Source organism: Rhizobium sp. N621, from assembly GCF_001664325.1.
Classification (GTDB): Bacteria; Pseudomonadota; Alphaproteobacteria; order Rhizobiales; family Rhizobiaceae; genus Rhizobium; species Rhizobium esperanzae.
The window spans coordinates 2,869,361-3,630,000 of sequence record NZ_CP013495.1 but is presented as its reverse complement, the minus strand read 5'-3'; the positions used below and the strand labels follow the sequence as shown (position 1 = coordinate 3,630,000).

The 760,640-nt window shown below is 60.9% G+C and carries 698 protein-coding genes, 3 tRNA genes, 2 rRNA genes, 2 other RNA genes and 10 pseudogenes (1 of these 715 cut by a window edge); 380 read left to right on the top strand and 335 right to left on the bottom strand.

Features of this window, described 5'->3' with window-relative positions; all coding sequences use genetic code 11:
• The 6 genes from AMK00_RS17550 to AMK00_RS17525 all read left to right on the top strand — a co-directional run.
• A 23S ribosomal RNA gene (locus AMK00_RS17550) occupies positions 1 to 2,347 on the top strand (it extends 532 nt beyond the left edge of the window).
• A 214-nt stretch (positions 2,348 to 2,561) separates the two neighbouring features.
• Positions 2,562 to 2,676, top strand: a 5S ribosomal RNA gene (rrf, locus tag AMK00_RS17545).
• A 105-nt stretch (positions 2,677 to 2,781) separates the two neighbouring features.
• A tRNA-Met gene (locus tag AMK00_RS17540) sits at positions 2,782 to 2,858 on the top strand.
• 213 nt (positions 2,859 to 3,071) lie between these two features.
• The gene (nuoH, locus tag AMK00_RS17535; protein WP_064811226.1) at positions 3,072 to 4,073 is read left to right on the top strand and encodes an NADH-quinone oxidoreductase subunit NuoH; all 1,002 of its coding nucleotides are present in this window, start codon (positions 3,072 to 3,074) and stop codon (positions 4,071 to 4,073) included.
• Between the two features lie 10 nt (positions 4,074 to 4,083).
• The gene (locus AMK00_RS17530) at positions 4,084 to 4,650 is read left to right on the top strand and encodes an NADH-quinone oxidoreductase subunit I (RefSeq protein WP_064811225.1); all 567 of its coding nucleotides are present in this window, start codon (positions 4,084 to 4,086) and stop codon (positions 4,648 to 4,650) included.
• Positions 4,651 to 4,695: 45 nt separating this feature from the next.
• Positions 4,696 to 5,136: a CBS domain-containing protein gene (locus AMK00_RS17525; protein WP_064804674.1), complete on the top strand. Its 441-nt coding sequence runs from the start codon at positions 4,696 to 4,698 to the stop codon at positions 5,134 to 5,136.
• 70 nt (positions 5,137 to 5,206) lie between these two features.
• On the opposite strand, the gene nuoG is transcribed toward AMK00_RS17525, so the two are convergent.
• The 16 genes from nuoG to AMK00_RS17445 form a co-directional block, all read right to left on the bottom strand.
• Entirely contained in the window at positions 5,207 to 7,786 is a 2,580-nt protein-coding gene (gene nuoG, locus AMK00_RS17520) for an NADH-quinone oxidoreductase subunit NuoG (protein WP_064804672.1), read from the bottom strand.
• Between the two features lie 33 nt (positions 7,787 to 7,819).
• Complete coding sequence (gene nuoF, locus AMK00_RS17515) at positions 7,820 to 9,085, bottom strand: NADH-quinone oxidoreductase subunit NuoF (protein ID WP_064811224.1); 1,266 nt, start codon at positions 9,083 to 9,085, stop codon at positions 7,820 to 7,822.
• 4 nt (positions 9,086 to 9,089) lie between these two features.
• Entirely contained in the window at positions 9,090 to 9,599 is a 510-nt protein-coding gene (gene nuoE / locus AMK00_RS17510) for an NADH-quinone oxidoreductase subunit NuoE (RefSeq protein WP_064811223.1), read from the bottom strand.
• A gap of 16 nt (positions 9,600 to 9,615) precedes the next feature.
• Positions 9,616 to 10,830 (bottom strand): NADH dehydrogenase (quinone) subunit D, encoded by a 1,215-nt coding sequence (nuoD, locus tag AMK00_RS17505; RefSeq protein WP_064811222.1) that lies wholly within the window; start codon positions 10,828 to 10,830, stop codon positions 9,616 to 9,618.
• Positions 10,831 to 10,859: 29 nt separating this feature from the next.
• Positions 10,860 to 11,396 carry an NADH-quinone oxidoreductase subunit C gene (locus tag AMK00_RS17500; protein ID WP_064811221.1) on the bottom strand — a complete coding sequence of 179 codons (537 nt, stop codon included), beginning with the start codon at positions 11,394 to 11,396 and terminating at the stop codon, positions 10,860 to 10,862.
• Positions 11,393 to 11,896, bottom strand: coding sequence for a NuoB/complex I 20 kDa subunit family protein (locus AMK00_RS17495; protein WP_003582024.1), 504 nt, complete (start codon positions 11,894 to 11,896; stop codon positions 11,393 to 11,395). The genes AMK00_RS17500 and AMK00_RS17495 overlap by 4 nt, the downstream gene beginning before the upstream one ends.
• Complete coding sequence (locus AMK00_RS17490; protein WP_064811220.1) at positions 11,884 to 12,249, bottom strand: NADH-quinone oxidoreductase subunit A; 366 nt, start codon at positions 12,247 to 12,249, stop codon at positions 11,884 to 11,886. The genes AMK00_RS17495 and AMK00_RS17490 overlap by 13 nt, the downstream gene beginning before the upstream one ends.
• Positions 12,250 to 12,378: 129 nt before the next feature.
• The gene (locus AMK00_RS17485; protein ID WP_064811219.1) at positions 12,379 to 13,818 is read right to left on the bottom strand and encodes an NADH-quinone oxidoreductase subunit N; all 1,440 of its coding nucleotides are present in this window, start codon (positions 13,816 to 13,818) and stop codon (positions 12,379 to 12,381) included.
• Positions 13,815 to 15,290: an NADH-quinone oxidoreductase subunit M gene (locus AMK00_RS17480; RefSeq protein WP_064811218.1), complete on the bottom strand. Its 1,476-nt coding sequence runs from the start codon at positions 15,288 to 15,290 to the stop codon at positions 13,815 to 13,817. Before AMK00_RS17480 ends, AMK00_RS17485 begins: the two co-directional genes overlap by 4 nt.
• Positions 15,291 to 15,298: 8 nt before the next feature.
• Entirely contained in the window at positions 15,299 to 17,074 is a 1,776-nt protein-coding gene (locus tag AMK00_RS17475) for a Na(+)/H(+) antiporter subunit D (RefSeq protein WP_064811217.1), read from the bottom strand.
• On the bottom strand, positions 17,067 to 17,321 hold the full coding sequence (locus AMK00_RS17470; protein ID WP_064811216.1) for a hypothetical protein: 255 nt from the start codon (positions 17,319 to 17,321) through the stop codon (positions 17,067 to 17,069). Before AMK00_RS17470 ends, AMK00_RS17475 begins: the two co-directional genes overlap by 8 nt.
• The gene (locus AMK00_RS17465; protein WP_064811215.1) at positions 17,318 to 18,781 is read right to left on the bottom strand and encodes a monovalent cation/H+ antiporter subunit D family protein; all 1,464 of its coding nucleotides are present in this window, start codon (positions 18,779 to 18,781) and stop codon (positions 17,318 to 17,320) included. The genes AMK00_RS17470 and AMK00_RS17465 overlap by 4 nt, the downstream gene beginning before the upstream one ends.
• Positions 18,782 to 18,786: 5 nt before the next feature.
• Complete coding sequence (gene nuoK / locus AMK00_RS17460) at positions 18,787 to 19,089, bottom strand: NADH-quinone oxidoreductase subunit NuoK (RefSeq protein WP_064811214.1); 303 nt, start codon at positions 19,087 to 19,089, stop codon at positions 18,787 to 18,789.
• Entirely contained in the window at positions 19,089 to 19,589 is a 501-nt protein-coding gene (locus tag AMK00_RS17455; protein ID WP_064804651.1) for an NADH-quinone oxidoreductase subunit J, read from the bottom strand. The genes nuoK and AMK00_RS17455 overlap by 1 nt, the downstream gene beginning before the upstream one ends.
• Positions 19,590 to 19,876: 287 nt before the next feature.
• Positions 19,877 to 20,371: a DUF305 domain-containing protein gene (locus tag AMK00_RS17450; RefSeq protein WP_064804649.1), complete on the bottom strand. Its 495-nt coding sequence runs from the start codon at positions 20,369 to 20,371 to the stop codon at positions 19,877 to 19,879.
• Positions 20,372 to 20,625: 254 nt separating this feature from the next.
• Positions 20,626 to 22,092 carry a multicopper oxidase family protein gene (locus AMK00_RS17445; protein WP_064811213.1) on the bottom strand — a complete coding sequence of 489 codons (1,467 nt, stop codon included), beginning with the start codon at positions 22,090 to 22,092 and terminating at the stop codon, positions 20,626 to 20,628.
• Positions 22,093 to 22,628: 536 nt separating this feature from the next.
• Here AMK00_RS17445 and AMK00_RS17440 point away from each other — a divergent pair.
• Positions 22,629 to 23,204, top strand: a complete 576-nt coding sequence (locus AMK00_RS17440) for a cytochrome c (protein ID WP_082240331.1) — start codon at positions 22,629 to 22,631, stop codon at positions 23,202 to 23,204.
• Between the two features lie 248 nt (positions 23,205 to 23,452).
• On the opposite strand, the gene AMK00_RS17435 is transcribed toward AMK00_RS17440, so the two are convergent.
• Entirely contained in the window at positions 23,453 to 25,771 is a 2,319-nt protein-coding gene (locus AMK00_RS17435) for a membrane-bound PQQ-dependent dehydrogenase, glucose/quinate/shikimate family (RefSeq protein ID WP_064811751.1), read from the bottom strand.
• A gap of 217 nt (positions 25,772 to 25,988) precedes the next feature.
• On the opposite strand from AMK00_RS17435, the gene AMK00_RS17430 reads away from it, so the two are divergent.
• Positions 25,989 to 27,098, top strand: coding sequence for an acyltransferase family protein (locus AMK00_RS17430; RefSeq protein ID WP_064811212.1), 1,110 nt, complete (start codon positions 25,989 to 25,991; stop codon positions 27,096 to 27,098).
• A 116-nt stretch (positions 27,099 to 27,214) separates the two neighbouring features.
• Here the strand turns inward: AMK00_RS17430 and AMK00_RS17425 are convergent, their stop codons facing one another.
• Entirely contained in the window at positions 27,215 to 28,237 is a 1,023-nt protein-coding gene (locus AMK00_RS17425) for a glycosyltransferase family 2 protein (protein WP_064811211.1), read from the bottom strand.
• Between the two features lie 106 nt (positions 28,238 to 28,343).
• Positions 28,344 to 29,255, bottom strand: a complete 912-nt coding sequence (locus AMK00_RS17420; RefSeq protein ID WP_064811210.1) for a glycosyltransferase family 8 protein — start codon at positions 29,253 to 29,255, stop codon at positions 28,344 to 28,346.
• A 308-nt stretch (positions 29,256 to 29,563) separates the two neighbouring features.
• Between AMK00_RS17420 and AMK00_RS17415 the strand changes: the two genes are divergently transcribed.
• Positions 29,564 to 29,863, top strand: coding sequence for a hypothetical protein (locus tag AMK00_RS17415; protein ID WP_064811209.1), 300 nt, complete (start codon positions 29,564 to 29,566; stop codon positions 29,861 to 29,863).
• Positions 29,864 to 30,048: 185 nt separating this feature from the next.
• Here AMK00_RS17415 and AMK00_RS17410 read toward each other — a convergent pair whose 3' ends face one another.
• The 5 genes from AMK00_RS17410 to AMK00_RS17390 form a co-directional block, all read right to left on the bottom strand.
• Positions 30,049 to 31,515, bottom strand: a complete 1,467-nt coding sequence (locus AMK00_RS17410; RefSeq protein ID WP_064811208.1) for a hypothetical protein — start codon at positions 31,513 to 31,515, stop codon at positions 30,049 to 30,051.
• Between the two features lie 121 nt (positions 31,516 to 31,636).
• Complete coding sequence (locus AMK00_RS17405) at positions 31,637 to 33,016, bottom strand: polysaccharide biosynthesis/export family protein (protein WP_064804637.1); 1,380 nt, start codon at positions 33,014 to 33,016, stop codon at positions 31,637 to 31,639.
• 4 nt (positions 33,017 to 33,020) lie between these two features.
• Positions 33,021 to 33,962, bottom strand: a complete 942-nt coding sequence (locus AMK00_RS17400; RefSeq protein ID WP_064811750.1) for a glycosyltransferase family 2 protein — start codon at positions 33,960 to 33,962, stop codon at positions 33,021 to 33,023.
• A gap of 74 nt (positions 33,963 to 34,036) precedes the next feature.
• Positions 34,037 to 35,797: a polysaccharide biosynthesis tyrosine autokinase gene (locus AMK00_RS17395; protein WP_064811207.1), complete on the bottom strand. Its 1,761-nt coding sequence runs from the start codon at positions 35,795 to 35,797 to the stop codon at positions 34,037 to 34,039.
• A 116-nt stretch (positions 35,798 to 35,913) separates the two neighbouring features.
• A complete protein-coding gene (locus tag AMK00_RS17390) occupies positions 35,914 to 36,615 on the bottom strand; it encodes a sugar transferase (protein ID WP_064811206.1) in 702 nt (233 codons plus the stop codon).
• Between the two features lie 471 nt (positions 36,616 to 37,086).
• Between AMK00_RS17390 and AMK00_RS17385 the strand changes: the two genes are divergently transcribed.
• The 5 genes from AMK00_RS17385 to AMK00_RS17365 all read left to right on the top strand — a co-directional run bounded on the left by AMK00_RS17385 (position 37,087) and on the right by AMK00_RS17365 (position 42,843).
• Entirely contained in the window at positions 37,087 to 37,821 is a 735-nt protein-coding gene (locus AMK00_RS17385; RefSeq protein WP_064811205.1) for a Crp/Fnr family transcriptional regulator, read from the top strand.
• Entirely contained in the window at positions 37,821 to 39,167 is a 1,347-nt protein-coding gene (locus AMK00_RS17380; protein ID WP_064811204.1) for a glycosyltransferase family 4 protein, read from the top strand. The genes AMK00_RS17385 and AMK00_RS17380 overlap by 1 nt, the downstream gene beginning before the upstream one ends.
• Positions 39,164 to 40,408: a glycosyltransferase family 4 protein gene (locus AMK00_RS17375; RefSeq protein WP_064804627.1), complete on the top strand. Its 1,245-nt coding sequence runs from the start codon at positions 39,164 to 39,166 to the stop codon at positions 40,406 to 40,408. Before AMK00_RS17380 ends, AMK00_RS17375 begins: the two co-directional genes overlap by 4 nt.
• A 75-nt stretch (positions 40,409 to 40,483) precedes the next feature.
• Positions 40,484 to 41,965: a lipopolysaccharide biosynthesis protein gene (locus tag AMK00_RS17370; RefSeq protein WP_064811203.1), complete on the top strand. Its 1,482-nt coding sequence runs from the start codon at positions 40,484 to 40,486 to the stop codon at positions 41,963 to 41,965.
• 50 nt (positions 41,966 to 42,015) lie between these two features.
• Positions 42,016 to 42,843: a glycoside hydrolase family 16 protein gene (locus AMK00_RS17365; RefSeq protein ID WP_064811202.1), complete on the top strand. Its 828-nt coding sequence runs from the start codon at positions 42,016 to 42,018 to the stop codon at positions 42,841 to 42,843.
• Positions 42,844 to 42,863: 20 nt separating this feature from the next.
• On the opposite strand, the gene AMK00_RS17360 is transcribed toward AMK00_RS17365, so the two are convergent.
• From AMK00_RS17360 to AMK00_RS17335, 6 genes are all read right to left on the bottom strand, one after another.
• Positions 42,864 to 43,943, bottom strand: coding sequence for an ABC transporter ATP-binding protein (locus AMK00_RS17360; protein ID WP_064811201.1), 1,080 nt, complete (start codon positions 43,941 to 43,943; stop codon positions 42,864 to 42,866).
• Positions 43,940 to 44,869, bottom strand: coding sequence for a PfkB family carbohydrate kinase (locus tag AMK00_RS17355; RefSeq protein ID WP_064804619.1), 930 nt, complete (start codon positions 44,867 to 44,869; stop codon positions 43,940 to 43,942). Before AMK00_RS17355 ends, AMK00_RS17360 begins: the two co-directional genes overlap by 4 nt.
• Positions 44,870 to 45,892, bottom strand: a complete 1,023-nt coding sequence (locus AMK00_RS17350; RefSeq protein WP_064811200.1) for an SIS domain-containing protein — start codon at positions 45,890 to 45,892, stop codon at positions 44,870 to 44,872.
• Positions 45,889 to 46,734, bottom strand: a complete 846-nt coding sequence (locus AMK00_RS17345) for a carbohydrate ABC transporter permease (RefSeq protein WP_064811199.1) — start codon at positions 46,732 to 46,734, stop codon at positions 45,889 to 45,891. The genes AMK00_RS17350 and AMK00_RS17345 overlap by 4 nt, the downstream gene beginning before the upstream one ends.
• A complete protein-coding gene (locus tag AMK00_RS17340; RefSeq protein WP_064811198.1) occupies positions 46,734 to 47,618 on the bottom strand; it encodes a carbohydrate ABC transporter permease in 885 nt (294 codons plus the stop codon). Before AMK00_RS17340 ends, AMK00_RS17345 begins: the two co-directional genes overlap by 1 nt.
• Before the next feature lie 75 nt (positions 47,619 to 47,693).
• Complete coding sequence (locus AMK00_RS17335; RefSeq protein WP_064804611.1) at positions 47,694 to 48,932, bottom strand: extracellular solute-binding protein; 1,239 nt, start codon at positions 48,930 to 48,932, stop codon at positions 47,694 to 47,696.
• Between the two features lie 228 nt (positions 48,933 to 49,160).
• Here AMK00_RS17335 and AMK00_RS17330 point away from each other — a divergent pair, with 228 nt between their 5' ends.
• From AMK00_RS17330 to AMK00_RS17310, 5 genes are all read left to right on the top strand, one after another.
• The gene (locus AMK00_RS17330; protein ID WP_064811197.1) at positions 49,161 to 50,366 is read left to right on the top strand and encodes an ROK family transcriptional regulator; all 1,206 of its coding nucleotides are present in this window, start codon (positions 49,161 to 49,163) and stop codon (positions 50,364 to 50,366) included.
• A gap of 363 nt (positions 50,367 to 50,729) precedes the next feature.
• Entirely contained in the window at positions 50,730 to 52,085 is a 1,356-nt protein-coding gene (locus AMK00_RS17325; protein ID WP_064811196.1) for an extracellular solute-binding protein, read from the top strand.
• 127 nt (positions 52,086 to 52,212) lie between these two features.
• Complete coding sequence (locus AMK00_RS17320; protein WP_012485023.1) at positions 52,213 to 53,097, top strand: carbohydrate ABC transporter permease; 885 nt, start codon at positions 52,213 to 52,215, stop codon at positions 53,095 to 53,097.
• Between the two features lie 10 nt (positions 53,098 to 53,107).
• A complete protein-coding gene (locus AMK00_RS17315) occupies positions 53,108 to 54,022 on the top strand; it encodes an ABC transporter permease subunit (protein ID WP_016733961.1) in 915 nt (304 codons plus the stop codon).
• Positions 54,023 to 54,034: 12 nt separating this feature from the next.
• On the top strand, positions 54,035 to 55,144 hold the full coding sequence (locus tag AMK00_RS17310; protein WP_064811195.1) for a sn-glycerol-3-phosphate import ATP-binding protein UgpC: 1,110 nt from the start codon (positions 54,035 to 54,037) through the stop codon (positions 55,142 to 55,144).
• Between the two features lie 21 nt (positions 55,145 to 55,165).
• Here the strand turns inward: AMK00_RS17310 and AMK00_RS17305 are convergent, their stop codons facing one another.
• On the bottom strand, positions 55,166 to 55,639 hold the full coding sequence (locus tag AMK00_RS17305; RefSeq protein WP_003581913.1) for a cupin domain-containing protein: 474 nt from the start codon (positions 55,637 to 55,639) through the stop codon (positions 55,166 to 55,168).
• A gap of 92 nt (positions 55,640 to 55,731) precedes the next feature.
• On the opposite strand from AMK00_RS17305, the gene AMK00_RS17300 reads away from it, so the two are divergent.
• Positions 55,732 to 56,268: a hypothetical protein gene (locus AMK00_RS17300; RefSeq protein WP_064811194.1), complete on the top strand. Its 537-nt coding sequence runs from the start codon at positions 55,732 to 55,734 to the stop codon at positions 56,266 to 56,268.
• Here the strand turns inward: AMK00_RS17300 and AMK00_RS17295 are convergent.
• Positions 56,265 to 57,005 (bottom strand): TIM barrel protein, encoded by a 741-nt coding sequence (locus AMK00_RS17295; RefSeq protein WP_237350482.1) that lies wholly within the window; start codon positions 57,003 to 57,005, stop codon positions 56,265 to 56,267. The two genes, AMK00_RS17300 and AMK00_RS17295, sit on opposite strands and share 4 nt — an antisense overlap.
• Positions 57,006 to 57,163: 158 nt before the next feature.
• Here AMK00_RS17295 and AMK00_RS17290 point away from each other — a divergent pair, with 158 nt between their 5' ends.
• Entirely contained in the window at positions 57,164 to 57,952 is a 789-nt protein-coding gene (locus AMK00_RS17290; protein ID WP_064811193.1) for an SDR family NAD(P)-dependent oxidoreductase, read from the top strand.
• A gap of 174 nt (positions 57,953 to 58,126) precedes the next feature.
• The gene (locus AMK00_RS17285) at positions 58,127 to 58,591 is read left to right on the top strand and encodes an RrF2 family transcriptional regulator (RefSeq protein ID WP_064811749.1); all 465 of its coding nucleotides are present in this window, start codon (positions 58,127 to 58,129) and stop codon (positions 58,589 to 58,591) included.
• Positions 58,592 to 58,641: 50 nt separating this feature from the next.
• On the opposite strand, the gene AMK00_RS17280 is transcribed toward AMK00_RS17285, so the two are convergent.
• Positions 58,642 to 59,754, bottom strand: coding sequence for a monooxygenase (locus tag AMK00_RS17280; protein ID WP_064811192.1), 1,113 nt, complete (start codon positions 59,752 to 59,754; stop codon positions 58,642 to 58,644).
• A gap of 203 nt (positions 59,755 to 59,957) precedes the next feature.
• Here AMK00_RS17280 and AMK00_RS17275 point away from each other — a divergent pair, with 203 nt between their 5' ends.
• Entirely contained in the window at positions 59,958 to 60,695 is a 738-nt protein-coding gene (locus tag AMK00_RS17275) for a metallophosphoesterase family protein (RefSeq protein WP_064806297.1), read from the top strand.
• 134 nt (positions 60,696 to 60,829) lie between these two features.
• Here the strand turns inward: AMK00_RS17275 and AMK00_RS17270 are convergent, their stop codons facing one another.
• The 3 genes from AMK00_RS17270 to AMK00_RS17260 all read right to left on the bottom strand — a co-directional run bounded on the left by AMK00_RS17270 (position 60,830) and on the right by AMK00_RS17260 (position 66,990).
• Positions 60,830 to 64,015: an efflux RND transporter permease subunit gene (locus AMK00_RS17270; RefSeq protein WP_064804593.1), complete on the bottom strand. Its 3,186-nt coding sequence runs from the start codon at positions 64,013 to 64,015 to the stop codon at positions 60,830 to 60,832.
• Complete coding sequence (locus AMK00_RS17265; protein ID WP_064804591.1) at positions 64,012 to 65,190, bottom strand: efflux RND transporter periplasmic adaptor subunit; 1,179 nt, start codon at positions 65,188 to 65,190, stop codon at positions 64,012 to 64,014. Before AMK00_RS17265 ends, AMK00_RS17270 begins: the two co-directional genes overlap by 4 nt.
• A gap of 258 nt (positions 65,191 to 65,448) precedes the next feature.
• Positions 65,449 to 66,990 carry a cation:proton antiporter gene (locus AMK00_RS17260; protein WP_064804589.1) on the bottom strand — a complete coding sequence of 514 codons (1,542 nt, stop codon included), beginning with the start codon at positions 66,988 to 66,990 and terminating at the stop codon, positions 65,449 to 65,451.
• 230 nt (positions 66,991 to 67,220) lie between these two features.
• Here AMK00_RS17260 and AMK00_RS17255 point away from each other — a divergent pair, with 230 nt between their 5' ends.
• Genes AMK00_RS17255 through AMK00_RS17245 form a run of 3 tightly spaced genes read left to right on the top strand, consistent with a single transcriptional unit; the run spans position 67,221 to position 70,435 of the window.
• Positions 67,221 to 67,685: a MarR family winged helix-turn-helix transcriptional regulator gene (locus tag AMK00_RS17255; RefSeq protein ID WP_064811191.1), complete on the top strand. Its 465-nt coding sequence runs from the start codon at positions 67,221 to 67,223 to the stop codon at positions 67,683 to 67,685.
• On the top strand, positions 67,678 to 68,901 hold the full coding sequence (locus AMK00_RS17250; RefSeq protein WP_064811190.1) for an HlyD family secretion protein: 1,224 nt from the start codon (positions 67,678 to 67,680) through the stop codon (positions 68,899 to 68,901). Before AMK00_RS17255 ends, AMK00_RS17250 begins: the two co-directional genes overlap by 8 nt.
• Entirely contained in the window at positions 68,894 to 70,435 is a 1,542-nt protein-coding gene (locus tag AMK00_RS17245; protein ID WP_064811189.1) for a DHA2 family efflux MFS transporter permease subunit, read from the top strand. The genes AMK00_RS17250 and AMK00_RS17245 overlap by 8 nt, the downstream gene beginning before the upstream one ends.
• On the opposite strand, the gene AMK00_RS17240 is transcribed toward AMK00_RS17245, so the two are convergent.
• Genes AMK00_RS17240 through AMK00_RS17230 form a run of 3 tightly spaced genes read right to left on the bottom strand, consistent with a single transcriptional unit; the run spans position 70,436 to position 72,348 of the window.
• Positions 70,436 to 71,053, bottom strand: coding sequence for a DNA-3-methyladenine glycosylase (locus AMK00_RS17240; RefSeq protein ID WP_082240329.1), 618 nt, complete (start codon positions 71,051 to 71,053; stop codon positions 70,436 to 70,438).
• Between the two features lie 48 nt (positions 71,054 to 71,101).
• A complete protein-coding gene (locus AMK00_RS17235; RefSeq protein WP_064811187.1) occupies positions 71,102 to 71,416 on the bottom strand; it encodes a hypothetical protein in 315 nt (104 codons plus the stop codon).
• Between the two features lie 23 nt (positions 71,417 to 71,439).
• Positions 71,440 to 72,348: a LysR family transcriptional regulator gene (locus AMK00_RS17230; protein WP_064811186.1), complete on the bottom strand. Its 909-nt coding sequence runs from the start codon at positions 72,346 to 72,348 to the stop codon at positions 71,440 to 71,442.
• 116 nt (positions 72,349 to 72,464) lie between these two features.
• On the opposite strand from AMK00_RS17230, the gene AMK00_RS17225 reads away from it, so the two are divergent.
• On the top strand, positions 72,465 to 73,208 hold the full coding sequence (locus AMK00_RS17225; RefSeq protein ID WP_064811185.1) for an SDR family oxidoreductase: 744 nt from the start codon (positions 72,465 to 72,467) through the stop codon (positions 73,206 to 73,208).
• Positions 73,209 to 73,453: 245 nt separating this feature from the next.
• Here the strand turns inward: AMK00_RS17225 and AMK00_RS17220 are convergent, their stop codons facing one another.
• Positions 73,454 to 74,365: a LysR family transcriptional regulator gene (locus AMK00_RS17220; protein WP_064804574.1), complete on the bottom strand. Its 912-nt coding sequence runs from the start codon at positions 74,363 to 74,365 to the stop codon at positions 73,454 to 73,456.
• Positions 74,366 to 74,529: 164 nt separating this feature from the next.
• On the opposite strand from AMK00_RS17220, the gene AMK00_RS17215 reads away from it, so the two are divergent.
• The 5 genes from AMK00_RS17215 to AMK00_RS17195 all read left to right on the top strand — a co-directional run bounded on the left by AMK00_RS17215 (position 74,530) and on the right by AMK00_RS17195 (position 83,141).
• Complete coding sequence (locus tag AMK00_RS17215) at positions 74,530 to 75,345, top strand: alpha/beta hydrolase fold domain-containing protein (RefSeq protein WP_064804572.1); 816 nt, start codon at positions 74,530 to 74,532, stop codon at positions 75,343 to 75,345.
• A gap of 46 nt (positions 75,346 to 75,391) precedes the next feature.
• A complete protein-coding gene (locus tag AMK00_RS17210) occupies positions 75,392 to 76,582 on the top strand; it encodes an efflux RND transporter periplasmic adaptor subunit (protein ID WP_064804570.1) in 1,191 nt (396 codons plus the stop codon).
• A gap of 117 nt (positions 76,583 to 76,699) precedes the next feature.
• Positions 76,700 to 79,900, top strand: a complete 3,201-nt coding sequence (locus AMK00_RS17205) for an efflux RND transporter permease subunit (RefSeq protein WP_064804568.1) — start codon at positions 76,700 to 76,702, stop codon at positions 79,898 to 79,900.
• 276 nt (positions 79,901 to 80,176) lie between these two features.
• Positions 80,177 to 81,961: an IlvD/Edd family dehydratase gene (locus AMK00_RS17200; RefSeq protein WP_064804566.1), complete on the top strand. Its 1,785-nt coding sequence runs from the start codon at positions 80,177 to 80,179 to the stop codon at positions 81,959 to 81,961.
• A 331-nt stretch (positions 81,962 to 82,292) separates the two neighbouring features.
• The gene (locus AMK00_RS17195; protein ID WP_064811184.1) at positions 82,293 to 83,141 is read left to right on the top strand and encodes a GNAT family N-acetyltransferase; all 849 of its coding nucleotides are present in this window, start codon (positions 82,293 to 82,295) and stop codon (positions 83,139 to 83,141) included.
• A 2-nt stretch (positions 83,142 to 83,143) separates the two neighbouring features.
• Here the strand turns inward: AMK00_RS17195 and AMK00_RS17190 are convergent, their stop codons facing one another.
• Positions 83,144 to 84,061 carry a DMT family transporter gene (locus AMK00_RS17190; RefSeq protein ID WP_064811183.1) on the bottom strand — a complete coding sequence of 306 codons (918 nt, stop codon included), beginning with the start codon at positions 84,059 to 84,061 and terminating at the stop codon, positions 83,144 to 83,146.
• Positions 84,062 to 84,252: 191 nt separating this feature from the next.
• Here AMK00_RS17190 and AMK00_RS17185 point away from each other — a divergent pair, with 191 nt between their 5' ends.
• Together AMK00_RS17185 and AMK00_RS17180 are read left to right on the top strand one after the other, a co-directional pair.
• Complete coding sequence (locus tag AMK00_RS17185) at positions 84,253 to 85,551, top strand: adenylosuccinate synthase (RefSeq protein ID WP_020922114.1); 1,299 nt, start codon at positions 84,253 to 84,255, stop codon at positions 85,549 to 85,551.
• A 60-nt stretch (positions 85,552 to 85,611) separates the two neighbouring features.
• A complete protein-coding gene (locus AMK00_RS17180; protein ID WP_064811182.1) occupies positions 85,612 to 88,098 on the top strand; it encodes a hypothetical protein in 2,487 nt (828 codons plus the stop codon).
• Positions 88,099 to 88,321: 223 nt separating this feature from the next.
• Here the strand turns inward: AMK00_RS17180 and rpoH are convergent, their stop codons facing one another.
• Positions 88,322 to 89,230, bottom strand: coding sequence for an RNA polymerase sigma factor RpoH (rpoH, locus tag AMK00_RS17175; RefSeq protein WP_020922112.1), 909 nt, complete (start codon positions 89,228 to 89,230; stop codon positions 88,322 to 88,324).
• A 190-nt stretch (positions 89,231 to 89,420) separates the two neighbouring features.
• Positions 89,421 to 90,446, bottom strand: coding sequence for an RluA family pseudouridine synthase (locus tag AMK00_RS17170; protein ID WP_064811181.1), 1,026 nt, complete (start codon positions 90,444 to 90,446; stop codon positions 89,421 to 89,423).
• Positions 90,447 to 90,487: 41 nt separating this feature from the next.
• Here AMK00_RS17170 and AMK00_RS17165 point away from each other — a divergent pair, with 41 nt between their 5' ends.
• Both AMK00_RS17165 and AMK00_RS17160 read left to right on the top strand, forming a co-directional pair.
• A complete protein-coding gene (locus AMK00_RS17165; protein WP_064804557.1) occupies positions 90,488 to 90,871 on the top strand; it encodes a hypothetical protein in 384 nt (127 codons plus the stop codon).
• A gap of 6 nt (positions 90,872 to 90,877) precedes the next feature.
• Positions 90,878 to 91,699: a TrmH family RNA methyltransferase gene (locus AMK00_RS17160; protein WP_064811180.1), complete on the top strand. Its 822-nt coding sequence runs from the start codon at positions 90,878 to 90,880 to the stop codon at positions 91,697 to 91,699.
• Positions 91,700 to 91,702: 3 nt separating this feature from the next.
• Here AMK00_RS17160 and AMK00_RS17155 read toward each other — a convergent pair whose 3' ends face one another.
• Positions 91,703 to 92,863, bottom strand: a complete 1,161-nt coding sequence (locus AMK00_RS17155) for a hypothetical protein (RefSeq protein WP_064811179.1) — start codon at positions 92,861 to 92,863, stop codon at positions 91,703 to 91,705.
• Between the two features lie 116 nt (positions 92,864 to 92,979).
• On the bottom strand, positions 92,980 to 93,567 hold the full coding sequence (locus AMK00_RS17150) for a DUF1134 domain-containing protein (RefSeq protein ID WP_064804552.1): 588 nt from the start codon (positions 93,565 to 93,567) through the stop codon (positions 92,980 to 92,982).
• A 193-nt stretch (positions 93,568 to 93,760) separates the two neighbouring features.
• Between AMK00_RS17150 and chpT the strand changes: the two genes are divergently transcribed.
• Positions 93,761 to 94,408 (top strand): histidine phosphotransferase ChpT, encoded by a 648-nt coding sequence (gene chpT, locus AMK00_RS17145; RefSeq protein ID WP_011426568.1) that lies wholly within the window; start codon positions 93,761 to 93,763, stop codon positions 94,406 to 94,408.
• Positions 94,409 to 94,527: 119 nt separating this feature from the next.
• Entirely contained in the window at positions 94,528 to 94,890 is a 363-nt protein-coding gene (locus tag AMK00_RS17140; RefSeq protein ID WP_064804550.1) for a response regulator, read from the top strand.
• A 215-nt stretch (positions 94,891 to 95,105) separates the two neighbouring features.
• On the opposite strand, the gene ctrA is transcribed toward AMK00_RS17140, so the two are convergent.
• Positions 95,106 to 95,807, bottom strand: coding sequence for a response regulator transcription factor CtrA (gene ctrA, locus AMK00_RS17135; protein WP_064811178.1), 702 nt, complete (start codon positions 95,805 to 95,807; stop codon positions 95,106 to 95,108).
• A 437-nt stretch (positions 95,808 to 96,244) separates the two neighbouring features.
• Here ctrA and AMK00_RS17130 point away from each other — a divergent pair, with 437 nt between their 5' ends.
• Positions 96,245 to 96,598, top strand: a complete 354-nt coding sequence (locus AMK00_RS17130) for a hypothetical protein (protein ID WP_064811177.1) — start codon at positions 96,245 to 96,247, stop codon at positions 96,596 to 96,598.
• Between the two features lie 155 nt (positions 96,599 to 96,753).
• On the opposite strand, the gene AMK00_RS17125 is transcribed toward AMK00_RS17130, so the two are convergent.
• Complete coding sequence (locus AMK00_RS17125; RefSeq protein WP_064804549.1) at positions 96,754 to 97,032, bottom strand: GNAT family N-acetyltransferase; 279 nt, start codon at positions 97,030 to 97,032, stop codon at positions 96,754 to 96,756.
• A 135-nt stretch (positions 97,033 to 97,167) separates the two neighbouring features.
• On the opposite strand from AMK00_RS17125, the gene AMK00_RS17120 reads away from it, so the two are divergent.
• Complete coding sequence (locus AMK00_RS17120) at positions 97,168 to 97,635, top strand: paraquat-inducible protein A (RefSeq protein ID WP_064811176.1); 468 nt, start codon at positions 97,168 to 97,170, stop codon at positions 97,633 to 97,635.
• Positions 97,636 to 97,655: 20 nt separating this feature from the next.
• On the opposite strand, the gene sciP is transcribed toward AMK00_RS17120, so the two are convergent.
• The gene (gene sciP / locus AMK00_RS17115; protein WP_007533628.1) at positions 97,656 to 97,931 is read right to left on the bottom strand and encodes a CtrA inhibitor SciP; all 276 of its coding nucleotides are present in this window, start codon (positions 97,929 to 97,931) and stop codon (positions 97,656 to 97,658) included.
• 113 nt (positions 97,932 to 98,044) lie between these two features.
• Between sciP and AMK00_RS17110 the strand changes: the two genes are divergently transcribed.
• Both AMK00_RS17110 and AMK00_RS32610 read left to right on the top strand, forming a co-directional pair.
• Positions 98,045 to 98,263: a hypothetical protein gene (locus AMK00_RS17110; protein WP_064811175.1), complete on the top strand. Its 219-nt coding sequence runs from the start codon at positions 98,045 to 98,047 to the stop codon at positions 98,261 to 98,263.
• A 37-nt stretch (positions 98,264 to 98,300) separates the two neighbouring features.
• Positions 98,301 to 98,615: a helix-turn-helix transcriptional regulator gene (locus AMK00_RS32610; RefSeq protein WP_064811174.1), complete on the top strand. Its 315-nt coding sequence runs from the start codon at positions 98,301 to 98,303 to the stop codon at positions 98,613 to 98,615.
• Between the two features lie 379 nt (positions 98,616 to 98,994).
• Here AMK00_RS32610 and AMK00_RS17095 read toward each other — a convergent pair whose 3' ends face one another.
• Positions 98,995 to 99,720 (bottom strand): sugar transferase, encoded by a 726-nt coding sequence (locus tag AMK00_RS17095; protein ID WP_064804542.1) that lies wholly within the window; start codon positions 99,718 to 99,720, stop codon positions 98,995 to 98,997.
• A 584-nt stretch (positions 99,721 to 100,304) separates the two neighbouring features.
• The gene (gene cysQ / locus AMK00_RS17090; protein ID WP_064804540.1) at positions 100,305 to 101,102 is read right to left on the bottom strand and encodes a 3'(2'),5'-bisphosphate nucleotidase CysQ; all 798 of its coding nucleotides are present in this window, start codon (positions 101,100 to 101,102) and stop codon (positions 100,305 to 100,307) included.
• Between the two features lie 535 nt (positions 101,103 to 101,637).
• Between cysQ and AMK00_RS17085 the strand changes: the two genes are divergently transcribed.
• The 6 genes from AMK00_RS17085 (at position 101,638) to AMK00_RS17060 (ending at position 107,168) form a co-directional block, all read left to right on the top strand.
• Positions 101,638 to 102,540: a branched-chain amino acid ABC transporter permease gene (locus AMK00_RS17085; protein WP_064811172.1), complete on the top strand. Its 903-nt coding sequence runs from the start codon at positions 101,638 to 101,640 to the stop codon at positions 102,538 to 102,540.
• 4 nt (positions 102,541 to 102,544) lie between these two features.
• Positions 102,545 to 103,936 (top strand): high-affinity branched-chain amino acid ABC transporter permease LivM, encoded by a 1,392-nt coding sequence (gene livM / locus AMK00_RS17080; protein ID WP_064804538.1) that lies wholly within the window; start codon positions 102,545 to 102,547, stop codon positions 103,934 to 103,936.
• Positions 103,936 to 104,811 carry an ABC transporter ATP-binding protein gene (locus tag AMK00_RS17075; RefSeq protein ID WP_064804536.1) on the top strand — a complete coding sequence of 292 codons (876 nt, stop codon included), beginning with the start codon at positions 103,936 to 103,938 and terminating at the stop codon, positions 104,809 to 104,811. Before livM ends, AMK00_RS17075 begins: the two co-directional genes overlap by 1 nt.
• Positions 104,811 to 105,554 carry an ABC transporter ATP-binding protein gene (locus tag AMK00_RS17070; RefSeq protein WP_170965895.1) on the top strand — a complete coding sequence of 248 codons (744 nt, stop codon included), beginning with the start codon at positions 104,811 to 104,813 and terminating at the stop codon, positions 105,552 to 105,554. Before AMK00_RS17075 ends, AMK00_RS17070 begins: the two co-directional genes overlap by 1 nt.
• 18 nt (positions 105,555 to 105,572) lie before the next feature.
• Positions 105,573 to 105,926: a DUF6867 family protein gene (locus AMK00_RS17065; RefSeq protein WP_064804534.1), complete on the top strand. Its 354-nt coding sequence runs from the start codon at positions 105,573 to 105,575 to the stop codon at positions 105,924 to 105,926.
• A 120-nt stretch (positions 105,927 to 106,046) separates the two neighbouring features.
• Entirely contained in the window at positions 106,047 to 107,168 is a 1,122-nt protein-coding gene (locus tag AMK00_RS17060; RefSeq protein ID WP_064811171.1) for a branched-chain amino acid ABC transporter substrate-binding protein, read from the top strand.
• 179 nt (positions 107,169 to 107,347) lie between these two features.
• Here the strand turns inward: AMK00_RS17060 and AMK00_RS17055 are convergent, their stop codons facing one another.
• Both AMK00_RS17055 and AMK00_RS17050 read right to left on the bottom strand, forming a co-directional pair.
• Positions 107,348 to 108,265: a response regulator transcription factor gene (locus AMK00_RS17055; protein ID WP_064811170.1), complete on the bottom strand. Its 918-nt coding sequence runs from the start codon at positions 108,263 to 108,265 to the stop codon at positions 107,348 to 107,350.
• Positions 108,258 to 111,641, bottom strand: a complete 3,384-nt coding sequence (locus AMK00_RS17050; protein ID WP_064811169.1) for a hybrid sensor histidine kinase/response regulator — start codon at positions 111,639 to 111,641, stop codon at positions 108,258 to 108,260. The genes AMK00_RS17055 and AMK00_RS17050 overlap by 8 nt, the downstream gene beginning before the upstream one ends.
• Before the next feature lie 177 nt (positions 111,642 to 111,818).
• Between AMK00_RS17050 and AMK00_RS17045 the strand changes: the two genes are divergently transcribed.
• From AMK00_RS17045 to ureG, 19 genes are all read left to right on the top strand, one after another.
• A complete protein-coding gene (locus tag AMK00_RS17045; protein ID WP_064811168.1) occupies positions 111,819 to 113,720 on the top strand; it encodes an acid phosphatase in 1,902 nt (633 codons plus the stop codon).
• Between the two features lie 188 nt (positions 113,721 to 113,908).
• Positions 113,909 to 115,201 carry an urea ABC transporter substrate-binding protein gene (gene urtA / locus AMK00_RS17040; protein ID WP_064804526.1) on the top strand — a complete coding sequence of 431 codons (1,293 nt, stop codon included), beginning with the start codon at positions 113,909 to 113,911 and terminating at the stop codon, positions 115,199 to 115,201.
• Between the two features lie 111 nt (positions 115,202 to 115,312).
• Entirely contained in the window at positions 115,313 to 116,938 is a 1,626-nt protein-coding gene (gene urtB, locus AMK00_RS17035) for an urea ABC transporter permease subunit UrtB (RefSeq protein ID WP_064811167.1), read from the top strand.
• Positions 116,935 to 118,098 (top strand): urea ABC transporter permease subunit UrtC, encoded by a 1,164-nt coding sequence (urtC, locus tag AMK00_RS17030; protein WP_064811166.1) that lies wholly within the window; start codon positions 116,935 to 116,937, stop codon positions 118,096 to 118,098. The genes urtB and urtC overlap by 4 nt, the downstream gene beginning before the upstream one ends.
• A 5-nt stretch (positions 118,099 to 118,103) precedes the next feature.
• Positions 118,104 to 118,859: an urea ABC transporter ATP-binding protein UrtD gene (gene urtD / locus AMK00_RS17025; RefSeq protein ID WP_064811748.1), complete on the top strand. Its 756-nt coding sequence runs from the start codon at positions 118,104 to 118,106 to the stop codon at positions 118,857 to 118,859.
• 76 nt (positions 118,860 to 118,935) lie between these two features.
• A complete protein-coding gene (locus AMK00_RS17020; protein ID WP_064804521.1) occupies positions 118,936 to 119,454 on the top strand; it encodes a hypothetical protein in 519 nt (172 codons plus the stop codon).
• Between the two features lie 18 nt (positions 119,455 to 119,472).
• Positions 119,473 to 120,168 carry an urea ABC transporter ATP-binding subunit UrtE gene (gene urtE, locus AMK00_RS17015; RefSeq protein WP_064804519.1) on the top strand — a complete coding sequence of 232 codons (696 nt, stop codon included), beginning with the start codon at positions 119,473 to 119,475 and terminating at the stop codon, positions 120,166 to 120,168.
• 138 nt (positions 120,169 to 120,306) lie between these two features.
• Positions 120,307 to 121,128 carry an urease accessory protein UreD gene (locus tag AMK00_RS17010; protein WP_064811747.1) on the top strand — a complete coding sequence of 274 codons (822 nt, stop codon included), beginning with the start codon at positions 120,307 to 120,309 and terminating at the stop codon, positions 121,126 to 121,128.
• Between the two features lie 28 nt (positions 121,129 to 121,156).
• Entirely contained in the window at positions 121,157 to 121,459 is a 303-nt protein-coding gene (locus tag AMK00_RS17005) for an urease subunit gamma (protein ID WP_064804517.1), read from the top strand.
• A gap of 9 nt (positions 121,460 to 121,468) precedes the next feature.
• Positions 121,469 to 121,720, top strand: a complete 252-nt coding sequence (locus AMK00_RS17000; protein WP_064804515.1) for a DUF1272 domain-containing protein — start codon at positions 121,469 to 121,471, stop codon at positions 121,718 to 121,720.
• A gap of 10 nt (positions 121,721 to 121,730) precedes the next feature.
• The gene (locus tag AMK00_RS16995) at positions 121,731 to 122,036 is read left to right on the top strand and encodes an urease subunit beta (protein ID WP_003542314.1); all 306 of its coding nucleotides are present in this window, start codon (positions 121,731 to 121,733) and stop codon (positions 122,034 to 122,036) included.
• Positions 122,037 to 122,053: 17 nt separating this feature from the next.
• Positions 122,054 to 122,461, top strand: coding sequence for a lysozyme inhibitor LprI family protein (locus tag AMK00_RS16990; protein WP_064811165.1), 408 nt, complete (start codon positions 122,054 to 122,056; stop codon positions 122,459 to 122,461).
• 1 nt (position 122,462) lies between these two features.
• A complete protein-coding gene (locus tag AMK00_RS16985; RefSeq protein WP_064804511.1) occupies positions 122,463 to 123,101 on the top strand; it encodes a hypothetical protein in 639 nt (212 codons plus the stop codon).
• A gap of 3 nt (positions 123,102 to 123,104) precedes the next feature.
• A complete protein-coding gene (ureC, locus tag AMK00_RS16980; protein WP_064811164.1) occupies positions 123,105 to 124,817 on the top strand; it encodes an urease subunit alpha in 1,713 nt (570 codons plus the stop codon).
• Positions 124,818 to 124,845: 28 nt separating this feature from the next.
• Positions 124,846 to 125,517, top strand: coding sequence for a TIGR02117 family protein (locus tag AMK00_RS16975; protein WP_064811163.1), 672 nt, complete (start codon positions 124,846 to 124,848; stop codon positions 125,515 to 125,517).
• A gap of 329 nt (positions 125,518 to 125,846) precedes the next feature.
• Positions 125,847 to 126,710 carry a GGDEF domain-containing protein gene (locus tag AMK00_RS16970; protein WP_064811162.1) on the top strand — a complete coding sequence of 288 codons (864 nt, stop codon included), beginning with the start codon at positions 125,847 to 125,849 and terminating at the stop codon, positions 126,708 to 126,710.
• Positions 126,711 to 126,796: 86 nt separating this feature from the next.
• Positions 126,797 to 127,339 carry an urease accessory protein UreE gene (gene ureE, locus AMK00_RS16965; protein ID WP_064811161.1) on the top strand — a complete coding sequence of 181 codons (543 nt, stop codon included), beginning with the start codon at positions 126,797 to 126,799 and terminating at the stop codon, positions 127,337 to 127,339.
• 6 nt (positions 127,340 to 127,345) lie between these two features.
• Positions 127,346 to 128,017, top strand: a complete 672-nt coding sequence (locus AMK00_RS16960) for an urease accessory protein UreF (protein ID WP_064811160.1) — start codon at positions 127,346 to 127,348, stop codon at positions 128,015 to 128,017.
• An 89-nt stretch (positions 128,018 to 128,106) separates the two neighbouring features.
• Complete coding sequence (gene ureG / locus AMK00_RS16955) at positions 128,107 to 128,718, top strand: urease accessory protein UreG (protein WP_064804500.1); 612 nt, start codon at positions 128,107 to 128,109, stop codon at positions 128,716 to 128,718.
• Between the two features lie 75 nt (positions 128,719 to 128,793).
• On the opposite strand, the gene AMK00_RS16950 is transcribed toward ureG, so the two are convergent.
• The 6 genes from AMK00_RS16950 to AMK00_RS16925 form a co-directional block, all read right to left on the bottom strand.
• Positions 128,794 to 132,123: an efflux RND transporter permease subunit gene (locus AMK00_RS16950; RefSeq protein WP_064811159.1), complete on the bottom strand. Its 3,330-nt coding sequence runs from the start codon at positions 132,121 to 132,123 to the stop codon at positions 128,794 to 128,796.
• A 12-nt stretch (positions 132,124 to 132,135) separates the two neighbouring features.
• Entirely contained in the window at positions 132,136 to 133,326 is a 1,191-nt protein-coding gene (locus AMK00_RS16945) for an efflux RND transporter periplasmic adaptor subunit (protein ID WP_064804496.1), read from the bottom strand.
• A 392-nt stretch (positions 133,327 to 133,718) separates the two neighbouring features.
• Complete coding sequence (locus tag AMK00_RS16940) at positions 133,719 to 134,690, bottom strand: ABC transporter substrate-binding protein (protein WP_064804495.1); 972 nt, start codon at positions 134,688 to 134,690, stop codon at positions 133,719 to 133,721.
• Between the two features lie 59 nt (positions 134,691 to 134,749).
• Positions 134,750 to 135,877, bottom strand: a complete 1,128-nt coding sequence (locus tag AMK00_RS16935) for an ABC transporter permease (protein WP_064804494.1) — start codon at positions 135,875 to 135,877, stop codon at positions 134,750 to 134,752.
• On the bottom strand, positions 135,874 to 136,803 hold the full coding sequence (locus AMK00_RS16930) for an ABC transporter permease (protein ID WP_064804493.1): 930 nt from the start codon (positions 136,801 to 136,803) through the stop codon (positions 135,874 to 135,876). The genes AMK00_RS16935 and AMK00_RS16930 overlap by 4 nt, the downstream gene beginning before the upstream one ends.
• Positions 136,804 to 137,037: 234 nt before the next feature.
• Positions 137,038 to 137,823, bottom strand: a complete 786-nt coding sequence (locus AMK00_RS16925; protein ID WP_064811158.1) for an ABC transporter ATP-binding protein — start codon at positions 137,821 to 137,823, stop codon at positions 137,038 to 137,040.
• A gap of 94 nt (positions 137,824 to 137,917) precedes the next feature.
• On the opposite strand from AMK00_RS16925, the gene AMK00_RS16920 reads away from it, so the two are divergent.
• Positions 137,918 to 138,331, top strand: a complete 414-nt coding sequence (locus tag AMK00_RS16920; RefSeq protein ID WP_064811157.1) for a cupin domain-containing protein — start codon at positions 137,918 to 137,920, stop codon at positions 138,329 to 138,331.
• A 58-nt stretch (positions 138,332 to 138,389) separates the two neighbouring features.
• Here the strand turns inward: AMK00_RS16920 and hydA are convergent, their stop codons facing one another.
• The 3 genes from hydA to AMK00_RS16905 are packed head-to-tail and all read right to left on the bottom strand — an operon-like array spanning position 138,390 to position 141,686.
• Positions 138,390 to 139,844, bottom strand: a complete 1,455-nt coding sequence (hydA, locus tag AMK00_RS16915; RefSeq protein ID WP_064811156.1) for a dihydropyrimidinase — start codon at positions 139,842 to 139,844, stop codon at positions 138,390 to 138,392.
• Positions 139,845 to 139,863: 19 nt separating this feature from the next.
• Positions 139,864 to 140,433, bottom strand: a complete 570-nt coding sequence (locus tag AMK00_RS16910; protein ID WP_064811155.1) for an endonuclease domain-containing protein — start codon at positions 140,431 to 140,433, stop codon at positions 139,864 to 139,866.
• Positions 140,433 to 141,686 carry a Zn-dependent hydrolase gene (locus tag AMK00_RS16905; RefSeq protein ID WP_064804488.1) on the bottom strand — a complete coding sequence of 418 codons (1,254 nt, stop codon included), beginning with the start codon at positions 141,684 to 141,686 and terminating at the stop codon, positions 140,433 to 140,435. Before AMK00_RS16905 ends, AMK00_RS16910 begins: the two co-directional genes overlap by 1 nt.
• Positions 141,687 to 141,984: 298 nt before the next feature.
• Between AMK00_RS16905 and AMK00_RS16900 the strand changes: the two genes are divergently transcribed.
• Positions 141,985 to 142,629, top strand: a complete 645-nt coding sequence (locus AMK00_RS16900) for a TetR family transcriptional regulator C-terminal domain-containing protein (RefSeq protein ID WP_064804486.1) — start codon at positions 141,985 to 141,987, stop codon at positions 142,627 to 142,629.
• Between the two features lie 70 nt (positions 142,630 to 142,699).
• Here the strand turns inward: AMK00_RS16900 and AMK00_RS16895 are convergent, their stop codons facing one another.
• Positions 142,700 to 143,110 (bottom strand): rhodanese-like domain-containing protein, encoded by a 411-nt coding sequence (locus tag AMK00_RS16895; RefSeq protein ID WP_064811154.1) that lies wholly within the window; start codon positions 143,108 to 143,110, stop codon positions 142,700 to 142,702.
• A gap of 69 nt (positions 143,111 to 143,179) precedes the next feature.
• Here AMK00_RS16895 and ftrA point away from each other — a divergent pair, with 69 nt between their 5' ends.
• Positions 143,180 to 144,178, top strand: coding sequence for a transcriptional regulator FtrA (gene ftrA, locus AMK00_RS16890; RefSeq protein WP_064811153.1), 999 nt, complete (start codon positions 143,180 to 143,182; stop codon positions 144,176 to 144,178).
• Positions 144,179 to 144,269: 91 nt separating this feature from the next.
• On the opposite strand, the gene AMK00_RS16885 is transcribed toward ftrA, so the two are convergent.
• A complete protein-coding gene (locus AMK00_RS16885; RefSeq protein ID WP_064804482.1) occupies positions 144,270 to 145,949 on the bottom strand; it encodes a glycoside hydrolase family 13 protein in 1,680 nt (559 codons plus the stop codon).
• A gap of 430 nt (positions 145,950 to 146,379) precedes the next feature.
• Here AMK00_RS16885 and AMK00_RS16880 point away from each other — a divergent pair, with 430 nt between their 5' ends.
• Positions 146,380 to 146,814 (top strand): DUF6766 family protein, encoded by a 435-nt coding sequence (locus AMK00_RS16880; protein ID WP_064804480.1) that lies wholly within the window; start codon positions 146,380 to 146,382, stop codon positions 146,812 to 146,814.
• Between the two features lie 69 nt (positions 146,815 to 146,883).
• Here AMK00_RS16880 and treZ read toward each other — a convergent pair whose 3' ends face one another.
• The 5 genes from treZ to AMK00_RS16855 all read right to left on the bottom strand — a co-directional run bounded on the left by treZ (position 146,884) and on the right by AMK00_RS16855 (position 154,092).
• The gene (treZ, locus tag AMK00_RS16875) at positions 146,884 to 148,872 is read right to left on the bottom strand and encodes a malto-oligosyltrehalose trehalohydrolase (protein ID WP_064811152.1); all 1,989 of its coding nucleotides are present in this window, start codon (positions 148,870 to 148,872) and stop codon (positions 146,884 to 146,886) included.
• A 141-nt stretch (positions 148,873 to 149,013) separates the two neighbouring features.
• Positions 149,014 to 150,327, bottom strand: coding sequence for an NAD-dependent dihydropyrimidine dehydrogenase subunit PreA (gene preA, locus AMK00_RS16870; protein WP_064811151.1), 1,314 nt, complete (start codon positions 150,325 to 150,327; stop codon positions 149,014 to 149,016).
• 15 nt (positions 150,328 to 150,342) lie between these two features.
• Positions 150,343 to 151,704, bottom strand: a complete 1,362-nt coding sequence (locus AMK00_RS16865; RefSeq protein ID WP_064811150.1) for an NAD(P)-dependent oxidoreductase — start codon at positions 151,702 to 151,704, stop codon at positions 150,343 to 150,345.
• A 404-nt stretch (positions 151,705 to 152,108) separates the two neighbouring features.
• Positions 152,109 to 153,104 (bottom strand): sensor histidine kinase, encoded by a 996-nt coding sequence (locus AMK00_RS16860; protein ID WP_170965849.1) that lies wholly within the window; start codon positions 153,102 to 153,104, stop codon positions 152,109 to 152,111.
• Between the two features lie 193 nt (positions 153,105 to 153,297).
• Positions 153,298 to 154,092: a response regulator gene (locus AMK00_RS16855; RefSeq protein ID WP_064804473.1), complete on the bottom strand. Its 795-nt coding sequence runs from the start codon at positions 154,090 to 154,092 to the stop codon at positions 153,298 to 153,300.
• Between the two features lie 249 nt (positions 154,093 to 154,341).
• Between AMK00_RS16855 and AMK00_RS16850 the strand changes: the two genes are divergently transcribed.
• Both AMK00_RS16850 and AMK00_RS16845 read left to right on the top strand, forming a co-directional pair.
• Positions 154,342 to 154,548, top strand: coding sequence for a NepR family anti-sigma factor (locus AMK00_RS16850; RefSeq protein WP_064804471.1), 207 nt, complete (start codon positions 154,342 to 154,344; stop codon positions 154,546 to 154,548).
• Between the two features lie 9 nt (positions 154,549 to 154,557).
• Positions 154,558 to 155,115 carry an RNA polymerase sigma factor gene (locus tag AMK00_RS16845; RefSeq protein ID WP_011426507.1) on the top strand — a complete coding sequence of 186 codons (558 nt, stop codon included), beginning with the start codon at positions 154,558 to 154,560 and terminating at the stop codon, positions 155,113 to 155,115.
• Positions 155,116 to 155,309: 194 nt separating this feature from the next.
• Here AMK00_RS16845 and AMK00_RS16840 read toward each other — a convergent pair whose 3' ends face one another.
• From AMK00_RS16840 to hemP, 4 genes and pseudogenes are all read right to left on the bottom strand, one after another.
• Positions 155,310 to 155,708 (bottom strand): hypothetical protein, encoded by a 399-nt coding sequence (locus tag AMK00_RS16840; protein WP_064811149.1) that lies wholly within the window; start codon positions 155,706 to 155,708, stop codon positions 155,310 to 155,312.
• 9 nt (positions 155,709 to 155,717) lie between these two features.
• On the bottom strand, positions 155,718 to 156,062 hold the full coding sequence (locus AMK00_RS16835) for a glycine zipper domain-containing protein (RefSeq protein WP_064804467.1): 345 nt from the start codon (positions 156,060 to 156,062) through the stop codon (positions 155,718 to 155,720).
• A 166-nt stretch (positions 156,063 to 156,228) separates the two neighbouring features.
• A pseudogene (locus AMK00_RS32045) lies at positions 156,229 to 156,393 on the bottom strand (hemin-degrading factor); the annotation flags it as partial.
• Between the two features lie 32 nt (positions 156,394 to 156,425).
• Positions 156,426 to 156,583, bottom strand: a pseudogene (hemP, locus tag AMK00_RS30935) (hemin uptake protein HemP).
• A 178-nt stretch (positions 156,584 to 156,761) separates the two neighbouring features.
• Between hemP and AMK00_RS16830 the strand changes: the two are divergent.
• The 5 genes from AMK00_RS16830 to AMK00_RS16810 all read left to right on the top strand — a co-directional run bounded on the left by AMK00_RS16830 (position 156,762) and on the right by AMK00_RS16810 (position 159,670).
• The gene (locus tag AMK00_RS16830; protein ID WP_064811148.1) at positions 156,762 to 157,184 is read left to right on the top strand and encodes a hypothetical protein; all 423 of its coding nucleotides are present in this window, start codon (positions 156,762 to 156,764) and stop codon (positions 157,182 to 157,184) included.
• Positions 157,185 to 157,241: 57 nt separating this feature from the next.
• On the top strand, positions 157,242 to 158,561 hold the full coding sequence (locus tag AMK00_RS16825; protein ID WP_064811147.1) for an energy transducer TonB family protein: 1,320 nt from the start codon (positions 157,242 to 157,244) through the stop codon (positions 158,559 to 158,561).
• A 108-nt stretch (positions 158,562 to 158,669) separates the two neighbouring features.
• Positions 158,670 to 159,077, top strand: coding sequence for a DUF2325 domain-containing protein (locus tag AMK00_RS16820; RefSeq protein ID WP_064811146.1), 408 nt, complete (start codon positions 158,670 to 158,672; stop codon positions 159,075 to 159,077).
• On the top strand, positions 159,074 to 159,346 hold the full coding sequence (locus tag AMK00_RS16815) for a hypothetical protein (RefSeq protein WP_064811145.1): 273 nt from the start codon (positions 159,074 to 159,076) through the stop codon (positions 159,344 to 159,346). The genes AMK00_RS16820 and AMK00_RS16815 overlap by 4 nt, the downstream gene beginning before the upstream one ends.
• A 9-nt stretch (positions 159,347 to 159,355) precedes the next feature.
• The gene (locus AMK00_RS16810) at positions 159,356 to 159,670 is read left to right on the top strand and encodes an antibiotic biosynthesis monooxygenase family protein (protein ID WP_064811144.1); all 315 of its coding nucleotides are present in this window, start codon (positions 159,356 to 159,358) and stop codon (positions 159,668 to 159,670) included.
• Positions 159,671 to 159,748: 78 nt separating this feature from the next.
• Here the strand turns inward: AMK00_RS16810 and AMK00_RS16805 are convergent, their stop codons facing one another.
• Both AMK00_RS16805 and AMK00_RS16800 read right to left on the bottom strand, forming a co-directional pair.
• Positions 159,749 to 160,120 carry a DUF423 domain-containing protein gene (locus AMK00_RS16805; protein ID WP_064811143.1) on the bottom strand — a complete coding sequence of 124 codons (372 nt, stop codon included), beginning with the start codon at positions 160,118 to 160,120 and terminating at the stop codon, positions 159,749 to 159,751.
• Positions 160,117 to 160,512 (bottom strand): group II truncated hemoglobin, encoded by a 396-nt coding sequence (locus AMK00_RS16800; RefSeq protein ID WP_064811142.1) that lies wholly within the window; start codon positions 160,510 to 160,512, stop codon positions 160,117 to 160,119. Before AMK00_RS16800 ends, AMK00_RS16805 begins: the two co-directional genes overlap by 4 nt.
• Before the next feature lie 166 nt (positions 160,513 to 160,678).
• Here AMK00_RS16800 and AMK00_RS16795 point away from each other — a divergent pair, with 166 nt between their 5' ends.
• The 4 genes from AMK00_RS16795 (at position 160,679) to AMK00_RS16780 (ending at position 163,633) form a co-directional block, all read left to right on the top strand.
• Positions 160,679 to 161,242, top strand: a complete 564-nt coding sequence (locus AMK00_RS16795) for a TetR/AcrR family transcriptional regulator (RefSeq protein WP_064811141.1) — start codon at positions 160,679 to 160,681, stop codon at positions 161,240 to 161,242.
• An 18-nt stretch (positions 161,243 to 161,260) separates the two neighbouring features.
• On the top strand, positions 161,261 to 161,602 hold the full coding sequence (locus tag AMK00_RS16790) for a DMT family transporter (protein ID WP_064811140.1): 342 nt from the start codon (positions 161,261 to 161,263) through the stop codon (positions 161,600 to 161,602).
• A gap of 192 nt (positions 161,603 to 161,794) precedes the next feature.
• Positions 161,795 to 162,580 (top strand): ThuA domain-containing protein, encoded by a 786-nt coding sequence (locus tag AMK00_RS16785; protein ID WP_064811139.1) that lies wholly within the window; start codon positions 161,795 to 161,797, stop codon positions 162,578 to 162,580.
• Between the two features lie 9 nt (positions 162,581 to 162,589).
• Positions 162,590 to 163,633: a Gfo/Idh/MocA family protein gene (locus AMK00_RS16780; protein WP_064804452.1), complete on the top strand. Its 1,044-nt coding sequence runs from the start codon at positions 162,590 to 162,592 to the stop codon at positions 163,631 to 163,633.
• 141 nt (positions 163,634 to 163,774) lie between these two features.
• Here AMK00_RS16780 and AMK00_RS16775 read toward each other — a convergent pair whose 3' ends face one another.
• From AMK00_RS16775 to AMK00_RS16750, 6 genes are all read right to left on the bottom strand, one after another.
• Entirely contained in the window at positions 163,775 to 164,170 is a 396-nt protein-coding gene (locus AMK00_RS16775; RefSeq protein ID WP_064804450.1) for a DUF1236 domain-containing protein, read from the bottom strand.
• 131 nt (positions 164,171 to 164,301) lie between these two features.
• Positions 164,302 to 165,414, bottom strand: coding sequence for an ABC transporter permease (locus AMK00_RS16770; RefSeq protein ID WP_064804448.1), 1,113 nt, complete (start codon positions 165,412 to 165,414; stop codon positions 164,302 to 164,304).
• A 1-nt stretch (position 165,415) separates the two neighbouring features.
• Complete coding sequence (locus AMK00_RS16765; RefSeq protein ID WP_064804446.1) at positions 165,416 to 166,543, bottom strand: ABC transporter permease; 1,128 nt, start codon at positions 166,541 to 166,543, stop codon at positions 165,416 to 165,418.
• Positions 166,540 to 168,285 (bottom strand): ATP-binding cassette domain-containing protein, encoded by a 1,746-nt coding sequence (locus tag AMK00_RS16760; RefSeq protein ID WP_064811138.1) that lies wholly within the window; start codon positions 168,283 to 168,285, stop codon positions 166,540 to 166,542. The genes AMK00_RS16765 and AMK00_RS16760 overlap by 4 nt, the downstream gene beginning before the upstream one ends.
• Entirely contained in the window at positions 168,282 to 169,295 is a 1,014-nt protein-coding gene (gene hlyD, locus AMK00_RS16755; RefSeq protein ID WP_064811137.1) for a secretion protein HlyD, read from the bottom strand. The genes AMK00_RS16760 and hlyD overlap by 4 nt, the downstream gene beginning before the upstream one ends.
• Complete coding sequence (locus AMK00_RS16750) at positions 169,292 to 169,996, bottom strand: CerR family C-terminal domain-containing protein (RefSeq protein ID WP_064811136.1); 705 nt, start codon at positions 169,994 to 169,996, stop codon at positions 169,292 to 169,294. The genes hlyD and AMK00_RS16750 overlap by 4 nt, the downstream gene beginning before the upstream one ends.
• 234 nt (positions 169,997 to 170,230) lie before the next feature.
• Between AMK00_RS16750 and AMK00_RS32605 the strand changes: the two genes are divergently transcribed.
• Positions 170,231 to 170,383: a hypothetical protein gene (locus tag AMK00_RS32605; protein WP_009988813.1), complete on the top strand. Its 153-nt coding sequence runs from the start codon at positions 170,231 to 170,233 to the stop codon at positions 170,381 to 170,383.
• A gap of 255 nt (positions 170,384 to 170,638) precedes the next feature.
• Entirely contained in the window at positions 170,639 to 170,953 is a 315-nt protein-coding gene (locus AMK00_RS16745) for a hypothetical protein (RefSeq protein ID WP_064804439.1), read from the top strand.
• 11 nt (positions 170,954 to 170,964) lie between these two features.
• Here the strand turns inward: AMK00_RS16745 and AMK00_RS16740 are convergent, their stop codons facing one another.
• Positions 170,965 to 171,981, bottom strand: a complete 1,017-nt coding sequence (locus tag AMK00_RS16740) for an NAD-dependent epimerase/dehydratase family protein (RefSeq protein WP_064811135.1) — start codon at positions 171,979 to 171,981, stop codon at positions 170,965 to 170,967.
• 260 nt (positions 171,982 to 172,241) lie between these two features.
• Between AMK00_RS16740 and AMK00_RS16735 the strand changes: the two genes are divergently transcribed.
• Positions 172,242 to 173,198: an endonuclease/exonuclease/phosphatase family protein gene (locus AMK00_RS16735; protein ID WP_064806286.1), complete on the top strand. Its 957-nt coding sequence runs from the start codon at positions 172,242 to 172,244 to the stop codon at positions 173,196 to 173,198.
• 25 nt (positions 173,199 to 173,223) lie between these two features.
• Here the strand turns inward: AMK00_RS16735 and AMK00_RS16730 are convergent, their stop codons facing one another.
• From AMK00_RS16730 to AMK00_RS16720, 3 genes are all read right to left on the bottom strand, one after another.
• The gene (locus AMK00_RS16730; RefSeq protein WP_064804435.1) at positions 173,224 to 173,529 is read right to left on the bottom strand and encodes a hypothetical protein; all 306 of its coding nucleotides are present in this window, start codon (positions 173,527 to 173,529) and stop codon (positions 173,224 to 173,226) included.
• Positions 173,530 to 173,658: 129 nt separating this feature from the next.
• Positions 173,659 to 175,086, bottom strand: a complete 1,428-nt coding sequence (locus AMK00_RS16725; RefSeq protein WP_064811134.1) for a mannose-1-phosphate guanylyltransferase/mannose-6-phosphate isomerase — start codon at positions 175,084 to 175,086, stop codon at positions 173,659 to 173,661.
• Positions 175,087 to 175,126: 40 nt separating this feature from the next.
• Positions 175,127 to 176,551, bottom strand: coding sequence for a phosphomannomutase (locus AMK00_RS16720; protein WP_064804432.1), 1,425 nt, complete (start codon positions 176,549 to 176,551; stop codon positions 175,127 to 175,129).
• 231 nt (positions 176,552 to 176,782) lie between these two features.
• On the opposite strand from AMK00_RS16720, the gene ung reads away from it, so the two are divergent.
• From ung to AMK00_RS16705, 3 genes are all read left to right on the top strand, one after another.
• Positions 176,783 to 177,484 carry a uracil-DNA glycosylase gene (gene ung / locus AMK00_RS16715; protein WP_064806284.1) on the top strand — a complete coding sequence of 234 codons (702 nt, stop codon included), beginning with the start codon at positions 176,783 to 176,785 and terminating at the stop codon, positions 177,482 to 177,484.
• 135 nt (positions 177,485 to 177,619) lie between these two features.
• Positions 177,620 to 178,552 (top strand): VOC family protein, encoded by a 933-nt coding sequence (locus tag AMK00_RS16710; RefSeq protein WP_064811133.1) that lies wholly within the window; start codon positions 177,620 to 177,622, stop codon positions 178,550 to 178,552.
• A 9-nt stretch (positions 178,553 to 178,561) separates the two neighbouring features.
• A complete protein-coding gene (locus AMK00_RS16705; RefSeq protein WP_064811132.1) occupies positions 178,562 to 179,167 on the top strand; it encodes an alpha/beta hydrolase in 606 nt (201 codons plus the stop codon).
• A gap of 161 nt (positions 179,168 to 179,328) precedes the next feature.
• Here AMK00_RS16705 and AMK00_RS16700 read toward each other — a convergent pair whose 3' ends face one another.
• The gene (locus AMK00_RS16700) at positions 179,329 to 179,571 is read right to left on the bottom strand and encodes a KTSC domain-containing protein (RefSeq protein WP_064804427.1); all 243 of its coding nucleotides are present in this window, start codon (positions 179,569 to 179,571) and stop codon (positions 179,329 to 179,331) included.
• Positions 179,572 to 180,230: 659 nt separating this feature from the next.
• Between AMK00_RS16700 and AMK00_RS16695 the strand changes: the two genes are divergently transcribed.
• On the top strand, positions 180,231 to 181,019 hold the full coding sequence (locus tag AMK00_RS16695) for a metallophosphoesterase family protein (protein WP_064811131.1): 789 nt from the start codon (positions 180,231 to 180,233) through the stop codon (positions 181,017 to 181,019).
• 179 nt (positions 181,020 to 181,198) lie between these two features.
• Here AMK00_RS16695 and AMK00_RS16690 read toward each other — a convergent pair whose 3' ends face one another.
• Positions 181,199 to 182,518, bottom strand: a complete 1,320-nt coding sequence (locus AMK00_RS16690) for a UDP-glucose dehydrogenase family protein (RefSeq protein ID WP_064804423.1) — start codon at positions 182,516 to 182,518, stop codon at positions 181,199 to 181,201.
• Between the two features lie 268 nt (positions 182,519 to 182,786).
• Entirely contained in the window at positions 182,787 to 183,386 is a 600-nt protein-coding gene (locus AMK00_RS16685) for a transglutaminase-like cysteine peptidase (protein ID WP_064804421.1), read from the bottom strand.
• Positions 183,387 to 183,688: 302 nt separating this feature from the next.
• On the opposite strand from AMK00_RS16685, the gene AMK00_RS16680 reads away from it, so the two are divergent.
• The 5 genes from AMK00_RS16680 (at position 183,689) to AMK00_RS16660 (ending at position 190,446) form a co-directional block, all read left to right on the top strand.
• A complete protein-coding gene (locus AMK00_RS16680) occupies positions 183,689 to 185,098 on the top strand; it encodes an O-antigen ligase family protein (protein ID WP_064804419.1) in 1,410 nt (469 codons plus the stop codon).
• A 302-nt stretch (positions 185,099 to 185,400) separates the two neighbouring features.
• Positions 185,401 to 186,612, top strand: coding sequence for a polysaccharide biosynthesis/export family protein (locus AMK00_RS16675; RefSeq protein WP_064804417.1), 1,212 nt, complete (start codon positions 185,401 to 185,403; stop codon positions 186,610 to 186,612).
• A gap of 82 nt (positions 186,613 to 186,694) precedes the next feature.
• On the top strand, positions 186,695 to 187,414 hold the full coding sequence (locus AMK00_RS16670; RefSeq protein ID WP_064806283.1) for a hypothetical protein: 720 nt from the start codon (positions 186,695 to 186,697) through the stop codon (positions 187,412 to 187,414).
• A 51-nt stretch (positions 187,415 to 187,465) separates the two neighbouring features.
• Complete coding sequence (locus AMK00_RS16665; RefSeq protein ID WP_064804415.1) at positions 187,466 to 189,742, top strand: polysaccharide biosynthesis tyrosine autokinase; 2,277 nt, start codon at positions 187,466 to 187,468, stop codon at positions 189,740 to 189,742.
• Positions 189,742 to 190,446, top strand: coding sequence for a hypothetical protein (locus AMK00_RS16660; protein WP_064811130.1), 705 nt, complete (start codon positions 189,742 to 189,744; stop codon positions 190,444 to 190,446). Before AMK00_RS16665 ends, AMK00_RS16660 begins: the two co-directional genes overlap by 1 nt.
• Positions 190,447 to 190,770: 324 nt before the next feature.
• Here AMK00_RS16660 and AMK00_RS16655 read toward each other — a convergent pair whose 3' ends face one another.
• Positions 190,771 to 191,478, bottom strand: coding sequence for an Ig-like domain-containing protein (locus AMK00_RS16655; RefSeq protein ID WP_064804411.1), 708 nt, complete (start codon positions 191,476 to 191,478; stop codon positions 190,771 to 190,773).
• 690 nt (positions 191,479 to 192,168) lie between these two features.
• Here AMK00_RS16655 and AMK00_RS16650 point away from each other — a divergent pair.
• The 4 genes from AMK00_RS16650 (at position 192,169) to AMK00_RS16635 (ending at position 198,214) form a co-directional block, all read left to right on the top strand.
• Complete coding sequence (locus tag AMK00_RS16650) at positions 192,169 to 193,740, top strand: right-handed parallel beta-helix repeat-containing protein (RefSeq protein WP_064811129.1); 1,572 nt, start codon at positions 192,169 to 192,171, stop codon at positions 193,738 to 193,740.
• Between the two features lie 480 nt (positions 193,741 to 194,220).
• Positions 194,221 to 195,984: a type I secretion system permease/ATPase gene (locus tag AMK00_RS16645; RefSeq protein WP_064806281.1), complete on the top strand. Its 1,764-nt coding sequence runs from the start codon at positions 194,221 to 194,223 to the stop codon at positions 195,982 to 195,984.
• A gap of 15 nt (positions 195,985 to 195,999) precedes the next feature.
• Entirely contained in the window at positions 196,000 to 197,307 is a 1,308-nt protein-coding gene (locus AMK00_RS16640) for an HlyD family type I secretion periplasmic adaptor subunit (protein WP_064811128.1), read from the top strand.
• Between the two features lie 211 nt (positions 197,308 to 197,518).
• The gene (locus AMK00_RS16635) at positions 197,519 to 198,214 is read left to right on the top strand and encodes an SGNH/GDSL hydrolase family protein (RefSeq protein WP_064811127.1); all 696 of its coding nucleotides are present in this window, start codon (positions 197,519 to 197,521) and stop codon (positions 198,212 to 198,214) included.
• Between the two features lie 38 nt (positions 198,215 to 198,252).
• Here AMK00_RS16635 and AMK00_RS16630 read toward each other — a convergent pair whose 3' ends face one another.
• The gene (locus AMK00_RS16630) at positions 198,253 to 198,729 is read right to left on the bottom strand and encodes a glycosyltransferase (protein ID WP_064811126.1); all 477 of its coding nucleotides are present in this window, start codon (positions 198,727 to 198,729) and stop codon (positions 198,253 to 198,255) included.
• Complete coding sequence (locus AMK00_RS16625; RefSeq protein WP_064804398.1) at positions 198,726 to 199,187, bottom strand: glucuronosyltransferase; 462 nt, start codon at positions 199,185 to 199,187, stop codon at positions 198,726 to 198,728. The genes AMK00_RS16630 and AMK00_RS16625 overlap by 4 nt, the downstream gene beginning before the upstream one ends.
• 224 nt (positions 199,188 to 199,411) lie before the next feature.
• Between AMK00_RS16625 and AMK00_RS16620 the strand changes: the two genes are divergently transcribed.
• Complete coding sequence (locus AMK00_RS16620; RefSeq protein WP_064811125.1) at positions 199,412 to 201,505, top strand: acyltransferase family protein; 2,094 nt, start codon at positions 199,412 to 199,414, stop codon at positions 201,503 to 201,505.
• Between the two features lie 609 nt (positions 201,506 to 202,114).
• Here the strand turns inward: AMK00_RS16620 and AMK00_RS16615 are convergent.
• The 11 genes from AMK00_RS16615 to AMK00_RS16565 all read right to left on the bottom strand — a co-directional run bounded on the left by AMK00_RS16615 (position 202,115) and on the right by AMK00_RS16565 (position 213,595).
• Positions 202,115 to 203,455 (bottom strand): O-antigen ligase family protein, encoded by a 1,341-nt coding sequence (locus AMK00_RS16615; RefSeq protein ID WP_082240324.1) that lies wholly within the window; start codon positions 203,453 to 203,455, stop codon positions 202,115 to 202,117.
• A gap of 24 nt (positions 203,456 to 203,479) precedes the next feature.
• Positions 203,480 to 204,463, bottom strand: coding sequence for a glycosyltransferase family A protein (locus AMK00_RS16610; RefSeq protein WP_064811124.1), 984 nt, complete (start codon positions 204,461 to 204,463; stop codon positions 203,480 to 203,482).
• Positions 204,460 to 205,344 (bottom strand): glycosyltransferase family 2 protein, encoded by an 885-nt coding sequence (locus tag AMK00_RS16605; protein ID WP_064811123.1) that lies wholly within the window; start codon positions 205,342 to 205,344, stop codon positions 204,460 to 204,462. Before AMK00_RS16605 ends, AMK00_RS16610 begins: the two co-directional genes overlap by 4 nt.
• A 24-nt stretch (positions 205,345 to 205,368) precedes the next feature.
• Positions 205,369 to 206,307: a glycosyltransferase gene (locus AMK00_RS16600; protein WP_064811122.1), complete on the bottom strand. Its 939-nt coding sequence runs from the start codon at positions 206,305 to 206,307 to the stop codon at positions 205,369 to 205,371.
• Between the two features lie 81 nt (positions 206,308 to 206,388).
• Entirely contained in the window at positions 206,389 to 207,210 is an 822-nt protein-coding gene (locus tag AMK00_RS16595; RefSeq protein WP_064804388.1) for a hypothetical protein, read from the bottom strand.
• Between the two features lie 11 nt (positions 207,211 to 207,221).
• Positions 207,222 to 208,253, bottom strand: coding sequence for a polysaccharide pyruvyl transferase family protein (locus AMK00_RS16590; RefSeq protein ID WP_064811121.1), 1,032 nt, complete (start codon positions 208,251 to 208,253; stop codon positions 207,222 to 207,224).
• Positions 208,254 to 208,283: 30 nt separating this feature from the next.
• The gene (locus tag AMK00_RS16585) at positions 208,284 to 209,786 is read right to left on the bottom strand and encodes a lipopolysaccharide biosynthesis protein (protein WP_064806277.1); all 1,503 of its coding nucleotides are present in this window, start codon (positions 209,784 to 209,786) and stop codon (positions 208,284 to 208,286) included.
• A 147-nt stretch (positions 209,787 to 209,933) separates the two neighbouring features.
• Complete coding sequence (pssM, locus tag AMK00_RS16580; RefSeq protein WP_064804384.1) at positions 209,934 to 210,836, bottom strand: exopolysaccharide glucosyl ketal-pyruvate-transferase; 903 nt, start codon at positions 210,834 to 210,836, stop codon at positions 209,934 to 209,936.
• Positions 210,833 to 211,339: an acyltransferase gene (locus AMK00_RS33590; protein ID WP_064804382.1), complete on the bottom strand. Its 507-nt coding sequence runs from the start codon at positions 211,337 to 211,339 to the stop codon at positions 210,833 to 210,835. Before AMK00_RS33590 ends, pssM begins: the two co-directional genes overlap by 4 nt.
• Positions 211,339 to 212,490, bottom strand: coding sequence for a glycosyltransferase (locus AMK00_RS16570; protein WP_064804380.1), 1,152 nt, complete (start codon positions 212,488 to 212,490; stop codon positions 211,339 to 211,341). Before AMK00_RS16570 ends, AMK00_RS33590 begins: the two co-directional genes overlap by 1 nt.
• A 31-nt stretch (positions 212,491 to 212,521) precedes the next feature.
• Entirely contained in the window at positions 212,522 to 213,595 is a 1,074-nt protein-coding gene (locus tag AMK00_RS16565; protein WP_064811120.1) for an endo-1,4-beta-xylanase, read from the bottom strand.
• A 203-nt stretch (positions 213,596 to 213,798) separates the two neighbouring features.
• Between AMK00_RS16565 and AMK00_RS16560 the strand changes: the two genes are divergently transcribed.
• Positions 213,799 to 214,152 (top strand): hypothetical protein, encoded by a 354-nt coding sequence (locus tag AMK00_RS16560; RefSeq protein ID WP_064811119.1) that lies wholly within the window; start codon positions 213,799 to 213,801, stop codon positions 214,150 to 214,152.
• A gap of 29 nt (positions 214,153 to 214,181) precedes the next feature.
• Here AMK00_RS16560 and AMK00_RS16555 read toward each other — a convergent pair whose 3' ends face one another.
• Positions 214,182 to 215,039 carry a DUF6030 family protein gene (locus AMK00_RS16555; RefSeq protein ID WP_064811118.1) on the bottom strand — a complete coding sequence of 286 codons (858 nt, stop codon included), beginning with the start codon at positions 215,037 to 215,039 and terminating at the stop codon, positions 214,182 to 214,184.
• 539 nt (positions 215,040 to 215,578) lie between these two features.
• Between AMK00_RS16555 and AMK00_RS16550 the strand changes: the two genes are divergently transcribed.
• The 7 genes from AMK00_RS16550 (at position 215,579) to AMK00_RS16520 (ending at position 221,173) form a co-directional block, all read left to right on the top strand.
• Positions 215,579 to 216,211, top strand: a complete 633-nt coding sequence (locus AMK00_RS16550; protein WP_064811117.1) for a class I SAM-dependent methyltransferase — start codon at positions 215,579 to 215,581, stop codon at positions 216,209 to 216,211.
• A 164-nt stretch (positions 216,212 to 216,375) separates the two neighbouring features.
• Positions 216,376 to 216,801, top strand: coding sequence for a helix-turn-helix domain-containing protein (locus AMK00_RS16545; RefSeq protein WP_064804372.1), 426 nt, complete (start codon positions 216,376 to 216,378; stop codon positions 216,799 to 216,801).
• Positions 216,802 to 216,810: 9 nt separating this feature from the next.
• Entirely contained in the window at positions 216,811 to 218,655 is a 1,845-nt protein-coding gene (locus tag AMK00_RS16540; protein WP_064811116.1) for a hypothetical protein, read from the top strand.
• A 20-nt stretch (positions 218,656 to 218,675) separates the two neighbouring features.
• A complete protein-coding gene (locus tag AMK00_RS16535) occupies positions 218,676 to 218,888 on the top strand; it encodes a hypothetical protein (RefSeq protein WP_064804367.1) in 213 nt (70 codons plus the stop codon).
• Between the two features lie 42 nt (positions 218,889 to 218,930).
• Positions 218,931 to 220,118, top strand: coding sequence for a YcaO-like family protein (locus AMK00_RS16530; protein WP_064811115.1), 1,188 nt, complete (start codon positions 218,931 to 218,933; stop codon positions 220,116 to 220,118).
• Complete coding sequence (locus tag AMK00_RS16525; protein WP_064811114.1) at positions 220,115 to 220,822, top strand: TfuA-like protein; 708 nt, start codon at positions 220,115 to 220,117, stop codon at positions 220,820 to 220,822. The genes AMK00_RS16530 and AMK00_RS16525 overlap by 4 nt, the downstream gene beginning before the upstream one ends.
• Positions 220,823 to 220,924: 102 nt before the next feature.
• Entirely contained in the window at positions 220,925 to 221,173 is a 249-nt protein-coding gene (locus AMK00_RS16520) for a hypothetical protein (protein WP_064804362.1), read from the top strand.
• Between the two features lie 480 nt (positions 221,174 to 221,653).
• On the opposite strand, the gene AMK00_RS16515 is transcribed toward AMK00_RS16520, so the two are convergent.
• From AMK00_RS16515 to ampC, 8 genes are all read right to left on the bottom strand, one after another.
• A complete protein-coding gene (locus AMK00_RS16515) occupies positions 221,654 to 221,860 on the bottom strand; it encodes a hypothetical protein (protein ID WP_004676311.1) in 207 nt (68 codons plus the stop codon).
• Positions 221,861 to 223,046: 1,186 nt separating this feature from the next.
• A complete protein-coding gene (locus AMK00_RS16510; RefSeq protein ID WP_064811113.1) occupies positions 223,047 to 224,156 on the bottom strand; it encodes a glycosyltransferase family 2 protein in 1,110 nt (369 codons plus the stop codon).
• The gene (locus AMK00_RS16505; protein WP_064804358.1) at positions 224,146 to 225,909 is read right to left on the bottom strand and encodes an ABC transporter ATP-binding protein; all 1,764 of its coding nucleotides are present in this window, start codon (positions 225,907 to 225,909) and stop codon (positions 224,146 to 224,148) included. Before AMK00_RS16505 ends, AMK00_RS16510 begins: the two co-directional genes overlap by 11 nt.
• Complete coding sequence (locus AMK00_RS16500) at positions 225,906 to 226,982, bottom strand: glycosyltransferase family 2 protein (RefSeq protein ID WP_064811112.1); 1,077 nt, start codon at positions 226,980 to 226,982, stop codon at positions 225,906 to 225,908. The genes AMK00_RS16505 and AMK00_RS16500 overlap by 4 nt, the downstream gene beginning before the upstream one ends.
• 4 nt (positions 226,983 to 226,986) lie before the next feature.
• Positions 226,987 to 229,989 carry a glycosyltransferase gene (locus AMK00_RS16495; RefSeq protein ID WP_064811111.1) on the bottom strand — a complete coding sequence of 1,001 codons (3,003 nt, stop codon included), beginning with the start codon at positions 229,987 to 229,989 and terminating at the stop codon, positions 226,987 to 226,989.
• On the bottom strand, positions 229,983 to 231,161 hold the full coding sequence (locus AMK00_RS16490; RefSeq protein WP_064811110.1) for a glycosyltransferase family 2 protein: 1,179 nt from the start codon (positions 231,159 to 231,161) through the stop codon (positions 229,983 to 229,985). The genes AMK00_RS16495 and AMK00_RS16490 overlap by 7 nt, the downstream gene beginning before the upstream one ends.
• A 139-nt stretch (positions 231,162 to 231,300) precedes the next feature.
• A complete protein-coding gene (locus AMK00_RS16485) occupies positions 231,301 to 232,281 on the bottom strand; it encodes an NAD-dependent epimerase/dehydratase family protein (protein WP_064804350.1) in 981 nt (326 codons plus the stop codon).
• 372 nt (positions 232,282 to 232,653) lie between these two features.
• On the bottom strand, positions 232,654 to 233,808 hold the full coding sequence (gene ampC / locus AMK00_RS16480) for a class C beta-lactamase (RefSeq protein ID WP_082240323.1): 1,155 nt from the start codon (positions 233,806 to 233,808) through the stop codon (positions 232,654 to 232,656).
• 124 nt (positions 233,809 to 233,932) lie between these two features.
• Here ampC and AMK00_RS16475 point away from each other — a divergent pair, with 124 nt between their 5' ends.
• On the top strand, positions 233,933 to 234,808 hold the full coding sequence (locus tag AMK00_RS16475; RefSeq protein WP_064804346.1) for a LysR family transcriptional regulator: 876 nt from the start codon (positions 233,933 to 233,935) through the stop codon (positions 234,806 to 234,808).
• Positions 234,809 to 234,850: 42 nt separating this feature from the next.
• On the opposite strand, the gene AMK00_RS16470 is transcribed toward AMK00_RS16475, so the two are convergent.
• Positions 234,851 to 235,843: a sugar-binding protein gene (locus tag AMK00_RS16470; RefSeq protein ID WP_064804344.1), complete on the bottom strand. Its 993-nt coding sequence runs from the start codon at positions 235,841 to 235,843 to the stop codon at positions 234,851 to 234,853.
• A 47-nt stretch (positions 235,844 to 235,890) separates the two neighbouring features.
• On the bottom strand, positions 235,891 to 236,871 hold the full coding sequence (locus tag AMK00_RS16465; protein WP_064804342.1) for an NAD-dependent epimerase/dehydratase family protein: 981 nt from the start codon (positions 236,869 to 236,871) through the stop codon (positions 235,891 to 235,893).
• Between the two features lie 187 nt (positions 236,872 to 237,058).
• On the opposite strand from AMK00_RS16465, the gene AMK00_RS16460 reads away from it, so the two are divergent.
• From AMK00_RS16460 to AMK00_RS33060, 4 genes are read left to right on the top strand one after another with little or no spacing between them, the layout of a single operon-like run.
• A complete protein-coding gene (locus tag AMK00_RS16460) occupies positions 237,059 to 237,853 on the top strand; it encodes an ATP-binding cassette domain-containing protein (RefSeq protein ID WP_237350481.1) in 795 nt (264 codons plus the stop codon).
• Positions 237,854 to 237,885: 32 nt separating this feature from the next.
• A complete protein-coding gene (locus AMK00_RS16455) occupies positions 237,886 to 238,884 on the top strand; it encodes an ABC transporter permease (protein ID WP_064811107.1) in 999 nt (332 codons plus the stop codon).
• 59 nt (positions 238,885 to 238,943) lie between these two features.
• Positions 238,944 to 239,453 carry an adenylate/guanylate cyclase domain-containing protein gene (locus AMK00_RS33065; RefSeq protein WP_064811106.1) on the top strand — a complete coding sequence of 170 codons (510 nt, stop codon included), beginning with the start codon at positions 238,944 to 238,946 and terminating at the stop codon, positions 239,451 to 239,453.
• A 45-nt stretch (positions 239,454 to 239,498) separates the two neighbouring features.
• Entirely contained in the window at positions 239,499 to 240,083 is a 585-nt protein-coding gene (locus tag AMK00_RS33060) for a tetratricopeptide repeat protein (RefSeq protein WP_237350414.1), read from the top strand.
• A gap of 173 nt (positions 240,084 to 240,256) precedes the next feature.
• Here the strand turns inward: AMK00_RS33060 and AMK00_RS16440 are convergent, their stop codons facing one another.
• The gene (locus tag AMK00_RS16440; protein WP_064811104.1) at positions 240,257 to 240,583 is read right to left on the bottom strand and encodes a GYD domain-containing protein; all 327 of its coding nucleotides are present in this window, start codon (positions 240,581 to 240,583) and stop codon (positions 240,257 to 240,259) included.
• A 272-nt stretch (positions 240,584 to 240,855) separates the two neighbouring features.
• Between AMK00_RS16440 and AMK00_RS16435 the strand changes: the two genes are divergently transcribed.
• Entirely contained in the window at positions 240,856 to 241,398 is a 543-nt protein-coding gene (locus tag AMK00_RS16435) for a GNAT family N-acetyltransferase (protein WP_064811745.1), read from the top strand.
• A 60-nt stretch (positions 241,399 to 241,458) separates the two neighbouring features.
• On the opposite strand, the gene AMK00_RS16430 is transcribed toward AMK00_RS16435, so the two are convergent.
• Positions 241,459 to 241,728: a BON domain-containing protein gene (locus tag AMK00_RS16430; protein ID WP_064811103.1), complete on the bottom strand. Its 270-nt coding sequence runs from the start codon at positions 241,726 to 241,728 to the stop codon at positions 241,459 to 241,461.
• Positions 241,729 to 242,005: 277 nt separating this feature from the next.
• Here AMK00_RS16430 and AMK00_RS16425 point away from each other — a divergent pair, with 277 nt between their 5' ends.
• Positions 242,006 to 242,287 (top strand): DUF982 domain-containing protein, encoded by a 282-nt coding sequence (locus AMK00_RS16425; protein ID WP_064811744.1) that lies wholly within the window; start codon positions 242,006 to 242,008, stop codon positions 242,285 to 242,287.
• Between the two features lie 612 nt (positions 242,288 to 242,899).
• On the opposite strand, the gene AMK00_RS16420 is transcribed toward AMK00_RS16425, so the two are convergent.
• From AMK00_RS16420 to AMK00_RS16405, 4 genes are all read right to left on the bottom strand, one after another.
• A complete protein-coding gene (locus tag AMK00_RS16420) occupies positions 242,900 to 244,312 on the bottom strand; it encodes a DUF882 domain-containing protein (protein WP_064811102.1) in 1,413 nt (470 codons plus the stop codon).
• Between the two features lie 287 nt (positions 244,313 to 244,599).
• The gene (locus AMK00_RS16415; protein ID WP_064811101.1) at positions 244,600 to 246,117 is read right to left on the bottom strand and encodes an FAD-dependent oxidoreductase; all 1,518 of its coding nucleotides are present in this window, start codon (positions 246,115 to 246,117) and stop codon (positions 244,600 to 244,602) included.
• 134 nt (positions 246,118 to 246,251) lie between these two features.
• A complete protein-coding gene (locus AMK00_RS16410; RefSeq protein WP_064811100.1) occupies positions 246,252 to 248,105 on the bottom strand; it encodes an adenylate/guanylate cyclase domain-containing protein in 1,854 nt (617 codons plus the stop codon).
• 298 nt (positions 248,106 to 248,403) lie between these two features.
• On the bottom strand, positions 248,404 to 250,386 hold the full coding sequence (locus tag AMK00_RS16405; RefSeq protein WP_064811099.1) for an acyltransferase family protein: 1,983 nt from the start codon (positions 250,384 to 250,386) through the stop codon (positions 248,404 to 248,406).
• 346 nt (positions 250,387 to 250,732) lie between these two features.
• On the opposite strand from AMK00_RS16405, the pseudogene AMK00_RS32600 reads away from it, so the two are divergent.
• Positions 250,733 to 250,879, top strand: a pseudogene (locus AMK00_RS32600) (DUF1515 domain-containing protein); the annotation flags it as partial.
• A gap of 694 nt (positions 250,880 to 251,573) precedes the next feature.
• On the opposite strand, the gene AMK00_RS16400 reads toward AMK00_RS32600, so the two are convergent.
• Positions 251,574 to 252,641, bottom strand: coding sequence for a cyclic nucleotide-gated ion channel (locus AMK00_RS16400; protein ID WP_064811098.1), 1,068 nt, complete (start codon positions 252,639 to 252,641; stop codon positions 251,574 to 251,576).
• Positions 252,642 to 254,497: 1,856 nt separating this feature from the next.
• On the opposite strand from AMK00_RS16400, the gene AMK00_RS16395 reads away from it, so the two are divergent.
• Positions 254,498 to 254,731, top strand: a complete 234-nt coding sequence (locus tag AMK00_RS16395; RefSeq protein WP_442966352.1) for a gamma-glutamylcyclotransferase — start codon at positions 254,498 to 254,500, stop codon at positions 254,729 to 254,731.
• Between the two features lie 21 nt (positions 254,732 to 254,752).
• Here AMK00_RS16395 and AMK00_RS16390 read toward each other — a convergent pair whose 3' ends face one another.
• A complete protein-coding gene (locus AMK00_RS16390) occupies positions 254,753 to 255,652 on the bottom strand; it encodes a LysR family transcriptional regulator (RefSeq protein WP_064811097.1) in 900 nt (299 codons plus the stop codon).
• Between the two features lie 118 nt (positions 255,653 to 255,770).
• Between AMK00_RS16390 and AMK00_RS16385 the strand changes: the two genes are divergently transcribed.
• The 9 genes from AMK00_RS16385 (at position 255,771) to AMK00_RS16345 (ending at position 264,798) form a co-directional block, all read left to right on the top strand.
• Positions 255,771 to 256,703, top strand: coding sequence for a VOC family protein (locus AMK00_RS16385; protein WP_064811743.1), 933 nt, complete (start codon positions 255,771 to 255,773; stop codon positions 256,701 to 256,703).
• Between the two features lie 160 nt (positions 256,704 to 256,863).
• On the top strand, positions 256,864 to 257,781 hold the full coding sequence (locus AMK00_RS16380; protein WP_064811096.1) for a LysR family transcriptional regulator: 918 nt from the start codon (positions 256,864 to 256,866) through the stop codon (positions 257,779 to 257,781).
• Positions 257,782 to 258,240: 459 nt separating this feature from the next.
• Positions 258,241 to 258,930, top strand: coding sequence for a hydrolase (locus tag AMK00_RS16375; protein WP_064811095.1), 690 nt, complete (start codon positions 258,241 to 258,243; stop codon positions 258,928 to 258,930).
• Positions 258,931 to 258,995: 65 nt separating this feature from the next.
• On the top strand, positions 258,996 to 259,283 hold the full coding sequence (locus tag AMK00_RS16370; protein ID WP_064811094.1) for a XapX domain-containing protein: 288 nt from the start codon (positions 258,996 to 258,998) through the stop codon (positions 259,281 to 259,283).
• Positions 259,283 to 261,265 carry an amidohydrolase gene (locus AMK00_RS16365; protein WP_064811093.1) on the top strand — a complete coding sequence of 661 codons (1,983 nt, stop codon included), beginning with the start codon at positions 259,283 to 259,285 and terminating at the stop codon, positions 261,263 to 261,265. Before AMK00_RS16370 ends, AMK00_RS16365 begins: the two co-directional genes overlap by 1 nt.
• A gap of 173 nt (positions 261,266 to 261,438) precedes the next feature.
• On the top strand, positions 261,439 to 261,882 hold the full coding sequence (locus tag AMK00_RS16360) for a DoxX family protein (protein WP_064811092.1): 444 nt from the start codon (positions 261,439 to 261,441) through the stop codon (positions 261,880 to 261,882).
• Positions 261,879 to 263,477 (top strand): MFS transporter, encoded by a 1,599-nt coding sequence (locus tag AMK00_RS16355; protein WP_064811091.1) that lies wholly within the window; start codon positions 261,879 to 261,881, stop codon positions 263,475 to 263,477. Before AMK00_RS16360 ends, AMK00_RS16355 begins: the two co-directional genes overlap by 4 nt.
• 166 nt (positions 263,478 to 263,643) lie before the next feature.
• On the top strand, positions 263,644 to 264,360 hold the full coding sequence (locus tag AMK00_RS16350; RefSeq protein WP_064811742.1) for a YoaK family protein: 717 nt from the start codon (positions 263,644 to 263,646) through the stop codon (positions 264,358 to 264,360).
• A 12-nt stretch (positions 264,361 to 264,372) separates the two neighbouring features.
• Positions 264,373 to 264,798, top strand: a complete 426-nt coding sequence (locus tag AMK00_RS16345; protein WP_064811090.1) for a DUF1622 domain-containing protein — start codon at positions 264,373 to 264,375, stop codon at positions 264,796 to 264,798.
• A 514-nt stretch (positions 264,799 to 265,312) separates the two neighbouring features.
• Here the strand turns inward: AMK00_RS16345 and AMK00_RS16340 are convergent.
• From AMK00_RS16340 to AMK00_RS16325, 4 genes are read right to left on the bottom strand one after another with little or no spacing between them, the layout of a single operon-like run.
• Positions 265,313 to 267,514, bottom strand: coding sequence for a helix-turn-helix domain-containing protein (locus AMK00_RS16340; protein WP_064811089.1), 2,202 nt, complete (start codon positions 267,512 to 267,514; stop codon positions 265,313 to 265,315).
• Positions 267,511 to 268,476, bottom strand: coding sequence for a TniB family NTP-binding protein (locus tag AMK00_RS16335; RefSeq protein WP_064811088.1), 966 nt, complete (start codon positions 268,474 to 268,476; stop codon positions 267,511 to 267,513). The genes AMK00_RS16340 and AMK00_RS16335 overlap by 4 nt, the downstream gene beginning before the upstream one ends.
• A 15-nt stretch (positions 268,477 to 268,491) precedes the next feature.
• Entirely contained in the window at positions 268,492 to 270,705 is a 2,214-nt protein-coding gene (locus AMK00_RS16330; RefSeq protein ID WP_064811087.1) for a Mu transposase C-terminal domain-containing protein, read from the bottom strand.
• A 3-nt stretch (positions 270,706 to 270,708) separates the two neighbouring features.
• Positions 270,709 to 271,512 (bottom strand): hypothetical protein, encoded by an 804-nt coding sequence (locus tag AMK00_RS16325; RefSeq protein WP_123876220.1) that lies wholly within the window; start codon positions 271,510 to 271,512, stop codon positions 270,709 to 270,711.
• Between AMK00_RS16325 and AMK00_RS32035 the strand changes: the two genes are divergently transcribed.
• The 5 genes from AMK00_RS32035 to AMK00_RS16295 all read left to right on the top strand — a co-directional run bounded on the left by AMK00_RS32035 (position 271,511) and on the right by AMK00_RS16295 (position 276,523).
• Positions 271,511 to 272,059, top strand: a complete 549-nt coding sequence (locus AMK00_RS32035) for a hypothetical protein (RefSeq protein ID WP_123876219.1) — start codon at positions 271,511 to 271,513, stop codon at positions 272,057 to 272,059. The genes AMK00_RS16325 and AMK00_RS32035 overlap by 2 nt on opposite strands.
• Positions 272,060 to 272,430: 371 nt before the next feature.
• Positions 272,431 to 273,405, top strand: a complete 975-nt coding sequence (locus tag AMK00_RS16315; protein ID WP_064811084.1) for a hypothetical protein — start codon at positions 272,431 to 272,433, stop codon at positions 273,403 to 273,405.
• Positions 273,406 to 273,466: 61 nt separating this feature from the next.
• A complete protein-coding gene (locus AMK00_RS16310; RefSeq protein WP_064811083.1) occupies positions 273,467 to 273,868 on the top strand; it encodes a hypothetical protein in 402 nt (133 codons plus the stop codon).
• A gap of 526 nt (positions 273,869 to 274,394) precedes the next feature.
• Complete coding sequence (locus tag AMK00_RS16300) at positions 274,395 to 275,645, top strand: competence protein CoiA (protein ID WP_064811081.1); 1,251 nt, start codon at positions 274,395 to 274,397, stop codon at positions 275,643 to 275,645.
• A 122-nt stretch (positions 275,646 to 275,767) separates the two neighbouring features.
• The gene (locus AMK00_RS16295; RefSeq protein WP_064811080.1) at positions 275,768 to 276,523 is read left to right on the top strand and encodes a helix-turn-helix domain-containing protein; all 756 of its coding nucleotides are present in this window, start codon (positions 275,768 to 275,770) and stop codon (positions 276,521 to 276,523) included.
• Positions 276,524 to 276,558: 35 nt separating this feature from the next.
• Here AMK00_RS16295 and AMK00_RS16290 read toward each other — a convergent pair whose 3' ends face one another.
• The 6 genes from AMK00_RS16290 to AMK00_RS16275 form a co-directional block, all read right to left on the bottom strand.
• On the bottom strand, positions 276,559 to 277,149 hold the full coding sequence (locus tag AMK00_RS16290; RefSeq protein ID WP_064811079.1) for a hypothetical protein: 591 nt from the start codon (positions 277,147 to 277,149) through the stop codon (positions 276,559 to 276,561).
• A gap of 144 nt (positions 277,150 to 277,293) precedes the next feature.
• Positions 277,294 to 278,064 carry an NYN domain-containing protein gene (locus AMK00_RS16285; protein ID WP_064811078.1) on the bottom strand — a complete coding sequence of 257 codons (771 nt, stop codon included), beginning with the start codon at positions 278,062 to 278,064 and terminating at the stop codon, positions 277,294 to 277,296.
• 235 nt (positions 278,065 to 278,299) lie between these two features.
• Positions 278,300 to 278,443 (bottom strand): DUF6527 family protein, encoded by a 144-nt coding sequence (locus AMK00_RS33055; RefSeq protein ID WP_237350413.1) that lies wholly within the window; start codon positions 278,441 to 278,443, stop codon positions 278,300 to 278,302.
• Complete coding sequence (locus tag AMK00_RS33050; protein WP_237350412.1) at positions 278,444 to 278,626, bottom strand: hypothetical protein; 183 nt, start codon at positions 278,624 to 278,626, stop codon at positions 278,444 to 278,446.
• The gene (locus AMK00_RS16280) at positions 278,623 to 280,020 is read right to left on the bottom strand and encodes a ThiF family adenylyltransferase (protein WP_064811077.1); all 1,398 of its coding nucleotides are present in this window, start codon (positions 280,018 to 280,020) and stop codon (positions 278,623 to 278,625) included. Before AMK00_RS16280 ends, AMK00_RS33050 begins: the two co-directional genes overlap by 4 nt.
• Positions 280,017 to 281,120: a multiubiquitin domain-containing protein gene (locus AMK00_RS16275; RefSeq protein WP_064811076.1), complete on the bottom strand. Its 1,104-nt coding sequence runs from the start codon at positions 281,118 to 281,120 to the stop codon at positions 280,017 to 280,019. Before AMK00_RS16275 ends, AMK00_RS16280 begins: the two co-directional genes overlap by 4 nt.
• A gap of 176 nt (positions 281,121 to 281,296) precedes the next feature.
• On the opposite strand from AMK00_RS16275, the gene AMK00_RS16270 reads away from it, so the two are divergent.
• From AMK00_RS16270 to AMK00_RS16260, 3 genes are read left to right on the top strand one after another with little or no spacing between them, the layout of a single operon-like run.
• Positions 281,297 to 281,884 (top strand): hypothetical protein, encoded by a 588-nt coding sequence (locus tag AMK00_RS16270; RefSeq protein ID WP_064811075.1) that lies wholly within the window; start codon positions 281,297 to 281,299, stop codon positions 281,882 to 281,884.
• The gene (locus AMK00_RS16265; RefSeq protein ID WP_064811074.1) at positions 281,884 to 282,261 is read left to right on the top strand and encodes a hypothetical protein; all 378 of its coding nucleotides are present in this window, start codon (positions 281,884 to 281,886) and stop codon (positions 282,259 to 282,261) included. Before AMK00_RS16270 ends, AMK00_RS16265 begins: the two co-directional genes overlap by 1 nt.
• Entirely contained in the window at positions 282,248 to 283,033 is a 786-nt protein-coding gene (locus AMK00_RS16260) for an ImmA/IrrE family metallo-endopeptidase (RefSeq protein WP_064811073.1), read from the top strand. The genes AMK00_RS16265 and AMK00_RS16260 overlap by 14 nt, the downstream gene beginning before the upstream one ends.
• Positions 283,034 to 283,055: 22 nt before the next feature.
• Here AMK00_RS16260 and AMK00_RS16255 read toward each other — a convergent pair whose 3' ends face one another.
• Positions 283,056 to 283,631, bottom strand: coding sequence for a hypothetical protein (locus AMK00_RS16255; protein WP_123876218.1), 576 nt, complete (start codon positions 283,629 to 283,631; stop codon positions 283,056 to 283,058).
• 202 nt (positions 283,632 to 283,833) lie between these two features.
• On the opposite strand from AMK00_RS16255, the gene AMK00_RS16250 reads away from it, so the two are divergent.
• Positions 283,834 to 284,451, top strand: coding sequence for a hypothetical protein (locus AMK00_RS16250; protein WP_064811071.1), 618 nt, complete (start codon positions 283,834 to 283,836; stop codon positions 284,449 to 284,451).
• Positions 284,452 to 284,512: 61 nt separating this feature from the next.
• Entirely contained in the window at positions 284,513 to 286,432 is a 1,920-nt protein-coding gene (locus AMK00_RS16245) for an AAA family ATPase (protein WP_064811070.1), read from the top strand.
• A 61-nt stretch (positions 286,433 to 286,493) separates the two neighbouring features.
• Here AMK00_RS16245 and AMK00_RS16240 read toward each other — a convergent pair whose 3' ends face one another.
• Complete coding sequence (locus tag AMK00_RS16240) at positions 286,494 to 287,378, bottom strand: hypothetical protein (RefSeq protein WP_064811069.1); 885 nt, start codon at positions 287,376 to 287,378, stop codon at positions 286,494 to 286,496.
• Between the two features lie 205 nt (positions 287,379 to 287,583).
• Here AMK00_RS16240 and AMK00_RS16235 point away from each other — a divergent pair, with 205 nt between their 5' ends.
• Positions 287,584 to 288,183 carry a pyridoxamine 5'-phosphate oxidase family protein gene (locus tag AMK00_RS16235; RefSeq protein WP_064811068.1) on the top strand — a complete coding sequence of 200 codons (600 nt, stop codon included), beginning with the start codon at positions 287,584 to 287,586 and terminating at the stop codon, positions 288,181 to 288,183.
• A gap of 145 nt (positions 288,184 to 288,328) precedes the next feature.
• Here the strand turns inward: AMK00_RS16235 and AMK00_RS16230 are convergent, their stop codons facing one another.
• The gene (locus tag AMK00_RS16230; RefSeq protein WP_123876217.1) at positions 288,329 to 288,811 is read right to left on the bottom strand and encodes an N-acetyltransferase; all 483 of its coding nucleotides are present in this window, start codon (positions 288,809 to 288,811) and stop codon (positions 288,329 to 288,331) included.
• A gap of 141 nt (positions 288,812 to 288,952) precedes the next feature.
• On the opposite strand from AMK00_RS16230, the gene AMK00_RS16225 reads away from it, so the two are divergent.
• Entirely contained in the window at positions 288,953 to 289,606 is a 654-nt protein-coding gene (locus AMK00_RS16225; protein WP_064811066.1) for a GNAT family N-acetyltransferase, read from the top strand.
• A gap of 9 nt (positions 289,607 to 289,615) precedes the next feature.
• Here the strand turns inward: AMK00_RS16225 and AMK00_RS16220 are convergent, their stop codons facing one another.
• Both AMK00_RS16220 and AMK00_RS16215 read right to left on the bottom strand, forming a co-directional pair.
• Complete coding sequence (locus AMK00_RS16220) at positions 289,616 to 290,308, bottom strand: hypothetical protein (protein WP_064811065.1); 693 nt, start codon at positions 290,306 to 290,308, stop codon at positions 289,616 to 289,618.
• The gene (locus tag AMK00_RS16215; RefSeq protein ID WP_064813942.1) at positions 290,305 to 290,787 is read right to left on the bottom strand and encodes a hypothetical protein; all 483 of its coding nucleotides are present in this window, start codon (positions 290,785 to 290,787) and stop codon (positions 290,305 to 290,307) included. The genes AMK00_RS16220 and AMK00_RS16215 overlap by 4 nt, the downstream gene beginning before the upstream one ends.
• A 525-nt stretch (positions 290,788 to 291,312) precedes the next feature.
• Here AMK00_RS16215 and AMK00_RS16210 point away from each other — a divergent pair.
• Both AMK00_RS16210 and AMK00_RS32595 read left to right on the top strand, forming a co-directional pair.
• Entirely contained in the window at positions 291,313 to 291,990 is a 678-nt protein-coding gene (locus AMK00_RS16210) for a hypothetical protein (protein ID WP_064811063.1), read from the top strand.
• Positions 291,990 to 292,133, top strand: a complete 144-nt coding sequence (locus tag AMK00_RS32595) for a hypothetical protein (RefSeq protein WP_167377202.1) — start codon at positions 291,990 to 291,992, stop codon at positions 292,131 to 292,133. Before AMK00_RS16210 ends, AMK00_RS32595 begins: the two co-directional genes overlap by 1 nt.
• Positions 292,134 to 292,157: 24 nt before the next feature.
• On the opposite strand, the gene AMK00_RS16205 is transcribed toward AMK00_RS32595, so the two are convergent.
• Positions 292,158 to 292,805 (bottom strand): response regulator transcription factor, encoded by a 648-nt coding sequence (locus AMK00_RS16205; protein WP_064813940.1) that lies wholly within the window; start codon positions 292,803 to 292,805, stop codon positions 292,158 to 292,160.
• Positions 292,806 to 293,061: 256 nt separating this feature from the next.
• Here AMK00_RS16205 and AMK00_RS16200 point away from each other — a divergent pair, with 256 nt between their 5' ends.
• A complete protein-coding gene (locus AMK00_RS16200) occupies positions 293,062 to 293,634 on the top strand; it encodes a recombinase family protein (RefSeq protein ID WP_064811061.1) in 573 nt (190 codons plus the stop codon).
• A 7-nt stretch (positions 293,635 to 293,641) separates the two neighbouring features.
• Here the strand turns inward: AMK00_RS16200 and AMK00_RS16195 are convergent, their stop codons facing one another.
• From AMK00_RS16195 to AMK00_RS16185, 3 genes are all read right to left on the bottom strand, one after another.
• Complete coding sequence (locus AMK00_RS16195) at positions 293,642 to 295,300, bottom strand: flagellin N-terminal helical domain-containing protein (RefSeq protein ID WP_167377201.1); 1,659 nt, start codon at positions 295,298 to 295,300, stop codon at positions 293,642 to 293,644.
• 258 nt (positions 295,301 to 295,558) lie between these two features.
• Positions 295,559 to 296,044 (bottom strand): GNAT family N-acetyltransferase, encoded by a 486-nt coding sequence (locus tag AMK00_RS16190; protein ID WP_237352965.1) that lies wholly within the window; start codon positions 296,042 to 296,044, stop codon positions 295,559 to 295,561.
• Positions 296,045 to 296,112: 68 nt separating this feature from the next.
• On the bottom strand, positions 296,113 to 297,174 hold the full coding sequence (locus tag AMK00_RS16185) for a serine hydrolase domain-containing protein (RefSeq protein ID WP_082240322.1): 1,062 nt from the start codon (positions 297,172 to 297,174) through the stop codon (positions 296,113 to 296,115).
• Positions 297,175 to 297,400: 226 nt separating this feature from the next.
• On the opposite strand from AMK00_RS16185, the gene AMK00_RS16180 reads away from it, so the two are divergent.
• Both AMK00_RS16180 and AMK00_RS16175 read left to right on the top strand, forming a co-directional pair.
• Positions 297,401 to 297,649: a hypothetical protein gene (locus tag AMK00_RS16180; protein ID WP_064811058.1), complete on the top strand. Its 249-nt coding sequence runs from the start codon at positions 297,401 to 297,403 to the stop codon at positions 297,647 to 297,649.
• A 71-nt stretch (positions 297,650 to 297,720) separates the two neighbouring features.
• Entirely contained in the window at positions 297,721 to 298,491 is a 771-nt protein-coding gene (locus AMK00_RS16175; RefSeq protein WP_064811057.1) for a hypothetical protein, read from the top strand.
• A gap of 364 nt (positions 298,492 to 298,855) precedes the next feature.
• On the opposite strand, the gene AMK00_RS16170 is transcribed toward AMK00_RS16175, so the two are convergent.
• The 6 genes from AMK00_RS16170 to xylF all read right to left on the bottom strand — a co-directional run bounded on the left by AMK00_RS16170 (position 298,856) and on the right by xylF (position 306,737).
• Positions 298,856 to 300,550 carry an AAA family ATPase gene (locus tag AMK00_RS16170; RefSeq protein ID WP_064811056.1) on the bottom strand — a complete coding sequence of 565 codons (1,695 nt, stop codon included), beginning with the start codon at positions 300,548 to 300,550 and terminating at the stop codon, positions 298,856 to 298,858.
• Between the two features lie 51 nt (positions 300,551 to 300,601).
• The gene (locus AMK00_RS16165) at positions 300,602 to 301,657 is read right to left on the bottom strand and encodes a dsDNA nuclease domain-containing protein (RefSeq protein ID WP_167377200.1); all 1,056 of its coding nucleotides are present in this window, start codon (positions 301,655 to 301,657) and stop codon (positions 300,602 to 300,604) included.
• 1,392 nt (positions 301,658 to 303,049) lie between these two features.
• A tRNA-Arg gene (locus tag AMK00_RS16160) sits at positions 303,050 to 303,126 on the bottom strand.
• A gap of 198 nt (positions 303,127 to 303,324) precedes the next feature.
• A complete protein-coding gene (locus tag AMK00_RS16155) occupies positions 303,325 to 304,107 on the bottom strand; it encodes an ATP-binding cassette domain-containing protein (RefSeq protein WP_064804315.1) in 783 nt (260 codons plus the stop codon).
• 14 nt (positions 304,108 to 304,121) lie between these two features.
• Entirely contained in the window at positions 304,122 to 305,435 is a 1,314-nt protein-coding gene (locus tag AMK00_RS16150; protein WP_064811054.1) for a sugar ABC transporter permease, read from the bottom strand.
• Positions 305,436 to 305,696: 261 nt separating this feature from the next.
• Positions 305,697 to 306,737, bottom strand: a complete 1,041-nt coding sequence (gene xylF, locus AMK00_RS16145) for a D-xylose ABC transporter substrate-binding protein (RefSeq protein WP_064804312.1) — start codon at positions 306,735 to 306,737, stop codon at positions 305,697 to 305,699.
• Between the two features lie 271 nt (positions 306,738 to 307,008).
• On the opposite strand from xylF, the gene AMK00_RS16140 reads away from it, so the two are divergent.
• The gene (locus AMK00_RS16140) at positions 307,009 to 308,232 is read left to right on the top strand and encodes an ROK family transcriptional regulator (RefSeq protein ID WP_064811053.1); all 1,224 of its coding nucleotides are present in this window, start codon (positions 307,009 to 307,011) and stop codon (positions 308,230 to 308,232) included.
• A gap of 326 nt (positions 308,233 to 308,558) precedes the next feature.
• Here AMK00_RS16140 and iolG read toward each other — a convergent pair whose 3' ends face one another.
• Positions 308,559 to 309,551: an inositol 2-dehydrogenase gene (gene iolG / locus AMK00_RS16135; protein WP_064811052.1), complete on the bottom strand. Its 993-nt coding sequence runs from the start codon at positions 309,549 to 309,551 to the stop codon at positions 308,559 to 308,561.
• 157 nt (positions 309,552 to 309,708) lie between these two features.
• Between iolG and AMK00_RS16130 the strand changes: the two genes are divergently transcribed.
• Complete coding sequence (locus tag AMK00_RS16130; protein ID WP_064811051.1) at positions 309,709 to 309,984, top strand: hypothetical protein; 276 nt, start codon at positions 309,709 to 309,711, stop codon at positions 309,982 to 309,984.
• Positions 309,985 to 310,171: 187 nt separating this feature from the next.
• Here the strand turns inward: AMK00_RS16130 and AMK00_RS16125 are convergent, their stop codons facing one another.
• From AMK00_RS16125 to AMK00_RS16115, 3 genes are all read right to left on the bottom strand, one after another.
• Positions 310,172 to 311,041 carry a Hint domain-containing protein gene (locus tag AMK00_RS16125; RefSeq protein ID WP_064811050.1) on the bottom strand — a complete coding sequence of 290 codons (870 nt, stop codon included), beginning with the start codon at positions 311,039 to 311,041 and terminating at the stop codon, positions 310,172 to 310,174.
• Between the two features lie 304 nt (positions 311,042 to 311,345).
• Complete coding sequence (locus AMK00_RS16120) at positions 311,346 to 311,807, bottom strand: hypothetical protein (protein ID WP_064804303.1); 462 nt, start codon at positions 311,805 to 311,807, stop codon at positions 311,346 to 311,348.
• A 97-nt stretch (positions 311,808 to 311,904) separates the two neighbouring features.
• Positions 311,905 to 312,912, bottom strand: coding sequence for a LysR family transcriptional regulator (locus AMK00_RS16115; protein ID WP_064804301.1), 1,008 nt, complete (start codon positions 312,910 to 312,912; stop codon positions 311,905 to 311,907).
• A 271-nt stretch (positions 312,913 to 313,183) separates the two neighbouring features.
• Here AMK00_RS16115 and chvE point away from each other — a divergent pair, with 271 nt between their 5' ends.
• The 8 genes from chvE (at position 313,184) to AMK00_RS16075 (ending at position 322,299) form a co-directional block, all read left to right on the top strand.
• Entirely contained in the window at positions 313,184 to 314,248 is a 1,065-nt protein-coding gene (chvE, locus tag AMK00_RS16110) for a multiple monosaccharide ABC transporter substrate-binding protein (protein WP_004668889.1), read from the top strand.
• 96 nt (positions 314,249 to 314,344) lie between these two features.
• Positions 314,345 to 315,883, top strand: a complete 1,539-nt coding sequence (gene mmsA / locus AMK00_RS16105; RefSeq protein ID WP_064804299.1) for a multiple monosaccharide ABC transporter ATP-binding protein — start codon at positions 314,345 to 314,347, stop codon at positions 315,881 to 315,883.
• Complete coding sequence (gene mmsB, locus AMK00_RS16100) at positions 315,880 to 317,091, top strand: multiple monosaccharide ABC transporter permease (RefSeq protein WP_064811049.1); 1,212 nt, start codon at positions 315,880 to 315,882, stop codon at positions 317,089 to 317,091. The genes mmsA and mmsB overlap by 4 nt, the downstream gene beginning before the upstream one ends.
• 115 nt (positions 317,092 to 317,206) lie before the next feature.
• A complete protein-coding gene (araD1, locus tag AMK00_RS16095) occupies positions 317,207 to 318,202 on the top strand; it encodes an AraD1 family protein (protein ID WP_064811740.1) in 996 nt (331 codons plus the stop codon).
• Between the two features lie 66 nt (positions 318,203 to 318,268).
• The gene (locus tag AMK00_RS16090; RefSeq protein WP_064811048.1) at positions 318,269 to 319,702 is read left to right on the top strand and encodes an aldehyde dehydrogenase family protein; all 1,434 of its coding nucleotides are present in this window, start codon (positions 318,269 to 318,271) and stop codon (positions 319,700 to 319,702) included.
• 61 nt (positions 319,703 to 319,763) lie between these two features.
• Positions 319,764 to 321,503 (top strand): L-arabinonate dehydratase, encoded by a 1,740-nt coding sequence (araD, locus tag AMK00_RS16085; protein WP_064804293.1) that lies wholly within the window; start codon positions 319,764 to 319,766, stop codon positions 321,501 to 321,503.
• Positions 321,504 to 321,649: 146 nt separating this feature from the next.
• Positions 321,650 to 321,892, top strand: a complete 243-nt coding sequence (locus tag AMK00_RS16080; RefSeq protein WP_170965846.1) for a type II toxin-antitoxin system Phd/YefM family antitoxin — start codon at positions 321,650 to 321,652, stop codon at positions 321,890 to 321,892.
• Entirely contained in the window at positions 321,889 to 322,299 is a 411-nt protein-coding gene (locus tag AMK00_RS16075) for a type II toxin-antitoxin system VapC family toxin (protein WP_064804290.1), read from the top strand. Before AMK00_RS16080 ends, AMK00_RS16075 begins: the two co-directional genes overlap by 4 nt.
• A gap of 20 nt (positions 322,300 to 322,319) precedes the next feature.
• Here the strand turns inward: AMK00_RS16075 and AMK00_RS16070 are convergent, their stop codons facing one another.
• From AMK00_RS16070 to AMK00_RS16060, 3 genes are read right to left on the bottom strand one after another with little or no spacing between them, the layout of a single operon-like run.
• Positions 322,320 to 323,144 (bottom strand): transglutaminase family protein, encoded by an 825-nt coding sequence (locus AMK00_RS16070; RefSeq protein WP_064804289.1) that lies wholly within the window; start codon positions 323,142 to 323,144, stop codon positions 322,320 to 322,322.
• Positions 323,145 to 323,156: 12 nt separating this feature from the next.
• Positions 323,157 to 324,098 carry an alpha-E domain-containing protein gene (locus tag AMK00_RS16065; RefSeq protein ID WP_064804287.1) on the bottom strand — a complete coding sequence of 314 codons (942 nt, stop codon included), beginning with the start codon at positions 324,096 to 324,098 and terminating at the stop codon, positions 323,157 to 323,159.
• On the bottom strand, positions 324,098 to 325,507 hold the full coding sequence (locus AMK00_RS16060) for a circularly permuted type 2 ATP-grasp protein (RefSeq protein ID WP_064804285.1): 1,410 nt from the start codon (positions 325,505 to 325,507) through the stop codon (positions 324,098 to 324,100). The genes AMK00_RS16065 and AMK00_RS16060 overlap by 1 nt, the downstream gene beginning before the upstream one ends.
• A 428-nt stretch (positions 325,508 to 325,935) precedes the next feature.
• On the opposite strand from AMK00_RS16060, the gene AMK00_RS16055 reads away from it, so the two are divergent.
• Positions 325,936 to 326,835: a DMT family transporter gene (locus AMK00_RS16055; protein WP_064804283.1), complete on the top strand. Its 900-nt coding sequence runs from the start codon at positions 325,936 to 325,938 to the stop codon at positions 326,833 to 326,835.
• Between the two features lie 133 nt (positions 326,836 to 326,968).
• On the opposite strand, the gene AMK00_RS16050 is transcribed toward AMK00_RS16055, so the two are convergent.
• The 5 genes from AMK00_RS16050 to AMK00_RS16030 all read right to left on the bottom strand — a co-directional run bounded on the left by AMK00_RS16050 (position 326,969) and on the right by AMK00_RS16030 (position 333,945).
• Complete coding sequence (locus AMK00_RS16050) at positions 326,969 to 328,177, bottom strand: MFS transporter (protein ID WP_064804281.1); 1,209 nt, start codon at positions 328,175 to 328,177, stop codon at positions 326,969 to 326,971.
• 58 nt (positions 328,178 to 328,235) lie between these two features.
• Positions 328,236 to 329,225, bottom strand: a complete 990-nt coding sequence (locus tag AMK00_RS16045; RefSeq protein WP_064939111.1) for an AraC family transcriptional regulator — start codon at positions 329,223 to 329,225, stop codon at positions 328,236 to 328,238.
• 578 nt (positions 329,226 to 329,803) lie between these two features.
• Positions 329,804 to 331,534 (bottom strand): DEAD/DEAH box helicase, encoded by a 1,731-nt coding sequence (locus AMK00_RS16040; protein ID WP_064804279.1) that lies wholly within the window; start codon positions 331,532 to 331,534, stop codon positions 329,804 to 329,806.
• A 246-nt stretch (positions 331,535 to 331,780) separates the two neighbouring features.
• Entirely contained in the window at positions 331,781 to 332,896 is a 1,116-nt protein-coding gene (locus AMK00_RS16035; protein WP_064811047.1) for a DNA alkylation repair protein, read from the bottom strand.
• Between the two features lie 20 nt (positions 332,897 to 332,916).
• Positions 332,917 to 333,945, bottom strand: a complete 1,029-nt coding sequence (locus AMK00_RS16030; RefSeq protein ID WP_064804275.1) for a LacI family DNA-binding transcriptional regulator — start codon at positions 333,943 to 333,945, stop codon at positions 332,917 to 332,919.
• Positions 333,946 to 334,107: 162 nt separating this feature from the next.
• Here AMK00_RS16030 and AMK00_RS16025 point away from each other — a divergent pair, with 162 nt between their 5' ends.
• Both AMK00_RS16025 and AMK00_RS16020 read left to right on the top strand, forming a co-directional pair.
• Positions 334,108 to 335,055 carry a dihydrodipicolinate synthase family protein gene (locus tag AMK00_RS16025; RefSeq protein WP_064804273.1) on the top strand — a complete coding sequence of 316 codons (948 nt, stop codon included), beginning with the start codon at positions 334,108 to 334,110 and terminating at the stop codon, positions 335,053 to 335,055.
• 182 nt (positions 335,056 to 335,237) lie between these two features.
• Positions 335,238 to 336,623: an MFS transporter gene (locus AMK00_RS16020; protein WP_064804271.1), complete on the top strand. Its 1,386-nt coding sequence runs from the start codon at positions 335,238 to 335,240 to the stop codon at positions 336,621 to 336,623.
• A gap of 107 nt (positions 336,624 to 336,730) precedes the next feature.
• Here the strand turns inward: AMK00_RS16020 and AMK00_RS16015 are convergent, their stop codons facing one another.
• Entirely contained in the window at positions 336,731 to 337,039 is a 309-nt protein-coding gene (locus tag AMK00_RS16015; protein WP_064804269.1) for a hypothetical protein, read from the bottom strand.
• 337 nt (positions 337,040 to 337,376) lie between these two features.
• Between AMK00_RS16015 and AMK00_RS16010 the strand changes: the two genes are divergently transcribed.
• A complete protein-coding gene (locus AMK00_RS16010) occupies positions 337,377 to 340,796 on the top strand; it encodes a response regulator (RefSeq protein WP_064811046.1) in 3,420 nt (1,139 codons plus the stop codon).
• 26 nt (positions 340,797 to 340,822) lie between these two features.
• Here the strand turns inward: AMK00_RS16010 and mnmD are convergent, their stop codons facing one another.
• Positions 340,823 to 341,551 carry a tRNA (5-methylaminomethyl-2-thiouridine)(34)-methyltransferase MnmD gene (gene mnmD / locus AMK00_RS16005; RefSeq protein WP_064811045.1) on the bottom strand — a complete coding sequence of 243 codons (729 nt, stop codon included), beginning with the start codon at positions 341,549 to 341,551 and terminating at the stop codon, positions 340,823 to 340,825.
• Here mnmD and AMK00_RS16000 point away from each other — a divergent pair.
• The 8 genes from AMK00_RS16000 (at position 341,550) to AMK00_RS15965 (ending at position 347,045) form a co-directional block, all read left to right on the top strand.
• Complete coding sequence (locus AMK00_RS16000; RefSeq protein ID WP_064811044.1) at positions 341,550 to 342,728, top strand: NAD(P)/FAD-dependent oxidoreductase; 1,179 nt, start codon at positions 341,550 to 341,552, stop codon at positions 342,726 to 342,728. The two genes, mnmD and AMK00_RS16000, sit on opposite strands and share 2 nt — an antisense overlap.
• 114 nt (positions 342,729 to 342,842) lie before the next feature.
• The gene (locus tag AMK00_RS15995) at positions 342,843 to 343,550 is read left to right on the top strand and encodes a DUF1045 domain-containing protein (RefSeq protein ID WP_064811043.1); all 708 of its coding nucleotides are present in this window, start codon (positions 342,843 to 342,845) and stop codon (positions 343,548 to 343,550) included.
• Positions 343,551 to 343,663: 113 nt separating this feature from the next.
• Positions 343,664 to 344,587 (top strand): allantoinase PuuE, encoded by a 924-nt coding sequence (gene puuE, locus AMK00_RS15990; RefSeq protein ID WP_064811042.1) that lies wholly within the window; start codon positions 343,664 to 343,666, stop codon positions 344,585 to 344,587.
• Positions 344,587 to 345,087 carry a 2-oxo-4-hydroxy-4-carboxy-5-ureidoimidazoline decarboxylase gene (gene uraD / locus AMK00_RS15985; RefSeq protein ID WP_064804258.1) on the top strand — a complete coding sequence of 167 codons (501 nt, stop codon included), beginning with the start codon at positions 344,587 to 344,589 and terminating at the stop codon, positions 345,085 to 345,087. Before puuE ends, uraD begins: the two co-directional genes overlap by 1 nt.
• Positions 345,084 to 345,446 carry a HepT-like ribonuclease domain-containing protein gene (locus AMK00_RS15980; RefSeq protein ID WP_064811041.1) on the top strand — a complete coding sequence of 121 codons (363 nt, stop codon included), beginning with the start codon at positions 345,084 to 345,086 and terminating at the stop codon, positions 345,444 to 345,446. The genes uraD and AMK00_RS15980 overlap by 4 nt, the downstream gene beginning before the upstream one ends.
• Complete coding sequence (locus tag AMK00_RS15975; RefSeq protein ID WP_189636974.1) at positions 345,430 to 345,951, top strand: ureidoglycolate lyase; 522 nt, start codon at positions 345,430 to 345,432, stop codon at positions 345,949 to 345,951. Before AMK00_RS15980 ends, AMK00_RS15975 begins: the two co-directional genes overlap by 17 nt.
• Positions 345,948 to 346,304, top strand: a complete 357-nt coding sequence (gene uraH, locus AMK00_RS15970; protein WP_064804252.1) for a hydroxyisourate hydrolase — start codon at positions 345,948 to 345,950, stop codon at positions 346,302 to 346,304. The genes AMK00_RS15975 and uraH overlap by 4 nt, the downstream gene beginning before the upstream one ends.
• Positions 346,305 to 347,045 (top strand): metallophosphoesterase family protein, encoded by a 741-nt coding sequence (locus AMK00_RS15965; RefSeq protein WP_064811040.1) that lies wholly within the window; start codon positions 346,305 to 346,307, stop codon positions 347,043 to 347,045. It abuts the gene before it with no gap.
• Between the two features lie 21 nt (positions 347,046 to 347,066).
• Here the strand turns inward: AMK00_RS15965 and AMK00_RS15960 are convergent, their stop codons facing one another.
• The 4 genes from AMK00_RS15960 to AMK00_RS15945 form a co-directional block, all read right to left on the bottom strand.
• Positions 347,067 to 348,833, bottom strand: a complete 1,767-nt coding sequence (locus AMK00_RS15960) for a flotillin family protein (protein ID WP_064811039.1) — start codon at positions 348,831 to 348,833, stop codon at positions 347,067 to 347,069.
• A complete protein-coding gene (locus tag AMK00_RS15955) occupies positions 348,830 to 349,477 on the bottom strand; it encodes an OB-fold-containig protein (protein ID WP_064804246.1) in 648 nt (215 codons plus the stop codon). Before AMK00_RS15955 ends, AMK00_RS15960 begins: the two co-directional genes overlap by 4 nt.
• A 5-nt stretch (positions 349,478 to 349,482) precedes the next feature.
• Entirely contained in the window at positions 349,483 to 350,622 is a 1,140-nt protein-coding gene (locus AMK00_RS15950; RefSeq protein ID WP_123876216.1) for a PspA/IM30 family protein, read from the bottom strand.
• 182 nt (positions 350,623 to 350,804) lie between these two features.
• Positions 350,805 to 351,416 carry a CDP-alcohol phosphatidyltransferase family protein gene (locus AMK00_RS15945; RefSeq protein ID WP_064811037.1) on the bottom strand — a complete coding sequence of 204 codons (612 nt, stop codon included), beginning with the start codon at positions 351,414 to 351,416 and terminating at the stop codon, positions 350,805 to 350,807.
• A gap of 195 nt (positions 351,417 to 351,611) precedes the next feature.
• On the opposite strand from AMK00_RS15945, the gene AMK00_RS15940 reads away from it, so the two are divergent.
• Genes AMK00_RS15940 through AMK00_RS15930 form a run of 3 tightly spaced genes read left to right on the top strand, consistent with a single transcriptional unit; the run spans position 351,612 to position 355,196 of the window.
• Positions 351,612 to 353,396, top strand: coding sequence for a bifunctional alpha/beta hydrolase/class I SAM-dependent methyltransferase (locus tag AMK00_RS15940; protein ID WP_064811036.1), 1,785 nt, complete (start codon positions 351,612 to 351,614; stop codon positions 353,394 to 353,396).
• A 10-nt stretch (positions 353,397 to 353,406) separates the two neighbouring features.
• Positions 353,407 to 354,735: a phosphatase PAP2/dual specificity phosphatase family protein gene (locus tag AMK00_RS15935; protein WP_064811035.1), complete on the top strand. Its 1,329-nt coding sequence runs from the start codon at positions 353,407 to 353,409 to the stop codon at positions 354,733 to 354,735.
• Positions 354,732 to 355,196: a hypothetical protein gene (locus AMK00_RS15930; RefSeq protein ID WP_064811034.1), complete on the top strand. Its 465-nt coding sequence runs from the start codon at positions 354,732 to 354,734 to the stop codon at positions 355,194 to 355,196. The genes AMK00_RS15935 and AMK00_RS15930 overlap by 4 nt, the downstream gene beginning before the upstream one ends.
• Here the strand turns inward: AMK00_RS15930 and AMK00_RS15925 are convergent.
• From AMK00_RS15925 to AMK00_RS15915, 3 genes are all read right to left on the bottom strand, one after another.
• Complete coding sequence (locus tag AMK00_RS15925; protein WP_064804234.1) at positions 355,177 to 356,319, bottom strand: alpha-hydroxy acid oxidase; 1,143 nt, start codon at positions 356,317 to 356,319, stop codon at positions 355,177 to 355,179. The two genes, AMK00_RS15930 and AMK00_RS15925, sit on opposite strands and share 20 nt — an antisense overlap.
• 102 nt (positions 356,320 to 356,421) lie before the next feature.
• Positions 356,422 to 357,732: a guanine deaminase gene (guaD, locus tag AMK00_RS15920; protein ID WP_064811033.1), complete on the bottom strand. Its 1,311-nt coding sequence runs from the start codon at positions 357,730 to 357,732 to the stop codon at positions 356,422 to 356,424.
• Entirely contained in the window at positions 357,729 to 358,967 is a 1,239-nt protein-coding gene (locus AMK00_RS15915; protein ID WP_064811032.1) for a urate hydroxylase PuuD, read from the bottom strand. Before AMK00_RS15915 ends, guaD begins: the two co-directional genes overlap by 4 nt.
• Positions 358,968 to 359,303: 336 nt before the next feature.
• On the opposite strand from AMK00_RS15915, the gene AMK00_RS15910 reads away from it, so the two are divergent.
• Complete coding sequence (locus AMK00_RS15910) at positions 359,304 to 359,636, top strand: hypothetical protein (RefSeq protein WP_011426364.1); 333 nt, start codon at positions 359,304 to 359,306, stop codon at positions 359,634 to 359,636.
• Positions 359,637 to 359,690: 54 nt separating this feature from the next.
• Here AMK00_RS15910 and AMK00_RS15905 read toward each other — a convergent pair whose 3' ends face one another.
• Positions 359,691 to 360,587 (bottom strand): LysR substrate-binding domain-containing protein, encoded by an 897-nt coding sequence (locus AMK00_RS15905; protein ID WP_064811031.1) that lies wholly within the window; start codon positions 360,585 to 360,587, stop codon positions 359,691 to 359,693.
• 101 nt (positions 360,588 to 360,688) lie between these two features.
• Between AMK00_RS15905 and AMK00_RS15900 the strand changes: the two genes are divergently transcribed.
• Entirely contained in the window at positions 360,689 to 360,892 is a 204-nt protein-coding gene (locus AMK00_RS15900) for a hypothetical protein (protein ID WP_064804226.1), read from the top strand.
• Here the strand turns inward: AMK00_RS15900 and xdhC are convergent.
• From xdhC to AMK00_RS15880, 4 genes are all read right to left on the bottom strand, one after another.
• Complete coding sequence (gene xdhC / locus AMK00_RS15895; protein WP_064811030.1) at positions 360,868 to 361,683, bottom strand: xanthine dehydrogenase accessory protein XdhC; 816 nt, start codon at positions 361,681 to 361,683, stop codon at positions 360,868 to 360,870. The genes AMK00_RS15900 and xdhC overlap by 25 nt on opposite strands.
• 81 nt (positions 361,684 to 361,764) lie before the next feature.
• Entirely contained in the window at positions 361,765 to 364,104 is a 2,340-nt protein-coding gene (gene xdhB / locus AMK00_RS15890) for a xanthine dehydrogenase molybdopterin binding subunit (protein WP_064811029.1), read from the bottom strand.
• Between the two features lie 217 nt (positions 364,105 to 364,321).
• Positions 364,322 to 365,785: a xanthine dehydrogenase small subunit gene (gene xdhA / locus AMK00_RS15885; RefSeq protein WP_064811028.1), complete on the bottom strand. Its 1,464-nt coding sequence runs from the start codon at positions 365,783 to 365,785 to the stop codon at positions 364,322 to 364,324.
• Between the two features lie 26 nt (positions 365,786 to 365,811).
• Complete coding sequence (locus tag AMK00_RS15880; RefSeq protein WP_064811027.1) at positions 365,812 to 366,588, bottom strand: 3-hydroxybutyrate dehydrogenase; 777 nt, start codon at positions 366,586 to 366,588, stop codon at positions 365,812 to 365,814.
• 256 nt (positions 366,589 to 366,844) lie between these two features.
• On the opposite strand from AMK00_RS15880, the gene glpK reads away from it, so the two are divergent.
• Positions 366,845 to 368,338 (top strand): glycerol kinase GlpK, encoded by a 1,494-nt coding sequence (gene glpK / locus AMK00_RS15875; RefSeq protein ID WP_064811026.1) that lies wholly within the window; start codon positions 366,845 to 366,847, stop codon positions 368,336 to 368,338.
• Between the two features lie 147 nt (positions 368,339 to 368,485).
• Here the strand turns inward: glpK and AMK00_RS33585 are convergent.
• Together AMK00_RS33585 and AMK00_RS33040 are read right to left on the bottom strand one after the other, a co-directional pair.
• Positions 368,486 to 368,587: pseudogene (locus tag AMK00_RS33585) on the bottom strand (type II toxin-antitoxin system RelE/ParE family toxin); the annotation flags it as partial.
• A gap of 64 nt (positions 368,588 to 368,651) precedes the next feature.
• Positions 368,652 to 369,101: a ribbon-helix-helix domain-containing protein gene (locus tag AMK00_RS33040; protein WP_237350410.1), complete on the bottom strand. Its 450-nt coding sequence runs from the start codon at positions 369,099 to 369,101 to the stop codon at positions 368,652 to 368,654.
• On the opposite strand from AMK00_RS33040, the gene AMK00_RS15865 reads away from it, so the two are divergent.
• The 5 genes from AMK00_RS15865 (at position 369,072) to map (ending at position 373,438) form a co-directional block, all read left to right on the top strand.
• Positions 369,072 to 369,446 carry a YciI family protein gene (locus tag AMK00_RS15865; RefSeq protein ID WP_064804216.1) on the top strand — a complete coding sequence of 125 codons (375 nt, stop codon included), beginning with the start codon at positions 369,072 to 369,074 and terminating at the stop codon, positions 369,444 to 369,446. The genes AMK00_RS33040 and AMK00_RS15865 overlap by 30 nt on opposite strands.
• Positions 369,443 to 370,702 carry an RNA polymerase sigma factor gene (locus AMK00_RS15860; RefSeq protein ID WP_064804214.1) on the top strand — a complete coding sequence of 420 codons (1,260 nt, stop codon included), beginning with the start codon at positions 369,443 to 369,445 and terminating at the stop codon, positions 370,700 to 370,702. The genes AMK00_RS15865 and AMK00_RS15860 overlap by 4 nt, the downstream gene beginning before the upstream one ends.
• A 98-nt stretch (positions 370,703 to 370,800) precedes the next feature.
• Entirely contained in the window at positions 370,801 to 371,268 is a 468-nt protein-coding gene (locus AMK00_RS15855) for an SRPBCC family protein (protein WP_064811025.1), read from the top strand.
• Between the two features lie 267 nt (positions 371,269 to 371,535).
• Entirely contained in the window at positions 371,536 to 372,597 is a 1,062-nt protein-coding gene (locus AMK00_RS15850) for an LLM class flavin-dependent oxidoreductase (RefSeq protein ID WP_064804210.1), read from the top strand.
• Between the two features lie 82 nt (positions 372,598 to 372,679).
• Positions 372,680 to 373,438, top strand: coding sequence for a type I methionyl aminopeptidase (map, locus tag AMK00_RS15845; protein WP_064811024.1), 759 nt, complete (start codon positions 372,680 to 372,682; stop codon positions 373,436 to 373,438).
• 52 nt (positions 373,439 to 373,490) lie between these two features.
• Here map and AMK00_RS15840 read toward each other — a convergent pair whose 3' ends face one another.
• Positions 373,491 to 374,438, bottom strand: coding sequence for an IS110 family transposase (locus tag AMK00_RS15840; RefSeq protein ID WP_064809531.1), 948 nt, complete (start codon positions 374,436 to 374,438; stop codon positions 373,491 to 373,493).
• 396 nt (positions 374,439 to 374,834) lie between these two features.
• Between AMK00_RS15840 and AMK00_RS15830 the strand changes: the two genes are divergently transcribed.
• Together AMK00_RS15830 and sbmA are read left to right on the top strand one after the other, a co-directional pair.
• Positions 374,835 to 376,019: an MFS transporter gene (locus tag AMK00_RS15830; protein WP_064811739.1), complete on the top strand. Its 1,185-nt coding sequence runs from the start codon at positions 374,835 to 374,837 to the stop codon at positions 376,017 to 376,019.
• 119 nt (positions 376,020 to 376,138) lie between these two features.
• Positions 376,139 to 377,404 carry a peptide antibiotic transporter SbmA gene (gene sbmA, locus AMK00_RS15825; RefSeq protein ID WP_064811022.1) on the top strand — a complete coding sequence of 422 codons (1,266 nt, stop codon included), beginning with the start codon at positions 376,139 to 376,141 and terminating at the stop codon, positions 377,402 to 377,404.
• Positions 377,405 to 377,465: 61 nt separating this feature from the next.
• Here sbmA and AMK00_RS15820 read toward each other — a convergent pair whose 3' ends face one another.
• Positions 377,466 to 378,455, bottom strand: a complete 990-nt coding sequence (locus tag AMK00_RS15820) for a hypothetical protein (RefSeq protein WP_064811021.1) — start codon at positions 378,453 to 378,455, stop codon at positions 377,466 to 377,468.
• Positions 378,456 to 378,576: 121 nt separating this feature from the next.
• Here AMK00_RS15820 and AMK00_RS15815 point away from each other — a divergent pair, with 121 nt between their 5' ends.
• The 3 genes from AMK00_RS15815 (at position 378,577) to der (ending at position 381,388) form a co-directional block, all read left to right on the top strand.
• A complete protein-coding gene (locus AMK00_RS15815) occupies positions 378,577 to 379,161 on the top strand; it encodes an NnrU family protein (RefSeq protein ID WP_064811020.1) in 585 nt (194 codons plus the stop codon).
• Between the two features lie 105 nt (positions 379,162 to 379,266).
• Positions 379,267 to 379,950 carry a tetratricopeptide repeat protein gene (locus AMK00_RS15810; protein WP_064811019.1) on the top strand — a complete coding sequence of 228 codons (684 nt, stop codon included), beginning with the start codon at positions 379,267 to 379,269 and terminating at the stop codon, positions 379,948 to 379,950.
• Between the two features lie 16 nt (positions 379,951 to 379,966).
• The gene (der, locus tag AMK00_RS15805; protein ID WP_064804199.1) at positions 379,967 to 381,388 is read left to right on the top strand and encodes a ribosome biogenesis GTPase Der; all 1,422 of its coding nucleotides are present in this window, start codon (positions 379,967 to 379,969) and stop codon (positions 381,386 to 381,388) included.
• A 282-nt stretch (positions 381,389 to 381,670) separates the two neighbouring features.
• On the opposite strand, the gene AMK00_RS15800 is transcribed toward der, so the two are convergent.
• Positions 381,671 to 382,852 (bottom strand): glycosyltransferase family 4 protein, encoded by a 1,182-nt coding sequence (locus tag AMK00_RS15800; RefSeq protein ID WP_064811018.1) that lies wholly within the window; start codon positions 382,850 to 382,852, stop codon positions 381,671 to 381,673.
• Between the two features lie 238 nt (positions 382,853 to 383,090).
• The gene (locus tag AMK00_RS15795) at positions 383,091 to 384,131 is read right to left on the bottom strand and encodes a glutamine synthetase beta-grasp domain-containing protein (protein ID WP_064804195.1); all 1,041 of its coding nucleotides are present in this window, start codon (positions 384,129 to 384,131) and stop codon (positions 383,091 to 383,093) included.
• 431 nt (positions 384,132 to 384,562) lie between these two features.
• Here AMK00_RS15795 and gstI point away from each other — a divergent pair, with 431 nt between their 5' ends.
• Positions 384,563 to 384,754 (top strand): glutamine synthetase translation inhibitor GstI, encoded by a 192-nt coding sequence (gstI, locus tag AMK00_RS15790; RefSeq protein WP_064804193.1) that lies wholly within the window; start codon positions 384,563 to 384,565, stop codon positions 384,752 to 384,754.
• Positions 384,755 to 384,832: 78 nt separating this feature from the next.
• On the opposite strand, the gene AMK00_RS15785 is transcribed toward gstI, so the two are convergent.
• The 7 genes from AMK00_RS15785 to AMK00_RS15755 form a co-directional block, all read right to left on the bottom strand.
• Positions 384,833 to 385,720 (bottom strand): sugar kinase, encoded by an 888-nt coding sequence (locus AMK00_RS15785; RefSeq protein ID WP_064804191.1) that lies wholly within the window; start codon positions 385,718 to 385,720, stop codon positions 384,833 to 384,835.
• Positions 385,721 to 385,941: 221 nt separating this feature from the next.
• A complete protein-coding gene (locus AMK00_RS15780; RefSeq protein WP_064804189.1) occupies positions 385,942 to 386,283 on the bottom strand; it encodes a hypothetical protein in 342 nt (113 codons plus the stop codon).
• Between the two features lie 179 nt (positions 386,284 to 386,462).
• Positions 386,463 to 387,449 carry an ABC transporter ATP-binding protein gene (locus tag AMK00_RS15775; protein WP_064804187.1) on the bottom strand — a complete coding sequence of 329 codons (987 nt, stop codon included), beginning with the start codon at positions 387,447 to 387,449 and terminating at the stop codon, positions 386,463 to 386,465.
• Positions 387,442 to 388,443 (bottom strand): ABC transporter ATP-binding protein, encoded by a 1,002-nt coding sequence (locus AMK00_RS15770; protein WP_064811017.1) that lies wholly within the window; start codon positions 388,441 to 388,443, stop codon positions 387,442 to 387,444. The genes AMK00_RS15775 and AMK00_RS15770 overlap by 8 nt, the downstream gene beginning before the upstream one ends.
• Position 388,444: 1 nt before the next feature.
• On the bottom strand, positions 388,445 to 389,362 hold the full coding sequence (locus AMK00_RS15765; RefSeq protein ID WP_064695801.1) for an ABC transporter permease: 918 nt from the start codon (positions 389,360 to 389,362) through the stop codon (positions 388,445 to 388,447).
• Positions 389,359 to 390,282, bottom strand: coding sequence for an ABC transporter permease subunit (locus tag AMK00_RS15760; protein ID WP_064811016.1), 924 nt, complete (start codon positions 390,280 to 390,282; stop codon positions 389,359 to 389,361). Before AMK00_RS15760 ends, AMK00_RS15765 begins: the two co-directional genes overlap by 4 nt.
• Before the next feature lie 48 nt (positions 390,283 to 390,330).
• The gene (locus tag AMK00_RS15755; protein WP_064811015.1) at positions 390,331 to 391,911 is read right to left on the bottom strand and encodes a peptide ABC transporter substrate-binding protein; all 1,581 of its coding nucleotides are present in this window, start codon (positions 391,909 to 391,911) and stop codon (positions 390,331 to 390,333) included.
• Between the two features lie 285 nt (positions 391,912 to 392,196).
• Here AMK00_RS15755 and bglA point away from each other — a divergent pair, with 285 nt between their 5' ends.
• The gene (gene bglA / locus AMK00_RS15750) at positions 392,197 to 393,918 is read left to right on the top strand and encodes a beta-galactosidase BglA (RefSeq protein WP_064811014.1); all 1,722 of its coding nucleotides are present in this window, start codon (positions 392,197 to 392,199) and stop codon (positions 393,916 to 393,918) included.
• Between the two features lie 22 nt (positions 393,919 to 393,940).
• Here the strand turns inward: bglA and ade are convergent, their stop codons facing one another.
• On the bottom strand, positions 393,941 to 395,638 hold the full coding sequence (gene ade, locus AMK00_RS15745; protein WP_064811013.1) for an adenine deaminase: 1,698 nt from the start codon (positions 395,636 to 395,638) through the stop codon (positions 393,941 to 393,943).
• Positions 395,639 to 395,782: 144 nt separating this feature from the next.
• Between ade and AMK00_RS30885 the strand changes: the two genes are divergently transcribed.
• Positions 395,783 to 396,082, top strand: a complete 300-nt coding sequence (locus AMK00_RS30885) for a TonB C-terminal domain-containing protein (protein WP_064813938.1) — start codon at positions 395,783 to 395,785, stop codon at positions 396,080 to 396,082.
• A gap of 78 nt (positions 396,083 to 396,160) precedes the next feature.
• On the opposite strand, the gene AMK00_RS15740 is transcribed toward AMK00_RS30885, so the two are convergent.
• A complete protein-coding gene (locus tag AMK00_RS15740; RefSeq protein ID WP_064811012.1) occupies positions 396,161 to 397,264 on the bottom strand; it encodes a branched-chain amino acid ABC transporter substrate-binding protein in 1,104 nt (367 codons plus the stop codon).
• Positions 397,265 to 397,728: 464 nt separating this feature from the next.
• On the opposite strand from AMK00_RS15740, the gene AMK00_RS15735 reads away from it, so the two are divergent.
• Complete coding sequence (locus AMK00_RS15735) at positions 397,729 to 398,643, top strand: HD-GYP domain-containing protein (RefSeq protein ID WP_064811011.1); 915 nt, start codon at positions 397,729 to 397,731, stop codon at positions 398,641 to 398,643.
• A gap of 78 nt (positions 398,644 to 398,721) precedes the next feature.
• On the opposite strand, the gene AMK00_RS15730 is transcribed toward AMK00_RS15735, so the two are convergent.
• From AMK00_RS15730 to AMK00_RS15705, 6 genes are all read right to left on the bottom strand, one after another.
• Positions 398,722 to 400,047, bottom strand: coding sequence for an aspartate aminotransferase family protein (locus tag AMK00_RS15730; protein WP_064811010.1), 1,326 nt, complete (start codon positions 400,045 to 400,047; stop codon positions 398,722 to 398,724).
• 241 nt (positions 400,048 to 400,288) lie between these two features.
• Positions 400,289 to 400,606 (bottom strand): ArsR/SmtB family transcription factor, encoded by a 318-nt coding sequence (locus tag AMK00_RS15725; protein WP_064811009.1) that lies wholly within the window; start codon positions 400,604 to 400,606, stop codon positions 400,289 to 400,291.
• Between the two features lie 108 nt (positions 400,607 to 400,714).
• Complete coding sequence (locus tag AMK00_RS15720; RefSeq protein ID WP_064811008.1) at positions 400,715 to 401,464, bottom strand: HugZ family pyridoxamine 5'-phosphate oxidase; 750 nt, start codon at positions 401,462 to 401,464, stop codon at positions 400,715 to 400,717.
• Positions 401,465 to 401,495: 31 nt separating this feature from the next.
• A complete protein-coding gene (gene choV / locus AMK00_RS15715) occupies positions 401,496 to 402,548 on the bottom strand; it encodes a choline ABC transporter ATP-binding protein (protein ID WP_064804161.1) in 1,053 nt (350 codons plus the stop codon).
• Positions 402,545 to 403,390, bottom strand: coding sequence for a choline ABC transporter permease subunit (gene choW / locus AMK00_RS15710; RefSeq protein WP_011426322.1), 846 nt, complete (start codon positions 403,388 to 403,390; stop codon positions 402,545 to 402,547). The genes choV and choW overlap by 4 nt, the downstream gene beginning before the upstream one ends.
• A 74-nt stretch (positions 403,391 to 403,464) precedes the next feature.
• A complete protein-coding gene (locus AMK00_RS15705; protein WP_011426321.1) occupies positions 403,465 to 404,421 on the bottom strand; it encodes a choline ABC transporter substrate-binding protein in 957 nt (318 codons plus the stop codon).
• Between the two features lie 236 nt (positions 404,422 to 404,657).
• On the opposite strand from AMK00_RS15705, the gene AMK00_RS15700 reads away from it, so the two are divergent.
• From AMK00_RS15700 to AMK00_RS15690, 3 genes are all read left to right on the top strand, one after another.
• Complete coding sequence (locus tag AMK00_RS15700) at positions 404,658 to 405,242, top strand: thymidine kinase (RefSeq protein WP_064811007.1); 585 nt, start codon at positions 404,658 to 404,660, stop codon at positions 405,240 to 405,242.
• Positions 405,243 to 405,333: 91 nt separating this feature from the next.
• Entirely contained in the window at positions 405,334 to 406,407 is a 1,074-nt protein-coding gene (locus tag AMK00_RS15695) for a hypothetical protein (RefSeq protein WP_064811006.1), read from the top strand.
• A 138-nt stretch (positions 406,408 to 406,545) separates the two neighbouring features.
• Positions 406,546 to 407,676, top strand: coding sequence for a DUF2333 family protein (locus AMK00_RS15690; protein ID WP_064811005.1), 1,131 nt, complete (start codon positions 406,546 to 406,548; stop codon positions 407,674 to 407,676).
• Positions 407,677 to 407,687: 11 nt separating this feature from the next.
• Here the strand turns inward: AMK00_RS15690 and AMK00_RS15685 are convergent, their stop codons facing one another.
• Together AMK00_RS15685 and AMK00_RS15680 are read right to left on the bottom strand one after the other, a co-directional pair.
• Positions 407,688 to 408,149 (bottom strand): PAS domain-containing protein, encoded by a 462-nt coding sequence (locus AMK00_RS15685; RefSeq protein ID WP_064811004.1) that lies wholly within the window; start codon positions 408,147 to 408,149, stop codon positions 407,688 to 407,690.
• 46 nt (positions 408,150 to 408,195) lie between these two features.
• Positions 408,196 to 408,921 (bottom strand): helix-turn-helix transcriptional regulator, encoded by a 726-nt coding sequence (locus AMK00_RS15680; RefSeq protein WP_064811003.1) that lies wholly within the window; start codon positions 408,919 to 408,921, stop codon positions 408,196 to 408,198.
• Positions 408,922 to 409,252: 331 nt separating this feature from the next.
• Between AMK00_RS15680 and AMK00_RS15675 the strand changes: the two are divergent.
• Positions 409,253 to 410,922: pseudogene (locus tag AMK00_RS15675) on the top strand (hypothetical protein).
• 144 nt (positions 410,923 to 411,066) lie between these two features.
• Positions 411,067 to 412,746, top strand: coding sequence for a formate--tetrahydrofolate ligase (locus AMK00_RS15670; protein WP_064811002.1), 1,680 nt, complete (start codon positions 411,067 to 411,069; stop codon positions 412,744 to 412,746).
• Between the two features lie 130 nt (positions 412,747 to 412,876).
• On the opposite strand, the gene AMK00_RS15665 is transcribed toward AMK00_RS15670, so the two are convergent.
• Positions 412,877 to 413,887 (bottom strand): extensin-like domain-containing protein, encoded by a 1,011-nt coding sequence (locus AMK00_RS15665; RefSeq protein WP_064811001.1) that lies wholly within the window; start codon positions 413,885 to 413,887, stop codon positions 412,877 to 412,879.
• Positions 413,888 to 413,893: 6 nt separating this feature from the next.
• On the opposite strand from AMK00_RS15665, the pseudogene AMK00_RS15660 reads away from it, so the two are divergent.
• The 6 genes and pseudogenes from AMK00_RS15660 to queF form a co-directional block, all read left to right on the top strand.
• Positions 413,894 to 414,304: pseudogene (locus tag AMK00_RS15660) on the top strand (TonB-dependent hemoglobin/transferrin/lactoferrin family receptor); the annotation flags it as partial.
• Between the two features lie 269 nt (positions 414,305 to 414,573).
• Positions 414,574 to 416,763: an anthranilate synthase gene (locus AMK00_RS15655; RefSeq protein ID WP_064804147.1), complete on the top strand. Its 2,190-nt coding sequence runs from the start codon at positions 414,574 to 414,576 to the stop codon at positions 416,761 to 416,763.
• Positions 416,764 to 417,231: 468 nt separating this feature from the next.
• Positions 417,232 to 417,471 (top strand): hypothetical protein, encoded by a 240-nt coding sequence (locus AMK00_RS15650; RefSeq protein WP_064695947.1) that lies wholly within the window; start codon positions 417,232 to 417,234, stop codon positions 417,469 to 417,471.
• Between the two features lie 12 nt (positions 417,472 to 417,483).
• A complete protein-coding gene (locus AMK00_RS15645) occupies positions 417,484 to 418,164 on the top strand; it encodes a DUF2161 domain-containing phosphodiesterase (RefSeq protein ID WP_064804144.1) in 681 nt (226 codons plus the stop codon).
• A 196-nt stretch (positions 418,165 to 418,360) separates the two neighbouring features.
• The gene (gene emfA / locus AMK00_RS15640; protein WP_064810999.1) at positions 418,361 to 419,275 is read left to right on the top strand and encodes a CDF family cation efflux transporter EmfA; all 915 of its coding nucleotides are present in this window, start codon (positions 418,361 to 418,363) and stop codon (positions 419,273 to 419,275) included.
• The gene (queF, locus tag AMK00_RS15635; protein WP_064810998.1) at positions 419,275 to 419,739 is read left to right on the top strand and encodes a preQ(1) synthase; all 465 of its coding nucleotides are present in this window, start codon (positions 419,275 to 419,277) and stop codon (positions 419,737 to 419,739) included. Before emfA ends, queF begins: the two co-directional genes overlap by 1 nt.
• 135 nt (positions 419,740 to 419,874) lie before the next feature.
• Here the strand turns inward: queF and AMK00_RS15630 are convergent, their stop codons facing one another.
• The gene (locus AMK00_RS15630) at positions 419,875 to 420,633 is read right to left on the bottom strand and encodes a DUF2076 domain-containing protein (RefSeq protein WP_064810997.1); all 759 of its coding nucleotides are present in this window, start codon (positions 420,631 to 420,633) and stop codon (positions 419,875 to 419,877) included.
• A gap of 231 nt (positions 420,634 to 420,864) precedes the next feature.
• Between AMK00_RS15630 and AMK00_RS15625 the strand changes: the two genes are divergently transcribed.
• From AMK00_RS15625 to leuA, 4 genes are all read left to right on the top strand, one after another.
• Positions 420,865 to 421,449: an ATP-dependent Clp protease proteolytic subunit gene (locus AMK00_RS15625; protein WP_011426306.1), complete on the top strand. Its 585-nt coding sequence runs from the start codon at positions 420,865 to 420,867 to the stop codon at positions 421,447 to 421,449.
• Between the two features lie 150 nt (positions 421,450 to 421,599).
• Positions 421,600 to 422,829, top strand: a complete 1,230-nt coding sequence (locus AMK00_RS15620) for a benzoate/H(+) symporter BenE family transporter (RefSeq protein ID WP_064804136.1) — start codon at positions 421,600 to 421,602, stop codon at positions 422,827 to 422,829.
• Between the two features lie 60 nt (positions 422,830 to 422,889).
• Positions 422,890 to 423,015 (top strand): hypothetical protein, encoded by a 126-nt coding sequence (locus AMK00_RS33455; protein WP_257784615.1) that lies wholly within the window; start codon positions 422,890 to 422,892, stop codon positions 423,013 to 423,015.
• 156 nt (positions 423,016 to 423,171) lie between these two features.
• Positions 423,172 to 424,890, top strand: a complete 1,719-nt coding sequence (leuA, locus tag AMK00_RS15615; protein WP_064804134.1) for a 2-isopropylmalate synthase — start codon at positions 423,172 to 423,174, stop codon at positions 424,888 to 424,890.
• Between the two features lie 110 nt (positions 424,891 to 425,000).
• On the opposite strand, the gene AMK00_RS15610 is transcribed toward leuA, so the two are convergent.
• The 4 genes from AMK00_RS15610 to AMK00_RS15595 all read right to left on the bottom strand — a co-directional run bounded on the left by AMK00_RS15610 (position 425,001) and on the right by AMK00_RS15595 (position 428,164).
• Positions 425,001 to 425,840 carry an anti-sigma factor family protein gene (locus tag AMK00_RS15610; RefSeq protein ID WP_064810996.1) on the bottom strand — a complete coding sequence of 280 codons (840 nt, stop codon included), beginning with the start codon at positions 425,838 to 425,840 and terminating at the stop codon, positions 425,001 to 425,003.
• Position 425,841: 1 nt separating this feature from the next.
• The gene (locus tag AMK00_RS15605; RefSeq protein ID WP_064810995.1) at positions 425,842 to 426,351 is read right to left on the bottom strand and encodes an RNA polymerase sigma factor; all 510 of its coding nucleotides are present in this window, start codon (positions 426,349 to 426,351) and stop codon (positions 425,842 to 425,844) included.
• 185 nt (positions 426,352 to 426,536) lie between these two features.
• Entirely contained in the window at positions 426,537 to 427,097 is a 561-nt protein-coding gene (locus AMK00_RS15600) for a tetratricopeptide repeat protein (protein WP_064810994.1), read from the bottom strand.
• A gap of 158 nt (positions 427,098 to 427,255) precedes the next feature.
• The gene (locus tag AMK00_RS15595; protein ID WP_064810993.1) at positions 427,256 to 428,164 is read right to left on the bottom strand and encodes a metallophosphoesterase family protein; all 909 of its coding nucleotides are present in this window, start codon (positions 428,162 to 428,164) and stop codon (positions 427,256 to 427,258) included.
• A 70-nt stretch (positions 428,165 to 428,234) separates the two neighbouring features.
• Here AMK00_RS15595 and AMK00_RS15590 point away from each other — a divergent pair, with 70 nt between their 5' ends.
• Positions 428,235 to 428,714: an NUDIX domain-containing protein gene (locus AMK00_RS15590; protein WP_064810992.1), complete on the top strand. Its 480-nt coding sequence runs from the start codon at positions 428,235 to 428,237 to the stop codon at positions 428,712 to 428,714.
• Between the two features lie 84 nt (positions 428,715 to 428,798).
• On the opposite strand, the gene AMK00_RS15585 is transcribed toward AMK00_RS15590, so the two are convergent.
• Positions 428,799 to 429,809: a glutathione S-transferase family protein gene (locus AMK00_RS15585; protein ID WP_064810991.1), complete on the bottom strand. Its 1,011-nt coding sequence runs from the start codon at positions 429,807 to 429,809 to the stop codon at positions 428,799 to 428,801.
• A 279-nt stretch (positions 429,810 to 430,088) separates the two neighbouring features.
• Here AMK00_RS15585 and AMK00_RS15580 point away from each other — a divergent pair, with 279 nt between their 5' ends.
• A complete protein-coding gene (locus AMK00_RS15580) occupies positions 430,089 to 430,589 on the top strand; it encodes a GNAT family N-acetyltransferase (protein WP_064804121.1) in 501 nt (166 codons plus the stop codon).
• On the opposite strand, the gene AMK00_RS15575 is transcribed toward AMK00_RS15580, so the two are convergent.
• From AMK00_RS15575 to AMK00_RS15555, 5 genes are read right to left on the bottom strand one after another with little or no spacing between them, the layout of a single operon-like run.
• Entirely contained in the window at positions 430,590 to 431,006 is a 417-nt protein-coding gene (locus AMK00_RS15575; RefSeq protein ID WP_064810990.1) for a GNAT family N-acetyltransferase, read from the bottom strand.
• Positions 431,007 to 431,010: 4 nt separating this feature from the next.
• Complete coding sequence (locus AMK00_RS15570; RefSeq protein ID WP_064810989.1) at positions 431,011 to 433,083, bottom strand: hypothetical protein; 2,073 nt, start codon at positions 433,081 to 433,083, stop codon at positions 431,011 to 431,013.
• 1 nt (position 433,084) lies between these two features.
• The gene (locus AMK00_RS15565) at positions 433,085 to 435,898 is read right to left on the bottom strand and encodes a DUF4159 domain-containing protein (RefSeq protein WP_064810988.1); all 2,814 of its coding nucleotides are present in this window, start codon (positions 435,896 to 435,898) and stop codon (positions 433,085 to 433,087) included.
• Positions 435,895 to 436,815, bottom strand: coding sequence for a DUF58 domain-containing protein (locus AMK00_RS15560; protein WP_064810987.1), 921 nt, complete (start codon positions 436,813 to 436,815; stop codon positions 435,895 to 435,897). The genes AMK00_RS15565 and AMK00_RS15560 overlap by 4 nt, the downstream gene beginning before the upstream one ends.
• 13 nt (positions 436,816 to 436,828) lie before the next feature.
• Positions 436,829 to 437,839 (bottom strand): AAA family ATPase, encoded by a 1,011-nt coding sequence (locus tag AMK00_RS15555; protein WP_064810986.1) that lies wholly within the window; start codon positions 437,837 to 437,839, stop codon positions 436,829 to 436,831.
• A 158-nt stretch (positions 437,840 to 437,997) separates the two neighbouring features.
• On the opposite strand from AMK00_RS15555, the gene AMK00_RS15550 reads away from it, so the two are divergent.
• From AMK00_RS15550 to AMK00_RS15540, 3 genes are read left to right on the top strand one after another with little or no spacing between them, the layout of a single operon-like run.
• On the top strand, positions 437,998 to 438,621 hold the full coding sequence (locus AMK00_RS15550) for a DUF1285 domain-containing protein (RefSeq protein WP_064810984.1): 624 nt from the start codon (positions 437,998 to 438,000) through the stop codon (positions 438,619 to 438,621).
• Positions 438,618 to 439,268 carry a CoA pyrophosphatase gene (locus tag AMK00_RS15545; protein WP_064810983.1) on the top strand — a complete coding sequence of 217 codons (651 nt, stop codon included), beginning with the start codon at positions 438,618 to 438,620 and terminating at the stop codon, positions 439,266 to 439,268. Before AMK00_RS15550 ends, AMK00_RS15545 begins: the two co-directional genes overlap by 4 nt.
• Complete coding sequence (locus AMK00_RS15540) at positions 439,265 to 440,518, top strand: CCA tRNA nucleotidyltransferase (RefSeq protein WP_064810981.1); 1,254 nt, start codon at positions 439,265 to 439,267, stop codon at positions 440,516 to 440,518. Before AMK00_RS15545 ends, AMK00_RS15540 begins: the two co-directional genes overlap by 4 nt.
• Before the next feature lie 67 nt (positions 440,519 to 440,585).
• Here the strand turns inward: AMK00_RS15540 and AMK00_RS15535 are convergent, their stop codons facing one another.
• From AMK00_RS15535 to hemF, 3 genes are all read right to left on the bottom strand, one after another.
• A complete protein-coding gene (locus tag AMK00_RS15535) occupies positions 440,586 to 440,771 on the bottom strand; it encodes a DUF1059 domain-containing protein (RefSeq protein WP_064806262.1) in 186 nt (61 codons plus the stop codon).
• A 113-nt stretch (positions 440,772 to 440,884) separates the two neighbouring features.
• Positions 440,885 to 441,148, bottom strand: a complete 264-nt coding sequence (locus AMK00_RS15530) for a hypothetical protein (protein ID WP_064804105.1) — start codon at positions 441,146 to 441,148, stop codon at positions 440,885 to 440,887.
• A gap of 102 nt (positions 441,149 to 441,250) precedes the next feature.
• On the bottom strand, positions 441,251 to 442,162 hold the full coding sequence (hemF, locus tag AMK00_RS15525; protein WP_064810979.1) for an oxygen-dependent coproporphyrinogen oxidase: 912 nt from the start codon (positions 442,160 to 442,162) through the stop codon (positions 441,251 to 441,253).
• Positions 442,163 to 442,329: 167 nt separating this feature from the next.
• On the opposite strand from hemF, the gene AMK00_RS15520 reads away from it, so the two are divergent.
• Positions 442,330 to 442,590 (top strand): hypothetical protein, encoded by a 261-nt coding sequence (locus AMK00_RS15520; RefSeq protein ID WP_064804101.1) that lies wholly within the window; start codon positions 442,330 to 442,332, stop codon positions 442,588 to 442,590.
• Positions 442,591 to 442,593: 3 nt separating this feature from the next.
• Here the strand turns inward: AMK00_RS15520 and AMK00_RS15515 are convergent, their stop codons facing one another.
• On the bottom strand, positions 442,594 to 444,240 hold the full coding sequence (locus tag AMK00_RS15515; RefSeq protein WP_064810977.1) for a Na/Pi cotransporter family protein: 1,647 nt from the start codon (positions 444,238 to 444,240) through the stop codon (positions 442,594 to 442,596).
• Between the two features lie 197 nt (positions 444,241 to 444,437).
• Positions 444,438 to 444,899, bottom strand: coding sequence for a tRNA (cytidine(34)-2'-O)-methyltransferase (locus AMK00_RS15510; protein WP_064810975.1), 462 nt, complete (start codon positions 444,897 to 444,899; stop codon positions 444,438 to 444,440).
• 384 nt (positions 444,900 to 445,283) lie between these two features.
• Here AMK00_RS15510 and AMK00_RS15505 point away from each other — a divergent pair, with 384 nt between their 5' ends.
• On the top strand, positions 445,284 to 447,140 hold the full coding sequence (locus tag AMK00_RS15505) for an ABC transporter ATP-binding protein (protein WP_064804096.1): 1,857 nt from the start codon (positions 445,284 to 445,286) through the stop codon (positions 447,138 to 447,140).
• A gap of 88 nt (positions 447,141 to 447,228) precedes the next feature.
• On the opposite strand, the gene AMK00_RS15500 is transcribed toward AMK00_RS15505, so the two are convergent.
• Positions 447,229 to 447,459, bottom strand: coding sequence for a hypothetical protein (locus AMK00_RS15500; protein ID WP_064804094.1), 231 nt, complete (start codon positions 447,457 to 447,459; stop codon positions 447,229 to 447,231).
• A 161-nt stretch (positions 447,460 to 447,620) separates the two neighbouring features.
• On the opposite strand from AMK00_RS15500, the gene AMK00_RS15495 reads away from it, so the two are divergent.
• Positions 447,621 to 449,534 (top strand): ABC transporter ATP-binding protein, encoded by a 1,914-nt coding sequence (locus AMK00_RS15495; protein ID WP_064810974.1) that lies wholly within the window; start codon positions 447,621 to 447,623, stop codon positions 449,532 to 449,534.
• Here AMK00_RS15495 and AMK00_RS15490 read toward each other — a convergent pair.
• Positions 449,490 to 450,422 carry an endonuclease/exonuclease/phosphatase family protein gene (locus AMK00_RS15490; protein ID WP_064810972.1) on the bottom strand — a complete coding sequence of 311 codons (933 nt, stop codon included), beginning with the start codon at positions 450,420 to 450,422 and terminating at the stop codon, positions 449,490 to 449,492. The two genes, AMK00_RS15495 and AMK00_RS15490, sit on opposite strands and share 45 nt — an antisense overlap.
• 286 nt (positions 450,423 to 450,708) lie before the next feature.
• Between AMK00_RS15490 and petA the strand changes: the two genes are divergently transcribed.
• The 4 genes from petA (at position 450,709) to AMK00_RS15470 (ending at position 454,149) form a co-directional block, all read left to right on the top strand.
• The gene (gene petA / locus AMK00_RS15485) at positions 450,709 to 451,287 is read left to right on the top strand and encodes a ubiquinol-cytochrome c reductase iron-sulfur subunit (RefSeq protein ID WP_011426278.1); all 579 of its coding nucleotides are present in this window, start codon (positions 450,709 to 450,711) and stop codon (positions 451,285 to 451,287) included.
• A 14-nt stretch (positions 451,288 to 451,301) separates the two neighbouring features.
• Positions 451,302 to 452,582: a cytochrome b gene (locus AMK00_RS15480; protein ID WP_064804088.1), complete on the top strand. Its 1,281-nt coding sequence runs from the start codon at positions 451,302 to 451,304 to the stop codon at positions 452,580 to 452,582.
• Between the two features lie 25 nt (positions 452,583 to 452,607).
• Positions 452,608 to 453,492: a cytochrome c1 gene (locus AMK00_RS15475; protein ID WP_020921913.1), complete on the top strand. Its 885-nt coding sequence runs from the start codon at positions 452,608 to 452,610 to the stop codon at positions 453,490 to 453,492.
• Positions 453,493 to 453,606: 114 nt separating this feature from the next.
• Positions 453,607 to 454,149 (top strand): adenine phosphoribosyltransferase, encoded by a 543-nt coding sequence (locus tag AMK00_RS15470; RefSeq protein WP_020921912.1) that lies wholly within the window; start codon positions 453,607 to 453,609, stop codon positions 454,147 to 454,149.
• 18 nt (positions 454,150 to 454,167) lie between these two features.
• Here the strand turns inward: AMK00_RS15470 and AMK00_RS15465 are convergent, their stop codons facing one another.
• Complete coding sequence (locus AMK00_RS15465) at positions 454,168 to 454,635, bottom strand: MaoC family dehydratase (RefSeq protein WP_064804085.1); 468 nt, start codon at positions 454,633 to 454,635, stop codon at positions 454,168 to 454,170.
• Positions 454,632 to 455,123, bottom strand: a complete 492-nt coding sequence (locus tag AMK00_RS15460) for a MaoC family dehydratase (protein ID WP_064804083.1) — start codon at positions 455,121 to 455,123, stop codon at positions 454,632 to 454,634. The genes AMK00_RS15465 and AMK00_RS15460 overlap by 4 nt, the downstream gene beginning before the upstream one ends.
• Before the next feature lie 192 nt (positions 455,124 to 455,315).
• Between AMK00_RS15460 and AMK00_RS15455 the strand changes: the two genes are divergently transcribed.
• The gene (locus AMK00_RS15455; RefSeq protein WP_064810970.1) at positions 455,316 to 456,389 is read left to right on the top strand and encodes a hypothetical protein; all 1,074 of its coding nucleotides are present in this window, start codon (positions 455,316 to 455,318) and stop codon (positions 456,387 to 456,389) included.
• A gap of 16 nt (positions 456,390 to 456,405) precedes the next feature.
• Here the strand turns inward: AMK00_RS15455 and ychF are convergent, their stop codons facing one another.
• The gene (ychF, locus tag AMK00_RS15450; RefSeq protein ID WP_064810968.1) at positions 456,406 to 457,509 is read right to left on the bottom strand and encodes a redox-regulated ATPase YchF; all 1,104 of its coding nucleotides are present in this window, start codon (positions 457,507 to 457,509) and stop codon (positions 456,406 to 456,408) included.
• Between the two features lie 325 nt (positions 457,510 to 457,834).
• Here ychF and clpS point away from each other — a divergent pair, with 325 nt between their 5' ends.
• Positions 457,835 to 458,146: an ATP-dependent Clp protease adapter ClpS gene (gene clpS, locus AMK00_RS15445; protein WP_064804078.1), complete on the top strand. Its 312-nt coding sequence runs from the start codon at positions 457,835 to 457,837 to the stop codon at positions 458,144 to 458,146.
• A 9-nt stretch (positions 458,147 to 458,155) separates the two neighbouring features.
• Here clpS and AMK00_RS15440 read toward each other — a convergent pair whose 3' ends face one another.
• The 5 genes from AMK00_RS15440 to AMK00_RS15420 all read right to left on the bottom strand — a co-directional run bounded on the left by AMK00_RS15440 (position 458,156) and on the right by AMK00_RS15420 (position 463,367).
• Entirely contained in the window at positions 458,156 to 458,617 is a 462-nt protein-coding gene (locus AMK00_RS15440; protein ID WP_064810966.1) for a GNAT family N-acetyltransferase, read from the bottom strand.
• A complete protein-coding gene (gene pth, locus AMK00_RS15435; protein WP_064810964.1) occupies positions 458,614 to 459,345 on the bottom strand; it encodes an aminoacyl-tRNA hydrolase in 732 nt (243 codons plus the stop codon). The genes AMK00_RS15440 and pth overlap by 4 nt, the downstream gene beginning before the upstream one ends.
• A gap of 90 nt (positions 459,346 to 459,435) precedes the next feature.
• A complete protein-coding gene (locus tag AMK00_RS15430) occupies positions 459,436 to 460,149 on the bottom strand; it encodes a substrate-binding periplasmic protein (RefSeq protein ID WP_064804071.1) in 714 nt (237 codons plus the stop codon).
• 24 nt (positions 460,150 to 460,173) lie between these two features.
• Positions 460,174 to 462,525, bottom strand: a complete 2,352-nt coding sequence (locus AMK00_RS15425; protein WP_064810963.1) for an EAL domain-containing protein — start codon at positions 462,523 to 462,525, stop codon at positions 460,174 to 460,176.
• Between the two features lie 227 nt (positions 462,526 to 462,752).
• Positions 462,753 to 463,367 carry a 50S ribosomal protein L25/general stress protein Ctc gene (locus AMK00_RS15420; protein WP_064804067.1) on the bottom strand — a complete coding sequence of 205 codons (615 nt, stop codon included), beginning with the start codon at positions 463,365 to 463,367 and terminating at the stop codon, positions 462,753 to 462,755.
• A gap of 402 nt (positions 463,368 to 463,769) precedes the next feature.
• Here AMK00_RS15420 and AMK00_RS15415 point away from each other — a divergent pair, with 402 nt between their 5' ends.
• Positions 463,770 to 465,320, top strand: coding sequence for a hypothetical protein (locus tag AMK00_RS15415; RefSeq protein ID WP_064810961.1), 1,551 nt, complete (start codon positions 463,770 to 463,772; stop codon positions 465,318 to 465,320).
• A 216-nt stretch (positions 465,321 to 465,536) separates the two neighbouring features.
• Here AMK00_RS15415 and AMK00_RS15410 read toward each other — a convergent pair whose 3' ends face one another.
• The 6 genes from AMK00_RS15410 to lgt all read right to left on the bottom strand — a co-directional run bounded on the left by AMK00_RS15410 (position 465,537) and on the right by lgt (position 471,527).
• On the bottom strand, positions 465,537 to 466,469 hold the full coding sequence (locus AMK00_RS15410; protein ID WP_011426263.1) for a ribose-phosphate pyrophosphokinase: 933 nt from the start codon (positions 466,467 to 466,469) through the stop codon (positions 465,537 to 465,539).
• 105 nt (positions 466,470 to 466,574) lie between these two features.
• Positions 466,575 to 467,396 (bottom strand): hypothetical protein, encoded by an 822-nt coding sequence (locus AMK00_RS15405; RefSeq protein ID WP_064810959.1) that lies wholly within the window; start codon positions 467,394 to 467,396, stop codon positions 466,575 to 466,577.
• Positions 467,397 to 467,498: 102 nt separating this feature from the next.
• Positions 467,499 to 468,650: a M24 family metallopeptidase gene (locus AMK00_RS15400; RefSeq protein ID WP_064810957.1), complete on the bottom strand. Its 1,152-nt coding sequence runs from the start codon at positions 468,648 to 468,650 to the stop codon at positions 467,499 to 467,501.
• A gap of 5 nt (positions 468,651 to 468,655) precedes the next feature.
• On the bottom strand, positions 468,656 to 469,450 hold the full coding sequence (gene pgeF / locus AMK00_RS15395) for a peptidoglycan editing factor PgeF (RefSeq protein ID WP_064810956.1): 795 nt from the start codon (positions 469,448 to 469,450) through the stop codon (positions 468,656 to 468,658).
• Positions 469,451 to 469,559: 109 nt separating this feature from the next.
• Positions 469,560 to 470,660, bottom strand: a complete 1,101-nt coding sequence (locus tag AMK00_RS15390) for a class I SAM-dependent methyltransferase (RefSeq protein WP_064810954.1) — start codon at positions 470,658 to 470,660, stop codon at positions 469,560 to 469,562.
• Positions 470,661 to 470,678: 18 nt separating this feature from the next.
• The gene (gene lgt / locus AMK00_RS15385) at positions 470,679 to 471,527 is read right to left on the bottom strand and encodes a prolipoprotein diacylglyceryl transferase (RefSeq protein WP_064804055.1); all 849 of its coding nucleotides are present in this window, start codon (positions 471,525 to 471,527) and stop codon (positions 470,679 to 470,681) included.
• Between the two features lie 204 nt (positions 471,528 to 471,731).
• Between lgt and AMK00_RS15380 the strand changes: the two genes are divergently transcribed.
• From AMK00_RS15380 to AMK00_RS15365, 4 genes are all read left to right on the top strand, one after another.
• Complete coding sequence (locus tag AMK00_RS15380) at positions 471,732 to 471,992, top strand: accessory factor UbiK family protein (RefSeq protein ID WP_064810952.1); 261 nt, start codon at positions 471,732 to 471,734, stop codon at positions 471,990 to 471,992.
• Between the two features lie 388 nt (positions 471,993 to 472,380).
• Positions 472,381 to 472,881: a YbjN domain-containing protein gene (locus tag AMK00_RS15375; protein ID WP_004680153.1), complete on the top strand. Its 501-nt coding sequence runs from the start codon at positions 472,381 to 472,383 to the stop codon at positions 472,879 to 472,881.
• Position 472,882: 1 nt separating this feature from the next.
• Complete coding sequence (proC, locus tag AMK00_RS15370; RefSeq protein ID WP_064810950.1) at positions 472,883 to 473,710, top strand: pyrroline-5-carboxylate reductase; 828 nt, start codon at positions 472,883 to 472,885, stop codon at positions 473,708 to 473,710.
• An 11-nt stretch (positions 473,711 to 473,721) separates the two neighbouring features.
• Positions 473,722 to 474,063: a tRNA-binding protein gene (locus AMK00_RS15365; RefSeq protein ID WP_064810948.1), complete on the top strand. Its 342-nt coding sequence runs from the start codon at positions 473,722 to 473,724 to the stop codon at positions 474,061 to 474,063.
• A gap of 51 nt (positions 474,064 to 474,114) precedes the next feature.
• On the opposite strand, the gene AMK00_RS15360 is transcribed toward AMK00_RS15365, so the two are convergent.
• Positions 474,115 to 474,768, bottom strand: coding sequence for an MBL fold metallo-hydrolase (locus tag AMK00_RS15360; RefSeq protein WP_064810947.1), 654 nt, complete (start codon positions 474,766 to 474,768; stop codon positions 474,115 to 474,117).
• Positions 474,769 to 475,054: 286 nt separating this feature from the next.
• Between AMK00_RS15360 and AMK00_RS15355 the strand changes: the two genes are divergently transcribed.
• A complete protein-coding gene (locus AMK00_RS15355; protein ID WP_064810945.1) occupies positions 475,055 to 475,672 on the top strand; it encodes a DUF1236 domain-containing protein in 618 nt (205 codons plus the stop codon).
• A 183-nt stretch (positions 475,673 to 475,855) separates the two neighbouring features.
• Positions 475,856 to 476,125 (top strand): hypothetical protein, encoded by a 270-nt coding sequence (locus AMK00_RS15350; protein WP_064804042.1) that lies wholly within the window; start codon positions 475,856 to 475,858, stop codon positions 476,123 to 476,125.
• Between the two features lie 44 nt (positions 476,126 to 476,169).
• Here AMK00_RS15350 and AMK00_RS15345 read toward each other — a convergent pair.
• Positions 476,170 to 476,367 (bottom strand): annotated as a pseudogene (locus tag AMK00_RS15345) (branched-chain amino acid aminotransferase); the annotation flags it as partial.
• 261 nt (positions 476,368 to 476,628) lie between these two features.
• Between AMK00_RS15345 and AMK00_RS15340 the strand changes: the two are divergent.
• The 3 genes from AMK00_RS15340 to AMK00_RS15330 all read left to right on the top strand — a co-directional run bounded on the left by AMK00_RS15340 (position 476,629) and on the right by AMK00_RS15330 (position 479,273).
• The gene (locus AMK00_RS15340; RefSeq protein WP_064804038.1) at positions 476,629 to 477,120 is read left to right on the top strand and encodes a MarR family winged helix-turn-helix transcriptional regulator; all 492 of its coding nucleotides are present in this window, start codon (positions 476,629 to 476,631) and stop codon (positions 477,118 to 477,120) included.
• On the top strand, positions 477,121 to 477,822 hold the full coding sequence (locus AMK00_RS15335) for a response regulator (RefSeq protein ID WP_064804036.1): 702 nt from the start codon (positions 477,121 to 477,123) through the stop codon (positions 477,820 to 477,822).
• A gap of 74 nt (positions 477,823 to 477,896) precedes the next feature.
• The gene (locus AMK00_RS15330) at positions 477,897 to 479,273 is read left to right on the top strand and encodes an ATP-binding protein (protein ID WP_064804034.1); all 1,377 of its coding nucleotides are present in this window, start codon (positions 477,897 to 477,899) and stop codon (positions 479,271 to 479,273) included.
• Between the two features lie 57 nt (positions 479,274 to 479,330).
• On the opposite strand, the gene AMK00_RS15325 is transcribed toward AMK00_RS15330, so the two are convergent.
• The 3 genes and pseudogenes from AMK00_RS15325 to AMK00_RS15315 form a co-directional block, all read right to left on the bottom strand.
• Positions 479,331 to 479,783, bottom strand: coding sequence for a BA14K family protein (locus AMK00_RS15325; protein ID WP_011426247.1), 453 nt, complete (start codon positions 479,781 to 479,783; stop codon positions 479,331 to 479,333).
• Positions 479,784 to 479,931: 148 nt separating this feature from the next.
• Positions 479,932 to 480,147 carry a cold-shock protein gene (locus tag AMK00_RS15320; protein ID WP_003561293.1) on the bottom strand — a complete coding sequence of 72 codons (216 nt, stop codon included), beginning with the start codon at positions 480,145 to 480,147 and terminating at the stop codon, positions 479,932 to 479,934.
• Positions 480,148 to 480,633: 486 nt separating this feature from the next.
• Positions 480,634 to 481,524 (bottom strand): annotated as a pseudogene (locus tag AMK00_RS15315) (DMT family transporter).
• 174 nt (positions 481,525 to 481,698) lie between these two features.
• On the opposite strand from AMK00_RS15315, the gene AMK00_RS15310 reads away from it, so the two are divergent.
• A complete protein-coding gene (locus AMK00_RS15310) occupies positions 481,699 to 482,130 on the top strand; it encodes a hypothetical protein (RefSeq protein ID WP_237350409.1) in 432 nt (143 codons plus the stop codon).
• A 21-nt stretch (positions 482,131 to 482,151) separates the two neighbouring features.
• Here the strand turns inward: AMK00_RS15310 and AMK00_RS15305 are convergent, their stop codons facing one another.
• From AMK00_RS15305 to AMK00_RS32015, 5 genes are all read right to left on the bottom strand, one after another.
• Positions 482,152 to 483,294 carry a PQQ-dependent sugar dehydrogenase gene (locus tag AMK00_RS15305; RefSeq protein ID WP_064810939.1) on the bottom strand — a complete coding sequence of 381 codons (1,143 nt, stop codon included), beginning with the start codon at positions 483,292 to 483,294 and terminating at the stop codon, positions 482,152 to 482,154.
• 59 nt (positions 483,295 to 483,353) lie between these two features.
• Entirely contained in the window at positions 483,354 to 484,115 is a 762-nt protein-coding gene (locus tag AMK00_RS15300; protein ID WP_064810937.1) for a class GN sortase, read from the bottom strand.
• On the bottom strand, positions 484,105 to 486,486 hold the full coding sequence (locus tag AMK00_RS15295) for a marine proteobacterial sortase target protein (protein ID WP_064810935.1): 2,382 nt from the start codon (positions 486,484 to 486,486) through the stop codon (positions 484,105 to 484,107). Before AMK00_RS15295 ends, AMK00_RS15300 begins: the two co-directional genes overlap by 11 nt.
• Positions 486,487 to 486,721: 235 nt before the next feature.
• Positions 486,722 to 488,350: an ArnT family glycosyltransferase gene (locus AMK00_RS15290; RefSeq protein ID WP_064810933.1), complete on the bottom strand. Its 1,629-nt coding sequence runs from the start codon at positions 488,348 to 488,350 to the stop codon at positions 486,722 to 486,724.
• A complete protein-coding gene (locus tag AMK00_RS32015) occupies positions 488,347 to 488,520 on the bottom strand; it encodes a hypothetical protein (protein WP_237357864.1) in 174 nt (57 codons plus the stop codon). The genes AMK00_RS15290 and AMK00_RS32015 overlap by 4 nt, the downstream gene beginning before the upstream one ends.
• Before the next feature lie 269 nt (positions 488,521 to 488,789).
• Here AMK00_RS32015 and AMK00_RS15285 point away from each other — a divergent pair, with 269 nt between their 5' ends.
• The 6 genes and pseudogenes from AMK00_RS15285 (at position 488,790) to AMK00_RS15265 (ending at position 493,503) form a co-directional block, all read left to right on the top strand.
• Positions 488,790 to 489,992: a pyridoxal phosphate-dependent aminotransferase gene (locus AMK00_RS15285; protein ID WP_064810932.1), complete on the top strand. Its 1,203-nt coding sequence runs from the start codon at positions 488,790 to 488,792 to the stop codon at positions 489,990 to 489,992.
• 99 nt (positions 489,993 to 490,091) lie between these two features.
• A pseudogene (locus tag AMK00_RS33580) lies at positions 490,092 to 490,358 on the top strand (type II toxin-antitoxin system Phd/YefM family antitoxin).
• Positions 490,355 to 490,738 (top strand): type II toxin-antitoxin system VapC family toxin, encoded by a 384-nt coding sequence (locus tag AMK00_RS15280; RefSeq protein ID WP_064810930.1) that lies wholly within the window; start codon positions 490,355 to 490,357, stop codon positions 490,736 to 490,738. Before AMK00_RS33580 ends, AMK00_RS15280 begins: the two are co-directional and overlap by 4 nt.
• A 180-nt stretch (positions 490,739 to 490,918) precedes the next feature.
• Positions 490,919 to 491,824, top strand: a complete 906-nt coding sequence (locus AMK00_RS15275) for a glycosyltransferase family 8 protein (RefSeq protein WP_082240316.1) — start codon at positions 490,919 to 490,921, stop codon at positions 491,822 to 491,824.
• Between the two features lie 47 nt (positions 491,825 to 491,871).
• Positions 491,872 to 492,741, top strand: a complete 870-nt coding sequence (locus AMK00_RS15270; RefSeq protein WP_064804016.1) for a hypothetical protein — start codon at positions 491,872 to 491,874, stop codon at positions 492,739 to 492,741.
• Between the two features lie 72 nt (positions 492,742 to 492,813).
• On the top strand, positions 492,814 to 493,503 hold the full coding sequence (locus tag AMK00_RS15265) for a hypothetical protein (RefSeq protein ID WP_064810928.1): 690 nt from the start codon (positions 492,814 to 492,816) through the stop codon (positions 493,501 to 493,503).
• A gap of 39 nt (positions 493,504 to 493,542) precedes the next feature.
• Here AMK00_RS15265 and AMK00_RS15260 read toward each other — a convergent pair whose 3' ends face one another.
• Positions 493,543 to 494,640 carry a calcium:proton antiporter gene (locus AMK00_RS15260; RefSeq protein ID WP_064810925.1) on the bottom strand — a complete coding sequence of 366 codons (1,098 nt, stop codon included), beginning with the start codon at positions 494,638 to 494,640 and terminating at the stop codon, positions 493,543 to 493,545.
• A 230-nt stretch (positions 494,641 to 494,870) separates the two neighbouring features.
• Between AMK00_RS15260 and AMK00_RS15255 the strand changes: the two genes are divergently transcribed.
• Complete coding sequence (locus tag AMK00_RS15255) at positions 494,871 to 495,158, top strand: DUF2188 domain-containing protein (protein WP_064804010.1); 288 nt, start codon at positions 494,871 to 494,873, stop codon at positions 495,156 to 495,158.
• 104 nt (positions 495,159 to 495,262) lie between these two features.
• Here AMK00_RS15255 and AMK00_RS15250 read toward each other — a convergent pair whose 3' ends face one another.
• Together AMK00_RS15250 and AMK00_RS15245 are read right to left on the bottom strand one after the other, a co-directional pair.
• Entirely contained in the window at positions 495,263 to 495,772 is a 510-nt protein-coding gene (locus tag AMK00_RS15250) for a GrpB family protein (protein WP_064811738.1), read from the bottom strand.
• Between the two features lie 33 nt (positions 495,773 to 495,805).
• Positions 495,806 to 496,735, bottom strand: coding sequence for a LysR family transcriptional regulator (locus tag AMK00_RS15245; RefSeq protein WP_064810924.1), 930 nt, complete (start codon positions 496,733 to 496,735; stop codon positions 495,806 to 495,808).
• A 95-nt stretch (positions 496,736 to 496,830) separates the two neighbouring features.
• Here AMK00_RS15245 and AMK00_RS15240 point away from each other — a divergent pair, with 95 nt between their 5' ends.
• A complete protein-coding gene (locus tag AMK00_RS15240; RefSeq protein WP_064811737.1) occupies positions 496,831 to 497,853 on the top strand; it encodes an NAD-dependent epimerase/dehydratase family protein in 1,023 nt (340 codons plus the stop codon).
• Here the strand turns inward: AMK00_RS15240 and AMK00_RS15235 are convergent.
• The 6 genes from AMK00_RS15235 to trxB all read right to left on the bottom strand — a co-directional run bounded on the left by AMK00_RS15235 (position 497,850) and on the right by trxB (position 504,185).
• On the bottom strand, positions 497,850 to 498,650 hold the full coding sequence (locus AMK00_RS15235; protein WP_064810922.1) for an aminoglycoside phosphotransferase family protein: 801 nt from the start codon (positions 498,648 to 498,650) through the stop codon (positions 497,850 to 497,852). The two genes, AMK00_RS15240 and AMK00_RS15235, sit on opposite strands and share 4 nt — an antisense overlap.
• A 478-nt stretch (positions 498,651 to 499,128) precedes the next feature.
• A complete protein-coding gene (locus AMK00_RS15230) occupies positions 499,129 to 500,253 on the bottom strand; it encodes an alkene reductase (RefSeq protein WP_064810921.1) in 1,125 nt (374 codons plus the stop codon).
• Between the two features lie 25 nt (positions 500,254 to 500,278).
• Positions 500,279 to 501,445, bottom strand: coding sequence for an MFS transporter (locus tag AMK00_RS15225; RefSeq protein WP_064810919.1), 1,167 nt, complete (start codon positions 501,443 to 501,445; stop codon positions 500,279 to 500,281).
• Positions 501,445 to 501,738, bottom strand: coding sequence for an ArsR/SmtB family transcription factor (locus AMK00_RS15220; protein ID WP_064705707.1), 294 nt, complete (start codon positions 501,736 to 501,738; stop codon positions 501,445 to 501,447). The genes AMK00_RS15225 and AMK00_RS15220 overlap by 1 nt, the downstream gene beginning before the upstream one ends.
• 553 nt (positions 501,739 to 502,291) lie before the next feature.
• On the bottom strand, positions 502,292 to 503,188 hold the full coding sequence (locus AMK00_RS15215) for a LysR family transcriptional regulator VtlR (RefSeq protein ID WP_064803999.1): 897 nt from the start codon (positions 503,186 to 503,188) through the stop codon (positions 502,292 to 502,294).
• A gap of 22 nt (positions 503,189 to 503,210) precedes the next feature.
• Positions 503,211 to 504,185 (bottom strand): thioredoxin-disulfide reductase, encoded by a 975-nt coding sequence (gene trxB / locus AMK00_RS15210; protein ID WP_064810917.1) that lies wholly within the window; start codon positions 504,183 to 504,185, stop codon positions 503,211 to 503,213.
• A gap of 231 nt (positions 504,186 to 504,416) precedes the next feature.
• Here trxB and AMK00_RS15205 point away from each other — a divergent pair, with 231 nt between their 5' ends.
• Positions 504,417 to 504,884 (top strand): Lrp/AsnC family transcriptional regulator, encoded by a 468-nt coding sequence (locus AMK00_RS15205; RefSeq protein WP_009992419.1) that lies wholly within the window; start codon positions 504,417 to 504,419, stop codon positions 504,882 to 504,884.
• Between the two features lie 109 nt (positions 504,885 to 504,993).
• Here the strand turns inward: AMK00_RS15205 and AMK00_RS15200 are convergent, their stop codons facing one another.
• On the bottom strand, positions 504,994 to 506,340 hold the full coding sequence (locus tag AMK00_RS15200; protein ID WP_064810915.1) for a sigma-54-dependent transcriptional regulator: 1,347 nt from the start codon (positions 506,338 to 506,340) through the stop codon (positions 504,994 to 504,996).
• Between the two features lie 4 nt (positions 506,341 to 506,344).
• Complete coding sequence (locus tag AMK00_RS15195) at positions 506,345 to 508,219, bottom strand: ATP-binding protein (RefSeq protein ID WP_064810913.1); 1,875 nt, start codon at positions 508,217 to 508,219, stop codon at positions 506,345 to 506,347.
• A 225-nt stretch (positions 508,220 to 508,444) separates the two neighbouring features.
• Between AMK00_RS15195 and AMK00_RS15190 the strand changes: the two genes are divergently transcribed.
• Positions 508,445 to 509,776 (top strand): dicarboxylate/amino acid:cation symporter, encoded by a 1,332-nt coding sequence (locus AMK00_RS15190; RefSeq protein ID WP_064810911.1) that lies wholly within the window; start codon positions 508,445 to 508,447, stop codon positions 509,774 to 509,776.
• A gap of 230 nt (positions 509,777 to 510,006) precedes the next feature.
• Here the strand turns inward: AMK00_RS15190 and AMK00_RS15185 are convergent, their stop codons facing one another.
• Positions 510,007 to 511,065 (bottom strand): glycosyltransferase family 4 protein, encoded by a 1,059-nt coding sequence (locus AMK00_RS15185; protein ID WP_064810909.1) that lies wholly within the window; start codon positions 511,063 to 511,065, stop codon positions 510,007 to 510,009.
• A 26-nt stretch (positions 511,066 to 511,091) separates the two neighbouring features.
• The gene (gene greA / locus AMK00_RS15180; protein ID WP_004672775.1) at positions 511,092 to 511,568 is read right to left on the bottom strand and encodes a transcription elongation factor GreA; all 477 of its coding nucleotides are present in this window, start codon (positions 511,566 to 511,568) and stop codon (positions 511,092 to 511,094) included.
• A gap of 265 nt (positions 511,569 to 511,833) precedes the next feature.
• Here greA and AMK00_RS15175 point away from each other — a divergent pair, with 265 nt between their 5' ends.
• Together AMK00_RS15175 and AMK00_RS15170 are read left to right on the top strand one after the other, a co-directional pair.
• On the top strand, positions 511,834 to 513,066 hold the full coding sequence (locus tag AMK00_RS15175; protein WP_064810907.1) for a putative DNA modification/repair radical SAM protein: 1,233 nt from the start codon (positions 511,834 to 511,836) through the stop codon (positions 513,064 to 513,066).
• Entirely contained in the window at positions 513,066 to 514,520 is a 1,455-nt protein-coding gene (locus tag AMK00_RS15170; RefSeq protein WP_064810905.1) for a UdgX family uracil-DNA binding protein, read from the top strand. Before AMK00_RS15175 ends, AMK00_RS15170 begins: the two co-directional genes overlap by 1 nt.
• A 55-nt stretch (positions 514,521 to 514,575) precedes the next feature.
• On the opposite strand, the gene carB is transcribed toward AMK00_RS15170, so the two are convergent.
• Positions 514,576 to 518,064 carry a carbamoyl-phosphate synthase large subunit gene (gene carB, locus AMK00_RS15165; protein ID WP_064810903.1) on the bottom strand — a complete coding sequence of 1,163 codons (3,489 nt, stop codon included), beginning with the start codon at positions 518,062 to 518,064 and terminating at the stop codon, positions 514,576 to 514,578.
• Positions 518,065 to 518,234: 170 nt separating this feature from the next.
• Positions 518,235 to 519,263 (bottom strand): zinc-dependent alcohol dehydrogenase family protein, encoded by a 1,029-nt coding sequence (locus AMK00_RS15160; RefSeq protein WP_064811736.1) that lies wholly within the window; start codon positions 519,261 to 519,263, stop codon positions 518,235 to 518,237.
• Positions 519,264 to 519,496: 233 nt separating this feature from the next.
• Between AMK00_RS15160 and ypfJ the strand changes: the two genes are divergently transcribed.
• Positions 519,497 to 520,414: a KPN_02809 family neutral zinc metallopeptidase gene (gene ypfJ / locus AMK00_RS15155; RefSeq protein WP_064810902.1), complete on the top strand. Its 918-nt coding sequence runs from the start codon at positions 519,497 to 519,499 to the stop codon at positions 520,412 to 520,414.
• Positions 520,415 to 520,474: 60 nt separating this feature from the next.
• Here the strand turns inward: ypfJ and AMK00_RS15150 are convergent, their stop codons facing one another.
• A complete protein-coding gene (locus AMK00_RS15150) occupies positions 520,475 to 521,467 on the bottom strand; it encodes an aldo/keto reductase (RefSeq protein WP_064810900.1) in 993 nt (330 codons plus the stop codon).
• Positions 521,468 to 521,836: 369 nt separating this feature from the next.
• Here AMK00_RS15150 and AMK00_RS15145 point away from each other — a divergent pair, with 369 nt between their 5' ends.
• Positions 521,837 to 523,081: a TCR/Tet family MFS transporter gene (locus tag AMK00_RS15145; RefSeq protein WP_064803975.1), complete on the top strand. Its 1,245-nt coding sequence runs from the start codon at positions 521,837 to 521,839 to the stop codon at positions 523,079 to 523,081.
• Positions 523,082 to 523,226: 145 nt separating this feature from the next.
• Complete coding sequence (locus AMK00_RS15140) at positions 523,227 to 524,630, top strand: MATE family efflux transporter (RefSeq protein ID WP_064810898.1); 1,404 nt, start codon at positions 523,227 to 523,229, stop codon at positions 524,628 to 524,630.
• Positions 524,631 to 524,646: 16 nt separating this feature from the next.
• Here AMK00_RS15140 and AMK00_RS15135 read toward each other — a convergent pair whose 3' ends face one another.
• Entirely contained in the window at positions 524,647 to 524,967 is a 321-nt protein-coding gene (locus tag AMK00_RS15135; RefSeq protein ID WP_064803972.1) for an antibiotic biosynthesis monooxygenase family protein, read from the bottom strand.
• Positions 524,968 to 525,273: 306 nt separating this feature from the next.
• Here AMK00_RS15135 and AMK00_RS15130 point away from each other — a divergent pair, with 306 nt between their 5' ends.
• A complete protein-coding gene (locus AMK00_RS15130; RefSeq protein ID WP_064810896.1) occupies positions 525,274 to 527,043 on the top strand; it encodes an adenylate/guanylate cyclase domain-containing protein in 1,770 nt (589 codons plus the stop codon).
• A 302-nt stretch (positions 527,044 to 527,345) separates the two neighbouring features.
• Here the strand turns inward: AMK00_RS15130 and carA are convergent, their stop codons facing one another.
• Complete coding sequence (gene carA, locus AMK00_RS15125; RefSeq protein ID WP_064806255.1) at positions 527,346 to 528,551, bottom strand: glutamine-hydrolyzing carbamoyl-phosphate synthase small subunit; 1,206 nt, start codon at positions 528,549 to 528,551, stop codon at positions 527,346 to 527,348.
• A gap of 269 nt (positions 528,552 to 528,820) precedes the next feature.
• Here carA and AMK00_RS15120 point away from each other — a divergent pair, with 269 nt between their 5' ends.
• A complete protein-coding gene (locus AMK00_RS15120) occupies positions 528,821 to 529,276 on the top strand; it encodes a GatB/YqeY domain-containing protein (protein WP_064810894.1) in 456 nt (151 codons plus the stop codon).
• Positions 529,277 to 529,279: 3 nt separating this feature from the next.
• Here AMK00_RS15120 and AMK00_RS15115 read toward each other — a convergent pair whose 3' ends face one another.
• Entirely contained in the window at positions 529,280 to 530,170 is an 891-nt protein-coding gene (locus AMK00_RS15115) for a hypothetical protein (RefSeq protein ID WP_064810891.1), read from the bottom strand.
• Positions 530,171 to 530,837: 667 nt separating this feature from the next.
• Between AMK00_RS15115 and dnaG the strand changes: the two genes are divergently transcribed.
• The 14 genes from dnaG (at position 530,838) to AMK00_RS15050 (ending at position 545,984) form a co-directional block, all read left to right on the top strand.
• Positions 530,838 to 532,838, top strand: a complete 2,001-nt coding sequence (gene dnaG / locus AMK00_RS15110) for a DNA primase (protein ID WP_064810888.1) — start codon at positions 530,838 to 530,840, stop codon at positions 532,836 to 532,838.
• Positions 532,838 to 534,706, top strand: a complete 1,869-nt coding sequence (recQ, locus tag AMK00_RS15105; protein WP_064803963.1) for a DNA helicase RecQ — start codon at positions 532,838 to 532,840, stop codon at positions 534,704 to 534,706. Before dnaG ends, recQ begins: the two co-directional genes overlap by 1 nt.
• A 90-nt stretch (positions 534,707 to 534,796) precedes the next feature.
• Positions 534,797 to 535,984, top strand: coding sequence for a glycine C-acetyltransferase (locus AMK00_RS15100; protein ID WP_064810887.1), 1,188 nt, complete (start codon positions 534,797 to 534,799; stop codon positions 535,982 to 535,984).
• 218 nt (positions 535,985 to 536,202) lie between these two features.
• The gene (tdh, locus tag AMK00_RS15095; protein WP_064803959.1) at positions 536,203 to 537,240 is read left to right on the top strand and encodes an L-threonine 3-dehydrogenase; all 1,038 of its coding nucleotides are present in this window, start codon (positions 536,203 to 536,205) and stop codon (positions 537,238 to 537,240) included.
• An 11-nt stretch (positions 537,241 to 537,251) separates the two neighbouring features.
• Positions 537,252 to 537,599: a GFA family protein gene (locus tag AMK00_RS15090; protein ID WP_064810885.1), complete on the top strand. Its 348-nt coding sequence runs from the start codon at positions 537,252 to 537,254 to the stop codon at positions 537,597 to 537,599.
• Positions 537,600 to 538,067: 468 nt separating this feature from the next.
• The gene (gene rpoD / locus AMK00_RS15085) at positions 538,068 to 540,125 is read left to right on the top strand and encodes an RNA polymerase sigma factor RpoD (RefSeq protein ID WP_011426193.1); all 2,058 of its coding nucleotides are present in this window, start codon (positions 538,068 to 538,070) and stop codon (positions 540,123 to 540,125) included.
• A gap of 202 nt (positions 540,126 to 540,327) precedes the next feature.
• Entirely contained in the window at positions 540,328 to 540,621 is a 294-nt protein-coding gene (locus AMK00_RS15080; RefSeq protein WP_004677701.1) for a GYD domain-containing protein, read from the top strand.
• 77 nt (positions 540,622 to 540,698) lie between these two features.
• Positions 540,699 to 541,826, top strand: a complete 1,128-nt coding sequence (locus AMK00_RS15075) for a DUF930 domain-containing protein (protein ID WP_167377208.1) — start codon at positions 540,699 to 540,701, stop codon at positions 541,824 to 541,826.
• Between the two features lie 97 nt (positions 541,827 to 541,923).
• Entirely contained in the window at positions 541,924 to 542,085 is a 162-nt protein-coding gene (locus AMK00_RS32590; RefSeq protein ID WP_167377197.1) for a hypothetical protein, read from the top strand.
• A 53-nt stretch (positions 542,086 to 542,138) separates the two neighbouring features.
• Complete coding sequence (locus AMK00_RS15070; RefSeq protein ID WP_237350477.1) at positions 542,139 to 542,867, top strand: APH(3') family aminoglycoside O-phosphotransferase; 729 nt, start codon at positions 542,139 to 542,141, stop codon at positions 542,865 to 542,867.
• A gap of 60 nt (positions 542,868 to 542,927) precedes the next feature.
• Entirely contained in the window at positions 542,928 to 543,725 is a 798-nt protein-coding gene (locus AMK00_RS15065; protein WP_064810883.1) for an AraC family transcriptional regulator, read from the top strand.
• 179 nt (positions 543,726 to 543,904) lie between these two features.
• Positions 543,905 to 544,795, top strand: a complete 891-nt coding sequence (locus AMK00_RS15060) for a DMT family transporter (RefSeq protein ID WP_064803951.1) — start codon at positions 543,905 to 543,907, stop codon at positions 544,793 to 544,795.
• 2 nt (positions 544,796 to 544,797) lie between these two features.
• Positions 544,798 to 545,490 carry a B3/B4 domain-containing protein gene (locus AMK00_RS15055; RefSeq protein WP_064803949.1) on the top strand — a complete coding sequence of 231 codons (693 nt, stop codon included), beginning with the start codon at positions 544,798 to 544,800 and terminating at the stop codon, positions 545,488 to 545,490.
• A gap of 95 nt (positions 545,491 to 545,585) precedes the next feature.
• Positions 545,586 to 545,984 carry a DUF427 domain-containing protein gene (locus tag AMK00_RS15050; RefSeq protein ID WP_064803947.1) on the top strand — a complete coding sequence of 133 codons (399 nt, stop codon included), beginning with the start codon at positions 545,586 to 545,588 and terminating at the stop codon, positions 545,982 to 545,984.
• Positions 545,985 to 546,002: 18 nt separating this feature from the next.
• Here the strand turns inward: AMK00_RS15050 and AMK00_RS15045 are convergent, their stop codons facing one another.
• Positions 546,003 to 546,248, bottom strand: coding sequence for a DUF6894 family protein (locus AMK00_RS15045; protein WP_064803946.1), 246 nt, complete (start codon positions 546,246 to 546,248; stop codon positions 546,003 to 546,005).
• Positions 546,249 to 546,447: 199 nt separating this feature from the next.
• Here AMK00_RS15045 and AMK00_RS15040 point away from each other — a divergent pair, with 199 nt between their 5' ends.
• The 4 genes from AMK00_RS15040 to AMK00_RS15025 all read left to right on the top strand — a co-directional run bounded on the left by AMK00_RS15040 (position 546,448) and on the right by AMK00_RS15025 (position 548,715).
• A complete protein-coding gene (locus tag AMK00_RS15040) occupies positions 546,448 to 547,056 on the top strand; it encodes a DUF922 domain-containing Zn-dependent protease (RefSeq protein WP_189636972.1) in 609 nt (202 codons plus the stop codon).
• 99 nt (positions 547,057 to 547,155) lie between these two features.
• Positions 547,156 to 547,578, top strand: coding sequence for a secondary thiamine-phosphate synthase enzyme YjbQ (locus tag AMK00_RS15035; RefSeq protein ID WP_064803944.1), 423 nt, complete (start codon positions 547,156 to 547,158; stop codon positions 547,576 to 547,578).
• 311 nt (positions 547,579 to 547,889) lie between these two features.
• The gene (locus tag AMK00_RS15030; protein WP_064803942.1) at positions 547,890 to 548,195 is read left to right on the top strand and encodes a hypothetical protein; all 306 of its coding nucleotides are present in this window, start codon (positions 547,890 to 547,892) and stop codon (positions 548,193 to 548,195) included.
• Positions 548,196 to 548,367: 172 nt separating this feature from the next.
• Positions 548,368 to 548,715: a hypothetical protein gene (locus tag AMK00_RS15025; protein ID WP_064803940.1), complete on the top strand. Its 348-nt coding sequence runs from the start codon at positions 548,368 to 548,370 to the stop codon at positions 548,713 to 548,715.
• 594 nt (positions 548,716 to 549,309) lie between these two features.
• On the opposite strand, the gene AMK00_RS15020 is transcribed toward AMK00_RS15025, so the two are convergent.
• Positions 549,310 to 550,050: an SIMPL domain-containing protein gene (locus AMK00_RS15020; protein ID WP_064810881.1), complete on the bottom strand. Its 741-nt coding sequence runs from the start codon at positions 550,048 to 550,050 to the stop codon at positions 549,310 to 549,312.
• Positions 550,051 to 550,369: 319 nt separating this feature from the next.
• A complete protein-coding gene (locus AMK00_RS32585) occupies positions 550,370 to 550,513 on the bottom strand; it encodes a hypothetical protein (protein WP_164517803.1) in 144 nt (47 codons plus the stop codon).
• 252 nt (positions 550,514 to 550,765) lie between these two features.
• On the opposite strand from AMK00_RS32585, the pseudogene AMK00_RS15015 reads away from it, so the two are divergent.
• Positions 550,766 to 550,956: pseudogene (locus AMK00_RS15015) on the top strand (hypothetical protein).
• A 139-nt stretch (positions 550,957 to 551,095) separates the two neighbouring features.
• Positions 551,096 to 551,722, top strand: a complete 627-nt coding sequence (locus tag AMK00_RS15010; RefSeq protein WP_064803934.1) for an outer membrane protein — start codon at positions 551,096 to 551,098, stop codon at positions 551,720 to 551,722.
• On the opposite strand, the gene AMK00_RS15005 is transcribed toward AMK00_RS15010, so the two are convergent.
• On the bottom strand, positions 551,719 to 551,937 hold the full coding sequence (locus AMK00_RS15005) for a hypothetical protein (RefSeq protein WP_064810879.1): 219 nt from the start codon (positions 551,935 to 551,937) through the stop codon (positions 551,719 to 551,721). The genes AMK00_RS15010 and AMK00_RS15005 overlap by 4 nt on opposite strands.
• Positions 551,938 to 552,011: 74 nt before the next feature.
• Here AMK00_RS15005 and AMK00_RS15000 point away from each other — a divergent pair, with 74 nt between their 5' ends.
• On the top strand, positions 552,012 to 552,599 hold the full coding sequence (locus AMK00_RS15000; protein WP_064810876.1) for a hypothetical protein: 588 nt from the start codon (positions 552,012 to 552,014) through the stop codon (positions 552,597 to 552,599).
• Between the two features lie 166 nt (positions 552,600 to 552,765).
• On the opposite strand, the gene AMK00_RS14995 is transcribed toward AMK00_RS15000, so the two are convergent.
• Together AMK00_RS14995 and AMK00_RS14990 are read right to left on the bottom strand one after the other, a co-directional pair.
• Positions 552,766 to 553,707, bottom strand: a complete 942-nt coding sequence (locus AMK00_RS14995; protein WP_064803930.1) for a toll/interleukin-1 receptor domain-containing protein — start codon at positions 553,705 to 553,707, stop codon at positions 552,766 to 552,768.
• Positions 553,708 to 553,874: 167 nt separating this feature from the next.
• Positions 553,875 to 553,950 (bottom strand) — tRNA-Ile (locus AMK00_RS14990).
• Between the two features lie 199 nt (positions 553,951 to 554,149).
• Here AMK00_RS14990 and AMK00_RS14985 point away from each other — a divergent pair.
• Complete coding sequence (locus tag AMK00_RS14985; protein WP_064803928.1) at positions 554,150 to 554,518, top strand: response regulator; 369 nt, start codon at positions 554,150 to 554,152, stop codon at positions 554,516 to 554,518.
• A gap of 130 nt (positions 554,519 to 554,648) precedes the next feature.
• Here AMK00_RS14985 and AMK00_RS14980 read toward each other — a convergent pair whose 3' ends face one another.
• From AMK00_RS14980 to AMK00_RS14970, 3 genes are all read right to left on the bottom strand, one after another.
• A complete protein-coding gene (locus AMK00_RS14980; protein ID WP_020921840.1) occupies positions 554,649 to 554,840 on the bottom strand; it encodes a hypothetical protein in 192 nt (63 codons plus the stop codon).
• Complete coding sequence (locus AMK00_RS14975; RefSeq protein WP_064803923.1) at positions 554,837 to 555,502, bottom strand: acyl-homoserine-lactone synthase; 666 nt, start codon at positions 555,500 to 555,502, stop codon at positions 554,837 to 554,839. The genes AMK00_RS14980 and AMK00_RS14975 overlap by 4 nt, the downstream gene beginning before the upstream one ends.
• A 213-nt stretch (positions 555,503 to 555,715) precedes the next feature.
• Complete coding sequence (locus AMK00_RS14970; protein ID WP_064806251.1) at positions 555,716 to 556,441, bottom strand: LuxR family transcriptional regulator; 726 nt, start codon at positions 556,439 to 556,441, stop codon at positions 555,716 to 555,718.
• Between the two features lie 122 nt (positions 556,442 to 556,563).
• Between AMK00_RS14970 and AMK00_RS14965 the strand changes: the two genes are divergently transcribed.
• Positions 556,564 to 556,758, top strand: a complete 195-nt coding sequence (locus AMK00_RS14965) for a hypothetical protein (RefSeq protein WP_020921837.1) — start codon at positions 556,564 to 556,566, stop codon at positions 556,756 to 556,758.
• A 510-nt stretch (positions 556,759 to 557,268) separates the two neighbouring features.
• Here the strand turns inward: AMK00_RS14965 and AMK00_RS14960 are convergent.
• Together AMK00_RS14960 and AMK00_RS14955 are read right to left on the bottom strand one after the other, a co-directional pair.
• Positions 557,269 to 557,508, bottom strand: a complete 240-nt coding sequence (locus AMK00_RS14960) for a DUF2934 domain-containing protein (RefSeq protein WP_011426157.1) — start codon at positions 557,506 to 557,508, stop codon at positions 557,269 to 557,271.
• Between the two features lie 22 nt (positions 557,509 to 557,530).
• The gene (locus tag AMK00_RS14955; protein WP_064694756.1) at positions 557,531 to 557,737 is read right to left on the bottom strand and encodes a hypothetical protein; all 207 of its coding nucleotides are present in this window, start codon (positions 557,735 to 557,737) and stop codon (positions 557,531 to 557,533) included.
• Positions 557,738 to 558,086: 349 nt separating this feature from the next.
• Here AMK00_RS14955 and AMK00_RS14950 point away from each other — a divergent pair, with 349 nt between their 5' ends.
• Positions 558,087 to 558,470, top strand: a complete 384-nt coding sequence (locus AMK00_RS14950; protein ID WP_038690240.1) for a hypothetical protein — start codon at positions 558,087 to 558,089, stop codon at positions 558,468 to 558,470.
• Between the two features lie 222 nt (positions 558,471 to 558,692).
• Positions 558,693 to 559,103 carry a DUF4174 domain-containing protein gene (locus AMK00_RS14945; protein WP_041678707.1) on the top strand — a complete coding sequence of 137 codons (411 nt, stop codon included), beginning with the start codon at positions 558,693 to 558,695 and terminating at the stop codon, positions 559,101 to 559,103.
• Between the two features lie 28 nt (positions 559,104 to 559,131).
• Here the strand turns inward: AMK00_RS14945 and AMK00_RS14940 are convergent, their stop codons facing one another.
• Positions 559,132 to 559,842: a GntR family transcriptional regulator gene (locus AMK00_RS14940; protein ID WP_064803919.1), complete on the bottom strand. Its 711-nt coding sequence runs from the start codon at positions 559,840 to 559,842 to the stop codon at positions 559,132 to 559,134.
• A 268-nt stretch (positions 559,843 to 560,110) separates the two neighbouring features.
• Here AMK00_RS14940 and AMK00_RS14935 point away from each other — a divergent pair, with 268 nt between their 5' ends.
• From AMK00_RS14935 to AMK00_RS14905, 7 genes are all read left to right on the top strand, one after another.
• Positions 560,111 to 561,199 (top strand): ABC transporter ATP-binding protein, encoded by a 1,089-nt coding sequence (locus AMK00_RS14935; RefSeq protein WP_064803917.1) that lies wholly within the window; start codon positions 560,111 to 560,113, stop codon positions 561,197 to 561,199.
• Between the two features lie 45 nt (positions 561,200 to 561,244).
• Positions 561,245 to 562,543, top strand: a complete 1,299-nt coding sequence (locus tag AMK00_RS14930; RefSeq protein ID WP_064803915.1) for an ABC transporter substrate-binding protein — start codon at positions 561,245 to 561,247, stop codon at positions 562,541 to 562,543.
• A 265-nt stretch (positions 562,544 to 562,808) separates the two neighbouring features.
• Positions 562,809 to 563,720, top strand: coding sequence for an ABC transporter permease (locus AMK00_RS14925; RefSeq protein WP_064810874.1), 912 nt, complete (start codon positions 562,809 to 562,811; stop codon positions 563,718 to 563,720).
• 1 nt (position 563,721) lies between these two features.
• Entirely contained in the window at positions 563,722 to 564,543 is an 822-nt protein-coding gene (locus AMK00_RS14920) for an ABC transporter permease (RefSeq protein ID WP_064803911.1), read from the top strand.
• A 1-nt stretch (position 564,544) separates the two neighbouring features.
• Positions 564,545 to 565,288 (top strand): aspartate/glutamate racemase family protein, encoded by a 744-nt coding sequence (locus tag AMK00_RS14915; protein WP_064810871.1) that lies wholly within the window; start codon positions 564,545 to 564,547, stop codon positions 565,286 to 565,288.
• Positions 565,289 to 565,291: 3 nt separating this feature from the next.
• The gene (locus AMK00_RS14910) at positions 565,292 to 565,903 is read left to right on the top strand and encodes a flavin reductase family protein (RefSeq protein ID WP_064803908.1); all 612 of its coding nucleotides are present in this window, start codon (positions 565,292 to 565,294) and stop codon (positions 565,901 to 565,903) included.
• 88 nt (positions 565,904 to 565,991) lie between these two features.
• Positions 565,992 to 566,486, top strand: coding sequence for a heme-degrading domain-containing protein (locus tag AMK00_RS14905; RefSeq protein WP_064803906.1), 495 nt, complete (start codon positions 565,992 to 565,994; stop codon positions 566,484 to 566,486).
• A gap of 65 nt (positions 566,487 to 566,551) precedes the next feature.
• On the opposite strand, the gene AMK00_RS14900 is transcribed toward AMK00_RS14905, so the two are convergent.
• Positions 566,552 to 567,811 (bottom strand): AGE family epimerase/isomerase, encoded by a 1,260-nt coding sequence (locus AMK00_RS14900; RefSeq protein WP_064810869.1) that lies wholly within the window; start codon positions 567,809 to 567,811, stop codon positions 566,552 to 566,554.
• Between the two features lie 168 nt (positions 567,812 to 567,979).
• On the opposite strand from AMK00_RS14900, the gene metH reads away from it, so the two are divergent.
• The 3 genes from metH (at position 567,980) to AMK00_RS14885 (ending at position 572,565) form a co-directional block, all read left to right on the top strand.
• A complete protein-coding gene (gene metH, locus AMK00_RS14895) occupies positions 567,980 to 571,753 on the top strand; it encodes a methionine synthase (protein ID WP_064810867.1) in 3,774 nt (1,257 codons plus the stop codon).
• 180 nt (positions 571,754 to 571,933) lie between these two features.
• Positions 571,934 to 572,167, top strand: a complete 234-nt coding sequence (locus tag AMK00_RS14890; protein ID WP_064803900.1) for a type II toxin-antitoxin system Phd/YefM family antitoxin — start codon at positions 571,934 to 571,936, stop codon at positions 572,165 to 572,167.
• Entirely contained in the window at positions 572,164 to 572,565 is a 402-nt protein-coding gene (locus AMK00_RS14885; protein WP_064803898.1) for a type II toxin-antitoxin system VapC family toxin, read from the top strand. Before AMK00_RS14890 ends, AMK00_RS14885 begins: the two co-directional genes overlap by 4 nt.
• Positions 572,566 to 572,568: 3 nt before the next feature.
• Here AMK00_RS14885 and AMK00_RS14880 read toward each other — a convergent pair whose 3' ends face one another.
• Both AMK00_RS14880 and AMK00_RS14875 read right to left on the bottom strand, forming a co-directional pair.
• The gene (locus AMK00_RS14880) at positions 572,569 to 573,333 is read right to left on the bottom strand and encodes a GntR family transcriptional regulator (RefSeq protein WP_064803896.1); all 765 of its coding nucleotides are present in this window, start codon (positions 573,331 to 573,333) and stop codon (positions 572,569 to 572,571) included.
• A complete protein-coding gene (locus AMK00_RS14875; RefSeq protein WP_064803895.1) occupies positions 573,330 to 574,214 on the bottom strand; it encodes an N-acetylglucosamine kinase in 885 nt (294 codons plus the stop codon). Before AMK00_RS14875 ends, AMK00_RS14880 begins: the two co-directional genes overlap by 4 nt.
• A 525-nt stretch (positions 574,215 to 574,739) precedes the next feature.
• On the opposite strand from AMK00_RS14875, the gene AMK00_RS14870 reads away from it, so the two are divergent.
• From AMK00_RS14870 to AMK00_RS14850, 5 genes are all read left to right on the top strand, one after another.
• The gene (locus tag AMK00_RS14870; RefSeq protein ID WP_064803893.1) at positions 574,740 to 575,999 is read left to right on the top strand and encodes an ABC transporter substrate-binding protein; all 1,260 of its coding nucleotides are present in this window, start codon (positions 574,740 to 574,742) and stop codon (positions 575,997 to 575,999) included.
• A 206-nt stretch (positions 576,000 to 576,205) separates the two neighbouring features.
• Positions 576,206 to 577,153, top strand: coding sequence for a carbohydrate ABC transporter permease (locus AMK00_RS14865; protein ID WP_064810865.1), 948 nt, complete (start codon positions 576,206 to 576,208; stop codon positions 577,151 to 577,153).
• A gap of 9 nt (positions 577,154 to 577,162) precedes the next feature.
• Positions 577,163 to 578,002, top strand: a complete 840-nt coding sequence (locus tag AMK00_RS14860; protein ID WP_064810863.1) for a carbohydrate ABC transporter permease — start codon at positions 577,163 to 577,165, stop codon at positions 578,000 to 578,002.
• The gene (locus AMK00_RS14855) at positions 577,999 to 579,060 is read left to right on the top strand and encodes a Gfo/Idh/MocA family protein (protein ID WP_064810861.1); all 1,062 of its coding nucleotides are present in this window, start codon (positions 577,999 to 578,001) and stop codon (positions 579,058 to 579,060) included. Before AMK00_RS14860 ends, AMK00_RS14855 begins: the two co-directional genes overlap by 4 nt.
• 10 nt (positions 579,061 to 579,070) lie before the next feature.
• Positions 579,071 to 580,072, top strand: a complete 1,002-nt coding sequence (locus AMK00_RS14850) for an ABC transporter ATP-binding protein (protein ID WP_064803885.1) — start codon at positions 579,071 to 579,073, stop codon at positions 580,070 to 580,072.
• Positions 580,073 to 580,146: 74 nt separating this feature from the next.
• Here the strand turns inward: AMK00_RS14850 and AMK00_RS14845 are convergent, their stop codons facing one another.
• From AMK00_RS14845 to AMK00_RS14825, 5 genes are all read right to left on the bottom strand, one after another.
• Complete coding sequence (locus tag AMK00_RS14845; RefSeq protein ID WP_064810859.1) at positions 580,147 to 581,208, bottom strand: ABC transporter ATP-binding protein; 1,062 nt, start codon at positions 581,206 to 581,208, stop codon at positions 580,147 to 580,149.
• Between the two features lie 11 nt (positions 581,209 to 581,219).
• Complete coding sequence (locus AMK00_RS14840; protein ID WP_064810857.1) at positions 581,220 to 582,008, bottom strand: ABC transporter permease; 789 nt, start codon at positions 582,006 to 582,008, stop codon at positions 581,220 to 581,222.
• Positions 582,005 to 582,898 (bottom strand): ABC transporter permease, encoded by an 894-nt coding sequence (locus tag AMK00_RS14835; RefSeq protein ID WP_004668498.1) that lies wholly within the window; start codon positions 582,896 to 582,898, stop codon positions 582,005 to 582,007. The genes AMK00_RS14840 and AMK00_RS14835 overlap by 4 nt, the downstream gene beginning before the upstream one ends.
• Before the next feature lie 73 nt (positions 582,899 to 582,971).
• Positions 582,972 to 584,075, bottom strand: a complete 1,104-nt coding sequence (locus AMK00_RS14830; protein ID WP_064803879.1) for an ABC transporter substrate-binding protein — start codon at positions 584,073 to 584,075, stop codon at positions 582,972 to 582,974.
• Positions 584,076 to 584,264: 189 nt separating this feature from the next.
• The gene (locus tag AMK00_RS14825) at positions 584,265 to 585,137 is read right to left on the bottom strand and encodes a MurR/RpiR family transcriptional regulator (protein WP_064803878.1); all 873 of its coding nucleotides are present in this window, start codon (positions 585,135 to 585,137) and stop codon (positions 584,265 to 584,267) included.
• A gap of 177 nt (positions 585,138 to 585,314) precedes the next feature.
• On the opposite strand from AMK00_RS14825, the gene AMK00_RS14820 reads away from it, so the two are divergent.
• The 6 genes from AMK00_RS14820 (at position 585,315) to AMK00_RS14795 (ending at position 592,952) form a co-directional block, all read left to right on the top strand.
• Complete coding sequence (locus tag AMK00_RS14820; protein WP_064810855.1) at positions 585,315 to 586,085, top strand: N-formylglutamate amidohydrolase; 771 nt, start codon at positions 585,315 to 585,317, stop codon at positions 586,083 to 586,085.
• 119 nt (positions 586,086 to 586,204) lie between these two features.
• Positions 586,205 to 587,767: an amino acid permease gene (locus tag AMK00_RS14815; RefSeq protein ID WP_064810853.1), complete on the top strand. Its 1,563-nt coding sequence runs from the start codon at positions 586,205 to 586,207 to the stop codon at positions 587,765 to 587,767.
• 147 nt (positions 587,768 to 587,914) lie between these two features.
• Positions 587,915 to 589,282, top strand: a complete 1,368-nt coding sequence (locus AMK00_RS14810; RefSeq protein ID WP_064803872.1) for a glutamine synthetase family protein — start codon at positions 587,915 to 587,917, stop codon at positions 589,280 to 589,282.
• 207 nt (positions 589,283 to 589,489) lie between these two features.
• The gene (locus tag AMK00_RS14805; protein ID WP_064810851.1) at positions 589,490 to 590,875 is read left to right on the top strand and encodes an aldehyde dehydrogenase family protein; all 1,386 of its coding nucleotides are present in this window, start codon (positions 589,490 to 589,492) and stop codon (positions 590,873 to 590,875) included.
• Positions 590,872 to 592,026 carry an iron-containing alcohol dehydrogenase gene (locus AMK00_RS14800; protein ID WP_064810849.1) on the top strand — a complete coding sequence of 385 codons (1,155 nt, stop codon included), beginning with the start codon at positions 590,872 to 590,874 and terminating at the stop codon, positions 592,024 to 592,026. The genes AMK00_RS14805 and AMK00_RS14800 overlap by 4 nt, the downstream gene beginning before the upstream one ends.
• 227 nt (positions 592,027 to 592,253) lie before the next feature.
• Positions 592,254 to 592,952 (top strand): ParA family protein, encoded by a 699-nt coding sequence (locus AMK00_RS14795; protein ID WP_064810847.1) that lies wholly within the window; start codon positions 592,254 to 592,256, stop codon positions 592,950 to 592,952.
• 75 nt (positions 592,953 to 593,027) lie between these two features.
• Here AMK00_RS14795 and AMK00_RS14790 read toward each other — a convergent pair whose 3' ends face one another.
• Positions 593,028 to 594,428 (bottom strand): L,D-transpeptidase, encoded by a 1,401-nt coding sequence (locus AMK00_RS14790; protein ID WP_064803864.1) that lies wholly within the window; start codon positions 594,426 to 594,428, stop codon positions 593,028 to 593,030.
• Positions 594,429 to 594,683: 255 nt separating this feature from the next.
• Between AMK00_RS14790 and AMK00_RS14785 the strand changes: the two genes are divergently transcribed.
• The 3 genes from AMK00_RS14785 (at position 594,684) to AMK00_RS14775 (ending at position 596,351) form a co-directional block, all read left to right on the top strand.
• A complete protein-coding gene (locus AMK00_RS14785) occupies positions 594,684 to 595,523 on the top strand; it encodes a DUF4432 family protein (RefSeq protein ID WP_064810845.1) in 840 nt (279 codons plus the stop codon).
• A gap of 72 nt (positions 595,524 to 595,595) precedes the next feature.
• Entirely contained in the window at positions 595,596 to 595,934 is a 339-nt protein-coding gene (locus AMK00_RS14780) for a TIGR01244 family sulfur transferase (RefSeq protein ID WP_064803860.1), read from the top strand.
• 72 nt (positions 595,935 to 596,006) lie between these two features.
• On the top strand, positions 596,007 to 596,351 hold the full coding sequence (locus tag AMK00_RS14775) for a RidA family protein (protein ID WP_064803859.1): 345 nt from the start codon (positions 596,007 to 596,009) through the stop codon (positions 596,349 to 596,351).
• 39 nt (positions 596,352 to 596,390) lie between these two features.
• Here AMK00_RS14775 and AMK00_RS14770 read toward each other — a convergent pair whose 3' ends face one another.
• From AMK00_RS14770 to AMK00_RS14755, 4 genes are read right to left on the bottom strand one after another with little or no spacing between them, the layout of a single operon-like run.
• Positions 596,391 to 598,049: a thiamine pyrophosphate-binding protein gene (locus AMK00_RS14770; RefSeq protein WP_064810843.1), complete on the bottom strand. Its 1,659-nt coding sequence runs from the start codon at positions 598,047 to 598,049 to the stop codon at positions 596,391 to 596,393.
• Positions 598,046 to 599,248, bottom strand: coding sequence for a CaiB/BaiF CoA transferase family protein (locus tag AMK00_RS14765; RefSeq protein ID WP_064810841.1), 1,203 nt, complete (start codon positions 599,246 to 599,248; stop codon positions 598,046 to 598,048). Before AMK00_RS14765 ends, AMK00_RS14770 begins: the two co-directional genes overlap by 4 nt.
• Positions 599,249 to 599,264: 16 nt before the next feature.
• Positions 599,265 to 600,221, bottom strand: coding sequence for a DMT family transporter (locus tag AMK00_RS14760; protein ID WP_064810839.1), 957 nt, complete (start codon positions 600,219 to 600,221; stop codon positions 599,265 to 599,267).
• Between the two features lie 13 nt (positions 600,222 to 600,234).
• Positions 600,235 to 601,185 carry an alpha/beta fold hydrolase gene (locus tag AMK00_RS14755; RefSeq protein ID WP_064810837.1) on the bottom strand — a complete coding sequence of 317 codons (951 nt, stop codon included), beginning with the start codon at positions 601,183 to 601,185 and terminating at the stop codon, positions 600,235 to 600,237.
• A 226-nt stretch (positions 601,186 to 601,411) separates the two neighbouring features.
• Between AMK00_RS14755 and AMK00_RS14750 the strand changes: the two genes are divergently transcribed.
• The 4 genes from AMK00_RS14750 to metF all read left to right on the top strand — a co-directional run bounded on the left by AMK00_RS14750 (position 601,412) and on the right by metF (position 605,992).
• Positions 601,412 to 602,152 carry a ribonuclease T2 family protein gene (locus tag AMK00_RS14750; protein ID WP_064811734.1) on the top strand — a complete coding sequence of 247 codons (741 nt, stop codon included), beginning with the start codon at positions 601,412 to 601,414 and terminating at the stop codon, positions 602,150 to 602,152.
• Between the two features lie 97 nt (positions 602,153 to 602,249).
• Positions 602,250 to 603,899 carry an energy-dependent translational throttle protein EttA gene (gene ettA, locus AMK00_RS14745; RefSeq protein ID WP_064810835.1) on the top strand — a complete coding sequence of 550 codons (1,650 nt, stop codon included), beginning with the start codon at positions 602,250 to 602,252 and terminating at the stop codon, positions 603,897 to 603,899.
• Positions 603,900 to 604,062: 163 nt separating this feature from the next.
• A complete protein-coding gene (locus tag AMK00_RS14740) occupies positions 604,063 to 605,088 on the top strand; it encodes an ArsR/SmtB family transcription factor (protein WP_064811733.1) in 1,026 nt (341 codons plus the stop codon).
• A 1-nt stretch (position 605,089) separates the two neighbouring features.
• Positions 605,090 to 605,992: a methylenetetrahydrofolate reductase [NAD(P)H] gene (gene metF, locus AMK00_RS14735; protein WP_020921810.1), complete on the top strand. Its 903-nt coding sequence runs from the start codon at positions 605,090 to 605,092 to the stop codon at positions 605,990 to 605,992.
• A gap of 452 nt (positions 605,993 to 606,444) precedes the next feature.
• Here the strand turns inward: metF and AMK00_RS14730 are convergent, their stop codons facing one another.
• The 5 genes from AMK00_RS14730 to AMK00_RS14710 form a co-directional block, all read right to left on the bottom strand.
• A complete protein-coding gene (locus AMK00_RS14730; protein ID WP_064803850.1) occupies positions 606,445 to 607,350 on the bottom strand; it encodes a DMT family transporter in 906 nt (301 codons plus the stop codon).
• 128 nt (positions 607,351 to 607,478) lie between these two features.
• Positions 607,479 to 608,699 carry a lytic murein transglycosylase gene (locus AMK00_RS14725; RefSeq protein ID WP_064803848.1) on the bottom strand — a complete coding sequence of 407 codons (1,221 nt, stop codon included), beginning with the start codon at positions 608,697 to 608,699 and terminating at the stop codon, positions 607,479 to 607,481.
• Between the two features lie 81 nt (positions 608,700 to 608,780).
• Positions 608,781 to 609,578, bottom strand: coding sequence for a glycoside hydrolase family 25 protein (locus AMK00_RS14720; protein ID WP_064810834.1), 798 nt, complete (start codon positions 609,576 to 609,578; stop codon positions 608,781 to 608,783).
• Positions 609,579 to 609,705: 127 nt separating this feature from the next.
• Positions 609,706 to 610,377 (bottom strand): class I SAM-dependent methyltransferase, encoded by a 672-nt coding sequence (locus AMK00_RS14715; RefSeq protein ID WP_064810833.1) that lies wholly within the window; start codon positions 610,375 to 610,377, stop codon positions 609,706 to 609,708.
• Positions 610,374 to 611,618 (bottom strand): DUF3419 family protein, encoded by a 1,245-nt coding sequence (locus AMK00_RS14710; RefSeq protein ID WP_064810832.1) that lies wholly within the window; start codon positions 611,616 to 611,618, stop codon positions 610,374 to 610,376. The genes AMK00_RS14715 and AMK00_RS14710 overlap by 4 nt, the downstream gene beginning before the upstream one ends.
• Positions 611,619 to 611,812: 194 nt before the next feature.
• Here AMK00_RS14710 and AMK00_RS14705 point away from each other — a divergent pair, with 194 nt between their 5' ends.
• Positions 611,813 to 613,234 carry a serine hydrolase domain-containing protein gene (locus AMK00_RS14705; RefSeq protein WP_064810831.1) on the top strand — a complete coding sequence of 474 codons (1,422 nt, stop codon included), beginning with the start codon at positions 611,813 to 611,815 and terminating at the stop codon, positions 613,232 to 613,234.
• A 45-nt stretch (positions 613,235 to 613,279) separates the two neighbouring features.
• Here AMK00_RS14705 and AMK00_RS14700 read toward each other — a convergent pair whose 3' ends face one another.
• The 3 genes from AMK00_RS14700 to AMK00_RS14690 form a co-directional block, all read right to left on the bottom strand.
• Positions 613,280 to 614,221 (bottom strand): lytic transglycosylase domain-containing protein, encoded by a 942-nt coding sequence (locus tag AMK00_RS14700; RefSeq protein WP_064803838.1) that lies wholly within the window; start codon positions 614,219 to 614,221, stop codon positions 613,280 to 613,282.
• Between the two features lie 145 nt (positions 614,222 to 614,366).
• Positions 614,367 to 615,002 carry a LysE family translocator gene (locus AMK00_RS14695; protein WP_064803836.1) on the bottom strand — a complete coding sequence of 212 codons (636 nt, stop codon included), beginning with the start codon at positions 615,000 to 615,002 and terminating at the stop codon, positions 614,367 to 614,369.
• Positions 615,003 to 615,060: 58 nt separating this feature from the next.
• Positions 615,061 to 616,272, bottom strand: coding sequence for a pyrophosphate--fructose-6-phosphate 1-phosphotransferase (locus tag AMK00_RS14690; protein ID WP_064803834.1), 1,212 nt, complete (start codon positions 616,270 to 616,272; stop codon positions 615,061 to 615,063).
• 389 nt (positions 616,273 to 616,661) lie between these two features.
• On the opposite strand from AMK00_RS14690, the gene AMK00_RS14685 reads away from it, so the two are divergent.
• The 18 genes from AMK00_RS14685 (at position 616,662) to murB (ending at position 636,150) form a co-directional block, all read left to right on the top strand.
• Positions 616,662 to 617,369 carry a J domain-containing protein gene (locus AMK00_RS14685; RefSeq protein WP_064803832.1) on the top strand — a complete coding sequence of 236 codons (708 nt, stop codon included), beginning with the start codon at positions 616,662 to 616,664 and terminating at the stop codon, positions 617,367 to 617,369.
• Complete coding sequence (locus AMK00_RS14680; protein WP_064803830.1) at positions 617,366 to 618,127, top strand: N-acetylmuramoyl-L-alanine amidase; 762 nt, start codon at positions 617,366 to 617,368, stop codon at positions 618,125 to 618,127. The genes AMK00_RS14685 and AMK00_RS14680 overlap by 4 nt, the downstream gene beginning before the upstream one ends.
• Before the next feature lie 262 nt (positions 618,128 to 618,389).
• Entirely contained in the window at positions 618,390 to 618,917 is a 528-nt protein-coding gene (locus AMK00_RS14675) for a lytic transglycosylase domain-containing protein (RefSeq protein ID WP_064803828.1), read from the top strand.
• 115 nt (positions 618,918 to 619,032) lie between these two features.
• The gene (locus tag AMK00_RS14670) at positions 619,033 to 620,220 is read left to right on the top strand and encodes an NAD(P)/FAD-dependent oxidoreductase (RefSeq protein WP_064810830.1); all 1,188 of its coding nucleotides are present in this window, start codon (positions 619,033 to 619,035) and stop codon (positions 620,218 to 620,220) included.
• 10 nt (positions 620,221 to 620,230) lie between these two features.
• Complete coding sequence (locus AMK00_RS14665; RefSeq protein ID WP_064810829.1) at positions 620,231 to 621,406, top strand: NAD(P)/FAD-dependent oxidoreductase; 1,176 nt, start codon at positions 620,231 to 620,233, stop codon at positions 621,404 to 621,406.
• A gap of 56 nt (positions 621,407 to 621,462) precedes the next feature.
• An RNA gene (gene rnpB, locus AMK00_RS14660) (RNase P RNA component class A) lies at positions 621,463 to 621,860 on the top strand.
• Between the two features lie 374 nt (positions 621,861 to 622,234).
• Positions 622,235 to 622,672 carry a division/cell wall cluster transcriptional repressor MraZ gene (gene mraZ / locus AMK00_RS14655; RefSeq protein WP_064803823.1) on the top strand — a complete coding sequence of 146 codons (438 nt, stop codon included), beginning with the start codon at positions 622,235 to 622,237 and terminating at the stop codon, positions 622,670 to 622,672.
• Between the two features lie 17 nt (positions 622,673 to 622,689).
• Complete coding sequence (rsmH, locus tag AMK00_RS14650; protein WP_064810828.1) at positions 622,690 to 623,715, top strand: 16S rRNA (cytosine(1402)-N(4))-methyltransferase RsmH; 1,026 nt, start codon at positions 622,690 to 622,692, stop codon at positions 623,713 to 623,715.
• A 1-nt stretch (position 623,716) separates the two neighbouring features.
• Positions 623,717 to 624,217 (top strand): cell division protein FtsL, encoded by a 501-nt coding sequence (gene ftsL, locus AMK00_RS14645; RefSeq protein ID WP_064810827.1) that lies wholly within the window; start codon positions 623,717 to 623,719, stop codon positions 624,215 to 624,217.
• The gene (locus AMK00_RS14640) at positions 624,217 to 625,974 is read left to right on the top strand and encodes a peptidoglycan D,D-transpeptidase FtsI family protein (protein ID WP_064803818.1); all 1,758 of its coding nucleotides are present in this window, start codon (positions 624,217 to 624,219) and stop codon (positions 625,972 to 625,974) included. Before ftsL ends, AMK00_RS14640 begins: the two co-directional genes overlap by 1 nt.
• A 6-nt stretch (positions 625,975 to 625,980) precedes the next feature.
• On the top strand, positions 625,981 to 627,501 hold the full coding sequence (locus AMK00_RS14635; RefSeq protein WP_064810826.1) for a UDP-N-acetylmuramoyl-L-alanyl-D-glutamate--2,6-diaminopimelate ligase: 1,521 nt from the start codon (positions 625,981 to 625,983) through the stop codon (positions 627,499 to 627,501).
• A complete protein-coding gene (locus AMK00_RS14630) occupies positions 627,498 to 628,937 on the top strand; it encodes a UDP-N-acetylmuramoylalanyl-D-glutamyl-2,6-diaminopimelate--D-alanyl-D-alanine ligase (protein WP_064810825.1) in 1,440 nt (479 codons plus the stop codon). The genes AMK00_RS14635 and AMK00_RS14630 overlap by 4 nt, the downstream gene beginning before the upstream one ends.
• Before the next feature lie 22 nt (positions 628,938 to 628,959).
• Positions 628,960 to 630,060 (top strand): phospho-N-acetylmuramoyl-pentapeptide-transferase, encoded by a 1,101-nt coding sequence (mraY, locus tag AMK00_RS14625; RefSeq protein WP_011426095.1) that lies wholly within the window; start codon positions 628,960 to 628,962, stop codon positions 630,058 to 630,060.
• Between the two features lie 7 nt (positions 630,061 to 630,067).
• Positions 630,068 to 631,480 carry a UDP-N-acetylmuramoyl-L-alanine--D-glutamate ligase gene (gene murD, locus AMK00_RS14620; RefSeq protein WP_064803812.1) on the top strand — a complete coding sequence of 471 codons (1,413 nt, stop codon included), beginning with the start codon at positions 630,068 to 630,070 and terminating at the stop codon, positions 631,478 to 631,480.
• A gap of 1 nt (position 631,481) precedes the next feature.
• Entirely contained in the window at positions 631,482 to 632,636 is a 1,155-nt protein-coding gene (gene ftsW, locus AMK00_RS14615) for a putative lipid II flippase FtsW (protein ID WP_064803810.1), read from the top strand.
• 6 nt (positions 632,637 to 632,642) lie between these two features.
• On the top strand, positions 632,643 to 633,767 hold the full coding sequence (gene murG, locus AMK00_RS14610) for an undecaprenyldiphospho-muramoylpentapeptide beta-N-acetylglucosaminyltransferase (RefSeq protein ID WP_064803808.1): 1,125 nt from the start codon (positions 632,643 to 632,645) through the stop codon (positions 633,765 to 633,767).
• Positions 633,764 to 635,179, top strand: a complete 1,416-nt coding sequence (gene murC / locus AMK00_RS14605) for a UDP-N-acetylmuramate--L-alanine ligase (RefSeq protein ID WP_064810824.1) — start codon at positions 633,764 to 633,766, stop codon at positions 635,177 to 635,179. The genes murG and murC overlap by 4 nt, the downstream gene beginning before the upstream one ends.
• Positions 635,176 to 636,150, top strand: a complete 975-nt coding sequence (gene murB / locus AMK00_RS14600; protein WP_064810823.1) for a UDP-N-acetylmuramate dehydrogenase — start codon at positions 635,176 to 635,178, stop codon at positions 636,148 to 636,150. The genes murC and murB overlap by 4 nt, the downstream gene beginning before the upstream one ends.
• 1 nt (position 636,151) lies before the next feature.
• Here the strand turns inward: murB and AMK00_RS14595 are convergent, their stop codons facing one another.
• Positions 636,152 to 637,081 (bottom strand): UDP-glucose 4-epimerase family protein, encoded by a 930-nt coding sequence (locus AMK00_RS14595; protein ID WP_064810822.1) that lies wholly within the window; start codon positions 637,079 to 637,081, stop codon positions 636,152 to 636,154.
• A 447-nt stretch (positions 637,082 to 637,528) separates the two neighbouring features.
• On the opposite strand from AMK00_RS14595, the gene AMK00_RS14590 reads away from it, so the two are divergent.
• From AMK00_RS14590 to ligA, 9 genes are all read left to right on the top strand, one after another.
• Positions 637,529 to 638,455, top strand: a complete 927-nt coding sequence (locus AMK00_RS14590) for a D-alanine--D-alanine ligase (protein ID WP_064810821.1) — start codon at positions 637,529 to 637,531, stop codon at positions 638,453 to 638,455.
• Positions 638,443 to 639,375 (top strand): cell division protein FtsQ/DivIB, encoded by a 933-nt coding sequence (locus AMK00_RS14585; RefSeq protein WP_064803800.1) that lies wholly within the window; start codon positions 638,443 to 638,445, stop codon positions 639,373 to 639,375. Before AMK00_RS14590 ends, AMK00_RS14585 begins: the two co-directional genes overlap by 13 nt.
• Entirely contained in the window at positions 639,372 to 640,703 is a 1,332-nt protein-coding gene (gene ftsA, locus AMK00_RS14580) for a cell division protein FtsA (RefSeq protein WP_064803798.1), read from the top strand. Before AMK00_RS14585 ends, ftsA begins: the two co-directional genes overlap by 4 nt.
• Positions 640,704 to 640,759: 56 nt before the next feature.
• Positions 640,760 to 642,487 (top strand): cell division protein FtsZ, encoded by a 1,728-nt coding sequence (gene ftsZ / locus AMK00_RS14575; protein ID WP_064810820.1) that lies wholly within the window; start codon positions 640,760 to 640,762, stop codon positions 642,485 to 642,487.
• A 265-nt stretch (positions 642,488 to 642,752) separates the two neighbouring features.
• Entirely contained in the window at positions 642,753 to 643,709 is a 957-nt protein-coding gene (gene lpxC, locus AMK00_RS14570) for a UDP-3-O-acyl-N-acetylglucosamine deacetylase (RefSeq protein WP_064810819.1), read from the top strand.
• A gap of 268 nt (positions 643,710 to 643,977) precedes the next feature.
• Complete coding sequence (locus tag AMK00_RS14565; RefSeq protein ID WP_170965882.1) at positions 643,978 to 644,847, top strand: outer membrane protein assembly factor BamD; 870 nt, start codon at positions 643,978 to 643,980, stop codon at positions 644,845 to 644,847.
• Between the two features lie 5 nt (positions 644,848 to 644,852).
• Entirely contained in the window at positions 644,853 to 646,526 is a 1,674-nt protein-coding gene (recN, locus tag AMK00_RS14560; RefSeq protein WP_064810818.1) for a DNA repair protein RecN, read from the top strand.
• Positions 646,527 to 646,789: 263 nt separating this feature from the next.
• Entirely contained in the window at positions 646,790 to 647,317 is a 528-nt protein-coding gene (locus tag AMK00_RS14555) for a DUF6886 family protein (protein ID WP_064810817.1), read from the top strand.
• Positions 647,318 to 647,426: 109 nt separating this feature from the next.
• Positions 647,427 to 649,583 (top strand): NAD-dependent DNA ligase LigA, encoded by a 2,157-nt coding sequence (gene ligA / locus AMK00_RS14550; RefSeq protein WP_064810816.1) that lies wholly within the window; start codon positions 647,427 to 647,429, stop codon positions 649,581 to 649,583.
• A gap of 155 nt (positions 649,584 to 649,738) precedes the next feature.
• Here ligA and AMK00_RS14545 read toward each other — a convergent pair whose 3' ends face one another.
• Positions 649,739 to 650,275 carry a GNAT family N-acetyltransferase gene (locus AMK00_RS14545; RefSeq protein WP_064810815.1) on the bottom strand — a complete coding sequence of 179 codons (537 nt, stop codon included), beginning with the start codon at positions 650,273 to 650,275 and terminating at the stop codon, positions 649,739 to 649,741.
• A 273-nt stretch (positions 650,276 to 650,548) separates the two neighbouring features.
• Between AMK00_RS14545 and AMK00_RS14540 the strand changes: the two genes are divergently transcribed.
• Complete coding sequence (locus AMK00_RS14540) at positions 650,549 to 651,139, top strand: 3'-5' exonuclease (protein WP_064810814.1); 591 nt, start codon at positions 650,549 to 650,551, stop codon at positions 651,137 to 651,139.
• Between the two features lie 78 nt (positions 651,140 to 651,217).
• On the top strand, positions 651,218 to 651,709 hold the full coding sequence (locus tag AMK00_RS14535; protein WP_064811732.1) for a CreA family protein: 492 nt from the start codon (positions 651,218 to 651,220) through the stop codon (positions 651,707 to 651,709).
• 288 nt (positions 651,710 to 651,997) lie between these two features.
• On the opposite strand, the gene AMK00_RS14530 is transcribed toward AMK00_RS14535, so the two are convergent.
• Both AMK00_RS14530 and AMK00_RS14525 read right to left on the bottom strand, forming a co-directional pair.
• Positions 651,998 to 652,465 (bottom strand): chemotaxis protein CheW, encoded by a 468-nt coding sequence (locus tag AMK00_RS14530; RefSeq protein WP_004668786.1) that lies wholly within the window; start codon positions 652,463 to 652,465, stop codon positions 651,998 to 652,000.
• A gap of 2 nt (positions 652,466 to 652,467) precedes the next feature.
• Positions 652,468 to 654,432, bottom strand: coding sequence for a methyl-accepting chemotaxis protein (locus AMK00_RS14525; RefSeq protein ID WP_064810813.1), 1,965 nt, complete (start codon positions 654,430 to 654,432; stop codon positions 652,468 to 652,470).
• Positions 654,433 to 654,813: 381 nt separating this feature from the next.
• Between AMK00_RS14525 and AMK00_RS14520 the strand changes: the two genes are divergently transcribed.
• The gene (locus AMK00_RS14520; protein ID WP_064810812.1) at positions 654,814 to 655,416 is read left to right on the top strand and encodes an SCO family protein; all 603 of its coding nucleotides are present in this window, start codon (positions 654,814 to 654,816) and stop codon (positions 655,414 to 655,416) included.
• Positions 655,417 to 655,484: 68 nt separating this feature from the next.
• Positions 655,485 to 656,363, top strand: a complete 879-nt coding sequence (locus AMK00_RS14515) for a 50S ribosomal protein L11 methyltransferase (protein WP_064810811.1) — start codon at positions 655,485 to 655,487, stop codon at positions 656,361 to 656,363.
• A gap of 398 nt (positions 656,364 to 656,761) precedes the next feature.
• Here AMK00_RS14515 and AMK00_RS14505 read toward each other — a convergent pair whose 3' ends face one another.
• Positions 656,762 to 656,965: a hypothetical protein gene (locus AMK00_RS14505; protein ID WP_064810809.1), complete on the bottom strand. Its 204-nt coding sequence runs from the start codon at positions 656,963 to 656,965 to the stop codon at positions 656,762 to 656,764.
• 248 nt (positions 656,966 to 657,213) lie between these two features.
• Between AMK00_RS14505 and AMK00_RS14500 the strand changes: the two genes are divergently transcribed.
• Positions 657,214 to 659,049 (top strand): aminopeptidase P family protein, encoded by a 1,836-nt coding sequence (locus AMK00_RS14500; protein WP_064803776.1) that lies wholly within the window; start codon positions 657,214 to 657,216, stop codon positions 659,047 to 659,049.
• Positions 659,050 to 659,114: 65 nt separating this feature from the next.
• Here the strand turns inward: AMK00_RS14500 and AMK00_RS14495 are convergent, their stop codons facing one another.
• Together AMK00_RS14495 and AMK00_RS14490 are read right to left on the bottom strand one after the other, a co-directional pair.
• Positions 659,115 to 659,423: an AzlD family protein gene (locus AMK00_RS14495; protein ID WP_064803774.1), complete on the bottom strand. Its 309-nt coding sequence runs from the start codon at positions 659,421 to 659,423 to the stop codon at positions 659,115 to 659,117.
• A gap of 3 nt (positions 659,424 to 659,426) precedes the next feature.
• Positions 659,427 to 660,158 (bottom strand): AzlC family ABC transporter permease, encoded by a 732-nt coding sequence (locus AMK00_RS14490; RefSeq protein WP_064803772.1) that lies wholly within the window; start codon positions 660,156 to 660,158, stop codon positions 659,427 to 659,429.
• Positions 660,159 to 660,286: 128 nt separating this feature from the next.
• Here AMK00_RS14490 and AMK00_RS14485 point away from each other — a divergent pair, with 128 nt between their 5' ends.
• Both AMK00_RS14485 and AMK00_RS14480 read left to right on the top strand, forming a co-directional pair.
• Entirely contained in the window at positions 660,287 to 660,538 is a 252-nt protein-coding gene (locus tag AMK00_RS14485) for a DUF2164 domain-containing protein (RefSeq protein ID WP_064810808.1), read from the top strand.
• An 82-nt stretch (positions 660,539 to 660,620) separates the two neighbouring features.
• Positions 660,621 to 662,213, top strand: a complete 1,593-nt coding sequence (locus AMK00_RS14480; RefSeq protein WP_064810807.1) for a hypothetical protein — start codon at positions 660,621 to 660,623, stop codon at positions 662,211 to 662,213.
• A gap of 15 nt (positions 662,214 to 662,228) precedes the next feature.
• Here the strand turns inward: AMK00_RS14480 and pncA are convergent, their stop codons facing one another.
• A complete protein-coding gene (gene pncA, locus AMK00_RS14475) occupies positions 662,229 to 662,855 on the bottom strand; it encodes a bifunctional nicotinamidase/pyrazinamidase (protein ID WP_064811731.1) in 627 nt (208 codons plus the stop codon).
• Between the two features lie 362 nt (positions 662,856 to 663,217).
• Between pncA and AMK00_RS14470 the strand changes: the two genes are divergently transcribed.
• Complete coding sequence (locus tag AMK00_RS14470) at positions 663,218 to 663,565, top strand: hypothetical protein (protein WP_064810806.1); 348 nt, start codon at positions 663,218 to 663,220, stop codon at positions 663,563 to 663,565.
• A gap of 27 nt (positions 663,566 to 663,592) precedes the next feature.
• Here the strand turns inward: AMK00_RS14470 and AMK00_RS14465 are convergent, their stop codons facing one another.
• Positions 663,593 to 666,070: an ATP-dependent helicase gene (locus AMK00_RS14465; RefSeq protein ID WP_064810805.1), complete on the bottom strand. Its 2,478-nt coding sequence runs from the start codon at positions 666,068 to 666,070 to the stop codon at positions 663,593 to 663,595.
• 213 nt (positions 666,071 to 666,283) lie between these two features.
• Between AMK00_RS14465 and AMK00_RS14460 the strand changes: the two genes are divergently transcribed.
• From AMK00_RS14460 to AMK00_RS14420, 9 genes are all read left to right on the top strand, one after another.
• Positions 666,284 to 666,760: a VOC family protein gene (locus tag AMK00_RS14460; protein ID WP_064810804.1), complete on the top strand. Its 477-nt coding sequence runs from the start codon at positions 666,284 to 666,286 to the stop codon at positions 666,758 to 666,760.
• A 404-nt stretch (positions 666,761 to 667,164) separates the two neighbouring features.
• Complete coding sequence (locus AMK00_RS14455; RefSeq protein ID WP_064803761.1) at positions 667,165 to 669,108, top strand: PrkA family serine protein kinase; 1,944 nt, start codon at positions 667,165 to 667,167, stop codon at positions 669,106 to 669,108.
• Positions 669,109 to 669,120: 12 nt separating this feature from the next.
• A complete protein-coding gene (locus tag AMK00_RS14450; RefSeq protein ID WP_064803758.1) occupies positions 669,121 to 670,395 on the top strand; it encodes a YeaH/YhbH family protein in 1,275 nt (424 codons plus the stop codon).
• Complete coding sequence (locus AMK00_RS14445) at positions 670,392 to 671,942, top strand: SpoVR family protein (RefSeq protein WP_064810803.1); 1,551 nt, start codon at positions 670,392 to 670,394, stop codon at positions 671,940 to 671,942. Before AMK00_RS14450 ends, AMK00_RS14445 begins: the two co-directional genes overlap by 4 nt.
• Before the next feature lie 204 nt (positions 671,943 to 672,146).
• On the top strand, positions 672,147 to 673,061 hold the full coding sequence (locus tag AMK00_RS14440; protein WP_064810802.1) for an adenylate/guanylate cyclase domain-containing protein: 915 nt from the start codon (positions 672,147 to 672,149) through the stop codon (positions 673,059 to 673,061).
• Positions 673,062 to 673,327: 266 nt separating this feature from the next.
• Complete coding sequence (locus AMK00_RS14435) at positions 673,328 to 674,536, top strand: efflux RND transporter periplasmic adaptor subunit (protein WP_064810801.1); 1,209 nt, start codon at positions 673,328 to 673,330, stop codon at positions 674,534 to 674,536.
• Entirely contained in the window at positions 674,533 to 677,688 is a 3,156-nt protein-coding gene (locus AMK00_RS14430; protein WP_064810800.1) for an efflux RND transporter permease subunit, read from the top strand. Before AMK00_RS14435 ends, AMK00_RS14430 begins: the two co-directional genes overlap by 4 nt.
• A gap of 273 nt (positions 677,689 to 677,961) precedes the next feature.
• Positions 677,962 to 678,960, top strand: coding sequence for a flagellin N-terminal helical domain-containing protein (locus tag AMK00_RS14425; RefSeq protein ID WP_064810799.1), 999 nt, complete (start codon positions 677,962 to 677,964; stop codon positions 678,958 to 678,960).
• Positions 678,961 to 679,195: 235 nt separating this feature from the next.
• Entirely contained in the window at positions 679,196 to 679,861 is a 666-nt protein-coding gene (locus tag AMK00_RS14420) for an OmpA family protein (protein WP_011426055.1), read from the top strand.
• 68 nt (positions 679,862 to 679,929) lie between these two features.
• On the opposite strand, the gene AMK00_RS14415 is transcribed toward AMK00_RS14420, so the two are convergent.
• Positions 679,930 to 680,337 carry a DUF2000 family protein gene (locus AMK00_RS14415; RefSeq protein WP_064810798.1) on the bottom strand — a complete coding sequence of 136 codons (408 nt, stop codon included), beginning with the start codon at positions 680,335 to 680,337 and terminating at the stop codon, positions 679,930 to 679,932.
• A 32-nt stretch (positions 680,338 to 680,369) separates the two neighbouring features.
• On the opposite strand from AMK00_RS14415, the gene AMK00_RS14410 reads away from it, so the two are divergent.
• Positions 680,370 to 681,284 carry an AraC family transcriptional regulator gene (locus AMK00_RS14410; RefSeq protein ID WP_064810797.1) on the top strand — a complete coding sequence of 305 codons (915 nt, stop codon included), beginning with the start codon at positions 680,370 to 680,372 and terminating at the stop codon, positions 681,282 to 681,284.
• Here the strand turns inward: AMK00_RS14410 and AMK00_RS14405 are convergent.
• Together AMK00_RS14405 and AMK00_RS14400 are read right to left on the bottom strand one after the other, a co-directional pair.
• On the bottom strand, positions 681,244 to 682,338 hold the full coding sequence (locus AMK00_RS14405) for an AbrB family transcriptional regulator (RefSeq protein ID WP_064810796.1): 1,095 nt from the start codon (positions 682,336 to 682,338) through the stop codon (positions 681,244 to 681,246). The genes AMK00_RS14410 and AMK00_RS14405 overlap by 41 nt on opposite strands.
• Before the next feature lie 205 nt (positions 682,339 to 682,543).
• Positions 682,544 to 683,446, bottom strand: coding sequence for a LysR family transcriptional regulator (locus tag AMK00_RS14400; protein WP_064810795.1), 903 nt, complete (start codon positions 683,444 to 683,446; stop codon positions 682,544 to 682,546).
• A 91-nt stretch (positions 683,447 to 683,537) separates the two neighbouring features.
• Between AMK00_RS14400 and AMK00_RS14395 the strand changes: the two genes are divergently transcribed.
• From AMK00_RS14395 to AMK00_RS14385, 3 genes are all read left to right on the top strand, one after another.
• Positions 683,538 to 684,572 carry an aldo/keto reductase gene (locus AMK00_RS14395; RefSeq protein ID WP_064810794.1) on the top strand — a complete coding sequence of 345 codons (1,035 nt, stop codon included), beginning with the start codon at positions 683,538 to 683,540 and terminating at the stop codon, positions 684,570 to 684,572.
• A gap of 263 nt (positions 684,573 to 684,835) precedes the next feature.
• Positions 684,836 to 686,248 (top strand): FAD-binding oxidoreductase, encoded by a 1,413-nt coding sequence (locus AMK00_RS14390; protein WP_064810793.1) that lies wholly within the window; start codon positions 684,836 to 684,838, stop codon positions 686,246 to 686,248.
• A 113-nt stretch (positions 686,249 to 686,361) separates the two neighbouring features.
• On the top strand, positions 686,362 to 690,072 hold the full coding sequence (locus AMK00_RS14385; protein WP_064803735.1) for an AsmA family protein: 3,711 nt from the start codon (positions 686,362 to 686,364) through the stop codon (positions 690,070 to 690,072).
• Between the two features lie 58 nt (positions 690,073 to 690,130).
• Here AMK00_RS14385 and AMK00_RS14380 read toward each other — a convergent pair whose 3' ends face one another.
• From AMK00_RS14380 to ssrA, 4 genes are all read right to left on the bottom strand, one after another.
• On the bottom strand, positions 690,131 to 690,355 hold the full coding sequence (locus tag AMK00_RS14380; protein ID WP_064811730.1) for a ribbon-helix-helix domain-containing protein: 225 nt from the start codon (positions 690,353 to 690,355) through the stop codon (positions 690,131 to 690,133).
• 103 nt (positions 690,356 to 690,458) lie between these two features.
• A complete protein-coding gene (locus AMK00_RS14375; RefSeq protein ID WP_011426047.1) occupies positions 690,459 to 690,653 on the bottom strand; it encodes a DUF4169 family protein in 195 nt (64 codons plus the stop codon).
• A gap of 50 nt (positions 690,654 to 690,703) precedes the next feature.
• Positions 690,704 to 691,219, bottom strand: coding sequence for an SspB family protein (locus AMK00_RS14370; RefSeq protein WP_064803733.1), 516 nt, complete (start codon positions 691,217 to 691,219; stop codon positions 690,704 to 690,706).
• Between the two features lie 126 nt (positions 691,220 to 691,345).
• Positions 691,346 to 691,708: a transfer-messenger RNA gene (gene ssrA / locus AMK00_RS14365) on the bottom strand.
• A 111-nt stretch (positions 691,709 to 691,819) separates the two neighbouring features.
• Between ssrA and AMK00_RS14360 the strand changes: the two genes are divergently transcribed.
• The 5 genes from AMK00_RS14360 (at position 691,820) to AMK00_RS14340 (ending at position 697,267) form a co-directional block, all read left to right on the top strand.
• Positions 691,820 to 692,614, top strand: coding sequence for a thymidylate synthase (locus AMK00_RS14360; RefSeq protein WP_064810792.1), 795 nt, complete (start codon positions 691,820 to 691,822; stop codon positions 692,612 to 692,614).
• A 12-nt stretch (positions 692,615 to 692,626) separates the two neighbouring features.
• The gene (locus tag AMK00_RS14355) at positions 692,627 to 693,145 is read left to right on the top strand and encodes a dihydrofolate reductase (protein ID WP_064810791.1); all 519 of its coding nucleotides are present in this window, start codon (positions 692,627 to 692,629) and stop codon (positions 693,143 to 693,145) included.
• 149 nt (positions 693,146 to 693,294) lie between these two features.
• Positions 693,295 to 694,389 carry an FtsH protease activity modulator HflK gene (gene hflK, locus AMK00_RS14350; protein ID WP_064803727.1) on the top strand — a complete coding sequence of 365 codons (1,095 nt, stop codon included), beginning with the start codon at positions 693,295 to 693,297 and terminating at the stop codon, positions 694,387 to 694,389.
• Between the two features lie 5 nt (positions 694,390 to 694,394).
• Positions 694,395 to 695,351: a protease modulator HflC gene (gene hflC, locus AMK00_RS14345; RefSeq protein WP_064810790.1), complete on the top strand. Its 957-nt coding sequence runs from the start codon at positions 694,395 to 694,397 to the stop codon at positions 695,349 to 695,351.
• 203 nt (positions 695,352 to 695,554) lie between these two features.
• Positions 695,555 to 697,267, top strand: coding sequence for a DegQ family serine endoprotease (locus tag AMK00_RS14340; protein WP_064810789.1), 1,713 nt, complete (start codon positions 695,555 to 695,557; stop codon positions 697,265 to 697,267).
• 148 nt (positions 697,268 to 697,415) lie between these two features.
• Here AMK00_RS14340 and serB read toward each other — a convergent pair whose 3' ends face one another.
• Positions 697,416 to 698,306 (bottom strand): phosphoserine phosphatase SerB, encoded by an 891-nt coding sequence (serB, locus tag AMK00_RS14335; protein ID WP_064803721.1) that lies wholly within the window; start codon positions 698,304 to 698,306, stop codon positions 697,416 to 697,418.
• Between serB and miaA the strand changes: the two genes are divergently transcribed.
• Positions 698,305 to 699,201, top strand: coding sequence for a tRNA (adenosine(37)-N6)-dimethylallyltransferase MiaA (gene miaA / locus AMK00_RS14330; protein ID WP_189637609.1), 897 nt, complete (start codon positions 698,305 to 698,307; stop codon positions 699,199 to 699,201). The two genes, serB and miaA, sit on opposite strands and share 2 nt — an antisense overlap.
• A gap of 32 nt (positions 699,202 to 699,233) precedes the next feature.
• Here the strand turns inward: miaA and pdxR are convergent, their stop codons facing one another.
• A complete protein-coding gene (gene pdxR, locus AMK00_RS14325; protein ID WP_189637638.1) occupies positions 699,234 to 700,712 on the bottom strand; it encodes a MocR-like pyridoxine biosynthesis transcription factor PdxR in 1,479 nt (492 codons plus the stop codon).
• 95 nt (positions 700,713 to 700,807) lie between these two features.
• Between pdxR and AMK00_RS14320 the strand changes: the two genes are divergently transcribed.
• The gene (locus AMK00_RS14320; protein WP_012484454.1) at positions 700,808 to 701,422 is read left to right on the top strand and encodes a LysE family translocator; all 615 of its coding nucleotides are present in this window, start codon (positions 700,808 to 700,810) and stop codon (positions 701,420 to 701,422) included.
• Positions 701,423 to 701,442: 20 nt separating this feature from the next.
• Positions 701,443 to 702,369 carry a dihydrodipicolinate synthase family protein gene (locus AMK00_RS14315; RefSeq protein ID WP_064810787.1) on the top strand — a complete coding sequence of 309 codons (927 nt, stop codon included), beginning with the start codon at positions 701,443 to 701,445 and terminating at the stop codon, positions 702,367 to 702,369.
• On the opposite strand, the gene AMK00_RS14310 is transcribed toward AMK00_RS14315, so the two are convergent.
• A complete protein-coding gene (locus tag AMK00_RS14310) occupies positions 702,354 to 704,393 on the bottom strand; it encodes an ATP-binding protein (RefSeq protein WP_064810786.1) in 2,040 nt (679 codons plus the stop codon). The two genes, AMK00_RS14315 and AMK00_RS14310, sit on opposite strands and share 16 nt — an antisense overlap.
• Before the next feature lie 322 nt (positions 704,394 to 704,715).
• Between AMK00_RS14310 and AMK00_RS14305 the strand changes: the two genes are divergently transcribed.
• Both AMK00_RS14305 and ilvN read left to right on the top strand, forming a co-directional pair.
• The gene (locus tag AMK00_RS14305) at positions 704,716 to 706,506 is read left to right on the top strand and encodes an acetolactate synthase 3 large subunit (RefSeq protein ID WP_064810785.1); all 1,791 of its coding nucleotides are present in this window, start codon (positions 704,716 to 704,718) and stop codon (positions 706,504 to 706,506) included.
• A gap of 26 nt (positions 706,507 to 706,532) precedes the next feature.
• A complete protein-coding gene (gene ilvN, locus AMK00_RS14300) occupies positions 706,533 to 707,105 on the top strand; it encodes an acetolactate synthase small subunit (protein ID WP_011426035.1) in 573 nt (190 codons plus the stop codon).
• A 196-nt stretch (positions 707,106 to 707,301) separates the two neighbouring features.
• Here the strand turns inward: ilvN and AMK00_RS14295 are convergent, their stop codons facing one another.
• Complete coding sequence (locus AMK00_RS14295; RefSeq protein WP_064810784.1) at positions 707,302 to 708,150, bottom strand: aldo/keto reductase; 849 nt, start codon at positions 708,148 to 708,150, stop codon at positions 707,302 to 707,304.
• Between the two features lie 152 nt (positions 708,151 to 708,302).
• Here AMK00_RS14295 and AMK00_RS14290 point away from each other — a divergent pair, with 152 nt between their 5' ends.
• The gene (locus AMK00_RS14290) at positions 708,303 to 708,896 is read left to right on the top strand and encodes a LysE family translocator (protein ID WP_064810783.1); all 594 of its coding nucleotides are present in this window, start codon (positions 708,303 to 708,305) and stop codon (positions 708,894 to 708,896) included.
• Here the strand turns inward: AMK00_RS14290 and AMK00_RS14285 are convergent.
• Complete coding sequence (locus AMK00_RS14285) at positions 708,888 to 709,364, bottom strand: DUF2269 family protein (RefSeq protein ID WP_064810782.1); 477 nt, start codon at positions 709,362 to 709,364, stop codon at positions 708,888 to 708,890. The genes AMK00_RS14290 and AMK00_RS14285 overlap by 9 nt on opposite strands.
• A complete protein-coding gene (locus AMK00_RS14280) occupies positions 709,364 to 710,185 on the bottom strand; it encodes an SDR family oxidoreductase (protein WP_064810781.1) in 822 nt (273 codons plus the stop codon). The genes AMK00_RS14285 and AMK00_RS14280 overlap by 1 nt, the downstream gene beginning before the upstream one ends.
• Positions 710,186 to 710,536: 351 nt before the next feature.
• On the opposite strand from AMK00_RS14280, the gene nthA reads away from it, so the two are divergent.
• Genes nthA through AMK00_RS14265 form a run of 3 tightly spaced genes read left to right on the top strand, consistent with a single transcriptional unit; the run spans position 710,537 to position 712,219 of the window.
• Positions 710,537 to 711,205, top strand: coding sequence for a nitrile hydratase subunit alpha (nthA, locus tag AMK00_RS14275; protein ID WP_064811728.1), 669 nt, complete (start codon positions 710,537 to 710,539; stop codon positions 711,203 to 711,205).
• Entirely contained in the window at positions 711,202 to 711,861 is a 660-nt protein-coding gene (gene nthB, locus AMK00_RS14270; RefSeq protein WP_064810780.1) for a nitrile hydratase subunit beta, read from the top strand. The genes nthA and nthB overlap by 4 nt, the downstream gene beginning before the upstream one ends.
• Complete coding sequence (locus tag AMK00_RS14265; protein ID WP_064810779.1) at positions 711,848 to 712,219, top strand: nitrile hydratase accessory protein; 372 nt, start codon at positions 711,848 to 711,850, stop codon at positions 712,217 to 712,219. Before nthB ends, AMK00_RS14265 begins: the two co-directional genes overlap by 14 nt.
• Before the next feature lie 3 nt (positions 712,220 to 712,222).
• Here AMK00_RS14265 and AMK00_RS14260 read toward each other — a convergent pair whose 3' ends face one another.
• From AMK00_RS14260 to AMK00_RS14250, 3 genes are read right to left on the bottom strand one after another with little or no spacing between them, the layout of a single operon-like run.
• Positions 712,223 to 713,005 carry an anti-sigma factor family protein gene (locus tag AMK00_RS14260; protein WP_064810778.1) on the bottom strand — a complete coding sequence of 261 codons (783 nt, stop codon included), beginning with the start codon at positions 713,003 to 713,005 and terminating at the stop codon, positions 712,223 to 712,225.
• The gene (locus AMK00_RS14255; RefSeq protein ID WP_064806236.1) at positions 713,002 to 713,517 is read right to left on the bottom strand and encodes an RNA polymerase sigma factor; all 516 of its coding nucleotides are present in this window, start codon (positions 713,515 to 713,517) and stop codon (positions 713,002 to 713,004) included. Before AMK00_RS14255 ends, AMK00_RS14260 begins: the two co-directional genes overlap by 4 nt.
• A 16-nt stretch (positions 713,518 to 713,533) precedes the next feature.
• Complete coding sequence (locus tag AMK00_RS14250) at positions 713,534 to 713,914, bottom strand: COG4315 family predicted lipoprotein (RefSeq protein ID WP_064803700.1); 381 nt, start codon at positions 713,912 to 713,914, stop codon at positions 713,534 to 713,536.
• A 340-nt stretch (positions 713,915 to 714,254) separates the two neighbouring features.
• Between AMK00_RS14250 and AMK00_RS14245 the strand changes: the two genes are divergently transcribed.
• A complete protein-coding gene (locus AMK00_RS14245) occupies positions 714,255 to 714,743 on the top strand; it encodes an RrF2 family transcriptional regulator (protein ID WP_064803698.1) in 489 nt (162 codons plus the stop codon).
• Here the strand turns inward: AMK00_RS14245 and AMK00_RS14240 are convergent, their stop codons facing one another.
• The 4 genes from AMK00_RS14240 to AMK00_RS14225 all read right to left on the bottom strand — a co-directional run bounded on the left by AMK00_RS14240 (position 714,744) and on the right by AMK00_RS14225 (position 718,104).
• On the bottom strand, positions 714,744 to 716,225 hold the full coding sequence (locus AMK00_RS14240) for a mechanosensitive ion channel domain-containing protein (RefSeq protein ID WP_064810777.1): 1,482 nt from the start codon (positions 716,223 to 716,225) through the stop codon (positions 714,744 to 714,746). It lies immediately after the preceding gene.
• A gap of 93 nt (positions 716,226 to 716,318) precedes the next feature.
• A complete protein-coding gene (locus tag AMK00_RS14235; protein ID WP_064803694.1) occupies positions 716,319 to 716,735 on the bottom strand; it encodes a cupin domain-containing protein in 417 nt (138 codons plus the stop codon).
• A gap of 66 nt (positions 716,736 to 716,801) precedes the next feature.
• Positions 716,802 to 717,557 (bottom strand): SDR family oxidoreductase, encoded by a 756-nt coding sequence (locus AMK00_RS14230; RefSeq protein ID WP_064810776.1) that lies wholly within the window; start codon positions 717,555 to 717,557, stop codon positions 716,802 to 716,804.
• A 67-nt stretch (positions 717,558 to 717,624) separates the two neighbouring features.
• Positions 717,625 to 718,104, bottom strand: coding sequence for a carboxymuconolactone decarboxylase family protein (locus AMK00_RS14225; protein ID WP_064803691.1), 480 nt, complete (start codon positions 718,102 to 718,104; stop codon positions 717,625 to 717,627).
• A gap of 131 nt (positions 718,105 to 718,235) precedes the next feature.
• Between AMK00_RS14225 and AMK00_RS14220 the strand changes: the two genes are divergently transcribed.
• Positions 718,236 to 719,162 (top strand): LysR family transcriptional regulator, encoded by a 927-nt coding sequence (locus tag AMK00_RS14220; protein ID WP_064810775.1) that lies wholly within the window; start codon positions 718,236 to 718,238, stop codon positions 719,160 to 719,162.
• An 83-nt stretch (positions 719,163 to 719,245) separates the two neighbouring features.
• Positions 719,246 to 720,373, top strand: coding sequence for an ATP-dependent DNA helicase (locus tag AMK00_RS14215; protein ID WP_064803687.1), 1,128 nt, complete (start codon positions 719,246 to 719,248; stop codon positions 720,371 to 720,373).
• Between the two features lie 67 nt (positions 720,374 to 720,440).
• On the opposite strand, the gene AMK00_RS14210 is transcribed toward AMK00_RS14215, so the two are convergent.
• Positions 720,441 to 721,133 carry a MerR family transcriptional regulator gene (locus tag AMK00_RS14210; protein ID WP_064803686.1) on the bottom strand — a complete coding sequence of 231 codons (693 nt, stop codon included), beginning with the start codon at positions 721,131 to 721,133 and terminating at the stop codon, positions 720,441 to 720,443.
• A gap of 431 nt (positions 721,134 to 721,564) precedes the next feature.
• Here AMK00_RS14210 and AMK00_RS14205 point away from each other — a divergent pair, with 431 nt between their 5' ends.
• The gene (locus AMK00_RS14205; protein WP_064810774.1) at positions 721,565 to 722,317 is read left to right on the top strand and encodes a pyridoxine 5'-phosphate synthase; all 753 of its coding nucleotides are present in this window, start codon (positions 721,565 to 721,567) and stop codon (positions 722,315 to 722,317) included.
• A 235-nt stretch (positions 722,318 to 722,552) separates the two neighbouring features.
• Here the strand turns inward: AMK00_RS14205 and AMK00_RS14200 are convergent, their stop codons facing one another.
• The gene (locus tag AMK00_RS14200; protein WP_064810773.1) at positions 722,553 to 723,461 is read right to left on the bottom strand and encodes an SDR family oxidoreductase; all 909 of its coding nucleotides are present in this window, start codon (positions 723,459 to 723,461) and stop codon (positions 722,553 to 722,555) included.
• A 123-nt stretch (positions 723,462 to 723,584) separates the two neighbouring features.
• Between AMK00_RS14200 and AMK00_RS14195 the strand changes: the two genes are divergently transcribed.
• On the top strand, positions 723,585 to 724,001 hold the full coding sequence (locus AMK00_RS14195) for a winged helix-turn-helix transcriptional regulator (protein ID WP_064803681.1): 417 nt from the start codon (positions 723,585 to 723,587) through the stop codon (positions 723,999 to 724,001).
• Here the strand turns inward: AMK00_RS14195 and AMK00_RS14190 are convergent.
• The 4 genes from AMK00_RS14190 to AMK00_RS14175 form a co-directional block, all read right to left on the bottom strand.
• Positions 723,998 to 725,212: an MFS transporter gene (locus AMK00_RS14190; protein WP_064810772.1), complete on the bottom strand. Its 1,215-nt coding sequence runs from the start codon at positions 725,210 to 725,212 to the stop codon at positions 723,998 to 724,000. The two genes, AMK00_RS14195 and AMK00_RS14190, sit on opposite strands and share 4 nt — an antisense overlap.
• 108 nt (positions 725,213 to 725,320) lie before the next feature.
• Positions 725,321 to 725,944: a TetR/AcrR family transcriptional regulator gene (locus tag AMK00_RS14185; protein WP_064810771.1), complete on the bottom strand. Its 624-nt coding sequence runs from the start codon at positions 725,942 to 725,944 to the stop codon at positions 725,321 to 725,323.
• 60 nt (positions 725,945 to 726,004) lie between these two features.
• The gene (locus AMK00_RS14180) at positions 726,005 to 726,922 is read right to left on the bottom strand and encodes a bifunctional helix-turn-helix transcriptional regulator/GNAT family N-acetyltransferase (RefSeq protein WP_064810770.1); all 918 of its coding nucleotides are present in this window, start codon (positions 726,920 to 726,922) and stop codon (positions 726,005 to 726,007) included.
• 236 nt (positions 726,923 to 727,158) lie between these two features.
• Positions 727,159 to 727,878: an aspartate/glutamate racemase family protein gene (locus AMK00_RS14175; RefSeq protein ID WP_064810769.1), complete on the bottom strand. Its 720-nt coding sequence runs from the start codon at positions 727,876 to 727,878 to the stop codon at positions 727,159 to 727,161.
• Positions 727,879 to 728,033: 155 nt separating this feature from the next.
• Here AMK00_RS14175 and AMK00_RS14170 point away from each other — a divergent pair, with 155 nt between their 5' ends.
• The 4 genes from AMK00_RS14170 to AMK00_RS14160 all read left to right on the top strand — a co-directional run bounded on the left by AMK00_RS14170 (position 728,034) and on the right by AMK00_RS14160 (position 733,077).
• Positions 728,034 to 728,498: an Lrp/AsnC family transcriptional regulator gene (locus tag AMK00_RS14170; protein ID WP_064803672.1), complete on the top strand. Its 465-nt coding sequence runs from the start codon at positions 728,034 to 728,036 to the stop codon at positions 728,496 to 728,498.
• 242 nt (positions 728,499 to 728,740) lie between these two features.
• On the top strand, positions 728,741 to 729,268 hold the full coding sequence (locus AMK00_RS30850) for a BA14K family protein (protein ID WP_082240308.1): 528 nt from the start codon (positions 728,741 to 728,743) through the stop codon (positions 729,266 to 729,268).
• A 255-nt stretch (positions 729,269 to 729,523) separates the two neighbouring features.
• Positions 729,524 to 730,789: an NAD(P)/FAD-dependent oxidoreductase gene (locus tag AMK00_RS14165; RefSeq protein WP_064811727.1), complete on the top strand. Its 1,266-nt coding sequence runs from the start codon at positions 729,524 to 729,526 to the stop codon at positions 730,787 to 730,789.
• A gap of 341 nt (positions 730,790 to 731,130) precedes the next feature.
• Positions 731,131 to 733,077 carry an elongation factor G gene (locus AMK00_RS14160; RefSeq protein WP_064810768.1) on the top strand — a complete coding sequence of 649 codons (1,947 nt, stop codon included), beginning with the start codon at positions 731,131 to 731,133 and terminating at the stop codon, positions 733,075 to 733,077.
• A gap of 204 nt (positions 733,078 to 733,281) precedes the next feature.
• On the opposite strand, the gene AMK00_RS14155 is transcribed toward AMK00_RS14160, so the two are convergent.
• The gene (locus AMK00_RS14155) at positions 733,282 to 734,328 is read right to left on the bottom strand and encodes an NAD(P)-dependent alcohol dehydrogenase (protein ID WP_064810767.1); all 1,047 of its coding nucleotides are present in this window, start codon (positions 734,326 to 734,328) and stop codon (positions 733,282 to 733,284) included.
• Between the two features lie 204 nt (positions 734,329 to 734,532).
• Here AMK00_RS14155 and AMK00_RS14150 point away from each other — a divergent pair, with 204 nt between their 5' ends.
• The 3 genes from AMK00_RS14150 (at position 734,533) to AMK00_RS14140 (ending at position 738,282) form a co-directional block, all read left to right on the top strand.
• Complete coding sequence (locus tag AMK00_RS14150; protein WP_064810766.1) at positions 734,533 to 735,441, top strand: AraC family transcriptional regulator; 909 nt, start codon at positions 734,533 to 734,535, stop codon at positions 735,439 to 735,441.
• Between the two features lie 100 nt (positions 735,442 to 735,541).
• Positions 735,542 to 736,600: a glycosyltransferase family 2 protein gene (locus AMK00_RS14145; protein ID WP_064810765.1), complete on the top strand. Its 1,059-nt coding sequence runs from the start codon at positions 735,542 to 735,544 to the stop codon at positions 736,598 to 736,600.
• Complete coding sequence (locus tag AMK00_RS14140) at positions 736,600 to 738,282, top strand: hypothetical protein (protein WP_064810764.1); 1,683 nt, start codon at positions 736,600 to 736,602, stop codon at positions 738,280 to 738,282. Before AMK00_RS14145 ends, AMK00_RS14140 begins: the two co-directional genes overlap by 1 nt.
• Positions 738,283 to 738,368: 86 nt before the next feature.
• On the opposite strand, the gene AMK00_RS14135 is transcribed toward AMK00_RS14140, so the two are convergent.
• Positions 738,369 to 739,373, bottom strand: a complete 1,005-nt coding sequence (locus AMK00_RS14135) for a sugar-binding transcriptional regulator (protein WP_064810763.1) — start codon at positions 739,371 to 739,373, stop codon at positions 738,369 to 738,371.
• A gap of 91 nt (positions 739,374 to 739,464) precedes the next feature.
• A complete protein-coding gene (locus AMK00_RS14130) occupies positions 739,465 to 740,499 on the bottom strand; it encodes a sn-glycerol-3-phosphate import ATP-binding protein UgpC (protein ID WP_064810762.1) in 1,035 nt (344 codons plus the stop codon).
• A gap of 151 nt (positions 740,500 to 740,650) precedes the next feature.
• Between AMK00_RS14130 and AMK00_RS14125 the strand changes: the two genes are divergently transcribed.
• From AMK00_RS14125 to AMK00_RS14100, 6 genes are all read left to right on the top strand, one after another.
• Positions 740,651 to 742,009 carry an extracellular solute-binding protein gene (locus AMK00_RS14125; protein WP_064810761.1) on the top strand — a complete coding sequence of 453 codons (1,359 nt, stop codon included), beginning with the start codon at positions 740,651 to 740,653 and terminating at the stop codon, positions 742,007 to 742,009.
• A gap of 13 nt (positions 742,010 to 742,022) precedes the next feature.
• Positions 742,023 to 742,988 (top strand): ABC transporter permease subunit, encoded by a 966-nt coding sequence (locus AMK00_RS14120; RefSeq protein WP_064803654.1) that lies wholly within the window; start codon positions 742,023 to 742,025, stop codon positions 742,986 to 742,988.
• Between the two features lie 2 nt (positions 742,989 to 742,990).
• Positions 742,991 to 743,911, top strand: a complete 921-nt coding sequence (locus AMK00_RS14115; protein ID WP_064810760.1) for an ABC transporter permease subunit — start codon at positions 742,991 to 742,993, stop codon at positions 743,909 to 743,911.
• Between the two features lie 27 nt (positions 743,912 to 743,938).
• Positions 743,939 to 744,667, top strand: a complete 729-nt coding sequence (locus AMK00_RS14110) for a glycerophosphodiester phosphodiesterase family protein (RefSeq protein WP_064803650.1) — start codon at positions 743,939 to 743,941, stop codon at positions 744,665 to 744,667.
• 3 nt (positions 744,668 to 744,670) lie between these two features.
• On the top strand, positions 744,671 to 745,387 hold the full coding sequence (locus AMK00_RS14105) for an HAD-IA family hydrolase (protein WP_064810759.1): 717 nt from the start codon (positions 744,671 to 744,673) through the stop codon (positions 745,385 to 745,387).
• A 166-nt stretch (positions 745,388 to 745,553) separates the two neighbouring features.
• Complete coding sequence (locus tag AMK00_RS14100) at positions 745,554 to 747,185, top strand: FGGY-family carbohydrate kinase (protein ID WP_064810758.1); 1,632 nt, start codon at positions 745,554 to 745,556, stop codon at positions 747,183 to 747,185.
• A 21-nt stretch (positions 747,186 to 747,206) separates the two neighbouring features.
• Here AMK00_RS14100 and AMK00_RS14095 read toward each other — a convergent pair whose 3' ends face one another.
• Positions 747,207 to 747,665 (bottom strand): hypothetical protein, encoded by a 459-nt coding sequence (locus AMK00_RS14095; RefSeq protein ID WP_064811726.1) that lies wholly within the window; start codon positions 747,663 to 747,665, stop codon positions 747,207 to 747,209.
• 181 nt (positions 747,666 to 747,846) lie between these two features.
• Between AMK00_RS14095 and AMK00_RS14090 the strand changes: the two genes are divergently transcribed.
• The 4 genes from AMK00_RS14090 to AMK00_RS14075 all read left to right on the top strand — a co-directional run bounded on the left by AMK00_RS14090 (position 747,847) and on the right by AMK00_RS14075 (position 752,274).
• Complete coding sequence (locus AMK00_RS14090) at positions 747,847 to 748,518, top strand: TetR/AcrR family transcriptional regulator C-terminal domain-containing protein (protein WP_189637607.1); 672 nt, start codon at positions 747,847 to 747,849, stop codon at positions 748,516 to 748,518.
• A gap of 50 nt (positions 748,519 to 748,568) precedes the next feature.
• Entirely contained in the window at positions 748,569 to 749,588 is a 1,020-nt protein-coding gene (gene ilvC, locus AMK00_RS14085; protein ID WP_004668557.1) for a ketol-acid reductoisomerase, read from the top strand.
• A 207-nt stretch (positions 749,589 to 749,795) separates the two neighbouring features.
• On the top strand, positions 749,796 to 750,857 hold the full coding sequence (locus AMK00_RS14080; protein WP_064803642.1) for a polysaccharide pyruvyl transferase family protein: 1,062 nt from the start codon (positions 749,796 to 749,798) through the stop codon (positions 750,855 to 750,857).
• Positions 750,858 to 750,972: 115 nt separating this feature from the next.
• A complete protein-coding gene (locus AMK00_RS14075) occupies positions 750,973 to 752,274 on the top strand; it encodes a Coenzyme F420 hydrogenase/dehydrogenase, beta subunit C-terminal domain (RefSeq protein ID WP_064811724.1) in 1,302 nt (433 codons plus the stop codon).
• Here AMK00_RS14075 and AMK00_RS14070 read toward each other — a convergent pair.
• Genes AMK00_RS14070 through AMK00_RS14060 form a run of 3 tightly spaced genes read right to left on the bottom strand, consistent with a single transcriptional unit; the run spans position 752,248 to position 754,954 of the window.
• Complete coding sequence (locus tag AMK00_RS14070) at positions 752,248 to 753,222, bottom strand: hypothetical protein (protein ID WP_064810757.1); 975 nt, start codon at positions 753,220 to 753,222, stop codon at positions 752,248 to 752,250. The two genes, AMK00_RS14075 and AMK00_RS14070, sit on opposite strands and share 27 nt — an antisense overlap.
• A 32-nt stretch (positions 753,223 to 753,254) precedes the next feature.
• Entirely contained in the window at positions 753,255 to 753,854 is a 600-nt protein-coding gene (locus AMK00_RS14065; RefSeq protein WP_064810756.1) for a histidine phosphatase family protein, read from the bottom strand.
• Positions 753,851 to 754,954, bottom strand: coding sequence for an inositol-3-phosphate synthase (locus AMK00_RS14060; RefSeq protein WP_064810755.1), 1,104 nt, complete (start codon positions 754,952 to 754,954; stop codon positions 753,851 to 753,853). The genes AMK00_RS14065 and AMK00_RS14060 overlap by 4 nt, the downstream gene beginning before the upstream one ends.
• A 147-nt stretch (positions 754,955 to 755,101) precedes the next feature.
• On the opposite strand from AMK00_RS14060, the gene AMK00_RS14055 reads away from it, so the two are divergent.
• On the top strand, positions 755,102 to 756,850 hold the full coding sequence (locus tag AMK00_RS14055) for a hypothetical protein (RefSeq protein ID WP_064810754.1): 1,749 nt from the start codon (positions 755,102 to 755,104) through the stop codon (positions 756,848 to 756,850).
• 29 nt (positions 756,851 to 756,879) lie between these two features.
• Here the strand turns inward: AMK00_RS14055 and AMK00_RS14050 are convergent, their stop codons facing one another.
• The 4 genes from AMK00_RS14050 to AMK00_RS14035 form a co-directional block, all read right to left on the bottom strand.
• Entirely contained in the window at positions 756,880 to 757,623 is a 744-nt protein-coding gene (locus tag AMK00_RS14050) for a TIGR04290 family methyltransferase (protein WP_064810753.1), read from the bottom strand.
• A gap of 426 nt (positions 757,624 to 758,049) precedes the next feature.
• Complete coding sequence (locus AMK00_RS14045; RefSeq protein ID WP_064803629.1) at positions 758,050 to 758,373, bottom strand: hypothetical protein; 324 nt, start codon at positions 758,371 to 758,373, stop codon at positions 758,050 to 758,052.
• A gap of 73 nt (positions 758,374 to 758,446) precedes the next feature.
• Positions 758,447 to 760,018: a PQQ-dependent sugar dehydrogenase gene (locus AMK00_RS14040; protein ID WP_064810752.1), complete on the bottom strand. Its 1,572-nt coding sequence runs from the start codon at positions 760,016 to 760,018 to the stop codon at positions 758,447 to 758,449.
• The gene (locus tag AMK00_RS14035; protein WP_064810751.1) at positions 760,018 to 760,455 is read right to left on the bottom strand and encodes a DUF2231 domain-containing protein; all 438 of its coding nucleotides are present in this window, start codon (positions 760,453 to 760,455) and stop codon (positions 760,018 to 760,020) included. The genes AMK00_RS14040 and AMK00_RS14035 overlap by 1 nt, the downstream gene beginning before the upstream one ends.
• Between the last annotated feature and the right edge of the window lie 185 nt (positions 760,456 to 760,640).

The window sequence follows — 760,640 nt, the reverse complement described above, 5'->3', positions numbered from 1 at the left end:
CCACTCTCCAAGCCTAAGTACTCGTGCATGACCGATAGCGAACAAGTACCGTGAGGGAAAGGTGAAAAGCACCCCGACAAGGGGAGTGAAATAGAACCTGAAACCGGATGCCTACAAACAGTCGGAGCCCGCAAGGGTGACGGCGTACCTTTTGTATAATGGGTCAACGACTTAGTGTAACAAGCAAGCTTAAGCCGGTAGGTGTAGGCGCAGCGAAAGCGAGTCTGAATAGGGCGATATAGTTTGTTGCATTAGACCCGAAACCGAGTGATCTAGCCATGAGCAGGTTGAAGGTTGGGTAACACCAACTGGAGGACCGAACCCGCATCTGTTGCAATAGATTGGGATGACTTGTGGCTAGGGGTGAAAGGCCAATCAAACTCGGAAATAGCTGGTTCTCCGCGAAATCTATTTAGGTAGAGCGTCGAGCGAATACCCCCGGGGGTAGAGCACTGGATGGGCTATGGGGACTCACCGTCTTACTGATCCTAACCAAACTCCGAATACCGGGGAGTACTACTCGGCAGACACACGGCGGGTGCTAACGTCCGTCGTGAAAAGGGCAACAACCCTAACCTCCAGCTAAGGTCCCCAAGTCATGGCTAAGTGGGAAAGGATGTGAGGATCCCAAAACAACCAGGATGTTGGCTTAGAAGCAGCCATCATTTAAAGAAAGCGTAACAGCTCACTGGTCTAAATAAGGGTCTTTGCGCCGAAAATGTAACGGGGCTGAAGCCATGCACCGAAGCTGAGGATTTGCAGTGATGCAAGTGGTAGCGGAGCGTTCCGTAAGCTGATGAAGGGAGACCCGTGAGGGCTCCTGGAGGTATCGGAAGTGCGAATGTTGACATGAGTAACGATAAAGAGGGTGAGAGACCCTCTCGCCGAAAGACCAAGGGTTCCTGCTTAAAGTTAATCTGAGCAGGGTTAGCCGGCCCCTAAGACGAGGCGGACACGCGTAGTCGATGGGAACCACGTTAATATTCGTGGGCCTGGTGGTAGTGACGGATTGCACAAGTTGTTCTGGTTTATTGGATTATCAGGGCAGCGGAGCGGTTCCAGGAAATAGCTCCACCGTATAGACCGTACCCGAAACCGACACAGGTGGTCAGGTAGAGTATACCAAGGCGCTTGAGAGAACTATGTTGAAGGAACTCGGCAAATTGCACGCGTAACTTCGGAAGAAGCGTGACCCCATTTTAGGCAACTATTGTGGGGTGGCACAGACCAGGGGGTAGCGACTGTTTATCAAAAACACAGGGCTCTGCGAAGTCGCAAGACGACGTATAGGGTCTGACGCCTGCCCGGTGCTGGAAGGTTAAGAGGAGAGGTGCAAGCTTTGAATCGAAGCCCCAGTAAACGGCGGCCGTAACTATAACGGTCCTAAGGTAGCGAAATTCCTTGTCGGGTAAGTTCCGACCTGCACGAATGGCGTAACGACTTCCCCGCTGTCTCCAACATAGACTCAGTGAAATTGAATTCCCCGTGAAGATGCGGGGTTCCTGCGGTCAGACGGAAAGACCCCGTGCACCTTTACTATAGCTTTACACTGGCATTCGTGTCGGCATGTGTAGGATAGGTGGTAGGCTTTGAAGCGGGGACGCCAGTTTCCGTGGAGCCATCCTTGAAATACCACCCTTATCGTCATGGATGTCTAACCGCGGCCCGTCATCCGGGTCCGGGACAGTGTATGGTGGGTAGTTTGACTGGGGCGGTCGCCTCCGAAAGAGTAACGGAGGCGCGCGATGGTGGGCTCAGACCGGTCGGAAATCGGTCGTCGAGTGCAATGGCATAAGCCCGCCTGACTGCGAGACTGACAAGTCGAGCAGAGACGAAAGTCGGTCATAGTGATCCGGTGGTCCCGCGTGGAAGGGCCATCGCTCAACGGATAAAAGGTACGCCGGGGATAACAGGCTGATGACCCCCAAGAGTCCATATCGACGGGGTTGTTTGGCACCTCGATGTCGGCTCATCGCATCCTGGGGCTGGAGCAGGTCCCAAGGGTTTGGCTGTTCGCCAATTAAAGCGGTACGTGAGCTGGGTTCAGAACGTCGTGAGACAGTTCGGTCCCTATCTGCCGTGGGTGTAGGAATATTGACAGGATCTGTCCCTAGTACGAGAGGACCGGGATGGACATATCTCTGGTGGACCTGTTGTCCTGCCAAGGGCATAGCAGGGTAGCTATATATGGACGGGATAACCGCTGAAGGCATCTAAGCGGGAAACCCACCTGAAAACGAGTGTTCCCTATCAGAGCCGTGGAAGACGACCACGTTGATAGGCCGGGTGTGGAAGTGCGGCAACGCATGAAGCTTACCGGTACTAATAGCTCGATCGGCTTGATCGTTCTCATTGTTCATGCTCATCAGCCAAAGGCTGATGATGCCTGACCTTGTTCTGACGCGCCAAGGGCGCTGCGGACGGCCCGCGCCACAAAGCGCGACGGCCTCTGGCCTGTATGCGTGCCACAAGCACCCGCAGCCGGAAAGATCAAAGACGTGTTCAAAACAAAACAGGCTAACGCCTGCCAGCTTCTCAAACAACAAGTTGCGCTTTGCCGACCTGGTGGTTATGGCGGGGTGGCTGCACCCGTTCCCTTTCCGAACACGGCCGTGAAACGCCCCTGCGCCCATGGTACTTCGTCTTAAGACGCGGGAGAGTAGGTCGCTGCCAGGTCTGCAAAGCGCAACTCAGTTGATAAAAATCTTCTCAATCACAATCCAACGGCCCAAAGCCGAACAAAGGGCCGCTCATAAGCGGCCTTTCGTGTTATAATACTTCCGCGGGGTGGAGCAGCCCGGTAGCTCGTCAGGCTCATAACCTGAAGGCCGCAGGTTCAAATCCTGCCCCCGCAACCAAAAGTCCCAAAAGCCCGCCAAAAGCGGGCTTTTTACGTATTCGGGGGACCTGAGCCCGAGCGCATCACAGCCAGGACGGCATAATGGCGACGGCATTGTATGAGGTGCGTCGCCGTTGTACCATGTAGCCTGACAAGTGTGCGCAGTGCTCATTGTAGAGCCGGAGCCAAAGCCCGGTCGCGCGCTTCAACCGATGAATAAGTAGTCCGGATCATGGAACTTATCGTCGCCCTTGGCCTGGTCGTCTTGAAGGTCGCTTTCCTGATTGCGATCCTGCTGTTGCTACCCTTGCCGCTTACCTGGCTGGAGCGCAAGGTCGCCGGGCACATGCAGCAGCGGATGGGGCCGATGCGCGTGGGATGGCACGGGCTGTTGCAGCCGGTGGCGGACGGAATCAAGCTCCTGACGAAAGAGGATCACATCCCGGCCGAGGCCGACCGGTTCCTGTTCAAACTGGCGCCAATCCTGGCGCTCGCCCCGCCTTTTGTGGTGTTCGTCGCGATACCCTTCGGCGAAACTGTCTCGGTCCTCGGCCATGGGATCACGCTCTACGTCTCCAACATGAATGTGGCGCTCCTTTTCGTTTTTTCGGTGATCGGGATCGAGGTTTATGGCGTCATCTTCGGCGGCTGGGCCTCCAACAGCAAATACGCTGTCCTGGGCAGCCTCAGAACCTGCGCGCAGATGATCAGCTACGAAATCCCGATGGGGTTCGCGGTCATCGGCGTGGTCATGCTGGCGCAATCCATGAGCCTTCTCGAGATCGTGCGGGCGCAGGCCAATGTCTGGAACATCGTCTACCAACCGGTCGGGTTCTTCGTGTTCTTCGTCGCCGGATTGGCCGAAGCGCAGCGCATCCCCTTCGACCTGGCGGAAGCGGAAGGCGATTTAGGGGCCGGGTTCCATACGGAATACAGTGGTATTCGCTTTGCCTTCTTTATGGTCAGCGAATATGCCATCGTATTGCTTGTGTCGACCCTGGTGGTGATCCTGTTCTTCGGCGGTTGGAACGGAGTTCTGATTCCCTTGCCACCGTTCCTGTGGTTTGCTCTCAAGGTCGCGTTCTTCATCTATGTATTTATCTGGCTCCGCTTCACTTTCCCCCGCTATCGCTACGACCAGTTGATGGCGATCGGATGGAAAGTCTTGCTTCCTCTGTCGATGGCGAACATAATTATAACCGGTGTACTTTTAGGGGCCGTAGCGACCCCGTAGCGAGGCGGCGATGTCGCGCGCGCAGGACAGAGTTGGAACATGGATTGGCTGGGCGTTCTTCGCCGATCTGGCGAATGCCTTGGCTCTGACCTTCGGCTACCTGTTCTCCAGAACCGTAACCATGCAATATCCGGACAAGGAAAAATGGCTACCCTACTCACGCTATCGCGGGCATCACTTCCTGAAGCGTGATGAGGAGGGCGAGATCAAGTGCGTGGCCTGCGAACTCTGCGCGCGGATCTGTCCCTGCGACTGCATCGAAGTCGTCCCGTACGAGGACGAGAAGGGCAACCGGCACCCGGCGAAATTTGAAATCGACACAGCACGCTGCCTGTTCTGCGGGTTGTGCGAGGACGCCTGCCCGGCGGATGCAATCGCGCTTGGGCAACAATACGAATTTTCCAGTTTTTCCTCCGCTGACCTGGTGATCGGGCGCGACGATCTGCTCGTCAAGCCGAGTAAGGCGGCAACCGGCGGCGGCGTGGTTGCCGCGCGCCTGAATACCAAGAAGGACGTACTTGTCCAGACGAAAGAGACGCAGGGCTACAACTGGTGGCGGAATATCCGGCGAACATGAACGCGCACCAGCCATCAAACCGAAGCGCTCGAATAGGAGGCTCAGATGTTTGTCGGTGAAATTATGAAGAACAAGGGTGTCGGTGTCATCGCAGTCGCTCCCGATCAGACGATGGTGGAGGTATTGAGGTTGTTTCGAGACAACAATATCGGCTTCGTCGTCGTGAGCCGCTCGAACAGCAAATACCTCGGTACACTGTCGGAGCGGGATTGCTGCAATGCGATGGCGGAATACGGGGCCAAGGCGGCGGCGATGCGGGTCGCGGACATCATGAACCGCAATGTGGCGATGTGTTCGACACAAGATTTGTTGCCCGTTGCGATGGGGATCATGACCCAGCGGCGTACGCGCCATGTGTTGGTCACGGATGGAGGCAACGTTGTCGGCGTGGTCAGCATCGGAGACGTGGTTAAGCACAGGCTCGACGAAGCGCAACGTACAGAGCAGGATCTGCAGGATTACATATGCGGGACCAGGTATCACTGACGCCGCCAGGCCGATGTGATGACGCTGGGGAGCTTGCCGCGGAGCCTTACGGTGCCCCGATCCCAAATCTTCAAACCCCGCGCCAGATCCGGCCTGGGCGGTCGACCTCAGGAGTGGCATGCGCCTTCTGGACTTCCACCGCGCATGGATATTCGCCCCGCCGCAGCAGGCTGTTGAGACGCAAGGCTCTATAGTTTTCCGGAACGAAGACGAGGCCCTTGGGAAACCGCCTGTCGACCTTGAGCTGCGCTGTCAGTTCGCCATGGCCGGAACGCACGATTACCTGATCGCCATCCGAAAGGCCAAGCTCCGCAGTATCCTGCGCGCTCATCGCAACATAGGGATCATTGGCGACCGTGTTCAGCATGTCCGACCGTTCGGAAAGATACCCGTTGTGGAACAGGCAGTCGCCGGTGATCAGCATCAGCCGGTCGGCGGTTATCGGGACGGGCGGCGGCGCAAGGAACACGCCAGTCGGTGGTGTTGGCACCGCCTTGGTGAATGCGCCGCCGGCGCCAAGCCCGTCCTGCCTCAATCCCTGATAGGCCGGAACCAGCCGTGCAATCTCGTCGAAAATTTGCCCTTGCGTCGACGGCCGCAGTGCCTGGTTGCAAAGCGCCGCGACGAAGTCGAAGATCGCCAGATTGCTCCGCGCCTCGAAGGCGGGTTCGCGGAATTGGCGGATCGTCTGGGTCCGGGCCTCGTTGTTGGTGAACGTGCCGGATTCTTCGCCGTAACCCGCCGCGGGCAGGACGACCTCGGCCAGCCCGGCCGTGTCCGTAAGAAAGGCGTCCTGGACGATCAGGAGATCGGCGGCGCCAAGCGCCCGCTGTACGAACGCCCGGTCGGGATAGCTGATCAAGGGGTCGGTTCCGGCAATGTAGAGCGCACCCATCCGCCCGCCGACGCAGAGGTCCAGCATGGCATCGAGACCTGCGCCCGGTTCAGACGGGATTTCGGCGCCCCAGTCCCGTGCAAGAGTTGCGCGCGCCACATCGTCGGCGACCGCCCGCAGGCCCGGCAGAGCCGCCGGCAGAACCCCCATGTCCCAGGCGCCCATCTGGTTGGCACGGTCGAAGAGGAACTGCATCGCCGGGCCTTTGCCGAGCAGGCGCAGAACCTGCAGCAGGTTATTGATCTGCTGCAGCGTCGTGCGCGCGTCGGGTGATCTCAGGAGATCGACGCTGACAAGCACGGTGACGCTACGGCCGTCCTTGAGCGCGGTGGCCAGACGATCCGGCCCGTCGCTGCCGGTGCCCGCTGCCGGCCTGCCGATCGTCGCACCGATGTCCGCAAATGCGTCGCCCGGCAAGGTCTGACCGGCCGCCGCCATGAGCGCGGTTACCACCGCCGCAAGGCTCGCCTCTTCTCCGCCCGGCGGCACGCGAACCACCACCCTGGCATCGGCATCCAGACGCGAGGGCCGCGCCGAAAGCATCAGCAATCCGGCCTGCCGCCGCCGCACGGCGTCTCGCAGCAGGTATTCGGTGACGGGATTCTCCTCGGTCACGTTGCCGCCGACGACGAGCACGCAGTCGTTGCCGATTACGTCGTCCAGCGGTGTGCGGCTGTAGAAAGCTCCCAATAGCGGGCCGAGCGTATCGAAGGGCGCGGCCCAGCGTGACGAACAATCAATGTTGTTGGTCCGGAATACTGTTCGCATCAGCTTCTGGAACTGGTAAAGCACCTCGTTGGGCAGGCGAGGCGAGGCCAGCCCGCCGGCATCCTTGCTCTCGACAGCCAACAGTCGCCGGCGCAGATAGTCCCCCACTTCGTCCCAGGAAACCGGAATCAGGGCGCCATCCTGACGGATCATTGGCTGCTTGATCCGGTCGCGGCTTGCAACGAAATCGAGGCCGAAGCGTCCTCGCACGCAGAGAGTTTCGTGGTTGACACCTTCGTCCCACTTCGAGCGCACCCGCATGAACTCGCCCTTGCGCGTGCCCACTGTCAACTGGCAACCGGTGCCACAATGCGGGCAGATCGTGTCGGTCTCTACGAGATCCCAAGGGCGCGCCTTGTAGCGGTAGGGTAAGCTCATCAGCGCGCCGACCGGGCAGACCTCGACGCAATTGCCGCACTGGTCGCAACTCGCCAGACTGCCCTCGAAGCCGGTGACGGCGGTATCCATGCCTTTTTCAACGGTGCCCAGTGCCACCGCGCCGACGACCTCCTCGCACATCCGGACGCAGCGCTGGCACTGGATGCAGCGGTTGACGTTCATGATGATGACCGGGCTCAGGCGAATGTCCTCGGAGTGGAACACACGTTTGTCATCGCGGAACTGGCTTTCGCGGGGCCCATAGGCCATGACCATGTTCTGAAGCTCGCATTCGCCGCCCTTGTCGCAGATCGGGCAGTCGAGGGGGTGGTTGGCGAGCAGCATGTCGAGCATGGAAGAGCGCGTTTCCTCGATCAGAGGCGTATTCGTCCGCACGACCATGCCATCGGTGACCGCAGTGGCGCAGGACGGCTGCAGCCGCCGCAGGCCCTCGATTTCCACCAGACACATACGGCAGGAGGCCAGCGGCGGCAGACGCTTCAGATAGCAAAAGGTCGGGATATCGATACTCAAACGCCGGGCGGCCTGCAACACTGTCGAGCCAGCTTCAACTTCCAGCGTTTGTCCATCGATCGTGACTTTAAGCATGGTTTCCTCACAAGCCTGATCCAGCACACTCCTTCAGTGAAACGGGCACCTCCGCTCCTCGACATGGGCGACGAATTCATCTCGGAAATGCGCGAGTGCCGCCCGCAATCCCATCGCTGCACCGTCACCCAAGGCACAAAACGTATTGCCGAAAATGCCTTTGCAGAGCATCTCCAGCTGCTCCAGATCGCCGGGTGCGCCATCCCCGCCTTCAACCCGGCGCAGGACCTTCACAACCCAGTTCAATCCTTCCCGACAGGGCGTGCACTTGCCGCAGGACTCATGGTGGAAGAACTCGACGATCCTGGTGGCGACCTTGACCATGCAGGTGCTATCGTCGATCACGATAACGCCAGCCGAACCGAGCATCGAGCCGGCGGCAGCCAGCGAGTCAAAATCCATCCTCACCTCCAGCCCATGCTCCGGGATGACCGGCGCTGAGACCCCGCCCGGGATCACTGCCTTGATCTTGCGTCCCGGCAAGGCCCCGCCGGCATGTTCCTCGACCAGTTCGCGCAATGGTATGCCCATCGGCAACTCGTAAAGGCCGGGTTTGCGCACCTGTCCGCTGAGGCAGTAGAGCTTCGGGCCGGGGCTCTTTTCCGGGCCGATGCCGCGAAACCAGTCCGCCCCCCGCATAATGATGTGCGGTACGCAAGCGAGCGTCTCGACGTTGTTGATCACAGTCGGGCTGGCGTAGAGCCCGGCCACGGCCGGAAACGGCGGCTTCAATCGCGGCTGCGCCCGCTTGCCCTCGAGCGACTCGAGCATCGCAGTCTCCTCGCCGCAGATATAGGCGCCGGCGCCGCAGTGGATGTGTATCGCGAAATTGAAATCCGAGCCCAGAACGCGCTTTCCGAGATAGCCCTTTGCGCGGGCCTCTGCGATCGCTTGCTCCAGACGACGGATCGCCGTCACATATTCTCCGCGAATGTAGACATAGGCGGTTTCGGCCCCAATCGCGTAGGCACTTACCGCCAGCCCCTCGATCAGTTGATGCGGGTCACGCTCCATGATGATCCGGTCCTTGAACGTGCCCGGTTCGCCCTCATCGGCGTTGCAGCACAGATATGTCGGCTTGCCCGTGCGCTTCGGCACGAAACCCCATTTCATGCCCGTTGGGAATCCGGCACCGCCGCGACCGCGCAGGTTGGACCGTTTGACGAGGTCGATAACCTCGTCAGGCGTGTATTCGCGCAGCGCCTTCGCCAACGCCTGATAGCCGCCTCCAGCCTCGTAGGTCGACACCAAATGACCATCCGCCACATCGACATTTTTGAGAAGAACCGGCTCGGACATGGCGCTACTCCCCCGGCAGCCGCGCAGAGATGTGCTCGACGCTCGCGGCTCCCGCTATCGCCCGCAGGCTGTCCAACAGTGCGTTTATCCGCGTCACGTCAAGGTGGGCGTGGTAATCGTCGCCGACTTGCATCACCGGAGCCATCTCGCAGGCGCCGAGGCATTCGACGGTCGAAAGCGTGAACAGCCCGTCCGGGGTGGTGCCGCCTTTCCTGATCCCCAGCGTTGTTTCCAGATGGTCTAGCAGGTCCTCCGATCCGCACAGCATGCAGGAAACATTGTTGCAGAGCTGCAGGTGGAACATCCCCACCGGTTCGGTATGGAAGAGGGTGTAGAAGGTCGCCAACTCGTAGACCCAGATCCGCTCGACTCCGAGAATGTCGGCGACCTCTTCCAACACTGGCCCAGGCAGATGGCCATGTTCTTCCTGCGCGATCAGGAGCGCGGGCATGATCGCAGAGCGCTGGTCGGGATACCGCGCCGCCGCCTCTTCGATCTTTTCGCGCATGGTCATCGCATTCAAATCCTTGCTACTTGTCCACCTCCGCCATCACAGGGTCGAGGCTGCCGAGCACGGCGATCATGTCCGCCAGATAGCAGGCGTTGGTGACCCCGAAGAGGGCCTGAAGATTGACGAACGAGGGTGCCCGCACTTTCATGCGGAACGGTTTTGGCGAGCCGTCACTGATGATGTAAAAGCCAAGCTCGCCCTTTGGCGCCTCGATCGCCGAATAGACCTCGCCCTTCGGCACCTTGAAGCCGTAGGCCGACAGGTCGAAATGCTGGATCAGCGCCTCCATCGAGCAGTGCACCCGATCCTTGTCCAGCGGGAAGGCGATTGTCGGCATATCGATCTGGAACGGCCCCTCAGGCATCTGGTCGATGCATTGTTCGATGATCCCTATGCTTTCGCGCATCTCATCGACGCGGCATCGCCAGCGTGCATAGCAATCGCCCTCGTCACGGGTGATGACGTTGAACGTGAGCCGGTCATAGATCTCGTAGGGTTCATCGCGCCGGATGTCCCAGTCGACACCGGAAGCACGCAGGTTCGGGCCGCTGAGGCCGAGATCGACGCCATCCTCTGCGGAGATCACGCCGATCCCCTTTGTGCGATTGAGAAACACCCGGTTATCTTCGAGCAGTCGCTCATAGTCGCGGATCCGGTTCGGGAAGATGTCGCAAAACTCGCGGAGCTTGGGGAAGAATCCGTCGGGCAGATCCTCGCGCACGCCGCCGACCCGGCAGAACGAGGTGTGCATGCGTGCACCAGTGATCATTTCCAGGAGGTCCATGATCATTTCGCGCTCGCGCATGACGTAAAGCAGCGCGGTCATGGCGCCGAGATCCATCGGCAAAGCGCCGGTGATCAGGAGGTGACCTGATATCCGTGCCAGCTCGGCCATCATCACGCGGATATATTGCGCCCGGATCGGTGCTTCTATACCGAGGAGTTTCTCCACCGCCAGCGCGAAGGCGAGGTTGTTCGAGGGCGGACAGAGATAGTCGAGCCGATCCGTCAGCGGGAAAATCTGGGTATAGGTGAAGCTCTCCGCCAGTTTTTCGGTGCCGCGATGGAGATAGCCGATGTGCGGATCGACGCGCTCGACGAACTCGCCGTCCAGTTCGAGGACGAGCCGAAGAACCCCATGGGTGCTGGGGTGCTGCGGACCGAGGTTGAGAAGCACTTCTCTGGTATTGAGCGCTTCACCCTCAGGCCTGCTGAGCTCGGTGACTTCAGTCATCTCAACGTTCCGGCGTAGGACGGCCTCCCTTACGGAATGTCCCTGGTGGCAAGGTCGGGCTGCGTTGGCGGCGGACCCTCGGCACCGAAAGGGTTCAACTTGTCCTTATAGCCCCTGAGGGGGAAATCCTTGCGCTGTGGGAAGCCCTCGAAGCCTTCCCACATGTAGATCCGGCGCAGATCGGGATGTCCCTCGAACCGGATACCATACATGTCCCAGGCCTCACGCTCATGCCAGTTGGCGGTACGCCAGACTCCCGTGACCGAAGGCACTTCAGGAGGATCGCCAAGGCGGCACTTGATGCGGACCCGCCACCTGTTGGGCAGCGAATAGAGATGGTAGACCGCCTCGAACCGCGGCGTTTCGGGATAATGATCGACGCCGCAAATGTCCGAGAGGAAATTGAACCGCAACGCCGGATGCTCTTTCAGAAGCCGGCAGAACTCGACGATCCTCTCGGGCGGAACGGCAAAGGCGTCGATACCGTGCGCAGTGCCGAGGTCCTCGATTGTTTCTCCGAAGCGCTCCATGATCAGAGCGCGATTGAGGGACGACTCCACACTCATGACGCTATAACCCGATCCAGAGGTGTGCCGGCGAGCGCCCGCGACCTCTTGATCTTTTCTTGAAGTAGAAGAAAGCCGTGCATCAGCGCCTCGGGCCGGGGGGGACAGCCAGGCACATGCACATCGACGGGCACGAAGGTTTCCGATCCCTGCACCACGGCATAGGTATTGTAGACCCCGCCCGAAATAGCGCAGGTGCCCATGGCGATCACCCAGCGCGGTTCCGGCATCTGGTCATAGAGTCGCCGCACGACCGGCGCGAATTTCCGGGTCACGGTGCCGGCGATGATCATGACGTCGGATTGTCTCGGCGAAGGGCGGAACACCACGCCGAACCGGTCGAGATCGTAGCGGGCACAACCGGCCGAGATCATTTCGATGGCGCAGCAGGCAATGCCGAAGGTCTCCGGCCATAGCGCCGATCTCCGGCTCCAACTGATGATGCTGTCGGCCGTGGTGAACAGCACGCTGTCGCGGATCGCATTGTTTACGCCTCCCATTCCAGCGCTCCTTTCAGCCAGGCGTAGGCGAAGCCCACGAGAAGCAGCAATATGAAGACGATCATCTCGATATAGCCGACCAGCCCGATCTCTTTCAGGACGACGGCCCAGGGAAAGAGGAACATCGCTTCGACATCGAAAACGACCAGCAGGATCGCGAGGATAAAGAACGGTACCCTGAAGCGGCCCGCCGCCGCCTCGCCCGCTGCGTCCATGCCGCATTCATAAGGCGTGTTCTTGGCGGGATAGGGATTGGATGGGCGCAGCAGCGAGGAAACGAACAACGTCACCCCCGCCACCAGAACGACTCCGGCGATCATGAAAAGAACCGGCAAGAATTCCATTGCAGTCATATCACTGCACCGGTTGCCCACCGACCTCATCCCGAACGGGTAAATAGGCCACGCCGCGGTGCGACTTGGGCAATCCTTCCTTCTCCTTCAAGTCTATTCCGTCGGTGTGATCATTGCAAATCCAATCGCTCACCCGCCAAAGACCGAATGTTGGGCAAGCTTCAGAAACCACGACGGAAATAGGCCGATGCCGATGGTGCCGGCAGCGGTGACGGTGAGTGTCGCGCCCACCAGAGGCGTCAGCGCCGGGGCGAACGCCCTCTTCGGCTCGTGCATATAGATCACCATGACGATGCGGATATAGAAATAGGCGGCGACGGCGCTGAACAGCACTGCGATGACCGCCAGCATGACGAAACCATGCTCGACGAGGGCGACCAGCACGTAAAATTTGGCGAAGAACCCGGCGGTCGGCGGAATGCCGGCCAATGAGAAGAGATAGAGCAGCATCAGAAGCGCCAGCCCCGGATGTGACTTGGCGAAACCCGCATAGTCTTCGATGACCTCGCCCGAGAAATCGCCGTTCCGCATCATGATGACGGCGCCGAAAATGCCGAGATTCATGAAGGCGTAGATCAGCAGATAGAGCATCACGCTGGCGATCCCATCGGCGCCGCCAGCGGCCACGCCGAAAATGGCGAAGCCGGCATGGGCGATGCTGGAATAGGCCAGGAGACGCTTGAAATTATCCTGCACCAGCGCCACGAAGCTGCCGAGCGCCATCGTCACCACCGCAATGACGGCAACGATGATCCAGACGTCCGAGGCTGCGACCAGAGGGTTGAGGAACACCCGAAGAATAACCGCGAACCCCGCCGCCTTGGGGCCTACGGACATGAAGGCGGTGATCGTCGTCGGCGCGCCTTCATAGACGTCCGGCAGCCACATGTGGAAGGGAACCGCGCCGACTTTGAAGACCAGCCCCGCGACGATGAAGACCACCGCCAGCAACAATCCTGGATCGAGCGGATCGGCGGTCACGGCCGCAGCCATCCCGTCCAATTGCGTTGTGCCGGTGAGCCCGTAGACCAGCGAAACGCCGTAAAGGAAAATCCCGGTCGAGACCGCGCCAAGGATTACGTATTTCAGCGCTGCTTCGTTCGACCGCCGCTCACGCCGCAGGAAGCCGGTCAGCACATAGGTGCAAATCACCATCAGTTCGAGGCCCACATAGATCGACAGGAGATCGGTCGCCGAGGCCATGATCATCATACCCGAAAGCGCAAAGAGCAGCAGGACATAGTATTCGCTGCTCGCGATCCCTTCGATATCGGCATATTTTCGCGAAAGGAGGAATGTCAGTACGGTGGCTAGGTAGAAAACGAACTTGAAGAAGACTGCGAAGCGGTCGGCGACGAACATGCCCGTGTAGGCCGGCCGTACTTCGCTCGCCAGCATGAGTGTCGCCAAGGCGGCAATCAACACGACCGCGACCGACGCCCAGACAAGGAAATGTTCCTGTCCCCTTCGCACAAACTGTCCCAGGATCAGCAGGATGCAGGCGCCGGTGATCACCACGATCTCGGGCAGGCTCGCCAGGGCCGACTGGAAAAGCGCGGCGGTGGTCATTGGCCGCTCCCCCTACTGTGCACGTGTGTCACCAGATGCTTCACCGAGGCATCGACGACGTTGAGGAAGGGTTTCGGATAGAGCCCGACCCAGAGCACGAAGACGGCCAGCGGCAGGATCGCAGCCATTTCACGGCCGTTCACGTCGCGTATCTTCAACCGGGCGCTGACGCTGGCCGGGCCGAGCGCGACTTTCCCATACATGCCGAGCAGATAGGCAGCCGCCAGCAATGCGCCCAAAACGGCGGCCGAACCGGCGACCAGGTTGGCCGCAAACCCGCCTGACAGCACCAGCAACTCGCCCACGAACGAATTCGTTCCCGGCAGCGCCATCGACGACAGGGTAAACAGTGCCAGAAACGTGGTGTAGACCGGCGCCACCTTCATCAACCCGCCATAGTCGGCGATGCTGCGGGAATGGGTGCGCTCGTAAATCAGCCCGACGAACAGGAATAGGGCGCCTGTGGTCACGCCATGATTGAACATCTGCAGGATACCGCCCTCGAGCCCGCGGAGGTTCAGCGCAAAAATCCCCAGCGTCACGAAGCCCATATGGCTGATGCTGGAATAGGCCACCAGCTTCTTCAGATCGTCCTGTGCCAGCGCGAGCAACCCGCCATAGACGATCGCAAGCCCCGAAAGCGCCAGCATCAGCGGCGAATAATACATCGATGCCTCCGGCAGCATCGGCAGCGAGAATCGCAGGAATCCGTAGGCGCCCATCTTCAGGAGCACGCCGGCGAGAATAATGCTGCCCGCCGTCGGCGCCTGCACATGGGCGTCCGGCAGCCAGGTATGGACCGGCACCATTGGCACCTTGACCGCAAAAGCGATCAGGAAGGCGAAGAACAGCCAGGACTGGATCCGGAACGGCAAGTCCTGCTCCGTCAAGGCGAGGATATCGAAGGTCCTGCCACCGTAGAAATAGAGCACGATGACACCGATCAGGAACAGGAGGCTGCCCGCCAGCGTGTAGAGGAAGAACTTGATCGCCGCATAGACCCGACCCTCGCCGCCCCAGACGCCGATGATGAGGTACATCGGGATCAGCATCGCCTCCCAAAAGACGTAGAAGAGGAACAGATCGAGTGCGCAGAAGACCCCGAGCATCAGCGCCTGCATGAAGAGCAGGCAGATCATGAATTCCTTTACCTTGCGGTCAATCGCGACCCAGGAGGCGAGCACGCAGATCGACCCCAACAATGCGGTCAGGAACACGAAGAGCGCGCTGATTCCGTCGATGCCAAGCGCATAATTGATCCCGAGCGCGGGCACCCAGGAGCGCGTTTCGATGAACTGCATGGCATGGGTCGTGGTGTCGAAGCCGACCAGCATGGCGATGCAGAGAGCAAGGTCGAGGACGGTGAAAGAGAGCGCAGTCCACCGCACCGCATCGTCACCGCGCAGGAACATCAGAACCGCGGCCCCGACACCGGGTGTGAATATGATGAGGCTGAGCAGCGGGAAGCCCATGGCACCCCCTACCGCCACGCCACGACGAAGACGGCGGTGGCTGCGATAAGACCGACGATCATCGCCAGCACGTAATGGGTCACGACACCCGTCTGGAGCCGCCTGAGCCGTCCGCCGCCGTGCAGGATCGAGTGGGCAATGCCATTCACGACGGCATCCACGCCGGCAAGATCGAGCCGGAGTCCTGTCCGCGCCGCGCCGCGCAGCAAGGGCAGCGCCGCGGTCTCGGAGACATTGCTCACCGCCTGCTCATAGCGCGCCAGCGGCCTTTCGGCGAGCCACATGAAGGCCCGCGCACCCTTGCGGTAAAACCAGTCGGTGTCGAGGCTGATCGTGTTCTCGGGATCGAGCGCCCAGAGGAACAGAACGAACCCCAGGGCGGTGAACATCAGCAGCCCGAGGCTCTCCATGACATGCATGCCCGTATAAGGTTCGAAATCCACCGGATAGGGCAGAAGCGCATAAAGCGGCTGGGGGAACACCCCGATCGCAATGCAGAGCACCGCCGCCATGCCCATGGCAATCAGCATGTTGCGCGGCGGCTCCCGCGCCTCCAGTTTCCGGTCCGTCCCGAAGAACATGTAATAGGGAAGCTTGAGGCCGGTGTGCAGGAACGTCCCGGACGATGCCATGGTCAGCGCCAGCACCACCAGTGCGCGGTGATCCGCTCCTGCAGCCGCTATCACCATCGATTTGGTGACGAACCCCGAGAAGAACGGGAAGGCCGAGATCGCGAAGGCGCCGACCATGTAAAGCGCCACGGTCAGCGGCATGGTTTTGTAAAGCCCGCCGAGTTCGGTGAGCTTGCGTCGGCCGGTGACGTAGATGACTGCACCGGCACCCATGAACAGCAGCGCCTTGTAGAGGATATGCGCGAAGGCGTGGCTGGCGGCTCCGTTCACCGCCATCTCGGTTCCGATGCCGATACCTGCGATCATATAGCCCACCTGGCTGACGATGTGATAGGCGAGAAGCCGCCGGCAATCGTTCTCCAGCACTGCGTAGATGACGCCGTAGAGCGCCATGATGGTGCCGAGCCAGACAAGAAGCTCGGTCCCCGGAAACGCCCGCGCCAGCACATAGACGGCGGTCTTGGTGGTAAACGCGCTCATGAACACCGCCCCGGTGACGGTCGCCTCCGGATAGGCATCGGTCAGCCAGGCATTGAGCGGCGGCACGGCCGCGTTGAGAATGAAGCCGGCGAGGATCAGGTAGTCGCCGACCCCCATTCCTCCATTGGTGAGGCCCCCCGCGATCGGGCCGAAAAGCAGTGAACCGGTGGCGAGCCCGTGGGAAATGATGCCGCCGAGCAGGACGACGCCGCCGGTGATATGGACCATCAGGTAACGGAAGCCGGCCCGGATCGCCGGCCCACCACGCTGCGCGAAGACCAGATAGGCGGAGGCGAATGCCATGCCCTCCCAGAACAGGTAGAGGGTCAGGTAGTCACCGGCAAACACCACGCCAAGTGCGCTGCCGACATAAACGAATGCCGCCACGTGCTGGCCGGCATCCGTCAGGTGCAGCGCGTAGACCATGCCGATCAACGCCATGATGGTGAAAACGGTGGCGAAGACGATGCTGAGCTTGTCCACTTTCGCGATCAGGATCTCCTGTCCGATGAACCGCGCTTCGCCATAGCTGCCCGGCTCCATCGTAAGCACGGCAAGGACTGCCAGCGCAGGGATCAGAAGCAGATAAGCCTTGCGGACCCACCCGCCGAGGAAAGGGATCGGCAGGGCGCCAAGAATAAAGAGCAGAGCCGGATGGATGAAGTCAGTCATAATAGTCCTCGCGCTGCATCAGCCCGACCCGATGGCCGAGAAACTTGGAAACGAAGATAAGCAGGACGCAGGAGACGAAGCCGTAGACGGCGGACCAGCCCGGCAGGCTGTCCCACAGATATTCGGCATGTTCACGGGAGACCAGAAAGTCGGCGATGACGATCAGGACGAGCACGAGGTAGAACAGTCGGCGGCGCGGGCTCGCATATTGCTCGGCACCAAAGAAGTCGACGACACGCTTGATCATCGGATCACTCCATCTGCCAGGGTGAGAAAATAGCCCGGGAAAATGCCCATCAGCACCGACAGGATTGCCGTCGCGACCAGCGGTATCGTCACCAACGGAATTTCACGGAGCGTCGTGCGGCTCTCCTGCTTCTCCGCCTGGAAGAAGGCGGCGTAGCTGACCGGCAGGAAATAGGCGGCGTTCAGGATCGAGCTCACCAGGAGCACGACCAGGAACGCGGTCTCTCCCGCCGCCAAGGCGCCCTTAGCCAGATACCACTTGCTGACGAAACCCGCGGTTGGCGGCACGCCAATCATGCTGAGCGAGGCGACGAAAAATGCCCCCATCGTCCAGGGCAGCCTGCGGCCGATACCGGCCATGTCGCTGATGTTACGCTTGCCGGACGCGCAATAGATCGACCCGGCGCAGAAAAAGAGCGTGATCTTGGAGAATGCGTGCGCCGCGATGTGGATGATCCCGCCGACCATCGCGACCGGCGACAACAAAACCGCGCCCAGCACGATGTAGGAGAGCTGGCTAACCGTCGAATAAGCAAGCCTGGCCTTCAGGTCGTCCCGCGTCAGGGCGTAAACCGACGCCATCAGGATCGTGAACGAAGCCAGATAGGCCGTGGCGATGCCGAGGCCCAGCCCGCCCACCAGTCCGGTGCCGAAGACATGGAACACCACCCGTAGCACGCAGAACACGCCCATCTTGACCACTGCGACTGCATGCAAAAGCGCGCTGACCGGTGTCGGCGCGACCATCGCGGCGGGCAGCCAGGCGTGCATCGGCATCACAGCGGCCTTGGCGAAGCCGAAAAGATAGCAGAAATAGACGACCGTCAGCAGCGCCGCCGAGACATCACTCCTGGCCAGCAGCCCCCCCGCGACAAAGTCGAGCGACCCCGCAATATGGTAGGTCAGCGCCAGTGCGGCGAGCAGCGCGCTTTTCGAGGCGCCCATCAGATAGACGAGGTACTTGCGGCCGCCCCTCCATCCCTCCTCGTCCTCGTGGTGGTAGACGAGCGGATAGGTAACGAGGCTGAGCACCTCGTAGAAGATCACCAGCGTAAACAGATTGGCGGCGAAGGCGCCCCCGGCGGCGGCCGCAAGACTGCTGGCGAAGCAGGCGAAGAATCGGGTCTGCGCATGTTCGTTCAAATGCCGCATGTAGCCGATGGAATAGATCGCCGCCACGATCCACAGCAGCGAAGAGACGGTGGCAAACACCATGCCGAGTGCATCGACCCGGAAAGCAAAGTCGATCCCCGGCAGAATCTCGAACAGGCGCAATTCGACCGTCCCACCCGCCAGCACCGTGGGCGCCATCGACACGACAATCGCGAACATGGCGACCGCGGCCAACGGCGAGACCAGATCGCGAAGTCTTTCGCGGTTGTTCAAAAGGAGAACTGCAAGGGCCGCCAGACCGGCGACGGTGATGGCAAGCAACGGCCGGATCGATACAACCGGGTCCAAAGCCGCTATCCTTTCATCACCGTCACGTCGTCGATCTTGAGGGTGGATTTGTTCCTCACGAGGGCAACCAGGATGCCCAGGGCGACGGCAACTTCCGCCGCGGTGATTGCGATGACAAAGATCGCGAAGATCTGCCCGCGGAAATCGGCGTGGTAACGCCCGAAAGCGATGAAATTGATGTTCACCGAGTTGAGCAGCAGCTCCAGCGACATCAGTACGACGAGAATATTGCGCCTGAGCAGCACGCCCGCCGCTCCGATCACGAACAGGACCACTCCGAGCACAATATACCACCAGAGCGGAACCATCACCCCTGCTCCTTCCGCGCCAGCATGATGGCGCCGACCAAGGCCGCCAGCAGGATTACGGAGGCGGTTTCAAACGGCAGGAGATAGTCGGCGAAAAGTGCTGTGCCAAGCTGCCTGACGTCGTCGCCGCCGCGCATCGCGACGGGCTCCACGACCGAAAAGCGGTCGCTCCAGAGCACCAGCACGAGCATCTCGACTCCGAGCAGGACGAGCAGTACCAGAGCCGGGAGGTTGCCGCCCGGCAAGAACCGCTGCAACACCGCTTCGCGCACATCGATCATCATGATCACGAACAGGAACAGGACCATGATCGCGCCGATATAGACGAAGATCTGGATGACCGCGAGCAACGGTGCCTCGAGCAAGACGAAGATTGCCGAGACCTGCAGGAAACACGCCATCAGCGCCAATGCGCTGTGAACCGGGTTGCGCGCCAGGACCACCGTCAGGGCCGTGATCACGGATACCGCAGCGAACAGAAGAAAGAACCCCTGATCCATCGACGCCGACCCTCCGACGCGAACTGCCACTCGGCGCGAGACGGCCGGATTCGAGACTGCGCCGCAACTTCAGATGCCTTCGCAAATTGTGCCCTAGTATCGGATTTTTCACAAGATTATTGTCATCGACGGAGCAAGATCGAGCCGGTCCGGATGTGGCGAAGGTCGCTTGCCAAGCGCGCGCTTTCGATAGGGTCGTACCGATTTTATCCATAGGCAAATGGTTTTAGCCTGGTCGACGAGGCTGGAGCGGCTGTCTCGATTGCCTTCTTGACATCCGCAAGCGCTTACCGCGCGCCCTGATCCAGGCGCGTGCGGATCGCGTTCATCTGCTCGATCTCCGCACGCTGGCCGCTCGAGATGTTGGCGCAGAGCGCGACCAGTTCGGGATCGTTGAGGGCTGCTTCCCGGCACATGAGGATTGCACCTGAATGATGAGGCACCATCGAGGCGATGAATTGGCGGTCGCCTATGAGAGCCTGTGTGCGAGTGCCTGCAAAGGCCGCGACGAACAGGATCGCCAGGCCGACATGGATGGCGGCGTTCAGCTTCCTGTTCCCGTACATGCCGCCCATGGTGGCGAGCATGATGATGCCCATCGGGGCCACCATCGTCAGCGCCATGTAGAGCATGTTGAGATTGTTCCGGAAATCGCTCCAGCCATCGATCATCGAGAACATCACGAAGTACATGACGATGAGGCTGAGGATCATGTTGACCGCGAACATGGAATAGGGATGCCTGCTCATCCCCTCATGTCGGGAATTGTGGTGATTGCGCATCGCTAGCTTCCTTCCGGCCTTCGGACCGAGTCGGAAGGCGGTTAGAGCAATTCCAGGAAAAGTGCGAAGCCGTTTTCCCTCCGGAATCGCGTAAATCCAAAAGGTTAGAGCGGTTCTGCGCTTCCGTGAAAAGCTGAACCGCTCCAGGATGTTTCCGAGGCAACAACTCGGAGGCATATCGCCTTAACCTTGCATCGGCGGGTTGGTTCCCGGGTCGCAAGAGCTTGCCGGATGCGGGAGCCCGAGCTTGCTGATCAGATCGCGCCGTCGTAAGCGATGTACGTCATCATCCCCGCCGCCATGTGGTACAGGTGGTGGCAGTGGAGCGGCCAACGGCCGGGATTGACGGTATCGAACTCCACCACGACCTCGGCCATCGGCGTTAGCAGGACAGTATCACGGACGGCTCCGCTGACCCCCTGGCCATTGACGCCGACGACCTGGAAATGGTGCCCATGCAGATGCATCGGGTGCGCCATCATCGACATATTCCGCATGGTGAGACGGACTCGCTTTTCTTTGGAAACATTCAACGGCGCGGACGGGTCGATGCCCCAGGTGTACGCGGTCATGTCTCCCGTCAGTGTGATGGCGTACTGATGATCGGGTGAGCGGGCGGCGAGAGGTGTTGCAGGCCGAAGCTGGCGCTCCAGGCCAAGGTCGAGAACGGGACCCGTCTCCAAGGCGGTGGTGCCGATCTTTTCAACGGCTGCATTCCTGGTCGCGAGGATGATACCGGTCTGCTCCTTCGCGCCTTCGCGAAGGGCGAGGATAGGGTAAGAGCCTGGGGCTGCGGGAAGCTCCAGCCGGATGTCGAGGCGCTGACCCATCGAGATCGGAAAGCGGCTGGCCGGGACCGGCTCGATATCGACGCCGTCCACGGCAATGAGATTACCGACGATGCTGCCGGTATCGATGGTGAAGGCCGTTGCGGTCGCTCCGTTGATGATCCGCAGACGCACGCGGCCGCTTTTTTCGATCCTGACGATCTCGGGATCGTCAAGGGTGCGGTCATTCGCGAGAAAGGCGTCGTATTCGATATCGTTGAGGTCCATCGCCGACGTTCCCGCCATCGGCATGCTCATCGTCGACATGCCGGTCATCGGCATCTGATGTCCCTGCATGTTCATCATCGTCTGCATCATCCCTTGATGGCGCGACTGCATGCCGCCATGTCTGGCGCCGCTACGCTTCAGCCTTTCCAGCAACTCCTCCGGGGACTTGAAAGAGAAGTCGTGCAGCAGGATCACGACGTCCTGTTCGTCACGGGCGCGGTCTTCCGCCGTGCGGACGATCAGCGGCGCGGCGAGCAGGTTCTGCTCCTGCAGGGTGTGGGCGTGCATCCAATGGGTCCCGCCAGGGCCGACAGGAAATCGGTAGTCCCGGTTTTCCCCAGCGGCAAGCAAGGCGGCCGGATTGTCCGGTACGCCGTCCATGTTCCACGGCGGCGTCAGGCCATGCCAGTGGATGAGGGTGTCTTCGGATGTCTCGTTGAGGAGGCGGATGTCGAGGTCCGTGCCTGCGTCCAGCACGAGGCCGGGCTTGCCGCTGCGGTTGGCCAGTCCGAAGATGGTGGCGGCCTTGCCATTGACGTCCAGGGTTCTCTTTCCGATGACCAGATCGGCGGGAACAGGGTTTGCATGGGCGCGGATGGAATTGAGGACAGGCGAGACGACTGCCGCACTCACGGCGAGCGTCTTCAGGAATTGACGGCGATACATGATATGCCTCTCGATTTATGTCGGCATCCCGACAGTGCTGATGATGGAACTGGCCCGCTGACAGGCGGACGCTTCGTCAGGCAGCAGATCGGGGAGGCTTGAAGCCAGGAGAAGGGGCTCTTCCGGTAAGATGCTCCTGCAGATAGGAAATACGGGTCAACAAAATCGCCATATTTGACGACGCGGTCGTCGGTGACGGAAGAATCAATATGCAGACAGCGCAAATGCTGCTGCAGCACGCCTGGTCACCGAGTGCCATTTTTGGCTTTGAGTGATGATCGTCTTGGTGAGGGTGATCAATGGACACTCTGTGTTCCGTCGAGCAGGGTTGAAGAGTGGCATGGGAAGCAGGTGCGCTGAAGAGAATAGCGACGGCAAGCAGCGCTATGCACATCCTCAAAATCAGCGTGTTATGCTTCCGCAAGTCCATATTGCTCAGCCTATTTCTGCCTCATGGATAGCTTAGGGAACCTCCACACGCCCGCTTTGATCCTCATCAAGCAGGGATCAGAAGAAGCGCAACTACGACATCCCGGATGATCAACCATTTTCCACGAAGACTGCCCCTTCCACCAACGGGAAGGTCAAGTGCCATTCTGGTGTTCGCATGCGTGCTGGCGAACTCCCTCGCATTTGCGGAGACCGTGCCGGTCGTGGCTGATCGTCAGAACGATATGAAGGAGATCGCCGCCGCCGCAAAGACGATTTCGGACATGTTCAAAGCTCCCGAAACCTACTCCTCCACCAAGTTCAAGGAGGCGAGCGAAGCCATCAGTGATCGAGCCGATCGGCGTCTTACAGATCACTTTGCAACGGTGACCGCCGCAGAGGGTTCAAAGGCAAACGAGGTGATCGCCACCGAACGGAATCGGTTCTCCGAACTGGCGCGGGACCTCAAGACCTATGCGGATGCCTTGTCTTCGACCGCGGATCGGCATCCGGACAGAATGTCAGATGATATGCGTATGAAGGAGCGCGAGCCGATGGGCGGAGGGCCGCTTGGTACGCGCATCAGGAGCGAGGCTTCGATGTCTGCCATGTCGGCAGAACATGCGTTTCACCTGATGCTGCAGACCTGCGCGTCGTGTCACTCGCGGTTTCGGGCAAAATGACTGGGCTGCCGATCCCCCTGCGAGGGTAGTTTGGGTTACTCGAAGCCTTGCCCAGTAAGAGGATCAGACATGGCCAGTGCACGGCCGTGATGCCATCATCCACCGCCAGTCAATCTTTTGCGCTGGCAATAGCTCTTGCGGACGATCTTAAAGGACGGTGCTCGCAAGCGGATCAGCCGCATGCTTGAGGTAGCCGATCACTCACGACACGATCAAGCGGTGCCATGTGGCTTCGTGTGATCGGCTGGCTAATTCCCGTCTCTTAGGGAGAAGGCGAATACATAGTCGCCGACGTCAGTCGAATTTGCTGCTCCGCCAACCGAGACCAGAACATATTGCTTGCCTGTCTTCGGTGAGACGTAGGTCATCGGCGTCGCACTCGAGCCGACCGGCAAAGGATATTTCCACAGCTCGCTGCCGTTCTCGGCGTCATAGGCGCGGATATAATAGTCCTGGAAGCCGGCAAAGAAGACGAGGCCGCCGGCAGTCGCCGATGTACCCGCATAGGTCGGCAAGCCCATCGACATGGGCAAATTCATCTTGATCTTGAATGGTCCGAGCTGTTCGGCAGTCCCAGCCGGCACCTGCCATGCGATTTTGCGTGTGTTCAGATCCACTGCCGTCACCGTGCCCCATGGCGGTTGCGTGCAGGGAATGCGCAGTCTTGACGTCCACTTCTCGGTTGTCATGCCATAGGGCGTGCCGCGCTGCGGGGCGGATGGGCCGTGTGCGGTCGTGACGAGGGCAAAATCGACGTAATCGGCCCGCGGCACGAGCGCGAAGATGCTGGGGACGCGAATGTCGTTCATGAAGACGCGGTTGTTGGGCAGGTCGACCGAGACGCTTCCCCAGTTGAGGCCGCCCAGATTTCCCGGCTGCTGAATTGCAGGATGCGTGCCGATCGGGGTGAAATCGCCGTCGTAGCGCATCTTGCGAAAGGCGATGCGGCAGGCCAGCTGATCGAACATCGTCAGGCCCCAGGCCCGCTGCTCCGTGACACGTTCCGCACCGATCGTCGGCATGCCGACGGAATAAGGCTGTGTCGGCGACAGCTTCTCTTCCGGCGCGCCTCCTGTCTGCGGCACCGGCTTTTCCTGAACTTCGGCGAGGGGAAGGCCGGTCTGACGGTTGAGCAGGAAAAGCTGCCCACGTTTGGTGGTCTGCAAGATGGCCGGCACGGTGGCACCATTGCCGTCAGGCAGGTCGATCAGCACCGGTTGGGCCGGCAGATCATAGTCCCAGATATCATGATGCACGGTCTGGAATTTCCATCGCTCCCGGCCTGTCGTCACATCGAGCGCCACCAATGTCGCGTTGTACTGATCGGCGAAAGCCGGGCGATTGGCGCCGTAATAATCCGGCGTGGTATTGCCGAGCGGGGCATAGATGAGGCCGAGCTTGTCGTCGAAGGCGGCTGTCGTCCACATATTGGGCGTGGCGCGGGTGTAGGTCTCGCCTGCCGGCGGAAGCTTGGTGATCGCCGGACTGCCGAGATCCCAGGCCCATTCGAGCCCGCCGGTGACAACATTGAATGCGCGAATGACGCCTGAGGGCTCGCCGACCTCCTGATTGTCGGTGACCCAGCCTCCGATGACAATCAGGTTGCGGGCAATCAGCGGAGCCGACGTCTGGAAATAGTAGCCGGTCTTGATTTCACCCATGCCCTGAGAGAGCTGCACGGTGCCGTTGTCGCCGAAGCCAGTGCATGGCGCGCCGGTTTTGCTGTCGATCTCGAGGAGGCGGGCGTCTATCGTCGTCTGTATCAGGCGCTCGTTGCAGAGGCCATCGGGTGATCGGCTTTCCTCCGGCATCTTGTAATAGCCGAGGCCGCGGCAACGCTGCCAATAGGGCGCTGACGCCTTTGGGTCGAAGGTCCAGCGGGGTTTTCCCGTATCGGCATCAAGGGCTGCGATCGCATCCGTCGGCGTGCAAGTGTAGACGGTATCGCCGATCTGCAAAGGCGTGTTCTGGTCGACGCCGTCGCCTCTTCCGCTGCGATATGTCCAGGCAAGATCGAGCCTGGCAACGTTGCCGCGATTGATCTGATCGAATGGGGAATAGCGATCTCCCTCCGTGCCGCGGCCATAGGATGTCCAGTCGGAGGGGGAGTTGTCGCCTCTGACCGTCTTGTAGGTAGGGATATCGCCGGAGGGGCGGATCACCTCATGTGGCGTGAAAGCAAGACCAAAGCCTGCAGCAAACAGAATGGCGGCAAGCAGGGCGCCGCCGTGGAAGAGCTTTCGGTTGGCGGTCGGCAAACGCGCTGGTGCAAAAAGAAACGCAACTCCCGCCAGCGCAATGGGGGACATCAGGCGTGCGAAGAGCCCCCAGAAATTGGTGCCCGACTCCCACAATGCCCAGGGAAGGGTGAAAACGACGACAAGCAGGATGATGAGTGCGCCCAGCGGCGTCCGGCGCCATAGCAGAACGGCTGCAACGAGATAGGCAAGTCCTGTGATTGCGTAATAGGAGGAGCCGCCGAGGCTCAGCAGCAAGGCGCCGCCTCCCATCAAGCCCAATCCGATCAAGGCGAGAACGATACAGAACAAAGCGGCCAGAAATTTCATCGTCTCCTCATCCAATTCGCTGCGCAGTCGCCCGCATTCGTCTCCGACCATCGACGGCGCCTCGGGCAGCACAGGGCCATTGGAGCGATGGTCAGCTATTCGTTCCGAAGACGGGCAGTCCCTCAAATTTTTCCTGATGTAGCTGTGGTCACTGACACGTGTTCCCGAGCCGGCAATGATGCTTGCGATTGCGTCAAAACTTCTGAAAGGGGCACTGATGGTTCTCGGCGAAAAACTTGATCTGGCGAAGGGGCGGCCGACAGGATTTGACTACATGCGATTGCTGTTGGCCTTTTCGGTGCTTTGGATCCATACGGCTCGTGTCACCTACGGCGATGATCTGTTTTTGTGGGAAACGCCCCTGCGTCCCTTTATCAAGTCGGTGCTGCCCATGTTCTTTGCGCTGAGTGGGTTCCTGGTTGCCGGCAGTCTAGGGCGGTCGAAGACGTTGATCTCTTTTCTTGGCAATCGATTTATCCGGATTTATCCCGCCCTCGCAGTGGAAGTGTTGCTGGCTGCTTTTATACTGGGAGCGATCTATACCGAGTATGACCTCAGTAACTACTTCACCGACCCCCAGTTTTTTACATATCTGCTGAATGTCACCGGGCACATTCACTTCAATCTTCCGGGGGTGTTCCTGACCAATCCTGACGCCGCGATGGTGAACGGGCAGCTCTGGACCGTGCCCTTCGAACTTGAATGCTACGTCGCGATCGCCGCGCTTTTCCTGCTCGGCGTGCTCAGGCGGCGCGTAATCGCGCTCGTCGCAACGACGGCGTTGTTCGTGGGTTTTGGGCTTGCGCGATATTGGAAGCATGAGAGCAACTGGGCATTCATGCCGACGACCGCGTCGGGGAACCTGCTGATCGGCGCCTTCCTCGTGGGCGTGACGATCTATCTCTACAAGGACAAGATTCTGTGGGATGTCCGCATGTTCATCGCTTCTGTTGCCGTCGTATTGTGGGCTTACTGGTTCAGCTCTTTTGGGGACTTCGTTGCCATTCCGGCTATTGGATATGTAACGGTCTTCCTCGGCTTGACCTCGCCCCGCAAGCTCGGAGTGCTTCAGGGCGCCGACTATTCCTATGGCGTATTCCTCTATGGCTATCCCATCCAGCAGGCCTTCGTCGCGCTCGGACCCTGGGCGCATAATTGGTGGCTGAATGGGATCGTCTGCAGCATCATTGTCACTTGTTTTGCCGCCTTCTCATGGCGATTCATCGAAAAGCCGGCGTTGGAATTGAGGAGACAGGTGACCTGGCTCGAGAACCTCTACCTGCAACGCGGCACGAGACGGGAATTGGCCGGCGCGGTTTTGAAGTAAGCTTCTCGACCGCCCATCCGGGACTTTGGTCATTGAGCGAGGATGCCCGGCTCAGCAAAGAGATCATCGGGATTTGCGGTCGCTGACCGAACCCGCTGCATTCTTGCTAGGACTGTTTAGATTTCGCTCCCGGAGATGTTTTTCCAGTTTTTCCAGCCTTCACCCTGAATGAGCCCGTGATCGGACAAGTCCTTCCAGCTCGTGTAAGTGCCCGTATCGTCATGGACGAAGTCGCCCATCTCCTTATCGGAGGAGTAAACGGTGTATTCTTCCGTATGCTGAGAACGATGGGCGGCATCGGCAACCTTGTGCACGAAGGTCGATAGGAATTTGAAATGGAGAAGGGCGCCGGATACGCCGAGTGCGCCGCGCATTTCGCCCAGATTCAGGGAGAGCGGCCAGACCTGGTGCGACGATTTGAGAAACAGCCGTTCACCTGTCACATAGATGAGAGGGATCTTGTTGAGCGCCGGCCCGTCCCAGAGCCGATCACGAAAATAGATGCGTCCGCGAACGCCGCCTTTGATCCATATCGTCCCGTTGCGTTCGTCGAAATGAGCGACATAGCCGGATCGGTCGAAAAGATTGCAGACCTCGAGCGGATTGCGGCCGGGTTCGCATATGTTTTCGAGAACGGGACGCGGGCTGTACATGTCGATCATGACCGAGCGGAGGGAATGACCGCCGGTGGATTCGATATAAGCGGTCAGCTGACCGATCGGGCAGGTGTCGCAATGGGGATAGACCAAGAACTCGTCAGCATCGACATAAAGGACCCATTTCTCCCGGCAGTACCGGTTGATGACCTCGTTGATCCAGTCGTTTCCGAACCTTGCCGCCTTGTAGGAGCCATGAGCTGATAGGAGCGAGACATCGTCGAAGCCGGATAGCAATTCGGCCGTTCCGTCCGTCGAGCCGTTGTCGATGCAGATAAAATGTTCGAAGCCGAGATCACGATAATATTGCAGGAAGAATGCCAGCCGGTGGCCTTCGTCACGGATGACTGAGATGACGACGTGGCGGGCCTGCCTGAGCCCGCTGCGCAGCACGTCATAGCGAACCTGCCGAGCCTTGAGCGACCGGCGCAGGCGGGCTTTTGCGTAATGCGAGATACTGGCGACGGAAACCCGATAACTCATATTCCATCCTGAACATTATCCGTTCCCGGAATCATTAGCCTTGCTTCGAGAAGCCCCACGGACGGAGCACAGAGCAATTTCGGCTGGTGGGAACAATATGCGGTCATCATACGGCGTAATCGCCAACCAACAGGCTCTGGACCCGCGGGTGGGGGCCGTTCCTCTCGATCGCGTGTTCGATACGTGCCCGCATCGACCGATATTTATAGAGTATCTTCCGATCGAGGCTTATTCCGCGATAGAGCGCGTTGTAAATGGAATGGGCTTTGCGCAGATCGACATAAACTTGGCTTTCCCGATCGGTCCATGGAAAGAAGGTTCCATGCCATGGCTTCGGATGCGCCATATAGTGGACGATCGCCAGCGACGACATGTTCACCAGATGCAGAAACTGCTTGGGAAAGTTCCAGCGGTTGGATACGAGGATGAGCGACGAACCGCAAACATAGTTCAATGCGCCCTGATCGTGTTTGCCCTCGCAAGCCTCGGGGTTGCTGGCAAAAAGCTCAAGCGCCTCCTGTCCGATCCAGCCGTTGCGATGGAATTTCAGGACCCCCGCATTGAAGTAGTGGTTGTCCTTTCCAGTATTGAGGAAGTCCTGGATTGCCGTGTAATCGCGGGCCGCGAAAAACCGGCCCTCAGGCACGGCGGCGTTTTCGAGTTTGCCGAGATCGCTGACGATCTGGGTATCGCCATCAAGATAGATGATTTGGCTGTAATGGGCGGGCAGGATCTCGCAAAGGACCAATTTGGCCATCGTGCTGACGCTGATGCGCCCCTGAAAATGCGAACTGTCGAGCTTGCCGAGCGAGTCCTGCAGTGCATCGGTCGCATCTGCCAATTCGACCCCGCTCGCGGCGAGCAGGGCTTTCAACTCGCTGAAATTATCCAGACGTTCAGACATAAGCACGCAAACGTCGGTTGCGGAGCTTGCGAATTTGCGAGCTTGGAGCGCGGAAAGAATAGTTGGAAATGAATATTCGACATCCGTGACGTAGACAACGCACTGATTGTTCATGTCATCACCCTTCCGGTTGTCTTCAATGCGAGTGAATGGCTGCTCTCTTCAGGGTAGAGGGAACAGTTGTTGATCGATCCGGCAGGCCTGTCGTATGACAGTCCGGTCCGGTATATATTGCGTGTCGCCGGACCGCTCGTTTGTTGAAACCGCATCCGGCCGCCGGCGGTTTTTGTGTGTTCCATTGTTGAGACGCTCATCATGAAGAATGCCGCGCCTGTCACAGGGCTGTGTTTCGACATCTTGAACCGCGGCAGGACGATTGATGCCGGGACTCTGATCGAAATGCAGAGGGAGGGAAGATCGTCATGCTGATCACCACCTTGGTGGCGGCCGTGATTTCGATAGCTGCCGGCGCTTCGATCCGCGCCTGGGCCTTTGCTATTTTCGCGATCCTTGTGGCAATCGGCTTCGGCAGTGTGGCTTTCGCCGACGGGTCTTCGCTGTTCGGGGCGATCGTTTCCGGTATCGCTTTCCTGGTGCTCATGGAAATCGGCTACCTGACAGGCGTCTTCCTGTCGGGTTTCGCGCGGCGTAGCGCCAGGCTGCCAGAAAACAATTCCGCCTCTGATAGCGTCGCAGCCACCAGCGAACGCCGACAGGGCTGACGCTGAAGCAGGATCGGTCGCCCGTCCTATCCAGCAGGGAGGTGCGACACCGCGCTCCTCCGAGCTCTTGATTTTACCAGCATTTCCTGACGGCGCGGGCGATTGGCTGCGAATCCGCCCGGGCGTGCGCATCGCTGCAAGGGCATACCGTCCTCGGCCTTGAACGAAATTCGCGACTGAGGTCATCACGTTGCAAACACCGGCGCTCTCCTGAGAGATGCCGATGCCTCCGGGGGATGCCGATTTGCGACAGGTCGGGCCACCCGATGCCACGACACATAGGGGGTGGCCAGGCAACCGGACGCCAAACCCGCCGTGGTGCTGAACAGCAGGCCGAGATCGGTGCCGCTTCCTGAAATCGCCGCAGAGGCGATCTGTGAGATCGATGCCATAATGGCGGCGTTTCCGATGGCATGCGTCTCCCGATCGCCGGAGACGTGCCGGCCGGAGGCTCTGATAAGGCTGTACAGGAAGGCGACGAAGAGAAGCGTGCCGGTCAATCCGACGTTGGACAACAATGCGGCGATGAAACTCGATGCTCGAACCGTTCCGAGGCCGGCGCCGAAGGTTGCGGTATCGACGAATGCGATCAATGCCAGCGTGTTCCAGGCGGTGCGCTCCTCGCCGGACTGCGATTGGAGTTTGTCCGACACGGTGGTGTTGACGAGACTGGTGATGGAATTCCATGCATCGGGGATAAGGCTGAGGGCTACGATGGCGCAAGGGATCAGGAAGAGGGTTATCGCCAGGAAAGTCACGTGCGAGGTCTTTGCCGATCCTGCGACCATATGTTTGCAGCAGAACAGCACGAGCATGCAGACAACGAAAAGCCCGGCGATATAGGCGGTTGTCGATGTGCAGAGCAGGATCGTCGGGCCGATTAAAAGCGTTGCTAGGCCGGCCATACGGCTTCGAACGCGCTCCAGCCAGAGCAGAAGCGTGAACGAAAAATAGGCCAGTGCGACCGTCCCGTATATGCTTGCTTCGGGAAAGGCGCCGACGATGCGTTTGAAGCCGCTGATCGTCTCGGCGGTATGCATGGTGTAATTCGCGTTTCTGATGACGTCGAGCAGGTAGGTCTGACCGGTCAGGAACGTTCCGATATCAAGCAACGCCAGAGCAAAACATGCGATTGATGCGACGATCAACTGCTGAGCGATGAACCGCTGATATCCGAGCCTCGCAAGTCCCGAGACCACCGCAAAGCAGGCGAGGTCGCCGAGCAGATAGACAGATTGGCTGAGATTGGAAGAGCCTGGCGACAAGGGCGCGGCCACCGTCGACATCATGCCCGTCGCATCTCTCGCAGAGGAGTAGACGAGCGTCGCGCCCGCAAAAATGCGCGGCAGGAAAAAAGACGACACGACGGAAAACAGCACGTAGGCGGCAAACCAGAAGCCGGGACCCGGATAGGCGATGCTAGCCAGCGCCGCTTGTGTCTGGACCGGACGCAACAAGGTGGCGGCGACGATAAACAGGAGCATTAGATGGCTTGGCTGGACACTGCTGCCACCGAGCGCAGCCAATTGCAGAGCCGCCGCTGCTCCCAGCAGCGTCAACAGGCAGAGGGTCGTCACTGCAAAACGCGCGCCATTGACCATGGTGAGCAGGCCAAGCAGGAGAACGATGAAACCGAGCGGCTCTATCGACATGCGTCTAATCCTGACCCTGGCAAACAGCTGAAATACCGCTTTGGCCGAATGCGGGCACGGCAAGTCGATATGATGGGCGAGGCGAAAGCCGCCAGCTGTCGTTGCTGATCATCATCGTGTCCTAATTCGATCCCATCTGGGACATCCAGCCGCGGCCGGCTCGATTATCCCCGGCCACATCAGATGACGGGAGTGTCGAGCTCTGCGTCTGGGGCGCGGACTGCAGCGGCGAAGTCGGCGCCTGAAGATTGGTGTCCAAGCCGATCTCGACGAGATCATGCGGCAGCAATGCGGTTTGCTCGTCGGCTACGATGTTGCTGGTGGTTCCGTCGTTGTTGCGACGCACAATCCTGTAGTTCTTCTGCGCTCTGCCAAGTCCCGGCGCCTCCATGTTCATCTGCGCAAGTTGAGCGTCATAGCCGGCCTGTTCGCCCAGAAGCTGGGCCACCTGAATATCGATCGCTGCCCTGCCGATCGCGAGGTTGACCTGATTCAGCAGCTCCTGGTTTTCGCTGTTCTGCCTGTTGACGATATTGATCTTGGAACGGTCGGCCTCGCTGAGGCCCTGACGAGCCGTGGTCAGGGCGACTTCGAGATCGATCAGAGTACCTTGTGCATCGGCAACCCAGCGGTCGACGGAGACCTGACGGGAATTGCTGACCAACCCTTTGCTCACCAGACTATTGACGTTGTCCAGTTCCTTTTGGGCAAGGTCAATCTGCCGCTTTTGCGAGCTGATCTTGGCCTCGAGCGACTCGACCTGCTGGCCGTAGAGGCGGGTGAGGTCATTCGCCGCTTCGATCTGGCTGTCGGTATCGACGCGGCGCAGCCGCATCAGGTTCAATTCCTGTGCCTTCAGCTTGTCCACGTCGGGCGTTCCCACGAGTTCGGCGGGAATCTCGAAGCTCTGCTCGCCGGCGATTTCCGCGCGCAGCCGCGCCTGCCGCATCAAGAGATCGCGCCGGTTGAGGACGGCGGTTCGGTAGGCTCCGGCTGCCTGAATCCGGTCGCGCTCGAAATAGGTATTGTCCTCGCGTTCCCGCAGAAAGCCACCAGCGATGCTGACGGCCTTCATGACGGTCATCCGCGGTTCAAAAGGATAGCGTCCCGGGGTCTGAACGGTGCCGGTCACAAAGATCGGCGCATGCTCGGCTATCTCCAGGGCGATGTATGGCTTGCCAGGAAGTTCCGCCTTTTCGGCGAGCGCACTGGCGACGGCATCGGCGAGTTCTTCGGCTGTTTTTCCGGACGCCTGTACATGGCCGGCGATCGGGATCGACAGGTCGCCGGTATCGTCGATGGTGTAGACGCCATCGACAGCTTCCCAGCTGGCATAGCGGGAATCCGCGGAACGCCATTCGACGACGCGCAGTCTGACCTTGTCTTCCGGCACGAGGGTGAATGTTTGTGCGTGGGCGACGCTCCAGCCGGTCAGGCAGCAGAAAACCTGCAAGGCGAGGGCCGCGGAGATAACGCGATCGAGCAAGAATGTGGACTGCATTGATCTATCTCCGTTTCGTTGCGATCGGCGGCCAGGGCGCGCGGGAGGGCGGATTGCCGAATTCGAGAATGCGGGATGGCGAGACGCGGCCGGCAAGAAGATCGGTGAGCGCCAGCAAATTGCCGTTCAAACGTCCCCATCGGTCGACCAAGTGGTCGTTGAGCACTATGCCCGATGCGTTCGCCAGGATGTTGCGGCCGATCTGTGCTATTGCACGGCCTTTCGACATCGTGCCCTTGCGGATCAGGTGGACAGGATTGGCAACCTGCGAATAGCCGAGTCTGCGGCCAGGCTGTCGCCCGGATCTGACGCCGAGATGCACTCCGTAGGCGCCTTCAACGCGCACGGATCTGCCGTAGTGGGCGATGGACCTGCTGAAATCGACATCCTCAAGCCAGCCATAGAGCGGCAGTTGCTCGTCAAACGCCAGCGCGTGTTCGAGAACGGGGGCGAGGCGAACCGCCATATTGCACCCGTAGGCATTATAGACATCCGACACCCGCTCGGACCCTTCGCCGGCGCTGTGAAGAACCTGCAGGGCCTTCGACATGTCGAGCCCCCCATCGAGGATGCCGTCGGCCAGGACCTCACCGGTGGCAATCGCGACGTCAGATTTCGCTGAAAAGACGGCTGCCATTCGCGACAGAAAGGTTGCGGCCGGAATAAAATCGTCGTCCAGGAAGATCAGAACATCTGTGTCGGCGGCGGACGCCCGGATGATGCTGTTGCGCTGAGAGGTCAGGCCGCGGCTGCCGATAATGATTTCCACGTCGAGACGGTCGGCGAGCCCGGCGGCATCGTCGATCCCCGGCACGCAGACGATCAACCGCTGCGGCTGGTCCGGCAGGCCGGCGAGGTAATTGACCGTTTCCAGCAGGATCGAAGGACGTCCCGCCGAAGCAATTCCGACGGCAATCCGCAATGGCCGGCTCGCGCGCCGGACCATCGCTTCGGTGTCGGAAGAAACAGGCGCCGGTCCGACCAAGCCGTCCTGCCTTGTGGTTTTTGCCGAATGCGCGATCATGGCTGTATGCTCTTCGGCGAGTGGTTGATGACCGCGCCGAGGATCTCCGCGCCGACATTGCGCATCGTCTCGATGACACGCATGGCGTCGTCGATCGAGGTGCGTCCGTGCGAGGCGACCACCAGAACACCGTCGAGCTCCGGCGCGATCGCATTGGCATCCGGCGAAGCAGAGAATGCGGAAATGTCGACAAATATGGTGTCGAATTCCTTTTTCAGCTCGGCGAAGCTCAATTGCGTGCGGCGCGAACTCAGACGAATTGCCGGCGTCACGGTGTCGACCTTGCCGAGCGGAAGGAATTTCAGCGTCGGGCTGAGGGGCAAGGCCGCCGTCTGAATCAGTTGGCCGTTGTCGAGCACGTCGACGAGGCCGCTGGAACTATGGGGCGCAATCGCTTTGCTGAGTGATGATTTCTGCGCGGCCGCATCAATCAGAAGTGTCTTCGCTCCAGATGCCGACGATAGCACGGCAAGTTCGCTTGCGATGGTTGATGCTCCGTTGCCGGGATTGACGGCGACCACTCCGATGACGATCCGGCGTTTGCGCCGAAGCCCGACGACCGTTGCGCTCAACTCCGTCATGCCTGGAATAACCGGATAGGCGGCTGTACTGCTGCCCGTGCCGGCGGCGAGGAAAGGCGCCGGCTGGCCGTTGCGTGTTCCTTTTGATGTCGCCAGAACGGTGACGAAGGGCAGACCACAGGTTTCAGCGATCTGATGCGGGCGGACGAGCCGGCGGTCGCTGGCATGTCTTATCATTGCGAGTGCGAGACCCGCGCCAAGGCCGACCGCCGCCGCAAAGGCAACGATGAGCGTGCTGCGCGGTCTCGCCTTCGAAAGAGGCAACATGGCCCGCGAGACGATCGTGGCGTCGGACATCGGATAGGTGATGCGCTGCTTTGCTTCGGTCAGCTGGTTCAAGGTGTTTTCATAAAGCGTACGGCGGGCATCCGTTGCGCTTTGCAGTTCCGCAAGCTTGAACTGGTCGCGGGGATTGCTCGTGAAGCTCGCCAGGGCGCTGGCGGCTTCCGCCAGCCCTCGCTGTTGCTCGGCCATGAATTTCGCCAGCCAGTCGCTGTATTGGCGGGCGGCGTTGGCCTTCATCGAGATATTCTTCTGGATATATTGCCTGGCGAGCGTGTCGGCGATGTCGACGGCCTTCTGAGGGGTCGATGCCGCAGCCGATATCTCGATGATCGTCGAGCTTCCGATCCGGCGGATGTCCATCATGTTCAGCAGTTTGGCGGTTGCCCAGTCGTGGAGCCGCTCCTCCTCCGTCTGCGGTTGCGCTTCGCTCGCTCCGTTGCCCGCCGCGTCTTGCGATGGCGTATCCAGTTGTGAGGAAAGCCCTGTCAGCCAATTCTTCGCTCTACCCTGCAGAGAAGGCGTCTGATCGACAAACTCCGGATCACGGACGAGATCAAGCGCCGCCACCGCTCCGCCGACGACATCGCTCGATCTGGCGATCTCCAGCTGTCCTTCGATGAACGCATCTTCGGCGAAAGCCCTCTGTGCTTCAGAGCCGCTCACCTGGGGGAAGATCAAAAGCTGCGTGCTGGCAACGAAGGTCGGTTCGGCGGTCAGCAGGTAGGTTGCGGCGATTGCCAGAAAAGCGATGGTCGTCACGACGATCCAGTGCCAGCGCATTCTCAAAAAGAAGAGCATATCCCGCAGGGTCAGCGGCGAATTCCCGCCGCCAGTGGCTGCTGCGGGCAGGGATATGGCAGAGACACCGCTGAAGATCGTGCTGGAGGTCATGTCGTCCTAATCCAAAATGGGAAATCAAGGAATAACCAGGTAGTGGCGGCTTGGAGGGGACGCGGGAGCGGCGCATTTTCCGATCCCGGCGCTGTCGGCTGTCTCCCCTTGAACGCTCAGTACGATCCGCGCTGCGAAAACAGCGCAGGAATAGTCTTGGCGATGATGACGAAGTCTCGGGCAAGCGACCAGTTGTTGAGATAGTGGACGTCGAGAGAAACCCGGAACTCGTAACTGACGTCGTTGCGCCCGCTGGTCTGCCATTGACCGGTCAGTCCCGGACGGACCGCCATATAGGCCCACATGTGTTCGCCGTAGCGCGGCAGTTCCTCGGCTGTGACCGGCCGGGGTCCGACGAGGCTCATTTCGCCACGGACAATATTAATCAGCTGCGGAAGCTCGTCGATGCTCGAGCGCCTGAGAATATCGCCGACGGCGGTGATCCTGGGGTCGTTCTTCAGCTTGCGCGTCGTTTCCCATTCGCTGCGGGCGGCCGGGTTGTTTTGCAGCAATTCCGTGAGCTGAGCGCTCGCATCGGGCTTCATCGTCCGAAATTTGAGGCATCCGAACGGCGCTCCGCCGAAGCCGATGCGCGTATGGGAATAGAAGACAGGGCCGCGGTCGGAGAGTTTCACGATCATCGCGACGATCAGCAGAAGCGGAGAGAGCAGGATCAGGGCGGTGATCGCAACAAGAAGATCTATCGCACGCTTCGACGACCTACTCGCTGCACGAGGCCGAGCGTCGGGTAAATCGTCACCCTTAGCGGCCCGTCCGACGCGTGACCAAGCCTCAACACTATGTGCTTCCCATGCCATCGCGGTCTCCAAAACATTGCCCGTCAACAACCGTTGAAAGCTTGCTGCGCCGCACCCAGATTGTCTGTTACCAAGGTCATAATCGTTAATTAATTCTTTATGCTAGGAAGCCGTCACACAGATTTCCGACTACAGATCTGTGTCATCAATTCTTTTAATTGGCTATATAATCTGCTGTTGGTGATAATTTTGCGCATTAATGCAACAATTGTGTTGATGTCGTAATTTCAATAATTGATGATTTTTAAATCACTAAGTCGTCTTTATGGGCAATTTTGGCTCGTATCGTAGAAATTATTAGAGCATTTTAGAATGTTCTATTTTACGTGGGGAGTTCTTCGCATTTCTATGAAGGTAGACTTAAATTTTACGTTAGATAGCGCCGATGTTATTTGACTAACGTAGTAATCCAATATAATTGATGCAATGCAGCATGGGTGAGAGACCATTCTAGTATTAGGAGCGAATTGCATGGACGGGATCACACATGCATCTGATCGCAGGCCCGGCATCAGCAAAGCCGCGATCTCGGCCAGCGGCATTCACCTCAACAGTCGCATTGTCATCGAAGACGACTTCCTTTCCTGCCGCTCGAGCATGCGGCGTTTCCGTCGCGGCGAGATCATTGCCGGGGCGGGCGTTCTTGTCGACATGTTCGCTCGCGTGCATTCGGGGGTGGTCAGTGCAAGTACGATGCTGCCTGACGGCAGGGAATTCATCGTCGAGATCATTGCGAAATCAGGTCTGATCGGCGAGCTCGAGGTCTTGCGCCGACAGACATTGAACCTCGAATACCGGGCCGGTTCTAATTGCGAGCTGCACTTCTTCGAGGGCCGGCTGCTGCGGGACATGTATGCCACCGATCCGTGCTTTCGCGAAAAAGTCTTCTCAAGGGCTTTGGCGCGTGTCTCGGAGCTTGAACAAAGAATAATCGCCAATGCGGCGTCGACCCTGCAGGCAAGACTGGCGAGCACGTTGCTGCGGCTCTCGGCTGTTTACGGAAAAGATTCCGCAAACAGCGGCAACGAACTGACTATCTCGCAAAATGATCTGGCCGCGACGTTGCCGGCGTCCCGCGAGAAGGTCAATCAATGCCTACGGCGCCTGCGGGAATGCAAGATTATCGACGGAGGGCAGGGTAGGATCCGAATTCTTAACCGCAAGGCGCTCGAGGCCTGTGCTAATGGCGCGTTTTCGGTGAAGTGATGCACCCGTCGCTTTCCGAGGCCCTCCGATCCGCCGCAAATGTCAGCCGCTTTCCAGGCCCCGGCACGCCAAGGATCGATCGCGTGGTCGTCATCGACGACTACTCGGTGGCCATGGGCGGGGCGACGGGGCTGGCGGTGCTGTCGGCCAAGCTTTTTCGCGGCCTCGATATTCCCGTGACTTATATTTGCGGGGATGACGCCGCCAATGCGGAGCTCGCTGCCATCGGGGTCTCGATGGTCGGATTGAACAGTCGCGACCTGCTGAGCGCCGAGCGTGCGAAGGCTTTCGTGACCGGCATTCACAATGGTGCGGCTGCCCGCATGGTCGCGAATTGGATTGCCGCAAGAGATACGGCGAATACCGTCTACCACGTCCATGGCTGGCACCAGATCCTGTCTCCGGCGCTTTTCGGGGCACTGGCTCCGGTCGCGGCACGCTGCGTGGTTCACGCCCATGACTTCTTCACCGCCTGTCCCAACGGCGCCTTTTTCGATTATCAGGCGCAAGAGATTTGCCTTCGTCGTCCGCTCGGTGCCGGCTGCATCGCGACGGCTTGCGACAAGAGAAGTTATTCGCACAAATTGTGGCGGGTCGCCCGCGGCTCGAATATCCTCCGGTTGCTGAGGGCTGAAGCCGATTTCGGCCGGATCATCCTGCTGCATGAGAAGATGGCTGGCTTTCTCGTCGGCGCCGGCTATCGGCCCGAGCGGTTGACGACGATCCGCAATCCCGTCGCCCCCTTGTCGATAGAGCGTGTCGAGGCGGAGGCGAACGACGAGTTTGTCTTCATCGGTCGGCTCGACGAGGAAAAGGGCGTGGAAGACGCCGTGGCCGCCACACGCAGAGCCGGCGCCAGGCTCTGCGTGATTGGGGATGGGCCGCTGATGCCGTTGGTCGCAACTTCCGGCGATCACGTCAGGGCCGTCGGCTGGCAGTCGCATGCGCAGATCGGCACCACCATCCGCAAGGCGTGCGCCCTGTTGATGCCATCGCGCTATCCCGAGCCTTTCGGCCTCGTAGCGATCGAAGCGGCCAGAAGCGGCCTGCCGGTCATCATGTCGCGCAGCGCCTTTCTCGCCGAGGAAATGGAACGCGCCGGTATGGCGTTTGCCTGCGACACGGCTGATGAAGCCGCCTTTGCCGACACATTGACGCGATTTGGCCAAATGCCGAGGCACGAAATCCGCGCCATGAGCGAGCGGGCCTTCCTGATGTCGCCTGATCTCGCTTCGACGCATGAGGAATGGCGCGACGCGCTCCTTGCCGAATATTGCAGCCTGCTTTCGACGAATGCGGTTCCCGAGCTGACAGACGGTGTGGCGACACAAGGAGTATTCCGTTGACCTTTAAAGCAACAACCTCTCTTTCCGACGCAAGGGCATATCTCGGCGATGCGCCCGTGATGGCGAAAAGACGCGTGGCCGAGGCGGGAAGCGTCAAGGAAACCAGGCAACTGCGCGTCGCCATCGTGCATTACTGGCTCGTCTCGATGCGCGGCGGCGAGAAAGTCGTCGAAGAATTGTGCCGCATGTTTCCGCAGGCCGACATCTTCACCCTTGTCTGCAACCGGGATCGCATCAGCGATTTTCTCAAGACGCGCAACATCCGCACGTCCTTTCTGCAGAAGATCCCCGGCGCGCAGCGGCATTACACAAAGATGCTGCCGCTGATGCCCTTCGCGCTCGAACAATTCGATCTGCAGGACTACGATCTCGTGCTGTCGAGCGAATCCGGGCCTGCCAAGGGCATCATTACTCGCGCCGACGCTCTTCATGTCTGTTACTGCCATTCGCCGATGCGCTACATCTGGGATCAGTTCCACGTCTATCGGCATGGTCTGCCCTGGGTGGGACGTGCCTTGATGTCGGTCACCGCGCCGATGCTGCGCGCCTGGGACGTGACGACGTCGTCCCGCGTCGACGTGTTCGTTGCCAATTCCGACTACGTCGCAAACCGCATTCGCCGCTTCTACGATCGGGATTCCATCGTCATCCATCCCCCGGTTGCCACCGATGATTTTTCGGTCGGGAAGGGGAAGGGCGAATTCTATCTCTATGCCGGTCAGCTGACGGCCTACAAGCGGCCGGATATCGCTGTTCGCGCCTGCACCGCGGCCGGGCGTAAGCTCATCGTGATCGGAGAGGGAGAACAGTTGCCCTATCTGAAATCAATTGCCGGCCCGACTGTCCAATTCCTCGGCCATCAGCCGTTCGATGTCCTGCGTGATCACCTCTCGCGATGCCGCGCCCTGCTGTTTCCGGGCACGGAGGATTTCGGCATCCTGCCGGTCGAAGCGATGGCATCAGGGCGGCCTGTCCTCGCTTTCGACGCCGGCGGCGCAAGGGAAACGGTATCTTCACCGCAGGTCGGTTTTCGCTTCGCTGAGCAAACCACCGAGGCCTTGCTGGAAACCATGGCGGCGTTCGAAGAGGGGGAGGACGATATCGATCCGCAAGCCATCCGCGCGCATTCGCTGAAATTTTCCTCGGCGGTTTTCCGCAATCGGATGGCCGGGCTCATCGAGCAACAGCTCTCCACCCATGCCGACCGGTCCGTCGATGCCTTCAATAGACGACCGGTCTGAGGGCAAGACTGGAGCTGCCTGTCTTGCTGCCGCGATCGAAACCGTCTCAATCTGCCGACGAGGAATAGACAGATCATGTCAAGCCTATCTCAGAGGACGGCGACGGCGAGCATCTGGACGATCAGCGGAAAATTCCTCGCGCGACTGCTGGATTTCGTCAGTCTGCTTGTCCTGGCAAGATTGTTGAGTCCTGCGGATTTCGGATTGGTCGCCATTGCGACGTCGGTTCTGGTCATTATCGAAGCAATCCTGGATCTGCCGTTGACGCAGGCCCTGATGCGTCAGCCGTCCCCCTCCGAGGAGATGTTTGCGACGGCTTTCACGTTGAGCCTGCTGAGAGGGTTGGCCATCAGCCTGCTGATGATGGTCATTTCCTGGCCGATGGCCGTGATCTACGACGATTCCCGACTTTTTGCGCTTGTCACTGTGCTTTCGATCGCGCCCTCCATGCGGAGCATGATCAGTCCTCGCATGGTCCTTTTCATGCAGCGTTTCGATTTCAAACGCGAGTTTGCGCTCGACCTCATCACCAAAGGATCGACGCTCCTGTTCGGGGCAGGGGTGGCCGCGGCGACGGGCAGCTATTGGGGGCTCGCGGTCGGGGCGGTCGCCGGCCCGACCGCGGCGATGATCACCTCCTATGTCTTTGCGCCGATGCAGCCGAAGTTCAGCCTGTCGGAATGGAAGCGTTTCCAGGATATGATCGGCTGGAATACCGTATCGCAGGTGCTGAGCGCAATTAATTGGCAGCTCGACCGGCTGCTTTTGCCGCGTTTTGCCGGGCTGTCGACGTTTGGCGCCTTCAGCGTCGCCGACAATATCGCCGGCATTCCCTATCAGACCTTTGTCGGCCCGTTGCTGCGCCCGCTGATGGCGGCGTTCTCCTCTGTCGAAGATCGTCGCAACCTGGTTGCCGCCTATTTGAAGGCCACGAGTGCAATCACCTTCGTCGCGGCGCCCATTCTTATTGCGCTCGCCTTTCTGGCCGAGCCGACGGTGCGTGTCCTCGTCGGCGAGAAATGGGCATCCGCCGCACCAATTCTGCAATGGCTCTGCCTGGTGAGCCTGCTCGGTCTTCCGACGAACATAGTGCCGGCATTGGCGATGGTCATGGACAAAACCCGTTCCCTCGCCTTGCGGATGTTCGCCGAATTCCTGGTCAGGGTCCCGGTCACCATCCTCGGTATCGTCTATTTCCAGGTGGCGGGTGCGCTCGGCGCGCGCGTTGTGGCGGTTCTCGTCGCTTATGCCGCGTCGCTCATCATCACTCGGCGGTTGATCGGGGCGAGTTTTGCCGCGCAGCTGACTTCCTTTTGCAGGCCTCTGGCCGCGAGCCTGCCGATGATCGCTTTCCTGCTCTGGATGGGCCCCAAGCTCGCCGCCATGCCTGCCGGCTTCGGCCTGATCGTCGGCCTGGCGCTTTGCAGCGCGGCGGCGGCGACGATCTTTTGGGTCTTCGCGCTGTTGCTATGGCAGATTCTGGGAAGGCCCGACGGCGTCGAGACCATCGTCGTTCACCGGCTCATGCCGCGACGAAAAAGAATTCTCATTTCATGAGAAAGACCGGTGCAGTCCAACGATTATTTTGGCGGTTTCGGAGAAGCGCAATGCGTTACGGCATATCTTCTAAGAGCTTGGGTCTGCTCGTTGTTCTCGGTCTGGGGGCATTGCCCGGCCAGCCTAGCGTCGCCCAGGAACCGATCAACATGAATGCCTATCAGCTGACGTTCGAGGAGAATTTCGACAGCCTCGATGTCTCGGCGTGGGGAGAGAGAAGCTCCCGCTGGATCGCTCATACGCCCTGGAACGGTGATTTCGGCGACGCCCGTTTCACGGATCCGGCGTCCGATTTTCCGTTTACGACCGATCAGGGAATCCTGAAGATCGAAGCGCGTAAGGGAGAGGATGGAACCTGGCGGTCGGGCCTGCTCTCGGCGGTCAACCCGAAAGGCGAAGGCTTCTCGCAGCAGTTCGGCTATTTCGAAGCGAGGATGAAGCTGCCGCCGGGCAAAGGGGTTTGGCCAGCCTTCTGGCTCATCGGGCTCGACCAGTCGAAATACACCGCCGAGATCGACGTGCTGGAATATTATGGACGCGCGCCCTACGAGTTCAGCATGGGCTTTCATATCTGGCGCCAGGCCCACGGCGGTGAGAATTCCAATGGCGGCTATTGGAAAACCGTCCAGGATGGAATTTTGAACAGCGAGTATCATACCTACGGCGTCGATATCCGGGCCGACAAGACGACCTTCTATCTGGATCGCCAGTACCTGTGGAGCTTCGACACGCCGAAGGAGTTCCATATGCCGTTCTATCCGCTGGTGAACTTGGCGCTCGGCTCGGGCTGGCCGATCGATGAAACGCCAAATCCTTCCATCCTGCTCGTCGACTATATCCACGTTTACAAGCGCAAGCCGGCCGACGCGGCGAATTGAGCGAGCGACCGTTGATCGCTCTATTGCTCGCGGAGGCAACTGAGACCGGTTTGCGCATCGAAGAGATGCATCGCCTGCTCGTCAAAGAAGAGCGTGAGTTTTTCGCCGTCGCGGACCGGTGTGCGCGGCGGCAGGCAGGCCATCAGCCGTTGGTTTCCCGCGAGGGCGGTGACGACGAGCTCCGGGCCGGTCAACTCCGCAACCTCCACGGTTGCCTCGAGCGAAGCCCCGGATCCAGCCGTGCGAAGCGCCTCGGGGCGGATGCCAAGAATGAGGTCGCGGCCATCGGCTGCCGCCTTGCCGAAGCGGACGGGCAGAGGCAGGCTGGTATCGGAACCCGAGAGCACCAGTCGATCATCTCGGATCGTTGCCGCCAGCAGGTTCATCGGCGGCGCGCCGACGAAGGTCGCGACATAGAGCGTCGCCGGACTGTTGTAGATTTCTTCCGGCGTGCCCAGCTGTTCGATGCGGCCGTCGCGCATGACGGCGATGCGGCTCGCCAGCGTCATCGCCTCGATCTGGTCATGGGTGACATAGACCACCGTCGTCTTCAGTATCCGGTGCAGCCGCTTGATTTCGGTGCGCATTTCCATGCGCAGCTTGGCGTCGAGGTTGGAGAGCGGCTCGTCGAAGAGGAACACCTCCGGCTTGCGCACCAGCGCGCGGCCGATCGCGACGCGCTGGCGCTGGCCGCCGGAGAGCTGGCTCGGCTTGCGATCGAGAAGATTTTCGATCTGCAGGAGCTTTGCGGCATCGCGCACCGCTTTGTCACGCTCGGGCGTCGGAACTTTACGCATTTCCAGGCCGAAGCCGATATTCCTATGCACCGTCAGATTGGGATAGAGCGCATAGGATTGAAAGACCATGGCGATGTCGCGGTCCTTCGGATGCACGCGGAGCACTGAGCGGCCGCCAATCCTGATGTCACCGCTCGTCGCCTCGGCAAGGCCGGCGATGATGTTCAAGAGCGTTGACTTGCCGCAGCCGGAGGAACCGAGCAGTACGAGGAATTCGCCGCTTTCCAGGGAAATATCGATACCCTTCAGCGTCTCGACGTCGCCATAGGTCTTGCGGATATTTTCGATATCGAGCGCGCTCATGACTGTGGCTCCTGACGAGAGGTCGGGTCGCCATAGCTGCGGGGAAGCGTGGAGATGGCGCGAGAGGCGACCTCGGTTCCGGCCCTCAGGCAAGATATCAAAGGCTCATCCTTTGCCAGCGCTGCGAGAAAGGCGGCATTGAAGACATCGCCGGCGCCGATGGTATCGACTACTGCGACAATAGGCGCAGTCACCGTAGCCAGTTGGCCGTCAGCCCCGATCGCGATTGCGCCATCGGGGCCGCGCTTGACGACGACGATCGCACCTTGCGGCATATGCGAGCTGATGTGCCGGGCGGCTTCGATCGGATCGGCGATGCCGGCAAGCGTCGTCGACTCGACCTCGTTGAGCAGCGCGATGCGGCTGCGAGAAAGCCAGGCCCGTGTCGCAGCGCAATTCTGCTCGGTCCAGCCGTCGAGCGGCCAGCCGGTATCGAGGGCGACGGCGATGTCATGGCTCTCGGCCCAGTCGAAGAAGGCGTCATATTGGCGGGTCAGATCGTCGGTCAGGAAGCCGCCGCAGAGAAGCGCACAGCCGCCGCGCAGCTTTTCGCCGTCGATGACGGCGAAAACATCGGCGAGGCTGAAGCGCGGCAGATGGCCCCGCGTCGTGAAGAAGGTGCGCTCGCCGTCAGGATGGGTGATGCCGACGGAGAGGGTCGTTTGTTCGGGGCGCACCGGCCACTTCGCGGAACGGTGGCCGAAGGCTTCGGCCAGCCAGCGGCCGAACTGGTCGCTGCCGATATTGGCGGCGATCTCGAATTCGACCCCGAGCGCCTGCCAGGCGAGTGCGCTGTTGCCGGCCGATCCCCCGACCCTGAGCTCGTCGTGATCGACGATGATTTCCGTCCCGGCCTTGGGCCAGGGGGCGGCCGGTCCGAGGATCAGGTCGACATTGACGTTGCCGATGACTGCAAGCGGCCGCATTCATTCGCTCCGGGTAATCTTGGTGGATCGAACCGGCGTTCCGGCATTCTCGACGCGGGTGTCGGCAAAGCCGATCATCAGCCGCTGGGCAACCGGCAGCATGGCGAAGATCGCGGCAAGGCCTGTCGCCGGGCGAAAGCGGATTGTGACCGCATCGGCCACCGGAGCTTCTGTCGATGCGTCAAAGAGGATGACGGGAGCGCCGGTCTCGACAGCAGACATCGCCATTGCTGTAACCAGGCCGGCGGTTTCATCCTGGCCGCGGAACAGCACGACGCCGATTTCCGGGCCGAGCATCTCCATCGGACCGTGGCGGAGCTGACCGCCTTCGAGCGAGAAGCAGGGGCGGCGCGACAATTCGGTCAATCCCAGGGCCAAGGCCTCGGCAACGCCCTGCAGACGGCGGCCCGAGGTGACGACGGTCGCAACATTTTCAAGTGCGGCGAGGGCGGCGGTGATGTCGTGGTCTTCAGGCGCTTCAAGGACAGCAAGCGCGGCTGCGGGATCTTCGCCGAGCGCGGCAAGGATTGCCAGATGCAGAGCAAAAGTCACCGTCAGACTGCGGGTGGCTGCGAAGGCAAGCTCGGTGCCGCCGCTGCCAACGAGCGATGGGGCGGTTCTTGCCAGGAAGGCGCCTGCTTCAAGCGTCAGGCCGAAAGTGTCCTCGGTGCCGCCGGTCTCGTTGAACCAACGCACGACCTCGGCACTTTGGCCTGATTGCGAGGTGACGAAGATCGTCCTGCCGGCGATCGGCAGCGGCTGGCCGAGCTGATCGGAGAGCGGCAGGGCGACGGCGTCGATGCCGAGCGCGCGATAGAGCGGCTCGACGGCGCGGTTGACGGCATGTGAGCCGCCCATGCCGACCAGGAGCAGCCGCCCGGTCTTCTCAAGCGAGGCGGCGGCTCTTGCCGCCATCGGCCCGGCCGATTGATAAGAGGTGATTGCATCGGCGTGCTGGCGGGCCATTTCGCGATCGATCGCCGCAAGCCCGGCGGGTCGAATTCTTTCTGTTGTCATGTTCATCCCTTGACGCCGCCGCTGGTGAGCCCCGAGATCAGGGCGCGTTGCATGACGAGACCGATCAGCACCGGGGGCAGGGCGGCGAGCACGCCTGCCGTGGCGATCAGTCCGTAATCGGAAACGCGGCCGCCGGCGAGATCAGCGATGGCGACGGTCAGCGTCTTGGCGCGCTGGTCCGAGGTGAAGAGCAGCGCATAGAAAAATTCATCCCAGGCCAGCAGGAAGGCGAAGAGGCTCGAGGTCGCCACCACCGGGGCGGCAAGCGGCAGCGTGATGATCTTCAGCGTCTGAAACAGGCCGGCACCGTCGATCATCGCCGCCGATTCGATCTCGCGCGGGATGGAATCGAAGCCTGATTTCATCAGCCAGGTGGTGAAGGGCGCCAGGATCGTCAGATAGACGAGGGCGAGGCCGAAGACGTTGTTCAGCATCCCGAGATGGGAGAGGCCCATATAGAGCGGCACGGCGAGCGCCACCGGTGGCAGCATGTAGGTCGCGATCACCATCGATAGCGACCAGCCGAGGGAAGGTGTGCGCGACACTGCCCAACCGGCGGGAATTGCGAGCGCGATGGCGGCGATCGTCGCCATGCCGGCCACCTCGATGCTGTTGCGCAATGACGAGGTGAAAGCGGCGCCGGCGCTGTTTTCGAGCGTCGACAGCAGCACCTGGTATCGCGAGAAATCAATGGCTTGCGGCCACCAGCGCAGCGGCTTTGCGGCGAGATCGGCCGCCGGCGCGATGCTCATGATGAAAAGCCACAGGATCGGCGCCAGGATGACGGCGGCAAGCAGCAGCGCCGAGAGGTGAATGAAAGCGGAAAAGAGCGGGCTCCGGCGTTCCATCAGACGGCACTCCCGGCGGTCTTGCGCACAAGGGCCGCGTAGCCTGCGGCGAGCAGCGTCACCAGCAGCGTGACGATCAAGGCGAGCGATGCGCCCGAGCCCGCGCGCTGGAAAGAGAAGGCCTCCTGATACACCAGAATCGAGAGCGTTCGCGTGCTGTTGGCCGGTCCGCCGCGGGTCATGACCCAGATGATGTCGAACACCTTGAAGGCCTCGATCGTGCGCAGCACCAGCGCCACCATCAGCGGGCCGGCGAGATAGGGCAGGATGACGAAGCGGAAGCGGGCGAGCGGGCCGGCGCCGTCGACGAGCGACGCCGCGGTGATGTCGCGCGGCACGGCCTGGAGTGCTGCGAGCGCGATCAGCGCCACTAAGGGAAAATTTTTCCAGCAGTCGGCGACGATGAGGGCGGCGAGCGCCGTGCCGGGTTCGCCCAGCCAGGAACGATAGGCATCGAGCAGGCCGAGCTGGGTCAGCGCGGCGTTCAGCGCGCCATATTCCGGATTGTAGATCAGCCGCCAGAGCGTGGCGTTGACGACGGTCGGCAGCGCCCAGGGCAGGATCATCAGGGCGCGGAGCGCGGTGCGGCCACGGAATTGCTGGTTCAGCAACAGAGCCGCAAGGACGCCGATCACCATTTCGGCGGCAACCGAGACGATCGCGAACCATGCGGTGGTGATCAGTGTGCGCTGGAAATTCGAGCCGGAGAGCATCTTCACGTAATTGTCGAGGCCGACGAAGCTTCCCTCGGTGCCGACGAGCTTGGCATCGGTGAAGGAGAGGCCGACGGTATCGACGAGAGGCCAGCCGATCACCGAGATCATTACCACGAGAAGCGGCAGCATGAGAAGCCACGCGCGGGTTGTCAGCCAAGTGCCCGACATCGAGGCGGCCCTTTTCATTCATAGGTTCGGGAGGCCGGGCGACGACGGGCGCCGCCCGGGATTTCATGCGGGGGCTCAGAGACCGCTGTTGTCGGCCGCCGACTTCAGCGCGTCCTCGGGCGTGGACTGGCCGAGCAGCGATTCCTGGATCGCCTGCTGCAGCGCGGTCGACAGCTCCTGATATTTCGGCGTCGTCGGGCGCGGATACATGGCGGCGAGGCCGATCTTGGCAGCGGAGATCAGCTCTTCCTGGCCTTTGGTGACATTCGGGTCATCATAAGAGGATGCCCAGATCGGCAGGCTGAGCTTGGCATAGGCGTTCTGCGTGGCCTGCGAGGTCATGAAGGCGATGTACTTCCAGGCCTCGTCGGGATGCTGGCTGGCGGAGGTGATACCGAGGCCCATCGAGCCGTTGACGGCCGAAGCCTCGCTCTTGCCGGCGACACCCGGTGCCGGCACGACGCCGACCTTGCCCGCGACCTTGCTGTCCTTCGGGTCGTTGGCCATGTTGTACATGTAGGTCCAGTTCAGCGCGAAGGCGGCGTCGCCGTTCTGGAAGACCTTGCGAACGTCTTCTTCCAGAAATTCCTTGGAGTTCGGATTGGTCAGGCCCGATGTATAGCTCGCGACCATGTATTTCAGCGCATCGAGACCGCCGCCGCTCTGAAAGGCTGGTTTGCCATCCTTCAGGAAATCGCCGCCATAGGCACTGACGAGCGTGGTGTAGTCGCAGATGGCGGCTTCGGCCTGCGACCAGCTCCAGGAGATCGGCGTGGCGAGCAGACCCTTGTCCTTGATGGTCTTTGCCTGCTCGGCCAGTTCGTCCCAGGTCTTCGGTGGCGCCTTGATGCCGGCCTTCTCCAGGATCTCCTTGTTGTAGAACAGGTATTTGGTGTCGAGGATCCACGGCATGCCGTAATATTTGCCGTCATACTGCACAGTGGTCCAGGCGCCCGGCAATACGCCCTTCTTCATCTCGTCGGTGATGCGCGAGGAGACGTCGACCAGCACCTTGTTGGTGGCGTATTCGGCCGGCCAGATGACGTCGAAGAGGACGACGTCGTAGCCGCCGCCGGAACCCTGCGCCAGCACCGTCTTGTCGTGCAGCCCCTCATAGGGAACGAATTCGAGATTGACCTTGATATCGGGGTTCGCCTTGGCGAAGGCGTCGGTCATGGCGCGCACATCCGCCTCGCTGTAAGCGGCCTGCGCCATGAACAGCGCGTTGAGCGTCGTTTCGGCGAAAGCATGCGGGGCAAGGGATGCGCCGATCAAGGCCGCACCCAAAAGCGTCTTGTTCAAGGATTTCAGCATTGCAGCCTCCAGTTTTTGACATTTACGCATGGCCGAGTGCGGATTTTCCGCCATCGGTTTTCGAGAAGGCACGCGTGAAACAAAACGTGCCGGTTGGTCATCTCGGAGCGTCGTTGGAGGCCCTGTGCGGCTTCCTGCGTTCCCAGGAACTCTTCGGTCCCTTATTAAGTCAATTGTCTTGACTTATTACTTCTTCAACATTCTACTGGAGTCAAGAGGCAATTGCACATGAATGACAGCAGGCCCATCAGGGCCAAGAGCGGCACCAATCACGAAGGCACCAGCGCGCATAACCGGCGCGTGATGATCGATGCCTTGAGGATCAACGGTGCGCTCTCGCGCGCCGATCTGGCGCGGGCGACGCGGCTGACCAAGCAGACTGTGTCGAATATCATCGAGGAACTCGAGCGCGACGGTCTCGTCAGTTCGCAGGAGGCGGTGCGAAAGGGGAGGGGCCAGCCCTCGACGCCGTATCGGCTCGTTCCCGAGGGCGCCTTTGCGATCGGCCTGCAGATCGACCGGCACGTGACGCGGGCGGTCGCCGTCGATCTCGTAGGCAGCGTTCTCGTGCGCGCCGAGGCCGTTCTGCCGCCGGGAGGCCCGTCGACAGGAACGAAGGTCATTCTCGATCTCGTCGCCAGTGTCCGGTTAAAGCTCGCCGGGATCGTCCGGCAATCCGAGAAGCGGCTGGTCGGCCTCGGCGTCGCGATGCCAGGTCCCTTCGGGATCGACGGCAGCGGCGACGATCCGTGGATGATGGAGGCTTGGCAGAAGTTTCCGCTGCTGGACACGCTGACCGCCGGCACCGGGCTCGATGTCGGTCTGCAGAACGATGCGGCAGCGGCCGCGACTGCGGAGCGTATGGTGGGGGCCGCGCATGGCCTCGACCATGCCGTCTGCCTGTTCGTCGGTTACGGCATTGGCGCCGGTCTCATCCTGAACGGCGAACTCTATCGTGGCGCCAACGGCAATGCCGGCGAGATCGGCATGGCACTGCTCTTTGCCGATGGCAAATCGACCCCGCTCGAACACCGCGCCTCGCTCGCCTCGCTCTACCAATATCTCTCGGCCGATCCCGCCGATCCCGATCTGCATGCACACATCAATGACCTCGCCTCGAGGGGCGATCCAGGCATCGGCACCTGGATCGAAACGGCGGCTGCGGACCTGCGCTGGAGCATCCATCTGATCGAAACGATCTTCGATCCGCAGACGGTGATCCTCTGCGGCAGCGCACCCGAGGCATTGGTGAACAGGTTGATTGAGGCCATCGGCCCGTTGTTGCCCTCGATCGCCGAACGGCGCGGCCGGACGCTGCCGCGTCTGCAACCCGGCATGGCCGATCCGTGGTCGGTGGCGCTCGGTGCTGCCGCCGGACCGATCGGCCGGGCATTCGATCCGCATTTTGCTGCAATCTTGAAGGACTCCCGCTGATTTCGACGCTGAAACCGGGCGTTGCACAGCAGTGCAACGGCAGAAATGGTCACTCTTTGTAAGTTTCAAGCGACCCATGGCAGCGAATAGAGAGGCGCTGGTGAAGTATAGTCAAATATTGAAAATCATTGAAATTTATAGGATTTCTGGTATAGATATAATTATTCGGCAGTGCGCTGGGGTGGTTGGCGAGGCTTCCTTTAATATAGCCTTCAGCCGTGGCAAATAACATCCGCATGAAGGTTTCGTGACGGCACGATTTCGGTTGTTTCATGTCATGGAATATTCATTGGCCGCGGCAATTTGGACCAGCTAATAGGGCGTGCGCTGAAAGTGCGCGTCTCTTTTACGTTCGAGGTTCTCATGCAAGCCAAGCTTCTCGGCGCCGTTGGCGCCCTTCTCGCTACAGCGTTTCTTGCTGGTCCCGCTGCCGCCGCCGATAAGACCAAGATCGACTTCTGGTTCGGCAATTCCGGTGACATCGCAAAGCGGGTCCAGGAACAGTGCGATCGCTTCAACCAGTCGCAGGGCGACTATGAAGTCGTCTGCACCAGCCAGGGCAGCTACGATGCTTCCCTGCAGAATACGATTGCCGCTTTCCGCGCCGGCAAGCAGCCTACCATTGCTCAGGTCTCCGACGCCGGAACCCTCGACATCATGCTCTCTGGCGCCTTCTATCCGGCTAACCAGCTGATGACCGACATGGGCTACACGGTCGACTGGAAAGATTACTTCTCCGGCATCGCAAACTATTATGCGACATCCAAGGGCGAGATGTATTCCTTCCCCTTCAACTCGTCGACCGCGCTGCTCTATTGGAACAAGGATGCCTTCGCCAAGATCGGCAAGGACCATGCTCCCGCCACCTGGCAGGAAGCCGGTGAAGATTTCAAGGCTCTGAAGGACGCCGGCTACGCCTGCCCGCTCGCCTTCGATATCTCCAACAATGAAGTCTGGCAGTACGTCGAGCAGTTCGAAGCCGTCAACGGCGAAGCGATCGCGACGAAGAAGAACGGCTTTGAAGGCCTCGATGCCGAGCTGGTGTTCAACAAGAACCCGCTCCTCGTCAGCTACATCAAGGACCTCAAGTCCTGGTACGACAACAAGCTCGCCGTCATCAAGAACAAGGCCGTCGGCCAGACCTTCGTTGAAGCCTTCGCTGCCGGCGATTGCCAGGTCATCCTGACGTCGGTTGGCGACCACGGCAATATCGGCCGCACCGCCAAGCAGGGCATGAACTGGGGCGTTTCGATGCTTCCGACCTACGGCAATGCAACCCGTCACAGCTCCTTTGTCGGCGGCGCTTCGCTCTGGGTTCTGAAGGGCCACACCGACACCGAATACAAGGCTGCTGCCGCCTTCTTCAACTTTATCGCCAAGCCGGAGGAAGCTCTGACCTGGTCGACCGTCACCGGCTACATCCCGGTTCGTAACTCCGGCTTCGAATATCTGAAGAAGCAGGGCTTCTACGACAAGGCTCCCTATGCCGGCCGCGAACTCGCCATCCAGAGCCTGACCGCATCGCCGGCGGGCGACACAGCTCCGCACGGCATCCGCCTCGGCGGCCTGCTGCAGGTTCGCACCGAAATCGCCAACGGCCTGCAGGCGATCTTCGTCAACAATGCCGACGTTCAGGCTTCGCTCGACGGTGCTGCCGATCGCGGCAACCAGCTGCTGCGCCGCTTCCAGCAGACTTACAAGAACGTTCAGCTTCCCTGACCGTCCGATATGAGCCGCACCCGGCCGCCTTGCGCGCGCCGGGTGCGGCTTTGTAAGCTCTCTTAATCGGTCGCGGATGCAAAGCTGCTGCCCGCGCCTAAACAAACTCGGGCGAAAACGACCACTCATGGAAAAGCGCGTCACTTTCTCCTCGACGACGATCGGACTGCTCTTCGCATTTCCGATGCTGCTGCTGATCTTCGTCTTCTTCTACTGGCCGAGCGCGCAGGCGCTCTATTGGGCATTCACGCTCGAGCAGCCGTGGGGTGGCGGCAATGCCTGGGTCGGTTTCGACAATTTCAAACAGCTGCTCAGCGATCCCATCTATTGGGAGTCGATCACCCGCAGCATGATCTTCGGCTTCAGCTCGACGGCGATCGCCATGGGGATGGCGCTCATCCTGGCGCTGTTGACGGACCGTGAACTGCGCGGCCACAAAATCTACCGGTCGGTCTTCATCTGGCCTTACGCGATTGCCGCTCCCGCCCTCGGCCTTGCCTTCCGCTTCATTCTGGCGCCGGAGGCCGGTCTTCTCTCCGTAATCAATCATGTCTGGCCCGGCCTCTGGAACCCGGCACTCGACGGCAAGGACGCGATGATCGCCGTTATCATCGCCTTTTCCTGGAAATATATCGGCTATAATTTCATCTTCTTCCTTTCGGCTCTTCAGGGCATTCCCCGCTCGCTGATCGAGGCCGCGGCCATGGACGGTTCCGGGCCGCTGCGTCGCATGTGGGACCTGCAATTGCCGCTGTTGACGCCGACATTGTTCTTCCTGCTCGTCATCAACATCACCGAAAGCTTCCAGGATTCCTTCGGCATCGTCGACGTCATGACCCAGGGCGGACCGGCGCGGGCGACCGAGCTCATGGTCTACAAGATCTATTTCGACGGTTTCAGGGGGCTCGATTATTCGGGTGCGGCCGCCCAGTCGATCATCCTGATGGCGCTCGTCGTCCTTCTCACCATCTTCCAGTTCCGCTTCATCGAGCGGCGCGTGCACTACAAGTGAGATCGCGGACATGATCGAACGCACGCCGATATTCAACTTCATCTGCTACACGATACTCGCGCTCGGCATGGTGATCGCGCTTCTGCCTTTTGTCATTGTCATCATCGCATCGACGCTCGATCTGGAGACGGTCAACCGGGTGCCGCTGCCGCTGACCCCGGGTTCGCATTTCTGGGAAAATGCACAGGCTGCCTGGATCCGCGCCGACCTCGGCAACAAGCTGATCCACAGTATCATCTTCGCGACAGCGGTCGGCGCCGGCAAGGTCATGCTTTCCGCCATGGCCGCCTTTTCGATCGTCTACTTCCGCTTCCGCGGCCGGCATCTGATCTTCTGGATCATCTTCATCACGCTGATGCTGCCGCTGGAAGTCCGCATCGTGCCGACCTATTCGATCGCGGCGAATGCATTGCAGCCGTTTCAGACGATCCTCGACCTTACTGGAATCACCGCGCTCGTCGCCTGGGTCTCCGGCATCCAGATCAAGCTCGAATGGGGGCTGTTGAATTCCTATACCGGCCTCGTGGCGCCGCTCGTCGCGACCGCGACCGGCACTTTCCTTTACCGCCAGTTCTATCTGACTGTTCCGGACGAGCTTGCCGAGGCGACGAAGATGGATGGCGCCGGCGCCGTCCGCTTCTTCATCGACATACTGCTGCCGCTGTCGCGCTCGAACATGATCGCGCTGTTCACGATCATGTTCGTCTGGGCCTGGAACCAGTATCTCTGGCCGCTGCTGGTCACCACCGATCCGAATTTCGGCATCGCGGTGACGCAGTTGAAGACCCTTATTCCGTCCGAATTCGGCCTGCCCGACTGGAACGTCGCCATGGCCGGGACACTTATCATCATGTCGCCGCCTCTGTTGCTCGTCATCCTGATGCAGCGCTGGTTCGTGCGCGGCCTTATCTCCACCGAGAAGTGAAGGAGCAGTCCTGTGGCACCGATCTCAATCCGTGATGTGAAGAAGAGCTACGGCAAGCATCCCGTCGTTCACGGCGTCGACCTGGAGATCCAATCCGGCGAATTCATCGTCATCCTCGGCCCATCCGGCTGCGGCAAGTCCACGCTCCTGCGCATGATCGCCGGCCTCGAGGAAATCACCGGCGGCGAAATCGCCATCGACGGACGCGTCGTCAACCAGATGGAGCCGCGCGAGCGTGGCTGCGCCATGGTGTTCCAGAACTACGCGCTCTATCCGCATATGACCGTCGCCGAGAATATCGGCTATGCCTTGAAGGTTGCGGGCGTTGCGAAGGCGGAGCGCAATCGGCGCATCGCCGAGGTCGCCAAGGCGCTCAGCCTCGAACCTTTCCTCGACCGCCGCCCGGCCGCGCTTTCCGGCGGCCAGCGCCAGCGCGTCGCCATGGGGCGTGCGATGATCCGCGAGCCGAAGGTGTTCCTCTTCGACGAACCCTTGTCGAACCTGGACGCGAAGCTGCGCATCGCCATGCGCGCGGAAATCCGCCGCCTGCACCGCCGCCTCGGCGCCACCTCGATCTTCGTCACGCATGACCAGACCGAGGCGATGACGCTGGCCGACCGGCTGGTGGTGATGAACGGCGGCAGGGTGGAGCAGGTCGGTACACCGGAAGAGGTCTATCATCATCCGGTCTCGCGTTTCGTCGCGGGCTTCGTCGGCACGCCGGCGATGAACCTGCTCGAAGGCACGATCAACGACGAGGGCGTCTTCGTCTACGATCAGAGCCGCAAGATCGTGCTACCGCGCGAACGCGCCGCAGCGCTGAAAGGCAAACGCGTCGTGCTCGGCATGCGCGCCGAGGCCGCCCGGCTGGTGGCGCCGGATGCGCCCGGCGCTCTGGTGGCAACGGCCGATTTCATCGAAGAACTTGGCGCAAGCCGCGTCGTTCATGCCGATTTCGACGGACTGCCGTTCGCCGTGGCGCTGACCGAGGCCGTCACGGTGAAATCGGGTGATCCGATCGGCATCGCGATCGATCACAATGCGATCCACCTCTATGCCGCTGATACCGGCCGGATCATCGAGAATTCCGCCATGAGCAGCGCCGGTGCCGTCCACGCCTGACGACCTCATGGCCGGCTGTCATCAGCGATGGATCGGGTCGATCCAGGGAACGTCTTCCGGCTTTTCGACCGGCTCGATATCGAGATTGACGACGACGGGCTCCTGGCCTGAGCGGACGAGCACGCATTCCAGCGTCTCGTCGCGGCTGGCATTGATCTCCTGGTGCGGCACGTAGGGCGGAACATAGATGAAATCGCCGGGGCCGGCCTCGGCGGTATATTCCAGATGCTCGCCCCAGCGCATGCGGGCCTTGCCCTTGACGACGTAGATGATGCTTTCGAGATCGCCGTGATGATGGGCGCCGGTCTTGGCGTTGGCATGGATCGTCACCGTGCCCGCCCAGATCTTCTCAGCGCCGGCGCGCGCATTGTTGATCGCCGTCGCGCGGTTCATGCCCGGCGTCTGCGCAGTGTTGGGATCGAGCGAATTGCCGGGGATGACCTTGACGCCATGTTCCCGCCAGTCGATGTGGTGATGCTCGTGATCGTCGCTCATGCCTTGCCTCCACCTTCGATGCAGACAATCTAGGCAGGCGCGGCGCGACGGCCAAGCGGATTTATCTTCGCGCATCAGAAAGAGGGCACCCGATGAGCCACCTGCCACAGATCGATTACGATTCGGCCTCGGAAGAGATCCGGGCAGCGCATGACGAAGAAGTCAGGCTGCGCGGGCGGATGACCAACATGAAGCGGACGCTCCTGCATTCGCCGGTCGCCCATCGCATCTATGCCGAATGGTTTACGCTGCGGGCCGAGCTCGATCCGATCATCAGCGACCGCGAGATCTGGATCTTCTCGCATGCGATCTCGAAGGCGGCGAAATCGAAGATCGCCATCACCTTCTTTCGCCGGGCGCTGATCAACAAGGGATTCGATCCCGACGCGCTGGAGCTTTCCCAGACGGAGGCGCTGCTCGACGCCTTCGGCAGGGCGATTGTCGCCGATTCTAACGCCGTTCCGGGCGAGCTCTGGGCGCAGCTGAAGACGCGCTATAAGACAAAGGTGCTCGTCGATCTCGTCGCCTTCGCCGGCATCATGCTGGCGACCGCTGTCTTCAACAATGTCGTCGAAGTCGATTTCGACCCCGAGCTTGAAGCCTTTGCCGAAGGCGCAAACTTGAGCTAGCCGTCGAGCGAAGCAATCGCCGCCCTGACCGCGTCGGGGCCTGGTCTGATCGGACGGTATTCGAGGCCGACGGCGCCGTCGTAACCGTTGGCGAAGATCCAGTTGAGGCGGTGCGAGAGATCGATGCCGCCGGAGCCCGGCTCGTTGCGGCCGGGATGATCGGCGACATGGACGTGGAAGACACGGTCGAGACGGTCCTTCAGCACGTCTTCGGTGCGTTCGCCCATCACGGCGGAATGATAGATGTCGTAGACGATGCCGATCTCCGGGCGGGCGACGTCATCGACGATATCGAGGCCCTCGCGGGTGGAATCAAGGAAATAGCCGATATGGTCGATGCGGGTGTTGAGCGGCTCGACGCCGAGGCGCACGCCGCTGCCTTTGAGGATATCGGCGCCGACTTTCAGCGTTTCGGTGAGCGCCCGGCGCTGTTCTTCGCGGCTGAAGCCCGCGAGGTCGTCACCCGCCTGAGCGATCAGCACCGGTGCGCCGAGGCGTCTGGCGACAGCGACGGATTGGGCAAGGCCTTTCAGCCAGGCCTGCCGGTTGGCGGCGTCGGTCAGCGCGATCATCGGCTCGGCGACGAGGCTGGTGACCGCAAGACCGGCTTCGTCAAGCGCGGACTCGATCGCGTCTAGATCCTTGTCGGTCCAGCGCCAGAACTCGACCGCCGTCAGGCCGCCGGCATGGGCACGGCGGATGCGATCGGCAAAGCTGTCGCCCTCTTCGGCAAACAGTCATTCTATGCAGGCCGAATAACGTCGCATGAAGATTCCTCCCATGTGCGGCCGCAGGCTGCGACAGATCGGAGCCTGCCGCAAGGCTTGACGCCCGAAAACATTGGCGAAACACTCGGCACATCGGGCCGGACCGCCGGCGGCTTCAGGAGGAAGATATGGATTTGGGGTTGAAGGGTAAGCTCGCCGTCATAACGGGCGCGTCGGTCGGCATCGGGCTGGCGATCGTCGAAGGACTGGCGGCGGAGGGCACCGACCTGGTGCTTGCGGCGCGCGGCGGTGAGCGGTTGGAGACGGAGGCTGCCCGGATTGCCGGGAAATTCGGCGTCAGCGCCACCGCCGTTGCCGCCGACGTGGCGACGGCTGCGGGGACGGAGGCGATCATTGCGGCGGCCGCAAAGAAAGGCGGCGCCGATATCCTCATCAACAATGCCGGCACCGGCTCGAACGAGACGGTGATGGAGGCGCCCGACGAGAAGTGGCAGGCCTATTGGGACCTGCATGTGATGGCCGCCGTGCGGCTGGCGCGCGGGATCGCGCCGCAGATGAAGAAACGCGGCGGCGGGGTGATCCTGCATAATGCCTCGATCTGCGCCGTCCAGCCGCTCTGGTACGAGCCGATCTACAATGTCAGCAAATCGGCGCTGATGATGTTTTCAAAGACGCTCTCGACCGAACTCATCCAGGACAATATCCGCGTCAACTGCATCAATGCCGGCCTGATCCTGACGCCCGACTGGATCAAGACCGCCAAGCAGCTGACGGCCGAAAGCGGCGGAAACTGGGAAGGCTACCTGCAGAGCGTTGCCAATGAACACGCTGCATCCAAACGCTTCGGCACGCCGGAGGAACTGGCGAACGTTTTCGTCTTTCTGAGTTCGGAGCGGGCGAGCTACTGCATCGGATCGACCTATTTCGTCGATGGCGGCATGCTGAAGACGATTTGATCGAAGCTGCCGCAAAGCGCAGCATGGCAAGCCTGTTCTTCGCAAGACTGCCGGCCGGCCGGATGTTGCCGATACAAGCTATAAATATTAGCTATTTTGTTGTATCTTCACGCTTTCGACGTTATTTGCCTGCTATTGGCGGACGAATATTGCGATTTCCAAAAGGCGACGACGATGCTGACGAAGAAGGGAAAATACGGCCTGAAGGCACTGGTCGATCTGGCGCGTCTGGCGCCGGGCGAGACCGCCTTCATCAATGACGTCGCGGCGCGCAACAATATTCCGAAGAAGTTTCTCGACACGATCCTGCTCGAGCTGCGCAATGTCGGTATCCTGCGTTCAAAGAAGGGGCCTGGCGGCGGGTATTCCCTCTCGCGGCCGGCTTCCGAGATCCGCATCGGCCATGTCATCCGCACGCTCGACGGGCCGCTGGCGCCGATCCGCTGCGCCAGCCGCACGGCCTATGAGGCCTGCGACGACTGCGCCGATCCGGAAACCTGTCAGGTGCGACGTTCGATGACCGACGTTCGGGATGCGATCGCCGCCATTCTCGACAATATGACCCTCGAACAATTCGTCGCAGCCGGCGGCCGCATTGAAGAAACCGGGGACGAATTGCCGATCTCCGCCGCCAGCTGAGACGCTTCGATTTCATACGGCCTAGAGCGCCGCGCTGTGTCGTTCAGGGCTCATCTCGACATATGGTCGCCGGCGCGGTGCAGCAATCGATCGCGCGGCAGGGACAGCGCGTGGATGCGTGCATTGCGCCAATGGCGGTCGAGATTGAGGCCGATGCCGGTTGACGCTTCGCCCGCCAGTTCGAACAGCGCATTTGCGGCGCTGAGGGCTGTTTCCCCGGCAGTGATTGCGGCCGCCGAGGCGGAAAAGTAGGCATCCGCCATCGCAGCCTCTACAGGATTGACCTGGGCAATATCGAGTTTGCGGCCCGCCCGCTCCAGAGCTGCCGCCGTGATTTCGATGCCGACGGCGTGTTCGCCGAGCCGGGAGGGGGAGACGGTGCGATCGCCAATGGCTGTCATCAGGTCGGCCCATGCGGCCCGCGCGATGCCGAGGCCTACGCCCGCCTTGAGCAGCAGCCCGAGCGAAATGCCCGTCGAGTATCCGGACGAGGGGGCCGGCGCGATTGCGCCGGCATCGACATGAACTGCGCCGGCGATCGTCGTTGCCGATCCATTGGTGCGCTGGCCGAAACCGTCCCAATCATCGACCACCTGCGCGTCCTCGCTGTTGCGGCTGAGGTAGAGCGTCACCGGGCGGCCGGGCGGAAGTGTGAGGGCAGCGGCAATCCAATCGGCATAGAGAATACCGGGCGCCGGCCGCATCCGTCCGCTCAGACGGTACCCCGGTCCTTCGGCCGACAGCTCGCTGCCGTCGGCGACGGTTGCGCCGGCGAAGCGGTCGCCGAGCAGCACACGGGCAAACAGCGATGTCTTCAGATCCTCGGCCGCCTGGGTGCGGAGGGTTTCCAGGACGGAAAAGTGATTTTCCAGGGTCTCGCCGATCGAGGCGTCAGCCTCGGCAATGATCGCGATGACCTCGGCAAGCAGGGCGTTCGGCACGTCGAGCCCTTCATGTTCGGGCGGAACAGAGATTGCCGTCAGCCCCGATATCGACAGCGCGTCGAGCTCGGCAAAAGGCAGGATGCGGTTGATATCGCGCTCGCTTGCCTGTTGACGGAATGTGTCGGCGAGTTTGCGAGCCGTAGATACCGCCTCCTCTTCGTTTTCGATGCGGCGTGCCGGCGGCCTGATGCGGTCTTGAAACTGCGATACTGTTCCCATCGCTCACTCTTTCCTCGACGGGTGACAGGAGTGAGGGATTTTCCTCCGGATGATAAGAACGGTTTTTCCAGAAAAACCCAAAGCTTCGAATTTTCTCACCAACTTGATCGCCTCGCCTTGCACTCTACTTATGGTTAACCGGGGCTATCCAGTTGAGGAATATGATGGGTGAAGCACTTGCTCGCCATAGCGAGGTTTGGAAAATGGGGCGCCAGCCGAGACCGCGCCTGACGCTGGATATCGCCGAGATTCCAACTTATGCGATCGGCGACATTCACGGCCGCTACGATCTACTTTTGAAAGCCGAGGAGGCGATCCTGCAAGATGGCACGCGATTGCCCGGGCAAAAGCTGATCGTGACGCTGGGGGACTATATCGATCGGGGCCCGGAATCGGCGCAGGTCATCACTCACCTTATGGAGCCGCCGCCTGACGGTTTCGACCGTATCTGCCTTGCCGGCAATCACGAGATCGCTATGCTCGATTATGTCGACGGCTGGCTCCCTTATGACGACTGGATGCGGATGGGATCGGCGGAATCGCTTAAATCCTATGGGCTCGATCCGGAGCATCTGCCGCTCGTCTTTCCCTCCGGCGCGCAGCTCGACGCCTTCCTACGGCAGTCGCTGCCGCATACGCACATCGATTTTATGCGGGCACTGCCCATCATGCTGGATACACCGAGTGTGCTATTCGTGCATGCCGGCATTGATCCGATGCTGCCGCTCTCCGCGCAGACGGAGGAGGACCTGGTCCTTATCCGCCACCGCTTTCTCGAAAGCAGGGTTCCTTTGCCGAAGCTCGTTGTGCACGGCCATACGCCCAGCGACGAGCCTGACATTCGCCCGAGGCGACTCAATCTCGATACACGCGCCTTTCGCAGCGGCAGGCTGACCGTCGCACGGTTCTGGCAGGGCCGGGTGCATCTGTTTTCCACCTGACATCGTTCCCCCCGAGGCTGTGTCACTAAAGCGCGTCGCGATCTTTCAGATTCCTCCTGCGCTTTAGGTCTTAGTTTTCACGCATGTCGTTGCCGCAAAACCGCTGCACACTTTTGCGCGACAGGCTAGAGTGATCAGACCGTCTCCCTTTCAGTCGGAACAGCTTCGACCGGCCTTTCAACCGAGCGCTTGCGGCGCCAGCCGCGCAGCACGACGTAGAAAACCGGTGTGAGGAACAGGCCGAAGAGCGTCACGCCGAGCATGCCCGAGAAGACGGCGGTGCCGAGCGACTGGCGCATTTCGGCGCCGGGGCCGGTGGCGATGGCAAGCGGCAGAACGCCGAAGATGAAGGCGAATGCCGTCATCAGGATCGGGCGCAGGCGAAGATGACTGGCCTCGATGGCGGCCTCCACCGGCGACTTGCCTTCCTCTTCCGCCTGTCTGGCGAATTCGACGATCAGAATGGCGTTCTTGGCCGCCAATCCGATCAGGACGATCAGGCCGATCTGCGTTAGGACGTTGTTGTCCATGCCCCTGAGCGACACCCCGATCAGTGCGGCGAGCACGGCAAGCGGGACGATGAGAATGATCGCCAGAGGCAGAACCCAGCTTTCATATTGGGCCGCCAGCGCCAGGAAGACGAAAATGACGGACAGGGCGAAGATGTAGACAGCGGTGTTGCCGGTATGGGTTTCCTGATAGGCAAGCTCCGTCCATTCGAAGGTCGTTCCGGGCGGCAGGATCTTGGCCGCCAATGCCTCCATTTTCTTCAGAGCATCGCCCGTCGAGGTACCGGGCGTCGGATTGCCCTGAAGCGGCACCGAAACATACATGTTGTAGCGCTGAACGAGCGCCGGGCCGCTGGAGTCCTGAATGTCCATCAGTGTGCCGAGAGGGACGAGCGCGCCGGTCGCGGAGCGCACCTTCAGGGCGAGAATGTCTTCCCGGTCCATGCGATATTGCCGGTCAGCCTGGGCGCGAACCTGGTAAACGCGGCCGAACGCGTTGAAATCGTTGACGTAGGCGACGCCGAGATTGATCGAAAGCGCGTTGAAGATATTGGGGATCGGCACGTTCAGGAAGCGCGCCTTGTCGCGGTCGATGGAGAGGAAATATTGCGGGCTGGCATCGGAGAACGTCGTAAAGACGCCGGTCAGCCCCTCGGTCGTTGCTGCCGCCCCCATCATCTGACGGGCAAGGCCGAGCACGCGCGTCATGTCTGGGTTTTCGAGGTCGGAGATCTGCATCTTGAAGCCGCCGGAGTTGCCGACGCCGCGCACGGACGGCGGCGGGATGGCAATGATGAAGGCTTCCTGGATGCTTTGCAGCTTGCCGAAGAGCTCGCCGATGATCTTGTTGGCGTTCTCTCCGCCTTCCTCACGTTCGGCAAAGGATTTGAAAGGAACGAAGACAACGCCCGAATTCGAAGCATTGGTGAAGGTCGCGCCGCTGAAGCCGGCAAATTGCACGGCGTTGCCGACGCCGGGTACGGTACGGGCGATATCGCCCACCCGTTTGATGACGGCATCGGTGCGCGCAAGCGAGGCGCCATCGGGAAGCTGTACGACGATGATCGCATAACCCTGGTCCATGGTCGGTATGAAACCCGAGGGAACGCGGGTGGTCATGTACCAGGTTGCGCCGAGGAGGGCGACGAAGGCGACCATCGAGCAGGTCAATCCTACCCAGCTGCTGACCAGGTGCCGGACGGTCCACGAATAGCCGGAGCTCATCCGGTCGAAGCCGCGGTTGAAGCCGTTTGCAAGGCCAGCCCCCAGACGCGACGCGATGCTCTTGCGTTTCCCCTCGTGATCGTGGGCCTTGAGCAATATGCCTGCGAGCGCCGGCGAAAGCGTCAGGGAATTCAAGGCCGAGATCGCGGTTGTCACGGCGATCGTCACGGCGAACTGCCTGTAGAACTGGCCTGATATGCCGGGGATGAAGGCCGTCGGCACGAATACCGCAATCAGCACCAGCGAGATCGCGACGACCGCGGTTCCGACTTCGTCCATTGTGACGTGAGAGGCCTGCTTCGGCGTCATGCCGCGGGCGAGATTGCGCTCGACGTTTTCCACCACGACGATCGCGTCGTCGACGACGATGCCGATCGCCAGCACAAGGCCGAAGAGTGTCAGCATGTTGAGAGAAAAGCCGAAGGCTAAAAGCACCGCGAAGGTGCCGATCAGCGAGACGGGGATGGCGACGATCGGGATGATCGCGGTGCGCCAGGATTGCAGGAAGACGAGAACGACGATCGCCACCAGGATGGCCGCTTCGACGATGGTTTTATAGACCTCGTTGATCGAGGCCGAGATGAATTCGGTCGTGTCGTAGACGATGCGATACTCGAGACCCTCCGGGAAATTCTGGGAGATGTCCTTCATGAGTGCCTGGACCTGATGGGCCGTATCCAGGGCGTTGGTTCCCGGCCGGGCGAAAATGCCAAGCGCAACCGCCGGATCGTTGTTGAGGTAACTGTTGGTGACGTAGTCCTGCGCGCCAAGCTCGATGCGGGCGACATCCTGCAACTGCACGAGCCGGCCCGATGTCGTCGATTTCACGATGACATAACGGAATTCGCGCACATCGGAGAAGCGTCCGTCCGTGCGCACCGTATATTCGAAGGCGTTCCTGCCTGTGACCGGCGGCGCGCCGATCTTGCCACCCGAGACCTGGACGTTCTGGTCTCTCAAGGCGGAGACGACGTCGTCGGATGTCATGCCGTAGGCGGAGAGTTTTTCCGGATCCAGCCAGATTCGCATCGAATATTGACGTTCGCCGAAGACCTGCACGTCACCGACGCCATCGAGGCGCACGAGCACGTCACGGATGCGGTTACGGGCGTAGTTCGAGACGTAAAGCTGGTCATAGCGGTGTGATGGCGACAAGAGGTGCACGACCATCATCAGGTCGGGCGAGCTCTTGTCGGTGGTCACGCCGAGCCGCTGGACCTCCTCGGGAAGGCGGGGCAGCGCGATGGAAACGCGGTTCTGGACGAGCACCTGGACCTTGTCGAGATCGGTGCCGAGCTTGAAGGTGATCGTCAGCGAAATGGCGCCGTCGGCGCTGGAATAGGAAGACATGTAAAGCATGTCTTCGACGCCGTTGATCTGCTGTTCGAGCGGGGTCGAAACGGTGTCGGCGATGGTTTGCGGGTCGGCGCCCGGATAGGAGGTGCGCACGACGATGGTGGGCGGCGCGATCTCCGGATATTGGGCGACCGGCAGCTGTGTATAGGCGATGCCGCCGACAACGAGGAAGAGGATCGAGATGACGGCGGCAAAAATCGGCCGGTCGACGAAGAAATGCGCGAACCTCATTGTCCGCTCTCCGCGTTTGCGGCCTCCGGCGCTGTATCCTGCCGCTCCTGCGGCAGTTCGCTCATCTGCGGGGTGATGGTCGAACCGGGCCGGGCGCGTATCACGCCGTTGACGATGATGGTTTCGCTGCCGTCGAGACCCTCGCGTATGACGCGATAGCCATAGAGCCGTGGTCCGGGTCGCACGGGCTTGGTCGAAACCTTGCCCTGCGCATCGACGAGATAGACGACGCGTTCATTCTGGTCCGAGCCGATCGCTTCGTCGGGGACGAGAACGGCCTTGTAAGTGTTGGAGGCTTCGACCTGAACACGGCCGAAGAGGCCGGGCTGGAGGATGAAATCGGGATTTGGGAGACGGGCGCGGATGCGGATGGTGCCGCTCTCGTTGTCCACCCGGTTCTCGGCGAAATCGAGCTTGCCCTTGAAGGGTTTGGCGGTCGGGTCCGAGATCGTGACGGAAACATCCACGCCGCCGCCGCCCATTTGAAGGTCCTTGCCCTGCTTGCGCGCCGTGTCGGCGAAATTCAGCAGGCGGCGCTCATCCACATCGAAATAAAAATCGATCGGATCGAGGGAAACGATGGTGGTGAGCACCGTCTGATCGGCCTGCACCAGGTTGCCGGGCGAGATCAGGCGGCGATCGATGCGGCCGCTGAGCGGCGCTTTGATCTCGGTATATTCAAGATCGAGAGCCGCGCGGTCGGCTGCGGCTTGCGCGCCGCGGACATTGGCCTCGGCCGACTCGAACTCGCGGCGGCGGTCGTCCAGCGTCTGGGCGGACTGGCTGCCGCTCGATGCGAGCGATTGGGCGCGCTTGTACTGCGCATCGGCAAAAACGAGGGCGGATTGCGATGCTTCGAGCGCCGCCTTCGCCTGGTTGAGTGCTGTTATGAACGGCCGCTGGTCGATGACGAAGAGCAGGTCGCCTTGCTTGACCAGGGCGCCATCTTCGAAATGAACTTCCTGCAGGTAGCCGCCGACGCGGGAGCGCACGGAGACTTCGTCAACCGGCTGGAAGCGGCCGATGAACTCGTCATTGTCGACGACATCGCGCACCACGGGTTTTGCGACGGTGACAGGGGGAGGGGCGGACGGTGCGCCCTGCGCCATCGCGGCCAGAGGCATGAATGTGGCGATGCAGCCGAGCATCAATATCCGTCGAAGCGCGAAAGTCATATCGGTCCCTCCAATCGCGGCGGCCGATCGACTGCCACCGTACTTAAGATGAAGTGATGCTATTCATGTCTTGCTGCTTTGAACGAAAGCCTTGGGCTCCCGTGATCTCCCCGGCGTTCAATCGTTGGAAGGAAAGCCGGTATGCGATGCACAATGGAAAATCATAACGCTATGGAACGGGATATAAGCGGCAGCGACGAAAAATAGCAAATGCCAATTATTCGCTTTTCTGGAATCCATGAACTTCATGGAGCGGCATCAGCTTTCGACGATCTCATCTCGGCCGGGCGGCAGAACGGCAAGCTCAGCCCAATCAAGCTCCTGTTCCAGCATGTGAAAGACGTCGTCGTCGATCTCGCCGGCGCGGCGCATCGCGGCCAGTTTGCGCCGTTTCGCACCGATGACATTGCGGCGCTGTTTGTCGAGCCTGCTGACCTCGCGCGGGTGTCTTCCGTCGGCAGCAATCTCGCGCTCGGAGGTGTAGACGTCGCGCAGGATTCGGGTGGATTTGTCCTCGCCTTCAAGCTCGGCAAGAGCCGCGTCGATCAATGCCACGCGAGCTTTGGTGAGATCGCGGTTCAGGGATGTGTCCGGATCGAATTTCAGGAAGCGGATCAGCGGCCCGAGCGTCAGCCCCTGGACGATGAGCGTGCCGAGAACGACGGCCAGCGCGCTGAGCAGGATGATATCGCGATCATGGAAGTCGATCGGCAGGGCGAGCGCAGTTGCCAGCGTGACGAGACCGCGCATGCCGCACCAGCCGGCAAGCAGGCTCGCGGCAAATGTGGGAGCGGCTTGCGTCGTGAGACCGCGCTCGGCAAGGAAGGTGATGACGCGGTTATAGACGAGCACCCAGGCCAGGCGCACGGCGATGACGGTGACGAAGACTGCGGTTGCCAAGGTGAACGCAAAATTCAGCCGAGCGGGATCGAGATCGAGGACGATCTGGCGGACCTGCAAGCCCATCAGCAGGAAGGCGAGCACATTAAGCAGGAACACCGCGGCCTCCCAAACCGAATAGGAATGAATGCGGTGGCGGGCCGTCTGCCGCTCCGGCATGTAGCGGGCGATCACCATGGCATATGCGACGATCGCCAGGATCGCCGAAAGGTGCAGTCGCTCGGCGATGATCCAGGTGCCGAAGGTGGCGACGAACTCGAGCAGTGTGCCGCCGAGCGTGCCGGCGAGCTTCAGACCAACGATCATGTAGAGACGGCCGAGAAGATAGCCGAGGATGAGACCGCCCGGCGCTGCCAGCGTCAATTCCGCCAGAATGCCGGTGAAGAAGGCAGGATTGGTGGCGGCCGCCACTGCGGCGCTGAAGATGAGGAGGGCGACGGCATCGTTGAGCAGGCTCTCGCCCTTGAGGATTACATAGGTCTGGCGCGGCAGATTGAAGCGGTCGAGCATGACGGTCGCCGCGACCGCATCCGGCGGCGCGACGATGGCGCCGAGTGCGACGGCCACGGCAAGCGGCAGGCCGGCCATTGCGACGCCGACGGCGGCGACGGCCGCGGCCGTCAAAATGACGGCGATTGCGGCAAGCGAAAAGAGCGGCAGCCAGTTGCGCCTCAACGTCCTCGGCGGCAAATCGTATGCGGCATCGAAAAGTACGGGTGCGATGAAAAGCGCCAGCGCCAGCCTGGGATCGATCGCCACCTCCGGCGCCCACGGGAAGGCAGCAACAATGATGCCGGCGATCGCCAGCATAGTCGGATAAGGCACACGGAACTTCCTGGAGAATTGCAGGAAGATGATCGCCACCAAGAGCAGCGTCAGCATGCTTTCGAAGAACGCCATAGGCCCTCCAGACCATTTCAGCGAATAGTTCTTGCCGAAAACTAGGGCCAGGCGATGCCGCGGCTACCGTTAAAGCCTAAAGCTGTGAGGGGCGGCAAGCTGCCGGCCGCGGCCTGCGGCATTTTGGCCGCGGTTGCAGAATCTGTGGCTTACGCTCTTGTGCGAGCGTCTGCGCTCAATATATGTGAGCACATCATAAGTATGCTTATAAATATTCGGCATAGGTTTCCATGAACGCCACGCCCACACTCGGTTTCCTTCTCCACGATGTCGCACGACTGCTGCGCAAGCGCTTCGAGCAACGTGCTAAGTGTCTTGGGCTGACACGGTCGCAATGGCAGACGCTCGCCTATCTCTCGAACAACGAGGGCATCCACCAGAGCGGCCTTGCCGAAATTCTCGAAGTCGAGCCGATCACGCTGGTGCGCATTCTCGACAAGCTCGCCGAACGCGGGCTCATCGAGCGCCGCCAGCATCCGACCGACCGGCGGATCTGGCTGCTCTACATGCGCGACGAGGCGCATCCTCTGCTCGCCGAAATGCGCGAACTTGGCGATGTCACCCGCGCAGAGGCGCTGGAAGGTGTCTCCGCCGAGCAGCGCGAGCAGCTTTTTCATGTCCTGTCCATAATGAAGACCAACCTGGTCCAGGCATGCCGCACCCCGGTTGACGAAAATGAGATGAACGATGGCTGATCAATCTCCCCTGCGCGTCGTTGCCGACGCCAATGCCAAGTCTCCTATTGAAGAAAATGAAGCGAAACAGCAGGAAACGGTAGCCGAAGCGCCTTCATCCAATTCAGCGCCGGCTGCTGCCGTGGCTGCGCCTGGCGGCAACAAGGTCCGCCGCCGGCGCAGTTTCACGCGGCCCGTTCTCTTCGCCCTGCTGCCGGTTGCGCTCGTCGTCGGCGGTTACTACTACGTCAATGGCGGTCAGGTGATGTCGACCGACAACGCCTATATCCAGGCCGATATGGTCGGGGTCACCACCGATGTCTCCGGCATCGTCGACCAGATCGACGTGCATGAGAACGAGGCGGTCAAGGCGGGGCAGGTGCTGTTCAGCCTGAGGGTCGACTCCTTCAAGATCGCACTTGCCGGCGCCGAAGCGCAGCTCGGCGTCCAGCGCAACCAGATCATGAACCTCAAGGCGAGCTATCAGCAGTCGCTCGCCGAGATCACTCAGGCGCAAGCGGACCTGCCCTATTACCAGGATCAGTTCGACCGGCAGCAGAACCTCGTCAACAACGGCAGCGCGACGCAATCAGCCTATGACGAGGCCAAGCATAATCTCGAAGCTGCGCAGCAGAAGGTTGCCGTCGCCAAGGCGGAAGCCGCAACGACGCTCGCCCAGCTCGGCGGTTCTGCCGACCAGCCGGTCGACGAAAACCCGCTCTACCTGCAGGCCAAGTCGAATGTCGACAACGCCCGGCGCGAACTCGACAACAGCGTCGTCAAGGCGCCCTTCGACGGCATCGTCACCAACGTCAATGCGCTGCAGGTCGGCTCCTACTTGCAGGCTTCGCAGCAGGCCTTCTCGCTTGTCGCCACCGATCATCTGTGGATCGCCGCCAGCCCGAAGGAAACCGAGCTCACCTATGTCAAGCCCGGCCAGACGACCACGATTTACGTCGACACCTATCCCGGCATGACGTGGAAGGGCAAGGTCGAGAGCATCAGCCCCGCGTCGGGCTCCAGCTTCTCGCTGCTGCCGGCGCAGAACACCACCGGCAACTGGGTGAAGGTCGTGCAGCGCATTCCGATGCGCGTCAGCATCGAGGATGCGCAAGGCAAGCCGCCGCTGCGCGTCGGCATGAGCACGGTCGTCGATGTCGATACCGGCCATGCCCGCGGCCTGCCCGATTTCGTCAACAAGCTTCTGGGCCGGGCTCAGGGCGGGGATGATGAGTAACGCTCCCGCTTCCCCGGCGACCCCGGTTGCCAATCGCGGCGCGATCACGGCCTGCGTTATTCTCGCCGTCATCATGCAGGCGCTGGACACGACGATCGCCAACGTGGCGCTGCCCTATATCCAGGGCAGCGTGTCGGCCTCCGCCGACCAGATCAACTGGGTGCTGACCTCCTATATCGTCGCGGCGGCGATCATGACGCCACCCTCCGGTTTCCTCGCCGCCAAGTTCGGCCGCAAGCGTGTTCTGCTCGTCGCAATCGCCGGCTTCGTGGCCGCCTCCGTTCTCTGCGGCCTGGCGCAATCCTTGAACCAGATCGTCGCCTTCCGCCTGTTGCAGGGCCTGTTCGGCGCATCGCTGGTGCCGCTTTCCCAGGGCATTCTTCTCGACATCTATACGGTGGAGGAGCGCGGCTCGGCTATGGCGCTTTTCGGCGTCTCGGTCATGGTCGGGCCGGTGCTCGGCCCGGTCATCGGCGGCTGGCTGACCGACAACATCAGCTGGCGCTGGGTGTTCTATATCAACGTGCCGATCGGCGCGCTCGCTTTCATGGGCATCGTCGTCTTCGTTAGCGAGACCAAGCGGGATGCGCTCGCCAAACTCGACTGGTTCGGCTTCGGGATGATGAGCCTGTTCATCGCCGCGCTGCAGCTCTTCCTCGACCGCGGCGAGCAGCTCGACTGGTTCTCTTCGGGCGAGATCATGGTCGAAGCGATTGTCTGCGCCGCCGCATTCTATCTGCTTATGGTACACACGCTGACTGCCGAGAAATCCTTCGTCAATCCGAAGCTGTTTCTCGACCAGAACTTCACGGTCAGCATGATCTTCATCTTCGTGGTTGGCGTCACCTACCTCGCCTCGCTGGCGCTGATGACCCCCTATCTGCAGACGCTGATGGGCTATCCCGTCATTACCGCCGGCATCGTCATGGGGCCGCGGGGGCTCGGCACCATGCTCTGCATGTTCATTGTGGGACGGCTGATCGGCAAGGTCGATACGCGCGTGTTGCTGGTGCTCGGTCTCGGCCTGACCGCCTGGGCGATGTACGACATGACGGGCTGGACGCCCGATGTTTCGCAATGGACGATCGTCTCGGTCGGCTTCATCCAGGGCGCCGGCCTCGGCTTTCTCTTCGTGCCGCTGACGACGGTCGCCTTCGCCACGCTGCCCGCCCATATGCGTGGCGACGGTACCGGCCTCTACAATCTGTCGCGAAACATCGGCTCGGCGGTCGGTATCTCGATCGTCTCGGCACTGATCGTCGAGAACACACAGAGCAATCACGAGTCGATCGCGGCCTATGTGACGCCTTTCAACCACGCCTTCAATGCGGTGGCGGCGCAAGGGTTGAGCCCCCTGACGGCCGCCGGCCGCGCTTCGCTCAACGAGATGATCACCCTGCAATCGACGATCATCGCCTATATGGACGATTTCAAGCTCTTGATGCTGATGTCGCTCGCGGTCATCCCGCTGGCGCTGCTGCTGCGCAAGCCGAAAGCGGCGCCCGCCGTCGACCATAGCGCGGTGATGGAATAATCAGCGAAACGGTTTGCTGAGATACCGCGATCCCTGAATGCCGAAGCGCCACGGTGCTTCGGCATTTCTAGTAATGCCGATGCGTTTTCCCGAGACAACAGGCACCGGCGCAGACGGCGTCAGCGCATAGGGCGGGCGGTCGAGCAACCTGTCATTGATTTCGATGTCGATGCCGAGCGCCTGGCAGAGCTTGCCCGGGCCACTGCAGAGCGCCGTCAGCATATCGGTGCCGCGCCGCTCCGTCATGGCGGCAATTCCCCCTTCCGGCTCGAGCGCCCGGATCAGCACGGCCGAGCCCGGATGGCAGACGAAGTTCAGGCACCAGTACATGCCGTAGATGCGGTAGATGTAGACATTGCCGGGCCGGCCGAACATGGCGCCGTTGCGCCTGGTGGGCCCGCGAAAACTGTGCGAGGCTTCGTCATCGGGGAAATAGGCCTCGGTCTCGGTGATGCGGCCGCCGGCGCCATCGACTGTCAGATGGCAGCCGAGCAGGTCGCGGGCCACAGTGATCGCGTCGCGCTCGAAAAACGCCCTGAGGCCTTCGCCGGCAAGCGCGCCGGCGCCGATCGCGCCCTTTGTCATTCCACCATCGGTCATAACCGAGGCAGATAACATTCGCTGCCGCCGCCGTCATCCTAAAACCATTTGATGAGGCCGGCCGCGTCAGCGGCCGGCATTCGGATCACGCATCGGGATCGAGGATGATGTAACCGAGACCGGATCGCTCGCCGGGAAGGAATCTTCCAGGCCTTCCTCCAGTTCCTCTTCGAGCAGGGCCGGATCCTTGCTGCGCGCGCCGTCGCCATGGGCTGGTTCGATTGCTGCCGCAAGCAGGACCTTGGCGCGCGGGACCGCGTTTTCCAACGTCAGTTCGGGTGCGCTCCGCAGCGTTACGGCAATGCTGTCTTCGCCTTCACCGCCGAATTCGACGACGAAGCCGTCTTCCGTCTGGTAGACGGTGATATCGCTGAGTGCCATGGCCCTTCCCCCAACCGCTCATATTAGCAAAGCGTGTTTTTGGAATTTTGTCGAGCGAAGACCTTCACCAGCCAATCGATGAAGACGCGCACGCGCGGCGAAAGCTGGCGGTTGCGGGGATAGAGCAGGGAGACCGGCGTCGGGGTCAGCGGAAAATCCGGAAGCACTTGGACCAGAGTGCCGTCGGACAGGTCTTTTTCGGCGTGGTAGCGCGGGATCTGGATCAGGCCGAGGCCCATCCTCGCTGCAGCAACATAGCTTTCGGCGGCGTTGACGGTGACGGTCGCGGGAATGGTTATGTTGCGTGCCGCACCATCGACGATGAATTCGAGCGGCAGCAGACCGCCGGTGCTGGTAGAGCGGAAGCCGACCATGCAATGGCCGGCAAGCCGGTCCGGATGCTGCGGCACGCCGCGGGCGGCGACATAGGCCGGAGAGGCGAGCGTGACCTCATCAAGCATGGCGACACGCCTGATGATCATTTCGCTATCGGCGGGCGTACCGACGCGCAGCACGCAATCGATGCCTTCGCGCACCAGATCGACCAGCCGATCGCCTTCGCTCATAAAGAACTCGATCTCGGGATAGGTCTCCAGAAAGGACGGCAGGCTCGGAAGCACGAAATGGCGCGCGAGCGTGCCGTGCACATCGACGCGCAGCAGGCCTTTCGGTCTGGCGCCGGCAAAGGCCCCTTCCGCATCCTCGATGTCGGCGAGGATCGACAGGCAGCGCTGGTAATAAGCCTCGCCGTCGAGCGTCGGGCTGACATGGCGCGTCGTGCGCTGGAGTAAGCGCACACCGAGGCGGGCCTCGAGCTGCTTGACCGCGTCGGTAACGGTCGAGCGCGGCAGGCCCGTGTCTTCCGCTGCGAGGGTGAAGCTGCGGCGCTCCACAATGCGGCAGAACACACGCATGGCATCGAATCTGTCCATCTTGTTTGTTCGTATTCTCCGGATAGTGATGCCGGAGAATGCACGATTATCCGCCGCAGGAAAAGGCGCATCTTCTTCTCATCGAAAACGCGCCGTGGCGCAGAAGGAGAAGAACAATGGCTTCCAACAAAAACAAAAAGGTCGCACTGGTCACAGGCGCTTCCCGTGGTATCGGCGCGGCCGTTGCCAGGCGCCTCGCCAGGGACGGTTTCACCGTCGTCGTCAACTATTCCGGCAGTGCGGCCGCGGCCGAGGACCTCGCCCGGGAGATCGAGCAGGCTGGCGGCAGGGCGCTGACGGCGAAGGCGGATGTCAGCGATGCTGGAGCCGTCCGGCGGATGTTCGACGCTGCGGAAGGCGCCTTTGGCGGCGTTGATGTGCTCGTCAACAATGCCGGCATCATGATGCTGTCGCCGCTCGCCGAGGCTGACGACGAAAACTTCGATCGCCAGATCGGCGTCAATCTCAAGGGCACGTTCAATACGCTCAGGGAAGCGGCCCGGCGCCTGCGTGACGGCGGCAGGGTCATCAACTTTTCGACTTCGGTCGTCGGGCTGAAGCTCGAAACCTATGGCGTTTACGCCGCCACCAAGGCCGCCGTCGAAACGCTGACGGCGATCATGGCCAAGGAGATGCGCGGCCGTAACATCACGGTCAACGCCATCGCGCCCGGGCCGGTGGCTACTGATCTTTTCCTCAACGGCAAGACGGAGGAACTCATTGCCCGCATGGCGAAGATGAACCCGCTGGAACGGCTCGGCTCGCCCGAGGATATTGCCTCTGCGGTCGCCTTTCTAGCCGGCCCGGACGGCGGCTGGATCAATGGCCAGACACTGCGCGCCAACGGCGGCGTGATCTGACGAAGGCGCCCTCATCGCAATCATGTGAACGAAGATTGTAGGTCTTCCCCCTTACAATCTTGTGGAGAGTGCCTATAGTTGCTTTATCGCGACAGAGTGGAGTTCCCTGACGCTCTCTCCCGAACCTCCAGAGCCTGCCGCGCCCAGTCTGCGGCGCGACAGGTCCGATGTTCAAAATTTTGCGGCCCGTCGAAGGTTTCCTTTGCCTTCCGGGCCGTCTCTGTTTTGCCGCCGCGCGACGTGCTCTAGAAATCGTTCAGCTTGGCCTCGACCAGGAGCTTGACCAGCCAATCGACGAAGACGCGGACCTTGTTGCTGAGGTGGCGGTTCGGTGGATAGACCACATAGAGCGGTATCGGATCGCGGCGCCAGTCCGGCAGCACGCGGATGAGTTCGCCCCGCCGCATCGGTTCACGCGCCATGAAGGTCGGCACCTGCGCGACGCCGAGCCCCGTCAGGGCCGCGGTCAGATAAGTGCGGCTGTCATTGACCGAGGCGATGCAGCGCGGGGTGGTCTCGACCATTTCGTTGCCCCTGCGAAATTCGAAGGGCAGCGTCCGGTTGTTCTGGGCGCGGAAATAATTGACGGAATAGTGCGTGGCCTCAAGATCCTCCGGCCGTTCGGGCATGCCGAATTTCTGAATGTAGCTCGGCGAAGCGCAGGTGATCAGTTCCATCTCCGAAACCCGCCGGGCGATCAGTGACTGATCGGTGGGCGTGCCGGCCCGCAGCGCGCAATCGACGTTTTCGACCAGGTAGTCTACCGTGCGGTCGCCGACCCCCAGGTCCAGACGGATATCGGGATAGCGCTGGTAGAAGTCGCAAAGTGCTGGAACGACAATGGCGTCGGCAAAAGCGCCGCTCATTTCGATGCGCAACCGCCCGCTCGGCACGCTTTGCGAATTGGAGAGGCTGCCATCGAGTTCCTCCAGCTCAGAGATGATCTGGGCGGCGCGTTCGTAATAAAGTGCTCCGTCCGTGGTCACCATGACCCGGCGCGTGGTGCGGTTCAGGAGCTTGGTGCGCAGATGCGCTTCGAGCCCCTGAATGAGGTTGGTCACCGTCGCCTTGGGCATGGCGAGCATGTCGGCGGCGCGGGTGAAATTGCCCGTCTCCACGACGCGGATGAAGACGCGCATTGCCGAGAGCTGATCCATCGGTTTCAAGTCCGCAGTTTGCGTTGCACCATTATTCGAAAATCGGAACAGTGTAATCGCGATATCGCTTCTTATTCCCTGTGCTGAATAACAATATCTTTTTTATACAAAATGCAAGCGGCGGAATGTGCCTGTTTGCTCCCATGCGGAAAGAGACCGGAAGCATGACGGTGGAGTGGAAAGATATGATGCTGGACAAGGTGGCCATTGGCCCCGTTTCCGCACGTATCTACCAGGGCGCCGATTATGGCAAGGGTCCGCCGATCGTGCTTTATCTGCATGGCGGCGCCTTTCTCGACAGCGAGACCAATGTCGATCGCCCGGTGGCGATGAGCCTCGCCAAGGCTGGCGCCATCGTCGCCGCCGTCGACTATAGCAGCCTGTCCGACAACCTGTTTCCGAAGGCATTGGAAGTTTCTTTCTCGGTTTTCAGCTATCTCGCCAACAAACGTGCTGCCGGTCTTGGCGACCGCAAGTCGTTGCTTTTTGTCGCCGGTGAGGAGGCGGGCGGCAACGTCGCCGCCGGTGTGGCGCTGAAGGCGCGCGACCAGTTGCCTGATGCACTCGATGGCCAGGTGTTGATTTCGCCGCTGCTTGATCCCTTCATGGGCACGTCTTCCATCCGCAAGGCGGAAGCCGTCGGCATGCGCCAGCGCTGGACCGATGGCTGGAGTCATTACCTGAGTGGCGGCGGCTGCCATCCCTATGCGGCGCCTTGCCTCTGTTCGCGTCTTTCTGGCGTCGCTCCGGCGCTGATATTCACCGCTGAGGACGATCCTCTGCACGACGAAACAATCGGTTACGGCGCCCGCCTGAAAAAGGCCGGTGTCGGTGTCCGCCAGCATGTCCTTCCCGCCGGGACGGGCTGGGCTTCGATTTATGGTGGGAAATCCGGGGAAGCGCCCGGTTGGCAGGAACACGTCAGCCGCCATTTCGGGAGTTTCCTTCAGGACGTAAGCGTCCAACCGCAATTGCATTGAAGAAGATCTGATATTTCGGCGGCTCGAGGCCGCAAGGAGAGTACTGATGACGTCCAGAAGCAAGCGCTGGGCCCTGGTGGGCGCCGGCTTAGGTCTCATTGCGTCCGTTTCCGGCGCTGCATTGTTTTTTGAATTGCCGATGAGCACGGCTGCCACGGCCGCATCCGAGTCGGCGCAGCCTCCGGCCGTGCCGGTGACGGTTGCCGTGGTCGCGGCGCACGACGTGACCGCCTGGGAAAGTTTCTCCGGTCGCCTGGAAGCGGTCGACCGCGTACAGGTGCGCTCCCGCGTCGCCGGCGCCATTCTGTCGGTGGCGTTCCGTGAGGGCGCGCTGGTCAAACAGGGCGACCTGCTGTTCACCATCGACCCGGCGCCCTACCAGGCGAGCGTGGCGCAGGCGCAAGGCCAGGTCGCTTCGGCCGAAGCCAAGGTCAGCCTGGCGCAGACCGAGCTCGATCGCGGCCGCAGGCTTTCCGACAACCGCACCATCTCCCAGAGCGATCTCGATCAGCGCCAGAGCGCACTGGCCGAGGCGCAGGCCGGCCTGCGTTCGGCGCAGGCCACCTTGCAGTCGGCCCAGCTCGATCTCGATTACACGCAGGTTCGCGCTCCGGTATCGGGCCGTATCGGCAAGATCGAGGTAACCGCCGGCAACCTCGTTGCAGCCGGATCGACCTCGCCGGCGCTGACGACGCTGGTTTCGGTCGACCCGATCTATGCGAGCTTCAACGCCAGCGAAGAGATGGTGACGCGGGCGCTTGCCCAACTGCCGCAGACCGACAGCGCGCTGCCTCCGGTCGAGCAAATCCCCGTCGAAATCGGCACGTTGGCCGACGACGGTACGCCGATCAAAGGCAAGCTGCAGCTGATCGACAACGAGGTCGATGCATCAAGCGGCACGATCGGCGTGCGGGCCGTCTTCGACAATCCGGGCGGACGCCTCATTCCCGGTCAGTTCGTGCGCGTGCGCATGGGCCAGCCGAAAGCCGAGAACAAGATCGTCATCAGCGACCGGGCCGTCGGCACTGACCAGGACAAGAAGTTCGTCTTCGTCGTCGACGGCGAGAACAAGGTGGCCTACCGGCAGGTCCAGCTCGGCTCGCTGGCTGACGGCCAGCGGGTGGTCGAAAGCGGCCTGAAGGCCGGCGAGAAGATCGTCGTCAACGGCCTGCAGCGCATCCGTCCCGGTGCCGTCGTCGTTCCGCAGATGGAAGAGAAGGTCGCGACCGCCCAGTAAGATCCCGCCTTCCCCTGCGGGGGAAGGCCGATACCCGACATAATATGACCCGCCGGCGGCGCCTCACCCGCCGGAGAGGGACATTGCATCCATGTTCACCCCGGAGAGGGCTTTGATATGAACATCTCCAGATTCTTTGTCGACCGGCCGGTCTTTGCCGGCGTTCTTTCGGTCCTCATCGTAGTTGCCGGCCTGATCGGCCTGCGGGCGCTGCCGATTTCCGAATATCCTGAAGTCGTGCCGCCATCGGTCGTCGTGCGCGCAACCTATCCCGGCGCCAATCCGAGCGTCATTGCCGAAACGGTGGCGACGCCGCTCGAAGAGCAGATCAACGGCGTCGAGGGCATGCTCTATATGTCCAGCCAGGCGACGTCGGACGGCGTGCTTAACGTCACCGTCACCTTCAAGCTCGGCACCGACCCCGACAAGGCGCAGCAGCTCGTCCAGAACCGCGTTTCACAGGCCGAGCCGCGCCTGCCGGCGGAAGTCCGTGCACTCGGCATCACGACGGTCAAGAGCTCGCCCGACTTCATCATGGTCGTCAACCTCGTCTCCGACGGCGACAGCCACGACATCACCTATCTCCGCAACTACGCGACCCTCAACATCAAGGATCGGCTTGCCCGTATCCCCGGTGTCGGTCAGGTGCAGGTCTTCGGCGCCGGCGATTATTCGATGCGCGTCTGGATCGATCCGCAGAAGGCGGCCGAGCATGATCTCGCCGCCAGCGACATCAGCAACGCCATCAGCTCGCAGAACGTCCAGGCGGCCGCCGGCATCATCGGCGCCTCGCCGAGCCAGCCGGGCGTCGACCTGCAGCTCAACGTGAATGCGCAGGGCCGCCTGCGCACGCCGGAAGAATTCGGCAGCATCATCGTCAAGACGGGCGCCAATGGCGAGATCACCCGTCTTCGCGACGTTGCCCGCATCGAGCTTGGCGCCGCCGACTATACGCTGCGGTCGCTGCTCGACGGCAAGCCTGCCGTCGCCGTGGCCGTCCTTCAGGCGCCCGGTTCGAATGCGATCGAAATTGCCGACAATGTGCGCGCGACCATGGATCAGCTGCAATTGGCGATGCCCGAGGGCGTCAAATACGAGATCGTCTACGATACGACGAAATTCGTGCGCTCTTCGATCGAGAAGGTCATCGACACACTGCTCGAAGCCATCGCGCTCGTCGTCCTCGTCGTCATCCTGTTCCTGCAGACATGGCGCGCCTCGATCATCCCGCTGATCGCGGTTCCGGTCTCGATCATCGGCACTTTCGCGGTCATGTATGTCTTCGGCTTCTCGATCAACGCGCTCAGCCTTTTCGGGCTGGTGCTGGCGATCGGTATCGTGGTGGACGACGCGATCGTCGTGGTCGAAAACGTCGAACGCAACATCGAACACGGCCTGTCGCCAAGAGCCGCCACCTACAAGGCGATGAAGGAGGTGTCCGGTCCGATCATTGCGATCGCGTTGGTCCTCGTCGCGGTTTTCGTGCCGCTCGCCTTCATCTCCGGCCTGTCGGGGCAGTTCTACCGCCAGTTCGCTCTGACGATCGCGATCTCGACCGTCATCTCGGCCTTCAACTCGCTGACGCTGTCGCCGGCGCTGGCCGCCCTTCTGCTGAAGGGCCACCATGCGCCGAAGGACTGGTTGACGCGGTTCATGGATGCGATTTTCGGCTGGTTCTTCCGCGGCTTCAACCGCGTCTTCGGCGCCGGTTCGAATGCCTATGGCAAGGGAGTGGGCGGTCTGGTGTCGCGCAAGAGCATCGTCATGGTGGTCTACCTGGCGCTGGTCGGTGCGACCTACAGCATGTTCACCACGGTTCCGGGCGGCTTCGTGCCCTCCCAGGACAAGCAGTATCTGATCGGCTTCGCCCAGCTGCCGGATGCGGCAAGCCTCGACCGCACCGAGGATGTCATCAAGCGGATGACCGACATCGCCTTGAAGCAGCCGGGCGTCGCCAATGCGATCGCCTTCCCCGGCCTGTCGATCAACGGCTTCACCAACTCGTCGAATGCCGGCATCGTCTTCGTGACGCTGAAGGATTTCGAGGAGCGCAAGACGCCGGATCTCTCCGGCGGCGCCATCGCCATGGCGCTGAACCAGAAGTTCGGGGCGATCCAGGACGCCTTCATCGCCATGTTCCCGCCGCCGCCAGTCAACGGCCTCGGCACGACCGGCGGTTTCAAGCTGCAGATCGAGGATCGGGCGGGTCTCGGCAATCAGGCGCTCGACGAGGCGACCAAGGCGGTGCTTGCCAAGGCCTATCAGACGCCTGAGCTTGCCGGGCTGTTCTCGAGCTTCCAGATCAACGTGCCGCAGCTCTATGCCGATCTCGACCGCGCCAAGGCCGAGCAGCTCGGCGTTTCCGTCACCGACGTCTTCCAGACGCTGCAGATCTATCTCGGCTCGCTCTATGTGAACGACTTCAACGCCTTCGGCCGCACCTACAGCGTCCGAGTGCAGGCCGACGCGAAATTCCGCGCCCAGCCGGAAGATATCGGCCAGTTGAAGGTTCGTTCGGCATCGGGCGAGATGATCCCGCTATCGGCCCTCTTGAAGGTGGAGCCGAGCACGGGGCCGGAGCGGGCGAACCGCTACAACGGCTTCCTCGCCGCCGATATCAACGGCGGTCCGGCGCCGGGCTTCTCGTCTGGTCAGGCCCAGGCGGCAATCGAGAAAATCCTTCGCGAGACGCTGCCGTCCGGGATCGATTTCGAATGGACGGATCTGACCTATCAGCAGATCCTTGCCGGCAATTCAAGCGTGGTCGTCTTCCCACTTGCCCTGCTGCTGGTCTTCCTGGTGCTGGCCGCCCAGTACGAGAGCCTGACCCTGCCGCTGGCGATCATCATGATCGTGCCGATGGGCGTGCTGGCGGCTCTGACAGGCGTCTGGCTCACCGGAGGAGATAATAACATCTTCACCCAGATCGGCCTTGTCGTCCTTGTCGGCCTATCGGCGAAGAACGCGATCCTGATCGTGGAATTTGCCCGCGAACTGGAGTTCGAGGGCAGGACGCCGCGGGAGGCGGCGGTCGAGGCCAGCCGCCTTCGCCTTCGCCCGATTCTCATGACCTCCATGGCCTTCATCATGGGCGTCGTGCCGCTGGTCGCCTCCACAGGCGCCGGCGCGGAAATGCGTGCGGCCATGGGTGTGGCGGTGTTCTCCGGCATGATCGGCGTCACCTTCTTCGGCATCTTCATGACGCCGGTGTTCTACGTGCTGCTGCGACGGCTGACGGGCAACCGTCCGCTCATCCAGCACAAGCCGGACGAACACAAGGAGGAAGAGGCGGAGGTCATCCGGCTCGCGGCGGAATAGACGGAATTCAACCTTCCTTTGTCGAGTAAATCGGGCGGGAACTTCGGTTCTCGCCCGTATCGTTTTTCAGACACCCGACGAAAATGCGTTACGTTCATCAAAACGGTTGCAACCGTGAACGAGGGGACTATCAAAGACGGGTGGCAGCTGGGAGGATCGGCGCGGGCCTGCTGTCCGGATAAGCAAAGCCGGCGCGCTTGCGGAAGTTGGTGAGGCGGACTGCAGCGCTCCGCTTCTCGACTTCGACGAGAAGAGTGGCCGATCGGGAGGATAATGATGACGGATCGCCAACCGAAGAAACGCCGCCTGCGTTCGCAGGATTGGTTCGACAATCCCGATCATATCGACATGGCGGCGCTCTATCTCGAGCGTTTCATGAATTACGGCATCACCCCGGAAGAGCTGCGCTCGGGCAAACCGATCATCGGGATTGCTCAGAGCGGCAGCGATCTGACGCCCTGCAACAGGGTGCATGTCGAACTCGCCAAGCGCGTGCGCGACGGCATTCGCGATGCAGGCGGCATCCCGATCGAATTTCCGACACATCCGATCTTCGAGAACTGCAAGCGCCCGACCGCCGCCCTCGACCGCAATCTCGCCTATCTCGGCCTCGTCGAAATCCTTTACGGCTATCCGCTCGACGGTGTCGTGTTGACAACCGGCTGCGACAAGACCACGCCTTCGGCAATCATGGCTGCTTCGACGGTCGATATTCCGGCCATCGTGCTCTCCGGCGGGCCGATGCTCGATGGCTGGCACGAGGGGGAGCTGGCCGGTTCCGGCACTGTCATCTGGCGGATGCGGCGGAAATATGCTGCAGGCGAGATCGATCGGGAGGAGTTTCTACAGGCAGCGCTCGATTCGGCTCCATCCGTCGGCCACTGCAATACGATGGGCACAGCCTCAACGATGAATGCCTTGGCGGAAGCACTCGGCCTATCGCTCACCGGCTGCGGCGCCATTCCGGCCGCCTATCGCGAGCGGGGGCAGATGGCCTACCGTACCGGACGGCGCGCCGTCGAGATCGTGTTCGAGGATCTGAAGCCATCGGATATCCTGACGCGAGCTGCCTTCCTCAATGCGATCCGCACCAATTCGGCAATCGGCGGCTCGACCAATGCGCAGCCGCATCTGGCTGCGATGGCCAAGCACGCCGGCGTCGAACTTTATCCCGATGACTGGCAGGTGCACGGCTTCGATATCCCGCTTTTGGCCAATGTCCAGCCCGCGGGCGCCTATCTCGGCGAGCGCTATCACCGCGCCGGCGGCACGCCGGCGATCATGTGGGAGCTGCTGCAGGCCGGAAAACTCGACGGCGACTGTCGAACGATAACGGGCAGGACGATGGCCGAAAACCTCGACGGGCGGCAGGCCAGCGACCGCGAGGTCATCCGGCCCTTCGACGAACCGCTGAAGGAGCGGGCGGGCTTCCTCGTTCTCAAGGGCAATCTCTTCGATTTTGCGATCATGAAGATGAGCGTCGTCTCGGAGGATTTCCGCCGGCGTTATCTTCTGGAGCCCGGGCGGGAAGGTGTCTTCGAGGGCAGGGCAGTGGTTTTCGACGGTTCCGAGGATTATCACACGCGCATCAACGACCCTGAACTCGGCATCGATGAGGATACCATCCTCGTCATCCGTGGAGCCGGACCGCTCGGCTGGCCGGGTTCGGCCGAGGTCGTCAACATGCAGCCGCCGGATCATCTGTTGAAGCGCGGCATCCGCAGCCTGCCGACGATCGGCGACGGCCGTCAGTCAGGCACCGCCGACAGCCCCTCGATCCTCAACGCATCACCGGAAAGTGCGGCCGGGGGCGGCCTCGCCTGGCTTCGCACCGGCGATATCATCCGCATCGACTTCAACCAGGGGCGCTGCGACATGCTCGTCAGCGGCGCCGAGATCGAGCGGCGCAAGGGTGACGGTATTCCGCCGGTGCCGGCGGATGCGACGCCGTGGCAGCAGATCTACCGCCGTTCGGTCACGCAACTGTCGGACGGCGCGGTTCTGGAAGGGGCTTCGGAGTTCCGCCAGATCGCAAAAAAACCGCCTCGGCACAACCATTGATCTGGCGCAGGGCAGCGATAGTGGTTGATTTCCGCTGAAATGCTTCCTCGTCCTCCGGGTTGAGTAAGCGAGAGATTTCGGCGCGACATTTATTCGCGCCGGCAGGAAGATTATTGGGCGCCAAGTAATTTTCTTGAGCTTGCAACGGCATTGTTTCATGGTAATGCGGAAACGAAGCTTACTGCATTGCATCGAAAACGTTTATACGCGTGGTCAGGACCATTGGCGCTGCTTCTCGATCATTCGCAGGTGCGCTCGGGGAGCGGTGATCTGACAATTGCTTTGCCGTTGGCGGGATGGACTTGCGGAACATTCAATCTGGGAAGGTCGCATGAATTCGGATTTTGCCGTTCGTTCGATGCGGCCCGGCGAATTGGAACTCGTGCTCGAATGGGCGCGTCAGGAGGGGTGGAATCCGGGTCTCGATGATTCGATTGCATTCCTCGAAGCCGATCCGTCGGGATTTTTCGTCGGCTCTATCGGTGAAGTCCCTGTCGGCTCGATCTCGGTCGTCAAATATGGCGACAGCTTCGCCTTTCTCGGCCTCTATATCGTCCACCCGGATTTCCGCGGCAAGGGTTACGGCAAGGCGATCTGGGAAGCGGGGATCGCCACGGCGGAAGGTCGGACGATCGGTCTCGACGGCGTTGCCGCGCAGCAGGGGAATTATCGCAAGGCCGGCTTCGATCCCGCCTATTCCACCATTCGTTACGGCGGTGTTGCCTCCTCTTTGCCGGCCTCGACGCTTGTCGCGCAGCCGGTGCTGGATTCACGCCTGGAAGGGTTGCAACGGTATGATGCGGCGGTCTTTCCGCAGCCGCGGGATGCCTTCCTCGCCGCCTGGTGCACCAGCCGCAAGGGGCGGCGTACGGCCGTGGTCCGCAAAAGCCACAAGATCCGCGGTTACGGCACGATCCGCCGCTGTTACGAAGGCTACAAGATCGGCCCGCTTTTCGCCAACGATGCAGACAGCGCCGCGGCGCTGCTTGCCGAATTGATCCCCGAAGCAAAGGGGGCTCAGATATTCATCGATATTCCCGCCGAAAACCGCGAGGCGATCGCGCTTGCCGAAAGCATAGGCCTTCAGCCGGTGTTCGAGACCATGCGGATGTATCGCGGGCCGGCGCCAGCCATCCCGTTGAAACACGTCTTCGGCGTGACGACGCTGGAGCTTGGTTAAGCCTAATCCACGGGTGAGGCAGGCACGGTGGGAGCGGACGCTTTCGGCCGGCCCCTTTCGGCGATCGCGATGCCGCCCAGCGTCAGCATCAGCGCTACCATATGGAAGGACTGAAGCCTTTCTCCGATCAGTACGACGGAGAGCAGTGTTCCGAATACTGGCACGAGATTGATGAAGAGACCGGCGCGGTTGGCGCCGATAGCCTCGACGCCCTTGATATAAAGGATCTGCGCCAGCAATGAGGGGAAGATCGCCGTATAGAAGGTGATGCTCCAGCCGGCCTGGTCAGGCCACTGCGCCGCGCCGCGGCCAATCTCCCAAAGAAGCAGCGGGAGCGAGGTCAACATGGCGGCGAGGGCGGGGAAGGCCATCAGCGTGCGCCAATCGACCGCCGGTTTCCAGCGCAGGAAGATGGTGTAGAGCGCATAGGCGGCAATGGCGATCAGCATCAGCCCGTCGCCGCGATTGAGCTGCAACTGCAGCAGCGTGGCCAGGTCGCCATGGGCGGCCGTCAGTGCCACGCCCAGCAGCGTCATGCCGAAGCCGAGACATTGCGCCAGCGAGATGCCGGTGCGGAAAAAGAAGAAGTTCAACAGGAAGATCAGCATCGGAATGCCGGCCTGCTCGATGGCGACGTTGATCGCCGTCGTATATTGCACCGCCGAGTAGAGCATGGCGTTGAAGAGTGTATAGCCGATGGCGCCGTAGCAAAGGAGCAGGGGCAGGTTTTTCCTCGCCACGGGCCAATCCTTCTTCAGTTGCGGCACGGATATCAAGGCGATGAGCGCGACGGCGAGGAACCAACGCAAAAAGGTCAGCATCATCGGGCTGATATGGCCGACGGCAAGTTTGCCGGCGACGGAGTTGCCACCCCAGCAGAGGGTGGCAATGACGAGGCAGATATAGGCTGTGGCTTGCAAGAGCGTTCTTCCTCGTCTTTTGCGATCGATAATCGGCTTTTTCCCAGGGGAAATAGACTGCCGGCTGCTGATTTGTCACGTAAAAAGCCCAATCGGCTGTGACAACAGGGTCGCTTTCCCAAAAACAAAGCTTTATAGATGCGCGGGTTTGAGCAGGTGTGCGGTTTTCCGCCGGTAACAGGAAGAGTTGGATGACGAACGTAGTCGTGGTCGGTTCGCAATGGGGTGACGAAGGCAAAGGCAAGATTGTCGATTGGCTTTCGGAACGCGCGGATATTGTCGTGCGCTTTCAGGGCGGACATAATGCCGGCCATACGCTCGTCATCGACGGCACGAGCTACAAGCTCTCGCTGCTGCCCTCCGGCGTCGTGCGCCCCGGCAAGATGGCGGTGATCGGCAACGGCGTCGTCGTCGATCCGCACGCGCTGATCGCCGAGATCGAAAAGCTGTCTGCCCAGGGCGTGACGATCAGCCCCGATAATCTGCGGATCGCCGACAATGCCACGCTCATCCTGTCACTGCACCGTGAGCTCGACGCGATGCGCGAGGATGCAGCCTCCAACAGCGGCACCAAGATCGGCACGACGCGCCGCGGCATCGGCCCGGCCTATGAAGACAAAGTCGGCCGCCGCGCCATCCGGGTCATGGATCTTGCCGATCTCGACAGTCTTTCCGGCAAGGTCGACCGCATTCTGACGCATCATAACGCGCTTCGCCGCGGCCTCGGCGTCGCCGAGGTCAGCCACCAGGCGATCATGGACGAGCTCACCTCGATCGCCGATCGGGTGCTGCCGTACCGTGACACGGTCTGGCTTTTGCTTGACAAGGAGCGCCGCAAGGGCGCCCGCATCCTATTCGAAGGCGCGCAGGGCAGTCTGCTCGACATCGACCACGGCACCTATCCTTTCGTGACCTCCTCCAACACCGTGGCCGGCCAGGCGGCCGCCGGTTCAGGCATGGGACCAGGCTCGCTCGGCTATATCCTCGGCATCACCAAGGCCTATACGACGCGCGTCGGCGAAGGCCCGTTCCCGACGGAGCTGACCGACGAAATCGGCCAGTTCCTGGGTGAGAAGGGCCATGAGTTCGGTACCGTGACGGGGCGCAAGCGCCGCTGCGGCTGGTTCGACGCAGCACTGGTGCGCCAGTCGGTTGCCACCAACGGCATCACCGGCATCGCGCTCACCAAGCTCGATGTGCTCGACGGTCTCGAGGAATTGAAGATCTGCGTCGGTTATATGCTCGACGGCGAACAGATTGATCATCTTCCCGCAAGCCAGGGAGCGCAAGCTAGGGTCGAACCGATTTATGTCACGCTCGAGGGATGGAAGGAATCGACCGTCGGCGCCCGCAGTTGGGCGGATCTTCCGGCGCAGGCGATCAAGTATGTCCGACAGGTCGAAGAATTGATCGGGGCGCCGGTCGCGCTCCTTTCCACCAGTCCGGAGCGGGACGACACGATACTTGTGACCGATCCGTTTGAGGATTAAGGTCACGGCCCACTGTGGAGGACAGTTCGGCAGAAGGCCGGACTTCTTGAGAAAGTAAGAATGGCGGATTTTATTGCAGTTATTCGGCGGGCTGTCGACGGTCTGGCTGAAAATACCCCCGAGATGCGGGTGAAAGTCTACGAACGTGCTCGCGGCGCAGTGCAGCGGCAGCTCGAGAACATGAAGCCGCGTCCGCCGGAAGCCATGCTGCAACGCCAGCTCGAAAAGCTCGAGGCCGCCATTCGCGAAGTGGAGGCTGAACACTCCGAAGCGTTGCCCCTCGAGGCGGCGGCTGGCGCCGGTGCTGAGCCGGAAACCTTGGAAGAACAAGCGGTTCCTGACGAAAGCACGTCGCCGCCTGCGCCCGAGACGGCTGTCGACGCGCCGGCCGGTGATGCCGATGCGGGCTTGCCGACGGCTGACGCCGTCCACGAGCCCGATCACCTAGAAGCCGACGCAGGGCAGGAAACTGAGGAAGAGGTCGCGGCCGAGGAGCCCCTTTCCGCGGAACCGGAGCCCGAACACACGCCTGTTTCCGCTGAGACAGCTGCACCCGCCGAGACCTATTGGCATCCCTCACACGAGGAGGAGGCGCCGGCCGAGGAATGGCATGCCGGCGAGGCGCGTGACGTCGCCGCCGAAGAAATGCAGCCGGAACATCACGGCTTCGAAACGCCGCCTGCCGGTCATTCCTACGAGGAAGCCGACGAGCATCGTGCCGATGAGCAGCATTCCGTGGCGGCCGAGGAGATCCCGGCCGAACCGGCGATGGCGGAAAGCCATGAGCCGAAGGCCGAGGCGGCTTACGAGTCCATCGAGTCGTTTCAGCCGATCACACGCGGCATGGAGCATGCATCCAACCGGCTCGTGGAGCCGGTCGCCGATTTCGATCGTGCGCAGGAATTCGTCGAACATAGCCGCGAGGAGCCGCTGCAGGCCGATGCTGCCGGACATTTGGATCCTGTCTGGGCCGAGCCTGCCGTCGAGACGCCGGCTCCGGCGCCCAAGGATGCCGAGACCGAATGGGCCGAAGAGGAGCTCCGGCAATATTCGGAAACGGCGCCAGTTCCCGCCGACGCTTCGGCGCGTGCCTTCGAAGACGTGATATCGAGTCTCGAGAAAATGACGCCCGCCGCTGTCATGCCGGTCGCCAAGGAAGCTTTTTCCTGGGAGAAAGCTGCCTTCGACGACCTGCCGCCGATCGAGGCGGGCACCGACAAGAAAACGCCGGTTTCCTCGCATTTCGACGACGTTGATATCTTTGCGGAGGTGCACGACGGCAAGCCTACACCCCCCGCCGGCGCGCCGAGCGAGGGGTGGCGCGAAGCGAAGGCCCTGCGTGGCTATGACCGCCGCGGTCCGATCGCCACTGACGATGACGACGGCAATCCGGCGATGGATATCGATCAGATCGTCGCCTCGAAGCTGCAGGGCAAGAATTTCCGCATGGAACCGAAGCGCCGCCGCTTCGGCATCGGCACGATAATCACTCTCCTCTTCGCACTTATCCTGATCGGTGGCGGCGCCTATGCCGGCTGGATGAACAGAGAAGCGCTGGTGGCGATGGTCGATGGGCTTGTCAGCTCGGCGCCATCGCAAGCTACGAGGAACGAGGCGGCAATGACGCCGGCGGGGTCCGAGACGCCGGCCCAGACCACGCCGACGCCAGCCCAGCCAGCTGCGCCGGAAGCGCAGAATACGCCGCCGGCACCGGCACAGCCGAACCAGCAAGTGGCGTCATTGAACAATGACGGCGCGGCGGCCAATTCCAAATTTACGCAACGACTGCTTTCCGACGGAACTGAAGTCGATAGCGGCCCGGCGACGGTGCCGGGAACGCCGACGGCCGAAGGAAAATCGGTGGCCGAGCAGAACGTCGCGGCAGCGGATACGCCGGCGGCCAGTGCGCAAGGCGATGCGGCCCCGCCCGAAACGCTGACGCCGAACGGTCCTGCGGCATCGCCGCAGCAGGCTGCTCCGGTTGGTTCGTCGGAAAAAATGTTCCTCTATGAGGAGCGTATCGGCCAGAGCTCGCCGACGGCGATCGAGGGAACTGTTGTCTGGAGCGTCCAGCACGAGGCCGGCCAGAACGGCCGGCAGGAAGCGACGATACAGGGCAATGTCACCGTTCCCGAGCGCAACCTCTCGGCTCTCGTCACCTTCAAGCGCAATTCCGATCCATCGCTGCCGGCGAGCCATCTCGTCGAGATCGTCTTTTCGGTGCCGCCCAACTTTGAAGGCGGCAGCATCGAAAGTGTCCAACGCATCTCGATGAAGCGCACCGAGCAGGATCGCGGCGACGCGCTGATCGCGGTTCCGGCCAAGATTACCGATGATTTTCACATGATCGCGCTCAACGACTACCCCGATGCGCGCAAGGCCAACCTCGATCTGCTGTCGACCCGCAACTGGATCGATATTCCGATCACCTACCGCAACGGCCGCCGCGCGCTGCTGACGATGGAGAAGGGGGGCACGGGAACGAATGCCTTCAATACAGCCATCAAGGAGTGGACTGCACTCGGGGATGTCTCGACGAGCCAGTGATGGCGGATGCTTCGTTTTTCTTGAGACATTTGTTGTCGGGCGAACTTAACCGTTTGCTCCCTCTTCTCCCCGCTGGGGAGAAGAGATTCGTTGTAACGTCCTGCCTTGCTAAGACATCTGCGGACAGGTTGGATGATGGCGCACCGCACGCTCCAATTGACAAAACAAAAACGCCACCTCCCGCATCCGGAAGGTGGCGTTTCCAACTGTACGTTCAATTCTATCAGGCCGTGGCTTCGACGACGCGGATGGCCTTGGCGCGTTCCAAGGCCTCCTTGCGAACAGCATCCTGCACCTTTTCAAAGGCGCGGACTTCGATCTGGCGGACGCGTTCGCGGCTGATGTCGAACTCGGCTGAGAGATCTTCCAGCGTCACCGGGTCCTCGGCAAGGCGGCGGGCCTCGAAGATGCGGCGCTCGCGTTCATTCAGAACACTCATCGCTTTCGCCAGCATGCGCCGGCGGGTTTCGAGCTCATCCTGTTCGATCAGCACGTCTTCCTGGCTCTCGTGGTCGTCCACAAGCCAATCCTGCCATTGACCGCTGTCGCCTTCGGCCGCCTTGATCGGCGCGTTCAGCGAGGCATCGCCGGAGAGACGGCGGTTCATCGAGATGACCTCCTCCTCCGAGACGTTCAGCTTGGTGGCGATTTCCGAGACGTGCTCCGGCTTCAGGTCGCCGTCGTCGATCGCCTGGATGCGGCCCTTCAGCCGGCGCAGGTTGAAGAACAGGCGCTTCTGGTTGGCGGTCGTGCCCATCTTCACCAGCGACCACGACCGCAGGATATATTCCTGGATCGAGGCCTTGATCCACCACATGGCATAGGTGGCGAGGCGGAAGCCGCGTTCGGGATCGAATTTCTTGACGGCCTGCATCAGACCGACATTGCCTTCAGAGACGACTTCGCCGATGGGCAGGCCGTAGCCGCGATAACCCATCGCGATCTTCGCGACGAGGCGAAGATGGCTGGTGACGAGCTTATGGGCAGCGTCGCGGTCGCCATGCTCGGCATAACGCTTGGCCAGCATATATTCCTGCTGCGGCTCCAGCATCGGGAATTTGCGGATTTCGTCGAGATAACGGTTGAGACCGGCTTCGCCGGCGGTAATGGACGGCAAGGTATTTCGGGCCATAGTGCACCCTCCTAAAGTGAATTCCGGCTCCCGATGGAAACGCGCCCCCGCGTTAAAAGGCGAACCGGGACGTGCGGCTTTTGTTCCAAGCCCGCACTAAGTCTATATACAGATAAGTATGGCGAAACGGCGGTTCAAGGTGCCGCTCACGCAGGTGTGAGGCGGCGAGCGCGGTGTCCCGAAGCCGTCTTTATTGCCGCAATGCCTCGACCAGTTTCACCATGTCGGCCGGCAGCGGTACTTCGAAATGCATGAGTTCGCCGGTGCGGGGATGCTCGAATTGCAGCATGAAGGCATGCAGTGCCTGACGGCCGAACCCATTCACGACCTTGCGGATCTCTTCGGGCAGAAGATTGGCCTTGGTCCTGAAGCCGGCGCCATAAACGGTGTCGCCAACGAGCGGATGACCGATATGGGCCATGTGCACGCGGATCTGATGGGTGCGGCCGGTTTCCAAGTGGCACTCGACCAGCGAGGCGAGCGCGGTCGCGTCAGGGTTCTCCTGGAAGCGCTCGATCACTTCGTAGTGGGTGATTGCCGCATCGGCATCCTGGCTGTCGGGGCGCTTGACGGCCCGGCGGGTGCGGTCACCGGTGGCGCGGCCGAGAGGGGCATCGATTGTTCCCGACAGAGTGCGGGGACGGCCCCAGACGACTGCCCGGTAGGCCCGCTCCAGCGGCATGGTGCGGCCGTGGTCGGCAAATTGAAGCGAGAGGTGGCGATGGGCGACGTCGTTCTTGGCGACGACCATGACTCCTGTTGTATCCTTGTCGAGACGATGGACAATGCCGGGACGGCGCACGCCGCCGATGCCGGAAAGCGTATCGCCGCAATGATGGATCAGCGCGTTGACCAACGTTCCTGTCCAGTTGCCGGAGCCGGGATGGACGACCAGACCTGCCGGTTTCGATATGACGATAAGGTCATCGTCCTCATAAAGGATGTCGAGCGGGATATCTTCGCCCTTTGGGGTCGGGTCTTCAGGCTCGGGCAGGGTGATTTCGAAGCTGTCGCCGACGCGCACCTTGCGCTGCGGATCGGTAACCTGCTCGCCTCGCAAAGAAACCCGCCCCTCCTTGATCAGCGCCTTGATGCGGCTCCGGGAAAAATCCTCACCGACCTGCGCCGTCAGCCAGGCGTCGAGCCGGCCTTCGGCGGTTTCATCGGCGGTGAGGACTTTTCTAATGCCGCCTGCTTGTTTAAAGGGGTCGCTCAAGACGCTTCTTCTCCGACGTATTTTTAGAACGGAACGCACAGATGACAGCAATCGAGCCAGACGACCAGGAAGAGAAGCCCCTTGATCCGGCGATGGAAAGTGTCCGGCGCAAGATGGTCCGCCTGCAGATTGTTTCCGGCGCCATCATGTTCGTCAGCCTTATGGCGGTCTTCGGCGCTGTTGTCTACAAGACGATGCGCGAGCCCAAGGAGACCGCGTCCACTGCCGCAGCCTCCGGTGTGCCCTCGGATGCACCGCTCGCGGCGACCCTTTCCCTGCCGCTCGGGTTCAAGGTGCAGTCCACCTCGTTTTCGGCGGGACAGATCCTGTTCTATGGAGAAACGGTTGAAGGCACGAGGAAGGCGCTGGTATTCGATCTGAGGACCGGCCGCACGGTCGCCGACGTCACCGTCGCGGGGAATTGAGGCGGGATGGCCGCCCCGATCGTCATCGACAGTGCCAACGATCCCCGCATCGCTGAGTTTCGCGCTATAAGAGAGCGTGACCTGACGGGCCGGGAAAATCGCTTTATCGCCGAAGGCACTGTCGTGCTGCGCATGCTCGCCGAGGCGCATGCGGCACGTCGCGGCTTCTCGGCCGAGAAAATCCTGCTGCTGCGCAATCGCGTCGACGGCGTGCAATCCATCCTGGAACGGTTTCCGGCTAGTGTGCCGGTTTATGTCGCCGAGGCTGAAGTGCTCGATGGTGTCGTCGGCTTTCATCTGCATCGCGGCATTCTCGCCCTCGGCAAGCGAGAGGACCGCGGCGAGGCAGCACTTCTCGACGCATTGCCGGAACGGGCGCTGGTGTTGGTCGGCTGCGGCATTTCCAACCACGATAACGTCGGCTCGATGTTTCGCAATGCTGCCGCCTTCCGGGCGGATGCCGTGCTGCTCGACAAAACCTGCTGCGATCCGCTCTATCGCAAGGCATTGCGTGTATCGGTCGGCTCGGTGCTGAGCGTTCCGCACCGGCGCGGCGGCAAGGCGCTGGACCTGCTTCTGGCGCTTGCCCAACGGGGCTTTACCATCTGGACGCTTTCGCCGCACGGGAAGACCGACATCCGCGCCATTCCGGCTGCGGCACGCATGGCGCTCGTCATCGGCACGGAGGGGGAGGGCTTGCCGGAGGCATTGCTGGCGCGCTTTCAGAGCGCCCGCATCCCGCAATCGGACGAGCTCGACAGTCTCAACGCGGCGACTGCGACGGGGATCGCATTGTTTTCCATGGCCTCGACCATGGGGCGGATATGAGCTTTAACGCCCCGGATCGGCGATGATGGCGGCCGCCCTGTCGGCAAGGCTGACGCGATCGCTCGGGTTCTTGTTGCCGGCGTCCGGCAGCAGCGCGTGGATCGGTGAGGAAGGGCCTTCGTTGAGTGCGGTCAGCGCCACCATATTGGCGGCGATCGCGGCAATCTCTTCGCGGATCGCGCCATCGCGTCCAGTGACGGACTTTGCCTTCTGCAGGCGTTCGGCAAGGGCGGCGCTGCGCTTGCGGACATCCTCGCCTATCTCAGCCGTCACAGCGGCGGTGTCGAGCACGGATGCGGCCGTGTCTTCGGCCGTCAGTTCCGCCGGTAGTTCCGCCGCTATCTTGGTCAGGCCAGCGTCGCGCAGCACGCGGTTAATCTTGCGGATCTCGGCATTGGCGGCTTTCAACTGCTCCTTCAACTTGGCGATCTCCTGCTGACGGCGAGCGAGCTGCGTTTCCTTCTCGGCGGCGGAAGCGCTTTCGCGCGCAGCCTTGTCCTCCAGGCGGATCACCATATGCTGCTGCTGCGTCAGTTTCTGTTCGGCATCCCTGGCCCGCTTCTGCAGCAGGTTGACGTCCTGGCGCAATGTGTCGCGTTCGTCGCGCAGTGCGTTGGCGCGGAATTTCAGGCTTTCCGCTTCGGTCTCACGCGCGGCGAGATCGATTCTCAACCCGTCGGCCTGCTCGCTGAGTTTGCTCAGCCGCGTCCGCATTGCCGTCAGTTCGCTCTCCTTGTTGGCGGCGGATTGTTCGGCAATATGCAGATTGGTCTTCAACTGGCTGATATAATTCTCATCTTTGCGCAGGTGCGAGCGCTGCTCGGCCGCCTCGACATGCATCTCGCCGATCTGGGCCTGCAATTCGCCGATCTCGGCGGCGAGCCTCCCGGCATCGACGGCGAGCGCATCGTGGCGCAACTGGAGCGACAGAGATTTCTCGCGCTCGCGCAAAAGGTCCTGGGTGGTGCGGGCATTTTCGGCGGCATGAAGCGCGCGCACCATATCCTTCTGGGCGCGAACCTCCTGCGGGCTCAGCGGCATCGTCGCCTTGAGACGGTTTTCGGTATACCAGACAATGCGGCGATGAACGGCCGGCGAGACCAGAAAGACGAGGAAGGCCGCGGTCAGGAAGCCCAATCCGAACAAGAGAGCGTATTCGATCACGGCGCGGCCATCGATTCGACAGTTGATGCGGGGTCAGCCGCGATGATTAAGCAGGCATGGCGCGCATGGCAAGGCCGCCGATGCCGGCGGCCGCCGATTCCTGCCGCTTTAAGGCCTCAGAAGGGGTTCCAGGTCGGCGCCTGGGTGATCTTGAGATAGCCGACATTGACCCCGAGGCGGGCGCCGACGCCGGTGCGGATCGGCACAACCAGCACGTCGTTGTTTTTCAGCACCGTCATGCCGAAGCCGGCGATCACATAGGCCGAGCCGCTGACGCCGCCGAAGCGGGCATAGATGCCGTCGATGGAGGGCAGGTCGTAGACCAGCATCATGACGCGCGAACCCTGGCCGCCATAATCGATGCCGAGAGACGGGCCCTGCCAGTAGAGCGGATGCTCGCCGGCGTTCTTGGTGTTGAGTTGGCCTTCGCCGTAGGTGAGACCGGCGATGAAGGCGCCGCCGCCTTCCTGCCCGAGAATATAACCGTTCGGCAGACCATATTTCTGGAAGGCGCTCTCGACCACCTTGGCAAGGCCGCCGCTGGCAGAGCCGAAGAAGGAGTGGCCGGCATCGATGATCTCCTGCATCGTATACTGACCGTTGTTCTGGGCGGCGGCCGGCCCGGCAATCATCAGCGAGGAGAAGACGAGGGCCGAAAGCAACCTGCAGAAGCCAATGAATCGGTGCGGAAATCGAAGGCGCATGATGTCATCCGTTCGTCGTTTGGCTGGAGCGGGCACCCGCTCGCGTCGATTGCTGCATTTTGCGCCGATGATCTTAACAATCGGTTTACCAAATATGGTGTCATTATGGCACTGAATACGATCGCAAACTTCGCGCAATTTTGATGAAGCATATTGCGGGCGCGATGAGATTGCCGCCCTTCAGGAGACGATGATGTCCAAGAACCCGAACCTCACCCTGTCCGGCCCGGATCTGGCCGCGCTTCTCTGCAGCCGCGTTTGCCACGATGTCATCTCGCCCGTCGGCGCGATCAACAACGGTCTGGAACTTCTGGATGAAGGCGGTGCTGATTCCGACGCAATGGATCTGATCCGCACCAGTGCGCTCAACGCGTCCGTCCGTCTGAAATTCGCGCGCCTCGCCTTCGGCGCATCGGGTTCAGTCGGCGCCTCCATCGATACCGGCGAGGCCGAGCGGGCCGCCAAGGATTTTGCGATCGCCGAAAAGAAGACCGAGGTGATCTGGAACGGACCGCGCGCCATCGTGGCCAAGAACCGCGTCAAGCTGCTGCTCAACCTCTTCCTCGTCGCCTATTCGGCGATTCCGCGCGGCGGCGTGCTCGAGGTAACGCTTGAAAATCCCGAATTCGACGCCAAGTTCACGCTCACGGCGAAAGGCAAGCTGATGCGTCTGCCGCCGAAATTCGTCGAGATATCGACGGGCACGATCGAGGAAGCGATCGACGCCCATTCGATCCAGCCGTACTACGCCGTGCTTCTGGCCGAGGAGTGCGGAATGACGCTCGACCACAGCGCAAGCCCGGACGAACTGGTGTTCACGGCGACGGTTGCTGCGGTCTGATTTTCGGCGTGCAGCAGCATGCTCTCGCCCGTCTGGTAACGATTCCTTAGCCTGATGGACCTATTCTCTTAGGTTGTGGAAGACCCCTCGTTGCGACGAATGCGGGGAAAGGAGTAGTCATGCAAAGGTTCATGATCACCGATAATTCGGACATTGTCCGTAAGGTCGGCAAGCGCATTCTCTCCGAACTCGACTTTCTCGTCAGCGAGGCCTCCAATGCCGCCGAGGCGCTGCAGCACTGCCAAACAGAGTTGCCGGAATACCTGATCGTCGATTCCGGCATGGAAGGGGCGCTCGACCTCATCGCGGCCATCCGCGCCATGGACGGCGGCAAAGAGGTCAAGATCTATTACTGCGTCATCGAGGCGGATCTGAAGAAGCTGATGGCGGGTAAACGAGCCGGCGCCACCGATTTCCTGCTGAAGCCGTTCGATCGTAAGATCCTAACCGCCGTTTTCGGAAACCGCGCGATTGCTGCCTGACAGCAGCTTTCTTCCGGGCCGCATCGGCCGTCCCTGAGCATAGTGCCGAAAGCGCCGCCGGGCTCAGGCTGACGCTGCGCTTTTCCCTGACCGGGATATCAACCTGTTCGGCCAGATCAGCCGGGATCCCTTTAACGGCGGCAGCGCCGGCAGTACAAACGAAAAATCCCGCCGAAAGGGCGGGATTTCGTCATCCGATAAGGGGGATCGGAAGATCAAGCGGTTTCCGCATATTCGGTGCCATCCGGCTCGCGAAGAACGTAACCACGGCCCCAGACGGTTTCGATGTAGTTGGCGCCGCCGGCGGCGTTGGCCAGCTTCTTGCGCAGCTTGCAGATGAAGACGTCGATGATCTTCAGTTCCGGCTCGTCCATGCCGCCGTAAAGGTGGTTCAGGAACATTTCCTTGGTGAGGGTGGTGCCCTTGCGGAGCGAAAGCAGCTCCAGCATCTGGTATTCCTTGCCCGTCAGGTGGACGCGCTGGCCGCCGACTTCGACGGTCTTGGCGTCGAGATTGACGATCAACTCGCCGGTCATGATGACTGACTGGGCGTGGCCCTTGGAGCGGCGAACGATAGCGTGAATGCGGGCGACCAGTTCATCCTTGTGGAACGGCTTGGTCATGTAGTCGTCGGCGCCGAAGCCGAGGCCGCGAACCTTGTCCTCGATGCCTGCCATGCCCGACAGAATGAGGATCGGTGTCTTGACCTTGGACAGCCGGAGAGTGCGGAGCACTTCATATCCGGACATGTCGGGCAGGTTCAGATCGAGAAGGATGATATCGTAATCATACAGCTTGCCCAGATCGACGCCTTCTTCACCGAGATCGGTGGCGTAAACATTAAAACTCTCTGATTTGAGCATCAATTCGATGCTCTGCGCCGTAGCGCTGTCATCTTCGATGAGAAGTACCCGCATAATTATCCCCTTTACCGCCGCCGAAAGGTGGCCTGGCCCCCTACACGCTACCCGAACAAGCTACGTGATTTGGAAGCTGCCACGAAATGGTTAACAAATTCTAATTCACTCTGGCAAGGAGTATCGAATTTATTAAATAATTTTTCCATTTCTCTGTTTTCCAATAGGAATCTCAAAAAGGCGTTCCTCAACGTTAACATTAGGAAACAGCACTAAGTGATTCATCCGACTCGCCAATGAAAAGGTTCGAACTTCATGCCGTGGCATTTACCGACCCTTAAATCATCGGGTCTATCATTAACGATGCCCGTAAACGAAAGGTTACCAGCGGTAGGTTTTTGTTAATATCGCAGGAAATTTTTTAGCAAACCGTGTCAAAGCGGCGCGCAGGGCGGTTTCAAGTTGAGCCGGGGTCTCGCATCACGGGAGTAATGCGTATGAAGTCGCGAGAAAGTCTCGTTCGCCTGAAACAGTTTCAGGTGAACGAAAAACGACGTCAATTGCAGCAATTGCAGATGATGATGTCCGAATTCGAACGGATGACGAAGGATCTGGAGAGCCAGATCGTCGTCGAGGAAAAGAAGTCCGGTATATCCGACCCGAATCACTTTGCTTATCCGACCTTCGCCAAGGCCGCGCGTCAGCGGGCCGACAACCTGCAGGTTTCGATCAAGGAACTGAAGATGCAGGAAGAGGCGCTGGAACTGGCGCTTGAGGAAATGCAGGCGGAATATGCAAGGGCGACGGCGCTGGAGGAACGTGACAGCGGCGCCCGCGCCGCCAGGGCCTGAGAGAAAATGCGGGCGCCGGCGTCGGCGCCCCGGGAATTGCCACAGAGAAGCCATGTATGATGGGCGTGCGTCCGTCATACATGGCTTTTGGTGTTTCCCGCCGTTTGCGTCCGCACGCCACCGCTCCACGCGGCGACCGCTTCAGGCGCCACGAATCAGTTCACGACATCCTGCCATTCCGGATGACGTTGCGCCTGCGCCTTGAAGAACGGGCAGAGCGGAATGATCTTCCAACCGCCAGCGCGAGCCGCTTCCACCGCGCGCAGCGCCAATGCCTGGCCGACACCCTTGCCGCGCAGGGCATCAGGAACCGCCGTGTGATCGATGATGACGAGCTTCGGCGAGGTGCGCGAATAGGTCATCTCCGCCTCGTGCCCCTCGACGTCCACGGCATAACGGCCGCCGGATGCGCCTTCCTCATTTCGAATATCCATCGTCTTTCCTCGTACACAGATATTTATCGCAGCCGAGGGTGACACGGTGGCGCGGTCGTGCCAAGCCGGCGGAACAGTTCCTCAGGGAGACGCAGTGTTCATGAAAAATGTCGGATCGGCGCGATGTTTGGGGCAATGAGCGCGCTTTCGATCGTCCGCCCCGCTCTTTTCGTGGCAGCGCCGTTCCTCCTGGCGCTCGGCCTGATCTTGCCGCTGGTCCGTTTCGAGACGCTGTATTTCTTCGATCAGACCCCGTCGCTCATCGACATCGTCGTCTCGCTCTGGCAAGGCGGAGACGGGCTGCTGGCGGCGATCGTCGCGCTGGTCTCGATCGTGCTTCCGTTTCTGAAGATGATCGGGATTGCGGCGGAAGCGACGGCTGCCGGCAGCGGGGCCGGGAGCCTGTTCTATCGTCGCGTCGTGCCGCATCTGTCCAAGTGGTCAATGATGGACGTGCTGCTGGTCGCGATCGTCATTGCTGCGGCGAAGACAACGGGATTGGCGGATGCCTTCACGCAGCCCGGCCTCTGGTGCTACGCCGCCTCGTCAATAATTTCGGGCCTTCTTCATTCCCTGATGGGAGATGCGTCCGGCCCGAAATAAATGGCGACGATGGCGTGCGATCAGTGGCGATATTGCTGGATGCGCGTGGTGCGCAGTCCGGCGAGGCCGTGGCTGTTGATCGACGACTGCCAGGAAAGGAATTCTTCGACCGTGAGCGTGTAACGCTCGCAGGCCTCTTCCAAGCTCAACAGGCCACCGCGAACAGCCGCGACAACCTCTGCCTTGCGGCGGATCACCCAGCGCCGCGTATTGGGCGGCGGAAGGTCCGCGATGGTCAGGGGGCTGCCATCGGGGCCGATGACATATTTCACTCGGGGACGTATCATTTCGGTCATTGGACTCTCTACACAACGCAAGACCACGAGCGCCACTCTAGCCTGCCACATTTAAAAATTGCCTAAGCCCAACGTAAGACTTTGATAACAAATTTAGATGCCCGGAGCGGCCGGTGAACGAGCCAGGCAAAATCCCGCCAGGCACTCACGAGCACGTCGATCGCTTCTATGGCACCGGTGACGGCGACGAAGCGGACGGTTCGCCGATCTTCTGCGAGGAGGGACCGATTGCGGAAGGTGCGGCCGATCAGGAAAATTGCCGCCTCGACAGGCTCTTCCAGGTGCCCGGCCTGAAGAACGGCTTCGCCCCGCATTGCACGACGCTGACCTGAAACAATACATTTTCGCTACTCGGGCAGCCATGTCGGCATGGGAGCATTCTATGGCAATGCGCTGTGGCTGCGTGAGCTTCTGGAGCAGCTCTCAAGCAACAGCAATCCCGAAGATGGTTCGCCGGAAACGTCTAGCCGGCGGCAGATCGAAGCTGCGTTGTCGGCGAAACGCAAGAGCAGCGATGAGATCGCGATTATTCTCGATCTCTCGTCGCATGCGGTCGATGGTTATCTGAAGAGCGCGATGTCCAAGCCATATACGGTCAACCGCACGCAGGGTCGCCAGAACGGCACCGGCCGCCCTGAGGCAGCCGGTCCTTCTCATAAAAAGCCTAGAGCTTTTCCGGGTTAGATTGAAGCATTCTGTTGGCTCAAACGGAGTCGGATGGTCGACCGGCCGGCGCGCGTCGTAGCCCAGTTCTACGGCCAAGCCGGCCGGTCGATCAGCCGACTCCGTTTGAGCCAACCCGAAGGGCCGGGCATCTTTCCGCCAGGATCAGAGGCGATCGGCTCGGACATACCTTGGGGTATGCCCGTCGCCAATCGCCTCTGCCCTGACGAAAACCTGCTCCGGCAGAATGCTTCAATCTAACCCGGAAAAGCTCTAGAGCAATTCCTAGAAAAGCACGAAGCGGTTTTCCCAGGCAAAGCGCGAAGCGCTTTTGCCGGGAATTGCATAAATACAAAAGGTTATGGCGGTTCTGCGCTTCCGTGGAAAGCTGAACCGCTCTTTAAAAGCCTTTTCCGCCGGTCACTTCTGATACGACGGTCCCGACGATGATGCGCATGTCCATCAAGATCGAGAAATTCCCGACATAATAAAGATCACAAGCGATGCGGGCGCGCGCCTTGGCGGGACGATCGGTCGGACCGCGCAGGCCACGCATCTGGGCAAGACCGGTCATGCCGGGGCGCATCGCGTGGCGCTGATGATATTCAGGCACGAGCTCTTCATAGAGCATGCCGCCGGCGCGCATGCCGATTGCATGGCAGCGAGGACCAACGACCGACATGTCGCCCAACAGCACGTTCAACAGCTGCGGCAACTCGTCGATATTCGTGCGGCGCAGAATGGCGCCGATACGAGTGATGCGGGGGTCGTTCTTCACCGTCTGGGCAACGCCCGAGACATCGCAAAGATCGGTGCGCATGGAACGGAACTTGTAGACCTTGATGGCCTTGCAGTTCTTACCCCAACGGGTCTGCTTGAACAGCACCGGTCCCGGGCTGTCGAGCTTGATCAGCAGGGCGACGAGGAGAAGGAAAGGGGCGAGGACGAGGAGGGCGCTCAACGACGAAACTATGTCGAACGCCCGCTTCAGGGCTAGATCCACCAACGGCACCTGGGAGGCATCGCTATGGATGACAGGGGTTTGAATCTTCAGGCTCGGCTGCTGGCGGCGGCTCGGCCGGAAGGAATCAGTCGAAATGGTGTTGTTTAATTCCGTGATGCTCAAGGATCGTACTCTGTTGTCTTCGAGGGGCGCGGCGGCAATAGGCGATCAATGGTTTGCCCTGACCAGGGCTGCACTCAGGTGTTGGTAACCCTACTAAAACGGAAAAATGCGACAATTGTGTAATGGTGTCCAGAGAAATATCGCATCGCAACAAATCTTTCGCACTTGCGTTAAGTTGAGGCAAGCTCATGATATTTCGTTAAGAATTGCAATTTCATCAAGGTTTTTAGGCCTTTGGCAAAGGCTTCCATGGGGCTGTCCTCGTGTTGTTTCGACACGCGACCGACGGTTGGCAGACGGCATTTTTAACGAATTCCGACGTGAATTTTTTTGCCGGATATGTTCGGCCGTTCTCAAAATGTGTCAGAATATGACAAAATCAAGGCCGAATCGACAGCGCTCAAAACTGTGAGAGATAGAGAGTTAGGCCAGGCCATCACGCGACCACCTCGGCCAAATCACCTGCCGGTTTCTGCGAGGGTCTGCTGTGCGGCTCGAACGCGGCAGGGAATGCCGCGGCAGGCGCAGAACATCATAATGAGCGGGATCGCGCTATCACGGCATTTGCGAATGCCCGCGGACGGTCACGCCGGTTCGAGGACGCGTTTCCTGCCGCCCCAGGAGATGAACTTCGGGTTGGCAAAGTCGAAATCGGCCGCCGTCCCCGTCTTGCCATAGGTCAGCAGCGCCCCGTCGAGCGTCACCGTCGATCCCCCGGCGGCGCGCAGCACCGCATCGCCGGCCGCGGTGTCCCACTCCATCGTGCGGGTGAAGCGTGGATAGACGTCGGCCTTGCCTTCCGCCAGCAGGCAGAATTTCAGCGAGGAGCCGATATTGGTGCATTTGGAGATCGCGTGATCGGCGAGGAAGGTTCCCGTCTCCGGGCTGTTGTGACGAAGGCTTGCAAGTGCAAGCCGATCGTCGGGCTGCTCGCGCACGGCAATTGCGGTGCGCGCCCCGATGGTGAAGTCCTCGGTGACGTCGAGCCTTTCGGCACGGCCGCGTTCCCCTGAGAAGGCGAGCCCGAGCGCCGGCGCATAGACGATCCCGGCGACCGGGGCGCCGTTCTCGATATAGGCGATGTTGACGGTGAATTCCTGCCGTCCGTCGACGAATTCACGGGTGCCGTCGAGGGGGTCGACCAGGAAGAAGCCCCGGCCGCTGATGTCGGGCACGTTTCCAGCGGCAACCGACTCTTCCGCCACGACGGGTATATCGGGATAATCCCTGGACAGATGGGCGAGGATGATGCGTTCGGCCTCCTCGTCGGCAACCGTAACCGGGCTTGCGTCCGCCTTCATGGCGACGGGAAAGCCTTCGCGCAAAACCGCGATGATGGCCTTGCCGGCTTCGAGCGCCGCCTTTTCAAATGTCGTCAGCATTGTCCTTTTGCCGTTCGCCGCACGCGAGCGCCCGCTGTCGCTCGTCGTCAACCATCCCTGTCGCACCAGATATCGATATGGTGGTTCTCGCCGCGCCCCGCACCCCCGATAACGCAGATTGAAGATGCTACCATAAGTTCCCGCAGCTGTCAGGCGAGGGATGGCGGCATTTACCTGTGAAATACCATTCGCAAAAACTACGACCTCAAGGGTTGAATTTGCGCTTTCTTCCAGCCTTGTGGAATAGCTTACGCGGGAAGCGACACACGAAATCGAAGGCGCGCTTGCCGGATGGTTAAGCCGGCAGCAGGTTTTGGCTAAAAATGGGTCGGTCTTTGCCGATTTTCTGTGGATTTTGGTTCAAAACGCGCCAATTAGGCCTGTTCGAACAAGAATCTGCTGGAGTAAATCCTTTTTGTCTTCACATTTTCAACGAAACCGCTATGCATGCGGCCTATGAGGTTCCTTGAACGGGGAGCCGAATAACCAAAAAGAGATGCAGCATCTTCGGCTCGCATCCAGGGGAAAACGACATATGGAGTATTTCGTCCAGCAGCTCTTCAATGGGCTGACGCTCGGATCCATCTATGGCCTCGTGGCTATCGGCTATACGATGGTTTATGGCATTATCGGCATGATCAATTTCGCCCATGGCGACATCTTCATGCTCGGTGGTTTCGCCGCTCTTATCGTCTTTCTCGTCCTCACATCCATCTTCGCAGGTCTCCCGGTGGCAATTTTGCTGCTGGCGATGCTTGTCGTCGCGATGCTGATGACGAGTTTGTGGAATTGGACGATCGAGCGTGTCGCCTACCGTCCGCTGCGCGGATCCTTCCGCCTTGCACCGTTGATCACCGCGATCGGCATGTCGATCGTGCTGTCGAACTTCATCCAGGTGACGCAGGGGCCGCGCAACAAGCCGATCCCGCCGATGGTGAGCTCGGTTTACCAGTTCGGCAACATATCGGTGTCGCTGAAGCAGATCATCATTATCCTGATTACGGCGGTGCTGCTGACGGTTTTCTGGTATATCGTCAATCATACCGCGCTTGGCCGCGCCCAGCGCGCCACGGAGCAGGATCGCAAGATGGCAGCGCTGCTCGGGGTCAATGTCGACCAGACGATCTCGATCACTTTCGTCATGGGGGCGGCGCTGGCTGCCGTCGCCGGGACGATGTATCTGATGTATTATGGCGTCGCTTCGTTCGCCGATGGTTTCACGCCGGGTGTGAAGGCATTTACCGCAGCCGTTCTCGGCGGCATCGGCTCGTTGCCGGGCGCCGTTCTCGGCGGGCTGATGATCGGTCTGATCGAATCGCTGTGGTCAGCCTATTTCACCATCGCGTACAAGGATGTGGCGACCTTCGCCATCCTCGCTTTCGTGCTGATCTTCAAGCCGACGGGCATCCTCGGACGGCCGGAAGTCGAGAAGGTATAACGTCATGGCAAACATCGAGAATTCTGCAGGCAAGCCCGATGCCGGACTTGTCCGCAAAGGTCTTATCGAAGCCCTTTTCGCCGCCGTTCTCTCCCTCGGCATGTTCGTTCTCTATGTCGGCCTGAAAACCGATCAGAACATCAACAACGAGCTGATCATCGTTCAGCGCTGGGGACTGCTGGCGATCTTTGTCGCTATCGCCGCGATCGGCCGTTTCGCGATGGTCGTTTTCATCAAGCCGAACATCGACCGCCGCAAGCTTAGGAAGGCACGGGAAGGCGATCTCGACATCTCGACCGAGAAGAACTTCTTCCATCGCCATTTCCTGAAGTTCGCGCTGCTCGCGCTGGTGCTCTATCCTGTCGTGATCGTGGCGCTCGTCGGTGCTCAGGGCTCGCTGAAATGGGTCGACAATTTCGGCATCCAGATCCTGATCTACGTGATGCTCGCCTGGGGGCTGAACATCGTCGTCGGTCTCGCCGGCCTGCTCGATCTCGGTTACGTCGCCTTCTATGCGGTCGGCGCCTATTCCTACGCGCTGCTGTCGAGCTATTTCGGCCTGTCCTTCTGGGTGCTGCTGCCGCTTTCCGGCACCTTGGCGGCGCTCTGGGGCGTCATTCTCGGCTTCCCGGTGCTGCGTCTGCGCGGCGACTATCTCGCCATCGTCACGCTCGCCTTCGGTGAGATCATCCGTCTCGTCCTGATCAACTGGACCGACGTGACCAAGGGAACCTTCGGCATCTCGAGCATTCCGAAGGCGACCCTCTTCGGCATTCCCTTCGATGCGACGGCCGGCGGCTTTGCCAAGCTCTTTCACCTGCCGATGTCTTCCGCCTACTACAAGATTTTCCTCTTCTACCTGATCCTGGCGCTGTGCATGCTGACGGCCTACGTCACCATCCGCCTGCGGCGCATGCCGATCGGGCGTGCCTGGGAAGCGCTGCGTGAAGACGAGATCGCTTGCCGTTCGCTCGGCATCAACACGGTGACGACCAAGCTGACGGCGTTCGCGACGGGAGCCATGTTCGGTGGCTTCGCGGGCTCGTTCTTTGCCGCTCGCCAGGGCTTCGTCTCGCCCGAATCCTTCATCTTCCTGGAATCGGCCGTCGTTCTCGCCATCGTCGTTCTCGGCGGCATGGGCTCGCTGACCGGCATTGCGATCGCCGCGATCGTCATGGTAGGCGGTACCGAAGCGTTGCGCGAAATGGATTTCCTGAAAGCAGTCTTCGGGCCCGACTTCACGCCGGAACTCTACCGCATGCTGCTCTTCGGTCTCGCCATGGTCGTCGTCATGCTGTTCAAACCGCGCGGTTTCGTCGGATCGCGTGAACCAACCGCCTTCCTCAAGACACGCAAGGCCGTATCCGGAAGCTTCACCAAGGAGGGCCACGGTTGATGAGCCCCGTCACCAATACGATGTCGAGCGACACGCTTCTTAAGGTCGAGCACCTGTCGATGAAGTTCGGCGGCCTGATGGCCATCAACGACTTCTCCTTCGAGGCCAAGCGCGGCGACATCACCGCGTTGATCGGTCCGAACGGCGCCGGCAAGACCACCGTCTTCAACTGCATCACCGGCTTCTACAAGCCGACGATGGGGATGATCACGCTTAATCAGAGAAGCGGCAAGCAGTACCTGCTGGAGCGTCTCCCGGACTTTCGCATTACCAAGGAAGCCAAGGTGGCGCGCACATTCCAGAACATCCGGCTGTTTTCCGGCCTGACGGTTCTGGAAAATCTGCTCGTTGCCCAGCACAACAAGCTGATGCAGGCGTCGGGTTATACCATTCTCGGCCTCATCGGCATCGGCCCTTATAGGCGAGAAGCCGCAGCCGCCGTCGAGTTGGCGCGTCATTGGCTTGAAAAGGCCGATCTGATCGAGCGTGCCGACGATCCGGCAGGCGATCTGCCTTACGGCGCCCAGCGCCGTCTCGAGATCGCGCGCGCAATGTGCACAGGCCCGGAATTGCTCTGCCTGGACGAACCGGCCGCGGGCCTCAACCCACGCGAATCTGCTAAGCTCAACGAGCTGCTGCAGGGCATTCGCGCCGATACCGGAACCTCCATTCTTCTCATCGAGCATGACATGTCTGTGGTTATGGAAATCTCCGATCACGTCGTCGTCCTGGAATATGGCCAGAAGATTTCCGATGGCACGCCGGACCATGTGAAGCACGATCCGAAGGTCATTGCGGCCTATCTCGGCGTCGAGGATGAGGAAGTGGAAGAGGTGATTGCAACCGTCGAGCAGCTCGAAGGAGGCGCAAACTGATGGGCGATGCAGTCATGACGGGTCAACCGCTCCTTCAGGTGAATGGCGTCGAAACCTACTACGGCAATATCCGCGCGCTGGCCGGCATCGATGTCGCGGTCAACAAGGGCGAGATCGTCAGTCTGATCGGCGCCAATGGCGCCGGCAAGTCGACGCTGATGATGACGATCTGCGGCAGTCCCCAGGCCCGTAAGGGCTCGGTTGTCTTCGAGGGTCGCGAGATCACTCGTATGCCGACCCATGAAATCGCACGCCTGCGCATCGCGCAGTCGCCGGAAGGGCGCCGCATCTTCCCGCGCATGACGGTCATGGAAAACCTCCAGATGGGCGCGGGTCTCGACAATCTCAAATTTTTCGCCGAGGACGTCGAGAAGATCTTCACGCTCTTCCCGCGTCTCAAGGAACGTCACGCCCAGCGCGGCGGCACGCTTTCAGGCGGCGAGCAGCAGATGCTGTCGATCGGCCGCGCGCTGATGGCGCGCCCGAAGCTGCTGCTGCTCGACGAACCTTCGCTCGGCCTGGCGCCGCTGATCGTCAAGGGGATTTTCGAAGCGATCCGGAAGCTTAATGAGCAGGAAGGCCTCACCGTGTTCCTCGTCGAGCAGAATGCATTCGCGGCGCTGAGACTTTCGCACCGCGCTTATGTGATGGTGAACGGCAAGGTGACGATGAGCGGCTCCGGCAAGGAACTGCTTGCAAACCCGGAAGTCCGCGCCGCCTATCTCGAAGGCGGAAGACATTAGTCGAAGGGAGAGTTTGATATGCAGGGACTTTTCTTCGAAAGCGACGACGGCGTCCGGCTTGTCATTCGCGCCCTCGTCGTACTGATCGGCTTTTGGACGGCTTGGCGAGCCGGCAAGGCGGTGGCTGACGGCTGGAACAATTATCCGCTCGCCGTCGTCTACACCTTCCTCCTGGCCTGGGCGATGCAGTTTCTACACCATGCCCTGTTCAATGGACCGATGCTCAGCGGTCTCTTCTATGGCATCGACTTCGTGACCTTGCTAGTCTTCTCGACGGCCGGCTACCGCTTTCGCCGTACCAATCAGATGGTCAACAACTATTACTGGCTGTACGAAAAAACTTCCGCGTTTTCGTGGAAGGACAAACATTGACAGTCCGTTGAAACTAGGCATGAATTGCCTTCAGAGTGGAACAGCTTTCCTGGCGCAGTCAATGGTGGGTAATGCGCCGGGCCTTGGACCGGAACCCGCCCAAAAATTGGGAGTAACAATATGAAGAAGTCTCTTCTGTCGGCAGTGGCTCTGACGGCGATGGTCGCCTTCAGCGGCAACGCTTGGGCCGACGTCCTCATCGCTGTCGCTGGTCCGCTGACCGGCCCGAACGCCGCTTTCGGCGCTCAGCTTCAGAAGGGTGCCGAGCAGGCAGCCGCCGACATCAATGCTGCTGGCGGCATCAACGGCGAGCAGATCAAGGTCGAACTCGGCGACGACGTTTCCGACCCGAAGCAGGGCATCTCGGTCGCCAACAAGTTTGTTGCCGACGGCGTCAAGTTCGTCATCGGCCACTTCAACTCGGGTGTTTCGATCCCGGCTTCGGAAGTCTATGCCGAAAACGGCATTCTCGAAATCACCCCGGCCGCTACCAACCCGAAGTTCACCGAGCGCGGCCTCTGGAACACGTTCCGCACCTGCGGCCGTGACGACCAGCAGGGCGCCATCGCCGGCAAGTATCTTGCCGACCACTTCAAGGATGCCAAGATCGCCGTCGTTCATGACAAGACCCCCTACGGTCAGGGCCTTGCCGACGAAACCAAGAAGGCCATGAATGCCGCTGGTGTCACGGAAGTCATGTACGAAGGCATCAATGTCGGCGACAAGGACTTCTCGGCCCTCATCGCCAAGATGAAGGAAGCCGGCGTCTCGATTATCTATTGGGGCGGTCTGCACACCGAAGCCGGTCTCATCATCCGTCAGGCCGCAGACCAGGGCCTGAAGGCCACGCTGGTTTCTGGTGACGGTATCGTTTCCAACGAACTGGCCTCGATCGCCGGTGACGCTGTCGCCGGTACCCTGAACACCTTCGGCCCCGATCCGACGTTGAACCCGGCGAACAAGGAGCTCGTCGAAAAGTTCAAGGCCGCCGGTTTCAACCCGGAAGCCTATACGCTCTACTCCTACGCTGCGATGCAGGCGATCGCCGGTGCTGCCAAGGCTGCCGGTTCGGTGGATCCTGAAGCCGTTGCCACGGCCATGAAGGAAAAGGGCCCGTTCCCGACGGTTCTCGGCGACATTTCGTTCGACGAAAAGGGTGATCCAAAGATTCCTGGCTACATCATGTACGAATGGAAGAAGGGCGCGGACGGCAAGTACACCTATGTCCCGCAGGGCATGTAAGCTTCGCTTGCCTGTCGATAACATGATCTGATCGAAGCCCGGTTCCGGCCGGGCTTCTTTCATTTTCGGGACATCTCAATCGTGGTGCGCCTTTTCGAGGCGAGGGGCGTGCCGGACCGGGGTTATTCGAAAGCTTGCAGCCGACATCGTGCGGGGGGGGCGGCGCGTTTCAATATCCCTCACATCTCATGCAGAACATGCGTCGCCTTCACGGCCGCTGACGCGCGGTTTTCGACGCCGAGTTTCACATAGATCTGTTCGAGGTGTTTATTCACCGTGCGTGCCGACAAGCCCAGTATTTCGCCGATGTCACGGTTGGCCTTGCCCTTGGCAATCCAGAGCAGCACTTCGGATTCTCGTTGGGTGAGCGAAAAACGCTGGCGCAGCATCTCGTCGTCGCTGCGCTGGCTGGCGGCGGTGAGGCGGAAGAGATATTCATCAGGGCCGATCGCGCCGAGGAAGGCAAGCTGCAGCGCCGCTTGGCCGGCATGGGTGATTGAGATGATGCCGTCGCGCACTGCTGCCACGCGGTCACGCATCCAGCCGGCGATATGGCGGACGACGATCTCCATGCCGTCGTCACTGCCTATGGCGGCATTGACCAACCGGGTCGCCTGCGGCGTCGACCATTGGATCGCGCCATCGCCCTTGACCGCCAGCAGATAACGGCCGGCAGCGTCGAGCGCAACGCGGGCGCTCTGGGCCGAGCGGGCATTGCGCAGATGGACGCGGATGCGGGCGCGCAGTTCGTCGATGTTGATCGGTTTGGTGAGGTAATCGACGCCGCCGGATTCCAGCGCGTGCACGACATGCTCGGTCTCCGTCAGGCCGGTCATGAAGATGACCGGCACCTGGGCTACAGTGGCATTCGCCTTCAGCCTTCGGCAGGTCTCGAAGCCGTCCATGGCGGGCATCACGGCGTCGAGCAGGATCAGATCGGGCGTGATCCGCTCGACAATGCCAAGCGCTGCCGTGCCTGATGTGGCGATCAGCACGGAGAAGCCGGATTGTTCGAGCGCGTCTGTGAGGAAACCGAGCGCCTCGGGCGAGTCGTCGACAAGTAGAACGATGTCGCGAGGGAGGGCCGGCTCAGCCAATGGATTCCACCTTTTCGTCGAAGTCGTGCAGGAAGGTCATGTAGCCAGCCAGATCGAAGGCGGCCACATAGGGTCGAAGAGCCTCGGTGAATGGCCGATTTGCCTCCACCTTGGCAAGGTCCGAAAGCTTGGCTTCGATGCCCCTGATGTAACCGATCTCGCCGAGCCGCAGCAATTCCTGCACATGGGCTGCACCCGGGCCCAGCATCGGCGCTGCGGTCTTTGCAGGAGCGGCGGGGGCGTCATCGGCATAGACCCAGTTCAGGCCAAGATGCAACGCGAGCTTGTCGCGCAGCCGGCGGATGTCGACGGGCTTGCCGATCGCATCATTGTGGCTGTCGTCGCTGTCGCTCAGAACCGTCGCATCGCCGATATTGGCCGAAAGCATCACAACGGGCGCTGTCTGGCCAGCCTCACGCAGACGCGAGACGAGCTGCCAGCCGCTCATGCCGGGCATCAGTATATCGACGAGGAACAGATCGGGCAGGATGCCGTCGATCAGCGTCAGGCATTCGGCCCCGCCTGCCGCCGTCAGCACGATGAAATCGAGCGGCGCCAGGATTTCGCGCATCATCTCCCGGTGATCCTCATTGTCGTCGACGACGACGATGGTGCGGCGCGGACCGTCGTAACCGACGATGCGTTTTTCCTGCGGCGGCGCGGCGGCGCGCATGACGGCGGACAGCATCAGCCGCACACGGAATGCCGAGCCTTCGTCCTTGACGCTCGAGACCGCAATCTCGCCGCCAAGCGTGTTGGTCAGAAGCCGGGTGATGGTGAGGCCGAGGCCGAGGCCCGGCATCGGCCGGACGCTGTCTGCCTCGCCCCGCTGGAAAGGTTCGTAGATGCGCGTCAGGTCCTTCTCGGCGATGCCGCGGCCGGTATCGGTGACGGTGAAGGTCGCAACCTGGCTGCGATAGGCGACATCGAAGGTGACGCTGCCTTCGTCGGTGAATTTGATGGCATTGGAGAGCAGGTTGACGAGAATCTGGCGCAGGCGCTTTTCATCGGTGCGGACGAATTGCGGCAGGGCCGGCGACCGCTCATGGATGAAGGCAAGTCCCTTTGCCTGTGCCTGCGGGCGAAACAGCTCGATAATCTGGTCGAGGAAGTCCTGGATGTTGATCTCGTTCGAATAGACCTGCAGGCGGCCGGCCTCGATCTTGGAAATATCGAGCAAGCCGTCGATCAGCCCCGAGAGATGTTCGGCGCTGCGGCGGATCACCTTGATCGAGGATTGGCGCGGCGCGGGGATCGTTTCGTCGCGTTCGAGGATCTGGGCATAGCCGAGCACGGCATTCAGCGGCGTGCGCAGTTCGTGGCTGAGGCCGACGACATAGCGGCTCTTGGCGCGGTTGGCAGCCTCGGCCGTCTCCTTGGCGTTCTGCAGGGCGGCATCGGTTTTCTTGTGGGCGGCGATTTCCTTGAGCAGCAGGGTGTTCTGGCGCGACGATTCCTCCTCGGCGACGACGCGGCTGTCATGGGCGAGCACGTAGAACCAGCAGACGACTCCCGATATCACCGAAAAGACGAAGAAGACGACCAGGATGGTGCGGTTGACCACCTCGGCCGTCTCGGGAGAGGCGGCGGCGACCTGATGGGCGATCATCGCCAGGATCGCGCCGATGGCGGCCAAGGCCAGAACGACGGCGATGCCGTAGCGGCCGAGGCGCGTCGTCAGTTTGCTCAGAACGGCTTCCGGCAGCAGGACCTTGGCGACGGTGCCGACCTGCGCATTGAAACGGGCGGCCGGCTTGCACATGTCGTGGCAGCGGCTGTCGAGCGAGCAGCAGAGCGAACAGATCGGCGCGGCATAGGCCGGGCACCATGCCATATCCTCCGGCTCGAAAGGGTGCTCGCAGACGGAGCAGGTGATGTTCGTCAGGTTCTTCCAGCTCTGGCGCGGCTTGCGGGCGAGATAGAACTTGCCTTTCGTCACCCAGGCGAGTGCCGGCGAGGCGATGAGCGCGACGACGAGGCTGATATAGGGGGCAAGCGAGGCGGCGAGCGGGCCGAAGGCGCCGAAATGAGCAATCAGCGACACCGTTGCCGACAGCGCCATGGCGCCGAGGCCGACCGGATTGATGTCGTAGAGGTGAGCACGCTTGAACTCGATGCCGGGGGGAGCGAGCCCCAGCGGCTTGTTGATGAAGAGATCGGCGAAGATCGTGCAGAGCCAGGCCATGGCGACGATCGAGAAAATGCCGAGCGTCTCCTCCAGCAGCCGGTAGATGCCGAGTTCCATCAGCAAAAGGGCGATCGCGACGTTGAAGACCAGCCAGATGACGCGGCCCGGATGGCTGTGGGTCAACCGCGAGAAGAAGTTCGACCAGGCGAGCGAGCCGGCATAGGCGTTCATCACGTTGATCTTCAACTGTGAGACGACGACGAAGGCCGCCATCAGCAACAGCGCGGCATTATGCCAGGGGATCATATAGCCGAAGGCGGTCAGATACATCTGCGCCGGATCGGCGGCGCGATCGACCGGCACGCCCGAGGCCAACGTCAGCACGACCAAGAAGGAACCGGCAAGCAGCTTCGGTGCGCCAATGACAACCCAGCCGGGTCCGGCAAGGAAGACGGCGAGGCGATGGCGCCACTTGCGCCGCGGTTCCGGCGGCAGGAAGCGCAGGAAGTCGGCCTGTTCGCCGATCTGCGACATCAGGGCGAGGATGACGGCGGAAGCGGCGCCGAACTCCACCAGATCGAAATCGGCGACGGTGCCGGGCGGGCCTGCGACATGGCGGATGCCGGCAAAGGCGCGCCAGAGATCGAATTTCTCCCAGTCCATGAAGGCGATGAAGAGGAAGGGCAGGATATTCAGCACGATCCAGAAGGGCTGGGTCATCAGCTGGAACTTGCTGATCAGCCGCACGCCGTGCGTCACCAGCGGGATCACCATGACGGCGCTGACGATATAACCGATCCAGAGGGGAATGCCGAGCGCCAGTTCCAACGCGCCGGACATGATCGAGGCCTCGATCGCAAACAGCATGAAGGTGAAGCTCGCATAGATCAGCGAGGTAATGGTCGAGCCGATGTACCCGAAACCGGCGCCGCGCGTCAGCAGATCGATATCGACGCCGTGACGGACGGCGTATCGGCTGATCGGCAGACCGATCGCCAGCATGGCGAGCGAAGCGACGATGATGGCGCAGAAGGCGTTGGTGGTGCCGTAGGAGAGGGTGATGGCGCCGCCGATCGCCTCGAGCGCCAGGAAGGAGATCGCGCCGATCGCCGTCTGTGCGATGCGCTGGGAGGAGAAGTGGCGGGCGCTCTTTGCGGTAAAGCGCAGCGCGTAGTCTTCCAGCGTCTGGTTGGCGACCCAGCGATTATATTCGCGTCTTACCGGAATGATGCGTTGGCGCGCTGCCATGTCTTCCTTCCGGCATTCCGGTTGGCCTATCGTCTCGGAACAGTTTTGGCGGGATGCTTGAGAAAGGCAAGGGCGTAGCACTGGCAGATTCACTGAACTGCCATATTTTTGAAGCCGCTCTGTCACACGAGCTCTCTAACTCTCCCGGCGTTCCTTCAACCATTTCAGGTAACATCCATGTCTGTTTCAAGCCTTTTCCGCCTGAGCACCGCTCTCGTCTGCCTCGTTTCGATCGTGCCGTCGCTTGCTGACGCCGAGCAGGCCACGACGGCAAAAGCGCCTTACGTCGAGACCGGAAACACCAACAAGCGCGGTGACGCCTGCTTCTCGACGGTGGACACCAATGCCGCCGTGCACCTTCTCTCCGGCTTTCTGGAAATCTGGACCCCGCGCACGCCTTTTGTCGACGCGGGCGTCGAAGCGGCGGCCAAGGACAATTGCCCGGCGGTCGCCAAGACGGATTGGGACGGCATTCCTTTCAGCAAAACCGACGGCCAGATCGTCAACAAGCTCGTCCATGACGCCAACATCGCCTATGCCGTCAAGGTGACCAAGGCGCGGACGGCCGAGCAGGCGGTTGCCGCCTATCTCGACGACCGGCGCGGCAAGAATGCCAGCATCGTCGACGGCCTTGGACCGCTGACGGATGCCTGGAAGGCCGGCTCCAAGCAGACCACCACCATCACCGAGGTGGCGGCCGACGCGACGACGGTCAAATATGACGACAAGGGCAACAATCGCGGCGCCGGCAGCAAGCCGGATACCGAAAACAAGACCGACGCCAACCCGGACATGGGGCTTGCGATCGACTTCATCAACGCCGCAAGCGCTGACGGCTCGACGGAACCCGCCAAGCGCTATTTCAAATATGGCCGCCCCTACCGCTGGAGCCAGGACGTGTCGGTTGTCCCGACCCTGGTGCCCGCAAAGAGCGGCAAGCCGGTCGAGGATGGCGGTTTCCCGAGCGGGCATACGGCGGAAGCCTGGCGGGATGCGCTCGCCATGGCCTATCTCGTACCGCAGCGCTTTCAGGAAATGATCACACGCGCCAGCGAACTGGGCGAGGACCGCATCCTTTCCGGCATGCATTCTCCGCTCGACGTGATGGGCGGCCGCATGCTCGGCACCGCGACGGTCGTCTACAATCTGAACAAGGCCGACAACGCTGCGCTGAAGAGCGACGCTTACGCCCAGGCGCAGTCATGGCTCATCGCCAAGTCAGGCGTTGCAGATGCGAGTGCGCTCGAAGTCGCTGCCCATGCCGCACCGCTCGCCGCAGACCGTTTCGCCGATCATGACGCCAATCGCGCTTACGTGCTGCAGCGCCTGAGCTACGGCCTGCCGACCATCCATGCGACCGACCAGCCGGCGCGTGTGCCGCAAGGCGCCGAAGCGCTGCTCGAAACGCGTCTGCCTTATCTTAACGGCGAACAGCGCCGCGAGGTTCTGAAGACGACGGAAATCGCTTCCGGCTATCCGCTCCTCGACGACGCGGAAGGTTACGGCCGTCTCAACCTGTTTGCTGCCGCCGACGGTTATGGTGCATTCGACCAGGACGTGACCGTAACGATGGATGCGGCCAAGGGCGGCTTCAGTGCAATCGACACCTGGCGCAACGACATCGGCGGCAAGGGCAAGCTGGTGAAAAGCGGCAGCGGCATCCTCGGCCTGTCCGGCGCCAACAGCTATGCGGGCGGCACCGTCCTGGAAGAAGGCGTGCTGGTCGCCGGTTCGTCTTCGGCTTTCGGCACCGGCGGGCTGACGGTGAACGGCGGTTCGCTCGTGGTGGCGGCCGACAAGCCGCTGATCGTGGGGGGCGATTATCGGCAGACCAATGCTGTGGCGAAGCTTGCACTCGGCGCGGACGGCGCCGGCACCCTTGTGATCAACGGCAAGGCGGAGCTCGCCGGCGATCTCGACGTGACGCTTGCCGACGGCTTCACCCCGACGCCCGGAACCAAGATCGAGATCCTGAAGGCGGGCAACGTCACCGGCAGCTTCGGCAAGTTCACCATCTCCGGCCATAAGGCGAGCCTCTCCTACGGTCCGACATCGGTTACGCTGACGATCGACGGCTGATTTCCGTTCACAGATGGAGGGCATCCCCGGTTGCGGGGATGCCCTTGTTTCCCGGCCGCCCGTTTGCCCCCCTGCGCCTACGTCATTTTGCGTATGTGTTTTTGCGCTGCAGCACCCGATAGTCCCCTCGGCAACAGTTGATTTCCGTTTCCGGCCTGTTGCGGAACAAAAGAGGGGAGTTCGATCAGATGAATCTCAGAACCACTATTACAGGTGCCGCGCTCGGTGCCGTCATGGCGGCTTCGGCCGCCTTCCATGGTGCGGTCGCTGCCGATGACACCATTAAGGTCGGCGTGCTGCATTCGCTCTCGGGCACGATGGCAATTTCCGAAACCACGCTGAAAGACGCCATGCTGATGCTCATCGACGAGCAGAACAAGAAGGGCGGCCTTCTCGGCAAGAAGCTCGAAGCCGTCGTCGTCGATCCGGCGTCCGATTGGCCGTTGTTTGCCGAAAAGGCGCGTGAGCTGATCGAAAAGGACAAGGTTGCCGCCGTCTTCGGCTGCTGGACCTCGTCCTCGCGCAAATCCGTCCTGCCCGTCTTCGAAGAGCTGAATTCGCTGCTCTTCTACCCCGTGCAGTATGAAGGCGAAGAATCCTCGCGCAACATCTTCTATACGGGTGCAGCCCCGAACCAGCAGGCTATCCCGGCGGTCGACTACCTCATGAAGACCGAGGGCGTGAAGCGCTTCGTGCTCGAAGGCACCGACTACGTCTATCCCCGTACGACCAACAAGATCCTCGCAGCCTATCTCGAATCCAAGGGCATTCCGAAGGAAGATATTCTCGTCAACTACACGCCGTTCGGTTTCTCCGACTGGCAGACCGAAGTCGCCAAGATCAAGGAATTCGGCTCGGCCGGCAAGAAGACCGCCGTCGTCTCCACCATCAACGGTGACGCCAACGTTCCCTTCTACAAGGAACTCGGCAACCAGGGCATCAAGGCGACCGACATTCCGGTTGTCGCCTTCTCGGTCGGCGAAGAAGAGCTTGCCGGTCTCGATACCAAACCGCTCGTCGGCCATCTCGCCGCCTGGAACTACTTCGAGTCCGTGGAAAGCCCGGCCAACAAGAAGTTCATCAAGGAATGGCATGCCTTCACCAAGAACGACAAGCGCGTGACCAACGACCCGATGGAAGCCGCCTATATCGGCTTCAACGCCTGGGTGAAGGCCGTCCAGGCCGCCGGCACCACCAATACCGATGCCGTTCTCGACAACATTATCGGCGTCACCGTTCCGAACCTCTCCGGCGGCTATGCCACCGTCATGCCGAACCACCACATCACCAAGCCGGTGCTGATCGGTGAGATCCAGGCCGACGGCCAGTTCGAGATCGTCCAGCAGACGCCCGCCGTCGTCGGCGACGAATGGTCCGACTACCTGCCTGACTCAAAGGACCTGATCTCCGATTGGCGCAAGCCTCTCTCCTGCGGCAACTTCAACGTTGCCACAGGTAAGTGCGGTGGCAAGGGCTCCTGAGGAACCCCATCCGTTGAAAGCCTGAAGACTTCCGTCCGGAGCCGATCCGGGCGGAAGCGCTGTCCTTACCGCTGCGCCGCAAGGCCGACGACACTCAAGGCGAGAGAGCCGATGTTTCGCGCCATCAAGATTTTCCTTCTGACATTTTGCCTGATGCTTTCCGGCCTGGCGCTTTCGGTGACCGGTCTGCGCGCCGAGGGCGACGTGCACGCTCTCGTCGATGCGCTCGGCGTCGGCGGCTTTCCCGAGCGCGATGCGGCCATCCGGGCGCTTGCCGCTTCCGGGGATTCGCATGTCAGCCAGATCCTGCAGCAACTGAGCGACGGCCAGCTCTACGTCAATTCGGAGGGCGGCCCCGTTCTCGTTCAGGGCGGCACGGAGGACGAGCCAACCTATTCCGATCCGATCACCGGCGAGGCGGTTGCCGATGTCGACCCCGACATGATGTCGAAGGTCAAGATCAACAATTCGCTGCGCACCACGATCACGACTGTGATGAGTCAGCTGACGCTTTTGAGCCCGGATCGCTCCGCGCGGCTCGCAGCGGCTGAGGGCATGCTGAGGGATGCCGATCCCGCCAATCTCGAACTTCTGAATTCGGCTCTTTCAGCCGAGAAGGACGGGGAGATCAAAAACACGATGGAAGCGGCGCGGGCCGTGATGGTGCTGAAGAGCGATGCCGGCAGCGAGGAGAAGCGGGCCGCCATCGACATGATCGCCGCCCGCGGCGGCCGCGATGCGCTGACGATCCTGACGACGGCGATGGCGAATGCCCGTGACGATCTGAAGCCAGCGATCCAGACAGAGATCAATTCGATCAACCGCGACCTGGCGCTCTGGGACGTCGTCCAGAACGTCTGGTACGGCCTGTCGCTCGGTTCGGTACTGCTGCTGGCCGCGATTGGCCTTGCCATCACCTTCGGCGTCATGGGCGTGATCAACATGGCGCATGGCGAGATGGTGATGATCGGCGCCTATACGACCTATGTCGTGCAGGAATATATCACCTCGGCCTTTCCGTCGCTTGCCGATTATTCGCTGGCTTTCGCGGTGCCGGCCGCCTTCGTCTTTACCGGTTTCGTCGGCCTCGTCATCGAGCGCGTCGTCATTCGTTATCTCTACGGCCGCCCGCTGGAAACGCTGCTTGCCACCTGGGGCGTGTCCTTGATCCTGCAGCAGGCGATCCGCAGCTATTTCGGCCCGACCAACCGCGAGGTCCGCAATCCGAGCTGGATGTCCGGCGCATTCGATTTCGGCGGGCTCGCCATCACCTGGAACCGGCTCTGGATTATCGTCTTCTCGATGGTGGTGTTCCTGACGCTCCTGGTGCTGCTGAAGCGCTCCGCCTTCGGACTGCAGATGCGGGCGGTGACGCAGAACCGCCGCATGGCCTCGTCGATGGGCATCCGCACCGGCTGGGTCGATGCCTTCACCTTCGCGCTCGGCTCCGGCATCGCCGGCATGGGCGGTGTGGCGCTCTCGCAGATCGACAACGTCTCGCCGAACCTCGGCCAGAACTACATCATCGACAGCTTCATGGTCGTCGTCTTCGGCGGTGTCGGCAATCTCTGGGGAACGCTGGTCGGCGCGCTGTCGCTCGGCGTCGTCAACAAGTTCATCGAGCCCTTCGCCGGCGCCGTGCTCGGCAAGATCCTGGTGCTCGTCCTCATCATTCTCTTCATCCAGAAGCGTCCGCGTGGGCTCTTCGCACTCAAAGGAAGGGCGGTGGAAGCATGATAACGGCCTTCCTTCTTCGGTCTCTTGATCGCAGGATCTCCATCGCCGTCGCCTTGTTGCTGGTGGTCGCCATTCTCGTGCCGGTGCTGAACCTTGCCACCGGCCCGACGCACCCGCTGCACGTGCCGACCTATATCATGGCGCTGTTCGGCAAGTATCTCACCTATGCGCTGCTGGCGCTGGCGCTCGATCTCGTCTGGGGCTTCTGCGGCATTCTCTCGCTTGGTCACGGCGCTTTCTTCGCGCTCGGCGGCTACGCGATGGGCATGTATCTGATGCGCCAGATCGGCTCGCGCGGCGTCTACGGCAATCCCATCCTGCCCGATTTCATGGTGTTCCTGAACTGGAAGGACCTGCCCTGGTTCTGGTACGGCTTCGACCAGTTCTGGTTCGCGGCGCTGATGGTGCTCGCCGTACCCGGGCTGCTCGCCTTCGTCTTCGGCTGGTTCGCCTTCCGCTCGCGCGTCAACGGCGTCTATCTCTCGATCATCACCCAGGCGATGACATACGCACTGCTGCTTGCCTTCTTCCGCAACGACATGGGGTTCGGCGGCAATAACGGCATGACCGATTTCAAGGATATCCTCGGCTTCAACATCCAGGCGGACGGCACACGCGCAAGCCTCTTTGCCGCGACCGCGATCTTCCTGGCGCTGTCGCTGACGATCGCCTCGGCAATCGTGCGCTCGAAGTTCGGCAAGGTGCTGGTCGGCGTGCGCGACGCGGAAAGCCGCACGCGCTTCCTCGGCTACCGCGTCGAGCATTTCAAGCTGTTCACCTTCGTCGTCTCGGCGATGATGGCGGGGATTGCCGGGGCGCTCTACGTGCCGCAGGTCGGCATCATCAATCCCGGCGAATTCGCGCCTGCCAACTCGATCGAGGTCGTCATCTGGACGGCGGTCGGCGGGCGGGGGACGCTGATCGGGCCGATCATCGGCGCGATCCTCGTCAACGGCGGCAAGACGATCTTCACAGGCCTCTTTCCGGAGTTCTGGCTGTTTGCGCTCGGCGGCCTCTTCGTCGCCGTCACGCTGTTCCTGCCGAAGGGCGTCGTCGGCACGATCTCGCACTATCTCGGCAAACGGAAAGCCGTCTCCGATTCTGTCCCGCCGGCGGCAGAGGAGGACGGCATCGAGCCGAAAATCCAGGCAGCGGAGTGAACACAGTGATTCCCGACGTCAAACCCAACAGCGTGCTCTATCTCAGCGGCGTCTCCGTTTCCTTCGACGGCTTCAAGGCGCTGAATTCGCTCTCGATCGTCATCGAGCCCGGCGAGCTTCGCGCCATCATCGGCCCGAATGGCGCCGGCAAGACGACGATGATGGATATCATCACCGGCAAGACCAGGCCCGACGAGGGCGAGGTGTTCTTCAACGGCACTGTCGATCTCACCAAAAAGGACGAGGCCGACATTGCTCAGCTAGGCATCGGCCGCAAGTTCCAGAAGCCGACTGTCTTTGAAAGCCATACGGTCTGGGATAATCTGGAACTGGCGCTGAACCGCCGCCGCTCGGTTTTCTCGACGCTGTTCTACCGGCTTTTGGGCGAGGACAGGGCGCGTATCGAGGAAATCCTCGAAACGGTGCGGCTGACGCACCGGCGCGACGAACTCGCGGCCAATCTCTCGCACGGGCAGAAGCAGTGGCTGGAGATTGGCATGTTGCTCGCGCAGGAGCCGAAGCTGCTGCTCGTTGACGAGCCGGTGGCCGGCATGACGGATGCGGAAACGGCGGAAACGGCGATCCTCCTCAAAGACATTGCCAGGACCCGTTCGGTCGTTGTCGTCGAACACGATATGGGCTTCATCCGCGACCTTGGCGTCAAGGTGACCTGCCTCGCGGAAGGTTCGGTCCTTGCGGAAGGATCGATCGATTTCGTCAGTTCGGATCCGAAGGTGATCGAGAACTATCTGGGGCGGTGATCAATGCAACTTCCAGGCTTGAACCTGACAAAAGAACAAGCTCTAAAACGAGTGGGTATTCTTGTGGGGTTTCAGCATGGCTTTTCTCGGTATTCTGGTCGCGGCGCTCAGCGGCGCCGTCATCTGGTATTGGCGTTTTAAAATGGTGCGTGAGGCGGGAAATGAGATCATCGATTCCGTCGAGCGTATGCGGGGCGCTTATAGGCGCGGAAAACGCCGCAAGCAGGCGGAGGCGGCGCCACTGGCCTCGATCGCCGATCCGGCGATAGCGGCAGTGGCCTTTTTCTTCTGCCTTGCCAAGGAGAAGCCGATGTATGTCGACGCAGCGAGGGATGTCATCCGCGGCCGCATGAAAGGAATCATTCGGCCGGGCGACATGGAAGAGGTGCTGGTTTTCGGCGAATGGGCGTCCAAGAACGTCAACAGTCCCGAAGACCCGATCCGCCGGTTCCGGGACCTCTGGATCAAGGTGCTCGATATGCAGGAGCGGCGGCAGCTGATCAATATTGCCGAAGAGGTGGCCGCGGTCGGCGGCGAGAGAACTAAGGAACAGGACTACGCTCTGCAGACGCTGAGGCGTAGCCTGATGAACTGATGGGGAATGGGTGAACGGATGCTGACAGTCAAAAACGCGAATCTGCATTATGGCGCGGCGCAGGCGCTGCGCGGTATCTCCATCAAGGCGGAGATGGGCAAGATCACCTGCGTGCTGGGCCGCAATGGGGTCGGCAAGAGCTCGCTGTTGCGCGCCGTCACCGGGCAGCATCCACTGTCGGCCGGCACCGTCACCTTCAACGATACGAAGCTGAACGGCCTGCCTCCCTTTGCCCGCGCCAAGCAGGGCATCGGCTATGTGCCGCAGGGGCGCGAAATCTTTCCGCTGCTCACCGTGAAGGAAAATCTCGAAACCGGCTTTGCTCCACTTGGCCGCCGAGACCGCAACATTCCCGATGATATTTTCAGCCTGTTCCCGGTGCTGAAGTCGATGCTATCGCGGCGCGGCGGCGATCTTTCCGGCGGGCAGCAGCAACAGCTGGCGATCGGGCGTGCCATGGTGACGCGGCCGAAGATCCTCGTGCTCGACGAGCCGACCGAGGGCATTCAGCCGTCGATCATCAAGGATATCGGCCGGGCGATCCGCTACCTCCGCGAATCCACCGGCATGGCGATCCTGCTCGTCGAACAATATCTGGATTTCTGCCGGGAGCTTGCCGATTACGTCTACATCATGGATCGCGGCGAGATCGTGCATGAAGGGCTGGCGGAGACGCTGGATACGCCGGAAGCCCGTCGTCATCTGACCGTCTGACGGGCAGATGCCGTGTTTTGCGGCAGTGGGAGCCGTACTTCGCCGATCTGCCGCATCTTCCGGGCGGCATGGAAATTGCTTGCTTTCCGACATCCGCGCGATGAAATGAAAAGCGGTGGCGCGACCGAAAGGGACGAGATGACGATTGCCGTGGCCAGCACGAGACCGCAAAGAGCGGAGGGACGCGGGCATCTGGCGGCAAGGCTGCTCGATGGCCGTACGCGCCTCCGTGAACTCTATCAGGAGGGCGCGGCGAAGATCCGTCTGCCCGATACGTTCGATGCCTCGATGGAAGCCGTCATCATCAATACCGCGGGCGGGCTGACTGGCGGCGACCGGATGGACTGGAACGTCGTTGCCGGCGCCGGCACGAAGATCGACGTCACCACCCAGGCCTGCGAGAAGATCTACAAGGCATCGGCTGGAGCCGCCGAGGTGACGACCCGCATCGAAGTTGGCGCGGGAGCGCGCGTCGACTGGCTGCCGCAGGAAACGATCCTCTTCGACCGCGCTTCACTTTTCCGCCGGCTCGATGTCGATCTCGACGAGCGCGCCGAATTCCTGGCCGTCGAGGCGGTGCTGCTAGGCCGCAAGGCGATGGGCGAGGCGGTGGAGACGGGGCTCTTTCGCGACCGCTGGCGCATCCGCCGTCCGGGCCGGCTGATCCATGCTGAGGAACTGAAGCTTTCCGAAGGTATTTCGGCGCTGGCTGCGCGCCAGGCCGTGCTTGGCGGGCAGGTCGCGTTTGCGACACTGCTCTATGCTGGGCCGCTGGCGGAAGCCTATCTCGGCAAAGTCCGGCCGCTCGTCGAAGGGTCGATGGGTGGCGCCAGCGCCTGGAACGACAAGCTCGTCGTGCGCCTTGCGGCAGCCGACGGCTTCTCGCTCAGAAAAATCCTGATCCCGGTCATTTCCACCTTGCGCAATGGTGCGCCTGTGCCGAAAGTCTGGAATCTATGAATTTAAGCACGAAGCAGATGGGCACGTAATGAACCTCACTCCGAGAGAAAAAGACAAGCTGCTGATATCGATGGCGGCGATGGTGGCGCGGCGGCGGCTGGAGCGCGGCGTCAAGCTGAACCATCCCGAGGCGATCGCTCTGATCAGCGATTTCGTCGTCGAAGGCGCGCGCGACGGCCGTCCCGTCGCCGAGTTGATGGAGGCCGGCGCCCACGTGATCGGCCGCCACCAGGTGATGGAAGGCGTTGCCGAGATGATCCACGACGTGCAGGTGGAGGCGACCTTCCCCGACGGGACCAAGCTCGTCACCGTGCACGAACCGATCCGGTGAGGACATAGCATGCTGGAGCTCAGGCCCAATTGCGAATGCTGCAACAAGGATCTGCCGCCGGAAAGTGCGGAGGCGCGGATCTGCACCTATGAATGCACCTTCTGCGCCGATTGCGTGGACGGCGTGCTGAAGGGCGCCTGCCCGAATTGCGGTGGCAACCTCGTCGCCAGGCCCATTCGGCCGGCAGCGATGCTCGCCAAAAATCCTGCGTCGACGAAACGTGTGCTGAAAGCCGAGGGCTGCGCGCCCAGGGCGGCTTAGGGAGAACTCTATGATTCCGGGCGAGATCATTGCCGCAAGCGGCGACATCGAACTCAATGCCGGCGCGCCGACGGTGACGCTGGAAGTTTCCAATACCGGCGACCGGCCGGTGCAGGTTGGCAGCCACTATCATTTCGCCGAGACCAATGCCGGGCTTTCCTTCGACCGCGCGGCAGCGCACGGGAAACGTCTCGATATTCCGGCGGGGACGGCCGTGCGCTTCGAGCCGGGACAGACGCGCTCGGTGACGCTGATCCCGCTTTCCGGCAAGCGCGAGGTCTATGGCTTCCGCCAGCTGGTGATGGGCAAGCTTTAGAACAACGGGAGAGGTGAATGCGTCTGAATATTTGCCTCATTGGGGCGGCGATGCTGTTTGTAGCCGGCGGTGCGTCCGCGCAGGATGTCGATTGCAAGAATCCGCAGACGCAATCGGACATGACCTCCTGCGAAGAGGCGCGCCATGAGGCTGCCGACAAGGCGCTGAACGAACAGTACAAGAAGACGCGTGCCGCCATGGCGGCGATTGACAAGGATCTCGACGGCGACATGAGGGGCGCGGAGAAGGCGCTGGTCAAGGCGCAGCGCGCCTGGATCGACTATCGCGACGCAGAATGCGATGCCTTTGGCTTTCAGGCGCGCGGGGGCACGATGGAGCCGATGCTGGTTGCCGGATGCCTGGCCGAAGAGATGGATAAACGCACGAAAGAGCTGAAACAGCTCGCAGACACGATGAGCAACTAAGGTGATCAGGAAGATCGTAATCGTCGGCAATGGCGAGGTAGGGGAAGGACAGGCAGGCATCATCGATGCCGCCGACTTCGTCATCCGCTTCAATGATTGCCGCTCCTACGGCGGCGGCGGCAGCCGCACGGACGCCGTTGCGGTCTGCAATACCGGCCGGCCGGCAAAGGCAATGCTCGGCTCGCCCGAGTGGCGCGCTCATCCCGGCGTTGTCGCGGCGCGCGAAATCTGGAGCGTGCGCGACCCGGAAAAATTCGCCGCGATGCGGGCGCCGCTTGCCGTCTCGCATCCTGAGCTCGACGATTTCTGCGATGATTATACGGATGCGTTCGCTGCCTTCTGCGCGGATGCCGGCAAGACGCATGTCGTCATCGGCAAGGCGCTCCACGAGGCCGCCGACGCCTCGCTTTCGGCCTTTGCGCCGGCGCCCTATGTGGTGCCGAGCAGCGGCATGATCGTCATCGCCGAGGTGCTGGGCAAATATACCGAGGCCGAGGTGATGCTGGCCGGCTTCGGTCACGCTGGCTGGGAATGGCACCCGTTTGCCGCCGAACGACAGCTTGTCGATGGTTATATTGCCGCCGGCCGCCTCAGGCGGCTCGGCGGAAAAACGCTTGTCTCTTCCTCCTACGGAGCCTGATAGATGCCCTATAAGATCTCGCGCGCCGCCTATGCCGGCATGTTCGGACCGACCACCGGCGACAAGGTGCGCCTTGCCGATACGGAGCTCTTCATCGAGATCGAGAAGGATTTCACCACCTATGGCGAGGAGGTGAAGTTCGGCGGCGGCAAGGTGATCCGCGATGGCATGGGCCAGAGCCAGGTGACGCGGGCGGACGGCGCGGTCGATACCGTCATCACCAACGCGGTGATCGTCGATCATTCCGGCATCTACAAGGCCGATATCGGGCTGAAGAGCGGACGCATCGTCGCGATCGGCAAGGCGGGCAATCCTGACATGCAGCCGGGCGTCAATATTATTGTCGGCCCGGGCACGGAGGCGATCGCCGCCGAAGGCAAGATCGTTACTGCGGGCGGCATGGACAGCCATATCCACTTCATCGCGCCGCAGCAGATCGAAGAAGCGCTGATGTCTGGCATGACCTGCATGCTCGGCGGCGGCACGGGGCCGGCGCATGGCACGCTTGCCACCACCTGTACGCCGGGCCCCTGGCATCTCGCCCGCATGATCGAGGCGGCGGACGCCTTCCCGATGAACCTTGCCTTTGCTGGTAAGGGCAATGCCTCGCTGCCGGGAGCCTTGACCGAGATGGTACTGGCCGGCGCCACCTCGCTGAAGCTGCATGAGGACTGGGGCACGACGCCTGGCGCCATCGATTGCTGCCTGTCGGTCGCCGACGACTATGACGTTCAGGTGATGATCCACACCGATACGCTGAACGAAAGCGGCTTCGTCGAGGATACGATCGGCGCCATCAAGGGCCGCACCATCCATGCCTTCCATACGGAAGGAGCGGGGGGTGGGCATGCGCCCGATATCATCAAGATCTGCGGCCAATCGAACGTTATCCCGTCGTCCACCAATCCGACGCGGCCCTATACGGTCAACACCATCGCCGAGCATCTGGACATGCTGATGGTCTGCCATCACCTGTCGCCATCGATCCCCGAGGATATCGCCTTTGCCGAAAGCCGTATCCGCAAGGAGACGATTGCGGCGGAAGACATCCTGCATGATATCGGCGCCTTCTCGATCATCTCGTCCGATAGCCAGGCCATGGGCCGTGTCGGCGAGGTGGCGATCCGCACCTGGCAGACGGCCGACAAGATGAAGCGCCAACGCGGCCGGCTGAAGGAGGAAAAGGGCGATAACGACAATTTCCGCGTCCGCCGCTATATCGCCAAATACACGATCAATCCGGCGATCGCCCACGGTCTCAGCCATGAGATCGGCTCGGTCGAGGTCGGCAAGCGCGCCGACCTCGTGCTCTGGAACCCAGCCCTCTTCGGCGTGAAACCCGACATGGTGCTGCTCGGCGGCTCGATTGCCGCCGCCCCGATGGGCGATCCGAACGCCTCGATCCCGACGCCGCAGCCGGTGCATTATCGGCCGATGTTCGCCTCGTATGGCAAGAGCCTCACCAATTCCTCCGTCACCTTCGTCAGCCAGGCCTCGCTCGACACCGGCCTGAAGAGCCGGCTCGGTGTCGGCAAGGAACTCGTGGCGGTGAAGAATACGCGCGGCGGCATCTCCAAGGCATCGATGATCCACAATGACCTGACGCCGGAGATCGAAGTCGATCCGGAGACCTATGAAGTCAGGGCGAACGGCGAACTGCTGACCTGCGAGCCAGCGACGGTGCTGCCGATGGCGCAGCGCTATTTCCTGTTTTAGGCCAGCATCCGTGCATGCGCGGCGGCTTATGAGGACGGGCATCCGCTGGCTGTTGCGGGCCCTATTCCTGCTTCTGATGCTGGCAGCGGGCGGGACCTTCATTCCCCGGCCGCTGATTGCTCCGGTCAAGGCGTCGTCCGCGGCGCCAATCCACCGGGTGCTTCTGCTGTCGGGACCGATCCATACCGATATTGCCATTCCGCTCGATGCGGAGACGCGGGCTGCCTTTTCCTTTCTCGACGATGCCGATTTTCCGCTCGATCACCCGAATGCGGAATGGTTCGTGGTCGGCTGGGGCGGCCGCGCCTTCTATCTGGAAACACCGACCTGGGCTGAGCTGAAGCCGCTACCGGTGCTACGGGCGCTGACGATGGACCGTTCGGTGCTGCATGTCGATCTCGCCGGCCATATTGCCGAGCCGCAGCCAGATGTTACCGCATTCGCTATTGGTGACGATGAATTGGCGCGGCTGCGCCAATTCATCGCGGACAGCTTCGTCCGCAATGCGGGCGAGATCGCGCCGATCCCGGATGCCGGTTACGGGGAGATCGATCGGTTTTTCGACGCCAAGGGATACTTCAATGCCCTCTTCGGCTGCAACACCTGGACTGCCGCTGCACTCCGTTCGGCGGGGCTTCGAACTGGCTTATGGAACCCGATTCCACAATCATTGCGATTGTCTATTAGTGTCTACAATTGACGCACCGGCCAGCCTGTCCGCGCTTAAACGAAATTGTGAACGGAACTCTCTGTCCGGTTGTAAAAATCACCAGGAAACCCAAATTTTTTTCAGTTACACCATTCTGAAACAGCCCAGCGCAAGAACTCAAGAAAGCTATTATAGATCAGTCGATTAGCTGCTTCCGTGCTCTGTTCGATTCAGGGATTGGAGACTTGCAGCCCCTGCTAGAAAAAATCTCTCCACCGAATCGTCTGAAATCGTTCAAATTTTAGCGAGTCGATTAAGACACCCGCAGCAATTGCGCACTTATCAATGCCTTGAAACGCCGGGCAGGAAGGTCGATTCTCATGAGGAACTGGATGTCGCTGCAGGCCGAGTTTGGCGATTTTCAATATCGCAGGCACGTCTATGTCTTTGCGTTGAAGATGAGCTTTCTTGCCGTCATTTTCTCCGGCCTCATCATTGCGCTGACGATACCGCCACTCGGTTTTCTCGGGCTGCTGCCGGTGACCCTTTCGCACGCGATCGGCTTCGGCGCCATTTTTTCCTGGCTTGTCGGCGGCACGGTTTCCGGAATGCTGTCGCTGGCCACAGGCTTCACCATGCACGAGCTGACGCTATCGCGGGCAAAGTTCGAAAAGCTCAGCCGCACGGATACCCTCTCCGGCCTGTTGAACCGGCGCGCCTTCACCGAGGCGCTGGATCGGATCGAAGGCGACGCCTCGCTCGTCATTTTCGACGTCGACCGTTTCAAGGCGATCAATGATCGCTTCGGCCATGCCTGCGGCGATGCGGTTATCACGGCGGTTTCGGCGGTGCTGATCACCGCCTTCGACGAATCGTCCGTCGTTGCGCGCCTTGGTGGCGAGGAATTCGGCGTCATCGTCTCCGGAGAACCGCTGGAGAAACGGTTGGAGCGGATCCAAGCCGTGCAGGCCGATATCGCCGGCAGGCGGCTTGTGGCAGATGGGAACCATATTGCCATCACCATTTCTGGCGGCGTGGCGGATCTCATTCCTGGGCGCAACAAGCAGCAGGTTTATGCCTCGGCCGACCGGGCGCTTTATCTCGCCAAGGCGCTCGGACGCAATCGCGTCGTGCACGAGAGGGAGGGGCTGCATCATGCCTGGCACGGACTTGCTGAAGCTGGTCCCGACGCGGAGGGCAGGCGACTGGGCAGCGACAGCGTGATGCAGGCCTACGGGATATAAAGCCAAGCTGCCAACGAAAGGCCATTGGTGCTTGCATCGGCAAGAGCTATTTTGCATGGTCGTCCTTTCAGCAAAACGGACATGTCATGCAGCGCGTTACCTCCTATCTTCCTGCCGGAACCCCGTCCTCCCATCCGACCGCCCAGGTCAAGCTGCCGCATGATCTGCGGCATCTGCGCCGCAAGCTGCTACATCTGGAAAATGGCGAGATGGTCATGCTCGACCTCAAGGATCCGGTGCTCTTCGCCAATGGCGACCTGCTTGTGCGCGAAGACGGCGAACTGATCGAGATCCTTGCGGCCGACGAGAAACTCTTCGAGATTCGCGGACGCGACCGCACGCATCTTATTGAGCTCGCCTGGCACCTCGGCAATCGGCATCTAGCCGCCCAGATCGAGGAAGATCGCATCGTTATCCTGCGCGACCATGTCATCCGCACCATGCTGCAGGGACTCGGCGCCGCCGTGCTCGATATCGAAGAGCCCTTCCAGCCGGCACGTGGAGCCTATCATTCCCATGGCGGACATTCGCATGATCACGGTCAGGACACCCATGATCACGGTCATGCGGCTCATGACCACGGGCACCATCATGACCACGGGCATCATCACGGCCACAAGCACGATTGAAGCACAATGACCGGGGATCGCGAGTTGCAGGCCTTGCTGCGCCTGACGGCGTGGCTCTCGCCGGCCTTTCCGATTGGTGGTTTTGCCTATTCGGGCGGGCTGGAACGGGCGACGGCCGATGGGCTCGTCATCGATGCGGCCTCGCTTGCCGCCTGGATCGCCACATTGATCAGCCAAGGTTCGGTTTGGAACGACGCGGTGCTGCTGGCTGAGAGCCACAGGCAACAGGCGAGCCCCGCGTGCCTTGCCGAGATTACCGCTCTCGCCGAGGCCCTTGCCGGGTCGCGTGAGCGCCACCAGGAAACCATGCTGCTCGGTGACGCCTTTCTCGCGGCCGCGCGGGCCTGGCCGGATGAGGTGTTCGAGAGGCTTCCCGGAAAGGCCGCTTATCCCGTCGCCGTCGGAGCGGTTGCGGGCGCGCACGGCATAGGGCTTGAGAAAGTGCTCGCGGCCTTCCTGCACGCCTATGCCTCGCAAGCGGTTTCGTCAGGCATCCGTCTTGGCGTGGCGGGGCAGCGGGATGGCGTTGCCGTGCTGGCCGGCCTTGAAGAGCATATCGTGGAGGTTGCCCGGCGGGCGGCAGCGTCGACACTCGACGAGCTCGGCTCGGCTACCGTGCAGGCCGATATCGCCAGCCTGCGCCACGAGACTCAGACGACGCGGTTGTTTCGCTCGTGAGGACGTCAATTAACCGCAGAAACTGCGTCATTTGACGGTGGCGCGCGCCGCCGCCGTCGCTATCATCCGGCTCGATTGGAGTGAAACACATGAAATCAAGAAACGGACCCCTGCGTGTCGGCATTGGCGGGCCGGTCGGCTCGGGCAAAACGGCGCTGACGGAAAAGCTCTGCAAGGCGATGCGCGACGATTATTCGGTCGCCGTCGTCACCAACGACATCTATACGACCGAGGATGCCGAGGCGCTGGTACGGATGCAGGCTTTGCCGTCCGACCGCATCGTCGGCGTGGAGACCGGCGGCTGCCCGCACACTGCCATTCGTGAGGATGCGACGATCAATCTTCAGGCGATCGCCAGCCTGAACGAACGCTTTCCCGATCTGGACGTCGTCTTCATCGAGTCCGGCGGTGACAATCTGGCGGCGACCTTTTCACCCGATCTCGCCGACATCACCATCTATGTCATCTCCGTCTGCCAAGGCGAGGAAATCCCGCGCAAGGGCGGGCCTGGCATCACCCGCTCGGACCTGCTCGTCATCAACAAGAAGGACCTCGCGCCTCATGTCGGCGCCGATCTCGAGGTGATGGACCGGGATGCGACGCGCATGCGCGCCTCACGCCCCTTCGTCTTTTCCGACATGAAGCGCGGCGACGGCGTTAATTCGATCGTCAGTTTCCTCAGGGAACAGGGCGGGCTCTGACGGTCATCCCGCAGCAAGAGAAAAGAAAAACGGGCCGGGAGTTCGCTCCCGGCCCGGTTTTTTTCTCAGCTTTCTTCACTCCGCCGCAAACGGCGGCAAGCGGAGTACGTTCGTGTCCTTGCCGGTGGAACTCTTGCGCTTGCCTTCCGGCTTTTCGATCGCGGTCAGACGCTCGTCCAGCGCATCGATGTCGCTCCGGTTCTCGCGGGTAACGCGGGTGAGATCCTCGCGCGACAGCGGTAGGTCCTCCTGGTCCTTCCGGCCGACCAGACGGCCGAACATCCAGCCGAGCAGGCGGGACAGGTCGTCCATGATCAGGAAGAAGGACGGCACGACGACGAGCGACAGCACCGTCGAGACGATGATGCCGCCGATCACGGCGATTGCCATCGGCGCGCGGAACGAGCCACCTTCGCCGACACCGAGCGCCGACGGCAGCATGCCCGCCGACATGGCGATCGAAGTCATGATGATCGGCCGGGCACGCTTGCGGCCGGCTTCGACCATGGCCTCGACACGGGCCATGCCCTGATGGCGCATCTCAATCGCAAAATCGACGAGCAGGATGGCGTTCTTGGTGACGATCCCCATCAGCATCAGAATCCCGATCATGACCGGCATCGACAGCGGATTGCTGGTGATGATCAGAGCCGCCGCGACGCCACCGATGGCAAGCGGCAGCGAGAACAGGATGGTGAAGGGCTGGATCACGTCCTTGAAGAGCAGGATCAGCACCGTCAGCACCAGCAGCAGACCCATCAACATGGCGTTGACGAAGCTCTGCTGCATCTCGGTCTGCACCTTGGTATCGCCGCTTTCGGCAAGGTGGACGGAGGCCGGAATGTTGGCGGCCTTGACGATCTCGCGGAAGCGGGCCGAGGCCGTGTCGAGCGCCACGCCCTGCGGCAGGTCGGAGCCGATCGCGACGACGCGGTTGCGGTTGTTGCGCTTGATCGAGCTTACGCCTTCGGAATAGTCGATATTGGCGACGCTTGCGAGCGGAACGGTGCCGCCGCTGGCGGTTTGGATCTTCAACGCCCGGATGGCCGCGAGGTCGCGGCGCATGTCGAGTGCTGCCTGCACCCGGATCGGGATCTGGCGATCGTCGAGCGAGATCTTGGCAAGGGCCGCATCGACATCGCCGATGGTGGCGACGCGGATCGTTTCGGAAATCTGCTGCGGCGTGATGCCGAGGCGGGCGGCCTCGTCCTTGCGCGGGTAGACCTGCAGTTCCGGACGGGGCAGGGCGCCGTCGGCGCTGACGTTTGCCAGCAACGGATCGGCGCGCAGCCTGGATTCCAGAATGCCGACGGCGTCGTTCAGGTCCTTCTCGTTCTTGGAAAGGAAGTTGAAGGAGAGGTCGCGTTCGCCGCGGTCGTTGAGCTTGAGGATATGGACGTCGGGAATATCGCGCAGCTTGGCGAAGACCTCCTTTTCAATGTCCCATTGCGGACGTTCACGGCCGTGAACTTCGACCTTCGGCAGCATCGGGCCGATGACCGGGATGTGGCCGAGCACGTCGTTGACCACCTTCTTGACCAACGACTGGTCGAGCTTGTCGAGCGCGAGCGTGATCGTCGCGCGGCGCAATTCGAGTTCGCCCTTCGGCGATGCGCCGCCGAGGACGAAGACGCTTTCGACGCCGTTGATGTCCTTGACCCTGTCATAGATCGCATCGGTCGTCTTCTCGGTGTCGTCAAGCCGCGCATTCGGCGGCAGTTCGACGGAGAGAACGATACGCGAGGCGTCTTCCGGCGGCAGGAAGCTGCCTGGCACGAACATGAATAGCGATATGACCGAACCAACCGTGAAGAGGAGGGCCACAATCAACGTCGTATAACGCCAATACCACTTGCGAGTCGTGCCGGTGACAAGGCGCGTATAGCCCTTCATCAGCAGGCCGTCATTATCATGATGGTCGTCAACGCCATCCTCGGCGCGCATGAGATAGGCGGCCATCATCGGCGTGATCAGGCGCGCCACCATCAGCGAGAAGAAGACGGAGAAAGCGACCGTCAGGCCAAACTGGATAAAATACTGGCCGGGAATGCCCGGCATGAAGGAAACCGGCACGAAGACGGCGATGATCGTGAAGGTGGTGGCGATGACGGCGAGGCCGATTTCATCAGCCGCCTCGATCGCCGCCCGATAGGGCGTCTTGCCCATCTTGATGTGGCGGGCGATGTTTTCGATTTCGACGATCGCATCGTCGACGAGGATGCCGGTTGCCAGCGTTAAGGCAAGGAAGCTGACGAGGTTCAGCGAGAAGCCCATCATGTCCATGACCCAGAAGGTCGGGATCGCCGACAGCGGCAGGGCGATCGCCGAGATCAGCGTCGCACGCCAGTTCCGGAGGAACAGCAGGACGACGATGACGGCGAGCAGCGCGCCTTCGAGCAGCGTATGGATGGCGGCTTCGTAATTGCCGTAGGTGAAATAAACCGAATCGTCGATCATCTCGATCTTCACATTCGGGTTATCGGCTCTGACCTTGTCGAGGCTCTGCGCCACGGTTTCGGCGACGCTGACCTCGCTGGCGCCCTTTGAACGGAAGACGCCGAAGGTGACAACAGGCGTGTCGTTGAAGCGCGAGAAGGATTTCGGCTCCTCGTAGGTGTCCTTGATGATGCCGAGGTCGGACAGCTTGACGAAGCGGCCGTTTGGCAGCGCGATCGTCGTGTCGGCGAGTTCGGCGACATTGCGGGCGTCGCCGAGAACGCGGATCGCCTGTTCGCTGCCCGCCACCTGGCCGCGGCCGGAGCCGAGGTCGACGTTGGTGCCGCGCAGCTGCTGGTTGACGCTTGCGGCGGTGATGCCATGAGCATCGAGCTTGGCGGGGGTGAGTTCGATGCGCACTTCACGCTCGGCGCCGCCGTAGCGATCGACGCGGCCGATGCCGGCCTGGCCCTGCAGCGCGCGCTTGATCGTATCGTCGACGAACCAGGAGAGTTCTTCCAGCGACATGTCGGGCGACGACACCGCGAAGGTCTGGATTGCCTGACCTTCGACATCGACTTTGGTGACGATCGGCGTTTCGGCTGTCGCCGGCAGATCGCTGCGGATGCGATCGATCGCATCTTTGACGTCCTGCACGGCCTGTTCCGTCGGCACTTCCATGCGGAACATGACGTTGGTCTGCGAGCTGCCGTCGGTCACCGTCGACTGGATTTCGTCGATGCCGGTGATCGAGGCGATCGCGTCTTCGATCTCCTTCGTCACCTGCATTTCCAGTTCGGCCGGCGAAGCGCCGCTCTGCGTCACGCTGATCGAAACCAACGGCACGTCGATGTTCGGGAAGCGGGTGATCGGCAGCGTGTTGAAGGACTGGATGCCGATGAATATCAACAGGCAGAAGGCCAGCAGCGGCGCGATCGGGTTTCGAATGGACCAGGCTGAAAAATTCATCGAATGGTCTCTTTAGTTGGAAGCCGCGGGCTGTTCACGCACCGGCGTGATGTGGTCGCCGTCGCGGACATAAGCACCCGCTTTGGCCACGACCTCATCGCCGCTCTTCAATCCCTGAACGATCTCGACATAGGCGCCGTCCTGGATGCCGGTCTCGATCTTGGCGAATTTTACCACACCATCCTCGACCTTGCGGGCCGATGAGCCTTCATTGCCCGTCAGGACCGCGGTCAGGGGAAGCGATACGCCTTGTGTCTCGCGCACGACGATTTCAGCGCTGCCATACATGCCGGAGCGCGCCTTGCTGTCATCGTCGATGGAGATATGGACGAGGCCAAGGCGGGTGGTGGGATCGACGGTCGGCGACACCAGGCGCACGGCGCCGGAAAGCTTCTCGCGGCTGCCGGACAGCGAAATCGTCGCCTTCTGGCCGGCCATGATCCTGACGATGTCACTTTCGGCGACTTCGGCAACAAGCTCGATATCGCCGTCCCGGATGAGAGTGAACAGCGGATCGCCGTTGCCGGCGGCAATGGCGCCGACCTTGGCGTTCTTGGCCGCGATCGTGCCGGCGACCGGCGTCTTCACGTCAGTGCGGGCAAGCTTCAGATCCGCATCGGCGATCTGGCTGTCGAAGACCTTGAGATCGGCTTCGGCGACTTCGATCGCCTGTTCGGCGGAAACGACGCGGGCATTGGCGGCGGCGGCGGTCGCATCGGCCTGTTCGACCTGGGCGGTGGAAACGGTGCCCTTCTTGCCCATTTCCTGAGCGCGGGCTTGTTGCTGCCTGGCCTGTTCGGCGTTGGCCTGGGCTTCGATGAGTTGGGCGCGCAGCTGAGCAAGGCTTGCCTCGCCTTTGGCCTTCGTCGCCATCATCTGGCTTTTCTCTAATACTAACGCATCATCGTTCAGGGTCGCCAGCGTGCTATCGGCCTGAACCTTGTCGCCAACATCGGCTTTCAGCGTGCGGATCGACAGTCCCTCGACCTGCGGTTGGATATAGACCTCCTCGACAGGCTTGACCGTTCCGGTGCCGATGACACGGTCGACGAGAGTGCGGTTTGTCGCCGTGGTAACGACGATCGCCGGCAGGTTCTGCTGCGGTTTTGCGACCGGCGCTTCCTGCGAAAATGCGGTGGATGCAGCCAATGCCGCTGCAAGAAGGGTGGATGCGCCTAAAAATCCGTTCGGCCTGCGTGCCATGCGTCGTCGTCCAATCTTGTAACAAGGTTGGCCGAACTCGCGCGTCTGTCCTTCAGCTCGCGACCAGGCCACTGCCTTTCCTGCATTCTCAAGGGTATCCGCACATCATTGCCGTCTTCATCCCTCGCCGGCAAATCGGCTTCTAATTGGTATCGATTTGCTCGATATGCAAGCCCGGCAGAAAACAATTCCCCATGAGCCGATAATAATTGCCATCAGAACCTGAATCAATCACCGAAGGGTTATGCGAGCATGACGATGATTGATCCTGGCTCTACCCTAATGACGTTTGACGCCCGACAAATGCGACAGCTGCAAGGCATTTTTTATCAGTGGGGAAAAACGAAACGCGCGGGAAATGTCCCCCGCGCGTTCCTAAAATGCTGCGGTCCTTACTTGGATGCGGCGTCGGTGATCTCGTGCGTCCAGGCGCCCGATGGCTCCTTGCTGATGATCTTCTGATCGAGCAGTGCCTTTGCCGTGCGGGCATAGAGCGCCTCGTCCAGCTTGCCGGAGCCGTCGCCGACCAGCTTGGCGACTTCGCCCATCATGCGCTTCTGGTGGTTCTCGTCCTGGCCGCCGTTGTCCATGACGATCTCGGCGGCTTCATCAGGGTTTTCGGTCGCGTATTTCCAGCCCTTCATCGAGGCGCGGACGAATTTGACCATTTTCTCCTTGAAGGCCGGATCCTTCAGCTTGTCTTCCATCGCGTAGAGGCCGTCTTCCAAGAGGTCGTTGCCCATCGCGGTATAGTTGAAGACCGTCAGTTCCTCCGGCTTGAAGCCGGCATCGATCGCCTGCCAGTATTCATTATAGGTCATGACGGAGATGCAGTCGGCCTGCTTCTGGACGAGCGGCTGCACGTCGAAGCTCTGCTTCAGCACGGTGACGCCGTTCGGGCCGCCTTCGGTGGAGAGGCCGAGCTTGTTCATCCAGGCGAAGAAGGGATATTCGTTGCCGAAGAACCAAACGCCGAGCGTGTGGCCCTTGAAGTCGGCTTCGGTTTTTACAGGGCCGTCCTTGCGGCAGATCATTTCCAGGCCGGACTTCTGGTAGGGCTGGGCGATGTTGACGAGCGGAACACCCTTTTCGCGGGCAACGAGAGCGCCGCCCATCCAGTCGACGATCACATCGGCGCCGCCGCCGGCGATCACCTGCTCAGGGGCGATATCAGGGCCGCCCGGCTTGATCTCGACGTCGAGGCCTTCCTCCTTGTAGAAGCCCTTGTCCTTGGCGACATAATAACCGCCGAACTGGCCTTGCGTGACCCATTTCAGCTGCAGAACCACCTTGTCGGCGGCCATCGCATGGGCCGCTGCCAGCGACATGGCGCTCGCCATCATTGCAACCATCAACTTTTTCATTTTCTTGTCCTTACCCTCTGAAGTTATGCCCGGCCCCCATTTGCGAAGCCCGCGCGCGCCTAGCCACCACGGATAGACGGATGCCAGAACGTCACCGCCCGTTCAGTCAGGGCGATGACACCATAAAAGATCGAGCCGGCCAGCGCCGCGACAGCGATTTCCGCCCACACCATGTCGACATTCATGCGGCCGATCTCGGTGGAGATGCGGAAGCCCATGCCGACGATCGGCGTCCCGAAGAATTCGGCAACGATGGCACCAATCAGCGCCAGCGTCGAGTTGATCTTCAGTGCGTTGAAAATGAATGGCATGGCAGCCGGAAGCTTGAGCTTGAACAGCGTCTGCCAGTCGCTCGAGGCATAGGTGCGCATCAGGTCGCGTTCCATGCTGCCGGAGGCGGCAAGGCCGGCGACGGTGTTCACCAGCATCGGGAAGAAGGTCATGATGATGACGACTGCGGCCTTCGACGGCCAGTCGAAGCCGAACCACATGACCATGACGGGGGCGATGCCGATGATCGGCAGGGCTGAGACCATGTTGCCGATCGGCAGCAGGCCGCGGCGCAGGAAGGCGACGCGATCGGCCAGCACCGCGACGATGAAGCCGCTAAGGCAGCCGATGATATAGCCGATCAATACCGCCTTGAAGATGGTCTGTCTGACGTCGTCGCCGAGGATCGGCAGGGAAGCCATGATACGGGCGCCGATGGCGCTCGGTGGCGGCAGGATGATGAAGGGAATGCCGGCGCCGCGCGTTGCCGCCTCCCAGAGGATGAGGATCCAGGCGCCGAAAATTGCCGGGATCAGCAGTTGCAGCGCCGATTTGCCGAAGGCGGTGACGGGCTGCTGTTTCGATAGCTCGGTGACGCATCGCCAAGCCAGCAGCCAGCAGGCGAAGAGCAGCAGGAAGAAAGCCCGCGTCGCCATGCCATCGTTGCCGGAGAGAGCGGACAGCAGCATCCAGGCGGCGCCATGGGCGCCGATGAACAGCACGGTGGCGCGGTAGGCCAGCGGCTGTGGCGCGAAGGACAGCAGTGCGGCGGCGGCGACGATGATGAAGACGAGGCTCGCCGTGCCGTCGGTGAAGGGCCGTGCCGCCCCCTCGGCCAGCAGCGGCAGGGTGATCAGCGCTGCAAGGCAGAGGAGGAGGGCGGTCACGCCCTGCCAGGAGAAGGTCAGGTGTCTCATGCCGGCCTCCCGCCCATCGCGCGCTCGACGATCTTGGCGGCAAGGCCGACGATTGCAACCAGGATACCCGCCAGCAGCGATCCGGCGACCAAGGCCGCCCAGATATCGATAGTCTGGCTGTAATAGGAGCCGGCAAGCAGCTTCGAACCGATGCCGGCGGTGGCCCCGGTCGGCAGCTCGCCGACGATAGCGCCGACCAGGCTTGCGGCAATCGCGACCTTCATCGAGGTGAAGAGGAAGGGGATCGAGGCAGGGACACGCAATTTCCAGAAAGTCTGCATTGGGCTCGCATAATAGGTGCGCATCAGATCGAGATGCATGATCTCGGGCGACCGCAACCCCTTCACCATGCCGACGGCAACAGGGAAGAAGGAGAGGTAGGTGGAGATCAGCGCCTTGGAGACCAGACGGGACGCGTCGGAATCGAGGTTGAGGAGGTGGGCCAGCGCATTGTCGCCGGTCAGCACATTATAGGAGATGATGACGATCATCGGCGCGATGGCAAGGATCGGAATGGTCTGGCTCGCCACAAGCCAGGGCATCAACGATCGGTCCATAGCGCGATTGTGAACGATCAGCACCGCAAGAAGGATGCCGAGCAGCATACCGAATCCGAAACCGAGCAGGGTGGAGGAGAGCGTCACCCAGCTGTGATAGACGAGGCTGCGATTGCTCGAAAGGCTGCGCAGCACGGTATTCTCGTAGACGTTCTGCGCCACCTGGTGCGGCGCCGGCAGGATCGGCTTCGGCTGCGCCAGCGTCTTGCCGATGAATTCCATCGTGGTCGGCGTGACGCCGGCGCGGCTATCCATGTCACGCTGGAACGGCGCGTTCATGAGGATGGCGGCGACATACCAGATGGCGATGAGCGCGAGCAGGATGGTGGTGACGGGGACGATCTTGTTTTTGAGGGTTTCGGGTTTCATAGGGTCTGCCCCCATTTTGGGGCGTCGAATACGCAGCCACCCCCCTCTGCCCTGCCGGGCATCTCCCCCACAAGGGGGGAGATTGGCAAGCGGATAGCGCATCGGTCCCCCGTGCTCCGACGCTGGATCAGGGGGCTTTGATTGTTTGGGGAAGCCGGTTCGGCATATCGATCTCCCCCCTTGTGGGGGAGATGCCCGGCAGGGCAGAGGGGGGTAACCCTCGGAGTCAACCGCCTAAACCTCATGGCTATGCCCCGTCCTCAGCCCTTCGCGAACGCGATGGGCGATCTCCAGGAATTCCGGGGTGTCGCGGATGTCGAGCGGGCGTTCGGCCGGCAGCGTCGAGTCGATCACGTCGGTGACGCGGCCGGGGCGCGGCGACATCACCACGATCTTGGTCGAGAGGTAGACAGCCTCGGGGATGGAGTGGGTGACGAAGCAGATCGTCTTGTTGGTGCGGGCCCAGAGTTTCAGCAGTTCTTCGTTCAGATGGTCGCGGACGATCTCGTCGAGCGCGCCGAAGGGTTCGTCCATCAATAGCAGGTCGGCGTCGAAGGCGAGCGCGCGGGCGATCGAGGCGCGTTGCTGCATGCCACCGGAGAGCTGCCAGGGGAATTTCTTTTCGAAGCCGGAAAGACCGACGAGATCGAGCGCCTCGGCGATGCGCGTCGTCCGATCAGCGCCGCCATAACCCATGATCTCCAAGGGCAGAGCGATATTGTTTTCGATGGTGCGCCAGGGGTAGAGCGCCGGCGCCTGGAAGACATAGCCGTAAGCGCGGGCCTTGCGGGCCTCTGCCGGCGTCATGCCGTTGATCGAGATCTCGCCTGATGTGCTCTTCTCTAGATCGGCGATGACGCGCAGGAAGGTCGTCTTGCCGCAGCCCGACGGGCCGATGAAAGAGACGAAGTCGCCCTTGCGGACATCGAGATTGACATCGCTGAGGGCCTGCACCGGGCCGTCATTCGCCTGGTAGGTGAGACAGAGATCCTTGGCGGATACGACGGAGGGTGCTTGCATCAATGCGACCGTTCTTGTTTTCGCCGCGGGGAGGCGGTTTGCATGTTACCATCGCCACAGGCCCTGCCGGCGGCACATTTCATGGAGGAAGAGAATGGACGCGACATCACAACCTACCTGCCACATCGTTCGCCCCAAGCATGCCTATGACGGCAAGCAGGGGCTCAGCTACTTCGAAGGGATAGCGGCCGAGACGGTCGGCGCCAAGGGCATCTGCATGCACCTCCTGACGATCCCGCCCGGCGTACGCGCCAAGGCGCATCTGCACGAGGCGCACGAGACGGCGATCTACGTGCTCTCCGGCGAGGCCCATACCTGGTACGGGGACCGGCTGGAGCATCACGTCATTACCCATGCCGGCGAGTTCTTCTACATCCCGGCCGGCGTGCCGCATATGCCGGCGAACCTCAGCAGCACGCCATGCACGGCAGTTATTGCCCGCACCGATCCACACGAGCAGGAAAGCGTCGTGCTTCTCCCGGAGCTGGACGCGCTGGTGCCGGCGTGAGGTCATCCGCATGAAGGCGTCGTTCCCCGGTTGATGGCCGTATCATTATGCTCCATCGTCATACGCCGGTTGCCGGAATGCCGCTTCGTTCCACCTTGCGCGGAGAGGTGATCTCCTTCCAGGTGGATAGTGCCTTGCTGACGGCAGTGACCGGTTCGCGCCTGACGAATTCGCCGTGGCCCTCGCGGGTTTTGATCGTGCTTTCCTCGATGGCGACCACGCCGCGCGTCAGCGTGAAGCGTGGCAGGCCCGTCACTTCCTTGCCCTCGAAGACGTTGTAATCGATCGCCGACTGCTGGGCCTTGGAGGAGATGACCTTCGAACGGTTCGGGTCCCAGACAACGATGTCCGCATCGGCGCCGACGAGGATCGCGCCCTTCTCCGGATAGATGTTGAGAATCTTGGCGATATTGGTCGAGGTGACGGCGACGAATTCGTTCATCGTCAGCCTGCCGGTGTTGACGCCGTGCGTCCAGAGCATCGGCATGCGGTCTTCGAGACCGCCGGTGCCGTTCGGGATCTTGGTGAAGTCGCCGACGCCGAAACGCTTCTGTGCCGTGGTGAAGGCGCAATGGTCGGTCGCGACCACCTGCAGCGAGCCCGAGGCAAGCCCGGCCCAGAGGCTGTCCTGATGCTGCTTGCTGCGGAAGGGCGGCGACATGACGCGGCGGGCGGCGTGATCCCAGTCGGGATTGGAATATTCGCTTTCGTCCAGCGTCAGATGCTGGATCAGCGGCTCGCCATAGACGCGCATGCCCTTGGCGCGGGCGCGGCGGATCGCTTCATGCGCCTGTTCGCAGGAGGTATGGACGATATAGACGGGGCAGCCGGCCATGTCGGCGATCATGATGGCGCGGTTGGTGGCCTCGCCCTCGACTTCAGCCGGACGGGAATAGGCATGCGCCTCGGGGCCGTTATTGCCTTCGGCGAGCAGCTTTGCCGACATCGAGGCGACGACGTCGCCGTTTTCGGCATGCACGAGCGGCAGGGCGCCGAGCTCGGCGCAGCGCTGGAAGGAGGCGAACATCTCGTCGTCATCAACCATCAGTGCGCCCTTATAGGCCATGAAGTGCTTGAAGGTGTTGATGCCCTTGTCGCGGACGATGGTCTCCATCTCCTTGAAGACCTGCTCGCTCCACCAGGTGACCGCCATGTGGAAGGAATAGTCGCAATTGGCGCGGGTCGATTTGTTGTCCCACATGGTCAGCGCTTCGAGCAGCGACTGGCCGGGGGCGGGAAGGGCGAAATCGACCACCATGGTCGTGCCGCCGGAAAGGGCCGCGCGCGTGCCGCTTTCGAAATCGTCGGAGGAATAGGTGCCCATGAAGGGCATTTCCAGATGGGTATGCGGATCGATACCACCAGGCATGACGTAACAGCCGGAGGCGTCGAGGGTCTCATCGCCCGAGAGGTTCGGGCCGATCTCGACGATCTTGCCGCCGTCGATCTTGACGTCCGCCTTGTAGGTGAGGTCGGCCGTGACGATGGTGCCGTTCTTGATGACTGTGGTCATGGCTGCTGTTCCCTATTCTCTATCGTTGTTCGGCAGGCGCATAAAAGCTCGGCAATTCGGAGCTGAATTCGAGCCGGCCCCGCAAGGCCGCAAGGACCGTTTCGAGTACGGAGCGCCGCTCGCGCGAGATTTCCTGATTCCAGGAGCGCAGCACCGAATAGCCATTGGCATTGAGCCATTCGGTACGGCGTTGATCAGTCGCGCTTTCGGCGTGCTGGAAGCCGTCGACTTCGACAATTAGCCGTTCTTCTCGACAGAGGAAATCGACAATGAACGGGCCGAGCGGAACCTGTCGCGCGAATTTGTAGCCGTTCAGGCGTCGTGCGCGTAAGTCGCTCCAGAAGTAGTATTCCTCTTCGGTTTCGTTGCGGCGAAGCTGGCGGGCTTGCCCGGTTTCCACCGGACGATGTTTACGGATATCCTGTCGGATAATTTTCGTCTCGCCCGGAGCCCCCTCATCCGCCCTTCGGGCACCTTCTCCCCGAGGGGAGAAGGGGGAAGCCGCAACGTCAGCCGTTCCCTTCTCCCCAGCGGGGAGAAGGTGGCCCGAAGGGTCGGATGAGGGGACTCCGGGCGAGACGTTAGACATCACACGACGATCTCCGCCGTCTCGACCACCGCATGGAACAGCACATCGGCGCCCGCCGTCGCCCATTCCTTGGAAATCTCTTCCGCCTCGTTGTGGCTGAGCCCGCCGACACAGGGACACATGACCATGGTGGCAGGCGCGACCTTGGCGGCCCAACAGGCGTCGTGGCCGGCGCCGGAGATGAGGTTCATGTGGGTGTAGCCGAGCCGTTCGGCGGCGGAGCGGACGGAGGTGACGAGTTTTTCGTCGAAGGTGACCGGTGCGAAATGGCCGATCGCCTCGATGGAACAGCCGACGCCCAGCGCATCGCAGATGCCAGGGGCTTCGGCCTCGATCTTCGCCCGCATGCGGTCGAGCTTGGCCTTATCGGGCGAGCGGATATCGACGGTGAAAACCACCTTGCCCGGCAGCACGTTGCGGGAATTCGGCGAGAAGAACACCTGGCCGACGCCGCCGACGGCTCCCGGCTGTTCGCCCATCGCGACGGTCTGCACCATTTCCAGGATGCGTGACATGGCAAGGCCGGCATTGACGCGCATGTTCATCGGCGTCGAGCCGGTATGGGCTTCCTTGCCGGTCAGCGTGAATTCCAGCCACCACAGGCCCTGACAGTGGGTGACGACGCCGATCTGCTTGTCTTCGGCTTCGAGGATCGGACCCTGCTCGATATGATATTCGAAATAGGCGTGCATCTTGCGGGCGCCGACCTCTTCGTCGCCGACCCAGCCGATGCGCTTCAGTTCGTCGCCGAAGAGATTACCCTCGGGGTCCCTGCGGTTATAGGCGAAGTCAAGGCTGTGCACGCCGGCGAAGACGCCTGAAGCGAGCATGGCCGGTGCAAAACGCGCGCCTTCCTCGTTCGTCCAGTTGGTGACGACGATCGGATGCTTGGTCTTGATGCCGAGGTCGTTCATGGTGCGCACGACTTCAAGCGCCGAGAGCACGCCAAGCACGCCGTCATATTTGCCGCCGGTCGGCTGGGTGTCGAGATGCGAGCCGACATAGACCGGCAGGGCATCGGGATCGGTGCCGGGGCGGGTGGCGAACATCGTGCCCATTTGGTCGACGCCCATCGTCAGGCCGGCTTCGTCGCACCATGTTTTGAAGAGGCTGCGGCCTTCGGCATCCGAATCCGTCAGCGTCTGGCGGTTGTTGCCGCCGGCGATCCCGGGGCCGATTTTCGCCATGTCCATGAGACTGTCCCAGAGACGGTCGCCATTGACGCGCATGTTCTCGCCTGGTGCTGCCACCATTCTTCAAGCCCTCACCTGTTTGCGGCAGTCATGCAAGGGGCATGCCCACCTGTTCCCATGGTCCTTTCCCGCGCCTGTTGTTGGTTTTGTCGAGCGCCGGAAAATCGCCAGTTGCCTTTGTTTTTCATCTGGCGGATATTTGACCGATTGGTAAACATTACAACTTCCACCGCGGGGCTCAAGACGAAAATCACGAAATTTGCCGATAAAAATGCGGGCGGTTGCTCAAGAAAGCGGCAGGGGCCGCCTCTGCGAAACTTGAGGGAAGAAGTTAAATATCAAGGGGAAACAATAGCCGATGGCTATTCCGAGAGCAGCGAAGACCCTGAGGCGAACGCGAATCCAGGAGGAGAAGGAAGAGCAGATTCTGGAGGCGGCGCTCGACGTGTTTTCGGCACGCGGCTTTCGCGGTTCGACCATCGACCAGATCGCCGAAGTCGCGGGCATGTCGAAACCCAATCTGCTTTATTATTTCCGCACCAAGGAAGCGATGCACCGGGCGCTGATCGACCGGGTCCTCTATACCTGGCTGGAGCCGCTGCGGGCCTTCGACGCCGAGGGCAATCCGGAAGAAGAAATCCGCAGCTACATCAGGCGCAAGCTGGAGATGGCGCGCGATTTTCCGCGCGAGAGCCGGCTGTTCGCCAATGAGGTGCTGCAGGGCGCACCGCATATCGAGGACGAATTGAAGGGGCCGCTGAAGCAACTGGTCGACGAGAAGGCGGAGGTCATCCGCGCCTGGACGAAATCAGGCAAGATCGTCGAATGCGATCCCTACCACCTGATCTTCTCGATCTGGTCGACGACGCAGCATTATGCCGACTTCGACGTCCAGGTGCGCGCGGTGCTGGGGCAGGAGCATGCCGGCGAAGGGCGCTTCGAGGATGCTGCGCGGTTTCTGGAGCAACTTTTTATTAGCGGGCTGCGGCCGGAGAGTGGCTAACTGTTCTGCCCTCTCTTGGGAAGCGCACCCGGGATGAGGCTCCCTCCGCACCGTGGAGGGGAGCCTTCTGTTATTCGGCAGCGATGGTTTCGGTTTCGAAGGCGAAACCCTCATCGGCCCAGCCGGTCATGCCGCCGATCATCAGCTTGGCTCTGAGGCCGAGCTTGGCAAGGCGAAAGGCCGCCTTGTCGGCGCCGTTGCAATGCGGGCCGGCGCAATAGACGACAAAGAGCATATCCCTTGCCCATTCCGACATGCGATGCGCGGTCATCTTGCCGTGCGGCAGGTTGATCGCGCCCGGCACATGGGACTGCGCAAACAGCACCGGCGAGCGCACATCGAGAAGAACGAAATCGGCGTTTCCAGCTGCGAAAGCGGCGCGGACATCCGAACAATCGGTCTCGAAGGCGAGCTTGGCGGCGTAATGGGCGGCAGCGATTTCGGGTTCTGCGGCGGGAATTTCGGAGACGGCGCTTGGCATCGGTCTTTCCTTTCGTGCTGGATTGCCGCCTGGTATCGCCGATGCTAGAGCTTGGTGATATTGGCCATCATGACTGACAGCGTAAAGATCATGCCAAACATATCTCCGAACATGAACGGACCGCTGGTCGCGGTGCTTGCTTATGACGGGCTCTGCACGTTCGAATTCGGGATAGCCTACGAGGTCTTCGGCCTGCCGCGTCCCGAGATGGGCGAGAGGTGGTATCGCTTCACCGTCTGCGGCATCGAGCCGGGGCCGCTTCGCGCCGCCGGCGGATTGACGGTCGCGGTCGATAAGGGGCTGGAAGTGCTCGATGCGGCGGACCTGATCGTCGTGCCCGGCTGGCGGTCGATCGATGCGCCTGTGCCGGAATCGCTTGCCGCCGCTCTCAAGGCAGCGCATCAGCGCGGCGCGCGCATCATGTCGCTCTGTTCCGGCGTTGCGGTTCTCGCAGGCTCCGGACTGCTTGCCAGCCGCAGGGCGACAACGCATTGGCGCTATGTCGCCTCGATCGCGGCGCGTTATCCGGACATCACGCTCGACGCGGATGTGCTCTACATCGATGAGGGCAGCCTGCTCACAGCGGCCGGCAGCGCCGCCGGCATCGATCTCTGCCTGCATGTGGTGCGCGGCGATTTCGGCTCGGAGGCGGCAAACAGCGTCGCCCGCCGCCTCATCGTGCCGCCGCACCGCGAAGGCGGGCAGGCGCAGTTCATCGGCGCGCCGGTTCCGGAGGAACGTGAGGGCATACGCCTCAGCCCGCTGATCGACTGGATGCGCGCAAGCCTTGCCGAGGAGCAGCCGATCAGCCTGCTCGCCAAAAGGGCCGGCATGAGCATACGCACTTTCCAGCGCCGCTTCGAAGCGACGACAGGTCTCAGTGTCGGCCAATGGCTGCTGAAGGAGCGGCTGCGCCATGCGCGCGACCTTCTCGAAAGAGAGCTTGCCGTATCGCTCGACGACATCGCGATATCAAGCGGCTTCGGCACGCTGGCGACGATGCGCCACCACTTCCGCAAGCGGCTGGGCACGAGCCCGAATGCCTATCGGAAGTCATTCGGCGGCTGAAACGCGTCGTACCGACATAGGGTGCAACTTTTCAACGAGTTCGAGATTGCCGAAAGCCGTCGGTTGGCAAAACCAAGCCGGCCTGAGAGCTTCACTTACATTCTATCGCGAAGGTTTCGTACGGCTTGAGCTCAACAGTTTCGCCGATCATGTGCACCGGTTCGTAATTGCAGATGAGGCATTCTCCGTTGATGGCGAGCTCCGTCGGCAAACTCAGCGAAATGTCCCTGGGTGTGAAGTTGGCGACCACGATGATCCAGCTCCTGTCGAGCGTGCGGGTATAAACGAATACATCGGGGTGTTGGTCGAGCCAGGATCTGTACTCGCCATAGATGATGACAGGGTGGGATTTCCGCAGAGCGATCAGCTTGCGATAGTGGTTCCAGATCGACTTTTCGTCCTTGATGGCGGCTTCGGCATTGACCTTAGAATAGTTGGGGTTGACCTCGATCCAGGGCACGCCTGTGGAAAAGCCGCCGTGGGGGGCGGCACTCCATTGCATCGGCGTGCGGGCGTTATCGCGACCGTTCTCGTTTGCTCCGCGGATGAATTCCTCCGGTGAAAGGCCGGCCTCCACGTGCAGCCTGTGCATGTTGATGGTTTCGATATCGCGATACTGTTCGATGGAGGTGAAGGGGACGTTCGTCATGCCGATCTCCTCGCCCTGATAGACGAAAGGCGTGCCTTTCAGGAGATGCAACACGGTCGCCAGCATCTTCGCCGACTCGACGTGATAGCCGCTGACATTGCCGTAGCGCGAGACCGCGCGCGGCAAATCGTGATTGCCCCAGAAGAGCGAATTCCACCCATCTTCGGATAAAGCAAGCTGCCACTTGCTGAGCACGGTCTTGAGATTCACGAGGTCGAACGGCTTCGGGCGCCATTTCCCATAAACCGCGTCCCATTGCTGGGTGACGTGCTCGAACTGGAAGATCATCGACAGTTCCCGGCGTTCACGCCCGGAATAGAGCAGCGCTGCGCCGGGTGTGGCGCTCCAGGCTTCGCCGACCGTCAGGATATCGCGGTTGCCGAAGGTCTTGGCATTCATCTCCTGCAGATAATCGTGGAGATGCGGCCCGTCCTTGACGAGCTCCCGGTCCGCTTGCTTACCGATGTAGTCGATGACATCCATGCGGAAGCCGGCAATGCCGCGCTCGAGCCACCAGTTCATCATGTCATAGATTTCCGCCCGGACCTTCTCGTTCTCCCAATTGAGGTCCGGCTGGCGGCGGGAAAACATGTGCAGGTAATATTCGCCTGTGGCGGGATCGAGCGTCCAGGCCGGCCCGCCGAAGGAGGATTTTAACCTGTTCGGCGGTCCTCCGTCCGGGGCGGGCTTGCGCCAGATGTAGAAGTCGCGAAACGCGTTGTCCGGCCCCTGACGGGATTGAAGAAACCATGGATGCTCGTCGGACGTATGGTTGACGACGAGGTCGAGCATGATGCCGATCCCTCGGTCTTTCGCCTCGGCCACCAACTGGTCGAAATCTGCGAGCGTGCCGAACTCGGGGGCGATGTCCCGATAGTCCGATATGTCGTAACCGTTGTCGTCCATCGGCGACTTGTAGATCGGCGACAGCCAGATGATGTCGATCCCGAGTTTCTTCACATAATCGAGCTTGGAGGTGATGCCCGGAATATCGCCTATGCCATCTCCGTTGCAATCGCAGAAGCTGCGCGGATAGACCTGGTAGACAGTTGCCGTATGCCACCATTTCGGTTGGAGAGGTGATCGCACGGGACCTCCCAGCGGTGTCGTGGACTGATCCATTGGAAGCTTTCCTACTTGTTTGGGATCTTGGGAGAACACCGGTGATGCCTGCGGGTTCCACCGGGCCGGACTTCATCCGGCTTCCCGTCGCCTCGGTGGAGCTGGCGCAACTCAAGGAACCCCCTCCTTCCGGAACCGTTAGAAGGTGTGCAACAGAGATTAACGGGAGGCCGTCGCGGTGCCGAACCGAAGCAGTAGCTGGTATGAGGAGGCGGGGATCTACAGCATCGATGTCAAGAAATTCGCAGCGAATTCATCGAAATCTACGGACGTGAGGTGCTGCCCGCTTTCAGGGCCGGCGCGACGGCTGCTGCACCCGATCTCTCAATCCGGGGGAACTTGAAGGGCAGGCCAGGGATCGACTGATGGGGACTTCAAATGCAGCTGATCTCGCACTCGCCGCACCAGTTGCCTGTCCAAAGGAGGTATCATGTTCAAGAAATACGCCTACGCCTGGATCACCGTCGGCTTCTTTCTATTTTCGCTCACCGGCCACTGGTTATTTGGTTGGTTTGCTTTTGTCGGCGAGCAGCAGAGCCACGGTCAAGCCCCTGATCTCAATGCCTACCTCATGGAGATGGGCAGAGACACCTTTGAAAATTGGCAGTCCGAATTCCTGCAATTGCTCTGGCAGGTCGTCGGTCTTGCCTACTTTCTCTACATCGGATCTCCGTCTTCGAAGGAAAACGATGACCGCGCGGAAGCGAAACTGGACGCTCTGATCCGATTAAATGCCGGAGAGAACGCTGAAGCGATCATCGCCGAAATTGATAAGCACTTCATGAGAACCGGTGGACATGCGGGACCATACGCCCACGACCTGGAAACGCGCAGGGGGCCCGAGAGGATCGGCGGCGCCACCTGAGCTGGCCCATGAAGCGGAGCTGCCGATAGGCGCCGCTTCAGGGACGGCTATGCGGCGCGGTTTTCTGAGTCAGAGGCCGGAGTCTTCGGCCCGCGAAATGCCGGCTTGCCAGCCCTTCACGGGTACTCCTGAGGCGTTTTGCCGGTTTCCGACTTTTGCGGGGGCGAGAACCAAAGCGATATCGCCGTTCAATATCCAACGCTTCCGGAAATCATAGGGCCGGCGTCCGCTGCCACCATATGAGGGATCTTCACTTGACCACGAGAGACGCCATTGATGACCCTGTGGGGAAGCAAAAAGCGGATCCGCCAGACTGTCGATGACGAGATCATTGCCGAAGTTGATCAGCAATAATCTCTCCTCAGACGGTTTTTCCGCGAAGAACCTGAGGAGAAAGGCGGTGCTGGACAAGATACTGCCGTCCAATTGGCCGTCACGGGCGCAGGCTTGGCGGGAAAATGCCTTATCTGTCTGACGCAAATTCAGGAGGTCGCGATGAAGCCGAACGACTGCTGCGTTCCTCTCCCATTCGGCCCAATCAAGCTTCACCTTGTCGAACGTCGCGCGGGCACATGGATCTGCCATGTGCCTGATGAGTTGTTTATCCCGCAGGTTCGGGAATTGACTGATAAAATCGCGCCGTCCCTGCCGTACGATGTCGGCGAATTCTCCGTTGTGATCGGCGAAATAATAGAACGGAGAAGAGGAACCAAACTCCTGCCCCTGAAAGAGCATGGGCGTCTGCGGCCCCAGCAGCTGGAGCGCCGTCAGGGCTCGAAGGCGAGCCGGCGATGTTATGTGGCCGATCCTGGCTCCTGTGCCGGAGTTGGCGACCTGATCGTGATTTTGGAGAAAGTGTACGAAATTCCACGGCTTGAGATCGAGCCCCGCAGTGCCCCGTGGTTTGTCCTGCCAATCATATCTTTGTCCCTGAAACAGGCAGCCATATTTGGCGGCGGAAACGAACTCCTGAGCCGTACCGCGATGATCATGATAATAGGCTTCATTGCGGCCAGTCAGCGCCACTGTCGCGGAGCGGTGGAAATCCTCATTCCACAAGGCGTCCAGCCCATGCCCTCCCACCTCAGCCGGCCGCACCATACTGGTTTGTTGCGGCTCATTTTCGCTGACGAGATAGATTTGACGCTGTCTCGCTGCTGCGCGAGCTTCCCTGGCGATAACCGTGACGATGTGTTCGCGGCTTGAGTCGAACAAGGCCTGCGTTGCATCGATGCGCAATCCATCAAAGTGAAATTCGTCGATCCAATAGGCCGCGTTCTTTGCGACATATTCGCGAACGCCACGGCTGTTCGGACCATCGAAGTTGATCGACTTGCCCCACTCGTTCGAGTAGCGCTCGGTAAAATAGTCTGGCGTGAATTCGCAAAAACGCTCGCCTTTACCGAAGTGATTGTAGACGACGTCGAGGACCACCCCGATGCCGATCCGGTGGGCTTCGTCGACGAAGGCGCGCACATCATCCGGTGGTCCATAGAGCCGGGTCGGAGCATAGAGCAACGTGCCGTCGTAACCCCAGCCGAACTCGCCTTCAAACTCGTTGATCGGCATTACTTCGAGGCAGTTGATGCCAATCGACCGAAGTTTTGCCAGCTTCTCCCGGGCTGCCGCAAAGGTGCCCTCCCTTGTGAAGGTGCCGATGTGCATCTCATAGAGAGCGGCTCCGAAGGGGGACATTCCTTGCCAATGGTGATCGCGCCACTGATACCGCGTCGGATCCACGACGACTGATGGCCCCGATGGACCCTCCGGCTGAAAACGCGAGGCAGGATCGGCAAGAAGATCACCTGCGTCCTCAAAGTGAAACCGGTATCGCGTCCCTGCAGCCAGGTCGGGCAGATAGAGGCAGAAGTAGCCGCCGTCCTCCGCCGTCATCTCGTATTCGGAATTTTCCTCGATGACGAGGAAACAGCGCTCTCTGGCAGGGGCCCATAGCCGGAACGAAACGCCGCCGGCATCAACCTCCGCTCCGATCGGGAGGCGTCGGCTCCAACGGGGGGGTGCCGGTCTCGATTTTTCGCTGCTTGAGTGGTCGTGCATGGCTCTCTCGCGGAGATCGCCTGCGCTAACTTCGGCAGCCTCATGATGTTCCCGCTTCAGGGTCGTCCATCAAGCCGGAAATCCGGATTTGCAATCTAGCGTTACGCCGCGGACGCGCTGGTCCGCGGCGTTGCGAAGCCGTCACTCCGCCGCCTGGCGGGCCATCGGATTATTCGGGTGGGTCGTCCAGTTGGCATAGTTCGGATCGACGACGCGGCCGGTGCGCTTGTCGATGGTGCCAGCGGCAAGCGGTTCCATGGTGATGCAGTTCTCGACCGGGCAGACGTTGACGCAGAGATTGCAGCCGACGCATTCCTCTTCGATCACCTCGAAATGGCGCAGGCCATTGACGACGTTGGTGATTGCCTGGTGCGAGGTGTCTTCGCAGGCGATGTGGCAGCGGCCGCATTTGATGCAGGCATCCTGGTCGATCTTCGCCTTGGCGACGTAGTTGAGGTTCAGATACTGCCAGTCGGTGACGTTGGGCACTGCGCGGCCGGTGATGTCGTCGAGATTGCGATGGCCCTTTTCGTCCATCCAGTCGGAGAGCCCCGTTATCATCTCCTGCACGATCTTGAATCCATAGGTCATCGCCGCCGTGCAGACCTGGACGTTGCCGGCGCCGAGAACGAGGAATTCGGCTGCGTCCCGCCAGGTGGTGATGCCGCCGATACCGGAGATCGGCAGGCCGTAGGTCTCGGGATCACGAGCGATCTCGGCGACCATGTTGAGAGCGATCGGCTTGACCGCCGGGCCGCAATAGCCGCCATGGCTGCCCTTGCCGCCGACCGTCGGGTTGGGGGCGAAGTTGTCGAGATCGACCGACACGATCGAGTTGATCGTGTTGATCAGCGAGACGGCATCGGTGCCGCCGGCCTTGGCGGCGCGGGCAGGGCGGCGGATGTCGGTGATGTTGGGCGTCAGCTTGGTGATGACGGGCATGCGGGTGTACTGCTTGCACCAGCGAACCACCATTTCGATATATTCCGGGACCTGGCCGACGGCGGAGCCCATGCCGCGCTCCGACATGCCGTGCGGACAGCCGAAATTGAGTTCGATGCCGTCGGCGCCGGTCTCTTCGACGAGAGGCAGGATCGACTTCCAGGCCTGTTCCTCGCAGGGCACCATGATCGAGGCGATCAGCGCCCGATCCGGCCAGTTCATCTTCACCTGCTTCATTTCGCGCAGGTTGGTGTAGAGGTCACGGTCGGTGATGAGCTCGATATTGTTGAGGCCCAGCAGGCGGCGGTCGGCGCCGAAGATCGCGCCGTAGCGCGGACCGTTGACATTGACGACGGGCGGGCCTTCCTCGCCGAGCGTCTTCCAGACCACACCGCCCCAGCCGGCCTTGAAGGCGCGCTCGACGTTATAGGCCTTATCGGTCGGCGGCGCGGATGCCAGCCAGAATGGGTTCGGGGATTTGATGCCGACGAAGTTGTTGCGGAGATCAGCCATTGTTCATTCTCCCCTTCAAGCAACCGCGACAGCCGGAGCGGCTGTTGCAGAGAGGGCGCGATGGATGGATTCAGCCGCGTCGCGGCCATGGGCGACGGCGGAAACCGTGAGGTCCTTGCCGCCGAAGACGCAGTCGCCGCCGGCCCAGACGCCGTCGAGCGAGGTGCGGCCTTCGACGTCGACCGCGATGCGGCCGGACTCCATGCGCAGCGAACCAAGGCCCGCGGCATCAAAGGTCTGGCCGATCGCCTTGAAGATCTGGTCGGCGGCGATGACGCCGGTTTCGCCGGTGCCGACGAGGCGGCCGTCGACAAGCTTGGTGTACTCAACTTCGATCGCGGCGACCTTGCCGTCCTGAGCGAGGATCGATTTCGGCGCCAGCCAGTGGCGGATGATGACGCCCTTGGAGCTTGCGAGATCCTGCTCGAATTCGGAGGCGTTCATATGCTCCTTGCCGCGGCGGTAGCAGATCGTCACTTCCTCGGCGCCGAGCAGCTTTGCCTGCACGGCAGCGTCGATCGCCGTCATGCCGCCGCCGAGCACGACGACGCGGCGGCCGATCGCGATTTCGCTTTTGTCTTCAGCCTGGCGGAGCGCTGCGATGAAATCGACGGCGTCGTCGACGCCGGCTAGATTTTCGCCCTCGATACGCAGCGCATTGACGCCGGCAAGGCCGATACCGAGGAAGACGGCATCATATTGCGCCTGCAGGTCGGCGAGCGAGAAATCGCGGCCAAGGAGGGCGCCGTGGCGGACGTCGATGCCGCCGACCGAGATGATGTAATCGACTTCCTGCTGGGCGAAATCGTCCACCGTCTTATAGGTGGCGATGCCGTATTCGTTGAGGCCGCCGGATTTTTCCCTGCCGTCGTAAATCGTGACGGAATGACCCTTCACGGCGAGACGATGGGCGGCAGCAAGACCTGCCGGGCCGGCGCCGACGACGGCGATCCTTTTGCCGCTCGCCTCGGCTCGGACATAGAACTGCTTGCCGACCTGCATGGCGGCATCGGTCGCATAACGCTGCAGGCGGCCGATTTCGACGGGCCGTTCCTCGGCCGTGTTGCGCACGCAGGCCTGTTCGCACAGCTCTTCGGTAGGACAGACGCGGGCGCACATGCCGCCGAGAATGTTCTGGTCGAAAATCGTCTTCGCCGAGCCGAGCGGATTGCCGGTCGAAATCTGCCGGATGAACAGCGGAATGTCGATCGATGTCGGACAGGCCGTCATGCACGGCGCGTCATAACAGAAATAGCAGCGATCGGCGGCGACCAGCGCCTCGTGATTGTCGAGGCGCGGATGAAGATCGGAAAAATTAGCTTCATACTCGGCGGGCGAAAGCCGGCCGGCATGAATCCCAGTTTCCAGTCGTTCCATTGAAGTTCCCTCATTATTGGTAAACGGCCTGTGAGGGAAAGCGTAACTCAGGTTTAAAAATTTATCAAACGGTAAAATTTTGACGGACCGCTCTTTCGAGTGTCCGCGCAAGTCACTGTTTTCGCGTGAGAAATTTTTTCGCCCTGGGTCCGCGAAATATTTGCGCGTTCGGCCCAGAAAGCGCCTCCGAAAAAAGATTCAAAAAACTGGAATTTTTTTAGGATCGCAGGGAACCAAACTTGGACGTCGTCGTTATTGCGGTATCCGGATGGTGATCGCATCGACCCAACATGCGCGCCCCCAACCCACTATCCGGACGTACTCACGGTCCCCTCCCGGTGAGTGAAGACAGCCGGTGCGCCGCCCTCGCACCGGCTGTTTTTCGTTATCGGCGGTGTCGGGCTTCACACACGCTTGAAGATTTCGAATTCGGTTTCCGGAATAGTCAGACGATATTCGATGCGGCCGGGCACAAGGCTCAACTCCGCTTTGCCGTTGACAGACGAGGGAACGACACGCTCCAGCACGGTGCGGCCGAAGCTGTTGTCGCTGAACTCATGGACTTCCGACTGGTCCTGCAGCACTTCGGCCCAGGCGATCTCGATCGCCTTTCTGTCGTTGATCATCGATTCGCGGCAGTTCAACGTGATTGAGGCGGCACCGCCTGATATTGCCCCGTAGGAAGCGGAGTTGACAATGAGCTCGTGCAGGGCGAGGCCGAGATGCACGGCGGCATTCGGGGTCAGATGGGCATTGATGCCGTAGATTGGCATGGAGCCTGATGTCTCCGGCCAGTAGGGAGCGAACTGTTTTTCGGCGAGCTCGAAGAGATAGGCGCCCCGCCAGCTCGAATCCGTGACGAGGTCCTGGGAATTGGAAAGCGATTGCAGCCTGCCGCGGAACTTGAGGAGGAAGCTGTCGAGCGAGAGCGTGTTGCGCGCTGTTTGCGTCGCAATGCCCTGAATGATGGCGAGAAGGTTCTTCGAACGGTGCGAGAGCTCACGCAGCAGCGATTTCAGCACTTTTTCACGATGCCGGCTTTCAGTGACCTCCGTCATTACGGATAGAAGTCCAAGCGTGCCGCGGTCGCCCGTGCGCTGGATCTTCAATTCATATGTGCGCATTTCGCCGTCGACATCGATCTCGACCTCGGCATTGTTGGGAATGCCAGTCTCCAGCACCTTGCGTTTCAGTACCGTCAGATATTGCCCGTGGACGTCACCGAAAAGAGTGGCATCACTGCCGCCGGGCATAAAAAGCGCTGCGAAATGCGGCGGCAGATTTTCGGCGTAGAAGATTGAAAGCCGGGCGTCCTGGCAGAGGATCGAAATCCCGGCGCTGCCGAGCGCCCGCTCCATCATTGCGGCTTTGCCTTCGAAGGTGAAAGGCGTGCCCGACAATGGTTCAGTCGTATTCACTCGGCCGCCTTTCCCTGTGACATCTCGGAGCGTCGCTGAACGGAACGCCCCGCCAGAAACCGCCTGCCAACTCTAGAATAAAGCGCTGCAAAAACCGTTAAAGTCATCGGGGCGCCCCGGTAGCACCGGAACGCCTGTCTCGGCGGTTTGGTTCCGAGAATCGGAAAATTGCGTCTCAGGCGGCTACTTTGGTCGATTCATTGAAGAAAAGCGCTTGACTGATCAGGGCTTTGACCATGTCGGGATTGAACGGTTTGGTGACAAGGAAAGTGGGTTCGGGGCGTTCGCCCGTCAAAAGCCGTTCCGGGAATGCGGTGATGAAGATCACCGGTACGCTCGACGTCTTCAGGATGTCGTTGACCGCGTCTATGCCGGAACTGCCGTCGGCAAGCTGGATGTCGGCGAGCACCATGCTCGGCTTCGTCTTGTTGTAGAGCGCGACGGCTTCGGCATGCGTGCGGGCAATGCCGGTGACGCGATGGCCGAGGCTTTCGACCATCTGCTCTATATCCATGGCGATCAGCGGTTCATCCTCGATAATCATGATGTCGGTTGCGACCTGACGGGAGATTTCCTGCGAGGCCTTGTCGAGCAACTTCATGACATCCTGTTCATCGAGTTCGAGAATTTCCGCAATTTCAGCAACGCGGAAATTCTCAACCGAGGCGAGTAGGAAGGCCTGACGGGCGCCCGGCGATACCTTGGACAGGTTGAGCGTGGCGCGCTGTTCCCATGCATAAGGCGAGGTCGGCTCTGGAATCTGGATCGCAGTGGAACCAAACAGTTGCGTGAACAGTTTGTAAAGCGCGACCCGGTCATTTGGCGTATCCGGGAAGATAGACAGGTCGGCTATAATTGCTTCGAGAACGGCGGCGACGTAAGCGTCACCTGAAGTCTGGGTGCCGGTAAGGGCGCGGGAATAGCGACGCAGATAAGGAAGGTGCGGCGCAATTCGAGTAGAAAGTGTCATCAAGGGCTCCCGTATGCAGGCCGGTCGTAGGTTCAATGGGCGGTTAACGCTGCCTTGGTAAAAAAGTTCCGGAACGGCAGGAACTTTTTTTGTCGCGCCGCATTATTCCACCCGACAAAAGAAAGGGCGTAGCATTTTGACCCATGCTGCGGCAAATACCAGCGACATCGATAGTGGAACGGTCGGTGTCGGTGGGGGACTTCGTGATTTGCACGCCTCTCGAACGGCTAACGGTGAGAAGACGAGTTGATGACTACACGTAATAAAGAGGCGGCGGATCAGCGGAAGCTGGAGCTGCGGGCAAGCGATATTCTGGACCCGAACAATCAGATCGGCGTCAAGCTGCGGTCGCTCTATGCCGCGGCACAGGAAGAGGCGATCCCCGATCGTTTTCTCGATCTTCTCGAAAAGCTCGACCATGCTGAAATGATGGCTTCTGCCAAGATCGCCGAATAGGATCGTCGCATGGAAGAGAAACTGCAACCCAGCTTCAAGCGGGAATTGCTGGCGGCCCTCCCTAGCCTTCGCGCTTTTGCCATTTCGCTGATCGGACGGCACGATCGCGCCGACGATCTCGTCCAGGACACCATCATGAAGGCCTGGGCAAAGCAGGACCATTTCGAGATGGGCACCAATATGAAGGCCTGGCTCTTCACAATCCTGCGCAACGAACTCTACAGCCAGATGCGCAAGAGCGGTCGCGAGGTGCAGGACAGCGACGGGCTGTTCACGGAATCGATGGCCATGCATCCCTCGCAGTATGGCGCGCTCGATCTGCAGGATTTCAAGAAGGCGCTCGATCAGTTGCCGCCGGACCAGCGCGAGGCGATCATCCTCGTCGGCGCCTCGGGATTTTCGTACGAAGAGGCGGCCGAAATCTGCGGCTGCGCTGTCGGCACCATCAAAAGCCGCGTTAACCGCGCGCGGCAGCGCCTGCAGGAACTGCTGCAAATTTCAGGCGAGGCCGATTTCGGCCCGGATGCGACCTCGGCGCCGTTGACGTCGAAGGCCTTTGCGTTCTGAGAGGTGTACGTGGAGCCGATCTGCTCTTCGGAGCGCCGGCTTCTGCCTCGGTGGGGCCGGGGGAATGGGCGCATTCGCGTAAAGGTTGCTTGAGGCGCCGCCTCTCCACCCTATTCCTGTGACAAGCACAGGAATAGGGTGGTTAGCATGGTGCCGCCATCAGTAACCGGCCGCCCACGCTTTGTCGTTATCCCTTAATCCTCCCGCTTCGAACCCATAAGGTTGGCCGCGACGATGGCGGCCAGGACGCCGGCGGTGAGCAGCGGTTGGGCGCGGACGAGGCCGATGCCGACCGTCGCCAGAGATTCCAGCGCCGCACGGCGATCGCGGGCGCGGCGTGCCTCGCGGGCGTTGATGATCGACATCACCACCAGCACGATGATTGCGATCAGCAGCGCGCCGACGGCCAGGAAGAGGACGGCGGCAAGCGGACCGTAGATGCCGGCGAGCCAAATGGCGCCCGCGGCCACCGCCAGCGCATAGGCTGTGAGGAGGAAGAGCGCGGCAAGCGCGATGAAGATGCTGTTGCGTTTGACGCGCGCAACGGTCCGATGCACGCTTGCGCCCGTCAGCAGGCTGAGGATCGAGAGCATCGCGCTTCCTCAGCGACGAGCGAGGAAGGCGATGGCCAAGCCCAAAGCGGCAGCGGCGCCGATAGTTGCCAGCGGATGATTGCGCACCGTCTCGCGCATTTCAGTCGCGCCGCGCTCATAACCGTGCTGCAACTCGCGCAGCAGATCCTCGCTGCGGCCGAGCAGTTCCTCAAAGCCAGCGCTTGCCTGGCTGCGAAGCTTCTCGCTCTGATGGCGTGAGTTCTTGCCGACGAGGCGCGTGAGTTCGGCGAGCTCGTCGCGCAATGCCTCGATCTGTTCTTCGATGCCGGATTCAAGATGGTGGAAGGTGCCGTTGCGGCGGCTGCGGCCGGACTGGAAGATAGAATAGCTCATGGCTGTCTCCGTTGGCTGGGCGCGCGCAAGCCCGCCTGTTTCGCACGAGGGTCACCACCGTCCGTTGCATGAATGATGTCGCCCGGCATTGACCCAGATCATTGCCGACAACGTGTTGAAGGGGCAAAAGTTCCGCCTGCGCAGGCTCAGGCACGGGAGAGGGCGCTGTGGGCGAGCACGAAAGCCGTGCCGTCGGCCGGGATTTGGCAGCGGCGACGAGGGCTGCCTCTGAGATCTTCAGCTGGGCGGCGAGGTCGCGCTCGCGCATCTTCGGATTCTCGGCGCGAAACGCGCGGATTTCGGCTGACGCCAGTGTTGTCTGCTTGGTCATGTCTTACCCTACTTATTGAGAATGAGCTTGCACTAACGGGTGATCTTCAGGCGATAGTGCAAGCCGCCGTGTCTGATCATGATCTCGTTCGTGCCGCGGAAAAGATCCGCGCTTTCGACGATCCGTGCTGCGCCGCAGGCTCGCTCTGCAGCGGCGCGTGCTTAAAGTTATCTGGCTTTTCAACCATCATTTCGGTTTGGCAATTCCGTGGGGCCGGGGATCAGGGCTCCCCGGTTGTGATGACAATTATGTTGACTTTACTACTCATAGTTTTCTAAAGACAAAATAGGAGACTAATACAGTCAAGTTTTTGAGATTGCTGATTTGAGGCCGCCTCGAGGCGGTTCGGGACAATAGCGGAGAAGATGATGACGGTGAGGTTTGCGGCTGTAGCGGCTGGCATGATGATGGCGGTTTCAAGCGTAGCCCAAGCGCAGGATGCGGCAGGCGCCAAGCTGGATGTCGAACTCAACGCTCTGGCGCCATCGCAAAAGGGCTGCTTGATGACCTTCGTTGCTGAGAACAATCTTCAGGCGCCGATCAACAAGATGTCCTTCGAGCTTGCCTTCTTCAACGACAAGAATGCCGTCGACCGCATCACCGTTCTCGACTTCCGCGATCTGCCGCAGGGCAAGAAGCGCGTGCGCCAGTTCGACATGCCGAATGTCAAATGCGAGAGCGTGACTCGCGTCCTCATCAACGACACGCCGGTCTGCGACGGGCCGGCGGCCGGCGAATGCATGAAGGGTCTCGTCACCCGCTCGCAGATCTCCGTTCCCTTCGAGGGGTGAGAACACGCCGGGGATGAACCCCGGCGGACATGTTTCCGGCTGTCCGAGGCGTAAAGAATGGCGATTTCAGCAAAATCCAGATCGGGGCACGTGCTCATCGGAGAGGAGAGCGCCGACCGCAGCCTGAACGACAACATGCCCGGCATGCACCCTGGCCACGAGCTTCCCGAACTGCGCAACGCGCAGCGGCAGGCGGCCGGCGAGACGGTGATCCACTACACGCGTTTTGCGCAGATCTCTTCCTTTCCCGACCATCCGGAAGCCGAACCGGCCGCTCCCGCTTCTGCGCCGCCGATGAATGCGGCGGTGGAGAAGCAGGAAGACGAGCAGAAGCCGGTGCGGCGCCGGGTGGCGCTGACGTGTGTCGGTTCGCTGATTTTCCATGTGGCGTTAGCCGCGGCGTTGCTCATTGCCTTTCAGAAGGTCCCGGAGAAGGCGGTCGAGGAAGCTGGTGAAGCCGTAAGTGTCGTCATGTTCGGCAACTCGGATGTCGATCAGACCGCTGCCGGCGAGACGGAGGTGACCGTACAGGAAGAGATCATCCCGGAGGCTGTCGAGCCGGATACGATTCAGCCAACCGAAACGGCAAGTCTCCAGCCGGAAGCCGTTCAACCAACCGAGGTTTCACCTGTCGAGACGCAGGATTCGGGCCAGCAGGTTCCGGCTCCAGAGGTGACGCGCGTCTCTCCGGGAGCCGTGGCAGCCGTCGAGCCGGAAGTTCTCGTTTCGGAAGTGCCCGCTGAAACTGCCGTTGCACAGCCGATGTCGACGGTTGTTCCGGAGCAGAAGCTTGACGAAATTCCTGCGGAAGTGCAGCCGTCCGAGGTGCTGCCTGTTGCCGCGGTCGAGCCCGAACAGTTGAAGCCGGTCGAGACGGCGGAGGTTCAGCCGGAGCCTGAAGGGGCGCAAGAGATCGTGACGCCGAAGCCAAAGCCAAAAATGGCTGTTCAGGAAAAACCGAAACAGGTTGAGAAGAAGCGGTCGCCGAAAAAGATCTCTGGCTCTCAGGGTGAGGCGCAACAGGATTCACTACGAGGTGTTACCGAGGGTAACCCGGCAGCTCAGTCGGATCGCAATTCACGCGGCGTTAGCAACAATGGTGGTGTCGGAAGTGCAGCTTCTGCCAATTACGACGGCAAGGTCCGCAGTCGCATTCGCCGTGCGATCAGAACACCGCGTGGTGTCGAGGGAACTGTGGTCGTGTCGTTTTCGGTGAATGGCAGCGGAGGCCTGACTTCCGTTCGCGTAATGAACGGATCTGGCGTTGCTGAAATCGATCAGCTTGCCGTCAATGCCATCCGGCGGGCGGCACCCTTCGGCCCAACACCTGATGGAAATGGAAGGATTTTCAACTCCTTTTCGATCGAGGTTCAATAATATGATAAAAACAATCAACTTTATACTTTACTCCAAAAATCAGGTTTAATAAGGTCCGTTCCGCGCACGCAGGAATCGTGTGACGATCAACGAGCGAACGGGTGGCATATGGCTCGCAAGGGCAAGAAGGGATCGAACCGGGAGGTCCGCGACAGTGCGGGCGAGGAGGTCAGCCAGGCATCCAACGGACGATCCAAACTGGGTGGCCGCAGTTTCCTCTATGTCGGCGGGCGTGACTGCCAGGTGGCGCATCTGCGCCAGATCGCGAGCAATTTCGGCGCCGAGCTCATTCATCACGATGGCGGCCTGCGCGAGGCGGTTTCCCGCATCGACACGTTGCTTCCCTCTGTCGACTGCGTGTTCTGCCCCATCGACTGTATCAGCCACGATGCCTGCCTGCGCGTGAAGACCGGCTGCAAGAAGTTCAGCAAGGCCTTCATCCCGCTTCGAAACGGCAGCAAGTCCAGCCTGGAACGTGCGCTGCAGACGATGAACGAACGAGACAATTCCCGATGAGCGACCAGCACCCCGACGGCTTCACCATGATCGGCCTGCACAAGCTCGCCGCACAGAGCGGTGACGGCCTCGTGCCCGAACTCTACGAACTGTTGCAGCAGCACACCGCGCGCCAGCAGATCTATCAGAATGTGACGCTGTTCCCGACCTGGGAGGCGCGCATGCCTGGGGAAGCGGCGACAAGACCGCTTGGCGCGGCGGCGGCAAACGGCAATAATATTCTCGCCTTTCCCTCGCCTGCGGTAAGGGCGGGCAAACGGAAAGCCTGAGGAGATTCCATGTATATCGCAACGAACCGCTTCAAGGTCATAACCGGGAGCGAGGGCGATTTCGAGACGGTCTGGCGCAATCGCGATTCCAGCCTGGCCGAAGTGCCCGGTTTCGTCGAATTCCGCCTGCTGCGCGGCAGGGTCAATGAAGAGGAGGGCTATACGCTCTATTCCTCGCATACGGTCTGGCAGAGCGAAGCGGATTTTCAGAACTGGACGAAGTCGGAGAACTTTCGCGCGGCGCACCGCAATGCCGGAGACCGCAAGGCGATGTACAAGGGGCCGCCGGTTTTTGAGGGTTTTAATGTGGTCGACGGGATTTAAGGCTTGGCCCTTACGGAATGCCGGTGCCGCCTCCTCCCTCTTCTCCCCTTTGGGGGCCGCTGGGGAGAAGGGGTGACTCTAAGCTCTGACCCGAAACACAGGACCCGCCGCCACAGCCAGCCAGCCGAGCATCATCGCCCAGCCGCCGGTCGGCGCGGCATAGGGGAAGAGGCCGGAACCGGAAAAGCGCAGCGTGACGAGATCGCCGGCAAAGAGCAGCGTTCCTACGATCATCAGAAAACCGGCCAGCCAGGCGGTTTTGAGCTTGGCGGTGCCGAGAGCCAAGGCCAGCAGGGCGGGGGCGTGGGCAAGGCACATGGCGGAGGCGGATGCTGCAAGGTTGGCTTCGCCGCCGCCATGGGCGGCAAGGGCGGCGAGCGCCACGCCGGCGACGCCGAACAGGCCGGCAAAGAGATGGAGCACCGGCTCCAGGCGCGCGTTCAGGCTCATGACTCTTCCTTGTTTTGCATGTGATGGGCGAGGCGTTCGACCGGCGCCCAGATGAGATCGCGCAGCGTCTGGCTCTCGATCGTCTCGTCGAGCGCGCGGCGGAAGCAGAGCAGCCATTCGTCGCGTTCGACAGGCCCGATCTCGGCGACGAAATGGCGGCTGCGCAGGCGCGGGTGGCCGCGCTTGTCGGTATAAAGCGGCGGGCCGCCGAGATAGCCGGTCATATATTCGTAGAATTTCTGTTCGCTGCCTTCGAGGCTCGGCGGGTGCACGGCACGCACGTTGCTTGCCTCCGGCAGCGTATCCATCAGCGCATAGAAGCGGTTGGTCAGCGCCCGCACGGCGGGATCGCCGCCGATCGCTTCGTATAGAGTGGTGACCTTCTCCGTCACGAAACCATCCCTGATATCATTCCATTCCCCGACCCTTCATGCACCTGATGGAAAACGATCGCAACTGTCATCAAGGTGCCGCGGCATTTCGCGCATAATGCCCGTGGGGCAGGGTTTTGCACCGAATTAACTTGACAAAACCGTCTGGACGGTATCTTTGTTTTGCATGTCAAGCGCTCATCATCGCAAGAAACAACCGGCTCTCGTGCGCCAGGAATTGCTGGAGGTCGCAGCGCGTCTTGCCGCCAGCGAAGGCATGGCGGCCGTGACACTCGATGCGGTCTCCGCCGCCTCCAGTGTCAGCAAGGGCGGATTGCTGCATCACTTCCCGACGAAGAATGCGCTGCTCGACGCGCTTTTCGAGAGCCTGCTCGAAAGGTTCGATGCGGATATCGAGGAGCTGATGCGGGGCGATCCCGTGCCGCAGGGGCGCTTCACCCGGGCCTATCTCAGGGCGGTGTCCGGTCTCAAGGATCGCCCGGACGATTCCAGGAGCTGGACGCAGGTGACGATCGCACTTCTCGCCGAACCCAGGCTGCGCCTTCGTTGGCGCGAATGGGTGCAGGCGCGGGCTGAAGAATATATAGGCACCGACTCCTCGCTCGATGCACAGATCGTGCGGTTCGCCGCCGACGGGCTGTGGTTCGCCGACACGTTGGAGAGCCACGACATCAGCAGTGCTCTGAGGCGGAATCTCATAAGCCGTCTTGTCGAGCTCACGGGAAAGTAATCCGAAAAGGAATTCGTCATGAGCCAGGCCGCCATCTACGGGTTGCTCTTTGCAGCCATCGTGCTCGAAGTCATCGGCACTACGGCGCTGCAATTGTCGCAGCAGTTTACCCGCATCGGGCCGACGGCGCTTGTCGTCGCCTGTTATGCGGCGGCCTTCTATTGCCTATCCTTGACGCTGAAAAGCATTCCCGTCGGTATCGCCTATGCGATTTGGAGCGCTTTGGGAATTGTGCTGATTTCTTCGGTCGGCCTGATCTTTTTCAAGCAGCGCCTCGACCTGCCGGCCATCGTCGGCCTCGGACTGATCATATCGGGCGTCATCGTCGTCAATCTGTTCTCAAAATCCGTTTCTTATTGATTTCATTGTTATATCTCGGGGGTTCCTCCGGAGTCTCACGAGAGAAAATTTCCCCTTTGTCAAACTCCTGACAAAGGGCTATGTGTTGCTCGGACGTTGTGGAGATCGAGGCGCACCCGGCGCCCCTTTCCAAAGCGCTTTGAATTCTGCCTTTCCGCCTGACGACCCTTCCAGCTTCCAGAGGAGCACAGCATGGCCATACGCACCGTCGTGTGGGGAGAGAACATCCACGAGAATACCAATGCGGTCGTCCGGGGCATCTACCCCGAAGGCATGCATACGACGATCGCCAATGCGCTGAATACCGATCCCGGCATTTCGGCGACGACGGCAACGCTGCAGGAGCCGGAACATGGGCTGAGCGAGGCCCGGCTTGCCGAAACCGATGTGCTGACCTGGTGGGGCCACAAGGATCACGGCGCGGTGTCAGACGTCGTCGTCGAGCGCGTCGCCAAGCGCGTCTGGGAAGGCATGGGCCTTCTCGTCTTACATTCCGGCCATTTCTCGAAGATTTTCAAGCGGCTGATGGGCACGCCCTGCGCGCTGAAATGGCGCGAGGCGGGCGAACGCGAGCGGCTGTGGACGATCAACCCGCGCCATCCGATCGCCGCCGGCATCGGCGAGCATTTCGAGCTTGAGAACGAGGAAATGTATGGCGAGCAGTTCTCGGTGCCGGAGCCGCTGGAAACGGTGTTCATCTCCTGGTTCCAGGGCGGGGAAGTGTTCCGCTCGGGCCTGACCTGGCGCCGCGGCGCCGGCAACATCTTCTATTTCCGCCCGGGCCATGAGACCTATCCGACCTATCACGACGCTACGGTGCAGAAGGTGCTGATCAACGGCGTCAAGTGGGCCTATAACCCCGAGGGCGCGTTGACTGCCATTACCGACGCTCCAAATGTGCCGGTAGAGAAGGCGCTGGAGCCGATCGTCGAGCGCGGCCCGAAACTGCACCAGGCCGGCGAAGCCGGTTACCGCTGAGGAGCATTCATGCGACTACTCGTTCTTGGCACGGGCGTGATGGCGAAAAACCAGCTCACCCACTTCAGCAAAATCGACGGGGTGACGGTGGTTGGGGCCGTCGACACCGATCCCGACCGGCTTTCCGCCTTTGCCGACAAGTTCAATATCGAAAAGCGGTTTCATTCATTGGATGAGGCGATCGCCTGGGGCGAGTTCGATGCGGCGACGAACATCACACCCGATCGCATCCATCACCCGACCACCATGGCGCTGATTGCGGCCGGCAAACATGTGCTCTGCGAGAAGCCGTTGGCGGAAAACTATCCGAAGGCGCTGGAGATGACGGAAGCGGCCGAAAAGGCCGGTGTCATCAACATGGTCAACCTCACCTATCGCAACGTCGCGCCGCTTCAGCGCGCCCGCGAGATGGTGCTCGCCGGCGAACTCGGCACGATCAAGCATGTGGAGGCCTCCTATCTCCAGAGCTGGCTCGTCTCGCGCGCCTGGGGCGACTGGCGTACCGAATCGACCTGGCTGTGGCGGCTTTCCACCGGCCACGGCTCGAACGGGGTGCTCGGCGATGTCGGCATCCACATCCTCGATTTCGCCGCCTATGGCGCCGCGACCGACATCGACCATGTCTTTGCGCGGCTGAAGACCTTCAACAAGGCGCCCGGCGGTCAGATCGGCGAATATATGCTCGACGCCAATGACAGTTTCACCATGTCGGTCGATTTCGCCAACGGCGCGCTCGGCGTCATCCATGCCAGCCGCTGGGCGACGGGCCACCTGAACGAGCTGAAGCTGCGCATCTATGGCGAGAAGGGCAGCCTCGAGGTCATTCATCGCCCCGGCGGTTCCGAATTGCGCGGGTGCCTCGGCGAGGATGCCGAGACCGCCACCTGGAGGGAGATCGAGGTGACGCCGGTGCCGACCAACTACCAGCGGTTCGCCGAGGCCGTAGCAAGCGGTATCCAGCCCGACCCGAACTTCCGCCACGCCGCCAACCTGCAGAAGGTGCTCGACCTTGCCATGACGACCGAGCGCGAGCGGCGCGAGCTGAAGGTCTGATACCTGTTGGGATATGGAAGCCGCCGATCAGACGGCGGTTTGCCGTGCTATGGCGCGCCGTTGGTGCAAACGTAGAAAAAGGGCCCCACCGAAGCGGGGCCCGAGGTAGTCGAGCCGCAGCAGGCGGTCTCGACCGCTTGATTACTCGATGACCTGCACGACGCGATGCGTGCGGGGTTCAACGATCACACGACGGTCGTTGACGACCGTATAGGCATATTTCGGGTTGTCAGGCACTGGCGTCACGACGACATCAGCCGGAAGCGGCTTGCCGACGACGATCGGCTGCTCGACGACCACGCGGGAGGTCGGGGCCGGCTGCTGCTGAACGTAGGTGACGACCTCACGCGGCGGCGGATCAACCACGGCGCCGGCAACACCGCCGGCTATGCCGCCCACGGCAGCGCCTACGGGGCCACCGACGATCGCGCCGGTGATGGCACCGCCAGCAGCGCCGGTCACGGCTCCGTCAGCCAGAGCGTTGGTGGCAAGCGACGACAGCGCAAGGGCGCTGGAGACAAGTAGAATCTTGTACATTTTGCTTCTCCTTTGCTGGGGTTGCGTTTGGGTAACGACGATGCCAAATCGAGGTTCCAGCAGCAAAGAGTCACGCTTTGGGAGGCCGGTTTACATTCTGTGAGACGGCCGCAGCATGTGTGGGACCGGGATTATTCCAGGCGCCGGCGGAAGAGCCAAGCGGCGGCGCTGAGCGTCACCGTGGCGATTAGCGCCAGCGGGATGGTCTGGTTCACCACCTCGCTCAACGGGATATCCTTGAGGAAAACGCCTTTGACGATCACCAGGAAATAGCGCAGCGGATTGACGTAGGTTATCGGCTGCAGCCAGCCCGGCATGTTTTCGATCGGGGTCGCGAAGCCCGAGAGCAGCATGGCAGGGACCATGAACAGAAAGGCGCCGAGGATCGCCTGCTGCTGCGTCATCGACAGGGCGGAGATGAAAAGACCGAGGCCGGCAACAGAACCGAGATAAAAGATCGCGCTGCCGTAAAGCAGGAAGAGCGAGCCGCGCAGCGGCACCTCGAAGAGGAAGACGGCGGCGAGAATATAGACGGTTATGTGAAAGAGGCCGATCATCATCGGCGGGATGAGCTTGCCGATCAGGATCTCGTGCAGGCGCAACGGCGAGACCATCAGCTGATCGAAGGTGCCGAGCTCGCGCTCGCGGGCGATCGACAGCGCCGTGACGATCAGGCCGATGAGGAGCGCGATGCTGGCGATCAGGTTCGGCACCATGAACCATTGATAGGTGAGGTTCGGGTTGAACCAGTTGCGCGGCACGGATGAGACGATACTGGCGCCGGCGCGTTTGCCGGCCGGCGTATCGGCAGCAAGCGCCGCGCCGATCTGCAAGAGGTAGCCCGCAACGATCTGCGAGGCGTTGGAGCGGCGGCCGTCGAGCACCACCTGCAGGTCGGTCGGCGTCCCTGCTTCGATATTGCGGGAGAAATCCGGGCCGATTTCGACCGCGGCGATGACCGTCTGATTGTCGATCGCCACCTGGACCTGCGCCTGTTCGGCGGCGATCTCGATATTGCGGAAGGTCGGCGAGCCATCGATGCGCTCGATCAGCTCCTGGCCCCAATGGCCGCTGTCGCGGTTGAGGATCATGACGTCGACATTGCGCACTTCGAGCGTCGCCGCATAGGAAAAGACGAGGAGCTGGACGATCGGCGGGCCGATCAGGATGGCGCGGCCCTTGGGGTCGCGCAGCACGGCGAGCAATTCCTTGACGATGAGGGCGTAGAGCCTGGTCCATCCCATCTCAGCCGATCCTCTTTCTGGTGCTGCGTGCGGCGAGCACGAACATGACGCCGCCGATCGTCAGCATGACCGAGATTGCTCGACCGAACATTGGCCAGATGTCGCCGGCGAGAAACACCGTCTGCAGGCTGGGGATCAGGTAGCGGGCCGGCACGATGAAGGTGATCCACTGGATGATCTTGGGCATGGAGTTGATCTCGAACAGGAAGCCCGAGAGCAGAAAGGCCGGCAGGAAGGCGGAGATCAGTGCCAGCTGCGAGGCGAGAAACTGGTTCTTGGTTGCCGTCGAGATCAACAGGCCTTGCCCGAGCGCCGGGATCAGGAAGGCGGCCGACAGGGCATAAAGGCCGGCGACGGAGCCGCGGAACGGCACGCCGAAGAGAAAGACCGCAAGCAGTACACAGAGCGTCATCGAGGTGAGGCCGAGTAGAAAATAGGGCAGGATCTTGCCGGCAAGCAGCTCGACGGCCGTCACCGGCGTCGCCATCATTGCTTCCATCGTCCCGCGCTCCCATTCGCGGGCGACGACGAGCGAGGTCAGCAATGTGCCGACCAGTGTCATTACGATGGCGATCGAGCCCGGCACGAGGAAGTTGCGACTGGTCAGCTCCGGATTGAACCAGAAGCGCTGCTCGACCGCGATGGCGGGGCTATGGGAGGCGACGCCCGCCTGTCTCTGCTGTTCCCAGTTGGCAATGGCGCCTTGCGCGTAGTTTTGTACAAAATTCGCCGTGTTCGGATCGGAGCCGTCGACAATCACCTGGACCTCCGGGCGGTTGCCGGCGGTGTTGCGGGTGGTGAAATCGGCCGGAATGACGACGATGCCACGCACCTTTCCGATCACGAGATCTTCCTCGAACAGGCGGCGGTCACGGCCGATCACCACGTCGAAATAGCGCGAGGCGCGGAAGCTGGCCGCGAGGTCCTGGGTCAGCGGCGTCATCTCCTCGGTCACGAGGCCGATGCGGGTGCGCGTTGTATCCAGCGAGACGCCGTAGCCGAAGAGGAAGAGCAGGATCAGCGGCAACACGAAGGCGATGAGGATGCTGCTCGGGTCGCGGATCGCCTGGAAGCTTTCCTTGCGCACCAGAGCTGCAAGACGCCGGAGCCGGCCGGAGGAAATCCTCATGCTGCATCCTCCGCTTCCGATTGCTGCACCAGCGCGATGAAGGCGTCCTCCATCGTCGGGTCCGGCGCATCCTTTGTCGCGACACGTGCCTTCAACTCATCGGGAGAACCGAGCGCGATCGAACGGCCGCGGTAGATCAGCGAAATGCGGTCGCAATATTCCGCCTCGTCCATGAAATGGGTGGTGACGAGCACGGTGACACCCTTTTCGACCAAGCCGTTGATATGCGTCCAGAACTCGCGGCGAGTGATCGGATCGACGCCGGAGGTCGGTTCATCGAGGAAGAGGGCGCGCGGTTCGTGCATGACGGCGCAGGCAAGCGCCAGGCGTTGCTTGAGCCCGAGCGGCAGATCCTTGGCGGGTTCGTGGGCGTGGCGGCCGAAATCGAATATATCGGCCATCAGCTCTATGCGCTCGCGCCTTCGCTGCCCGCGAAGGCCATAGACGCCGGCGAAGAATTCCAGGTTCTGCATGACTGTAAGATCGCCGTAGAGCGAGAATTTCTGCGCCATATAGCCGAGCTGATTGCGTGCTTCGGCAGCGTCGCGGCGAAGATCGAAACCGGCGACGCGGCCTTCGCCGCCGGTCGGTTTCAACAGGCCGCAGAGCATCTTGAAGGTGGTGGACTTGCCGGCGCCGTTTGGCCCAAGCAGGCCGAAGATCTCGCCGCGGCGGATATCGAAGCTGATGTCGTCGGCGGCGGTGAAATCGCCGAAGCGCTTGGTCAGACCCCTGGCCTCGATCACCGGGCGGTCGCCCTCGGCTTTCAGCGGCTCTTGCGCTTCGGCGAGCCGGGAGCGGCCGCCGGGGCCGCCGCCGAGCATATCGACGAAGGCGTCCTCGAAACGCGGTGGGGCAGGGGAAAGCGATGCGCCATTGCCGGCCTTGCCGATATCGGGCGTCTTGCCACTGGCCGCGACGAGGCGGATCGCCTCGCCCTGGATCACGCCGTCGATGACCCCATCGGCCTGCAGGAGTTCGGCGAGAACCTGCCGGCGGCGGCCAGTCACATTGGGGACCCGGAAGACGCGGTCGCTGACGCGCTCGGTCATTTCATTCGGTTTTCCCGAGAAGAGCAGTTTTCCCTGGCTCAAGAGCAGCACGTGGTCGCAGGCTTCGGCCTCGTCGAGATAGGCGGTCGACCAGACCACGCCGATGCCTTCCCTGGTCAGGTTCTCGACCATCTTCCAGAGGTCGCGGCGCGAGATCGGATCGACGCCGACGCCCGGTTCGTCGAGCAGCAGCAGACGCGGCTTTTTTAGAAGCGCGCAGGCAAGGCCGAGCTTCTGTTTCATGCCGCCGGAGAGCTTTCCGGCGAGCCTGCCGGTGAAGCGCTTGAGGTCGGTGAAGGTCAGCAGCTCGTCGAAGGCGCCGGTGCGTTCGCTCCTCGGCAGGCCGCGCAAATCGGCATAGAGGTCGAGGTTTTCCTGCACCGAGAGATCCTCATAAAGACCGAAGCGCTGCGGCATGTAGCCGATCGCCGTCTGAATGCCGGCGGCATTCTTTCTGGTGTCGAAGCCCAGAACTTCCATCGTTCCGGTGTCGGGCAGCATCAGGCCGGTCATCAGCCGGATCAGCGTCGTCTTGCCGGCACCGTCGGGGCCAACGAGGCCGGTGATCGCGCCGCCGCCGATGACGCCGGAGACGGCGTTAAGGGCTGCAGGCGCACCGCCGAAGCGTTTGGTGACGCCGTCGATCCGAACGAGCGGCCTGGCGTCCCGACCGGGTTCGGGGGCAGTCATTGTCCGCCTGCCGGCGGCGCGGACAGCCGCACGGTGACCGGCATGCCCTGCCGCAGGTCGGGGCCGGGTCTGTCGATGACGATCCTCAGGCGATAGACGAGATCCGTCCTCAGTTCAGGCGTTTCCACCGACTTCGGCGTGAATTCGGCGACCGGCGAGATGAAGCCGATGGTGCCTTCATAGGGCTTGTCGGGCGCAGTATCGGAGGCGACGGATACTTTCATGCCGGGGTGGATGCGGCCGAGATCGGGCTCGGCGACATAGCTGCGCACCCAGACCGGCTCTGTCAGGGAGAGCACGAAGACGGTATCGGCCGGCGAGACGATCGCGCCGTTCTCCCGCACCCGCGAGAGGATGACGCCATCGTTCGGAGCACGCAGTTCGGTGTCTGCGAGCGAGGTTCGGGCTGAGGCGAGTGTGGCCTCGGCGGCCTTCAGCTGGGCGTCGGCGGCGGCGATATCCTCGACGCGCGAGCCTTCCTGCAGCAGCTTCAGTGCCTCGCTGGCCGATTGCGAGCGGGCGGCGGCCATCGCCTTTGCGGCGGTCGCCTGGTCGAGGTTCGCTTCGGAAATCGTGCCCTGCGGGCGAAGCTGGCGGGCGCGGTCGTAAGCGAGGTTGGCATTCTGCAGATCCGCCAGGCTTTCGTCGTAGGCAGCTCGCGCCTGGGCGATCTCGGTCGGCCGCGGACCAGCCTTCAGCTTGTCGAGCGTCGCGCGTAGGGCCGCGGCATTGGCCTCGCCGGAGCGGACGGCGAATTCATAGGGCGCAGCGTCGAGCTTCGCCAGGACCGTGCCGCTCTTGACGACATCGCCCTCGTCGACGCGCAGTTCGGAGAGGCGGCCGCTGACGCGGAAGCCGAGCGAGACCTGACGGATATCGACATTACCGTAAAGAACGAATTCGCGCCGCGCCTCGGGCAGCCAGCCGAACCGCTCGGGCAGGCCGTACCACCAGGCGGCGGCACCTGCCGCAAGGAGGAGAAGGATCGCGATAGGAAGGATGCGTTTCATGCTGCGCCTCCTTTCGGCGGGCCGATGACATCGACCAGTTCGGCAGCAAGGCCCCGCAAGATTTCCACCTGTTCCGGGCCGAAGGCGTCCCATTCCATCTGGGCGAGTACGGCAGCATGGGCGAAGCGGAAGATGAGGATGCTGCCGACGAGGTTGAAAGTGCGCAGGCGCACATGTTCGGACGCCGGATCTTCGCCAAGAATGGCGCCGACCAGGCGCCGACCCATTTCGATCATCGGCCTCATGATGCCCCGATAGACCCGCTTGAAAGCCTCTGTCGGCTCCATCTGCTCGCGGATGAGGAAGCGGGCCCAGGGTTCCGATTCCTTGGCGACGAAGAGCGTCACCATGGTCTGGAGAACTTCGGTCAGGAAGAGGCGGGCGTCGGCTTCACCGAGCGGCTCGCCGGCTGCGTCGAGCGCCATCAGATGCGCGCTGATGCGCGCCCTCATGCCGCTGACATGTGCATCGATCCTCATCATCAGATATTCGGCGGTGGCGATGTAGAGGCCTTCCTTGCTGCCGAAATAATAGGGGATCGCCTGCAGGTTGACGCCGGCGGCTTCGGTCAGCTGGCGTGTCGAGGCGCCATCGAACCCGTAGCGCCCGAACACGTCGAGCGCGGCGCTCAGCATCTTCTGGCGCGTGATCTCGGCACGGGCTGAAGCCGGCTGATTTGGAATGTCGCGTTCTCGGATCATGATATTTTATAGCGCCGTTAATGAAATAAGTCAATCGATTGATTATTTCCGCGGCGACCGTTCCGGTCGAGGACGCGAGCTGCGACTTTGCCCTACCCTGGATCAGGATGAATTCCACGCACGCGCTCTAAGATGCCAGGTGCCATTCTCAGCGGCTCTGAAAGCATATTGTTTCGCGTTATACGCTCATTTTTTGACACAAAACTGCCTTGCTCTTTCCGTATCGGCAGATCCATGCGTATTCAGATCTATATTATCGCGCTCCTGTTGAGCGCCATTATGTGGTCGATCTCGTTCGATGCGGCGCGAGAATCCTATCATGCCGCCCAAAGTGCGGGATTGATGCCGAACCTGCATATCAACAAGAAGCTGGATCGCATTCTCTAGACTGCGATCAGTGTCCAATCATGGACGATTTGCCGATGCCGCCGTCCAGCCGCCGGCCAAGGCATTTTCGTGCCTATCTGGAGCCCTTCCAAACAGAAAATCAAATTTCCTAAAATTTGATCGATCTGCTTAAAAGCCCTGCAAATACTGACGTGTAGAGTGTTCTCATGAAGGCGGCCGAAGCGTGGACAGACGCGTCGATCGCTTGGAGCCGGGCGAAACAAAAGCCCGCGATCCGAAAACGGGGACTTCGAGATGCAGAAAACTCTTGCCGCCATCACCCTGACTTTGGGCATTGCCGCGGCCGCCGGTCCGGCCTTCGCCATCGGGCCTGCGAGCCTCGCGCGCGACCTGATCTACACTTCCGCCATCGGCCATTCGCCTGAAATTCCTTTGACGACGCGCGCCGGTTTCGTGCGGCCGAGCGTTCCTCTCGTTCTGCGCGGCCCGGCTGCCGTCGAGGGTAGGGGTTCTCAGCTCAAGGCCTATTCGCAGAGCCTGAGCGTTGCCATCGGCTATGTATTCTCGACGGCGGTCGGTGCTGTGGAAGCAGTCACGCTTCTCCGTTAAAGCAACGCGCTTCAGGCATTCAGTTCGCGATGCACGTCGATATACCAGTCGACGAAGGCCTTGACGCCGACCTCCAATGTCGTGTCGGGCTTGTATCCCGTCAGCGCCACGAGCAGATCGGGGGCAGCGAAGGTGCGCGGCACGTCGCCCTTCTGCATCGCCAGCATCTTGCGGATGGCAGGACGGCCGAGCGCTTTTTCCACCGTCTCGACGAAATCCATCAGGCTGACGGGCTGACCGCCGCCGATATTGACGACGCGGAAGGGCGCCTGGCGCGAAAGCGTTTCGATCCCAGGGTCACCGAGCCGATTTTCCTCGCTCGGGGCAATTGCCGACAACCTGACGATCGCTTCGACGAGGTCATCGATATAGGTGAAGTCGCGGCTCATATTGCCTTCGCCGTAGATCTCGATCGGCTGGCCTTCGAGCATGTTCTTGGCGAATTTGAACAGCGCCATATCGGGCCGGCCCCATGGGCCATAAACGGTGAAGAAACGGAAGGCGGTCGTCGGAATCTTATGCAGATGGGCATAGCTGTGCGCCATCAGCTCCATCGATTTCTTCGTCGCGGCATAGATAGTCAGCGGTTCGTCGGCGCGATCGGTCTCGCGGAAGGGGACAGTCGCGTTGGCGCCATAGATCGAGGATGTCGAGGCCAGCATCAGATGGCGAACTTCAACCCGCCGGGCGATTTCCATGATATTCCAGGAGCCTTCGACGTTCGAATGTATATAGGCTTCGGGATTTTCCAGGCTGTAGCGGACTCCAGCTTGCGCGGCGAGATGGATCAGGATGTCAGGCGCGGCCGCGGAGACTGCCGCCTCCAGTGCCGGCCGGTCCTCAAGCATTGAGATGACAGGTCGGAAGGCCGGAAACTGGGAGAGTGCCGCATGACGCATCTCTTTGAGCTTGACATTGTAATAAGGCGTGAGGCCGTCGAAGCCCGTCACCTCATGCCCTTCCTGCAGCAGGCGCCTGGCCAGATGAAAACCGATAAAGCCGGCAGTGCCTGTAATGAAGTAGCGCATTCCCACCTTTTTCTCGGCTCCCTGCCGACGGCAAAAGCCGATTCCGTAAAATGGCACCCACTTACAGGATAAAAAGAGGCCGAGTCGATAGGCGTTTGAAAGATAGCACTTGATGTGAGGCCGCTGTCATCGTCTCCGGACATTATGCTGCATTGCACCATAACAGCTTGCATGTTATGGCGGCGGGTCGTCTTGAGCATGATGCCGAAAAGGTTGAGCGGTTTTCGGGCGACATCCTGTTCAGGCGGAACCAGGGATCGATGAGAAACATAGTTTATTGGATTCTCTCTGCGTTTCTGACCCTGGCCATTGCGGTCGTGTCGCTGCGCTATCTCACGAATTTCTGGCTGCTCTCCTTCATCTACAGTTTTCAGATCCATCTCGGCCTCACATTCGCCGCCGTCAGCCTCGTCATCCTGGCTGTCAAAAGACATGCTTACGGCTTTGCCCTTCTGCTTGTCTCGCTGCTCCTAACGGCGCACGGCGCTATCATGCTACGTGAATTTGCGGAGGACGACAGGGGAACGGGAACGGTGCCGCTTTTCCGGCTGATGTCGTTCAACGTTGCGATCGATAACTGGAAAAATTCGACCGCCATCGCGGATATGGTGATCGCCTCGAATGCCGATGTCGTCAATCTGCTCGAAGCCAAGCCGCTGACGTTCCATCTGCAGCGATTGTTCAAGGTCTATCCGTATCATATCGGCTGCGACAACGGCAAAGACAGCTGCGATACGCTGGTGCTGTCCAAACGCCCGTTCGCGATCCGCCAGGTCGCGAGCATCGGCAGCTTGCGGAAAGACAGGCTGGTCGCAGCGAGCGTCGATTTCGGCGGGCAAACCGTCAATCTCGTATCGGCCCATCTGACCAAACCCTATTTCGACGATTACCAGATAGAAGAGTTGGAAGATCTCAGCAAAGCACTTGATGCGATCTCAGGTCCGCTGGTGCTGTCCGGCGATTTCAATTCGTCGTCGATCGCCCCCAGCATTCAGGCTCTCCTGCGCAAGCAGAAACTGAAGACCATGGCGCCCGAACCGGCGACATGGCCGATCGCCGCCGGTCGGTTCGGTATCGCCATCGATCACATATTCGCGCGCGCGCCGCTTCATCTGACGTCGTTGAAACGCCTCGACGACAATCTCGGCTCCAACCATTCAGGCCTGATCGCCGAATTCGTCGTCGATAAGAGCGGCGAGACGGCGCCGGCGCGATAAACAGGCAAGATAAGCCGGGCCGAAATCAGAATCTGGTTCGGCCGCCCTTGCGGTCGATCATCTGAAAATTCTTGCCGTCAGTCTTCACGTTGACGCAGTCGGTCGACTTGTCGGGAAACCGGACACAGACCTCGCCATTGTTGATCTTGTAGCCATTCTTGCTGCCCTCGCGATATTCATAGCCGTTGCTGCTTTCTTTCAGCTCCGACGTGCCGGGCAGATGCTGACGGATTTCCGCCTCGCTTGCGGCTCGCATGTTCGCCGTTTGGGCAAAGGCAATTGCCGGCAGCAGGATTGAAAGAAATCCGGCGAGGGCGGGCAGGGTACGCATCAGAGGACATCTCCCGTCAGGTCTGTCGGCTCATTCATTCTACGAGAATCCCGCAAGGGAATTCAACAGGGATGGTGGGCATGCCGGAAGCGCCGGCGGGCAAATCTGGCCCGCCGGCCGGCGCTTGGCTTACGTTCTTCCGAATTCGTCGACGATGCGGATGATATCGTCCTCGCCAAGATAGGAGCCCGTCTGAACTTCGATGAGTTCGAGGACGATCTTGCCGGGGTTGGCGAGACGATGGACTTCCCCGAGTGGGATGTAGACGCTTTCGTTCTCGCGCAGCATCTGCACATTGTCGCCGATCGTCACCTCGGCCGTTCCCTTTACGACGACCCAGTGCTCAGAGCGATGGTGGTGTTTTTGCAGCGAAAGCTTCTTGCCCGGCGTGACGAAGATGCGCTTCACCTGAAAGCGGTCGCCGTTGAAGATGGAGGTATAGCCGCCCCACGGTCGGTACGATGTCGGATGCGTTTCGGCGAATTTTGCCGTCGCCGAGGAGGAGGCCAGCATCTTGACCAACTGCCCGACATTCTGGCTGTCCTTGAGCGGTCCGACATAGACGGCGTCTTCGCTGGCGATGACGGCGACATCCTCCATGCCTTGGACGGCAAGGTGCACACCATGCGTCATGACCAGCGAGTTGCGGGTGTTGACGACGGTCGTGTTGGCAGCGGCGACATTGCCGTTATCGTCGCGTTTGCCCGATTTCCAAACGGCATCCCAGCTTCCCATGTCCGACCACCGAAATGGCGAGGGGACGACCGCGGCCTTCGAGGTCTTTTCCATGATCGCATAATCGATCGATATATCCGGGCTCTTGGCGAAATGGTCGGCATCGAGGCGGGTGAAGTCGAGATCGCGGCTTGCCTTGGAAACAGCCTTGCTTGCAGCCTTCAGCACCTCGGGCGCATATTCCTGCAGCTCGGCAAGAAGTTCCGTCACCGGGAACATGAAGATGCCCGAGTTCCAGTAGAAGCCGCCGTCGGCGAGCATCCGCTGGGCTTCGTCCAATATCGGCTTCTCGACGAAGCGGCTCACCTTGTGAGCGCCATTATCAAGTGCATCGCCGATCTCGATATAGCCATAACCCGTCGCCGGCTCGGTCGGGTTGATGCCGAAGGTGACGAGCCTGCCGTCGGCCGCCGCCTCGCGAGCGATGCGGATACAGTCGAAATAGCTCTTGTCGGCGAGGATTTCATGGTCTGAGGCGAGCATCTGGATGATAGTGCCCTTACCAAAGAGGTCAGCGGCAAGCGTCGCGGCGGCAGCGACCGCGGCGGCGGTGTTGCGGGCGACCGGTTCGAGCAAGACGGCGGCGAGCGGGATGGCAAGCTCGCGCGCCTGCTCGGCGACCAGAAAGCGGAACTCCTCATTGGTGACGACGATCGGAGCTTCATAGAGCTCGGCATCGGAAACGCGTTCGAGCGTTTCCTGAAACAGCGTCTTATTGCCGACGAACTGGATGAATTGTTTCGGCGCGGTCGCACGGGAAAGCGGCCAGAGCCGCGTGCCTTTGCCGCCGGCCATGATCACGGGAACGATTTTCTGCGTCATAGGCGGATTCCTTGAGATAGACGACCTTAATGGTTGCATGTCAGCGGGCTGCTGCCCAGCCTCTTATTCTGTTGAGGCCGGCGTGCAGCAGGTCGAGAGCTGCAGGCTCGCTGCCGGCTTCCACGTAGCAGCGCATTTCCGGCGCATTGCCGGATGGGCGGAAATGGATGATCCGGCCGTCCGTCAGCGTCACCCGAAGCCCGTCAATATCGGATTTTGCCGCTACTGCGCCGATCGGCTGCAGGAAAGAACGGAGATTTTCATCCGAGGCGCGCAAGTGTTGCATCAGCGCGGCGCTCGTCTCCACCGGGAAATTCTCCAGACGATCGGCAGCGGCGAAGGGCAGCTTATAGGAGGTCGCAATGGCAGAGAGCGGCTGCCTGCGAGCGGCCGCAAGCGACAGGACTGCGAGCATGGGAATAAAACAATCGCGCGTCGGCAGGGCGCGGACGTTCTGCCCGTTGACATCGAAAGGGCTGGCGGTCAGCAAGCCGCCATTGGCTTCGAAGCCCATGACACGGTCATTGCCAGCGGCCACGGCCTCTTCCATGCCTGTTATGACGAAGGGAGAGCCGACACGGGTGCGCTTGACGGCGAAGGAGCCTGCGGCATCGATGCCGGAATTGGAGGTGACGGGCGTCACCACTGTGAGAGCTCCCAAGAAATTGGCTGCTATAAGGCCGAGGAGGTCGCCGCGCAGCGGCGCACCGGTTTCATCCGCGACAAGGGGGCGGTCGCCGTCGCCATCGGTCGAAACGATCGCATCGAGCTGGTGCTCGGACACCCAGCGTTTCATCAGCGTGATCGTCTCGTCGGACACGGCTTCGGTGTCGACGGGAATGAAACTCTCCGAGCGTCCGAGAGCGATGATCTCGGCACCGTAATGGGTGAGAACGTCGACCATCAGGTCGCGCGCGACGGTGCTGTGCTGATAGATGCCGATCTTCAAGCCCGACAGCGCGCCTTTTGGAAGCAGCATGGCATTGCGTTCGAAAAAGAGCTGGCGGCAGATCGCTTCATGCTCTTCCATCTTGGCCGGTCCCACGACCGGCGCTTGGCCGCTCCGCTCGATTTCGGCTGCCTCGGCAGTAATGGCTGCCTCGTCCGATTTGTCGATTTCGCCGTCCGGGCGATAAAATTTGATGCCGTTGCGGTCCGCCGGGATGTGCGAGCCCGTAACCATCAGGCACGCAGCCTTGCGTTCGAGGCCATAAAGGGCAAGGGCCGGTGTCGGCACATTGCCGCAATCGAAGATCCGGAAGCCGAGCGCTGTCAGCGCGCCTGCGCAATTCGCCGAGATCTCAGGGCTTGAATCGCGAAAGTCGCGGCCGATCAGAATAACGTCGCCCGCCTGCGCCCTGCCGGTCCGCAGCAGATATTTGCCGAACGCGGCAGCGTAAAGGGCGGAAGCGCGTCCCTTGAGATCTACTGAAAGTCCGCGAAGGCCGCTCGTGCCGAATTTCATGTGAAGACATGCCCCCGATTGTCACAATAGGTTCTACTCACCCCGCCAGTCGGCGTAAATACCGAAGCAGGCATAATAGTAAACACCGACGATGACGTCTCGAACAAGCTCTGCAGCCCGCTGCCGACTTTCGATGGGCTGAAGCCGCCGCGAGAGCGCAGGCATTGCGACATCAGCCTATTTTGTTAGAACCGTATGTCCATTGTTTCGTCCTATGCCGAAGGGTTCCTGATGAGCGATATATCCGTCAGTCTCGATGAGAGCTGGAAGGCCGCGCTGGCAGGGGAGTTTTCAAGCCCCTATATGCAACAACTCAAATCCTTCCTCGTTGCGCAGAAACAAGTGGGCAAGCGGATCTTCCCGAAGGGCAGCGAATATTTCCGCGCTCTTGATTTGACGCCGATTGCCAACGTCAAGGCCGTCATCCTCGGACAGGATCCCTATCACGGACTTGGGCAGGCTCATGGACTATGCTTCAGCGTCCGACCCGGCGTGCGCATACCGCCCTCGCTCGTCAATATCTACAAGGAGATGGAGACGGATCTCGGCATAACGCCAGCGCGCCATGGCTTTCTCGAACATTGGGCAAGGCAGGGCGTGCTCCTGCTGAACAGCGTGCTGACAGTCGAGGAGGGCCAAGCGGCGGCCCATCAGGGCAAGGGGTGGGAGCGCTTCACCGATGCCATTATCGGCAAAGTCAATGACGAATGCGAATCCGTCGTCTTCATGCTCTGGGGCTCCTATGCCCAGCGCAAGGCCGCCTTTGTCGATACGGCGCGGCATCTGGTGCTCAAGGCGCCGCATCCCTCGCCGCTTTCGGCCCATAACGGCTTCTTTGGCTGCAAACATTTTTCCAAGGCGAATGCCTTCCTCCAGTCCCGCGGGCGGGCGCCGGTCGACTGGCAATTGCCGGCAGATCCTCACGGCGCCTGAAGTGAACGCGCCCCGATCTTCGTTCACTAATAATAGACAATGCGTTTTGGTCTCGGGGTCTGTTCCGGAGGCCGGGTGAGGCGCATTTATGATCCATCAAAAGCCCGCGAACGGCGGGCAAGAAAGGGGTCTCACATGCTCGATCAGATCAAGGGTCTGCACCACGTCACGTCGATGGCGGAGGACGCCCGCACCAATAACCAGTTTTTCACCCATGCGCTCGGCCTGCGTCGCGTCAAGAAGACTGTCAATTTCGACGCGCCTGATGTCTACCACCTCTACTACGGTGATGAGACCGGTGCGCCCGGCACGATCATGACCTATTTCCCGTTCCCGAAGATGGCGCAGGGCCGGCCCGGGACCGGGGAGGTCGGCACGACGGTATTTTCTGTCCCGCAAGACTCGCTCGGCTTCTGGAGCGACCGCTTGGCCACGCTTGGTCTCGGCGGCCTGAAGGCTGAGGAAAGCTTCGGCGAAAAGCGTCTGAACTTCTCCGGGCCGGATGGCGACGGCTTCGCGCTCGTCGAGGTCAAGGACGATGACCGCGAGCCGTGGACGCATGGCGGCATCGGCGAGGATCACGCTATTCGCGGCTTTCACTCCGTTGCCTTGCGGCTGAGGGATGAAGGCGCCACCGCCGAACTGCTGAAGTTCATGGGCTACGAAGTCGCCGAGGAAAGGGACGGGGTCAAACGGCTGATCAGGCCCGGCGGCAACGGCGCGCACCTCATCGACCTTGAAACCATGCCGAACATTGCCCGCGCGCTTCCCGGCGCCGGCTCCGTCCACCATGTCGCCTTTGCCGTCGAAAATCGCGAAAAGCAGCTCGAAGTGCGCAAGGCGCTGATGGATACGGGCTATCAGGTCACGCCGGTGATCGACCGGGATTATTTCTGGGCGATCTATTTCCGCACGCCGGGCGGTGTTTTGTTCGAGGTCGCGACCAACGAGCCCGGCTTCGACCGTGACGAGGACTCGGCTCATCTCGGCGAAGCGCTGAAGCTGCCGCAGCAGCACGCTCATCTTCGCGCCTTGCTCGAGCAGCATCTGCAGCCACTCGAAGCGTAGGAGGGCGATATGACCAAAACCGGATATGTGCACCGGCTGCATGCCGGTGCACCTGACAAACCTATTCTGCTCGTGCTGCACGGCACCGGCGGCGACGAAAACCAATTCTTCGATTTCGGCCGACGGCTGTTGCCCGAAGCAACGATTCTTTCGCCGCGCGGCGATGTTTCCGAATATGGCGCGGCGCGGTTTTTCCGCCGCACCGGGGACGGGGTCTACGACATGTCCGACCTCTCACGTGCGACGGAGAAGATGGCGGCCTACGTCAAGGCGTTTGCCGATGAATACCGCGCTTCCCAGATTCTCGGCCTGGGTTTTTCGAACGGCGCAAATATTCTGGCCAATGTGCTGATCGAAAAGGGCATCTTCGACGCGGCGGTTTTGATGCATCCGCTCATTCCGTTTCAGCCCGAGGCCCGGTCGACGCTCGCGGGAAGAAAGGTGCTGGTGACAGCCGGGCAGCGGGATCCCATCGCTCCGGTCGCGATGACCCAGGCACTGTCTGCGCACCTGGAGGGGCGGGGCGCGGAGGTCAGGACGGTCTGGCATGCCGGTGGGCACGAGATCGCGCCATCGGAGATCAATGCGGTTGGCGACTTCCTCGGCGGCTATTGATCTGTGCCAGCACAGTGGCCAAGACATTGAGCGGGACCGGCGAATGCCGGCCCCGCATCGTTGCTGAAACGACGATCATGTCGTCGTTGATCGACAAATTATCTAAAGCGCGCCGCGATCTTTCAGATCCGCTCCTTGCGCATGTCGTTGCCGCGACATGCTTAGGGGCGATGAGGATATTTGCCTCTTATTGCCTTCATGTAAAAATTCCCCGGTGATTCTGCCATCGTCAAACCGACGACGACGCCTTTGGGAACACCTTCATATTCTCGTCTCTGGCCGTTGGTCAGATAGACCCGTAGATGCCGGCTGTCTTCGTCGTAGCTGATCGCCTCGATAAGTTTCGAATCAACCGCAGTTTCCACTTTGCACCCCGCAGTTTTGGATCTGAGATTCCTGATCAAGAATTGTCATTCACGCTCGCAGCGCACCATATTTAAGCGGCGTCGCAGGGTCGTCAAGCGTGATCTGCTTTAACGTTCATTTTTTCCCAACGCCTCTCGCTATAGTTGATTTATACAGCTTTTTCGGGGGCTTCGCCTGTGGAAAGCCGGCGGTTTCGAGTTTTCCCAGCTTTGGAAATGTTGGATGACACAGCTGAAGGTGAAAGAATCGATCCAATAGACATAAGCTTAACCGGCAGTTAACCATCATGTACTAAAATACAACCTAATATTAATCGCGATGTCTTCTCAACTATGGATAAGTACAGAACGCCGTTCTCCGCGGCAGCCGTTTTGCTATCGCTGGCGAGCTGCGGCGCTTCGCACCCAGGTGAAGATCACGCCGGAGACCCTTGCGCTTTCAATCGGGAGCGACAAGGATGGCCAATCCTCATCGCTTGATGTGTTGGACGCGCAGCGTTCTGTCGCGGCCGCCCAGGCGAGCCTGGTGCAGGCGGTTCAGCAAACGGTGAAGGATCATGTCGTTCTGAATATGGCAACAGGTTGCGGCTACATTGTCGACGCCGCGATCAGGCCAACTTCTTATGAACACTGTGATTCGTGCCGTTGCAGCGATAGATGGGAAATCGATCAACCCGCCACGCGGCCGGGTCTCATAAATGGGTTACATGTCTAATTATCTAGGACGGTGGCGACAGATACCGACATTGGCCGGCAACCGTAAGCAGCGCGCTCGGCTGAGCTTTGCCGAAGGCGACTTCGCTGCGGTCTACGCGATGAGCGATGTTCACGGATGTTACGACGAGCTCGTCGAGGTGCATCGCCGCATCGAGGAGGACGCAGCAGGCATTCAGGGACCGAAACTCATCGTCATGCTCGGCGATTATGTCGATCGTGGACCCGATTCGAGCGCAGTTCTGGAGTTCCTGAGCAAGAACCCGCCGCCAGGGTTTCAGCGCTTGGTTCTTTGCGGCAATCACGATGCCGAGCTGGTGAAGCTCTATCGCAAACCGGCGGGCATTCTCGAATGGCTGGGTTTCGCCGGGACGGAGACGCTGCACTCCTACGGCATCGATATCGAGCATCTCCTGCAGTCGGCGGCGGGAAACGAAACGATCGCCCGCGTCATTCGCAATATGATACCCGAGCGGCATATCCAGTTCCTGGAATCGCTGCCGATCATGCTGCGGATAGGCAGGGTGGTGTTTGTGCATGCAGGCGTCAGACCCGGCGTCGATCTCAAGAAACAAAAAGACAGCGACCTCATGTGGATCCGGCAGCCCTTCCTGGACGAGGGGCCGCAGCTTCCTGTTCTCGTGATCCACGGACATACTCCGGGGCGAGCCCCGACATTCGGTCCGCAACGCATCGGCATCGACACCGCGGTTTCGGCGACGGGCCGGCTGACCGTACTGACGATCAAGGGGACGCGGGTAGGGCTGCTTTAGAGCCTTCGGATGCAAAAAGGACGCGCTGCCCTATGAAACTCCGCGTCGTGCTTTCCGAAAATCGACTCCGGCCTTCAAGCCGATGCGCTGGGCGAAGAGAGCGTGGCGCATGCTCCAAAGATAAACGCCGCGGGATTGTGCCCGCGGCGTCAGAAGATTCACAGAGTTGCCAGGCGCTGTCAGGCGTCCTGATAAAGATTGGTGCCGATACCGGTATAGGTAAAGCCGTGCTTGCGGATCTCGTCGCTGCGGTAGATGTTACGCAGATCGACCAGGACCGGAGCGCGCATCGACTGCTTCAGGCGATTGAAATCGAGGGCGCGGAACTGGTTCCATTCGGTGACGATGACGAGGGCATCGGCGTGGGCAGCGGCTTCGTAAGGACCGTTCGCATATTCGATGTTCTCGATGACCTTGCGGGCATTGTCCATACCCTCGGGATCATAGCCAACGACCTGGGCGCCGGCGTCCTGCAGCGTCTGGATAATAGCGATGGCCGGGCTGTCGCGCATGTCGTCGGTGTTCGGCTTAAAGGTCAGTCCGAGGATGGCGACTTTCTTGCCGCGAATGTCTCCGCCGACGGCCGAAATGACCTTGCGGCCCATCGCCCGCTTGCGGTTGTCGTTGATCGAGATCGTCGTTTCGATCAGACGGACCGGTGCGTCATAATCCTGCGCCGTCTTGGCAAGGGCAAGCGTATCCTTGGGGAAGCACGAACCGCCGTACCCCGGACCGGCGTGCAGGAACTTGGAGCCGATACGGCCGTCGAGGCCGATGCCGCGCGAAACGTCCTGGACGTTTGCGTCGACCCTTTCGCAGAGATCGGCGATCTCGTTGATGAAGGTGATCTTCATGGCCAGGAAGGCGTTGGCCGCATATTTGATGAGCTCGGAGGTGCGGCGGCTCGTGAAGACCAGGGGAGCCTGGTTGAGGTAGAGCGGACGATAGACTTCGGTCATCGTCTCGCGTGCCCGGTCGTCATTCAGTCCGACGACGATCCGATCAGGACGCTTGAAATCCTCGATCGCCGCGCCCTCGCGCAGGAATTCGGGATTGGAGACGACGGCGACGTCAGCCGAAGGATTGGTTTCCCGCACGATGCGCTCAACCTCATCGCCGGTGCCGACCGGCACCGTCGACTTGGTGACGATGACGGTGAAGCCTTCCACATAGGTGGCAATCTCGCGCGCAGCGGCATAGACGTAGGAGAGATCGGCATGGCCGTCGCCGCGACGGGACGGCGTGCCGACCGCGATGAACACGACGTCGGCGCCACGAACGCTTTCGCCGACATCCGTCGAAAACGACAAGCGGCCGGTGCTGGTGTTTTCAGCAACCAATTGATCGAGACCCGGCTCGTAGATCGGAATACGGCCCTCGCGAAGGGCCTCGATCTTGCTCAGATCCTTGTCGACGCAGATGACGTCGTGGCCGAAATCCGCAAAGCAAACGCCTGAAACGAGGCCGACATAGCCTGATCCAATCATCGTGATGCGCATATTTCCCTCAAATCATTAGAGTAGAACGTCATGCTGCGTCGCAGCATGACGCTCGTCATACTGAATCTGGGCCAAAAGACAATATCGAAGATCGCTTAATACCCACATCGGAAGTCGCATTGAGGGTGCCGCTATTTGCTGCCGGGCACCCGCTCGACAGCAAAAACATAGGTTTATGTGGGCAATATGACAAGTCGAGCCGTTCGTGAGAGCCGGCTCGGCTTCAATCCTGGAATGAGACGGATTGCTCTATCGGCTGCTTCGGCTGCTACAGCCGGTACCAGACGTACGGGTCCGTTCCCGATTGGATCTTGTCCCAGCGCAGATCTGTATCGCGCCAGTTCTTGATGCTGCTTTGCCTGTTGTCGAGCACCAGGTCGCCCTTGTCGGTTCTGACCACGAGGACGGCGTGCCCTTCGCCGGAGGGTGTATAGGCCGTTGCGATCCGCAAGGCGCGCGATGACCAGCCCATCGCGATCAGCCGGCTGCGCTTGGTCAATGCAAAATCTTCGCAGTCGCCGCTGCGCACATTCACCGTCCAGACATCGCCATTCAGTTCGTTGCGGGAATCGTTGCGGCCGATCATAGTATGATTGACGGTGTTGTTCACATTCTTCAGCTGCAGCATTTCCTTGTCCGTCAGTGCGATGACCGACGGTCCGTTGTTGTCGCGGCATTCGGCAGGGTTCTGGGCGCAGAACAGCACCTGGGCGAAGGGCGGAACGATCTTTCCTTTTTCGGCGATATAGCTGACCTCCGAATCGCTGGTCAGGCCGCGGGCGAAACCTGCGGGGCCGGCCGCGAATGCAGAGCAGGCATTCCCCGCTGTAAATGCCAGTGCCAGAAGTGTAACGAAGGTTTTCTTCATCTCTTAATCCCCGTCAGGGCAAGCGATTGAGATCAGGCTTGCCTTTTGGCTCAGTCAATGGCATGGCGACTTAGTGATCTGCCAAGTATTGGGCACAGAACGTCTGTCCCGTTTCTGCTGCTTGAAGGAGCATAAGCGGGGTCCTGTCTCGATTGGCTTAAGCCATTCGCGACAATTTTAACGATGTGGAATTCTGTTGCACTTTAACACGCAAGCGCTTGATCTGCAACTTATGTTAGTACGAGTATATTAACCGTAATGGTTGTGATTGCCTCGTTTTGGCTGCTGGTGAGTGAAGTCAAATGTTATCCAGCCTCATCAACAGGCAGGTCTTGCGGGAGGCGATTCTCGTTGCCTTCATCGGCCTGGTGATATTGACGCTCATTCCCTTTGGAAGTGTCACACCTTTGCCCTTCGCCTTCGCCGCAATCGGAATGTTTGCTCTCGCCATCGTTTCGGTATTGCTGTTTGCGGAGCCAAGACAAAGCAGGTGGGTGTTCAAGATCGCCTTGCTTTTACTCGTCGTGCTGGCGAGCTGGACATTTATTCAAACGATCGAACTGCCGGCCAATTGGCTGGCAAACCCCGCCTGGGGCGCTGCGCGCGATCTGGCGGGCGTCCAATATGCGGCGATCTCCGTCGAACCGGCGGACACGCTTGCCTCGATACTCTGGGTGGCCCTGCCTTTCGTGACCTTTCTGACCGGACTTATCTTGTGCGATACCGATCAACGAGCGCGGAAAGTGCTGACCAGCCTGGGGCTCGCGGCGGGGGGCATCGCCGTTTTCGGCCTGCTGCAATTTTCGATGTTTCCCAACATCCTGATCGTCATAGAAAAACACGCCTACCTCGACAGCCTGACAGCCGTCTTCGTCAACCGCAATACCGCTGCGACCTTCCTCGGGCTGGGAACGTTGCTCATGCTGACGCTGGTCAGGGACATTGCCCGTTCCTATTCAATTCACCCGCCCGGCGAGCCAGGCCGAAACCTTCTGCTCTTGAGAACGTGGATCTATGTTCTGCTCCTGTGCGCATGTTTCACCGCTTTGATGCTGAGCCGATCACGCGCCGGAATATTCGCGACCTTTATTGCCGCGCTCATCTATTTTCCCTGGCTTGTCATCAATTGGAACAGCTCGAGGCGATATTTAACACCGGCGCCGAAATGGCGCTCGGTATTGAAGCTTCTCTCGGCGGTCATTTTCATCGTCCTGTTGCTGAGCATGTTTGCAGGGCAGGCGATTTTGCGCGCGCAGGAGCGGCGGCTCGAGGATGATGATCGTTTCTGTATTCTGCCGGGCATATGGCGTGCCATTTCGGATCATTGGTTAACCGGAACGGGCCTTGGAACCTTCCGCACCGTGTTTTCTGCCTACCGCGATCCGGCCTGCGGCATCTTCGGGATCTTTGACCGCGCACATAATTTCTATCTGGAAGGATTTCTGGGGCTGGGGGTTACGTTTCCGGTTGCGACGTTTCTTACTTTCGCAGTGCTTGCGAAGGTTTTCTGGCGCGGGCTCTCCGAGCGGCGGCGCCTGAGGCACTATGTTCTGCTCGGAATAGCGGCGACGGTTCTGGTCGCCCTTCATGCCGCGGTCGATTTTTCGCTGCAAATCCCTGGTTTCGCGGTATTTTTCTCCGCATTCCTGAGCGCCGTCGTTGCGATCAGCCTCGGCCGCAGTCACGGCGAAACGGATCGCCAATATGTGTGACCGGTCAGCACACAAAGGTTTAAATGAATGGAATTTATGAAGGTTTTTCGAAAATACCGATTGATTGAGGGCTGCGGGTTGACTCTTAAACGCAAGAAATTTTATAGCGGACGCAGCCTTTAGATTATTGCCGGCGTCAGAGAGCCGGGCTGAGGCCGTTCGTTTGCTGAAGTGCTCGGCGTTGCCGGGCTGCCACAGTTAGAGAATGATAAACGGCATTCGGTAATTATTGATCAGGGATTGTCTTGTAATTTGTCCGATTGCGGAGCAGTAGCTTCAAGGGCGTCAACACGGGTTATTCTATGGGTTGTTTTCCTGTCGGTAGTACACGCGTCGCCATTGTTGTAGCGCTAACGAGTATATTGGCAAGCTGCACGTCCTTGCCAAGATCCGGTCCAGATCACAAAGATGTCGATCGAGGGGCGGCGGTAAAGGTAACAACGAAGGAGCGTCGCGTCGGTATCGACTACGCCCTGGTTGATCTCAGCAAGAACGTCCTGTCCTATTTCACCTCTCCGCAGCCGACCTCCTTCAAGGGTTTTGGCGGTGGTCGTGGCGGTGCGCCTGAAATTCCGCTCGGTTATGGCGATGTCGTCGAGGTTGCGATTTTCGAAGCGCAGTCCGGCGGTCTCTTCATTCCCTCCGACGCCGGTAGCCGGCCCGGCAATTATATCTCTCTGCCGGCGCAGACCATCGATAGAAACGGGACGATCACGATCCCTTATGCGGGTCGTGTTCCGGCTGCCGGTCGCCTGAAGGAGACCGTCGAGCAGGATGTCGAAGATCGTCTGGCCAGCCGCGCAATCGAGCCGCAGGTTGTTATCACCACGACGACCAACCGCTCCAGTCAGGTAGCCGTGCTCGGTGATGTCAACAATCCTCAGCGCGTTCAGATCAGTCCGGCCGGTGAGCGCATTCTCGACGTCATTTCCGCCGCGGGTGGTTTGACGACCAATAACATCGAAACGAATGTGACGCTGCAGCGCCGCGGCAGAACGGCGACCGTCGCCTACAATACGCTGTTGAAAAACCCGGCGGAGAATATCTATGTCGCGCCGGATGATACGATTTCGGTCGATCACGAGCGCCGTACGTTCCTGGCGCTCGGCGCCGCCGGCACCAGCGGCCGGTTCGATTTCGAAGAGTCGGATCTGACCCTCGGGGAGGCCATCGCCAAGGCGGGTGGCCTGCGCGACGACCGTGCGGATCCGGCCCAGGTCCTGCTCTATCGCCTTGTCCCGAGGAAGACGCTTGCGGCGATGCATGTAGATACGACGCGGTTTGCGGGCGATACGGTTCCGGTGATTATCCGCGTCAATCTTCGTGATCCGGCAACCCTGTTTGCCGCTCAGCAATTCAAGATGGAAGACAAGGATATTATCTATGTTTCCAATTCGGACTCTATCGAATTGGTCAAGTTCCTTGACATCGTAAACTCGGTATCGTCCACTGTTGCCGGCGTGACGGACGACGCACGCGATACCCGTAGTGCGGTGCGAGAGCTCGGGCGTTAATTGAGGAAATGGCCGGCGCCGATCGCAAACGATCGACGCTGGCCTCTTTCCGATAGCGGATTTGATGAAGGAAGCCACTTTTATGGCAAGGTTTAGTGTTCATCGTAAACTTGCATATAGCGGAATTGCCGCGGCAATTTTTGTCGGTATGACTTCGAGCGCCTTTGCGGCTGCTTGCCTGGGTCCTGCAAATCTCACACCCGCAGACGTCGGCGGATTTACCGCCAATCCCGCCGTTCTGCTCGACATGTCCGATCCCCTGGTTCTGTCATCGCGTGTTCGAGCGCTGGTAGGGAGCAGTAACGACGCTCTATTGCCGGTACTCGAGCAGGCCAAGAAGGCCAATGCCGCACAGATGGCGGCGATCGGATCCGGCCTCGGGCGAGCCGCAAACAGTTGCCAAGTCTCCGATCCGCAGTTCAAACTGGCGATCGAAAAAGCTGTTGCCGAGGCGGCCAGCGCCGATCCCAATCTTGCGCCGCTGCTGACAGCCTTTGCAAAGGTTCTGGCTGAAGGCGGGACGGCGGCGCTCGGTCCGGGCACAGGTGCGCCAGCCGCAGCATCCGGTATCGGCAACACTGGTTCAATCGGGCAGACAGGTCCGGGGTCGGATGACGGTACGCCGTTTGACGGCAGCACCACGACTGCCGGCACGCTGAGGGTTTCGGATACGAACGATGAGGACAGCTCGTCCACGAGTTCGACGACCTCGACGACGATAGTCGTCAGCGCGGGAGGAGCGGGGCAGTCGTCCTCTGATACGACGGAGTCGACCAGTCAGAGCATCCCCGTCACACAATAGCTGGAATTGCCTGTAGATCTTAGCGCTTGACGCCTTTGTTGGAGATCGAAATTGCTGTCACCAGATAAACTTACGCCGCGTATCGACGCTTCCCGCGATACGGGAAACGAAGCTGATTTCATCGATTTCGACAAGCTTATCGCAATTGTTCGCCGGCAGTGGCGGATCGTAGCGGTGTGCGCTTTCGCCTTTGCCATTCTTGGTGTCGTCTATGTCCTGACTGCGGTGCCGGTCTACACAGCCGAGACCAAAGTGCTGATCGACCGCAGTGACAATCAGATGATCAACCAATTGGCGGCTTTCGGCCAGCTGGACGATGACGAGGGCACGGTCCTCAGCCAAGTCGAGCTGTTGAAGTCCGATGCGATCGCCTATGCGGTTGTCGACAAGCTGAAACTTGTCGATGATCCGGTGTTCACGGCACAGAAGAACTCACTCTTTTCTGTCGCAACGCTGAAATCTCTGCTGAATTTTCGCTCCTGGTTTGCCGACGACGGGGCCGTTGCTCCCGATGCGGAAATGAAGCGGCGATGGGCTGCGGAAACGGTCGCTGGAAATATCGACGTCGAGCGTGTCGGCAAATCCTACGTCCTCGACCTCAGCTATACCTCGCAGTCGCCGGATCTGGCGCGAGAAATCGCCGCCGCCATCGCCGATGTTTACCTGGTCGATAAGCTCAATTCGAAATATGAGGCGACACGCCGGGCCGGCGAGTGGCTGCAGGAGCGGATCGAAGAACTCCGGCAGCAGGCGCTGGACACCGACCTCGCAGTGCAGAAATTCCGCAGCGAGCATGGGCTTGTCGAGGCAGGATCGGGCACCTTGCTCAGTGAGCAGCAGCTTTCCGAGCTGAACAGCCAGTTGATCAAGGCTCAGGCCGAAACGGCGCAGGCGGAGGCGAAATATACCCGCATCAAGTCGATCATCGAAGCCAAGCAGACCGATGCGATCGTGACCGATGTCCTCGACAGCTCGATTTCAAACGACCTTCGCAAGAAATATCTGGAAGCTTCGAAGCTCGAGGCTGAGATCGAGGCGCGGCTTGGTCCCGACCACGTTCAGGCAGTCCGGCTCCGTGCGGAGATGGCCGAATACGAACGGCTTATGTTCGACGAGCTGAATCGTATCGCCGAGAGCTATCAGAGCGAGCTCACGGTTGCGCAATCCCGCGAAAAATCGCTGCGTGACAGCGTTGATAAGGCAACGGGTGTGGCCGCAACGGCGGGCGAGACGCAGGTGCAGCTCCGCGAGCTCGAGCGGACGCGGGATACTTATAAGAACCTCTATCAAAGCTTCCTGGCGCGTTATCAAGAAGCGATCCAGCAGCAGAGCTTCCCAATTACCGCCGCACGTATCATCACGACTGCGGAGACGCCGACGAAGCCGAGCGCGCCGAAAAGAAGCCTCGTCATCGCTTTCGCCATGTTCCTGGGATGCGCGTTCGGTAGCGGCATTGGAGCTTTCCGTGAATTCCGCGATCGCTTCTTCCGCACCGGTGATGATGTCAAGGATATGCTCGACGTCGAATCTCTTGGCGTGATGCCGCTGATTGAGAACAACGTCGATGATCCGACGCTCGTCGATCCGGGGAACCCGCGGAGCATCGCCAGAGGCGGCAAGACCACGACCTATGTCGAGGAGCATCCGCTGTCGGCATTCGCTGAGACGCTTCGCAGCGCAAAAATCGCGATCGATATCAGTGCCTCCGATCAGCGCTGCAAAGTTATCGGTGTGGTTTCGAGCTTGCCCGGTGAAGGCAAGTCGACGACCGCCATCAATTTTGCCAAGCTTTTGGCCATGCAAGGGGCACGGTGCCTGCTTATCGACGCCGATATGCGCAATCCGGGAGCGACGCGGGCCATCGGCCGCCACGCGGAAGCCGGCTTGCTTGAAGCAATCGTCGACAATCGCCCGCTGAAGGATCTCATTCTCCTTGACCCCAAAACAAAGCTCGCATTCCTGCCGACCGTGGCGCGGTATCGCGTTCCGCATTCGTCGGAGCTGCTTGCGTCGCGCGGTATGGATCAGCTTCTCGAGTTTGCGCGTCAAAGTTTCGATTACATTATCGTCGACTTGCCTCCTCTGGCTCCGGTGGTGGATGCACGCGCCATTAACCCGAAGCTCGACGCGGTCGTGTTCGTGATCGAGTGGGGCAAGACTTCGCGGAAGGTGGTTCAGTCGACGCTGTTGTCCGAACCGGACCTCTATACGAAGTGCGTCGGCGCCATATTGACCAAGGTCGATCCGGCGCAGATGAAGCTCTACCGGACGTTCGGTTCCAGCGAGTATTATTATAAGCGCTATTCGCGATACTATACCGAAAGCTGATGCTCGGCATTCGGCATGTTTCGCGCACGAGAATCGTTTTCCTCATCGTCGCCGTGGTCTTTACGGTGCTGGCCGGCCGAGAACTCTATGCTTCGATAAGGACGGCCAGCATTTCGCTCGTCGCCGAGAGGATAGAACGCGGCGAAACTGTCGCGAACGACGTCACGGCCAGATATGCGGCGCGTACTGTCGAGGTGGTCGAAGGGCACTATTGCCGATCTGACATCGTCGCCGCCGGTGTCACGCTCATTCTGACGCAGCTCGATCGACAGAATGTCAATGTCAACTACGACGCTTGGGCCGCTGCGGCGTCAAATGCGCGTCAATATTTGCGGTATGCCCTCTCGTGCATGCCGACGAACAGCAACTTTTGGCTTCGGCTTGCGGCCGTGGAGTCGAAAATCGCAGAAGAGCCGGTCTCTATTGCGGAAATGATGAAGCGTTCGGTCGTGCTCGCGCCCCACGATCAAGGAATGATTTTGTCGCGGTTTTATTTCTGGAACGATTATACCAGCGTAACCCTTTCCGCTGCAAAGATTGCGCTTGATAGCGATCTCACCACAATGCTGAAACTCGGGGATCGCTGCATGGTCAATGCCGCGATAAAGAAGGTCAACCCGCAGCTCCGCCCGATCTTCGATCGAACTTGGGCGAGCGTAGGAGAGGGGGCGACAGCGCGGTTTCGACAGCGCTGTGGCAGATAATCGTTCTCCGCCATTCCTGAAGAACGTAGCAAGCTTAAGCTGTCTAAACCCGCATCTGAGATGAAACATTGCCAGAGCGGACAAAGCACGTCGTGATAACAACATGTGAGAAATAAAGAGCTAGCGTATCAGCCCGAAAATCGGGATTCGGTTTTCGGAAAGCGCGACACGAGAATAGCGAACGTAACAGCGTCCTTTACGCGTCCGATAAGGCGCCCGTTACTCAGTGATGCCATCGGCAAACTTCGTGACGGCACTGGTTGATAGCAGACAACGTCCGCCGCGTAAGCAGCGGGCGTTGCATCATAGACGGTTTATCGATGATCAGACGGTGGCGCCGGAGACGACGTCCGTGCCCGTGATGTTGAGCGTTAGAACGCCGACATCCGTATGGCCCTGACCATCGGAGATCTTGTAGTACTGGATGGTTTCGGTGATATGGTCGCCCGGAGCGATATCCGAAGCTAGATCATAGGTAAACGAGCCGTCCGCCTTGACATGGAAGGTTCCATAGGTGCCGGCAATGTTCGTTGTTGCGGTCGGGTCGCCGTTTACGCTGGTGTTGGCGAACTGACGCAGGAAAAGATGGCCATTGTCGCCAGGAATGTCGTTGGTCAGCAGATTGCCGCCGATGGCGTCGCCCTCGTTGAAGCTGAGATGGTCGTCAACAGCAATCGGCTTTACCTGAGTGACACCCTGGATATTCAACGTGAATAGGCCGAAATCTGTATGGCCGGCTCCATCGGAGATCTTGTAGGAGACCCGTTCGTGGAGCGTCTCGCCGGCGGTGAAGCCGACCTTTGCAGCATCACTCAATACGTAAGTATAGCTCCCGTCCGGCTTGACGTAGAACGTGCCGTAGTCGCCTGCGATTGCGGTAATCTGATTGTTGCCCTGCTTAGCACCAACGCTCTGCTGGTCGAAGGCGCGTAGGAAAAGGTTGCCGTCGGATGTGTCGTTGCTGAGCAGGTTCCCGGAAATGACGTCTGTTTCCAGAAATGTTGCAGTATCGTCGGTTGCGTGAATAGCCATCTGTGTCTCTCCTTGAATTTGATCTTCGCCGGTCACTTTTGACTTCAGCGGACCGCATGATTAATGGTATATTAATACATGGAGTCAAGCGTGTAGTTAACAACAGATAAGCACTTGCGAGTGTATTGATCGATAACGATACGGGTACAACATGCGTAAGTCGATGAAACTCTTAAATATTATAATTTTAACAATTATTGATCGTCTATGCCGTTGCATTCGTGGCGGATCGTTCTTGGGGTTAGTAAAATCATTATTCATTGGCAAATGTAGTAAGGTTGCCAGGTGGTGTATAACCACGAAGTGTTATTGTGTAGTCACGACGGGTTATTAAGCGGATCTGCACTATCGCAGGACCCTCTCCCTTAGGGTTGTAGCATATCGCCGAAGATAATTTCCCGATAACTGCATAGGGGTTTGGGTTGGGGAACGTTGTGCTGCGCTGGAGCGGGTATATGCCGGCTTCAGCTTGCTCCGGATCACAGTGCGGCAGATGTGCCGAATCCAGGTAGAGCGGGCGTTTTGTCGGGCTCTACAACTTTATCGTGATACAATATTTTGCGTACACTAGAATAATCATGCTTAGAATGTAAGAATATTCCGAGATATCGCGCATTTTAGTGTTTCATTTTAGCGGCCGGAGAGATGTCCGCAGTTAGAAGGTCTTCCATAACCTCGGGAGATCGCAGCATGACCGTCTATTACGTGAATTCAGTGACGGGATCCGACTATAACAGCGGAACCGGTGAGAGTTCAGCCTTTGCGACGTTGTCCGCTGTTGAAGCCTTAAAATTAAATCCTGGCGACAGCGTGCTGCTTGCTGCCGGAAGCGTATTTAACGAACAGTTCGACCTGAAATATTCCGGCACTGTCAGCGCTCCGATCACCATCGGCAGCTATGGCATCGGTGATGCGCCCGTCATTCACAGCAGCAATAACGGGATACACGGTTCCAAGGCTTCGAACATCATTGTCGAGAACATCAAGATCGCCGATACTGGCGCCAACGCGATCTATGCCGGGAGTGTATCGAACTGGATCGTCCGCAACGTCGAGGTCTCGAATACCGGTCTGGCCGGAAAGGCCGGCTCGCTCAGCTTCCAAAGTAGCCAGAACATCACGATCGAGAATAGCACCCTGACTGGTGTGCATGGCGATGGCATTTGGATGGACAAGGTCAAGGGCGTCACCCTCGTCAACAATACCGTTACCAACAGTCAGGGGAGCGTGGCCGACGCCATTCAGCTCAACAACAGCAGCAATATCCTGATCAAGGACAATCATCTCGAGCAGACGGTAACCAATAGCGCCAAGGGCGTCCTGGTGCTGATCCGGGCTCAAGATGCCGTGGTCGAGGGCAATACGCTTATCGGCGGCGGTTTCGGGCTGAGCGCTCAGGCGGGCACGAACATCGCCATCCATGACAATGACATCTCAGGATATGGCGGCTACAGCTGGTCGTACGGCATCGGCCTTGGCGACTCCGGCGATGCGAAAAACTACGACATTAGCGGAAATTACCTGCACGACGGCGTCTACGGCGTCCTGGTCAGCGCTGTCGGCAATCCCGCCTATCTCCGCGAGAACATCATTGTCCACGACAATGTCTTCGACGATCTGACCGCGTCGGCACTGAAGGTCGACAGGCCTGCATCGGGCTCCTTCTACGACAATGTCATCGATAGTTCGGTGTCGACGCTGACGATGCCCGCCGCAATCGCGGCGCAGAACACGTTCTCCATCGGCGAAAACAAGACGCTCGAACAAGCGCAGGCCGAGCTTGACAGCGCAGTGGGCAGCGCGAGCGGCGACACGTCGTCGAGCAATGAGCAGGTAAGCTCTCCGGCGCCCAGCGTAGAAACGCCGGCTGCGACTGTGCCTGCCGCCGTCGTTCCCAAAATTGCCGCCGTCCATGACAGCTTGAAAATTTCGACTGATACCGGCAGCGCCTATCACGGAAATCTTCTTGAGAACGACAATGCGAGCAACGGCACAATACTCCTTCGCCGCTTCGGTGACAGCGCGGTGGACAAGCACGGCCTGACGCTGACCGGAAAATACGGTGTCATCCACGTCGAAAGCGACGGCGATTATAGTTATACGGTCGATGCTGCCAAACTCGCAGGCCTCAGCGGCAAAGTCAGTGAGTTCTTCCAATACAAAATCTCCGATGGCGCTTCCCACATCGATACCGACAGCTTGAGCGTGTCGATCAACGTCGACGCATTCCATGGCAGTCACGCCTCATACGTCCTGGCGTGAGGCTGGACGGGATTCTTGCGCATTCCCGCGAGCCGCGGGCGGTCTCAATTTGCGAGGCAGCCAAGTTTTCGCCAGCGGGCGATACAAAAGACACCCTCTTGATCGAAAAAATTCGCGTCTGCTATGGCCAAAACAAACTATAGATTGCATTTATAGTTAAATTCGTCAGTAAAGGCCGAATTTAAGCTGCCACACGCTCGCCGTTTTTAACCCTTATTGGCGGTTTTGCGATATTCACTTGCTTCGGCTGGTTTGCTTATCGTAGTGTTAAAGTTAGACCCCCTGAAATTGCTCGTGATAAGTTTGTATTTTCGGTCATTTTTCAGTGGGATTTATGTTCTACGTTATGGCGCGCAAGCGGGATCGGCAACGGTGCCGGGGATCCGAAGGCAGCCATGTCAATGATCGGGTTTGAGGGCCTGTAACTGCACTGTGGACCAGCATTCGTTGGTGCGCGATGCGGTAGAAGAGGATTGCTTCGTGTTTCAAATTTCAGCAGCTGACGTCAATGAACCGTCCAAAGCCTTGCGGAAATGCAAAGGAGGACTGATCTTCATTGGTATAGCTAGCGCGCTTATCAATATACTTTATCTGACAAGTTCATTTTTTATGCTTGAGGTGTATGACCGGGTCATTCCCAGCAAAAGCATACCGACGCTGGCTGCCTTGGCAATACTTGCGTTGACACTTTATGCTTTCCAGGGCGCGTTCGAAGTTCTCAGGAGCAGAATGCTCGTTCGCGTCGCCGGTGCGCTTGACGAGATGGTGAATGGCCGGGTGTTTCGGGCGTTGATCAAAGCGCCGCTGAAGGTCAAGATCGGTGGAGACGGGCTTCAGCCCCTGCGGGATTTCGATCAGATAAGAACGTTCCTGTCCGGCATGGGCCCGACGGCAATGTTCGATCTGCCCTGGCTTCCTTTCTATCTCGTTATCTGTTTCCTGTTCCATCCGGCAATTGGATATATCGCGATCGGCGGATCGCTGGTTCTCGCCATTCTGACGTTCCTGACCAACCAGGGCACGCGCACGCTCTCCAAGCGGCAATCGGAAGCCGCCAACATGCGCAACGGATTTGCGCAGAGCTCGATCCGCAATTCCGAGGTCATTCATGCCATGGGCATGGCAGGCACCATGGCTGAGATCTGGGACCGCAAGAACGGCGAATACCGGAACATCACCCGGCAGGCATCGGATGTCGGCAATGGTTATGCGACACTGTCGAAGATTTTCCGTATCGCCCTGCAATCGGGAACGCTGGCAACAGGCGCGATCCTGGTCATTCAAGGTCAGGCCTCTTCGGGTATTATCATCGCCGGTTCCATCCTGACGTCCCGCGCTCTGGCGCCTGTGGAGGCGGCGATCGGAAATTGGCGCGGTTTCGTTTCCGCCCAGCAGAGCTGGGCGCGGCTTGCGAACCTCCTGAAAACAATTCCGGAGATCCAAGCCCCTCTCGCGCTGGCTGCACCTTCCAAGCAGGTCACGGTTGAAGGCGTCGCCAGCGGACCGCCGGCCGGCCAGCGGCTGGTCATCTCCGATATCAGCTTCGGCCTGAAAGCCGGGAGCGCGCTCGGGGTCATCGGCTACAGCGCCTCGGGCAAATCGTCGCTGGCGCGGGCGATGATGGGCGTCTGGCCGACGGTCAGAGGATCCATTCGTCTGGATGGCGCGGCGCTCGACCAGTGGGACGGCGACGCACTCGGCCGGCATATCGGTTATCTTCCGCAGGATGTCGAGCTCTTCTCCGGCACCGTCGCGCAGAATATCTGCCGCTTCGCTAAAGAGATGTCGCCGGAGGCGGTGGTTACCGCGGCGAGGGCGGCGCGCGTTCACGACCTCATTCTGCGTCTGCCGAACGGTTACGAGACCGAAATCGGCGAAGGCGGTGCTGCGCTTTCAGCCGGGCAGAGACAGCGTATCGCGCTTGCAAGAGCGCTCTACGGCGAACCATTCCTCGTCGTGCTCGATGAACCGAATTCCAATCTCGATGAGGAAGGCGAGCGGGCGCTGAGTGCTGCGATCATGAGCGTGCGTGCACGTGGCGGCATCGTCGTTGTCATCGCGCATCGCTCCGGCGTTCTGGCAGTGTGCGACTTCGTGCTGATGATGCAGGAGGGCAGAATGATCGCATTCGGTCCTAAGGAAGAAGTTCTGGCGCGGGTCAGCCGGACCGAGGCAGCGCGCACGCCGATTGCCGAGCGCGTAGCTCAGCTTAAGGTCGTGGTCGACGGCAATGCGGCGGAATAGGCCGGAAGGAAGATCGTGAGCAAAGTTATTAGTGAATCCAAACGCTCCCTCAATCGCCATGTGGCGGTTGTCGGCGCGCTGTCCATTGCGTTGGTTTGCGGCATCGGCGGTTGGGCGGCGACGACGGAACTTTCGAGCGCCGTCATCGGCGAAGGCGTCGTTGTCGTCGACGGCGACGTCAAGAAGATCCAGCATCTGACGGGCGGTATCGTCTCGGAACTTCTTGTCTCCGAAAACGAGCATGTGTCGGCCGGACAGGTTTTGATACGGCTTGATGGAACGGCGACAAGAGCGCAGCTGTCGATTGTCGAGAGCACGCTTGCTCAGCTTTATGCGCGCCGCGCCCGCCTGAAGGCGGAGCGGATCGGCGCCGATTCGTTCGATGTCGAAGAAAACCTCAGCGATCTGACATCCAGCACCGCGGCGCAGCAGCTGCTCGACGGCGAGCGGAAGTTGTTCGACAGCCGCAGGTCGGCGCTGATCGGAATGAAGAGTCAGCTGGCGTCGCGCAAGGATCAATTGGGCGAGCAGATCAAAGGCTTGGTCGTTCAGATCAACGCCACCGGCGATTCCCTCGGCTTGATCGAACAGGAGCTCGAAGCCGTCGATGTTCTCTACAAAAAGGGTCTGGTCACGCTTCAGCGTTTGAATACGCTCAAGCGCGCCCGCGCCGATCTCCAGGGTAACAGCGGTCAGGAAATCGCTGCAAAGGCGGAGGCCGAGGGCAAGGCGATCGAAATCGACCGACAGTCGATTCAGCTGGATGAGGATCGTCGTTCGGAGATCGCAAAGGACCTGACCGATGTCGAAGCTCAGATCGCCGAAAATGAGGAGCGCCGCGGCACTGCGCTCGATCAACTCCGCCGTCTCGACATCACCGCGCCGCTCAGCGGGCGCGTTCACGAATTGTCGGTACACACGGTCAATGGCGTTATCGAAGCCGGTCAGACGCTGGGACTCGTCGTTCCCGAAAACGACGATCTGACCGTCCAGGCGAAGGTCGCCACCCGCGATATCGACCAGGTCCATGTCGGCCAATCCGTCGATGTGCGTTTCAGTGCTTTTGATCAGCGCACGACGCCTGACGTGCAGGCGGTGATCACCTCAATTGCGCCTGATATCGTCAAGGATGAGCGGACGGGGATCAGCTATTATCCGGTGCGCGTCAAGCCGGAGGCTCAAAGTATCGCGAAGCTGAAATCGATAAAGCTCTATCCCGGCATGCCGGCCGAAGTCTTTATCAAGATCGGCGACCGGACCGTCATTTCTTATCTCACAAAACCGCTGACCGATCAGATGCAGCATGTATTTCGTGAGGAGTGATTGGCGCTCCTCGGCGCCGTTGCGGCATTTCGAGGCAGCTGCTATCCCGGTTGGATGCAAGGCTGATTTGCGCACTGAAGCGGACATGACAATCTGTCCTTCATGATATTGTCTCAAGCCTGCTGCAAGGTTGGCTTCAAGGGCCTGCCGGCCGCTCCACAAGGTTCTCCTGCCGGGTGACGTATAGCTCTCGCCGAGATATGGTTCCGTCATGATATGTTTGCGGCTTTGGCGAGAGGCGCCGACCGAGAGGCGACTGGCATCGGGTCTGGTTCTGCTTTTAGCCTGCCTCGTGATGGTTTTGATGACTGGAAAGAGTGATGCCGAGAACCTTCCACCGCTGAAAATAGTGGCTTTCGGAACATCGCTGACAGCGCGCGGGGGATGGCAGCCCGGCCTTCAGACAAGGCTTTCTGCCTGTCTGCAGAGATCCGTGAAAGTCGAGAGCGTCGCAAAGAGCGGCGAGACGTCGACATGGGCTTTGACCCAACTGGATCGGGTCGTTGCCGAGCAGCCGGATATTATTCTGATCGAGCTCTACGCCAATGACGCAACATTGCATCGGTTCGTGTCGCTGGCGCAAAGCCGAAGGAATATTGCCGACATTCTCGATCAGCTTCATCAACGCCTGCCGCGGGCGCGGATCATCCTCATGGCGATGAATCCATTTTCAGGGCTGCGGGGTCTGATCCGTCCTTTTGTCGGTAGCTATATTTCGGCTCATCAGGCGGAGGCACGGAAACGGGGCCTGGAGTTTATCGACTATCGGCCCGATTGGGAGCGTCTGACCCCTGACGATCTGGCCGCTGCAATTCCTGACGGCGCGCATCCGCGGCCCGAAGTCGCTTCTAAAATCATCGTGCCCCAACTCGCCCGGCACATAGCCGGCCGCGATTGCGGAGAATGAATCTCCCCCGCTGAGGGTGTCTGCACCTGTCGGCGGGTTCAACCTGCTGCGAGATAACCCTTCAAATAGTTGACCAGCGACGTCCGGCCGGCATCGGACACGTCTTGATGAGAGGGGCTGTCCAGGTCCTGGAGGAGATAGTCTTTGAGTTCGTCATCGTTCTGGGCGACATAGATGCCCGGGCGGCCGACAAGCTGGCTCACCGTGGCAAGCTGGTGATCGTTTCGGTGCTCGCCAAGAGCCGCCTTCCGCGGAACGAGAATGATCGGTTTGCCGAAACGCTTCGCCGTGAGGACCGTGCCGATTCCCGCGTGAGAAACGATGACAGTCGCATCGCGAAAGACCCTGTCGAAGTCCGCGGGCTCGATATTCTTGATCCATTTCATGTTCTGTGGAGTATAGGTGCCCTTGCCGATCTGAGCCAGCACCGGTCTGGTCAGATCCTTGGCGAAGGTATCGACGGCCTTGACGAGGCGATCAAACGGCAGCTGCGTTCCGACGGTGACAAGGATCAAAGGACAGCTCCTGCGTAATGGGGGCCATCCGGCCGTGAGAGATGTTGCCATTGCGTGAGCCAGAGCGTTGCAATATGGCCGGCCAATTTTCCCGATAAGGACAGTTTCTCCACATTGGCGACGCTATCGATCCAGATCGTTCGCTTGCCCATGAGCCTGCCAGCCAACAGGCAGAACAGGCCTGGAGCTGCTCCCGTCGACAGGATGATATCGGGCTTCAGCTTGAAGACAATGTAAAACGCGCTGAAAAAACACTTGATCGACATAACGATTGAGTCGCGGCTGCAATCGGGCAAAACCAAGCCATTGCTGATATCGTACTTTTTTAAGAGACCGGGAATCGTGGTGGCGAAAAATACCTCGCTACCCTCGAAGGCGGCGCGCATAGCCATCATCTGTTCCCAGTGACCACCTCCGGACGAAGCGGCGAGAATTTTCCGTTTTTTTCCGTCAGTCATATTAGATCCATCCTCGCACTATCTTATGGTTCGCGCTGCTATGGTGTCTCAGCAGATTTAGAGCCCGCTGCGAATTGTTCACATTTTGCGAGCCATGCGTTGGAGAGTGTGATTTCCTATTGCAATGCATCATTTTTGAATGCAATGCAATGCAAGTGGCTCGGCCGGCATTGACTTCGCGAGTGAGGGTGTATCGTCTTGTATCACCTCGAAAGGACAATCGGATGCACAACAACCCCGTACGCGCTTACCGTCCCGATATAGATGGTCTTCGTTCGGTTGCCGTCATTTCCGTTGTGCTATTTCATGCAGGTCTGAGGTCATTTTCCGGCGGATTCGTTGGTGTCGACATTTTCTTCGTCATCTCCGGGTATCTCATTACAGGACATATTTATGGCGACATTCTAAAATCGGAATTCAAATTCACAAGATTCTATGCGCGACGGGCACGGCGCATATTGCCGGCGCTGTTTTTCGTATTGGCTGTTTCGTTCCTGATCGGTTTTCTCCTCCTGTCCCCGGGCGAGTTCAGGAAATTTTCGCATAGTGCCGTTGCCGCCATGTTAGGCTTTTCCAACGTCTATTATTGGCTTTCCAGCAACTACTTCTCGCCGGCATCCGACCAGCTGCCCATGCTGATGACCTGGAGTCTCGGCGTGGAGGAACAGTTTTATATGGTCTTTCCCTGGATCATTTTGTTCCTGAACCGCTATTTCAAGCGAGCCGTGCTTCCCGCGATCGCAACGATTGTCGTATTCTCTTTCATATTTTCCGTCGCAGCGTTGAAGATCAATCCGAGTTTCACCTTTTATCTGCTTCCGACTCGCGCATGGGAGCTGGGGATGGGCGGCATTCTCGCTGTGATGGAGACAAAGGGTTTGCGTCTCGATCGGGGTGGAAGCGCAGCCGTCAATGCCATTGCGTTGATCGGCGCGATATTGATTGTCGTACCGATCTGGTTCTACAACGACTCCACGCCTTTTCCCGGAGCTGCGGCGCTTTTGCCGGTTCTCGGGTCGGCGCTGCTGATTGCGACGCCAAGCTCGATCGTGGCTTTTGCACTCGGTTCGCGGCCGTTCGTTTTTATCGGCCTTGTCTCATATTCCTGGTATCTGTGGCATTGGCCTCTTTTGAGCTTCGCCAGCGTCGCATCCGTCTGGCCATTGCCGCAATCGACGGCTTTGCTCATCGTTGGGATCTCATTTATCCTGGCGGTTCTGACGTATTATCTCGTGGAGAAGCCGTTTCGGCGCCCGGGTCTTTCCAATGGCCGCACACTTTGGCGCTACGCAACGGCCCTGGCGGTTTTCGCGCTTCCTTTCGCGCTGACCGCGCTACTGGCTGGCGTTCCACAGAGATTTGGTTCACAGGTTGCCAGGATTGAAGAGATCGCAGGCGGGCGTGAAGCGTGCCTCGTATCTTATGGTGCAACCGCCCCAGCTCTCGGCAGCAACTGCCAACCTGCAGGCAATAAGCCTGCGATAGCCTTGATCGGCGACAGCCATGCGGCTGCACTTGCGCCCGGATTGCGAGCCATCGCGCAAGAGCGGGGTTACCAGCTTTACGTCTTTACCAAAACATCCTGCCCGCCGCTGACAGACGCCACGCGCTATATGCCCAACCATCCGCTCCATGCTGCAGAATGCTCGGCTTATAACGCCAAAGTATTGGGTTTGCTGCGTGAAAACGATGCGATCAAGAAAGTTATCCTGGCCGGGTACTGGTCTGCTCCGATGCGTGAGGCAGAGACCGGTTCGCGCTATATCAGCCCGGGCGCCAATGGCGCAGAGCAGGCCGAAAACCAAAATGGGCCGACCCTGGAGTCGGCACTTGCATCGCAGGTCGCCCAATTGCGGGCCATGAACAAGGATGTCGTCCTTCTGCAAGACGTTCCACTTTTCAACTTTAACCCTGTCCGTGCCGTGCTCCAGCGTGCGATACCCTTCAGAGCGGCGTTTGGAAGATGGCTCGACGGCGATCGTGATCTGACACCATATGATGCTCCGATGAAAGCTGTCGCGAATTTCAACGATCCGGTCAGGGATATTATCGCGCGTGTCGCGGAGAAATCACCGCCTGGCGTGGCCCTGGTCGATCCTTTCAACGCGCTTTGCCCGGGAGCTCGGTGCAGTTTTTCCGCCGCCGACGGCGCGCCGTTGTTCATAGACAACCAGCATCTATCGACGGTCGGCTCGGAAGTTGCCGCCAGGGCAGTCCTTCCGGCGGATGACGAGGAGAAAATGAGGACGACGTCTTTCTCTGACAAACAGTCTCGGATGACTGGTATTGTGAGGCATATTGATACGCCGGTCCGCTGAACTCGCTTCAGCTCCTGTGTGAACAGTGGTGACCTTCACCTCTTCACATTCCGCAACGAATGCGCCCAAGCGCCGATTCAATTAATGCGCTGTCATCCGCGGCCTCGACGCCATGGGATCGACCAGTTGAAAAATGGGCGGCTTCCAGGGCGCTGGGAGCCGTGCGTCTAGAGCTTTTCCGGGTTAGATTGAAGCATTCTGTTGGCTCAAACGGAGTCGGATGGTCGACCGGCCGGCGCGCGTCGTAGCCCAGCTCTACGGCCAAGCCGGCCGGTCGATCAGCCGGCCCGTTTCAGCCAACCCGGAGGGCCGGGCATCTTTCCGCCAGGATCAGAGGCCATCGGCTCGGACGTACCGAGGGGTATGTCCGTCGCCAATCGCCTCTGCCCTGACGAAAACCTGCTCCGGCAGAATGCTTCAATCTAACCCGGAAAAGCTCTAGGCATCGTGCCTTCCGAAAGATCGCTTCCAACTTTCAGGCCAAGGCGCTAAGCCGCAACAACCTTAGCTCTGAGGCTGATGGATTTGAGATGGCGCCCCAGTGGCTTTTCGATGAACGTATAAATCAAAGCACCGCCACCGGCAGCGATCCCAAAATAATCAAAACTTCTATCCACTGTGTGTGTTCATCGACGAGCCACCGCTCTTCATTCTGCTTAGCGGAAGCGAGACAACCAAGTATGGCCAGAGAATGACTGGCGCCAGCATCATTCCCGCTTCCATCATTGAGCCAACCACGATCAGAAGAATGATTGCAACTTCCTTGGAGTGTGTGGCACGAAGCTCGGTAGAACGTTGGATCGTTACTAGACGGCCGCCCAGGCGCTGAAGAATAAAGGCTGTCCAGGCAATCATGCCCGGTACCCCGATGTTGAGGGCAAGTTCCAAGTAGGTGTTATGGGTGGAGCGTGCGTCGAAGGTCAGCGAGACATATTGCTCCATAATTTCCGGCTGACGGAAAACGGCAAAACCGTAACCAAAAAGAGGGCGATCGTATACCAGAGGCAGCAATTGGTCCCAGATATTAGTGCGTCCGGAAAAGGTAAGGTCTTTTCCAAATGCGTCCGCAATCATTTGTGCAACGCCAAGATAGGCGAAGGATGCCGCCACTCCCAAAATAATGCAGAAGAAGAAAACAATGAAGGAGCGCGCCAGTGAGTTTCTCACGGTTTGCATCATACGTGAGCCGGCCAATGTGGCCACGCCGATAGCCACCATAACAACCGCAGTCGAAGATTTGGAAACAACGATGAGTAGGAGAGTACACAGCAACGCCGCCCAGCGTAGAAGTTGGCTATAGCGTAATGGTCCTCTCGGCATTCCCAGCGACAGCATGGTTATGAAACTGACGGCACAAAACTGACCAAGGCCGTTCTTGTGGTAGAACAGACCCTTAACCATGCCGGCATAGGATCCTCCCATCACAGCATATCTTGGCAAGGCCACGGTATACAGGATGTTCGCAAAGGCCGCGAACATACCAAAGGTCGCCAGAAGCCGGAAGGTTTCAACGCTGCCGTATCGATGCCGGTAAAGCAACGGCGCTACTGTCAGCACGGCGACGGCGGCAACGCCGCGCACGGACGCGCTAAAACTGATGGAAAGCCCAAGGGAAATGATTGAGAGTATAATAACGACGAAAACAAGAACCGGGATCCTACGAAAATAGGAAAGGAAACGGTTTGGTTCCAATACGAAGTAAAGGCCGATCAGCGGAATGAGGCTGTACAGCATCAGTTTCTGCGCAAACGGATCAACAGATGCATCTTCATTGAAGTTTGAGGGATAGCCGTACCACATCCCGGTTGTTCGCAAGAGTGTTAGATAGAACATTCCGGTGAGGAGCACGCGGATAAGCGTTTCCTTTCTGATGCCGCGACGTGGCCGCGGTCGGACGACTGGCCGCAGGATGACTTCCTGGTCCGAAAGATAAGAATGGCCGAGACTCATCCGAGGGTACTCCTGCAAACAGTATCAGAAAGCGGCATTGGGCCTGTATTCCTGGTATGCGTGTCCGAGAATTCCGTTCACCATGCCGGCACCGCGTAGTACATGGGTGAGTGCCCGCATGCCCCAATAGGGTGAAACCAGGATCGCCGGCAGCATGACCAGCCCAAGCATCACTCTCGTGGCGCCATAGGCCGCGCGATAGAGCCGGCGCTTGAGGTTGCCGTGCAGGATCTCGCTGACGGCGAAAGTGTTGCCGAGGCGATATTGTCGCTGCATCACCCATTTCCATGTCATGCGGCTGGCGGGAACGACATCATAGACCAGTGCCTTGTCAGCCCAGAAAACCTGCATGCCACGACGAATTGCCTGATTGAAGAAGAGATAGTCAGTGCCGCCGGTGAAGCGCATTTTCTCTTCGAAGCGCAGATTCCATGAGCGGATGAGGGGATAATCGAACATGACATTGTTCGAAGCCGCATAGGAAATGCGCTGACCGTCCTTGTTCTTCTTGCGCTCGAAAACCCTTGCCTTGATGAAATATTCCGGCGGATTCTCGGGATAGACCGGCTGGACCGGACCGTAGACGCAATCGGCGCGATTTTTCTCCCGGGTCTCCAGCATCGCATCGAGCCAGCCATCGACCGGCCATTCGTCATCGTCGAGAAAGCAGAAGAGATCGGTACCGGCAGGGGCTGAATCGAGCGCGCGATTGCGCGCAAACGGTATGCCCTGGTTCGGTTCGACGACATAGATCAGATCATAGGTGCCCGTTTTGCCGAAAGCCTCGACCGTGGCTCTTGCGCTGCCGGCGGCATCATTGTCGACGATCACCATCGTCAGATGATAGGGGCGAGCCGGATGCCTGGTCTGGCGTGTCATCACATCGAGCAGCTTGGCGATCCCGTCCAGCCGCCGATAGGTCAGCACGCCAACGGCGATGTTCAACGGCGACGCGCCTGACGGATCAGTTCCGGCAGATGAATGCGGAAAAGTGTCCTGCTGGTTCATGACTGTCCTCTCCGCAGCATAGTGCCCAAACGCTTGCGCGCGGCCATCAAGGCCACTTCGTTGACGGCATCGTCGCCGAACGGACCACCGGCCACGGTGTTGCGAGCTTCGCTCCTCAGTTTCAAAAGCGATGTCGTTTCGGCAATGCCTCCGGCGACCAGGCTCTTACCCAGCGCATGCAGCCCATCATAGCGGCGCGCCAGCTCCAATCCTGTGGCGATCATGATCCGTGGGCGCAGTGTTTTTGCCCTGCTCGTGCCCGTATAGCGGTTCGAGGCATGAATGCGCTGAAAGGTCAGCGGCGTTTCGACGATGGCTCCGCGACCGAGATAGGCGGCTGCAAACTTGATGTAATTGTCGCTGAGCACGACGTCTTTCGCGACGGACATCGGCAGGATCTGGGACAGGAGGTCGCGGCGGAAGCTCAAGCCGGAGGTCGGCACCGGAAGCGAGGGAAAGCCGCCCCTGCGCAGGGTGTCCCGTTTGTCGAACAGCGTCACCTGCAACTTCGCGGGAGGCTGGTCGTCTTCGTTGGTCGTCACGCGGTCGAAACACCAGTCGATCTCGTTGCGGTCATAGACCTCGACAATGCGCGCGAGTTTGCCAGGCAGAAACGCATCATCGGCATCGAGGAGAAAGAGGATATCGCCGCTTGCAGCCGCAAACCCGGCGTTGAAGCTCGAGGCCTGGCCACCGTTTTCCTTCAATACGGATCGGATCTGCTCGCCGTAGGAAGCGAGGATCTCCCTGGAATCATCCGTGGAGCCATCGTCGACGACAATCACCTCGTAGTCGGGATAAGTCTGCGACAGGACACTGTCGATGCATGGGCGCAAGAACTGCCCGTAATTGAAATTGTTGATCAGCACCGAAAGTTTCAAATTACCGTCTCCTGGGCCAGTCGATCACCGCCCCAGCGGGGCGTATCGGCGAATTCCGGCACGATAGCCGCGCATGTAGTAGTATTTCCAAATCGCCCAGAAACGCTTCTTCGACCGCGGCAGGAGATAGAGGAGGGCTGCACGGAAAGCCCACTGTGCACTTTCGATCCAGGTCGGCAATGGAACGCCGCTTATCCTCACGCCTTCCGGCACCTCATCAGGAAAGAGCGCCGGCATGCCGTAGCCAAGCCGCTCGCCGCGTTTCTGCACCCAATTCTCGGTCACGCTCGACGCCGGGATCCAGTGGTGAACCACGGCTTCGGCGCATCGATAGGATTTGGCTCCACCCGCGGCCAGGCGGATGATGATTTCAGCATCTTCACCCATCGCGAACATCTTTCCCGGAAGAGGGCCGATGTCTTCTCGATAGCGTACGCTCGTCCCCAGCAACTCTCGCCGAACGATCGTGTTCGGGCCCCAAACCTTTGTCGGATCGCACGGTCCGCTTTGTGTCTCATCGACGATCGCGAATGTCGATCCCATGGGAATCCAGTCGATAAAGCGGTCCTTCGGCTCCTCCTCCCAATCTGGAACGATTCTGCCGCCGAAGACGCCATAGCTCGGATGGGCTGCGGCACAGTCGACGATCGCTTTCAGCCAATTTGGTTCGGCGCGGATGTCGTCATCAGTAAGAACAACGAGATCCCCCTTCACCCGATCCAAGGCCAGATTCAGCGCGCTGGACTTTCCCGGCTTGCGCTGCTGCAGGATGGTGATCGGAAGTTTTTCGCTATACGATTTCAGAAGGTCGAACGTATCGTCCTTGCTATTGTTGTCGACAGCGATCAATTCCCATCGATCATGGGGAAGCTCCTGGCTCACCAATGAATCCAAAGTATGGCGCAGCCGGCGGCTGGCGCCATTATAGGATGAAAAGAGCACGCTGACGAAAAGATCCGACATCAGTTACCAACCCTTTTGGTGAAGTCGAAAGAGGAAAGCCTCATGATTTGACTGCCTATACCTATTGGACGGATCGGTTTGCTATGCGGGATTCGACCGCGCCCCACCGAAGAATTCGCGCCGATAACCGCCGCCGAGAACCCTCAGCTTGCGAAAATTGCGCAACAACCGTCGCGGCTTCAGAAGTACGCCACGATTCAGAAAATACTGCCGCATCAGGCTCGGCGCGCGGCTGTGCGATCCGCCATGGGCGACCCGGTAGACTGCTCCCCGGAAAGGCAGTTTGGTCAGGGGCGCTCCGCGCTGGGCAAGAATGCCCGCAATGCGGACGTGGCTGCCCAGCATCGACTTGATCCAGTCGAGAGAGGCGTCTTCAAACCGCTGCGGCAGTTCATACAGATCGCCGCGAATGATCAGCGAGGTGCCGCAGAGATGGCTGAAGTCATCATGGCCGAGCAGAAAATTGCCGCCGTCGTCCCAGATGTAACCATTGTCGATCGTCCATCCGTTGGCATCCCGGTTTTCCGATACATATTGCACGATCCGGGAGCTGACGAAATCGTCGTCATCAACAATCATGAAAAAGCGGCTGTCGGCTGCGGCCAGCATGCCGCTTAGAACGCGCCGGCCTTTGTCGGCGCGGAAGGCATCGAGGAAGTCTTCCTTGCTGCCCTTTCCGAGTTCGTGCATGTCGTTCGGCGGAAACGTCACACGAACGGCGGAAAATTTCTCCGGCAGATCAGGCAGATCGGCCCCTTCGTTAGCTACGATGATGCCGCGCCAATCGCCATTGGTCTGATTGGAAATGGAGGCCACGGTCTGGCTGAGATTTGCCTTCAGCTTGCTCCAATCGCGCGCGTTGTCCTGATGTCGGACCGGGATGATGAAGGTGACAAGTGGCATCGAATTCCCCCTTAAGCCCGCAGGCCCACAGCTTCTTTCTCAGCGACGCGCCCCTTGGCAGCCTGCTGACGCGCCCACTCGATTCCGTCTTCGAGCGATGTCGCTTTGTAGGAAAGGTCGGTTCCGCCGGAGAAAGCATTCATGAAGCGACGGATCTTTCCATAGCTGTTGTCCAGCACCGCATGCGGACGGCCGAGCAGCAGCGAGCAGATATGAACGTGCAGACGGTCGGTCACGATCGCGCGGGCGCGCGAAATCTGACTGATGCCACGCTCGAAGCGGTTATGAGCCGCAGCATCCAACCTGCGCAAGGCAACTTCGCTCGGCTTCAATGCGAGATAAGCCGAGGCTACGCCCAACTTCTTGGCGATGTCCACCTTCCTCCTCGATTCCGTAATCCAGTCTTCCACAGGAATATCGGAAGGAATCTTGCGATCACCGCCGCCGACGCGTTCCGCATCCTCCCGCAACATGGCGAGGACGGGAATCTGCGTTGCCCTTTCCGGCAGCGGGCCGATGGCGAAGGCCATATCCGGGCACAGCCGCACGATGCAGTCGAAGTGCTTCTCGGAAAACTCCTTCGATTCTTCATCGCGCACCAGCAGTACGAAATTCTTGTGGCGTCCGATGGCCTTTTTGGACTGCTCGATGCGCTCGGGCGAACTGTAGTGGATCGATTGCGGGAACTGGACGATCTGCCGATCCGGGAAGCGTTCCATGATCATTTCGCGGAAGTCCTGATGGGCGACCCAGATATCGCCGAAATTGCCGCCGCCGTGAATGAAGATCGGGCCTGTGGGGACGCGACGTTTCAGTTCGTCGGCGGAGAAGTCGTAGAGCCTGGAAACATAGTCCGGGCGCTTGCCGAAGCGGTCCCGGAGATAGGCCATCTCTCCCAGCCAGATCGCCGAGTCGCCGCAATTGCGGATGTCGGGAAAATCGAGAATCGCAAGCGGTTCATCGCGCGAGACATAGTCCTTCAGGCAATCATGGATCATGCCGTTGAGTTTTGCGATCAGCTCCGGTCTGGATTGGCTGGTCATTCTGCCTCTCTTGTTGATGTTCGTTTAACTTCACGCCGATTTGGGTACGGCAATACGTTTTGCTTTTGACAGGAACTTGACAACGATACGCTGAACTTCAGTTTCCGGGCCATTGGGCTTCTTCATCGCCACCCAAAGAGTAAAGCTCGATCCGGCGTAGATGATGCCGCCCGTGATGACGAGGAAGGCGAGATAGAGTGCCAGATGCAGCTTGTCTGTAGGCATGCTCAGAATGTGCGACAATCCCCAGACACCGGCGGCCATCAAGGCGACGCTGGCAAGCGCGCGGAAGTTGGCCGCGAGCTGCTGGAAGAACGGCAGATTGATCAAGCGCTTGACGAGAAGCATGTTGACCACGGTGGAAATCAGGCCGGTCAACACCCGGGCATAAACGACGCCCGGAAGCCCGGCCATCATCAGGCCGGCGATGATGATGGGGATGCGGACCACCAGCATCTGCGTGTCGCGGATGAACAGCATCTTCGTATGGCCCTTCGCCATGCCGAGCGGCTGGACGAGCGAGCCGAGGGTCTGCAGGGCAAAGACCGATGCGAGCGCCTGGACGATGAAGATGGCGGGAATCCACTTCTCTCCCAAGGCAAGCCGCATCATCGGCTCGGCCACCACGGCCATGCCGATGCCCGCCGGAAGCGCCACCGCCGCCAACAGCGCCTGCGCACGCTGATAGGCTGCGATCAGCCGGACCGGATCGTTGCGGACCTTGGAGAAGCCCGGATAGATCGTCTGGTTCAAAGGCGCCGTGGCCTCGCGCGTCGGCAGCGTCGAAAGGGTGTTGCCGACCGTGTAGTGGCCGAGCTGCGTGGCGCCGAGCAACTTTCCGATCAGCAGATATTCGATCCGCCAGTTCAGTGTGTTGACGATCTGTCCGGCCGTCAGCCACACCGAGAACGAAAACAATTCGCGCGCGTGCCGAAAGGTGATGCGCGGCCAGAACGGCAGGACGGTGTAGGAAACGATGATATTGGTCACCTGATAGGCGAGGGTGCCGATCACGAGGGCCCAGTAACTCTGATAGATGGCCGCAATCGCCACCGTCACGATGAAGCCGACCAGCTTTTGCGAGACGTTGAGGACGAATTCCTGCCAGAAGATTAGATCGCGCTGGAGCATGACACGGCGTGGATTGGCAAGACCGCTCAGGAGCAGGCTGAAACTCAAGGCGAGCATGACGCTCGTCAGCCGCGGCTCATCATAAAATTCGGCGATCGGATAGGACGCGGCGGCAAACAGCAGCGCCAATATCGCGCTTCTCGTCACGCTCAAGGTCCAGACCGCGCTGAAGTGCGTTTCGCTGGGCGACTCGTGGCGGATAAGCGCCTGATTGAGCGAGAGTTCGGTGACCGAACTCAGAATGACCTGGATCGTCGTTGCAATAGCGACGAGACCGAAGTCAGCCGGCACCAGATACCAGGCGAGTACGAAGGTGCTGAGCGCCGAGAGCCCGTTGACGATGGCGCGGGACAAACTCAGCCACATGCTGCCTTGAATCAGCCGGTCGGTAACACTGCTCATGGGCGAACGGCTCCCGAGGTCGATGACGTTGACCATTTCAGCGGGCTGCAGGCCCATCCGGAGTGCTTCTTGCCCTTGCGGGAATGGAGAGTATTGGCGGAATTAGAAAGCATCATGCCTTATTGCCTCGTCACGGGGTCTGCGACATCAAAGGGCGCTGGCCGTCTTCTTGGAAAAATCCTGCTTCAGCCGATCCAGCTCGACCAGCATTTTCTCGTGGGCTCTTACGATAGCCTCGTCGGAGCTGAGCTGTCCTGGCTTCTCAGCCACCCGCTGCAACGTCTTGACGGTCGAGCCGAAAACATAGTTGCCGGTCAGCTGCCGGATGCGGCGGTGACGGAACGTGATGTTCTTCAACAGGTATGTGTTTTTCCGCACCAAAGATGCGCCTGCTTCGACGAGGTTCGAGGGGCCGATCGGATCGAAATCGATCTCCAGATCGAGCGCACTCGCCCAGTCATGCCACTTGGCGCGATTGCCCGGCGCGATCGGCCGGATCGCCCGCCACGGAACGCGCAGCGCATCTGATATAATGCAGCCATGCATCGCTTCGGAGACGACCTTCTGCGATGCGCTGAGTTCGGTCAGAACCTTTTCCACCGACCAGCGGGGATCGATATAATGGATGCCGGCGAGGTCGCAGACCTTGTCCCAGCTGCCGTACATGGCGCTTTCGTAGTGCGGCATAAAGGAGACGGGGTAGCGCTTCTCAACGCTCTTGGCATCCCAGCAGCTGCGCGTCAGGATGCCCGAATCGCCGATGGCGTAGCTCGGATCGATGCCGAGGACCTCGGCGGTCTTCTTTCCGCGCACGAAGTAGAAGGTCCAGTTGCCATCGACCTTCGGCGCGTTGGTGTAGCCGCCATAGCCCGAGCCGAAGACGATCTTCTGTATGTTCGGGTCGAAATTATCGTAGAGGATCGAACCGATGCCGAGAAAGAGCTGGCTCTCGTCGTCATTGAAGAAGCCGGGCAGCAGACGTTCCCAGAGCCAATGGTTCAGTTCGTCGCCGAAATTCTCGTGTTTCCCGCGATAGGCAAACATCTTCATCGTGCTTCTCCAGTCGGCAAGTGCGTCACGATCTGCGTGACCGTTTCGTCCTCGCGGGCCATGCGTCCGTAACGCGAAATGATCTTGATGTCGCTGCGGATTATCTTGGCCGGGTTGCCGGCCACGAGCGAGCGCGGCGGCACGCTCTTGGTCACCACCGAGCCGGAGCCGATGACGCATTCGTCGCCGATCTCCACGCCGGGCAGGATGATGCTGCGGGCGCCGATGAAGCAGCGTTTGCCGATCCTCGTGTGAAGGTAGAGCCCGCGTGTGAGGTCGTGGGTCAGGATGGCGGCTTCGAAGGCGACATAGGTTTCGGCGCCGATATGCAGTCCCTTCGGATTGGTCTTGTCGAAGCGCACGCTCAGTGAAAAGCTGGCGGTCGGATCGATGTCCATACCCCAGAATTTCGTATAATAGAGCCACTTGGCCTTAACGATCCCGTTCCGCAGCGGCCGAAATACGTTCAGTCCCCACTTCGGCTTCTTTCCTGTCTGCACCATCAAGTCCGACCCCGGCTGGAAAATTGGTCTAGTACGGAACTGTAATAGTCCTCTAGCATCCCCGTTTGACGACGTATGTCGAAGCGCTCGGCCACCAGAAGCGGTGCCCGCGCGCTGAAGGCTGTCCACAGGGACTGGTCGTTGAGCAGCCTTCCGACCGCTTCCGCCATGCCCGCGACATCCCGCTCCTCCACGAGATAACCAGTTTTCCCCTCTTCGATCGCTTCGCCCACGCCTCCCGAGCGGAATGCGACGACCGGAGTACCGACGGCTTCGGCCTCCAGATTGGCGAGGCCGAAGGCTTCCGCGTGACCATTGTCGAGCGTCACGCTGCCATGAAGATAGAGTTCCGCACTGGCGAGCAGATCCCTTATCTCTGTCTGCGACAGATTTTCATGGATCGTGACGCTTGGCAAGGAACGGCGCGCCAAGGCCTCGATTTCCTCCTTCAATGGTCCCTGTCCGACCATGACGAATTCAACCGGGGTGCCGGCGGCCGCCACGCGTGAAAGCGCGTCGATCATGAAGCGGTGGCCCTTATAGTCGACGAAACGGGCAATGGAAACCACCAGCCCCTTTTTTCGTGGACGCGGCTCCATTTTGAAGAGATCGAGATCGATGCCGATGTGATGGCGAAAGACGCGGTCGGCGCGGAAGCCGAGCGCCAGCAGCCGCTCTCGGATGAAATCGGAAACGGCGATGTTCCAGCTGTTCCAGCCTGCCATCTCGCTCCGGCCCTTGGCGAAGAAACGCACCTGATTGAAGCCGCCCGGTTTTTTCGGATCGCCGCGATAGGTGGCGTCGAAGCCATGAAACGTCGTTACGAGCGGCTTGCCGGCGGCGCGCGCGAGCGGACCGATGACATAGCCGTTCTTGCCGAAATGGGCATGGACAAGATCGGCTTGGCTGATCGCGGGAAAGAGAAAAGGCAGGCCGACCTGCGGGATTTTCAGAAGCAGCTCGCCGGCCCGCGCAACGGGAGACCGACGAATGTCATGAACCGGGACAGTCGATTTTTTTGTATGGGCGGAAGAGATTCGCGAACCGGCAAGAATTTCAGCTTCGAAGGAGCGAAACGCCACTGCCTGGTTGAGAACAAATGCCTGGCTGGCAGGCAAAAATTTTTCCACGTAAATAACGGCTTTTCTCATGAATCTGTTCGCGTCTCCACTGTCTTGGCGATCACATTGCCTCTATTGCCCGCTTGATGCCGTCAATCGAACTTCTCGGATCGTTGTTTTCGTCGTAAAGATTAACGCGCTTCGTGCATGCCGCGCCGGGGTTGGTGTCCTTCTCGTCAAGCCCGCCATATTTCTCCGACATGCCCCAAACGGTGGCGCCTTTCAAGTCACCACGCTCGGCTGCGATGGTGATCACGTCACCGAAAATCTCGGCATAGGAGACCGGCGTGGAGCTTTTGTCGCGGTTGAGGAAATGGCAGGACGCATCGAGTTCGGTAATAAAAACCCTGACACCCATATCCTTCAGTGTTGCACAGAATCGGCCCATTCCCTCCGGATCGATCCGATCGAGACCGGGGCGGAAATGCGATTGCAGCCCGACGGCGCCGATCGGCGTCTTTCTGGCGACGAGATTCTCGACAATCTTCAGGATGCGTGCACGCTTCTGTTCGAACACCTCGGATTTTTTCTCCAGGTGCGTCTCGTTGAGAACCAGCATCGCGTCGGGATTGGCCTCGTGTGCCATGTCGAAGCTCATGCGGATATAGTCGTCGCCAAGAAGGCGTCGGAAAACGCAGTTCCGCAGATCCGGCACATCATATTCCAACGGCTCGTTCACCACATCCCACGCATCGATCGACTTCTTATAACGAGCGACAACCTGTTTTATATGACGGTTCATCGCCGCCCGAATGGTCGCAGCGTCGGTGATGGCGGACACCCAGTCGGGCGTGCGATACCAGACAAGCGTGTGTCCATAAACCCTCATGTTGTTTTTGCGTGCAAACGCAACGATTTGATCGGCGGGGCCGAAGGAAAAGACGCCTGGCATCTTTTCCGTTGCATTCCACTTCAGCTGATTTCGCGGCGTTACCGAATTGACGTTGTCGATGTAGATCTGCGACGCGATCGGATTGCCTACATCCTCCGGATCGATCGCCGAACCGAATCGAAACGATTTTCTGTCGGCCAGGGCGCGCAGCCCCGCGGACGGCGGCACCTGCGCCAAAGCCTGACCCGCGCGGGCATATAACAGGGCGAGCGGAACGGAGGCGAGGAAACGTCTTCTATTCATTCTTTCTCTCACTGTTGGCTGTGTGTAACGTCTTCGGCGGAATCGAAGGGCCAAGCTTGCGGATTACAATCCGTCGCGGCTTCGATCTTAATTAATACATCGGTACAACTTCCGATGTATTTTCAGCGGCGTGGATGACGACGGCAATTTTAGACTTTTCTGCGTAATCCAAGATATTAAACCGCTGCGGAGGGGAGCTCGTTATGGAAGGTTGGTTTAACTATCTGATGAGCTATGCCGCTTTTTTTATGGCGACTGTTCGCAGCGGCGTATCCCTTTTTGACGACCGGCAGTTCGCGGCGTTTGCTCTCGGCGTTGTCGGCACCATTCTCATCCTGTTCGGCGCGCTCGTCAGAACCTCGTTGCGATTGCGTCGATCGGCACGCGTCGTTCGCTCGCTCAACGACGAACTTGCGCAGGCTATTCAGGACCTCAATGTAGAGCGTCTCTGGCGTCTGGCCGGCGGTGAAGGGGCCGAACGGCCAAGTCCAGACAGCTTGACGGAGCTTTACAGGATCCTGTCCCGGCATCACGGTGATGCAGGTCGCATCGCCTGAAGTGCGCCGCATGCGGCTCTAATTGCGATTTACTGCGGCCGCTCTTGATGGGGAAGTTCCGGCTGCGTGCGGTTGGCCGCAATTGTGGGCTCTGGCACGGGAAGCCATGTTCTGCCGGAAAAGTAATTCCTCGCCCTTTTTTGGGGGCCCGACGTTGCATCCAGCGAGAGGGTAAAATTGTAGCGCTGCGGATTGAGCACTTCGTGGGTGAAGGCGATGTTGGCTCCGAAGCCGTCTTCCTTGACATCCTTCAGGTTTTTGATCGCATTCAGGGTCTCATGAAAATCGAGCCATTGCGGTTGACGCAGCATGGTTTCGAAAATGCGCAGGATAGCCGGATCGAGCTGGCCATTCTGATCCGTTCCGGGATTGACGATCTTCACGCGCATACTGCTGATCGTGCCGGCGGCATCGCCACGAACAATGACGAAGATGGAATTCGCAAGCTGATCCTTTTCACGCTTGGCGCTGTGCTCGTAAAAGCATTCGAACGTGTCGGCATTGAAGCTGGCCGCCGCCCATTCGCTGGTCTGAACGCCCGCTTGACGCAGCGCCGCGCACATTGCAGGCCCGGATATGCGCCATGTGCGCAGAAAGGCCGACGCGGTCTGTGCCACGGGCGGTTCGGTGGCATGCAGGGGAAGCTTATAGACCGCCGGCGGCGCCGGTCTTGCTGGAGCTTTGGGCGGCGGCGGCTTAACCTCAGGGGGGAAAAGGTCGAAGCCGAAATAATGGCCAACCGCCTTTAAATGTTTCATGTCGTTGGACAGAAGCACCGTTCCGATGACCAGCGAGAGGGAAATCGTCAGCAACAACCAGAAGGTCACGGGAAGCCGCGGTTTTCCTGCCGGCTGTTTCGCATATGGGGGCGACGAATTATCGGGCAAGCTTGTCTTCTCCGGCACGCGAGAAGGATTTCGTTGGTCTGTCTGGATCCCGTCAGTATACATGATCCGGTTAAATATCTTTTGGCTTCGTGTCTGCAACCAGGGCCCTTTCATCCGCGCCCTCATGAAAAGCGCGCGATCGGTTCGCCGAGAGCGCTTCAGCAGCATTTCAGCCGAGAATTTCCAATAAAGCGTTCGGCAATTCGGCGAGGGGTATTCGCTGATCTTGCCGCTTCTGTGGTCACGTAAAGGGGCGTCGTCCAAACTGGATTGAAATAAATTCGAGTTTTTTGAAAAGATTGTTGAATTGACATAAGTATTTTCATCCACAGGTCGAGAAACTGAAGATATTCATTTTAATTACGGGGGGAGTGCACTCAAGTTCTGCCATTCTCTCGCGCATAGCGTTTAAATTTTTGTGAGAAATTTCAAATTATGCTTCCAAAATATTTATCGGATAACGACTTTCGGCGAGTTCGATCAAATTTCCGACGTATTAATCGATAGGGATTGCGCTGCAACAGCAGAAAGGAGAGACCATGTCCATCGAGCTAGACGCAACCACCTACGTTCACGCCAAACCGACAACTGCACATTCCTACATCTTGCCCAAGATCTTCGATGTGCTGGAGGATCATTTCGATGGTTCTGCGAAAAATGACGTCTTCGATCTCGGATGCGGCACCGGCGGGGCCGCCGCGGCTCTTACGAAAGCAGGATATGATGTCGTCGGCGTCGATCCCTCCAGCGACGGAATCGGCAAGGCCAATATCCGTTATCCCGGACTGGCGCTGAGCGTCGGCTCGGCCTATGACGACCTGTCCCGGGATTATGGCAGTTTCAGTGCCGTTATCAGCCTGGAGGTCGTCGAGCATGTCTACGATCCGAAGAGCTTCACCTCGACGATGTTCGATCTCGTCAAGCCGGGCGGCATCGCGGTGATATCGACGCCCTATCACGGTTATCTGAAGAATCTTGCACTGGCTGCGACGGGAAAAATGGATGATCACTTCATGCCGTTGAAGGATCATGGGCATATCAAGTTCTGGTCGAAAAACACATTGCGCACACTGTTGCTGGAGACCGGCTTCGATAACGTCCGTTTCGAATATGTTGGAAGAATTCCTGCCTTTGCCAAATCAATGATCGCCGTCGCCGACAAGCCGCTTTAGCCGGTCGGCGCGACATTGCGCCGTTCGCCGCAGTAGTCCGGAGGTTGTTTCTACTGCATGCTGTGGTGAAAAAAACCGTGATGAAATATTTACTTTTAGTTGCATTCTTGCTTAAACTCTCCATTATACAGCGGGCGTATTGATGAAGCGGGAGACTTAAGCAGATGAAGGCCAAATCGCCGAATTCCATCGATGTCTATGTTGGCAACCGCGTGAGAGTTCGGCGAAAGACGCTCGGCATGACCCAGCATGGATTGGCCGAACTTCTTGGCATCACTTTCCAACAGATTCAAAAATACGAAAAAGGAACGAACCGGATCGGCGCCAGCCGCCTTCAGCGCATTTCCGAGATCCTTCGCGTGCCGGTCGGCTTCTTCTTCGAGAACGGCGGTTCCGGACCGATCGAAGGCGAGACGAGCGAATTGAACAAGTTTTTATCCTCGAAGGAAGGGCTCGCGCTCAATAAAGCGTTCATCGCCATCGAAGATCCCAACATCAGGCAGAAGCTGGTGGCCTTGGCCAAAAGTCTGGCGATGACGGGATTGCCCGACGTCGATAGCGACCTGCAGGATCCGGTTGTACACAACTGAGGATGGACCGTGCTTCATCTGCAGACATTCGGCGATCTGCGGCTGACTGAGTCGGATGGCGAGCCGGTTCGCTATCCGGTCAAAGGTCTGTTGATGATGGCCCACATCTATGCGGGTGCGAGCCATGAACTCAGCCGTTATGAGCTGGCCCAGTTTCTATGGAGCGACGTTGAGCCCGAATTGGCGCGGCTCAATTTGCGCAAAATGCTGTCCCGCATCCGCGAGATGGACTGCGGACGCACCGACATAGCTTTCGATTTCACTGCCACGACGGTGTGCCTCAACAAGCAGGTGGTTTCCAGCGATCTGGATGTCTTTCGAGCCGGCGGCCCGCCGCTGGATCGATTACAGGCGATCGCCGAATCGACGCAGCGCGGCTTCATCGGAAATATCAAGCCGGCGACAAAGCAGATAGATGCTTGGATCAGGGCGCAGCGGGACGCCCATGCGCTGCAATTGCGTCAAGCATTGCTGGAGGCGTTGCCTGATGTGCAAAAGCCGGGCGCGGCGCGCATCATTTCCAGCGCCGCCCTGCAAATCCTCGAGCGGGATCCGAATGACGAGCAGGTCAGGGCATTGCTGCATCGGCTATCCGGCAGCGCATCGTTCGGCGAGAGATTGCCGGAGAGCGGCGGCCAAGCAAGGGTGGAGGTGAAGCGTCCCGAGCCCGGCAGCCAGTCGGCCGATATCGAACGCATATCGCCGATCCCGCGGATCCTTCCCCGTCTGGTGTTGCTTCCCCCGACGGCGAAGCACGCCGATGCCGGACTTGCACTTGCCAACGCCCTGATCGAAGACGTCACAATCGAACTCTGTGCGCTTCGGCATATTTCCATCGTCGCTCCGCATACGGCCGGACAGATCCGCCGCGACTCCGAAAAAGCGGCGGTGGTCGCCAAGCACTCGATCACGTATCTTCTCGACACCCGATTTTCCGAAGAGGGATTGTTCGCCCAGCTGATCTATTTCCCCACGGATGAGATCGTCTGGGCCAATCGCTTTAAGATGAACCCCGATATATTGCCGCGTCACAGGCGGGTTATCGCCCAGCAGTTGACCGAGTCGGTGGCGCGTGAGCTGGCTGAAAACGAGGAGGAACGGCTACGTTTCGAAGCCAATCCTGAGGCCTATCACGCCTATCTCGTCGGCTCCAGCCTGATGAGCAAGCTGACACTGCCGCATATCCGCCGGGCAAGGAAGGCGTTCAAGCAGTCGCTGTCGCATAGGTCGGATTTCTCGCCGTCATTTACCGGGCTGGCAAGAACTTTCACCAGCGAGTGGCTCGTGACGGCGCAGGGAAACAATGAACTGCTGCACCTGGCGGAGCAGCATGCGCTTCGCGCAATCGAGCGAGATCCGGGATCGGCGGCGGGCCATCGCGAGCTCGGGGTCACCAGACTTTATCTTGGTGATGTGGATGCCAGCGTCGCAGCCCTTCATCTGGCGGAAGAGCTCAGTCCGCATTTTGCCGATGTCATCTACAGTCATGCCGACACGCTTGTGCATGCATCCCGCCCCGGCGACGCGCTCTCCAAGATCAGAAAGGCAATTTCGCTCAATCCGATCGCGCCTGACGCCTATCTCTGGTGTGCCGCGGGAGCAAGTTTCTTCCTGGAACAGTATGAGGAGGCCATCGCCTATGTCGAGGCGATGAAAGACAAAGCGCCGGCCCATCGTATCGCCGCGGCCAGTTGCGCAATGATCGGCGATCGAAAACGGGCACTGTTCCATCGGCAGCGCGCCGAAAGCATCAATCCGGTATTCGACGTCGAGAAGTGGCTCGCCATCGTTCCCTTCAAGGAGCACTGGCAAAAAGAGCTATATCGGGAGGGCCTGTTGAAGGCTGGTTTTTAACAATAGCTGAGGGGCATACCATGGCGAAAGCTGTCATTATAGGAATACCGGGCGAGGAAGGTCTTTGGCTCGCCGATCTCGATGCAGGCACCGTCAAACCGCTCAATCCGACGGGGGAATTGGCGACTGCGAGCAGCCTGCGCAAAGCTGGCGGCATATTCGTGAAGGGCGTCGATTTGGCCGTTGCCGTTTCGTCGGCGCAGATCGCGCTTTCCGGTCATGTCGACGGCTGAGCCCGCATTCTGACGGACCGGTCCACATATCCCGACAGGATCATATCGCCGCGGGAAACTCTTTCCCGCGTCGAGCCTTTTTTAGCTCGGTTCGGCATAACAAGGGTTGCACGACATACCGGGCTTGATGACATCGGAATTCCCGTCTGGTGCGGCTATACTCCGAATTCGCGCTCAATCGTGATTGCTCAGGGAAAGGGTCTGACCGACATCGACGCCAAAGTATCCGCCGTCATGGAAGCCGTGGAACGGGCAGTTGCCGGCGACCCTTTCGTCGATCTTGTCCGCAATACCTCGTTCGGTCTGCAGGCGATGGGGCACAAGATCGATCCGCTGAACTGCCTGATCGCCATGCATAAACCCGATCTCGGGCCGGACGAGGAGACGGAATGGGTGGCCGGCATCAATATCCTCACCGGCGAGACGATTCATATCCCTTTTGAAGCGGTGCTGCTCGACCGCACGCGCGATGCGCGATACTGGATGTCATCTGACGGCTTGGCATCGGGAAACAATATCGAGGAGGCCGTTTTCCACGGTGTGCTCGAGCGGATCGAGCGTGACGCGCATGTGCTATGGCAGGTTGGCGCGGAAAGGCATCGTTATGCCGGCTGCGTCGACCCCCGCGGCCTTCAGGACGATGCACTGACCGGATTGATCGACAAGATCGAAAAATCAGGATTGGCGCTCAGGCTCTTCGATATCACAAGCGACATCGCCATTCCCTGTTTCACCGCCATTCTGGGTCCGTGTGATTCCGTTCCAGGCCAGCGGGATCGCCACAGCGGCAGGGACATTCGCCTTGTCGAGGTGACCGGCGGTACGGGAGCCCATCCGTCTCCCGTGCGCGCGGCCATCCGGGCGGTAACGGAAGCCGCGCAATCCAGACTCACCTATATCAGCGGAGCCAGGGACGATATTTCTCCCGCCACGTTCTCGAGATCCTTGCCGCCGCTGATGCGGCGAGCCTTCGACGCAGTTCCCGTCTCGCCGGCTGCCGGTCCTGTCCGCCACCGAACGTCAGGACATCGGGATCTGGCGTACTTGCTGCAGCATGTGCTGGAGGCTTTGCGAAACAAAGGCATCGGTTCGGTCATCGCCGTACGCCTCAGCGACGACACGCTTCCCTTTGGCGTCGTCAAGGTCGTTATCCCCGAACTCGAAAATCCGGAAGGGCTGCGTGCTCGCCAGTTTGGAACAAGGGCGCTCGCGAGAGCGATAGGCTTTTGAAGGTCATTTTCGCGGGTCCCAGTCTTCCCGATGCAGCCTCACTTGCCGGCGAGGGGATACGCGTCCTGCCGCCCGCCACGCAGGGCGATGTTCTGGCTGTGGTGGAACAGGGTGCCAATGTCATCGGCCTGATCGATGGCGGTTTCGAATACGCTGCACCGGTCTGGCATAAGGAAATTCTCCATGCTCTTTCGCTTGGCGTGACGGTCCTCGGGGCGGCAAGCATGGGCGCGCTGCGCGCTGCGGAATGTCATTCATTCGGGATGATCGGGATCGGCCGCATTTTCGAAGACTATCGCACGGGTCGGCTGGTCGACGATGCCGCCGTTGCGCTCGTGCATGCGCCGAGCGCGCTGGGCGGCAAGCCGCTGACGATACCGCTCGTCAATGTCTGCGCTACGCTCGATGCCATGGAAAGGAATGACTTGCTCCCAGATCAACTGCGCCAAGTCATCGAAGACGCCGCGAGTGCAATATTCTTCAAGAGGCGAACGTGGCGGGCAATCGTCGAGCAATGCGCTGGCGTAGCCGAGCCGGATCGCCCGCACCTTCTGGCCACCCTCGTGTCGCATTCCGTTGATCAAAAACGCATCGATGCACTGGAATTGTTAAAGGTGGTGCAGTCGACCGCCGATATTCGCGTGAATGCCGATTTGTGCTGGAAACTGCGCGAAACCTGGTTCTCCACACGGTCCGCATTGTGAAGCAAAGACGACGATCGTCACCGAGAGTTGTGTCACGCTTTTTTCACGGGCTCGACCACGTCAGCCCGCGTATCATTCCTTCCATTCGTTGGAGAAATGGGCATGGGCGTGACATCGACTATTAAACTAGATGGAGATCTAGGGGCGAAAGACGCTCTGGACGAACTGGTCGCACTGGCACGGATGATCGCCTATGCGCGACAGGTTGCTCAGGATGTCAAACTGCAATTCGCGACGAATTGCCTCGACCTTGCTCTTGAGGCGGTGAAGCAGGAAGTCGGGGAGGGGCTGACCAGAGAGTTGGCCGAATTGAGTTCTCCGGTTCCCCTGGTGAGCATAAAAAGTCATTAGAGCGGGTGCGTCCTATCGGACGCACAAAGGACGCTTTAACAACACCCTGATCTATGAATCGCGCTTTCCGAAAATCGATTGCGGTTCCGGGCCGATGTGCCGGGCGGCGCCTCGCTGCTTCAAAACTTTGGATAACCCGTGAAAATTAACGTGGGCTTCGAGGTTATGGGCGCCTTGTCCCGGTGATGGGTCGCGAATAGTGGGGCTTGATCGATTCAAAAGACGGGTGCTGCCGGGGAATACGAGCTGCCCTGCAGGCCCAATGTATCGGCAATCATCTGAATTGTTGGCTTCGAAGAGGTCCCCGGCATTTCGCGGGCCGCCGGACGCTCGTTCAGAACTTATTCGACGCCCTGCATAAAAGATAGGTTCAAATGAATGGTAAGCGGTTTCGTTGACGTTGTCTCCGGGCAAGGAGACGGCGACGATTCTCGTTTCAGCGGTCGTCTGCCGACCGGCCAGCCTGGCCGATCCCTGATCTCAATGGGTCAAATTGCGCTTCTGTGCCAGCAGTAAAATGTAATCGTCGGCAATGTCCGCTATGGCCATTGCGACTTCCGCCGGATCGCACCCCTCGACCTTCGTGTTTGCAATGAACTGATAAACCGCCTTCTCAATCTGTTTCCGGCAGATCATCACGCGTTCATCATAACCAAATTCCGGAATCTGCGATGCCATATCACTCATCAGGTCGGCTCCTCACTACTTGCAGTGACCATGACACAAATTATAAGTTGAGCAAGCAAATGCTTTATGAACGGTTAATTCGACGGCGGGTGCGACCATTTCGACACAGGTTTGGCCATAACCGGACATTCAGCCCGTTGAATGAGGTGAGGTCTTTCGTGCTGGAGGGTTCATCGTTCCGTGTCGGGGGAGCCGCTCGACCGAAGCTGGTCGTCTCCTAGGCTGCGGCTTGTCATTCCGAGGGTCTCGGATCATCAGGAGAACTTGTCATGATCAGTCGAAGGCTGCCCTTGTACCGGTGTGGCCAGTGGCGTGATGAACTGTGATAGTCCTTTGATTTGCCGGCATATTAAAGTTTCATTCGTCTCCAGATCATCATTCGTTGATGTGAATTGCGTCGCCAGGTCTTTGGAACCGGCCAGTCCGGACACTGTCGGGCAATCGGTCGTGGCCGCCTCGTTTACAATGCCGGCTAGTCACGCCGCTGCCGACAAAGCAAACGGAAATAACGTCGGCAGTTTTACTCTTTTCTGAAAGAATTCATCCCTGTTGGCTGCGGGGTACAAAATTTAACAATCCCATGGATGAGTAAAATATTAATAAAAATTTACCAAAAGGTAAAAATATCTATTTCATATAAAAGTTGTATTTAAATATCTATTATAAGCTGAATGAGGCTTTTCTAATAATTACTGTAGGATGTAGTGACTGAAAAATAGTATAGACAATGTAACGGACTATAATAGATAATAATATCGCCTGCATGACGACTTCTTGCTATGTGCCGGGGTCGCTGAGTGGAAGCATTCGGCATTAATTGCAATGTTGGCCGAGACGATGCGTTGTAAAACGGGAGCCTTGGTCCTGTCGATATCCCGGATTTCTCGTCGTCCGGCGCAGGATTCACTGTTTATTCTGCGCCAACCTTCGCAAAGTTTGAGGACCCGCCGGGGTGGTGACGGGTCCTCGGATAAGATTGCCTGCACAGTACGAAGATATGATTGCTGTTAAAGTCGATGCTGTCACGGATTATTGTTGGATAGTTATGTTTTTCCCACAATTTATTGTCTTCTCGTTATGCCAACGTTTGTATTTTTTGAAGTTTGTACTTCAAAATAATGAGATGATCGCCAGCGGAGTGGAAAGTGCCGGCATTTTCGTTCTCTCTCGATTGGCGGAGATTGCTCTATCTTCGCGAGGTCGCAACGGACTCTCCGCCGCACCGGTCGATCTTCGATAAGCGCCGGAACAAGGCCTTCGTCCGGAAGCGTGACCATCCGCCGACCAGCGGGATAAGGGGATCTAGTTCCTCGAATTTCTTAAAATACTTCTGCTTTGATTGCCTGACCGGCCGGACTTTGGCCAAAGCCCTGTTTGTGGCTCTGTTGGCTTTTGAAAAGATCAGTTTGATTATGACGGCCACAGCAAGCAGGGGGCTATGATGATAGATGTGCCTAAGCGAGGTGGCGGCGCTGTGCCAATCTTTCAACGCTGCAAATTTTGAGAATGCATAAAGGTGAGCCGAGGTGTGGGCGCAGCTGACGACGAAAGCGGGAAGTTCCGGGTTGCGGGAGACACATTGCTCGGTCACTGCCAAAAGCGACCGCGCCATTCGAGACCTGTCGGCAGACATGGCTGCGGAATGAACGCGATAGCCCACCAGACCGAGTGGCACCGCCTCGATCTTGAAATGCTCGGCGGTGCGGAGTTCGAAATCGAAGTCTTCGCATCCTCCAATTCCTCGATCGGCATAGCTCGGATCGTAGCCGCCGATTTTGTCTATGACGGCGCGGCGCACCATGAAGCCGCTGCCATTGCCGACAAAGCGGAAGACGAGGTGGCGAATGAGGATGGATTCCCGAGCGTTGAGCGAAGAGCCGGACTTCGTGCAATATCCCTCGGAATCGACGAAACGGTGAAGGGCATATACTGCACCCCACGCGTCCGGCAGGGGATGGAGCGCTGACAGCATCCTTTCGACATAAGTGGGATGCCATAAGTCATCCGCGTCGATGAAGGCTATATAGCTGGACCTGGATGCCTCGATCCCGGCATTGCGCGCCGCGGCTACACCGCGATTTTCGGTCGACAGGATCGTGATCCTCGGATCAGCTGCGGCGAACTCGCGACAGATCGATGCGGTATCGTCGGTGGAGCCGTCGTCCACGACGATGATTTCGAGTGCCGAATGGGTCTGGTCGACAACCGATCGAAGTGTGGCGGCGATGAACTCTTCGGCATTGTAAGCAGGGATGACGACTGCCACCGTCAATCCGGATAGAGGCTCAGCCGCCATAGAGCAACCCATCCGCTGTTGTGGCCGGACGCAGGTCGATCCGGTTCTTCATCAACCTTGCGACCGACGGGCGATGGCTGACGACGATCAGGGTCCGGCCGTCATATTCCCTGAGCAGGAGGGAGAGCACGCGCCCCTCCGTCTCCTCGTCGAGTGCGCTGGTCGCTTCGTCCAGGAGCAATATGTCGGGCCGACCGGCCAGCGCCCGCGCCAGACCGATGCGCTGTCGTTGCCCACCCGAAAGCCGGATCGCTTCGTCGCCCAGCCATTCGTCGAAGCCGTAGGGCAGATTCTCGATGAATTCGGTGGCGCAGGCCATATCTGCCGCCCAGCGGACATCCTCCTCAAGGATGTCGCGACGGAAGCGGATATTGTCGAGGACGGAGCCATCCATAAGCTCGACGTCTTGGCCCGAGACCGCGAGCAGGCGCAGCCAGCTGGATCGCTCGATAGTCGAGAGGTCCTTGCCATCGATCGTGATCCGGCCTTCGGTCGGCTGAATAAGGTCGAGGAGCATGTTGATGATCGTCGTTTTGCCGGAGCCGCTGGGTCCGGTCAGAGCCGTGGTCTCGCCTGCCCTGATCGAGAAGCTGGCATGACGCACGGCAGGCACTCTGGCCTCTTCGTAGAAGAAGGATACATCGTGGAAAACGATCTCCTGTTTTAGATGTCGCAGTTCCTCTCCGCCTGCAGTTTTCCTGGCGTCGTCCTGTTCCGCGATCAGCGCGAGCACGTTTTGCAGTGAGGCTTCGATTTCATGCAAGCGCAGCAGCTGGGAATCGAATTGCTTGATATGTGGCTGGAGCCTGTAAAGAAGTATCGTGGCAGACAGGGCGGCCCGAAAATCGACCGGCAGGACCTGCGAGGACAGGATGATCGTCAGGATCACCCCGAATGTCAACGTTTCGCTCAGAAGCGACGTTGCTGCCCCCATCCGATCCGAACGGCGCCAGGTTTCCCCCACTGTCTTGGACAAGGTTTCGAAAATACCTTTGTGGTCGTCTTCCAGACCGAAGCTCTTCACCGCCTTTAACGTCTGCAATGTGGTCCAGCTCAGATGGGTCAATTCTTCCAGTGCTGAAAGACTGGCCGCGCCAAGACGGCGATAGGCAGCTGCAAACAAGCCGAGGCTGAGGTTATGGACGACGCCGAACATCACCGCGAGCACAGCAATCGGCCATGCCATTACGAGCATTCCGACCCCGAAGATGATGATGGTCCCGAGACTGATTCCCAGGCGCACAAGGCCGGTATGAGCTGAGGCCACGGAATAGGATTCGGTGGCGATGACATTGATCAGATCGCTGCGCTCATAGCGTTGAAATCGCTGGAAGGGGATCGTCAGAATCTTTGCATAAAGACGGTGACGAATACTCTCGCTGATCTGATGGCTTACGGTGCTTGCGATGATGTCGTTGACGAAGCCCAGAATGATCCTCAGGATGATCGCGCAGATCAGCACGGCGACTAGCATCGACTTCGTGATGGAAGATTCCAATCCGCCAAAGTATGCCGGTAGCCAGGCGACGGACCCGGAAGCAGGGCTTTGTTGGCTGAGGGCAAAAACGAGGCTGACCAGCAAGGTTATCCCCACCATTTCCGATAGCCCGGTCAGGATACCGATGACGATCAGGACGGAGGTTTTCAACCGGAGCGAGGGAACGAGCTCCAGAAGTTCGCGGAAACGCGCTGCGACAATAACGTTGAAGGCGCCCCACGACCTGCGGAGAACGGGTTTCCGTAGCGTCATCATAAATGATCCATCCGGGACTTGATGAGCTCGCCTGTCCTTATCGTCGGCGTGGCTGCGACAAGGTCGTAAAACGACGTGCCGCTGATGGGGAGCGCCACGCTTTTCGGAGCCGCCCCTTTCGGCCACGCGTGCGACCTACGACGTATCCGTTTCAACAGTTTCCTGCGCTGCCGCTTCGCTTGGCCCCACAGATGCCTGACAGCCTGGCCGACAAGCCTTGACGGGAATCTCTTGACAAGGAGAGACGCCACTTTCCTGACCTGCCCGTAGTTGCCGCCGGCAAACGCCTTCTTGAAATACCAGCACGCCGTGTGGAATTCCGCCCGGGTGGCGGCGGCGGCAAGATCGGGATGGCGCCGCTTCACGTCTGCCATCACCAGAGCGTGGGATTTCAGCATGCGCGAGGCGTTGCTCGACATGTTGCCTGCGGTAAAACGATAACCGGTCAGGAAATCGGGAGCCACTGCAAAGGGTAGTCTTTCAGCCAATGCGAGATAGAGCTTCAGGTCCTCGCATCCCTCGGCTCCCTGATCACGCAGGGCAGAATCATAACCCCCGCATGCCAGGACTTCCGCCCGCGGCATGAGGGGGGTGCTGCCGTTGCCGATGAAATTTTCCCCGACCAATATTTCGAAGACATCGCCCTCATAGAGCACGGGACCCGAATGGCTGAAAATCACGTCGTTCCCGTCGATTGCCGCGTACCAGTTGTAGGCGACGCCGTGGCCTGTCGACAATTTCCCGAGCGCGCGGACTTGCATCTCGATTTTTAGAGGGTGCCAGAGGTCATCGGCATCGATCGGTGCGATGTAGCTGCCGCGAGCCTCTTCTATACCGTAGTTGCGGGCAAGGGCGACGCCGCCGTTTTGCTGGCGAAGGACACGAACGCGCGGGTCAGAAAGGCGATATTGTGTCGCCAGTTCGAATGTTTCGTCCCGCGATCCATCGTCCACGACGAGTATCTCGAGGTGTTCATAGGTTTGGGCCGAGACGCTTCGCAGCGTTTGCACGAGGGTCGCTTCCGCATTGTACGCGGGAATGATGACGGTCACCAAAGGAGGGTCAATGATCATGGCATTATCCGATAAAGGCGTTGGGATGACCCATCAGTTCGGCAAACGCCGTGATGGGTAAATCGCCGCGTACCTCAAGGCGCGGGAGTGACAGCAGCTTGTCCGAAAAGCCCGCTTTTGCAGGCCTGGTGGTGAAGCCAATTTGATATCCCGCCTCGGCCAGAATTCCGGGAACACGGAAATCGGTGCAGCCGAAGGGGAGAGCGATAGATGTCGTGGCCGCGCCGAGCCGGTTCTCCAGCGTCTTGCGAGAATGAACCGCTTCGGCCAGTAGCGTGGCGTTATCCAGCGCACTCGCCGGCGTGTGGGTTTCCAGATGAGACCCAAATCGGATGCCCTTTCGATGGAGATCCTCAATGTCGTTCCAAGACATCAGGGGGGCTGGCTCACCGTAAGCGGCATCCCAATCCGATCGGCCGCCCACTTTGTCCGTCACGACGAAGACGTCGGCGCTGAAGCCGTTCTCTACAAGGATGGGATAGGCTTCGGTAAAAAAATCGAGATAGGCATCATCGAAGGTCAGGAAGACCGGCCGCCCCTGTATCGGCTTTCCCACCTGAAGCAGATGGGCCAGCGCATCGGCCGTCAGCCCATAGTAGCCCTGCCGCCGGAGAAACTGCATCTGCTGGCGGAACATCTCCGGCGCGATCCGGAAACGCCGCAGCCGATCGGGACCTTCGCGCGCGATTCTGTGATACATCAACACCGGGATCGAGGTCGTCACTTCGTTCGACCACGCCGCCGCTCGTTCGACACCGGCCGGTCCCCAGATAATGTTTTTGGCCACCTCCGTGTCCAATGGGACACCGTGCCGTTCAATCCGCATTGTGTGTACGGACGTTTCACGCTTGCGGAACCGATGAATGGCGTAAAGCTCGGTCTCGATCGTTTCTTCCAGGGTAAGGTCCGGCAGGTTCGAAAAGACTTTCCTGATGGTGCCGACACCGAACGGATTGTCCCAATCGAAACCGGTCCTTTCGGGCTCGTCTCGCCGGAGATGGGCGTGAGCGGTAATCAGACAGCCGCCTGGCTTCAGTGCTTCGGCAATCTTTCGGCAGACCCGCTCCAAGACCTGTTCGTCATCCATGTAATAGAGGACTTCCGAGCAGACAATCAGGTCCTGTCCGCCAGGAATCTCGTCGCCTGCGAAGTCCAGGACACGAAACTCGGCATTCCCCCACTCTCGGCACCGCTCGGATGCTCTTTCGATCGCACGACGCGAGATGTCCGTTGCCGTCAGCGTCCCGACCTTTTGCGCAAGCTTGGCGGAGAATATCCCCTCCGCACAGGCAAGTTCCAATGCCTTGCCTATCCCTTCCGGGACAAGGCCCAGCGTCTGCTCGTATTTGACCTGTTCGTAGATCGACACGTAGTTCCATGGGTCGGGATGCTCAAAGACCCGTTCCCAATATTCCTCTTTGGAAGCGGCCTCTGACAAAAGGGCTTCCTTTCCCGTTTTTTTTCCGCGGCGCTCGGCTAACACCGCGCCATGCAAGCGCTCATTCTGCCAATCTGCCTTCGAAAGGCGCTGGTCATCCGTTTCCCCGTCGCCTGCCAGAGATTTTATAAGAGCTGCGTCGCGCGTTGACTGGACAAGGCGGCCGAGGCGTCCCCGCCGTCGTCCTCCCCGACGAAGAATCCCAAGGAAGCCTCTATAGTTACGCAAGGTTTCGAATAACCAGTGGCGCGCATAGGCGAAGGTCCTGGGCGTGGGCAGCCGACCGCCTGCATGCATGTCCCGGACGATCAGGCGAACCAATGCGCCGACCGACAGATCTCCCCATAGCGGCCCCACGTGGGCACCGATATGTTTCTGTCCGGACGAAAGCTGCAGTACCAGCGTATCGGCGTCGACGGCCTTGGTAATCTTCGCGAGCTTGTTGACATCGACGCCCACAGCCTGGACGCGTCCGAGCTTAAAAGAACGCGAGACGGCTTCTGATGAAAGCCGCCAGGCAAGAAGCTGCTCTGTCTTTCGTGCGGTTCCGGCCAGCGAATGGCTTTCGATGAGGGCGAGGAGCCGCGCGACTGCCGGTGCCCACGAGTCCATCAGGTCGATCAAGGCGGCAGTATTCTCAACCGATTGGCCCGTCTGCAACCCATGAAGGATGGCCACTGCCATCATGTCTTCGTGGCCCGAGCCATCGGGAAATTCCGGCAGAAGCTCGGCCAGGTCCTTGGGATCGGTTTCCGCACAAAGATGCATCGACGCGATCCAAATGAAGACGCGAAGCTGGCTAAGGGCCGGCTTCGGCCAAGCGTCGTCCTCGCCCTGCGTCGGCAAGCTCCGCTCAACTTGCAAGGCCCGCGCCCTTTCCGTCACGACAATCGCGTCCCGCATCATCCTGATTGGATCGGACGACAGAGAGCCGGCCTTCATGCGATAGAAGGCCAGGCATTTGTCCACCCGCTGGAATCGAGCCCCGGCGAACGCCATGCGAAGCCAGAGATCCCAGTCCTCGCAGGTTTGTAATGTGACATCCATGCCGCCCAGTTCCGTAAAAAGGCGCTTGGGAAAGACTGCCGTATGAATGGCCAGAGCGCAAATTGACGAAAATTGTTGGATTGCACGATCTCCGGTAAGATCATGCGCCTGCTCGATCTTCTGCATCCGGCCGTCGGCCGTGACGCGGCGATAGCTGCAATGGGCGATTAGTGGCTGAGACTGGTTGCTGGCGATCGGCAGCATGCTTTCGTTGAAGGCGGGATCCAGCCAGTCGTCGGCATCGAGCATGCAGAGGAGAGGCGCAGCGGCAAGCTGAGCGGCTGCATTGCGTGCGGCGGCGGCACCGGCATTCGGTTGACGGTAAAGCGTAATCCGCCCGTCCGCGTTGGCAAGGTTTTCAAGGACCTCCCAAGTCCCGTCGGTCGAGCCGTCATCCACCACGACCGCCTGCCAGTTCGATATCGTCTGATTTTGCAGGCTGCCCAGACAATCCGACAGCGTACCGGCGGCATTATAGGCCGGGATGAGAAAGGAGATCGCAGGTCTCGACGCCGTCACCATGGCTGCATTTTCCAGCGGCCGAGAAGATAAAATGCGCCCTGCAGGCTCCCCAGAACCTCTTCCTTCAGAAAGAAGTTGTCCGAAGTCGCTCCGCGTTCGAGCCGCTTCGCGAACCTTTTGAGATGATACCAGGGGAGCGACATCAGCATGCGGCGCAGATTGCCCAGCTTGCCGGTGTTCTGGTACTGGATCAGCAGCGCAGCGACATGGCCTTTCATATATTGATGGATCTGTTTTGCCAGCCCTTCCATGTCCTTGCGGTGAAAATGCCACGAAACCGCGGTCGGCTCGTAGCGGCAAGTATGGCCATGATGGAGAAGCCGATCCCAGAATTCGGAGTCGTCCGAACACCCAGCCGCCCCCGCACCGAGTCGGACGTCGAATAATCCGCATTCATCGAACACTTTGCGACGAAACGCCTGGCTTGCTCCTGCGCCGACCATCGACATGGGATTTTTATGCCGCTTGTGCCGGCGATAGAAGTGCCGATCGAAGTCCCTGCGCCGATAGCCTCGGCCGAACCCCCAGTGTCTTTCGAATATCAGCTGCGCGGGCGTGGAAAGCTCTCCGGGAAGGACGAGGCCGGTGACGCACCCGATTTCGGGCTGGTCGAACCCCTTCATCAGGTTCTCGAGCCATCGTTCGTGAAGCACCACATCGTCGTCCGTGAAGGCGACGAATTCCGTCGTTGCCGCGCGCACGGCAGCGTTTCGGGCATAGTCGAGGCCGATCCTATCCTCACGGACATAGGTGGCGCCGGCTGCCTCTGCGACACGACGCGTGCCATCGCCGGCCGATGCGTTGTCGACAACGACGATCTCGACCGGCGGAAGAGATTGTCTGGGGATGGATGCCAAGCAGCGGGCCAGCTCGTCGGGCCGGTCCTTGGTGCAGATCAGAATACTGACGTCGTTATTTTTGAGCGGGATTTGCGCGACCTGATGCGCATGCTCGACCGTCTCGGGCTGCACGACGCGCAAGGCGAGTGCGGCCGTGTTCTCTGGCTTGTCGACATAGGCCTGTCCTACGGGAAGTCCATCCGACAGAAAGATCACCAACCCCTCGGAAAGGGCGGATGAGCCGGTATCGACCTCGGCCGAGGCGAGATCCAGATAGCGAATTGGTACGGGAAAGCGGATGTCCTTCAGATCAGCCGGAATTGGTTCTCGCATCAACGCTCTCTCGATCGCACCCTTGAACCTTGCGCATCGGCCCTAGATCGGGCTGATCTGACGGGCACGATGCGCCGGTTCAGAATATCGGCACCCTTCGCGCGTCCGAAAGGCCGCGCGTCGCCCCAAGCCGTCAGCATCAACGATGTGCGCTGCGCAGCTGTGATGATTGCTTCTCGGCCTTCATTTTTTCCCTGAACCATTCGAGCGTCAGGGCCACGCCTTGCTCGTAACTGATCTTACACGACCACTCGGGCATGACGTAGTTCGCATTGCTGAGGTCCGGCCGCCGGTTGGTGGGATCTTGCGGGGGGGAGGGCTCGAAGACGATCGGCACGCCGCCGACGAGGCGGGAGACATATTGTGCGACCTCGAGAACCGAAATCTCGCGATCGTTGCCGATATTCAGCGGCCCCTTATAGTCGGTTTGGTTTATCCAGAAATAACGGGCGAAGCCGTCGACGATATCGTCGACATAACCCCAGCTGCGGGACTGCAGACCGTCGCCGAATACGGTGATCGGGCGGCCCGAGAGCGCCTGGGTGATGAAGTTGGAGACCGCGCGCCCATCGTCGGCGCGGGTGCGGGGGCCATAAATGTTGAAGGGACGGATGACCTTGACGTCGAGCCCCTGGGTGCGCTGCATCTCGAACAGCAGCGATTCCGTGCAGCGCTTGCTCTCGTCGTAGGACGAGCGTGGCCCGGTACAGTCGACCTGGCCCTTGTAGGATTCCGGCTGCGGCGAGACAAGCGGATCGCCATAGACTTCGGAAGACGAGGTAAAGCCGAAACGACCGCCCTTCTTCAGAAGATCGAGAAGCCGCATTGCCCCGAGAAGATTGGCGGAAATCGTCCGCTTCGGCTCCTTCATATACCAGGGCGGCGATGCGGGAGAGGCAAGATGATAGATTTCGTCGAATTTATCGGAGGTCTGCAGCGTTTCGACATCCGATTTCACGAAGTGGAAACGCGGGTCCTTGATGTGCTCGATGTTTTCGAAAAGTCCGGTCCAAAGATTGTCTACAACGACGAGTTTCTGAAGGTCAGTCCGAAGCAGAAGTCGATCGCACAGATGCGATCCGATGAAACCAGCTCCGCCCGAAATCAATACAGTTTTCATTTGCATTGCCCCTGATGACTTCAAAAAAGTAACTGTCTATTAGCATTCCCTATAAGGACTGGCAATTGCTTAGAGAAATTCTAAGAAATACTCGCGCGTTAATCTTAATTATTAATTTGCAGTACTTAAGGTAGTATCACCCTGTGTACTGCGGGGCGAAGTTGCGGACTGACGGACATGCTGCAGCCGGCTCGACTACAGCATGTCCGTCAGTCGCCAAGCGCTCTCTATCATAAGGGTGCAGTCGCGCATCGGGCTAAGGTCCGACTCGAGACGATCACTTGATTCAGCGCATTGCCGTCGGTGTGCATCAAGGCCGACGCGCAAACAGCCCGCTCCGGCGTCCGTCACGCCGATTGCGCCCATTTCCGATCAGTCGACCGCAAGCGCGGTCAATATCTGATAGGCGGCGGCGACCCGATCCTGGTTGGGATAATTTTTATTGGCCAGGATGACGATGCCGAGGCGCTCCTTGGGAATGAAGGCGACATAGGCGCCGAAGCCGTTGGTCGAGCCTGTCTTGTTGATCCAGACGTCGTCACGCGGTTTAATCGGTGGCCTGAGCTCAGAGACCGGAATTGTCTTCAGCATAGCGGCCGAATTGCCCTCGAGCAGGCTCGCCAGGGTGGCGGGATAGGCATATTGCTCCCAGATCAGATCCTGGGTCATAGCCCCGACGCTGAAATATCCGGTATGGGTCCTGGCAATCGCCTGCTGCAGCGTTTCGTCGAGTTTGACCAGGCCCATATTGGCGCCGACGAAGCGGATCATGTCGCCGGCCGTCGATCTCACGCCATAGGCTTCGGAGGAAAGCAGAGCCGGCGTCAGCCGCGCCGGCTCGCCGCTGCGCTTATAGCCTTGAGCATAATCGGCCAGCCGCGACTTCGGCACCTTGATAAAGGTGCTCTTCAATTCGAGAGCGGCAAACAGTTTGCCTTCCATCAGGGCGGCGAAATCGCCGCCCATGGCCTTCGCCGTGATGTAGCCGAGCATGCCGATGCTCGGATTGGCGTAACTTCTCTGCGTCCCCGTCGCGTAGGAGGGCTGCCAGGCGGCGAAATAGGAAAGCAGCTGCTTTTCGGTCTTGACGTCATCGGGCAGCTGCAGCGGAAATCCGCCGGCGGTATGGGTGGCGAGATTGATCAGCGCGACATCGCCGAACGGCTTGCCCTTCATCGCCGGCAGATATGTGCTCACCTTGCCGTCGAGCGAAAATTCGTCCTTCGCGTCAGCGTAAGATGCCAGCGTCGCAGTGAAAGTCTTGCTGATCGATCCGAGTTCGAACAGCGTCGTCGGCGCCACCGGCCGGCCGGTCTCCTTCGATTCGACGCCATAAGTGAAGACATGCTGCTCTCCATCGACGGTGATGCCGACGGCAACGCCCGGGATGGCGTTTTTCTCCATGACCGGCTTGATCGCGGCGTCGACGATCGTCCGCACTTTCGCGGCATCGGCGGCAAAGCCGCTTGCGCAAGCACATGCCGGGATCAAAGCGGCCGATAAAATTCCTATCCCAATAATCTTCATATCAGTCATCCTCCAAAGGTCGGTCAACAGAGCTTGAAGCGCACTCAGACCGCGTTTAAAGGCGCTGTTTTCCGATCACAAACGATGATATCTCGCGGGAGATAAAAGAAAATCTAGGGCTTACATGGTTCGTCCATTCCTCCCGCTGAACAGTCTCCGCGCCTTCGAAGCCTCCGCCAGACATCTGAGCTTCACCCGCGCTGCAATCGAGCTCTGTGTCACCCAGGCGGCCGTCAGCCAGCAGGTCAAGGGACTGGAGAAGCGGCTGGGCGTGGCGCTGTTCCAGCGCCTTCCCCGCGGCTTGAAGATCACCGCGGAAGGCGAGGCGCTGCTGCCAACGGTCACCGCCTCCTTCGACCAGATGGCGAAGACGCTCGACAGGATCGAGGCCGGGCAGGTGCGCGAGCTCATGTTCCTCGGTGTCGTCGGAACCTTCGCCGTCGGCTGGCTCCTGCCGCGGCTTGCGGATTTCCAGCGCCGGCATCCCTTCATCGATCTGCGCATTTCCACCAACAACAACCGCGTCGATCCGGCGGCGGAAGGGCTCGATTTCGCCATCCGCTTCGGCAGCGGCTCATGGCACGGCACGCAGGCTGAGCGCCTGTTCGAAGCGCCGCTTTCGCCTCTCTGCATCCCGAAACTGGCCGACGAACTCCGATCGCCGGCAGACCTTGCCGGGGCGACATTGCTTCGCAGCTATCGCACGGATGAGTGGAGCACCTGGTTCCAGGCCACGGGCGTGCCGCCGGCCGCCCAGGTCAATGCCGGCATCGTCTTCGATTCCTCCGTCGGCATGATGGAGGCGGCTCTGCAGGGGCTCGGCGTGGCGCTCGCCCCGCCCTCGATGTTTTCAAGGCACCTCTGCTCGGGTGCGATCGTGCAGCCCTTCGCCACCGTCATCTCGCTCGGAAGCTATTGGCTGACGCGCCTGCAGTCGCGGCCGGTCACGGCGGCCATGCGCGCTTTTTCCGACTGGATCTTTTCGGAAATCGAAAGGTAATCCAGGGGAGCGCCCACCGGAATGGGCGCTCCGATTGAGGCGTCATTTCTGGATGCAAGTATCGACCGTATCCTTGGTGCACTCGTCCAGCCCGGTAAAGACCGGATCATCGACCTTCTTGCCCGAGATCAGGTCCATCATCACGGTCGGCGCCTTGTAGCCCATTTCGAACGGCCGCTGGCCGACGAGCGCGGTTACCAGGCCTTCCTTAGCGATCGCCACTTCATCGCCAATGGTGTCGGCGGCGCCGATGACGAACTCGTTCTTGCCGATCTTGTCGGCCATCGGCTTGAACAGGTCGCGATAGGGCTGCGGGGCGCCGAACAGCGGCCAGCCGCCCATAATGCCGAAGGCGTCGAGGTCGGGATTGGCGGCGAGGATGTCGGTCATCGCCTGCACGCCCTTGGCGCCGTCGTCATTTGTAAAGACCGGGCAGCCCGCCACCTCGGTCCAGCCGCCTTCGCCCTTAAGGGCGTCGAGTCCCTTCTTGCCGCTCAACGTGTCACGCATACCCTGGGCGCGGCGCAGGATGTTGTCGGCGCCGGGATTGCCTTCGATCGTGCAGATCTTGCCGCCCTTCGGCTTGGCCTTCTTGATATATTCGCCGATCTTGGCGCCCATCAGGTAGTTGTCGGTGCCGAGATAGGTCTTGCGCAAAGCCGAATCTTCGGCCGCCAGATCGGCATCGAGCGTCATGACGGGTACGCTCGGATTGGCGGTCTTGAGCGTCTGGGCGATCAGCTTGGCGTTCGACGGCGAGATGGCGATCGCCGCCGTATCGGCCTTGCCGAGCATATCCTGGACGATCTGCGCTTCGCCGGCCTCGTCCGAGGTCGATGCCGGGCCGGTATAGAAGCATTCATATTCGGCCGAGGCGTTTTCCTTGTTCCATTTCTGGCAACCCTGGTTGATCGCCTCGAAGAACGGGTTGTCGAGGCCCTTGACGACGATGACCAGCTGCTTCTTGGCGGCCATGGCCTCACCGGCCGTGAACGCCAGGACTGCAGCAGCAGCCAGCAATAATGCCTTCCTCATAGCTTCCTCCCTTTTTGAAAAGGCGGACGCCTTCGTCCGCCCTGTTATCAACCGGGATACCAGACGATACGAGGCTCCTCCCTTGAACGCCGGTATTCCCAGGCTGAATCGATGAGCTTTTCCAGATCGTAGACGGGGCGCCAGTCCAGGAGGAACTTCGCCTTGCTGTTATCCATCCAGTTCGAGTGGTATTCACTCGGGATGTCGACGGAGCCGAGCCCGCGCGTGCGGGCGAGATAAGCGGCGACTTCGCCGTAATCGACCGGCCGATCCATTGCGATGTTGAAGAGCTGGCCCACGGCACGCGGATTGTCGATCGCCGCCAGGATCGCGGAGACGAGATCGTCGACATGGACGAAATTGCGCTTCAGCGGCCGCCCGTCGGCATCGCGCAGCAGCGGCACCGTGCCGTCGCGCGCATAACGTTCCGCATCGGCCGGCGGCACCAGGCTCTTCCAATCCGGCCCGCCGAACACGTCGTCGCCGAAAGAGAGGGTAAACTTGAAATCGTCCTTCTCCATGATCCAGGGCGCGCGCAGACAGCAGCTGTTTATGCCGTATTGGATGGCGAACTGCTCCAGCATCACCTCTTCAAGCACCTTGGAGAGCGCGTAGCAGCCGGGATATGCCCGATGCGGCGTCTTTTCGGTCACCGGCCCGTCGTGACGATAGAAGAAATGGCCGATGCCGGCATCGCCGCCGATGAGGATGAACTGGCGCGCTGTCGGGTTTAGGCGAAAGGCCTCGAGCAGCCAGAACAGCCCCTTGACGGTAACATCCATCACATCGTCAGGCGTTTCTTTGCAGGTGGCGAGATGCAGCACATGGGTGACGCCCGCCATCGCCGCTGTCACGACGGCGCTGTCGGCGATCGAACCCTTGATGACCTCGATGCGGTCGGACTCTTCGATCACGCGGTTGTGGCAAAGCGCGCGAATGCGTGCATTGGAAAACTTCGGCTCGTCAAGCAGCCCAGATATGAAGCGCCGCCCGACCTTGCCCGTAGCCCCGGTGACAAGGATCAGCATGGTCTCTCTCCCAGCAACAGCTAATATCCCAGCGTTTCCGGCGTCAATCTGTATTTGCGCGGCGAAGTAGATTTTTGCTTGAGCGGGCCGGTTAGGCCGAGATTTTATTGACCATTCCTCGGCCATTTGCGTAAATGATCATAATCGCTTTTTCGGGAGGAGATCGGGAGAGCGAGATTGCAGGTGGCTGGCGTCCGGTGCGCGACGGCAGCCTGCGGGTTCCGGGGAGGGTGGTCGGCTGGCAGCGGTTCTCGAACTTACCAATATTTCCAAGCATTTTGGTGCCATCCAGGCGGTGAACGACGTGTCGTTTACGCTCGAAGCCGGCCAGGTCGTCGGTCTGATGGGCGATAACGGCGCGGGAAAGAGCACGCTGGTAAAGATGATCGCCGGCAACTTCCGGCCGAGCGAGGGTACGATGCGGCTCGACGGCAAGGAGATCGTCATGCACCGGCCGGTCGAGGCGCGCCAGCACGGCATCGAGATTGTCCATCAGGATCTGGCGCTCTGCAACAATCTGACCGCCGCGGCCAACGTCTTCCTCGGCCGCGAGCTCCGCCGCGGTGTCGGCCCGTTCCGCATCCTCGATTACAAGACGATGTACCGGCGCGCCGGCGAGATCTTCAAGGAATTGAAATCGGAAACCCGCCCACGCGACCTCGTCAAGCAGATGTCGGGCGGCCAGCGGCAGGCGGTGGCGATCGGCCGCACCATGCTGTCGGAAGCGAAGATCGTGCTGATGGACGAGCCGACCGCTGCGATTTCGGTCCGCCAGGTGGCCGAGGTCTTGAACCTGATCCGCGAATTGCGCGACCGCGGCATCGCGGTCGTGCTGATCAGCCACCGCATGCCGGACGTCTTTACCGTCGCCGATCGGGTGATCGTCATGCGCCGCGGCCGGAAAGTCGCCGACAAATCGATCGCGTCGAGTTCGCCGGAGGAAGTGACGGGTCTGATAACAGGCGCCATCGAACAGGTTTGAGCGGCGCGACACGGGCAGAAAAGAAGGCAGCAATGGCAGTTACCCTTGACCAGACGATTGCGCAGAGAGAGCGAAGCCGGCTTTCGGAGTTTGTCGGCAGCCAGACCTTCTGGGTGCTGGTCGCCGTCATTCTCGCCTGCCTTTTCCTGTCCTTCGCCACCGATTCCTTCGCGACGGCGAAGAACCTCTATAACATCACCCGCAACGTCACCTTCGTCGCCATCATTGCGCTCGGCATGACGCTTGTGATCATCACCGGCGGCATCGACCTGTCAGTGGGCTCGGTGCTCTGCCTCTGCAGCATGGTGCTGGCTGTCACCATGCATGCCGGTTATGGCATCGAAATCGGCATAGCGGCCGCGATCGGCACGGCGCTTGTCGTCGGCGCCTTCAATGGCGTGATGATCGCCTATCTCGATTTCCCGCCCTTCGTGGTGACGCTCGGCATGCTGTCGGTGGCGCGCAGCCTGGCCATGGTCGCCTCCAACAACACCGTCGTTTTCCAGTTCGGTCCCGACCACGACAAGCTCCTGGCGCTCGGCGGCGGCGCCTGGTTCCTCGGCATCGCCAATCCGGTCCTCTACATGATCATTCTGGCGCTTCTGACCGGCTTCGTGCTGCGCTGGACGCGCTTCGGCCGCTATATTTTCGCCATCGGCGGCAATGAACACGCCGCGACACTGACCGGCGTTCCGGTGCGCCGCATCAAGGTCGCCGTCTACATGATCTCGGCGCTGTCCGCCGGCATTGCCGGCATCGTCCAGACCGGCTGGCTCGGCGCCGTCACCACCAATATCGGCGCCGGCATGGAGCTGCAGGTCATCGCCGCCGCCGTCATCGGCGGCGCCAATTTGGCCGGCGGCGTCGGCACCGCCTTCGGCGCCCTGGTCGGTGCGGCGCTGATCGAAGTGATCCGCAACAGCCTCGGCCTGCTCGGCATCAACGCCTTCTGGCAGGGGACCTTTATCGGCGGCGCGATCGTGCTGGCGGTGCTGTTCGACCGGATCCGCAATTTCAGGCAGAGCGAGTAGAAGTCCTCTTCTGCCTCGGGCAGGGTCTGACTCGGCCATCTTTGACGGAGGGGTATGCGTTGCAGCGAAGGCTGGCAGCTATTCTGATCGCCGACGTCGTCGGCTATTCAAGGCTTGTGGAGAAGGATGAGGGTAAGACGCTTACTGCCCTTGGCGAGCTGCAGGCCACGACGTTTCAGCCGCTCATCATCGCACATTCGGGACGGCTGGTGAAACTGACAGGCGACGGGTTTATCGCGGAGTTTTCCTCGGTGGTCGAAGCTGTGTCCTGCGCGATTGCCATGCAGAATACGGCAGCAGAGCATCGGAGATCGTCCGACCCTGACAGCAGCATTGTCTACCGAATGGGGATAAACCTCGGGGATGTCGTCGTTGAGGGGGACGACCTTCTAGGGGATGCGGTCAACATCGCCGCGCGCCTGGAACAATTGTGCCCACCGGGCGACGTCCTGATGTCGGGCTCCGCGTACGAGCACCTCGCCGGCAAGATTGACGCAACGGTCGAATACGTTGGAGAGCAGCATCTCAAAAACATTCACGGCCTATCAAAGCCTATCATCTGCCGCTAAGCGGATCTCAATTCATATCGCACAAGAGAAAATCGGATTAAGGCCTTGCGTTTTGCCGAAACCGCTTTCTCCCTCGATTCCAGCGATCCACGCGTGCAATGTACGCTGGGTTACATATCGATGACCTGGCGGGACTTCAAAAGAGCAGAGCATCATCTCAATCTGGCAAAGGCTATGAACCCCAACGACGCGACGATCCTGATCCTCTGGGCATCGCTGCAAGGAGCGCTAGGTCGTCCAGAATTGGGATTGGCAGGTGCGGAGATAGCCTGCCGGCTAAACACGCTGCATCCAAGCTGGTATAACTACTACAAGGCCCGGCTTCTGTTTCTTGGCGGCCGGTACAGCGAAGCGGCACTTCTCCTCGAACAGCGAACTTTCGACACGCCAGAAACGGAGCCGCGCGATATGGCTTGGCGTGCCGCATCCTACGCGCAACTTGATCGGCTTGAGGATGCGAAAAGCTGCGCAGAGGCGTTCGTAAGGGCCGTCGGTAAGCGATGGTGCGGGGACCCAACCGCAGGTCCGTCTGAATACACCGACTGGCTTATCGATGTTTCATACCTAGAAAGGGCAGACGACATGTTGCACCTGCGCGACGCGCTGAAGCTCGCGGGGCTGCCTGCTTGATGAGTGCGGCAATGAGTTTGGCAGGAAAAGACACCTATCGTCTGACCCTCGGTCCGTGTCGGACAACCACGATGAAGCGCCGGTGTGCTCCGCCGAGAGCAGTCATGCCGGTTCTGCCCCAGCCGCCTATGAGCGTGACTCATACGGAGTCCGGAAGGTGGGTGTACCGCAGCCTACGCTGCCGGTGGGCGGTACCGGATCGACTTCGCTCTTCCCAAGGCCTGGATCGTATCCTCGACTTCAAGGAGCACGGTGGTCTCAATAGAGCTGAGCGCGCCGCCGGCGCCGATCGCAAGCGTGACGGCCGCCATCGATACGTTGTCAGGCGCCTCCCACAAATTCCATCCGTCATGCTCCCCGAAGGCGTACCAGAATCCATGGAGTTTGCCGCCCACGGATTCGATATAGCTGCGTGCCGCCTCTCGGCGATCCTCAGGATTTTCGATCATGCGCGCCCAGGTCTCGGGCGTGTAGCTGAAGCGCGTGAGATACATGGCCATGGTCTGCTTCCTCCGCCAGAGCGATAGAGTAAACGCCCAAGCCAAGAGGAAGGCGAGTCACTCAATGTGGCTATCCGGCTCTCCTGCGTCCGCACCGCCAGCTGCTGTTGCATCAGAGGGGCAGGGCTATGAAAAGAGATCTGGGCTTGATCGCGGGCGTGGCTTGACCGCGAGATCCCGCTTCAATTCACCGGTCGCGCTTGTTAGAATGGCCAACGGCGCGGCTGCCCGCCCGGATGCGCAGACTGGCCGAACCGTCAAAGGCGGCGGAGATGGAACAACAGCAACTCAGTCATCGACTGGCCAGCGACAGCGATCTGGACGACCTCAAATTGCTGATGGATGCGGCTATCGCGGAGAACCAGAAACCCTTTCTGACGGCCGAACAGATTTCTTCGAGCCGCGCCATCATGGGCCTGGATAGCCAGCTGGTTGCGGACGGCACCTATTTTGTCGTCGAGATCGACGGGGTTCTGGTGGGGTGTGGTGGGTGGAGCCGACGCGCAACGCTCTATGGCGGCGATCGCACGCCCGGTCGCGATGCCGCTCTCCTCGATCCTGCCAGAGACCCGGCCCGCATCAGGGCGATGTACACGCACCCGAACTTTACACGACGCGGCATCGGCCGGCTGATCATGGCGCTCTGCGAGGCGGCGGCGCACAAGGAAGGCTTCCGGGAAATCGAATTGATGGCGACGTTATCGGGTGAACCGCTCTATCGCACGTGCGGATATCGCGCCATTGAACGCGTGGAAGACGCACGCGGCGGCGCAAGCGTTCCCCTGATCAGAATGCGAAGGCCGCTCGAAGCCTAGGCGAGAACGCTCTTTTTGCCGTCGTCGCATTGTGGCCGGTCGACTGCTTCCGTCGTCTCTTTACTGCGTGGGGAAACGGCTCAGCATCCGGTCGTGGACATTCTCCTCACCGACGATCATCGCCGCCAGCGAGATGGCTTTCTCGCGGTCGGCGGTCTTTGTTATATAGCCTTCGAGCAGCACGACAGGGCCGAGCATCCTGACTTCGATAGCGCTGCTGTCGATGTCGGGATCAGCGGAAAGGGCTGCTTCGATTGTTGCGATGGTTGCTGCCGAACTGTGGCCTTGCGAAAAGCGCTCTTCGTGGTTGTTGTTGGGGCCGAACTTCATCTCCTCCTCCCGTTCCGCCCCTCCACGGACCTTCAGGTTACATGCATCTGTTATATGAACCGCAGGTGCCGCCCTTCCAGTCCGACTTAGGTCCGGCTTTTCCCCGGCATCACCTGCCTTAGATGCTTCCCGTCCGATTGAAGGACATCTCGGGAAGGTCCTGGTCGTCGCGAAGCACCGCCGAGACCTCCTGGCGAAGCGCCAACTTGCCGATCCCGGCGTCCGCGTTTCAGCGGATGGGAAAGGTTTCTTGTGGAGGGTAAATGAACGAATGGCAATACAGACGGTCGGCATCGTGGACTGGCACACGAGCGAAGACTTCGCGCCTCTAATGCTTGTGATGGACGGTCAGGAAAAACACAGGCTGGTCCGGTCGCTCGGCGAGGTCGCCGGCGCTCTTATCGCCGCCTGGCCGACGGATGACGGCCGGGAGTATATAGCGGCTGTAAAGACCTGCCTGGACGCGATCCAGGGCAACATTTCGCCCGATGTGGCGCGCGCCGCACTCATTCGCGCCGCGGAGGAAGCCGGAGTACGGGTGATCGCGGTTGTTCACTGAGACAGTGAGATGAGCCGGCGGCATATGCACAGCGCCGTTCGGCCGGATGAAATGGTGGGGCGGCCGGCGATAGCTTGCCGCTGCCCTGCCGCAGCTCGCAATCGGATGTCAGAAGGGTGTCTCGGGGGTAGTGTGGATCGCACAGAGCATAGGGGTGCGCGCGGAGACAGGAGAGGCTCCCTCTGCGCGATCCGAAGCAAGAAACGCCCGCGGGCCGCAAGAGTTTCCGTACGGTGTCGTACAGAGCAAAGTACTTGTGAAAAAAAGCCCCGCTGGATTGCGGGGCTGCGAAGAGTTTGAAAGGACAAATGCGAAGTCGACTGAGCGACGATCACATCCGCACTCTTAACTCGCCGGCATTGAAGAAGTTCCTACGACTTATGATCTTGTCGATACGGCTCGGAAACGCTCAGCGAGTGATGATATATTTCAAACCTTGCGTTGAAATATTTTGATCGCTCTGTTGATCTGATCGCGAACGGAGAGAAGAGCATCTCTGTTATTTCAGTGTCACCATTGGCTCTCCGCCCTTGTCCCACAGCAACGGAGCAATTCTCTGGCGCAATTTTAGAAACGCCTTCCGGCCCCTATGCACCTGTCGTTTTCCTGTGGTCACCCCCCCGGGAGCGACGAAAACCGGCTGGCGTCGAACGGACCTGTGGCGGCGACCGGAACGGGATTCTCGTCTGAAGCCGCGACATTCGCCTCGCGATGGACCGTGCGTGGGGAAAGGCGAGGCGCGCTCAATCCGATAGCCGCCCCGGGAGAATGCAGCGCCCATTGCATCAGCGCCGCTTCGGACGTCGATCCAAGGAAATCTGCTTCTTCCCAGGACGCGGTCATCGGCAGGGAGGCGATCATGTCGGTGCCCTGCCTGGAGGTCTGCTGTGCGGCAACGACGGGATGGAAACGAGCGTGAGCCGGCAATGCGGGCGGCCGTCTCTCCGGAAGTGCTGCAATCGGGCCGATCGAGGCAGTCACCAGTTTATCGTCCGCGCCCGCGTCGAGGGCGAGGGGGCGCATCGCCGGTATCGGAATCGGGAGAGATGAAAGGTCGGGAACGGAGCCTTTGTCATCCCGCTCGACCGCGCCGGTCTGCTGCGCCAGCGCATCCAAGGCCCGGCTTCTCGACGTCGGCAGCAGCGCCGTCACCAGCTTGTTGTCTGTGGTGCCGCCGCTCGGGGTGGCGGAGGCTCCCGTGTCTTCGTCTTCTCCGGCGGTGCCGGCGATCTCGATCGCGCTGGAGCTGACGCGCTTCCTGTAGTTCGCAACCGCCTGATTATATCCCGGCAGGGGCCGGCCATCGGCCGGAAGATGCATCGTCTTTCCATTCGGGAATATGCGCGCGAGTTCCTGCCGGGACATGCGGGGCCAGGCCCGGACATTGCCGACGTCGAGATGCACGAAGGGCGATCCCGAGGTTGGATAATATCCGACACCGCCGACCTGCATCTGCATGGCAATGGCACGCAGTGTCGCAAGCTTCACGCCGGGAACGTAGAAATCCATCGCCTTGCCCAGCATGTGCTGGCTCTTCTTGGCGACGCCAGTGCTGCGCGAGCGGTTGCGCAGCATGTTGTTGGTGGCAGGGGAACGATAGGCGGAGACGACGTGGATGTAATCCCTGCCGCCGCTCTTCTTATACACCTCCCAGACCAGGTCGAGCAGCCGCGGATCCATCCGGGTCGGCTCGTTCCTTCGCCAGTCGCGCAGAAAGCGATTGATCTGGGCGAGGCCCCTTGAATCGAATCTTCCATCCCGCTTGTAGGTAATCGTCGCCCTTTCGCCCGTATGGGTAAAGAACAGCTTCAGCGCCCGATCTTCCGCCGAGGCGAGGGATGCAGACCCGGCAAGTGCCGGCAGCGCAAACAGAGCCGGCAGAACGGTCTGCGCTGCGAAGCGTTTGGCACGCGACAGGAGCGCGGCAATTCCGCCCAAGGCTTCACCCGATAAACCCTGTGAATACTCCAACACGAACAATCCCGTCCCACACCAAACATTGTCGACGGGCGGAAACCTCCGCATCCATCAGGCCTAGTAAAGCCAGCTTATGGTCAACAAAATGCTAACGAGCGCATGTGGAGGTTTGGCGAATTGAAGATGTGGGCCGCCCGAGGCGTCAAGCTCGTGAATGTGCGCACCACTTTAAGCTTGATCTGGGTGAGGCGGTTTGGATCGAACCTTCCGTCGCGCCCCTCTCGCCCGTATGCGTGAGGAACAGTTTCAGGGCACGACCTTCCGCTCAGGCTGGCCGTCGCCGTCTGATCATCTTGCCCGCCTGACGGGACCTGAATGAGCAACAAAAGGGACTATCAAATGCCGGCCAACGGCGAAACAGCCGGGCCATTCAAAGCGGTGCCGTCGACGGCGAAATGTGAGCCATGGCAAGGACAATCCCAGCAGCGCTCAAGGGAATTCCAGTGCACGTGGCAGCCTATGTGTGTGCAAGATGCCGATTGTTTGTAGAGCACCCCAGCCTCTGTTCGGAAGGCGGCGATCTTGGTCAGCCCCTCCCGGACAATGGCGCCTTCACCGGGCTGCAACTTGTTGACGGAATCGAGTTCGCCAGGCGCGACATACTCTGCGAAATTCTTGATCGCCGTCGCATTCTCCATCAGGTAATCGCCGATCGCCCGGGGCGTCTTCCGCGAGGGCTCGTAAAGTTCCCGCCACGGACTGTCGCCATTGAGCACGAGATCGCGGATCAACAGTGAAGCGACCACGCCATGGGTCATGCCTTCGCCGGAATCGCCGGTGATGACGAACACGCGTTGATTGCCGGGGTTGCGGCCGATGAAGGCGGCGTAGTCGATCGTCTCCATCACCTGCCCAGACCAGCGATGGGTCTCGGCTCCAATATCCGGCATCAGACGCCGGGTCCAGGCCGTCAAGGCGGCGAAGCGCTCTCCGGCATCGTCGACGGCGCCTGTTTTGTGGTCTTCACCGCCGACGATGAGAAAGTCCGTCGCGCCGTCACCGGGTTGCAGACGCACGTAATGATAGGGATCTTCCATGTCCCAATAGAGCCCATCTGCGATCGCCCCGCGTTCGATCTCGAAGGCCATCGCATAGGTCCGATACGGCGCTTGCTTGGTGTGAATGGCGACACGGTCATTGATCGGCGAGTTGGTGGCGACCACTGCCCATTTGCCGGTGATGCTGAAGCCGGAGTCCGTCGACACACGAACACCGCCTTCGGTCTCCTCGACCTGCTCGACCACTGTGTCGCAGAAGAGTTTGCCGCCGCGAGCGCGAATGCCCGCCGTCAGCCCACGGAGATATTTGAGCGGATGGAATGTCGCCTGACTGGCATAACGAAGCGCGGGTGTCGCAGCGCACCCCGCAAATGGCAGGCCTGTGACTTTCTCGACCGCGGCGCCGATTCGCAGTGCGGCGTCGAATTCGCGTTTGAGATCGGTTTCCTCTCCTTGGGACGATGGAAACAGGAACCCGTCGACACGTCTGAAATCACAGTCGATACCTTCGGTCACCCGGATCGCCTCTATACGGTCGATCGCCGCCGATTGGCTCTCATAGAACCGGCGAGCCAGGTCGCGCCCTCGAAGATCAATCAACTTGGAGAAATAGTCGTCGCATATGGATGACAGATGCGCGGTCGTGCGGGCCGTCATGCCGCTGCCTATCTGGCCGCGATCGATGACATCAACCTTCTGTCCTGCAAGGGCGAGTTCGTAGGCTACCGACAAGCCGGCAATTCCGGAGCCGATGACAACGACATCGGCCTCATCATTCCCAGTGAGTGGAGTGGCGTCGGGCATAACCCTGAGCGAGGCCCACAAGGAGACAGTTCTTTCGTCGCTCACATTCATGGCGCACATCTCCGAACAAGTATTTCCTAAATTGAAGAAGGCACGCAAAAGTTCCGCCGGGACCCTGCCAAACCTGCCCATTGGCAGACGGCGGCGAATGGAATCCGCCACGAAGGCCGAATACCATCGACAGCCTATTGCGGCGGAAGGCCGGCGCGCGCAAGGTCTGCTGCGGCGTGATCCATAATAGAAGGATCTCGGAAGTTCCAGGTCTGCCGCCACGACTGGATCGTCGCAGTCGGAGCTGACTTGAGCATCTTCTCGACGGCAGCTCGGGCGTCTGCCTCGCGTCCAAGACGCACATAGGCGATGGCTAGTTGCAACGGTGCGTCGGCGAAATCCGTTGTCTTCAGGACCTCAACTGCGTCCTCGTTTTTGCCAAGCACGATGTAGATAAAACCTCGCACATAGTTGAAAAACCAAGATAGCGCAGGGTCCCGCGCGGCTGCAGCGTCGGTCAGCTCCAGCGCCTTTTCGGTTTGACCGGCTTGTAGAAAGATACTCCCTGCGTCGGTAAGCGTGAACGCATTATAGGGTGCCACCGCAATGGCTTTGTTCATTGCCGCAACAGCGCCATCATGGTCCCTTTTGAGGGTCAGGAGCCAAGCGTTGAGCCAGTTTGCCAGTCTCACCACTTGCGGGCTCAGATTCTTGTCTGCGAGGACCTGTTTAACCAGTCGCTCCGCCTCCCGAAGATCGTCCTGCGGGTCAGAACTGTAGAGCAGCGCAGCGTTCAACCAGTGAGACCACCCCCATTCGACGGTCAAAAGAGGGGAGCCAGGGAATGTCTGCAGGCCCTGTCGTGAAATCTCACCGGATCGTTCGATACCTTCCTTCGTGTAGAGGTTCAATTGGCTTTCCGCGCGCAGGTAGTAGTCGTATTCAGCAAGATTGGTGCTATCCTTACCCCAGGCCTGACTGTAGTCCGCTTTGCGAATGGCTCCGAACTCGCCCGTCATCGCGCCCACGATCTTGCCGGTCAACTCATCCTGAAGCGCCCATGGGTCAGTTCCCGTTTTGTCGAAGCGGTCCGCCCAGACATGGTCTCCGGTTTTGGTGTTGATAAGCTGTGCAACGATGCGCACTCTATCGCCTTCCTTGCGTACGCTGCCCTCGACGACATAGCCGACGCCCAGCTCCTTGCCGATCTGGCGGATGTCGCCTTGCTTGCCCTCATAGGCAAACGACGAAGTTCGCGAGACGACCGCAATGTCAGAAAAGCGCGAGAGGATCGCGATGACGTCGTTCGCCAGCCCTTCTCCCATGTACCCAAGGCTCTTGTCGGCACTGAGATCAGCGAAGGGCAATACGGCGACAGAAGGAATCGTCCCGGAACCTGCAGGAGAGGTGATGGTCAGCGGATTCTGTAACGCCATCCATGCGGCCACCAAGGCGACGATGGTTGCCGCGGCCCCGATGGCCCACCATTGTCGGCCGATCCTGCGCTTGTGTCGAATGCGTGGGCGTGGCGCGGCGTCGATGCGCACTTGGTAGACATCGATAAGCTCTTCGATGTTCTTGACCTTCTGCCGTCCGATGGAATCGAAGGTAAATGCGAGTTTGTTCTCGACCTCCTTCGCCACCTTGCCGGAAACGCAGATCCCGGCCGGTGGCGCGAGTTGCTCCAGCCTGGCCGCGACGTTCACGCCTTCGCCATAGCGGTCGTCGCCGTCCACGATCACTTCGCCGATGTTGATACCAATGCGGACGTTGAACCTGTCCTCCTCAGGGACAGAGGCGTTGCGCTCGGTCATTCCGCGCTGCAGAGACACGGCACATTCGACCGCGTCGACCACGCTGCCGAACTCCGCGAGGAGGCCGTCGCCCATGAGCTTGAAGATGCGCCCATGATGCCGCGCAATCTCGGGCTCAAAAAGCTCGGTGCGGCGCGCTCGAAGACGGTCAAATGTGCCCGCTTCGTCTTGTTCCATAAGTGCGGAGTATCCGACCACGTCGGCGGCTAGAATTGCAGATAACCTGCGCTCCATGTCTCAATCCCCCGACATGAAATCTCCCCATACATTATACACGACTTTGCCGCATGTTTCAGCGATGGCTAATAAATCCGTCAGCGTGCGACCGGTGGTGCCCGACGCCGCTGCGGCTCTAAAACCGGGAATGGAACGGCACGGTATCCGATCGAGGTCACCGGAATGTATGACGGCTCGATCGGCTGGAGCGACCCGCGCTACCGGAAGGGGAACCGGAGGACGCTCATCGTCTGCTTCCATGTCATGCGCGACGAGAACCAACTCATCGAGACGATGGGCATGCCTAAATCCGGATCTAATTTGATGGAGAAGCGGCAGACGTGGCGCTGGCGTTCGGCTGAGAACTTGCCGTTCGTTCGGCTTGCGTGGCGTGCGGCGGTACCAGGAAATCGAGCAGACCGTCGCTCCCCAGATCGGCGGTTCTCTTTTCCAGAATGTCGCCAATCAAGGTCGTCAGAAATTCTGCCGTCATATGGTTCCAGTCTATGATGAACGGAACACCCTTGCTGCTGGTCAGGCACTTCTCCTTGTCGTAATCGCAGTGAAGCTTGACGATATCGATGTAGGTGAACGGAAGACCGGACGGGAAAAATGGCAGTTGCTCCAAAGGCTGGTTGGGCGGCGGATAGCTCGCTTCCCGCAGGCATATGGAGGCATCGGATTTTCTCTGAAACATCAGTCCCAGGCACGAGTGCAATTCGTCGAGCTGGAAATAATTTCCGAAAACGAAAACGCGCGCGTTATCCGAATGGCTTTTCATCCAGGAAATGAGCTCGAACCTGAACGGGTTGACGGGGTATTCGAAAGGCCGAAGGCTGGTGAGGAAGATTGCTTTGGTTCGGCTGAGCAGCGATTTGTCGTTGATATATTTTTCAAAGGGAATGCAGTATTTGTCGTAAATGCTGGCGCGAGAGGGAGCCTTAATAATATCGTTCTTGATTTCCACCATGCAGTTCAAGTAGCTGACCGCGACGATCTGATATCGGTCGGTATCGATGTAATTCTTCAGCGCGATCGACCAGTTTCTGGCGTGCGAGTCCCCAATGATGAAGATAATCGGTTTCCCAGCCTGAATGTTATCGTTCAAGCTCAGAAAAGTGCTTTCGAGCCGCGCCTCGTTCGCCTGCGCGACAGGTGAATAGACGTCATCCAATCTGTTGGGAAAGCCGGCCATAGTGATTGCTGACAGGACAGCAGCCGCGATGGTGACAACCGAGGAGCTGAGGGTGATCCAGAGAGCGCGGCTTCTCCTGGTGTGGCGCAGGGGCTTTTCGATGACGACGAAGCTGACGACCGAGACCAGCACCGTCACTGCGACGGCGAGAAGCCTGTCACCATTATCGAAATGCAAGCTTGTCAGCCGCGTGAAGGCGAAGACCGGATAGTGCCACAAATATAAGGAGTAGGACACCAGTCCGGTGAGTGCCGCAGGCCGAGAAGCCAACAGGCGCCCGACCGCGTTCTCACGGCTGGCGAATGCCAGGACCAGACAGGTCCCAAAGACCGGGATGACAGTGACCAGGCCAGGATGAACCGTGCCCTTTTTAAACAGGATGAGCGAACCAAGAACGAGGACAAGCCCGGCCGCTGCGAGCAACGGCTGGGGGCGAGGGCGCCCACGCCTCAGCTCGTAATAGGCGAGAAGTGTTCCGGCCAGCAGTTCCCAGGCCCGGGTGAGCGGCGAATAGAAGGCCTGTTGCGGATCGTGCCGTACAGTGACGAAGCAGAATGCAAAGCTGAGGGCGGCCGCCATCAACACGCATGGCAAAAACTTTGATTTCAGGTATCGGCGCACGATCAGCAACAAGACCGGAAAGGCGATATAAAACTGCTCTTCGACGCTCAATGACCAGGTGTGAAGAAAAGGCTTGAGAAGGGTATTGGGCTCGCCGTACTGGGCCGCAGTGAAATAAAAATAGATATTCGATCCGAACAGGAGCGAAGAACCTACGGAGTTCGCGTAGTCCGTGAGTTCCAACGGCAATAAAAAATAATAGGCGAAGGGCATCGTCGCGAAAATGACTGCGAACAATGCAGGCAGAATTCGCCGGGCGCGCCGGGCATAGAATTTCAGGAAATCGATACGCCCCGTCGCTTCGATTTCCGTCAGCAAAATCTGGGAAATCAGGAAGCCGCTGATCACAAAAAATACGTCGACGCCAATGTATCCACCCTGAAGCAAGGTGTGGCCGGCAACCGTGAACTCGGCGTGATAGAGAATAACCGCGATCACCGATATGGCCCTTAGGCCGTCAATCTCTGGTCGGTAAACCTTCAATGCTAACGCCTGCCTTGGATATCGAGAGCGTAGTTTGGTCGCGCGCAGGGGTGGCGCTTTTGGGCTGACCTAACACAGAGATCTTCGAGGGAGAACAGTACGGCCTGATAAAAGCTTTGGGGGCGGGACCGATTTCAATCTTTATTTTCTGTGCTGTTGTAAATCAGCATTCCGGAACCCTCGATGGGCAATCGGAAGGAGCGATGCAACCGCAGTTACCTTCGCAACAGGCTGGCTTGATTTCTGACGTGTCACTGAGGGCGCTCGCCCCTGAGGCGTTCATTGCCGGAGACAGGCTGCCAACAACAGTCGCAGCTACGAGGACCGGGGTGATCGAGACCGTAAGGCGGTCCAGCCCGCTTTCGAGGAGTGGAAAAGGATGAAGGCGATTGGCTCGGGATTTCAGGCCTGATCGCCTTCGCCGGCCTCACAATCGGCGGCATTGTCACTTATATCGGTGACTTGGGTGCGGCACTGGCCAAAGATCAACTGAACCGTGTCGTGCGCTCTGGATAAAAAAAGCCCCGCCGAGACGGGGCAATCAGTTGAGGACGAAACCGCGCGTCGGTAGTCAGAGGCTTGCGAGCGCAGGCATCTTGCGCGGTCTCAATGCGATAACGATTGGCGGCCATCCTGGTTCCTGTGCGATTTTGGACAGATTATTTATTCTCGATGCAACGGGTTCCGTTTGCACCAAAGAAACCCGCAAGAGCGGGGATCAAGGAATGGGGGTGTTTGTGGGCACAATGCGTCGGGGCGCTGCAACGACTACTTTGCACAAGCTGGAGATTTTTTCAATAATATTACTTTTAACAGTTCTGCGTCCACAAATGTGTTTTTCAACTAATGGATCTATTTTTGGATTTCGCACGAAAACACAAATTGACTTCTACTTGCAGTAATATTTCGTATCATTGGGGCGGGCTGCTCAGCGATCACTTGCTCACCCCAAGCATTGTATCTCCTGTACGTTGGGCGGCCACTCTCGCTCTCACAATCAGCCACACCAATCGTTGCGCTGCTTGGGGCTCCAGCTGCGAGCGAAGCCTTCAAACCGGCGGGCCGACAGCTTCCACTGAAGCTACTCGACAGCACGACACCGCGGCCGGCGCAGCTATGCTGCGCTATGAGCCGGTCAAGGCGCCACCTCCACCGGCCGCGGCAATGCCGCAGCCATCAGGCTTTGGTTATTCCCTCGGCGGCCCGCCCCGCCGCTCCAGCGCCGTCTTGCGGATGGTCTCCGCGATCTCCGGACTATTGCTCGACAATATCTGGAAATCCACGGCGTAGAGCGACAGCAGCGATACCTCGGTTGCTGCGCTGACCGTCGCTGAGCGAGGATCGCCACTGATCAGCGCCATCTCGCCAAAGAAGTTTCCGGCACCGAGTTCCACTGGATGGTCGGGTGTCGCCACGGTGACCCGCCCCTCGACAATGAAGAACATCTGATCGCCAACATCGCCCTTGCGGCAGATCACGGCACCTGCGGGGACAATGCGCGGTCGCAACGCCCGAACGATCTCGATCAGTGCAGCGGAACCAAGCTTCTGGAACAGGGGTACGGCAGCGACCAATTGCCAGTTGCGAACGAAGTCTTGGCGGCGAACCTCTTCGTAGAAGCCGGTGGCGAGGATGCCGGCCCAAAGAGCAAAAATACCGATCCCGCTCATCATCACCAATCCGGCCAGAACTCGACCTGCAAGACTCTGCGGGATCTCGTCACCGTAGCCGGTCGTCGACAGCGTCACGACCGCCCACCACATCGCCTGCGGAATGCTGCCGAACTTATCGGGCTGGACGTCTCGCTCGATGATATAACCGGCCAACGCAGCGCCAAAAAGAACGATGCCGAACACCGATGTCACGCCAAGCAGATTGCGCGATTCATTCGCGACCACCTTTGCCAGCAGCCTGAAGAAGGTCGAGTCGCGCGACGGCTTGAGAAGCCAAATGGCGCAATAGAGTTCTCGATCACGGGACCCAACCAACAAGAATGCAGCAGCCGGAACCAGAACCGCGAGCAAATCGATCACGAGGGCCGTCATATCCCCCGACAGGCGGCGCCGTCGTGAAAGCAATGTGCCGCCCAGTTGGAGAACATAGACCAGCCAAATTGCCGCAAGTAGCAGCTCAAAGACAAGCCTCTCCTGTCCAGTAAGGCCCTGCGTCGTCAGTGCGGCAACGACCAGGAGACCGATTGTAGCGAACAGCGCGTTGAGCGGCGTCGAAATCTTTGAGAAAGGCACTGCCGACATTACATACTCCCCACGCCCGGCATTCGTGGACAATAGATACCTTCGGGCCACACACAAGGGAACGGGGACTGATGCAATGTGTCTTCGCACCAAAGAATTTGGCAGCCGGAATCGCGTTACAACATTTCACGGGGAATGTAGATCATCCGAACAGCGAAAGGGAGCGCGTGACCTTCTGACTGTGCGACGCTAACGGGGCAGCGGCTATATCAAGGGTCGGCCGCAAACGCACGTATGCAGCGGCGAATCCTTCAACTATTTGATTAAAATTGGTTTTTTTAGAAAGCTCCTTCCGAGCTTCCGGTTAGGTCGGTCACCCCTCTCACACGGATTCCGAGCCATTTCCAAGATGGCAAGCGTGAGAAGTGGTGGCGCGCCCGACAGGAAACGCCCGGCGTAGGGGCTTCCGGTATCCTAAACGCTTGAAATCAAACCCACCTTGCCAAGACCTAAGCTAAGTAATGTGACGAAAGGTGAAGTAGTAAAGTCCGCAATAAGCCGGTTCAGGTGGTCAACAATCCGCCGCGCGGTGGCGTTTTTCTCGTAGTTCCTCCAGCGCAGGCTCTCTTTGGAACCCGTGTAGCTCGCCAAATTGGATCTTAATGGAAGGTGCGGCAACTGATTTGCGCCTCTGGGGCTGTCGCTCGAAGGGCGGCCCCTCGCGGGCACGGCGCTCTCAACGTATAGCACAGTCCGCCCCGGTGCATTCTCATAAACCGCAAGCGTGGCGGCGTGCTGGCCGCCCACCTGTGAAAGTCGATAAGGTGGACTTTTCGGAAAAAGGCCCTACATCCGCTCTATCGTCGGCAACCGAAAACGTAGGCGCTGACGGCTGAGGGTTATTCTGTGCTCCCGCCTGCAAAACAGCGGTGTGCACCTATGGGCAAGCCCCCCTACGACCCGTTGAAATCCTCCCGCGCTCTCATCCAACGATCATACGAGTTGCTGGCGTCAACCAGTCGGCTCGTCTCAGCGGAACGGCGGTTCCAGGAGTTGGCCGAAAACGGCCGCCCAGACCCAGCGTCTAGTCAACGCGAGGCCGTGTCCCGGGAAAGTTGAAAGCTTATGCTGGCGGTGTGGAGCGCACTTCGGTGGGCGCTCGAATTCGTCAGCAAAGCCTTTGGAAGCGCAACGGTGCTAAGTGCACCAGTCATTCCGCTGCTTCGGGCTCCATGTCAGAGCAAGGCTTTCCGCAGCAGCTTCTTGCCGATTTCTTCACCATTCGTTCGGTAGATGTTGGTGAGCGGCCGGTGCGCTTGTGTTTTGTCCACCGGGGCGCTCCATTCGATCCGCAATCGTGGATCTTCTCACCGCCGCGGAGGAAGAAGCGGAACAGCTTTCGATGTCTAAGCGATGGCCGATGTGGAAGGCGCTCGCGATCGTCTGGTTCAGGAAATGCAAAAAGCGGAAACAGACGGTGGCGCGCGCTGCATGACAAACCCGGGCGCCGGTCGCTATTCGAACCGGCGCTCGACAGGCTCGGCGTCAGACGCTTCGACGGGATCGGTCGGTGATCGGCGCTGCGCAGCATCCATTGACGTCTGGCGCGACAGATCACGACTGTCTGCGAAAGCTGTAGGCAACTGCACCAACGGCCCGCTTCCTATGTGCTTCCTGGGACCTCGAAACAAACCACGGATTTTTCACTAAATTGTTGATCTGGACCGCCACATAAGCGCGGATTCGCGGTCATTGAAAACACTGGCATTCTGGCAATGATTGCAACGATAATCTCGAACTCAGATTCCAAAAACGCGGATTCTGATAAGCCCGTAAGCCATAAACGCGGACTGAATTTTTGGCCGCAACCGCGAATCTGACGCTCTTTCATAATGATCTGGGCGGAGACCCAAGGCATGAAGAACGCCCTAACGTTCTGGGCAAGTACCAGACGATCCGGCCTCACCAAGTCATTGCCGATGCAGACCACCGCGGAGCTCATCGCAAACGCCTGCGGGCAGGGCGGATCATGCGCGCAATATCTGCACAACACGATCGTTGATCTTGAGGCCGAGGGGATCCGAGACCGAAACCTCTGGCATCTGCAAGCGCTCGTGGCCGAGCGGATCAAGGCAAAGCAAGCAGCCTGAGGTCGTCGTCCTAACTGAGCGTCAATCCAGCATGACCATGTGCGCCGGGACCTGCTCTTCGAAGAACTTCGAGAAGGATGCGATCCGGGGAGGCAGAGCCTGATATGGGGGATAATAAAGCGTCAGCCACAACTCTGGCGGTGCCCATCCTTTAAAGACCTGTACTAGGCGCCCGGTGCGCAGGTGTTCGGCGATGTGAAACCCCGGTAGCATGGCAACGCCCGCACCGTCGGCGGCCATGTCCGCCAGAACCTCGCCACTATTGGCGCTGAAGGCCCGGCCAGCCGAAATCGTCATGCTCGATCCGCCGTCCGACAGCACCCAGTTCTCACGTCGGCTTTCGCCGCTATACGCGAGGCAGTCATCGGGTGTCAGTTCGTTTGGGTGCTGCATGTCGACGAATCGACTCCCAGGGGCGGCGACCAGGATGCGCGGCACCACCCTGATTTTGCGCCAGATCGTGAACTTGTCGGACGGCTGGGAGGAGATGCGGATCGCCAGATCGTAGTCGTCATCGACGATGTTCACCAATCCATCCGACAGCGAGATCTCGAAGCTCATCTTCGGGTAGCGCTCCTTGAATCCTGAAAGGATCGGCGGGAGCACGGCCTTGCCAAACCACGTTGGCGCGCTGATCCGGAGCCGCCCCTCATCCGCCTTGTGAGCGTTCATCACCTCACGCCGCGCGTCCTCCAGAGTCTTCACCGCGGGCTGGATCTGCGCGGCAAAGATCGCGCCGTCGGTCGTCAGGGACACCTGCCTGGTCGTGCGCACAAAGAGCTGCACGCCAAGTTCCGCCTCAAGGGCGGCAATCGCCCGTGTCACGGCTGCGGGTGTCATGTCCAGTTCGCGCGCGACCTGGGCGAAATTCCGCTTTTCGGCAGCGAGGAGGAAGGTTCGGAGTGCTTTGTAGTCGTTCATATCATTGTTTCAGAATTGGCAATTCAATCACAAGAAATATTGCAATTCTCGACGAGGATCAACCAGCCTAAATTCAGATCAACACATGAAGCACCAACGCCCGATGAAAGGCATCGACATGATCAAGGATATCAAGGGACTGCATCACGTGACCTCCATGGCATCGGATGCGCGGCAGAATAACCGCTTCTTCACCGACACGCTGGGTCTGCGCCGCATCAAGCAGACAGTCAACTTCGACGACCCGAGCGTCTATCACCTGTACTACGGCGACGAGAACGGTTCAGCCGGGACGGTCATGACTTACTTCCCGTTCCCCAACATGATGCTGGGGCGTCCGGGCGTAGGCGAGGTCGGTGAGACGCAGTTCTCGGTTCCAAAGGGCTCGCTGAAGTTCTGGCAGAATCGCCTCGCGGCCCAGGGTGTCGACGGTCTGGAAAAGGATACTGTCTTCGGTGCCAACCGTCTTCGCTTCATGGGTCCGGATGGCGACGGTCTTGCGCTGATTGAGTCCGCCGACGACAACCGCGCGCCATGGCTGGCGGACGGAATTCCTTACGATGCGGCCATCCGCGGTTTCGCCGGCGCTCGCTTCAGCCTGCATGACACCGCAGCGACGAAAGAGCTTCTCGGCTTCATGGGTTACCAGCGCGCCGAGAAGGAGGTCGACGTGACTCGCTTCATCATCCCCAATGGCAACGGAGCGGATACGATCGATCTCGCATCCCTGCCGAAAACGCCCTTTGCGCGTCAGGGGGCGGGATCGGTTCACCACATCGCGTTCGCCGTCGACAACCGCGAGAAGCAGCTCGAGGTGCGCAAAGCGCTGATGGATACAGGCTATCAGGTCACACCCGTCATCGACCGCGACTACTTCTGGGCCATCTACTTCCGCACGCCGGGCGGCATTTTGTTCGAGATCGCCACCAATGAACCGGGCTTCAATCGCGACGAAGACACGGCTCACCTTGGGGAAGCACTCAAGCTACCGGGCCGATATGAAGCTTTCCGCGATCAGATCCAGGCAAATCTCGAGCCACTGGGTGCCTGACAAACTGATGGCATTTCGAACCTTGGCCGCCGCACGTCTACCCGGCGGCGACCTGGGTTTTTGCAGGGAAGATCTTCAAACATTCGACTACGCCTGATGCCCTTTGCAACGATAACTGAGTCCCAAACGGCATTCGCACACATTCGATGGAGAGAAGAAAATGGATCAATTGGGAGCGATCAGAGCCTTTGTTCGCGTCGTCGAGGCCGGATCCTTTGCAAAGGCCGCAGACACGATGGGTGCGCCGCGGTCGACCGTGAGTAAGCTTGTTCAGGATCTCGAGGCAAGCTTGAGCCTCAAACTGCTCGAACGCACGACACGTTCAGTCACCGTGACACCTGAGGGAGTTGCTTACTACGAGCGTGCCATTCGCCTGATCGCCGATTTCGACGAAATGAACAATGAGGCGACCCGTGGGCGCCTGGCCACCAGGGGAAGACTTCGGGTTGACGTAGGAGGAAGCTTCGCGAACGCGATTCTAATCCCTCGCTTGCCAGAGTTTTACGCGCTCTACCCAGAGATCGAGTTGCAGCTTGGTGTAACAGAACGTCAGGCCGACATCGTCGAAGAGGGCATAGACTGCGTCATTCGTGCCGGCGATCTGCCCAGCGCATCTCTTGTTGCGAGGAAGTTATGCAGCGTTGAGATAGTGACCTGCGCAACCCCGGGCTACCTCGAAAAACACGGCGTGCCAGCTTCGCCATCGGATCTGCAGCGTGACCATATTTTCGTGCAGTACTTTTATGCACGTAGTCTGAAAGCTGCACCCGTTCGGCTGATCAAAGGCGATGAGAAAATAGAGATCTACAGCCCCATCAAGCTCTCCACCTGTGATGCGACGGCGCATTTGCATGGAATACTAGCAGGACTGGGTATCGGGCAGACATTTGAATTCTTGGCACGGCCCCATATCGCGCGGGGCGCCCTGGTCCCAATCATGACGGATTGGGCGCCACCACGCTATCCTGTTCACATAATAAGGCCAGCGGGCCGGTTTCCGAGCGTTAAGTATCAGGTCTTTGCGGACTGGGTTGCGGGCGTGTTTTCTGCCTACGACCGTGATACCGACACACCCTAGTGGCTTTGTCCATATCCATGGATGGCTACTCCACAATCACGGGCTTCTCCCATCTCTCCTTTGAAGATATTCCCCCGGCTGATTTGATCCATCGTCGGACAGACGGCGCGGAGTGGGCAACGGCTGTTGAGAACAAGCAGAAGACAAATTGATCGCGATATGGAACCCCTGCGCGTAGAGCGTACTCACACCGACTCGTGCGACGTCCGCGGGTCAGCCGAGCAGAGTAATTGTTGCGAAAAACGCAATTCATTCGCAATGAATATTCCAATTTCGCACAGGCGCAAATCACACTACGTTTCTTTTCAGCAGCCGAGGCAACCAGTGAATGGAAGCATTGGTTTCGACCTACTCAGGGCCTTACGAGCCGTGTTCCAGGACATGGTGTCCGACAGACACGCCCTGCCCAGTTTATAACCCGCCGCATTCGCGGTCCAAACAACCGAAGAGGAAAATTTCATGTCCAAGCTCGAAGTTCTCACTCCCGCCAATAGCCAGTTGATTTTCATCGACCAGCAGCCGCAGATGGCCTTCGGCGTCCAGTCGATCGACCGCCAGGTACTGAAGAACAATGTCGTCGGCCTCGCCAAGGCTGCCAAGATCTTCAACGTCCCGACCACGATCACCACGGTCGAGACGCAATCCTTCTCGGGCAACACGTTTCCGGAACTGCTTGCCGTCTACCCGGAGAACGATATTCTCGAGCGCACCTCGATGAACTCCTGGGACGACCAGAACGTCCGTGACGCGCTGGCGAAGAATGCGGCCAACGGCCGCAAGAAGATCGTCGTCTCCGGTCTCTGGACCGAAGTCTGCAACACCACCTTCGCGCTCTCGGCCCTGCATGATGTTCCGGACTACGAAATCTACATGGTCGCGGATGCTTCCGGCGGCACGTCCTCCGACGCACACAAATACGCGATGGACCGGATGGTTCAGGCAGGCGTGATCCCGGTCACCTGGCAGCAGGTCTTGCTCGAGTGGCAGCGCGACTGGGCCCGCAGGGAAACCTACGATGCTGTCACCACCCTGGTGAAGGAGCATTCCGGCGCATACGGCATGGGCGTCGACTACGCCTACACGATGGTTCACGGCGCAGAGGAACGCGTCAAGCACGGCAAGCGCATCGGCCCGAACCCAGCCAAGTAACGGCATGATCAGGCCGCTCGATAAGCCGGTCGGAGCGGCCTTTCCCTAACCGTGGAGGACATCCCGTGAAAATCTATCTTCTCTCTCTCGGTGCAGGTCTGCTTGTGGGCATCGTCTACAGCCTCCTGAACGTCCGCTCGCCGGCTCCGCCCGTCATCGCACTGGTCGGCCTTCTCGGCATTCTCGTCGGCGAACAGATCATCCCCTTCGCAAAGACCTTGTGGAGCAGGGAGCCGGCAGCCGTTTCATGGCTTCATCAGATCAAGCCGCACATGTTCGGCCACCTGCCGAAGGGCGGCGATCGGATCGACCTCGCCCATCAGGCGGAGGCGAAAGCGGAGGAGCGGAGCTGATGACGACTCGTCGATCCTTTCTTGGGGGCGCGTCGAGCCTGGCGTTCTCGAACCTCTTCTCCCCGGCGAAAGCCGCCGATCCCAACCAGACCGGAGTAGACACCATGCATCCCGACCTGATCCTCCACAACGGCCGCGTGACGACCCTCGACCGGACCAATCCGAACGCTACGGCGATCGCCATCAAGGATGGCCTGTTTCTCGAAGTCGGATCCGACAGCGAGATTATGGCGCTGGCTGGTGCCAACACGAAGATCGTCGACCTCAGGGGCAAGCGCGTCCTGCCGGGTCTGATCGACAACCACACCCACGTCGTGCGCGGCGGCCTGAACTACAACATGGAACTGCGCTGGGACGGCGTACGGTCGCTCGCCGATGCGATGGACATGCTGAAGCGCCAGGTGGCGATTACGCCCGCGCCGCAATGGGTGCGCGTCGTCGGGGGGTTCACTGAACATCAGTTCGCCGAAAAGCGCCTGCCGACGATCGAGGAGATCAATGCGATCGCTCCCGATACCCCCGTCTTCCTGTTGCACCTTTATGACCGTGCTCTGCTCAACGGCGCCGCTCTCCGTGCAGTCGGCTACGCCCGGGACACGCCGAACCCGCCCGGCGGCGAAATCACGCGCGATGCCAACGGCAACCCGACTGGCATGCTGCTCGCGAAGCCGAATGCGGGCATTCTGTACTCGACGCTCGCCAAGGGGCCAAAGCTTCCTCTGGACTACCAGGTCAACTCGACCCGCCACTTCATGCGCGAACTGAACCGCCTCGGCGTGACAGGCGTGATCGATGCTGGCGGGGGCTTCCAGAACTATCCGGACGATTATGAGGTCATCGAGAAGCTCTCCGACGAGAACCAGATGACGGTTCGGCTTGCCTACAATCTCTTCACGCAGAAGCCGAAGGAAGAAAAGCAGGACTTCCTGAACTGGACGCAGTCGGTCAAATACAAGCAGGGCAACGACTACTTCCGTCACAACGGTGCCGGTGAGATGCTGGTCTTCTCGGCTGCCGACTTCGAGGATTTCCGCCAGCCCCGTCCAGAAATGGCTCCGGAAATGGAAGGCGAGCTGGAAGAGGTCGTCCGCGTACTGGCAGAAAACCGCTGGCCCTGGCGTCTCCACGCCACCTATGACGAGACTATCTCCCGCGCCCTCGATGTATTCGAGAAGGTCGACAGGGACATTCCGCTCGAAGGACTGAACTGGTTCTTCGACCATGCCGAAACCATCTCGGATCGCTCGATCGACCGCATCGCCGCACTCGGTGGCGGCATCGCCACTCAGCACCGCATGGCCTATCAGGGCGAATATTTCGTTGAGCGCTACGGCCATGGAGTGGCGGAAGCCACACCGCCGATAAAGCGCATGCTCGACAAGCGCGTGAATGTCTCGGCAGGTACGGATGCTACCCGCGTCGCCTCCTACAATCCGTGGGTCTCGCTCTCCTGGATGGTGACCGGCAAGACAGTCGGCGGAATGCAGCTCTACCCGCGTGCAAACTGCCTCGATCGCGAGACGGCGCTGCGCATGTGGACCGAAAAGGTCACATGGTTCTCGAACGAAGAGGGTAAGAAGGGCCGTATCGAGAAGGGCCAGTTTGCCGACCTCGTGGTGCCGGACAAGGACTTCTTCTCCTGCGCCGAGGACGAGATTTCGTTCCTCACCTCGGAACTGACCATGGTCGGCGGCAAGATCGTCTATGGCGCGGGCGACTTCAAGACGCTCGACGAGAACGACATCCCGCCTGCGATGCCCGACTGGTCTCCCGTACGCAAGTTCGGCGGTTACGCGGCCTGGGGCGAACCGGAAGGCGCAGGCGCTCGCTCATTGCGCCGCACGGCGATCTCCACATGCGGATGTGCCAGCGATTGCGGCGTGCATGGCCATGACCATGCTGGAGCTTGGACATCCAAGCTTCCAATCGCCGACCTCAAGGGATTCTTCGGCGCTCTCGGCTGCTCCTGCTGGGCGGTCTAACCTCAGCTTTGCGCTCGGGCGGCCACGCCACCGCCCGAGCGACCGTCGGATAATTTCAAAAAATGCAATTAAATTGAAACGATTGCTGCAATTGTTGGTAAGACGGTAACCAGCCAATATCGCTCCATCAAACGCAGCCGCTCGATCAGATCGGCGAACATGCAGGAGTAGATATGACCCGCCATTCCCATATGTCGAATCCAGTCCGGAGCAGACTCGCACGCATCGTCGCTTCTCCGATCACGCGAACCGCTTCGCTGCTCGCACTCTGCGCCGCCTACATCCAGGGCCCGCTCAACAAGATCTTCGATTTCAACGGCGCACTGGCCGAGATGGACCACTTCGGTCTCCACCCAGCCGCGTTCTTCGCGGTCGCCGTCATCGTTTTCGAGCTGACGGCTTCTGCCATGGTGGTCTCGGGCTTCTTCCGTTGGGCTGGAGCATTGGCCCTCGCGGCCTTCACGCTCATGGCAACGTTCATCGCTCTCCGCTTCTGGGAGATGGCTCCCGGCATGGACCGCATGATGGCGACCAACGCCTTCTTTGAACATGTTGGCCTCGCTGGCGCATTCCTCTTTGTCGCCGCGTTCGACCTCGCCAAGGGAGCAGGCAAATGAGCGCTGCAAAATCATCCGGCGGAACCTTCGCGCCACTCGCACAGCCTGTGTTTGCGGTTCTCTGGATCGCCACCGTCCTTGGCAATACCGGAAGCTTCATGCGCGACGTCGCCAGCTCCTGGCTGATGACGGATCTGTCGGCATCGCCGGCCGCGGTCGCTATGGTCCAGGCGGCCGGAACCCTGCCGGTCTTCCTGCTTGCCATTCCGGCGGGCGTTCTCACCGACATCCTCGATCGCCGCAAGTTCCTGATCGCCGTCCAGCTCCTGCTGGCATCCGTCAGCATCTCCCTGATGGTTCTGTCCCAGACGGACATGCTGTCGGTCAGCGCGCTGATCGGTCTGACTTTCCTCGGCGGCATTGGCGCTGCTCTGATGGGGCCGACATGGCAGGCCATTGTCCCCGAACTGGTCAAGCGCGAGGATGTAAAGAGCGCCGTGGCGCTGAACTCGCTTGGCATCAACATCGCCCGCTCGATCGGGCCTGCCGCGGGCGGCCTGCTTCTCGCGGCATTCGGAGCCGGGATCACCTACGGCGCGGATGTCGCAAGCTACGCCGTGGTGATTGCCGCTCTGCTCTGGTGGCCGCGGGCTAAGAATGCCAACGACGAGCTTCAGGAGAACTTCTTCGGTGCCTTCCGGGCCGGGCTTCGCTACACCCGCTCGAGCACACCGCTCCATGTCGTCCTCCTGCGCGCCGCGATCTTCTTCGCCTTCGCCAGCGCCGTCTGGGCGCTCCTCCCGCTCGTCGCCCGGCAATTGCTCGGGGGGGATGCCAGCTTCTACGGCATCCTGCTCGGTGCAGTCGGTGTAGGCGCGATTGGCGGCGCCTTGGTCATGCCGAAGCTGCGCGAACGCCTGAGTTCCGACGGCCTGCTTCTCGGCGCCGCGCTGACCACCGCTGCCGTCATGGGTGTCCTGTCACTCGCCCCGCCGAAGATCGTTGCCATCATCGTTCTTCTGTTCCTTGGTGCGGCATGGATCACTGCTCTGACGACGCTCAACGGCGCGGCCCAGGCTGTTCTTCCGAACTGGGTGCGTGGCCGCGGCCTCGCCGTCTACCTCACTGTCTTCAATGGTGCGATGACTGCCGGGAGCCTTGGTTGGGGCGCGGTCGGCGAGGCTGTCGGCATCCAGTCGACCTTGCTCATCGGAGCCGCTGGACTGCTTGTGGCCGGGTTCATCATGCACCGCGTGAAGCTTCCTGCAGGCGATGCCGACTTGGTGCCATCCAACCATTGGCCTGAGCCGCTTGTTGCGGAACCCATTGCCCATGACCGTGGTCCGGTTCTGATCCTGATTGAGTACAAGGTCGAGAGGCAGCACCGCAGCGCATTCCTGCACGCCATCAATCATCTTTCCAACGAACGCCGCCGTGATGGTGCCTATGGCTGGGGTGTCACCGAGGACTCGGCTGACCCGGAGAAGATCGTCGAATGGTTCATGGTGGAATCCTGGGCCGAACATCTTCGCCAGCACAAGCGGGTCTCCAATGCCGACGCCGACCTGCAGGGCCAGGTGCTCGCCTACCATGTCGGTCCCGGCAAACCCCTTGTCCGTCACTTTCTGACGATCAATCGGCCTGGTGCCGCATAACGAAAACGCAAAGGGCAGGGCGGCTTCGGCCGCCCTTCCATTATGTCGCCTGGAGCAATGAATTCGAAACAATTGATGCAATTGCGAGCGCAGAGGTTCGGTGACAAAACTTGCCTACCCCGCGAAACACGACATCGCCGCATCGGCATCAATCGAGGTCACGATCATGAAAATTCCTTCCCTTCCCACACTCCTGAGCTTTAATGGGGGCTATGTCGACACACTCGGTTTCCTGTCGCTTTCCGGACTGTTCACCGCCCATGTAACCGGAAATTTCGTCACACTAGGTGCCACGTTGGCGCACGGTCTGGACGGAGCATTGGCAAAACTCCTGGCGCTACCGATGTTCTGTCTGGTCGTCTTTGTATCACGTCTGGTCCGCCTGAAACTTCAAAGTCGGGATCGCTCACCCATCCGGCCAATGCTGGTCGTCAAGCTGCTGCTGTTTGTGGGAGTTGCTGCCTACGCACTCTATCATGGCCCCTTTCGTTCTGAAGAAGGCGCCGTCACGCTGGCGGTCGGCATGGCCCTGGTTTCGGCGATGGCCATTCAGAATGGGCTTCACAAGGCGCATCTGTCGAAGGCGCCGCCTTCCACGCTGATGACCGGAACGACCACGCAGATCATGCTCGATCTCGCGGACATTCTGGCTGATCCTAAAGCCGACGAAGTCGTGACAGCGAAAGCACGGGTCAAAAAGATGGCAGCAGCCGTCGCGACCTTCGCCCTCGGCTGCGGTGTCGGCGCTGTCGGTTACATGTACGCTCCCGCAGCGGCGTTCAGCCTGCCTGCGGTACTTGCCACGGTCGCGCTCTTTGCAAGCAGCGCAGGTGCCGAGTCCTCAAACCCGACAGCCCCTTCGATATTGATCCGTCAAATCTAAAAGGGCACCACTATGGACATCGGTAGTGAAGCAGGCGGCGTCGCCAGCCTGATCGCCCCCATTCTGAAACCGCTTGCGACCGGGCTGGAATTCTTCGGCGTTGGCGTGATTTTGGTCGGCGTTCTGATCGCGACCGTCGGCTACGCGCGTGATGTCTTCTCTACCGAGCAACGCGAGGCTTACGAACGCTACCGCGCCAATCTCGGTCGCGGGATCTTGCTCGGCCTGGAGATCCTGATCGGTGCGGACATCATCGCCACGATCATCTCACCCCTAACCTGGGAAAGTGTCGGTCTTCTTGGCCTGATCGTGCTTATCCGGACGTTTCTCAGCTTCTCCCTGGAAGCCGAGATCGACGGCCAGTGGCCGTGGACGAAGAACTCGACCCCGCCAGCACACTCCCGCTCGCCATCATCCTCGCTGCCTGATGTGCGCTGATATCATCCCCATGCATTCGATCATATATCATAACCATACTTCTTTGCGGATTCGGCGAAGATCGAGCGATTTCGATGACGGAGGGCGGTCTTCAGAGCGCGTGAACAAGCCCGCGGCACGACTTCGAGTCCTGTTCCGGAAAGAAGCGCGAGCACTTTATGGCGGGACCTCAGGAGTTGCCATAGAAGTACTAGGCGTTCCCAGTCCGCACTTATGGTGGCACAGTCCTCGTTTAGTGGTAGCTAATCCGCACTTATGTGGCGGTCCAGAGTTGATTTGTTTTAGAGCAACACATATGTCCGGATTCCCGCCCTCTGAAAACATTGAATAATCGCGGTTGCCACCAGTCAAATGCCCGGACGGGTTCGCCATAAGACCGGACGGGATCTGTCATAAACACCATAAGACCGGATTCTTCTCCACACGGCTCTTCAGGATCTTTCGCATGAAAAAGGGGCCAACCGTATGATCACGGCGGCCCCTTGCGTGTGGCTGGTCGGCAGAGTTTAGACTGTCAAATCGATTTCGCGGTAGAACTGTTGCGCGGAAGCAATGTGCGGATATGCCAGTGGACGGCGTCGAGTGCCGATCTGACGACCTTTATATCGTCCGCCCCGCGCATCCTGAATTTCGCTTGTTGAGTTTCACCCTTGGTCTGCCACTTGAAGCCCTTCAACGCTTCGACAAAAACCTCCCGGTTCTCATCGAACGCCTTCCATTCTCGGACCTTCTTGGGAGCGAACCCCTTCAGCACGACCACGCTATCTTTTTCGGCGAGGACCTCGAAGAAGCACCGACGGCTTGCAAGGTAAAGTTTTTGCGCTCGAACTCCGATCCTTGGCGGCATGTGGAAGGCGCAGTAGCCTTCCTCGTATGCTGCCTTGAAATCATTCCAGATCTGCTGCGCGGCTTCTGAAGCGACTATCTGCGACGTCTTTCCTGTCAACCGCTCGAGGTCAGTCCTGGCGATGATGGTGTCGTAGTACTCGGCTCCGTTCTTGAACCGGATTGGAATGCCTGATCTTTCGGCGCCGAGGACAACCTTCAGCGGGCTTCTTACTCCGAGATCCCGATAATGGAGCGCGGCCTTCACAAAGGTAGCGTGGAATGTCTCGACCGAGTCCCTTTCCAGCCATTCAGGATTCTCACGTGAGTTTCTGATTGCTCCCTGCCGGACGAGGAAACGGATCGTTCGAGGATGCAGCGAGGTCAGAACGGACGCCTCGGTTCTGGTCATCTTTCCTTCTGGCGGTTTCTTCCAGCGGGGCCGCCGACGTGCCCGGCGCGCAAGTTCGGCGACGTGGAACCGCCAGCCTGAGATGCCTCGCTTACTCCGGTCAATGGTGGAGATGACGATGTCGCCGCGAAGCACTCGCTCCACGATCTCCTGTGGTGGCATCTTCTCACGCTGGTGGAAAGTACTCAGTGTGTATACCGAGTGCGTCTCGCCAGTGACAGGCAAGTCGTCCATCTTTTGAAGAAGCGCCATCACATCGCTGCGAGGGATGAGAATACGCACGGCGTTCCGGCGAGCTATGCGGCTGTATCCCCGCAGCCGTCCAAATCTGACGAGCCCCCAGACGACTGTGCGACTGCAACCCAGAAGTCGCGCGGCCTCCTTCTCGGAGATGAGATCGCCGACGAAGGCGTCCACAACGGCGACCGTCTCATCGTCGAAATGGCTGACTCTGCCTTTCGCTGACACTGGAACTCCGATGGACTCCAGCACCGCTCGCATGCCTTTCTTGTGCAGGTTATGCCGGGCTGCGAGTTCCGTCAGAAGAATCTCGCGATGTTCGACGCCGTCGATGCCGTGCACGGCCGCCCTTCCGATCCGACCGTTGCGCGCGAACGCGATCTTCATTGCGGTGTTCACTGGCCGCATGGTCCTGAGCATCTTGATGCGAGTGCCTCTGCGCGCCCAGCCAAAGGCCGTCTCGATGCCGGAATTGCGCTGCTCCTGATCAGTGTGTTGCAGCAGCCAGTTCTCGAGATGCTGTTCGAGCTGGCTTCGGGACCCTCGCAGTGCCTCGAATCCTTTCTCCCATTGACCCAGGAATGCCCTCGGAGTGCGCACCGTGCGCTCGTTGGCGAGCAGACGACCGACGAATTCGCACCAGTCGATGACGCGGTCGAGCGGAAGGTCGTCGAGGAGGGGACGTTCGATTGGCGACTGGGCGAATCCGAGCCTCTGGATGATGTAGTATTCGAACGAAGAGTACTCGGGATCGGATCGCATGGGGCGTCCGGTTTCCTGCCCGAAGCGATCGACTGCGAAAAACGGCCAGGACCACGCCTGCCGTCTTCCGAGATCATCCTTCTCGACCAGATCGCAGCGGTGGAAGGGGCATCGTCTGAACGAGGTGATCTCCCACCAAGCCCGGTGATAGGGATCTTCCTCGATGCAGCCGGGGCAGTATCGACGAAACTTGGTCGAAACGTTGTGAGCCATCAGCCGTTCGCCTCCCAGATGGAAGTAGCCGCGAGACTTTGTGAGAGTCGAATGCAGAACCCGTTGCCGGGTGCTCTCCGGCATGGGCATCTCACGCAGGAGCGCGTCCGCCTTCTCCACCAGTGTGCCTTGCTTCCCGTCCATCACGCGGTCGAGATACACCCGCGGCGAGCGATGGAACTCCTCCCCGATGCGGCGAATGATGTAGGCGTGGGCTGGCTCGGCTTCTCGAGGATCAGAATGGAAGGTGAAGGGGTCGATCATGCGGTCTCGCACAGGCTGGCCTCCTCATCTTCCGACGAAAGCCTGGTGAAATACTTGTAGGTGTCGTCCTGGAAGCGGTCGTCGGCCTCCGCCTTGAGATGCTTGAGTTCGATGGAGTCGGAGCCGTCCGCGATGGCCATGATCGCAGCGTCGACTACGATGTTCATCACGAGACCGATAATTCCGTTTGAAATCCTCCAGAAGTCTTCGACCACGCAGCGGTTTGTCAGCACGGAGGCCGACTTGAAGGGCAGCCGCTTGTCGACGGAGTTCATCATGTTCCAGAATGCCTTGCCATTGCTCTGGATCGGTTTGACGATGTGCTTCGGGAAGGCGCCGCGACGAAGAAGATGGCCGTTCTGCTTCATGTACTCCTCGATGGAGCGCTCGCCGCTGAGAAGGACGTTCATCCTCCCCGTATCGGTGATGCATTTCACAAGATCGAAGAAATCGCCCGCAGCCCGGTTGAATAGCATGAACTGCGCATCGTCAAAGATCACAAGCTCGGTCTCGGCACGCAGTAGCCTGCTGACGGATGCGTCCTTGGCATCGTCCATGTTGTTGTAGCTGACGGAATGTGCTCCTGCGCCGCGCTGCAACAGGTTGGTTACGGAGCGGATGGTGGGCTTAGGCGATACTGGCACGTACACGACGCGGAAACGCTTGCTGCCCGTTTCGGCGATCTCCATCGGATAGAAGGATGCGTAGGACTGGCAGGCGTAACTCTTGCCCGCTCTGATTTCACCGAGCAGCCCGATGACCCTTCCCCGCGAGTGATTTCCCTTGGGGTTTGGCCGATGCCGCCGCTTGATGAACGCCACCGCCTCCTCGTAGGGAGCGAATGGAACCAGGAGATCACGTACCATATCTTCGCGGTCTGGATCGGGGAGGAGGCTCACCTTCCGGCGAGCCTCCTTGGTATCGAACGCGGTGGTGTGAAACTGGGGAATTTCGAACTTCATCTTGGCTACCCCCTTCTAAACGTCATAGCCGTCGGCATCATCGTCATCGCCGACCAAAGCTTCCGTCACCACAGCGGGTTTCGCTGGCTTTCGCATTGCTTCCGGCAGCACGGCCTTGGCACGGGGGGATTTCGGCGGTTTCGGCCGCGTGGTTTCCGGGTTGGCGAGTTCCATGAGATCGGAACCGCTGGTAAGGGTCGACATGTCGATGATGCGGGCGGCGCCGAATTTTCCGACCTGCGCCTCGAAGAACTGCGCGACCTTCCGGGCGATGTCGTATTTCCTGCGGCTCTTCTTGAGGTCGAGGATCTCCTGCGCGAGCGCGTCCTGTGCCTCGATGAGATCGAGAGCGTTCTTCAGCTTCTTGTTCTGCTCCCGGCGGTAGTCCATGATCCGGCGGTGCTGGAACAGCCGCAGGCCGGGCGCGTACTTGGCGCCAGCCCCCTGCGCCAGGAGTTCGATCATCTTGTTGCGATACGGATCCTCCAGCCAGACGTGGCCGACGTCGTTCGGATCCCGCACCAGGCGGTACCTCTTGCCCCTGAAGTGCTTGGGGTTCGTCCGGACCAGCATCAGCTCCGGGCTGGAATAGTGGACGTAGTCCTTGCGCACGCCATCCGACTGGATCGTCACCATCGTCGACATGCCTGCGAGGCGGGCGAAGACGTCGCGGTCGATCAGCGGGCGGCGCGGCGCCTTGCGAATGCCTTCGTTCCAGATATCCGCGGGAACGGCTTCGACGGCGTTGGTCTCGCCAAGGCCCACGCGGGGTTCATAGGGGTGGATGTTGCAGAAGTAATGGGCGAGGAATCCGCGGAACTCGGAGAACTTCAGCACCGGAACCGCCATCTCCTTCTCCTTGTCGAACTTCTTTCGCTTGTCAGGAGAGGAGGTGGTCGCACCTGCGAGGGAGTGGATGAAGGCTGTGCCGAGCGTACGGAACAAGCGCTCCAGGCTTCCCTTCAGCCACGGGTTTCCCGGCCGATACTCGACGAGCTTGTAGCCGATCTGGCGGGCGGCATTCTCTGCATCCTTCTGAATCAGGGGCTGCTCGTTGTCGACGCCGATCGACAGCGGGAAGCCACCGAAATGGTATTCCATGCCCTCGGGAAGGTCTGTCTTCTCGAAGATGGCGTGTTGGAGCGCTTCGAGGAACAGCGTGAAGGACGGATTGCCGAACCCGACCGACCAGCCCAGCGGCAGCGCCGTGAAACGATCCGTCAGCACGCAGGCCCACGGCTTGCCGAAGGCGATCTCGAGGATGTCGTCGATGATTTCGACGGGATACTGGACGAAGTCGGCATCGACCCGCTCCAGAGGTGCCGTAGCCCTGACGGTGCGGAGATAGTCGGCGTGAACACGCTGGGCGTAATCCGGCCCGTGCCGAAGCAGATCCTTGACGTAAAGATTACAGCCCTTGATCGTCCTCGACAGGAAGCCCTGTTTCAGAAGGAAGTGGCCCTCCACGTCGACGACGTATTTCCTGAGATGGTGATATTTCTCGCCCGTCTTCACGAGCCGCTTCACCTCTGACCGCACCATCTTCCAGGTGCCAAGGTTTGCGATGGTCGTGAACACGGCCTCGCGGACAAGGTTATAGATTTCCGAATGGAAGCGCTTGGATCGGTTGCCGGGCCGCGGCTTCGGCATCTGGTTAAGGAGGCGGTCGAACTGTGTGCCCTCGCGATCCTGCTTCAGGCGGTCGAACGTCTGCGAGCGACCAAGGGGCGGCTTGCCGATCCTTTCCCCTAGCTTCACCATCACGGCCTGCATCTGCTTCCATGTCAGCTTGCGGCCACGCTTGACCTCTTCGTCGATGATCGCGTCGATCATCTGCGTCTTCCACTCGGAGAAAGCGATGTCCTCCTCGCGATAGCTGAGCGAGGCGCCGGGCAAGTTCTTCTTCGGATCCTCTGTCAGCGGGCGGATACGGCGTTCGGACTGCAGATGGGCGATCTTCGAGTCCGAGAGCAGCAGGGATTGGTTGCTCCCGGTATGGACGAGATGGAGCATCTTCTTCGACGAGCTGGTCGTCGGCACGTAGCCGTTGGTCAGGAAGAGCCCATAGCTTCTCCTGTCTTCGTCGAGGACCATGATGCGGGTGCGATCCCTGATCTCGAACACCTGTTCCAGCCCCGTCCAGGTGCCTTCGGGGATTTCATGGATGCCAAGATCGTCGATGGTCTGGATTTCGCGCAGGCCAAGCGGGATTTCGATTTCGTTCGACATGGTTCAGTCCTTCCTAGTCACGATGGAGTCGATGGTGAGGGGCATGGAGTGGTCGAGCCGGACCTTGCCCGCGGCGGCCAGCTGGAGCACGGCGGTGTAGGTCGGGTTCACGTCCTGCATGAGCTTCGCATCCTCGATCGGCTGGTCTGCAAAGCGCGAGGTCACGGCATTCGGGCTGACGCGCCGCATGAGTTGGCCGATCGTCGCCGGGAGCCGACCGTTCATGATCTGGAGACGGACCTCGGCGATGCCCGGATGCTGTCCGTTTTCGTGCATGTGCTTCCAGATCTCGCAGACATTGTGCCAGCGAGGCTGCAGATGGATCGAGCACTCGTCCTGGACCACGTAATGGGCATCCAGCGCGAGCAGGGCGGCGGCGATCCCGGCCTTTCTCCGTTCGAAAACCTGTTTGCGTAGCCGCTTCTGGATGTTGATCGGCTCGTAGTCGATCACGAGGACTCGTCCGCTCGCCGAGAGAGTGGCGAGGTCCGGAATGTGCGTGCGCGTCACGATCTGACCGTTGCCGCGTTTGATCTGGTAGGTAATTTCCAGCGGATACTCGGCGACGCGGATGATGTCCGGCGTAACGTCCACATGGGTGAGGCCGTCGGCCATCAGTGGCTGACGAGCTCGGATCATCCCATTCCGTGCTGCTTTCTTTGTCGGGTGGTTGACGATGATCGTCTTATGCCGGGCGCGCTTTTTGAATTCCCGCTTTGGTTCGTGCTTGCGGCCGAAGATCTCGCGCCACATGGCGTCGATGACGTTCTCGCGCGGTTTGACGTGCATTCGAGGTGTTGAAGTCATGAGTCTTCCCTTCACGCCCGGATGCGATCCGCGGCATGCTGTTTCTGATTTTGGCTTCGAAATCTGGGTGAGGTGTCTGGTGCTAGTTGAGGGTTGGTTTGACGAACTTGGCCGCCGGGGCAGTCTTGCAGCCGTCCGCCCACGCGTCAGCGGGCGTGGGACCGTCTATCGACTGTCCTCGCTGTTGCTTCTTGGCCTTCGAGCGCTGGAGCTTGAGAAATTCCTTGAGGAAGAACTCTTCGACCTCCGCAATGGTCATCGTAGGGGTCAGGATTTTTTTCTTCCTTGTATTCCGGCGCTTGGACATAGCTTCTCCGTTCGCGCCGAGAGCGTTCTCGGCGACGTGTTGGCAAGATTACTGTCTGCATGCGTGTCGCTCGGGGCGTCCGATCAACCCCTGTTACGAGAACACAGATTGAACGAAAATCAAGTGGGGCTCGGCTCGAACAACGTCGGCCAACTCACTGAGAACGCATTGTTTTCCGGAATTTTCGCTCTGCTTTCGCCGAAGGATCCGCTCATGAGTTCATTGCTGTGGGGCGGCTGAACAGTATGTTAGAAGTGTTGTGCAGAATTTCCAATCCTTCGGCAGGCACAGGCTGAAGTGCAGGCTGTGCCTGCCATTAGCGGCGGCGCGAAAGATTCACGTTCAGGATTCGAGCACGAGTTCAGCAGCCGCCAAGATCATGGGCGGGTCGCGGGCGTCGTTACCGACGGGAAAGTCGTATTCGCATTGCCATCGTGGCGCCTCCGTCATGGAGCGGGTGTTCGTGCAGGCGAGTGCATATGTTCCTGGTTTGTTCGGTATGTCAAGAGCCTGGACCGGTATTATGATACCGGTTGCCGCAGCCGGTTCCCCGGGATACCTTCCGTTTCGGCGGTACGCGCGAGCATCGAGAGAGGGACAATGTCGGCGAAATGAGCAGCAAGGGCTACGAGATAGGCGGACTTCCAGTTTGGTACCATCCTCTGCGGGTGGACATGTGGGCGGCCCTTGGCGATGTCCAGCGTGCTAACCTCCGCGAACGGGTGCGCATCGAGCAGTCCGCAGCCGGAGCTGACGCCTCCGAAAGTGCGGTCGATAAAATATACAGGCAGGCGGAATACGCGGATCGGCGGAAGCGTGGCGACTACAGCCTGCAGTCATTCCTGCGACAAATCCGACGCCATCACATCTCGAACGGTGGGCTGATCTTCGACATGGCGTCTCTCGGACCTCACCTAGAGGCGACATGGGCCGATGGCATCACTCTGAAGAACGTCTTCCCGTGGCGGACAGCCATCTATGTTCATGTCGGGGCAACCCTCGAGTACGACCGGGAGAATCCTGCCAGCCTGATAGAGGGCTTCTACATAAACCATAGCGACAGTCCGGTCCGTGGTTGGCTGCTGACTTTTGTGACGAATCATCCGGACTGGGAACGCCGTGCACATCACATGCCAAGCCACACCCGGAAGAGCTACATAGCCTTCGCGATACCTGAGAATGCCGACATAGCTCAGATCGACTACGCGAAGCTCAAGATCCGGGGAGACAAGGATCTCGCAAAACAGGCGAGCCTCTGGCACCTCGCGCGGCTCGCAACGAACGCCATGCTTTACTTGTCTCGCGCCCGCCCGGACGTACAGGGGACGATGTCGATGTTTCGGACGGAAACGAGCGACACGAACCGGACAGAGATCTACGAGTGCGGCTGCGATGAGGTCGATTGGGACATCGACTGGTCGAATGCAACGCTGATGCCGGGAAGATGGATCGTAGACGACCCCGGCGGTGACAGAACGCCGATGGTGACGCGTTGGGTGCCGCCAAGGCTCGTACTTCCGCAGGAACGGGAAAAGTTTCTTCAAGACGGCGGGAAGGTGTTGGAGTTTAAGGCGAGGAAAAGGTAGAGGCCCGTTGGCTTTACCCTTGTGAAACGAACTTTCTCTACTCCGAACAATCGGAGCGCACATGTATATCGTTTTCTTTACCTACGATTTGGATGTTTTCTTTTTCGGAGCAACTACTGGAGGGACCCTCACGAGGGCTTCGAAGTCACGCGACGAGGTCGCCCTGGAACTTGTCGAGCTGCAGTTCGCGGAGAACGAGAGAAGCGGGGAGGTACATCAAGATATCGGGCCGCGAGACATTCCTCACCGACAGGCATTTGCCCGGCGAGAATGTCGCTTTATCGAAGGCAAGTGGGTAATCGTTGACGAAATCGAAGGCGCGATGACTGTTTTCGTGGAGTTCGAGCAGGGCACCTACTACCTTCTTATGAAAGAGAACCATCGCGAAGTCCATATGGCGACGTCGCCTGAACAAGCGAGCGCATTTGCGGACTATCTCGCTCAAGGCCGCAAGATCAAGTAGCCAATGTAGCGCGGTACGCCTGTGCCGCGTCGACGCGTGTCTTCTCGATGTGTCCACTCGCGACAAGGGATGCTACCGTAGACCGGCTCAGATCGAGGAGGGCGCCGCTACCGTGCTGAGACTCGATTTGTTCATATTCGCGGAGTTGCTCGTTGAGTTCTTTGACGAGCGCACTGTCTGAGGTCGGCAGCTCAGCGTTTAATTGCCTCTTGGCATTCGTGGCGGACACAACGTCTCCGACGTCCAGTGAGCATTCAAAGTACCGTACCGTTTGATCTGTTCCACGCATGTCGGCGTCTGCTCCTTTTGATCATTTGATGCTCGGGTGACTCTGGACCGGCATCAAGTGAAAAGTCCGGTTGTTCCCTCTTCGAGAGAAAGGGGAGCCCGAGCTGAGCACCACAGGTCATCGGTGTTCTTGGAGGTTCTGGTTTCTCACGTGCGGCGAAGGTTGACGGCGGCAAGCTGCCTGAGCCATCTTTTCCGTCTGTCGTTGTGGTACGAACGATTGTGGCCAGGGGAAAGCATGCCGCTTCGATGCATATCGAGTGAAGGCGACGAGCTGTCGTTCGAACACGACGCGGATTCATGGGCAGCTCTCCGTGAACGGAATGCTCGCGAACGCCATCTGAGCTTCACCTGTTGCAATGCCGGGGTGATCCTCAAGACCTCATCGCTTGGAACCCGCTATTTCGCACACCAAGTCCGCGGTGGCTGTGATACCGCTCCCGAAACCCAGGAGCACCTCCGGGCGAAGACGATCATCTGCAAGGCGCTCAAGGACGCCGGCTGGATTGCAACCCCGGAGCACCGGATGATAGATGCCGCCGGCGTTTGTATTGCCGATGTTCTAGGGAAGCGCTCGGCCGAAGCTTCGAAGGGGATCGCATTCGAAGTGCAGTGGTCGCCGCAGTTGGCGGAGATCACCAACGCTCGGACGGTACGATATAATGGACATGGCCTCAGGTCACTCTGGTTCATGAAGAGGCCGATGCCTCTCAATTCGAGGGACGTCCCCGTCACAAGGCTGGTTCCCACAGACGACGGGTTCGACATCTACATTCCGAGCGAGGTGCTCGTCCGCGGTGCGGAGTACATGAGCTCCAGGGAGGTCGCCGATCTGGCGTCCTGGCGTCGATGTGGAACGCTGGCCGAGTTCGTTCGTGGAGCTGTCGAGGGACGCTTCAGGTTTGGTCTCGCCAGTGAGTTTGATGTCCGCCTGACCGTCGGCGGAGTGGCCAACTGGTGCTACTCCTGCGGCGCCGAGGTTCAACCAGCTACGTGGATCGTCCTCGATCTCGGCCACCTTAACCCTGACTTTCCGAACATTCTCGTCGAGATCCACGAGTTGGGCGAAGTCGAAGGCAGCCTTGCCGAGCGGATTCTGGAAAGCATCAACGCGCGCCTCCCAAGTGTCGGGGGCTATCGGCTCGGCCAGCGCAAGCCCAAGGAATCCACGGCCACCTACCTCGCCAACATATGCGGGTGCGGTGCCTTCCTTTCACGCTCGTATCTCCCGTATCCGTCGGACAAGGACAGGGTACTGCTCGAATTCGATCTGAAAACCAATGCTGAAGAAGTGGCACCTTTTTACGAGGTGAGAGACCGTTGGTGTTTCATCGATCGGGCGAACCCTCCTTCGAAGCCGATGCTGGGCGTGCACGGTTTCGGCATCCCGAGAATTACTCTCACGCGGCTTCAAGCGAGTAGCTCGTCCGCTGACGGGCCACTCGGCAAGGTACGACACGTGGGATATGCTGACATTGAAACAGATTAAAGTCGTGCTACTGCTGACGGCGCGGCGTTGAACTACCTCATGCTTATCGTACTGAAGGATTTTCCGGACTCTTTTGCACGAAGCAGTTCGGGCATGTTCTCTCCAGCGAAAGGAGAATGCCCATGAATGTTCAGGAACTGCTTCACAAGGTTGCTCAGTCTGCCGACAAGCGTGTCGACGTGCCTACGGCTCCGCCCATCGAACTGGTAGCGCTCATTGTCCGGTGGGCGCGGGATCTTCGTCAATGGAAGGTTTCGACGCTGGCCGACTTCGCCACCGTCTCAGTCTCGACTGTGGAGCGCGTGGAACGCGGAGAGCGCGTTAGCGAAGACGCTCTCGATCGGATCGCGCTCGCGCTGGGATACGAAAAGGGTGCCTTTCACGAGCCGAGACTGCCCATTGGTCCTGAAGCCGTCGCCGAGCAGATGGTGGAGACATATGCCCACCTCGAACCTGTGGATGTCTCCCCCATGAAGACGCAACGGGCAGTGCGGGAGGCAGCGCAGTGCCAGGCTTTCCTTGTACACAGGCCCGGCGTGCCGGACATCTATGATCAAGAGATCGCCGCCCTGACCGAATGGCTAGACTTCGCGTCCTTCGAACTCTCCGACGATATCGAAATTGAAGGCGGGGAGGAGATCCCGCGGCGGCGCCTCTACAGCGACATTCTCTCGTGCGTCTCGGAGCTGGAACGGCGGGGTCTGACCGTGCTCAGTGGCGTGATGTCCGCACCGCAACCCGGCTTGCCGGATTGGACGGTAGCGGTGCTATCGATCACCCCGAAACTGACCGATCCCGGAGCGGCGAAACGAAAGCAGGTCTTCGTAGATAAACGGCATGTCGCCATGCCAAATCTAGGATTTGCCGACGTCGACTAAACGTTGCACGATGATAAACCCGGCGCGTGCAAAGACTAGCGCGTCGGCCCTGACGCCCTCACGATGTCGAACGCTTCCTCGACGTGCTCGTGGGTTAGCCGGAGGCGGACTTCTGGAAGAGTGCTGCCATTCGTTCTCGGGGGCGGGCTGCCGAAGTAATCTGGGCGGTTCTTGAGAAGTGTTTGATCGACACGACGGCTGTTGTGCTTCAGGACATTGTTGAGACGGTTTAGATTGGGTAGTTGCGGGCTCACTGAGTACAGCCGCCGAGCCCCCTCTTTCAGGGCAGGAAACTTGTGTTCGAATCCGTGCAGCCCCGTCCACACTCGCGCGGACCGTTCCCAGTAATGAAAGGCGCTCGTGATGAATGCTTCCCGGACGACGCTGACGGCTAGGATCGCTTCCAACTCCGCGTGTGCGAGCGAGTTCGCGGTGGAAAAGATCAGGATGCCATCCTCATCATATTCTCGATCATCGGCACCGCTTTTCAAATACTGCGCACACGCGAGGGTCGCTTCACTGACCGCCTTGTTGATCGTGTCGGCCGATGCCCGATAGGCATCACAGATGCGGTCGATACCTGCCTGATATTGGAAGGCTTTGAAGCTCTCGGGTAAAAGCACCATGGACGCTTAGATTTCCTCAGCTCATGCGGGAAAGGATCCCATCCAAATAGATTATCCTGGAATTCTCCATCGGCCTGATAGGCTAGCGGCCTTGCCTTCGAAATGCAGGAGCGCCAGTAAAATCTTACGACGGGCCTGGAAGGGCTACTTCTTCTTGAGCCGAACGAGGATCGTCTTTGGATTTTCCGAAGAGCGCTCAACATCGACGATGCCGGACGACTTCACGAGGTCACTCAATCGAGGAAAGCCGTAGTTTCGGGCGTCAAAGTCCGGTGCCTGCTTCGCAAGGTGTCCGCCAACTTGGGCCAGATTAGCCCGACCGTCTTCATCCGCAGTTGCAACAATGGCCTTAATCAGCATGTCTTGGGCTGCCTTGTTCAAGCCTGCTTTTTTGGCAGGCTGTTTGGCCGGGGAAGGTTTCACTTCGGTTTGCTGTTGTGTCGGGGCGGCCGCTTGGTCAGCTTCTTCCGCCTGCGTATTGAGAACATCGAAATACACGAACTTGTCGCAGGCCGTGATGAAGGGGCGCGGCGTCTTGCGTTCTCCGAACCCGTAGACCGTGACGCCCTGTTCGCGGATCCTTGCTGCTAAACGTGCGAAATCGCTGTCACTGGAGACAATGCAGAACCCGGAGAAGCGTCCAGTGTATAGAAGGTCCATGGCATCGATGATCATGGCGCCGTCGGTAGCGTTCTTCCCTGTCGTGTAGGCGAACTGCTGTATTGGTTGAATGGAATGTTCGAGGAGGCAGTCTTTCCAGCCCTTGAGGTTCGGGCCTGTCCAGTCGCCATAGACCCGCTTTACGCTCGCTACGCCGTAGTTCGCAATTTCTGCCATCAGGCCAACCACGATCTTTGGTGATGCGTTGTCACCATCGATCAGCAGTGCTAGCGGCCCCGAATTTTCAGTCGCCATTCAACGATCCCCGTCCTTCGCCTCACCGTGCCAGAAAGTATAGTCCGAGCCCAGTATTTTCCATCAACTAATATCTGCCGACAGCCCCCCAACCCACATGCCTGCGCCTTGCGCGCGGTCGGCGGTGATCGTCCTGCAATGGTGCCTTTCAGGCTACCGTCGAGCGATGTTATTTTGCTGTCTGACATTGTGTTCTCCCTTTTTAGGTTGTTATTCGGGCGCGCGAGAGACGCGCCTATTCGCACCAAAGGATTCGCCCCTCGCGAACCCAGAAGTGAGACCTGCATCCTGACTTTCGCCAGACTGATGGGTGCAGCGACGGCTCTCCGGCCTTGTTGACGCTGACATCCCAGCGCGGCCGAGCTTCCTCGAGGATCACTCACCTGTCTCCGCATCCACAGGGGCAGCGCATGCCGACGCTCCAATCGTCACCGCCGTCTCGTGCGAGAATAAGGTCGCGAGCGGGCAGATCATGCGGAAGCTCGTCGCCCTCGATGATCACCAGCCGACGGGCGGGGCCGTATTTCCCCCACAGTTTCCGAAACCAGCGAGTGATCTTCATCCGGCGACCTTCTTTGGCTTGCGAAACAGTGGCAGGCCCAACAACGGCTCGGCGGCTCCTCGACCAAGCAGCGCGTTTTCGCCCCGGTCGAAGTCGTCCTCCGTGTAATGATCCTCATCGCAGGCCGCGAGGCTGAACGAGACCCGGGCGTAGTTGCGGTTCGGCTCCTGCCGATAGGGATAGGCGCGAGCGATGAACTCGTTGACCAATGCCGCAGAGGCTCTCATGTTGAGCGTAATCACCGAAGGCGCCTCTTCGTGGATTCCCTTAATGTATCCTGCGGCGAGTTCGTCCTGGAATGCGGCCGGGTCGGTGCGCAGCAGATACTCGGCCCGCAAGCTTTCCTGCGTGTACACGCCACGATCGGAAAGCGTGGAACCGCCGGGCTGAACGTAATCGATCCGACCGCTGACATCGGCGATTGCAACCTTGCCGTCATCAAGGAACGTCGGGATCGTGACACCGACATCAAAGAGCGGGATGAGGAACGCCGTAGCGATGAGGTCGGCATACTGGCGGCCCTCCTTGCTGTCCACGCAGCAGAAAATGACATCGCATTGGCTAACAGCCTCGATTGCCTCCCTGGTTCCGATAGTGTGGCAGATGTGGGCGGCAACGCCGTCACCGCGATGTTCCGCAATGGCAGCGGAAAACATCTCGACCTTCGAACGACCCTGTTCGGCGTCGGCGGAAGTCGCATTGAGGATGCGGTTGAGGTTCTTCTTTTCAATCTTGTCGGGGTCGACAAGAGTGACGGAGCCGAAGCCGAGGCGCGCGACCTGCTCGGCGGAAATCGACCCCGTTCCGGATACGCCGATCACGGCCGCGGACAGGCGAGAGAGTTCCTCGGTCATCGAACCCGTGAAGGCAAGAGGGCGGCCGGCCGGGACGCCGTTGACGATGCGATCGTTCCACCAGTAGCTGATATCGTCGCCGGCGACCGTCACCAGATCCACGGGCTGCGAAGACATGTCGGGAGCGTACAGACGCGCACGAATTGCGCCTTCAGGGGTCATGATCGCCGAGCCGTGGCATTCTCCGAAGGCTTCGAACAAGCCGGGGATCACCCGCGCATCGCTTTCGTTGTCGATATGCGAGAACTGTAGCCAGCCACCTGGATGGGAATGAAGCAGGATGACGACGAGTCCTTCAGGTTCGGCAATATCGATAGCGTCTTCGATGTAGGCGCCCGGCCACACGATGGCGTCCGGCTTGCGAACGGGACAGGCATCGTGCGGCACAAGCAAGGCCTGGCGGACAACAAGACGCTGCCGGGGGCCGGGCGAGGGCGCACAGATCAGGATTGCAGCGGCTTCATTGCCGTCGGACAACAGGTGCGTTTTCAGCAGGGCGTGGGTGACGCCACCCATAGCCAGAGTGCGTTCTGGCCTCATTCGCCGACCTCCTTCAGAAGAGAGGATTCAACCAGTGCAAGGTGGGTAACGACGTTGTCGCGCTGGGGATTCCACGGGACGACATTGCCCCGGTGGCGCGACCAGCGCTGGAAGGACAAGCCGACGATGCTCTGCAGCGCCTCGGTTGCAGGGATCGCAGCTCCATTGACGCGCTGCAGAGGCGGAAACGCATAGAACATGTCGATCTGCGCCTGTGGGTAGGTAGGCGGGATCATCAGTGCGAGTGTCGTGGTCGTGACCGTGTAACCAGCAGGAACCGGGTAGTCGTGAATGATCAGCCAGCGGTGGCCGTCGCTGTTGCGGGTCTCCCAGCGAAGGCCAAGATCGTCCAGATAGGACTCGTCCGCTTCCAGAAGGGCAAAGTCACGGGAAGGCGCAGCGCGCGCCTCACCGTTGCTCACGTCCTTTGCGGTCAGGCGGATCTTCTCGATCCCCGGCGCGCGCAGGTCAATCTCGTCGCCGACCGAAAGCTGACGCTTGGGCTGGCCCGCAACCTTCAGGATGATGATCCAGGCGTTCGGATCGAATCCTGCACGAGTTAGCGCATCGACCACGGAAATGACGGGCGTGGCGGAGACGATCTTCTTGCCCTGCACGTTCAGTTCCCAGACGTCAGGCTTACGGCTGCGGAACTGTTCGATGCCGCCCTTCCTGATCTTGATGATGTCGCCATCTTCGACCAGGCGGTCAGGTTCGTCCGTGCGCTCGAGATAGATGGAGCGGTCGGCGGCGATACGTCCGAGCTTGCGGACCGCGGCGCCAGAGATCTCGTCGGAAGGCCAATCGAGAGCTTCGCCTTCGATAGCAATGCGGTTGCTGCCGTCGCTTGCCGCAACGATGAACTTGCCGCCCTTGCTGAGGTCCGCTTCTTCCTGGGCACGGAGTTCTTCGAGATCGCCGTCGTCACGCCACTGAAGGACGTAGGGGTACCGGTCCGCGTTGAAACCAGCGGTCTTGGCGATCTTGCCACCCGTAGGCGTATTGGTGTCCAGAAGAAAAGCGTGGAAGTTGAGGTCGAGACCCCCGATTTGGACGGTGGTGTTCTTGCCGCGGTCCGTTTCCTGATGTTCGATAGTCATGGTCTGTGATTCCTAGTTGATAAAGTTTGGGAGGACACGTTCGTCCACATTGTTTGCGTGCAACGCCGACGATTCCGACACGAAAAAAGTTTTGTCGGAATCTGCGCGGCCACGCGCAAACAATGTGAAGATCAAGGAGGAGGTCGACACATGAGCAAGAATAAGCGGAGGAGCTGGTGGGACAGCCTGACGAAGAATATTACTCCCCGGAAGAAGCCCTTGTGGTGTTCCGGAATCTTTCCGAAGTCGAGCTAGACAAGCTTGGCCGGATAGCGAGCTTCATTGCGAGTTCTGGGGGTTACGCGCCGCCACAAGAATTGATCAATGAAGCGTTCATTAGGATTGCCGAAGGCAAACGGAAATGGCCGAGGAACATCGCATTCCTGTCGTTTGTCGGTGGCGTCATGAAGAGCCTCGCGACAGACGGGAAATTGATCCCTGAGGAAAGAAAGCTCGTGCGCCTGAAGCAGGGTTTGACTATCGTCAACTCTGAAGACCTCATGACGGTCGCGGCTAACGACGACAGCGCGGATCTTGCCAAGAAGGAACGGCTTGAGAGCGCGATGTCGAAGTTACAGGCACACTTCGCCGGCGACGGCGAGATGGAGATGCTGCTCATGGGTATCGAGGATGGCCTGCGAGGCAAGGAACTGCAGGATGCGGTCGGGGTTGACGTCAAGCGCTTGGAAGCGCTGCGCACCCGCATGAACCGCCACATCGAAAAGCTCGCCAACGAAAGTTGGGCGACAGAAGGACGTCCGTGATGAGCGACCAGAAGAAGGATGCGGTAGACAACTTTATCGACTTCATACTTTCCGATGACACCCCACTTGGACCAGAAGATGCTGCAAATGTGCAGATGGTCAGAGGTGCTATCGAACAAGCGGAAATGAAGCTCGCGAAGTTGCGCTTAGAACGCGCGCGCGCCGGTGCGTTCTCCGGCAATATGGCTCCCAAGTTAAGTGATCTCGACGTTGAACGCGCTAGGGGTCGATACGATCGTGCAAAAGCGGGCGATGCCACTGCAGGTCTTACGCTAGCTGCTCGTTTTGGTAATGGATCTATGGACGATGATCTCGAAGCAATTCTTGAAGATCTCGCGGAATTGGAAGACGAAGATAACGATAATGAAGAGAATTGATCCAATTCCAACGAATTTGTCTCCGAATGCACTACTTCGCTCTTTAGGAATTACCGAGCCTCGCGATATCGATGTAGAAGCAATCGCATACTATGTAGGGCTTCGCGTGAAACGCCGTTGCCTCAAATGCTGTGAGGCAATGATCACAGGTCTCGGAAATAAAGGCATCATCTCTGTCAATTTGGGCGGCATGCCTCAACGTGAACGCTTCTCAATTGCCCATGAACTTGGCCATTGGGCTCATCATCGAGGAGAAACAGTTGCGTGCCGCTCGACCGACATCGGCAAGTTCTCGCAGACCAACACTGTCGAACGGGCTGCGGACCAATATGCGGCTGATCTCTTGATGCCATGGCCCATGTTTAAGACCGAATGCCGCAAGCATCGAACGTTGAACCTGAATGCATTGAAAGAGGTGGCGGGAGAGTTCAAAACTAGCCTCACCGCCACGCTGATCAGGATGATCGACAGTGACATCTATCCGGCATCGATGGTCATATGTCATGGCACCACTGGGAGGAAATGGCACAGATCTGCTCCCAAGATGAATAACCGATGGTTTCCCAGAGAGGAATTGGATGCGGAGAGCTTCGCGTTCCAATTACTCCACAGTCAGAACCAGGAGGAGCAGCGTTTCCCCCGAAAAATCGGCGCGGACGCTTGGTTCGATAAAGCTTGGGCATCGAGATACGAGATCACCGAGCAGTCGTTTCGAATCCCCGGAGAAGGCGTCGTGACTATCTTGAACCTCGACCCCAACATGGTGGGGTAAGGCTCGTACTGCTATTCCCGGGTCAGCGCTGGAAAGACTGGGCGTACGCCAACCAACCCCGGCGCCGGACGGCCTTGTCCACCGCTTCAACGATGTCAGGCCGATCGGTCTTGAACAGGGATGTATTCCCCGTAAAGCCATCATAACCATATCGATCTGCCGCGCCGGCCGCCAGCAATTGGCACCATTCGCGAATAGACGCGATGCGGGTAAGCAAAGCTTCTCGATCGAGACTCTGGCCCGTTTGCTGGCCGTGAAAGATCTTCTGTCTGTTCCGATAGCAGACCCCGATCTCCTTCTTGAGAATTCGGTATCGATCGCCGATCAAGTCGCCGACAGAAACGCCACTCAAGTGATGTATCGCTCCTATGAAGCTGTTGTAGTCGAGACTTCCATGCCCATAGAAAGCCTCGCGGATCTTCCCGGCATCGGCGGCTTTGATGTCCGATGCTTGGTAGATGAGATTAGCTGTGAGCTTCCGCAGCTGCCTCTCGAACTTGATCCAAGCGAGACAGAAACCGTCCACGCCTCTGCTTTCGCACTCCGATTCAAGCAGAAGATCAACCGACTTAAACTCGCTCTCGAAACCGCGGCTCATTAATCCCCCTCGCTTTGACCTATCAGAGTTCGCTTCCCAGCTGCCCTTAATAGAACATTTTAGGGTCCTTGACGCCTCCCTCAATGTTCTATATTCGTTCGCGTCCATGAGAACCTTCGCACACACCTTGCTCCGAATACGCTGACGACGTCCGGCTCTGTCCGGTGTCACCCACTTTGCGTTTTCGATTTCGAGGGATGCCATGAAGAGTATCTCGCATGAAGGCCGCAGGAGCGATGTCGCTCCACGTCCGGTCACACTACCTGCAATTTCCCACACCGAAGCCACTATCAAGTGCGTCGGCCCCGCTTTGTTTCGCTCCGAGCATGCGAGGGATTTCGCCTGCCTGCTCGATCTCGATCCCGATGTCGTCCAGTGGAGTCCGGCGCCGCCTATCCTCCGGGAAGGCGACGATCACTACCAACTCGACTTCGTCGTCATCACCGAAATCGGGTCCTTCCTGATCGATGTCGGACGCGAAGAGCCGATGCCGCCGTCCTGGGTGACAGCACTCGCTGAATCCATGGGTCATCAATATCGTCCTGTTGTCATGGCTGAGTTCGACGGCAGCTTCCGCCTCCGGAACGCCAAGGATCTCCTACGATATGGCTTCTATAGGCCGCCGCTCGGCGACAGGATTCGACTTCTCGCCGCATTGGACGACATGGGATCGCTGACGGTGGCCGAATGCATGTCGGCCGTGAGGGAAGGGCGGCCGATGCCGACCGTGGCCGCGCTCATTCTCCAAGGTTTCCTGGAGATCGATCTGGACGATGCCCTGATCGGCCCGGAGACGCAGGTGCGCCGGATACGGAGCTGACGTGACGCGCTGACGCGCAGGATTCAACGTCATCATCCAGCTATTTCCGGGAACACATGAAATGAAGATTTCTCGCACTCGGCAGGGATTCAGCCTGCCGGAATACATCGCCTATGGCGGCATCAGCCGCGCCATCCGCGCCTATGACCGCGCCGACCGCTTCGCCATCGCCCTCGTGCTTTCGAAGTGGGAGGAGAAGGGCACATACCTCAGGGCGGCGGCCGCCTATCTGAATCCTCTCGCCGACTTCCGAATTTCGGATCGCGTCTACATCGGCGATGCGAAGGAAGAGACTTACGACACGATCCTCGACGAACTCGGAAACAAGAAGACCATCATCCTCTACAGGGACGAGGAGGACATCCCTGACGAAATCCGCATTGCGTTCGATGCCGTCGTGCGCGTGGACGCGCCGACGACCAGACAGGTGAGCGGCGTCGTTAAATGGGTCTACCACATCGACATCTCGCCAGAAGAGGCGGGAGTCCTTGCCCGCAGCAACTGGCGTCGTCTGAAACTCGCAGTAATGCGCGGTCGACCCATGTCGCGAGTGCTGACGATGCTCCAAAAGATCGAAGCCCTTCGCGCGGCCGAAGAGGCATCTCAAGGCAGCTCCGTCAGAACTTCCGTCGCCAACGTGCTTGAAGCCGCCTTGGAGGACATGTCGGGCTATGGCGAGGCGAAGGATTGGGGGCTGGATCTTGCTCGCGATATTGCCGACTGGCGTATCGGCACGATCTCCTGGGAGGAGGTTGACAAGGGTATCCTGCTTTCCGGACCGCCGGGTGTCGGGAAGACCATCTTCTCACGCGCTCTGGCAGCGACGTGCAACATGGAGCTGGTTTCAGCTTCTTATGCCAAATGGCAAGCCCGCGGTCATCTCGGGGATTTTCTGAAAGCGATGCAGGCGAGCTTTGTGGAGGCGAAGAAGAAAGCGCCGTCGATCCTCTTCATCGATGAACTCGATGCCTTCGGTGATCGAGCCTCCACGGGAAGCAGCGACAATGCGAGCTACGACATCAAGGCCATCAATGGCCTCTTGGAGCAGCTCGATGGTCTTGAGGGCAGGGAGGGCGTCGTCGTGGTTGGCGCGTGCAACCATCCGGACTGGATCGATGCTGCGATCACCAGGCCCGGACGGCTTGATCGGCACGTGCGCATTCCGCTGCCGGATCTCGAAGCACGCGCGGGTATCTTCCGCATGCATCTGCGTGGTGCTTTCACGGATGACGAGCACCGGGCGTTCGCAGAAGCCACCGAAGGCATGACGGGCGCCGGGATCGAGCAGATCGTGAGGGAAGCCAGACGCACCGCGCGCAGGCGTCGCCAGAAGCTTTCGGGAGGGGACGTGTTCCGCCACGTTCCTCCGATCGTGATCATTCCGCCGCAGGTCGTTCGCGTGAATTCCATCCACGAGATCGGTCACTCAGTGGTGGGCGCCGTTCTCGGTATGAACCTCGAAAAGGTTTCCATCTCGAAGACACTCAGGCTCGCACCACAGCATCAGTCGGTCGGGAGGGCGGTGTTCAAGCGAGACCCGTGGGCACGGCGTACGAAGGAACACTATCTCGATATCATCGCAATGACGGTCTCAGGCATGGCCGCGGAACAGCTGTTCCTTGGTTGCTGGGACGATGGCTCCTCCGGTGGGGCCGGATCCGACCTTCACGAAGCCACGAAGACAGCCATTGCCCTGGAGCGATCCTTCGGTATGGGCCAGAAGCTCGCTTCCTATGGTCCGATCGACGACAGGATTGCCAGCGAGATCAAATCGCTCGATGCATCCCTCATGGCGCAGGTCGATGCCATTCTGCTGAGCCAGCTCGACCGCGCGATGATGATCCTCGAACGGCATCGAGAAGCGTGCCTCAGGCTCGTTGACGAACTTGCAGAGCGGGGCGAATTGGCAGGCCGTGAAGTGGTGGATGCGCTTGATACCGACGGCGACGACTGCGTTGCAGTTTCGAGAGGCTACGGCTAGCGGTTATTGCGCCAATTGCCCGATCAGCGCCGTCCATATGGTTGGCCCGCAGGCCCGCTGCCTAGTTCGAGGCTGCGGGCTTCTCCTTGGGAGCGGGCTTTAGGAGGCTCGGATCGACTGGGCAACAGGCCCACACCGCCGGAAAAGATGACGATTGCCGGGCAAACTCGCTGCTTTGTTTGCAAAACCACGAGAGCACCTCAAGCGTCCGCTGGAAATTCTCTTCGACGGGCTTGCAAATGATGTTCTTGTGGTGGGCCACATTGTTTCGGAAGGCCCGCACGTCGTCAACGCCATCGTGGATCGTCTGCAGCGTGGCGCCGCGCGGGAAGCTAGTGCTGTAGGTGTGGAGAGGACGGCTCCAAAGCTCGTTGGCGAACCTCGAGGTGAAGACGTTGACCCAGAAGCCGAAAGGAAGCTCGCTTGTGATGTAGTTCGACAGGTCGCCGCTCTTGCCAGCCTTGACCTCGTCTTGATAGGCGCGATCCAGTGTAAGTGCCATCTGAGAGTTTGCGCCGCCCAGCTTTCGGATAAGCGCCGGGGATTCATACCACTTCGGAGTCTTGTAAAAGGCCCGAATGCGCTGCAGCGCAAAGTTTCTGATTGCCACTTCGGCGATGTGCAGGGTAGGGAGAATGGAAGCCGCTACGGCCGCATTCCAAGTATGTAGACGAAGCGCGAGCCGCTTGTCGCTTCCGGCAATGGTGGCATATCGGGAAATCCGGGGCGTGCTGACGGTTGCATTGAGCGTGACGATAGTTTTATCGGCCAGCAATTTTCCGTCTTGAATCCAGCGATCGGCCGCTATATACGTAGAACATGCGCTGAGGGGCACCTTCCCTGTCTGGTTCGCGCCAGATACATCTGCCTCAGACACTGATATGAGGATCGGGCCTACGGGTGCCGATCCTTTTTCGTTTCCGGCCACTGCTTCTGCAACTTCCATCCAGTCATTCTCCTTCCAGTAGTCCGCATATAGTCCGCGACTAGACCCTTTGTCTACTTCACCCTGGAACAGAGAAGGTGTCCACTTCGTATGGTCCGATCGACGGCAGGCTTGATTCGGCCCTCATGGCGTCGGCCCATGCAATTCCACGGGTTGGCCAAGACCGCGTATCATTGACCGAAGAGGATTAGGTCTGGCATGACGCATGAGCAACCGAAGCGCCGCGATGGAAGGTCTTCGATACCTCGACTTCATATGGGATCGTCTTCGTTCGATGGCAGATGGCTCGGCGCCGTCCGCTGCCGTCCACCTTGCCACGGTAAGCAGCACAGGCTCTCCCGGGTTACGGACAGTCATTGGACGGGAGGCCAGCTTCGACGAGGCCACGGTCTCCTTCATCACTGACATCCGGTCGACGAAGATCAAAGATATCCGCCGCGACCCTCGAGTCTCCGCGATTGCATACGAGCTTGAGAGCCGCGTTCAGATCAAGCTCGCAGGCACCGCAGCGATCGTGGAAGACGAGGATGCCCGGCGTGCGATGTGGGAACGGCTGAAGCCGCATACCCGCAAACAGTTCGAAGCGGACTTACCTCCCGGTATCGCCCTATATTCCGCCAACGGCGCCCCGATGAGTTGGGAGGATGACGGCGGAAGTCCCAAGGAACCGTACGAACGCTTCGCGCTGGTTTCGATCTCAGTGACCAGTGTCGAATGGCTGGACGTCTCGAGTGCAGAGCATCTGAGATACGCCTTCTATCGAGATCGGCGACCGAAATGGCATGGCATCCGGATTTCGCCTTGATTTCACGCTTCGGGCTCGGTACGCGTTCTCTCCATGAAATCACGACTACCGGGTCAGCTAACTAGCTGGACGGCCGTGAGAGCGCCCCAAGGACTCCGGGACAGCGGTGAAAGATCCGTCCTCCCGGAGTTTCGTTTCACCGCTGTCAGGCGGCTCTTGTATTGATCTTCTTCAGATATTGAAACGCAGGAAGACCGGAAACCTCGTCAGTGACCGGCGTTGGCATTCCCGACAGAACCTTTGAAGCGATCTTATGCGAAGCGTCGTTGTCGGCTCCGATAATCGCCTCGATGTAGAACGTCGTTATAGGTGTCCGGCTGAAGCCGTTGACCAACTCCTTGATTGAGGCGGCAACGATGTCCTTGCCTTTTCCCTGCCCGCGAAGCTTCTCCGGCACCGCATAGCCGAGATGGAAGCATCTGATCCGGTCGATGGGTTCGACCACCGCGAATATCGCCATTGCGGTGACCGTCTTGCCGTCCAGCTTAACATATGTGAAGCGAGGGGTTCCGGCGGGCCGATCGACGTGGACAAAGAGGTTGGGATCGGTCTCGCAGCGCTGAAGATCTATGCTTCCTCGCTTCAGCTCCTGCTGAAACGAAATCAAAGCCGTCATCGGGTCAGTCATTGCGGGCATCGTATTCCTCCACGTTCAAGGTGGCGTACAGATGTGGTCGACATCTCACGCTTTTAAGATGTCTTGATCGATATTTTGCAACGTGGAAAGGTGCCGCCGCGAGCAACCGTCAGCAGGAGCATCGACAGCGAGATGGATAATGTGGAAGTCCCTGACGACGATAGCTTCCTGAAGGTCGAGACCATCTTCAGCAAACACCCCGAGTGGCCTGAGGTTCTCGATTTCTCGGTCGTTCTGAGAAGGTATCCGCCCGATGAGGACATCGGTGGTCCATCGCTTGCCCATCTCAAGGGTTTTCTGTACCAGCCGGGATACCTCCCGGATGAGGACGAAGGCTACTTCGACGTCTTCGATGAGCGGAGCCATCATGCAATGGTCGCTTATCAGATCCTCGTCGATGATCGTGACCTCGTCGCAAAGGCGCTGAAGAAGGATGCCGATCTCGATGAACTTCAGTCGGTCGCCTATCTGGAACGGCTATGGGTGAACCCGTCATTGCGAGGGCACGGCATCGCTCTCAGGCTGTTCCGAGAAGCCCAGCACGTCCTCAGTCGTCCTGGGCTTCTGGTGATGGTGAAAGCGCATCCTGATGATCTCGATGATGGCGGCAATCAGAAGCTTGGCGCCTATTATCGGTCGGAGAAGCAACTGCGCTTCCGGTCAATTTCGAAGAAGCACGAAGGATGGCTCGTCGCTGCCTGGCAGGATCCTGTTATCAACGAGAAGGACGAAAGCTTTCTCGATCTGGATGTCAGGGAGACGACTGCGGTAGACAAGAACGACTAAACAGCCGCTTCATCGGCCGAACAGCCATCCGAGCAGGCCGCGGCGCTTCGGAGTGTAGGGCTGCGGGTCTGGACGGCTCTCGACCCTGGTGTTCGAGCTGAGTTCGCCGAACAGCAAGTCCATCCGCTCGTCGTCCTCCCGCTTCCTGTCGGCCTTGATCCGCTCGATATCGGCGGCCAGCATGTCTTCATACAGCTCCGAGGCGGTAGAGTGGTTGGACGGTTCTCCCCAGAGTTCCTTCATCCACTTGCGATCTGTTGCCCCGAGAAGGGGCAAGCGTTCGTTGCCTATTCGATGATAGGCCAGATCAAGGGATGCAAGCCGGGCGTAAGGGATGCGCCCTATGTAGCCGTAATCCGTGTAGCTCCACATTGCCGCAAGGTGGTGCAGTTCCCTGAGCAGATCCTCGTAGTCCGTTTTCTCCTTCCGTGCCTTCCTGATCTTAGTCCGGAGAGCAATCGCCATCTCCCGCCACGCTGCCGGGAGCGGCAGGTGGCGGCGGGCCATAGCATAACGTTGGTCAGGATCGTCCTTGATGCGATCAAGGGCGTCTGCCCAGAACTCACCATTCTCAGGTGCCGGACCTGTTGCCTGTGCAACAAAGCTTCCGTCCGGCTTATGCCGACCGACTACTTCCCACATCCCGCGGTCGAGCGAACGGGCCTCTTCGTCGGTTTCGGTGTCGACCCATTGAGCGGTCATTCGGCGGCATTCTCTTCTTCGGCCGCCTCGATCGCAGCGCGAACACGTCTCGAAGGACGAACTGCTGGATCCGGTCGCGCGTAGTCGGGAGCATGGAAGTATTGCTGGCGCCCGCCAAACCAGATCATTCGCGCGGGCAGATCGTAATCCGGATAGTCGATCAGGTCCGGCCAATCGGGATGCGGGCGGTTCTTTCGGAGTGTTGCGTAGTCGGTCTTAAACCAGCGGTTCAGGACGGTGACACTTCTTGAAGGAAGGGCTTTCGTTTTCATTTCGTTGAGGGGAAGCTGCATGAAGCGGGCATGAAGCCACTCCGCGAAATCCAGCGTGGTCTTTGTTGCCTTCAGGCGCTTGCCGGAGGGTTCGGCTGTTGCGATCTCACCAAGCCAGATTACGCGCTCTTGTGTGACCTCTCTGAGCTTATGATGCCCTTCCTGCATCCGAGTATGTACATTGCTGCCGATCCCGATGTACTGCATGCTCACCTTCCGTTGATACGGACGCTTGCCAATGCACATGTAGAGTCCATCGCCATAGTCGCGGCGAGCAGCCGCCCTCGCGTCATCGAGGCCTCGGTAAGGACCATACCAATTGACCGCGATCATTAGATGCTTGGATATCATTTCGCCCCACAAGAATTGCCGACCGATGAGGTTCAGCCGCTAAATATCGCTGAACTTATACAGTCGTGATTAAAGCAAGCTTGCCTGCATCGTCCTTGGAGACGATTGCAATAATCACGCTTTCGGGGACGTAAAGGCCGCTCGGGTGTGCCTCTCAAGAATGTCGGCGGCGCAGGCCGAAATCTGCTTGCCTCTCCTGAAATCGGGTAGTTTCCCCATCCGATATTGGCGTTCCCATTAATCTGACGATGGCACCGTCCCTTTGCAGAAAGCAGGGGGTAAAATGCCTGTTCAACACGGATGGAATTCATGGTCGGCCGAAGCGTCCCGGCTACCGCGGAATGAAGTCAGCGCCGCACATCCTATCCGGCGGAGGGCGTCATGAATCTTAAACAGTTCAAGGAAGATTCAGACAAGCTCAGGCTTGCCCCAGCTTTCCCAGGACCACAGGCTCTTTCGAAGCCGGAGGAGTTCCCGAAGAACGTTCGGATTGTCGAAGGAACGGTCAAGGAAACAGGAACCCAGGCATCGCAGGGGCTGAACGAGAAACACGAAAATCTCGTAAAATACGCATACATCGTCATCGAGACGGACAAGGACATCTTCAAGGTGGAGCATGTCGTCACGAACGTTGCCGTTCGCTCCGAGGTCGCGATCGGCAACGAATGCAAGTTCTTTTTCGTTTCCCGCTGGAACGGATCCAGCAACGACAATTTTCTCGTTGCCACGCAAAGTCAGGCGCGCGGCACGAACATGTATTCGCCTTTGTCGTTCACCATGTCCGTTCTTGTGAACCTCTATCGAGGTTTTGCTGTCGGGGCGACGTATGTCGTCAGCTTCGTGACCGTAACTCTCGCGTCGCCGCTCATCTGGGCGCACTACCCATTCTGGACATGCGCGAAGATCGCGCTGATCCCCGCTGTCCTGATGGCCATTGCTCTGTTCAGCATGTCCGGCGCCGGACGTGTTCGTAGCTCGACGCAGCTAGTCCACAAGAAGCTAAAGAGCACGAAGATCAGTGAGGAAATGTACGACGGCCGGGAAATGAAGGTGTTCTGATGCGTATCGATGAGGCCGACCACAAAAGAAAGAAGGCCATGAGCCTTGTTGTCGGCGCCGCCTTGGTCGCTGCGGTAGTTTTGCCACTGCTCTACGTGGCGGTGGGCTCGATAATCGCCATTGTTCGCATAGTTCTGGGATGATCGGAAGCTTTCGCGGCGGCAGGGTCATTCGTCCCGCTTGCCGACACCAGCAATGCCCGCCGAGATCCACATCGCCAGGAGGTGCGCGATGTTCCTAGCGCCGAAGGCGGACTTCAGCCGTTCGATCCTGTGCTCGACCGTCCGCGGCGACAAGCTCACGGCCTCGGCGATTTCCCTTATGGAGGCGCCTTCGCCGAGCAATTGAACGATGCCGAGGTCGACATCGTCCGTTCCCTCCGCCCTCGATCCTGCAGGCAACAGGAAGTGTACGTCGACAAGACCGATGCACCATGTACTCCAACCTAACGAGTTCTTCTGCGGCAGGACGATCCGCTGATAAGCCGCATGCATGCCGAGGATTCGTGCCACGACGTTTCCGATTGACGGGCGTTGTCGCTCGACGGCAGTGATATAGGCCGGAGCCATGATTTCATGGAGATATTTCTGATCTGGGAAATCGGCGAATGACTGTGACTGCTCCAATAGTCCGATATCGGCAAACCCCGACGGCAGACTGTAGTTTTTGATGATGTCGATGCGGAAGTCCGGTGTACTCCTCGACCCGGTGTCCACAACGAGCAAGATCATGCTGGGCCGCAGCATGCCAAGGACCGCGGCGTAGATGTCCTCCGGGCTTCCAAGGCCGTCGGGACCGGAAATCCAGGAATCCATGAGCAATCGGGAAATCTGCTTGAACGTCGCCCGCGGCTTCATTGCAGGGCCCAGGCAGGATCCGCAGTACGGAATCCTTCTTTTGACGACAGAAACGAACGGATTTGTCACGTCACAGGAAGCCGTTTTGTTTCATGCGTAACCCGTTGTCATTGTTGCCGATAATGATTTTTCAGTTTTCCCAGATGCTTGCCCTGCGAATCCGTTCGTTTCTGTCAAGCCGATCTGGGGGCGCAAGACGGATTTGGAAGGACTCATGACAAGGATTGGATACGCGCGAGTGTCGACGGTGGACCAGCATCTGGATTTGCAGAGAAATGCTCTCCTAAGCGCAGGCTGTGCGAAGATTTTCGAGGATCATGGTGTTTCCGGAAGCCGAGACACGAGATGCGGGCTGTCCTCCATGATGAAGTCACTTCGGAAAGGTGACGTTCTGGTCGTCTGGAGGCTGGATCGATTGGGTAGGTCGATCCGCCACCTGATTTCCGTGATCGATGATCTGAAGCGGCGGGGAATAGAATTCCAATCCCTGACGGAAAACATCGATACGTCATCAGCGGGTGGAAAGCTGATCTTTTACATTCTGGCGGCTCTTGCTGAGTTCGAGAAATCCCTGATCCGAGAGAGGACCATCGCGGGCATCCAGGCGGCGAAGGCTCGCGGTAAACATCCCGGGAGGCGTCCGGCATTGAGCTCGGCGCAGTGCTACGAAATCCGCGAAGCAGTGGATTCGGGAACGTCAATCCGGGATCTCGCTCATCGATACGATGTCCACCCCAGAACCGTGCTCCGTGGGATTGAACGTCTGGAATTGGCGCAGGCCCCTTGATGACACTCTACTGGAACAGGCTGAGAACTGTCTGGGGTGAGCTGTTCGCGATGGCGAGCGAGTTCAGGACAAGCTGCTGCCTTACCTGCTCGGCCGCAAGCTTCGCCGACACCTCTTCCATGTCGGCATCGATGAGCCTCGAAACACCGGAATTGATACTGTCGAGCAGGTTGCTCGCAAACTGGTCCTGAATGCTGTTGCGTTTCTGGAGCGATCCGAGGGTGGATCCTGCGGTCGTCAACTTGCCGAGCATCGACTCGACGCCGCTCAGGTAGTAGTCGAGGTTCGCGGAGCTGGACGTGATGTCGACGTCGAGGAGGTTGAAGTCAGGAAGCACCCCCAGATTGTCGGAGGCCGGGCCGATGCCGAAGGATGTCTTGCTTCCCGCTTCGGGGTGCACGGTGTCGTCGATCTCGTAGAGAATGTGGGTTCCCTGGTTCGAGGCTTTCACGCCAACGTTCTGGGCGGTCATCGCCGCGTTCAGCACCGTCACGAGATCGTCTGCCGACGAGATGACACCATCTGCTGTTCCGAGCGCGTTGTCGACGTCCTGGCGGTTGATCGACACGGTCGTCGACGTTCCGTTGACGGTGACGGGAAGGTAGAGAACCGCCGAGGTGTGTACGTTGAATGGGCCGTCGAAGAAGCTGATAAGTTTCGGACGGTCGCCGTAGTCGGTTCCCGTCGTGGTGAGTCCGCCCGTACTCCCGCTTGCAAGCGTCGAATTGACGCTCGTCACCTGGATCGAAGACCCGGGAAGGCCCGAAGTCTCGGCCGAAAGAAGCGCGTAGCCGTCAGTCGTTCCGCTCACCGTGGAGAACTGTGCTCCGACGGGGGCCAGGGCCGCGCGCATCACCCCGGCGAACTGGTCGCGGGTGGAGATGACACCGTTCAGCGACGGGTAGACTTGGTCGACGAGCGAGCGGTTGATCGTGACGCTGACCGCCGTTCCAGAACCCGGCGACGCAGTCGTGGATGGGTCGTCGGCGTCGAGCACCATGTCGAAGGTGATCGCCGTCGTGTTGTCGGTGAAGACCAGAGGGCCGTTGAACGTGAACTTCTGGATCGAGCCGCCGCCGTACGTGAACGCGTCGGTGTAGCGCAGGCCGCCGATTGTACCTGTACTCCTGTCGTCCTTCTGCAGGGCGCCGCCGCCCGTCGTGTTGAAGAGAGAGATCTTCGAGAGATCGATCGGAACGGTCGTCACCCGCACGCCGGTATCGTCGCGGACAAACCCAGATACAACGCTCGTGGAAGTCTGAGCGGTGTCGTAGATATCAGCAATGTCTGTCGACAGCCAGTTCTGGCCGTTGAAGCTTGCCGAACTGGAGATTGAGACGGCTTGCTGCGCGAGTTGGTCGAGTTCGCCCTGGACCTTGGACTTGTCGACCCCGGCTTCCGTTGCCGCGACCAGCTTCGCCTTGAACTCGCTGACGATGGAAATGGCGGACTCAATCCCGGCATATGCCGTGTCGGTCTTAGCGGAGCCGAGTGCTATCGCATCCTTTGCGGCGCCGATGGCTTTCGCATCGGACTTCATCGTCGTCGAGATGGACCAGTATGCGGCATTGTCAGACGCGGAACCGATGCGCAACCCGCTGGATGCCTGGTTCTGGTAGCGGGTCAGATCTTTGGCCGACGCCCTCATCAGGGCTACGGCGTTCATTGCACTTGTGTTCGTCAGGATACTTGTCATGACCACCGCTAAAAATGGATCGATTTTAGTCGGTCGTCATGTACCGGGCCGCGGGAACTCCGCCGTCAGAACATGTCTGGACGACGTTAATGAATCTGGCAGAATTGCATGGGGGAACTACCCGATTTAAATGCAGCCGCGGAAAATTCGCTCAAGCAGAAATTGTTTCCTGTGACCGTGCACTTGATAGCCGGAGGAAGCAAACTCAACCCCCGCGCAGGGCGATCTCTACCGATCGCCGGCCAAACAGCCGAACATGCGAAAGTCGTGGAAGGCATCTTTGAACCGCGCCTTCTGCCTGAGCGTGCCTTCATATTGAAATCCCGTCTTTTCAAGGACCCGATCGGAGGCGGTGTTTCCCGGCAGCGTCCAGGCCTCAATGCGATTGAGGGAAAAAACGTCGAAGCCGCATTGGACGACAGCCTTTGCCGCTTCACTCATGAGCCCTTTGCCCCAAGCCGAGGGATGCAGTTCATACCCGAGCTCGGCACAACTGGCGCGCCGGTCGATACTGTTGAAGCGGATGGCACCGAGCAAATGGCCGGAAGCCCCATCCTCAATGATCCATGTACAGCCCGCACCCTTCGGGAAGATTTTGCACATCCATCGAAGCGAGCGCTCGATCTGCGCCTTCTTCGGCGCATCGACCCAGTTCGAGAACCGTGTGACCTCCGGAATCGAAATTAAGGCATGGAAATCGTCGCAATCATCCATGCGCGCTTCGCGAAGCCGCAGCCGGTCAGTCACAAGTGTGGGAAACTCGTCTTTTGGCGGCGCCATTCTCACGCCTTCAGGAAGTTGGCGAGAATGATCTCGCGCCAGACACGCGTCGGCGTTATCCAGGCATCCCATGCATTGTATTTGCCGGAATAGATAACGGCGGCTATCCCCGCATCGGGCATCAGCCAGAGCCTTTGACCACCGTTTCCGAAGCCCGCATACCACGGGCGCGGGGCATCAAACGCCGGCACCGGCGCATCGCCACAAAACCATAATCTGCCATAACTCAAACCGTCCCCGGTCGAAATCGCCGGCGCGAGGGATTGTGCGATCCACTCCTCCGAGACGATCCCCTGGCCGTTCCACACGCCCTTCTGGAGGAACAGCATGCCGATCTTCAGCAAATCGGGGGCAGTGAGGCGTAGCCCGGACGCCGCTGACGCCACGCCGTCATGGCCGGCCGACCAGTTGAACTTCGCAATGTCGAGCGGCTCGAAAAGAACCTCTCGTGCGAAATCGGGCAGGCGCTTGCCCGTGCCGCGCTCGATGATCGCCCCCACAAGCGCAACGCTGCCGCCGGAGTAAATCCAACGCGTTCCCGGCTCGGCGATCACCGAACGCTCCAAGACGAAACGATATCGGTCCGGCGCATTCTCCATCGCAATTTCGCTGTTTAGCGGGTCGGTATAGGGGCGATCCTCATCCCACTCCATCCCCAGCGTCATCGTCAGGGCGTGGTCAATGGTGATCCCGGCGCGTGCGGGATCTCGGGCGAGATCGTCATATTCCGGGAACTGCTCATAGAGGGATGCATCCGTTGGCGGCACCAACCCTCTGTCGAGCGCGATCCCATAAAGAAGACCGGCAATGCTCTTGGTGACCGAACGCAGATCGTGCAGCGTATCCGCATCGAAGGCGACGTCGCCGAGTGGATCTCCCCAATTTTCATCGGAACCTACGCCGTAATACTCCATGAAGACCTGCTGGGAACGAGCGGCAAGCACGACATGCAGATCGCGCAGCAGGCCGGATTCGATGCCAGCCGCGAACTTACGGCGAAGGGCCGAATCGAAGCCTACCGACTGCGGGACCTCGCTATCCGAAGCATTCTGCGTCATGCCCATAAATCGCGCCCTCCATTTAAGCGATTTCCAGCCTCAAGCTACAATCGAGCGCGCATTCAACAAGGCAGCAAAACTTGATTTCAGCGCGGAAGCATCGTCGGGCACGTTACGCGCATGCTCGAGATAGGCTTCCATTTTCGCCCCCCGGCAATAAAAATCTCCCGATAAAAATCGAAAAGTGCCTCCTCGAAGGTTTCATCGCCAGTTCAAAGCGAAGGAGGGGCAAGTGAAAAACAAGACAAAGGCGGAGATCGGCCTGTTCTGGTTCGTCGGTGCGGACTTCTCTGAAATCATTGGTTTCAAGAGGCCGGTGGCGGTCATACCAGCATATGGCGGCTTCAAGACGCTCGATGACGGCCATTGCGGCCGCGTTAATTGGTCGGAAGAAGATGGATTGATTCTTCCTCGCCGACCAATTGATCATCGCTGCAGGAAGCTATCGGGAGGTGATTTCGGAATGGGGCCTGTCCAATGACACCCGCGTCATGAGTGACCCTCACTATCGCCGTCACTCGCTGACCACCGCCTTCAAGGAAGGAAACAGGGATGATTGTTGAGATGCAGTCGGCTGCGTATCTTGCCGAGGTCGAGAAGATGCTTGGCCTCAATGGGCTATCGCCGGAAACCGTCGGCGCTCTGTCCGAACCTCAGATCCTTTTCCTGACTGAACAATATAGGAGCGCGCCAGTTCGGGTCATGGTGGTGGGCCAGGAAACCGCTGGCATAGAGGTTCCACTGGCGAACACGGCGGTTGAAGGGGTAGACAGCCTGCTGGAAAGACAACGAAAGGATTTCATCTCGTTCGATTACAACAAGCATTACTCTACGGGACCGTTTTGGCGAGGTTACGATGAGGTGTGCACAGCATTTGGGCTGACTTCTCGACGCGCGGCAGCTTGGACGAACATCAGCAAAGTCCAGCTGTATGACGGCAAGGGAGGAAGCGTCAGCATTGAAGGTCTTGCAGCAGAGGCGAGAATGGAAATCATTCGATGGCAAAGAGCCATGGCGAGGGCTGAGATCGAGTATGCTAAACCCGATGTTATCGTGCATTTCACGGGACGTATGCGTTGGGTCGCAGGACACCTCTATGGAACTGATCATAAGCGGCCGGACGTCATATACCATCAGATCGATGGCGCCGGGGACGTGACAGGCCACATGACCGCGCCGTTCCTTGGAGACACTATCGCGGTATATACCTATCACCCCGCTGGTGGCCGAACGAGCGAAGCCAAAACGCGGACGTCTAATGAGCGCAGGCTTGCTCTCGAGTGGGCAGTGAGAAGGCTGTCGGAGCGTGGGCCTCAACCGTAGGCTATCCCACCGCCTCAAGGCGATTAGCGACTACCCTATCGATCAGTTCGATGAACTTCCCGTTTCCTGTGAACACTTCCAGAAATTGAGCACGGCGTCCTCCAGAGCCTCTTAGCATCCGCAGAAACATCGGGATCGACTTCAGTGGGAGGCGGAGAGAGCGACTTCATAACTGAAGTTAATGGAGTCGTGCTTCGCTTCGTCAAGTCAATGGGGCAGCGTGCGGAAACTACCGGACCAACTCACTCGAAACCTCGTGCTTGTCGATCGCCTCAATCGCTCTCCGGGCGCCCTAGGTGTCTGGGAAATGTCCCCGGCATTTCTGGCAAACAAGCCACAATCGTTCGCCAGCGACAATTGCGAACTATCGCACGATCTGTTCGAGATAAGGCTCCATGGACGACCGTACGGCCTCGTAGTCACTTTCTCGGAGTAGCGACGACTTCTCGGTCAGTTGAATGGCTTGGCCGTCGCTGACCGAAGCACCATGCATCGAAACGGTCGCGAGGATCACTTGGGCGTCGCTCGGGCGCTCGGCGATGATTAGGTCGATCATGGCCCTGACATTGACAGGATCCTGATCCTGCTGGTTGGGGCTATCGATTACCAGCGGTGCAAGGAACGAACCCTCGAATTGCTGTACAGTCCTGACGAAGGCCATGAAGTACGCAAGGACTGCGCGCGGTTGGTCGCTACCGGTCTCGACGATCCGGCCGTCAAGCTTTGCCGCTTCGTCATGGTCGATATTGGAGACGTCCAACGTCCTCAAGTGTCTCAGCATCAGTTCCGCATAGAACAACTCGATCTTCCGGCGCAGCGCTGGATCCTTGAGACCCGCGAGGCGCTCGTCGATCGCCCTTTCCTCGGCGATCATTTCCCCGATCCGACGATCCAATTCGCCGACCTGTTCATCGAAAACCTTTGCAGCGGTCTGCTTGCCAGCCGCGTCGATTACTTCCCGCAGAGTAACGTCACCTCGTTTGGTGTCGAGAAGAGCTTCGATCTCGGCAATGTTTGCATCGGTCTCCCGCAACTCGGCTTCGGCCCTTTTGGCGTCGTCCGCTAACTTGTGCAGTTTGTCCCAGCCATCGGAGAGAAACTCAAAGCAAGCTTCCCTGTCGTCTAGGATGCCGAAGCGCGTGGAAAAGTCGTTCGCATGCATCGTGCCGCACGTGGGGCACATCACTTGGTCGACCTCGAGGTTTGCCGCGAACGAGGCATCCTCGCGGAGTTCGTCGGCTGCCTTCTTCACGATAGAGATCTGGTCATCAAGCAATTGACGCCTATCAAGCACGTCAGCTAGAGCGGCTGCCCGCTTGAGACGCGTGTCCCTGAGGTCTTTTAGGCGCACGAGTAGATTCTCGACGGAATCCTCGTGCCCTTGGATCGACAGTTCGAGTCCGGACGCCTCGACCTGCATTCGCAGCTTTTCCGCGGCCTTGCCGATTGCCTTGCGATCTCGTTGGGTTTCTTCCCTCTCGTTCGCGATCAGGCGTTTGTCGGCTGCGGCCTTGTAATAGTCGTTGCCAAGAATGCCGGAGTGATAGTCGATGACCGAGCGTCTCCAGTCCTGGTACTGGCCGAGGTAATCGAAGGAATTGAAAGGCCTTTCCCACCCGCCTTCCTGGTTGACGTAAAACGGAAGGAATGCAAACGCCGGGGGCGGAATTTCGGGCTGGCGATCTCTATTGGAAAGCACGAGACCGAAGTCAAGCAGCGATGCGATGTAAGGTCCGAGCTCAGATGTGACTGCAGCGGTCGCAAACAAAAGGGCGCCACTACTCGTAAAGACGCCATAGGTGTCCTTGCTTCGAACGATCGAATATGGCGTCTCGTCGATCGTGAAGTCCACCTTCACCTTGACGTTGGCTTCTCGCCACTTTCGGTGGATCGACTTCGGAGCCGCGCCGAACGCCCAATATAGGCTCTTTATCAGCGACGATTTACCGACGTCGTTTGGGCCCGTTATCACCGTCAGACGGGGATGGAACTCGAATATCCTTCCCTTCTCCTCCGACAGGGACAGCAACTCGATCCTTTTGAAGCGCAAGCTTTTCATGGTTTCTTTTTCTTAGGTTCCGAATGAGGAGCTTGAATTTATCGGTTTCATTCATCGTTGGTACTCGTAGAGGATCGCCGCTTTCACGAAATCGTCGTCAACGGGTCCGAACGCTTCTGCTACCAAGGGCCTGGCCCTTGCGAGAACCGCGTCCACCCCCTTCATCAAAGTCTCGGCTGAATATACGGTAGACGCAACCGCATTCTGCAACTTCTCCTCGAACGCAAACATGGACGCATTCACTCTCGCGAGCCTGCGCGTTTCGTAAGCCCTCCAAGCTCTCTCGAGCGCCATTTCATCGCGCCATGGCAGGCCAAGATGGCCGGAGACAGAAGACCACGCAGGCCTGTTGTCACGCCGTCGTTCGAATGACGCCAGTCGGCTGTCAATGTCGGCGCGCGTCAAGAACTTCGATTGAAGAAGCCCGTCGAGGCTCGCCAGGTCGGAGAGCCTTCTCGATTTTCGGCGGCATTCCTCCGATAGCATGAGATGAAAAATTCTCGCGTGATCGCCGCCCCCAATCGTTCGCTCGAGAAACAGTGTCGTTGCGCCAAGAAGGGTCTCTTCGAAACTCTGCAGGTCAAGCCCGCACTCCAGGAAGGTGTATGAGGGGAGGTGCACGTCTTCGTCGAACCTCGGACACTCGAGTTTGAGTGCGCTGACGAATTTTGCCAGCTTTTTTGCATTCGCTCCGGACATCGCTACCTCGCCGACCGCAGTGGGATAGTCGGTAAGCGGTCGATTGGTCACAAAGGAGACTTTGTTTACACCATTCCCAAACCTGATCAGATTGTCGAACATCCTGCCAGCGTACGATGACTTCGATCCCTGCGTCTTCCCTCTGAGTTGAGCAATCTGGGCAAGGCTCCACGCTCCAGCCTTGGTGGTTTTTACCTGATAGAAGTTGATGACCTGGGGGGCAAGTATGTCATCGAGTTCTGCGATATCGTCGTGAAATTCGAACGCCACCGCGTAGCTGCGGCCCGTCTCGTGAAGCTCTAGCAACTTGAGCAGGCCCCAGGCCGTCTGATAGTCGAGGCGCTCCTGGGCTGTCTTCCCGCCTGTCTCTCGCTCCGGTACGCGCGTCAGATCTTCAGTCAGGCTCATCGCGTTCCCTAGCGGGCGAATCAATGCATACCGCTTGGGTTGTATATTAGATTGCGGATAAATGGGAGATGTCAGGTCTGAAGCCGGATGCGTTTCCATCGGCTTTTCCAAAGATCGAGCGAGGATTCACGGCATCCATTCGTGACCGTTGGAGAGGGGGCGAAGGATTCGAATATTCCTCGCTATCAGGATTGGGTCCTGTGTCGTTCAAGGGCGCTGTCGGAAGCGGCCGAAGGACACGTTGCCGAATTCATTGATGGGCGGGCGCAGTGAAAGTATTAACCTCGTATATCCGGAATATATATCTCCAACAACGAATTTATATGTCATATTACTTTCGAATTTTGGCCAATGTACGCAAGCTCTAATACGAATATCCGCCAAGAAGCTCGGTGGTTGGACGATATACGTACGCAGATCCCGCTATTAACCGCATTTTTGGGGTTAATCGTTCGTTTAGCATAATCTCGAAAGGCACCTTTGAGAGTTCCTTTTGACACCGTTTTTGACCGCTTTCAGACGTGAAGCGGCTCGATGTCAACAATTGGAACCCGGGAGGCCGGAGGATTCAAAACGCAAGGCGTCTTTGTGACCGATGTCTGGCACGACGGACGTCGCCGGATGCGGCGCGCCTACGCCGTGCTTCTCGCTTGCATGACGCCTCGCCACTCTGTCGCGAGCTGGTCTCCGATCAGATTGTCGGCTGTCGCCGCCGTTTCGGGCGGTCCAGTTCGCACTTATGGGGTCGAGAATCCGCGAAGCGGTGGTGTCAGTTCCCGCTTATGTGACGACACAGACCAGGATTGGCAATGCATGCCACACCATGATCGAGCCTTATGGTTATTGGACGTAGCCATGCTCAGCCATACATCCCTTAAAGGTACTGTCGGACTCTACTGCGCCAAGGATCCAAAGTCTTCCTGCAGCCACCTGAGTTTCTGAGGCGCGGCCACGACAGATCGCTTTGGCTTTCTCAAGTTGCCCTTGTTCTGTGGACGAGACATGACGCCATTGCCCAGATGAGCTTCCATTGCAGGCAACAAGAAGCATTCCAAAAAGCAAAATCGAAATCGCGCGCATTTGATCCCCGCACTCTCACAGACGCACGGCATGAGAGTGACTGAACTTTGGACGACAATCAAAGAAAATAATACCAGCCGATCGGAAGGCCGAAACATGGCGGATCACGGCCTAGCAAGTTGGCGATTTCAGTTTTTGCCGTGCCGAAAGTCGCGTCGCGCTATAGCCTTCGCCGCATCTCGGCTTTCGGCCGGCAGAAGCGAGCTCTATCCTGATTCGAATGGATATTTCGGATTTCAGTCCGCTCTTGTGGTGTCATGCGTCCGGAAATAGCGTAAGTAGTCCGGTCTCATGTGCCGCTCTAAATTTGTATGGCGCACCCGACAGGATTCGAACCTGTGACCTTTGGAATCGGAATCCAACACTCTATCCAGCTGAGCTACGGGTGCATGCCGAAGGCGGTTTGAATCGCCTGTCCGATGGGTGGTTCTTAGCCTAGCTTGCGGCCGGCTTCAATCGCGAAATTCTCAGAATTACCGATGCTTGCGGTTTGGCACGTGTTTTTCTGCGTCAGCCTCTCGATGCGTATAAAACTCCGCCGGCCTTGCGGGCGGCGGAGCGGTCGTCGGGCGATGAGCTTGTAGCGCTCAGATCTGCATGGCGCCGGGGCCGGGGATGGCTTTCGGCGGCACCTTGCCGAGAATGATCATGCCGAGCACCTCGTCCTTGGTCACGTCCTCGGTGCGGGCGTGGCCCACCACCTGGCCGTTCTTCATCACCGAGACGCGGTCGGCGAGGTCGAAGACATCGTGGATGTCGTGGCTGATGAGGAAGATGCCGATGCCTTCCTTCTTCAGCTGTTTGATCAGCTCGCCCACCTGCGCCGTCTCCTGGGGGCCGAGGGCCGCCGTCGGCTCGTCCATGATCAGGATGCGGGCGTTGAAGAGGATGGCGCGGGCAATCGCCACCGATTGCCGCTGGCCGCCCGAAAGCGCCTTCACCGGCTCCTTGAAGCGCTTGAAGTTGGGGTTGAGCCGCCCCATCACCTGGCGCGCCGAGGCTTCCATCGCCACGTCGTCGAGCGTGCCCCAGCGGGTCTTCAGCTCGCGGCCGAGATAGAGGTTGGCGGCGGCGTCGACATTGTCGGCAACTGCAAGCGTCTGATAGATCGTCTCAATCCCGTATTTCTTGGCGTCACGCGGGTTGCGGATGTCGGCCGGCTCGCCATTGATCAGGATTTCGCCCGAGTCGCGCTTGTAGGCGCCGGAGAGGATCTTGATCAGCGTCGATTTGCCGGCGCCGTTGTGGCCGAGAAGGGCGACGACTTCGCCGGGGTAGAGATCGACCGAGGCATTGTCCACGGCGTGGATGCCGCCGAAGGAGATCGAGATGTTTTTCAGTTCCACGAGGGGAGTGCGTTGATCAGCCATATCTGGAGCTCCTCTCACTTGGCACGGGCGCGGTAGACGGTGTCGAGCCAGACCGCCACGACGAGGACGGTGCCGACGACGACGCTCTGCAGCGGCGTGTCGACATGGGCGAGAACCATGCCGGATTGCAGCGATTGCATGACGAGCGCGCCGAGCATGGCGCCGGCGATCGTGCCGGTGCCGCCCGCCAGCGACGTTCCGCCGATCACGGCGGCGGCGATGGTGTAGAGCTCGTCGAGCGTGCCCTGCGAGTTGGTTGCGGCGTTGAGACGGGCGGTGGAAATCGCCGCCGCAATGGCTGCGAGCACGCCCATCAGCGCGAAGATGCGCACCGTCACCCAGCGGGTCTTGATGCCGGCGAGTTCGGCCGCCTCGGGGTTGCCGCCGATGGCAAAGACATAGCGGCCGAAGCGCAGGCGGGTGGCAATGAAGGTCATGATGATGCCGACGACGATGGCGATCAGCACCGGCACGGCGATGCCGTAGGGAATATCCAGACCGGTTTCCGGCCAGGGGATATTGTTGGTCTCGGCATATTTCTTGGCGATGTTGATCGGCCAGTAGTAGCTGTTGGCGATCGAGACGGCGCCGAGGATCAGGAAGCAGCTGAGGATCGCGAGAAAATACTCCGCCCAGATCGGCCGGCGCGGAAAGCCGAAGCGGCGGCGCTGATGGCGCGAGCCGATGATGCTGGCGATGACGAAGAGGCAGGCGGCGATGCCGACGATCCAGCTCCAGGTGGCGCCGATCGAGCCCTCCGCGCCGCCGCCCATGATGCGGAAGGTCTGGTCCATGGGGGCGACCGTCTGGCCGCTGGTGACGAGCCAGGTTGCGCCGCGCCAGACGAGCAGGCCGCCGAGGGTGACGATGAAGGAGGGAACGTTGAGGAAGGCGATGATCATGCCCTGGAAGGTGCCGATCAGGCCGCCGGCGATGATGCCGATCAGCAGCGTGATCACCCAGGTGAAGGGGCTGTCGAAGCCGATATATTCCGGCAGGATCTTGGCCTGCGTCACGCCCATGATCATGCCGCAGAGGCCGAGCACGGAACCGACCGAAAGGTCGATGTTGCGGGTGACGATGATCAGCACCATGCCCGTCGTCATGATCGCGATATCGGTCGTCTGGACCGAAAGGTTCCAGAGATTGCGCGGGGTCAGGAACAGGCCGCCGGTGATGACGTGGAAACCGATCCAGATGATGATGAGCGCGCCGATCATGCCGAGCAGGCGTGTGTCGATCTCGGTTGCGCGGAAGAAGCGGGTCACCGCATTCGCTTCCGCCGTTCGCGGCCCGCTTGATGTCGTTGATTTAACCATTTCGGCCATGGGTTTTGCCGTTCCCCCATTGTGTTTGGACGGCTGCGCCGGCGTGCCTGAAATTGTGGGCGGCGTCATCGTCTGTTCTTCAACTGACCATCGCGATGCTTCCGGAAACCGTGGCGTGGCGACGCGACATCCTTCCGGCAGGGAATGCAAATCCGCGATGGTGCGGCGAGGCGGAGAAAACTTCGTCGTTGGAATTCCCGTCCGCATGCGGCGCCGCAGCTGGTTCCGCTGCGGCGCCGGCTATTCTAGTTCAAAGCTCGCTTATTTGCAGGCAGCAACCGTGCCGGCCTTCACACCCTGGCAGGCTTCAGCCTTGGAAATCCAGCCGGCGTCGATGACGACGTTCAGATTGTCCTTGGTGATCGCCAGCGGCTTCAGGAAGACCGACTGCATTTCCACGCCCTTCGGGCCGCCCTTGAAGGCCTGTGCGCCATCGATCTTGCTCATGTCCTTGCCGCCGGCGAGGTCGAGAGCGATTTCAGCAGCGCGCTTGCCGAGTTCGCGGCTGTCCTTCCAGACGGAAACCGTCTGCGTGCCGAGAGCGATGCGGTTCAGCGCCGCCTTGTCGCCGTCCTGGCCGGAAACCGGAACGGAGCCGGCGAGGCCCTGGGCGTCGAGCGCTGCGATTGCGCCGCCGGCCGTGCCGTCGTTGGAGGCGACGACGGCGTCAACCTTGTTGTTGTTGGCGGTCAGGAACTGCTCCATGTTGCGCTGGGCGTTCTCCGGCAGCCAGCCGTCGGTATATGCTTCGCCGACATTCTTGATCTTGCCGGCGTCGATCGCAGCCTTCAGCACTTCCTGTTGGCCGGAGAACAGGAAATCGGCGTTCGGGTCGGAAGACGAGCCCTTGATGAAGACGTAGTTGCCTTCCGGCTTGGCTTTGAAGACGCCCTGAGCCTGCAGGCGGCCGACTTCCTTGTTGTCGAAGGTGATGTAGAAGGCAGCCGGGTTTTCGATCAGACGGTCGTAGCCGACGACCGGAATGCCTTCGGCAGCGGCCTTTTCGATCGCCGGGCCGATGGCGTCGGAATCCTGGGCAAGGATGATCAGCGCGTTGGCGCCCTGCGAGATCAGCGATTCGACGTCGGTCAGCTGCTTAGCGGCCGAGGACTGCGCGTCAGCGGAAATATATTTGGCGCCCTTGGCTTCGAGAGCCTTCTTGATGGCGGCTTCGTCCGTCTTCCAGCGCTCTTCCTGGAAATTCGACCAGGAAACGCCGACGACGAGATCGGCAGCCATGGCGGCAGTATGCACGGAAACGAGAATGGCAGCCCCTGCCATCAGTTTCATAATAGACTTCATAATTGTCCTCCCGAGTGAGTTGCGACCGGCCCAGCCCACGCTTCCTCCGGCCACCGCGAAAGCTGCCGAGATTTTTTTCTCGACAGTCGAGAAATTAACTGTCAGAGATTTTTTCAACTGTCAACTCTGCATCGCCGGCTTAATTGGCTTGCGCAAAAGCGACCGGAGATGCAGGGGAAGGTGAGGGCGATGAAGAGCATGATGCCGAAAACCGTGAACGATTTTCGGGCGGCGTCATGGTCTCAGAAAGCAGGAGGAGAGGGCGGCATCCATGCTGACCAAGTCGAGCACGGAGCTGGTCCGGCAGAGAAACAGCGTGCTCGTGCTGTCCGTGCTGCGGCGCCACGGCGCGCTCGCCCATACCGAAATATCCGATTTTACCGGCCTGTCCTCGGCCACCATTTCGGCGATCACCGCTGATCTGGAACGCGCCCACATCATCGAAAAATCCGAACAGCAGGCGGCAAGCGGCCGCGGCCGGCCGCGCGTGCTTTTGCGCCAGCGGCGCGATTGCGGCTATCTAATCGTCGTCATCATCTCTTCGGATGCGGTGCAATATTCGCTTGTGGATTATGCCGGCAAGCTGATCGACCGTTTCAGCGAGGAGCGCTCGCATAATCCGGCGGGTGCCACCCGCTTCGTCGCCGCGGTGCAGGCCGGGCTTTCGCGCATTCTCGATCGTTCCCGGATCTCCCAGGACAAGGTGCTGCTGATCTCGATCAGTTCCAAGGGCCTCGTCCATTCCGCCGAGCCGGTCCTTCTGTGGTCGCCGATCTTCGGCAGCGACCAGATCGATTTCGAATCGGCGCTGCGGCCGGACTGGCAGGCCAAGGTCATTCTCGACAACGAGACGCTGCTCGTTGCCGCCGCGCTCGGTGCCCGCGAGGAGATCGCCAAGGGCGCCGATTTCCGTTCGCTCGCCGCACTTTCGCTCGGCCACAGCATCGGGCTCGGAATCGTCCGGCGCGGCGGCCAGACCGGCCAGGAGATCTCGGCTCCTAATTTCGGCCATATGCTGCACATGGCGGGTGGCGGTCTCTGTCGCTGCGGCACCCGCGGCTGCATCGAGGCGTATGCCGGCTTCTACGCCATCCTGCGCAGCGCCTTCGAAGTGCCGCTCGATACGATCCCGGCGAAATTCGTCCCCGTCGCCGAGCTCGACAAGATCGCCGCCCGCGCCCGCCAGGGCCACCGCACCTCCACCTTCGCTTTCCGCCAGGCGGGGCTGGCGCTCGGCAACGGCCTGTCGCGCATGCTGAGCCTCACCGAACGCATGCCCATCGCCATCACCGGCCCTGGCACCCGCTACTACGACCTGCTGCGCCAGGGCATCGAAGAGGGCCTCGGCCAGTCGCATATCGTGCGCATGGAAGGCATGCCTGAGATCCGCATCGTCCCCGAAGAACCCATCCTCGTCTTCGAAGGTCATCTCAACCGGGCGCTCTCGGTGATCGACCAGGATATCGTGGTCTCGGGTATTCCGGGCGGGGAGTAGTGGTTCCCCCTTCGCCCCAGCGGGGAGAAGGTGCCCGAAGGGCGGATGAGGGGGCCACAACCGCCGACAGAGATTTCTTTAAGTCTCCGTCAATACTGTTTTAGGCCTTGGAGCAGCTGGTAGCTTGGACCGGCCGGCCTTGCGTCCGCGGCCCCCTGATCCGACCCTTCGGGCCACCTTCTCCCCGCTGGGGCGAAGGGGCCAGGCTCCGTCGAACTCTCCCTTTTCGCTGTGAGGAGGTGCCTTTTTGAGCCTATCCCACAAACGCAAAACGGCCGGGCAGAGCCCGGCCATCTCATGCACGACTTCTGGTCGGGAGAGGACCGTCAGCCGATCTTGATGAGCTTGCCTTCCTTGACCGACTGGACGGCGGCGTCGGCGAGCGCCAGCGCTGCCAGACCGTCGGCGCCCGATGGCGAGATCTTCGTGCCCTTTTCGATCGCGGCGATGAAGGCGGCGATCTCGTTGGCATAGGCTTCGGTGTAGCGGGTCATGAAGAAATCATGCAGCGGCGGGCGGGTGTAGCCGTCGCCGTTCGCCACTTCGATCGAGACCGGGCGCTGGTTTTCGGCTGCCGCCATGCCCTTGGAACCGTGCACTTCGATGCGCTGGTCGTAGCCATAGGTGGCGCGGCGGGAGTTGGAGATGACGGCCTGCTTGCCGGATTTGGTCTGCAGGATCACCGAGACGCTGTCATAGTCGCCGGCTTCGCCGATCGCCTTATCAACCAGCACGGCAGCGGTCGCCAGCACGGAGACCGGCTCTTCGCCGAGCAGGAAGCGAGCCATGTCGAAATCGTGGATCGTCATGTCGCGGAAGATGCCGCCCGAGCGCTTGATGTAATCGACCGGCGGGGCGCCTGGGTCGCGCGAGGTGATCGTCACCATTTCGACATCGCCGATCTTGCCGTCGTCGATCACCTTGCGCACGGCCATGAAATGCGGGTCGAAGCGGCGGTTGAAGCCGACCATCAGCTTGGCGCCGGTCTCTTCCACCACCTTGATGCAGGCCTTGACACGGGCGACGTCGAGATCGATCGGCTTTTCGCAGAAGATCGCCTTGCCGGCGCGGGCGAAGCGCTCGATCAGGTCGGCATGGGTGTCCGTCGGCGTGCAGATAACGACGGCGTCGATGTCTTTGGCGGCTTCGATTGCCTCGATGGTGCGGACATCGCAGCCATAGGCCGAAGCGATCGCCTCAGCCGCCTGCGGAAAGGCGTCCGCGACGGCGACCAGAGTCGCATTGGCGTCGCCGCTGACGGCCTTGGCGTGAACCTTGCCGATGCGGCCGGCGCCGAGAAGACCAAATCTTACAGTCATTCCAATCTCCCTTGAATTCGGAACAAATAAACCGAATTGCCAAAAATCTGAAATTTTCATTCCATCATCTTTGCGTCGCGTCAAGCCCGCGACTCTTTCACATTTGCAAGATTCAAACTAAAGGACAGTGCGACAAAATGCGACCGCGGGGACAGACATGCAACTGATCGATCCGAACCATCCGGCATACCAGCGACTCTGGGTGCGTGCCGGCATCGTTGCCGTCTGCTTCGGCTGGGCCGCGGTCGAGATTATCGGCGGCGATCCCTTCTGGGCGGTGATCTCCGCGGCGGCCGGCGCCTATGCCTTCTATATGCTGTTCTGGACCTTCAAGCCGCAGGCGGCCGAGCCGGTTGTGCAGCCTGATGCCGAGGGAGAGGACGAGCCCGAGACATCCGCGGAAAAGCCTTCGAAAGGCGGGCAGGCGGAATAATCAGCGGGCAATTCGCCGCAGCGCGTAGGCGATCGGCTAGCATCATCCGCTTGGTCTCAGCCCAATAATCGAAGCGCGCCGCGCTCGTTCCGATGCGCGCCGCGCTTGACATCTTTGTTCGATACTATTGCAAGACCGGCGCACGTTCCGCGTGCAGTGAGCCCGGTCTCCGCGCATTCCCGTCGTGTCAGAGTGACAATTCCCTAGCTTGCGCGTCGATCTTTTCGCAGGCATTGCCGAAGGGATCGCGTATCGATACGAGCGGCGAGACGCCGAGAAGGAGAAGCGCTTTCAAATGCGACCAGCCGCCTCCCAACAACGGCGCAAAGGGTGTCATCACGCTGCGTTCCTCTTCATAGAGACGCTGGTACTCTGCAAAATTGCAGAAGTTTTCGTGATTGCTGTTCTGCAGATGGAAGGACTCGGCCGCAGCACCTTCGGCTAGGATAACTTCGTGCGTATCGAGCATGACGGCATAGTAGTCGATTGAGCCGTCGGCGGCGGGAGCAACCGGTGCGATCGTCGTGCCGTTCACGAGCTCCTTCACCTGGATCAGAATGCCGTTCAGGTATAGCGCATGGCCAGGCGACAGATAGAGATCCGAATGTGGGGTGCGCCCGTCCAGTGCGTGGCGGCAAACCCGGATCGGCACGACGTCTTTTTGCCAGCGTGCGCCGCTCTTCTTGAAGCTTTGGCGGCCGACCCACTTGACCGCACGGCTGCTGCCGTCCGGAAGGGCAACGCGATCGCCGACGCTGAGATCCTCGACGGGCTTCTCCCCGCCATCCGTCAGGATCGCCGTTCCCCGCAGGAAGCAATTTGCGCCGCTGCCGCCATGGCCACCTCTTCCGCCTGGGCCACCGCTCCCGCCGGAACCTCCGTGTCCACCGGAGCCGCCCCGTCCCCAACGCCGACCCATCGCTTTGGCCGGAGAGGTGGAAATTGCCGTGGCCATGGCCGCCACGCCGGCGAGACGAGCGCCGGCGGCTGCCGCTACGCCTAGAAAATGTCTGCGCGCAGTGTTGCGCGGCTGCTTCGGATCTTCCGTAGATGACATGCGGGCGGTCTCCTGAAAACATTAAACCGCTCGATGCTACAACGTGTTGTATCGCATTCAATTTCGCCAGTTAGCGCTGTGCCCTACTGAAAAGGGCGTAGGCAGGGGTTATGAGGTCGCGAAATACGCTATGTCAGATACCAAAAAGCGGGAGGTTTATATGCTACCAAAGCGCGAAAGAATCGAACTGAGTACTGTCGTGACCGGTTGAATCGCGGGAAAACAGCACATATAGCGTGCGCGTACCGAGCCGGATGGCGGCTCCTCCATGGCTTCGGAGTGTTTACCCGCCCTCGAGATAGCTTCAGCTATGTGGCAGGCGGCGCATCGCCTCGTCGATCAGCAGATTGGCGATCATCATGCGCCTGTTGGCATTGTCGCGGAAAGGCTCTGCGACGCCGTCAGGATGATTGGCTTTGGCAAAGGTGCGCCGCTTCTCGTTCAGCGTCTGTTGGGTATCGGCGGCGGCGATCGCCAGTTCGACGGCGATCTCTTCCGGAGCAATGCGGGCGAGATGGTCCGGCATGACGGGTTCCGGCTCCGGCGGAAGAGCCTCCTCGGCTGCAGGCTCGCTGCCGAGATTGTCGAAATAAGCATCGCCGATCCGCTGCGAGGCGACCGAGATGCCTTCCATGACATCGAATGCGAGGCCGGTGGCAAGCCCGGATACGCGGTGGGCAGCCGGCGCGTGCGTCTGTTCGGCCGGTTCTTCCTCCGCCTTCAGCCGCTCGAGCACTGATTGAAATACCGATTGTCCGAACAGCATGCGCCTTCCTCTCGACGACATAAGATCTGGGCAAGATGGCGCAGAGCTTGCGGTTAAATCGATGGAGCATGATCTCGCCCGAAAACCGCGTCGCGCTCTAGCCGCCCTGCTTGCGGCTCTCCTCGAGGATGATGTCGTAGAGCAGCTTGGCGCTCGGCGGCAGCGCCCGTTCTCTCGCCGTGATCAGGCTGTAGGGCTTGACGTTGATGTCGAAATCGATCGGCAGCATGCGCACGTCGGACGCCTTGGCACCTTGGCTTGCAAGGAAATGGGCGACGTCGACGGCGACGGGGGCGATCGCATCGGTTTCGCAGACGATGGCGCAGGTGAGCAGCAGCGAGGAGGTGTTGACGATGTTCTCCGGCAGCGCCACGCCGCGCGACAGGAAGATGTCTTCGATCGTGCGGCGCAGCAGCGTGCCCGGCGGCTGGAACACCCAGTCGTAATCCCTGACGTCGGAAAGACTGCTCGTCTTCTTTCTTTTAAGGAGCGGATGGCGGTTGCGCACGATCAGGCAGGCCCGTTCGATGCCGATCTCTTTCACCTCGAACAGGCGCGGGTTGAGGTCGTCGGGAATGCGGCCGATGATGAAGTCATGGCGGGCGGCAAGCAGCTCGCGGGCGAGCACGTTGCTCGTCTCCACCTGGATGTTGATCTCGATGCCGGGATAGGCCTTGCGCACCCTGTTAATCGCCGGCACGACGAGGCTCATGGCCGGCGCCGTCACCGCGCCGATGAAGACCGAGCCGCCCTTGCCGCTCTTCAATTCGCCGATCTCGCGGCTCGCCTCGCGCAGCTCCAACAGGATCTTGCGGGCACGTCTGGCGAGCGCCGCGCCGAAGGTCGTCAGCACCACGCCGCGGGCGACGCGTTCATAAAGCGACGTCTTGGTGATCGCCTCCATTTCCGACAGCATGCGCGATGCGGCGGGCTGCGAGATGTTGAGCACATCCGCGGCTGCGGAAATCTGTCCACTATCTTCGATTGCGACGATGATGCGCAGGTGATTCAGCTTAAGTCCCGAACGAAGAAAGCTGTCGTCGCCGAAATTGTCGCTGTGGATATCGACGTGATCCATCGAAATTGGCTCTGAAACGATCGTCATGGTTGCAGCCTCCCCACTGCGCTCCATCAAAAGTAATACTTTTTAACGATATACCAAAATTGTTATGCACATTACCACTTATTCTATTTGACAGTTATAGGAATCCATACCAGTTTGCCGCCGTGTGCTGGTTGGCACTCAACACGTGTGAGATCGTGGAGGAGACCTACTTCGTTTCTCACCATCTGAAGTAACTATCCAATACGGAACCTGCCACAGTTTCGGGGCGGGCGGTTTTCCGTCCGCTGCTCTATTAACAAGGGAGAGAGAAATGAAATCCATTATCTCATTGATGGCTGCGGCTGCCTTCGGCGTCGCTTCGTTCGTTGCACCGGCTATGGCCGCCGACAAGGGCACTGTCGGTATTGCCATGCCGACCAAGGCTTCGGCCCGCTGGATCGACGACGGCAACAACATCGTCAAGCAGCTCCAGGCTGCCGGTTACGGCACGGATCTGCAGTATGGCGACGACGACATTCCGAACCAGCTTTCGCAGATCGAAAACATGGTTACGAAGGGCGTCAAGGTTCTCGTCATCGCTTCGATCGACGGCACCACGCTTTCCGACGTTCTCCAGAAGGCTCACGATGCCGGCATCAAGGTCATCGCTTATGACCGTCTGATCCGCGATTCGGGCAACGTCGACTACTACGCCACCTTCGACAACTTCCAGGTCGGCGTTCTGCAGGCTAACTCCATCGTTGACGGCCTCGGCCTCAAGGATGGCAAGGGCCCGTTCAACATCGAACTCTTCGGCGGTTCGCCGGATGATAACAACGCCTTCTTCTTCTATGATGGCGCAATGTCCGTCCTGCAGCCCTACATCGACTCGGGCAAGCTCGTCGTGAAGTCCGGCCAGACCGGCATGGACAAGGTCGGCACGCTGCGTTGGGATCCGGCAACGGCCCAGGCCCGCATGGACAACCTGCTCTCGGCTAACTACACCGACGCCAAGGTCGACGCCGTCCTGTCTCCCTATGACGGTCTCTCGATCGGCATCATCTCCTCGCTGAAGGGCGTTGGTTACGGTACGGCTGCCCAGCCGCTGCCGATCGTCACCGGTCAGGACGCTGAAATCCCGTCGGTCAAGTCGATCATCGCTGGCGAACAGCACTCGACGATCTTCAAGGACACCCGCGAACTCGCCAAGGTCACGGTTGCCATGGTCGATGCCGTCATGTCCGGCAAGGAGCCTGAGGTCAACGACACCAAGACCTACGACAACGGCGTCAAGGTCGTTCCGTCCTATCTGCTGAAGCCGGTTGCCGTCGACAAGACCAACTACAAGCAGATCCTGGTCGACAGCGGTTACTACACCGAAGACAAGCTGAAGTAAGTTAAGCTGGAGGCCGGAGCCTGCGCTTGCGGGTTCCGGCCTTCGATTTTATGATTACCCATCCATTGACGGGCTGGGGACGCTGGAACTTTGACTATGGACAATACCATCCTCGAAATGCGGAGCATCACCAAGACGTTCCCGGGCGTCAAGGCGCTGGAGAACGTGAACCTCAAGGTTCGCAAGGGTGAAATTCACGCATTGGTAGGCGAAAACGGGGCCGGCAAATCGACCCTGATGAAAGTGCTCTCGGGTGTTTACCCCACCGGAAGTTATGACGGCGACATCGTCTATGAAGGCGAGACGCGCAACTTCAAGGCGCTGAGGGACTCCGAAGAAATCGGCATCGTCATCATCCACCAGGAATTGGCGCTCGTGCCGTTGCTGTCGATCGGCGAAAACATCTTCCTCGGCAACGAGAACGCCAAGAGCGGCGTCATCAGCTGGGACGAGACCTTCAACCGTACCAAGCAGTTGCTCAAGAAAGTCGGCCTGTCCGAATCTCCGAACACGCTGGTGACCGACATCGGTGTCGGCAAGCAGCAGCTCGTCGAGATCGCCAAGGCGCTGTCGAAGAGCGTCAAGCTGCTCATCCTCGACGAGCCGACGGCGTCGCTCAACGAAAGCGATTCCGATGCGCTGCTCACCCTGCTGATGGAGTTCCGCAAACAGGGAATCACCTCCATCATCATTTCCCACAAGCTGAACGAGATCCGTAAGGTCGCCGACCAGATCACCGTCCTGCGCGACGGCATGACCGTCAAGACGCTCGACTGTCACGCCGACGAGATCAGCGAAGACATCATCATCCGCAACATGGTCGGCCGCGATCTCGAAGATCGCTATCCCCCGCGTTCGGTGCCGATCGGCGAAACCATTCTCGAAGTGAAGAACTGGAACGCCTATCACCAGCAGCACCGCGACCGTCAGGTCCTGCACAATATCAACGTCACCGTCCGCAAGGGTGAAGTCGTCGGTATCGCCGGGCTGATGGGGGCAGGGCGCACCGAATTCGCCATGAGCCTGTTCGGCAAGTCCTATGGCCACAAGGTCTCGGGCGAGGCGCTGATGCACGGCAAGCCGGTCGACGTCAGCACCGTGCGCAAGGCGATCGACGCCGGGCTCGCCTACGTCACCGAAGACCGCAAGCAGCTCGGCCTGGTGCTCAACGACACGATCCTGCACAATACGACGCTCGTCAATCTGAAGGCGGTTTCGAATGCCTCGGTGATCGACAGCGTCAAGGAATCGCGGGTTGCGACCGATTATCGCTCGAAGCTGCGCATCCGCTCCTCCAGCATCTTCCAGGAAACGGTTAATCTTTCCGGCGGCAACCAGCAGAAGGTGGTGCTGTCGAAGTGGCTGTTCTCCGGCCCCGATGTCCTGATCCTGGACGAGCCGACGCGCGGCATCGATGTCGGCGCGAAATACGAAATCTATACCATCATCAACCAGCTTGCCGCCGATGGGAAAGGCGTTCTGATGATCTCGTCGGAAATGCCCGAACTGCTTGGCACTTGTGACCGCATCTACGTGATGAACGAAGGACGCATCGTCGCTGAACTGCCGAAGGGAGAAGCAAGCCAGGAAACCATCATGCGCGCTATCATGCGCTCAGGGGAGAAGAAACAATGACGCCGATCAATCAACCCATCGCTGAGCAGGGGCGTGTCGTCTCGATCGGGGACTATATCCGCGGCAACATCCGCGAATACGGCATGTTCATCGCACTCATCGCGATCATGGTGTTTTTTCAGTTCTCGACCGGTGGCGTTCTCTTCAGGCCGCTCAACCTGACCAACATCATTCTGCAGAACTCCTTCATCGTCATCATGGCGCTCGGCATGCTGCTGGTCATCGTTGCCGGCCATATCGATCTGTCGGTCGGCTCCGTCGTCGGCTTCATCGGCGCCATCGCCGGCGTGATGACGGTGCAGTGGCATACCAACTACGTCCTGGCGGGTGTCGTGTGTCTTGCTCTCGGCGCGGTCGTTGGCGGCGTTCAGGGCTATTTCGTCGCCTATCACAAGATCCCGTCCTTCATCGTCACGCTCGCCGGCATGCTGGTCTTCCGCGGCTTGACGCTGTTCGTGATGACGGCATCGGGCACCGGCACCAGCATCGGTCCGTTCCCGCCTGAGTTCCAGCTGATCAGCATCGGCTTCCTGCCCAACCTTGTCGATATGGGCGGCATCAACTCGACCTCGATCATCCTGACGGTCGTCGGCGCCGTGACCCTCTTCTATCTGGCGTGGCGCAAGCGCCTGTCGAACGAGAAGCATGGCAACGACGTCGAGCCGATGGGCTTCTTCCTTGCCCAGAACATCATAGTCTCGCTCGCCATCCTGGGGCTCGGCTATCAGCTGTCGATTTATCGCGGCTTCCCGAACGTGCTTGTCGTCATGCTCGTCCTCGTCGCTGCCTATGCCTTCATTACCCGTCGCACGACGATCGGCCGGCGCATCTACGCCATGGGCGGCAACGAGAAGGCCACCAAGCTTTCCGGTATCAACACCGAGCGGCTGACCTTCCTGACCTTCGCCAATATGGGTCTGCTCGCCGGTCTCGCCGGCCTGATCGTCGCACTGCGCCTCAACTCGGCGACGGCCAAGGGCGGTTTCGGCCTCGAGCTCGACGTCATCGCCGCCTGCTTCATCGGCGGCGCGTCGGCCCAGGGCGGCGTCGGCAAGGTGACGGGTGCAGTCATCGGCGCGCTGATCATGGGCATCATGAACAACGGCATGTCGATCCACGGTCTCGGCACCGACTCGCAGCAGATGGTCAAGGGTGCGGTGCTTCTCGCTGCCGTGTTCTTCGACGTCTACAACAAGAATAAGGGCTGAGCGCCTAAGCGCAGCCAGGCATTCGCAGTCATATGGATGATGGATTCCGGCTCCCGTGGGAGCCGGACAGGCGGAGCTTTTTCTGAGACTCGCCGAAACGAGAAGGATTGAAGTCGTGCTTATTTCCCAGATCAAGGGTGCCAACGGAGAGATCGTCGTCGCCGTGCGCGAGCAGGGCGGCGCGGCCAGGTCGGTCAACAATGCCGGTAGCGTCTATGCGCTGGCGATGGAAGCTGCCGACGGCGGCAAGTCGCTTGCCGCTGTTATCGAGGCCCATGGTTACGGCGAGGCCGTCGACCTTGAAAAAGCCTATGCGGAAGGCCGTTTTCTGCCGCCGATCACCCATCCCGACGCCGCCCACCTGCATCTGACCGGCACCGGGCTCACCCATCTCGGCTCGGCCGCCACCCGCGATTCCATGCACAAGAAGACCAGCGAGGCGGCCGAAGAAACGCTGACCGACTCGATGAAGATGTTCAAGATGGGCCTGGAGAACGGCAAGCCCAAGGCTGGCGAAAGAGGCGTGCAGCCCGAATGGTTCTACAAGGGCAACGGCTATGGTACGGCAGCGCCGGGCGCGCCGCTCGTCTCGCCCTCCTTCGCGCTCGACGGCGGCGAAGAGCCTGAAATGGCCGGCATCTACGTCATCGCCAAGGACGGCTCGCCGTTCCGCATCGGCTTTGCCCTGTCGAACGAGTTTTCGGACCACGTCACCGAACGGATCAACTATCTCTATCTGGCCCACTCGAAACTGCGCCCGGCCGCCTATGGTCCGGAAATCCGCATCGGCGCCGCGCCCGACGATATTCGCGGCACCTCGCGCATCAAGCGCGGCGACAAGGTGATCTTCGAAAAGCCGTTCCTCTCCGGCGAGGCGAACATGTCGCACACCTTTGCGAACCTCGAATATCACCACTTCAAATACGGCATCTTCCGTGTCCCGGGGGACGTGCATGTCCATATGTTCGGCACCGCGACACTGTCCTTTGCCGACGGCATCAAGGCGGAAGAGGGCGATGTCTTCGAAATCGAAGTCGCCGAATTCGGCCTGCCGCTGCGCAATCCGCTGAAGGTGGCGGCCGAAGAAGAGATTGCTGTCAAGCAGCTCTGATTTTCGAGGCCTGGCTGCGTCCGTGGCCGGCCGTGATGTAAACGGTAAAGGAGGCTTGTTCAGCCCATGACCATTTATCAAAACCTGATCGCCGGCGAGTGGGTCGGCACCAACGCGACGAAGAACATCAATCCGTCGGATACGAACGAGGTCGTCGGCCTCTATGCCGATGGCAGCGCTGAGGATACGAGAAACGCCATCGCCGCTGCCAAGGCCGCCTTTCCGGCTTGGTCGCGCTCGGGCATCTGGGAGCGCCACGTCATCCTGAAGAAGACCGGCGACGAGATCATGGCGCGCAAGGACGAGCTCGGCGCGCTGCTTGCCCGCGAAGAGGGCAAGACCCTGCCGGAAGCGACCGGCGAAGTCATTCGCGCTTCGCAGATCTTCGAATTCTTCGCAGGCGAAGCCCTTCGTCTGGCCGGCGAGGTCATCCCGTCGGTTCGCCCGAATATCGGCGTCGAGATCACCCGCGAAGCGCTCGGCGTGATCGGCATCATCACGCCGTGGAACTTTCCGATCGCCATTCCCGCCTGGAAGATTGCTCCTGCGCTTTGCTACGGCAACACCATCGTCTTCAAGCCGGCCGAACTGGTGCCCGCCTGCTCCTGGGCGATCGTCGATATCCTCAATAGGGCAGGGCTGCCGAAGGGCGTTCTGAACCTCGTCATGGGCAAGGGCTCGGTCGTCGGCCAGGCGATGCTCGAAAGCCCCGACGTTCACGGCATTACCTTTACCGGTTCCACCGGCACCGGCCGGCGCGTCGCTGCCGCCTCCATCGAGCATAACCGCAAGTTCCAGCTGGAGATGGGCGGCAAGAACCCGATGGTCGTGCTTGACGATGCCGATCTTTCCGTCGCCGTCGAAGCTGCCGCCAACTCCGGCTTTTTCTCCACCGGCCAGCGCTGCACGGCCTCGTCGCGCCTGATCGTCACCGAAGGCATCCACGACAAGTTCGTCGCGGCGCTGACCGAGAAGCTGAAGACGCTGGTCGTCGACAATGCGCTGAAGGCCGGAACCCACATCGGCCCCGTCGTCGACGAGCGACAGCTGAAGACCGACACCGACTATATCGAGATCGGCAAAAAGGAAGGCGCCAAGCTCGCCTTCGGCGGCGAGGTCATCTCGCGCGAAACGCCCGGCTTCTATCTGCAGCCGACGCTGTTTACCGAAGCGACCAACCAGATGCGCATTTCGCGCGAGGAAATCTTCGGACCCGTCGTCTCGATGATCCGCGCGAAGGATTACGACGAGGCGCTTGCCCTCGCCAACGACACGCCATTCGGCCTTTCTGCCGGCATCGCCACGACCAGCCTGAAACATGCGACGCATTTCAAGCGCAATTCGGAAGCCGGCATGGTCATGGTCAACCTGCCGACGGCAGGCGTCGATTTCCACGTTCCGTTCGGCGGCCGCAAGGGGTCGTCCTATGGCCCGCGTGAGCAGGGCAAGTATGCGAGCGAATTCTTTACTGTGGTCAAGACGGCCTACACGCTGGCTTGAGACATATCCGATGACCCGGGCCGTACGAGGCGGCCCGGCAATCACCTGAAGGACGGAGATTATGAAGAAGAAAGCGGAATGGCCGCGCAGGCTGAGGTCGCAGGAATGGTACGGCGGCACGAGCCGCGACGTGATTTATCATCGCGGCTGGCTTAAGAATCAGGGTTATCCGCACGACCTGTTCGACGGACGGCCTGTCATCGGGATCCTCAACACCTGGTCGGATATGACCCCCTGCAACGGCCATCTCAGAGAGCTCGCCGAGAAGGTGAAGGCGGGTGTGTGGGAGGCCGGCGGCTTCCCGCTCGAAGTGCCGGTGTTCTCGGCATCGGAAAACACCTTCCGCCCGACCGCGATGATGTACCGCAATCTTGCGGCGCTGGCGGTAGAAGAGGCGATCCGTGGCCAGCCGATGGATGGCTGCGTGCTGCTCGTCGGCTGCGACAAGACCACACCGTCGCTGCTGATGGGCGCGGCCTCCTGCGACCTGCCGTCGATCGTCGTCACCGGCGGTCCGATGCTGAACGGCTATTTCCGCGGCGAACGCGTCGGCTCCGGCACGCATCTGTGGAAGTTCTCCGAAATGGTGAAGGCCGGCGAGATGACGCAGGCCGAGTTCCTCGAAGCGGAAGCTTCGATGAGCCGTTCGTCGGGCACCTGCAATACCATGGGCACGGCTTCGACGATGGCGTCGATGGCCGAAGCGCTCGGCATGGCGCTGTCAGGCAATGCCGCGATCCCCGGCGTCGATTCCCGCCGCAAGGTCATGGCGCAGCTGACCGGCCGCCGTATCGTGCAGATGGTCAAGGACGATCTGAAGCCCTCGGAGATCATGACGAAACAGGCCTTCGAGAACGCCATCCGCACCAATGCGGCGATCGGTGGATCGACCAATGCCGTCATCCATCTGCTCGCCATTGCAGGCCGCGTCGGCATCGACCTGACGCTCGACGATTGGGACCGCTGTGGCCGCGACGTTCCGACGATCGTCAACCTGATGCCGTCGGGCAAGTACCTGATGGAAGAGTTCTTCTATGCCGGCGGCCTGCCGGTCGTGCTGAAGCGCCTCGGCGAGGCGGGCCTCCTGCACAAGGATGCGCTGACAGTGTCCGGCGAAACCGTCTGGGACGAGGTCAAGGACGTCGTCAACTGGAACGAGGACGTGATCCTGCCGGCCGAAAAGGCGCTGACCTCTTCCGGCGGCATCGTCGTGCTGCGCGGCAACCTCGCGCCCAAGGGCGCGGTGTTGAAGCCTTCGGCTGCTTCGCCGCATCTGCTGGTGCACCGGGGCAGGGCGGTCGTGTTCGAGGACATCGACGACTACAAGGCCAAGATCAACGACGACAATCTCGACATCGACGAGAATTGCGTCATGGTGATGAAAAACTGCGGGCCGAAGGGTTATCCCGGCATGGCCGAAGTCGGCAATATGGGCCTGCCGCCGAAGGTGCTGAAGAAGGGCATCCTCGACATGGTGCGTATATCAGACGCCCGCATGTCCGGAACCGCCTACGGCACCGTCGTGCTGCATACCTCGCCGGAAGCGGCGGTCGGCGGCCCGCTCGCGGTCGTCAAGACCGGCGACATGATCGAGCTCGACGTTCCGAACCGTCGTCTGCATCTCGACATTTCAGACGAGGAACTGGCGCGCCGTCTTGCCGAATGGCAGCCGAACCATGATCTGCCGACATCGGGCTATGCCTTCCTGCATCAGCAGCATGTCGAAGGAGCCGATACCGGCGCCGATCTCGACTTCCTCAAGGGATGTCGCGGAAACGCGGTGGGCAAGGACAGCCACTGAGCAGGGTTTGCCGATCTGGAATCGCGGAAGAGGCGGGGCTTTTGCTCCGCCTTTTTGTTGAAGATTTCCTTCGAACCGATCGCGCTCGAACTTGTTGAATGCAGATATAGTGCTATATGCTGTACAGGTGTACAGGAGGTATGGTCATGTCAAAGGTGGTCGGTGCTGCGGAATTCAAGGCGAAATGTCTGAATCTGATCGATCAGATGCGCAGCGACGATGAATCCATCGTCATCACCAAGCGCGGAAAGCCGGTTGCCGTGCTTTCCCCGGCGCGCGACACAGGCGAACGCAAGAGTATCATCGGCGCGATGAAGGGCAGCGTATTGCACTATGACGATCCTCTGTCTCCGGCCGTTGAGCCGGAGGATTGGGACGCCCTCCGTTGATCGTCATCGACACGCATATCCTCGTCTGGGCGATGCAGGACGATGCGCGCCTCGATTCGCAAGCCCGGCGCATCATCAATGAGATGACGGAGAAAAGCCGTATCCTGATTTCGGCGATCACACCTTGGGAAATCGCCATGCTCGTGCAGAAGGGGCGCCTGGCGCTCGGCGACGATGTCGGGCGATGGATCGACAGCGCTCTGTCGCTCCCCGGGCTTCAGCTCGCGCCGATCGAGCCTTCCATCGCGATAGACAGCGTTCGGCTGCCTGGAGAGTTTCATGCCGACCCCGCGGACCGCATCATCACCGCCACAGCCCGGTTTCATCGCATACCTTTGCTGACGGCGGATCAGGCAATCCTCAGCTATGGAGCGCGGGGTCACCTCCAGGTCGTTGCGGCTGGATAGACATGGCTTCCCGGCGTCGCTCAGCTCTGGCTCTGGCTTTGCATCTGGCCGCTGTCCTCTACCTTCACGGTGACCGACAGTGTTTCCCCCGGCGTGCCGATGCGCATGCCTGAGATCGGGGCGGCGTCGCGGTAGCAGAGGCCCGATGCGACGCGAACATATCGTTCATCCGGGCAGATTTCATTGGCCGGGTCGAAGCCGACCCAGCCGAGGCCGGGAATATGGGCTTCGGCCCAGGCATGGGTCGCCGCCTGTTCGACCTTTTCTTCCATCATCAGATAGCCAGAGACATAACGCGCCGGCACCTGCAGGGCGCGGGCGGCGGCAACGAAGATGTGCGCATGGTCCTGGCAGACGCCGCTTTTCTTCTCCAGCGCCTGTTCGGCCGTCGTCGCGGTGTCGCTGGTGCCGGGCCGGTAGTCGACGGTTTCGTGGATGGCGGCCATCAGCGCATGCATACGGCCGAGTTCGTTATCGCCGCTGACGCCTTTGATCAGTTCCTTCACCAGCTTGCCGCCCTTGGTGAGCGGCGTCTCGCGCAGGAAGAGCCAGAGCGGGCAGAAGCCGGTGTGCGGGCCGATGACGCCGTTGAGATCCGCGGTTTCGACCTCGCCTTCGGCGAGAATGCGCGTCACCTGCTGCTCGCCTTCCAGCGAGACCAGGTTGACGTGGTTGCCGTACTGGTCGTCATACTCCACTTCGGGCGTGGCGCCCTCGACCTTCAGCGACCAGGCGAGCATCTTCTGGCCTGAAGTCGCCGGCGGCGTCAGCCTCAGCCGTTGCAGGGAGAATTTCGCCGGTTCGTCGTAGCGGTATTCGGTGAGGTGGCTGATCTTCAATCTCATATTGTGATCCGCTTAAACGTAGAACCGGTAGCCATCGGAAATTTCCATGCCGAGCTGGTTGTTGCGCGAGACGAAATCCTCCAGGAACTCATGCAGGCCCTGATCCATGATGTCGCGGATTGCCCTCGTCTGCAGCGTGGTGCGGATTGCATCCGCGGTATCGTGGGCGGGGAGCCGCTCGCCATAATCCTGGGCGAGATAGCCGAGATTGCTGACGATCTTCTCATAGCAATAGGCAAGCGAGCGCGGCATCTGGACATTGAGGGTGAGGAAATCGGCAATGTTCATTGCCCGGTATTCGCCGTCATAGGCCCAGCTATAGGCACGGTGCGCGGAGACCGAGCGCAGGATCGATTCCCACTGGACGTTGTCGAGCGAGGAGCCGACCGCCGAGACCGAAGGCAGCAGCACGTAATATTTCACGTCTAGGATGCGGCTCGTATTGTCCGCCCGCTCGATGAAGGTGCCGATGCGGGCAAAATTATAGAGCTCGTTGCGCAGTGTCGAGCCATGGAAGGCGCCGCGGATGAGGCCGGCGCGGCGCTTGATGACGTCGATCACCTCAGGCAGGTCGGCGGCCTTGACGCGCTTTTCGAGCAGCGCCTTCAGCTCGATCCAGCATTCGTTGGTCGCTTCCCAGGTCTCGCGTGTCAGAGCGGTGCGCACCATGCGGGCATTGTTGCGGCCGAAGTCGATGCAGGACATGACGCTCGACGGATTGGAACGATCGCGCAGGAGATAATCGATCGCGTCGGCATTGGTCAGCTTGGCGTGGCCCTCGTCATAGGCCTCGCGAACGCCGGCACTTTGCAGCACCCCGTCCCAGTTGTCGTCGCCGGCGCTGCTGCGGGTGAGCGACATGCGTAGCCCGGCATCGACCAGACGGGCGATATTTTCGGCGCGCTCGATGTAACGGAACATCCAGTAGAGGCCGTTTGCGGTTCTTCCGAGCATCAGTCCTCCAGTACCCAGGTGTCTTTGGTGCCGCCGCCCTGGCTGGAATTGACCACCAGCGAGCCCTGCTTCAGCGCCACGCGGGTAAGCCCGCCCGGGATAATCTGGACCTTGTCGGAGACGAGCACATAGGGGCGAAGGTCGACATGGCGCGGCGCGATGCCCTTGTTGACGAGGATCGGCACGGTGGAGAGCGACAGCGTCGGCTGGGCGATGTAATTGTTCGGCTTGGCCTTCAGCTTCTCGGCGAAATCGGCGCGCTCCCTTTTTGATGCCGTCGGTCCAACCAGCATGCCATAGCCGCCGGAGCCGTGCACTTCCTTGACGACCAGCTCCTCCAGGTGCTCCAGCACGTATTTCAGGCTTGATGCTTCCGAGCAGCGCCAGGTCGGCACGTTTTCGAGCAGCGCCTTGCGGCCGGTATAGAATTCGACGATCTCCGGCATGTAGGAATAAATCGCCTTGTCGTCCGATATGCCGGTGCCCGGCGCATTGGCGATGGTGATGTTGCCGGAGCGGTAGACATCCATGATGCCGGGAATGCCGAGGGCGGAATCGGCCCGGAATGTCAGCGGATCGAGGAAATCGTCGTCGACGCGGCGGTAGAGCACGTCGATCGCCTCGTAGCCGCGGGTCGTGCGCATCTTCACCTTGCCGTCGATGACGCGCAGATCCGAGCCCTCGACCAGTTCGACGCCCATCATGTCGGCCAGGAAAGAGTGTTCGTAATAGGCCGAATTGTAGATGCCCGGGGTCAGCACCGCGACGCGCGGCTTGCCGGTGCAGCCGGGAGGAGCAAGCGAGGCGAGGCTCTGGCGCAAGAGGTAGGGATAATCCTCGACGCGCTGCACCTTGTTCTCGTGGAAGAGCTCCGGGAACATCTGCATCATGGTTTCCCGGTTTTCCAGCATGTAGCTGACACCGGAAGGCGTGCGGGCATTATCCTCCAGCACGTAAAACTGGTCTTCGCCTGTTCGTACGATGTCGGTGCCGACGATATGGGTGTAGACGCCGCCAGGCGGGCGGAAGCCGATCATCTCGGACAGGAAGGCGACATTGTTTTCGATCAGTTCGCGCGGGATGCGGCCGGCGCGGATGATCTCCTGCTTGTGATAGATATCATCCAGAAAGGCGTTGAGCGCGATTACCCGCTGCTCGATACCCTGGGCCAGCTTGCGCCATTCGCGGGCGGAGATGATGCGGGGAATGATGTCGAAGGGGATGAGCTTTTCGGAGCTATCGGCGTGGCCGTAAACGGCGAAGGTGATGCCGGTCTTGCGGAAGATATTTTCCGCGTCGCGGGACTTGGCAATCAGATGCGACCGGTCTTGGCTGTTGTACCACTCGAAATATTTTTCATAAGGCGGGCGGGGGCTCTCGTCCCCGGTAATCATTTCATCAAATGCCAAAGGTGCGGCTCCCCTTTTTTGTTCATTTGAATACAACGCAAATTGCAATGCAAGAACCATGCGCAGTTCGGGGAAAAGATTTTGCGGTGCGGGAAAGGGTGAAAATTCGGGCGTTTGGAGCAGTGCGGGGAGACGTGCAGGATGGTTGCTTCGTAGAGACTGCGCAAAATGTGAGCATTTGATTGGCTTTTGGTCGGTCGCGGTGGGTTAAAGGTGCAGGCGCAACTGCACATGCTATTAATTCCTGTGACGAGGAGAGGGTGTGCCGTGTGGCGCCCCCCTCTATTGGACTCACAGGGACGCGGGTCGCGCTCATCCCTCCACCTCAACCATCAGCAAAATTTCAAATAAACATCAATGCTTCGCCTTTGACTGCGGCTGCAGCGTGCGGCTATCAGCACGGCAACTCTTTGTCTTCGAGCTGCCCCATGTCCCTCGACCGTTTTGCCCCCGCCGTCTTCGTTCTGCTCTGGTCCACAGGCTGGGTCGTGGCGAAATTTGCGGCGCTGCATTCCGAGCCCTTTACCTTTCTTTCGATACGTTATGCGCTGTCGGCTTTAGCCTTCCTGGCCTTTTGCCTAGTGACCAAGGCGCAATGGCCGAAAAGTCGGACGACATGGTTCCGCGCGATTTATTCCGGCTTTTTCTTGCACGGCTTCTATCTCGCCGGCCTCTGGTGGGCGATCGCCAATGGCGTGCCGGCCGGCATCTCGGGCATCATCGCGGCGCTGCAGCCGTTGCTGACGGCGATGGCGGCGCCCTTTCTCGTCGGTGAGCGGCTGCAGAAGACCCAGCAGCTCGGCCTCGCTCTCGGCTTCATCGGTATTGCCATCGCGATTTCGCCGAAGCTCTTCGATCCGGCGACGGCCGATCTCAACCATGCCGCGCTACCGCTGGCGATCAACCTCATCGCCATGGGCTCCGTCACCTACGGCACGCTTTACCAGAAGAAACACCTGCAATCCGGTGACCTCAGGACCATCGCGACGCTGCAATATGTCGGCGCTCTCATCCTCACCCTGCCGCTGTCGCTGATTTTCGAACACCAGCATTTCGACGGCACCGCGCAGGCCTACGGCGCGCTTCTCTGGTCGGTCTTCGGCCTGTCGATGGGCGGTGTCGGGCTGCTGCTTTACCTGATCCGCCGCGGGCAGGTCTCGCGCGCCGCCTCGCTGATCTACCTGATGCCGCCGGCCGTCGCGCTCGAAGCCTTCATCGCGTTCGGGGAGCGGCTGACGCTGCCGTTGATTCTGGGCACGGTGATCGTCGTGACAGGCGTATATATGACAAACCGCAGGGTCGTTCAGCAGGCGCAGGCGAGCGTATAGGCTGATGGCTGCGCCAAGGTCGAACAACCGGATGGCCTGAACCTCAACTGACCGTGGTCGCCGGCGATTGCCGACGACCTCATATCCAGAGTGCCGTAGGGCGCTACTCGGCCCATCAAGTAGGAAGCAACGATCAGCTGCGGGGCTGCAGCAGCGCCAAGGCAACCGTTGACGCAGCCAGGAGAGCGGTGAGAGTCAAGGGTCCCACAGCGCCGTAGTGGTCGACGATGTAACCTCCAAAAACCGCGCCGATGCTGATGGCCACCTGAAAAGAAACGACCATCAGACTACCGGCCGCCTCGAGAGCGTCGGGGGCCGCGCGGGAAAGATTGGTCGGTAGCACTACCGGCGCCATGCCGAAGGCAAAGCCCCAAAGCGTGACGAGCGCGAACGCGGCGCCGGTATGAGTGCCCCAAAGCACCAGAGCGAGCGCTGCAAAGGACATCAATACCGCGGTGACAGCCAGTGCTATGCGGATGCTCGCGTCGGCCATCCGGCCACCGGCAACATTGCCGATCACGGATGCGACGCCAAACCCGAGCAGTGCCAGGGCGATCGATCTGGTTTCAAGGAGCGTCACTTGTTCGAGGAAAGGACGCACATAAACCGACCCGGCAAAATGCCCGGTCATCAGCAAAAGGATAGCAAGCATTCCCAGTTGAATGCCGCCCCGTCGTGTCAGCCGGAAAACATCCGCGAGACTGTTGCTTGTGTTTGCAGGGAGCGTCGGCAGGCTGAGGAGCTGCAGCAGCATGGCAAGCGCGGCAAGCCCGGCTGTCATCGCCATGGCGCTGCGCCATCCAAGCCAATCGCTGATCAAAGCACCCATTGATGGTGCAGCTATCGTGGCGAGCGAAACGCCGAGGGTGACGATAGCCATGCCCCGACCTGTCGCGCTGGCGCCGACCAGCCTCGCCACGACGGCCACTGAAAGCGCCCAAAAGCCGCTGAGCGCGATGCCCAACCCGGCCCGGCCCAACAGCAACAGCCAAAAATCGGTCGCCAACGATGCAAGAATATTGGAGCCGACCGCCAACGCACTGAGACCGACCAGCACCGCCTTGCGGTTCAGTCTGCCGATGAGAACATTGCTCAGCAGGGCCGCCACGGCGCCGACGGAAGCGGTGGCGGTGACGACCTGTCCGGCCGTTCCCTCGGAAATGCCGAGATCGCGCGCCATCGGCGTCAACAGGCCCGCCGGCAGGAATTCAGCAGATACCAATGCAAAGCTGGTGGCCGCCATCGAAACAACAGCAAACCAGGTCGCCGCGCTCCACGCGGATGGTTCAGTCGTCTCCAGGCCAATTGCCGCCCCGTCGAATTGTGATGTTGTGTCCGTCATAGATGGATCTCCTGTGTTCGGAGATTTCATAGACGAAGTTTTCAGGATGATCTGTGTCTTAAAATCCGAAATCCATATCCGTTCGTCCGGAACTTGTGCGACGCACAATTCCCGGTGAAACGTTTGTGACGCGCTTGAAGGCGCGCGCGAAAGACGCCTCGGATTCATAGCCCAGGCGGGAGGCAACCTCAGCAACCGACAGGCCGTTTTGCGCCAACAAATCGCGGGCAAGCTGCATACGCAGACGGGCGAGATAATGTGCCGCGCCTTCTCCCAAAATAGCACTGAAGCGCTCGGCGAAAATCGAGCGCGACTGGCCTGCCACACCAGCGAGGCTTTCGAGGGTCCAGTTATGACCGGGATCCCGGTGCATGGCCGCCAACACACGACCGATATTGGGATCGCGGATGGCGGCGAGCCAGCCGGTGGTCGAGGCTCCGCTGCAATTGACCCAGCAGCGGATAAGTCGGGCTGCGAGCAAGTCCGCCATACGCGACAAGACCGTCGCGCTTCCCATCTGGGGCTGTGTCGCCTCCGCGGACATAGCGGCCAGCAGGGGCCCTACGACCGAGTCGTTACCGGCCACATCGCAGCCCTTTATGATTGGCGGCATCAGGGCGATCAAGGGGTTAAGCGCATGGGCGCCCAAAGTCATAGAGCCGCAGAAGAGAGTGCTGGTGGCACCCGTTCCTTCACGTAGGACGTCGCAGACGTTGCTGCCCAATTTTGTAATCTGACAGCTTTTAAGCGAGTCGCCCTCAACATTCGGCGCGCTCGCCAATCGATGTGCGATGCCTTGCGGCAGCAGCACCAGGTCGCCATCATTCAATTCCTGCCATCCTTCGACTTCGGTATGGATCCAGCACGGACCCTGGCTGACGAAGTGAAAACGAAGCAGTTGTTGCTGCGGAAAGGCGATGCTCCATGGATGCCTGAGTTCGCAGCGGCCATAGTTCACCCCACTCAAGCGAAAGTCTTGCAGGACTTCGCTCAGGGCATCCATTGGGATAGTCGACGGCGACAGCGGCGGGGACGGATGGTCAAGCATGAAGCCAATTTAGGGCTCAAGCGTCCGGCAATCAAGCGGGCTGGTGGCGGCGCGGTGTTTGCTAGGCGGGTACGATAGCGGGCTGTCAACCGGCCAGAGGCCGTATCTCTCGAATAAGAGCGGTGAGCGGGCGCCGGCAAGGCTCCGGCGCGATCGTCAACTGCTCTTCGCTCGGCGGCCTGGTCGGCCTGCCCAAGCGCGCCGCCTGGGCGGACAGTCCGATGCCATGGATGAAAGCATGAAACAGCAGCCGATCGGCCGGCTCGGACGTGTCGAATAGGTCGCCGCTGCTGTGCTCTGGCTATGCAGCCCAACGGCGAGCTTCATCATCGGTTTCGCGCCACCGTCGATGGCGGCTTTACGGCGCATTGATTCCTCAGGCTTCCGCCACCGCTGCGAAGGAGGCTTCGATCTCCTCAACTGTGTGCGTACAGGAACCGGGAAACCTAACCGCATGCTGCCGTTTGCGGTATTGCCATCACCGCAATGAGAAAAAGGCCGGACATCCCACCAGATGCTCCGGCCTCCCAATATTAAGACCGAAAGTTCGGCCTTTTCTCCTTTAAATCAATCGGCGCTCAGGCGCGTTCGCGGCGCTGGCCACCGTTGCGGGAGCCCGCGCCGCCGCGGCGGTTGCCGCCATTGCCGTCGCGGCGCTGTTCGCCGCCCTGTGCCTGATGCGGTCCGCGATCTTCGCCGTGCTTGCGGGCCGGGCGGCCGTGAGCGTGGCGGCCGTTGCCGCGGTGATGGCCGCTCGGTTCGCCACTGGCATGATGGCCATTGGGGCCGTTATGCGCAGGGCGCTGCGGCTTTGCCGGGCGGAAATCGGAGGTCGATGCCAGATCGTTGTCGGGGCCGAAATCCGGGGCCGCTTCGCCGCGGCGCTGACCGCGGAAGTCCTCGTTGCGGTTTGGGCGCTCGGGACGCGGACGGCGCTCACGGCGTTCCTCGCCGCCGGCACGGATTTCGCTGCCTTCGCCGTCGCGGCGCGGGCGGCGTTCCTGGCGGCTGCCGCGATGTTCCGAACGGTTGGCATCGCCACGGCCTTCGCCGCGGCCCTGGCCGCCGCCGCGATTGCGGTTGTTGCCATTGCCGTTGCCGCGGCGCGGGCCGCCAGCGCTGATATGTGCCGGCGGTTCGCCGCTTGCGACCGTGATGTCGATGCCCATCAGGCGTTCGATATCACGCAGCAGCTTGGCTTCGTCGGGGGCGCAGAAGGCGATGGCAATACCGTCGCGGCCGGCGCGCGCCGTGCGGCCGATACGATGGACATAGGCGTCCGGCACCTCGGGCAGGTCGTAGTTGTAGACGTGACTGACGGCCGGGATGTCGATGCCGCGGGCGGCGACGTCGGTGGCGATCAGCGTCTTGATGCTGCCGTCGCGGAAGGCCTTCAGCGCCCGCTCGCGCTGACCCTGGCTCTTGTTGCCGTGGATCGAGGCGACGGAATAGCCGATATTGTCGAGGTGCTTCATCAACTTCTCGGCGCCGTGCTTGGTGCGCAGGAAGACGATGGCGCGGCCGTCGGGGTTTTCGGTCAGCGACTTGCGCAGCAGTTCGGTCTTGTCGTTCTTGCCGGCGACGAAATGCACATACTGCTCGACCTTGTCGGCAGCCTTGCCCGGAGGCGTGACTTCGACCTTGACGGGATCGACGAGATATTCGCCGGCGAGATCGGCGATCGCCTTCGGCATGGTGGCCGAAAACAGCATGGTCTGGCGCTTCTTCGGCACCAGCTTGGCGATCTTGCGCAGGTCGTGCACGAAGCCGAGGTCGAGCATCTGATCGGCTTCGTCGAGCACGAGATAACGCACTGTCGTCAAGGTGATGGCGCGGCGGTTGACGAGGTCGAGCAAGCGGCCTGGCGTGGCAACAAGGATGTCGGTGCCCTTTTCGAGCTGCAGCTGCTGCTTGTTGATCGACACACCGCCGACGACGACGTTGATGCGCAGCGGCGACTTGCGGATGAACTTCTTCAGGTTCTCGGCGATCTGGTTCACCAGCTCGCGAGTCGGCGCCAGGATCAGTGTCCGCGTCGTACGGTTGTCGGGGCGGCGCTCGTCAGCGAGCAGCTTTTCGATGAGCGGCAGGCCGAACGCGGCGGTCTTGCCGGTGCCGGTCTGGGCAAGGCCGATCAGATCGCGGCCTGATATGAGGAGTGGAATGGACTGTTCCTGGATCGGCGTCGGCGTTTCGATGCCGAGCTGGAACAAGGTGGCGACGATCGGCTTGGAGACACCAAGCGATTCAAAATTAGTCAAGGTATAACCTTTCGGGGCGCCACAACGACTAGCGCCGGAACGCACCATGCGATCCGGTTTCATTCTGGCGTCAAGAACCCCGCGTGAAGTGGGAACTTGCAAGTTGGAAAAAGCTTTCCAGCGCTTCTGACCGCTTCTTGGGAGTGCGGCCTCAATCGAAATGCGCTTTTGTCCCTTCTTCCTGCGTTTCGTATTTTCTAGCAGGGGCACGCTCACGCGGCGGCCGGAAGGGTGAAAGCTGAGCCGCATTTGGGCTAGTTTGCGCTGAAAGTCAAGTGCAGTGCACAAAAAGCCTTAGCTCGGGTCGCGCGACGGCATCATCAGGATGAAGCTTTCAGACGCGCTCTCCGCGCCATTCACGAGGATGGCGATGCGGTGTTGCCCGGGATAATAGCGCCGCGTCGTGATCGGCCGCATGGCGTGGCGGCGCTCGATCGCCTGGCTCTGTCCGGGAGCAAGCATGATCGTCTTGCACTTGAAGACCTTCGGCGACAGCGAGCCGTCAGCCTTCATATGGTGGATGGCGTAGTCGATCATCACCGATTGCGCGGCCTTGCCGACATTGGTCACCCGGATCTCGAAATCCAGCCCTTCGCCGAACATTACCTCGCCGCTGATGAGGCGCAGTTCGCTTTCGAGCGACGCGGCTGCGCCGAAGCCGAAATTGGCGAGCGCCTGAGCATGGCCCTTCTTCAGGAGCGTGCGCGAGGCATGTTTCAGCAGCCGGCGGCGTTCAGCGGAGGCGTCCTGGATATGGCCGGCGATGAATGCGGCGACCAGATCCGGATGATCCTTGGCGATATCGTTCAGGCTGTTGGCGACGGAGCGGCGCACATAATCTTCCGGATCGTCCATCAGCGCCGTCAGAATCGGCAGGATTGGCGCGGGATCCTTGACGAGCTGCGGCAGGCGCATGGCCCAGGGCAGACGCGGCCGCGTTCCTTCGCTCGCCAGCCGGCGCACATGCTGATCGGGATCGTCGACCCAGCCGGAAATGACCGCGAGCGCGCGCTGCTGGTCGCGATGGATGAAGGGACGGATACCGAATTCGGCGGTGAAATGCGGCGTCAGCGCCTTGAGCAGATCGAGGCCAAGCTCGAAATGATCGAGGCCGCCCGCAGCGATGAATTGGTTGACCGGTAGCAGCATCCAGCCGGACAGTCCTGGCCTGGCTAATGTAGGCAGGCTCGCCTTCAGGATGGCGGCTGCTTCAATAAAATCGTCCGGAAGGGTGGCAAACAGCGCGTCGCGGATCAGCGCCGAACGTTCCATCAGCTCCAGCGCATCTAGCCCATCGGTCGCCAACCGCATGAAACGCTCCTCGTCGAAGGCCGGAGCGTTGGCGGCGATGCGGTCGGCCATATCGCCGACCAGCCCCGAATGCAGCAGGTTCTTGAGCGGTTCCGGCATGCTGATCCTCTCGCGATCTTTCAGCGCAGCGGCGCTGTCGATTTCCTGGGAATGAGTGTCGGAGCCGAAATCCGGATGCGGTCGTCGACGGAACCGCCATCACCCGCAAGGAGATCAAGGGCATTTGCAGCGATCTGCTCGAACGGGACGCGCAACGTCGTGAGCGGCGTAGGAAGGTGGCTGACGATCGGAATGTCGTTGTAACCGACGATCGAGATATCCTGCGGTATGGAAAGGCCAAGTTTGGTCAACCCCGACAAGGCGCCGATGGCGGTATTGTCGTTGACGGCAAAAATAGCGGTGGGGCGTGGGCTGAGGTTCATCAGCGTCTCGACGGCGACGGCGCCGGACTCGATGCCGAATGTCGAGGGGATGATACAGGAGGGATCCACAGCCAGTCCCGCTTCTTTGAGTGCTTGGCTGAAACCCTCCACGCGACCTCGCGAACTGGAGGCATAAGACGGGCCGGCAATGACGCCAATCCTGCGATGGCCGAGGTCGAGCAGGTGGCGCGCCGCGAGGTAGCCGCCCAGCCTGTCATCGCCGACGGAGGAGAGGCTGTGGCCGTCGGTTCGCAGCGCCAGCACATAGGGAACACCACGTCTCGCCAGCTCGTCCGGAAAGTCGTCATCTTCCCGCGCCGTGGAAAGGATCAGTCCATCGACGCCGCGTCTCAGCAGAGACTCGGCGGCAAGCCGGTCGGCCTTCGGCTTGTCGTCGGTGGTGGCGACGATAGCGAAGCGGCCGGTACGGCTGCAGGCTTTCGCCAGCGCTTCGTAAAGCATGGCCATGACCGTATCCGTCAGCCTCGGCACGATCACGCCGACCGTCATGGTGTTGCCGCGCCTGAGGCTCGCTGCCGAAACGTCCCTGACGTAGCCAAGCTCTTCAGCCACCTTGCGAACGCGCCGGGCGGTCTCGCTGTCGGAGCGGGGAAGCCGCTCGTCCAGGATGCGGGATACGGTGGATTTGGAAACGCCGGCTGCGGCAGCCACGTCAAGAATGGTGACGCGGCTTTGTCCGGGAGTTTCGTCCGCCTTTGAATTCATTGAAGCTTTTCCATTCGAGTCGCGGCAGTCCGGCGCCGTATGCGAACATGCACTAAAAAAAGAATTGACTCCAGATAATTCGAGAACGATAGTGGGAACGTTCCCAATAACGATCCCGTCGCTGATCGTGAATGAACAGCGATCGCAAAGGAGGAGATCAAGATGCAACCAATGGATCTGCGCGGGCTAAGCCCGGCGCCTGTTACCGCTTTCACCCGCGACGGCGAAGTCGATCACAAGGCCAACGCAAAGATCGCCAAATGGCTGGTTTCGATGGAAGGGGTCAAAAGCCTCGTCATTCTCGGCCATGCCGGCGAGGGCACTTTCCTTACCGAGGAGGAGAGGCTCGCTCTTATCCGTACTTACGTCGAGGCGGTCGACGGCGCCGTGCCGATCATTGCCGGGATCACCGGCGAGGGTACCAAGGTTGCTGCGGAAGAGGCGAAAAGGTGCAAGGCTGCCGGCGCCACTGGTGCACTGGTCTATCCAAACCATGGCTGGCTGCGCTTCGGCTTTCAGAAGGGCGCGCCTCAGGATCGCTACAAGGCGATCTGGCAGGAATCCGGCCTGCAGTGCATCCTGTTCCAGTATCCGGACGCCACCAAGGCATCCTACGATCTCGATACGCAGGTGGCCATCGCCACGCAGGAAGGCGTCGTCGCCACCAAGAACGGCGTGCGCAATATGAAGCGTTGGTACGTCGAAATTCCGGAACTGAAGAAGGCCAACCCCGATCTTCAGATTCTGAGCTGCCACGACGAATGGCTGCTGCCGACCATGTTCGACGTCGACGGCCTGCTGGTCGGCTACGGCAATATCGCGCCGGAACTGCTGATCGACTTGATCAAGGCAGGCAAGGCGCAGAACTATCCGGAGGCGCGCAAGATTTTCGAACGCCTTCTGCCGGTGACGCGGGCCGTCTATCACCGCGGCTCACACATGGAAGGCACCGTGGCGCTCAAACTCGGCCTCGTGCATCGCGGTATTCTCGATCATGCGACGATCCGCGAGCCGCTGAAGAATCTCGGCGAAAGGGCCGAAGCGGAAATTTTTGCCGCCTTCGATGCCGCCGGTATTGGCCGCGTCGACCAGCTTCTGGCTGCCGAGTGATGCATTCGACGCTTCTGCGCATGGCGCAGGAGCGTCATTGCGATGGGAAGGAGAAGCCGTGGACGGCATCTCCTTTTGAAGCCCATGGTACTGACAGGACAAGCTGACACGCAGCAATAAACATCGAACAGAAGCGCCCCTGGCCGGGAGAGTGGTAGCCACGGGGCGAGAAGGAGGAACCAATGAATGTCATGCAGCCTATGCCGGCCGAGGCGGCGAATGCCGCTGATCAACAGGCCGAAATCAGCGCTCGCCTGGAGCGTCTTCCCATCACCCGCGAGGTCTTCTGGGCGCGCAATATCATCGGTGCAGCCACGTTTTTCGACGGCTATACGGTGATCGCTATCGCTTATGCCATGCCTGTGCTGGTGCGCGAGTGGGGGCTCAGCCCCTCACAGACCGGCATGATCCTGTCGATGGGCTATCTCGGCCAATTGATTGGCGCCGTCCTATTCGGTTGGCTCGCCGAGAAGATCGGCCGGCTGAAAGTTCTTCTGTTCACCATCCTGCTCTTCGTCAGCATGGACGTCGCCTGCCTGTTTGCCGCCGGCGCCGGCATGATGATGGCCTTCCGGTTCGTCCAGGGGATCGGCACGGGCGGCGAGGTGCCTGTCGCCAGCGCCTATATCAATGAGCTGATCGGATCGAAGGGGCGCGGCAAATTCTTCCTTCTCTACGAGGTCATGTTCCTGCTCGGCCTGGTCGGCGCCGGGCTGATCGGCTACTTCATGGTGCCGGTCTACGGCTGGAAGGCGATGTTCGTCGTCGGCCTCGTTCCCGCAATCCTGATGATCCCGTTGCGCTGGTTCCTGAAGGAGTCACCGCGCTGGCTGGCCGCAAACGGTCGCTACCAGGAAGCCGACGCGATCGTCACCCGTATGGAAGAGAGTGCACGCGCAGCCGGCAAGGAGCTGCCCGAGCCGAAGCGGGTCCAGGCGCCGGTCCGCCGTACATCCGACTGGCGGGAGCTGTTCCAGGGCATCTATCTGAAGCGGACGCTTTCCATCTGGGCCATGTGGTTCACCGCCTATACGGTCGCCAACGGCACGATCACCTGGCTGCCGACGCTCTATCGGCAGGTCTTCAACCTTCCGCTGCAGACTAGCATTTTCTATGGGTTCCTGACGTCACTGGGAGGCGTGATCGCTGCCGTCATCTGCGCGCTGCTCATCGACAAGGTGGGACGCAAGCGCTGGTACACCGGCGCACTGCTTCTGGCTCCGCTGCCCCTTCTGACCCTCGCATGGCTAGGCGCAACCTCCGCCATTCAGGTTCTGGTGCTTGGCGGTCTTGCCTATGCCATCGTCCAGACCGTCACCTTCTCGCTCTATCTCTATTCGGCGGAAATCTACCCGACGCGTCTCAGGGCGCTCGGAACAGGAACCGGCAGCGCCTGGCTTCGCCTGGGCTCGTCGACCGGCCCGATCATCGTCGGCACGCTGATGTCTTCGCTGGGCATCCAATATGTGTTCGCGAGTTTCGCAGCCATTCTGATCGTCGGGGCGATCGTGACGATGCTGTTTGCCGTGGAAACCAAGGGCCGCGTTCTGGAGGAGCTTTCTCCGTAACGGATGCAGCTCTGGTGGAAGCAATCGATCTGGCAGGCGAACGCCCGCCAGATCAGCTTGTTGGCTAGCGCCGCCGGGAGGTCAAGCGGCGCCGGGTGTGGATTGCTCTATTCCGGGCATACCTTGACGCGATAGGGCTCGCCCCAGCGATCGTACCGCCATTCGATATGGCAGTAATGCGGCCGGTAATAGGTTCGGTAGACGGGATAAGGGCGATCGACAGGGTAGGCCGGATAGACCGGATAGGCGGGGCGAGCGGCTTCCGACAGCAGGGCGCCGCCGACGACGCCGGCGGCGAGGCCGCCCCAGAAGGCATCGCGCGGATGGGCATCGGCGGTGGTGGCGGTGGCGAGCGAGGCGCCGGCAAAGGTCAGCGCGATCAGGCCCGTCGCCATGGTCTTATGAAGAACGGACATGGTATTTTCCTTGATTTAGACTGGCTTCTATAAAGCCATGGCCAGACTCCGCCCGGATCGCGGCGGAGCGATGGCTGCACAAAGGCGGCACGCATTAAATTTTCGTCATGATTTCAACGGATCACAAGGCGGCAAGGCATTGATCGCGCGTTGTGGGGCGCAGCCGATGGCGACATCTTGTCTCCTGCGAGTCCGGACCGCCAAACGAAGATACTTCAGCTCATCGATCTGGCTTGCAAATTTCGTCTGCTGAAATTTATGGTTAAAACCTTGTTAAAAGCCTTGGCGTTATAGTCTTTGTCGTTGATATTCCATTCATTGCGGGAGCGACAATTTCTTGAAATCAGCCGGGGACATTCTGGAATTGGCTTGCCGCCGGATCGCAGATCTGGACACCCCGGCCTATGTCAAGAACAGCGAGCTGCGCTATATCGCCGTCAACGGGGCCTATGCCGATTTCCTCGGCCGCGAGATTTCCGATTTCATCGGCAGGCGCAGCCGTGAACTCTTCGACCGCCCCGAGGAAGAGGACCGCGAGGACAAGGAGCGCCGCGCGCTGGTGTTCGGCACCGAGGAAAACGCCATCTGTTACGATGCCGAGGGCCTTGGCCACCAGCGCATCCAGATCGAAAGCTTCTCGCCGTCGCCGGAGCGGATTTATGTGCTCGGCATCTTCGAAGCCCGCGAACGCCGTGCCGTTGCTCTTGGGGGGATTGCCGGCAACCCCGAGATTGGCGGTAGCTCCAGGACTGTAAACGATTCCGGAAATGCCGCCGACCTCGCCCAGGTGCGCGAGGCGCTGGAAAATCTCAGTCATCCGATCGGCATCTTTGCGGCGGACGGACGCCCGCTGGTCGTCAACGCAGCCTATCGCAACGGCGCGACGCCCGTGGCCGCCGGCGAATCGGCCTGGGGAGAGAGCGTCAACGAACTCGACGTTCTCCGCACCGTCCTGGAGGACCTGCCGGTGGCGGTTTTCGTTCGCGACGACAAGCACCGCCTGGTCTATGCCAACAAATATTATGAGACCTTCAGCGGCCGCGCCCGCTCCGAGTACCTGGGAATGACCGAACACGAAATGTTCGGGCCGGAAGGTGCTGAGGCGATCTACCAGGAAAACCTGCTGGCGCTCAGGGACGGCATTTCGGTGGAGCTCGAGAGCGAGATGCCGAGCAATAGCGGCCATGTTTATCCCGTCATCTCGCGCGTCAACCGTGTCATGACGGCGGATGGGCGAACCTATGTCGTCGGCTCCTTTTCTGACATCTCACCGCTCAAGGAACGCGAAAAGGCGCTGATTGAATCGCGCAAGCAGCAAGAAATACTGCATCGGGACATCGAGAGCATTCTGCGTTCGCTGCCGATCGGCGTGCTGATCCTCGATAACGACCACCAGATTCTCTACGTCAACGACGAATTCTACAGCATCTGGGAACTGCCGCTCGACGATCGCTTCGACGGCCGCCCGTTCATCGACGTCATCCGCCGTAATGACGAGCTCGGCCGCTACGACGGGACGCAGACGCCGGAAGAGATCTACGCCTTCCGCAAACATCTGTTCGAAGCCGAAGAGCCCGAGCCGATCGAGCTTGGCTGGGCGGGCGGCAAATCCGTGATCTTCGACAGCCGCCGCATCTCCAACGACCGCATCCTGCTGACCTATGCCGATATTTCGGCGGTGCGCGACCGGGAAAAGGAAATCCACGAGACGCGCGCAGCCCTCGAACGGCTCGGCGAAATGATGCGCGACGCGACGCACGCCATGTCGCAGGGTCTTGCCATCGTCCAGGACGGCATCATCAAGATGTCCAACGAGGCGATGGCCGACATCCTACAGATCCCGCCGCACTATATCGAGGCCGGCCAGGGCTGGCTCGGCATGTTCGAATTCTGCGCGGCGCGCGGCGATTTCCACGATGCGGCGGATGAGATCCTGCAGGAGTGGCGGGCGAATATCGCGGCCAGGCAGCCGATTTCCACCGTCTTCCATGTCGGCGGCGAGCGCTGGGTGAATATGGATGCGACGGTCAGCCGGGGACAGCATTGGGTGGCGCTGTTCACCGACGTCACCGAACTCAAGAGCCGCGAGGAGGAACTGCGCCAGCTCCTCTCGCGCGCCGAAGCCGCCGACCGCGCCAAGTCCGAATTCCTCGCCAATATGAGCCACGAAATCCGCACGCCGATGAACGGTGTGCTCGGCATGGCGGAGCTGCTGGCCAAGACCAATCTCGACACGCGCCAGAAGACCTTCATCGATATCATCGTCAAGTCAGGCAATGCGCTGCTGACGATTATCAACGACATCCTCGATTTCTCGAAGATCGATGCCGGGCAGATGAAACTGCGCAAAGCCGCCTTCGATATCACCGAAGCGGTGGAGGATGTGGCGACGCTCCTCTCCTCGCATGCCGCCGAGAAGAATATCGAGCTCCTGGTGCGGGCAGCACCAGACCTGCCGGCCGCGGTGATCGGAGACGCCGGGCGTTTCCGCCAGATCGTCACCAATCTCGTCGGAAACGCCGTCAAGTTCACCGAGCGCGGCCATGTCTTCGTCGATGTCGGCTTCGAGACGATCGCTGGCGGGGAGATCATGGCGATCATCCGCATCGAGGATACCGGTATTGGCATTCCCCAAGAAAAGCTCGACTCGGTCTTCGACAAGTTTTCGCAGGTCGACACCTCGTCGACCCGCCGGCATGAGGGAACGGGGCTCGGCCTTGCGATCACTGCCGGCCTCGTCGATCTCTTCGGCGGCTATATCAATGTCGAGAGCGAATGGGGCAGGGGCTCGGTCTTCACCGTCAACCTGCCTTTTGCGGTGGCGGCCGCCCGCCTCGAACCGAAGCCGCTGCCGATCAATGTGCAGGGCGCGCGCATCCTCGTCGTCGACGACAATGAAGTGAACCGACGCATCCTGACCGAGCAGCTTTCACTCTGGGGCTTCGACGGGGTGGCTGCCGAGGGTGGCGGCACCGGTCTTGCAATCCTCGAGGCAGCGGCCGATCTCGGTATCACCGTCGATGCCGTCGTGCTCGATTATCACATGCCCGACATGAACGGCGCCGACGTCGCGCGCCGGCTGCGCGCCGATCCCCGCTTCGTCGAGCTGCCGATCATCTTCCTCACCTCGATGGATATTTCGGGCACGGAAAAGGAATTCGCGGCGCTGAACGGCCATGCGCATCTGATGAAGCCGGCACGCGCCAACGTGCTGCGCAACACTGTCGTCGAGGTCGTCCGCGCCCGCCGCGTCAAACAGGCCTCGGAAGCCGAGATCGCCCGGCTGCGGGCGGAAGCGGCCGTGCCGGCGCCTGCGCTTGCAACTGCACCCGAGCCGCAAAAGCGGGCGGCCGAATTCGTCGATGTGCTGGTTGCCGAAGACAACGAGGTCAACCAGATCGTGTTTACCCAGATCCTGCAGTCGACGGGGCTTTCCTTCCTGGTCGTCAACAATGGGCAGGAGGCGGTCGCCGCCTGGGAAAGCCACACGCCGCGCATCATCATGATGGACGTCTCGATGCCCGTCATGAACGGCCATGAAGCGACCCGGACGATCCGCGAGAGGGAAAAGGGGCAGGGCCACCGGGTGCCGATCATCGGCGTCACCGCCCATGCGCTCGAAAGCGACCGCGAAGCCTGCCTCGACGCCGGCATGGACGATTACATGTCGAAGCCGATCAGCCCGGAACTTCTGGAGGAGAAGATCCGGCTATGGCTCGGCAAGGATGAACTGCAGCCGGAGCGCACCAGCTACTGATCGCCATCAAATGGCAGTCGCAGGATTTATCGGGCGGGCACCTTGGTGCCGCAGAGCATTTCGCGCTTGCCGGCGAAGCCCGTGCGGCGTTCCACGGCAAAGCCGGCGGCGATGAGGTTGCGGCGCACGAAGCCGGCCGCGGCGTAAGTTGCGAAGGTGCCGCCGGCCACGGTCTTTTCGTTAACCGCACGCATCAGCTCTTCCGACCACATGTCGCCGTTGCGCGAGGGCGCGAAACCGTCGAGATACCAGGCGTCGAAGCCGGGTTTTGCCGCGGCGACGCCGTCGAGTGCCGCGCTGCAGACGACGCTGAGCCGCGTCTGGGCATCGAGATCGAGCGAGACGGTTCCGGCAGGCGTTTGCGGCCAGGCCGCCGTCAGCGCCTCGCGTTCCGCATTGATCTCCGGCCAGTGCGAGAGCGCCCGGCCGATCTCTTCGCCGCGCATCGGATGAAGCTCGAAGGAGATGAAATGAAGGTGCTGGCCGTGTTCACGGTGAAGCTTCCATTGCCGCCAGGTCTCGGCGAAGTTCAAGCCGGTGCCGAAGCCAAGTTCGCCGATGACAAAAGCCCGCCGGCCGTTCCAACGCTCCGGCAGGCCGTTGCCGGCGAGGAAGACATGGCCGCATTCCAGACGGCCATCGGTCTGGCAATAAAAATGATCGCCAAAGGCGGTGGAATAGGGCATATCGCCGTCGCGCCATTCGAGCGGCTGCGGCGCGCCCGCGCCAATCTGATCGGGGTTCACGTCTCTCATGGAAAAAGCCGATAGTCCTGCACCGGCGTCCGGTCAATCTTCTTGCGACTTGCTGATCGTCGGCGGCGGCATCATGGGGCTCTGGGCGGCCGTTCATGCCGAACGCTGCGGTATGAGCACCATCCTCGCCGACGCCGTTAGATTGGGCGGAGGCGCGAGCGGCGGCCTGCTCGGCGCGCTGATGCCGCATATGCCGGACCGGTGGTCGGAGAAAAAGCAATTCCAGTTCGATGCGCTGGTCTCGCTCGAAACCGAAATCACCGCGCTGGAAACCGAAACCGGGCTTTCGGCCGGCTACAACAGGTCCGGGCGGCTGATCCCGTTGCCGAAACCGCATCTCAACCGCATCGCCCGCGGCCATTCCGAAGATGCCGAGCGCCACTGGCGGGCTGGCGAGCGCCGCTTCCACTGGCATGTGCTCGACAGGCCGGATGTCGAGGGCTGGGTCGAGGCCTCTGCCGGCGAGAGCGGTTTCGTGCACGATACGCTCGCCGCCCGTGTTGCGCCCCGCTCGTTGATCTCAGCGCTGGTCGCCTTCCTGCGGCGGGCAAGACAGGTGCGCATCATGGAAAATGCCGTTGTCGCCGATCTCAATCCCGATCGCGGGACGGCCGAGATCGGCGGCGAAATCATCACGTTCGGCCGCTGCATCCTGGCCGCCGGCTATCAGTCCTTTCCCGTGCTGCAGGGGCTGACGCCGGGCTTGAAGCAGCCGCTCGGCCAGCCGGTGAAAGGGCAGGCGGCGCTGTTGAAAGCAGATGTCGACCCGGCGTTGCCGACGATCTTCCTCGATGGACTCTATGTCGTCGCGCATGAGGGCGGGCATGCGGCGATCGGCAGCACCAGCGAAAACCGTTTCGACGATCCCCTCTCGACCGATGCCCAGCTCGACGCGTTGATCGAGGCGGCGCGGGCGATCGTGCCGGCGCTCCGCAGCGCCCCTGTCATCGAACGTTGGGCGGGGCTTCGCCCAAAAGCCATCGACCGCGATCCAATGATCGGCCGCCACCCCATCCATCCCCGACTGATCGCGCTGACCGGCGGTTTCAAGGTCAGCTTCGGGCTGGCTCATCGGCTGGCGGAGGCTGCGGTTTGTATCGCAGGCGATAGAGATTGCCAATTTCCGCTGCCGGAAAGCTTCGCGATTTTAAGCCACATCGCGGTCGCTTCACGTTAAACGTGAATTAGATACAGCTGCCTTTCGTTATTCTGTCATGCAAATCACCTATCTGCTTGCGCATCGGCAGCACCGGATTTTACCGGTGCTCACTTCCTTGATGGAGGAAATTGCATGCGCTATGCCATTTGCTTCACGCCTCCGGCGAGCGATCCCCTGTCGCTCATGGCCGCCAATTGGCTTGGCCGAAACGTGTTTTCGGGCGATATGGTGGAGCCTCCGGCCGTCCGCGGCCTCGGCATCCATGAGATCGCCTTTTATACCGCCGTACCGCGGCGCTATGGTTTTCACGGTGTTTTGAAGGCGCCTTTTCACCTGTCCGCCGACGCATCCGAGTCGCAACTCTTGCGCGATCTCATGCGATTTGCCGGGACATACGCCCCTTTCCAGATTCCACGTCTCGAAATCGCCCGGCTCGGCAATTTCTACAGCCTGATGCCGAGCGCCCCCTGTGAGCAGATCCAGTATCTGGCTTCGGCCATCGTTCAGGAATTCGATCGTTTCCGGGCGCCGCTGAGTGAGGCCGATATCGAACGAAGCGATCCCGATGGGTTGTCGGCGGCGCAATTCGCCAATCTGCATCGTTGGGGCAATCCTTACGTGATGGAGGAGTTCCGCTTCCATATGCCGGTGACAGGCCCCATCAACGCGATCGATATGTCCCGCATCGAGCCAGTGCTGGGAACGATCTTCGAGCCCGTCCTGAGGGAGCCGGTGATGGTTTCGAATGTGGCTTTGATGATCGAGGAGGGCACTGGCGGTCCCTTCCGCGTTCACTCGCTCCACCCGATGGGCAAGGTCAGCGCGCGCAGGATCGCCTGAGCAGATGTCGATCTAAGTGGTTGTGTCGAAAAGAGAAATCCTGCTGTGCAGTTTCCGTCTCGACATTCCGGCTGCGGATGATACCGTTCCTTCGTCTTTCAGAAGGTGATTTGATGGTATCCGAGACCTACCCGCGCAATCTCGTCGGCTACGGGCGTCAGACGCCCGATCCGAAGTGGCCGGGCGACGCCCGCGTCGCCGTGCAGTTCGTCATCAATTACGAGGAGGGCGGCGAAAGCTGCATCCTCGAAGGCGATCCGGCGTCCGAAAACCTGCTGTCGGAGATCGTCGGCGCGGCCGCTTGGCCGGGGCAGCGCAATCTCAACATGGAATCGATCTACGAATATGGTTCGCGCGCCGGCTTCTGGCGGCTCTGGCGGATGTTCACCGGTCTAAAGGTGCAGGCGACCGTCTACGGCGTGACGCTGGCGATGGCGCGCAATCCCGAAGCCGTCGCCGCCATGAAGGAGGCCGGTTGGGAGATCGCCAGCCACGGTTATCGCTGGCTGGAATACAAGGATTTCCCCGAGGATCTGGAGCGCAAGCACATTCTCGAAGCCGTGCGCCTGCATACCGAACTCACCGGCGAACGGCCCTACGGGATGTATCAGGGCAAACCTTCCGACAACACGCTGCGACTGGTGCAGGAAGAGGGCGGTTTCCTTTATTCCTCCGATTCCTACGCCGACGACCTGCCCTACTGGGTGAAAGGCGTCGACGGGAAGCCCTTTCTGATCATCCCCTATACGCTCGAAACCAATGACATGCGTTTCGCCACGCCGCAGGGTTTCAATGCCGGCGACCAGTTCTTTACCTATCTCAAGGATGCTTTCGACACGCTTTATCAGGAAGGCAAGGACGGCAGCCCGAAGATGATGTCGGTCGGCCTGCACTGCCGTCTCGTCGGGCGTCCGGGCCGGGCAGCCGCTCTGAAGCGCTTCATCGAATATGTACTGAAGCATGACAAGGTCTGGATTCCGCGCCGCATCGAGATCGCCGAGCACTGGCACAAGCATCATCAGCCGGATGCGCTCTAATGCTGTCGCGTGAGGATTTCGTTTCCCGCTTCGGCGGCGTCTTCGAACATTCGCCTTTCATTGCCGAACGCGCCTATGATGCGGGCAGCGTGACGGAGCCGCTGACGGCATCAGCTGTGCATGCAGCGCTCACCGCCGCCTTCCGTGCGGCAAGCCGTGAGGAGCGTCTCGGCGTGTTGCGTGCCCATCCCGATCTTGCCGGGCGTCTGGCGATAGCGGGTGAACTCACGGAAGACAGCCGGAAGGAGCAGGCCGGCGCCGGTCTGGATCGGCTGAGCCCGGCCGAACATGCCCGCTTCACCGAACTTAATGCGGCCTATGTCGAAAAATACGATTTTCCCTTCATCATCGCCGTCAAAGGGCTCGACAAGGACGACATCCTTTCGGCCTTCGAATTGCGGATCGGCAATGGCCGGGATGAGGAATTCGCGACCGCCACGACACAGGTCGAACGGATCGCGCTGCTGCGCCTGACATCGATGTTGCCGGAGGGCAAATGAGCGAGCCTCGTGCTATCGACTATCTCAATGAAATGCAGAAGGCGGCAGCCGAAGCGCTATACTTCGTGGGCGGAATGGATGAGGCGGCCTTCGCCGAGGACAATCTCACCTTCAAGGCGGTCGCCTTCTGCCACTTCACCATAGGCGCGGCTGCGTCCCGACTGCTCGTAGCCCATCCGGAATTCGCAACCGAGCATCCCACTCTGCCGTGGACGAAAATCTGCGGAACGGGCAATCGTATCCTGGAAGACGTCTTCGCCCTCGATGCCTCCGACATCTGGGATGCAACCTATCGCACGCTGCCGGAACTTCTCGTCGAGATCGACGCCATTCGTCACTGGCATGCCGAAGGCGAGTGAACCATTGTCCGATTTTCTCGACATCCGCCCGCTTACCAGATCGGTCTTCGCCCCTTTCGGCGAGGTGATCGAAGCCGATCCAGCCTCGATGCGGCTCATCAATGGCGGCACTACCGAGCGCTTCCATGCACTGGCCGCGGCGGAGGCGGCGGGCGAGGGAGCGCGCGTCATCATCAATCTCTTTCGCGGCCAGCCGCGCAGCTTCCCCTATGACGTCGACATGATGGAGCGCCATCCCTTCGGCAGTCAGAGTTTCTCGCCGATTTCGGGCCGGCCCTTCCTCGTCGTTGTCTCCGAGGACGAGGGCGGACGTCCGGGAAAGCCGCAGGTGTTTTTCGCGCGAGGGGACCAGGGCGTGAACTACCGCCGCAATGTCTGGCATCATCCGCTGATGGCACTCGGCCAGACCTCCGATTTTCTGGTCGTCGACCGCGACGGCCCTGGCAATAATCTGGAGGAATTCTTCTTCGAAACCCCCTATGTCATCAAAGAGCCAGCCCCATGACCGGACTGACGACACATGTTCTCGACACCGCCCTCGGCACGCCGGCCAAGGGGCTCAGGATCGATCTTTTCCAGCTCGACGGCGAGATTCGCAGACATCTGAAAACGGTTGAGACCAATGCGGACGGCCGGGTCGATGGTGGCCCGATCCTTGCCGGCGAAAATTTTCACGTCGGCACCTACGAGTTGGTCTTCCACGCCGGCGAGTATCTCAGGGCCTGCGGCACGCCGTTGCCGCATCCGGCCTTCCTCGATCTGGTGCCGATCCGCTTCGGCATTGCCGATGTCACGGCGCATTACCATGTACCGCTCCTGCTTTCGCCTTACGGCTATTCAACCTATCGCGGCAGCTAAATGAAGTTTGCTGCGATTGCTGATATTCACGGCAACCATCTGGCGCTCGAGGCGGTGCTTGCGGATATCCGGGCTCAGGGCATCGAGGAAGTCGTCAATCTTGGCGACTTCTTCAGCGGGCCGCTGGAGGCTGGACGGACGGCCGATATGCTGGTTCCGCTCGGGCTGACCTCTGTTCGTGGCAATCATGATCGCTATCTGATCGAGCAGGATCCGGCAGCCATGCATGTCTCGGATGCCGCCGCCCACCGGCAGCTGACGCCGTCCCATCTCGATTGGCTGCGGGGTCTGCCATTCGATGCCGTCTATCGCGGCGAGGCCTATCTCTGCCACGCGACGCCGAAAGACGACAATCTCTACTGGCTGGACTCCGTATCGCCGGAGGGGCACGTCTTCCTGAAGCCGATCGAAGCGATCGAGGCGCTCGCCGAAGGCATCGACCTGCCGCTGATCCTCTGCGGCCACAGTCACATTCCCCGTGCCGTCCGACTCTCGGACGGCCGGCTGATCGTCAATCCCGGCAGCGTCGGCTGCCCTGCCTATGACGACGTGCTGCCCTATTATCACAAGGTCGAAGCCGGCCATCCGCTGGCGAGCTATGCCATTCTCGAAAAGACGGCGGCCGGATGGATGTGGCAGTTCCGAGCCGTCGCCTATGACCACATGGCGATGTCGGCACTGGCCGCCGAAAGGGGCCGTGCCGACTGGGCGAGCGCGCTGGCGACAGGCTGGGTGCGATAGCTCGAACCTGCCTGCGTTGGATTATTCCTTCTTCGGCGCCTGAGGGGCCATCGGCGTTGCCGCGGCTGCGGCCGATGCTGCCGGCTTTGCCGAAGCCGTGGCCGGGATTGCAGGCCTTGCCGGAGGTGCAGCCGGCTTTGGCGGTTTTGCGCCATCGAGATTGCCAAGGAGGGATGAAATGGCGTTATCGCCGTCGAAGCCGGCTTCCTTCAACAATTTGTCGAGGATCGGCTTGTTGGCCTGATAGGAGAGCAACTGGCCGGCCAGCCCGTCGCCGAGACCGATGCCGCTTTCACCGTTCGCGCCGTTTCCGCGGCCGAGCATGCCGCCGGTGTCGAAGATGCGGATATCGGAGATCTTCTCGATCGGCTTGACCGCCTCGGCGAGCGCCTCGGGAATGATGCGGATACGCTCACGGGTGATCTCGAACTCGATGATGGTCTGGCTGAGCTTGTTGCGGGCCTCGTTGAGAAGCGCCTCGCTTTCAGCCTGAGCCCGGCCGGTTTCGAGGATACCCTTGGCCTTGATGATCGCCGCATCGGCTTCCGCGGTCGCAAGCGTCTTGATGGCTTCCGCCTGATCGATCGCGGCCTGTTTCTCGGCCTCCGCGCCGACGGTGACGGCGGTGGCTTCGGTTTCGGCGGTTTTACGCGCGTCGATCACGGCGATCTGCTTTTCGCGTTCGGCAATTTCGATCGCCTTGGCGGTGCCGACCTTTTCCTCTGCCGCGATCGCCCGGGCGCGGGCCATTTCGGCAGTCGCCTTTGCCTCGGATTCTTCGCGGCTCTTGTTGGCTACGGCGATGGCGCTTTCCTGGGCCACGATCTGAAGGTCACGCTTGGCTTCGGTATCGCGCTGCTGGACGGCGCGGGCGGCATCGATGTTTGCGCTTTCGCGGGCTTGCTTGGCGGCGGCCTCGCGTTCGGCGATCGCTTGTTCGGAGGCGATGCGGGCCTCCTCCTCGGCGCGTTTGGCCGCCTGTTCCTGCTGTGCGGTTTCGGCGCGGGTCGCGGCGGATTTGTTGGCGATGTCGCGTTCCTGATTGAGCTCGGCTTCGCGCTTCGTCCGCTCGATCGCCAGCGATTGCTGGCGGGCCTCCAGATCCTTCTGGGCGATGGCGACTTCGGTGTCGCGAACGATTTCGTTTCGCTCCTTCTTGCGGCCCTCGGTGATGCGGGTCAGCGCCGCAAGACCTTGGGCGTCGAAGAAGTTGTTGGCATTGAAATGCTTGATGTCGGTCTGGTCGAGACGCGTCAGTGACACGGATTCAAGCTCGAGACCGTTGGACTGGAGGTCGGCGCCGACCGCTTCCTGCACGGCCTTGACGAAATCCATGCGCTGCTCCTGCAGCGCGTCGAGGTTCATGGTCGCAGCCACGGAGCGAAGGCCATCGACGAATTTCGCCTCGATCAGGATGCGAAGCGCCTCGGCATCGTTGGTGCGGCTGCCGAGCGTCTGGGCGGCCAGCGCGATCGAGGAGCCGTCGGGTTTGACGCGGACGTAGAATTCGGCACCGATATCGACGCGCATGCGATCCTTGGTGATCAGCGCATCGCCTTCGCCGCGGCGGACTTCGAGGCGCAGCGTCTTGAGGTTCACCCGGGCGATCGAGTGGAAGATCGGCAGGACGACGGAACCGCCGTCGAGCACGACCTTCTGGCCGCCGAGGCCGGTGCGCACATAGGCCTCATCGCGGCTGGAGCGCGTATAGAGAGAGGCGAGGACAAAACCGATGCCAAAGATCAGAACGATGCCGATACCGGCCGGTAGAATAATGTCATACATCATGGCTGCTCCCTGAAAGATTGATTGTCCGCTCCGGCGGCATCCGCCAGTGCAGGAATGGCGATAAATACATCTGCCTTGCGGTCGACGAGGAGAACCTCGGTGCCGACTTTGAGAGGGCCCTGGTCTCTAGCGGCCTTGGCTCTCAGCACGTGCCAGTTTCCATGTTGGTCTTTGACGCGGACGCGCCCCGGCAGTCCCTGGTCGAGCGGGCCGAGCGATACTTCGGCGGTCCGGCCGATCAACGTGTCGAGATCGACTGCATAGGTCTCGTCGTGCGGCACGATCCGCGCCACTGTTCTGCTCGACGCCCTGACCATGGGGACGGCGACCAGGATGGCGGGAATGGCGGCGACGGCGGCGGGAAACGGCGCCCAGAAGGCGTTGGCGACGGCCTGTATGGCAAAGCCCGTCATGGCGAAGAAGCCGAGCGCCAGCATGATGAGGATGAGCAGGGGAACGCCGCCGAGATTGAGCCAGGAGAGATAGCCCGAAAACCCGTCATGGCCATGGAAATCCGGTTTTCCCAGAAATTCCATGATCGAAAAACCCATGACGGTCGCAAGCATCTCGATTGCGGTCAGGCCTGCGAGCACGGCGGCGGCGATGGCGAAGGGAGCACATTCGGGGGCGAAGAGAAGTGCCATCGGCGTTACCGGTTATCCGCCTTGAAGCGTGCGAGGCGCGCCTCGATCGCCTGTTCGCGGTGCAGCCGGTCAAGTTCGTCCAGTTCGGAACTATGGCCATGGTCGCCTGAAGGAACGCCGGTCAGCCGCGAGACCGCCGCCGCAGCCCGGGCAGCATCGGCGCCCGGCGCGGGCCGGCTATGACCGGGTGCGGCGTCTTCGGGATGCCTGGCGATGCTGCGCTTGAAATCGGCAAGGCGGGCATCGGCCTCGCGGCGCGTGGCGAGCACGGCCTGCAGGGCTTTCTGACCTTCGTCCAGTTGTTGCCTGGCATCGGCCAGGGCCTTGTCGAGCGCCGCGATCTGGGATTCGAGATCGATCTGGCGGGCGACGCCGGCCTTTGCGAGATCGTCGCGCCCGGAGGAGACGGCGAGGCGAATCTTCTCATCGAGCGCACTCATGTCTTCGACGATTTCGTCGCGGCGGCTCTGGATGCGGTATTCCTCGGCGCGCGCCTTGCCGAGATCGGTGCGGGCCTCGTCCGCTGCCGCATCGATCTCGCGGATCGCCTGTTCGATGACCGCGATCTTGTTAACGCCTTCCGCCTTGTCGATCGCCGCATTGGCGATGCCCGCGATCAGGCGGCCCATGCGTGAAAGAATGCCTTCATTCGTCATGTTTTCCTCCATCCGTGCGGAATTCGGCGTGACGCCGATGTGAATCTCGTAGTGATCGGGGCCGGCAACGAGATAGGCCGGAAAAATGCTCTCCCATCCCCTGGAATAACCCGCGACGTCGAAGGGCACGGCAACGCGCCCGTGCACCGTAGCGATGGTCAGGTCCGCAGGTCCTTTGATGGCGAAAAGCTTGTCGTCGAGCGGCATCTGCGGCGGATCGGCGATCACGCCGCGATTGGCGGCGAAATCGCGAAGCCCGAGCGTCACCAGCCGTGCCGGCAGGCCCGTCTGTTCGCGGACGGTTTCATAGGCAAGCTCATGCAGGACGACGAGATTGGCGCCCGCCTTGTCGTCGATGATTTCGGCGAGGATGTCGATCATCCTGCGATAGGCGGCAATGGTGTCATCCAGCGCCTGCCGGGACTGGTCATCAGGCGCCAGCGTGTAGCGCAGCAGCGATGGGTGAGATGTCTTACCTGTGTTCGCCATAGTATAAAACATAAAGCACCGCTTTTGTGCTTTCAAGAGGTCGCGCCAAAAATACAACCTTGTTTTACTATGTAGGCACCGGGAGAGAGGCTTGGGAAGCAACTCGAAAGAAACAGTGTTCGACGTAGTTTCCGGAATACATTGGCGGTGGAAGAACCAGCGGCCGGTCGGCGGTCCGCGCTCTACCGGGCGGCCGTGTGCGCCTCACGAATACCGGCGCCGATACGGTTGATGATGGTCCATACGAGAAGTAGAGCCACCATTGCCCAAAGCCAGAAGGTCCATGCTGCGAACGTACCGCCAACGGCGACAAAGAGGCCGAGGGCGCCGAAAAGCACCGCACGGTCGCTCTTGCCCAGCGGCCCGTCGTAACGCCGGCTTGCCCCGACCGTTTGACCTAGGACACCGGCAAATTCCGTCAGCGCCGAGAGGAATATGACGGCCATTGCCGGCATCATACCGTTCGGATCGATGAGCGCAAACGGCAGATACAGGGCGGCATCCGATATGACGTCACCGATCTCGTTGAGATAGGCGCCCAAAATGCTCTTCTGCCCATGTTCGCGTGCGAGCATGCCGTCAATGGCATTGAGGCCCATGCGCAGGAGAAACCAAACAGGCACCAAGAGAAAACAACGCGGAAGCGGAGCGATGCTCAGAAAAAGGCCAAGTGCAACCGAGACGGCGGCAGCAACTGAAGTCACCTGATTGGCGGTAATGCCTCGCGCCGCCAGGGAGCGCACCAGAGGGCGGAGAATATCCTGAAATCGGGACTTCAATTGGTAAACGGACATGCTACCTCAGTGGAATTTTGTGGCATGGTAATAGTCTATCGGCTCGGACGTGCAGATCGTCGTACTTGTGAGGAAGTCCACGTCATGTCGATCTTCGCAAGGACTTACATTTGCAGCTAGACTTTTGCAATAAAAGCAAATCACTGTTGCCGCCATTGGTTGCAACCCATCCATTAATCAGAATTGGAGAAGACCGTGCTGCAAACTGCCGATAGTGAGCAATCGTCCTCGACGGTCAGATCAATGCGTGAATCCGAATTTGTCTCGCATGACGGAACTCGACTGTTTTATCGGACGTGGCCCGCGACCGGCGCTGTAGCGAAGGGCGCGATCATTCTTCTCCATCGCGGCCACGAGCATAGCGGCCGCGTCGCCCATCTCGCCACCGAGCTCGGCCTTAGTGATTTTGCCTTCTACGCCTGGGACGCACGCGGCCACGGGCGTTCACCGGGAGAGCGCGGCTATTCGCCATCCTTTGCCGCCTCGGTGCGAGATCTCGATTGCTTCGTCCGCCATGTCAGCGAGACCAGCGGTACTTCGGTCGAAGACATCGCCGTCATTGCGCAGAGCGTCGGCGCGGTGCTGGCCAGCACCTGGGTGCACGACTATGCGCCGCCGATCCGTGCGCTCGTGCTGGCCTCACCGGCCTTCAGCATCAAGCTCTACGTGCCGTTTGCGAGGGAAGGCATTGCGCTCTGGGAAAAGCTGAAGGGAACGTTCTTCGTCAATTCCTATGTCAAGGCGAGGTTTCTGACGCATGATCCCGAACGCATCGCCTCTTATGAAGCGGACCCAATGATCACCCGGCCGATTGCCTCCAACATTCTGGTGCAGCTCTATGAGGCGGCAGCCCGCGTCGTCAGCGACGCCCGCGCCATCACCGTTCCGACCCAGTTGCTGATCTCCGGCAGCGACTGGGTGGTGCGACACGCGCCGCAGCACCGGTTTTACGAAAACCTCGGCAGCCGCATCAAGGAACGGCATGTGCTTGCCGGCTTCTACCACGACACGCTTGGCGAAAAGGACCGCGCGATTGCGCTCGCCGAGATCCGCCGTTTTGTCGATGCGCGTTTCGCCGAGCCCCGGACGCCCGCCGACCTTCGCACCGCCCATATCCAGGGCTATACCAAGGACGAGGCCGACCGGCTGGCGAGCCCGCTGGACGCCACATCCCCACGCGGCGTCTACTGGGCGCTCAGCCGCCTCAACATCAGGCTCGGCGCACTGGTCTCCGAAGGCATAAGGACCGGGGTCAAGACCGGCTTCGATTCCGGCTCGACGCTCGATTACGTCTACGAGAACGAGCCGCGGGGGCTCGGTCCCGGCGGGCGGTTGATCGACAAGGTGTTCCTCGAGGCGATCGGCTGGCGCGGCATCAGGCAGCGCAAGCTGCATTTGCAGGAACTGATCGATCAAGGGCTGCAGCGTCTGAAAGCAGCCGGCCGCAGTACCCATATGCTCGACATCGCGGCCGGTCACGGCCGTTACATCCTCGATGCGATCGAGACGGCTGCCGTGCGTCCCGATAGTGCGCGGCTGCAGGATTATTCCCCGATCAATGTCGAGGCCGGCCGCAACAGCATTGCCGCGCGTGGGCTTGGTGATTTCGTGAGCTTCCGCCAGCAGGATGCCTTTGACGGCGAGGGCTTGGCTGCAATCGTGCCGGCTCCGGATCTGGCGATCGTCTCCGGCCTATATGAACTCTTTTCCGACAATGCGATGATCGCCGCTTCGCTCGACGGGATCGCTCGCGCGATGCGGCCCGGTGGCCTGCTCGTCTACACCAACCAGCCATGGCATCCGCAACTGGAGATGATCGCCCGCGCGCTGACCTCCCACCGTGGCGGTCAGGCGTGGGTGATGCGGCGGCGCACGCAAGAGGAAATGGACCAACTGGTCGCCGCGGCCGGTTTCCGCAAGATCGAACAGCGCATCGACCAGTGGGGCATTTTCACCGTCTCCCTGGCCGAGAGAGTTTGAGGGCAAAGCCTTGGGGCAGGCACGTTCTCCTCTTTCGCAGACAGCGCCGGTCCTGAAGCGGGCGGCGCTCTGGCTCGCCTTTCTGGCGCCGTTCTTCTATCTGAGCTATGGCGGCGCCAACTGGCTGGCGTCGCAACGCGCTCATGTGCCGAACATCGCCTTCGCATGGGAAAGCGCCATTCCGTTCTTCGGATGGACGATCATTCCATATTGGTCGATCAATCTGTTCTACGGGCTCTGCCTGTTCATCAACACGACGCCGCGCGACGTGGATAGGCTCGCGCGGCGTTATCTAACGATCCAGTTGATCGCGGTCGCTTGCTTTATCGCGTTTCCGCTCGAAGCAATCTTCGTGCGGCCGGCAACGAGCGGCCTGCCGGGTTTCATGTTCGCCGTCCTCGGCGGCTTCGACAAGCCGTTCAACCAGGCGCCGTCGCTGCATATCGCGCTGCTGGTGGTGATCTGGGACCATCTGCGCGGCTGGCTGCCGCGGAGGATGCGGCTTCTCTGGCATTTCTGGTGCTTCCTCATCGGCGTCTCCGTGCTGACGACGTGGCAGCATCACGTCATGGACATACCGACGGGCGTGCTGCTCGGCCTGCTTGCCACCTGGCTTTTCCCGCGCAATGCGGTTTCCCCTCTCGCCAATTTCGCTTTGAGCGGAGATCCGAAGTCGCGCCGACTCGGCATCTACTATCTGTGCGGCACCGTGGCGTTTCTCGGCCTTGCGACGCTCTTTACTCCTCTGTCGGCGGCAGCACTTCTGTTGCTCTGGCCGGCCGTTGCACTGGCGATCGTCGCGGTCGGGTATTTCGGCGCCGGTCCGCAAATATTCCTGAAACGCGCCGATGGCCGAGCCGCACTGACCAGCCGCTGGCTGTTGGCACCCTACCGGCTCGGCGCTGTCATCAACGTTTGGCTCTGGACCCGGAAAATGCCGTCATCCGTGGTGATCGCTGACGGCGTCCATCTCGGCCGTTTTCCGCGTCGCCACGAGGCCGACCGTTTTGCCACGGTGATCGACATTACCGGTGAACTTCAGCGCCCAAGCGGGACGCTTGCGCGTTGGTGCAGCTTTCCGACCCTTGATCTTACGGGCCTCGACAAGATTCAGACGCGAGCAGCGGCGAACCTCATCGAGATCGCGCGTCACCAGGGGCCGGTCCTCGTCTGCTGTGCGCTCGGTTTCCAGCGGAGCGCCGGCGTCATCGTGCATTGGCTGCTCATCAGCCGACGTTGTGAAAATCCGGCCGAAGCGCTGCGGCTGATCGAACGGGCGGGGCGGCGTGTTCATCTGCCCGAAGAAAGCATCCATGCGGTGACGGAGGGCTTGCAATGACGCAATGGAATGCCACGGCCTCGGCGGCGGCGCGAAGTCTCGGCCGCAATTCGATCGTCTGCGGGCTGACGGCGCTGTTGCCGCTGACCGCCGGCCCGATTCTCGCGGGATATCGAGGCTTCGCTCCCGCGCTCGGCTGGCTCTTGATGCTCTTTTTCTGCGGGATCGTCCTTGCGCTGGCGATCCATCTCCTCTTCGATGCGCTGTTGTTCCGCCTCGCGTCGAGCCACGAGACAGAGGCTGCAGGTCTCGCCGCTGTCGACGACGTGCTGTCCCGAATGCAGCTTCGCAAGTTTGACGGGGCCGCGCGTGGCCTCGAGAGGCGGATTGCCGGATCGCGCCGCATCGTCTGGCGGCAGCGTTTTGCGCTCGCCATCTATCTCGTGATTTTCGCGATCCTTCTGTTCAATGCGAGCGACGGCCAGGCGCTGCCGACTTCTCTCAGCTTCGCCCTGATATGATCGACGCGTTTACGTCGTTGATGTCGCGCTTGCCGCAGAGCGCCATGGTGATGTCCATCTCCTTGCGAATGATGTCGAGCGCCAGCGTGACGCCGTCCTTGCCCATGGCGCCGAGCCCATAGAGGAAGGCGCGGCCGATATAGGTGCCCTTCGCGCCGAGCGCCACGGCCTTCAGCACGTCCTGGCCGGAGCGGATGCCGCCGTCGAGATGGACTTCGATGCGATCGCCGACAGCCTCGACGATCGCAGGCAGCATGCTGATCGACGAGGGGGCGCCGTCGAGCTGACGGCCGCCGTGGTTCGAGACGATGATCGCATCGGCGCCGGTATCGGCCGCAGCCTTCGCGTCTTCCGGATCGAGGATCCCCTTGATGATCAGCGGGCCGCCCCATTGCTCCTTGATCCAGGCGATATCAGCCCAGGACAGCCGCGGGTCGAATTGCTCGTGCGCAAACTTGGGCACTGAGGCGACATTGGCAACGTTCTTTGCATGGCCGACGATATTGCCGAAGTATCGGCGTTTCGTCTGCAGCATATCAAGGCACCAGGAAGGCCGGGTTGCCATCTGCCAGATATGTTTCGCGGTCAATTTCGGCGGGGCCGAGAGACCGTTGCGCAGGTCCTTATGGCGCTGGCCGAGGATCTGCAGGTCGGCCGTCAGCACCAGCGCCGAGCATTTCGCCGCCTTGGCGCGGCGGATGAGGTCGAGGACGAAATCCTTGTCCCTCATCACATAGAGCTGGAACCAGAAGGGGCGCGTCGTCACTGAGGCGACGTCCTCGATTGAGCAGATGCTCATCGTCGAAAGCGTGAAGGGAACGCCGAATTCTTCCGCCGCGCGCGCCGCCAGCATCTCGCCATCGGCATGCTGCATACCGGTCATGCCGGTCGGCGCAAGAGCAACCGGCATGGACACTTTCTGGCCGATCATCGTCGTTTCGAGCGTGCGATTGGTCATATCCACCAGCACGCGCTGGCGCAGCTTGATCTCACCGAAATCGCTCTCATTCGCCCGATAGGTGGATTCCGTCCAGGCGCCCGAATCCGCATAGTCGAAAAACATTTTCGGCACGCGGCGCTGCGCGAGCTTTTTCAGATCGGCGATGGTGAGCGGAGTGGCCATGAATGGAACCCTTCACATCTGAACGCGGCTATCGTCCGTAGCATGAAATTCGCATGAGTTTATGGGGAATCTGCCGTGTCAGGCTTGGGAGCAACAGAGGCGTCATCGAAGCACCGCTTTCAAAGCGACGCCCGCCACGTAAGTCTCCGCGATCGACCGGTCGTCACCCATCGTCTGCATGAGGAAGAGTTCTTCGGGCAGGGTCTTCACCGTTTCCATCTTCAGCGCCATGGCCGGGGTCGCGGCCGCGTCGAGGACGACGAGGTCGGCTTCGGTGCCGGGTTCCAGCGTGCCGATCCGGTCGGCGAGCGACAGCGCCTCGGCATTGCCGCGGGTCATCAGATAATAGCTTTCCAGCGGGTTCAACCGTTCGCCGAGCAGCTGCTGGATCTTGTAGGCCTCGTCCATGGTTTTCAGCATCGAATAGCTGGAGCCGCCGCCGATATCGGTGGCGACGCCGATGCGGACCGGTTTTTGGCGCCGCGTCAGCGCCTTCAGTGGAAACAGGCCGGAACCGAGGAAAAGGTTCGAGGTCGGGCAATGGACGGCGACGGCGCCGGCCTCGCTCATGACGTCGGCCTCGCGTTCGGACAGGTGGATGGCGTGGCCAAACAGGCTTTTCGGCCCGAGCAGGCCGTAGCGGGCGTAGATGTCGGTATAGTCGATCGCCTCGGGATAGAGCTCGCAGGTGAATTTGATCTCGTCGTGGTTTTCCGAAAGATGCGTCTGGATGTGCAGGTCGGGAAATTCGCGGGCCAGCGCCGAAGTCGCCTCCATCTGCGCCGGCGTCGAGGTGATGGCGAAGCGCGGGGTGATGGCAACGTGGTTGCGGCCCTTGCCGTGCCAGTCCGCTATCACCTGGCGGGTCTCGTCATAACCCATCTCCGGCGTGTCGAGCAGGCCCTGCGGGGCGTTGCGGTCCATCATCACCTTGCCGCCGACCATGCGCATGTTGCGCTTCATCGCCTCGGCGAAAAAGGCGTCAGCCGAGGTCTTGTGCACGGAGCAGTAGGCGACCGCCGTCGTCGTGCCGTGGCGGATCAGTTCATCGTAGAAATGTGTGGCGATCCTTTGCGCATGCGCGCTCTCGACGAAGCGGCATTCCTCCGGGAAAGTATAGGTGTTCAGCCATTCGAGCAGGTTGGCGGCATAGGAGGCGATCACCTGCATCTGCGGAAAATGCAGGTGCATGTCGATGAAGCCGGGCATAATGAGATGCGGGCGGTGGTCGATCTCGGCCGCGCCCTCGGCGGCTTTCGCCTTGACGTCGGCATAGGGGCCGACTGCTGCGATCAGCCCGTCCTCGATCAGCAGGCCACCGTCTTCCTCGTAGAGATAACTCTGGCTGTCGGCGAGACTCAGCGGCGCGCGATGGAAAGAGAGGAGGCGGCCGCGGAGAAGTGTCGTCGTCATTGTTTCTTGCCTTCGACTGCGCTTTCGAACCAGGCGACGAGCAGCCTGCGTTCGTCCGGCGTAATATCGGTCACGTTGCCGGGCGGCATGGCATGGCTGCGGCCCGCCTGTATATAGATTTCTCGGGCACGGGCGGCAATTTCTGCGTCGTTTTCGAGCATCACGCCCTTCGGCGGCCGCACGACGCCTTCATAGGCGGGCTCGGCGGCATGGCACATGGAACAGCGCGTCGAGACCAGTTGCTTGACGGCCGGAAAATGCGGATTTCCGGCGAATTGCTGGAAGGCGGGCGCGACTGCGGCCGCACCCGTCTCGCCCGTCAGCTGCTTCGGCACAGTCGAAAGCCACATGATCAGGATGAAGAGGATGGTGGTGACGATCCATGTCCAGGTCGGGCGGCCTTTCCTCGCGTGGGTGGTGTTGAACCAGTGGCGGATGGTGACGCCCATCAGGAAGACCAGCGCCGCAATCACCCAGTTGAACTGTGTTCCGAAGGAGAGCGGATAATGGTTCGACAGCATGAAGAAGATGACGGGCAGGGTCAGGTAGTTGTTGTGCAGCGAACGCTGCTTGGCGACCTGGCCGTATTTCGGATCGGGCGTACGGCCGGCGATCAGATCGGCGACGACGATCTTCTGATTGGGGATGATGATCATGAAGACATTGGCCGACATGATCGTCGCGGTGAAGGCGCCGAGATGCAGGAAGGCGGCGCGGCCGGTGAAAAGCTGCGTATAGCCCCAGGCTATGAAGACGAGCACCACATAGAGCACCGCCATCAGACCCCATGTATTTCGTCCAAGCGGCGACTTGCAGAGCAGGTCATAGACGAGCCAGCCGAAGGCGAGCGATGCCAGCGAGATCAGGATTGCAACCGGCGGGCCGATATCGAGCACATGCCGGTCGATGAGGAAGAGGTCGGCACCGCCGTAATAGACGATGCAGAGCATGAGAAAGCCGGAGATCCAGGTGAAATAGCTTTCGTATTTGAACCAGGTCAGGTGCTCCGGCATTTGCGCGGGCGCCACCAGATATTTCTGGATGTGATAGAAGCCGCCGCCGTGGACCTGCCATTCCTCGCCATAGGCGCCGGGCGGCAGATGCGGGCGTTTCACCAGTCCGAGATCAAGCGCGATGAAATAGAAGGACGATCCGATCCAGGCGATCGCGGTGATGACATGGAACCAGCGCGCCGCGAAGGCCAGCCACTCCCATGCTATGGCATATTCATACATCGAGTTCCCCTATCTTCCTCCGACTCGTGACATTGCGAAAATTTTGCCGGGGAGGGAAGAGAAGATTGAAGAACCGCACATGCCTGTCGGTTTTCGTAATGGCGATAGCTCAAGGGAGCAACGGAATGATCAACGGAACGCACATCGTCGATATGTCGTTCCGTGCCTAAAAGCTGCCGAGAAGGCCGTGCATTATTACTGTCTCATATTGGATTTGCTAAAATTAGCGGATCTTGAAACTAGGATGCGCGGATACAGTTAGATTTGCAGGCCGCCGGCATGAAATAATAAGAACCGTTGGATATCGGCGGCGCATTCATCGACGGAGAGATGCCCATGCGCAGCATTCTGACGTGTGTGATGATGGCATACGCATCGTTGGCGATGGCTCACGACGCACCTTCGGGGTGGAGTTATGACCCCTATTGTTGCAATGGCGACAGTCATAATGGCGATTGCCAGATGATTCCGTCGAAAAGCGTCGCGGTGACACCAAACGGATATCGTGTGACGCTGATGCCGGGCGACCACAGGCTGGTGACGCATGCTCACGTTTTTCTGCTGCCGATGACGAAGGCGATGCAGTCCGGCGATGGTGATTATCACCTCTGTCTGTTCCCCAACGAGAACACGCCGCGCTGCTTCTACGCGCCGGAAATGGGGTTTTGAAGCCGAATCTAGCAAGTCCGGTTCGGCGTGATTGGCCCTGACGTGTTTGCCGGATTAACTTCCGGCGGCTTTCATCTCTTCCAGGATCCAATTGCGGAAGGCCTTGATCTTCGGCACGTTGCGGCGATTTTCAGGATAGGCGAGCCAGTAGGCTTTGCCGTCGCTGCGGGTCAGTTCGAAAGGCTGATAGAGCCGGCCGAGTGCGATTTCGGCCGCGTAGAAGGCCGGATGAAGGATGGCGACGCCGTGACCGGCGATCGCCGCATCGGCTTCCACCGCCTGCGAGCCGAGCTGGTTGCGCGGGCGCCGGTCGAGATCCGTCTCCGTGACGCCGGCTGCCTCGAACCATTGTTTCCACCAAATGTCCCCGGCGTCGAAGAGGTCGAATTTCAGGAGATCGCGCGGCTCCCTGATGCCGCCTGCCGATTCCGCCAGTTTCGGGCTCAGCATCGGAGTGAATTCAAGTCCCATCAGCCGGTGCAGCGTCAGCCCCGGCCAGTCGCCGTCGCCCCAGCGGATGCCGACGTCGATCTGCTCGCGGGCGAAGTCGATGATGTCGGAGGTCGCCTGAAACCGAACCGCGATCGCCGGATGCTTCAAATGGAAGGAGCCGAGGCGCGGCGCCAGCCATTTCGACGCGAAGGTATGGGTCGAACTGATGGCGAGCGTGCCTTCGACGCTGTCGCGCGCCGTCGCCATGGCGTCATGCAGCATGGCGAAGGCTTCAGTCACCTTCGGCGCCAGCCGCTCGCCGGTCTCCGTCAGCGCGATCTGGCGCGGGCGGCGCAGGAAGAGCGGCTCGCCGACATTCTCCTCCAGCAATTTGACCTGATAGCTGACGGCCGTCTGCGTCATGCCAAGTTCGTCGCCCGCCTTGGTGAAGCTGCCGAGCCGGGCGGCGGCCTCGAAGACGCGCAGCGCATTCAGCGGAAATTGTTTCGACAGTTTCATGGATAAGTTCTCTTGATGCAGGCAGACGGTCGTTCGATTGGAATTGCAGCATTTTTAGCGACAGACTGCAACTCATACCATCAATCTGACGAGGTGACGTCATGGATTGCCATGCTATTGAAGAGAGCCGGCCGCAACAGATCAGCAGCGTTTTCCTGCGCCTTGCCGGCTGGTTGTCAGGCAGCGCGAATCGCTTCTGCCGTCTGCCGCGGCTCGATCTTTCCGCCACACCGGACCGCGTCAAACGCGACCTCGGTTTTCTCGACGGGCGTGATCCCTATTACGAGGACGAGCGCATGCGGTAGGTCGCGAGTGCCGTCAGGATCTCGGCGGTGGTCATCGCGGCGATCACTTCCGGGCGCTTGTCGCTGACCGCGGAGCCGCCGATTGGCAGCGTCAGCCGCTCCATCCAGCCGCGCTCGCCGCCGCCTTCGCGCGAAAGCCAGCTTGCGAAGGTGGCGCGTTTGGTCGCCGAACCGATCATGCCGGTATAGGCGAGGTCGGTTCTCTCCAGCGCCTCGCGGGCGATGAGGAAATCAAGCGCGTGGTCATGGGTCAGGATGACGACCGCGCCGCCGGCGGGAATATCTTTCACCAACGCTTCCGGCATTGGCACGAGCCGGGCCTTGGTTTCATCCGGCAGGTCGGCGAGTTCTTGCTGTCTCGTTTCGACGACCGTCACCGACAGCGGCAGCGGCGCAAGGGCTGCCGCCAGCGCTCGGCCGACATGGCCGGCACCGAAGAGAAAGACCTCCGGCAGGCGCTCGATCTCGCCGGCAAGCCTTGCCTCGAGCTCATCCGTCAGCGCCTTCGTCAGCCGCCGAAACCGCAGTTGCGTGCGCCCGCCGCAGCACTGGCCGATTTCTGGGCCGAGCGGGATGTCCATGGTAAGGGCTCCGCCGGTTCCAGCCAGCATCTCACGTGCATTTGCGATTGCCATGAACTCGAACTGGCCGCCGCCGATGGTGCTCCACAATGTGGTTGGCGAGACGAGCATGAAGGCGCCGGCCTCGCGCGGGGTGGAGCCTTGCGTGCCGGTGATGTCGACGAGGACGCTCTCTGGGTGGGCGGCGAGGAAGGTGTGGAGGTCGGTCATGGGAAGACAACCGATGGGTATGTGGCTGCGGCACCCCCTCTCCGCCGGTCCTGCCCAAACAACAAATCAGCCGGACGCATCCTACACCCGCTTCATCCGCTCCACCGCCATCAGCACCCGCTCCGGCGTCGCCGGGGCGTCCAGCCTCGGGCAGACCTTGTAATCCGCGACGCTCGCCACCGCCATCGACAGGGCTTCCAGCACCGAGATCGCCAGCATGAAGGGCGGTTCGCCGACCGCCTTGGAGCGGCCGATCGTGGCTTCGGCATTCTCCGACCATTCGGCAAGCCGCACGTTGAAGATTTTTGGACGGTCGGAGGCGAGCGGGATCTTGTAGGTCGATGGGGCATGGGTGCGCAACCGGCCCTTGTCGTCCCACCAGAGCTCTTCCGTCGTCAGCCAACCCAGGCCCTGCACAAAGGCTCCTTCGACCTGGCCGAGGTCGATTGCCGGGTTCAGCGAGCGGCCGACATCGTGGAGGATGTCGGTGCGGTCGATCAGATATTCGCCGGTCAGCGTATCGATTGAGACCTCGGTGCAGGCGGCGCCATAGGCGAAATAATAGAAGGGCGTCCCGCGCCCGGCTTTGCGGTCCCAGTGGATCTTCGGCGTCTTGTAGAAGCCGGCGGCGGAAAGCTGGACACGGGCGAAATAGGCCTGCTTGATGAAATCGGGGAAGGAGATCTCGATCTCGCCGACGCGCACGCGGTTCGGAAGGAAAACGACCTCGGAAGGCGCCACCTCCCATTTTTCGGCGGCAAAGGCCACCAGACGTTCCTTGATCTGGCGGGCGGCATCAAAGGCCGCCATGCCGTTCAGGTCCGAGCCGGAAGAGGCGGCGGTGGCCGATGTATTCGGCACCTTGGCCGTCGTCGTCGCGGTGATTTTCACTCTGGAGATATCGACCTGGAAACTATCGGCCAGCACCTGCGCCACCTTCGTGTAGAGGCCTTGGCCCATTTCGGTGCCGCCGTGGTTCAGGTGGATCGAGCCGTCCTGATAGATATGGACGAGGGCGCCGGCCTGGTTGAAGGCGGTCATGGTGAAGGAGATGCCGAATTTGACCGGCGTCAGTGCGATGCCTTTTCTGATGTAGCGGCTGTCGCGGTTGAAGCCGATGATGGCGTTGCGCCGCGCCCGATATTCGGCGGTTTCCTCCAGCTCCTCGACGACACGGGCGATGATGTTGTCCTCGACCTCCTGATGGTAAGGGGTGAGCGTGCGCCCGGAGCCTGGCTGGCCATAGAAATTCAACTTGCGGACATCGAGCGGATCCTTGCCGAGGGCGTAGGCGATCTCCTCAATGAAACGTTCGGCGCCGAGCATGCCCTGCGGCCCGCCGAAGCCGCGGAAGGCGGTGTTGGAGACGGTGTGCGTCTTCAAGGGTTTCGACTGCAGATGCACATGGGGATAGAAATAGCTGGAATCGGCATGGAAAAGCGCGCGGTCGGTCACCGGTCCCGAGAGGTCGGAGGAAAAGCCGCAGCGGGCCGCATATGTTGCATCGACGGCGTGGATGCGGCCTTCGGCGTCGAAGCCCACCTCGTAATCGACGAGGAAGTCATGGCGCTTGCCGGTGGCGCTCATGTCCTCGTCGCGGTCCGGGCGGAATTTGACGGCGCGATCTAGCTTCTTGGCGGCGATCGCCGCAAGGGCTGCGAACTGGTTACCCTGGGTTTCCTTGCCGCCGAAGCCGCCGCCCATGCGGCGTACGTTGACGGTCACGGCGTTGGACGGGATGTCGAGCATGTGACCGACGATATGCTGGATCTCGCTCGGATGCTGCGTCGAGGACCAGACGGTGACCTCGTCATCCTCGCCGGGGATCGCCACGGCGATATGGCCTTCGAGATAGAAATGCTCCTGTCCGCCGATGCGCATGCGGCCCTTCAGACGCATGGCGGCATTCGGCATTTCCGTTTCCGGCTCGCCGCGCTGCAGCGTCATCGGCGTGATGACCAGCGGGCTGCCATTGGCGAGCGCGCCGTCGATATCGCTCCAGTGCGGCAGGTCGCGATAGTCAATCTTCGCCAACCGAGCGGCGCGGCGGGCGGCCTCGCGCGTCTCGGCGATGACGGCAAAGATCGGTTGGCCGTGGAACTGAACCAAGGTTTCGGCAAGCAGCGGCTCGTCATGGCTGCCGTTGGAACTGGTGTCGTTGACGCCGGGCACGTCCTTGCCGGTGAAGACCCAGACCACGCCGGGATAGGCGGCGACCGCGGAAAGATCGATGTTGACGATTTCGGCATGCGCCCGGTCGGAGAGGCCGAGCGCACCGTGCAGCAGGCCGGCGGGTTCAGGGATGTCGTCGATGTAATCGGCAGCGCCGGTAACGTGCTTATGCGCGGAATCATGGCGCAGCGAACCGTGCATGGAGCCTGAGATGACGACTTTGGGGTCTTCGAAAGTGGACTTGTCCATCAGCGGTGTCCTCCACGGCTGGCTCCGTTCGCGCGGTGGCCCCTCATCCGGCTGCCGCCACCTTCTCCCCGTTCTGACGGGGAGAAGGTGTATGCCGCACCGCCTCTTCCTCTCGCAAACATTGTGGGACGCACGTCCACTCTCGCCGCAAGCGGGGAGAGGGTTAGGAGGAGGGGCAAAATGCTGGTGGCAGAAGGCCGATTAGTGAAGCAAACCATCACGCTACCTCCTCGAACCGCTTTAGCTCTGCCGGCGCGCCGATAGTCTCGAGGTAGAACCGCGTCAACAAATTCTTCGCCGTCAGCTGGCGGTATTCCGCCGTGGCGCGCCAGTCGGTGAGCGGCTGGAAATCGGTGTCGAAGGCAGGGCGGGCGGCCTCGACCGTTGCTTCAATCCACGGCTTGCCGATCAGTTCGGCCTCCACCATACGGGCTCGTTTCGGCGTTGCCGCCATGCCGCCGTAGGCGATGCGGATGTCGGTGACGATCTCCGCGTCGTCGAGGGTCAGCAGGAAGGCGCCGAGCACGGCGGTGATGTCCTCGTCCCGGCGCTTGGTGATCTTGTAAGCCGCAAAGTGGCTGTTGGCGGGATAGGGCACGAAGACGCTTTCGACGAATTCGCCGGGTTTGCGGTCCTGTTTGCCGTAGGCGATGAAGAAGTCTTCGAGGGGGATTTTGCGCTGGCCTTCCAGGGAGCGCAGCGTCAGCGTCGCGCCGAGGGCGATCAAGGGCGGCGGGCTGTCGCCGATCGGCGAACCATTGGCGATGTTGCCGCCGATCGTGCCCATGTTGCGCACCTGCTCGCCGCCGATGCGGTCGATCAGCCGCCCGAGCGCCGGGATTTTCCGGGTGATCGCTTCGAAGGCCTTGGTGTAGCTGACGCCGGCGCCGATGGTGACACCGTCCTCGCTTTCGGTGACCGACTGCAATTCGCTCAGCTGGTTGATGAAGACGACCGGGCTCAGCCGCCGCATCTGTTTCGTCACCCAGAGGCCGACATCGGTCGAGCCGGCAACGACGATTGCCTCGGGCTCCTGCGAGAGAACTTCGGCCAGTGCCTGGACCGAAGCCGGCACGATCAAACGGTCTTCGCCTTTGGCAATCCGGATGGTGCCGCTCGCCTGCATGGCCCAGAGCCGTGCGATGATTTCCGAGCGCGTGCGCTCCAGCGGGTCGAACAGCGCGCTCGGCCGCATCAGGCTCACCTGCTCGGCGGCCTTGACGATCGGCTCGTAGCCGGTGCAGCGACAGAGATTGCCTTGCAATGCCTTTTCGATCTCGCGGCGGCTGGGTTTTTCCTTCGTCAGCCACAGACCATAGAGCGACATCACAAAGCCCGGCGTGCAGAAGCCGCATTGCGAGCCGTGGCAATCGACCAGCGCCTGCTGCACCGGATGCAGCGCACCGTCCCGGCCGGCCAGATGCTCGACCGTCACCACGTGCGTGGCGTGCAGCGACCCCATGAAGCGGATGCAGGCATTGACGGATTCATAGGCGAGCTTGCCGTCTGCTAGCCGCCCGACGAGCACGGTGCAGGCGCCGCAATCGCCCTCCGCGCATCCCTCTTTGGTGCCGGTGAGGCGCCGCTTCAACCGCAGAAAATCGAGAAGCGTCTCGGTTGGCCCGACATCGGTAAGGTCGATGTCCTCGCCATTGAGAATGAAGCGAATGCTGTCGTTCATGATATTCCCGGTTGTTTTTCCAATGGTTAAGCCGCCGTCCAGCCACCGTCAATCGAGATGTGGGTTCCGGTCACCTGGCGGGCGGCATCGCTCGCAAGGTAGAGCGACAGCGCGCCGATCTCCTCGGCCTTGACGAATTCACGCGTCGGCTGCGCCTTGAGGATAACCTCGCTCTTCACCTGCTCCTCGGTCATGCCGCGCGCCTTGGCGGTATCGGGTATCTGCTTTTCGACGAGCGGCGTCAGCACGTAGCCGGGGCAGATGGCGTTGACCGTCACGCCGAATTCGGCAAGTTCCAGCGCCGCTGTCTTCGTAAGGCCTAATATACCATGCTTTGCCGCGACATAGGCGGATTTGAAGGGGGAGGCGACGAGCCCGTGGGCCGAGGCGATGTTGATGATGCGGCCATGCTTCCTAGCCTTCATCAGCGGAATGGCGGCGCGCATGGTGTGAAAGGAGCTCGACAGATTGATGGCGATGATCTGATCCCATTTCTCGGTCGGGAAATCCTCGATCTTCTCGACATGCTGAATGCCGGCGTTGTTGACGAGGACGTCGACGGTGCCGAAGGTCTTTGCCGCCGTTTCGATCAGGTCGGCGATCTCGGCGGGCTTGGTCATGTCGGCCGAATGGTAGATCGCCCCGCCTTTCGACAATGATTCAAGCCGCGCGACGATCGCCTTGATTTCATCGGCGTTTCCGAAACCGTTGATGACAATATTGTCGCCGGCTTCGGCGAAGGCGGTGGCGATCGCAAGGCCGATGCCGCTGGTGGAACCGGTGACGACGACTGATCTGCTCATGCTGTTTCTCCCTGAATGCCGATGCTGCGTCGCAGCGTTAGCCGCGAGGTTATTCCCAAAGCCGACTGGCTGGCAATTCCGCTTTATTGGCTTTTCTCGCTCGCATCCGTGTCCTATTGATTTGTCATGATAATCGGCGTGGAGCATTTCCGTTTTTCTCCGAATCACGGAAATGCTCTATCTCTTTGTTCCACGCAATTCCGGACCCAAAACTGCGGCGCACTTTTGCTGGAATTGCTCTAGGGAGAGGGATTTCATGAGCGGATATGTTCTGGCGATCGATCAGGGAACGACGTCGACACGGGCGATTGTTTTTGATGGCGACATGCAGGTCGTCGGCAAGGGCCAGAAGGAATTCACCCAGATCTATCCGCGCTCCGGCTGGGTCGAGCATGACCCTGAGGAGATCTGGGATTCGGTCGTCGCCACCGTCAAGATGGCGCTACGCGAAGCGAAGCTGACGGCGAAGGACATCGCCGCGCTTGGCATCACCAACCAGCGCGAGACCGTGGTCGTCTGGGAGCGCGAGACCGGCCGGCCGATCCAAAATGCCATCGTCTGGCAGGACCGGCGCACAGCAAGCTATTGCGACAACCTGAAACGGCAGGATCTGGAGCGGGTTTTTACCAGGAAAACCGGCCTCATCCTCGATCCCTATTTCTCCGGTACGAAGCTCTCCTGGATGCTCGCCAACGTGAAGGGGGCGCGGACGCGTGCGGCCAGAGGCGATCTCTGCTTCGGTACGATCGACACGTTCCTGATCTGGCGGCTGACCGGCGGCAAGAGCTTCGTGACCGACGCGACCAATGCCTCACGCACGCTGATGTACAACATTGCCGAAAATGCATGGGACGAGGATCTGCTCGACATTCTGAGAGTGCCGGCCGCCATGCTGCCTGAGGTCAAGGACTGCGCCGCCGATTTCGGCATGGTCGATCCGGAGATTTTTGGCGGCGAAATCCCGATTCTCGGCGCCGCCGGCGACCAGCAGGCGGCGACCATCGGTCAGGCCTGCTTTGCGCCCGGCATGCTGAAATCGACTTACGGTACCGGCTGCTTTGCGCTGCTCAATACCGGCGCCGATATGGTGCGCTCGAAAAACCGGCTGCTGACCACCATTGCCTACCGCCTGAACGGCGAGACGACCTATGCGCTCGAAGGTTCGATCTTCATCGCGGGTGCGGCCGTGCAGTGGCTGCGCGACGGGCTCGGCGTCATCGGTAGTGCCGCCGAAACCAATGTGCTTGCCGAAAAGGCCGATCCGACGCAGGAGGTCTATCTCGTCCCGGCCTTCACCGGGCTTGGCGCGCCATATTGGGATGCCCAGGCGCGCGGCGCGATTTTCGGGCTGACGCGCAACAGTGGTCCAGCGGAGCTTTCTCGCGCGGCGCTCGAAGCCGTCTGCTACCAGACCCGCGACCTGCTCGACGCCATGCAGAAGGACTGGAAGAACGGTGCCGAGGATACGGTGCTGCGCGTCGACGGCGGCATGGTCGCCTCCGACTGGACGATGCAGCGCCTCGCCGACCTGCTCGACGCCCCGGTCGACCGCCCGGTGATCCTGGAGACGACGGCGCTGGGCGCGGCCTGGCTCGCCGGCAGCCGGGCGGGGGTATGGCCTGATAGGGACGGCTTTTCGGCGACGTGGAAACGCGATCGGCGGTTCGAGCCTGACATGGACGAGAAGGCGCGGACGGCAAAGCTCAAGGGCTGGAAGAACGCGGTCAGGCGGACATTGAGCGAGGGGTGACGAAAGGACAGGTGTTCCTGTCAGCTCAACCAGTTCTCGACATCGCGGGCCGTATACCACTGCAGCGACGAAGATGCCGTAAGGCATGGGTTCGTAGATTGCGATATAGCGCCCTTCAATGAGAATCCGCGCTGTCGGACTCAACTCAGGGCGTGGCGAGCCCATGTGCGGGTGCTCGGCGGCAAGCTCCACCTTTTCCAGGATCCGGATGAGAAGGGCGTCGGCCGCCGGGTCATTGTCTGGCGCGATGGAACGCCAGATATCGCGTAAATCTTCCTCGGCGCGGGGGGACTGAGAATATATCTAGCCACACTTACGGGCTTTCGCCTTCAACTCTGCCAAAAGCGTGGCTGCGTCGACCTCGCGGCCTTTGCCGCTTGCCAAGCCCGTCATAGGCCTTCTTGAGGCGGCTCATTTCCATCTGCCTGGCTTCCTCTCGCTGTTCCCACAGGCGAAGCGCATCGCGTATGACCTCATTATTGGTGGCATAGGCTCCCGACTCCACCGCATTGTGAAGACGCGCGATTTGTTGAGGGGAAAGGGAAATCGTCAGGGTTCTCATGGCCTGAATTACAAACGCGTCTAACAAGAAATAACAATTTTTCTTAGCGACGGAGGCATCCTCATTCTTGCTGATAGCAGCATGATGGCGCTTCCACTTCGTCAATAATTTTTTGATGCGGTCTGTCGGGTAAGCGGTTACTCCTTCGTCATTCGGAAAGAGGAGTGACCGATGCTTTATGCAATCCTTTGTTACGCCCATGAGGAAACCGTCTTCGCCTGGAGCAAGGAGGAGGAGGCTGCCGTCATGGAAAAGCTTTACGCCGTGCAGGAGCCGCTTGCCAAAGCCGGCAAGCTGGGGCCTGTCGGCCGGCTGATGCCGACGACGGCGGCGACGACCGTGCGCAAGGGCAAGGACGAAGCTCTCGTCATCGATGGGCCGTTCGCGGAAACGAAAGAGGCGCTTCTCGGCTTCTACGTGGTTGATTTCGATACGCTCGACGAGGCAGTCGCCTTCTCGAAACAGCTATCCGCCGTCAATCCCGGCTCCACCTCTTACGAAATTCGGCCTTTCTACGTGTTCAGGCCGGGAGATGCTGCATCATGACCGACATTGCCTGGATCGACCTCGCGCTTGCCTCTGCCCGCCCGAAGGCGCTCGGCGCGCTGTTGCGCTATTTCCGCGATCTCGATACCGCGGAAGAGGCGTTCCAGGAGGCATGCCTCAGGGCGATCCGGACATGGCCGGAAAAGGGACCGCCGCGCGATCCGACGGCCTGGCTCATTTTCGTCGGTCGCAACAGCGGTATCGATGCGGTGCGCAAACGGTCGAAGCTTCAGGCGCTGCCGGATGAGGACGTCATTTCCGATACTGAGGATACCGAAAGCGACATTGTCGAGCGGCTGGATGATTCCAATTATCGCGACGATATCCTGCGGCTTCTCTTCATCTGCTGCCATCCCGATCTGCCGGCGACCCAGCAGATCGCGCTGGCGCTGCGCATCGTGTCCGGCCTTTCGGTGACGCAGATCGCGCGCGCATTCCTGGTCTCCGAAAGCGCCATGGAGCAACGCATCACCCGGGCCAAGGCGCGCGTCGCCAAGGCCGGCGTGCCTTTCGAAACGCCAAGCCCTGAGGAGAGGGCCGAGCGTCTCTCGATCGTCAGCACGATGATCTATCTCATCTTCAACGAGGGCTACAGCCAGGCCGATCCCAGGCATGAGGCGGCCGCCTTCAGCGATGAGGCGATCCGGCTGGGACGCCTGATGCTGCACATCTTTCCGTCCGAACCGGAGTTGATGGGGTTGCTTGCGCTCATGCTTCTGCAGATATCGCGCCGCCCGGCGCGCTTCAGCGCCGAAGGCGAGATCGTGCTGCTCGAGGATCAGGACCGCTCTCTCTGGAACCAGCTTTTCATCAATGAGGCCCTGGCGCTCCTCGACAAGGCGCTGCGCCACCGCCAACCCGGCCCCTACCAGCTTCAGGCGGCCATCGCCGCCATCCATTCCCGCGCGAAACGCGCCGAAGATACGGACTGGGTGGAAATCGATCTGCTCTACCGCGCGCTGGAACGTGTTCAGCCGTCGCCCGTCGTAACGCTCAATCGCGCGGTCGTTGTTTCTAAGCTGCGCGGGCCGCAGGAGGCGCTGGATCTCATCGATCCGCTCGGAGAGAAGCTCGGGGGCTATTTCTATTATCACGGTCTGCGGGGCGGGCTACTGAAGCAGCTTGGTCTGACCAGCCAGGCGCGCGAAGCCTTCGACCATGCCATCGCGCTTGCCCATTCGGCGGCGGAAGCCGCCCATATCCGCCGGCAGATCGACAAGATGCAGGAAGAGGCGGCGCAGCCGATTGCAAATTAAGTCAGGAAAATTGGCGCGCTGTCGGAACGGCGAAGTTTGACACGTCCTTGTAACAACCTGAAACCAAACGGATTTCACTCAAACGGAGAGATGTTGAAATGACCGCCAGTACGCAACATGAACTCGTCCTTGTTCGCGAATTCGATGCCCCGCGCGAGAAGATCTATAAGGCGTGGACCGATTCCGAGCTGCTGAAGCAGTGGTTCGTACCGCGCCCCTGGGGTGTCGCGGATGCGACGCTGGATGTCCGCCCCGGCGGCTCCAATGTCGTCGTCATGCAAGATCCCGAGGGCAACCTCTATCCAAATCGGGGTGTCTATCTCGAACTCGTCGAGAACGAGAAGATCGTCTTCACCGACGCCTATAGCAGCGCCTGGGTGCCTGCCGAAAAACCGTTCTTCACCGGTGTCATCCTGCTCGAGGACCTCGGCAATGGCAGGACGAAATATACGGCCAAGGCGCTGCACTGGCGCGCCGAGGACAAGGACGCGCACGAGAAGATGGGTTTTCACGAGGGATGGGGCAAGGCCGCCGACCAGTTGGCGGAATTGCTGGCGAAGATCTGAGTGTCGGGACGGCGTGGTGAAGGCCGCGCCGTCTTCAAGCTTCAAGTGCGGCGTGAAGCCGTTTGGAGGATGATTCCGCTGAGGCTTGTAAGTCGTTGAATCAGATTCGAATTGGTGGCTTGGGTGGGCCAGTGTCCCTGTCGACTGGCCACGCTGCCATTAGCCCCAGACACTATCGAAACTCTCGAACATTCTGTTCCAGACTTTGTATTTGCGTTCGCCGCCGCCGGTCCTTATCTCCGGATCGAGTTCAACAGGATGCCGACGATGGAACTGGGTCTTTACACATTCGCCGATGTCAATCCCAATCCCTCCCGCAGTAAGGGAGCTGAGGGGGCCGAGCGGCTGAAGCATCTGATCGAGGAGATCGAGCTTGCCGATCAGGTGGGGCTCGACGTCTTCGGACTCGGCGAACATCATCGGCCGGATTATGCGGTATCGGCCCCCACCGTGGCGCTGGCCGCCGCGGCCGTCAAGACAAAAAACATCCGGCTGACCAGCGCCGTGACTGTGCTCTCCTCCGATGATCCGGTGCGTGTGTTCCAGCAGTTTTCGACGCTTGATCTGATTTCCAACGGCCGTGCCGAGATCATGGCAGGGCGTGGCTCTTTCATCGAGTCCTTCCCGCTGTTCGGCTACAATCTCGAGGATTACGACCAGCTTTTCGAAGAGAAGCTTGATCTCCTCCTTGCGCTGCGCGACAGCGAGACGGTGGAATGGGAGGGCGAGCTTCGCGCGCCGATCCGTGGGCGCGGCGTCTATCCCAGGCCATTGCAGGATCCGCTGCCGCTCTGGGTCGCGGTCGGCGGCACACCGCAGTCTGTGGCGCGCGCCGGGGCGCTCGGACTGCCGGTGGCGCTCGCGATCATCGGCGGCGAGCCGCGCCGTTTCGCGCCGCTCTTCGATCTCTACCGCGAGGCTGCGCGCCGGGCAGGGCAGGATCAGGCGAAGTTGAAGACCAGCATCAATGTCCATGGCTTCATCGCCGACACGACGGAGAGAGCCGCTGACCAGTTCTACGGCCCGCAGGCCGAGGTGATGAACCGTATCGGCCGCGAGCGCGGCTGGGGACCGACGAGCCGAGCGCATTTCGATCTGTCGCGCGGGCCGAACGGCGCGCTCTTCCTCGGCGATCCGGAGGCGGTTGCGGAAAAGATCATCGCCCATCATGCGATATTCAAGAACGACCGCTTCCTGCTGCAGATGGCGATCGGCCTGATGCCGCATGAGCAGATCATGCGCGGCATCGAACTCTACGGGACGAAAGTCGCGCCGATCGTCAGAAAGGCATTGACTGAAAGGGGTGAAGGGGCGAAAGCGACGGCCTAATCAGCGCAACTCCTCAGCGCGTCCTCCCGGACGCGTGCTCCAAGACGGCTGCGGCCGTCCCGCGCAAGGCCGGAAGAGACGAATGGTAATCGCAAACGACGATGAACTGACAAAGCTCAAGGAGATCGGCCGGATCTGCGCCAACGCCATCCAGGTGATGGCGGCGGCGATGGAGCCCGGCATGACGACGCTCGAGCTCGACCGGATCGGCCGCAAGGTGCTCGAGAATTCCGGCGCGCGCTCGGCGCCGGAGTTCTGCTACCAGTTTCCCGGCGCGACCTGCATCAGCGTCAACGAAGAAATCGCCCACGGCATTCCAGGCGCGCGTGTCATCCAGGCCGGAGACCTGATCAATATCGACGTCTCGGCGGAAAAGGATGGCTTCTTCGCCGATACCGGCGCTTCCTTTGCGATGCCGCCGGTCAAGCCGAAGATCGAACGCCTCTGCCGCGACGGCAAGCGGGCGCTCTGGGTGGGGCTTAATCAGGTGAAAGCGGGCGAGCCGCTGGCAAAGATCGGCACCGCCGTCGGCGCTTTCGCGCAGAAGAACCGCTACACGCTGGTCGCCAATCTAGCGAGCCACGGCGTCGGCCGCTCGCTGCACGAGGAGCCGGCCGAGCTCTCGACCTGGCCGGACCCTTCGGAAAAACGCGTGATGACGGATGGCCTCGTCTTCACCGTCGAGCCGTTTCTTTCGCTCGGCGCGACCTGGGCCGAAGGCGGCGACGATGCGTGGACGCTCTATGCCGATCCGAAGGCGCCGACCGTGCAATTTGAGCACACGGTGGTTGCGACGCGGAACGGACCGGTGATTCTGACCTTGCCGGATGGGCGGGGGTAGGGTTTCATCGTCAGCGCACCCGCCTCGTCCTTCGAGCCCCCTACGGGGCGCCTCAGCAACCGTGTTGTTGGGGTTCGCTCCATGGGGTTCGTCTTTTGATAATCGTGTTGATCATGACGATGAATTTCCGCATGGCGGCGACGAGGGCGACCTTGGGTGGTTTGCCGGCATCGCGCAGTCTTTTGTGGAAGGCCTTGATGGCCGGGCTGCAACGGATGGCCGAGAGCGTTGCCATGTAGAGAGCGCATCGGACGGTGGCGCGGCCGCCGGCGATGTGGCGCTGGCCACGCCAGGTGCCGCTGTCGTGGGCGACCGGGGCGACGCCGACGAGGGCTGCGAGCTTCTTGTCGTCGATGGCGCCGAGTTCGGGCAGCTCGGCGATGAGCACGGCGGCGCCGACCTCGCCGATGCCTGGCACGGTCAGCAGCAGGTCGCGGCGTGCGGCCATGTCGGGCTCGGCCTCGATGGCAAGCGCGATGGCGGCATCGACGCGGGCGAGCTGGCTCTTGAGGGCGGCGAGGGTCTCGCCAATCAGCGCGGCGACGGCTTGCGGGGCATGTTCGAGGCGGTTCTTCTCGGCGACCGCCATGTCGATGAGCTGCCGGCGGCGGGCGACGAGGGCAGCAAGCGCGATGCGGCCGTCGTCGATATGGGGGATCTGTGCCGGCCGCATCGCTCTGGCGAAGTGGAGAATGACGCGGGCGTCGACCTGATCGGTCTTGGCCAGCCGCCCGCTGGCCCTGGCGAAATCGCGCACCTGGCGGGGATTGACGACGGCGATGGGAATACCGGCGGCCATCAGCGCCCTGACGATCGCCATCTCGTAACCGCCGGTGGCCTCGACGACGACCAGCTCGGCGCCGGCTATCGCCGTCGCCAGCGCGGTCCGGCCCGGCGCGTCGTTGTCAAAGCGGCCAACGGCGCTTTTGCCCTCGACGGCCACGTCGAAATGGGCTTTCGAGACATCGATGCCGACCATGAAAGCTTGCGGGATACGCATGGGTGCTCCTCCTTGCAACGCGGGCTCAAGGCCCAATCAACCGTTCGAGCGAAGACATGGCGACGGAGATGCTCGCTGAGGCACGAGTTCAAAACCCAGGGATGACACGCATCCCCGTCGCGCAACCCCACTATACAGCAACGGCAACGTACAAGGATGAGGCTCTCTTGGAGGCTGTTCGCATACTCCTGCGTCCGCGGTTATAAGCGCGGCATCCTCCAAAGCCCCTCATGCTGAGGTGCGCAGCCCACAGGTCGAACTCGGAGCACGCCGCAACGCCGCTCCTTGCATCATCGAACTCGGAGCGCTCGCCTCATCCGTCGACTTTCGCAGAATTGATCGATCGATCAGAAATACTCGTTTGTGGCGATCGTGCTGCGGCGCGATAAGCGGTGCATGCTTTCCCGCCCCCCTCGCTCCCCGCCGAATCTCGTCTCTACCGCCGCTGCCGGCGCCGTCGCCATGGCGGCGGCCATGGGCTTCGGGCGTTTCTCTTACACTCCGATCCTGCCTGGCATGATGAGCGGTGTGCCGCTTTCTGCGGCGGATGCCGGATTTATCGCTTCGGCCAATTTCGTCGGCTATCTCGTCGGCGCCGTGCTGGCGGCCTATGGTTGGGCGGCGGGGCGCGAACGGCTGGTGGCGCTCTTGGCACTGCTTGCCAACGCGATCCTGCTCGCCGCCATGGCGGCCACCGATTCCGTCGCGATCTTTGCGGTCATCCGGTTCCTGGCCGGCCTTGCCAGCGCCTTCGCAATGGTTTTCACCTCGTCGATCGTGCTCAGCCACGGGACTGCTGCCGGTAATGACCATGTGCAGGCGGCGCATTTCGGCGGGCCTGGGGCGGGCATCGCGCTTTCGTCGGTCATGGTACTGCTGATCGGTCTCCGCTTTCACGATGAGCCGGGTGGCTGGCGCGCCGATTGGATCGGTGGGGCGCTTTATTGCGCGGCAAGCCTCTTCGTCGTCTGGTGGCTCTTGCCGTCGGCGCCGGCGCAATCGCTGCAGATGGGCAAGGAACCGACGCTCAACTGGAACCGGCCGATGGTGCTTGTCACGCTGTCCTACGGTCTGTTCGGTTTCGGCTACGTGATCACCGCGACCTTCCTCGTCACCATCGCCCGAATGGCAGCGACGGGAGCTTTCGTCGAATTTCTCTGCTGGTTCATCGCCGGAGTGACGGCGGCGGTGGCGCTGTTTGCCTGGAAACCCCTGGTCAGGCCGCTCGGCCTCGGCGGCGTCTACGTCGCCGCGCTTGTCATCGAGGCGGCCGGCGTGCTCGCCACCGTCGCGCTGCCGCCCTCGGTTGCGCCGCTGATCGGCGGGGCCCTATTCGGGGCGACGTTCCTTGCGATCACCGCTTACGGGCTGCAGATCGGCCGCAAGCTTTCGCCCAAGAGCCCGCGGAGAATCCTGGCGATGATGACGGCGGCCTTCGGCCTCGGCCAGATCGTCGGGCCAATCGTTGCGGGCTGGATCGCCGAACGCTCAGGCAGTTTCACCGTGCCGACGGTGATCGCTGCCGGCGCCCTTCTGGTCTGCGCCGCGCTCGTCATGCCGGTGATGAAGGAAATCCCTTAAGTGGTTACAAGTGCGTAACAATGGCTTGAGTCCATTGCCGCTTTCTTCGAACTGCCTTAATTTCCGGGCAATCAGCATCTGCTGATGCTCCCGAGATTCCCGTTCAGGAAAGTACCGCAGTGTTCCTATCATTTTTCCCGAAGCCAAAAGCTTTCTTTATATCGGCCGCACTCTGGTGTTTGGCCGCAGTTCTTCTCTGGTACTTTGGTGGCGAGCAAGCTGGTGCAGCGATCGGACTGCCGCCTCTTCCCGAAGGACAGGAGGCACCTATCGGTGTGTCTGTCTTTTGGACGGCACCTTTCCTCTGGTTCTATATCTACTATTTAATTGTCGTTGGTTTGTTCACGGCCTTCTGGTTCTGGTATAGTCCGCATCCTTGGCAGTCTTGGTCAGTTCTCGGTGCCTCGCTGATCATTTTCACCACCTACTTTGGTGTACAGGTCAGTGTTGCTGTAAACGCTTGGTACGGGCCTTTCTATAATTTGGTCCAGCAAGCGCTCGAGAAGGTAGGTTCAGTTCCCGCTTCACGATTTTATGCGGAACTGCTGATATTCGCCAGTATAGCGTTCGTTGCGGTTGCGATTCGAGTTTTTACCTCGTTCTTCGTAAGCCATTGGGTATTTCGTTGGCGGACAGCGATGAACGACTACTATGTCGCTAACTGGCCCAAGCTGCGGCATGTGGAAGGTGCGTCTCAGCGCGTGCAGGACGATACGATGCGCTTTGCACAAACGATTGAGGGTTTGGGCGTCAGCTTTGTCGACTCCATCATGACGTTGATCGCCTTTTTGCCGGTACTTTTTCGGCTGGGCGCAAATATTACGGAATTGCCGCTGATCGGCCCCATCCCGCATGCGCTTGTCTGGGCCGCAATCTTCTGGTCGTTGTTTGGAACAGTCTTTCTGGCGATTGTCGGTATCAAGCTGCCTGGGCTGCAATTCCTCAATCAGCGCGTGGAAGCCCACTACCGCAAGGAACTGGTCTATGGCGAGGATCATGCAGATCGCGCGGATCCGTTAACGTTGGCTGAATTATTTACGAATGTCCGACGGAATTATTTCCGTATCTATTTTCACTATACATACTTCAATGTCGCGCGTCTTTTCTATTCCCAGGCTGATAATATATTCAGTTTTATCGTTCTCATTCCATCGATTGTGGCAGGTAAGCTGACGCTGGGATTGATGACGCAGATCACGAATGTCTTCGATCAGGTTCGCGGATCTTTTCAATATCTCGTGAGTTCCTGGACGACTATTATCGAGCTGTTGTCCATCTACAAACGTCTTCGGACTTTCGAGGCGGCGATCGACGATGAACCGCTACCTGCGATCGATCGGCACTATCTGGAGAGGGAAGCCGGCGTCGTACATGTCGATGGTTGATTGGTGAGGTTGGGCGGATGAGACGGACTGCGCAGCACCATCCTCATGGTCAAAAGGCCCGTCAGAGCCCCGACGTCTGCTGCAGCTTGCCGCGCGCCTCGATCATCGGGATCGCTTCCGAATAGCTGACGCAGCCGACATCCGCCCGGTGGCAGACGTCGCTAACCAGGCGGTCGAGCGCGCGCCAGTAGGCGCCGCCGTTCATTTCCACGAAATGGAAGCCGAGCTGGAGAGGGATGCGGTCGCCATTATATTGGCGGTCGAAAGCCTGGGAGAAGGCGGCGTAGGCGCGGTTTTCGAATGCCTTCGAATCCGCGCTGTCCTCCTCACCCTTGGAATGGCGGACGAAGAGATTGTAGTCCATGCCGATGATCGGCTTTTCGTTCGGACCTTCTGGGATCAGGGGAAGGCCGAAGCGGAGGATGCCGTCTTCTTCGACAGGCATGGCCGGACCCTTGGTGACGAGGCTTGCATCATAGGTGAAGCCCGCCTTCTTCTCGGCGGCGATCATGTCGGCGCCCGCCGTCGCCGAGAGATAGGGAGCGCGAAAGCCCTTGATGCCGTGATCGACCAGATCCTGCCAGCCGGCGGGTTCATCGAGGCCAACGCTCTTCCAGGCGCTTTTCAATGTGGCATGGAAGGTTGCGTATTCGGCGGACCAGTCGGCCTCGCTCCAGAGGCGGCCGTCGAAATGGCCGCAGGCATGGCTTGCTATGTCGTGACCTTCGAGATGGGCGTGCCAGATATTGCCGAGGCGCTCGCGGATCTCGTCGTCGCTCCGGGCAAAACCGACATTGGATTTTCCGGGTTTCTGGTGCGGCGCCTGATAGGTCTTCTTCGCCGCCTCGTTCATCAGGAAGGTGCAGGAAAGGAAATAGGTGAAATGGGCGCCGTCCTTCGCCGCCATCTCGCGGCTCTTCAGCCAGAGCGCGTTGTCGTGGGCGCCGTCAAAGGAGATGATGACGAGCTGCTTCGGCCGGTCGGCCGCCTCTGCCGCCGCGGGAAGAACGAGAGAGGCAACCAGACAGGTGGCGAGGAGAGGACGAGACATGGGCACCGCGACAATTTGTTCGCGGTTTCCCTCCGATAGAATTGCGGCGAAGCTGCGGTCACAACTGGCATTTTTTCCCGCCAACCGCTAAGTCATGTCAAACTGCACGGAAGGGACCGCAATGGCACTGCTTATCGTCGGCATCATACTTTTTCTCGGGGTGCATTTGGTGCGGGTGGTGGCTCCGGATCTGCGCCGCTCGATGATCGCGCGCCTCGGCGAGAATGGCTGGCGGGCCGGGTATTCGGTTGCGAGCATCCTCACGCTGATCCTGTTGATCTATGGTTTCGGGCAGGCTCGGCAGGTGACCGGCATGCTCTACAATCCGCCGGTCTGGATGGCGCATATATCAATCACGCTGATGTTGATCGCCATGATCTGTCTCGTCGCCTCGCTGTTGCCGGCGGGGCATATTGCGACCAAGACCAAACATCCGATGGTGCTGTCGGTGAAGATCTGGGCGCTGGCGCATCTGCTTGCCAATGGCGAGACGTCGTCGGTGCTGCTGTTTGCGGCCTTCCTTGCCTGGGGCGTGATCGTGCGCATTTCGCTCAAGCGCCGCGAGCGGGCGGGGGAAATCACGCTCCGGCCCTTCGTCTCGGCCAAGTACGACGTCTATGCCGCCGTTATCGGCATCGTCCTCTGGGCGCTGATCATCTGGAAGCTGCACGAATGGCTGATCGGCGTTTCGCCGCTCGCCATGTGACGAATCTTTCACATCCCCCTTACAACGGCGGCAAAATGGGGTAGAAGGCCGGAAATGTGCGTGTCATGCACATGCGTATAGGTATTTCCGCGGCCGGAGACGAGAATGGCATTCAACGACGACAGCTTCATCCGTGAAGTCAATGAGGAATTGCGGTCAGACCAGATGAAGGGCGTTTGGCGCCGGTTCGGCCGCTATATCATTGTCGTCGCCATTCTGATCGTTCTCGGCACCGCCGGCAAGGTTCTCTACGAATATTGGGACGATACCCGCTCCTCCGGCGCCGGCGACCAGTTTCTGGCAGCGATGAAGCTTGCCGACGAGAACAAGAACGACGAGGCGCTGGCCGCGCTTGAAAAGCTGGAGAAGGAGGGCCATGGCGCCTATCCGGTGCTGGCGCGCATGCGGGCGGCGACCGTCCAGGCGCAAAAGGGCGATGCTGCTGCTGCGATCGCCGCCTTCAACGAGATCGGCAAAGACAACAGCGTTCCGGCTGCCGTGCGTGATGTCGCCAAAATGCGCGCGGGCTGGCTGCTGATCGAGAACGGCTCTTATGAGCAGGTTTCGGCCGCGATCGAAGAAATGGCCGTGCCGAGCAACGCTTTCCGCCATTCGGCGCGCGAAGCACTCGGTCTGGCCGCCTACAAGGCCGACAACATGGCGCAGGCGCGGCAATGGTTCCAGTCGATTGTCGACGACGCGGGCAGCCCGCGTCCTGTTGCCAATCGCGCGCAGATGATGCTTGATCTCATTACCGCATCCGGCAAGGCGCCCGCCGCGCAGGGCTGAGTTTTAAGGAAAAAGCATGAGTTTCACGGTCGCCATCGTCGGTCGTCCGAATGTCGGCAAGTCGACGCTTTTCAACCGCCTGGTGGGCAAGAAGCTGGCGCTCGTCGACGATACACCAGGCGTCACCCGTGACCGCCGGCCGGGTGATGCGCGGCTGATGGGACTGACCTTTACGATTATCGACACGGCCGGTCTGGAGGAAGCCGACGAGGAGAGCCTGCAGGGCCGGATGCGCGCTCAGACGGAAGCGGCGATCGACGAGGCCGATCTATCGCTTTTCGTCGTCGACGCCAAGAATGGGCTGACGCCCGTCGATACCGCTCTTGCCGAAATGCTGCGCCGGCGCGGCAAGCCGGTGGTGCTCGTCGCCAACAAATCCGAGGCGCGCGGCTCCGACAGCGGCTTCTACGACGCCTATACGCTGGGGTTGGGCGAGCCGACGCCGATTTCGGCCGAGCACGGTCAGGGCATGCTCGACCTGCGCGACGCGATCGTCGAGGCGATCGGCAAGGACCGGGCCTATGCCAAGGAGGATGTTGCCGTCACGGACGTCGATATTCCCCATTCGGCCGATGAGGGTGAAGACGAGGACGAAGAGCCGGCCTACGACGAGACCAAACCACTCCGGGTGGCGATCGTTGGCCGGCCGAATGCGGGCAAATCGACCCTCATCAACCGCTTCCTCGGCGAGGATCGGCTGCTGACCGGCCCGGAGGCAGGCATTACCCGCGATTCCATTTCGGTGGAATGGGACTGGCGTGGCCGTACCATCAAGATGTTCGATACGGCCGGCATGCGACGCAAGGCGCGAGTGACCGAGAAGCTGGAGAAGCTTTCGGTCGCCGATGCCCTGCGGGCCATCCGCTTCGCCGAAACCGTCGTCATCGTTTTCGATGCGACGATTCCCTTCGAGAAGCAGGACCTGCAGATCGTCGACCTTGTGCTGCGCGAGGGGCGTGCAGCAGTGCTTGCCTTCAACAAGTGGGACATGATCGAAGACCGCCAGGCGGTGCTTGCCGATCTGCGCGAAAAGACTGACCGGCTGCTGCCGCAGGCGCGCGGCATCCGCGCCGTGCCGATCTCCGGCCAGACCGGCTGGGGCCTCGACAAGCTGATGCAGTCGATCATCGATACCGACAGGGTCTGGAACAAGCGTATTTCGACGGCGCGGCTCAACCGCTGGCTGGAGACGCAGCAGATCCAGCATCCGCCACCGGCCGTTTCCGGCCGCCGCATCAAGCTGAAATACATGACGCAGGTCAAGGCCCGCCCGCCGGCCTTCATGATCTCCTGCACCCGCTCGGATGCGCTGCCGGAATCCTATACGCGCTACCTGATCAATGGGTTGCGTGCGGATTTCGACATGCCGAGCGTGCCGATCCGCATCCATTTCCGTTCGCCTGATAATCCGTACGAGTCGAAGAAGAGGCGGACGTAGGGCTGGGCTTGTGCTGATTGGGGTCTTACGCGGCATTGTTGCGCCGTCGTGTGGCATCCCCCTCTGCCCTGCCGGGCATCTCCCCCACAAGGAGGGAGATCGGATCGGCGGACCCGCTCGCTCTAACGTTGATTATTTGAGGAGATTCCATCTCCGAGTCGATCTTCCCTTTGTGGGGGAGATGTCCGGCAGGACAGAGGAGGGTGACCTCAGGCGCGACCGTTCTCCTGCTCGTCTAGCGGCGACGACACGCTTCGCAGCGCCCTGCACAGAAAGAACTGATCAATCTCCGGATGGGAGAGGCCCGGCGGTTTCGCCGGGCTTTCTGCTTCTTGGAAGCGACTTAGCGAATTGCCAAGCCTTTTTCCACTTGGGCGTGATGACCCCATTGGCAGCGCGAATATTGTTGATGAATTGCTGCGTTGCCGCTTCCCAGGAATATTGCATGGCAAGCTCACGCGCCTTGGTGCGCGAGGCGGAGAGAGCGGCCAGGCACGCGGCCTGCAGGTCGGCGTCGAGTGCTCCGACCTCGCTGTCCTCGCCGATGATATCGAGAGGGCCGGTGACCGGATAGGCGGCAACCGGCACGCCCGATGCCAATGCTTCGAGAATGGTGTTGCCGAAGGTGTCGGTGAGCGAGGGGAAGACGAAGACGTCGGCCTGAGCGTAGATTTTCGCCAGATCCTCGCCGAATTTCACGCCGGTGAAATGGACGTTCGGATAACGCTGCTCCAGTTCGGCGCGCGCCGGACCATCGCCGACGACGACCTTGGAGCCCGGCAGCTCGAGATCGAGAAATGCAGGCAGATTCTTTTCCAGCGCCACGCGGCCGACGGTCATGAAAATCGGCCGAGGCAGGCCAAGGGGCTCCGGCTCAAGCGGCATCGGATGGAATTGCGTGGCGTCGATGCCGCGGGTCCAGGGCATCAGGTTCTTGATGCCTCTCGCGGACAATTCGCGAGCAAGGCTTGGCGTCGCCACCATGCAGCCGGCGCCGCCATTGTGGAACCAACGCACGAAGGCGTAGAGCCAGCTCTCCGGGATCGGCAGGCGGGCGGAAACATATTCCGGAAAGCGTGTGTGATAGCTGGTGGAGAAAGGCATGCGCTTGCGCAGGCACCAGCGGCGGGCGGTCAATCCCAGCGGACCTTCAGTCGCGATATGCACATAGGTCGGATTGTGCTTTTCGATCTCTCGCGCGACACGTCGATAATTGGCAATCGACAGGCGGATTTCCGGATAGGTCGGGCAGGGGATGCTGTGGAAACGCTCCGGGGTCACCATCGCAACCTCGACACCCATTTTCGCCAATTCGCGATTGGTGTTCTCGATCGAGCGGACGACTCCATTGACCTGCGGGTGCCAGGCGTCGGTAACGATCACTAGCCTTTCCGGCAGGTTTCCGGCGGCTGCCGCATTGGCCCAGCTCTCGCCGCTGTAAGTATTTGCCGGACGTTGCAGCATGTCGCGATTTCCATCCGCGTTGCAGTGATCTGTCAACGCTCAACCCCAAAGCGGGGTTCCGGAACGGCGATTCCCGCCCGCTTATTTTGAGGCATGACCATGATGGAAATATTACAGCCGCTTGCCAGTGTTTTCAGGCTTTTAGCGGCTCGATCGCCGCGAATATGTCAGAGGCTGATCGCAGTTTTCAGGCAGAAAGAATGACGGCGCCGGTCGGGGACCGGCGCCGCTTGGGAGGTTAGGCGGCAGCGGAAGCCGAACCGGCGAGCGGAACTTCCGAGATCGTCTTCAGGACCTGCGAAGCGATCTGATAGGGGCAGCCCTGCGAGTTCGGGCGGCGATCTTCCAGATAGCCCTTGTAGTCGTTCTTGACGAAGGAGTGCGGCACGCGGATCGAAGCGCCACGGTCGGCAACGCCGTAGGAGAACTTGTTCCACGGAGCGGTTTCGTGCTTGCCGGTCAGGCGCTTGTCGTTGTCAGGACCGTAGACGTTGATGTGGTCCATCAGGTTCTTTTCGAACTGCGCCATCAGCGCTTCGAAGTAGGCCTTGCCGCCGACTTCGCGCATGTACTTGGTCGAGAAGTTGCAATGCATGCCCGAGCCGTTCCAGTCGGTGTCGCCGAGCGGCTTGCAGTGATATTCGATGTCGATGCCGTATTTTTCGGTCAGACGCTGCAGCAGGTAGCGTGCCATCCAGATCTGGTCGGCGGCCTTCTTGGAGCCCTTGCCGAAAATCTGGAATTCCCACTGGCCCTTGGCCACTTCGGCGTTGATGCCTTCGTGGTTGATGCCGGCAGCGAGGCAAAGATCGAGATGCTCTTCGACGATTTCGCGGGCGACGTCGCCGACATTAGAATAGCCGACGCCGGTGTAGTAGGGGCCCTGCGGAGCCGGATAACCCTGCTCGGGGAAGCCGAGCGGGCGGCCGTTCTGGTAGAAGAAATATTCCTGCTCGAAGCCGAACCAGGCATCTTCGTCGTCGAGGATGGTGGCGCGGGCGTTGCTCGGGTGCGGCGTGACGCCATCGGGCATCATGACTTCGCACATGACGAGCACGCCGTTGGTGCGGGCCGGGTCGGGATAGATGGCGACGGGCTTCAGTACGCAATCGGAGCTGCGGCCTTCGGCCTGCATGGTCGACGAGCCGTCGAAGCCCCAGAGCGGAAGCTGTTCCAGCGTTGGGAATGCGTCGAATTCCTTGATCTGCGTCTTGCCACGCAGGTTCGGTACCGGGGTGTACCCATCGAGCCAAATATACTCGAGCTTATATTTTGTCATCGTGACTCTCTCAATGCGACGAAGGTGAGCAAACCCGGAGACGATCTGGGCGCGCAAACGCATCCGACCGCCAGGGGATGCACCTATCGAAGCACGTAGCGTGCCAGTTTGATTGCCGACAAAAGAAAAATCTTAAATCGGCCTGTCGATCCGCACTTTTCCCTTTCTCGAAAGGAGCCCGTTTGAACGATCGAAGGCTGATTCATCAGGAAGATAAAGAGGTTTCCTGCCTCGGAACCGGATGAAAATTTGGGCGTTAGTTCGAAATGGTGAAGTGTTGAACAAATAGGCGGAAGCTTCAGTCATAGACAGCGTATGGATCAATCATAGTTACTTCATGCATATATTTTGTGCAATTTGCATAAAGTATGTGCATCATGCTATGGTCGCAGTCCTGATATCGATGCGCCGAACGGAATGGAGGCGATCTCATGCCCACCGGTTTCCATCGTGAATCCGCGACGATCTACCAGTTTCCCGTTAAGCCGACGCGGGCCGCCAACCGATTCGAACGCGCCAGGCTGATGGAGCGCGAGGCGGCTGATGTCTGCGACGCCGCGCTCGACAGCTGCTGGTATCATGACGAGGCGGTTCGCGAGACGGATCGGCCGACGAAGTCCTGATTTTTACGCCCGGGGAAGAATGCCGATAAGGCGGGAGCGCCCGCGCATGGCATACCTGCGCCGTGGTCATGGGCGGGTTCAGCGATCGCTCAACCCGAGTTTTTCTCTTGCAACCAACGCGCCATGCTCGCTGACGACGCGAGCCGCCACGCCTGCGGCGAAGCGGGCGGCTGCCGGCGCGTCCTGACTCTCAAGATATCGTGCGAGGAAGGCACCATTGAAACTGTCGCCGGCGCTGGTGGTGTCGACGACCTTCTTGACCTTTTCGGCCGGAACGAAGGTCTCCTCGCCGCCGAAATTCAAGTTGACACCGTCCGCGCCATTCTTGACCACGATATTGAGAGCGCCCAGCGCGCGGTAGCGATGAATGGTCGCCTCGATGGAATCGTCGCCGAAATGAGCGGCCTCGTCATCAAAGCTCGGCATGACGAGCACGGAGGAGCGAGCGCCTTCGCTGATCGTCGTATGCATGACATCGTAGCTCGACCACAGGCGGGGACGGATGTTCGGGTCGAACACCACGAGCTTGCCGGCTGCCTTGGCGCGGCGGATTTCGGAGAGCAGCGTTGCGGCATCCTCCTGCGGCAGGATGGCAAGGGTGATGCCGGAGAAATAAACGAGATCGGCGCTCTCCACCGCCTCGCGCAGAAGATCCGGATCGGCAGCCAGGCTACGGGCGGCCGAACTGTCGCGCCAATAGCTGAAGGAGCGTTCGCCGTTCTTCAGGTTGATCATGTAGAGGCCCGGCGTCTTGCCCTTGATGCGGCGGATGAGGTTTGTGCCGATACCCGCCCCTGCGATAAAGGCAGCCATCTCGTCCGACATGGCGTCGTCACCGAGCGCGGTGAAATAATCGACCGACCAATCGGGGCCGAGGCAAGCGCGGGCATACCAGGCGGTATTGAAGGTATCGCCGGCAAAGCCCTTGCGCAGCAGGCCGTCGCCGGCCTGAGAGAGCTCCACCATGCATTCACCGATCGACAGAAACCGTCTTCCGTTCACCTTGTCCTCCCGGCATAGGAGCGCCGCTGATGCAACAGGTCGCTCTATCGCTTTGAATTAACGCTTCATCCGCTGATACGCGGAGCCGGGCGGAGTGACAAGCGTCGATATTGCGAGCGCCATTGCGACAAGGAACCGAAAGCCGCCTTCGCGGGCAAGCGAAGGCGGGCGAGCGCGAAGGGTGTTTATTCGTGGATGGTGTAGCTGCCGAGCTCGCAAAGATCCTGCGTGTCTTCGGTGGTGTCGAGGTCCGAGTCTTCGTCGAATTCGAAGCGCATGTCGTATTTGCAGACGGTGCGGCCGTCGGCGATGGTGATGTTCACGGTCTCGCCCGGATTGAGGACATCCTCGCCGAACACGTCTTCTTCCCAGCTGTTGACGCCTGTCGGCGAGCTGTAGAAGCGCGTCAGGACGGACTTGGTCCCGTTGGTGAGCTGGAATTTCAAATCTTCGGCATGCGACGATACGGCGGAGGTGGCGACGATCGCGGCGGCAAGCGCAATCAATCCGGACAGTTTCGATTTCATATATGCAGTTCCCCATAGCCTATGATTAGGCGGAGAAAGACATAGCATATCCGCATCTAAATCTTTCTTAGCGGAGACTATAGATTCCGAAGTAACTGTGTTTTGGCCGTTTCGCCGCGAAGGGGACGTGACAAAGCGTTTGGAAAAAGCGAAGGCCCCTTCATGCGACCCTCCCTCAATCACGGTCTGTCCATATGATAACAGGCGGCCTTCTGGCCGGGCCGGACTTCCTCGGTCGGCGGCATTTCGGTGCGGCAGATGTCGGTCGCCTTCCAGCAGCGGGGAGAGAAGACGCAGCCTTTCGGCGGATTCAGCGGCGAGGGCGGATCGCCCTGTAGGCGGATGCGGGTGCGCAGGCGCGCGAGCTTCGGATCCGGGATTGGGGCCGCAGAAAAGAGCGCCTGGGTATAGGGGTGGGCGGGATGATCGAAGACGGTGGCGCAGTCGCCTGATTCCACCACGCGGCCGAGATAGAGCACCAGCACATCGTCGGAGATCAGGCGCACGACGGAGAGGTCGTGGCTGATGAAGATCAGCGTCAGGCCGAATTCCTTTCGCAGCTTGCGCAGGAGCGTAATGACCTGGCCTTGGATCGAAACGTCGAGAGCCGAAACCGGCTCGTCGCAGACGATGAGCTTCGGTTTGGTGACGATTGCCCGCGCTATCCCGATGCGTTGCGCCTGGCCGCCGGAGAATTCGTGCGGATAGCGGTTGATCATCTCCGGCACGAGGCCGACGGCGCTCATGATTTCGCGCACGCGCTGGGTACGCTCGGCCTTCGAAAGCTTCGTTTCGAAGACGGTCAGCGGCTCGGCGATGATGTCTCCGACCGTCATGCGCGGGTCGAGCGAGGCGATCGGATCCTGGAAGATGATCTGCATGTCGCGCCGCGCGGCGCGCATTTCCTCCTCCGACAGGTCGAGAAGATTGCGGCCCTGCCAGAGGATGCGGCCCTTCTGCGATTTCAACAGCCGCAGGATGGAACGGCCGAGCGTGGATTTGCCGCAGCCGGATTCGCCGACGACTCCGAGTGTGCGGCCTTCGGCGAGATCGAAGCTGACATTGTTGACGGCGGTAAGGAAGACCGGCGGCTTAAAGAGGCCTTTCGCCGGCAGTTCGAACTGGGTGGTGAGGTTTTCGACCCTCAGCAGTGATCGGTCAGCCATGGTTCAGCAACTCCTCACGGCGTGGAAAGGGATGGTAGCAGGCCGCACAGTGGCGCGGTCCCAACGGTTCGAGGGGAGGCGGACGATCGATGCAATCGTCCTGGACCTGCGAACAGCGCGGCGAGAAATTGCAGCCCTTCGGCAGGTGCTGCAGGTTCGGCGGGCGGCCGGGGATGACGACGAGGTGGTCGACATCCTGGTCCGGGCGCGGGATAGAGGCATGCAGCGCCGCCGTATAGGGATGGGCGGGACTATCGAAGAGTTCGTCGACAGGCGCTTCCTCGACGATGCGGCCGGCATACATGACGGCGACGCGGTCAGCGAGGCCGGCGACGACGCCGAGATCGTGGGTGATCATGATGAGCGCTGTGTTCATCTCCGCCGTCAGATCGTTGAAGAGATCGAGGATCTGCGCCTGGATGGTGACGTCGAGCGCCGTCGTCGGCTCGTCGGCAATCAGGAGCTTCGGCTTGGTGAGCAGCGCCATGGCGATGACGATGCGCTGGCGCATGCCGCCTGACAATTCGTGCGGATAAAGGTGGAAGCGCCGCATCGGGTCGGGAATGCCGACGCGTTTGAGGATGTCGAGGGCAGCGTCCGATGCGGCGCGCGCCGTCAGGCCGCGGTGGACCTCCAGCTGTTCCGTCAACTGCCGGGAAATCTTCAGCGACGGGTTCAGCGCTGTCATCGGGTCCTGGAAGACCATGGCCATGTCCTTGCCGCGGATCTGGTCGAGCTCGCGCGGTTTCAGCGACAGCACGTCCTTGCCTTCGAGCAGCGCCTGTCCCGCCGTCCTGCCGTTCTTGGCAAGCAGGCCCATGATGCCGAGGAAGGTCTGGCTCTTGCCGGAGCCGGACTCGCCGACGATGGCGATGCGCTCGCCGCGCCGGACGGTGAGGTTCATGTTGGACACCGCCTTCACGTCGCCGTCTGGGGTCGCAAAGGTGATCGAGTAATCCTTGAGTTCGAGGAGGATGTCTTTTTCTTGGAGCATTCTATCGATCCTTCGGGTCGAACGCGTCGCGCAGGCCGTCGCCGATGAAAAGCAGGCTGAGCAGCAGGGCGACGAGGAAGCTTGCCGGGAAGATCAGCAGCCAGGGCATGCTTTCCATCGCATCGGTCCCTTCCGCGATCAGCGTGCCGAGCGAGGTCAGCGGTTCCTGCACGCCGAAGCCGAGATAGGAGAGGAAGCTTTCGGTGGCGATGATTTCAGGCACGGTCAGCGCCGCGAAGATGACGACGGGGCCGACGAGGTTCGGGATGATGTGCTTGACAATGATCTTGAACGGCCGCTGCCCGGATGCGCGGGCCGCTTCGATGAATTCGCGATGCTTGATCGACAGCGTCTGGCCGCGCACGATGCGGGCCATGGTCAGCCATTCCAGCGCGCCGATCGCGGCAAAGAGCAGGTAGACGTTGCGGCCGAAGATCACCATCAGCAGGATGACGAAAAGGATATAGGGAAGCGCGTACATGATGTCGACGAAACGCATCATGATGGCATCGAGCCTGCCGCCGATATAGCCTGAGATCGCGCCATAGAGCACCCCGATGACGACGGAGACGACGGTTGCCGTCAGCGCCACGGCCAGCGAGACGCGGGTGCCGTAGAGCACCCGGGCGAGAAGGTCGCGGCCGTTCGGGTCGGTGCCGAAATAATGGCCGGTCTCGATCGAGGGCGGGATGCGGAAGGCCGCCCAATCCGGGTCCTCGTAGTTGAAGGGAATGAACCAGGGGCCGAGGAAGGCGGCGAGGATCAGGAGCCCCAGGACGGCGATCGAGAGCACGGCGGCCTTGTTGCGCGCCAGGCGACGGAGCGCATCCCTGGTCAGCGAACGGCCTTCGGGCGCCAGACCTTCCGCCTCCAGAAGTTCCTGGGCGAGCAGCTCGCGTTTTGCGGGGTTGAGGATCATCGGTTTCTCACTTTCGGATCGAGCCACGCATAGGCGATATCGACGAGAAGGTTCAGGAATACGATCAGCACCATGTAGAAGATGACCGTACCGAGAACCATGCCGTAATCGCGGTTCAACGCCGCATTGACGAAGTAGCGGCCGATGCCGGGCAATCCGAAGATGCTCTCGACAACGAGCGAGCCGGTGAGAAGGTAGCTTGCTGCCGGTCCGAGATAGGAGACGACAGGCATCAGCGCAGGCTTCAGCGCGTGGCGCATTACCGTCAGCCGCGGGCCGATGCCCTTGGCCTTGGCAGTGCGGATGAAGTTCTGGTTCATCACTTCGATCATCGAGCCGCGGGTTATGCGCGAGATGCGCCCGGCATGGGGCAGGGCCAGAACGACGATCGGCAGGACAAGGAATTTGAGCGAGCCGTCACCCCAGCCGCCAACCGGAAACCAGGCGAGATGGATGCCGAAGATCAATTGCAGGATCGGCGCGATCAGGAAGTTCGGCAGCACGACGCCGATCAGGATGAGGCTGCCGAGAATGTAATCCGGCGCCTTGTTCTGATAGAGCGCCCCGAGACAGCCGACGGTCACGCCGACGAGGATGGCGAGCAGGAAAGCGGCCGTGCCGATCGTGAAGGTATAGGGCAGACCAATCATGATCTGCTGAGCGACGCTAAAATCCTCGCTTGAGAAGGAGGGGCCGAGATCGCCCTTGAGCAGATCTCCGACGTAGAGCAGGTATTGCTGGATCAGCGGCTTGTCGAGATTGTAATGGGCCGCGAGATTTTTGAGGATCACCGGCGGCAATGGCCTTTCGCCATCGAAGGGGCCGCCGGGAGCGAGGCGCAGGACGAAAAACGAGGCTGTCACGGCGATCCACATGACGGGGATCGTCGACAGCAGGCGACGGAGAGCATATTTGATCATGGTCGTGGGCCGGTCCTTCCCGCAGTGTGCGGGAAGGACCGTTTTCCCTTACTCTTTCATCGACAGCCAGCGCGTGCGGTGGATGTCCTGAATGTTGTCGACGAAGCCTTCGATCTTCGGTGAGACGACATTCTTCGAGACATAATAATAGATCGGCAGGGCGGCGGATTCATCAAGCGCCAGCTGCTCGGCCTTCTTGAAGATTTCGGCGCGCTTCTTCAGATCGGTTTCGGCGTTGCCGTCCTTGATCATCTTGTCGTAATCTGGATTGGACCAGCGGCCGTAGTTCATCTGGACGCCTGTCACCAGCAGGTTCAGGAAGTTGTCCGGGTCATTGTAGTCGGCGAGCCAGCCGGCACGGCCGATTTCCACCTGGCCGCGCTGCATCTGGTCGTAATGCACCTTCGTTTCGGCATTGACGAGCTCGACATCGACGCCAAGCGGCTTCCACATGGAAGCGATCGCGACGGCGATGCGCTTGTGATTGTCATTGGTATTGTAGCTGAGGACCGCGTGGAGCGGCTTATCTGGGCCGAAGCCGGCGTCGGCAAGCAGCTTCTTGGCCTCGGCGACCTTGTCCTTGTAAGGCAGATCCTTCCAGCTGACATAGGCCGGCTCGCCGTAGTTGGCAGTGCCTGGCGGAACCCAGGAATAGGCCGGCAGTTCGCCGGTGCCGAGGATCTGTGGGCCGATCACTTCGCGGTTGATCGCCATGGAGAGAGCCTGGCGGACGCGCTTGTCGCTGAAAGGAGGCTTCTGCGAGTTGACGACGTAATAATAGAGGCCGGAGAAGGGCGCGACATGCGCCTGGCCCGGCAGGTTCTTCTTCATCCATTCGTACTGGTCGGTCGGGAAGTCGGTGAGGATATCGAATTCGCCGGCGCGGTAGCGCTTCAGCGCCGCTTCCTGATCTTCGAGCACGAAGAACTTGGCGCCGTCGATCTTCAGATCCTTGGAGCCGTACCACTGGTCGTTCTTGACTGTTGTGACGTGCGATCCGGGAACCCATTCGACCGGCTTATAGGGGCCGTTGGTGACGATGTTGCCGATCTTGACCCAATCCTGGCCCTTCGCCTCGACGACATGCTTCGGCAGCGGATAGGCCGTGTAGTGCATCAGCGCATTGAGGAAATAGGGAGTCGGATTTTCCAGGGTGATTTCGAGGGTCTTGTCGTCGATCGCCTTGACGCCGAGCTGGCTGAGATCGGTGATCTCGCCCTTGTTGATCTTTTCGGCGTTCTTGATGGTGAACTGCAGATAGGCGTAGTCGGCGGCGTTTTTCGGGTCGACGAGGCGCTGGAAGGCGAAGACGAAGTCTCCTGCCGTTACCGGCTGGCCATCGGACCACTTGATGCCGTCGCGAAGCTTGAAGGTGTAGACCTTGCCATCGGGCGAAATCGTCCAGCTTTCGGCTTGGCCGGGGACCGGATTGTCCTTGGCATCCTCGGTGACGAGGCCTTCGAAGATGTCGCCGGCGATGCGATTCTCCCAGTCGCCTGAAAGTTTCTGCGGATCGAGTGACTGCGGGTCGCCACCATTGTGAATGTTGAGCGTCGCCGCTTGAGCCGAAAACGCCAGCAATGTGCCAAGCATTGCGGAGGCGAGAAATTTTTTCGCGAAATGGTTCATCGTGGGTCCACCTTCCTAGGCTTTGCGCCTTTATTAGACATTTGTTCCCGGGTTTGACCTTTTACGTGCAGGTCAGTGCGCACCTTATCGCAAAGGCTTTGCGTTGCAACCCCAAATCCGGAGGCTGGTTTGCGGTTGTGGACAAGCCTATATACGGCTCCCTCTTGTTGGATCGCGACGAAGCGTCGCGGCGGTTTCGGCTCCATTCATAACGGCTTCACGTGGTTGTCTTTTGTTTCGTCCGCTTTAGTGTGTCGAGCGCAAACGAGGCAGGAGATGTAGCCGATGGCATTGCAGGCAGACGGGAATGCGGACTGGTGGCGCGGAGCGGTGATCTATCAGGTCTATCCGCGCTCGTTTCAGGACACCAACAGCGACGGGCTCGGCGATCTGAAAGGGATCACCCGTCGGCTGCCGCATATCGCCAGCCTCGGCGTCGATGCGATCTGGCTTTCACCCTTCTTCAAGTCTCCGATGGCCGACATGGGCTATGACGTCTCCGATTATTGCGATGTCGACCCGATTTTCGGCACGCTCGCCGATTTCGACGAGATGATGGCCGAGGCGCACAGGCTCGACATCAAAGTCATCATCGACCAGGTGATCTCGCACACCTCCGACCGACATCCCTGGTTCGTCGAGAGCCGGGGGAGCCGGAGCAATCCGAAGGCGGACTGGTATGTCTGGGCCGATCCGAAGCCCGATGGGACGGCGCCGAACAACTGGCTGTCGATCTTCGGCGGCCCGGGCTGGGAATGGGATGGCGTGCGCCGGCAATATTACCAGCACAATTTCCTGACTTCGCAGCCCGATCTCAATTTCCACAGCGCAGAAGTGCAGGAGGCGGTGCTGGAGACGGTAAAGTTCTGGCTCGACCGCGGTGTCGACGGCTTCCGGCTGGACACGGTCAACTATTACTTCTGCGACAGAGAGCTCAGAAGCAATCCGCCGCACGAGCCCGATACCAGTGATGGGGGCCTCGATGCGCCCGACACCAATCCTTACGGCATGCAGAACCACCTCTACGACAAGACGCAGCCGGAAAATATCGGCTTCCTCAAGCGCTTTCGGGCGCTGCTCGATCGCTATGAAGATCGCACGACCGTCGGCGAAGTCGGTGACGGTGCTCGCTCGCTGAAGACGGTGGCCGCCTATACGAGCGGCGACGACAAGCTGCACATGTGTTACACCTTCGATCTGCTGGGGCCTGATTTCACCGCCGCGCATATCCGCGGCTGCGTCGAAGCCTTCCAGAAATCGGTGACCGACGGTTGGGTCTGCTGGGCTTTCTCCAATCATGACGTCATGCGCCATGTCAGCCGGTTTGCACTGACCGAGGAGGAGCGGCCGGTTATCGCCAAGCTCGCGATTTCGGTACTTGCGGCGTTGCGCGGTTCGATCTGCCTTTATCAGGGCGAAGAGCTCGGACTAGCGGAAGCGGAGCTTGCCTTCGAGGATCTGCGCGATCCCTACGGCATCCGCTTCTGGCCGGCCTTCAAGGGCCGCGACGGATGCCGCACGCCGATCCCCTGGGAGGCCGGCAAGGCGCATGCGGGCTTCACCTCGGCTGAAAAGAGCTGGCTGCCGGTGCCTTACGAGCAGGCTGCGCTTTCCGTTGATACGCAGGAGGACAGCGACAGCTCGGTACTGCACCACTACCGCCGGACGCTGGCCTTCCGGAAGAGCCACCCCGCGCTGATCGACGGCGAGATGACCTTCATCGGCACCAATCAGGACCTGCTCGCCTTCACCCGCGAAAAGGACGGAGAGAAACTGCTGTTCGTTTTCAATCTGACGCGCAAACCGGCGGAATTCCGCCTGCCTGACGGCATGGCATTCGGAGAGCCCTTGGCCATGCCGGGCTACGAGGCTGTGGACGATGCCGGAACGGTGACGCTTGGGGCGCTGGACGGGTTTTGTGCGCGCGTTGGTGGCCTTTCGAAGCTGCTCGGGAGGGTGCCCGTTGCGAAACCTGTCGAGGGTGAATTGCCGGAGGCCTGGCAGTAAGCATCCCCAACCCCGGCGCTACTCACCCGATAAGCGCGAACTTGTCCACGTCCACCATGCCGCGGTCGGAAATCTTCAGATGCGGGATGACGGGCAGCGGCAGGAAGGCCAGTTGGAGGAAGGGCTCTTCCAGCGTGGCGCCGAGTGCCAAGGCGGCCTGGCGCAGATTGTGCAGCGTGTCGCGCACTGTCTCGTAAGGCTCGATGCTCATCAGGCCGGCGACGGGTAGGGCGATTTCGCCGGTGATCTTGCCGTCCTCAACGACGACGAAGCCGCCCTTGATCTCTCCGAGGCGATTTGCTGCGCGCGCCATGTCGTCCTCGTTGACCCCGACGACGCAGATATTGTGGCTGTCATGGCCGACGGTGGAGGCGATCGCACCCTTCTTCAGGCCGAAGCCTTGGACGAAGCCATTGGCATGATTGCCGTTCTTGCCGTGGCGCTCGATGACGGCGACCTTGATGATGTCGTTGATTAGATCGACCGTCGTCTCGTTGCCCTTGGTCGGCAGGCGGTAGCGGCGATGCTCGGTGATGATCTTGCCGGGCATGACGCCGATGACCGATGTTTCGCCCTCGGCGACCGGCACGCCGAAATGGGCGGCATTGACCGGCCGGGCCTTGACGCTGTCGAGACCGATCGGGGCGACCGGTTTGCGCGTGGCAAAAAGTGCGTCGGTGACACGGCGGCCGGCGGAAAAAACCATCTCTGCACGGCAGCTTTGCAGGCTGTCGAGAACCACGAGATCGGCGCGCCAGCCCGGCGCCACCAGGCCGCGGTCTCTAAGGCCGAAGGCGCGGGCGGCAGAGATCGAGGCGGCGCGGTAGATGGCGAGCGGCTCGACGCCGCTCGCGATCGCGGTGCGAACCATATGATCGAGATGGCCCTGTTCGGCGATATCGAGCGGATTGCGGTCGTCGGTGCAGAGCGCGAGGTAAGGTGAAAGCCGCTCGGTGATGATGGGGATCAGCGCGGCGAGATCCTTGGAGACCGAGCCCTCGCGCACCAGGATGTGCATGCCCTTGCGAATCTTTTCCAGCGCCTCGGTGGCGCTCGTGCACTCATGCTCGGTGCGGATGCCGGCCGAGAGATAGCCGTTGAGGTCGTTGCCGGAAAGAAGCGGCGCGTGGCCGTCGATATGGCCGCCCTGGAAGGCGTCGAGCTTGGCCATGCAGACGGGATCCTTGTGAATCACACCGGGGAAATTCATGAACTCGGCAAGGCCGATCACCTTGGGATGATCGCGGAAGGGCAGCAGGCGCCCGATTGGCAGGTCGGCGCCCGAAGTTTCAAGATGCGTTGCCGGCACGCAAGAGGAGAGCTGGACGCGGATGTCCATGATCGTCTCCAGCGCGGATTTGAGGAAGAATTCGATGCCCTCGGCACCGAGCACATTGGCGATCTCGTGCGGATCGCAGATGGCGGTGGTGACGCCATAGGGCAAGACGCAGCGATCGAATTCATGCGGCGTCACCAGCGAGGATTCGATGTGCAGATGTGTGTCGATGAAGCCGGGAACGACTGTTCTGCCAGATATATCGATCTCGGTCTCGCCCCTATAGTCGCCTGAAGTCCCGACGATGCGGTCGGCGCCGATGGCGATGTCGGAGCGGACGATTTCGCCGGTGACGAGATCAAAGAAGCTGCCGCCCTTCAGCACGATGTCGGCGGGGATACGGCCTACACCCTGGTCGATGAGACGTTCGAGCTTGGTGGTCATGGTCTACCTCTTCGACTGGTTTCTGCTGCTGCTGTGATAAGCGCGGAAAAACTCTTGGTTATATTTCGGGCCGCTTCCGACTTGACCGTGGCAATGCTAGTGAAGCCAGAATACAGATGCTAATTCCCAACTCAAGGTCATGATATGAAAGCAATTATTTCGGCCGCCTGTGCGGCTGTTCTTTTGTTGAGCGGTTGTGAAACGACGAAGACCGCGCAAAATTCGGTTACCTTCAAGACTGACAAATACGGAAAGGTCGCCAGCGTCACGTTGGCAAAGCCGTCTGGAAGCGAGGCTATGGATGCGAGCCTCAAGCGTAGTGTCCTTGCCCAATTCCATACAATCGTTCCAAGACCTCTGCCCGATAGAACCTATAGCCAGCCATTGGTTCTCACTACACCAACCACGCTGGAGGATTACATGCGCGGTGATCTGAAGCGGTGATCTGAAGAAGACGAACTGACGCCCAAATACAAATCGGGCGCCGCAAGGCACCCGATCCTGTTTCACGAGATCCGTGAACTACTCGGCAGCGACGATCTTCCCGCCTTCCCACTTGTAGAGCGAGAAGCTCTGCGAGGTCAGGTCGCCGGTCTCGCCGTAGGTGAGCTTGCCGATGGCGGTCGGAACCTCCATGCCGCCCTTCAGAGCAGCCGCGACGGCTTCGGCATCCTCGGCGCTGCCGGCCTTTTCGATGCCGGCTTTCAGAACTTCCACCGCGGCGTAGGCGTTGAGCGTGAAGGCTTCGGCCGGGATGTTCTTGGCGGTAAGCGCTTCGGCGGCAGCCTTTGAGTCCGGATTCTTGGTGGCATCTGACGCATTGGTGAACAGCGTGCCTGCTGCCGCATCGGTGCCGATCGCCCAGAATTCGGTATTCGAGAGGCCGTCGCCGCCGATGATCATCGCGTTGGCGGAGAGGTCATGCAACTGGCGGGCGAGCAGGCCGCCTTCCGGGTGGTAGCCGCCGAAATAGACGATGTCGACCTTTTCGGACTTGATACGGGTGGTGAGCGCGCTGAAATCCTTGTCGCCAGGTGTGATCGCGTCATTGACGACTTCGGTGATGCCGCCGGCATTCAGCGTCGCCTTGAAGGCGTCGGCAAGACCCTTGCCGTAGGCACCCTTGTCGTTGACGATGGCAATGCGTTTGTCCTTGAAATTCTTCAGCACGTATTTGGCGGCGACTTCGGCCTGCTGATCGTCGCGGCCGCAGGTGCGCAGCACGTTGGCGAGGCCGCGCTTGGTGAGGTCGGGGGCTGTGGCGGTCGGGGTGACCATCAGCACGCCGTTTTCAGCCAAAACATCCGACACGGGGATAGCAACGCCCGATGTCACCGGGCCGACGACAAAGCGGATGCCGTCGCCGACAACCTTGTTGGCGGCGGAAACGCCCTGCTTCGGTTCGCCGGCATCGTCGGCCAGTTCCAGCACGACTTTCTCACCGAGAATGCCGCCCTTCTTGTTGATCTCATCGACGGCAGTCTGAGCGCCGTTCTTCACCTGGTCGCCATAGGCGGCGACGGGGCCGGTCAGCGGCGCGATCAGGCCGATGGTGATATCGGCATGAGCAAGGGGCGCAAAGGCGAGTGACGCGACGAGGGCCGCCGTCAATGTCTTGAGGGTCATTGTCTGTCTCCTTGGATGGGGTCGTCGACCCGCGATGATGTGCCGCGCCGGCTTTCCCGATCATTCAACAGCCTCCAGAGGCTGGGCCAAGGACGACCGGTAACGGTGCGATCAGCGAACCCGCCGGACATGTTTGACTCGGGCAGGGCTCATGGCAAGATTTCTAGAAATTTTGCTGAGCTTGCGCAAGTTCATAACAAAATGGAAGGAAATTCGGCCGTTCCGGCCGAAAATTCAGCCGGAACGGATCATTTCCTTCGGTTTTGCATGGTTTTCAGAGGCGAGGCGGCGAATGGTCACGACCTGCCTCCGGACAAAATCACATCCGTAAGGTTGTCTTTAACTTTCCTATTAACCGATAGTTTGGCCAATGGCAGTAGTATCCAGGAGACCCCGAATACCGCCGCATTGAAACAGAGAACTATACAAAGAATTAGATAGACCTATCGGGAAACAGAGATCTGATGCTCAAGCGTATCGACGCCGGTCAGGTGTGTATCGGAATGTTTGTGGAGGTTATCGAGGGCCTGTGGCAGGATCCGTTTTTGTGCAAGCGCAGATTTTCCCTGCGGCGCGAAGTCGATGCTGCAAGAATTCGTAAATGCGGCACTGCCAGCGTCGTCATCAATACCAGCAAGGGGCTCGATACCAACGGCCTGCCGGGCCGTGACGTCGAGATCGACATTCAGGCCGCGCGAGAGACCGTCCAGAAATCAGTGCAGTTGTTGGAAGAGGCTTTCGCAAAGCTGCGAAACGGCGATGGAGTCAGCATAGATCACGTGGCGCCGGTGATTTCGTCCGTCTCCAAGTCAATGGATGAGAACCCCGCGGTGTTCCTGAGCGTCACGCGCCTGAAATCAAAGGACGAGGTAACCTTTTTGCATTCCATTTCGGTGAGCGCGCTGATGATCCTTTTCAGCCGCCATCTCGCACTCGACGAGCATACAATCCAGATGCTCGGCACCGCGGGTTTGCTGCACGATGTCGGCAAGCTTGAAGTTCCGCTTGAGGTGCTGAACAAGACGGGGCCCCTGGAAAAGGATGAGATCGGCTTACTTCGGGGCCATCCGGAGAAGGGGCACGCGATCCTGTCGCGGCAGGAGGGCATGTCGGACATCGTTCTCGACGTATGCCTCAATCATCACGAACGTATCGACGGCAAAGGCTATCCGCGCAGTTTGCCCGCCAGCGAGGTGAGCCTCCACGCGCGGATGGCCACGATCTGCGATGTGTATGACGCCATTACCTCTGTGCGGCCATATAAGGCGCCGTGGAGTGCCAGCCAGGCACTGAAATGGATGTTCGGCGCCGAGGGGCATTTCGATCGCCAGCTCCTGAAAAAGTTCGCCCTCTGCCTTTCCGTCGCCTCTGTGAGCTGAGGTTTGCATTTTCAGACGAAAAGACCCGCGAGAACATTGTCCATCGCGGGTCTTTGGTAGAGAGCCTCGTGGGCGTCTTCAGATGTTGTTCTGAAGGATGGTCCGCAGCTTGCCGAAGAGCTCGTCGATATGCTGCTTCTCGATGATCAGCGGCGGAGAGAGTGCAATGATGTCGCCGGTGGTGCGGATCAGAAGCCCGCTCTCATAGGCCTTCAGGAAGGCGGTGAAGGCGCGTTTCGTCGGCTCGCCGGCGATCGGGTCGAGTTCGATTGCGCCGATCAGGCCGGTGTTCCTGATGTCGATGACGTTGGGGCAGTCCCTGAGCGAATGCAGCGCGTCGGCCCAATAATCCGAAAGCTCGGCGGCGCGGGTGAGCAGAGCTTCTTCCTTGTAGGTGTCGAGCGTGGCGAGGGCTGCAGCGGAAGCGATCGGGTTGCCGGAATAGGTATAGCCGTGGAAGAACTCGATCATGTGCTCCGGCCCGTTCATGAAGGCGTCGTGGATCTCGGAGGTGACGAACACCGCGCCCATCGGAATGACGCCGTTGGTCAGCCCCTTGGCGGTGGTGATCATGTCGGGCTTGACGTCGTAATATTGCGCGGCGAAGGGGGCGCCGAGACGGCCGAAGCCGGTGATGACTTCGTCGAAGATCAGAAGGATGCCGTGTTTGGTGCAGATCTCGCGCAGCTTCTGCAGGTAGCCCTTCGGCGGAATCAGGACGCCGGTGGAGCCGGCCACCGGCTCGATGATGACGGCGGCGATGGTGGAGGCGTCATGCAGCGTGACGATGCGCTCGAGTTCGCTGGCGATGTCGCCGCCATGCTCAGGCTCGCCGCGGCTGAAGTTATTCTTGCCGGGCTGGTGGGTGTGCGGCATGTGATCGACACCGGTGAGCAGCGTGCCGAACATCTTGCGGTTGGCGACGATGCCGCCGACGGAGATGCCGCCGAAATTGACGCCGTGATAGCCGCGCTCGCGGCCGATCAGGCGGAAACGCGAACCGTTACCTTTCACGCGGTGATAGGCAAGCGCCACCTTGAGGGCAGTCTCGACGGATTCGGAACCGGAATTGGTGTAGAGGACGTGGTTCATGCCTTCCGGAGCGATATCGACCAGGCGGTTCGCCAGTTCGAACGCTTTGGGATGGCCGAGCTGGAAAGCCGGCGCGTAATCGAGTTCGCCCGCCTGTTCGCGGATGGCTTCGGTGATTTTCGGGCGGCAGTGGCCGGCGTTGACGCACCAGAGGCCAGCGGTACCGTCCAACACCTGACGACCGTCATGGGTGGTATAATACATGTCCTTGGCGCCGACGAATAACCGCGGCTCCTTCTTGAACTGGCGATTTGCCGTGAATGGCATCCAGAAGGCACGAAGATCGTTCGGTGCATTGAGGCGGTTGGACATGCTGTTCTCCTGGCCGTTGGCGGCCCGTTCCCGGGGGCTTGTCGCCCGAATTTTTACTGCCCGGTCAAATTATCAGGGCTTCCCAACGCGTCAACGAGAAAAGTCCCGACGAAAAAGCACGACCGGCAAATCGCGAGATTTGCCGGTCGTTTAGAGTTCAGCTGCTGGAATACGTTGCCGAGACTTCCGGTGAGCATTTCCTTCGGCGCGGCAGCGGCCAACGCTTATGTCAGCGCTATCATCAGGCTGCGGATCTGCTTCTGCTCGGAACAAGGTAGATGTCTTCGAGCGTCGTCAGGATCTTCATGACAGGCTCGGAAGTACTCGAATAGTAGATGGTCTGGGCGTCGCGGCGGGTCTTGACCAGCTTCTGCGCGCGCAGTTTCGAAAGGTGCTGTGAAAGCGCCGACTGGCTGAGGCCGACTTGTGTGGCAAGCACGCCGACGGCGACTTCGCCCTTCACCAGGCTGCACAGGATCAGCAATCTTTTGGGATTGGCCATGGCTGACAATAGTGCTGCCGCCACATTCGTGTGGTCAGCCAAATCGGGGGTTTCCATATTGTTATCTTCCTAATGCGAAACGTACATCATCTATCTGGTAAGGGCTGTCTGCCGGAGCCCGCGGCAAAATTAGCAACTGGGCTCGAAGATTGTATATACCTAAATTTAAGGTATCGAGTATGCTATTTTAGATATGTTTGAACAAATGTGATCGGAATCCACAGCGAGCGTTTCGAATTCGCATCGCACCAAAAAGTCGCCGGAAATGATCTCAAAACCCGCCGGATCGATGCCGCAGATGCGCCAAGAAGCCGATTTCGGGGCTTTTAAGCGCGCTGCAAGGGCTTCCGTCACATCGGGATGGCGTTCTACTAAATCTCGCACTGTTTCGGCCGCTTTGGCGGCGATCTCTTCGTTTGCCGGCGACTGGATGATGAGATCTCCTCCGTCGAGATGGTAGGCTCGGCCGAAGCCGGCATTGAGGCTCGCCTGCTCCGGTTTGAGACGGAAGAAGAGGAAATCGGGGAAATCGATATAGAGATTTGCCTTGGGATGGCGATCGAGAAAACGGGTGCGAATGCGCTCGTGGAACCGATGACCATGCTCAATCGGCTCCGCCATGCATTGGGTCGTCAGCCGGCTATGGGCAAGCGGATCGCCCTTGCCGGGCTCACCGGCCAGCAGCGAGGCGCGCGGGTCTCTTGCGAGCGCCTTTGTGTGAGCCGAAAGTTTCGAAACCAGGATGACGGGGGCGCCGTCGATATCGGTGGCGAGGAGGACCCGGCTGGCAAAGGGAAAACCGGTGTCGGGATCGAGAACGGCGATCGCCGCGTACCGTGCGGAGCGCAGCAGCACGCGGGCGAGCCTGCGGGCCTCCTCGTCGGTTTCGCGTAAGGGCGACGGTTGATCTTTCATATCCGCTTTGTGGCAAAGCGGATCGAAAACATCAAGCGTCCTCCTTGCGGCGATGGCGCGTGAGGCCGGCGACGATATCCTGGGCGGTGATGGTGCCGATGACCGTACCGTTTTCCACGATGCCGATGCTGCCCGGCTGGCGGGCGAGCACGTCGAGGACATCGACGAGCGGGGTTGCGGCACGGGCCGTGGCGCTGACGCTCATGCCGGCGGCCGTCTGGCCAAGGCCGGGCTGCATGACGTCGGCGGCGGTCAGCATGTTGATCGGATTGAGGTTCTGCACGAAGTCGGCGACATACTGGTCCGCGGGGTTCTTGACGATGTCGTGCGGTGTTCCGCACTGAATGATCCGGCCGCCCTCCATGATGGCGATGCGGTTGCCGATGCGGAAGGCCTCGTCGAGATCGTGGCTGACGAAGAGAATGGTCTTCTTCAGCCGCCGCTGGAATTCCAGGAGTTCGTCCTGCAGGCGGGTGCGGATCAGCGGGTCGAGCGCCGAGAACGGCTCGTCCATGAGCAGGATCGGGGCGCCGGTGGCAAAGGCGCGGGCAAGGCCGACACGCTGCTGCATGCCGCCTGACAGTTCGTTGACCTTGCGGTTCGCCCATTTCGTCAGGTTGACGAGCTCGAGCTGCTCGCCGACGCGGGCCTTGCGTTCGGCCTCCGGCATGCCGGCGAGTTCGAGACCGAAGCCGACATTTTCGGCGACGGTGCGCCAGGGCAGGAGAGCGAACTGCTGGAACACCATGGAGACGGTGTGGGTGCGCAGTTCGCGCAGCGCCTTGGCATTGCATTTATAAGGGTTGACGAGGCCGGTGGTCGTGGAGACCGCGACGTCGCCGCGCACCACGGGAGCGAGCCCGTTGACGGCGCGCAGCAAGGTCGACTTGCCCGAACCGGAAAGGCCCATCAGCACGAGGATCTCGCCTTCCTCGATCGTCAGCGAGGCATTGGCGACGCCCAGCACCAGGCCGGTCGCGGCGCCGATCTCGTCACGCGTTTTGCCCTGGTCGGCCATGGCAAGGGCGGCTTCCGGCCGATCGCCGAAGATAATGCTGACATCCTTGAAGCTTACCGCGGTCATGCGCCGTCTCCTTCACCCGCCGTGCGGAACATGCGGTCGAGAATGATCGCCAGGATGACGATACAGAGACCGGCTTCGAAGCCTTTTGCGACATTGACGGTGTTCAGCGCACGCACGACCGGCACGCCGAGACCATCGGCGCCGACGAGTGCGGCGATGACCACCATCGACAGCGACAGCATGATGGTCTGGGTGAGGCCCGCCATGATCTGCGGCGCGGCGAAGGGAAGCTCGACCTTGCGCAGCACCTGCATCGGCCGCGCGCCGAAGGCGACGGCGGCTTCGACGAGCGAGGGCGGCGTCGAGATGATGCCGAGGCGCGTCAGCCGGATGGGGGCGGGGATCGCGAAGATGACGGTCGCGATCAGGCCCGGAACCATTCCGAGGCCGAACAGGATCAGCGCCGGGATCAGGTAGACGAATGTCGGAATGGTCTGCATCAGATCAAGTACCGGGCGCATGGCGGCATAGACCCAGGCGCGGCGGGCGGCCGCGATACCGAGTGGAATACCGATCACCATGCTGACGAAGGTGGAGGCGAGCACGAGCGCGAGCGTCTCCGTCGTCTCCTTCCAGTATCCTTGATTCATGATGAGCAGCAGCCCAAGGCAGGTAAATAGCGTGATCGCGATCGACCGCCGCAGCCAGAAGGCGAGTGCGGAAATGACCGCGATGACGATCAGCGGATGCGGCTTTTGCAGCACGAGGAGCAGGCCGTCGATGACGTGCGACAACAGAAAGGCAAGCTGGTTGAAGAACCATTCGCCATTCGAGGTCAGCCAGTCCACGAAGGATTTGGCCAATGGGCCGATGGGAATCTTAGAGTCGGTGATCCAATTCAAGAGCGCGCCTATCCAGAAAAAACTAACAATCGGACAAAAATGAAGCAGGGCGGCGAGCCGCCCCGTTCATGTGATCAAAGGCCGAGACTGGTCTTGGCGGCCGCCAGCGCATCGCCCTTGCCGTCGCGGGTCTTGACGCCGGCGAGCCAGGGCTCGAGTGCCGACGGGTTGGCCTTCAGCCATTCGGTAGCCGCGGCTTCCGGCTCCTTGCCGTCGTCGAGGATCTTGCCCATGATCTGGTTCTCCATGTCGAGGGAGAAGGTCAGGTTCTTCAGCATCGCGCCGACATTCGGGCATTCGCCGAGGTAGCCGGCGCGGACATTCGTGTAGACCTTGGCGCCGCCGAAGTCGGGACCGAAGACGTCGTCGCCGCCTGTGAGGTAGGTCAGCTTGAAGTTGGTGTTCATCGGATGGGGTTCCCAGCCGAGGAAGACGACGGGCTTGCCTGCTTTCTCGGCGCGAGCGACCTGGGCGAGCATGCCCTGTTCGGAGGATTCGACGACTTCCATATCCTTCATGCCGAAGGTGTTCTTTTCGATCAGATCCATGACGAGGCGGTTGCCGTCATTGCCGGGCTCGATCCCGTAGATCTTGCCGTCGAGATCGTCCTTGTGGGCGGCGATATCCTTGAAGTCCTTGATGCCGAGCTCTGCACCTTTGGCGTTGGTGGCGAGCGTGTACTTGGCGCCGACCAGATTGGGGCCGAAGGATTCGACCGACTTGTCATCGATATAGGGGCGGACGTCCTTTTCCTGTGTCGGCATCCAGTTGCCGAGGAAGATGTCGATGTCCTTGTTCTTCAGCGAGGTGTAGGTGACCGGCACCGAGAGGACCTTGACGTCGGTCTGGTAGCCGATGCTTTTCAGGACGACGGAGGCGGTCGCCGTCGTGGCGGTGATGTCAGTCCAGCCGACGTCGGAGAAGTGGACGGTGGAGCAGCTGTCGGGATCGGCGGCGAAGGCGGCGGTCGCAACGGAGAGGGCGGCGACGGCAGTTGCAGTGACGAGTTTGAATGTGCTTGTTGTTTTCATTTTAGACTCCCAGTCTTTAGGTCCCCAAGCCAATCACCAATAACCCAGTTTGACAAGCGACCTCAGTGTGTTTGCGTCGTATCGACGGGTGCGATTGCGACGTCTGCAGATTTTTCGCAGTCGCGGGTTTTCGCGGCTTTCAGCCGGTTTTGGGCGTCAATTCCTGTGATTATCGCCGTTGCGGGGCTTTTCTTTGCCAATCCGAGCTTTCAATAAGCCGATCAAGGAGAAATCGGATGGCAAAGCTCTATTTCAACTACTCGACGATGAACGCCGGCAAGTCGACGATGCTGCTGCAGGCCTCCTATAATTATCAGGAGCGCGGCATGCGTACGGTGCAGCTGATCGCCGCCTTCGACGAGCGCGCCGGCCGCGGCGTCATCGGCTCGCGGATCGGGCTGGAGGCGAGCGCCATTCCCTTCGAACCGGACGAGGATCTGTTCCGACTGGTCATGACGCTGAGCGGCGAAGGGGCGCCGATCTCCTGCGTCTTCGTCGATGAGGCGCATTTCATGACACCCCTCCATGTCTGGCAGCTTGCCCGCATCGTCGACCGACTCGGCATCCCGGTCATGGTGTACGGGCTGAGGACGGATTTTCAGGGCAAGCTGTTTCCGGCCTCACAGGAGCTTTTGGCGATCGCCGACGAAATGCGCGAGGTGCGGACGATCTGCCACTGCGGGCGTAAGGCGACGATGGTGGTGCGGCTGGACGCGCAGGGAAAGGTGCTGCATGAAGGGGCGCAGATCGATGTCGGCGGCAATGAGAAATATGTCTCTCTCTGCCGCAGGCACTGGGACGACGAAATGAACGGGGCCTAGATCGCCGAGCCTGTGTGAGGCGATGAAAGGGCCGGTTTTCTTCGGCGTCTGGAGCGGCTAGCTTGGGTAGGAGATTCTCCGGGGAGATCAGGTGCGCAAACCTCCGCCATTCGACAGCCAGTACGAAGCCGCAGGCGGCCTTGCCGAAAAGATTGCGGCCGAGGGAGCCTATTGCGAAGCCTGCATCCGCGGCTTTGACAGCGACGAAACGCGGTCGGCCGACGAGGTTTTTCTCGAACAGAATGCGCGCTTCCAGACCCATATCGCCGATGGCGCAGCGCTTGATGCGTTGCTTGCCGAACTGGTCTTTACATTGGACCGGATGACGGCGGAGGTTTCGGCCGATCTCGACAGCTTCCGCGGATTGACGCTGCGCGAGAAAATGGCCGGCTGGACGTCGCGCCAGAGAATGTGGCGCATGTATACCGAACGCGTGCGCGAGGCGCCGGTCATCGAGCGGCTGCTCGACCTCCTGGCAAAATCGGACGCGCTCGCCAAGCTGATCGTAAGCCAGCGCACCTCGATCATCGAACGCCACAAGATAGCCGAACACGGTCTCGTGGGCATTGTCGAGCAACGGCGCCGGCTGGTCGATTCCATCGATATCGCCCGCCTGAAGATGAAGGAGCTCAATGCCAAGGCGCTGACGACCCAGGGCCGCATCGGCGTCTATGGCAACAGGGCGCACTGGGAGCAGATGGAGGCAGAGCGACGGGCGTTGAAGGCAGAGGCCGAGCGAATTTCGGCGGAGGAGCACGAGATGCGGGACGACAGTCAGCGGCGCGAACGCTTCATCGGCCTGTTCCAGGCTTTCGTCGATTCGTTGAATGGCCGGATCGGTGCCTGCAACGTCTTGCTGCGCAAGCTGATGATCGATGTCGAGGAGCGGCTGATCATCTATCAGGCGCAGGTCGATACCGACCGGCCGGGCATGAAGGTCAGGATCAAGCCGGAACTCTTCGCCGATATTGCGGCCCCGATCAGGCTGTTCGAGAAGGGCATGCTGGTCGCCCAGGATCTGGAGCGGCGCAAGAGCCGGGCCGACCTCGACGTCGCCGGAAAATTTCCGGCCTATGGCGAGCCGGCACCGGAAACGCCGGGAGCGCCGCTCATCGATACGGCGCGCGGGTCCTTCCGCTTCAGGTTGCCATTCCTGCGTTCCTGATCCGTGCCCCGCGCCGTCCGCGCTGCTTTCATTCGTAAAAATCGAGGCGCTCGTGTTGTGCTCGGCCTGACGAGCGCATATGTGGATGCAGCGGGGCGGCGATGTCCCGGTGTTCGCCTCGCCTGACAGGAGACGACGATGCTTGACCGGATAGCCGGTTTTTTCAGGCTGATCGGCCAGACGATCGGCCGCTGGGCCCGCCTGTTTTTCGCCTGGGCCTTCTGGCCCTTTCTTGCCGCGCATGGCTGGTACCAGCGCCGGAGCTGGCTGATCCGGCTGCCGATCATCGCATTCGTGGCGCTCTTCGCCGTACTTTACGGCTATTTCTTCTGGCAGACGCAGGTCTGGTCGAACTTCAACACCGCCTTCGTCGACCAATACCGGTTTTCGGAACGCAAGATTGCTGCCGGGCAGGAACTGCCGTCCGCCGAGAGCGCGAGCGGAGCGGCCACCAAAACCTGTCAGCGCTCAGCCATTGTCGATGTCACGGCTGACCTTACCGATTTCAACGTCAACCAGAACGCATGGATTTCTTCCATGCTGCTCTACAAAATGGGCTTCTTCGGGATCGACTGGGATCACACGCCCTTCCTCGACAACAAGGCCTCATTCCAGCGCGGCATCAACCAGGCAGTCCGGCGTACCTCGGCGGAGCTTGTCGATACACTCGGGCGCGTGCGCGGCACGTCTGGCATCAACAACGATCTGCAGAGCGCGCGCGGCAATCTGCAGTTCGACGAATATAGCTGGTATTTCGGGTTCAATCCCTTCGGGCCTAAGACGCCGACGCCTTCCTACTACCGCTCGGCGATCGGCAGCCTACGCAAGTTCAATACTGATCTGTCCGCCTGCAACGTTATTTTCGACGGCCGCGCCGACAATCTGATGCAGTTCATTGACCGCATCGCAAACGATCTCGGCGCCACCTCCGACATGCTCGCCGAGCGCTCGGAACACCATAATCGCGGCTGGTTCGACACGCGTGCCGACGATCGGTTCTGGTTCGCCTACGGCCAGCTTTATGCCTATTACGCCATCCTGACCGCTGCGCAGGCGGATTTCTCGCAGGTGGTGCAGGAACGCAATCTCGGCGCGATCTGGAGCGGCACCACGCGGCAGTTCCAGGCGGCACTGCGCATCCAGCCCTCGATCATCTCGAACGGCCGCGAAGACGGCTGGATCATGCCGAGCCACCTCGCGACCATGGGCTTCTATATCTTGAGGGTGCGCTCGAACCTCGTCGAGATCCGGTCGGTGCTCGATCGTTAGAGCGCTGCGCGTCAGCGGCGCGCCGCATGATCCTCGAAGCCAACGACGCGCAGCTTCTCGACGAATTCATAGGTGACGCCGACGATGCCGCCGCCGCTGGCATCGTCACGGAAGCGGCCGATGCTGCGCACCAACTTGTAACCGCCGAGCCGGTTGTCGACACGATAGACGAAATGGAAGCCGACGCCGTGAAGGCTTGCCTCCTCGAAGGTCTGGGCGATCAGGCTGCGGTCTTCGGTGTGAATGCGAGACATCAGTTCGGCCAGATTGACCGGCCGGTCGCTATAGGGGAGATCGAAGATCGCGTGCACATCCTCGCTTGTAAAGAAATGTCCGGTTTCGATGTCGATGCGCCAGAAGCCGAAAAGGCGATAGGCAGCAACCATCTGAACGATTTCCGCATCGGTGATGCCGATATGGGCGCGGGACTGTGCTATCTTGTCGACGACAGGCTGTTCGAAGCGAAGAGACACGATTCCCCCAATTCACGGGATGACGTGCTGACCCTCTTCTGATTTTTCAGCTGATCAGCTTCAATCGAATTGCTTTTGCTACCAACTGGGTGCGATTGACGCAATCGAGTTTTTTGATCGCATTGGTCATATAGGCATTCACCGTATGATCGGAGAGCGTCAGGATCTGGCCGATCTCGATCGAGGTCTTGCCCTGTGCCGTCCAGCGCACGACTTCAAGTTCCCGCGCCGACAGCGCATTGTGCGCATTTTCCTCGTTGCGCCTGACCGCATTGAATGCGTCGAGGGCATGCAGGATGATGATCGCCAGCTCGTTGACCTCGCTCTGGCCGAGCGCCGCACGTTCGCCGCAGAACCAGAAGACCAGGCGCCGGCCATCGACTGCAATGGTCGGCATGGCAACGCCTGCAGGTATTGCATGGCGCAGCATCAAGGCGCGCAGCTCGGCCGGAAAGGCCTGTGCATTGACGGCATCGTTGAGGTGCCAGGCCTGCGGCACAGCCGACTCCCTCAACCGTACGCCGAAAGGGCAACCACGCATCATGTTGGCGCGATCGAAATCTCTGATATAGGCCGCGGGAAGCGAGCTTTCGATCAGCAGCGGTTTCAGGAGGAGGTCTTCCGGCGAGGGAGCGTGCATCAGCGTCGCATAGGACAGTCCGAAGGCCGCGGAGACTCTGCCGAGTCCTTGTGCAAACAGGCCGCGTGTTCCTGCAACAGCAAGTTCCGCCGAAAGCAACGACTGTCTTTCAGAGGTGGTCATGTAAGACATTTTTACGCCCCGGCAGCCTCAATGTTAACGCTATCAAATACACAAACACTGCCGGATGCTAGCCCCAATTGCCTTATCTCAAGCCAATTAGGTCGAAAGGCGCAGAAATAGTCACGACCGCGCGCGCCCCGGTTGAGTTGCGGCCTGTGCAAGTAGCGTTGTGGTATCTTTGACTTCTGCTGCGGCGGGACAGCTGTGGATACCGCCTGCTCCGGGCAGGAAGAGAATCACGCCGGAAGAGCCTGGGCGCCGAGAGGCGCCGAAAACTGGCTTGCTGCGGCACGATGCAATTGATAGGCGTATTAACATGTACAACTGAGGCGATTTAATCGTGCGATTTGCATTCTGCCTGCATTTTAAGCATCTGTTTTCTCTGGCAATACTTGCTTTTCTTTTGTTGACCTTGCCGATCGATGCCGCGACCTCGCAGGCAGCCGGGCCGAAGGCGGCAGGGCAGCCGCCGATGCGCTTCATCCTCGTGCACCATCTTCTCTGCATGGAGGACTGTCCGGGATGGATATCGGCAGAGGGACGCATCACCTCCGACACGCCCGCGCAACTGCGAAAAATCCTCAAGACGATCGGTAACCGAAAGCCGCCGATCGTCTTCCGTTCCGAGGGCGGTGATGTCGATGCCGCCTATGCGATGGGCCGGATGATCCGCAAAGCGGGTCTGGAAACGGCAGTAGGCGGCACCAGGCTGAAGGATTGCCCGCCGGACGATCTGCGCTGCGCTGCCGCCATCGCAAAGGACGGGACCGCGCTTGGTAACACCTATTCGGACGGCGCATATTGTTTTTCCGCCTGCCCGCTGGCGTTTGCGGGCGGTACGTCGCGCGTCGCGTCGCAATGGGCGTTCATCGGTGTTCACCAGATCACGACGATCTATAACAGGGTGCGCGTTTCCTACCGTATCGAATACAAGATCGTGAACGGCAGGAGGAAAGAAATCTCCCGCAAGGAAGTCGGACGCAAATCGGCCGGGCAGAGCAGCTCCACCAAGCTCGGCAAGAAGGCCAGCATCGCCCTAATGGCCTATTTGAAGGAGATGGGGGTCGATAAGGATCTGGTGGATCATATGATGAGCGCCAAGCCGGACAGCATCATGATCGTGCCGCCCGCAGAGGCAATTCGAATAGGCCTCATGACCGGCATGCTGTCTTACAGCGAGTGGCCGGGAATGCCGCTTTGCGCACCGGATGCAGCCGCCGAGGCTGTCTGCCACGGACATCGGGCGGTCAAGACGTCTGCGGCTGAGGCGCCGGTATCCGAGACGCCCGTGCAGAATGCGTCCGGAGGCGCAAGCGAGAGCCTGCCGAAAACACGGCCCATGGATTTTCTCCTGATGTCCAATGGCAATTGTCGGGAGGAGTGCACACAATGGATTTCCGCGGATGGAGACATCACGCCGGATACGCCAGCTCAGCTGGAAGCGATCTTGAAGACGCTCGGCGAAAGGAAACTCCCGATCGTCCTTCAGTCCAATGGCGGGGATATGGATGCGGCTTTCGCTATGGGGCGTATGTCCGTGCTGCAGGTCTGGAGACCTCGATCGGCAGAACGCAGCTGCCGAATTGTCCAAAGCAGGACCCGCGTTGCAAAGCCGGCACCGCCGAAAGCGGGCTGACCGAGGGCGAAGTCTTTACCAGTGGTGCGTATTGCCTTTCGACCTGTACTCTTGTCTTGATGAGCGGAGCGCCGCGGACCGCCGGATATTCAGCCATCGGCCTCGTCAGACCCAAGACGACTGAATATGCGAAATTCATCGGCTATTTCGATGAGATGGGCGTCAGTGCCGAGCCATACCAGACGATGATGCTCGAGACGGCAATCGATCAAGCGATTATGCTTCCCTCTCAAGCGTTCAAGCTTGGCGTCATCAATGGCATCATTCCTTATGATGAAGAGCCCGGCTTGCATATCTGTGGGCCAGAGGCGAAGGAAAGTCTCCAATGCCCGATAGCGCCGCGCGTCTTACCGGATGCGAAAGGGGCGCAGTAACATTTTGATCTACGCATCGTGCTTTCCCATGATCCAGCGCGGCGGCCGCAAGGCGAGCGCTATTCACAGCATGCCGATATTTCGCTATCCCAGTCGCGAGGACAAGCGCTTTCGCGCATGCGAAAGGCCGGGACGGGGACATCCATGCCATCCATCAAATCCGATATTGAAATCGCGCGCGCCGCGGCCAAGAGGCCGATCTTCGAGATCGGGGCAAAGCTCGGCATCGCGGCCGAGCAGCTCGCCCCCTATGGTCACGACAAGGCAAAAGTCAGCGCCGAGTTCATCGCGGCGCAGGCGGTCAAGAAGGACGGCAAGCTGATCCTTGTCACGGCGATCAATCCGACGCCGGCGGGCGAAGGCAAGACGACGACGACCGTCGGCCTCGGCGACGGGCTGAATCGGATCGGCAAGAAAGCGATCGTCTGCATCCGCGAGGCGTCGCTCGGTCCCTGCTTCGGCGTCAAGGGCGGGGCGGCCGGCGGCGGTTATGCGCAGGTTGTGCCGATGGAAGACATCAACCTGCATTTCACCGGCGATTTCCATGCAATCACCTCGGCCCACAATCTGCTGGCTGCGATGATCGACAACCACATCTATTGGGGCAACGAAGAGAATATCGACATCCGCCGCATCACCTGGCGGCGTGTCATGGACATGAACGACCGGGCGCTGCGCAGCATGGTCTCATCTCTCGGCGGCGTCGCCAACGGTTTTCCACGCCAGGGCGGCTTCGACATCACCGTCGCCTCCGAAGTGATGGCGATCCTCTGCCTCGCCACCGATCTCAAGGATCTGGAGCGGCGGCTCGGCGACATCATCATCGGCTACCGCTTCGACAAGACGCCGGTGCATGCGCGCGATCTGAAAGCCGACGGCGCCATGGCCGTGCTGCTAAAGGATGCAATGCAGCCGAACCTGGTGCAGACGCTGGAAAACAACCCGGCCTTCGTGCATGGCGGCCCGTTCGCCAATATCGCCCATGGCTGTAATTCGGTGACGGCGACGAAGACGGCGCTGAAGCTCGGAGAGTATGTCGTGACGGAAGCGGGATTCGGGGCCGATCTCGGGGCTGAAAAATTCTTCAACATCAAATGCCGCAAGGCCGGGCTGAAGCCGGACGCGGCCGTCATCGTCGCGACCGTCCGGGCGCTGAAGATGAATGGCGGCGTGAAGAAGGAGAATCTCGGCACGGAGGACGTCGCAGCGCTGAAGAAGGGCTGCGCCAATCTTGGCCGGCACGTTGCCAATGTGCGCCGCTTCGGCGTGCCCGTCGTCGTCGCGATCAATCATTTCGTCACAGATACCGATGCGGAGATCGCGGCGGTGAAGGAATTCGTCTCGCGGCTCGGCGCCGAAGCGATCCTCTGCCAACATTGGGCCAAAGGTTCGGCCGGCATCGAGGAACTGGCGCATAAGGTGGTGGAACTGGCCGAATCGGGTCAAGCGAAATTCCAGCCGCTCTACGGCGACGACATTTCGCTGTTCGAGAAGATCGAGATCGTCGCCTCGAAAATCTACCATGCCGGCGAGGTGACCGCCGACAAGGCGGTGCGCGATCAGTTGCAGACATGGGAGGAGCAGGGCTACGGCAAGCTGCCGGTCTGCATGGCGAAGACGCAATATTCCTTCTCCACCGATCCGAACCTGCGCGGCGCGCCGGAAGGCCACATCGTTTCGGTGCGCGAGGTGCGGCTTTCAGCCGGCGCCGGCTTCGTTGTCGCCATCACCGGCGAGATCATGACGATGCCTGGCCTGCCGAAATCGCCCTCAGCGGAACGGATTTTTTTGAATGAGCAGGGTTATATTGAGGGGTTGTTCTGATTAGGCGTGGGGAAGGGACGGGATGCGGCCTCTCGATCCTGCCTTCTCCCGAGGGTAGAAGAGGATATGCCGCACCGTCTCCGTTCCCCGCCAGTTCTCGCTTGATGACGGGATTCTAGCCCTTCAACCGTCAATAACAATAACGATAGCCGCCCTTCCTTTCGATGACGTCGAGATGGAAATGGGTTTCGTGGGCCGCGTCGCTTTCCGGGTCGAGGACGGTGGTGAAATAGAGGCAGCCGGCGGCGCTGACGGCGCGCTGGAAGGCGCCGGTAAGTGTCGAGTCCTCGCGGCGGGAGCGGACGGCGACATCCTCGCCCTTTTGGAAATGGAAGCTGGCAATATCGATGGCGTTGCCGCGGGCGTGTTCGGAGATCTTGCCTGTTTCGGCGCCGTTGCGCAGGCGGCACATATAGGCGGTAGCCTGGTTGACGGCGGTGATACGGCCCTGCTCAGGCAGGGCGGCGGAAGCGGCAGGGATGACGCTCTCCTTCAACCAGCGGGCAAGTGCGAGTGCCGCCGGGCAGCGGATCGTTGCCTCCGGCTTGAGGGCGATACCGGGCAGAGCCTCGGAGACGATGATCGGTTTGTCGATGCCGCAGCCGTTGCCGTCATCGATGCGCGGCGTTTCCTTGAAGACGACACCCAACTCCTTGAGTGCGGCCGTGCATTCGGCATGCTCAGCGTCGCTTTCGGATTCGATCGTCAGATGCTGCTCTTCAAGCGTCTGCTCGCCGGGCGGCTTTTCTTCCGGCGGAGTCTGCGGGCTTTCGACCTGGCCCGGCGGAAGCGGCGGGCCCTGCATGGGTTCTGCAGGCTCAGGCTTTGCCGGTTCGGCTGATGGAGCAGGCGGCTGGTCCGGTTCGGATGTCTCCGGCTCCTTTACCTCAGGTTTCGGCTGAGGGGTCGGCACCTGCTCAGGCGCGGAGGGTTCCGCTTTTTCCGAGGACGGTGGAGTGGGACCGGTCGTCTGCCCGCCATCGGGCCGCGGCTCGGGCAATGGACCGTGGGGGGGCAGGCGGGCGCCGGCAAGAAAGGCGGTAGCGGCGAGCAGGATCGCCAATGTCGAAAATTTTCTCAATCCATCCGGTTCCTGGTATTGGTGGCTAGAAGCAACGCATGAGAGCGGTTTTCGTTGCAATTGTGCAAGGCTTTCAATAACGGCATCAATCTGCATGCCTCGCTTGCCTATGCCTACGGCAGGAATGAAGAAACCACCCAGCGCCTGCGCTCGGTGGCGCCGTTCAAGGCGATTGTCGGCGGCGGCTGGAGCAATGACACCTTCGGCTTCGATCTGTCTTCGACGCTATCTGCCGGCATGCTCACCGACCATTTCAATGCACCCGGTTATGCAATTGTCGACTTGACCGGCTGGTGGACGCCGGAACAGTTGCCGGGCCTACGCGTTCAAGCCGGTGTCTACAATATTTTCGACCGGAAATATTTCAACGCGTTGGCCGTACGCGACGTCAACCTGGTCTCGACCGCATCGCAGCCTCGTGATCGGTATTCCGAGCCGGGCCGTACCTTCAAGGTGTCGCTCACGAAGACCTTCTGACTGCCGGCGACACACCTTCACGGCTGGGGAGGGGCGGTTTTCGGGCCGCCCTTTTTCATTGCGCAATCGCCTCTTGCGCGGCGGCTGATCTCAGGCTAACAATTTTTCCATGATCACGTCCTTGAACATTGCTGTTTGGTGGTGGGCTCGCTGAGGCGGCCTCGACCAATCGTGTCCAAAGACGACGACGAGTGAGCCGCCCGAAACTTCGAGGCGGCTTTTTTGTTTTATCGCTGCCTGTCGTCCGGGCCCGATAACGGAGTGGAACAATGGTAACGATCCTGCGGGATGATGGTGCGGAAATCTACGAGACCAAGGGCGGCATATCCGTCACCCGGCAGCGTCGGGCGATCCCTTACGGCGATGCGGTCTCCTCCTATATCGATAAGCTCGACGAACGCCGCGGCGCGGTGTTCTCGTCGAACTACGAATATCCGGGCCGTTATACGCGCTGGGATACCGCCGTTGTCGATCCGCCGCTCGGCATCTCCTCCTTCGGGCGCGACGTCTGGATCGAGGCCTATAACGAGCGCGGCGAGGTGCTCCTCGGCTTCGTGACGGAGCGGCTGAAGACAGTGTCCGATCTCGTGCTCGGCGCTTCCTCCGCCCGCCGCCTCGACCTCTCCGTCAAGGCGCCGGACCGGGTGTTCACCGAGGAAGAGCGCTCGAAGATGCCGACCGTCTTCACGGTGCTGCGCGCTGTCACCGACCTCTTCTATTCGCAGGCCGATGCGAGCCTCGGGCTCTACGGCGCCTTCGGCTACGACATCGCCTTCCAATTCGATGCGATCGATCTGAAGCTGACGCGGCCTTCCGACCAGCGCGACATGGTGCTCTACCTGCCGGACGAAATCCTTGTCGTCGACAACTATGCCGCCAAGGCCTGGATCGACCGCTATGATTTCGCGAAGAACGGCGTGACGACCGAAGGCAAGGCGGAAGATATCGCGCCCGAGCCCTTCAAGCAGACGGATGCCATACCGCCGAAGAGCGACCACCGGCCGGGCGAATATGCCGAACTCGTCGTCAAAGCCAAGGAAAGCTTCCGCAAGGGCGATCTTTTCGAAGTCGTGCCCGGGCAGAAGTTCATGGAGCGCTGCGAAAGCAAGCCTTCGGATATTTCCAGGCGGCTGAAGGCGATCAATCCGTCGCCCTATTCCTTCTTCATCAATCTCGGCAATCAGGAATATCTGGTCGGCGCCTCGCCCGAGATGTTCGTGCGCGTATCCGGCCGCCGCATCGAGACCTGCCCGATCTCGGGCACGATCAAACGCGGTGACGATCCGATCGCCGACAGCGAGCAGATCCTGAAGCTCCTGAATTCCAAAAAGGACGAATCCGAGCTTACCATGTGCTCGGATGTCGACCGCAACGACAAGAGCCGCGTCTGCGAGCCGGGCTCGGTCAAGGTGATCGGCCGCCGGCAGATCGAAATGTATTCGCGCCTCATCCACACGGTGGATCATATCGAGGGGCGGCTGCGCGACGACATGGATGCCTTCGATGGGTTCCTCAGCCACGCCTGGGCGGTCACTGTCACCGGTGCACCGAAGCTCTGGGCGATGCGCTTCATCGAGAGCCATGAAAAGAGCCCGCGTGCATGGTATGGTGGGGCGATCGGCATGGTCGGCTTCAACGGCGACATGAATACCGGCCTGACGCTGCGCACGGTGCGCATCAAGGACGGCATCGCCGAAGTGCGCGCCGGCGCGACGCTACTCAACGATTCCGACCCGCACGAAGAAGAAGCCGAAACCGAACTGAAGGCCTCCGCCATGCTTTCCGCCATCCGAGACGCCAAGATCGGCAATTCCGGCAAGATTCAGCGCGACGTTGCTTCCGTTGGCAAGGGCGTCAGCATCCTGCTCGTCGACCATGAGGACAGCTTCGTTCATACGCTGGCCAATTATTTCCGCCAGACGGGAGCGACGGTTTCGACCGTGCGCACGCCAGTGCCGGAGGAGATCTTCGACCGGCTGAACCCCGATCTCGTCGTGCTGTCGCCCGGGCCGGGGACGCCCAAGGATTTCGACTGCAAGGCGACGATCAAGAAGGCGCGGGCGCGCAACCTGCCGATCTTCGGCGTCTGCCTTGGCCTGCAGGCGCTCGCCGAAGCCTATGGCGGGGAACTGCGCCATCTGGCCCTGCCGATGCACGGCAAGCCGTCGCGCATCCGCGTGCTGGAGCCGGGCATCGTCTTCTCCGGCCTTTCGAAGGAGGTGACCGTCGGCCGCTACCACTCGATTTTCGCCGATCCCTCGACGCTGCCGCGTGAATTCATCATCACGGCTGAAAGCGAAGACGGCACGATCATGGGCATCGAACATGCCAAGGAGCCGATCGCCGCGGTGCAGTTCCACCCGGAATCGATCATGACGCTCGGCGGCGATGCCGGCATGCGGATGATCGAGAACGTCGTGGCGCATCTGGCGCGCAAGGTGAAGACGAAGGCGGCTTGATTGGCAATTCCGGTTCGCCCTTCCTGATCACGGGAAGGGCGGCTAGGAGCGGCGTCGAGCGTGTCCTTCGAGGCGATCCAGCGGGTCGCGCCTCAGATAAAGGACGTTGGAGGAGGCGGCTCTTGCCCCTCACCCTAACCCTCTCCCTGTAAAACGGGGCGAGCGGACGTGCCCCGGGAGGCCAACGAGGAACGGAGAGGTTGCGGCGTGTTCCCTTCTCCCCGCTGGCGGACGCTGGCGGGGAGAAGGTGGCGGCAGCCGGATGTGGGGCGCAGCAGGGTTCTGCGGTAATTGCTGCTCCAGCGCTCAAGATAGCCTCGCCCTGCGTGGCCGGAGGCGAAGCCTCGAAGGGCGGGCGGGCATTCCGACCTGGATATGACAGGGCAACCCGGCAGGTGGTCCTTCAAAGCGGTTGACTTTATCAGTCAAATCAGAACATTTCAGGAACGATCAACCGGAACCATCACCGTGGCCAATGCTGAAAAGTTCATCGTGCTCCCTTACCGCAAGAACCGCGGCAATCTTGTGCCCGGCGAAATGCGCCAGGCATCGAATGCCGTCAGCGCGGAAAAGATCGCTTCGGCGATGGCCGAGCGTTTCGTCGGGGTCGCGGCCTACGCCGTCATCGTCGACGAGGAAACCGGCGACATGAGCTCCCCGCGACTGCTCGCGCGATATGGCGAGATTGCCGATCTCAACGCTGCCTGAGCGCGATTTCCCATGGAGACATCGCTCTACCTGCCGGTCAAAACCTTCCTGGAGGCAGCCGGTTATGCCGTCAAGGGCGAGGTCGGTGGATGCGATCTCGTTGGCTTGAGCGATGGCGAGCCGCCGGTCGTGGTCGTCTGCGAACTGAAGCTCACCTTCAACCTCGAACTGCTTCTCCAAGCGGTCGATCGCGCGGCGATGAGCGATGAGGTTTGGATCGCTGCGCGCGTTTCGGCCAAGGGACGCGGGCGAGAGACGGACAAGCGCTACCGCGACCTCTGCCGGCGGCTTGGCATCGGCATGCTCGGTGTCTCGGATGGCGGCGAGGTCAGCGTCATCGTCAGTTCCATTTCGCCGATGCCGCGGACCAATCCCAAGCGGCGTTCACGCCTCGTCAAGGAGCATCAGCGCCGTCGCGGCGATCCTGCCGTTGGCGGCGGCTCGCGGGCGCCGATCATGACGGCCTATCGACAGCAGGCGCTGCTCTGCGCGGCCGCGCTCGACCGGGGAATTGTGCGTCCGCGGGATATGAAGGCGCTTACGCCGAAGGCCGGTCCGATCCTGCGCGACAATGTCTACGGATGGTTCGAGCGCCAGGAAAAGGGCGTCTATGCCCTGACGCCGGCGGGACAGGCCGCTCTTCTACGATGGCCGCAGTCTGTCCAGCCCGATCCGGCTCTCTCGGCGCTGTAGCGGGATTGCGCATCCTGCGCCCGCGCTTTTCTGTCGGGGCGGCAACATCTGTGAGGGACGTGTCATTCTCTTTGACAAATCCTCCATCATCGCCCATATCACCCTCAACTGGGCCGCCTTCGCGACATTCGCGTGGGCGGTTTTGCATTTCAATGGCTTAGACCCTGCAATTCATTCGCAACCGCAGGAGGACGATATGAGCGACAACGGCGATCTGACGGTTCGGACGCTGGCGATGTGGGGGATTCCATTGTCGCTCGGCGTCATGGGGCTGAAGATGGTGGCCTGGTGGGTCACCGGCTCGGTGGCGCTGCTGTCGGACGGACTTGAATCGACGGTTAACGTCGTTGCGGCGTTCATCGCTTTCTTTGTCATCCGCTATGCGCAGAAGCCGGCCGATCACGACCATCCCTTCGGCCATCACAAGGCGGAATATCTCTCTGCCGTCACCGAGGGCGTGCTGATCGTCGTCGCCGCGCTGCTGATCGTCAACGAGGCGGTCGGCTATCTCGCTGCGCCGCGCATGCTCGATGCACCGGTGCTCGGCCTTGCGATCAATCTGGCGGCTGGCGTCATCAATGCGGTGTGGGCGCAACTTTTGATCCGCGCCGGGCGCAAACACCGCTCGGCGGCACTGGCGGCGGATGGGCAGCATATCATGTCGGATGTGGTGACATCCGTCGGCGTGCTCGTCGGGCTGCTGCTGGCGCTGGCGACGGGTTACGCGATTTTCGACCCGGTGCTTGCCATCCTTGTGGCCTGCAACATTCTCTATCAAGGCTGGAAGGTGATCTCGCAATCGATCAGCGGTCTGATGGACCAGGCGGTCGAGCCGCAGGAAGAGGAAGCGATCAAGCAGGCGATCGCCACCCATGCGGCGGGTTCGATCGGCGTGCATGACCTGAAGACGAGGCGGGCAGGCACCGTCACTTTCATCGATTTTCACATGGTGGTGCCCGGCACTATGTCCGTGCGACAGGCGCATGATATATGCGACCGCCTTGAGGATGCCATCAGAGCGGTGCATGAGGGCGCTAAAATAGCCATTCATGTGGAGCCGGAGGGCGAAAAGGCCCATGGCATCCGCGTCAAAGTCGTCAAGGAGGCATGATGCCGAATACCGATGTTTCCAGCCTGTCGATGCTGGGTCAGCAAACCGAAACTGCGAAATCGCCGGAAGAGGCGGTGCTGGAAAAAGTGCCGTCCAATCATGCCGGCACCGACTATGTCGTGCGCTTCACCGCGCCGGAATTCACCTCGCTCTGCCCGATGACGGGGCAGCCGGATTTCGCCCATATCGTCATCGACTACATCCCCGGCGAATGGCTTGTGGAATCGAAGTCGCTGAAACTCTTCCTGTTTTCCTTCCGCAATCACGGCGCCTTCCACGAGGATTGCTCGATTTACATCGCCAAGCGCATCGTCGAACTGCTCGACCCCAAGTGGCTTCGCATCGGTGCTTACTGGTATCCGCGTGGCGGCATTCCGATCGACGTCTTCTGGCAGACGGGTAAGCCGCCGGAAGGTGTGTGGCTGCCGGAGCAGGGCGTCGCCACCTATCGTGGCCGTGGGTGAGGAGCGGTCGGGCAACGCCCGAGCAATCGATCCAGTGAATCGATTGCAGGGACGAACGCCCTGAGCCCAAGCGAAGGGCCGGGATACGGTGCGGCAATGTAAAACCAACTGCCGGCCATTTCGGCCCGTTAAACCTCAAACATCCGTAACGTCGCCGGACGAGTCATCACTGTAATCGTCCCCATCGTCGTAATCGGCCTGCTGCACATTGTCGTCATTATCATTACCGGCATTATCAGAGGCCTGGCGCGTGTCGTCGTTGCCGTAATAATTGTTGATGACGGTCTCTTCGGTTGGCGCGGCCACATTGCCGAAGGGGTTGGCGCCGAAAGGCGAGCCCCAGCCGAGCGAGGACATGTGGTTGCCGAAGATGCCGCTCAAGGAGTTGGCAAGCAGCATGCCGCCGGCAACACCCGCGGCTGTGCCGAGTGCGCCGCGCAGGAAGCTGCCGCCGGCAGACGGCACATAGGCCTGCTGGCTCCAGGGGCCGGTGGGCTGCTGCTGCGCCTGGCGATCGTAGCCGCGCGGCTCGTCATAGGCGCGGGACGGCTGCCCCCAGGGGCCGGGGTTGGAGGGGACAGGCGCGGGCTGCTGTGTCTGGGTATTGCCGAAGATCGAGCTCAGGAAGCCGCCGCCCTTTTCGGCCTGGTGGTGCTCGCTGGCTCCGGCTTCAAACTGCCGGACGCGCTCCTCGAGTTCCTTGATGTGGTTGGCGGCCGCTTCAAGCCCCTTTTCCTGCACGATGACGGCCTGGGCGAGATAATAAGTGGCTGACGGCTGCTCGCGCGTCGCCTGGTCGATCAGGGCTTCGGCCTCGCGATCGCGCGGCTGGGCTTGCGCCGTGCGCACGCGGTCGAAGAGGGCGGTCAGCAATTGGCGTTCTTCCGGTGACATGTCCGGTCTCCTGTTGATCTCGTTTGGCGGTTGCCATGTGAGAGGTGAGGTAGGAACCGATTCCGGCTTTTCAAAGCCTTCCACCGTTACATTTCAGTAAGGCTTGCGGAACGGTGCGCGGCTTCTTAAGGATATCTCCATCGCTTCGGTGCCTTGTGTTTTTCCCGCATTGTTTTAGGCATTGAGTCGCATTATGTGCGAGGAACCCGAATTCATCTCCGAGAGGTTCGAATGAACGACGAAGAACAGGACGACAAGACGAAGGAACTGCCGCTCGGCAAGGAAACGGAGGCGAATCTTTTCAAGTCGCGTTCGATCTTCATCTATGGACCGATCAACCAGGAACTGGCGCAGAAGGTCTGCTCGCAGCTCGTCGCACTTGCTGCGGCGAGCGACGAAGACATTCGCATCTATGTCAATTCGCCCGGCGGTCACGTCGAATCCGGCGATTCCATCCATGACATGGTCAAGTTCATCAAGCCGAAGGTGTGGATGATCGGCACCGGCTGGGTCGCTTCGGCCGGCGCGCTGATCTATGTCGCGGCTCCCAGGGAAAGGCGCCTGTGCCTGCCGAACACGCGCTTCCTGCTGCACCAACCGTCGGGCGGCACGCGCGGCATGGCATCCGACATCGAGATCCAGGCACGTGAGATCATCAAGATGAACGAGCGCCTGAACAAGATCATGGCGGAGGCCACCGGCCAGCCGCTCGAGAAGATCGCCAAGGACACGGATCGCGACTACTGGCTCTCGGCCGAAGAGGCGAAGGACTACGGCCTTGTCTCGCGGATCGTGACGTCGCAAGCCGACATCTGAGTTTTCTCGGTCGGAACCTTCGAAACGCCCTTGCCTGCCGACCGCGGGTGAGGGCGTCTTGATTTCGGATGGTGCTTGCGGTCATCGACCGGCAGAGCTGGACGGAAAGGCCTCAATCTGGACTTGCGCGGGCGGCAACCATCATGCTCCATGCGCCATTCCAGCAGCTCAGAGTCCGCCATGCTCAAAGATTTTTCCGTCCAGGCCCTGTTCATGGGTCTGCTTACCGCTTTCGTCGGCTCCGCCAGCTCCTTCGCCGTCGTGCTGCACGGGCTGCAGGCGGTGGGTGCGACGGATGCGCAGGCCGCTTCGGGGCTGATGGCATTGTCGATCTCTATGGGCGTCTGCGCGATCGTGCTCAGCGCCGTGACTCGACTGCCGATCAGCGTCGCCTGGTCGACGCCGGGGGCGGCGCTGCTCGCAAGCACAGGCGCAATCGAGGGCGGCTTCAATGCGGCGGTCGGCGCATTCCTCGTCTGCGCCGTGCTGATCATCATTGCCGGGCTGTTCAAGCCGCTCGGCCGGGCGGTGGCCGCCATTCCCGCGCCGCTCGCCAACGCGATGCTCGCCGGTGTGCTGATCGGTCTCTGCTTTGCGCCGGTGAAGGCGATCGGCTTCAATCCGCTGCTCGGTCTGCCGATCGTCATTTCCTGGATCGTCGTCGGCGCGTTCCGGCGTCTCTGGGCGGTGCCGGCCGCGCTTGCAGCCTTCGTGCTGGTGCTCGCCTTCGGCGTCGACATTCCCGACGGTGCTTTCGCCTCGCTCGAACGATCGCTGGTGCCAGCTGCGGAAATCGTCCGCCCGGTGTTCAGCCTCGCAGCCTTCATCTCGATCGCGCTGCCGCTTTTCATCGTCACCATGGCCTCGCAGAACATTCCCGGTATCGCCGTGCTGAAGGTCAATCACTACGATCCGAAGCCAGGTCCGCTCTTTGCCGTCACAGGCTTCTTTTCGTTGCTGTCGGCGCCTTTCGGTGGACACGCCGTCAACCTGGCGGCCATCACCGCGGCAATGTGCGCCGGGCATGACGCCCATGCCGATCCCAAGCGGCGCTATTGGGCGTCGCTGATCGCTGGCGTCGGTTATGTGATCCTCGGGCTGCTCGCAGGCGCGGTGACGGCCTTCGTCGCCTTGGCGCCGCCTATTCTGATCGAGGCGGTGGCGGGGCTGGCGCTGGTCGGGGCCTTCTCATCCTCGGCGATGTCGGCTTTCCAGGCGCCGGAATCGCGCGAGGCGGCGGCGATCACTTTCCTCGTAACGGCATCGGGCGTTTCGTTCGGCGGCATCTCAGGCGCCTTCTGGGGATTGATCGCCGGCGGGTTGATGCTCGCGCTGTCGCAGCTGGTGAGGATTTGGAAACGACAGTCTCAGTCGAAGTAACGGAAGGGGGTGGGCCGCGAGGGCTTGCCAGTTTCACCGCCCAAGGTTATAAGCGCGGCCATGAAGACCTCTGGCGCCAAGATTTCCGACACGATTGCACGCGGCCGCATCGCCCTGCGTGACGTCTCGAGCGCCGTGACCTCGCTTCTTCTCCTCGGCCTTACGCGCGGTTGCCGGGTCCGTTGAGGAGCGCCCGGCGGCCGAAAGCCCGCCCGGTATCGCTCCTCGCGACTCACTTTCAAAATTGACCTAACGACCGACGAAGGTCCGCATTTGTTTATCGCCAAGTCCGATTCGATCGGCTAAGAGGCGGGGCAAATGCCGGGACGAGGAGACAAGACAATGGACAATACCAACAGCCGATCCTCCGCGAAGGGCATGCCCGATGCCGCGACGAAATACCGGCCCTATCCGCAGGTGAATATTCCCGACCGCACTTGGCCGACAAAGACTATCACCAAGGCGCCGGTGTGGTGCTCGGTCGATCTGCGCGACGGCAACCAGGCGCTGGTCGACCCGATGGGCCACGATCGCAAGGCCCGGATGTTCCATTTGCTGCTGGAGATGGGCTTCAAGGAAATCGAGATCGGCTTTCCCTCCGCCTCGCAGACGGATTTCGATTTCGCCCGCTGGTGTGTGGAAGAGGGCAACGTGCCCGCCGATGTCTCGCTGCAGGTGCTGGTACAGTGCCGCCCGGAGCTCATCACCCGCACCTTCGAAGCGCTGGAAGGCGCAAACCGGCCGATCGTGCATTTCTATAACTCGACCAGCGAGCTGCAGCGCCGCGTCGTTTTCGCCAAGGATGTGCAGGGCATCAAGCAGATCGCCGTCGATGCCGCCAAGATGATCACCGACATGGCCGCCAAGGCCGGCGGCGGCTATCGTTTCGAATATTCGCCCGAGAGCTTCACCGGCACGGAGCTGGAAGTGGCGCTGGAGATCTGCAACGCCGTCATCGAGGTGGTGAAGCCGACGCCCGACAACAAGCTCATCATCAACCTGCCGTCCACCGTCGAGATGGCGACGCCGAACGTCTATGCCGACCAGATCGAATGGATGTGCCGCAACCTCGACAATCGCGAGAACCTGATCGTCTCGCTGCATCCGCATAACGACCGCGGCACCGGCATCGCCGCCGCCGAACTGGCCTTGCTGGCAGGCGCCGACCGCGTCGAAGGCACGCTGTTCGGCAATGGCGAGCGCACCGGCAATGTCGACGTCGTGACGATGGCGCTCAACATGTTCACGCAGGGCGTCGATCCCGGGATCGACTGCTCGAACATCGAGCGCATCAAGGAAGTATTCGAATATTCGAACCAGATGGCGATTGCCGAGCGTCACCCTTATGTCGGCGAGCTGGTCTATACGGCTTTCTCCGGCTCGCATCAGGATGCGATCAACAAGGGCATGAAGGCCGCACAGGTCGCCAATCATCCTGTCTGGGAAGTGCCTTATCTGCCGATCGATCCGCGTGATGTCGGCCGTTCCTACGAGGCGATCATCCGTATCAACTCGCAGTCCGGCAAGGGCGGCATCGCCTATATCCTGCAGCAGGATTACGGGCTCAACCTGCCGCGCAACCTGCAGGTCGAGTTCCGTGAAGAAATCCAGCGCATCACCGATGTCGAGGGCAAGGAGCTTCCCTCGAAGCGCATCTACGACCGCTTCATCGAGCGCTACGTGACGCAGCCCGAGGCGCGCCTCAAGTTCGTCGACCACCACACCTATCCCGACACCGAGCGCAAGGGCCAGCGGATCGTTGCAGCTGAAATCACCGACAATGGCGAGATCAAGCGCATCGAAGGGCGCGGCAACGGCCCGATCGACGGCTTCATCAACGCACTGTCGCATTATCTCGGCATCGAAATGTCGGTCGAGGACTATTCGGAGCATTCGCTGCAGCACGGCTCGAACGCGGCGGCGATCTCCTATGTCGAGACCTCCTATCCCGGCGGCAAACTCTTCGGCGCCGGCATCAACACCAACATCGTCGCGGCATCGCTGGAAGCGATCGTCTCGGCGGCCAACCGGGTGCTCGAGGTGAAAGCTGGCAAGGCTTGATCGATAGGTGACGTAATATCAGTGCTTTGATCAGGATTGCCCGTTGCGGATGCTCGGGCATTCGCTCCTGTGGGCCACGTCAAATCGTCGATCTGCCGACGATCTGCCGATCAGATCGCGGTGGCGATCTTCATGGCGAGCTGGCCGAGGTTGGCTTCGGCGGAGGGGCCGGCGAGAACATAGGAGGTGCCGGCATTGTGCCAGGTGACCAGGCCAATCTCGTCCTTGATCGTTTCCTTGAAGTCGTCGGTCTCAGACGGCTGCGCGTCCTTCCGAAAGCAGATGGAGATGATGTCGCCGTCGCTGTTGGAATAGACGAGCTGACCGACAGGCCGGTTGTCGCCGAGGATGACGCGGGCACCCTGGAAGGTCCAGGATTCGGTGCTGAGATCCGGCACACGGAAAGGCACACCGATGGCGGTCGTCAGCCAGCTGGAGATTTCTTCGGCCTGTGAGGCCGGCACTTCGACGAGGTGACGGGGCTGGCGGATCAGCAGGCGTTGATAGGCGGTGACGTCGCCGAGCCAGTCATTGGTATTGGCGGGCGCCGTGGCGGTCGTGGTGGCGATCTCGTCGGCATCCGGGGTGGTGGCGGCAAAATAGCCAATGCCGCAACCGACGACGAACAGGATCAGAGCGGCTGCCAGCGCCTGTGGGCCGCTGGGAGCCAGTTTCACCTGGGGGCGTATGGCGCGCTGGGTGATCGGGGTCTTTGGCGGCTGCGTGCTCTTGATCGAGCGGACGAGGGCGAGCGGCACCGGCTCCTTCAGGACATCGTCCAGGCGGCGGCGGCCGAAATCGGCGCCATGGCGCAGCTTTTCATGCAGACGCCGCGCGTTCTCGTCGCTAGCCAGGCGCTGTTCCAGTTCGTGCCGCTGTTCGGGAGAGACCTCGCCGTCGAGAAGGGCGGTGAGCTGGGCTTCGAGCGGCAATTTCCTAAGATCGAGCAATTCAGTACCTGTGGATGGGGTGGGTGCCGGCAAGTCCGGCGAAATGCAGCCTTGCGGTCGCCAGCTGGGAGACGACGCTTGCCGTCGAAATGCCCATGATGTCGGCCGCCTGCTGATAGCTGTGACCTTCGACATCGACGAGCAGGAAGATCGAGGAAACGCCCTCAGGCATTTCGGCGATCATGCGATGGATGGCGTCGGGATCGACCGAGGCCGAGCGTTCACGCGCAGCCTCTCTGATATCGGTGACGTTGCCGCGTGCCGACGCCTTCGGCTTCCGCTTGCGGCTGTCCTCCGTCCACTGCTGGCGGGCAAGCGTGTAGGTCCAGCTTTCCAGACGGCCCTCGCCATTCCACTGATGCCCCCTGGCAATGGCGCGCAGACAGACGGCTTGGACAAGTTCGTCGGCCACACCGGCTTCGCCCGCGAGCGTGATCGCGAAGCGGCGAAGGTGGGGCAGAAGGCCGACGAGATCACGCCGGAGGTCGATGGTCGTTGCGGGCTGACGCATTGTCTATCCAAGAAGCATTCACAATGGTTTCGCGGACGAAAGCTTCGCCATCGGACGCGAAACCGGCTTTGTTGGCACCGGAGATGCAGATGCTTTATGAAGCAAATCCACTGCACTTCGCAAGCATTCGGTCATCCTATCCCCTTTCCCAAGGGGTTTTCCCAATCTAGCCCGCAAAGCTTGCGTCAATATGTCTTGTAACCGTTCAAGCTTTGCAGCAGAGCGCGATAGGCCCAGGTGTCTTCGCCGCCGCGGTCGCGAATTTCGACGAGCTGGACGCGCGCTCCCTGGATGTCTCCTTGTTCCACCAGTGCCATGCCCATGTAGGAGCGGGCGAGAATATAGTTCTCATCCGCCTGCAATGCCTTGCGGTAATAGGACATGCCGAGCTCCATGCGACCGGCCTTGCGGTTGGCATAGCCAAGATAGTTCAGAATGTGGGGGTCGTTCTGATTAAGGGCAAGATTGAGCACGGCGATGGCATTCTCATACTGGCCGGCATAGGCGAATTCGCGGGCGAACTTATAGAGATCGTCGTCGTTGAAGCTGTTCTTCTTCGGAGTGACGCATTCCTTCTTGGCCTTGTCCCAGACCTTGCCGCCGGTGCAGGTCTTGGTCGTCTGCGTCTTCGGCGGCGGATTGGTGTCGTCGTTGCTGTCGCCGACCGCGAAGGCGGCGCTTGCCATGCCGAAGACAAAGCCGGCGGCAAGTGTTGTTCTGCACAGGCGATGGAAGGGGGAAGTCATTGGCGGCTCCGTTCTGAGGCGATGCAGTCGGCTGGATTGTACGCTTACCGGTAAAAATACCAAGAGGGTAGGCCGCCTCCATGACAATTGTTGCGACGGTGGCGAAGCGCTTTCCGAGATTGATTCAAGTGCCGCATAAACAGAGTCCGAAGTCAGCGCTAAGGCGCGAAAATATCGACGCTTTCCGGCATCATCGCATCGCCTGTCCTGTTCAGGCTGAAGCGCTCGCCGGTGAGTTCCCAGGCGCCCGGAGAGCCGTCGATGGAAAAGAGGTTGTAGGCGGCCGGCGGCTTTATGCTGCCCGGCCCCTGCGAGGCCGACGCGATGCCGACGACAGGCACCGGCTGCACTTGGCCGCGCAGCCAGTGCAGCGTATTCAGATGCGTGTGGCCGTGCAGCACGAGCTCGGCGCCGCCGGTCGAAATCACGGCCGCGAAGCGGCGGATGCCGATCATGCGTTTGTGGAAGGCGGTGGCGCCGCGGATCGGCGGATGATGGATCATGACGACGCGGAAGAGACCGGCTTCGCCGGCCGCGCGCAGCATGTTCACCGTGTCGCGGGCCTGGCGGGCGCTGAAAAAGCCGGAGGCGGCGAAAGGGGGCGTGGCGACGGCCGTGGAGCAGCCGACGATCGCAACTTTGTCGCGGACACGCAGATAGGGAAAGATGCGGCGGTCTTCCTGCCATTGCGGCGAGGCGAGATCGCCGCGGACATAATCGTACCAGGCGCGCATCGATTTCTCATAGGCACCCGGCACATAGGCGTCGTGATTGCCGGGAACGACCGAGGTTTCGGCGGGATCGCCGAGCGCGCGCAGCCAGGCGGCGGCGGCGCGGATCTCGATGCCGCTCGCCAGGTTGACGAGGTCGCCGGTAACGGCCAAATGATCGGCCTGATGGGCGCGGATGTCATCGAGAAGCAGATCCAGCGCGCTGGCGAAAAGGTGCTTGCGTCGATTTCGATGCCAGTTCACAAAGCCGGTTATGCGTTTGGAAAACAGCTCTTGAATGGAAAGACGAGGCAGTGGTCCGAGGTGGACGTCGGAAATATGCGCGAGCTTGAACATGCTACGAGACATAGACCAGCTTATTGACAAATCAAACACATCCGGCGCGATGAAGAGCCGAAACGGGACGATGGTGGATAAAGAGAAGCGGCCCCCTCACATCAGGCTGGCCCTGCGCCTCCTGCATGTCTATTTCTCCTTCGCCCGCGGCATGACGATGGGGGTCAGGGCCGCCTGCTTCGATGCGGACGGCCGGATCTTTCTCGTGCGCCACAGCTATATCGGCGGCTGGCATATGCCCGGCGGCGGGCTGGAACGCAACGAGACGGCCGAAGAAGCGCTGATCAAGGAACTGCGCGAGGAGGGCAACCTCAGAATCATCGGAAAACCGCAGCTGGTCCAGGTCTATTTCAACACCACGACCACCCGGCGCGACCACGTCGTATTCTATCGCGCAACCGTCGAGCAGACGGCACCGCGGCCGCCGGATTGGGAGATTTCCGACAGTGGGTTCTTTTCGCTCGACAGCCTGCCCGAGGGTACGACCGAGGCGACGTATCGCCGCCTCGCCGAGCTTCGGGGCGAGCAGGAGCCAGACCACCGCTGGTGAGAAGCTTCAGGCTGCATTCAGCCCGCTGCATAATTTCTTAAGTCGGAATCGATTTAAGAGTAAATTATGCAGCAATTTAAAGTTCTACAGCGTCCTTTGCGCGTCTAAAAAGACGCGCGGCGCTGTAGCGCGGCCATGCGGGCTGTCGAGATCGAGCGCCGGGCCGATGGGGACGATGCCGGTCGGGTTGATCGTCTTGTGACTGCGGTAGTAGTGCTGCTTGATGTGCTGCAGGTTTACCGTCTCGGCAACGCCTGCCGTCTGATAGAGATCCCTGAGATAGCCGGGCAGATTGCGATAATCGGCGATGCGGCGGATGTTGCACTTGAAGTGGCCGACATAGACCGTGTCGAAACGCACCAGCGTGGTGAAGAGGCGCCAATCAGCCTCGGTCAATCTGTCGCCGAAAAGGTAGCGGCCCTTGCCCAGGCGTTCGTCGAGAATATCGAGTGTTTCGAACAGTTTGCCGACATTTTCCTCGTAAGCTTCTTGAGTTGTGGCAAAGCCCACCTTGTAGACGCCGTTGTTGACGGTGTCGTAGACGGTGGCGTTCAGCGTGTCGATCTCGGCACGGAGATCCTCCGGATAGAAATTGGCCTTCGAACCCGTCAGCCCGTCGAAGGCGCTGTTGAACATGCGGATGATCTCGGCCGACTCGTTATTGACGATCGTGCCGGTCTGCTTGTCCCAGAGGACGGGAACGGTAACACGGCCGGAATAGTGCGGATCCGCCTTGACGTAGATCTGCCAGAGTGTCCCAGCGCCAAAGAGATGATCGCCGGTAGCGCCGTCACCGATCTTGAACTCCCAGCCATTCTCGAGCATCAGCGGATCCACGACAGAAACCGAAATCAGCTCCTCCAGCTTCTTCAGTTTGCGGAAAATCAAGGTGCGATGGGCCCAAGGGCAGGCGAGAGAGACATAGAGATGATACCGCCCGGCCTCGGCCTTGAAACCGCCGCTTCCGGAAGGCCCGGCCTCGCCATCTGCTGTCACCCAGTTGCGAAATTGCGAGGGCTGCCGTTTGAAGTGGCCCTTGCTCTCCCTCGTGTCGTACCAGACGTCATGCCAGACGCCGTCCACAAGCATTCCCATGATTTTCATTCCCTTGATTGGCGTGTTGGAATTGACGTTAGCTGAGATAGTGGGGCTTTGCAGGCGGTAAAGATTGAACAGTGCGTCACGCCCCCGCGCCAGCAGGATCGGGTGTGCATTTTGCGTTGGACGGCGGAAATTTTTCCTGCTATCGGCCTTTTCACGATTTGAGGAACGCCTGTCTGATGTTCATTTCCAGAAACCTGCGACGACGCTGATGCTCCGAACGCCGAAGGCGTATTCGAGACCCATCAATCTGTCCAACCGGTTTCTGTCATCATGTACAAGCACGATCTCGTCTACCTCACCGAAGACGCGTCCCACGACGCCGCCATCGAACACATCAATGAAGAAGCCTTCGGTCCGGGCCGGTTCACGCGTGCCGCCGCGCGCATCCGCGAGCAGGGGCCGCATGATCTGTCGCTTTCCTTTATCTGCGCCGACGACGGCGAGACGATCGCCTCCGTGCGCATGACGCCGGTGCTGGCCGGCACGGTGAAGGGGCATCTTCTTGGCCCGCTTGCCGTTCGACCCTCGCACAAAAATATCGGTATCGGCCGGGAACTGGTGCGGATCGCGGTGGAAGCTGCGCGGCGCAAGGGTTCGGAAGCCGTCATCCTGGTCGGCGATCCGCCCTATTACGGCCCGCTCGGCTTCGAGAAGGTGGCCTATAACGCGCTTGCCTTTCCAGGTCCCGTCGATCCCGGCCGGGTGCTGGTCGTTCCGATCGCCGAGGGTGTGCACGAGCGGCTGAAAGGCATAATCGCCTGGCGCGGATGATCAGAGATTTTTCCGGAGGAAGCTGCGGGTGCGGCCTTCCGGGAGATCCTCAAGCTCGCCGAAGATTTCATAACCCTGGCGCAGATAGGCGCGGAGAGCCTGCGGGTTGAAGGTATCGATCCAGGCGCCACGACATCCTCGCGCCTTGGCCTCGTCTTCCGCCATTGCGAGGATCTTGCCGGCTATGCCCGTCCCGCGCAGCGTATCGGGGATATAAAGCACTTGGGTGAAGAGCCAGCCCCAGGCGGTAAAGCCCGACAGGCCGCCGGTCACCTTGCCGGCGGTATCGCGGATGAGCACGGCGAGCGGCTGGCGGTCCGAAGGGCCGACATCGCTGTTATTGAAGGCCGAGAGTGCATCGGTGATTGCCGCGAGTTCCCCAGCCGAAGGCGATGCCGTGAGCTCGAACTCCGGCATGCGACTATCGCCCTTCGCGCCACCACATGGCGCCGAAAGCGAGCAGCAGGATGCCGACGCCGGCGAAGCCGGCAAAGAGCGGCAGCGTGTTGATTCCCTTCAGGACCGTTTCGTTGGTCATGCGGATCATCATACGCTCGTTATCGGAGACGCGGACCTGACCGCGCACCGGCAGGATCGGCGGAACGCTGATCGCGCCCTTTTCGCTGGCGACACGGGTCACGAGACCTTTGCTCCTGTCGACGACAGGCTTCAGCACGTCGGTCGTCGAGATCATCGCCTTGAATTCGGGCGCATCGACAGCGCCGATATGCACAAGCGTCGATAACTTGCCGTTACGGATTTCGAAGAGGCCGACTTCGTTCATGCGTTTCTCGGCCTTGTAGAGCCCTGGTTCCGTCTGGGTGAGCGGCAAGGTTTCGGTCTTGCCGGAGGGGTAACGCACGGTGGCGTTACCAGGATTGTCGCCGATCGTCTGGCGCGTGACTTCGAGCGTTCGGCCGGAGGCGCGCGCCGTCAACGCTTCTTCCTCGAGCGCTGGTTCCTTCATTAGCCAATGAGCGATGCGGCGATACAGCGAGACATTTGGACCGCCGCCTTCGAAGCCGCGCGCCCAGAGCCAGCCCTGATCGGAAAGCAGCATGGCGACGCGGCCTTGGCCGGCGCGGTTCAGCACCAGCAACGGATGGTTGTCGGCGCCAACCATGATCGTTTCGCCCTGCGGCCGTTCGACATCGACGCTGCGGAACCAGCGGCCCCAATGCGGCGGGTCCTCGCCGGAGCCGTCCAAGCCGCGTGTGACCGGATGCTTGCGCCCTTCCTCGGAGAGGCGAGGATAGAAGGCCTTTTCGATCATCCGGCCGGTCGGCTCTGCCGGCAGCACAGAGGCGAGCGGCGTCATCGCGATCGACTCTGGGCTCGCGTGTTCCGGACCGGCGGCGATCAACAGCGCGCCGCCGTTCTCCACGTACTGGGCGATGTTGTCATAGTAAAGCATCGGCAGCACGTTGGCGCGGTCCTGATAGCGGTCGAAGATGATCAGGTCGAAATCCTTGATCTTGTCGATGAAGAGTTCACGCGTCGGGAAGGCGATCAGCGACAGCTCGTTGATCGGCGTGCCGTCCTGCTTTTCCGGCGGACGCAGAATGGTGAAGTGAACGAGATCGACCGAGGCGTCGGATTTCAGGAGGTTGCGCCAAGCGCGCTCGCCGGCATGCGGCTCGCCGGAGACGAGCAGGACGCGCAGATTCTGGCGAATGCCGTCAATGACGTGGACGGCGCGGTTGTTCGCGGTGGTGACTTCGCCGGGAAGCGCGGCGACGGAGAATTCGAGCACGTTGCTGCCGCCAGCCGGCACCTTGAAGGAGAAAGGCGTATCCTGACCGGGCGTTGCCTGTAAGGTAGCGATCTCGTCGCCGTTCAGCTTCACCGTGACGTCGGCCGTGCCGCCGGGGCTCGGACCATCGTCGAAGACGCGCAGGACGACCTGCTGCTCCTCGTTGACGATGCCGAAGCGCGGTCCCTTGATGACTTCGATGCGACGGTCGAATTCCTTGGGCTTGCCGGTGACGAGACCATGGATCGGCGCATCGAAGCCGAGCGCCTGATTGGCGGCCGGGACATCATGGACTTCACCGTCGGTCAGCATGATGGCGCCGCCGATGCGGGCGGCCGGGACATCGGCGATGTTGGCTGCCAGCGCATCGAACAGGCGGGTGGACGGAACGTCGGAATTGACGTCGCCTTCGACTTCGACGAAGCGGGGTTCTATCTGGGGGAAGCGGGCAAGCTGCCCTTTCAATGCCGCAAGCGCGTCATCGGTCATCTTCATGCGCTCGGGTGTCTGCTGGCTTTGGCTCCGGTCGACGATGACGGGGACGATCGTCGACAACTGATCCCGATCCTCCTGCAGCAGTACGGGGTTGGCAAGGGCGCTCAGAAGGGCGAGGGCGGCCAGTGTCCTGATCCAGGCGCCGCGAATGCCGCGGAAGATCGCAAAGGCGGCGATGAGAGCACTGGCGGCGGCCAGTGCCGCTAGAATCGGCCAGGGCAGGAAGGGTGAAAAATCGAAGGTCATCTCATTGCCCTAACCGTTCGAGGAGGTCGGGAACGTGGACCTGGTCGGTCTTGTAGTTGCCGGTCAGCATGTACATCATGATGTTGACGCCGGCCCGGTAGGCATATTCACGCTGCCCTTCATCCGAGGGCACAGTCGGCAGCATCGGCGTACCGTTTTCGTCGACTGCCCAGGCGCCGGCCAAATCATTGCCGGTGATCAGGATCGGCGAAACCCCGTCGGCCGTCGCCGCCGCTTTTTCGGTCGTTTCTCGGCCACCTTGCCGGGCCTCGATCCAAAGCGGGCTGCCGGCATAGCGGCCGGGAAAGCTCGACAGGAGATAGAAGGATTTCGTCAGCACGTGATCCGAGGGGACCGGTTCGAGCGGCGGGATATCGAGATTGGCGAGGATTTCCTGCAGCCGCTGACCGTTGGCGCTGACATCGCCGCCATTGTCCAAAGCGCTGAGCTGGTCGCGCGTGTCGAAAAGCACAGTGCCGCCGTTGCGCATATAGGCGTCGATGCGGCTGATCGCGGCCGATGACGGCATGGGCGCCGTTGCCGAAACCGGCCAATAGATGATCGGATAGAAGGTGAGTTCGTCCCTGGTGAGGTCAAGGCCGACGGGCGGCGCCGGCTCCAGCGTCGTGCGGAAGGTCAGGAACTGGGTCAAGCCCTCAAGGCCGCGCTCGGATATATTGTCGACTTCCTGCTCGCCGGTGACGACATAGGCGAGATGCGTGTTGTCAAGCCTCTCCAGAATGAGGTCGTCATCGGGCCGAGAGTCGTTGGCGTGAAGTGTGCCGGGCTGCAGCAGGAAGCCTGCGCCGAGTACGACCGCGATCACGCCCACGGCGCGAGCGGCCGGGCGCAATCGCGAGAAAGCGCCGTTCATGAAGAGGACGATCAGGCTGTCGGCGAGCAGCAGCAGAAAGGCGACCAGGAAAAGAGCCGGCTTTGCCGACCAGCTTTCGCCGCCGATCAAGCCTTCGCGCACGGCATTGATTCCAGCGGTATCGAGCGGCTTCAGTTCGGCGTTGTCGGGCAGCACGTTCAATGAGGTGAAACCATCTTCCGAACCGTAGAGGCCGGGCGGATTATCGAAATTCGCCGTCGGTTCGGCTCCGGCCCTGGGGATCAGAGGTCGCGCCGAGCCAGTCTCGGAAACGAGCACACCCTTGGCCGTCAGCATGCGGTAGGGAGGAAGGGTCTCGGAGACACGCGCGCTGCTGCGCGCCTCGGACGTCACACCGCCTGAGCGCGATATCTGCAAGAGGTGACGCAGCATATCGACGAAAGTGCCCGAGATCGGCAGATCGGACCAGGTCGCTTCCGCTGTGACGTGGAAGAGGACGATCTGGCCGGATGCCAGCTGCTTCATCGTGACCAGTGGCGTGCCGTCGGCGAGGCTTGCCCAGGTGCGTTCGGCAAGGTCGGGTGTCGGCTCGGCGAGCACCTGCCGTTTGACGACGACATCGGCGGGACGCGGTATGCCCGCGAAGGGGCCGATGCTCGGAAATTCGGCCAGCGACTGCGGTTCGCTCCAGGACAAGGTGCCGCCCAGCGCTCGTTCTCCCTGGCGTAGGATGACGGGAATGAGCGGATCGTCGGCAGGTGCCGCCGCCATGCGCGGGCCGGCGAAACGCAGGAGCATGCCACCATTCGATATCCAGCGTGTCAGAGGTTCGTAGGTCTCCTCCGGCAGGCGGCCGATATCGGCCATGATGATGATCGAAGGGTTGCTGGCGAGAAGTTTCGGTATTGCGACCGCCAGATCGGAATCGCTGGGCTGGATGAGGTCTGCATAGGGCTGCAGCGCCCGCTGGATATAGTAGAGCGGCGAGAGCAGCGGCTGGAATTCATCGGCTCCGGTACCGGACAGCAGGACGACGCGGCGCCGCTTGAACGCGTCGTCGAGAAGGTGGACCGCGCCTGCCGTCGCGCCGGTGTCGACGCTGATGCGGGCGAAATCGTTGCGCATCTCGAAGGGAGCGGTGATCGAACTCGTGGCGACGCTCTGGCCGGGACGGAAATCCACCCTGCCGTTGGCGATCGAGCGGCCCTGGGCATCGACGGCGTTCAGCGCCACGGATGCGGGGCGCGAACTGTCGAGCCGCGTGACCTTGACCGTCATGGCGTCGGCCGCATTGCTGGCGGCGGTGACGGCAACCGTCTTCGTGGCATCGCCCTCGATCAGGCGCAGATCAGCGGGCTGGAGCTCGGCGAGCCTGCGCACCGTCGGATCATCGGCTTTGGCGGCGGCGCCGTCGGTCAGGAAGGCGAGGGTACCGGGCTTGACGCCGTTGAGCGCCGCGCGCAGCGCCTGAAAGGCGCGCTCGCGATCGGGGACCAGCGGCCGCGGCTCGGCAGCCCGCAGCTTGTCGCGGGCGCTGGCTGCGGTGCCGGGCACGGCATCGTTGGTGGGATCGGCGGTGAAGGCGATCGCTACCGGCGTGCCGGCGGATTCGGCATCGTCCACCAGCGCGTCGGCAGTCTGGACGCGACGCTCCCAATCGGGCGATGCCGCCCAGCTGTTGTCGACGAAGAGGACGAGCGGGCCACCCGATGCCAGCGAATTGGTGCGCGGATTGAAGACCGGATCGGCAATCGCAAGGATGATGATGGCAGCGAGCAGCATGCGCAGAAGCGTCAGCCACCAGGGGCTTTGCGCCGGTGTTTCCTCGCGCTTCAATACCGATGCAAGGATCTTCAGCGGCGGAAAGACCTCCGTTTTCGGGCGTGGCGGTGTCAGCCGCAACAGCCACCAGATGACCGGCAAGGCTATGAGGGCGCTGAGAATGGCGGGATAGGCGAAAGCGAAGGGAAGGGCGTTCATAGCAGCCCTCCATGCGTTGCCTTGGCCGGCATGCCGGACAGGTACATGTGGACCGCGACCAGCGCCTCCGAGGCAAGATGATCGGTGCGGTGGGTTGTAAAGGTCCAGCCGAGATGGCGCAGCGACTGGCCGAGGCTGTCCCTACGGGCAAGGTAGGCGTTGCGATAGGTCTCGCGGACGTGTTCGGCGCGGCCGGAAATCAGCTTGGCGCCGGTCTCCGGATCGATGAATTCGGTGCGGCCGCTATAGGGAAAGATCTCTTCGGCGGGATCTGCTATCTCGACCACATGGCCGTGCAGGCCGCGGCGGGCAAGCGGGCCGAGCCGCTCCATGATAACAGGAGCGTCGTCGAGGAAATCGCCGATGAGCACGAGGTCACTCCAGCCGCGGATCATCGCTGTTTCCGGCAGTCCGCCGGTCAGCGGCGCGTGCATGAGCGCGGCTGCGAGGCGTTCGCCGGCATTACGGGTGGAGACGGGTTCCATGATGCCGGGGCAGCCGATGCGCTCGCCGGAGCGGGCGAGGATTTCAGCAAGCGCCAGCATCACGACCAGCGCCCGGCTTTCTTTGGAGACGCTGCCGTAGCTCGACTTGTACATCATCGAAGGCGACATGTCGCACCAGAGCCAGATCGTGTGCGCCGCCTCCCATTCGCGCTCGCGCACATAGGTATGATCGTCGCGGGCGGAGCGGCGCCAATCGATGCGCGACAGGCTTTCACCTTCGGCATAGGGTCGGAACTGCCAGAAATTCTCGCCGATGCCGCGCTTGCGGCGGCCGTGCCAGCCGGCAATCACCGTATTGGCGATGCGCTTGGCTTCCACCAGGCAGTCCGGCATCAGGGAGGCCCGCTGCCTGGCGCGGGAAAGGGCATCGCTGCCTGACGTCGGGTTGACGGTCTGTCCGATAGGTGCCACGCGTCCGGCTTCCTTATCCCTTTGCCTGCCTGACCAGTCCGGCGATGACGTCGCGCACCGACATGCCTTCGGCGCGGGCAGCGAAAGTCAGCGCCATGCGGTGCTGGAGAATGGGTTCGGCAAGCGCGAAGACATCATCAAGGGACGGAGCGAGGCGGCCTTCATAGAGCGCACGGGCACGGGCGCAGAGCATCATCGCCTGGCCGGCGCGCGGGCCGGGACCCCAGGCGACGTTCTTGTCGGTCGAGGCATTGCCCTGGCCGGGGCGGGCGGAGCGCACCAGCGAAAGGATGGCGTCGACGACGGTCTCGCTTACCGGCATCTGGCGCACCAGGGTTTGGATCTCGATCAGCCGCTGCGCGTCTATGATCGCTTCCGGCCGGGTTTCGCTCATGCCTGTCGTCTCGAGCAGGATCTGGCGTTCGGCGGCGAGCTCGGGATAGTTGACGTCGACCTGCAGCAGGAAGCGGTCGAGCTGGGCCTCGGGCAGGGGATAGGTGCCTTCCTGCTCCAGCGGGTTCTGGGTGGCGAGCACATGGAAGGGAGCCGGCAGGTCATAGCGCTGGCCGGCGATGGTGATGTGATATTCCTGCATCGCCTGCAGAAGTGCCGACTGGGTGCGCGGCGAGGCGCGGTTGATTTCGTCGGCCATCAGGAGTTGAGCGAAGACTGGGCCTTTGACGAAACGGAAGGAACGGCGGCCGCTGTCGTCCTGATCCATCACCTCGGAGCCGAGAATATCCGAAGGCATCAGGTCGGGCGTGAACTGGATGCGGTTGGCGGCAAGACCCAGCACCTCGCCGAGCGTGGTCACCAGCCTGGTCTTGGCAAGGCCGGGGACGCCGACAAGCAGGGCATGACCGCCTGACAGCACAGCGAGGATGGTGTTCTCGACGACGCTCTCCTGACCGAAGATCACTTTCGAAACTTCCCCGCGGATGGCGGCGATATCGGAGAGCGCCCTTTCGGCTGCGGCGACGATCGCCTTTTCATCGAGGCTGGCTTCGGTCTTCATCATACCCACGGGCATCTCCAACGGCTGAAATCATTCGGCAGCGAATCGGCGGACTTATACATCTGCCTCATACTCGATAGAGTTATGGAGATGCGACGGGCTGACAAGTTCGTTACGAATGACTATCTCGTGACTTCACTTCGTTAAGGACAAACCGGGACGGAAGAATGGCAGCCGAAGAAATCAGCGGACAGGCGGATGCGGCGGGGCTTGTCGCGCTGATCTCGCGCGCCTCCGCCGAAAACAGCGGTAGAAAACGCGGGCTACCGCCGGTCGAGCGGTGGAATCCGCCTTTTTGCGGCGATATCGACATGGAGATCAGGGCCGACGGCACCTGGTTCTACATGGGTACGCCGATCGGCCGTCCCGCGCTGGTGCGGCTGTTTTCGACAGTCTTGCGCAGGGACGAGGACGAAAAGACCTATCTCGTAACTCCTGTGGAAAAGGTGGGGATCAGGGTCGTCGACGCGCCGTTCATCGCCGTGGAGATGAGCGTGACGGAACGAGAGGGCCGCCAGGTGCTGACATTCCGCACCAATGTCGGTGATGTCGTGGAAGCAGGAGGAGAGCATCGGCTGCGCTTTGCCATTGCGGGCGATAACGCCGAACTGAAACCCTATCTGCATGTGCGCGGGCGGCTGGAGGCGCTGGTGTCACGCGCGGTGATGTACGAACTGGTCGCGCTCGGCGAGGCACTCGACGTGGAGGGACAGGCGATGTTTGCGATCTGCTCTGCCGGCGAGGTCTTCCCCGTCATGCCGGCCGATGAACTGGATGCACTTAGCCGATGAACGATGCGATCACCCAACGTTATCCGCTGTTCTCAGCAGCCGAATTCCGCCGCCGCGCGCTCAACCAGAATGGCGGGCCGGTGGACCATGCCTGGCGCGATCACGGCGACCATGTCCTCAATCCTGATATCGTGGAGGAGGTGGCGACCTTCAAGCTGCGCGACGCCGCCGTGCTCGTGCCTGTCGTCGACGACGGCGAGGAAGCGCATGTGATCTTCACCAAGCGGACGACGACGCTGCGCAAACATTCCGGCCAGATCGCCTTTCCCGGCGGCTCGATCGATCCGGCCGATATCTCGCCTGAAATGGCGGCGATCCGCGAGACGGAGGAGGAGATCGGCCTGGCCGGCTCCTTCGTCGAGACAGTCGGCAGGCTGCCGAACTATCTCGCCTCGACCGGTTTCCGCATTACGCCCGTGCTCGGCGTCGTCGAGCCGGGTTTCGCGCTGAGGCTGAACCCGGCCGAGGTGGACGACGTGTTCGAGGTGCCGCTTTCCTTCCTGATGAACCCGGCCAATCACCGCCGCGACAGGCGCGTCATCGACGGCATCGACCGGCATTTCTACCGCATGCCCTATGAAACCAGGATGATCTGGGGCATCACCGCCGGCATCGTCCGCACGCTCTACGAAAGGCTTTATGCATGACCGGCATTGCCGACCAAGCATGGTTCCGCGATCCGGCCCTCGGCCGGGTCCTTGCGCTTCTCAATGCCGATGAGGGGGAAGGGCGAGTGGTCGGCGGCGCGGTGCGCAACAGCCTGATGGGCCTGCCGGTCAGCGATATCGACATCGCCACGACGCTGCAGCCTGAAATCGTCATGGAGCGGGCGGCGGCGGCCGGCGTCAAGGCAGTGCCGACAGGATTGCAGCACGGCACGGTGACGCTCGTCATCGATGGCAAGCCTTTCGAGGTGACGACGCTGCGTACCGATGTGGAGACCGATGGGCGCCACGCCAAGGTCGCTTTCAGCACCGACTGGAAGGCCGATGCCGAACGGCGGGATCTGACAATCAACGCGCTCTATGCAGATGCCGGGGGCGAAGTGGTCGATCTCGTTGGCGGACTTGCCGATATCGAAACGCGCAACATCCGCTTCATCGGCGATGCGGCAAGGCGTATCGCCGAGGACCATCTGCGCATTCTGCGCTTCTTCCGTTTTTTTGCCTATTACGGCTCCGGACGGCCCGATGCGGAGGGCCTGAAAGCCTGTGCGGCGGCGCGGTCGAAACTGAAGACGCTGTCGGCCGAACGCGTCTGGTCGGAGCTCAGAAAACTGCTCGGTGCTGCCGATCCCGGCCGGGCACTCCTCTGGATGCGGCAGGTGGCGGTGTTGACGGAAATTCTGCCGGAATCGGAACGTTGGGGGATCGATGCCATCCCTTCGCTTGTCGCCACCGAGAGGGCGCTCGGCTGGGCGCCCGATCCGCTGCTGCGCCTGATGGCGATCGTACCACCCGATGCGGCGCGGTTGGAGGCGCTTGCGGCCCGGCTGAAACTCTCCAATGCGGAAGCGGCCACTCTCAAGGCCTGGGCGACGGCGGCGCCGGTCAACGACGAAATCTCGCCGGCCGCTTTCGAACGGCTACTTTACCGCAACGGCCCTGACGGCATAACGACGCGGCTGAAGCTAGCGCTTGCCGTTGCGCGCGGCAAGGCTGAGGGCGATCTTGGCGAAATGGCGCGTTCGGCGCGGCTCGGCAAGCTCATGGATCAGGCCGCGAACTGGAAGAAGCCGCAGTTTCCTCTGAACGGCGGCGACGTGCTTGCGGCGGGTGTCGCATCTGGCCCTCGCGTCGGCGAACTGCTTGCGGTGCTGGAAAATCAGTGGGTGGAGGAAAATTTCACCTCCGATCGGACGGCGCTGCTCGCCCGGCTGCAGGAACGAGCGCAATAGCCGACATCGCGTCGCATCGGATGGATGCGGCGCGGCTCCCTTGTTGCCAGGACTCGGTCACCGGCCGTCAGGCGGCGGTGGCTTCGTCGCGGATGCGTGCCTTGATGTTATCAACCATGTTTTCGCGTATGATCGTTTCGCCGTGAGCAGTCTTCAGGTGCTCGACTGCGCGGCGAACCACCTCTGCGTCATTATCCGCCCGGGTGTGCCAGGCGCAGCCGGGAACGAGCGTGCCGCATTCGAAAAGTCGCATGGTTTTCTCCTCTGTCTGGAACGCAACGGCCATCGCGCTTTCACGCGATTGATGAAATGTACGTGCGAAGAGAAGGTTCCGGCCGGCAGGAGGTGGCGACCGGAGAAGGTGCTTCAGTCGGGCATTGCCCACGCTTTGTAGGTTTCCGAGAGATGGCCGGGCGTGTTGCTGTTGGCTGCGTCATTCTGCAGATCCTCCGGCGACTTTCCGCCGGCCAGTTGCAGCTTGACCTGCTCGATGAAGCAGGACAGCGGCAGATCGGAGCCACTCTTGGCCCGCAGTTTCTCGGCAATGCGGATCAGGAACTCGGGTGTGTCTATTGCACGGAATGTTTCCTGGGCATCCGTGGACGCAGGCGAGCCGCTTTTTGTCGTCATGACAATCCTCCTCCGATTGTTACGCACGTACATATAAAGTTAGGACTCACTGAATTTTTATGAAGGTCCTTCAGCTCGAATTATCGATGAGTTTTTACAGTCTCACGGCCAGCGTACTACCGGAGGCAGTGACGAGAGAATGGATTCGACGTTGCCGCCGGTCTTCAGGCCGAAGATCGTGCCGCGATCATACAGCAGATTGAATTCGACGTAACGGCCTCGGCGGATCAATTGTTCGTCGCGGTCGGCTTCCGTCCATTGTTTGTTGAAGTTGGAGCGAACGATCTTCGGATAGACCATGGCGAAAGCCCTGCCGACGTCCCGCGTGAAGGCGAAATCGGCATCCCAGCCGCCGGCTTCTTCGCTCGAATGCAGCCAGTCATAGAAGATGCCGCCGATGCCGCGAGGCTCGTTGCGGTGCTTCAGGAAGAAATAGTCGTCGCACCAGGCCTTGTAGGCGCCGTAATCGGCGACGGCGTGATTGCGGCAGGCGATCTCCATGGCCTTGTGGAAGAGCTGGCTGTCCTCGTCCTCTTGCGTGCGGCGGCGCGACAGCACCGGCGTCAGGTCGGCCCCTCCGCCGAACCAGCGGCTTGTGGTGACCACCATGCGGGTGTTCATATGGACAGCCGGAACGTTGGGGTTGACGGGATGGGCGATCAGCGAGATGCCCGAGGCCCAGAAGCGCGGGTCGTCCTTGGCGCCCGGTATCTGCGCCCGGAATTCCGGAGAGAATTCGCCATGGACCGTTGAGGTATGGACACCGACCTTCTCGAAGACGCGGCCTTCCATCATCGACATGCGGCCACCGCCGCCGGCGCCTTCTTCGCGCGACCAGTCCTTAGCGACAAAGCGGCCTGGCTCCTGATCGGAGAGGGGGCCTTGCAACTCGTCTTCGAGAGCTTCGAAGGAGGCGCAGATCGTATCGCGCAGCCCTTCGAACCAGTTGCGGGCGGCCGTCTTCTTCTCTTCGATATCCTCAGGCAAGCCGATTGGCAGTTCCGGTCTTTCCATGTCACGCCTCCGCGGCCGGCATCCGTTGAGGATGCGACTCGCTCATTCCTTGTTGCCCGCCACATCTAGCAGGCGGCGCCGCCCCTCGCCAAGCTGCGGCCAGGGCATCGAGATTCGACTCGCAAAACAAGGGTTTCGATACTATCTTTTCGACAGAGGTAGGGTTGATGGCAAAAATTCCAGGACCTCCGTCCTTCGACGGCCTGAAACGCAGAATGGCGAGACACCGGGCGGAAAACCCTGCCCGTAAGAAAGACCATTTCGTGCGTGAGACATATTGCCTCGGCCTCCTCGACGCCCGCGCCAAGGCGCGCGAATGGTTCGACGAATATCCGAAAGCCGCCTATTGGACCGAGGTGGAAAGCTGGCGTCAGCTCGACGGTGACCAGATCGAATTCACCATGCGCCGCCTGCCTTCGGCCGACTGACCGTCACTCCGCGACGGCGCGCACGCGGCTTTCGATCAGAAGGCCGCTTTCATCTAGGATCGGATGCGCCACCGAGACGATGTGTGCGTTGATCCTCTTCAGGTCACGCAGCATATCGAGATGCAGCGAGCTTGTCTGCAGACTGTCGGCGCGTCCGTCACGCAGGCGCTCCAGATGGTGTTCGGCCGACTGTTTCTCCATGCGCCGGACCTCCACCTTTGTCTCCATCATCTGACGCGCAAGATTGAAATCGCGAGTGACGAAGATCGTCTGGGCAACACGAAGATTGTCGATCGTCAGGTCGAACAGCTTACGCAATTCCTGATGACCGTCGTCGGAAAACCTGAGCCCAAGCGAGATCTTCTTCGATACCTGCTCCAGCAAGCCCTTCTCGATGATATCGCCCATATGTTCGAGATTGATGGCATAGTCGATGACAACGATCGAGCGGCGGGCGTTTTCGTCGCTGAGCCCCTCGCGGCCGAGCTTCGAGAGATAAACCTTCACCGCCTGCTGCAGCTTGTCGACGCGCTCTTCAAGGGTCGCGATTTCGGAAAGCTTGGAAGAGTCATTGCCTTCGAAGGCCTCGGAGACCCGGATCAGCATGCGCTCGATGAGGTCGCCGATGCCGAGCACTTCGCGGGTGGCACTGGTCAAAGCAATGACGGGCGTCGAAAGCTCATGAGCATCCAGATATTTCGGAGCCGTGTCCGGCTCGGCCTGATCCGGAACCAGGCGAGTCATCAGCGTGGCGAGCGGCCTCGAAAAGGGCCAGGCGAGGGCGGCGAGCAGAACATTGAAGAGCAGATGCGCATCGACTGGGAGCTTTGACGGTCCGAAGGGCAGCATCTGGATGAATTCCGCGCCGTAGTCCGCGAGTGGCAAGGCGATGATGCAGCCGAGCGCACGGACGGCGAGATTGCCGAATGTGACGCGTCGCGCCGAAACCGGCCCGGACATCGTCGCGACGACGGGCGGTATCGCGCCGCCGAGATTGGCGCCGAGCACGAGCACGATCACGAGTTCGGCAGAGATCAGGCCGGCCGAGGCGAGCGACAGGATGAGCACCACCACCGCTAGGCTGGACGATGAGACGAAGGCGAGCGCTGCCGAGAAGAGGAGCGCCACGGGCAGAGCGCCATCCAGCAGGCTGATGAAAGCGGCCAGAGCGGGTGAGGCGCGCATCGGCTCCGTCGCAAGGCTCAGGAGATGCAGCGACAACAGCATCAGGCCGATGCCGATCAGCGCTGCGCCGCCGCCCTGGCGGGTGCTGGAGCGGCCGCGGTAAAGCACGATGCCGGAGAGGATCAGGAGCGGGGAGAGCCATTCGATGCCGGTCGCGACGATCCATGCAGTGATCGCCGTGCCGACATTGGCGCCGAGCAGGACGATCTGGGCCATGCGCGGCTTGATCAGATCACGTTCGACGAAGGAGGCGGTCATCAGCGCTGTTGCGGTCGAGCTCTGCAGCGCGACGGTCGCGACCAGTCCTGAGAGGAATGAGCGAAGGCCGCCGCGCGTGCCGGTCGCCAGCCCCGTTCTCAGCCGGGCGCCGAAGGCCCTGGACACGCCGTCCTTCACCTGCGCGAGGCCGAACAGCAGCAGCGCCACGGCTCCGAACAGGTTGATCATGATGATCGTGGAATCCATTTTCTTGTTTTATTCTGCTTTCATCAGTCTACGGGCGTCGGCCTTTGTGGCTAATCTTCCCAAGTTATTGAAATTGTGAAGGTCGTGCGGGATGTTTGATTGTCCGGCTAATAAATATACGCCGGTTTGATCGATTGACAACGTCGATTTTCGACACTTCCCGATATATTCGTCAATCCGTTTCGGGCAGGCGCCAATCAAGCCCAGACGGTTTGGCGCATCGCCTCGCCGACGATCATGGCTGCCGAGACTGCGACATTGATCGACCGCTGGCCTTCGACCATCGGGATGAGGATGCGGGCGTCGGCTCTCTCGTGCACGTGATCCGGCAGGCCGGCGCTTTCGCGCCCGAAAAGCAGGACATCGTCCGGACGGAAGGCGAAATCGGTGTAGCGGTCGGCGGCCTTGGTCGAGGCAAGGATCAGACGGCGGCCTGACGTGGTGCGCCATGCCTCGAAGCGGTCCCAGTTGACATGGCGGGTCAGCGCGGCGGCGGCGATATAATCCATGCCCGATCGTTTCAGATTGCGGTCGGAGACATCGAAGCCGGCGGGCTCGATCAGGTCGACGGCGAAGCCGAGGCAGGCGGCCAGGCGCAGGATCGTGCCGGTATTGCCGGGGATGTCCGGCTGGTAGAGTGCCAGTCTGAGGTTCGTCATTCAGGCGCCGCCCGTTGGTTTCGAAGCGGGAGGCCTAATACAACTGTGATTTCAGCGCAACAGGGCGCAGTTTGGCCCAGAAACGTTCTATTCGCGCCAGTTCGGGGCTGGAAATTTCGCAGTTTTCGCGTTATGCATGCACATCTTCGAACGCCAGCAGGGAGGGCCACATGAATATTTTGCTTATTATGCGCTTTCCCGCCGTAATGCCGATCAAGGCGACATGGCGCCGCTAGAGCGGGCTTCTTTCTAATACTTCCCTTTTGATCCATTGCGCGGCTGATTCAGCCTCGCCCCTTGAACGTCCGGTTCCCATATGTGCTTGCATGGCGCCGAGATGGCGCGAAGCCAGGAGCCGGAACGCTGATGTTTCGGAGCAATTTCATGTTTGGCTGGTTCGAACAGCGACTCAATCCCTTTCCGAGCGAGGAGCCCGTTGCGCCCCCGAAAGGTCTCTTTGCCTTCTGCTGGCATTACAGCAAGCCGGCAGCGCCCTGGCTCGGCCTGATGGCCGTGCTGACGTCGCTGATTGCCGTCGGCGAAGTGGCGCTTTTCCAGTTCCTCGGCGACATCGTCGACTGGCTGACCAATGCCGATCGCGCCACTTTCCTGCAGACCGAAGGCCACAAGCTGTTCTGGATGGCGGCGCTGGTGCTTCTGGGCCTGCCGCTGGCGGCCGGGCTCGATTCCCTCATCATGCATCAGATGCTGCTCGGCAATTATCCGATGATGGCGCGCTGGCAGATGCACCGCTTCCTGCTGCGCCACAGCATGACGTTCTTCGCCAACGAATTTGCCGGGCGCGTCGCGACCAAGGTGATGCAGACCTCGCTTGCCGTGCGCGAAACGGTGATGAAGATCCTCGACGTCTTCGTCTATGTCGTCAGCTATTTCCTGACGATGATCATCGTGATTGCCGCGGCCGACTGGCGGCTGATGATCCCAATCCTCGTCTGGCTCTCCGTCTATGTCAGCATCGTCTCTTATTTCGTGCCGCGGCTTCGCAAGATTGCGGCGACGCAAGCGGATGCGCGCTCGATGATGACGGGGCGCGTGGTCGACAGCTATACGAATATCGCCACCGTCAAGCTTTTCTCGCATGCCGGCCGTGAGGAGGTCTATGCGAGGGAGGGCATGGACGAGTTCCTGCAGACCGTGCACAAGCAGATGCGCAAGGTGACGCTCTTCCACATCAGCGTCTATCTCAACAACTGCGTCGCGCTCTTCGTCGTCTCGGGCCTGTCGATCTGGTTTTGGCTGAACGGGGCGATCTCGGTCGGCGCGATTGCCATCGCCATCGGTCTTGCCATGCGCGTCAACGGCATGTCGCAATGGATCATGTGGGAAGTCTCGGCGTTGTTCGAGAATATCGGCACGGTCTATGACGGCATGGAGATGATGAGCAAGCAGCACGACATCGTCGACAAGCCGAATGCGCCTGACATGACGGCGAAGAAGGGGGCGATCCATTACGATCGCATCCGCTTCCACTACGGCAAGGGCAAAGGCGTCATCGACAATCTGTCGCTCGACATCAAGGCCGGCGAGAAGGTGGGTCTGGTTGGTCGTTCCGGCGCGGGCAAGACGACGCTGATGAACCTCTTGCTGCGCTTCTACGACCTGGAGGCCGGCCGCATTACCATCGACGGGCAGGATATATCAGGCGTCTCGCAGGAAAGCCTGCGCTCGCTGATCGGCGTGGTGACGCAGGACACGTCGCTGCTGCACCGCTCGATCCGCGACAACATCGCCTATGGCCGGCCGGAGGCCACCGACGCTGAAGTGATCGAGGCGGCCAAGCGCGCCAATGCCTGGGAGTTCATCGAAGGGCTCGTCGACATGCAGGGCCGCCAGGGCCTCGACGCGCAGGTCGGCGAACGCGGCGTCAAGCTCTCCGGCGGCCAGCGGCAGCGGATCGCCATCGCTCGCGTCTTCCTGAAGGATGCGCCGATCCTGGTGCTCGACGAGGCGACCTCGGCACTCGATTCGGAAGTGGAGGCGGCAATCCAGGAAAACCTCTTCGCCCTGATGGAAGGCAAGACGGTGATCGCGATCGCCCACCGGCTTTCGACGCTGACGGAGATGGACCGGTTGATCGTGCTCGACAAGGGCCGGATCATCGAGGCCGGTTCGCACGGCGAACTGATCGAAAGCGGCGGCATCTATGCCGACCTCTGGAATCGCCAGTCCGGCGGCTTCCTCTCCGATCACGCCGAGGAGGCGGAAGAGGCTGCGGAATGAGAGAAGCCCTCCCGGCGCAAGCGGGGAGGGCCTTTTCAATTGTTAAATTGATTTACTTGCCAATGGGAACAGGGCGCCGTTTGCCTGCTCAAAGGCTGTCGGCCCAATCGATCACGCGGTCATGTTCGACGACGACGATGGTGTTGGCAGCTGCAAGGGTGCGCAGCGCCACGATGCGGCGGCGTTCCTCGCTGTCGAGCCAGGCGGCGATAGCCTCGATGACGATCTCGTCGCGCGGCAGCGCCAGGTCGAGAGCCAGGGCATCCAACCTTTCCGCAAGCGGAAGCGGAATATGCGCATCGAGCATTTTCGTTTCCATGACCTTCTCTCCGGTGAAGCGCGATCCTATCGTCAGATTGTGACGGGTTCGGAGGCAATCAATGGCAATGCCGCCGATGTTATCGTTTATTACCAAAATATTAGGTTGCGTCCGCTTTCCATTCCCTTTGCCGCTCCCCTCAATCCGCCTATATCGCTTCCATGTTCCTGCGACCCATCTTCCGCCTGTTCGAAACCTGGATCGATCCGTTCCGCCCGCGCGACAACTTGCAGCCGCCGCGTGCTACGCTCGGTTTCATCTGGTTTTACATCGGCCAGGCGAAGATGCCGTTCATCGCCATGCTCATTCTCGGCGGGACGTCGGCGGCCATCGAGGCCGCACTCTTCTGGTTCGTCGGACGCCTCGTCGATATTCTCGCCAGCATTAAGCCCGGCGTCGGCTGGAGCGGTCTTCTCGCGGCTCATGGTGGCGAGCTGTTCGGCATGCTCGCTCTCATCGGGCTCGTGCGCTTCGTCGTCGCCTTCATGATTGCCCTCGTCGATCAGCAGGTGATCACGCCGGGCTTCTACAATCTAGCACGTTGGCAATCTTATCTCCACGTCTCAAGGCAATCATTGTCGTTCTTTCAGAGCGATTTCTCCGGGCGTATCGTCACCAAGGTCTGGTCTGCCGGCCAGGCAACCGGCGATCTCGTCACGTCGCTGATGGAAAGCGTCTGGTTTGTCGGAATTTATGCGGTAACGACGCTCGTGCTCGTCGCCCGGCTGGACTTTACACTCGCCGCCGTCGTGCTGTTCTGGCTTGGCGCCTTCAGCCTGCTTGCCCGCCACTTCGTCCCGCGGATCCGCCATCATTCCCGCGAAACGGCGGAGGCCGGATCGATGCTGAACGGCCGGATGGTCGACTCCTACAGCAATATGCAGACGCTGAAGCTGTTCGCACGCGATGAAGAGAGCGATCGCTACATGCGCCAGGGTTTCGATATCTATCAGGACACGGTGCTGCGCTTCACGCGGTTCATCACCGGCGTGCGGGCCTCCATGGCCCTGCTCTCCGGCCTGATGATCGTAACGATGGCGGGCTTGAGCGTCGATCTCTGGCTGCGCGGCTTGATCAGTTCCGGCGCGGTGGCATTTTCGCTGGCGCTGGTGCTCCGGCTGAATTTCCTGCTCGGCAGGCTGATGACGCAGTTCAACGGCATCATGCGCAATCTCGGCACCATCCAGAATTCCGCGGAACTGATTTCCCAGCCGCTCGGACTCGTCGATCGGCCCGATGCGATGAGCCTGGTGATCCGCCATCCCGGCATTCGCTTCGATAATGTCTCCTTCCACTACGGCAAGGATCAGCAGCCCGTCGTCGAGAATTTCTCCCTGACCATCCGCCCGGGCGAGAAGGTCGGAATCGTCGGGCGTTCGGGCGCCGGCAAATCAACGCTGATGAACCTGCTGCTGCGTCTCTATGACATCCAGGACGGCCGCATTCTGGTCGACGGCCAGGATATATCGGCGGTGACCCAGGAATCGCTCAGGATGCAGATCGGCGTCGTCAGCCAGGATACGTCGCTGCTGCATCGTTCCGTGCGCGACAATATACTCTTCGGACGGCCGGATGCCGGCGAGGAGCGGCTGGTCGAAGCGGCCCGACGCGCCGAAGCCATCGACTTCATTGCCCGCCTGCAGGATCAGCAGGGCCGTAGCGGTTTCGATGCGCATGTCGGCGAACGCGGCGTCAAACTGTCGGGCGGGCAGCGGCAGCGCATCGCCATCGCGCGAGTCATGCTGAAGGACGCGCCGATCCTGGTTCTCGACGAAGCGACGTCGGCGCTCGATTCGGAAGTGGAGGAAGCGATCCAGTCCAATCTCCATCGGATCATGGAGGGCAAGACAGTGCTCGCGATCGCCCACCGGCTGTCGACGATCGCCGCGCTCGACCGGCTGATCGTCGTCGACCTCGGCCGGATCATCGAGGAGGGCAGCCACGATGAGCTGCTTCGCCGCGGCGGGCTCTATGCCGAACTCTGGGCACGCCAATCCGGCGGCTTTCTCGCGTCCGACGAGGATGCAGGCTCAAGGATCGAGGACGAATTCCGCCATGAGGCCAAAATGGTTTGATCCGAAACTGTTCTCGATGCGGCGGACCGATTTCAGCCGCAGGGGCGCTTTGCTGAAGACGTGATCGATCGAAATGCCGAAGGGGCCGGCGGCGATCGGCCATGTCGCAGGCTCCAGCGATGCTGTGCCCAAGCCCTGGCTGCGCATGAGATACTGCACATCCGGCGCCAGAATCGACGTATTGAAATCACCGGCAAGCACAAGCGGTCCCGGCAGCGAAGGGATAATCTCGGCGAGATCTTCGACTTCCAGCCCATGGAATTCGTCGTAATAGGGTTTGGTCAGGTGCGCGGCGAGGAAGTTGATCTTCTGGCCGTCGAAATCGATCGTCGAGATCGTCAGGCGGTTGCGCCACAGCAGGCCGAGGCTGCGGATGCGAGGTTCGATCAGCGGGCGCTTCGACAGGACGAGCGTATCGCATTGCTCCATGCCGACGCCGCAGCCGACGTAATAGGGGTAGGTCTTCAGCAGTCGCGGCAATTCGGACAGTACCGGTTCGGCTTCGAGGATGTTGACGACGTCGGCCCCCGAGCCGATCGCCATGTCGGCGATATCAGCGCCGTTTGCGAAATTGTCGTTCTCTATATTAAAGGACATCAGCTTGAAGAGAGCAGGGTGGCTCTCGTCCACCGCAGGCTCGACGAATTCACGCGTCATCACGATGCCGTGGACGACGAGAACCATCGATGCGCCGAGTGTCAGCAGCGCGTACCAATGCCGCTTGAAGAGGAGGGCTATGCCGGAGGCCACTGCTGCGGCAGCCGCCAGATGGATCTGAAAGCTGTAAAAAAGAGAAAGCAGATAGAAATCTTTGATATAGCGCAGCGAGATAATGGCGACGACGAGGGTTGTGAGAACGCTCATTACGCAAAAGATCGTGTCTCTCATCCGCTCGGGTCCGGCTGGCTGGCATCGTTGCGGTTGCGCCTAACACGGCGGCTTTTTTGTTGCAATGCAACATAAGAGCAAGCGGGTCTTTGCAGTAAAAAATTCATCTGAAATTTCCCGCGACATTGTGCCCTCATCCCCTTGTCAAGGCTGGACATAATTTGCGATCAAGCTTAGAACGCGCCGGATTGCCGGGGAATCTATGGCCGAAATGTGTCCAGATCGATTCGCCAGCAGAGGGGGCGGGGCGGAATTCCGCGATAATTGCGCAGAGGATGGTTAAGCCGTGAGCGAACACGTAACGACAAGCGAGGCTTCAGCAGAGCCCACTCGCCGTGATTTCCTTTATCTCACCACTGGTATGGCGGGCGCTGTCGGCGCTGTTGCTGTCGCATGGCCGTTCATCGACCAGATGCGTCCGGATGCATCGACGCTGGCGCTGGCCTCCATCGAAGTCGATGTCGCGAGCCTCGAGCCCGGCATGTCACTGACGGTCAAGTGGCGCGGCAAGCCGATCTTTATCCGCAACCGCACACCGGAGGAAGTGAAGGCGGCAGCCGATGTTCCGCTGGCGGATCTCAAGGATCCGATCGCGCGCAATGCCAACCTTCCGCCTGAAGCGCAGGCGACTGGTGTTGACCGTTCGGGCGGCAAGGACAAGGAAAACTGGATCGTCATGATCGGCACCTGCACCCATCTCGGTTGCGTTCCGCTCGGTCAGGCCGGTGAATACAATGGTTGGTTCTGTCCCTGCCATGGCTCGGTCTACGACACGGCCGGCCGCATTCGCAAAGGCCCTGCGCCGCAGAACCTGGCGATTCCGACCTTTTCATTTGTGTCCGATACCAAAATCAAGATCGGTTGAGGGGAGACTGATTTATGAGTGGCCATTCCAGCTACGAACCATCAACCGGCTTCGAAAAATGGGTCGATGCGCGCCTGCCGCTGCCGCGCATGGTCTATGACAGCTTCGTGGCATATCCGGTTCCCAGAAACCTGAACTATGCCTATACCTTCGGCGCGATGCTTTCCGTCATGCTGATCGTGCAGATCCTGACGGGTGTCGTGCTCGCCATGCACTATGCCGCCGACACGACGATCGCTTTCAACTCCGTTGAAAAGATCATGCGCGACGTCAACCACGGCTGGCTGCTGCGCTACCTGCATGCCAACGGCGCCTCCTTCTTCTTCGTCGCCGTCTACCTGCACATTGCCCGGGGCCTCTATTATGGCTCCTACAAGGCGCCGCGCGAAATCCTCTGGATCCTCGGCGTGGTCATCTACCTGCTGATGATGGCGACGGGCTTCATGGGCTACGTCCTGCCCTGGGGGCAGATGTCTTTCTGGGGCGCGACCGTCATCACCGGTTTCTTCTCGGCCTTCCCTCTGGTCGGCGAATGGGTGCAGCAGTTCCTGCTTGGCGGCTTTGCCGTCGATCAGCCGACGCTCAACCGCTTCTTCTCGCTGCATTACCTGCTGCCTTTCATGATCGCCGGCGTCGTGGTCCTGCATATCTGGGCGCTGCACGTCACAGGCCAGACGAACCCGACCGGCGTCGAGGTCAAGACGAAGACCGACACCGTGCGCTTCACACCCTATGCGACGATGAAGGATGCCCTCGGCGTCTCCGTCTTCCTGCTCGTTTATGCCTATTTCGTCTTCTACCTGCCGAACTTCCTCGGTCACGCCGATAACTACATCCCGGCCGATCCGTTGAAGACGCCTGCCCACATCGTTCCCGAATGGTACTTCCTGCCGTTCTACGCGATGCTGCGTTCGATCACCTTCAACATCGGCCCGATCGACTCCAAGCTTGGCGGCGTGCTCGTGATGTTCGGCGCGATCATCGTGCTCTTCTTCCTGCCGTGGCTTGACACCTCGAAGGTCCGCTCGGCGGTCTATCGTCCCTGGTACAAGCTGTTCTTCTGGCTGTTCGTGCTCAACGCGATCATCCTCGGCTGGCTCGGTTCGCAGCCGGCGGAAGGCAGCTACGTCATCGTGTCGCAGATCTGCACGCTTCTCTACTTCGCCTTCTTCCTGGTCGCGATGCCAGTTCTGGGTCTGGTGGAAACGCCGCGCCGCATCCCGAACTCGATCACTGAAGCGGTGCTTGAAAAGCGCAACAAGACCACTGGCGCCACCGCGGCGGCCAATGCGTAAGCGAGCGACGGAAGGGAATAGAACTATGAAAACGCTTGTTGCAAGCATTCTGCCGCTTGCCGTCGCCGCTCTCCTTGGCAGCGCCGCTTTCGCCGAGGAAGCGACGCCCGCGAATGGTGCAGCTCCCGCGCATCACGAGGAAGGCGCGACGCCGCACTATCCGCTGAAGGAGCCAAAGGAGCAGGAATGGAGCTTTGCCGGCCCGTTCGGCCACTACGACAAGGCTCAGCTCCAGCGCGGCCTCAAGGTCTACACGGAAGTCTGTTCTGCCTGCCATTCGATGAGCCTCGTGCCTTTCCGCACGCTCGACGAACTCGGTTATTCCGAGGCACAGGTGAAGGCATTCGCTGCCAATTACGAAGTTCAGGACGGGCCGGACTCGGCCGGCGAAATGTTCACCCGCAAGGCAGTTCCTTCGGATCATTTCCCATCGCCCTTCGCTAATGCTGAAGCCGCGGCCGCGTCCAACAACGGTGCGGCTCCGCCTGATTTTTCGCTGATCGCCAAGGCCCGTGAAGTCGAGCGCGGCTTCCCGCAATTCGTCTTCGACATCTTTACGCAGTATCAGGAAAGCGGCCCGGACTACATCTACTCGCTGCTGACCGGTTATGAAGAGCCGCCCGCCGGCTTCCAGGTGGCGCAGGGCGCGCATTATAACCCGTATTTCCATGCTGCCGCCGTTCTCGCTATGCCGAAACCGCTTTCCGACGGCCAGGTAACCTATGACGACGGCGCGCCGGCGACCGTCGACCAATACGCCAAGGATGTTTCCGCGTTCCTGATGTGGGCCGCCGAACCGCATCTCGAGGAGCGCAAGCGCACCGGCTTCATGGTGATGGTGTTCCTGGCGATCTTTACCGTGCTGATCTATCTGACGAAGCGCTCGGTTTACGCCAACAAGGAACATTGAGCGTTCCGTGCCTGAATTCGAAAGGCGGCTTGCGAGCCGCCTTTTTTGTTGGTTCCACCCTCGGCAATTGATAGGGTGCGGCCGGTTTTATGTGCTCGCAGATACGGACGTTCCATGGGCAATACAATTTCGGAGCTCGCAGCCAGCATTCGCTCCATCCCCGACTACCCCAATCCCGGCATCATCTTCCGCGACATCACCACGCTGCTCGGCAACCCCCGTGCTTTCCGCCGGGCGGTCGACGAGCTGGTGCAACCCTATGCCGGCACGAAGGTCGACAAGATCGCCGGCATGGAGGCGCGCGGCTTCATCCTCGGCGGTGCGGTGGCGCACCAGCTTTCCTCGGGCTTCGTACCGATCCGCAAGAAGGGCAAGTTGCCGCACGACACCGTGCGCATCGCCTACAGCCTGGAATATGGAGTCGACGAAATGGAGATGCATCGCGATGCGGTCCAGCCCGGCGAGAAGGTGATCCTGGTCGATGATCTCATCGCCACCGGCGGCACGGCCGTGGGTGCGACGCAGCTTTTGCGCCAGATCGGCGCGGAGGTGGTTGGCGCCTGCTTCGTCATCGACCTGCCCGACCTTGGCGGCCGCAGAAAGCTGGAAGAGCTCGGCGTCGTCGTCCACACGCTGGTCGAATTCTCCGGGCATTGAGCCTGCATTGCGACGGCGTCAGTCGAATTCCAGGACGCCGCTTTCGAAGCGCATGACGGGATCGCCGTTCTGATTGACGCCCTCGCAGAGGATGGTGTTGAGGTGCCAGCCCGGCCGCGATGCGAGCGGTCGGCTGGACAGAAAGGCGACGGAATAGGTCACGACGTCGCCTGCAAAGACCGGCCGCAGCCATTGCAGTTTCTGGAAGCCAGGCGAGGGGCCGAGCTTGGGCGCCGTCAGCCCCTCTTCGGCGAGAATGACGCTTTGCTTTTGCCAGAAGGCGAGGAAGGTCCGCATCCAGGCGGCCGTGGTGTGCCAGCCCGAGGCGCAAAGCCCGCCGAAGAGCGTGTCTTTCGCGGCTTCCTTATCGACGTGAAAACGCTGCGGGTCGTGGCGGGTTGCGAAGCGGATGATGTTTTCTTCGGTGAAGGTGTAGCTGCCGATCTCGGCTTTCTGACCGACGGCGTAAAGCTCGGACATTCTCATACTGATGGCTCCGAGCTCACGTTGGCATCCTCCGGAGTGGGGCGCATGCGGATCATCACGGAATTCTCCGAGAGGCAGACGAGTTCGCCGCGCTGGTTTTCCACCGTGTGGCGGAATTTGACGATGCCCATGCCGGGGCGCGAGCGCATCGGCCGGGCTTCGAGAACGGTCGAATGGCCCTGCAGGGTATCGCCTGCAAGCACCGGCTTTCGCCATTCCATCAGATCGATGCCCGGCGCACCCTCGCAAAGCGCGTTTAGCACGTAGCTGTCCGCCATCATGCGCATGAGCATTGCCGAGGTATGCCAGCCGGAGGCGGCAAGCCCGCCGAGGATGCTGGCGCGGCCGGCGGCTTCGTCGAGATGCATTGGCTGCGGGTCGAATTCGCTGGCGAACTCGATGATTTCTTCGGTGAGCACCAGTTTCGGGCCGAGGGCGAAACGGCGGCCGGGTTCAAAATCCTCGAAAGACAGCTTTTCTGCCGGCATTCTCTCCTCCGCCATATCAAGCGCCTAGAACAGGATGTTTTTAGGCCGGTCGGCCTACAATCTGAATCTTGTTCTACATTAAAGAGTTAGAGCATGATGCCGTCCGAAAACCGCTTACACTTTTCGGCATCATGCTCTAGTGCTTACAATAGCATCCGTGCGGGCTCAATGATTCCCGGGAGACAAACCGGTATGACGGAACTGAGGTCGATACTTGACGAGGCGGCGCGCCAGGGGCTGATTTCGTCGGAAGCGGGCGGGCGGCTTCTGCCGTTTCTGACCGAGCGTGGCGTGTCTGTTGTTAAGACGCAGAAGGCAGTCGCAGCCGACGAGCGGGCCTGGTCGGACACCGAGACGCCGCGCTTCGTGCGCGGCTTTCACGACGTGCTGATCACCATCGGTGTTATCGTCGCGCTCGTCGGCCTCTGGGGCCTGGCGCCGCTTTACGCCGTGCCGGTCGCTATCATCGTGCTTTCGGAAATCCTGGTGCGCCGCCAGCGGCTCGCCTTGCCGGCTGTCAGCCTGACGGTCGCGCTGTTCTGCTGGACATTTTTGCTGATGTCCCGCGTCTTCACGCCGTGGACCTCCGAAATCGGTGCGGATCTGACGCAGTTCGTCGCCGGCTTTCCGATTCTGCTCTGCGTCTATTATGCCCGCTATCGCGTGCCCTTGTCGCTGGCGCTCACTATCATATCGACGCTTGCCTTGGTGCTCACGCTGCTTTTACGCCTGGTGCAATGGCTAAGCGGCAATCCCGCGTTTTTCGTCGATCATCTTGGCATGCTGGCCGCGGTCGCTTTCGTCTGTGCGCTCGGCCTGTTCGCGACGGCGCTTTATTTCGATCTCGGCGACCGGCTGCGGCGGACGACTCGTTCGGATATCGCTTTCTGGTTGCATCTCGGTGCGGCGCCGGCGCTGCTCTACAGCACCGTCTCCCTGCTGTCGTTCGGGGAAGCCGGCCATATCTTCGACCTGGCGAACATGTCGGCCCGGACTCCTGTGGTCGTCGCGACCGTGGCGGCGTTGATGCTGATCGGCCTCGTCATCGATCGTCGCGCCTTCGTCACGTCGGGGCTGCTGTCCCTCGGCGTTGCGATCTTCAGCGTGGTTCGGAAGGGAAATGCGACTGTCGACACCTACATCTTCACGACGCTGATCGTCGTCGGCGCGATCGTGCTCATTATCGGAACAGGCTGGATGCCGCTTCGGCGGCTAGTGCTCAGGGCACTACCGCCGGCAATCGCAAACAGGCTGCCGCCCGGTTAAGGCGGCAGCGATTTGATCAGGTGTTGAAACGGAAGTGGATGACGTCGCCGTCCTGGACGACGTATTCCTTGCCTTCGTCGCGCGCCTTGCCGGCATCCTTGGCGCCAACTTCGCCGTTGTACTTGATGTAATCGTCGTAGGCGATGGTGTTGGCGCGGATGAAGCCGCGTTCGAAATCCGAGTGGATGACGCCGGCGGCCTGCGGCGCCTTGGTGCCGCGCTCGATCGTCCAGGCGCGCGTTTCCTTCGGGCCGACAGTGAAATAGGTGATGAGGTCGAGCAGCTTATAGCCGGCGCGGATCAGCCGGTCGAGGCCCGCCTCGTCAAGGCCCAGGGCAGAGAGGAATTCCTTGGCTTCCTCTTCGGCAAGCTGGGCGACCTCAGCTTCGATCGCCGCCGAGATGATGACGGTTTCGGCACCCTGCTCCTTCGCCATGGCGGCGACGGCGGCGGTGAATTCGTTGCCGGTTGAGGCATCGGCTTCGGCGACGTTGCAGACATAGAGCACCGGATGCGAGGTGAGGAGGTTGAGGCCCTTGAGGATGGCGATCTCCTCGGCATCGAGCTTCGACAGCAGCGTGCGCACCGGCTTGCCCTCGTTGAGCAGCTTCAGCGAGGCTTCCATGATCGGTAGCATCGCCATCGACTCCTTGTCTCTGCCGGTGGCGCGCTTGCGCGTCTGCTCGGTGCGGCGCTCCAGGCTTTCGAGGTCGGCCAGCATCAGCTCGGTCTCGATCGTCTCGGCATCGGCGACCGGATTGATGCGACCCTCGACATGGGTGATGTCGCTGTCTTCGAAGCAGCGCAGCACATGCACGATGGCGTCGACTTCGCGGATATTGGCGAGGAACTGGTTGCCGAGACCCTCACCTTTTGACGCGCCGCGCACCAGGCCGGCGATGTCGACGAAGGAGATGCGGGTCGGGATCAGTTCCTTCGACTTGGCGATGTCGGCAAGCTTGCGCATGCGCGGATCGGGTACGGCGACTTCGCCGGTATTCGGCTCGATGGTGCAAAAGGGATAATTGGCCGCTTGTGCCGCCGCCGTCTTGGTGAGTGCGTTGAAGAGGGTCGATTTGCCGACGTTCGGCAGACCGACGATGCCGCATTTGAAGCCCATGGCTAAAACCTGCTGTTCTTGAATTTCTTGCTGGTGCCTATGGGATAAAGGAGCAATATGGTCAAGTCTTAGCGAGCTTTTAACGTTGCTCACTTGCCCAAGGAACGGCGCCGGCCTATTTTCGAGGGCGATCGCGGTTTCGATGCATTGCGGATTTCGTCAACTGCACGATCGCTGTTGCCGGCCGCAATGACATCCGGCTTCAACTCGGCGAATTTCCTGCTTCAAGGTGGGGCAGCCACGGCGCACCGTCGAAAATTCGTCATCGACAATGATTAGTTGTTCTGAAGAACCTTGACCATGTCATCAACGGGTGGATTTTCCGATGAGTGACAATGACGTTGCCCTGAAACCGAAGACCAAGGTCAGGCCGAAGCTGGACAAGCCGAAGCTCTACAAGGTTATTCTCGTCAACGACGATTACACGCCGCGGGACTTCGTCATCGTGATCCTGAAAGTCGTCTTCCGCATGAGCGAGGAGACCGGCTATCGGGTGATGATGACGGCGCACAAGCTCGGCTCCTGCGTGGTCGTGGTCTGCGCCAAGGACATTGCCGAAACCAAGGCCAAGGAGGGTATCGACCTTGCCAAGGAGATGGGTTTCCCGCTGATGTTCACCACAGAGCCCGAGGAATAGCCCTTCAGCTTACTGGCGACGGACCTGATAGCCGGTCTTGTCCTGCAGGAAGCCGCAATTTTCGTAGAAGCGCAGCGTCGCCGGGTTCTTCGAGCCGGTGAGCAACATCACCTTATAGCAGCCGGCCTTCCAGGCCTCATTCACCGCATGGCCGATGACGGCGTTGGCGTAGCCGCGCCGGCGGTGCCCGGCGTGGGTGACGACGTTTTCGATCAGTGCATAAGAGGCGCCGCCGCGCGTCAAGTTCGGCACGATGATCAGCGTGACGGTGGCGGCGGCGTGAGCGCCGGCAAAGCCGATGAATACGGTCATGCCCGGCTGGGCGAGAATGGCGGAAAAGCGCTCCTTGGCCATGGTCCCGTCGAGAATGGGATCGGTCGGATTCAGATGCCGGTAGAGGACGGTCAGCCCCTCGAGATCATCGGGAACGGCACTGCGGATGGTAAAATCCTGGTCTGGCACCGCCGTCATTCCCCCTTGTTGCCGAACATCTTCTTCAGCATGTCGGCCATCGGGCCGGTGGCCGGCAGCTTTGGCTGGTTGTTGTTGCGGGCCTGGCGGATATGCGACTGGCCGGCCGGCTTCTTCTCGCTCTCCCTGCTTTCCTTCCGCGGCTTTTCCTCGTCCGCCTTGCCGCCGAGCGCCAGCGCGATCTTGTTCATCAGCTGTGAATCCTCGTTTCGCACCAGCATATCGGCATTGTCGGCCAGCGTATCGAGAAGCGGCTCCAGCCATACCTTGTCGGCCTTGGCGAAGTCGCCGAGCACATGGTTCTGCACCATTTCCTTGACGCCGGGATGGCCGATGCCGAGGCGCAGTCGCCGGTATTCCTTGCCGCAATGGGCGTCCAACGATCTAATGCCGTTATGGCCGCCATGGCCGCCGCCGGTCTTCAGCCGCGCCTTGCCCGCGGAAAGGTCGAGCTCGTCATAGATCGCGACAAGGTCGGCGGGCTGGAGCTTGTAAAAACGCATCGCCTCGCCGACGGCTTCGCCGGAAAGGTTCATGTAGGTCTGCGGTTTGATCAGCAGCACCTTTTCGCCGCCGAGTTCGCCCTCGGCGATCTCGGCCTTGAACTTCTTTGACCAGGGGGAAAAGCTGTGGCGCCGATGAATGGCGTCAACAGCCATGAAGCCGATGTTGTGACGGTTACCGGCGTATTTGCTGCCGGGATTGCCGAGACCTGCAATGATCAGCATGGCCTGTCATCCTCGCTTATGCGTTTCCCGACGTTCACCATCCGGAAACGACAGTAAAGTCAAGCGGAAACGGCGAGCCCGGCGGCAGCATCATTCCGAGAGGTTCATGCCATATTTCAGGAAGATCTGCTTCTGGTCGCCATCGGCGATCAGCTTGTCGAGGGCAGCCTGCATCTTGGCGTGCAGATCGTCGGGAAAGCTCTTCTCGCAGGCGATGCCCATGGGTTGAGAGGAGAGCACGGTTACGATCTCCACCTGCTGATCGGCCTTCAGCTTTTCGAAATAGAGTTCGGAGATCGGCATCATGTCGATGCGACCGCTGAGCAGCTTGCGCAGCGTGGCGTTGAAGTCACTGGCGACGTCCAGCTTGGTGAAACCCTTCTCCTTCAGGATCGTCTCGGTGTAGTCCTCGCGCTGGGTGCCGATCGTATATTTTTTTGCCTCTTCGAGATTGCTGGCGGTGATGCCGGAACCCTTACGGGTGATCAGGATGTTTCGGTCGATGAGCAGCGGCTCGACCCATTTGAACAATGGATCGCGCGCGCTGTTGTGGGCGGTGGCGAAAACACATGTCATCGGCGCAGTGCGGGCAAGGCTGAAAGCACGCGCCCAAGGCATGACTTCGATCGTGTAGTCGACGCCGATCGCGGCCATCACCTTTTCGACCTGCTCGACCGTCGCGCCCTTGATCTCTTTGCCTTCGCGATAGTTGAAGGGGGCGTAATCCTCGGTCGTGAAGGCAACCGTCTGTGCGTGAGCCGCGCAGGGCAGTGCCAGGCATGCGAGAAGCAGGAGCTTTTTCATGGTGTCGTCTCCTTCGTTCTTCGTTTACGAGGCGCGCGCGACGGCCGACTGCGGGGCCATCAGTTCCTCGATGAGTGCGGCTGCGTGCTGCGGACGATGGAAGAGATAGCCCTGGCCGTAGTCCAGACCCATCTGGTGAAGCGTGCGGCATTCCTCTTCCGTCTCGATGCCCTCGGCGATGACGGTGCAGTTCATCTTGTGGGACAGGGTGGTGATGCCTTCGATCAGCATGCGGCTCTTCTGGCGCACCTCGTCGTCGCCGTCGTTGATCGCGCGGGTGAAGGACTGGTCGATCTTGATGATATCGACAGGGAAACGGTTGAGGTAGCTGAGCGACGAGTAGCCGGTGCCGAAATCGTCGAGCGCGATGCGGCAGCCGAAGCGGCGAAGCTCGGTGACGATCATGCGAATCTGCGGGTTGTCGTGCATCAGCACGGCTTCCGTGATCTCGACGACGATGCGCTCGGGGCGGATGCCGTGGCGACCGACGATTGCGGCGAGACGGGCCGGCAGCGCCGGTTCGAACTGCAGCGGCGAGAAGTTGATGGCGAGGTAGGTATCCTGCATCCCCGATATCCGAGAGATTTTCGCGAGGTTGGAAATCGCCTTTTCCATGATGACGTTGCCGACGCGGACGATCTTGCCCGTCTCCTCAGCGACGCTGACAATTTCGGCCGGCGGCATCAGACCTTTGTGCGGATGGTTAAGGCGCATCAGCGCCTCGAAACCGGCAATGCCGCGGCCGTTCAGATTGACGATCGGCTGCAGGAAGGCTTCGAACCAGTTCTCGGCGAGGCCGGCTTCGATGTTGGCCTCGATCTCGGCGCGACTGCGGGCGCGGTCGAGCATGGCTTTGTCGAAGAGCTGCGCGCCGTTCTTGCCGTCGCGTTTCTTGGCATACATCGCCATGTCGGATTTCTGCAGCAGCTCGGCCGCGGTCGCGGCGTGATGCGGGTAGATGGCGATGCCAATGGACGCGCTCAGATGCATGTCCGGGGCAAATGGCGTTTCGAAGATGGAGGCGATCTGCTCGCACATCGCCTTGGCGCGCTTTTCGGCGTCCTTCGCCGGCAGCAGAATGGCGAACTCATCGCCGCCGAGACGGGCCGCTTCGTCGGAGGGAGCAAGATGGGTTTTCAGGCGCTCGACGAGCTCGATCAGCGCCATGTCGCCGGCGGCATGGCCCATATTGTCGTTGATCCACTTGAAGCGGTCGAGATCGACGAAGAGGCAGGCGAGTTCCTGGCCGGCGGCGTCCGCGGCAGCGATCTTGTTATCGAGCACGACTTCAAAACCCTGGCGGTTGAGAAGCCCGGTGAGGTGGTCGGTGATGGCCTGACGATGGTTGCGGTCCTCGGAAGCCTTGAGCTCGGTCACATCGGTCATGACCGACAGCGACAGGCGATCGTGAGCGCCGGCGCCGGCTTCCGATTCCATGATGAGGACGTCCATGGTGCGGCCGTCCAGGCAGACGAACTTGACGGTCACCGCCATGCCACTTTCGGCCCGGCGGCGCCTGACGAACTTGTCGCGGGTGGATGAGGTGACCAGATTGGCGAAGTTGCGGCCGATGACGGCGGCGCGGCTATAACCGGTGGCAAGCAGCCAGTAGTCGCTGACGGCGGTGATGCGATCTTCCTCATCGAGCGAGAAGAGCATGGCGGGCGTCAGATTGTAGATATCGGTGGCGCGGCGATGGGCGAGCTTCAGCTCCTTCTCCTCGCTTTCGAGCTTGGTTTGCATCTCGTTGAAGCTGCGGGCAAGCCGTCCCATCTCGTCGTTCGACTGCCAGTCGACGTGATGGCGCGAGCCGAGCTGCCGGGTCGCCTCGATCGCCGCCGTCAGACGCATCAGCGGCTGGATGACGAAGAATCGGTTGCCGATCAGCGCTGTGCCGAAAACGGTCAGAACCGCAAAGATGAAGATCGAAATGAAGACGACCTCTTCCTGCTTCAGGCCGGAAAACAGGCCGAGGGCGGGATAGTAGACGCTGATGCTGCCGAGGTTCTTCGGACCGGCGACGGTGTTGTAGATGATGGCGCGCGACACCTGCACGAGCTTGCCGTCAAAGGAACGCGGAATGGTGGATTGGCTGACGTCGAGCTGGCCCGACTGATCACGCACCTCGACCTTGACGATGGCGCCTTGGGAAACGACCGTCGCGCTGATCTGAGTGACGCTTTCCTCATCGAGGTCCCAGAGCGGTTTTGCCAGCGCCTGAGCGTTGGCGACAAGAAGAACAGAGATATGGTCGCGTATTTCTTTATCGGCGCGTTCCGAGGAAAGAAAGAGGAAGAGAACAAAAAGCGGAGCGACAAAAACAAGCAGCGCTCCGCAAACAATCCCAAAAAACCTGTTCTCAACGGAATTGTTCATGGTTCCGTCTACTCCCCCAGACCGGCCATATTTGCTGTCGCGCGTTCGGGCCGGCTTCTTCGCAGCTGACGGGGCATGCTTTCACGAATATGTTAAATGTTGCTGAAACGGAGGCTTGGCGGGCAATGAAAAGCCCGCCTTCCCCGTGACTCGGCTCTCGAAAGTTGGACTTTCGGGAGCCAGTTCACCGGTAAGGCGGGCCATATGCTTTCAATTGGTCGAAGCGATCAGGCTTCGGCTTCGCCTTCAGCTTCCGCGCCGCTCTCGTCGACGCCGCCAGCCGGAGCGACGATGGTCGCGATCGTGAAGTCGCGATCGATGACCGGGCTGACGCCCTTCGGAAGGGTGACTTCCGAAATATGGATGCTGTCGCCGATCTTCTTGCCGCTGAGGTCAATGTTGAAGAATTCCGGGATCGAATCGGCCGGGCAGTGAACTTCAACTTCGTGGCGGACGATGTTCAGGACGCCGCCGACCTTGAGGCCTGGAGACTTCGCTTCATTGATGAAGTGAACCGGGATTTCGACGGTCACCTGGGTGTTGCCGGAGACGCGCAGGAAATCGACATGCAGCGTGAAGTCGCGAACCGGATCGAGCTGATAGTCCTTCGGCAGAACCTTGTACTTCTTGCCGTCGACTTCGATGGTCGCTACGGTGGTCATGAAGCCACCGGCGTGAATGCGCTTCGTCACCTCATTGGTGTTGATAGCGATGGCAATGGGGGCCTGCTTGTCACCATAGATGACAGCGGGAATCAAACCGTTGCGGCGAAGTTCACGGGCGGACCCCTTACCAACCCGTTCGCGCGCCTCGGCCTTGAGCTCGTAAGTTTCCTGGCTCATGGCTTTTCCTTTCGAGGTTATTTGGAGAGTTCGGCGGCAGGCAAAAGCCTTGTCCCGTCGAACCGGAGGCGGGTTTTCCCATCCTCATCCGCGTTGCCTCCAAGGGTGTCTACGCGGACCGGTGGCCTATAGTATAAGTCGCTCGGAAACGCAAGTTGCCGATTGCACCGGTTTTTCGGCGATGGAGGGGCTTTCGCCGGGCCGCTTCATCATCGAGAACAGCGAGCTCGCCCAGATTGCATCCGCACCCATCCCAGGGCGAGAACCTTGTTGAAATCACTCGCGAAATGCACCTGGTCAAAGGCAAGATTGCCAGTGCTCATCGCTACTTGGCTTGACATCGGTGCGCTTCGCATCTTTGGATGGCCGCAATCAAAAAGCGGCTGAGGAGAAAACCAGACTATGCGTCTCAAACTTGTCACGGCAACGAGTATGCTTGCCCTTTGCCTTTTCACCGGGGCCGAGGGCGCGGAGATCAACCAGGAGGGCGCCAACGCCGTCAAGGAGACCCTGACGAAGCTGCTTCCGCAGGATTTGGCAAAAAGCGGCCTCATCACCGTCAATCCGGCCGGCACGCGCTATGAGGTCGTCTACGATCTGGCGAAGCTGCTTACCAAGGCCGATCCGGCGACGTTTACGATCACAGGACTCACACCGTTTTCGATGTTCGCCACGCCGCTCGACAGTGGGCTCTGGAACGTCGAAGGCGACAACAAACTCAATGTCTCCGGCCATTTCAAGGGCCCAGACCAGAAGCCGACGGATTTCACCTATTCCATCGCGTCGCTTGTTTATTCCGGCGTCTTCGACCCGGCGATCAGCTATCTGCGCTCCGGCACCTTCGCGGCCAAAGACATCAAGATGGCCAGCAAGTCCGAAACCGAGGAGGTCCATGCCAGCATCGCCAGCATGGACCAGAAGCTGAGTTCGACCGACAGCGCAGGTGGCAATGGACGGATCGATTTTGCCGGCAGCGGTTCCATGTCTGATTTCGTCGAGCAGGTTTCCGGCCTGCAAATGCCGCCCATCGAACTTCGTGCCGGCTCGATCGATGTCGAGGCCAAGGTGAACGGCCTGCCGGCCAAGCATATTCGCGAGATGGTCTTCTTCGTGCTCGACCATCTCGATGAGAAGGAATTGAGTCCGGAAAACAGCGACAAGATAAAGGGAATAACGAAGGAAGCCTTCCCGCTTCTGACTTTGTTCAGCGAGACGATCAGGGTCAACGACCTGACCGTCAGCAGCGAGATGGGCAAGGGCGGCGCCAAGGCATTCGGCTACAACCTCGCCATCGAGGGGCCGAGTGACGCCATGCGTTTCGGCTTCGGCATGGATGCGCAGGAGATCAGCCTCGACACGCCGCTAATGCCGGCAAACTATTCGGCCTTCATGCCGACCAGCTTCGATTTCCAGCTCGCGCTTCCGAATCTGGATTTCGCAAGCTTCGGCGACGCCCTCATGGCGGTGGATTTCAAAGATTCGGCGTCCGAGAAGACCGGCGAGGAGATGGCGAAGAAGCTCTTCCGCGATGGCCGGCTTGCCGTCGAGTTTCCGAAGATCAGTGCCAAATCGCAGGTCTATGACGTCGATATAACCGGCAAGATCGAAGGGCGCGTCGATACGGAGAAGGATTATTCGATGGAGGCGACGATCCTTGCCCGCGATCTCGACAAGACGATCGCGGCGGTTCAGGAGCTTGCCAAGACGGATCCCGATCTCAACCAGGTCTCCTTCGGAATCATGATGGTGAAGGGCTTTGCCAAGACCGATCCGGATGGCCGTTCGCGCTGGGACGTCAGCATCAGTCGAGATGGTTCCGTGGCGGTCAACGGCCAGCAGATCAAGGGACCGGATGGTCCGGATCAGGATCAGGATCAGGGGCTGGAGCCGGACCAGGAGCAGGAACCGGATCAAGGTCAGGATGCACTACCTGCGCAGCCTCAGCAGCCTTGAACGTTCTCGATTGGAATCAGAAATGAAAGAGGCCGGCCTTGTGCCGGCCTTCAGGCTGCTGACAAATCACTGCAAAAGCCGTGGCGTCATCCTCGACCTTGTTCCCAGGATCTGCGGCCGATTAAGTATCTGAGAATAAGCGCTTTTCCGCCAACGGTCAGATGCTCGGCACAAGGCCGAGCACGACGGAGGAGACTTTTTAGTCGAAGAGGCTGGTTAATCGAAGAGGCTGGAGACGGACTCTTCCTGGCTCGTGCGGCTGATGGCTTCGCCGATCAGGGGGGCCGTCGTCACGACGCGGATATTGTGCGCTGAAAGCACCGCCGTTGTCGGCTGGATCGAATCCGTGATGACGAGTTCACGCAGCTTCGAGGAGGTGACGCGGGTGACCGCGCCGCCCGAGAGAACGCCGTGCGTGATATAGGCGGTGACGCTGGAGGCACCCTGGGCGAGCAGTGCGTCGGCCGCATTGCAGAGGGTGCCGCCGGAGTCGACGATGTCGTCGATCAGCAGGCAGTCCTTGCCGGTGACGTCGCCGATGATGTTCATGACTTCGGATTCACCTGGCCGATCGCGACGCTTGTCGACGATGGCCAGAAGACAGTCCAGCCGCTTGGCGAGCGCGCGGGCGCGCACCACGCCGCCGACATCGGGCGAAACAACCATGACGTTGCTGAGGTCATAATGGCTCTTGATGTCGCGCGTCAGCACGGGCAGGGCGAAGAGGTTGTCTGTGGGTATATCGAAGAAGCCCTGGATCTGACCGGCATGAAGATCGAGCGTCATGACGCGATCGGCGCCGGCTTCGGTAATGAGGTTGGCAACCAGCTTGGCGGAGATCGGCGTGCGGCCGGATGCGCGGCGGTCCTGACGGGCATAGCCGAAATAGGGAAGAACGGCGGTGATGCGGCGTGCCGACGAACGACGCATCGCGTCGATCATGATCAGCAGCTCCATCAGGTGGTCGTTGGCGGGAAAGGCAGTGGGCTGCACGAGGAAGACGTCCTCGCCGCGCACGTTTTCCTGGATTTCCACGAAGATTTCCTGGTCGGCAAACCTTCGGACACTGGCTCTTCCCAAAGGAACATTGAGATAGTTGCAGATCGCTTCGGCGAGTTGCCGGTTCGAATTGCCTGCGAAAACCTTCATTTTGGTCCGCCTGTTATGCGCTGATAGCCGCGCTTTTTAGTCAGCTTCCCAGTGAATGCAAGGGCAAAGGCGCCACAGACTTTCATATTTGCAAAAAGTTTGTGACTAACCGCCCTGAGTTTGCCGCCAGGAGGTGAATTCCGCGATGGTTTTCGAGGCGATCTGCTGCATCACCGAAGCCGGGACACCCGCCCAGGGGTCGGCCGCGGCCGTCGGCACGCTTTCCTGCCCCTGGATGCGGTGCAGCCGGGCGCCGCCGCTGTCGAGAACGTCCCAGACGTAGACCACGGTGACCTTGCCGTCGTCACTGAAGGCTGAGAGATAACCTTTGAGGATGTAATCGCTGCTCGTATCGTTCGAGCTCTTGATGGAAAGGCCGTTGGCGCGCGCCTCGGCGCCGAGCTGGCGCGAGAGCGGAGTCACAGCTTGCACCGGCGCCCCGATGATCGGCAGGAAGCGCACGGTATTGCCGCGCGCGAATGATGTCCCGGGGGTGAGGGCGGCGGTCTGCTGCGGGTGCTGCGTGTCAAGCCGCTGGTCGGGCTGTGTTGGCGATCCGGCGCCGGCGGCAGCCGGCGGCAGCGCCTGTCCCTCGATCGGGGCGGAGGCGGCGGGCGAGGAGCCGTTCCTCGACAGCGCGTCTGCCTGCTCCTGCATCGTCGTCGGCGGCGCGCCGCTGCCGGGTCGATAGGTTCTTTGCGACTGATCATAGGCCGGATGATAGCCACTCGGCTGCGTGCTCCCGGCAAAAACCGGCTGGCGGGCGCCGGCCAGACGTTCTGCCTCGCCCTGCGTCACCGGGCTTGACGGCGGAGCTCCGGAGGATTCGCCGATGCCGACTTGTGGCGTCAGCGCGTCGGTGGTGTTGCAGGCGGTCAGCAGAGCCATGACGAACAGGAGCGTGGGCACAGTCGCAGCTCGCGTCATCCCGTGATCCGTCCTTCCCACAATCGCATCAGCCCGTCCGAATTTATGCGGGCGGGGACGGTCCTCTGTCAATTCCGGATTCTCACCGGTCAGTCCCGGTGTTCAAAGGCCGATGAAATCGAGCGAATGACGGGAAAGTGTGTGCGGCGCATCCGCCGTCGTTAGATAGGTCTGGCCGAGCGTCATTGCCGTGCCGGTATCGGAATCGGCAATGATCATATGCACGAAGAGCGACATGTTCGGCTCGATCGGCTGCGGATTGCCGGCATGGAACATCTGGTGCTCCATCCAGGAGGGCGAGAAGCGGGCGCCGAGCGAATAGCCGCAGGCATTCAGCCGGTGGCGGGCGAGGCCGCGCTCGTCCATGATCCTGGCATGCATGTCGAAGACGTCGCCGAAGGTGTGGCCGGGCTTCAGCACGGTCTCGATCGCCTCGATGGTTTCGCGGCAGGCATTGTAGAGCTCGCGATGGCGTTGCATCGGCTCGCCGATAACGATCGTGCGCATCATGGCGGCATGATAATGCGCGTAGGCGCCGGCCCATTCGAGCGTCAGCTGGTCGTTGGCGTCGAGCTTGCGGCGGCCGGCCTTGTAGCGGCAGAGCAGGGCGTCGGCAGCGGAGCCGATGATGAACTCGTTGGCGGGATAATCGCCGCCGCCGGAAAAGACCGCACCCTGCATGGCGGCGAGGATATCGGCCTCGTCGGCGCCCGGTTTCGTCAGCCGGATTGCGGCGTCGAGCGCGTCGTCGGCGAGAGCGGCAGCGCGCTCGACATAGGCGACCTCCGTCGGGCTCTTGACGAGACGAAGACGGCTGACGAGATAGGAAGCGTCGACGATCTGGCCGAAAGTGGTCAACTGCGCGTCGAGCAGGCGGGCGACGCGGCCGGTCATGCCGTGCGTATCATATTCGACGCCGATGCGTGCGCCGAGCAGATCCATCTCGACCAGCAGGTTCTTCAGGTCGAGCGTCGGATCGGCATTGACCCTGTCGACCCAGATGTGGACGTCGTCGAGGATCGACGTGTGTTTGGCCTGGCGAAGATCCGCCGAGCGGGTGATCAGCGCCATGGTGCCGTCGCTCTTGACGATCAGCGTCTGGAAAAAGCAGTAGCCGAAGGTGTCATAGCCGGTCAGCCAGTACATGCTTTCCTGGGCGAAGAGCAGCAGGGCGTCGAGCTTTTCTTCCTTCATCTTTTCGGTGAGGCGCGCAAGCCGGCTTGCGTACTCGGCCTTTTCGAAGTGCAGTGCCATTCTGCTCAAGTCTCCCTGATTGATATCGCCGATATCTGACGGCCGTAGTCCGGCTCGTTGCGATGTGTCGTCCTGCGATAGGAAAAGAAGCGCTCGTTATCCGGATAGGTGCAGATCCCGAGGCTTTCGGCCTGCACGCCAGCCCTCGTCAGCCTGTCGATGGTCAGTGCCGGCAGGTCGAACATGGCCCGGCCCGGCGTTGCGGACGGCTTGAAAAAGCGTTCGTAGTCAGGATTTTCGGCGACGAAGCGATCGACGAATTCCGGCCCGACCTCGTAACTCGCCTGACTGATCGAGGGGCCGAGGCAGGCCAGCATGCTGGCACGGTCTGCCCCCAGGGCTTCCATGGCCGCAATGGTGTTTTCGAGAACACCGGTCAGCGCGCCCTTCCAGCCGGCATGGGCGGCGCCGATGACGCGATTTTCGGGGTCGGCAAAGAGGACCGGACCGCAATCGGCGGCCAGCACGCCAAGGGCAATGCCGGGAACTGCCGTCACCATTGCGTCCGCGTCGGGGCGGGCGCCGTCGTAATCGGCGCCAATCGTCACGACGTCGGGCGAATGCACCTGATGGACAGTTGCCAGCCGCTCGAGCGGCAGATCGAACCAGGCGGCGACGCGGCGGCGGTTTTCCACGACGTTCCCGCGTTCGTCGTTGGAGCCGAGGCCGACATTGAGACCGCGATAGATCCCTTCGGAGACGCCGCCCGCCCGGGTGAAATAACCGTGGCGGATGGCGGCGCCCGTCGCTTGGTTCAGCAGCGCGCTTTGGATCGGTGCGGGAGAGGCCGCGTCCTGCATCTGTAATTCCGGGTTTTTCGAGGGGTTTGTTTTGTCCCGAGCGCAGCGCATCGCGGCGCGCTTCAAGTTCCTGTTTCGCGCGGATGTTGGCTCAGCCGCGTGCGCCCTGTCAATCCACCGGACGAAAGGGCATGAGATCGACGGCAGGATGGGAGACCGCCATGACCTTGAAGAGTTCGCCCATCCGACCCTCACCGGCGCCGGCAAGCCTGTCGACCGCCGACTGGATGACCTGCTGGGTATGCGGTTCGCGGTCACGCCCGAGGGCGGCGGCGCGTTCGAGAATGCCGAGGCCGGTCAGAAAGTCGCCCTGGTGCAGGGCGCCGTTCAGATGGAGGCCTGATGTCAGCGCCGTCTCGGCGAGCTGCTGGAAATCGACATGGCTCGTCAGGTCGGCTTCGCCGGGATGGGCGAGCGGCGGGTCGAATTCATGCATGCGCACCGCCTGCAGCGTATCGCCAAAGCCGGTGACGAGATGGCCGTAGTCGATGACCAACGCCGTGCCGCCGAAGGCGCGCAGCCGCTCGCAAATCGCCATCATCACGGCCTGGCGGGCGGGCGAGATCTCGAAGAGCGTGCCGCGCGGCAGGTTCTGCACCGGTTCCGGCAGTAGGGCAGGATCGAGGCCCGCGACACCTGCGGCGAAGGTCAGTTCACCATCGGCGTCAAGCCCGACCATGCGCTCGCGGAAGCCCGTTTGCGTACGCACGAACTGCCGGATCGGAATCGCGTCAAACAATTCGTTGGCGGCAATCAGCGTGAAGCCGGGCGGGACCTCATTGAAGCCATCGTGCCAAGCGATCCGCTCGCCATAAGCGGCGAGTGTCTGGCTCTGGACGTCGCGCAGGCGCTCGCTGGTTTCGACGAGATGCAGGCTCATCGTGTCAAAGAGCGGCGGGGCGATGCGGGCGATGACACGCAGCATATCCGCCATCATCGTGCCGCGGCCGGGGCCGATCTCGACCAGACGCACATCTGCCGGCGTGCCGTGGCGCTGCCAGGCATGGACGACGAAGACGCCGATCATCTCGCCGAAGATCTGGCTGACTTCGGGCGCGGTGACAAAATCACCCGAACGGCCGAACGGTTCGCGGGTGCGGTAATAGCCGTGCTCGGGATCGGCGAGGCAGAGCGAGAAATAGTCGGTGACGCTGATCGGGCCGTTGGCCTGGATAATCGCCTTGATCTTTTCGCCTAGAGCGGTGGTCATGTCGCGCGTCCTGCCGGTTTAGAGCTGCGGCGCAGCCTGGCGGCGGGCCCGCAGGATCGCCCAGAGGCCGAGCAGGATCATCGGAGAGGAGAGGATCATGCCCATGGTCAGCCAATTGGTGCCGAGGAGGTAACCGAGCTGGGCGTCCGGCTCGCGGAAGAACTCGACGAAGATGCGCGACAATGCATAACCGCAGACGAAGACGCCCGTGATGAATCCAGGGCTTTTCAGCGCACGCATGCCGTAGACGAGGGCGGCAAGCACCAGGAGCAGAACGATGCCCTCGAGGCCGGCCTCGTAGAGCTGGCTCGGATGGCGGGCGAAGGGACCGCCGGTCGGGAAAACCACGGCCCAGGGGACGTCGGTCAGCCGGCCCCAGAGCTCGCCGTTGATGAAATTGGCGATGCGGCCGAAGAACAGACCGAAGGGAACGACGGCGGCGACGATATCGAACAGACTCCAGATCGGAATGGCATTGCGGCGGGCAAAGATGATCATGGCAATCGTCGTGCCGGTCAGGCCGCCGTGGAAGGACATGCCGCCGTTCCAGATTTCGACTGCGCGAATGGGATCGCGCAGGACAGCGGAGAGGTCATAGAAGAAGATATAGCCGAGGCGGCCGCCGAGCACGACCCCGAGGGCGGCCCAGACGATGAAATCGTCGAGCTGCGTCTTCGTCATCGGCGATGTATTGCCCGGCCAGAGACTGTCGTTGGCGGCGAGGCGGCGCGCATAGGCCCAGCCGAGCAGGATGCCGGCGACGTATGCCAGGCCGTACCAGTGAATCGCCAACGGACCGATCGAAAAAGCGATCGGATCGATGTCCGGGAAAGGCATGATGGCAAGGAGATTGGCTGCTGTCGGCAAGGTTTTCCCATCCGTTGAGGTCGGCGGAACATGCCGCCGCGATCCCGGACGGTCAAGTGCATTGTTCGCGATCGCTCCTCTGCTGCCCGCTTCAGGATAAGGCTATCCCGTGCAAAGCGCTTGCATCGCGGGTAGCGAAGCCCTACCTCAATCTTCGAGGCCCTGAAGGGCTGAATTCACCTTATACGAAGGGAGAAAAACGCCATGACGACCGGAACGAACCGCATCATGGACGAGTTCGCCAAGCTGATGACCGACGCGGCAGGTGCCGCCCAGGGTGTCCGCAAGGAGATCGAGACGGCTTTCAACGCCCAGGCCGAGCGTTGGTTAAACAGCATGGACGTCGTCAAGCGCGAGGAATTCGAGGCCGTGCGCGAGATGGCGATCAAGGCGCGTGATGAAAACGAGGCGCTGGCCGCCCGTATCGCGGCGTTGGAGGCCAAGCTCGCCGGCGAGGGCCGCTAAATCCCCATAGGGCACAGATGCGGCGTTGCCGTCATGCCACACGCCGCATCTGTCACAAAAAATTCCAGGTGAGTTTTCCACCTGTGGACACTGCCAAAAAAGCCAATACGCAGAGTCGTTTAATCTCCCTTCTGAATTGAGTTTCGAAGTGCTTTCCACAGCAGGTCTGCCCTATTTTCCCTTCTGGGGGCTGGCAGGTGGCAAGGGTCATTATACACTGATTTTAAATGATGATTCGAAGCGACTTGGTAAGCTCCGGGCAGGTTATCTGCGTTAAGTCTGGCAGCGGTTCAACGATCATCCGATGGTGGTTTCCGGTTTTGCGTGTGTCTTTCTTGTGTTCGTATCCCAAGCTAAGCCGCATTCGTTCCGGTCAAGAAGGTGCTGCATGAACCTGATGGAATTGGAAGTCGAGCGTCAGTCGAACCCGGTCGATATGATCGAGTACGTGGCCTCCAACAACGATTGGTCGTTCGAGCGATCCGGCGAGGATGAGATCGCAATGACGGTCGAGGGGCGCTGGGCGGACTATCATGTTTCCTTTTCCTGGATGGAGGAATTCGAGGCGCTGCATCTTGGTTGCGCTTTCGATATCAAAGTCCCCGACATCAGGGTCAACGAGGTGGTCAAGCTGCTCTCGGCGATCAACGGGCAGGTGCTGATGGGTCATTTCGACCTCTGGCGTCAGGAAGATGTCGTCATCTTCAGGCAGTCGCTGCTGCTTGCAGGCGGCGCGGAGCCGACCAATCGCCAGGTAGAGGTGCTGCTTTCCAGCGCGCTCGACACATGCGAAGCATATTTTCAGGCATTCCAGTTCGTTGTCTGGTCCGGCATGGACGCGGCGAAGGCGATGGAAGCCGTGCTGTTCGAAACGGTGGGTGAGGCATAAGATGCCGGCGAAGGCTTTCTCCTCGGCAAATCCCGTCGTGCTGATCGGCGCCGGAAACATGGGCGGAGCCATGCTCTCCGGCTGGCTGAAGAGCGGCGTTCCGGGCTCGGCCGTCATCGTTGTGGATCCCGGCCCCTCATCTGCGATGCTGGCGACGATCAAGGAAGCCGGTGCGACGCATCTGACCGCGGTCCCTGCGGAATTGAAGGCGAGCGTCTTGTTCCTCGCGGTCAAGCCGCAGGTGATGGAGACGGTGTTGCCGGCGGTGAAGAGCGCCGTCGGACCGGCGACGGTCGTCGTCTCGGTCGCAGCCGGCAAGACGCTCGGTTTTCTCGAAAGACATCTCGGCAAAGCCGCGATGGTGCGAGCCATGCCGAACACGCCGGCTATGGTCGGCCGCGGTGTGACCGGAGCCTTTGCCAGTTCAGGGGTCAGCGATCCGCAGCGCAAACGCGTCCATGCCCTTCTCAGCGTCTCTGGTCCGGTCGAATGGGTGCCTGCGGAGGCCGATATCGATGCCGTGACGGCGCTTTCCGGCAGCGGCCCGGCTTATGTATTCTATCTCGTCGAATGTATGGCGGAGGCAGGCCGAAAGCTCGGCCTGCAGGCGGACCTCGCCATGCGTCTTGCGCGGGAAACGGTCGCGGGGGCTGGTGAACTCTTGCACCAGTCCCCCGACGATGCTTCGCGGCTGCGGCAGAATGTAACGTCTCCCGGCGGCACGACGGCGGCGGCGCTCGCCGTGCTGATGGCGGAGAACGGCATGCAGCCCCTGTTCGACGCAGCCCTTGCGGCGGCGCGCAAGCGGGCCGAAGAACTGGCCGGCTGAGGAAGAACCACGTGGCGGAAGAGATCAGCTACGCCGATTTCGAGCGTGTCGACATCCGTGTCGGTACGATCATTGAAGTGAGCCCTTTTCCGGAGGCGCGCAAGCCGGCTTTCAAGCTGCTTATCGATTTTGGCCCTGAGATCGGTATCAAGAAATCCTCGGCGCAGATCATTGTGCATTATAGGCCGGAAACCCTGATCGGCCGGCAGGTGCTCGGCGTCGTCAATTTCCCGCCGCGGCAGATCGGTCCGTTCCGTTCGGAAGTGCTGACGCTGGGATTCGAGGACGAGAACGGCGCGATCGTGCTTGCCGCGGTCGAACAGCCGGTGCCGAACGGCAGGAAGATGATGTGAGCCTGAGCTCACATCATCTTGCCGGGTGCCTGAGGTGTCTGCATCGGATGCTCAACGAGGCTTGATTTCCTGCAGAAACGGGTTGCTTCGCCGTTCGTCGCCGATGCGGCTGCCGGGCCCGTGGCCGCAGATGAAGCCGACGTCGTCGCCAAGCGGCAGGACCTTGTCGCGGATCGAATCCAACAGCTGCTGATGATTGCCGCCCGGCAGATCGGTGCGGCCGATCGAGCCGTTGAAGAGCACGTCGCCGAGATGGGCGAAATTCTGCGCGCGGTTGAAATAGATCACGTGGCCGGGGGCATGGCCGGGCGTGTGATAGACCTCGAATTCGTGGGCGCCGAAGGAGACCTTGTCGCCGTTCTTCAGCCAGCGGTCCGGCAGAACATTGCGCAATCCTGATATGCCGTATTTCGCCGCCTGGGCTTCGATGCGCTGCAGCAGCGGCAGGTCGTCCTGATGCGGGCCGACTATGTCGACGCCGAGGGCTTCCTTTAACTCTTTGGCGCCGCCGGCATGGTCGAGGTGGCCATGCGTCAGCCAGATTTCCTTGATGCTCAGGCCGCTTTTCTCGATCGCCTGCAGAATGAGCGGAACGTCGCCACCCGGATCGACGACGACGCCTTCCTGGGTCTCGGGATCGAAGAAAACCGTGCAGTTCTGTTGAAAAGGTGTCACCGGAATGATGCCGGCCTGGAGCATGCCCATATGTGCCTCGCTTGGTGTCTCGGGTGCCCAGGTATAGTTCGAAACGGTGGCAAGGACAGCCGGAATCTGCTGCTGCCACCACCTGTTTCACGGCAAAAAAACCGACTGCAACACAAATTTATAGGGCCTTCCGCCATCTCCGTGCAGCGGTGGAATCAAGCTTTGTCTTGGTTTTTCAGATGCTTGTGCGTGGATCCCAGAAGCCGCCGATTTGTCGGCGGCAACGCAGGGGAACATCGTGGAACGCCGCGCGTTGTCCGGCCATCGAAACCAAGGAGACGCTCACATGACCTTAAAGAGAAACATCCTGTTGGTTGGAGCCGTGCTCCTGGCGAGCGGCGGTCTGGCGCAGGCGGAGATGGTGGCGACCACGGTCAACGATCTCAACGTCCGCGCGGGTCCGGGCCCGCAATATCCGGCAGTCGGGCTTGCCACCCGCGGTTCGACCGCGGTGCTCGACGGCTGCATCGAAGGCAGCCGCTGGTGCCGTGTCGACGTCAACGGCATACGCGGCTGGGTCTATGCGGATTATCTGCAGATGGACTACGGCGGCAACCAGGTTATCGTCGAGCAGCATCGCGCCGAGATCGGCGTTCCCGTCGTGACCTACGAGTCGACCGCCAGCGTTGTCCCGGCCGACCCGCAACCGGCGCCGGGCGATGAATTGATCGGTCCGGTCGGAGCCGTGGAAACGATCACTCCGCCGGAGACGGTGCGGACCTATATCGAGACCAATCCGACCGAGACGGTTCGGCTTGGCGGCGATGTGGTCGTCGGCGCGGAAGTGCCTGCCGACGTGACTTTCCAGACGATTCCGGACTATGAATATCGCTACACAAGGATCAACGACCGACCCGTTCTGGTCGATCCAGGGACGCGCCGGATCGTCTACGTCTATCAATAAGATCATCGGCAAATACGAAACGAGGCGGTTGGCAGGCCGCCTCGTTCGGGCAATTTCCCCTTCCGCCTTAATCCCGCATGGGTTGATTTTTCTTAACGCTTTCCTTTTTTATATGATAAAATACTAATATGCCGAGGGTTCGGCATAGATCGGCGATCGGGGAGATCGCCAGAGGAGAAAATCATGGAAGCGTTACTTCCGCTCGTCATCCAATTAATTGCCGGTGCCATCGGCGGCAACGCCGCGAGTGCCGCTTTGAAGCAGCACGCGATGAACGTCGTTGCTCGCACGATTGCGGGCGCGATCGGCGGTGTGGCCGGCGGCATGCTGCTCGGCATGGTCGGTGGGGAAGCGGCTATGGCCGGCCTGATCGCCGACGGCATCGGTGGCCTGATCGGCGGCGGCATTCTGTCGACGCTCGCCGGACTGGTCATGGCGCGGGCACATAGATAATACCCCGACGCGCTTTCGCGCGCCGGACCAATTGTATGAGGATGTTATCCGGCGGCGACCGCCGCCGGATGGACTTCCTTCATATAGGCGTTCATCAAGGTTTCGAAGATCGTCGCCGGCGTAAATCGATACGGGCCGATTTCAGAGGCCGGCGTTACTTCCGCGGCCGAACCGGTGAGGAAACACTCGCTGAAATCAGGCAGTTGCTCCGGCAGGATCGCGCGCTCGATCACCTCGATGCCAAGCCATCCCAAACCTCCTCCGGCGCTTCTCGCTCCATGGCTGTTGATTGTTGTCCCCATTACGTTTTATCCACAGACGCTAGGGGAATTACTTATTGCGTCGGAGGTTCCGGGCGGACCTTGGTTTCCAAAGAAACGCCAGGGAAATTGGAAGCCGGGCGGGCTCTCACGAAAGTTCGGCAAAGCTACCAGCCGTTTTATGTCACCAATACTGATTGCGGAAATTTCCCGCAACAGGCGGGACGAGAAAGGAAATGCCGAGTGTCACGACAGACCGGTCCGAAAGCAGGCAAGCCGGAGCCGTTGGCCACGCCGATGGAAGATACAGGCGGTATCGATTTCGAGATCATCGAACTGTTCTTCTTCGCCTATCGCGACTTTGTTTCCGATCCTGACGCCATCCTCGAAAAGAGCGGCTTCGGCCGGGCGCATCACCGCGTCGTGCATTTCGTCAACCGCAATCCGGGCATGACGGTGGCTGATCTTCTCGACACACTGAAGATCACCAAGCAAAGTCTTGCAAGGGTGCTGAAACAGCTGATTGATTCGGGCTATATTCGCCAGGTGGCCGGTCCCGAGGATCGGCGGCAGCGCAAGCTTTATCCAACGAAGTCGGGGCGCGAGCTGGCGCTTGCCCTTGCAGAGCCGCAATCGCGCCGCATTGAGCGGGCATTCGAAGGAGCCTCTGCGCAGGTGCGGGAGGGCGTGAAGGCCTTCCTCAGAGGCATGCGGGACAGAAAGAAGGCGGATTGAATGGCGGTCAAGACAGGTATTTCCGACGATGCGGCGCATCTGCTGGTGGTCGACGATGACTCCCGCATCCGCGCGCTGCTCAATCGTTATCTCGCGGAGAACGGCTTTCGCGTCACTGTCGCGGCCGACGGCGCCGAGGCGCAGCGCAAACTTGCCGGTCTCGATTTCGATCTCATCATCATGGATGTGATGATGCCGGGCGAATCCGGCATCGACGTCACCCGCGGGCTGCGGGCCATCAAGAGCGTGCCGATCATCATGCTGACGGCGCTGGCGGAATCGGGCAACCGGATCGAAGGCCTCGAGGCCGGAGCCGACGATTATCTCTCCAAACCCTTCGATCCGCGCGAGCTGGTCCTACGCATCAACAATATCCTGCGCCGCAACGCCAACGGTGAGGGGCTGAAGATCGAACAGGTCATGTTTGGGCCCTACACTTTCTCCTTGACCCGCAAGGAGCTTAAGAAAGCCAGCGAGGTGATCCGGCTTACCGATCGCGAGCAGGAAATCATGCTGCTCTTTGCTCGCCGCGCCGGTGACACCATCCCCCGCCACGAGCTGATCGGCAATGACACCGAGGTCGGCGAGCGGACGATCGACGTGCAGATCAACCGGCTCAGGCGCAAGATCGAGGAGGATCCGGCCAACCCCGTCTGGCTGCAGACGGTGCGCGGCATCGGATACAGGCTGAGCATCGACTAGATTTAAGAAGTGGAGCATGATGCCGATGACGTTCACACTTTCCCGCATCGTGCTCTGAACGGCCGGGACCGACGATGGTGACAATGGACAGTTTGCGGCGGGAAGACCGCGCTCCGGCGGCGGGCTGGCGCTGGATCGTCCGCTGGCTGCGGCGCCGATTGCCCACCGGACTCTACGCGCGCTCGCTGCTGATCATCATCATCCCGATGGTGCTGCTGCAATCCGTCGTCGCCGCCGTCTTCATGGAGCGTCACTGGCAAATGGTGACCGAGCGGCTGTCGCTCGCCGTCACCCGCGACATCGCCGCGATCATCGAGATCGTCGAGACCTATCCGCAGAATTCGGACTATAACGAGATCATCCGCATCGCGCGCGATCAGCTCAACCTGCAGATTTCGATCGAGCCGGACGGCGATCTGCCGCCGCCGCGCGTCAAGCCGTTCTTCTCGATCCTTGACGGCATTCTCAGCGATGAGATCACCGATGAGATTCACCGGCCTTTCTGGATCGACACGGTCGGCAACTCGAATCTCGTCGAAATCCGCATCAAGCTCGAGAATAAGATCCTGCGGGTGCTGGCCAAACGCAGTCAGACCTATGCCTCCAACACCCATATCTTCATCGTCTGGATGGTCGGCACGTCGCTGGTGCTGATCGGCATTTCGATCCTCTTCCTGCGCGGGCAGATCCGGCCGATTCTGATGCTGGCGCGGGCTGCCGAAAGCTTCGGCAAAGGGCAGAAGCCCGACAATTTCTATCCGCGCGGCGCCGACGAAGTCAGGCGCGCCGGCCTTGCCTTCATTCTGATGCGTGAACGCATCGAGCGGCAGATCGAGCAGCGCACGGCGATGCTTTCCGGCGTCAGCCACGATCTGCGCACCATTCTCACCCGCTTCAAGCTGCAACTGGCACTCGCCGGCGACAATCCCGACCTGCATGGCCTGAACGACGACGTCAATGATATGCAGACGATGCTGGAGGCCTACATGGCCTTCGCCCGCGGCGAGGTCGAAGAGGATGTCGGCGAGCTGAAGCTCAGCGAAATCTTCGCCAAGCTGGAATCCGATTTCGTCCTGCATCGTAAACAGTTCAGCTATTCGATCGAAGGCGACGACGACATTTCCGTTAGGCCGAATGCGTTCACGCGTCTCGTCACCAACCTTGCCTCGAACGCGCGCCGTTATGCCAACAGGCTCGACATCGAGGCCAAGCACAATGCCAAGTGGCTGACTGTTATCTTCGACGATGACGGGCCGGGCATTCCGGAAAAGAATCGCGAGGATGTGTTCAAGCCGTTCTTCCGGCTGGATGCGGCCCGCAACCTGGATGCATCAGGCACCGGCCTCGGTCTGGCGATCGCCCGCGATATTGCCCGCAGCCATGGGGGCAACGTCACGCTCGGCGACAGCCCGCTCGGGGGCTTGAGGGCAACGATCCGCATTCCGGCTTAAACTAAAAACAAAAGCGCCGCTGAGGAGCGGCGCTTCGTATCAGGGATCGTCGAGCGATCAGCCGGCGGTGCAGAAGTGGCTGCGGCCATCATTGCCGATATAGGTGCCGCTGCGCGGATCGAAGGAGCGGTAGCGGTAAGAGCAGTAGCGCTCCCATTGCGGCGACCAGGGCTCCACGGCCGTGCGGACGGGCGCATAATATCGCGGCTGCTCGACATAGCGCGGCTCTTCAACGTAGACGCGGCGCGGGGCGCGGTAGACGGGAGCGGGTTCATAGTAATCCGGCTCGTAGGGCGGGTCGATGTAGCGAGGTTCATCGTAAACAGGGCCGTTATTGGCGTTGGCGATAGCCGAGCCGACGATCAGACCCGTCGCAAGCCCGACGGCGCCACCAACCAGCGCGTCATTGCGGCGCCAATGGCGGTCTCGGGCCGATGCTTCGCCGATGGCGGAGAGGGTGAGTGCGGCAGCCGTTGCCGTCAGCAAAAGAGTTTTGGCGAGCCTGTTCATAAGCGTGATACCCTAATTCCGAGAACCGAATGTCGGTTCCTTTCTCGATGACAACATTCCTACAAATCCCCAGCTGAACGAAGGCTGAACGACAAAACCCGGCATTGCTGCCGGGCTTCAACTCGAATTCGACAGCCTTGTTAAGGGCTCAGCCGGCAATCTGCAGATTGACGGCCTTGGGCCCCTTGCCGCGGCGATCCGGCTCCGTGTCGAAGCTTACCTTCTGGTTTTCCGTCAAACCGGCCAGCCCGGAGGCCTGTACGGCAGAAATGTGAACGAAGATATCGGCGCCGCCCCGGTCCGGCTTGATGAAGCCGAAGCCTTTGTCGGTATTGAAGAATTTTACAGTGCCAGTCTCGGCCATGCGTCAGGTCCTTTTCTCTCTGCCCGCCATCCACACGGGCAGCATCATAGCATTGCCTCCTTGCGAGAGGCGTTGGCAGGCAAGTCTTGAAATGTGAGAAAAAGGTCCCCTCTACCTCGGCCTGCTCCAAGCAGAACTTTCGCCTGCCTTATTTGGAACCGGCTGACCGGAATATTAGCGTTCCCGGCGCGCAAATACTTAAGGACTTCCCATGCTCGCAAAATGCCCGAACGCGCCGAGAGTGCTGCGTTTAAGGGATTTTGGCAAGCAAAAGTTTTTTAACGTGTCCTTGCGGGCACACTGCTTCCGACATCTGGTTTGCGCAAAAAGGCAAAATTTCTGCCGCGAATGGGAGATGATTAACGATTTATATCGTCTGCAATGTAAGTTTCGGGCAGATTTTGCCAAAAATGCAACGTAAACGGGCTTTGCGGGTTCCTTAAAATTTTTTTCCAATCCGGCATCCACCCATATTTGGACGCATGTTCAGGCTGCCGGCAAGCGACGGCGAGCAAAGCCGGGGACGATCTCGACTACAAGCATAGCGATAAACATTAGCGCACAACCTGTATATCCCGCGGCCGGCATCGACTCATCGAGAATCAGCGCTGCGAGCGATGCGCCGAAGAGCGCTTCGGATGATAGGAAGATCGCCGCCTGCGACGGCGTCGTATAGCGCTGGGCGATCACCTGCAGCACGAAGGCCAGACCGGACGAGAAGATGCCGACATAAAGGATCTCGGGTCCTGCGGACCAAATCGCCGAAAGGCTGATCGGTTCGACCGCTGCGGCAATGGCCAGCGCGCAGACCGTGGTGACGGCAAATTGCGTGGCCGCTAGCGCGAGCGGCCTTCCACTCTCGGAGACGGTCGTGCCGGCAAGGGTGATCTGGATCGCCCAGAAGACGGCGCAGACCACAGTCAGGAGATCGCCTGAGGTGAGCGCCGAAAGATGACCGCCGGACAGGAGATAGATGCCGGCGAGCGCCATCAGCGCGCCCGGCCAGATGATCCAATGCGGGGCACGGCGCAGGAAGAACACGGCAATGAGCGGCACGAAGACGACCTAGAGGCCGGTGACGAAGCTGGAATTCGTCACCGTCGTCGTCTGCAGGCCGACCTGCTGGGTGGCGGCGCCGCTGAAAAGGGCAAGGGCCGTGAGGACGTAGAGCCTGGCATGGCGCGCGCTGGTCTTTACCTCTGCCTTACGCGCTTCCAGAAGAACGAAAGGCAAGACGGCCAATGTGGCGACGGCAAAACGCAAGGCGATGAACCAGAAGGGGCCGATCGCCTTCATCGCCGTCGACTGCGCGACGAACCCGCCGCCCCAGATGGCGGCTGCAAGCAACAGGAGGAGGTTCGCCTGAATACGCGTCATGTCGTCCTCGAGGGGGAAGGGGGATCTGTCCGAGCGGTTAGCAGTTGCGCTTCCTCCAGGCAAGCACGAAGACTTTGACGGGTCGATCTATTCCCTTAACCGCAAAGCAGATCACGTGACTGTGGAGCGAAGGATCGCAACCGTAGTAATGCCGGCCGATTGCTGATCTTGTACATGATCAAGCCAGCATCATGGGCAGGTAACGGGAGCGCGTATTTTATGGGTGGAAAATATTTGAAGTTCATTGTGCTGTGCGGGCTTTTGGCACTTGCCACAGAACCAGCGGATGCCCGCGATGCGGTAAAAAGCGGAACAGTAGAGCGCAGTGGTTCGAAGTTCAGCTATCTCGTTACCGCTTTAGGTCCGAACAGCCGCAGAATTGAAGTCACTCATAACGGGAAGAAATACACGGGCCCGCTGGCCGAAATGTCTTTTCGTGACCGGCATTTGCAGGTTTTCGAGATGGTGGCGATTTTGATCAAGGACAGCTGCCGGAACGGTGTTTCCTCGCTCGGAAATATTTGGTTGAGCAAGGATCCGGAGCAAGACAAGGATCCCGACGCCAGGCATCCTCAGTACTTCATCTGGGAATATAGCTGTAAGTAGACGCTTGAGCCTGGCGAGATCTCAACCGTTGTTGGCCTGAGCGCGCGAGACCCTGAGCAGCGCGCCGTCGTCCTCGTCCGTCACCATCAGCAACGCGCCGTCGGGCGCCACGATGACGTCGCGGATGCGGCCGTAATCGCCTTCGAACAAGCGCTCTTCGGCGACGAAGGCGCCGCTCTCGTCGCGCTGCATGCGCGAGAGCAGCTGGAATTTCAGCGCCGCGACGAGGAAGTCGCCGTCCCATTCCGGGAACATGGCGCCGCGATAGACAGCGAGCGCGCCGGGCGCGATCGAAGGATCCCAATAGTGCAGCGGCTGCTCCAGCCCTTTTTTGGCGGTGCCTTCGCCGATCTCGGCGCCCGAATAGTCACGGCCGTAGGTGATGATCGGCCAGCCATAATTCTTGCCCGCTTCGATCTGATTGATCTCGTCGCCGCCGCGTGCGCCATGCTCGACGGTGTAGAGCTTGCCGTCCTTGGCATCGAAAGAGATGCCCTGCGGGTTCCGGTGGCCCTTCGACCAGATCTCCGGCAGCGCCTTGCCGCCGTCCTTGAACGGATTGTCGGCGGGGATGCTGCCGTCGGCATTGATGTGGACGATCGAGCCGGCATCGTCCTGCCAGTCCTGCGATCGGTCGCGGTCGCCGCGGTCGCCGACGCTGATGAACAGTGTGCCGTCACGGGCGATCGCGATGCGCGCGCCATATTGGATGTTGCCCGTTGTGAAGCGCCGCATGGTGAAAATCGGCGTCACCGCCTCAAGCGTCTTTTCGTCGGCGGACAGCGTCGCGCTGAAGGCCTCGGTGCCGGAGCCCTGCCTATTGGCGATGGCGGCGGTGAAATAGAGTTTTCTGCTCGTGACAAAATCCGTGGCAAGCGCCACGTCCATAAGACCGCCCTGGCCGCGGGCATTGACTTTGGGCACGTTGCCGATCGGCTCGGAAAGTTTGCCATCGCGAATAATGCGCATGCGGCCCGGCCGCTCGGTGACGAGATAGGCGCCGTCGGGCAACACTTCGACCGCCCAGGGGTGTTCGAGACCATCCGCCAGTTTTTCGACGCGAACCGCAGGGCCCTGCGTGTTGACGGTATCGGCCGCATTGGCCGATGTGGCGCCGAACAGAACCAGCGCCGCGGCGAAATGGAAGGCGGATATTCTCGTCATTTGCTTCCCCGTCGTCTCTCCATCCGGAACGTGGAGTGGGCAGGGCAGAGCTTCAAGCCTCAGTCTGTCTGTAATAACGGCTTTGTGTTTGCCGGTTGAAGGGAGCCGATCGCGTTACCATCGACTAGTTCGGCTTCGAGAATGTAGCGTAGCGGCCCGCGTTCGGTCGCATCGAACGGCCAGCAGGTGGTCAGTACGAGGCGGCGGCCATCGGAGGAAGGGTCGATGCCGCTCGCGTCCCAGGGGGCAATGCGGCCTTCGCCAGCCTTGAAGGTCAATAGCTTGCCGTCGCGGCGGGTAACTTCGATCGTATCACCCGGCCTTATATATTGCAGCCAGCGGAAATGGGTGTCGCGATGGGCGGCGATGACGGAGGTGCCTTCGTCGCCCGGCTGCGGTGTATTGGCGAGCCAGGCCGGACCGAAGGCGAGCGCTTCGCCGGAGGCACCGGAAAGCACGATTGCCTCCTTGCCGAGGCGCGGCGCACGCACCCTGGCTTCGGTGGTGAGATCGGCCCAGGGCCAGGGTTTCGTCTCCTTGCCGCTCAGTTCGGCGGCAAAAGCACGCTTCAGCAGGACTTGCGAGATTTCCGCCTTCGCCTTCAGCAGAAAACCGTCACCGATCAGCGCCAGGCCATAGAAGGCAAGACCGGCAATGGCGAAGGCGATCGTCTTCTCGATCGGCGAAAGACGCCAGAGGAAGAAACCCTTTCTCCTTCGCGCCTTCGGCATGTCGTGGGCCGTGGCGGCGGCCATGGCGAGTTCCAGATAGGTCGGAAGTGGCTCGAATTCGGCCGCTTCCTGATTGTTGCTAGAAACCATCGCGCTTGGCTCCGGCCGAGACGAGACCCTTGAAGCGGCGGCGCCAGATAGCGAGCCCGCTCGCCGCCGCCAGCGCCAGCAGCAGCATGGTGAGCCCCCGCATGATCTGCTCGTCGGCGCGTGTCGCCGTCTGCGGCAGGTTCACGGTCGAGCTTTTCTGCGCGATCAGCGTGGCGGCTTTCGCCGTCGGCGCCGCGGCCATCAGGTTGGCGATCTCGGGCGATGCAGCGAGATCCTGCGTTGCGGCTGCGGTCCGTTGCGGTTCGGCGCTTCCAGCCGGCGTGGCCGCGCCGTGGCGTTCTGCGCCGCCAGACGGGACAGCGTTTTCGCCGAAGACCTTTCCGAAGTCCCAACCTTCGGGCAGGTTGAGCGGCAGCTTCGCCGAGCCGAGCGGTTCGGTTGCCGGCCGCGACGGCGTGATGTCGACGGCAACCAGACTGGTGACGCGCGAGACGAGGTGGTGGGCGAGCGCCACCGTCTCTATGTCCTTGTCGAGTGCGGTGGGGTCCTGGTGCTCATAGGCGCGGGCCTCGAAATCGTCGATCTTGCGTCGCGCCCAGAGCTTGGAAATGCCGTTGCCGTCTGCGGCATTGGCGATATCCATCTCGACGCGCCAGGGCTGGTTGCCTGTCTTGCCGACGATCTGCAGCTTGCCGGTAGGCTTTTCCTGCGGCAGTTCCGCCGTTAGAACGACGGGTTCGCCGCTATAGAGGTCGGGCATCGGGTTCGGCGTGATATCCTCGGCTTCGATGCCTTCGAAGGTCGCGGCGATATCGGTCATTGCGGGGTTCTGCAGCTTGGCGAAGAGTTCGCTCATGCGGCTTGCCACCTGATCGGTCGAGCCGATCTGAGTGAAGGTGCCGCGGCCGAACTCGGCGGCTTTGGTCATGAAATAGGTGTTCGGCGCCGAGCCGATACCGACGGTGAAGACGCGGGCATCGCCGCGGTTTTCGGTGATTTCCTGGAAGAGCTGCTGTTCGTTGCCGATCGCGCCATCGGTGAGGAATACGACCTGGCGCAGCGCTCCGCTTGCGATCGGGCCTTGGTTGCGCAGCGCGTCCTCGAGCGCCGGCAGCATTTCCGTGCCGCCATCGGCGTTTAGGCTCCTGATATAAGCGATGGCCTTTTCGCGGTTGTCGGGGGCGGCGGTGACGAGGCCGTTGAAATAATCGGTCATCGTATCGTCGAAACGGATGACGTTGAAGCGATCCTCGGGGTTGAGCCTGGAGATGGCAAGCGCCAGGCTCTGTCTTGCCTGTTCGATCGACTGGCCGGACATGGAGCCGGAATTGTCGATGACGAAGACCACCTCGCGTTTTGCCGGCGCTGCCGCATCCGGCGCGGTGGGCGGGGTGACGAAGGCAAGCAGATAGGTCTTACCATCGATCGCTTCGCGGAAGAGGCCGGCGCTCGGCGTCTTGCCCGGAGCGGCTTTCCAGGTGAGCTCGAAATCCTTGTCGGCAGGAACCGCGTCTCCTTTCAGGCGGATCGTTCTCGCCTGGTCGCCGTCCTGTCCGATATCGACGTCGTGGAAGGAGGATTTGACCTCACCGAGCGGGAAGCCGGCCTTGAGGTTGATGATCAGCGAGATGGGGTTGATCCTGGCATTCTCGCGCGGGTCGAGCACCGGGGCTTCGATCTTCTCCCGATTTTCCACCGGGTCTCTCGGTGTTGCGAAGCCGGCGCCGTTATTGAACTCGACGGTCTGGACGATCGGGGCCGGATTATAGCGGGGCGCGACGACCATCGGGAAGCGCAGCGAGAATTCACCACCGGACTGATGGACCGTCTGCTGATATTCGATCTGCACGACGATCTCTTCGCCGGGGCCGATATTGGCGACCTGGTTGGTGAAGATGTTGGGCCGCTGCTGTTCGAGCAGCGCCGTTTTCTTGCCCTCGGCCTTGGCCTGCTCATAGATCTCGCGGGCTTCCTGGCGCGGCTTGATCTGGCCTTCGATGAAGCGTTCGCCGATCTGCATCTTCAGCGCGTCAACGGCCGAATTGTCGGGCAGCGGGAAGACGTAGGTGCCCTCGACCCAGCCCTGGCTCGGGTTTTGGAAGCGCTGCGTTACCTTCACCCTGGCGATCGGGCCGGAGACATCGATTGCGACGTCGGTCTTCAGCCGCGGCGCTTCGACATAAAAGCCCGGTTCCTTCGACGGGAAGAGCAGCGAGCCGCTATTGACGTTGTTCGGCCGGACAAGGGCCGCGAGCTGGCCGGATGCCTGCCGCGTCTCGGCGCGGGCGGCGGAGGCAAGTCCCAGCATCGCGGTGATGCATGCGACAAAAGCGGTGACGGCGACAAGACATGAAATGGAGATCCGGCGCATGCGTATGCGCCCGATGGCGAACTCATCTTCCAGAAACATTGGCCTACCCTCAATAACCAATTTTGGATGAGGGAATGATGCAGCTTCGATCTCGGCGCGCTCGCGACCGAATTGCGGCGGCGTGCGGCATTTGTTGCGGCTTATTCGTGGCGGCGATAAAATCCGGCGATCTCTCTGATTTTAAAAGACGAAAAACATGATCGTCGTCACCGCGAAAGTACCGCGATCGAGGCCATGTCCTGTCCAAAGCCCATGGCCTCAGACTGTCGCGATGTCATGGACGGGTGATTCTGTAGACCAGCAAATCGTCCGAATCCACAAGTTTGGTTGCGGTCTTGTCCAGATAATCGATGACGCCAACGTGATGCTCGAAGAATCGCAAGTCCGCGTGGTCGGTGGCGTTCTTGGTCACGCCGAACAGATCCGCGCCGTGCGCGCGCAGTTCCTCGAGCTGCGCGATCGCAGTGGCGTCATCCGCGACGAATTTCGACCAGTCTGCATCGCCTCCTCCAGGCGGGAACACCCAGCCGCGCGCCCTGCTGTAATAGACTGCGACGGGGTCGCCGACATCTGGCGCGGTGGCGACGACGAGATCGCCCGGTTTCGCCAACCGCGCCAGTTCCTCGCCAAGGAGCTTGCCCGTCATGGCGATTGGCTTCTTCATCGTCCTGACGAGGGGAAGGGTCGACCAGGCAAGCGCCACGGCTACGATGCAGATCGCGCGAAGCGCCACAGCCGGCTTAAGAATGGCCCTCGGTGACAGCGTTGCCAGGAGAAGCGCGCCGCGGCCTGAGAACATCGCGACTGGCACATGGAAGATGTGGAAGTTCCACACATTAGCTGTGATCTCGCCCGCCGCCGCCAGATAGAGGATCGTGGCCGCTGCCAGCCAGACATAGGGAATGGCCGAAAGTCTGCGTTGCTCCGGGTCTTCAGCGGGTCTGGGCGGTATCCATAAGCCGACCGCCAGCAGCACCAAGAATGGAGAGCCGTAGAACCACCAGACCGACGTGTTCCACGCCGATTTGACGTAGAACCTGTTCTTGACGTATGCCCAGAGGCCGTCGTCCCAAATATAGCCGCTGCCGGCGATATGAAACGGCGGATAATTACGGCCGAGATAAATCGCCCAGCTGTAATAAGCGGCGACGATAGCCAAGCTCACAAGCCCCCACAGGAAGACCCGGGTTGCCTGCTTCTGCTTCTTCTCCAGAATCCAGCAAACCATCAAATAGAAGATGACGGCGCCCGCGACGAGGCCTGGCGGCTTTGACAGTGCGCCGAGCGAGACGCTCGCCGTGGCAAGCGGCAAGAGCCAGCCGCTGCCGCCGGCCCAGTATTTGACGAATAGCCAGACGCCGAGGGTCACGAGGGCCAGCATCGCGGGATCTGGAAGAAACGAGCTGTCGATCATGATCGCCGCCGGCATCAGCGCATAGGCAAGCGCCGCCGCATGGGCGTGCATGATGCCCCAGCACAGCGCTGTCAGCCTGTGCAGAGAAAACACCGTCACCAGCCCGAAGACAGCCGCAACCACGCGGCCGTACCAGTCGTGCCAGCCGAAGAGCTGGTAGAGCAGGGCAGTGATATAGCTGACAATCTGGAACTCGCGGCCCTGGTAGCCTGGTCCGGGGCCGGTCCAGCTGACCTCTGGAAAGAGGATGTTCCAGCTGCGCTGCTGGAAATTGTCGGCCATCATCGCGGTGCTTATCTCGCGCCAGCTGAAGCCGTCGACCAGCGGCAAGGTAATCTTGTGGAACCTGAAGACGACCGCAATGAACAGGATCCCCAGCAGAATCGCCGTGTCGAGGCTCAGATAGTTCAGGCGAACCGTGTCCCGGCCGGTCGACTGCTGCTGATATTGCCGACCTTCGGCCTGGTTCAATTCCGGGATGTCCGTCATCTGAAACCGTGTCCCGCCTGATGCCCGACGCAGCGCGACAGGCGGCGGCATCGGATCGAAAGGAAGATCGGGCTGAGCGGGATCTCGCCGCCGGCGCGGCCGCCTGCGGGGAGCGGCGCGTCGGTATTCCTGAGCAGCGGCTTGGAAGAGTTGCGAGGCGGCTTTGTCATGACGGAAGTTCATCAACACTGCCTCGAAAAGCAATTCGCCCAGATTGGTTAGTCACCTAATCCCGGAAGTTGCGCGGGGTGCCTCGACTGCGCGCGCGCCTCGGCGAAAAGGACGGCGGACCTACCCGCCGGTGCGGCGAAACGATCAATAAGAATCATTGCCTCCATCACGCCTTTGCCCTTGAAATGCCGTCATACATTGGACATAGAGCTAACCGCAGAACTCCGGTCCCGGCTTTCTGCCCGTTTCAACCAATAGGACCGATATCATGGCCTTCCTTGCCGATGCTCTTTCCCGTGTGAAGCCTTCAGCCACCATCGCCGTTTCCCAGAAAGCGCGTGAGCTGAAAGCGAAAGGACGCGACGTCATTGGCCTCGGCGCAGGCGAGCCGGATTTCGATACGCCCGACAACATCAAGAAGGCTGCCATCGACGCGATCAACCGCGGCGAGACGAAGTATACGCCGGTTTCCGGCATCCCCGAGCTGCGCAAGGCGATCGCCGCCAAGTTCAAGCGCGAGAACGGCCTGGAATATTCCTGGGAGCAGACGATCGTCGGCACCGGCGGCAAGCAGATCCTGTTCAACGCCTTCATGGCGACGCTGAACCCGGGCGATGAAGTCGTCATCCCAGCGCCCTACTGGGTTTCCTATCCGGAGATGGTGGCGCTCTGCGGCGGCACGCCGGTTTTCGTTTCGGCCACCCAGGAGCATAACTTCAAGCTCCAGCCTGCCGATCTCGAAAAGGCGATCACGCCGAAGACGAAGTGGTTCATTTTCAACTCGCCATCCAACCCGACGGGCGCCGCCTATACGCATGCCGAGCTGAAGGCGCTCACTGATGTGCTGATGAAGCATCCGCATGTCTGGGCGCTGACCGACGACATGTACGAGCACCTGACCTATGGCGACTTCAAATTCGTCACGCCCGTCGAAGTCGAGCCGAAGCTCTACGACCGCACGCTGACGATGAACGGCGTTTCCAAGGCCTATGCGATGACCGGCTGGCGTATTGGTTATGCCGCCGGGCCGATTCAGCTCATCAAGGCGATGGACATGATCCAGGGTCAGCAGACCTCGGGTGCGACGTCGATCGCCCAATGGGCGGCTGTCGAGGCGCTGAACGGCACGCAGGATTTCATCCCCGAGAACAAGAAGATTTTCGAAGGCCGCCGCGACCTCGTCGTCTCCATGCTGAACCAAGCCAAGGGTATCGTCTGCCCGGTGCCGGAAGGCGCCTTCTACGTTTATCCGTCCTGCGCCGGCCTGATCGGCAAGACGGCGCCGTCGGGCAAGATCATCGAGACGGACGAAGATTTCGTTTCCGAGCTTCTGGAATCGGAAGGCGTCGCCGTCGTTCACGGCTCCGCCTTCGGCCTCGGCCCAAATTTCCGGATCTCCTATGCGACATCGGAAGATCTGCTTGAGGAAGCTTGCCGCCGCATCCAGCGCTTCTGCGGCGCTTGCAAGTAGGCTTGTCGCCATCATATCGATCGAAGGCCTGCCGGTGACGGCGGGCCTTTTATTTATCCGGCGTTGATGGTGTAGCTGCATGTGGCTACATTTGAGGCTATGAAGACCGTTTCAATCCGTGATGCGAAGAACCGCCTGACCGAGCTTGCCCCGCGAGGTCGAGGCAGGTGAAATCATTGTCGTGACCCGACACGGCCGGCAGGTATTCGACCTGGTGCCCCATCAGAAACGCGGCGGTTTGGATCTGGAGGCCGGTCAGGCCTATCTTCGTGCTCGGGTATTACCTGTCCCGTGCCGTTCATCGCGGATGATTTTGACGATCCGCTGCCGGAGGATTTCCTCCTGAGGCCTTTGCCGGAGTCATGAGACTTCTTCTTGATACTCGTATCGTTCTCGCGATCCTGAGGAAGGACGCCGGCGCGCGATTTCCAGAGATCGCGTCGCTGCTCGGCGACAGCAAAACCGTGGGCTTCGTCAGCGCAGGCCTTTGGGAAACGGCGATCAAGGCTCGTCTGGGAAAGTTGGATCCCGGCATGCCGCTCGAAGACATTGCCGGTGCTCTTGAGGAAACAAGGCTGATCCTGCTGGCGATCGAAATTCAGCATGTCATCACCGCCGCCGATCCCGAGCCGGAGACGCGCGATCCCTTTGATCGGCTGCTGCTGGCGCAGTGCAAGGTCGAAGGCTTGCAGCTTGCCACCGTCGACCGGCTGCTCGTCGATCATCCTATGGCATTGCGACTATAGCTCACATCCCGATTCAACGCGCTGCCGCACAGCTTCCGCTTCGCCTCGCAAGTCGTTGAATTCCGATTCAAAACGTGACACGGAGTGCCGGTGGGGCGGATGATCTGCGGTTGCGGGCAGCCGCCAAACCAACTAGATATCCGGCATCAAGTTCAATTTGCCGCTTTGGGGGGCCGGATTTTGCAGCAGAGTGCCGTCATCGTCTGTTCTGACGTCAACATGCTTCCGGCCGCCTGCTGCACTCTGCTTTCCGTCAAGCGCAATCTTACAAATGCTGATGTAGAGTTCCTGCTTCTCGGCATCGACCTCAAGCCGCACCAGGTCGCCGAGGTCGATAATTTTGGGCGGCTTCATGGTATGGCGATCAGGGTGCTGCCCTATAAAACGCCCGGCACCGGCCTCCAGGCGCGGGGCCGCTGGTCGGCGGCCACACTGGCGCGGCTCTACATGGATCGGGATATACCCGACCATATCGAGCGCCTGCTTTATCTCGACGCCGACGTGCTGGCGGTTGCGGCTGTCGACGAACTCTTCACCCTTGATTTTCAAGGCAAGGCGCTTGCCGCCGTCGACGACTATGTCATGGCCTTTCCCGAGAAATCAGGCGCGCGCCAGCGCAAGATCGGCATGGGCGAGGGCGGCCGCTACTTCAATGCCGGCGTATTGCTGTTTGACTGGTCGGCCTGCCGGGCGAGGGGGCTCTTCGCCAGGACCCGCGAAATCTTCGAGGAGCGGTCGCATCTGTTCGAGAATAACGACCAGGATGCGCTGAACGTCACTTTTGACCGCGACTGGCTGGTGCTCGATCCGCGCTGGAATACACAGACGGGCCTGCTGCCTTTCGTCGATCGGCCGGCCATCTTTCATTTCACCGGCCGCAAGAAACCGTGGCAGGCGAACGTTCCCTGGGTGCACCGGCGGATGGCCAATCGTTATGCCGAGGATCTTCGCAACACGCCCTGGGCGTCCTTCTGCAGGCAACCGTCGATGACGGACCGAGTGGCGGGCTTCCTCTCGCATGTGGGAAAGCAGATCGGCGGGCTGAGGCGGCTTGCCCGGATGCGCGCCTATTTCAGCAACAGCTAGTCGGGCGGACGGAGCGCGTCGTCCTTGGAAAGTGCATGTGAGGCGATATGGAAGCAATTCCCAGCGATAACAAGGCTACGACCACTCCGGATGGTGGCTTCAATTTCCTGACGCCGGAAGCGTGGAAGGCGCTGTTGTCGGGCTATTCCCATATCGTGCTGGTAGCAAACAGCGAGGCGGTCGATATCGAACGGCTGCGGAGCAAATTGCCGGAGACGGCGCTCTACGTCTTCTTCAACAAGGTCTACAAGGTGCTCGACGAACCCTTCGTCGGCCACTCCATGCTGGTTGCCCGCAGCGACGTGATGGGCGCCCATATCGTCCACCGGCGCGAGGCGGCGGATGTCTTGCGCTTCTTTGGTGGCGACGATTTCCTCGGCGTCGTTAACATCCGGGTCTCCGTCGAGGAAAATCTCAGCGAAAAGAGCTGCTTCGAAGGCGCTAAGGCCCGTCACCTTGATCTGACGCAAATGCTCGCCGATCTCTATCCGATCGGCAAGATCGCGACGAGCGGCTTTGCGGTAGCGTTGTGGCTCGCCGATTTGCAGTTGCCGGGCAAGATCCTGCTTGCCGGCTTTTCGGCGAAGCGGAGCGAGAAGTGGAAGGTGTTCGACGTTCACGATTGGACGTTCGAGCAGATCTTCCTGCGCCTCTTCGCACGCATGGGGTCGATCTCAATGATGGGCGGCGTCGATGCCAGCCCCTATTCGGCGCTCGCCAAACGGTTTCCTGAGGTGCCGCCGATCGAGATCGCGATGACTGCGGCCGAGGTCTTGTCGGAGCGGCTCGACAATACGAACAGCCAGATCGACAGGCTGATGTCCGTCACCAAATTCATCCGCGCCGTCGACAATTTCTTTCGGCGGTTCAAACCGAAAACCCGTAAGCAGCGTTTTCTCGAAAAGTCGAAGGGATGACTGTCGCGGGCCTTTGCTAACAGGCGTGGGTGGCCAGAAAGCTGTTGCCGATACCGGCGATCAAGGTGGACAATGGAACAACAAAACGTCCGAATTTTTGTAGGATTCGATCCCAAGGAAGTGGTCGCCTACCACGTTCTCGTGCAGAGCATCATCGAGAAGTCGTCGATCCCGGTTGAGTTCTCGCCCATTGCACTTTCCAATCTTGGCGGGATTTTCACCCGCGAGCGCAACGCGCTGCAATCCACGGAGTTTTCCTTCTCGCGTTTCCTGACGCCCTATCTCAGTGGTTTCGAGGGCTGGAGCATCTTCATGGATTGCGACATGCTGATGCGGGCCGATATCGCCGAGCTTTGGGCATTGCGCGACGAGCGTTACGCCGTCATGTGCGTCAAACACGATTATCAGCCGAAGATCGACACCAAGTTCCTCGGCCAGACGCAGACCAAGTACGAAAAGAAGAACTGGTCGAGCTTCGTTCTCTTCAACAACGACAAATGCCGCGCGCTGACGCCCGACTACGTCAACACGGCGACCGGCCTGCAGTTGCACCAGTTCAAGTGGCTTGAGAACGACGACCTCATCGGAGAACTGCCGGTGATATGGAATTACCTCGTCAATGAATACGACTACCGCGAAGACGCCAAGAACGTCCATTTCACCGACGGCGGGCCGTATTTCGAGGAATACAAGAACGACGATTACGCCGATGAATGGTTCGCAGCCCGCGAACGGCTGCTCTTCGCGCAACAGCCCGTCTAAACAGCCTGTTCTTTCCCTTCCTCCGCGGGGAGGGAGTCCTCAGAGCCCCAGAGCCGTCAGCATGACGAAGGTGGCGAAGAGGATGAAATGTGTCATGCCCTCGATGGCGTTTGTCTCGCCGTCGTTGAGGTTGATCGCCGCGGCAATCAAGGTGATCGTCACCATCACCGTCTGCACCGGGGTCATCGCCATGATGAAGGGCTGGCCGGTATAAAGTGCAATCGCCTCCATCACGGGCACCGTCAGGATGACGGTGGAAAGCGAGGCGCCCATGGCAATGTTGACGGTCGCCTGCATGCGGTTTCTCAGAGCCGCTCGCAAGGCGGTCAGGATTTCGGGCGCGGCCGAAATCGCCGCGACGACCACGGCGGTGACGGCGATTGGTGCGCCGCTGTCGCGCAGCCCTTCGGTCATGAAGGTCGACATAAACTCCGCCAGCAGGCCAATGACGACGACGCCGAGGAGGATGGTGGCGATCGAGACGGCTGCCGATCCGTCAGCGCCGTGTTCGTCGCGACTTTCCTTCTTCCGCTCGGAGCGCGGGTAGCTGTAGCTGAAGAAATAGCTGTGCTGGCCGACCTGCATGCGCAGGAAGAGGCCGTAGAGAGCGATCATCGCGACAATGGTGAAGGCGGAGTAATAATGCCACCGATCTCGCGGCACGAATTCCGGCACGATCATCGAAATGCCCATGGCGGTCAGGATCATCACGCCATAGGTCTTTCCCGAATTGTCGTTATAAGGCTGCTCGCCATGCTTGAGGCCGCCGAGCAGGGCGGCGAGGCCGAGAATGCCGTTGATATCGAGCATCAGGGCCGAATAGATCGTGTCGCGCACCAGCGTTGGAGAGCTTTCGCCGCTCATCATGATGGCAAGAATGATGACTTCGACGGCGAGGGCCGAAAGTGTCAGGATCATCGTGCCGTAGGGATCGCCGACTTTGACGGCGAGCAGTTCGGCATGATGGGCGACGCGGATCGAAGCGAGCACGATGGTGGCGACGAGTGCTGCGGCGGCGATGAGCGCCAGGCCTGGCCCCATCTCCATGACCGTATGCTCCAGAAGATAGGCAGTCACCGAGACGACGAGTGCAATGACCAGAAATCTCTCCTCTTTAAGGCGTGACGCGATGCCCAAATCTCAGCTCCCGTTGCGATTCACGCCTTTAACTAAGTCACTGATTTCGGATGGGAAGCACGCGGCGGCACTCTGCTATTTGCAGTCTTCGACGTTTAATGAAATACTGACGCCATCGGGGCCGGAAAAGCAGATCGCGGCGTCCTCGAATTCTCGTCACGCGGCCGCGATGATCCGGACCCTGTCCGGAAGCATGCGCATGCGCAACAAGATGATGAGGAGACGGATGCATGATCAAGGTGGTCTACGAAGTCGTGCCGCATGACGGCGGTTGGGCCTACAGGCTGGGAGGCGTCTATTCCGAGGCATTCCCGACCCATGCCGAGGCGCTCGAAGCTGCGCGCATCGTCGCGGCCGAACAGCAGGTCGGGGGCGATTCCGCCGAGATCAGCTGGCAGGACGAAAACGGCAAATGGCATGAGGAATATGCCGAGGGCGGCGACCGGCCGGAAACCGAGGTGGTCGACGGCCTATGGCAGGAGCGATCGGCTGGAGCCTCGCAGAGCGCCGGACATTAACCCTAGAGCGCGTCGCGATCTTTCAGATTCGCTCGCTGCGCTTTAGGTCCTCGTTCTTGCGCATGCCGTTATCGCAAACTGCGCACGCTTTTGCGCGACATGCTCTATCCCTTCAATGCCCGCGTGACGATCGTGTCGACAAATTCGCGCTTCTCAGCGGTATAGCGATCGCCGTCCATTCTGAATTCGGCTGCCAGCCTGCGTTTCAGCGCGGCATAATCGGCCGCCGCTTCCGGATGCGCGATGAGATAATCCCGGAAAGCGAGCCTGTTTCGATGCGTGCCGTTGCCGGCCGGGCAAAGGTAGACTCGTTCGGCCGGCACCGAACCTCTCGACAAGAATGCCCAAACCTCGTCGTCATAGCGGTTGCCGCGCGACTCGTAGTCTTGCGAGAGAAGCACCTGTGTCGCACTCTGGATATGCTCGAGAGCGGGAAGAACGATGTCGATATCGATGAGCGGCTTGGCGGTCATATCAGGTATGGCGGTGCTGCCGACGTGATCGATGGCGAGCGCCTGCGGCAGCAAGGCCAGCAGCTTGGCTCGGATGCGCTGGAAAGCTTCCGGCCATTCCCTGTCATAGCTCACGAGTTCAACCGGCTTGTGCATCGTCATCTCCATAGGATGCTGCGAGATTGCCCATGATTCTCATCGAAAATCGATCTCGATTTCCGCTTGCGCGCCTGTGGAATGACGATGGTAAGTCCGGAGCCCCTGGACCAGCGCGTCGAACGTCGCGCGGCAGCGCGGTGAGGTCTTCAGGCTTTCGTGCATGACCACCCATGTACCGAGCGGAATCTCGAACGCATCGGAAAGGACATGCACGAGGTCGGGGTTTTCTCGGGCCAGTCCGATCTGGCAGAGGCCGATGCCAACGCCGGCGCGGATTGCGGAGAGCTGGGCAAGGTTGCTGTCGGTCCTGTAGGAGAATTTGATGCCTTCGGACGCCGGATAGCGCTTCATCACCATGCGGACGTAGGCCGTCTGCCGGTCGAAGCCGATGAGCCGGTGGTTGGCGAGGTCCGCCATGGCTTGCGGGGTGCCGTGCCGTTCGAGATAGCGGCGGTGGGCGTGGAAGCCGATCGGGATGTCGCCGATGCGGCGCACGATGAGAGCATCCTGTTGCGGCTCGGCCATGCGTACGGCGATATCGGCCTCGCGATTTACCAGATCTTCGATGGCATCGGATGCCGAGAGCTCGATTTGGAGTTCGGGATAGACTTCCTGCAGGGGCCCGAAAATCCGAGGCAGGATCTCGACGGCGACGACCTCGCTGGCGCTGACCCTGACCGTTCCGGCTACCCTCTCGCGCTCGCCGGATGCGGTGCGCAAAAGGGCGGCGGCGGTTGCCGCCAGCGTTTCGGCATAGGGTTTCAGCGCCTGTGCGGCGTCGGTCGGCACGAGGCCGTTCGGCGACCGGATGAAGAGCTCGGCGCCGATCGCCTGTTCCAGAGCATCGACGTGGCGGCCGATCGTCGGCTGGGTCAGCCCCAGTTCGCGCGCAGCGGCCGAAAGCGAGCCCTGCTGGAGCACGGTCACGAAACTGCGGTAGAAATCCCAGCTTGGTTCGAGCGTCATATGTTTTTGTATAGCTGATCCACTTATTTCGTCAATTTTGTTTATCTGAAAGCAGGAGCATAGTCATCTCATGCAATTTGAAGGAGATGATTGCGATGAATGGAGAGACGAAGATCACGGCACTGGTTCTCGGCGCGACCGGCGGTATCGGCGGCGCGATCGCCCGCAAGCTTCTGGCCCGTGGCTGGCGCATCCGGGCGCTCAACCGTGATGCCGCCAAGGCGTCGAAGAATGAGCCCGCCTTCGAATGGCTGCAGGGCGATGCGATGAATGCCGGCGACGTGCTGAAGGCGGCTGAAGGTGTTGGCCTGATTGTCCACGCGGTCAATCCGCCCGGCTATCGCGATTGGGAAAGGCTGGTGCTGCCGATGCTCGACAATACGATCGCTGCCGCTCGCGTCGCCGGGGCGCGGATCGTGCTGCCGGGCAACGTTTACAATTTCGGTCCCGATGCCCTGCAGTCGCCGACGGAGGAAAGCCCGCAGCATCCCCTTACAAAGAAGGGAGCGATCCGCGTCGAGATGGAGAAGCGGCTGAAGGCGGCATCGCAATCCGGCACCGGTGCGATCGTCGTCAGGGCTGGCGATTTCTTCGGTCCGGGCGCAACGGCCAATAGCTGGTTCTCATCTGGGTTGGTGACGCCGGGCAAGCCGGTCGGCACCATCAAGAATCCGGGACGGCGCGGCATCGGCCATCAGTGGACCTATCTGCCCGATATGGCGGAAACCATCACCCAGCTCATCGAGCGGGCCGATCAGCTGCCGCCCTTCGCCGTCTATCATATGGATGGCTTCTGGGATGCAGATGGCATGCAGATGGCAGAAGCGATCAAGCGTGTTGCCGGCGGCAAGGCGAAGATCGGGCGGTTTCCCTGGTGGCTCGTGCCGCTCGCCGCGCCTTTCGTTCCGTTGATGCGGGAGATCAACGAGATGCGCTATCTCTGGAAAGTGCCGCTCAGGATGAACAACGCCAAGCTTGTCGCCGAACTTAGCAAGGAGCCGCAGACGCCGATCGACGAGGCGGTGAGAGCCTCACTGGTGGCTCTCGGCTGCCTGCCCGAAGCGCATCGTGACACCGCGGCCGCCTTTATCGGGCATACGCTGCAGAAGGCGCCTTAGGCCGCCAGCTCGGCCAGCGCGATCCGCGCGACCGTCAAGGCCGTCTCCGCCTGTTCGATATTGGGGTCGCCGAGAAACCAGGCGGCGGAAAGGCCAGAATAAGCGGCGATCCATTGCAGCAGCCGCTGCGGCTCCAGCCCCGCCTCCGCAGAGACGATGGCGAGCTGGCGGCGGAAGCGGGCGGGGTCGGTAATGGTCGGCAATTCCTCGTTGGCGAAGATATTGGCGAAATCGAAACCGCGCTCGCCGTGGAGCCGTTTCGGATCGATCGCCAGCCAGCCGCGCTCCTCGAAATCGAGAATGTTGCCGTGGTGGATGTCGCCATGGAGGACGGAGAGATCGCGCGGATCGGCAAGGAGGGATTTGGCGATCGCCGAGCAATCGGCAAACGTGCCGCCATGTTTGCCGGCGGCCGGTTCGAGATCGCGGAACCAGCGGGTGAGGGGAATGGGATCGGGGAGTGGTCTTTCGCGCGGCGCATGCAGCCGCGCTGCGGTGCGGCAGAGAACGCGGCTCGCTTCGTCGTCTTCTCCATCCATCGCCATGGCAAGCAGGGAGCGTTTCCCGGTTGCCCTTTCCAGCAATACGGCGTCGCCTTCGTGTGCATAGACATGAGCCGCGCCGTCGCCGTCCCACCATTGCATCAACAGCGCGCCGTATCGTTCGTCGATATCGGCCGCGACTTTCAGCATGGCGGGCTTGTCCTGCCAGAGGACCGGCAGCAGGCGGCTGGAATGGGTGATGATGGGCTCGCCGTCCGACATGAGCGACCAGCGATCGAGATAGGGTGCAAACATGACATCCTATATAGAGATATTGAACGCACAAATCCCACCTCTCAGTGGGATTTCTCTATTTGTCGACAAAGTCTCCTCCGTCATGCCAGGCCTTGTGGTGTCCGGTTCCGGAGATCGGCGAAACCAGCCCCTCATTCGCCTGCGGCACCTTCTCCCCGTAACCGGGGCGAGGGGGATTCGCCGCGACCTCTCCCTCCCATCCGCCTCTCGGAATGGCACGTCCCCTCTCCCCGTCAGAACGGGGAGAGGGTTAGGGTAAGGGGCATTTTCCGACGCGAACCGGACGGCAGTTGCTTTGTGCCGAGCATCTGACGACTGCGATTGCCTGACAGGAAAACATCTTTTTTCAGTAGCTTAATTGGGCCGGCACAGATCCCCGGCACAAGGCCGAGGATGACGTCGCGGGGTTTGCCGTGGTTGTCCGCCAGCCTGAGAAATCCCGCCGAGAGGCGGGATTTCTTGATGCGCGCCTGAAACCTCAGGCGACCTTTTCGAGAGTGGGATAGTCGAGATAGCCCTTGGCGGTGCCGCCGTAGAAGGTCGACTGGTCGGGCGTGTTGAGCGGCAGGTTCTTTGCCAGTCGTTCGACGAGATCGGGATTGGCGATGAAGGGTTTGCCGAAGGCGACCAGATCGGCGCGGCCGCTTTCGGCGGCGTCGATCGCGAGATCGCGGTCATAGCCGTTATTGACCATCCAGTTCGCCTTGCCGCCGGCTTTTTCATAGGCCTGGCGCAGCGCTCTGTAATCGAAGGAGGGGTTGTCGCCCTGCTTGTAGTCGCGCTCGCCGCCGGTCTGGCCTTCGATGACGTGGATATAGGCGAGGCCGTATCTTGCCAGCCCCTCGATGACATGGGTGAAGGTCGCCTGCGGATTGGAATCATAGCTTTCGCCCGACGGCGTCACCGGCGAGATGCGGATTGCGGTACGGCCTGCGCCGATTTCCCTCACCACGGCATCGACGACCTCGAAGGTCAGGCGGGCGCGGTTCTCGATCGAGCCGCCATATTGGTCGGTGCGGTCGTTGACGCCGTCACGGATGAACTGATCGAGCAGATAACCATTGGCGCCATGGATCTCGACACCGTCGAAGCCGGCATCGATGGCGGCGCGGGCTGCCTTGCGGTAATCCTCGATGATGCCGGGGACTTCGGCGGTTTCGAGCGCGCGGGGCTCGGAGGTATCGGCAAAGCTGCCGCTGCCGTCGGCATTGACCAGATAGGTCTTGGCCTTGGCGATGCGATTGGTCGAGGAGACCGGCTTGCCGCCGTCCGGCTGCAGCGTCGTGTGCGAGATGCGGCCGACATGCCACATCTGGACGACGATCTTGCCGCCGGCTGCATGGACGGCGTCGGTGACGCGCTTCCAGCCGGCGAGTGCTTCCTTGCTGTAGAGGCCGGGCACGTCGGCATAACCCTGGCCCTGATGGGTGATCGCGGTCGCTTCGGTGATGATCAGGCCCGCCGTGGCGCGCTGGCGGTAATATTCGACATTGAGGTCGTTGGGAATCGCGCCCGGCGAGCGGTTGCGGGTAAGCGGCGCCATGACGATGCGGTTCTTGACGGAGATATCGCCAACCTTGGTGGGTTCGAAAAGCTTGGCCATGATGGTCCTTTCTTTTGCGGGAGGATCACTCTGCGGGGGCAAGCGCAGCCCGGCCCCTGGCGGAGAGATAGGTGAGCGCCGTCGCACCCAGGCCGACCAGGGCCATCAGGGCTGCGGCGAGCGGAACGCGGGTGAGATCGAAGCTGGCATCGATGACCAGGCCGCCCGCCCAAGCGCCGAATGCATTGCCGGTGTTGAAGGCGCCGATATTGATCGTCGAAACGAGGTTCGGCGCATCTTTGCCGAAGCCGACGACGCCGACCTGGAGCGCCGGCACGGCGGCAAAGCTTGCGGTCGCCCAGAGGAAGAGGGTGATCTCAGCCGGGATGAAGAAGCGGCTCGTATAACTAAAGGCAAGCGAGGTGACGGCGATCGCGGCGAAGACGCCGGCAAGTGTTACGCCGAGCCGCCAATCGGCAAGCTTGCCGCCGATGAGATTGCCGACGGTCAGGCCGAGGCCGATCAGGAACAGCGTCCAGGTGACGCCTTCCGGCGAAACGCCGGTGACATCACGCAGGAGCGGCGCGATATAGGTGAAGAGGGCGAACATCGAGGCAGCGAAGAAGACGGTGGTCGAAAGCGCCAGCCAGAGGCCGCTATTCCTGAGTGCCGCGATCTCGCGCAGGATGCTGCCGTTTTCCTGTTTCTTGTCCTTCGGCAGGATGGCGATCAGTCCAAGAATGGTGACGATGCCGATGACGGTGACGACGCCGAAGGTGGCGCGCCAGCCATAGGCCTGGCCGATCGCGGTGCCGAGCGGTACGCCGAGGACATTGGCAAGTGTCAGGCCGGTGAACATCAGCGCGACGGCGCGGGCCTTGCGGTCTTCCGCAACCAGTCCGGCGGCGACGACCGAGCCGATGCCGAAGAAGGCGCCGTGGCAGAGAGCGGTCACGATGCGGGCGATCATCAGCACCCAATAATCGCTCGCCAGAGCGCAAAGCAGGTTGCCGGCGATGAAGAAGGCCATCAGCGCAATCAGCGCCGTGCGCCGTTTCAATTTAGCGGTCGAGACTGCCATGACGGGCGCGCCGATCGCGACTGCCAACGCGTAACCGGTTACCAGCCATCCGGCCTGTGGGATCGTCACCGAGAGATCGGTGGCGACCTCCGGCAGCAGGCCCATGATGACGAATTCGGTCGTGCCTATCGCAAAGGAGCTCAAGGCGAGGACGAGAAGGGCGAGGGGCATTAAAGATCCTGTGTCAGCTGCTTGAGGAAAGCGGCGATCGTTTCTTCGTTGCGCTTGTAGAAGATCCACTGGCCGACGCGTCTGGTGGTGACGAGACCGGCGCGATGCAGCGTTCCGAGATGGGCGGAAACCGTCGATTGGGATAGGCCGCAGCGCTCGAATTGGCTGGCGCAGACGCCCATTTCGAAGGGATGCTCCTGCGTGGGGAAATGTTCCTCGGGATTCTTCAGCCAGCTCAGAATGTCCATCCGGGTGGGGTGGGCGAGTGCCTTGATGATTTCGTCTTTATCCATCGCAGTCGGTCGATCCATAAATCGAATTTTTTCGATATATTGTTCGACGCTTGCCGATATGCAAATCACGGTGACGTGAGGCGGCGGCTTTTGGCGCGTGAGTAAATTTTGGGCAAAAAAAGAGGGCCACCGGAAAACCAGGGCCCTTTGAATTGTGAAGGTCAATAACCTCCAGAGGGGAACAGCTAATGCGGTGGAACTGGGAGAGAAACCACGAAATGCATCAGCTGAGTTGGATATGGTGCTTCCTTAGGCAGGTTTCAATGCTTTTTTGTGCATACCTGTTATGCGCCGCACAATTTTTTTGCGGCGCGGCATTTTCCGAAGCTGCAAGGCAAAAAAAGAGGGCCGCTGGAAAACCAGGGCCCTTATAAGTGTGAAGGTTCAAAAACCTCCAGAGGGGAACAGCTAATGCGGTGGAACTGGGAGGAAAAGCCACCATGTGCATCAGCTATGTGCGATATGGTGGTTTAATGGGCAAACGGCAACCCTCATTTGTGCATGCCAGTCATGCGCACAATGCATAGTATGGAAATCATTCCATAAATCTGGCTTAAAAATTCCAGTTTCTGGCCTTGCTGACAATGAAATCACGGAAAGCCTTCAGCTTGGCGGCATTCTTGATTTCGTCGGGATAACAGAAATACGTGTCGAAGGACGGTACGTCGGCATTGATCGGCAGCTGAATAAGGCCGGGGTCGCGCCCGACGATATAATCCGGCAGGCAGGCGACACCGATTCCGAGCAGGCAGGCGCGCTTGATCGAGGTCTGGCTGTTGATCTGCAGATGCGGGATGCGCTTGTTGTCCGAGGAGCGGCCGGCGACCTCAAGCCAGTTGACGTCGAGCAGGTAACTCGGCGCCGGCTCGCCGAAGGTGATGATGTGGTGATTGTCGAGATCCTCGATCTTCTGCGGCTCGCCATGACGGTTGATATAGGAGGGCGCGGCATAAACGTGCATGTGCACGGTGAAGAGCTTGCGCTGGATGAGGTCGGACTGCTGCGGCTGACGCAGGCGGATCGCGCAGTCGGCATGGCGCATATTCACATCCACTTCCTCGTTGTCGAGGATCAGCTGGATCTGAACGTCGGGGTAGAGCTGTAGGAATTCCTGGATCTTATCGGTGAGCCAGCCCTGGCCGAGACCGACCGTTGTCGTCACACGCAGCTTGCCGGACGGGGTTTCCGTCGTCTCGGTCAACTGCATCTTCACGGTTTCGAGCTTCAGCAGCACGTCATGGGCGGTGCGGTAGAGCAGTTCGCCCTGTTCCGTCAGGATCAGCCCGCGCGCGTGACGGTGAAACAGCTTGGTGCCGACATCCTGCTCGAGCGCGCTCACCTGGCGGCTGATGGCGGATTGGGACAGATGGAGTTTATCCGCCGCATGCGTGAACGAACCCGCCTCGGCAGCTGCGTGAAAAATACGCAGCTTGTCCCAATCCAGTGGCATTCCCCCGCCTCTCATGCCGATCTTACTCCGCGGCCACGGCGACGGGCATGTGGCCCGTCAGATATCGCTCGGCCTCGAGCGCTGCCATGCAGCCCATGCCGGCGGCGGTGACGGCCTGCCGGAACGTGTCGTCGGTCACGTCGCCGGCGGCATAGACCCCCTCGAGGCTGGTCGCGGTCGAATCCGCCGCGGTCCAGAGATAGCCGTTGTCCTTCAGCTTCAGCTTGTCCTTGAAGAGTTCGGTTGCCGGTGCGTGGCCGATGGCAACGAAGACGCCGTCGATCGGCATTTCGGTGATCGTGCCGGTTCTGACGTCACGCAGACGAGCGCCGGAGACGGACTGCGGCATCGGGGGCTTGGCCGCCGTGCCGGTGATTTCGGCCACTTCGGTGTTCCACAGCACCTTGACGTTTTCCCTCGCGAACAGGCGTTCCTGCAGGATTTTCTCGGCGCGGAAGGTGTCGCGGCGGTGGACGAGGGTGACCGACTTGGCGATGTTGGAGAGATAGAGCGCTTCTTCGACAGCGCTGTTGCCGCCGCCGACGACGATCACATCCTTGTTGCGATAGAAGAAGCCGTCGCAGGTGGCGCAGGCCGAAACACCGAAGCCCTGGAAATGCTGTTCGCTTTCGATGCCGAGCCACTTGGCCTTGGCGCCGGTGGCGATGATCAGCGTGTCTGCTGTCCAGACCTGACCGCTGTCGGTGCGGGCGACGAAGGGACGCTGGTTCATGTCGACTTCGGTCACGAGGTCGCTGACGATCTCGGCGCCGACATGTTTTGCCTGCTGCAGCATCTGGTCCATCAGCCAGGGACCCTGGATCGGATCGGCAAAGCCCGGATAGTTCTCGACATCGGTGGTGATCATCAGCTGGCCGCCCTGTTCGAGGCCGGCGATCAGAACCGGCTTCAGCATGGCGCGCGCGGCGTAGACCGCGGCAGTATAGCCGGCGGGTCCGGAACCGATGATGAGCACCTTCGTGTGGCGGGCGGGCATGTCATTTCCTTTCGACTGGCAGGAGGGCGGCGGCTAAAGAGCGATTGAGGCCGTTTCGCGGTCCATGCGCCATTTATGAACGACCAATGCTATTATTCAAGGGCAGCCTTGCATTACCAACAAGGCAAATCGCCCTGCTGTGCAAGAATCCGTCATCGGCTTGAAACTTTCTTGCGTATTCCGCTGCTTTATATAGAAGCTCGCCGCGGAGAATTAAAGAAAGGCCACGGTGTGGGTCGCACGGAACTCGACGTCATCGACATAAAGATCCTCCGGGAGCTGCAGGCTGACGGCCGCATGACCAATGTGGAGCTCGCCGACCGGGTCGGTATCTCGGCGCCGCCCTGTCTGCGCCGGGTGCGCAAGCTCGAGGAAGCCGGTATCATCGAAGGCTACCACGCGATGCTGAACAGCCCGAAGCTCGGCTTCGATCTGGTTGCTTTCTGTATGGTCGGCCTCAAACACCAGTCGGAAGGCAACCTCAAGGCGTTTGCCGCCGCCACCACCGAGTGGCCGCTGGTGCGCCAGGCCTGGATGGTTTCGGGTGACAGCGATTTCCTGCTGCATTGTGTGGCGGAGAACCTCACCCACTTCCAGGATTTCGTCATCGAGGTGCTGACAGCGAACGAACATGTCGATACCGTGCGCACCATGCTGACGATCCGGCAGGTGAAGAAGCTAGGGCTGGTCGAAGTCTGAAGCGGTCTAACGCGCGTCGCGATCTTTCAAATTCGCTCGTTGCGCTTTAGATTTTGTTTTTACGCATGTCGTTGCCGCAAAACCGCTGCACACTTTTGCGCGACATGCGTTATTTGCGCGAGGCATAGCCGCCTCGGTTGATGCCATGGCGCTGCAGCTTGTCGTAGAACGTCTTTCTCGGAATGCCGAGCGCTTCGATGGTACGGCGCACGTCGCCGTCATTCGCCGAAAGCGCGTCGCGGATGATCTCTGCCTCGTAGCGTTCCAGCCGTTCGGGCAGCGTGCCGCCCGTCGGTTGCGGGGGAACGAGCGTCGCTCCGCCGCCTTCCAGACCCAGCACCACCCGTTCGGCATAGTGGGAGAGCTCGCGGACATTGCCCGGCCATGCATGGGTGGCGAGATGTCGGCGGACATTCTCTGAAAGCTGCGGGACATCGCGGCGGAAGCGCTCGGCCGCACGGGCGGCGAAATGGGAAAACAGCAGCGGAATATCGTCGCGGCGCTCCCTCAGCGGCGGAATGGAAATCGTCACGACATTCAGCCGGTAATAGAGATCCTCGCGAAAATCGCCGCGCACCTCGGGATCGCCAAGGTCGATTTTGGCGGCCGCGACGACGCGCAGATCGACCGGGCGAACCTCGTTGGTGCCGAGCGGGGTGATTTCGCGCATCTCCAACACCCGCAGCATCTTGACCTGCGTGGCGACAGGCATGCTCTCGATCTCGTCGAGGAAAAGCGTGCCGCCGGTTGCATGTTCGATGCGGCCGGTGCGGCGCTTCTGGGCGCCGGTAAAGGCGCCGGCTTCGTGGCCGAACAGCTCGCTTTCGATGACGGTTTCGGGCAGCGCCCCGCAGTTCAGCGCCACGAAATTGCCGTTTCGGCGATGGCTCCACTGATGCAGGATCTGGGCCACCACTTCCTTGCCGCTGCCGGTTTCGCCGGCGACCAGCACGTCGACATCGGTATCGGCGATGTGGCGAAGGATCTTCCTGAGATTGTCCATGACCGGCGTCTGGCCGATCAGCGGCAAGGTCTCCTGCGCATCGTCGGCAGCCTTGCGCAGCATGCGGTTTTCCAGAACCAGCCGACGTTTTTCGCTGGCGCGGCGCACGCTCTGGACGAGCCGGTCGGCCGGGAAGGGCTTGGCGATGAAATCATAGGCGCCGTCCTGGATGGCCTGGACGGCCATCGGAATATCGCCGTGGCCGGTCATCAATATCACCGGCAAGTCGGGATCCATACCCTTGAGCGTCGCGAACAGTTGCAGCCCGTCGATCTCCGGCATGCGGATATCGGTGACGACCGGGCCGGCAAAATCGGCCGGCAGCTCGTCCAGCGCCGCTTTGGCGCCGTCATAGGCGGAAACGGAGAAGCCGGCGAGTTCCAGCGTCTGGGCGGTGGCGCGGCGCAGATCTCTGTCATCGTCGATCAAAGCAACGGGTATGCCCATGTCCATGATCTCAAGCCTTTCTCAGATGAACGATGAAGCGGCTTCCCTCGCCATCGCTCTCAACTTCCATCCGGCCGCCGTAATCGCCGACGATATCCTTGGAGATGACAAGGCCGAGGCCGAGACCTTTTTCCTTCGAGGTGTTGAACGGCGTGAACAGGCCCTTGCGGATTTCGGGCGAAATGCCGGGGCCGTTGTCGGCAACAGTCAGCGTCACCGTCTCCGCATCGGCCGATGTCCTGACCTCGACGCGCCCCGCTCCGGCTTTTGGCGCCACGGCTTCCAGCGCATTCTGCAGCAGGTTGATGAGCACCTGCTCAAGACGGATCCTGCTGCCCATGACCTGCAGCTCGGCGGGCGGCAGCTCGATGTCGAGCGTGTCCATGCGACCGGCAAAGCGGCTGCGCAGCAGCATCACCGCCCCCTCGATGACGTCCTTCAAGCCCGTCGGTTCGGCGCTGCCGCGGCCCTTCCGGGCGAAGGTCTTCAGCTCCTCGGTGATCGAGCCTATGCGCTCCGTCAGGGCGGCGATATTTTGAAGATTTTCACCGGCCGGCGCCGTCTGGCCGCGGTCGAGGAAAGTGCGGGCATTGTCCGCATAGGCGCGGATGGTCGCCACCGGTTGGTTGATCTCATGGGCGACACCGGCGGCAACCTGGCCGAGGATCGCCAGCCGGTTGGCCTGCACCAGATCCTGCTGCACCGCCTGCAGCTTCTGCTCGGTGCTGCGGTGACCGGCGATCTCGGCCTGCAGCCGATCCCGCGCCTGGCTGAGATCCAGCGTCCGCTCGGCCACGCGCTGTTCCAGTTCTTCGCGCGCCTGCTGCTCCCTAAAAATCCTCAGCGTGATCGTCTGGCGGCGGCGCAAGAGGAAGGCTGCGCCCGCCAGGAGCGGCAAAAGCAAGAGCAGCGCCAGCATGCGCGTTTCGCGGACCGCTGCATCGACGGACGGCCCCAATGCAACAAGATGCTGCAGATGCCAGCCGGTCGCAGGGATCGGCATCCCGACATTGAGAAAGCTTGTCTTGCCGGCGCCGCCGGGCGTGACGATCTCGACGACAGCAAGCCCGTCGCCAAGGTGCCTGATGATATCGAGCGGCAGCGGCTGAAGCGGCGCGTCACCGAATTGAAGGCTCTCGCGGATCGCGGTCAACCGATCCTCGGCAATGCGGCCGATCGTCATGAACCGCCAGGAAGGAATGCTGGTGATGAGGACGATGCCACGATCGTCGATGACGTAGGAGGGGGCGCCCGAGGCATTCCAATCCGCCTCGACATCGTCGAATTCCACCTTGACGACGACGACGCCCAGCAGACCGTCGCTGCCTGATATCCGCTCGGAGATATAAAGACCGGGCTTCTTGCTGACGGTGCCAAGCGCGAAATGCTCGGCCTGCCCTTGAGCGACGGCGCCCTGAAAATACTCGCGGAAGCGATAGTCGTTGCCGACGAAGCTCGTCGGTTCGCGCCAGTTGCTGGCCGAAACCGCGATACCATCCTTGTCGATGACATAGATGACGGCAGCCTTCGTACCGGCTGCCAGTGTCTCAAGCTTCCGGCTCAGCTGTTCGAAGGTACCAGCGTCGCGTCCCGCCAGGGCGGCGGCGAGCGCGGTGTCCTGGGACAACACGAAGGGCAGCGCCCGGTATTTTTCGAGGACGGTGCGCAGCAGCGCCACGTTCATCCTCGCATCGGTGCGGGCCTGTTCCTCCAGGGCCGCTTCCGCCCGGCGCCGGCCGACCTCGCCGCTCGCCAAGAGACTTCCGACGACGGCCGAAAGGGCAAGCACCGCATAGGCCCACCACATTCGGCGAATGCGGTGGTGCAGGGGCAGGGAGGGCCAAAGCCTTTGTGAGACTGACAAGGACATGACGGATTTGTGCATTTTTCCGCACGGGACGCAAATGGATTTGTGTGAGTTTCCGCATTGTCTGGATAAGTCGCTGGCTCCTCGGAAATTTTTTCTGCAATAAACACAATGGCTTAAGCGGATGGAGCGAAACTGGCACGGCGATTGCGAAGAACAGCGCAACAACGGCTGAGCTGTTGGATTGAAGCGAACGGCTCGGGAGGCCGGAGTTCGTTCCGGACGAGCCTTTAGGAGGACATCATGATCGCAGCACCACTCGATGCAGTCGCAGACAGCAAGGGCAAGAAGCCCTTTTATTCCCATCTCTACGTCCAGGTTCTCGCGGCCATCGCTGCGGGTATCATTCTCGGTCATTTCTATCCCGATCTCGGCACCCAGCTGAAGCCTCTCGGCGACGCCTTCATCAAGCTCGTCAAGATGGTGATCGCGCCGGTCATCTTCCTGACGGTAGCGACCGGTATTGCCGGCATGAGTGACCTGAAGAAGGTCGGCCGCGTCGCCGGCAAGGCGATGCTGTACTTCCTGACCTTCTCGACGCTGGCGCTCGTCATCGGCATGATCGTCGCCAACGTCGTCCAGCCCGGCGCCGGGATGAACATTGATCCGGCATCGCTCGACCCGAAGGCCGTCGCCACCTTTGCCGATAAGGCGCATGAGCAGAGCATCGTCGGCTTTCTCACGAATATCATCCCGACGACGATCGTCGGCGCCTTTGCCGACGGCGATATTCTGCAGGTGCTGTTCTTCTCGGTGCTCTTCGGCATCGCGCTCGCGATGGTCGGCGAAAAGGGCGAGCAGGTCGTCAATTTCCTCAATGCCCTGACGGCTCCCGTCTTCAAGCTCGTCGCCATTCTGATGAAGGCTGCCCCGATTGGCGCTTTTGGCGCCATGGCCTTCACCATCGGCAAGTATGGCGTCGGGTCGATCGCCAACCTCGCTATGCTGATCGGCACGTTCTATATCACGTCGCTGCTCTTCGTCTTCATCGTGCTCGGCGCGGTCGCCCGCTACAATGGCTTCTCGATCGTGGCGCTGCTGCGCTACATCAAGGAAGAGCTGCTGCTGGTGCTCGGGACCTCGTCCTCGGAAGCCGCTCTTCCGGGCCTGATGAACAAGATGGAAAAGGCCGGCTGCAAGCGTTCGGTCGTCGGCCTCGTCATTCCCACAGGCTATTCCTTCAACCTCGACGGCACCAACATCTACATGACGCTGGCAGCGCTCTTCATCGCCCAGGCAACCGGCATCAATCTCTCCTGGGGCGACCAGATCCTGCTGCTGCTGGTGGCGATGCTGAGCTCCAAGGGTGCCGCGGGCATCACCGGCGCCGGCTTCATCACGCTTGCCGCAACTCTCTCCGTCGTGCCTTCCGTGCCGGTCGCCGGCATGGCGCTCATCCTCGGCATCGACCGCTTCATGTCGGAGTGCCGGGCGTTGACCAACCTCGTCGGCAATGCCGTGGCGACGATCGTCGTGGCGCGCTGGGAAAACGAGCTGGATACGGGGCAGCTTGCCAGAGCCTTGGGCGGCGAGACCGAGGAGACGTCGGCCGCCGGTCTCCAGCCCGCCGAATAAGCAGCGTGATCATTGGCAATCTTTGCAGCGGCCCGTTATCCAACGGGCCGTTCACTTTTTGAGTAAGCTCGTTCTCTACTCATCGTCATCCTCGGCTTGCGCCGAGGATCTGCTGCCCTTATCGACCCGAGGCAGATGCTCGGGACAAGCCCGAGCATGACGGAGGCAGGGTTGACTGACCTCTGCAGCGGTCCGATGGCCCGTTACCAACGGGCGTTTTTTGCTCCGCGTCAGCCGCGATTGTCGCCGAGAAGGCGGTCGTAAACGGCGCCGATGGCGTTTGCTTCCTTCTCCAGCGCAAAATTCGCTCTGACGTGGCGCAGCGCATTCTCGCCATGGGCAATCGCCAGCGCCGGATCTGCGATATAGGGGGCCATTGCCCGCGTCAGCGCCTCACCGTCACCCGCGGGGACGACGGCGCCGGTCTCGCCATTGACGATGAGTTCGGCATAAGCGCCGGCGTCCGATGCCACGACGGCGGTGCGCGAGGCCATGGCTTCGAGCGGAGTCAGGCCGAAACCCTCGTTGCGGGAAGGGGCGACGTAAAGCATCAGGCGGCGATACCAGACTTTTATGTCAGGAACTTCGCCGAGGAAAAGGATACGGTCGGCGAGGCCGGCGGCGGCGACATCGGCCTTGAGCTTTTCGCCAAAGCCCACGTGCTCCGCCGTCACGCGGCCGGAGACGACGGCCGTCCATTCGGGGTGCTGTGGCAAGAGTTCGATCATCGCCTGGACGAAGAGATCGGTGCCTTTCTGATGGCGCACGCGGCCGAAGCAGCCGACGAGATAACGGCCGGGCAGGCCGGTCGCAGCAATGCCGTCGTCGGCGGTTTCCGGCGGGTGGAACAGGGAGAGGTCAACGCCGTGCTGGATGACGGTGTGGGGCACCTCGAGGAAGGAGCCGGACCGGTCACTGGTTGCAATCACCGCGTCCATGCGGCGGATCAGCCATTTCGTGTAGGCGGTGTGGCGGCGCTGCGCGGCCGAGGTGAAGATGAGCTTCAGCGGCATGCGCAGGAGATGGCGGAGCAGGATACCGACGGCCATCTCATTGTTGCGGCGGGCGTGCCAGACGCGATGGCGCCGGCGCGCCGGCCTGCGCCACAGACCAGGGAGCTGTGACCATCTCAGTTTCGCCAGGCCCTCCGGCAGGCCGGGGCCAAGCGTTGCTATGCGCATGCCAAGCCGGATCTGGCATGGGATGAGCTGAACGATGGTCGACGTGACGCCGGAGAGCCGGCGCTTGAAATTGGGCGCGATGATCTCGACGTCACGCATATCAGGCAAGGATGGATCTCATGTCTGGCGGGCGATCAGCCCCAGGAAACCTGGAGGATTTCGTAGGCCTTGGAGCCGCCGGGTGCGTTAACCTCGATGGAATCGCCGACTTCCTTGCCGATCAGCGCACGGGCGATCGGTGAGGAGATGGAGATGCGGCCGGCCTTGACGTCGGCTTCCTGGTCGCCGACGATCTGGTAGGTCTTTTCTTCCTCGGTGTCCTCGTCGACGAGCTTCACCTTGGCACCGAACTTGATCTTATCGCCGGACATCTTGGTAAGATCGATGACCTCGGCGCGCGCCGTCAGATCTTCAAGCTCGGTGATGCGACCCTCATTGTGGCTCTGGGCTTCCTTGGCGGCATGATATTCGGCATTTTCGGAAAGGTCGCCATGGGCACGGGCTTCGGCGATCGCCTCGATGATTCGGGGACGCTCTTCCTGCTGACGCCAGCGCAGTTCTTCCTGCAGCTTGACGAAACCACCCTGTGTCATCGGTACCTTATCAACCATTTTTCTGTCCTTCACTCCTTGTGGCCGCCGGTCTTGCCTCAGCACAGTCAGGCACACACAAAAGAAAACAGGTCCCGAAGGGAACTTCGGAACCGTGCCACAATCCTAGTCGCGTGCTTATAGCAGATCGCCACGGCCGATTTCCAGAAAATTCGCATAAATGAAACGCAACCCGCTGATCCATCGGGTGAAGTGCCCAAAACGGGGCAGAGGCGGCGACGGCGGGATTTGACTTTAGGCCATGGAACATATAGAGAACATTCTAATGAAGAAGTCGCTAACCGAACGCTTGGCCATCCTGTCAGATGCCGCGAAATACGATGCTTCCTGTGCCTCCAGCGGCACGGTGAACCGCGATTCGAGCACAAGCGGCGGACTGGGTTCGACAGAGGGTTCCGGCATCTGTCATGCCTATGCTCCGGATGGGCGGTGCATTTCGCTTCTGAAGATCCTGCTCACCAATTTCTGCATCTACGACTGCGCCTATTGCGTCAATCGCTCCTCCAGCAATGTCGAGCGGGCGCGCTTCACGGCGGAGGAGGTTGTCTGGCTGACGCTGGAATTCTACCGCCGCAACTATATCGAAGGCCTGTTCCTGTCGTCCGGCATCATCCGCTCTTCCGATTACACGATGGAGGAGATGGTCCGTATCGTCCGCGAGCTGCGTGTAACGCATCATTTCCGCGGCTATATCCATCTCAAAGCAATCCCGGCGGCATCGCCGCGTCTGATCGAGGAGGCGGGGCTTCATGCCGACAGGCTGTCGCTCAATATCGAGCTGCCGACCGACAGCGGCATCACCCGCTTCGCACCGGAAAAGAAGCCGGCCAATATCCGGCGATCGATGGCGGATCTCAGGATGAAGATTGAAGCGGCCGGCGAACCGACGCTTAAGACCGGGAAACGCCAGCGTTTCGTCCCGGCCGGCCAGAGCACGCAGATGATCGTCGGGGCGGATGGGGCGAACGACGCGACCATCCTTGCGAGCAGCGGCCGGCTCTACAGCAGCTATGGCCTGCGGCGTGTCTATTATTCGGCCTTCAGCCCGATCCCCGATGCTTCGAAGAACCTGCCGCTGATCAAGCCGCCGCTGATGCGCGAGCATCGGCTTTACCAAGCCGACTGGCTCTATCGGTTCTACGGTTTCGGCATCGACGAGATCACCGCAAACCAGGCGGGCGGCATGCTCGATCTCAATCTCGATCCGAAACTTGCCTGGGCGCTTGCCAACCGGGCTGAATTTCCCGTCGACATCAACAAAGCCGAGCGCGAGCGGTTATTGCGCGTGCCCGGTCTCGGCACCAAGACGGTGAAGGCCATCGTTTCGGCGCGCCGTTTTCGCCGGCTCCGGCTCGACGATCTCTTGCGGCTCGGCGTTTCGATCAAGAAGGTCCAAGCCTTCATCTCAGCGGAAGGCTGGTCGCCCCGCCGGCTGATCGACCGCCCGGACCTGCGCGCCATGTTCGAGCCGCAGCCTGAACAATTGTCGTTGCTGTGATGCGCCGGGTCGTGCTTGCGGGACGGGGAGAGCTTGGCGAATGGCGCGATGCCGCACGCGCCCTGGCGGCCGCCGGCATCTTGCCCGAGGAGATCGACTGGCGCGAAAAAAGCACCGAGGCCGATCTTTCGTTTCAACGTGACGCCATGCCGCCGGAGCCTGCGACATCACGCAAGCCGATGACGGTGCCGCCCGCCTTCATCGAGCTTGCGGAGACGGTTCTCTGCCATTCCGATCCGGCGCGGTTTTCGCTGCTTTACCATCTGCTCTGGCGGCTGCAGCTGGACCGGCAGCTGCTTGAGGTGACCTCCGACGAGGATGTCGTGCGTGCCAGGCTGATGGCGAAGAACGTTCGGCGTGACGCGCACAAAATGACGGCGTTCGTCCGCTTCAAGGAGGTTGGCGCGGTATCGGCAGGTCGTCGGAAATTCCTCGCCTGGTTCGAGCCGGACCATCATATCGTCAGGCGCACGGCTCCCTTTTTCCAACGCCGTTTCACCGACATGGACTGGCTGATTGCGACGCCCAAGGGCTCGGCGGCCTGGGACGGCGAGCGGCTGACGATTGCCGACGAGCCATGCGAAAGGCTCAATCTCAGCGATGCCACGGACGAACTCTGGCGCACCTACTATGCCAGCATCTTCAACCCGGCGCGATTGAAGGTGAAGGCGATGCAGGCGGAGATGCCGAAGAAATACTGGAAGAACCTGCCGGAAGCCGATCTCATTCCCGGCTTGATCGCATCGGCCGAGAGCAAGGTGCGCGACATGGCGGCGCGGGAAGCGACGCAATCGCTGCCTTTTCACGACCGCTTGCAGCAGGCCGCGCGAAATTTTCCCGCAGAACCGGAGGCTCCGGTGGGCGCACTCGAAGCGCTGCGCGCGGAGGCTGCGGTCTGCACGCGCTGTCCGCTTCACGCCAATGCGACCCAGACGGTATTCGGAGAGGGGCCGGGCGATGCGGAGGTGATGTTTGTCGGCGAGCAGCCGGGCGACCAGGAGGATATTGCCGGCCGCCCCTTCGTCGGTCCGGCCGGCCGGTTGCTCGACCAGGTGATAGCAGAGGCGGGTATCGACCGCTCAAGGCTCTATGTCACCAATGCCGTCAAGCATTTCAAATATGAGCCGCGCGGCAAGCGCCGCATCCACCAGAAGCCCAATATGGGCGAGGTGAAGCATTGCCGCTGGTGGCTCGATCTGGAAATGGAACTGGTCAAGCCGAAGCTGATCGTCGCCATGGGGGCGACGGCGCTTGCGGCGCTGACCGATGTGAAGCAGCGTCTCCAGGATATCAGGGGAAGAGCGATGGCGATCGAAGGCGGGCGGACGCTGTTCGTGACGGTGCATCCGTCCTATCTGCTGCGTATTCCCGACGAGCGGCTGAAGGCGGAGGAAATGGTACGGTTTCGCGAGGACATACTGGAAATTCAGCGGCTTATGACGGAAGTCGGATAAACCGATTCCGGTCAAGGTCGCGCCACCGCCCGTCGAGCGGTAGCGCTGCCCTGTCTCAAGCGAAGTAGCTTTGCAGCGGCCGTACTTCGAGATTGCCTGCCTTCAGCGCCTTGATCGCCTGGGCGGCGGCTTCGGCGCCGGCCATCGTCGTGTAATAGGGCACCTTCTGCATCAGCGTCGCGCGGCGCAGCGACTTGGAGTCCGAGATCGCCTTATTGCCGTCGGTGGTGTTGATGACGAGCTGGACCTGGCGGTTGCGGATCGCGTCCTCGATGTGCGGACGGCCTTCCAGAACCTTGTTGATCTTGGTGGCGGTGATGCCGTTTTCCCCGAGGAAGCGGGCGGTGCCGCCGGTTGCCAGCACCTTGAAGCCTTCTTCGACGAGGATGCGGATTGCCGGTAGCACGCGCGCCTTGTCCTCATCGCGCACGGAGACGAAGACCGTTCCGTCACGCGGCAGTTCGACGCCGGCGCCGAGCTGCGACTTGGCGAAGGCCAGGGCAAAATCGGTGTCGAGGCCGATCACTTCGCCGGTCGAGCGCATTTCCGGGCCGAGCAGCGTGTCGACGCCGGGGAAGCGGGCGAAGGGGAAGACGGCTTCCTTGACGGCGATGTGGGTGAGCTTGCGCGGATCGGGCTTCTGCCCATAGGCGGCGAAGGTCGCATCGAGCTTCTCGCCGGCCATGACGCGGGCGGCGATCTTGGCGATCGGCGCGCCGATGGTCTTGGCGACGAAGGGCACGGTGCGCGAGGCGCGCGGATTGACCTCGAGCACGTAGACGGTGCCGTCCTTGATGGCGAACTGGACGTTCATCAAGCCGCCGACATTGAGCGCCTTGGCCATGGCTTTCGCCTGGCGCTCCAGCTCGTCGAGCAGTTCGACCGGCAGCGAGCGCGGCGGCAGCGAGCAGGCCGAGTCACCGGAATGGATGCCGGCTTCCTCGATGTGCTCCATGATGCCGGCGACATAGACGTCGGTGCCATCCGAGAGGCAGTCGACATCGACTTCGATGGCGTGAGTCAGGTAGCTGTCGAAGAGCAGCGGGTTTTTGCCGAGCAGGGTGTTGATCTGGCCTGTTTTGTCGTTGGGATAACGCTGCTTGATGTCTTCGGGCACCAGTTCCGGAACCGTGTCGAGCAGGTAGGTCTGCAACTGGCCTTCCGAATGCAGGATCTGCATGGCACGGCCGCCGAGGACGTAGGACGGGCGCACGACCAGCGGGAAGCCGATTTCGGCTGCGACCAGACGTGCCTGCTCGACCGAATAGGCGATGCCATTGTTCGGCTGGTTGAGGTCGAGCTTCATCAGCAGCTTCTGGAAGCGGTCGCGGTCTTCGGCGAGATCGATCGCATCGGGCGCGGTGCCGAGGATCGGGATGCCGTTCTTTTCCAGCGCTTCGGCAAGCTTTAGCGGCGTCTGGCCGCCGAACTGGACGATGACGCCGACGACTTCGCCCTTTTCCTGCTCGGCGCGCAGGATCTCGATCACGTCTTCCGCCGTCAGCGGTTCGAAATAGAGGCGGTCCGAGGTGTCGTAGTCGGTCGAGACGGTTTCCGGGTTGCAGTTGATCATGATCGCTTCATAGCCCGCATCCTTCAGCGCGAAAGCGGCATGGCAGCAGCAATAGTCGAACTCGATGCCCTGGCCGATGCGGTTCGGGCCGCCGCCGAGGATGACGACCTTCCTGCGGTCGGAGACCTGCGCCTCCGAGCGGGCGGCGCCGACGAAGGGCGTCTCGTAGGTCGAATACATATAGGCCGTCGGCGAAGCGAATTCGGCTGCACAGGTGTCGATGCGCTTGAAAACCGGGCGGACGTTCAGACCGTTGCGCAGTTCGGCGACCTCCTTCGGGCGCTTGCCGGTCAGGGTTGCGAGACGCGCGTCGGAGAAGCCCATCGCCTTCAGCATACGCAGGTTGTCGGCATCGCCGGGCAGGCCGTGCTCGCGGATGCGGGCCTCCATGTCGACGATGTTCTTGAGCTCGGCGATGAACCAGGGGTCGATCTTGCAGCCCTCGTGCACCTCTTCGATACTGAGGCCCTGGCGCAGCGCCTGGGCGACCATGCGCAGGCGATCCGGCGTCGGCGTGCCGATGGCGGCGCGGATGGCGTTCTGGCTGGATTCGCCTTCCTCGAAATCGGGGATCTCGATTTCGTCGAGGCCGGTGAGGCCGGTTTCGAGGCCGCGCAGCGCCTTCTGCAGCGATTCGGCGAAGGTGCGGCCGATCGCCATGACTTCGCCGACCGACTTCATCGCGGTGGTCAGCACCGGCGAGGCGCCGGGGAATTTCTCGAAGGCGAAACGCGGGATCTTGGTGACGACATAGTCGATCGACGGCTCGAAGGAGGCGGGCGTGGCGCCGCCGGTGATGTCGTTTTCGAGTTCGTCGAGGGTATAGCCGATGGCGAGCTTGGCGGCGATTTTGGCGATCGGGAAGCCGGTGGCCTTGGACGCCAGCGCCGAGGAGCGCGAGACGCGCGGGTTCATTTCGATGACGACGAGGCGGCCGTCCTTCGGATTGACGGCGAACTGGACGTTCGAGCCGCCGGTCTCGACGCCGATCTCGCGCAGCACCGCGATCGAGGCGTTGCGCATGATCTGGTATTCCTTGTCGGTCAGCGTCAGCGCCGGGGCGACGGTGATGGAATCGCCGGTATGAACGCCCATCGGATCGATGTTCTCGATCGAGCAGATGATGATGCAATTGTCCGCCTTGTCGCGGACGACCTCCATCTCATACTCCTTCCAGCCGAGCACGGATTCTTCGATCAGCACTTCGGTGGTCGGCGAGGCATCGAGGCCGCCGCCGACGATCTCGAAGAATTCCGAGCGGTTATAGGCGATGCCGCCGCCGGTGCCGCCGAGCGTGAAGGAGGGGCGGATGATGGCGGGCAGTCCAACATGGTCGAGCGCCTGGGCGGCGACCGCCATGGCGTGGTTCAGGTAGCGCTGCTTGCGGTCGCTCTCGCCGAGGTTCCACTGGTTCTCCAGTTCGTCCAGCGCCTTGTCAAGGTCGGGACCGGAGAGGCTTTCGCGCAGCTTGCTGCGCTCGGCCTCATGCGTCTTGCGGTCGAGATCCTTGATGTCGGTGGCGTTCGCCAGCATCGAGCGCGGCGTTTCCAGGCCGATGCGGGCCATGGCCTCGCGGAACAGCGCGCGGTCTTCGGCCATGTCGATGGCGGCCGGCTTGGCGCCGATCATCTCGACATTGTAGCGGTCGAGCACGCCCATGCGCTTCAGAGAGAGGGCGGTGTTCAGAGCCGTCTGGCCGCCCATGGTCGGCAGCAGCGCGTCCGGGCGCTCCTTGGCGATGATCTTGGCGACGACCTCCGGGGTGATCGGCTCGACATAGGTGGCGTCTGCCAGCCCGGGGTCGGTCATGATGGTCGCCGGGTTGGAATTGACGAGGATGACGCGGTAGCCTTCCTCCTTCAGCGCCTTGCAGGCCTGGGTGCCGGAATAGTCGAATTCGCAAGCCTGGCCAATGACGATCGGTCCCGCGCCGATGATGAGGATCGATTTGATGTCTTGGCGCTTCGGCATGGGCGATATCCATTTTCTGGCTGCGCAGAAAACCGGCCAGGGTGGGAGATCACCGGGTCGGTTGCGCATGCTGGGTCTTTTCAGGCTAGAAGCGGCTTATAGGCAAATGTATTTGCAAACGGAACCCCATAAATCACGGAATCGACAGGAATCCGAACCGGCGCGAACGGCTATTCCCATCCGGGGATGACGAGCGCCCGGATTTCGCCGCCGCGCGCCGGTTTGATGATCGCGTCCGGGGCTTCTGCGAGCCCGATCCTGCGGGAGATCAACGGCTCGACCTTGATCCTGCCGGTGGCAATCAGATCGGCGGCGCGGCCATGGGTGAAAGGGTTGACGAAGGAGCTTATCAGCCGGACTTCGCGAAACAGCAAGTCAAAGGGCTCGATCTCGATCTTTGCCCCCTGCGGCATGACGCCGAGAATGACGGCGCTGCCGCCGCGGCGGGCAAGCCGCGGCGCCTGCTGCATGGTGTCAGTGACGCCGGCGCATTCGAAGACGACGTCGGCGCCGCCGGGCAGCAGTCCGTCCGCGTCGGTGAGACGGGCAATGATATCGCCGTCGCCCGGATCCGCTGTTGCCGTGGCGCCGAGGCTTTCGGCCAGCCGGCGTTTTCCAGCGCTCCGCGTCACCAGCACGACGCGAGTCGCGCCGGCGAGCGTGGCCAGCTGGAGGGTGAGTAGACCGATCACGCCGCCGCCGAGCACGATGACTGAGGCGCCGGCGTGCAATCCGGCGAGATCGACGCCGTGAATGCAGCAGGCGAGCGGCTCGCAGAAGGCGCCGTGGAGCGGGTCAAGATCGGCCGGCAGCGCGAAGGCCTGGCTTTGCGGCATGCAGACATAATCCGCGAAGCCGCCGTCGCGGTGAATGCCGATCGCCCGGAGGTTCCGGCAGAGATTAACACGGCCGCGCCGACATTCCTCGCAGCTGCCGCAGGAAATGTTCGGATCGCCGGTCACGCGCATGCCGGGGCGGAAATCGGTCACACCCGGTCCGGCCGTCTCGACGATGCCGGCGAATTCATGGCCGAGCGTCACCGGCGGCTTCGACGGAAATTCGCCGTGGAAGATATGGCGGTCGGTGCCGCAGATGCCACAGGCCTCGATTCGGACGAGCAGTTCACCCGGGCCTGGCACCGGCTTTTCGACTTCGCAAAGCTGCAACTGTCCTGTCGCTTGCAGACGCACCGCCTTCATCGTCATCTCCTCCCGCATTCTCCTCTTCTATCAGGAAGAGCGAAAGCAGGAGTCGCGTCAAGCGGTTGACGCATCTTCTTTACGTGGAGATGCATGTCGAGGCATGGCTGCGGCAGACCTAGCGAGCCTTTCAACCGCCTTTTTGCATGCGGATGAAGCCGCTGGAATTCCTCCCGCCGGCGGTTATATAAATTCCTTAAGTGCAAGCACGGGCATTGCCGGGGAGAACGAAAATGGAATGGAGAGGCCGGCGTCAGTCCGACAATATCGAAGATCGTCGCGGCGAGCCCACAGGCGGTGGTTTCGGCCGCGGCGGCGGTTTCAGCTTTCCCTCCGGCGGCGGCGTCCGCCGCGCCGGCGGCGGCTTGAGCATCGGCACGATCATCTTCCTCGTCGTCATCTATTTCATCTTCAAGATGATGGGTGTCGATCTGCTGCAGGTGCTCGAAACCGGCGGCATGTCGAGTGGACCCGGCTATGAGCAAAGCGAATCCGGTGCTCGGACGCCCGCCAATGACGAAATGACCGCCTTCGTGCGTACCGTCCTTGCCGAGACCGAGGATACTTGGCACGGCATCTTCCAGGCACAGGGCCGAGATTACGAGGAGCCTCGCCTCGTGCTCTTCTCCGACCAGACGCAGTCGGCCTGCGGCTTCGCCTCTGCCGCGACCGGTCCTTTCTATTGCCCTGGGGATCACAAGGTCTATCTCGACACGGCCTTCTTCCAGGAGCTGTCCGATCGCTTCGGCGCATCGGGCGATTTTGCCGAAGCCTATGTCGTTGCCCATGAGGTCGGCCATCACGTGCAGAACCTGCTCGGCATCCTGCCGAAGTTCAACCAGGCCCGTCAGCGCATGAGCGAGGAAGAGGCCAACAAGATGTCGGTGCGTGTCGAGCTGCAGGCCGATTGCTTCGCCGGCATCTGGGGCAAATATACCGATCAGAAGGGCATCCTGGAGGCCGGTGACCTCGAGGAAGCGCTGAACGCCGCCCAGCAGATCGGCGACGATACGCTGCAGAAGCGCTCGCAGGGTTACGTGGTTCCCGAGAGCTTCAACCACGGCACCTCGGCGCAGCGCGTCAGGTGGTTCAAGCGCGGGTTCGACAGCGGACAGCTAACGGCGTGTGATACGTTTTCGGGGCCGGTTTGAGTTTCCAGCGTCCCTGCTACATGGCAGGACGTTTGAGCCCTTTTGACCTAACACCTAACCTCACTTCTCACTATCCATGTGCTGGAGCATTTGCTCTGGATAACGCCCGCCGGCCGCTGCGTCTTTCGGCACGGCGCGTCCGATCGCGGCGAAATCCTCCGGTGACAGGTCGACGGCGCGTGAACCGAGGGCCTCGGTCAGCCGGTCGCGGCGGCGGGCGCCGATGAGGGGGACGATATCCTTGCCCTTGGCGGCGACCCAGGCGATGGCGATCTGGGCGACGGAGACACTTTTTGCCTGGGCGATCTCGCGCAGCTTTTCCACCAGCGCGAGATTCTGATCGATATTGCCTTCCTGAAAGCGCGGGCTGTCGGCGCGGAAGTCGCCGGCGGCCGCTTGACCCTTCTGCCAATGGCCGCTGATCAGGCCACGCGAGAGCACGCCGTAAGCGGTGATCGAGATGCCGAGTTCACGTGTCGTCGGCAGGATCTTCTCTTCGATGCCGCGCGAGATCAGCGAATATTCGATCTGAAGGTCGACGATCGGGGCGGTGGCGGCGGCGCGGCGGATCGTGTCGGCGCCGACTTCCGACAGACCGATATGTCTGACGTAGCCTGATTTGACCAGATCGGCGATGGTGCCGACGGTGTCCTCGATCGGCACATTCGGATCCAGGCGGGCAGGGCGGTAGATGTCGATATAGTCGACGCCGAGGCGCTGCAGCGTGTAGGCGAGGAAGTTCTTCACAGCCGCCGGGCGGGCATCGATGCCGCTCCATCCGCCTGCAGGATCGCGCAGCGCGCCGAACTTGACGCTGATGACGGCGTCTTCGCGCCTGCGGCCCTTCAATGCCTCGCCGATCAGCATTTCATTGTGGCCCATGCCGTAGAAATCGCCGGTGTCGAGCAGGTTGATGCCGGCATCGAGCGCGGCATGGATTGTCGCAATGCTCTCGGCGCGGTCGGCGGGACCATACATGCCCGACATGCCCATGCAGCCGAGGCCGATGGCCGAGACATCGGGTCCGGTCTGTCCTAAACGATAGATCTGCATCGTCTTCTCCCTTATTGCGCCGTGCGGCGTGATCGGGCATCCGCGCCGAGCGCCGCTGTCGAGGCTGTTCTACCGTCTTCGCATCCGGGCGATAATCGGACGAAGTGGAACAGGCTGTGCGGGGAAATGCACAATGAGTGTTCTGTTTGGATTGATCTGGATGCCTTTGTGGCGATTGCAAGGGAGTTTATCGCTGGGATCCGCCGGAAAGACGGCGCGCGTCTCCGGTTGAGGCCCTGACGATTTTCCCGTACAAACTCCTGAGATGCTTCCAGATGTTCACGGATTGTTTCAGTTTCTTTTCTGAGCTATGTCACTTTCCGGCGACGGAGATCGTCTTTTCAGAAACAGCCGCTGTAGAGATGCCTCATGCTTGATCCGAAATTCGTTCGCCGCGGCCTTTTCCTGGTCTTCGTCATCCTCTTCCTCGACATTATCGGCATCGCCATCATCATGCCGGTGCTGCCCGCCTATCTGGAGCAACTGACCGGCGGCAGCGTCAGCGATGCTGCGATCGACGGCGGCTGGCTGATGCTCGTCTATGCCGGCATGCAGTTCCTGTTCGCGCCGCTGCTCGGAAACCTGTCCGACCGTTTCGGCCGCCGGCCGATCCTCCTGCTTTCGGTGCTGACCTTCGCGATCGACAATTTCATCTGCGGCATTGCCACCAGTTTCTGGATGCTGTTCGTCGGCCGTGTGCTTGCCGGCATCAGCGGCGGCAGCTTCGCCACCTGCTCGGCCTATATCGCCGATATCAGCACGGAGGAGAACCGCGCCAAGAACTTCGGATTGATCGGCATCGCCTTCGGCGTCGGCTTCACCATCGGCCCCGTCATCGGCGGCTTCCTTGGGGAATTCGGCCCGCGCGTGCCCTTCCTCGGCGCTGCTGCTTTGTCGCTTCTCAATTTTGTCGCCGCCTGCTTTCTGCTGCCGGAAACGCTGGAGGCGAAGAACCGCCGTCGCTTCGAGTGGAAACGCGCCAATCCGCTCGGCGCGTTGCGCCAGATGCGCCATTACCCTGGCATCGGCGGGGTCAGCCTCGTCATGTTCCTGTTTTTCCTGGCGCATGCCGTCTATCCCTCGGTCTGGTCCTTCGTCTCCACCTACCGCTACGGCTGGAGCGAGGGGCAGATCGGCCTGTCGCTCGGCATTTACGGCATCGGCGCCGCGCTCGTCATGGGGCTGGTCCTGCCGCGCGTCGTGCCTCTGCTCGGCGAATGGAAGACCGCGCTTCTCGGTCTCTGCTTCTCCGCTGCGGGGCTGACCGGCTATGCCTTCGCCTGGGAGGGCTGGGTGGTTTATGTCGTCATCGTGGCAACCGTCATCGAAAACGTCGCCGATCCGGCGCTGCGCAGTATTGCCGCCGGCAAGGTGCCGCCTTCGGCGCAGGGCGAGTTGCAGGGCGCGCTGACCAGCCTCAGCAGCATCACCACCATTGTCGGGCCGCTGATCTTCACGCAGATGTTCGGCTACTTCACGCGGCCTGAGGCGCCCGTCACCTTTGCCGGTGCGCCTTATCTCACGGCTGCCGTGCTCATCGTTCTGGCCGCCGGGGTGTTTCTTACGAGGGTTCGAGCCCGGGAGCCGGCCGAGGCGCTGGAAGGCGTGGGCTGAACCGATCAGAAATGGTGATGGTATGATGAATTTTTCATCATCTGCCTGTTTTGGGGTAGTTCTTTGCGAGGCTTTGATTTAAGCCCGAGTGATATTTTTGCGCCCACTACGCGGCGTTGCAGATCTCAATCACAGGACTGGTGTCATGGACACGCCGATCGACGCGCGCAGCCTTGCGCCGACAAACGATAATCGTTGGGGTGCGCATTTCCGTGCAACACTGGCGCTCGGCATTCCGCTGATCGGCGCGCAGCTCGCTCAGCTCGGCATCAATACCACCGACGTGATGATCGTCGGGCGCCTCGGCGCCGAGCATCTGGCGGCAATGGTCCTGTCGGCTCAATTCCTCTTCACCATCCTCATCTTCGGTTCGGGTTTCGCCATCGCCGTCATTCCGATGGTGGCGCAGGCCTATGGCCGCGGCGACGTCGTCTCTGTGCGCCGATCGCTGCGCATGGGTCTGTGGGTGGTGATTGGATATTGGGCCTTCATGCAGCCCGCCTTCTTCAATTCCGAGCAGATCCTGCTCTTCGCGCAGCAGAAGCCGGAGGTAGCCAAGCTCGCGCATGGCTATATCATGATCGGTCAATTCGGCGTGCTGCCGGCACTGCTCTTCAACGTGATGCGCGCGCTGGTCAGCGCCATCGGCAAGGCAGGCATCATCCTCAACGTCACCATCGTCACGCTGGTGATGAACGCGTTCTTCGCCTATGCCCTCGTGCTCGGCCATTTCGGCTTTCCGGCGATGGGGCTCGAGGGTGCGGCGATCGTGTCGGTCGTGGTGCAGACGGCTGGTTTCCTCTTCATCCTTGCCTTCGTGCAGAGGCGGGAGGAGACGCGCCGCTACGAGATCTTCGTGCGGTTCTGGAAGCCCGACTGGCATGCGCTGTTGGAAGTCATCCGGCTCGGATTCCCGATCAGCGTCACCATCCTTGCCGAGGTCAGCCTGTTCACGGTGGCCTCCCTGCTGATGGGCTATATCGGCACCATCGAACTTGCCGCCCACGGCATCGCCCTGCAATGGGCATCGATCGCCTTCATGATCCCGCTCGGCCTCAGCCAGGCGGCGACGGTGCGCGTGGGCGTCGCGCACGGGCAGGGCGATTATGACGGGCTGGTGCGAGCTTCCATCATGGTGTTCATCCTCGGCTGCGCCATTTCGGCGGTGGGCTCGGTGCTCTTTGCCACCATGCCGCAATTCCTCGGCAGCTGGTTCCTCGACGTCAGTTCGCCCGAGGCGCCCGAGGTGCTCGCCTATGCCGGGCCGCTGATCGTCGTTGCCGGGCTTTTCCAACTGGTCGATGGGCTGCAGGTGATCGCCAACGGATTGCTGCGCGGCCTGAAGGACGCGCGCGTGCCGATGATCATGGCGCTGATCGCTTACTGGCCGATTGGCTTCTTCCTGGCCTGGGCCTTCGCCTTTCCGCTGGGTCTGGGCGGCATCGGCATCTGGTTCGGCTTCCTCGTCGGGCTGGCGGCGGCGGCCGCCATGCTCTGCGGACGGTTCTATCTTCTCGTTCGCCGGGAGGGCGCGATCGCCGGCGTCTGAGCCGGCGTCCTTGCCCTCAGCCCGCGACAGGCTTGTAACTGCCGATATCGGCTCGAATGCCGAGACGCAAGAACATTTCCTGCGGATCGAAATTTGCGGCCTTATGGGCGTCCGTCACGGCTGCCCGCGCACGCTCAACGACCTCGGTATTTTTCCATTCGGCGATCGTGACGAAATTGAATTCGCCGGGACCTGCGACCTGCTCCAGCACCCGGTGATCGATGAAACCCTCCTGTGCCTCCAGCAGCTTGTGGGTCATCATCACTTTGACAAGAAATTCCTCACGCGCCGCCGCCGGCACGATGAACTTGTCGACACGATAGAAGGCTCCGCTCATCTATATCTCCTGCATCGGATCTGCAGGCAGTTCTGTAATTCCTCAAGCATGGTTGAGGTCAACAGTGAAAAGGGAGGGGCCGGTCGAATGTCCATTGCTTTCCTGTTTCGGGGACATTCTCGAAGCTTGATGCAACGGTGCGCCAGAAGCGGTCGCTGGCTCGACATCATTGCGTGGACCTTCAACGTCGGGTGCGTCATGAGCCATTGGACAAGTCGATCTCAACCAAGATCGCTCTAAGCCGCGGCTAGAAGTTCTTTCTTGCCCTCTGTCTCCCTGCTATCCTGGAAGTGAGGAGACCGCGCCATGAGCGAGAACCGAAAGCTGGCTGCAATCCTGGCCGCAGACGTGGTCGGGTACAGCCGGCTTGCCGGCGCCGACGAGGACCGCACCCTGGCGAGGTTACGGGCACTACGTAGCGATCTCATCGATCCGACGATCGCCGTGCATCATGGCCGGGTGGTGAAGCGCACCGGCGATGGTGCGCTGGTCGAGTTCCGCAGCGTGGTGGACGCCGTGCGCTGTGCCATTGAGGTGCAGAACGGTATGGTGGAGCGCAATGACGGCGTGCCGCAGGACCGTCGCATCGAGTTCCGGATCGGTATCCATTTGGGCGACGTCGTCGAGGAAAGTGATGGCGATCTGATGGGCGACGGCGTCAACATCGCCTCGCGATTGGAGGGCGTCGCCGCGGCGGGCGCGATCTGCCTATCCGAGGATGCCTATCGCCAGGTCAAGGCGAGGCTCGACCTCTCGGTCAGCGATCTCGGCAACACGCAACTCAAGAATATCGCCGAACCGATCCGGGTCTATTCGCTGCAAGTCGGCAGCGCCGGGACCAAGGCAGTCGCGCCCTCGCAAACCGCCACGAGCCAGCCGGCGACGGCAACGTCGCCGAAGCTGTCGATCGCCGTCCTGCCCTTCGCCAACATGAGCGGTGACGCCGAACAGGACTACTTCGCCGACGGCATCTCGGAAGACATCATCACGGCGCTATCGAAGTTGTCGCAGCTCTTCGTCATCGCCCGCAATTCGTCGTTTACCTTCAAGGGCAAGAACGTACAGGTGCAGGAGGTGGGCACGAAGCTCGGCGTGCGGTATGTTCTTGAGGGCAGTGTGCGCAAATCGGGGAACAGGGTACGCATCACCGCGCAGCTCATCGACGCGACCACCGGCGGGCACATTTGGGCGGAGCGGTTCGATCGCGACCTGACCGACATATTCGCGGTTCAGGACGATGTAACGCAGAAAATCGTCGATGCGCTGGCGGTCAGTCTGACAGAGGGCGATCGAAAAAGGCTGGTGCCGGGGCAGACCGGGCGCCCTGAGGCGTATGACTGCTTCCTGCGTGGCCGGGAGCTGTGGCACCGCCTGACGAAGCAAACGAACCGCGACGCCCGCGAGCTTTTGCAACGCGCCGTCGACCTGGACCCGAACTTCGCCTCGGCGCACGCCTTTCTCGCCCTTACCCACGGGCTCGACTACCTGAACCGGTGGAGCGCGTCGCCGCAGCGCTCGATCGAGCAAGCCGAAGAGGCTGCGACGCTGGCGGTAGCGCGGGATGATAATGATCCAGTTGCACATTGGGCGCTGAGCTTGGTCAAGCTTTATTCGCGACAGCACGATAGAGCCATCAGCGAGGCCGAGCGTGCGATAGTCCTCAATCCGAACTTCGCCGAAGGGCGGGTCAGCCTCGGCGAGGCACTCATCTATTCAGGCAGAGCCGAGGAGGCACTCGCCTGTTTCGATCAGGTAAGGGTCCTGAATCCGTACTTTCCGGATGTCGTTCTCCACTTTCAGGCTTTGGCTCTGTTTCAACTGGGAAGGTTCCGAGAGGCCGTCGAGCTGTTGCTGCAGCGCGTGAGCCGCAACCCCGTTACCGATGTCTCGCGCGCGCTTCTCGCCGCGTGTTACGGGCACCTCGGCCGTTTCGAAGAGGCCCGCGAGACGTGGCAAGAAGTGCTGCGGGTCAATCCCGACTACTCCCTGGAATACCGTCGCAAAGTCTTGCCCTTCAAGAACCCCGCCGATTTCGAGCTTGTCGTGGAGGGGCTACGCAAGGCCGGTGTCGTATAATGACGGATGATTAATGTCCGATCTTGAACCGTTGCCGCCGTTTGCACGGAGCTGAGTAACAGCCAGTGCCGGCGCAACCACGACTCCCCAGCGTAATCGCCGGCAAGGTCTGCTTTGAGAAAGCTGCGAAGCCGCCCTCCACTTGCGAACGCAAAGCAGCCCTGTTCTTCGGCAATGAAAAAAGGCCGCTATGGGCAGATAGCGGTCCTTTCACTGATAGCTGTCTTTCGAGTTCAAGAGATGCCGCATTACGTAGGTGGCTGCCCGTCTAACAGGCCTTGCGAAACCGGCGCTTCTTGAAATCAGCGTTCGGCGAGCGCCGGTTCGCCCTTCTTCTCGCGCACCATGTTGATGAAGCGGCGGAAGAGATAATGGCTGTCCTGCGGGCCGGGGGAGGCTTCTGGATGATGCTGGACGGAGAAGACCTGCTTGCCGAGAACGCGCAGGCCGCAATTGGTGCCGTCGAAAAGGGAAATATGAGTCTCTTCAACGCCGTCGGGCAGCGACTTCGAGTCCACCGCGAAGCCGTGGTTCATCGAGACGATCTCGACCTTGCCCGTCGTGTGATCCTTGACCGGATGATTGGCGCCGTGATGGCCCTGGTGCATCTTTTCGGTCTTCGCGCCCAAGGCGAGGCCGAGCATCTGGTGGCCGAGGCAGATGCCGAAGACCGGGATATCGGTCTTAACAAGTGTCTTGATGACAGGCACGGCATATTCGCCGGTTGCCGCTGGATCGCCGGGACCGTTCGAGAGGAAGATACCGTCCGGCTGCAAGGCGAGCACGTCTTCGGCGCTCGTTGTTGCCGGCACGACGGTCACCTTGCAGTCGAGGCCCGCAAACAGGCGCAGAATGTTGCGCTTGACGCCGTAATCGAGGCAGACGACGTGATATTTCGCATCCGCCGCGCCGAGTTCGCCGTAACCCTCGTTCCAGACCCACGGCGTCTGCGCCCAGTGTGAGGACTGGCCGGAGGAGGCGATCTTGGCAAGATCGAGACCTTCCAGGCCGCTCCAAGCCTTGGCTTCGGCCTTCAGCGCCTCGATGTCGAAGAGGCCGTTGGGGTCGTGGGCGATCACCGCGTTCGGAGCGCCGTTCTCGCGGATCCAGGCGGTGAGCGCACGCGTGTCGATGCCGCAGAGACCGATGATGCCGCGTGCTTTCAGCCACTGGTCGAGATGTTTGGCGGCGCGGTAGTTCGACGGGTCGGTGATGTCGGCCTTGAAGATGACGCCGACGGCGCCGTGGCGGGCGGCAGGCGTCAGGTCCTCGATATCCTCGTCGTTGGTGCCGATATTGCCGATGTGGGGAAAGGTGAAGGTGACGATCTGGCCGAGATAGGAGGGGTCGGTCATGATCTCTTCGTAGCCGGTCAGCGCCGTGTTGAAGACGACTTCGGCCTGGACCTTGCCGGTGGCGCCGATGCCCCTGCCTTCGATCACCGTGCCGTCGGCAAGAACGAGCAGGGCGGTCGGCTTTTCGGTTGTCCAGGGTGCTGTTGCGGTCATCTTCATCCCGTTTCCGGCGGCCGATGCGCTTAGCCGCGCTCGTCGCCATTTGATCTCGCAGACGTGTGGGCACGGCAATGCCGCGCGCTTCAGGCCTGATCACGAATTTTGGTGCAGGTGGCGGTAAATAGCCACGCAATCGCTTAGCGTCAATCTTTGTAGCCGGGATTGCGGCCGTTTTCTTGCGCTTTATCGCGACGATCGCGCAATTTATTTGATCCGTCGCATCGGCGTGGTTTATGAAGCGGCATCAAAAAAGGAGTGAACACATGCTGCGCGATCAACTCGCCACTCAGCTGAAAGAGGCGATGAAGGCCAAGGATACGGAGCGGCTGTCGACCGTCCGGCTGATTCAGGCGGCGATCAAGGACCGCGACATTGCCAATCGCGGTGCCGGCAAGGAGCAGGCGAGCGACGACGAGATCCTGCAGATTCTCGCCAAGATGGTGAAGCAGCGTGACGAATCGGCAAAGATCTATGAGGAGAATTCCCGGCCGGAGCTTGCTGCCAAGGAGCGTGCGGAAATCGCCGTCATTCAGGACTTCATGCCGAAGCAGCTTTCGGACGGCGAAGTGCGCGCCAACATCTCGGCGATCATCACCGAGACAGGTGCTGCCGGCGTCAAGGACATGGGCAAGGTGATGGCGGCGCTCAAGGAGCGTTATGCCGGGCAAATGGATTTCGCCAAGGCATCGGCAACCGTCAAGGAGCTTTTGAACGGATAAGCCTCAGATGGCCCGTCTCGCCTGCGGCTCCTCACGGACCGCAGGTCCGAGCACGGCCTCGGCGGCGGCATCGACGATGGCGAACTTCGCCGCCTGATAGTTCCAATATTCGAGGATGAAGCGGCGGGACAGCCAGAAGTCGCCCTTGCGCGAAGGTTCTGTCCAGCCGACGCTTTCCATGGTCGCGGCCTGGGTCAGAAGCCGCTTCAGGTGGGTATTGGAAATCATGAATTGTTCGCGGAGCTCCCGCAGCGACAGGGGACCGATAACGACGCGCTCGGCCGCCCGAGGAAATTGCGGAAGGCGGGAGATCAGGTAATCCATCACCAGTCCGCCCGAATTCGCCCAGTTGAAGAGGTTGAAGGTGGGGCCTGGATTGCGCACGGACTCACTGCCGATGATCGCCCTTGCGATCCGCGGCTGAATCGCAGCCATTGTTGCGGAGGGGGCGGCGGTGATCTGGTCGGCGCGTTCGCCGCCGTCGAGGCTGTCGAGGATCATCATATGGGTGACGAGCCATCGCGTGAAATGCTGTTCGGCAATTTCGGTCGGTTCCAGATAGCGTGTGCGCTTGTCAGGTCCGGGCACCACACGCAGGAAACGATAGGCCAGCATTTCCTGCATGAAGGCCGCGGCCGTCTTGCGGCTGGCGATGTCGTTCTTGACTGCGAAATCGACAAAGCGGCCGGAATAGAGGCCACCGCTTTGGCCGTCGTCGGGATGACCGTAATGAAGTGCGAAGCCGGCATGGGCCATCAGCCAGCGCTGCTGCGCCGCGAAAATCGATGCGATGCGCGGGCTCTCGCGATAGATCGCAAGCAGTTGAGTGGCGCAATGTAGGATCGCAGCGAGAAAGCGATCGTCTGCTGCAAGATTTTCCGCGGTGAAAGCCATTGGGAAGGGTCCAGGAGTTCGGCGCATACATCTTTCATGCCCGCGCCGTCTGTCAACGGTTTTGTCGATAAGCGGTTAATTTCAAAGGGAGACTTGGCAATAGAGCCTGAAATTTAAGAAGGCAGGAGCTGGGGGCGCTCCTGCCTTCTTGCTCTTTGCTTCCGCCGGCAACGCAGGGCTGAGGCCCAAGCCGGTGGGTATTTGCAAAGGCACCCTTGCGAAGCGGCGCCGGGGGTAGGGATGGTGCTTCGCTCGGGGATCGCTTTGTTGAGATCAAACCTATTGCGGTGCGGACGTCTGTTCAAATTACAAAAAAATAATGATTGCCGGAAACGGCGCTTTGAGGGGCTTCGAAGCGAAGTTTCGGCAGGCGCCGCGAGGATCACGACGCGCGAGTGGTCGTGGCGATAAGGGGCTGTTTTGAAACGTTTTAATTCGGTTTCGTGTTACGCCGCCGCTCGTGCCGAAGCCCTTGCCGTGGGCGACCCCAGGCCTTTCGACGACAATAATGTCGCACCCCTGTCGCAGGGGTGGTCACGTGTTGTTGATTGGATAACCGACGCGACCACCGTTGGATGCACTTGCCTGTGAATAGCGGGTTTTCCCGACGAGTTTCGTGGCATGGTGCGGCAAAGCAGCTTATATGGAGCTTGGCCAAGAGGGATAAATGCGCTTTTCCAACACCTTTCTCGATGAGATCCGCGACCGCGTTCCGATTTCGAACGTGATCGCGCGCCGCGTCAGCTGGGACAAGCGTAAGACCAATGTCTCGCGTGGCGACTACTGGGCCTGCTGCCCGTTCCATGGCGAGAAATCGCCGAGCTTCCACTGCGAGGACCGAAAGGGGCGGTATCACTGCTTCGGCTGCGGCGTCACCGGCGACCACTTCCGCTTCCTGACCGAGCTGGAGGGTTTGAGTTTTCCCGAGGCCGTGCAGCAGATCGCCGAGATGGCCGGCGTGCCGATGCCGCTTGCCGATCCCGTGATGGAGAAGCGCGAGAAAGAGCGCGGCTCGCTGATCGACGTCATGGAAATGGCGACCAGCTTCTTCCAGGACCAGCTGCAGACGGCCAATGGCGCAAAGGCGCGCGCCTATCTGCGCGATCGCGGACTGACGGGGCGTACCATCGAGACCTTCCGTCTCGGTTATGCGCCTGACAGCCGCAATGCGCTGAAGGAATTCCTGGCCGGCAAGGGCGTCTCCAAGGAGCAGATCGAGGCCTGCGGCCTGGTCGTGCATGAAAACGTGCCGGTCTCCTACGACCGTTTCCGTGACCGCATCATGTTCCCGATCCTTTCGTCGCGGGAAAAGGTGATCGCCTTCGGCGGCCGCGCCATGTCATCAGATGCGCCCGCGAAATATCTGAACTCCAACGAGACGGAGCTCTTCCACAAGGGCAATGTCCTTTACAATTTCGCCCGCGCGCGCCGCGCCATACAGGGTCCCGGCCGCGGCGATCAGCAGGACGACAATGCGAGCGGCACCATCATCGCCGTCGAAGGTTATATGGACGTGATCGCGCTCTATCAGGCCGGCATCGAAAACGCCGTTGCGCCGCTCGGCACGGCGCTCACCGAAAACCAGCTCGAGCTGCTCTGGAAGATGGTGCCGCAGCCGGTACTCTGCTTCGATGGCGACGGCGCCGGCATTCGCGCCGCCAATCGCGCCGCCGAACTGGCGCTGCCGCATCTGAAGCCCGGCCGCTCCGTCCGCTTCGCGCTTCTGCCTGACGGTAAGGACCCGGATGATCTCGTGCGTGACGAGGGGCGCGCGCCTTTCGACAAGGTGATGAGCCAGGCGAAGCCGCTTTCGGAGATGCTGTGGAGCCGGGAAATCAACACCGGCAAGTTCGATACGCCCGAGGCGCGCGCCGAGCTCGAAGCACGGCTGAAGCAGCTCGTCGCCGTCATCGCCGACGAAAATGTACGCCGCCATTACCAGCAGGATATTCGCGACCGGCTGAACGCCTTCTTCCAGCCGCAGTTCCAGAACCGCAACAATGGCGAGCGGCGCGGTTTTAGCGGCAATTCCCGGAACGGCCGCGACAATGCGTCCAAGGCAGGACCGAAAAGCCCCAGCCTGATTTCCGACCGGCTCGCCCGCTCAGGCCCCGTGCGCGGACACCGGGACAATACGGCGCTGCGCGACAGCGTGCTGGCGCTCACCATCGTCAATCATCCGGCCCTGATGATCGACGATTATGATGAAATCGCCGCGATCGAATATGACAGCCGCGAGCTGCAGCGGCTCTGGTCGGCGATGCTCGGCGCAGCCGCTGCCGTCGCAGGGCCGCATCTGACGCGCGAATATCTGACTGAACGATTGGAATTCGAAGGCTTCGGTCCGCTTATCAAGAGCCTCGACCAGCAGGTGCGCAATGCGAGGCTTTGGACGGCGACCGAGGAGGCGGCGATGGAGGATGCCCGTGAGGGCTATCGTCAGGCGCTCGCCTTCCACAAACGTGCGAAGGCCTTGCGCCGGCAGAAGATGGAACTCGAACGCGAGATTGCGCTGGCGACCGAAGCCGGCGACGGCGAGGCGATCGTTCAGCTGATACGGGCGCAGCAGGAAGTGCATCTCGAAGGCGTACGCCTCGAGAACCAGGAGGCGATCATCGACGGCTTCGGCGTACTTTCTGGCCGTGTCAAAGGGGCGGCGAACCACTGATGCCGTTCAGCGGACGCAATGAACCAGGCTTTTCCGCTTCCGATGCGCTGTTTTCGGCCGGCCGTTCGCCGCTCGACGTCTTGAAACAGGTCTATGGTTATTCCTCCTTCCGCGGCAAACAGCAGAAGGTGGTGGAGCATATTGTTTCCGGCGGCGATGCCGTGGTGCTTTTTCCGACAGGCGCGGGCAAATCGCTGTGCTTCCAGATCCCGGCACTTTGCCGCGACGGCGTCGGCATCGTCGTCTCGCCGCTGATTGCGTTGATGCGCGATCAGGTGGAGGCGATGAAGCAGCTCGGCATCCGCGCCGCGGCATTGAATTCGTCGCTGTCGCGCGAGGAGTTCGTCCAGGTTCGTCGCGCGCTTTCGGCGGGAAAGCTCGATCTTCTCTACGTGACGCCCGAGCGCATCCTGACGGATGGTTTCCGCGAGCTGATCGCCAGTGAGAAGATCGCGCTGTTTGCGATCGACGAGGCCCACTGCGTCTCGCAATGGGGCCATGATTTCCGCCCGGAATATCGCGAGCTCGGCCGGCTCGGCGAACAGTATCCCGGCGTGCCCCGCGTGGCGCTGACGGCAACGGCCGACCCGCATACGCGTGACGATATCATCGAGCGGCTGGGGCTCGGCAATGCCGAAATCTTCACCACCAGCTTCGACAGGCCGAATATTGCCTATGAAATCGTCGAGCGCGACCAGCCGCGCCAGCAGCTTCTGCGCTTCCTGTCCGGCCACAAGGGCGACAGCGGCATCGTCTACTGCCTGTCGCGCGCCAAGGTCGAGGACACGGCCGACTGGCTGAACGGGCAGGGCATCCGCGCGCTGCCCTATCACGCCGGCATGGACCGGGCACTGCGCGACAGCAATCAGGATGCTTTCCTGAAAGAAGAGAACCTCTGCCTGGTCGCGACCGTCGCCTTCGGCATGGGCATCGACAAGCCGAATGTGCGCTATGTCGCCCATCTCGACCTGCCGGGTTCGGTGGAAGCCTATTACCAGGAGACCGGGCGCGCCGGCCGCGACGGCCTGCCGTCCGAGGTCTGGATGGCCTATGGCATGGCCGACGTCATCCAGCGCCGCCGCATGATCGATGAGGGCAACGCTGCAGACGAAATCAAGCGGGTCGAGCGCGCCAAGCTCAACGCCTTGCTGGCGATCTGCGAAACCGCCTCCTGCCGCCGGCAGGCGATCCTTGCCCATTTCGGCGAGGCGCATGCCGGCCAATGCGGCAATTGCGACACCTGCCTGAAGCCGGTCGAGACCTGGGAAGGCACGGAAGCCGCGATCAAGGCGCTCGCCGCCGTCTACCGCACCGGCGAGCGGTTCGGCGCCGGTCATGTCATCGATGTGCTGGTCGGTAACATCAACGAAAAGACCGAGCGTTTCGGCCATGTGAATATGCCGGTCTTCGGCGCCGGCAAGGACATTCCGGCGCGCACATGGCAATCCGTCTACCGCCAGCTGCTCGCCATGGGACTGATCCGTATCGATCATGAGGCCTATGGGGCGCTGAAGCTGGAGTCGGAGGCGCGCGCCGTTTTCAAGCAGGAACGGCAGGTCTTCTTCCGCAAGGACCGGCCGGCCTCCGAACGGCGTACGAAGAAGGCCGAGCGCAGCGAGCGCAAGTCGGGCCTGTCGGGCGCCGACGGCACGCTTTTCGAGGCGCTGAGAGCCGAGCGCATGTCGATCGCCAAATCGCTCGGCGTACCGCCCTATGTCGTCTTCCCCGATACGACGCTGATCGCTTTTGCGACGGAACGGCCGCGCAGCCGCAAGGAATTGCTCGGCATATCGGGCGTCGGACAATCGAAGCTCGAGCGTTATGGCGACGCTTTCCTGGAGATCATTCTCTCGCACGATAAGGATTGAACGGGCCCGCTGATTTTGGTGCGGCGAGAAGACAAGCAAGCAGCGATATGCTAACCCGATTGCTATAAAAAACGTCAGGAAGGGCCGCCCATGACCTCGCCATTTCTTTCCCATCTCCGGGCCGAGATTTCGGCGCTCAGGGATGCCGGCCTCTACAAGTCGGAGAGGGTCATCAGTTCCAAGCAGGCGGGCGAGATTGCGATTTCCACCGGCGAGCGGGTGCTGAATTTCTGCGCCAACAACTATCTCGGCCTTGCTGACAACGAAGAGCTGGCGGAGGCCGGCAAGAAGGCGCTCGACCGCTATGGCTACGGCATGGCCTCGGTGCGTTTCATCTGCGGCACGCAGGAAGAGCACAAGCAGCTCGAGGCCCGCATTTCTGCCTTTCTCGGCATGGAGGACACGATCCTCTATTCCTCCTGCTTCGATGCCAATGGCGGTCTGTTCGAAACGCTGCTCGGCGAAGAGGATGCGATCATTTCCGACGCACTGAACCATGCCTCGATCATCGATGGCGTGCGTCTCTCCAAGGCCAAACGCTTCCGCTACGCCAACAACGACATGGCGGCGCTGGAAGAGGAGCTGAAAAAGGCCGAAGGCAGCCGCTTCAAGCTGATTGCCACCGACGGCGTCTTCTCCATGGACGGCATCATCGCCAATCTCGGCGGCGTCTGCGACCTCGCCGAGAAATACGGCGCGATGGTCATGGTCGACGACAGCCACGCCGTCGGCTTCGTCGGCAGAAATGGCCGCGGCTCGCCGGAATATTGCGGCGTCGAGGACCGCATCGACATTATCACCGGCACGCTCGGCAAGGCGCTCGGCGGCGCGTCCGGCGGTTACACTTCGGCGAGAGCCGAAGTCGTCGAATGGCTGCGGCAACGTTCGCGGCCCTATCTGTTCTCGAACACGCTGGCCCCGGTCATCGCCGCGGCCTCGCTGAAAGTGTTCGACCTGATCGAAAACGGCGATGCCCTGCGCAAGCGCCTTTCCGACAATGCCGATCTCTTTCGTATTGAAATGACCAAGCTCGGGTTCACACTCGCCGGCGAAGGCCATCCGATCATCCCGGTCATGCTGGGCGACGCCAAGCTTGCCCAGGATATGGCGGGCCTGATGCTGAAGAAGGGCATCTATGTGATCGGGTTCTCCTTCCCCGTGGTGCCGAAAGGCCAGGCCCGTATCCGCACGCAAATGTCGGCGGCGCATTCCAGGGCGGATGTGGAGCAGGCGATTGCCGCTTTTGCGGAAGCTGGGCGGGAGCTGGGTGTGATTTGAGCGAGGCTTGCTCCCTCTTCTCCCCAGCGGGGAGACGTGGCCCGAAGGGTCGGATGAGGGGGCGGAGAAAAGCGACGTTTCGAGCGGTAAGCGAGAAACAATAAGGTCTCTATGGCGTGCCGTGTGGCCCCCTCATCCGCCCTACGGGCACCTTCTCCCCATTGGGGAGAAGAGGGAGTCGCAAGGTCCGGCACCAAAACAAGGGCGGGATATTGTCGATGTCGAACATGATGAAGGCGCTGGTCAAATCGAAGCCAGAGGTCGGGCTCTGGATGGAGAATGTGCCGGTGCCCGAGGTCGGGCCGAACGATGTGCTGATCCGGGTGAAGAAATCGGCGATCTGCGGCACCGACGTGCATATCTGGAACTGGGACCAGTGGGCGCAGAAGACCATTCCGGTGCCGATGGTCGTCGGCCATGAATTCTCCGGCGAGATTGCCGAGATCGGATCGGCGGTCACCCGCTATCATGTCGGCGAGCGGGTCTCCGGCGAAGGGCATATCGTCTGCGGCAAGTGCCGCAACTGCCGGGCGGGTAGGGGGCATCTTTGCCGCAACACGCTCGGCGTCGGCGTCAACCGGCCGGGCTCGTTCGGCGAGTTCGTCTGTATCCCCGAAAGCAATGTCGTGCCGATCCCGGACGATATAACAGACGAGATCGCCGCGATCTTCGATCCGTTCGGCAATGCCGTGCATACCGCGCTCTCCTTCGATCTCGTCGGCGAGGACGTGCTCGTCACCGGCGCCGGGCCGATCGGCATCATGGGAGCGCTCGTCGCCAAGCGTTCCGGCGCCCGCAAGGTTGTTATCACCGACATCAATCCGCATCGTCTGGACCTGGCGCGCAAGCTCGGCATCGATCATGTCGTCGATGCATCGAAGGAAAACCTCGCCGACGTGATGAAGGCGATCGGCATGACGGAGGGTTTCGACGTCGGGCTCGAAATGTCGGGCGCAGCACCCGCCTTCCGCGACATGATCGACAAGATGAACAATGGCGGCAAGATCGCCATTCTCGGCATTGCGCCGGCCGGATTCGAGATCGACTGGAACAAGGTGATTTTCAAGATGCTCAATCTCAAGGGCATCTATGGTCGCGAGATGTTCGAAACCTGGTACAAGATGATCGCCTTCGTGCAAGGCGGCCTCGACCTTTCGCCCATCATCACGCATCGCATCAAGATCGACGATTTCCGCGATGGTTTCGAGGCGATGCGGTCGGGCAATTCAGGCAAGGTCGTGATGGACTGGATGTGAGGGAGGACAACATGCTCTACGAAGGAAGCTGCCATTGCGGCAACGTTGCTTTCGCGGTCGAAGGCGAATTCACCGAGGCGCTGGACTGCAACTGTTCGCTCTGCCGCAGGCGGGGAGGGCTTCTCGCTTTCGTGCCGCGCGAGAAACTGGTGCTGAAGACACCGGAAGACGATCTTTCGACCTATACTTTCAACCGGCATGTCATCAAGCATCATTTCTGCGCCAATTGCGGCATCGCCCCCTTCGGCGAGGGCGTGGCGCCGAACGGTGCGGCGGTGGCTTCGATCAATCTGCGCTGCATTCCCGCGATCGATCTCGGCGCGCTGAAGGTGACGCCTTACGACGGCCAGGCACGTTAGCCAATATTTACCCGGAGAGGGCGAATATACCGTCGGCACAATTGCAGGAAATGGCCGGAACAACTGGGGCGGCGGGCAAAATTCCGGCCGCCCTTGTCTTTTGTTTGCTGCTTCTTAAATAAGGTTCGCAATCGCAGCCGCGGTTCAAAGCCTGTGGATAAGGCTTTTTCCGAGTTTTCGCGGGCTTTTTTGCTGGAAAAGCTTGACGAGAACAAAAAATGTGGGAATCACCGTTCGACTTGTTGAAACGGTGAACAGGGTCAAGGCGGATCGCGCAACCATGGCCGGAAATCCAAAGGCAAGAAAGCTTTGCTGTCCGGTACCGGCGATCGTGGTTAATCAGACTTTAAATGTCATCCCGTTAGGTGGGCCTAGGTGATTCAAGGGCGACGCGAGCGGCGCGTCAGGCCCTGAGACGGCCCATTCACCGTAGCGAGATTGGATAGCGTCAGGAAGGCGACGATATAAATGGCAACCAAGGTCAAAGAGAACGAAGACGCGGAAGTCGAACGCGACGGCGCAAGCGACGGCCCTCTTCTCGATCTTTCCGACGATGCGGTCAAGAAGATGATCAAGGCCGCCAAGAAGCGCGGCTATGTGACGATGGATGAGCTCAACGCCGTCCTGCCGTCCGAAGAAGTGACCTCCGAGCAGATCGAAGACACGATGTCGATGCTGTCGGACATGGGCATCAACGTCATCGAGGACGAGGAAGCCGAAGAGGCTGGTGCTTCCGGCGGTGGCGATGACGACGACGCCGGCGGTGATGAGGACAGCGAAGGCGGCGAGCTCGCGCCTTCGGCCGGCACCGCGCTTGCGACCGCCAAGAAGAAAGAGCCGACCGACCGTACCGACGATCCGGTACGCATGTATCTGCGCGAGATGGGCTCGGTGGAGCTGCTGTCGCGCGAAGGCGAAATCGCGATCGCCAAGCGCATCGAAGCCGGCCGCGAGACGATGATCGCGGGCCTCTGTGAGAGCCCGCTGACCTTCCAGGCCCTGATCATCTGGCGCGACGAACTCAACGAAGGCACGACGCTGCTGCGCGAGATCATCGATCTCGAGACGACCTATTCCGGTCCGGAAGCCAAGGCCGCGCCGCAGTTCCAGAGCCCCGAGAAGATCGAGGCCGACCGCAAGGCGGCGGAAGAGAAGGAAAAGACCCGGCGCGCCCGCTCCGGCGACGACGACATCACCGATGTCGGCGGCGAAGGCCTGCCTCCCGAAGAGGAGGAAGAGGACGAGGACGAATCCAACCTCTCTCTCGCCGCGATGGAAGCCGAGCTGCGTCCGCAGGTCATGGAAACGCTCGACATCATTGCCGAGACCTACAAGAAGCTGCGCAAGCTGCAGGACCAGCAGGTCGAGCAGCGCCTTGCCGCCACCGGCACGCTGTCTTCCGCCCAGGAGCGCCGCTACAAGGAGCTCAAGGACGAGCTGATCAAGGCGGTCAAGTCGCTGTCGCTCAACCAGAACCGCATCGATGCACTGGTCGAGCAGCTCTATGACATCAACAAGCGCCTCGTGCAGAACGAAGGCCGCCTGCTGCGCCTGGCCGAATCCTACGGCGTCAAGCGCGACTCGTTCCTGGAGCAGTATCAGGGCGCCGAGCTTGATCCGAACTGGATGAAGTCGATCGGCAATCTGGCCGCTCGCGGCTGGAAGGAATTCGCCAAGGCCGAGAATACGACGATCCGCGACATCCGCCAGGAGATCCAGAATCTCGCGACGGAAACCGGCATCTCGATCTCGGAATTCCGCCGCATCGTGCACATGGTGCAGAAGGGCGAGCGCGAAGCCCGCATCGCCAAGAAGGAAATGGTCGAAGCGAACCTTCGCCTCGTCATCTCGATCGCCAAGAAGTACACGAACCGCGGCCTGCAGTTCCTCGATCTCATCCAGGAAGGCAATATCGGTCTGATGAAGGCGGTCGACAAGTTCGAATACCGCCGCGGTTACAAGTTCTCGACCTATGCGACGTGGTGGATCCGTCAGGCGATCACCCGTTCTATCGCCGACCAGGCCCGCACGATCCGCATTCCGGTGCACATGATCGAGACGATCAACAAGATCGTCCGGACCTCGCGCCAGATGCTGCACGAGATCGGTCGCGAGCCGACGCCGGAAGAACTGGCCGAAAAGCTCGCCATGCCGCTCGAAAAGGTCCGCAAGGTCCTGAAGATCGCCAAGGAGCCGATCTCGCTCGAAACCCCGGTGGGCGACGAAGAGGATTCGCATCTCGGCGATTTCATCGAGGACAAGAACGCGCTGCTGCCGATCGACGCCGCCATCCAGGCGAACCTGCGCGAGACGACGACCCGCGTTCTCGCCTCGCTGACGCCGCGCGAGGAACGTGTCCTGCGCATGCGCTTCGGCATCGGCATGAACACCGACCACACGCTCGAAGAAGTCGGCCAGCAGTTCTCGGTCACCCGCGAACGTATCCGCCAGATCGAGGCGAAGGCGCTGCGCAAGCTCAAGCATCCGAGCCGCTCGAGAAAGCTGCGCTCGTTCCTCGACAGCTAGGTTTTAATGCCGTTGCGAGTTGAAAAAGCCGGGCTTTATGCTCGGCTTTTGCTTTGTGATTAACACCAATGATCATGGCGGCTTTCTTGTCCCCGCCTGGTGACAAGGCTATAATCGCGGCCCACGGGGGAAGGGATCGATCGCGACGCGCGAGCGAGGTCGATGTGTACCTGTCGGCCAATCCTCCGTTAGGAGGTGCGACATGACCACTTACATTCTTTTGATCGATTGGACTGACCAAGGCATCCGTACTGTTCGCGACTCGACAAAACGGCTGGACGCGGCGAAAAAACTGCTCGCCGGCGTCGGCGGCTCCTTCAACCAATTCTATCTGACGATGGGCGGACACGACATGGTCGCGGTCTGCGAGGCGCCCGATGATGCGGTGATGGCGCATTTTACGCTGTCGCTCGCCATGGCGGGCAATGTCCGCACCGAGACGCTGAAGGCGTTCCCGGAGGCTGCCTATCGGGATCTCATCGGCTCGCTCGGCTGACTCTGCTCAAGCCGGTTCGGATATTAGCTAAGGCGCGGCTCGAAATCGCGTGGCAGCGATCACGCGGTTTTTTGCTTTTGTGGCTTGATGCTGCCGGCTTTAAAGGCCACATCGCTGCTGTGACAGAAGAAGACGTCGAACCGGCAGAAGCGCATGAAGCGCCAGAACAGCGGCCTGAAATCCGCTGGGGCGTCGGCGCGTCCGTGCTTCTGCACGTGCCGCTCATCGCCCTTCTCATTTTCGGCCTGCCGAAGATCGAGCCGAAGCCGCCTGAAGACGAGAGCGTGAAGGTGGAGCTCGTCCCGCCGCCGGAGGAGAAGAAGCCGGAAGAAAAGAAGCCCGAGAAGCCGCCGGAGCCGAAGCCGCCGGAACAGGCCAAGAAGCAACCGCCGCCACCACCGCCTCCTCCGCCCCCGCCACCGCCGCCGCCGCCGTCAGACGCTGTAAAGCCTGAGCCGAGCACCCCGATGCAAAGCATCTCGCATTCAGTCCCTGAGTTTGCCGACAAGGATACTGCGCCGGAACAACAGGAACAGGCATTGCCGCGGCATGCGGATGCACCGAAGCCATCCATTGCCGACGTGAAACCGGCAAGCGCACCCGTCGAGCCGCCGCAGCCCGAAAAATCCGAGGTTTCGAAGACAATGCCTGCGGCGAATGCCGTGCCTCAGGATATCGAACTGCCACAGGTGCAAATTGCTGAAGTCAATCCGGAAAAAAACGAGCCGGACGGCGTCGGATTGGACGAGGCAAGGACGAATTTGGAGCAAGCGGAGCACCCAAAGGAAACGGCGCCGACGCCTCCTGTTACCGCGGAAGCTAAGGTCAGCAAATCGGAAGAGCTTACAGAGGCAAAGATACTGTATTCCGAGAAGGCTACGGCTGATCCGATGATTAGGAACGCCATTAAGAATCTACCTCGAGCTGCGCGCATCAATGCGCTCTGCCAGACCGAGCTTCAGCAGCAGCTGATCCATGCTCCGGCGGGGTATAAGCCGGATTTCCTGCCTTCTTTTCCGCGTGTCACGAAAGGGAATATTCTTAATGGCACGGGCGGCGCCTTCCAGAGTTCAGGCTCGTGGTACGACGTTACCTTGATATGTCAAGTCGATAATGATGCCAGGAAGGTAATATCCTTCCGTTTCGACATTGGAGACAAAATTCCAAAAAGCCAATGGAAAAGCCGGGGCTTCCTGAAGTACTGATCTTCACGTGGCACGAGCCCCCAACAAGCCACACGCAAGGAACCGCATCTAGCCTCTCCCTATGGCCGTGATGGTACGGTGAAGAAGGGACAATGATATGTCAAACGAGATCGAGCGTTTTCTGGAGCGTCATGACGAAGCCGTGGCTGCGCTGTTCCTGGAAAACAAAGGCGACGAGCTGACCGATATTCTGGTGGCGGCCCTCGAAGAGGCCCTTGAGATCCTGGTCGAAGCTGCGCCCGCCGAAACGCTGCATTGACATCTTTCGAGAGATTGCCTGGCCCGCTTGCTGCCCGTCTGTCCGGCTATCGGATGGAACGGGAGGCGCTCGGCCGTTCCGCCGCGAGCGTCTTTCGGCTCGAAGGCGAGGGCCTGCCGGCGCTTTATCTGAAGGTCGAGGCGGCGGGGCGGTTCGGCGAACTTGCCGATGAGGCGGCCCGGCTTGCCTGGCTCAAGGGTTGCCGCCTGCCATGCCCGGAGGTGATCGCCCGGGAAAGCGACGGCGAGCGTAACTGGCTGCTGGTGAGCGCGCTGCCGGGAACCGATCTCGCCAGCGCTTCGGCGCTGATGCCGCTCGCGCGCGTCGAATTGCTGGCGGAGGCACTGCTCGATCTTCATCGCCTGCCGATTGCTTCCTGTCCGTTCGACCACCGCCTGGAAATGCGCCTGCCGGTGGCCAAGGCACGTATGGAAGCGGGAATCGTCGACGAGGAGGATTTCGATCCGGCGCGGCTTGGGAAAAGGGCTGCCGAACTTTTCGCCGCGCTCGAAAGCATGAGGCCAACCAATGAGGATCTCGTCGTTACCCATGGCGACGCCTGCCTGCCGAACTTCGTCGCTTCCCGCGGCCAATTCTTCGGCTATATCGATTGCAGCCGCCTCGGCGTCGCCGACCGCTATCAGGATATTGCGCTCGCCTGCCGCAGCATCGCCTATAATTTCGGCGAGGCGCTGGTGCAGCCCTTTCTCGATCGTTACGGCCTGCCGGCGCCTGATCCGGCAAGGCTCGGTTATTATCAGCTGCTCGACGAGTTCTTCTAGACGATTGCATCATCAATGCGCGGCTGGCAGAGTTGACGGCATCGAACCTGCGGATGTGAAATGCCGAAAAACCAGTTCAGGATGCTGCGCTCGGCGCTGACAGGCGTCGAAGCGGTGGAAGCCGAAACGCCTCACAGTTTCGCCAGGCACACGCATGAGCAGTTCGGCATCGGCCTCGTTTCATCGGGGGCGCAGAAATCGCTCAGCGGGCGCGGCGTGGTGGAGGCCGAGGCCGGTGATATCATCACCGTCAATCCGAACGAGGTGCATGACGGCGCGCCGATCGGCGAGCGCCGGTCGTGGCGCATCCTCTATTTCGATCCCGAGATCGTCACCGGCCTCTCGCAAGAGATCGGCGCAAAGCGCTCGGAAATCTCCCATCCCGTCATTCGCGATGCGGCGATCGCCACCCGCTTCGAAACGCTGTTTCGCGCGGTGACCGCAAGTGCTGCCGACGGGCTGCTCTGCGAGGAACTGCTTCTGCAACTCGTCGCCCATGTCATGCGGGAAGGCGACGGCAGCGAGGAGAGGCCGCCGGTGCCGTCATCCATCCGCGCGGCGCGGGATCTGATCGACGACGATCCGCTTGCCGCCGTCTCGCTGGCCGATCTTTCCCGGGAAAGCGGCCTCAGCCGTTTCCAGCTGCTGCGCGGCTTCGCCAAGGCGACGGGACTGACGCCGCATGCCTATCTCGTCCAGGCCCGCATCCATCTCGCCCGGCGGCTGATCGCTGAGGGCACGCCGCTTGCGGAAGCCGCCTTTGCCAGCGGCTTTGCCGACCAGAGCCACATGACACGCGTCTTCGTACGCAAATACGGACTGTCGCCGCGGCTTTATGCCGGCGGCGCTTTTCTCTGAGCGGTGGAAGGCTGATTCCGTGGTGCCGCAGCTGCGACCTCTCTCCAGCCTCATCCTGAGGCGCCCCGCAGGGGCCTCGAAGGACGGGGCTGGCCACCTTCGGTCATACGCCTGCAATTTCGTTCAAGACCCCGGCCGGTCGCTGCTGTTTCCTTGGCGTATCCAATCGGAGGCGCGGAATGTCGAGACAGGTTCAAGGCTATTTCTATCTGGCGCTGGCCATGCTGACGGTCGGCAGCACTGTCGTTGCGAGCAAGATCATCGCGTCAGGACTGCCGCCCTTCACGGCCACCGCCTTGCGCTTCGCCCTCGCTCTTCCCGTCTTTTTCCTGCTGATGCGGGCAAGCGGCGCCCGGGTACCGAAGCTCTCCAGCCACGACCGTCTCATCCTCGTCATTCAGGCCGGCGCCGGGAGTGTCGGCTATACGACGCTGCTGATATCGGGCCTCAGCCTGACTTCGGCCGCCGATGCGGGCGTCATCATCGGCACGCTACCGGTGGTCGCGGCGGCGGTTTCGATCCTGGTGCTGCGCGAACGGCCGGGGCGCGCCCTGCTTCTGGCGGTGGCGCTGGCGAGCGCCGGCGTGTTTTCGATCGCCTTCACGCCGGGGGCGACTGGCGGGTCGCTTGCCGGCAATCTGCTGATTTTCCTCGCGGTCATCTGCGAGGGCTTGTTCATTCTCTTGAACAAGCGGCTGACGGCCGACATTCCGCCGCTTGCCCAGTCGACGCTGATGACCGGCATCGGTTTCGTCGTCTCGATCGTTCCGGCCATTTTCGAGGCGCCCGTTCATGGGTTTGCCGAAAGCGCTGCCGCTGCCGTCGTCTATTACGCCCTGGTGCCGACCGTCGGTGGCTTTTTGCTCTGGTATGCGGGGGCAGAGAGGGTGAGCGGCACCGAAGCCGCGCCCTTCACCGCGCTTGCGCCGGTTTCGGCCGTCATGCTCGCCTTCGTCCTCCTCGGCGAGCCGATCGGCTTCAACCAGATCGCCGGCATCGCCTGCGTGCTGGCGGCCGTGTCCGGGCTTGCCTTTGCCGGAAGCCGCAAGAAATTCATCGAAGGGAAATGATCATGCAGTTCAGCCATTCCGACGCGATATGGCAGGCTTTTCCGGAGCTTGCCGCCGGTGCGCTTTATGCCGATGGCATTGACGCGTCGGCAGACGTCGAAGAGGCGATCGTAAGTTTCAGCGCGATCGCCGTGGCCCGCCTCGCGGAAGCCCAGGAAAGCGAGTTCCCGGAGATCCAGGCCTGGCGGCGCGGTTTTTCCCGTATGGGCTTGAAGCCGACGCAGTATCGCTCGGCCTCCGAGGCGCTGCTGCGCCGCTTCCGCCAGGAGCGCGCGCTGCCGCGCCTGCATCCGCTCGTCGATCTCTGCAATGCGGTCTCGCTCGCCTTCGCCATTCCCATTGCCGTCTTCGATGTCGAAAAGATCGCCGGTGATCTCGAGGTGCGGCATGCAACGGGGCATGAGACCTATCTGACTTTCGGCGGCGACATCGAACATCCCGAGCCGAACGAGGTGATCTTCGCCGATGGCGGGGGAAGCGCCCATGCGCGGCGCTGGACGAACCGACAGAGCGGGCTTTCGGCGGTGCGGCAAACGACGCGGTCGGTGCTGATCGTTGCCGAGGCGCTGCATGCGTCGGCCGAGGCGGATATCGCCAGGCTGATGGCAACACTCGCGGATCAGCTGGGGAAGGCCTGGCCGGCGGCGGCGAAAGTGGCGCTGCTCAGCGCAGGATCGCCGCGTTTCGAGTTCTGAAGCGGATCGCGCCCGTGAAGGGAGCGTTTACATCTTGGGCTGGCGGCATGCCCGCCCTATCTTCCCGGGATCGATCGCTTCCGGAGACGAACCGCATGTCAGATAAATCGATCAAGATCCCCGGGCCGGATCACCCGATCACCGTCGAGCACAATCCCTGCCGCGTCGTCGTCACGCTCGGCGGCAGGACAGTCGCCGACAGCCGCGACGCGCTTACGCTGCGCGAAGCCTCTTATCCGCCGGTGCAATATATTCCGAGTAAGGATGTCGACATGTCGCTGCTGCAGCGCACCGATCACCGCACGCATTGCCCCTATAAGGGCGACGCCGCTTATTACAGCATCATTCGGGGCGGCGAACGCGCTGAGAATGCCGTCTGGACCTATGAAGCGCCGAATGCCGCCGTCAGCAACATCAAAGGCCATCTCGCCTTCTATCCCGACCGCGTCGACAGCATCGAGGAAATGGCTTCTCCGGAAGCCGGCACCTTCTGAGGCGGCCGACGTCAGCCCTTATCGCAGGACGTCGAGCCATTCGTTGCTGAAGACGAGGCTGGCAACCGTGACCGGTTCGCCGTTTTCGTCGCGGACGGTGACGGCGATCGTCATGCGATCACCCGCGGGCAGTTCGTCGCGGGCCACATCCAGCAGGATGCGGGTCACCTCTTTTGGAATGTCCTCACGAGACTTGAGCTCGGTACCGTGCTCGTCGCGCGTTGGACCTTCCGCATTGTGTAGATCGAAATAGTAGCGAGCCATGTTCTTTCCTGCGCGTCAGAAGGGAAATCACCGACGAAGACAATTGTTCCGGGGCTAGCCATTGAACCTATGGAAAATACTGGCCGGATCGACATGGTTCGGCCATCCCGCTGAACCTTGGAATGATGCCTGCCGATGCATGATGCGTTGAACGCTTCGACCGCTCCCGTTAGGGTCGCGCAAAACATTGCTAGCGGGGATGCGCGTGAGGGCAAAATTCATATCTTGCATGTTGGCGGCGTTTTTCGCCTCGCTGCCGGCGGCAGCACTGGCCGAGGGATGGCAGGCAGTGGAAGAGGTGCGGCCCTATGCAATCTCGGGCACGTCGGGTGCCGCGCTCTACGAATCGATCGGCGAGCACGGGCCGAAGGCCGGAGTCACCGGCCGAGTGATCGCGCATACGACGTTCAAGCTGACCTGGACCCGCAAATACGAGCCGCAGGGCAATGCCTGCGTCATCGTCACCAACCGGCCGAAGCTCATCATCACCTACACGCTGCCGAAGCCCTCGGCCGCGCTGCCGGCTGCCGTCAAGAGCAGCTGGGATGGCTTCATTTCAGGCGTTGCCGCACATGAGCGGGTGCATGGCGAAACCATCAAGGACATGGTCAAGGAAATCGAGGCGATGAGCGTCGGCTTCACGGTTGCCGATGACCCCGATTGCCAGAAGATCAGGGTTGAGCTGACCCGGCGCCTCGGCGAGATTTCCGCGCGGCAGCGCCAGCGCGGCCGCGACTTCGACAAGGTCGAAATGGGCGACGGCGGCAACATCCAGCAGCTCATCCTCAAGCTGGTGAACGGGCCCTGATCGGGTGGCGGGCATCGATCTGCCCGTGCGACGGCCATTGACTTGGCCGTCATGGCGCGCCAACTCGCGAACAATGTCATTGCGAGACGGAGAGCGCCCGTGCCCCAGACAATCCTCACCCTGTCCACCCGCGGCCAGGGACTTTACGAATTCACCGATCAGGCGGAGGCCTTCGTCAGCGCCTCGGGACGGGAGGAGGGGCTTCTCACCGTCTTCGTGCGCCACACATCCTGTTCGCTGCTGATCCAGGAAAATGCCGATCCCGACGTGCGGACCGATCTTCTCGCCTTCTTCCGCCGGCTGGTGCCGCCGGCCTCCGATCCATCGATGGGCTGGGTCGTGCACAGGGCCGAGGGCCCGGACGACATGCCGGCGCATATCAAGGCGGCGCTGACGCAGGTGTCGATCGGCATTCCGGTCGCCAGGGGACGCTTGACGCTCGGCACCTGGCAGGGCCTCTATCTCTTCGAACACCGCGACCGGCCGCACCGGCGCGAAATCGTGCTGCATCTCGGGGGCTGAGGTCGCCGCGCGTCTTTGCCGAAGCTACGGCACATCGAACAACCCACCGGCCACAGGCACACCGATCAGCCCTCATCCTGAGACGCGTAGGCCATAGGCCGGAGCCTCGAAGGACGGGGGCGGGTGATGAGCGGTCTCCCTCGGACGAGAGATCGGGCGAATCCCGATCGAAAGAAGAGCCGTCGAAAACCGCTCATCTTCTTGTGAATGCAAACTGAATGGCCAGTTCGAACAGCATTCAGCTTGCCGCGTTTAGTGTCGAGGCAATCCCTGAAGGGAGAGCTTAAAAGACCAATCGACGGAGACACTCCATGACGCATTTCCTCACCAAGGCTTGCCTTGCCGCAGTGCTCGCGCTCTCATCCATTCCGGCCACTGTTTCCACGGCGGCAGCCGCAGGGCCGCAGACGAACTTCATCGTCGAGGCGCAATATCATCGTCCGATCCGCGGCTGCTCGCCGATGCACGCCGTGCGCAAGGCGCGCGATTTCGGCCTGCGCAGAGCCCACATTACCCGCATGTCGCCGCGTGTCGTCGTCGTCGCCGGGCGCGACCGTCGCGGCTGGGACAGGATGGTCTTCGCCAATGTCCGCGGTTGCCCGCTGATCCGGCGCTGAACACCGGAACGGCAAGCGCCGACATGCGCTTGCCGCCCCTTTTGCCTTGACGGCGACACTTTCAGCCGTCTCTTCTCTGGTTTGTATAAGTGATTCCACTGACTCTTCGGCGTGATGCGGAGAGTGGGGAGGGCGGCTCGACCGCACCGACTATAGAACGAAAGGTTTTTCGATGATGCAGTTTCTGGCAAAGGCGGGTCTTGCCGCCATGCTTGCCGCCGGTACGCTTGCCGGCACGGTGGTCCCGGCGGCCGCCCAATTCAGTATCATTATCGGCGATCAGGATCGTGATCCGCCGCGCGATTATCGCCGTCCGCCTCCGCCGCCGGGCTTCGACCGGCGCCGCCCGCGCGGCTGCGATCCGCGGCTGGCCGAAGATCTCGCCCGCGATTGGGGCTTCCGCCGTCCGCGCGTCGTCGACATCACCCCGCGCCGCGTCATCGTCCAGGGCTGGACCCGCCGAGGCCCCGACGAAATGAGCTTCGCCAACGTCCGCGGCTGCCCCGCTTTGCGCCGCTGATTTTTGCAGAATACGGGCCTCGTCTCCCCGGTGCGGCCACCAGAACCGCCTTTGCCAGTCTCCCCGATCGGCAAGGGCGGTTTTCTTTTGTGGGATTCCTTTGCGCGCAGTTTGCGGCATCTAGAGCTTTTCCGGGTTAGATTGAAGCATTCTGTTGGCTCAAACGGAGTCGGATGGTCGACCGGCCGGCGCGCGTCGTAGCCCAGCTCTACGGCCAAGCCGGCCGGTCGATCAGCCGGCCCGTTTCAGTCAACCCTCCCGCAGATTTGCCAGGCAAATCTGCAAGACTCAAAAGCGCCGGACGCACTGATCGCTTCGCCGCGGCGAAGCGGTGCGGCCGATGGGCCGGGCATGTTTCCGCCAGGATCAGAGGCGATCGGCTCGGACGTACCTGGAGGTATGCCCATCGCCAATCGCCTCTGCCCTGACGAAACCCTGCCCCGGCAGAATGCTTCAAGCTAACCCGGAAAAGCTCTAAGCCCCGCCCCCTTGTGGGGAGGGGTCTCGGCGGCACCGGCGCAAACGCGCAGCATCAACCTGCCGCGGATCTGCTGCCTATCGCGCGCCCTCAAATAGACGCGCTGCCGCTTCCATTTACTGCTCGATGGCGAAGGTCACGGTGACGCTGACAGTGTAATTGTTCTCGCCGCCTTGGACGGGGACGGCGGCTACGTCGGCTTCCTTCATCATCGTGGCGCGATAAGCGGGCTGCGGCAGCGGGCGCGGCACATTCTCGTTGATTTCGATGATACGGCCGAGCTTGACGCCTGCGGCTTCGCTCAGCGTTTTCGCTTTCTTGACGGCCTCGGCGACGGCGTTCTTGCGCGCTTCTTCGAACGCCGCTTCCGGCTTGTCGTTGGTGAACTGGATGTCGCCGCCCTGGTTGATACCGAGCGTGACGGACTGGTCGATCACCTGGCCGAGCTTGGAAAGATCGCGCAGGCGCACGGTGACCGAGTTGATCGTCTGGTAGCCGATCAGCTGCGGCTGCTGCTGCTGGCCGTCGACCGGCTGCGGATAATTATACTGGGGCTGGATGGAGAAGCCTGATGTCTGCAGATCGCGCTCGGCGATACCGCCGTCCTTCAGCGCCTTCAGCACGTCGTTCATCGCCTTGTTGTTCTCGTCGAGCGCTTCACGGGCGGTCTTCGCCTGCTTGACGACGGCGAGATTGACGATGGCCATATCGGGCGCCACGGCCGATTCGCCGTCGCCCGTCACCGATATCACCGCCTCTCGCGGCTTTGCCTCTTGCGCCAAGGCGGGTGCGGCACTGCCGAGCGGCAGGGCCAGAAGAGCAGTCATCACAAGTGTCTTGGACAGAATCGGCGCCATGTTTCATTCCCTAGTTGTCGTTTCCCGGATGAGCTTTCTGTCGGTTGATTGTGAAGCTATTGCGGCGGAAGGGAAGGGGCGGATGCGGATCGGGAGAAAAATGTGAGGGTGCGGGAGGAGGGGGGTGCTGCGCCGGCCCCGGTAGGCCCGCGGCAGAGGGCGGACACGGTAAAGCGTCCTCCTTATCCGACACTCGGCTATGTCGAGTTCGGCAGGATTGGCGGGCGGGACGAAGGCCGGCCGGTCGATCGAATCTGGTTCCGAAAAGAATTGTCCGCCGCCGCTCGATTAGGAGCCGCCGGCGGCGGCTTGCCACGCGTCAGGCGCCGAAATCATCCATGAAGGAGGGATGAATCGCGGGCTTGCGCTCTTCGCGGGCTTCGCGAATGCGCTGGGGAACCGCACCGAGACCGGCGACGAAACGGGTCAGGAGATTGCGGTTGAAAAGTTTCTGTATGCTCATGGCAGTTCACTCATTCTTTTTTTTGTTAGCCGGCGGCATATATTTTGCGCAGGCTGCCATAACAATGGGCAATTTTGCATGACAGTTATGTGACAGCGCATGGGCTTGAAAAGATGGGCGGAAAGGCGATCACTTTAGCGTTACAAGAGGCCGGCAAGAGCAGCCGATGCCATGAATCAACGCCGGTTCTCGCCGCGGCGTGGTAGATTGCCGGCTTGGGGCAAGGCCTGCCCTTCCGAAGGAGAGCCTCAGATGAACCGATTTTTCGCCTTTATCGCGACCGGAACGCTGATCAGCCTTTTAACGATCATTTCGGCCTGTACGACGGCAAGCGTCGATCAGACGTCGTCGATCAGCGGCGGTTACTATCAGGAGAGTCGCCCCTGAATCATGCCTGCGCCGATGGGTTTAGACCTGGCGATGGGCGGTCTTGCAGTTATTAGAAGCCGCGATACTTGCCACGACCGCTTCGGCGGATATGTTCTCTACCGTATGGTTCTGCGAGTGTGTCTTTGGCGTTACAGCTATTTGTTGAGTTAGGCTGTAGCCTGCAGTTGTGTTGTAAGACATGGGGTCACGAACATGAAGCTCACGATCGCCACCACTTTTCTAGCACTTGTCGCAACGGGCGCATTTGCAGCGGATGCCGTGCAGGACGTGCCGGCCGCACCTGTTGCGGCTGCGCCAGCTTTCACCTGGTCAGGCCCCTATCTCGGCATCGATGGCGGCGCCAGTTGGCTAAACGGTGACTTCAGCGCCGGCGGCGCCAGCGATTCTCAGGACTTTAACGGCGGCGTCTTCGGTGCATTTGCGGGTTACAATTTCCAGTTCGACAACAACATCGTTGTCGGTATCGAGGGCAACCTCGAATACAACTGGAACGAAGAGGAAGCGCTGGGGGCGGATGTCGGGACTGATTGGGCCGGCGCTGTTCGTGGTCGTGTCGGCTATGCCTTTGATAGGGCGCTGCTTTATGGTGCGGCTGGTTGGACCGCCACGCGCGGATACGTAGACCTGCCGGGATCCGACAAGGAAACGGAGACCTTCAACGGTTACACGGTCGGCGCGGGCGTCGACTTTGCCATCACCAACAACATCTTCGCCCGCGGCGAGTATCGGTATAACGACTTCGGCGAGAAAGACATTCTCGGTGTCGATGTCGACCTCAACCAGCACGAACTCAAATTCGGGATCGGCGTGAAGTTCTAAGAACTGTCAAGTTGGATCAGCGATAAGAAGCCCAGCCATGAGGGGCTTTTGCGTTCCATGGCAATGTCAGCAAAATCCTCTGATTGCTCAGTAGCATCGGCCCCCGATCTCATAGCCTGATGGCAGGAGCTGGTTGAAAAGCGCTCGGTCAGACGCCACCAACGATCTAGCGCTGGTGTTTGAACCATCATTCCGCGGAAGATCAACTCATCCAATTTTCTTCCCCGCAGCGGCGCAATAAAGGTGGCGAAGGATGCTATGACCGCTTTCAGAAGACCGGGGGGATCGCGTGCGCAAGATAAAGGTGAAGCTGCACCACAAGCAAGAAATCTTCGTGCACAATAATCTCGCCAACACGGCCTTCTATTTTCGTCAGCGGATCGCGGAGCGGCTTGCGAAGGATGACCGCGAAGGCGTCGGCTTAGAGATGACCGCATGCCTCATCATAATCGCCTTCGCGATGGAGGCCCATGTGAATTTCTTCGGATGGAAGCTTGCCCCGACGAAGTGGGACGAACGGGATCAGATCAAAGCCAAGATTAAGATCGTCGCCAAGCATGTGGGCTTGAAGGTGGATTTCGGGAAACGCCCCTACAAGACAGTGAAAGACCTCAAGGCGCTACGGGATCAGCTCGCTCACGGCAAACCTGAGATCATTACGCGCAAGGAAGACGAGCTGATCACCACACACGAGGAACTGGAAGCCCTTCCTTTCCAGCAGGCATCATGGGAGAAGTATGTCACAAAGGACTTCCTCGACCAAGCTTTCGACGACATGAATGCCATCTGGAACGATATGTTGGCGGCATCCGGTCTAGAAGTCTTTGATGCCGTCACAAAGGGAGATCGGTCCATTCAGTATATCGGGGAGGCTTGAGCCGAGTATCTAACCCCAACCCGGCCTCACATCCGTCCTGCGGCATTGCGCGCAAGCGACAGGATAGACAGGTTCGTCCTTCCGCTTCGCCTCTTTCTTCTCCTCAGTGGTCAAAACATCGATTTCAAATCGATGCCCGCAGTTGAGGCATTGGAAGCGCTTGACCTCAGTCATATTCAATTCCTGCCTGTTTGGTGAACTCGAGCCAGAGAGCGTCTGCTACCTGCTTCGCATCGTATCGCTTCTTGTCGTTGCTGATGAATTCGTTCAATGACAGGAACATGTTGTACTCGTCAGCATCAACTTGAACGGAGCCATTCGACGTGTTGGATTCGCCATGAGATTGCCATGAGTAATTGATGTCGCCGAAGTGATGGCGGCTGCCCTTGCTGTTGTGGACAGTGATGTGTGCGTCTCGGCCGCCCTTGTAGCCGCGATTGACTACAGTGCATGTGAATGAATTATCGCCCATGTTTTCAAAACGGGCGCGGAGGTCCTCGGCCTGATCCAGTTCCTCACACGACGTCTTGAAATACTCTCGAATGACGCGGAACGCCTCGTCCGCGAAATCTCGCCGCTGGATGGTGTCGAATTCTTGTTTGATCTTCAAGCGGCGACCGCCCACTTCCGGTGTAGCGCGCTCGCCAAGAGGATTCGAAGTCTTTTTGTACGTGGATGTCGCGACGGCTCGAAGCCCTTGGATGACGTTCAGATACGCGACATTTTCGTTTGTCCACTCCGGTATCGGCTTGCCATCCGTTGGCAGCGCCATGCGCGTACTGAAGGGCGAAGATAGCCAGTCGCAGGGTTCAACGATCACGGGCACAATGTGCAGCTTTCCAGCCGCTTCGAGCTTCTGCGCCTCTTCGAATTCTCTCTCATAGCAATAGTTAGAGGCTAGATAGTCCGGGCTGACGAGTGCTATGAAGACTTGGCTTGACCGGAGGGCCGTGAAGACCTCGTTGTCGAGTTTCGACCCGGCGAGGATGGCGTGATCCGTCCACGTCTCGAAGACTTCGTCTCTGAGAAGCTGGGCCATATGCTTATGAAGCCTTTCGAGATGCTTCGAGTCGGCGTGCGAGTAGGAAATGAAGGCGGTGATAGCCAAGGTTGACCTCGCGGATATAGTTTGTCAGCGGAAGATCTAGTGTAGCGATCTGCGCGTTCGCCACCAAGTAGTCTGAAATCGATCCCACACGTTTATTTGCTAGGCGGAGGCCGCCGTGACTCGTCCAGCTTAATTCAAACGCTGCCGGGTAGTTGGCGAGATAGAATTGGTGGGCCCGGAGGGACTCGAACCCCCAACCAAGCGGTTATGAGCCGCCGGCTCTAACCATTGAGCTACAGGCCCTTGGCGCCGGTGACGGCACCTGGATGCCGGGGCAATGGTTCCCGCAGCATCGGTTCGCTCTAGCCCAAATTGCAGGGAGCCACAAGCGGGCAGGACAACATCTGTGGATGATGCGTATTTCGTGGGCAAAAGGACTGGAACCTTCGCATGGCGGAAAGACTTATTCGAATCAGATTCCGCATGAAAAGGGCGATTGCAGATGGTGGCTTCGAACAGTGCCGTGGTGCTCATCGTGGAGGATGAGCCGCTGATCCGGTTCAATATCCTCGATGTGCTGGAGGATGTCGGCCATGTGGCGCTGGAGGCGGCGAATGCGGATGAGGCGCTGGTGGTGCTGAAGGGCCGGCAGGATGTCGACATTCTGTTCACCGACGTCAACATGGCCGGCTCGATGGATGGGATCCAGCTTGCCAGGCGGGTGAGGGCGATGCGGCCGAATATCGGCATCATCATCACCTCGGGCATGGTGCGTCTCGATCCGATGGCGCTGCCCGCCAATGCCGCCTTCCTGCCGAAGCCCTATATGCACGACACGTTGATTGCGACGATCGATTCCCTGATGGCATGATGTCCCTGATGTGTTGACGACCCGAGGTGACCGGGGGCGCGCAGCCGCAAAACGGGGACAGGTTTTGCGGCCGCGCGCGAGGCGCTGCGAGGCGTGCCCCTCTTCAGGTGCGGCGGAGGGGACCGCACCCTCAGCCGAAGCTGCTCTTCAGCGCCTCATTCTCATGCTGAGCCTTCTTTTCATAGATTGTGAACAGCGCCATCGAAAGCAGATAGGAGAGGAAGGGATCCCCTATCTGCGTGGCGATGTCGCGGGATGCGAGGACATGGCGCTCCAGGGCGGAGATGTCTTTCGGTGTTGCGGTTTCAACGAGGCGTTTCATGCTGCCATCTCCAGGAATTGCGTCACGACCGAGCGGGCCGGAACATGTCTGACATAAAGGGGTTGGGTCAGGCCGAGGGCGGCGCGCATCTTGCGCAGCACGCGGTCAGACACTTCGAAGGCGCCGCAGCAGACGGGATACTTGCCGTAGCCGTCGGCGCGGCCGAGTTCTTCCACTTCGGCGCCTGCACGTTTGTAGACGCGCTTGAGATAGGGTTCGTAGTTGGAAATCATCGTATGGATGCCGTGATCGAGCGCGCATTCGCACAGCGCCAGCAACATCATCGAGAAGGCGCGGCCGGGATCGATATTGGGGAAATCCCTGGCGATCGCCTCCTCGTCGATGCACATGCGCGTGCCTTCCCAGATGCCCGGGGCGACGAGATCGGCGGCAGCCGGAAAGGTCTCACGGAAGACGTCGTAGAGAAGCGTCGGACCGGTCGTCGGCATCAGGCGCATGCCGCCATAAAGGCGCGTGCGGCTGTCGTTGCACCAAACGAGGTAGGCCGGAGAAAGCGAATCGTAGCTGTCGCGTTCGTAGGGGCCGATGACGGGTACGTCCCAGCCGAGCTGGTCGGCGAAGACCTTCTTGCGAAGGCGAAACATCTGCTCGAGTACGGCGGCGTGTTTCTGATACTCATGTGCCTGAATGATAACGAACATTTTGCCCTCCAGCGTTTGCAGTTCGTGAGGAGCAGAATGGTTCAGGCAGGCCGGATCGGAAATTCCCTCAGATGGGCCCCCTCAGATGGGGGGATTAGCCCAAAAGTATGAGGATGGGGTCGCGACAGGCGAAGACGAGGCGCAGCCGGGAAGATCGCGATCCTTCGGCTTTTGAATCGACACGTCGTATTTTCGGAAAATCGATTCCGATTCTCAGGGATTGATGATGCGCAACTGCACGGCCCGCGAGGCGGCGGCCGAAATCGTGGCGCAGCCGAGCTTAAAGCGGGCGGTTTTCAGGTAATCGCGCGTCGTGTGCTCCGATATGCCCAATATCACCGAGATATCCTTGTAGTCCTTGCCGAGCGCCGTCCAGTGCAGGCACTCGATCTCGCGCGGCGACAATGTCGGCACCGGATCATTCTCGCCATGCAGCTCATAGACGGCCTTGCGGTGGATCAGATGGGCGATCTCGATCCATTCGTTGCGGCAGCGGCGCACAAGCTCGGCCCATTCCTCGGCCGGTATGCGGGCGTTCAGCGACAAGAGCGCGCGGCGCTGCGCCTTGTCGGCGACGGGAATGGAATAGCCGTTGCCGCCGATGCCGTGCTTCTGGGCGTCGACCAGCATGGCATAGGCTTCCGGCGTCGGCTCGACTTCGCTCCAGTCGAAGGGCAGCTGGCGCTCGAAACCCTGCTTGACGATCGGATCGACCTTCACATAGCTGTTCAAGAGGTAGCGGGAGACCCAGGAATCCGGATAGGTGGTGCGCACGAAGGGGGAATCGATCTTGCTCGCGATCGTCTGGGCGAGATGGTAGGTCACGAAATCGAGGCCATATTCGGCCTGGAGAATACGGATGGCGGCATCCACATTGGTTGCAGCCTTGATCTGTTCGAAAGCGGGTTCGAACTTGTCGCTGTAGGTATTCTCGATCATTTCCATTGTCCCAGTTCCCTCAATCCTACCGCGAGGACCGTCATAAATACAAGGCATCCCCACATATGCGGGGAATGACAATCCGGCCGCCGCCTGCTAGCGCCTTCATGAGGAGACCTCATATGGACAGCAAGAGACCGTTCGAGATTGCCGAATGCCGACAGGCCGCCAAAGGCCTGAAATCCAGCTGGCAGGACATGGCAGGTTCCGAAGCGTTGATCCGCGCCCTTGTTGCCGAACGCAACGGCGACACCCCGCTGGCGCTGTTCTGGACCGAGGTCCACCGGGCGCTTTGCCAGGAAAACAACGCCTTCTGACATGGTCCGCCCCGGCGGGCAGTGTGAGGTTTTCCCCGACCTGAGAGGCTCCGGCCGGGCATCAATCAGCGCCGCGGCCGGATGGAATCACGCTTCGCGCATGCGCAGTTTTTCATCCCTGTTCCGTTTCCGATTTTGCGACGGGAGTGTCGAGCGGCAATGTCGCAGGCGGGTGAAAGAAAAACCCGTACTCCATGGATTTGTGCCAATATGCTTGATGAAGTGTTTCAAGCGGAAACAGCGGTGTTCGGGGAAAGGGTTGGACTGTGCCATTATCGACGCTCCCCTTCGACGCGCCGCTCCGTTCTGCGGTGAGGCAAACCGCGCCTCTGTCCGCAGTCGATGAGGCAAGCCGGCCCCTCTCTCCGCCATCGTCAGACAAGCCACACCTTCTCTCCGCCCTCATCCTGAGGCGCCCCGCAGGGGCCTCGAAGGACGAGGCCGCCATCGGCATCCGGGATGCAGTGCAATTGAGCGGCGCCGTGCAGAATCTCGCGGTTGGCCGTCGGATCAGCCGGCCTTGGCGGGCGGGGTGAGCCAGCCGTCGCGCGGCAGTTCCGGCCGTTGCGGCTTCGGGCGGAACTTCACTAGCACCTCGCGTCCATCGACGGAGGCCTGCGTGCGTTCCAGCGCGTCCCGCTCGGCGACTGCCTGGCGCCAATGTTCGCCGTCCCGGCCGTCAGGGCGGCCCTGTTCTTCCCAGATCGCATAGGCCCGTTTGCTGATCCACTCATGGCGTCTGTCGCTCATCTATCGATTCCCGTGAAAGGCGTTATTCGGCAATTCTGTCCGGCAGAACAGGCGCGCGGCGCTTGGCTGCCATCAGCAAATCGAGTTCGATCGAGGAGGGCCCGAAGCGGGTGAACAGGCTCTCGGCCTGGTCGCTGCGCAGGCCATATTTGGAGGCGAATTCGTCAAGGCTGTAAGGACGGCCGCGCAGGACTCTGGACCGCCGCTCCGGTTCACGGATCTGCGTCATTGGTGGTAACCCCATCTGCTGTTACGAAGTGCGCGAACAAAACAGATTACAGCCGCAAAAGTTCCGTGATTTCAGGGTTTTTTCCGCCTCCCGCGCCATTCCCACGCGGCTGGCATAGATTTTCAAGAATCCGGCTCACTGAGAAAATTTCGCCTAAAACATGCAGGAATTTCATGCATTTAGGAAAACGGGTGCCGCCTCGGTCGAGAAACGGGCTTTATTCACGGAGTGTTACTCTATAGAATCAATCGTGTTATTCGGTCCGCAGGGGCAAAAAACGCTGTGTTCCCCGCGTTCATGCCGACCGATCCAGGAGGATTTTGGCTTAATCCATCAAGAGGAGACAGACATGATGAATGCCCTGCCGCCACTTCATAACGGCCACGCGCCGTTTACCCTCCAGCAGCTGTTTCGCGAAGCACTTTACGCTTTCGAGGAATGGGACAGCGAATTGACCGAACCGATCGTGACCCATGAAGGAAGGGTCATCCCGATCAGTTTCGTTTTCGAAGCCATGCGCGAATGCACCGACATCGTGCCGATGAATATCGTCGGCGCCGTCACCGAGCGGCTGACCAAGCCGTGGGAGGGCGAAGGTCCGCTCGACCAGATGACCTTCTCGACAGCGGCACGCGTCATGCGCGTGCTGGTGCGCAAACGCCTGCTTGCCAACGGCACAGCGGACCTCGTCGCCGTCTCGGCGCATGCGGCCGAGGACCAGAGCCGCGACTGACGGGAAAAAGGATCGTGGCCAACAGATGTTGAGCTGCGATCCTTTTCCGCTTCGTCGGAACCTCCCCCAATTCCAGCCGTTTACTGCATGTTCCCAGTTCGTATCGGATTGGGAATTATTCAGTTATTCAGCGCGTTACAGCGTTCTTGCGCGTCTTGAAATACGCGACCGCTGCAATGGCGCAGTTACAGGCCCGTGAGATGACGGGCGAGGAATAGCACCATGCTGAGATCCATCGTTCATGAAATCATCGGCACACCGCGACGTGAGCCGGAACTTCCACAATCGCTCGAGCGGTTTCGAGACAGCAAACGGGTGCTGATCATCTTCGCCGATGCGCAGGACGACCGCCCAGCAATCCAGGACGAATGGTTGCGGAATGCACAGATGCGCCTCATTGAGGAAGACGTCGAAGTCTTCATCATCGCCGGCGGCGGCGCTTTTTCGCTGTTCGACGATGGCTGGGAACTTGATGCGGACGATATTCGCGAGCGGCTGCAGGGGCCGCCTTACAGCGAGTTCGGGCTGATCCTGATCGGGCGTGACGGCACGGTGAAGCTGCGCTCCAGCGAGCCGCGCACGGCGGAAGAAATTTTCGCCGCGCTGGACAAGCTGCCGAAGAAGGCGTCGTGATAGCTGCGGTCGACGTGTGCTCACCCGTTCAGAGTTCGAAGGCCTCCTTGAGGCCGAGGCTCTTGCGTTCGCGCAGGTCGAGATCGGATTCGATATGGGCGATGTGATGCAGCATCAGCTGGCAGGCGCGGTCGAGTTCGTTGTCTTCGATCGCCGATATGATGTCGCCATGTTCGGAATGGCCGCAGCTGGAAGCGGTCGACTGGCCATAGAGCGCGATGACAAGGGATGAGCGGGCGACGAGCTCCTCCATGAAGCGCTGCATGATGGCATTGCCCGAAATTTCGGCCAGCATCAGGTGGAAATCGCCGGATGCCTTGATCTCGGCGCGCCGGGCCGTCTGGCCGCGCTCGCTCATCAGGCGGCCTTCTTCCTGCAAAAGCTCTCGCAGATTCCTGATATCGTCAGCGGTGATCCGCGCCGCCGCCTCGCGCAATATGCCGGGCTCGACGAGGCGCCGGGCGGAAAAGATCTGGCGGGCCTCATCAGGGGAGGGATAGGCGACGAAGGCGCCGCGGTTCTTCTCGACGCTGACCAGGCCCTCATAGGAAAGCGCCTGCAGCGCTGCGCGGGCAAGTGTGCGGCTGACATTGAAAAGATTGCCGACATCGCTTTCGGAAAGCTTGGTGCCGGGGGAAAGCCTGCGCTCGACGATCGCCTCTCGAATGGCGTCGCGGATCTGGTGCGCGCCGGTTTCGGCGATTTCTTCGGCCTGCATGGCCTTGGCGGCGGATTTCATGAAGACTATTCCCTGATGGCGGGCAAACCATACCCGGCTTCGCGGCAAAAGTTAAACGGAATTTGTCATCGAAACAGCGGTTAAATTGTATACGATTTTCTGCGTAAATTGCAGACGATAGCCTAAATGATGTGCAGACGATGCGGTGCTCATAAAATGCGCCTGCACGGTTTCGAGTGTTAAAGTCCTTTCCTGTTAAGAGCTTAATCGAAGTTGGAGGCGATTGGCACGGCAGATGCATCATCTTTCCCGAACAGGGGAAGGCATGATGTCGAAAGCGGCAGAGATCGATATAGTATCCGTTTCGAAGGTCTACGGAGCGACGATGGCCGTGCATGGGATCAGCCTGAAGATTCCGGCCGGCTCCTATTGCTGCTTCCTCGGCCCGTCGGGCTGCGGCAAGACCTCGACGCTGCGCATGATCGCCGGTCATGAGAGCATTTCTTCAGGCGATATCCGGCTGGGCAATACGGTCGTCACCGATTTTCCGCCGGCCAAGCGCGGCACGGCGATGATGTTCCAGTCCTATGCGCTGTTTCCGCATCTCGACCTGGTCGAGAATGTCGCCTTCAGCCTGAAGATGAAGGGTGTCGACAAGGCGGAGCGGCGGGCCAAGGCGCTTGAGATGCTGAAGCTGATGCAGATGGAGCCCTACGCCAACAGGCGTCCGGCTCAGCTTTCCGGCGGCCAGCAGCAGCGTGTGGCGCTGGCCCGCGCCTTGATCACCGATCCGGAGGCGCTGCTGCTCGACGAGCCGCTGTCGGCGCTCGACCCCTTCCTGAAGATCCGTATGCGCGCAGAGCTCAAGAAGCTGCAGAAGTCGCTCGGCATCACCTTCGTCCACGTCACCCACAGCCAGGAAGAGGCGATGGCGCTCGCCGATGTCATCGTCATCATGAATGACGGCCGCATCGAGCAGGCGGCGGCACCCCGCGAGGTTTTCGAGAAGCCGGCAACCGCTTTCGTCGCCCGCTTCATGGGCGACCATAACGTTTTGTCCGGCCGGGTGACGTCGAGCGCGGACGGCATGCTGGTCATGACCGTGCCGGAGGGGCAAAGCTTTTCCGTGCGGGGCGAGGGCAGGGAAGTCGGCGAGCCGGTCGATATCGGCATCCGCACCGATCGTGTACGCCTGCAGGTGGCGACCGAGTGGACGCTCGGCTTCAACGGCATCGTCACCAACGTCGAATATCGCGGCTCCTCGGTGAAGATCACCGTTGTCGGCGCCGGCAGCGACGACTTCACCGTCATATCAGACGACAACGACTATTTCGCCCGTCCGGTCGCCGTCGGCGAGACCGTCGCGCTCAGCTGGGAACTCGATGACGCCGTGCTTCTCGGCCGCTCCTCCGCATGAACCATCATCAACCAACCTTCCGCATCAACAAAAAGGGGAACTGACATGACGACTGAAACGACATCGACGAAGACTGCGAAGGGCCTATCCCGCCGTACGCTCTTGAAGACGGGTGCTGCCGCCGTCGGCGCCATCGCCGGCTCTGGCGCCATCACTGGCTTTCCCACAATCTGGGCGAAGACCAACATCACGCTTCGCCAGTTCGGCACCGGCGTTTCGAACATCAACGCCATCGCCGAGAAGTGCAAGGCCGACCTCGGTATCACGCTTGAGATGACGGCGACCGATTCCGACGCCGCCGCTCAGCGTGCCGTCACCCAGCCCGACAGCTACGACATCGCCGACATCGAATACTGGATCGCCAAGAAGGTGTTTCCGACAGGCGTGCTGCAGCCGATGGACGTCAAGAAGCTCAAATATTACGACAAGATCGTGCCGCTCTTCATCAACGGCAAGATGAAGCCGGACAGCGTTATCGCCCAGGGCACGGCACCGCACACGGTCGGCTTCGTCGAGGCGCAGGGCGCCAAAAAATTCGCCAAGGAGCCGACGCAGTGGATGACGATGGTTCCCACCATCTACAATGCCGATACGCTCGGCATCCGTCCCGATCTCGTCGGCCGCGACATTACGAGCTGGGCCGACATTATGGATCCGAAGTTTAAGGGCAAGACCTCGATCCTCAACATTCCGTCGATCGGCATCATGGATGCGGCGATGATCATGGAAGCCTTGGGCAACATCAAATATGCCGACAAGGGCAATATGACCAAGGAAGAGATCGACAAGACGATCGAATTCCTGATCAAGGCCAAGGGCGACGGCCAGTTCCGCGCCTTCTGGAAGAGCTTCGACGAGTCGGTCAACCTGATGGCGTCGGGCGAGGTCGTCATCCAGTCGATGTGGTCGCCGGCCGTCGCCGCCGTCCGCTCCAAGGGCATCGCCTGCAAATACCAGCCGCTGAAGGAAGGCTACCGCGCCTGGGGCGGCGGCCTCGGCCTTGCCGCGCATCTCAAGGGCGCACAGCTCGATGCGGCTTACGAATATATCAACTGGTACACGTCGGGCTGGGTCGGCGGCTACCTCAACCGCCAGGGTTACTATTCCGCCTGCATGGAAACCGCCAAGAACTTCATGACGGCAGACGAGTGGGGCTACTGGATCGAAGGCAAGCCGGCGCAGGGCGACATCCTCTCTCCCGAAGGCAAGGTCATGGAAAAGGCCGGCGCAGTGCGCGACGGCGGCGCCTTCGAAGCCCGCATGGGCGCCGTCGCCTGCTGGAACTCGGTCATGGACGAGGACCGCTACATGGTCCGCCGCTGGAACGAGTTCATCGCGGCGTAAGGCCTAGCGGGAGGGCGGAGAGCCGCTGTCTTTCGCTATCGCTCAAGACGTCGCTTCGCTCCGCCCCCTCATCTGCCCTTCGGGCATCTTCTCCCCGCTGGGGAGAAGCGGGAATTCGCGGTTGGGGTCGCGTGAAGAAAATCGGGGTTCGCGGTGGCCGAGGCGCCGCCGCGATTCCTCTTCTCCCCAGCGGGGAGAAGGTGCCGGCAGGCGGATGAGGGGGCTCCTTGCCCGACCTGCATAATGAGGAAACGGAGAACCGATCATGGCGACCATCGCAGCGGCAACGGAGGAAGGCAAACACGGTGCGCGAGTCCGCGCCTTCCGCCTCTCCCCCTCAGCCATCTCCTATCTCCAGGCAACGCCGCTGATCGCCATCCTCGGCTTCTTCTTCCTGCTGCCGATCGCCATGATCGCGGTCGTCAGCTTCTGGGATTACGACTTCGCCGGCCTCTATCCCGATTTCCTCACCATGAACTACACCGACACGCTCGGTTCATGGGTGACGTGGAAGACCTATCTCAACACGCTGAAATTCACCGCCATCGTCTGGGCGCTGACGCTCGTCATCGGCTTCTGGGTCGCCTATTTCCTGGCCTTCCACATCCGCAAGACCTCGACGCAGATGATCCTCTTCCTCGTCTGCACCGTGCCGTTCATGACCTCGAACATCATCCGCATGATCTCCTGGATCCCGGTGCTCGGACGCAACGGCCTGGTCAATTCAGCGCTGATCAAGATGGGCATCATTCCGCAACCGATCGAATGGCTGCTCTATTCCGATTTCGCCGTCGTGCTCGCCATGGTGCATCTCTATACCTTGTTCATGGTGACGCCGATCTTCAACACGCTGATGCGCATCGACCGCTCGCTGTTCGAGGCGGCGCGCGATGCCGGCGCATCGGGCTGGCAGGTGCTGTGGAACGTGGTCATTCCGCTTGCCAAACCCGGCATGGCGATCGGCACGATCTTCGTGGTGACGCTCGTGATGGCGGACTTTTCGACGGTGCAGGTCATGTCCGGCGGCCAGAGCGCCTCGGTGGCGCTGATGATGAAGAACCAGATGTCGCTGCTGCAATATCCGGCGGCCGCCGCCAATGCGGTGGTGCTGCTTGCGGTGGTGCTCATGATGGTCGCCGCCATCCTGCGTGTCGTCGATATCCGCAAGGAGCTTTGAGATGAACCACGAAAAACGCGGCCTGGAATTCTATCTGCTGGCGATCTTCTTCATCGTCTTCGTACTGTTCCTCTACGGCCCGCTCTCGGCGATCCTGATCCTCTCCTTCCAGGGACCGGACGGCGGCCTGACCTTCCCGATGAATGGCGTTTCCACCCACTGGTTCTTCAATCTGTTCGAGAAGCAGGCGGTCGGCGATTTCGGCGCCTCGTTCCGCCGCTCCTTCACCCTCGGGCTGATGGTGATGGTGGTGACCGTCGTCGTATCACTGCTGGCCGGCCTTGCCTTCCGCCGCCGTTTCCGCGGATCGACCGCGCTTTTCTACGCCACGGTCGCCAGCCTCGTCGTACCCTCGATCATCATTTCGCTCGGCATCGGCGTTGTGTTCCAGGAGGGCGGTCTCAAGCCCGCATGGTATTCCTCGGCCTTCGGCGCACATCTGACCTGGACGCTGCCCTTCGGCGTATTGATCATGTTTGCCGTCTTCAACCGTTTCTCGCCGGCTTATGAGGAGGCGGCCCGCGACCTCGGCGCCACCTCCTGGCAGACGTTCCGGCACGTCGTGCTGCCGATGATCGCACCGAGCCTGATCGGCGTCGGGCTGTTCGGCTTCACGCTGTCCTATGACGAATTCGCACGCACATTGATGACCTCGGGCAGCTACAATACGCTGCCGCTCGAAATCTACGGTATGACCACCAACGTCACGACGCCGGTGCTCTATGCACTCGGCACGGTGACGACGCTGTTTTCCTTCACCATCATTCTCATCGCTCTCGGCATCATGACCATGCTGGGGCGGCGGCAGGCAAAGATAGACTGATATGCGCATCCTCATCGTCAATCCGAACACCACGGCCTCCATGACCGAGAAGGCTGCGGTCGCCGCGCGTGCGGTGGCGGCATCCGGAACCGAGATCATCGCCGCGACATCCAGCATGGGGCCGGTCTCCATCGAGGGACATTACGACGGGGCGCTCGCGATTCCCGGCCTGCTCTTGGAACTTAAGGAGCGGCAGGCGGCGGGTTACGACGCGGCGGTCATTGCCTGCTTCGACGATACCGGGCTCGACGCAGCGCGAAGTTTCGCCAATGTGCCGATCCTCGGGCTTTGCGAATCCGCCGTCGTGACGGCCGGTTTCCTGGCGCAGCGCTTTACCGTGGTGACGACGCTGGAGCGGTCGCGGGTGCTGATCGACAATCTGGTGCGCCGCTACGGTATGGGCGAGCGCGCCAAGGTGCGCGCCTCCGACATCCCGGTACTGGAGTTGGAAAACGCGGCTTCGGGCGCGATCGGCAAGCTGAGGGCCGAGATCGAGCGGGCGCTTGCCGAAGACGGCGCCGAAGCGATCGTGCTCGGCTGCGCCGGCATGACGGATCTTGCCAGGGAATTGCAGGATATCTACGGCGTGCCCGTCGTCGACGGTGTCGCGGCCGCCGTCAAGCAGGCCGAGGCGCTGGTGTCGCTCGGGCTTTCCACCAGCAAGCGCGGCTCCTACGCCTCACCGCTGCCGAAACCCTTTATGGGCGCGATGAGCGGTTTCTCGCCGATCCCGAAAATCGGCTGAACCATGGCGGTCTCGTTCGATTTCAAAGAGCTCAGCGAGCGCGAGCGTTACAAGCTGATGATCGGCACGATCATCCCGCGGCCGATCGCGCTGGTGACGACGGTCGATGAACACGGCCGGATCAACGCCGCCCCCTTCAGCTTCTTCAACTGCCTGTCGGCGGATCCGCCGATTCTCGCGATCGGGGTCGAGAACAATGCCGACATGTCGTTCAAGGACACCGGCCACAATATCCGCATGACGGAGGTCTTCACGGTCAACATCGTCTCCTTTGCGATCTCCGAGGCCATGCATGTCTGCGGCGCGAAATATCCGCGGGGCGTCGATGAACTGAAGCAGGCGGGGCTGACGGCGATACCGGGCGCGAAGGTGGCGTCGCCCTTTATCGCCGAGGCGCCGGCTGCCTTCGAATGCCGGCGGCATGTGACGCTGGAGCTCGGCCGCTCGCGGCAGATTATCCTGGGCGAGATCGTCTATGCGCATTACCGCGACGGTGTTGTCGATCCGGAACGGCTGCATGTCGATCCGGCCGCCGTCGATGCCATTGCGAGACTGGGCGGCGATACCTGCACCACCATCCGCGATCGTTTCGAAATGCTGACGCCGAAGCTCTGACATCAGGGTAGGTCCAAGTTTTGCTTTACTTTTTCTCTCCTGATGAGAATGGTCTGCGGCGGATCATTGCAGGAGAGGAGCGCCTATCATGACAATCGACAACGATCTCAGTCGGATCGCCGAGCAGGAAAAGGCGCTGAGCTTCGACGCCTTCGATCTCACCACTGCCTGGCAGCTCGGCAAGCTTCTGCAGGAACTCGCCAGCGAGCGCGGCCTCGGCATTGCGATCGACGTAACGCTGCATTCGATGCCGGTCTTTTACGCCGCACTCCCGGGTGTGACACCCGACAACGTCAATTGGGTTCGCCGCAAGCGCAATATGGTGCTGCGCTATTTCCGCAGCAGCTATGCCTCTGGCCTGAAGCTCAGCAAGGACGGCAAGACCGTCGAGGACAACGGGCTTGATGGCGCCGATTATGCGCCGCATGGCGGCAGTTTTCCGATCAATGTCAAAGGCACGGGCTGCATCGGCGCCGTCACCGTCTCCGGCCTGCCGCAGCGCGACGACCACAATCTTGTGGTCGAGGCCTTAGCGCTGATGCTGGCGAAGGATCTGGATACATTGCGGCTCGCACCGCTGTGACGCGGCCGCATCTGCCGGCACAATCCGAGCGCCGGACTGCCGGCGGCCGGCCGCGGAAACAGCCGTCATAGCCTGCCGCCGGCCTCGGCGATGCCCTTCGTCAGGCTGCCCGTTGCCGGGAAGAGCGGGATGAGGCAGGCCTGCAGGGCGTGGTAAATATCGCCCTTGCCGGGGAAGAGCGAATGCGAGGGAACGAGGTCCTCCGTCAGTTCCTCGTGCCAGCCGCCGTTCTTATGGTCGATGAAGGCGCGTTCGATCACGTTCCAGATCTTGCGGTAGCATTCCTCGTGGTAGTCGCTCGGCAGGTGCTCGTTGAGGAAATGCGCGGCAGCCGCCCCCTCGCAGGCCGGCCACCAGAGCTTGTTGCGCTTGGCGGGCTTGTCGTTCCAATCGAGCGTATAGAAGAAGCCGCCCTTGTCGCTGTCCCAGCCGAGCGCCATGGATTGCTCGAAGAGGGCTTTGGCCGCATCCGGCATCCAGGCGATGCGCTTGCCGCCGAGCGCCCAGAGCTGCAGGATGAGCCGCGCCCATTCCAGCCAGTGGCCGGGCGTCGTACCGGCCGGGCGGAACATTTCGTTTGGATGATAGTATTGCTTATCGAGGTTCCATTCGGCGTCGAAATGTTCGGCGACGCGCCAGTCGACCGAACCGGCCGCCCGGCGGATGACGAGATCGGCGATGCTTTCGGCCTTAGTGAGGTAATCCCTGTCGCCGGTGGCTTCGAAGGCGGCCATCAGCGCTTCGGTCAGGTGCATGTTGGAATTCTGGCCGCGATAGGCGCCGCCGTCGAGCGGCTGCCAGTCGGCGGTGAATTCCTCGGCGATCGCGCCGTGGCGCGGTTCCCAGAACTTCTTGTTCAGGATCTCGGTGATATCGGCCAGCATGCCGTCGGCCAGCGGATGACCGATCGTCTTGGCCGAGGAGGCGGCGAGCAGGACGAAAGCGTGGCCATAGCCCTGCTTGTTGGAATCGACCGGACCGTTATTGTCGAGTGACCAGAAATAGCCGCCGTTCTTGCGGTCGCGATGGTGGTACCAGAGATAGTCCATGCCGTGGTCGACGACGTCGGAGGCGCCAGGACGGCCGAGCAGGGCGCCGATCGAGAAGCAATGGACCGCGCGCGCCGCAATATGGATGCTGCGCACCTGGCCCTCGGCATCGAGTGGCCTGCCGGTGTCGTCGAGATCGTAGAAGCCACCCTTGGGATTGATCGAATCGTGCTGGAAGAAATCGAAGAGGTCATTTGCCTGCGCCAGCAGCCAGCTGCGGTGATAGGCGCGGCTTGTCCAGTTTCCAAGCGTGGCGTTGCCGGTTGCGGGTGCCATGATACTCCTCCGATTTCGTGCACAAGCCTAGCAAAGGCCTATATAGAGCTCGGGCGAGCCTGTCATCGGGCAAGCTTTGCAAAGCACGAAATCGACAGCCATATATTGACATAAAGATATCTTTATGTGATCTGGAAGTCTGGTCTTACGACGTCAAGGAGCCCTCCCGTGTTTGATACTCTCTTTGGTCCGGAAACGGGCAAGCGTGACGGCAGTGAAGTTTTCGCCGCTTTGAAGAAAGCCGCCAGCGAGCGCATCCTTGTTCTCGACGGCGCCATGGGCACGCAGATCCAGGGCCTCGGCTATGACGAAGACCAGTTTCGCGGCACCCGCTTCATCGGCTGCGCCTGCCACCAGAAAGGCAATAACGACCTTCTGATCCTGACCCAGCCGGATGCGATCGAAGAGATCCATTATAAATACGCCAAGGCCGGCGCCGATATCCTCGAGACCAACACCTTCTCCTCGACCCGCATCGCCCAGGCCGATTATCAGATGGAAGGCGCCGTCTACGACCTCAACAAGGAAGGTGCCGAAATCGTCCGCCGCGCGGCTCTGCGCGCCGAGCGCGAGGACGGCCGCCGCCGTTTCGTCGCCGGCGCCATCGGCCCGACCAACCGCACCGCCTCGATCTCGCCCGACGTCAACAATCCCGGCTTCCGCGCCGTCACCTTCGACGATCTCAGGGAAGCCTATGGCGAGCAGATCGACGGGCTGATCGACGGCGGTGCCGACATCATCCTCATCGAGACGATCTTCGACACGCTGAACGCCAAGGCGGCGATTTTCGCCTGCGAGGAGCGTTTCGAGGCCAAGGGCGTGCGCCTGCCGGTGATGATCTCCGGCACGATTACCGACCTTTCCGGCCGTACGCTCTCCGGCCAGACGCCGTCGGCCTTCTGGAATTCGGTGCGCCACGCCAATCCCTTCACGATCGGCCTCAACTGCGCGCTCGGGGCGAACGCGATGCGCCCGCATCTGCAGGAACTGTCGGGCGTCGCCGACACCTTCATCTGCGCCTATCCGAATGCCGGCCTGCCGAACGAATTCGGCCAGTATGACGAAACGCCGGAGCTGATGGCGGCCCAGATCGACAGTTTTGCCCGTGAAGGTCTGGTCAACATCGTCGGCGGCTGCTGCGGCTCGACGCCCGAACATATCAGGGCGATCGCCGAGACCGTCGCCAAGTACAAGCCGCGGCCGATCCCGGAACATCGCCCCTTCATGTCGTTGTCTGGCCTCGAACCTTTCGAGTTGACCAAGGACATTCCCTTCGTCAATGTCGGCGAGCGCACCAACGTCACCGGCTCGGCGAAGTTCCGCAAGCTGATCACCAATGCCGACTACACGGCAGCGCTCGATGTCGCGCGCGACCAGGTCGAGAACGGCGCGCAGGTGATCGACATCAACATGGACGAGGGCCTGATCGATTCCGAGAAGGCGATGGTCGAGTTCCTCAACCTGATCGCCGCCGAGCCCGACATCGCCCGCGTGCCTGTGATGATCGACTCCTCGAAATTCTCGATCATCGAATCCGGCCTGAAGCGGGTGCAGGGCAAGCCGATCGTCAACTCGATCTCGCTGAAGGAAGGCGAGGAGAATTTCCTGGCCCAGGCGCGGCTCCTGCGCAATTACGGTGCGGCCGTCGTCGTCATGGCCTTCGACGAAACGGGACAGGCCGACAGCTATGAGCGCAAGGTGGAAATCTGCGAGCGTGCCTACACGCTGCTGACCGAAAAGATCGGGTTCCCGCCCGAGGATATTATCTTCGACCCCAATATTTTCGCGGTCGCGACCGGCATCGAAGAACACAATAATTACGGTGTCGACTTCATCGAGGCGACGCGGACGATCCGTGAGCGCATGCCGCTCGTGCATATCTCCGGCGGCGTCTCCAACCTGTCCTTCTCGTTCCGCGGCAACGAGCCGGTGCGCGAGGCGATGCACGCGGTGTTCCTCTACCACGCCATCCAGGCGGGTATGGACATGGGCATCGTCAATGCCGGCCAGCTGGCCGTCTACGACAACATCGATTCCGAGCTGCGCGAAGCCTGCGAGGACGTGGTGCTGAACCGCCGTCCCGACAGCACCGAACGGCTGCTCGAAGTGGCCGAACGTTTCCGTGGCGCCGGGGCAAAGGAGGGTCGTGTCCAGGACCTCTCCTGGCGCGAGTGGAGCGTCGAGAAGCGTCTCGAGCACGCGCTGGTCAACGGCATCACCGAATATATCGAGGCCGATACGGAAGAGGCGCGCCGGCAGGCCGCCCGGCCGTTGCACGTCATCGAAGGGCCGCTGATGGCCGGCATGAACGTCGTCGGTGATCTCTTCGGCTCGGGCAAGATGTTCCTGCCGCAGGTCGTTAAATCCGCCCGCGTCATGAAGCAGGCCGTTGCCGTCCTTCTCCCCTATATGGAGGAGGAGAAGCGCCTCAATGGCGGCGACGATCGGCAGTCGGCGGGCAAGATCCTGATGGCGACGGTCAAGGGCGACGTGCACGATATCGGCAAGAACATCGTCGGCGTCGTGCTGGCCTGCAACAATTACGAGATCGTCGACCTCGGCGTCATGGTGCCCGCGACGAAGATCCTTGAAACGGCGATCGCCGAAAAGGTCGACGTCATAGGTCTTTCCGGTCTGATCACGCCGTCGCTCGACGAGATGGTGCATGTTGCGTCCGAGATGGAACGGCAGGGCTTCGAGATTCCGCTGCTGATCGGCGGCGCCACGACCAGCCGCGTACATACGGCTGTGAAGATCCATCCCGGCTACAACAAGGGCCAGGCGGTCTACGTCACCGATGCGAGCCGCGCCGTCGGCGTCGTCTCGGCGCTGCTCTCGCCGGAGACGCGGCAGGGCTATGTCGACGATATAAGAGCCGAATACGCCAAGGTGGCGGCCGCGCATGCCCGCAGTGAAGCGGAGAAGGTGCGTTTGCCACTGTCGCGGGCTCGCGAGAACGCGCATAAGATCGACTGGTCGGCCTACAAGCCGACCAAGCCTGAGTTCTTCGGCACTCGGGTGTTCGAGGATTACGATCTGGCCGAACTCGCGAGATACATCGACTGGACGCCGTTCTTCCAGACCTGGGAATTGCGCGGTCGTTTCCCCGCCATTCTCGAAGACGAGAAGCAGGGCGAGGCGGCGCGTGCGCTCTGGGCCGATGCGCAGGCCATGCTGAAGAAGATCATCGATGAGAAGTGGTTCCGCCCGCGCGCCGTCATCGGCTTCTGGCCGGCAGGCGCCGTCGGCGACGACATCCGCCTGTTCACCGACGAAAGCCGCGGCCAGGAGCTTGCCACCTTCTACACGCTTCGCCAGCAGCTTTCGAAGCGGGACGGGCGGGCGAATGTGGCGCTTTCGGACTTCGTCGCGCCAGTCACAAGCGGCGTGCAGGACTATGTCGGCGGCTTCGTGGTAACGGCCGGTATCGAGGAAATCGCCATCGCCGAACGCTTCGAGCGGTCGAACGACGACTATTCCTCGATCCTCGTCAAGGCGCTGGCCGACCGCTTTGCGGAAGCCTTCGCTGAGCGCATGCATGAGCAGGTGCGGCGCGAATATTGGGGTTATGCAAGGGATGAGCACCTCAGCAACGAGGATCTCATCGGTGAAGCCTATGCCGGCATCCGTCCGGCGCCTGGTTATCCCGCCCAGCCCGACCACACGGAAAAGGCAACGCTCTTCAAGCTGCTCGATGCAGAAAAAGCCGCCGGCGTGAAGCTGACGGAGAGCTATGCGATGTGGCCCGGCTCATCTGTATCCGGCATCTATATCGGCCATCCCGATTCCTATTATTTCGGCGTCGCCAAGGTGGAGCGGGACCAGGTGGAGGACTATGCCAAGCGCAAGGGCATGGAGGTTTCCGAGGTCGAACGCTGGCTCGGGCCGGTGCTGAACTACGTGCCGCGCAAGGCGGACGAGGAGATTGAGGACGCGGCATAGAGACGCATTCGCCGTTCTTAACGTGATGAATCAAGAAACAATGAAGCCGGAAAGTGATTCACTTTCCGGCTTCATACTTTTGATAGTCTTGATAATCTCGCGTGGTCGGGCTTCGTGAATTCGATAGCGGATTTGAACGTGGAATGGTATCCTTAGCCAAGTTAGCTAATGAGGGCTGCGATGCAAGTGACCATTCATGCCGCAAAGACCAATCTGTCGAAATTGATCGATGCCGCCCTTTCCGGTGAGGAGGTGGTGATCGCCAAGGGGCGCAAGCCTGTCGTGAAGATCATTCCGATTGTGCAGTCTTCCTTCAAGATCGGTTTGCTCAAAGGGCAGGTTGCTGGAGATGGGCCGGACTTTTTTGAGCCCATTGACGAAAGTGAAGTCGCGGCCTGGGAAGGGATCGAGTGAATTCGCTTCTGCTCGACACCCATGCCTGGGCATGGTCGTTGACCGGCGACAAGCGGCTCTCGGCCAAGGCGATCGCTCTGATTGAAAAGGCTGAGACCATTCTTGTCAGTCCAATATCCCTGTTTGAAATCGGGCAGAAAGTGCGTGTCGGCAAATGGCCGGAGATGCAGCCTTTCGTCGGCCGGCTGCCGGACTTACTGCAGGAGCAAGGCGCCATTGCAGCAGCATTGACCCCGGATGTCTGTCTGGCGGCAGCCATGATGGACTGGGCGCACCGTGATCCGTTCGACAGGTTTCTCGCTGCGACTGCCATGGAGAATGGGATACCGATCATTTCCGCCGACACGATTTTCGATGAACTCGCCGGAAATCAGCTTTGGATTGCCCGCTTCTGGTAGGCCTTATGTCACCCCGATCGTCAGCTCGGCCACGAAGTCATAAGCGTCGCCGCGATAGAGCGAGCGGGTGAATTCGACGGCGCGGCCGGAGCCGAGATAGGAGATGCGTTCGATTGACAGGCCGGCCGCACCCACGGAGACGCCGAGAAGCTGGGCATCGGCTTCCTTCATATTGGTCGCCGAAATGCGCTGGACGGCGCGGACCGGACGGACGTTGAGGCGTTCGAGTTCGGCGTAGAGCGAATTGGTCACGGCGGAGGGATCGGGGAGGAATTCGCCGGAGACGCTGGCGTTCTCGATCGCCAGCGGCTGGTCGTCGGCGATGCGCAGGCGCGAGAGGCGCGAAACCTTCAAGCCTGCGGCGAGGCCAAGGATCATCATCTCGTCGGGTGAGGGGGTGTGGATGCCCTTATGCAGCCATTCCGAGCGGGAGGACATGCCGCGGCGTGCCATGTCTTCGGTGAAAGAGGTGAGCTGCGACAGGCGCTGCTCCACCTTGGAGACCGGCTTGGCGACAAAGGTGCCCGAGCCGTGGCGGCGCACCAGCAGGCCGTCGGCGACGAGCTCGTCGATCGCCTTGCGCACGGTGACCCGGCTGACGGCGGCAAGTTCGGCGATGTCGCGCTCCGGCGGCAGCGCGTCGCCGTGACCAAGCGTGCCGGCGCGCACGGCCTCTTCGAGCGTGCGGCGCAGCTTGACGTAGAGCGGGCCGGTGCCGGCCGCCTGCAGGCGTTCCAGGGAGAGGATTGTTGCGAGATCGTCGGTCATGCCGCACCTCTCTGTCGCTCGTTCAGGAGCTTGACCGCAAGTTCCACCGCGCCGTGAAGGGCATCGTTTTTCGGTTTGGCAAGCAGCTGTCTGTAGCGTTGGGGAAGCCAGGGCTCATAGGCTTCCGCAAGACCGCCAAGCAGGCAGATTGACGGGCATCCGGGCCAGAGCAGCGCTTCAAGGCTTTCGCCGATCGCCGTTGCCGCGTCCGTGACGATGCCGACCGCGACCGCATCGCCGCTCGTTGCATGTTCGAAGACGACAGGTGCATAACGGGCAAAATCCGTCGGTCTTGCCGAATGCGCAAATTCGACGATGCGCTCGGGATCATCGCCATATTCCGCCAGGATCGCCTCAGTCATCGGCGATGCCGGGCGCACGCCGTCATGGGCGAGCAGCGATCGTTCCATCAGGTCGCGGCCCAGGCGAGCGCCGCTTGCCTGGTCGCCAACGACGAAGCCCCAGCCGCCGATGCCGTTCAGCCGACCATCTTTCCGGGCGTTATAGACCGAGCCGGTGCCGAAGGCGCCGACGATGCCGTCGGCATCGCCGAGCGCGCCCTGCAGGGCGATCAGCGCGTCGGTAACAACGCGGCCTTCGGCAAAGGGCAGGGCCTTTTCGATTCGCTGGCCATAATCCGTGACATTAGCGCCGGCGACGCCGACGACTGCTGCGACGGAGGAAATGGTTTCCGCGGCGAGCTCGGCATCGTGCAAAGCCAGCCGGGCGGATTCGACAATATTGAGGAGAGAGTTTTCCAGATCGGACAGAATATTAGCCGGGCCTGATTTGCCGCGGCCAATGATAGTGCCGTTTCTGTCCGCGACCGCGGCCCGGCAGCTCGTCCCGCCGCCATCTATGCCGATTGCAAGCTCTGTCATCGGACCTCCGAATACGCCGTCTCACCTGTTTTCCATACAATACCAAAAAAATACCATTTACCAAGTGGGAACGGCGGAGAAATTGTACCTTTTTATCTGATTGATTTTCCTTGATAAAAATTTTTAATGAAGCCTTGGAAGCCGAAAAGTTAAAATTCGTCTGGACAATTGGTATTTTTTTGGACTTAATTCGGTAAAAGGGAACAGCGTTTCGAAGCCCCACGAAAACCGGCAGCAAAACCAAGCCGGAACCGCTTCGAGGATGAGTGCCAGAATGCCGGCGGCCCTGTCGGGCCGAAGATGGAATTCAGGCATCCATCGGCTTTCCCATTATTTTCGGCGCGTCCGGTGCGGGTCACCGAAAAGCGCGCAGTCCGACCGCAGGCGAGCGCTTTCGGTCCATCGAGCTTTCGGGGCCGGCTTCGCTGGCGGCCCTCCAAGGGGCATTGGGTGTTTCCTCAGACACGCCAATTGCTTGTTTCAGATCGAAAACGGCGCCTTCGGCGCTAAAAACAGGAGAGGGAAATGAAAAACACTGCTCTGAAAAGCTTGCTGCTTGCCTCCAGCCTGCTGACGTCGGCCGGTCTCGTGCATGCCGCCGACGTTACGCTGACGGTCGAAAGCTGGCGCAATGACGACCTGCAGATCTGGCAGGAGAAGATCATTCCGGCCTTCGAAGCGAAGAACCCGGGCATCAAAGTCGTCTTCTCGCCGACTGCGCCGACCGAATACGACGCTGCCACCGAAGCCAAGCTCGCCGCGGGCAGCGCAGGCGACATCATCACCTGCCGTCCCTTCGATAAATCGCGCGGCCTCTTCGAGAAGGGCAATCTTGCCAGCTTGAATGATCTGCCCGGCATGGAGAACTTCTCGCCGGTCGCCAAGGCCGCCTGGACGACCGACGACGGAAAGACGACCTTCTGCGTGCCGATGGCTTCGGTTATTCACGGCTTCATCTACAACAAGGATGCCTTCGACAAGCTCGGCATCTCCGTGCCGAAGACGCAGGACGAATTCTACGCAGCGCTCGACAAGATCAAGGCGGACGGCACCTATATTCCGCTCGCCATGGGCACCAAGGATCTCTGGGAAGCCGCGACCATGGGCTACCAGAATATCGGTCCGAACTACTGGAAGGGCGAAGACGGCCGCAAGGCTCTGATCGAAGGCAAGCAGAAGCTGACGGATGCCGAGTGGGTCAAGCCCTATGAAGAGCTTGCCAAGTGGAAGCCCTATCTCGGCGACGGTTTCGAAGCCCAGACCTATTCAGACAGCCAGAACCTCTTCACGCTTGGCCGTGCCGCGATCTATCCGGCGGGTTCGTGGGAAATCTCGTTGTTCAACAGCCAGGCCCAGTTCAAGATGGGCGCCTTCCCGCCGCCAGTTCCGAAGGCAGGCGACGCGGGCTACATCTCCGACCATCCGGATATTGGCGTCGGTCTGAACACCAAGAGCCCACATGCCGAGGAGGCCAAGAAGTTCCTGAGCTGGGTCGCTTCGCCTGAATTCGCCGATATCTACGCCAATGCGCTGCCGGGGTTCTTCAGCCTGAACTCCAAGCCGGTCAAGATGTCCGATCCGCTCGCTCAGGAATTCGTCTCCTGGCGCGGCCCGTATAAGTCGACCATGCGCTCGACTTATCAGATCCTGTCGCGCGGCACGCCGAATCTCGAAAACGAGACCTGGATCGAATCAGCCAACGTGGTCAACGGCACGGATACGCCACAGGTCGCTGCCGAGAAGCTCCAGAAGGGGCTCGACAGCTGGTACAAGCCGGCCAAGTGATGTGACGAGGGGCGGCGTTTGCGGCCTCTCATCCGGCCTGCCGGCCACCTTCTCCCCGCTCGCGGGGAGAAGGAGACTCGCAGCGACCTCCCAGCCCGATTTCATCACGGGCGTGTTCCCTCTCCAGGTGGGTGGAGGGTTAGGGTGGGAGCATGTTTTCCATCTGCGCTGCGCCTTGCGGCCAGTGATCAGAACGGGCAATAGCCATGAGCCAAACCGACAACGCGGCCGATTTCGTCCCGATCAAGCGCCCGGTGCGCTGGCATATCTTCGTTTTCATGCTGCCTGCGGTGATCGTCTATTCCGCGGTTATGGTGCTGCCGCTCATCGAAACGCTCAGGCTTTCGCTGTACAATACGGTTGACGGGCAGCCGGCCTTCGTCGGCCTGGCTAACTACAAAGTGCTGTTTGGCGATCCTCGCTGGGCGCATGATTTCTGGAATGCGCTGGTCAACAACCTGCTCTTCTTCGCCATCCACATGTGCGTGCAGAACCCGATCGGCATTGCGCTCGCTGCCCTACTTTCGGTGCCGAAGCTGCGCGGGGTGGCCTTCTACCGCACGGCGATATTCCTGCCGACGCTGCTTTCCTTCGTCATCGTCGGCTTCATCTGGAAGCTGATCCTGTCGCCGATCTGGGGCGTGGCGCCCTGGATGCTCGATCTTATCGGCTTGAAATTCCTGTTCGCCCCTTGGCTCGGCAAGCCCGGCTCGGCGCTGATCGCCGTGTCGCTGATCTCCAACTGGCAATATATCGGCATTCCGATGATGCTGATCTATGCCGCGCTTCTGAGCATCCCCGAAGAGGTGATCGAGGCGGCCGAATGTGACGGCATCACCGGCTGGGCGCAGTTCTGGAAGATCAAGCTGCCACTCATCCTGCCGGCGATCGGCATCATCTCGATCCTGACTTTCGTCGGCAATTTCAACGCCTTCGACCTGATCTACACGGTGCAGGGGGCGCTTGCCGGGCCTGACATGTCGACGGATATTCTCGGTACGCTGCTATACCGGACTTTCTTCGGTTTCCAGCTTCAGCTCGGCGACCGCTCGATGGGCGCGACGATCGCCACGGTGATGTTCCTCATCATCCTCGCCGGTGTCTCGTTCTATCTCTTCGTCATCCAGCGGCGCATGCGTCGCTACCAGTTCTGAGGAGCGCGCATGTCCAAGGCACGCACATCTCCGATCCGCACCGGCCTCGTGCATCTGGCGCTCTCCGCCTACACGCTGGTCGCGCTGTTTCCGGTGTTCCTGACCATCGTCAACTCGTTCAAGGATCGCGCTTCGATCTTCCGCGCGCCTTTGATGATCCCGACGCCGTCGACCTTCAGCCTCGTCGGTTACCAGACGGTGCTGGGGCAGGGTGATTTCGCCACCTATTTCCAGAACAGCTTCGTCGTGACCATCGTCTCGATCCTGCTCGTGCTGCTGTTCGGCGCCATGGCCGCCTTCGCATTGTCGGAATATCGCTTCCGCGGCAATGCGCTGCTCGGGCTCTATATGGCGATCGGCATCATGATCCCGATCCGCCTCGGCACAGTGGCGATCCTGCAGGGCATGGTGGCGGCCGGCCTCGTCAACACGCTGACGGCGCTGATCCTCGTCTATACCGCGCAGGGCATTCCGCTGGCGATCTTCATCCTGTCGGAATTCATGCGCACGGTTTCGGACGATCTCAAGAATGCCGGGCGCATCGACGGGCTTTCCGAATACGCGATCTTCTTCCGGCTGGTACTGCCGCTGGTGCGGCCGGCCATGGCGACCGTCGCCGTCTTCACCATGATCCCGATCTGGAACGATCTCTGGTTCCCGCTGATCCTGGCGCCCGCCGAAAGCACTAAGACGGTGACGCTCGGCTCGCAGATCTTCATCGGCCAGTTCGTCACCAACTGGAATGCGGTGCTGGCGGCGCTGTCGCTGGCTATCCTGCCAATCCTCGTCCTCTACGTCATCTTCTCGCGGCAGCTGATCCGCGGCATTACGTCAGGGGCTGTCAAATGAGCCAGGAGAATCCGATCCGCGTCCTCGTTGCCGGTCTCGGCAATATGGGCCGCAGCCATGCGCTTGCCTATCACAACAATCCCGGCTTTGAGATCGTCGGTCTCGTCAATCGCTCGACGCCGGCGCTGGAGCCCGCGCTGCAGGCCTATACGGTTCATCCCGATTTCATGACGGCGCTTGCCGAGCTGAAGCCGGACCTCTGCTCGATCAACACCTATTCCGACAGCCATGCCGATTATGCCGTCGCTGCCTTCGCGGCCGGCTGCCATGTCTTCGTGGAAAAGCCGCTGGCGACGACCGTCGCCGACGCCGAGCGGGTTGTTGCTGCGGCAAGGAAGGCGGGGCGCAAGCTGGTGATCGGTTATATCCTGCGCCATCACCCGTCCTGGACGAGACTGATCGAGGAGGCGCGCAAACTCGGCCCGCCTTACGTCTTCCGCATGAACCTCAACCAGCAGTCCAGCGGCCCGACCTGGGCGACGCACAAGTCGCTGATGCAGACGACCTCGCCGATCGTCGATTGCGGCGTGCATTATATCGACGTCATGTGCCAGATCACCGATGCCAGGGCAGTCGAGGTGCGCGGCATGGGACTGCGGCTCTCCGATGAGATCGTCGCCGGCATGTATAATTATGGCCACCTGCAGGTGCTCTTCGAAGACGGTTCGGTCGGCTGGTACGAGGCCGGCTGGGGGCCGATGATTTCGGAGACTGCCTTTTTCGTGAAGGACGTGATGTCGCCGAAGGGGGCGGTGTCGATCGTCATGGATCCGAACGCCAAGTCCGACGATATCGACACGCACACCAAAACCTCGGTGATCCGTCTGCACACGGCCGAGACCGGCCCGGACGGCAAGTTCATCCGGCCCGACCAGGATATGAGGATGACGGGCGAGCCCGGTCATCAGGCACTCTGCGACCTGGAACAGGCCTTCATGCTGAGGGTGATCCGCGAGGATCTGAACCTCGATCGCCACATGGCGGATGCGGTGGCGTCACTACGCATCTGCCTTGCCGCCGACGAGAGCGTGCGCACCGGCCAGCCGGTCAGATTGTAAGGGAAAGATAGTGGGATCGCTTCAACTCAAATCCATCCGCAAGACCTATGGCACGCATGAGGTGCTGAAAGGCATCGACCTCGAGGTCAAGGACGGCGAATTTGTCATCTTCGTCGGGCCGTCCGGCTGCGGAAAATCGACGCTCTTGCGCAGCATCGCCGGCCTCGAGGACGTCACCTCGGGCGCCGTCGTCATCAACGGCCGCGACGAGACGCTGACGCCGCCGGCCAAGCGCGGCATCGCCATGGTGTTCCAGTCCTATGCGCTCTATCCGCATCTGACGGTCAAGGACAATATGGGGCTTGGGCTCAAGCAGGCAGGCACCGCCAAGGACGAGATCGACAAGCGCGTCGGCAAGGCATCCGGCATGCTGTCGCTCGCGCCTTATCTCGCACGCCGACCGGCCGAGCTTTCCGGCGGGCAACGCCAGCGCGTCGCGATCGGCCGCGCCATCGTTCGCGAACCGGAACTCTTCCTGTTCGACGAGCCGCTGTCGAACCTCGATGCGGCGCTGCGCGTCCAGACCCGGCTCGAAATCGCCCGGCTGCACCGCGGTCTGAAGGCGACGATGATCTACGTTACGCACGACCAGGTCGAGGCGATGACGCTTGCCGATAAGATCGTCGTGCTGAATGCCGGCGCGATCGAGCAGATCGGCTCGCCGATGGAGCTTTACAACCGCCCGGCCAACGTCTTCGTCGCCGGCTTTATCGGCTCGCCGCAGATGAATTTCATCCCCGGCGAAAAGGTGGGCGATCACAGCGCCAAGACGATCGGCGTGCGCCCCGAACATATGACGCTGTCGCGCGAGCAGGGGACGTGGGGTGCGAAGGTCGTGCATGTCGAGCATCTCGGCGCGGACACGATCATCTATCTGGAATCCGAGCAGTGCGGCCTGCTGACGGCGCGTCTCTTCGGCGAGCACCAGTATGAGCCCGATGAGATCGTTTACGCGACGCCAGACCAGGCGCGCGTGCATCGCTTCGATGCGGACGACAGGGCGATCCGCTGAACGATCCCATTCATCAGGACGATGCAAAAAGGCGCCGCGAAACGGCGCCTTTTTGCATCCGCGACACGCGAATATCAATCGCGGATGATGAGCAGATCAGCTGCCATGAAACGGAGCGTCACGGTTTCGCCGGCCTGCGGCGGGGTGACGCCGGGGCTGTTGAACATGTCGAAGGAGATGACGTTGCCGCCGACATTCATGCGGGTGCGGATGACCGAACCGAGGAAGTGAGCCGAGACGACCTGGCCGGTCAGTGCCGTATCGCTTCTGGCGGTGTCGGAGAGCGAGCCTGCTTCCGGGCGCAGCGCCAGCGAGATGGTCTCGCCGGTCTTGTGGGCTGCGACCGACTGCTTCAGCGTGATCTTCTGATCGCCGATCTGGATGAGGTTGGTGTCGGGATCGACGACCTTGGCCTCGATCAGATTCAGCGTGCCGACAAAGGAGGCGACGAAGCGCGTGGCCGGCTTGTTGTAGATCTCGAAGGGCGAGCCGATCTGATCGGCCTTGCCGGCGTTCATCACCACGATGCGGTCGGAGATCGACAGCGCCTCTTCCTGGTCGTGGGTGACGAAGACGGTGGTGATGCCGAGCTGCTGCTGGATCTGGCGGATTTCCTCGCGCAGCGACACGCGGATCTTGGCGTCGAGGGCCGACAGCGGCTCGTCGAGCAGCAGCACTTGTGGCTTGACGGCGAGCGCACGGGCAAGTGCGACGCGCTGCTGCTGGCCGCCGGACAGCTGGTAGGGGTAGCGATCGGCCAGGTGATCGAGCTTGATCAGGCCGAGCATTTCCTTGACGCGGGCGTCGATCTCGGGCTTCGGCGCGCCGGCGACCTTGAGGCCGAAGGCGACGTTATCGTGCACGGACATGTTGGGGAAGAGAGCGTAGGCCTGGAAGACCATGCCAATGTTGCGCTGGTTCGGCTTGAGCGCGCTCTGGTCCTTGCCGTTGATGGTCAGCATGCCGCCGGTCGGGGTTTCGAAGCCGGCGATCATGCGCAGGACGGTGGTCTTGCCGCAGCCCGATGGCCCGAGGAAGGAGACGAATTCGCCCTTCTCGATGTTCATGTTGAAATTCTTGACGACCTGAACTTGGCCGAAAGACTTTTGAATGTTGGTCAGTGTGAGAAAAGACATGGCCGATTACCTTAAGCCTTTGCCGGGCGGGCTTTGCCGAAGCGGGAAACGAGATTGATCAGGCCCATGCTGAGCCAGGTGATCGAGAAGGCGATAACGGCGAGCGCCGAAGGCTCATAGGCCTTGTTGGCGCCGACGAGCTGCAGGTACGGGCCGAAGGCCGGACGGTTGAGCAATGCGGCGAAGGTGAACTCGCCCATGACGATCGCAAGCGTGATGAAGGCGCCGGAGAGCACGCCGCTCATCACGTTCGGGAAGATGCAGCGGAACATGATGGTCGTCCAGCGGGCGCCGAGGCTTTCGGCTGCCTCCGTCAGAGTGCGGACGTCGATGGCGCGCATCGCGGTATCGACGGCGCGGTACATATAGGGCAGCGACAGCGTGATGTAGGAGAAGACCAGCAGGACGTTGGTGCCGGTCGTCGAACCCGTCAACGGCAAGTAGGACGACGAATTATACATCCTGAGATAACCGAAGACGATGACGATCGCCGGGATGACGAGCGGTAGCAGCGTGATGAATTCGACGACGGGGCGCATCTGCGGCAGGCGCAGCCGCACCCAGTAGGCGGTGGGGACGACGAGCAGCATGCCGAAAACGATCGTAAGAAGCGCCATCAGCATGGAGTAGCCGAAGGTCTCGCGGAACTGGGCATCGGAAAAGACCGACTGGTAAGCGTCGAAGCTATATTCGCCGCGGCGCATGCGCAGCGAAAACTCGATCGTGCCGATCAGTGGAATGACGAAATAGGATGCGCCCAGAATAATGGCGATCCAGGCGCCGAGGCGTTGAGCTTTCATTTCTGCCACCGTTCGGCGCGCATGCGCAGCATGAGGTAAAGGACGTTGGAGACGCCTGTTATGACGATCATGCCGAGCGCGATGGCGTAACCGAGATTGGCATTGTGCAGCACGTCGCCGCGAATCTGGGCATAGAGCAGGATCGGTACGATGTTCAGCGAGCTGCCGGTCAGTGCAAAGGCGGTGGCGATGGCGCCGAAGGCGTTGGCGAAGAGCAGCAGCGTCGTGCCGAGCAGGCTCGGCCACAGGATCGGCAGGGCAACCATCGTCCAGTATTGGCGGTTGGTGGCGCCCAGGATCTCAGAGGCCTCGCGCCATTCCTTCTTCATGCCGTCCAGCGCCGGAGTGAGGATCAGCACCATCAGCGGGATCTGGAAATACATATAGGTGATGGTGAGGCCGAAGAAGGACAGCAGATTAAAGCCGGTGCTGTAAAGGTTGAAGTCGAACCATTCGCGCAGGAAAACTGTCACGAGGCCGGTGCGGCCGAGCGTTGCGAGGAAGGCGAAGGCGAGGGGCACGCCGGCAAAATTCGAGGCGACGCCGGAGAAGGTCAGAAGCGTCGAGCGCACCGAATTCGGCAGGCCGCCGAGCACCACGGCCCAGGCGAGGAAAAAGCCGATCAGCGCGCCGCCGAGAGCCGACGCTACGGAGACGCGAATACTGATCCAGTAAGCGCTCATGATCGACGGGGTAAAGAGATCGCCGATATTCTTCAGCGTGAAGTTACCCTCGGGCGTCAGAAACGCGCCCGCCACCAGATAAAGCGTGGGGATGATCAGGAACAGCAGCGAAAAGATAATGAAAGGTGCAATGCCCAGCCAGTCGATCACGCGGTCTCTGTTGATCAAGGGGGCGCTGCTCACCATAGGCGTTGAAACCGTGCTCATGAAAAGCTCATCCTGGGGCATCGGAGTGAGAAAAAAACCTCCCCGCCCTGAGGCGGGGAGGCAGGATCGGAGATTACTTGACGGCTGCGCCGACGACGGAATCCCAGTTCTTGGTGATGGTTTCCTTGCCGGCGGCCTGCTCTTCGAGCGTCGGGAAGACAGCCTTTTCATAGGCTGCTGCCGGCGGCAGCTTGTCGAGCAGTTCCTTCGGGATCTTGTTGTTCTTGGCAAGATCGTTGAAGCGGATTGGGTGGCAATAGCCCTTCAGCCAGCCGAGCTGACCTTCGTCGGAATAGAGATATTCCATCCAGAGTTTGGCAGCGTTCGGGTGCGGAGCGAAGGCAGAAATCGCCTGGACGTAAACGCCGGCGACGACGCCCGTCTTCGGAACGACGACTTCGAACGGCGGGTTGCCCTTCAGGCTTTCACCCCAGGACATTGCATTGTAGTCCCAGGCGACGATGATCGGCGTTGAGCCCTGAGCGAACGGAGCCGCCTTGCCGACGACAGGCACGAAATTGCCGGCCTTGTTGAGTTCGGCAAAGAATTTCAGGCCTTCTTCGCCTGCCTTGGCCGCGTCACCGCCGGATGCGGAAAGGCCAGCGGCATAAACGCCCTGGACAGCCTGGTTGGCCGTGCGCGGATCGCCTGCGAGAGCGACGGTGTTTGCGTAGTCGCTCTTCTTCAGATCGGCCCAGTCGGCCGGCGACTGCTTGACGAGGTCCTTGTTCACGAGGAACGAAAGAACGCCGTAATAGTCACCGTACCAATAGCCTTCCGGATCCTTGGCCGTATCCGGGATCGAATCCCAGGTGGAGACCTTGTAAGGCTGGATCAGGCCGTCTTTCTTGGCGGACGGGCCGAAGGAGAGGCCGACGTCGATGACATCAGGAGCCTGCGGGCCGGTGTTGCCCTTGTTGGCCTTGATGGCTTCGACTTCGTCGCCCGAACCGGCATCCGGGTTCAGCTCGTTGACCTCGAGGCCATATTTGGCCTTGAAGCCGGCAATGACGTCGCCATAGCCGCACCAGTCGTGCGGGAGAGCGATTGTGGTCAGCGTGCCTTCTTTCTTGGCGGCAGCGATAAGTTCTGCGCTCGGTTCTGCAGCGGCAATCGCGGTCGAAGCCACGATCATCGCAGTAGAAAGCGACAGGAGTCGAGAAATGTTAGAGATCACTGTTGTTCTCCTTCGGGTTTTCAGTGTCTGGCGATGCTGTTAATGAGCTTACATGAAGCTTGTGTGACGGCTGCGTGACGGTGATTTTGCATGAATAGCAGGCGCTTGTGACAGATGTTCCATTTGCGACAGCGCGGTCTATTTCCGCAAAAATCCGCCATTGTTTTTCTCCCTCTTTGTCTTGTCCTCCTAACCCGGTTTGCGGAAGAGTTTGGTCTGCTCGAACAGCCCCTCCAATGTCTTCATGCGTTCCTTTGTCTCGTCCCAGGTCGAATTCTGGACGGCTTCGATCAGCGCCTCGACGATGAACAGGGTAACGACGGAGGAATCCCAGGCCGATGGTGCCTCGATCCGGACGCGGAAGGCGTGGCGGGCGAGTTTGGCGGCCGGTGAGCCCCATTGGTCGGTGAAGACAACAATTTCGGCACCGCGCTTGCGGGCGGCGGTGGCAAGGCTGACCATTTCCTGCTCGTAGCGGCGAATGTCGAAGATGATCAGGATGTCGCCGGCATTCATGTTGAGGACATATTGCGGCCAACTGCTGGAATTCGCCGATAGCAGCGTCGTTGCCGGCCGGATGACCTGCATATGGGTGAAGAAATATTCGGCAAGCGCGCCGGTGATGCGGCCGCCGACGAAATAGAGGCCGCGCTTGCGGTCGGAGAGCAGCGAGGCGACGCTGTCGAAGGTCGCGGTGTCGAGATCGCTCAGCGTCTGGCGCAGATTGCCCATAATGGCATCGGCGAAACGATTGAGAATATGAGTGCCCGGCGCGTTCTGCGCCCAGCGGTCATGTTTGGCGATCGGGTTCGATATCGTCGCCTCGACCTCCAGATGCAGATGCGCCTGAAAGTCCGGATAGCCCTTGAAGCCGAGCTTCTGCACCATCCGCACCACGGTGGGCGTGGAAACGCCGGCGTTCTCTGCAATCGTAGTGATGCTGCCGAGGCCGGAAACCGGATAGTTGTCGAGGAGGCTTTCCGCCAACTGCTTCTCGGCACGCGTCAACACGCCGAGATGCGAATGTATGACGTCCGAAACCGTCTTCGACGCAGTGGTCACGTGACTTTGCTCCCCGGGAGTGGTCTGGCGCCACTCTCCCAACCAAAGTTAACAACGCTGTCATAATCCATGTCAACCACTGTCATGAAAAGAAATTTTCAGAGGATGCTTGACAGTCGCCAAAAGCTGAAGAATTCTTTTCTTTAAAGCTTTTATTAAGGGATAGGAGTGGCGCCTTTGGTGCTGGCCCAGCCGAACATCCTCAGCGAAGCGGACGGCGATTGCGTCGGGATCGAGCGCATCGAAGGCCGTAGCCCGGTATTGCTCGTCTGCGAGCACGCCTCGAAAACGCTTCCTGCCCGCTTCGGCGATCTCGGCCTACCCAGCGAAGCGCTGTCGAGCCATATCGCCTGGGATCCGGGCGCGCTCGCCGTTGCCCGCGGCATATCGCAAGCAGTCGACGCGACGCTCGTCTACCAGCGCTTCTCCCGGCTCATCTACGACTGCAACCGGCCGCCCAGTTCACCGGGCGCCATGCCGGAGACCAGCGAGATCTATGCCATTCCCGGCAACAAGGATTTGAGCGCCGAAGAACGCCTGGCGCGCACCGATGCGCTTTATGTGCCTTTCCATGATGCCATCCGCGGACTGATCCGCGATCGGCGGGCGAGGGGGCAGGATACCGTCATCGTGACGATGCACAGCTTCACGCCGGTCTATCACGGCCGGCAACGCGCCGTCGAACTCGGCATATTGCATGATGAGGACAGCCGGCTCGCCGACCGCATGCTGGATGCCGCGGCCGATGCGCCGCTTTACAGGACTGAACGCAACCAGCCTTACGGACCCGAGGATGGCGTGACCCACACGCTGATCCTGCACGGGCTTTCGAACGGCCTGCGCAATGTAATGATCGAGGTCCGCAACGACCTCATCGCAGACGATGGCGGCCAAAGGGTCATGGCCGATTATCTGACAGGACTTCTCCAGCACAGCCTGGAAGCCTGATAAAAAAAGAAGACCCGAGGGAGCAGTTTATCTGCGGACGTCCGCATGGCGAAAATGCCGCGGACAATTGGCACTGGACCGGCTGCAATTCCGCGGCCGGTCGTGAACAGGGGGAAGTCATGTCGGACTATACCGAACTGGACAAGAAGCAGGATGTGCACATCCTGCATTCGATGGGCTATGCCCAAGAACTCGAACGGCGAATGAGTTCATTCTCGAATTTCGCCGTATCATTCTCCATCATCTGCATTCTCTCCGGCGGCATCAATTCGCTGGCCCAGGCGACCTCTGGCGCTGGCGGCGCGGCGATCGGCATCGGCTGGCCCGTGGGATGCTTCATCTCGTTCGTTTTCGCCGTCGCCATGGCGCAGATCAGCTCTGCCTATCCGACGGCCGGCGGCCTCTATCACTGGGGCTCGATCCTCGGCAACCGCTTCACCGGTTGGCTGACGGCCTGGTTCAACCTGCTCGGTCTCGTCACCGTTCTCGGCGCCATCAACGTCGGTACCTATTACTTCTTCATGGGCTCCTTCGGCACCACTTATCTCGGGCTGACGGACACGATCACGGTGCGGATCATTTTCCTCGTCATAATTACCGGCGCGCAGGCGCTGGTAAACCACATGGGGATTGGCTTGACCGCGAAGCTCACGGACTTCTCGGGTTATCTGATCTTCGCAACCTCGATCGCGCTGGCGGCTGTCTGCCTTCTTTCGGCGCCTTCCTATGAGTTCGGCCGCCTCTTCACTTTCGCCAACTATTCCGGCGAAGTCGGCGGTAGCGTCTGGCCGTCGACCTCGGGGGCCTGGGTCTTTCTTCTCGGCCTGCTGCTGCCGATCTACACCATCACCGGTTATGACGCCTCGGCGCATACATCGGAGGAGACGGTCAAGGCTGCCCATTCGGTTCCACGCGGCATGGTCGCCTCGGTCCTGTGGTCGGCGCTATTCGGCTACATCATGCTGTGCGCCTTCGTCCTCATGCTGCCGAACATGGACGACGCGGCCAAACAGGGCTGGAACGTGTTCTTCTGGGCGATGGACAGCCAGGTGAACCCCGTTGTCAAGGATATCCTCTATCTTGCGATCTTCGTCAGCCAGTGGCTGTGCGGCCTTGCGACCGTCACCTCGGTCTCCCGCATGATCTTCGCCTTCTCGCGTGACGGCGGCCTACCGGCCTCCAAGGCGCTGTCGAAGGTCAGCCCGCAATACCGCACTCCGGTGGCCGCGATCTGGACGGGATCGATCCTGTCGGTGCTGTTCGTTTGGTTCACCTCACTCGACTTCGTGAAAATCGGCGATACGCCCGTTTACACGATCGTGGTGTCGTGCACGGTCATCTTCCTGTTCTTCTCCTTTGCGATACCGATCACGCTCGGCCTCTTCGCCTGGGGCACGTCCAAGTGGGACAAGATGGGTCCGTGGAACCTCGGCGAAGGCCTCTTCAAGCTCTTTGCCGTGCTCTCGATCATCGCGATGGTCCTGATCTTCGTTCTCGGAGTCCAGCCGCCGAACGGTGCTGCGCTTTACGTTACCGTCGGGTTCCTCTTGCTGACGGCGATCGTCTGGTTCGGCTTCGAGCGCCGGCGTTTCAAGGGGCCGCCGATCGGCGCCGAAGTGGCGAAGCGCCAGGCCGAAATCGCGGCGGCAGAAGCGGCCGTCGGCGAAAGCGGCGAACGTTAAGCATCGAGGCTTCCCTCTCAAATGGCGGGGCCGCTCCTGCGGCCCCATCACCGGTTCAACGAAAAGGCATCGGGACGCCAAACCAGGCCGAGCGCATGCGATTTCGTTGCCCCGATTTTTTCAATCCCAATTTCAGGCGGATCACTCATGAGCAGCAGCTATACAATCGACGATCTCAGGAAGGATGTTGCCGAAGGGCGCATCGACACGGTTCTGGCCTGCCAGGTGGACATGCAGGGCCGGCTGATGGGCAAGCGCTTCCAGGCCGAATATTTCGTCGAAAGCGCCTGGAAAGAAACGCACAGCTGCAACTACCTGATCGCCACCGACATGGAGATGGAGACCGTCTCCGGTTACAAGGCGACGAGCTGGGAGAAAGGGTACGGCGACTATACGATGAAGCCGGATCTTTCGACGCTGCGCCGCATTCCATGGCTGGAAGGCACAGCGCTCGTGCTCTGCGACGTGCTCGACCATCACACCCATGAGGAGGTCGCCCATTCGCCGCGCGCGATCCTGAAGAAGCAGGTGAGGCGCCTCGAAGACATGGGCATGAAAGCCTACATGGCTTCCGAACTCGAATTCTTCCTGTTCGACCAGAGCTATGAGACCGCGCAGGCCTCGGGCTATCGCAATCTGAAGCTCGCCAGCGCCTATAACGAGGACTACCACATCTTCCAGACCACCAAGGAGGAAGAGGTGATGCGGGCGATCCGCACCGGGCTGCAGGGCGCCGGCATTCCGGTCGAGAACTCCAAGGGCGAGGCTTCCGCCGGCCAGGAAGAGATCAACGTGCGCTATGCCGATGCGCTCGCCATGGCCGACCGGCATGCGATCATCAAGAACGGCTGCAAGGAGATCGCCTGGTCGAAGGGCAAGGCCATCACTTTCCTTGCCAAGTGGAACTACAATGCCGCCGGCAGCTCCTCGCACATCCATCAGTCACTCTGGAGCCTCGAGGAAAAGCCGCTGTTTTTCGACCATGCCGGCAAATACGGCATGTCGCCGCTGATGCACAATTACGTTGCCGGACTTCTCGCCCATGCAAGCGAGATCACCTATTTCCTGGCGCCCTACATCAATTCCTACAAGCGCTTCATGGCCGGCACATTTGCGCCGACCAAGGCGATCTGGAGCAAGGACAACCGCACCGCCGGCTACCGCCTCTGCGGCGAGGAGACCAAGGGTATCCGTATCGAATGCCGGGTCGGAGGCTCCGATCTCAATCCCTATCTAGCCTTCGCCGCGCTGCTTGCCGCCGGTATCGACGGGATCGAGAACAAGATGGAGCTCGAAGCGCCTTTCGTCGGCGACGCCTATGGCGGCAAGGATATCCGCGAAATCCCGCGCACGTTGCGCGCAGCAACGACTGCAATGACGGAATCGGCGATGTTGCGCAAAGCCTTCGGCGACGACGTCATCGACCATTACACCCGTGCTGCCGAATGGGAGCAGGAAGAATACGACCGCCGCATCACCGATTGGGAAGTGGCGCGGGGGTTCGAAAGAGCTTAATACGGATTCCGGGGGCTGCTTGCCCCTCACCCTAACCCTCTCCCCGTTCTGACGGGGAGAGGGGACGTGCCCTGCGAGATGTTGGCGAGGAACGGAGAGGTCGCGGCCATCCCCCTTCGCCCCGCGTGCGGGGAGTAGGTGCCGGCAGGCGGATGAGGGGCTGCGGCCTCACTCAATTTTTGATGAATACGAGGACGGAAATCGATCATGGCTATGATCCAATGCATTTCACCGATCGACGGATCGGTTTACGCGGAGCGCGCAGCACTTTCGCTCGACGCCGCCAAAGACGTGGTGGCGCGCGCCCGCAAGGCGCAGAAAGCCTGGGCGAGACGACCGCTTGAAGAGCGTGTTCAGCTTGTCCTGAAGGGTGCTGCACGGCTGAACGAGATGTCCGATGTCGTCGTGCCGGAGCTTGCCTGGCAGATGGGCCGGCCGATCAAGTACGGCGGCGAATACAAGGGCTTCAACGAACGCTCCAACTATGTCGCCTCGATCGCAGCGGATGCGCTGGGGCCTGTTGTCGTCGAGGAGAGCGAGCGTTTCGAGCGCCGTATCGAACGCGAAGCGCATGGCGTCGTCTTCGTCGTCGCACCGTGGAACTATCCCTATATGACGGCGATCAACACGATCGCACCGGCATTGATGGCCGGCAATACGGTGGTGCTGAAACATGCTTCGCAGACACTTGTTGTCGGCGAACGGCTGGTGCAGGCCTTTATCGAGGCCGGCGTTCCCGAGGATGTGTTCCAGAACGTTTTCCTCGATCATGAGACGACGTCGGCGCTGATTGCCGCCGGTAGCTTCAATTTCGTCAACTTCACCGGATCGGTCGAAGGCGGCCGCTCGATGGAGCGGGCCGCTGCCGGCACCTTCACCGGCCTCGGCCTCGAACTCGGCGGCAAGGATCCGGGTTATGTGATGGAAGACGCCGATCTCGACGCGGCCGTCGACACGTTGATGGACGGCGCGACCTATAATTCCGGCCAGTGCTGCTGCGGCATCGAGCGCATCTATGTGCATGAATCGCTCTACGATGCCTTCGTCGAGAAATCGGTCGCCTGGGTGTCGAACTACAAGCTCGGCAGTCCGCTCGATCCCGAGACTTCGCTCGGGCCGATGGCGAATAAGCGTTTCGCCAAGGTGGTGCGCGAGCAGATTGCCGATGCGGTCGCGAAGGGCGCCAAGGCGCTTGTCGATCCCAAGCTTTTCCCTCAGGACGACGGCGGCGCCTATCTCGCCCCGCAGGTCCTCATCAATGTCGACCATTCCATGGCCTTCATGCGCGAGGAGACTTTCGGTCCGGCGGTCGGCATCATGAAGGTGAAGGGCGACGAGGAAGCACTCGCTTTGATGAACGACAGCCAGTATGGACTGACCGCCTCGCTCTGGACCAAGGATGTCGAGCGGGCGGCGCGGCTTGGCCGGGAGATCGAAACCGGCACCGTCTTTATGAACCGCGCGGATTATCTCGATCCGGCGCTCTGCTGGACCGGCGTCAAGGAGACCGGCCGCGGTGGCTCGCTCTCGATCATCGGCTTCCAGAATCTGACGCGTCCGAAATCCTTCCACCTGAAGAAAGTGACAGCATGAGCAGCAGCAACATCATCGCAAACTGGAGCTATCCGACATCGGTCAAGCTCGGCCGGGGCCGCATCAAGGAACTGGCCGACGCCTGCAAGAGCCTCGGCATCAAAAAGCCGCTGCTCGTCACCGACCGCGGCCTCGCCTCGATGGCGATCACCAAGAACGCGCTCGATATCCTCGAAGATGCCGGCCTCGGCCGGGCGATCTTCGCTGACGTCGACCCGAACCCGAACGAGAAGAACCTTGATGCCGGCGTCAAGGCCTTCAAGGACGGCGGCCATGACGGCGTCGTCGCCTTCGGCGGCGGCTCGGGCCTCGATCTCGGCAAGTGCGTTGCGTTCATGGCCGGCCAGACGCGGCCGGTCTGGGACTTCGAGGATATCGGCGACTGGTGGACGCGTGCGAGCCTCGAAGGCATCGCTCCGATCGTCGCCGTGCCGACGACGGCGGGAACTGGCTCGGAAGTCGGGCGCGCCAGCGTCATCACCAATTCCGTCACGCATGTGAAGAAGATCATCTTCCATCCGAAGTTCCTGCCCGGCGTCGTCATTTCCGACCCGGAACTGACGGTCGGCATGCCAAAAATCATTACCGCCGGAACCGGTATGGATGCCTTCGCCCATTGCCTGGAAGCCTATTCCTCGCCGTTCTATCACCCGATGTCGGCCGGCATCGCGCTCGAAGGCATGCGCCTCGTCAAGGAATTCCTGCCGCGTGCCTATAAGGAAGGGACGGATCTCGAAGCCCGCGCCAACATGATGGCCGCCGCCGCCATGGGCGCCGTCGCCTTCCAGAAGGGGCTCGGCGCCATCCATGCGCTGTCGCATCCGATCGGCGCGGTCTACAACACCCATCACGGCATGACCAATGCGGTTGTCATGCCGGCGGTGCTGCGCTTCAACCGCGCTGTGATCGAGGAGAAGATCGGCCGCGCGGCCGCCTATCTCGGCATTTCGGGCGGTTTCGACGGCTTCTACGATTATGTGCTGAAGCTGCGTTCCGATCTCGGCGTGCCGGATACGCTGACGGCGATGGGAATCGCCCCCGACCGCATCGACGAATTGTCGGCCATGGCGATCGAGGATCCGAGTGCTGGCGGCAACCCGATGCCGATGACGCTCGAAAATACCAAGGCACTTTTCAGGGACTGCTTCTGATAAGATCAGCGGACCTGCAGATTGGCCCGGAAAGCTCTTGCTTTCCGGGCCTTCTTGTCTTGGGGCATCCTGAATTTTAGGGATGTGAAAAATGCCCGCTGCAATTTCACCGCGCGCGTTTAGGATTTGTTAACCATGATTGGAAAGGATGGCTTAACCGCACGATGCTCCGACGGTGCGCAAAAGAGCGATGCCGGCTCGCGCCATTTTCCCTTCGAGGACCGAACATGCCTGTCATCACTTTCGCAAACACCAAGGGCGGCGCCGGCAAGACGACCGCTGTTCTCCTGCTCGCGACCGAGCTTGCCCGTCAGGGCTATCGCGTGACCATTCTGGATGCCGATCCGCAGCATTGGATTTCACGCTGGCACGAGATATCAGGGCACGTGCCCAATATTTCGGTGATCGATTTCGTGACGACCGCCTCGCTGCCGCAGCATATCAGCGAGAACAAGCATAACACCGACTATTTCATCGTCGACCTGCCGGGCGCACGCAATCCGCTGCTTGCCACCGCCGTCGGCCTTTCCGACCACGTGCTGATCCCGATCCAGGGTTGTGCCATGGATGCGCGCGGCGGCGCGCAGGTGCTCGAGCTGCTGCAATATCTGGACGAGAAGGCCGGCATAAAGATCGGCCATTCGGTGGTGCTGACCCGCGTCAACTCGATGGTGACGACCCGGGCGCTGCAGCTCGTCAAGTCGCTGCTCAGCGAGCGGCACGTGCCGGTGCTGGACACGGCGATCATCGAACGTTCGGCCTTCCGCGACATCTTCGACTGTGGCGGCACGCTGCAGACCATGGCCCCCACGCGGGTCAGCAATCTCGACAAGGCGCGTGAGAACGCCACCTGTTTCGCCGACGAAATCATGCGCAAGGTGCCTGTTCGGTTGACAGCCTCGGCCCGCATGGCGACGGCGGCTTGAATACCCAAGCATGGAACAGAAAGGCCGTCGGAGCGATCCGGCGGCCTTATCGTTTGTGATCAGTCTGGCTTTGGCTCAGTCGACGAATTCGACCGTCACACCGGGCTTGACCATTTTCGCAAGCTCGGTCGCATCCCAGTTGGTCAGGCGAATGCAGCCGTGGCTCTGGGTGCGGCCGATCTTGGAGGGCTCCGGCGTGCCGTGGATGCCGTAGGTCGGCCTGGAAAGCGCCATCCAGACGGTGCCGACCGGGCCGTTCGGGCCTGGGGGAATGTTGAGGATCTTGTCGTTGGCGCCCTGCTGAAAGTTGATCTTCGGGTTGTAGGTATAACCGGGATTGAACGCGACGCGCTCGACCGTCACCGTGCCGGACGGGGAGGGGGTGTCGGTTGAGCCGATCGAAGCGGGGTAGGCGGCGATGAGATTGCCGGCGCCGTCATAGGCGAAAACCTGTTTGCGCCCCTTGTCGGCGATGATGCGGGCGACCTCGCCGGTCTTCGCTTCACCGGGATTGACGACCTTGATCACCGTGCCGGGAACGCTGAAATCGGCGCCGGGGTTCATTTCCTTGAGGAAGGCCTCGTCCATATGGAAACGCTCGGCCAGCATTTCTGTGGTCGAGGTATAGGCGAGCGACGGCAGCAGCGCCTTATGCGAATAATCTTCAGGGATCTCCGCGACGAAGGGACCAGCGGCATCGGCCGGCGTGATCGTATAGCTGACGACGGGCAGGCCGCCGTTCATGCGCAGCTCTTCCAGAATGGCATCGGTGTCGTTGGGGTCGAGCTTTGATCCCGTCATCTGGTCGTAAGCATAAATGCCCTTGGTGACGTTCGAGCCCATATGCCCGTCGATGACGCCGGGAGAGATGCCGGCGCGGTCGAGGAAGACCTGCAGCGCGACGATCTCGGGCTTCGACTTGTTCTTCAGCGTGATCACGGGCTCGTCGGGTGCTGCCTTCGGCGCGTCGGCGGGCGGGATCTGCTGATCGGGATCGATCGAGGCGTAATCGTCGCCCGACTGCGGATTGCCGATGCTGTTGTCGTCCGGATAGGGCTCCTCGCCGAGCGGCAGGCGCTCGATCGCTGCGTCGCGCGGAATGCCGCCGGTGACGGCGCCGCGCTCGGAATAACGCGTATCGCCATAGGGGTTGTCGTCGGCATAGTAGGGATCATTGCCGCCCTGGTCGGCATAGACCTCGCGCGAGCCGGGCCGGGGCGGATAGTAGCCGCGGGCGCGCATTTCGGTGGCGACGACGTTGCCGTAGGCGTCGATCAGCACGCGGTTGCCGCTGCGATCGCGGGCATAGGCAAAGCCGCGGGGGACATAATCGAGGATTTCGCCGTTCGGCGTGACCAGCACGACATCGCTCTGGCGACGGTCACGAAACTGCTGCGCGCCGGCCTGCGGTGCTGCAGCCGCAACGGCTGCCAGCACGGCCGCAAGCGAAAATGCCGACTTCAAAAAGCGATTCACGTCTCACACCTCGAACAGTGACTGGGCCGACACACACCCGCGAATTTTGACGCTAGTGTGGAATTTATGAAAGCGTGCTGAACAAAATATGAAAATCCCTAAGATTTCCTTTTACTCATAAACGTTTGCATCCTTGTGTCCGTTCCGCAAAATCCACGGTTGCGGCAAAAGCGCAAGAGGAGAACGGCGCGATTGACGAAAGCCAGTGCGAAACCTAACGCTACGGCGGCCGATAAATCCTTGAGGAGACCCGAGATGATCGAATTTGCCGCTGCAGGCGGGCCGCGCCTGATGCTGGACGAAACATCGGTGCTGGATGTCGGTGGATGCATCGTCGACGGCGTGGATATTGCGCCAAAGCGCGCCATTCCGGACGATGGCGATCCGCGAATCGATCACTCGCTCGAAGGTTTCCTCTTCACCTGCGGCCCGGACCATATCCGCCATCGCCAGCCGATCGCCGGCCGGGCCGACGGCAAGGTCTATCCGCTGCACGGATCGGCCTCCGGCCACGCCGCCAAGATCCTGTGGAAGAAATACGAGAATGGCAATGCCGAATGCCGCGCCGATATCGACATCACCAGGGTCGAGGGATTGCCGCAGCGCATCGAGCGGCTGTGGCGGATCGACGGGGCGACCGGCGAGGTGCGGCTCGAAGACCGGATTATCAATACCAGCGATCAGGTGGTGCCGACCTTCCTGATGTACCATATGAATGTCGGCGGCAAATGGCTGGACGACGGCACGCGGCTCGAAGGCCGGATGCTGGAGAATGGCGGCTTCCCCTGGACATTCGGCGAGGAGCCGGGCGGCATCTTCTGTGTGCCGGCGACGGCAACGGAGGAGGGCCTGGCGGAAGTCCGGCTCGCGCCGATCGCCGCAATCGGCGGCAGGACGCTCAGCGTGCGCTTCCGCGCCGATACGCTGCCTTATCTGCAGGTCTGGCGGAACCAGAAGGCGCCCGCCCATATTCTCGGCATCGAGCCTGTGTCGCATCGCTGGGTCACGCGCGACGAGCTTCAGGCGGCAGGTGAATTCAACATGCTCGCCCCGGGCGAAAGCCGCAGCTATGAGCTCACCTTTGCGTTCCTGTGAGTGAAGTGTTGTTGACGCTTGCGGGCCTCCCGTCGTAGACCATCAGCCCACGATCTTTGAGGAGACAAGACGATGGATATTCGCCAGATCGACGATGAATATTCGGTTTCGGGGCAGATCACGCTTGAGGACCTCGACGAGATCAAGGCGCTGGGCTTCAAATCGATCGTCTGCCATCGCCCCGATCATGAAAGCCCCGACCAGACATCATTCTCCGTCATCGAGGCGCGTGCCAAAGAGCTCGGACTCGATATCGCCCATGTCCCGGTTGGACCGATGGGCGTGACCGAAGAGGCGGTGCAGGGCATGGTCGATGCGCTGGACGAATTCCCGCGGCCAATGCTCGGCTACTGCCGCTCGGGCGCGCGGTCGACGGCGATCTACCAGAAAACCCACCATATCCGCAATTGAGCGTCGTACGAGGCGCTGATTTTCAGGCGCTGCTGCGCAGCGCCGCCACTTCCATTCACTCAGGAGACGATAATGAGCATTAAGCGTATCGACGTCGGCGCACGCATGAGCGGCGCCGTCACTCACGGCAACACGGTTTATCTCGCAGGCCAGGTTGGCGAGGGCGAAAGCGTCACCGATCAGTGCAAGTCTGCGCTTGCGGAGGTTGACCGTCTGCTTGCAGCGTCCGGCAGCAACAAGTCCAAGATCCTGCAGACCCTCGTCTATCTTTCCGACATTGCTTATTTCGGCGAGATGAACGCAGCCTGGGAAGCCTGGATCGATCCGGCCAATCCGCCGGCACGCGCCACCAGCGAAGCCAAGCTCGCCGCGCCGAAATACAAGGTCGAGTTCATCGTTACGGCTGCGCTCGACTAAGATCGCCGCAGTTCCGTCTCTCAAGGCCGGTGGGCGACCCTACCGGCTTTTTGTTTGCGCGATTTCCGACAGCGTTCTGGTCGGTGTGATCGCTTCCGGATCGAGTTTGACCTCGATGATCGCCGGTTTTCCGTTTGCGCGCGCGCGCTCGAAGGCGGGAGCGAATTCCTCCGTGCTTTCCACCGTCTCGCCGTGGCCGCCATAGGCGCGGGCAAGGGCGGCGAAGTCGGGGTTGGTCAGATCGGTGCTGCTGACGCGGCCGGGATATTCGCGCTCCTGGTGCATGCGGATCGTACCGTACATGCCGTTGTTGACGACGATTGCGATGATCGGCAGATCGTAGCGGATGGCGGTGGCGAATTCCTGGCCGTGCATCAGGAAGCAGCCGTCGCCGGCAAAGCAGATGACTTCGCGCTCGGGAAAGAGCCGCTTGGCGGCCACCGCCGCCGGCAGGCCGTAACCCATCGAGCCGGAGGTAGGGGCGGCCTGGGTGTTGAAGCGGCGGAAACGATGGAAGCGGTGCAGCCAGGTGGCGTAGTTGCCCGCGCCGTTGGTGAAGATCGTGTCCGGCCCGGTATTGGCTTCCAGCCATTCCATGATCAGGCCCATATGGACGGCGCCCGGACCAGTTGCCGGCGGTTTCGACCAGGAAAGATAGGCCTGGTGCATGCGCTCAGTGCGCTCCGCCCAGTGCGGCTCGGCCGGCGCTTCGAGATCGGCGAGTGCGGCGACGAAATCGGAGGGAGCGGCGCAGATGGCGAGATCCGGGCGGTAGACGCGTCCCAGTTCGGAAGGATCGGGATAGACATGCACCAGCGATTGCTGGGGGTAGGGGATATCGATCAGCGTATAGGACGAGGACGGCATTTCCGACATCCGACCGCCAAGAAGGATCAGCAGGTCGCTTTCCTTTATTTCCTTGGCGAGGACAGGATTGATGCCGATGCCGACATCGCCGGCGTAACAGGGATGGAGATGATCGAACAGCATCTGCCTGCGGAAGGAGCAGCCGACGGGAAGCTGAAAACGCTCGGCAAATCCTGCAAAATCGGCGACGGCATCTTCATCCCAGCGCGTGCCGCCGAGGATCACCATCGGCCGCTCGGCCTTCAGCAGTCTTCTATAGAGATCGTCGATCTGGCTGCGGCCGGGATGCGCCTCGACGCTCGTGTGACGCGTGGCGCCGGGCGCCTCGACTTCGTCGCGCAGCATATCCTCCGGCAGCGTCAGCACCACGGGGCCGGGGCGGCCGGAGGTGGCGATCGCAAAGGCGCGGGTGACGAATTCGGGAATGCGGGCGGCATCGTCGATCTCGCCCACCCATTTGGCGAATTCAGTGAAGGCGCGGCGGAATTCGACCTCCTGGAAGGCCTCGCGCTCGCGGGCTTCGCGCTGCACCTGACCGATGAAGAGGATCATCGGGATCGAGTCCTGTCTTGATATATGCAGGCCGGCTGAAGCGTTGGTGGCGCCGGGGCCGCGGGTGACCATGCAGATGCCGGGTTCGCCGGTCAGCCTGCCCCAGCAATCCGCCATCATCGCCGCTCCGCCCTCCTGACGGCAGACGAGGACGTCGATATCGCTATCGCGCAGGGCATCCAGGACCGCAAGAAAGCTCTCGCCGGGCACGCAGGAAAGGCGTTTGACGCCATTGGCTTTCAGCGCCTCGACGATCAGTTCTCCACCGGTCCTCTTCATGACGATGCCTCCCTCTCGCGCTCGGCGAGCTCCGCCAGAATTTCTTTTCTGTGTTCGTCGAGGCGCGGGCTCGGCCTGACGTAATGCAGCGGCGTCTCGGACAGCACCACCGGCGTCCTGACCCCCGGGATGAGTGTGCCCGCGGCATCCGCAAGGTCGATGCGCAGACCGCGGGCGCGTACCTGCGAATCGGCGAACATCTCCTCGATCGTATTGATCGCGCCGGCAGGAACGCCGTTCTCCTCACAGGCCTTCAACAGATCCGCCTTCTGCCATTTCAGCGTCTCGGTCGAAACGAGCCGGCGCAGTTCGGCCCGATTGCCGACCCGGGCCCTGTTGGTGGCGAAACGTTCGTCGCCGGCAATCGCCTCAAGGCCGAGGATGCCGCAGAGGCGAGCGAACTGGCCGTCATTGCCGACGGCAAGAATGAGGTAGCCATCGGCCGCCGGCACGACCTCATAGGGCGAGATATTCGGATGGGCGTTGCCGAGCCGGGTCGGTGCAGCGCCGGAGACGAGGTAGTTCATGTTCTGATTGGCGAGCACGGCCGATTGCACATCGAGCAGCGCCATGTCGACCAGCTGGCCTTCGCCTGTTTTCAAGGCATGGATCAGGGCCGCCTCGATCGCCGAGACGGCATAGATGCCGGTGAAGATATCGGCGATCGCCACGCCTGCCTTCATCGGCTGGCCGTCCGGCTCGCCTGTAATCGACATGAAGCCGGACATGCCCTGGACGATGTAATCGTAGCCGGCCAGATTGGCATAGGGGCCGGTCTGGCCGAAGCCGGTGATCGAGCAATAAACGAGCTTCGGGTTCAGTTTGCGCAGGCTGTCGTAATCGAGCCCGTATTTGACAAGCCCGCCGACCTTGAAGTTCTCGATCACCACGTCAGCAGTGGAGACCAGCCGGCGGACGAGATCCTGGCCTTCCGGGCTTTTCAGGTCGGCGGCGATGGAGCGTTTGCCGCGATTGGCGGCATGGTAATAGGCGGCCGAGAGATTTTCGCCGTCGGCACCTTCGACAAAGGGCGGGCCCCATTGGCGCGTATCGTCGCCGCCATCGGGATTTTCGACCTTGATGACATCGGCGCCGAGATCGGCGAGCATCTGTCCGGCCCAGGGACCGGCGAGCACGCGGGCGAGCTCGATCACCCGGATACCGGCAAGCGGCGGTTTTTTCGTCAGGCTCTCGGTCATGGTCCTCCCAGGCAATCTACGGCGCCGGCGTCACCTCAGATGTATCGGATACGGGTTTGGAAGCAAAGCGGCGCTCGCGCCAGAGGATGTAGATGCCGGAGGCGATGATGATCATGATGCCGAGCCATTTGATCGCATCCGGAAAGTCGCCGAAAACAAGCCAGGCGAAGATCGTGGCCGAGACGATCTCGAAATATTGCAGCGGCGCCAGCGTCGAAGCCGGTGCGGCGCGATAGGCGTAGACGCCGAAGATGCCCGCTATCGCGGCCATGGCGCCGACGCCGGCGACATAGAACCAGGCGTTGCCTACGGGCATGACGGGATCGAAGATATCGGAGCCGCTGCCATCGCCGGCAAAAAGCAGGACGGCGCAGAAGATCAGGCCCCAGATGCCCATCTGAAACTGCATTGCCCAGGGATCTTCCTTGTGCGACAGGACGCGCGTCATCAGCACGAAAATGGCGATGCAGAGCGCGGTGAGGACGGGCAGGAGCGCGATGTAGCCGACTTCGTTGAAACTCGGCTGGATGATCAGCATCGCCCCGAAGAAGCCGACGCCGCAAGCGGTATAGCGCCGCCAGCCGATCGTTTCCTTCAGGAAAATGCCGCCGAGGATCGTCACGATGATCGGCTCGACGAAGAAGATCGCGATCGCGTCGGCGACCGCCATATATTTCAGCGTGGTGACGAAGCAAATCATCGAAATGGTGATGATCAGACCGCGGATGGCATGGAACAGGCTCTGGCGCCAGGAGAAATCGTCAAAGCTGCGCCGCCATATGACGATCGGCAGCATGCAGAATGCCTGCACCGCAAAACGGCCGGCGGTGACCTCGGCGGAGGGCACGGTGACGACGGCAAGCTTGGCGAAGATATCGATAAGCGGCGAGAACATCACCGAAAGAAACATCAGGGCAAGCCCCGTCGTCACGTCGGAGGGGGATGAAACGGGCCGGGCGGAGGTGCTGCTCATGGTGGAATTCTCGTTATCCGGGATTTTGGCCGTTCCGGCTCTTGCCGACCGCGCCGTCACACCAGTCCGCGAAGGCGGCAATGGCTGCCTCTGCGCCGATCTCATTCAGTGTTTCGTGCCGCGTGTCCTGATATATCTCAGTGCTGATACGGGAGAAGCCCTGGCCTTTCAAATGGTTTGACAGCCAGGCTACCGCTTTTCCACGCTCGGTCGCCGGATCCTCGGCGCCGCCGACCAGATGGATCGGCAGGTCGCGCCGCAGCCGGTCGAGATGGATCTTTTGCGGTGCGCGGAAGGTTAGTTCGAAGACGTCGAGCCAGAGCGAAACCGAGGCATCGAAGCCGCAAAGAGGGTCGGCGACATATTTGTCGACTTCGCCGGGCATATGCGACAGCCAGTCGAATTCGGTGCGGCGGTTGGCAATGGACCGGCCCCAGGCTGCGAAAGTGAGTTTCGGCAGGAGGCCGCTCGGGACGTCCGAGCCTTTCAGCATGCGTTCGGCGATAAGGATCGCCTGGGCGGCGCGGCCGGCAAAACCGACGGCGAAATTCGAATTCCACACGGCGACCGCGTTGAAGTCGTCCGGGGCGGTGACGGCGGCATTGAGCGCGATGAGGCCACCCATCGAATGGCCGAAGAGGATCACCTTCAGGCCGGGATGGCGCGAGACCGCGTGAGCGCGCATGGCAATGATGTCGCCGATCACCCGTCCGACGCCATCGCGCCGCGCGAAGCGGCCGATCGGGGCATCGGGCGCTGTCGTCTCGCCATGGCCACGGTGATCGTGGGCATAAACGTGATAGCCGCGCGCCGCCATTGCCTCGGCAAAGCGGCGATACCGCTTCGAGTGCTCCGCCAAGCCATGCGATATCAGCAGAATGCCGCAAGCGGGGCCGGTGGCCTCGGCATGGTGATAGGCCAGCGATGCTCCCGGCACGGAGAGCCATTGCGTTTCAGAAAACATTCGGATCCTCCCTGCCGCAGCAGAACAGATCGCTAGCGCATAATTTCTTAATGCGAAATCGATTTGAGGAATCATGCTTCAACTCAAAGTGATGGAACGTCCTTTGTGTGACTTTAAAGCGTTAGATGCAATCGATAACAAAATACGGGAACGTTGCGATTCAGGGTTGCTGATGTTTACTCTTTGTGCTTATCTGTTCGTGCATTGTTCTAATATGGGGGTTGAAATGAGCAGCATGCAGTTGCGTACCTTGACGTTCGCCGTATCGATAGCCCTTGCCGGCGCCGCCATGGCGCAGGAGGCCGACGGACGTACCCGTTTCATTCTTGCGGCGAGCTGGCAGCCCGCCTTCTGCCAGACGAACCAGAAGAAGCCCGAATGCGCAAGCCAGACCGGCGAGCGCCATGACGCGACGAATTTCTCGCTGCACGGCCTCTGGCCGATGCGGCAGGATTATTGCGGCGTCAGCGACGATCAGAAGGCTGCTGACAAGGACGGTAAATGGGCTGCATTGCCGGAAGTGACGCTTTCGGCCGAAACGCAGGCGGCGCTGGCAAAGGCGATGCCCGGCACGCAGTCCGGCCTTGAACGGCACGAATGGACAAAGCATGGGACCTGCACGAAATTGAGTGTGGAGGATTATTTCGGCGTCGGTGTCCATCTGGTGGATGCTCTCAACGCATCGGCCGTGCGCGATCTCTTTGCCGCCAATATCGGCAAGACGGTCAAGGCCGAAGCGATCAAGGCTGCTTTCGACAAGAGCTTCGGGCCGGGTGCGGGCGAGCGCGTCAAGATGAGCTGCCGGCGAGCTGGCAATGTCAGGGTGATCAGCGAGTTGACGATCGGCCTGTCTGCGGATGCGGGAGCGGCATCGGCAAAAAGCGCGGGCCTTGCCGATCTGATCCAGGGGGCGGGAAAAACCTCGTTCGGCTGTGACGAGGGCGTTGTCGATGCGGCGGGCTTCTGACCGGAATCCGGCGTAAACGGGTTTCGGCGTTGCTCACAGGCGCTGTTTCGCCTACATAGCGGCACGAAACGAAGTTTCCCGCCCGGAGCAGCGCAGCATGGCACGTCAATTCATCTATCATATGTCCGGCCTCAACAAGGCCTATGGCAACAAGAAGATCCTGGAGAACATCCACCTTTCCTTCTACCCGGATGCCAAGATCGGCATCCTCGGACCGAACGGGGCCGGTAAATCCACTGTGCTGCGCATCATCGCGGGCCAGGACAAGGAGTATACCGGCGAAGCCTGGCTCGCCGAGGGTGCCACGGTCGGCTATCTCGAGCAGGAGCCGAAACTCGACCCCACCAAGACGGTTTTCGAGAACGTCATGGAAGGTGTTGCCGCGAAGACGGCGATCGTCGATCGTTATAACGAATTGATGATGAACTATTCGGACGAGACCGCGGAAGAGGGGGCGAAGCTCCAGGACATCATCGACAGCCAGAACCTCTGGGATCTGGAAAGTCAGGTCGAGATGGCGATGGAAGCCCTGCGCTGCCCGCCGCGCGATGCCGAAGTCACCAGCCTGTCCGGTGGTGAGCGCCGCCGCATCGCACTCTGCCGCCTGCTGCTCTCGCAGCCCGATCTGCTGCTGCTCGACGAGCCGACCAACCATCTGGATGCCGAAACCATCGCCTGGCTCGAAAAGCATCTGCGCGACTATCCCGGCGCCGTGATGATGATTACCCACGACCGCTACTTCCTGGACAATGTCACCGGCTGGATCCTCGAACTCGACCGCGGCCGCGGCATCCCTTACGAAGGCAACTACTCCGCCTATCTGCAGGCCAAGGCCAAGCGCATGCTGCAGGAAAACCGCGAAGAGGCATCGCGCCAGAAGGCGATCAGCCGCGAGCAGGAATGGATTGCTTCCAGCCCGAAGGCTCGCCAGGCCAAGTCGAAGGCGCGTATCAAATCCTACGAGCAGTTGGTGGAGGCGGCCGAGAAGCAGCGTCCCGGCGACGCGCAGATCATCATCCCGGTGAGCGAACGGCTCGGCCAGGTGGTCATCGAGTTGGAAGGCATCACCAAAGGCTTCGAGGATCGCACGCTGATCAACGACCTGTCGATCAAGCTGCCGCCGGGCGGCATCGTCGGCATCATCGGCCCGAACGGCGCCGGCAAGACGACCCTGTTCAAGATGATCACCGGCCAGGAAAAGCCGGATAGCGGCTCGATCCGCATCGGCGAGACTGTGCATCTCGGTTATGTCGACCAGAGCCGCGACGCGCTGGCCGCCGACAAGACGGTCTGGGAGGAAATCTCCGGCGGCGCCGAAATCATCAAGCTCGGCAAGTTCGACATGAACTCGCGTGCCTATTGCGGCGCCTTCAACTTCAAGGGCGGCGACCAGCAGCAGAAGGTCGGCAATCTCTCGGGTGGTCAGCGCAACCGTGTGCACCTCGCCAAGATGCTGAAGGCTGGTGGCAACGTTCTGCTGCTCGACGAACCGACCAACGACCTCGATACGGAAACGCTCGGCGCTCTCGAAAACGCGCTTGAGAATTTCGCCGGCTGCGCCATCATCATCAGCCACGACCGCATGTTCCTCGACCGTCTGGCCACGCATATCCTGGCTTTCGAAGGCGAGGGCCATGTCGAATGGTTCGAAGGCAATTTCGAGGACTACGAGCAGGACAAGATCCGCCGTCTCGGCCCGGATGCGCTGAACCCGGGCAGCCAGGCCCATAAGCGCCTGACACGCTGATCCTGCTTCATTTCTGATTGCGAAAGCCCCGGTTCGGCCGGGGCTTTTTCATGTCAGACCCTGTCGCAATTTGCGCAGGCAATTTCGCGAACAGTGTGAATTGCCGCTTGCCACCGCTTTTCAAATCACATAAAGATATCTTTATATCTTGATTGGGCCAATGATGAGCGAACCTTTGAAGCTGGGACTGGATGGGTTGGTGGACGTCTTGAAGGCGGCCGGCGAGCCCACGCGTCTGCGCCTTCTGGCGCTTCTCGACGGTGGCGATCTAACGGTCACCGATCTTACCGAAATTCTCGGTCAATCCCAGCCGCGCATCTCCCGCCACCTGAAGCTGCTCGGCGAGGCCGAACTGATCGAACGCTACCAAGAAGGCGCCTGGGCCTATTTCCGCCTCAAGCAGGACGGCAAGGCGGCCATGCTCGTGCGGGCGCTGCTGAAACATGTCTCCGAGAATGATCCGACCATTCTTCGCGATGGCGAACGGCTTTCGCAGGTCAAGCGCCAGCGGGCCGAGCGGGCGCAGGCCTATTTCAGCCGCAACGCCGCGGAGTGGGACGAGCTTCGCCGCCTGCACGCGGCTGATGAGGAGGTCGACGCCGCCGTCATCCGCCTGCTCGGCAACCAGCCGATCGATTCGTTGCTCGATCTCGGCACCGGCACCGGCCGCATCCTCGAACTCCTGTCTGGGCTCTATCGCCGCGCTATCGGTGTCGACGCCAGCCGCGACATGCTGAGCGTGGCGCGCGCTAATCTCGACAAGTCGCGTATCACCAAGGCGACGGTGCGCCACGCCGATATCCTCAACCTGCCGTTCGAGGGGCAGGATTTCGACCTGGTGACGATTCATCAGGTGCTGCATTTCTTCGACCAGCCGGAGATTGCGATCGCGGAGGCGGCGCGCATGCTGCGACCGGGCGGGCGGCTCGTGGTTATCGACCTCGCGCCGCACACGCTCGAATATCTTCGTGACGAACATGCCCATGTCCGTCTCGGCTTTTCGCACCAGGCGATGTCCGACTGGCTGCGCAAGGCCGGGCTCGACGTCGAGCAGGTCGTCGATCTTCATCCGGGTCAGCAGGGCGGGCAGGGGTTGACGGTCACCGTCTGGCTCGCGCGCGATCCGAGGCGCCTCATGGCTTCGCAACTAAGCGAAGGCGCCGAACCTACAATTGCCGGGAGAGTATGACATGGCTTTGAAAAACGAAGGACGCGGGCGCAACTTCGGAATCTCCTTCGAATTCTTTCCGCCGAAATCGGAAGAAATGGAAGGGCAGCTCTGGGATACCGTCGCTAAGCTGCAGGATTGGGACCCGGATTTCGTGTCGGTGACCTATGGCGCCGGCGGCACCACCAAGGCGCCGACGCTTTCGGCGGTGACGCGCTTCCTGTCGCAGACGCCGCTTGCCACCGCCTCGCACCTGACCTGCGTCGGTGCGACGAAGGAGGAAACGCATCAAATGATCGATACGTTTCGCAAGGTCGGAGTAAAGCATTTCGTGGCGTTGCGCGGTGATGCGCCTGGCGGCGTCGGGGCGCCCTATCAGCCGCATCCCGGCGGTTACGCCAATGCTGCGGAACTGGTGGCCGGCCTCAAGTCGGTCGGTGATTTCGAGATTTCGGTCTCCGCCTATCCGGAAAAGCATCCCGAAAGCCGTGATACGGCCGCCGATATCGAGATGCTGAAGCGCAAGGCCGACAACGGCGCCGACCGGGCGCTGACGCAATTCTTCTTCGACAACGACAATTTCGAGCGCTACCTGGAGCGGGTGCGCGCCGCCGGCATCTCGATCCCGATCGTGCCCGGCATCATGCCGATCCAGAACCTGACGCAGTTGAAGCGTTTCGCCGGCGCCTGCGGCGCGGTCATACCCGCCTTCCTCGACGAGCGCTTCGCGGGCTTCGACGACAAGCCCGAGGATCGGGCAAAGGTCGCGGCCGAAGTTGCTGCCGAGCAGATCGAGGATCTCGTCCGCCGAGGCATCGGTGATTTCCATCTTTATACGATGAACCGCGCACCGCTGGTTTCCGCGGTGCTCGACAATCTCGGCTACTCCCGCCGGGCGGCAAAGAGCGCGGGCGCCGCCGCTTGATTCTCCAGACGTTCAAAAGTGAAAAAGCGCATGTCGGGCGGGACATGCGCTTTTTCGTTGGCGGATTGATCAGGGGAGTTTAGGCACTATCAGCGTTACCAGCCCGTCAGCTCAGATAAAGAGCATGGACAGGACGAAAGCAAACGCTGCACTGACCAACAGAACATTCAAGGATTGCGTGAGTCCCATGTCTGTCTCCTCGCGTTAACCGGCCGATATTATGTCTGAAATATGTCGGTTGAAAAGCGGATTCTATGCTGCGCTGCCGAAGCGGCCGGTGGATAAGTCGAATGCAGTTTTCACAAGCTTTTGATAAAACGAGATAATTTCGCGTTTATTTTTGTTCACAGTTTTTAACGCGTCGTTAAATCGGGCGATTGGGAATTTACCTATGTGCCTGAAACAGGGCAGATCGACAATCGGTTGAAAACATAGGAATATACAGCCAGCTCTCACGCGGCTTTCACCAGCAGGCGGTAGGCGCGGCCATCGAGGATGACAAGGCCGAAACCGATCAGCGCCATGCCGGCGAATTCGCCAACCGCCAGCCGTTCTCCCAGGAAAAGCACGCCGAGAAGGATCGCGCTCGGCGGCACCAACAGGGTGACAAGTGAGGCGTTGGTGGCGCCTGCCGCCGCCATGATCCGAAAATACAGAATGTAGGCGAAGGCGGTCGACACCAGCGCCAGTGCCAGGACGGCGAGCAGGATATCGAGCGGCGGCAAGGAGAGCGTCCAGGGGCGATCGGCCAGCAGCGACAGCGGCAAAGTGATCAACGAGGACGCGGTCAACTGGCCGGCTGCGGTGACTGGTGCCGGAACGTCCTTGAATCGCTTGCCGTAGGTCGCCGCGAACCCGTAGGAGATGGCGGCAAGCACGGGAAGCAGCAGCGCCCAGAGGGGGGCTTGGCCGCTGGCCGACAGGCCGGGGCCGACCAGCACGATCGTTCCGGCGAGGCCGACGAGGCAGCCGGCGATCTTGGCCGAGGACAACTTTTCGTCGGAGGTGAGATAATTGGCGATCAGCACGGTCCAGATCGGCGTCGTCGCGTTCAGGATCGCCGCAAGGCCGGCGCCGATGCGGGTCTGGCCGAAGAAGATCAGCGCATGCGGCAGGGCATTGTTGATCAGCCCGAGGATCAGGAATTCGCGCCAGCGGGCTTTCAGAGTCGGATAGATATCGAAACGGCCGGCGATATAGACGTGCAGCGCCAGCCCGGCCAGCAGCAGACGGAGGAAGACAAGCGTCAGTGGCGGGATATGCTGGACGGCGATGCGTGCGAAGAAAAAGGAGCCGCCCCAGATAAGACCAAGCAGGAGCAGCAGGCTCCAGATCCAGGCACTCATTCTGCTGTCCATGCCGTCTTCCTCCATCCAAAGCCGCATCGTTTAGACCCGGCGGCGCTCCTCACCATTATGCTTTAACGCGGAGGATAAGCGGCGCCACCCGTTTCTTGCGAAACGAGCGGCGGGAGTGTCAGTGGCGATCAGAGAGCGTTGAGAAGGGCAGGCGTCGCCCAGCCGTCGGCCGGTATGCCCAAGCGCTGCTGTTCCTTCTGGATCGCGATACGCGTGCCGGATCCGAGAATGCCGTCGATCTCGCCGACATCGTGGCCGAGCGACTGCAGCTTGGTTTGCAGCGTCTTCATCTGGTCGTTGGCAAGCCCTTGTTCCGGTGCGCCCTTGAGATAGGTCGGGGCGCCGGAAAGGCGGGTGGCGAAATAGGCGGCCGACGTCGTGTAGATGAACGACTTGTTCCATTCGAGATAGATCTTGAAATTCGGGTAGGCGATGAAAGCCGGTCCCATGCGGCCCTGCGGCAACACGAGATCGCCTTCGAGATCGCCGAAAGCGGTGTTGCCGTCGCGCGGCTTGACGCCGAGCGCGAACCATTCGCCGGCCTTCATCGTGCCGCCGAGGCCGGATTTCTCCCAGGGCAGGTTGTCGGGCACGGTGACTTCCTGCAGCCAGGGCTGGCCGCGCTCGAAGCCGAGGTGCTGGATGAATTTCGCCGCCGTCAGGACGGCGTCCGGGCCGCTCTGCTTCACGTGGATATGGCCGTCGCCGTCGCCATCCATGCCATAGGCGATGATGTCGCGCGGTAGCATCTGGACCTGGCCGATCTCGCCGGCCCAGGCGCCGGTATTGGTGGCGGGATCGAGGTCGCCGTGCTCGACCATCTCGATCAAGGCGATCAGCTGCGGGCGGAAGAGCTCCGGGCGGCGGCAGTCGTGCGACAGCGTCACCAGGGCATTGCGGGTGTTGAAATCGCCCTGGACGGCACCGAAATCGGTTTCCATCGCCCAGAATGCGGTGATGACGCCTGGGGGAACTCCGAATTCCTGCTCGGCCCGGGCAAACACCTCGGCATATTGCTTCATCTTCTGGCGGCCGATGTCGAGGCGGGCCTGGCTGACGGTGCGCTGCGAGAATTCGAGGAAGGTCTGCTTGAAGACGCCCTGGGCACGATCCCGGCTCAGGACCTTGGGATCGATTTCGGCGCCGGCCAGCGCCTCGTCGGCGGCTGCGGCGCTGGCGCCTGCGGCGACCGCATCAGCCTTGACGCCCTGGAGGAAGGCAGACAGATCGCCGCCGCAGGGGGCTGCCGGAGCCGAGGCCGCTGGCGCCTGCTGGGCGGCCGCGCCGCCTGCAATAGCGAGGGCAAACAGGAGGGCGAGTGCAGAGCGGCTTGTGAGCGAGCGGTGCATGAATGCGGTCCTTATAGCAAATGGATGCCCGTCGCTTTCACAGAGGAATGTGACGGAAGCAAGAAAGATTGAAAGACGTTACTAAGAATTTCTATCCTTGGAAACGGCCGCGACCCAATTGTTCCAGTTCTTTGCGCTGCCGGCAAAGACGTTGATGTCGGTCGGCCCCTTGATGCCGGGAATAACGCCGGTCGAGGTATATTGCCAGAAGGCCCAGCGGCGGTCGGAATAGGTCACCTCGGGATGTTTTGCCACCGAGCGGACCCAGAAGTGATAGTCCTGGAAGTAGCCGGCGAGATTGTCGCGGTGGAAATCGACCGAGGTGTAGATAATCGGGCGCTTGCCGTAATAGGCCTCCAGTCGGTCCATGAAACGCTGCATTTCGGAGCGTACGGTTTTCGCGTCGGGGCGGTAGCGGCAGGTCTTCGATTCGGCGTTCCATTCGACGTCAAGCACCGGCGGCAGGCGCATGGCCTCCTTCGGCACATTGCGGATGAACCAGTCGGCCTGCTCATCGGCCGAGGAGCAGAAATAATAGAAATGGTAGGGGGCGTTCGGGATGCCGGCGGCGCGCGCCTCGCGCCAATATTCATCGAAGCGCGGGTCGACCCTGTCCTTACCTTCCGTCGCCTTGATGAAGGCGAAGGCGACGCCGGAATTCCTCACCGTCGCCCAGTCGATATCGCCCTGCCATTTGGAGATGTCGATGCCGTGGATTGCATTCTGCTGCGGATGCTTCGGGCCGAAATCCTGCGGATCGGTGTCCTGGAAGCGCGTCTTCGGTTTGATCGATGCAGTTTCGAGATAGTCGTGACCGGAGGAGGAACAGCCCGCCAGCAGGCTGACCAGGGGCAGAACGCAAAACAAAAGCCGGCGCATGGGTATCCCGTCGTGAACCGAATGATCTCTTTGCCCCACAGCCTGACCTTCGAAAATGACGAGCCCAGCAGAGGAATAACCCTCTTTTCATCATATCAACGTAAAAAATCGGTTAGTTTCAAGCGAATTATGAGCGCCTGCTGATGGCCGCCCGCCAAGCGTAACCGCCGCCGACTGTTTCGAAGGACAATCGCGCATTGTGTTCCTCGGCCTGCGCTTCCAAGATCTCCTGCAGATCGGCGCGTGGAGTGACGTGGAATTTTGCAAGCCAGGTCTGCAGCATGCGGCGGAACCAACGCGGCAGGCCTTCCTGCTGGCCGAAATCGACGATATGCAGCTGGCCGCCGGGATTGAGTGCGGCGATAGACGCATCGACGGCGCGTTCCCAGTCCGGGATCATCGACAGAGCATAGGAAATCAGGATGCGGTCGAAGCCGCTGACGCCGAATTCGCGCGGCGTAAACGCCGTGGCGTCGGCGACGCGGAATTCCGGGATTGTCGCTTTCGTAGCGAAGGTCTTGCGCGCCGAGATCAGCATTTCCTGGGAAATGTCGAGGCCGAACAGCTTGGCACTCGGGAAATACCTGTGGGCCAAAGCCATGTTGCGCCCGGTGCCGCAGCCGACTTCGAGCAGCGTGCCGCCATCAGGCACGTCGAGATTGCGAATCGTGCTGTCGCGGCCGAGGAGGTAATATTTGCGGGTCAGGTCGTAGATATGGCGCTGGTAGCGGTACATGCCATCCATCAGGCTGGCATGTTGATCGCTCTTTCCTGCCGTCTCGGTGCCGACCTTGCTCACGCCTTCTTCCCGTAAATATGGAAGCCGCCGTAGATCGCCGAGCGATCGAGCGCCGTCAGTTCGCGTGACTTCTCTTCGAAGTAATCCCACTGATCGCGGATCGACGGAGATAGGCGGCCTTCAATGATGCTCTTTTCGGCTGCGGTGCGGAAGATCACGCGCGCGCCTTCGCGCGCCGTGCGGGTGATTTCCCGCCAGACGTCGTTCAGTTGGCCATCGGTCATCCAGTCCTGCGCGTCGAGCAGGATGTAACGGTCGCGGGAGGCCGCCGGCTCGCGGGCCAGCAGTTCGGTGAAGCTTGCGTGGTGGACGTTGACGCGGTCGACATTTGCGCGGATCACCTCGTAGTGCTCCGGCTTCAGATAAGTCGGCAGCGGGCCTTCTTCTTCGGTGCCGTAGCAGCGGCCGAAGGCCTGCCAGGCGAAATAGTTGTCGCGCATCGGGAAATGACAGGCGAGCTTTTCCAGGCGATGCTTCAGCACCGGCGCGATCGAATGATCGGCGGCAAGACTTGCGAGCTCGTCATATTGCTGCGGCGGAATGCCGAGGCCGAAGAGCGAGCTTTTGCGGCCGGTGATCCAGCGTACGACCGGCTTTTCGAACAGGGGGGCGATTTGCTCGTCGAAGAACTGGCGCTGCTCGCGGATGGAGCGGGTCTTGGTCATTTCGCGCAGCTTGACGCCGTGCAGACGGGCAAGGAGATGGGCTGCGCCGATGAAGCGGCCGAGCAAGCCGGTTTCATAGATATTGCGGTCGAAGACGGTGACGCGGCGGCGTCCGAATTTGCGGCCGTTCCAATAGCTGCGGGTCGCCTCGTCGAGATTGGCGGCAAGATGCCGGTCGAAGGCGCGGCTGTTCGACTTCTCGTTCGGCATCGCCAGGAAGCGGACGAGATCCGTATGATCGGGCAGATGCTTGAAGGCGGCGAGCTTCAGTTTGTTCAGGGCGATATGGTGCGGGTTGAGGTCGACGACGTCGATCGAGGCCGGTGCCTTGGAGAGATAGGCGAGCATGTTGCAGCCGCCGGAGCCGATGGTGACGATGCGATGATTGGGCTTCAGCTCCATCGCCTGCATGTCGAGATCCGGATCCTCCCAGATCTGTGGATAGACGAGGCCGGAGAAGAGAAGACCGAAGAGACGCTCGGAGAAGCCCTCCTTCGAAAAAGCCTTGTGGCGGAGAAGGGCGTCCTTGAGTTTCCGGTTCTTGCGGAAGCCGGCATCCGGTGCAAATTCTGACATGAGTCTGTCACCTTTTTAGCGTTCAGGGCGTGTAGCGCGCCACTGCTACAGTTTGATGACGCGGGCTGTGGGCCTGCGCCCTTCGAAAACACTGCCCTCCTCGGAAAGTGATCGTGGTGACGGAATATTCTTCGCGTCGCGCCCTTTCCGGCAGGCGGAATTCCTGCTTCTCTCCGGGCATTCGGAGGAATGCCATGCGATTTGTCCTGCGTATCCTGAAGGCGCTTGCTTTCCTTGTCGTTCTCATCGTCGTTGCCGGCGCTGCCTGGCTGTTCGTCCGGCCGCCGGAGCTTCTGCGCGTCGGCGACGGCTATGCCGCCAAGATCGTTTGCTCCAATGTCTTCATTGCCGGCCGCAACGCCGAAGACGTCCTGGCGGATGACGTGCAGGCGCCGGGAAATCCGCTGCTGCGGCTCGTGCGCGTCAGCGTCGACCGCGACAGCAACCGTGTGACCGCGCGCTTCCTGGGGCTGTTTGCTTCGAGCCACGCACTCTACCGCGGCGCTTTCGGCTGCACGAGCGTGCCCGACGGCGATTTCGAGGCGGCGGTGAATGCGGTAGCTTTCGACGCGCCGGCCAGAATGGAGGCGAACGCGGCGTTGTGGCCGGAAGGCGAGGGTGTCGGCGGTCGGGACGAAAAGATCGCTGCGGTGCTTAACGATACAGGGCTTGCCGGCCCGGCCATGCGGGGGATCGTGGTGGTGCGCGATGGCCGAATCGTCGCTGAAGCCTATGGTTCCGGATTTTCAGCGAAGACGCCGCTGATCGGCTGGTCGATGACGAAGACGGTGAATGCGGCCATCCTCGGCCGGCTGATGCTCGATGGCAAGATTTCCTTCGACGATGATCATCTGCTGGCGCAGTGGAAGGACGATCAGCGCGCCAGGATCAAGGTATCCGACTTGCTCGGCATGGAGAGCGGCCTGGCGTTCAACGAAGACTATGGCAACGTCGCTGACGTGACGCGCATGCTCTATCTCGACCCCGACATGGTGTCGTTGCCGGCCAATGCGCCGATGGAGGCGGCACCGGGTCAGCGCTTCCGCTATTCGAGCGGCACGGCGGTGCTCTTGTCGCGCATCTGGATGGACAGAGTCGGCAATGCGCCGGCAGCCTTCTCCTATCCGCACGACGCGCTCTTCTTGCCGCTCGGCATGACGAGTGCGGTCCTCGAACTCGACGCGCGCGGCACCTTTGTCGGAAGCTCCTATCTCTACGCGACGGCGCATGATTGGGCACGCTTCGGGCAGTTCCTGCTGCAGGATGGGGTGTGGAACGGCCAGCGGCTGTTGCCGGAGGGCTTCGTCGGCGCCATGCGCACGCCGACGGCGGCCTCGAACGGCCGGTATACGCAAGGTCAGGCCTGGCTCGCGCCCGGTGGCTCCAGCGCCGCGTTCGGGTTGCCAGAGGATACGTTCTGGCTCACGGGGCATGACGGGCAGAGCATGGCGATCGTCCCTTCCGCCAATCTGGTCGTCGTCCGGCTCGGGCTGACGCCGGGCTGGCTCGGCTATCAGCCGCAAACGCTTCTGAAGGCGATCCTGGCGGCGTTGCCGCAATCGGGAGCGCCGCAACAGCAGGCCGGATCACAAGGGCAGGCTCAGCCGCAGCCGTAGGCTATGACCGCTGTTTCAACTGGGCTGTTTCGGCAGATGCCCGGTTCAGTAATTACCCTGGGCGACGTCGTTCATGCCCTTGCGCTTGGCGTCGTAATAATAGCCGCGCGCATAGAGGCGGACGGCGTCGTCTTCCTTGTTGTCGGAGACGAGCCAGGCGCCACGCAGATATTTTGCGGCATATTTGATGTTGGTCTCGGCGTCGAAGAGGCCGCCCGGCGCACCGTCATAGCCCATGGACTTGGCGGTGTTGTATTTGATCTGCATGAGGCCGAAATAGCCGCGCTTGTTGTAAGCCTTCGGATTGTAGCGGCTCTCGCGATGGACGATGCGGTGGAGCAGCGTCTCGGGAATTTCGTAGATCTTCGAATATTTCTGGATGAGCTTGGTGACGAAGCTCTTCTCGACCGTCGGCGCATCGTCCCTGTCGTCGTCGCTGAACATCGGGGGAGCCGTCGGCGGATCGATCGGTCCTGACTCGTCGAAGCCGTAATCCATGGAGCGCGGCGTGGTGTCGACTGCGGCAAGTGCTGCAAGCGCGCTGTTCTGCGGCGTGGCGGCGAAGGCAAGCTGCGTTGCCGGCGGCGCGGGGGTTCCCGGGCGCGGCGTCGGCACGACGGACTGGATCGCCGTCATCTCAGGCGTCAACGGGATCTGCGCGTAGGCCGCTGGCTGTATGCCGGCCTGCATGGTCAGATCGGCAGGCTGGGAGCCCGGCGCAGTCGGCATAGCCGTTGCGGTGAGCGAGGGAGCTGCCTGGGGAAGACCGGTACCGGCGATTGCCTGGCCGGCAGCACCTTCCGCTGTGGGGACCGCGGCGAGCATCGCATCTTCGCCGGGCTTCGGCGTCGGCACCACTGTCTGAGCAGCTGTCAGTTCGGCCTGAGAGGTATATTCGACGCTCGTGCAGCCGGTGATCACGCCGCAGCAGAGCATCGTGGAAACGACAAGACCGCGTTTCAGGCCGGACAATCCGATCGCTACCATTCCGTCACTTTCGTGAAATCGCGCCGCCCCGGCAGCGTTATAAAAGTTACTAAAAAGCTTAAACCCGATGACCCCATTAACTTATTCGTTGCATTCCGGCAACCACGGAATATTTCTAAGCTGCAATAGCGCGATACCCGGATTTTTAAGCCGCAATACGCCGATACCCAGCCGTGACGGCGCCTGCAGCGATCAGCAGAGTGCCGCCGGTCCGGTTGACGGCGCGCTGGACGCTCGCCTTGCGAATCAGTCCGCGAGCGGAATGGGCGAGAAAAGCATAGGTGGCGGCGTTGAAGATCGCCAGCACCAGGAAGGTCGCTTCCATGATCGCCATCTGCCCGAAGAAGGGCAGGGCCGGGTTGAGGAACTGCGGCACGAAGGCGACGAAGAAGACGATACTCTTCGGATTGAGGGCGGTGACGATATAGGCGTGAAGGAAGATCTTAAGAGACTTTTCCTCCGGCAGATTGTCGTTATCGGCGACCGGCTCGCCAATCACCGGAGCACGCCAGAGCTTGATTCCCAGCCAGATCAGATAGGCGCCGCCGATCCACTTCAAAAGCGTGAAGAGAGCGGCGGAGGTGGCGAGCACCGCGCCGAGACCGAAGAGGGACGCTGTCATGGCGGTGAAGTCGCCGAGCGCCACGCCGCTCACCGTCGCAAAGGCCGTCCGGCGGCCATGGCCGAGCGCATAGGAAACGACGAGCAGTATCGTCGGCCCCGGTATGGCCAGCATGATGGCGGATGCGGCAGCAAAAGCGAGCCAGGCTTCAAGCGACATGGAATCTCCTCCTATCCCGTCGGGAACAAGCAAAGACACCATATTAACCGTCCGTCAATCATGCTTCTTTGTATTTCTGCCCTATATTATCCATGACTTCGGCAAACCATGCCGTCGACAGGTCAAAAGCTTTGCCACCTTTGATGCGGGGAAATTCTATAGTGCGCAACTTACCGTTCTGCGCTTCGTCGTGACCGGTGACGCCGGAGACCTTATTGAGCGCGCTTTCGACGGCGAGATCGACCATGCTCTGGATCAGCCTGAGGTCGTCGCCATTGGCCGGCGCCGAGCGAGCGAAATAGCCCGATTTCTGCACCAGCGAACGCTCGGCGTTGAGGAGGTTGGCGAACTGCTTCTGGAACCAGGCGCCGACATTGATCGTGTCGATCTTCACGTGGCCGAAGGCGTCGCGCTTGACGGTCTCACCGGCAGCCTCGCGCTCGGCGACGATGGCGTCGAGGCAGGCACCTTCCGAGACGAAGACGGTGGCATGGCCGGCGCGGTCCATGATGTCCTTCAGGCGGGCGGCCTCGGCGTCGAGGTCGAAGGCCATTTCGGGTAGATAGACGGCGTCGATGCTCTTCAGATGCGCGTCCATCATCAGGCCGTCGACATACTGGTTGCGGCTGGTGCGCTGAAGATAGGCGCGGGCGGTGGCTGCCGTCAGCCAGCCGCAGTGGCGGCCCATCACCTCGTGGATGACGAGCGTGCGCGGTGCGGCCGTCTGCTCGTTGCTGACATTGTCGAAGAAATGCGCGCCGACTTCGGCGGCCGTCCAGGCGCCGAGCGACTGGCGGATGGGCACGACATCGTTGTCGACCGTCTTCGGCAGGCCGACGACGGTCAGGTCGTAGCCGTTGGCGGCGAGGTAGGCGGCAAGGTCGGCGGCCGTAGTATTGGTGTCGTCGCCCCCGATCGTGTGGAGAATGGTGATGCCGTCATCGGCAAGACGTTCGGCGGCGACCCTCAGCGGGTTGTCGCCTTCCTTGACAAGGCCGCGCTTGACGCAGTCGGCGGCATTGGTGAGTTTGACGCGGCTGTTGCCGATCGGCGATCCGCCGTAGCGGTGCAGCAGCGGCGCTCTTTCCCGCATTTGGCCGGTGATCTCGATCCGATCACCGAGCAGCACGCCCTGATAACCGGACCTATAGGCAACGATGTCGATTTCGGGCGCGACGTCGCTGTAGCGTTCGATGAGGCCGCCAACTGCGGAGGAAAGACAGGGCGCCAGGCCTCCGGCGGTCAGCATTGCGACTTTCTGTTTGGCCATGATCCCTCCTATGGTGTTCAGTGCGGCAGCGTTAGCTAGCGCATGGATGCGGCAGGGAAAGGGCTCTGTAAAGTAAAGAATTTACGAAAGAAGCGGCTTTTTGCCGGGTTCAACGGCGAAGGCGGCGCGAAGTATCGATATAATCGTTTCAAGCCCGCTTTGCTTGTCGGGAACTGTTTGTGGAAATCGGCGGCTAAGTATCGAGTGACATGGTGCGGGCACTCTCTTACGGCAGATCCGGCGAAAGCGACCGACCGCTTGCTGCGGTGCAATAATTACCGAATTGTGAAAACTGTTTTCGATCCTACGACCAATCGTCGCCTTGCAAAGGCTCAGATTCTTTGGTCAAGCTGACTTCTCATACTTGACAAGCGTGCGAGAGATTTTCGATGTCCTTCTGGGAAAAACTGTTGAATGCCATTGGCAATACCGCGGGCAATGCGCTTTCCGCGGTCGTCGAGGCGATCCGAACGGTTTTCGAAGGCGATCCCGAAACCCGGCGCAAAGTGGCGTTCTCCGTGGCGATCATCGCGCTTTCGGCCAAGATGGCCAAGGCCGACGGCATCGTCAGCGAGAGGGAGGTCGAGGCCTTCCGGGAAATCTTCGAATTTCCGCCGGATCAAGCCAAGAATGTCGCCAGACTTTATAACCTCGCGCGTCAGGATGTTGCCGGCTATGAGGCCTACGCCGAGCGGCTCTCCACGCTCTGCACCACCTGCGCAGCCAATTGCACGGTGCTGGAAGACGTGCTCGACGGTCTCTTCCATATCGCCAAGGCCGACGGGCTGATCCATGAGAAGGAACTGAATTTCCTGCGCCACATCGCCGAAATCTTTGAAATGAGCGAGACACGTTTCGACCAGATCGCCGCTCGCCACGTCTCGTCCGGCGGCGATCCCTACAAGGTGCTCGGCGTGTCGCCTTCCGACGATTTTCCGACGATCCGCCGCCGTTACCGCGGCCTGGTCAGCGAACATCATCCCGATCGACTGATCTCGCGTGGGGTGCCGAAGGAGTTTCATTTGATCGCCAATGAGCGCATGGCGGCGCTGAATGCAGCCTATGCGGCGATCGAGAAGGAACGCCGCGCCGCATGACCTCTTTCGAGGCCGATTATCGAGGCGCTTGCGTGCGGCCGTCGCCCAACCACGGCGAGCGGGCGGACGGGCGGCGTCCCGACATGATCCTGCTGCATTATACCGGGATGCCGACGGCCGATGACGCGCTCGACTGGCTCTGTCGGGAAGAGAGCCAGGTTTCCAGCCATTATTTCGTGCACGAGAATGGCGAGGTGATCCAGCTCGTGCCGGAGGCGCGGCGCGCCTGGCATGCGGGCAAAAGCAGCTGGCACGGCGAGAGCGATATCAATTCGCTGTCGATCGGCATCGAAATCGCCAATGCCGGCCATCCCGGCGGCCTTCCCGACTATCCGAAAGAACAGATCGCAGCAGTCATCGAATTGTGTCGTGACTGTGTCAAACGTTGGTCGATCGCGCCGGAAAGAGTGCTCGGGCATTCCGATGTCGCACCGATTCGCAAGGTCGATCCGGGCGAGAAATTCCCTTGGGCCGAGCTTCATCGGGCGGGTGTGGGGCATTGGGTCGAGCCGGCGACGATCACCGGCGGGCGTTTCTTTCAGCGCGGGGACGCCGGCCAGCCGGTGGAAGCGCTGCAGTCGATGCTGTCGCTTTATGGTTACGGCACTGAAATTACGGGCGAATTCTCCGAAAAGACCGCCGGCGACGTGGAAGCCTTCCAGCGCCATTTCCGGCCCGAACGAGTGGACGGGATCGCCGATTTCTCGACAATCGACACGCTGCACCGGCTGCTGTCGGCGCTACCGCGATTTTCCTGACGACGGCAGGTGGATTTCCGGGCAGTTTTGCCGCCACAAGCGAGAAATCCGCCCCGCCACATCATTTCCCTATTATCTCCTCATTGCGATGGTCTAAGGACGCCCGCTGAACGGCGCTCGCGGCTGATTTCAAGTGTAACCGTGACCGCCAAATGAAACGATAAGAATTGCTGTGGAACGCGATCAGTCCTTGATCGCGTGTATCCGGATGACGGCGAGGCGCGCAGTCCTGCAGTTCTTTGGGTCGGAGTGAAGAAACTATATGAAAAATTTGATTGTTGGTGCTGCGGCATGCCTTGGGATGCTGCTGGCGGGGTATAACTTTGCCTCGGCTAATGATGACTGGGGCGTCAGGGCCGAAACCATCCCGCTGAAAACCGTCGATCGCCAGAGCGGTTATGCTATGCCCGATTTCTCCAACAGCATTCCCTATGCTGCGCTGATCAACAAATATGCAGCTGAATACAACGTTCCGGTGGCGCTCGCCCAGGCGGTCGTTCGCATCGAGAGTAATTTCAATCCGAAGGCACGCGGCAGCGCCGGCGAAATCGGCCTGATGCAGATCAAGCCCGCAACGGCCAGGATGATGGGATATTCCGGCACGCGCAAAGGGCTGTTCGATCCCGAGACTAACATCAAATACGGCATGAAGTATCTGGCGGCCGCCCACCAGCTCGGCGGCGGGCAGACCTGCAACACCATCCTCAAATATAATGCCGGCCATGGCGCAACGCGCATGAACCCGGTGTCGAAGACGTATTGCGGCAAGGTCCTGGCGATGCTCGACTGAGCCGCCACCCGGATCGGAGGAAAGTCTTCCGCTACTGTTTTTGCGATATGAATCAGACTGCTCGCCGTGATATCCCACCTCGAAACGAGGTGGCCACCTCGATATAAGGTGAGACATGGCAATCGATTTCAGGTTCATCGTCATCGGGCGCGGCATGATGGGAGCGGCGGCGGCACGGCATCTCTCCTCCATGGCCGAAGGTGTCGCGCTGATCGGCCCTTCGGAGCCGGGGGATCGCAAGGCCCATCACGGCGTCTTTGCCAGCCATTATGACGAAGCGCGCATTACCCGCACCTTCGACGGCAATCTCGCCTGGGGAACTTTCGCCGCGCGGGCGCTCGGGCGCTACCGCGACATCGAGGCGAAAAGCGGCATTTCCTTCTTTTCGGAAGTCGGCTGCCTTTTTGCCGGTCCCCCGCCCAAGGACGAGCAGGACTTTCTTCTAAGGGCGCTGACCGTCAGCGGGACGCTCGGCAGCGATATCGAGATCGTCGCCCCGGCGGAACTCGACCGGCGTTTTCCCTATCTTGCCGTCGGCCCTGATTTCAGCGGATATTTCGAGCGCAAGCGCGCCGGGCACATCAATCCGCGGGCGCTGGTGCGCGCGCAAGCCAGGCTCGCCGAACAGGGCGGCGTCGCGCTGATCGAGGCGACGGTGACGTCGGTGCGTGATGCAGGTTCCCATGTCGAGGTGACGGCCGGCGACAGAAGCTACAGCGCCGAGCGCGTATTGGTCGCGGCCGGCGCTTTCAGCAATTTCCATGCCCTGCTGCCGCGTCCCGTCGATTTGAGCGTGATGGCGCGTACCGTTGTCTTCTGCGAAATCGGCGAGCGCGAGATGGCGATCTTCGGCAACATGCCGTCGACCATCGTGCTCGGCGACCGGGAGGAGGATCACATCTATATCCTGCCGCCGGTGCGTTATCCCGACGGCAAGCTCTATCTGAAGCTTGGCGGCGATACCGAGGCGCTTTCCTTCAGCCGGCTGGAAGAGGCCGGCACGTGGTTCCGTTCCGACGGCAGTGTGGCCGAGCGCGATCATCTCTCGCGCATCGCCCTGCAACTGATGCCGGAGCTGGCCGGCTGCCCGGTTACATCGGCTCCGTGCGTGGCGAATTTCACGCCGACCGGTTATCCCTACGTCGGCTTCACGCCGTCGCCGCGGATCGCGGTGCTAACCGGCGGCAATTTTGTCGCGGCCAAATCCTCCGACGAACTCGGGCGTCTCGGCGCCGTGCTTCTCCGGGAAGGGCGGCTCGGGGATGAGGATTTCGGCCGCGAGCTGACGCCGGTCTTCGTTTGAGAGGAATATCATGGCAGTCGATTTCAAATATATCGTCGTCGGCCGCGGGCTGATGGGAGCCGCTGCCGCGCGGCATCTGGCGCGGCAGACGGATGATGTTGCGGTGATCGGCCCGGACGAGCCTGATGATCGCAAGGCGCATGAAGGCGTTTTCGCCAGCCATTACGACGAGGGGCGCATTACCCGCACCATCGATCCCGACCGCAACTGGGCGCTGCTCGCCAACCGCTCGATCGGTCGCTACGGCGAGATCGCGAACGAGAGCGGCATCGACTTCTATCGGGAGGTCGGCTGCGCCGTCGTCGCGCCTAATGGAAGCGATTATCTCGAAAGGACTCGGCAGGCTGCCGTTTCGCTCGGCGTCGAGACCAGGCTTCTGGACCCGGGCGGATTGAAGACCGCATTTCCCTTCTTTGCCTTTCCCGCCGGCAGTGCAGGTGTGTTCGAGGCGAGGGGCGCCGGACATATCAGTCCGCGCAAGCTGGTCAAGGCGCAATCTATGCTGGCAGAAAGGGCAGGCGCGACTGTCATCCGGGATCATGTGGTCTCGATCCGCGAGGAGGGCGGGCTGGCGACCGTCAAGACTGCCGGGGGCTTCACCTATCGCGGTGAAAAGGTGCTGCTGGCGGCGGGCGGATTTTCCATTGCCGAGAACCTGTTGCCACGGCCTGTTGACATGACGGTTTATGGCCGGACCATAACGCTGTTCGAGGTCGGCGAGGCTGATGCGCTCCGCCTTGCGGCGATGCCGTCGCTCATTCTCGACGTGCCCGGCATCCATATCTATCTGCTGCCGCCGATCCGTTATCCCGATGGCAAATTCTACCTGAAGATCGGCGGCGATCCCGACGATCTGATCTTACGCAACGACATCGAGATGCGGGCTTGGTTCAGGACCGAAGGGCGCGAGAGCGTGCGCTCGCATCTGCAGCGCATCGTCGCCGACCTCGTGCCCGATATGACGCCGCTTTCGATTTCGACGGCCGCCTGCGTCGTCTCGTTTACGGAAAGCAGCTATCCGATGATCGGCTATACCTCTTCGCCCGCGATTGCGGTGCTGACGGGCTGCGCCGGCACCTCGGCCAAGAGTTCGGACGAAATCGGCAGGCTCGGCGCGGAGCTGCTTTTGTCGGGCAGAATCGGCGAACAGGGCTACTCCACGGATTTCACACCTAATTTCCGTTAAGCCTGTCCCCCATATTTCGGTAGCAATTACGGGCTCTCTCGTTTATGGGAGCCCTGCCAGTTGGCCGGGCAGCCGCGCTTTACCAATGCCGAAAGGCGGTAGGGTGAGGAAAGTCCGGGCTCCACGGAAACACGGTGCCGGATAACGTCCGGCGAGGGCGACCTCAGGGAAAGTGCCACAGAAAGCAAACCGCCTGTCATGACAGGTAAGGGTGAAAGGGTGGGGTAAGAGCCCACCGCATCTCCGGCAACGGATATGGCACGGTAAACCCCACCGGGAGCAAGACCGAATAGGGATGACGCGGCGGGCCGAAAGGCTCTCCGGCCGGTTTCCAGGCCAGTCATCCGGGTGGGTTGCGTGAGGCAGCGTGCGAGCGCTGTCCCAGAGGAATGGCTGCCACGTTCCGGTTCACGCCGGAGCCATACAGAACCCGGCTTACAGGCCAACTGGCGATTAACATCCGTACCGCGGCAGGGGCCAGGTCATATTCATGCGCCTTTTAGGCGTGTTTTTGTGCGACGCTATCATTGCGTGTCTGTCGTAAAATGGCACCGCTAACCCTTTGTTAAACTTAACAGCTTATAAATGTTTGATCATGCGTCCGTTGCAAAATGGGCGTATCCCATTGACGCCCATATGGTCCCATGTTATCCCAAATGCGCACTGCATCAGGGCAATCATTTGCCCATTCATCGCAAAGCAAAGGCGTCTTCTTTTCCAGAAGCGTCGGGTGGGATTCGGCTCATCCGGCTTGCGAAGCTGTGCCTGATATTGGGACTTTCGGGCGTCTTTTTGTCCGGCTCCCTGCGGGAACGGATGTTTCGAGTCATGAGCCGCTTCCTTTCGAACGCGACCAACAGGATCGATGCCAAGGGCAGGGTTTCCGTGCCTTCGGCGTTCCGTTCCGTGCTGGCGCAGCGCAACGTTCAGGAGCTTTACTGTTTCCAGGACTTTGTGTTTCCGGCGATCAGCATCGGCGGCCCGGATCTTCTCGAAAGATTCGAGCGGCAGATTGCTGCGGAAGATCCGTTTTCGCCGGATGCGAACGCGATGTCGCTTCTGATCCACGGAGGCGGGGTCTTCATGAAGCTCGATGCCGAGGGGCGGCTGATGGTCACGGATTTCATCCGCGACTTCACCGGCATCTCGGACGAAGTGACCTTCGTCGGTCGAGCGGATCATTTTCAGCTCTGGCAGCCGCAGGCATTCTTGGCTGCGCAGGCGCAGGCACGAGGGGAGCGCAAGCTGGCGGGCAAGCGTTCCTGAAGGAACGAGGGAACGGAATGGCGACGAATCCTGGCGGAGGTTCAACTGATGCCGGTGGCGGACCGGTTCGTCACATTCCTGTTCTTCTCAATGAGGTCCTCGCAGCGCTCTCGCCCGCACCCGGCAAGCTCATTCTCGATGGTACATTCGGTGCGGGTGGTTATAGCGCGGCCATCCTTGCGGCCGGCGCCGAGGTGATTGCGCTCGATCGTGATCCCACAGCGATTGCCGCGGGCCAGGCGATGGTTGCCGCTCATGCCGGCCGCCTCCGGCTCATTCATGCGCAGTTCTCGAATCTTGCCGATCATGCGCCGCAAGGCGGGCTCGACGGCGTCGTGCTCGATATCGGCGTCTCTTCCATGCAGATCGATGAGCCCGAGCGCGGCTTCTCCTTCCAGAAGAGCGGACCGCTTGACATGCGCATGTCGGGGACAGGCGTTTCGGCCGCCGATGTCGTCAATCGCGCCAAGGTCGCGGATCTGATCCGCATCTTCCATTTTCTCGGCGAGGAAAACCAGGCGCCGCGAATCGCACATGCGATCGAGAAGCGGCGCGAGGAAAAGCCCTTCGAAACGACGCGCGATCTTGCCGGCCTCATCGAACTGGTCACCCCGCGCAAGATGAAGGACAAGATCCATCCCGCGACGCGCGTCTTCCAGGCCTTGCGCATTTTCGTCAATAACGAGCTCGGGGAGCTGGCGCAGGCTTTGTTTGCGGCGGAACGAGCTCTGAAGCCCGGCGGCCGGCTCGTCGTCGTCACCTTTCATTCGCTTGAAGACCGCATCGTCAAGAAATTCTTATCCGACCGCGCCGGCAAGGCGACGGGCTCGCGGCACCTGCCGGCCGCACATGAGCGGGCGGCGACCTTCACGGCGATCGGCAAGACGATGGTTTCGGCGAGCGAGGCGGAGGCTGAAGCCAATCCGCGCGCCCGCTCCGCCAAGCTGCGCGCCGGCCAGCGGACGGACGCGGCCGCCGAGGCGGCGGATATGTCGCTCTTCGGGTTTCCCAATCTTGCCTCTCTCGGAAAGCTCGGAGGTTGATATGCTGAAAACGTTCGATCTTGTGCTCATCGGCGTCATGACGGCGACTGCCGCCGTCACCTACACGATCAAGCATCGCGCCGAATTGAAGCTCGAGGAGGTTCATCGCCTCGAGGCCGAGATCAAGCTCGAGAAGGACACGATCGATCTTCTCAAGGCCGATTGGGCGCTGCAATCGCAGCCGAACCGGCTGGAGCGGCTGGTCAATGCCTACAATGCGGAATTGCAGCTGCAGCCGACGGATTCGACGGCGCTCGTGCATGCGAAGGAGCTGCCGATGCTGAAGTCCGAGGTTCCGGTACCGGATGTGACGGAGGCCAAAGCCGGCGCCAAGGGTGCGGCCGTGGCCAGCGCCAAAGGCACGACCGGCAAAGCGCAGCCCGTGCCGATGCCACGGGGCGCAGTACAGCAGCACGGCGCAGCCGAGCAGCGTGACGCAGCCGAGCAGCGTGGTGTGGTGGCAGACGAGGCAGACGAGATCGAAACGGGGTCGGTGGAATAATGTCGTTTCTTTCCCGCATCATGGTCCTGAAGAGCCAGGCGCATTTCTCCACCGGCGTCTATAACCGCTTCGGCGGCCCTTCCGCCGGCGTGGCCATCGAGGGGTCGCGCAAGAAGAAGACAGGGCAGGCAAAAAGCCGTGTAGGGCTGCTGATCCTTGGCTTCATGGGTGTCTATGTCGTCATCGGCGGCCGTCTGGTCGAATATGCCATGAAGGATCAGGAGGTCGTCTCCAGCATCCTGCCGCCCGACCGGTTGATGGCCTCGCGGCCCGACATACTCGATCGCAATGGCGAGGTGCTGGCGACCGACATCCGCACGGTCTCGCTGTTTGCCGAGCCGAACAAGATCGTTGACGTTGATGAGGCGGTGGAGAAGCTTGCAACTGTTTTGCCGGAGCTCGACGTCAGAGACACCTACAAGAAGCTTTCGGTCAAGAGTTCGCATTTCGCCTGGCTGCGCCGGCAGCTGACGCCGAAGCAGCAGAGCCAGATCCTGGCGCTCGGCATTCCCGGCATCGGCTTTCGGCCGGAGAAGCGCCGCTTCTATCCCGGCGGCTCAACCGCGGCGCACATCCTCGGCTATGTCAACATCGACAACCGCGGCGTGGCCGGCATGGAGAAATTTATCGACGACCAGGGGCTCGCCGATCTCGCCTCGGTCGGCATGACGAGCGACCAGCCGCTGGAGCCGGTGCGGCTGTCGATCGACCTGCGCGTGCAGAACATCGTTCGCGATGCGGTCGTCAACGCCGTCAACAATTTCCAGTCAAAGGGGGCCGGCGCCGCTGTGATCGACGTGCACACCGGGGAAGTGCTCGGCATGGCATCGGCACCCGACTTCGATCCGAACAATCCGCAGGAGGGCGCCAAGGAAGGCTGGCTCAACCGGATGACGAACGGCACCTTCGAAATGGGGTCGACCTTCAAAACCTTCTCGCTGGCGATGGCGCTCGACAGCGGCAAGGTGAAGATGTCCGATACGTTCGACGCCAGCAAGCCGATCTATATCGGCGGCTTCACCATCCATGACTTTCACGGACAGCGCCGCTGGCTGACCGTTCCCGAAATCTTCCAGTATTCATCGAACATCGGCACGGCGCGCGTCATCGACCTTGTCGGCATCGACGCGCAGAAGGACTATCTGACCAAATTCGGCCTGCTGACGAAGATGCAGACCGAACTGCCCGAAGTGAAGATGCCGAGCCAGCCGCGCGTCTGGAAGAAGATCAATTCGATCACGATTTCCTTCGGCCACGGCGTCTCAACGACCGCGCTGCAGACGGGCGTGGCGGCTGCCGCCCTTGTCAACGGCGGCAAGCTGATCGAGCCGACATTCCTGCCGCGCACCCGCGAACAGGCCGATCAGGTTGCCAAGCAGGTCCTCAAGAAGTCGACCAGCGATGAGATCCGCTATCTTCTCGATTTCAACGGTTACAAGGGGTCGGGACGCGTCGCCCGTGTGCCGGGCTTTGCCGTCGGCAGCAAGACCGGTACGGCGGACAAGGTGGTGAACGGGCGTTATTCCGCGACGCTCAACTTCAACTCCTTCATTTCCGCCTTCCCGATCGATAATCCCCAATATGTCGTCATCACCTTCTGCGACGAGCCGAAAACAGGCGAAAAGCAATATGGTGGAACGATCTCCGCCGGTACTGCCGGCCCGATCGCTCGTGAGATCATCCGCCGCGCGGCTCCCATTCTCGGCATTGAGCCGAAATTTGGGGAGGGCGGTTCGGCCTTGCTGGTGTCTTATTGAGTGTGAATGAATACCGACGCCGATTCGCGAGGGGTGAACCGGCTTCAAGAGAGAAAAGTGCGTTCGATGAAATTGCGAGACCTGGCCGGAGATCAGTTTCCGGAACTTGAAGTACAGCTCGAAGGCCCGGCAGGCTTGCTTGATATCTCAGGCCTGTCTTCGGACAGCCGCAAGGTCGAACCGGGCAATGCTTTTGTCGCGGTCGCCGGCACCAAGGCGGATGGCGCGGGTTTCATCGCGGATGCCGGCGGCCGTGGGGCCGCCATCGCGATCACCTCCCAGGTTGTCGATGCTCCCATCCCGGTGCTTGCGGTCAAGGAACCGCGCCGCTTTCTTTCCATCGCCGCCTCCCGCTTTTACGGCAGGCAGCCCGAGACCATGGTCGCCGTCACGGGCACGGCCGGCAAGACTTCCGTCGCCTCTTTCACCCGCCAGATCTGGGCACATGCCGGCCATGCAGCCGCGATGATCGGCACGACAGGTGTCGTTTCGCCGACGCGCAATGAATATGGCGCACTGACGACGCCGGATCCGGTGTCGCTGCACAAACTGCTGGCGGAGCTCGCCGACGAGGGTGTTACGCATGCCTCGATGGAGGCTTCCAGCCACGGCCTCGACCAATGCCGTCTTGACGGTGTCAGGCTCGCCGCCGCAGCCTTCACCAATCTCGGCCGCGACCACATGGATTATCATCCGACGGTCGAAGACTATATGGCCGCCAAGATGCGGCTTTTCGATACGCTGCTGCCGAAGGGCTCGCCGGCGGTCGTCTTCGCTGACGATCCGTGGTCGGCGCAGGCAATCAAGGCGGCTGCCGATGCCGGTCATGACGTCCGCACCGTCGGGCGCAAGGGGAAATATCTGTCTCTGAAACGCGTCGAGCATTTCCGCCACAAGCAGACGGCGGAGATCCATATCGGCGATGAGATCTTCGAGGTGGACATTCCGCTGGCCGGCGATTTCCAGGTCGCCAACGCGCTGGTTGCGGCAGGACTTGCCATGTCCACGGGAGTCGAGCCGAAGGTCGCGATGGCGGCGCTCGAGAAACTGGTCGGCGCGTCGGGCCGCCTCGAACTGGTCGGCCATACCCAAGATGGCGCACTCGCTTATGTCGATTATGCCCACAAGCCGGATGCGTTGGAAAATGTGCTGAATTCGGTGAGGCCCTTCACCACCGGCCGTGTCGTCGTCGTCTTCGGCTGCGGCGGCGACCGCGACCGCGGCAAGCGGCCGATCATGGGCGAAATCGCCTGCCGCCTTGCCGATGTCGTGATCGTCACCGACGACAATCCGCGTTCGGAGGAGCCGGCTGCGATCCGGGCGGAGATTATGGCGGCAGCGAGCTCAGCCTCCGAGATCGGCGATCGCGCCACGGCTATCCGTGAGGCGGTCGGCATGCTGAAATCCGGCGATACGCTGATCGTTGCCGGCAAGGGGCATGAGGAAGGGCAGACGATTGGGAACGTCACACTGCCGTTCTCGGACCACGCGGAGGTGCGCAAGGCCTTGGAGGAACTGAAATCTTGAGCTGGCTCTGGACGACCGAAGACATGATCGCAGCGATGGCGGGGCGCCCTTTCGGCACCTTGCCCGAAGGCATCACCGGCATTTCCATCGACAGCCGCTCGATTACATCAGGCGAGGCGTTTTTCGCGATCAAGGGTGACCGCGTCGACGGTCACGACTATGCGTCGATGGCGATAGCGAACGGCGCCTCGCTTCTCGTCGTCAGCGAAGCGAGGCTTCCCGCCCTTGGCCGCCTGACGGTGCCGATGATCGTCGTCGACGACGTGCTGGCGGCACTCGGGCGTCTGGGGCAGGCTTCCCGCAAGCGGTCGCGGGCAAAAATCATCGCCGTTACCGGTTCTGTCGGCAAGACGACCACCAAGGAGATGCTGCGGCACGTGCTGTCGCCGTCGGGCAAGGTGCACGCCTCCGTCGCTTCCTTCAACAATCACTGGGGCGTTCCGCTGACGCTCGCGCGGATGCCTGATGATACCGATTACGGCGTCTTCGAAGTCGGGATGAATCATCCCGGCGAGATCCGGCCGCTGGTGGCGATGATCCGTCCCGATGTCGCGGTCATCACGACGATCGCGCCGGCGCATCTCGGCAACTTCAAGAGCATCAAGGAGATCGCCGCCGCCAAGGCGGAGGTCTTCGAAGGGCTCGAGCCCGGCGGCCATGTCGTGCTCAACCGCGACAATGACCAGTTCAATTTCCTCGATCGAACGGCGCAGTCGCTCGGCATCGAGAACATTCACTCCTTCGGCCAGCATGCCAAGGCGGAATTCAGGCTCGCGGAATTCAACGGCGCGGACGAGAATTCGACGCTATGGCTGACGATCGGCGGCGAGACGCTGGAGGTCGCGATCGGCGCGCCTGGCCGCCATATCGCCGAGAATGCGCTGGCGGCGCTCGGCGTCGTCAGGATCGTCGGAGCCGATATGGAGAAGGCGATCGAGGCGCTTGCGACGCTGAAGCCGGAAAAGGGCAGGGGCAAGCGCCACCGGCTTTCGATCGGCGGCGGTCGCGGCAGTTTCACGCTGATCGACGAGAGCTACAATGCCAATCCGGCCTCGATGCGCGCGGCGATCGCGCTGCTGGCGGCCGCCGAGCCGACCGCGCGCGGCCGCCGTATCGCCGTGCTCGGCGACATGCTGGAGATGGGCGAATATGCCGAGAAGGTCCATGCCGATCTTGCCGGGCCGCTGCTTGCCGCCGGCATCGAACATGTGTGGCTTGCGGGTGCCGAGATGGCCGCGCTGAAGGACTCATTGCCGGAAAGCGTGCAAGTCGAATACCGCGAGAACACGAGCGAATTGACGGAATATGTATTGGACTCGGTCGCGCCGGGCGACGTGTTGATGGTGAAATCGTCTCTGGGCATCGGTTTCGGCAAGATCGTCGCCGCGCTCCTTGACAAGTTCCCGGCATTTGCCGACACGCAACGCGAACTTTGATCGGGTAAACAAGGGGCCCTGAATGCTGATCTGGCTTGTCGAACTGTCGGAATATTTCAAGTTTCTGAATCTGTTCAGATATATCACTTTCCGCACAGGGGCCGCTCTCTTCACCTCCGCATTGATCGTCTTCCTGTTCGGGCCGACGATCATCAATTCGCTGCGCATCCGGCAGGGCAAGGGCCAACCGATCCGCGCGGACGGGCCGCAGACGCATTTCAAGAAGGCCGGCACGCCGACCATGGGCGGGCTGATGATCCTGGCCGGCATCGTCGGGGCGTCGCTGCTCTGGGCCGATCTTTCCAACGTCTATGTCGTCGCCACCTTGCTGGTGACGCTGGGCTTCGGCGCAATCGGCTTCTATGACGATTATCTCAAGGTGACCAAGCAGAGCCACAAGGGCTTCTCCGGCAAGGCGCGCCTCGGCATCGAATTCGTCATCGCCGGCATCGCCGTCTACTTCATGATGCGCACCGCCCTTGCCTCGGGGACCGCCGGCTCGACCTTCGGCTCCTCGATCGCCTTTCCCTTCTTCAAGGACTTCCTGATCAATCTCGGCATCATGTTCGTCGTCTTCGGCGGCTTCGTGATCGTCGGCGCCGGCAATGCCGTCAATCTGACCGATGGCCTCGACGGGCTTGCCATCGTGCCTGTTATGATCGCGGCCGCCTCCTTCGGCGTCATCGCCTATCTCGCCGGCAATGTGGTGTTTGCGAACTATCTGCAGATCAATTTCGTGCCCGGCACCGGTGAGCTTGCCGTCGTGCTCGGCGCCGTCATCGGCGCCGGCCTCGGCTTCCTCTGGTTCAACGCGCCGCCCGCCGCCATCTTCATGGGCGATACCGGGTCGCTGGCGCTCGGCGGCACGATCGGCACCGTTGCCGTCGCCACCAAGCATGAGATCGTCATGGCGATCATCGGAGGCCTGTTCGTCATGGAGACGCTGTCGGTCATCATCCAGGTCGGCTTCTTCAAGATGACCGGCCGGCGCGTCTTCCTGATGGCGCCGATCCATCATCATTTCGAGAAGAAGGGCTGGACCGAGAGCCAGGTGGTGATCCGCTTCTGGATCATCGCCGTCGGCCTTGCCCTGCTCGGCCTTTCGACGCTGAAGCTCCGGTGAGGCGGCGATGATTCCGGTCACGACGCTCAAGGACAGGAAGGTCGCGCTCTTCGGGCTCGGCGGTTCCGGTTTTGCCACTGCCCGCGCGCTGGTCGCTGGCGGCGCCGAGGTGACCGCGTGGGACGACAATCCCGACAGCGTCGCCAAGGCTTCGGCGGAAGGCATCCGGACGGAGGACCTGCACGGCATCGACTGGAGCCAGCATGCGCTGTTCGTCCTGTCGCCCGGCGTGCCGCTCACCCATCCGAAGCCACACTGGACTGTCGACCTGGCGCGGGCGGCCGGCGTCGATATTGTCGGCGACGTCGAGCTCTTCGTGCGCGAGCGCCGCGCTCATGCGCCGGATTGCCCCTTCATCGCTATCACCGGCACCAACGGCAAGTCGACGACGACGGCGCTGATCGCCCACATCCTGAAATCCGCAGGCTACGACACCCAGCTCGGCGGCAATATCGGCACGGCGGTGCTGACGCTCGATCCGCCGAAGGCGGGGCGCTATTTCGTCGTCGAATGCTCTTCCTATCAGATCGATCTGGCGCCGACGCTGAACCCTTCCGCCGGCATCCTGCTCAACCTGACGCCCGATCATCTCGATCGCCACGGCACGATGCAGCACTACGCCGACGTCAAGGAGCGGCTGGTCGCCGGCAGCGATGTCGCGATCGTCGGCATCGATGACAGCCATTCGGCGCTAATCGCCGATCGGATCGAGCGGGCAGGTGTCAAGGTGGTCCGCATCTCGCGCCGTAACGCGGTGGCATCAGGCATTTATGCCGAGGGCACCAGGCTCGTTCAGGCCGGCGGCGGCGCCATGCTGCCCTTTGCCGATCTCGACGGCATCCAGACGCTGCGCGGCAGCCACAATGCGCAGAACGCGGCGGCGGCGGTCGCCGCCTGCCTTGCCGTCGGCGTGTCCGCCGACGACATTCGCACCGGCCTTGCCTCCTTTCCCGGCCTCAAGCACCGCATGCAGCCTGTGGGCAAACGAGGCCGCGTCGTCTTCGTCAACGATTCCAAGGCGACGAATGCCGACGCGGCAGCGCCGGCGCTGTCGAGCTATGATCGCATCTACTGGATCGCCGGCGGCTTGCCGAAATCAGGCGGCATCTCGACGCTCGCGCCCTATTTCCCACGGATCGCCAAGGCCTATCTGATCGGCGAGGCAGCCGCGGAGTTCGCCGCCACGCTCGGCGAGGCCGTGCCCTACGAGATCTCCGGCACGCTGGAGCGCGCAGTCGCGCATGCGGCGGCCGATGCGGAGCGCGACGAAGCTGCTGCTTCCGCCGTGATGTTATCCCCGGCTTGCGCAAGCTTCGACCAGTATAAGAACTTCGAAGTCAGGGGTGATGCCTTCGTCAGCCATGTGGCCGCCCTTGACGGAATGACGATGCTGATCGGACCGGCAACAGGAGAGAAATGACATGGTAAGCCGCGCGGAACGTGGGCCTCTGGCCGATTGGTTCTGGACCATCGACCGTTTCTTCCTGGCGATGTTCATCTTCTTGATGGGCATCGGCTTCATGCTGTCGTTTGCGGCATCTCCGGCGGTTGCCGAGCGCATCGGGCTCGAGCCTTTTCACTTCGTCAAGCGCCATGCCGCCTTCATGATCCCGTCGATCGCCGTCATGCTCGGGCTATCGTTCCTGACGCCGCGCCAGGTGCGGCGAACCGCGATCCTGCTCCTGATCATTTCGCTCGCCATGATGGTGCTGGTGCTGTTCGTCGGCCAGGAGGTCAAGGGTGGCAGGCGCTGGATCTGGATCGCCGGCCTTTCCATCCAGCCGTCGGAATTCATGAAACCTGCCTTCGTCGTCGTCTGCGCCTGGCTATTTGCCGAGCATGCGCGCCAGCCGGAAATCCCCGGTAATCTCTTTGCCATCATCCTCTTCGGCATTGTTGCGGCCCTTCTCGTCGCGCAGCCCGACCTCGGCCAGACCATCCTGACGACCGCCGTCTGGGGGGGCATGTTCTTCATGGCCGGCATGCCGTGGATCTGGATCATGCTGCTCGGCATTGGCGGCGCCGGCGGCCTGCTCAGTGCCTATTACGTCTTTCCGCACGTTGCGCTGCGCATAGACAAGTTCATGACCGGCGAGGGCGACACCTTCCAGATCGACACGGCCCGTGAGGCGATTATCCGCGGCAGCTGGTTCGGTCAGGGACCGGGCGAAGGCATCGTCAAGCGTATCATCCCGGATGCGCATACCGACTTCATCTTCTCGGTCGCGGCCGAGGAATTCGGCATCGTCTTCTGCATGGCGCTCGTCGCGCTGTTTTCCGTGCTGGTGCTGCGCGGCCTCTCGCATGCCTATCGCGAGCGCAATGATTTCAATCGCTTTGCCGTCGCGGGCCTGGTGCTGCAGATGGGCATCCAGTCAATCATCAACATCGGCGTCAATCTTGAGCTGCTGCCGGCAAAGGGCATGACGCTGCCGCTGATTTCCTACGGCGGTTCTTCCATGGTGGCGATCTGCGTTACCGCGGGCTTTATCCTCGCGCTGACGCGCCACCGCCCGGAAAAACGTGCGCAGGACCGGAGCCTCTTCCGCGTCCCGCACGGCATGCCCGCGGAGTAAGAGGTCATGAGCAAAGGCATCGTGCTGCTTGCCGCCGGAGGGACCGGCGGCCACGTGTTCCCGGCGGAGGCGCTGGCCTTCAAGCTGAAGGAGCGCGGCTATTCGGTGCACCTGGTGACTGACAGCCGGGCCGAGCGTTATGCCGGCAAGTTCCCGGCCGAGCAGATTCATGTCGTGCCGTCGGCGACGATCGGCTCGAAGAACCCGGTCGCCGTCGCCCGCTCGCTGTGGACGCTATGGAGCGGCATGCGAGCGGCCAAAAGGCTGATCCAGCGGCTGAAGCCGGTGATTGTCGTCGGCTTCGGCGGTTACCCCACCGTGCCGCCGCTGCTGGCCGCCACGCGGCTCGGCGTCGCCTCGATGCTGCATGAGCAGAATGCGGTCATGGGCCGGGCCAACAAGGCGCTGGCTCCGCGCGTCAAGGCGATTGCCGGCGGCTTTCTATCAGAAAGCGGGGATGCTTTTTCTGACAAGACAGTTGCAACAGGCAATCCTGTGCGACCGGCGATCCTTGCCGCAGCCGAGCGGCCTTACCTGCCTTCGCATCCCGGCGAGCCCTTCAATCTCGTCGTCTTCGGCGGCAGCCAGGGCGCGCAGTATTTTTCCAAGGCGATGCCGACGGCGATCAGCCTGCTCGACGACGGTCTGCGCGTGCGGCTCAGGGTGACGCAGCAGGTGCGCCCTGAGGATATGGAGATGGTCAGCGGCTGCGTCGCCAAGCTGGAGATGGGAGCCGATATCGCCCCTTTTTTCAACGACATGGCGGAGCGTCTTGCCCAAGCACATCTGGTGATCTGCCGCTCCGGTGCTTCCACTGTTTCGGAAATCTCCGTCATCGGACGCCCGGCCATTCTGGTGCCCTATCCGCATGCGCTCGACCATGATCAGGCGGCGAACGCCGCCGCACTGGCTGCGACCGGCGGGGCGAAGGTGATCCCTCAGTCGGAGCTTTCGCCTGAACGCATCGCCTCTATACTGAGCCATGTGATGAACGATCCGGACAAGCTTTCGCACATGGCGGCGGCGGCCAAGCTCGCCGGGAAACCGGATGCGGCGAACTTGCTTGCCGACATGGTTGAGGCTATTGCCGCCGGCAAGACAGTCTCAGAATTCAAGAGGACACGCGCATGAAACTGCCGAAGGCGATCGGTCTCGTCCATTTCATCGGCATTGGCGGTATCGGCATGAGCGGTATCGCCGAGGTGCTGCACAATCTCGGTCACAAGGTGCAGGGATCGGATCAATCGGACGGCGCCAATGTGCAGCGACTGCGCGATAAAGGCATTGAGGTCTCCGTCGGCCATCGCGCCGAAAATCTCGGTGATGCCGAAGTCGTCGTCGTTTCGACGGCGATCAAGAAGAGCAACCCGGAACTCATCGCCGCGCGCGAAAAGCTGCTGCCGGTGGTGCGCCGCGCCGAGATGCTCGCCGAGTTGATGCGCTTCCGCAATGCGATCGCCATCGGCGGCACCCACGGCAAAACGACGACCACTTCGCTGGTCGCAACCCTGCTCGAAGCCGGCGGGCTCGATCCGACCGTCATCAACGGCGGCATCATCAACGCCTACGGCACCAACGCCCGCATGGGCGAGGGCGAGTGGATGGTGGTCGAGGCCGACGAATCCGACGGCACCTTCCTGAAGCTGCCCGCCGATGTCGCCGTCATAACCAATATCGATCCCGAACATCTCGACCATTACGGCAGTTTCGACGCCGTGCGCGCCGCCTTCCGGCAGTTCGTCGAGAATGTGCCGTTCTACGGCTTCGGCGTCATGTGCCTCGATCACCCCGAGGTGCAGTCGCTGGTCGGCCGCATCGAGGACCGCAAGATCATCACCTATGGCGAGAACCCGCAGGCCGACGTGCGCTTCAAGAATGTGCGCATCGACGGCACGCGCTCGATCTTCGACGTCGAGATCCGCCGCCGTCGCACCGGTCAGAGGAGCGAGCTCAAGGGACTGGTCATGCCGATGCCCGGTCGCCACAATATTTCCAACGCCACGGCGGCGATCGCAGTCGCCAACCGGCTTGGCATATCGAATGAAGATATCGCCAAGGGGCTTGCCTCCTTCGGCGGCGTCAAGCGTCGCTTCACGCTGACCGGCGAATGGGACGGGGTGCAGATCTTCGACGATTACGGCCACCATCCGGTCGAAATCAAGGCGGTGCTGAAGGCGGCCCGCGAGGCCTGCAAGGGGCGCATCATCGCCGTCCATCAGCCCCACCGTTACACCCGACTCGCGAGCCTGTTCGAGGAATTCGCCGCCTGCTTCAACGATGCCGACAGTATTTTTCTGGCGCCCGTCTATGCCGCAGGCGAGGATGCGATCGAAGGGGTCGATTCCATGTCGCTCGTCTCGCGCATCAAATCCGGCGGCCATCGCGACGCCCGCTTCCTCGCTTCGGCGGAGCTTCTGCCGCAAATGGTTGCGGAGGTTGCAAAGCCTGGTGATTTCGTGGTTCTGTTGGGGGCTGGGAGCATCACATCATGGGCAGCAGCACTGCCCAAGCAATTGGAAGGCCTATCGGGAAAGTCCGCATGAAACAGGTGAATGGGGAAAAGCTTCTCGCGTCTCTCGGGGATGGTGTAAAGGATATCCGCGGCCGTATCACGCCGGATGCCCCCATGGACCGCGTCACCTGGTTCAGGGCCGGCGGTCTGGCCGAACTGATGTTCCAGCCGCATGACGTCGACGATCTCATTGCCTTCCTGAAGATATTGCCCGAAGAGGTGCCGCTGACGGTGGTCGGTGTCGGCTCCAACATTCTGGTGCGCGACGGCGGCATTCCGGGCGTGGTGCTGCGCCTATCGGCCAAGGGCTTCGGCTTCGTCGAGCTTGCCGGCGAAAATCGCATCCTCGCCGGCGCCATCTGCCCCGACAAGCATGTCGCGGCAATGGCGATGGACAATGGCATCGGCGGCTTCCATTTCTTCTATGGCATACCGGGCGGTATCGGCGGCGCGGCGCGCATGAATGCCGGCGCGAACGGCGTGGAGACGCGTGAGCGGCTGATCGAGGTCAACGCCGTCGACCGCAAGGGCAACAAGCATGTGCTTTCCAATGCGGAGATGGGTTATTCCTACCGGCATTCAAAGGCGCCCGCCGATCTGATCTTCACCTCGGTGCTGTTTGAGGGCTATCCGGAAGATCGCGCCCAGATCCGCGCCGAAATGGACGCTGTGCGCAATCACCGCGAGACGGTGCAGCCGGTTCGCGAAAAGACCGGCGGCTCGACCTTCAAGAATCCGCCGGGTCATTCGGCCTGGAAGCTGATCGACGAGGCAGGCTGCCGCGGCCTCGTGATTGGCGGCGCGCAGATGTCGTCGCTTCACTGCAATTTCATGATCAATATGGGGCAGGCGACCGGCTATGATCTCGAATATCTCGGCGAGCAGGTGCGCCGTGAGGTCTTCGAGAAAGACGGCATCAAGCTCGAATGGGAAATCAAGCGCCTCGGCGTCTTCATGCCCGGCCGGGAAGTGCGCCCGTTCCAGGGCGTGACGAGCGAATAAACTATTCGACTGCCTGTTTGAGGCCTTCGCGCGAGGTGACGACGGGCGACCAGCCCAGAACCTCGCGCGCCCGGGATATGTCGACCTGCAGCGAACCGCAAACGCGCTGGTAGACGGCTTCCTTTCCGGCTGCCTTCGCCGCCATGTGCAGCAGTGCAGGCGGGAAGGGGACCAGCATCGGCTTGACCCCCAGTCCCGCGGCAATTCCCCTGATGAGCTCAGGCGTTGAGAGGTCTTCACCATCTCCGGCAAGGAAGGTCTCGCCTGCAGCGGCGGGATGGGTCGCGCAGGTGATGATCAGGTCGACGAGATTTTGCACCGCGACCAGTGTGCGGCGGTTCTTCAGCGAAGCCAAGGGGAGCGGCAGTTTCTTGCGGACAAGATTGGTGAGCAGCGCGAAGTTGCCGCGTGCGCCGGGGCCATAGACCAGCGGCGGCCGGATGATGACGACTTCCATGCCGGTGCGCGTTGCGATTTCGCGCAGGCCAATTTCGCATTCCAGCTTCGAAATGCCGTAGGGATCAATCGGCTTCGGGCTGTCGTCGTGCCGGAACGGCCGGTCGGTCTCTTCTCCGTTGACCTTAATGGTGCTGACGAAGACGAATCGCTTCACGCCCGCCTTGGCAGCCTGTTCGGCGAGATTGAGCGCGGCGGCGGTGTTGACCCGGCGGAATTCCGCTAGGGGATCGGCCGCGCGGTCGTTCATGATGTGAACGCGGGCGGCGAGATGGATGATGACGTCGACGCCTTCAAGCGCTGGCGTCCAATCGGTTCCGTCGGTTATTTCAATCGGAAAATGCATTACATCCGGCGGAAAGGCAGAGGTCTGGGATCTCGTGGTGGCCACGAGCTCGCAAGTCTTCTCTGCGTGCAGCCGTTTGACGAGCGGACTACCGACGAAGCCGGCTGCGCCGGTGACGAGGCATCGCATGATCTTCTCCCTGCTCACCTATGCGCCTTCGCTAACCGGAAGTGGTATCGGCATCAATAGAAAAGCGGTGACGCCCGCGCGCCGATGCTCTCGGCATTAATCAATTCGAGCGCCGGCCGCCGCCTCACTGTTGCCGGTATCCGGCGGAGAGATGACACCCGATTCTGTGGCCGATTCCATCACGGGTGAGCGCGATTGGGTATGTGATTGAACGTATGAGCATTTTCACTCCCGCGCAGGTTCATTTTCGGGCGGCGAGGGATTGGTCGCACAATGAGCAAAAGTTAAAAGGCCGCGAAGTTCCGTGCCAGGAGTTAACGAAAGTAAACACTTCATTAACCATAATGATGCTCTAATGCATGTGAGGCCTGACAAAGGCGCGAAACGACGCAGACAGCTTCGCGCAAGCGTCGATTTCAAAAGTGGAAGTTATTTTTGGGGGTGTTGATGAGTCGCAAGCATGTCGCTGTCCTGATGGGCGGATTTTCCTCGGAAAGGCCTGTCAGCCTTTCCTCGGGAAAGGCTTGCGCAGAGGCCCTCGAGGCCGAAGGCTTCAAGGTAACCACGATCGATGTCGCCCGCGATGTTTCCGAAAAGCTTGCCGCATTGAGGCCTGATGTTGTCTTCAATGCGCTTCATGGGCCGTTCGGTGAGGACGGGACCATCCAGGGCATCCTGGAATATCTGGAGATCCCGTACACGCATTCAGGTGTGCTTGCCTCGGCGCTGGCAATGGATAAGGACAAGGCGAAGCGTGTCGCTGCCGCCGCCGGCATCCCCGTCGCCGAATCGCAGGTCATCAACCGTTTCGCCTTTCCTTCGATACATCCGATAAAGCCGCCTTATGTGGTGAAGCCTGTGCGCGAGGGCTCGAGTTTCGGCGTCGTGATCGTCACCGAAGATCAGGCGCATCCGCCCCAGGTCGCCAGCTCGCCCGAATGGCGCTATGGCGAAGAGGTGCTGGTCGAACGCTATGTCTACGGCCGCGAGCTCACCTGCGGCGTCATGGGCGAAACTGCGCTCGGTGTCACCGAGGTGGTGCCGCAGGGACACAATTTTTATGATTACGATTCCAAGTATGCGGCGGGCGGTTCAAAACACGTCATCCCGGCGAAAATTTCACCGAATATTTACCAAAAAATACAAACATTGGCCCTAAGGGCGCATCAGGCAATCGGTTGTCGCGGCGTCAGTCGGTCCGACTTTCGTTACGACGATCGTTTCTCCGAAGACGGCGAAATCATCTGGCTGGAGGTCAATACCCAGCCAGGCATGACTCCTACCTCGCTCGTGCCCGAAATGGCCGGTCATGCCGGCTATTCCTTTGGTGAGTTTCTCCGGTGGATGGTGGAGGACGCGTCTTGTTTGCGTTGACGGTCAAGAGGATAGGGCGCCCCAGCCATCATGCCGTGCTTCCGACCGTGGAAGCCGAAGAGCGGTTCGTGTTGCCGCGTCCGCTGCGCCGCGTCACTCGTTTCCTGATCAGTCTCGGCAGCGGCCGCATCTACATTCCGGCCCATACCGGGACGGTGTCGGCGCTTGCCTTCCTGGCTGCGACCGGCCTCTACGGCATGTCACTTGGCGGTCACACCGAAGCCGTCGCGCAGGCTACGACGACGGCCGCAGGTTTTGCGATCGAGGATGTGAAAGTCTCCGGCAATTCGGAAACCTCCGAAATCGAGATCCTGCAACTGATCGGCCTTGATGGCACGACCTCACTGGTGGCGCTCGACGTCGATGCGGCCCGCCGGAAGATCGCGCATCTTCCCTGGGTCGAGAATGTCGAGGTTCGAAAGGTCTATCCGAGGACAATCGAAGTGAAGCTCAAGGAGCGTGAGGCCTATGCGATCTGGCAGCACGGGCAGGAGCTTTCGCTGATCGAGAAGAACGGCAGCGTCATTGCGCCGCTTCGCGACAACAAGTTTTCGTCGCTGCCGCTCGTCGTCGGCCGCGACGCCGAGACCGCGGCGGCTTCTCTCGGCGACGCCTTCTCGAAGTGGCCCGACGTGAAGGCCCGCGTGAAGGCTTACGTCTGGATATCAGGGCGTCGCTGGGATCTGCACATGGATAACGGCGTCATCGTCAAGCTGCCGGAAGACGGCATCGATCAGGCGCTGGCGACGCTTTCGAAGTTCGATAAGGAACATCAGCTCCTGGAGCGGGATATCGCCGCGGTGGATCTGAGGTTGCCCGACAGGACCGCGATCCAGCTGACGCCGGACGCGGCAGTCCGCCGGCAGGCGGCGGTAACGGAGCGTACCAAGGAATTGAAGAAGGCGGGGCAGAATATATGAGCTTGTTCGGTTCATCCCATTTTGGATTGCCGCGCCTGAAGCCGCTTTCGTCGAAGCGGTCGCATGTCGTTTCGGTGCTCGACATCGGCTCGACCAAGGTCGTCTGCATGATCGGCCGGCTGACGCCGCGCGAGGAAAGCCAGATCCTGCCGGGCCGCACGCACAATATCGAGATCATCGGCATCGGTCATCAGCGCTCCCGCGGCATCAAGACCGGCGTCATCGCCGATCTCGATGCGCTGGAAGGCGTCATCCGTCTTGCCGTCGATGCGGCGGAGCGTATGGCGGGGCTGACCGTCGAAAGCCTGATCGTCAACCTGACGGCCGGCCGCCTCGGCAGCGATATCTACACCGCGACGATCGATCTCGGCGGCCAGGAAGTCGAGCTTAACGACCTCAAGAAAGTGCTGTCGGCGGCCTGCCAGCAATCGCTGCGCCAGGACCGCTCGGTGCTGCATTCGCTGGCGACCGGCTTCTCGCTCGACGGCGAGCGCGGCATTCGCGATCCTCTGGCAATGTACGGCGATGCGCTCGGGGTCGACATGCATGTCGTGACCGCGGAGCGCTCGGCGCTGAAGAACCTCGAGCTTAGCGTCAACCGCGCGCATCTGTCGGTCGAAGGCATTGTCGCGACGCCTTATGCATCCGGTCTTGCCGCTCTCGTCGACGACGAGGTCGAGCTCGGCTGCGCGGCGATCGACATGGGCGGCGGCACGACGACGATTTCGGTCTTTGCCGAAGGCAAGCTGGTTCATACCGATGCCGTCGGCCTCGGCGGCCATCATGTCACCACCGACCTCGCGCGCGGCCTTTCGACCCGCATCGAGGATGCAGAGCGGCTGAAGGTCGTGCATGCCTCCGCACTCTTGAATTCCTCCGACGAGCGCGAGCTGATCTCGATTCCGCCGATCGGCGAGGACGATCGCGACCAGCCGTCTCAGGTGCCGCGGGCGTTGGTTTCGCGCATCGTATCGGCCCGGATCGAGGAGACGATGGAATTGATCCGCGACCGGATCCAGCGTTCCGGCTTCAGCCCGATCGTCGGAAAACGCGTCGTGCTGACGGGAGGCGCGAGCCAGCTGACCGGCCTTGCCGAGGTGGCGCGGCGCATTCTGGCCCGCAACGTCCGCATCGGCCGGCCGATGGGCGTCTCGGGACTGCCGACGGCGGCCAAGGGCCCGGCCTTTTCGACGGCCGTCGGCCTGATGATCTATCCGCAGGTCGCGGACATGGAGACACATGCGTCACAGAGCGGTCTGCTCATGTCGCTTGGGGGAAATAACAGCCGCATCGCCCGCATGGGCCAGTGGTTGAAGGAAAGCTTCTGAAATTTGCGTAATTGGCCGGCGTGGCGATGCGGCCAGAGAGAGAAGGAACAGGTACCATGACCATCAAGCTGCAAAAGCCTGACATCACCGAGCTGAAGCCGCGCATCACCGTGTTCGGCGTCGGCGGCGGCGGCGGCAACGCCGTCAACAACATGATCACCGCAGGCCTCCAGGGCGTCGACTTCGTCGTTGCCAACACGGATGCGCAGGCGCTGACGATGACGAAGGCCGAGCGCATCATTCAGCTCGGCGCCAACGTCACCGAAGGCCTCGGCGCCGGTTCGCAGCCGGAAGTCGGCCGCGCGGCCGCGGAAGAGTGCATCGACGAGATCATCGATCACCTGAACGGCACGCATATGTGCTTCGTCACCGCCGGCATGGGCGGCGGCACTGGTACGGGTGCTGCTCCTGTCGTCGCGCAGGCCGCCCGCAACAAGGGCATCCTGACGGTCGGCGTCGTCACCAAACCGTTCCATTTCGAAGGCGGCCGCCGCATGCGTCTCGCCGAGATGGGCATCCAGGAACTGCAGAAGTCTGTCGACACGCTGATCGTCATTCCGAACCAGAACCTCTTCCGCATCGCCAACGACAAGACGACCTTCGCCGACGCTTTCGCCATGGCCGACCAGGTTCTCTATTCGGGCGTCGCCTGCATCACCGACCTGATGGTGAAGGAAGGCCTCATCAACCTCGACTTCGCCGACGTCCGCTCGGTGATGCGCGAAATGGGCCGTGCGATGATGGGCACCGGCGAAGCCTCCGGCTCCGGCCGTGCACTGCAGGCAGCCGAAGCGGCAATCGCCAACCCGCTGCTCGATGAAACCTCGATGAAGGGCGCCCAGGGCCTGCTGATCTCCATCACCGGCGGTCGCGACCTCACCCTCTTCGAAGTCGACGAAGCTGCGACCCGCATCCGCGAAGAAGTCGATCCGGACGCCAACATCATCCTCGGCGCCACTTTCGACGAATCGCTCGAAGGCATCATCCGCGTCTCGGTCGTCGCGACCGGTATCGACCGGGCGATCAGCGAAGCCGCCGAGCGCAACTTCCAGCCGGCCGCCAAGCCCGCTATCCGTCCCTCCGCGGCTGTTGCTCCGGCAGCGGCCGCAGTTCAGCCTGCCCCGGTGATGCAGGCACCGAAGGCCGCCGATCCGATCGCGCAGACCATCCGCCAAGCCGAGGTGGAACGTGAGCTCGAAATTCCGGCCCCGCGTGCTAGCGCCCCTATCCAGCAGCCTGCTGCGCAGCAGGAAGTCTTCCGTCCGCAGAGCAAGATCTTCGCGCCTGCACCGGAAGCTCCGGCGATCCGTCCGCAGGTGCAACAGCAGGCTCCGGCGCCGGTAATGAGCCAGCCGGTGATGAGCCAGCCCGTCCAGCAGCCCATCCAGCAGCAGCCGATCCGACAGGAGCCGATTATCCGGCAGGCGGCTGAACCGGTGCGTATGCCGAAGGTCGAGGATTTCCCGCCGGTCGTCCAGGCTGAACTCGACCACCGCACGCAGCCGGCTTCGGCGCATCAGCAGGAAGAGCGCGGCCCGATGGGCCTGCTCAAGCGAATCACCAATTCGCTTGGCCGCCGCGACGATGACGCCGTTGCCGCCGACATGACCGCCGCACCGCCGGCCGCGTCACAGCAGCGCCGTCCGTTATCGCCGGAGGCAAGCCTCTATGCGCCGCGCCGCGGCAATCTCGACGATCAGGGTCGCGCGGTTCCGCAGGCTCGCATGATGCAGGAAGACGATCAGCTGGAAATTCCGGCATTCCTGCGCCGCCAGTCGAACTGAAATATCGGGGGCTTCGGCACCGTTCATGCCCGGGATCCAGGTCCCGGGCATTGCTGTTTTTCGGCCGGGAATTCCTGAGCGATATCAATTGTGTGACTTCGTAACAAAACGAAAGAAACAGTGATTTGGATTGCAGCGCCGGCGCACGTAAATATGGCGCAAGAAAACTGCGCTGGGAGTCGTCTGGACGAGACTCTTTCCGCAGAAGGAATGATAACCGCGCCGTGGCACCAACCGCTGGAGCGGAAAAATAAAGGCAGATTTTATGGCTATTGGCTTGCTGGGTTTTCAAACGACGGTATCGCGCCCCGTGACGCTCTCGGGCATCGGCGTTCATTCTGGTGCGAACGTCTCGATCACCCTTAATCCGGCCGAAGCGGACACCGGCGTCGTTTTCCAGCGTCTGCATGATAATGGTGACATCACCGAACTGAAGGCCGTCTCGTCGCAGGTCGGCAATACAGACCTCTGCACGGTGCTCGGCTTCTCACCCACGCATTCAGTCGCGACGATCGAACATGTCATGGCCGCCGTCTATGCGCTCGGCCTCGACAATGTCATTATCGAGGTGCAGGGCGCAGAAATGCCGATCATGGACGGCAGCTCGCTGCCCTTCGTCGAAGCGATCGAGCAGGCCGGTCTCGTCTCGCTCGGCGTCAAGCGTCGCTATATCCGGATCACCAAGCCGGTGCGAATTGAGCATGGCGGCTCCTGGAGCGAATTCCGTCCCTATGACGGCACGCGCTTCGAAGTCGAAATCGATTTCGAATGCCCGCTGATCGGCCGGCAGAAGTGGGCCGGCGACATAAACGCCGCCGTCTTCAAGTCCGAACTTTCCCGCGCCCGCACCTTCGGCTTCATGCGTGATGTCGAGCGTCTCTGGGCATCGGGACATGCACTCGGTTCCTCGCTTGAAAATTCCGTCGTCATCTCGGACGACAATACGGTCATCAATGTCGAAGGCCTGCGATACGCCAAGGACGAGTTTGTCCGTCACAAGACGCTTGATGCCGTAGGCGACCTGTCGCTCGCCGGCGTCCAGTTCATCGGTTGCTACCGATCCTATCGTGGCGGCCACAAGATGAATGCCAATGCTTTGAAGGCGCTGCTCGCCGATCCCTCTGCCTACGAGGTGGTCGAGACCTCGACGCCGCGCCAGCGCGTTGCCGCTCGTGAACTGATCGCCGTCAGCGCTTCGGAATTCGCTCCCTGGTCGGCATGACCTCCAGCATATTCTCAAGACCAGGCCGCCTCTTTCCCGGAGGCGGTTTTTTTATGTCGGCCCGAGTCTGTGGTGATAGGCGTTTTCTCGCAGTTGCTTAGCTGCCACAGGTTGGAGAGAAGAGGAAAAGCCGGCCAATCCGGCGGCGGCTGCCACAAAAATGCGTTAATGCCTTATCATTGCGTTGCTCTTGATGCACATTTGTGGCTAGAAACGCCAGCGAGGCGTGGCTGTCGTGGAGCGAGCGGCGGCAGTGGGGTTCTTTTGAATGGCTTATGCAGGATCTGAAGGTATGATGAAGACAGCGCGCGCTTTGTTCGCATCGCTTCTGGTGCTTAGCGCAGGCGCCTCGATCTCCGGCTGCCAGTCGGATCCCGATATCGACATCACCAAGCTTGGCCTCGAAACCGATCCGCCTGACGTGCTCTACACCCAGGGCCTTGCCAATATGAAGGCGGGCAACATGGCGGAAGCGGCGCGCAAGTTCGACGCGATCGATCGCGAGAACCCATTCTCCGAATGGGCGCGCAAGGCGCTTGTCATGAGCACCTTTGTCAAATACCGCCAGGGCAAGCTCGATGATGCGCTTGCCTCGGGCAATCGGTACATGTCGCAATATCCGAAGTCCCAGGACGCTGCCTATGTGCAGTATCTCATCGGTCTCACTTATTCCAAACAGATCGTCGACGTGACCCAGGACCAGCGCGCCTCGGCCAAGACGATCGAGGCGATGCAGGCTGTGATCGATAATTATCCGAACTCCGAATATGTCGACGACGCCCAGGCGAAGATCCGTTACGCCCGGGATCAGCTCGCCGGCAAGGAAATGCAGATCGGCCGCTACTATATGGAGCGGAAGGAATATCTCGCCGCAATCTCGCGCTTCCGCATCGTCGTCGAGAAATATCCGAACACGAACCAGATCGAAGAGGCCTTGGCCCGTCTCGTCGAGGCTTATTACGCCATGGGTATCGTCGACGAGGCGCAGACCGCCGCAGCCGTTCTTGGTCACAACTATCCGGACAGCCAGTGGTACGCCGATTCCTACAAGCTGCTGCAGACAGGTGGCGCAGAGCCGCGTGAGAACAAGGGCTCCTGGATCGCGGCGGCAGGCAAGAAACTCCTGCTCGGTTCCTAAATCCCATGCTGATCCAGCTTTCGATCCGCGATATCGTCCTGATCGAGCGGCTGGATCTTGCCTTCGAGACCGGCCTTTCCGTGCTGACGGGGGAGACGGGAGCGGGCAAATCCATCCTGCTCGACAGTTTGTCGCTGGCGCTCGGCGGGCGCGGTGACGGCGGTCTGGTGCGCCATGGCGAAGACAGGGGCCAAGTGACCGCAGTGTTCGATGTCGGCATGGACCACGGGGCGCGCGTGCTCCTGCGTGAAAACGGCATCGACGACGAGGGCGACCTGATCTTCCGCCGTCAGCAATCAGCCGATGGGCGCACCAAGGCCTATGTCAATGACCAGCCGGTGAGTGTGCAACTGATGCGCCAGGCCGGCCAGATGCTGGTCGAGATCCACGGCCAGCACGATGATCGCGCTCTTGTCGACACCAATGCCCACCGCAACCTGCTCGATGCCTTTGCCGGCCTTACCGATGAGGTTGCGGAGGTCTCCCGTTTGTACCGTCTTTGGCGCGACAGCGAGCGGACGCTGAAAAAGCATCGTGAGAAGGTGGAAAGTGCGGCGCGCGAGGCCGACTATCTGCGTTCCTCCGTGACAGAGCTCGAGAAACTCTCGCCGCAGGACGGCGAGGAGGATGAACTCGCCGAAAGCAGGCAGAGAATGATGAAGGCGGAGCGAATCGCCGGCGACATCGCCGAAGCCTCCGAATTCCTCAACGGTAATGCCTCGCCGGTGCCGCATATCGCCTCGCTGGTGCGCAGGCTGGAGCGCAAGAGCCATGAAGCGCCCGGGCTGCTCGAAGAGACGGTGACGCTGCTCGATGCCGCGCTCGACCAGCTTTCCAATGCGCAGATGGAAGTTGAGGCAGCGCTGCGCAAGACCGAATACGATCCGAGGGAACTGGAGCGGGTGGAAGAGCGGCTTTTCGCGCTCAGAGCCGCGTCACGCAAATATTCCGTGCCCGTCGCCGAACTGCCGGCGCTGGCGGTGCGCATGATCGCCGATCTCGCCGACCTCGATGCGGGCGAGGAGCGGCTTGCGCGGCTCGAAGCGGAGGTCGGTCTGGCGCGAGAGAATTACGATTCGGCGGCGCGCTCGCTTTCTGACAAGCGCCATCAAGCCGGCACTGCGCTGGCTGCCGTCGTAATGGCCGAACTGCCGGCGCTGAAGCTCGAACGCGCGCGTTTCATGGTCGAGATCACCACGGATGCGCGGGAGGCGCTGCCTGAAGGCATCGACGTCGTCGAGTTCCATGTCCAGACCAATCCCGGCACGCGCCCCGGCTCGATCAGGAAGGTCGCCTCGGGCGGCGAACTGTCGCGTTTCCTGCTGGCGCTGAAGGTGGCGCTCGCCGATCGCGGCTCGGCCCCGACGCTCGTCTTCGATGAAATCGACACCGGCGTCGGCGGCGCGGTGGCCGATGCGATCGGCCAGCGGCTGAAGCGGCTGTCCGAGCGGGTTCAGGTGCTGTCGGTCACGCATGCGCCGCAGGTCGCGGCGCGGGCGGCAACGCATCTGTTGATTTCCAAGGGACCGGTGGCCGATGGATCGGAAAAAATCGCCACACGCGTGGCGACGATGGCGCACAAGGATCGCACCGAAGAGATCGCCCGCATGCTGGCCGGTGCTTCGGTAACGGAAGAGGCGAGGGCGGCGGCGAAGCGGCTGCTGGCAGGCAACGGCTGATCGCTTCGGCCGACGATAGTGAGTCCGGTTTCGAGCTGCCGCTGTTGCGATTAGCGCTTTTGCTTTCAGCGATGAAATCTAGCGCGAATGCCGACCTCTATCTTCCTCATCTCCGTGCGTCACACAGGGATGCAGGGTGCCCAAGCCTTGGGCGGCACGGGGAGCCCTTTTTCAGCAAAGAGAGTCATTCACTGCGCCGACGCGGTTACAAACATTCCGCTTCGCGCTATGCGCGTCATTCCAATCTGCGGCGATCTGTTGCCATGCGCCTTTTTCATTTCAGTGATGATCCTGATATCGCAGCATTCGAGCCGCGCCCGGTTCGTATTCCCTCGGTCCGCCCGACGGGCCTGGAATGGTTGAATGGTCCGCTCGTCTGGGCGATCGATGCCGACCACGATTTCATGTATCTCTTTCCCCGAGACTGCCCGTGCATCCTGATATGGACAACATCCGAGACGTCAGAAGCCGAGCGCCGGCAATGGCTCGGCAAGGCGCGGGCAGCGGCCTTCATCGAGCGTCGGTGGTTGGAAAGGCTCGAAGCGCAAACGATCCACCGCTATGAGATGCCGGTTGAGGATTTCGAGGATATCGGCGATGCTGGCATGTGGGTGGCCCGCGGACGCGTCGTTCCCATCGAGCGGACTTCCATCTCACGCCCCGACCAGGAGTTCGCGCCCCGCGCCGTCGATCTGCGGGTGGTCGACAGTTTGCGGTCGCTGACGAGCCTCTGGACCACCGGCCTTCATGTCAGCGGCATCCGGCTGCGCAACGCGCGGGATTGGGAATAGGGCAGTTGTCAATCTTCGCAATGCGGCGTACGCAGCCTCCCTTTTCATCCGGCGATTTTGCTCTAAAAACAATGCAGATTTCTGGCCAGATTCTCTGGAGTGATGTTCCATGTCCACCGAAGGTTCCGCCGTCGACACGTTGACGATCGAAGAGGCCGCTGCCGAGCTCGAGCGGCTGGCGAAAGAGATCGCGCATCACGATGCGCTCTATCACGGCAAGGACCAGCCGGAAATCTCGGACGCGGATTACGATGCGCTGAAGCGCCGCAACGATGCGCTGGAAGCGCGTTTTCCCGAGCTGATCCGTGAGGACAGCCCGTCTCGGCGGGTCGGTGCTGCGCCTTCGGTCACTTTCTCGCCCGTCGTTCACGCGCGGCCGATGCTGTCACTCGACAACACCTTTTCGCAGGAGGACGTGCAGGATTTCGTCGCCAGCGTCTATCGCTTCCTCGGCCGGCTGCCGGACCAGTCGATCGCCTTTACCGCCGAACCGAAGATCGACGGACTTTCGATGTCGATCCGCTACGAGAACGGCAGGCTGACGACGGCCGCCACGCGCGGCGACGGCACCACGGGCGAAAACGTCACCGCCAATATCCGGACCATCGCCGAAATACCCAACCAATTGCCGAAGGGCGTTCCCGCAGTCGTGGAAATCCGCGGCGAGGTCTATATGGCCAAGAGCGATTTCCTGGCGCTGAACCGGCAGATGGAGGCGGAGGGTAAGCAGACCTATGTCAATCCGCGCAACACGGCGGCCGGATCGCTGCGCCAGCTTGACGCCAAGGTGACGGCGAGCCGCAAGCTGAAATTCTTCGCCTATGCCTGGGGCGAGATGTCGGACATGCCGGCCGACACGCAATTCGGCATGGTGCAGACCTTCAAGGACTGGGGTTTTCCGGTCAATCCGCTGATGAAGCGGCTGAATTCGGTCGCCGACATCCTGGCGCATTACGACGAAATCGGCCTCGAGCGCCCGGATCTCGATTATGACATCGACGGCGTCGTCTATAAGGTCGACAGCCTGGAATTACAGCAGCGCCTCGGCTTCCGCTCGCGTTCGCCGCGCTGGGCGACGGCGCATAAATTCCCGGCCGAGCAGGCCTTTACCGAGATCGAGAAGATCGAGATCCAGGTCGGCCGGACCGGGGCGCTGACGCCGGTGGCGCGGCTGAAACCGATCACGGTCGGCGGCGTCGTGGTCACCAATGCGACGCTGCATAATGAGGATTACATCAAGGGCATCGGCAATAGCGGTGAGCGTATTCGGTCGGAGGAGCACGATATCCGCGAGGGCGATACCGTCATCGTCCAGCGCGCCGGCGATGTCATTCCACAGATCCTCGATGTCGTAATGGAGAAGCGCCTCGCCGGGGTGAAGCCTTATGAATTCCCAAAGACCTGCCCGGTCTGCGGTTCGCATGCCGTGCGCGAGGTGAACGAGAAAACCGGCAAGATGGATTCGGTGCGCCGCTGCACCGGCGGCTTTATCTGCCGGGCGCAGGCGACGGAGCATCTGAAGCATTTCGTTTCGCGCAACGCCTTCGATATCGAGGGGCTCGGTTCGAAGCAGATCGACTTCTTCTTTGAAAACGAGGGTCCGTCGCTGCAGATCCGCACGGCGCCTGAGATTTTCACGCTGGAGAAGCGCCAGCAATCCTCGCTCACCAAGCTGGAAAATATCGACGGCTTCGGCAAGGTCAGCGTCGGCAAGCTCTATGTGGCGATCAACGAGCGGCGCAGCATCGCGCTCCATCGCTTCATCTATGCGCTCGGCATCCGCCATGTCGGCGAGACCACGGCGAAGCTGTTGGCGCGCTCCTACGGCTCCTATGAGGCTTTTGCGACCGCGATGAAGGAGGCGGCAACGCTTTCCGGCGATGCCTGGAACGATCTCAACGCCATCGAGGGCATCGGCGAGGTCGTGGCGCGCGCCATGGTCGAGTTTTATAAGGAGCCGCGCAATATCGAGGTGATCGGCCGCCTGCTCGAGGAGGTGACTCCCGCGGAGGCCGAACAGCCGGTCACGTCAGGCAGCCCCGTCGCCGGCAAGACGGTGGTCTTCACCGGTTCGCTCGAAAAATTCACCCGCGACGAGGCGAAGGCGAGGGCCGAAGGTCTCGGCGCCAAGGTAGCGGGCTCGGTGTCGAAAAAAACCGATATCGTCGTCGCCGGCCCTGGCGCCGGCTCGAAGCTCGACAAGGCCCGCGAACTCGGCGTCCAGACGATGGACGAAGACGAGTGGCTGGCGCTGATTGGCGGGTAGGGAGCTTTGGGGGTTCCGCGGCGCCATCCCGGCCGTGTCCCAAGCACCTGCAGCGATCGATACACAGCAGGTCCTCGGCACAAGGCCAGGATGGTAAAGGAGCGTTTGGCAGGCCCTCCTTGGCGGTTCAAGGTCGGTGTCGATCGGCCTTTATTTCAGCTCCTCAGCCGCGCCATCGTATAGGCGTCGACATATTGGCCGGCGCGGTAGCCGAATGAGCGCAGAAGCCCTTCCTTTTCGAAGCCGAACTTCTCGTAGAGGCCGATGGCAGCCTCATTGTCGGTATAGACGGTCAGTTCGAGCCGCTTGATGTCGAGCCAGTCGTCGGCGGCATCGACCATCGCGCCAAGCAGAATGCGGCCGAAACCGCGACCGGTGAAGTCGTCATGCACGCCCATGCCGAGGCTGGCGACGTGTTGGCGACGGCCGCTAAGGCGGTTGAGGCCGCAATTGCCGACGATCTTGCCATTCAGGGTGACGACGAGGTTGAGCGCGCCGGGCGAGAGGCTTTCCATGTTCTTGCGAACGTCTTCAATCCGCTGGTAGGGCGGCCGCAGGGTGCCGGCCCGGTAGCCCGGTAAGTTGATAAGATCGGTGATCTCTTCAGCATCGGAAAGACGTACGGCGCGCACGACGACGCCGTCCGGCAGGCGCGCTCGGTCGCGGGGTTCATTCTCTTTGTTTTCTGACATGAGATGCTCTCCTTCGGTTTCAGGGAGGAGAGCTGGATTTTCGAAAACCCTGCTCGCCTCGGCAGGGTTTTCGGGATGATCGGACGGCTAGTGACGCACCATCGCTCCCGCGTACCCTGGAAAGGTCGAGGCGATATGGTGGATGGTAAGGGCCACAGAGTTGATCATGCGCGGAGGTTTCCCCATCCGCGTGCAGATGTCAACAGGCCGAAATTTGCCTTCGTCTTCCACTATGATTATGCCGGTAGCGGTAGACGATTCGGATATTTGTCTTTGACGACCATCGCCATCGATTTCGAGACAGCCAACGAGCAGCGCGGCAGCGCTTGCTCGGTCGGCCTTGCCTGGATCGAGGAGGGGCGGGTGACGCGCGTCGAGGAGCGGCTGATCCGGCCGCGCGAGATGCGGTTTTCTGGGATGAACATCGCGATCCATGGTATCCGGCCGGAGCATGTCGAGGATGCGCCGGAATTCCCCGAGGTGATGGACGAGTTCTACGATGATATCAGCGGCGCGACGATGATCGCGCACAACGCGGCCTTCGATTTTAGCGTCTGGCGGGCGAGCCTCGATCTCTACCGGCAATCCTATCCGGAACTCACCTATCTCTGCAGCCTGAAAATGGCGCAGCGGATCTGGCCGCATTTCCTCTCGCATCGGCTGAACCTGATCGCCGACCATCTTGGTCTGCGTTTCATGCACCACAACGCCGCCGAGGATGCCGCGATCTGTGCGGCAGCGGCGATCGAGATGGCGAAGGCGGTCAAGGCGAAAGCCGTGGAAGCGATCCCGGCGCTGATCGGCATGACGCCTGGGCGCCTGACGGCGAAGGGCTACGCGCCCTGCACCTGCCGGAAGGGCTGAATCTGATCCTGCAGCGGCGCTTTCTTGCAAAGCCTGGGGGCATGCTTATCTAGAATGGGGATCATCCAGGGAGCCGCCATGTCCAAGCTGCGCATGTTTTTTCTCGCCGCATTTTCCTTCGTTGCCATTTCAACGGGCGCCGCCTCGGCCGAAGTCGTCGGCAAGGTCGGGGTCGACTGGATCGGCAACGACATCATCGTCGAGGCACTCTCCGATCCCGAGGTCAAGGGTGTCACCTGCCACGTCACCTATTTCGATCGCAGCCTGATCGACCGGTTCAAGAACGGCAACTGGTTCGAGGATCCGTCCAACAATTCCATCGCCTGCCGCCAGACCGGGCCGATCGAGATCGGCGATATCGACCTCTCCAGGGACGGCAGCGAAGTGTTTCGCCAGGGGATGTCGCTGATCTGGAAGACGTTGGTTGTCAACCGCATCTACGACAAGACCAACGATACGCTGATCTATCTCGCCCATTCGCGCGAGTTGACGGATGGCTCGGCGAAGATGTCGATCTCGACCATTCCGCTCTATGGGCAGAGCGTGACTTGGAAGAATGGGAAGCCGTAGGTGGGGTTTTCATCATAAAAGACCCCGCCCCAAACCCGTCCGGGGTCGAGCCACGGGTCTCGACCCGTCCTCCGGACCCCCACAAGGGGAAGGGCTTAACCTGTCGCACTCGCTTTCCACATCTTCGGCGTTTCGGGAGGAGCGAGGCGGGGCTTTCGGTTTAGTCCCTCCCCTTGTGGGGAGGGTTGGGGAGGGGCTTGTAATACAATCTGACTATGCCTGCTCGCGCGCCGTATAAAACAAAAAGGCCCGGACAAACCGGGCCTTTCAACATCACTATGGTGAATATCAAGCCGCCTGATTCAGCTCGTCGGCAATGACGGTATCGAGGTTCAGGAAGCAGACCATGGTTTTCTCAAGCGCGACGATGCCGCGGCAGAAGGCGCGCTGGGCTTCCGGGATGATTTCCGGCGGCGGCTGCAGGTCTTCGCTCTTGATGGTCATCATGTCGGAAACCTGCTCGACCAGCAGGCCGACCAGCTTGCCGGCGATATCGGTGACGATGATCGCCGAGCGCTCGGAAGGCTCGGTCATCTTCATGCCGAGGCGGCAGGCCATGTCGATGACCGGGATCACCGCGCCGCGCAGGTTGATAAGGCCGAGAACGTAGGGCGGGGTATGCGGCATCGGCGTCACCGGCGCCCAACCGCGGATTTCGCGGATGGCCATGATGTCGATGCAGAATTCCTGGTCGCCCAGATGGAACGAAACGATTTCGAGATAGGCGCCCGATTGCTTGATGGCGTTGTTGTTCATGATCAGAATTCTTCCCAGTTGTCCCCGGCGGGAGCGGCGATGGCTTTGGCGGCGGAACCGCCGTTGAATGCGCCCGCGACCTTGCCGATCAGGCTGCGTGCGGGAGAAGGTCTCGAATGCGAGGCGGCGGTTGCCTCTCGCGGCGTTTGCCGGGCGCTCATGCCCTCGCCGGTTTTGAACTGCTTGACCAGCTGCGTGAGGTTTTCCGCGTCGATGGCGAGCGTATGGCTTGCGGCATTCGTCTCTTCCACCATGGCCGCGTTCTTCTGCGTGACCTGATCCATCTGGCTGATCGAAGTATTGATTTCGTTCAATCCAACCGATTGTTCGCGCGCAGAGGTTACGATTGATTTAACATGTTCGTCGATGCGCAGAACATCTTCACCGATCTGGCGAAGCGCTTCACCGGCGGCTGTCACCAGTTCGCCGCCGATCTTCACTTCCTCGCCGGATTTTCCAATCAAGGCCTTGATATCCTTGGCAGCACCCGCAGCACGGCCGGCGAGTTCGCGCACTTCCTGGGCGACGACGGCGAAGCCCTTGCCGGCCTCGCCAGCGCGCGCTGCCTCGACACCGGCGTTGAGCGCCAGGAGGTTCGTCTGGAAGGCGATTTCGTCGATGACGTTGATGATCTTGCCGATCTCGCGGGAAGCGCCTTCGATTCGCTGCATTGCGGCCATTGCATCGCCGACGACGATGTCGGACTTGGCGGTATTCTGCCGGGTGTGCGAGACCATGTGGCCGACTTCTTCGGCGCGGCTGGTGGCGTTGCGGACGGTGGCGGTGATCTGATCGAGAGCGGCTGAGGTCTCCTCCAGCGAGGCGGCCTGCTGCTCGGTGCGCTTGGCGAGATCGTCGGCGGCGGCGCGCATCTGGCGGCTGTTTGCCTCGATCGAACTGCTGTTCACCGCGATGTCGCTCATCGCCTTGCGCAATGTCGCCGTCGTCTGGTTGAAATCGCGGCGCAGGCGTTCCAGTTCCTCGCGGAAAGGCTGGTCGATCGTAACGGTGACATCGCCTTCCGACAAACGGGTAAGGCCGTGGCCAAGGGCGGTGACGGCGGCGTTCAGCGCCTCGGCATCGGCGAGTTTTGCCGCTTCACGCTCCCGATGTTCAGCGTCGCTGCGCTGTCTCTCGGTTTGGCTCTTGGTTTCGAGGTCGCGCTTTTCGATGGCGGCAAGACGAAAGCCGTCGGCGGCGCGGGCCATTTCGCCGATCTCATCGCCGCGGTTCTTTTCCGGAACGTCGCTGATCAGGTCGCCGTTCATGATGCGCTGCATGCTTTCGCGCACGGCGCCGATGCCACGCCGGATCGAACCACCGTGAATATATTGCAGGACAGCCATGGTAAGGATGGCCAAGATGCCCAGGCCGACCTGCAGGATGAGGGCTTCCCGCGATACGGCATTGGCAAGTTCGACATGCTGCTGGGCGAAGACGGTGCCGTCAGCGGCGAGTTTGTCGAGTGTTGCAGTCAGCTCTTCGCCGGCACCGTCGATCGCGTCGTCGATCTTGTCGAACTCGGCATCGGGCGCTCCCTGCTGAACAAGGGCGACGAGATCGACCTGGATTGCCTTGCCCATTGCGGCGACATCGGAGTCGTAACTCTTCAACAAGCCATCGTCACGCATCTCGTCGGCAAGAAGGCGCATTTCCTTCGAACCGCCGGAAAGGGCAGTCAGTGAATCGCCGATCAGCTTGAGGCGCGCAGGCTCGACCACCTTGTCGTCCTTGTCGACGATAATGTCCATGGCGGCCAGGACCATCGTCAGATTCGCAACCCGCATGGCATCGATGTGATTGACGCTCGCCTGAATGTCGCCGGCACGGTGCAGGGCGGCGTCGACACGCATGTTTTCGTACCAGCCGACGCCGAGCATCGTTCCGAAACCAAGGAAGGCTGCGCCACCGAGCGTCCAGAGCCTCTGGCTGACCGACAGGCTCCCGCGCACTGATGAATTCGTCATAAAAAAAGACCCCTCCACAAACCGCTCGGGTTTATGTTTTCCTACCCTCATGCGGACGTCCGGGGTTTTCGCCACTCGGCAGACTTCATGTCAGAACGGCTCGATCGGGCCGCACGCATTGCTAAATATAGATATGACGGCTTAAGTCTTTCCTAACGATGTTTATCTTCAGGCTGCTGGTAGGCATTCGCGGCAAGTTGTTGAAGGAACAGCATTTTTAACTCCATTCCCGATGCCGATCGGTGGATCTCCCATTGCCGGCGGCCTTAGCCGGTGGGACAATTAATCACGGGTCAGAAAACACATTCTTGAATTGCGTGTATGGGGCCGAGACTATAATCACGCGGAACGCGCAAGCACGTCGCGATCGAGGTTCAAGAAATGAAGACATTCCGTATCGTCATCTGGGTCGCCGTGCTGATCGTTGCCGGTGTTCTCGGCGCAATCACGCTCTATCCTAACAAGTCTTCCGATGTCGTGTCGGAGGCGCCGTTCGGCGTGCCATTCACCCTAATCTCACAGAGCGGACAGCCGATCACCGAGCAGGCGCTGCGCGGCAAGCCGACAGCGCTTTTCTTCGGCTTCACCCATTGCCCCGAAGTTTGCCCGACGACGTTGTTCGAGCTGAACGGCTGGCTGGAGAAGGTTGATCCGGACGGAACCAAGCTGCAGGCCTATTTCGTGACCGTCGATCCTGAGCGCGACACGCCCGAAATCATGAACGCGTACGTCTCCAACGTGTCCAAGCGTATCACCGGCATTTCAGGCCCGCCCGAGAAGATCGCCGACGTCATCAAGGGGTTTCGCGTCTATGCCAAGAAGGTGCCTGTCGATGAGAAGGATCCGAATGGCGACTATACGATGGATCATACCGCCTCGGTTTTCCTGCTCGATTCGGCCGGACGGTTTTCCGGAACGATCGCCTATGGCGAAAACCCGGACACGGCGGTAAAGAAGCTGGAGAATCTCGTCAGCAAAGGGTGATGGTTTCAGCGTGATGGAGCCTTGACTCGACCGATGGCGGGCAACGGAAACGGGAAAGACCGCCTATCGTGAGTGAAATCCGCCTTTACGTGTCGACGACCGAAAGTCAGGCCGAACAAATCCTCGATCTCCTCACCGAAGTCTTCGGCGAGGAAGACTTTGCCATCGGCACCACCGAGGTCGACGAGAAGAGGGATATCTGGGAAGCCTCCGTCTACATGATGGCCGAGGACGAGGCGCAGGTACGCTCCCGCGTCGAGACGGCGCTGAAAAACGCCTTTCCCGATGCTCAGTTGCTGCGGGAGGTCATCCCCGACGTCGACTGGGTAGTAAAATCCCTGGAAGGACTGAAGCCCGTCAGGGCGGGGCGATTTCTGGTACACGGCTCGCATGACCGCGACAAGGTCCGCCCCGGCGATATCGCCATCGAGATCGATGCCGGCCAAGCCTTCGGCACCGGCCATCACGGCACGACCGCCGGCTGCCTCGAAGTGATCGATCGTGTGGTGCGATCCCGCCGTGTCCGCAACGCGCTCGATCTCGGCACCGGCAGCGGTGTGCTGGCGATTGCGGTGCGCAAGCTCAAGAACATGCCGGTGCTCGCCACCGACATCGACCCGATCGCGACGCGGGTGGCGGCCGAAAACGTTCGCCGCAACGGCATCGCCTCGGGCATCGTCACCAGAACCGCGCCAGGTTTTCACTCGACTGCTTTTTCCGAGCATGGTCCCTTTGACCTCATCATCGCCAACATCCTCGCCCGGCCGCTGATCCGAATGGCGCCGCAGCTTGCCGACCATCTGGCGCCGGGTGGTTCGGTGATTCTGTCGGGGATTCTGGCAGCGCAGCGATGGAAGGTGATCGCCGCCTATAGCGGTGCGAGGCTCCGGCACGTCAGGACGATCTGGCGGAACGGCTGGGTGACGATCCATTTTGATCGGCCTTGAGTTCTGCATTAGGTGGGTGCTCGGCCTGCTGCACGCTTGCTCAGGGCGCCGGCTTTCCGCCTTCTACCTCATTCCTTTACCTGTCACAGGAATCCAGCCACCGCACGTCCGCGCGGTGAATGACTCATCATATTTTGGAGAGAGTCGTCCGCGCCCAACGACTTGGGCGCACTGGATTTCTGTGACGAACACAGGAATGAGCGAGCGGAGAGGTTTGCGCTCCATCGAAACGGAACCGCTTTCGGGCGCTCAAACAAAAAAGGCGGTGCCAGTGGCACCGCCTTGGACCGGTCTATCCGGTCAATGCCCGCGAGCTCAAAGGAGGAGGAGCGCTCAAGCGGGCTCTACTGCATTCCAATGGGCCGGTCCGGGAGGGAGGAGACGGACAGGCTTTAAGCTTAGAACGCGTAGCTGGGGGCGCCCTGGTGGCGCGTGACGCGCTGGCCGGCACCGAGCAGCTTGAGGCTGTCCTCGTTCTGCGGGCGGCGGGCGCCGATCACGTGACGCACGGTCTGGCGTTCGCCAGCCTGTACCGGGCTGCTGTATGCGAAGCGCGAGAGAGAGGCGGTCATTTCAAAAAATCCTTTGGTTGCGGGGTTCATGCGAACCGTTCGATGGCGCCTATATAGCTATTCTGAAATGCGGAGGCAGAGGGTTTTCCTCATGGGAGCCATGCGGCTAATGCATAAAGCGTGCCAAATTAACTTCTGGCGTCACAGTTCTGTCAAAATGCCGAGCGTTCGCAGTGACTTCGACTCATTTCGTCGCTTTTTCTCCCTATCGATTGAAATTTCGCTAACATGGCTCGCATCCCATTACCGGATTCGTTTCAACCATTCGGATTTCCAGCATGTTCCAGTCTTTCGAGGTCACCTCCACGCCACAATTCGGCAAGGAACGGGTTTCGGCGTTGCGCGCCACTTTCGATTCGCTCGGCATCGACGCCTTCCTCGTACCCCGCGCCGACGAGTTCAACGGAGAATATGTTCCGGCTTGCTCCGAGCGCCTGGCATGGCTGACGGGCTTCACCGGTTCGGCGGGCATCGCGCTGATCCTGCGGACCCAGGCGATCGTCTTCGTCGACGGGCGCTATGTGACGCAACTCGCCGAACAGGTCGACGGCTCGGTGTTCTCGGGCGGCGATCTGGTCAACGAGCCCCCCCATGTCTGGCTAGCCGCAAACGGAGGCAAGGGGCTGAGGCTCGGCATCGACCCCTGGCTGCACGCGGGTGCGGAGGTACGGCGCCTGGAAAGGGCGCTCGCTGAGATCGGCGGGAGATTGGTGTTCCTGCCGTACAATCCGCTCGACCGGTTATGGAGCGATCGGCCGGCCGAGCCGCTCGGCGCCGTCACCATCCAGAATGTCGCCCAAGCCGGCGTGCTGGCGAAGGATAAGATTGCGACGATATCAGCCGATCTTTCGAAGAAAAACCTCGCTGCGGTGCTGATCGCCGATCCCTCGTCGGTTGCCTGGATCTTCAATATCCGCGGCGCCGACGTGCCGCACACGCCGCATCCGCTGGCGCGCGCCATCATCCATGCCGACCGGCGGTCCGAACTCTTCCTCGACAAGCGCAAGACAGGCATCGAGCCCGAGGCCTATCTCGGGCAGATCTGCACGCAGCTGCCGCCTTCGGCGCTCGAAGAGAGGCTTGCTGCCGTTTCCAGGGATGGCGGCCGCGTGCTGATCGATGCTGATATCGCCTCTCATGCACTGGCGGAGATCATCCGCCGGGCTGGCGGTGAAGTGGTGGAGGGCGCCGATCCCGCCAAGCTGCCGCGCGCGGTGAAAAACGACGTCGAAATCAACGGCTCGGCCGCTGCACATCTGCAGGATGGAGCCGCGATGGTGGAGTTCCTTTATTGGCTGTCGCAGGAGAAACCGGGCAGCGTAAGCGAGATCGCCGCCGCCGAACATCTGGAGGCGGTGCGCGCCCGTGTCGGCCAGAGCATGCAGAACCCGCTGAAGGACATTTCCTTCGATACGATCTCGGGCGCCGGCGAACATGCGGCGATCATGCATTACCGCGTCACCACCGAGACCAACCGGATGATCGAGGCGGGCGAACTCTTCCTGATTGATTCCGGCGCGCAATACATCAACGGCACGACCGATATTACCCGCACGGTCGGGATCGGCACGGTTTCAGAGGAGCATCGCCGTTTCTTCACGATGGTGCTCAAGGGAATGATCCAGATCAGCACCGCACGTTTCCCGAAGGGTACACGCGGCTGCGACCTCGATCCGCTGGCGCGCATCGCACTGTGGCGGGCAGGCGCCGATTTTGCCCACGGCACAGGCCATGGAGTCGGCTCCTATCTCTCGGTGCATGAGGGACCGCAGCGCATCTCCAGGCTTTCGACACAGGAACTGCTGCCCGGCATGATCCTTTCGAACGAGCCCGGCTATTATCGGCCGGGGAGCTTCGGCATCCGTATCGAGAACCTGATCTATGTGCGCGGCGCCGAGGAGATCGAAGGCGGCGACATGCCGATGCTCGGCTTCGAGACGCTGACCTTCTGCCCGATCGACCGCAGCCTCGTCATTCCCGAGCTTCTGACCCATGATGAGCTGCATTGGTTCAACGATTATCACCGCCGCACATGCGAGGCGCTGATGCCGCTCATCCACGACCACGACGTCAGGGCGTGGCTCGAAAACGCGACGCTGCCGCTCGAATATTAGACAAGAGGCGGCGGAGCACTGCTTCGGTCTGCGAGGCCGCGCATCTTTCAGGCGTAGGGCAGGGCTCAAGCGCCGATCGTATAACGCCATGCCATCACGACCACCCAGGCCGCAACCAGCATCCATGTATGGGAAATGCGCAGGCCGACGAAGAGGGCGACGATCAGCGCCAGTTTCGATTCCCAGCCGCCGATGAAGAAGGCTGGTGCGACAAGGGTCGTCAACACGGCGGCCGGCACGGCATTCAGCGCCGCTTCCACGCGCGGGGGAATGCTCTTCATTCGGGTGATGAGGATATAGCCGCCGATGCGGGTGGCGAAGGTGGCGACCGCCGCAGCGAGGATGACGAGCGCCATGTGGAGATCGAATTCCATGGCTCAGACCTCGTGCACTTCGGATTGAAGGGCGTCGGCTTCGAGATCCGGCACCTCGCGCGGCAGCGGCAGCAGGGCAGCCAGCACGATGCCGGCGGCCGCACCCAGGCTGACATGCCAGGGCGAGCCGACATAGCGATAGGCGAGCACTGATGCCACCGCGCTGACGAGCGCCACCGGCAGGAAATTGTCGCGCTTGCGGAAGCCGAGCACGATGCCGAGGAAATAGGCCGGCAGCAGGATATCGAGGCCGATCGCCTTGGGATCGCCGATGAAGCCGCCGAGCATGCCGCCGGCGATGCTGATCAGCACCCAGGGAATGTAGATGACGATTCCGAAGCCGAGATACCAGGCGAAGGTGAGCGGTTTGCCGGCTTCGCCGCGCTTGACCGCCGCGGCAAATTGCGGATCGACGAGCAGGAAAAAGGTGAAGAATTTCTGCGCCGAGGTGAAATGGCCGATGTAGCGCGCTAAGGCCGCCGAATAGAGCACGTGGCGGAAATTGACGGCGAGGATCGACAGCACGATCAGCCAGGCATGGACCTTGTGGCCGAAGAGTTCGATGCCGACCATCTGGCTGGCACCGGCATAGACCGTGGCGCTCATGAAGGCGGCCTCCGAAAGCGACATGCCGTTTTCAACCGCCAGCGCTCCGAACAGCGCGCCGAAGGGCGCCGATGCCAGCGCAACGGCCGAGCCGCCCCGCAAACCTTCAACAAAGTCGGCGCGATTCATGTGGGTGTCCTGTTGGAAATTCAGATTTCCCTTATGGGCTATGGTCTTCCGCGGCAATTGAATTTCGTTGATTGACCAATCGATTTCACTGAAGCATCAACGTGATTGCATTTGTCGGAGAGGCAGGCATGCAGAAGATCGAATTTTCCAGGGAAGAAAAGGCTGAGATCGTTTCGCGCATCCGCGCTTATTTCGACCGGGAACTGGATCCCATCGGCACCCTGCCGGCCGAATTCCTGCTCGACTTTTTCACCGAGGAGATTGGCCCGTACTTCTACAATCAGGGGCTGAGAGATGCTCAGGCTGCCCTACTGAAGAGAATGGAAGACGTGGCCGAAGATATTCATCTTCTTGAGAGAGAGCAGAAATCCAGCGTCTGAAAATCAGGCGGCAGGCCTACTTAACGCCAAATTATGTCTGCGGCGATACGATCGGCGCTTTCCTTCACCAGGTTGGCGTCATTTGGCCCTGATTGTCTCTGTTATTGATGAACCTCGATCCGCCAGGCTCGGCAAGGCGATGCTGTTTCTCGTCTGGCTTGCGCTGGCGTCTGCGCTTTGCTGGTCCGAAACGGTATGGCGTGACGAGGTTCGCGCATTGTCGCTGGCTCTTCAGGGGGACAATTTCGCCGCTATGCTCCGCCAGTTGCATGGTGAGGGGCATCCTGCTCTCTGGTATATCCTGCTGCGCGCCGCCTATATCATGGTCGGCTCACCTGTTGTCCTGAAAATCGCCGCACTGACGATTGCGGCGGCCGCGGCATATCTTCTCGTTTTCCGGCTGAAACTGCCCCTTCCCATCATGCTGCTGTCGCTGTTCAGCAGCTTTTCGATTTTCGATTATGCCGCGATGTCGCGAAATTACGGCATCAGCATGCTGGTGGTCTTCCTTATCGTCCTGAATTGGGAGAAAGGCCTACGCAATGGGATATTGCTCGGCCTGCTGTTCGCCTTGCTGGCCAATACCAACGTCCATTCGGTGGTGCTCGTCGGAGGTTTCCTCGCCTATTGGTTTTTCGATCTGGTGCTGGCGCGGCCAAGACCCCCTCTGAGCGCATATCGGGCCTTTGTGACAGCTGCTGCCATTGCCGCCATCGGCATTGTTCTCTGCGTCATGACGGTCTATCCGACTTTCAATGATGCGGGGCAGAACGATCTTGCGGGCAAGAATTTCGCTTTGCTTGTCCTTTCGGCGCTTGTCGCCACCAATTCCTACTTCATGGCGTTCTACCCCGATCGGATCGTTGCACTGGTCTTGGCCGATCCATTGTTCGCCCGGATATTCGCGTCGCTTATGGCCGTGCTCATCTATGGCAGCCTGTTGGGGCTGGCGAACCGGCGACCGGCGATGTTCGCAGCAGCGCTCGTTCTCCTCGGGCTTTCCCTGCTTTTTACGCTCGTCTATCCAGGTAGCTACAGGCATCAGGCACTGTGGCTGGTCTTCATGATCGCAGTCACCGCTTTGACCCTGCCGCCTCGGCCGGGCCTCGCCGATGTTGCCGGCACCGAAGCTGCCGGCGTCGTCGTGAAGATCGGGCGTCTGTGCTTCATGATATTGCTCGCGTTGCAGGTCGCGTCCGGCATCGAGAAGGTCCATCGGTTCCTTTTCACCGACATGCCGCTCAGCCGAGCCCGGGATCTCGGCTCGTTCATTCAATCTCGTCCTGATCTCAAGGATGCGATCATCGTGGCTGACCCCGACTATCTCGTGGAAGCCTTGCCCTATTACGTTTCCAATCGCACCTACCTTCTAAGGGAGGAGCGGTTCGGTGCCATCGTGCACTATACCCGCAATGCGCGGCTTTCGCTCAGCCTTGCCGACATTCTACAGACGGCGCGGCAACTGCAGCAGAGCGAGCATGCCCCCGTCGTCATTCTTCTCTCACAGCGGCTTGACCGGATTACCGCGCCGGTCGCATTGCGCGAAAGTTACAATTGGCTGCTATCCCTGACGCCAGAGAACATTTCCGCATTCCGGAGCGAGACGACTCTCGTCAAGCGCTTCGGCCCCGTTGCCGGCAGCGATGAGACATTCGATGTCTATCTGTTGAAGTAGTCGGTGATCGCAAGCTCATTGGCGCAAGGCATCTGCGCTTTTAATCACAGCAATGCCATGCGCCTTCATCTCGTCAATGGCGATGGCAGCACCTTCGGGCGTGATGCCGCGGCTTGCGTCCTCGATGAAGCGTACGCGCACGCCCGGCATCATCTCGAGCGCGTCGAGCGCCGAGAACTTGACGCAGTAATCGGTCGCCAGCCCGCAGACGTCGAGATCGGTGACACCCTGTTCCCGGAGGAAATTGGAAAGACCGGTCGAGGCATCACGGTCATTGTCGCGGAACGCCGAATAGCTGTCGATCCTGGGATCCTCGCCCTTCTGCTGGATCAGGTCGATCTCTTCGGACCTCAGTTCCGGATGCAGTTCGGCGTCGAGCGTACCCTGGATACAGTGGTCGGGCCACATCATCTGTGGCTTGCCGGACAATTCGCCCATCTCGAAGGGGCGGGCACCCGGATGGGCGGAGGCGAAGCTGCCGTGGCCCGGCGGATGCCAGTCCTGCGAGGCGACGATCAGATCGTATCTACCGCTGTCGATCAGCCGGTTTGCGACGGGAACCACCTTGTCGCCGTCCGGCACCGGCAGATTGCCGCCCGGACAGAAGCCGTTCTGGATATCGACGAGCAGCAGCGCTTTCATCAAGGCCAATCCCTTCGCGTTATTACAATGCAAATACCAAATGCACCGAACACACCACTAGTGGATTTCCCGGCGCGGCTGCGCAAGTGTTAATTCTCGTACCTGCGGTAGTGATTGGTCGAAAAAGTATGCGCTAATACAACCACAGATATTGATTGCGGCGACTCTCCTCTCGACGGCGGGAAGGCGGAGGTTTTACACTGCGGATCGCCCCGGCAGAGTCTCATTTACCCGGTGTCAGCCGTCATCGGTTTACCGGCCCAGCCGCTGCAGCGCCTTCTTCGACGGCGGCGTCCGCTCGACCTTGCCCGCCGCCGCGATTTCTGCCTTTCTTGGCTCATCAGCAAATCGAGATTGAAGCCATGTCCGAGCCTCAAGCAGATGAAAAGATCGATGCGACGTTCCGCAACGGGTCGCTGACGGCGACCGGGATCATTCTTGGTTTCTCCCTCAATTTCATCAGTCTCTGGGTGTCCAATCCCAATGACTGGAGCCGCGTCGATCTGCTGCCGATGTCGTTCCTGATTGTCGGTATCGCCATTCAGGTGAAGGTGTTTGCAGATCTGCTCGCGCGCGACTCCCTACTCGCCGCAAAATATGACCGGGATCGGCGACTGTTCCTGATCGGGCTGTCGATCGTCGCCGTCGGAATGGGGATCGCCCTGCTGAACGATATTCTCGGGCTCAGCAGTATGCGGATGTTCGGATAAGGGCTCCCACGCAGTATCACCGCAAAATCACACACGCTCGACGAACCCGTCCAGCACCCGCTTCTGTCCGGCGCGATCGAAATCGATCGTCAGCTTGTTGCCTTCAATGCCGGTGATGTTGCCGTTGCCGAACTTCATGTGGAATACGCGGTCGCCGAGGGTGAAGCGCGACGGCTCCGAGGACGTGGACTTCGCCACCAGTTCGCCGTCGATCATGCGCCCTTTCGGGCCGCTTTCGCCGTAACCGATGCGTTCGACGGCGTGGCCGGAGCGGGTGCCCCAATTGTCGCGGGTGGCATCGGTCTTGTTGGCCTGGGCGCGCTTCCAGCCGGGGGTCGAATAGGAATTGGCGAAGGGTTCGGCCTTGTCGAAGCGGGACTGGCCGTAGCCGCCGCGGCCGTAACCGCCGTAGCTCTGCTCCATCTCGGCGACCTCGACATGGCTCTCCGGCAGTTCGTCCAGGAATCGCGAGGGCAGGGTCGATTGCCAGAGACCGTGAATGCGGCGGTTGGAGACGAACCAGATGTGGCAGCGGCGTTTGGCGCGGGTGATGCCGACATAGGCGAGGCGGCGTTCCTCCTCCAGGCCGGCGCGGCCGCTTTCATCGAGCGAGCGCTGATGCGGGAACAGGCCTTCCTCCCAGCCGGGGAGGAAGACGGTGTCGAATTCCAGGCCCTTGGCAGAATGCAGCGTCATGATCGAGACGGCGTCGAGGTTCTCGTTGGTCTCGGCATCCATCACAAGGGAGACGTGTTCGAGAAAGCCGCGCATCGACTCGAAGCTTTCCATCGAGCGGATCAGTTCCTTGAGGTTTTCGAGACGGCCCGGGGCTTCCGCGCTCTTGTCGTTCTTCCACATGTCGGTATAGCCGGACTCTTCGAGGATCTGCTCGGCAAGTTCGGTATGCGGTGTGTTTTCAAGCAGTTCCTGCCATCGGCGGAAAGATTGAATCACGTCGAAGAGGGCTTTGCGCGCCTTCGGCTTCAGCTCGTCCGTCTCGATGATGTCGGCGGCGGCCGCCAGCATCGGGACGTCGCGGGCGCGGGCATAATCATGTAGCGCGCGCACCGTCGTATCGCCGAGGCCGCGCTTCGGCGTGTTGATGATACGTTCGAAGGCGAGGTCGTCGGCCGGTTGTGCGACGAGCCGAAAATAGGCCATGGCATCGCGGATTTCGAGGCGCTCATAGAAGCGCGGGCCACCGATGACGCGGTAGTTAAGGCCAAGGGTGACGAAGCGATCTTCGAATTCGCGCATCTGGAAGGAGGCGCGCACGAGGATCGCCATGTCGTTCAGCAGATGCTTGCTGCGCTGGAGTTGCTCGATCTCCTCGCCGATGGCGCGGGCTTCCTCCTCGGAGTCCCAGGACGCGTGAACCTGCACCTTGACGTCGTCGGGATCGGCGCGGTCGGTGAATAGCGTCTTGCCCAGGCGGCCTTCATTGTGGGCGATCAGGTGGGCGGCCGCGCCGAGGATATGTTCGGTCGAACGGTAGTTGCGCTCCAGCTTGATGACTTTGGCGCCGGGGAAATCCTTCTCGAAGCGCAGGATATTGTCGACCTCCGCGCCGCGCCAGCCATAGATCGACTGGTCGTCGTCACCGACGCAGCAGACATTCTGCGGCTCGCCCTTGGCGCGCTGGGCCAGCAGCCTCAGCCACATATATTGGGCGGTGTTGGTATCCTGATATTCGTCGACGAGGATATAACGGAAGCGGCCGTGATATTCCTTCAGGAGATCCGGGTTCTTGCGGAAGATCGTGATCGGATGCATCAGCAGGTCGCCGAAATCGCAGGCGTTCAGCGTCGTCAGGCGCGCCTGATAGGCGAAATAGAGTTCGCGGCCGCGGCCATTGGCAAAGGCGCGGGCATCACCCTCGGGGATATCGGCGGGGCCGAGGCCCTTGTTCTTCCAGGTGTCGATCATGCCGGCGAATTGCTTGGCCGGCCAGCGCTTGTCGTCGAGGCCTTCGGCCTGGATCAGCTGCTTGATCAGGCGCACGACGTCGTCGGTGTCGAGAATGGTGAAACCGGAGCTCAGGCCGACGAGCTCGCCATGGCGGCGCAGGAGCTTGACGCCGATCGAGTGGAAGGTGCCGAGCCAGGGCATGCCTTCGACGGCGCCGCCGACGAGCAGGGCGATGCGCTCCTTCATCTCGCGCGCGGCCTTGTTGGTAAAGGTGACGGCGAGGATCTGCGACGGGAAGGCGCGGCCGGTATTGAGGATATGGGCGATGCGGGTCGTCAGCACGCGCGTCTTTCCGGTGCCGGCGCCGGCGAGCACGAGGACGGGGCCTTCCAGCGTTTCGACGGCTTCGGTCTGTTCCGGGTTCAATCCGGCGAGATAATCCGGCCGCTTGCCGCCGTCACGGGCCGCCATGGCGCGTGCGGCGATGCCGCCGCCGGCGGCTGGCCTTCCGGCAGTTGCGACAGACGGCTGCGGCTTGCGCGCCACTTCGCCCGGCTCTTCGTCGAAGAAGGGAATATCGTCGAAACTATTGCTCATGGCGCGTAATGTAGTGATTCGGGAAGGAAAGACCAGAAAAGATGTTCTGCTTTCATTCTGGAATCACCGCTATTGCAGCGGTGTGGGCGGCGAGGCCGCCGCGGGTGGGCGGCGAAAAAATTCCGATTGCAGCCTGTCGGAACGGGCGGCGACCAGACGTCCTCGAAGCATCGGACAGAAGTCCGGGATACTCGCCAACTAAGGAGGCTGTCCATGCCCAAGGTCATTTCAAATCTCTGGTTCGCGGAGCAGGCACGCGAAGCCGTCGAATTCTACGTGTCGATCATTCCGGATTCCAGGATCGGCCGCACCACCGTACTTCCGGCGGAAACGCCGAGCGGTCCTCCCGGCAGCGTCGAGCTGATCGAGTTCACGCTTGGCGGCCAGGCCTTCCTGGCGATGAAGGCCGGTCCGCTCGACAGCTTCAATCATTCCTTTTCGATCGCGATCCTGCTGGAGAGCCAGGCGGAGATCGATCGGATATGGGATGCCTTCCTCGCCAATGGCGGCACGCCGGAGGCCTGCGGCTGGCTGAAGGACCGCTGGGGGCTTTCCTGGCAGATCGTCCCGCGCGCTCTCTCCGAGATGATCGCCGACGAAGATCGCGAGCGGGCAAGGCGCGTCACCGAAGTCATGCTCGGCATGGTCAAGATCGATGTGGCTGCGCTGGAGAAGGCATTCAACGGCTAAAAGTGCCAGCGTATAATAGGAACATACCGGGCGCGTGGCGACGTTCGCCCGGTCCCATGCTGCGGGAGCGCGCTGGGTGCCCTGCTGTCAGAGCCGGCTTGCTCTCACCGGCGGGCCGATTGCCGAATTTCCACGGCTCGAATCACGGGCGCCATTGCACACCTTTTTGACATTCATGTCACGTCGCTAAATGTGCTGATATGCCAATGACCCTTTTCTCAACTACAATGGGAAACAGTTTCGCGGAGTAAAAAAATTACCGGTGAATGCACAATTTTGTGCATTGCTACAAACGGCCGGTCAGCGTCGAATATACCTACGAAACTATTGATTCTTAGGAACGCCGTGGCCATCTCGATGGTTATACGGCTTAGAGCCTGCGGCATAACCTTAATGGAGGTCCCATGCTGAGTGAATCCGTATTCGATGCGTTCACACGCAGTTATGAAGCGCGCCGCGAAAGCGACATGTCGGTTTCGGAATATCTCGATCTCTGCAAAACCGAACCGATCGCCTATGCGAACGCGACCGAGCGCCTGCTGGCTGCAATAGGCGAGCCACAGATGGTGGACACTGCCAAGGACGCCCGCCTCGGCAGAATCTTCATGAACAGGACTATCCGGGTTTATCCCGCCTTTGCGGGTTTTCACGGCATGGAAGAGACAATCGAACGCATCGTCTCCTTCTTTCGGCATGCGGCGCAGGGGCTCGAGGAGCGCAAGCAGATTCTTTATCTGCTCGGTCCGGTCGGCGGCGGCAAGTCGTCGCTGGCGGAGCGGCTGAAGCAGTTGATGGAGGTTCATCCGATCTACGTGCTGAAGGCCGGTGACGAGATCAGCCCCGTGTTCGAAAGCCCGCTCAACCTCTTCGACCCGGAGACGATGGGTTCGCTCCTGCAGGAGCAGTATGGGATCCCGCTGCGGCGTCTGAACGGATTGATGAGCCCGTGGTGTCTGAAGCGGCTCGACGATTTCGGAGGCGACATTTCCCGGTTCCGCGTCGTCAGGATACAACCCTCGCGACTGCGCCAGATCGCAATTGCCAAGACCGAACCTGGAGATGAGAACAACCAGGACATCTCCTCGTTGGTTGGCAAGGTGGATATCCGCAAGCTGGAAACCTATTCTCAGAACGATCCGGACGCCTACAGCTATTCGGGCGGCCTGAACCGCGCCAATCAGGGCGTGCTCGAATTCGTCGAGATGTTCAAGGCGCCGATCAAGATGCTGCATCCGCTGCTGACGGCAACGCAGGAGGGCAACTATATCGGCTCCGAGAATATCGGCGCCATACCTTTCTCCGGCATCGTCCTTGCGCATTCGAACGAGGCGGAGTGGCAGACCTTCAAGGCCAACAAGAACAATGAGGCTTTCATCGACCGTATCTGCGTGATCAAAGTTCCCTATTGCCTGAGGGTGACAGAGGAACAGAAGATCTACGAAAAGCTGATCGAGGGATCGGAACTGGTGGACGCGCCATGCGCCCCGGCAACGCTCGAAATGCTGGCGCGTTTCTCCGTCCTTTCGCGCCTACGCAAGCACGAGAATTCGACCTTCTTCTCGAAGATGCGCACCTATGACGGGGAGAGCCTGAAAGAAAGCGACCCGCGCGCCCGCAGTGTCCAGGAATACCGGGATGCTGCCGGCATCGACGAAGGCATGGACGGAATATCGACCCGCTTCGCCTTCAAAGTGCTCGCCTCCACCTTCAATCACGACACCACGGATATCGGCGCCGATCCCGTCCATCTGATGTATGTGCTGGAACAGGCGATCCGTCGCGAGCAGTTTTCCGACGATGTCGAGAAGCGTTATCTGGAATTCATCAAGGCCGATCTTGCGCCACGCTACGCAGAGTTCATTGGCAACGAGATTCAGAAGGCCTATCTTGAATCCTATTCGGACTACGGACAGAATCTGTTCGACCGCTATGTAGATTATGCCGACGCCTGGATCGAAGATGTGGACTTCAAGGATCCCGATACCGGTCAGCTTCTCGACCGCGAGCTCCTCAATCAGGAGCTGACGAAGATCGAAAAGCCGGCGGGAATCGCCAATCCGAAGGATTTCCGCAACGAAATCGTCAAGTTCTCGCTGAGATCGCGGGCGGCCAATGGCGGAAAAAATCCGTCATGGACGAGCTACGAGAAAATCCGGGAAGTCATCGAGAAGCGTATGTTCTCGCAGGTCGAAGATCTCTTGCCGGTCATTTCCTTCGGATCGAAGAAGGATTCGGAAACAGAAAAGAAGCATAGCGAATTCGTCTCGCGCATGGCCGCGCGAGGTTACACGGAACGGCAGGTTCGGCGCCTCGTCGAATGGTACATGCGCGTCAAACAGGCAAGTTAATGCGGAGCCATTATGCACATTGTCGACCGGCGGCTAAATCCGCGCGGTAAAAGTCTGGAAAATCGTCAGCGGTTCCTTCGACGCATGAAGGGAGCCGTGCAGCAGGCGGTGAAACGTTCGCTGCAAAATCGAAACATTCGAGACGTGCTCGACGGTGGGGAGATCAGCCTGCCGATCGATGGAATGGCCGAACCAAGCTTTCGACGGGGCGAAGGCGGCATCGCCGACCACATCCTGCCCGGGAACCGGGCTTTCGTCGAAGGCGACATCATTCCGCGGCCGCCGGGTGGGAAGGGTGGAAAACCAAAAGATGCAGGCGAAGGCGACGGTGAGGACGGCTTTCGCTTCGTGCTGACGCGGGAGGAATTCCTCGATGTGTTCCTCGATGACCTCGAATTGCCAGACCTTGCCAAGCGGCGCCTAGCCGAAACGGAGGAGGAAACTCCGTTCCGGGCCGGTTATTCCGTATCGGGATCCCCTGCCAACATTGCCGTCGGTCGCACCACGAAGCTGGCGATGATGCGCCGCGTTGCGCTTGGCCGCCCACGCCGCGAAGAGATCGAAGCCCTGCAGCGGCAGATCGAGGAATGTGAGGACGAAGAGGCCCGTCTGGCGCTTGAGGCAAAACTCAAATCCCTGACGGAAAAAAGCCGGCGCATTCCCTATATCGATCCGCTCGACGTGCGCTATCGTCGCTTCGAAAACGAGCCGAAGCCTGTCGCCAAAGCGGTGATGTTCTGCCTGATGGACGTCTCGGGCTCCATGTCGGAGCACATGAAAGACCTTGCGAAGCGGTTCTACCTGCTGCTCTACCTTTTCCTGTCGAAACGCTACAAGAAAGTGGAAATCGTCTTCATCCGCCATACCGACAGGGCAGAAGAGGTCGACGAGGAAACCTTCTTCTACGGTCCGGCGACGGGCGGCACGCTGGTGTCGAGCGCGCTTGCCGCCATGCGGGCGATCATCGCGGCGCGTTTCGACCCGGCGGAGTGGAATATCTATGGCGCCCAGGCCTCGGACGGCGACAATGCCCATTCGGACGGAAATCTGACCGGGCAACTGCTGCGCGAGATTTTGCCGCTGTGCCAGTATTTCGCCTATATCGAGGTCGGCGAGGAAGGCGGCGATTCTTCAGTATCGCGATCGCCCCTCTGGATGCTCTATGACGGGATCCGTTCCGAACCGCTGCCGCTTTCGATGCGCAAGGTATGCCGGCGAAGCGAAATATTCCCTGTTTTCCACGATCTCTTCCAGAAACGTGACGCACAGCCGAAGGTGACGCCATGACCATGACGGTGAGGCCAAGAGAGCGGCTCTTGTTCGAGGGAGCCGACTGGGACTTTGCAACGCTGCAGCGCGTCCATGATGCGTGCGAGGAGATCGCGCTCGGTGAACTCGGCCTCGATGTCTATCCGAACCAGATCGAAGTCATCACCTCGGAGCAGATGCTGGATGCCTATTCCTCAACCGGCATGCCGCTCTTTTACCGCCATTGGTCCTTCGGAAAACACTTTGCGCATCATGAAACCTTCTACCGCCGCGGGATGCGCGACCTTGCCTACGAGATCGTCATCAACAGCTCTCCCTGCATCTCCTATCTGATGGAGGAAAACACGGCGACGATGCAGACGCTCGTCATCGCCCATGCGGCCTTCGGCCACAATCACTTCTTCAAGAATAACTATCTCTTCAAGCTCTGGACCGATGCCGAGGGAATTCTCGATTACCTTGATTTCGCAAAGGGTTATATCACCCGCTGCGAAGAGCGCTACGGCGAGACGGCCGTCGAAAGAACGCTTGATGCGGCGCATGCGCTGATGTCGCATGGGGTGCATCGATATGCCGGCAAGACCACCATCGACCTTCGCCAGGAGGAGAAGCGGGAACAGGAGCGTCGCGCCCACGAGGAGCAGATGTTCAACGACCTGTGGCGCACGGTTCCCGTTGGCAAGGCGAAGAAGGCGGGTGACATAGGTTTGGAAAAGCGCCGGGCCGCGCTCGGTCTCCCGCAGGATAACATCCTCTATTTTCTGGAGAAATCCGCGCCGCGACTGCAGCCGTGGCAGCGCGAGATCCTTCGCATCGTCCGTCATGTCGCGCAATATTTCCATCCCCAGCGGCAGACCAAGGTGATGAACGAGGGAACCGCCACCTTCGTCCATTATCAGATCATGAACCGGCTTCACGAGCGGGGGCAGATCAGCGACGGGAACTTCCTCGAATTCCTGAAGTCGCACGCCAATGTCGTCTTCCAGCCAAACTACGACGATCGGCGGTTCTCGGGTTTCAATCCCTATGCGCTTGGTTTTGCGATGATGCAGGACATCGAGAGGATCGTCACGAAGCCGACGGAAGAGGACCGCGCATGGTTTCCCGATATTGCGGGACGAGGCGACGCGATGGGGGTTCTGCGCGACGTTTGGGCAAATTACCGGGACGAAAGTTTCATCAGTCAGTTCCTGAGCCCGAACCTGATCCGGCGGTTGCGGCTATTTCATCTCTACGACGACCCGGAACAGACCGAAGGTGTGCTGGTTTCGGCAATTCACAATGAGCGAGGCTATCTGCGCATTCGCCGGCAGCTCTCCCGCGAATACGATATCGGCTGGACCGATCCGGCCATCGATATCGTCGATGTCGATCTCGCCGGCGACCGCCGCCTGTTGCTGCAGCATATCGTCATGAACGGCTGCTATCTGCAGGAAGGTGACACGAAGCTCGTCCTGCAACATCTCGCCGATCTCTGGGGCTACGACGTGTTGCTTCAGGAAATCGACGGCTCGAGCACCGTGGCGAAGGAACATACGGCGAGCCCGCGCAAGATTGTTCAATGATCGGTTTTTTCGGCGCGCGGGCTTAAGCGCGTCGTAAGCGTCCATCCTTTCGCCCGCATCCGGGTGGCGATCGACAATTATTGATGGCAACAAATACAAAGGCTGCGTAATTTACCGCCGCTGCAATCGTTCATATTGGTCCCCATTCAACCCAATTCCGGCTTTGCAGCGACCTTTCGGGGCCGATAGCAAAGGCGAGTGACCATGAGTGAAACGCGGCGGAAGCTGACGACGATCTTCTGTGCTGACGTGCAGGACTATACGCGGCTGATGGGGGCCGACGAGGAGGGGACGCTTGCGACGCTGAAGCGCTGCCGCGAGGCGATGGGACACCTGATCGAAAGCCATGGCGGACGTGTCGTCAACACTTGGGGCGACGGGTTGATCGCCGAGTTCCCGAGTGTGGTCGAAGCCGTGCGCGCCGCTGTCGATACTCAGAACGAACTCGCCGGCTTCAATGCCCGCCGTCCAAGCGACGGGCGCATGCTTTTCCGCATTGGCATCAATCTCGGCGACGTCATTGTCGACGGCGGTGACATCTATGGCGACGGTGTCAATATCGCCGCGCGGCTGCAGGCCTCGGCCGCCCCCGGCGGCATCGTGATATCGAGCACCGTTTACGATCAGGTGCGCAACAAGGTAGCTGTTGGTTTCGAGTTTCTCGGGCCGCTGACGGTGAAGAATGTCGACGAGGGCGTGCCGAGCTATGCGGTCAAGATCGGCGACGGAGGCGAGGAGGCGCAGCCTGCGGAACGACCCACCACCGTTCGGCCCCAGCCGGCGGCTCCGGTTACCGCCGAGGCAAGACCGGCTGCCGGCTACGGCCGAAGGCTGTTCAGTGTGCTCGGCGTCATCGCCGCCGTACTCGTCGGCATCAATCTCCTCACATGGAACGGAGTTTTCTGGGCCCGCTTTCCGCTGCTTGCGCTCATCGTCATTGCAGCGCTTGCCTGGAATCGTGACCAGGCGCGTTTCGACCGTAGGATGGTGACACTCGCGATCACGGCGCTCGGTATTATCGGCATCAACGTCCTCACCTGGAGTGGAACCTTCTGGGCGGTTTGGCCAATACTGGGAATCGCCGCGATGATCGGCCTGCGATGGGCGATGCGCCGATAGATTTCCGCCCCTCATTTTTCATGGGTTTTGGTGATCTTCGTCCATAGACCGGCAGCATCGAAGACCTTTGCGAGCTCCATTCAAGCAAAAGTGAGCGGCCGGATTATTCCCATTCTTCGCTGATATTACAAATCGGTAATGCCGGGTGCTTATGCTTGTCGGTAAGCTGTAAAAGCGCGATATTGTCGCATCAGATGGGAAGCTTGATCCCGCAGCGCCTCTTTCGACCGACCCTGGTCCAACCTCGAGTCCCTCCGGAGACGTGAATGGCCTTTTGGAAGCAGTTTATACTTTCGCTCATCGTCATCATTGCCGGTTTTGCCGCGTGGGTTTTCTTTGCGCCCGGCGCCGGCGATAAGATGCGCGATGCAGGCATTCCGGATAGCCTCGTTTCGATGATCGTGCCTAAAGCTCCTGAAACCGCCGATGCCGGTGCTTCCGCCGGGGCGCAGGGGCAACGGGGCCAAGGGCAGGGACAGGGACAGAACCGCCGCAGCGGCGGCGGGCGCAACAGTGCCATTCTCGTCGCGACGCAGGCCGTCGTTCAAGGCGTCGTCAACGACCGGCTGAATGCCATCGGTACAGGCGATGCGATCCGTTCCGTCGCGGTGACGCCGCAGGCCACGGGAACGATCCGCGAAATCCTCATCAAGTCGGGCGACAGGGTGAAGGCCGGGCAAGTGCTCGCCAAGCTCGATAGCGAAGAGCAGGTGATCGCCCGCGGCCAGGCGGATGTGGCGGTGAAAGCTGCGGTCGAGAAGTCCAATCTCTATCACAACATCAAGTCCAGCGTGTCGCGCATGGACGTTTTCGATTCCGAGATCGCCGAGCAGGGCGCGCGGCTGCAGCTGCAGGCCGCCGAGCTCAATCTCGCACGGCGCAACATCACGGCCCCGATCGACGGCATCGTCGGCATCGTGCCGGTCAATATCGGCGACAATGTCACGACGACCACGCCGATCGTCACGCTGGACGACCGTTCGGAAATCCTTGTCGATTTCTGGGTGCCGGAGCGTTTTTCCAATACGGTCGAGGTCGGCCAGCCGGTGGAAGCGATGTCGGTGGCCAAGCCGGGGCAGGTGTTTTCCGGCGTGATCGAGGCGGTCGACAACCGCATCGATGCGGCAAGCCGCACGTTGCGCTTGCGCGCCCGCATCGACAACTCTTCCGACGAGCTGCGCGCCGGCATGTCCTTCAGCGTCAGCATGAAATTCCCCGGCGACAAATATCCGGCTGTCGATCCGCAGTCCGTGCAGTGGGATTCGCAAGGGTCCTTCGTGTGGCAGGTGACGGACGACAAGTCGCACAAGGTGCGGGTGAGCATCGTGCAGCGCAATCCCGACTTCATTCTCGTCAAGGCCGATCTGAAAGACGGCGACAAGATCGTGACACAGGGCCTGCAGCGCGTGCGTGAGGGCGGGGCAGTGCGTGTTTCCGCCGATGTCGCTGCGAACGGGGAGGTCGCGACCCAATGAGCGTGACCGAACTGCCTCAGGACCGAGCGTCGGGCAAGCAGAGCTTCACCGCGCTTTTCGTCCGCCGGCCGATTCTGGCGCTTGTGTTCAACACGCTGATGGTCGTCGCCGGCCTAGCAGCCTATGTCGGCGTCGAAGTGCGGGAGCTGCCTGATGTCGACCGTCCCGTCGTCACCGTGCGCACCACTTTCGACGGAGCTTCACCGCAGACGATCGACCAGGAACTGACCAAGGTGATCGAAGGCGCGGTCGCCCGCGTCAGCGGCCTGAAGTCGATCTCCTCGGCCTCTTCCTTCGGCCAGAGCCGGGTGACGCTCGAATTCTCCGATGCGATCGATCTCGCGGTCGCCGCCAATGACGTGCGCGATGCGATCGGCCGCATCACCCAGAACCTGCCCGACGAGGCGGATGCGCCGCAGATCGTCAAGGCGGATTCGGATTCCTCGGCGATCATGCGCCTCGCCGTCACCTCCACCAACCTCAACATGGACGACCTGACGCAGCTCGTCGAAAACGAGGTGATCGATCGTCTCGCCTCCGTCGATGGCGTGGCCGACGTCGAGGAATATGGCGACCAGGAAAAGGTCTTCCGCGTCGATGTCGATCAGGGGGCGCTCGCCAGCCGCGGGCTCACGATCGGCGACTTGACCAAGGCGCTCGACAATGCCGCGCTCGACGTTCCGGCCGGTTCGCTGAAGAGCACGACGCAGGATATCGTCGTGCGCGCCACCGCCAACCTGCAGACGCCAGCGGATTTCTCCAATGTGATGTTGCAGGACCGCGTCCGGTTGGGCGACGTCGCGACCGTGACGCTCGGACCCCGCGACGGCGATACGGCGCTGCGCTCGAACGGCAAGCCCGGCATCGGCCTCGGCATCATCCGCCAGGCGCAGTCGAACACGCTCAACATCTCGACCGGCATCAAGGCCGCCGTCGAGCAGCTGTCGAAGACGCTGCCCGAGGGAACGACGATCGCCATCACCAGCGACGACGCCGTCTTCATTCAGGGCGCGATCCATGAGGTGGTGCTGGCGCTGGTGCTTGCGGCCGTCATCGTCACCGCCGTCATCTATCTCTTCCTGCGCGACTGGCGGGCGACACTGATTCCGGCGGTCAGCATGCCGGTGGCGCTGATCGGGACATTGGCTGCGATCTATATGGTCGGCTTCTCGATCAACATTCTGACGCTGCTCGCCATCGTGCTCGCCACCGGCCTCGTCGTCGACGACGCGATCGTGGTGCTCGAAAACATCGTGCGCCGGCGCGCCGAGGGCATGGGGCCGCGCGCGGCCGCCGTGCTCGGCACACGCGAGGTGTTCTTCGCCGTCATCGCCACGACGGCGACGCTGGCGGCCGTCTTCATCCCACTTTCCTTCCTCCCGGGTCAGGTCGGCGGCCTCTTCCGCGAGTTCGGCTTCGTGCTCGCCTTCTCGGTCGGGCTGTCGTCGATCGTGGCGCTGACATTGTGCCCGATGCTCGCCTCGCGCATGCTGACGAAGCCGATGATCGAGGATCACGGCGCGCTCGGCCGCGTCGGCGGGGCTTTTGCCAACCTCTACAAATGGGCGCTGCACGGCTGCCTCAACGCACCTTTCGTCATCATCCTTTTCTCGGTGATGTTTGCCGGTGCGGCATTGATCGCCTTCTCGACGGTCAAGAGCGAGCTGACGCCGGAGGAGGACCGGTCGCTGGTGATGATGCGGCTGACGACGCCGCAGGGATCGAGCCTCGAATATACCCGCGACAAGATGCAGCTCGTCGAGGAATATCTGCAGCCGCTGGTCGACAGCGGCGACATCCGCAATGTCTTTTCGATCTCCGGGCAGGGTGGTTCTTTGAACAGCGGCTTCATGGTGCTGACGCTCGCCCCCTGGGGAGAGCGGCATCGGACGCAGGCGGAGATCGTCGGCGACATCAACCAGGCGGCGGCGAAGGTGCCGGCGCTGCGTGGCAACGCCATCTCGTCCAACAGCCTGCGCATCCGCGGCGCCGGCAGCGGCGTGCAGATGGCGCTTGTTGGTAACGATCACCAGGCGCTGACGGCAGCGGCCGCCAAGCTGGTGCAGGCGCTCGACGCCACCGGCCAATATGATACGCCGCGCCTGACCAATGAGCCCAGCCAGGCGCAGGTATCGGTGGCGATCGACCGCGAGCGCGCCTCGGATCTCGGCATCGACATCACCGGGCTTTCGACGGCGATCCAGTCGCTGCTCGAAGGGCGTTCGGTGGTCGACGTCTTTGTCGACGGCGAATCCTATCCCGTGCTTTTGACCTCGACGACACGGCCGATCGACGATCCCACGGATCTCGAAAACGTCTTCCTGAAGACCGGCGACGGCAAGATCGTGCCGATGTCGGTCATCGCGTCGATGAAGGAAGGTTCGGTCGCCCCGCAGCTCAATCGCGAACAGCAGCTCGCTTCCGTCGCGATCACCGCCGGCCTCAGGAACGGCATGTCGCTCGGCGATGCGGTCAAGCAGGTCACGGCGCTTGCCGAGCCGCTGCTGCCGCCAGGCTCCCGTCTGCTGCCGCTCGCGGAAGCGGCGACGCTGGAGGAGAATTCAAACGGCATGGCGCTGACTTTCGGCTTCGCCATCGTCATCATATTTCTGGTGCTGGCCGCACAGTTCGAAAGCGTGCTGTCCTCGCTGATCATCATGTCGACGGTGCCGCTCGGCCTTGCCTGCGCCGTCTTCGCGCTCATCATCACGGGCTCCAGTCTCAATATCTACAGCCAGATCGGCCTAGTGCTGCTCGTCGGCGTCATGGCCAAAAACGGTATCCTGATCGTCGAATTCGCCAATCAGCTGCGCGATCGCGGTGAGGACGTGCGGTCCTCGATCGAGAAGGCCTGCGCGCTGCGCCTTCGCCCCGTCATGATGACGATGATCGCCACCATCCTCGGTGGCGTGCCGCTTGTCTTTGCCCATGGCGCAGGTGCGGAAGCGCGCGTGGCACTCGGCTGGGTAATCGTCGGCGGTCTCGGTTTCGCGACGCTGGTGACGTTGTTCATCACGCCGGTCGCCTATCTGCTGCTTGCCCGCTTCGCCAAGCCGCACGCCCATGAGGAAGCACGCCTTCACGAGGAGATGGCGGTCGCCACCCGTAGGCGCGCAGCACCCGACGAGGAACAGCTGCAAGCTGCCGAATGAGCTTAGATCCCGACTGAAACACCCCGCAAAATTCCCATTTGGCGGGGTTTTTTATGGTATATCAAGTCTTGCGGAACAAGATAAATTTCGTCTGAAGTTTAGCCGTTTATTAAGCATAAGCGGCAATGATCGTGATCAGGAACCGACTGGTCTTCTCTGTTTCTCGAAGGCCGCAATGCGCTGGATCCAGCGCCCCCGGACATGAGTGTCTGCGTGGATGGTTCATTCGTAGTCCAGTTGCGTTCTGTTGCATTTTTTTGGAGTTTAGTTCCCGTGAGTATTTATCAGCGCGTCTCCGTTGATGCGGCGCTCCATGTGCTGCGCGATATCAATCGCAATATGACGGTCACGCAAAACCACATCACGACGGGCATGCGTGTCGGCAAAGCGGCCGACAACGCCGTCTATTGGTCGATCGCCACTACCGCACGCACCGACAACAAGGCCGTTTCGGCGATCCAGGATGCGCTCGGCATGGCGGCTGCGACGATGGGCACGGCCTATACCGGTGTGCAGAACGTCATCGACGTCGTCTCCGAGATCAAGGCCAAGCTTGTCGCCGCCACCGAGAACGGGGTCGACAAGAACAAGATCAACGAAGAACTCAAGCAGCTGCAGGAGCAGCTGCGCAGCGTTTCGGAATCGGCGACCTTCAACAGCGACAACTGGGTGATCCTCAACAATGATGCGACGCCGACGCAGCCGCGCCAGATCCCGGCGTCCTTCATCCGCAATGCCGACGGCACGGTCTCCATCGGCATGCTGAGCTACCATATCGACAATACGCCTGTCGGGGCCACGAGCTCCAAGGATGCGCGCTATCTGATCGACGACCGCGCCACCGGCTCGGGCGAATACGGCGTGCTGACCTCGGCCTATTTCGCCACCGAGCTTGGGACTGCGCAGAACTACGTGCTGATGACCAGCAAAAATGGCACCACCGCCGGCCAGGTCGTCATTTCGCTGTCGGCCGCGACGACGCAAGGGCAGATCGGTGAGATGATCAGTGTCGTCGATGCCGCGCTGACGCAGTTGACGACGGTCGGTTCGGCCTTCGGCGCGCTGGAAAAACGCATCGAGCTGCAGAACGACTTCGCCACCCAGCTGCACGACAACATCACCGCCGGCATCGGCCGACTCGTCGATGCCGATATGGAGGAGGAGTCGAGCAGGCTCAGGGCGCTGCAGACGCAGCAGCAGCTCGGCCTGCAATCGCTGAACATCGCCAACGCAACTTACGATACGGTCAGACAGTTGTTCCAGAATTTCTAAGGGGGCGACCACCCAGCCATCCGCCCCGACCTTCGAGGCTCCGCCCTGCGGCTGCGCGCCTCGGCCACTGTCAACGTGGTCGAGCCTGCCCTTAAAACTGGTGATATCAGCGCATTGCTGCAACATGGCTGCTGTTTCGGCGCCTGAAATTCGCCTATCAAGAGAACATCTTCATTTTCTTGCCGTAATCCTTGCCATTTGCTCGCATCAGTTTTGAACGGAGACCGTCCTGTCCATGATCAAGAAATTCGTACTTCTGGCTGTCGCAGCAAGCTATCTCAGCGCCTGCACGACGACCGATCCTTATACGGGTGAGCAGAAGGTTTCCAATACGGCGGGCGGTGCTGCGCTCGGTGCGCTCGGCGGCGCCCTCGTCGGCGTGGCCGTCGGCGGCGGCGGGCATGGCAAGCGCAACGCAGCGCTGATCGGCGCCGGTATCGGCGCGCTGGCCGGCGGCGCGATCGGCAACTACATGGACCAGCAGGAAGCCGAGCTTCGCGCTCAGCTCGAAGGCACCGGTATTTCGGTGACCCGCAATGGCGACAACATCATCCTCAACATGCCCTCGAACATCACCTTCGATGTCGACCAGGATGCCGTGAAGCCGGGCTTCTATCCGACGCTGAATTCGGTGGCGATCGTGCTGCGCAAGTTCAACCGCACGCTGATCGACGTCAACGGCCATACGGATTCGACAGGCAGCCTGCAGCATAACCAGGACCTGTCGCAGCGCCGCGCGCTGTCGGTTGCCGACTATCTCGGCGGCCAGGGCATCGACCAGCGCCGCGTCTCCGCCGTCGGCTTCGGCCCGTCCCAGCCCGTCGCCTCCAACGCCTCCGAGGCCGGCCGCGCGCAGAACCGCCGCGTCGAGATCCAGATCGCGCCGATCACGCAGGGCTGAGTCAGGCGCTCTTTCAGACAACAGAAGGCCGGGCCATCGCCCGGCCTTCTTCGTTTCTGCGGATTGCATCAATGCTGCATCGTCGCGCCCTTGGTGATCTTGTCGACGATCTTCTTGTCGGCGCGCAATGCGATGCCGACGACCTTGGCGTCGTCGGGGGCATATTCGGCGAAGACGGCGCGGTTGGCGGCATCATGGCCGGTGGCAAACATCTCCTCGATGAAGATGGAGGAGGTTACCTCGCGCTCCAGCGCGCGGCGATGGATGGTCGAGATTGTCGCTTCGTCGGCGGACAGCACGATAATTGGCTGGATCGACAGCGGGTTGTAGAGATTGCCGGTCCGGTCCTTGTAGGGCTCGCCGATGATTTCGGGATACTGCCCGGCGATGCCTGTCGACAGGAAGGCTGTGACGTTCAGCTTCTGCCAGCCGGCAAGATTGTTTCGCAGGACGATCGCAATTTTGGTATCAAACATTCCAGTCTCTCTCATCAGGGTATCGAAACGCGTTGAGCCAGGATTTAACGCCGCAGGTCTTCGAAGGTCTTGAACGTTTGTGCGAGCCGCAGGGGGGCAGCGGCACGCTGGCCGCGCCCGCCGGTAGCGGCATCCTGACTGCGCCCGCCTTTCCCGGCATCGAGCGTATCGAGGCGCAATTTTCCGGTAATGTCTTCGAACCGCACCGGCACGATACCTATGCGCTCGGCGTGACACTGCACGGCGTCCAGACCTTCACCTATCGCGGCGAGCGGCGCTTCAGCCTGCCGGGGCAGGTGATCGTTTTGCATCCGGACGAGGAGCATGACGGCGGGGCGGCGACGGAGGCCGGGCTGCACTACCGCATGCTCTACCTGGAGCCTTCGCTGCTGATGGAATGCCTGGAGGCGGAGAAGATCGGACTTCCCTTCGTCGAGCAGCCCGTGATTGCCGATAGTGCGCTGGCGAAGGTGCTTCTGGGAGCGCTCGGCGAACTCGATCGGGAGCTGGACGAGCTTTTCGTCGACGATTTCGTCAGCCGCGTTGCCGGCGGCCTGTCGCGGCATTCGCAGGTGCGCCGCCGGCCACTGGGCACGGTCGCCTGGCAGCAGGTGCGGGCAGCGCGCGACTACCTGGAGGCGCATGCGCTGCGGCCTGTGCGCTCGGGCGAACTGGAGAAAATCACCGGCCTCGACCGCTTCACGTTGTCACGACATTTCCGCGCGGCCCTTGCCACCAGCCCGCACCGGTACATGCTGATGCGGCGCCTGCAGCAGGCGAAGGCGCTGATGGACGAAGGCGAAAATTTCGCCGATGTGGCGGCTGAGACGGGCTTTGCCGACCAGGCGCATTTCAACCGTCATTTCAAGAGAGCCTATGGCGTTACACCCGGGCAGTGGACAATGCTTAGGCGGGGTTTTCCGCAAGGCCGGAACGGCGCGCGATAAAGCGGGCAAGCGCCGGCCCGATCAGCAGAATGACCAGGAAACGGCCGGTCTGCATCGCCATCACGAACGGCACGTCGACATCGCTCGAGGCGGCGATGATGGCGACGGAATCGGCGCCGCCGGGGCTGGTGGCGAGATAGGCCGTCAGCGGATCGATGCCGGCGAAGACGTGCAGTGCCGCTGCCATGCAGCCGCAGAGCGCCATCAGCAGCACGATGCAGGCGGCGACCCGCGGCAGAGCGCGCGCCACATGGCTGATGATCGAGCGGGTGAAACGCAGGCCGATGCTCCAGCCGACGAGCGCATAGGCGGTGGCGAGCAGCCACATCGGCAGCTCGATCTTCAGCAGGCCCACGCCCTGCAGGAAGGCGCCGAGAAAGAGCGGAACGATGATCATGCCGCCCTGGATGCGCAGGCGGCGTACGCCATAGGCGCAAAAGCCGGCAAAGGCGAGCGTCGCCGCAAGGGCCGGCCAGTCGACTGCGGGGAAGAGGACGAGCGGCGGCGGCTCGCCGCCGTCGGCCGCCACCCAGAGGCGCGAAATCACCGAAGCGCCGACGGCGACGAAGACGACGCGCAGATATTGCATAAAGGCGACGAGGCGGGCATCGGCGCCATAGGCTTCCGACATGATGACCATGGCGGAGGCCGCACCCGGCGACGAGCCCCAGACGGCGGTCGTTCCCGGCAGCACCTGCCAGCGCGTCAGGAGCCAGCCGAGGCCGGTGGCGATGGCGATGACCGAGAAGACGAACAGCAGGAAGAGCGGCGCGTCCTTCGCCATCGCGCCGAGAATATCAGGGGTGATGGTGCGCGCCATCATCAGACCGACGAGGACCTGACCGAACTGCAGCGGCAGAAGCGGCACGCGAAGCTTTCCCGTGCCGACAGTCAGCGCCAGCGCGATGGCGGCAACCATCGGTCCGATCAGCAGCGAGGCGGGCAGGGCGAAGAGTTCGAGAAAGACGGTGAAGGCCGTGGAAAGCGTGAGCAGCAGCGCCCATTTCGGCAGGCCGGCATCCCGCAGCAGGCGGCGTGCGTGGTTGAGTGGCATGAATCCGTTTCCCGGCCGGTGCCAAGTCCTGAGGGTGAGGGTGGGAGGAAGCTCCGGCATGACGAAGAGAGGCCGGCTCAAGGACCGGTCGGCGCGGCCTCGGTATAGGCGGGGGCTGCGAGGGCGGTCAATTGCGAAATCTGGCTTCCGGTGACGCAGTATGCGAATTTGATTCAAGCCGCCGCCTCAAGTCCTTGTTATCTCATCAGAGTCGAACATACCCGACGAGGAAATCGAGCAGGGCGCGCACGCGCGCCGGCAGCGGTCCGCCCTGGCCCATGTAGACGGCATAGAATTGCTCGATATCGCCGGGATTGGCCGCTTCCAGCACCGGCACCAGCCGGCCGGCTTCGATATCGGCGCCGACGGTGAAGGCGGCCAGGCGCGCAAGACCGGCGCCGGAGAGCGCGAGATGGCGCATGGCTTCGCCGTCTCCAACCTGCAAGCCTGGCGTGATCGGCACCGACACGGTCTCGCCGTTCTCGCTGAGTGGCCAGCCCTCCACGGCGCGGGCGTAGGAAAAGCCGATGCGGCAATGGCGGCTGAGGTCGGCGACGCTGCGCGGTTCGCCATGATGCCTGAGATAATCGGGCGAGGCGACGATGAGCTTGCCGGTGGCGCCGAGCTTGCGGGCGATCAGGCTGGAGTTCTTCAGGGGGCCGGTGCGGATCGCAACGTCGGCGCGCTCTTCCATCAGGTCGACAATCCTGTCGGTGTGGGTGATATCAAGCGTCACGCCGGGATGAAGCGCCATGAAGGCGGGCACGAGCGGCGCCAGCACATGATTGCCGAAGGAGGCGCTGGTGTTGATGCGGATGCGGCCCGAGGCCTGTTCGCCCGAGGAAGCCTGGCGTTCGGCCTCGGCAATATCGGCAAGGATGGCGATGCTGCGCTCATAGAATGCGCAGCCCTCCGGCGTCAGCTGCAGCTTACGGGTCGAGCGGTTGACGAGGCGGGCGCCGAGGCGCGCCTCCAGCCGGGCGACGAGCTTGCTGACGGCCGACGGCGTCATGCGTCGCGCCGTGGCGGCTGCGGAAAAACCGCCGCGCTCGATGACGCTGACGAAGACTTCCATTTCGCCCGAGCGGTTGATGTCCTTACGGCTCATGATGAATTCAAGTCACAGATGCTATTCTGTCAGGCAATCTATATCAACGGAGAGACCGGGTCTATCTCAGAGGAAAACCAGGAGACAGATCATGGAATATCGAAATCTCGGCGCATCCGGCCTCAGGGTGCCGGTTTTGAGCTTCGGCGCGGGCACGTTCGGCGGCAGCGGCCCGCTTTTCGGCGCCTGGGGCAATACCGATGCCGAAGAGGCGCGGCGGCTCGTCGACATCTGCCTCGAAGCCGGCGTCAATCTCTTCGATACGGCCGATGTTTATTCGGCCGGCGCTTCCGAGGAGGTGCTCGGCCAGGCGATCCGCGGCCGGCGGGATGCCGTGCTGATTTCGACCAAGACCGCGCTGCCGATGGGCGAGGGGCCGCAGGACTGGGGCACCTCGCGGGTGCGGCTGATCCGCGCGACCGAGGATGCGCTGCGCCGGCTCGGCACCGATTATCTCGACCTCTTGCAGCTTCACGCCTTCGATGCCTCGACGCCGGTCGAGGAGGTGCTGTCGACCCTCGACGGCCTCGTCGCCGCAGGCAAGATCCGTTATGTCGGCGTCTCGAATTTTTCCGGCTGGGAGTTGATGAAGTCGCTCGCCGCGGCCGAGCGCTGGGGTTATCCGCGTTATGTCGCCCATCAGGTCTATTATTCGCTGGCGGGTCGCGACTACGAATGGGAGCTGATGCCGCTCGGCGCCGACCAGGGCGTCGGCGCTCTCGTCTGGAGCCCGCTCGCCTGGGGGCGGCTCACCGGCAAGATCCGCCGCGGTGAGCCGCTGCCGGCCGCAAGCCGCCTGCACGAGACAGCCCAGTACGGCCCACCTGTCGACGATGAGAGGCTGTTCGACGTCATCGAGGTGCTGAATTCGATCGCAGCGGAGACCGGCAAGACTGTGGCGCAGATCGCGATAAACTGGCTGCTCGGCCGGCCGACGGTATCGAGCGTCATCATTGGCGCCCGCAACGAGGATCAGCTCAGGCAGAACCTTGCCGCGGCCGACTGGAGCCTGTCGAAGGATCAGATCGAAAGGCTCGACGCGCTCAGCGCGGTGACGGCGCCTTATCCTTATTTCCCTTATCGACGGCAGCAGGGTTTTGCGCTCCTCAATCCCCCGATCGTATGAGGCGGCCGCGGGCCGGCCTGTCCATGGCCCCTGGTCTACAACAAAAGGGGAGTGAAATCTTTTCCCAATCTTAACTGGACAGCCGCTTTGACTTGCCCCATACCCAGCCTGCTGCATATCTCCTTAAATCGGAATCGATATAAGACGAAATTATGCAGCAATTTTAAAGTTCTACAGCGTCCATGTACGTCTGAACGGACGTGCGGCGCAGTGGTCTGCGGGACGCGGTCTCGTCTACGCGGAATGGCAGGGAGATCAAAGGGATGGCGCTGAAGGACGCAAAGGCTGGAACACGCAACGAGGCGGGGATATCCGCCGTGCTCGGTATTCTCAAACAGAGCTTCGGCGAGCGTTTCCAGACCGGCCAGTCCTTCCGTGAACAGCATGCCCATACGACCACCTATATTCCGTCGCAACTGCCCGACGGCGTTCTCTTTGCCGAAAACGCCGATGATGTGAAGATGGCGGTCAGGGCCTGTGCAGCGCACAGGGTGCCGGTGATCGGTTTCGGCACCGGCTCCTCGCTGGAAGGTCAGGTCAATGCCGTCAATGGCGGTATTTCGATCGATTTCAGCCGCATGGACCGGATGCTTGAGGTCAATCCGGAGGATCTCGACTGCACGGTCGAACCCGGGATCACCCGCGAGGCGCTGAACATCCATCTGCGCGATACCGGCCTGTTCTTTCCGATCGATCCCGGCGCGAATGCCTCGATCGGCGGCATGGCGTCGACGCGGGCCTCCGGCACCAATGCGGTGCGCTACGGCACGATGAAGGACAATGTGCTTGCCGTCACGGCAGTCACCGCCAACGGTGAGGAGATCCGCACGGCCCGGCGCGCCCGCAAGTCTTCGGCCGGCTATGACCTGACGCGGCTCTTTGTCGGCGCCGAGGGCACGCTCGGCATATTGACCTCGGTGACGCTGCGCCTGCAGGCGATCCCGCAGAAGATAGCCGGCGGCGTCTGCGCCTTTCCGAGCATCAAGGCGGCCTGCGATGCCGTTATCATGACGATCCAGATGGGCATTCCGGTGGCGCGTATCGAGCTGCTCGATGCTGTGCAGATGCGGGCGTGCAACGCCTATTCCGGGTTGTCTTATGCCGAAAGCCCGACGCTTTTCCTCGAATTCCACGGCACAGACGAGACCGTGCCGCTGCAATCGGCCGCCTTCGCCGAGATCGCGGCTGAATGCGGCGGGGGCGAGTTTCTTTGGACCGCCAATGCCGAGGAGCGGACGAAGCTCTGGAAGGCGCGTCATGACGCCTACTGGTCCGCGAGGGCGCTGGCGCCGGGGCTTGCCGCACTTTCGACTGATGTTTGTGTTCCGATATCGAGGCTTGCCGATTGCGTTTCCGAAACGCAGGCGGATATCGAGGAACATGGGCTGCTCGGCCCTATCGTCGGCCATGCCGGCGACGGGAACTTCCATGTGCTGCTGCTGTTCGACGATAAAAGCGCCGGAGACATCGCCAGGGCCGAGGGCTTCGTTGAACGGCTCAACCGCCGGGCACTCGATATGGACGGAACATGCACCGGCGAGCACGGGATCGGGCAAGGCAAGATGGCCTTTCTGGAGCAGGAGCTCGGAGGCTCGGTGGATCTGATGCGACAGGTGAAGCAGGCGCTCGATCCGGACGGTATCTTCAATCCCGGCAAGATTTTCCATCAAGGCTGAAAACGGAATATTCTCATGAACTTGGGCCTTGCCCATCGCATGAATAGCGCTAGTGTCGACAATAGAACCCTGAACAGTGTCGGCAACACAATCCCGAATGGAGAATCCTTGCATTGGTAGGCCGGTTCCTCGTCTTTCTGGGGGGAGTGATCGTCGTAGTGCTGTTTGTGGCGCTGCTTGCGCCGCTGTTCATCGACTGGACGGATTTCCGCAAGAACTTCGAGGATCAGGCAAGCCGCATCATCGGCAAGAAAGTCACCGTCCACGGCACGGTGGATGCCCGTCTGCTGCCGTTTCCGTCGGTCACGCTGCATGACGTGCGTGTCGGTCAAGAGGCCGACGGCACGCCGATCGTCAAGGTCGAACAATTTTCGATGGATGCCGAGCTTGCGCCTTTCCTTTCCGGCGAGGCGCTGATCTTCGATATGCGCGTCGTCAATCCGAAGGTGCGCCTCAGATTGCTCAAGGACGGCACACTCGACTGGATGCGCGGCAGCCGCGCCGAAATACCGGCCAAAACAGTCGTTCTCGAAAATGTGCATGTCAGCGGTGGCGAAGTCGACTTCCTCGATGACCAGTCGGGCCGGGCGCGTCGCATCACTGGCCTGAATGCGGAGATGTCGGCCAAATCGCTCGCCGGCCCCTGGCGTGTCGAAGGCGATGCGGCGCTCGACGGTGAGCACGGCAATTTCTCGATTTCGAGCAGCCAGCCGGACGAGAAGGGTGTGCTGCGCATGCGCACGAAGCTGTCGCCGGACAAACATCCGGTCAGTATCGATCTCGACGGCGAACTGAAGCTGGTCGACCGCAAGCCGAACTATCAGGGCCAGCTTTCGGCGGCGATCGAAAACCGCAACAGTGCCAGGTCGGCCAACAAGAACGAGCAGCCGCCGCGGCTCAAGGGCCGCTTCGAGCTTACCAATGAACGTATCCGCATTCCCGAATACCGGATGGAGATCGGCCCGACGGACGATCCCTATGTGATAACCGGGGAGGCGACGCTCGATACCGGCAACGCGCCGGAATTCCTGTTGACCGCCGACGGGCAGCAGATAGACGTGAACCGCATCGGCAATCAGGGCGCGGCCGGCAAGACGACACGGGATGCCGCGGTTTCGGCGCGCCAGCGGTTGAATTCTCTGATCGATATCGTCGCGCAGGTGCCGATTCCGCAGGTGCCGGGCAAGGCAAGCGTCAAGCTGCCGGCCATCGTCGCCGGCGACACGACGCTACGCGACGTGCAACTGGAGCTGGAGCCGGCCGGCACCGGCTGGATGATCGACAGCGCCGTCGGCACGCTGCCGGGGCGCACGCAAGTGGAAGGCAAGGGCAAGCTCCTGCTTCAGGGAGAACCCTCGTTCAACGGCCAGATCGTGATGGCCTCGAACCAGCCAACGGGGCTAGCCTCCTGGCTGGCCGGCTCGGTCGACCCGGCCATCCGCCAATTGCGGCAGGCGGGTTTTTCCGCCAATGTAAGCCTGACTCATGAATTGCAGCGTTTCGAAAATCTCGAAATCGCCGTCGGATCGGCGACGCTGAAGGGCCGGCTGGAGCGGCAGGCGATCTCCGGCCAGACGCCGACCCTGTCGGTGGCGCTGAATGGCGACACGCTCGATCTTGACGCGCTGCAGGCACTGGCCGGGCTCGCGACCGGGCAGGAGAGCGGCGACAATGTTCTCGACCATAAGATCGCCGCACAGCTCAAGGCCGACAGGTTCACTGCCTTCGGGGTCGACGCCGAGAATGTCGAGACCACCTTCACGATCGCCGACGGGGCGCTTGCCGTCGACCGGCTGTCAGTCAAGAATGTCGCGGGCGCCGAGCTGACGGCGACCGGCCGGGCCGAAGGCTCGCTGCTCGACTATAAGGGTGCGGGCGAGATCACCTTCAAATCGGCCGATCCCGGCGGCTTCTTCACCATGCTGCGCGAGCATCTTCCACACCACCCTGTGCTCGACCGGCTGGTGCGCAACGCCGGCTGGTACGGCAATACGGCGTTGCGCGGCGCGCTGACGCTCGGTGGCGACGAGGGCGATGCGCTGACGGTGACGCTGGCTGGCGTCTCGAACGGCAGCCGGGTCAACCTCGATTACCGCATGTCCGATCTCCTGGCGCTGACCGGCAACGGTACGACGAGCCTCGAGGCGACGCTCGAAAACGCCGTGCCGTCGATCTTGTTCGGTCAGGCCGGGCTCGACCCGCTGCCGGTCGATGTCGGCGCGAACGGCCGCCTGACGCTCAAGGTGAAGGCGTCGGGCAACGATCCTGCCGATGCGGCGTTGACCTTTGCGACCGATCGGACCTCGTTTACCGCGAAGGGCAAGGTTGACGTGCGGCCGGAGAGTTTCATGAACGGTCAGATCGCGCTTTCGCTCGACAGCGCCGATATCGACCCCTATCTCATCATGAACGGCATCGCCCTGCCGCAGACCGGAACGGGGTTGCCGTTCGGCCTGCAGGTCAACGCCGCCGTCGATAGCGACAAGATCGTCCTGTCCGATCTCAAGGGACATGCGGCCGACAACGCGTTTTCCGGTGCGCTGACCTTCGACCGCAAGGCTGCGAAGACGACGGCGAGCGGCGAGCTGACGCTTGCCAAGGCAGATGCCGGCTGGCTCGGCGAGGCGGTGTTCGGCCAGATCGTCGATCCGGCCAGCGGCACGCTGTCGAAGGCGCCGCTGGGCCTGCCCACCTTCAAGGATCTCGACGTCAAGGTGAAGCTGTCGGCCAAGGAATTCTGGCCTGGTCTGCCGGAAACGGCAGTATCCGATTTCACCAGCAACGTCGCCTATAAGGGCGACGAGTTGCAGCTCAACGACATGGCCGGCAACTGGGATGGCGGCAAGCTCTCCGGCAACCTGCTCTTCACCAATGCCGACGGCACCGGATTCCTGCAGACGAAGCTGACGCTCGCCGATTCCGATCTTGCCGGGGTCATCTGGCTGCGTGACGGCGCGCCGATTGCCAACGGCAAGTTCGGATTGTCGCTGTCGATGGAGGCCTCGGGCAAGACGGTTGGCGAGATCGCCAGCTCGCTCAATGGATCGGGGGAGCTGAGACTCGGCGATACGAGCATACGCGGACTGAACCTTGCCATCCTTCCGCCGCTGCTTGCCGCCACCGACCCGATGCAGGAACAGATCAATGCCGGCAAGGTGCATCCGATCGTCGAGACGTTGCTCAACAACGGCGAAGCAAAGCTGCCGCCGCTCGGAATTCCCTTCAACGTCACCGACGGAACGCTCAGGGTGCAGAATGTGACCGTGGCCAACGATCTGGCCCGGGTAACCGCCGACGCACAGATCGCCTTGCCGGAGGAGCGGATCAGCGCGACGGTCGGCATCGGCCTCAATCCAGGCGCGGAGGCGCTTCCGGGTGTCGAGCCGGCGCTGAGGCTGAACTTTTCCGGCATGCTGCCGTCACCCGGCAAGACGATGGACGTGACCGATATCACCAGCTACTTGTCGCTGCGTGCTTTTGAGCGCGAGCGGCGGCGCGTCGAGCGGCTGCAGGCGATCGTGCTCGAAAAGCAGCGGCTGCGCCGCGAGGTGGCGCTCTATCGTTTCAATGACGCCGAGCGCGTCAGAGCGGCCGAAATCGAACGGCAACGGCAGGCGGAGGAAGAGCGGCTGCGCGCACTGGCGAAGGAGGCGGCTGCGCAGAAGGCCGCTGCCGAGGCGGAGGCCGCACGTGCAGCGGAGGCAAAAGCCAAGGCCGATGCGCAGGCGAGGGCGGCCGCCGAGGCGGAGGCGGCCCGGCGCTCCGGGCAGATGCAGCCCGGTCAGCTCGATTTCGACCATCTGCCGGGCATTCAGGCGCAATGAAGACGCGCGGGGTTTGCGTCGCCTGAGATGTTTCAGGTTTTTATTCGAATTCCCGGCGTCACGGGCGGCCGCCACAGCCGGCCTTCGCCCACGAAAGCACATGGAGTCGCAGCGCCGAGGACAGGTTGCTGTCACGCGAACGGTGGTCGTCGATCTCGGAAATCAGGGCGGCAAGCGACATCGAACGGCTTGCCGAAATCGTCTTCAGCTCGGCCCAGAATTCGTCTTCCAGCGAAAAGCTGGTGCGATGGCCATGCAGTGTTGCCGAGTGCTTGCGGATCATCAGCCGGTTCACATCGCAATCGACTTGGCGGATCGATTCAAGAAAATCGCGCAAGTGGCTGATCGCAGATTCGTTTCCGGCTCTTCAAGCTTTGCGTGAAGCTTCATGCGCCGTCGTCATCCGTCTCGATCCGGCCGTCGCGGTGAGCCTTGTCGGCCTTCTCGTTCAGGCTGCGGGTGAGCTGCTTTTCGGCCTTGGTGCGGCCGAAGGAAATGCGGTTCTGCTCGGCCTGCTTCTCCTTTTCGGAGCGGGCCTGCTTTTTGCGGAACTGACGCAGATTGATGATTTCGGCGCTCATGCGCGAGGCTTGATCCTTATGAAAAAGGAAGGCTGAGCCTCCCTTTGAACTCACTGCTTCTTGCGGAAGGAGTCGAGCGAGACGACGGAGCCCGGTTTCTTCTCTTCGCCGTCGGCCGGTTTTGCGCCGGCGGCTTCATCGGGCTTTCCTGCCGCGTCGACGGGATAGGCGGTGATCTCACCGGACGGCAGTTCCTCACCGTCGGCGAGCGGCACGTCGAATTCGAGCTCGAAATTGACGGAGGGATCATAGAAGCCGCGGATCGCATTGAAGGGTATGACCAGCTTCTCCGGAACGTCGGAGAAGGAAAGGCCGATTTCGAAATGCGTCTCGGTGATCTTGAGATCCCAGAACTGATGCTGGATGACGATTGTCATCTGCTCGGGATATTTGGACTTCAGGTGCTGGGAGATGCGCACGCCGGCAGCACCGGTCAGAAAGGTGATGAAGAAGTGGTGGTCGCCGGGCAGACGGCCCGTCGTTGCTACCTCCGCCAAAACCTTGCGGATGACGCCGCGAAGTGCATCCTGCGCCAGAATGTCGTAGCGGATATGATCCTGCCCCATGCTTTTCCTGTCTTTCGTCGGTTCTGAAGTCTTTTCACAAGGTATATGGCACGTTCAGGCGCCTTGGGAAAGTCCGGAGCCGAGTCACGCATAGATCAGCATACATGATTTCAGTCTGAGGGAGAAGGTGAAGGCTTCTGTTGCCAGGTGCCTTCGGACCCCGCCTAGAGGTGCGAACCACTAGGACTTTGATTGAAGTGTCACACCGCGATTAAGCAGCGAGACGAGCTTCCGCATAGTTGTCGTTTGCAACTACAATTTTAGCCCGATAACGGCGGTACAATGCCGAGCAAAAAGTCGATCTTTACACCCTTGTCGATCCTGTTTCGCCCCCATCAAAAGCCGGCCTTCGATACCGCCGGTTTTTGGTGGAGGCGCCGGGTACCGCCCCCGGGTCCAATAGGTTTATTACACCGCTCATTTATTGCCATAGCCGGCCCGAAAGCCGGCAGGGCTGATATAGTGATTTCTTCCGTCCAAGGAAAGGGCAAACGTCATAAAAGCTTTATGTCGGCCTATAGAAAGAACGGGAAAATATCCGCCTGCGATTGGTTTCCTCGAGGCGAAGGCTTAAATTGGAGAAAACGGAATCAGCGCGACATGCAGCAATATCTCGATCTCCTCGCCCATGTGATGGAAAAGGGCTCCGACCGGGGCGACCGTACCGGCACCGGCACGCGCTCGGTCTTCGGCTACCAGATGCGCTTCGATCTCGAGGAGGGCTTTCCCGTCCTGACGACGAAGAGGCTGCATCTGCGCTCGATCATCCATGAACTGCTCTGGTTCCTAAAGGGCGAGACGAACATTGGCTACCTCAAGGAGAACGGCGTTTCCATCTGGGACGAATGGGCCGATGAAAACGGCGATCTCGGCCCCGTCTACGGCGCTCAGTGGCGCTCCTGGCCGGCGCCTGACGGCGGCCATATCGACCAGATCGCCAATCTCGTCAAAGGCATCGTCAACAATCCGAACTCACGCCGCCATATCGTCTCGGCCTGGAACCCGGCCGAGGTGGACCAGATGGCGCTGCCGCCCTGCCATTGCCTGTTCCAATTCTACGTGGCCGACGGCAAGCTCTCCTGCCAGCTCTACCAGCGCTCCGCCGATATTTTCCTGGGCGTCCCATTCAATATCGCTTCCTATGCGCTTTTGACGATGATGGTGGCTCAGGTGACGGGGCTCAAAGGGGGCGATTTCGTCCACACGCTCGGCGACGCCCACCTCTACCACAACCATTTCGACCAAGCGAAGCAGCAACTGACGCGCCAGCCGAAGCCGCTGCCTTTCTTGCGCATCAACCCCGATGTGAAGGATATCTTCGGGTTCAAGTTCGAGGATTTCGAGCTGATCGGCTATGAGGCGGATGCCAATATCAAGGCGCCGATCGCTGTCTGATCCGGGGGAATCATGGCCGACATCCTGAAGACCATCATCGTCGCCGTTTCCCGCAACGGCATCATCGGCCGCGATGGCGATATGCCTTGGCTGCTTTCGAGCGATCTCAAGCGTTTCAAGGCGCTGACGCTGGGCAAGCCTGTGGTGATGGGCCGCAAGACCTATGAGTCGATCGGCAAGCCGCTGCCGGGGCGGCCGAACGTCGTCATCTCGAGGCAGACGACGATCGATCATGCCGATGTCGACATGGCCCATTCGCTCCCCGAGGCCTTGACGCTCGCCGAAAGGCTGGCACACGAAACCGGCGCCGGCGAGATCTGCATTATCGGCGGCGGACAAGTCTATGCCCAGGCGATCGGCCTTGCCGACCGGATGTGCATCACGCATGTCGAAGCCGACCTCGAAGGGGATGCGGCGTTTCCGGCGATCGATCCCGCCATCTGGCAGGCGGGAGAGACGCTCGCCGTGCCGGCCGGCGAGAAGGACAGCTATGCCACGCGCTACGTCGTCTACGAACGCCGGCGCGCCTGAAAATGAACTATTTTCCAATTAAATTGACCAAGTTTCTCACGCTGCGTTGAAAGCGGGTGCGGTGATACCTATAACGGTCACCAACGCATCCACCGGTCAGCCCCCACGGTCCCGGATGCGGGGAAGACTTAACGAATAACGAGGTTTTGATGCCCTGGAGCAATCAGAATGGCGGCGGCGGCCCTTGGGGCGGCGGCGGTAACAATCAGGGACCATGGGGCCAGGGGCCGAACCGCCCGCGTGGCGGCAAGGGCGGACCGCCCGATCTGGAAGACATCATCCGGCGCGGCCAGGATCAGCTGCGCAATATCGTTCCCGGCGGTTTCAATGGTGGCGTGGCAACGATCGTCGTGGCGATCGTTGCCGTTTTCTGGCTGATTCAGTGCGTCTACACCGTCCAGCCGGACGAACGCGGCGTCGAGTTGCGCTTCGGCAAGCCGAGAGAAGAAATTTCCATGCCCGGCCTGCATTTCCGCATCTGGCCGATGGACGCGGTCGAGATCGTGAAGGTGACGGAGCAGCAGCAGAATGTCGGCGGACGCAATAACAGCAATTCGACGGCTGGACTGATGCTTTCCGGGGACCAGAACATCGTGAACGTGCAGTTCTCCGTGCTCTACACGATCAACGACCCGAAATCCTATCTTTTCCGTCTCGAAAATCCGGCTGAAACGCTACAGCAGGTTTCCGAAAGCGCCATGCGCGAAATCGTCGGCCGGCGCCCTGCTCAGGATGCCTTTCGTGACAATCGCGGACCGATCGAGACCGAAGTGCGCAACATCATCCAGGATACGATGGATCGCTACGGCGCCGGCATTGCGATCAACCGCGTGACGATCGAGGACGTCGCGCCGCCGCGTGACGTGGCCGATGCCTTCGAGGAAGTGCAGCGTGCCGATCAGGACAAGCAGCGCCTCGTGGAGGAGGCGAACCAATACGCCAACCAGAAGCTCGGCCAAGCCCGCGGTGACGCGGCCCGCATCCGCGAAGCCGCAGCGGCCTACAAGGACCGGATCGTCAAGGAGGCTGAAGGTGAAGCGCAACGCTTCGTTTCGATCTACGACGAATATTCCAAGGCTCCTGACGTGACGCGGGAGCGGCTGTTCCTGGAAACCATGGAACAGGTGCTGAAGGGTTCCAAGAAAGTGATTATCGACCAAAAGGCCGGCGCCGTGCCCTATCTGCCTCTCAACGAGGTCGGCAGGCCGACGCAGCAACAGCAGCAGCAGCAACAGGGAGGCTGAGACCCATGTCGAACAGACTTCCCGTAATTCTGATCCTCCTGGCGGTCGTGCTGGTCGGAATCTATTCCTCGGTCTTCGTCGTGACCGCCCGCGAACAGGCTATCGTCGTTCGCTTCGGTGAAATCCAGTCGGTCAAGACCGACCCAGGCATCTACTTCAAGCTGCCTTTCGCCTTTGCCGATGCCGACAGGGTGCAGTACGTGCCGAAGCAGGAGCTGCGCTTCGATCTCGACAATATCCGTGTCCAGGTTTCCGGCGGCGCCTTTTATGAGGTAAATGCCTTCCTCATCTACCGCATCAACGACGCGCGCCGTTTCCGTGAAACGGTATCGGGCGACAGGGAGGCGGCGGAAGCGCGGCTTCGCACGCGCCTCGATTCCGCCTTGCGCAGGGTCTACGGCGTGCGCAGCATCGAAGCCGCGCTCTCCCGGGAACGCGTGGCGATGATGCTCGAGGTGCGCAACGAGCTGCAAGCCGATGCGGAGACGCTCGGAATCACGCTCGACGACGTGCGCATCAGCCGGACGGACCTCACTCAGGATGTTTCCGAGCGCACCTATAACCGCATGCGGGCCGAGCGACTGGCGGAGGCCGAACTGCTGCGGGCGCAGGGCACCGAAGAAGGCCAGCGCCGCCGCGCCGTCGCCGACCGCCAGGTCGTCGAGCTGACTGCGGACGCACAGCGCGATTCCGAAATTCTGCGCGGCCAAGGAGATGCCGAACGCAACCGCATCTTCGCCGAGGCCTTCTCAAGGAACCCGGGTTTCTTCGAGTTTTACCGTTCGATGGCAGCCTATTCGGCGGCGCTTTCATCGCAGGACACAACGCTGGTCCTGTCGCCGGATTCGGAATTCTTCCGCTATTTCAACAAGGCTGCCGGCGCCGCGCCGGCCAGCCCGGCTGCGTCGGCTCCCGCAACGCCCGGAACAACCGCTCCGGCGCCAGCACAGCCGGCGAACTGAAAAACACTGGGATCTGTTTCCCTGCAAGATCGAGAAAGGGTCGGCCCAGCGCCGGCCCTTTTCGATTTCGAGAGCCAAGGCCGGGCTTTTGTGACGGTCCGTCAGATTGCACGGGGATTTCGCGAAAAGGTGATTTCACCCTCCATCATTCCGCCTTATGCTGGTGCTGAATATGCGCATTTACCCCCTTATGAGGAAGCTTGATGGCCCCCACGATTCGCTTGCCCTTCAGACGAACGCTCGCGCTTCTGGCCAGCGCCACCATCCTGGCGCAAGCCGGCATGAGCGGGATTGCTTTTGCGCAAACCACGCCTGAAACAGCAGCGCCAGGGGTTGCCGCGCCTGTTCCGGCTGCTCCCACGCCACCTGCATCTGCCGCGCCGCAGCAGACGCCATCGGTTCAGACCGTCGTGCCGACCAACGGTCCGGCTTCCGTTGCCGATCTCGCCGAAGGCTTGCTCGATGCCGTGGTCAACATCTCGACCTCGCAGAACGTGAAGGATGACGAAGGGGTCGGTCCGGCGCCGCGCGCCCCTGACGGGTCACCATTCCAGGAGTTCTTCAACGACTTCTTCAACAAACAGCAGGGCAACAAAGGCCCCAACCATAATGTCAGCTCGCTCGGGTCCGGTTTCGTCATCGATCCGGCCGGCTATATCGTCACCAACAACCACGTGATCGAGGGCGCCGACGACATCGAGGTCAATTTCGCCAACGGCTCGAAGCTCAAGGCGAAGCTGATCGGCACGGATACGAAGACCGATCTTTCGGTGTTGAAGGTCGAGCCGAAGACGCCGCTGAAATCGGTGAAATTCGGCGATTCCAGCGAGATGCGCATCGGCGACTGGGTGATGGCGATCGGCAATCCGTTCGGATTCGGCGGTTCGGTGACGGTCGGGATCATTTCCGGGCGCGGCCGCAACATCAATGCCGGCCCCTACGACAACTTCATCCAGACGGATGCGGCGATCAACAAGGGCAATTCCGGGGGGCCGCTCTTCAACATGAAGGGTGAAGTGATCGGCATCAACACGGCGATCATCTCGCCGAGCGGCGGCTCGATCGGCATCGGCTTCTCGGTACCGTCCGAACTTGCTTCCGGCGTCGTCGAGCAGTTGCGCCAGTATGGCGAGACGCGGCGCGGCTGGCTCGGCGTGCGCATCCAGCCGGTGACCGACGACATCGCCGACAGCCTCGGGCTCGACACCGCCAAGGGCGCACTGGTCGCCGGCGTCATCAAGGGCGGCCCCGTCGACGACGGCTCGATCAAGGCGGGCGACGTCATTTTGAAATTCGACGGCAAGGCGGTCAATGAAATGCGCGACCTGCCGCGCGTCGTGGCGGAAAGCACGGTCGGAAAAGAAGTCGACGTCGTGGTGCTGCGCGACGGCAAGGAGCAGACCGTCAAGGTGAAGCTCGGCCGGCTCGAAGACAGCGATCAGGCGGCATCCGGCGATGCAGCGCCCGATGGCTCGCAGGACGGCGTGATCACCCCTGATCCCGACGAGAACAACGATATGGATCAGCCGGATACCGGCGATCAGGCAGCGCCCGCACCGGGCGCACCGGCGCCGGACCAGCACCAACAGGGCCAGGTATCGCCGGATGCGGCCACGCCGAAGAACGTGCTCGGATTGTCGCTGTCGCTCCTCAGTCCCGAAACACGCAAGGCTTTCGGCATCGCCGAAAGCGTCGACGGCGTCGTCGTCACGGAGGTGGAGCCCGGCTCCGCCTCGGCCGAAAAGGGGTTGAAGCCAGGGGACGTTATCGTCGAGGTGGCGCAGGAGTTCATGAAATCCCCGGATGCGGTCGCGGCCAAGGTGAAATCGCTGAAACAGGAAGGCCGTCGCAACGCCCAGCTGATGATCGCATCGGCAAACGGCGATCTGCGGTTCGTGGCGGTGCCGATGGAATAGGAGAACTGCGGCGGTGGCGACTAGGTGCCGCCTTCCTGTTCTCGCTCAACCTCTCCTCCCTCATTCCTGTGACAAGCATAGGGTGAGGGCGGAGAGGGGGTGCCGCGCCGCCTTTGTTATACATCCGTCTTCTGTTGAAATCGGACGTTCAAGCCGTCACAAAATCGGTCTTCCGGTAACCCTGGATATAAAGCAGCGCCGTCAGGTCGGCGTGATTGATGCGCATCTGCGCCTGAGCGGCGACGGTGGGCTTGGCGTGGAGGGCGACACCGGAGCCGGCGAGCTGGAGCATGCCGAGATCATTGGCGCCGTCGCCGACCGCGATTGCCTCCTGTGGCGAAATGCCGAGGTTTGCTGAAATCTCGTTCAGCGCATCCACCTTTGCCTGCTTGCCGAGGATAGGTTCGGCGACGAAGCCGGAGAGAATGCCATCCTCGTCCAGCAGCGTATTGGCGCGGTTTTCGTCGAAGCCGAGGGTGGCGGCGATGCGGCTGGTAAAGACGGTGAAGCCGCCGGAGACGAGAGCGGTGTAATGACCTTTCGCCTTCATCGTGGCGATCAGCTCCGGCCCCCCCGGCGTCAGTGTGATGCGCTTGGCGATGACCTCGTCGACAACCGAGATCGGCAATCCTTTCAGGAGGGCGACGCGCTCACGCAGGGCGGGCTCAAAGGCGATCTCGCCATTCATGGCGCGGGCGGTGATGTCGGCGACCCTCTCCTTCAGGCCGACTTCGGCGGCGAGTTCGTCGATGCATTCCTGGCCGATCATCGTCGAATCCATGTCGGCGATCAGCAGCTTCTTGCGGCGGCTGTCCTGCTCCTGGATGACGAGGTCGATGGGGGCGCTCGATATGACGGCGAGAAGATTGGCCTCGGCGGCTTGCGCATCCGTGCCGTCGCGCAGTGCAATGTCGCAGGCAACGCCGTCGGCCAGCCAGTAGAGGCCGGAAGCGGTTACTGCCTCAGCCGCTTGTTCGGCGATGCCAGGAGTAAGCACAGGATTTGACGGATTGGCAACAAGCGTGGCAACGAGGGCCATGATGGAAAACCTTCTGAGCGTGGAGAACGCGATCCTGATAACCGGGCCGACCGCCAGCGGCAAGTCCGCGCTTGCCGTCGAATTGGCCAAACGCCACGACGGCGCGGTCGTCAATGCCGACAGCATGCAGGTCTACGATACGCTGCGAGTGCTGACCGCGCGTCCGTCGGAAGAGGAGATGCAAGGCGTGCCGCATCATCTCTACGGCCACGTGCCGGCGGGGGCCGGTTATTCCACAGGCGCCTGGCTGCGCGATGTCTCGGCGCTTTTGCCGGCGCTCAGAGCCGCCGGGCAGCTACCGGTTTTCGTCGGCGGCACGGGGCTTTACTTCAAGGCGCTGATCGGCGGTCTCTCCGACATGCCGGATATTCCCGAGGCCCTGCGGGAAGAATTGCGGACGCGACTCGTGGAGGAGGGGCCGGACGCGCTTTACGCCGAGCTTTCCGACGTCGATCCCGCGATGGCGGCAAGCCTCAACCGCCAGGACGGCCAGCGCATCGTCCGGGCGCTGGAGGTGATCAAAGCGACGGGACGCTCGATCGCTGATTTCCAGGGTCGGTCAGGGCCTGTGGTGATCAATGCCGACGAGGCCCGCAAAATTGTCGTTCTGCCGGACCGGGCGGTGCTGCATGCCCGCATCAACGACCGTTTCGAAAAGATGCTGCAACAGGGTGCGGAAGACGAGGTAAAGGCGCTGCTTGCGCTCGGCCTGCCGGCCGACGCGCCTGTCATGAAGGCCATCGGTGTGTCGCAGATCGCGGCGATGCTGAAGGGCGAGATGACACGCGATGAGGTGCTGGAGCAGGGGGCTGCGGCGACGCGGCAATATGCCAAGCGGCAAATGACCTGGTTCCGCAATCAGATGGACGAGAGCTGGGAGCGGCTGGCCCTATAATGCGTAAGCCCGGGCCTCCGCTTCAGGTGCGGTTACGCGCCGCGCACCTGCAGCAGTTTGGCGAGTTCGCCCACCGCCGCCTGCAGTTGCTCCTGCGGAAAGCCGCCGAAACCCAGCATCAGTCCGGGGCGTCCCGGCTGCGCGCCATACATGGGGGAGATCGCCCGCACTGCGAGGCCGGCCGCAAGGGCGCGCGCTGCCAGTCCCATGTCGTCGGCGTCCGCCGGCAGCCATAGAAGGATGTGCATGCCCTGATCGCTCGGCTGAACATGGCACCCTTCCGGCAGAACCCGCTCGAGCGCCGCCAGCAGAACAGCGCGGCGTTCGGCATAAAGGCCGCGAATGCGCCTGATATGCGCCTCGAAATAGCCTTCCCTCATATAGGCGGCCAGAACGCGCTGTTCTGATATCGGCGAATGCCGGTCAAGAATGGCGCGTGCGCCGGCGAAGGCTTCTGCGAGCGGCGCCGGCGCGATGACGTAACCGAGCCGCAACGACGGAAAGAGCACCTTGCTGAATGTGCCGAGATAGATGACGCGCGACGGACGCAGCCCCTGCATGGAGGGGAAAGGGTGTCCGGCATAACGCAGTTCGCTGTCGTAGTCGTCCTCCACGATCCAGGCTCGGTTCTGGTCGGCCCAGGCGATCAGAGCGTTGCGCCGCGCCATGCTGAGCGGCATGCCGATCGGATACTGGTGCGAAGGAGTGACGAATGCGGCGCGCGCTTCTGGACACAGTTCAAGGCCGCGTTCCACATTCATTCCTTGTGCATCGACCGGAATTCGATGCGTCCGTACGCCGAGATCGTCGAGCACCGCCGTCAGGCCGGGATAAGCGGGATCCTCGGCCCATACCGGGTCGTCATGCGACAGAAGAACCCGGCCAGCCATATAGAGACCCTGCTGCGTGCCTGACGTAACGATGACCTGCTCGGGCTCGCAATGAACGGCCCTTGCGCGGCGGACGTGGCCGGCGATGGCGATGCGCAGTTCGAGCACACCCATCGGATCATGGTAGCCCGACGGTGCGGCCTGCCTTGAGGCGCGCATTCGATTGCCGAGACGGCGCCAATTGTCGTCGGGCGCGATGCCGGAAGCGGGCACGGCAATAGCGAAGGGAACGGGCGGGTGAGGGGTCAGCGCACGGGCGATCGAGATCAGCCGTGCAGCCGGGGCAGGCAGGTCGATCGCCTCTGCGGCCGCCGGCGCGGGCGGTGGCGGCGGCAGTGCCGGCGCCATGTCCGTCAGGGCGGCAGCAACACGGGTTCCCGCGCCCACTCTCGCCTCGAGATAACCTTCGGCGGTTAACTGGTCGAAGGCTTCGACGACGGTGCCGCGGGCGATCTTCAAAGAGGCGGCAAGGCTACGCGTCGAAGGAAGGCGCTCGCCCGGCCGCAACTCGCCGCAGGCAATGGCGTTCCGCAGGGCCTGTGCAAGCCGGCGGCCGACATGGGCCGTTCTGTCGATCCCATGGAGAGACGGAATTTCGATGGTCGCCCGCCGCTTCGACATTGCAAAATGGTCCATGAAGATTCTTGAAAATGGCGCTTCATGATGAACCAATTTTAGAAGAGAAGGAAGGCCTCAGCGACTTCTGGAAAGCGGACATGCAGGATCTTCTCGTCGTCTATATCGCCTATATCGTCGCAGCCGGAAGCCCGGGACCAAGCAACATGGCGATCATGAATGTCGCGATGAGCCAAGGACGCCGACCGGCCCTGGCGCTTGCCGCCGGCGTGATAACGATGTCGACATGCTGGGGACTGATTGCCGTCACTGGCATTTCGACATTGCTCGTTGGCTATGCTCATGCCCTGTTATTCCTCAAGATCGCGGGCGGGCTTTACCTCCTCTGGCTCGCCTGGAGGGCGGCTCGCTCGGCGGCTGCCGCGGATGCGCCGGCACGCAAACTGGCGCGGCCGTCGACGGACTTGGGCGTGCTCTACCGCCGTGGGATCCTGATGCATCTCGGAAACCCCAAAGCGGTTCTGGCCTGGGTCGCGATCATGTCGCTCGGCCTCAAACCGGGCGCTTCGCCCGAGATGGCGGTGACGGCGTTCGGCGGCTGTGTGCTGTTCGGCATATCGATATTCGCCGGTTATGCCCTGCTGTTTTCGACAGCGCCGATGGTGCGCGGCTATGCCAGGGCGCGCCGCTGGATCGAGGCAAGCCTCGCGGTGTTCTTCGCGGGCGCCGGATCGCGCCTGCTGTTCTCAAACTGACGCTTTTTCAGGATCACATCATGTCTTGGGCTTCTCCATTTCATGGCCTTTCGGCCTTTCCGGCAACGCCTGCGAATATCGATGGCCGTGTCGACACCGAAGCCCTCGGCCGCCTTCTGGAACGCTTGTGCGAGGCGGGCGTCGCCTCTATCGGACTTCTCGGCAGCACCGGGATCTATGCTTACCTCACGCGCGAGGAGCGGTTGCGCGCCGTCAAGGCCGCGGCGGAATGCGTCGCCGGCCGTATTCCCCTCATCGTCGGGGCCGGGGCTCTCAGAACGGACCACGCCGTGGGTCTTGCCAGGGATGCCGAGGCGGCCGGTGCGGATGCTCTTCTGCTGGCGCCGGTCTCCTATACGCCGCTGACGCAGGAAGAAGCCTATGAGCATTTCCTGGCGGTCGCGAAGGCAACGAAGCTGCCGGTCTGCATCTACAACAATCCCGGCACGACCCATTTCACCTTCAGCCGGGAGCTTCTGCAGCGCCTCTGCGATATCGAAACGATCAAGGCGGTGAAGATGCCGTTGCCTGCTGACGGCGATTTGCCAGGCGAACTTGCCGCCTTGCGGGAGAAGACCGGTCTCGCGATCGGCTATAGTGGCGATTGGGGTGCAGCCGACGCGCTGCTTTGCGGCGCGGACGCCTGGTACAGCGTCATCGGCGGTTTGCTGCCGCGCACGGCTCTCGGCCTGACCAGGGCCGCCATGGCGGGGGATGTCGATGAGGCCCGCCGCCTCGACAAGCTGTTCGAACCCCTATGGCAAATCTTCAAGGCATTCGGAAGCATTCGCGTCGTTTACATGCTGCTCGAGCATCTCTCGCTCGCCCGGGCGGAGCTTCCGCGACCGCTTTTGCCGCTGAAATCAGCGGATCGTCAGCGTGTGCTCGATGTCGTCGAGCCGCTGATCGCCCTGGAGGGCGGTCAGAAGGCTCAATCCTTGTTGTAAAGGCTGCTCAGCGGCTTTTTCAAAATGCTTTCGCGCAGCGATGCGCCGGGTTCCCGGCGGGTGATGGCCGGTTGATCCGCCTGCGGCGCAGGCCGCGGAAAGATCGGTTCCTCGCGGCGCATCTCGCGGCGCAGTGCGTCGAGCCGAGGATCGACGGATGGAGGTGCTGCCGGGTCCAGCCGCGGCGTCTGCGGCAGCAGTTCGCGCCGGTAGGATTCGAGAGGCGCTGAAGCCGGCGGTGGCGAGGCCGGTGGAGGCGGGGCGTAGGGCTTGGCCTCGAGATGCTCGTCGGCGTCATTCTCCTCGTCGGAACCCGCCGTCGATGCGCCGAAGCTCTGCTGGAAGTTCGAAATGTCGGGCGCGACCGTCACCGCCCGCATGCGGGTGACGATCTTGCGCAGATCGACCGTATCCGGATCTTCCTCGCTGTGCTTGCTGTTGGCGCTGGCAGCCTTCGGGAGCAGATTTTCCTCGACTCGGGAAAAGCGCATGCGCATCGGCACGCTGATCGCCTCGCCGAAGGCGATCGCCTCGCCATTGCCGATCGACGAGATGAAGCTTGTCGTCGAGATCGACGAATTCGGGATGGCCGAGCGGATGATTTCCTGGTCGCGGTCGTTGGCCAGGCGCATGGCAAACAGCGTCGAGCACTGCGACAGGATCGTCTGATCGAGCTCGCCCGGCCGCTGGGTAATGATCCCAAGCGAGACGCCGTATTTTCGGCCTTCCTTGGCGATGCGGGCGATTGCCTGACGTGTCGGCACGAAACCGAGGCTGGGATCGGAGGGAATGTAGCGGTGGGCTTCCTCGCAGACGACCAGCATGTGGATGGCGCCGTCGCTCCAGAGGGCCACCTCGAAGGCCATGCGGCAGAGCACGGAGGCGACCGAATTGACCACTTCGGAAGGAATGCCGGCAAGCTGGAAGGTGCAGATCGGCCTGCTGTCTCCGGGAATGCGGAATATCTGCGCGATGGTGTCGGTGATCGTGTCGCTGATCGTGTTGTTGGAAAACATGAAGTGATAGCGCGGATCGTTGATTGCGGCGATGAGGCGCATCTTCAGCGAACGCAGGGCGGGTTTTTCGGCGCGGCCCTCGAGGCGGCCGATGCGCTCGTCGATCAGGGCCAGGAGATCGGCCATGCGATAGGGAACCGGCGTATCGGCGGTAATCGAGCTCTTTTCCGTGGTGCGGCGCACCAGTGAGTTGTCGCTGCCGCGGAAGGCGCGCTTGGCCTCCGGCATGATGTCGCGCAGCATGTCGAGCTCTTCGGGCACTGGTGGGCGGCCGCGGAAAACGACTTCCGCGAACTCTTCGAGCCGCATCAACCAGAAGGGCAGGTCGAGCGTATCGGTATCGATGGTAACGGCGTGCTTGGGAAAGGCGGCGGCGAATTCGTTGTGCGGATCGAGGATCAGCACGCGCAGCTTCGGGTCGGCGGCAATCGCCTTGTGCAGCAGCAGCGACACGGCCGTCGATTTGCCGACGCCGGTGGAGCCGACGACGGCGAAATGCTTGGAGAGCATCGAGGGGATGTGGATGGCCGCATCGATGGTTTCGTCCTGCGTCAGCTTGCCGATCACGGCTGTTGTGCCTTCACCGGCATCGTAGATGCGCATCAGGTCGGCGGCTCGGATGCGATGGGCGATGGCGCCGAGATAGGGGTAACGCGAAATGCCGGTCGAGAATTCTTCGCGACCGTCCTCGTCGACTCGGACTTCGCCGAGAAGCTCGGTCTCGATCCTGAAATAATTGTCCTCGCCTTCGCCCCAGGCATGGCTGCCGGTGTTCATTTGATAGACCAGGGCGACGACACGGTTACGGCCGACGCTGATCGAAATCAGCCGACCGACGGACCAGAGTTCGGTGAGATCGGTGCCGCCCTGTTCGGCGACGGCGGCAATGGTCGCCCTGGAGCCGCTGCATGCAACGACGCGGCCGAGAAAGCGATTTCCCGGCGTATGGCCGTCGCGTCGATCGTGCTCGCCTGCCTTGCCAGACATGCGCAAGTCGTTGTTGAGCAAAGGCTACTCCCTGCGGTAGCGTTAAAGGATAAAGTCGATCCTTTAACAAATCCTTCATCCTATCGATTTTGGGAGGCGCGGGCGCGGGGCAGTTTTTTATTGCGGCATGCGTTGACGCTGCGAAATTTTCTGTCTATCACTTCCCGCCATGAAAATCGCAACGGCTCTTATCGTGGTGGGAAGGCGCATGGGCAGGATGGTGTAACCATCCGGCGATAGCCACCCATGCGCTAGATGACAGGCTCCTCCGGGGCCTTTTTTTGTGCCCGAAATCGGGCTCCCGGCCACAAACTCAAATCCCAGCATCAAACGGAAAAGACAGATGAGCACGGACAATCAGGCGGCAGGCAATCGGATGACGGGGGCGGAGATCGTTCTCAAGGCGCTGAAGGACAACGGCGTCGAACATATCTTCGGCTATCCCGGCGGCGCGGTCCTGCCGATCTATGACGAGATCTTCCAGCAGGACGAGATCAAGCACATCCTCGTTCGCCATGAGCAGGGGGCAGGCCATGCGGCCGAAGGCTACGCCCGCTCCACCGGCAAGGTCGGCGTCATGCTGGTCACGTCAGGTCCTGGCGCCACCAATGCGGTCACGCCGCTGCAGGACGCGCTGATGGATTCGATCCCGCTCGTCTGCCTGACCGGCCAGGTTCCGACCCCATTGATCGGCTCCGACGCCTTCCAGGAATGCGACACGGTCGGCATCACCCGGCCCTGCACGAAGCACAACTGGCTGGTCAAGGACGTCAACCAGCTCGCCGCCATCATTCACGAGGCCTTCCGCATCGCCCAATCCGGCCGTCCGGGCCCCGTCGTCGTCGATATTCCGAAGGACGTGCAGTTTGCGACCGGCACCTACACGCCGCCCGCCGATTACCCGATCCAGAAGAGCTACCAACCGAAGATCCAGGGCGACCTGAACCAGGTCCATGCGGCGATCGAGCTGATGGCGAATGCGCGCCGTCCGATCATCTATTCCGGCGGCGGCGTCGTCAATTCCGGCCCCGAGGCCTCCAAGCTGCTGCGCGAACTGGTCGAGCTGACCGATTTCCCGATCACCTCGACGCTGATGGGCCTCGGCGCCTATCCTGCTTCAGGCAAGAACTGGCTGAAGATGCTCGGCATGCACGGCTCCTACGAGGCCAACATGGCGATGCATGATTGCGACGTCATGGTCTGCATCGGCGCCCGCTTCGACGACCGCATCACCGGCCGCCTCAACGCCTTCTCGCCGAACTCGAAGAAGATCCATATCGATATCGATCCGTCCTCGATCAACAAGAACGTCCGCGTCGATATCGGCATCCGCGGCGATGTCGGCCATGTCCTCGAAGACATGGTCCGCCTGTGGCGGGCGCTGCCGAAGAAGCCGGAGAGGAACCGACTCGAAGGCTGGTGGAGCGATATCGCCCGCTGGCGGGCGCGCAATTCCTTCGCCTATACGAAGAACAACGACGTCATCATGCCGCAATATGCGTTGGAGCGGCTCTTTGCGCATACCAAGGACCGCGATACCTACATCACGACCGAAGTCGGCCAGCATCAGATGTGGGCAGCACAGTTCTTCGGCTTCGAGCAGCCGAACCGCTGGATGACCTCGGGCGGCCTCGGCACGATGGGCTACGGCCTGCCGGCGGCCCTCGGCGTGCAGATCGCCCATCCCGAGAGCCTCGTCATCGACATTGCCGGCGACGCCTCGATCCAGATGTGCATCCAGGAAATGTCGACGGCGATCCAGTACGACGCGCCGATCAAGATCTTCATCATGAACAACCAGTACATGGGCATGGTGCGCCAGTGGCAGCAGCTGCTGCACGGCAACCGCCTGTCGCACTCCTATACGGAGGCGATGCCCGATTTCGTCAAGCTGGCGGAAGCCTATGGCGCAGTCGGCCTGCGCTGCGATAAGCCGGATGAGTTGGACGATGCCATTATCGAGATGATCGAGGTCAAGAAGCCGGTCATTTTCGATTGCCGCGTCGCCAATCTCGCCAACTGCTTCCCGATGATTCCCTCGGGCAAGGCGCATAACGAAATGTTGCTGCCCGACGAAGCCACTGACGAAGCGGTCGCCAATGCGATCGACGCCAAGGGCCGTCAGCTCGTCTAAGAAAAAGTCAGAGGAACCCCAGGACCATGAACGCACACCTTCAGCCCACGGGCTCTGCCTATTTCATCTCTCCGGAAACGACCGCAGTCGAGAGCCACACGCTCTCGGTTCTCGTCGACAACGAGCCCGGTGTCCTTGCCCGGGTCATCGGCCTGTTCTCCGGCCGCGGCTACAATATCGAGAGCCTCACCGTCTCCGAGACCGAGCACCAGGCGCATCTGTCCCGCATCACCATCGTTACCCGCGGCACACCGCATGTGCTGGAGCAGATCAAGGCGCAGCTCGAACGCATCGTGCCTGTTCACCGCGTCGTCGACCTGACGGTGCGGGCTCGCGAACTCGGCCAGGACCGCCCGATCGAGCGGGAAGTGGCGCTGGTCAAGGTGATCGGCGAGGGCGAAACCCGCGCCGAGACGCTGCGGCTTGCCGATGCTTTCCACGCCAAGGTGGTCGACGCAACGATCGATCACTTCATCCTTGAGATAACAGGCAAGTCGTCCAAGATCGACCAGTTCATCGCGATCATGAAGCCGCTTGGCCTGATCGAGGTCTGCCGCACCGGTATTGCGGCGATGAACCGTGGTGCGCAGGGGATGTGAGCCTGCTACCGCCGTCAGGTCCGTGCCATAAGCTGCCCCTCACCCTAACCCTCTCCCCGTAAACGGGGCGAGGGGACGTGCCAAACACAACGTTGAGGTGGATGAAGCCGGTGCGGCATACCCCCTTCGCCCCGCAAGCGGGGAGACGGTGGCGGCAGCCGGATGAGGGGCTTTTTAGCTGGGCAGCCGCTGTAGATCACAGCATCTCCAGCGGCTTTTTCCTGACCGGTGGCGGGAAGGCGGCGTCGAGCGCCCGCCAATCCTCCTCGGTGATATCAAGCGAGACACAGTCGCGGTTTTCGCGAACGCGTTCGGCATTCGAGGTCTTCGGGATGGCGATGACGCCGTCGCGTTTCAGGAGGAAGGCGAGCGCCAATTGGGCCGGTGTCGCCTGGTAGGCCTTGGCGATGTGAATTAGTTCCGGATGATGGAGGACGTGTCCCTGCTCGATTGGCGAATAGGCCATAACGGGGATGCCGCGGCTCCGGCACCAGGGCAAAAGGTCGAACTCGACGCCGCGGCGGGTGAGGTTATACAGCACCTGGTTGGCGGCGACATTGGCGCCGTCGGGCACGCCAAGCAGTTCCTCCATGTCGTCGGTATCAAAGTTGGAGACGCCCCAGGCGCCGATCTTTCCGGAGGCCTTCAGCATCTCGAAGGCGGCGACGGTCTCGGCGAGCGGATAGTTGCCGCGCCAGTGCAGGAGATAGAGATCGATACGGCCCGTGCCGAGGCGTTCGAGGCTGTGTTCGCAGGCCTCGATCGTGCCTTTTAGGCTGGCGTTCCAGGGGTAGACCTTGCTGACGATGAAGACCTCGTCGCGCCGTCCTTTGACCGCCTGGCCGACGATCTCCTCGGCGCCGCCGTCGCCATACATTTCGGCGGTGTCGATCAGCGTCATGCCGAGATCGATGCCGGTTCTGAGGCTTTTGATCTCGGCCCTGGCATGGCCGGCATCCTCGCCCATGGCCCAGGTTCCCTGGCCGAGTGCCGGCACGGCTATGCTGTTCGGAAATTTTACGGAGGGGATGGGGTCGTCCTGCATGGCTCTTCTTCCTGCTCAAGAGATTGGGCCGCTTCGCCATCTTTCAAGTAATCCTGTCACCGTGACAATGATGCAATGGCATCGGCGATTTAGGACAGTTATGCTGACCTAAATAAAGTGGGCTGCTGGAAAAGCCGGCTTCGGGAGGTCGCATGCCGCTGGATACGTTTCTCGCCCTCGTTCTCTTCGCCTTCACGACGTCGATCACACCGGGCCTGAACAATATGATGCTCTTTGCCTCGGGCGTGAATTTCGGCTTCCGCAGGACGATCCCGCATATGTTCGGCATCGGTGCCGGCTTCTTCTCGCTGCTCATCGGCGTTGGTTTCGGGCTCGGGGCGTTGCTGCACACGATGCCCGTGGTCTATACGGCGCTGAAGTTTGCGGGAGGCGCTTATCTCGTTTGGATTGCCTGGAAGATCGCTTCGTCGCGCTCGCTCAGCGAGGGCAAGAGCGGTGCGGCGCCGATGTCCTTCCTGTCGGCGGCGGCTTTCCAGTGGATCAATCCGAAAGCCTGGGTGATGGCGGTGACCGCGATGGCGACCTATACCAATCCCGAGCTTTACCTCGCCAGCGTGTTGATCGTCGGTCTGGCTTTCGCGGTGGTGAACGTGCCGAGCGTCTCGACCTGGGCAGGCTTCGGCTCGGCGCTCAGGGAATGGCTTTCCGATCCGGTGCGGCTGAAATGGTTCAATATCAGCATGGCCGTGCTTCTGGTGGCGAGCCTCTGGCCGATGCTAAAATAGCGCAATCGACGGTTTCGTCAGCATCAGCCAAAAAATGCCGAGAACGGCCGAGAAAGCGGGAAAGCCGAACACGAACCAGACGCGATAGAGGCTGTGGTAGCTGGGCGGCAGGGCGCTTCCCGAGCTTGCCGCCGCGCGAGCGAGGTCGCGCAGTTGGTTCTGGATCCAGATGACCGGCAGCCAGAACAGGCCTGTGACGACATAGAGCAGCTGCGACAGCGCCATCCAGCCTTCCCAGAGGTCCCAACCGATCGACCGCGCCAGGAGATAGCCGCTCACCGGCTGGAGAAGAGCAGCGGTCGCCGTGAAGATCGTGTCGGCGATGACGACAGTCGCGGCGACATGGGCGATCAAGGCGGGATCGCGCGTGCGGTGCGCCATCACCATGAAAAAGGCGATGCCGGCACCGGTGCCGAACAGAACGGTCGCGCCGATCACATGGGCAAGCAGCAGCCATTGCTCAAGCATCAGCGTTCATCCAGGGTGGCAAGGGCCGTGAGCGTCAGCAGGATCGACGGTAGCACCTTGACGAGGGGGCCGAGCGGATCGAGCCAGAGGGCGGGTTCGAGAAGTGTGCCGCCTGTGAGATAGGCCAATGAGACGGCCAGCATGCCGAGGAGGGCGCGTCTGGCGAGCGGGCGGACAAGGACGGCGGCGCCGAGCGCGATATCGATGAGGCAGGTGACAAGCGTCAGCGCCGTTGCGCCCGCCTCGGGCATGAAGGGCAGGAAATGCGCGGAGGCCTTCGGCACCACCAGCAGCGGGATCAGGCCGGAGAGCAGCCAGAAAGCCGACAGGCCCGATATGACGAGTGGCTTCAGCAGATAGAGCCTGGCGAACCAGAGATCCTGTACGCCGGAAGGATTGGCCGCGAGCGTTGCCGCGGCGGATGTCGCGGCAAGGCCGCTCTCCCCCTTCGCGCTTTTAACGCCTTCCGACATGACGGTCATCGCCGTCGAGCGCAGCGGCGAACGCCAGCCGAGCAGGCCCGCGACATCGGCGAGCCAAGTTACCGGCCTTGCCTGCGTGGCCGCCAGATCATCGGAAAGACCGTCCTGCAGCGCGCCGGCGCAATTGACGACGACATGCTGATCCTTCAGGAGATCCTCCCAGTCCTCGGGTTTCGTCATGCGGGACAGATCGGCCCGCCGCCAGTTTATCGCAGGCTGCCTCAAACGCGCCCGCACGGGATTGCGGCCGAGCCCGGTCACGGCATGCCCATCGGTGGCGAGCCGGGCCGCGACGACGGAGCCTATGAAGCCGGTTGCACCGAGAATCAGGATGTTCATGGCGGGAGATTAGCGGAAAAGTTTGATTGGGATAGAAGGGCTTGGCGGCGTTGTGGTGTATGGTAGAAAGAAGGGAGACGGTTTTACCGACCTGCTTTGAATTGGGACGAGAGGTTGCCACGACTCCGCTTCTCCCCGGCGGGGAGAAGATGCCGGCAGGCAGATGAGGGGGTGAGCGGCGAGCCGCGAATGCACGGAGCGCAAGCGAAGGGCAAATCATGAAGGGTGTGCCGTGCGGCCCCCTCATCCGACCCTTCGGGCCACCTTCTCCCCGCTGGGGAGAAGAGGAGGAGCGTGCCGCGCGCATTGAGGAAACAGGGCGGCCGATCGCCGTTCCGGGAGGATATTGCCTTGCACGACGACCACAATGACGATCACGGCCATCACCACGATCATGCCCACGACAACCATTACTCCGACATGCAGGCGCGCGTCAAAGCGCTGGAGACGCTGCTGACGGAGAAGGGTTTGATCGATCCGGCGGCGATCGATGCGATTGTCGAGACTTACGAGACGAAGGTGGGGCCGAGGAACGGCGCGCATGTCGTGGCCAAAGCATGGAACAATCCCGAATTCGCGGCCTGGCTGAGGCGCGATGCGACGGCGGCGATAGCGAGCCTTGGTTATACCGGCCGGCAGGGCGAGCATATGCGCGCCGTCTTCAACACGGCCGATACCCACAACCTCATCGTCTGCACGCTCTGTTCCTGTTATCCCTGGTCAGTGCTCGGCCTGCCGCCGGTCTGGTACAAGGCGCCGGCCTATCGTTCACGGGCGGTGATTGATCCGCGCGGCGTGCTTGCCGAATTCGGCCTGACCCTGCCGGTGAACAAGAAGATCCGCGTCTGGGATTCGACGGCGGAGCTGCGTTATCTCGTGATTCCGGAGCGGCCGGCGGGCACGGAAGGCATGGATGAGGCCGCACTTGCCGGCCTCGTTAGCCGAGACGCGATGATCGGCACGGCCATTGCAGGCAGCTCGAAGATTTCAGCTGCCGGCAGCCAGGAGGCTCTGCCATGAACGGACCGCACGATCTCGGCGGACAGATGGGCTTCGGGCCTGTCGCGCCTGAAAAGGATGAGCCCTGTTTCCATGCCGACTGGGAAAAGCGGGCGCTCGGCATCACGCTTTCCTGCGGCGCCTTTGGTGCATGGACGATCGATGAAAGCCGGCATGCGCGCGAGAATATCCCGCCGGCCGATTATCTCGCTGCCAGCTACTACGAGATCTGGATCCGCGGCGTCGAGACGCTGCTTGCGCGGCACGGCTTTGCGACACGCGAGGAGCTGCTGTCCGGCCACAAGCTGCAGGATGGGGCTGCGCCGAAGCGGGTGCTGAAAGCGGAGATGGTGGCTGATGTACTGGCAAAGGGCGGGCCTTGCGATCGTCCCGTCGAAACCGCGCCGCGCTTTGCGGTCGGTGAGGCGGTGAGGGCGAGGAATTTCAATCCGCCGACCCATACGCGGCTGCCGCGCTATGCGCGTGCCAAGATGGGCGTCGTCGAAGCGGTGCAGGGCTCCTTCGTCTTTCCCGACGACAATGCGCATGGCCGAGGCGAGAATCCGCAATGGCTCTACACTGTCGTCTTCGACGGCGGCGAGATTTGGGGCGAGGGGGCGGATCCGTCGCTGACGGTCTCCATCGATGCGTGGGAGAGCTATCTTGAGCGTTTGTGAGATGCCCTCGGAGCTCAGCCAATCGCTCGGTCTGCCGAAATCTCCGGAAGGCGGGCCGGTCTTTCCCGAGCCTTGGGCCGCCGAAGCCTTCGCCATGACCGTGCATCTGCATGAGAACGGGATATTTGCCTGGCGCGAATGGGCCGAGCTCCTGTCTCGGGAACTTCATAAGCCCGGCCGCGCCGAAGACGGCAGCGATTATTTCGACTGCTGGGTGGCGACGCTTTCCGAATTGCTTGTCAGCCGCGGCATAGCGGATGCATCTGCCATTCTCGACCTGCAGAAGAGCTGGCAGCGGGCAGCCGAAGCCACGCCGCATGGGCAACCGATCGAGCTCGCCAACGATCCGTACCGCTGACCCTCAAGAAGGAAACTGCCGATAGCATTCCTCGGCCACGCCACGTAGGGTCTCACGCGAGACTTCGCCGGTGACGGCGTAACCGAGTTCGCCGTCGACCCAGTAGAAGGTTTCGAGATTGCCCGACGAGGCGAAGCGGAAGCTCGTCGTGCGGTTTTCCCTGTTGCGGCCAACAATGACCGTCAGGCGTTCGCCGGCTTGGTTCTCGTACATGAACATGGCGCCCGGCCTGCCGTCGACCGGAAGCAGTCGACCGCCGACCAGCTTGAAGCCGAGCGACTGCAGGTCAGGGATCTTCAAATTTTCGACCGCCAGCCGCTTTCCGAGCCAAGTGGCGAGATGAGCCTCCTCGTCGGCGAAGACCTCGACGGGGTGGCGCACCTCTGCGGCATAGACGGTGAAGGCGGTCTCGGCCTGTTTCGGCAGGGTCTCGGAGCCGGCAAGCTGCAGGTCCGGCTTTTGAAGAAGCGCGGGGCCATAATGGCCGCTGACCGCGCCGAGCGCGAAGACGAGCAGGGCCGCGGCGGCGGCCATCCAGCGCTTCGGCGCGGAGGAGGGCGCGCGTGGCGGGGTGACGAGCTGGGGATCGGTGTCCTTCGCCTTCTCATAGCCTGCGAACAGCGTCCTGATGCCGGTATTCTGCGCCTGCCATTCGGCGACCAACGCCGCTTCGTCGGGATTGTCGGCAAGGAAGGCCTCGACGCGGGCGCGGGCCGTTTCCGCCAGCTGGCCGTCGGCATAGGCGTGGAGATCTGCTTCGGTGACGATCGGGTTGGTCTCGTTCATTTCGGTCTCCGAAGCGTAATGACGTTATCGGCCTTCAGCCGCTCGGCGATGCGCTGGCGGGCGCGCGACAGCCGGGACATGACGGTGCCGATCGGGATCTCGAGCGCGGCGGCGACCTCGCTGTAGCTGTATCCCTCGATGACAACGAGCATCAGCACGGCGCGGTGCTCTTCCGAGAGACTGTTCAGCGCATCGTCGAGCCGGGCGCGCTCCAGCGGATCGGCCGGCGGTTCGGGAGCGGCCACGTCTTGTGCGGCGTCGAGCTCGACCAGGCCGTCGCGCGCCTTGCCGCGCCGGCCGTTTCGATAGAGATTGGTCATGATGGTCAGGACCCAGCCGCGCAGATTGAGGCCGCGCCATTGGCCGCGGCGCGTCAGGACCTTCTCGACACAGTCCTGGAGCAAGTCCTCGCCGTCGGCATCCGAGCGCGTCAGGCTGCGCGAATAGCGCCTGAGCGAGGGCAGGAGGGCCAGGATCTGGCCCTCGAACGTTTCAGGTGGGGGTGTCTTCACGCCGGCTCTCTTGGCATCAAGGTTTGGCGACATCCCAATTGCCGCCGACACCGTCGCCGGTGATGTCGCCAGCCTTCTTGTCCTTCACCCAGTAATAAAGCGGCATACCGTCCTTGGCCCATTGCTTCTTGCCATCCTTACGCTCGATGATCGAATATGCGCCATCGGCCTTGGCATCGGAAGCGGCCATCAGCGGCGGCCAGTTCTTGGCACAATCGCCGTTGCAGTTGGAAACGCCCTTGGCGTCTTTCTTGAAGGTGTAGAGGGTCATGCCGTTTTCGCCGGCGAGCACCTTGCCCTTGGCGGATTCGACTTCCTTGACGGGAGGGGCGGCGAAAGCAGCGGTCGCGGCAAGAGCGGCTGCCGCCGCGACGGACAGGAATTTCACGGATGTCATAATGTCTCTCCTCAGGTTGGGCACGCAATGCTGCGATACCTGAGATGAGACACGCGACGAGGCAATTTTATTCCGGCTGAGCGAAAGTTTTCGCGGAAAATGGGGGGTTGCAGTGGGGCACGCCGATCAGCCCTCATGTGAGGAGGCCTGAGGGCCGTCTCGAACCACGAGGGCGGGTGGCCGGCTCGATTACTTGCCGGATGCAGATATTGCTGCGGCCAGCGCGGTGGCTAGCCCCGTGGATGTCTTCGCTGTCATCGCAGTCATTTACATCAAATCGATTTGCGGATAGCATATATCCTTAATGTGGTTCACAGAACCAGCCATTAAGAGTTGCTGAATGATCTTGAAAAGCCAGGTCGAGTGGGCGCTGCATTGCTGCGCCATTCTCGCGGGCCTGCCCGAGGGCAGGTATCTCTCCACCAAGGCGCTCGCCGAGCTTCATGGTCTGCCGAAGGAATATCTCTCCAAGGCGCTGCAAAGCCTTTCACAAGCCTCGCTCGTCGATACCACGCTCGGCCCGAGCGGCGGCTACAGGCTTGCGAAATCCCCGTCTGAGATCAACTTCCTTGATATTGTCGAGGCGGTGGAGGGAAAGGCGCGCAGCTTCACCTGTACGAATATCCGGGAGAACAATCCGTGCCGGCCGGCAGGCTATTGCGACAGCAAACCTTGCGCGGTTGCGCGCGTCATGTGGGAAGCCGACGAGGCTTGGCGAAACACGCTGAGGGCCGTGCGGCTCTCTGATCTCGTTGGCACCTTATCCGAGGAGGTGCCGGCGGACATCTGGCAAGGCACGTTCCAATGGGTGCTCCAGCGTGCCGGCTGATCATGCCCTGAAGATGGTCCTGATGGTCTTCAGGATTGCGTGCGCGTTGCGTGCTTGTTCCGGGGGCAGGTTAACGCCGTCGCGGAAGCGTTCGGCGCGGCCGGCGAGGGCTTCGGCGATCTCTTCGGCCAGGGCTGGGCGTTCGCTAAGCAGCGGGGCGAAGGCCGCCTGACCGATTTCATAGATCGTCACTGGGGTCAGGGCCTCCAAGGTGCAGACTTCCTGCATGCCGGCGAGCAGGCCTGTCTCGCCGAAGAAATCACCTGGCGCAAACCGTCCGCGCTCTTCGCCTTCGCGACGCGCCACGATGATACCGGCGCGCACCATCATCAGCGAGGGCAGCATTTCGCTCTCCCGCACGATCACATCGCCTTTGCGGAACTGCCGGACAGTCGTGGTCTCGGCGAGCCTCTGCCTCTCATCTGATGTCAGTGTTGCAAAGACGGGAATCGCTTCGATCAGCGCAAGCGGCGTGACGGTCGGCGGCTTGGCGTTTTCTTCCGTCGGCAGATCGGCGGTCAGCACCTGGGCTGCGGGTGGAACGGCCAAAAGCAAGCCGGCGGATTTGCAATGGCGATAGACGAGATCGAGCACCTCATTTCGCGCTGTCACGCGCTGACTGGGGCTCGTCACCCGAAACTGCAGCTCGACTTCGAGCGCGGTGGCGTCCAACCCCTTCAATGAGACGACCGGCGGCGGCTCGCGCACGATCGAATTGCAGCTCGTGAGCGCCGAGAGCATGACCTGGCGGATCGATGCCGGCATCCGGGTCGGAGCGATGCGGATGGTGAGGATCAGCAGATGGGTCTCGTCCGGCCGGCTGACATTGGTCAGGCCGAGTTTCGCCAGGAGGCTGTTGGGCAGGACGACGACATTATTGGCGCCGGTCAGGATGTGCGTCGCGCGCCAGTTGCTTTCGACGACGCGCCCTTCCGTGCCGTCGCTCAAGAGGATCCAGTCGCCGATAACATAGGGCCGGCCGAGCGTCAGCGCGATGCCGGAAAAGACGTCGGCGAGCGTGTTCTGGAGCGCCAGGCCGAGGATGATGGCGACCACGCCTGATGTCGCGACGAGAGTGCCGATCGGTACGCCGAAGACGAAAGCGAGGACCGAGAGTGCCATGCCGATATAGACGATGCCGATGACGAGATCCTGCAGCAGGCGGGCCTCACGCGGGCTTCCCTCCAGCACCAGATAGAGCCTGATGAAACCGATCACGGCCCATGCCAGGTGGACCCACCAGAGCGATTTGGCGACGATGACGAGCAGGGCCTGCGGGTCTTCGGACTGATATCCCTGAAAACGGTGGGGCTCGATGCCGCTGCCGGCGAGGATCAGCGTCATCACAGCAAAGAAGAGGATCTGCACCACCAGCCGCGTCGTCGGCCGCTGACTGGAGAGGAAATACCAGACGAGGATGCCGGCAAAGCCGACGACGATGAGGGAGATCAGCGGCTTGCCGAACAGCGCGTCGTAGATCATCTCTCTGTCTCCGGAAGGGGCGGGCGGTACATGATTTAGCAAGTCGGCCACCCGCGCAAGCATCGACGTGCGCGGGCGATCAAGGACCGACCATCAGTTCTGCAGCGGGAAGGTCAGCTCCTTCTGCTTGGTGTCGACGACGAAGACGGCGAGCAGGCGGGCGGGCTTGGTCTTGCTGCCGTTGGCGCTGACGCCGTGGCGGTCGCCCGGCATTTCCGAGAAGCTTTCTCCGGCCTGATAGACCTTGACCGGGCCGTCATTGACCTGGCTGCGGATCGATCCCTCGAGCACGGTGGCGTAGATGAAGGCCGAGTCCGGGTGGGTATGGCCTTCAGAGAAGCCGCCGGGGCCGTATTCGACCAGCACGCCCTTGATGCTCTTGCCGGGTACGTTCGGCAGCTCGTGCTCATAGACGAGCGTCACCTTGGCAGACTTGCTGCTGTCTCGGGCGGAAGCTCCGGTGGCTGCCAGAAAGGCGAGCGCGGCGGCGATGATTGATGCTCTGATCATGGCAATCTCCTTTGTTGCTGGGGTGGAGAGGACGCGCCCGAGTGGCCGCGTCCTGAGGCAAACCAATCACTTCGACTCGGCTGATTTGGCAAACCACTCTTCGAAGGTGATCGAACCGAGCCGCGGATTGTCGTCGGAGATGAGCGACTGATCGTTCAGCCTTGCGCCGAAATATCGCGCCTCGGCGTCGGCCTCGACGGTGCGCGGGTCCTTCATCGCCTTTAGATAGCGGGCGACGAGGTCGCTGAGGCGAGCGCGTTCGGGACCCGATATCTCGATCGTCTTGTTGGCCGGGGTGGAGAGCGCCACGTCGGCCATGGCGTCGGCGACGTCATCGGAGGCGATCGGCTGCACATAGGCCGGCGACAGGCGGACCGTCTGGCCGACCGTGCCGGATTGGGCGATGCCATTCAGGAATTCCATGAACTGCGTCGAATGCACGATGGTGTAGGGAATACCCGAGGCCCTGATCAGCTTTTCCTGAGCGAGCTTGCCGCGGAAATAGCCGCTTTCCTGCAGGCGCTCGGTGCCGACGACCGAAAGCGCGATATGATGCTTGACGCCGGCGGCCTTTTCGGCGGCGAGAAGATTGCGTCCCGAGGTCTCGAAGAATTCGAGCACGGCCTTGTCCTCGAAGGAGGGCGAATTGGCAAGGTCGAGTACGACCTCTGCGCCGGCAAGCGCTTCCGCCAGCCCTTCCCCGGTGATCGTGTTGACGCCGGAGTTCGGCGAGGCGGCAATCACCTCATGGCCGCGCTTGCGCAGGCGTTCGACAGTTTTCGAACCGATGAGGCCGGTTCCGCCGATGACGACGATTTTCATAACGGATCTCCCTTCGCTGTCGCGGCGCGGCAGCGTCAAATTTAATCTTCTCAATGAATTGCAGGGGTTAGTTCAGGCCAGCCTTGTCGAGGCCGTAGGCCTTGTCGGCCGTGCCCGGTACGGTCTTGAAGCCGACATTGACGCGGTTCCAGGCATTGATGGCCATGACCACGAAGGTCAGGTCGGAGATTTCCTTCTCCGAAAGCTGGCCGCGAACCCGCTCGTAGATCTCGTCGGGAACGCCGCCCTCGGGAAGTTTGGTCAAGACTTCGGTCCATGCCAGCGCTGCGCGCTCGCGGGGGATGAACAGGTTCGATTCCCGCCAGATGGCGACGTGATAGATTCTGAGCTCGCTCTCGCCATGGATCTTTGCCTGCTTCACATGCATGTCGAGGCAAAAGCCGCATCCGTTGATCTGCGAGGCGCGGATTTCGACCAGCGCCTGCAGCTTCTCGTCAATGACGCTGCTCCTCAGCGCCATGCTGAATTCCATGAATTTCTTGAAAAGCTCGGGGGAATGCTGGGCATAGTTCAATCGCTGGGTCATGTCGTTCTCCTCTAATTAAGGACAGTTATTATCCTTATGGATAAAAGATATCCTTAATTGCTGGACAGTAAAGCCATTCTCGCTTAGTCTGGCGGCATAAAGCCTATGCGCAAAAGTATGAGGGGGCTGTCATGGATATCGTATCGGCATTACGGACCTTTCAGCGCGTGGTAGAGACAGGATCGTTTTCGGCGGCAGCACACGATCTCGACGTGACTCAGCCGGCGGTTTCACGCCAGGTCGCAGCCCTCGAAAGCCATTTCAACATGCGCCTCTTGCATCGCACGACAAGCGGCCTGTCGCTGACGGCCGAAGGCGAGCGAATGATGCCGATGGCGCTGAGGATTCTCGACGCGGTGGAAGAGCTCGGCGATGCCGCCGGGTCGGATGGAGCGATCGCTTCGGGGAAGGTCAGGCTGAGCGTTCCGGCACCACTCGGGCTCTATCTCAGCGAGCGGCTGGGCGATCTTCTCGCTGCTCATCCCAAACTCTCGGTCGAGCTGCTTTTCAGGGAGCAAAGCTCCGACATGATTGAGGAGCGCCTGGACCTTGAAGTGCGCCTTGGCCCGGTCGCCGACAGCAGCCTCGTCTGCCGCCGGATCGGCTGGACGACGGCCTTCCTCGTCGCGTCTTCCGCCTATCTCGCACGCAGGGCGGCGCCGCGCGCACCGAAGGACATCAAGGATCATGAATGCCTGTGCTACAACAGGGCGGGTGAGGCCAATATCTGGTCCTTCTCGAGCGGCTCGGAAGACATATCGGTCAGGATCTCGCCGCGGCTGACGGCCTGCAACGCCGTCGCTATCCACAGGGCAGCCCTTGCCGGCGCGGGCCTTGCGGTGCTCTCCCACATCATCGCCAAGCCCGATATCGCCGCTGGCCGGCTGATCCCGGTGATGAATGATTTTCAGCCGAGCCGGCTGCCGGTCACCGTCGTCTATCCCTCGCGACGCAACATGGCGCTACGCGTCAAGACAGTTCTGGATTTTCTGATCGATGCGATGGGGCAGGACCCGTCGATGTGCGCAGGCGGCGCGGACCGGGGCTGGGACCGGTGAGTGCAAGGATCTGCTGCCAACGGCCACGCAGTATCGGTTTCCGCCTTGCTTAAAAGCGGCGAATCCTGCCAAGTCGTCTGATCATGCAATTTGCGCCGCAACAAGACGAAGCCCTGAAGGCTGTTTCGAAATGGCTGAACGAAGGGCGCTCGCCGCTCTTTCGCCTGTTCGGCTATGCCGGAACGGGCAAGACAACGCTTGCCCGGCATTTTGCCGAGAATGTCGACGGCGACGTGCTGTTTGCCGCCTTCACCGGCAAAGCCGCCCAGGTGCTGCGCTCGCGCGGCGCCTCCAACGCCAAGACCATCCATTCGTTGATCTATCGCCCGCGCGGCGAGGAAGCGGTGGAGGACGAAGAGACCGGCAAGACCTCGATTGCGCCGATGTTTTCGATCAACCGGCAGAGCCCGGTCGCCAAAGCGGCGCTGATCATCGTCGACGAATGCTCGATGGTGGACGAGGCCCTCGGCAAGGATCTGATGAGCTTCGGAACGCCCATCCTGGTGCTTGGCGATCCCGGCCAGCTGCCGCCGGTTTCGGGCGGCGGTTACTTCACCAACCAGGAACCGGATTACCTCCTCACCGATATTCACCGCCAGGCGCGCGACAATCCGATCATCAAGCTCGCCATGCAGGTGCGCGAGGGCAACGAGGTGATGTATGGCGATTACGGAACGGCGAAGGTTATTCCGAAGAGCGAGGTGACGCAGCAGCTGGTGCTGGGTGCCGATCAGGTGCTCGTCGGCACCAACAGGACGCGGCGGCGCTATAATCAGCGCTTGCGCGAATTGAAGGGTTTCAGCGCCGATTATCCGCAGACCGGCGACAAGCTCGTCTGTCTTCGGAACGATCCTGCCAAGGGCCTGCTCAACGGCTCGCTGTGGCAGGTGATGACCTCGTCCAAGGAAACCACGAAGCCCGGCATCAATCTCCTCGTCCGCCCGGAGGACGACGACATGGATCGCGGGGCGGCGAAGATCAAGCTGCTCAAGCAGGCCTTCGAGGATGTCGAAGGCGAAATCCCCTGGAACACCCGCAAGCGTTACGACGAGTTCGACTATGGTTATGCCCTGACCGTTCACAAGGCGCAGGGCTCGCAATGGAACGACGTCGTGCTCTTCGACGAGAGCTGGGCCTTTCGCGACACGCGGGAACGCTGGCTCTACACCGCGATCACACGCGCGGCGGAGACGCTGACGATCGTGCGCTGATCCCGATCGCGTCGCGATCCCGATCAAGCGGAAGGGGCGGTGCGGCCGTCGGGGCGTTGTCCGTGCGTCAAGCCTGCACGATGCCGAGCAGGACGGCCTTGGCGATCGCCTGAAAACGGTTGTTGGCGCGGAATTTCAGGATGATTCCAGCTTCGAGATCCCTGGTTTCGTCATGCCTCAGGTCGAGCGCCCGAGCGATGCGCTGGGTGGAATAGCCCTCTGCCATCAATTCCAGGCAACGCAGTTCCTGCTCGGTCAGGCTGGAACTGTCCTGATTGTCGTTGAGCGGCTGCGTCTCCATGCCGTCGTCGAAATCCAGTAGATCGCCGACCTGCTGGAGTTGGCGGTGCAGCGTCGACATTTCGGCCGTCAGCTCGCGCTTGCGCACCTGCAAGGCCTCGCGAAACATCGCCTCGGCCGATTCCTGCGAATCGGCTTTGCGAAGCTCGTCCATCAATTCCTGGATAACCGCGATCGGCATGCCCGTTTCGCGGCAGACGGTGATGACAGCCATGCGCATCACGTCGTCCTGGCCATAGACCCGCATCAGGCCGATGCGATTGGCCGAGATCAATCCCTTTTCTTCGTAGAAATGCAGCGTCCTGTGCGTAACGCCGAATGCGTTGGCCATATCGGCGATAGGCACCGGACCTTCCGGTAGATCCGGCGGCAGCGCGGCAGAAGGCAGGAACCGGTATTTCGACCGGGCCTCCGAAGCGATACCGGCGGCAGCAAACAGGCGTTTGGAACCGTCTGGCATGAACCCTCCTAGGGCATCTTGTTGCACCTCATGCGGATTTGCCAGTTGCTTCCCGGTCGCGGCGAGTGGGGTTTCCTCTGAGCATCTTACATGGAGAAAGAAGCAGTACGCGGCCTACGTTTACGCGACACAATGTCCACGTTATGCGTGAACGATCTTTTTTATAAGTGCTAAAAATAATCTCTTTTAAATAGGATAGCAACGCGACGGGGCGCTTTGCAGGCTTTGCGCGAAGGTTCAAGCAAAACACGCGCTGCGCCCGCCGCATCTTCGCAGCCGGGGGAACTGCTATTCCTGGTACATTCCTCCCTGTTGTAATGCCGATTCATCAATGATCGGCGTTGCACTCATCTGCGATTCTCGTTGGCCATCGCCGGGCACTTGGCTTAAAAGCGTGGCCTCCCATTTCCGAGACCAATGGATAATCCGCCATGCCAGCCAAGCTCTCCGTGAACCTCAACGCCATCGCCATGCTGCGCAACCGGCGCGATCTGCCCTGGCCGAGCGTCGAAACCCTCGGGCGCATAGCCCTTGCATCAGGCGCCAGCGGCTTGACGGTGCATCCGCGCCCCGACCAGCGCCATATAAGATTTTCCGACTTACCCGTCATCCGCAACCTGATCGACGACGAATTCCCGAAGGCCGAGTTCAACATTGAAGGTTATCCCACAGAGGAATTCCTCGAACTCTGCGCCGGCGCTGCACCCGAGCAGGTGACGCTGGTGCCCGACGATCCGTCGCAGGCGACCTCCGATCACGGCTGGGACTTCCGCAAACACAAGGCGTTCCTCACCGATGTCGTCGCGCGGCTAAAGAAGATGGGATGCCGGGTCTCGCTTTTTGCCGACGGCGACGGCGATGCGGAAGCGGTCAAGATCGCCAAGGTGGTCGGCGCCGACCGGATCGAACTCTATACCGGCCCCTACGGCGGCTGTTACGACGCGCCCGAGCGGGCGGCTCCCATCCTCGAAGCGCTGGGAAAGACTGCAGACGCGGCGCTGGCGATCGGTCTTGACGTCAATGCCGGGCATGATCTGACCGTCGCAAACCTGCCTGATCTGGTGAAGCGCATTCCCGATCTTGCCGAAGTTTCTATCGGCCATGGGCTGACCGCCGATGCGCTGGAATATGGCATGGCGGAAACGGTGCGGCGGTTTTGCAGGGCTTGTGGGCAGAAGGTTTGAGGAAGGTCGTTGCCCTTAGCGCCTCGAGGGGGATCGAGTGACGACGTTCTGGCGGTGAGACGCACGGTGCATATTGAGTCTGCCGCGCCCAAGGACTTGGGCGCACTGGATTCCTGTGCTTGTCACAGGAATCCAGCCACGGCGCGTCTGCCCCGCGAGTGACTCATTTGCGGCAATGAGATTTTTCTCATTCAAAGCCTTATCCCGGCGGCAAGCGCAGGGATAAGCGAAGTGCTCAATGGCCCAGAGCGCTGCCAGCGGCCGTCAATGCAGCCTTATGCGCCACGAAGAAATCCTTCAGCGGCTGCGGCTGTTTACCCGTCAGCTTGGTGAAGTCTTCGGTGACGATTTCGAATTTGCCAGCGCGGATGTTGGCGTCGGCGGAGACCAGCATGTCGGCGATGAAGCCGGGGAGGCCGGCCCCGCGGATGCCCTGGCCGAGCTGTTCGTCATTGACGTCGACCACGTCGAGCGGCTTGCCGGCGGCCTCGGAGACGGTGGCGGCGACCTGCCGGTTGGTCAGCAGTTCAGTGCCGGTCAGCGTATAGGTGGCGCTTTCGGAAGTGCCGGAGGCGAGGGCGGCTGCGATCGCCAGGGCGCAGTCGTCGCGCGCAATGGTCGAGATCTTGCCGTCGCCCGTGGCGCTGTACCATTTGCCGCCCTGCAGGTTGTGCGGCATCCCGTGCAAGTAATTGTCGTGGTACCAGGCGTTGCGGATGATCGTATAGGCGATGCCGCTTGTCTTGACGGCGTTTTCGCTGCCGAGGTGATCGGGCGCGAAGATGACGAGCGAATCGTCCGGGGCTGGCATCGAGGTATAGGCGATGTGCTTGACGCCTGCCTTGACGGCAGCAGCGACGGCGGCCATGTGCTGGCTGAGGCGCTTGCCGGGGGTATCGAGCGCGTCGGTGCTGATGATCAGCAGCCGGTCGACGCCGGCGAAGGCCTTCTCCAGGCTGGCCGCATCATCGAAATCAGCCTTGCGGGTGACGACGCCCTTGTTTGCCAGCCCAGCGAGCTTTTCCGGGCTACGCGTCGCCGCGACAATCCTGGTGGGGGCGACCTTATAGGTCTCGATGAGATGGTGGATGACACGCTGGCCGAGCTGTCCGGCGGCGCCGGTGACCAGGATGGTTTCGCTCATACGTCATTTCCTTCTGCGTTTTGACGTTGGTCTCAAAAAGAGACTAACACTAGAATAGGAATTGACTTCGCGGTGTAAAGGAGGCAGTTTTTCGGCTGTACGTTACCAAAAGGGAACCAGCAGATGAGCGGCGAGGTCCTGAGTCTGAAGAGCAGGATGCCGGGAATGCGGCGCGAGATCGATCTCGCCGGTCTCGATTTTTCCAACTGCCCGGTCAGGGACATGATGCAGCATATCGGCGGCAAATGGTCGACGCTACTGCTTGAGGTGCTGGCGGCTCGGCCTTGCCGGTTCGGCGAGTTGCGGCGGATGCTCCCCGATATCTCGCAGCGCATGCTGACGCAGACGCTGCGCGACCTGCAGAGGGACGGTTATGTCCATCGGGAAGTCTTCCCGACCAAGCCGCCGAGCGTCGAATATTCGATGACCGATCTCGGCCGTTCGCTCTACCAGCCGCTGTCGCAGCTCTTGAATTGGGCGGAAGCGAACCACGAAGCAGTTCGTGACGCCCGCTTGCGTTTCGATTCTGCAGAGAGCTAGGCTTTGTTGCCGCGCCCTTCCGTCAGGAACAGCAGGAAGGCCAGTGCCGGGAAGGCGAAGCCGATCCAGGCCGTCATCGTCCAGCCGCCGGTCGCATAGGCCCAGCCGCCGAGCGCCGAGCCGAGCGCGCCGCCGGCAAAGAAGGTGGCCATGAAGAGGCCGTTCAGCCGGCTGCGGTGTTCCGGATTCAAGCCGTAAATGGCGCGCTGGCCGCAGACGAGATTGGTCGTCACGCCGAAATCCAGCGTGATCGCCGCCACGGTCAGCAGGATTAGGGCGGTGAGCGAGCCATCGCTTGCGAAATGGCTGATCAGGAAGGAGGCCATGCCGAGCAGCATGGCGAAGGTCGAGGCGATCCTGGTCATGCCGCGGTCGGCAAGCCGGCCAGCGATCGGCGAGGCGAGAGCACCGGCCGCTCCGGCAAGTGCGAAGAGGGCGATGCCGTTCTGCGTCAGGCCGAAGGCCGGGCTTGCGAGCAGCAGCGGCGTCGTCGTCCAGAAAAGGCTGAAGGCGCCGAACATGCCGGCCTGGTAAAGGGCGCGGCGCTGCAGCACGCGCGAGGTCAGCGCCAGATGAGCCATGGAGGCAAGAAGTTCGCCATAGGAGAGCTTCGTCTTCGGCATGCGGACCGGCAGGTTGGCGCGAAGCACGATGGCGAGCACGAGCATCAGTGCTGCCGTGACATAATAGACGATGTGCCAAGAGGAGGCCTCGGCAACGAAGCTCGCGAAGGGCCGCGCCAGCATGATGCCGCAGAGCAGGCCGCTCATGACATTGCCGACGACCTGGCCGCGTGTGGCATCCGGCGCCATGTTGGCGGCAAAGGGAACCAACACCTGAACGGCGACCGAGGCGAGGCCGATGGAGAGCGAGGCGGTGAGGAACATCGCAGGCGTCGTCGACAGTGCGGCACCGATCAGCGCCACGGCAGAGACGGCGATTAGCAGCAGCACCAGCCGGCGGTTTTCCGTCAGGTCGCCGAGCGGCACGATCAGCAGCAGGCCGAGGCCATAACCGATCTGCGTCAGCGTGACGATCAGGCCGGTTGCGGCGGGGGAGAAGCCGAGATCGGCGCTGATCGGGCCGGCAAGCGGCTGGCCGTAATAGAGATTGGCGGCCACCAGCCCACAGGCGGCGGCAAAAAGGAAGGTGAGCCAGGGGGACAGCGCTCGTGGAATCACCTTGTCCGTCGTGGTGGCTGAAATGCTCATCAGAAACTCCGGTATTCAAAGATTATGAGAATTAAATGCAAGAATGCTGGCTGCGGCCACCCGATCCTTGACCGGATGCCGCTATTTCGATCGTCCGGGCGCACCCGTTCAGGTCACGAGCTTCATCGCCGCTTCGGCCGCGGCGACCATCTCCTGCCTGCTGCGTCCTGTTTTGCCGATGACGCGCAAGCCCTTGGTCAAGCAGAGAAAAGCGAGGGCGGCGGCATCAGGGTCCACCCTCTTCGGGATGGTGCCGTCGGCGTGGCCGATGCGGATGAGATCGGCCATCAGCTTCTCGTCGGCGGCAAAGGCAGTGACGACATGGGCGGCAGTTTCATCGTCGAGCAAGGCGAAGTCATTGGCGCCGCCGACGACGAGACAGCCTTTGCGGCCGGCCTCGCCATGCGAGAGCTCCGTATAATACATCACCATCTGAAAGACCTTTTCGCGGCCTGTCTCCGCTGACGCGATCATTGCTTCCAAGCGCCGCCGGCCGAGCTTGCGATAGCGGGCAAAGGCGGCAACGAAGATGCCGCGCTTGTCCTTGAATGCCTTGTAGATGCTGCCCGAGGCAAGGCCCATCGCCTCGGCCAGCTCGCTGATCGAGGTGGCGTGGTAGCCGCGCTCGGAAAAGATCCGCAGGGCCGCATCGAGGGCTGTGTCCATATCGAATTCGCGCGGACGGCCGCGGCTGCGGGTTTTTTGATCTGTTGTGAGGTCGGCAACGGTCATGGCTCCTAATTAGAGAATGGTCGTTTCCAAATCAAGCAGAATTTCTGCGATGCAGCAAATTCAGAGATCGAGTACCCAGGTCTGGCCATTCGCCTCGGGGCCGAACTTCTTATGTCTCTCCTCGGAGACAAGGCGGAAGCCTGCTTTGATGTAGATGCCGCGGGCCGCCTCCAGCATGTCATTGGTCCAGAGCGAAAGCTGGCGATAGCCCTTCTGTTTGGCAAAGCGGATGCATTCGTCGACCAGCAGCTTGCCGAGTCCGAGGCCGCGGGCTGATTTGTCGACATAGAGCAGGCGCAGTTTGGCGATGCCGTCGCCGCCATTGGTGATGAGGACCGAGCCGACATTGACGGCGCGGCGCTCGGCGATCCAGCAATATTCATTCTCGGGATCGAAATTGGCGAGGAACTTTCCGGCGACTTCGGCGGCCAGCGCCTCGAAGCGCAGGTCCCAGCCATATTCCTCGGTATAGAAGCGGCTCTGGCTTTCGACGATCCAGCCGATATCGCCGGCGCGATGGGCGCGGATGATCGCCGGCGCGGGCTTTGCGGCCGGGTCTAGCAGGGCGCGGATCGTATTCATGGCCAAGACGACCGCCTGCGGCTCGCCGGTTGCGAGCGTGTCGAAACGGGCGGCGATCTGCGCGTTGGCGCGCCGTCCGAGTTCTTCGAACTCTTCTCGTCCCCGGTCGGTGACAATAATGATCTGGCTGCGCAGATCGGCCGGGTCGGGGCTGGTCTCGATCAGCCTTTCGGCGCGGAAGCGCTTGAGGATGCGGCTGAGATAGGCCGGGTCGAGATGCAGGTCGCGGGCGAGTGCGGTGGCACTGACGCCTGCATGTGAGCCGATTTCGAAGAGGATGCGGGCGTCCGTCAGTGTGTAGGGCGAGTCGAGATAGGCCTTGTTCAGGAGGCCGAGGAAATTCGTGTAGAAGCGGTTGAAGTCGCGGGCGGTTTCGATGAGGGCGATGTCGGACATGGTGATCTCCAGTGGGAGATCTCGCAATTTGCTGACAAGGCCCGCTCCTCGCTCGCCGTCATCCTCGGCCTTGTACGAGGATCTGCTGCCCTATCGACCGGAAGCAGATGCTCGGGACAAGCCCGAGCATGACGAAAGAAGGGTTGGCCGACTGTGTCAACACACTGACAAAAGTCTCCGTATGAAGACGTTTGTCATGCATTTGGTTGACTGAGTCAACTAAATTGTCGGCGGCGTTACGCGGCTTCCTCTTCCGCCTCTTCCTCGGCGCCTAGAGCGAATTCCACCGCCGCCCGGGCATGGATCGCCGTCGTGTCGAAGCCCTGCAGCGGCAGGCGATCGGGATCGAGGATCAGGCAGATCTCGGTGCAGCCGAGGATAATGCTGTCGGCGCCGTTTTCCATGGCGCGGTCGATGATATCGATCAGTTTCTCACGCGAGCGGTCGTGCACCCGGCCGGCGCAGAGCTCGTTGAAAATGATGTCGTGCACGGTGGTACGGTCGGCGACGTTGGGCACCATGATGTCGAGGCCGAGGTTCTTCATGCGGTCGGCGTAGAAGCGGTGCTCCATCGTGTAGCGGGTGGCGAGCAGCAGCGGGCGCTTGCGGCCGGCGGCATGCAGCGATTTCGCCGTCTCGTCGATGATGTGGATCAGCGGCACGGAAATCCTTGCTGCGACCTCCTCGGCGATCAGGTGCATGGTGTTGGTGCAGATGAGGACGCAGCCGGCGCCGCCAGCCTGAAGGCGTTCGGCAACATCGCCGAGGCGGCGGGCGGCGCCAGCCCAGTCGCCGGCCTTCTGAAGAGCGACGATCTCTTCGAAATTGACCGAGTGCAGGATGAGCTCGGCCGAGGCGAGGCCGCCCTTGCGGGCGCGCACCATCTCGTTGACAAGGCGATAATAGACCGCCGAACTTTCGAAACTCATGCCGCCGATCAGGCCGATCGTTTCCATCTCTTTATGCTCCCATGCTTCCAGTTTCGAAAATCATGCCGTATTTCCGGCGCGGCATGTTTGCGTTATTTGTTCTTCGCGCGAAATTTGTGCCACTATTTTGCGTGGTGTGGTAAGATTGCGCAAGTTCAAGGCGCAGAGTTGACTTCACGCACATGCTGGACGATCGCGACAGACGTATTCTCGACATGCTGCAGAAGGATGCTGGCATATCCGTGACCGATCTGGCCGAACGCGTGGCGCTATCGGTCTCGGCCTGTTCGCGGCGCATCCAGCGACTGGAGGAGACCGGCTATATCGCCAGGCGCATCGTCGTGCTCGACCGCGAAAGGATGGGCGTGCCGACGACGGTTTTCGCGCTGGTCAAGACGGCCCATCATTCGGACGAGTGGACGGAGAGTTTTCGCAGGATCATCAGCGATATTCCCGAGATCGTCGAGGCCCACCGGTTGACCGGCAACCACGATTACATCCTGAAGATCGTGCTGCCGCGCGTCGAGCATTACGATGTCATCTACAAGCAGATCGTGCGCAAGCTGGAACTCTTCGACGTCTCGGCTTCGATCTCGATGGAAGAGTTGAAGCATGGAATGGCGATACCCGTGGGTTACGTCCGATGAACAGTCATGTGCCGAGGCATGGCAGTATGATCGACGGAGATATTCGTCGCTTTTTCATGCTGGGGGAAAACTTCTCCGATCCGGGCGCCCAACACGATTGCACACGGAGCCGATAATCTCCAGCGCCGGCGATAGCGATTCATTTGTCTCGCTACGGAACGTTTTTCGACATATTGCGTTCACCTTTAGTTCAGGAGGAGGGGAGGATATTTCCTCCAGTTGGAGGATAGAGGAGAACAGTCATGAGAAAGCTAACCGTCGCCGCGTTATGCTTGATCATAGGTGCCCCTGGCATCACGCCCGCTCAGGCGTTTCCGGCTATGAACCCACCCAAGATCGAGGCACAGCAGCAGCAGATAGAGCAAGTACGATGGCGTGGCCGAGGCGGACATCATCGACGAGATAACTTGGGCTGGGCCTTAGGCGGTCTAGCCGTCGGCACCATCATCGGCAGCGCATTGTCACAGCCCTATTACGGCTCGCCTTACCGCTATTACGGGTCGCCTTACGGCTATTACGACTCACCCTACCGCTATTACGGCTCGCCTTACCGGTATTATGGCTCGCCTTACCGATATTATGGGCCGCCTTACCGCTACTATGGCCGGTATTATGCTCCGCCCTATCGGAACTATGCATCGACCGTCTTTTATGGGCGGGGCGGCAGCCATGTGAGCTGGTGCTACGCGCGTTATCGTTCATACAGGGCTTTCGATAATACCTTCCAGCCCTATTATGGACCCCGTCGCCAGTGCATCGGTCCCTATTGATTGGCGCTTGCGCATCGGCGCTGTGAACTGGTTCTAGGCCGACCGACGTCATGATCTGTTCGGACGGCCTGTCTGTATCGAACATCAGCAGAGGCCAGTCTGGGCAGCAATAACTCCGCGTGATTTCCCCTCCGCAAACTTCGCGGGCTTGGTCGACTGCGATCGGTGCAGGGGAGGCATTCCAAAACGGCAGTTGCAACCTTTGCGCCGAAGCCCACATTGGCTTTCAGCAAAATGGCGCAGAAGGGGCAGGGCATGAGCGATCATCACGTCGTCGTTGTCGGCGGCGGTTTCGGCGGGCTGCAGCTCGTCAACGGTTTGAAGGGCGCAGGCGTGAAGATCACGCTCGTCGACCGGCGCAACCATCATCTCTTCCAGCCGCTGCTTTATCAGGTGGCGACCACCATTCTCTCCACTTCGGAAATCGCCTGGCCGATCCGCCGCCTCTATGCCGACCGGCCCGACGTGACAGTGCTGCTCGGCGAGGTCACCGATGTCGACAGCGGTGCGAAGACGGTTTCGCTACGCAACGGCATGACTCTGGGTTACGACACGCTGGTGCTGGCGACAGGGGCGACGCATGCCTATTTCGGCCGTGACGAATGGGAGCCGGTGGCGCCCGGCCTGAAGACGTTGGAGGATGCGACGACGATCCGCCGACGGGTGCTGCTTGCCTTCGAGAAGGCGGAGATGGAGGCCGATCCCGCCGTGCGCGATGCGCTGCTGACCTTCACCATCGTCGGCGCCGGGCCGACCGGCGTCGAGCTTGCCGGCATCATCGCCGAGCTCGCGCATTTCACCCTGCCGAAGGAATTCCGCAACATCGATACGCGCAAGACCCGCGTCGTGCTGGTCGAGGCCGGCCCGCGGGTGCTGCCGACCTTCGCCAAGGAGCTTTCGGCCTATGCGCAAAAGGCGCTGGAGAAACTCGGGGTCGATGTCCTCCTCGGCAAGCCGGTGACGGAGTGCGGCGCCGACGGCGTGCAGATCGGCGAGACCTTCGTCCCGAGCCGGACAATCGTCTGGGCCGCCGGCGTCACGGCTTCGCCAGCCGCCCGCTGGCTTGACGTGCCGGCCGACCGGGCGGGGCGTGTGGTCGTCGAAAAGGATCTGAGCGCGCCGGGCCTGCCCGATGTCTTCGTCATCGGCGACACGGCTTCCGTGATGCGCGAGAACGGTAAGCCGGTGCCGGGCATCGCACCCGCCGCCAAGCAGCAGGGCGGCTACGTCGCCAAGGTCATCCGCGCGCGTCTGTCGGGCAAACCGGCGCCGGCGCCCTTCAAATATTGGCACCAGGGGAGCCTCGCGACGATCGGCAAGAGTGCGGCAATCATCGATTTCGGCCGGATCAAGCTCAGAGGCTGGATCGCCTGGTGGATCTGGGGCATCGCCCATATCTACTTCCTGATCGGCACCCGCTCGCGCTTCTCCGTCGCCTGGAGCTGGCTGTGGATTTATCTCAGCGGCCAGCACAGCGCCCGGCTGATCACGCAGCGCGACACGATGCGGGAGGAGGGGTAGGCTGCTGCGTTGCCTGTCCGGGGGCCTCGAAGGACGAGGCCGGCCACCTTCGTTTCACCCAGCAATATCAGCGCACCGCCCTCGTGGTTCGAGACGGCCCTGCTGGCCTCCTCACCATGAGGGCTGATCGTAGCGTCCGGAGGCGCACACGTCGCCCGCTGAAGCCTTGAATCAGGACGCGTTCAAGCTTGACACATCTCCCCGCCCACCCTTAGCATCCGACCCGCGTCTCCCCAACATCGGGAGGTCACGCGTCCAGCCGTAACAACGGACAGAGGTTCCAATGCGCCGAGTCACTTCTCACGAAAATCACATCCGAATTTCTGAGAAGTTGGTGGTTCATGCGCACTTTGAATCTGGGCATCCTCGCCCATGTGGATGCAGGCAAGACTAGCCTTACCGAAAGACTGCTTTTCAACGCCGGCGTCATCGACAGGCTCGGCAGCGTCGATACCGGCGATACACAGACGGACAATCTCGAACTCGAGCGGCAGCGCGGCATCACGATCCGGGCCGCGGTGGTGTCGTTTGCGATCGGCGACAGGATCGTCAATCTGATCGATACGCCCGGCCATCCCGATTTCATCGCCGAGGTCGAGCGGGTGCTGGGATTGCTGGATGCCGCGGTCGTCGTCGTTTCGGCGGTCGAAGGTGTGCAGGCGCAGACGCGCGTTCTGGTGCGGGCGCTGCGGCGGCTCGGCGTGCCCTTCGTCTTCTTCGTCAACAAGGTCGATCGCCTCGGCGCCCGCTATCAGGAGGTGATGGAGGCGCTTGCCGCGCAGCTTTTCGTCCGGCCGATCGCCATGTCCACCGTTATCGATGCCGGCAGCAAGCTTGCCCGGGTGGAGGCGCTCGCTCCGAGAGATGAGCCGCTTTTCTCGGCGCTCTGCGAGGCGCTTGGGGAAAATGACGAGGCGCTGCTCGATGACTATGTGCTCGCTCCCGATCGGCTGACAAATGAAAGGCTTGGGCGCTCTCTGGCCGATCAGGTGGCGCGCGGCCTCGTGCATCCCGTCTTCGCGGGTGCTGCGATGATCGGTGTCGGCATATCAGACCTGGCATCGGCCATTGCGACGATCCTGCCCGAGCGGCGCCCCGACGCGGATGGTCCGGTCGCCGGCAAAATCTTCAAGATCGAGCGCGGCTGGGGCGGAGAAAAGCTGTGTTATCTCTCCCTGACCTCGGGCACGGTATGGCTCCGGCAAAATCTGAACCTGCCGAAAGGCCCCGAACGCGTAACCGCGATTCAGCTGTTCGAGGATGGCCGGATCCATGGCGCCGAGAGCCTCCGCGCCGGGCAGATCGCGCGCGTCAGCGGTCTCGCCGGCGCGCGGATCGGCGACGCAGTGGGCGGCGATCGGTTTCCCGGTGGGCAGGCTCACTTTGCGCCGCCGACACTCGAAACCCGCGTGCTTGCCCGCCGCCCGTCCGACGAGGCGGCGCTCTGGCTGGCGCTGAACCAGATGGCCGAACAGGACCCGTTGATCAATCTGCGCCGCAACGACGAGACGGACGAGGTGTTCGTCTCACTTTATGGCGAGGTGCAGAAGGAGGTGATCCAATCGACGCTGCTGACGGATTTCAGTCTCGATGCCAGATTTGAGGAAAGCACGGTCATCCTGGCCGAGAGGCCTGTGGGAATCGGGACCGGCCTGCAGATCCTCTTCAAGGAGCCGAATCCGTTTCTCGCGACCGTCGGGCTGCGCGTCGAGCCGCGTCCTGCCGGGGCGGGCAACAGCTTTGCGCTCGAAGTGGATGTCGGCCAGATGCCGGTCGCCTTTTACCGGGCGGTCGAGGAAACCGTGTTCGAGACGCTGAAGCAGGGAATTTTCGGCTGGCAGGTCATCGATTGCCATGTGGCGATGACGGCGGCCCGGCACAGTTCGCCGGCAAGCACTGCCGCCGATTTCCGGCAGTTGACGCCCTGGGTGCTGGCCACGGCGCTATCGGCTGCGCAGACCGTGCTCTGCGAGCCGGTCGACCGCTTTCGTCTCGAGGCGCCGGCGGAAAGTCTAAGCGGCGTACTGACCTTGCTTGCGAGATCAGCCGCGATGACGACGGATTCGGTGATCGCCGATAGCGTCGCCCGGCTCGAAGGCACCATGGCGTCTCAGATGGTGCGGAGCGTCCAGCAGCAATTGCCGGGGCTGACGAGCGGGGCAGGGACGATGGAAACCGCTTTCGATCACTATGCGCCGATGGCCGGGCCGCCGCGCCTACGCCGGCGTTCGGGACCCGATCCGTTTAACGGGGTGGAGTATCTGCTGCGGTTGCGAGGGAGTGTATGAGAGGCGCATTTTGGTCATGGGATGGGGCACACGGCGTGCCGGTCCGAATCCAGCTACGGGGCGGATGCTCCGCGGTGGCGGGCGGGAGCGGCGCTTTCGGGCGATGCTTCGAGGCTCCGCCTTACGGGCTGCGCACCTCAGCATGAGGGCGGTGGAGTTTGCCGCAAAAAAAAGGCGGCCCTTTCGAGCCGCCTTCCATTATCCTCAGGCCGCCAGCGAGGCGATGTCGATGACGAAGCGGTAGCGGACGTCGCTCTTCAGGACGCGTTCATAGGCTTCGTTGACCTGGTCGATGTTGATTCTCTCGATCTCGGAGACGATGTTGTGCTTGCCGCAGAAATCCAGCATTTCCTGGGTTTCCTTGATCGAGCCGATCATGGAGCCGGAGATGCTCTTGCGGCCGGGGACCAGCGAGAAGGCGTGAACCGGGATCGGGTTCTCGGGAACGCCGACCACCACGAAGGAACCATCCACCTTCAGGAGGCCGAGATAGGTGTTCCAGTCGATCTCGGCGCTGACGGTGCAGATGATGAGATCGAACCTGCCGGCGAGCTTGGTGAAGGTTTCCGGGTCGTTGGTGGCGTAATATTCCTTGGCGCCGAGCTTCAGCCCGTCTTCCTTCTTGGAAAGGCTCTGGGAGAGAACGGTGATATCGGCGCCCATGGCCGAACCGAGCTTGACGCCCATATGGCCGAGGCCGCCCATGCCGACGATCGCGACCTTCTTGCCGGGGCCGGCATTCCAGTGGCGCAGCGGCGAATAGAGCGTGATGCCGGCGCAGAGCAGCGGCGCGGAGGCGTCGAGCGGCAGGTTGTCGGGAATGGACATGACATAGCCTTCCTTGACGACGATCGAGTCGGAATAGCCGCCCTGCGTCCTCGTCTTGCCGTCGGCTTCGAAGTCATTGTAGGTGCCGCTGAGACCCGGCATGTACTGTTCGCGGTCGAGGTCGCGCTCGGCGCAGCCGATGCAGGAATCGACGAAGCAGCCGACGCCGACGCGGTCGCCGACCCTGAACTTGGTGACGGCCGAACCGACGGCCGAGACGATGCCGGCGATCTCATGGCCGGGCACGATCGGATAAACGGCGTTCTTCCATTCGTTGCGGACGGTGTGGATGTCCGAATGGCAGATACCGGCAAACTTGATGTCGATGACGACGTCATCCGGGTTGGGGTTGCGGCGCTCGAAGGTGAAAGGGGTCAGCGGCTTGGAAGCGTCGGTGGCGGCGTAGCCTCTTGCAATAGGCATGGGAACCTTCCTTTTCGTTTATGGGAGGGGTTGAGCGGGATGGCGGACTATTGCTTGGAACGGCGGGAGAGGGTTAGAGCGATCCTCTCAGCTTTTTGCATGATCCTGCAAAAGTGAGGCGCCCGCCTGTTTGCGAAACGGCTGAAGCACTCTAGATAGAGGCGGTATCGACGGCGTCGGACAATCGACAGAAAGAGTTGCCGCATGACCTTGCCCTTCAGCCCCTATCAGGAAATCGTAGACATCGCGATGCGCTTCGCGCCTGGCGACGGCGAGTTCTCGACTGCCATCGGCAATCTTCATGTCAGCCGCCGCTCCAAACCGAGCGATCCCTTACACAGCAGCTACCGCCCGTGTTTCGCCTTCGTGCTGCAGGGGGCGAAAAGCCTGCAGCTCGGCACGGAGCAGATCAGCTACGGGACCGGCGACTATCTCCTGACCTCGCTCGACCTGCCGGTCGCCTGGCGGGTCACGGAAGCGAGCCCCGAGGTGCCGCATCTCTGTCTCGGGCTGGCAATCGATTCCGAGAAGCTGCTGGAGTTGCTCAGCCGCATCGACGTTCCGCGGCCGGCTGCCCATACCGACGGGCAGCGCGGGATGGTGGTGAACGTCGCGCCGCCGGAGCTGATGGATGCCGCCGTTCGCCTGCTGCGCTTGCTCGATCGTCCAGGCGACATTCCCGCCATGGCGCCGCTGATCGAGCAGGAAATCCTTTACCGGGTGCTGACTGGGCCGCACGGCGCGCGGCTGATCAACATCGCCACAGCTGACAGCCACAGCAACCGGATCGCACGCGCCGTTGCCTGGCTGAAGGAGAATTTTGCGCGGCCGCTGCGCATCGAGACCCTTGCCGAACGCGTCAATATGAGCGTGTCGTCCTTCCATCATCATTTCAAGTCGGTGACGGCGATGACGCCCGTCCAATATCAAAAGCAGCTTCGCCTGCACGAGGCGCGCCGGCTGATGCTCGTCGAGCGTCTCGATGCCGGCACGGCCGGCCACCGGGTCGGCTATCAGAGCCCGTCGCAGTTCAGCCGCGAATACAGCCGCCTTTACGGCGCTTCGCCGGCCCGCGATGTCGACGGCGTGCGCGAGATCATCGCGGCGGAATAGCGCTAGGGACGTTCGGCGGCTGCTGCCGGCCCGCATTAAAGGATGTTTGACGTTTCCCGGCTAGGCTGGCGCCAACAATCAAGCAGGCACCGTCGTCCGCATGACGCAAACACCGTTCCTTTCGATCGTCGCGCCTTGTCACAACGAGGAAGAAGGCCTGCGCGAATTCTGCCGCCGCGCCGCCGCCGCTGCTCAGAGCGTCGCCGGTGACGCCTTCGAACTCATTCTCGTCGATGACGGCTCATCAGATGGCACCTGGGAGATCATTTCGGATCTGGCAGCCAAGGTGCCGCAGGTGCTCGGTGTTCGCCTCCTGCGCAATCACGGCCACCAGCTGGCATCGACGGCGGGTCTTTCGGCGTCACGGGGCGAGCACGTGCTCCTGATCGACGCCGACCTTCAGGATCCGCCCGAGCTGTTGTTGATGATGATGCCGATCATGGAGCGCGGCGCCGACGTCGTTTACGGTCAGCGCACACGTCGCGAGGGTGAAACCTGGTTCAAGCTCGCCTCCGCTTCGCTTTTCTACCGCACGCTCTCCAGGTTCGCTTCTGTAAGCATCCCGCGCGATACAGGCGATTTCCGGCTGATGCGCCGGCGCGTCGTCGATATTCTTCTGGCGATGCCGGAGCGTGATCGTTTCATCCGCGGCATGGTCAGCTGGATCGGCGGCCGGCAGGTGGCTCTGCCTTACGAGCGGGACGCCCGTTTTGCCGGAACGACGAAATATCCGCTGCGCAAAATGATCAATTTCGCCCTCGATGCGATCACCAGCTTTTCAACGACGCCACTGCGCATTGCCACATGGCTCGGCATGATCAGCGCCGGTGTGGCGATGGCGTTGCTCGTCTATACCTTCGTTCGCTGGCTGCAGGGCGAGACCGTCACCGGCTGGTCGTCGATCATGGCCGCTGTCAGCGCCTTCAGCGCCATCCAGCTGATCTGCATCGGCATCATCGGCGAGTATCTCGGCCGTCTGGTGCAGGAGAGCAAGAGGCGGCCGATGTTCATGGTCGAGACGATCCTGCGGGGCGGCGACCAGGCCGAACTGCCGACGACTTTTTCTGAAATGAGCGCCGGCGACCGGCGCGCCGCGCTGGATTCGGCCTTCGCGCCGGCAGAGTTGCCGCGGCCGCAAAAGAGCAACCGGATCAAATAATGAATCGAATTGCTGCGCCTGTTCATGCCGCGGCCGTGCCGGAGGATTTGATCGCCCGGCAGGACTCCACCATTGCGATCGCCGTTTTCGTCGCGCTTGCGGCTGCATTGGTCGTCCTGTTTCACTTTCCGCCGGTTCTCGACTACGCCAATCACTACGCCCGGATTTGGCTGCTTTCGGGCGGCATCGGCGAACAGCCGTTCCCTGAGATCTATGCGATCGATTGGAACCGCACCTTCACCAATGTCGGGATAGATCTTCTCGCCGTCTGGCTGGGGCCGCTGGTCGGCACCGACAGGTTGGCGCGGACATTGCTCTTTCTGGCGATCGTGTTGCCGCCGCTTGGTGCGATCGGGCTGCACCGCTTGCTCTTCGGTGGCCGGCACTATTGGCAGATCGCCATGCTGTCGTTCGGCTGGTGTTCGACGATGATCGGCGGCTTCATCAATTTTCAGATCGGCCTCGGCATGGCCTTGTTCTTCTCGTGCATCGATCTGCGGCTGCAGGGCGGAAATCCGGTCTGGGTTTTTGCCTGGCGGCTCGCCGCCGCACTGCTGCTGACGGTGATGCACATTTTCTCGCTGGGCTTCTATATAGCGATCGTCTGCGGCCTCGAATTTTCCTGGCGCATCGACATATTGCGATCAAAGGCCGCTTTGGCGAGGCTTACCGGCCGATTGGTGCTGGCGATCAGTGCCTGCGCCCTACCGCCGCTCGCGTTGTACCTCCGCACTGCTGCTTTACCAGATGCCGGGGGGAGCGGCCTTGGGCTTGCCTGGAACGATGGCGTCATCCTGATCCTGATAAACCTTGTCTCCGCCATCACGACCTATGTTCCCTTGGTGGACGTCGTGCTGTTTCTGCCACTGATCCTCATCTGCACGCGGGCCGCACGTACGGGCGACATGCAGGTGCATGCGGGGCTTGCCGTTACCGCCTGCGGATTGTTGCTTCTTTCCTGTATTTCGCCGCGACACGCTCTCGGCACCGGCTGGATCAGCTGGCGTTTTCCGATCATGACGGCGCTCGTCGCCATGGCGATGGTGTGCCCGTTTGCCAATTTGACACGCCGGCAGGCGCTGTCGCTGGCGCTGGTCATCAATCTTGCGGTCTTCGGCCGAGCCGGCTGGATCGGGTGGAATTGGTGGCTGGCGCAGAAAGATGTCGCGGCTGTCGAGGCTGTGCTGAGAAAGATACCCGCCGGCACGGCCGTGCTGCCTCTGGGGCATGAACCGGAGACCGCCAGCAGCCTTGCCCATTCCAATCGGCACTTTGCCTGGGGATTGGATACCTTTAGGCATTTGCCGACGCTCGCCGTGCCGTTCTCGCATGCTTTCGTGCCGACGCTCTTCACGGCAAAGGGCAAGCAGCCGCTTTCCGTCCTGCCGCCATGGTCCCAGATCGCAGTTCCCGAGGGCAATCTGGTGTCGATCGCCGTACTTTCATGCCCGGCAATGATGCGGGAATATATGGATTTTACGCCCTATTTGTCGGATTGGCGCAGGCGTTTCGATTTTATCCTCATTGCCAATGCCGATATCCCCGACCGTTATGTCGGCAGCTTGATGCCGGCGGGACTGACGCTCATCGAGGATGCCGGTTTCGCGCAGCTTTATGCGATCGACAAGGTAATGCCGGCGGAACCTCTCTCGATCCCGGCCGGTTGCGCCAGAGCGTCTTAGAGCGGTTCAGCGTTTCACGGAAGTGCAGAACCGCTCTAAGCTTTTGGATTTACGCTCCAGGCTGCCGATGCCGTGCCTGTTCGGCTCTACGAACTGCCGGTCGTCCTGAGCTCGAGCGCAAGCTGTTGTGCCTGTCGTGCCGTGTCTTCGTCGCAAATCAGCACGTTGCCCAGGCCGGACAGCAGCACGGCTGCGATCGCCTGCGCCTTGTTCAGGCCGCCGGACGCGAAGACGACATTGGGAATGGCGCGCAGGGCCTCCAGCTCGGGAGCGATTGCGCACCTGTTTATGGCATGGTCGATCGGCCGCCCGATCTTATCGACGAACTGGCCGAGCACGTCACCACAGGCACCGGCTGCGAGCAATTCCTCTATGTTGATGTTGCGTGGCAAGCCGTAGCGCATCAGCAGCGAACGCTCCGTCATGTCGCCGATGCTGAGCACGATGACATCATTCGTCTCGATCTGTCGAAAGGCTGATTCAAAAACATCCTGCCGGACGATTGCCGTCCGCGATTCCGGGCTGCCGGCATAGATCGGAGCAGCCAGATAGGAGCATTCGGCATTGAGCTGGCGGGCAAGATCGCTTGCAATGTCAAAGGTATTGATTTCGATGCCGTGCGTCAGCCCGCCCATGACCGAATTGACGCAGATATCAGGCCGTCTGAGGGAAGGCATATGACGCACCATCTCGCGCAGCGTCGCTCCCCACCCGACGCCGACGCCGCGGATATTGCCGCCGTTCAGCAGCTGGACGAGATAATCGGCGGCCGCCTGGCCGAGCAGGACCGGGATCAGTTGCGCATCCTCGGGCGTCGGTACGATAATTGCCCGATTGAGGTTGAATTCTGCCGCCAGCTGCTGCTCCAGGGCGACACAGGACGTCAGCCGGGAATTGAGGGTGATCGTCACAAGGCCAGATCGGCGCGCCTCGGCGATGATCTTGTTGACGCGAAGCCTGTTGGTCGAAAGTGCTTCTGCGATTTCACCCTGGGTGCGTCCCTCCATGTAATAGAGCCAGACCACGCGCACCTGCATCTGTTCGTCCGGGAGCGCTACGGGCGCGGAAGAAGCACTTCTGTTCTGTGACATGCGATAATCTGCGCCTCCGCTTCGACGCCATGGATCTCAAATCCCCGGCGCTTGTCAATCGCCGGGGGCCGTGTCAGCCGCTTCACCTCGATCAGTCGGTTCGCCGGCCGGTCGACTTGTTGAAGGGATGCAAAGCTTCCATGCGTACATGACACGAAATGCGATCGCTTTCCCGCAGATGTCGATCGGTAGGCACGCTCGCGATGATGCGCTTTCGGCTGTCGTCGATGCGCAGATGCACGTTGTTCTCATCGCCGACGGTTTCGATCAATTCGACATGGGCATCGAACCGGAGATCATGCTCCGATCCGGCGCCGAGGTTGATCGCACCAGGTCTGATGCCGACGAGATCCGTGTCCCTGGGAAGCGCGAGGTCGCTGGGGCCGAGTTCATCCAGATCGATCAGGTTCATCGGCGGAGAACCGATAAAGCCGGCAACGAAGACAGTTTCGGGACGGCGATACACCTCGACCGGTGTCCCGATCTGTTCGATTCGGCCGCCATTCATGACGACGAGCCTGTCGGCGAGGGTCATCGCCTCAAGCTGGTCGTGCGTCACATAGAGACTGGTCGTCTTGAGCTGCCGCTGCAACCTGCGAATTTCGACACGCATTTGCACGCGAAGCTTCGCATCCAGATTGGACAAGGGCTCGTCGAACAGGAAGGCGGCGGGATCGCGGACGATGGCGCGGCCCATGGCGACGCGCTGGCGCTGGCCGCCCGAGAGCTGGCGGGGGCGCCGGTCGAGAAACTCGCCGATCTCCAGCATGCCGGCGGCATTGGCGATCCGCCGGTCGATCTCCCCGCGCGGCACGCGGCGGTTCTTGAGGCCGTATTCGAGATTCTGGCGAACGGTCATATGCGGATAGAGCGCGTAGTTCTGGAAGACCATGGCGATGTTGCGGCCGGCCGGATCGACATGGCCGACGTCGTTTCCTGCTATCCTGAGGTGCCCGGAGCTTATCGCCTCGAGGCCGGCAATCATCCGCAGCAGGGTCGATTTCCCGCATCCCGAAGGCCCGACCAGCACGATCATTTCGCCGTCCGCGACAGTCAGATTGATCCCTTTTACCGCGGGAACCGGTCCGTAATTCTTCCTCAGATCGATCAGTTCGATAGCCGCCATGCATCCTTCCTCCGGGGTCGTCATACATTTGTAACATGCTATTGACATTTGTAACAAGTGACCCCAACCTTGTTTTATCGCCACTCTGGGAGGGGTTGACCGGCGCTCGACGCACCGGTCGGCGAACAAAGGCAATGGAGAGGAAAACGAAATGACGGCAATGTCTTCGATAGGGTCCCGTATCGGGCGGACGATCCGGTCATTCGCGGCGGGCGCTGCCCTGGTGACGCTTGGATTGGCAAATGCAAGCCACGCCAGCGCCGCCGATCGTGTCAAGATCGAATGGTGGAACGCGGCAGGCGGTCGCCTGGCCGAGATCACCAACCAGCTGATTAAGGACTTCAACGCCTCGCAGGACAAATACGAGGTCGTCGGCATCGGCAAAGGCAATTATGAAGAGACCATGGCGGCAATGGTGGCCGCCTATCGCGTCCATCAGCAGCCCGTGCTGATCCAGGCGGCCGAGCGCGGCTTTCTGACCATGTACAATTCCGGCGCGATCATTCCGGCGCCGGAGCTGATGGAGAAGGAAGGCTACAAGATCGACTGGAATGATTTCGTCGCGCCGGTCGCCGGTTTCTATCTGGTCGACGGCAAGCCGGCGGCGATGCCCTTCAACAGCTCGACGCCGATCTTCTGGTACAATGCCGATCATTTCAAGGCAGCCGGCTTCGACAAGCCGGGCGAGACCTGGCAGGAGCTCGACAAGCAGCTGCGTGCCATCAAGGAGAAGGGCGTTTCGAAGTGCCAGATGGCGCTTGCGAACGACTTCTACTGGAGCCTGATCGAGAACTATGCTGCGATCCAGGACCAGCCTTATGGCACCAAGGCGAATGGCTTCGGCGGCCTCGACACCGAATTCATCTTCAACAAGAGCCCGTTGGTGGTCGGTCAGGTGACGCGCTTGAAGACTTGGATGGACGCCGGCATCCTGCAGATCGCCGGGCAGGGGCTCTCGCCAGACCAGCTGTTCACCTCCGGAACCTGCTCGACCTATGTGGCCTCCACCGCGGCGCATGCCGCCGTCGAGAGCGGCGCGAAATTCAATTGGAGCGCGACCTTCCTGCCGCATGAGGAAGGCATCGAGCCGAAGAACAGCACCATCGGCGGCGGCGCGCTTTGGGTCCTGAAAGGCAAGTCGGAGGAAGAATATGCCGGTGCTGCCGCCTTCCTGAACTTCCTTGCCTCACCGAAGACGCAGGTCTGGTGGAGCAAGCAGACCGGCTATGTGCCGGTGACCAACGCCGCCTATGAGCAGGCCAAGTCCGAGGGCTATTTCAAGGACCACCCGACCCGCGAGATCGCCATTCTCCAGCTCACACGCGGTACCCCAACCGACAACTCGCGCGGCTTCCGCTTCGGCAATCACAATCAGGCGATGGCGCTTCTGGTCGAAGAGATCCAGGGTGTCTGGACCGGCCAGAAGACACCACAGCAGGCGCTGGATGCCGCGGCGGCCCGCGGAAACCAGATCCTTCGCCAGTATGAGCAGCTTCATGCAGCAAAGTAGAACCTTGGGAAAGATGGAAGGCGCCGCCCGGCGCCTTCGCATCCCGGATCTTCTGTCGACGGGCCGCTCGGTCGCGCAGCCGTCGGAGGCCGGATTGAAGTCCGCCCACTTCAACAAGCCGTGGCTCGCCTTCGGCCTGGTTGCGCCGCAACTGCTGATCCTCCTGTTCTTCTTTTTCATACCGTCCTACAAGGCGCTATCGCTGGCCTTCGTTCAGGTCGATCCCTTCGGCGGCACGCAGATTTTCGTCGGGCTCACGAATTTCTACAATCTCTTCGCCAGCCCGGAATATCGCGGCAGCGCGCTGTTCACGCTCTGGTTCACCGTTGCCCAGAACGCCGCAACGCTTCTGCTTGCCGGTCTCTTTGCCTTCGCGACCGATTTCGTGATCAGGGGCAGGGGGATCTACAAGAGCATCATCCTGCTTCCCTATGCGATCGCGCCTGTAATCTCGGGCGTCATCTGGGCCTTCCTGTTCAATCCGGCGGTGGGGCCGGTCGCGCAGCTTCTGCATGGGTTCGGCTTCGAATGGGACCCGAACCGGCGGCCTTTCGATGCGCAGCTTCTGGTGACGATCGCTTCGGTCTGGAAGAATGTCTGCTACGACTACATCTTCCTCGTCGCCGCCTTGCTGGCCGTGCCTGCCTCGCTGCTGGAGGCGGCAAAGCTCGATGGCGCAAGACCGGTGCGGCGCTTCTTCACCATTTCGCTTCCCCTGATCTCGCCGACGATCTTCTTCCTCGTGGTGATGAACTTCGTCTACGGCCTGTTCGAAACCTTCGGCATCATCGACGCGGTCACCCGCGGCGGCCCGGCGGGGGCGACGAACAGCCTGGTCTACAAGGTCTATCAGGATGGTTTCGTGCAGCTCGACCTCGGCTCGTCAGCCGCGCAATCGGTGCTTTTGATGCTGATCGCCATCCTCTTCACCATCGTTCAATTCCGCGCGCTCGAGCGCAAGGTCAATTACCAGGTGTAGCCATGCCCGAACGCCATCTCGGCCTTTCGATCTTCTGCCACGCCATATTGCTGATCGGCGCGGTCTTCGTCTGCCTGCCGCTCTATTTCGCCTTCGTCGCCGGCTCGCTCACCTTGCAGGAGGTGCAGCAGGCGCCGTTTCCGGTTTTGCCCGGCTCGCATTTCTTCGAAAACCTAGCCGCCGCCTGGCAGCAGGGCGAGTTCTCGCAGCTGTTCCTGAATTCGATCATCGTCACCGCCGGCATCGTCGTCGGCAAGTTGGCGATCTCGCTGATCGCCGCATTCGGCGTCACCTATTTCCGCTTCCCGTTCCGGATGACGGCGTTCTGGCTGATCTTCGTGTCGCTGATGCTTCCGGTCGAAGTCCGCATCATCCCAACCTATGAGGCGGTCGCCGATGCCGCCGGGCCGGTCCGTTGGCTCGCCGGCATCATCGGCCTTTTCGGCGTCGTCGAAGGGCTGACGGGCTACAGCATCGAAGCCTCGTTGAAATGGAACATGGTCAACAGCTATGCCGGCCTGATCCTGCCGCTGATCGCCTCTGCCTCGGCAACCTTCCTGTTCCGGCAGTTCTTCCTCACCGTTCCCGACGAGCTTTGCGAGGCGGCCAAGCTCGACGGCGCCGGCCCCTTGAAGTTCTTCAAGGATATCCTGCTGCCGCTGTCGAGCGCCAATATCGCGGCGCTCTCGATCATCCTGTTTCTCTATGGCTGGAATCAATATTTGTGGCCGCTGCTCTTCACCACCGACAAGGAGATGGGAACGGCGGTCCTGGGGCTGAAGCAACTCGTTCCAGTCTCGGACTCGGCACCTGCCTGGAACATTGCGATGAGCGCTGCGCTGCTCGTCATGCTGCCGCCCGCGGCCGTCATTCTCTTCATGCAACGCTGGTTCACCAAGGGGCTGGTGGACTCCGGAAAGTAATACGCAAATCTCAAGGATATTCAGACGATGGTGCATATCATCGGCCACCGCGGTGGCCGCAATCTCTGGCCTGAAAACAGTCTTTCGGGCTTCCGCAACCTTGCGCAAATGCCGGTCGATGGCGTGGAGTTCGACATCCACCTGACGCGCTCGGGCGAAATGCTCGTCATTCACGATCCGACGCTCGAACGCACGACGGATGCGCGCGGGCCGGTCGCCGACCTCGGCCCGGTAAAACATCGCGAAGTCAGCCTCAAGGATAGCGACGGGGAGGTGATCCCCACCTTGGAAGATGTGCTTGCCGTCTTCAAGAACACGCCGCTCGAGCTTCATATCGAACTGAAGACGCATGCCGATGGCACGCCCTACGAGGGGCTGGCCGCCAAGGCATTCGCCGCCGTCGAGCGGTTTGGTCTGACGGAGCGCTCGATCCTGACGAGCTTTCATCCCGAGGTGCTTGCCGATATCCGCAAAGCCGCGCCCGGCATTCGCACCCTGTCGTCCTTTGACGCCAAGTCGGCCGAGCGTCTCGGCCTTGCGAGCGGCCTCAGCCTGATGAAGCAATACTCGGATATCATCGCCGTCGAGAAGTCGCTGCTTCAGGCGAAGTGGGACGAGATCACCAAGCTCGTGCCGCTCGACCGGCTCGGCGCCTGGGTTCCGAACGAGATGAGCGATCTCGAATACTGGCTTGCCAAACCGATCCGGCAGATCACCACGGACCGGCCGGATCTCGCCCTGCAGGCGCGGAGGTGAGGCGTGCTCGATGACCGCATCGATTATCCCGGTACCCGAGGCGTCATGGACAGCATCGACCTCGTGATCTTCGATTGCGACGGCGTGCTGATCGACAGCGAGCCGATCGCCAGCCGTACGCTGGCGGAAACGCTGCAAGGCGCCGGCATCGCGATCAGCGCGGCGGAGGCGCATGTCAAATTCACCGGCAATTCGGAAAGCATCATCGCCGAGATGTGCCGGCGCGAATACGAGATCATCGACGTCGCCGCGCTGTTCGAGAAATGGCATCTTCATCTCTTCGAGGAATTCGCGCGCTCGCTGACGCCCATTGCCGGCATTGCCGAGGTCGTCAACAGTCTCGACCGTCCGAAATGCGTCGCGTCGAACAGCACGATGCGGCGGCTACGCAACAGCCTGGGCAAACTCGATCTCTGGAGCGCCTTCGGCGAAGACGTCTTCAGCGCCGAATTCGTCTCTCGGCCGAAGCCGGCCCCCGATCTGCTTCTGCATTGCGCCGAGCGCTTTCGGGCCCGGCCGGCCAACTGCGTCATGATCGACGACAGCGTTCATGGTGTGGCGGCGGCAATCGCCGCAGGCATGACGGCCATCGGATTCGTCGATCCGGCCGACCCGAGGCCCGGTCGCCGCGCCGTGCTCGATGCCGCCGGAGCTGCGGCCGTTGCGACAGGCGCGGGGGAGCTCACCGCCATTCTGGAAAATGTCGGAGGGAGGCTGTGATGGCGCGCCGGGCGGAGGGCGCGTTCAGCGCCCAGCCTCCTTGCCATGTTGCCGTGACCGCGTAATGTCAGCGTCCCTGGAGGCGGGGATCTTTCCAGGCAACAGACTTTGAATTCGACCGCAGCTGCTAATCAACCCGATCCCTGGCGATCCGAAACGAGAGACCATGACCGACACATCTCATACCGCAGAAGCCGGCGCCAAATATGTCATCGGCGTCGATGTGGGCACCGGCAGCGCCCGGGCCGGCCTGTTCGATATGGCCGGCAGCATGCTTGCCTCCGCCAAGCGGAATATCAGCCTGTTTCACGAAGCCGGTTCCATCGTCGAACAATCGAGCAGCGAAATCTGGAGCGCCGTTTGCGCCGCCGTGCGAGAGGCGGTTGCCGCAGCCGGCATCGATGCGGCTTCCGTAGTCGGGCTGGGATTCGACGCCACTTGCTCGCTCGTGGTCCTTGGCGAAGGCGGCAAGTCGCTTCCCGTCGGGCCTTCGGAAGATCCGGAACGCGATGTTATCGTGTGGATGGACCACCGCGCCGTCCCACAGGCGGAGCGCATCAATGCGTTTGGGCATGATGTGCTGCGTTATGTCGGTGGTCGTATTTCGCCCGAAATGGAAACCCCCAAGCTTCTCTGGCTGAAAGAAAACCGCCCCCAGGTTTTCGATGCCGCTTGGCAATTCTTCGATCTTGCGGATTTCCTCACCTGGCGGGCGACCGGCGATCTGTCGCGCTCGACCTGCACGGTCACCTGCAAATGGACCTATCTCGCTCATGAAAAGCGGTGGGACAGCGGTTATTTCCATCAGATCGGTCTCGGCACGCTGGCCCGGGAAGGGTTTGCCCGCATCGGCAAAATCATTGTCGAGCCCGGCTCCGCGCTTGGCGAGGGGCTGACCGTGGCTGCGGCGGAGGAACTCGGCCTGGGCCCGGGAACGGCCGTGGCAGCCGGGCTGATCGATGCCCATGCCGGCGGTGTCGGAACCGTTGGCACCGATCCGCAAGCCAATCTTGCCTATGTTTTCGGGACTTCTTCCTGCACGATGACATCGACGGCAGAACCGTCTTTTGTGCCCGGTGTCTGGGGACCTTACTATTCGGCGATGGTGCCGGGTCTCTGGTTGAACGAGGGCGGCCAGAGTGCCGCCGGCGCGGCGATCGACCACCTTCTCTCCTTTCATCCGGCGGCCGGAAAGGCGAAGGAGCTCGCCAAGAGCGCCGGCGTTGCGCTGCCGGTCCTGCTTGCCGACATGGCTACCGCCAAGGCGGGCCGGTCTTCCGACGCGGTCAAGCTGGTGGCTGGGCTGCACGTCGTTCCCGAATTCCTCGGCAACCGTGCGCCCTTCGCCGATCCGCATGCCCGCGCGGTCATTGCCGGTCTCGGCATGGAGCGGGATATCGACAACCTGGTTGCGCTCTACATCGCGGGGCTTTGCGGCATCGGCTACGGCCTCAGGCAGATCATCGAAACGCAGGCCGAGGCGGGCGTGACCGTCGAGAACATCGTCATCAGCGGCGGGGCCGGCCAGCACGATTTCGTCCGCCAGCTGCTCGCCGATGCGAGCGGCAAGCCGGTAGTGGCGACGAAGGCCGAGGAGCCGGTATTGCTGGGAGCGGCCATTCTCGGCGCTGTCGCCGGCCGGCAATTTGCCGATGTTGGCGAGGCAATGAGCGAGCTCACCAGGGTGGAAAAGCGTTTTCAGCCGTCAGAGGGCGAGATTTCAGATCTCCACCGCAAGCGTTACGAAGCGTTCAAGGAGCTTCAGACGTTGGTGCGCAAGCTTCGCAGCGACGGCTGACATCGAGACAAATGTCGCGGGCTAATTATTGATGGCGATGATCGCCCAATGGCTTTCCTCGCAAGCGTTGTCGTCGCAGACTGCACCCATCCAGACGGCGCCATTTGCGAGCATGACTCCTTCGCTGTTGACGAAGAGATCCTCATATTGCTGGCGCCCGACTGCGCTGCGGGTCTCCGGAGTCACCAGATCGTCGAAATTCTCGATGAAATCCTCGGCGTTTTCGACATCATAGGTTTCGCCATCTGCCTTAACGCTCAGCGGATATTCGGCAAGGCCGGCGATGGTCTCGGCGTCGCCGGAGCGCATGGCCAGAACAAGCTGGCGCAGCGGCCGGTCGAAGCCGGCAGCATTGCCGTGCAATTCCTCGATGCGGTTATAGACCTCATTCTCCGACTGTGCGGCGGCGCGGCCGGTGAAGGGCGTCGTTGCCAGGAGCATCACTCCGGCTAAGAGAAGGGCAGCAGATAGACGCGACATGGAAGGCTCCCGGCAAATGACATTCTGCAGCATTCTGCAATCTCAATCCGGCGTCCGCCTATCCAATTCTGGTGCGGCACCGGCCTTTCCCGTATAAAAATCTGCCGGGCCTGCTTGACGGCCCGATCGGATTGCCGCATAAAGTCCGCGAACCGTACCGTACGGTACGTATGTGGGAGCCATGACCGTGTCCGTCGATACCGCAGAGCCGAGCGAATTTTCGCCGCGCCAGAACGCCGTTCTGGAGCAGGCGCTGCGGCTGCTCGTTGATGGCGGCGAGAAAGCGCTGACGACCTCGGGTGTTGCGCGCGCTGCCAATTGCTCGAAGGAAAGCCTCTACAAGTGGTTCGGCGACCGCGACGGGCTGCTCTCGGCAATGATCGCCTATCAGGCGAGCAAGGTGCGCACTTTCGAGCGCAACGGCGAAAGGCTGACGGCGGCGAGCCTGCACGACCATGTGGTCATTTTCGCGCGTGACCTGCTGGAGGTGCTCGCGGGCGACGTCTCGCTGGCGCTGAACCGACTGGCGATCGGCCAAATCAACAAGACGGAGGCGAACCGCGACGGCTCGAAGCTCGGCAAACTGCTGCTCGAACGCGGGCGCCGCCAGATCGACCGGCGCGCCATGGCGCTGATCGATGCCGGCAAGCGGGCAGGTCTGCTGCGTTTTTCCGATGCCGACGAAGCCTATCACACGCTTTACGGCCTTGTTGTGTCCGACCTGCATGTACGCATGTTGCTCGGCGAACCGGGCCTCAAGGATACCGCGCGCCAGGCGGAGAGGGCGGTGACCGCCTTCCTCCGGCTTTACGGCACGGAGAAGGTTCTGGCGGAGATGCCGGTTCTCGGCTGATTTCGCCTTAATGACAGTCAACAGGACAAGCACAAGGGAAGGAACTTCAAATGCGCGTCTATTACGATCGTGATGCCGATCTCAACCTCATCAAGGCCAAGAAGGTCGCCGTCATCGGCTACGGCTCGCAGGGCCGCGCCCATGCGTTGAACCTGAAGGACAGCGGCGCCCAGAACCTCGTCATCGCGCTGAAGGCCGGTTCGCCCACCGTCAAGAAGGCCGAAGCCGACGGCTTCAAGGTCATGACGGTTGCTGAAGCCGCCGGCTGGGCCGACCTGATGATGATGGCGACGCCGGACGAGCTGCAGGCCGACATCTACAAGGCCGATATCGCGCCGAACATCCGCGACGGTGCTGCGATCGCCTTCGCACACGGCCTCAACGTGCATTTCGGCCTGATCGAGCCGAAGGCTTCGGTCGACGTCGTCATGATCGCTCCGAAGGGCCCGGGCCACACGGTTCGCGGCGAATACCAGAAGGGCGGCGGCGTTCCCTGCCTCGTTGCCGTTCACCAGAACGCTTCCGGCAATGCGCTTGAGCTCGCTCTCTCCTACGCCTGCGGCGTTGGCGGCGGCCGTTCGGGCATCATCGAAACCAACTTCCGCGAAGAGTGCGAAACCGATCTCTTCGGCGAACAGGTCGTTCTCTGCGGCGGTCTCGTCGAGCTCATTCGCGCCGGTTTCGAAACGCTCACCGAAGCTGGCTATGCGCCCGAAATGGCCTATTTCGAGTGCCTGCACGAAGTGAAGCTGATCGTCGACCTGATCTATGAAGGCGGCATCGCCAACATGAACTACTCGATCTCCAATACGGCCGAGTGGGGCGAATACGTCACGGGCCCGCGCATCATCACCGAAGAGACCAAGGCCGAGATGAAGCGCGTCCTCAAGGACATCCAGACCGGCAAGTTCACCTCCGAATGGATGCAGGAATACCGCTCGGGTGCGGCCCGCTTCAAGGGCATCCGCCGCAACAACGACAGCCATCAGATCGAGGAAGTCGGCGCCAAGCTGCGCGGCATGATGCCCTGGATCGGCAAGAACAAGCTGGTCGACAAGTCGGTCAACTAAGCTGTTTCGCTAGCTTAAACGGGAGGTCGGGGTAAAAGCTCCAGCCTCCCGACTGCTGATAACCCCTGGCTGAGCCGGGGGTTATTTGATTCATTGCGACATGCTGAAGAAAGCTGCTCCCGGACCAGGAGGCGAGCTTCGGTTTGTTGGGAACGGAACTGGAGCTGGTCGGTTAGTGGGATCTATTCGATCTGCTTCAGGGATCAGATGTCTAAGGCCGGAATTCTTACCTTTCATCGCTGCATAAATTATGGCTCCTATTGGCAGGCACGCTGTCTGGCCGAAGGCCTCGCGTCCATGGGAGTAGAAGCCGTTCTCCTGGAACACATGTCCGATCGCGTGAACCGCGCGGAATGGCAATGCGCGCTGCAACCGCTGCTTCCTGCCGCAACGCCAAGGGAAGACTACCCGCTCTACAAAGCGAAGATCCGGAAATTCTTTCACTCGTTTGCCAGCTTACCTCTTTCATCGCCTTTTCCCTTGGAAAACCCGGCCGCGATGGACGACTATCCGCTCATTGTCGTCGGCAGCGACGAGGTGTGGAACCTTCGCCATCCCTGGTATGGCGGGTATCCGCTTTTTTACGGCGAAGGCCTGCGATGCAGGCGGCTTGTCTCCTATGCCGCGACGTTTGGAAGTTTGACATTGTCGGAGCGACTGGAGGGGTGGGCGGAAAAGCTGCGAAAGTTTTCTCATATTTCGGTGCGGGACCTCCATTCGGAGCGGATCATCCACGAAACATTGGGATTGGAGCCCGAACTCGTTCTCGACCCGTGCCTGCAATTTCCACAGACGATGAACGCGAGCAGGGATGACGGGGAGGCGGCAACCTATATAGCCGTCTACGGGCACAGTTTTCCCACGTGGTTTCAGAATGCAGTGCGCCGGTGGGCAGGAGACCGGGACTATCCGCTTGTCAGCATCGGCTATCGGAACGATTGGGCCGACAAGCAATGGATTGATGCCAGCCCGGAGGACTTCGCCAGCTTCATTTCCGAAGCAAAGGCTGTCGTGACGAATTTCTTTCATGGATGCGTGTTCTCGCTTGTCAACGAGAAGCCGTTTGCATGTGTCCTCTCCGATTATCGCTCCAACAAGATTCGCGATCTAACGCGGCTCGTCCGAGCTGAACATCATGTTCTGACTGCGGATAAGACCCCGTCGCATCTGGATGTTATCCTCGGTAACCCACTTCCTACGGGCATTTCGCAGCGAATATCTTCGCTGCGCGATAGATCCAACGCCTATCTCAGCCATGCCTTGCAATAGCTCCGATCAGAAGAATCGGCTCGCGCCGGGCATCGCTCCCAAGGATATTGCAGGCTCCGGCTTCTGCATCGGCTGCGGCTCCTGTGTCGCCAGGTCAGCGCGACCTGATGTGCACATGGCTCTCGACCGGTACGGGCAAATGAAACCGGCAGGCCCGAAGACGTGGTTGCAGGGCGGTGATGAAGAATTTGCGCGAATTTGCCCGTTTTCGCCGGTGGCCCAGGACGAGGACGAATTGGCGGCCGAATATTTTGCCGGTGCGAAAAATCGAGACCCTCTACTGGGGCGTTTCGAGGCCGCTTTTGTCGGCCATGTCGAGGAAGGGGAATATCGTTCGAACGGCAGCTCCGGCGGCATGGTCACCTGGATGGCGGCGGAACTGCTGCGTCTGGGCCTTGTCGACTGTGTTGCTCACGTCAAGGAGAGCGATGATCCGCAATCGGAAGGACGCCTGTTTCATTATTCGCTGTCGCGCAATCTGCAGGAACTTCAGGCAGGCGCCAAATCTCGATATTATCCTGTCGAGCTTTCCGGCGTGCTTCATTCCATTCGTGAGGCGCCGGGCCGGTATGCCGTGGTTGGCATTCCCTGTTTCATCAAGGCGGTGCGACTGGCCTGTGCCGGTGACCCGGTATTGAAAGAGCGAATTGCCTTCACGCTTGGGCTGTTTTGCGGCCACATGAAAAGCGCGCGCATGGCCGAGAGCTTCGCATGGCAGATGGGGCAGGACATCAGGAAGGTTAAACGGCTCGACTACAGGAAGAAAACCCAGGATCGGCCTGCGAATTGGTATCGGGCTCAGCTGACACTCGAAAACGGAGAGACGTGCGCCCAAGACTGGTGGCATCTGGTCGATGGGGACTGGGGTGCGGGCTTTTTCCAGAATTCCGCCTGCAATTTCTGCGACGACGTCGTTGCAGAAACGGCCGATATCGCTTTCGGGGATGCCTGGAAGGAGCCCTACTCCTCTGATGGAAGAGGAACGAACGTGGTGATCGTCCGCTCAAATGCACTTCTGGATGCGATTCATGCGGGCATCGCTGAGAAGAGGATCGCACTGTCTTCTGTCGATTCCGACTTTGTTATAGCCACTCAGGCCGCCGGGTTCCGTCAGCGTCGCGAGGGCCTCGCATTCCGGTTGAGCTGGCCGCGTATGGGTATGCGCCCGCGCAAACGCGTCCGTGCCGGCAGCCATGGCCTGTCTCTGCAGCGCATGGCGGTCTACATCATGCGCTATTGGATCAGCTTTTGGAGCCATCGCGTCTTTGCGATCGCGGTTTTATTGCACAGCCCCAGACTTTACATTCTGTGGGCTCGTGCTGCCTTGGCATGCTATCAGGGAGTCGCTCATTCCCGGGGGCCGATCGGCAGGATAGCCCAGAGCCTTGGTTTAGCCGGCTCCGAGGGACGCACGTGATTCAAGCTCCAGCAGTTGGGCAGCCGACTTGGCAACGCGTGACGCATATCCGCTATCCCTGCGCGGGGCGTAACGTTCGACCATCTCCTCGCAGAAGCCGGCGAATTCTTCAGGCACCAGGGGCGGACTGGTATGGTGGGGCGCAATACCTCTATGCTCCGGCGTGAAGCAGAATGTCACCGTTACGTCGAAATCTTCGAGGGCTTGCATCTGTCGGTCGAACCACTCGAGGGCATTGGGCCGGAATCGGTCCGCCCAGGAAAGTCCGGTGCGCACAGATTTCACGCCCAGCCGTCTCATCCAGGCAGCAGCCTCATCCAGCCGCGGGTCTTCGAAGTGGAACCATTGGACCAGTCCGAAATCCGGCGTGTGTTTGGCAAATTCGTCAAGCGCCGGTTTGGGCGTTCCGTCTTCGCGTAGAATGCCCATATAGTAGTGCCGATAGTAGGAGGAGCCTTCGGCTTCGCGATGACGCGTTGTTGCCTCCCATGATCGAGGGAGGTCGTAGAGGCTGTACCATTGGCAGCGCTCGACTTTGCCCTTGAGCAACTCGGCAGTTCTTTGCAGGCCCCACAACTGCACTTCCTCCGCGCCGAAGGTCGAAACGCCCACTTCGCTGACCCAGATCGGCAGATCGGTGACGGCGCGTATTTCGTTGATTTTCTCCGGCCAGTCATGAATCTGCCAGAGGTTCCAGTCGAGCGGGAAACCATGCAGCGCGACGGCATCGAGGTGATCGAGCACGCCGTAATTCTTCATGCGGCTGATGAAGAAAGGGTCGATTGGGGATATTCCGCCGAGCACCTTCGTCAGTTCCGGATTCTTGGCTGCGATGGCATCGGCCGCCAGGATTGCCATTTGCGCAAACAGGCTCCATTCGGGATCGATCTCAGGATCCCAGTGCGATTTGTTGTTCGGCTCGTTCCAGATCATTGCAGCTTCGATCATTTGACTTCCCCGGGCAGGATTTAACGAACGGGTTATAAGGTCACTTCGTTGAGCGTCATCACTTTTGCCCCCCAGTCGCCGATCACAACCGTCGTGACGGAGGCGGGCGCAATATCAAACCTCGGCCAAGCATCGAGCGGCAGTCCCAGAACATGACTGACAGCCGCCTTGATGACATCGGCATGAGACACAAGAGCTATTCGCTTCTCATTCCCGCCGCTGGTCAGGCTCTCCATAAGGCCGAAAATTCGGGTCTGGACCTCCAGCATGGTCTCGCCTCCTGGGGTGCGGGCGAGGCTGCGTGTGTTATTCCAGCGGCGCCACAGGGGATCGTCATTGAGAACGTCGAACGTCTTTCCGGACCAGTTGCCGAAATTCACCTCGTCCAAAGCATCGTCGGTTCGCGGTAGAGACAGGCCACAGGCTGATGCGATACCTTCTGCCGTCTCCCGTGTTCGTTCGCGCGGGCTGGTGTAGATCTCATTGATGTCCTCGCGCCGCAGCCTCTGCCCGAGACGCTGAACTTGCGAGCGGCCGGCTTCGCCCAGCGAGATACCGGCTGTACGGCCCGCCAGGAAATTCCCGACATTGTCGTGCGCCGCGTGACGTACCAGGAAGAACGTTGCCGTCATTCCGCGGCTCCGCGCAGAACATCCTCCTGGTCATCAATGAAATTCTGCGTTCGGCGGCGGGCCTCGTAATCGGTGAATTGTTGCGGCGGTGATTTCATGAAATAGCTCGACGGCCCTGTCAGAGCTCCGCCCAGGCCCCGGTCGAGGGCCAGTTTCGCGCAGCGTATTGCGTCGATGACCACGCCGGCGGAATTGGGCGAGTCCCACACCTCAAGCTTGAGCTCTGCGTTGAGCGGCACGCCGCCGAAAGTGGTGCCCTCGAGCCTGATATAAGCCCATTTGCGATCGGTGAGCCACGGGACGTGGTCACTTGGTCCGACGTGTACATCGTCCGCTGGAAGCGGAATATCCAATTGGCTGGTGACCGACTGGGTCTTGGAAATCTTCTTCGATTCCAGCCGCTCGCGCTCCAGCATGTTAAGAAAATCGGTGTTTCCGCCGAAATTGAGCTGGTAGGTCCGATCTACACGGACGCCCCGTTCGCGGAAGAGATTGACGAGCATTCGGTGGACGATCGTTGCCCCCACCTGGCTTTTGATATCGTCGCCGATGATCGGCAGCTTTCGGGCAGCGAACTTCTGCTGCCATTCCGGTTTGGAGGCTATGAATACCGGGATGCAATTGATAAAGGCGCAACCCGCCGCCAGTGCCTGCTCGGCGTACCACTTCGTTGCTTCTTCCGAACCAACGGGAAGATAGGAAACCAGCACGTCCGTTCGGGTTCGCCTGAGGATTTCCACCACGTCCGCCGGCGGCTCCGTCGATTCCTCGATCCGATCCTTAAGATACCTCCCTATCCCGTCCATCGTCCTGCCGCGTTTCACCTCGACGCCAAGCGGAGCGACATCTGCGAAACGTTGCGTGTTGTTTGGATCGGCGTAGATCGCTTCCGCGACATCGCGCCCCACCTTTGAAGCCGCAACATCGAAGGCTGCGGATATCTCAATATCGTGCACGTGATATCCACCGAGATCAATGTGCATGAGGCCTGGAACCGGCTCGTTTTCCCGGGCGTTATTATAGTAGGTAAGTCCTTGAACCAATGACGAGGCGCAATTGCCAACTCCCACCAATCCAACGCGAATGGATTTCGAACGCATGGTTCCCTCCAAGGGCTGCTTGCTGAGGCATCTACAAAGCTAACAAGCGGGAGCCGCCACGGTTCCCAGCCCTCCCGATTATTTCAATCGCGTCTGACGATCATCCGACGAGTTCAGGCAGGCATTGCGGCAGAGAAGGAGGACCGGATGCTGGTCTATGGCGATGTCGAGCACATCGAGAATGCGGCAGCAGTACGCGCATCGATTTCACGAATGATGATGGCGTGCATCGAAATGCAGCCAAGCCGGCAGCGCCACGAAACTTTAATTCGAGCGTTTATCCTGACTGGAGAACTGGTTCAGGGATTGGCCGATCAGGAATTCGGGAGAAAAGGCGCGGACGATGTGTCCGAGCTTCAGGACGCAGGCGCGAAACTTCTGCGCATGCAGGCACGCGCGATCATGCAATCGTGGCGAAACGGATTTGCCGGCGTTTTGTCCTTTCCAGAGGATTGGAAAGCCAAACTCGAATCTCTCTCCAGTGCCGATCCGGTGCGGATGAAGCGCGCCGAGGGCTACGCCTTTTATGCTTTGTATCCCGAGAGCTATATCGAGGCGGCTTCGATCTCAAATTTGACGCCTAGAACAGTCGTCATCGGGATCCGAAGCATCGGGACCGGACTGGCGGCTCTGGTTTCCGCCGCCTTGGGTGCCGAGCCGGCCTATTCGCTGCGCCCGACTGGCCATCCCTTCGAGCGATGCTTGCGCGTCACACCGGCTCTTTCCAAGCGCATTCTCGCCGACCGTGACACCGATTTCGCCATCGTCGATGAGGGGCCGGGGCTGTCGGGGAGCTCGTTTGGCTGCGTTGAGGACTGGTTGCAGGCGAACGGCGTCGCGTCTGGTCGGCTTCATTTTTTCCCGAGCCACACGGGTGAACCGGGCCCGCATGCAAGCGGGCCGCATCGGACCCGTTGGCGAGGTCGGCCACGCCATGTCGTCAGCTTCGACGATCTGACCCTCAAAGCTCGAGATCCGAAACATCGTCTGCAGACATGGGCGGCCGATGCTGTCGGAGGCGTGCGTTCGTCGTGGCGGGACCTGTCGGGTGGCGCATGGCGCGCTGTTCGGTATCGCGATCCTTCATATTGGCCGCCGAGCTATATGCAGATGGAAAAACGCAAATTCCTGATGGAAGCCGGAGGAGGGGCATGGCTTGTCAAGTTTGCCGGGCTTTGCGGGAGCGACGTGGACAAGGCCCGAAGAGGCTCTTTGCTGAGCGAAGCCGGCTTTATTCCTAGGATTGCCGGCACCTGTTACGGATTTATTGTCGAGGAGTGGCTGGATGGAACGCCCCTCGACCATAGCGGTGCAAGCAGGCGCGACATCATCGATCACCTCGGACGTTATCTCGGTTTTCGTGCCCGTCACCTCCCGGCACGAAACGGCGGCGCGTCGATTCGCAAACTGTGTGAGATGGCTGTTTTCAATATTGCGGAAGCGGGGGGATCGGACATGGCGGAAAAATTGAGGTGCATGACAGGCACGCCCGAGCGGCTAGCCGGACGATTGCGACGGGTCGATACGGACAACCGGCTTCACCCATGGGAATGGCTGACGACCACCACCGGGCGCATCATGAAGACGGATGCGCTCGACCACAATGCGGCCCATGATCTGATCGGATGCCAGGACATTGCCTGGGACGTCGTGGGTGCCTGCGTGGAATTCGAATTCTCGAGCAAGGAGCGCGATCGTCTTGCCGATCTCATCGGTCGGGAAGCGGACTGCGATCTGCGCGACGATGTGCTCAAGTTTTTTGAGCCCTGCTATCTCGGTTTTCAGATAGGCCTGTGGTCGCAGGCGAGGGCCAGCGTCGATGGCGCCGAGGCGGAGCGCATTGAAAATACCATCAAACGTTACCTGGACCGCCTGCGGCAATTGATCGGACCCTGACTGCGAAGCAGTCTGGATCGGAAAATTTCTCAGCAAAGTGACGGAGGCGGTTCCGCCATCGGATGGCGGCCTCCATGTTCCACCAGATAAACTTCACGTTCCGGATTAGCACGAATGACAAACCCGGCGCTTCTCAGCATCGCTTCGACCGCCGCCTTGTTCGGAATGAACCAATTGGTCGGGTCGCCAGCGTAACGTTCTTCCACGAAATACATTTTTGGAAAGCCGCGCTGCTCAAATATCGTCGTGTTGAAGAAGTCGTAATTTTCGCTGAGTGCCGCGACTTCCTCTTCACCCCGCTGCATGCATTGAAACAGCATCTGGCCGCCGACGACATGCTCATGCAGAAGGTCGAGTGCCAGGAGCGGATGCCGCAGGTGATAAAGGACACCCATGAAAAGGACCAGGTCAAATCTCTCCTTCAGTTTTTCCACCTCGTACACCGACATCAGCTTGAAATCGATATCCTCACCTGTCTGTCTGGCTGCGAACTCGGCTTGCCTGAGATAATGCGGATCGGAATCGATACCGACGACCCGTCCGGCATTTCTTCTCTTCATTTCAAGTGAATAGAATCCGGCGTTGCAGCCGATGTCGAGAACGCTGCATCCCTGGAGATCTTCAGGCACGACCTGCTGAAAGTGGGCCCATTTGAAGGATGGATAGTCACCCAGGAAATGATCCGGCGCGGTCTGAACGCCGTTAATTCGCAGATTGTGAAACCACGGCCTCAGGGCTGCGATGTCGCTTTCCAATCGAGCCTTCTCGTTCATTCCGTACTCCGATCCGCAGTGTCGATCATTGCTTCGACTGCGCCGCCGAGATGTGTGTTCGGTTACGTTTGAATTTTCTGATAGCCGACCGTATCTGCTCGACGGACCGAGGGCCGATCCCCGCGAGCTCGAGAAGTTCGGCGTTCTTCATATCTGCCAATTGGCTCATTCGGTGAACTCCACTTCTGGCCAGCGAACGGGCGATCCATCCAGGGAGACAGGTGGTCAATAAGGGATCTTCGGTATCTCCCCCTCCAATCTTCGTCCGCTTTTGAGATACCTGCGGCATGTTCAGCTTTAGCCGGCTTCGTCAGATTGTGGCCGAACCCTCTTGATGGTTTTCGGTTCCCGCTGAAGAAGAAAAACCCGCCAATTGTGTGCGAGATTGTCCTTCTCGGCCCACACAAAGATCTCTGGACGGTGAACTTAATCATGGGAATTGTTCGACGGATTGGTGTTGGGCGGCATATCTCCCGGACGGATGATGCGCGAATTACCGGTGTCGGGCGCCGGCTCCACCATCTCGGCGTCGCCGACGGGAGGGGGCCTGAGTTCGCCGTTGCATTCGTCCAGTTTCTTGGAGAGATCTTGATGGTCATCCGTTGAACCGCGGCCCTGGTTTGGCTGTGACGGGGCGACGCATTTGTCAGGCGGCGCCTGCGCGTTCGCTTGGAGCGGTAGGGGAAGGATCGCCACGGCGAGCGACAGCGCGCTGAGGAGTCGTTTGAACTTCCGGGATGTGGTCGGCATGCCTGAAATCTCCGTTTCGTGTTTATCCAGATGTCGTCTCGGTCCTTCTTCGAATTCGGCCTCCACCAAGTCTTTAGGGGCCGGTCGCAGGGGCAATCTGCATCTGCACAGGCTGAAACTTGTCCTGCACTCCGGAAAGTGGTTCCTGGCCGGTCAAGCGCTCGTCGGCCGAGGCCGGATGTTCCTGGGTTTGGGCGGTCGAATTCGTCGTTTCCGTTCCGACGCCGGGGTTCGAATCGAAAGTCCGCGCCGTTTTCGAATTCGTCGAGCCTTGCGGAGTCCCCGACAGCTGGTCCGTGCCAATTGGCTGCGGCGTGACTTTGCCGTCGGATGAAGCGACGCGCCAAACGGTATTGCCGGCATCATCGGCAACAAGCAGCGCTCCTGTCCCATCGATCCCCACTCCGACCGGCCGCCCTTTTGCCTGATCACCCTGAATAAAGCCTGTGACGACGTCCTGCGCCTTGCCTGATGGCCTGCCATTCTGGAACGGTACGAAGACAACTTTGTAGCCATTGAAGCTATTCCGGTTCCAGCTGCCGTGCTCGCCGATGAAGGCGCCGTTGGCGTATGCGGCTGGCAGCGCGGACTTCATCGAGAAGGTTAGTCCGAGCGCGGCAACATGGCTGGACAGGGCGTAGTCCGGCGGGATTGCCTTTTCGATCATATCGGTTCGGGGTGGATGAACGCGAGCGTCGACGTGATTGCCGTAGTAGCTCCACGGCCAGCCGTAGAAGCCGCCGTCCTCCACAGAGGTCATATAGTCGGGAACGAGGTTCGGCCCGAGTTCGTCACGCTCATTGACGACAGTCCAGAGCGCACCCGTTTCGGGGTTGAAGGCGAGACCGTTCGGATTGCGCAGACCGGAGGCGAAAACGCGGGCGGCGCCGGTCTTCCGGTCGACCTGCCAGACCGCTGCACGGCCTTTTTCTGCTTCGAGCCCGTTCTCGACGATGTTGGAATTCGATCCGACCGAGACATAGAGCGTCTGGCCGTCGGGGCTGAGGGCCAGATCCTTTGTCCAATGATGATTGATCGGGCCGCCGGGAAGCGGCGTCAGGATTTTCGGCTGCGCGGTAATCCCGTTCCGGCCGAGTTCGTAAGGGTAGGCAAGGATGGCGCTCGTCGTGGCGACGTAAAGCGTGTTGTCTATCCAGGCAAGGCCAAAGGGGGAATCGAGCTTCTTCAGCAGGTCATGGCGTTCGTCGACGGTGCCGTCGCGATTGGTGTCACGCAGCAGGGTAATGATATTGCTCTCTTTCTGTTCACCGCTGCCGCCGTGGGCGATCGACATGATCCAGCCGCGGATGAGATCCTTCGGCCGCGAGGTCGGTTCGCCGGTCGGGCCGCGGGACTGGACGACGAGGACGTCGCCGTTTGGCAGGGTATGGACCGTGCGTGGATTGGCGAGGCCATTCGCATAGGCACTGATCTTCAAGCCGTCGGGAACGGCAGGCGTCTCTCTTTCCTTCCAGCCGACCACTTCCGCGACCTTGAGATCAGATATCAGGGAGGAAGATGGCTCAGGCAGAACCGGATTCGGGCCGATCTGCTGCGACAGGTCGAATTCGGTCTCCTGCGCCGACGCGCCGAATCCGAGGAAAAGCGATAGAACCGAGGTGCTGAGAATGAGGGACCTCATCATCATATCCTCCAGGCCAATCTGGCATATTTGCGGGCGGAAACAGCGGCTGCCACCAGGCAAAACGCTGATGTAACGGCCGAGAGTGTCAGTCCATAAGGAACCACGGCAGTCCATCCGTCGCCGGCATGGACAAGGCTGTTCAGGAAGGCAAGGGCGAGGATGACCAGGTAGAGAAGCACAGACGGGAAAGCCGCCCGCAGCGGACGGGTGCGGGGCCGCGCAAGGTCAATCAAACCAGCCAGGATCGCAATCACGCCGAACACCAGGCCGGCACACAACAGCCAGGCGGAGAAGTTCTGCCACATGAGGTTGTTGCTCTGCCAGAAGGCGATATCGGTCGCGAGCGCAAGCGTGAAGCAGACGAAAGGAAACGGGACGAAGAGCGACTGTATCGGATAGGCGGTCGCGTCTCGATCGGTGGGGGAAAGTACAGCCATGGCATGCTCCGAGCGGCAAGAGCGCAGATATGCGATTCAACCATGGAGGCAGCGGATGGTTCCGTTACAGCGGCACCGGTCTGTCGATCGCCTCTTCGGCGGAAGCGTGGAATTGCGGCCGCCTTTCGCGTTGCACAACCGGAATGACAATGTGGGGGCACTACCCTCTGTCGGTCATTCCTGCG

What these genes read in the sequence shown, in the direction of transcription:
- AMK00_RS17245 (WP_064811189.1), top strand. Translation starts at nt 68,894, where the DNA reads ATGAGTAACGCTCCCGCTTCCCCGGCGACCCCGGTTGCCAATCGCGGC.
- AMK00_RS17215 (WP_064804572.1), top strand. Translation starts at nt 74,530, where the DNA reads ATGACGGTGGAGTGGAAAGATATGATGCTGGACAAGGTGGCCATTGGC.
- AMK00_RS15620 (WP_064804136.1), top strand. Translation starts at nt 421,600, where the DNA reads ATGCGCCATTCCAGCAGCTCAGAGTCCGCCATGCTCAAAGATTTTTCC.
- carB (WP_064810903.1), bottom strand. Translation starts at nt 518,064, where the DNA reads ATGCCGAAGCGCCAAGACATCAAATCGATCCTCATCATCGGCGCGGGA.
- AMK00_RS16960 (WP_064811160.1), top strand. Translation starts at nt 127,346, where the DNA reads ATGACCGGGGATCGCGAGTTGCAGGCCTTGCTGCGCCTGACGGCGTGG.
- murC (WP_064810824.1), top strand. Translation starts at nt 633,764, where the DNA reads ATGAAACTGCCGAAGGCGATCGGTCTCGTCCATTTCATCGGCATTGGC.
- AMK00_RS15175 (WP_064810907.1), top strand. Translation starts at nt 511,834, where the DNA reads ATGAAGAAGTCGCTAACCGAACGCTTGGCCATCCTGTCAGATGCCGCG.
- AMK00_RS16300 (WP_064811081.1), top strand. Translation starts at nt 274,395, where the DNA reads ATGCCGCTTCGATGCATATCGAGTGAAGGCGACGAGCTGTCGTTCGAA.
- AMK00_RS16780 (WP_064804452.1), top strand. Translation starts at nt 162,590, where the DNA reads ATGCGACTACTCGTTCTTGGCACGGGCGTGATGGCGAAAAACCAGCTC.
- AMK00_RS15955 (WP_064804246.1), bottom strand. Translation starts at nt 349,477, where the DNA reads ATGGCACTTCTCTTCGCCCCCGAATGTGCTCCCTTCGCCATCGCCGCC.
- cysQ (WP_064804540.1), bottom strand. Translation starts at nt 101,102, where the DNA reads ATGCTGACGACATTTGAAAAGGCGGCGCTCGAAGCCGGCAAGGCCATC.
- AMK00_RS15590 (WP_064810992.1), top strand. Translation starts at nt 428,235, where the DNA reads ATGGTGGATAAAGAGAAGCGGCCCCCTCACATCAGGCTGGCCCTGCGC.
- AMK00_RS14090 (WP_189637607.1), top strand. Translation starts at nt 747,847, where the DNA reads ATGACCGTGTCCGTCGATACCGCAGAGCCGAGCGAATTTTCGCCGCGC.
- choV (WP_064804161.1), bottom strand. Translation starts at nt 402,548, where the DNA reads ATGACCGCGGTAAGCTTCAAGGATGTCAGCATTATCTTCGGCGATCGG.
- AMK00_RS17355 (WP_064804619.1), bottom strand. Translation starts at nt 44,869, where the DNA reads ATGCGGCCGCTTGCAGTCATCGGCAACGTCAATGTCGACCTGATCCTC.
- AMK00_RS14925 (WP_064810874.1), top strand. Translation starts at nt 562,809, where the DNA reads ATGGCGACCATCGCAGCGGCAACGGAGGAAGGCAAACACGGTGCGCGA.
- AMK00_RS16390 (WP_064811097.1), bottom strand. Translation starts at nt 255,652, where the DNA reads ATGAACGACTACAAAGCACTCCGAACCTTCCTCCTCGCTGCCGAAAAG.
- AMK00_RS17010 (WP_064811747.1), top strand. Translation starts at nt 120,307, where the DNA reads ATGACGATTGCCGTGGCCAGCACGAGACCGCAAAGAGCGGAGGGACGC.
- urtB (WP_064811167.1), top strand. Translation starts at nt 115,313, where the DNA reads ATGTTTCGCGCCATCAAGATTTTCCTTCTGACATTTTGCCTGATGCTT.
- AMK00_RS17345 (WP_064811199.1), bottom strand. Translation starts at nt 46,734, where the DNA reads ATGGAACGCCGGAGCCCGCTCTTTTCCGCTTTCATTCACCTCTCGGCG.
- AMK00_RS17390 (WP_064811206.1), bottom strand. Translation starts at nt 36,615, where the DNA reads ATGGCATGGGAAGCACATAGTGTTGAGGCTTGGTCACGCGTCGGACGG.
- AMK00_RS17050 (WP_064811169.1), bottom strand. Translation starts at nt 111,641, where the DNA reads ATGGCAGCGCGCCAACGCATCATTCCGGTAAGACGCGAATATAATCGC.
- murG (WP_064803808.1), top strand. Translation starts at nt 632,643, where the DNA reads ATGAGCAAAGGCATCGTGCTGCTTGCCGCCGGAGGGACCGGCGGCCAC.
- AMK00_RS14060 (WP_064810755.1), bottom strand. Translation starts at nt 754,954, where the DNA reads ATGCGTTCGAAATCCATTCGCGTTGGATTGGTGGGAGTTGGCAATTGC.
- AMK00_RS16865 (WP_064811150.1), bottom strand. Translation starts at nt 151,704, where the DNA reads ATGGAACGACTGGAAACTGGGATTCATGCCGGCCGGCTTTCGCCCGCC.
- AMK00_RS14035 (WP_064810751.1), bottom strand. Translation starts at nt 760,455, where the DNA reads ATGGCTGTACTTTCCCCCACCGATCGAGACGCGACCGCCTATCCGATA.
- AMK00_RS14960 (WP_011426157.1), bottom strand. Translation starts at nt 557,508, where the DNA reads ATGAGCGACAGACGCCATGAGTGGATCAGCAAACGGGCCTATGCGATC.
- metF (WP_020921810.1), top strand. Translation starts at nt 605,090, where the DNA reads ATGGCTTTGAAAAACGAAGGACGCGGGCGCAACTTCGGAATCTCCTTC.
- AMK00_RS14525 (WP_064810813.1), bottom strand. Translation starts at nt 654,432, where the DNA reads ATGACGAATTCATCAGTGCGCGGGAGCCTGTCGGTCAGCCAGAGGCTC.
- AMK00_RS17335 (WP_064804611.1), bottom strand. Translation starts at nt 48,932, where the DNA reads ATGCTGAAATCCTTGAACAAGACGCTTTTGGGTGCGGCCTTGATCGGC.
- AMK00_RS14690 (WP_064803834.1), bottom strand. Translation starts at nt 616,272, where the DNA reads ATGGCCAAACAGAAAGTCGCAATGCTGACCGCCGGAGGCCTGGCGCCC.
- AMK00_RS16240 (WP_064811069.1), bottom strand. Translation starts at nt 287,378, where the DNA reads ATGGAAGTTGCAGAAGCAGTGGCCGGAAACGAAAAAGGATCGGCACCC.
- AMK00_RS16175 (WP_064811057.1), top strand. Translation starts at nt 297,721, where the DNA reads ATGATTGTTGAGATGCAGTCGGCTGCGTATCTTGCCGAGGTCGAGAAG.
- der (WP_064804199.1), top strand. Translation starts at nt 379,967, where the DNA reads ATGAGTTTCACGGTCGCCATCGTCGGTCGTCCGAATGTCGGCAAGTCG.
- carA (WP_064806255.1), bottom strand. Translation starts at nt 528,551, where the DNA reads ATGACCGCAACAGCACCCTGGACAACCGAAAAGCCGACCGCCCTGCTC.
- AMK00_RS16750 (WP_064811136.1), bottom strand. Translation starts at nt 169,996, where the DNA reads ATGATCCGAGAACGCGACATTCCAAATCAGCCGGCTTCAGCCCGTGCC.
- AMK00_RS15770 (WP_064811017.1), bottom strand. Translation starts at nt 388,443, where the DNA reads ATGCTCCAAGAAAAAGACATCCTCCTCGAACTCAAGGATTACTCGATC.
- AMK00_RS16770 (WP_064804448.1), bottom strand. Translation starts at nt 165,414, where the DNA reads ATGGGATGGACCAGGCTCTACGCCCTCATCGTCAAGGAATTGCTCGCC.
- nuoE (WP_064811223.1), bottom strand. Translation starts at nt 9,599, where the DNA reads ATGACCATGCGCGAAAAGATCGAAGAGGCGGCGGCGCGGTATCCCGAC.
- AMK00_RS15820 (WP_064811021.1), bottom strand. Translation starts at nt 378,455, where the DNA reads ATGTCTCGTCCTCTCCTCGCCACCTGTCTGGTTGCCTCTCTCGTTCTT.
- AMK00_RS17400 (WP_064811750.1), bottom strand. Translation starts at nt 33,962, where the DNA reads ATGGTCCGGCGCGCGAGCCGGCCATTGCGGATTGCCGTCGGAATTGCT.
- AMK00_RS17165 (WP_064804557.1), top strand. Translation starts at nt 90,488, where the DNA reads ATGACAGCAATCGAGCCAGACGACCAGGAAGAGAAGCCCCTTGATCCG.
- AMK00_RS15575 (WP_064810990.1), bottom strand. Translation starts at nt 431,006, where the DNA reads ATGCCGGAGTTCGAGCTCACGGCATCGCCTTCGGCTGGGGAACTCGCG.
- AMK00_RS15670 (WP_064811002.1), top strand. Translation starts at nt 411,067, where the DNA reads ATGCCATCCATCAAATCCGATATTGAAATCGCGCGCGCCGCGGCCAAG.
- treZ (WP_064811152.1), bottom strand. Translation starts at nt 148,872, where the DNA reads ATGCACGACCACTCAAGCAGCGAAAAATCGAGACCGGCACCCCCCCGT.
- AMK00_RS14965 (WP_020921837.1), top strand. Translation starts at nt 556,564, where the DNA reads ATGGACAGCAAGAGACCGTTCGAGATTGCCGAATGCCGACAGGCCGCC.
- AMK00_RS16235 (WP_064811068.1), top strand. Translation starts at nt 287,584, where the DNA reads ATGAGCAACCGAAGCGCCGCGATGGAAGGTCTTCGATACCTCGACTTC.
- AMK00_RS15785 (WP_064804191.1), bottom strand. Translation starts at nt 385,720, where the DNA reads ATGGTGGAGCTCTCTCAGGCCGGCGACGGCCTGCTGCGCAAGGGCTTT.
- AMK00_RS15060 (WP_064803951.1), top strand. Translation starts at nt 543,905, where the DNA reads ATGTCGAGACAGGTTCAAGGCTATTTCTATCTGGCGCTGGCCATGCTG.
- AMK00_RS15915 (WP_064811032.1), bottom strand. Translation starts at nt 358,967, where the DNA reads ATGTATGAATATGCCATAGCATGGGAGTGGCTGGCCTTCGCGGCGCGC.
- AMK00_RS17195 (WP_064811184.1), top strand. Translation starts at nt 82,293, where the DNA reads ATGAATTCGGATTTTGCCGTTCGTTCGATGCGGCCCGGCGAATTGGAA.
- AMK00_RS14595 (WP_064810822.1), bottom strand. Translation starts at nt 637,081, where the DNA reads ATGCGATGCCTCGTCACCGGCGCAGCCGGCTTCGTCGGTAGTCCGCTC.
- AMK00_RS16920 (WP_064811157.1), top strand. Translation starts at nt 137,918, where the DNA reads ATGGACGCGACATCACAACCTACCTGCCACATCGTTCGCCCCAAGCAT.
- AMK00_RS16895 (WP_064811154.1), bottom strand. Translation starts at nt 143,110, where the DNA reads ATGCCAAGCGCCGTCTCCGAAATTCCCGCCGCAGAACCCGAAATCGCT.
- AMK00_RS16190 (WP_237352965.1), bottom strand. Translation starts at nt 296,044, where the DNA reads ATGGATGATTGCGACGATTTCCATGCCTTAATTTCGATTCCGGAGGTC.
- AMK00_RS16315 (WP_064811084.1), top strand. Translation starts at nt 272,431, where the DNA reads ATGAGCAGCAAGGGCTACGAGATAGGCGGACTTCCAGTTTGGTACCAT.
- AMK00_RS15605 (WP_064810995.1), bottom strand. Translation starts at nt 426,351, where the DNA reads ATGCGTCAGCCCGCAACGACCATCGACCTCCGGCGTGATCTCGTCGGC.
- AMK00_RS14225 (WP_064803691.1), bottom strand. Translation starts at nt 718,104, where the DNA reads ATGACCCAGCGATTGAACTATGCCCAGCATTCCCCCGAGCTTTTCAAG.
- pncA (WP_064811731.1), bottom strand. Translation starts at nt 662,855, where the DNA reads ATGAAAGCGCTGCTGCTCGTCGATATCCAGAACGGCTTCTGTCCGGGC.
- AMK00_RS14500 (WP_064803776.1), top strand. Translation starts at nt 657,214, where the DNA reads ATGTTCCAGTCTTTCGAGGTCACCTCCACGCCACAATTCGGCAAGGAA.
- AMK00_RS17320 (WP_012485023.1), top strand. Translation starts at nt 52,213, where the DNA reads ATGGAAAAGCGCGTCACTTTCTCCTCGACGACGATCGGACTGCTCTTC.
- AMK00_RS15975 (WP_189636974.1), top strand. Translation starts at nt 345,430, where the DNA reads ATGCCGAAGGCGAGTGAACCATTGTCCGATTTTCTCGACATCCGCCCG.
- AMK00_RS16205 (WP_064813940.1), bottom strand. Translation starts at nt 292,805, where the DNA reads ATGGATTCCTGGATTTCCGGTCCCGACGGCCTTGGAAGCCCGGAGGAC.
- AMK00_RS15245 (WP_064810924.1), bottom strand. Translation starts at nt 496,735, where the DNA reads ATGACGCTCGAACCAAGCTGGGATTTCTACCGCAGTTTCGTGACCGTG.
- map (WP_064811024.1), top strand. Translation starts at nt 372,680, where the DNA reads ATGGTAATCGCAAACGACGATGAACTGACAAAGCTCAAGGAGATCGGC.
- AMK00_RS16775 (WP_064804450.1), bottom strand. Translation starts at nt 164,170, where the DNA reads ATGTACAAGATTCTACTTGTCTCCAGCGCCCTTGCGCTGTCGTCGCTT.
- AMK00_RS17340 (WP_064811198.1), bottom strand. Translation starts at nt 47,618, where the DNA reads ATGTCGGGCACTTGGCTGACAACCCGCGCGTGGCTTCTCATGCTGCCG.
- AMK00_RS14215 (WP_064803687.1), top strand. Translation starts at nt 719,246, where the DNA reads ATGCAATTTGCGCCGCAACAAGACGAAGCCCTGAAGGCTGTTTCGAAA.
- AMK00_RS17210 (WP_064804570.1), top strand. Translation starts at nt 75,392, where the DNA reads ATGACGTCCAGAAGCAAGCGCTGGGCCCTGGTGGGCGCCGGCTTAGGT.
- AMK00_RS15350 (WP_064804042.1), top strand. Translation starts at nt 475,856, where the DNA reads ATGGAAGCGTTACTTCCGCTCGTCATCCAATTAATTGCCGGTGCCATC.
- AMK00_RS16330 (WP_064811087.1), bottom strand. Translation starts at nt 270,705, where the DNA reads ATGTCGAACGAAATCGAAATCCCGCTTGGCCTGCGCGAAATCCAGACC.
- AMK00_RS15775 (WP_064804187.1), bottom strand. Translation starts at nt 387,449, where the DNA reads ATGGCTGACCGATCACTGCTGAGGGTCGAAAACCTCACCACCCAGTTC.
- nuoG (WP_064804672.1), bottom strand. Translation starts at nt 7,786, where the DNA reads ATGCTTAAAGTCACGATCGATGGACAAACGCTGGAAGTTGAAGCTGGC.
- AMK00_RS16225 (WP_064811066.1), top strand. Translation starts at nt 288,953, where the DNA reads ATGGATAATGTGGAAGTCCCTGACGACGATAGCTTCCTGAAGGTCGAG.
- AMK00_RS16685 (WP_064804421.1), bottom strand. Translation starts at nt 183,386, where the DNA reads ATGAAGAAAACCTTCGTTACACTTCTGGCACTGGCATTTACAGCGGGG.
- AMK00_RS15355 (WP_064810945.1), top strand. Translation starts at nt 475,055, where the DNA reads ATGACCTTAAAGAGAAACATCCTGTTGGTTGGAGCCGTGCTCCTGGCG.
- AMK00_RS14860 (WP_064810863.1), top strand. Translation starts at nt 577,163, where the DNA reads ATGTCCAAGGCACGCACATCTCCGATCCGCACCGGCCTCGTGCATCTG.
- AMK00_RS15290 (WP_064810933.1), bottom strand. Translation starts at nt 488,350, where the DNA reads ATGACGGACATCCCGGAATTGAACCAGGCCGAAGGTCGGCAATATCAG.
- AMK00_RS14245 (WP_064803698.1), top strand. Translation starts at nt 714,255, where the DNA reads ATGATCTTGAAAAGCCAGGTCGAGTGGGCGCTGCATTGCTGCGCCATT.
- dnaG (WP_064810888.1), top strand. Translation starts at nt 530,838, where the DNA reads ATGCGCTTTTCCAACACCTTTCTCGATGAGATCCGCGACCGCGTTCCG.
- AMK00_RS33590 (WP_064804382.1), bottom strand. Translation starts at nt 211,339, where the DNA reads ATGGTGCAGACAGGAAAGAAGCCGAAGTGGGGACTGAACGTATTTCGG.
- AMK00_RS16825 (WP_064811147.1), top strand. Translation starts at nt 157,242, where the DNA reads ATGGCGATTTCAGCAAAATCCAGATCGGGGCACGTGCTCATCGGAGAG.
- AMK00_RS14805 (WP_064810851.1), top strand. Translation starts at nt 589,490, where the DNA reads ATGGCTATGATCCAATGCATTTCACCGATCGACGGATCGGTTTACGCG.
- AMK00_RS17185 (WP_020922114.1), top strand. Translation starts at nt 84,253, where the DNA reads ATGACGAACGTAGTCGTGGTCGGTTCGCAATGGGGTGACGAAGGCAAA.
- AMK00_RS16340 (WP_064811089.1), bottom strand. Translation starts at nt 267,514, where the DNA reads ATGATCGACCCCTTCACCTTCCATTCTGATCCTCGAGAAGCCGAGCCA.
- AMK00_RS16030 (WP_064804275.1), bottom strand. Translation starts at nt 333,945, where the DNA reads ATGAATTCAAAGGCGGACGAAACTCCCGGACAAAGCCGCGTCACCATT.
- AMK00_RS14120 (WP_064803654.1), top strand. Translation starts at nt 742,023, where the DNA reads ATGGAAGGCGCCGCCCGGCGCCTTCGCATCCCGGATCTTCTGTCGACG.
- AMK00_RS17330 (WP_064811197.1), top strand. Translation starts at nt 49,161, where the DNA reads ATGAATGACAGCAGGCCCATCAGGGCCAAGAGCGGCACCAATCACGAA.
- AMK00_RS32035 (WP_123876219.1), top strand. Translation starts at nt 271,511, where the DNA reads ATGAGTCTTCCCTTCACGCCCGGATGCGATCCGCGGCATGCTGTTTCT.
- AMK00_RS16745 (WP_064804439.1), top strand. Translation starts at nt 170,639, where the DNA reads ATGCAGAAAACTCTTGCCGCCATCACCCTGACTTTGGGCATTGCCGCG.
- AMK00_RS15965 (WP_064811040.1), top strand. Translation starts at nt 346,305, where the DNA reads ATGAAGTTTGCTGCGATTGCTGATATTCACGGCAACCATCTGGCGCTC.
- uraD (WP_064804258.1), top strand. Translation starts at nt 344,587, where the DNA reads ATGCTGTCGCGTGAGGATTTCGTTTCCCGCTTCGGCGGCGTCTTCGAA.
- proC (WP_064810950.1), top strand. Translation starts at nt 472,883, where the DNA reads ATGCCGGCGAAGGCTTTCTCCTCGGCAAATCCCGTCGTGCTGATCGGC.
- AMK00_RS15655 (WP_064804147.1), top strand. Translation starts at nt 414,574, where the DNA reads ATGGTAACGATCCTGCGGGATGATGGTGCGGAAATCTACGAGACCAAG.
- AMK00_RS16350 (WP_064811742.1), top strand. Translation starts at nt 263,644, where the DNA reads ATGAAAATTCCTTCCCTTCCCACACTCCTGAGCTTTAATGGGGGCTAT.
- AMK00_RS16855 (WP_064804473.1), bottom strand. Translation starts at nt 154,092, where the DNA reads ATGACACTTTCTACTCGAATTGCGCCGCACCTTCCTTATCTGCGTCGC.
- AMK00_RS14795 (WP_064810847.1), top strand. Translation starts at nt 592,254, where the DNA reads ATGCCTGTCATCACTTTCGCAAACACCAAGGGCGGCGCCGGCAAGACG.
- AMK00_RS15050 (WP_064803947.1), top strand. Translation starts at nt 545,586, where the DNA reads ATGTCAGATAAATCGATCAAGATCCCCGGGCCGGATCACCCGATCACC.
- AMK00_RS15235 (WP_064810922.1), bottom strand. Translation starts at nt 498,650, where the DNA reads ATGTTTGCACCCTATCTCGATCGCTGGTCGCTCATGTCGGACGGCGAG.
- AMK00_RS14250 (WP_064803700.1), bottom strand. Translation starts at nt 713,914, where the DNA reads ATGACATCCGTGAAATTCCTGTCCGTCGCGGCGGCAGCCGCTCTTGCC.
- AMK00_RS14980 (WP_020921840.1), bottom strand. Translation starts at nt 554,840, where the DNA reads ATGAAACGCCTCGTTGAAACCGCAACACCGAAAGACATCTCCGCCCTG.
- nuoF (WP_064811224.1), bottom strand. Translation starts at nt 9,085, where the DNA reads ATGTCCGAGCCGGTTCTTCTCAAAAATGTCGATGTGGCGGATGGTCAT.
- AMK00_RS15190 (WP_064810911.1), top strand. Translation starts at nt 508,445, where the DNA reads ATGATCGCAGCACCACTCGATGCAGTCGCAGACAGCAAGGGCAAGAAG.
- AMK00_RS16925 (WP_064811158.1), bottom strand. Translation starts at nt 137,823, where the DNA reads ATGCAAGCACCCTCCGTCGTATCCGCCAAGGATCTCTGTCTCACCTAC.
- AMK00_RS14435 (WP_064810801.1), top strand. Translation starts at nt 673,328, where the DNA reads ATGGCCTTTTGGAAGCAGTTTATACTTTCGCTCATCGTCATCATTGCC.
- AMK00_RS16115 (WP_064804301.1), bottom strand. Translation starts at nt 312,912, where the DNA reads ATGACGATCGTTTCAGAGCCAATTTCGATGGATCACGTCGATATCCAC.
- AMK00_RS14670 (WP_064810830.1), top strand. Translation starts at nt 619,033, where the DNA reads ATGGCAATCGATTTCAGGTTCATCGTCATCGGGCGCGGCATGATGGGA.
- AMK00_RS16380 (WP_064811096.1), top strand. Translation starts at nt 256,864, where the DNA reads ATGGATCAATTGGGAGCGATCAGAGCCTTTGTTCGCGTCGTCGAGGCC.
- ftsL (WP_064810827.1), top strand. Translation starts at nt 623,717, where the DNA reads ATGCTGAAAACGTTCGATCTTGTGCTCATCGGCGTCATGACGGCGACT.
- murD (WP_064803812.1), top strand. Translation starts at nt 630,068, where the DNA reads ATGATTCCGGTCACGACGCTCAAGGACAGGAAGGTCGCGCTCTTCGGG.
- AMK00_RS16020 (WP_064804271.1), top strand. Translation starts at nt 335,238, where the DNA reads ATGAATGTCATGCAGCCTATGCCGGCCGAGGCGGCGAATGCCGCTGAT.
- AMK00_RS16990 (WP_064811165.1), top strand. Translation starts at nt 122,054, where the DNA reads ATGCGTCTGAATATTTGCCTCATTGGGGCGGCGATGCTGTTTGTAGCC.
- AMK00_RS15405 (WP_064810959.1), bottom strand. Translation starts at nt 467,396, where the DNA reads ATGACGCGAGCTGCGACTGTGCCCACGCTCCTGTTCGTCATGGCTCTG.
- AMK00_RS15160 (WP_064811736.1), bottom strand. Translation starts at nt 519,263, where the DNA reads ATGAAGGCGGTGCGTCTGCAAGCGACAGGACAGTTGCAGCTTTGCGAA.
- AMK00_RS15580 (WP_064804121.1), top strand. Translation starts at nt 430,089, where the DNA reads ATGTACAAGCACGATCTCGTCTACCTCACCGAAGACGCGTCCCACGAC.
- AMK00_RS16945 (WP_064804496.1), bottom strand. Translation starts at nt 133,326, where the DNA reads ATGGCACGCAGGCCGAACGGATTTTTAGGCGCATCCACCCTTCTTGCA.
- AMK00_RS16335 (WP_064811088.1), bottom strand. Translation starts at nt 268,476, where the DNA reads ATGAAGTTCGAAATTCCCCAGTTTCACACCACCGCGTTCGATACCAAG.
- AMK00_RS14755 (WP_064810837.1), bottom strand. Translation starts at nt 601,185, where the DNA reads ATGTTTTCTGAAACGCAATGGCTCTCCGTGCCGGGAGCATCGCTGGCC.
- AMK00_RS16065 (WP_064804287.1), bottom strand. Translation starts at nt 324,098, where the DNA reads ATGCTCGGAAGAACCGCAAACGGCCTCTACTGGATGTTCCGTTACATC.
- AMK00_RS16440 (WP_064811104.1), bottom strand. Translation starts at nt 240,583, where the DNA reads ATGGCCATGTATCTCACGCGCTTCAGCTACACGCCCGAGACCTGGGCG.
- AMK00_RS14565 (WP_170965882.1), top strand. Translation starts at nt 643,978, where the DNA reads ATGGCTTATGCAGGATCTGAAGGTATGATGAAGACAGCGCGCGCTTTG.
- AMK00_RS15145 (WP_064803975.1), top strand. Translation starts at nt 521,837, where the DNA reads ATGCTTGATCCGAAATTCGTTCGCCGCGGCCTTTTCCTGGTCTTCGTC.
- AMK00_RS16285 (WP_064811078.1), bottom strand. Translation starts at nt 278,064, where the DNA reads ATGGCGACTGAAAATTCGGGGCCGCTAGCACTGCTGATCGATGGTGAC.
- AMK00_RS14295 (WP_064810784.1), bottom strand. Translation starts at nt 708,150, where the DNA reads ATGCAGGACGACCCCATCCCCTCCGTAAAATTTCCGAACAGCATAGCC.
- mraY (WP_011426095.1), top strand. Translation starts at nt 628,960, where the DNA reads ATGCTGATCTGGCTTGTCGAACTGTCGGAATATTTCAAGTTTCTGAAT.
- AMK00_RS15195 (WP_064810913.1), bottom strand. Translation starts at nt 508,219, where the DNA reads ATGCACAAATCCGTCATGTCCTTGTCAGTCTCACAAAGGCTTTGGCCC.
- AMK00_RS16820 (WP_064811146.1), top strand. Translation starts at nt 158,670, where the DNA reads ATGGCTCGCAAGGGCAAGAAGGGATCGAACCGGGAGGTCCGCGACAGT.
- AMK00_RS15300 (WP_064810937.1), bottom strand. Translation starts at nt 484,115, where the DNA reads ATGGTTTCTAGCAACAATCAGGAAGCGGCCGAATTCGAGCCACTTCCG.
- urtE (WP_064804519.1), top strand. Translation starts at nt 119,473, where the DNA reads ATGCTGACAGTCAAAAACGCGAATCTGCATTATGGCGCGGCGCAGGCG.
- AMK00_RS16170 (WP_064811056.1), bottom strand. Translation starts at nt 300,550, where the DNA reads ATGAAAAGCTTGCGCTTCAAAAGGATCGAGTTGCTGTCCCTGTCGGAG.
- AMK00_RS14080 (WP_064803642.1), top strand. Translation starts at nt 749,796, where the DNA reads ATGTCTAAGGCCGGAATTCTTACCTTTCATCGCTGCATAAATTATGGC.
- AMK00_RS15230 (WP_064810921.1), bottom strand. Translation starts at nt 500,253, where the DNA reads ATGGCCAAGCTTTTCGAACCCACCAAGGTTGGCGATATCTCCGTCAAG.
- AMK00_RS14400 (WP_064810795.1), bottom strand. Translation starts at nt 683,446, where the DNA reads ATGAGCCGTAAGGACATCAACCGCTCGGGCGAAATGGAAGTCTTCGTC.
- AMK00_RS15150 (WP_064810900.1), bottom strand. Translation starts at nt 521,467, where the DNA reads ATGCAGATCTATCGTTTAGGACAGACCGGACCCGATGTCTCGGCCATC.
- AMK00_RS14490 (WP_064803772.1), bottom strand. Translation starts at nt 660,158, where the DNA reads ATGAATCGCGCCGACTTTGTTGAAGGTTTGCGGGGCGGCTCGGCCGTT.
- AMK00_RS33455 (WP_257784615.1), top strand. Translation starts at nt 422,890, where the DNA reads ATGAAGACCTCTGGCGCCAAGATTTCCGACACGATTGCACGCGGCCGC.
- AMK00_RS14445 (WP_064810803.1), top strand. Translation starts at nt 670,392, where the DNA reads ATGACCATGACGGTGAGGCCAAGAGAGCGGCTCTTGTTCGAGGGAGCC.
- AMK00_RS17065 (WP_064804534.1), top strand. Translation starts at nt 105,573, where the DNA reads ATGCAGGGACTTTTCTTCGAAAGCGACGACGGCGTCCGGCTTGTCATT.
- AMK00_RS14935 (WP_064803917.1), top strand. Translation starts at nt 560,111, where the DNA reads ATGTCGAAAGCGGCAGAGATCGATATAGTATCCGTTTCGAAGGTCTAC.
- AMK00_RS14505 (WP_064810809.1), bottom strand. Translation starts at nt 656,965, where the DNA reads ATGAACCCCGCAACCAAAGGATTTTTTGAAATGACCGCCTCTCTCTCG.
- AMK00_RS15295 (WP_064810935.1), bottom strand. Translation starts at nt 486,486, where the DNA reads ATGTTTCTGGAAGATGAGTTCGCCATCGGGCGCATACGCATGCGCCGG.
- nthB (WP_064810780.1), top strand. Translation starts at nt 711,202, where the DNA reads ATGAACGGACCGCACGATCTCGGCGGACAGATGGGCTTCGGGCCTGTC.
- AMK00_RS15440 (WP_064810966.1), bottom strand. Translation starts at nt 458,617, where the DNA reads ATGACGGCGGTGCCAGACCAGGATTTTACCATCCGCAGTGCCGTTCCC.
- AMK00_RS16250 (WP_064811071.1), top strand. Translation starts at nt 283,834, where the DNA reads ATGAAGAGTATCTCGCATGAAGGCCGCAGGAGCGATGTCGCTCCACGT.
- trxB (WP_064810917.1), bottom strand. Translation starts at nt 504,185, where the DNA reads ATGCCCGCCCGCCACACGAAGGTGCTCATCATCGGTTCCGGACCCGCC.
- AMK00_RS17255 (WP_064811191.1), top strand. Translation starts at nt 67,221, where the DNA reads ATGAACGCCACGCCCACACTCGGTTTCCTTCTCCACGATGTCGCACGA.
- nuoK (WP_064811214.1), bottom strand. Translation starts at nt 19,089, where the DNA reads ATGGTTCCGCTCTGGTGGTATATTGTGCTCGGAGTGGTCCTGTTCGTG.
- AMK00_RS14530 (WP_004668786.1), bottom strand. Translation starts at nt 652,465, where the DNA reads ATGAACAACAACGCCATCAAGCAATCGGGCGCCTATCTCGAAATCGTT.
- AMK00_RS16600 (WP_064811122.1), bottom strand. Translation starts at nt 206,307, where the DNA reads ATGTCGGATCTTTTCGTCAGCGTGCTCTTTTCATCCTATAATGGCGCC.
- AMK00_RS14810 (WP_064803872.1), top strand. Translation starts at nt 587,915, where the DNA reads ATGAGCAGCAGCTATACAATCGACGATCTCAGGAAGGATGTTGCCGAA.
- AMK00_RS14880 (WP_064803896.1), bottom strand. Translation starts at nt 573,333, where the DNA reads ATGACCGACGATCTCGCAACAATCCTCTCCCTGGAACGCCTGCAGGCG.
- AMK00_RS14665 (WP_064810829.1), top strand. Translation starts at nt 620,231, where the DNA reads ATGGCAGTCGATTTCAAATATATCGTCGTCGGCCGCGGGCTGATGGGA.
- AMK00_RS15130 (WP_064810896.1), top strand. Translation starts at nt 525,274, where the DNA reads ATGAGCGAGAACCGAAAGCTGGCTGCAATCCTGGCCGCAGACGTGGTC.
- AMK00_RS14520 (WP_064810812.1), top strand. Translation starts at nt 654,814, where the DNA reads ATGAAGACATTCCGTATCGTCATCTGGGTCGCCGTGCTGATCGTTGCC.
- AMK00_RS15855 (WP_064811025.1), top strand. Translation starts at nt 370,801, where the DNA reads ATGACCGCCAGTACGCAACATGAACTCGTCCTTGTTCGCGAATTCGAT.
- AMK00_RS16310 (WP_064811083.1), top strand. Translation starts at nt 273,467, where the DNA reads ATGTATATCGTTTTCTTTACCTACGATTTGGATGTTTTCTTTTTCGGA.
- AMK00_RS32015 (WP_237357864.1), bottom strand. Translation starts at nt 488,520, where the DNA reads ATGACAAAGCCGCCTCGCAACTCTTCCAAGCCGCTGCTCAGGAATACC.
- AMK00_RS14680 (WP_064803830.1), top strand. Translation starts at nt 617,366, where the DNA reads ATGACCTCTTTCGAGGCCGATTATCGAGGCGCTTGCGTGCGGCCGTCG.
- AMK00_RS16505 (WP_064804358.1), bottom strand. Translation starts at nt 225,909, where the DNA reads ATGATGACGCTACGGAAACCCGTTCTCCGCAGGTCGTGGGGCGCCTTC.
- AMK00_RS17140 (WP_064804550.1), top strand. Translation starts at nt 94,528, where the DNA reads ATGCAAAGGTTCATGATCACCGATAATTCGGACATTGTCCGTAAGGTC.
- AMK00_RS14175 (WP_064810769.1), bottom strand. Translation starts at nt 727,878, where the DNA reads ATGGAAACGATCGGCCTGATCGGCGGCATGAGTTTCGAAAGTTCGGCG.
- AMK00_RS14955 (WP_064694756.1), bottom strand. Translation starts at nt 557,737, where the DNA reads ATGACGCAGATCCGTGAACCGGAGCGGCGGTCCAGAGTCCTGCGCGGC.
- AMK00_RS17440 (WP_082240331.1), top strand. Translation starts at nt 22,629, where the DNA reads ATGATCAACCATTTTCCACGAAGACTGCCCCTTCCACCAACGGGAAGG.
- AMK00_RS17480 (WP_064811218.1), bottom strand. Translation starts at nt 15,290, where the DNA reads ATGGGCTTCCCGCTGCTCAGCCTCATCATATTCACACCCGGTGTCGGG.
- uraH (WP_064804252.1), top strand. Translation starts at nt 345,948, where the DNA reads ATGACCGGACTGACGACACATGTTCTCGACACCGCCCTCGGCACGCCG.
- AMK00_RS14430 (WP_064810800.1), top strand. Translation starts at nt 674,533, where the DNA reads ATGAGCGTGACCGAACTGCCTCAGGACCGAGCGTCGGGCAAGCAGAGC.
- AMK00_RS16940 (WP_064804495.1), bottom strand. Translation starts at nt 134,690, where the DNA reads ATGAAAAAGTTGATGGTTGCAATGATGGCGAGCGCCATGTCGCTGGCA.
- AMK00_RS14185 (WP_064810771.1), bottom strand. Translation starts at nt 725,944, where the DNA reads ATGACCGTTGCCGACCTCACAACAGATCAAAAAACCCGCAGCCGCGGC.
- recQ (WP_064803963.1), top strand. Translation starts at nt 532,838, where the DNA reads ATGCCGTTCAGCGGACGCAATGAACCAGGCTTTTCCGCTTCCGATGCG.
- rpoH (WP_020922112.1), bottom strand. Translation starts at nt 89,230, where the DNA reads ATGGCCCGAAATACCTTGCCGTCCATTACCGCCGGCGAAGCCGGTCTC.
- AMK00_RS15020 (WP_064810881.1), bottom strand. Translation starts at nt 550,050, where the DNA reads ATGGCGCCGATTCTGTCCAAGACACTTGTGATGACTGCTCTTCTGGCC.
- AMK00_RS15735 (WP_064811011.1), top strand. Translation starts at nt 397,729, where the DNA reads ATGCTCAAGCGTATCGACGCCGGTCAGGTGTGTATCGGAATGTTTGTG.
- AMK00_RS14865 (WP_064810865.1), top strand. Translation starts at nt 576,206, where the DNA reads ATGAGCCAAACCGACAACGCGGCCGATTTCGTCCCGATCAAGCGCCCG.
- AMK00_RS16195 (WP_167377201.1), bottom strand. Translation starts at nt 295,300, where the DNA reads ATGAACGCCGTAGCCCTGATGAGGGCGTCGGCCAAAGATCTGACCCGC.
- AMK00_RS15880 (WP_064811027.1), bottom strand. Translation starts at nt 366,588, where the DNA reads ATGAGCAGATCAGTCGTCGTCACCGGTTCCACCAGCGGCATCGGCCTT.
- AMK00_RS16050 (WP_064804281.1), bottom strand. Translation starts at nt 328,177, where the DNA reads ATGACGGACACAACATCACAATTCGACGGGGCGGCAATTGGCCTGGAG.
- AMK00_RS15755 (WP_064811015.1), bottom strand. Translation starts at nt 391,911, where the DNA reads ATGAACCATTTCGCGAAAAAATTTCTCGCCTCCGCAATGCTTGGCACA.
- ypfJ (WP_064810902.1), top strand. Translation starts at nt 519,497, where the DNA reads ATGGAATGGAGAGGCCGGCGTCAGTCCGACAATATCGAAGATCGTCGC.
- AMK00_RS16070 (WP_064804289.1), bottom strand. Translation starts at nt 323,144, where the DNA reads ATGAGATTGAAGATCAGCCACCTCACCGAATACCGCTACGACGAACCG.
- AMK00_RS16535 (WP_064804367.1), top strand. Translation starts at nt 218,676, where the DNA reads ATGGCGAAAGCTGTCATTATAGGAATACCGGGCGAGGAAGGTCTTTGG.
- AMK00_RS16565 (WP_064811120.1), bottom strand. Translation starts at nt 213,595, where the DNA reads ATGAATAGAAGACGTTTCCTCGCCTCCGTTCCGCTCGCCCTGTTATAT.
- AMK00_RS15455 (WP_064810970.1), top strand. Translation starts at nt 455,316, where the DNA reads ATGACGGAACTGAGGTCGATACTTGACGAGGCGGCGCGCCAGGGGCTG.
- AMK00_RS32595 (WP_167377202.1), top strand. Translation starts at nt 291,990, where the DNA reads ATGCGTATCGATGAGGCCGACCACAAAAGAAAGAAGGCCATGAGCCTT.
- AMK00_RS17235 (WP_064811187.1), bottom strand. Translation starts at nt 71,416, where the DNA reads ATGGCACTCAGCGATATCACCGTCTACCAGACGGAAGACGGCTTCGTC.
- AMK00_RS14470 (WP_064810806.1), top strand. Translation starts at nt 663,218, where the DNA reads ATGTCCGAGCCTCAAGCAGATGAAAAGATCGATGCGACGTTCCGCAAC.
- AMK00_RS16125 (WP_064811050.1), bottom strand. Translation starts at nt 311,041, where the DNA reads ATGTCATCTACGGAAGATCCGAAGCAGCCGCGCAACACTGCGCGCAGA.
- AMK00_RS17275 (WP_064806297.1), top strand. Translation starts at nt 59,958, where the DNA reads ATGGGGCGCCAGCCGAGACCGCGCCTGACGCTGGATATCGCCGAGATT.
- AMK00_RS16970 (WP_064811162.1), top strand. Translation starts at nt 125,847, where the DNA reads ATGAGGAACTGGATGTCGCTGCAGGCCGAGTTTGGCGATTTTCAATAT.
- guaD (WP_064811033.1), bottom strand. Translation starts at nt 357,732, where the DNA reads ATGACGACGACACTTCTCCGCGGCCGCCTCCTCTCTTTCCATCGCGCG.
- greA (WP_004672775.1), bottom strand. Translation starts at nt 511,568, where the DNA reads ATGGTTGATAAGGTACCGATGACACAGGGTGGTTTCGTCAAGCTGCAG.
- AMK00_RS14240 (WP_064810777.1), bottom strand. Translation starts at nt 716,225, where the DNA reads ATGATCTACGACGCGCTGTTCGGCAAGCCGCTGATCTCCCTCATCGTC.
- AMK00_RS15215 (WP_064803999.1), bottom strand. Translation starts at nt 503,188, where the DNA reads ATGCCACTGGATTGGGACAAGCTGCGTATTTTTCACGCAGCTGCCGAG.
- AMK00_RS16490 (WP_064811110.1), bottom strand. Translation starts at nt 231,161, where the DNA reads ATGCGAGAACCAATTCCGGCTGATCTGAAGGACATCCGCTTTCCCGTA.
- AMK00_RS15945 (WP_064811037.1), bottom strand. Translation starts at nt 351,416, where the DNA reads ATGTCCGTTTACCAATTGAAGTCCCGATTTCAGGATATTCTCCGCCCT.
- AMK00_RS14100 (WP_064810758.1), top strand. Translation starts at nt 745,554, where the DNA reads ATGACCGACACATCTCATACCGCAGAAGCCGGCGCCAAATATGTCATC.
- AMK00_RS15995 (WP_064811043.1), top strand. Translation starts at nt 342,843, where the DNA reads ATGCGCTATGCCATTTGCTTCACGCCTCCGGCGAGCGATCCCCTGTCG.
- AMK00_RS17470 (WP_064811216.1), bottom strand. Translation starts at nt 17,321, where the DNA reads ATGATCAAGCGTGTCGTCGACTTCTTTGGTGCCGAGCAATATGCGAGC.
- AMK00_RS17490 (WP_064811220.1), bottom strand. Translation starts at nt 12,249, where the DNA reads ATGACTGCAATGGAATTCTTGCCGGTTCTTTTCATGATCGCCGGAGTC.
- hflC (WP_064810790.1), top strand. Translation starts at nt 694,395, where the DNA reads ATGTCGAACAGACTTCCCGTAATTCTGATCCTCCTGGCGGTCGTGCTG.
- AMK00_RS16625 (WP_064804398.1), bottom strand. Translation starts at nt 199,187, where the DNA reads ATGACTGACGGAAAAAAACGGAAAATTCTCGCCGCTTCGTCCGGAGGT.
- AMK00_RS16395 (WP_442966352.1), top strand. Translation starts at nt 254,498, where the DNA reads ATGAAGAACGCCCTAACGTTCTGGGCAAGTACCAGACGATCCGGCCTC.
- AMK00_RS17225 (WP_064811185.1), top strand. Translation starts at nt 72,465, where the DNA reads ATGGCTTCCAACAAAAACAAAAAGGTCGCACTGGTCACAGGCGCTTCC.
- AMK00_RS16080 (WP_170965846.1), top strand. Translation starts at nt 321,650, where the DNA reads ATGTCAAAGGTGGTCGGTGCTGCGGAATTCAAGGCGAAATGTCTGAAT.
- hflK (WP_064803727.1), top strand. Translation starts at nt 693,295, where the DNA reads ATGCCCTGGAGCAATCAGAATGGCGGCGGCGGCCCTTGGGGCGGCGGC.
- AMK00_RS32590 (WP_167377197.1), top strand. Translation starts at nt 541,924, where the DNA reads ATGTCAAACGAGATCGAGCGTTTTCTGGAGCGTCATGACGAAGCCGTG.
- AMK00_RS15415 (WP_064810961.1), top strand. Translation starts at nt 463,770, where the DNA reads ATGCGTCTCAAACTTGTCACGGCAACGAGTATGCTTGCCCTTTGCCTT.
- AMK00_RS16845 (WP_011426507.1), top strand. Translation starts at nt 154,558, where the DNA reads ATGGAAGAGAAACTGCAACCCAGCTTCAAGCGGGAATTGCTGGCGGCC.
- AMK00_RS17070 (WP_170965895.1), top strand. Translation starts at nt 104,811, where the DNA reads ATGGGCGATGCAGTCATGACGGGTCAACCGCTCCTTCAGGTGAATGGC.
- AMK00_RS16680 (WP_064804419.1), top strand. Translation starts at nt 183,689, where the DNA reads ATGTTATCCAGCCTCATCAACAGGCAGGTCTTGCGGGAGGCGATTCTC.
- AMK00_RS15390 (WP_064810954.1), bottom strand. Translation starts at nt 470,660, where the DNA reads ATGACCACCGCTCTAGGCGAAAAGATCAAGGCGATTATCCAGGCCAAC.
- AMK00_RS16510 (WP_064811113.1), bottom strand. Translation starts at nt 224,156, where the DNA reads ATGGCGGCTGAGCCTCTATCCGGATTGACGGTGGCAGTCGTCATCCCT.
- AMK00_RS15335 (WP_064804036.1), top strand. Translation starts at nt 477,121, where the DNA reads ATGGCGGTCAAGACAGGTATTTCCGACGATGCGGCGCATCTGCTGGTG.
- AMK00_RS15140 (WP_064810898.1), top strand. Translation starts at nt 523,227, where the DNA reads ATGGACACGCCGATCGACGCGCGCAGCCTTGCGCCGACAAACGATAAT.
- AMK00_RS15470 (WP_020921912.1), top strand. Translation starts at nt 453,607, where the DNA reads ATGGGCAATACAATTTCGGAGCTCGCAGCCAGCATTCGCTCCATCCCC.
- AMK00_RS14720 (WP_064810834.1), bottom strand. Translation starts at nt 609,578, where the DNA reads ATGCGCCGGCTTTTGTTTTGCGTTCTGCCCCTGGTCAGCCTGCTGGCG.
- AMK00_RS16885 (WP_064804482.1), bottom strand. Translation starts at nt 145,949, where the DNA reads ATGGATCAGTCCACGACACCGCTGGGAGGTCCCGTGCGATCACCTCTC.
- AMK00_RS16975 (WP_064811163.1), top strand. Translation starts at nt 124,846, where the DNA reads ATGAGGACGGGCATCCGCTGGCTGTTGCGGGCCCTATTCCTGCTTCTG.
- AMK00_RS15550 (WP_064810984.1), top strand. Translation starts at nt 437,998, where the DNA reads ATGGCAGCCGAAGAAATCAGCGGACAGGCGGATGCGGCGGGGCTTGTC.
- AMK00_RS14070 (WP_064810757.1), bottom strand. Translation starts at nt 753,222, where the DNA reads ATGATCGAAGCTGCAATGATCTGGAACGAGCCGAACAACAAATCGCAC.
- AMK00_RS15500 (WP_064804094.1), bottom strand. Translation starts at nt 447,459, where the DNA reads ATGGAAACGAAAATGCTCGATGCGCATATTCCGCTTCCGCTTGCGGAA.
- AMK00_RS17000 (WP_064804515.1), top strand. Translation starts at nt 121,469, where the DNA reads ATGCTGGAGCTCAGGCCCAATTGCGAATGCTGCAACAAGGATCTGCCG.
- AMK00_RS14910 (WP_064803908.1), top strand. Translation starts at nt 565,292, where the DNA reads ATGGCGGTCTCGTTCGATTTCAAAGAGCTCAGCGAGCGCGAGCGTTAC.
- AMK00_RS16995 (WP_003542314.1), top strand. Translation starts at nt 121,731, where the DNA reads ATGATTCCGGGCGAGATCATTGCCGCAAGCGGCGACATCGAACTCAAT.
- AMK00_RS17020 (WP_064804521.1), top strand. Translation starts at nt 118,936, where the DNA reads ATGGCTTTTCTCGGTATTCTGGTCGCGGCGCTCAGCGGCGCCGTCATC.
- AMK00_RS15115 (WP_064810891.1), bottom strand. Translation starts at nt 530,170, where the DNA reads ATGGCTTTCACCGCGGAAAATCTTGCAGCAGACGATCGCTTTCTCGCT.
- AMK00_RS16650 (WP_064811129.1), top strand. Translation starts at nt 192,169, where the DNA reads ATGACCGTCTATTACGTGAATTCAGTGACGGGATCCGACTATAACAGC.
- AMK00_RS15680 (WP_064811003.1), bottom strand. Translation starts at nt 408,921, where the DNA reads ATGTCTTACATGACCACCTCTGAAAGACAGTCGTTGCTTTCGGCGGAA.
- AMK00_RS15225 (WP_064810919.1), bottom strand. Translation starts at nt 501,445, where the DNA reads ATGCCCCTCGCCCTTCTCGTCCTCGCCTTGAGCTCCTTTGCGATAGGC.
- AMK00_RS33050 (WP_237350412.1), bottom strand. Translation starts at nt 278,626, where the DNA reads ATGAAGATCACTCGCTGGTTTCGGAAACTGTGGGGGAAATACGGCCCC.
- AMK00_RS16475 (WP_064804346.1), top strand. Translation starts at nt 233,933, where the DNA reads ATGGTTCGTCCATTCCTCCCGCTGAACAGTCTCCGCGCCTTCGAAGCC.
- AMK00_RS16675 (WP_064804417.1), top strand. Translation starts at nt 185,401, where the DNA reads ATGGGTTGTTTTCCTGTCGGTAGTACACGCGTCGCCATTGTTGTAGCG.
- ureG (WP_064804500.1), top strand. Translation starts at nt 128,107, where the DNA reads ATGAAATCAAGAAACGGACCCCTGCGTGTCGGCATTGGCGGGCCGGTC.
- AMK00_RS16150 (WP_064811054.1), bottom strand. Translation starts at nt 305,435, where the DNA reads ATGGCCGAAATGGTTAAATCAACGACATCAAGCGGGCCGCGAACGGCG.
- AMK00_RS16345 (WP_064811090.1), top strand. Translation starts at nt 264,373, where the DNA reads ATGGACATCGGTAGTGAAGCAGGCGGCGTCGCCAGCCTGATCGCCCCC.
- AMK00_RS14155 (WP_064810767.1), bottom strand. Translation starts at nt 734,328, where the DNA reads ATGCCTATTGCAAGAGGCTACGCCGCCACCGACGCTTCCAAGCCGCTG.
- AMK00_RS17485 (WP_064811219.1), bottom strand. Translation starts at nt 13,818, where the DNA reads ATGACCACCGCCGCGCTTTTCCAGTCGGCCCTGGCGAGCCTGCCCGAG.
- AMK00_RS16210 (WP_064811063.1), top strand. Translation starts at nt 291,313, where the DNA reads ATGAATCTTAAACAGTTCAAGGAAGATTCAGACAAGCTCAGGCTTGCC.
- AMK00_RS15910 (WP_011426364.1), top strand. Translation starts at nt 359,304, where the DNA reads ATGCGCAGCATTCTGACGTGTGTGATGATGGCATACGCATCGTTGGCG.
- AMK00_RS17160 (WP_064811180.1), top strand. Translation starts at nt 90,878, where the DNA reads ATGGCCGCCCCGATCGTCATCGACAGTGCCAACGATCCCCGCATCGCT.
- AMK00_RS15510 (WP_064810975.1), bottom strand. Translation starts at nt 444,899, where the DNA reads ATGACGAACCTCAGACTGGCACTCTACCAGCCGGACATCCCCGGCAAT.
- AMK00_RS17420 (WP_064811210.1), bottom strand. Translation starts at nt 29,255, where the DNA reads ATGAACAATCAGTGCGTTGTCTACGTCACGGATGTCGAATATTCATTT.
- rpoD (WP_011426193.1), top strand. Translation starts at nt 538,068, where the DNA reads ATGGCAACCAAGGTCAAAGAGAACGAAGACGCGGAAGTCGAACGCGAC.
- AMK00_RS16815 (WP_064811145.1), top strand. Translation starts at nt 159,074, where the DNA reads ATGAGCGACCAGCACCCCGACGGCTTCACCATGATCGGCCTGCACAAG.
- AMK00_RS14855 (WP_064810861.1), top strand. Translation starts at nt 577,999, where the DNA reads ATGAGCCAGGAGAATCCGATCCGCGTCCTCGTTGCCGGTCTCGGCAAT.
- tdh (WP_064803959.1), top strand. Translation starts at nt 536,203, where the DNA reads ATGTCGAACATGATGAAGGCGCTGGTCAAATCGAAGCCAGAGGTCGGG.
- sciP (WP_007533628.1), bottom strand. Translation starts at nt 97,931, where the DNA reads ATGACCGAAATGATACGTCCCCGAGTGAAATATGTCATCGGCCCCGAT.
- AMK00_RS15565 (WP_064810988.1), bottom strand. Translation starts at nt 435,898, where the DNA reads ATGAACGCCCTTCCCTTCGCTTTCGCCTATCCCGCCATTCTCAGCGCC.
- AMK00_RS17365 (WP_064811202.1), top strand. Translation starts at nt 42,016, where the DNA reads ATGCGTTACGGCATATCTTCTAAGAGCTTGGGTCTGCTCGTTGTTCTC.
- AMK00_RS17530 (WP_064811225.1), top strand. Translation starts at nt 4,084, where the DNA reads ATGTCGCGCGCGCAGGACAGAGTTGGAACATGGATTGGCTGGGCGTTC.
- AMK00_RS16550 (WP_064811117.1), top strand. Translation starts at nt 215,579, where the DNA reads ATGTCCATCGAGCTAGACGCAACCACCTACGTTCACGCCAAACCGACA.
- AMK00_RS15170 (WP_064810905.1), top strand. Translation starts at nt 513,066, where the DNA reads ATGCGCCGGGTCGTGCTTGCGGGACGGGGAGAGCTTGGCGAATGGCGC.
- AMK00_RS15800 (WP_064811018.1), bottom strand. Translation starts at nt 382,852, where the DNA reads ATGCTGCAACGTCCGGCAAATACTTACAGCGGCGAGAGCTGGGCCAAT.
- AMK00_RS14770 (WP_064810843.1), bottom strand. Translation starts at nt 598,049, where the DNA reads ATGAAGAGGACCGGTGGAGAACTGATCGTCGAGGCGCTGAAAGCCAAT.
- AMK00_RS15280 (WP_064810930.1), top strand. Translation starts at nt 490,355, where the DNA reads ATGAGACTTCTTCTTGATACTCGTATCGTTCTCGCGATCCTGAGGAAG.
- ureC (WP_064811164.1), top strand. Translation starts at nt 123,105, where the DNA reads ATGCCCTATAAGATCTCGCGCGCCGCCTATGCCGGCATGTTCGGACCG.
- AMK00_RS17120 (WP_064811176.1), top strand. Translation starts at nt 97,168, where the DNA reads ATGAGCGCGCTTTCGATCGTCCGCCCCGCTCTTTTCGTGGCAGCGCCG.
- ampC (WP_082240323.1), bottom strand. Translation starts at nt 233,808, where the DNA reads ATGAAGATTATTGGGATAGGAATTTTATCGGCCGCTTTGATCCCGGCA.
- AMK00_RS17250 (WP_064811190.1), top strand. Translation starts at nt 67,678, where the DNA reads ATGGCTGATCAATCTCCCCTGCGCGTCGTTGCCGACGCCAATGCCAAG.
- AMK00_RS14685 (WP_064803832.1), top strand. Translation starts at nt 616,662, where the DNA reads ATGTCCTTCTGGGAAAAACTGTTGAATGCCATTGGCAATACCGCGGGC.
- AMK00_RS16230 (WP_123876217.1), bottom strand. Translation starts at nt 288,811, where the DNA reads ATGACTGACCCGATGACGGCTTTGATTTCGTTTCAGCAGGAGCTGAAG.
- AMK00_RS14415 (WP_064810798.1), bottom strand. Translation starts at nt 680,337, where the DNA reads ATGTTTGATACCAAAATTGCGATCGTCCTGCGAAACAATCTTGCCGGC.
- AMK00_RS16570 (WP_064804380.1), bottom strand. Translation starts at nt 212,490, where the DNA reads ATGAGAAAAGCCGTTATTTACGTGGAAAAATTTTTGCCTGCCAGCCAG.
- xdhA (WP_064811028.1), bottom strand. Translation starts at nt 365,785, where the DNA reads ATGAACGACAGCATTCGCTTCATTCTCAATGGCGAGGACATCGACCTT.
- AMK00_RS17075 (WP_064804536.1), top strand. Translation starts at nt 103,936, where the DNA reads ATGAGCCCCGTCACCAATACGATGTCGAGCGACACGCTTCTTAAGGTC.
- mmsB (WP_064811049.1), top strand. Translation starts at nt 315,880, where the DNA reads ATGACGCCGATCAATCAACCCATCGCTGAGCAGGGGCGTGTCGTCTCG.
- AMK00_RS14635 (WP_064810826.1), top strand. Translation starts at nt 625,981, where the DNA reads ATGAATACCGACGCCGATTCGCGAGGGGTGAACCGGCTTCAAGAGAGA.
- AMK00_RS14055 (WP_064810754.1), top strand. Translation starts at nt 755,102, where the DNA reads ATGCTGGTCTATGGCGATGTCGAGCACATCGAGAATGCGGCAGCAGTA.
- AMK00_RS15765 (WP_064695801.1), bottom strand. Translation starts at nt 389,362, where the DNA reads ATGATCCTCAACCCCGCAAAACGCGAGCTGCTCGCCCAGGAACTTCTG.
- chvE (WP_004668889.1), top strand. Translation starts at nt 313,184, where the DNA reads ATGAAATCCATTATCTCATTGATGGCTGCGGCTGCCTTCGGCGTCGCT.
- AMK00_RS14375 (WP_011426047.1), bottom strand. Translation starts at nt 690,653, where the DNA reads ATGAGCGCCGAAATCATCAATCTGCGTCAGTTCCGCAAAAAGCAGGCC.
- AMK00_RS15430 (WP_064804071.1), bottom strand. Translation starts at nt 460,149, where the DNA reads ATGAAAAAGCTCCTGCTTCTCGCATGCCTGGCACTGCCCTGCGCGGCT.
- pgeF (WP_064810956.1), bottom strand. Translation starts at nt 469,450, where the DNA reads ATGCAGGACGCGGCCTCTCCCGCACCGATCCAAAGCGCGCTGCTGAAC.
- AMK00_RS16035 (WP_064811047.1), bottom strand. Translation starts at nt 332,896, where the DNA reads ATGCCGGAACCGCTCAAGAACCTGCTGCATTCGGGGCTGGTCGGCGAT.
- AMK00_RS16260 (WP_064811073.1), top strand. Translation starts at nt 282,248, where the DNA reads ATGAAGAGAATTGATCCAATTCCAACGAATTTGTCTCCGAATGCACTA.
- AMK00_RS15585 (WP_064810991.1), bottom strand. Translation starts at nt 429,809, where the DNA reads ATGGGAATGCTTGTGGACGGCGTCTGGCATGACGTCTGGTACGACACG.
- xdhC (WP_064811030.1), bottom strand. Translation starts at nt 361,683, where the DNA reads ATGACCGACCTCCACACCTTCCTCGCCGCCCACCCAGAGAGCGTCCTC.
- AMK00_RS16615 (WP_082240324.1), bottom strand. Translation starts at nt 203,455, where the DNA reads ATGAGTCTCGGCCATTCTTATCTTTCGGACCAGGAAGTCATCCTGCGG.
- AMK00_RS17380 (WP_064811204.1), top strand. Translation starts at nt 37,821, where the DNA reads ATGCACCCGTCGCTTTCCGAGGCCCTCCGATCCGCCGCAAATGTCAGC.
- AMK00_RS17415 (WP_064811209.1), top strand. Translation starts at nt 29,564, where the DNA reads ATGCTGATCACCACCTTGGTGGCGGCCGTGATTTCGATAGCTGCCGGC.
- AMK00_RS15960 (WP_064811039.1), bottom strand. Translation starts at nt 348,833, where the DNA reads ATGATGTATGACATTATTCTACCGGCCGGTATCGGCATCGTTCTGATC.
- AMK00_RS14485 (WP_064810808.1), top strand. Translation starts at nt 660,287, where the DNA reads ATGCAGAAGATCGAATTTTCCAGGGAAGAAAAGGCTGAGATCGTTTCG.
- AMK00_RS33040 (WP_237350410.1), bottom strand. Translation starts at nt 369,101, where the DNA reads ATGGGCGTAACAAAGGATTGCATAAAGCATCGGTCACTCCTCTTTCCG.
- AMK00_RS15400 (WP_064810957.1), bottom strand. Translation starts at nt 468,650, where the DNA reads ATGGCACTGCACTTCGAAAAGGCCGAGTACGCAAGCCGGCTTGCGCGC.
- ftsZ (WP_064810820.1), top strand. Translation starts at nt 640,760, where the DNA reads ATGACCATCAAGCTGCAAAAGCCTGACATCACCGAGCTGAAGCCGCGC.
- AMK00_RS17525 (WP_064804674.1), top strand. Translation starts at nt 4,696, where the DNA reads ATGTTTGTCGGTGAAATTATGAAGAACAAGGGTGTCGGTGTCATCGCA.
- AMK00_RS14890 (WP_064803900.1), top strand. Translation starts at nt 571,934, where the DNA reads ATGCAAGTGACCATTCATGCCGCAAAGACCAATCTGTCGAAATTGATC.
- AMK00_RS16880 (WP_064804480.1), top strand. Translation starts at nt 146,380, where the DNA reads ATGTTCAAGAAATACGCCTACGCCTGGATCACCGTCGGCTTCTTTCTA.
- AMK00_RS14290 (WP_064810783.1), top strand. Translation starts at nt 708,303, where the DNA reads ATGCCGCTGGATACGTTTCTCGCCCTCGTTCTCTTCGCCTTCACGACG.
- AMK00_RS17180 (WP_064811182.1), top strand. Translation starts at nt 85,612, where the DNA reads ATGGCGGATTTTATTGCAGTTATTCGGCGGGCTGTCGACGGTCTGGCT.
- gstI (WP_064804193.1), top strand. Translation starts at nt 384,563, where the DNA reads ATGCCCACCGGTTTCCATCGTGAATCCGCGACGATCTACCAGTTTCCC.
- AMK00_RS16360 (WP_064811092.1), top strand. Translation starts at nt 261,439, where the DNA reads ATGACCCGCCATTCCCATATGTCGAATCCAGTCCGGAGCAGACTCGCA.
- AMK00_RS14780 (WP_064803860.1), top strand. Translation starts at nt 595,596, where the DNA reads ATGGATATTCGCCAGATCGACGATGAATATTCGGTTTCGGGGCAGATC.
- AMK00_RS16725 (WP_064811134.1), bottom strand. Translation starts at nt 175,086, where the DNA reads ATGACGCAGAAAATCGTTCCCGTGATCATGGCCGGCGGCAAAGGCACG.
- chpT (WP_011426568.1), top strand. Translation starts at nt 93,761, where the DNA reads ATGTCCAAGAACCCGAACCTCACCCTGTCCGGCCCGGATCTGGCCGCG.
- AMK00_RS16470 (WP_064804344.1), bottom strand. Translation starts at nt 235,843, where the DNA reads ATGAGGAAGGCATTATTGCTGGCTGCTGCTGCAGTCCTGGCGTTCACG.
- AMK00_RS16830 (WP_064811148.1), top strand. Translation starts at nt 156,762, where the DNA reads ATGACGGTGAGGTTTGCGGCTGTAGCGGCTGGCATGATGATGGCGGTT.
- AMK00_RS15320 (WP_003561293.1), bottom strand. Translation starts at nt 480,147, where the DNA reads ATGGCCGAGACTGGCACTGTAAAATTCTTCAATACCGACAAAGGCTTC.
- AMK00_RS16850 (WP_064804471.1), top strand. Translation starts at nt 154,342, where the DNA reads ATGACTACACGTAATAAAGAGGCGGCGGATCAGCGGAAGCTGGAGCTG.
- AMK00_RS14700 (WP_064803838.1), bottom strand. Translation starts at nt 614,221, where the DNA reads ATGGTAGCGATCGGATTGTCCGGCCTGAAACGCGGTCTTGTCGTTTCC.
- AMK00_RS14065 (WP_064810756.1), bottom strand. Translation starts at nt 753,854, where the DNA reads ATGACGGCAACGTTCTTCCTGGTACGTCACGCGGCGCACGACAATGTC.
- AMK00_RS15535 (WP_064806262.1), bottom strand. Translation starts at nt 440,771, where the DNA reads ATGCGACTTTTCGAATGCGGCACGCTCGTTCCCGGCTGCGCCTGGCAC.
- AMK00_RS14985 (WP_064803928.1), top strand. Translation starts at nt 554,150, where the DNA reads ATGGTGGCTTCGAACAGTGCCGTGGTGCTCATCGTGGAGGATGAGCCG.
- mmsA (WP_064804299.1), top strand. Translation starts at nt 314,345, where the DNA reads ATGGACAATACCATCCTCGAAATGCGGAGCATCACCAAGACGTTCCCG.
- AMK00_RS14115 (WP_064810760.1), top strand. Translation starts at nt 742,991, where the DNA reads ATGCCCGAACGCCATCTCGGCCTTTCGATCTTCTGCCACGCCATATTG.
- AMK00_RS16620 (WP_064811125.1), top strand. Translation starts at nt 199,412, where the DNA reads ATGCACAACAACCCCGTACGCGCTTACCGTCCCGATATAGATGGTCTT.
- AMK00_RS16280 (WP_064811077.1), bottom strand. Translation starts at nt 280,020, where the DNA reads ATGAGGCCAGAACGCACTCTGGCTATGGGTGGCGTCACCCACGCCCTG.
- urtA (WP_064804526.1), top strand. Translation starts at nt 113,909, where the DNA reads ATGAATCTCAGAACCACTATTACAGGTGCCGCGCTCGGTGCCGTCATG.
- AMK00_RS14165 (WP_064811727.1), top strand. Translation starts at nt 729,524, where the DNA reads ATGAGCGATCATCACGTCGTCGTTGTCGGCGGCGGTTTCGGCGGGCTG.
- AMK00_RS15795 (WP_064804195.1), bottom strand. Translation starts at nt 384,131, where the DNA reads ATGACAAAATATAAGCTCGAGTATATTTGGCTCGATGGGTACACCCCG.
- AMK00_RS16385 (WP_064811743.1), top strand. Translation starts at nt 255,771, where the DNA reads ATGATCAAGGATATCAAGGGACTGCATCACGTGACCTCCATGGCATCG.
- nuoH (WP_064811226.1), top strand. Translation starts at nt 3,072, where the DNA reads ATGGAACTTATCGTCGCCCTTGGCCTGGTCGTCTTGAAGGTCGCTTTC.
- AMK00_RS16040 (WP_064804279.1), bottom strand. Translation starts at nt 331,534, where the DNA reads ATGGTGCGTTCCGGCGCTAGTCGTTGTGGCGCCCCGAAAGGTTATACC.
- AMK00_RS17260 (WP_064804589.1), bottom strand. Translation starts at nt 66,990, where the DNA reads ATGGCGTTCTTCGAAAGCATGCTGACGCTGCTCTTGGTGGCGATCATC.
- AMK00_RS14180 (WP_064810770.1), bottom strand. Translation starts at nt 726,922, where the DNA reads ATGTCCGACATCGCCCTCATCGAAACCGCCCGCGACTTCAACCGCTTC.
- ftsA (WP_064803798.1), top strand. Translation starts at nt 639,372, where the DNA reads ATGAGCTTGTTCGGTTCATCCCATTTTGGATTGCCGCGCCTGAAGCCG.
- xylF (WP_064804312.1), bottom strand. Translation starts at nt 306,737, where the DNA reads ATGAAGTCTATTATGAAACTGATGGCAGGGGCTGCCATTCTCGTTTCC.
- AMK00_RS16765 (WP_064804446.1), bottom strand. Translation starts at nt 166,543, where the DNA reads ATGAGGATTTCCTCCGGCCGGCTCCGGCGTCTTGCAGCTCTGGTGCGC.
- AMK00_RS15705 (WP_011426321.1), bottom strand. Translation starts at nt 404,421, where the DNA reads ATGAAAACAACAAGCACATTCAAACTCGTCACTGCAACTGCCGTCGCC.
- AMK00_RS17410 (WP_064811208.1), bottom strand. Translation starts at nt 31,515, where the DNA reads ATGTCGATAGAGCCGCTCGGTTTCATCGTTCTCCTGCTTGGCCTGCTC.
- AMK00_RS14230 (WP_064810776.1), bottom strand. Translation starts at nt 717,557, where the DNA reads ATGAAAATCGTCGTCATCGGCGGAACCGGCCTCATCGGTTCGAAAACT.
- AMK00_RS16790 (WP_064811140.1), top strand. Translation starts at nt 161,261, where the DNA reads ATGAGCCAGGCCGCCATCTACGGGTTGCTCTTTGCAGCCATCGTGCTC.
- AMK00_RS15740 (WP_064811012.1), bottom strand. Translation starts at nt 397,264, where the DNA reads ATGACCCTCAAGACATTGACGGCGGCCCTCGTCGCGTCACTCGCCTTT.
- AMK00_RS14340 (WP_064810789.1), top strand. Translation starts at nt 695,555, where the DNA reads ATGGCCCCCACGATTCGCTTGCCCTTCAGACGAACGCTCGCGCTTCTG.
- urtC (WP_064811166.1), top strand. Translation starts at nt 116,935, where the DNA reads ATGATAACGGCCTTCCTTCTTCGGTCTCTTGATCGCAGGATCTCCATC.
- AMK00_RS16485 (WP_064804350.1), bottom strand. Translation starts at nt 232,281, where the DNA reads ATGAAAACTGTATTGATTTCGGGCGGAGCTGGTTTCATCGGATCGCAT.
- AMK00_RS30885 (WP_064813938.1), top strand. Translation starts at nt 395,783, where the DNA reads ATGAAAGCAATTATTTCGGCCGCCTGTGCGGCTGTTCTTTTGTTGAGC.
- AMK00_RS15760 (WP_064811016.1), bottom strand. Translation starts at nt 390,282, where the DNA reads ATGATCAAATATGCTCTCCGTCGCCTGCTGTCGACGATCCCCGTCATG.
- puuE (WP_064811042.1), top strand. Translation starts at nt 343,664, where the DNA reads ATGGTATCCGAGACCTACCCGCGCAATCTCGTCGGCTACGGGCGTCAG.
- AMK00_RS14840 (WP_064810857.1), bottom strand. Translation starts at nt 582,008, where the DNA reads ATGAAAGCTCAACGCCTCGGCGCCTGGATCGCCATTATTCTGGGCGCA.
- AMK00_RS17455 (WP_064804651.1), bottom strand. Translation starts at nt 19,589, where the DNA reads ATGGATCAGGGGTTCTTTCTTCTGTTCGCTGCGGTATCCGTGATCACG.
- AMK00_RS15030 (WP_064803942.1), top strand. Translation starts at nt 547,890, where the DNA reads ATGACGCATTTCCTCACCAAGGCTTGCCTTGCCGCAGTGCTCGCGCTC.
- AMK00_RS16840 (WP_064811149.1), bottom strand. Translation starts at nt 155,708, where the DNA reads ATGCTCTCGATCCTCAGCCTGCTGACGGGCGCAAGCGTGCATCGGACC.
- AMK00_RS16835 (WP_064804467.1), bottom strand. Translation starts at nt 156,062, where the DNA reads ATGAGCTATTCTATCTTCCAGTCCGGCCGCAGCCGCCGCAACGGCACC.
- AMK00_RS15305 (WP_064810939.1), bottom strand. Translation starts at nt 483,294, where the DNA reads ATGACGAGAATATCCGCCTTCCATTTCGCCGCGGCGCTGGTTCTGTTC.
- AMK00_RS17125 (WP_064804549.1), bottom strand. Translation starts at nt 97,032, where the DNA reads ATGGATATTCGAAATGAGGAAGGCGCATCCGGCGGCCGTTATGCCGTG.
- AMK00_RS14785 (WP_064810845.1), top strand. Translation starts at nt 594,684, where the DNA reads ATGATCGAATTTGCCGCTGCAGGCGGGCCGCGCCTGATGCTGGACGAA.
- AMK00_RS17315 (WP_016733961.1), top strand. Translation starts at nt 53,108, where the DNA reads ATGATCGAACGCACGCCGATATTCAACTTCATCTGCTACACGATACTC.
- AMK00_RS14950 (WP_038690240.1), top strand. Translation starts at nt 558,087, where the DNA reads ATGATGAATGCCCTGCCGCCACTTCATAACGGCCACGCGCCGTTTACC.
- AMK00_RS14210 (WP_064803686.1), bottom strand. Translation starts at nt 721,133, where the DNA reads ATGCCAGACGGTTCCAAACGCCTGTTTGCTGCCGCCGGTATCGCTTCG.
- ilvN (WP_011426035.1), top strand. Translation starts at nt 706,533, where the DNA reads ATGAACGCACACCTTCAGCCCACGGGCTCTGCCTATTTCATCTCTCCG.
- AMK00_RS14710 (WP_064810832.1), bottom strand. Translation starts at nt 611,618, where the DNA reads ATGTCAGAATTTGCACCGGATGCCGGCTTCCGCAAGAACCGGAAACTC.
- AMK00_RS15375 (WP_004680153.1), top strand. Translation starts at nt 472,381, where the DNA reads ATGAACCTGATGGAATTGGAAGTCGAGCGTCAGTCGAACCCGGTCGAT.
- AMK00_RS16165 (WP_167377200.1), bottom strand. Translation starts at nt 301,657, where the DNA reads ATGAGCCTGACTGAAGATCTGACGCGCGTACCGGAGCGAGAGACAGGC.
- AMK00_RS15285 (WP_064810932.1), top strand. Translation starts at nt 488,790, where the DNA reads ATGGCCTTCCTTGCCGATGCTCTTTCCCGTGTGAAGCCTTCAGCCACC.
- ftsW (WP_064803810.1), top strand. Translation starts at nt 631,482, where the DNA reads ATGGTAAGCCGCGCGGAACGTGGGCCTCTGGCCGATTGGTTCTGGACC.
- AMK00_RS17285 (WP_064811749.1), top strand. Translation starts at nt 58,127, where the DNA reads ATGCTGACGAAGAAGGGAAAATACGGCCTGAAGGCACTGGTCGATCTG.
- AMK00_RS17405 (WP_064804637.1), bottom strand. Translation starts at nt 33,016, where the DNA reads ATGCAGTCCACATTCTTGCTCGATCGCGTTATCTCCGCGGCCCTCGCC.
- AMK00_RS16220 (WP_064811065.1), bottom strand. Translation starts at nt 290,308, where the DNA reads ATGACCGCTCAATGGGTCGACACCGAAACCGACGAAGAGGCCCGTTCG.
- AMK00_RS16295 (WP_064811080.1), top strand. Translation starts at nt 275,768, where the DNA reads ATGAATGTTCAGGAACTGCTTCACAAGGTTGCTCAGTCTGCCGACAAG.
- AMK00_RS15625 (WP_011426306.1), top strand. Translation starts at nt 420,865, where the DNA reads ATGAACGACGAAGAACAGGACGACAAGACGAAGGAACTGCCGCTCGGC.
- AMK00_RS15600 (WP_064810994.1), bottom strand. Translation starts at nt 427,097, where the DNA reads ATGACTTCCCCCTTCCATCGCCTGTGCAGAACAACACTTGCCGCCGGC.
- AMK00_RS17150 (WP_064804552.1), bottom strand. Translation starts at nt 93,567, where the DNA reads ATGCGCCTTCGATTTCCGCACCGATTCATTGGCTTCTGCAGGTTGCTT.
- ureE (WP_064811161.1), top strand. Translation starts at nt 126,797, where the DNA reads ATGCAGCGCGTTACCTCCTATCTTCCTGCCGGAACCCCGTCCTCCCAT.
- queF (WP_064810998.1), top strand. Translation starts at nt 419,275, where the DNA reads ATGCCGAATACCGATGTTTCCAGCCTGTCGATGCTGGGTCAGCAAACC.
- AMK00_RS15595 (WP_064810993.1), bottom strand. Translation starts at nt 428,164, where the DNA reads ATGTTCAAGCTCGCGCATATTTCCGACGTCCACCTCGGACCACTGCCT.
- AMK00_RS16720 (WP_064804432.1), bottom strand. Translation starts at nt 176,551, where the DNA reads ATGAAATTCGGCACGAGCGGCCTTCGCGGACTTTCAGTAGATCTCAAG.
- AMK00_RS14395 (WP_064810794.1), top strand. Translation starts at nt 683,538, where the DNA reads ATGGAATATCGAAATCTCGGCGCATCCGGCCTCAGGGTGCCGGTTTTG.
- AMK00_RS14305 (WP_064810785.1), top strand. Translation starts at nt 704,716, where the DNA reads ATGAGCACGGACAATCAGGCGGCAGGCAATCGGATGACGGGGGCGGAG.
- AMK00_RS14730 (WP_064803850.1), bottom strand. Translation starts at nt 607,350, where the DNA reads ATGGACAGCAGAATGAGTGCCTGGATCTGGAGCCTGCTGCTCCTGCTT.
- AMK00_RS16560 (WP_064811119.1), top strand. Translation starts at nt 213,799, where the DNA reads ATGGAAGGTTGGTTTAACTATCTGATGAGCTATGCCGCTTTTTTTATG.
- AMK00_RS17205 (WP_064804568.1), top strand. Translation starts at nt 76,700, where the DNA reads ATGAACATCTCCAGATTCTTTGTCGACCGGCCGGTCTTTGCCGGCGTT.
- AMK00_RS14800 (WP_064810849.1), top strand. Translation starts at nt 590,872, where the DNA reads ATGAGCAGCAGCAACATCATCGCAAACTGGAGCTATCCGACATCGGTC.
- AMK00_RS14835 (WP_004668498.1), bottom strand. Translation starts at nt 582,898, where the DNA reads ATGAGCACGGTTTCAACGCCTATGGTGAGCAGCGCCCCCTTGATCAAC.
- AMK00_RS16435 (WP_064811745.1), top strand. Translation starts at nt 240,856, where the DNA reads ATGGAACAACAGCAACTCAGTCATCGACTGGCCAGCGACAGCGATCTG.
- AMK00_RS15810 (WP_064811019.1), top strand. Translation starts at nt 379,267, where the DNA reads ATGGCATTCAACGACGACAGCTTCATCCGTGAAGTCAATGAGGAATTG.
- AMK00_RS16290 (WP_064811079.1), bottom strand. Translation starts at nt 277,149, where the DNA reads ATGGTGCTTTTACCCGAGAGCTTCAAAGCCTTCCAATATCAGGCAGGT.
- AMK00_RS14370 (WP_064803733.1), bottom strand. Translation starts at nt 691,219, where the DNA reads ATGGGGCAGGATCATATCCGCTACGACATTCTGGCGCAGGATGCACTT.
- AMK00_RS15545 (WP_064810983.1), top strand. Translation starts at nt 438,618, where the DNA reads ATGAACGATGCGATCACCCAACGTTATCCGCTGTTCTCAGCAGCCGAA.
- AMK00_RS15725 (WP_064811009.1), bottom strand. Translation starts at nt 400,606, where the DNA reads ATGGAAACCCCCGATTTGGCTGACCACACGAATGTGGCGGCAGCACTA.
- AMK00_RS14130 (WP_064810762.1), bottom strand. Translation starts at nt 740,499, where the DNA reads ATGGCGGCTATCGAACTGATCGATCTGAGGAAGAATTACGGACCGGTT.
- AMK00_RS14970 (WP_064806251.1), bottom strand. Translation starts at nt 556,441, where the DNA reads ATGATCGAGAATACCTACAGCGACAAGTTCGAACCCGCTTTCGAACAG.
- AMK00_RS16595 (WP_064804388.1), bottom strand. Translation starts at nt 207,210, where the DNA reads ATGCCACTTGTCACCTTCATCATCCCGGTCCGACATCAGGACAACGCG.
- AMK00_RS15495 (WP_064810974.1), top strand. Translation starts at nt 447,621, where the DNA reads ATGTTCCTGCGACCCATCTTCCGCCTGTTCGAAACCTGGATCGATCCG.
- AMK00_RS14740 (WP_064811733.1), top strand. Translation starts at nt 604,063, where the DNA reads ATGAGCGAACCTTTGAAGCTGGGACTGGATGGGTTGGTGGACGTCTTG.
- AMK00_RS17045 (WP_064811168.1), top strand. Translation starts at nt 111,819, where the DNA reads ATGTCTGTTTCAAGCCTTTTCCGCCTGAGCACCGCTCTCGTCTGCCTC.
- AMK00_RS15570 (WP_064810989.1), bottom strand. Translation starts at nt 433,083, where the DNA reads ATGACCTTCGATTTTTCACCCTTCCTGCCCTGGCCGATTCTAGCGGCA.
- AMK00_RS14705 (WP_064810831.1), top strand. Translation starts at nt 611,813, where the DNA reads ATGCGATTTGTCCTGCGTATCCTGAAGGCGCTTGCTTTCCTTGTCGTT.
- AMK00_RS14145 (WP_064810765.1), top strand. Translation starts at nt 735,542, where the DNA reads ATGACGCAAACACCGTTCCTTTCGATCGTCGCGCCTTGTCACAACGAG.
- AMK00_RS15780 (WP_064804189.1), bottom strand. Translation starts at nt 386,283, where the DNA reads ATGAAATCGAAACTGTCCGGATTGATTGCGCTTGCCGCCGCGATCGTC.
- AMK00_RS14040 (WP_064810752.1), bottom strand. Translation starts at nt 760,018, where the DNA reads ATGATGAGGTCCCTCATTCTCAGCACCTCGGTTCTATCGCTTTTCCTC.
- AMK00_RS14285 (WP_064810782.1), bottom strand. Translation starts at nt 709,364, where the DNA reads ATGCTTGAGCAATGGCTGCTGCTTGCCCATGTGATCGGCGCGACCGTT.
- AMK00_RS14355 (WP_064810791.1), top strand. Translation starts at nt 692,627, where the DNA reads ATGGCCGACATCCTGAAGACCATCATCGTCGCCGTTTCCCGCAACGGC.
- AMK00_RS16740 (WP_064811135.1), bottom strand. Translation starts at nt 171,981, where the DNA reads ATGCGCTACTTCATTACAGGCACTGCCGGCTTTATCGGTTTTCATCTG.
- AMK00_RS15410 (WP_011426263.1), bottom strand. Translation starts at nt 466,469, where the DNA reads ATGAAGGTTTTCGCAGGCAATTCGAACCGGCAACTCGCCGAAGCGATC.
- ychF (WP_064810968.1), bottom strand. Translation starts at nt 457,509, where the DNA reads ATGGGCTTCAAATGCGGCATCGTCGGTCTGCCGAACGTCGGCAAATCG.
- xdhB (WP_064811029.1), bottom strand. Translation starts at nt 364,104, where the DNA reads ATGGACAAGTCCACTTTCGAAGACCCCAAAGTCGTCATCTCAGGCTCC.
- AMK00_RS15530 (WP_064804105.1), bottom strand. Translation starts at nt 441,148, where the DNA reads ATGACGACAAAAAGCGGCTCGCCTGCGTCCACGGATGCCCAGGAAACA.
- AMK00_RS14205 (WP_064810774.1), top strand. Translation starts at nt 721,565, where the DNA reads ATGCCAGCCAAGCTCTCCGTGAACCTCAACGCCATCGCCATGCTGCGC.
- AMK00_RS15905 (WP_064811031.1), bottom strand. Translation starts at nt 360,587, where the DNA reads ATGAAACTGTCGAAACAATTTCCGCTGAATGCGCTGCGCGTCTTCGAG.
- AMK00_RS16610 (WP_064811124.1), bottom strand. Translation starts at nt 204,463, where the DNA reads ATGAACCAGCAGGACACTTTTCCGCATTCATCTGCCGGAACTGATCCG.
- AMK00_RS14725 (WP_064803848.1), bottom strand. Translation starts at nt 608,699, where the DNA reads ATGCACCGCTCGCTCACAAGCCGCTCTGCACTCGCCCTCCTGTTTGCC.
- pssM (WP_064804384.1), bottom strand. Translation starts at nt 210,836, where the DNA reads ATGAAGATGTTTGCCTATCGCGGGAAACACGAGAATTTCGGCGACGAA.
- AMK00_RS17305 (WP_003581913.1), bottom strand. Translation starts at nt 55,639, where the DNA reads ATGAGCGACGATCACGAGCATCACCACATCGACTGGCGGGAACATGGC.
- AMK00_RS32605 (WP_009988813.1), top strand. Translation starts at nt 170,231, where the DNA reads ATGCGTATTCAGATCTATATTATCGCGCTCCTGTTGAGCGCCATTATG.
- AMK00_RS14200 (WP_064810773.1), bottom strand. Translation starts at nt 723,461, where the DNA reads ATGAGCGAAACCATCCTGGTCACCGGCGCCGCCGGACAGCTCGGCCAG.
- hemF (WP_064810979.1), bottom strand. Translation starts at nt 442,162, where the DNA reads ATGGAAAGACCGGAACTGCCAATCGGCTTGCCTGAGGATATCGAAGAG.
- AMK00_RS16805 (WP_064811143.1), bottom strand. Translation starts at nt 160,120, where the DNA reads ATGAGCCTGAACGCGCGCCTGGAGCCGGTGCTCCATCTCTTTGCCGGC.
- AMK00_RS17325 (WP_064811196.1), top strand. Translation starts at nt 50,730, where the DNA reads ATGCAAGCCAAGCTTCTCGGCGCCGTTGGCGCCCTTCTCGCTACAGCG.
- AMK00_RS15055 (WP_064803949.1), top strand. Translation starts at nt 544,798, where the DNA reads ATGCAGTTCAGCCATTCCGACGCGATATGGCAGGCTTTTCCGGAGCTT.
- AMK00_RS14455 (WP_064803761.1), top strand. Translation starts at nt 667,165, where the DNA reads ATGCTGAGTGAATCCGTATTCGATGCGTTCACACGCAGTTATGAAGCG.
- AMK00_RS16410 (WP_064811100.1), bottom strand. Translation starts at nt 248,105, where the DNA reads ATGGAGCGCAGGTTATCTGCAATTCTAGCCGCCGACGTGGTCGGATAC.
- AMK00_RS16055 (WP_064804283.1), top strand. Translation starts at nt 325,936, where the DNA reads ATGTCCCTCGACCGTTTTGCCCCCGCCGTCTTCGTTCTGCTCTGGTCC.
- AMK00_RS15325 (WP_011426247.1), bottom strand. Translation starts at nt 479,783, where the DNA reads ATGAACAGGCTCGCCAAAACTCTTTTGCTGACGGCAACGGCTGCCGCA.
- AMK00_RS16655 (WP_064804411.1), bottom strand. Translation starts at nt 191,478, where the DNA reads ATGGCTATTCACGCAACCGACGATACTGCAACATTTCTGGAAACAGAC.
- AMK00_RS16585 (WP_064806277.1), bottom strand. Translation starts at nt 209,786, where the DNA reads ATGAGCAGTGTTACCGACCGGCTGATTCAAGGCAGCATGTGGCTGAGT.
- AMK00_RS14195 (WP_064803681.1), top strand. Translation starts at nt 723,585, where the DNA reads ATGAGCGGCGAGGTCCTGAGTCTGAAGAGCAGGATGCCGGGAATGCGG.
- AMK00_RS15460 (WP_064804083.1), bottom strand. Translation starts at nt 455,123, where the DNA reads ATGCCGGCAGAAAAGCTGTCTTTCGAGGATTTTGAACCCGGCCGCCGT.
- AMK00_RS15065 (WP_064810883.1), top strand. Translation starts at nt 542,928, where the DNA reads ATGCCGAAAAACCAGTTCAGGATGCTGCGCTCGGCGCTGACAGGCGTC.
- iolG (WP_064811052.1), bottom strand. Translation starts at nt 309,551, where the DNA reads ATGACTGTAAGATTTGGTCTTCTCGGCGCCGGCCGCATCGGCAAGGTT.
- AMK00_RS17385 (WP_064811205.1), top strand. Translation starts at nt 37,087, where the DNA reads ATGGACGGGATCACACATGCATCTGATCGCAGGCCCGGCATCAGCAAA.
- rsmH (WP_064810828.1), top strand. Translation starts at nt 622,690, where the DNA reads ATGGCGACGAATCCTGGCGGAGGTTCAACTGATGCCGGTGGCGGACCG.
- glpK (WP_064811026.1), top strand. Translation starts at nt 366,845, where the DNA reads ATGAGCGGATATGTTCTGGCGATCGATCAGGGAACGACGTCGACACGG.
- AMK00_RS17425 (WP_064811211.1), bottom strand. Translation starts at nt 28,237, where the DNA reads ATGAGTTATCGGGTTTCCGTCGCCAGTATCTCGCATTACGCAAAAGCC.
- murB (WP_064810823.1), top strand. Translation starts at nt 635,176, where the DNA reads ATGAAACAGGTGAATGGGGAAAAGCTTCTCGCGTCTCTCGGGGATGGT.
- AMK00_RS16735 (WP_064806286.1), top strand. Translation starts at nt 172,242, where the DNA reads ATGAGAAACATAGTTTATTGGATTCTCTCTGCGTTTCTGACCCTGGCC.
- AMK00_RS16900 (WP_064804486.1), top strand. Translation starts at nt 141,985, where the DNA reads ATGGCTATTCCGAGAGCAGCGAAGACCCTGAGGCGAACGCGAATCCAG.
- AMK00_RS16185 (WP_082240322.1), bottom strand. Translation starts at nt 297,174, where the DNA reads ATGGGCATGACGCAGAATGCTTCGGATAGCGAGGTCCCGCAGTCGGTA.
- AMK00_RS16275 (WP_064811076.1), bottom strand. Translation starts at nt 281,120, where the DNA reads ATGACTATCGAACATCAGGAAACGGACCGCGGCAAGAACACCACCGTC.
- AMK00_RS14905 (WP_064803906.1), top strand. Translation starts at nt 565,992, where the DNA reads ATGACAATCGACAACGATCTCAGTCGGATCGCCGAGCAGGAAAAGGCG.
- AMK00_RS15265 (WP_064810928.1), top strand. Translation starts at nt 492,814, where the DNA reads ATGGAACAACAAAACGTCCGAATTTTTGTAGGATTCGATCCCAAGGAA.
- AMK00_RS15645 (WP_064804144.1), top strand. Translation starts at nt 417,484, where the DNA reads ATGGAGACATCGCTCTACCTGCCGGTCAAAACCTTCCTGGAGGCAGCC.
- AMK00_RS32610 (WP_064811174.1), top strand. Translation starts at nt 98,301, where the DNA reads ATGGGAGCATTCTATGGCAATGCGCTGTGGCTGCGTGAGCTTCTGGAG.
- AMK00_RS16545 (WP_064804372.1), top strand. Translation starts at nt 216,376, where the DNA reads ATGAAGGCCAAATCGCCGAATTCCATCGATGTCTATGTTGGCAACCGC.
- AMK00_RS15860 (WP_064804214.1), top strand. Translation starts at nt 369,443, where the DNA reads ATGACCGACATTGCCTGGATCGACCTCGCGCTTGCCTCTGCCCGCCCG.
- AMK00_RS14160 (WP_064810768.1), top strand. Translation starts at nt 731,131, where the DNA reads ATGCGCACTTTGAATCTGGGCATCCTCGCCCATGTGGATGCAGGCAAG.
- ftrA (WP_064811153.1), top strand. Translation starts at nt 143,180, where the DNA reads ATGACTGACAGCGTAAAGATCATGCCAAACATATCTCCGAACATGAAC.
- AMK00_RS16495 (WP_064811111.1), bottom strand. Translation starts at nt 229,989, where the DNA reads ATGGTGACGGCGTCGAGACCTGCGATCTCCTTTCTCATCCCGGCCTAT.
- AMK00_RS16930 (WP_064804493.1), bottom strand. Translation starts at nt 136,803, where the DNA reads ATGAAACCCGAAACCCTCAAAAACAAGATCGTCCCCGTCACCACCATC.
- AMK00_RS15465 (WP_064804085.1), bottom strand. Translation starts at nt 454,635, where the DNA reads ATGAGAATGTCCGAGCTTTACGCCGTCGGTCAGAAAGCCGAGATCGGC.
- AMK00_RS16635 (WP_064811127.1), top strand. Translation starts at nt 197,519, where the DNA reads ATGATATGTTTGCGGCTTTGGCGAGAGGCGCCGACCGAGAGGCGACTG.
- AMK00_RS14915 (WP_064810871.1), top strand. Translation starts at nt 564,545, where the DNA reads ATGCGCATCCTCATCGTCAATCCGAACACCACGGCCTCCATGACCGAG.
- AMK00_RS16000 (WP_064811044.1), top strand. Translation starts at nt 341,550, where the DNA reads ATGGAAAAAGCCGATAGTCCTGCACCGGCGTCCGGTCAATCTTCTTGC.
- ilvC (WP_004668557.1), top strand. Translation starts at nt 748,569, where the DNA reads ATGCGCGTCTATTACGATCGTGATGCCGATCTCAACCTCATCAAGGCC.
- AMK00_RS16520 (WP_064804362.1), top strand. Translation starts at nt 220,925, where the DNA reads ATGGGCGTGACATCGACTATTAAACTAGATGGAGATCTAGGGGCGAAA.
- AMK00_RS16255 (WP_123876218.1), bottom strand. Translation starts at nt 283,631, where the DNA reads ATGAGCCGCGGTTTCGAGAGCGAGTTTAAGTCGGTTGATCTTCTGCTT.
- AMK00_RS16670 (WP_064806283.1), top strand. Translation starts at nt 186,695, where the DNA reads ATGGCAAGGTTTAGTGTTCATCGTAAACTTGCATATAGCGGAATTGCC.
- AMK00_RS14380 (WP_064811730.1), bottom strand. Translation starts at nt 690,355, where the DNA reads ATGATCCGCAAGCACTCGGCAACACTGCATGGCCATCGCACCAGCTTT.
- AMK00_RS14750 (WP_064811734.1), top strand. Translation starts at nt 601,412, where the DNA reads ATGAGCAGCATGCAGTTGCGTACCTTGACGTTCGCCGTATCGATAGCC.
- AMK00_RS17445 (WP_064811213.1), bottom strand. Translation starts at nt 22,092, where the DNA reads ATGTATCGCCGTCAATTCCTGAAGACGCTCGCCGTGAGTGCGGCAGTC.
- AMK00_RS14535 (WP_064811732.1), top strand. Translation starts at nt 651,218, where the DNA reads ATGTCCAAGCTGCGCATGTTTTTTCTCGCCGCATTTTCCTTCGTTGCC.
- AMK00_RS15425 (WP_064810963.1), bottom strand. Translation starts at nt 462,525, where the DNA reads ATGAACAATTCCGTTGAGAACAGGTTTTTTGGGATTGTTTGCGGAGCG.
- AMK00_RS16760 (WP_064811138.1), bottom strand. Translation starts at nt 168,285, where the DNA reads ATGACTGCCCCCGAACCCGGTCGGGACGCCAGGCCGCTCGTTCGGATC.
- AMK00_RS14135 (WP_064810763.1), bottom strand. Translation starts at nt 739,373, where the DNA reads ATGTCACAGAACAGAAGTGCTTCTTCCGCGCCCGTAGCGCTCCCGGAC.
- AMK00_RS16705 (WP_064811132.1), top strand. Translation starts at nt 178,562, where the DNA reads ATGACCAAAACCGGATATGTGCACCGGCTGCATGCCGGTGCACCTGAC.
- AMK00_RS16455 (WP_064811107.1), top strand. Translation starts at nt 237,886, where the DNA reads ATGGCAGTTACCCTTGACCAGACGATTGCGCAGAGAGAGCGAAGCCGG.
- serB (WP_064803721.1), bottom strand. Translation starts at nt 698,306, where the DNA reads ATGGCCCTCGTTGCCACGCTTGTTGCCAATCCGTCAAATCCTGTGCTT.
- AMK00_RS14675 (WP_064803828.1), top strand. Translation starts at nt 618,390, where the DNA reads ATGAAAAATTTGATTGTTGGTGCTGCGGCATGCCTTGGGATGCTGCTG.
- AMK00_RS14975 (WP_064803923.1), bottom strand. Translation starts at nt 555,502, where the DNA reads ATGTTCGTTATCATTCAGGCACATGAGTATCAGAAACACGCCGCCGTA.
- AMK00_RS14260 (WP_064810778.1), bottom strand. Translation starts at nt 713,005, where the DNA reads ATGAACGAGACCAACCCGATCGTCACCGAAGCAGATCTCCACGCCTAT.
- AMK00_RS14450 (WP_064803758.1), top strand. Translation starts at nt 669,121, where the DNA reads ATGCACATTGTCGACCGGCGGCTAAATCCGCGCGGTAAAAGTCTGGAA.
- AMK00_RS15040 (WP_189636972.1), top strand. Translation starts at nt 546,448, where the DNA reads ATGCGCGTGAGGGCAAAATTCATATCTTGCATGTTGGCGGCGTTTTTC.
- AMK00_RS15840 (WP_064809531.1), bottom strand. Translation starts at nt 374,438, where the DNA reads ATGCGTATCCCGCAAGCTTTCATGGTCGGCATCGATGTCTCGAAAGCC.
- AMK00_RS15475 (WP_020921913.1), top strand. Translation starts at nt 452,608, where the DNA reads ATGAAAACGCTTGTTGCAAGCATTCTGCCGCTTGCCGTCGCCGCTCTC.
- AMK00_RS14075 (WP_064811724.1), top strand. Translation starts at nt 750,973, where the DNA reads ATGGCTCTCGACCGGTACGGGCAAATGAAACCGGCAGGCCCGAAGACG.
- AMK00_RS16730 (WP_064804435.1), bottom strand. Translation starts at nt 173,529, where the DNA reads ATGCGTACCCTGCCCGCCCTCGCCGGATTTCTTTCAATCCTGCTGCCG.
- AMK00_RS14125 (WP_064810761.1), top strand. Translation starts at nt 740,651, where the DNA reads ATGACGGCAATGTCTTCGATAGGGTCCCGTATCGGGCGGACGATCCGG.
- AMK00_RS14220 (WP_064810775.1), top strand. Translation starts at nt 718,236, where the DNA reads ATGGATATCGTATCGGCATTACGGACCTTTCAGCGCGTGGTAGAGACA.
- AMK00_RS14420 (WP_011426055.1), top strand. Translation starts at nt 679,196, where the DNA reads ATGATCAAGAAATTCGTACTTCTGGCTGTCGCAGCAAGCTATCTCAGC.
- AMK00_RS16515 (WP_004676311.1), bottom strand. Translation starts at nt 221,860, where the DNA reads ATGAGTGATATGGCATCGCAGATTCCGGAATTTGGTTATGATGAACGC.
- AMK00_RS14360 (WP_064810792.1), top strand. Translation starts at nt 691,820, where the DNA reads ATGCAGCAATATCTCGATCTCCTCGCCCATGTGATGGAAAAGGGCTCC.
- AMK00_RS16590 (WP_064811121.1), bottom strand. Translation starts at nt 208,253, where the DNA reads ATGACCAGCCAATCCAGACCGGAGCTGATCGCAAAACTCAACGGCATG.
- AMK00_RS14140 (WP_064810764.1), top strand. Translation starts at nt 736,600, where the DNA reads ATGAATCGAATTGCTGCGCCTGTTCATGCCGCGGCCGTGCCGGAGGAT.
- AMK00_RS15080 (WP_004677701.1), top strand. Translation starts at nt 540,328, where the DNA reads ATGACCACTTACATTCTTTTGATCGATTGGACTGACCAAGGCATCCGT.
- AMK00_RS16265 (WP_064811074.1), top strand. Translation starts at nt 281,884, where the DNA reads ATGAGCGACCAGAAGAAGGATGCGGTAGACAACTTTATCGACTTCATA.
- AMK00_RS15250 (WP_064811738.1), bottom strand. Translation starts at nt 495,772, where the DNA reads ATGACGATGCACAAGCCGGTTGAACTCGTGAGCTATGACAGGGAATGG.
- AMK00_RS17450 (WP_064804649.1), bottom strand. Translation starts at nt 20,371, where the DNA reads ATGCGCAATCACCACAATTCCCGACATGAGGGGATGAGCAGGCATCCC.
- AMK00_RS14495 (WP_064803774.1), bottom strand. Translation starts at nt 659,423, where the DNA reads ATGGAATTCGATCTCCACATGGCGCTCGTCATCCTCGCTGCGGCGGTC.
- AMK00_RS14875 (WP_064803895.1), bottom strand. Translation starts at nt 574,214, where the DNA reads ATGACAGAGCTTGCAATCGGCATAGATGGCGGCGGGACGAGCTGCCGG.
- AMK00_RS16015 (WP_064804269.1), bottom strand. Translation starts at nt 337,039, where the DNA reads ATGTCCGTTCTTCATAAGACCATGGCGACGGGCCTGATCGCGCTGACC.
- AMK00_RS16695 (WP_064811131.1), top strand. Translation starts at nt 180,231, where the DNA reads ATGGGTTACATGTCTAATTATCTAGGACGGTGGCGACAGATACCGACA.
- pth (WP_064810964.1), bottom strand. Translation starts at nt 459,345, where the DNA reads ATGCTGATCATTGCAGGTCTCGGCAATCCCGGCAGCAAATACGCCGGT.
- AMK00_RS30850 (WP_082240308.1), top strand. Translation starts at nt 728,741, where the DNA reads ATGAGAAAGCTAACCGTCGCCGCGTTATGCTTGATCATAGGTGCCCCT.
- AMK00_RS14920 (WP_064803911.1), top strand. Translation starts at nt 563,722, where the DNA reads ATGAACCACGAAAAACGCGGCCTGGAATTCTATCTGCTGGCGATCTTC.
- AMK00_RS14095 (WP_064811726.1), bottom strand. Translation starts at nt 747,665, where the DNA reads ATGTCGCGTCTATCTGCTGCCCTTCTCTTAGCCGGAGTGATGCTCCTG.
- clpS (WP_064804078.1), top strand. Translation starts at nt 457,835, where the DNA reads ATGAGTGACAATGACGTTGCCCTGAAACCGAAGACCAAGGTCAGGCCG.
- AMK00_RS17230 (WP_064811186.1), bottom strand. Translation starts at nt 72,348, where the DNA reads ATGGACAGATTCGATGCCATGCGTGTGTTCTGCCGCATTGTGGAGCGC.
- AMK00_RS16140 (WP_064811053.1), top strand. Translation starts at nt 307,009, where the DNA reads ATGCTGACCAAGTCGAGCACGGAGCTGGTCCGGCAGAGAAACAGCGTG.
- AMK00_RS14555 (WP_064810817.1), top strand. Translation starts at nt 646,790, where the DNA reads ATGCGCCTTTTTCATTTCAGTGATGATCCTGATATCGCAGCATTCGAG.
- AMK00_RS16365 (WP_064811093.1), top strand. Translation starts at nt 259,283, where the DNA reads ATGACGACTCGTCGATCCTTTCTTGGGGGCGCGTCGAGCCTGGCGTTC.
- AMK00_RS15925 (WP_064804234.1), bottom strand. Translation starts at nt 356,319, where the DNA reads ATGGCCACTCCGCTCACCATCGCCGATCTGAAAAAGCTCGCGCAGCGC.
- AMK00_RS16935 (WP_064804494.1), bottom strand. Translation starts at nt 135,877, where the DNA reads ATGAGACACCTGACCTTCTCCTGGCAGGGCGTGACCGCCCTCCTCCTC.
- AMK00_RS16155 (WP_064804315.1), bottom strand. Translation starts at nt 304,107, where the DNA reads ATGGCTGATCAACGCACTCCCCTCGTGGAACTGAAAAACATCTCGATC.
- AMK00_RS16710 (WP_064811133.1), top strand. Translation starts at nt 177,620, where the DNA reads ATGCTCGATCAGATCAAGGGTCTGCACCACGTCACGTCGATGGCGGAG.
- AMK00_RS15700 (WP_064811007.1), top strand. Translation starts at nt 404,658, where the DNA reads ATGGCAAAGCTCTATTTCAACTACTCGACGATGAACGCCGGCAAGTCG.
- AMK00_RS17495 (WP_003582024.1), bottom strand. Translation starts at nt 11,896, where the DNA reads ATGGGAGGCGTAAACAATGCGATCCGCGACAGCGTGCTGTTCACCACG.
- AMK00_RS17130 (WP_064811177.1), top strand. Translation starts at nt 96,245, where the DNA reads ATGAAGTCGCGAGAAAGTCTCGTTCGCCTGAAACAGTTTCAGGTGAAC.
- AMK00_RS14170 (WP_064803672.1), top strand. Translation starts at nt 728,034, where the DNA reads ATGCTGGACGATCGCGACAGACGTATTCTCGACATGCTGCAGAAGGAT.
- AMK00_RS17370 (WP_064811203.1), top strand. Translation starts at nt 40,484, where the DNA reads ATGTCAAGCCTATCTCAGAGGACGGCGACGGCGAGCATCTGGACGATC.
- AMK00_RS14280 (WP_064810781.1), bottom strand. Translation starts at nt 710,185, where the DNA reads ATGAACATCCTGATTCTCGGTGCAACCGGCTTCATAGGCTCCGTCGTC.
- AMK00_RS16245 (WP_064811070.1), top strand. Translation starts at nt 284,513, where the DNA reads ATGAAGATTTCTCGCACTCGGCAGGGATTCAGCCTGCCGGAATACATC.
- AMK00_RS14930 (WP_064803915.1), top strand. Translation starts at nt 561,245, where the DNA reads ATGACGACTGAAACGACATCGACGAAGACTGCGAAGGGCCTATCCCGC.
- AMK00_RS14465 (WP_064810805.1), bottom strand. Translation starts at nt 666,070, where the DNA reads ATGAGCAATAGTTTCGACGATATTCCCTTCTTCGACGAAGAGCCGGGC.
- AMK00_RS14460 (WP_064810804.1), top strand. Translation starts at nt 666,284, where the DNA reads ATGCCCAAGGTCATTTCAAATCTCTGGTTCGCGGAGCAGGCACGCGAA.
- AMK00_RS17290 (WP_064811193.1), top strand. Translation starts at nt 57,164, where the DNA reads ATGGATTTGGGGTTGAAGGGTAAGCTCGCCGTCATAACGGGCGCGTCG.
- bglA (WP_064811014.1), top strand. Translation starts at nt 392,197, where the DNA reads ATGGCATTGCAGGCAGACGGGAATGCGGACTGGTGGCGCGGAGCGGTG.
- AMK00_RS14845 (WP_064810859.1), bottom strand. Translation starts at nt 581,208, where the DNA reads ATGTCTTTTCTCACACTGACCAACATTCAAAAGTCTTTCGGCCAAGTT.
- AMK00_RS15480 (WP_064804088.1), top strand. Translation starts at nt 451,302, where the DNA reads ATGAGTGGCCATTCCAGCTACGAACCATCAACCGGCTTCGAAAAATGG.
- AMK00_RS17500 (WP_064811221.1), bottom strand. Translation starts at nt 11,396, where the DNA reads ATGAGTGTGGAGTCGTCCCTCAATCGCGCTCTGATCATGGAGCGCTTC.
- AMK00_RS16500 (WP_064811112.1), bottom strand. Translation starts at nt 226,982, where the DNA reads ATGATCATTGACCCTCCTTTGGTGACCGTCATCATTCCCGCGTACAAT.
- AMK00_RS15505 (WP_064804096.1), top strand. Translation starts at nt 445,284, where the DNA reads ATGTTTGGCTGGTTCGAACAGCGACTCAATCCCTTTCCGAGCGAGGAG.
- AMK00_RS14440 (WP_064810802.1), top strand. Translation starts at nt 672,147, where the DNA reads ATGAGTGAAACGCGGCGGAAGCTGACGACGATCTTCTGTGCTGACGTG.
- AMK00_RS15135 (WP_064803972.1), bottom strand. Translation starts at nt 524,967, where the DNA reads ATGAGCGGAGCCTTCTATCGTGTCGACAAGTTCATCGTGCCGGCGGCG.
- AMK00_RS14765 (WP_064810841.1), bottom strand. Translation starts at nt 599,248, where the DNA reads ATGACCGAGAGCCTGACGAAAAAACCGCCGCTTGCCGGTATCCGGGTG.
- AMK00_RS17060 (WP_064811171.1), top strand. Translation starts at nt 106,047, where the DNA reads ATGAAGAAGTCTCTTCTGTCGGCAGTGGCTCTGACGGCGATGGTCGCC.
- AMK00_RS16375 (WP_064811095.1), top strand. Translation starts at nt 258,241, where the DNA reads ATGTCCAAGCTCGAAGTTCTCACTCCCGCCAATAGCCAGTTGATTTTC.
- AMK00_RS15815 (WP_064811020.1), top strand. Translation starts at nt 378,577, where the DNA reads ATGGCACTGCTTATCGTCGGCATCATACTTTTTCTCGGGGTGCATTTG.
- AMK00_RS15540 (WP_064810981.1), top strand. Translation starts at nt 439,265, where the DNA reads ATGACCGGCATTGCCGACCAAGCATGGTTCCGCGATCCGGCCCTCGGC.
- AMK00_RS15240 (WP_064811737.1), top strand. Translation starts at nt 496,831, where the DNA reads ATGAATGGAGAGACGAAGATCACGGCACTGGTTCTCGGCGCGACCGGC.
- AMK00_RS15830 (WP_064811739.1), top strand. Translation starts at nt 374,835, where the DNA reads ATGCTTTCCCGCCCCCCTCGCTCCCCGCCGAATCTCGTCTCTACCGCC.
- AMK00_RS14695 (WP_064803836.1), bottom strand. Translation starts at nt 615,002, where the DNA reads ATGTCGCTTGAAGCCTGGCTCGCTTTTGCTGCCGCATCCGCCATCATG.
- leuA (WP_064804134.1), top strand. Translation starts at nt 423,172, where the DNA reads ATGGACAATACCAACAGCCGATCCTCCGCGAAGGGCATGCCCGATGCC.
- AMK00_RS15090 (WP_064810885.1), top strand. Translation starts at nt 537,252, where the DNA reads ATGCTCTACGAAGGAAGCTGCCATTGCGGCAACGTTGCTTTCGCGGTC.
- ade (WP_064811013.1), bottom strand. Translation starts at nt 395,638, where the DNA reads ATGACCACCAAGCTCGAACGTCTCATCGACCAGGGTGTAGGCCGTATC.
- ettA (WP_064810835.1), top strand. Translation starts at nt 602,250, where the DNA reads ATGGCACGTCAATTCATCTATCATATGTCCGGCCTCAACAAGGCCTAT.
- AMK00_RS16795 (WP_064811141.1), top strand. Translation starts at nt 160,679, where the DNA reads ATGTCAAGCGCTCATCATCGCAAGAAACAACCGGCTCTCGTGCGCCAG.
- AMK00_RS14320 (WP_012484454.1), top strand. Translation starts at nt 700,808, where the DNA reads ATGCAGGATCTTCTCGTCGTCTATATCGCCTATATCGTCGCAGCCGGA.
- AMK00_RS15720 (WP_064811008.1), bottom strand. Translation starts at nt 401,464, where the DNA reads ATGAAAGATCAACCGTCGCCCTTACGCGAAACCGACGAGGAGGCCCGC.
- emfA (WP_064810999.1), top strand. Translation starts at nt 418,361, where the DNA reads ATGAGCGACAACGGCGATCTGACGGTTCGGACGCTGGCGATGTGGGGG.
- AMK00_RS17435 (WP_064811751.1), bottom strand. Translation starts at nt 25,771, where the DNA reads ATGAAATTTCTGGCCGCTTTGTTCTGTATCGTTCTCGCCTTGATCGGA.
- hydA (WP_064811156.1), bottom strand. Translation starts at nt 139,844, where the DNA reads ATGACCACAGTCATCAAGAACGGCACCATCGTCACGGCCGACCTCACC.
- AMK00_RS16690 (WP_064804423.1), bottom strand. Translation starts at nt 182,518, where the DNA reads ATGCGCATCACGATGATTGGATCAGGCTATGTCGGCCTCGTTTCAGGC.
- AMK00_RS14150 (WP_064810766.1), top strand. Translation starts at nt 734,533, where the DNA reads ATGACCTTGCCCTTCAGCCCCTATCAGGAAATCGTAGACATCGCGATG.
- AMK00_RS17350 (WP_064811200.1), bottom strand. Translation starts at nt 45,892, where the DNA reads ATGAACATGACAACAGAAAGAATTCGACCCGCCGGGCTTGCGGCGATC.
- AMK00_RS17270 (WP_064804593.1), bottom strand. Translation starts at nt 64,015, where the DNA reads ATGAGGTTCGCGCATTTCTTCGTCGACCGGCCGATTTTTGCCGCCGTC.
- AMK00_RS16045 (WP_064939111.1), bottom strand. Translation starts at nt 329,225, where the DNA reads ATGCTTGACCATCCGTCCCCGCCGCTGTCGCCGTCGACTATCCCAATG.
- AMK00_RS15270 (WP_064804016.1), top strand. Translation starts at nt 491,872, where the DNA reads ATGGAAGCAATTCCCAGCGATAACAAGGCTACGACCACTCCGGATGGT.
- AMK00_RS15865 (WP_064804216.1), top strand. Translation starts at nt 369,072, where the DNA reads ATGCTTTATGCAATCCTTTGTTACGCCCATGAGGAAACCGTCTTCGCC.
- AMK00_RS17200 (WP_064804566.1), top strand. Translation starts at nt 80,177, where the DNA reads ATGACGGATCGCCAACCGAAGAAACGCCGCCTGCGTTCGCAGGATTGG.
- AMK00_RS16905 (WP_064804488.1), bottom strand. Translation starts at nt 141,686, where the DNA reads ATGGTGGCAGCACCAGGCGAGAACATGCGCGTCAATGGCGACCGTCTC.
- AMK00_RS14940 (WP_064803919.1), bottom strand. Translation starts at nt 559,842, where the DNA reads ATGAAATCCGCCGCCAAGGCCATGCAGGCCGAAGAAATCGCCGAAACC.
- AMK00_RS15380 (WP_064810952.1), top strand. Translation starts at nt 471,732, where the DNA reads ATGACGACCGGAACGAACCGCATCATGGACGAGTTCGCCAAGCTGATG.
- AMK00_RS14815 (WP_064810853.1), top strand. Translation starts at nt 586,205, where the DNA reads ATGTCGGACTATACCGAACTGGACAAGAAGCAGGATGTGCACATCCTG.
- AMK00_RS14545 (WP_064810815.1), bottom strand. Translation starts at nt 650,275, where the DNA reads ATGTCAGAAAACAAAGAGAATGAACCCCGCGACCGAGCGCGCCTGCCG.
- AMK00_RS15200 (WP_064810915.1), bottom strand. Translation starts at nt 506,340, where the DNA reads ATGGACATGGGCATACCCGTTGCTTTGATCGACGATGACAGAGATCTG.
- AMK00_RS15900 (WP_064804226.1), top strand. Translation starts at nt 360,689, where the DNA reads ATGGATTGCCATGCTATTGAAGAGAGCCGGCCGCAACAGATCAGCAGC.
- AMK00_RS16400 (WP_064811098.1), bottom strand. Translation starts at nt 252,641, where the DNA reads ATGTCGGCAGTGCCTTTCTCAAAGATTTCGACGCCGCTCAACGCGCTG.
- AMK00_RS17085 (WP_064811172.1), top strand. Translation starts at nt 101,638, where the DNA reads ATGGAGTATTTCGTCCAGCAGCTCTTCAATGGGCTGACGCTCGGATCC.
- AMK00_RS15100 (WP_064810887.1), top strand. Translation starts at nt 534,797, where the DNA reads ATGACCTCGCCATTTCTTTCCCATCTCCGGGCCGAGATTTCGGCGCTC.
- AMK00_RS16910 (WP_064811155.1), bottom strand. Translation starts at nt 140,433, where the DNA reads ATGTCTAACGTCTCGCCCGGAGTCCCCTCATCCGACCCTTCGGGCCAC.
- AMK00_RS15010 (WP_064803934.1), top strand. Translation starts at nt 551,096, where the DNA reads ATGAAGCTCACGATCGCCACCACTTTTCTAGCACTTGTCGCAACGGGC.
- AMK00_RS14405 (WP_064810796.1), bottom strand. Translation starts at nt 682,338, where the DNA reads ATGCCACTCAACCACGCACGCCGCCTGCTGCGGGATGCCGGCCTGCCG.
- AMK00_RS16785 (WP_064811139.1), top strand. Translation starts at nt 161,795, where the DNA reads ATGGCCATACGCACCGTCGTGTGGGGAGAGAACATCCACGAGAATACC.
- livM (WP_064804538.1), top strand. Translation starts at nt 102,545, where the DNA reads ATGGCAAACATCGAGAATTCTGCAGGCAAGCCCGATGCCGGACTTGTC.
- AMK00_RS17265 (WP_064804591.1), bottom strand. Translation starts at nt 65,190, where the DNA reads ATGACTTTCGCGCTTCGACGGATATTGATGCTCGGCTGCATCGCCACA.
- AMK00_RS17280 (WP_064811192.1), bottom strand. Translation starts at nt 59,754, where the DNA reads ATGGGAACAGTATCGCAGTTTCAAGACCGCATCAGGCCGCCGGCACGC.
- AMK00_RS15850 (WP_064804210.1), top strand. Translation starts at nt 371,536, where the DNA reads ATGGAACTGGGTCTTTACACATTCGCCGATGTCAATCCCAATCCCTCC.
- AMK00_RS17430 (WP_064811212.1), top strand. Translation starts at nt 25,989, where the DNA reads ATGGTTCTCGGCGAAAAACTTGATCTGGCGAAGGGGCGGCCGACAGGA.
- AMK00_RS15255 (WP_064804010.1), top strand. Translation starts at nt 494,871, where the DNA reads ATGATCAAGGTGGTCTACGAAGTCGTGCCGCATGACGGCGGTTGGGCC.
- AMK00_RS16025 (WP_064804273.1), top strand. Translation starts at nt 334,108, where the DNA reads ATGCAACCAATGGATCTGCGCGGGCTAAGCCCGGCGCCTGTTACCGCT.
- AMK00_RS15310 (WP_237350409.1), top strand. Translation starts at nt 481,699, where the DNA reads ATGATCAAGCCAGCATCATGGGCAGGTAACGGGAGCGCGTATTTTATG.
- ung (WP_064806284.1), top strand. Translation starts at nt 176,783, where the DNA reads ATGAGCGATATATCCGTCAGTCTCGATGAGAGCTGGAAGGCCGCGCTG.
- AMK00_RS14050 (WP_064810753.1), bottom strand. Translation starts at nt 757,623, where the DNA reads ATGAACGAGAAGGCTCGATTGGAAAGCGACATCGCAGCCCTGAGGCCG.
- AMK00_RS32585 (WP_164517803.1), bottom strand. Translation starts at nt 550,513, where the DNA reads ATGAGCATACAGAAACTTTTCAACCGCAATCTCCTGACCCGTTTCGTC.
- AMK00_RS16660 (WP_064811130.1), top strand. Translation starts at nt 189,742, where the DNA reads ATGCTCGGCATTCGGCATGTTTCGCGCACGAGAATCGTTTTCCTCATC.
- AMK00_RS14870 (WP_064803893.1), top strand. Translation starts at nt 574,740, where the DNA reads ATGAAAAACACTGCTCTGAAAAGCTTGCTGCTTGCCTCCAGCCTGCTG.
- AMK00_RS16355 (WP_064811091.1), top strand. Translation starts at nt 261,879, where the DNA reads ATGAGCGCTGCAAAATCATCCGGCGGAACCTTCGCGCCACTCGCACAG.
- AMK00_RS14945 (WP_041678707.1), top strand. Translation starts at nt 558,693, where the DNA reads ATGCTGAGATCCATCGTTCATGAAATCATCGGCACACCGCGACGTGAG.
- araD (WP_064804293.1), top strand. Translation starts at nt 319,764, where the DNA reads ATGAAGAAGAAAGCGGAATGGCCGCGCAGGCTGAGGTCGCAGGAATGG.
- AMK00_RS16430 (WP_064811103.1), bottom strand. Translation starts at nt 241,728, where the DNA reads ATGAAGTTCGGCCCCAACAACAACCACGAAGAGCGCTTTTCGCAAGGC.
- AMK00_RS16465 (WP_064804342.1), bottom strand. Translation starts at nt 236,871, where the DNA reads ATGCTGATCCTTGTCACCGGGGCTACGGGCAAGGTCGGGCGGCGCTTC.
- AMK00_RS15360 (WP_064810947.1), bottom strand. Translation starts at nt 474,768, where the DNA reads ATGGGCATGCTCCAGGCCGGCATCATTCCGGTGACACCTTTTCAACAG.
- pdxR (WP_189637638.1), bottom strand. Translation starts at nt 700,712, where the DNA reads ATGTCGAAGCGGCGGGCGACCATCGAAATTCCGTCTCTCCATGGGATC.
- AMK00_RS15980 (WP_064811041.1), top strand. Translation starts at nt 345,084, where the DNA reads ATGAGCGAGCCTCGTGCTATCGACTATCTCAATGAAATGCAGAAGGCG.
- ligA (WP_064810816.1), top strand. Translation starts at nt 647,427, where the DNA reads ATGTCCACCGAAGGTTCCGCCGTCGACACGTTGACGATCGAAGAGGCC.
- nuoD (WP_064811222.1), bottom strand. Translation starts at nt 10,830, where the DNA reads ATGACTGAAGTCACCGAGCTCAGCAGGCCTGAGGGTGAAGCGCTCAAT.
- AMK00_RS15930 (WP_064811034.1), top strand. Translation starts at nt 354,732, where the DNA reads ATGACGCAATGGAATGCCACGGCCTCGGCGGCGGCGCGAAGTCTCGGC.
- AMK00_RS16200 (WP_064811061.1), top strand. Translation starts at nt 293,062, where the DNA reads ATGACAAGGATTGGATACGCGCGAGTGTCGACGGTGGACCAGCATCTG.
- AMK00_RS17395 (WP_064811207.1), bottom strand. Translation starts at nt 35,797, where the DNA reads ATGACCTCCAGCACGATCTTCAGCGGTGTCTCTGCCATATCCCTGCCC.
- mraZ (WP_064803823.1), top strand. Translation starts at nt 622,235, where the DNA reads ATGAGCCGCTTCCTTTCGAACGCGACCAACAGGATCGATGCCAAGGGC.
- AMK00_RS14110 (WP_064803650.1), top strand. Translation starts at nt 743,939, where the DNA reads ATGGTGCATATCATCGGCCACCGCGGTGGCCGCAATCTCTGGCCTGAA.
- AMK00_RS16420 (WP_064811102.1), bottom strand. Translation starts at nt 244,312, where the DNA reads ATGCGGAGGTTTCCGCCCGTCGACAATGTTTGGTGTGGGACGGGATTG.
- AMK00_RS17360 (WP_064811201.1), bottom strand. Translation starts at nt 43,943, where the DNA reads ATGAGCGCGCTCGATATCGAAAATATCCGCAAGACCTATGGCGACGTC.
- AMK00_RS16120 (WP_064804303.1), bottom strand. Translation starts at nt 311,807, where the DNA reads ATGCTGTTCGGACAATCGGTATTTCAATCAGTGCTCGAGCGGCTGAAG.
- AMK00_RS15630 (WP_064810997.1), bottom strand. Translation starts at nt 420,633, where the DNA reads ATGTCACCGGAAGAACGCCAATTGCTGACCGCCCTCTTCGACCGCGTG.
- AMK00_RS16215 (WP_064813942.1), bottom strand. Translation starts at nt 290,787, where the DNA reads ATGCAGTACATCGGGATCGGCAGCAATGTACATACTCGGATGCAGGAA.
- AMK00_RS15420 (WP_064804067.1), bottom strand. Translation starts at nt 463,367, where the DNA reads ATGAGCCAGGAAACTTACGAGCTCAAGGCCGAGGCGCGCGAACGGGTT.
- AMK00_RS15950 (WP_123876216.1), bottom strand. Translation starts at nt 350,622, where the DNA reads ATGGCGAACACAGGTAAGACATCTCACCCATCGCTGCTGCGCTACACG.
- AMK00_RS14590 (WP_064810821.1), top strand. Translation starts at nt 637,529, where the DNA reads ATGAGTCGCAAGCATGTCGCTGTCCTGATGGGCGGATTTTCCTCGGAA.
- ctrA (WP_064811178.1), bottom strand. Translation starts at nt 95,807, where the DNA reads ATGCGGGTACTTCTCATCGAAGATGACAGCGCTACGGCGCAGAGCATC.
- AMK00_RS14640 (WP_064803818.1), top strand. Translation starts at nt 624,217, where the DNA reads ATGTCGTTTCTTTCCCGCATCATGGTCCTGAAGAGCCAGGCGCATTTC.
- recN (WP_064810818.1), top strand. Translation starts at nt 644,853, where the DNA reads ATGCTGATCCAGCTTTCGATCCGCGATATCGTCCTGATCGAGCGGCTG.
- AMK00_RS15520 (WP_064804101.1), top strand. Translation starts at nt 442,330, where the DNA reads ATGGCAAAAATTCCAGGACCTCCGTCCTTCGACGGCCTGAAACGCAGA.
- AMK00_RS15490 (WP_064810972.1), bottom strand. Translation starts at nt 450,422, where the DNA reads ATGAGAGACACGATCTTTTGCGTAATGAGCGTTCTCACAACCCTCGTC.
- AMK00_RS16415 (WP_064811101.1), bottom strand. Translation starts at nt 246,117, where the DNA reads ATGAATGTGAGCGACGAAAGAACTGTCTCCTTGTGGGCCTCGCTCAGG.
- AMK00_RS15730 (WP_064811010.1), bottom strand. Translation starts at nt 400,047, where the DNA reads ATGTCCAACCGCCTCAATGCACCGAACGATCTTCGTGCCTTCTGGATG.
- miaA (WP_189637609.1), top strand. Translation starts at nt 698,305, where the DNA reads ATGATGGAAAACCTTCTGAGCGTGGAGAACGCGATCCTGATAACCGGG.
- AMK00_RS16950 (WP_064811159.1), bottom strand. Translation starts at nt 132,123, where the DNA reads ATGAATTTTTCAGCCTGGTCCATTCGAAACCCGATCGCGCCGCTGCTG.
- AMK00_RS14045 (WP_064803629.1), bottom strand. Translation starts at nt 758,373, where the DNA reads ATGCCGACCACATCCCGGAAGTTCAAACGACTCCTCAGCGCGCTGTCG.
- AMK00_RS14190 (WP_064810772.1), bottom strand. Translation starts at nt 725,212, where the DNA reads ATGAGCATTTCAGCCACCACGACGGACAAGGTGATTCCACGAGCGCTG.
- AMK00_RS17005 (WP_064804517.1), top strand. Translation starts at nt 121,157, where the DNA reads ATGAACCTCACTCCGAGAGAAAAAGACAAGCTGCTGATATCGATGGCG.
- preA (WP_064811151.1), bottom strand. Translation starts at nt 150,327, where the DNA reads ATGGCTGATCTCCGCAACAACTTCGTCGGCATCAAATCCCCGAACCCA.
- lpxC (WP_064810819.1), top strand. Translation starts at nt 642,753, where the DNA reads ATGGCTATTGGCTTGCTGGGTTTTCAAACGACGGTATCGCGCCCCGTG.
- hlyD (WP_064811137.1), bottom strand. Translation starts at nt 169,295, where the DNA reads ATGAAACGCATCCTTCCTATCGCGATCCTTCTCCTCCTTGCGGCAGGT.
- AMK00_RS14315 (WP_064810787.1), top strand. Translation starts at nt 701,443, where the DNA reads ATGTCTTGGGCTTCTCCATTTCATGGCCTTTCGGCCTTTCCGGCAACG.
- AMK00_RS17475 (WP_064811217.1), bottom strand. Translation starts at nt 17,074, where the DNA reads ATGACTGACTTCATCCATCCGGCTCTGCTCTTTATTCTTGGCGCCCTG.
- AMK00_RS17220 (WP_064804574.1), bottom strand. Translation starts at nt 74,365, where the DNA reads ATGGATCAGCTCTCGGCAATGCGCGTCTTCATCCGCGTCGTGGAGACG.
- AMK00_RS15070 (WP_237350477.1), top strand. Translation starts at nt 542,139, where the DNA reads ATGGAACGGGAGGCGCTCGGCCGTTCCGCCGCGAGCGTCTTTCGGCTC.
- AMK00_RS16130 (WP_064811051.1), top strand. Translation starts at nt 309,709, where the DNA reads ATGCAACTGATCGATCCGAACCATCCGGCATACCAGCGACTCTGGGTG.
- AMK00_RS14235 (WP_064803694.1), bottom strand. Translation starts at nt 716,735, where the DNA reads ATGATCAGAGCATCAATCATCGCCGCCGCGCTCGCCTTTCTGGCAGCC.
- AMK00_RS16090 (WP_064811048.1), top strand. Translation starts at nt 318,269, where the DNA reads ATGACCATTTATCAAAACCTGATCGCCGGCGAGTGGGTCGGCACCAAC.
- mnmD (WP_064811045.1), bottom strand. Translation starts at nt 341,551, where the DNA reads ATGAGAGACGTGAACCCCGATCAGATTGGCGCGGGCGCGCCGCAGCCG.
- AMK00_RS14390 (WP_064810793.1), top strand. Translation starts at nt 684,836, where the DNA reads ATGGCGCTGAAGGACGCAAAGGCTGGAACACGCAACGAGGCGGGGATA.
- AMK00_RS15515 (WP_064810977.1), bottom strand. Translation starts at nt 444,240, where the DNA reads ATGGATTCCACGATCATCATGATCAACCTGTTCGGAGCCGTGGCGCTG.
- AMK00_RS17240 (WP_082240329.1), bottom strand. Translation starts at nt 71,053, where the DNA reads ATGTTATCTGCCTCGGTTATGACCGATGGTGGAATGACAAAGGGCGCG.
- AMK00_RS17300 (WP_064811194.1), top strand. Translation starts at nt 55,732, where the DNA reads ATGAGCCACCTGCCACAGATCGATTACGATTCGGCCTCGGAAGAGATC.
- AMK00_RS15120 (WP_064810894.1), top strand. Translation starts at nt 528,821, where the DNA reads ATGCTGCGCGATCAACTCGCCACTCAGCTGAAAGAGGCGATGAAGGCC.
- AMK00_RS16325 (WP_123876220.1), bottom strand. Translation starts at nt 271,512, where the DNA reads ATGACTTCAACACCTCGAATGCACGTCAAACCGCGCGAGAACGTCATC.
- AMK00_RS15220 (WP_064705707.1), bottom strand. Translation starts at nt 501,738, where the DNA reads ATGGATAAAGACGAAATCATCAAGGCACTCGCCCACCCCACCCGGATG.
- AMK00_RS16810 (WP_064811144.1), top strand. Translation starts at nt 159,356, where the DNA reads ATGTATATCGCAACGAACCGCTTCAAGGTCATAACCGGGAGCGAGGGC.
- AMK00_RS14760 (WP_064810839.1), bottom strand. Translation starts at nt 600,221, where the DNA reads ATGAGCAGCACCTCCGCCCGGCCCGTTTCATCCCCCTCCGACGTGACG.
- AMK00_RS15045 (WP_064803946.1), bottom strand. Translation starts at nt 546,248, where the DNA reads ATGGCTCGCTACTATTTCGATCTACACAATGCGGAAGGTCCAACGCGC.
- AMK00_RS14775 (WP_064803859.1), top strand. Translation starts at nt 596,007, where the DNA reads ATGAGCATTAAGCGTATCGACGTCGGCGCACGCATGAGCGGCGCCGTC.
- AMK00_RS14900 (WP_064810869.1), bottom strand. Translation starts at nt 567,811, where the DNA reads ATGGCACCCGCAACCGGCAACGCCACGCTTGGAAACTGGACAAGCCGC.
- AMK00_RS15690 (WP_064811005.1), top strand. Translation starts at nt 406,546, where the DNA reads ATGCTTGACCGGATAGCCGGTTTTTTCAGGCTGATCGGCCAGACGATC.
- AMK00_RS15025 (WP_064803940.1), top strand. Translation starts at nt 548,368, where the DNA reads ATGATGCAGTTTCTGGCAAAGGCGGGTCTTGCCGCCATGCTTGCCGCC.
- AMK00_RS15330 (WP_064804034.1), top strand. Translation starts at nt 477,897, where the DNA reads ATGGTGACAATGGACAGTTTGCGGCGGGAAGACCGCGCTCCGGCGGCG.